Here is a 742,013-nt window from a genome sequence, read left to right as displayed (position 1 = left end):
CCCGTGAGGCTTAACCATACAACGCCTAAGTAGCTTTTACTTAGAAGTTGTGAGTTAAAGACTGACTAATTAAAAAAGTTAGAGTAGCGTTACTCTGATTGATGAAGATATCCAGCTTTCCAGAATTGTTATCTTAGTGATGTGTAAACATCATTAAGACAAAAGTTTATGCCTGACGGCAATAGCGACGTGGTACCACCTGAATCCATTCCGAACTCAGAAGTGAAACGCGTTAGCGGCGATGGTAGTGTGGGGTCTCCCCATGTGAGAGTAGCACACCGTCAGGCTCCCAATTACGAAGAAGCCCGCTCATCTGAGCGGGCTTTTTTCGTTTCTTTTCTCTGGTCAGAGTCTCTGCTAGTCAAAAGCCATAACATTAAGGCTGAATCACTTTTTGCCGGAGCCAGCCACTCAGTTATTTAAAATATAATTGTCTGTCTACCGAAGGATTTCAGAAGAGGGATGATCATTGAAAAGTTGATAGAAAAGGGGAGCAGAGAGAGAAACGGACAGCCAAACCGGACACCGATTGTGAGTATCCGGAGGGATCATAAAAAAGAAGACTTACTGAGAAGTGAACTTAGTGCGCTGGAAAAACATCCATTCCAGAGACACAAATGCGATGAGCATGGTTACCGGCACCTGATGTGACGGAATGAATCCCAGAGATTTGAATAAGATACTGGCAATAAATGCATAAGCGAGCAGGCCGGTATGCTTAAGAATTGACGCCCAGTCCGCGGGCTTCAGTATGGCTTTCCAGTTAAACACTGTTCCTCCTATCCGGTGACTAAGTCGAAGCTCCCTGTCAGCACCTGAAGGTCGTCCTGCAAGGGATGTAAACGTTATATCGGATAAAGTGTGCCAGTGAAATGGCTCTGCGTTGAATTACCGGAAGGGGCGGCTAACGGGTTAAAATAAACCCAGTTGCTGGTTGTCTATATCATCATAGTTGATCCCTGTTGCCGGCAGGATGCTTTCAGCAATGGGTCTGATTTGTTTTTCAATATAGTGTTCATAGTCAGGTGGTTGAGTGACATACCCGACAGCCTGCGGTCCTGCTATAGTGACAACATAACGCACTGTAGTTTTGTGCTGGTATTGCAGAGGTTTGCCTGTTGCCAGATTCATCTCATCAGCCTGACGTGCAGCTTTAACATGAGGCGGTTGCGTGCGTGTATAAGCATTCAGAGGCTTTCTGAGGCGCCTTGCGTACACCAGAAAGTCATCCAGTTTACCGGCGCGGATATCACTGAGTAATGTTCTGATGTAATCCACAGGAGACTGTTCTGCGAAGACAAGGGCGTAAAGCTTTTCCTGAAATTGACGTGCCAGCGCAGTCCAGTCTGATCTGACATTTTCCAGCCCTTTGAAAATCAGTTGTTCCTTACCCTCTTTTACCACCACGCCGGCATAACGCTTCTTGCTACCTTCTTCTGAACCACGGATTGTGGGCATAAAAAAGCGGCGGAAGTGGGTTTCAAATTCAATTTCAAGATGACAGTGTAAATCAAAATCCTGTTTTAACGTCTCACGCCAGCGGCGGTTGATCATGTCCTGTAACTGCGTACCAATTAATTCAGCTTGCCGGGGTGTGCAGTCATCACCTGTGAATACAAATGTAGAGTCCGTATCGCCGTAAATCACTTCGTAGCCGGCTTCTTGTATCCAGCCGGCAGTGGTTTGCATGATGTCGTGTCCCCGCATAGTGATCGAGCTGGCAAGACGGGGATCGTAGAAAGGGCAACCGCCACTACCGAGCACACCGTAAAATGAATTCATCAAAATTTTTATCGCCTGAGAGCGCGGCGCATCCTGCTGCTGTTTAGCTTCATCACGTTGTTGCCAAAGTCCTGCAATGATATCGGGCAGAAAATGCTCCGTGCGGGAGAACATGGCTCCTCTGTAACCTTCTATGGCGTTTTCAGGGTGCAGTAACCCTTCAGCCAGACCAAGGGGGTCAATAAGAAAAGTTCTTATGATAGAGGGATACAGGCTCTTAAAATCCAGTACCAGTACATTCTTATACAGCCCGGGTCTGGACGTCATCACGTAGCCTCCCGGGCTTGCAAGACCGCCATTCTCCGGGCGGATTCCACATATATATCCCTGTCTGTGCAGCTTAGGCAGATATACGTTTATAAACGCTGCAACTGAGCCGCCGGGCCGGGTCATATCCAGTCCGGTAAGGGTGCTGCGTAAAATGAGAAAATCAATGAAACGTGTATGTTCCGCGATGTCGTTTACCAGAACACAATCCTGATGATTGTATGCGAGTAGCTGAGAAGGATTCTCGCGGTATAAGGTTTTAATTTCTTCAAGTTTATCCCCGCCGGTAATCAGCTTTCTTTTATTCAGCAAGGCATTTGCAACAAAGTCCAGTGCGAAGCTTTCGAACTGCCAGGTCATGGTTTTCAGCGCATCAATGCCATCAATGATACAGCGGCCGGGAATCTCTGCTATCACCTGTGAGCCGTCTTCCCACTCCCGTACGGTAAGGGTTTCTCCCTGGCGGCCCAATGTCAGCGGAATGCCTTGTCGCCGTGCCATTCTGTTAAGCACAGCGAGGTCAAACTGCTTGATGTTCCAGCCCAGTATGACATCAGGATCCAGCTTTGCGACAGCCTTGCAGAAAGCGGTAAGGACTTCTTTTTCACCGGGCAGATTAATGACATCAAAGGTCGCAAATTCGTCAGTGACCGGTGTGGTTCCTGCAGTATTCAGCCATACACGGTTCATGGTCTCAGAAGCAACAGCGATGGAATACAGGTTTTCCTTTTCATCACACTCAATATCAACAGATACGCTGGTCAGTTGCGGACGAAACTGTGCCCCTTTCACTTTGGCGTTCACAACCTCATTATGAACCTGCGTCCCGTAAAAACTTACAGCTCCGTACGCAAAACGCTCCATCAGAAAACGGTCTTCAGACTTAATATCTCCCTCGTACAGTGGCAGCCCTGCGCTCTGCATCCCGCGACGTAATTTGTGCCTTGTGAAGTCGTCAGCACACCGCAGTAGTATGACTTCTTCCTGTTCCAGGGTTTTGAAATTGACCGCTTCCGGGGTGATATCCAGGCCTTTCGCCCGGATCAGATTTTGAACCTGTTCCAGATGAGATGTTCTGATGAAGGAAACGCTGGTTTGTGGCTCAGAGATAAGCCGCACCGGACCATTCTCAGTGGAAATCCACAATTCAACGCATTCGCGGCTATCCCTGCGAATGGTCCGGCGGGATAAAATGAAGCCTTTGCCTGTCACTATTGAGATTGTCCGTCCGTAGCAGAGGGCTGACCGGTCACTATTTTATCTCTGCCAGTTTCCTTTGCCTCGTACAACGCTTCGTCTGCGACAGCAACTACTCTGGTCATATTGGAAAACGAAGTGGCATCGACAAGGCCGACGGATAACGTGACCTGCATCGTTTTGATTTTCAGTTCATCAGGAATTTTCCGGACGCTGCCGGCAAAACGCTCAAGCATGTCCAGCGCGTCGTTCGTCCCGGTATGGGGAAACAGGAAAAGAAATTCCTCTCCACCAATACGGCCCAGAATATCCGTTTTCCTGAAATGCTTTTGCGCCTTTCTGCCAAAGGCCCTGAGCACATCATCCCCGGTTTGATGGCCGTACTTGTCGTTAATTTGTTTAAAATGATCGAGGTCAATAACCGCTGCTGTCAAAGGCGTTTTGTGTCTTTGGGCCATCTGATACTGTAACTCAGCATCTTCCATGGTTTTCCGGCGTGTCATTAAACCAGTCAGGCCGTCATAGTTTGCCAGTTGTTCAAGGCGTTTCTGATGACGTTTCCCATTAAAATACAGCCAGCTCAGCAGGCCACATACCACAATAAGCAATCCGATAAGTGCAATTGTATAGCGCTGAAGGCGCTGTTCATTCTTTAACTGGTTTTGCTGACGTAAATTTTGCTCTTCCAGCAGGGCATTTTGCGCCCGCTGCTTTTCCACATCGAAACGGGTCTGTAATTCCAGAATTCGCCTGGAGTTAATTTCTTTCTGTAACAAAGCGCGGTTCTGCCTGTTTTGCAGTAATACCAGATAGGCAGACTGGTGCTCACCTTTGGCGGCAAAAGCGCGGGCTTTTGTATCTGCAATGGCAATTCGTTGTGACAAAAAGGATTCACCCGTGGCCATTTCCTCAGCTCTGGCCAGTCTGCGTAAAGCCTCTTCCGGCTGACCCTGATCAACGGCAATTTGTGCCTTTTCAATTAAGACTTTAATTTGCATAAACGGATTGCCAGCCTGCATAAACAGACTGAGGGCATCATCTAAAAACGGCGATGCATCGGCGGTCATCCCCCGGTCAATCAGCTCAGATGCAATAGCTTCATAACTGAATGCAGCACCCTGTAAATCGCGGATGTTAAGGGCAATATCTGCAGATTCAAGAAGCAGGGTCATGCCTTCATCACCATCGCCGGTTTGGATAGTGGCTTTGCCTAATCCAAACAGGGTATTCGCCAGTTCAAGGCGCACATTATTTTGCCGGTACCAGGTTTCAGCTTCGCGATAGAAACGCAATGCCATTTCAGGTTCCTGCCGGTATTCGTATACAAGGGCAATCATGCTGGCAAAATCAGCCCGGCTGAAAAAAGCACCCGGAGATTCAAGCCGGCGGTAACCTTCCTGAAATAACGCAAGGGCTTCGCTGTACTGGTTTAAAGTTACATTGATATAACCGTTCACACTGATTGCATAAAACAACAGGGCTTCGTCATCACCGTCACGGGCCCGGGCCAGCGATTCTGCCGCAGCAGAGATCATGGATTGAGCAAGACCCAGTCCGTCTCTGGCTTCTGCCAGCGCCAGCGTCAGATAGTCATTTAAAGGGGGAGGCGGTGCCAGTGCCAGACCTGCTAAAGCGGCTTCTTCCGCTTTTTCATGCAAAGCAAGCGCGCCATTTGCACGGCTGATGAGGTAAAAATGCAGGGCTCGCTGTTCTGAAGACAGTTCATCATTGCTGGCCGGTAATGCGTCGAGTACGTCCTGCGGAGAGTTTCTTACACCGGCAAGATGCACGGCGGCATCACCTGTCCACAAGTCTGCGAATACGTTGAAACTGAGAATACTGAAAGCAAGCAGGCCTGCCAGGTATCTTTTAAACCGGTAAGCCGGATACATCACTGTTCCTGTCAGCATAAGAAAAAGACGGTGTATCATAGCCTGATGCGGGCGGGAGGCCAAACATAACCTGCAACAGTTCAGCCCGGGAATATTAATGTGCTTCGTCGTCCGGGGTCAGTACCGGTAAAGTGACTTCAAATACGGTACCTTTACCCACCTTACTACTGACTGAAATTTTGCCTTCATGTTGTTCTATGGCTGTATAAGCCACTGATAACCCGAGCCCCTGACCCAGCCCTTCCGGTTTGGTTGTGAAGAACGGATCAAATATCTTCTTAACGTGCTTTTCTTCAATGCCTTCACCACTGTCGATGATCTTGATGCGGACCGTTGTGTCATCACCATGCACATCTACTTTTACAAACCCTTTATGATTGATGGACTGGGCCGCATTGATCACCATATTCATCAAAGCCTGTTTAAGGCTGCCCGGCTCGCAATAGATTTTCAGGCCGGCGGGTTCACAGGTGACTTTAAACGTGGGCTTTTTGTATTGGACTGATACCAGCTCTGCCATCTGCTTTACCGCTTCATCCAAATCCATCAGTTGCCATCCGGCCGAATCTTCCAGTGCAAACCGCTTAAGGTTCTCGACAATGTCCCGCACACGGATAAGGCCGTCTCTGGACTCATCAATCAGCGGAGTCATATCGTCTTTTAATAAGTCGTAATGATGCTCTTCCAGAAGGCCCGTGATTAGCGTGCGTGTTTTTTCATCGGTATTTTCAATATTGTCTGCCAGCGTGTCGCACAAGGTTATCAGGTGTTCACCGTATTGCTTTAAAGTGTCCAGATTGGCTGAGACAAAGCCAATGGGATTATTGATTTCGTGGGCAATGCCGGCTGCCAGTTGTCCCGTAGAAGCCATTTTTTCTGCCTGGATAAGCTGGCTTTGCGCTGAGTCGAGTTTCTTGATGAGTTTAAGTTGTTCTTCATGCTCACGTTTCAGCGCTTTGGATAATTCCTGCTGGGCAATGAAGTAACTGGCCTGGGCGGTAACGTCCTGAAGGAAAATACACGCCAGCTTGCCATGCTCCGGAGAAGATAAGGGCACGATTTCCATATTCTGGTACATCTGTGTCTCTTCACCGGTAATGGGGCGGCTACTTTTAAACGGAAAAATATGCGGGCGTTGTTCCCAGTAGCTGAAACTGGGATGTTGAAGAACGAAGACAGATTTAATTCTGCGGCGCAGAAACTTTTCCTGCTCTGGAAAGAGCTCTGCTACCGGCTTTTCCATGTAGTCAGCACGGAGTCCGGTTTCCATGCGGTCGATAAAAAAGTCGTTGAGGAAAATGACCTGGTAATCTTCATTTACAATGCAGATCCCAACCGGTAATTTGCCAAAAAGTTGCTCGAACATTAACCCAGCAATTCATCAATAGTTTCGGTTAGCCGTACCAGTGACGCACGGTCGAGACAAAAGACTACCCGCATGGAGAATGAAGAGAGCTCAATATCGAACTGCACTTCCATTACCAGGCTATGCTGCCAGTTAAGTTCGGTGAATGATGCCTTATTCGGAGAAAACAATGTTGGCATATTCAGATTAGTTGCCAGTTCAAGCTGGTTCGATAAACCGGCCAGACAAGCGCCGGCCAGAATATTTGACAGCTCCAGTATGGTTTCTTCAATATCACTCTGGCTGAGCGGAGCCTCGTATTCGAGCAGGCTGGCCACTTCGGTTAAACCCTGCTCTGATACTACCGCCATCACTTCACCCTGGATATCTCCAAGGAAAGATTGTCTGGTGTAAAACGCATTTTCACTGCGATTAATAAGTGTAAATAATTCGGCTGGCGTAACGGCTGATATTTTAGGTATGGAGATACCTATTTTAGTTTCTATCAGGTGCGCCAGCGAATTAGCAGCTTGCCCCATAGAGATATTCATTAGCTCCTGAAGGGCGTCACGTTGATCTTCTGTGAGGGAAATAACACTGCTCATAGATACCCCAGCTCAAACAATGTCATGGCTAATTCTTCTTTATCGAGAGGCTTTCTGATGAATTTGTGCGCCCCCAGATCCATAACAATGCGTTGTTTTTCAGGCTGGAAGTCAGCACTGATCACAATCACATCTGGTCTTTCTTCTTTGTCCGCGAGGTATTCAAGCACACCAACACCGTCCACCTCGGGCATAGTCAGGTCGAGTAATAGTAATCTGAACCCGTTCTTTTCGAGCAGATCAATTGCTTCCCTGCCATTCGCAGCTTCTGTGACAGTAAACTCGATTTCAGGCGGAAGCGCTTTTAGTACACTTCTTCGTGACAGACGCGAGTCATCGGCCACAAGTAGCGGAACTGTCATTCTTACCTCCAGACAATTTCGAACCTATCATGAGTATTTGCGATATTTTCATTCCTGCAAGTCCACCTGAAAAAAAATCTTTCAATTTCGACTATTTGCTAATATCACGTCATTTTGAGTATAGGTCTTTTGTGACATTTGTGTGTTATTCTTTAGGTGAAATTTTCTGCACAAATGTCACTAAAAGCTTCCCGAATCCAGTGTAGCTAACTTCTCACCTGTGCTACCGGATGCAACGCCATAATCTGATATAAGCCGTCATACTTAAGAACTTTACAAACGGCTGCCTGCTTTCATTTTCTCCAGTTGAGAAACCATTGCCTGAGCGATATTTTCGAGTGGCAAAATCTTTTCCGCCGCCCCCAGCGAGACGGCAACTTTAGGCATGCCGTATACCACACAGGTGTCTTCATTCTGACAAATGGTGAATGCACCTTTCTCTTTCAGCGCCAGCAACCCGTCTGCGCCGTCTTTACCCATACCTGTCAGCAAACTGGCCACTACGTTACTGCCGGCAGATTCAACCAGCGAGGTAAACATCATATCCACTGAGGGCTTGTGGCCACTGACACGGGGCCCGTCATTTAATCTGATCCGGTAATCGGCACCACTGCGGATGATCTCCATATGTTTATCGCCGGGAGCCAGGTAGCCGTGGCCGGGAAGTAAACGCTCATCACCCCGGGCTTCCACAATTTTTAACTGGCTGCAGGCATCCAGCCGCTTTGCAAAGGTGCTGGTGTAACCCGGTGGCATATGCTGGGTGATAACCGTCGCCGGTGCATTGGCCGGTAACGCACTGACTATGGTTTTTATCGCTTCCGTGCCGCCGGTAGAAGCGCCGATGGCGATGATTTTCTCAGTACTTGAATAGGTGAGTGCTGTCGTTGTTTTAACTGTGGCCGGCTTTTGCTGACGTACCCGCGAGCGGGCTGCCATACGTATCTTTGATAAAATCAATTCGCGGTATTCTTCTATTCCCTGCACAACTCCCAGTTTGGGTTTAGGGATAAAATCAACAGCGCCAAGCTCCAGTGAACGGATGGTGGCATCAGCGCCTGCTTCCGTGAGGGTGGATATCATTACCACCGGCGTGGGACGTGCTTTCATCAGTACATCGAGGAAACGCAGGCCGTCGACCTTGGGCATTTCTATATCCAGAGTGATGACATCCGGATTGTGTTCCTGCACCATCTTTTTAGCGACATAGGCATCGGGTGCGGCACCAACCAGCTGCATATCGCTTTCGCTTTTTACGATTTCGCCAAGCAGATTTCTGATTAACGCGGAGTCGTCTACAACAAGTACTTTTATCGTCATGGCTCACCTAATCAAACTGTTCAAATTCACTCTGTTCAGGCCCTTGTTTCAACTTAATGCGGTAAGCACTTTCCCGGTCCATGATCGTTGAATTATTGAATTTCCGTATCCGTTTCACGAGTACCTGTCCTGAGTCAGGGAAGAAATATATTTTGCGGGCGTAGTCTTCCATTAAATCGCTGGCAACGATTGGAATGCACTCTCTTCGTAAGTAAGCAGTTACAAACTCTGAGTTCATCTGGCCAACATTGGTGACGGATATACCCGCAACCACATTTCCGCCGCCAAATACTTTGGCTTGCAGATGCCGCTTATCGGCACCTAAATTCATCATCTGATTAATCAACAACTCCATGGCATACATGCCATATCGGGAGGCTTCACAAAATTCACCTTCAGAGCCTCTGTCTGAGGGCAACAAAAAGTGATTCATGCCGCACACGCCGTTGTGCAAATCCATCAGACAAGCAGACACACAGGAGCCGAGAACTGTGACCATCAGTGTGTCATTGCCGGTAGAAAAATACTCTCCCGGCAGAATTTTTACAGCCTGCCGGACAAAGCGGGGATCATAATATGTGTTGGCTTCGTGCCCCACGCCGTCCATGAAGGTTTCAGCCATAGCGTCTGTCTTCACGGGCCGGTTTGTAAATGGTTTTCCCCACTGGCGTAACGATCTGTGAATCCTTATTGAAGTTCTCTGAATGTCCGGCGATGTATAAACCGTCATCCGGTAACAGTGCCACCATGCGTTTCAAAATATTCAACTGGGTGGGCTTATCAAAATAAATCATCACGTTACGGCAGAATATGACATCAATGGGTCCCCGTATTGGCCAGGTCACATCCATCAGATTGATGCGTCTGAAATTGACATTTTTTCGCAGTTCCGGTACTACCCGCACTTTACCTTTCTGGCTGCCTTTACCTTTGTGCAAAAACTTCTTGCACTGGTGCGGTGTCAGTTTGGTTGTCGCCTCGCTGTTGTATATGCCTGCGCTGGCTTTCGCCAGTACCTGGCTGTCAATGTCTGACGCAATGATCGATACCGGATTATCAAAACTGTCGAACACCTCTGCCACTGTCATTGCGATGGAGTAGGGCTCTTCGCCGGTACTGCTGGCTGAACACCATATTGTCCGCTGGCCCGGATGCGTCCGCAGGTAATTTGCCAGCGCATCAAAGTGGTGGGCCTCACGGAAAAATGAAGTCAGGTTTGTCGTCAGGGCATTGATGAAGTTCTCGTCTTCTTCAGGCGTACGTTTCAGGTATGTGAGATAGTCATCGAAGCTGTTCAGCGACAACGCCCGCAGTCTGCGGGCGAGTCTGCTGTAAACCAGTGAATCTTTCGTATCTGTAAGATTGATTCCTGCCTTTTGATATAAGGTTTGTCTGACTCTCTCAAAATCCTCTTTATTAAACGCAAATTCTTGCCGGGCGCTCTGGCTCATACCGGCCCATCTCCTTTAAAAACTTTCCCATTCTTCCGTATCTTCAGGAGCCGCTGCCTTTACTGCAGGTTTGCTGCTTTTCCCGTTTGATCCGATTGCTGCTGCCGGCTTGCGGGACTGAGATTTCGGTCTTGCACTAATGGCAGGCAGGTCTTCCATCGGGTCTGCTGAGCGGTCTTTATCACTTAATTTAAATGTGGCAACACGCTCTGACAGTTGTGCTGCCTGCTGACGCATACTTTCCGCTGCTGCTGCTGCTTCTTCAACCAGCGCCGCGTTCTGCTGCGTCATCTCATCCATTTGCGTGACGGCTTTACTGATTTCGTTTATGCCGTTGGACTGTTCAGAAGACGCCGCAGCAATTTCTGACATAATGTCGTTAACCCGCTTAATTGAGGTAACCACTTCGCCCATGGTGTCACCGCTCTGTTTCACCAGCGTGTTGCCGCTGCCAATCTTATCTACCGAGTCTGAAATCAGCTCTTTGATGTCCTTTGCAGCTTCTGCAGAGCGCTGTGCCAGCGTTCTTACTTCGGAGGCGACTACCGCAAATCCGCGTCCCTGTTCACCGGCACGGGCGGCTTCTACGGCAGCATTCAGCGCCAGAATATTGGTCTGGAAGGCGATGCCGTCTATTACACCGATAATGTCTGAAATTTTCTGGGCTGACTCGTTGATGCTGCCCATGGTTTCTACCACACGCTGAATCATATTGCCGCCGTTTACGGCGATAGATGAAGCCTGTGATGCCAGACTGTTGGCCTGCTCCGCATTCTCTGCATTCAGGCGCACAGTACCGGTCAGTTCTTCCATTGAGGATGCCGTTTCTTCCAGACTGGACGCCTGCTGCTCTGTCCGGCTGGATAAGTCTGCATTTCCGCTGGCGATCTCACTGGACGCACTGCTGATTGTTTCAACAGCATGGTTGATGCGTGAAATGGTGACCCGCATATCACGGATGAACTGGTTGATAGACTCACCCAGCACTTTGAACTCGCCTTCAAACTCGTGTTCAATCTCGCAAGTCAGGTCGCCTTTCGCCAGTTGGGTCATAACTTGTTTAATATCGTAAACTGCAGTGGTACGGGCGGTGACATCGGTTGCGTATTTCACCACGCGGAAAGGTTTGCCATTCTGGTTCAGAATGGGGTTATAAGAAGCCTGAATCCAGATTTCCTTGTTGCCTTTACCAAAACGTTTGTACTCGCCGGACTGGTAGACACCGTGATTCAATTGATCCCAGAACGAACGGTAATCATTGCTGTTGCGGGTTTCCTGATCCACAAACATACTGTGATGTTTACCTTTAATTTCATCGAGGGTATAGCCAAGCGTGTTGAGGAAATTCTCGTTGGCGTGGATAACCATGCCGTCCATATCAAACTCAATCACAGCCTGGGATTTGCCAATAGCTGAAATCTGACCTTCGAAATAAGCGGTACGTAACTTTTCTTCGGTAATGTTGGTCGCGTATTTCACTACTTTGAAAACATTGCCGTCCATATCCAGAATAGGGTTGTAGGAGGCCTGAATCCAGATTTCCTCACCGGCTTTATTAATTCGCTTAAACTCACCGGAGAAGAATTTACCTTTCTTCAGGTCAGCCCAGAATTGAGAGTATTCCTCTGAGCCCCGGGTTTCTTTATCTACAAACATTCTGTGATGCTTGTCTTTTATTTCATCAAGGGTGTAACCCACTGTGTTCAGGAAGTTATCATTAGCCCACTGGATAATACCGTCCACATTGAACTCAATGACCGCCTGAGATTTACCGATGGCGTTAATTTGCCCTTCAAAGTAAGCATTTTTCAGTTTTTGTTCAGTAATCAACGTGGCGTATTTAACGACTTTGAAAACCTTGCCGTTCATATCAATAATCGGGTTGTAAGATGCCTGAATCCAGATCTCGTTGCCGCCTTTGGCAACCCGTTTATATTCCCCTGACTTAAAGTTGCCGCCCCGTAATTCATTCCAGAAATTGCTGTAAGCAGCACTGATTTTTTCAGACGGCTCAACAAACATGCTGTGGTGCTGGCCCTTTATTTCATCCAGGTTGTAGCCGGTGGCACTTAAGAAATTGTCATTGGCCCACTGAATGTTGCCGGAAGTATCAAATTCAATAACGGCCTGAGCTTTACCAATTGCTTCAATCTGGCCTGAATAATCGGCATTTTTCAGTTTTTCTCTGGTTATATCGATAGCAAACTCAACCACTTTGGTGACCTTGCCGGCAGTGTCGAAAATCGGGTTATACGAAGCCTGCACCCAGAACTCTTTGTCATCTTTGCCAAAGCGTTGATACTCCCCGGAGTCAATTTCGCCGCGCCGTAATTTATCCCAGAAGTCTTTATATACCTGATTGTGAACCAGCTCCTGTTTCACGAAAGCGCTTTGATGTTTTCCCAGAGCTTCTGCCCGGCTATAGCCAGTGAGCTTAAGAAAATTCTCATTCACGTCGATGAGTTCACCCTCTGCTGTGTATTCGGCCAGAGCCTGAACCCGGTGAAGGGCCTCCAGCATGCCTCTTTTCAGCAGAAGTTCTGTTTGATCCACCCATTCCACCATGGTGCCCACTGAGTGGCCTTCTTCGTCCTTCAGCGGGGTGAGGGTGAGTTTAAAATTAACTTTGCCCACAATGATATTCGAAGACATCGGACGCTTTAGCTCTGCCAGCATGCCTTTTTGATGAGCGGGGTTCTTATGGAACTGATCGATGTTCTCGCCAATCAGATTGTCTGCTGAAAAGTGCGGCAATACTTTCTGCAATTCTGCTTCGTTATCCTTTAACAACTTAACGACAGCTTTGTTGGCGTAGACAATATTTCTGTCTGCGTCAGCCATCATGATGCAGCAGGTAGAAGCATCGACAGCCTGCGATTTACGCAGCATCTGAATTTTCTGATCACGCGAAGCTTCGCTGTTGATCCAGTCAAACATACCCATAATTACTCTCCCTCACCGGTCAGTTGCTCTGCAACAAGACCGATTTCTTCGCTGGAAATTAGTTGTTCAATGTTAACCAGAATGACCATATGGTCATCCACAGTTGCCAGCCCCTTCAGGAACCGGCTGTCGAATATCACCCCGAAATCAGGTGGTGGCCTGACTTCATCTTCCGTAAGGCGTACAACATCCGAGACGCCATCAACGACTATGCCCACAACACGGTTATGAACATGTAGCATGATGACAATGGTGAATTCATTGTAGGTCGGATCCGGAATATTGAATTTAATCCGTAAGTCGACGATGGGTACGATGTCACCGCGAAGATTCAGCACGCCTTTGATAAATTTGGGCGCATTGGCGATAGGTGTGACTTTCTCGTAGCCGCGAATTTCTTTTACTGAGGTAATATCGAGGGCATATTGCTCAGAGCTTAAAATGAAGCTTAAGTATTCCTGAACATCTTTAGATGCGAGATGGTCTCTGGCATGGGCACTCATGATACTTTTTCCTCTTCATGAACAGGTTTGCACAAGTCTGCGATGGCATCTGCATCCAGGATCATGGCAACACGGCCATCTCCCATGATGGTGGCACCGGATATGCCGGGTACTTTACGGTAGTGCTGTTCGAGACTCTTGATCACCACCTGTTGCTGGCCGAGCAGAGAATCGACCTGAATAGCAAAGCGACGTTTGCTGCTTTCCAGCAGTACAACAATCCCTTTCGTGGGGTTCGTAACAGCATGGTCCACATGCATCATCTGGTGAATCGGTACCAGAGGCCAGTACTGCTCTCTTATCCACAGCAGATGTTCGTTCTTAATCAGTTTGAGCTGTTCTTTTACCGGTTGCAGTGATTCGATAATATTTACCAGCGGGATGACGAAAATCTGGTCGCCCACGGCAGCACAAATCCCGTCTACAATAGCCAGCGTAAGTGGCAGATGGATATGAAATGATGACCCCAGTCCTTTATGTGAATCAATTTCAATCCGGCCGCCAATAGCTTCAATGTTCCGGCGGACAACGTCCATACCAACACCCCGACCGGACACGTCGGTCACTTCAGCTGCCGTAGAAAATCCGGGCTGGAAGATCAGTAACCAGACCTCGCTGTCAGGCATATCCGGTGTCACCGGCAGGCCATTTTCTGTTGCTTTGGACAGAATGCGTTCACGACTGAGTCCTGCCCCGTCATCAATAATGCTGATGACAATCGAACTGCCACGCTGTGCAGCCCGTAAAATCACGGTACCATTTTCAGTTTTGCCTGATGCGACCCGGTCTGCCGGCTTCTCTACACCATGATCGATACTGTTTCGAACCAGGTGAGTCAGAGGGTCGACCAGCTTTTCAATCATGCTTTTATCGATTTCAGTTGCGCCGCCTTCAATAACGAGGTCAACTTTTTTACCGAGTTTAGAAGACAGATCCCGCACAACACGGGGGAAGCGGTTAAACGTCATATTCACCGGCAGCATACGCATGGACATTGCCGATTCCTGAATCTCGCGGGTATTACGCTGCAGTTCTGCAATGGCCGTCTGCAACTTCTGACCTATGGCTCCGGTAACTTCATCACCAATCATCGACAACATGGACTGGGTAATAACCAGTTCACCCACCAGGTTTACCATCTGATCAATTTTCAGGGTGTCTACACGAATAGAAGACGCTTCTTTGTTAGCCGCAGATTTCGCTGCAGCTTTCTTAGCCGCAGGTTTAGCGGCAGCTTTTGCCGCCTCTGCCGATGCGGCTTTGGCATCTTCTGCAACGGCTTCAACCGGTTTGAAGAAACCGTAACCTTGCTTTTCTTCCGGTGATGCAGCAGGTTGAGGCTCATCATCAAAGAAGCCAAACCCGTCTATATCGTCATCTTTTGCTTCTGCTTTTGCCGCTTCATTTTCTGTGTTTTCTGCGACTTCCGCTGTTTCTGCTGCGGGCTCGTCATCATCATCATCGAAAAAGCCGAAACCATCGATATCATCGTCGTCTGCCGCAGCGCTTTCTGCAGCGGGTTGCGGAGCATCTGTTGCCTGTCCGTCGGCTGCAGCCAGCGCTTTTTCAAGGGCTGCTACACCGGAGTCTATGTCAGATTGAGGAAGCTCACTGCCGGTTCGGTATGCATCCAGAATGACCTTAAGTAAGTCTACCGTTTCAAGAAACAAATCAACGGTAGGCACGTCCAGCGAAATGGTTTGCTTACGGGCTTTGTCGAGCAAATTCTCCATGACATGGGTGAGCCCGGTAAGCGCATCAAAACCGAAGATTCCACTGCCACCTTTGATTGAGTGGGCGGCCCGGAAAATACTGTTGAGCTGCTCAAGATCGGGATCTTCGACATCCAGTTCCATGAGGAGCTGTTCCATGTCATCCAGGTGTTCCTGACTTTCGTCGAAGAAGACCGCGTGGAATTGTTCGATATCGATAGACATAGTGACGCTTCCTGTTACAACTAACCGAGAACCTTACCTACAACCGCAAGTAATTTGGCAGGGTCGAAAGGCTTAACCATCCAGCCTGTGGCACCGGCAGCTTTCCCTTTTGCCTTCATGTCGTCACCCGCTTCCGTGGTGAGCACGATAATGGGCGTACGGGCATAGGCTGACATACCGCGAAGGTTTTTGATCAGCGTCAAACCGTCCATTCTTGGCATATTCTGGTCAGTTAAAACGAAGTCGAAGCGTTTCACTTTGCATTGATCTAACGCATCCTGTCCGTCTACGGCGGTAGTTACAGGGTAACTGGCTGACTTTAAGGTCACTTCTACCATCTGGCGGATTGATGGTGAGTCATCAACAATGAGGATATTCTTACTCATAATACTCCCGACAATTTTTTCACGTGTTGCGCCGAATCCGGCGATTCCATGTCATCCCGGCTAACAAGCGAGCCGCGCTGGTGGTTGCTAAAATAATTCAATTTCTCCGGCATCGATGCTGCTGGCAGATACCGGATTATGATCGAGGTTAGCCCGGTTTTTCATGCTGCTCTGCAGCTCTTCCAGGTTCTTTTTAACCGTGGCAATATCATTGGTTCCCAGCAGAGGCAGTTGCTCATTAACGATTGTGAGCATTTCCTGGGTATAGGTGAGGTTCTGACCGTTAATGTCGCCAAACTGCATGCCGCGGATAGCAGAGCCGATAGCACTGTCCAGCTGACCGGAGATCCCTTCAAGTTCATTCGTTGTGTTCGCGTCGCTCTCAGCTTTTACGATAATCGCGTCCAGCTCTCCCTGAATGTCCCGCTTTGCTGTAATGATATAGCTTGTATCCTGGGCGGCGAGTGTGCGGACATCCTGCGTGAGTTCATCAATTTGCACGCCGATGTTTTCCATCTGTTTCTTGATAACGCCGCTGAACTGAGTGGAGCGGTTCGACAGAGCACGAACTTCGTCTGCAACAACAGCAAAGCCGCGGCCTGCTTCACCGGCACGTGCCGCTTCAATTGCAGCATTCAGTGCCAGCAGGTTAGTCTGGGCAGAAATATCATCAATATCGCCAAGGGCTTTAAGCACTGTAGGCATGGTGTCGTAGATACGGTTTACTTTTTCCAGAATGGTGGTGGTGCCTTCTGAAATCTGTTCGGTAGACTCAAGGAATTTATCCAGTGACTTCTCTGTTTCATCAGCAAAGGTACGCATGCGGTTTGAGTACATTTCGCCGCTGTCAGAATCTGCCTGAATCAGTCGGGTAATACAGGTGTTTTGCTCGCCTACAAGGCGTTGCAAATTGAGGAAAGCTTCACTTAGAGTGGTTACCGCATCGGTTTGTGTATTGAAAATGTCAGACAGGTTTTTCTCACAGTCACTGATAATTTTAGCCATATCCTGAGTTACCGACATCATATCGCCGGTGACTTCCTGTTGTTCAAATACAGGCTCAGCGTGTACAGCCTGAGTTTCGGCCTGTGGTTCTGTATCTCCTGATTGCATTTTTGCTGCCAGAAAAACGCCGATGGAAGAAACGACTATTGCCGGATAAGCAAGACCCACTGACACTAAACCAAAGCCCACAACAAGGCTCACGCCTGCACCAATCATTGCAATTGGTGGTGTATTTTTTATTCCGACCATAATTTGATTGTCACTCATCATAATACATTCCGGGATTGTTACTGCCTGCACGTTGTCGGCTTTTTCTGTCTCTTTGGGTCCAGACTGTGTGAAATTTTAGAAATTTACTGACCAAAAGGATTTGCCTGATGCGTTATCAGGCGCACGTTAATTTAAGTTATAGACAAGAATTTCAGTAATGAAAGGAATGTAGAAAAAAAATTCTCAATCGTCAGGAATGTCGTGATTGTCGCAATTGCGAACCGGATTAAGAGGGGGGATTATCAGGCATGCAGCAGAATGAGAGGCGCCTTACAGCACCTCTCATCGACCAGATTACATTGTGTTTAACGTACAGTTACGCCTTGTACATGGCTTCCAGCGCTTTTGGCATTGCGTCGACGTACATCTTCACATCTTCGATTTTACCGGTACTCACCCGCGACCAGGGCTTGTAAGTCCGGTACTGTCCGCGGATCAGCACATTTTCTGTTTCCATAGCAGCACGGAAGGCATTGGCATCGCCATTATCACCCAGATTCACAAAAACAAAGTTAGTCGCTGATGGCAGTGCCGTCAAACCATTCGCTTTAACTGCCGACATAATCATGTCTTTGGCTTCCATCACTTTATCCCGTGAGAAGTCTTTGAAGGCTTCATCTTTAAAGCTCGCAATCGCTGCTGCCAAGCCGGCCTGGTTGATGGAATAGCCGCCGAGACCATATTGATTGATAAAGCTGATATTTTCTTCTGAGCCAAGCATGTAACCCACACGCATGCCGGCCAGGCCATAAATTTTTGAGAAAGTACGCGCCACGATAATATTGTGGCCCTGATTGATCAGCGGGATCATTGAGTGTGCAGGGCCATCACTGATCAGTTCGTTATACGCTTCATCAACCAGCACCAGCGTTTTCTTCGAGGCTTTTATACAGAAATCCTGCAGCTTTTTCGTGTCGAGCACTTTGCCGGTCGGGTTATTCGGGTTGCAAATATGGACCATGGCAATGTTGTCATCGATAGCGTTGTACAGTGCATCGAGGTCAATATCCAGATCAGCTGTGTTGGGTACCCGCACAATATCCGGTCCGCCCTGGCTGATTGGGGCCTTAGATGTGGTGTCCCAGAAAAGATCCGGACCTAGTATTTTTCCCTTTGATGTGGCGGCATAAGCGGCGAAGGCCAGAATCAAACTGGAACCGGCGGTAATTGCCACATTTTCTTTTTTCAGGCCATACTCTTCTGCAATCATGTCAGTTAAGTACATGCCCGCCTGATAAGCATAATAGGCACCGCCGGTGGACGAGGCTTCTGCAATGGCTTTAAGAGCAGCAGGGCTCGGACCATAGGGGTTTTCATTTGCATTCAGCTTGGCGATGCCGGCCTGAGGGCCGTACATTACGTGAGGCGCCGCCACTGAAGAACCTGCTGCCAGCGCAGCAGGAGTAATAATACCGGTTGCGCCGGCTGCTGTAGCAGCCAGGCTGCCGCCTAAGAATAAACGTCGTGCAGGGTTGTAAGTCATAAATAAGTTCCTTTGAAAGTGAAAAGACTAAAGGGCTTTATAAAACATGCCGAGTGACACGATGATTAAGTAAATGCCAAACAGTCTTTTGAGCATTTTTTCACTGAAGTTATGCGCCATGTTGGCACCAATAGGGGCCGTCATAATCGAACCGATACTGATGGCAATAAGGGCGGGAATATTGACATATCCCACGGTACCCACCGGCAGGGCGGCAGTTTCAGAGTGGCGCATGAACAAAAAGCCCAACGCGCCTGGCAGGCCGATGAGAAAGCCGACACCTGCAGCAGTGGCAACTGCCTGCTGAATTGTGCGGCGGCACATGACCATGGTGATAACGGTGGGCGTTCCACCGCCAATACCCAGTAAGGCAGAAAAACCACCCAGCACAAATGCGAGGGTGGCTTTACCGATACCTTTGGGCATAGAGAAATACATTCCCGGACGCACGACAAAATCGGGGAACAGGAAGTAAATTGAGTAAAGCAGTACACCGGCTGCAAAGACAATTTTAAGTCCGCCTGCACTGGTGTTATCTGCAATGAGTAATCCGCCGATGACGCCAAGGACTATCCATACCGACCAGGATTTCAGTACGGCAAAGTCCACAGCACCTTTCGCTTTGTGGGCAATTACAGAACGCAGGCTGGAAACAACAATAGAGGCTAAAGACGTGCCGATAGCCACTTTCACGATTTCATCAGAATCGGGAACAAAGAAGGGAAAGACAATAGACAGGGCAGGCACGACAACAAAGCCGCCACCGTTGCCAAACAGGCCTGACGTTATGCCGGCAATGGCACCTGCAGCACATAACGTAACAACAAACCAGACCAACTCGATTTCCATAACTACAAAACTCCGCTAAACATTAATTTAAAGAGGGTATGTCCTCAGGGGGTATCTCAGCTGTAAGCAGCGAAAGTGAACTCCCCCGGCTCTTTCACAGCAAAGCCGACACGAGGTCGACTTGCCGTAAAACAGCTACCCGCCAGTACAGGTCAGAATGTGTATTCCAACTTGGTGTAGTAATAACCACCCTGCCAGTCGACGATAGAATCTGAACGGTACAGACGGCCATTCGACGCTTCGATTTCGTCATACTGTGGATAGGTATCAAACAGGTTACGAACACCCACCGTGATGCGCAGACTTTCTGTTGCAAGGTAAGAGCCTTCCAGGTCAAACAGCATTTCACTGTCGAAGTCCTGAATAGTCAGTACTTCAGTATTGGTGTTGTAATCAGAGTTTGAGTTTTCGCCATAGTAATTAAGGCGGGCGACAACCTGCCACGCGTCATAGTTATGTCTTGCTGACAAAATCGCGCGGGAATTCGGCGTGTTGTTCAGGAAGTCATAAATATTTTCAGGGTTAAACACCTCACTCGGGTCAGAATCAAACTCTACATCGTTGTAGTTGTATGAGGCTGAGAATGTGGTATCACCGTATTGCGAAGACAGGCGGTAAGTTGCTACCAGGTCAACACCCTGAGTGGTGGTGTCAAACGCATTCTGGAAGTAACGTACGCCACCGATGGATTCAGCGCCTGAAACACCGGCTGCCACCAGGGCCAGATAGTTGTCATACTCGTCTCCGGCAGTAGGATCTGTAGAAACTTCCAGCGTTGAAATCGCGTTGAAACGGTCCTCAATTTCGATGTGATAGAAGTCAGCAGTGAAAGTGAAGTCACCGTAATCCGCAGTTAAACCAAACGTAATGTTAGTGGAGGTTTCCGGATCCAGTGTGCTGGCACCCAGGGCCTGGGCAACGTCACTGCTGGCAGGGAATAAACCTACCGCAACAGGCTCAGAGTTGATAAACGTCGTCGCAACGTTTGTTGTACCCTGCTGGCCCGGCGTCGGAGCCCGGAAGCCTGTACCGTAGGAGGCACGCAGAGCAATTTCATCCGTTGCCTGATAAATACCGGCTACTTTGTAAACTAACTCAGAACCAAAGTCTGAATAGTCTTCGTAACGCAGCGCTGCCTGAGCAAAAATACTGTCGGTGATATCACCGGAAATATCTACATAAGCTGCATAGGAATCACGGTTGTATTCGCCGGAGAACTCAGGAGAGTATCCCGGGAAACCGTTTGATCCTACAGCCATTACGGTATACACAGGGTCAGAGCTGTCTGCACAATCCAGGTCTGCAATAGCAGAACCGGCTTCAGTGGCTGTGCCGTCATCGTTACAGAATCCCCATGGATCTGCCTGAGAATAAGCGCCGGCAGTGTATGATGCTTCCTCTCCTTCCTGAATCTCATAAGATTCATCCAGGTAGCTCAGACCGAATGCAAAGGCGTAACCGTCAAAGTCATAAACAAAATCAGCTTGTAACTGCATTTCTTCGTTCACCAGATCGCCCGGTTCAAATGAAGTTTGTGATTCGTTACCTAATGACGGGTTGAATGTATTCCAGATGGAGTAAGAAATTTCGTTTGAACCGTAACGGGCAGAGAAATCATAGCTCAGATCGCCTGAGGCACCTTTCACGCCGCCTGCCAGTGAATAATCAGTAATATCACCGGCGAAGCGGGGAGTAAAGCCGCCCGGGAAGAACTCAAGTGCATTCCATGTTTCACCTGAAGGCAGGCGAATATCGGCATTCACACTGTTGGTTGGGTTACGGTAGTTGAACGCACCGTCACCGGAGCTTTCTGAGTAGTTACCGAACGCATAGAGTTCAGCTGCTTCAGAAAAAACATAGCCGGCATTGAAGAAGACCTTTGCTGATTCATAATTTGGCTGGCCCCAGGGCTGTACGACGTTCGCGCCCTGCGATTCCTGCCCCATGGCTTCTGCGGCTGCAAGGAAGTCATCTGTCAGATAAGCGTTATAAGATGCGTCGGGATCGTAGTTCGGGTTGGATTTATCCAGACAGAATGACGATACACAATATTGCTCGCCACGGCTGGTGGCTTCGTTATCGGTGTACTCTGCAGAAATACTCAGGAAACCATCATCTCCAAGGGCAAAGCCTTTGTTTCCTGTCAGCGTGAGCTGGTCGCCGTCACCTTCATAGTACTGGCCCCATTCTGCAGAAAAACTGCCACCTTCAGAATTGTTTTTCAGGTTGAAGTTCATTACCCCTGCAATCGCATCTGAACCGTACTGTGCAGCAGCACCGTCGCGAAGCACTTCAACCGAACCGATTGCGGCTGTAGGAATTGTTGCAAGGTCTGGTCCCTGGGTACCTGAGCCGCTGGTTTGCACCAGAGCTGCACGATGGCGGCGCTTAGAGTTAACCAGTACCAGCGTCTTATCCGTTGGCAGTCCGCGAAGAGAAGCCGGACGGATAAACGTACCACCATCTGAAATAGGTTCACGTGAAACGGTATAAGAAGGGACAAGGGTGCGGACAACATCGTTCATATCGGTAAAAGAAACCGCTTCCAGATCTTCCTCATTGAATACATCAACGGGAACCGGAGAGCTGGTTACTGAACGGGGGGCACCACGGGCACCGACAACCGCTATACGTTCCAGAGACGGATCGGATTCAGCATCGGGGGTATCAGTTTCTTGTGCGTAAACAGAAGGAGAAAGAGCGAAAGCCAGAGTCACGCCGGTTAATCCGGCATAGATTGACGCACTGAGCCTTTTTATTTTCATTAATGTGTGTTCCCAAAATTTGCCTGATGGCTTTTTTTCTTTGGATACAGGCCAGGGAGAAATCTCGACACTGCACCCAACAATAACTCACAGCCGCCCCTGGCGGTCAGAATATTTGATACAACGTTGTATCGGTGGCGTGCTGTGTGTAATCGAGACTAAAAAAACAGACCTGTATCGCGGAAGAAAAAAGAATATGTAGGGCTATAGGAAAAATATGGAGGGGGTGACAAAAAGTATAAAAATCATGGAGTAATGACTAAATCAGGCAGAAATTTTTTTTAATTTCAGCGTCCTGTAAACGAATTTTTAACAACTAATCGCCGGCGGGTATTTATACGCCTTATCTTAATTTATTGAAAATAAAGTGTTTTTTAAGTTTTATGTGGCCGTCACAATAAATTAATAATTGCCATAAAGAAGTTTTAAGTCATTGTTTATTTGTAGTTTGTTGTGTAGAGGCTTATTTTGATTGTTTAGTTTTTCTTATCGCATTGTTAAGGCTGGTTGCAGGTGGATAACTAAAGCTAAAATTTACACCCTGCGTTCGCACAAATACGGCTATGCGGTTACCTGTCAGGAACACGCTCTGTTCATATGAAGTTAGTTGCCGGTTGAAATACCGTCAAATTATTCTTCTATCTGAGAGTAAATACACATCAGTGGCTTCTTATTCGGGAGTAACAGAAGCGGAGACTGCCTTCGCCTGCGGAGAATTTAACTGCACGGACGCGGATATAAGCGCAGGCACAAATCGTGTGCTTGGAGGGAAAAAGAAAGGCCGGCAAGAAAGCCGGCCCTGATTGCTGTTTAAAGAGGTTGTGTGTTCTTAGAAGGTATAGTTTAACTTGGTGTAGTAATAGCCACCCTGCCAGTCAACAATAGAGTCTGAGCGGTAAATACGACCACAGCAGGTTTCACCCATTTCGTCAGTACCAGCGTCCGGATACTCGTCAAAGAGGTTACGGGCACCGGCACTGAGAGACAGACTTTCACTGATGTGATAAGTCAGCTCAAGGTCGAACAGGATTTCTGTACCAAAGGTTTGAATCACATCCAGAGAACTGCTCGCGGCATTTTCATATTCGCCGTAGTAGTTCATACGGGCAACAATCATCCAGTCTTCAATGCTGTGTTTAACTGAGGCAGTACCACGGAAATCCGGCGTACCGTTTTCCAGGTCAAACTCATCTTCTTCGTTGTAGAAGTTTTCAGGATCGTTATCCAGTGTGGTTTTGTTGTAGTTAAATGATGCAGTGAAGGTGGTGTCACCCATATCTGACTGCATATTATATGTTGCTACTACATCTACACCTTCGGTTGTGGTGTCGAAAGCGTTCTGGAAGTAGAACACACCACCGATTGATTCCGCACCGGAAACACCGGCATTCGCCAGGCTCAGGTAACGCTGATAATCTTCCGGGTCTTCTGCATCAGGATCAGAACTGACATCCAGCGTTGAGATGGCATTCAGACGATCTTCAAGCTCGATATTGTAGTAATCCACAGTAAGGGTGAAGTCGCCGTAATCCGCCGTCATACCAAAGGTAATGTTGGTGGATTTTTCCGGTGCAAGTGCACTGGCTCCAAGCGCCTGAGCAACTGCGCTGCTGGCAGGGAACAGACCGGTAGCAACCGGGAAGCCGTTAGGCAGCCGGGTGGATACGTTTGTTGTACCTTGCTGTCCCGGAGTCGGAGCACGGAAACCCGTACCGTATGAAGAACGCAGTGCGATTTCATCGGTAAGCTGGTAAATACCGGCCACTTTATAAACGAGTTCAGAACCGAAGTCAGAGTAGTCTTCGTAACGTAATGCTGCCTGAGCAAACAGTTTGTCTGTTACGTCACCGGAAATGTCGGTGTAAACAGCGTAAGAGTCACGGTTATATTCACCGGAGAATTCGGGAGAGTATCCCGGGAAGCCGTTGGAACCTACGCCAACTACAGTGTAAACCGGGTCGGATTCGTCTGCACAGTCCAGGTCTGCAATGGCTGAGCCTGCCGCCGTCGCTGTGCCGTCATCGTTACAGAAACCCCATGGATCCGCTGAGGCATATGGACCTGCAGTATAGGAATCTTCTTCACCGCCGGAGATATCATAAGACTCGTCCATGTAGCTCAGACCGAAAGCGAAAATATATTCGTCCAGATCATAGGTGAAATCAGCCTGAAGTTGCTTCTCTTCGTTGGTCAGTGAGCCCGGCTTGAATGAAGTCGGGGACTCGTTACCCATCGACGGATTGATGGTGTTGCTCAGGGTGTAATCAATTTCACTGGAACCAAAGCGGCCACTGATGTCATACGTCCACTTACCACTCATCCCTTTCACTCCGGCTGCCAGTGAGTAGTCGGTAACTTCACCTGCGAAGCGCGGCGTAAAACCACCGGGGAAGAATTCCAGCGGGCTCCAGACTGAACCATCCTGCAGACGGATGTCCTCAATGGTGCCGTTGCCCGGATAACGATAGAAGAAGGAACCATCGCCCTCGGTCTCTGAATAGTTACCGAATGCGTATAATTCTACTTCGTCAGAAATCGTATAACCTGAGTTAAAAAATACACGGGTGCCTTTAGAGTTTGGCTGGCCCCAGGGTTGTACTTCATCTGAACCGTGAACGGCATTAGCACTTGCAATCGCAGCAGCGATATATTCTTCAGACTGGTCGGTCACACAGAACCAGCTTTCACAGTACTGTTCGCCACGATAGGTCGCTTCTGAGTCAGTAATTTCAGCAGAAATACTTAAGAATCCGTCTTCACCTAACGCAAAACCTTTGTTACCGCTGATCACCATCTGATCGCCGTCACCTTCGTAATACTGGCCCAGCTCGGCTGACAGTGAGCCACCTTCACTGTTATTTTTTAACTGGAAGTTAATGACCCCTGCGATGGCGTCTGAGCCATACTGTGCGGCCGCACCGTCGCGCAGTACTTCAACAGAACCGATAGCCGCAGTCGGGATGGTTGCGAGATCAGGCCCTTGCGTACCTGAGCCACCGATTTGCACCAGCGGAGAGCGGTGACGGCGTTTGGAGTTAACTAAAACCAGTGTTTTGTCAGTGGGCAGACCACGCATCTGTGCAGGGCGCACAAACGTACCGCCATCAGAAATTGGCTGGCGTGACAGGGTGTAAGACGGCACCAGGGTCATCATTACATCGTTCATATCTGAGAATGCTACACCTTCCATGTCTTCAGCTGTCAATACATCAACAGGCACGGGAGAGCTGGTCACTGAACGCGGCGCACCCCGCGCACCAACAACAGCAATCCGTTCCAGGGATGGATCCGATTCGGCATCAGGAGTGTCAGTTTCCTGTGCATATACAGAAGGAGTCAGCGCTAATGCCATGGTCATGCCGGTTAATCCGGCATAAATAGACGCACTTAATTTTTTTATTTTCATGAGTGTGTGTTCCCGGTTTGTTGCCTGATTGCTCTTTTTGCGGGCGCAGCTCATGGAGGATCCGGAGGCCGCGCCCAACTATGGCTCACAGCGGCACCAGTAAGATGCACAAGCTTTGAACAGCGATGCTGCGTAGCTGTAAACTGTGTTCGTAAAGACTAAAAAATGAGAGCGGCGTCGCGGAAGAAAAAAGAATATGGAAGGGTATAAAAAATATGTTGAGGGCAATCGGGGAGCACCGGAAATCGCGGGCCGGGCAGGGATATCAGGCCAGAAATGTTTTTTTTCATCCAGGGGATGCTTACTTTTTGTTAACAATTGATATCTGTAAATGTTCGCTGCAATGGCATATAAGTTGCTGTACTGGAATACAAAAAAGAATACCGTTCAGGTATTAACAAGAAATTAAAACGACAAGGCGCGTGCGGGCACCGGCAGAAAAACTTTGATGGAGGCGTCAGGAGACATGTCATGAATTCAAAACAGTTACAGTACTTCCTCACCACGTTGAGAAAAGGAAGTATTGCCGCAGCCGCAAGAGAGTTAGATATTGCACAACCGGCAATCAGCCAGCAGCTGGCCAATCTTGAAAGAGAAATGGGCACACCGCTGTTTCAAAGGAGTTTCAAAGGGGTTTCTTTAACCGAAGCCGGAGAGGTTTTTGCGAAGCATGCAAGACGGCTGATTGACGATATCAATGCGGCTAAAGCCGATTTACAGCACCTCGTTGCGGAACGGTCAGGTACTGTGAAAGTTGGCATGTTGCCGTCTATCGGTAACGTGCTGTCCATGTCGTTATTGTCGGAAGTAAAAAAATCGGCCAGCAAGCTGAAACTGGATATCAGCACCGGCCCGTCGTATTCAGTCCGGGGCTGGCTGGAGACCAATCAGATTGATATCGCCATTACCTATGAGCAGGATGTTGATGCTGTTTCAATGGTTTGCGAGCCGCTGATCGAGGAGTACATGTATCTGGTGCTCGGCGTGAACGACCAGTCAGAGCTGTATCAGAAATATCAGGATCGTAACACGATCAAATTCTGGGAACTCAGCCAGTTTGAGTTACTTACACCCGGAAGCCGGGATGCGCTGGGGATGCTCATCGCCCATTACGAAAAAGTGACTGGTGTTGCGTTGAGGCACAACACGGCGTATTCGGGCCAGCTGATGACAGGGCTCAGGCAATTGCTGCAGGGCGAGGGGGCGATGATTTTACCATCGTCTGCCATTTTCCATCTTGAAGAAAGTGGCCTGGTGAAAGCCCTGAAAATTGAGCAGCCGGAAATGCGCCGTCAGGTATTAATGGCCACTAACCGAAGCGGATCACTCACAGATGCAAGCATAAAAATGCGGGATGTTATCCGCAGGGTGACTGCCTGTGAGCAGGAGTTAAATCACTGGCGTGGCGATCTCAAATATCGTCAGCCAAGCATCGCCTGTGCCTGAAACGGTTCCTGTAAATCACTGACATCCTGTTCGGGGAGGCGAATGTCTACCTGAACGGGCAGGTGGTCAGAGAGAATTCTCGTGCGGGCATTTTTCAGACGGCGGATCCGGCGTAGTTTAATGTCCGGTGAAGTCCAGATCCGGTCCAGGGAAAATAGCGGAAACTGACTGGGGAACGTGGCCCCCGCTTTGTGCTGGTTCAGCACGCTGTCCAGAGCACGGAATGCGCGGGTAAAAAACTGCCATTCATTGAAATCTCCGCCGAGCACAATAGGCGTCTTATTCTCTTTCATTCTGCCGGCAATGTATTCATGAAGCTTTGCGAATTGTGAACGACGTTCACTTTTCTTCAATCCCTTGTGAGTATTGATTACTGTCAGTGGTCCTGACGGCGTGAGTAAATCTACAGCCTGAATATTTCTCGGCTGAAAACCATCCTGACTCACATCAAGGATTTCATTTTTCAGCACGGGAAAGCGGGTCAGTACTGCATTCCCGTACCAGCCCCCGCCGGCTTCTGTAATAGCCGGTGAAGGTACCAGTTGAAACACCTGACTGGCGCAAATATCTCTGATGTCCGTTTCAATATCTCTGTGTTCAGGCCGCGTATCCATTTCCTGCAACAACACAATATCTGCACCCAGTTCGGCAAGATAACTGCCAATGCGGCGATAATCATGCTTATTGTCGCGACCAATACCGCTATGGATATTATAACTGACTATGCGACACATTCTTCACCCTTTGTTTTTTCTACCTGTTTGCTTTCCTGGTATCGCTTGGCAATTTTCTGTGAGCCCCAAATCATCAGGCCCCACAATACGATGCCGCCTACCAGATAGGAAATCGTCTCCGGTGACGGATTGCGGAAAATCTGAGTAATAGAATCGCCTACCAGACCTTTCGCTATCATCGGCGGGAACATGCCCAGGAATGTTCCAATCAAAAATTGCATCAGACCAATTGATGAAATGCCGGCAACCAGATTAACCAGACTGAATGGTGCGATGGGCAACATCCGGATAGCGGCGACACCAACAATACCACTGGTTTTCAGCTTCTCATCAACAGCAGCAACTTTCGGCCCGCCAACTTTACGCAATCCCGCGTTACCTGCCAGCTTACCTACACCGAACATGCTCGCGGAACTCAGCAGGGCGCCCATAATGCCGTACAATGGTCCCCAAACCGGTCCAAAGATGGCAGAGACCGCCAGTGACATTACGGTGACCGGAAAGAAGAAGAAGCCGCCAACCACATAGACAAGTAAAACCGTCGGAAGTGCGAAATAGGTGCCCCGGCTTTCCTCCAGGAAGGCATTGATATTGTCTGTCGATAACCACGGAATAAAGTGACTGGCGAGCAGCAGCGTGGCCGCCAGGGCTGCAATCACCAGAACGCCGATACCAACCATGATCGTGCGGCGGCGGGGATTGCGTACCGGTGTTGCTTCACCGTTTAATCCCGGAATTGGCGGGATCAGCGGCTCTTCCGGATCAGATAAGGATGAAAAGAAATTTTTACCTGATTCCTGACTGGTAAATATTTCGTCACGCACCTGGGTAAGCACATAGCCATGAGCCAGCTGGCCTTCCATTAGTGCCCGTGCCGGATTAGGTTCCTGCATGATTGCGGTAACTTGTTCAACGGTTCGGCCGGTGTGCTCTGCCAGTAAATCGTCACGGATACGGGCTATCTGGCGGCGGTTTGCATCATTATTACCAAACAGAACAAGGTCGATTTCAGTATCCAGACTCATTGAACGGTTACTGATATTCGACGAACCGATAACGGCGTAGCGGTCATCGATGGTCATCACTTTAGAATGGATACGCTTAGTCGCATGTTGTCCGTGCTCGTCGGTAATGGACGAATACGACATAATGATGCGTTCAGGCTCGATGTCTTTTTCAAGAATTTTCTTAAATTCAATACGACCTGCCCAAAATGCCTCACACTCGAATTTACCTTTTGGTTCATAGGAGCTGACAATAATGACATGCAGTTCAGGCTTTTCTTTCAGACGGCGGTTCAGCGCTTCTGCGATTTCCTGACGGGAAGTGAATTGGTTTTCAATATAGATTACCCGTTCTGCTTCATTGATGAGGTCAAGCAACATGTGACGGACTTCCTGTACAGGCTCAACTTCGTCCATGAACGGAATAGTGCGGGCAAGGGCGCAATCGACCTTCTCAAACCAGGGCTCAAAGCCGTCCGGCCATGAAGCGGGAACAGGACTGTCCAGGTCTGTTTCAGCTTCTTCACGGATGGCGATAGGCTTTTCTTCGGCTACGCGCAACCAGCGCCAGCGCACCAGTTCGGCGAACCTTTCTACCACAGGGCCGGCAGAGACAATCTGGACGTCATGTAGTGGCGTGTAAGGTCCGTCAGGACCGTTGCGTTCTTCACTTTCAATGGGGTGGTCACGGGTATCCCAGCGGTTGGTCGAAATATCCATACCGCCCGAAAATACCAGTTCATCGTCGATAACAATAATCTTCTGATGCTGACTGCCTCCCATGGGAATCGTGTCATCGAGTTCCGTGAGTACGTTGTCAGGTGTTTTCTCATCCCATACTTCTTTCGCCCACATTTCCCGTTGAGCAAAAAAGGCCAGAGAAGAATCCCAGCGCAGGAGGTAAATTTTCATGTCAGGGTTTTGCTCAGCTTTCCACGCCAGCAAATCACTGACCACTGAGGGGGCTTCGGAGTTCGCCTCGTCTTCACCGCGCAACAGCCTGATCCGGCTGTCGATATCCCATCCGACGATAAATATACTGTGCTTCGCTTTCAGGATCGCCGAATGCAAAGCTTTGTAGTAATTACCACAATCAATAAGTGGAGTGGCGAAGCTGGCGTGACTGGTCGCCCAGCAATTTTCTCCCTGTTTGAAAATAGATTGTTCTGCTGACATCGTTCCTCCTCATGCCAACCCGGAATGAGCATATTAAGTGACAAATGCATTATGAAATGCAGAAACTATTCCATACGACCTGATACCCGTCTTATATGGTTATCTTGCTGTTTTAAATTGGAAAATTTGTCAGATGTTAAAGTGAGGGGGTGAGCCTGCTTCCTGCCTTCAGGTAAGTTTGTCCGCCGGTTTGTAGAATTTTCCTGAAGTTAGTACACAGGAGTGACCGGCCGGTTGTCAGAATCAAAAAAGCCTCCGGAATGCCGGAGGCTTTGAGTGACATTTACAAATCAGAAGCGGTATTCAACACCTACACTGGCTTGTTTTAAATCGGTATTAAAGTCCACATCGCCGGGATCATCGGCCAGGTCATTGGCATCCAGATCCGCATCGTAAACTGTGTATTCTGCATTCACGAGGAAGTTCTCAGTGATATTGTACGCAACGCCGGCACCGATGAATAAACTCTCGTCGTCGTAGCTACCGGATACACCATTCACTGAATAATCAGTATCCCACCATAGTTGTCCGGCTTTGGCATAAACAGAGAACTGATTAGTAATTGGTAAGATACCTTTTACACCCGCTGTCCAGCCATCAGTATCGGCCCGTGACAGGTTATGGCCGTAATCACCGAAGTCGATAACCGATCCCTCTACGGCCAGATAGCGGTTAAAACGATAACCGACCAGACCCTGAATGACGTCATTATCATCATCAAAATCGTCCTGCCCGTCTACTTTCAGATATCCGTAGTTACCACCTACGTAGAAACCCGGTTGATCCTGCCAGGGCGTGTCCAGAGATTGTGCGGAAGCACTGAAAGCTGATAAAGAAGTGAGCGCTGCAATACCCGCGAATGCTGTGATTGATTTTTTCATCAGAAAATTCCTCTTACTTTGTTTAGCGTATGGGCTGCACCTGTAAACCGGTAAAAGAGACCGGTAAGGTGAGTACACCTGAAGAGAGTGCCGCCCGCTGATTAAACAGTTTCAAAGAGCATGCCATACACGTTTGTATGTAAACTGACCAATAAACGGGGTGAAGAGGAGAAATCCGGTGAAATATTGGCCGTTTCAACGGGTGCTCATGAAACCTGTTCAAAACTCTTTGTAAGGAATACAGTCCCGTTCTGCGGTTACTTCATCATGCAACACAAGCATGTGCTCTTTCTCCGGGGTATAAATAACGGACAACAATGACAATCAGTAAAAAATGATCAGAAAGAGGGAGCGTCGATGTCAGGCAGATTAGTAAAAACAGTTCTGGGGGCAGGATTATTGTCACTGTGTTTTCCGTTGGCGGCAGCGCAGTACGATATTCTGATCCGCGGGGGAGAGGTCATAGACGGTACCGGCAAACCGGCAGTGTCTGCTGATGTTGGTATTAAAGACGGCATCATAATCGCTATGGGGCAGCTGTCAGCCAGTGATGCTGCACAAGTGATACAAGCGGACGGACTGGTGGTCAGCCCGGGGTTTATCGATCTGCATTCTCATGCCGAGCGCTCTGCGGCTACTCAACCAGGTTTGGAAAATCTGGTTCAGCAAGGGATCACTACGATTCTTGGCGGTAATTGCGGATTTTCACCGGTTCACACCGGCGAGTTTCTCGGAGAGGCTGCCACGACACCTCTTGGTCCAAATCTGGCGTTGCTGGTGGGTCACAATGATGTGCGCCGTGAAGTAATGGGAGAAGCTGGCAGACTAGCCACAGCAGATGAAGTTAAGGCCATGCAGGCGCTTGTGGCCAAAGCGATGGAAGAGGGAGCATTCGGTTTGTCGACCGGCTTAAAGTATGTGCCGGGTGTCTACTCTGATTACGCTGAAGTAAAGGCTCTGGCCGGAACCGCACACCAGTACGGTGGTATTTTTACTTCGCACATGCGGGATGAAGGGGCGCTCATCACTGAAGCGCTGGAAGAAGTTATTGCGATTTCTGAAGATACCGGCATCCCCGTGCATGTGAGTCATCATAAGCTGGTGGGACTGCCAAACTGGGGCCACAGCGAAACAACGCTGGGTATGATTACCGCGGCCCGTGAAAAGGGGATGGACGTGACACTGGACCAGTATCCCTATACCGCTTCATCAACCCGCTTCAGTATTTTGTTTCCGCCCTGGTCGCTGGCCGGTGGTCACAGAGAAGTGTTAAAACGTCTCAGTGACCCGGCAACACGGGCAAAAGTGAAAGCCGGCATTGAAAAGAACATTCGTGAAGACCGCGGTGGTGGCGATCCGGAAAGGCTGCAGATAGCCCATTTTGCTGCAAATCCGCAATGGGACGGGTTGACGTTTGGTCAGGTACTGGCTCAGCAGGGCAGAGCGCAGACGTTGGCAAATGCAGCGGAACTGGCTATGGAAATTGAAGAGCAGGGAGGCGCGCAAGGCATTTTCCATGCTATTGACGAGAAGGATGTGGCACAAATCATGGCATATCCGTTTACCTCAGTAGCCACAGACACAGCCGGTGCAATACCCGGTGAAGGGAATCCTCATCCCCGCAGTTACGGCTCCTATCCCCGGGTATTGGGTCGTTACGTCAGAGAGAAGGGAACTCTGACGTTGCCTGAGGCAATTCATAAAATGACTGCACTACCGGCACAACGCATGGATCTGACCGACCGCGGTACGCTGGCAGTACAGTACCGTGCTGATATTGTGATTTTTGATCCGCAGACAGTGATTGATAATGCAACATTTACCGCACCGCATCAGTACCCCACCGGCATAGAATATATCCTGGTGAACGGGGTTGTTGTGAAAACGCCGCAAGGCATGACCGGGCAGCATGCCGGTGAGATCCTGACTCACCGGGCGGGAAAAGTATGAGGGCCTTTCTCTTCCAATGTTTGTCGCAAAGATTATCGCTGCAGCGCCGCAAGGCCGGTTTATCCGGTATGATACTGATTGTTTTGATTAACAGCGGAGTTGCGGTGTCAGCAGAGCAGGTTCAGATAACCGGATTAACACTTTATCCTGAAGGGATCCCCGGGGAAATAGCCCACACACCCACAGAGTTTCAGGGACGGGAGGTGATAAACGACCGCTCAGTTGTCGCAGTGGATTCTCCTGAGCTGACCATGGTTGCGCCTCCTGAGGATGAGCGCAACGGTACCGCTGTTATCATTTTGCCCGGTGGCGGTTATGAAAGGCTGGCCATCGATAAAGAAGGCTTTAATGTCGCCCGCCGTTTCGCCGGGGCAGGTGTTACCGCATTTGTGCTGAAATACCGTATGCCACTGAAAGACATTATGGATTACCCTTCCTATGGTCCTCTTCAGGATGCGCAGCAGGCCATCAGTCTGGTGCGTCAGCATGCAAAAGAGTGGGGAATCGACTCAGACAGGGTGGGCGTAATGGGATTCTCCGCCGGAGGACATCTGGCTGCCACACTGGCAACTCAGTTCAAACAGCCGGTGAATAAAGCGCATACGAAAAAAATGCTTCGTCCGGATTTCCAGGTGCTTATCTATCCGGTGATCTCAATGAAAGAAGACGTAACGCATCAGGGATCACGGCTGAATTTACTGGGCGAATCGCCGGACAACAGATTAATTTCAACTTTCTCCGCACAAGACAATGTCACCACCAATACACCGCAAGCTTTCATTGTTCATGCTAATGATGATAAAGCCGTGCCTGTAGGGAATGCGTTGCAATTTCATGCCGGGCTTGTGGAAAAGCGGGTGCCTGTACAGATGTTACTGCTGCCTGATGGCGGGCACGGATTCGGGATGAATCATCCCACTGACTGGTTCAGTAATATGCTGGAATGGATGGAAAACTACGGGGTTATACCTGCCCGGGTGATAAATCAGTGAGCATGATATGGCGCAGGTACTTACCTGCGCCATAGTTGCCCTGCGGGCAACGTTTCAGATTACTATCTGTTCAGACTGTTATTTATAATCTGCCGGTGCGTAACGGGCTAACCAGTGTGCATACTGTGCAGGCAGTACCCATGAAGGTGACTCTTTACCCAGCTTTTTAGCCACATCATAGCTCCAGTGCGGGTTTGCCAGGTGCGCACGCCCTACCATCACCAAATCCAGCTGTCCGTCTTCAATGGTTTTATTGGCCAGCATCGGATCATCAACACCCCATGCTGTAGCGACCGGAATGTCAGCTTCTTCGCGAATTTGTTGTGATACCGGCGCCAGGAATGCAGGGCCCCATGGTATATTGGCTTCAGGTGTATTGAAGCCAACCGATACACTGACAAAATCGACGCCGTGGTCTTTCATCTTTTTGATCAGCTCAATGGATTCAGGTACCAGCTTGTCATCGTTACCATCATATTCTATAACGCCTAAACGCACGGTTAATGGTAAATCTTCCGGCCACACGGCTTTAACTGCATCGATGGTTTCCAGCAGAAAACGGGCGCGGTTTTCAGGGCTGCCGCCATATTCGTCATCCCGTTGATTGGCAACCGGCGACCAGAAGCTTTGCGCCAGGTATCCGTGGGCAAAGTGCAGCTCTAACCACTTGTAGCCGGCCTCAACAGAGCGTTTCGTGGCAGCAACAAAGTCTGCTTTTACCCGCTCGATATCATCTTTTGTCATTTCCGTGGGTGTACGGGGTAAGTTTGCGCCAAACGGTACCGCAGACGGCCCGATGGGTTGCCATCCGCGGGGATCATCTTCTGCAATGTGGTCGTCACCTTCCCAGGGTTTGTTCGCAGACGCTTTTCTGCCGGCATGAGCAAGCTGAATACCCGGCACCGCGCCTCCCTCATTGATGCGCTTAACAATAGCGGCATGCCCCTGGGTATGCTCATCGCTCCAGAAACCCAGACATCCCGGGCTTATGCGTCCTTCAGGGGCAACACCGGTTGCCTCTACGATCACAAGACCAGCGCCACCCCGTGACAGTGACGCATAGTGAACCTGGTGCCAGTCGTTAGGAAGACCATCGTCTGCGCTGTACTGGCACATAGGCGGTACAGCAATGCGGTTTCTGAGTTCCACTGACTTTAGCGTGTAAGGGCTGAATAAATCGGGCATAACGTTTCCTTAATGGTAATGAGTTGGCCGGGAACAAAATGCTCCCCTGACTTGCTATCAGTAATAGGGGCGGTTTATGATTTTAAAAAGTGAATGTTTTCGAAAATATAATTCCAATTTATGAATATCGCATCAAAAGACTTTAACCTGTTGTATTTGTTTACTGTACTTTACGAAGAGCGCAGCCTGAACAAGGCTGCGCTTCGCATGAACCTGAGCCAGCCCGCAATGAGCCACAAACTCAACAAGCTGCGTGGTGAGTTTGATGATCCGTTGTTTATCCGCACCGGACGCGGCTTTACACCCACGCCCAAAGCGCATCAGATGGCTAAACAGGTATGCTGTGTGGTGAAGTGTCTGGAAGAGTTCTACGTTAATGCAGAGGGTGATGCCATCGGACAGCGGGAAGAGGCAATCCATATTTATGGTACCGATCTGGTGGATTTCTTACTCCTTCCCCGTTTACTGGATAAAGTACAGACGGAAGCGCCGGGCGTAACCATCGTCATGCACAATACGTCCGGACGCTTGCCGGTGCAGGCGCTGGAGCAAGGTGATTGTGACATAGCTATTGCCGGCTTTTTCAGGGATCTTCCCGAACATTTTTATCGTCAGTCACTCATGGTTACACCGTATCGGGTGGTGCATGACAAAGCCCTTATCCCCGCGGGTACGCCACTGGATGTGCGAACTTATGCCAGCAAGCCCCATGTAGTGTCAACGCTGACCGGCAACCTTAGCAGTGATGTGGACACTGCCTTAGCGGAAGCGGGGTTAACCCGGCGGGTGGTAGCCGGCGCATCAGGTTTCATGGTGCTACCGCGACTTGTGACCGGGCGGGAGGTCTTTCTTACCTGCCTGAAGCCCATCGCTGATTATGCAACCGCTACCTGTCAGCACCTTACCAGCTGCGAGCCGCCGGTATCGCTGCCCGATGTGAACATAGAGCAGATCTGGCATCCCCGTACCCATGAAGACGGCCTGCGAAAATGGATAAGGGAGCAAATTAAAATTATTCTGAGCGAGGTGTGATACCCCGGGAAGAGAAGTGAACAAAGGAAATCTGTGTTGAAATAAAAGCAGTGCACAAACAAAAGGGCCGCTCAGTTGAGCGGCCCTTTTTCGTATTCACAAGTCTATAGCGCTAAGGCGAACAGTTTAGGTGCTACATCGTGGTAGTCTACCGCCATGGCTATACTGAGGATCGTGATGTTCAGTATGGAGAAGCCGAACACCTGACGCGCCCAGCGTGTCATGTCGGTATCAGGGCGATAACCACGCAGTGCCATCAGTAGCCACCAGAAGCTGGTGGTACAGGCGACGGCCAGGAAACCGATACCTGTGTAACCTGCAATCGACAGCATCATGGTTACAATCGCGTATACCGCAATGTAAAGCACGATATGCAGTTTGGCTTTTTCGATACCTTCTGCAACCGGCAGTACCGGAATATTCGCCGCTTCATAATCTTTGAAACGGAAAATCGCGATGGCATAAGAGTGGGGCATTTGCCACAAACTAAACATCACCAGCAGAATGGCAGCGGCAGCATCGAACTGGCCACTTACCGCGCAGTAACCCACAACCGGGGGAACCGCACCGGACAAGCTGCCAACCAGTGTGCCGTACACAGAGTTACGTTTCATATACAGGCTATAAACGCCCACATACACCACATAACCCAGTGCAGCGAAAAACACCGCAGTGGCGTTGGTGTACGCCACCAGCAGGGCAAAACCCGTCACACCCAGCACAATGCCATGCCAGAATGCGGCTTTCAGCGACATTTCCCCGGTCACGGTAACCCGGGAGCGGGTACGTTGCATCTTGGCATCAATATCCCTGTCAATGCAGTTATTAATTGCACATCCGGATGCAACAACCAGTGATAAGCCAATCAGCGTTGCCGCCATCAACATAAAGTCAACGTCACCCCGTGATGCCAGCAGAAAACCACCGGCGACAGAGATCAGGTTGCCCATAATTATGCCGGGCTTAGTCACGGTTAAATATCGACGAAATACAGGTTTCATATTTCCAGTTTACCTCGCGTACGCTCAGAAAATGTACCAGCCGGGAGGCTAGTACATCATCATCGCGTTAGACTCGTAAATGATCCAGACAGACAGACCGACTACCATGAAGATAATCAGGGCACTGAACAGGAACGAGAACGTGCTTGCACGGCCATCTTCGGTAACGAAGTTCAGGTGCAGGAAGTATTTGAGGTGAACCCAAATCTGTACCAGACCTAAAGTAACGATACTCCAGATAGTGGTGCCTTTAGAGAAGTCGCCTTCCATAACCATCCAGAAAGGGATGACTGTCAGGATGACCGACAGAACAAACCCAATCACATAGGATTTCACATCACCATGGTCGTTTGCATGGCTAACAGCGTGAGAATCGTGCTGACTCATTACAGTGCTCCCATCAGATAAACAACGGTGAATACGCAAATCCAGACGATGTCCAGGAAGTGCCAGAACAGGCTTAAGCAGCTCAGGCGCGTAACAGTTTGATCTTTCAGACCACGACGCATCACTTCGATGATCATGATGGTCATCCAAATCAGACCTGAAGTTACGTGCAGACCGTGCAGACCTACCAGCGAGAAGAACGCGGTAAGGAAAGCACTGGTATCAGGGCCGTTACCGTGAACGATCAGGTGATGGAATTCATAGATTTCCATACCGATAAACACGGCACCGAAAACCCAGGTCACAGCCAGCCATAACAGCGTGCCGCCTTTGTTTTGCTTGTGTGCTGCAATCATTGCAAAGCCGAAGGTGATACTACTTAACAGTAGTGCCGCGGTTTCAACTGCAACGAAGTCCAGTTCAAAGATGTCTTTACCAGACACGCCACCGGCAGTGTTCATGAACAACACTGCGTAGGTTGCGAAGAACGAGGCGAACAACAGACAGTCGGTCATCAGGTAAACCCAGAAGCCGAAAACGCTATTACTCTCGTGATGCTCGTGGTCGTGATCGTGATGCATATCAGTAGCTACTGAGCTCATGCGTTCACTCCTTTAGCATTAGCAGATAAATGCTCTGCTTCGATTTTCTCTACTTCATCAACCTGTACGTAGTAATCTACGTCGCTGGTGTAACAGCGCTTGATGAATACTGCGATACCGGCGATGAAACCAACAGCGGCCAGCCACCAGATGTGCCAGATAAGTGCAAAACACATTACCGTGAAGCTCATGCTCATGAAGAAACCAGCAGAGGTGTTCTTAGGCATGTGAATCGGGGCATATTTCTCAGGCTTCTGATACGCTTCGCCACGTTCTTTCATGTCAGTCCATGCATCAATGTCTTTGATGTGAGGAATAACAGCGAAGTTGTAGTACTGAGGCGGAGACGCAGTTGACCACTCCAGCGTGTGACCATTCCACGGATCACCCGTAGTGTCTTTAAGTGCTTCTTTGTTCTTAAAGCTGATGAACAGTTGCAGCAACTGGAAGAAGATACCTGCAGCGATGATGAATGCACCACCCGCAGCAATGTACAGCCAGATGTTCCAGTCCGGGTTGTCAGTGTGGTTCAGACGACGGGTCATTCCCAGGAAGCCCAGAACGTACAATGGCATGAACGCAACCATGAAACCAATCTGCCAGCACCAGAATGCTGCTTTACCGGTTTTCTCATCCAGTTTGAAGCCCATTGCCTTCGGGAACCAGTAAGCAAAACCTGCCAGGTAACCGAATACCGCACCACCGATGATGGTGTTGTGGAAGTGAGCAATCAGGAACAAGCTGTTGTGCAGTACGTAGTCAGCACCAGGGATAGCAAGCAGTACGCCTGTCATACCACCAATGGTGAAGGTAACCATGAAGCCTAACGTCCACAGCACAGGTGTTGTGATAGTCAGACGGCCACGGTACATAGTGAACAGCCAGTTAAACAGTTTAACCCCGGTCGGTACGGCGATAACCATGGTCATGATACCGAAAAAGGCGTTAACGTTTGCGCTGGAACCCATTGTGAAGAAGTGGTGTAACCAAACAATGAAGCCCAGGATTGCAATGGCACCCGACGCGTAAACCATTGACTTATAGCCAAACAGACGCTTCGCAGTGAAGGTAGAAATGATTTCCGAGAAGATACCGAACGCTGGCAGTACCAGAATGTATACTTCAGGGTGACCCCACGCCCAGAACAGGTTGATGTACATCATCGAGTTCCCACCTAAATCATTGGTGAAGAAGTGGAAATCAAGATAACGGTCAAGCGTAAGCATCGCCAGCACTGCAGTCAAAATAGGGAATGACGCAGCAATCAGGATGTTACCCCAAGTACAAGTCCAGGTGAAGATAGGCATTTGCATCAGTTTCATGCCCGGCGCACGCATCTTGAATACTGTTACCAGGAAATTAACCCCGGTCAAGAGCGTCCCGAGCCCGGATATCTGCAAGGCCCATATATAGTAATCAACCCCGACACCCGGAGAGTACTCCAGACCCGCCAGTGGCGGATAAGCAACCCAACCGGTTTTCGCAAACTCACCCACACCTAAAGACAGGTTGATAAGAATTGCACCACCAGCAGTCAGCCAGAAGCTCAGGTTGTTCAGGAACGGGAAGGCAACGTCACGAGCACCAATCTGCAGCGGAACGATGATGTTCATCAGGCCCACCATAAATGGCATTGCCATAAAGATGATCATGATAACACCGTGCGCGGTGAAGATTTGGTCGTAGTGTTCCGGCGGCAGATAACCTTCTGCTCCGTTTGTTGCCGCAGCAAGCTGCGTACGCATCATGATGGCGTCGGCAAAGCCACGCATAAGCATGATAAGTGCAAGCAGGATATACATGATACCCAGGCGTTTGTGGTCGATGGACGTGATCCAGTCGCGCCACAGCGGGCCCCATGCTTTGTATTTGGTGATCAGACCTGCGATCACCAGACCGAGTACTGCAACTACCCCAAGCGTAACCATTACGATTGGCTCGTGGTACGGTACAGCCTCAATAGATAATTTACCTAAAAAAGACATACTTACTCTTCAACCCCCATGTGATGGCCTTTGTGCTGCATCGCTTCGGCTTTTACACCGGTAGCGGCATTAGCTGGCTTACCATAGAAATCCATAGAGCCATGATCTTTCATGTACTTCATGATGATTTCGTGGAACAGACCGTCGCTGACCGTGCTGTAATAAGTGACAGGGTGGTTTTCACTATCTTCAGCTAATTGCGTAAAGTTCTCAGAAGTCAGTGAACCGCCTTCTGATTTCACTTTCTGAACCCAGGCATCAAAGTCAGCTTCAGTTGGCGTTGCAATGGTGTCGAACTTCATACCAGTGAAACCTGCACCGCTGTAGTTTGCAGAAATACCTTTATAGGTACCCGGCTCATCAGCAATCAGGTGTAACTGAGTTTCCATGCCCGCCATTGAGTAGATTTGGCTACCCAACTGAGGAATGAAGAACGAGTTCATTGTGCCTTCAGAAGTGATTTTGAATGAAACTGGCTTGTTAGCCGGAATCACCAACTCGTTTACCGTTGCAATGCCTTGCTCAGGATAAATGAACAGCCATTTCCAGTTGAGTGAAACCACTTCAACAGTCATGTGCTCGCCTTTATCTTCAAGCGGTGCATAAGGGTCTAATGCGTGGGTTGATTGCCACGTAATGATGCCCAGTGCAATGATGATCAGAATTGGAATAGACCAAACCGTGGCTTCAATCTTGGTAGAGTGAGCCCATTTCGGTGTGTAGACTTCAAAGTCGCGGCTCGCGCGGTATTTCCAGGCGAAATACAGCGTCAGTACAATCACCGGAATAACAACGATAAGCATCAGAATCGTACACAGAATGATCAGGTTCTTTTCTTCAATACCTACCTGTCCTTTCGGATCAAGTACGCCACCGCTACAACCGGCCAGTAACAGCACGATTGACGCAAAAGCTAATTTAGAAAGGTTACGAATAGACAAAAGCATTTTCCTATAACCCGGGTTCAACGTTATTGCCGTCAGAGACGACACGCGTAATATTCCGATAGTGACTATCGAAGGTTTTCGAACAAGTGAACACGGCGTGAACCAGCAGAGGAGTGACCCGCGACGCGCTCTTGATTACAGACGTACCTGAGGCACGTCTGTAATCAACAGAAAATCACTTGTCAGAAGGTGGTGCGCGACTGCCAGATTGTTGTACAAACGGCTGTCGGTAATCGTCGTTAACGATTAAAACTGGTTTCGGGGAGGCAGCTACACCGGCGCGCGCTAACGGGGCGGGCTGTAGCTGAATACCCAATAAACAGATAAGCAGGACTGCTGAAAAGAAGAACACAGATAATGCTTCGTGCATCACTGCCAGGGAATGAGGTTCGACAACAAGGTTGTCATGCAGGGCACCAACAAACTCCGATGAGTCCGCCATGATACCGCTGATAATTAAAGACACATTGAATACCAGTACGAGGGTCGCCAGCCAAAGCACCACCCCAACACGCGTGGTGCTGTCAATTGCCATACGGTTTAAAGAAACCGCATAAGCATTGTTGGTGAGCAATGAGGTAATCATGCTGACTATCTGTCCTCGTGTGTACCGGTCATACTGAATTGTCTCGAAACGACTTTTCAACAGGAAATTAGTCTTCGGGCGTCAGAGAGTAGAGAAAAATCACCGGGGACTCAAGTGAAGTGAAAGAGACTGAGAACAGATTTCCGGCAGGCGTGAAAACGCATTGTGATCGCAGTTAACATTTTGTTTTCATTTGGGGCGGGGTTGATCCATATCAATTTCAGACAATATGAGTCAATATCCGACCTGAACGCTCCTAAGGTCTTATGGACGCATGACCAAAGTCGTAGTTTTTTCCTTTTACCCTTACCGATAGTCCCTGATTTTGTTGTGGATTTAACAATCGCGCAACAATAGTTAAATAGTGGAAATATTCAGATAAGGAGCGTGAACCTGCGATTTTTGCAACTACGATTCGGTTGTTTTTTGTTCGTTAGTAAAGGTTTTTGCGGGCCGGATGGCGTTGTTGAAATGAAACCAGCCGGTAAAACTGTAGAGAATAGCAATGCCAAGTACCAGCAGGTGATACCATAAATAAGGCAGGTAAGCTGCTGTGGTCACACCCAGGGTAGTGGCCATGAATACCCCGCCGTCTGACCACGGAATCATCGGTGTCACCACCGTTCCGCCGGATTCTGCATTACGGGACAGTACCCGCCGGTCCGTACCCGTCGCATCATAGTTTTTACCGGTAATCGTGCTGGCGGTAATCAGTGATACATAGGCCGCGCCACCCAATATATTGCCAATGATCCCTGCCAGTAGTGTGGATAAACCCAATTTTGTTACGTTATCAGCCCAGCGTTGCAGTGAGGTGGTAATGGTAGCCAGTACACCGGTGGCTTCCATCAGGCCGCCGATGCCCAGAGCCAGAATGATAAGCAGAATATTTGGCAGCATAGACACCATACCGCCGCGGTTCAGCAGCACGGCGATAACATTGTCATCAGATTCGATGTAGCTTCCGCCATACAGCGTTTCCAATGCCGGTATGACATCCTGCTGCTGAAATAAGACGGCCCAGACAACCCCAAGTAAAGCACCAAAGAAGATAACCGGAACCGCCGGCTGACGAAGAATTAGCAGGGTGATGACCGCCAGTGCTGGCAAGATCATAAACGGACTGACCGTGAACCAGGCATCTATAACAGCCATAACTTCTGTCGCCCGTCCGGTACTTCCCTGATGGCCTGTGAGAATGCCGGTGAACAAAAACAGGGTACTGGCAATCACGATTGCAGGTACGCTGATATAAAGCATGGATTTAATATGTTCGATGAGGTCAACTCTGCATAATGAGGCCGTCATCACGGTTGTGTCAGACAGCGGGGACAATTTATCTCCCACATAAGCCCCTGATATGGCAGCACCGGCGACAAGAGGAGCGGGCAGACCAAAGCCTTCACCAATCCCCATCATGGCGATGCCTGCGGTACCGATAGTACCGAAGGATGTACCGGTCGCCAGGGAAGTTACCGCACAGATAAAAAAGGCGGCGAACAGGAATATCTGAGGTGTCATTACAGACAAACCGTAATAAATGATAGAAGGCACAATGCCGCCGGCCATCCAGCTGCCAATCAGTGCGCCCACTGCGATGAGTACAAGAATGGCTTCCATACCCTGAGAGATGCCGGTAAGCAGTCCGTTTTGCATGGATTCATAACTGCGACCGAGCCATTTCCCCAGCCCGAGGGTGGCAAACCAGGCGCCCAGAAGTGCCAGCTGAATAGGAAGCGGAGTATATTGGGTCATAACAATTATCATCAGAATAATTACGCCGGCGAGTAATCCGACCTGGAGCAGAGAAGGTTGTCTGACTGTTTGCATGATTCTGCATCCTTGTATATGTTCCATTCCTGCTGATAAAAGCGGGCTCTTTTATTATCTCAGTGGCCGGAGAAGGCAGGTAAGTTAATCTAAATCAATAGGTTATTATTCTTCTGGCTAATTTCTACCCTATCGGAATCAACGACACAGCGCAATCGCAACATCGCGCAATACTGACTATTCAACGGAAATTACCCGTCTTGTATGAAAAACAGCTATTGCTGATAACAAATGCTGCTGGCAAAGCCGTGACTTTCTTTATAGACTGCGGCCTTTACAACAGGTTTCCGGTGAACAACGGCAAAAGATAAAGAGCCCGCAAGAGGTTTTGCCGTCAGACAGGCGCCGGGAAGGACACAAGAAGGGTTCAGAGAATGTCTCAAAATAAAGTTGGTTTAGTTGGCTGGCGCGGTATGGTCGGCTCTGTATTAATGCAAAGAATGCAGGAAGAAAACGATTTCTCATTCATTGAGCCAACCTTTTTCACGACCTCTCAAAAAGGGTTACCTGCGCCGGATTTCGCCGGTAAAGATTGCGGTGTACTGGAAGATGCCAATGACATCGAAGCACTGGCAAAGCAGGATATTATTATTACCTGTCAGGGTGGTGATTACACTAAAGAAGTCTATCCGGCCCTGCGGGAAAGCGGCTGGAATGGCTACTGGATCGATGCTGCCTCAGCACTGCGGATGAAAGATGATGCGGTGATCATTTTAGATCCGGTAAACCGTGGTGAAATTGATAAAGGTCTGCAGGGCGGCGTAAAAACCTATGTAGGTGGTAACTGTACAGTATCGCTCATGCTGATGGCGCTGGGTGGTTTGTTTGAAGCCGATCTGGTTGAGTGGGCATCGCCTATGACTTATCAGGCGGCCTCCGGTTCCGGTGCAAAGCACATGCGTGAATTGCTCAGTCAGATGGGCGCTGTGTACGGTAATGTGAAAGCGTTGGTAGACGACCCGTCAACAGCTATTCTCGACATCGACCGTCAGGTCGCTGAATTTATCCGCTCTGATGAAAACCCGACAGATCAGTTCGGTGTGCCACTGGCCGGCAGCCTTATCCCGTATATCGACACACAACTGCCGTCAGGTCAAAGCCGTGAAGAATGGAAAGCGCAGGCTGAAGCCAACAAGATCCTGGGTACTCAGGACTCACCGGTACCGGTAGACGGATTATGTGTTCGTGTTGGTGCAATGCGCTGTCACAGCCAGGCCATTACTCTGAAGCTGAAAAAAGACCTGAGTGTCGAGGAAATCGAAGGTTTACTGGCGAAGCACAATGACTGGGTGAAAGTGATCCCGAATGACCGTGAGATCACCATGCAGGAACTGACGCCGGCAAAAGTAACCGGTACTTTATCGATTCCTGTAGGTCGTATCCGTAAACTGACAATGGGGCCGGAATACATTTCCGCCTTCACTGTCGGTGATCAGTTATTGTGGGGCGCGGCTGAACCGCTGCGTCGCATGCTGCGGATTGTCCTGGACGCATGAAACGTTAAAAAAGCATAATACGGAAGGGCGATGTGAAAACATCGCCCTTTTTGTTTGGTCCGGAATTCCTTTTACCAGTGGCTACTGGTCTTTGTCTGACTTCGCCTCTTCTTCGCTGAGATCGGTGACAGATACCGAGCCCCGGGCCACAGCGAACCGGGTACGCAGATCATCAAGTACTGCCAGTTGAGACGGCGATAAACGGGTGCTCGCCGGCGTTTTAGAAACCCATTCCTCCATCATATGAGTGGGAACTAATGCGCTGCCGCTCACTACAACTGAATCTAACATAGCCGCACTGTTGGTCGCACCAGACCCGCCGTAACTACGCTGATCACCCATTACGCTTGCCAGTTGCCAGTCTTTCATGGCGAAATCCAGCGATTCTGCCTTATCGATCTCCTCAGTCATTTCACCGCCGAGATACATCAGGATATGCGCTTTCAATGCCGCCTCATCGTTATGAAACCAGTTCAGGTTGCGCTCATAGAACACTGAAACCTTGCCGTCGTAGTAGGTGCCACGATTTGAATTAATAAATTCAGTGGCAGACTTCTTCAGTGTCCGCCATATTCCGCGACTACGGAATGCCCGTTTCTGGATGCCGGGGCCGCCAATATTGCCCTGAAACAGGCCATACAGGATAAGCGGATTGCTGTCATATTTTTCCTTCAGGATTTTGTCTTTAATGTCATTCAGGCTGAGAGGGATCCCTGCCACTATCGTGACTTTGTCATCAAGGAAATACTTGTCTTCTTCAGGATCGAGGTAGCGACTCATGCTGTAGACCGGATAGCGTTTAGCAATCTCATTTAGCATGGTGAAGTTATAGAGATTCAGCCAGTATGCCAGTTGCTCATCTGCACTGAGAAGAGGCAAAGGAATTTCATCCGGCAGAGACATCAGACTGGCCTGCATATCTGCCAACGTGGAAACCACCTGTTCATTGTCAAAGGCGGTAAAGTAGAATTTATTACCCTCCAGTACCGTCAGCGGATTAATGCGTACTTTCAGGCGCGTACCCACTCTGGAATCTATGTTCTCCGCTTTTTGCCTTTCAGACCAGCCGGTCACGGAAACAAATGTTTTTAAAAATGTGTCCAGATCGTCATATTGCAGATAAAGCTTGTTGTCTTTTGCATGGCCTCTGAACACCTCGGGTACACCGGCTTCTCCGGCGTAACTCAGCAGGCTGAAAAACAGGAATGCAAAGCACAGGCAACAGGCATTCTTCATCACAATAATCCTTTTGTTTGAACGCTTTATGTACTGTCTTTTATACGCCCCGGGACAAAGGAAAGCAAATAGGGAGAGCCGGTTATGCCAGGCATGTGCGGAAGTCTGCCGCACTGAGTATGACACCGGAAGAAAAAGGCCGGGAGCCGATGGAAGTAACAAAGATGTTACTGTAATGTGTCATTCAGCAGATTAGGGACACACTTATCTGTAAACCCCGGGAATATTGTTAAGGATGGTCTGTGAAAATCAACCAACATAAGAAATTGCTGCTGGCAGTGTGTGCATTGTCAGCCTTTAGTGCCGGTTCAATGGCTGCTACATCTTCATCTCAGCAAAATGTGCTGACCACAACTGAAGTCAAAGAGGGTTGGAAGTTGCTGTTTGACGGCAAGACACTGGATGGATGGCACTTATTTCAACATCCTGATGCTAAGCCTTCATGGATAGTGCAGGACGGCACTATCACTGTCGATCTGCGTACCAGCGGTGTTCAGCATGGCGACCTGACATCAGATGCTGAATTTGAAAACTATGAACTGGCCTTCGAATGGAAAACAACCGTAGATGGTAACAGCGGTGTGTTCATTAATGTTCAGGAAAACCCGGAAAATCAGCTTGCCTGGCAAACCGGACCTGAATATCAGCTTCTGGGTCCTGAACATATCGATAATAAAAAGCCGGCGAAAAATCCGGGGTGCCTGTATGGTTATTCCGCACAGCTTACACAAACTTCAGTGCATGAGCAGGGGCAGTGGAATCAGTCGGTTATCAAGCAAAATAACGGTGAAGTGGCCTTTTACCTGAATGGCAATTTAACCGCGAAAGTTGACCTTGGCAGTCAAGAATGGAAAGACTGGGTATCTCAGTCCAACTTTAAAAGCTTTGCTGATTTCGGCAAGGCTACCAAAGGGCACATCGTGCTGCAGGAATGGACATCACCCGTTGCTTTCCGGAATATCAAAATAAAAGAATTGTAAGCTGGCTACAACGAAGCGGAGAAAAGGGCTTCCTGCGCTCAGGCGGCAGCCTGTTTAGAGCCCGTAACGCTTTGAGAGCCGTCAGCGTTTGTACTGTGTCGGGCAGTAAGCGCGCTCAATGCCGGGATGACGTAACTTCAGATGTTTAGTTTGTCTTCCCTGCATACGTTTCCGCCACATGCGAAAGGATGATGGTTTCATCTCCTTTCGCATGAGCTTTATTACTGCGGACTCATTGAGTCCGTAGAGTTTCTCTATTGCTTCAAACGGGGTTCTGTCTTCCCACGCCATTTCTACTACGCGGGACAATTCTGCCGGTGTCATACAAGCTCCTCTTTTACGGGCAGGTAGCATAGCGGAGATCAGGCAGTACAGAACAAGTCTGCGGTATGGTTTAATGATATTTAATGTCTGGCTCAGCAAAGAGAGTATCTCTTTGCATTTTTATTCTCTTTTAAGTTCATAGTCTGCAATTATTTTTCTCTTTCGCCGGACTTGCAGCCAAAAAATGCGGGAAGATTCCCTGCTGATGCTTTTATACTGACTTCATACAAACAAAAAACGGACCTCACTATGAAAAACTGGGTTGCAGAGGCGATCAGGAAAATTAATGCGGATTTTCAGCGCTCCGCTGATACGCACCTTATTAAGCTCGAAGGGCTTAATCTGAAGGGTATTGATATCTATCTGAAAGATGAGAGTACCCATCCCACCGGTAGCTTAAAGCATCGTCTGGCCCGTTCCTTATTTCTCTATGCCCTGTGCAACGGCAAGATTGGTGAAAACACGACTATCGTTGAAGCATCCTCCGGCAGCACAGCTGTATCTGAAGCATATTTTGCCCGTATGCTGGGTATTCCGTTTATCGCGGTAATGCCCCGCAGCACGGCACAAAGCAAAATTAACCTGATCACCCGTTTCGGCGGGCGTTGTCATTTTGTGGAATGTCCCACCCATATGCACGATGAAGCCGTCCGGCTGGCGCAGGAGTGTGACGGCTATTTTATGGATCAGTTCATGTTTGCTGAGCGGGCCACAGACTGGCGGGGCAATAACAACATTGCTGAAAGTATTTTCGGCCAGATGTCGGCTGAACCTCACAGCGTGCCCCACACCGTGGTCATGAGCGCCGGTACCGGCGGTACCTCAGCGACGATTGGCCGTTATATCCGTTATAAGGGGCTGGCGACAGAGCTGGTTGTTGTGGATCCTGAGCATTCCGTGTTTTACGACAGCTATCAGTCCGGAGACCGCACGTTAACCAGTCAGCGGGGGAGTGCCATTGAAGGTATAGGAAGGCCCAAAGTAGAAGCGTCCTTTCAGCCGGATGTCATCGACAAAATGCTGAAGGTGGAAGACAAAGCCAGTATTGCCACCATTCACTGGCTGGCAGATATTGCCGGGATCCGCGCCGGCGCCTCAACCGGTACTAATTTGTGGGGCGCATTGCAGGTGGCTGAAGGAATGCAATCCCGGGGAGAGCAGGGGTCTATCGTTACATTGATGTGTGACAGTGGTGAGCGTTATCTTGATACTTACCACAATCTGCAGTGGGTAGAGAAAATGTTCGGGGACATCAGCGTTTACACTGAGCAGTTGCAAAAATTTGCATAAACCGGCTGGTAAAAATGACACTTTGAATAATACTCAAAACAGGTATGAGTTTGGATAAAGTGATCTCACAGGTTGAAACAGTCAGGTTTAACAGTTGTCTTCACTGCCGCATTGTTGTTCTCACCCTGCAATAATGCCAGTGACGACTTCCCCGTGGAATTTTCAGGGTTCGCCCGCGTGGTGGCCGGCTATCTGGATACTGATCAGGCTTACTTTGAAGGCTATGAGAATAAAGTCAGTTTCTCAGAGAAGTCATTGCTGGGCTTACAGGCTGATTATGCACTGACCGGCACGGTATCGGTCTCCGGGCAGGTGCTTCTGCACAGTGATGAAAGTCGCGGCTCCGGGCTGGAATGGCTCTACTTAAGCTATGAACCCAACGCAAACTGGCAATTTAAAGCAGGCCGGTTGCGTACACCGTATCTCCAGTATTCTGACGTATTTGACGTGGGATACGCCTATCCCTGGATATCTCCTCCCCGACAGTTGTACGGCAGCTATCTGTTCTTTCCCCGCTACGAAGGAGGGAACGCTCGCTATCAGTTCAACATTGACGATGTCTATATAGGGCTGGAAGGATACTACGGCTCTTTTTCTGATGACATTGAAGCCAGCGGGGAGAGCTTTCACATTGAGGTGAAAGAGATTTACGGCGGTATCGCCGAAATCAGTTACCGGGGCTGGCAACTGCGCGGTGCCACGTTTATTTCTGCCGATGTGGAAGCGGATATTGCCGGTCTGGGAGAATTGACCGGCGGACTGAAAGCCACCGGATTTGATGATTTAGCTGATTATTTTTCATTAACGGGACAGGTGGATGCCTACCTTGTGGGAATAAGCTACGACAGCCTGGACTGGTTTATGTCTGCAGAATATGTAGACGTGGAATCCACCATTAATATTCTGGCCGGTATCGAAAACTACTATGTCACGCTGGGACGTTATTTCGGTGATTACCAGTTACTAGTGACCTACGCCAAATCCAATCAGATCCTCGGGGAACTGAACAACACTATCCCCGTTGGTCTGGATCCTCAGCTTGATATGCTCTACTACGGCGTGGAGCAACTGCAGGCCAGATTTCCCACCGATGTGCTGGATTCTGTTACCCTGACCGGGCGGTGGGACTTCCGCCCGGGCATGGCACTGAAAGCGGAAGTAACGTTTTTAGACGGTGAGCCCGGTAAAACCTCTTTGTTCGAGTTAAAAGCGGGCTCCGAAAACTTTGACCGTCAGGCCGTGTTGTACCAGTTCGGACTGGAGTGGGTATTCTGATGAAGTTGATGAATCTTACTCTCACCCTTGCGCTGTTAATGTCGTCACAGCCTGCAAAAGCCAGTGATGAGATTATTGTGGTAGCAAATCTTGCAGAGCCGGCAGGCACCATGGAAAAGCATGAAGTGCGCAATCTGTTTATGGGCGGAGCTTCGTCCGGGCTTGAACCGGTAACACTTGTCCCCGGCGCGCAAACCAGGCTTATCTTTAACGCACGTATTGTGGGCCTCACAGAGTCACGCATTCAGTCATACTGGGCGCAAATGCGGTTCAGCGGCAGAAATAAGGCGCCGGTTCAGGTGCAATCTGTGGACGCCATGATGGAATACTTACTGGAAAATCAGGGCAGTGTGGGCTATCTCCCTGCAGATGTGACGCTGCCGGAAACACTGACAGTGCTGTACACCTCGGGCTGAAAGGTGGTTTTGCTACATACTATGCTGGCTTTCGAGGGCGGGAATTAACCCGTCCTCTTCATTATTTTCACAAATCGGCTCTGGCCGGCCGTAATAATAGCCTTGTAAAAGGTGACACCCGTGATCTATCAAAAACGTTGCCTGGTCCAGGGTTTCAACGCCTTCGGCGCAGACTTTCAGTTTCAGGTGACGTGCCATCTCAATAATGGTGACGGTGATAAGTTCTGAACGTTGTGAGACTCCAATCTGACTGACAAACTGACGGTCGATTTTCAGCGTATCAATGCTGAATTCGGTGAGGTAGCTTAAAGAAGAATACCCTGTACCGAAGTCATCAAGTGCTATTTTGCATCCCAGTGCGCGAAGATCATCAAAAAACGCGTTCCCCGCCTGAAAACTTTTGAGGTAGGCAGATTCCGTAATTTCGAACTCAATGGCGCCAGCCAGTCCGCCAAGCTCTCGTATTTTTTCCAGAACAAAAGCAGTGACCGTTTCGTCCTTTAAATCATTGGCTGACAGGTTCAGGGAAATCGTTGTGGCTTCTCCGTATTGTCTGAGAATGTGTTTTACGTCCTTGCATACCTGCGCCATGACCCAGAGTGTGATGACTGATATTTTATTGCTCTGCTCAGCTATGGGGATAAATTCTGCCGGTGACACCATGCCAAGGTGAGGGTTATACCAGCGGATCAATGCTTCAAAACCCATCACCTTACTGCTCTGGTCCACTTTAGGTTGATAGACAAGGAATAATTCATTGTTTTCAATCGCCGTGTGAATACTGGTAGAGATGCGGATCATACGGTGGTTGTCGTCCTGCATCATGCGGGTGAACAGGGTGAACTGACCCCGACCGTTTCGCTTGGAATGATACATGGCAATATCCGCATTGCTCATTAAGGTGGTCAGGCTGAAGTCGCAGTCCTTTGCCAGCGCAATACCGATGCTTACGCCTGTTTCCAGTTTCCATTGATCGACCAGTTGATCACTGCCGATAGCCTCAACCAGCCGTGCAGCTACTTCTTCAACCTGTTCCACCGAACTGCATTCCCCAAGAATGATGACAAATTCGTCTCCGCCAAGCCGGCCGACAACATCATCCAGCCTCAGGCTGTCACTGATCACATCAGCAATTTTACAAAGCAATTTGTCACCCACGTCATGACCGAAGGAATCGTTCACCATTTTGAACCCGTCGAGATCAAGAAACAGCAGAGCGACATCTTTTTCTTCCCGCTTGGCTCTGGCCAGCTCGATGTTCAGGCACTTCATTAAAAACTGCCGGTTCGGCAATCCGGTAAGGGGGTCGAAGTTCGCCAGCTTTTCCATTTGCTCCTGCTGACGGGTGAGTAATTTATTTTTCTGCCGGTTAAGTTCGGTTTGTTTGTTGATGTCTGACATCATGCTGTTAAAGCCGTGGGTGAGAGCTTTGATTTCCGACTTCCCTTCAATGCTTACTTCTATGGCGTAATCTTTGGTTTCTTCTACGCGGCGCATTTTCTCAATGAGTTTAAACAATGGTTGCAGGGAGCGGCGTTGTAATTCCAGTACGAGAAACACGGCGATAAGCAGAATGAAAATAACAAAGGGCACAATGGCTACGATGAACTTTCTCTGGCTGTCTGCAAGTGACTGCTCAATAAGATAGGAAATGACAAGTTTGCCCTGAGGCAGGGCCGGGTCACCAATTATTTTAACTACGCGGATATGGCTGTCTTCAATATGAAGTCCGTAGTCCAGTTCGTGTAGCCTCACATCTTCGGTAGAGCTTTCAGTTCCTGAATGCTGCCTGTGTTTAACAAGTGCAGAGCCGATGTAAGCACTAACTATCTCGCTTTGCGTATTATAGACACGGGCAAATTCCACATTGTCATATTCATCTAAACGAAGCAGTACACTGATGAGCGGGAACTCGTCATCTGCGGTCATATGTGGCAGCAAGTCATTCGCCAGGTTCTCAGACAGAGCCTGCAGCTCCTGAGAGACAAATTCTTCGTAAAGACCTTCGTAAACACGCAACGACACCCACATCACCAGCGCGCTGATGACGGTAATAGAAATAAGCGTTATTGCCGCAATTTCTGTGCGAAGGCTTTTCAAACATTAACCCCGGATGGCGTGACTTTTATATACTTGGTCTATTCAGAGTATAGTCACGGATTTATAAAGCGCATTGGTGTTGCTTGTGCAATTTCCTGCATGGCGATTTTATAATCATAAATATAGAAAATAACGGGCCGGCGAAGATTAAAATTCTGTCATTGAAAACCGGTTAAAAAATAAGCTGGATATTCTGATAAACAACTGGTAACATCGCCGCGCCTTTTGAAGGTCCTATTCAAACTTGTTAATGCTATTTCTTTATATTCTTTGTAAGTCTTCACAGAATTACTTCCGGAAAACTACTGATCTACGCCTGTTCCAAACCTGAAAGACCTCATACGTAAATAGGCGTATTTAATTTAACTTATTATTTTTTTGGAGTAATTTATGTCTCAGGTAACTGGTACAGTAAAATGGTTTGACGAAGCTAAAGGTTTCGGTTTTATTTCTCAGGAAGGCGGCAAAGACGTTTTCGTACACTTCCGTGCGATCAAATCTGACGGTTTCCGTTCTTTAAGCGAAGGTCAAAACGTTCAGTTCACTATCGAACAAGGCAACAAAGGCCCACAGGCTGCTGACGTAGTAGTACTGTAAGCAAACGCTTATCCTATTTATAACGGGCGCTCACTGGTAGCGCCCGTTTTTCTGTAAGTCATTTTTTCCATTCTTTGAGGTTTTCATGCAGTTTTCTGAACTGGGCTTAAGTGCACCGTTATTAAAAGCGGTTTCCGCACTTGGGTTTGCGTCTCCGTCTCCTATTCAAAGCCAGGCTATTCCGGTCATTCTGTCCGGTAAAGATGTACTGGCTGCCGCGCAAACCGGTACAGGTAAAACAGCAGGCTTTGCACTGCCGATAATGGAAAAACTGTCTTCAGGGCAAAAGGCACGTGGTAACAATGTCAGAGCGTTGGTTCTGACACCGACGCGGGAATTAGCCGCGCAGGTAGAAGACAATATCCGTGGCTTCAATGAATTTTTGAATTTAAAAACCACCGTGGTATTTGGCGGAGTAGGTATCAACCCGCAAATGAAACGCTTGCGTGGCGGTACTGATATTCTGGTGGCTACGCCGGGACGTCTGTTAGATTTGTACCAGCAAAACGCGGTGAAGTTTGATCAGCTTGAAGTACTTGTGCTTGATGAAGCCGACCGCATGCTGGATATGGGGTTTATTCACGACATCAAACGTGTGCTGAAGCTGTTGCCGGCCAAACGTCAGAACCTGCTTTTCTCTGCCACGTTTTCGCCTACCGTAACAGCCCTGGCAGAATCGATTACCCAGTCAGCGGTTAAGATTTCCGTTGCGCCTCCGAACACCACCGTGGAAGAGGTTCAGCAGATCCTGGTCAATGTGGATAAATCGAAGAAGGTTGGTGCGCTGACAGCGTTGATTAAGCAGCAGAAATGGCGTCAGACACTGGTGTTTTCCCGTACCAAGCATGGTGCTAACCGGATTGCTACCCGTCTGACCAATTCCGGTATTCCAAGCGCTGCCATTCACGGTAACAAAAGCCAGGGCGCCCGAACCCGTGCACTGAGCGAGTTTAAAGACGGCACAGTCAATGTGCTGGTGGCAACAGATATCGCCGCACGTGGTATTGATATTGCCCAGTTACCGGTGGTGGTGAACCTGGATTTACCCAATACCGCAGCGGATTATGTGCACCGTATTGGCCGGACAGGCCGTGCCGGTGCCAGCGGTCAGGCATGGTCACTGGTCAGTGCTGATGAATTACAACAACTTAAGGATATTGAAACCCTTATCCAGAAGTTGCTGCCACGGGAAACCCTGAGTGGATTTGAGCCGGATCTTAAGTTAGCAGAGACTACCTTGTCAGCGCCCAAAAAACCTAAGAAGCCGAAGAAGCCCAAACAGCCAAAAGAGGCAAATGCCGGGGATAAAAAGCCCCAAGCAAAGGCTTCTCCATCCCGCCGCAGGCCAGCCCGCAGAAAGCCTGCGAGGGCGTCAACGGGTTCGCACGCTTCTTAATTTAGTGTATAGTGCGTGGCCTGAAATTTCGTCAGTACAACCTGCCAGAGAGACCTATGAGCGGACAAACCGATACACAGTCTTTGATTTCCTCGTTAGGCGACGTCGTTGGACAAGCCCACTTACTTACCGATAAAGAAAAGAAACAGCCTTATTGTAAAGGGTTTCGTTTCGGTTCCGGTGAAGCTCTGGCCGTGGTCCGCCCGGCAACATTAGTGGAAATCTGGCGGGTACTGACGTTATGTGTGGAAGCGGATGTGGCCGTTATCATGCAGGCAGCCAACACCGGTTTAACCGGCGGGTCAACGCCGGATGGTAAAGATTACGACCGTCCGCTGGTAATCATCAGCACCATGCGTATTGATGATATACAGCTGATTGACGAAGGTAAGCAAATTGTCGGTCTGGCGGGCAGCACACTGTTTGGTCTGGAAGAAAAGCTCGCGCCTTACGGCCGTGAGCCTCATTCGGTGATTGGCTCGTCCTGTATCGGCGCTTCTATTGTCGGCGGGATTTGCAATAACTCCGGCGGTGCGCTGGTTAAACGTGGCCCGGCGTACACCGAAATGTCTCTGTTTGCCCAAATTGATGAGAGTGGCAAGCTGTCGCTGGTCAATAACTTGGGTATTCATCTTGGTGACTCTCCGGAAGAAATCCTGACCAATCTGCAACAGCAGAACTACGCAGCAGACGATGTGGCTTTCCCTGAACTGAGAGCATCAGATAACGAATACGATGAGCGTGTGCGGGATGTCGATTCTGACACGCCTTCACGTTTTAATAATGACGGCCGCCGCTTACATGAAGCCAGTGGCTGTGCGGGTAAACTGGCGGTATTCGCTGTACGCCTTGATACCTTTCCGATTCCGGACAAAAAGCAGGTGTTCTATGTGGGCTCTAATGATGCCGCCATGTTCACCCAAATTCGCCGGGACATTCTTTCTACCTTTAAAAACTTACCGGACTCCGGTGAATATCTGCACCGCGACTGCTACGACGTATCGAAGAAGTACGGTAAAGATATGTTTATCGTCATCAGCAAGCTGGGGGCGAAATTCATCCCTAAGCTGTTTGCCTTTAAACGTAAGTTTGATGCCTTCACTGACAAACTGGGCTTTTTGCCAAACAAAATGTCAGACCGCACCATGCAGTACTTAAGTTATCTGTTCCCCGGCCATTTACCGGCCCGCATGGAAGTGTATCGTGACAAGTACCAGCATCACTGGATTTTAGAAATGAGTAACGACGGTGTAGATGAAGCCCGAGCGTATCTGGATAATTTCTTTAAAACCCATGAAGGCAGCTACTTCGAATGTACGGAAGATGAAGCAGATAAAGCGATACTGCACCGGTTTGTTGCCGGTGGTGCTATCGGCCGCTACCACATTATGAACAGTAAAAATGTGGGTGCGATGATGACTATCGATGTGGCATTACGCCGTAACGATCCCGACTGGTTTGAAGAGCTGCCGGCAGAAATCGATGAGCAGGTTGATACTAAACTCTACTACGGCCACCTGTTTTGCCACGTTATGCACCAGAACTACGTGTTGAAGAAAGGCGCGGATGCAAAAGTGCTGAAAAACAAAATCCTGCAGACCTTTGATGCGCGGAATGCTGAGTACCCCGCAGAGCATAACGTGGGGCATGAGTATTTTGCCAAAGACGCACTGAAGTCGTTCTATCGCAAGCTCGACCCGACCAACAGCTTCAACCCGGGGATCGGTAAAACTACCAAACTGAAAAACTGGGCTGAGCACAGCGACAGCTGTTGTGGTGGTCACGATTGATGTGGCCAACCCCGGCGGGCCTGTGTGCTATTTAGCAGGATACTGATTTCTCATCAGGCTTTTAATGTAAGCGACAAGTTCACTTTGCGGGCGTGAAAAAATGGGCTGGATCGGCGTGGGCAGCTCCGGGTTTACTATCATCAGCATCATGCAAGGTGCTAATAATGTGAATAAGGCGTAGACAGGAGTAACGTCATCGTCGGTAGCGTTAAAATCGCTGGCCTCCATCACCATTTTCTTGATGATGCTCGCCCTTGTGTGAGCTTCGTTTACTAACACCGTATTAATCATCGGCGATGGCGTGACAATTTCCCGCGCCCACACTTTTCCGTGCCAGCTTCGCTCTTCCAGTATGTTGGCCACCACATGCTCAATGAGTTCGTCCAGCTTGTCTTGCGCTGTTGCGTGACTCTCATCGAGTGCCTGTAAAAAGTCTAAATGCAGAAAATGTTCTATCGCCGCAGAAAATACCTGCTCATACAGACCATCTTTACCATTAAAATGATAATTGATTGCAGCGGCATTCACGCCTGCTGCACTGCAAATATCCTTGGCTGACGTGTTGTGATAACCCCGTTGAGCGAATAATTCGGCGGCGGCAGCGAAGATGCGCTTTTTCGTTTCTTCACCATCGGCACGGCCCTTTCGGTTTTGCATTTATTTCATCACCAGGTCGCTTATGTAAATTATCAGGCACTTTACCGCTGAACTAGTTGAAATTCAAATTTGAATTTCATATTGTGTTATGTGTTGATGTTTACACAAGTGAATTCTTCTATGAACAAAAAGCTCGCTGTACTCATTGTCGTCGCGGTAGCGGCGGCAGTTTCCGTCTATACGTTTTGGCCTGAACGCGGGGCTGAGCAAACAAAACTGTTCGGGAATGTCGATATCCGCCAGGTGTCTTTATCGTTCACTCAGTCCGAGCGGGTAACAGCTGTGAATGTGGAAGAAGGGGATGTGGTTAAAGCGGGTCAGGTTATTGCCAGACTGGATGATACCGTGCCAAACCTTGAGCTGGCGCAGGCCAATGCGCAAATTGCCGCCCAGGAAGCGTTAGTGGCAAAGTTGCAGGCGGGCTCAAGACCCCAGGAGATTGCACAGGCAAAAGCGGTGGTGGTGCAGCAACAAGCGAATGTGGATATTGCATCAGCCCGGCTTAAAAGACTGCATTCAGTTGACAGCAAAACACTGGGTAAAGGCGTAAGCCAACAGGATATTGATGAGGCGAGGGATCAGGTAGTTGCGCTGCAGGCAGCACTTGCACAAGCGAAGGCCAGTTTAGCACTGGTTGAAGAGGGGCCGAGAAAAGAAGACATCGATCAGGCCAGAGCACAGTTACAAGTGCTGGCTTCACAAAAAGCCTTACTGGCTGAACAGGTTAGCCGCACTGTGTTACTCGCCCCCAGTGAGGGTGAAGTGCGGGCAAGGCTGATGGAACCCGGCGACCTTGCCACCACTCAGCGTCCTGTTATCACGTTGGCGTTAACGTCACCCAAGTGGATACGGGTTTATATTAATGAAACCCAACTGGCGACCACCAGGGTAGGTGAAGCCGTTGATGTTCATGTTGACGGGCTGAATAAAACCATCAAAGGCACTATCAGCTTTATTTCTTCTGTCGCTGAATTTACGCCGAAAAATGTGCAAACAGAGGATTTGCGCACGTCACTGGTTTATGAGGTTAGGGTCAGGGTTGATGATGCTGACAATACCCTTAAGTTGGGGATGCCTGCCACTGTGATGCTTGTTAACAACGGACACTAATCATGAGTGAACCGGTGGTGAGTGCCAGCGCGCTGGTTAAACAATTCAACGGAGACGGTCAGCAAACCGTAGCCCTCAAACAGATAGATTTCGAAGCAAAGAAAGGGGAACTCACCGCTCTGGTGGGGCCCGATGGTGCAGGAAAAACCACGCTGCTGCGCCTGGTCGCAGGGTTGATGGTTCCTTCTGATGGCAGCTTACGTGTACTTGGCTATAAAACGGCGACAGACGCACAGCAGGTACAAAATTTAATTAGCTACATGCCCCAGCGATTTGGTTTGTATGAAGATTTAAGCGTACAGGAAAATCTGGATTTGTATGCAGACTTACATGGCGTGGATAAAGCAACCCGTGAGGCGCGGTACGAGCGCCTGCTAAGCATGACGAATCTCTCTGCATTCACTTCAAGACCGGCTGGAAACTTGTCGGGCGGCATGAAACAAAAGCTCGGTTTAGCCTGCACGCTGGTGCGCTCTCCGGCGCTTTTACTGCTTGACGAGCCCACTGTTGGCGTTGACCCTCTGTCACGACAAGAGTTATGGAAGATTATCAGTCAACTTGTGGAAGATGAGTCGCTCACGGTTATGGTCAGCACCTCTTACTTAGATGAAGCCGAACGGTGCCATCAGGTGTACCTGCTTAATGAAGGAAACATTCTGGCAAAAGGTACCCCTGAGAAATTAAAGCAGGACGCAGCGGGGCGGTGTTTCGTGGTAACTCCTTCATCAAGCCAAAAGCCGCGGGATTTACAAAGTGCACTGCTTAATAACGAAGAGGACGTAATCGATGCCGTCCCTCAGGGGGGGCGGGTACGCTGCGTGTTACATCAAGACAAAGATATAAAAGCCATCGCGCACCAGGTAAAAGCCGCGCAGTCTGAATCTGTGCCTCCCCGCCTGGAAGATGCGTTTATGATGCATTTGAAGACTCATATTAAACCCGCCGCAGTGGATGTATCCTCATTAGCGCAGCAAAACCAACATACCGGGCAATCTCAAACGCACGGTAAGCCTGTCGTGTCTGTTAACGAGCTGGTTAAACAGTTTGGTGACTTTACGGCAGTTGCCAAAACGTCTTTTGAAGTTTATCCCGGTGATATCTTTGGCTTACTCGGGCCAAATGGTGCGGGAAAAACAACGACTTTCCGGATGCTCTGCGGATTGTTACCCGCCACATCAGGCACGCTGGACGTAGCAGGAAAAAACTTACGAACGGCCGCTGCTGGCGCACGGTCCCGCATTGGTTACGTGTCACAGAAATTCGCGTTGTATGGCAATTTAACCGTTTTTGAAAACCTGCGCTTCTTCGCGGGTGCATACGGGCTGTGGGGAAAGCAGCGAAAACAAGCCATTGACCGGGTGATTTCCCAATTTGATTTAGCCTCTCATGTGCAGCAAAAAAGTGCATCATTACCCGGAGGCTACAAACAGCGGTTAGCCATGGCGGCCAGCCTTATGCACCAGCCCGATATATTGTTTCTCGATGAGCCAACCAGCGGAGCGGATCCGTTAGCCCGCCGGGCTTTTTGGCGACGTATCACGGCACTGTCAAAAACCGGCACGGCCATCATCATTACCACCCACTTTATGGAAGAAGCTGAATACTGCGACAAGATTTTGATTCAGGATGCAGGTAAAAAGCTCGCCATGGGCTCGCCTGAGGAGATACGGGCTGGCATAGACGGCGATTCGGCAATGAGCATGGAAGAGACATTCATCAGTATCATTGCGCAAAGTCGACAAAAACGAGACGGGGAGGTCGCTGATGTCAAGTGAGTCCCGTCCTGTTCGCGCCTTTGCTATTCGCTTGTGGGCATTGGTAAAAAAGGAAACCCGGCAATTACTACGTGATAAAAGTAATCTACTGATTGGTATTGGCTTACCCATCGCGCTCATTTTTATTTTTGGCTTTGGCGTTACGCTGGATGTGAAAGATATTCGTTTAGCCGTGGTGACTACCCGGCCTGCGCCAGAGACAAATGATTTCGTTTCAACGATAAGGCTGTCGCCTTATTTCATACCCAGTGAGATGACCTCCTTGAAACAGGCTGAAAAGGCGTTGCGCGCGCGGGATGTTGAAGCCATTGCCATTCTCGATGACACTTTCGCCAGCAAATTAAAAACCGGAAATGCAGACATTCAACTTATCGTGCTGGGCAGCGATGCAACGCGGGCCTCTTCGATAAGTAGCTATTTCTCAACACTCACCGGTGTGTGGGCGTCAAAGCAGCAAGACCGCCTCGGAGCAAACGCGCATCAATCCGGAGGCGTGACTGTTGTTCCAAGGCTTTGGTTTAACGATGCCAACACCAGCACATGGTTTATTGTGCCCGGGCTTATCGTACTTATCATGACATTGGTGGGCACGTTTCTCACCGCGCTCGTCATGGCCCGCGAGTGGGAGCGGGGCACACTGGAAGCACTTTTTGTTACCCCGGTCCGGCCTGCTGAAATCATTCTGGCTAAAATAATTCCCTATTTTGGTGTCGGTATCATAGGCCTGGTATTTTGCGTGCTGGCGTCGACTTTTCTTTTCCATGTGCCCATTCAGGGCGCGTTTTGGGTATTGGTATTAGGGTCAGTGATATACATGCTGGTGGCATTAGCAATCGGGCTACTTATTTCGGCACTGACGCGCAACCAGTTTCTGGCAAGCCAGATTGCCATTCTCGCCAGCTTCCTGCCCGCGATGATGCTTTCCGGCTTTATTTTCGATTTAGGTAATTTACCCGCCGGCGTTCATGTTATTGGTAGTTTGCTTCCTGCCACGTACTTTATTGAACTGCTGCGAACGGTGTTTCTGGCCGGTAATTTCTGGCCCGTAATTATTAAAGATTTGGTGTTGCTCACAGTGTACGCCGTGGTGTTACTCAGTCTGGCCCGTTTTCTTACTAAAAAGACACTGGATTAAACTATGGGAAGTGTCCGTCACTATTTTTTTCTTATCTTTAATTTGTGCCAGAAAGAATTTCTTTCTGTTTTAAAAGATCCCTCAAGCCGTGTCATTTTGATCATGCCAATCATTATGCAAACATTGCTGTTTGGCTATGCCGCCACATTTGATTTGAAAGAGGTGCCTTATGCCGTGCTCGATCAAAGTGACAGCCAGGCCAGCCACGAGGTACTTCAGAAACTGCAGGGTGCCGGTCTGTTTAATCAGGTGGCTACGCTGTCGGGAAGTACGGAAATTGCTGACGTTATCGGTAATCAAAAGGCGCTGATGGTAGTGTATTTTCCCGCTGACTTTGAAGACAAATTATCCCGCGGGGAAAGTAGCCAGATACAGCTTATTGTCGACGGCCGGAATTCGGCAACAGCTAACGCGGCCCTTGGCAGCTTTAACGCCATTACCATGTCTTACAATGCGGAAAATGATCTTGGGAGGCAGCTTCCTGTGCAGGTGAAAAACCGCGCCTGGTTTAACCCGAATATGGAAACACGCTGGCTTATTTTACCGGGAATGATTGCCGCGCTGAGCATGATTCAAACAATGATGCTTACAGCACTTTCCGTTGCCAGAGAGCGTGAGCAGGGCACATTTGATCAGTTACTTGTGACACCCAGCCTGCCTTCGCAAATCTTAATCAGCAAAGCGCTGCCGTCGGTGTGTATAGGGCTTATTCAATCTTCGCTGGTGCTGCTTATCAGCCGGTACTGGTTTGAGATCCCCTTTCAGGGGGCGTTAACGACGCTCTATACAGGGTTATTTTTATTTACACTGGCAAGTGTGGGGATCGGTCTGTCTATCTCTGCCGTTTCTCTGAATATGCAGCAAGCCATGCTGTATACCTTCGTTTTACTCATGCCGCTCATGCTGTTGTCGGGTTTTGCCACGCCGCTGACCAACATGCCTGAATTAATGCAGGATATTACCTACATTAATCCACTGCGTTTTTCGGTCAATATTGTCAGGCGTGTTTATCTTGAAGGGGCAACGTTTGCTGACGTTTATCAGGAGATGATCCCGCTGGTTATTATCGCCACCATTACTCTGCCGGTAGCCAGTTGGCTTTTCAGACACAGGACTTCATAAGGACATTCATCATATGAAAGTTTCGCTTATTTCTTTAACGCTCATCACTGCATTGACCATGTCGGGATGCACAAAATTGGGTCCTGAATATGAAAAACCTGAGGTGGCAGTACCGTTGACCTGGCCGTCTTTGCAAGGCATTGATGGTCAAACACAAAACCACACGGTGTCGCGTTGGTTAAACGACGATAAGACGCTGATGGCGCTTCACAGCATGTTAGAGAAACATAACCAGAGCTTACAGGTGGCTGCACTGAATTTTGCCAGCAGCCGTGTTTACCGGCAGGTAGCCGGAAGCGGTGGCGAGCCGGAGGCAGGCTTTTCAGGCAGTGTAAAAAGGCAGCGGTTGAGTGAAGACGGCAGTATGACGAGATTTATAAAGTTGTCGTCCTCTGGTGAGCAACAGGATGCCCTGACGGATGCTTTGGCATCACCTTTTACCGTTTACTCAACGGGCTTTGATGCCAGTTGGGAACCTGACCTGTGGGGAAAAGTAGCTAATCAGATTGATGCAGCAGATGCTCAGCAGACAATGGCAGAGAGTGAACTGGCTGATTTACGTTTGTCGTTAACGACAGAATTAATGCGCCGGTATGTACAATACCGCGCACAGCAAGCTGTACTGGTATTGCAACAGCAAAAACTGACAAACCTGCATACTCAATTATCTATACAGGAGGCCCTGATTGCTGCAGGGCTGGGCGATGAATCAGAACGTTTAGCGTTAGAAGCACAAACTCATCAATTAAACGCTACGCTGGACGGTCAGCGCAGTGAAGTATATGTGTTAGCCAATCAGCTTTCGCTGCTGGTGGGCGTACAACCGGGTTCCTTGACACCTTTGTTGGAAGCGCCACACGATGCGTTTCATGAGTATGTGCTCTCTACGCTCAACGTACCTTCCAGTGTATTAAGTCAGCGCCCGGACATTCGCGCGGCAGAAGCCAAAGTAAGAGCGGCGACCGCAGACATAGGCATTGCCGAAGCGGCGCTGTTCCCACAATTCCAGTTAACAGGTAATGTGGGCATTGAAGCGCTAAGCAGCAGTGCGGTATCCGACTGGTCGTCGCGAACCTGGCAAATTGGCCCGGGCTTTTACTTACCGCTGTTCAACCGGAACCAGCTTCATCGTCAGGTTGAGATCACATCAATTACGCAACAGCAAACCATTGTGCAATATCAACAGCAAGTGTTATCGGCATGGACAGAAGTTGACAGTGCCATTGAGCAGGCCAACAGCGCCGGAAGACAACTGGAGCAAAGTCAGCAAGCGCTGTCCCGCATAACCCAAAGACTTGCACTGACTAAAACAGACGCAGAAGCTGGCCTGACAAGTGAATTGCCTGTTCTGATGGCGCAACGACAATGGTTAGATGCTAAGGTTGGTCACATTCAATCTCAGTTGAATGTGACCTTAAGCCAGCTTAGCGTGTACAAAGCGACGGGAGGCCCTGGCATGGATTAGTGCAACGCCTTTAATCCGCTTCCAGCGTAAGCGTTGCGCCACTCACATCGTCCTGCAGATGGTGGCGGCTGTTTAACTGGAACAGGCGGTTGGCATCTACAGCTGCATCGTTGATCAGATAACGTTTTACTGCTTTTGCGCGCATGTCTGCCAGTGCTGCCAACTGGCCCGGGGAAATGTCGATATTACTGCGCAAAGAGTTGTACATGGCAATGTGCAATGCCCGTTGAACCCGGGGGTCGTCTACCTCTGGAGGTGTCTGTTCCGTTTGCTCGGAAGCACCTTTTTCGTTCGTTGACGGCGTAAGCTGAGCGATGATTTTAGCCCGTTCTTCTTCCACAGTGATCCCCAACGTCTGCGTAAACGCCTGTTTAAGTGCATCAGATAACGGGCCTTCGACGGGATAACTGCTGGCAGTCAGGTTCGCTGGCAGTGCGACGGCACCGGACAAGCTCAGCAGTCTGTCCTGTAAGGTTTTTTCTGCCAGAACACCAGCGTCGGCTACTGCATTCACTGTTCCTTCAATATTCAATCGCAGGCCGGGACGCTTTTTCAGCGCTTTTGCCAGAGTAGTTAATGTGGCTGTGGCTTCATCATCAAGCTCGCTGCTACCGGCAGCAAAAGACACCTCGTTGAGGGTATCGTCACTGCCCACTAAGCTGGCAAGGAAAGAGAAGGGCGCGGTAACGGCTTTGGTGATGAGGTTGCCAATGGCATTGAGGATAATCGAGCCAAAGCTGAAGTCCGGGCTGTCCACATCACCGGAGACTTCCAGGCCTAAATCAATCACACCGTTGCGGTCCTGTAACAACGCGACGGCAAGTCCGAGAGGAAGACTTAAGGCTTGCTCAGAGTCACTTTTCTGACCAAGCGTTAGCTGGTCGATGACTACGTGGTTTTCGCCTTCCAGCGCATCACCCTGAAGCTTATATTGTACATCCAGCGACAGCAGCCCTTTGTCAATGTAATACCCCATGTAGGTGCCGGAATACGGGTTCACTGAAGTCAGCTCAGCACCGCTTACCGAGAACATCAAATCAAGATTCAGGGCGTCTCTGAACGGGTCAATATTGCCTTTGAGAGATACCGGCGCATAGTTATCGATTTTGCCCGCTATATCTACGGCAGCCGCTTTTCCTGATACAGAGTCCAGCTGGCTGACAGTACCGTTTAACGATTCTATTCCTGAAGCAAAGCGGGGGGTCAGGGAGTTATCGGCAAAGTAGGCGTTACCGTTCTCAATGCTGATATGATTAACCGTTATAGCCAGTTGTGATTTTTCATCTGCTGCATTCTCCGGCGTGTCACCTTCCTTGTGTTCTGCACCCTCTACCTGCGCAGACTCTTCCTGCACGGCCTGTTCGCTTGCAGCGCCAGAGTCTTCTGTTGCCGGAGGGCGGCTCACAATAATATCGCTGATATTGGCGTGTTTGTTTTCGTCAATAACCAGCTTCGCAAACGGCTCACTCAACACCACATTATCAATGCTCAAGGTATTTGCCTTTTTACTGAATGCAAGGTTGGCGATATCAAGGGCCTTCCATTTAAGTAATGGCGCTTTCTTTTGTGTATCCAGAATGGCAAGGTCTGCAAGAGTGACAGAAGCGTTTATGTCTGCTGTGCCTGATGCGTCAGCAGTGAAACTGGACTGCGTGCTGAGGCGTCCGCTTTCCATTACCACATTCGCATAAGGCGAGATATATTGTTGCAGCGGCGAGAGAAGGAAATCATCCAGTGTCAGTGCACCTTTTACCTGCTGTGCCGTTACATCGATGTCGCCTTCAGACCGGAACGTACCGGTGGCTTCTGTAGCAAAAGCTCCGGCATTACCGCTGGTGGACAGGGCTAAGTTGTAATGAACCGGTGAGGTAAACTGACTGTCAACCGGACCTGTTGTCAGGTTTATATTGAAAACCCGCCAGAACATATTGTCTGCAATGGCTTTCTCGTTCAGTGCGACTTCACCGCCGGTAAATTCAAAGGTATTTAATACAACATGCCAGCCTGATTCTTCCTCGCTGGCCGGCGTTTGAGCAGAGGTACTGCCGGCTGACCTGGATGCCTGCGTTGACGTTGCCGGCGGTGTGCTGCCCGATGAAGGCGCTGTATTTGGTAAAAGGTATCGCTGTAAATCCAGGCCATCATCATCGAACAGGGCATTTACCTGCATGTCTGCTACAGCAATCTTATCAACGCTGACAGATTTATCCGCAAGACTTGCCTCTATGCCGTCAACGGCAAGTTCCGGTACGGTAATCTTTGGCTCGTCCTGACGGGCAAGGGTAAGAGAGTGTAATCCGAAACTGCCGTCTTTCACGGTCACATTCAGTGACGCATTGTCCTCGAATAAGGAAAACGCCAGCGCCAATTCAACACGGCCGTCTGTCAGTTCAACATCTATTATGTCGTTTGAAAGTGGCCACAGGGGGGCCAGTGCAATGTCCGACAAACGGATGTCGCTGTTAAACATCAGCGGTGAAAGCTGAAAATCACCCTTAAGATTGACTTTGCCGCCCTCTGCCGTGTTTAGCTGAAAGGCGTAAGCGTTGTCAGTTTCACGGCTTGCGGTTTCGCTGCTTTTTGATTCGGGGCCATTTGCTGATTTGCTGGGCTGTTCAGTGATAGTGGCCAGTGTATCCAGTCCGGTAAGCGTGATATCCAGCTCAGGGTAATCCAGCCGGGCACCGGTGACTGCGTCGCTAAGTAAAATGTGGCCATTTTGCAGTGTAAAATGATTCAGCCTGATGTGTGGAATACCAGCCTGTTCCTCCGGGGCTGTTTCAGGCTCTTCCGGTTGCGCATTCTTTGCCAGCGTATCCATGATGTCAGAGACGTTCAGCCGTGTATTTTCTCCGCCAGTTAAGCGATGTAATTGCACGTAGGGTGCATGCAAGGCAATATTTTCAACAGTGGGAGTAAAGCTGGTCAGCGTTTGCCAGAAACCCAGATCGACGGTCAGTGCCTGTAAGGCAAAGAAGTTTTCGTCGCGCTCAGCTTCTTTTATGCTGAAGTCACTGACTTCAGCCCGCAATAAAAACGGGTTCACTGAGATGTCTTTAACGGTGACTTCCCGCCCCAGCATGTCAGTGAGTTTATCCGGCACGGTGGCCTTCAGCACTGCAGGTAATACTACCCCCGCCAGCAGCGCGTAAGTGAGATAAATTAACAGAAAGTAAACGGAGAAACGAAGCCACAGGGGGTTACGGCTGAAAGATGAGATCCGGTTCTTTAAATGCATGATTAACTATTAAATGAGAAGCCGGCAGACAGACCAGCAACAATGATGTTGCCGGTCTGCTCTGCATGAATGAGAGGTTTTACCCTAAAGGGCGGAGAGCAAATTATCCAGTCCTGATTGGAAAATAGACTGGGTTTCGGTGTTATTTTCACTCTTGAAATAGCTGCTGGCCTGAGAGACAAAGCTGCTGATCATTTCCGGCGTCAGGCCCAGTGCTTCAAATTGCTGTTTCAGATCGTTGATAGATTTCGCCGTACTGCTGTACTCAGACGCTTTATTCAGCAAGCCGGACAAGGCATCAGACTTTGAAGATGAAGAACCGGATGTTTCCGGTACGCTGGATAATAATCCTTCCAGGCCAGGAATGTTGCCGGCAAGTTCACTGTAATCCGTACCAGAAAGGTTCCCTTTTACATAATTAAAAAGAGAAGCCAGTCCGCCTTCCGATTGCGCTTCAGTTACACCTAAATTGCTGCTGACTGAGCTGATTAAACCTGATAAATCTACTGATTCAGACGCGCTGGCCGTTGCGGGTTCTGTGGTTTCCGTCTTAGTAAGCGCCTTCTTTAAATCCTGCAATGATGATGCAGCATTTACAGGGGCCGATAATATAAATCCCAGTGCAGCCAGAGCGGCAACAGATTGTACTTTCATAAAAACTCCGGAGTCACCCTGTGAGGGTGTAATAGTGAAAAGTATGACAGGAGCAGGGGGACAGACACAAGGTCCGGCTTCAGAGACGCTAACTAATGAGGGATCACGTTAACACTGAAGCATTGCCCGTTGATTGTTGAGGCAACCTTAACGGGCAATGCGGGCTAATGCAAATGCTTTTACAAAGCAGGGCTGGCAGGCGTGCCGGTACGCAGCGCTTTGGCAAAAACCTGCGTTACACCATTGGTCCAGCCGAAGCCATGTTGTACTTCGTATTCGCCGCCGCTGGCAGAGGTGGCAATGTCTTCCACATTGTATTTCTCCATCAGCGTATGGTTGGCTTTGTAGTAGGTATCCACCGTATTTAACCAGCGGGACATCACTTCAACTGCCAGCTTGTTGTGTTCATATGACTGTAATCCCTGTACCGCAAACCACTGAAGCGGCTCCCTGCGAAGGAATATTCCCGTCAACGTCGTACTGTCATAGGCCACCGCTGCATTCCCGAAGGCTGCCGGCATTAACCCTGACAGAAGATTAAACTGTTCATATTGGTGTGTGCAGTGAAAACCTGCGTCGTTTTTGTTTACGGGATCAGTGAATAGGTAACGGCCTTTTGACCGCCAGGGCAGCTCAAACGATAAAGTCACCCTTACACCGGCACAGCAGTACTTTTCCTGGGGGATTTCAGCACAAAAGAGGAATGCACGCCGCTGACGCCTTCTACACGGGTGAGTTTATTAAGCAGGAATTGCTGAAAGTCATCCATGTCTTTTACGATGACTTTTAACAGATAATCTGCAGACTGACCGGTGATCAAATGGCTTTCGAGTACTTCAGGAAAGGTGGCAATAGCATTATCGAACTTCTCGAATCGTTCGGGGGTGTGCTTGTCCATGACGATCTGAATAAACGACACCAGGGTCAGTCCCAATTTTCGTGCATTAACCAGCGCAACATAGCCGTCAATAAAGCCGCTGTCTTCCAGTTGCTTTACCCGCCTCAGGCAGGGGGAAGGAGAAAGGTTGACGGCTTCAGCCAGTTCCTGATTTGAAATACGACCGTGTTTTTGCAACGTTTCCAGTATTTGTCTGTCAGTCTTGTCTAATTCCACTTTCGCTCTCCTGTCTGGCATTAAAAGTCATTGAAGTGACAATTTGAGCTATATTATTGCTTCAAGGGTGTGAAGTAAGCAAGTGATAGCAATCCTCTGCCAACAGATATCGCGTACACTACGTGAACCGTTATACATCCCGGAGTCTTCGTTTCATGCTTACTCATCCTCATACCAAATATCAGCGATTCATTGGCGTATCCTTACCTGAACGTCAGTGGCCAAATAAAGCCATTACACAGGCACCTGTCTGGATGAGTACAGACCTCCGCGATGGCAATCAGGCGCTTATCGACCCGATGTCGATTGAAACCAAATTGCGTTTCTTCAAAAAGCTGGTGTCCATCGGTTTTAAACAAATCGAAGTGGGTTTTCCATCGGCATCAGATATCGATTTTCAATTTGTCAGGCTACTGATTGAAGGCAACCATATTCCTGATGACGTCACCATAGAAGTGCTGACTCAGGCCCGCTATGAATTGATTGAGCGCACTGTTGAAAGCTTACGGGGCGCCCGCAATGCTATTTTACACATGTACAATCCCCTTGCGCCGGACTTCCGTGAGATTGTGTACAACACTGATAAAGCTGGGGTGAAAGACATCGCCCTGACCGGTACCCGCTGGGTGAAGGAACTGACCGCCGGCGCACCGGAAGTGAACTGGACTTATCAGTATTCCCCAGAGGTGTTTTCCAGTACCGAAATCGACTTTGTTAAAGAGGTCGTGGATGAGGTGGTGGACATCTGGCAGCCAACCACAGAGAACAAAATCATTATCAACTTACCGGCGACGGTGGAAATGAATACGCCGAATACCTATGCCGACCAGATTGAGTGGATGCACCGCAACCTGAATCGGCGGGATTGTATTGTGTTAAGTGTGCACCCGCACAACGACCGGGGTACCGCTGTGGCGGCTGCTGAACTGGCATTAATGGCGGGAGCTGACCGTATCGAAGGCTGCCTGTTCGGCAATGGCGAACGTACCGGTAATGTGGATATTGTGACTCTGGCAATGAACATGTATTCCCAGGGCGTGTCACCGGAACTGGATTTCTCTGATATCGATCAGGTCCGTAAGCTGGTGGAAGAGTGCAATCAGTTGCCTGTGCATCCCCGTCATCCTTATGCCGGTGAACTGGTTTACACCGCTTTTTCCGGTTCACATCAGGACGCTATCAAAAAAGGGATGGCGGTGCAGAGTAAAGACGGCCGCTGGCGTGTACCTTATTTGCCCATCGATCCGGCAGATGTGGGGCGCGGATTTGAAGCGGTTGTCCGCGTAAACAGCCAATCCGGTAAAGGCGGTGTGGCCTTCCTGCTCGAACAGGAAGCGAATCTGCAACTGCCGCGAAAACTGCAAATTGAATTCAGCCGTACTGTGCAGCGTGAAAACGACAGCACCGGCAAAGAAATGTCGGCAAAACGTATGAAAGAAGTCTTTGAGCTGGAATATTTCGATGCCGCAACGCCTTTCGCCTATACCGGCAGCACGATTACGTCGGTGGCAAGCGGTGAGCAATCGGTGAGTATTCAGTTTGCCCTGAATAACGAAGTTTACACTATAGGGGGCACCGGTAACGGTCCGGTTGAAGCGGCGGCCAATGCCCTGAGCACTTTCCTGAATAAAAAAGTGGAAGTGGCAGATTATCACGAGCACGCGGTGGGTGAAGGTGCAGGCGTAAAAGCCGTGTGCTACATCGAAGTGAAATTGGAAGGGGCTGATTCCACCTTCGGCTGTGCCAGCGACAGCAATATCATCACTGCCGCGATTAAAGCGCTGTTGTCAGGGGTTAACCGGTTGATGTGATGCTGGCATATAAAGCCATAATTAGTAGGGATGCGGACAAGAAGAACATCAGTCCGCTTTCTTGCTTATGAATCTTTTTCGGTTTCTTTGTTATGCCAGATCCACAAAATGTAGATGAGTCCGGACGATTTTATTTGGTAGCGAATCGTGTAATTGCCAATATAGATATCTCTGAAACATTCTGGTGAAGGGCTTGCCAGAACCGGTAAACCTATTTCCGGAAAGTGCTTTAGCCGTTACGCTGCGTCCTGAATTTCAATTGCAATTTTTCTTGCCGCTAACGGGCTTTTTAATACGACGAAGTCGTGTAAACGTTTCAAATCATCCACCGCTTGCGGCGTATACTGAAGTTTCATATTGAAGGCGTTTTTTTCAGTTTGTCTGAACCCCAGCTATTGAGCCATGCATTCACTTCTGAATCATCAATCAGCTCCCCCCTGTTGACTGACTCTATTGCTTCCAGAGTTTCTTCCCATCGGGCGTCATCAACAGCTTGCCTGGCAATGAACTCTCTCACCGCCTGATTGATAAGGTAGCTTTTACTTCGATCCAGCTTTTTCGCAAGAGAATCCAGTGGCTTCTCTATATCGTCATTGAGACGGACACTCGTAATACTCATAAGTTATCTCCAAAGATTTTGTATTACAGCGTAGTACATCATGTTAAAAAGAGTCCACACATGCTTTATTTGTCGAAAAAACGCCCGCAAAAAAGGCGACAACCGTCGCCTTTCTATACATTTTTATTAATCGTCCGCGCCCGTTACTTCGCCATTAACTGCTCTTCTGATGTAACCTTTTCAGAACCGTCAGAATGGGCAACCCGTGTAGGGTGAGATTTGATGTCGAACAACCCGTAGCCGGCGACCAGCAGGAAGCAGATGGCCGGTACGATATATGACACAACGATGCCGGATGAATCGATAAGTGCGGCCTGGAACAGTGGCAGAATTGCACCGCCGAGGATGGCCATGACCAGACCAGCCGCGCCCAGTTTGGTGTCTTCGCCCAGTCCGTCCAGTGCGATACCGTAAATCGTCGGGAACATTAAAGACAAACAGGCAGAGATTGATACCAGTGAAATGACGCCGATGAAATCCGGTGACTGAGTCATGATGATACACAGGCCTGCGGCAACTAATGACATGATCATCAGCAGGCGGGCAGGGTAAAGGAACTGCATCAGCCAGGTCATGACAAACCGGGAGATCAGAAACACAATCATGCTGTACTGCAGAATTTGTCCGCCATCTACTTCATTACCGCCCACGGCCTTCATGGCGTACTGAATTGTGAAAGTCCAGACGCAGGTTTGCGCGCCTACATTAAAGAACTGAGCCAGCACACCTAAACGATAGTGGCGGTTACCCAGCAAACGTTTCAGTGACGCGCCCAGCTGCACATTTTCACTGCGGGATTCTGTGGATTCATTTACCGGCGTTTTAATACATGCAATGGCAATCCATACCAGCACCAGCACGCAGGCCATGCCTACGTAAGGCAACATAACGGCGTCGAGCTCAGCACCAATGACTGATTTCAATTCTGCAACCGACATGGCCGCCCGCTCTTCCGCTGAGGCCTGATTAAGGTTGGGTAAGATTAGGGTTGCCGCCAGGAAAACCCCTAAGTTTGTGCCCACAGGGTTAAACGCCTGGGCCAGGTTTAAGCGTCGGGTTGCGCTTTTTTCGCATCCCATGGCCATAACATAAGGGTTAGCAGAGGTTTCCAGAATCGACAGACCGCCGGCGAGAACAAACAGCGCCGCCAGAAAGAAACCGTAAGTCATGGTCTGGCTGGCGGGGTAGAACAGAAATGCGCCGGTGGCAGCACAGCCCAGGCCTGTTAACACACCTGTTTTGTAGGAAAACCGTTTGTTAATAAATGCTGCGGGAATTGCCAGGCAAAAGTAAGCGCCGTAATATGCGAACTGCACCAGTGCAGACTGTAATGACGACATGGTAAATATTTTACTGAATACCTTTACCAGCGGGTCCGTCATGTTGGCGGCAACGCCCCAGGCTGCAAAGCAGATGGTGAGCAAAATGAATGGGACAAGCGTTTCTTTAGAAACCAGTGGCGCGCGTTTTTGCACGGTCATTCCTCAGCATGTAAACAATTAGTTAAGCGATTTAAACAACAAAAATTTTATGTGTCAATAAATCAACATAATTTATTTAATTGTTTTTCTTTCTCCCGGATGACTTTAAGGGGGCATTTTGCCAGGGGACTAGGCAGCAGGGAATGGAAGGACTACTATACGTTGTTGATTTAATGAAAATAAGATGTCTCATATGCCTGCAAATTCTTCCGGCCAGCAAGTTGAACCCCATGGATTCTGGCAAAAAAGCACCCCGCTGAAAGGCCAGTCAGGTCTGCGGGCACTGAACGAACGCCGCATTCTGACGCTGATCCGTCAGCATCAGGAATTGCCCAAAGCCCGTATAGCCAATGAAACAGGCCTGTCAGCCCAGGCCGCCACTGTAATAATCAATAAACTGGAAGAAGACGGGCTGTTGTTGCGCGGGGAGCCCCAAAGAGGTAAGCGGGGACAACCCACCGTACCCTTCTCTCTTAAGGCAGACGGGGCTTATGGGGTCGGTATCAAAATTGGTCGCCGGAGTATTCAGATCACCCTTATCGATTTTTGCGGCAAAGTACGCTCGTCACTTCGGGAGCAGTGGGACTATCCGGCAGTGGATGCCATGATCCGCTTCGCAGAAAAGGGGATACGGGCGATGTTATCAACCTTAAGTGACGGGGAAAAACTGCGTGTGAGTGGTGTGGGTGTCGCCATGCCATTTGAAATCTGGCGCTGGAGCGAGCAGGCCGGCGCGCCGGAAGAGGCATTGTCAGAATGGCAGGACTTTGATGTTCCTGCTGCCATTCAGAAGATCACCGATTTGCCAGTTTATCTGTGCAACGATGACACCGCAGCCTGTGCTGCCGAACTCTGGTTTGGTGAACACCGGGATCTCAACGATTACCTGTATTGCTTTGTCGGCACCTTCATCGGTGGCGGTATGGTACTGAACCGGCAGTTACATACCGGTCGTCACGGTAATGCCGGTGCGGTGGGGTCTCTGCCTTATCCGGGCAGTCTTGCCGGCGGCCAGCTTCTTGATGTGGCATCAATATACCTGCTGGAGAAAACCCTGAAAGAGGCGGGGCAGGACACGGCATTCCTGCATGGAAGGCAACAAGTATGGCCTGAAGATGTGCCCGGGATCAGCGAATGGCTGGACTCTGTGGCTACCGGCATTGTGCACAGTGCCATGAGTGCCCATGCCTTTCTGGACCTTGATGCGGTGGTTATTGAAGGCGCTCTGCCAGACAACATCAAAGCAGAATTGCTCAGTCGCTGCGGGCACCTTTTACAGTCGGCTGACTTCCGGGGATTATCTTCGTTAATCTTACGCGGAGGCTCGGTCGGGGCGGATGCCCAGTCCTTTGGCAGCGCCAATTTGCCCTTACTCGCGCAGTACAGTCTTTAACAATTCGTCAATAATTATTAAATAAATATAGTTGATTTAATGATTCAGCTGCATTAAATTGCGTCTCCTTGAAGTCACTGTTAACACGGTGTGATCGTGTTGTGGATTGAAATCACACTTTGCCAGGGGATGCTGCATGCGTTTTTTTCCTTCATTGATATCTGAAATTTCCTCCCGTAAACCGCTGATGACAAAGGTGTCTCAGGCCGGTTCAACCTGTGGTGCAACCATCGCTCTGCTTCTTGCCTCCGGGCAGGTAAGTGCACAGGACATGCCTGATTACGTTAATTTCCAGGCCAGCTATACCGGCGAAGCGGCAGCGAATGTGAATGGCGGCCACCAGCGGGGCAGTGCCTATGCCGGGCAGCTTTTTGTGGGTGCAGATTTCGACATGGAGAAGGCATCTGACTGGAAAGACACCACAATCCATGTGGCAGTGACTAACCGTCACGGACAAAACCTTGCACCAAAATACATTGGCAACAGTACATCGGTGCAGGAAATTTATGGCGGACAGAACAGCCGTCTGGCCCGTTTTACCGTAGAAAAACACTTTCTTGACGGGCAACTTCAGGTTGAAGCCGGCCGCACTGTCGCCAATATCAGTTTTCTGGGTTCCGAGCTGTGTCAGTATTTTCAGACTAACTCTGCGTGCGGCAATCCCACATTCGTGTTCCGTACCAGTAACTTTACCTGGTGGCCGGTGTCCAGCTGGGGTGGTCATGCTAAATTCTGGCTGAACGACAAAACCTATTTCCATGCCGGTGTTTACGAAGAAAATACTCCTCACCAGGCGTCAGACGATCATGGCCTGGATTGGGGAGTTGAAGATTCTACCGGGGTGGTGGTGCCTGTCACGCTGGGGTATCAGACGACATGGGACAATGATGACTATCCGCGCCGCTACGAAGTGGGCGGCTGGTATGACGGTGCTGATTATAACGACCCGTCAAAAGACGAGAACGGTGATTATGCCGCATTGAGCGGAAATGACTACGCCACCCGCAACGGCCGTTCCGGTGTATTTGCAAGATTCGAACAGACCGTGTTGAGACCCGACCTGAACTCTCAGCGCAGCGTCACCTTGTTTGGTGCTGTGCTTACCGGCACCTCCGGTGAATTGATTGAAGATTTTTATTTTAAGGCCGGCTTTGTGAAGCGGGGGACATTCCCGGGCCGCGATAAAGATACGGTCGCCTTTGTGTATACAGAGCAACATTACAGCCATGACGCCATTGAAGACCAGTTTATTTTGCGCAACCTTAACGAAGGTTCAGGCCGTCCCGCCAGTATGCAGGCGATGATGGAACTGAGTTACGGCATTCATGTGAACGACAACATCCGCATTCAGCCCAACATCCATTACATCGTTAATCCCGATCAGTTTGGCGACAAAGCCAGACAGGAAGACTTAAGTGATGCCGTGGTTCTGGGGCTGCGCTTTGATATCAATCTCGCAGGTTTGCTTTTTCAGTAAGCCGGTTTATCTGTTGCACAATCAGTAAGGAGAATGCAAATGCAAGTGTTATGCATGGGAGAAGCCTTAATCGACATGCTGTCTGACAAGGGGCAGCCCGGAATTACAGACGCAACGGAAAGCTTCAGAAAATTTGCCGGTGGCGCACCTGCGAATGTGGCTGTTGCAGTTGCCAAACTGGGTGGCGAAAGCTATCTGTTCGGTAAGCTGGGGAAAGATCAGTTTGGTCATTACCTGCACCGTACACTGGAAGCTCTGGAGGTGAATACCGCTTTCACCACGTATTCTGAAAAAGGAAAAACCGCTCTGGCTTTTGTCGGCCTTGATGCCGACGGTGAAAGATCTTTCGATTTTTATATCGACAATGCAGCCCATACTGATATCTCAGAAGCGGATCTGGTACCTGCATTATTTGAGAAACCCCGCATTGTCAGTTTCTGCTCGGGCTCAGTGAGCACGCCGGATTTACGCCAAGTCACCTTGTCTGCCATTGACGGGTTCAAAGGGGCAGGCAGCATTCTGTGTCTGGATATTAATTTACGTCCTGCATTCTGGGCAGAGCCTTCCATGGCACCGTATTTTATTGATGAAACGGCTAAACAAGTGGATGTGATAAAGGCCAGTAAGGAGGAACTCATTGAGCTGTATGGCGAGTCGAATATCGACGGGCAAATTCAGAGCTGGATGGACTGCGGTGTGTCGCTGGTGTTGGTTACGGATGGCGCAAATCCGGTGGCTTTTTACAGTCACGACACCAACGGTATTTATCCTACACCACCGGTCAGTGCAGTAGATACCACTGCAGCCGGTGATGCCTTTGTGGGCGGGTTCTTATTTACGTTGGCAGAAGAAGTACAGGATAAAGCGTCATTTGTGGCCTGGGCAGGCAACTTTGAAAGCATAATGTCTTCTTTGCGTTTTGCTACCCGCTGCGGCGCCCATGCGGTATCAAAGTACGGTGCGTTTGATGCGTTGCCCTCGCGCAGTGATATCGAACTTAAATAATCCGGCTTTACTGAAAAGAGCCGCAGCAACCTGCGGCTCAAAATCCGTCTGCTTATTTCGCCTCTAATAATGCGATGTAATGAACAACGAGGTCACGGACAAACTGCTGACAGTCCTTAGCCGTTGAAGGATCGTAGTGTCCGCCGTTAGTCAGGTTGTTTGATAACACCCGCACTCCCAGAAACGGTACATCATACGCGTGAGCAATCTGCGCCGCTGCGGCGGTTTCCATTTCCTCTGTACTGGTACCGAAATGTTCATGGAGCCAGGCAATCCGGTCTAATTCGTTATTCCAGAAATTTGCGCTGGCAATAGTGCCTTCCGTCACTTTTCCCCGTTTGTAATTGTCGCTTATGGCATGGGCGGATGCCAGCAGTTTACTGTCACCCATATAATAGCGGACCCTCTCTGATTTCTTTGCTGACTCCCCCTCACCGGCACTGCCTGACGAGGCCAGTAAGTCCATGGGTTTCCAGCTTAAGGGCGCAGAGCCTTCACCCTTTTCCCTGAAAGGGGTTTTAAAATTCCCTGCGTTCAGTGCGCGTTTGCCAAGCACAATATCCCCGACCTTCAAAGCCGGATCGTGACCGCCTGAAGTGCCCTGATTAATAATGGCTACAGGATGATACCGGGTGATGCCTACCGCAGTGGCTGCAGCGGTATTCTCAAGGCCTTTGCCGGTTTGCGCGACCACAACAGGGTAGTTATTCAGCAAACCTTTATAGAAGGTGGTGGTGCCTGATTTCTCAATGGTGACGCCGGTGAGAAGACTGGCAAAATATTCAGCTTCAATGGGCATAGGCCCCTGAATCATTACCGGTGCACGATAAGGTGTGGTGGTTTCTATATTCACGGCGCTGAATTCGCCGGCGCAAATCATCCGGCTGAACAAACAAAAGATTAAAAAGAGAAAAGCAGTTTTCATGGGTAACTGGTTTCCGGTTTGAAAGTCATAAACGCTATGTCTCAGTATGTTATTGTTCTCACAAATTTCTGGTGGCATTTTAAGCTGCGTGACCTGTTAAAGAAAAAAATGGATCTTTCTACTCTGGCCGGCAGCGGTCAGGCTCAAGTCAGGCTGACAATGAGTCATGAACCACAACACGTTCCCACAGGTGCGAGCATTCTTCTACGAACTTCAGGTGAACCGGGTGGGTTTGATACGCATCCTGATCTTCTACAGAGTTGAATATCATTAATTCAGACACGTGAAAACTATTGTCAATCACATCCCGCTTCAGGGTAGAGGCCGGTACACCTACGTGCAGCGCCTGAACCTGAGGAATAGCCTGAAGAGATTTCAAACCTTTAATCAGTATCGCTTTATCTTCCGCTGAGTCCGGATTTGCCAGCCAGAAATACACTATGTGGAGTACGGGCGCATCCAGCGAGCAGTTTGATGAGGCAGCTTGCGCAGAAGCGGGCAGGGCCGCGGCGGCTGCCAATGCTCCGGCGGTGGTCATAAATTGTCTGCGGGAAGAGTCCGTCATTGATAATCCTTGTAAATTTTCAGGCAAAGTGTCACTGAGTGTAAAGGCGACAATCATGCTATGCAATCATACTGTGCTCACGAAGCAGACAGAAGTCAGGTTTACAGCGACAAGTGTAAGATGACACTTTAGGATGGAAATGATCGGTCTGTAATAAGATGGCACTGGCTGCCGCTGATACGCCCGTATCGTATCATGGCTTCACCGGTTCCGCTTGAGCCTTCCGGGTCTCCACTGGGCAGTCCGCAAAGGACCTTAACAACAGCTTCTGGCTGACAGCAAATTTTAAAATTCTTTGCATAAAATATATAGCGTCACTTTTTGCAAAGTAATTAGTCACTTTATGCCATTCTCAGAATGTGTTTAATTGTTAATATCGTGTTTAACGATTACACAAGTCATTTACGCCTGACACCTTGTTTTCTTTTTGCGTATGTGACTTAGAGGATGGTCACTATGTCTTTAACTGCAATTCTTGATGATTCCAAACTGAGCCCTGTGCAATGGGTGGCAATTATCATTTGTATCTCTCTTAATGCGCTGGATGGCTTTGATGTTCTGGCTATCAGCTTTGCTTCGCCGGGAATTGCGGCAGAGTGGGGGATTAACCGCGCCGAGCTGGGTGTGGTGCTGGCCATGGAGCTGGTGGGTATGGCCTTCGGTTCTATTTTTCTGGGCGGCATTGCCGATAAGTTTGGCCGCAAACCTACGATTCAGTTTTGTCTGGTACTGATGACCGCTGGTATGTTTGGTGCAGCGTTCGTCGATAGCGTGATGACACTGTTGATCATCCGCTTCATTACCGGTTTGGGAATTGGCGGAATGCTGGCTTCTACAAACGCCATGGTATCGGAATTTGCGAATAAGAAAAGCCGTAACCTTTGCGTCATTATCATGGCCACCGGCTATCCCATCGGCGCAGTGCTTGGCGGAAGTATTGCGTCAATGTTGCTGGAAACCCACACCTGGCGTGCCGTATTTATTTTCGGCGGCAGCATTACCGGTCTGTTCATGCTGGTGGTGGCGTTCTGGCTGCCTGAATCTCTGCTGTACATGGTTAACCATCCGAAAGAAAACACCCTGAACAAGGTCAATCATATGCTTGAGCGTATGAAAAAGCCTCTGCTGGATGCATTGCCTGCGCCGGCAGTATCAGCCAAAAAATCCAGTTACAGCACACTGTTTTCGCCTGAAATGCGCAAGCTCACGCTGCTGTTAATGGTGGCATACTTTGCACAAATCATGACGTTCTACTTCATTCTAAAATGGATCCCGAAAATTGTGGTGGACATGGGCTTTGGTGCTGCACAGGCCGGTCAGGTGCTGGTGTGGGCAAACCTGGGCGGTGCGGTTGGTGCCATCTTACTGGGACTGCTAACCAGCAAGCTGAATTTACGCCTCACCATGATACCGGTACTTATTCTGGCTTTCGTGATGGTGTCGGTATTTGGCATTGGTTACAGCGACTTAAGCACGCTGGCGCTGGTTTCCGCAGCCACAGGGTTTTTCACTAATGCCGGTGTTGTGGGGCTTTACGGACTGATGGCACAGGCGTTCCCGGCGAACGTGCGGGCAAGCGGCACGGGCGTGGTAATTGGCATCGGTCGCGGTGGTGCGGCGTTGAGCCCAGTGGTTGCCGGACTACTTTTCACAAATGGTGTCAGCCTGCAGGGTGTCGCCATTGCCATGGGCACAGGCGCGCTGGTAGCCACACTGGCGATTTATTTCTTAAACAACAAACAGGGCGGACGGGGAACAGCAACGCATTCTTCTTTGTCTGCCGTCACAAAATAACTAATCCACCGGAAAACGGAGTGATGATGAACTTTACCCGCTTAAACCCGCTCACCGGCGAAGTTGCCAGTGAGGCACCGGCAATGAAAGGTGCACACATGCAGGCTGTTGCCGAAAAAGCAAAGCAAGGCTTTGAAATCTGGTCCGGTTTTGGCCCTAACCAGCGCCGTGCCATCCTGTCTCAGGCTGCCATTGCCCTTGAAGGTAAGAAAGACGATTTCGTCAAAGCCATGATGGAAGAAACGGGCGCCACTGCAGGCTGGGCTATGTTCAACCTGATGCTAGCAACTTCCATGCTGCGTGAAGCCGCCTCACTGACTACACAAATCAGCGGTGAAGTTATCCCGTCTGACAAACCTGGCTGTGTTGCCATGGCTCAGCGTGTTCCGGTTGGTGTCATTCTGGGGATTGCCCCCTGGAATGCGCCAATTATTCTGGGTGTTCGCGCCATTTCCACGGCACTTGCCTGCGGCAATGCAGTGATCTTAAAAGCATCGGAAGTGTGCCCGCGCACTCATTCGCTGATCATCGAAGCGCTGGCAGAAGCCGGATTCCCTGAAAATACAGTAAATATCGTCACCAATGCGCCGGAAGATGCCGCAGATGTTGTGGGCGCGCTGATTGATGCCAAACCGGTAAAACGCATTAACTTCACCGGCTCAACCGCCGTGGGCCGCATTATCGCAAAACGGGCAGCAGAACATCTGAAGCCCTGCTTGCTGGAGCTGGGTGGTAAAGCCCCTATGCTGGTACTGGACGATGCTGATCTTGACGAAGCGGTGAAAGCGGCCTCCTTCGGCGCGTTTATGAATCAGGGCCAGATCTGTATGTCTACCGAGCGTCTGGTTGTGGTAGATGCGGTGGCTGATGCTTTTGCCGACAAGCTGGCAGCGAAGGTATCCACCATGAAAACCGGCGATCCCCGTGAAGGGAACACCCCGTTGGGTGCGGTGATTGACCAGAAAACTGTTGAAAAGGTCAACGGGCTGATTGACGACGCGGTCAGCAAAGGTGCTGTGATCCTTACCGGCGGTAAAGCTACATCGGTGCTAATGCCGGCTACGGTGCTGGATAAAGTCACCGCGGACATGGCGATTTACAGTGAAGAAAGCTTCGGCCCGGTGGTGGCGATGATCCGTGCAAAAGACGAAGCGGATGCGGTGCGAATTGCCAACGATTCTGAGTACGGACTGAGTGCGGCGGTATTTACCCGCGATGCGGCACGGGGCATGAAGGTCGCCGGAAAAATTCGGTCAGGTATCTGCCACGTGAATGGCCCTACTGTGCACGATGAGGCGCAAATGCCCTTCGGCGGTGTGGGAGCCTCTGGTTATGGACGCTTTGGCGGCAAAGCCGGTATCGACCAGTTTACAGAACTGCGCTGGATCACTGTGGAAACTGAACCCGGCCACTATCCCATTTAATTTTTTAAAGTATTGAATTTTATCGTTTTGAGTAAGGAATGATTGTGAGTACAGAAAATCAGGAAGCAAACACCGTAGCGGTGACAATCGAAAACGGGGTGGCGTGGGTTGCCCTGAACCGTCCGGAAAAACGCAATTGCATGAATCCGGCGCTGAACCGCCAGATGATGCGGGTACTGGATGAGCTGGAGTACAGCGACGATGTAGCCGTACTGGTGCTGACAGGGGAAGGCACTTCCTGGAGTGCGGGCATGGATTTAAAAGAATATTTCCGAGAAAACGAAGCGAAAGGCCTGGGCGCAACACGCAGGGCGCAGTCAGAAGCTTACGGCTGGTGGCGCCGTCTGCGCTGGTACCACAAGCCAACGGTTGCCATGATCAATGGCTGGTGTTTTGGCGGTGCGTATGGCCCGTTATTCGGCTGTGATCTCGCATTTGCGGCCGAAGAAGCCACATTCGGTTTGAGTGAAATTAACTGGGGTATTTTGCCGGGCGGCGGTGCCAGTAAGGTCGTGGCTGATTTGCTGCCACTACGTAAAGCTATGTACCACGCCATGATGGGTGAGAACATTGACGGTAAAACTGCGGCTGAGTGGGGACTGGTTAACGAAGCGGTACCGCTGAGCGAGCTGAAAGCCCGCGTACAGACGGTATGTGATGTGCTGAAAGGCAAAAATCCGGTCGCCCTGAAAGCCACAAAAGATGCCATCCGCCGCGTGAAAGAAATGACTTACGACAATGCGGAAGACTATCTGGTACGTGCGCAGGAAGCAGCAAACAGCTTCGATAACGATGGCCGCAAAGAAGGCATCAAGCAGTTTATTGATGACAAGACCTATAAGCCGGGTCTGGGTGCATACGATAAGAGTCAGCAGAAGTAAGCGGAGTGAGCAGCATGGATTTTCTCTCTTTTCAGGCCCGTCTGCGTCCCGGAGACGAAGCGGTATACGACATTACCTCGCAGCGTCGCTGGACATATGAGGCGTGGGACGGTTTCGTTTCCCGCCTGGTGACCTGGTTGTCACAACAAGGTGTGCATAAGGGTGACAGGCTGGTTTGTCTGGCGAGAAATTCTGCTGAAACCGTGGCGCTGCATCTGGCTTGCGGACGGGCAGGGGTATTATTTGTGCCTCTGAACTGGCGTTTGTCTCAGGAAGAACTGATGCAATTACTGGATGATTGCGAGCCTTCGCTGGTATGTGGCGATAAAGAGGCTGACCGTGCCGGTTTGCCCTATGTAGCGCTTTCCACATTGCCTGATCTGGTCAGCGAACTGACACCCTCTGTTATCAGTAACGAGAACGCAGCCGCACCTTCGCTTATCCTGTACACATCAGGCACAACAGGGTTACCGAAAGGTATTGTACATACCGAACAAACCATTATGGAAACCACGCAGAATATGGCGCTGCTGGGGCATGTGGATGAACACAGTACCTTTTTGTGCGAAACACCTATGTTCCATGTCATCGGCCTGATTTCCTGTGTGCGTCCTGCGCTTTACTTCGGTGGGCGGTTAATCATTTCTGACGGATTCGAGCCGGCACGTACCTTTGACCGGTTGTGTGATCCTGAGCTGGCGGTCAGTCATTATTTCTGTGTACCCCAAATGGCCAATGCCCTTCGTCAACTGGCACATTTTGATGCGTCAAAAATGACAGGACTGAAAGCGCTGCTGACCGGTGGTGCGCCTCATCCGGAAGTACAGATCAAAGCATGGTTAAATGACGGCATCCCCATCGTGGACGGGTATGGCATGAGTGAAGCCGGCACCGTGCTCGGGATGAGTTTTGATATGCGTATTATCGATCAGAAAGCCGGTTACGTCGGTTTACCTACACACCGTATCGATGTGCGGCTGACCGGGCCGGGTAATCAGCCGGTGGCATTTGGTGAAGCCGGTGAAATACAGATCAAGGGTGCGAACCTGTTTGTGGATGTATGGAAGAACCACCGCGCTTATGAACGCAGTTTCACACCTGACGGCTGGTTTCAGACCGGTGATATTGGCGTGAGCGACGAGGACGGCTATATCCGGATTGTGGATCGCATCAAAGATATGTTCATCTCCGGCGGCGAGAACGTGTATCCCGCTGAAGTTGAGGCTGTAGCACTGCGTTTCCCGCAAATACTGGAATGTGCGCTGATAGGTGTACCGGACGAAAAGTGGGGAGAATCCGGTTGTCTGTTTGTGGTGCCGTCGGTGAGTCATGAATCCTTCGATAAGGAAGGCTTATTAAGGGAAATGGAAAAAGGGCTGGCCCGTTATAAACTACCCAAACATGTCCGGTTGCTGGACGCATTACCCCGTACAGGTGCCGGAAAGGTCAGGAAGAACATTCTTAAATCAGAACTCAGAGCACTGGTCGCAGAACATTGAAATAATATAAGGAAAAGCTTTACCACACCGGTAAATGACGATACAACAAGCCCGTTAAAAATCCTCAAACAGGTTTATTGATGGAAAATTTTGTTGCAGAGTTACAAAGTCAGTTTCAGCACGTACAGGAAGCGGTGGTAAGCCCCGGTTTCCTGTATCAGGTTGCTGCGTTGCTGGCGATTTATTTGGTGGGATGGCTGGTATCAAGGAAGATCCGCAGTTTGTTTGTGCTGACACGGCAGGAGCCGAAAGAAGGCGCACACTCACTGCAAATGTTTGTGTATCGTCTCGGCGGCACATTATTTCCTATTATTACTATCACCTTACTGAAACTGACTTCGGTACTGGGCAAACAATATCAGCTGGATGCATGGCTGCTGGAAATCGCAGTGGTTATCGCTGTGCTGATCTTCATTCATTCCTGCATCCGTGAGTTCGTCTCCAATAAAGGGATTGCGGCGTTTCTGCGCTGGGTGGGGATCCCCATAGTTTTCCTTCATCTGATTGATGTGCTGCCTAAAGTTATCGGCGCACTGCAAACCGTTTCTTTCAGCGTGGGTAACGTTGATGTATCAGCTTACGGTATCGCCCGTGTGCTGATTTTCGGTATTTTACTGTTCTGGCTTGGCCGTGCTTCAAACTCCATGGGTAAGGATATTATCCGCAACCATAAGAAGCTGGATGTCACCACCAAAGAAGTGTTCGCCAAGCTGTTCGAAGTGGCGCTGTTCTGCGTTATCTTCCTGTTGCTGCTTAATATCATGGGAATTAACCTGACTGCGCTGGCCGTATTTGGTGGTGCTGTGGGTGTGGGTCTTGGTCTTGGTTTGCAGTCCATCGCGTCGAACTTTATCTCCGGTATTATTATCCTGCTCGACCGTTCTTTAACTGTCGGTGACTACGTTGAACTGGACGACGGCAGCAAAGGGTTTGTCCGTGAATTTAAAATGCGTTATGCGGTGCTGGAGACTTACGACGGTAAAGATATCCTGGTGCCTAACGAGAAGTTCATCAACTCGTTGCTGGTAAACTGGACACACAAAGATTCAAAACAACGTTACCGGATTGATTTCTCTGTTGCTTACAGAACGGATATCCGCTCAATGGTTGAAATCATTAAAGATGCCGTGAGTGAACATCCTCAGGTGATCAGCGGCGATGATGTGGAGATTGAATACCGGCCGGATTGTGAAATCGACAGCTTTGGTGACTCCGGCGTAAACATGTTCGTTGAGTTCTGGATGGAAGGTGTGGATGACGGTCAGAACCGCGTGGGCGGCGACTTGCTGCTGATGGTATTTGAAACCCTCCGCGAACACGATATTGAGATCCCGTTCCCGCAGCGTGAAGTGCGGGTTATCAACGAAGACGCTATTAAGCTCAGTAACACTACCCCGTAGCACTGAGTCTGAACAAGGATGTTTACCAGCAGAAACCCCGAACCGGCCGTGCCTTACTGGCGGCTGTCCGGGGTTTATTTTTTTGTCTGTGCGGTACTCGGCACAATGCTGCCTTACTGGATGCTGTTTATGGAGTCGCTGGGCTACAGCGCCTGGCAGACCGGACAGCTCACCGCACTGCAGATGGTGACAACCCTCATTGCTCCCTACGTGTGGGGCGAGGTGTGTGACCGCGCATCTTCCCGCCTGCGTGTTATCCGTGCCGGAAATTTAGTGGCAGCGCTGATTTTTCTGTGTGTGTTTGCCTTTTTTGAACATTACTGGGCGCTGGTTCTGGCAGTATGTGCCAGTGCGTTCTGCTGGCAGGGACTGAATGGCCAGTTCGAAATTATCACGCTGAATCACCTGGGAAAAGCTCCTCACCGTTACGGCAGAATAAGACTGTGGGGTTCCTTCGGTTTCTTAAGCGCTGTGTGGCTGACCGGGCAGATCATCAATCTTTATTCTGTGGCATTGTTGCCTTACATTGTCGCCGGCTTGCTGTTCACATTATGGTTGATGACGTTGGTCAATCGCGACCAGCCGGTAAAGGAACAACCGGACGGCAATCTGGAACAGCCCGGCGGGATCTGGCAAAACCCGGTGCTGTGGTTGTTGCTGGTGGTGTTCTTTCTGGTGAACTTCAGTCATGGCAGCTATTACGGCTATTACAGTCTGTTTCTCAAGCAGGAAGGTATCAGTGCGGCCGTTACCGGCAATCTGTGGACTGTCGCTGTTGCGTCTGAATTACTGATGTTTGCCGCTATGCCCTGGGTTATGCGCCGCTTCAGTTTACGGTTCATTTTGCTGGTGAGCCTGTGTCTGACAGCCTTTCGCTGGTTGGGAACAGGGATGCAGGCAGGCAATGTTGCAGAGCTGACTTTGTTGCAGTTACTCCACGGCGTGTCTTTCAGTGCAGTTCATACGGTGGCGGTGCTGCTGTTCAAGCAATGCGTGCACACTGCCCATGAAGGCAAAGCGCAGGCATTATACTGTGCTGTATGTATCGGTGGCGGACAGGCTGCGGGCGTTGCTGCCGGCGGACAAATCTGGGCCATATCTCCGGTAGCAAGTTTCTATTTCAGTGCCGCTGTCGCGGCCGGTGCAGCGGTAATTGCACTGCTGTTTCTCACTGCAAACCGCCTTGCGCCGGCAGGTAAAGTTCAGCAGGTATAAGTTGCTTTGCACAACCGGCCAGGCGCTGACAGCAATAATTTCAGGGTTGCGGTACAGGACCGGTACTTTTCCTCACTATCAGCTTATGGGGCAGAATATTCATCAGTTCTGCCGGCCTGTTACCGTCAATTAAATCCAGCAGAATATGAGCAATCTTTTCGCCAATTTCTTCCATTGGCTGGGCAATGGTCGTAAGCGGCGGCGCGCAATATTCGCCTAAAGCAATACCGTCTACACTGATAATGGATACATCGTCGGGTATGCAATATTCCAGTTCCCTTAAAGCATGCATTGCGCCGATGGCGGCGAGATCTCCGAAGCAGAAAATGGCGGTAGGCCGGTTGCGCTGCTGCATCAGACGGTGTACGCCTTCGACCCCCGACTGACTGGAAAAATCACCGTGGTACAGCAGGCGCCCGTCAACCGGAATGCCGGCCTGCTTCATCGCATCACGAAAGCCGGTTTCTCTCAAACGGGAACTGTTAATAGAATCAGGGCCGGCAATGATCCCGATCTGACGGTGACCCAGCCGGAGTAAGTGTTCCGTGGCTTCTACGCCGATACGGTAATTGTCTACGCCTACCTTAGGGATCCCGCCAATTTCAGTAAATTCAGATGCGTTTACCAGCGGAGGAAGTTGTTCTTCCACGGGCAATGACGGGTCTATGTCGAAGGGGATACGGCTGGAATTCGTGATGATGCCGTCCACCTGACGGGTCTTCACCATACCTGCGAAGGTTTTTTCCAGTACCGGGTTGTCCTGCGTATCGTTCAGGATCACTGAATAACCCCGCCGGTGAGCAACGTTCTCGATACTGCGGATAACCGGAGAAAAATAGGGATTGGTAATATCCGGCAGCATAATGGCGATATTGCGCGACTTTCCCTGACGCAATCCGGCAGCCAGTTTGTTCGGTGTGTAACCCATTTCCGAGACGACGGCGAGCACCTTATTACGGGTGGCTTCACTTACACGCTCCGGTGTATTTAATGCCCGTGACACCGTCGCTTTGCAGACGCCGGCTTTGCTGGCGATATCACTCATTGCCAGTTCTTTATGGCCACTTTTCGACAGGGCCGGCAAACGTTTATTCATGAGCCTGATCCTCTTTGTTCTGCGGGTTGTCGGGATAAGGAAAAACCGGCTGATACTGAGCTTTTGTGTATTTCAGCACGTAATATTTTTCAGTGAGTTTGGCAGTTCGGGACAGTAAAGGCAATAAAAGTAATGGAAATCGGTTTCATTATTTGTTTTTTAATTCTTTAAATTAATGTAAATCAATAGCTTGCTTTGAATTCTCTGCTTTATCACACTATGTCATGATATCCGCACTCTCCGGCAATGCTTAGTGCCCGCCTGTCTTTTCCTTCCAACCTGTCTGTTTTATGAACCTCTCTATTACCTCATCCGTATTAACATTTTTGTAAAGGTCATATTTATGTAAGTTTATGTATTTTAATATTTAAATCGGGTTTTTAGGTTATTTTAGTGAACCGGATTTGTTAATTTTTTGTATTTGACTTTAGACTAAAGGCTAATGTAGATTTGGATCCCAGACGCCGGATCGTATCCTTTTCACCTGGTTTTCATTGGATCTATCCGGCGTTTTATTGGTTTGTTGATGAAATCGGTTTCCATAGAGTGGTAGTTGTGCAATCAGGGAAAGCGTATCGACAGTGACATGACCAGGCTGAGCAAAAATGGACAGAGATCCTCCGCTCAGTGAGCGTTACCGGCAACAGGTCATAACAGATGGATCGTGGATATGAAGCCGGCCACTATTTTATGGAGAGACACAATGAAGAAGACACCACACTGGCTGAAGCGCAGCGCCCTGACTATTGCCATCGCTTCAGCGGGGATCAGCAGTTTTCCGGCACTGGCACAGATTGAAGGAGCCACTCTGCGGGGTAAAGTAGAGAGCACCACCGAATCGTTGGCCGGCAAGAAGGTCATGGCCCGTGATACCAAACGGGGATATGTCAGTGAAACCACTACCCGTGAAGACGGCTCCTATGTGTTTGTTGGTCTGAAACCCGGTACTTATCAGGTTATCGTGGACGGTGATGTTGAAGAAATCACTCTTCGCGTAGGGCAGACAGCGCGACTGAATTTTGATGTGGCAGCCAGCGGAGATGACAATATGGAAGTCATCACGGTGTCCGGTACCCGCATTGAGGCATTCTCCGGAGGAGAAATCGGCACCAATATCACCCCTGAAATGATGATGCGCCTGCCACAGAATAACCGTAACTTTCTGGCCTTTGCCGATCTTGCCCCTGGCGTGCAGGTAAATACCTCGTCAGACGGCAGCGTGAGTCTGCGCGGCGGGGCTCAGCATCAGCGCAGTGTTAACGTGTTTCTTGATGGGGTGAGCCAGAAAGATTATGTCCTTAAAGGCGGTGTCACCGGTCAGGACTCCAGCCGGGGAAATCCGTTCCCGCAAAGTGCCATTGGCGAATACAAGGTGATTACGCAAAACTACAAAGCCGAGTATGACCAGGTCGGCAGTACAGCCATTACCGCCGTCACCCGTTCGGGCACCAACGAATTTGAAGGTGATTTCTTTGTCGACTACACCGATGAAGGACTCCGTGAGGCTGAACCAAACGAAACGCAGGGGAAAACCCGCTCACTCATCCGTCACGCCGGTGCAACCTTTGCCGGCCCCATTATCAGAGATCAGTTGCACTTTTTAGCATCTTACGAGAAGAAAACCATTGCCCAGCCTCAGGATGTGATCGGTGGAGAAGGGGTTAACTTTGTCACTTTGCCTGATGAATACGCATCTCAGATCGGCCGTTTTGCTTCTGATTTTGAGGAAGATCTGTTTTTCGGCAAAATTGACTGGATGATCAATGCTGACCAGGCGCTGGAATTGTCCGTGAAATTACGGGATGAAAGTGATGTATCCGGATTTGGCGGCGCCAATGCCTATGAATACGGTGTTGACCGCGAGGTAAAGGACCACCGTTATCACATGAAATATACCTACACAGCAGATGCCTGGCAGAACGAATTCCGACTGACTTATGAAGATGCTGCCTGGAACCCCCGTGCTTTCACTGATGAACCCGGCATGCGTTTAGTGACCGCAGCGCAGCAGTCGATCATCAACGTCGGCGGCGGGCAGGACTATCAGGAAAAAGGTCAGAAAGGGTGGGGGATCCAAAACGATTTCACCTGGCTTGATCTGGACTGGCACGGTTATCACGTGATTAAAGCCGGCTTTAAATACAAAGACATCGAATTACGCACCATACAGCAACAGCCAATTAATCCGCAGTATTACTACAACGTTGAATTCAATAGTCAGGGCAGCTTCGACATCGTGCAGCCCTATCGCGTGCAGTGGGGGATCCCGGCAGACGATTCAGTGGGCGGTGCTGTAGAAGCGAAAAACCGTCAGTTCGGTATTTATATTCAGGATGACTGGGAAGTTACTGACAGGTTAACGCTGAACATCGGGATCCGCTGGGATTACGAAGAAACCCCAAGCTACAAAGACTATCAGACGCCGGATGAATTAGTCGATGCCTTAAGGGGTTGGGAGAACATTCAGAACGCCAATTTTGATATTGAAAATTACATCAGTACCGGCAGCGAGAGAGAATACTTCACCGGTGCATGGCAGCCCCGTCTCGGTTTCAGTTATGTGATGGACGAAGACCGTAACCATATGCTGTTCGGTGGCTATGGCCGTTCCTATGATCGTAATCAGTTCGATTTTATGCAGCTGGAACAAAGCTCCGGTTCGTTTGCTACGGCGGAATACTTCTTTCAGGGTGACAGTGCTAATCAGTGTGATGCTTCATCGTCAAATTGTGTGGCATGGGACCCGGTTTATCTCACGCAGGCTGGGCTGGATTCTTTAATCAGCAGCACAGAGGTGAGGGGCAGCCGTCATCTGTTGCCTAACGATTTAAAGATGCCGTACTCCGATCAAATGAGTTTAGGTGTACGCAGTGTGCTCGGTGACTGGAACTCAGAAATCAGTATTGCCAGAACGGTGAGTAAAAATGGCTTTAACTGGCTGCTGGGCAACCGCTTGCCAGACGGCGAATTTTTTCAACCCGGCACCAACTGGGGCTCACCCTGGGGATACGGTATTCCGGGCTGGGGCAGTCTGATCATCGGAACTAACGACGGTGAAACCCGCGCGAATAACCTCTACTTTAAACTGAACCGTTCTCATAAAGACGGCTGGGGCGTGAACATCGCTTACACCTTCACTGATGCGGAAGAAAACCGTGTTTACAGTGAAGTCTATGCTTTTGACTATGAGTCAGTCAGCGATTACGGCTGGAACAAGTCTGTAGGCGTGCCTGATCACCGGGTTGTGCTTACCGGTTCTTACGACTTACCCTGGAATGTGGCGCTCACTGCCAAATACACCTGGTCTTCTGAAACTATTTATCAATACACCCTGTGTGATGAAAATGACCAGTGTGCTTTCCGCCGGGCAGAGCCACCGGCCAGTGACTATTCACGCTTTGATCTGGCACTGAGTAAAGACTTCCCGACAGATTATATCAGTGAGAACTCCGTCGCCTGGATTCGTTTTGATGTTCAGAACCTGTTTAACGAAAATAACTACAACACGTTCTATCTGAATCCTGATGAAAGTAACTTCCAGCAGCCGAATATGACTGCGGCAACTAACGGCGGAAAACGTCAGTTGAAGCTGTCAGCAGGCTGGCGCTTCTGATGTAACAACGCAAACATCAGATATTTTAATTCAAAACGGGGCAGCATGACTGCCCCGACTTTATCAATAAAAAACATGACCTTAATCAGAGGCCAGACAGCATGAACAGTAAACGCTTTTCCGGCGCAATTTTCGCCATTATCACTTTATTTAATCTGCCCGTATTCGCTGCCGGATGGCAGATAACCGGTTACGACAGTCACGTAGAACTGAACTGGGAATCATTGCATGAAGAAGGTACCCGCTATCGTGTTCAGGTAACGCAGGACGGCAAGAACTGGCACACGCGACTGGAAACGAACAGTGCATTTGCCATGGATTTTGTCCGTGATCTGGGCACTAATCTGACCTTGCAATACCGGCTTATGGAAGTAAACGGCGATACAGAAACAGAACTGGCGTCAGGAGAAGCCAAAACCCGCGATTTTACCGATGATGAGCTGCTGGATATGGTGCAGCGTTATACTTTCCGCTATTTCTGGGACCATGCTGAACCTTCCAGTGGCATGGCGCGGGAACGCATCCCCTTCATGGACCAGGATGGTGACATCGTGACAACCGGTGGTACAGGGTTTGGTATTGCTGCCATCATCACTGCTGCGGAACGGGGTTGGGTAACCCGCAAGGCGGCTGTGGCGAGACTGAACAAAATGACAGACCACCTGGAACAGTTCGAGCGTTTCAAGGGCATGTGGGCACACTGGTATACCGCAGATGATTTGAATGCTTTTAACTTCAGTAAATACGATGATGGCGGCGATATTGTTGAATCCGCATTTATGATGCAGGGTCTGCTGACTGCCCGTCAGTATTTCAACGGCGATGATAAAGAAGAGCAGCGTTTACGTAATCGCATTACTGCATTGTGGGAAGACATGGACTGGGAATGGTATACACAGGGCAAAGATATTCTGTACTGGCACTGGTCGGAAAATTACGGCTGGAAAATGAATCACCCTATCAAAGGCTACAATGAGGCGCTGATTGTCTACATTCTTGCTGCGTCATCCCCGACTAATGCTATTTCCGCTGAACCTTACCACGAAGGCTGGGGGGGCTGGGAAGTCAAAGAATTCAGAAACTACTCAACCTATTATGGTATGACATTACCGCTGGGTAATAAAGTGAACATGGGGGGCCCTCTGTTCTTTGCTCATTATAGCTTCATGGGGCTGGATCCGAGAGGCTTGCGTGATCGCTACACGAATTACTGGGAGCAAAACAAACGCCATACACTGATAAACCGTGCGTACTGTATTGATAATCCCTTTGGCTGGCAGGGCTATGGTGAAGATCTCTGGGGGCTGACAGCCGGTGATATGGTGCCGGTGGGTTATACGGCACATGCACCGGGCGCTGAACGGGATCACGGCACTATTTCGCCAACGGCCGCCTTATCCTCTATGCCGTATACACCGGCTGAGTCGATGAAAGTACTGAAAAACCTTTACCGTAACCATGGCCGCCACATGTTTGGCCGGATGGGCTTTTTCGACGGCATTAATTTAAGTGTGTCAGACAATCCGGAAACCCAGGTAAGAAATACCTATCTGGCCATCGATCAGGGGCCTATTGTAGGTATGATAGAAAACTACCGGACAGCTCTGTTGTGGAACACTTTTATGAAGGATAAAGATGTTCAGCGGGGACTGAAAAAGCTGGGCTTTACTATCGACCATAAAGTACAGTCGAACATTCAGTCCATTGGACACTAACAGGGAAAAAGATGATGGGAAGATTGGCTAAGTTTTCAATCAGTGCTGTGGCATTGAGTGTTCTGCTGGTAGGGTGTACCACTCACAATACGCCTGTTGTTCAGGCGCCAAAAAAAACTGCGGCAGAGAATGTGAGTGCACAGGAGTCCGCCGCCGGGGAAGTCTGGCGACAGTATTATGAAGCCAATGTTTTTGACAGCGGAAGCACAAAAACACCTTATCAGATGATGTTGCCGGAACAATTTGATCCGCAAAAAAACTATCCGGTGGTGCTTTTTCTGCATGGTGCCGGAGAGCGTGGCAACGACAATCAGGCGCAGTTGAACAACGGCGGTAAATTGTTTGCAGAGCACCGCAGCGACTTTCCCGCCATCGTTATTTTCCCTCAGGCGCCTGCAGAAGATTACTGGGCCGCTGCCATCGCTGACCGCAGTCAGTTACCCTTTAGTTTTGACTATCCGTATACCGGCGAAAATGACGTGCCGGCCACCGACGCGCTTAAAGGCGTCATGGCGATAACTGACTGGTTGTCAGAGCAGCCTTTCGTGGATACATCCCGCATGTATTTGATGGGATTGTCTATGGGGGGCATGGGCAGCTATGAGCTGTTAGCCAGAAAGCCTGACACCTTCGCTGCCGCAGTGATAATTTGTGGCGGTGCAAATGCTGAACTTGCCGGTAATATCCGTTCTGATCTTCCCGTCTGGGCATTCCATGGCGATGTGGATCAGGTGGTGATCCCCGAATATAACATTCGCATGGTGGAAGGGCTAAAGGCACAGGGCAATCCGGTCAAATTCACCACCTACCCGGGCGTGAATCATAACAGCTGGGATCCGGCTCTGGCAGAACCCGGACTACTGCCATGGTTGTTTTCACAGAAGAAATAAAATGCCGGTGTGTCCGGCTCAACATCCGCCGGTGATCAGGTCAATCACCGGCTTTCTCAGGTATACTTACATTTTACCAAACTGTTCGTAGTTCTCATGCCAGCTCAGGGCTTCGCCGAGAATGTGAGGGGTATGCATACCGCGGGCGCTGGCACAGGCTCTTTCGAAATAGTCGTGCAGTCTGTCGCGGTAGTCCGGATGGGCACATTTATCGATGATGACTTTTGCCCGCTGACGGGGTGACAGGCCCCGTAAATCAGCCAGACCCTGCTCGGTAACAATGACTTTTACATCGTGTTCGGTGTGATCCACATGAGACACTATAGGTACGATAGAGGATATTGCGCCGTTTTTAGCGGTGGACGGGGTGACAAAAATAGACAGGTATCCGTTACGGGCGAAGTCGCCTGAGCCACCAATACCATTCATCATTCTGGTGCCCATCACATGAGTGGAATTCACATTCCCGTAGATATCTGCTTCCAGTAAGCCGTTCATGGCAATGACGCCCAGACGGCGGGCGATCTCAGGGTGATTACTGATATCCTGCTGGCGGAGAATGATTTTCTCGCGGTAAAAATCCATGTTTTTATTCAGCTCGTCCAGCGCTGTGGGGCTGAGTGAAAATGCTGTGGCCGAGGCTACTGATAACGTACCTGACTTGAGCATTTTTAGCATGCCGTCCTGAATCACTTCCGTGTACGCTGTCAGGTTTTTATAGCCGCCGGTATCCAGGCCTTCCAGTACGGCATTGGGAATGTTGCCCACGCCTGATTGCAATGGCAGCAGTTCTTTGGGTAAGCGGCCTTTCTGAATTTCAAAGCGGAAAAAATCGAGAATATGGTCAGCAATCTGTCTTGAGCAGGCGTCCGGCGGCGTAAATGGACTGTTCCTGTCAGGGGCAGAGGTTTCTACGATGGCAAGGATCTTCTCCGGGGGAATAGTAAAATACGCATCGCCGATACGGTCATCGGCTTTGGTTAACATGATGGGCTTGCGGTTTGGCGGTAAGGCGGTGCCGTAATAAATATCATGCATGCCTTCCAGTTTCAGACTTTGTCCGCTGTTCACTTCCAGAATGATCTTGTCAGCCTGTTCAATCCAGGTTTTGTTGTTACCAATTGAAGATGAAGGCACTAACCGGCCATCCTCATGAATAGCCGTCACTTCAATAACAGCAATGTCCAGTTTGCCCAGAAAGCCTGACCAGGCGTATTGGGAAACTTCAGACAGGTGAATATCGATGTAATGCATCTGACCATTATTGATTTGCTTGCGGCAAACAGGGTCGGACTGGAAGGGCAAGCGCATGTTAATACCATCCACGGCTGCCAGCGCACCATCAAGCTCAGGCGCTGTTGAGGCACCGGTCCACAAATTGATTTGGAAATGATTGCCTGCCTGACGTTGTGTTTCTGCACGTTTAGCCAGGGCACCCGGCAGGGCTTTTGGGTAACCGGCGCCGGTAAAACCGCTCATACCTACTGTGTCACCGTCATTGATGAATGCAGCAGCCTGTTCAGCACTCATCACTTTATTTTTTAATTGCGGACACAAAATTCTGGATTCAGAAAACATGATCACTCCGGTAAATCGCTTTTCATAAAAGATTCCAATGCGATAGTAAAAAGAAGAGGGGAAGCAGCAATTGAACAAGAAAGCCCGCTGCTAAAAAATACAGCAATGACTTTACATCGAATTAACGGGAACGGAATAAGACGTCAGTTGTATACGGGCAATTTTACCAACAAAAACCGGTTTCAGGCCTTTGTTGGTAAGGGTTTGTGAAGCATAGCTGGAAGACAATTTCAGCTCATGTTTAATAAAGGGCTACGTTTCATCGCACCGGTTGATCTTGCCTCACTCCGCTGAGTACCAATCTTGTACTTATGATTTTTTTGCCCTTCTTCCAAACGGGCAAGCCTGAGCGACATACGCCGGGCGATAATCTGAAAGAGGAGTAAATCATGGCAAACGTATTTATTGTTGGTGCAGCAGGTAAAGTGGGTTCACGTTTAGTGAAGCGGTTAAGTGACACCGACCATCAGGTCACGGCCATGCACCGGAAGCCGGAACAAAGCGACAGCCTGACCGGGCTGGGAGGGAAACCCTGTCTTCTTAGCATTACAGATGCCAGCGTCGACAGCTTAGCTACAGCAATGAAAGGCGCTGATACCGTGGTGTTCTCCGCCGGTGCCGGTGGTGCCAGTGTGGAGTTAACGAATGCCGTAGACGGTGAGGGACTGGAAAAGTCGGTAGATGCCGCGCAGGCTGCCGGTGTGAAGCGTTTCATTCTTGTGTCGGTATTCCCGGATGCCGGCCGGGGCAAACATATATCAGAAACCTTTGAAAACTACATGCGGGTGAAGCGTCTGGCGGATGTTTACTTAGCGCAAAGTAAGCTGGACTGGGTCATCCTCCGGCCGGGCACGCTTACGCTGGAAGAGGGAACCGGAAAGGTAAATGCCGGACTCGCCATTAAATATGGTGATATTTCAAGAGATGATGTGGCTGAAACGTTGCTGGCTATTATCGAAAACGAGGGGATCAGCCGTAAAATTATCGAGCTGACTGAAGGTGAAACTCCGGTCAGGGAAGCCATCGCGTTGGTTCCGGACTGATTACGGATACTAAGTAGTAAATTATGCTGGCACTCTGCACCTGTGCAGCAATGCACAGGTGCAGAGAATACAGCATCAGCGTTTAATTACTCTGCAATGATGGCGTCGAAGCCGGCTTTAGAGGCGGCTACAGCGTCCATAGGAGAAAGTCCGTCAGGATAGACTTCCTGTTCAATGACAATCCATTCAGCACCACCATCTAACACTGTTGCACGGTAAATCGCAGACCAGCTTATGTCGTCTTTGCCGATAATGGGCAGCAAGTCACTGTCTTCCAGTACATCGGATTTAAAGTGAGTGGTTAATGTTCTGCCGGGATAGCGACGAACGAAAGCAATGGGATCTTTGTCAGCGTGTACTGTCCAGCCCACATCCTGCTGCAAAATGACTGACTCAGGCGTATGACTGGCTATATAGTCGAAATAGCTGGTATCGCCGTAATCAGCCCATTCCTGAGCATGGTTATGAAAACCAACCTTCATGCCATAAGGTGCCAGCGCTTCAGATAAATCAGTAAGTTCCGCAGCGAATGCTTTAACATCATCACCGTTAAATGCGCGGTCATCCCAGGGAATGATCAGAGCATCAATACCCAGCGCCTGATAAAACTCAACGGTGTCTTCCAGGTTATCCGTTAACTGCGGAGTTTGTACGTGTGCACCACTGGCCGTTAAACCAATGGAAGACAGATACGCTTTTAAGCCGGCAGGATCTTCTGCGTAGGGGCCGAAGTCGCCTGCGAATTCAACACCGTCAAAACCAAGAGCTGCAAGCTTTTCCAGCGTGCCTTTAAAGTCGTCTTTTAATGCGTCTTTTACCGACCACAGTTGCACGCTGATTTGCGGAGCAACAAAAGCTTGTTCTGTCTCCGGGGCTGCTACCTGTGCAGCCGGTTCAGATGCAGTTTGCGTGTTCTGAGCGGGTTGTTCACTGCAACCACCCAGCAATGCTGTTGCGCCAAGGCCAATAGCCAGAGCGACAGGAGAGAGTCGCTTCATTGTTTTAGTCATCATAGTCGTCCTGATTTGAATTCTTTTACTGCGTAATCAACTGCTCTGGCAGTAATTGCCATAAAGGTTAACGAGGGATTTCCCACGCCAGTAGAACAGAAACTGGCACCGTCTGTCACAAATAAATTCGGTACGTCATGAGCCTGGTTATAGCCGTTTAAAATAGAATCTTTCGGGTCCCGGCCCATTCTGGCTGTTCCCACTTCGTGAATAGCCAGGCCCGGCGCCTGACCCAGAATACGCTGTTCAATATTATTGAAGCCGGCTTTTTCCATCATCGAAGAGGCCACTTCCAGCGCACTTTGCATCATGGCATTTTCGTTATCTGACCACTTGCAGTTAATATTTAACTGGGGAATACCCCATTTGTCTTTTTTGGAACTGTGCAGCGCCACCTGATTATCGTGACGGGGAAGCATTTCTCCCTGAGCCTGCAGGCCAATTCCCCAGCCGCCAGGATTGTGTAACAGTGATTTAAAGGACTTCCCAAAGCCATCCATACTGCCCATCGATTGCCAGTCAGCCCGTGATGCACTGCCAGCTAACGCATAACCCCGTTTGAAGTCTTTGTGGTAGCGCCGGGGTTCATAATGGAAGTTAGGAATATACAGCGATGCCGGTCTTCGGCCGGAATAATATTCTTCCTCATAGCCGTCAATGCTGGCGGTCACCAGTGCATTGTAATTGTGGTCCATCAGATAATGGCCAAGTACGCCGGAGCTGTTAGCAATACCGTTGGGGAATTGTTTAGATGTGCTGTTCAGCATGATCTGAGTGGTCCCCAGAGTGGAAGCACATAAGAACACCACTTTGGCGTAATATTCCCGCTGTTTCAGGGTATCGTTGTCGATAACACGTACACCCTTCACGCGATTAGTTTTCTCATCATAGATGAGGCTTTCCACCACGCTGTTTGGCGCAATGTACAGATTACCTGTTCTGGCTGCAGCGGGCAGGGTAGCGCTTTGTGTTGAGAAGTAAGCACCCAGCGAGCAGCCTTTCTGACATTCGTTTCTGGCCATGCACTGTGCACGGCCCATCTCCAGATGGATTTTCTTCGGCTTGGTTAAATGGGCGCAACGGCTGATGATGACAGGTTTATCCGGCTCCGCTTCCGCCATTTTTGCGGTGAAATCCAGCTCGGGTTTTGTCATTTCAAACGGCGGTAAAAATACGCTGTCCGGCAATTGTGGCAGGTTGGCCGCAGCCCCGCTGATCCCCACGAACCTTTCTACATACTCATACCAGGGCGCTAAATCCTTGTAGCGGATGGGCCAGTCATTGCCGTGGCCATCTTTCTTATTTGCTTCAAAGTCGAAGGCACTCATACGGTATGACTGACGGTGCCAGAGTAACGATTTACCCCCCAGCTGATTCGCTCTGATCCAGCTGAAATCCGTCCCTTCCTCTGTACTGTAAGGATAATCTTTATCGTTACCAAAGAAGTGTTTTGTCCCGTCATGGAAGGCGTAACACTGCTTTTGAATTTTGTATTGCTCATCAGTAAGTTCTTTTGCCACCTTGGTACGGTTGGCATATTCCCAGGGCGGTACGGCTTCTGAGATATAGTCTTTGCGGTGTTCAACAACACGGCCACGCTCTATCATAAGCGTTTTCATGCCTTTTTCGGTCAGCTCTTTCGCCGCCCAGCCTCCGGTCACGCCTGAACCAATTACGATGGCATCATAAACTTCTGAAGATTCATCTATATACATTTCTTTGTTCATTTCGGTACTTCCGGCTAGTAATAAGCTTTAGAGCTGTAAGCGCTGCCCACAGAGGCGAGAGGCACTGAGCCTTTAAAACCCCCGGGTACAGGCAGGTAAGTCAGTTCTTTTGTCGCGCCCGGCTGAGATGTGTAATAACCAAACACGATCAGGCTTTTAAGAAACTTGAACGTGCCCTTTTGAGCGGCAGAAAAGGGGGCTTCTGCTTTCTCCAGGGCAGTTAACAAGCGCAATTGGGACGCTTCGTTCAAGAGGGAAAACTGTTTAGCGCCAAAGGATGTGGCGTTCTTATCAATGCTGGCAAGCAGTGCGAGAGCTGACTGCTGTTCCTCTTCGCCGTACACCACACTTAACTGATGATCGATAAAGTGGTGACACATGACCTCAGCAGCACCGGGTGTGCTGGTTTGAGGAATAGTCAGCGCGCAAATACGGCGCAGGGTTTCTAATGCATTGACGCTCAATATTGCCGGTAAAGCCGCAGTGGCATCGCCTCTGAAGTGTTGAGCGGCAGCGATGGCATTGCCGCTTAGCAGGGATGCTGCGCCAATGCCCCCTACAGCGGTAAGTGTTTTAAGAAGTTGTCTTCGATTCATCATGGGTCTTGAAAATCCAACTGGTATCCGGAACGTTTTATTTTTGTGATGCTGTGTAAATTGATTTAACAATTTGCGGTGTACCTTAGCGTATTTGTGTAACCGGTTTCAATGATTTCTGTGTTTTGTTGTTAGGTTTAATTTTAAATTATTGAATAATAGCTGTTTATTAGTTTTTGGTGCGGTTTTTGTTGCTGATAACGGTTTCTTAAACTGAATAGCGTTCCGTGGTTTCATCTGAAAAATAAAACCATTCATCGTGAAGTTTATCAGGCTTAATCCGCCATTTGGAGGCATGAAAAACCACCTTTTTAATAAGACTGATTTTGGTTAAGTTTAAGAATTATATGGTTTTTTGAATTATGTTAATTACGTGAGTATACTGCCTGCAATTTAGGTTGTGCTGTAAAATTGCTGTTATTGAAAAGTAAGTTTTAATGTAATAGATTGCCTCTGCCTGAAAACGGTTACATTACGGGTGTGGTATCGGGAGGACACGAAATTGCACCCTTTTTAAGAAAATTTTTTCGCAATTAGGGACCAGAGATGAAAGAGACATTTGCCGGAAAACATGGCGTGAAACGTTCGGTGTTGGCATTGTGCGTACTAGCGGCCATCCAACCTGTAACAGCCTTCGCACAAGAGACAGAAGTACCTGATGACAGTGATATCGAAGTGATTAACGTCAGCGGTATCCGGGGCTCTCAGGAAGCTTCCATTTTCAACAAACGAACGGCAGCCACTGTTGTAGACTCTATTGCTGCAACAGATATCGGTAAACTGCCGGATGTAACAATTTCAGACTCTTTGCAGCGTATTTCCGGTGTGCAAATTCGCCGTACTGCGGGTGAGGGTGGTTCACTCAATATCCGGGGATTACCTCAGGTAGTCACTCAGCTGAACGGTGAACAGTATCTTGGTGCAAACTCTGTTGTATCCACTCAACCTAACTTCAGCGATATCCCGTCACCTCTGTTCCGTGGTGCTGATGTATTTAAAAATGCCACAGCCAATCTGGGCAATGCCGGTATCACCGGTACTGTTAACTTAAAAACTTATCGTCCGTTTGATTTTGAAGAAGGCTCTACCTTCAGCGGTGCAGCAGAAATGCAACGTGGCGATGAAACTAAAAAGAACGATCCTAATTTATCTGCATTGTATAACTGGCAGAACGGCGATGTGGGTTTCATGATCTCCGGTACCTACGCCAATGTGAATCTGGCTAACTCGTATAATGGTATCAATACCGGCAGCCCGGGCGATGCCGGCTGGACCGACCGCACCAGTGCTGCGGAAGTTGGCGTGGACGGCCGTGATGGCCGCGTTATCTTAGGTTCACAAGGTTTTTCTGCCTGGAATCAGGGCACTGAACGTGAGCGTCTGGGTCTGAATACATCCATGCAGGTAGATTTGGGTGAAGGTTTTGTTTTCACCGCAGATGTGTTCTATACCGAGCAGGAAGAATACAACCGTAAAGTCGGTTTAAGTGCGACCAACAAGTGGGGCCCCCGCGGCTGGTTTACGCCAACACAGGAGCGTGCCACCGGTGCAATGATTGATGGCGGCGAAATGTATTCCTGGCAAACGGCTGAGCTGTATCCGTCACGTCTGAAGTCATTCACTCAGAATGATGTGTACAACAACAGTTCTACCAACATTAACCTGCAATTAGATTACGATAACGGCGGCGCATTCAGTGGTCAGTTCCGTGCAATTATCGGACGTGCCTCCCAGGAACACCGTCACGGTTATAACGAAGGCGATATGACCAACGGGTCAACCACGCTGGGTCGTACAACTAACCTGGTTCCGTCTGACAAGTGCGGACCCGATGATGTGGTTGTGGGCGATGACGGCGGCTGTCTGCAAGCTATTAATGCTATGGGCTACAGCGAAAATCCGCATCTGACTTATGACACTACCGGTGAGCACCCTGTGTGGAGCGGCTTTGACCGTTCACTGACCGGCGGCCTGGGCGACGGTGCGACTATTGCCGATTACATGGGCAATTTGTCCAGCTACAACATTGGCGCTTTCAGCTCTGAGAACAATGAAAACTCAGAAGGCGACATCAACGCCTTTAGCATGAAAGGCAAATATTTGTTCGACAGCGGTTACGTGACCAGCATCGAAGGCGGTATCCGCTATGGTAAACGCAGCGCAGACTACGAGCGTTATCACCTGTTTTCACCGGTACAAACCGCCGGCTGTATGGCACAGTGGAAAGCGACAGACGTATTGCTGAATGCTGATGCGCCAGCGTGTTCAGACGGCGAGATGGTAAACGGCGAATTCATGCCTTATGCCGCTCTGGAAAGCATTCCTCTTGATCAGTACAACAACGTGGTACAGGTCACAGACTTCGGCCCTGTTTCCGGTATTCCTGCAATCTGGGCGGTTGATCCTGCAGATTACGATGATCCTGAAGCCTTCCATAACCGCGTTTTCGGTGAATCGGTAAAACAAATCGTTCCCGGTTCCAGCTTCAGCGCTGATGTGGCTGAGCTAAGCTACTTCCTGCAGGCAAACTTCGAAGGCATGGACGGCTTGCTGACCGGTAACGTGGGTATTCGTGTTATCGAAACTGACCTTACTGTGAAGCAGAACATTGCCGGTGATAACCTGCCTTACAGTGGTACCGCTATTGATACCGGCGATGTGGTTTCAAGCCGTGACTATACTGATGTGTTACCAACTCTGAACCTGTCTTACAGCATCACGGACAATGTAATTGCACGTTTTGCTTATTCAGAAAACATGACACCGCTTAACCTGAATCAGTACGGTGAAGGTTTAACGTTAAGCAATGCGTTAGATTCAGTAGAAGGCAGCCCGACACAAGGTCAGTTCATTGTGACCGGTGGTAGCCTGGCGGGTAATCCGCAGCTTGATCCATGGCGCTCGACTAACTACGACGTGTCGTTAGAATGGTATCCCGGTCAGGCCAGTATGGTATCTGCTGCACTATTCCGTGTTGAAATTGACAGTTTCACTGTGAACCAGACGGTAGACATGGAAATGCCGGATGCCGACGGAATAGTACGTCGCAGCGTACCAATCACTACGCTGGTTCAGGGTGACGGTGGTACGCTGGAAGGTTTTGAAATCGGTGCGAAAATCGCGTTCAGTGACTTCATCGAAGGTGAGTCTCTGTTAGCCAGCTTCGGTATGGATACTAACTTCACTTATTCACCCAGTGAAGGTTCCGGTACTGACATTTACGGCGAAGAGAATATGTTTAACGACAACTCTGAGCGTCAGTTTAACGTTATCGGCTGGTATCAGGGCGACCGTTTTGAAGCACGTATTGCTTACAACTACCGCAGCGAACGCTTAGCCGGTCAGGGTGGTTGGGGAGCTTTGAACCTTTATCAGGCCCCGACATCTTATGTGGACATTTCTGCCAGCTACGACATTGATGAGAACTTCTCTGTCTATGCGCAGGGCTCGAACATCACTGGCGAGTACGAAGATTATTACCTGCAATGGGAAGATCAGTACGCCTTCCAGAACTACTATGAAACCCGCTACATCGTGGGCGTAAGAGCGAAGTTCTGAGCTTAAGCAGAAAGTCGTGAAGCGGGGGTACGAATAGTACCCCCGATGTTTTACACTGCATGAATTATTAAAAAAGCGTGAAGGGAGTTTGTTGAATTCCCTTACCATTCCAGCGTAGAAAGTATCGACTATGGCCACTATCCGTGATGTTTCCAGAGAGTCAGGCTTATCAATAGCCACCGTTTCAAGAGCTATCAGTAACCCTGAAATGGTCTCAAAGCAAAGTCTCCGCCGTGTGAATCAGGCGATAGAGAAATTGCAGTACCGGCCAAATCTCACCTCTCAAAAATTTCGCTTACAGCGCACTAACACCATTGTAGTGCTGGTACCTAATATCGCTAATCTGTTCTTCGCGCAGTTAATCAGTGGCGTTGAAGATACGGCTGCAAAGCATGGTTTTAATGTGTTGCTCGGTGATACCCGTGACAGTGCCAGCCGGGAGCAGGAATTTATTCAACTGGTGGAAACCCGTCAGGCGGACGGATTAATTCAGCTGACTCCCCACAATGACAAAGCTGTTTTGCCTATTAAAGATGTAAAAGCCGTGAATGCGGCTGGCTGTGCCGGTACCCCTTACTATTCTGTTCGCATCGACAATGAAGAAGCCGCTGCCAAAATGGTGACGTATCTGATCAGTCAGGGCCACCGCCGCATCGGTATGATTTCCGGCCTGAAAGACAACCTTCACTCCATGGCCAGGCAGGATGGCTATAAACAGGCGCTGGAAAATGCGGGCATTGCCTTTGATGAAGAGCTGGTGGTTGAAGGCGACTTTTCGTTCTGGTCCGGATTTAATGCAGTGAAGCATTTCGTCAACATGGACGAGCGGCCTACGGCGCTTTTCTGTGCCAACGATGAAATGGCAATCGGAGCACTCAAAGGCTTAAAAGAGAAAGGTCTGAAAGTACCCGATGACATTTCTGTCACCGGATTTGACGATCTGGATATGGCCAATTACTGCGATCCTCCATTGACCACCATCAGGCAGCCTGCTGTGAGAATGGGGGAAGAAGCTGCCGAATTGCTGTTCCGCATAATTGAAGGTGAACAGCCGAAACTTACCGAATACATTTTACCGTTTGAAATCATTATCCGGGAAAGCACGCGGGCTGTTAAATAGCACTCTTCTTGCTGCGTGCACGCCGGTTTACCTCAGGAAATTAAAATGAAAAAAAGCCTTTTGTGCATGACACTGTCCATTGTCATGTCAGTGCACGCATCCGCAGCAGAAATAGCGACGTTATTTACTGATCACATGGTGTTACAGCGTGACAAACCGGTCAATCTGTGGGGCACAGGTGCGCCCGGCGAAACTGTCCGTGTTGTGATAAATAACGTGGAACAAACCACAACGGTAACTGCTTCCGGGAACTGGACCGTTTCGTTACCGGCACAAGCAAAAGGCGGCCCCTATACCCTTTCTGTGCAGGGCGATAATACCTCGTCATTTGATGATGTGTGGTACGGCGATGTGTGGATTGCCGCCGGGCAATCCAACATGGAATGGGATTTAAAAGACCACGTTACAGGTAATGAAAAAGCACTGGCTGAAGCCGGTAATGCACGCATTCGCCTTTATGATGTGCCAAATACCCTGTCGCCGGAAGTGCAGACCACATTGCCTGAGAGCAAGTGGCAGGTCGCCAATGCCAGCACCGCCGGTGCATCCTCTGCCGTGGCCTGGTTTTTTGCTGAAAAAGTCTCATCAGAAGAAGATGTAATGGTGGGCATTATTGAAAGTAACTGGGGCGGCACACCGGCAGAAGCCTGGATTGATTTGGCGACGGTTGAAACTGTGCCCGGCTACCGGGAACAGGCTGAAGCAGTAAAGCGCAACCCTGACTGGGCAAAAACGCTGCGTGACAACGACACGCGAAATACCGAAAAGTGGCGCCGCATCGACAGTGAAGCCGTAGCATTGGCTACCGGTGCGGCTGAGGTTGATTATGATGACAGTCAATGGCCTGAAGTCACCCTGCCGAACAGTACACCGTTTACTGAATTTACCTGGTTGCGGCATACCTTCACGCTTACAGATGATGATATGTCGAAATCTGTCACGATTAATGTGGGTGACATTGTTCAGAACGCTTTTGTGTTTATTAACGGTCACGTGATTGCGAAAGAAGACTGGCGCAATGGTGATTCACTGCATCACCTGCCAGAAAAGTGGCTGCGGCGGGGAAAAAACGTATTCGCTATCCGGGTGACGAACGACTGGGACAACAAAGCCTATGTGGGCCGGCCGGCACAAATCTGGCGCGAAGTCGGCTCTGAGAAAGTTGATATATCCGGACAATGGCGGGGCACTAATACCATTGAGCCCCCTGTTCCTGAGGTTGAAAACTACACCTTCACTCCCGGTTTTTTGTATAACGCGATGATAAATCCCTTGCTACCTTACCGGGTAAAAGGCGTTATCTGGTATCAGGGCGAAAGCAATGTCGATCGTCAGGAATACTACGCAGACTTATTTAAAACACTGATCAGGACATGGCGCAAAAAGGCGGATGACGGCACATTGCCATTCCTGTTTGTGCAGCTTTCAGCATTTTTGAAACCACAGGCCTTACAGCCCGACAGTGCATGGGCTTACCTGCGGGATGCACAAAAAGAGACGTTATCTCTGCCGGATACTGGCATGGCTGTGTCCATTGATGTGGGTAATCCGGACGACATTCATCCTAAAAACAAGCGGCCTGTGGGCGAGAGGTTATGGCGTCAGGCGGCCCGGCAGGCGTACGGCCATCAGGATATCGTAACGTCAGGGCCGGACTTTTCAGGTATGGATATTAAAGGCGATAAAGTGACGTTACGTTTCAGTAATGCTGAGGGCCTGACAACAACAGAAGGTAACGCACCTGCAGGCTTTATTATCGCCGGTGAAGATAAGCGGTTCTTTCTTGCTGACGCGGAACTGGACGGTGAGAAGATTATATTAACTAATGCGAATGTGAAGAAACCTGTTGCCGTGCGCTATGCCTGGGCTGATTATCCGGTCGTGAATCTGGTGAACGGGGAAGGCTTACCCGCAGTACCCTTCAGAACGGACAACTGGACCGCTTCATCGGTAACCGCAGGGCAGTAGCGTCACACCGTTTGACGGGTTACATTCGTTAATACATTGTTTATTGACGACAACCGGTTTCAAAAAGGTAAAATGGTGACTGAGCCTCACCGGCCTTAATGGAACATGCTATGAAGTTGTCGTCTTTTGACGTTCTCGTCATTGCTGGCTATCTCTGTGTTGTCATTCTGCTTGGAATGGGAATAGCCAGATTTAACAAAAAAAACACAACAGATTATTTTCTCGGCCAGAATAAAATCCCCTGGCCGTTGCTCGGGCTGTCCAATGCCTCAGGCATGTTCGATATCAGTGGCACCATGTGGATGGTGTACCTGCTTTTTATCTATGGTTTGAAAAGCGTATTCATTCCCTGGCTCTGGCCCAGCTTTAACCAAATTTTTCTTATGATTTTCCTTTCCGTCTGGCTGCGCAGGTCGGGTGTGATGACGGGGGCAGAATGGATACGGTTCCGGTTTGGCGAAGGGCGGGGGGCCACGCTGAGCCATATCATTGTGGTTGTATTTGCGTTGATCAGTGTGCTGGGGCTTCTCGCTTACGGATTCACCGGCATCGGCAAGTTCGCTGCGGCCTTCCTGCCCTGGCAGTTAAGTACAGATGTCAGGCTTAACGAAGTGCTTTACGGCGCTCTGATCACCGGGTTTACTGCGCTTTATGTTGTACGTGGTGGCATGGTAAGTGTGGTCTACACAGAGGTGTTACAGTTTTTAGTTATGACAGCGGCCTGCATTGCCATCGGTGTGATTGCAATGATGCAGGTTTCTCCTGGCATGCTGGCTGCAGTGGTGCCTGAGGGATGGACATCACTGTCGTTCGGCTGGCAACTGGATTTGGACTGGCAAGCGTTGTTGCCTGAGGCTAATGAACGGATTGCCGGTGACGGCTATTCGCTGTTTTCGCTTTTCATCATGCTGGGACTTTTCAAAGGCATTTTGCAAAGCCTGGCCGGGCCTGCGCCTAACTTTGATATGCAGCGTATTCTTGCTGCGCGCACACCGTCAGAGGCGGCTAAAATGAGCGGTTTTGTCAGTATTGTACTGTTATTTCCCCGCTACATGATGGTCACCGGCCTCACCGTACTGGCGCTGGTTTATCTCACGCCGGCTTTAAATCAAATGAACAGCGCTGCAGATTTCGAGCAAATATTACCGCTGACCCTGGCCAATTTTATTCCGTCAGGTCTGCTGGGGCTTATCATTGCAGGGCTGCTGGCGACTTTCATGTCTACCTTTGCCGCTACCTCAAACGCCGCACCGGCCTATGTGGTCAACGATATTTATAAACGCTACATCAATCCTGAGATACCGGAAAGAAAGGCGCTGAAACTCAGCTATCTGGTGTCTGTTCTTTTCATCGTCTGTGGTTCGTTACTCGGGTTGTTTGTACCGTCACTGAACAGTATGGTGATGTGGCTGGTGTCTGCGTTATACGGTGGTTACACGGCAGCGAACGTGCTGAAGTGGTACTGGTGGCGTTTCAACGGCATGGCATTCTTTTGCGGCATGACGGCGGGAATCATTCTGTCGGTCTTTCTTATGTTCACGGACATTCAGCCGTTGTATGCGTTCCCGTTTTTATTCGGTTTCTGCTTGCTGGTGTGCATTGGCGTCAGCCTGCTCACCCGACCGGATGATATGGGGGTGCTGAAGGCGTTCTATCAGAAAACCCGTCCCTGGGGCTGGTGGCAACCAGTCGTGCGGGCGCTGCAGGAAGATGGCGTCGCAATAACTGCGAACAACCAGTTTAAAAAAGATGCCGCTAATGTGGTGGTGGGTGTTATCTGGCATACATCATTAACCGCAGCACCAATCTTTATGGTCATTAAAGCGTGGGAGCCTTTTGCTATCAGCCTGTCTGTGATAGCTCTGTGCACTGCGTGGCTAAAAATATTCTGGTGGGAACCGCTGAAGCGCACGGCGGAGTGACAAGAGGTTGTATATGGTAAAGTCACGGTTTACTCTGCGTTCAGAATAGTAACAATGTTCAGGAATAACTAATGAACAAAGGATTGTCTGTATACCTTGAGATGGTCAGGGTAGTTGCCACCTTTCTGGTACTGCTATCTCACGCCGGTCACTTCGGGCCATTATGGCTTCAGGATATTCTTGGAGAAGCCCGCCTGGGCAGAGATGGCGTGGTATTGTTTTTCGTGCTCAGCGGGTTTGTCATTACCTGGTGCGGAAAAGAGAAAGATAAAAACCTGTATTCCTTCGCCACCAACCGGATGGCGCGGATTTACTCTGTGGCTGTGCCCGGATTGATGCTGGGAATCATTGCCAGCCTTATTCATACATCTGTTCAGGGCGAACCGGTAGACTACACCATCAACAAAGCCTGGTTGTACTACCCTATTTTCCTGTCTTTTTATTCCCAGTCGTGGCTGGGATTCCTGTTCCCCGCCGGAAACTTCCCGTACTGGTCGCTAAGTTATGAAGTCTGGTATTACGTATTTATCGCCGTGGTGCTTTATGCAAACCGCTACCGCTGGTTACTCATTTTCGCAGTAATTCTGATCATGGGACCGTATATTGCGCTGTTTCTACCATTGTGGGGAATGGGCGCATTGCTTTATGTGTGCAAAGATAAATACACGCCGGGCCGGGGTACGGCGTTATGCCTGTTTGCTGCAACCTTACTCGGATTTATTGCAACAAAGGTAACTGCTTTTGATTCTGTGCTGGATGAATTTAATCATTATGTACTCGGCACGCCGCCTAAATTTATTCCTGCCAAGCAGTTTCTTGGGGATTATTTTCTTGCTCTGCTGGCAGTCGTGAATTTTTACAGTGCATACCATCTGCGTATCAGGATTGGTGAGCTGGCAACCAAAGCTGTGAAAGCGCTGGCTTGTTTCTCGTTTAGTATTTATCTGTACCACACTCCGCTATTTCTACTGTTATCTCTGGTGCCGTTTTTCCATGATGCAGCCAGCTGGACCAGCTACATTTTTGCTGTCGTCTTCGCGCTGGTCGCCTGCCGGGTGCTGGCATCGTTCACGGAGCTGAAGAAAAAGCCGTTGAAGGCGGCCATTGACCGGACCGCAGACCACCTGCTTAAAATCAGCAAACGGAAAGTCACAGCAAAATAATGTGGATCAGCAGGCGCAGAGACTTTCTCTGCGCGCAGCATGAGTAAGGCGGTTACTTAACGCGGTAGAAATGCAGGACGACGCTGTTGGCCTTTCGCATACCGGTGGACACGATAACTGACTTATTCAGCCAGGCGTGGGGACTGTCTGAAGCGACTTCCAGTTTTGCGGCAGTACGCATGTAGTAAGACGCTGCAGGCATGTCTTCTCCTTTAGCCAGCCTGGCCAGCACTTCCGGTGAAGCGGTGCGGATCCCTTCATTATGCACATAGATGATTTCGCCGGAGTCGGTTTGCAGGCTGTAATCCGCCACCAGATCAGCGGTTCCGTCCTTTCTCACTGTCTGCCAGTCGGCGCCGCCTCTCAACACCTTTCCATTGAGTTCGGGGCCGCGAAATTCACCGCCATTAATGCCTATAATCCGGCGTTTACCGTATCGTGTCTCACCGACTTCAAGGGGCGGATCAAGTGTTACAACGGCTTCAAAAAGAAACTCAAACTCCGGAGCAGGAATGTCGGCATACTGAGGTGAATCTTTTGCATTGGCTGCCAGAGGAAACAACGAGAATGTTATGATGGCGGCAGACAAGTATTTCTTGAGTAGCGAAGTCATGGATATGTCCTTATTATTTGATGGTTTTTCAGGCAGTTTCATAGTGCCAGAGTTTGAAGTTTATGCAATCAGTGTGGGTCTATGACTGAAACGGATCCGGCCAAATTATTCAGTGACATACACCGTTGCACGCTGTGTGCAGGGGGATTACCTCATGCTCCCCGACCGGTAGTGCAACTGCATGCTGAAGCGAAAATTGTGATTGTCGGACAGGCACCCGGCATCAAAGCTCACGAAAGCCACCAGCCCTGGAATGACACCAGTGGCGATAAACTTCGCCTCTGGCTCGGGGTGAACCGGTCAGCATTTTACTCGTCTTTATTTGCTCACCTTCCTATGGCATTTTGCTTTCCGGGCTACAAGAATGGTGCAGATGCACCACCGCCTAAAATTTGTTCTGCCACCTGGCACAAACCGGTTCTCGATCAGTTGTCCCCTGAAATCATGATCCATATCGGGCGCTACTCACAGCAATATTATTTTCCGGAGTACAAAACCTTAACTGATGCTGTAGAACAAACAGCATCATCAGGTTCGGATGCTATGGTGCTGCCCCATCCGTCAGGCCGCAATAACCGCTGGCTGGCGAGGAATCCCTGGTTTGAAAAGAGGGTGCTGCCTTTACTCAGAGAGAAGGTTGCAGCGATCCTTGCCTGACGCTCGTCACAGCCCGGCCAGGCTGGCTTGTATGATGAAAACGTATGAAACCACATATCCATGTTGATCACCGGGCATTTTTCCTTCCCGCATAGCCAATTAGACTTAAGTCTAATTTCCGGTGTTGTGTTCACCGGACAACTGACCTGCCGGTTTATAAAAAAGGAACGAACATGGATGCACAATATCACCCCGGACTTGTTGCGCTCTCACTTGGTGTCGCATTCATTGCTTCCCTGACTGCACTGGATATGGCGGGACGCCTGCGTGCGACCAAAGGCATCGCCTCACATTTATGGCTGACCGGTGGTGCGTTTTCTATGGGCGTCGGGATCTGGTCCATGCATTTTATCGGCATGCTGGCAATGGATATGTCCACCCGGGTGATGTACGATATTCCTCTGACCCTGGTATCTTTTCTGGCAGCCATTCTCACTTCCGGCCTGGCGCTGGCGGTGGTTCGTAACGGTAGCCCGACAGCCGGAAGGCTGGCGGTTGGAGCTCTGCTGATGGGAGCCGGCGTGTGCATCATGCATTATGTGGGAATGGAAGCCATGCAAATGCACGGTGAACTGAGTTATGACCCGCTTATTTTTGCCTGCTCGGTGCTGATAGCTGTAGGCGCGTCCGCTGCTGCACTCTGGTTAGTGTTCAGCCTGAACCCGGTCGCTAATCAACGTCCTTCCTTCTGGTTTCGGGTAGCTGCCGGTATGGTAATGGCAGTGGGGATTGCCGGTATGCACTACACCGGTATGGCGGCAACCATTTATCCTGAAGGCATGCATATGATGCCGGTGGATGGCTTGTCTCCCGGCAGACTGGCTGTGTCAGTGGCCTCGGTATCGGTGAGCATTATGCTGAGTGCTCTGCTGCTGTCTATCTACGATACTCACCTGACATCGAAAAACGCTCAACTGGCGGCGTCGCTGAGTGATGCAAACCGTGAACTGAAAAGCATGGTCTACCGTGATTCGCTGACTACGCTCCCTAACCGGTTGCACTTCGAAGAAAAAATCGAGGAATTACTGCAACAGGGCAGTGATTCCTTCAGTGTGTTTTTCGTCGACCTGGACCATTTCAAGAATGTGAATGACTCGCTGGGCCATCATGTGGGTGACTTATTGATCAGGCAATCGGCAGACAGATTACGGGCAGCGGTCAGGGAAACGGATCTGGTTGCCAGGGTTGGCGGCGACGAATTTATGGTGCTCATCCAGGGCAATCCTTCCCGTAAAGTGGCGGAAAGTCTGGCGTTTCGCATTGTTGAGTCTCTGCAGCAACCATTTCAGATTGAAGACATGCTGGTTCACGTATCCAGCAGTGTGGGCGTGAGCATGTATCCTGATCACGCTGCGCAGAAACATGAACTGATGGTTTACGCCGATGCTGCCATGTATGCGGCGAAAAAGTCCGGCAGAAACAATTATGTGTTTTATCAAGAAAATATGACCAGCGGCACAGAGCGCCGGAGCAAAATGGATGAACGTCTCAGACTGGCTCTATTAAACGACGGCCTGAGTCTGGCGTACCAGCCTAAAGTGGAGGTGAGCTCAGGCAAAGTCACCGGTGTGGAAGCTCTGGTCCGCTGGCAGGATGACGTACTGGGAACGGTTACGCCGGATGAACTGATTCCGTTTGCTGAAGATTCGAATCTCATTTTGCCATTGGGTGAGTGGGTGCTCAGAAAAGCGTGTCAGTTTTCAGCAAACTGGGAAAAGGAGTTTGGTGTGGCGCTGCCTATTGCAGTGAATATTTCAGCGCTGCAACTGAGTCACAGAGGATTTGTGGAATCAGTAAAATTAATTTTAGAGGAAACCGGTCTGGCTGCGAACCGTCTTGAACTTGAGCTCACGGAGAGCACGCTGGTGAAGGATCCCAAATATGCGCAGGGCGTTATGTCGGCCTTACGGGAGGCCGGGGTGTCGTTATCCATTGATGACTTCGGAACAGGTTATTCCAATCTGGCCCAGCTTCGCCGGTTCCCTATCGACCGCCTGAAGATTGATAAGAGCTTTATGTCGGAAGCGGTATTTAATGATCAGGACGCGGCTATTGTAAAATCGGTCATTGCGCTGGCAAAAATACTGAACCTGAAAGTAACCACCGAAGGTATTGAAACCGAGGAACAGCTGGAGTTTATCCGTTCACTGAACGGGCAGGAATATCAGGGCTATTATTACAGCAAAGCTCTGCCGGCAGACGAACTCAAAACCTTACTACTTAAAAAACTGGCGCAGGCCAGTTAGTTTCACGGGTTAGCCGGTATATGTTGTAAAGGTGCGCCGATGCGTCCGCACAGCACTACCTGCTTCCTGCGGACTGCCTGCTTGTCACGCAGTTCGAAAGACACTTCAGACACTTTACTGCCTTCGATACTTTCTTCCCCGTTGCTGCTAAGCCGCATTTCAGACGGCAACGGCACGGGATACCTGAACGCATTGGTAACAGAAAAAGCATGCTGCCCTGTGACTGTCGCATCGCTCAGCGTCGAGATGCATCGTGCAAGTACATGAGTGCCATGGGCAATGGCGTGTTTGAAGCCAAACAGCCTGGCACACCAGCGGTAAAGATGAATAGGGTTATAGTCGCCGCTGATACGGGCGTACCGGCGTCCTGCAGCGGCGTCAAAGTTCATTACAGAAGTGACTGCAAAGGTTTTTTCAGACCCGGAGACATCTGCGCCGTCACTTTCCCCGGTCTGTTTCAGCATGCCGGAAGCGCCCCGGTATAAATACGTACTGGTAATTTGCTGACGCACAATATCCTGTTGGCTCACTGTCAGCATAACGTCAACGGCAATGCCCCGCGGATGAAGTCGTACATCACTGAAGTGACAAGTTATCGCCATGTCTTCTGCTTTCAGCGGCAACAGTTGATTGATGGTATTTTCTGTATGCACCAGCCCCATCAGCGGAAAAGGCGACGCGTTAGCGGTAAGAACGTCGATGTGCAGTGACAACCCCAAAAAGAGAGGAAAGCAGGGATGCAGGGTGTCGTATTGCCAGTGATGAAGGCGGTTAAAAACCCTGGATGCACGGATGACCCGCCGGGCAGGAAAATGCTGAGTGCGACGGATGTCTGGCAATCCGGGTGAACGCTGCTCCGTAATACACCGGTCCAACATAGGCTTGTCGGCTTTTTTGAAGGCCGCTTTCAGAGCCTGTTTAATATGCTGCACTGCGAACTCCTTTATCAACAGTGTTTTTCTTTACGCGGCGCTACGTTAACGCAATTTTACCGCTGTAGCACGGGATAATCACAGGCAGGCGGATTAATCAAAGACCAGGCGTTGCCGTTTAACCGTGATATCCCTTTCATTTATTTTTTCAACGGCAAGGGCCATGCTGTAATCCTGCCTGTAAACCTCACAACTGAATAGCCAGTGCCGGCCGCTGGTTTGAGAATCAGCGGTTGTCACTAACTCAGGCTGTAAAGAATCAATGCCGGAAAAGTAAAAGCTGTCTCCGGCAATGGCCATACCTTTCCCCTCAGCTTTGATGAAAGCTTCCTTCAAGGACCAGAGTGTATAGAAGCGATGCATTATGTCTGCATTGCCCTTTGCCGTAGAGATTACATCACGTTCAGACGGATGAAAGTAAAAATCCGCCAGCTCATTAAAATTGCGGGCGCTGTTCATCCGTTCAATGTCGACGCCGCACTCACGTCCACGGGTCATAGCAATTAAAATCATGTCACCGGAATGGGAGAGGTTAAAGTGCAGATTTTCCGGGTTTGTTGTGAGAAACGGTTTGCCATGGTCGTTGACACTGAATTGCATGCCGGCCGGATCGCCGGCTTTCTGTAATCCGGCCAGAATGAGCCTGAGCGCACCGCGTGCTGTCAGAAAGCGGTGCTGGCTTTCCTGCTTGCGAAAACCTGCCATACGCAGCTTTTCATCTTCAGACAAATACGACTGCAACTGAGACATGACATTTTTTTCATGTGTATCAGCAACATCAACGAGCCAGAGGTGTACCTCCTGATCACTGATGAATCTTGCCGGTTTTGAAGGAGTAAAATCGGAAAACATGCCGGTTTGCAGAAATAGTTTTTATTGTAACATTAGTTTAAACTAGCGCCCTTTCAGAGAGAAGCGTACATAGTAAGGACAGTATCAACTATGGCTACACAAACAGAATCCGAATTAAAAATGGCTCAGCTTTTGGTTGAAGCACTCAACCTTGAAGACATGGAAGCGGAAGAAATTGATCCGGAAGATCAATTATTCGGTGACGGTCTGGGACTCGATTCAATTGATGCGCTGGAAATTTCATTAGCGATATCAAAAGAATACGGCGTGCAAATTAAAGCTGAAGACGAAGGTACACGCGAAGCGTTCGAGACCTTACGAAGCTTAACCGCATTTGTTGAAAAGAATAAATAAAATCGGGCGGTTATCCTCGGATCGGCGGTAAATAAAGCTATTTGAGGGTTATCTTTGACGACATGAAAATAGATATTATCGATTACGAATCCTGTTCGGCAGCCGGGGTTAATCTCAGCGCCTTACGGACTTCACTCAAACAGCATAAAAGCGGCCTGATTAAGAACAACCTGCCTGGTTCTGATTTAGACACCTGGATTGGCGTCGTTGAGCAAATCAACGGGGTGGATGACCTGGGTCAATGGCAAAGCCGGAACAATGCCCTTGCTGCATTGGGATATGAACAGGGCACGATTCGCCATACGGTTTCAGCGTTAATCAACAAATACGGCGCTGCCCGAATTGGTTTAGTCATGGGCTCAAGTACGTCCAGTATCGACCGTACTGAAGAAGCCTACACCAAACTCAACAGCGACAATGGGTTAACCGAAGCTTTCAAACAGCCGTTTGTGCATAATCCTCATGCACCTGCCTTGTTTGCTGCTTACCTTTCCGGCATTAAAGGCCCGTCACTCACGATTAACACCGCCTGCTCTTCTTCCGCCAAAGTGTTTGCCACCGGCGCCCGCTGGCTGGAAACCGGTATTGTTGATGCGGTGCTGGTAGGCGGCGTGGATACGCTGTGTCTGAGTGTGCTGCACGGTTTTAATTCGCTGCAGTTACTGTCGCCAAACCCGTGTAAGCCGTTCGATCAGCACCGGGACGGGATTAACCTGGGTGAAGCATCCGGTTTTGCCGTACTCCAGCGCGCGGGTGAAAATGACAACGGCAAAGGCATTACACTGGCCGGTTACGGTGAAAGCTCAGATGCACACCATATGTCGCACCCGCATCCGGAAGGACTGGGTGCCAGATTGTCGATGACACAGGCGCTGAAACGGGCTGCATTGTCTCCTGAGTCGGTGGATTATATTAACCTTCACGGCACGTCCAGCCGGGCTAACGATTTGATTGAAGGAAAGCTGATTTCCGAATTGTTCCCTGCGTCTGTACGTTGTTCATCGACCAAAGCCTGGATGGGACATACCCTGGGCGCAGCCGGTATTACAGAAGCCATTATTGCCATGGACACCTTGCACACCAACGTGATCCCGGGCTCAAAGAACCTGGAAACGCTGGATGAAGCACTGGATTTCTCCATTAAAGCGTCAGACGAAGAGAAAGTGTGTCAGCACGTGATGACCAATTCATTCGGCTTCGGTGGTAATAACTGTACACTTTTGTTTAGCAGGGCAGAGTAATATGCAGACAAAAGCACTGAAATGTAAAATTGCAGGCACCGGAGCCTGGGGCAGCTACTTTGAAAACTGGTCTGCACTTCAAGCGCTGCTTGGTGGCGCAGACTTACCAGAAGCAAAGCTGAAAAGCCCGAAACCCGGTATTATTCCAGCCAATGAAAGACGCCGTGCCCCGTTGCCGGTTAAGTTGGCGGTTGAGAGTTCATGGCAGGCGACGCAAGATGCCGGTGTTGAGCCCGATACCCTTACTTGCGTGTTTGTTTCTGGTCTGGGCGATACCGACCTTACCGACTACATGTGCAAAACGCTGGCGTCTGAACATAAAGAGCTGTCGCCGACCAAGTTCCATAACTCGGTACACAACGCGCCGGCCGGGTACTGGACCATCAGTACGGGTACCATGAGCGCGGCCAATTCTGTTGCCGGATATGAAGAATCGGTGTCGTTAACCATTCTTGAGGCCATGATTCAGTGCGAAACTGAAAACGTGCCCATGCTGCTCACGTTTTATGATGCGCCGGTGGCAGATATTCTGAAGCCCGTGTTGCCAAATCAGGAAACCTTTGCGTTTTCACTGGTGATTTATCCGCACGATGCCGGTGTGGAAGGCCAGGTGCTTACGGCAACGGTAAATCAGCAGGAAGATGCAAGCTGGCCGGAGCTCAACGCCGGCAGTACGTATCTCACAGAGATGTACGCCCAAAATCCGGCGGCAAAGGTATTGTGTGTTGCTGAGCTGTTGAATAAACCTGACGGGAAGATCACGATTCCGCTAAGCAGCGGAACCAGTCTCACTTTAGCTTGTGAAGGGTAAATGATGGATCAGATGAATACGGATATTATCATCGCCGGTGGCGGGCTGGCAGGCATGAGCCTGGCGCTGCAACTGCTTAACCGCGACGACACTTACGCCATAACCATAATTGAGAAAAACACCTTTCCGGTACACGACACCACGGCAAAAGTGGGGGAGTCTACAGTTGAAATTGGTGCGCACTACTTTACAGATGTACTTGGCCTGAAAGACCATTTCAAGGAAAAGCATCTGCGTAAGTACGGCCTCAGGCTGTTCTTCGGGAAAGTGCAAAACGACTACAGCGATTATGATGAACTGGGCGTCAGCGAGCTTTTCGGCATTCCGGCTTACCAAATTGAACGTGGCACGCTGGAAAACTACCTCTACACCATGCTGAAAGAAAAAGGCGTGGTATTTCTTGATGGCGCAGTACCCGAAGACATTGAACTGGGCGATAAAAATCACACTGTGGTTTGCCGTCGCGGTGACGGAACGATCACCGTTCAGGGGCGTTGGTTAGTCGACGCAGCGGGCCGTCAGGCGTTGCTACGAAATAAGCTGAACTTGCAGACTGAAACCGGTCATCAGGGCAATGCGGTTTTCTTCCGGATCAATAAGCGGGTCATTATCGATGAATGGTCTGATAATGAAGCCTGGCAAAATCGTGTCCTCGAACCGGGTAAACGCTGGTTAAGCACCAATCATCTGATGGGCCCGGGTTACTGGGTGTGGATTATTCCCCTAGCGTCCGGCGCCACCAGCTTTGGTATCGTCATGGACGATAAAGCGCTGGCCGACAGCAAAATCAGCACCTTTGAAGACACCATGGCGTGGCTACAACAAGAACATCCACTTTGCGCAGAGGCCATTGAAGGGGCGGAACTGCTCGACTTTAAAGTCATGCAAGGCTATTCCTACGGCTGCAAGCAAATGTTCTCAGACTCTGGCTGGGCCATGACGGGTGAAGCCGGCGCCTTTGCAGACCCTTTCTATTCACCGGGCAGCGATTTCATCGCGCTGAATAATACCTTTGTTACCCATCTTATCGAGCGTGACAGGAAAGGGCAGGACATTCGTTTTGAAGCGGCCTTGTTCCACAAATTTTACGACTCGTTCTTTGAGAACACCCTGTCAATTTACAAAGATCAGTATGGCGGTTTTGGCGATCGTAAGATGATGTCGATTAAGCTGGTATGGGATTACACCTACTACTGGGGTGTGTTTGCCTTGCTGTTTTTCACCGACGCCATCGGCGATTTAGACACCATGCGTAAAATTACCCCGAACCTGCTGAAAACCCAGAAGCTGAATAAGAAAATGCAGATGTTGCTGGCCGAAAGAGCACAGAAGCGCTTGGTTTTACCCGCCAGAGGCAGCTTTATGGATCAGTTCCTGGTGCCTTGTCTGGGCGAACTTAACGATGTACTGAAAAACCCGGATATTGATGTGGAAATGGCACTGGAGAAGAACATTGCCATTATGCAGAAAATTGTCCCGTACTTTGAAAATATGCTGAGCGACGAAGCCACCACGCAGATTGATGATGAAGAACGGGCGGTGCTGGGAAATTACAGGCAAAGCGTGCTGGCGTGAGTGCATTACCGCGGCAGCGGGGCCCGAAGGATTTAATTCCGCTGCTCTTTGTGCTTGTGTCTGTGGCTTACCCGTTTGTAGTGTGGCTTAACATCGACACGATCGACCCCCGCTGGTTCGGTGCGGTATTACTGTTAGTGGCCATATTCAGGTTGGTGATTGCAGGTAAAAGTCGTAAAACCAGTGACTGGTTGATGACTGCCGTGATTGCGTTATATTGCGCCGGGGTTATATTTCTGAACAGTGAAATACTGCTGAAATGTTACCCTGTGATCATGAGCGCCGGAATGGGCCTGCTGTTCCTGATTTCGTTGCTTGATGAACACACCCTGATTGAGCGCTTCGCCCGGGCGGGTGGACATAATCCGCCGGCACAGGCGAAAGGATATCTCAGGGCGCTGAGCCTGGCGTGGGGGCTGTTGCTGTTACTCAATGCAGCGGTGGCAGCCTGGACAGCCTGGTTCAGCAGTTTAGCAGTATGGACACTCTACAACGGTTTACTGTCCTACCTGATTTTTGCCGTATTTGTGGTTGCTGAATTACTTTTCCGGCGCCACTACAAAAAGAAGCATAATATTGTTGATGACTGATATACATGCGTTGAAAGCACTGTTTAACGCGCAGGAAGGGCCGGATATTACGGCCGTAAAAATGGATGAAGCGTCTGCTGAGATCACGCTTAAGGTAAGCGAAGATCTTGCCTGGTTCGACGGTCACTTTCCTGATCATAAAGTGCTGCCCGGTGTGGTGCAGATAGACTGGGCGGGAAAGCTGGCAAAAGCGTTGTTTATCAGCGATAGCCGTTTTCATCAACTCACCAACATCAAATTCAAAACCATGGTCATGCCGGGTGCACAGATGCAGCTCACGCTCAGTCACAATGCAGCCAAAGGCAGTGTTTCGTTTCACTTTTCCAACGAAACGGACTCATTCTCCACGGGCAGTTTTAAGTTTTCCGCATCATGAAATATTGCATTATTGTTCCTCATTACAAACACGAAGTGCTGTTTGAAAAGTTTCTGCCGGCGCTGGCATCACTGAATTTACCCTGCATTGTGGTCGATGATGGCAGTGGTGAAGAAAGTGTGGCAAAGGTAGATGCATTACTTAAACCTTACCCGGATTTTCATCTTGTCAGACACCAGACTAACCGTGGTAAAGGTGCTTCGGTGATCACCGGCTGTTATCACGCCAGTGCCATGGGCTTTAGCCACGTGTTGCAACTGGATGCAGACGGCCAGCACAACATCGATGATGCGCAAAAACTGCTGGATTACAGTCGCTCACACCCGGATTCTTTTATTTCCGGTCAGCCTTATTTTGATGAAACCGCGCCGTTCGCCAGAAAATACGGCCGCAAAATTACCGATTTCTGGGTAGCGCTTGAAACATTGTCTTTGCAAATTAAAGACGGCCTGTGCGGCTTCAGGGTGTATCCCATCAAACAAATTGAGCGGGTTTTCGATAATTACTACCTTGGCCCGCGCATGGATTTCGACCCGGAACTGCTGGTGAAAGCAGTATGGGCAGGTATCGATTTGCACTTCATTCCTACCAAGGTAATTTATCACGAAAACACCGTATCCCATTTTCATTATCTGAAAGATAACCTCATGCTGATCCGCCTGCATGTACGGTTGATGTTTGGCATGCTTATTCGCTTGCCAAAACTGATAGTCACCCGCGTTCGTGCCTTGTTGGGTAAGTAAAGAGGAAGCGATGACTACGTCAGATAAAACTTCAGAACCGCAGGCGCACTGGTCACAAACCCGTGAAGCCGGCACCATGGCAGCCATGCGACTGGTGTTTTTTATTTACCGGCTGTGCGGCCGCAAAGTGTTTTCAATCATCATGTATCCGGTGGCGCTGTATTTTGTGCTGTGCCGCAAAGAGCAGCGTGAGGCATCGCTGCAATACCTGACCGCTCATTACCGGTTTAAGCCTGAGATCTGGCAAAGTAAGCCGGGTTACCGTCATGTGCTGCTGCATTTCAAAACCTTTGCTGAAGTGATTCTGGATAAGATGCTGGGCTGGCTGGATGAAATCTCGGAAAAAGACTTTGTACTCAGCTCGCCGGAGAATATCGAAGCCCTGCACAACGATGACAGAGGGCAGCTTATTATTGGCTCTCATTTCGGTAATCTGGAATTTTGCCGGGGCTTTATGCACCGTTACCGCAGCAAGGTCATCAACATATTGGTTTACGACAAGCACGCCGGCAACTTCGTTAGAATGATGCAGGACGAAAATAACGAATCCCGTCTTAATGTCTTTCAGGTTGATGAGTTTGATGTCACCACCATCATGATGCTGAAGGAAAAAATTGATGCCGGCGAGTGGGTGTTCATTGCCGGTGATCGTGTGCCTCTGAGTGGTCTGGAACGCACCGTTAATGTTCAGTTTCTGGGTGAACATGCGCCACTGCCCATCGGCCCCTACATGCTGGCAAAAGCGCTGGCGTGTCCGGTAAAGCTGATGTTTGCTTATCGCTGCGAAGCGTCAGACAACAAGGTGTTGTTTGATGTGGCACCGTTATGTGACAAATTGCAAATCAACCGCAAGACCCGCCAGCAGGACTTACAGCATTATGCGCAACAGTTTGCCTCGAAACTGGAAGAGCATTGCCTGAACGCACCGTATCAATGGTTTAATTTTTATGATTTCTGGCAGCCCGGCGACACCACGTCATTAACAGCGGTTACCACAGAGGAAGGGAAGTAATGTCGCAGGAAACCCGTTTCGACAGCCGGTTGTTTGAGTTAATTCCTCACCGTCCGCCCATGTTACTGATTAACGAAGTACTGGATGTCACCGAAACCTCATCGGCATCGCGCACGTACGTAGATGACGAAAGTCCGTTTTTTGAAGCCGGTAAGGGCGTACCTGCCTGGATTGGTCTGGAATACATGGGCCAGACTGCCGCACTCATTGCCGGTCATCAGCTCGCGCTGGGAAAAGTGTCGCCGCATCTGGGGTTTCTGCTCGGGACGCGCTCATTTAAAGCTCATTGTGATTACTTTGCACCGGGTAAGTACACGGTGCGCTGTGAAGAAAAAGCATTGGTGGGCGACGGGCTTGCAACGTTCGATTGCTTCATTGAAAATGAGCCGCAAGACGGCAGCGAAGTGCAGTGCCTGGCTACGGCGAGTTTGTCGGTATTCCGCCGGCCTGTTTAAAGAAAAGGATGTAGTTTGAATAACAATAATGACAGACGGGTTGTGATTACCGGAGCCGGTGTAGTGTCTGCGCTGGGTGATGACTGGTCGCAGGTAAAATCTGCGCTTCAGTCGATGAAGTCAGCAGTATGCTATATGGAAGACTGGAAAAAGTATGACGGTCTTGGCACCTATCTGGCTGCCCCCGTTCACGACTTTGCTTTGCCTGATCACTATACCAAAAAGAAAAAACGCAGCATGGGCCGTGTTGCCCAAATGGGTGTGCTGGCGACTGAGCGGGCGCTGGCTGATGCCGGCCTGACAGATGAGCCGGTGATCCGCTCTTCTGCGACCGGGGTGGCTTATGGTTCCGCCACAGGCAGCAGTGAAGCGGCACTGGAGTTTGCGCCTATGCTGGAGAACTTTTCGACTTCCCGCATTAACAGCAGCACCTATCTGCGCATGATGAACCACACCGCGGCTGTGAATATCAGTGTGTATTTTGGTACTCAGGGCCGCATGTACACCACTTCGAGTGCCTGTACCGCGGGTAGCCAGGCCATTGGCTATGCGTATGAAGCCATTAAGTTTGGTCAGCAAGATGTGATGATTGCCGGTGGCGCAGAGGAATTGTGTCCTTCCCAGGCAGCGGTATTTGATACCTTGTTCGCGGCCAGCACCAAAAATGATACCCCGGAAGCCACGCCCCGGCCTTACGATCGCGATCGTGATGGCCTGGTACTGGGTGAGGGCGCGTGTACGCTTATTCTTGAATCCTACGAACATGCTAAAGCCCGTGGCGCGAACGTTCTGGCAGAAGTCACCGGTTACGCCACCAATACCGACGGCGCTTATCTGGTTAAACCTAATCCGGAAACGGTGCAACGTGTCATGGCCTCAGCCATGAAAGATGCTGGTGTAACCGCCGACGACATTGGTTATGTCTCGGCGCATGGCACGGCAACGCAGCACGGTGATATTGTTGAAAGCCACGCCACCTTTCAGGTTGTGGGCGCCAAGCCCATTAGTTCGCTGAAAAGCTATACCGGCCACACGCTGGGCGCGTGCGGCTCATTTGAGGTGTGGGCGACCGTTAATATGATGAAAGAAAACTGGTTTGCACCCACACTGAATCTGGATAATGTTGATCCGGAATGTGCACCGCTGGATTACATTCGCCGGGAATGCCGCGAAATCAAAACCGATTGCTTCATGAGTAACAACCTCGCTTTCGGTGGTATCAATACCTCGTTGATCATAAAGCGGGTTTAAACGCAAAACATTGTCAGCAGGGCAGTGAAAAAACAAACAAAAAGGGCGTCACGAATTTATCGTGACGCCCTTTTTTTACTTAACTGCCGGTACTTTGATTATCTTTTCTTTTTCAGTGATGCATGAAGCGCATCAATGTTTTTGCGGAGCAGCTTACCGTTAGGTTCACGGGGCAGGGCATCTACCACGTACACAGGTCGCGGCACAAAAGCACTGTCCAGACGCGCTTGTAAAAAGCGCACCAATTCGGCTTTTTCTACCCCCGGCTTTAGCGACACAATGGCGACAAGGCGGGTAACCGGTCCGGCTGATTCAGGATGAATCACAATACCATCTTCCAGGCCCTTAAACGTCAGCAGCGTTTGATTAATGGTAAACAGTGAACCCCGTTTACCGGCAATCTTTATCAGGTCGCTTGCCCGGCCAGATAACACAAAGTGATTGTCATCTTTAAATTCAATGAAATCCTGCAGTACGGTATCGGAGGGCAAATGTTCAGCGCGCACCGTGGTGCTACCGCCTTCCTGCGCAAAATTAATGCCTTCAAATTTAAACCAGGCTTGCTCTTTGGCAGAACGCCGCACCGCCATCGAACCCACTTCACTACAACCGTAGACTTCTCTTAACGGCGCGTTGAATTTCTGCTCCACTTCTGTGGCCAGTTCTGTGGTAAGCGGGGACGTGGCGCACAGTACGGAATGGGCGCGAACTTCAGACCTCATACCGGCACATAGCGCCCGCAAATGTACGGGAGTGGAAACCAGTTGTTTGGGCTCCGGTAAAGCCGCAAAGATGTCCAGAATGTCCTGCGGGAACAGGGGCTTAGCATCACTCACGCATACTTTGCTGAATAACGGCAGCAAGGCTGAGGTTTCAAAACCCCACATGTGCTGGGCGGGCATGGTAGCCAGTTGGTACAGGGTCTCTTCACAATCCGGGATCATGAAGGTGTAGTTGATCAGGCTGCTGCGATGCAGAGTGCGCCAGTATTTGAGATTAGGCTTTGATTTTCCGGTAGAGCCGGAAGTGAAACTGATGCAGGCCAGAAAATCATCCGCAATGACGGGTACCGAAAAATCGCTGCTGTCAGCCTGCGGGCATTTCACCGACAGGATATTAAATGCAGGGATAGTGGCACTGATTTCACTCCCGTCGTGAATGATAAAACAATCCCCGTAGTCCCCGTTCATCTGCTCCTGGGTGGCGATATTTTTATCCGGCGGTAACAAGGTTGTCGCGCCCCGTAAAACAGCGGCACACAGCCCCACCAGAAACAGATAACGGTTTTCACACAGGTTAATCGCGTGACCCTGACAGGTCAGAGCCTCTGCGACCTGCTTCACATGAGAAAGAAAGCGGGAGGCAGTAACCGGCCCGGTATTGAGATCTGCTGCATCGACAGGCCGGGTCAGATAAGCAATTGCGTCTTCAGCTTCACGGGTAAAAAGGGGAAAAGTATCAGGCATGAAAGAATTATTTACTGGTGTTCACGAATGTTAACAGCCATGGTAAAGGGTGAGTCCATTCGCTTTATTTTCAATTTTCGCTAGTTTAAACTACCGCCAGATTAAAAACTAATTTTGTGTCACGGAATGATTACCTGCTGATATTTTTGCCATGTGAATGGCTGCCTCATTCCTGTTTGAAATTACACCACATCCAGTTGTCTCATGTTAAAACAGCATTTTTGTTCCACCCCCGCCAAAGCACTACAATCCCGTGAGGATGTTCTTGCGGTTATGCCTCTTATCAACCAGTGTGAACCTTTCGGGAGCGGCCTGATTGCAACAGGGCTTGAAGAAGCGGGCTCTGATACAGTCAGTGAAGTGTGGACGGTAAAGGGCAAAGTGACCCGTGGCCAGACCGGACGTTGTTACTGGTCTGAAACGGACGATGTGATTTGCGTTGCACACTGGCTGACAAAGGATGAATGCTGTGATATTGAGCAACACACCCAAACCGCCTACGGGGCAATTCTGGGTGTGCTGGATGAGAAGGGGTTCGCGCATCCGTTCCGCTTCTGGAATTATCTGCCGGCGATTAATGCCGGTGACGGCGACCATGAGGTGTATAAAAAGTTTTGCACCGGTCGTCTGAAAGCGTTTGAAGAAGCAGGTATTTCCCCTCAGGCTTTCCCCGCTGCATCAGCGTTGGGGCATCATAACGATGGTGCTGTATTTTATGTGTTCGCCAGCCGCGTTAAGCCACGGCACTACAATAATCACCATCAGGTGAACGCCTACGAATATCCCCGCCAGTATGGCATTTCCAGTCCCTCATTTGCCCGTGCTACAGCACTGACACTGAATGACTCTCACTTTTTATTTATCTCAGGAACGGCCAGCATTACAGGCCATCAGACACTGGGAGAGGGAGATATTGAGAAGCAGCTCACTGTGACCATGGGAAATATCAGCCATTTGCTTGATACAGCGAATCCGGAGCAGTGCCCGTTGTCAGCCTTTAAAGTCTATGTCCGTCACGAAAAGGATGTCGCCTATATCCGTGACTGGCTGAGCAGCCATTACCCTGACGTTGAAGCGGTGTACACTCTGGCCGATATCTGTCGTAAAGACTTGCTGGTTGAAATCGAATGTTTCTGTGTCTGAGCCGGTATCTGCCTCTGGAACAGCCTGGCGGTTGCCGCACCGGAGTGCTGGTATGCTGTTAGCTAAACTGCGCAAAAGCTGGCAAATCCTCAGCGCCGGTGTGAGTTATTCGCTGTTTGGCGTGGGGGCGTTGCTTGTCGGTGTTTTCTTCCGGCTGATGAGTCCTGTCACCATTATTTCGCCGGCTAAAAAGCAACGCATGATCCGTTGGTGTATTCATAAAGGGTGCCTGACATTTATTCGTATCATGCGATTTTTCGGCCTTATCCGGTATTCGTTCGATGTGGACTCTATGCACAAAGCCCGCCCCGGGCACATTGTTATTGCGAACCATCCGTCACTGATTGATGTGGTGCTGCTGCTTGCCGTGAATAAGCAGATGTGTTGTTTTGTGAAAAGCGCCATTTGGGATAACTTTTTTACCGGTGCGGTGGTGCGCCAGGCCGGGTTTATACCAAACAATGCTGAGCAGGTATTACCTATGGCGGCGGCCAAACTGGAAGCCGGGGAGAATATTCTGATTTTTCCTGAAGGCACGCGGACCAAAGAAGATAACGTTTTGCGCTTTAAAAGGGGAGCTGCCAATATGGCGGTGGCCGTTAATGCCTCAATCATGCCTGTGATGATAGAGTGCTACCCCCGGGCGCTGAAAAAGGGCGATAAATGGTATGATATCCCGGAAGGCGGCCCGGCATTTACACTGCGTTCAGGTGAATTACTGGCACTGGATGACTGCATAGACACTACGTTACCGCGACCTAAGCAGTACAGGCATCTGACTCAGTTTCTGGAAAACTATTACAACAAACAGCTGTCTACAGAGACAACGGCCACGCCGGAACAGCTGGAAAATTAAAGAGGGAATGCGTTATGAATTCGGAAAAAGAAAATATCCTGGCACAGGTCAGAGACACCTTAGTCGACCTTTTCGAGCTGGAACCGGCGGAAATCGTGCCTGAAGCCCGTCTTTACGAAGACCTGGATATCGACAGCATTGATGCCGTAGATTTACTGGTTGACCTGAAAAAGACCATTAACGTAGAAATCTCTCCGTCTCAGTTCAAGCAGGTGAGAACCATACAGGACGTCGTTGACGTACTTGCTGAGTTGCCGGCGAAAGCATAAACCGATGAAAAAAAATCGCCTGAATATCGACATTCCTTTTTTCGATGTGGATGCTTACCGCGTGGTTTGGCACGGTAACTATCCTAAATACATGGAAATGGCCCGCTGTGCGTTGTTGTCTGAAATAGGCTGCCCGTACAGTGTGATGGAAGAGCAGGGGTTCTTTTTCCCCATCGTTGATATTCAGGTGAAGTACATCAAGCCTCTGCTGTTTGAGCAAAAAGTCGTGGTGGAATCCTGGCTGACTGAATGGGAAAACCGCCTGAAAATCAGCTATGCCATTAAAGATCGTGATACCGGTGAGGTGTTCACTAAAGGCAAGACAACCCAGTTTGCGGTGGCTATGCCTGAGCAGATCACCCAGTACGAATCTCCGGCATTTCTTACTGACGCTGTCACTGCATGGATAAATAAACCATGAGCCGCCTTGCGTTCATCAGTTTGCTGACGGGACTGTTGGCAGTGTTGCCGGCGGTGGCGGATGCAGATCCAGATCCTTCCCGGGAAGTTGAAGACAAGGCCACCGAAGAGCAGTTACTCTCTTCCATGTTTCCTTCTGGCTGTCACTTTTCCGGTCAGTTCAGCCAGCAAAAATCTATGCAGGGCCTGCCTGTACCGCTTAAATCTGCCGGTGATTTTTATTATTCCTGCGATTTAGGACTGGTATGGCATACCAGCGAGCCCTTCAGTGAAGCCATATTGTACGTGAACAGCACCAACAATTTCAGGGCTGAAGATGATGGCACGTTAACGCCTCTCAGCGGCGTTGCCCGTTATATTATGTCGAACATTTTTGTTCGTTTGCTGAAAGGCGACACCGGCTATTTTACTGATGAATTTGGGGTCACTCAGGAACCGGACGGCACATTGTTACTCATTCCTGAAAGCGAGATGATGAGAAAGGGACTGGAAGCTATCCGTATCGCCAAATCCGCGACCGGAGACGGGGATGTCCCGCAACCTGCCGTAACGATTAAAGTAACAGACGCAACCGGGCAAAATACGCAGGTGCTTATTGATCAGATTGAGGAATACAGTTTTGAGGGCAAGCGGAAAGCCTGGGAACAATGTGAAACCCTGTATTCCGGTAAAACAAACTGGTGTCGCGTTCTTCTTTCACCCGCCCGCTTCGACGCATTCTGATCAACGATGATGTCGTTTTTTCTCCGGCTGTGCTTCATTTTTACCCTACTGGCCGGTGTGCTGTTTGTTGTTATCAATCCGCAGGCAGTGCAGATTGATACGAATCTCAACGACTTAAATCCGGATAAAGTACGCGACCCCGCCCTGCAATATGCGCTGGACGCGTTGACTGATGATATCAGCCAGCGTTTTATGGTGGTTGTGCAGAGCGATAACGATAAGCGCACTGAACAAGCTGCCCGTTCATTGCAAACGGCTTTGAATAGTGTGCACGGCCTGCACGTTGCCCTTGATAATGAAATGCAGGCCGCATATTTGCCCGCTATTACGCCCTTCAGGTTTAATTTTCTCAGTGACTCTCAACGGGAAGCCCTCTACGACAAAACCCCTGAACAACTGGCCGCAGCGGCGCAGCGAAAGCTTTATCAGTTGGGAGAGGGCGTCAGACTGGTTCCCTTTGAACAGGATCCCCTTGGCTGGTTTTCAGATTACCTTATCGGGATGTCGGCACGTCTTGACCCGTCCGTGGAGGCTGAAAAGCGCACCGGAGCCGCTACATCATTCACCGTGAGTTTCACTGATTTTCCCGCCGGGATGGCGCAGCAGCATGCTGTTTACGAAAAAATTAAAGCCGCAGAGCAGGCCATCAGTGAAGAGTTTGATGTGTCCGTGCTGCATTCCGGGATGTTCTTTTTTGTTGTGGATTCAGCGCAGTCAGCCAAAGCGGATATTCAGCTTATTGCTGCAGGCTCAATAGCCGGCGTACTGGTGCTGATGTTGCTGGTTTTCCGTTCGTTATTACCGTTAACCCTGGCCCTTGGCTCCATTGCCGCCGGTGTGGGGGCCGGTATTCTCGCCAGCGTATGGGTATACGGTTCTGTGCATGTGCTGACCATTGTTTTCGGTGCCAGTCTGATTGGTATTGTGGTGGATTATTCACTGCACTATTTCTATCACTTCTTATCTGCCGCACAGTCACCGGCGCAGCCAGCAAACGGGAAAGCCCGTGCCAGTGGTCATGACACCGTGTTGTACCGCGCCATGGTGCTGAGTGTGATTACATCGCTGGTGGGTTATGGTGCCCTGAGCCTGGCTGAACTTACCATTCTTAAGAAAATTGCTCTGTTTTCCTGTGCCGGGCTGGCCATGGCATGGTTGAGCGTCATGCTGCTGGGGCCGTTAGTGGTGCGCCGTCCCATCGAAGCCAGACAGCCGTTGCTGAAAACTGTAATTCGTTCCTGTCAGCGTGTCACTGCCCGACGACCCCGCGCTCTGGCTATTGCCGGACTCGCTATGGCGGTGATGAGTGCCTTGTACCTGTACGCCGGCGGATTACAGGTGAATGATGATCCCAGACGCTTTTTCCATGTTTCTCCTGCCTTACTTGAGCAGGAGCAGGCTGTATCGACGCTGACTCAGGTATACGAGCCCGGTCGTTATCTGCTTATCCGCGGGCAACAGCCACAACAGATTTTTGATGCACTGGATCGTTTGCTGACTTCTGAAGGTGTGCACCGCGATTCAGTGAGCAGCATCGCTGACTGGTTGCCTTCACCTGAAGCGCAAAAGGCGGATTATGCATTGCAGGCAAAACTTTACAGTGATGGCGGTGTGCTTGATGTATTTGCCGGCGCGCTGGGTTTACCGCCAGAGTCTGTTGCACCGGTAAAAGCGGCTTACGTTGACGGTGCCGGCAAGGTACTGGTCTTCGCCGGTTTGTCTGAACGAGTTGATGGTCTACCGCCGCTCTGGTCGGCAGGAAAAGGGGCCGGTAACAACAAAGAAATAATCAGTTTTGCTCTTATCCGCAAAAACAGTGATTTAGCTGCCATAGAAAAAGCGGCGGCTGCCATTCCTGAAATTGACTATGTGAATACCCTGGGCAATGCCACACTGGCACTGAAATCCCAGCGGGAAACCGGTGCCTTTTTACTGGTAATTGCCTACGGTCTGGTCGGACTGCTGCTGGCGCTCTGGTACCGCAGCGCCGGGGTACTCCGGCTGCTGCTTATTCCTGCATCTGCTAGCCTGATTGCCGTCGCGCTGGTGCTTCTGTGCGGTCAGGCCCTCAATGTGTTTCATGTCATGGCACTGTTTCTGGTGCTGGGACTTGGCATGGATTACATCATCTTTGCCCGTGAAATGGCGGACAAACCGGACACTACCCAACAAGCAATTTTGCTGTCTGCAGTAACCAGCTTGCTGTCTTTCGGCTTGCTGGCATTCAGCGATATGCCGGTGGTTCAGGCCTTCGGCAGCATCATTCTGATTGGAAATACGATTAATTTTATTGCGGCAATAAGCCTGTTTAATGGTGAGCCTGACAAGAAGGAAAAAGGATCTCATGTCTGAACAAAAAAGAATCCTCGTCACAGGAGCAAGCAGCGGTATCGGAAAAGCCACTGCCTATAAAATGGCTGCGCAGGGGTTTGCCGTAGCGGTACATTACCGCAGCGGTAAAGACGCTGCTGCCAAAGTGGTTGAGGATATTATTGCCGGCGGCGGCAGTGCCGTGGCCCTGCAATTTGATATTGCCGACAGAGACGGAACACGCACCGCCATTGAAGCTGATATTGAACAAAACGGTGCTTATTACGGTGTGGTCTGTAATGCCGGTGTTACCCGCGATACAGCCTTTCCTGCCATGACCGGCGAAGAGTGGGATGGCGTGGTACACACCAATCTGGATGGTTTCTACAATGTGCTGCATCCGGTGATCATGCCCATGATCAGGCTGCGTCAGGGCGGACGTATTGTTACCCTGTCCTCGGTTTCCGGCCTGATGGGCAACCGCGGGCAAACGAATTACAGCGCGTCTAAAGCCGGCATTATCGGTGCCACTAAAGCGCTGGCTATCGAGCTGGGTAAAAGAAAGATCACAGTAAACTGTGTTGCACCGGGCGTCATTGAAACCGGCATGATTGAAGGGGCGGTGGCAGACGAAGCGAAGAAAATGATTCCCCTGGGCACCTTCGGTCATGTGGATGATGTAGCCAATACCATCGGCTTTCTGATGTCAGATGAAGCCCGCTATATTTCCCGTCAGGTGATCAGCGTCAATGGCGGTATGTACTGATTTTGAAGTGAAGTGATCTCAACGAAATGGAGTAATGATGAGATATATAAAAATAGCCTTGATGGCAATCGGATTATCGGTAAGCGCCTTGTCTTTCAGTGCAATGGCGGAATTAGGCCCTGAAGAACAGAAGCTGGCGGACATGATGCTTTCCGGCGATATGGTTCAGTTAAAAACAGCGTCAAAACGTATTTTCAGTACTAAAATGGCCGATCCTGAATTACTGGATATTGCTGCGGCTATTCTGCTGAAGAAATATCCCCATGCGGTGCGCAGTGATGTGGACTCCCTGGCGTGGCTGGCACGTGCCATTGGTGCATCTGAAAATGGCCGCTACTACGGCGTGTTGTCTGAAGTGGTGGAAAACACACAGATAGGCAAGCTGGAACGCCATGCTGACACCGCTCTCGACGAGTTGCCGGGTGCAGAGGGAGAGCAATTTGTGGCTGGCATGTACACGTTGCCGGAAGATCTTTACAGCAAAGAGGCCGACGCAGATGTAGTCAGTCGTCTTAAAGAGATGATGCTGGCCGGCGACCTTGCCAGTCTGAAACGGGCGGCACAGGAAATGTCATCAAAAGAGCTTCGCAGCGAGGCCCTGTGTGATTTAGCTGCGGAAATATTACTGAGAAACTATGCCACAGCACAGAAGAATCAGGCGGATACTTTTGCCTGGCTGACCAATGCTATCGGCCGCAGCAGAATGGCGCGCTACCGCGATGCATTGCGGGAAGTGGAAGAGCACAGCGAAATCAGAAAGCTGCGCCGCTATGCAGAGTCGAACCGTGATGAACTCAGTGAAGAAACAACAGAACAGTACCGTAAAGGCATGATTGATATTCCTCTGCCGGACTATGCATTCTGAGCAAAACAGCCTGAAAAAAGCGGACAACGAATTGTCCGCTTTTTTGTTTCCGGCAAGGTTTGGTTGAGCCTTAGCTGCGCCAGCCGCCGCCCAGCGACTGATACAATTCCACCAGTGCAGTGAACTGCTCTTTGCGGGTATCAATCAGTTCACTTTTCGCTTCCAGTGACTCCCGGCGTGCCAGCAACACTTCCAGGTATTCACCACGGGCAGAGGCAAACAGTTTGTTGGCAATATTCACCGACGCATCCAGCTGCTCAATCTGGGCTTGTTTTGCTGCATAGCTGTTGCTCAGGTTATCCAGTGCAGACAAGCGGGTGGAAACCTCAGAAACTGCCCTGACAACGGTATACTCGTATTCATAAGCAGCCTGAATCTGCTCAGCACTGGCATTCTTATACTCAGCTTCAATTGCACGGCGGTTGATCAGCGGCGCAAAAATATCGCCGGACAGTGACCAGGCAACAGACTCCGGTGTGTCCAGAAGATACCGCGTATCAAAGGACTCCAACCCCACACCGGCTTTCAGCGCGAAAGACGGATAGAAGTTGGCGCGGGCAACGTCGATATTCAGCTTCGCCGCCTGCAGTGTCAGCTCAGCCTCACGAATATCGCTGCGGTTGGCAAGCAGTTCTGACGGCACGCCGGCAGAGGGCTTTGTCAGTGATGCTGTCATCAGACGTTCAGCGTTACGCGCAATGGGCTGGGGAGGCCGTCCCAGCAGCAAATTAAGCTTGTTCTCAGTGGCAGCAATTTCCTGTCTGACCTGATACCGCTCGCTCTTATTCTTATTTACTTCAGCCGCAAAGCGGGTGAGTGGTAAAGACGAAGAGCGGCCATAATGCTTAAGTTGCTCAAGGGTGTTGAGCACATGTTGCTGAATGTCGATATTGGCATCCAGATTCGCAAGATGGTTATCCAGCGCCAGCAGCTCGTAATAAGTACGGGCCACTTCCGCCACCATTTCAGTGACAAAGAACTTGCGGCTTTCAATACTGGCCAGATATTCCAGTGACGCGACCTTAGAGGCGTCACGAAGTTTATGCCAGACATCCAGCTCCCAGGAAGCATTAAGGCCGAGGCGTAGATTCGCCAGCGGATCAGGAAATTCCTTCTCTTCGCGGATAGCCAGTTGTTTTTCCACTGCGCCGTCACGGGTATATTCACCGGCTTTCTCCACGCCGGCTTCAGCTCCGGCAGACACCTGAGGCAGGTATTCCCCTTCTCTGGCATAGACTTCATTGGCCGCCATATTAATGCGTTGCAGCATCATGGCGACTTCCTGATTGTTTGCCAGCGCAGTGTCTACCAGCGCGATGAGATCCGGGTCGTTAAACCAGTCTTCCCAGTTTATATTCACCGGCGTCTCTGTCGCTTCAGGTGTGAATTGTTCCGGCATCGCCACACTGGCGTCACGGGTTTCGATATCAGGTATTGCACAACCCTGCAGCAGTAAAGCCACACTTACCGCGACAACAAGCGGTTTCAGACTAAGGGTAAAACAGCGTGATTTAGTCATTGTCACTCTCCTTATCGTTGTAGTGGTAAGTTTCGGTGAAGGGCAGCTGGTCTTCATTTTTGATGAGAGATTTACCGTCGCCCAGTTTGGCGAATAAATAGTAAAGGCCCGGGATCACCAGCACGCCGAAGACTGTGCCTGTTACCATACCGCCCAGCGCAGATGAACCGATTGTACGGTTGCCCACTGCACCGGCACCGGTAGCGATAACCAGCGGGATCAGGCCGGCAACAAAGGCGAAGGAGGTCATCAGAATTGGCCGGAACCGGGCGGTTGCCGCTTCCACTGCCGCCTCTTTAATAGACAAGCCCTGTTCTTTTTTCTGCACGGCGTATTCCACTATCAGTACGGCGTTTTTACCCAGCAGACCTACCAGCATAACGAGACCGAGCTGGGCATACACATCGTTTGCCAGACCCATCATTTTCAGCATGGCCAGCGAGCCGAAGATACCGGTTGGCAAGGCAAGAATAACGGCAAAGGGTAACAGCAGACTCTCGTATTGCGCTGCCAGTACAATGTACACGAACAACAGTACCACCACGAAAATCACCACCGCTTCATTGCCCCGTCTGGCTTCATCAAATGACAAACCTTCCCAGCCAATGTCGTATCCCCGTGGTAGTGTTTCCGCTGCCACTTCTTCCACAGCCTTAATGGCATCTGCAGAAGTGTAACCGGCAGCCGGTTCAGCGCGGATGGCCGATGAGGTATACAGGTTGTAGCGGGTGATCTCGTTAGGACCTTCGGTTTTGATTAATTTCATGAACGCAGAGTAGGGCACCATTTCCCCTTCTTCATTCCGCACGTAGTAATCCAGCAGATCGCTGGGATAACGGCGGTATTCAGGGGCTGCCTGAGTGTACACTTTGAAGAAGTTATTAAAGCGGGTGAAACCCTGCTCATAAGTACTGCCGATCAGGATATCGAGGTTTTCCATTGCCGCTTTAATTGAAACGCCTTTTTGCATGGCGGCCTGGTTGTCGATTTCGATTTTGTACTGGGGATAATCCGCGGCATAGAAAGTAAACAGTCCTTTGAGCTCTTTACGCTTACCCAGTTCAGCAATGAAGTCTTTGTTGATGTCATCGAATTCATGGTAATCCGTGGTGTTAGTCTTATCCAACAGACGGAACGACAGGCCGGATGAGGCACCGTAACCCGGCACAACAGGGGGTTCGAAATACTCAATGACCGCACCGAGGTGGTGGGCCTTCTCTTCCAGTTCCTCAATGATTTCCGGAATAGTCTGCTCACGGTCTGCCCAGTCCTTAAGGTTAATCAGACAGGTACCGGCGTTGGACCCCCGTCCTTCTGTCAGGATTTCATAGCCCGCCAGCGAAGATACCGAAGACACGCCTTCAATTTCCAGCGCCATTTCCTGCAATTCTCTGGCAACTTTGTTGGTTGCTTCCAGTGTACTGCCGGGGGGCGTCTGGATAATGGCGTAGATTTGTCCCTGATCTTCACCGGGAATAAAACCTGCCGGTAAGTTAGCGTTTACTCCCACGGTACCGGCAACAAAGGCTACCAGTAAAACGGCGGTTACCGTGCGACGGGTAACCACAGCCCGTACCAGACCCGTGTAGCGACCGGTAACTTTATCAAACACGCGGTTGAAGCTGTTGATGAACATACTTACCGGCGTGCGTTTCTGTGGCTGACCGTGATGATTCTTCAGCAACATGGCGCACAATACCGGTGTCAGTGACAGCGCCACAATACAGGAAATGATAATGGCAGATGCCATGGTAATGGAGAACTGACGGTAGAAAACGCCCACCGGACCGGTCATGAAGATAAGCGGAATAAACACCGCCACCATCACCAGGGTAATGGCAATAATCGCACCGCCCATTTCGCCCAGTACCTGCCGGGTGGCGTTGTAGGGCGTGATGGCGGCATCATCTTCCATCTTGGCATGCACGGCTTCCACCACCACAATGGCGTTATCCACCACAATCCCGATAGCCAGAACCATCGCAAACAGGGTGATAAGGTTGATATTGACGTCGAAGGCCTGCATACAGAAAAAGGTACCAATCAGCGATACCGGTACGGCGATGATGGGAATGAGGGTAGAGCGCCAGTCACCGAGGAAAATAAACACCACCAGAGACACCAGCACGAATGCTTCGGCCAGTGTATGCAGTACCTGCTCAACAGACGCATCAAGGAATTTGGATACATCGTAGTTGATTTCGTATTCCATGCCCGGCGGGAAGGTATCCTGCAGCTCTTCCATTTTGGCTTTCACCTGCTCAATCACGTCACTGGCGCTGCTGCCGTAACTTTGTTTAAGCACAATGGCTGCTGAGGGATAGCCGTCTTTGTTGGAGTAAATATCAAAGAATTCACTGCCCAGTTCCACGTCGGCCACATCACCCAGTTTCAGCAATTTACCGTCGGAGTCTGCGCGGATAATGATATTCTTGTATTCTTCCGGTTTGTTGTACCGGCCTTCATACACCAGTACATATTCCTTGGACTGGGCACTTAAACCTGAGCTTCGTCCCAGACGGCCCGGCCGTCCTATCAGGCTCTGCTCGTCCATGGCCTCCATAATTTCCTCAGTGGAAATATTGTAGGCCCGCATGCGGTCAGGTTTCAGCCACACTCGCATGGCGTACTGACGGCTACCCAGAATTTTAGCGCTGGCGATACCGTTCACACGCTGAATTTCAGGAATGATATTGATGTTGGAATAGTTATAGAGAAACTTTTCATCCGCATCTTTATCCGTGCTGAACACGTTGATATACATCAGCATGCTGGGTTGCACGCGGTTTACCACCACCCCCTCAAGCTGAACGAGTTGCGGCAAACGGTTTTTGATCTGATCAAGCCGGTTCTTCACGTTCATCAGTGCCTGATTAGGATCTACACCCAGCTCGAAAATTACCTGAATCGTGGCTTCACCGGCGCTGGTGGCGTCAGACACAATGTACTTCATGCCCGGCACACCGTTAATGGAGCGCTCAATAGTGACCAGAGAGGACTTTACCAGCACATCAGCATTGGAACCCGGGTATGCCAGAGAGATCAGCACCCGTGGCGGGGCAATATCCGGATACTGGGATGTAGGTAAAGAAAAAATCGACAATACGCCCAGAAACACAATCATGAGCGACAGCATAATGGCCATGACAGGCCGCTTTATAAAAACTCCAAACATAATCGCGACCTTTACTCTGCTGCCAGCTCAAGGCTGTCGAAGACTTCTTCAGGAGACACCATGTCTGCTTCGATTTGCTGACCGTCCCTGACCCGGCGTAATCCGTCGATAAGCACGGTGTCACTCTCTTCCAGTCCGCTTGCCACAATGAAAACATGGGGTAATTCTGCGGCAATCTGAATGTGTCTTGTGTGCAGAGTATTATTGTCGTCTACGACGTACACATAGGTTTGATCGAGTATGTCGAAAGTGGCTTTTTGCGGGATCAGCACACTGTCAGGATAGTCAACGTCCATCAGTACGTTACCCGTTTGTCCGTGACGCAGCAGGCCATCGGGATTCGGGAACGAAGCCCGCATTTCAATGGTACCTGTGGTGTTATCAAAGTCTGCTTCAATGGTATCGATATGGCCGGGTTGTTCATACACCGAGCCGTTAGCCAGCTTCAGCCGCACAGTGGTTTCAGTGATATCCTGACCGCGCTGAACATAATCCAGATACTGAGATTCCGGCATATTAAAATATACCCACATGGTGCTGAGATCAGATAAGGTGGTGAGCAATTCGCCTTCATCCAGCAGACTGCCGGTACGGGCTTCAAGGTGGTCCATTTTGCCGGTGAACGGCGCGCGGATGTCGGTAAAATCCAGGTGGGTTTGTGCCAGCGCTACCTCTGCCAGGGCTTTGTCATAACCGGCTTTGACGACGGCCAGTTCAGTATCAGACACAATATCCTGCGATTGCAGCGAACGGGTATTTTCGTATTCCACTCTGGCGGCTTCTGCCTCTGCCTGTGCTTTATGAAGTTCGGCTTCATAAACAGCCGGCATAATTTTGAACATAGGCTGACCGGCTTTTACCGTTTGCCCTTCATCCACAAAGGTGTTTTGCAGATAGCCTTTTTCCATGGCACGCACTTCGATGTGCTGAATGGCCCGGATTTGGCTGACATACTCTTTCACGGTTGTGTTGTTCTGATGCAGAGGATGGGTGACATCAAACTCTACAGTTTGTTCATGGCCAGCGGTTTCATCGTGACCGCAACCGCCAAGCAGCGCCGTCACTACACTTAAAGTCAGGATTGTTCTCGTTTTCATAGATCACTATTTTTATGGTTATTGTGCCTGCGCAGGGACATGCGCAGGCACGACGCGGCCCCGTCACACACTCAGAGTGTGTGGCGAAGAAAAGGCCGCAGAAATCCATCCGGTCAGAAATGGGATCTGTCCGGACTTGCCTGTGAGAAAAATATTGTTGAAGTGTCCCCGGAGCAGTGCGCAGGCACTATTCCGGAATGATTACGCGTAGGGCGGCGCCCGGGGCGGAGGTAACTTGTAGCGGCAGGTGGACGGGGTGGTGAAGTGAGAGGGCCTGACGGAGACAAGCGCCGGAGCGCAGGCAGAAACAGTGAGAACTTCTGTGACCGGCACAGACGGGTCCGGTTGCTCTTCATCTGTATTATCGACTTCAAAACCCAGCGTACACATAGAGGCATCCACATGGGATGTCGTGACGGTGGTGAGGTAAACCTGTTTGTTCTCAATCAGAAATGCGCAGAACACCAGCAGCAGTAAAGCGGGAAGCTTTTGCCGGATAAATTGTTCGCGAAATTGCTGAAAATTTAACATGTTGAGTAGGTTACCACTAAAAAAAGCGCCGCAAATCCTACGCATTGCTGTACTGGCTGACAAGCAGATGTGAGATAACCTGAGGATTTTGAGGGTTACTTTATCGCAGTAGGAAAAGCTCAACGGGAGTTGTAAATGTAACGATGCCAGCTTGTTAAAATTCTGGCGGGTAAACAAGCTGGCGGGATTGTACCGTATCCGGCACGGCTCAGTCAGTCAGGTAACCGCCGGCAGCTTAGCCGGCGATATTCACGGTAATTTGCAGTTTGAGGGGCAAGTCAGACAGCTTTTCGCGGATGGTTTCACGGGTTTGCTCTATATCTTTCACGCGGATAACATCACTGCTATCAGGATAGAAGTCGACATCTACCCACAGTTCGCGACCGACTTTTGCCACACCTGATAATTCAATTTCCTGGTCTGACTCTTCAACCGCAGCGGCCACGCTTTCATCAATGGTTTGACGAAGCTCTTCTGCGGGCGCCATTAAGAACAGCTCGCGCATTGCTGACATCAGCATCGTAAAAGGCACTTTGATGAAGAACGCTGATATAGCTAACATCATCACCGGGTCCGCATACACCGCGAAAGAGGCAAGGGGACTGAGTGACAATAACCAGGCAATCACAAATCCTGCTGTCACGGCTACACTCAATAATGTGTCCATCTGCCACTGACTGGCTTCAGCTTCAATCAGGCCTGATGACACACGTTTATTCTTCGCAGCCACGTACCACCACACAAAGGCACAACCAATTACGTTGACCACACCGAATACGGTAGCGACTGACGCATCGACTTCATGGCCCCCAGTCAGCAGTGAAACAATGGCAGAGTAAAGGGAATAACCGACAACCAGCAGGATCACCGCACCTTTTACAGCTATGACGGCCGGTTCAAAAATGGCACGGCCAAAGGTGAAGCGGTCACAGGACGGGCGCATAATGAAGCGGGAAGCTGCCAGCGACAATAAAGTTAACAGCAAGCTTACCAGTGAATACACACCGTCGAAAACAATAACCATTGAGTCAACAAACAGTCCGACCATCAGGCCAGCAACGGCAAAAAGGCCGGCAAAAAGGGCTGAAAGTGTCAGTGTTTGCTTTTCGTTATTACGGGTACGGGCACACATGGGAAAGATAACCTCTGAGAAATCTGCGCTGATTTTCGCCCGGTGGCGGTAATTTACAATGACGATTTGGTCGCGTGATAGAGGGCTGACAGGCGGGTTTTTGAAAAAGTTCATTTAAAACAATGAGATAAAGATAAAACTTGCTGTCAATAATTTTGACAGCAGCCGCGTGCTTTTACATCAGAAGTCAAAAAGGTAGTCGCTTAGCTTATCGGCAAGCCAGGCCATGGCCGGGTTTTCAGCACTGCCGTTGAGGCTGACCATGCAATAATCTTCCTGAGTAAGGCCATAGGTATGGCGGATAACCGACAGGCGCTGCTCACGCAAATGATGGCGGATGAGTGGTTCAGGCAGCACACCCCAGGCACTTTCAGTCAGAATGGTATTCAGCATAAATTCAAAACTGGAGAACCCGATGTAGTGGCGGGAGAAGGGTTCAAGACTGGAGTTATTCTGCTCGTTCAGATACACCATCGCCGCCTGCATAGCATTGCGGAGATCTTCATCGGTTACCCGTTTCAGGCGGGTCAGCGGGTGGGAAGCACTGCACACCGACATCATGCGAATTTTGCCCAGTGGTTTGTAGCTGATCCTGGCATCATCGAAACGCTCGTAATCCACGCCAAAAGCATAATCCACCTGCTGGGTAGCAACCAGATTGGCAAGGTCACCGCTGGACGCCAGCACGAGGTTGAAGGACGTATTCGGAAACAGTTTATTCAGCGAGTGGATAAAGCCTTGCCAGACAGGGTCTGGCAATGAATCGTCCGGCGCAATCCATACTTCAGCAGCAAATTCACCGGTTACCTGCGCGCAGGTGCCGCGAATACGGGTGGCGGTGATGAGCATACTTTCGCAGTCTTTATAAATGGCTTTACCCACTTCCGACAGTTCGATTTTATTGCCTGTTCGCACAAATAAATCCACACCCAGCTCACTTTCCAGCACTTTAATGGCCATGCTCAGTTTGCTGCGGTTACATTCCAGCTGACGGGCAGCTTCCGATACCGAGCCTGTTTCGGCGATGGCACAGAAAGCTTCAATCTGCGACAGGTTCATAGGGCTCCTGTTGAATGCCGGTGACTCTCTGATGTGTTTGATCTGACCGGTGTGGTTAATCTGTCTGGTAGTGATTGATTGTACGTGTGAAACCGTCCCGCCGGTAGTCAAAGGTCAACGTATTTGATTCATAGTCCGGAGCCACTGCCACAAGTTATCAGGCAGCTATCAGCTGTTGCTCAACGACAGCTGATACACGCACATGCCTACCGCGCTGGCGAGATTCAGTGATTCAATCTGGCCGTTGCCGGGAATGGTGAAGGCCTCAGCGCCGGCCCGGGTAAGAGCGTCTTCCGGTATACCACGGGCTTCGTTGCCAAACAGATAGCAGGGAAAGTCGTTGAACTGCGGGTCGCTGATGGCTTTACCGTTAAGATCAAGGCAGGCAAAGCGGGTAAAGCGTTGCTGACAATCATTCAGTGTAACATCGGTTTCTACCGGCAGATGGAAAATTGCCCCCATACTCGCACGCACCGCTTTGGAATTAAACGGGTCAACGCTGTTGGGGCTCAGCAGTAACCGGAAGCCTCCGAACCAGGCCAGAGAACGTAAAATAGTGCCCAGGTTTCCGGGATCCTGAATTTCATGTAAATAAATACTTCGCTCACAGGCTGTTTTATTTTCAGGAGCCACAGCATGGGCTGCCAGCGGCACTCTGGCAATCACACCCTGCGGAGTTTTGGTATCGCTGAGTGAAGCCATTTGCCGGTCTGTGACAGTTACCACATCAAAACGGGAGTCCAGCGCAATGCCACGGGAAAGCCAGCTTTCTGTTACGTACAACGTGACAGACTGTGCCATCAATGGCGAGCGTTGCAGTTCCTGAATTAAATGCTCACCTTCAACAAGATAAAAGCCAAACTGCGAACGGTATTTCTTCTGGTGCAGTTTTTTTACGTCGTCTAATTTCATGTGCAGGTAAGTTCCGGAAACAGTGTTGCAAAAAGCGGTAATAAGCTGCGCATTGTAGCCTGTAACCGCAGGGAAGTCAGGCCGGCTGTGAAGTTTGTTGGTGCGCTGCATTTGCAAAACCGCTGCGCGTGATTACAATGAACGCCGTTTTCCCTTTAGCTACTGCAGAACTGACTATGGCCCGCTCAAAAACCAGCAAAAAATGGATGGAAGAACACGTTAACGATCCCTACGTAAAAAAAGCGCAGGCTGACGGTTACCGTTCACGGGCAAGTTACAAGCTTCTCGAAATCAATGAAAAAGACAAATTGTTCCGACCCGGCAGCGTGGTCATGGATCTGGGTTCTGCACCCGGTGGCTGGTCCCAAATTGTGGCGCCCATCGTTGGTGACAACGGGCGGGTGATTGCGTCAGATATTCTGCCTATGGACAGCATCATCGGCGTGGATTTTATTCAGGGCGATTTCACTGATGAAGCCGTTTATGACCAGATCCTGAATACCCTCGGGGATGACCGGGTGGATGTGGTGGTGTCTGATATGGCGCCGAACATGAGTGGCGTAAATACCACCGATCAGTATGCGTCTATGTATCTGGTTGAGCTGGCTCTGGATATGGCCAGAAACGTATTGCAACCGGGGGGCAGCTTCTGTGCAAAAGTGTTTCAGGGCGTAGGCTACGATGAGTACGTGAAAGATGTACGAACGTCATTTTCAAAAGTGGTGGTAAGAAAACCTGCGGCGTCCCGCCCGCGTTCCCGGGAAGTGTATCTGGTTGCTACGGGTTTTAAAGGCTGAACCGGGTTGTATGCGCCAGCGGCGGCGCATACTGCATGCTAAGCCTGTTTGTCGCTGCTCAACGTTCCAGCAGCGGCAGTTTGTCCGGCACACCGTTCCAGCTGTCGGCATCCTCCGGCGGCGCAATTACCTCTGTAATATTCGGCCATTGCTGACTCAGTTCCGCATTGATTTCCTGCCAGGGCTTTTGCTCTTCGGTTAAATGGGTATCCTGAATAATCGCTTCGGCGGGGCATTCCGGCACACACAAAGCACAATCAATACAAATGGCCGGATCGATAGCCAGAAAGTTCGGACCTTCAAAAAACGCATCCACCGGACACACGGCGACGCAGTCGGTGTATTTGCACTTCACGCAGTTGTCGGTTACTACAAATGTCATGGTTTATCCGCATGTCTGAAAATGTGGGCGGATTATAAGTGTAAAGCAGAGGGATCAAAAGACAAATGCCGGTGAATGTCTACCGGATCGCCAGTATCTGCATTACACTATGCTGGCTCTGACAGACAGGCTGTCCGGCGAACCAGGAAATCCCTCATGTTGCGTTTAACCGATATAAAACTTCCCCTTGATCATAACGACGAAGCCTTGCCGCAGGCCATCATCAGTAAGCTTGGTATTGCTGCCAGTGATTTGCTTGAAACCAGTGTGTTTAAGCGCGGTTATGACGCCCGCAACAATAAAGATATTCAGCTGATTTACACCGTGGATGTGTCGGTAAACCATGAGGAAAAATTGCTGGAAAAATTTGCCTCTGATCAGCAGGTCAGAGTTTCGCCGGATATGTCGTATAAGTTTGTTGCGCAGGCGCCGGAAAATCTGAATAGTCGCCCGGTGGTGGTGGGACTCGGCCCCTGCGGTATTTTCGCTGCGTTAATCCTCGCCCAGATGGGCTTTAAACCCATTGTGCTTGAACGGGGTAAAGCAGTGCGTGAACGTACTAAAGATACCTTCGGTTTCTGGCGCAAACAGCCTTTAAATCCCGAATCCAATGTGCAGTTCGGGGAGGGCGGTGCCGGTACATTCTCTGACGGCAAGCTGTACAGTCAGGTAAAAGATCGTAAACACTACGGACGCAAAGTGCTGCATGAATTTGTGGAAGCCGGTGCGCCGGAAGAAATTCTGTATGTGAGTAAGCCCCACATCGGTACATTCAAACTGGTGAGCATGGTTGAGAAAATGCGTCAGCAAATTATCGACCTTGGCGGTGAAATCCGTTTCTCTACGCGGGTAGAAAAGCTCGATATGGATGAAAAAGACGGCGAATATGCGGTGAAAGGCCTGCATTTGTCTGACGGCGGCTATCTGGCCTGTAAGCAGGTAATTCTGGCGTTGGGTCACAGCGCCCGGGACACCTTCCAAAACCTGTACGACCAGGGCGTATACATTGAAGCCAAACCTTTCTCTATCGGTTTTCGCATTGAACACGAACAGAGCATGATTGATAAATGCCGCTTTGGTGATAACGCCGGAAACCCCATCCTGGGTGCTGCCGATTACAAGCTGGTGCATCATTGTGAAAATGGCCGCACGGTGTACAGTTTCTGTATGTGTCCGGGCGGTACCGTGGTCGCGGCGGCCTCTGAACCGGGTCGTGTGGTCACCAACGGCATGAGCCAATACTCGCGTCATGAACGCAATGCGAACAGTGCCATTGTGGTAGGCATCACGCCGGAAGAAGATTATCCCGGTCACCCGCTGGCGGGGATTGAATTACAGCGCAGGCTGGAGGAAATGGCCTTTAAAGCCGGTGGCGAAAACTACCATGCGCCGGGCCAGCTTATCGGCGATTTTCTTGCCGGTAAGCCAAGCGCAGAATTGGGAGACGTCACGCCGTCTTATACGCCGGGCGTTACCCTGACAGATTTAAGCAAAGTGGTGCCGGGCTATGTCACTGAAGCTATCCGTGAAGCCATTCCTGCGTTCGACCGCCAGATAAAAGGCTTTGCCAAAGCTGATGGCACGCTGACCGGTGTGGAAACCCGTACCTCGTCTCCGGTTTGTATTAAGCGTGGTAAGGATTACCAGAGCGTGAACGTAAAGGGTTTGTACCCGGCCGGTGAGGGCGCAGGTTATGCCGGCGGGATCTGGTCTGCGGGCATTGACGGCATCCGCGTGGCAGAAGCGCTGGCTATGGCATTTACTAACCAGGTTGACTCACAGAGCTGACGATTTGCCGGTTGACGGGGATGGTGAGTAAATTAGCGTAGCTGGTAATCAGCGGTTTTTCTTCCGTAAATATAAGTCTAGTCTACTGTATAGCTTACCGGCCTCAACGGGTTTAGCGAGATGTTCATTAAAACCTCCATCAAGGTAGGTTTTGATGTCCTCTAACATCACGTTAGCAGTAAGTGCGAGTATGGGAATAGTGCTATTATCGCGGCGAATCTGTTTACAGGCTTCAAGGCCGTCTAATTCAGGCATCTGAATGTCCATCAAAATTAAATCAGGTTTAAATATTTGAGTTAGTTCAACGGCCTCATGTCCATTCTCCGCTACCCTGACTTCGGCATTGGTTTTCTCCAGCATTGATGTAATGATAACCTGATTAATATCATTATCTTCGGCAACGAGAATTTTTTTACCGGTGAGGTCAGGGGCATTGGCGTTTGATATTTTTATTGGCTCTGCCTTTTCGGCTTTTCCCAGAGGTAAAGTAACGGAAAAAGTAGTCCCTTTATCCTTCTGACTGGTCACCGTCAGTGTGCCATTCATCAGTTCTACAAGGCTTTTTGTTATGGCCATTCCCAAACCAGTACCGCCATATTTGCGGGTGGTTGAAGTATCTGCTTGTGTAAACCTCTCAAATAATCCGTCTATTACTTTTTGTTCCATACCAATACCTGTGTCGATAACCTGAATCGTCAACGCTGACGAGGCCGTGGTTTGCTCAGAGTACATTGCAACTGTGACGCTACCGGTATCTGTGAACTTTACTGCGTTAGAAATGAGGTTCGTGATAATTTGCTTTACTCTTACCGGGTCTCCCAACCAAACATCGTGTAGATTCTTTTGTAGGGAGCTTCGGAATACAATGTTTTTTGCCTTTGCACGGGGAACAAAATTGGAAGCGACCTCGTTTAACAGTTGTCTGATAGAAAATGCTATTTTTTCGAGGGATAACATCTCTGCTTCAATTTTTGAGAAATCCAGAATGTCATTAACAATTTTAAGCAGGTAGTAAGATGAAGTAAGCGCATTGCTTAAAAGTTTTCTGTCAGAAGACTTAGTCAATTCGTCTTCGAGTAACTGAAGGGTACCCAAAATACCATTCATAGGTGTACGAATCTCATGGCTCATTGAGGCCAGAAAGCGACTTTTGGCAATATTCGCAACTTCGGCCTTTCTTTTTGCTGCTTCCAGCTCCAGAGATTTTTTAACCCGATCAGTTACATCCTGAAATGTACCGAAAATAGAACTAATACTTCCTGTCGCGTCATGTTCTACCATCCCCTTACTATGCACATGTCGTATTTCACCGGACGGACGGACAATTCTTAATTTTACTTCCCAACCTTCTCCTTTTTCGACTGCCTCATTAACGTGATTCTGGACGATAGAAATATCGTCCGGATGGTAAAAATCGATGGCAGATTGCAGCGATGGTTCATAATCACTTTTACTAACGCCGTGAATGCGGTATATCTCATCGGACCAAAATACCTTTTCATTTACAACGTCAACACTCCAGTGTCCTAAGGAAGCAATCAACTCAGCTTGTTGCAACAAAGCTTTTTGTTTTCTGTCTGCTTCTTCTAATACCACCTTCCCGGTGATAATAGTCGCTGATGCGACTATTTCGGTATCTGAGGTGGCTTTTGCAAACCACTCAAGCCAGACATCTTCACCTGAGATACTTTTGTAGCGGTTCCGAAAACCCTCAACAGTGCGTTTACTATTGAAAAGTGCCGCCATCGTGGCGCTGGTGTCAGCCCGATCCTCAGGGTGTACGTAGGATAAAAAGGGCTGGTTCTTCAGTGCATCGAGACTCCAGCCTAAACTGACGACCCAATAGTTATTCAGATAAGTATAATATCCGTCCTTGTTCGCTTTACAGACAAGCGTATTGAGGGAATCTAACAGGGACTCAGTATCAGACATTATAGCACCTCTTCATTTCCTTTAATGGTGACGGGTAATACGTCTAAACTACAGACGAACATCGTGAACATCATTATCCCTTTAAATACAAATAAAAGAAAAAATAAATATTCCAGAATCTGCATTGAGGGGCTTATGTCATTGTAGCGCCAGATTTTGAAATCCCGCTAAGGTAAATTAAGTGAGCTTAACATTAAGGTAACATCGCCTTCTGGAGAACGCGTTCTTACACTATTTTTGTTCTTGCAACCATTTGGTTCAAATAGATAATTTATAGTGGTGATGGCTGTGATAGGAAAAATAGTGTTGTGAAGTTTATGTTATTCATTACCTCGTTGTCTTTTTATCGTTTTCGCAGCCGTTGATATTGCCGTTAATTTACTCTCCCTGCATTATCGGGCTATGCACTTTTCATCACTAACAGGGAGCGTAATATGACGTTTCAACCTAAACTCTCTTTAACCTTTTCAGCGATCCTGTCTGCACTCGTTCTGACAGCGTGTCAGCCACAACAACAAGATGTTGAAGACAAAGATATTCCGGTTCAAAAACATTCCGGAGATAAAAACTCAGTAAAAAGTGGATTAAGCGATCCTCTTGTTGAACATATTTATACCGCAGATCCTTCTGCACATGTTTTCAACGGACGCCTGTACATTTACCCGTCACACGATGTGGAATCAGGGATTCCCCAAAATGACAATGGTGATCATTTTGACATGCGTGATTATCATATACTCAGTATGGATGAAGTCGGCGGTGAAGTGACAGATCACGGTGTGGCTTTATCTGTGAAGGATATTCCCTGGGCCGGTCGACAATTGTGGGCTCCGGATGCAGCTTATAAGGACGGGACTTATTACCTCTACTTCCCCCTTAAAGACAAAAACGATGTTTTTCATATCGGTGCTGCCACAAGTGACAAACCTGAAGGCCCCTTCGTGCCAGAGGCTGAACCCATTGAGGGAAGCTACAGCATGGACCCTGCCGTATTTAAGGACGATGACGGGGCTTATTACATGTACTTCGGAGGCATATGGGGAGGACAACTACAACGCTATGAAGGCGGTTCCTATAATGCTGAAGATGTCTATCCCGCAGATAATGCACCAGCGGTAAAACCTCGTATAGCGAAAATGGCCGCTGATATGCTGTCCTACGCAGAAACACCTAAAGAAATTGAGTTGCTGGATAAAGAAGGTAACCCAATTTTGCAAGGAGATAACGATCGCCGTTTCTTTGAAGCAGCCTGGATGCACAAATATAAGGGTAAATATTATCTCTCTTACTCTACAGGTGATACACATAAAATTGTTTATGCGACGGGTGACAATCCGTATGGCCCGTTTACTTATCAGGGGGTGATTCTGCAGCCTGTTCTAGGATGGACCAATCATCATTCAATCGCTGAGTTCAAAGGAAAGTGGTACCTGTTCTATCACGATAGCTCATTATCAGATGGTCAAACTCACCTGCGAAGTGTGAAAATGACAGAGCTTACCTATAATCCGGACGGCTCTATCGTAACCATTGATCCTTACTTAGGGCAGAAGTGATGTTGGAATCAACTGCTCAGACGGCAAGTATGGATAAAGCCACGGAAGACAATATTAGTTTTGTTGTGTTTATTAGTATTGTTGCAACCATCGGTGGTTTTCTCTTCGGATTTGACAGTGGTGTCATTAATGGCACAGTTGACGGGCTGCAAAAGGCATTTAACTCACAAAGCGCCGGAACCGGGTTTAATGTATCCAGCATGTTACTAGGATGCGCAGCCGGCGCTTTCTTTGCTGGTCGTTTTGCTGACAAATATGGCCGCAGAACTTTACTGATTATCTCTTCGGTATTGTTCATTGTGAGTGCCTGGGGCTCAGGTGTTGCTACATCCTCTTTTGAGTTTGTAATTTATCGTGTAGCAGGCGGCCTTGCTGTCGGGGCTGCTTCGGTAATGGCACCAGCTTATATCTCGGAGGTCTCTCCTGCCCGGTACCGGGGAATGCTGACGAGTATTCAGCAAATTGCTATTCTGAGTGGTTTGTTCTCTGCATTTTTAAGTAACTACATTCTTGCCGGCGAAGCGGCAGGCTCGACAAATAAATTGTGGTTAAATTTTGAAGCATGGCGTTGGATGTTCTGGATAGAGCTGATTCCGGCTACTTTGTTTTTCGTAATGCTATGGTTTATTCCTGAGAGTCCAAGGTTTCTTGTTTCGGGTAATCAGCCAGAACGCGCCCGAAAAGTGCTCAGGAAGCTGCTTGGTGAAGATGCTGCACAAGAAAAGTTCATTGAAATAAAAAAATCACTTTCTCACGACCATCGTCCACAACTAAAGGATCTGTTTGATAAAACAGCCGGCAGAGTGCGCCCGGTTGTGTGGGTGGGTCTGGGTCTGGCTGCATTCCAGCAACTTGTGGGTATTAACGTAGTTTTTTACTATGGAGCAGTACTATGGCAGGCCGTTGGCTTTTCTGAGTCTGACGCGTTACTTATCAACGTTCTAAGCGGAGCTATCAGTATTTCAGCTTGTGTGTTGACCCTCCTGGTCATTGATAAAATTGGACGCAAACCCTTGCTGAAGTGGGGATCGATAGGCATGACTCTGACTCTCGGTGTGCTGGTAGTCGCTTTTATGAATGCCTCTCAGGGGGCCGGCGGCAAACTCATACTTGGAGAGTGGGGTTCATTAGCCCTGGTTTCTGCGAACCTGTATGTCTTCTTCTTTAATATGTCCTGGGGACCGGTTATGTGGGTTATGCTGGGTGAAATGTTTCCGAATCAGATACGAGGTTCCGGCCTGGCTGTCAGCGGTCTTGTGCAATGGACGTGTAACTTTATGATTACTATTTCCTTTCCAGTATTGTTGGCAGGGACCGGCCTGGCCGGCGCATACGGGCTGTATACATTTTTCGCATTGCTTTCAGTCATATTTGTCATTCGTTTCATACACGAGACGAAGGGCAGAGAGCTCGAAAATATGGAGGGGTAATCTGTTTCTTCAGATAAACCATTGAATGCAAGTTCCCATTTTGCCAGCGCATGTCGCTGGCTTTTTTTTGGTAAAGATTCAGACTTTTGAAGCAACGTGAGTGGGATAACTCAAAAAAACACAAAGGCAATAAACATTTTTCATAAAAAAAGTATGAGGTAGTTACCTTATTATTAACAATGAATTTATATGAGGTTAACTCTTGGTTTTCATGAAATAAGGTTAGTTATGCTGCTGCTCAGGATGCCTTATTGTTGCCGGATTAATATTACGCGTAAAATATTTTAAGGACGTTATGAAGTATCTGATCGTTTTTTTCCTGCTAGTGTCACAATGCGGATTTGCTTCAAATTTGTTCCACGGAGAAGATGGATACCGTCTCTGGCTCAAATACGATGCTATACAGCAATCTGAGCTGGTAAAAAGTTATACTGCATTGCTAGGAAATTACCATGTCTACGGTGATTCAGACACCATGCAGGTCGCCAGAGAAGAACTACAATTCGCTCTTGGTAACATGATAAATCGTTCCCGCCATGTGGGTGCGGACGAGGCCACTTTACTCGTGGCCAGTGGTGAAAATGCAACTCAACTCGCTGAGCGGTATTCCGTCAATATTGGCCGGGCAGAAGGGGAAGGTTACATTGTTAAACAAGTTACGGATAACAATGAAACAAAAATAGTGGTGCTGGCTAACACTGATGCCGGGGCGCTTTACGGGGTATTCAGACTTCTGAAAGAGGTACAGTTACACAAGCCTTTGCATGCACTTAATATCATATCGGCCCCAAAAATTTCCTTAAGAGTGCTCAATCATTGGGATGATCTTGATCGCCATGTAGAGCGTGGATATGCGGGGCAGTCTATTTGGGATTGGCACAAATTACCTGAATACCGGTATCAGCGGTATGTTGATTATGCCAGAGCCAACGCGTCAGTTGGTATCAACGGCACAGTACTTAATAATGTCAATGCGGACCCTCTCATATTGACTCCCCATTATCTTGAGAAGGTGAAAGTACTGGCTGATCTGTTCAGACCTTATGGAATTAAGGTTTATCTATCTGTGAAATTCAGTTCGCCGCAACTCATTGGTAATTTGTCCACATCAGATCCAATGGATCCCGAAGTTCAGCAGTGGTGGAAGGATAAAGTGGCAGAGATTTATGCTGATATACCCGACTTCGGTGGATTCCTGGTAAAGGCGAATTCTGAGGGACAACCCGGGCCGGGGGATTTTGGCCGTACTCATGCACAAGGTGCGAATATGCTTGCGAAGGCACTGGCTCCGTTTGCTGGAAATGTTATGTGGAGAGCTTTTGTCTACGCCAATGAGAAAGGCGAAGAGCGCTCCAAACAAGCGTATTCAGAGTTCACACCTCTTGACGGAAAGTTTGATGAAAACGTATTGGTTCAGGTAAAAAACGGCCCGATTGATTTTCAACCCAGGGAACCCTTTAGTCCTTTATTCGGTGCTATGCCAGAAACACCACTGATGATGGAGTTCCAAATTACTATGGAATATTTGGGATTCAGTACACATTTTGTTTATCTGGGCCCAATGTATGAGGAGGTTCTGCAGTCTGATACATATGCAAAGGGTGAAGGGAGTACGGTTGCTAAAGTTATCGATGGTGAACTGTTTGACCATAGGATTAGCGGCATGGCGGGCGTGTCGAATATCGGCACTGACCGCAACTGGACAGGGCATATCATACTGCAGTCGAACTGGTATGTGTTTGGTCGCATGGCCTGGGATCCTGAAAGCAAAGCGTCAGAGGTCGCAGAAGATTGGGTGCGTATGACACTCAGCCATGAAAAGAACGCAGTGGCAGCTATCACGAATATGATGATGACCAGCCATCAAACCGTGGTAGATGTCATGACACCGTTAGGCTTACATCACATCATGGGAGCTGGCCATCATTACGGACCAGGTCCCTGGGTTGATAGTCTCGGACGGGATGACTGGAATTCGACTTACTATCATCGTGCGGCGAAAGACGGTATCGGGTTTGACCGTACACCCGAGGGCGTGAATGCCACAGAACAATATTTTTCACCTTTAAAGGAGCTGTGGTCAAATCCCCAAAGTACACCCGAAAAATATCTGCTCTGGTTTCACCACTTGCCCTGGGATTTTGAGGTTGAATCCAGCGGCCGTCCATTGTGGGATGAGTTGGTTTACCGCTATTTTCAGGGCGCAGAACAAGTTAGTGAAATGGCCGCTAAATGGGATGATTTAGAAGGACAGATTGACCCTCTGCAATTCCGTCAGGTACAGATGGCGCTGGATATTCAGGAGAAAGAAGCAATTTGGTGGCGTGATGCATGTGTGCTGTATTTTCAACAATTTTCTGAGCGTCCCATACCGGCAAAGTGGTTTACACCAAAACACTCACTTGCCGAATTGAAAGCAAGATCTTTTCCCCATGCTCCGGGTCAGGGCTGACATGGTCTCAATAATGTTCACTGTATATTATTTTTTTAAGGAGTCAGTCGATGAAAATTATCGACGCTAAGGTCATTGTGTGTTCGCCCGGCCGCAATTTTGTAACGTTGAAAGTGATGACTGATGAGGGGGTGTATGGCGTCGGAGACGCAACACTTAACGGTAGAGAATTGTCCGTTGTCAGCTATCTTGAAGATCATATTATTCCTACTCTTATCGGAAAAGATCCGCAACGTATAGAAGATCTCTGGCAGTTTTTGTATCGCGGCGCTTACTGGCGGCGTGGCCCCGTGGGAATGACTGCCCTTGCTGCCGTCGACATTGCGTTATGGGACATTAAGGCAAAAATAGCCAACCTGCCTCTCTATCAATTATTGGGCGGGCGTAGTCGCGACAGGATCATGACTTATACCCATGCTGACGGCGTATGTATCGAGTCGACCCTGGATGCCGTTGGTAAAGCCATTGACGCAGGGTATCAGGCAGTACGGGTGCAGTCAGGGATCCCTGGTCTGGCAAGTACTTACGGTGTTGCCAAAGATGGCAGAAAATATGAACCGGCAGACGCTGACCTTCCATCAGAAAGTGTATGGAGTACGCATAAGTATCTGAATTTTATGCCTAAACTTTTCGACGCCGTCCGCAGCCAGTATGGCGACGACATTCACTTGTTACATGATGTACATCACCGCTTAACGCCTATTGAAGCGGCCCGGCTTGGTAAGGAACTGGAGCCGTACCATCTGTTCTGGATGGAAGATGCCGTTGTTGCAGAAAATCAGGAGAGCTTTCGCTTAATTCGTGAGCATACGACTACACCTCTGGCAGTAGGAGAGGTATTTAATTCCATTCACGATTGCCGCTCTTTAATACAAGAGCAATATATCGATTATATCCGTTCGACGCTGGTGCATGCGGGTGGCATTACTCAAATGCGAAGATTAGCCGACTTTGCGAGTCTGTATCACGTTAAAACAGGGTTTCATGGCGCAACGGATTTGTCGCCTGTGTGTATGGGCGCGGCATTGCATTTTGATTACTGGGTACCAAATTTTGGTATTCAGGAGCATATGCCATATACGCGAGAGATGGAGTCAGTATTCACTTTCGATTATAAATTTGAAAGAGGTTTTTTCACTCCCGGAGAGTCAGCGGGCCATGGTGTGGATATTGACGAATCGCTTGCGAAAAAATATCCCTATAAGCGGGCAATGCTGCCTGTGAATCGTTTGGAGGATGGCACTTTGTGGAACTGGTAGAAATCCTTCAGCGGGACTTAATCTCAATTTTATTCGTGCTCTGATGGCGTTTTTTTACATCTTATTTACGTTTTGAAGTGGTCCGCTTGTTCACGAATAGTGTTGGGGTATCGTGTTCTCATCGTTTACAAATGTGAGAAAATCATGAGTTACATGGAAGACGTCAAACCTGCTGTCAGTTCTTTTAAAAAGCGATTTGCACTGGCATTAATTCCCCTTGCCTTAACATTGGCATCCTGCACTAAAGTTCACTCTCAGCAAGTTGTGCGTGCTGAGTCAACGGGTCACAATCAGCCGGATTATCTGAATACGGCACTTCCACTTGATAGCCGGGTTAAGGCACTGGTAGAAAGTATGACGCTGGAGGAAAAAGTTGCACAGATGTACAACGATGCCCCCGCCATCACGCGGCTGGGAGTACCGGCGTATGACTATTGGAATGAAGCGTTACATGGTGTTGCCAGAGCCGGAGAAGCGACAGTGTTTCCACAGGCAATCGGGTTGGCGGCGATGTGGGACAGGGCGTTTTTGAATCAGGTCGCTACGGTGATTTCCGACGAAGGTAGAGCGAAGCACCACGAATTTAAACAGGACGGACTTAGTTATCGTTACACCGGTCTGACTTACTGGTCCCCGAATATAAATATTTTTCGCGATCCGCGGTGGGGTAGAGGTCAGGAGACCTACGGCGAAGATCCCTATCTCACAGGAGAACTTGGCGTTTCTTTTATCACCGGTCTGCAAGGCAATGATGATAAGTATTTAAAAACTGCAGCAACAGCTAAACACTTTGCTGTTCACAACGGCCCTGAGATTTCCCGCCATTCTGACAATTATGTTGTTTCAGATAAAGACCTTTACGAGACTTACCTGCCAGCTTTTGAAAAGGCTGTTACAGAGGCAAATGTCGAAGCAGTTATGTGCGCTTACAATCGTGTGAATGATGCGCCTGCTTGTGGTTCCGATATGCTTCTGAAAGAAATTCTGAGAGGTAAATACGGATTCGATGGTCATGTAATGTCAGACTGCGGTGCTATAGCTGATTTTTACGATCCTAAGGCACACAACGTCACTGCATCTCCTGCAGCTGCAGCTGCCTGGGCAGTAACCAGCGGAACCGATCTGAATTGCGGCACTGGGCGGTTAAGCAGTTTTGCTAACCTCATCTTTGCGGTACAGAAAGGTTTTATTGATGAGTCGTTAATAGACCAGGCGGTAAGCAGGCTATTTAAAACCCGCTTTAAACTCGGCATGTTTGATCCCGATGAAGATGTGCCCTTTGCATCAATACCTTCTGAATCTGTTGGTTCAGAGTCTCATCTTTCAAAAGCCTTACAAGCTGCTGAGAAATCTCTGGTAATGCTCAAAAACGACGGGATTCTGCCTCTGAAAAAAGGACTTAAAGTCGCAGTTATTGGCCCTAATGCAGACAATCCTGATGTATTGGTGGGGAACTACAACGGATTACCGGTAAACCCGGTGACTGCTCTGGAGGGGATCAGAAATTATGCCGGCGTGGATAATGTGGCCTATTCAGCGGGCAGCGCATTAATTGCTGACGTATACGGGCATTGGCAGGTTCTGGATAACACTGTTTTATATCATAACGACAAAGATGGACGATTAGTACCCGGTGCTCAAGCTGAATATTTCGAAGTTACGCAGGGTAAAATGTCTGACTTTTCCCGTCCGCATTTCCCTGTCGAAATGTCCGGCGGGCCCGTTAGTAGTGAAGTATTAGACTCTCTCTCGTTTCGCAAAACCCATTCTCCTGTGACCAACAAAATAGCTGAAGACTATGGCATGGTGTTGAAAGCAGTTCTGATCCCGGAGAAATCCGGAGAATATCGCTTTGACGGCGCCGGTGAGATATCCATCGAAGGACGCCGTATAAACGGAAGTGTTGAACTGGAGGCGGGCGTGTCTTACGACCTGGAAATCCGGCATATATTTTCTGTGAACACTATAGCGAATACGGCTTATAGTCATTTACGCGACTGGCAAATGCGCTGGGTGAACGTTTCCACCGATTTGTTGGCTGAGTCTGAAAGCGTTGCTCAACAGGCAGATGTAATTGTGATGGCGGTAGGTATATCTCCCCGTATTGAAGGCGAAGAGATGCCGGTTAAGCTGGACGGCTTCAACTATGGCGATCGCTCACGGATTGATTTGCCGGCGGAGCAGCAGGCGTTAATTAAAGCTATACATAAAATCGGAAAGCCGGTAGTGGTCGTTAATTTTAGTGGCAGTGCGATGGCCTTAAACTGGGAAGATGAACACGCTGATGCGATTATTCAGGCATTTTATCCGGGTGAAGCAGCTGGTACAGCGCTTGCCAAAATTTTGTGGGGTGAAGTAAATCCGTCAGGAAGATTACCGGTGACCTTCTATAAAAATCTCGATGGTTTTGCAGAGTTTGATGATTATTCAATGACTAACCGTACCTATCGCTACTTCGAAGGCGAGGTCTTATACCCGTTCGGGCATGGACTGGGCTATAGTGAAATCCAATACAGTGACTTGAAAACCCCTGCGAATTTGAATTCCGGAAGTGATCTGGAAATTACAGTCAGTCTGCAAAATATGGGGCCGTACGATGCAGAGCAGGTGACACAGTTGTATGTGCAGATGCCGGATGCGCCTGCAGGTACTCCACGTATAAGCTTAAAAGGATTCACCCGCACATTTTTGGAAAATCAGACCAAAGCATCCGTATCATTAACCGTACCAGCCTCAGAGCTGACATACATAAACGATAAAGGTAGCAGGGTCGCTTATAAGGGAAAATTAAATATATTCGCCGGTGATGGTCAGCCGGGCTATGTCGATAAAACACGCATCGCGCAGGCAAGTATCAACATCTATTAAGGCGGACAACATTTTGGAAAAAGCGAAAGTCATATTGGTAATGTTATGCGGAGTGATTACCGCGAGTCCGTCAATTTGTGCACAAGAACTGGCAGAAGCCTACCATGATCAATTTCTCACAGGCACAGCCATCAGTAACGATACTTTGAGTAAAGCGTTACCCGCTACAGATACACCGGTTTGTAAGGAATTCAATGCCTTCACTGCAGAAAATGCTATGAAGTGGCAGTCCTTGCAGCCCCGTGACGGGGAATTCGATTTCACCCTGGCAGATAAGCTGTTCGAGCTGGCAGACAGATGCGGAGCTTCAGTCATTGGCCATACGTTGATCTGGCATCAGCAAACACCAGAGTGGGTTTTTAAAGATGAAAAAGGCGCTGAGATCAGCAGAAAGCATTTACTGGAGCGCATGAAAGAACACATTTATACCGTTGCAGGTCGCTATAAAGGGAGAGTACTGGGATGGGATGTGGTGAATGAGGCTTTAAACGACGATGGAAGTTTACGTGATACTCCCTGGAGAAGAATTATTGGCGATGACTACCTGATTCAGGCTTTTCGTTTTGCCAGGGAAGCAGATCCTGATGCTCAGTTGTACTATAACGATTTTAATTTATATAAGCCCGAAAAAGTGGCAGGTGCAGTCAGGCTGATACACCAGCTTACCGACGCCGGAATCGATATTTCCGCAGTGGGGATGCAGGGCCACTACTCATTATTTTATCCGGAGCTGAGCGCTGTTGAAGAGAGCATCAAGACTCTTATCAGTGCGGGAACTAAGGTTTCTCTGACAGAACTGGACGTGTCAGTGTTACCCGTCCCGGAGGAATCTTTTGATGGTGCAAACGTAAATCAACGGTATGTGGCTGATCCATTGTACGACCCCTACAGAAACGGATTGCCAGAGTCAGAGCAAATGAGATTAGCTGATGTCTATGAAGGTCTTTTCTCCTTGTTTGTGAAATATGCTGCACATATTGACAGGGTGACGCTTTGGGGAACGTCTGATGATGAATCCTGGCGAAATAACTGGCCTGTCCGTGGACGGGTGGATTATCCGTTACTATTCGACCGGAATGGCCAACCAAAGCTGGCCTACAAAGTAATAGTAAAAAAAGCACCATAGGTGCTTTTTTTGTATTTGCGAATGTCACTGTGAATGTAAGCGCTCTAATGCTTCACTGAAGCACAATACTGACTGACAAATGCCTCGTGCCCGGGTAACTGAGCTACCCGTTGTTTAATTTCCTGTTTGCCTTTTTCCATAGCTGCGCTAAGTTGCCCGCTACTCATCATTTTTGCTGCGGGATGCCAGGAGCCCGGCAAAATTCCTTGTCCGAGCATTACCTGAGTCCAGGAATCAACGCGAAACAACTCACCGTTTTTCTGAAAAGCATGACCATGTTCTTTAAATAATTCAATACGTTCAGCCAGACTGTCCGGAATGTTCATTTTTTTGCACATTTTCCAGAATTCAGAATCGTCCCGTTCTGTTACATGATAATGCAATATAATGAAATCACGTATCTTCTCTATTTCGGCCCGCGTTTGATTGTTATATTCATTACGCAGGCGGGTAGCATCTCCCCTGTAAGGAAACAGCTGCATAAGCCGCGTTATACCCGTTACTATTAAATGAATACTGGTAGACTCCATGGGCTCAACGAAACCCGCAGAAAGCCCGATAGCAACACAATTGTGTTGCCAGGCATGGTCACGTCTGCCAGTTTTAAATTCTATGCGACGAATTGTTTGCAGTGGGGCAGAATTCAGCGTCTTCTGAAATTGCAATTCAGCCTGTTCATCTGTGAGGAATTGACTGCTGTAAACGAATCCGTTGCCCATTCTGTGTTGTAAAGGTATTTCCCAGCGCCACCCTGCTTCATGAGCAGAAGCTACTGTATAGGGCTTTAATGGCGGAGCCAATTCAGTTTGTACGGCCAGAGCCCGGTTGCAGAAAAGCCAGTGAGACCAGTCTTCATATCCGGTGTTAAGGGCTTCACCAATCAGCAGAGCTTTAAACCCTGTACAGTCAATAAAGAGATCACCCGTTAACAACCCCTGCTGCCGGAGTAAAAGCGCATAAATATCTCCAGACGGGGCACGGTTGACCGCTTCAATGTTATCAACAATATGAGTGATGCCAGAGTTAACGGCTATTTTTTTCAAATAGGCAGCGTAAGCTCCGGCATCAAGATGATAGGCGTAGTTGAGAGGAGAATTTTGCGTTGAGGTGAAGAATTTATTAGCTTTGGCCGCTTCCAGCTCCAGACAGTATTCTCCGTATTCTCCGGGTATGCCTCTTTCGTGAGCCTCTCTCCAGAAATGGAAAAATTCAGCCAGCCAGCCTGATTGCCCGGTTTGCCCGAAAGAGTGAATATACTCAGTTTGTTTATCGCCGAAATCAGTGAACTGAATACCCAGTTTAAAGGTCGCGGAGGTCGCCCGCATAAATTCAGCTTCATTAATTCCCAGCAACTGGTGAAAAACGCGAAGAGGGGGGATAGTCGCCTCACCAACCCCAATAGTCGAAATATCAGAAGATTCAACCAGTGTTATGTCCACTAACGGACCCAGCTTTTTTGCAAGTGCTGCGGCAGTCAACCAGCCTGCAGTACCACCACCGGCAATGACAACGCGGGTTTTCTCTGATTGGGTGTTTGAATCCATTGGCGAAACCTATTGATTTAACTGTCGTATTAATATGGCTCTGAGTTGCCTTGCTGTATTCTCATCCAGTGTAGCGAGGGGACCTTTTGCCTCTTCGGGAATATGGTCCGTATTACTCTCACTGGCGGAGAAAATGTAATAATCGAATATGGCTTTCCAGGCCTTTTTTTCGTGAACGGGTTTATCTCTGATGGCCAGTATACTGTGCAGCAGAGCACTCATGCCTCCTGCAAGGTAGTCCGGTGCCATACTCCACCAGTAGTTGATCATAATGTTGAAAGCATGCAGACCTTCTACCTGATGCCACCACATGGACGGGATATAGATAGCATCGCCGGGCTTGAGAGTAACTTCATAGCCATGTTCCCGCGCGCGGGCAAACTCAGGAAATTTTTGTAAATCGGGGTTGTGTATATCTACCAGCGTCACAGGCTGTCCCCCCGGGGTAATATGAAGCGGACCGGGATAAAGATGCTTAATCTGCTCAGGGGGGAAAAGATTAAAGCGCCTTTCTCCGGCTACACAACAGGCAATATTTTCCAGCGCGTCGAAATGGGCGCAGGCGATGGAATGATTCCCCATCCAGATACTTGCTAAGGGCGGAGCAGCTTCCGGGTGGGTAATTGCCGGTGGTAACCTTAGTGAATGTTCACATAACAGTCCGGGAAAGTGGGTTTGAAGTTGGTTCGAAGCAACATAGCGGGAAGGTGGATTAGCCTCGTTCAACGTTTCTGTAATTTCATCAAGCATAGTTGAAACGCTGCCGTATACACTTTCGTAGTTTAAGTGCGTCAAATCAGGGCCGTAGGCGAACCGGCCGGAAACGCCGGGCGGAGCCTGGTATATCATTGCCGGCCTGCCATTATATGCCTGCTTGATTCTGTTTATCAGACGGGGCACATCGCCGGAATCCTTCACTGCGGGCCATGACTGAACTAAACCACGCATAACCAGGGGTTTATGTCTTAAAATCAGGTCTGATGGGATTGACGTCGGGGTTAAATGCGCTGTCTCCTCGACAGGAAGCCACTGTCGCTCGTTCACGTCCTGACAATCTCCATTGCATTTTTCATTTCAATGAGCCAATTCATATTTGCCAGCGAGGACTGAAGAAAAATTATATAATTCAACCAGCCTTTCCGGTGCAGTTCTGACAGTGAATGTGAAGGTAAAGATGCGAACGTTTCACTGCAAATAGTCTCATGACCCTCAACGGAGATTTTCTCTCCTGAATTCAATGTAAGAGTAAAGTTAACGGGCACAAGTAGATTCAGGTGATCCATTTCCCGGTAGAATAAATCCGCTTCTTTTTGACCTGTATCCAGCCGCTGAAGTGTTGAAGCTATTTTTTGCAAATAACCACTCTGGCCGCCCTTGGGTAAGAATACAGCAGTGCCTCCGGCTGCATCATGTGAGATTCTGGGATGGTCCATATCAACATGTATAACCGGCTCAGATTGGCCGTCCTGTTGCTGATATCCAATCATAAACGGGCCTTTTGCAATCATTGCCGGCACATAGCGGGCCATCCAGCTGCCTGCTGACGGTGGTGAAGGGTAGAGATCATTCAGAAAAAGATTTTCCTGTGCAGAAAAACCGAGTAATGCTACTGATTGCAGACCGTGTGTGGGATGTCTGCGCAGTAAAACAGGGTATTCTTTGTGCAGATCGTCATACTCGACAGGAAAAGTAAGTACGGAGCCAACGTTATCGCCATATTGCGCCCCGTAACGGGTAAAAACCCGTAAATCTTTATGGCTAAGGTTATTGAGTAATTGTAGTTTTGCCACAGGACTTCCATTTATTCAGATATACAGCCGCAACCGGCGTCTCTTCCGGCCGCGGCTAGCTATTATTGTCAGAAGTTATAACGGGCGCCTAGCTGATAGCGGGCTCCCAGATCTTCCAGATACCACAACTGGTTTTCAGTACGCCCATGCTCGCGACGGTTCTCTCCGGTAATATTAATACCTTCAACAAACACTGTGAGTTGTTCATTAATGGCGTAACTCACGTTAGCATCTATCTGCGCATAACTTTCAACGTAAGTGGGATTATTTGAGCCGCGATAGTTTATGCGGTTCAAATATTCATCACGCCAGTTATAAGCTACCCGCGCTGTCAGACCGTCTTTGTCGTAAATAAAAACAAAGTTGGCAGTGTCACTCAGGCCGGCAAGAGCAAACTGTGACACATCCGGGCTTCCGTTGTTATCAAATCCGATGTCGCCCCGAACCAGGGTATAGTTCGCCTGGAAACCGAAGCCGGACTCTCCGAAGAAGTGTTGGACAGCAAGTTCTGCTCCGTACAGTTTGGCTTCACGGTTATTTTGAGGCAAGCTGGTTCTGAACACCATTTCAGGATCGCCTTCTTCAGGCACGATATCCCATCCCGGTGTTTCCCCCAGTTGTAATAACTGTTCTGATGAACCGGTGTAGTCATCCGCGCCGTTGGGGAATGCTTCGGGATGTTCGAGCAGAACCATCATGGCAAAAAGTGAGGTATCATCCACTGCATAACCGCGGTCTCTGAGCGCTTCCGCAGCCGCCAATGCCCGTGGTCCGTTAGTCTGATCGAGGATGTCAAAAAATGTGCGATCTTCCTGGCCTGTCCCGATAAAGTTAGCCACACGTTTTTCGAAGAAGCCTATTGATGCGTAACTGTTTTCCTCAAAATACCACTCCGCTGAAACATCAAAATTATCTGACTCAAGAGGGAGTAGTGCAGGGTTAGATGAACTGGCCGTGGGTCTGGTGCCGTTAAGTGTCGAGCCTGATGTACCGAAACCGCTGGGCGATACCCGCAAATCACCATAACCTGCTCTGGCGATAGTTTTGCTATAAGAGAATCTGGCTTTCACCTCATCTGTTAGCATAACATCGAAGTCAAAGCTGGGGAGCACGTGATCATAATCAGCGTCCACAGACAGCGGAATTGTATCTGTATCAGGATCGGTATAGAGACTGAAGTCGTTGTTGTTTTCCCAAATCAGATAACTGGGGGGCGTGACCAGAGATGTTGAAGTGACGTCGGTTTTTTCGTAACGGACTCCGGCCAAAAAGTTAACTGGCATATTGCCAAGTTCGCCGCTCAGTGCAACCTGAAAATATGCGGCCATAGTGTCTTCTTTAACCACATCGTTGGTTGAGAAAATATTGCTGACACCGAAATAATTAGCATCTGAAGGGTAGAGTGCTAACCCCTCACGGGCTAAGGCTACAGGATCAGCGACAAAACCCATTCCCTGACTTTGCCCGGTGTCAAAGTCATCAAACAGACCGGCTACATCGAGAGGTTGAAGGAGTCCTTCGGAAAATTCTCCCGGATTCGCTATGCCCCAGTTGCCTAGTGTCATATTGTCGCCGGCCGTCTGCCGCGCAATCATTTCCATAGCTCTGGTTTCAACACCAAAATCAAATTCCCCGCTGTCAAACATCCATTTACCGTCAAGTTTTAATTGACTTATTTCTGTTTCCTGAGAAGCGTGTCTGAAGCGTAAAATCGATGAACCAACATCTCCGGCGTCAACTACACCGTTCCCGTTTCCTCTTGCACTATCATCGTAAACATTCCGGTATGTCGGCAGTTCCGTATCGAACCACCACTCGCGGGAAGTAACAGTAGGGGAGCCTATACCAACAGCAATCTCACCTGAGGCAGCATTGTCACTGGGACCTGTAGGCAAACTTTCCATTTTGGAATTATGAGCATCAAGCGACAGCAGAAGATTGTCAGAGGCGAAATATTCAAGATTAATACCTACAGAATTGAGTGTATTAGTTTGTTCGCGCCATTGTTGTTCATAACCTTCGTCCACGGTACCGGGATAAGACTCTGCAATGTAGATAGGTGTTGCAATGGGACCGTCATCAAATACCACAGCAGTTACGTTGGAGCCGTTTTGCACCCAGTTGCCTATTTCACCACGATGCTCCTGTATATCATTCTCTGCATAAAGATAATCCAGGGTCGCAACAAGGTTATCTGAGGCAGCGTATTGCAGAGTTAACTGTGCGTTGGTACGCGTTCTTTCTGTATCCGAAAATGCATAGCGCAAATCGTTGGGACGGGCATAAAGCTGACCCACTTCAGGTGCGTTTTCATATATATCCCCGCTGTTGTTAAACAGGGTGTCCGGATCGTTAGGGTCGCCCCAGGTTCCGATGTTCCAGTCGTTAACTGTTGCGCCAACATATCCTGAATGACGTTCCTGTACACTTCCCGTTAAAGACACGCCAAATTTTGCGTCATCATCAGTCCAACTGATTAAACCGGAGAGCTCTGGTGTAACATCATCACCTGCACGGTTAGTGGTATCATGCACTGCTTTTGCACCTATGGTGGAGCGAAAGCCGGGGGCATCAAGAGGGCGTGCCGTTTTGATATTCACAGTTGCACCAATGCCACCAGTAGCGATATTTGCTTTGCTGGTTTTATATACCTCAACGCCCCGTATGCCTTCAGATGCCAGGTTAGCGAAATCAAAAGCGCGGGTACTACCTCCACGGGTCGTACCGTCTGCTCCGCTACCACCGCCATAGGTTTGTGCTGCAGGCATCATCCGACCATTCAGGGTAATCATGTTGTTGCCGCCGCCAAAGCCCCTCACGGTGATTTCGTTACCTTCGCCGTTTGTACGGCTGATGGAAACACCGGTTATCCGTTGTAAGGATTCTGCAAGGTTTGTATCCGGAAATTTCCCGATGTCTTCAGCTGAAATTGCGTCTACAACCCCTACAGAATTTCTTTTTATCGAAGCCGCTTCAGCCAGGCTGGAGCGTAAACCGGTAACTTCTATAACTTCGACCGGATCTTCCGTTTGTGCTGTCGCCGGTAAAATGACTACCGTCCCAAGTATTACTGATACAGCTTTATTTACTATTGATTGTCTGAACGTGTGCTGTTTGTTCATTACATTAGTCCTGTTGAGATGTGCCCGGGCTATGTACACATAGCCCAACCTTTTCCCGTCAGCATCTGGTTTATTTAGAGATTTCACGCTGTCGCTTAAGCGCCAATTACGTGACCATGATGTTAACGATGTGTAAATACTTTCACTTTACAACATGCAACAGGTATTATTTTTTTTTACTTCAATGTGTTTTTTTTACGCGGTATACCCGCGCAGAAATGTCTCTGAGAGGTATTATGGTGACACACTCATTTCGAAAGGCGCTGCGGGCAAACCGCTCAGGTCATAAACAGATACAGCAGGATTATCGGCCCATGCATAACGCACTTTTTCAGGTTTACTGATTGCAGGATGGGACAGAATTACCTTATTACCCTGAAGGGTCGACTTTGCCCATTTGTAATTACCATCTGCGCCGGCCATGGCAAAGCTGGCCGGGGTATCGTTAAAACGTTCATGGTCCAGTGGCGAGTCGAAAGTAAGCTCAACTTGCTTACCTGAAGATTTTACTGATTTAACTATTGGTCCGTTAAAGTCCACGTTTTTCCGGTAAACCATGTTTTCTGCGGCAAGTGCCACTCTGTGGCCAACTTCACGCTTATTTACAGGGTGAATATCGTTCCATTCACCTATGTCGATTGTAACAATAAGGGCGGTCGCGGGGTCGGCTGCTGCTTTGGCTTGTTCACCACGAAGTTCTGCCCAGCTACTTTCGCCCGGCTCAGGTTTCCGTTCCATAAAATTTGTCAACTGTATGATGAAGAAAGGCAAATCGGGTGCCTCCCAGCGGCTACGCCAGTTAGCCATCATGGCTATTAATTTATCGCTGTATCCGGAAGGACGGGAAGCGTTAGACTCCCCCTGATACCACAATACTCCCGATAACGGATAGCCTGCAGCCGGCGCTATCATCGCATTGAATAAACCCATGGGTTTCCAGCGAATAAACGTGGTGGCCGGGGTCTCAGTTGTGAGGTATGACAATTTATACTTCCAGTCACCGTCCAGACGAATGCTGCTACCTTCAGAGGCGCCTAAAAAGTATGGTTTGTCTGTTACAAAACCTGTTGCGCCACCATTGGAGGTTACTCTGACGGTGATCACATTGTCCCCTTTTTTTAATGCCGATGCCGGTACAGTGTAGCGTCGGGGTGGATACTGATAGGTGGTGTTACCAACTTTTACTCCGTTTACCCATGCTTCATCAGCATCAACAATGCGACCTAATCGCAGAATAAAAGATTGGTCGGGCACGCTGTCAAGATGGACATGTTTTCTTAACCACCAAACCCCGGCAAATCCCTCATCATAACCTTTTAGATCTCCCGGCATCGCAATTGACTGCCACTGACTATCATCCAATTCAGGTGTATACCAGGGCGTTTCCTGCATGCCTTTGTCCTTATCATTCAGCGTCTTATACCAGTTATCAACTGCTTCCCGTTCTTGTTCCTGTGTTCTGATAATATTTTCTTGTTTTGCGAAAAAGTCACCTGCCGCTATTTCATCAGGATAAGGTGCCAGCGTTTCTCTGGCCATCCAGGCTTCGATGGGAGAGCCTCCTAAGGCAGCGTTTATTATGCCTACCGGCACATTCTGAGAGTTATGGATTTTGTTGGCAAAGTAATAACCTACAGCCGAAAGTTGTCTGATATTTTGCGGGGTAGCAGTGAGCCATTTGCCAGCTTCATAATTTTTGTTTTCAGCATCAAAACGATATTTATCCGGAACTGTAAATTCACGGATGAGAGGGAAATCAGCCTGACTGACATCTTCAGGGTAGGCTTCTTCAACCCTGGCCATGGTAAGCTCCATGTTTGATTGCCCTGAAGCCAGAAATACATCTCCGAAATATATATCGGAGAATGTCAGTTCGCTGTCACCTTTAATCTTCAGTGTGAAAGGTCCTCCGGCTTCTCTGGCTGGTAAGTTTATTTCCCACTGGCCGCTGGTCACTTTGGCTTTTCCGGTGAGTGTATCGTTCAGCCAAATTGAAACCGTTTCACTTTCTGAAGTTCCCTTCACCGGAATAATGTGATTGCGTTGTAGTACCGCACTATCGGAAATGAGGCGGTGCACAGTCAATGCCTGGACCGGACAGCACAGAAGAATAAACATACTGATAATTAAACGGGTCATGAACACTCCTGAAATGTTTCGATACAGACATGCAGACCCGGTGCCTGCACATCTGTCATATGATTAAATTGACTTAAGTAATATCGTCGAGGTGCCAAGTTCCGGATTCGTTGCGGAAAGCGTGATATCGCCTGCTTCACCTCTGTTACTCTGCACTATTACAAGTAGTTTTCCGCTGAAAGCGTGCCTTTTTTGTGAAGCGAATGAAGTAAAATCAGTGGAGTCTCCATTATCCGTGGCGATGATGCGGCCCGGTCCGTCTAAGGTAAAAGATATTTCGTTCACAGCATCTGGTACGAAGACGCCATTTTCATCCACAATATCGACGGTGATAAAAGAGAGATCTTTGCCATCTGCATCAATTGTTTTCCTGTCTGCTTGCAACTTCATTCCGTGAGGAGCACCTGAAGTGGTTACCTTGTCTGTTGCCCATGGTTTTCCATCCTTGTAGGCAATGACCTCTACCGTGCCGGGTGTATAGCGGACGTCATCAAAACGCAGGCGGTATTCAAGATCGCCTTTCTTTTTTCGTCCCTGTGATTTTCCATTTATGAAAAGTTCAGCTTCATCACCGGAAGTGAAAATATGTACCGGTGTAATTTCCCCTTCACGTCCCGGCCAATTCCAGTGAGGCAGAATATGAGCCATCGGATAATCCGGTCTCCACTCGCTTTGATAAAGATAGAAACGATCTTTTTTAAATCCTGCCAGGTCTATCATGCCCGAATAAGAACTGCGGGCAGCGTAATACGGTGTTGGCTCACCGAGATAATCAAAACCATTCCATACAAACTGTCCGGCGACAAAGGGATAGGTCTCCATATATCTGAATACTTTATCTGCAGATGAGCCAAAGTCGACGGCGTGCAACTCGTAACTGCTGACCTGATGAATCTTCGAATTACCTCCAAGACCGTCCCGAACAGGAGCACTTTCCTTTTTTGTCACAGGAAAAAAATAGATTCCTCTGGAACTGAACGCCGAGGCAGTTTCACTGGACAAAACAACCTTATCAGGATGAGCCTCATGAAAGGCTGGATAAGATGGCGGGGTGCGAATGCGTTCTGTTCCTTCAAACTCCGCTGCCTGACGAATGCCTTCCCCCTGGTAATTCAGACTAATTAAATCCATGGCTGCGCTGAAAGGGAAGTCTGCTTTTGCCCAATTCATGGAAGAGGTTACCGGGCGGGTAGGGTCTTCATCTTTAACGATAGCTTTCAGAGTCTGTGCAATATCGGCACCTGATTGACCTGTGTATTGTTCACCCACCTCGTTTCCTATGTACCACATAATCACTGAAGGATGGTTTTTGTCTCTTCGCACAAGGGCCCTGAGATCCTGTTCATGCCAGTCAGCAAAAATCAGATGAAAATCTAACGGGGTCTTCTTTTTATACCAACTGTCAAAAGACTCATTTAATACCAGTATCCCCATTTTATCCGTTAGCGTAAGCAGTTCCGGAGCCGGCGGATTATGTGCCATGCGAATTGCATTTACTCCCATCTCCTGAAGTAATTCCAACTGCCTGCGAGCTGCGCGAAGATTAAATGCCGCTCCCAGTGCGCCTAAATCATGATGCTGATTAACACCTTTCAGAGGTATGTGCTGGTCGTTTACCAGCACTCCGACATCGGGATCGAACGTCAATTTTCTTATCCCGAATGGAGTAATGTACTGGTCTATTTCTTTTCCCTTGTATATCACGGATGTGACAAGTGCGTATCGGTTAGGTGTCTGGTAAGGAGCCGGGCCCCAAAGCTTTGGCTTATCAAGAACTGTTGAAGCTGTTGTTTTATGCTGTTGTCCCGCAGAGAGTTTAACTTTCTGTTCAGGAAGCTCCTTTACCGGGCTGTCACCCGGAAGATCTTGCCCGGTAAGTTCGTGAATACTTTGCTTCAGCGTGACTTCACTGCTTTCGGAGAGGTGATTCACCAGCGTTGTTGCAATGGAAATGGTGGCTCTATCTGCGGAAACTGACGGGGTAATGATTTGTGTGCCCCAGTGACTGACATGTATTTGCGCAGTTTTTTCCAACCAGACATTGCGATAAATTCCTCCCCCCGGATACCAGCGGGAGGATTTCGGTGGGTTATCGAGTCTGATAGCTAATTGATTCTCGCCATTTTTTGCAAGGTAAGGTGTCAGGTCAAGACGGTAAGAGCTGTAGCCATACGGCCAGCCTCCCACAAGATTACCATTGAGCCATACCATCGAATAAGACATGGCACCGTCGATGTGAAGGTAAACTCTATTGTCTGCGTCATTTGCACCGGTAGAAAATTGCTTTCTGTACCATGCTACGCCGTGAGAAGGGAGGCGGCCCATGCCTCCCCCGACCTTGGGATTCTCGCCGCTATAAAACGGACCAGCGATGGCCCAGTCATGAGGTAAATCAACTTTTTGCCAGCTACTGTCGTCAAAGCCTTCCTGAACGAAAGGAAAATTACTCCCCGGTTTTCCCTCTGGCCTTTCATAACGCTTTTCAGAAGCCCCCAAAAAGTTGTTTCCAGAAGGAAGAATCCAGGGCTTCAATGCATTGTTGCCACTTTCAGTAACTACGGCATCAGTAGGTTTGGTGTCCGCGGCCTGGCTGTCATTGTACTGCCCTGTGGATGGACGATTATCATATATTAGAGAATCAGGAATCTCACTGTCAGCATAGCGATAAAAGCGCCAGTCGCTGGTAAGGTCTATTCTCTCGCGCTGATTAGCTGATGTGGCAGAAGCCAACAACATTGTTGTCAACAACGCCAGGCACTTCAAATACTTAGGCGATAACATATTCTTCTCTGTTAATAAAATGTGACTAACTGAATTCTTCAATAAGATATACAGAGAAGTTGGGTGTTTAAAAGCCAAAGAAAAAATAAGTAAACAGTTTACGAAATTTCTCAAGCCCTTTATTAAAGACGAGGAGAGGGAAAATCAGAAAATAAAAAAACGTAATGCATACTTGTATACTAGTAATTGTTTGTTAATTTTGTTTTGTTTACATTTCGTATACAAAAATCAGACGTGAGTATGTTTTATATGAGATCGACAATTAAATCTGTATCACTTATGTGTGCACTGTTTTCAACAGGTGTTTTTGCATGTGACGAACCCGCTTCCGTTTGTTTTAAGGATAACGGGGGAATCCCACTCATTAAAAATAGTCAGCCTCTTCCGGTTATAATCTCTCCCGGGGCTAATGCTGCCGTGAAGAGAGTCGCAAAATCTTTTTCGGAAGATTTAACAAGGGTTGGAGGGGGCAAATCTGAGCTCACTGAATCGCAGATGCTGAATAAAGCAGCGATAATCATCGGAGTCCCCGGGGAAGATGCTTTAATCGATTCTCTTGTAAAAGAGGGAAAACTTGATATCTCGGGCATCCGAAATAAATGGGAAGCATATCAGATAACGGTGGTCGACGATCCTGCTCCGGGGGTAGGTCGGGCGTTAGTTGTTGTCGGGTCAGACAGACGGGGAGCTATTTTTGGTACCTTTGATATTTCTGAACGAATGGGCGTTTCTCCCTGGCACTGGTTTGCTGATGTCCCGGTTGAACAGCATGCAAATGTTTTTATTACAGCGGGAACCAGAAGTGATCATCCAAAAGTACGTTATCGCGGCATTTTTATTAATGATGAAGATCCAGCATTGAAAGGTTGGGCACAAAAAACGTTTGGTGGTGTGAATTCCGGCATGTATGAACATGTTTTTGATTTGATTTTGCGACTTAAAGGGAATTACATCTGGCCTGCCATGTGGGGGAAAGCTTTTCATCTTGATGACCCCAAAAATACCTCGCTGGCAGATGATATGGGTATCGTTATGGGCACCTCGCATCATGAACCAATGACTCGGGCACATGCAGAGTGGCATCGCAAGTCTGAAAACCCGTCGGGTGGTGGTGCGTGGAATTATGAGACTAACCGCGAGGCCATACAACAATTCTGGCGAGGTGGCATAGAGCGGATGATGTCAAAGGGAGATGGAGAACCTTATGAATCGCTTGTCACAGTGGGCATGCGTGGTGACGGGGATGAGCCAATGTCAGAAGGGACTGCAATTGAGCTACTTGAAACCGTTGTGGATGATCAGCGAAAAATCATCGAAGACGTAACGGGCGAACCTGCTGAAAAAACCCCACAGGTCTGGGCCCTCTATAAAGAGGTGCAGGACTATTACGATAAAGGTATGACCGTACCTGATGACGTTACTCTATTATTTGCAGACGATAACTGGGGCCAGGTTCGGCGGTTGCCAGTGAAAGATGTAGAGCGTGAAGGTGGTTTTGGCGTTTACTATCATTTCGATTACGTCGGCGTGCCGCGGAATTATAAATGGACGAACACTGTGCAGGTGGGCAAGGTCTGGCAACAAATGAACCTTTCTTATGAGCGTGGTGCAAGAGATCTGTGGGTTGTCAATGTGGGTGATCTCAAGCCTGTTGAGTACCCTATAGATTTCTTTCTGACAATGGCATGGAATCCTGAAGAAATGGGGCCGGAGGAGCTTCAGGCGTATGCCATGCAATTTGCTGAACAGTCTTTTACTGCAGATTTGGCAAAAGATATTGCCAGTTTGCTGGAACGCTACGGTACCTTTGCTGCGATGCGGAAGCCTGAATTACTTAATCAGGATACTTTTGAAGTAGGTGAGCCCACAGTACCTGATTTACAAGCCGGAGAGTTTTATCAGCACTACAGCAAGTGGAAACAGCTTGAGACTGATATGAAAGAAGTGAAAGAGAAAATTGACGAGGAGCATTATCCGGCATTCTTTCAGTTAGTTGAATGGCCTGTTGCGTCTTTGAGCAATCTTTATGAAATGTATTTTGCTGCAGCCTGGAATAAGAAGCTTGTAGATGCAGGTGATTCCAGGGCTAACTATTTTAAAAGTATAGTCGAGACGAGTTTTGCTGAAGATAAAGCATTAACTGAAAAATATCATTCCATACTAAATGGTAAATGGGACGGTATGATAAACCAGGTTCATATGAATTATGTAACATGGAATGACCCTGAACAACAGACTATGCCCGCTGTATCCAGCATCTACGGTGGTAAAAATAATATTGAAGTTTCGTTTCATGAACCGCAACTTTTACAAGATGAGCAACTGATTGAAGCTAAAGATTATGTGAAGATTAGCGGCACCAAAGAGGCCAGCTGGACTGCTGTGGAAAACCTTGGGCAGTCTGAGGCAGCTATGATGGTACTGCCTCAGGGACTGACTACAACCACATTAGATGACAACCTCTCGATTACCTATAGTATCGAGCAACCTTATTATGGTGATGCGTCTGTAGAACTTGAGTTAAGTCCCACTCTTGACACATACGGTCGTGGAGGTATCCGTCTTGGGATAGCTGTAGATGACAAGCCTGCAGAAATTGTTAGTTTTGATTTACACGCTACAGGCGGTGCTCAACGTACTCCTGAAGAAAAAGCATGGGCTAATGCTGTTATAAATAATAAGTATACACTTAAATGGGTGGCGGAAAATCTGACACCCGGCACTCATGAGTTAACGATATATCGAATTGACGACAATATTGTATTGGAAAAACTTCATATTCGATATTCTCAGAAAACGAAACCTGACACTAAGTCGGCTGTCAGCCGCTTTTTCGATAAATTGTTTGGTGACGTATAAGTGATAACCAGGAGCGTGAGAGACGTGAAAGTAACTACGCTCCTGTGTCTGTCATAAATGGTAAAATAGGCTTGTCGCTTCAATAAATAATGTGAAGGTTGGTTTACATCCGATACACTGATACTGGTAAACCAGTAAAGTATGAGGTACACGGTTTTGAGTAATAAATCTGTTCTTTTTTTGGAGCAAGCGGCTGAATATGCTAAACAAATTGATTATAGTCGCCCTGCCGGAAGTCAGGTTTACGGTTTCATACGTGACGCAATAGTCAGTATGCAACTGGAACCGGGTCAACTTATCTCCGAAACTGCGCTTGCTAATCAGTTCGGCGTCAGCCGCACACCTGTCAGAGAAGCCTTAATCAAATTGGCTAATTTAGGCTTTGTAGAGGTTCGGCCGCAAAGAGGAACGTATGTATCCCGCCTCAGCCGCGAAGCTATATTAGAGGCGCGTTTTATCCGTGAAGCGCTTGAGGTATCTGTGGTTAGCTATCTTGCAGAACATACTGAATCCCGTTTATTCAATGAGGCTGAATCAATTATCGCCCGGCAGGAGGATGCCGCAGCTATTGATGATGCCCTCCTGTTCCAGTCACTTGATGATGACTTTCATCAGTTGCTATCGGGCAACACCGGCTTTGACCGTGTTAGCAATATGATAGAGCAGGAAAAGGCACATATGGACCGTTTGCGAAACCTTAGTCTGCATATGAGCGGGCAATATGCGAGAGTCATCCAACAGCATCGTGCAATTGTAACTGCACTGCGTTCTGGCAACAGGCAAGAAGCAGTCTCTGCTATGACTTTGCATTTGCGTGAGGTATACAACGTGCTGGATCGATTGCCTGTCGACCATCCTGAATATTTTGTCTAGTCCACTCCTTCAGGGAAGGGACTTTACGTATGTTAACTTTTCATTTTTTCACCGCCTGCCTCCGGATTAGTTTAATTTCAAAAGGTTAAACTCCGGCTGCATCAAATTTAAAAGCTTCAAATCCGATAAATTTTCAAACAAAAGTAACCTCATTGTTAATAAAAATAAATTATTTGTTAACTTTTTGGGTTGATAATGCCCGTGTCCAGTTAAGTTGTATACAAGTATGTTTGTCTGAAACTCAGTATGGAACACGTTGACAGGTTGGGGCCTGCCATCAAACAAATCGGAGGGCTGCAAATGCCTAGCTTTAAAAAAACAAAATTTCACCCCGTGATTGCACAGGAAAACAAGAAACGTAAATTACCTTCTTTTAAATTGTCGCTACTATCGTTAGCCGTTATGTCATGCACAACAAGCGTAATGGCCCAAAGTAATGATGACGAAGATGCCAAACCGGTTGAAAGAACCGTCCAGCAATCTTTACCGGCTAATAAACAGAGTGACGGTAATACGTCTGATGACGATGTCGAATATATTTCTGTTACCGGCCAGCGTCAGTCTTTACAGGATGCGATTGACCTGAAGCGCGCCGGCGATACTATCGGTGATTCGATAGTGTTAGACGAGGCAGGCAAGGTGCCCAGCACCTCCTTACTTGAAATTCTCGAACGTACGCCGGGTGTAACTATGAACCGGATTCGTGCCGGGGCCGAAGGTTCACCGGATGGTTACGCTTTCGAAGGTTCCGGTGTGCAGGTACGGGGACTGAATAAAACTAAAACGTTAATAAATGGCCGTGAAGTGTTTTCTGCTAACGGTGGCTCCGGACTAAATTGGGCTGATGTGGGCCCTGAACTCCTTAAAGCTGTCACTGTTTATAAAGCCAGCCGTGCAGATCTTATTGAAGGTGGCGTATCCGGTACAGTAGATCTGCAAACACGTATGCCATTTGATTTCGAAGGATTTAAGGCTGATGCTTCGATAACAGCAGATTACGGAGATTTCTCTGAAAAAGTAACGCCAGCGGTTTCAGGTATGGTATCGAACAGAATTGATACCGACCTGGGGGAATTCGGCGTTCTGGTTAACCTTGCGTATTCTAAAATAGCATCCCACGACAGTAACGTCATTTTACCTCCCTATCTGGCGACCTCATATAATGATCAGCGGGTTTACGTACCTGCAGGTATTCGTTATACGCAAGACCAGTTTGAAAGGGTGAGAAACGGATATTATGTAGCTTTACAATGGAAGCCTTCGGATGCGCTCGAGTTCTACCATACCAGCTTTATCTCAGAACGGGACAGTGACCGCCATAGCCAAATACTTTCACTTGAGCCGGGGACCTCAGTAGGGGTATTTGAGGGAGCAGAATTTGATAGTAACGGGGTTTTCCAACAAGGGACAATATCCAGTACAAATCTGACATCCGGCCTTAACGTCTCGCCAAATTCAAGCTTCAGCCCGTCTAACAGTAAAACCGCTGACCACACAGTGGGTTTCAAATATCTGGCGGACTACTGGGATTTGAGCGGTAGCTACCAATATGTTAATGCGGAATCAAGATCCGGAAAGTATAGCCTTGGAAGTACAGTGCTTCCGGTAATCGCCGAAACCTATCTGGATTTGAAAGGGTCAATACCTGTGGCTACATTTGGTGAGGCCTTATCAACTAATCCTGCCGATGCCGGTTTATCAAGGGTCAACTGGTTGAACAGTGCAAATGATGGTGAGGCTCATGCATTTCAACTTGACGGGAGTCTTTTCCTCGAACATGACTTTTTCAGGAAACTCGCTGTTGGTGGCCGTGTTGCAGACAGAAGTGAAAGCGATAACTTTGTAGGCACCTGGTGGTCTGCAACCGGTCGGGGATGGAATGGTGTGCCAAGACCTTTTGTTGATACTGCTCCTGAAGGTGATTTTTATCTGGAAGAATTTTCAGACTTTTTCAAAGGTGATACAGCTGCACCGGGCGCTGTGTGGGTTGGTACTCCTGAACTAAACGATGCCAGCGCTTTTGAAAGGATGTACAACACCTATACTGCTTGTGGTCCGGACTTGTATTATCAATGTGCTGATCCTGCTCAAAGTGCATATGTGTATGGCGAAACGCCAAACCCGAACTTTGACCAGATGCCGTCTTTCTATGAGACAAAGCACAAAACCCAATCACTGTACGCTATGGTCGGCTTCGAAAATATTGGTGATAGTATATGGTCGAACTTTAGCGGTAACGTTGGTCTCCGCTGGGTCAACTATGATATCGAAAGTAAAGGCAATTTTGTATTTAGTGGCGGCGCCCGCTACTACGCAAGTCTTGCAGATGCTGAAGCTTCCATCGAAGCAATGGGAGGGCTTGATAATGTAGCGGCCTGGCAGGAGGCAAACGAAGGTAGTCAGCCGCCATTAACCCGCGAAAGTGCAGGGTATGAAACAGACCGTATGGGAGATTTCTCAAAAAGTTACTGGCTACCGTCTTTCAACATTAAATTTGATTTGTCTGAAGAGTTGGTAGCACGTTACGCATGGACAAAAACACTCACGCCTCCACGTTACCCGGACATCCGTGCGCAAGGAACCGCTACTGTGCAAGTCACTGAAAATCCGGCCAATGAAGAGCTTAATGCATTATATCCTGATCAGGACGTCTCCGTGCCGGGTATTTTTTCAGGTTATACGAATACGTCAGGTAACCCTTTCTTAGAGCCTGAAATAGCATACAACCATGATATTTCACTTGAGTGGTATCCGGAGAAAGGGACTTCGATGCATCTGGCTTTGTTCTACAAAACTATTGAAAATTATATCACTTTTAATAATTTTGCGGCTCCGGCCAGTGACTTTTTCTCAGAAGCAAATTATCCCCAATCAGTGCTTGTCAGTGATGGTCAAGGCGAATTCCTCAATGGGGACGTTTCGAGTCGTACGAACTTTAACGCTGATGAGGATACGATTATCAAAGGTTTCGAATTGGGCGGACGGACTTATTTTGATAATTTGCCGGGATGGATGAGTGGATTTGGTGTCGATGGTAATCTGACATTTATCGATAATGATGCCCCTGATGCGTTTGCTCTTGATATCAACGGTGACGCGCTTAGTGTTCCCGTTATCGGGCTGTCTGAGTGGTCATATTCAGCGACGCTGCTGTATGATAAAAATGATATCAGTGCAAGACTGGCTTACAACTGGCGTGATCGATACCTGACCACTACTAATGACTCAGGTACCACTCTTGTCTATGCGGATCCTGCTACCGGTAGTGATACTCAGATTGGTCTTCCTGTATATGCATCGGCTATAGGCCGGTTAGATGCAAGCATATCGTACCGGATCAGTGATGCGATGAATGTGAAACTGAATGTACAAAACCTGACAGATGAGGAGCAGCGAACCGAGATGGAAATTATGGACGGTGTGTTTGTAGACCGTGCAGTTTTCATTGCTGACCGCCGCATAAGTTTGCATTTAGGTTTTAATTTTTAACCCGGTTTCACAAGTGACAGCACAAAGGTAATTGATATCAGAGGTAACACTATGAGTAAGCGTGTGTTGATCGTCGGCGGGGGGACTGCTGGTTGGATTACTGCGGCCTATATGGCACGTATGTTGGCAGCAGATACACCCGGTGGTGTGTCAATCACGCTTGTCGAGTCGGATGAAATTGGCACCCTCGGCGTTGGTGAGGGAACGTTTCCTATTATTCGCAAAACCATGAAACGTATTGGTATTGACGAGAGCGACTTGATTAAACATGCTGATGCCACATTTAAACAAGGGATCCGATTTAATAATTGGAAGTACAACCCTGCAGATAAACCTGATGACAATTACCTTCATCCTTTCCAGGTAGCCTCACAGCACACAGATATGGATTTACTTCCGTACTGGCTGCTTGGGGTTGCCGGAGATGTACCCTGGGCCAAAGCTTGTTCAGTGCAAAGTACGGTGATTGATGAGAAGCTGGCCCCAAAATTAATTACCCATCCTCAGTTCGATGCGCCGTTAAACTATGCCTATCACTTCGACGCAACTAAACTTGCAGCTTTGGTGAGAAACAAAGCTACGGAAACCGGCGTAAGGAGGCTTGTCGATACTATTGACAACGTTAGTTTAGCCGAAGATGGCAGCATTGCTTCTGTAACAGCAAGAGAGCATGGAGAACTTACTGCCGATTTATATATTGATTGCACAGGATTTCGGGCACGTCTGATTGGCGAGACCCTGGGCATGCCATTTACTTCGTTTAAAAAAGAACTGTTTTGCGACCGCGCAGTAGCCTTGCAGGTGCCTTATGACAACCCGCAAGCCGGCATACCCTCATGTACCTACACCACAGCCAAAGAGGCTGGTTGGATTTGGGATATCGGTTTACATCATCGTCGTGGTGTTGGTTATGTATATGCATCTGAGTACTGTGATGAAGAGACCGCTGTAAAAACGCTCAAAGCCCATATAGGTCCGGCAGCGGGAGATTTGTCGCACCGGCTGTTGAAGTTTGAGCCCGGTTACCGGCAAACTCAGTGGCATAAAAACTGTATTGGTGTTGGATTGTCGGTGGGTTTTATAGAGCCACTTGAAGCAACAGGGATCAGTTTTGCTGAAGTTGCAGCGCTGATGCTGTGCAACTTATTTCCCTGGTCCGGCGATTACGAGGCGTCGGCGAGGCAGTTTAACGAAGCCATGTGCAAGCGATTTGAGCATGTTAAAGATTTTATCAAGGTACATTATTACTTAAGCGAGCGGGACGATACAGCTTTCTGGCGGGACAACAGGGCACCGGATTCTGCTTCAGAATACTTGAAAGGTAAGTTAGCACAATGGCGACACAGGCCGCCATCATTTCTGGATATTGACGCAAGTCACGATATTTTCGACGAAAACAGTTGGCAATACATTTTGTATGGTATGGGGTTTAAGACAGATATATCAGCCCGCGCAGATGCGCTCCGGTTTTACGATGATGCCCGTCGTGAATTCCATAGTATCCAACAGCAAAGCAGAAATGCAATGACGGCAGTGCCTGCTCACCGGCAACTAATCAACGAGGTTGCTTCTGGTGGGTTTCGCCCCCGGGCCGGAGGACGACGGTGAAAAGGGTTGTTATTGTCGGTGGCGGAACATCAGGATGGATGTGCGCTGCGGCGTTAGCGCGAACAGCACAACCTGAAACGCAAGTCACTTTGCTGGAATCCGACCAAATAGGCACCATCGGCGTAGGCGAAGCTACCATTCCTTTGCTGGCAGAGTTCAATGCGTTTCTCGGTATAGACGAACATGACATGCTAAAGGAGTGTGCAGGTACATTTAAATTGGGGATTGAGTTTATTGACTGGTACCGGAAAGGACATGCCTATTTTCATCCCTTCGGCTTTTTTGGTAAAGATACTCCCGAATTCCCTTTTCATCAGTTATGGCTAAAGCTCAATAGCTTAGTACGTAATGGTGAACTACCGGAAGAGCTCTGCGGCAGTATCTGCGAATACAATTTGTGCACAGTAGCAGCAAAATCAGGACGATTTTCACAGGCTCAAGGAGGGGCGAATACTATTTTGTCTACCATGCGGCATGCCTGGCACTTCGACTCCGGCGCCTATGGGAAATTGTTGCGCCGGTATGCAGAGCAAAGGGATGTTCAGCGAATTGAAGGCAAGATTGTTGATGTTGCTGTTGAGCAGAAAAGTGGTGATATAACGTCTGTAAGACTTGAAAACGGTCTGGTCGTAGCCGGCGACTTGTTTATCGATTGCAGCGGGTTTCGCGGTTTACTCATCAATGAACATTTGCAGAGTGAATTCAACGACTGGACACATTACCTCCCGTGCGACCGCGCTATTGCAATCCAAACTTATGAGAATATACATGCTCCGCCATACACTCGCGCTTACGCCAAAGAGGCAGGGTGGCGTTGGCAAATTCCGTTGCAAAGCCGTTTTGGGAACGGTTACGTGTATTCTGGCCAGTTTCAGGAGCAGCAGGAAGCTTTGACTTCCCTGTTAAGTGATTTGCATGGGGAGCCGGTTACCGGGCCCAATTTTTTACGTTTTCGTACTGGTCACCGCAGGACATTTTGGAAAAATAATTGTATAGCGATAGGGTTAGCGGGGGGCTTTATAGAGCCGCTGGAATCAACCAGTATTCATCTGGTGCAGACCGGTATTCAACTGCTTATTAGTTTGTGGCCAGCAAGTGGAAGCAACGATGAATTGCGGTGGCGATACAATAAGATGATGACTGACGAATATGAGGATATCCGGGATTTCATCATATTGCATTACAAAGCAACTCTAAGGGACGATACTGCGTTTTGGCGATTTGTCCGGGACATGTCTGTACCGGACTCGCTATCAGAAAAAATGGAGCAATTTGCCAGAAACGGCAATATAGCTACCCGCCCTGATGCACTTTTTACGTCACACAGTTGGTTGGCGGTCATGCTGGGACAGGGAATTATTCCGATGCACTACGACAGCCGGGTAGACCGCATTCCCGATGACATACTTTTTAAAAATATGCATGGGTTGAGGGAAGCCGTTAAAAGAACCGCAGCATCGTTACCATCTCATCAGCAATATATTAATAAGCATTGTGTTTTTTCTAATACCCACGGGTGAGAGCGAGTGTTCGAATCCCGGCAAGATGCGCTTGCGCATGTATTTGACAATGAGTGATGATAGGCCTTTGATTATAATAGCTTCAAGGTAAGGCAATGAAAAAATTTATTCTGGCGCTTTGTATCACATTGTCATTTCAGGCTGCCGCCACACCGGGCAGTAAGGCCCCTGACAGAAAGGCCGGTGAAGGTATGGATGCATCCCGTCTTATTCTGAGAGGCGGCAACATTATCTCAGGCGAAGGTGCACCCCCTCAGGGTCCTGTGGATATTGTGATTGAGAATGGCAAAATTGCGAAAATTGTATCGGTGGGCCACCCGGGCGTACCTATCAAATACAGCCGTCCTGAGCTGAAAAATGGCGATAAGGAAATCGACATTCAGGGCCAGTACGTATTGCCGGGTTTTATTGATATGCATGGCCACATTGGCGGTTCTGCCGACAATATTCCCGCTGAGTATGTATTTAAGTTGTGGCTGGCTCACGGTATTACCACCATCCGCGAACCCGGCAGCTTCAATGGCGTAGACTGGGTGCTGGAGCATCAGGCGCGCAGTGATAAAAATGAAATTGTTGCTCCGCGAATTGTGCCTTATGTGGGTTTTGGTATGGGCGGCGATCAGCCGGTTTCCACAGAGAAGCAGGCAAGGGCCTGGGTGAAAGACATCGCCCGTAAAGGTGCGAAGGGAATCAAGTTTTTTGGTGCCAGTCCCAAAATTATGGCGGCAGCCTTAGACGAAGCTAAGAAGCAGGGCTTAGGCACCATGATGCACCATGCCCAGCTGAACGTGATGGGCACCAATGCACTGGATTCAGCCCGGTTAGGTTTAACCTCTATGGAACACTGGTACGGACTGCCGGAAGCGCTGTTTGAAGATAAGGTTATTCAGGACTACCCCTCACACTATAATTACAACGACGAGCAGCACCGGTTTTCGGAAGCCGGAAAACTCTGGCTTCAGGCAGCAGCTCCGGATAGTGAGAAGTGGCAGCAGGTAAGAGACGAGCTTATCGACCTGGACTTCACCATCGACCCGACACTGACAATTTATGAAGCCAGCCGGGATCTTATGCGTGAGCGTGAGGCCGTATGGCATGACGATTACACATTACCCGTGCTGTGGGAGTTCTTTGAACCCAGCCGGTATGCCCACGGCAGCTACTGGTTTAACTGGACCACGCAGGATGAAATCAACTGGCGCAACAACTACCGCCGCTGGATGACATTTCTTAATGACTACAAAAACCATGGCGGCCGGGTGACTACCGGTTCCGACGCCGGTTACATCTATAAAATCTACGGTTTTGCTTATATCCGTGAACTGGAATTACTACAGGAAGCCGGTTTCCATCCGCTGGAAGTCATTCAGGCAGCCACATTAAATGGCGCAGAAGCTTTGGGTCTCGACGATAAAATTGGCAGTCTTGCCGTGGGTAAAAATGCCGACATGGTTATTGTGGATGGTAATCCGCTGGAAAACTTCAAGTTACTTTATGGCACCGGCCACTTCCAGCTGGATGAGAGCAACGAGCCCGTTCGAAAAAAAGCAGTGCGTTACACCATCAAAGACGGCATCGTGTACGATGCCCGGCAGTTGCTGGAAGATGTTCGCGGACTGGTGAAGGAAGCGAAGGCGGAATTGTAGTCGCCTTCGCTGATAGCCCCGCTAACGTGCTGGCTCTGTAAACGGCGCCAGCATGTTTCTTATTTTTTGCTGCTCCGTCGAAGGGTCAACAGGGGCGCTGTCACTGACGCTTTGGGCGTAGTCGAAGAATGGCATGAACATGAACTTTCCGTCTGCCTGCTTGTTGATTTCAATGGACGTATTGTCAGCAATCAGTGAGGACCACACCTCACGAACGTTTCTCCAGAATGATGATGTTGCTTCCCAGTATGCTTCGCCGGGCGTAAAGTCGTGGTCTTTGATGCGCTCGTAACGGGCAATCCCCAGTTCTTTTGCAAGGTACGGAGCCGGTGAGGCCGGTTTGCCGGTATTATTTATTACCAGCTTGTAGTTTTCTTCTTCCTGTACCCAGCCATCGGGTAAAATAATGTGTTTATTTATCCCTTCAAGGATCTGGTAATCCTGTCTCACACTGCTTTCCCGCCGGGGAAGTGGCCGCCAGGTTAACTCGCTTATCCACTCTGAGCGGTTTCCTTTGTGCTGCCATTTACCGTGAGACTCATATCGTGGCGAGTCGTCTACCTGGTAAACCGACTGAGACCAGGTGCCTTCAATATCCTGGCCGTTGAGCTCGTGCTTTCGCCATACATTATTGCCGGTATACACAAACTCTGAAGGCTTCTCGTATTCCCAGTCCTGTCGCCAGTGTTTCATCACCATTGGCTCACTAATCTTGCCGTCTTCACCAACAAAATACATCACCATAATGTGCTGAAGGCTGATAAATTCAGGTTTATTGTCGACAACAATCACCATTTCCGTGCCCCAGGAACGATAGGGGGCCGCAGGCGTGTAATTTTCAGTGAACCCCATGGTTTCTATAAAATCGAAGCCCACGCGGAAATACCCCGACATCGCCAGTATGGCCTGCCGGTCCCGCTCAAATTTATCCATGTCTTCCGTTTGTAGTTTCAGCCAGTGCGGGGAAGGGGTAAGATCTTTTGTTGTGCTGTTACCTGTTGATGTGCCGCCACGTGGCTTGAAGTTGCAAGGCTCGTCTACGAATTGCCAGCCAAACACGTATTGAGGTGTTGCTGCACACTTGCCTGCTTTTGCAGCTTCAGCCGGTTCACCGTTTCCATAGCTGTTCAGGCTGATTAACGTGATAAACGCCCCGAATAGTGTGCGGCAGAAAGAAGATCTGAGTACGGCATCTGGCATAAGAAAAGCTCCGGTGTTCATTGTCGGCGTTTATAAAATGAAGTATCTTATTGCAAATAAGAATTATTATTATCACGTGCGAGGCAGTAAATTACCAGCGCTTAAATCATGGAAACTTTTTATTTCCGAAGCACTAAGTAATTTGCGCACGCTATTTGATTCCCTGATTTGAAAATGCAGAATGAGTGTGTTTACTGAACAAAGGTTCAGGTATTGTCGTGTTTACCAGAAGTATGATTACAGGAGTTTCTGAATGAAAGACACCCGTCCACGTAATATGGACTTAACTACCATCAAGCTGCCGGTGATGGGGCTGGCCTCCATTTTACACCGGATATGTGCTGTGATTATCTGGATCTCTCTGGCCTGGTTTCTGCCGTTATTGTTTCTTTCTTTGCAAGGTGCTGAAGGCTTTGAAAATGTGCAGTCACTTATCAGTGGCAACTTCATTGCGCAATTTTTTACCTGGGGTTTTCTCACCGCGTTGGGCTACTACATGATGGGTGGGATAAAGCATCTCATTCAGGAGTTTGGTTATTTTGAAACACTTGAAGGTGGCAAGCTGATATCGCAGGTGGCTATTGCATCAGGCATATTGCTGAGTGTGTTGTTCGGATTTTGGGTTTGGGGTTAACTGACATGAAGCGAAATGGCGTAAAAGAGTGGATTTTCCAGCGGATCAGTAACGTGATGATTTTTGCTTATGCGATATTTTATCTGGTGAGCGTTTTCACAATGGAGAATATTGACTACGAAAGCTGGACTGCATTTCATCAGTCAACCGGATTCAAACTTTACTCAACAATCACTCTTGTTGTTGTGATGCTGAACTCTCTGCTGGCAGGTTGGCAGATCGGCACTGATTACACCCAAAAAGTACCAGTGGCCGGTTTTTCTGCTGCCTTTCACACATTTTATACTGTAGTAACTGCAGGCTTTCTGCTATTCGGCTTATACATTCTGTGGGGAATGTCCTGAGGGAGCGGGCTAACGCTTTGTGAATCAATACCGTCCGGATGAGCTGATCGCTACTCCGGGCTGTTGTAACTCTCTTCCAGGGGAAATAATAAATCGAGTGCGGGTAGTAAAAGATTCGCACTGCATACCGCGACCGTGAAAGCGAAAATGTCCGTGAGTGAAGTGTACCTCAGGACCATCCACGCGACTGTCATGCTCAGCCAGAACATATTAAAACTCATGGTCCGGATATCCGGTCTGAGTGTTTTCGCGCAATAACGGCAGGTCACAGGCTCCCTGATCAGAAAGAGCAGCCGGTGGGAGAACGGCACTTCATGTGAACAACAAGGGCATCGTCTGGCAACAAGTTGTTTGAGCATCACTCAGACTTTCTTAGTTAAATGTTATTGAGAATTATTATCGTTTAAGGCGTGCTTCGTCAACCTTTCTGTTTGGAATTTACTCTACGTAATTTCCCGGACCTCACCGGGGGATACAACAACGTTGCTGATAAAATGTTCGCCTGATGTACGCTAAGACTCCCATCTTCAATCAAATCGATAAGTGCCTGAACCTCCGAGCTAAACGAGAGCGCTGCGGAATAATTTCTCCAGCCCGCTGTGATAAGGTGATATCACGACAGATGCCGTTGTCTGTCCCCCATAGCCGGTCACCGGCACATATAAAAAGAGGATGCTTATGCGATACCTTCGCTACGCCATACTGGTTATTGCCAGTTGCGTGATGACTCCCGCTGTTTCTGCAGCACCTGACAAAGATACCCGTGCGGAATATATCCGTTCACACTACGCTAAATATGAATACAACATCCCCATGCGGGATGGCACAAAACTGTTTACTTCGGTCTATATACCTTACGATCAGAGTAAAAGCTGGCCTATGCTGATGCAGCGTACACCCTATCGCGTTGCGCCCTATGGCTCGTCAGATTTTAAAACCCGTTTAGGCCCTAGTGAGAAGTTCGAACAGGAAGGCTACATTTTTGTTTTCCAGGATGTTCGCGGCAAACAAATGTCTGAGGGTGAGTTTGTAAATATGCGTCCGCAGGACGCATACAAACGCGGAAAAGACGCTGTTGATGATGCCACAGATGCTTACGACACTATCGAATGGCTGGTAAAAAATGTACCCAACAACAATGGCCGGGTAGGGCAGTGGGGCATTTCCTATCCCGGGTACTACACATCGGTTTCCGGTATCAACAGTCACAAAGCTCTTAAAGCCATTTCTCCGCAGGCGCCTATTGCCGACTGGTTCTTTGATGACTTTCACCGCAACGGTGCGTTTTCTACACCAATGGCATTCCTGTTTTTTGATACTTTCGATGCTCCCCGTAAAGAGCCGTATCCTTACCGTCTTGAAGGACGCAAAGCCACCACGCCTGACGGTTATGAGTTCTTCCGCGACCTCGGGCCGCTGGCCAACGTTAACAAAAACTATTTCCACGGCGAGCGACCGTTCTGGAATGAACTGACTGAACACCCGAACTATGACGACTACTGGCAGGCCCGCAATGTTCTGCAGCATCTCGATAAGGTAAAGCCGGCCGTCCTGGTTGTGGGTGGCTGGTACGATACCGAAGACTTGTATGGTCCGCTGGCGACTTATCAGACTATGTCGCACGAGAACAAACGTGACAATGTGCAAATTGTCATGGGCCCCTGGTATCACGGTCAGTGGATTGGTGATAAAGGTTCCAATATGGGCGAGGCCCGGTTCGGCTTCGAAACCAGTGTGTGGTTTCGTGACAATGTTCTGTTGCCGTTCTTTAATCAGCACCTGAAGGAAGAGTCGGAAGATAAGTACGAGCAGACTGCAACCATGTTTGAAACAGGTGCGAACCGCTGGCGTTTCTTCGGTCAGTGGCCACCTGCTGATACTAATGAAAAAACACTGTATCTGACAAAGGGCGACAGTTTGTCTGAGAACAAACCGGATAAAGATGGCGGTGCTTCAGACTATGTATCCGACCCCCGTAATCCGGTGCCTCATTCTGCAGCAATCAGCCGTGGATGGGATCGCCCGTATATGGCTGAAGATCAGCGTTTCACCGCCCGCCGTCCGGATGTGCTGAAATTTGAAACCGAGCCCATGACAAGTGATATGACCGTTGCCGGTGAAGTGAACGTGAACCTGTGGGTGTCTACGGATAAAACCGCAGCGGATTTTGTGGTGAAAATTATTGATGTGTTCCCTGGCGTGGATGAAAACACCAATGAAGTGGACAAAGAAACCGGTGACCGCCATGAACTGGTGCGCTGGGGCATTATCCGCGGACGTTTCCGTGACAGCTTCTCTGAGCCCAAACCCTTTGAACCGGGCAAACCGACTCAGGTCTCTTTTGAACTGTACGATTTACTGCACGACTTTAAACGGGGCCACAGATTACAAATCCAGATCCAAAGCTCTATCTTCCCGTTCCTTGATATGAATCCGCAGACATACGTGGATAATATCTTTCATGCGACAGAAGAAGATTTTGTCCGCGCTCAGCACACTATCTACCACGATGCTGCGCACCCGAGTTCAGTGACTTTCAATGTTCTGCCTTCTCAGTAGCAGCCTGAGCAGGTGAGAAAAATGATGCACTTCATGGCCTGAAGTGCATCAATTCCCGGGCCAGTGGGGAAACCGGCCTGACTACATCATTCGGAAAAGCCGGTAAGCCAAACTCAAGGCGTAAACAGCGCATAAAGGCCAAGACCATACACGCCAACATTGAGTAGCACACCTGTCATATAAAAGTAGCTTCTGGGGCTGGGATTTTTCTCAGTGGCAATCGCATAGTAAAGCGACATGTGAATAATGCGCACCGCAGCATATAACCAAATCAGTAGGGCGAGTACTGTGGTGGGCGCGCCGAGAAAAATACAAATCAGTGCCGGCAAAGTAAACTGATGAATATTCTCTAATGAGTTGTGAAACGTGCGATGGCTTCGGAACACAAAGCTATCGTGACTTAACTCATCGCTCACTTTGCCCGGAATATAACTTGATTGCTTCCTGTGGGCGACGGCAGCAACGATGTTTTGCACGAAAACAGTCGCTGCAATTACCAGCAACCCTGCTAAGGAATAAGCGTAGATCGTAAACATTCCTCTGTTCTCCTGAGGTTCTTCGGGATTTCTACGCAGCATCAGGAGCGGAAGATCGGCGCAGAAATTAAAAGTACTTACCCCGTCATTCAGACAAAAATCTAAACCGCTATCACACAACCCAAAAGAACATAAAGGGGCCCGTATTGCCGGAACAACATAAGTTATTCACTGGCTAGTCACGTGTTCACCAATTATCATATTGAGTCTAATCCTCTAACCAACGTTTTCTATGACAAATACTTCTTCAAATTCAGCCGACTTCATGACAAAAGTTAAAAGTACCCAAGAGTTATGGGCGCTACAGGATAAAACCACAGAAGGGTGGGTGATAGTTGACTCGGTCAACTTTGAAAACACTGATGTGATGCCTGTCTGGTCTGACGCAGAATTAGCTCGTGAACATTGCACCGATGAGTGGGAAGATTACATTCCTAAATCCATTTCCGTTTCTGACTGGCTGGAGTTCTGGCTGGAAGACCTGGCCGAAGACAATGTCCTGGTCGGCGTTGAATGGCGTGATGGTGGTGAGTATCTGGAAGTTGAACTGGCAGAGTTCAGCCAGATGCTTGCAGAGATAGAAAAACTCTGATTCGCATCAATCTCAGCATTTAGTTACTCCACATTCCGATAGTGTCTTTTTAATATAAGAATTTTTATCAAAAGGATGTGGAGAAAACTGCTTAATATCAGACACAAAAAAACCGACTAAAAAGTCGGTTTATTGTTTCTTCCGTTAAGGAAGAGAATGGTACCAGTGGGCATAAGAGGAATAACGCGGTTTTCAACTGTCCAGAGCCCTAATTCTTCTTATACTCCTATCATGCTCTTGGTCAGTGTACGAATAGCAATACCGGCGGCAGCGGTGCGATTTTCGACCCCAAGTTTAATAAAGACCTGTTCCAGGTGTTTATTAACCGTGCGCGCACCAATGTCGAGGATCTGGGCTATTTCCTTATTGGTTTTACCGTTGGATAACCAGAACAGCACCTCAGATTCCCGGCTGGTCAGGCCGAGTTCATCGCGCAGGGTTTGCTCGCCGGAAACCGCTTCACTGACCTGATTTATTCTGAAGGTAAAGTCGCCATTTTCCCGGCGCGTCAACAGCGTTAATTCGCACTCGCCGCTGTCGTAGCAGATGCGCTGAGGATCATTTTGTTGGGTTGACAACCTAATCATTGCGGTCACTGTTGGGACCAGCTGTTGTTCAAACCAATCATCCGACTGTGGAATGGCCGACAAAAAATCATGGGTTTGCGGTGTAGCCCACAATAGCTCCGCCGCACTATTAACGGCAAACAGCTTTTGACCGACCGAATCCAGCGCATGCTGGGCACTGGAGGTGACCTTGGCATTAGCTGCATGAATTTTTATGCGCGCTATGAGTTCGTCAGGGTTGACCGGTTTAACAATATAATCCACGCCACCTGCATTAAGGCCTTTAAGAGTACTGTCGCTATCGGTCAGGCCGGTCATGAAAACCACCGGAATATGCCGTAAAAGACGATTTTGTTTAAGCTTGAGACAGGTTTCAAACCCATCCATTTTGGGCATTATGGCGTCGAGTAGTATGATATCAGGCTTAATTTGTTCGGCGATGGTAATAGCCTGTTGTCCTTCAAGCGCGACCAGTGTGCTGATCCCTTCCTTTTCAAGAATATCGTTAATCAGACTCAGAGAATCCGGCGAATCATCCACTACTAAAACCGTGTACATAGGTGGTAAAGACTGTCTGTCCCAGGCGCTATTGGTATCTTTTAATTTAATACTACACTGTAATTCCCGGCAGATCGACACTCCGTTAATCATGTGCCCAAGAACCATTTTGCCCCCATGGTTACGCAATTTAACGTATACGTTGCAAAAGCCAACTTGACTATGATCAGCTCTCGATACGCTTTCCAGGACACAGTGGATTCAGTGTTTAAATGACTATTGGGAGATAACATGGGACGGACAATCTATCGTGTCAGCTTGATAGCGGTTGGTATAGCCGCGATCATGCCACAAAAGCAGGCCTTGGCCGCTGCTAAAATTGAGTTTGGTGACAATCAGTATGTTAGTGTGGGAATGGGGTTACGGGGCGCATTTCGCTCGACCGAAAACGCAGACAACAGCGGGGATCGCAGTAATGATTTCTCTCTGGATAGCGCGCGTTTGTATATCGCCGGGGCCGTAAACGATAAAATCAGCGGTATTTTTACCACCGAAAAATCCGGTGGTAATGACACTGTGCAGGTTATTGATGCGGCCGGAATCTTTAAGCTGACGCCTGATATAGAAATCTGGGCCGGCCGGTTTTTATCACCCGGCAGTCGCGCGAACCTGGCAGGCCCGTATTATTCCCTGGGGGGCGACTACTGGCAAGACATCGCTGCACGCTATGGCTGGAATGGCGGAACCATTGGCCGGGACGATGGTGTGGCCGTGGTTGCAAAGGCCTTTGACCAGCGACTGGTGTATTCTTTTGGTGCCTTTGATGCCGATAAAATATTTCATTTCAGCGACGTGAATGACGTTGCTGATAATCCCGCGCAAAGTGATAAGCTAATGTACGCCTCACGTCTTCAGTATAGTTTCTGGGGTAAAGAACCAGGCTATTATGGCACCGGTAATTATCTGGGTAATAAAGATATTTTTACTCTTGGGATCGCCTACCGACAAAAAAGCGATGGCGCGGCTTCGCCAGCCGCAGTGGGCGATTATAGTCAGTTAACCATTGATTTATTGATAGAAAAAAGAATCAGCGGCGGGGCGGTATCGCTTGAAGCTGCATACTTTGATTACGATACCGGCGATGTTTTTTTGAGTGAGCAGGGGCGTGCTTACTCGGTTGGGCTGGGGTATATCTTTGCTCAGCAGGTCGGTTGGGGGCAATTTCAGCCTTATGCCCGGTATCAGAACTTTGCCGCCGATACGGATATCTCAACAGCGCGCACCGATGTGGGCGTAAACTATATCATTGATAGCTACAATGCCCAGGTCGGAATAGGTTACGCCAACCTGGATGTTTCACAACAAAGCAGTGCAGACAGTATAACGGCAAGTTTGCAATTACAGTTCTAAGTATATACGCGCCTGTGTTGCAGGTAGTTAAAGAGGGAGCCGGGCTCCCTCTCATGCTTCATCAACCTGAATCCGCTGTGTTACATCAGGGTTATTTAGTTGACTTTTTGCGCAACTGGCTGAAGCCCGACCAGGCCAGACGGGCGACCAAAGCAATGAGCAGACCGTAAAACACTACATGATAAAATGCATGGGCATTGTTGGATAAAAAGTGGTCGTCATGGGCTAACGCCAGTGAGGAAAATAGTAAGGTTAAGAATGTCATTAAGTATTTCATACAGGTTCCTGTTTTATGATTTTACGAGCATGCCTTCCACCTCAATGAACTTTATAATTTCGTTGAGGCCCTGACCCGCTTTAAGGTTAGTAAATACAAAAGGTTTATCACCACGCATTCTGCGCGTGTCGTTATCCATCACTTCCAGAGAAGCGCCTACCATGCCTGCGATGTCGATTTTGTTAATGATCAGCAGATCGGATTTGGTGATCCCGGGCCCGCCTTTACGCGGTATTTTATCTCCGGCTGATACGTCAATCACGTAAAGAGTTAAATCGGAGAGCTCCGGACTAAAGGTGGCACTGAGATTGTCACCGCCACTTTCTACCAGCACAAAATCGAGATCGGCGTGCCGGGATTGAAGTTCGTCGATGGCAGCGAGGTTCATTGATGCATCTTCACGGATCGCTGTATGCGGACATCCACCGGTTTCAACGCCGATAATGCGATCTTCCTCAAGCGCGCCGTGGCGGGTAAGAAACTGTGCGTCTTCATGAGTGTAGATATCGTTGGTGACCACCGCCATGTTGTATTTGTCACGCATGGCCAGGCACAGTGTTCGGAGTAATGCGGTTTTACCAGAACCAACTGGCCCGCCAACGCCAACTCTAAGAGTTTGTTTTTGCATAAATAAAGTCCTTAAGATCGAAATAATCGTGAATACTGTTGTTGGTGCCAGGCACTTGCCATCGCCATGGAAGGCAGTGACTGTCCTATTTCATTTAATTGTGACTGTCCAGATTCGTTCAGAGCGATGCTGGCGCTTGTTGTCAGGCATGTTTGTATTTGTCCGGCAAGGCGAAATAATAGATTCTGGCCATCGGTCTGACCCAGCGGAATAAGCTTAGTGCCTGCAGCGACCTGAGCATCGAGTAACGTCCAGACATAGCCGCTCAATGCTGCGCCGCGGGGTAAACCAAACAGATGAGCAGCAAGCGCAAACTGGCTGATAAAGCAGTCTGCGTGCACGTTGCCAAGCCACTTTGCTGCAACCCCGGCCGGTTTGTCGTTCAGGTTATTCAACAGGCGTTTGAGTGCTTTTCCCATCGCCTGTTCAGCAAGTAATATCTCGGCACTTTCCCGGGTCGCGGCTACCCAGGCATCCTGTTCTTCAAAGGTTTTACGGCAACCGCTGCTAATGGCATCGTACTGGGCTCCAAGCAAAGGCAAATCGGTGTGGCTCACACTGGTTTGCAAAAACACGCTCAGCCAGTCATGCAGTGCCTCTGCCGAGTCAATCCAGCCGCGTTCTACCGCTTGTTCCAGGCCCTGTGAAAACGAGAAGCCGCCTACCGGCAGATTCGCACTACACAGTTGTAACAAGCGGGCGCTTTGCAGCGCGGCGGTGTCAGTCATGGTGGTGATGGGCGTGACCACCGTGCTGGTAGGCGCCATTTTCGGGTTCGAATACTGCCGGCGTATCGTCGGTTGTAAGTTGGTACATACTTACCAGCTCGGCAAGAACATGATCCGGTTTAAACCTAAGCCAACGTTCACCTACCTGCAGCCGGGTGTGCCGATTACCCAGGTGGTAACACACTTTGGCAAACATGTGCCAGTCATCCGTTGATGCCGTGATCACGGGTTCCAGAGCGCCAGTTACCTGAATGACCTTGCCGCAGTCACTTTTGAGACATTCACCTACCAACAATGGTTTACCCCGTTCGATAAAAATACCGGCGGGGCTGCCGTTGTCGGTGGTGATTTTAATTCGCGCCTTTTGGCGGGTATCGAAGTCCAGTGTGACCGTGTCATCAGCGCGACCGTGAAAATGTCCCAGACGTTGCGTAATGGTTAGCATAATCGTTCCTTAAAACAAGCTGTAACGTTGTGCCAGTGGCAGTACTTTCATGGGTTCACAGGTCAGCAATTCACCGTTGGCTCTTACTTCATAGGTTTGAGCATCAACCTCAATGTGCGGCTGCCAGTTGTTGAGTAACATATCCTGCTTGGTGATCGTACGGGTGTTTTTACAGGCGGCAAGATGTCGGCGAATACCGTATTTTTGGGCAATACCATTGTCGATCGCGGCCTGCGACACAAACGTGGTAGATAACTGTGCGGCAGCCGCGCCATAACTACCAAACATCGTTCGGTAATGCACCGGCTGTGGCGTGGGAATGGAGCCATTCACATCGCCCATTGGCGCCGCAGCAATAAAGCCGGATTTGAGGATCAGGCTGGGTTTAATGCCAAAAAAAGCTGGTTTCCATAATACCAGATCGGCTATTTTACCGATTTCGATGGAGCCAACGTGATCGGCGATGCCATGACTAATAGCCGGATTGATGGTGTATTTAGCCACATAGCGGCGTGCCCGATAGTTATCGTTACGCTTGCTGTCTTCTTCCAGCGGGCCACGCTGTACTTTCATCTTATGGGCGGTTTGCCAGGTGCGACAAATCATTTCGCCCACACGCCCCATGGCCTGGCTATCGGAGGCAATCATACTGATTGCGCCCAGGTCCTGCAGAATATCTTCGGCGGCAATACTTTCTTTACGAATCCGTGAGTCAGCGAACGCAACATCTTCTGGGATGGCCGGATCCAGATGGTGACAAACCATCAGCATATCGAGATGCTCATCGATGGTATTTACCGTGTACGGCCGGGTGGGATTGGTGGACGACGGTAACACATTCGCTTCACCGCAGGCGCGAATGATGTCCGGAGAGTGGCCCCCGCCAGCACCTTCGGTGTGATAGGTATGAATGGTACGGCCTTTAAATGCGCCCAGGGTATCTTCCAGAAAGCCCGCTTCGTTTAAGGTATCGGTGTGGATAGCAATTTGTACATCGTAACGTTCAGCAACACTAAGACAGTTGTCGATGGAGGCGGGTGTGGTACCCCAGTCTTCATGCAGCTTTAAGCCACATACCCCGGCTTCTATCTGTTCTTCAATGGCAATGGGCAGGCTGGCATTGCCTTTGCCCAGAAAGCCAAAATTCATTGGCATATCCTGAGTAGCCTGTAGCATTTTCTCAATATTCCACGGGCCCGGCGTACAGGTGGTTGCATTGGTTCCTGTGGCCGGTCCGGTGCCGCCACCAATCATAGTGGTGACACCGGACATCAGGGCTTCTTCTATTTGTTGTGGGCAAATAAAGTGAATGTGGGCATCAATACCTCCGGCGGTAAGGATTTGTCCTTCGCCGGCAATAATTTCGGTGCCGGGCCCAATTTTAATGGTGATGCCATCCTGCACATCCGGGTTGCCAGCTTTTCCAATCGCTTCAATGCGGCCGTGCTTTATGGCGACATCGGCTTTAACAATCCCCCAATGGTCGAGAATCAGGGCATTAGTGATTACCAGATCCGGGGTCTCGGCACAACTAAACTGGCCCTGGCCCATGCCATCACGAATGACTTTGCCGCCGCCAAATTTAACTTCGTCACCATAACGGGTGTAGTCTTTTTCTACTTCGATAAACAGCTCGGTATCGGCCAGTCGCACCCTGTCTCCGGTGGTTGGGCCAAACATATGTGCATAGGCGTGGCGATCAATTCTAGCCATCTTCTTCCTCCAGTGAACCCATAATATCCGCTCTGAATCCGTAAATAATGCGATTACCGCCAAAAGGCACCAGTGCAACGGTGCGTTGCTGGCCTGGCTCAAAACGCACGGCAGTTCCTGCGGTGATATCCAGGCGTAGCCCCTTACATTGCTCACGGTTAAACTGCAGGGCCGGATTGACCTCGTAAAAATGGTAATGAGAGCCGACCTGAACAGGCCGGTCGCCACTGTTAATAACGGTAATTTCGGTTACCGGCAGGCCGGCATTTAACTCAATGTCACCGTTATCGGTAATAATTTCACCCGGGATCATAGACGCTCCTTAAACGATTGGGTCGTGAACGGTGACTAGCTTGGTGCCGTCCGGGAAAGTGGCTTCTACCTGAACATCGTGAATCATGGCGGCGACGCCTTCCATTACCTGCTCACTACTGAGTACGGTGCGGCCATAATCCATTAATTCTGCCACCGTCTGACCGTCTCTGGCGCCTTCGAGAATAGCCATTGAGATAAACGCGACCGCCTCGGGATAATTGAGTTTCAGTCCTCTGTTAAGTCGGCGTTCGGCGACTAATCCCGCCGTAAACAACAGTAATTTATCTTTTTCTCTGGGTAATAATTCCATGGTATGTCCTGTCGGCGAAATTTGATTAGGTAAACCAGATGCGGGGCGATACCGCCTCGCGCTGACTGACTTCGGGCCGTAGGGCAGCCCAAATACGGTGAAAACACTCTCGGCATTGCTCGCTGTTATCACCTAAGTAACGCACTATCACAACGCCCTGAACCTGAGTGACGGCAAGCAGTCCGAATTGCTGCTCCTTAACCGTGATATCGAACACCCGGGCACACAGGGTGTCAGCATACTGCTGGCTGCTAACCGACTGACCGTTAACCATCACCATCGTACCGGTGACGTGGTGTCCTGCCAGCCCGATGCGGGCCGTGCAAAGGTCGTCGTTGGCGGTAATTGCCAGGCGGTCATGAAAACGAATACGCTGGTTGTAATACACGCTGAGTGTTTGGGTAAACTGTCCGCCATTAAAAGGCTGTTGAATATGCGGCAGCCCCAAACAGGCGATTTCCCAGCCGATATAGCTGGCTTCATCCTGCAAATGTATGTCGGTGTGGCTGAATGCATTCGCCTGAGCATACACCAGAGTTTCGTGTGGCAGATATTCCAGGCTGGCGTTCTGTGCGGCGCTAAAGTGCGTATACTGGTTTTGTCGGCTGGCCGGTGAAGATGCGCCTCGGGCGCGGTAAAACCGATTGGCCCCGGGGGTTGTCAGCAATACCTGGTTGTCTGCTGACAGGCTGGCGCTAATGCGCAGTTCATCACCAGAGACAATACCTGCTGGCGGATGCAATAAATATAAATGCGCGGTACCGTTAGTTTCCGGATAAAAAGCGCGCTGTACTGATAATGGCCCCTGCCGTTTAGTCCGGTGCAACAAAGTGCGGCCTTGCCTGGTCGCAAACGACATGTGCAAGCGCGCCAGCCATTGCTGGTGGTTGCAATCTATTGCAGCCAGAGGCTCAAACGCTGTCATTCAGACAACCTGTTGGCGAGTGGTCGCCATAAACAATTGCATAGTTAACTGCTCCTTGCATGATGCGGTAAGACGCATGACAACTCCAAAATCAAGATGCTGCCACCGCTGATCCATCTTACCGTCACAAGGAGTGATAATAATATGGGGTAAATTACGTAGTCACGGATCGTACAATGCCCATAGCTGTTTAGCGCTAACCCCGTTATTCTAAATATCACTTAATCAGATAGCCTGTTTCAAGCAGGTAGCAGCTCTTAGGGGAAGGTGTTACGCCATGCCAGCTTCGCACAACATTTCATCAAATCGACGTTCGTACAATAAGTTTGTTGCGAATGAGATGATGGAAGATTTTGCTCTGCGTTTTACTGCGCGGCGGGCGCGAAAATGGCCCTATGCCAGGATTGCCGGTACGGCGCTGGGCATTGTGTCATTTATGGTGCTGGAAGCCATTGGTGGTGCGATCACTCTGAACTATGGTTTTGTGAATGCGGCCTGGGCGATTGCGGCACTGGTGGCTGTGATATTTATTAGCGGCCTGCCAATCAGTTATTACGCGGCCCGATATGGTGTTGATATCGACCTGCTCAGCCGGGGGGCTGGTTTTGGTTATGTCGGCTCTACCATTGCGTCGCTGATTTATGCGTCTTTTACGTTTATCTTCTTTGCCCTTGAAGCGGCCATTATGAGCATGGCGCTGGAATTATTACTCGGCATTCCGTTGTATATTGGTTACGCCATCAGTGCCTTAATTGTGTTGCCACTGGTAACCCATGGCATTGCCTATATCAGCCGTTTCCAGGTCTGGAGTCAGCCGGTGTGGCTGGTATTGCAACTTATTCCGCTGTTTTATGTGTTTACTCATCCTCAGTCCAGTTTGCAGGAATGGTTGCAGTTTAAAGGGGTGGCCGGCAGTGCAGCAGGCGGTTTCAATATTTTATTATTTGGTGGCGCTTCTGCTGTATTAATGTCGCTAGTGGCACAAATTGGTGAGCAGGCGGATATTCTGCGCTTTTTACCGCCAAAAGCAGAGCATGGCAGCCCTGCGAAATGGTGGACCGCCTTACTCATGGCCGGACCGGGCTGGATTGTATTTGGTGCCGGTAAACTCTTTTTAGGCTCTTATCTGGCATTTTTGTTGTTAAAGCAAGGGGTGCTTCCGGCGGTTGCAAGCGACCCTGCGCACATGTACCAGGATGCATTTGCCTATGTGTTCAGTAATTCCACGCTGGGTATTGTTGTCGCGACTATTTTTGTGGTGCTTTCACAGCTAAAAATTAATGTCGCCAATGCCTATGCCGGCTCGCTTGCCTGGTCTAATTTTTTCTGCCGGATCACGCACAATCACCCTGGCCGGGTAGTGTGGATGGTGTTTAATGTACTCATCGCACTGTTGCTCATGGAGCTCGGCATTTATCAGACGATTGAGAATATATTAAAAGGATACTCGGTGCTGGTGCTGTCGTGGCTGGGGGCAGTGAGCGCTGATTTGCTGATCAATAAACCACTGGGTATCAGCCCGCCGATGATCGAATTTAAACGCTCAAAGCTGTTCGATGTGAACCCGGTGGGAGTTTTGTCGATGTTGCTGGCATCAGTGGTGGGGTTTGTTGCTTATGCCGGTGTGTTGGGAACCGTATTGGCGGCACTGGCGTCGTATCTGGCTTTTGCCATCCCCTTTGTTAGCGTCCCTCTGATTGGCTGGGCCACACGAGGCCGTTACTATCTGGTTAGCAATGGCGTTCAGGTATTACCTCAACAGGCCCATCAATGTTGTATATGCGAAAACACCTTTGACTACGAAGACATGAGTCATTGTCCGGTGTATGCCCGGCCCATTTGCTCATTGTGTTGCAGTCTGGATGTGCATTGCGGAGATAAATGCCGCGACAAATCCACCCTGTCTGCACAAATGACTCAGTTTCTGAACCGTTATGCCACACACAACGCTGCGGTGCTATTAAGCCGTCCACTGGCGCAAACTATTTTATTAACTTTGGTGCTGAGTAGCATTTCGGTGGTTCTGCTGGCGCTGATTTACTGGCAAATCAGCGCCGGTTCGCCGGATTTAAAGGAAGTGGTGTCCACCACCTTAGTTAAGGTCTTCTTCTTTTTGTTGATCATTATTGGGGTTGTGAGCTGGTTACTAACCCTGGCAAAACAAAGTAACCGCCAGGCGTTGGGAGAACTGCGCCAGCAAAGTGATGCGCTGTACAACGAGGTGAATGCACACGAAAAAACCACCGAGGCGTACTTACAGGCAAAGGACCAGGCTGAATCGGCCAACAATGCGAAAAGCCGCTACCTCGCCGGGCTTAGTCATGAACTCAGAACCCCTTTAAATGTGCTGCTTGGTTATGCCCAGTTGCTTACCAATGACTCACAATTGCCAACGCATATTAAAGGCCCGTTACTGACGATGAAACGCAACGGTGAGCATCTTAACGATCTCATTGAGGGTATTCTGGAAGTTTCTAAAATTGAAGCCGGCCGGTTATCGGTTAATCGCGAGGAAATTGCGTTGCACGAATTGCTCGAACAATTATTACATATGTTTCAGCAGCAGGCGCAAGCAAAAGGGTTAACGTTTAATTATGAGGTGCCCCGCTTTTTACCCAACAGGGTATCCGGTGACAAGCAGCGGTTACGTCAGATTCTGATTAACCTTATTTCCAATGCCATTAAATTTACCCGGCAGGGTGGGGTTTCGCTGCGAGTTAACTATCGCAATGAAGTCGCGCATTTTGTGATATCCGACACCGGACCCGGTATCTCGCCGGCTGATCAGGAGAAAGTGTTCCAGCCTTTTGAACGGGTGGATTCTAACAGCTCGGCCATTAGCGGAACCGGACTCGGGCTGACGATTTCCCGGGCGTTGGCAGAACTGATGGGCGGCGAAATTACATTGCAAAGTGAACCCGACAACGGGAGTCAGTTTCATCTGCGATTGTTACTGCCACGCCTGAGCGAGAAAGACACCGCAGTGAGCCTCGAACATAAGCAAATAGTGGGTTACGAAGGAACACGCCGAACCATTCTGGTGGTAGATGACGAATTTAGTCAGCGCCAGTTAATGAATGACATCCTGTCACCGCTGGACTTTACTGTACTCACCGCAAGCTCGGCCGAAGACGGTATGCGTTTATTAACCAAATATCAGATTGATTTGTTATTGCTGGATCTCAATATGCCCGGTGCTAACGGCTGGCAGGCGGCCAGAGATATTCGTCAGGCCGGGTATCAGCAACCGATTATTATCGTATCTGCCAATGTGCGGGAGCTCGACAAAGTCGCCAGCGCCAGGCGTAACCATAATGACTACCTGGTGAAGCCGTTTATGATCAATCAATTACTCAGTAAAGTGGGAGAATGGTTGAGTTTACGGTGGCAGTACAAGGCGAGTGAGGCGAAGGCTTCTGTACATGAGCCGCCAGCGGCTAAACCAGCCGCTGGCGTGACCCAATTTAAGGCCCTTAAATCGCTGGCAGAAATTGGTTATCTGTCGGGGTTTGTTAGTAAGTTAAACGACATTAATAATAACTATAAACTCTCTGCGGATATTGCCAGGGAACTACAACAACTGGCAACGCAGTGTCAGTTTCAAAAAGCCATCGAAAAAATTGACGTACTTATTGCCTCCGGACACCCCCCCTGAGAAATAGCGCCAGCCCGATAGCGTTATGAGCTAACGCTGGCAGAGCAGGCCTACTATTCGCAATCCTCTTTATTTTACTAGCTGATTCAACGTTAAGTTAAGCAGCGGGATGCATGCTGCTTAAAAATGTTTAATCATAATGGAGACAGACATTATGGAAACTATAAAACACCATCATGGCAATATTGATGCAGCGGGGTCATCGAATCAACCCGCCGCGGCCTCAGAAACACTGGAAGATTACACCCTGCGCTTTGCACCGCGCCATTACCGTCGCTGGACGCCAGCGGTGGTTGCCACCTCGGCACTGGGCGGTATCGCTTACCTGGCAGACTTTGCCATTGGTGCCAACATCGGTATTGCCTATGGTACCAGTAACGCAGTGCTGGGCATTTTGTTTGCGGCGATAATTATTTTTTGTACCGGCTTTCCATTGGCCTATTATGCCGCCCGGTATAATCTTGATTTAGATTTGGTAACCCGTGGCAGTGGCTTTGGCTACTATGGTTCGGTAATCACCAATATTATCTTTGCCAGTTTTACATTTATCTTTTTTGCCCTGGAAGGCTCCATTATGGCTCAGGGCCTCGAGATTGGGTTGGGAGTGCCACTCTGGCTCGGCTATGCTATCTCTACGCTGATGGTGATCCCGTTGGTAATATACGGCATGAAAGCGCTCGCCACTCTGCAGGTATGGACAACCCCTCTATGGCTGATCCTTATGGTACTGCCGATGATTTATCTGGTTGCCACACAGCCCGAAAGTATCGATGCCTTTTTAAATTATGGCGGAGAAAGTGGCAGCGAAGGCGTAGCCTTAAGCAGTGTTATGCTGGCTGCGGGTGTGTGTCTGTCACTGATTGTACAAATTGCTGAACAAATTGATTATCTGCGCTTTATGCCACCCCGGACCGAAGAAAATAAAAAAGTCTGGTGGGCGTCGGTGATCTGTGCGGGTCCCGGCTGGGTGGTATTAGGTGCTCTTAAGCAAATTACCGGACTCTTTATTGCGGTATATCTGATTGCTACCTTGCTACCAGAAGACATTAAGCTGGCAAGTGAGCCGGTACACCAGTTTCTTGGCGTTTATGAGCAAATGATGCCGGGCTGGCTGGCCATGACCCTGGCGGTGATTCTGGTAGTGATTTCGCAAATTAAAATCAACGTGACCAACGCTTATAGTGGCTCACTGGCCTGGACTAACTCATTCACGCGGGTGACCAAGCATTACCCTGGCCGTATGGTGTTTGTATTGTTCAATTTATCCATAGCGTTGCTGCTGATGGAAATGAACATGTTTGATTTCCTCAACAATATTCTGGGCTTTTACGCTAATTGCGGTATTGCCTGGATTGTTACCGTTGCTACCGACATTGCCATTAACAAATACGTGCTGAAACTGTCGCCCAAAGTGCCGGAATTTCGCCGCGGCATGATCTACGCGTTTAACCCGGTAGGATTTGTGTCGTTAACATTATCTGCCGGGCTGTCGATTGCAACCTTCTTTGGAGCGTTGGGACCCTGGTTACAACCCTATTCACCACTGGTTGCCCTGGTAGTTGCTTTGGTTATGACGCCACTGATGGCAATTATTACCCAGGGCAAATATTATCAGCGCCGCAGTCACGACGGGATCAGCATTCCCATGTTTGATGAGCATGGTAACCCTACCGGTGCAGTGATGACCTGCGTGGAATGTAAAACCGACTATGAACGCCCTGATATGCTGTCGACACCAGCGGTGCCGAATGCCAGCATTTGCTCATTATGTGTTAGTACGGATTCCAGCGGAAAACATATCCTGCCCGCTTCGAAATAATCCATATGTAAGTCTGCGCGGCAGAAATGTCAGCCGTGCAGGCGGGGTAGTTCCATTTTTTGTTATCATTTACAAAAAAACCGACGCTAAGGTCGGTTTATTGTTTCTTCTTTAAGAAGAATGGTACCAGTGGGCGGACTCGAACCGCCACACCCGAAGGCGGGGGATTTTGAATCCCCTATGTCTACCAATTCCATCACACTGGCATTCGACATGGTGTCGATGAGGGATGCATTATAGCGATACGCGTTGCAGAGACAAGTACTTTTTCCTGAAAATCAGGGTTTGTGTGGCAGTCTGGCTAAAGAATGTGCAACCGTTGTCGAGGTACTTGATTCAGGTCGTGCATCTGTCGATTTCCTTACCCTAAGTGTTTGTCTCCCGGTGACTCCGGGTTATTCTGGCGTAGCTGTTTTAACCAAATTTAACCTGTAGTGCTGTGTCCTGGCTTTAGAATCAAAGCTGTGAGTTGCTTAACGAAGTGAAGAGCTTGTGGGAAAACAAAAAAAGAAAGCGCCGGTTGCTGAGCCGGCTGGTACATTGCCAGAAAGCACGGTACCCAACCGTGCCGGATTTTTTCGCCGTTTGCTGGCGATGGTATACGACACATTGGTAGCTGTTGCGGTAGGCATGTGTGCAGCCATGGTGATGATAGTCACGCTGGTTGTTCTACTGAAAAACGGTGTGCTGAGTTTACAAGGCTTTGCAGAGCCCGCTGATTTGATTCAGCAATCCTTGTTTTATAAAACACTCATCCAGGTATGGGTAGGGCTTTGGATCACGGGGTTCTTTCTGTGGTTCTGGAAGAAGGGCGGTCAGACTATTGGTATGCGGGCATGGCGCTTACGCATTTTCAGTACGGTTGATGAGCCGGTTACCTGGGGCAGGTTGATTTTACGCCTGATCACGTCACTGGGCGGACTGGGTACCTTGCTGGTGCTGTTGGATTTTAAAAACAAGCAGTCACTGCAGGACCGGGTCGCCAAAACTGAAGTGGTTCACTTGTCTAAAGAGGCCAACGACCACAAAAGCTGGTAGCGCTGTGGTCGTGGCGGCGGTCTGAATACTTTGTTATCAACGTCGCAGCAATAAGGTGGCCACGCCGGCAAACAGCAGGCTGGGGAGCAGGGCGGCGACAACGGGTGGTAATGAATACACAAGGCTTAACGGGCCGAACACTTCATTGGTAATGAAGAAACCAAAACCGGTAAGCACACCCATGATAACTCTGGCACCCATGGTGACGCTGCGCAGGGGACCAAAAATAAATGACAGGGCCATTAACAGCATGACTGCAATGGATACCGGCTGGAAAACTTTACGCCAGAATGCCAGCTCGTAACGGGTACTGTCCTGTCCGTTGCCCTTTCTGTACTGCACATAATCATACAGCCCCTGAATAGACAGTGCTTCGGGCTTAATTGCCACGATGCCTAACTTATCCGGCGTCAGTGTTGAGTTCCATTGCTGGCGGGCGTGGTCAGTAATATCAATGTGCTTGTCGGTAAAACGGGTAACCGACACATCATCGAGCCACCACACTTCACCATCGTAATTCCCTTCTTTGGCCCAGGTCAGGGTGTTCAGCGTCAGGTCGCTGTTGAAATCGAAAATGCTGATATCCCGCAACGACTCGCGGGTCACTACCTGGCCAATACTGACAAAATGCTCACCGTCTTTAGCCCATGTCAGGGCATCTGACGAGAACAGGCTGCCTCCGGAAATGGCTTCGGTACGAATTTCCTTAGCTTTGGATTCGCTGTACGGCGTTACCCATTCACCGACCGCCATGACAAACAGGATCATGACCAGCGCTGATTTCATGGCTGAATTAATAATGTTCCAGCGGCTCAGGCCGGAGGCCTGCATAACCACCAGTTCGCTGTTACTGGCCAGTAATCCCATGCCGATGAGACCGCCAAGGAGGGTCGCCATGGGAAAGAACTGTTCGAGATCACGGGGCAGGCTGAGCAATACATACAGCCCGGCAACCACGATATCGTAATTGCCTTCACCCAGTTTTCTTAACTGCTCAACAAACTTAATGAGGGCAGACAAACCAATCAGCACTGACAAGGTTACGGTAATGGTGCCAAGCAGGGTGCGGGCAATATACAGGTCGAGAATACGAAACATCTATTTTCTCCCCAGTAAACGTGCGCGCAGTTCAGTACCGGTCCGCCGGTCCCTGACGATCAGTGTTATACCGATTATCAGCATAATGCCGTGCACCCACCACAGACCGAGCTGGATAGGGATTTTGCCGTCTTCGAGTACCCGGCGGCTGGCCAGCAGCAACAGGAAATAACCGAGATACAGCAGGATCGCCGGAAACATTTTGCCAAACCGGCCCTGACGGGGATCCACAGAACTTAACGGCACGGCAATCAACACCAGAAAAGGAATGGAAAGGGGAATTGCGATACGCCATTGCAACTCTGCCCGCGCTTCAATCGAGTCGTCGCTCAGCAGTTCCATGGTCGGCAACACACTCACTTTACGGCGGGGTTCGTCCTGCTTTTCATCGGCAATCTGGATCTGATATTCATCGAAGGCAACCTTCCGGTATTTCTTCTCTGTTTGCGTACCTTCGTACTGCACGCCTTCCCGCAATACCAGGTTACGGGTACCGTCCGGGTTATTCTGAATTTGTCCGTTTTTCGCCTGTACCACCCGCACGCGGTCGGTATTACCGTCCTGCTGGGTTTGCGACAGGAAAACCCGCTTTAGGGTATCGTCCTGACTGTCGATGTCGTGCACGAAAATAACCGCTTTCTCGTTACCGGTTTGCTGAAACCGGCCTGGCATAATGGCAGAAAAGCCCGCTTCACTTCTGGCTTTCTCGCGAAGCTGGTACTCACTTTCTGCGGCACTGGGGGCGAGATAAAGAGTAATCACACCACAAATAATCATGATGAACACAGACAGCAACAGCATCACTCTGGTGATGTACCATTCGCTTATGCCGCAGGCCCGCATAACGGTCATTTCAGAGTCGACGTAAAGCCGGCCGTGAGCGAGCATAATGCCAAGATAAGCACTGATGGGCAGAACGAGAGAAGAGAGTATGGGCGCGTACAGGCCAAGGAAGCCCAGCACAAGCCCGGCGGGAATATCGCCGTCTGATGCGTCGCCGAGTACACGCACGAAACGCAAAGTGACAAAAATGGCCATCAGGATAAAAAAGATGGCCATCTGTGACTTAAGCGTTTCCTTTATCAGATAACGGAATATCAGCATTCCGGCACCTCTGGAAAATTTGGATTTATAGTGAAAAAGCGCACGATGTTGAGTAAACTAACTGTTTTTACAAGTTTTGCCTGTATATCAATAACCCGATTGCATGAAAACGACGCAAATTTTTCCGTTTTCGTTACACAAGTCACAGACTATTGTAGCAGTACGGCAAACACGACAGAAAGCGTCAAACACAGTCTTATCGCTTATATGGCTGCGTATTAAAACATAAAGCAGCGCAAAACGTTATGCGAAATTATCGTCATGCAAATCACAAGATAAAAAGAGCGAGGTGTTATCGTGGAATTTAGTGTAAAAAGTGGCAGTCCGGAGAAACAACGCAGCGCCTGTATCGTGGTTGGTGTCTTCGAGCCTCGTCGCTTAACTGCGGTGGCTGAACAGCTGGATGAAATCAGTGAAGGTTACATCAGTAATCTGCTACGTCGCGGCGACCTGGAAGGGAAAGCCGGTCAGATGTTACTTCTGCATCATGTACCCAATGTATTGAGCGAGCGGGTGTTACTGGTCGGTTGCGGTAAAGAGCGTGAACTGGACGAGCGTCAGTATAAGCAAATCATCGCAAAAACCATTAAAACCCTGAACGAAACCGGCTCAATGGAAGCGGTGTGTTTCCTCACCGAACTGCACGTGAAAGGCCGTGATACCTACTGGAAAGTGCGCCAGGCGGTAGAAGCGACGCAGGATTCCCTGTACACCTTCCTGCAACTGAAAACCAAAAAGGGCGAGCCCCGTCGTCCGTTACGTAAAATTGTTCTGAACGTACCTACACGTCGTGAACTTACCGTGGGCGAGCGTGCTATTGAGCATGGACTGGCGATTTCAAAAGGTGCCAGCCTGACCAAAGACGTGGCGAACATGCCGCCAAACATCTGCAATCCTGCCTACCTGTGGGAGCAGGCACAGTCGCTGGCTGAAAACTACGACAGCATCAGTGCAGAAGTGGTGAATGAAGCCATGATGGCTGAGCTGGGCATGAATTCTTACCTGGCTGTAGGTCGCGGTTCTGAAAATGAATCCATGATGAGTATCATTACTCACAAAGGCGGTCCGGATGATCAGGCGCCTATCGTGCTGGTGGGTAAAGGCCTTACCTTCGACTCAGGCGGTATTTCCATCAAGCCCGGTGAAGGCATGGATGAGATGAAGTACGACATGGGCGGTGCAGCCGGTGTGCTGGGGACCATGCAAACCGTGGCCGAACTGAATCTGCCGGTTAATGTTATCGGCGTGCTGGCTGGCTGTGAAAACATGCCGGACGGCAAATCTTATCGCCCGGGTGATATCCTCACCACCATGTCCGGCCAGACTGTTGAAGTGTTAAACACCGATGCAGAAGGCCGCCTGGTATTATGTGATGCATTAACTTACGTTGAGCGTTTTGAGCCTGAACTGGTCATCGACGTGGCAACATTGACCGGCGCGGTGATTGTTGCACTGGGTAACCATGCAACCGGATTGATGAGTACACATAATCCGCTGGCCCATGAACTGATGAACGCCGGCGATCAGAGTTCTGACCGTGCATGGCGCTTACCTGTGTGGGATGAGTATCAGGATCAGCTGGAAAGCCCGTTTGCCGACTTCACCAACTTAGGTGGCCGTGCGGCCGGTTCAATTACTGCTGCGTGTTTCCTGTCCCGATTCACCAAGAAATACAACTGGGCGCACATGGACATCGCCGGTACAGCGTGGCGAAGCGGCAAGAACAAAGGTGCCACTGGCCGTCCGGTACCGATGTTGTCGCAGTTCCTGATGAACCGCTCAGGCATTAAACAAGAGGACTGAGCGCAATGCCTCAGGTAACCTTCTGGCAACTCAGTGATGGTAAGGACGCGGGTGAATCCCGCGCCTGCGATCTGATTGCCACTGCATACTCCCAGCGACAAAAGTGTGTTGTATTGTGTGCAGACAAATCTTCCGCTGAAGCAGTGGATGAGCTGCTCTGGCAATTGCCGGCTGGCCGCTTTGTGCCGCATAATTTGTGCGGGGAAGGGCCGGGCGCCGGTACGCCGGTGGAAATCTGCTGGCAGGAAAATCAACTTTCCCGTCGCAATCTCATCGTCAATTTAAGCGGGGAAATGTTAAGCTCCCCGCATTCTTATCAAACGATTTATGACTTCGTGCCGGTGGCGGATGACGCCAAACAGGCGGCACGGGTTCGCTATAAACAATATCAGCAGGCAGGCTGCCAGTTGCAGTTTAAATCTGCTGACAGTTGAGAGTAAGTAATGGATAAAACCTTCGAACCGCAATCCATTGAGCAGCAATGCTATGAAAAATGGGAAGCAGCAGGCTATTTCAAGCCATCCGGACACGGTGACCCGTATTGTATTTTACTGCCGCCACCAAACGTAACAGGCAGTTTGCACATGGGCCACGGCTTCCAACAAACTATCATGGACGCGTTAACCCGCTATCACCGTATGAAGGGCGACAACACCTTATGGCAGGTGGGTACAGACCACGCGGGTATCGCTACCCAGATGGTGGTAGAGCGCCGTCTGAATGCTGAAGGCAAGACCCGTCACGATTTAGGCCGTGAAGCCTTCATCGACAAGATTTGGGAATGGAAGGAAGAGTCCGGTGGCACTATCACAAAACAGATGCGCCGCCTCGGCACGTCTACCGACTGGGACCGTGAAGTGTTCACCATGGACGACAATCTGTCCAAAGCGGTAACAGAAGTCTTTGTTCGTTTGCATGAAGAAGGTTTGATTTACCGCGGTAAGCGTCTGGTTAACTGGGATCCGGTACTGCACACAGCGGTATCAGACTTAGAAGTGCTGAACGAAGAAGAAGCCGGCCACATGTGGCACATGCGCTATCCGCTGGCTGACGGTTCCGGTGAACTGGTCGTGGCGACTACCCGTCCTGAAACCATGCTGGGCGATACGGCTGTTGCTGTTCATCCTGATGACGAGCGTTATCAGTCCATGATTGGCAAGGAAATTCGTCTGCCAATTACCGGCCGTCTTATTCCTATCATCGCCGATGATTATGTGGATCCAGAATTCGGCACCGGCTGTGTGAAAATCACCCCGGCTCACGATTTCAACGACTATGACATGGGTAAGCGTCACAGCCTGCCGATGATTAACCTGTTCACCGACGACGCAAAGATTAACGATGAGGCCCCTGAAGCTTATCGCGGTCTTGACCGTTTTGACGCCCGTAAGCAAATCGTTGCTGACCTGGACGCAGAAGGTCTGCTGGTTAAGGTGGTCGATCATAAACTGAAAGTACCCCGTGGCGACCGTACCGGTGCGGTTATCGAACCGTATCTGACTGATCAGTGGTACGTTGCTGTTGAATCGCTGGCCAAGCCTGCGGTTGAAGCGGTGGAAAGCGGTGAAATCCGCTTTATCCCTGAGAACTGGAACAAAACATACTACCAGTGGATGAACAATATTCAGGATTGGTGTATTTCTCGTCAGCTGTGGTGGGGACACCGTATTCCGGCTTGGTACGACAACGAAGGTAACGTATTCGTTGGCCGTGACGAAGCAGAAGTGCGCAGTCGCTACAAGCTCGAAGACGCCGTTGAACTGAAACAGGACAATGATGTACTGGATACCTGGTTCTCCTCTGCACTGTGGCCGTTCGCGACCATGGGCTGGCCGGAAGAAACGCCAGAGCTGGATACCTTTGTACCATCGTCAGTGCTGGTCACCGGTTTCGATATCATTTTCTTCTGGGTGGCCAGAATGATCATGATGACGAAGAAATTCACCGGCAAGATCCCGTTCAAAGATATCTACATTACCGGTCTTATCCGTGACGAGAACGGCGACAAGATGTCGAAGTCGAAGGGGAACGTACTTGACCCTATCGATTTGATTGACGGTATCGATCTGGAATCTCTGGTGACCAAGCGCACATCAGGCATGATGCAGCCGCAACTGGCGAAGAAGATTGAGAAGAATACCCGTAAGCAGTTTGCTGACGGTATTAACGCTTACGGTACCGATGCGCTGCGTTTCACGTTTGCAGCCATGGCGTCAACCAGCCGCGATATCAATTTCGATATGAGCCGCGTTGAAGGTTACCGTAACTTCTGCAATAAGATCTGGAACGCGTCACGCTTTGTGCTGATGAATACCGAAACAGAAGATACGGGCCGTGACGGTGGTGAACTGGTGCTGAGTCTGGCGGATCAGTGGATTTGGGCGCAGTTCCAGAAAACACTGAAAGAGTTTGAATCTGCCCTGGCTGATTACCGTTTCGATATTGCCGCTCAAACCGTGTATGAGTTCACCTGGAACCAGTTCTGTGACTGGTATCTGGAACTGACTAAGCCGGTACTGAACAGCGATGCGTCTACTGATGCAGAAAAGCGCGGTACACGTCATACGTTGATTAACGTACTTGAGCAGTTACTGCGTCTGCTACACCCGTTAATGCCGTTTATCACTGACACCATCTGGCAACGTGTTGCGCCGTTAAGCGATGCAGGCGTGAAAGAAGGTGAAACCAGCATCATGATCCAGTCTTTCCCTGAAGTGAAAGCGGAACGTGAGAACGACAAGGTGCTGGCTGATATCGAATGGCTGAAGCGTTTCATCATCGGTATCCGTAATATCCGTGGTGAAATGGATATATCTCCTAACAAGCCGCTGAATGCTATTCTGCGCAATGTGAGTGAGCAGGATCAAGCCCGTCTTGATTTGGCTGCGCCGTTCATCGATAAGCTGGCGAAGCTGGAATCTGTGACCACGTTAAATGCGGGTGAACAGGCGCCGGCCAGTGCGACTGCGCTGGTGGGTGAGATGGAAATTCTTATCCCGATGGCTGGTCTGATTGATAAGGACGCTGAGCTTGCCCGTATTGCCAAGGCAATGGGTAAGGCTGAGCAGGATGTGGCCCGTGCTCAGGGTAAGCTGGCAAACGAGAAGTTTGTAAACAGTGCTCCGGAAGCGGTAATTGCCAAAGAACGTAGCAAGCTGGAAGAAGCTGAAACGGCGCTGGCAAAACTGAAAGAACAGCACGCCACAATCAGCGCGTTATAAGCGCATTTGCAAAGTAATGAAAAAGGAGCGGAAACGCTCCTTTTTTGATCCCGCTAAAATACTGGTTGCTACTTATGCTGACTATTATTTCGCGCAGATTGCCCGCCGGACTCGGCCTGTAAAAAACGTTTCAGCATAGAGGCCAGCGCTGCGCGTTTTAGCGGCTTGGTGAGATAATCCGTCATTCCGTGACGCATCGCCTGCTGGGCATCTTCTTTCATGGCGTTGGCCGACAAGCCAATGATGGGTAGTTCACTTAAGCCTTTCTGGCGAATTTTGCGGGTGGCTTCATAACCGTCCATTACCGGCATCTGAACATCCATAAGCACCAGGTCGTATACCGGCGCATTATTGATTTTAGTTACCGCCTGCAAACCGTCTTCGGCAATATCGAAGGTGAGGCCAAGTGAAGACAACATTTCTCCGGTGACCACCTGGTTAATATTGTTGTCTTCTACCAGCAGAATGTGACCTTCCAGCATGGTGGATTCATCCGGCACCTCAGTTGACTGTTTAAAATCTTCTATGTCGGCAAGGCGGAACACAAACCGGCGGTACTGTGCCGGTGTAAACGGATGAAGCAGAACCGGACCTTTCCATTGACTAAGAATTTTCTCCTGCAATTGCCCGGTCTGGGTTTCCATGACAATGCCCACAGGAATGCTTTGCCGCTCTATCAGCGATAACTGCGGTAGCAGGGATTTGAATTCTGCGTAGGTAGCAATTTCAACCAGCACGGCAGGCGGCACGCCCACGTCATTTTCCACCATGGCAAGGGGCTGACGGGCAGAGCGCAGGTTTAATAATTCAATATAGGCTGCCGGCAGCAACGGCTTGTCGGAATAATAACAGCTGCCCAGTGGCAACTGGGGCAAATCAGCAAGAATACCTTTCTGACCGGACTGAATTTTCATGGGTAAAGTGATCACGAAAGTAGAACCGTGATTGGGCATTGATGTGACTTTCAGTTTACCGGCCATCAGTTCGGTAAGCTGTTTTACAATCGTCAGCCCCAGTCCGGAGCCGCCGAATTTTCGGTTTGTCGAACCGTCAGCCTGCGTAAATGGTTGGAAGATGCGGTCAACCTGCGACTGAGTCATGCCAATACCGGTATCTTCGACTTCTATGCGCAGAACCACTTTATCACCCTGCTGGTTCACCATGCCCTTAATGGTGACATTAATCGCTCCCTGCTGGGTGAACTTAACGGCGTTGGTACAGATGTTCATGAGAATTTGAGATAACCGCAAAGGGTCGCCCACTATGCGGGGTGGCAGTTTCGGGTCGACCTCCAGATGAACGCTGAGATTCTTCTCCTGTGCCCGCAAACTCACCACCGCAAGCAGATTATCCAGAATGGAGTGCAGAGAGAAGCTGACGTTTTCCAGTTCCAGCTTACCGGCTTCAATTTTAGAGAAATCAAGAATGTCGTTTATCACACTGACTAGGATTTGGCTGGAGTAAGATGCTTTGTCCAGATAATCCTTCAGCATGGATGACATGGGTTGCTGATGAGCCAGTTCCAGCAGGCCGATGATGCCGTTGAGCGGCGTGCGGATCTCATGGCTCATGTTAGCCAGGAAAATACTCTTCGAGGCGGTGGCCTGTTCTGCTTTCTTCTTGGATTCGGCGAGTTCTTTGTTTAATGCTTCCTGCTGGACGTTCAGTTCCTGGGCATTTTTCAGCAGAGAGCGGGTCTGCTCATTTTTGTCTTTAAATACGCTGGCTGCTTTGGCCAGTTTGCCGATTTCGTCTTTACGGTCGAGATCGGGCAATACATCTACCTGCTTACCGTCTGCCAGCTGATTAAACACAGAAGTAATGGAGCGGATAGGGCTGAGGACCCGGCGCACAGTAAAAATAGCGAAGGCGAAGGCGAGAATGATAGCGATAACAGAGTATATTTCACCGTTGAGCCGGGCCCCGATAGCGGCATTCTGCGCATTGCGGTTAATCAGATTGGTGCGGGCATTTACCCGGTCGGCAAGCTCGCGGCTGAGATACAGAAACTCGTTGGCCGAGCCGGCCATGACCACATTAACCAGAAACATATTGCTTTGGGTTATCTGGGTCAGCCGTAAAAAGCGTTCTTCCAGTCGTTGAATATGTTCACGGATCGCTACTTCGTTAGCGGATGATTCACTTTCCAGCAGGGAATAAACTGGTGCCAGTGACGCATTAAACTCGGAGATATTTTGCTGTGCCGGTGATACCAGATAACGCAATGCGGCATTCTCGGCTTCTGTTACATGCATTTTTAGCAGGTCAATTTTTGCCGCCGGCATCTCACGTTTTTCCGCGACTTCCTGCAACAAGCTCTCGATTTGTCTGACGACGACCAGTGAACCTGAATCGATGAGCTGGTCCCGGCGGTGCCGGTCATCCACCACCGCGTGAAAGTTCTCTTTGTAAGACACCAGATGAGTACGCATGCGCTCCAGAATGTCATCTTCTGTGTATTCATAGGTTGAAGAGATGGAAGAGGTCTCAAGGGCTTCCAGCTTGTCAGTGATGGAAATCATCAGGCGCTCAAAACGGGTTACCGCAGACGGGCTGGCGGTTTCACGGAAAATCAGCACATTGCGCTGAAGATCCACCACATCTCTTTCCAGTTCACCTACGATGCCCACATCGATCACCGCCTGGCGGGTATTATTCATGCCTTCGGTTAAAACCTGCTCGTTGGCACGGCCGAGAAAACCCTGCACAAGGATCAGTCCGATCATGATGATCAGAACAGTGAGCAGTTGAATACGGATAGAATGAAACATAAAGAATGCGTACCACTAAGAAGTAATGAATTCATACCATTTCTGCAGACTATATTCATAAGTCGGCATAACGGTATTCCAAACGGCGACATGGCCGAAACGATCTTCGTAACTGCCGCCGGAGCGTTGCTGTCCGCGATTTACAGACACTTTTCCATCCGGCCCTCTGAGCGGTTCTGAAGCTGGTAAACCTCTGTACCAGTAGTTCCATTCAGCTTCACTTAAATAAGGCTTTGAACGTTGCGGGTTTGAAATGTAATACCCCTGACGGGCAATGAAAGCACCGGGCCAGCCGGACAACCACCAGTTCATGTATTCATAGGCAGCATCTTTCACCCGGCCCTGCGTGGCAGCAGAAAGACACATCACGCCGTGCCAGCCACGGTAACCTTCACGGGGAGCCGCAAAGCGAACAGGAATATCCTGACCATTCAAATCAGACACAGCAGGGGAGAACATACTTTCAATGGTGACCCGCTTCGTACGCATGTATTGCACCGATTCCGGTACGGAGGTCCAGAAGCCATTGAAATGCTGCAGCTGTTTAAGCTCAATCAGTAACAGGAACAGGCTGTCTAATTCTGCCCGCGTCATGGCGCCGATGTCTTCAAATTCCATGAAGCCTTTCGCTTTTGCCGCCAGGGCTAAATCAAATAACCCGATAGTCGGGTCATTCACGATACCCACTTTTCCGCTGAGTCTGGAATCCAGCAGCCAGCCCCAACTCTCATCTGCACTGTTCATATCGGCCGGTAACGCGTTTTCCAGATAGCCAAAGGAATCAACATTGTGCACGTACGGGAGGAAGCTGATTTCATCCGTGTGCTTTTCTCCCAGCGAGCCGTCGGCCTGAACGTTTATTATTTTGTGGGGGGCATCACCGGCACCGATTTTCGCTTCGGGAGAGACCTTGCCGGTCTTTGTCAGATCGTTAATTTCGTCCCAGTTACCAATACGGCGTTTATCGATGGGTTGAATGGCATTGGCCCGCCAGAGCACATTGATGCTGTTTGACCATTGCTCATATAAATCAAAGCCCTGCGGATTCATGGTGGCTTTCTGAAGTACCGTTGCACTGCCGCCGGGAGCGAACTGCAGCCGGATCCCTAAGTCTTCCATAGCCTGCTGTCTCAAGGCTTCCTGCAAGGTTACATGGGTGCCAAGCACTCTTACCAGAGGTTTCTCTTTGCCAATGGCAAAGGGGACCATGCCGGCGGTCAGCCAGCCTGCCAGAGAGCCTTTCAGCACTCGTCTTCTTGTCAGCAGTTTTTTTTGTTTGTCCATTCCGGTGGCGCTTTGTCCTGAGTCATACTTTATTGTGGCACTGAATGGACAGGTATGCCAAAAAAAGCGTTAAAACAAAGGCTGTTCTCTTTGAACAGCCCCGGAAGTAGAATGCTATCTGCGTGGGCGGCGTGATACTGTTCTCCATATCCCCATGCCCAGAAGGCCGGCAAGGAAAGGCCAGTGCAGGGCTCCGCCGTGTTCTCTTACTTCCACCACGGTTTCCTGTTCAACAATGACCCGGTCGTAATCCTGACTTTCAAGGGGCACATAAGACAAGTCTGCATCGCTGGTATGATCGGCAACAGCCAACAGTTCGTTTGTCTGCGCGTCGTACAGCTCAATCATGATGTCATAGTCGAATGGACGGTAGCCGGTGATAAGGTCAGTTTCTATTACAAATTCATCGCTGGTACTTTCCCCGTAAATATAAAACACAGATGACTCGTGTACCGGGTAAAAACTGTCAGGATCGCCCAGGTAAAGGACTGCATAAACCGGTACTTCTGCATAAACAGTATCAGCATCAAAGCTTACAGACACCGTCGTGGCATAACCGTCATAATCGGCGTCGTTGAAGCGCTCAGTCCATGCATCGTAAATCCAGAAGTTGGTATTCACAACGGCATTCACAGCTGCCCGCTTTTTACTGCTTTTTGTGGCTTTGGTAACGCTGGCCAGTGTATCGTTTCTGATAAAGTCGCCGTCTTTCGGGGTGTACGCTTCACCGAACTGAAACTCTCTGGCTTCAGTGGTCCGTTCCGTTGTTTCTGCCTGTGCCGGCGCTTGCAGAGCGGTAATGCCCATCAGAACAATTAACGGTTTCATTGTTTGTTTCAGCATCATCATTCCTCTTGTCTTTGGCTGACTACGGGCTTAGTGTCGCCTGCGTAAACTGAACGGTTGCTGAAAGCAGTCTTAACCGCTGACAGTTTGGCCCTTTATCTGTGCATTACAACGGGTTAGCTGTAGACGGAATGTACCGGCCGGGATATAAACATGAGCAGACTCATTGATTACGGAATTATTCATGGTGCGGTTCGTAAAACTGATAGCGTTGCTGGTGTTGGGATTGTCTGCTTTCGCCCTGCACGGGGAAGCGTTGCCGGAGCAAAAACCAATGCAATTGTTACCTTTGTCTGATGATGTGTGGCTGCATCTGTCGTACAAGCAGGTAGACGGATTTGGGCTGGTGGAGTCCAACGGCGTGATTATTCTGTCTGAGCAGGGCAGCATTATTATCGATACGCCGTGGACAGAGCAGGACACCGCGGAGTTACTGAACTGGGCTGCAGCTCGAGGCATGCCGGTAACAATGTCGTTTTCCAGTCACTCCCATGAAGACCGTACCGCGGGCATTGGTTTGCTGAACAGCAAAGGCATAGATACACATGCGTCGAAAATGACTAATGCTATTCTGGAGAAGCAGGGTAAGCCGCTGGCAAAACAGGAAATTACCGGTCCAACCTATGCTCTGGCAGAAGGTGTTGAGGTGTTCTATCCAGGTCCGGGACATGCGCCGGATAACAGTGTGGTCTGGCTGGCCGGAGCAAACATTCTGGTTGGCGGATGTCTTATCCGCAGCGCAGAAACGGATAGTTTAGGTTATACCGGTGATGCCAGTCCGGAAGAGTGGGGGCCGTCAGTACAGAAGGTGTTAGCCAGATACCCTGAGGCGAAAATCGTGTTGCCGGGCCACGGACTGCCGGGAACCCGGGCGTTGCTGCACCATACTATCTCACTGACAGAAGGTGCTAACTGATCAGCGCGACATCGTTGCTGAACAAAAAAGCCGGTGATCTTCATGCAGTATACACCGGCTTTCGTTGATGAGTCAGACAACGTATCAGTCGTTGTAATCCTCATCGTCCTCTTCTGCTTCTTCGTCGCGGGGCATAAAGTAAGTGCCCCAGCCGTCGTAGTGCACATCGCACTTATCAGCAATCTTCAGCAGCGCATCTGTGTCTTTGTCCAGCGCATCCTGTTCCAGCTCACGCTCAACAATCGCGTCAAAACAGAAAATAGTACCGCCGTCGTCTAATACAAGCTCCTCAGCATCAGACACTTCGAAACCGGCTTTGAACGCATCTACGGCTGCTTTTTCCAGTTTATCGAAATCATTGGAAGCAAGGTGATGCTCAATGGTGTACACCGCATCCGCCTGACTGCCGTCTTCCAGCAGTGCTTCTATGGTTTCCTGGTTAAACGCGTACCATTCTTCCCGTTCATCAAACTGATTCATGTTATCTCTCAAAAACGTCAACTTGCCCTAGTGTAATTAACTGAACGGCAGGATGCTATCTCTTTGCAGATTCAATTTGTGCCACTTCTTCGTTAAGACGGGCGAATTTCTCTTCCATGGCTTTATGGAAATGTTCCGTCCAGCCTTTCGGAGAATGCTCACGGGTCAGCTCCACCGGCGCATCAATATCGATAAGCACAACACCATTGTTCCAGCGGTTCCACTTTACTTTTTCGTGTAAGTCGCTGGCAGTAACCATGACAACCGGTACTTTAACAGCCTGTGCCAGCCAGAATGCGCCGGATTTAAAGGGCAGTAAACCTCTGCCGTAGCTTCGTGTGCCTTCCGGAAATACCCATACGGATGTCCCTTTTTCGCGGATTTTCTTACCAGCTATTTTTAACGTATCCCGCGCTTTTCCGCTGTTCTTCCGGTCAATCATGATGTTGCCCGATAACCAGTAAATCTGTCCGAATACGGGGATCCACTTCAGGCTCTTCTTGCCGATAGTCACCACGCCGGGCAGGGCCGCCTTACAAATGGTGATGATGTCGTAACTGCTCTGGTGATTGGCGATTAACACGTACGGGGTGTCTTCCTTCACCGCATCACTTTTCCGGATAATGATTTTAAGCCCCATAATCCGGGACATCTGCGCATAAGCGTTGCCGGCGAAATGAACATTATTCTTGTGAAAAGGGCGAAGCACGCAAACCACTAAAACAACGATGTTTATCAGAATGAATGCGAAAAAGAGCGCGATTACGCGAAGAATTGCTAACACTACTGTTCCTGTTTTTTGTTTTGCCGCGAAGTATACGGGATTGAGAGCAGTTCAGTTATCCGATCAGTCTGAAAATTTAGCCAAAAGAACACTATTGCTGATTAGCGAAACTGCCGATCAGATGATATAACTTAAATACATGCTTAATGCGGTAACCAGATAAAATGCAGACGTTTACACCGGAAGAACTTGAAGAAGATATCCTCAGTGACCTGATGGAGGAAATCAACGAACTTTATGAATCCAGCGAACAAACCCTCATAGAGCTGGAATTGCGTCCGGAAGATAATGAACTGCAACGCAGCCTGTTCCGTTCTATCCACACCATCAAAGGTGACCTGGGGCTGGTTAATTTCAGTCCGATGATCCCCTTGCTTCAGCACGTTGAAGATTTGCTGGATTTTCTGCGTAAAGGGCAGATTAACTACACCAGTACCATGAGTGACCTGGTGTTGCTGACTATGGACAGGGTGAAAAGCTTTGTTCAGGATGTGATGAATGCCGGGTGTGCTGAATATGACGGAAATCTTCATGAACAACTGGTGCTGGCGATCACGCGGATCACGCCGGACAACCATGCTGATCACGACAAACTGCTGGCTGATGCGGTATTGCTGCTGAATCCGGATCTGGACATTGACACCGGTGAATTTGCCGGTACAGAGCAAACCGCTGAGGCGGAAGGCGAAAAGCCACCGGCAAAGCCTCCGCAGACGGTAGCGAATACCGGAATACTGAAAGGTCTGAGTGCCGACAAACGGGCCGATATGCTGTTTTTCCGTGACCTGATGCAAACCATTGAACACCGTTCTAATTATTGGGCCGGGCGTGGCGACCGGATTGCAAAGCTGGCGCTATACATCAATCATGAAGCAGGCAGTCCCATCGATGACGATCAGTTGTCTGTTGCCTGTTACGTGCACGATTTTGGTATGGCGTTCATGCCGTTGCACCTGCTTAACAAAACAGACCCGTACACTGACGCCGAGTTTAATCTCATGCGTTCTCACGTGTACAAAAGCTCCCGCTTACTGGAGCATCTCGATCAGTGGGATCACGCCCGTAAAATTGTGATGCAGCACCATGAAAGGGTAGATGGCAGTGGTTATCCGCTGGGCCTGAAAGAAGATGATATTTGTGACGGTGCCAAACTGCTGGCCATTCTCGATACCTACGATGCCATGACCCACTCACGGGCACATAATCAGGACTCGCGGATGTCTAAAAAACAGGCGGTCATTGAACTGAACCGGGCTGCCAAAGGGCAGTTCAGTATGAAATGGGTGCGGCACTTTAATCAGGCCATGACGAGCCTGCTGACGAAGAACCCGTAATATCCTTCCGGGCGTAGCCGCCTGAACAGTAAATTTATTCATGTAAAAAGCCCGGTGCAGAACTTCTGCATCGGGCTTTTCTATTTGAGAAGACTGCCGGGACCGGGGTGAATTGCGTCTGGCGTTATTCAGCCGTTCACATCCAGCTCTTTAAGTTTACGGGTCAGCGTGTTCCGACCCCAGCCAAGACGCTTGGCGGCATCCTGTTTGTGGCCATGAGTGTAACTGAGTGCACGTTCCAGCATGATTTTCTCAAACGTGAGCATGGCGTCATTCAGGATATTGTAATGTCCTTCACGAAGCTGAGTGTCGGTCCATCTCGCCAGTAACTCGGGCCAGTCGCCGGTAGCGGTACCGCCACTTTTCTCAATAGTTCCCTCTGAGTGGATTTCCGGCGGTAGATCGCCGGGTAAAACTTCCTGTCCGCTTGCCATAACGGTAAGCCAGCGGCACACGTTTTCCAACTGACGTACGTTACCCGGCCAGGGCAGGCGGGTCATCAGCTTCTCTGCATCTTTACTCAGCGACTTGGTCTCTACATCCAGCTCCTTCGCAGCACGGCGCAGGAAGTGTCTTGCCAGCAGAGGAATATCTTCACGGCGCTCTGCCAGCGACGGAATGTGGATACGGATAACGTTCAGGCGGTGAAATAAATCCTCACGGAACTTACCTTCTGCCACCCGTTTTTCCAGATTCTGGTGGGTTGCAGCAATGATCCGCACATCAACAGTCACTGACTGATGTCCGCCGACGCGATAAAATTGTCCGTCAGCCAGTACCCGTAACAAACGGGTCTGAACGTCCAGCGGCATATCACCAATTTCGTCAAGGAAAAGGGTACCGCCGTTTGCCTGCTCAAAACGGCCCTGACGGGCAGTTTGTGCGCCGGTAAAGGCGCCTTTTTCGTGACCGAAAAGTTCTGATTCCACGAGGTCTGCCGGGATGGCTGCCATATTCAGTGCAATGAACGGATTGGCCGCACGGGGGCTGTGACGGTGCAGGGCATGAGCAACCAGCTCTTTACCTGTACCGGACTGACCATTAATCAGCACGCTGATGGAGGAGCGGGACAACCGGCCGATGGCACGGAAAACTTCCTGCATGGCCGGCGCTTCACCGATAATTTCAGTAACCGCTTCATCCTGAGGTACCTGATTTTGCCGGCTCTGTTCCCGTGCATGGGCCAGCGCCCGCTGCACCAGCGTAACGGCTTCGTCGATATCAAAGGGTTTTGGCAGGTATTCAAACGCACCACTCTGGTAGGCATTTACAGCACTATCTAAATCAGAATGCGCGGTCATGATGATGACCGGAATGAGCGGGTCAGTATTATGTACTTCCCCCAGCAGTGTCATGCCGTCCATCTGAGGCATACGGATATCTGAAACGATAACCTCAGGGCGCTGACCACTTTGTAATTGCAGTAAAAGATCTTCAGGATTCTCAAAACTCAAACACCCGATATTGGCTGCCTGTAATGCCTTTTGCAGAACCCAGCGGATTGAGCTGTCGTCATCTACAATCCATACGGATTCATTATTCATTATCCGACTCCTTTCTGGGGACAGGGAGATATAGCGTAAATTCGGTGTGGCCCGGATGGCTGTCTACCTCAATTTTTCCGCCGTGGTGATTTATTAATGTTTGTGCAATAGACAGGCCCAGCCCGCTTCCGTTCTGCTTGCTGCTGACCATGGGATAAAAAAGGGTGTCTCTGATTGCGGCGGGGATACCCGGTCCGTTATCAATGATCTGGATTTTGGCCACCAGAGAGTGCCGCTTACCCAAAATGGTCATTTGTCTGTCTATACGGGTAACAAGCCGAATTTGCGGTGACGGTGTTTTCGCTTCTGTGAGCGCTTGAACACTGTTTCTTAAAATGTTCAGTACCGATTGCTGAATCATGTCCTGGTCTACTTTCAGATCCGGAATACTCGGGTCATAATCGCGGATGATAGTGATTGGGTTATCAGAGTCGACCCTCATCAGGCTGCGCACTTTCTCAAGCGCTTGATGGAGATTACTCCACTCAAGCCTTGGCAGCGCGTTGGGCCCGAGCAAACGGTCAACCAGGTTTCGCAGCCGGTCTGATTGCTCGATGATCATCTGCGTGAATTCATTATGGTCGGGATTTGTCAGCTCTTTTTCCAGCAACTGGGCGGCACCGCGAATTCCCCCTAAGGGATTTTTAATTTCATGGGCGAGGCCGCGGATCAGTTCTCTGGCGGCATCGTGCTGGGCATTTTGCTGATTTTCTCTGGAGATGCGGCGTTGCTGGTCGATACGGCGCACCTCAAACATCAGTTTAGGGCCGTCATCGGTATTCAGGTTAGTGACAGTGAGATCAGACAATACACAACGCCCGTCTTTGAAGCACAGACGTAAATCGTTTTCAGTAAAGTCTTCGCCATGACGAATTGCCGCCCGCAAACGGGCATCATTGATGGCGTTCGGCACAAAAAAGTCCGATAGCTTGTGTCCGGAGAGCTGCTTCACCCCAGTTTCGAACAACGCTTCCCCTGCGTGATTGGCATAAACGATTTGCAATCGTTCGTTGACCATTACCAACGCTGTGTTCAGGTTGTTCAATAAATGGTTTGTTTCAAACTCGGTGGCTTGCATGCCGAGTATTCCTCATTTGCACTTTTATAGTGCATTATAGTTTAACGCGTTCAAACGGTGTTGATTGCACCAAAATAAAATTTTCTGATGAACCCGCATGGTGCGCTGGCTGCGCCACCAAAGAACGCTAATTGTTATTGATAAACACTGATGCCTGATGCAAATAAAGTGTTTGCTGAGGAGATGATGCAAGAGTCTTGCCCTTATTATCAATTATGTCTATATGATAAGTGTGGGCGCCACGGTCAATGCCGGCGAGGTTAAACTTACCGCTACTGTTGATGCGGGTTGGCTGGCCGTCGAAAGTAAGGCGGTAACGGCCACGGAAGGCCGGGGTGGTAGCGGCTGTTATAGAAAACTGACCGTTGTTATTGCGGATTGTGGCTTCCGGTTCCGGAGAGGAAATGGATACTTTATAGTTGGGCTGTTTGTCGCGGGATTGCGTCTGTTGCGTGGCTTTGATGTCGGGGCTGTCTGCAACATTACTGGTATTGGCTTCGAACTCAAGGGTCTCTGCGCCGTCCTGTGGCACGTCTGTATACAGAACGGTACCGTCTTCTTTCACGACTTTATAAATTGTTTGTGACTGTACTGAAGGCACGAATAAAGCGGTGACAAGCAAAATGCGAAGTATCATCGGACACCATTTTCACAACGAAAGAATTCTCAGTCTAGCAAAAGCCGGGACGAAAAAAAGCCCGCAGATGCGGGCTTTTTCAAATCAAATCAGCGAATGGCTTATACGCTGTAGTACATGTCGAACTCAACAGGGTGAGTAGACATGTTCAGAGTCGTTACTTCTTCAGACTTCAGACCGATGTATGCATCGATCATGTCATCAGTCATAACGCCACCGGCTTTCAGGAAGTCACGGTCGTTGTCCAGCGCTTCCAGAGCCATTTCCAGTGAGCTGGCAACAGTTGGGATTTCTGCTGCTTCTTCTGGTGGTAAGTCGTACAGGTCTTTATCCATAGAGTCACCAGGGTGAATCTTGTTGATGATACCGTCGATACCCGCCATTAACATAGCAGTGAAGCCCAGGTAAGGGTTACCAGTCGGGTCAGGGAAACGTACTTCGATACGACGCGCTTTATCGCTTGTTACGTAAGGAATACGGATTGACGCAGAACGGTTACGTGCAGAGTAAGCCAGCATAACCGGTGCTTCAAAGCCTGGTACCAGACGCTTGTACGAGTTAGTAGAAGCGTTAGTGAATGCGTTGATTGCACGGGCGTGCTTGATGATACCGCCGATGTAGTACAGCGCTTCTTCAGACATACCAGCGTACTTGTCGCCTGCGAAGATGTTTTTGCCATCTTTAGCGATAGACTGGTGAACGTGCATACCAGAACCGTTGTCACCAACCAGAGGCTTAGGCATGAATGTCGCAGACTGACCGTATGCATTTGCAACGTTGTGTACAACATACTTATAGATTTGAACTTCGTCAGCTTTCTTAACCAGCGTGTTGAAAGCACAAGCGATTTCGTTCTGACCAGCAGTTGCTACTTCGTGGTGGTGAGCTTCAACGACCAGACCCATTTCTTCCATAACCAGACACATTGCGCCACGGATGTCGTGTGCTGAGTCTACTGGTGGAACCGGGAAGTAACCGCCTTTTACGCCAGGACGGTGAGCAAGATTACCGCCTTCGAATTCTGCACCGGAGTTCCATTTTGCTTCAGAAGAATCGATCTTGAAGAAAGAACCCGCCATGTCAGTGTGGAATTTCACATCGTCAAACAGGAAGAATTCTGGCTCTGGACCGAAGAAAGCAGTGTCACCGATACCAGTAGACTTCAGGAACTCTTCTGCACGACGTGCAACAGAGCGAGGGTCACGGTCGTAGCCTTCCAGGGTAGACGGCTCAACGATGTCACAACGGATGTTTACCTGAGTTTCTTCTGCGAACGGGTCAACAACGCAAGATGCTGCGTCTGGCATCAGGATCATGTCTGATTCGTTGATGTGTTTCCAACCAGAAATTGAAGAACCATCAAACATCTTACCTTCTTCAAAGAACTCGTCATCGACCAGACCTGCAGGGATCGATACGTGTTGCTCCTTACCTTTTGTGTCGGTAAAGCGTAAGTCTACAAATTTAGCTTCGCTTTCTTTGATCAGCTCTAATGCCTTTTCTATTGACATCGTGTCCTCCGGATTTATTAGAATAAACGTGGAATGAACAATTTCACTCCAAAATAATTGAGAATCATTAAAGCTATTTTCATGCCACTTACATGAAGACGGTAAAACGCGGCTTAGCAGGCAGTAGCACAAAAATCCACAAACGCAAGTGCACTATGATGGTGCGGTGAAGCTCTATTTTGGTGCGCAAGGGTGTTTTGATTCATCGGGTTCTATCGGACTGCTGAACATTATTAAGCCGTGATTTATCCGTACCGGAATGATTCGAACCGGAGCAGAAGAATAAAGGCTGTGACAATGCAGAAATTGCAGTATATGAAGATAAGAACTGATGCTTAGACTAGAACAAAGCAAACCCGGATACTAGTAGGATCATTGATAAAACATTGGAATAAATTAGATCCGCACATAATCCAGAAAAGTGTCACAAAGAAAAATAAAAAAAGATGCGCAAAGCGAAAGGAATTTCTGTACAATCCGCGCACATTTTACTATTCCGTTTTAGCAATCAAATCTGCCTGATGTTTTTCTTACATCTGCAACGCTGATTTCCAAGGCTTTGACCCAATGACCACTGATATTAATAAATTACGCAATATCGCGATTATCGCGCACGTTGACCATGGTAAAACGACTCTGGTTGACAAACTGTTACAGCAATCCGGTACGCTGGAAAGCCGTGGCGAAGCCCAGGAACGGGTAATGGACTCTAACGACATCGAGAAAGAGCGTGGTATTACCATTCTGGCGAAAAACACCGCCATTAACTGGAATGACTACCGCATCAACATCGTAGACACCCCGGGACACGCCGACTTCGGTGGTGAGGTAGAGCGTGTAATGTCGATGGCTGACTGTGTACTGCTGCTGGTTGATGCGCAGGAAGGTCCTATGCCGCAAACCCGTTTCGTAACGCAAAAAGCGTTTGCTCAGGGTCTGAAGCCAATCGTAGTAATCAATAAAATTGACAAGCCGGGTGCACGTCCTGACTGGGTAATGGATCAGGTTTTTGACCTGTTCGATAACTTAGGTGCGACTGATGAGCAGTTAGACTTCCAGGTTATCTATGCATCAGCACTGAATGGCTGGGCATCAATGGATGCAGACACCAAAGGCGAAGACATGACGCCACTGTTCCAGTTAATCGTGGATCAGGTTGAAGCGCCAAATGCAGACCCTGCCGGTGCATTCCAGATGCAGATCTCTCAGCTGGACTACAACTCATATGTTGGCGTAATCGGTGTTGGTCGTGTTAAGCGCGGTAGCGTGAAGATGAACCAGCAGGTTACTGTTGTTGGTGCTGATGGTAAGAAGCGCAACGGTAAAGTGGGTCAGGTACTGGGTTACTTAGGTCTTGAGCGTCATGAAGTCGACTCTGCAAGCGCAGGTGACATCATCGCGATTACTGGTCTGGGCGAACTGAAAATTTCTGATACTGTGTGTGACGTTAATACAGTAGAAGCCTTGCCTCCGCTGACGGTTGACGAACCAACAGTAACCATGACGTTCCAGGTAAACACATCTCCGTTTGCCGGTAAAGAAGGTAAGTACGTGACTTCACGTAACATCCTTGAGCGTCTGCAGGACGAGCTGGTACATAACGTGGCACTGCGCGTTGAAGAAACCGCTGACCCGGATAAATTCCGCGTATCAGGCCGTGGTGAACTGCACTTAGGTATCCTGATTGAAAATATGCGTCGTGAAGGTTACGAGCTGGCGGTATCACGTCCGGAAGTAATCCTGAAAGAAGTTGACGGCGAGCTGCAAGAACCGTTTGAAACACTGACTATCGACTGTGAAGACGAGCACCAGGGTTCAATCATGGAACAGCTTGGTCTGCGTAAAGCAGAAATGCGTGACATGAACCCGGATGGCAAAGGCCGTATCCGTATGGACTTCATCATTCCAAGCCGTGGTCTGATTGGTTTCCAGACTGAGTTCATGACGCTGACTTCCGGTTCAGGTCTGTTGTACCACACGTTCGACCATTACGGTCCGCACAAAGGCGGTACTATCGGTAAGCGTAAGAATGGTGTACTGATTGCCAATGCAATGGGTAAAGCACTGACAAACGCCCTGTTTAACCTGCAGGAACGTGGTCGTCTGTTCATCGGACACGGTGTTGAAGTTTACGAAGGTATGATCATCGGTATTCACAGCCGTGACAATGACCTGACAGTAAACGCCCTGAAAGGTAAGCAACTGACAAACGTGCGTGCATCAGGTACTGATGAAGCGCAAACTCTGGTTCCACCTGTGAAAATGTCATTGGAACAGGCGCTGGAATTTATCGATGACGATGAACTGGTAGAAGTTACGCCGGTAAGCATCCGTATTCGTAAGAAGCTGCTGACTGAAAACGACCGTAAACGTGCCGGTCGTGCGAAATAAGTACTGAGTATTTTTGAAAAAGCGTCCTGATGGACGCTTTTTTTTCGCCTGAAGTATTGTTTCAATCCCGGTGAATAAGACTTATTCTTCATGTTGCGCCGGAGCCGGCAATGTATGTGTGTACACTGAGTGCCGGAATGTCCGGAAAGAGAAATAGTTCAGAGCTGCTGTAGCATGCTGTTAAGGAGTAAAGTGTGGCTGAATACACCATCGCAGTGATAGATGATGATACGATAACGTTAGACATTGTGACCTATGCACTGGAAGAGGAGTTGGGTGCCAATGTGTTTGCTTTCAGCCGGAGTGAAATGGCGCATGACTTTTTAGTCAACCAGCCGCAGGATAATTTGTCTTTGATCATCAGTGATCAGAACATGCCCCAATACGACGGTTTAACGTTGCTGAAAGCGTGCCGTGAAGCTGGGCTGAAAACCCCTTTCATCTTACTGACGGCTGATGCCACACGTGACACGGTAATCGCAGCGAAAAAAGGCGGGGCCACCCAGTTTCTTGCCAAACCGTTCACATCAGAAAACCTGGTGCAGAAAGTTAAGCAACTGGTGGATTGAAGCTGACCGTTAATCGTTGTAGTGTTACAGGCATAGAGATATGGCCCGCAGGGGCCTTCTCGCACTTTCTTTTAGCACTGCAACACAGGAAAATCTCACGTGCCTTTCAATTTCGACGATACGCCTTCCCGTCAGGATACCTATTCTTTTAAATGGCAAAAATACGCCGGTCAGGACATCATTCCGGCATGGGTTGCCGATATGGAATTCCGTTGCGCCCCCGCCATTCTGGATGCACTCTCTTCCAGTGTTGATCACGGCATCATGGGTTATGTATTGCCGGCGCAGTACAAGCCGGCTATTGAGGCTGTTCAGCGCTGGCTTGAAGACAAACACGACTGGGTTATTGATCCTGACTGGCTGGTATGGACGCCGGGCGTCGTGCCGGCATTTAACATTGCCATTAAAGCGTATTGTAAGCCTGGTGATAAAGTGATGGTGCAAACGCCCAATTATCCGCCGTTGCTGGCTGCGCCGAAAATTAACGGCATGGAGCGTGTCGATATCGGTACTGTTGACGTAGACGGCCGGCCCACACTGGATTTTGCTGAGCTGGAAACCCAGGCCGCGGATCCAAAGTGTAAGTTACTGATTCTGTGCAACCCGATGAATCCTGTGGGGAGTGTGCTGAGCCAGCAGGAGGTTGATCGTGTTGCTGAGATTTGCCTGCAAAACGACGTGAAATTGTGCAGTGATGAAATTCACTGCGATTTGATCCTCGATGAAACAGTAAAACACATTCCGGCAGGCAGAGTAGAAGCGCTGAAAGATGTCAGCGTTACCCTGATGGCTGCCAGTAAAACCTTCAACGTGGCCGGTCTGGGTGCTTCATTTGCGATTATCCCTGACCGTCAGCTGCGTCAGCAGTTCGTGCAGTCCGCAGCCGGTCACATGCCGTGGGTAAACCTGTTGGGGCTGGTGGCCACTGAAGCGGCCTTTACCCAATGTGATCAGTGGCATTCTGAATTGCTGACCTACCTGAAAGGTAACCAGGCAACACTGATTGAACAGGTGAATGCCATTGACGGTCTGAAAGTGCATCAGTCGCAGGCAACATTTCTGGCATGGATAGACGCAAGCGGGCTGGATGTGGCGAATGTGCAGAAATGGGCAGAAAGCCGGGGCGTGGGACCATCACCCGGCGCTGACTTCCTTGCGCCGGATCATTTCCGCATTAACTTTGGTTGCAGCCGTAACATGCTGAACAATGTGCTTGGCAGACTGGCAGGTAAAGCCTGATCAGTCAGCCGGCCGGCTGATATTGCGCCTCACAAAAACAGTGAGGCGACTTTATACAGCCCGAGACATACCACAAACAGCACGATTGCAGCACCGGTGAGGTTGCTGAACGTGCTGTTTCTGTATGTGGCTGGCAGTGATTGCCGGTTCATAACGGCTAATAAAAATACCGCAATAAAGGGCAGAAGCAGCCCGTTAGTGGCCTGAGCGAACAAGATGGCGAGTAATGGTTTAATGCCGATACTGGCGATAATCACGCCGCTCAGAATAACCACCAGCCACACACCTTTAAATAACCTGCCTGTCATATCCGCTGGTTTACCCAAAGCACCGCACACCGCGTAGGATGCTGCCAGAGGGGCGGTTATAGCGCTGGTGAGACCGGCAGCGAACAAACCGGCGGCAAAAAACCACTGTGCATAATCCCCGAGTACCGGCGCAAGCTGACGGCTCATATTACCGGCATCAAGAGACTCACTCTGTCCGTAAAACGCGGTCATCGCGGTGGCAACGATAATCATCGTAATAATGCCCCCGAATCCGATAGCAGTCACAGATTGCTTCCTGCAGGCCTTCAGAGCGGCATCGTCGTTTGTTTTCCCGTACTGCTGTGCCACAAGGCTGGCATGTAAGAACAGGTTGTACGGGACGATAGTGGTACCTACAAGAGCCAGCACCATGGTAATCGTGCCGGCATCAAGTTGCGGATGAAGAAGTTGACTGAGCATGGCAGACCAGTCCGGCCCGGCAAAAAACAGGGTGATGACAAACACCAGGGCCATGATGGCAACCAGTGACACCAGCACTGACTCAATTAATTTATACTTTCCGGTGTACAACAACAGCGCTGCAAGTGCGCCCAGGATGAAAGCCCATTGAGACGTATCTAACGGAGTAATGGCATCCAGGCCTATGGCTGCTCCGGTAAGGTTGCCGGATTCATAGGCCGCATTGCCAATACCGATGGCGGACACAATCAAAGCCGCAATGGTAATGCGTAAGGCTTTATTTTCTGTCAGTGTCATTAAGGCATCCGACAAGCCCTTTCCGGTTCCTGTGCCCAGCCGCGCAGCCATATCCTGCAATACCATAGTGGCTATTACAGAAAACAGGAGTGCCCAAGCAAGGTGAAAACCAAAACCTGCGCCGGCCATGCTGGCCGTTGTTACTGTTCCCGGACCAATAAAAGCCGCCGCAACAATATAGCCTGATTTGTCACTTGCCATACTGCGTACTCCATTTAAGTGTTATTGTTATAGTGCATGCAGCATAACGATTCTTCGTGGTTAATCAAAGTGTTCAGAATAAATGGAAAATAACAGCACGCCGTTTTCATCATTATTTGCAGAACCGGCTCTGGCGGCTTTGCTCCCGTCGCAATGCCATTGTCGCGGATTCATTTTCGCTGTGGCAACCAGTCCTGAAATTCCTATGCCCGAACAATGGATGCCCTGGCTGGTGGCGAATGCGCCAGTGGCGGCTTCTGATGTCTCGTTCGAACACATGGCAGAGGGCCTGATGGACGGTTTAAGGCAGGACTTGCAGGCGATGAGAAATAATACGTCGTTGCTGCCCGGAGTTTGTCAGTGGCATGACAATGCCGAAGAGCGCAAGGAGTTAACGGCATGGCTTACCGGTTTGCTCAGCGCCCATGGCAGGCTTGAACCGGTATGGCAAAAAGCATGGCAACTGGCAGAGGCAAACCCTGAGAAAGATAAAGGCGTGAAGGGGAATGAAGATCCTGCAAAGCGGCTGTCCCGCTGTCTTAAGTTATTTTCAACACTGGCGAATCCCGATCTCGCAATGGAAAGGAGTACAGATGAACAGGCAGCGGCTTTGCAGCAGCATCTTCCGCAACTGGCTGCACAGTTACCGGCGATGCTGAAAGAGTATGTTGATCTGGCAGGAGAACTGGCCGGTGTTTTACCTGATCAATTTGAAACTTTTGTGCAGATGAAAGAGTAGGGCGTCCGCCGGCTTGAAAAGCTTTACTTAAGTCGCTGGGCGAGATTGTGACGCATTGAGCTGATGTAACTGTTCAGTTCCACCCGCGCCGCTTCATAGGCGTCGTTGAGTTCGTCTGAATCCGGTTCTTTCAGAAGCGCCTGAAAAGCTTCATCGGTCTTTTCCAGTAAGGACTTCAAATGTTCGTTACTCACATCCATGTTTTGGTTTGCCTTGTCACGTTTCCGGAGAAAATTCGCCACAAAATTGCTTCCTTTAATTTTATGACAACGATATCGCTTAGGATAAAGCGGGTTAAACTGGCCTGCTAATGGTTTTTAGAACGGTTTAACGACAGCTAAGATCACAATTGCCAGTAAAAGTAATACGGGTGCTTCATTTAAAAAACGGTAAAACTTAGGCGACCGGGTATTTTCGTCGCGGGCAAATTGATTAACCAGTTTAAATAAATAGAAGTGATATGCATAAATGGCAAGTAAAAGCGTTAGTTTAACATGTAGCCACGCTGAAGCCCGGAACCAGGCCATGCCGTAAACGTAAATCAGGGACACACCGAATATAAGTGTTAATATGGCAAAAGGCGTGACAAAAAACCATAGCCTTCTTTCCATTATTTTAAATTGATCACGAATATTTTGTTCTTTTGCTTCTGCATGATAAACAAACAGCCGCGGAAGATAAAAAATTCCCGCCAGCCAGGCGACCATAAAAAAGATGTGTAACGCTTTTAACCACAAAATCATAACCGGTTTCCGTTAATACTGTGCTCTTTGCAGGAAGGTTTGCAGAATGTTCCAGGTAATTACCCCTTTGACTTCCTGCACAGACTGGTCGTATACATACACCGCTCCGCTACGGCCGTTCTTCAGCTTTTCGTACACTTCGTGCAACGTGGCCTGACTGCTGACACCTTCCATACTGAAATAACTCAATGGGTGTGCATTATGGTCCAGACTGACATCGTATTGAACCAGTTTGTAATGCACATCCAGCTCTGTGCGGGATTTCTGTACCACCACGTAAGTGGGATTCTCAGACAGATAATTTTCGATAGCCTGTTCCGGCGCATCCAGAAACAGTTTGTATTCCGTGGTCATGGCTGCCAGCACACCGGTTTTTTCCAGTGCTTCGCGGATAGAGGTCACGGCATACGGCAGATTCTGATAATCGAGCTGACGGATAAAGATAGACCGGTTGCCTAAAAACTGGGTGGCCGTAACGTATGCCGGCACAATCACCAGCATGGCCGGCAGAATGATTTCCGGACTGTACGACAACTCCATCACCGCCGACAGTGCAGCGAGGGGGGCATGCAGTACTGCTGTAAGCATGCCTGCAACGCCGAGCAGGGCAAAGCTGCTGGTGTAGTCATCAACATCTACCAGCGATTGCAGGGGCATTAGCAGTACAGAGCCCGCCAGCATACCAATCACCATGACAGGCCCGATGATACCACCCGGGACGCCCAGTCCGATGGTAAAAATCGCCAGGATCAGTTTGGCCGAAAGAATCGACAGGAGTAGTAAGGTGCCCGGATGGGTGTGGAAAAGATGGTCCACATCATCAAAGCTGGCGCCTAAACTTTCCGGCAGGAAAATGCCGATGGTACCGGTGATAAGCGCTGCAAGAATGAGTCGCCAGATCATATTAATCGGCCGGAAAAATTGCATTACCCGCATCAGTTGAGAATTAAATAAGGTTGCCAGCGCACCAAGAGCAATGCCAAGGAAAATGAAATAGAAATACATCCATTCATCAAAGGCGGCGATGGCGAGAAAGGATAACTCGTTCACTTCCCCGAACACCATACGGGTGAGCACCGAACCTATGGCTGCCGCCAGCATCACCGGTACGAAGATGTGAATTTTATATTCTCTGAGCACCACTTCCATTACAAAGATGACCGCGGCGAAGGGGGTGTTGAATGAAGCTGATATACCGGCTGCAATGCCGCAACCCGCCAGTATACGAATACTGTTATAGGGAAGACGTAACCACTGGCCAAGGAAGCTGCTGCCAAATGCACCAAGGTGTACAGACGGCCCTTCGCGGCCAACAACAAAACCGCCGGCCAGCGCCAGCATACCGCCAAAGAATTGATTAATTGTGGTTCGGAACGGGATCAGTCCGTAATGATGTTTAACACGGTGGATAACGAAAGGAATGCCGAGGCGGTAATGTTTGAACCCCGTGATCCAGGCAATGATCAGGATGCAGGCCACTGCACACAGCGGCATCAGAAACCACACCATCCATTCATCGGAAACCACTTGCTTTAACAACGTAAGCGCACTACCTTGCACCCATTCCACACATAACCGGAACAGGATTATCAGGCCGGCAGCAATGAGGCCACCCACAATGCCCAGCATACACACCTGAACGGAGGTTCTGGGATGGGCTAGTTCCTGGCGAAGTGCTGAAAGTCGCATTAAAGTGGCTTATCCTTTTGCTGTGGCGTTATTCTATCATAAGTCACTGCTTTTCCTATCAAGTAGTGTGCCTGTTTGTTGGTTTAAAATTGAATAAAGAAGAACAATGAAGTTACCGTTACAACGCGCTGAATTAATCCAAAAATGGGGGCTGTACAGGTTTACCCTGGCCTGCGTGGCCGGTTTGTTGTTTATGCTGGTCACGGGTTATCAGCTGGCGCAGTTTCAGCAGCAAAACGAAGAAAAAGTAGCGCTGAGTGAAAAGCAGACCCGGCAATATCTGGAAGATGAAAACGCAGCGTTACGAAAACAGGTTGCTGCATTGCAGGTGGAAAGCGTAATGGCAGCCAGCTCGGTGTCATCGTACAAGAAGATGCTCGAAGCCAGAGAACAGCAGGGGCGTTCTTTGGAAGAACAGCTCAGCTTTTACCAGCGGGTGGTTGCTCCGGAAGTGACTCAGGACGGCTTTTTCATCGACGGGATCCAGGTGTCTCCCCTGGCCAGCAATAACCGTTACCGGATCAAGGCGGTGTTGCTTCAGCAAAATGAAAATAAAGCCATGCTGAAAGGTGAGCTTGCGGTACTCATTAAAGGGAGTCTGGGTGGAAAACCTCACGAAATTAAAGCCGGTGAGGGGGGATTTCTACCCAATGGAAACATCAAATGGGGATTTAAGTTTTTCCAGACCGTCGATGAGGAGTTCACGCTACCTGCTGGATTTATTCCTGAACAGATTGTGTTTTCCACTGAGGTATTTCAATGGAAAAGCAAACGGGGAGAGTATATCAACAGCGTAAACTGGATTGATGTATACGACTCCCCGCCAGAGGAGGGGAGTCTGGACAGTTAAACGTCAGGTTTATTCTGTTTCCAGTTGCATCAGCAGGTTGGTTTTTACCTGCTCAGCATTAAAGGTTTCGTTGTCTTCCGGCGCGGTGCCTTTACCCATCTTTATATTCAGCGTACTCTCAATTTGACTCTGCTCACGGCCGCCAATGAAAACTCCGGTGGAAACCATGGTCTGAGGCTGCCAGCTTGTCCGGCAGGTAAGTGCACCGCATTCAGTCACCCTGGCGTAGCGCTGTGAAAACATCGTCTCAGGTCCCGTCGATACGGTTTCTTTATCCACGAGTGTTTCGCGCTCCGTTACCGTAAACCAGTCATATTGATTTTCCAGTGTAATTTCAGCAGCACGAAGCATGGCGTAATCCATGGCTCTGGTTTTATCTGAGCCTCTGGCTTTGAAGTACACGCGGTATTGTGTATCGGTAAGTTTGGTTTCCGTATAACCGAAGCCGCCATTCGAGGCTTCGCGGTATGCAGGCTGGCTGGCACAGGCGGCCAGCGTAAGGGTAAGGGCAACAATTAGTAATGATGTAACTTTATTCATTAGTGTCTCCTGCGCCTGATTGTCAGGCTGTCATAACATCACTGTTTTTTACAGAAAACTAAAGAATAAGTTCAGTTACGGTTAACGCTTCATCGGTTAAGCAGCCAGGTCAGCCACACTATGACCCCGCAAAGTACGGCGCAAATCATTTGCCAGAACAGGACGGGATTACGTTCCAGCAAAGGAGAGAATGTTTGTTCACTGACAATGAGATCTTTCGGATTACTTAACGCGATTTCGAACTCAGAATAGGCATTAAACCGCTTCTCCCGTTCCGGTTGCGTGGCTTTTTTCAGGCAGATATCCAGCCACGCCGGCAGATCGGGACGATATGATTTCAGGCTGCGGTACTTGTATTCAAAAACGTTGGCCGGAATGTAATCCTTAAATTTAAAGGGCTGGTAGGGGAGTTCGCCGGTGAACATTTCGTACACCACAACCCCGAGAGAAAACAGGTCGGATTGAAAATCGCTGTGGTTATCGATCAAAAATTCCGGCGCAATATAGTTTACCGATCCCACCGGGTAGTCTTCCTGCTCCTGTTCACCGGTTTCCAGCAGAGCCTTTACCTGTACAGTACCGAAATCAATGATTTTGACTTCACCGGTATCGGTTAGCATGATGTTTTCCGGTTTGATGTCGCGGTACACCATATCATTGCGCTGAAATACTCTGAGTCCGGCAATTATTTGTTTAACGATGCGGCGTACCTGTTCAGGGGCGGGCTTCGGATTATCAATCATCCACTGTCGCAGGGTGATCCCTTCAACGTATTCGCAGATGTGATAAATAAATCTGGCATTGTCAGGCCGGGGAAAGACCTTCATCACGGCAGGGTTATCCAGGTGTTTGCCTATCCACTCTTCCCGCAGAAAACCCTTCAGATGGGTGGGATCGTCTTCAAAATACTCTGTAGGCGTTTTTAAGCCGTACACTTTACCGGTTTTTTCATCGGCGACTTTATACAAACTGGAGCGGGTACCATTAAAAAACTGTTCAATCACCCGGTAACCGTCAACTTTGTGGCCGGGTTCCAGCGGCGGTAACAGGCGCAAGGAATCCAGCATTGCATCCGCATCCGCGGCATCACCGGCGGGCAAATCATTCACCTTTACCAGCAGGCAGGTTGTATTGTCGTCACTGCCTGCTTTTAGGGCTGCACTGACGATATTAAATGCCGTTTGTTTGAGATCATTGGTGTGACTGTCGAGATGCTGACGGATTTGTCTTGAAGACAAAAAGTTAGTAACGCCGTCGGTTGTCAGTACGTAAATTTCATCTTTGTTCAGCGCAAAGCGGGAAAAATCCACATCCAGCTTTGCCTCCAGCCCTATGGCCCGGGTGAGGACAATATTACTGCCCTGTCTCGCTGAATGATCACGGCTGAGTTGTTCCAGGTTGCCCTGCGAATAGCGGTAGATCCGGCTGTCTCCCACGTGGAGCATAAATCCGCAGCGGGATTTGAATATCACGCTGCTGAGCGTGGTCAGCATCTGGCTGTAGCCACCGTGAGAATAGTCATACTGCCCGTGACACCAACGGTTAAGGCTGTTAAGTACCTGGCCTGCGGCGCGCTGAACGGTCCAGCTTGCCGGGGTTTGCATGTAGTCGTGAATAAAGTTGGTGACGGCCGTGTTAGCCGCTTCCTTTGCCCGTGTACAGGCAGACACGCCGTCGGCAATGGCGACGGCGATACCTTTGTCTTTTACTGCGTGGTCTCTGGCCTGCCAGGCCGCAAAGGCATCCTGATTTTCATCTTTGATGCCCTGCGTGCTGTAACCGCCAAAACTGAGATCTAACTGTGACAAACGGAAGGGTCCTAGTGTGAACCTACCTGAATAAGTTCAACTGTACCATCTTCATTGACTTCGGTAATAGTACCTCCCGGTTCACGCATGAATAGCAGTGCTACAAAGCCCAGTGCAGCAGTGGCACTGATCACCAGGAAGAAGACGGAGGCATCAACAAAAGAGTAAACCGTTAAATAAGTCACTGCACCCACATTACCGTAAGCTCCTGTCATACCTGCTATCTGGCCGGTCAGGCGACGCTTGATGAGCGGTACTACGGCAAATACAGCACCCTCACCGGATTGTACGAAGAAAGAACAGGCCATAACAGCAAGGACTGCCAGCCAGACGGGCCATTGACCGGTAATATGACTTAACGTGAAGTAGCCCAGTGCCAGACCGGCGGTGAGGATAAGCAGGGTTTTCTTACGACCGAATTTGTCAGAAATCAAGCCACCGCCGGGGCGGGACATCAGATTCATAAATGCATACATACCCGCCAGCAGACCGGCTGTTGCCATTGACAATTCAAAGGTTTCAGCAAAGAAAGCCGGTAACATTGAAACTACGGCCAGTTCTGAACCAAAGGTCGCAAAATACAGGATGTTCAGAACCGCAACCTGTTTAAACTCATAACGGTGTTCAGGGGCAACCGGCGTTTTAAATATTTCGCGGTTCACTTTGAAGGTAGACCAGGCATCAAAAAGATACAGCGCAGCCAGTAGCACATAGAGGGTTACCGCTACACTTTCGCTGAGCATGGCTACGCCTTGCGGGGATAATTTCCAGTTCAGTAGTGCCAGCGCGGCATACATAGGTGTTTTCATCACCAGCAGAAAGAAGAAATCGCCTTTACTGGTGACTTCCATCCCACCCAGGTTTTTCGGACGGAAGTAAGTCGAGCCTTTGGGCGTATCTGTGACGTTGGTGAAGTAAATCACACTGAAGATCAGGCAAAGTACTCCGGTAAGGGCAACGGCGTAGCGCCAGCCATCATCACCGCCAAACAGCAGCGCCAGCGCCGGTAAGGTAAATGCTGCAGCCGCAGAGCCAAAGTTGCCCCAGCCACCATACACACCCTCGGCAGTGCCCAACTCTTTAGGAGGGAACCACTCACTGACCATACGGATACCAATGACAAAACCAGCGCCGATAAAGCCCAAAGCAAAACGGGCGATAGCTAACTGAGTGAAATTGTCGGCGAAGGCAAATACAAAACAGGGGACAGAGCAGACGGCAAGCAATGCGGAATAAACGATGCGGGGGCCGTATTTATCAGTGAGTGCACCAATGATCACTCGGGCCGGAATGGTCAGCGCCACATTGAGGATCAGTAAGGTCTTCCATTCTTCAATGCTCAGCCCCATATCATTCATGATCACCTGTTTAAGCGGTGCCATGTTGAACCACACCACGAAGGTCACGAAGAAGACCATCCATGACAGGTGGAGAATTTTCATTTTTCCGGTGAAGGAGAAAAGATTAAATTTTTCAACACTCATTGATTGTGCCCTTAAATAAAAAAACCCGGCGCTGATAGTTCAACGCCGGGCATCATTGCCTGATAACAGATTGTGTCACATCCGGTCTTCGGCCGGCTCTGTGGTAAAAACTCATTATGCTGGAAAGCATGGGATGTTAACCCGACATAGAGTTAGCGAAAACCATGCCTGTTTTTTTATTTCATGATTTCAATGAGTTAGAAATTCATCCGGACACGTTGCCCATGTCGGTTGCATTGTTTTGGTGCGCTCGTCTTCGTGTGGTGCAAACGAATGTTGTTTTCAGCAGTTTCCGGTCAGAGTCGCGGAGCACAGGATTGCGCGGATTAGTTGATTGATTTGGTCAGGTATTAGATAATTAGCCATATCCCGTTCACCGGCTCTGCTACTGAGCTGATGTGTGGTTCAGGTTTGTGAGACGTTCAGGGATGTTTTCAGGGCGAAAGCCCGTGGTATTTTGCGAGGTAACTATGTCTGTAGAAATGGCGCTGCCAATCGATTTTTCTGATTCTGCTGCGAAGAAAGTGAAAGAGCTGGTCACAGAGGAAGAAAATCCGAATCTGAAATTGCGTGTGTATGTCACTGGCGGTGGCTGCTCGGGCTTTCAGTATGGCTTCACTTTCGACGAGAAGGTAAATGAAGGTGACATGACCATCGAAAAAGACAGCGTTACGCTGGTGGTCGACCCTATGAGCCTGCAATATCTGGTGGGCGGTACCGTTGATTATGTTGACGGTCTGGAAGGGTCCCGCTTCCTGGTGGATAACCCCAACGCCACAACCACCTGCGGGTGTGGTTCAAGCTTCAGTATCTGAGCATCCTGTAACTCATCATTCTCTCAGGTGCACCGGTCTGATTTATCCTGTGCACCCTGTACCATTTTCCGGTTATACCCGTTACTGTGTCGTCATTACTTTGTTCTCAATGTTGCTGAGGTATTTTATGATGAAACTGTACGGCTCCGTTACATCGCCTTATGTTCGCCGCATCCGCATCGTGCTGTCTGCTACAGAGCACGAATTTATCAATCTGAACATCTTTGAGGGTGAGGGCCGGGACATACTGGCATCTAAAAACCCTACCCTGAAAGTGCCGTGTCTTGAAGATGATGGTCAGTTAATTTTCGACTCCCGTGTGATCCACAGTTATTTGCTGGCAAAGCTGGATTTGCCACCTCTGAGCTGGGACCAGGAAAACCAGTTGACGATGATTGACGGTGCTAACGACTCGTTTGTTCAGCTTTTCATGCTTAAGCGTTCAGGCATTGAGGCTACCAACGATCAGTTGTTTGTCCGCCTGCAGAAAGAGCGTATTGCTTCTACGCTTGGCTTGCTGAATGAAATGGTCAGTGCCGGCGAGTTTGATGGTTGGGGTTATCCGTCGGTGGCGCTGTTTACACTTATTGACTGGGTTGAGTTCCGTGAACTGCATCCCCTTACCGGTCTTGATGCGCTGAAAGCCTTCCGCGAACAGCTCATTGACCGGATAGAGGTCACCGCTACTGACCCCCGCGGTTAAGCACTAATAGCCCCGTGTAAAATTGAACTGATGCATCAGGGGCTGACAGGATAAATAACGCTGTAAGTTATCTGCAAATAGCGCAGCCACATCGGCAGGGCGGGATTCCGCCGCGGTGTGCTGCGTTATTTTGATTTTGGGGTGTTGCCAGAATGGGTGTGAGGCTGGCAATGGTTCTTCATTAAAGACATCCAGGACCGCGGCTTTCAATTGCCCGTTATCCAGTGCAGAGAGCAAATCCTCTTCAACGATGGCAGAGCCCCGCCCGGCATTAATCAGTACACAGTCACCGGACAACCCGGAAAAGAAGTCTGCATTCAGTAAGCCTCTTGTGTCCGGCGTATCCGGCATCAGGTTCAGAACAAAATCGCACCGGCCGGCAAACTCATGCACTGACGCCTGCGTGTACATCGCCGTGTAACCTGCTTTCGGTTTACCACTGCGGCTTAACCCGATGATATTCAACCCGAATACTTCTGCCACCGGTAATATTGCATCCGCAATGGAACCCGCGCCGGTGATCCCGAGCGTTTTACCCTGCAAACGGGCGTAGCGGGGAGGTGACCAGACAGCATTGCGTTGTGCTTGTGCATAATCATCAACAGAGCGGGAATAGTGCAACAGCCAGGTGAATACATATTCCCTCATCTGTACCCCGAAAATCCCCTTTGCTGCTGTCAGCAGATAGTCTTGTCTGTCCAGCGCCAGTAAGGGTCTGTTGCCCGCCCAAACCGACTGACACCATTTCAGTGCCGGCATTTGGGGGATCACCAGGGCAGCAAGGTCAGGATCCGCCAGCAGAATGGTGACACTGTCTTTGTCCACATCCACCGGTTCCGTTGTAATGCAATCAAGTACCACGTTGTCAGGGAGTAATGCGGGGATCAACGGCGCATATTCCTGCGCTTCATTGCTGAGCACTGCCAGCTTATGGGTGTTCATAGGGCATACCGGTTGTTGTTTATATTTCATTGTGCGGGAACAAAAATGCCCGCATAGCGGGCATTTTCAGTATGTTCATTGTCTGCGCGACAGGCTTATTTCATCGCCAGCATCAGACGCTTGGTGTTATCCAGCTGACCTAAGCGTACCTCAGCAATTTTCATAAAGGCGTCTTTTTCTGATGAGTCGATAGGACGCGCTTTCGGCAACTCTACGGTTCTGGGGTTACGGTGTACACCATCTACCAGAAATTCATAGTGAAGGTGAGCGCCGGTTACCATACCTGTTGAACCAAGATAGCCTACTGTCTGGCCCTGTTTCACCGTGTCACCACGCTTCACACCACGCTTTTTAAGGTGCAGGTACTTGGTGACGTATTTCTCACCATGCTGAATGAACACGTAGTTACCATTAAAGCGGTTATACGACGCTTCAATAACCTTACCGTCACCGGCGGCCATGATTGGCGTACCGACGGCTGCCACGTAGTCTGTACCGTTGTGAGATTTCCAGCGTTTCTGCACCGGATGGAAACGGGCTTTAGTAAAGTTAGAGCTCACGTATTTGAAGTTAATCGGCGCACGTAAAAAGCTTTTACGCATGCTGCGGCCTTCCGGCGTATAGTAATTGCCGTCATCATGCTGGATAGCAACAAAGCGCTCACCCTGATTCACAAATTCAGCGGCAACGATATCGCCGTAGCCCACAAATTCGCCGTCGATATAATTTTCTTCATACACGATATTGAACAAATCGCCCTGACGGATACCCATAGCGAAGTCAATATCCCAGCCGAAAATACCCGCAAGGTGCATGATCTGATTGTCGGTCAGACCGGCATCAACACCGGCATTCCAGAAGCTGGAGTCGATTTCACCCTGTGCAAAGCTGTAGCGGGTTTCGATTTCTTTCGCTTCCAGCTGAGCGGTGAGGCCATCGTCTTCAGCATTGCGCTTGATAAGCAACGCTTCTTTATAAGAAATGGCGTAACGCAGTCCGTCAAAACTGCCATCTTCACCGGCGCGCAACTGCAACTCGTCACCCGGAATCAGGGTGACCAGGGTTTTTGCCAGTTCGCCTGCCTGAGTCACGTCATAAGTATCGCGGGCAGAAAAACCTGCACGCTTGAATATTTTAGCCAGTGTGTCGCCACGACCCACTTTGAATGTTTCCCAGTTACCCTCGTCTTCTTCGACATAGATTTCCGGCGTTTCAATGACTGAAAGCGCAACAGGGTAACGCACACCTGCGTCTAAAATCAGGGATTCCTGATGACGACTTGCTTCGACCGGTTCAGAAGGAAGAAGAATAAGACCACCCAGTAAAAAACTGGCGATCACCAATCCGGTCCGGTGTGGTTTGGGAAGATTTTTGAATGTTTTCAGAACCACGGTAAATTTCAATCTCATATTACTGCCCAGCCTGAGAATATCGTGTTACAGCACGACTTTCCACCAAAGCACCTGTAATTTCATGATTAGATCGCACAGGAAGCCGATTTTTGACGGTCAAGTCTTTCAAAGGTTCACCGGGATGCGTAAAATGCCCCGATTAAATTTTCCCAGTAAATGTAATAAGTGTGGAACGAGCATGACCGATTGGCAAACCGCTTTAGCTGAAATTAAACGGGGTACGGATGAGATCCTGCCTGAAGAAGAGTTAATTGAAAAACTCAAGTCAGGCAAGACGCTGACCATCAAGGCTGGTTTCGATCCTACGGCACCAGACTTACATTTGGGTCACACCGTCCTGATTAATAAACTTCGCACCTTTCAGCAGTTAGGCCATAACGTTGTGTTCCTGATCGGTGATTTCACCGGTCTTATCGGTGATCCTACCGGTAAAAACGTGACACGCAAGCCTTTAAGCAAAGAACAGGTATTGGAAAACGCTAAAACGTATCAGGAACAGGTATTCAAAATCCTCGATAAAGAGAAAACGCAGATTCGTTTTAACTCTGAGTGGATGGATGCGCTGGGTGCGGCTGGTATGATCAAACTGGCGGCCAGCCAGACGGTAGCCCGTATGCTTGAGCGTGATGACTTCAAAAAGCGTTACAACGGTGGTCAGCCAATCGCTATTCACGAATTCCTGTACCCGCTGGTTCAGGGTTATGATTCTGTTGCACTGAAATCAGATGTTGAGCTGGGCGGCACTGATCAGCGCTTTAATCTGTTAATGGGCCGTGAGCTGCAAAAAGAGAACGGTCTGAGCCAGCAGGCGGTAGTGATGGTACCACTGCTGGAAGGTTTAGACGGCGTGCAGAAAATGTCTAAATCGCTGAATAACTACATCGGTATTACTGATGCGCCGAACGATATGTTTGGTAAAGTGATGTCGATTTCTGATGATCTGATGTGGCGTTACTATGACCTGCTGAGCTTCCGTCCTCTTGAAGAAGTGGCAGAACTGAAAGCGAAGGTTGAAGCCGGTGCGAATCCCCGTGATATCAAAATCGAACTGGCAAAAGAGATCATCGCCCGTTTCCACGACGAAGCTGCAGCAGAAGGTGCGCATCAGGACTTTATTCAGCGTTTCCAGAAAAACGCCATCCCTGATGACATGCCGGAAGTGTCTGTTGCCATGGAAGCTGACGGGATTGCCATCGGTAACCTGCTGAAAGAAGCGGGGCTGGTGGGTTCTACCTCTGATGCCATGCGTATGATTAAGCAGGGCGCGGTGAAGATTGACGGTGAAAAAGTCGAAGATACCCGTCTGGTGATCACAGAAGCCGGTGAAGCCGTGTATCAGGTGGGTAAACGTAAGTTTGCCAGAGTTACACTGACAGCATAATTTTCCGGTGTCCGCCGCAGAAATAAGAAAACCCGCATGATTGCGGGTTTTTTAATGGCTGTTGATGTGTATTTACCGTAGCGGGCAGTGGCTGATTACGGAAATACAATCATCATTTCTGCCCCTTCGCATTCACAATAACCGGGACAAACAGGGCAATCATAGCCTTCATGGATGGAAGCATAACGCCATTTGCCGGGGTGTCTGGCAATCAGTTTACCGCCGTTTTTACTGAAATAACGAAAGGCACTGTTACCCGGACTACCCAGCCAGATATGGGCCAGGCCCGCCAGGGCACCCTGTTCCTTCGCTTTTTGTGTGGCGATTTCCAGCAACCGGCTGCCAATGCCACATTCCTGCAGACGATCGTCTACCGTATTACATTTGAAATAACACACCCGTGACGGATCCACCGGCCACTCTGCCACAGAACACCATTCGTCAGGCTGCCAGTGGGAGTGGGCAAAGGTCAGTCTGAATCCGGCGATCTCACCGTTGTACAGAGCAACGTAGCTGGCATTAATATTGTCGTGCCAGCCCTTATGATACATTTCTTCCAGAGAGAAATGAGACAGATAACCGTCACCCTGAATGCGGTTGCCTAATAACAACACGCCTTCAAAGTGCTCCGGCGCAAGGGGGACGTAAGTAATATCGCTGGCTGATGGCTTATTGTTTTTCATTTTTTATTATCTTTTATGCCATCCAGATGGAAATCCAGTGCTTCAACAGAGATCAGGATTTCCCGCACAGACATCCACAATGAATACATCAGACACACCAGACTGGAGGCGAATATCCAGTTTCCGGCCAGCTGATACGTCAGGTAAATGGCAAGCATGGATAAGACACACAGGAAAAAGCTGACAACACCGGCTATCTGCATGCGTTTTATGAATAAAATGCGCTGGCGCAGGTTACGGATTTGCGCCTGTGTGTTTTCGTCGCGGTTTTCACGGGCAAAGTTACGGATTATCGTTGCCAGTGTCAGGAAGCGGTTCGTGTAAGCCAGGAGCAACAGTGAAATCGCCGGAAACAACATGGCCGGCGTAGCAATATCTATCTGCATTGACGTATCTGCTTAAAATGAAAGCGCGGAATACTACCAGCTTAATCCGGTTTCTGCCATACAGGCAAGCAATCACATTCTCTCTACGGGCAAACCGGCTTCTGTCCAGCCCAGCATATCGCCTTCAAGGTGACTGATACCGGTGAACTGCTTCTGTTCCAGCATCTGCATTGCTATTTGCGCCCGACGCCCGGAGCGGCAGTAAATAATGATAGGTTTGTCTTTGGCATCATTCAGCTGTTCCACATAGTCGCCGATGGCTTCGTGAGGCATGTTGATGGCGCCGGGAATATGGCCGTCAGCGTATTCCTGCGGAGTACGCACGTCGATGAGTAACCACTCGTCGGCTTTCACTTTTTCCAGCATGAAAGGCGTTGCCTGAACTGAGCGGAATCCGTCGGCTTCGGCTTCTTTTGGCCAGTAAAAGGTTGTTGCAACAACGGCAAAGATAATAAGAGCAGAAACAACAATGATTTTGCGCATGAGGTTATCCGTCACTATGTTCCGTATATCTGTTTTAACCTGTGTTTCCGGTGCAGTGTACACTATTTGAACAAGGCGTGCAGAACCCTTTTACATCCCGGGCAGTTTGCACAGTATTAAAAAGCATATAGTGCGTGCAGGGCAGAAAAGATCACAACAGTGATCCCCAGCAGCAGTAAAACCGCTCTGGTAACAGCCTGACGACAATGTGTCATGTCTGAAAAGCGTACCTCGCGGTGGCCGCCGACCCGGCTGTACCGGATCATATTCCCTGAGTAAATGGCCGGGCCACCCAGCCGGATCCCTAAGCTCCCGCCACATAACGCCAGCAGCAGTGAGGTGCTGTCTCTGGATCTTGCCTGTGAGAGCGCTTTAAATCCGGCAACCGGATGTGTTGACAGTGCCAGTAATATTGCACCGGTAAATGCAGGGACCAGCGAGAGCAGCCGGGTGACCCTGCGAACGGGCAGGGCAAACCAGTAGAAGCCGGGGTTTCGCCAGTGCCACTGCCAGCTGAATAAGAGCAGCAGACGATACAGCAGTGCTGCCACCGGACCGGCAATCAGAAACCAAAAAACCACACCGCAAAACTGGTAGCAGAACCTGAGCAGTAAACTTTCCATGGCAGCTTTAGCAATACCGATATCTGACAGACGAGCACAGTCGCGGGCGACGAAGTGGGACACCATTTCTCTGGCAAGGACTTTCTTTTCTCTGCCAAGGGCGGTGACGACAGCATTGTAGTGCCATCTCACCTGAGCGAAGTCCATGACGCAGAGCAAAATGACTGCTTCGAAAAACAGCGGATATTCAGCCATGGTAACCAGCAAACCGGTAAGCACAGTGAAAGGCACGATAAGTACAATGGCACCCAGTGCGCCGGATATCCGGTGTTGGGAAGGGCTGTCAGTGGATTTGGGTTTTACTTTTGTCGCCATCCCGGCCGCCAGCAGGCGGAATACGGTTAACGGGTGGTATTTGGGAGGCCAGCGCCAAAGGCTGTCGATGGCGATAACCACCAACAGCAGGGCGAGATTTTGTAATAAGGGGCTGTGGAGCAGGGCGTCCATGCTTAACACTATGCTCAGGCCAGACGGGCAATCATTCCCATAACCAGTTCAGCAGAGTGCTTCGCTGCGGTTTCCAGATATGCCTCGAAGGACACTGATGATGTCTTGCCGGCGATATCAGACAAAGAACGGATCACCAGAAACGGTGTTTCCAGCATAAAACAGGTTTGTCCGATGGCTGCGCCTTCCATTTCACAGGCCTTCATTGCCGGAAAAGTGTCTTTAATTTTCTGTGCCGCTTCATCTGAACCGACAAAGGAATCGCCGGTACAAATCATGCCAGTGGTGTTCTGGATATGGGTGATGTCCTGTGCCGCGGCGGTAGCAGCTTCAACAAGCCGGGGATCGCAGTCGTATTGTGGCGGCATACCGGCACATTGCCCAAGTTCATAACCAAAATGGGTAATATCCACATCGTGATATTTCACTGCACTGCCGACGACCACATCACCGATATTCAGCGCCGGATCGAAGCCGCCGGCTGAACCGGTATTAACAACATAATCAGGCGTGTATTGCTCGATAAGTGCTGTTGTGGCAAGGGCTGAAGCAACTTTACCAATACCGCATTTTACCAGCACGACTTCAGCGCCATGCAGGGTGCCGGTGTAAAAGGTCAGATGTTTCCACTGTCGGGTTTCACAATCTGTCAGAGATGCCTGTAACAGTGCAATTTCCTGATCCATTGCGCCAAGAATACCGATTTTCATAAATATGTTCCGTCGATGTACCGCCCGGCGAACTGGGTGTGCGCGGGTCCGTTAAGTCATGATTGTTAATGGTAATATGAAAGTGAAGAAACTGACAGAAATTAGGGGAAAATGGGTCGGTACCTTGGGGAGAATACCGACCCGGAGAGTAAAAGGTAAATTAAGCAGCCGCTGCCCGGCTTGAACGCACCGGACGTGTCGGGCGTTTATTCGGTGCAGGGTTAAGCGTCGGCGCCTGCGCAATACGTTGCTGTTTGCGGCGGTAAGGCACCAGCTTGCTTTCGATACATTCGCGGATCTCTTCAGTGGTATAACCGGTTTTCACCTTAATGCGCACATGAGGCAATCCTGCTGCATCCAGCGCGCCGCTGACAAAAAAGTCGCGCTGGGATTTGTATTTGTTCTTGCCATCGTTATAAACAAGGTCGATAGCCATAACAGGCGTCATGTCGTCGCGGTCACATAATACGTAATCCAGTTGCTTTGACGACGCCCGTGACATGGCGCTGGAGCCTTGTTTTTTACTGGCTTTAGCTCTTACTGCCAGTACATCGCTCAGGCGTACCCTGCAGACGATGCGGAATTCACGGCCCACCGCCTGCTCAATCAGTTTCAGAAAATTATGTTCTACCGGTGTGAACAGCTGAGGTTTACTGCGAAAAGGAAAGCTTACACCGCTGTCCGACAATTTCATGGCGCCCAGAGCCACCACAATCAGTAACATCATTAAAATTATAGCCAGTTCCATATTGATCCCCGCGAAAGCAAAATCACATACGTCAAAAAAGTGACGTTTTGTGTCGTGAATTAGTCAACAAGCTGGATTTTGCAAAGGAAGTGCCAGACCGCTAAAAATTTGCAAGGTCGGGAGAGCGTCCGGCACAGAGGAGCTGGGAAGAGGCTGACAGGTCTCAGTTGGCCTTAACAATCATCATATCTACCTGAGAACCTTCGTGATCAGGGGAAATGATAACCCGCACACTGTCGTTAGCTGCAGTGAGTAACGTTCTGCCCTGTACTGTTGCTGCGACCTGCATACCGGGATACTGTGCCGTGTAGTAGTCGATGAGTGTTTGCTGTGGTGTCGCGGAATAAAACACCAGCGTGGCAGGCAGTCCGCTGTCGAAAACCTGACATTGCTTTGCGTCATCCGGCATGGTCAGCGTGTGAAAGTCTGCCGGACAGGCGGATGTGTCAGGCGCTGCAGCCACAGATAACGAAGCCGTACACAGCAGAGTCGCTGCAATCATACTGCACGTCTTTTTGTTCATTTTTACTCTCCCTTTATTAAGCGGAATGGATGCTTAACAGATGAGTAAAACTATAGGCAAGAACCCCTTAACCGGCAATAAAGCATAGGTATACCGGCACACACTCAAGTATCGGCGGTTGATCTTCAGAAACGAAAAAAGCCACGGAATTCTCATCCCGTGGCTTTCGTTTTTTTGCTTTGAGCCGTATTAAACGCCGAGGTAATCCATGATGCCGTCGGCCGCTTTACGGCCTTCGTCAATGGCGGTTACAACCAGATCACTGCCCCGAACCATATCGCCACCGGCGAAGATTTTCGGGTTAGCAGTCTGATAAGCGTACTTACCACCGGCAGGGGCGATAACACGACCCTTTTCATCCAGGATAATACCGTAGTCAGCAAACCAGCTGGCAGGGCTTGGCTGGAAACCGAAGGCGATGATGACCGCATCCGCTTCAAGCACGTGCTCTGAACCTTCCACCTCAACAGGACGACGACGACCGTTGATGTCCGGCGGACCCATTTCAGTTTTAACCAGTTTAACACCGGCTGCAGTGCCTTCACCGGTCAGCGCGATATCCAGCGGTTGTACATTGAAGACGAATTCCACACCTTCTTCTTTCGCGTTCTGTACTTCCTTGCGTGAACCGGGCATGCTTTCTTCATCACGGCGATAAGCACAAATTACGCGTTTTGCGCCCTGACGGATAGACGTACGTACGCAGTCCATAGTGGTATCACCACCACCCAGCACAACAACGGTTTTGTCTTTCATGTCGACAAAATCAGCAGGATCTTTTTCCAGCCCCATTACACGGTTAGTATTCGCAATCAGGAACGGCAGGGCATCGAAAACGCCTTCAACGTGCTCATTGTCGAATCCGCCTTGCATGGACTTGTACGTACCCATACCGAGGAACACTGAATCGTATTCATCAAGCAGCGCCTGGAAGTCGATATCTTTACCGATTTCAGTATTGAGTCTGAACTCCACACCCATTTCGGTGAAAATTTCACGACGACGTTTAATTACGTCTTTTTCCAGCTTGAACGAAGGAATACCGAAGGTTAACAGGCCGCCGATTTCTTCGTACTTGTCGAAAACAACCGGCTTCACACCGTTACGTACCAGAATATCTGCACAGGCAAGACCTGCAGGACCGGCACCCACGATAGCGACTTTCTTGTCTGTCCAGACTACGTCAGACATATCCGGACGCCAGCCCATTTCGAAGGCGGTGTCGGTGATGTATTTTTCAATACTACCGATAGTCACAGCGCCGAACTCGTCATTCAGCGTACAGGCACCTTCACATAAACGGTCCTGCGGACAGACACGGCCGCAAACTTCCGGCAAGCTGTTCGTTTTATGAGAAAGTTCTGCCGCTTCAATAATACGACCTTCATTCGCAAGACTCAGCCACTGCGGAATGTAGTTGTGAACCGGACACTTCCACTCGCAATAAGGGTTACCGCAGTCCAGGCAGCGGTCTGCCTGGCCTTCGGTTTGTGATTGCGTTAACGGTTGATAAATTTCAGCGAACTCACCCTTACGCACCATGATAGGTTTTTTCGGCGGGTCAATCCGTTCAACGTCAACAAATTGGTATACATTTTTAGCCATTACTTCACCTACCTCTCTTATTGCGCCTGGATCCGCAGCTCGTCACTCGAACGGCTGATATGGCCCAACAGGTTTTTAACGTCACTGGTTTTCGGCTTAATTAACTTAAAGCGTTTTACCGACTCAGCAAAGTTCGTCAGCAATGACAATGAGTGTTCACTGCCTGTTTCTTCATAGTGCTGGTTAATCAGACCACGTAAGTGCTCTGACAGAATGGCCTTGTCGCCAATATCCATGATTTCAACCAGTTCAGGGTTAACGCGGTTATCAAGGTCACCGTTTTCGTCGTACAGGTAAGCGAAGCCACCTGTCATACCGGCACCAAAGTTAACGCCAACCGGGCCCAGTACAGCAACAATACCACCGGTCATGTATTCACAACCGTTGTCACCGATACCTTCAACCACGGCGGTTACGCCTGAGTTACGCACACCGAAACGTTCACCGGCACGGCCGGCAGCAAACAGTTTACCGCCGGTAGCACCGTACAGACAGGTGTTACCCATGATGGCACTGTTATGTGCATCGAAACTGATGTTCTTAGGCGGATAGATAACCAGCTTACCGCCAGTCATACCTTTACCCACGTAATCGTTGGCATCACCTTCAATACGCATGTGCAGACCACCTGCGTTCCATACGCCGAAGCTCTGGCCCGCAGTACCGGTAAACTGTATTTCAACCGGCACATCTTCCATATCATGGTTTCCGTGATGTTTGGCGATTTCACCAGACAACATGGCGCCCACTGAACGGTCAGTGTTGCGGATTGGGTAGCTTAGACGGATACCTTTGCCTTCACGCACAGCGTTTCGGGCATCGTCCAGAATCTTCGCATTCAGCTCACCTTTATCCAGCGGCTGGTTAGTGGTTTCTGAACAGAACAGACGGGTATGCTCGCCTTCAACCGGGGTTGCCAGCAGTGGTGACAGATCCAGTTTGTTTTGTTTCGCTGAAATGCCGTCGATAACTTTCAACAGATCAGTGCGGCCTACCAGTTCATCGAACTTCCGTACGCCCATTGCGGCCATAAGTTCCCGCACTTCCTGAGCAATGAACTTAAAGTAGTTCATTACCATCTCAGGCAAGCCGATGAAGTGTTCTTCACGCAGCTTTTGATCCTGAGTTGCAACACCTGTCGCACAGTTGTTCAGGTGACAAATTCGCAAGTATTTACAGCCTAACGCGACCATCGGGCCAGTACCGAAACCGAAGCTTTCAGCACCCATACAGGCTGCTTTGATAACGTCCAGACCGGTTTTCAGACCACCGTCGGTTTGTACACGTACTTTGTGACGCAGACCGTTTTCAATCAGTGCCTGTTGTGTTTCCGCCAGACCCAGCTCGAAGGGGCTGCCGGCGTACTTAACAGACGTCAGCGGGCTTGCACCTGTACCACCGTCATAACCGGAAATGGTAATGAGGTCAGCATACGCTTTCGCTACACCGGTAGCGATAGTGCCTACGCCCGGCTCTGATACCAGTTTCACTGAAATCAGGGCGGTAGGGTTAACCTGCTTAAGGTCAAAAATAAGCTGAGCCAAATCTTCGATAGAGTAAATATCGTGATGAGGTGGTGGTGAAATCAGGGTTACACCAGGTACAGAGAAACGCAGTTGCGCAATGTACTTGTTAACCTTGTCACCCGGCAACTGACCACCTTCGCCCGGTTTTGCACCCTGTGCCACTTTGATCTGGATAACATTTGCGTTAACCAGATAGTGCGGGGTTACACCGAAGCGGCCGGAAGCCACCTGCTTAATTTTAGAGTTCTTTTCTGTGCCAAAGCGGGAAGGGTGTTCGCCACCTTCACCAGAGTTCGACTGGCCACCTAAGCGGTTCATTGCAATGGCAAGCGCTTCGTGGGCTTCAGGGCTCAATGCACCGATAGACATCGCTGCGGTATCGAAACGGGGGAACAGTTTTTCCGCCCCTTCGACTTCGCTGATATCAATGGCTTCATTGGGCGAATTCAGTTTCAGCAAGTCACGGAAGTGTGCTGGTGCGCGCTCATTGACGTGTTTTGCATAAACCTGATAATCGCTGTATTCACCGGAAACCACTGCAGTTTGCAGTGATTTCACCACATCCGGGTTGTAGGCGTGATACTCGCCGCCGTGAACATATTTCAGCAGACCACCGTGAGACAGAGGCTTACGCTTCAGCCAGGCAATGCGGTTAAGGTTAATCGCATCCTGTTCGAAATCTTCAAAGCCGGCACCCTGAATACGTGAAGGTACGCCGTTAAAGCAAAGGTTAACCACATCTTTGTTGATACCGATGGCTTCAAACAGCTTGGAGCAGCGGTAGCTGGCCACGGTGCTGATACCCATCTTTGACATGATTTTATACAGGCCTTTATTGATACCTTTACGGTAATTCAATACTGCGTCTGTTACAGAGCAGGTCAGCTCGCCTTTTTCGCACAGTTGCTCAATGGTTTCATAGGCAAGGAACGGATAAACAGCCGTTGCACCCAGGCCAATGAGTACAGCAAAGTGATGCGGGTCACGGGCTGAAGCAGTTTCAACCACAACGTTTGCGTCGCAACGCAGTGCTTTTTCAACCAGACGACGATGCACCGCACCGGTCGCCATAGCGGCAGGAATGGTCAGTCTGTCTTTCTTGATGTTGCGGTCTGACAGAATAACGAATGCAGCACGCTTCTGTTTAACCAGATATTCCACTTCGTTACAGATACGTTCGATGGCCTTACGCAAGCCCTCTTCCTGTTTATATTGCAGGTCAACTTTCTCTGAATAGTAGTTATCCGGATTAAACTCACGCAACTGCTTCAGGTCGGTATAAACCAGCACCGGCGATGAGAACAATACGCGGTCGGCGTAACCCGAAGTTTCGCTGAATACGTTCTGCTCACGACCGATACAGGTAGCCAGCGACATGACGTGATTCTCACGCAGCGGATCGATTGGCGGGTTAGTAACCTGTGCAAACTGCTGACGGAAGTAGTCATAAACAGTACGGGACTTCGAAGACAGAACGGCCATCGGGGTATCGTCACCCATAGAGCCCACTGCTTCCTGACCATCTTTGGCCAGAACCTTCACCACTTGCTGAATTTCTTCGTAGCTGTAGTTGAACAGCTTGTGGTAAACCTCAATGGTGTCGTCATCGAAGACACGCTTACCTAATTCAGAAGAATCCATCTGCTCAATTGGCGTCAGGTGACGGATGTGTTTTTCCAGCCACTCTTTGTACGGGTGACGGTCTTTCAGCTCTGCGTCGATTTCATTGGAACGCCAGATCTTACCGTTATAGGTATCAACGGCGAGCATTTCGCCCGGACCAACGCGGCCTTTTTCTACCACGTCAGCTTCGCTGTAATCCCAGATACCTACTTCTGAAGCCAGTGTGATGAAACCATTTTTGGTGATCACGTAGCGGGCAGGGCGCAGACCATTACGGTCAAGGTTACAGGCAACGTGGCGACCGTTTGTCAGTACGATACCGGCAGGACCGTCCCATGGTTCCATGTGCATTGAGTTAAACTCGTAGAATGCACGCAGGCTTTCGTCCATGGTCTTGTTATTTTGATACGCTGGTGGCACAAGCAGACGCATTGCACGGAATAAGTCCATGCCGCCCGCCAGGAATAATTCCAGCATGTTATCCAGAGAAGATGAGTCAGAACCTGTTGTATTTACATAAGGTGCAGCATCTTTCAGATCCGGAATTAAAGGCGTTGAGAACTTACCGGTACGGGCCATCGCCCAGTCACGGTTACCTTTGATCGTGTTAATTTCACCATTGTGCGCAAGAAAACGGAAAGGCTGCGCAAGAGGCCATTTAGGTAATGTGTTGGTAGAGAAGCGCTGATGGAATACACAAATCGCACTTTTCAGACGTTCGTCAGCCAAATCTGCATAGAAGGCAGGCAGATCTTTCGGCATCACCAGACCTTTATAGATGGTGACTAAGCCGGATAAACAGGCTACATAGAAGTCTTTGTCTTTTTCCAGACGTTTCTCGGCACGGCGGCGAACCATAAACAAACGACGTTCTACGTCGCGTTTACGCCAGCCCGCAGGAGCATTCACAAAAACCTGCTCAATCTGCGGTACACCGGTCAGAGCCAGTTCACCTAATACATCGTGGTTTACCGGCACTTTGCGCCAGCCCACAACATTCAGTGTTTCTTTTTCCAGCTCTTCGTTAAGAATGTCTCTGGCAGCTTGTGCCAGTGTGTCGTCCTGACTCAAAAAAATCATGCCTACGGCATATTTCTTACTCAGCTTCCAGCCGTTCTCGTCGGCGATAGCCTGAAAAAAGGCATCCGGTTTTTGCAGTAGCAATCCGCAGCCGTCACCGGTTTTACCGTCGGCAGCAATACCGCCACGGTGCTGCATTCTGTCCAGGCCCTGGATTGCAGTCGTTACCAGTTTATGGCTGGCTTCCCCGTGAGTGTGGGCAATAAGACCAAAGCCACAGTTATCCCGGGAATCATTGGGATTATATAAACTCATCTTAAAAACTCCTTCAACCTTCGACTGGACAAGGCATGTGTTGGATCGTGTTCCGCGCAGGACACGCATCGCAACATTAGTGTAGACGTCTATTTACGAGCCAGTTTTCACCATACTCTAAGCGCCTTTTTATGTCGTTAATTATTATTAGTAGGACGCCAGTCGTTAACCGCATTTTTATGCACTATTGCTTAGCGGGCCGTACAAAATACATACATTGGCATATAAAATCAAATGATAAAAATGTGAAGACCTTATGTATTTTGAATAAGTTGCATAAAATCATTTTAAATCAACATCTTAATTTGAAATCGCCGCTGATTGGATTTTGAGCTGAACGCTCACTTTTTTATCAAATTAGTATGTTTATACTAAAGTCCAAAAAAGAATAAGAGGTTAATTGTGAATAATCATTCATAAAAAATGTTTATTTATATGGAAATGCAGGGTGTGGCTGAATGAATATCACTTTTACGGCAACCTGTCAGAACCCGCCAAGCCCGACCAGCCCGACCAGATAAAATCTAATATACCTCTGTGCCGGAGCATTAGCAAAGTCACCGGGCGTATCCATATAAATGAAGGGAATTATCGCTATGACGAATTTTGCCCGTCAGTGAATATGTCAGGATAGTCACCGGAGTGTCACAAATTAGTATAACGTGCAGGCAGATTTGTGGGTTTTCCAACGCGACCGTGTTATAAGTGCTGTAAGTTTAGTTATTTAGAAATTGCAGTACGTTCGTTATGCATCAAGATTCTCCAAATGATTCGTGGGCGATAAAGTTTGCGCAGTTTATAAAGCGCTTTGGCACACTGAAACTAAGTTTGCTGTTTGTTGTTGTTACGCTGGTTTTCACCCTTGGCGGTTCATACGTCATCCGGGTGACCATGGGCAATGAGGTTCAACCTGACGATTTTATTATCGCTGTTGTGCTTACCATGATGTCAGCCCCCTGGGTGCTTTACTTCTTAAGTGAACTGGTTAAACAACTGGAAACTTCCCGCACGAACTTAAAAGAAGTGGTCAGCCAGCTAGAACGTTTGCGTGAGGAAGATGTATTCCTTAACCGCGAACTGCAAAGCAATATCCGCCAGCTTAACCATGAGATGGAACAGCGCCGAAAAGCGCAGGACGACCGTGAAGCGGTGTTTAAAGATCTTGAAAAAGAGATTGAAGAGAAGTCTTTTTCAGAACAGCAGGCACGACACTTATCTACCCTGCTGCGTTCTATCATCGATGCCTCACCGGATCTGATTTACTACCGTAATGAAGAAGGGCGTTTTGCCGGCTGTAACCGCATTGCGGAAATGCTCACCGGGAAGTCCGAAGCTGAGTTGGTAGGCCTGACCTTACATGATGTGTTTGAAGAAGAACTGGCCCGCCAGATTGTTGCCTCTGATCATGAAGTGCTGGAAACCAATGCCAGCATGACCGAAGAGTTGTGGCTGCGCTTTGCTGACGGAAAACGCCGTTACTTCGAAATGAAGCGGGTACCGTTTTTTGATAACGAAGGCACACGTTTAGGTTTGCTGGCTTTTGGCCGGGATATGACAGAGCGCAAACAGGCCGAGAATGCCGCTGCGAAAGCCAGTACCGATAAGACCCGTTTCATTGCCACGATTTCTCACGAATTGCGAACGCCACTGAACGGCATTGTGGGTTTAAGCCGTATGCTGCGCGACACGGATTTGAGTGAAGAGCAGTTCAACTGGGTCAGTACTATTTATGCCAGCGCAATTACACTGGGCAATATATTCAACGACATCATCGATCTGGATAAGCTGGACCGGGATAAACTTGAGCTCAGCCTGAAAACGGTATCGCTGCGTGATTTCACCCAGGAGTTGTCCAGCATTATCCGTCTGTTAGCGGCAGACAAATCGCTGGAGCTGGTAACCGATATTCAGGAGCCGTTACCGCAACTGGTGGAGGTTGACGGTACCCGTCTGCGTCAGATCCTGTGGAACATTCTGTTTAATGCCGTGAAGTTTACGCAGAGAGGGAATGTGAAACTGAGTGTGTCGGCAACGCCGGCAAAAGACAATATGACTGTGGTGACCTACGTGGTAGAAGATACAGGTGTGGGGATCCCTGACAGCGAAATTGAGAAAATTTTCGCCATGTATTATCAGGTAGACCATCCGGATCATCAGTCTGCAACAGGTACCGGTATCGGTCTGGCTATCTGTAAGCAAATGGTCGATCTGATGAACGGCGATATCCGCGTTACGTCAGAAGTCGGCAAGGGCACACGCTTTGAAATTGAGCTGCCGTTACAGATTTCTAACCGTCCTATGCAGGTTTCCAAACTGCTGGTGACCGATCTCAACATTCTGCTGGTGGAAGACATTGAGCTGAATGTGATGGTGGCAAAAGCGCTGCTTGAGAAATTAGGTCAGACAGTCGATGTGGCCATGACCGGTCAGGAAGCGATCGATAAGGCCCGCGAAAATCACTACGACCTTATCCTGCTGGATATTCAGTTGCCGGATATGACAGGGTTTGATGTGGCCAACACGCTGCGCGATGAAGATTTGGTTATGGGTACGCCGATGGTGGCATTAACGGCTAACGTGATTAAAAAGCGTGAAGAGTACCTGCAAAACGGTATGGATGACGTTATCGCCAAACCTATCAAGAAGAGCCGTGTGATTGAGGTGTTCAACAGTTTATTTGCTGAACCGGCCGCACCGCTGCATACAGAAGTGGAAAACAAGCCTAAGAAAACTGATAACAGTAAAGCGCTGTCCAATATTCTGGATATTGAATTGCTGCAAATGCTGGTGGATACCATTGGTGAAGATATGGTCCGCGCCAGCGTAAAAGTGTTCCAGGACAAAATGCCGGAGTACATGGAAATTCTGCAGTTAAGCCTGAGTGCTGACGAAAAGTCTGAAGTGTGTTCTCAGGCCCATAAAATAAAAGGTGCCGCCGGCTCTGTCGGTCTTGCCCGTGTGCAACGCATTGCCAATCAGATCCAGCAGGGGGATCACCCTGCATGGTGGCAAAATGTGCATGACTGGGTTGAGGAGCTTCAGATGGCAGTTGCTCACGACATGAAAGCACTGCAAGAGTGGCTTAACTCACAAATGATTGAGGACTGATACAAAGCATGACCACGGAAGGTGAAGCCTTTTCAAATACGGTTGTCTCTGCAGACCAACTGCCGTCTCTGGACACGCTGGTTTATGAGCCTTTGTCGCCGCGTTACAGAACACTGAATCTAGCTATCGCGGCGGCAATCTTCATCACCCTTCTGGTGGTCGTAAACTTCATCCGCTTTCAGCCTTTTGTCACATTGCCGGAAGGACTGTTATTTGCCTGGCCATTCGTGACGGCGGGTCTCGCAGCCTTGTGGGGACTGCTGAGTGTTTATCACTGGCTTGCTGATCCGTTGTTGCAGTTCTCACTCAGAGAGCAGGATTTATCTGTTCACAAGGGACTGATATTCCGCAGCATCACCTGCCAGCCGGTACTTCGCATACAGCATATTGAGCTCAAGCGCGGTCCGCTGGAAAGGCTGGCCGGACTGGCAACTTTGCAGGTCTTTTCTGCCGGTGGAGCAGGGCATACCTTTGAAATCCCGGGCCTGCCCGTGGCTCAGGCACAGAAAATCCGCCAGTTCATTCTTGATCACAAGGATGTGGGAGCGCGCTGATGCGGTCACAACAGGAAGCCGCTGTCTCCACCGGCGTTAACTGGCGCAGACTGGCACCGGTTGCGGTTATCTATTTCATTGTCTCCAATGTTCTCAGTTTTATCCGCCAGTTTATTGTGGTGCTTTCTGTACTTGCCTGGTCTGCCAGCAGCTTTGACTATCAGCAGTCGTTCTGGTTTATACCCGTCATGGTGGCTATCTTTCTGGCAACTATCGTCAGTGGCGTTGTGAGTTATTGGTTTTATCAGTACCGCATCCGCAATGAACACATTGAAATACGTAGCGGACTGTTCAGGCGTCGTAATATTAATCTGCCGTTCTGGCGCATTCAGAATGTAAAAATTGAACAACCGTTTTACTTTCGCCTTACCCATTACACCGTGGTGGTGCTGGATACAGCAGGTTCATCCGGCGAGGAAGCGAAAATTGTTGCTGTAGAACGGGATTATGCGCAGCAGCTCCGTCAGGCGGTGTTGATCTCCGGCAGACAGCATCAGGCCAGGACCACAGAGGACAACAAGCCAGAGGCAGTTGACACCGCGACGTCACCGCTAGCGGATGATGAGAAGGTGATTAACCGCCGCAGCCTTTCCGATCTCATCATTCACGGACTGACCAATAACAGGGTGTGGATCCTGCTTGGTGCACTGACGCCTTTTTATGACGAGATATCCGGTTTTGTTTACGACTTTGTGGATGATCTCGGGTTATCCATGGATGCACTGTTCGCTGACCAGCAAGTACTCTGGTGGCAGGTCGGTTTGTATGTCATTTCCACCATGCTGCTGATCCTCAGTGTGATGGCCATGGTGTCGGTAGCCGGCTCGGTGATCACGTATTATAACTACACGCTCACACGCACATCGGACCGGTATATCCGTCGTTCAGGGCTGTTCAGTTTGCAGGAAGTCAGTATGCGTGAGTCCCGTATACAGATGATTTCCGTCAGACAGGACTGGCTGGATTATCTGCTTAAGCGAGCTAATTTCTTTTTTGAGCAGAATAAGACCGGTGACAAACAGGAGCAGGAATTACATGCGACTCACAAGATGCTGGTGCCGTCCGTCACACTTGCTGAGGCACAGGCTCTGGCTACAGATGCAATGCCGGATAACAAGGTGTATCACACCGGCTATAGCAGGATCAGCACCCGCTTTATCAGTCGCTGGATCCTGACACTGGCACTGCCTGCCTGTGCGCTGGTGTCGGCCATGGGCTATGCCCGTGAAGGCTGGCACATTTTCCTTGTCACCATTCCGGCTTTTATGCTCGCCTGTGCAGGGATTTATTTGCGCTGGCGGCGATGGGGATTCGCCTGCGATGATACTTACTGTTATATCAGAAAAGGTATGGCAGGGATTGACCGCTACAGTTTTACACTCTTTAAGGTTCAGCAGGTGGCACTGACTCAAAGTGTGCTGATGCAGAGAAGAGGGCTGGCCAACGTGCATTTTATTCTGGCCAGTGGCAGTATCACCATACCATACATTCCTTATGCGGTTGCCACAGCGCTGGCTGACAAAGCGCTGTGGCATGCCGAATCAGGCCGCCGCTCCTGGATGTAGCAACAGCCCTATTTCGTTTCCTCTTTCTCTGCTTGCTCTGCTTTCCACGCTTTAAAATCTTCATAACGTTGTTCGTAACGCAGCACTTTGCTGTGTGGATCGGCAACAACGGTATCTTTCGGTAGCGCCGGTACACGACGGGTTTTCACCATATCGATAGTTGTGACTTTTCCGTCGATGCTGACGTCGAGAGGCATAGGAAATGGTAAGTCATTTTCAGTCTTCCACGTAAAGGTGACGCCGTTGTCGTCGCGGGTAGTGTTTTTCCGTTTAACCACACCGAAGTGATGGTGAAACGGGTATCTAAATCCACAGAAAGATGTGTTTGCGGGTTGTCTGAGTTAAGCGTGAGTGTGGTATCACCAAATAACACTTCGTTCGTAAAATCGAAGGAAAAATTGAGTCTGGCGTGGCTAACCGACAATCCCTTTTGAGACGGGGCGATCTCACCGCCGCTTTTTAACGTGTACGGTGTTGATTCAGTATTGTTGTGAGAAGAGGACGTTGCAGCACAACCACTCAGCAGAGCGGCTGTCATTGCAATAGCAAGGGCATGTTTTTTTCATTGTTCTTGTCCGGGTATCTGTGTGGTTTCCATTCTTCACAGATATCCCGAAAGGTACAAACAGAACAGGAAAAATGTTGTGTAATACAAGTTATATACAGGAAATCAATAGGTTGCCAAGTAATTTGCTGTTCAGACTGGCTAGCTCACCTGATGCAATGCAAGCGGAGAGGCAGGCTGGTTAACCAGCCATCGTTCTACCATTTGTATTAATGCACTATTGGCTTGCGGGAATAGTGGTAAATGCCGGGCAAGCCACTGGCTAAACCCGGGCAGCATGCCGGATTCAAACTCGGTAACCGTTTGTGCCAGTACAAACACGTCAGCGAGTGCCATAGTTTGTAAAAGGGCCGGAGAGGCCTGAATCGCCGGGAAATTCGTTTGTGCAAGGGTTTCGGGGGCGCCGCTGTCCGGCAAATTGAAACTGCGCATGGCAGATACCATGTCTGCAACCTTCTGACCAAAACACATCTCAACTTCATCACTGTCTGCGTAGTCGTCCTGCATGGAGCGTGTCAGCCAGGCCGCAGCCAGCATTTCCCGGTTGTGGGGAAGTTTACTTAACAGTACCGCCAGTTCCCGCGGATGGTGGATAAAGGTTGCGCCATTGTGGCGGCGTAAATGACCGGCTAATGCATACTTGCGTGCGGTAAACAGTGCAGCTGATGATACGTAATCATCTTCAACGAGTAATGCCTGCATAAGGACCTCTTACCTTCAATGTGTTATTGACAGCGGACGCTCTGAACGGCGGCCTTTGAAGTCCTCATTACAAATAGTGTGCCTGTTTTTTCGCCGGTTTTTTGGCACCGTTTTTTTCACCCGGTTTTCAGGGCGTCAGAACATCAGCGGGAACCCGCACCCATCCTTCCATCAGCACCCTTGCGCTGCGGCTCATTATCACTTTCTTCACTTGCCACTGGCCGTGATGATATTCAGCCTGTGCGCCGACTTTCAGTGTGCCGGAAGGATGGCCGAATACCACCTGACTGCGTTCCCCGCCACCGGCTGCTTCATTAACCAGTGTGCCGGGAATACAGGCGGCAGTAGCAATGGACACAGCAGCAGTACCCATCATGGCATGATGTAACTTACCCATGGATAAGGCCCGGACATTCAAGTCAATATCCTGCTTCGCTATGTGCTTCCCGCTGGATGCTGTGTAATCTGCAGGCGGGCTGACAAACGCGACTTTCGGCGTGTGCTGGCGCGTGGCCGCTTCATCAATATGGCCGATGAGGCCCATTTTCATTGCGCCGTGAGCCCGGATAGTTTCAAACATTGCCAGCGCTTTTTCATCACTGTTAATGGCATCCTGTAACTCTGTGCCGCTGTAGCCGCAACTTTCTGCATCAATGAAAATGGTGGGAATACCGGCATTGATCATCGTTGCTCTGAGCGTGCCAACACCCAGGACGTCGAGATCATCGACCACATTACCGGTGGGAAACATCGCGCCATCATCATCCGCCGGGTCCACAAAAGCGATTTCTACTTCTGCCGCAGGAAAGGTAACGCCATCCAGTTCAAAGTCACCGGTTTCCTGTACCTCACCATTGGTCACGGGCACCTTTGCAATAATGCTTTTGCCGATATTCACCTGCCAGATTTTCACGGTGACGATACCATTGTGTGGTATTGAGTCCTTATCAACCAACCCGTTGCTGATGGCAAATGCGCCCACCGCGGCGGTGAGGTTGCCGCAATTTCCTGACCAGTCTACAAAGGGTTTATCAATAGCCACTTGTCCGAACAGGTAGTCCACATCAAATCCTTCCCGTTCACTTTTCGACAGAATAACGGTCTTGCTGGTACTTGACGTTGCACCGCCCATGCCGTCAGTTTGTTTACCGTACGGATCAGGGCTGCCAATTACCCGCAGCAATAACGCGTCTCTTACCGGGCCGGGTTGCTGTGCGGCTTCGGGCAAATCGGTGAGTTTGAAAAACACGCCTTTGCTGGTTCCGCCGCGAATGTAGGTAGCCGGAATTTTGATTTGTGGGGCGAATGTCATGGGTCTTTTCTCTTGTTAGATGATGCGGGGTGTTTGTCAGACGTTTTCTGATTCCAGGAAGTCCTGAGCAAAGCGCTGCAACACACCGCCAGCGGAATAAATGGAAACTTCCTCAGCGGTGTCTAAACGGCATTTCACTTCTGCTTTGTCCGTTTCGCCGCCGGCGCGATGGATGATTAACGTCAAAGTGGCGCCGGGTGAAATATCCCCCTCTACATCGAAGGTTTCAGTACCGTCGATATGCAGGGTTTTGCGTGTTGTGCCCGGCTGGAATTCCAACGGCAATACACCCATACCAATCAGATTGGTGCGGTGTATGCGCTCAAAGCCTTCTGCCACAATCACTTCCACACCAGCAAGCCTTACGCCTTTTGCTGCCCAGTCACGGGATGACCCCTGACCGTAGTCAGCACCCGCTACAATGATCAAAGGCTGCTTGCGGTTCATGTAGGTCTCAATGGCTTCCCACATGCGTACCACTTTTCCTTCCGGTTCGATGCGCGCCAGTGAGCCCTGAACCACTTCACCGTTTTCCGTTACCATTTCATTAAACAGCTTCGGGTTCGCTAACGTAGCGCGCTGGGCGGTTAAATGGTCACCCCGGTGGGTGGCGTAGGAATTGTAATCCTCTTCCGGTACGCCCATTTTTGACAAATATTCACCGGCGGCACTTGACGCCAGTATGGCGTTTGAAGGTGATAGGTGGTCAGTGGTGATGTTATCGCCCAGCACGGCAAGGGGACGCATGCCTTTCATCGTACGCTCTGCTGCCAGCGCACCTTCCCAGTAGGGGGGACGGCGAATATAAGTGCTCTTCGGACGCCATTTGTAAAGCGGATCCAAATCCTTGCCATAGTCGACTTTCAGATCGAACATGGGCTCGTACACTTGTCTGAACTGCTCAGGCTTAACCGCGCTGGCGACAATAGCATCAATTTCTTCATCTGAAGGCCAGATATCTTTCAGCGTGACCGGGTTACCGTCACTGTCTGTACCCAGCACATCTTTTTCGATATCGAACCGCACTGTACCAGCAATGGCATAGGCCACAACCAGCGGCGGAGAGGCTAAAAATGCCTGCTTGGCATAGGGGTGAATACGGCCGTCAAAGTTCCTGTTTCCTGACAAGACAGCAGTGGAATATAAATCACGCTTAATGATTTCTTCCTGAATCTTCGGATCGAGGGCACCGCTCATGCCGTTACAGGTGGTGCAGGCGAACGCGACAACACCAAAGCCCAACTGTTCCAGTTCAGATAACAGGCCGGCTTCTTTCAGGTAGAGTTTTACTGTTTTAGAGCCCGGCGCCAGCGAGCTTTTTACCCAGGGCTTTCTGATCAGTCCTCTGGCATTGGCATTGCGGGCAAGCAATCCGGCGGCAATAACATTGCGGGGGTTGCTGGTATTGGTACATGAAGTGATAGCCGCAATAATGACTGCGCCATCCGGCATTTTGCCATTTTCCTGTTCAACATGACCGGCAATGCCTTTACTTGCCAGGTCTGCCGTCGCCAGTCTTGCATGAGGATTAGACGGGCCGGCCATATTTCTGCCTACCTTCGACAAATCAAAGGTCAGTATCCGTTCATATTCCGCTGTCGCCAGGTCATCAGCCCAAAGGCCGGTGGCTTTCGCGTAAGACTCAACCAGCTCAACCTGTTTGTCTTCACGACCGGTAAGCTTCAGGTAGTCGATGGTTTGCTCATCAATATAAAACATGGCAGCTGTGGCGCCGTATTCCGGCGTCATGTTTGAAATCGTTGCGCGGTCGCCCACGGTCAGCGCCGACGCGCCTTCGCCGTAGAATTCCAGATAAGCAGATACAACACGCTCTTTACGCAGGAATTCTGTCAGCGCCAGTACGATATCAGTGGCGGTAATACCGGGTTGTGGTTTGCCGGTTAATTCTACGCCGACAATGTCAGGCAGGCGCATATAGGAGGCGCGGCCCAGCATGACACTTTCTGCTTCCAGGCCGCCAACGCCCACGGCTATGACCCCAAGTGCGTCAACATGAGGGGTGTGACTGTCTGTACCGACCAGGGTATCATGAAAGGCAACGCCGTCTCTGGCGTGGATCACAGGGGACATTTTTTCCAGGTTGATCTGGTGCATGATGCCGTTACCCGGGCCAATCACATCCACGTTTTTAAACGCCGTTTTGGTCCAGTTAATAAAGTGAAAGCGATCGTCGTTACGGCGGTCTTCCACTTCACGGTTTTTTTCAAAGGCTTCCGCTTCAAAGCCTGCATGTTCTACAGCCAGTGAATGGTCGACAATCAGTTGAGTCGGTACGACGGGGTTCACTTTAGACGGATCGCCGCCCTTCTCAGCGATAGCATCCCGCAATCCGGCTAAATCGACCAGTGCGGTCTGGCCCAGAATATCGTGGCAAACCACGCGGGAGGGGAACCAGGGAAAATCGAGGTCGCGCTTGCGATAAATTAACTGCTCCAGTGAAGCAGTGAGGTGTTCGGGCTGGCATTTTCTTACCAGGTTTTCCGCCAGCACTCTGGACGTGTACGGCAGCTTTTCATAAGCCCCCGCTTTAATGCTGTTTACGGCTTCACGGGTATCGTAGAAATCTAACCCGGTCTTTAAAAAGGGTTTGCGATAGTCCATATTCATAGTCGGTCTTCTCCGGCAGGCAAAGGCGGGCTGTGGCGGCCCGCCCGCAGCGCATCAGCGTTGTTCGATGGGGGTAACGGGACGTAATTCTTCGCCGGTATATTCGGCAGACGGACGGATGATGCGGTTATCCGCCCGTTGCTCCATCACGTGGGCAGCCCAGCCGGTGAGTCTGGACATAACAAAGATTGGTGTGAATAACTTCGTCGGGATCCCCATAAAGTTATAGGCAGAGGCATGGAAGAAATCGGCATTACAGAATAGTTTCTTTTCACGCCACATCACTTCTTCACAGCGCACAGATACCGGATAAAGCACTTTATCACCAACGTCTGCAGCCAGTTTTTCTGACCAGCCTTTGATGATTTCGTTGCGCGGATCGGATTCACGGTAAATGGCATGACCGAAGCCCATGATCTTCTCTTTGCGGGCAAGCTTACCCATCATCTGTTCTTCAGCATCGTCCGCCGAGGTGAAGCCTTCGATCATTTCCATGGCTGCTTCGTTTGCGCCGCCGTGCAACGGGCCGCGCAATGAACCGATTGCACCTGTAATGCAGGAATGCATGTCTGACAATGTGGAAGCACACACTCTGGCAGTAAAGGTGGAAGCGTTGAATTCATGTTCCGCGTAAAGGATCAGGGAAACATGCATAACCTGCTCGTGAAGTTCACGGGGCTTTTCACCATGCAGCATGTGTAAGAAGTGAGCGCCGATGGAGTCATCATCAAGTTCGGTATCAATGCGTACGCCATCGTGACTGAAGCGGTACCAGTAACAGATGATACTTGGGAAACAAGCCAGCATGCGGTCGGTGACTGCAGCCTGCTCAGAAAAATCCTGTTCCATTTCAAGGTTGCCCAGTACCGAGCAGCCGGTGCGCAACACATCCATCGGATGGGCATCTTTGGGGATGCGTTCGAGGACTTCTTTCAGCGCTTGTGGCAACCCGCGCTGGCTTTTCAGTTTTGCTTTGTAAGCTGCCAGTTCGCCGGAGTCCGGTAATTTTCCTTTCAGAATAAGATGGGCGACTTCTTCAAACTGACAATGATTTGCCAGGTCTTTCACATCATATCCGCGATACGTCAGTCCTGAGCCTGACTGACCAACGGTGGAAAGTGCTGTTTTGCCTGCAACTTGTCCGCGAAGTCCGGCGCCGCTTAATTCTTTAGCCATGATCTTGTCTCCCGATTTTCATCGTGTGTAGGGTCAAATGTGGTGTGTTATTAATTTCGCCGTATTACGCCTTTGACTTTGAAAACAGCGCGTCGAGTTTTTGCTCGTAATCGTGATATCCCAGATAGTCGTACAGCTCCATGCGGGTTTGCATGGTATCGACAACTGCCTTCTGGTCGCCATCGGTGAGAATGCTTTGATAAACCCGTTCAGCGGCTTTATTCATTGCCCGGAAAGCACTTAAAGGATACAGCACCATGTCAGCACCCCATTCTCCGAGCTGCGCTTTATTCCATAATTCGGTTTTGCCAAATTCGGTGATATTGGCAAGAATGGGCACATCCAGCGCCTCAGCAAACGCGCGGTAGTGGGCTTCGGTTTGAATGGCTTCTGCGAAAATACCGTCAGCACCTGCAGCAACATACGCTTTTGCCCGTTCAATGGCTTTTTCCAGCCCTTCCTGTGCGAAGGCGTCGGTGCGGGCCATAATGAAAAAGTCAGGATCGGTGCGGGCGTCAACCGCTGATTTGATCCGGTCGACCATTTCCTCTGTGGACACGATTTCTTTGTTAGGGCGGTGACCACAACGTTTCTGCGCCACCTGATCTTCCATATGTACCGCCGCTGCACCGGCCTTTTCCATATCACGAATGGTTTTAGCAATATTAAATGCGCCGCCCCAACCCGTGTCGATATCGACCATCAGGGGTAAATCGCAGGCTGAGGTAATGCGCTGCACATCAACGAGCACATCGTTTAACGACGTCATACCGAGATCCGGCAGGCCGTATGAGGCATTAGCTACGCCGCCACCGGACAGATAAATTGCCTGATGACCAATTTGTTTTGCCATCATGGCGGTGTACGCGTTGATGGTACCGACAATTTGCAATGGCTTGTTGTCAGCTAACGCCTGACGGAATTTCTTACCTGCACTGTGCATGAACTGTTCTCCGGTTAACTCTGTGATGTGATAAGTAACTTGCGTTCGATATTGTTTTTCGAATACAAAATGTGTCTGCGCATGAGCATTTCAGCCAGCTCACCGTCACGGTTGGCAATGGCCTGAACAACGTGACGATGTTCGTCGTAAGCGGTGGTGACGCGGGGACCGGCCATACCAAACTGCACGCGGTACATGCGCACCAGATGATAAATACCGTCAATTAAAACGGTAATAAGATGGGTGTTTTTGCTGCCCAGAACAATGCGGTAATGAAAGTCCACATCGCCGGCTTCCTGATAATAAGACTCGCCGCCCTTTACCTCGTCAAAGTGATCGTTGAGCAGGCCTTGCAGCGCGTTAACGTCCTGATCTGACATATTCTGTGCTGCCAGCCGGGCCGCCATGCCTTCAAGTGCTTCCCGTACCTGGTATAGCTCAATTAAACCTTGCGGAGTGAGAGTAACAACCCGTGCGCCGACATTGGCTTTACGTTCTACCAGATGGCTGGCGGTAAGACGGTTTATTGCTTCACGGATAATGGCCCGGCTGACATCATATTTTGTCGACAATTCCGTTTCACTTAACTTGGAACCCGACGGAATGACTCCTTCAACAATGTCGTTGCGAAGCTTGATAAACGTGCGATCCGCCTGTGTAACGGGGCTTTCAAAAGCGAGTTCCATAAACCTGCCAGTCACAATAAATATGTTTAAAGTGTCGACAATGTAGGCGGTTTTGGAGAGATAGTCAACCAAATGGCGGTGGATTGTCGACAATCCCTGATACTGGTTTAAGTCGGATTGTTGCGAGGACATGAGATAATGCGTATTCTGCCTTCGCCACAAAATGAAACTATGAAGGTGATCTCAATCTTCTGGCATTGCGGCAATAAATATAAAAAAATTTAGTAGTTATAATAAGGATGTATATGTATAAAATTATTGGAATGGCTGCATTTTTGATGCTTACACTAAATCTTGCCGGATGCGCAGGTTTGGGCAATATGAAGGAAATTGAGTTTAGAGAAGCTCCGGAACAAAATCAGGCTACAGTAAACTTCGTTCGCCGTTCTATCTTCATGGCGGATGGGGCAAATAGTGAAGTGTGGGATGGTGATGAATTTGTTGGCACACTTAAAGCTGGTACGTTGATTCAGTATCAGACTACGCCGGGGAAACATACTTTTATGGTTAGTCTGCAAGGCCATTGGGCTGTTGCTGAAGGTGAACTGGAAGCAGGTAAGAGTTACTATCTTAAACTCAACCTCACAGGCTGGGGGCCGATCATATTGGGCGTGGCAGACTCTATGGATTCCAGAATTGAAGAGTGGAATACAATGAAAACTGTAGCCAGAGATGATGCAACTTCAAAACCTGTGCCGCCGAAATACATTGAGCAGGCGCGGGCAACGCTTAAACGTGTTGAAGATGGTAATGCGAACGTAACTCATATCACGAGTGAACATGCCAGATAGTTTACCCGGATAAGTTGTCGTTACTTGAGGCCTGCTTTTAAGCAGGCCTTTTTTTTAATTTATACTTTTAAGTGATACTACGGTTCAGGACACCTTTGCGGCCCGCTTATTTAGAATAGCATCACCTGCGTTAGCAGGTAGTTTTGCGCTGTCTATGAGCGCAAGTAAAGAGACTGCGGCCATCATGTAAAAGGTCAGGCTGAAATCAAATACTGACGGATTTTCCGTTGAGGAGCCGGTGATCACGGTGGCCAGCGCAAGGGCGAGGGCACCGGTGGTGATACCCAGACCACGTGTCATCTGCATGAGTACAGCACCTAAGGTATTGGCATCCCGCATTTCATTCTGCGGAATATCTGCGAAGCTGATGGTATTCAGAACGGTGAGGTGCATTGAGCGGTTCATGCCGCTGATAAACAGTACCAGCGCCATTAACCATGACGGAGTGGAAGCATCAAACTGGGCGATAGCGGCGAATCCGGCGGCAATAAATACAGTATTGGCCAACAGTACAGTGCGGAATCCGAATGTATTCATGATCCAGGTTGTTGCCGGCTTGATGGCCAGGTTACCTGCAAATAACCAGAGCAACAGCGTACCGGCTTCTACCGGTGTGAATCCCAGCGCCAGTTGGAGCATCAGGGGAATAAGAAACGGTGCGCTGGATAAGCCTATCCGGATTGCTGAACCGCCGATAACGGTTATTCTGAATGTGGCTACAGACATCGCCTTCAGTGAAAAAAGCGGGCCGGGTGAAACAGCCATGTGTCTGAAGGTGAGAATTAACAGTACGAGTCCGCATGAGGTGAGAAGGCCGGGCACCAGCAGAGAGTCAGGCCGGCCGCTGAATGATTCCAGTCCCGCCATGAACAGGCCGAAACCAATCCCGCTTAAAAGAAATCCCGTGACATCGAAGCGCTGCGGCTCACTTTTATGGTTTTCAATCAATACCATGCCTATGGCCAGAGCGATGATGCCAAGGGGGACATTCATTAAAAATATCCAGTGCCAGCTGAATGTCTGCGCTATCCATCCGCCCAGCACAGGGCCGATGAGCGGTGCAGCGAGGGCAGGCCAGGTAAGGATTGCCATGCCTCTTACAATCTGATTTTTCGGTAACGCCCGTAATACAACAAGCCGGCCTACGGGCACCATCATGGCTCCGCCGAGTCCCTGTAAAATTCGGGCTCCGGTGAAAGTATACAGGTTTGTACTGATGGCACAGAGTACCGAAGCAATCACGAATACACAGATTGCCGCACAAAAAACCGTTTTGGGACCCAGCCGGTCAGCCGCCCAGCCGCTGATGGGAATGAAAACCGTCACGGCTACCAGATAGGCTGATATGCCTACGGACAAATGGGCGGCAGCAACATTGAAGTCGGCAGCAATGATGGGCAGTGCTGTACTGATCACCGTTGCGTCAAGAATTTCCATAAACAGTGTGGCGGCAACCAGTAGTGCGGTTGCTGTTTTGCGGTCAAATTTACTCATTATTTCCGTTTAAATTTTTGGTCAGCCGTCGTTCTGACGACGCAATTGATAAGCATCTCTGTAGATACCACGGGCAGCTTCTTTCGCTAACTCTGCGACTTCAGATACTGATGCCTGACTGAAAGTCACTGCAGGAGCCGTGATCCCCACTGCTGCCACAACAATACCGCGGTTGTCCCGCACCGGCACCGCCAGACAACGCACATTTTCATTCAGCTCCCGGTCGTCGACAGCGTAGCCGAGAGCCGTAATGCGCTGAAGTTCCGCTTCCAGGCTGGCTTTGTCTGTTATCGTGTAAGCGGTATGTCGTTCCAGCGGATGCTCTGCAATATATAAATCCAGATTCTCTCTGTACAAAAACGCCAGAAACACCTTGCCGGTGGAGGAACAGTGCATCTGAGCCTGTCCGCCGGGACGTTTCGATACCATCAGCGGGTTCGGGCTGTCGACAACTTCCACGAGCAGCACTTTACCGTTATTGGGTACCGCAAGGTGTGCAGTATGACCACTTTTCAGTGCAAGCCGCTGAATGTGCGGGATTGCAAGCTGATGCATATGGTCTGCATTGATCATATGTAAACCAAGGCGTGTCAGTTCATTTCCGCAGCGGTAAATTTTTCCTTTTTTCACCAGCATCTGTTCATGGCAAAGGGTACGCAGCAACCGGAACAGTGTCGTGCGCGGTAAATCGAGCTGCTGCTCAATGTCGTGCATGGTCATGCCCTGTGAGGAAGCTGCAAGTATGCGAAAGATCTGGCAGGCGTGAGTTACGCTGGGGATCAGGTACTTATCCATTATTCACCTTTTGTGCGTCTGCGGCCATGTCAATTTCGCTCCGGTGCAATGACATTCAAAAGAACCGCCCCGAAGGCGCTCTGAATCCGCAGAAACACTATTGTACATGTTATTTCATAAGACGCCGACATTGCTGACAGGATTACCTTTGAGAGGATTTTTCCATATATGAAACGAAACGGCGAAACACACCGCTTGGCGTTTACTTTGGCGGGAATTATCGCCACCATTTCCGCCATAACTTTGTTTGGAGATTTTCCATGCGTATTGCATTAATGAATGAATTTAGTCAGGCGTCCAAAAACGCCGTTGTACTTGAACAACTTGAGTCTGTGGCTGCTGAGCAGGGTCACGAAGTGTTCAATGTGGGAATGAAAGATGACAACGACCACCGTCTGACTTATATCCATCTGGGTATTATTTCCGCTTTATTGCTGAACAGCAAAGCGGTTGATTTTGTTATTTCAGGCTGCGGTACAGGGCAGGGCGCGCTGATGTCACTGAACGCCTGGCCGGGTGTTGTTTGTGGCTATTGTATTGATCCTGCTGATGCCTATCTGTTTGCCCAGATTAATAACGGTAACGCGCTGGCATTGCCTTTTGCTAAGGGTTTTGGCTGGGGTGCAGAACTGAATGTGCGCTATATGTTCGAAAAAGCGTTTACCGGTGAGACCGGGCTGGGTTATCCGCCGGAGCGTCGTGAATCACAGAATGCCAATGCCATCATTCTGAATGATGTGAAGGCGGCGACAAACAAGCCAATCCTTGAAGCACTGGCAGCCTTACCTGAAGACTTACTGAAAACGGCAACCGGCGGTGCGCAGTTCCAGGAATGTTTCTTCAGTAACAGTCAGGACGAAGCGCTGAGTGCCTTTGTTAAGGAAGTGGTAAACAGTTAATCCACGCAGCGGACAAAATAAGTTAAAAATTATCTGGTCCGGAAGTTAAAGCCGGAAATAAATAAACCGGATAATAAGTAACTTAAAAAACGACTACTCATAAAAAATGCTGGCACTGCCAGCATTTTTTATTTGTCTGTATCCGACCCGGATAAGCTGACGCTTACATGATCTCGAAGGCGCGGATGACTCGTGTAACACCATTTACGTTACGGGCAATGTCGACCGCATAGGTGCCTTCCTGATTTGTAACTCTGCCCATTAAGAACACTTCGCTGTTCTGAACAATCACCCTGACCTGCAAAGAAGGAACCCGCTCGTCGGCAACCAGCTTGGTTTTTACTTTTGATGCCAGCCAGATATCGTTGGCCTGTGTCGAGGCGTCAATGGGCATTGCCTGGCGGATCTGGTTGTGTACTTTTTTAACGTACTCTACATTCTCCACACCGGCTATGGCTTCATCGATGAGGATCTGACTGGGAGCCTGTCCTGTGATGAGGGCGACACCGTTGTAAATATCGACCTGAAGATTTGCCCCTTTCTTCAGCGCTTCACTTTTGGACCACTGATAGGACACCTGACCTTCTGCTGTCTGGTCGTCCAGCTGGGTACCTACTGTTCGCCGGTCATTGGCGACTTTTGCTGTCAACGCGCCGGCTGCGCCAACGGCCACCACTGCGCAGCCCTGAACGCTGCTGAGCAGAGAAAATATAACCAGAGCGGATGCTGCCTTCCTTGTACTACACCACATTAATGTTCGTCTCCGTGATCTGCAGGGAATAATATATCATCTATACATTCACATAAATTGTGAATCACAAGTAGATGAACTTCCTGAATTCGCGCCGTTCTGTTAGACGGCACCCTGATTTCAACATCATGCTCACTGAGGAACCCGGCCATTTCACCGCCATCTTTTCCGGTCAGTGCGACGATAGTCATATCCCGGGAAAGTGCGGCTTCCACGGCTGCAATGATGTTTCTTGAATTGCCACTGCTGCTGATGGCCAGCAGGATATCACCCGGTTGACCGAGTGCACGTACCTGACGGGCAAACACTTCATCATAACTGGCGTCATTAGCGATGGAGGTCATGGTTGAGGTATCGGTATTCAGTGCGATGGCCGGCAGGCTGGGACGATCCCTTTCAAACCGGTTGAGCATTTCCGATGAAAAGCGTTGCGCTTCGCTGGCCGAGCCGCCGTTACCACAACTCAGAATTTTATTTCCTCTGATCAGCGCATCAACCATCATATACGCGGCTTTACCAATCGCTTCCGGTAATACCTCTATAGCAGAAATCTTAGTTTGAATACTCTCGGTAAAATTTTCTTTTATTTTTTCTATCATAGTATTTCACTGATCGTCCGCGAGCGTTCACGTTCAGCGAACCACTCACGGTTTTCACACATTCTTAAGCCATTGTAACTTATCACCATCCAATGCTACCACATCCACTCTTGCGAGTGTGTGTATCGGGTTAAGACCACATGACAGTATATAATGTTCAAAGGTGCGTTTGACTTTTCTGAGCTTGGAAGGCGTAACAAACTCTGCAGCGCTTCCGTAGCCGTCGTCATCGCGATACTTTACTTCAATACAGACCAGGGTGTCATTTTCCCGCATCACCAGATCCAGTTCGCCGGTTTTCGCAGTGTAATTTGAGCACAAAAAAAGCAGGCCCTGTCCTTCGAGGTAGTGGCGGGCTGTTTGCTCAGCCCGTAAACCGGTATCTCTGGCAGTGGCCATAATATCAGTGTCCCGGTGCGGCAGCCTTTCCTGAGGAGAGCATTTGAACCGCTTCGTTACTGATCACTGCCTGGGGCAGGGTACGAACTACATCGCCCTGACTGTTAATGCTGAGTGTACCGGTTAATCCGGACAGTTTCGTTTGCGGTAAAGTCATCATGGATGGCATGTAAGGAAGCAGATTATAGGCGTCTACACCGAAGGCGAACAGCCTGGACATTTGCGTTGAACGCTGTGGCCAGAGGGTTTCTGAGCGGCTTTGCAAGGTTTGCCATTGATGCTGTGGCAACATCCAGGGCATGTCCAGGAAGCGCACATTCTGCAAATCACGCCACTGGTTTTTGGTGTCATCATACTCAATAGAACGGGAGGTGGCGAAAACCGGCACTGTCTGCCCGTTGAAAGGGCTCAGGCTGGCTTCTACCATGGGGTTCAGCAATTCAGTCTGCTCAGGCGATGCAAAAACAATGATGGCGTCTACGTCCCGGCGGTTGCGGGGCACGTTGTACAGTTTTTCGTTAACCATGTACTCAATCTGCTTAATTCTGTCGTGACTTTGAGCCACGTCCAGCGACTGAGTAATGCCTTCACGCAGGCTATTGCTGTCGGTAAATTGCACGGTGGTTAATTTAACCTGTTTTCCCTGTGCTTTATTGCCATTTAATTCCTGCCAGCGGGTAGTGAACGCAGTTTCCATACGTTGATTGATGCTGTTCCGGGCAGAAACGACGATTGGCGTTTTAAATCCGTTCTGGTAAATATAATCAGCAAGCTGGGTTGCTTCATCTTCCGGTGCAAGGGCAAAGAAAGCCTGCTGACTGTTGGCAGCGGGCTGAAGATTAAGGGCATTCCCGGCCTGTTCAGTGATGTCTGCCAGAGAAGGGACATCGGACGTCAACGTATTACCTGTTACGCTTTGCTGGTTATCACCGGCTGCTACCGCGTCGGCGCGGTTAAGGGCTAGCAGGTGAGTGCCGGCAGGAATACGGTGCATAATGCCTTCGACATTTTCCTTCAGTAGCGGTCCAATCACCCATTTGTAGCCATGAATTGCGCTAAGCAATTCATCCGCTGTTTTGTTCTGTGTATCAATAAAGTTCAGTGATACCGGCTGTTCACCCGCGCGCAGAGAACTGGCCTGGTCGTAATAGGCAGAAAGCAAACCTTCTTTAATTGTTGTGCCCGTTGCGCCAAGTTTGCCGCTTAAAGGCAATAATACGGCAACTTCACGGGGTTGCTCGGTGCGTAATTCTGCACCGGCAACGACACTGGCTGGCATATACTCACTAACAGGATGTCCGCGATAAACCTGATTGAACTGAACCAGTGCGCGGCTCAAGCCTGCCGGAGACAAACCCTCCGTTGCTGCCAGGTCATACAGAGCAAGGTAAGGCCGGAGAGTGGCTGAAGATGCCTGAGCCTGTTGTCGCTGAGACGGTGTGGCACGGTTAATCAGTGCCCAGATTTTCTCCACACTTTCTGCAGAAGGCTCCAGTGATTCTGCATACGCTTCTGCTGCTCCCGTCCAGTCATGCTTACGCTCAAGTATCGTTGCACGCAGCGCCTGCTGACGGCGCTTCAGATCACCGGCTGTAGCAAGAGGAGACAGCAGTGACAGTAATTCGTTATCGCTGGCAGCGTCATCGCCGTTATACAAAGTTGCAATCAGCAAATTCAAACGAAGGCGGTTTTCTTCTGCTACGCCATCTTCTTTTAATGACAGCAGTATTGCCTGTGCTTTATTGCTTTCATATTCTTGCAGGTACAGGTCTGCGGCATCAAGCAGATAGCGGTTACGCTGAACGGCATCATGGTTGTCCTCCCATGCAGACCGCGCTTTCTTAATCAGCGACTCCGGAGAGTCGTCTATGTTCACTACAGGTAACTGAGTGTTTGATTCAACCGGCGTGCGGGATTGCACGGTTTTAGGTGTACTGCCACAACCGGCGAGTACTAACGCGCTGGCAATGAGAGTGAGTTGTGAGAAGCGGAGGCAACCTGCAGACAAATTCACCGAAAATTCCTTCTGATGAGAAACCACGTCAGTGTAACGAAAACACACAGAAAATCTATGTTTGCAGCGATAAACTGTCCCTTCGTCATGCTACAATCCGGATACAACAGCTCCTGCCAGGCTGCCCGACGGGCTATGCATCCGCTGCGCCGGTTTCAGCGCCGCCGCTAATGTCAGTTACCTGTGCTTTTTATTTTGTATGAGATAACACTATGTCTGAATCTGCAACGCTTTATATTGTTCCCACTCCGATTGGCAACCTGGATGATATTTCACCCCGGGCATTAACCGTTTTGTCGGAAGTGGACTGGATTGCAGCAGAAGATACCCGGCATACTCATAAACTGTTGCAGCACTTTTCCGTGAATACACGCACGCTGTCATTGCATGAGCATAATGAAGATAAACGCACTGCCATGTTATGCCAGCGTTTAAAAGACGGGGAAGCTGTTGCTCTGGTCAGTGATGCCGGTACGCCTCTTATCAGCGACCCGGGGTTTATACTGGTTCGCCGGTGCCGTGAAGAGGGGATCCCTGTTGTGGCATTACCTGGCCCTTGTGCCGCGATAACCGCGCTGAGTGCTTCCGGTTTGCCCACCGATAAATTTATGTTCGAAGGCTTTTTGCCACCCAAAACCGGACCGCGTAAACAGGTACTGGAAGGGTTGTGCGAACGGACATTCACAACGGTGTATTACGAGGCGCCAAGACGGGTACTGGATACTGTACAGGATGTTTGTGAGACCCTTGGCGAACACCGTCATATTGTGCTGGCTAAGGAGTTGACCAAAACCTTTGAGACTTACGTTGATGGTGCAGCTAAAGATGTGGCTGAGTGGTTGCAGGAAGATCCGGTGCGTCAGAAAGGGGAATTTGTACTGATGATCAGCCCGGCTGCTGCTCAACAAAAAGCGTTGCCGCCGGAAGCATTATCGCTGCTGGCATCACTCAAGCCGTTGCTGCCGCTGAAAAAAGCGGCAGCCATTGTTGCGGAACACTACAACCTTAAAAAGAATGCACTGTATCAGGCTGGTCTGGAGATGGACGGGGAATAACCGGAAAACGGAGAAACATCCATCACAGATGAAGATTATTGATCCGCAGTTCATGCATGTGGATACAAATCTGCACAGTAATCAAGGAAAACAGGAGCGACCATGATTGAAAAGACGTTGTCTATCGAAATCAACAAGGGAACATGGATGCTCGACGTAGTGGCCGAGCGTAATGATGATGGTGTCTATGATCTGATTTACCCGCATAAAGAAGCGAAGATCCATGTGCACGAAGAGCACATGTACGGGCTGGAGTACAGTATCAGTGCACCGGAAGGGACGGAGTTTAAGATTCTGCTGGACGGAGAATTGCTGCTGGATGACCGCGTCAGTCACACCGGTATCTGCCGCGGTAGCTGCGTTATCTAACCCTCGTTCTTTTTCACCAGGGCGTCACGGATTTCCTGCGTTGAGCCCGCCGGCGAAGTTCAGCTTGCAGGCATAAAAAAGACTGCTGATTTCTCAAGGCAGTCTTTTCGTTTATTGCCGGCACGTTTTAAGACAAACGGCCTTTAAAATCTTCGTAGCTGAACTGACGGATCAGATCAAAGTTTCCGTCTGACCGCAGAATACCAATCCCCGGATGCTCAACGCCGTTGAAGAACGTGGTTTTCACCATGGTATAGTGGATCATGTCTTCAAACTGCAAACGGTCACCAATTTCCAGCGGTTTATCAAAGGAATAAGTGTCAATCACATCACCGGCCAGACAGGAATTACCGCCTAAACGGTAATCGTGAGCTTTTTCGCCCGGTTCACCGGCACCCAAAATGGCAGGACGGTAAGGCATTTCCAGAACGTCCGGCATGTGTGCCGTGGCGGAAATATCAAGAATGGCAATTTTGCCTTCATTCTCAACAATATCGACTACTTCGGCGATCAATGGTCCGGTCTGCCAGGCGACGGCAGAACCGGGTTCCATAATCACATCGAGGTGAGGATAACGGGCTTTGAAGTCTTTCAGCGTTGCAATTAAATGCTCAACATCATAACCGGCACGGGTCATCAGGTGACCACCGCCCAGATTGAGCCATTTCAGTGACGGCAGCCATTTAGCGAACCGTGCCTCAATGGCCTTCAATGTGCGTTCAGTGGCGAAGGAATCACACTCACACAGGTTGTGACAATGAAAACCTTCAATACCTGTTAAATCCACACCTTCAAGCTCAGAAGCACGGATCCCCAGGCGGGAGCCGGGGGCAGCCGGGTCATATAACGGGGTATCAGCTTCCTGATGTTCAGGATTGATACGTAATCCCATGGATATGCCGCCCAGCGCTTCACGGTGGGTATGCCACTGATTGATGCTGTTAAACGAGATATGGTTGACCAGATTTTTCAGCTCAGCAATATCAGCCTGCTTGTAAGCCGGAGAGTATGCATGGACTTCTTTGCCCATCTCCGCGGCCAGTTTAGCTTCCCATACTGAGCTTGCTGTTGCACCGTGCAGGTAAGGTTTGATGATGTCAAAGCTGGACCACATAGAGAACCCTTTGAGCGCAAGAATAATACGCACGCCGGATTCGTCCTGAACACGCTTCATCAACGTCACATTACGAATTAACTTTTCCTCTTCCAGCACATAGCAGGGAGAAGGAATATCATTTCGCTGTGTTAAATCAGTCAACCTGTTGTCTCCAATTAACGTTTGAACGGACTTTCGTCACACTCAATAACATGCCACGGTAAACCGTGAATGTTCAGCTGCTCCATGAACGGATCCGGATCAAATTGTTCCATGTTCCATACGCCTGGTGCTTTCCACTTATTCTGCAGCATCATCATTGCGCCAATCATTGCCGGAACACCGGTGGTGTACGATACGGCCTGTGCGCCCACTTCTTCGTTACAGACTGCGTGGTCACAGTTGTTGTAGATGAAGATAGTTTTCTCTTTGCCGTCTTTCACACCGGTAATATAGGTACCGATACACGTTTGGCCTGTGTAGCCTTCAGCCAGTGAACCCGGGTTAGGTAATACCGCTTTCAGGAACTCCAGAGGGACAATTTTCTGACCCTGGAAATCCACAGGCTCAATGCTGGTCATACCGATACCTTCAAGCACGCGCAGATGATTCAGGTAAGCATCACCAAACGTCATCCAGAAACGGGCACGTTTCAGGGTAGGGAAGTGCTTAACAATCGATTCCAGTTCTTCGTGGAACATGAGGTAAGACGCACGGACACCAATGTTCTGGTAATCCAGATCTTCACGTACGCTCAATGGATCAGTTTCTTTCCATTCGCCATTTTCCCAGAAACGGCCGCGCTGAGTGATTTCACGGATATTAATTTCAGGGTTAAAGTTAGTCGCGAATGCCTGACCGTGGTCGCCGCCGTTACAGTCGACGATGTCCAGATAATGGATTTCATCAAAGTAGTGCTTTGCAGCGTAAGCGGTGTATACGTTCGTTACGCCCGGATCAAATCCTGAGCCTAACAACGCCATAATGCCGGCATCTTTGAACTTATCCTGATAAGCCCATTGCCAGCTGTATTCGAATTTAGCTTCGTCTTTGGGTTCGTAGTTCGCAGTATCCAGGTAATCTGTTTTGGTTGCCAGACACGCGTCCATGATTGGCAGATCCTGATACGGCAGTGCCAGATTGATCAGCAAGTCAGGCTTTACTTCGTTAATCAGTTTTTCAACTTCAGCAGCATTGTCTGCATCAACGGCATAAACCGCTTTTACGCGATCAGCACCGACTTCTTTTTGCAGGGCTTCGCACTTGGATACAGTACGGCTGGCCAGATAAATTTCATCAAAATATTCTGGCAGGCGGGCACATTTTTTCACTGTTACAGCGGCAACACCGCCAGCACCAATAATTAAAACGCGAGACATATTTTTATTTCCCGTGACGTTAGGTAAATTTGCGCTGAATGCTAGCAGACATCAACTTTTTGGCAAGCAAAGTTAGCCGGTAACCAGCAATTTTTCAGCCCGGTATTGGCGGGGATACCACAATCTTTTTCCCGACCCGGAAGTAGGGATACAGTAGCATAGTTTCATCGCCGTTTGGATGACCGGCATTGATGGCAATGGCGTTGAGTTGTTTGTGTCTGTCTGTGGTAACGGTAGCGGCGTATACCAGCACACTGTAGCTGTCGGTGTCAGTGGTGGTATCGATGATTCGCCATTGAAGCTGTTCGATAAGGTAACTTTCATTTTCGCCGTGGCAACGGTCGTCGGCAAACAGGCAGCCGACGCGGCCATCTTCATAAATTGCAGCAAAAGGATACAACGCGCTGCAGTGAGGAAGCATAAGTTCACAAAGATGAAGTGAGCGGTTAACCAGCAATTGCAGTGGTTCGGGCAATTGTTGCGGATTATTAATCAATCTGGTTCTCCTGATAAAACGTGTTGATTTTTAAGTGTAAAAATTCAACGAAAAAGATAACCCTGCACATAATCTTTAAGCAGACAGAATATGTGCATTGAAACGGGGAAAGTGCCCGTTCAGATCACATCACCGTGCGCCCTGAAGACCTCCAGTATGCACTAATAACACAGCTGAACCAAAGGAAAATTGACCGTTGGCAATCATATCTTTAACGGCAGCAAACATTTTCCCTGAATAGACCGGCTCAACAGGTATGTTGTAGCTGCGCTGCATATCATTGCAAAACGCTTTCAGTTCTTCCGGCGCTTTGCCGTAACCACCACAATGATACTGATGATTAATTTGCCATGCTGGCATCACGGTGTCCGGAGGAAGCAGGCTCTCTACCAGTGATTCAAGGTACGCTTCACCCTTAAGCACTGCAATGCCTGTTGCGCTCTGTGGTTTTTTTAGTGCGGTAATTAACCCTGCCAGAGTCGCGCCGCTGCCCACGGGGACGACGACATGCTCAAATTCCACATCACATTCTTCAACAATCTCTGCCACGCCTTTCAGCGCGAGATGCTGACTGCCACCTTCCGGAATGGTTACTGAACGGGGATAACGTTGAGATAAAGACGAGAGCCAGTCAGGATCATCCCGTAGTTTGTAGGTTTTTTTATCAACGAAGTGGATGTCCGCCTGCCAGCGATACAAATCTTCCAGCATGGGAGTAAGGTTCGTTGAGTAATCTCCCCGCACAATCGCCGTGAATGGCAAACCAGACAATGCACATAAAAAGCCGCAGGCATGAAGATGATTAGAAAAGCCGCCACCAAAACTGATGATGCGTTCACAACCGGCGGGCAGAGCATTGAAGGTGTATTTCAGCTTTCGCCATTTATTACCGGATATGACCGGGTGGATGAGGTCATCCCGTTTTATATACAGATTCAGTTTATCCGCACCCGGCCAGTCAGGGTGGAATGGTTGCAACGGTGAAGGCAGCAATAGCTCTCCGGTATCGTGCAGAGAAATTGGTGAGATCATTAATATAAATTGTTCTGAACAGCTACATTAACAGATGTTAATGAATGATCAGGCCGGGTGCAAAGCTTGTAATCACTATTAGTTACCTGTTCCGGATAACGGAGGTTTCCAATGTTTACGAAAACAGCCGGTGCGCTGGCTTTATCTGTATTTATGTATTCTGCCGCCGCAGATCCAGTTTCTGATCCGGAGGCCGGATTCTGGCCGCACAAAGCAAAACTGGCCGGAGAATCACGGCTCAGCTATCTGTTCTGGGATGTATACGACATCAGGTTGTTTACCGCTGATGGCAGCTGGCAGGATAAGCGACCGTTCGCTCTTGAGCTCACCTACCTGCGCGGTTTTAACGGCAAAGACATTGCAGAGCGGTCGGTGAAAGAGATGAAGGGGCAGGGGATCTCTGACAAAGCCGTTCTTGACCGCTGGGAAAAGGAAATGAAAGCGCTGTTTCCCGATGTTGAAGAAGGTGACCGCCTGACAGGGGTGGCTGACAGTCAGGGAAATACACAGTTTTATTATAATGACGAACCGCTGGGCAAAGTTGAGGATGAAGCGTTTACTGACGCATTTTTTGCTATCTGGCTGGCGGAAAACACCTCAGAGCCTGCTGTTCGCAAAGCCCTGACCGGAGAGAGAAAATGAAATCAGTTTTACGTATTTTACTTGCTGTTACTTTTGCTACAGGACTGGCAGGTTGCGCTGGCGCGCCTGAGGGCGAAACCTATCGTCAGCAAACGCCTGCATTCGATTTGTATCAGTTTTTCAGCGGTGATGTTAAAGCCTGGGGCATTGTGCAGGACCGTTCAGGTGAAGTGGTTCAGCGCTTCATGGTCGACATAAACGCCCGTCAGGAAGGCGATGTACTCTTTCTTGAAGAGGCCTTCAGTTATCAGCTCGGTGACGGCGTGAAAAAGCGCACCTGGCGCATTACTCCGCAGGGAAATGGCCGGTACGCCGGTGAAGCGGGCGATATTCTGGGAACCGCAACGGGCACCAGTTACGGCAATGCTTTTAACTTCTCTTATTCCATGGATTTACCCGTGGATGATACCACCTATGAAGTCGCCTTTGACGACTGGTTTTTTGGCATGTCTGAAGACACCATGATGAACCGCTCCTACATAAAGAAATTTGGCATTACCATGGCAGAAGTGACCATATTCATGCAGAAGCAGTGATTTGATTACCCTGCAATATGGGTCTGTGAATGAATAGTGCGTCTGCAGTTCCAATAAGTGACCTTCATTAACAAAGTGATTTAATGTTATGTTATAACATTAAATTTGTGTAGAATGTTGTGAATGGCTTTCCTTCATTGGAGGAAGGCATTTTTTATATCTTTTTATGATTGAATTTGATTGAGGTTGGCTGTTTTGGGTTTCAGTTTTATTCAATTGTTATCACTTACAGGAGCGTTCAGATGATTTATAAGCCAGAAGAATTCATGCATGTCGATTATCTTTGGAATGACGAAGAAGCGAATAATTTAAATGCGGTTGAGAACTTGATTTACCGTTCCAATATTTTGGGTTCTGATCTTCGTATAACCAATACAGGAGGCGGAAACACATCGGCAAAAATCATGGACAAAGACCCGCTAACTGGTACCGAAGTTGAAGTGCTATGGGTGAAAGGTTCCGGCGGTGACTTGAGAACTTCGGTAAAAGAAAACTTCGCGACGCTCTATCAGGAAAAGCTGTGCTCGTTAAATAACGTCTACCAAACTTTCGATGACAAGGGCTATAAGGAGAAAGGTGAAGACCGCATGGTTGGCATGTTTCCACACTGTGTTTTCAATTTAAATCCAAGGGCCTCGTCTATTGATACGCCTCTCCATTTTATGATTGATGAAAAGCATGTCGATCATATGCATTCAAATGCGGTTATCGCTGTAGCCACCTGTAAAGACCAGGTTGCACTCACTGAGACGATATGGGGAGGCAAGCTTGCCTATATGCCGTGGATCAGGCCAGGATGGGAAGCGGCACTATTATTGAAAAAGACTTACGAGGCAAATCCGGGAATTGACGGTGTTTTAATGGGTCAGCACGGGCACATAAACTGGGCAAACGAAAGTAAAGCCTGTTACGACCTTTCTCTGAGTATCGCGGAACGGGCAGCCCGATTTATTGAAGAGCATGATAAAGGTGAATTAACGTTTGGTGGTGAAAAATACCAGTCTCTCACCGAACAGGAACGTGCAGATTTACTCTCTGACTTCTTACCCGTAGCTCGTGGGCTTATCTCAAAAGAGAAGAAATTTATCGCTACCGTGCAGGCTGACAGTACGATTTTACGGTTTGTGAATAGTCACGATGCATCACGTTTAGCGAGTATGGGCACTTCTTGTCCTGATCATTTTCTGCGAACCAAAATTAAACCATTATTCGTTGATTTCGACCCGCAGACAGAGAACGTTGACAGTTTAATAGAGAAATTCAAAGCGGGACTCAAGGCGTATCAGCAGGATTACGCTGACTACTACAATGCCTGTAAGCGCGAAGGCTCTCCCGCTATGCGTGATCCAAGTCCAACGGTGGTGCTTATTCCGGGCGTTGGTATGATTGCATGGGGTAAGAATAAAAGTGAATCCCGGGTAACCGCTGAGTTTTATAACTGCGCAGTAGAAGTCATGCGAGGTGCTGAAGCGATTTCTGAATACCAGGGGCTCCCTCCCCAGGAAGCATTCGACATTGAGTATTGGGCGTTAGAAGAAGCGAAGCTTCAGCGCATGCCCAAAGAGAAGCCTTTAGCAAGAGATATCGTGGTGGTGATTGGTGCCGGTGACGGCATTGGTAAAGCGACAGCCCATCGCGTAGCAGCTGAAGGCGCGCACGTGGTTTGTGCCGACCTTCGTGCAGAAAATGCTAAGCAGACAGCAAATGAACTTACCGCTAAGCTTGGACAGGGCATTGGTGTTGCGGGAACAGGGATTTCAGGCTGCGGGCCCGCTATTGCACTTGAAGTAGACATTGCCAACAGAGAGTCAGTTAAAGCAATGCTTTCAAACGTGATAATGGCGTATGGCGGTATTGATAAAATCATCGTAACTGCGGGCGTATTTAGAGCCGAAGGCGCTGATTTACTGGCTAACGACCAGATTTTCGACCTCAGCTTCAACATAAATGTGAAAGGCGGTTATATCGTTGGTTCAGAGGCTCAGAATGTGTGGGCTAAACAGGGGCTGAAGGGCGCGTTAGTGCTGACAACCAGTGTTAATGCTGCTGTGTCGAAAAAAGGTTCCATCGCTTATGACACCAGCAAGGCGGCGGCTAATCACCTGGTCAGAGAGTTGGCGGTAACACTTTCCCCGCTAGTGAACGTTAACGCCCTCGCGCCAGCTACGGTGGTGCAGGGTAGCAGTATGTTTCCAAGAGAGCGGGTGATCTCTTCGCTGAGCAAATATGATATCGGGTTTGATGAGACAGAAAGCACAGAGTCGCTGCGCAATAAACTCGCTGATTTCTATGCACAGCGTACGTTAACTAAGTTGCCTATTACACCTGATGATCAGGCTGAAGCGGCTTACCTGCTTATTTCCGGTCAGTTAAGTAAAACAACCGGGCAAGTTATCAGCGTGGACGGCGGATTACACGAGGCGTTTTTAAGGTAATCTGTAGATAAAGAGAGGAGATGCATGGCCTTAAACTGTACCGGTTTGGCCATGCATTATTTTTTAGCTCAGGTGGTGCAGCAGAACCTGAACAGGATGGCGAGGCTTGAAGCCTTCTAATCGTTTCACCTGGCTTCTGCAGGAATATCCAGTTGCCATTACGTGCTCTGACTCCGCACCCGCAATGGCTGGTTGCCAGCTTAGCCCGTAAATCGCTTTGGATGTGTCTTTATGCACTGTTTCATGACCAAATGTACCCGCCATACCGCAACAGCCGACAGGCAATGCTCTACATCGCAGCCCCGCTTTTTCAAATAATTCCCGCCATTGCGTTTCAGATTCAGGTAAGGCTGTTTTTTCTGTGCAGTGACCAAGTAAAACATACTCATGACTTGACGTTGTAGGCATGTCCGGCATCTTGTCGTACAACCATTCGTTCAATAAATACACCTCGAAGTTACCTCGTTTGTCACCAAGAGCTTTGGTGTATTCATCGCGATAACACAATACCAGGGATGGATCGAGACCTACCATCGGCAGCCCGGTTTCCGCTATCTTATTTAGAAAGGCAGCTGATGCCGCTGCAGTATCTCTGAAAGCGTTGGTAAACCCTTTCACGTGTTGAGGTTTACCATTCGGTTTGAAAGGAAGAAGGTGTGGCTTGAACCCGAGCTTTTCTAATAATTGCAGAGTGTCGGTTATCAGCTCTGCTTCGTAATAACTGGTAAAGGGGTCCTGAACGAGTAATACTGTATTTTCACGTTCATCCGGACCTATTTCCTCAACTTTCGAAAAGTCGAACAGGTATTTTTCGCTGATACGCTGTTTTAAAGTAGGAACCGAAAGTTCGGGGGCATCTACGTAACCAATCCTGTTCTCTAACAGGTTTTTAACCGGCATGGAGGTCATAAGCCGGTTGACCACTCTGGGGATTTTTGCCAGCCACGGCGTCATAGTTTCTACACCTGCTACCAGGTAATCTTTCAGCGGGCGGTTGTAACGGTGATAATAAAAATTCAGAAATCTGGCCCGGAATGCGGGGACATCAACTTTTACCGGGCACTGCGTGCTACAGGCTTTGCAGGCAAGACACTCTTCCATACTTTCAAGGACCTCATGGGAAAAATCATCCGGAGAATGCAACTTATTCCGGTAACGAGTATACCAGGAAGTACTACCTGATTTTTGTTCAAGCATCTCAGCTTGCAGATCGTGTTCTGCGAGTAGCCTTAACCACTCTTTTAACATGGATGCTCTGCCTTTCGGGCTGAAGCGCCTGTCGCCTGTGGCCTTAAATGAAGGACACATTGGAGAATTTGTATCGTAGTTAAAGCAGAGACCATTGCCGTTACAGTCCATTACGGTCTGAAAGGCATCTCGTGTTGCAACAGGGATTTCCCGATCATAGCGTCCCCGTTTTTCATCATCGATATTGACAAGTGTTTCATCGCCCGCCAATGGTGTACAAATTTTTCCGGGGTTCATTTTATTTTCCGGATCGAAGGCTGTTTTAATTTTTCTGAGTTCATTGAACAGTTCATCACCAAAAAATGCAGGACCATACTCGCTCCGGTAACCTTTCCCGTGTTCTCCCCACATTAGGCCACCATACTGAGCGACCAACCGGACAACATCGTCGGAAATTTCCCGTAACAGGGCTTCCTGCTGAGGATCACATAAATCAAGAGCTGGGCGAACATGAAGTACTCCCGCATCGACATGCCCGAACATACCGTAATGCAGACCTTTATTGTCTAACAATCTGCGAAAGGCCAGAATGAAATCAGCCAGGTTTTCAGGCGGAACAGCGGTATCTTCGGCGAATGCTACTGGTTTGGCTTTAGAGCGCGTTTTGCCGAGTAGTCCCACAGCCTTTTTTCGCATGGCATAAATTTTATTGATCTGCCCGGTGTCGCGGGTGACCTCGTAACCAATAATGCCGTTTGCTCCGTTTTCTATTTCTGTGTTGAGACGGCACTGTAAGGCATGTACTTTTTCTTCAATATCGTTCTCATCATTGCTGTTATATTCCACCATGTTGAGACCAAGTATATCCTTGCCGGAAACCTCTTTGATCAGCGATTTAACGCTGTGCCAAATAATATCCTCCCGTGCGAGGTTTAATACTTTGCTGTCTATTGTTTCTACCGAAGTGGCCTTAGCTGCAACCATTTGGGGCGCATGGCGGAGTGCCGATTCAAAGGAATCGTATTTTATATTGAGCAATACTTTATGATTTGGAATAGGGGTAATGTTAAGGGTTGCCTCAGCAATAAAGGCCAGTGTTCCTTCAGAACCACAGAGGATCCTGCTTGGATCCAGCACATCCAGTTCATCGTTTAAAATATGCTCAAGGTCGTAGCCTGTTAAAAAGCGATTTAAACGGGGAAACTTCTTAACAATTTTCTTTCGCTTACCTATACCGGTTTCGATGAGCTGCGCCAGAATTCTACTTTTAATACCACCATCAGAAATACGCTTCTTCGCTTCTTCAACAGTCAACGGAGACGTCTCGAACAAAGTGCCGTCGACCAGTACAGACTTTAATCCCAACACGTGATCAGATGTCTTTCCATAAACGAGGGAGCCCTGACCTGATGCATCCGTATTTATCATTCCGCCGATAGTCGCGCGGTTGCTGGTGGACAGATCCGGCGCAAAAAAATAGCCGTAGGGACGGAGGAAGTCGTTTAGCTGGTCTTTAACTACGCCCGCTTGCACACGCACCCACTTTTCACGGGTATTAATTTCCAGAATCTGATTCATATGCAGTGAGGTGTCGACAATGAGGCCGTCAGTTAATGACTGCCCGTTTGTACCTGTTCCTCCGCCTCTGGGGCTGAATCGAATGCCTGAATGTTGATGCCGGGCTGCAAGTTTTCCTAAAAGAAACAGATCATCAATATTCGCTGGCAGTACGATTGCTTGTGGTAATTTTTGATATACAGAGTTATCTGTACTGTAGAGCACCCGACTGCCGTAACTCTGCTGGATATCTCCTTTGAATCCGGCTTCCTTCAACTGAGCCAGAAAGTTAATGTACTCCAGCTGTATAAGTGTTCTGCTATCAAGGGCAGGGATAGATTTATGCATACCGTATTGCTCTTCTCATTATCAGCTTTACTAATGCCTGAGGCAGGTAATCTAATTTCAAAATCTAGATTGTTACAATATAACATAACATTTGTTCGTGTTTGCACGTGAATCATCATTTACAGGGGTTACCACCAATAACTATTCAGGTTACTTTTTTAAGGAGAACATATGGCTTTATCAGATCCCATAAAAACAGCACTGGTTGTCAGCGCGCATTCTGCAGATTTCGTATGGCGGGCAGGTGGTGCTATAGCCGCTCACGTTCAGCAAGGCTGGCAGGTAAAAGTAGTGTGTCTTTCCTATGGTGAACGGGGAGAGTCAGCAAAATTATGGAAGCGTCCGGATATGACGTTGGAAAAAGTAAAAGCCGCGCGACAGGAAGAGGCACAGATGGCTGCTGATATACTCGGTGCTGACATCGAATTTTGGGATATCGGTGATTACCCTATGCGCGTAACTGATGAAACCCTCTTTCGCATGGTTGATTTGTATCAGACGCTGCAACCTGAATTCGTGTTGAGCCATTCAGTGGTCGACCCCTATAATTTTGACCATCCTCTCGCAATGCGGCTCGCGCAAGAGGCGAGAGTGACGGCGCAAGCTGCCGGATACAATACGCAGCAAAAAATTCTGGGTGCACCGCCGGTTTATGCGTTCGAACCTCATCAGACAGAACAGTGTGAATGGACGCCGAATACATTTTTAGATATTACCGGCGTGTGGGACAAGAAAAGGCAAGCCATTGAATGTATGGCCGGACAGGAACATTTATGGGCATATTATACCCGTGTGGCGCAGCAACGTGGGGTTCAGGCACAAAGGAACATTGGTATCGCAGCTAAGCGGAAAATTGAATATGCAGAGGGGTATATGAAGCTTACACCAACAGTGGTGGACGCGTTATAAAAAGACCCTCTGCTTTAAAAAAGAGCTAAACGAATACCACGACTTACTTCGACGTGAGTCGTGAAATTCTGAATTTATGCCTGCGATAGAATCTCTACCGGACCATGATTATCGCAGTGCCTGTTATACAGGTAATTAACGTGCTCATTATGTTCAGTTTGCCTTTCAGGAACACCTGCAATAATTCATAATGAGTACTCTACGAACACGAATAATTATAAATTCAAGAAAATCCGTCGTCTTACCTGACATCATTGACCACCGGTTTAGAGCAATTTGTTATGAATGCATCGAATGAGAAGCGTAAAGCTGGAATAAAATCTGTGACCGGGCTGGCAGAGATTGTCGACTACAGTTTCATCGAAGCGCTCACCCGCGATCCGCAGTCCACCGAATCTGGCGATGACTATCATCCCCGTCAGGTATTTTCAGGGCATTACGTACCCGTGAAACCGACGCCTATTGCAGAGCCGATTTGTATTGCACACAGTAAAGCACTTTTCGAAGAACTCGGGTTTGATGATGAGCTGGCAAAAGATATCGATTTTATCCGCTTATTTTCCGGCGATCTAAGCAACCAGCCTGCACCAATTCGTTCTACCGGATGGGCCACCGGCTATGCGCTGTCTATTTACGGCACCGAATATATTCAGCAGTGTCCGTTTCAAACCGGCAATGGTTATGGTGATGGCCGGGCAATTTCTGTGTTTGAGGTTAATGGTGAAAGCTCCCGGTTTGAAATGCAGCTGAAAGGCGCCGGGCCAACCCCTTATTGCCGGGGAGCCGATGGCAGGGCGGTGTTGCGCTCTAGCGTGCGTGAGTTTCTTGCTCAGGAATATATGCATGCCCTGGGGGTTCCCACGTCTCGTTCATTATGTTTGATAGCCTCGGCTACAGACACTGTGTACAGACCCTGGTATGAAGACAATTCCCGGAGCGCCGACCCCACCATGATGGTTGAAAACCCGGTAGCCATTTCTACCCGCGTTGCGCCCTCGTTCATTCGGGTGGGGCAACTTGAATTGTTTGCCCGTCGTGCCCGCAGTAATCAGCACCCTGAGGCGCTGGCAGAATTGCGTGCTTTGGTTGAGCACCTTATTGTCAGAGAATACAGCAAGGATATTCCCGCAGACCAGCCTCTCGAAGCGAAAGTTATTCAGTTGGCGGGCGCGTTTCAACACCGGCTGACTGACCTTATCGCGAACTGGATAAGAGTTGGTTACTGTCAGGGGAACTTTAATAGCGACAACTGTGCTGCTGGTGGCTTTACGCTGGATTATGGGCCGTTTGGCTTTTGTGAACCTTTCGACCCGTTTTTTCAGCCCTGGACCGGAGGCGGTGAGCACTTTTCATTTCTTAATCAGCCTGTGGCTGCGCAAAAGAATTTTTCCATGTTTTGTCAGTCGCTTGCCCCGCTATTATCAGGCAGTAAAGAGCTGGAGCAACTTGACGAGATCAATAAAAGTTTTGAGGCTGTCATGCAGGAAAAGCTGGACGCTATGTGGGCATCTAAACTGGGGTTAAATACAGTCGCTCCGGAGTTTGTCATTGAACTATTGAAACTGATGATGCAGACACCGGTAGACTACACACTGTTTTTCCGTGGGCTGTCATCATTACCCGTTGAATTCAGCGCGCTGAAAGAGAGCTTTTACAAGCCGTTATCCGAATCCCTGGAAGTAAAATGGGAGCAATGGTTCGAGAGTTGGAAAGCACAAGTCACACGATGCGAGGATGCAAGCACAGTATCTGAGCGAATGATGCAGGTTAATCCTAAGTTCGCCTGGCGGGAATGGTTGGTTGTGCCGGCCTACGAACAAGCAGCAGCCGGGGACTATTCCCTGATTAACGAATTACAAAACGTTTTTACTCACCCCTACAGTGAGCAAACCAGCGAGTTGGAAAGCAAATATTGTAAAAAACGACCTGAAGAATATTTATATGCAGGTGGCGTTTCCCACTATAGCTGTTCTTCATAGCATGCCAGAAAAATTTAGTAAAAAGCCGTGCGCACCAGGGTACGCACAGCTTGGTAATCTCTTACTACCTTGCAGTTGCCAGGGCTATTTAAGCAGGCTGATAGGGCAGCGATGATTGATGAAGAATAATACGCACTTTGCCGTCTTCGCATTGTTTAAACACGAAACTTTTGTTCACAAAAATGTGACTGTCATCAGCACCGATAAAATGCACATTACATTGAACAATGGCCAGGTCGCCATGAAGAATAAAGTCTTCTTTGCTATACCAAACCTTAACCCACGGCTTTAACTTGAACCCGCCATCATTAGGATAGTCACTGTTACCACCTACAAAGTAAGATAAAGCACCTTCTTTGGTGGGTCGGAAGGTTTGCTCTCCGAAAGTCAGGGTGGGTTTAAACAACACGTGCCCATTGTCATAATCGTAATTATCAGTAAGCACCTGGTTTGAAAACGCTGCCGCGTCACCACCTTCAGCATGGACTTTGCCTACTTTTACAACGTTATCACACCAGGTTTGTAGCGCTGTATGAACCATTTCTTGGTTAAACATGTTTGATAGTTCTCCGGTTTTAGACTTTGAAATGATGTATCTGCTCTGCATTAAATAAGGCAGTACATTAATTTCTGTCTTCTTTATTAAAGTTTAACATTCCATCTCTCCGGCGTTTTGCCACTTAAACTTCAGCAGGTATCAGTAAAAAGTAACAATTCTTTATGCCAGTATTGTTATAATATAACATTACGTTAGATAGATATTTATGGTAACTCGTAATAGTTTTTCTCAATGAGGGGATGCGTTATGAGTTGCATTCACTTTAAGTCGATTACTATAAATCCGGTAATAAATTCAAATGACTAAAGACTATTTCCGCAGCATAGAGTCATTATCTGACCAAACTGCGTTTCCACTTAGCGATGTTATCAGCGAGCTGGCATTTAACCAGGATGGGCTTATCCCGGTTATTACTCAGGATAGTGAAACGGATACAGTGCTCATGTTTGCCTGGATGAACAAAGAGGCCCTGATTCACACATTGGAAACCGGCAACGTCACCTACTGGTCCCGTTCACGTAAGCAGTTGTGGCTTAAAGGTGAAACAAGCGGACATACCCAATCGTTGGTCGGGCTATCCTTCGACTGCGACGGAGATTGCATTTTGTGTCGGGTTAAACAATCAGGTCCGGCTTGCCACACTGGCCGGCCGAATTGCTTTTACTTAGCTGTAAACAGAAAAAAACACGAAGTGGTTATTAACGGAGATCCTGCCTGATTCCGGCCACTATAGCGTGCATCTTTTGTAATTTTATATATCTTTTGGAGTTCAGTTTGTCTTCTCGTGTTATTCCCGATATTACTTCGGACACTTCATCTTCTTTGCATTCAACAATTCGCTGGGTTGGTATGGACGGTATTTCCATACCGCTAAATATTGCTTTAGCTAATGCAACGCAAACCGTTGCAGCTTCTTCTGATATCTATGTCAGTCTTGATGACCGCTCAGCAAAAGGCATACATATGTCCCGTTTGTATTCATGCATCAACGATTTTGCTGTTAAGGAGTATTCAAAAGAATCAATAGAAAGCTTGCTGGAAGATATGATTTCCAGCCAGCAGGGCCTTAGCAAAAGTGCCCGAATCAGTATCGACTTTTCTCTTACGCTAGAGAAACCCGCTCTGTTAAGTGGAAGGTCGGGATTTCAGGCTTACAGCATCTCACTAATTTCTGAGAAAAATGAGCAAGACTTTACGCATCAAATGCAATTAGCAATACCGTATTCCAGCACTTGCCCTTGCTCTACGTCGCTTTCTCAGCAATTGACAGCGGAAGCTGTTGATCGTGTTTTCTCTGAACCCTTGATAGAAAAAGCGCGACTTCTGACGTGGCTACAAGGGCCGGATGGTGCAACAGCAACACCCCACAGTCAGCGCTCCTTTGCGTATATTCATTTAACACTAAATGAACAAGCATGGCCGTGCCCGGATACGCTTATCTGGGCGCTCGAAGATGTGCTTGCCACCCCGGTGCAGACGGCAGTAAAGCGGATAGATGAACAGGAGTTTGCCCGTTTAAATGGGGCTAATCAGATGTTCTGTGAAGATGCAGCAAGAAAATTACAGATGTCTCTTAGCGCGATGGATTATGTGAATAAATTCTGGTGCAAAGTGGAGCATCAGGAAAGCTTGCATGCTCATAACGCTGTTGCCGTGGTTACCAGCGACTAAATACTCAATTTGTCCTAAGGCAAATGACAAGTAGAGCGGTGTGATTTAAAGCCCTTCCCGAAAAGGGAAGGGCGTAATCTCGCAAAAAACCTGGTTCTAGTTAATTAATTCGCGTTTTTAACCCTCTGCGAATAAGCAACGCTTCGGTTGTCGGTTCCTGACCACGGAATGCTTTGTAAGATTCCATAGGAGGGCGAGAATTTCCTGTGGCCAAAATATGTTTTCTGTACTGCATGCCGTTTTCCAGCTTCAAACCACCTTTTGTTTGCATGTAGGCAAATGCGTCGGCGGCCAGAATTTCACTCCACATGTAGGCGTAGTAGCCGGCAGAATAGCCTCCGCCCATAGAGTGAGAGAAGAATGCTGATTTGTAACGGGGTGGCACGTAATCAATATCTACACCGTGTTTGGTCAGAGCAGCTTGTTCAAATTTGTTGATGTTTGCAGGGATATTATCCGGCGTGATTGAGTGCCATTCCATATCGAGCAGGGCGGCAGACATGTATTCAAGCGTGTCGAAGCCCATGTTGAAGGTTCTGGAGCTGATCACTTTGTCTAATAAGTCTTTCGGGATAGGCTCGCCGGTTTGATAATGTTTTGCATAGTTTGCAATGACTTCCGGATACGCTGCCCAGTCTTCCTCAAAGGTTGAAGGGAATTCAACAAAATCTCTGGAAACATTTGTACCAGACAAGGACGGATATTTCACATCTGAGAGCATGCCGTGAACACCGTGGCCCATCTCATGAAACATGGTGGTGACGTTATCATAGCTAACCAGCGTAGGCTCGCCGTCCGGGGCCTTTTCAATATTCATAACATTCACTACAACCGGCTTTTTATTCAATAAATGCGATTGTCCGACAAATGAACTCATCCAGGCACCGCCCCGTTTTCCGTCGCGGGCAAAGTAATCAGCATAAAAAATGGCCAGACTTTTACCGTCGATATCGAAGAGTTCGTATGCTTTCACATCAGGGTGATAGACCGGAAGATCCGGACGTGGCTCGAAGCGGATACCAAACAATTTATTCATTGTGAAGAAAACGCCGTCTTCGAGCACCCGATCAAAATCGAAATATTGCTTTACCTGCTCTTCATCCAGATCATAACGGGCTTGCCGGACTTTCTCTGCATAGTACGCCCAGTCCCAGGGTTTAAGGGTAAAGTCGCTGCCTTCTGCATCAATCAGCTTTTGTATATCTGCCGCTTCTGCTTCAACATTTTTAACTACCTCAGGTACCATGCTGCCGAGCATGTCGTAAACTGCCTCAGGTGTCCCAGCCATTTGTTGTTCCAGGCTATAGCTCGCCCAATCTTTATATCCGAGGAGGTAAGCTTTTTGCGCGCGTAGTTCTGCTAGTCTGACAATTATTTGACTGTTGTCATTACTGCCAGATTGGGCACGAAATGCAGAAGTCTCCCAAATTTTTTGTCTTAATTCACGATTTTCAAGAGAGGCCAGAATGGGCTGTCGGGTCGTATTGGTGATTTTTATTTGATACTGGCCTTCATGGCCGTCTGCCGTCGCTGCATCCGCAGCAGCTTTCACTTGTCGCTCTGAAAGCCCTGCCAGCTTATTTTTATCATCAACGAGCACGGCAATCGCTTTCGTCTCTGCCAGCAGATTCTGTGAAAATTGAGTTGTTAGGGTAGAAAGTTCTTCGTTTATGTCTTTGATTTTATTCTTTTCCACTTCATTGAGTTTCGCACCGGCATGCACGAAACTCCCGTAGGTTTCTTCAAGAAGTCTCAGCGATTCTGTATCGAGTTTAAGTTCATCACGACGGTTGTAGAGAGTTTCAATCCGGCTGAACAATTGATGGTTCAGTGAGATACTGTCGCGATGTGCAGCCAGCCTTGGCGCCAATGTTTTCTGCAGTTCACGACGCTCTGCAGAACTATCCGTGCCCGCCAAATTGAAAAATATCCGGCTGGTGCGGGTAAGCAGAGTCCCGCTCTTTTCCATAGCAATAAGGGTATTGTCAAAACTCGCAGGCTGCGGATTTTTTGCAATTTCTTCAATTTCCTCGCTGTGCTGTTTCATGCCCTCTTCAAAGGCCGGGAGAAAATGGGCGTTATCGATTTTATCGAAAACCGGTGCCTCGTAAATTAACGGGCTAGCCTTGAATAAAGGGTTGTTCTGATTGTCTTCTTTAGTGCTTTCAACTGAAACGCCCTGTTGGCTGCCGGTATCTGAAGAGGGGGCTGGCGAACATCCTTGTAAGGCCAGAATTGAAGCCGTCATGGCGACGGCGATTAGTGTTTTTTTCATTTTTTTTCCTGTCGTTTGGATTTGTTATTTATTAAATAGGGTTTTATCGAAACGTAGGCGTGCAGCTGTTGCAGGCTTTACGCTTTGCCCGTCATAAACTTGCTGACCATTTACCCATGTGGCAGCTATTTTTGTGTTGAAGGTGTGTCCGTCAAAAGGTGTCCAGCCGCATTTGTACAGGGTGTTACTATGACTGACGGGCGTAGAGTCATTCGGGTTAACCAGGACTAAGTCGGCAAAATAGCCTTCGCGAATAAATCCCCGGTCAATGATGCCATAACGTTTAGCTGGATTATGTGCGGTTTTTTCCGCCACTTTCGTTATTGTCATACGTTCAGCCATAACATGGTCGAGAAGGGTAAGTAACGCATGCTGCACCAACGGTAGGCCTGCAGGGGCGCTCATATATGGAGCTTGCTTTTCAGCCAGGGTGTGAGGTGCATGATCGGTGGCAATAATATCGATTCGGTCGTCATAGATTGCTGCAATGAGTGCTTCTCTGTCGACAGCCGCTTTTATGGAAGGGTTACACTTTATCAGGTTGCCCTTTGCGGCATAGTCTTCTTCACTGAACCACAAATGATGAACACAAGCCTCCGCGGTAATACGTTTATTTTCTATCGGGCCAGGCTTAAAGAGCGACAGCTCTTTAGCTGTTGTTAAGTGCAATACGTGAAGATGGCTTTGATATTTCTCAGCCAGACTCACCGCATAAGACGACGATACGTAACAGGCTTCAACATCACGAATAACGGGGTGATGAATAATGGAAATGTCTGTTTGCTCAGCTTGCAGACGTTTGAGGTTACTTTCTATAACCGGGCCACTTTCACAATGCGTGACAATGATTCCGGGCGCTTCACGAAATATGGCTTCTAAAGCCTGTGGGTTCTCAACAAGCAGGTTACCGGTAGATGCTCCCATAAATACTTTCACACCGCAGTGCTTTGCGGGGTCGAGATGTTTGATTTGCTCAATGTTGTCTTCTGTAGCACCCAAATAAAACGAATAGTTTGCCAATGACTTTTCTCTGGCAATAGCGAATTTTTTCTCCAATGCATTAATTGTAGTGGTTGCCGGATTTACATTCGGCATTTCCATAAAGCTGGTAATGCCGCCCGCAACAGCCGCGGCTGACTCGGTGGCGATGGAGCCTTTTTCCGTTAAGCCAGGCTCTCGGAAGTGCACCTGATCATCAATCATTCCGGGAAGCAAATAGCCTCCTTGTCCATCTATTACAGCCTCCGGACCAGAGGGCGTAATGGTGTGGGCTATTTTTTCTATTCTGTCATTTTTAATAAGTACATCAGACGGATACTTACATCCCTCATTCACAATAGTGACATTTTTTATTAATGTAGAACTCAACACACTCTCCACTTTCTTTGCACGCCATCGCGATGAGTTTGAAATGATTGATATGTTATAATGTAACATTATTGGTATGGAATGCTCAATAAAAAGGGAATGGTGGTTAGCGCACTTGATGATGACGCCTGTAAACTCCAGTCGTCATCACCTGACTGCGCTTTAATGTGAAAGAATAGTGGCACTTACTACAGTTCCGGTGGTAGCGTTCTATCAGTTCAAATTAACCCCCGCAAAAGTACAAAATGAAACTGAATGAATACGGACAGCCTGTTGGCGATGCTTTGCCAGACTGGCGACCTGTGGAGCCGCCTGCAGCATTACGCATTGATGGCAAGTTTTGCTGTCTGGAACGTCTCGACGCACAACGTCATGCTGAAAGTCTCTTCCATGCTTTTCAGCAAAGTGATGACGTGCGGAGCTGGACCTATTTACCTTACGGACCGTTTGAGTCATTGCAGGAATACCGCGACTTTCTACTTAGCATACAGGCTAAAAAAGATCCTTATCACTTTGCCGTTATCGACAAAGTATCAGGTCATGCAGCCGGTACCGTTTCTCTGATGAGAATCGATGTGATAAATGGCGTAATCGAAACCGGCCATCTGGTTTACTCACCTTTGATGCAGCGCACGGCGATTTCTACAGAAGTGATGTCGTTACTGCTTGAATATGTGTTTATCACACTCGGATACCGCCGGCTGGAATGGAAATGCGATGCATTAAATGCCCCGTCCAGAGCAGCAGCGGAGCGCTTCGGCTTTACTTTTGAAGGCATTTTCCGGCAGATGCTGGTCTCACAGGGGCGAAACCGTGATACCGCATGGTATGCGATCCTGGATTACGAGTATGCAAAAATGCGGGCCGGATATGCAGCCTGGCTTGCGTCTGATAACTTCGATGCAGCAGGGCGACAAAAGCAAAGATTAGCTGAGTTTCTTCAAAACTAAAGGCATGTGCCTGATGGCTGTTTAAGTTCCTCCGTTTGCCGGGATTGATCCCGTAAAACAGAGACCGGTACATAAACTGGTAAAACTTCCCCTCGCCGGCAGGCGGAGAAGGGAAGCTTTTGAGATTCGGGGAATACCCCCTTACTAAACAGCTATCACAGCTGCTCTGATATACTGCCTGCACCGGAAGCACTGCGGGCGATGTTATCGGGCAAGGCATAAGCTATGACATAGTCACCCACCGGCGTTTCCATAAAATGGTGGCCGCCGGCCATGATCACCAGATACTCTTTGCCGTCCTGTTCATACACCATCGGATTGGCCTGAGCGCTGGTGGGAAGTTTATCCTGCCATACCGTGTCACCGGTATTAATGTCGATAGCACGGATAAGCCCGTCAGTGGCTGCCGCAATGAAAATCAAATCACCGGCTGTCACCACTGCACCACCGTTGTTTGGTGTGCCGATATTGATTGGCAGGTGAGAGGCAATACCGAACGGACCATTGTTACGGGCGGTACCAAGAGGTCTGTCCCACAGGGTTTTGCCGGTAGCGATATCAATGGCACGTATCCCACCGTAAGGCGGTTCTTTACACAACAACCCGGTAAATGGCAGGCGCCAGCCAGCATTCACATCAATACCGTAGGGCGTGCCTACCTGTGGATCGCCTGCACCTTCAGCGCCGCCTGCCGGTCCACCGAACTTTTCATTCTCTTCTGCACGGGTCAGCCAGCCTTCTTTATCAACCACATCCCGGGGAACCAGTGTGTTATACATGGGCATATCATTGTAATTGGCAATCATAACGCCACGCTCAGGGTCGATAGCTACACTTCCCCAGTCAGAACCGCCATTGTAGCTGGGATACTGGATCCAGCGTTGATTGACAGTGGGAGGCGTATACATACCGTCATAAGCGGCTTCCTGAAACTGTATGCGGCATGCCAGTTGATCAAATGGAGTGATCCCCCACATATCCTGCGCTGTCAGCGGTGGTTTGCGCAAAGCGTGATATTCACTTACCGGCTGCGTGGCTGAGCGCTCTTCCGGCTCCACACCACCCTGAGCCACAGGTTTTTCAGTCACCCCGGTGAGAGGCTCGCCTGTTCTGCGGTCAAGCACATACAAATCGCCCTGTTTGGATGGCAGCATCAACGCAGGCACTGTACCGTTTTCAACAGGGAAGTCGAGCAGAGTGACCTGTGAACCTAAGTCATAATCCCACACATCGGCATGTACGGTCTGAAAATGCCAGACGGGCTTGCCGGTGTTTACATCAATAGCAACCAGTGAGCTGGAATATTCATGCTCTTCTTTGCGGCGCATGGAGCTGTAGTAATCAGCAGTTGAGTTACCCATAGGCAAATAAACCAGACCAAGTTTGTTGTCGCCCGTACCTGTAGTCCACATGTTCGGTGTACCTCGGGTATAGGTTTCACCCTCAGGAGGAATGGTGTCTATGTCCGGGCGAACCATATCCCATGCCCATTTCAGTTCGCCGGTCACTGCATCGTAGGCCTTAATGACGCCGGACGGTTCGTAGCGGGCTTGTCCGTCGATAACCTGATGGCCGGTGATAATCACTCCCTGAACAATGTTAGGTACACCGGTAATGGCTACGTAACCGTCGGGTGTTTCTCCCATATGCTCCTTGATGCTTACCTGGCCGTGGTCGCCAAAATCTTCGCAAGGTTTGCCGGTATCCGCATCCACTTCGATAATACGGCCGTCCAGGGTGCCTTCGACAATGCGGGCTTTACAGGTTGTCTGCCCTTCTGTCATCGCACTGGCCGGTGTTTCGTAGTACGCCACTCCGCGGCAGGCAGCAGTGTAAGGAATATCTTTTTGATCCAGTCCGGCATCGTACTTCCAGATTTGCTTCCCGGTTTTACTATCCAGTGCAAACATATTGTTCAGGCCTGAGCACAGATAAAGCCGGTCGTTCACTTTGATAGGCGTGGTTTCCGCTCCCCAGCTTTTTACATCCATCTCGCCGGTTCTGAACTCCCAGGCTCGGGTGAGTCCGGATACGTTACCTGTATTAATTTGTGTGAGGGGAGAGTACCGGGTAGCAGCATTATCGCGTCCGTAGGCCGGCCAGTCTCCGCTGGCAGGTTGATCCGCTTTATCAATCTGACCGGTGTAAGTTGAAAAAGAGGTTTTTGCCGTAGCGGGAACGGCATCGTATTGATTAAAGCCGTAGGGAACAAAAGCGAGGGCAAAGGCTACAACAAAAATTGCCACAGATGCGCCGGCATACGTGTAAGACAACGTCTTACTGAATGGTTGTTTTAACCGGGTCATGGTTAAGGCGACCAGGAGTGCCAGCACCATCACCACATCAAGCCTGGGTACCCAGCGCCAGTAGTCCGGGCCGGATTCCCATGCGGACCATAAAACAGTGCCCAGCACAACCAGGCCATACATCCACACACCGGCACGTGATTGTCGGGCCAGAAGAAAAGCAGATATCAGCATGCCAATACCTGCAAGAAGATAGTACCAGCTGCCACCTGCGGCAGCGAGCCAGCCACCGCCAACAAGCAATGGCAGACCGCATAAAACCAGCAGGGAAGACACAAATAATGTGTACTTGCTGGCAGAAGTCTGACTGGAAGTCGTCACAGTAAAATCCTTCTTAAAAATTGTAAGAAAAGGCCTCTGATGCAGAGGTCTGAAACAGGGCGCGCACAGAACGACGCGAACGGGAAGCGGGCTGCGCATTCAGATGTTGCGGTTGCCCGTTACAATTTTCGTTACGGCATGGCGGTGTTTTGGTTCAGCGGGCAGGTAAGAGATAGATGATCAGTCCGGTTATTACGCTTAACAGCATCTATACGACTAATAGCTTATATCGTGGTGTTATCTAAATGTTAATCAAAGGTTCTCGTTGTTACTTCTTTTCTGTGCTTTGTTAACGCAGGTTTCCCCGTTGCTCATTGTTCGGCGACGACCATTTATGTCCTTTAATGTTTGTTTTATGTTTATTTTTTCAAGTTATATTAACAATTGGCGGGTGGTGTTTGTTCTAGGATGGCTTTTTTCTTAAGCCAGACATGCGGAGAAAGTATGGGATCAGGTAGCGGGTTTACAAAACCATCTTCAAATCATCAACAGCCTTCAACTTCAGAATACGCAGAACAACACAAGCCTTCTTCAGAGTTTTCAAGCCGGGATGAATACCTTGAGCATGAGTTACAAATCATGTCTCCCAAAAGGTGGCGGCCGAATTTGCCATTCAGGGATTATCGCTTTGAGTGGGAAGACACGATTCCGGCACTCGCCGGCACCATTGGTAAGGTGGTGATGGTAGGTGCCATTGCTGCCACGTTTGCCGGTCAGTTGGGGCTTGGCGATGCATTTATCCTGGAGAACGTGCGTTACGAGCTGGTGATTGTGGCGTTCTTCATTTTACTGTTTTCCGGCTTTTTACTGCCCACCGCAAACCTTGCCGGTACTCACGGCCCGCTTATTCCGCTTATCCCTATTGTGGTTGCAGCCGGCGGACATCCCATGGCATTCGGACTGCTCATCGGGATCTTCGGCATGCTGCTGGCCATCAGTAAAGGCGGAAGTTTGCTGGCTAACCTGACCAGTAAAGGGGTGTGCGGGGGACTCCTGCTGTATCTGGGGTTCATCGGCACTACCTCGCAGGTGAAAAAGCTGTTTGCATGGGCGCAGGGCATAGACATGGCGCACATTGCCTTTGTGGTAATACTCAGCACAATTGTACTCTATGCCTTACTTGAGCACTGGAAGAAGCGCTGGCTGGCAGTGCCGCTCAGTTGTCTGCTTGGCGGCGGGCTGGCCTTTTTGCTGGGCGCACCGTTTGAGTTTCATACCTCTCCGGGGTTACCAAATATGAATCCGGCGTACTGGTGGGGAGAAAACACCGGCTGGATGCTGGGCTTGCCGGGTATTGAGCAGTTCATTGTGGTCCTGCCTTTCGCAGTACTGGCTGTGGCAATGTGGTCACCGGACTTTCTGGGACATCAGGTGTTTCAGAAAATCAGCTATCCGGCAAAAACTGAAAAAGTACAGATGAACATTGATGACACCATGGTGAGTGCAGCCACCCGTCAGGTAGCCGGTTCACTCATGGGAGGCGCTAACTTCACCTCTTCCTGGGGGACGTACATTGTTCCTGCTGCTATTGCTAAACGTCCGATTCCCGCCGGTGCTATCTTGACGGCGCTGTTCTGTGTTGCTGCAGGGCTTCTGGGTTATCCCATGGATCTTGCAATCTGGGAGCCTGTGCTTTGTGTAGCACTGATTGTGGGCGTATTTGTGCCGTTACTTGAAGCGGGCATGGAAATGACCAGAGAAGGCAAAACCACCCAGTCGGCAGCCATCGTGGTATTTGCCTCATCACTGGTGAACCCTGCATTCGGCTGGTCACTTACCATGTTACTGGACAATCTGGGCTTAATCGGATGTAAAGAACGCAGCGCGGAACTGTCAAAAATGAACCGCTGGATCATTCCCGGCATCATGTTCGTTGTTCTGACCGGTGTTATGGCGCTCGTTGGTTTGCTACCCGGCATTCCGGCTATTTTGAATCACGGCTGATTAATCTGCTGACGGTCGTTTTGCCTTTGTCTGCCGCTGGGGCAAACTCATCACAACGCCGAACCCGCTGTGAGTACACAGCGGGTTATCGATGAACCAGAGCTTGCCATAGTGAAGGGATGTGACAGCACTGACCATGGACAAGCCCAGGCCATTGCCGGGCGTTGTACGGCTTTGCTCTGCGCGGTAAAAGCGCCGGTCGAGGTTTTCAAATTCGCGGGGAGGAAGGCCTTTCCCGGAATCAAAAACAGCGATGATGATCCGGTGTGAGGTTTTCATCAGGTTAACTTCAATACGGCAGTTATTTTTGGCGTGTTTCAGACTGTTATCCAGCAAATTGCTCAATGCCTGAAACAGCAGGTGCATATCACCTTCAATTTCAACGGGCTCAATATTGCAGGTCAGAGATACCTGCTGATCTTCCACCAGAGGTTCGTATAAATCCACCACATCGGCAACAACAGTATGCAGGGCCACGTTGTCGAATCCGGCACGCTGCCGCTCACTTTCCACGTCGGCAATACGTAGCAGGCCGTTAAAAATAGCCAGAAGGTTGTCGGCTTCAGCCAGCGCCTCGTCCCGTAACTCCCCTTCATCCATGCGTTCCAGTTTGCTGCGTAAGCGGGAAAGCGGGGTACGCAAATCGTGGGCGATATTGTCTGAAACCTGTTTGATATTTTTGACTGAGTTTTCAATCTTATCCAGAGTTTTGTTAAACACGATTGCCAGTTTGCTTAAATCATCCCAGTTGCTGTCGATTTCCATGCGGGCACTGAGATCGCCGGTATCCATAATGTCGCTGGCCGTGTGCGACATGCGGTTGATTCTGTTGACCACATACAGGGCAACACCGAAGCTGAGTGCTGCAATCATCACCAGCATGACGGCGAAGATCCAGCCAAGAGCACGGCCAATTTTTTGTTTGCTGTACAGCGCTTCAACGTTGCGGGCTATAAAGATCTTATGATTGCCCAGGGTCACTACATCGTACAACAGGTTGCTGGCGTCCGGATTTTCTGTGCGCAGAGACATGTCTTCACGGAGATAATCAGGTAGCGACACCGGTACTATTGCCGGCACTGTGTCAGTGGTCAGCGGGGGAAGTTTCGACAGGTTTCCGGCCAGAATGGTGTTGTCCGGCCCGAGCAATGCAAGGAGCGAGTCGTTGTCAGAACTGGCTGCACGACCTTCAAGGCTTGTGGTGAGGGCGCTAAGTCCGCCCTGTGCGTAAATTTCACCAAAAGCAAAACGTTCTGCGGCAAGGGCTGCGCGGGCTTCTGTAAGCAGTTTGTCGTCGTCCGACAACGACCAGAAATAAAGAATAAATAAAATGCCCGCAGAAGACAGGGCGGTAAATAATGCGCCTACCCTGAAGCTGGAACTGCGGGTAAACGCACCAATTGCTATCAAGCGATACCCTCTGAAATGCGGTAACCGGTACCGCGAACAGTTTCGATGAGGGGGATATTAAACGTTTTATCTACTTTTTGTCGTAACCGGCTGATATGAACGTCTATTAAATTGGTTTGCGGATCGAAGTGATAATTCCATACCCGTTCCAGCAACATGCTGCGGGTCACCACTTTTCCGCGGTTTCTCAGCAAACATTCAAGTAGCTGGAATTCTTTGGCCTGCAAATCGATTTCCGTTTCGCCACGGGTTACTTTTCGGCGCAGCAAATCCAGGGTCAGGTCGCCCACTGATAATTCCGTTTCTTTCGCGCTGGTGGCAGTGCGGCCGGTTAAGCCTTCAGCCCGCGCCAGCAGCTCTTCAATGGCAAAGGGTTTGGTGAGGTAATCATTTGCGCCTGAGCGCAAGCCCCGCACCTTATCATCAACCTGACTCTTGGCACTTAAAAGCAGTACCGGTAAACCGGAAGACGAAGAACGGATGTTGTCCAACACCGTAAAGCCGTCCATCTCAGGTAACATGATATCTAAAATGACCAGATCGAATTGCTCATCAAGGGCACGGTTCAGTCCGCTTTTACCGTCACTTTGATGAAAGCATTCATGTCCGGCCGACTCAAGACCATTGCGGATGTGATCTGCAACGGTGTGATCATCTTCAATTATTAATGCTCTCATACGTGTGGTTCTACCATCAGAAATGTCAGTAACTAATACGCCATAAACGTACTTGCCTGATCACCAGAATAATCGATTTCCAGTTAAATTTAGTCTTTATGACAATCTTTTAATGATAGCAGACTGTGAGAAACTGATGGTTCAGGTGCGCCGGTTACTGAAGCGCATGGCCGGATTGTACGGGGTAAAATTCTGAACTTCACCGCGGGCCGTAATTGCCTGCACACTTTGCCAGTATTCGGGCGTCATCAGATCGCCGTGATATTCTTTGAGGATATCCTTGAACTGCTTTTTACCCACAATGAAGTGTTCGAACTGCTCGGGGAATACATCATCGGGCGCCACTGAAAGGGTATCCAGAGCATAAGGATCGTCGGACTTGGGCAGTGTTCTGAAATTACGATCTTTCATCAGGCAAATTTCGTCGTAATCATAGAATATTACCCGGCCGCCCTTGGTGATGCCGAAATTCTTGTGCAGCATATCGCCCGGGAAAATATTCGCCAGCGCAATTTGTTTTATGCACAAACCCAGTTCGTAGATAGCGTGACGCAGTTTGTCTTCATCGGTTTCCTGAAGCAGATACAGATTAAGCGGCGTCATCTTCCGTTCAATGTACAGGTGACGGATGATAAGTTCGTCACCGGTAAATTCCAGGCTGGATGCACAGGTGTCTTTCAGTTCCTGAATCAGGTCCGGATGCATGCGTGACAGTGGGAAGCGAAAGTTCACATACTCATGGGTATCAGCCATTCTGCCCACACGGTCTGACATTTTTACCATCTTGTAGCAGTCTTTCACGTGCTGACGGGTAATCTTTTTGCTTTCTGCAAATTCATCTTTGATGATTTTGAACACCACGCCGTATGACGGCAGATGGAACACCATCATCACCAGACCGCGGGTTCCCGGTGCCCGCTCAAAAATGTCGTCGCTGTTATCCAGATGCTGCAGGTAATTGCGGTAAAACACGGTTTTGCCGTGTTTATGATGGCCCAGCGACATATACAATTCAAAATGCTTCTTGTGCGGCAGCAGCTCCTGCAAAAAGGCAGCGATTTCGGCGGGATACTGGGTATCCACCATAAAGTAGCTGCGGGCAAACCCGAAGATAACACTCAGATCCTGACGGTCGGTGAGCAGGGCGTCCACATAAATTTCCTGATTGTCATTGGTATGCATGGAGATGACAAAGGGCAGTGTTTCGCCGGGCATGCAGATACGACCGATAAGGTAAGCCGATTTACCACGATAAAATACCGGCTTAAGGATTTCCACCAGTTCCACGCTGGCCAGTTGTTCCTTGTTCAGACGCTTGCGCAGCGCTGTTTCAAGGTGAGCCATATCACGGGGATAATCTTCGAAGGCAAGGTTGAAGCGGTACAGTTTGTAAATAGATTCATACATCTGTGCCACGGTAGTCGTGGTGTCGAGGCTGTTAATCACCTGCGCCCTGTCGCGGCCGGGAAGAAAGCACCGGCTGGGCAGTACAAACATCACGTCATTATCGAAGCTCTGGTGACGGAACAGACGGCCGATGATGGAATTATAGAACGTTTCAGCCAGCTCAAACTGGGGATGGGTTTCAAGGTGGCGGGTAAAAGACTCCTTTAATTCCTGCCAGAAGCTGCGATCCCGCTGGTGGACTTCCACCAGATGATAGATATCAGCTACCGCGTCGGAAACACTTTTCTCATAAATATTCAGTCTGTCTCTGGACGCGGTTTGGGTGGCAGACCACTCGCCATTTTCAAAGCGCTCTTTTGCGCCACGGGTTATACGGGTGAACCACCGGTAACTTTTATCAAAGTGGGTAAGAATTTGAAATGCGATTTTTTTCGCCAGGCGGGTATCTGTCATGGCCGGTGCTCATTAAACTTTTACACCATAACCCTAGCACATGGCGTGTCAGGGCAGTAACACTCTGGTGAATAGTAATTATAAGTCTGTCAGCAATCAGACAGACTTATATTACTACCTGTGACACTCAGTTAGCCGGCATCAGATAGATTTCCCGTACACTATTGCGCGGGTCTGCATTGATGGCAAAAGCAACAGCATCAGCCACATCTTCAGGTTGAAGTTTGTCTTCTTTGGGTTCGTCAAAGAACGGCGTATTGACCATGCCGGGGCATATTGTGGTACACCGGCCCTGCCATTCTTTCATTTCTTCTGCAAGGTTCATCCCGAAGCCATAGGCAAACCACTTAGTCGCTCCGTAGACTGACCCTTTAATTGACACTTTACCGGCCGCAGAACTGGTGAGCAGGAAATGGCCCTTTGTTTCTTTCAGATGTGGAAGCGTTAGCTTAGCTGTCCAGAGCAGCGCCTTAATATTGATATCAACCATGGTATCCCATTCCTCAGGATCTCCATTTTGAGTACCGGCGGCGTTTACACCCTTGCCGGCATTAGCGAAAACAGCATCCAGGCGTCCGAAATGGTCAACGCCAGTTTTTACTACCTGTGAAAGAGCCTCAAAATCGGTGGCATCAGCAGCCACAGCAAGGACGTTTTGAGAGCCAAGTTCATCCGTCAACTTTTCGAGTTTATCGCTACTTCGTGCAGTAATTATCAATCTATGTCCACCGGCAACTAATTTTCTGGCTGTTGCTTCACCGATGCCACTGGATGCGCCGGTTATCAGTACCACTTTACTCATCGTCAGCTCCTTCCTTTCGGGTGAATTTTTTCAAGTTAATGTTGGTACTTATGAGAGAGAAGGTTTGATCATGATTCAACTGACAGGGCAGCAGCATGCCCATTTTTTATTGCGAACCTGCTCTTAATAATGATAGTTTGGTTTCAAATAAGAAATACCTTGCCTTAATTATCATTGTCTTTTGCCGGCAGGGATTAGTGTGCCCCAAAAAAATAAAGAAAATTCCGTATTCTCTTCTTTTCGCGATTGTAGGAAAGCATTGTTGCGCTTTGTATCCCGCAATACCCGCCATGAAAGTGACGTTGAAGACATTGTGCAGGAAACTTTCCTGCAGACTTTCGCTATGGATAAAAAGAGTAAAATCCAGTTCCCCAAGGTCTATCTGTTCAAAACTGCAAAGCACCTTACCCAACGGGAAGGGACGAAAGTCTCAACAAAATTGCTCGACTATGTAGAGGATTTTGACGACGCAGGTCTCTATAATGAGGAGGATAGTGTTTTCAGCTATCTGGATAAGTCTCAGGAACAGGAAATTCTGAACGAGGCGCTGGCTTCTCTTCCGGACAAATGCAGGCTGGTAACGGCTTTGCGCCTGCTCAACGGAATGAAGCTTAAAGACATTGCGGAAGAAGTAGGGATCAGTGTGAGCACGGCAGAAAAACATCTGGCAAAGGGCATTGAGCGATGTGATCATTTTGTGCAGGCTCGTCTTAATGAAAATAATAACATTGATTCTGTTAATGAATCTTCCGTTTCTGACAACGTGAGAGCATTCAAATGAGCGACGTCGTTAACTTCCCCGGCGAAGTCTCAAAGATCCGTGAGGAGGCTTCTGAGTGGATAGCGCGTATTGAAAGCAGAAAGCTTACCTCTGAAGAGCAGGCAAGCCTGAATCGCTGGGTAAAAACCAGTCCGGTACATCGCAAAGAACTTAAGCGAATGGCTGCGACCTGGGATACACTGTCTGCTGCAGGTGCTGAGCAGGCGAAACCTATTGATGGCGCATCACTGGAATCCATTCGACAATCACGTACCCGCAGCCCCTGGCTTGAGCTCTCTTTGAAAATCGCGGCTTGCATTGCTCTCGTGGTGCTAATCCCGCTGCTCATTCATATTCAAACTACTTCCCACTACACCTCCACAAATGGACTCTACACCACTCGTGTCGGCGAGCAGGAATCACTGAAGCTCAGTGATGGTTCACATGTCATGCTGAATACAGATTCCAGGTTGTTGGTAGAATTCGAGAGCGGACACCGCAATCTGATCCTCCAAAGGGGTGAAGCTAACTTCGAAGTAGCCCATGATGCCAGTGCGCCTTTCACCGTTATGGCCGGGGAAAGTGATGTACAGGCGTTGGGTACCAACTTCTCTGTCAGAATGAAAGACCAGAGTGTTAATGTTCTGGTGTCAGAAGGGCGCGTGAGGATCCGTGCTGACCGCACTATCGCCGGGCCAGATCTTGACCAGCTGCCTGATAATCTTACCGCAGGAGGTGACACAGTTGTGGTGGATGCAGGCAAGAATGTGGTCGTTGCAGACAAAAAAGTTGAGTCTGTCGAGCTAGAAGACAAGGAGACGCTGGCACAAAAACTCTACTGGCGGCAGGGCTTTCTGGCCTTTGAAAATCAGACTCTCTCTGAAGTCGTAGAAGAAATTTCCCGCTATTCCGATTTTCAGATCCATATTGTTGATGAAGAAGTGGCTCAGATGAAAGTCGGAGGGTATTATCCCATCGATAATCTTGAAGCCGTTTTTCACACCCTTGAAGCGGGCCTGGGGCTCAGTGTCAGGCAGGTTGGCGATAAGGTTTTCTACATCCGGAACGCCCGCTCGTAAAAAAATTAAAAATATTTGTATTTAGGGTAGTGGTTTTTTCTCTTTCGTTTCTCTCTGTAGGTAAGGCTGTGCAAAAGATAAACCCTGACAGGCAAAAAAAGATCAGGGGTATCCGCTCAGCTGATGCTCTGGGGAATACCTTGACTGCTAAGATATTGAATCATGTTGTTACTATCCTTCTGTTATGCCTTGTGCTGCCCACAACGGCATTCAGTGAAGATTTCGCTGAAGACAGAGTGGTTGCGTTCGATATCCCTCATCAACCTGCCGGAAAAAGTCTGAAGTCATTTGCACAACAGACTAACCTTGCAGTGATATTTCCCCAGAAACTTGTGGCCTCAATCAGCACACCCGAATTACGTGGCCACTTTACAGTCAGTGATGGACTGGAACAGTTGCTGGATGGAACAGATTTGAGCGGACAGATTACCGTTAAAGGTAGCATTCTCATTCAGTTGCGACCAGCCCATCAAAATATGACTGAAACGCAACAAGTGAATGAAATGGAAAAGAAAAAACAGAAAAATCTGATGTTATCCGGCACCGCAGCTGCCATAGTCGCAGCACTGTCTGCTACTCCTGCAATCGGGCAGGAACAAAGCGATGACGCGAACAAAGAAGCAGAGAAATACGAACAGGTAGTGGTTACCGGTGTACGTGGTACGCCAAGAACTGTTACCCAGAGCCCGACCCCTATCGATGTTATTCAGGGCGATAAGCTTGAAAATATGCTCGGGTCCGAACCTATGCGCGATGTGTTATCACGTCTGGTACCGTCATTTCAGGCGATGAACGTGGCCAGCTCAAGCTGGAACAGTATTGCCCGTCCGGCGTCTTTACGCGGCCTGAGCGGATCTCACATTCTTGTGTTGGTCAACGGTAAGCGTCGTCATAACAGCTCACTTATCGATTTTAACTCAGGTAGTGTAGGCCGCGGTGCGAACCCGGTGGATATGGACCTGATCCCTGCATCGGCCATCAAGCGCGTGGAAATTCTGCGTGACGGTGCTGCTGCACAGTATGGTTCAGATGCCGTTGCGGGTGTTATCAATATCATTCTCAAAGACAACGCTGAAGGTGGCAATATTAATGCCAGTGCAGGTCAGCGTGCTGACTATCGCGGTACGGTAGATGGTCAGGTAGTCACTTTTGGCGGCTCAACAGGATTCGGTATTGACGAGGACGGCAGCAGCACCTGGTCTTTCCAGACCAAGAACGCACAAAAAGCAGTGCGTAATGGACTGAACACTTATGTAAACGATTACGTGTATCAGGGCGGTCTGCCGGCGGTAAAATCTGTTTACATCAGCCAGAATACCGTGGTGCCACTGGAAAACGTAACGCTTTATTCAACAGGTACTTACGCACAGCGGGAGGCAGAAGTAGGTCAGAACTTCCGTAATGTGGGCCGTACTTCTGTTATCACCGAAATTTATCCTGATGGCTATGCGCCAAACTACGCCATGGACGAGACTGATTTTGAATTGTCAGCCGGTGTTAAGGGTATGTTTGCCAAAGAGTGGGACTGGGATCTCAGCAGCGTTTATGGCCACAACGAAGTGGACCATCAGTCAACCAACTCTCTGAATGCTTCACTGGGTACAGAAAGTCCTACTGAGTTCCGTACTTACACGTCTGAGTTTAATCAGTGGACATCAAACTTTGATGCTACCCGTGCTTACTATGTTGATGACAAAGCGGTGCAGCTGTCTTTTGGTTTTGAGCACCGTTTTGAAGAATTCAATACGTTTGCTGGCGACCCTGAAGCCTACGAAAATGGCGGTTATGTTTTCAGTGGCGGCACCCTTGATGGTCAGTTAGCGCCGGTTGGTGCACAGGCTGCAATCGTAGTCACTCCAGATGATGAGGCTGATGCAGACCGCAATGTTATGGCAGCCTATGCTGAGGCTTCTGCGGACCTGAGTGATGTCTGGTCTGTTACCGGTGCTGTGCGTTTTGAACACTATGATGACAGTGCTGGTAATGTCTTCAGTGGTAAGCTGAATACCCGATATGAAGTTAGTGACGATTTCGCATTGCGTGCAACTATAAGCAACGGTTTCCGTGCACCTTCATTGTCTCAGGCCAATTTTGGCCGCACTTCAACACAGTTCATTGAAGTTGAGGGCGAATATCAGGAAGTGAAATCACGTCTGGTAAAAGTTGATTCTGATGTTGGTCAGTCTCTGGGCTCGCAGGAACTGGATCCTGAAAAGTCTCTCGACCTTAGTGCAGGCTTTACCTGGTCTCCGGCAGAAGCGTGGGATATTACCGTTGATGGTTACAGAATCGCGATCGATGACCTGGTTCAGCTGACAGGCCTGATGAAAGGCGATGGTGTATCTGAAATCCTCAGCGCCAATGGCCTGGATTCAAACATGTACGTGCAGTACTTCGCTAATGCGATTGATATGACGACTACAGGTGTGGATGTTGTATCAACCTATAAACAGGATCTGGAAGAGTGGGGCGGCCTGAACTACACCGTTGCCGCTAACTACAATAAGAATGAGATTGACAGCATTGCTGAAACCCCGGCGGTTCTTGAAGGTCTTGGCTTAACTCTTTATGACCGCAAGTCCCAGGGTTATATCGAGAAGGGGACACCGAATGAGAAGATCATTCTCGGTCTGGAGTGGATGATGGATGCTCTTACCGTATCTGTACGTGAAACCTGGTATGGCGGCTACGATGTCTACAGTAACAGCGGAGAGGAGTATGACGAACACTACGGCGGCAAGTGGATCACTGACTTAACTGTGACCTATAAAGCTACCGATAGTCTGACTGTATCAGGTGGTGCTAACAACCTGTTTGATACATACCCTGATGCTAAGCAAGGTTCAAACCCTTACGGTTTTGCCCCATACGCTTCAAATTCACCTTTTGGCCACTACGGCGCATTCTATTTCGTCAGAGCTAACTACGCATTTTAAACCTTGCGCGCCGGTCTCTTTTTGAGACCGGCTTTGTCTTACTCCTGGCTCAGGCAGAATATAAATGAAATTCAGAACGCTAAGTATGGCGGTATCCGCCGCATTGTTATTAGGACAGACAGCGCTTGCAGCAAAGCAGTCTGTACCAGCATTTTCACTTTACGACAAAACAGAATTCTCGACGCCCGGCGCATTGTCTAATGCGTGGGCTGACTATGATCAGGACGGCGATCTTGATCTTGTGGTTACCTTCAAAAGCGGTGAAATCCGCCTTTACCGAAATGAAAACGGTAAACTGACTCAGGTCAGAGATGCACCCGGATTACCCTCTTCCGGTGTTGATGCACGGGGTGCATCCTGGGGCGATATCAATAACGACGGCTATCCCGATCTTTTCATTGGCTCATTCCATCGCCCATATCATAAATATAACCAGCTCTTTATTAATCACGGTGGCAAATCCTTCGAGGACGTAGCTGAAGCTTACGGTGTTTTGCTTCCCGGCGTGACAGCACGTCAGGGTAACCTGATTGATTATGATAATGATGGTGACCTTGACCTCTATCTCGCACAGAGAATGGGGGGGAATCACCTCTACAGCAACAATGGAAAAGGCTTTACTGACGTCAGTAAATCCGCGGGCTTATATGACCCACGCAGAAGTGTAGGGGTTTGCTGGTTTGATTACGACAAAGATGGCGACCTGGATATGTTCGTTGCCAACCAGAGTGGCGACAGAGACGGCTTCTACCGCAACGATGAAGGTAAATTTACCGATATTGCTGCCGAGCTGAATATGGATCATCCCCGCCGTCCCCTTGACGAGGGTGGTGTTGGCTGCACTGTTGGTGATTTCAATAACGACGGCAACTTTGATCTCTTCGTGGCAACCTACGGCGACGATTTGCTTTACATGAACGACGGTAAAGGCGGCTTTTCTGAAGTGGCTGCAAAATACGGTATCACCGGTAATCACCACCATGTATCAGCCACCTGGGGCGACATTAATAATGATGGTCTGCTGGACCTTTATGTTGTTGGTTTCAAAGGTACTGACCCAAGACAGCACGATTATCTCTATATCAATACGGGTAACGGCTTTGTGGACATGCTGCCGAAAAATATCGCTGCACAGGATGCCGACCACGGTATTCAACTTGTTGATTTTGATGGTGATGGCGATATAGACATTTCAACAACGCACAACGATCTCGAAGTGGGTCATGAGTTCGTTTATGTCAATAAGCTGGATCCGCAGGGCAATTATCTTACCGTTGCTCCCGTTCTCAAAGGCTCCCACATCCCGCTACCCGGCGCAGAAGTCAGAGTGTTTGCTGGTGACGAACTGCTTGGCAGTCGCATGGTAGATACCGGAGGCGGTTATAACGCCCAGAACAGTGCACCAGTGCTTATCGCAACACCCGTTGCTGACTCCGTTGATCTGCAGGTGACGTTCCTGACAGAGCAAGGCAGAAAAGAGGTGTTTGTACCTGATGTTTCAACAAAGACGTGGAAGGGCAAAACCCTTTATGTCAGTCAGGAAGGGATAGAATAAATGAGATGTAAAGAGCTGGTACTGCTGGTTTCAGCAGTCATTACCGGGCAGGTAAACGCCGCAATCAGCGAAGGGCTGGTTCCGGATGACTCAAAATTTGCGTCTACGTACAGTAGTCACCAGGACAAAGCTATAGCTATCACTAATGCTAATGTCCTGACGGGTACAGACGAGCAACTGAGTGGTGCCACTGTTTTGTTTAAAAACGGAAAAATTGTGGCGGTTGGCAATAATGTCCGCATTCCGGATGGTGCCGGGGTGATTGACGGAGCGGGCCGCTGGGTAACGCCGGGTATTGTGGATCCTCACTCTCACATTGGTATTTTCTCGGCACCAAGGGTGCCGGCCAATATGGATCTGAATGAGAAAACCTCACCTAACACCGCAGATAAATGGGTGGAACACTCAGTCTGGCCACAGGCGCCGGGCTTTGAACGCGCCAGAGAAGCGGGTGTCACGACGATGATGATATTGCCGGGCTCTGCGAATCTGTATGGCGGCAGAACGGTGACGCTGAAAAATGTGGAAGCCACCAACATTCAGGATATGAAATTTCCCCGGGCGCCCTATGGCCTGAAAATGGCCTGTGGCGAGAATCCGCTAAAAGTGTACGGCGGCAAAGGGGAGTCACCCATGACCCGTATGGGCCTGGTGGCCGATTTTCGCAGTGCCTGGCTGAAAGCGGTTGAGTACAAAGACACTTGGGATGCCTATTATTCTGACGAAGAAGCAGGCAAAGATGTGACTCCACCTGAACGAAATCTTCGTCTGGAGACCATGGCGGGCGCGCTCAGAGGCGACATTCTGACGCATCTGCACTGCTACCGTGTGGATGAGGTTACTGAACTTGTCAATATGTCAAAAGAGTTTGGTTTCCATATTGACGTGCTGCATCACGGCTCTGAAGGCTACAAGATGACGAAGCTGCTGAAAGACGAGAATATCGCCGTCTCTACCTGGTCAAACCGCTGGGGCTTCAAGCTTGAGATGTTTGACGGTATCGAGGAAAACGCGGCTATGCTGGAACAGGCAGGCGTGCTCACGTCGTTACATTCCGATGCGGCAGAACTGTCGCAGCGAATGAATGTGGAAGCGGCTATTGCTATGAGTGCCTCTCTGCGCGCGGGTATCCCTATCAGCAAGGCAGAAGCGATAAGCTGGATCACTGCTAACCCGGCAAAGCAAATCGGAATTTTTGATAAGACCGGCAGCCTGGAGAAGGGGAAAATGGCTGATATCGTGTTGTGGAGCGGCGACCCGTTCAGCATTTACACCAAACCGGACAGCGTGTTTATTGATGGCGTTGTGGTTTACAACAGAAGTCATCCGGCTGATAAACCGGCATCAGACTTTGAACTGGGGAACAAAAAATAATGAAATTCAGTAAGCTTTCTCGTTATTCTATATTTCTGTTTCTCATGTCCGGCTCATCTACTATGGCCGAAACCATTGCGCTGGTGAATGGCAAGGTGATGACGGCTGTGGATAACCAGGCACTCGCAAATGCCTCGGTAATTATCAAAGACGGTGTCATCTCTGAAGTGGGTAAGGGCGTTCGTATTCCTGATAATGCAAAAGTTATCGATGTGAAAGGTTCGGTACTCACGCCGGGATTTATTGCCACCGACAGCACACTGGCGGCCAGCGAGATTAATGGGCGTGCTAATGCCAATGATGATCGAACTCTGACACCAAAGCTCACAGCGGGTTTTGATATTCAGTATGGGGTGAACCCACGTTCGACACTTATTCCCATTGCCAGAATGGAGGGTGTGACCCGTGCTTTGGTGAGTCCGAAAACTAACAGAAGCATGGCCCAGCCTTTTGCCGGCCTGTCCGCGGCGATTTCACTCAGTGCAAAAGGGCCTACGATTGTCAGTGCCGGTGCTGCAGAAGTGCTGGATCTTAAAAGCTATCAGTCAAAGGTGAGCCGTGGCGCTGCCTATCCGCTGCTTAAAAAACAGCTGGCAGGTCTGCAGAAGCAGCTGTCCGACAAAGGCATTACTGCTGATAACTGGCGGGAAAAAGTTGAGCAACTGGATCCGGATACAGCAGCGCTGCTTCCTGTCATGCTAGGCGAACGTCCGCTTATTATCCGGGTGGATAAAGCCATTGATATTGAGAACCTGCTCAGGTTGCTGAAGCCGTTCCAAATCCGTGCAGTGCTTCAGGGCGCGGCCGAAGGCTGGCTGGTGGCTGACCAGATTGCTAAGCAGAATGTTCCCGTTATTGTCGATACCTATATGAGTCTGCCCATGGACTTCGACATGCTGAATACCCGCCTTGATAATGCAGCGCTGCTTGAAAAAGCCGGTGTAACGGTGATTATCCGCGCCGACAAGGATGGTCATTTTGCCCGCAATGCCCGATATTATGCTGGTATGGCTGTGGCCAACGGGATGGACAGGCACAAGGCTCTGCAGGCTATCACTTCTGTGCCTGCAAAGATATTCGGAATGAAATCCACTGGTGCACTTGCCAGCGGGATGACGGCAGATGTGGCTGTGTGGAGTGGGGACCCCTTTGAACCCCTTTCACAACTTCAATATCTGTTTATCGCAGGAGAAGCACAGCCGCTTTCCTCCAGACACACAGAACTCAGGGACAGATATCTGCCATGAAGCATTTAATTAAATTCTGGCTGGTCGCAGCCAGCTGTTATCTTCTTGGGTGCTCTCCAGCACCAAAAGAGACCGCCTCTGTCGAACAACCTGCCGAATCATCCGGTACCGAGATCCGCTGGGACGGGTACGGCGTGCCTCACGTTTATGGTGACAGCGCGGAATCGGTATTCTATGGCTTTGGCTGGGCGCAGGCAGAAAGTCAGGGAGATATCATTCTCCGGCTTTATGGTCAGGCGCGGGCGAAAGGTGCCGAGTACTGGGGCGCAGACTATGAGTCCACCGATAAATGGCTGATTGCCAACGGCGTTCCGGAAAGGGGCGGGCAGTGGTACCAGGCTCAGGAGCCGGATTTCAAAGCCAATCTAGATGCGTTTGCTCAAGGCATCAATGACTACGCTGAGGCGCATCCGGAAAAATTGGATCAGGACGTGCTGAAAGTGCTCCCAGTAAGCGGTGCGGATGTGGTGACTCACGCCCACAGGCTGATGAATTTTATCTACGTCGCTAACGAGAGCAAAATCATCGGCGACCGTGCGCCACCGGTGAAAAATGGTTCCAATACTTATGCGGTGATGCCGTCGAAGTCAAAGAGCGGTAATACCCTGTTGCTGCAGAATCCGCATCTGCCCTGGGCATCCGGTTTCTTTACTTATTATGAGTCACATCTGACCGGGCCAGACTTTGAAATGTACGGTGCTACTCAGGTAGGTCTGCCGGTTATCCGCTTTGCCTTCAACCAGAATATGGGCATTTCCAATACAGTGAACGGCATGCTGGGAGCAACCTCCTATCTGCTGACATTGAATGACGATGGCTATGTATATGACGGTGAAACGCTGCCGTTTAAAACGGAAACCAGGCACTATAAAGTGTTGCAGGAAGATGGTTCTTTTGACGATAAAACCCTTGAGCTGAGACAATCTGTGCATGGTCCTGTGTTTGTTCGTGATGACGGTGTGACAATTGCTCTGCGCGTTGCCGGCCTCGACCGCCCCTTCATGCTGCAGCAGTATTACGACATGCTGCAGGCAAAAAACTTTGATGAATTCCAGACCATCATGAAACGTCTGCAGGTCCCTACCTTCAACATCACTTATGCGGACAAAGCGGGGAATATTGAATATCTGGATAACGGCATTCTGCCGAAGCGTAAACAGGGCGATCTGGATTTCTGGAAAGGGCTGGTGCCGGGAGATAGTTCAGAGTATTTGTGGATTGAGGTTCACACCTACGAGGAACTGCCAAAAGTCATCAATCCTGACAGTGGTTTTGTACAGAACGCCAACGATCCACCCTGGCTGGCGACCTATCCTGTGGTATACAAACCTGAAGATTTCCCTGCTTATGTGGCAACCAAAGGCCCGATGTCTTACCGGGCTCAGGGTGCGGTTAAGCGAATGGCGGAATCCGGAAAGTTGTCTTTTGCTGAGTTTGAGGAAATGAAAACATCCACTTATTCACTGATGGCAGAGCGTCTGATGGATGAACTTCTGACAGAAGCCAGAAAGAGTAACGATGCGGAAATTCAGCAGGCAGTAGCGCTGTTTGAGAACTGGGATAAAACCTTCAGCGAAGACAGCCGCGCGGGATATCTGTTCGAAGAGTGGGCAGCACAGTTTGCCGGTCCCCGTCCACGATTCAGCAGCGAAGCGAATTATGTGGAAGGCTGGAGCATGGAAAAGCCACTGTCTACACCTTATGGCATCAAGGATCCTGCTCAGGCAGTCGAGATGCTGAAAACGGCTATTGACAATACCAAAGCCAAATACGGCAGAATGGACCCGGTATTCGGGGAAATTTCACGCTTCCGTATTCAGGATAAAGATGTTGCCGGTCACGGTGGCTACGGAAACCTGGGGGCGTTTAACGTAATCACCTGGGTCGATCCTGATGAGGATGGTATCCGTGAGCCCTATCACGGTGAAACCTGGATTTCGATGATTGAGTTCTCTACGCCGGTTAAAGCTAAAGGCCTTATGGCTTACGGTAACTCTCGCCAGAAAGGCTCTGAGCATTATTCTGATCAGCTTGAGCTGCTGAAAGATGAGCAGTACCGGCCGTTCCTGTTGCTACGGGATGAAATTGAAAAGAATACTGTTAACACAGAGCATATCGATGGTAATTTCGATAAATATTAGAAATCAGAGTTTCATGTTATGACATTCTGATTAATTACAGAAACGGGAGCAAAAGCTCCCGTTTTTTATAATTCCCGCTTACAGAGTGGCAATCTCAAGCATGCCGCTTCCCGTAAACCATTTCCTTTGACTACTGACGCGGCCCGTCAGCGATTTTGATTAATTTACCATTGTGAAAGTCGAGCAGACGCAGAAATTTACCGTTACCCATGTCATAAATGTAGCGGGTCACCTTGACGTAATCGTCCCGCTTGCGAATAAAACCGAGATCTTCCTGCGAATCCGGCTGGCCACACTTCTGAATGACGTCATAGGTGCTTTCTCCTTCCAGTACCAGCTTTGTTCCGCACCGCAAACCACTTGCGCTGGTCGCGGTTGAAAGCAGTAAAGTAATGGCCATAAAATGGCTCTTTCTTGTGCGCATGGTAGCTCCTTGCTGACAGTTTTTGAAAAAACACGCCTCCACTATAGCGTAGCGGCTACAGCAATGCCTGCCAGAACAGCCTGCTTCCGCTGAATAGAGCAACGGAAGTGTGACGCGCAGCAATAAAACTAAATAAGTCCTTTCAGACGCGCCAACCCCAGCGCATTGCAGGTGGTGGCATCAAGGATTTCACCCCTTTTAATCATCTCATCCAGATCAGATAAAGCAATGCGGTGGCAGGTCAGACCTTCTTCCTCAGGGTCGAGATTCTGTTCGGTCATGGTGAAATCTGTAGCAATCCAGATGTGATAACCCTGATTACAAAAACCGTAAGCTAAATACTGATAACCCACGTGAGTCCAGTTTTTTGCCAGCAAGCCTGTTTCTTCCTGTAGTTCGCCGGCAGCTAGTTCTGCCGGATCGGCTTGTCCATTCTCTTCCCAGGTGCCCTGGGGGAATTCCAGCTGACGCTTTTCAACCGGGTAGCGGTATTGTTCTACCATGTACACGTATCCGGCCTGCACGGGAATAACAACGGTGAAGTCCGGTTTTTCCATCACGCTGTAAATGCCTTGCTGGCCACTAGGACGTTCGATGGCATCTTCTCTTACCCGCATCCACTTATTTTCATACACCACTTTGCTCGTCAGGGTTGTGATTTCTGCTGACATCGGTTTTGGCTCCTGAATTGTTTCTTGTATTTGAACATCTTAGTTCCCGGGTTCCACAGAGATTCATCGGTTATTTTTGTTTGTCTGCCGAGGAATAAATTAATATTTCAAACTCCCGCTTCAGTTAACTCATGATTTATGATTTACTCCGCCCGCAGCACTACTGACCAGTTGTTCAGGTTTTGACCTGACCGTTCTTCATGCTGCCACGCATATAATTCTAAGAGTCTCATCAAGGCTCATCAAAGGGCTTTCGGGCCGTACCCTGACTTCAGAAACGGATGCCATGACATCCCGCTTATCAACTTCGATAAGGCGTATTTTCGATTCAATAATAAATTCTTAGGGAACACTTTTTATGTTACAGGACAAATCCCGGTCGTCTGCATTTCGACTATCTCTTCTTTCTGCCGCAATCATCGGATTACCGTTAGCCGTTTCTTCTCAGGCCGTCGCACAGGAGCAAACTGATCCGGCTGCAGATGCCAGTCTGGAAAAAATTCAGGTAGTGGGTTCACGCCGCGTGGGACGCACAGTGAATGATTCACCGGTACCTATCGATATCATTGATGCGTCTGCTATTGCTGCGACAGGTTTAACTGAAACCAACATGATTCTGAACAACCTGCTGCCCAGCTTTAACTTTCCGCAACCTTCTATGACCGATGGTACTGACCACGTGCGTCCGGCACAGCTGCGCGGTCTGGCTCCTGACCACACTCTCGTTTTAGTTAATGGCAAACGCCGGCATACCAGCGCACTGTTAAACCTGAACGGTTCTGTTGGCCGGGGTTCTTCTGCGGTGGATTTAAATGCGATTCCGGCTAACGCCATTAAACGTATCGAAGTTTTACGTGACGGTGCGGCTGCCCAGTACGGTTCTGACGCTATCGCAGGTGTGATTAACATCGTACTGAAAGATGCCAGCGAAGGTGGCGAAGTGTCTGCTACCTACGGTGCCAACGTGACAACTATGGATGGTGTGCCGGAGTTAACCGGAGTCAGTGTCGGTGATGATGGTGATCTTGCTTTCCAGACCGGCTCCGACCGCTCTTTAACGGATGGTCAGACAGCCACACTGCGCGGCAACATCGGCTTCGAATGGGGCAATGACGGTTTTGTAAATGTGTCTGCTGAATACCGTGACCGGGGCCAGGCCAACCGTGCCGATTACGATCCCCGTGAAAACTATGCCCGCGACGAAGAAGGAAATCTTGATCCCCGTGAGTTAACGGTGGACCGTTACAATCATGTTTTCGGTAACGGTGACGTGGAAGACTATGCGCTGTTTGTGAATGCCGGAAAAGCGATTAACGATAAGGTTGAGTTTTACGGTACAGCCGGTGCCAGCAAGCGTAATTCTGTCAGCGGCGGCTTCTACCGCAGAGCACAGGATTCACGGAACATTACATCCATTTATCCTGACGGTTTCCTGCCACAAATTACCACGGATATCAAAGATTCGTCTGTACTGGCCGGTATCAAAGGTTATGACGAAGTCTGGAATTACGATTTATCTGTCACTCATGGTGAAAACGAGCTGGAATACGGTGTAGCCAATTCCCTGAATACGTCTTTGGGCCCTGACAGCCAGACAAGTTTTGACGCCGGCTCTTTAGAGTATCAAACCACTGTAGTGAATGCAGATGCGTCACGCCTGGTTGATACCGGTGTATTCTACAGCGAAATGAACTTCGCAATGGGTGCTGAGTATCGTCATGAAAGCTATGAAATTACCGCAGGTGAGGAAAGCTCTTACATTCAGGGTACGTTCGGTCCCGGCGGTGCGGTTTCTGCAGATGGCTCCTTAGGCGCGGCCGGTTCCCAGGTATTTCCGGGTTTTACACCGGAATCAGCGGGCAAGAACAGCCGCCACAACTACAGCTTGTATGTCGATTTGGAAGCAGATGTACTTGAGCAGTGGAACGTTGCTGTTGCGGGCCGCTTTGAAGACTATTCCGATTTTGGCAGCACCTTTAACTGGAAGTTGTCTAACCGGGTAACTGTCACCGATGAGTTTGCTTTACGTGCATCGGTATCTACCGGTTTCCGCGCTCCGTCATTACAGCAACAACATTTCACTGCTATATCTACCGTTTTTGTAGACAGTGTTCCGGTAGAAACAGGTACCTTTGCACCGTCCAGTGATGTTGCGCAGGCGCTGGGCAGCCCCGGTCTGGATGCAGAAGAATCAGTTAACTACAGCGCAGGCTTTACCTGGTCACCGTCTGCAGACTTTAACCTGACAGTAGACTTCTACCGCATCGATATTGACGACCGCATTGTGTTGTCAAACAACCTGTCCGGCGACGCAATAGCGGCGTTACTTGAAGGCACCGGTGCGACCAGCGCGCGTTTCTTCTTAAATGCGATTGACTCCCGTACGCAGGGTGTCGATATTGTGTCAACGTATACGCTGGACACAGCAGAGTGGGGCGCATTTAACTTCAATGCCGGCATAAACTTTAACGACAATGAAGTCACCCGCGTTATCGATGCACCGGATGTGCTGCAGGGCGCCGGTTTTGACCAGAGTAACTTGTTCTCTGATGTTGAGTTGCGCCGGTTCGAAACGGCTTCGCCTGAAAGTAAAGTTAATTTAGGCGTCACCTGGTCGTTTGACCGCTACACCACAACGTTAAGAACAACCCGTTACGGTGAAGTAGAAGATCCGTCCTCCACCGCTGAGCTGAATGAAATCATTCCGGCGGAGTGGGTAACCGATCTGGACATTAATGTAGCGTTAACGGAAGGGTTGTCTGTGTCTGTGGGCGCAAACAACGTATTTGATGTGTATCCTGAGGCAAGCCGCTACACGGTAGAAGCGCCGACCACCTTTACTTATATCATGCCTTATTCAGGCTTTTCGCCTTACGGCTTTACCGGCCGCTATGTTTACGGAAAAATCACTTACCGTTTCTGATGATGTGAACCGGGTAATAACAACGTGATATACGCGGTGCACAATGCACCGCGTTTTTCGTTCCGGCCTCAGCTGCCGGAAAAAATCATCGCACTGTAAGCCGTAAGATGGATAAGATTGTCATTCAGTTGCACATCGTTTGTTGTAATACCGTCCTGCCAGGCAAACAGGCAGGCTGCATCCGGCGGCATGCCATTTAACCGGTACCCTTCCACATTTGCGCCTGAAAAATTAATCATGACATAAACGTGTTTGTCATCAAGGCCATTGCTTCGTTTGTAGATCAGCACTTTGTTATCATCGTCCTTAAGCACAATTTCTGTGGCACCGCCGGTCAATGCAGCACTGTTTCCGTTTTTATTAGTACGTAAACCGACCAGTTGCGTAAATGCTTCTGCATACTCAGCAAAGCGGGTTTTGCGTTCCCAGTCGATATCACTGGTATCATCGAACCAGCCTGACTCTTTAAAATCCTGCCCCTGAAACAGCATGGGAATACCCGCGGTTGTGAGGGTAAGGACGCCGGCTAAAATGCCTTTCTGACGGGCAAAGTAGTTGTCATCCACACCGCCCGGCGCTACTTCCTCAACCAGTCTGGCCTGACCGTTAGCGACTTCATCATGGGATTCGGTATATACCACTCTGGCAAACGGGTTTCCGCTGACCACTCTGGTAATCGCGTTAACCACCGTGCTTAAATCGACATAACTGTCTTCGGTTTTTGTCAGCGTATCGCGGACAGGATGAACGAAACCTGCGGCCCACTGTGCCGTATAGCCACAACCGCCTTTGTCTAAAGGATCGGTAATGTACTCATGACTGTGAAGATCTTCTGCAATGGTCATTTTACCCGGGCAGGACGTCTGAATACGGTGATTGATGGTTTTAATCAGATCGTAGGCTTCAGGGATATCGTCATCGCCGGTATCGGCACCGGACACACTGCGCATATAAGGCACCATATCCATCCGCAATCCGTCAGCTTTAAATTCGTTCAGCCACATCAGTGCATTGTCGGTGAGATAGTCCCGCACCTCCTGACGGCCATAGTCAGGTCGCGTATCTCCCCATGGCGTAGCACTGCGGTAATCATTGTAGAAATAAATGCCGCCTTTATCGTTCTCGTGCCAGCCGTCAAACTGCCAGATATCCAGGTCGCCCGGGCCTAAATGGTTGTAAACCACATCAAGGATCACACCGATGCCCATGCCGTGAGCTGCATCGATAAAGGCTTTCAGTCCGTCAGGTCCACCGTAGGCTTCTTCTACTGCAAAGGGATAGGCAGGGTTGTAGCCCCAGCTGATATCGCCGGCGAATTCATTCACAGGCATGAGTTCAACCATAGTTACACCCAGCGCTTTCAGTTCAGGCAGCTTTTCTATGGCCGATGCGAATGTGCCGTGGCCATCTTCGAGTTTATTAAACGTGCCAATGTGCATTTCATAAATGACGCGCTCATGAAGGGGGGCGGATTCAAATTCTGTGTGTTGCCACTGATATTCATCATCGTAAATAACACTGTTTCCCACACTGTTTGTGACCTTACGGGCACGGGGATCGTTTTTCAGTAACAGCTCATCCTGCAAGGTGGTGATAGCAAACTTGTATTCATCACCGTTTTTCGCGTTGTCAGCAAAACCAACCCAGATTCCGCCTTCACGGGATTCCAGAGGATTTGCAGTCTCATCCCATTCATTAAATGTTCCGGTTACACATACAGATTTGGCGTTCGGCGCCCACACTGCAAACTGATAACCTGACTCTGCCTGGCTGACGCCTAAAACTCCGTTAAACGCTGACATAAGGACTTTCTCCGGGAAAAATAAAATCTGATAGGGATGTGTAAGCTGAGATAGCAAAGACAGTGCCGCAACGCGCCGGACGTTGTAGCGGAGTGTACAGCGCTTTTTATTCTCTAATAATATGAAAAATATAAAGTTATTCCCGTGCAGAATTCTATTGCCCTGGCCTGAACGCGGTGCCCATTGAGCTCCGGAAGAAAAAATTACGGAATGCTCCGGCAAAATGTACGCAATGAAATTCCCGTTTTTCCTGTCAAAATATGATGAATCGCAATATGAAAAGGCAGAAAAACGCTCTCTTTAGGAGTAAATTGTCTGTTCTGACGGTGTTTTACACAGAAAAAGCAAAATCGCGGTTGACAGATAGACGTCTATACGGCAAATTGTCCGTATGAAAACAATGATTAGCACCACCGGCACGATGATTATTACCACCTCTTTGAGGGCGGTCGCTGGCTAGTGCGCAACATTGCAACCAGACATCGAAAGCCCGCCCTCACCAGGAGCGGGTTTTTTTTTACGCAATCGAGCGTTGATGTAGCAAAATAAAACCGAAAGGAGCATTACATGAAAGTCTTAAAGTTTGGTGGATCTTCTCTGGCCGACGCACCCCGATACCTGCGTGTGACTGAGATTTGTATGACCACCCACCAAACCGATGGCGCAGCAGTAGTGCTTTCTGCGCCAAAGGGCGTGACCAACGCGCTTTCTTCTCTTTGTGAACAGGCTGCCGCAGGGGATGACTTCCAGCCTCTGTTCGAAAAGTTAGAGCAAACTGTTCAGGGTATTGCAGACGAATTAAACACCACTTTAGATAATTTCGCCCACGACCACGTTTCTTCATTCATCTCAGAGCGCTTATCTGCGCTTAAGCAACAACTGGAAGGCATTAAGTTGCTTGGTTGTGCTCCGGATTCTGTGGCTGCCGGCATCTTAAGTATCGGCGAATACATCAGTGTGACGCTGTTCAGTGCGATTTTGCAAAGTAAAGGTGTGGTTAACAGTATTATCGACCCGGTCGAATACGTGCTGGCACACGGCGAATATCTCGACAGCATTGCTGATGTGGCAATGAGTAAAGCCCGTTTCAGTGACGTAAAGAACGACGGTTCAGTATTACTGGTTATGCCCGGCTTTGTTGCTGTTAATGAAGAGGGTGAGAAAGTCACGCTTGGCCGTAACGGTTCTGATTACTCTGCTGCCATCCTTGCGGCCTGTATCGATGCAGACTGTTGTGAAATCTGGACGGATGTAGACGGTGTTTATAACGCTGACCCGAATCAGGTTGAAGGGGCAGTATTACTTGATAAGCTGACTTATCAGGAAGCCATGGAGCTGTCTTACTTCGGTGCCAAAGTACTGCACCCGAAAACCATTGGTCCTATCGCTCAGCACCACATTCCCTGCCTAATCAAAAACACCCTGAATCCTTCTGCGCCCGGCACGTTAATCAGTAACGAAGCCAGCGAGAAATGGACGTCAGTGAAAGGTATTTCGCAGCTCGATAACATCACGATGTTTAATGTTGCCGGACCGGGTCTTAAAGGCATGGTAGGCATGGCAAGCCGTGTGTTTGAGGTGATGAGTAACGCCAATATTTCCATCAGCCTGATCACCCAGTCCAGCTCGGAATACAGCATCAGCTTCTGTATACAGGAAAAAGATGCGGCCCGTGCACAGCAACTGCTGGAAGATGCCTTTGCTCTGGAACTGCAAAACCAGTTGCTTGATCAGATTGAAGTGCGTCACGACTTAGCCATTGTTACTCTGGTCGGTGATGGAATGCGTCACACAAAAGGTCTGGCAGCCCGTTTCTTTGCTGCGCTGGCGCAAGCCCGTGTGAATAACGTAGCCATTGCTCAGGGATCTTCAGAGCGTTCCATCTCTACGGTTATCGAAGCGAAAAAGGCGAAGAAGGCGGTACGGGTTATTCACCAGAATTTCTTCTCCGATCGCCACACCATTGACGTATTCCTGGTTGGCTGCGGTAACGTAGGTAAAGAGTTACTGGGTCAGATTTCCCGTCAGCAACCTGCACTGTTGAAGCGCAATATTCAGTTACGTGTATACGGTATTGCCAACAGCCGCAAACTGCTGCTTAACGCGCAGGGCATTGATGTGTCAGGCGACTGGCAGTCTGCACTGGCAGCTTCTGAGGAGTCGTTAAGTGTTGAGCGTTTGCACCAGTTTGTTAACAGCAACAGTCTGGTAAATCCGGTGATTGTTGATTGTACCAGTCACGAAGCAGTCGCTTCACAGTACGTGGATATGATGGAGCAGGGCTTCCACGTAGTGACGCCTAACAAAAAAGCCAACACCGACACCATGGCGTATTACCGCCAGCTGCGCAGAACCGCGCAGAATACAAATCGCCAGTATTTATATGAAACTACCGTAGGTGCGGGCTTGCCGGTTATCGATAACCTGCAGAAACTGTTCGCTGCTGGTGACGTGCTGCATCAGTTCGAAGGCATTTTATCCGGTAGCTTATCCTATGTGTTCGGTAAGCTTGAAGAAGGTATGAGCTTGTCTCAGGCTACCAGTGCAGCAAAAGAAAATGGCTATACCGAGCCGGATCCACGTGACGACTTAAGCGGCATGGACGTGGCCCGTAAACTCCTGATCATGGCACGTGAGGCCGGCCTGGTGCTTGAATTGTCTGATATTCAGATTGAATCTGTGTTACCGGAAGGTTTTGCAGAAGGTGCATCAATTGATGAGTTTATGCAGCAGTTACCTGAGCTGGATGCAGCATTTGGTCAGCGGGTGGAAGAAGCCAAAGCCAACGACAGTGTATTGCGTTATATCGGCAGTATCGATGGCGACAAGTGTAAGGTAACCATTCAGGCGGTGCCGCTTACGCATCCTCTTGCGGCGGTGAAAGACGGTGAGAACGCGCTGGCAATCAGCAGTGACTATTACCAGCCTATTCCTTACGTTATCCGCGGCTACGGAGCGGGTGGTACGGTAACCGCTGCCGGTGTGTTTGCTGATATTCTGCGTACCATGCCGTGGAAACAAATGGTGCTGTAATTGAAGGATGAGTAGTATGAAAACCACCCGCGCTTATGCGCCAGCCTCCATCGGCAATGTAAGTTTAGGTTTTGATGTGTTGGGTGCCGCACTGGCACCCGTTGACGGCACTGAGTTAGGCGATGTTGTTGAAGTTAAAGATGCAGATGCATTTTCTCTGACCGCCACCGGCCCGTTTGCCCACAAGTTACCGGCTGGTGCCGATAACAACATTGTTACCTTGTGCTATGCCCATTTCTTTGAAGAAATGGTAAAAGCCGGCAAGCCCACCCGTCATGTTGAACTGATTTTGCATAAGAACCTGCCTATTGGCAGCGGCCTTGGCTCCAGTGCCAGTTCTATCGTTGCAGCCTTTCATGCACTGAATGCACACTTTGATTATCCCTTTGATGAGAATGCGCTTCTGTTAATGATGGGCGAACTGGAAGGGCAGATTAGCGGCAGCATTCATTATGATAATGTTGCTCCCTGTTATCTTGGCGGATTAACCCTGATGACCGGCAATGATGCCGAAGTGACGGTGAAATTACCGGTTATCGGCAGCTGGTACTGGGTTGTGTGCTACTCTGGAATAAGTGTTTCCACATCGGCGGCCCGGAATATATTACCGAAAGAAGTGGCGATGGCAAATACGCTGACTTTTGGTCGTCAACTGGGCGTGTTCGTGCATGCGCTGCACGCGCAGAACGCGGGCCTGGCAGCCAGTGTGATGCAGGATGTAATAGCTGAACCTTACCGCAAGTCATTATTGCCCGGCTTCGACGAGGCCAGAGCGTTCAGTATGGAAAATGGTGGATTAGCATTCGGGATCTCCGGTTCTGGTCCGACAGTATTTGCTGTCTGTGACGATGCTGAAAAAGCCGAAGCGATTCGTGAATGGCTGCAGGCCAATTACGTACAAAATGAAGATGGCTTTAGCCACGTTTGCCGGATCCCTGATAAGGGTGCGGTAGAGCAGCAAGTGTAAAGATTAAAGGTATCCCAGGTGGAATTAGTAAATTTAAAAGTAGCATCAGACACCGCTTCCTTTTCAGAAGCAGTAAAGCGCGGTTTAGGTCAGGAGCAGGGCTTATATTTCCCTACTGACATTCCGAAATTAGACGACATCGACGGCTTGCTCAAAAAGCCTTTCGTTGAGCGCAGCACAGAAGTGCTTACCGCCTTAATCGGTGATGAGCTGGGCGAAGGCACCATTGGCAGTATTGTTGAAGAGGCGTTTACCTTTCCGGCTCCTGTGGTCAGTGTAAATGACAAAGTCGCCACACTGGAATTGTTCCACGGTCCTACACTGGCGTTCAAAGATTTTGGCGGCCGTTTTATGGCGCAGGTGCTTTCCCGCATCAGCAATGGCGAACCCATTACCATCCTTACCGCCACGTCCGGTGACACCGGTGCCGCTGTTGCCCATGCGTTCCACGGTATCCCGAACATCAATGTGGTGATTTTATTCCCGAAAGGAAAAATCAGTCAGCTGCAGGAAAAGCTGTTTACCACGTTGGGTGATAACATTCATACCGTTGCTGTCGAGAGTGATTTCGACGCCTGTCAGGCGATGGTTAAACATGCGTTTGACGATCCGGATGTACGTGAAGGTTTGCATCTGAATTCAGCAAACTCTATCAACATCAGCCGTTTGCTGGCGCAGGTTTGTTATTACTTTGAGGCGGTTAGTCAGCTTACGCCGGAACAGCGTGAAGAGCTGGTTATTTCGGTGCCGAGCGGTAACTTCGGTAATCTGACAGCAGGTATGATTGCCAAGTCTATGGGCTTGCCCATTAAGCGTTTTGTTGCGGCAACGAACCTGAACGATACAGTTCCCCGTTACCTGAAAACCGGCGAATGGGCACCCAATCCGACGGTTGCAACCATGTCTAATGCAATGGATGTCAGCCAGCCAAACAACTGGCCCCGCATCGAAGCGCTGATTGAGCGTGGTTACCTGGATAAGTCGTGCCTGCGCGGTGAATGTGTCGATGAAGAATATACACAAATCGCCATGCGTCAGCTTGCGCAACGGGGATACACCAGCGAACCTCATGCTGCCATCGCTTACCGTGCGGTAAGTCACGATCTGACGGATAATGAGTATGGCCTGTTCCTTGGTACTGCACATCCGGCTAAATTCCGCGAAACCGTTGAGAATGTTCTCGGACAGCCTCTGAGCCTGCCTCAGGCACTGGTAGAGTGTTCCAGTAAAGAAAGCCAGGCTGTGCCACTGCCAGCTGACTACGAAGCGCTAAAAGCGCACATGTTCTCTATATTGAAATGACAACATGGCAAGATGTGCTGGGACTTGAGAAGTCCCTGCCTTATTTTAAATCACTGATGGCCAGGGTTGATGAGGCCAGGGCTGCATCAGTGGTGTTTCCTCCTGAACCGGATGTATTCAATGCATTCGCTCTCACACCCCTGAATAAAGTGCGGGTTGTGATCCTGGGACAGGATCCCTACCACGGGCCGGGACAGGCGCACGGATTATCTTTTTCCGTACAGAAAGGTGTAAAGCTGCCCCCATCGCTGAAGAATATCTGCAAAGAACTGGAAACGGATATTGAAGGGTTTTCTATGCCTTCTGATGGTGATCTCACGTCGTGGGCTGAGCAGGGTGTATTGTTATTAAATACCGTGCTGACGGTGGAGCAGGGGAAGGCACACAGCCACGCAAAGTTTGGCTGGGAAACGTTTACCGATAACGTCATAGCCGCCATTAACGAACACACCAGCAATGTGGTGTTCCTGTTGTGGGGCAGTCATGCGCAAAAGAAAGGCGCTAATATCGACAAACAGCGACATCTGGTACTGGAAGCACCACATCCGTCTCCGTTGTCGGCCTACAAAGGTTTTTTCGGGTGTCAGCATTTCAGTCAGACAAATGCCTGGCTGCGCAAACACGGGCAACCTGCCATTAACTGGCAGATATAAAAACCTGCAGGGTGATATAACGAAAAACGGCCACCTGATATCAGGTGGCCGTTTTCATTTTATCTTTCCATCGATTCCAGTTCGTACTCAAAACCGTAGTCGATTTCTGCCAGTTCTTTTTCCAGTTTGAACCTGTCCTGTAAGGCTTCGATCTCTCTCCACTTTCTTTTCTTGCTTTTAGTTTTAGCCGGAGTTTCTTCAATATTTAACATCGCAAACAGATCTGACTTATCCACTAGGATCTCCTTTTGTTTACCACTAACATCAGTGTCAGAGTTGAATGTTTTTTCATCCTTCTGACTACTTTTGTATCACAGTCGACACGATAATAAAATGATTAAATTTACCTTTTATTAACAAAATGTGACGATTGCATGACAGCGTGTGGTTTGCCCAATGAAAACGGCCAGTAAAAACCGGCCGTTTGTCAGATGCACTTATTTGGCGTGAACCAAATTAACTTTCCTTAAGTTGGTGCATTGGCGTTTCTGAAGCGATTAATGAGTTGCCGGGTAGAAGCGTCAAACGCATCGTCTTCTGCTTTACCCTGAATGCCGTCAAGAACCTGATTACCAAGTACTTTCCCTAACTCAACACCCCATTGATCAAAGGAGTTCACCTGCCAGATAACGCCCTGGACAAATACCTTATGTTCATACATTGCAACCAGCGCGCCAAGTGTTTGCGGATCCAGTTTTTCGAACAAAATTGTATTGCTGGGTTTATTACCTGGCATCGTTTTGTGCTGAGCCAGTGCTTTGCGCTCACTTTCATCAGACACCTTACCTTCAAGATCAGCGTAGCATTCTTCGAAGGTTTTTCCCTGCATAAGTGCCTGAGTCTGACCAAAGCAATTCGATGCCAGCATGGCGTGATGCGTGTCGTTCTGATTAGGCACATTCAGCGGCAGCATAAAGTCTGCGGGGATGATAGAGGTACCCTGGTGGATTAACTGATGGAAGCTGTGCTGACCATTTGTGCCTTCACTTCCCCAGATAACCGGGCCGGTTTCCCACTCAACCACATCGCCGTTCTGCGTGACCTGCTTACCGTTACTTTCCATATCAAGTTGCTGCACATAAGCTGGCAGTCCACGAAGATAATGATAGTAAGGCAACATGACGTGAGACTGTGCATCGAAGAAATTACGATACCAGACGCCGAGAACTGCAAGAATAACGGGCAGGTTGCTTTCAAATGGTGCATCACAGAAATGTTTGTCCATTTCATGGGCGCCTTCGAGCAAGCCTTTGTAGTTTTCAAAACCTAGTGCCAGTGCGATGGGTAAGCCAATCGCAGACCACAACGAGTAGCGTCCGCCAACCCAGTCCCACATGGGGAAAATGTTTTCTTCCGCAATCCCGAACTCAGTGGCTGCTTTAACGTTTGAGGATACGGCAACAAAGTGTTTTGCAATATCTTCCTGAGTGCCGCCCTGTTCCAGGAACCAGGCTTTCGCAGTTAAGGTATTCTGCAACGTTTCCTGAGTAGAAAACGACTTAGACGACATAACGATTAACGTTTCTTCGTGATCCAGAGACGTCAGCACATCATGAATATGACAGCCGTCTACGTTTGCTACAAAGTGCACTTTAACGGCATCATGGGTGTACGGCTTCAGCGCCTCAGTCATGATTTTAGGGCCCAGGAATGAACCGCCGATACCAATGCTGACTACGTGTTTAACTGGCTTGCCGGTATAACCCTTGTGCTCACCGGAATGCACTGAAGCCGTAAAGGCTTCAATTTTGTCCAGCGTAGCCAGCACTTCCGGCATCACATCTTCACCGTCAACCATAACAGGCTTGCCACTGAAGTTACGCAGCGCTGTATGCAGTACAGCACGTTTTTCAGTGTTGTTGATGGTGTCACCGTCAAACATGGCTTTACGGTGAGTGTCCACGCCCTGTGCTTTCGCCAGTGCAAACAAGTGTGCAAGCGCTTCTTCGTTAACACGGTTTTTTGAATAATCAATAAACAAACCACAGGCCTGCGCCTGCATGGTGTCTGCACGCTCAGGCTGCGCGTCAAACCAGTCACGCATGTGAGTCTTTTTGATGTCTTCTGCCAGCTTCGACAAATTAGCGAAAGCTGGCTGTTGGGTAAAATTTGTCATTGTCTGAATGTTTCCTGATACCAGCGAAGTTTATTGACCCAGTTTTTCTTTCAGCATGGTTTCCAGTTTTTCCTGGTCAGCTGCAAAGTTACGGATCCCCTCTGCCAGCTTTTGTGTCGCCATGGCATCTTCGTTCATGTCCCAGCGGAAACCTTTTTCGTCCAGTTTCGTGCCCGGTGTTGCTGTGGCGCCTTCGTCTTTCAGTTTCACAGGCAGCGCTTCGGTGCTGTTTTTGAGTTCTTCCAGCAGATTCGGGCTGATGGTCAGACGGTCGCAACCGGCCAGCGCCTGAATTTCACCAATGTTACGGAAGCTCGCGCCCATGACTACCGTGCTGTAACCATGCTCTTTGTAGTAGTTATAGATGCGGGTTACTGAAACCACACCCGGATCTTCTTCTGCGGTGTACTCTTTCTTATCTGTGTTTGCTTTATACCAGTCAAGAATACGGCCCACGAACGGGGAAATAAGATAGACACCGGCTTCCGCACAGGCACGTGCCTGAGCAAAGCTGAATAACAGTGTCAGGTTACACTGGATCCCTTCCTGTTCCAGAATTTCAGCAGCCTTGATGCCTTCCCAGGTTGAAGCGATTTTGATCAGAATACGTGACTTATCGATACCTTCATCGTTGTAAAGTTCAACCAGACGTTTTGCTTTAGCAATAGTCGCGTCGGTGTCGAATGATAAACGGGCATCTACTTCTGTAGAAATACGACCCGGGATTACGCCGGAAATTTCTTTACCGATAGTAACAGCAAGCTTGTCAGAGGCATCTGTTAACTGCTGAGCCGGATCCTGTGACTGTAATTTGGCCCATGCCACTGCATCGTCAATGTAACCCGCATATTCAGGGATACCTGCGGCTTTAAGTAAAAGAGACGGATTAGTCGTAGCGTCTACAGGCTCGTACTTTTTGATCGCTTCGATATCGCCGGTATCGGCAACGACGGTAGTGATTTCGCGCAACGCGTCTAATTGATTGCTCATCGTTTCTCTCTGAATGTGTGACCTAAATAAATGAACAGCCCGCCACCGGAAGGGGGCAGACTGATTGAATATGTTGGTTGTAAACAACTGAATCAACCACTATGTAGGGTTTGTATGTCCGGACGGTTAAACCAGATCGAATTTAGTAAATTTATAACAGACTGGCGGGTTAAATAACACAGCAAAGCGCTAAATTATCCCGCTATAGCGTATAAACATAACGGTTTGACCCCAATTTGGCAGGTAAAAGGGCAAAAACGCGGGGCAGACCGTGATATTCTTTGCGCCGGAGTTTGATAAGCCCGATGAATATGTTACTGCGGTGTCTGATAGTAAAGAGGAAATTGAATTATGTTAGTTGTTGTTTCACCGGCTAAGAATCTGGACTTTGAAACGCCGGTGCCGGTAGCGTCGTTCACGCGGCCTGCCATGTTGACATCTGCTGAAGCACTGGTAGAAACCTGCCGCAAACTGACGCCGGCAGACCTGTCTTCTTTGATGAAGATCAGCGATAAACTGGCGACACTGAACGCCAACCGTTTTGACTCTTTCACTACCCCGTTTACCAAAGACAATGCACGTCAGGCGCTTTACGCCTTTAACGGCGACGTGTATACGGGCTTAGATGCTTATTCATTGTCTGAGCAGGACGTGGAATATGCACAGCAACATTTAAGAATGCTTTCCGGCCTTTACGGTCTGTTGCGTCCGCTGGACTTAATGCAGCCTTACCGCCTGGAAATGGGGACCCGCCTTGAAAATCCTAAGGGTAAAAATCTGTATGAATTCTGGGGAACAGATATCACCCTTGCGCTGAATAAGGCGCTGGAAGAGCAGGGCGATAATGTACTGATTAATCTGGCTTCAAATGAGTACTTCAAGTCAGTTAAGGCGAAGTCGCTGGACGGCATGATCATTACGCCACACTTTAAAGATAAGAAAAACGGTCAGTATAAGGTGATTAGTTTCTTTGCTAAAAAGGCGCGGGGATTAATGGCCAGATATGTGATTCAGAAACGTATTGAAGACGTAGCGGGCTTAAAGGCGTTCAGCGAAGCGGGTTATGTCTTTTCGCCAGAGCAGAGCACTGAAACGGATTTGGTATTTTTACGGGATGAGGCTGAATAAGCCTCACCCCGACACAGACACTTAAGCCAGTACTTTATTTAATGCGGCTACACAGGCATCGGTTTCTTCCGGTGTACCCACGCTGATGCGTGACCAGGAATCATAGCCTGGCCACGTACGGCCAACTACTTTGATACCTTCATCTTTCATCTTCGCAGCAAACTGGTCGTGGGGCATGCCGGTATCCACGTAGATGAAGTTGCCCTGCGGATTTTTCGCGTAAGGACGACCCAGTTCTTCAGCAACTTTCGTCAGTTTAGTACGCTCGGTTTTGATGCGATCGCGCATGGTGTTCAGGTTTGCATGGTCATCCATACTCGCCATTCCGGCCACCAGTGCCAGATAGTTGACACCACCCATACGCAGTTTTCCGCCCAGAGATTTAGCCTGATCTGCCGGCATAATGGCATAACCTAAACGTTGTCCTGCCATAGCATGAATTTTTGAAAACGTACGGCAGATAACTACGTTATGGCCTTCGGCAACCAGCTTAGATTGCACGTTTTCCGGATAAGCATCGGACATTTCAATGTAGGCTTCGTCGATGAATACCTGCGCTTTTTTCGATACCCGTTTAGCAAACGCTGTCAATTTGGCCGGGTCGACCATGCAGCCGGTGGGGTTGTTAGGGTTACATACGTACACAGCCGTGGTTTCTTCAGTAACTGCAGCTTCAATGGCATCTAAGTCGAAACCCATTTCTGCATCCAGAGGCACGTAGGTGACATTGGCACCCATGAACTCGGCGCCGCGGGGAATACCTTCATAAGTGGCCATCGAGGTAACGAGGTTATTACCGTTTTCAGTTATCCACTCTGCATAACCGAATAAAATGGGTGATGAACCATTCGTAACAACGATTTGGTCTTCAGAGACACCTTCCTGCGCGGCAATTTTCTTTTTCAGCACATCGACAGTGGCATCTGTGTAACGGGCGAGATTAAAAAGTTCACCCTGCATCGCTTCAACGGCCTTCTGTGAGGGACCGAAAGCATTTTCATTCGAAGACAGACGAACCAGACCGTCATTAACATTTGGCGTTGCAGACGGGAAATGTTCAGTTTTCATTCCCGCTGCCTGCAGCTCTTTTACACCGGTATCGAAACAACCCGTAAGGGCAACTGCACCCGCACCTAAACTAAATGTTTTTAACCATTTACGGCGCGAAGCACCTTCAGCAGAAATGTTCCCGGTTAATTCTTCAGACATGAGTTCCCTCTTATTTTGGGTAGTGGTAGTTGAATGACCAGTGTTTTCTTATTGTTATCACCTGGATGTACGTACTCATATAATGCAACAGATATTCCAGAAACCTGAGAGGCATGCCGTTGGGCTGTTAATGGAGGATAAAGCGCCGTTTAATAGCGGTGAAGTGCCGGTTATGTCACAAAATCAGTGGCAGGCGGACGCCGGCTAAGCAGGAAATGTTCTAATCTGATGCGGCACTTGAACCAAAATGGTGAAAGGCTTATCAGTAAAGGTAATAACGCTGGCTGTCTTTATATAAAGATGAAAGTGCGGACAGCAGAGCCACATAAGTGGCAGTATCAGCTCAGGACATCTCATCAATTAGCTTAAGGCTGGCGGGTAATCTCTTTTTCAAAATGGCATACCGCACCCAAACCGCGGCCACAATCGCGCCGTTTACAGCAAGCTGGGTTAACCACATCGTCCAGGTGGCGTACAGAACAATATTGATAACAGCGATGATAAGTAAGGCGCCGAAAAGACCTGCACATGCCAGTGCACTGTACCACCAGTAAGTGACCTGTCGCTGATATTGATGGCGTTTAAACGTAAGCATACTGCTCACATCTGTGGTTTCTATCTGCCATTGTTTCTGTCTGAAAGAAAAGCTCCAGATGCCGAAAAGCAATGCAACAGGCGACAGCGAGCCAATGCCCCACATCTCCCAATTGGATGCGGTCAGGAAAAGTGCTGTGTAAGCAGCATAAATGGATACAGCGACAGCCATGAGCAGATCGATATACGCTTTTACTTTCATACTCCGCTGCGCCCGTGTCACCTGCTTTATCAGCTTTTCTGCATCGACGTTGGGTGTCGCCGCTTTAAAGGCCTTTTGCCATTGTTCAAACTGCGGGTCCATGGTTAATTCCTGTTCATTATTTGTTCTAGTTGCTTTCTTGCACGGTGTGAGCGCTGTGCAATGGCATCCTCTTTAAGCCCCAGTACATTACCAATTTCTGCAAAACTGAAACCTTCCAGTTGCAATGCAATCACCTGGCGGTAGGGTAAAGGAAGCTGGTGAAGCGCTGTCATGAGATCAATGGCATTTTCCTGATGCGCATTTTTCTCCTGCAATTTATGGTCAAACAACATTTCGTCTGATGAAGGACTTTCATGCCGTCGTTGCTCTTTGAGAACATGGTCAACCGCGCGATTGTGGGCGATACGTGTAATGTACGTTTTAACACTGGCTTCGCCGCGAAATGCAGATGCTCCGCTTTTACTGCTGTCGAGCGCACGCCAAATTGCAACAGACATATCCTGAATCAAGTCTTCCTGTAAGCCAGAATCTGCTTCATGGGTGGCAGCAATCCTCGCCAGCAAGGACGTGAACTGCTGCAATAGCTGAGTGATTTGCGATGCATCCAAACTGCAATCCCTGCTTATCGTTCTGAAATATTGCGCTGATATACGCAGTACCATGTACAAGCCAAAACCGGCCCTGATAATACGACTGAAAGCAGAATGGTATAGGGCGCCAGTGCCAGCAACAAGCCCTGTATGATTGCAATAACGCAACATGGTTTCCACATTTTGACGACAGCGCTGATGCTATCCTGTACCGCACGCAACGGGGGCCGGCATGCAAAGAAAATTCTGGCAGGAGCAAAAATGAGCAGGGTCATCAGGGGAACGGCTGACGCGAAAATCAGGCTAAGATGCCAAACTTTAATACCATTCCCGCTCATATGGAAAAACATGGCCACTGCGTCATCACCTGCAAGTGCATAAGCCACACCAAATTGTTGAGCGGCCACAATGACACCGGTCACACTGTATACCGCTACAGATAACCAGTTTTTTGCGGCAAAGACAGACTTCACGGAAAAGGCACTGTGATGGTGAAGATAGCTGAGAACCGGCCAGACTGAGGCGACAACAAATGCTCCGGCCCATTTCGACAGGATCATTCCGGCGGGGCCGGGAATGAGTTGAATACAACCCGAGATAATCATTGGCAGAAGGCAGAATAAAAAAAGCTTAACAGGTGCCGTTTTAAACAGGGCCCATCCTTCAGCCAGCCAGATGTAAGCCTCAGAGAAAGAGTATGTAGTTTTTAAAGATGCCGGTATTCCGTTGCCGGGTATGGAGCTGGTATTCATTGTCACGGTATTTTCCTTTTTGTCAGATGACTGAAGTGTTTCAGTTAACTCCATAGACGAGGAGAATCCGGGGATCCTGACAAAAATTTTATAATTTTTTACATTAAACCGTGAATGTATGGAGAAAGCCGCAGGAAAATGCAGTCCTGTGGCCTTCTCTTAAAGAGTGATACTCAAAGTTTTACAATCATTTTCCCTGTGTTCTTGCCGTCGAACAACATGTTCAGGCCGCTCTGTGCATTTTCCAGCCCTTCAATAATATGTGCCCGGTATTTAATTTTACCTTGCTGCACATAAGGTGTGAGCTTTTCGAGTAATTGCGGGATCTCGCCCCAGTGATCAGGCATAGCAAATCCCTGGATAGAAATACGTTTTTTGATAAGCGGGATCCAGTTGGGGCCGGGGGAAGGGTTGTCGGACTGGTAATCTGCAATCATTCCGCAAACGACAATGCGCCCGTGTTCGTTCATCCGGTTAACGATAAGCTGTTGCACAGGGCCGCCGGTGTTTTCAAAAAATACGTCAATACGGTTGGGGGTGAGGGCATCCAGCTGCGCTTTAAGGTTATCCGTCTTGTAATTGATGGCGCCGTCGAAACCTAACTCGTTAACAATCCAGTCTGCTTTCTCATCGCTGCCCACAACGCCGATTACCCGTAATCCGTCAGCTTTAGCTAGCTGACCAACGATGGATCCCACAGAACCTGCAGCGCCGGTTACAATCAGGGTTTCACCAGCCTCAGGTTTGCCGAACTTATATAACCCCGTGGTGGCTGTCAGACCGGGCAAGGCAAACACACACAGGGCCATCTCTTCGCTGATGCCGGGTTGTAACTTGTTGAAGCCTTTACCATCACTGACAAGGTATTCCCGCCAACCTGTCATACCCATCACTTTGTCGCCTTCAGAAAAATCGGGATGGTTAGATTTTATGACTTCACCCACACCGCTGGAGCGCATTATCTCTCCGAGTTCCACGGGCGGGATGTAACTTTCTCTGTCTTCACTCATCCAGCCCAGCATGGCGGGATCCAGCGACATATGCGTTTGTCGGATCAGTATTTCACCCTCACCGGGCATGGGAACCTGCTTTTGCTCTGTGCTGAACAGGGATGCGTCAATCTGACCTTTCACCGGACGTTTAACGAGTTTGATTTCTTTATATTCAGACATAATGCCTCCTTTAATCGAATAGAAAGAGTGTGGGGATGAAGTTTGCGCTTGCAATAGTCACATGGGATAACGGAACAAATTGATGCGCTGAAGCCGGTGATTTGTGTATAGTTTCAAACAATCAAAATCACCGGACAGGAAAGGGTATGTATACATTATACGGATTTGCAAAAACGCGCTCAGTGCGTGTGGCATGGGCACTGGAAGAGTTAGGCCTGCCTTATGACTACACGTTTATTAACTTACGTAAGGGAGAGCATAAATCGGCAGAATTTCTCGCGCTTAATCCGGCGGGTAAAATTCCTGCACTGATGACAGATTGCGGGCCAATGAGCGAATCTGCTGCCATCGTGACCTGGCTGATGGATAAGCATGGTTACGAAGAATTCATGCCGGTATTGGGTAGCAAGGCCCGTATGCTGTACGAACAGGCAATGGCATTTGTAATAGCAGAGCTGGAGCAACCGTTATGGAACAAGGCAAAGCATGATTTTGCACTACCGGAGGCACAGCGACTTGAAGGCATGAAAGATGTCAGTATTTACGAATTCGGTGTGGCGCTGAAAGGGTTTTCTGCGTTGCTCGGAGACCAGGATTTCCTTACCGGACACATGTTCAGCGGAGTAGATATCGTCGCCGGACATGTGCTGTCATGGGCAAAAGGGTCTGGTATGGATTTGACGTTTGATAATGTGAAACAGTATGCAGAGCGGGTACTTTCCAGGCCTGCTTATGAGAAGGCCTGGCGAAACGAAAAAGCGCATATGCCTGCATCGCTGTAACATCGCACTGACAGTTTGAAGCCGGAGATTACTCGACGAACATCTCCTGCTGAAACTTAAGTGTCTGAACTTCATTGCCCCGCTGAATATCGACGTTGAAGCGAAAGGTTTCTCTGTCATTAAAGGAAAGCGGGGCAAGATAGTAAATCGCTTCGCCTTCTTTTACCCGTTTGAAATTCAGTGTTTTGTTGTTACCTAAAAGATTTCTCGCCTGACCCTTAACGGACACAACCTGAGCTTCTCCTGTTGCGCTGTCGAGCACTGAAATATTCACCAGCGCATTATATTTACTGCGCACAATGCCGTAATTTTGCGCGGTTTCCGGGGTGAAAAACGTGGTGTTCACTACGATGTAATGCACATCCCATTTTCCCAGCGTTTGTTTTTGTTCGGCTAATGCCGCAGGGACGGTTAACAGTATAGTTAAGAGCAGGCAGAGGGCCGGCAGACGGGAAAGGTAGTTCACAGTGTCTTCACCAAATTCAACTAATCACACAAAATCAGTACAGAAACAAAAAGGGTAGCGAAACCGCTACCCTTTTAAAACTTAGTATAAACCAAACGTATTTTGCAAAAGGATTTGCAGGAACTGTAATCCGATGATGGCTATCAATACCGATAAATCCAGACCACCAATGGGCGGAATAATACGGCGGATAGGAGACAGAAATGGTTCTGTCAGTTGATACATCACGTACTCAATAGGATTTTGTCCCTGCGATACCCAGCTGAGGATGGCGCGGATAATCAGGATCCAGAACATCAGCGAGAGAGTTTCTTTCACTACGGTTAAAAACGCCAGCAGGATAATAGATGCCGGATTGATGTTTCCACTGCCAAACAGCATGACCAGCGTCACAAACTTCAGTGCCGCGACAAGCAGGGCTAGCACGAACGTTGCCGTATCAAAGTTACCGACAGACGGGATGATTCGGCGAAGAGGCCCCACTATGGGGTGTGTTGCTTTAACGATAAACTGGCTGGCCGGGTTATAAAAATCTGCCCTGACCAGTTGTAACCACAATCGTAATATCACCACCATCAGATACAAATCAAACAAGGTACTGATAAGAAAGACCGACGCGTTGCTCATTAACTGTTTTTCCTGTGAAGCTTAAACTTAAAGTTGTTTCGCCATTTCTTCGGCTCTGTTGACGGCGGCACGCATGGCTGCGCTTACCGTGTCCTGCAAGCCTTTATCGATAAATGTATTGATAGCAGCAGCGGTTGTGCCGCCCTTAGAAGTAACCTGAGCTCTTAACTCGCTTAATTCAATATCCGGATTGTGACAAACCATTTCAGCCGCACCCAGCATGGCTTGCTGAACCATGTTTCTGGCGGTCTGCGCATCAAAACCCATTTTCATGGATTCTTCCTGCATGGCCTGCAAGAACAGGAAGAAGTACGCTGGGCTGCTGCCTGCGGCGGCGATGACGCCGTTAATGCCGTCTTCTTCCTTTACCCAAACCGTTTCACCCACTGCGCCCATGACGTCGTCAGCGTACTGGCGGTCTTCGCTGCTTACTGTGTCGTCAGCGTACAAGCCTGTCATACCTTTGCCGATAAGGCTTGGGGTATTGGGCATGATGCGCACCACCGGATAATCGCCGCCCAGCATTTCCTGCAGGCGTGATACCGGCAAACCGGCTGCAATGGATAAAAACAGTTTACCGGACAGGTCGTTTTTTTCCTGCAAGGCGGCAAGCATGTCGCCCATCATTTGTGGCTTTACCGCCAGCACAATAGCATCGGCAAACTCACAGGCTTCATCATTCGACTGCGTGATCCGGATGCCAAACTCTTCCTGTAGTTTTTCCAGCTTGGGGGTTGAGGGATTACTGGCAAGAATATTGTCTTTGTCGTAGCCTGACTGGATAAGTCCGCTGATGATGCTGCGACTCATGTTACCTGCGCCGATAAATGCCAATTTTTTCTGTTGCATGAAAACCCTTATGTATTGCGTTTAAAACTCGTGAATAGCGACCCGGTCAATCAGTTACGCGCACCAAAAATAGCGCTGCCTACTCTGACCATGGTAGAGCCGTGTTCAATGGCGGCTTCAAGATCGCTGCTCATTCCTACGGACAGGGTATCAAAATCGCTCAGCTTTTGTTGATATTCCGCGAATAAATCAGCCAGCGTGGTCAGGGTTTGCGCCTGTTCTTCCTCGTCCGGAGAGGCTTTTGGTATCGCCATCAGCCCCCGCAATTTCAGGTTGGGCAACCCGTTGATAGTATCAATCAGGGCTGGCAGTGCATTGACCTGAATGCCTGATTTACTGTCTTCATCATCAATATTAAGCTGTATGCACACATTCAGTGGCGGCATGTGAGAAGGTCGCTGGTCGTTCAGCCGCCGGGCAATCTTTTCTCTGTCTACAGACTGCACCCAGTCAAAATGCTCTGCAACGACTTTGGTTTTATTCGATTGCAGCGGGCCAATCATATGCCATTCAATATCAGTGAGGGCAGACAGATGCTGAATCTTTTCAACGCCTTCCTGTACGTAATTCTCACCAAACAAACGTTGTCCCGCTTCATACGCCAGGTTGATATCAGATACTGGTTTAGTCTTGCTGACCGCTAGTAATTGCACGGATTTTGGAGGACGATGCGCATTGGCAGTAGCTTGTTCGATTCGCGATTGGGCGGATTTCAGTCGTTCTGCTATTGTTTGCATTAATCATCTGGTGTTTGGAGACGTGGTTGTGGATATTACCGAACTTTTGGCTTTCAGTGTTAAAAATAAAGCTTCCGATTTGCACTTGTCGGCTGGGTTGCCGCCGATTATTCGTGTCGACGGGGAAATGCGCAGACTGAATATCCCTGAGCTTGATCACAAGCAGGTACATTCGCTCATTTATGAAATCATGAATGACAAACAGCGCAAGGAATATGAAGAGAATCTGGAAGTCGACTTTTCCTTTGAAGTAAAGGATTTATCCCGTTTCCGTGTTAACGCCTTTGTACAGAATCGTGGTGCTGCTGCGGTACTTCGTACCATCCCCAGTAAAGTATTATCACTGGATGATATTGCAGCCCCGCCCATTTTCCGTGACCTGATTGACCAGCCTACCGGCCTTGTTCTGGTGACCGGTGCGACAGGTTCGGGTAAAAGTACCACGCTGGCAGCCATGATTGATCACATCAATAACACCAAACGGGACCACATTCTTACCATTGAAGATCCCATTGAATTTGTTCATGAAAACAAGATGAGTGTTCTGAACCAGCGTGAAGTGCACCGCGATACACACAGCTTTTCTAACGCGTTACGTTCGGCGCTCCGTGAAGACCCTGATGTGGTGCTGGTGGGTGAGTTACGGGACCTGGAAACCATCCGTCTTGCGATGACCGCAGCGGAAACCGGTCACCTGGTATTTGGTACGTTGCATACCAACTCAGCGCCGAAAACCATCGACCGTATTATTGACGTTTTCCCGGCGGAAGAAAAAGCAATGATCCGCTCCATGTTGTCAGAATCATTACGGGCAGTTATTTCGCAAACCCTGATGAAAAAAGTCGGCGGTGGCCGGGTAGCGGCACATGAGATTATGGTGGGCATACCGGCAATCCGTAACCTTATCCGTGAAGACAAAGTGCCTCAAATGTACTCGGTTATTCAGACCGGTCAGGCGCATGGTATGCAAACCATGGATCAGGCACTGCAAAAACTGGTAGCATTAGGCGTTGTGAGCCATCAGGATGCAGCGGCAAAATCCACCGATAAAAACAAAATGATGTAGGAGATAAAGGGTGAAACTGCAGGGGTATTTTGAGAAAGCGACAGAACTCGGGGCTTCGGATATTTTTATTACCGTAGGTTTCCCTGTCAGTGCCAAAATAGACGGGCAGCTGACCCCGTTAGGTGATGAGCCGTTATCTCAGTTTCAGGCCAAGGAACTGGTTCAGAGTGTGATGGAAGAACGTTACATCCGTGAACTGAATGAACTGAAAGAAAGTAACTTTGCAGTTGGTATTACTAATGTAGGGCGTTTTCGTTGCAGCGCATTCTGGCAACGGGACTCCATTGGTATGGTTGCCCGCCGGATCGTCACAGAAATTCCTAAAGTGGATGAACTGGGACTGCCTGCGGTACTTAAAGACATTATCATGAGTAAACGTGGCCTGGTGCTGATGGTGGGAGCTACCGGTACCGGTAAGTCTACCTCGCTGGCGGCACTGATTGACCACCGCAATCACAATTCCAAAGGGCATATCCTTACTATTGAAGATCCCATCGAGTTTATTCACCGGCATGGTTCCTGTGTGGTAACACAACGTGAAGTGGGCATTGATACCATGAGCTTTGACGACGCATTGAAAAGCTCTCTGCGTCAGGCGCCCGATGTGATCCTGCTGGGCGAAATCCGCTCTATGGAAACCATGGAATATGCCATGTCATTTGCTGATACCGGCCACCTGTGTGTCGCGACTCTGCATGCTAATAATGCAAACCAGGCGATAGAGCGCATCATGCACCTTGCACCTAAGGAAATGCATAACAAGTTGCTGTTCGATTTGAGTTTGAACCTGAGGGCCATCGTTGCCCAGCAACTGGTGCCGAAAAAAGACGGCAAAGGCCGGGTAGCTGCTATTGAGATCCTGCTTAATTCCCCGTTTGTGGCTGATCTTATTCAGACAAACCGTACCGGTGAGTTAAAAGATGCCATGAAGAAAGGCAAAGAAATGGGCATGCAGACATTTGATATGGCGCTGTATGAATTGTTTAGAGAAGATCGGATCACCTATGACCAGGCCATTCATCATGCCGATTCACCGAATGATTTGCGTCTGATGATCAAACTAGACAGCAGTGAAGGCAATGAGCTGGGTTCTTTGTCCGGCGTGTCCATCGATATGGATGACTGACTCTTCCGATGCTGAAGTTATTTGGTCATGACGACCGTTTTCTGGTTCAGCAGGTTCGCTCTGAGCTGGATGTCGCCCGTATTCCGTACCTGGTAAAAAATGAATATGCCGGTGGTGCGGTGGGCGAACTTCCCTGGCAGGAAACACAAATGGAATTGTGGCTGCTTGATGAGCAGTGGTTCGGCAAAGCGAAGGGAATCGTTGATGCGCTTACCCCAAGTAGTAATAAAGGGGAGAACTGGCAGTGTACCCATTGCGGGGAAGAGAACGAAGGGCACTTTTCACTGTGCTGGCAATGTCAGGCCGTGAAAGCAGAGCCGGCTTACTGACCGGCTTTCTCAGTACTGATTTTCTGCCCAACTGGTGAAAATCACGCAGGCAGAAACGCTGTCGACTTTATCTTTAGTCAGTTTCTTATAGCCACCTAATTCGAACAACATAGCTTTGGCATCCGCCGTAGACAACCGTTCATCCCAGGTCTCCACTTTTACGTTAAAGCGGCCGTGAAGGCGGTTTGCAAATCGTTTGGCCAGTTGCGTCACCGGTTGTTCAGTACCGTCCATATTCAACGGCAGCCCGACAATGACGAGATCCGGTTGCCACTCATCATAGATCCTCTTAACCTTTTCCCAGTCCGGCACACCATCCTGTGCTTTCAGGGCGGCAAGAGGAGAAGCTGTACCGGTTATCTCCTGACCAACAGCCACGCCAATACTTTTTGTGCCAAAATCGAAGCTTAAAACAGTCCGGCTCATATCAGGCGTGGCCAACCTGCGGCGTAAGCTGCCATACATCCACGCCCAGTTTCTTCACAGCAGACTGCCACTTCTTGTGTACGGGCGTATTGAACAGAATGTCTGTGTCGGCTTCCACCGTCAGCCAGGCATTTTCCTGCATTTCCTTCTCAAGCTGGCCGGCTTCCCATCCCGCATAGCCCAGCGCGATGATTGCATGCTCGGGGCCCTCGCTGTGACCGATGGCAGAGAGAATATCTTTTGAAGTGGTCACAACAACACCCGGTGCCATTTTCAAACTGGAACTCCAGTCACCGTCATCAGAGTGGAGCACGAAACCGCGCTCCTGACTGACCGGACCACCGGCCAGCACAATATGCTCTGACGTACTGTCGGCAAACTCCGTGTCTTTATCAGTTTGCTCAAGCAGTTCTTTCAGATTCATGTTCGATGGCTGGTTGATCACAATACCCATTGCGCCTTCACTGTTATGTTCGCAAATGTATGTGATAGACCGCGAAAAGTAAGGGTCTTCCAGTGACGGCATTGCGATCAGAAAGTGATTTTGCAAGGACTTCAGTTCTGTCATTCAACGTTACCTCAAAGCTGCCAGTTTAGTTTCTATGGCATCAAACAATTTACCCATAATACTGAAATCGAAATGGGCTTCAATTTCACGGACACAGGTGGGGCTGGTGATATTTATCTCTGTAATACGATCGCCAATCACATCCAGACCAACAAACAAAATGCGGTGCTCTTTCAGTACGGGCGCAATCGCGTTCGCCAGTGCTCTATCAGACTCACTGACTGCCTGGGGACGCCCGGTACCGCCGGCTGCCAGATTACCACGGGTTTCTCCCTTCGTGGGTAAGCGCGCCAGACAATAGGGCATCACTTCACCGTCTACAATCAGAACCCGTTTGTCACCCTCTTTAATGGCCGGCAGATATTCCTGCACCATCATCTGTTGGGTCCCGTTTTTGGTCAGGGTCTCAATGATGACGCCCAGGTTATTACCATCGGGTTTTACCCTGAAAATCGATGCGCCGCCCATACCGTCCAGCGGCTTACAGATTATATCCTGATGTTCTGCGTGGAAACCTCTTACCAGCTGAGGATTGCGTGTTACCCGTGTAGCCGGAATTAAATCCGGGAACCAGGAAGTAAATAACTTTTCATTGTAATCCCGCAGCGCCTGAGGATTATTGACTACCAGCGCGCCTCCGGCTTCCGCTAAAGACAGCATTTGTGTGGCATACAGAAATTCACTGTCGAAAGGCGGGTCTTTTCTCATCAGCAGAACATTGATATCTGCCAGTGCCATGGTCTCGCGGGGCGACAATGAATAGAAATCCTGTGCCTGGTCCCGTACGGTAACTTTACGCACGGAGGCCATTGGCTTGCCGTTATCCAGATAAAGATCGCTCATTTCCATATACAACAGGGTCGCGCCGCGTTTCTGCGCTTCCAGCATCATGGCAAAGCTGGTGTCTTTATGGGGTTTGACAGACGAGATAGGGTCCATCACAAAGCCGACTGAATAGCTCATCGGGTGATTCTCTTTTATGTAAACGGGGTAATACCTCTACTATGGCGTTGATATTGCTAAAATCAACACCTTTTCGCAGGTAATCATCGTGCTACACCGCGTTAGCCGGCGGTTTGTTCCGGAAAAGTGAAGATTATCTTGTTGCCGCCCGACTGGCGCTGCACGATTTGCATGGTTCCGCCAAGACCCGCGGTAATTTGTTGATAGCACAATGCCAGACCACCCGGTGCCGAATGCCGTCTGAGCAGAGTGGCTGCTGCCGGCCGCATGGCATTGTGAATCGTAGTGCGCGGAATGGCCTGTCCTTCATCTTCAACAATGTACCTGATCATCGGGTAATTGCCATAGCTTGTTTTTGATGCGGAAAGCCAGATTTTTCCTTCGTTACGGTTAGGGTAGCTGTGATGGCACACGTTTAAAATCAGTTCGTTGAGTATTTGTGTAAACGTGCCGGCAGCAATGGTGGAAGTACAGTCCGGGTCTATGTCGATACAGGCTTTAATATCAATATGCTTCGCTGCGCTGGCTATGACAGAAAGCATGGTGCCGGTGGCTTTCGCCAGTGAAATCTGCTTTACCGGATTGTGAGTGATAAGGCTGATGTAACCGGATAATTCATCCAGTCTGCGAACCGCTTCGCCAAGCATGTCTGAACCGGCTCCGGTTGAGCGGTTTAATGCATTATAAAATTGATTCAGTTCTTTACGGGAGAGCTGTTTTAAACTCACATTTCTTTTGTTCTGAGCGGTAATCACTTTTTGAAAGGAAAAAGTCGTCTTTACCACAGCCAGTAACGCTTCTGTTTCTTTGATTAAACCCGATGCCATAGGGCGGAAGGTTTTAGGGAGCGGGCAACTGGCAAGAATATGTTCGGCCTCTGTCATTTTCAGGGCCAGTTTTTCAGCGGTTTCTTTTAAATACTTATTTTCTTCCTGCTGCTGAGAAACCTGCTTTTGTAAGATCCAGTTGGCGCTGTTTTTTCCTTGCTGATAATCACAGTAAGCAAAAATTTTACTCAGGTTTACCGCTACGGCCTGATAGTGGGCAATGGTGTGGGGATCCGGAGTTTGCTTCTGACCGCCGGTGACCGCCAGAGTCCCGATACATTTATTTTCACGGATCAGCGGGAATGACCAGCAACTGGTGATCCCGACTTCTGCCATTTCCGGTGAAAAGTCCTTCCAGTTCGGATGGGCTGCAATGTTATCGATGAAAAAGGGCTGGCCTGTTACGGCCGCCGGCCCGCAAGCGCCTTCCTTTTCACACAGTTTCATTTCGTGAATGGCGCGAATAAAATGCTCAGGCAGAGAAGGGGCGGCTAACAGGGATAAGCTGCCGGTTTGCGGTACAACCTGCATGACTGCAAAACGGAAACTGGTGGTGTGCTGTTCCAGAAATTGTAAGTAGAAGGTCACCACTTTTGCCAGAGGCTGACCGTCGAGAATACGTTCAAGACAGGCACTGTAGACCTGATCTAAATTCAACCTGCCGGAGGCGATGGCCGGATTACCGGCGGAATGTACGAGATACATAAGCTTTTTATTGTTTTTCTGGCTTAGTTATTTTTTAACCTGTTTTAGCATACAAAACAAGTATGACGTTTATAAGTCTCCATGCTGGGACTGTAGAATAGTAATGGCAGCAAGAGCTGCTGTTTCTGTTCTTAATATGCGCGGGCCCAGACTGACAGAGGTATAGCCGCTTTCATTTGCCTGATGAATTTCCTGCTCAGACAAACCACCTTCCGGTCCGATAAGCAAACGATAGCCTTTTGATGAATAGGGCGTTTTTACCAGTGGTGAATCTGCGCCCGGGGCTAATGTTAAACGAACAGCCTGAGTCGTACTCGCCAGCCATTGATTCAGTGTTACCGGCGCATTGAGTACCGGAACCACATTACGTCCGCATTGCTCACAAGCACCGGTGATGATTTTTTGCCATTGCTGAATTTTCTTTTCCCAGCGCTTTTCATCCAGCTTCACTGCACATCGTTGTGTCAGTACCGGTGTGATTTCAGTAACACCCAGCTCGACACTTTTCTGTAAAACAGTATCCATGCGGTCGCCTTTCGACACACCCTGACCCAGATGAATTGGAAGAGGTGACTCTTTACCGATGGTCAGGCAGGCGTCAGCTTCAATGACAACCTGTTTGCGGTTCACTGCGATAATCTGGGCACTGTACTCATTACCATCGCCGTTAAACAGCACAACGGGATGATTCGCTTTGAGTCGCAACACAGTTGCTACGTGGTGTGCAGCGTCATCATTAAGCAGGAACTCTTCGTCCAGAGGAATATTACCGGGGTGGTACAGGCGCGGGATTCGCATGGTGATATCACTATAACTTCAGTTTTATAAGCGTTATATGATAGCGAGTTTGCGGGTGCAGACGCAATGTCTGCACCGCAGTAAGCGGGGGAATTTAGTTAACCTGAACACTGTTCGGACGGGTTTCTTTGGAAATGTTACTTAAATCCGTCGCAGCACCGCTCTTTCGGGCGTGAACAGTATTTTTACCTTTGTCAGAGGTGAGGGCAAAACCCAGAATGAAGAGAACAATCACAAAAAGAACAGATAGAAAGAACATTTTAAAATCCCTTAGTTTAGCAAACCGGTACTTGGCGATAGCTAAATAACCAGATACGTCATTACGTCTTACATCCAACATCGGATCCTGATGTTGTAAATCCATACGAAAGAAGTCACTTTCTTCCGGTATTCTGGTTCGTATTTCCTGCCACTGAGCGGCTTGTAAGCCGAAAAGTGATGACTGAATATAGACTAAAATCTGCGAATTTCCAGCCTTTCCCGATGCCGGATTTATTCAATTTTGTTATTAGCACTAAAATCAGTTGGTTAAAGAAACACGTTGTCGAGCATTCATCGCGCTGTTTTTTTCACGCACTGCAAACTTTACGTTGATGCGATGACAGAAATATTATCGTCAGCTTATAAGTGTTTCATCATCTGAATTTATACCATTGTATAAGGCAGAAAGCAGAGCAGGGGCATTGCGTGATCTACCGCAATATTGCTATCGTATCCCCCGCTCTGTGCAACGATTCGCGCATTAACAAAGGAAACAGAAATGGAAGAAACTTTATCAATGTTTACTGCTTCAGATATTGAACGGTATATTAATACATACGCTATTCCCTGGGCGATCAACATCGCTATGGCAATTGCGATCTTCGTTATTGGACGAATCATTGTCGGTATACTGCTGTCTGTATTCCGTCGTGTGATGGCAAAATCCAAATACGACGAAATGCTAATCAATTTTGTAGAGTCGATTGTCTCTGCAATACTGATGTTGTTCGTTATTGTGGCATCACTTGACCAACTGGGCGTGGATACCACCTCTCTTGTTGCTATTGTGGGGGCAGCCGGTTTAGCTATCGGTTTATCTCTGCAGGATTCTCTGAAGAATTTCGCAGCCGGCGTTATGTTACTGGTATTCAAGCCGTTCAAACAAGGCAACTATGTTGAAGCCGCAGGTACTGCCGGTGTCGTTCAGAAGATTGGTATTTTCCACACTGTGATGACGTCCCTGGATAACAAAGAAATCACTATTCCGAACGGTAAGATTTACAGCGACAACATCACTAACTACTCTGCAAAAGACACCCGTCGTTGTGATATGACGTTCGGCATCGGCTACGATGATGATCTGCTGAAAGCTAAGCGCATTTTGCAGGAACTGGTAGATGAAGAAACCCGTATTATGAAAGAACCAGCCTGCTTAATCGGCGTGGCTGAATTAGGTGACAGTTCCGTTAACTTTACTGTTCGTCCGTGGGTGGCTGCCGCCGATAACCTGGCCGTACGCCTGGCCTTTACTGAAGCGGTGAAATTGCGTTTTGACGCGGAAGGTATTTCTATTCCTTATCCGCAAATGGATGTGCACTTTTTCAAAGAAGCTGACAAAACAGTATCTGCGAAAGAATCAGCATAATTCTGTTTAGTATCCTGAGTACTTAACACTGATACTAAAAACCCCCTTTTTCGAAAGGGGGTTTTTTATTAGTGCCAGTCGGGTCGACTCCTGACACCTTCACTGTGGTTGGCAGCTACTTACAGGAAGGGCGTTTAGCTGTTCCCTGATAATCCGCCATGGCAGCCTGCATATTGGCCTGCAAGTTTTCAATACGGCTTTGCGGGGCAGGGTGAGTGGACAGAATTTCTACCGGACGCTGACCATTGCTGGCGGCATCCATGTTCTTCCATAACTCTACTGACTCCCTGGGATCGAAGCCTGCCTGCGCCATCAGTGCCAGGCCGATAAGATCGGCTTCAGACTCGTGGGCACGGGAGAAGGGCAGCGTAATCGCAACCTGTGAACCCATGCCAATAGCCGCCATAATCGCACCGCTGTATGCCACCTGGTTTGCTTCAATTGCCGTTGCTACGGCTTGCGTACCCAGGTTTGTCAGTGTGGAAGTCGACATACGCTCGTTACCATGATGAGCAATAACATGGCCGATTTCGTGTCCGATAACGGCTGCTAACTGGGACTGGGTTTTCGCCACATTGAGCAAGCCGGTATAAACACCGATTTTACCACCGGGTAATGCAAAGGCGTTGACCTGGTCATCCTGAAAAACCACCACTTCCCATTCACCGTTAAACACCGAGTCCGGTACCAGCGGCGTCAGCGATTTTGCAACACACTGAACGTAAGTATTCTCTACCTGTTTACTGGAAACCTTCAGTTCCTCTTTCATACTTGAAAACGCCTGACCGCCCATTTCGGCCATTTGTGTTTCAGAGTACAACAACACCTGGTTGCGCCCGGTCGGGGATGTAGCACATGCGCCCAGCACACTTGCCAGTCCCGCCACTGCGAGCACCTTCATCCGTTGTTTCATTTGTGTCCCTCTTCTGCGTTTTTTCATTGCTTAATACTAATTAAGTGCCTGTTAAAAAGCCACTGGCAAAGGTTAACTACGAAGCGGTAAGCAAAAGAGTTTTTATTGTTAAGCAACGGTTCAGCTTCGTTGTGGGAAAGTGTTCAGACAACAAATAAAGGGAAGATAAGATGACATAAATTCGTCATCTCCCTGACTTATTGCTGTCACACCGTTTCCTTAGGTTATTGAAATTTTGTTGTATGCACACTCAGCCGCATGCGACGTATTTCTATAATAACTTCTAAAGGAAACAGCATGTTGATGCAAAATAAATTCAAACTGGGATTACTGGCGTTGGTGGTATCTGCCGCTCTGACAGGGTGTAGTTTAGATGGCGATGACGGTGCCGACGGTGCACAGGGCCCTCAGGGTGAACAGGGCGAAACCGGGAGTGATGGTCAGGACGCCACAACAGGCGTCGCACTGGAAGTTGTGGGCCGTGCAGTTGTTGGCGGGGCCGGTGCTGCTGAAATTGTGCAGTATCATGCGGGTACACAAACCGTTTATGCAACTAACGGTGAATCAGATACCATCTCTGTGATCAGCATTGCAGAACTCACCGGAGATGCCCTGGAAGCGCCGGTTACTTCTACCAACCTCACAAACACATCAATCGAATTACCTGTTGAAGCAGACGGTACTGCGCTGGCCGGCCTTACCAGTATTGCGGTGTCCGGCGATTTGCTGGCTGTCGCTATTCCCGCAGATGAAAAAGCTGATAACGGCTTTGTACTTTTCTACAACGGCCTTGATGCCGGCGAGCCGGCTTTCCTTTCCGCTGTTGAAGTTGGCAACCTGCCTGATAATGTTGTTTTCACTCCGGATGGTACAAAGGTACTCACTGCGAACGAGGGCGAACCGTCAGATGATTACACCATTGACCCTGAAGGTTCTGTAAGTGTTATCACTGTCACAGACGGTGTCCCGGCAGACACTGCAACAACCCTTACATTTGAAAGCTTCAACGGCCAGCAGGCAGAGCTTGAAGCCATGGGTATGCAGTTCCCTAATCCGTCCGGCCGTACTATAAATGGTGTTGCCATTAACACCACAGTCGCTATGGATTTAGAGCCTGAGTACATCACAGCCACCGATTCTGTTGCTTACGTTACCTTGCAGGAAAATAACGGTGTCGCCGTGGTTGATCTGGAAGCCATGACTATCAGCATTATCGGACTGGGCGTAAAAGACTGGAGTCAGTACCAAATTGACGTGCAGGAAAATGGTGAAGTCAGCTTTGGTCAGTACGAAGGTCTGTATGGCGTTTATATGCCCGACACAATCACCAGAACTACGTGGAAGGGGGCAACTTTCCTGCTGACTGCAAACGAAGGTGATGCCCGTGAGTACATTTTCAGTGCAGATGATGAAGCATCCTGTCTGGCTGCCGGAGGTCTGGAGTTTGACGACGGTGACTGTCTGGCCTACACCGATGAAGTTAAAGTCGAAGATCTCACTGCCGCAACAAATTCAGAGCTGGCCATGTTGCAGGCAAACGGTGAAGCAGATGACCTGCGGGTGACGCTGGGTATGGGCGATGCCGATGGTGACAGTGAATATGATGCAGCATATACGTATGGCGCACGTTCTTTCACTATCTGGGATCAGAACGGCCAGGTTGTATTTGATTCAGGCGACGATTTTGAACGCATTACCGCCTCTGTACACGGTGCAGCGTTTAATAACGGTGATGATGAAAATGAAGGCGACAGCCGCTCCGAAAATAAAGGGCCTGAGCCGGAAGCCATTACCACAGGTACACTGGGCGATCGCACTTATGCCTTTATCGGTACTGAGCGTATGGGAGGCATTTTTGTTTACGACATCACGAATCCTTACGATGTCAGTTTCTCTGAATACGTGATAAACCGTGATTTGACGGAAGGGCTGACGGCTGATGACAGTATTGGTGATCTGGCGCCGGAAAGTCTGGTATTTATCAGCCCGGAAGACAGCCCTACCGGTGAAGCTTTACTTGTAGTGGGTAACGAAGTCAGTGGCTCAGTCTCACTGTGGCAGGTAACTGCTAAATAAAACTTCTGCCTCTTTATACCTCTTCAGAAAGCCTGAATGCATTAGCATTCAGGCTTTTTTGTTTGTCAGAAGTCCGATGACTTTTGGGTCTCAAACGGCTAAGCTACGAAAAAACGAGAGAGTTATTCATGACTAAAAAAGTTGTTATCAGTGGTGTCGGCCTGTGGACACCTGAACACGTAATCACTAACGAAGAACTCGTCGCCAGCTACAACGCCTACGCAGACAAGTTTAATGCAGAAAACGCGGCACAAATTGATGCCGGTACTGTTGCTGCCAAACCTCATTCCAGTGCAGAGTTCATTGAAAAAGCGTCCGGTATAAAGCAACGCTACATCTACCGTAAAGAAGGCGCGCTGGATGTTGAACGCATGCGCCCGGTCATTCCTGAGCGGCAGGACGAAGAGTTGTCCCATCAGGGGGAAATTGCCCTGGAGGCTGCGAAGAAGGCGCTGGCAGCGGCGAATAAATCACCGGAAGACATCGATGCAGTGATCGTATCATGTGCTTATACACAACGGGCTTATCCTGCCATTGCAATCGAAGTGCAAAACCAGCTGGGTATCAAAGGTTTCGGTTTTGATATGCTGGTTGCCTGCTCGGCGGCCACATTTGGCATGCACCGCGCATGGGAAATGGTGGCATCCGGCAACGCCCGTGCCGTGCTGGTTATCAATCCTGAACTGGTGTCACCTCAGGTAAATTACACCGACCGTGACAGTCACTTTATTTTTGGTGATGTGGCAACGGCCACGGTGGTAGAAAGCGAAGACACCGCAAACAGCGACCATGTATTTTCGGTGCTGAGCACAAAAGCGGTGACGTCGTTTTCAAATAACATCCGTTCGAACTTTGGCTACATCAGCCGCGCTCACGATGTTGATCCGTACGGTGAAGACAAATTATTTCACCAGGCCGGCCGTAAAGTATTTAAAGAAGTATGCCCGATGGCTGCTGACCATATTGAGGCACACCTTGCCAGTCACAGTTTTACGCCGGCAGATGTACGCCGCTGGTGGTTGCACCAGGCCAATATCAATATGAACCTGTTAATTGCTAAGCGTCTGTTAGGGCGGGATGCGACGGCAGATGAAGCGCCAATCGTACTCGACCGTTACGCTAATACGGCATCAGCGGGCTCAGTCATCGCATTTGCATTGCATCATCAGGATCTTCAGTCCGGTGACGTGGGCGTACTGTGTTCTTTCGGTGCCGGATACTCCATCGGAAGTTTAGTTATCCAAAAGCAATAAGTTGCCGGAAATAGGGAAGTTATGATTTCAGATATTGGTTACGGCCTGAATGCAGCAGGCTATCTGGTTCTGCTGCTGTTGTTATTCACAGTCCGTAAATCCGGTCTGGCGAAGCACTTGCTGGTGCTCGCCACGATGGCAACCATGGTGTGGTCACTCAGTTTCGTCACCAGGCTTACAGGCCCGGTTTCCGGTCCGCATTTGCTGATAGCAGACACTCTCAAGCAAATGGTGTGGTTATTATTCATTGCCGGCTGTCTGCAGGATAACTTCAATAATCTCTGGCAGGTGCTGCGCAGGCCGGCGACGATGGTGATCCTCACGCCGCCGGTGCTGGCGTTATTTCTTCCTTTTATTTCTACAATTCCTCACTCCTGGCAGTTTCTCTTTCTTACCGTGTTATCACTGGAAGTACTTATTCTGCTTGAAGTTTTATTCAGACAGGCGGGTGAAAATCAGTGGGCGTATAAACCGCTGGTGCTCTACCTTGGCGCCATGCACCTGTTCGAATTTGTGATGTACGCCAATGCCACTATGGTCACAAAAATAGAGTTGGTCTACGTGGTATCAAGAGGGTATATCTATTTACTGATGATGCCGCTGCTGGTGGTAGCTATTCGCCGTATCAAGCATTGGGGCGTCGATATCTTTATCTCCCGTGAAGTGGTACTGCACAGCTCCCTGCTGCTGGTGGCCGGTATCTATTTGCTGGTAATGGCGCTGGCCGGTTATGTGGTGAATTATATCGGCGGTAACTGGAGTTCCACGATTCAGACTGTGCTGGTGGTACTGTCTCTGGCACTGCTCATCACAATGGTCCTGTCGAACAGTTTCCGGACGCGGATAAAAGTATTTATCACCAAGCACTTCTTTGCCAACCAGTTTGATTACCGGGTTGAATGGGTGAAGCTGACTCAGGCTCTGTCTTCGTCAGAAGCCGGTGCAGCGCCGGATGTTTATGGCAATGCATTGCGGGGTGTGCTGGGTGCCATCAACTATGAAAACGGCACACTGGTGAAAGCCACCGGTATCGATTTTGACGTGGTGGCCAGTGTAAACAGTGAAGGAATATCGGCAGACGAAATTAAAATCCTCAAGCAACTTATGCCATTCTGTCAGCAAACCAACTGGCTGGTTGATGTGGATGAGTATGCATCAAAGCCTTTTGAGTACAATGGCTTGTTGCTGGACAGAGAGGCGCTGAAAGGTTGTCGCTTTCAACTGGCACTGCCACTTTTAAATTCAGAACAAATTTGGGGCTTTGCCCTGCTAAAAACAAAAGACAGTGAGGCACTGACACTGAACTGGGAAGTCCGCGATTATCTTAACGCTGTGACTGAACAGGTTGGTACATACTTACTACACCATGAAGCCGCCAATGCCGTGGCAGAGAACGCACAATTTGCTGCTTTCAACCGGATGTCAGCGTTTGTACTTCACGATTTAAAAAATGTGATGGCGCAAATCGACCTCATTCTTTGTAATGCCGAACAACACAAACATAACCCTGAGTTTATTGAAGATACCTTTGAAACTCTGCATTATACTAAGGCGCGCATGGATAAAATGCTGCGTCAGCTCACCGAGAAAAAGGTCGATGAGCCCGGTGTGTTCTCAGCGCACACACTCTCTGATTTAACCGGTAAGCTGATAGAAACCCGTTGTCAGTCGCTTAAACCAGTACCTGAACTGGTGGTGGAAAGTGAAGAAAAGGTAGTGGTCGATCCTGAGAAATTCAGTAATGTGATGTACCATCTAATCAGTAATGCACAGCAAGCCACCGGCGATGACGGTTTTGTCCGTATAACGCTGGAAAGTGACCTGGCCGGTCAGCGCCAGATTGTACGGATTGAAGACAATGGCTGTGGCATGGATGAAGCATTTATTGAACAACGGTTGTTTAAGCCGTTTGATACCACAAAAGGTAACGCGGGCATGGGTATCGGTGCCTATGACGCAAAAAATTATATGCAGTCTATTGGCGGCAAATTGTCGGTAGAAAGCGAAACAGGAAAGGGAAGTTGTTTTACCCTGGTGTTCCCGCTGGATTAACAGATTTCATTTCCCATAATTCATATTTACTAATGGAAACGTGCGAATGACGGATACGATTCTTGTTGTCGATGACGATCTCGGCATCCAGAAACAGTTAAAATGGAGCTTTACTGACTACAACGTGGTATTTGCAGATGACAGAACCTCTGCGATTGCCCAGTTACGTCGTCATGAGCCCAAAGTAGTGACTCTGGACCTGGGTCTGCCACCTGATCCTGCTAATGCCTCTGAGGGGCTGAAAACCCTTGAAGAAATCATGGCTCTGGCACCGCGGACCAAAGTGATTGTTGTCACCGGCAATAACGATAAAGAGAATGCACTGAAAGCGATTGATCTCGGGGCTTACGATTTTTATCAGAAGCCCATTGATTCCGATACTATCAAGCTGCTGGTCAACCGCGCCCTGAATCTGGCTAATCTGGAACATCAGAACCGCATTCTGGCGAAAGCCCGTCCTGCCATGGGACGTATTATCGGTAATTCTGAGGCAATTCAGGTTGTTATGCGCAAGGCCGAGAAAATTGCCGGCACCGATATCAGTACGTTATTACAGGGCGAAAGTGGTACCGGTAAAGAAGTGTTTGCCAGAAGTATTCACGAACACAGCCCCCGTAAAGACAAGCCTTTTGTCGCGATTAACTGTGCGTCGATTCCTGAAAACTTGCTGGAAAGTGAATTATTCGGCTACGAAAAAGGTGCATTTACCGGAGCTAATAAAACGACTCTGGGTAAAATCGAAACGGCTCAGGGCGGTACACTGTTTCTTGATGAAATCGGTGATATGCCTATTGGCCTGCAAGCTAAAATGCTTCGTTTCCTGCAGGAGCGGGTGATTGAACGGGTTGGCGGGCGAACAGAAATTCCGGTGGATATCCGCGTGATCTGTGCAACCCACCGGGATTTGCAACAGATGGTGGCAGACGAAACCTTCCGTGAGGATTTATATTATCGTGTGGGCGAGATCCCTATCTTTATTCCGCCACTGCGTGAGCGCGACCAGGACATCATTCTGCTGGCCCGTACATTCCTGAATACATACCGGGAAGAGTTCGGTGCTAAAGCCAAGAGCTTCTCTGATACCGCCATCCAGGCCATGTTGAATCATAAATGGCCCGGCAATATCCGTGAAATGCAGAATAAGCTGAAATCTGCCGTCATTATGGCTGAAGGCTCTGTGGTGCAGGCTGAAGATTTGGGCCTTATGGCACCACGGGGAGACAACGAGCCGGAAACGCTGAATTTACGGGAAGTCCGTGAGATGGCGGAAAGCCGTGCTATCAGACGGGCCTATCAGACAGCCGATAAAAATATGTCAAAGACTGCAGAGTTACTGGGTGTGACCAGGCCGACCCTGTATTCTCTTATCGACAAATACCATATGGAAGACATTAAAACCGGCGTGTAACTCCCGCCGGTTATTCCATTGGCCACTCAATACTGGCCAGGTTGTTCAGGGACGTTTTTATCTGCACATCAGTGAGTGAGAACTTCCCTTCCAGCGGAGAGGGCGGCAGAACATTGTCGCTTTCTTTGCAGGCTTCAATGGCGCCCACCCAACAGTCTCTTTGGGATATTTTTGCTGCGTACAGACAATAATCCATCACCGCGAAGGTTTTTACCCAGTCCATTTCATAAGGATTTCTGGGACACAGAGGCATTGCACAAAACCCCACGCTGCAAGTGGCGTTGATCACCACATCATCTGGTAAGTGAAAACGCTTCTGACGCACCGCCTCAATAAGTCTGTCAGCCAGTTCCACCATATCATTACGGTTAGCGTTGCGGCACACCGCCAGAAATTCTTCGCCACCCCAGCGGATAAGCAAATCTGTCTGCCTGAACACTTCTTTTAATATACCGGTGAATTGCACCAGGAAGCGGTCACCGGCAAGGTGACCGTACTCATCATTGATTTGCTTAAAGTGGTCTATATCAATTAAAAAGCAGAGTAAGTCATGATTTGGCGGAAAGGTCTCATCATTAAGACTGGCGTAGTGATGTTGCACCCGGCTGATCTCACCCGGCAATTGAGCTGAGAGGAAGTTGCGGTTATACAAGCCTGTGAGTGCATCACGCATGCTGACCTGCTCCAGCGCATGATAAGCTTCTTCCAGCTGTTGATTTTTCTGCTCCAGCTCAGTGGTCCGGTTGCGGACTTCCAGTGCCAGCCGCTGATTTTGCCGGTACTGGTTATAACGGCTCCACAGCAAAAAAAGAAATAGTAACAGGGACACCAGGCTACCCAGCGATAACATACTTTCCAGGTTATGCTGACGCACCTGAGCCAGTTCAACAGTGCGGTTTTTCTCCTGAATCTCGAAATCCCTTGCCTGACGTTCCATCTCCACTTTGGCTTTCAGCTTCTCAAAGTAGATCGCCTGCTCCGTGTCCATCTGGTGTTCCAGTCTGGCGATGGTTTCGTCAACAGAGTTGAAAAAGGCCGGAGGCAGCACGTCCAGACGGGGGGCGATGTCATTATCGGCAGTCTGGTGAGCAATAAACCGGGCGACGGTGGTTTCCCGGCTGGGGGGGGCAGCCTGCAAATCTTCCTGTCTGACCGTACCCTGGGCACTAAGCAGCGAGGGAAATAATCCAAGCAGTGTAATCAAACTGCCTGACAGATAACTTTTCATCTTCATCCTGTTCAGAAAAAGTAAAACCGGGGAGCACAGTGACACCGTGCTCCCGTTGTTGCGTATTGGCGCGCTTTGCATTCCATGCAAACGCCTGCACCCGGCCGCCACCTTGTGGTATGTCTGTCAGGGTGTTTTATTTGTCAGTAAAGGCCTGATGTCTTCACTGCTTTGATTTTCTATCCATATTCTGATGAGTCTGGAACGGCAGATCCCTGTTTCTGCCGACAACTTTCCAAGTTTCTCAATTGCGCCTTCAGATAATGTAAATGTAGCACGTCGCATGGGACCGCAAGGCGTAATGTTGTCTTTGTTAGCAGAGTCCGTTGCCGGATAGACCTGCCTGATAACATGGTTACCTGCTGCGTAGGCCAGTGCGTCGTCAATAAATTCATCAACGCTCACCGGCTCAACAGGTTTAGCTGACGGCGTGGATTTTTTGAGGCTGCACAGACTCATAAGATTTCCCCTCTCTCCGCGACAGAAGTTCTTCAATGATATTGCGAATTTCTGCTGATGCTTTTCCGTCCGGCTCACTTTCCATGACTGACTGTCCAGACTCTTCAGAATCGTCATACATATTGCGGCTGTATGTCACTGAGTCCAGTACCGGTACTTCAAATGAACGACAGACATCTTTTGCTTCAAGGATCCTGCTGCCCAGCGAAGGCAGAGAAGGGCACTGGGTAATTACAAAAGCAGCATTCATGTCGGGATTCACCATTTTGCAGGTTGAAAGAATATCTTCCATATGGGGAACCGTTTTCAGATCCCGCCGTTTGGGACGTAACGGAATAAGAATGTGGTCAGCCACTGCCATCGAGGAGCGCAGCGCAAGGTTATCCTGTCCGCCACAGTCAATGACTACGTAATCGTAGTGCTCGCGCAGGCTCAGTAATTCGTTGCGGATCTTGCCGTACAACTGCACGCAGTTAATCGACGGCAATTTATCATTAGCTTTGCGTTCCTGAATCCAGTCTGAAGTAGTGCGCTGCGGATCGCAGTCGACCATCAGTACACTGGCATTTTTTTCAGTTCTCAGATAAACAGCGATATTTTGTGCAAGGCAGCTTTTGCCACTGCCGCCTTTCTCGCCACCAACCAAAACGATCATCGTTCGTTCCTCAACTTTTGATCCGTCATCACGGATAAACGGTTAACGAATGTGACTGAAAAAGTGAACATGAGCCGGATTAAGGACTATGCTTGTTCGGTAACCCCGCTATCATTATCTGTAATCAGATGGCAGACCGGAGGCTTTGCGTCACGGGCTTTCGCACCGCTTTGCCTTTTTCAACAGTACATTTTCGGGTAAGCGGCGGGGATGCCATGGCTTACCGGTAAGTCAGGATACTAGTCAAAACAAACGGTGTGCGCCGCATGCCTCACGATATTTAAGAATAAAAAAATATACCTGTCAGACCAGGTGGCCGGTGGCGACAAACGGGCTGCAGGACTTGGAAATCCGCGGTTCGCCCGTGTAAATCATTCTAATTAAAGTTATATCTGTTAATATGCCAACACATGGTGTTATTGAAAACTATACCCGCAAATAAGGAGAAGGGAGTGGTAAAAACATCCCTGTTGAGTTTGGTTCTGCTGGCATTCAGCACAGTCAGTTTCGGGCAGAATAATGCAATGGATGAAGCGTTTGATTCATTCAGTCATCTCTATGAAGAACGTTTCGGCCAGATCAGGGCATGCATGAACCCCACATTTCAGCGTTTCAGTGTGTGTTCTCCTGCTCTTCGCAACGATGGTAATGCGCCGTATATTCTGCATCACGGTAAACCTGTCGATACAGTGGTTGTTCTGCTTCACGGATTAAGCGATTCGCCGTTTTATATGTCTGGCATTGCACGGGCGCTGCACGACAAAGGTTACAACGTTATTGTGCCTTTAAACGTAGGACACGGCCAACTGGATGCCAGCGACGAAATGAGCGACAGCAATCTGGCAGAACGCTGGGGTGCACACCTGAGTGATGTCATGGCGCTGGCACCGCAACTTGGTAAGCACGTTTATCTGGGCGGTTTTTCCACCGGCGGCGCGCTTTCTGTTCAGCATTATTTGCATCACCCTGACAACATTGACGGCCTGATGTTATTTTCCGGTGCTCTGGCACTCGACAGCGGCGTAGAGCGGTTATCCGGGATCTGGGGAATTCAGTGGGTCGCCAGGTTTCTTGACGGTCACTATGAAACACAGGGGCCGAATCCGTATAAATATCCCACCATTGCCAGTTTTTCCGGACTTGAACTGATGGAAGTGATTGATGATGTGAGAGACCAGTTTGAACAGGGGAAAACTGTAGACGTACCTGTATTTGCCGCACATTCTCAGGCAGACACCACTACGCCTATTACAGGTATTGAAGATTTAATGTCGCGGGCAACCACGAAAACCAATACCTTTTTTATCATCGATGAGAGTTATAAATTATGCCATGCTGATGTGGTGGTGAATAAGAAAATGCTCAGTGATATGCATTTCGATAAATCCGGTGTGGATTTACGTGATCCCTGTGCGGCTCCCGGTGCTAATCCGCTGTTCCGCCAGATGATTATGATGCTGGGCAGCTTTATGGATGAAGCGGCACAGAAAGCCGGTTAATTGATTGACACAGTGCCCGGGATTGATTAATTTAACTCCATTATCGCTACGAACTAACATTGCAAACTGGTCAACATGATTTTTCAAACTTTGTCACAACCAGGCAAGCCACAATCTGCACTCATTATTCTACTCGCTATTCTCAGCAATTGGCGGGTTCGTTAGTACGTAAATGAACTGAAGAAAACCCGCCGCGAAGGCGGGTTTTTTGTTTTCGTCTTCGCGGTTTTAACAAAATACGGAGACGACAGCCATGACTCACCCGGTAACCCGGCAATTACATGCCATGCACGATGCAGTGAATAATAACGACTTAACTGCATTACAAACCCTGTATTGTGAAGACGCTTTTCTGGTTGATAAACCACGGGTATCCACACGCTCTGATCTGCAGCGTGCCCTCAGTGCTTTTAAACAACGGTATATGCCTGAACATATCGTCTCGCAGGGCGACGAGGTTGTCATTGAAGCCGGTGACACTGCGCTGGTCATAAGCAAGCTGTACCTGAATGCAACCGGCGCGGTGGACTGCAATGTGAAAAAAGCCATTTATGTATTCAGAAAAAATGCAGAAGGTGAGTGGCAATGCGCCATCGATAACTTCTTCGGCGTTGATCTGATAGATTATGTGTAGGTGATTTTGCTTACTTTCCGTTTTTTAAGTGGCCGGCCAATGGCAATGCGGCCATTGAAAATACGGATATCGCCACCATATCGGGTAAACTGCAAAGACAGACCGGCATTTAGGTTTGTCCGCTAACCGGAAGCTATATCCTTGTTGACGCAGGAAATTGAAACAGACAATAACGACAGAGGACCTTCAGTGAAACTGGTCTTCTTTTTGTTGTGGCTGTTGATTGCGTTTACCACGGGGAACGGTGCAGAGCGGCAGGTCCATGCCCAGTCAGACAGCCTGCAAAGCTCTGAACACGCTGCTATAGCATCAGGCCGCTCAGAAGGTCTGATAACACGATATCTGCAGCCCCAATCCCATTCCGGTGATCGTCCGGAACCGCTGCTGTTTACCGGCTCTGAACTGAAACTCGCCGGCGTTTACCGGATGCTGCTTAGTGTCGCTTCCGGTTTTTCTGAGCTGGCTGCCCGGCCTGCACAGCCTGTTTTTTCGCGCCCTCCTGCCAGGGCGTCTCCTTAATCCTTCATATTTGATATTTACGGGCCTCTGGCCCTGTTTACAATTTTTGAAGGACAATTATGAAACCATTTTCTGCACGGGGCGTGATGACCGCACTCGTGATTGTGCTCGGCCTTTTGAGCGCAATGCCCAATATTTTACCGCCGTCATGGCAACAACAATTACCCGGCTGGTATACCCAAAACCAGTTGTCTTTAGGCCTTGATTTACAGGGCGGTTCCCATTTATTGCTGGCCGCTGATACAAAGCCACTGTTTGATAAAGCCTTTACCGGCATGAAGGAGAGTCTCACTAAGGATTTGCGGGAAGCGGGGATCCGCTATCAGGTACTGTCTGCTTCTGACAATACCCTGCGCTTATCGATATCAGGAGCCGGCGGGCAATTTCAGCAAGCCCGTGAACTCGCCTTTGCTTACCGTACAACGGGGCAGGGCGAGCCGCAGTTCACCATTGAGCAAAACGATAACTTGCTCACAGTCAGTCTGTCAGAGTCGTTTAAGGAGAACCTGGTCAGTGATGCGCTGGAGCGCAGCGTGGAAGTGGTGCGCCGCCGTCTGGATGAGACCGGACTGGTCGACCCCGGCATTTCACGGCAGGGTAACGATGGCGTGCTGGTACAGATGCCGGGCGTTACAGACCCGTCACGTATCAGGGAGTTACTTGGAACAACCGCGCAAATGGAATTTCACTGGGTTGTTACGGATAGCAGTCGTGGCAGTACCGTGATAATGCAGGATATGGACGGCCAGCAACAATACCGTCTGGAAAAGCGGGTTGCGATGAAAGGTGAGCACATTACTGATGCTCGGCTTGCTTTCGACCCTGACACAGGCAACCCGGTGGTGACTTTCAAGCTCGACAGTTCCGGCGGCAATATTTTTGCAGCAATGACCCGTACACATATCGGTGAGCCGCTGGCGGTCGTACTGGACGGTAAGGTGATCACAGCGCCGGTAATACGGGCGGTGATTGGCGCATCGGGTGGGCAAATCAGTGGTAATTTCACACCGGATGAAGCTAAAGATCTGGCACTGATGTTACGTGCCGGTGCGCTGCCTGTACCCCTGACTGTGATTGAAGAACGGACTGTGGGTCCTGATCTCGGTAGTGATGCTATTAAGATGGGTCTGAGTACAGGACTTGCCGGTGCTGCACTGGTACTGGTGTTCATGACGGCACTCTACCGGCGCTGGGGGGCGATTGCCTGTGTAAGCCTGATGATTAACATGGGGCTGCTTTTTGGCGTGCTGAGTTTATTCAGGGCCACACTTACTTTACCCGGAATTGCCGGCATTATTCTTACTCTGGGTATGGCGGTAGATGCCAATATTCTGATAAACGAACGTATCAAAGAAGAGTCGTTGAAAGGGCGTGTCGCCGGGGCGGCAATCCGCGCCGGTTTTGATAAAGCCTGGTCAACCATCCTGGATTCCAGCCTGACAACCCTGATTGCCGTGAGTCTGCTTTTTATGTTTGGCAGCGGGCCGGTAAAGGGTTTTGCGATTACTATCGGTATTGGCCTGTTTACGTCCATGTTCACGGCCATTGCGGTAACCCGCCTGTTAATGTTGTTTGCTATCAGACGCCGTGAAAGAGAAGTGCTCCATTTCCCGGGATTCCGCTGGCTGTCGCGGACAGATAAGAAGCCGCTGAACTTCCTGAAAGGCCGTGTGGCAGGCTTAATTACGTCTGCTGTCTTGTCGGTGGCTTCCGTGGTGCTGTTTTTCAGCCCCGGATTGCATTACGGCGTTGATTTCACCGGTGGCACACTGGTGGAAGTGAAAAGCCATAACGTGCAGGTGGAACAACTGCGTAATGCTCTGACAGAAGGCAACATTGAAGGCGCCAGCATTCAGGAGTTTGGCCGGGAAGGCGATTATCTTATCCGCGTCCCTCAGGTAACTGCGGACACTCCGGTTGAACAGCCTGCATTGCAAAGTCAGCAGGTTGAGCAGGTGAAATCTGCAGTAACCACACTGGATGACCAGGCAACCTTCCCCCGTGTGGACATGGTTGGTGCGAAGGTCAGCGGCGGCTTTGCTGATGCTTCTGTGCTGGCTGTGCTGATTGCCGGAGGGGGGATATTGCTGTATTTGTGGTTGCGGTTTGAATCGCATTTTGCACTGGCAGCAACGGCGACGATTGCGCTTGATCTGACAAAGACCATCGGATTCTTTGCGCTCACCGGACTGGAATTTAACCTCACGGCAGTAGCAGCATTACTGGCCCTCATCGGCTATTCTATCAATGATAAGGTCGTGGTGTTCGACCGCATCCGGGAAGGATTCAGGGCTACACCGGATAAACCCATTATTGAAGTACTCAACCGGAGTATTTCTGCGACCTTGTCCAGAACATTGTTTACATCAATGACTACATTTCTGGCTTTATTGCCTATGGGGCTGGCCGGCGGGGCGTCTGTCGCGAGTTTTGCGCTACCCATGCTTTTTGGCATCGTAATTGGTACCAGTTCCTCTATTTTTATAGCATCGCCTATTTTGTATTACCTTGGAAAGCGGCGTGAAAAGAAAGGGTTAAAGCAACTGCGTCCCACCGCAGAGGAGGTGAGAGAATCACTGGCGCACATACCCTGAGCGTCGCCACGAACAGAGTCTGCAACTTCAGGTAACTTGCAGACTCTTACTGAAACGGAAATAACCTGTAAAAAGGAAACCTATGTTCGCCATCGATTACCAGATCCTTATAGCGGCTGTATTGCTGTTTGTCGGTATTCTGTCCAGCAAACTGTCCCCAAGGCTGGGTTTACCTCTGCTGGTACTATTCTTACTGGTAGGCATGCTGGCAGGAGAAGACGGACTGGGACTGGCATTCGATGATGCCAGCACAGCACATGCGCTGGGTACACTGGCACTGGCTATGATCCTCTTCGATGGCGGGCTGCAAACTTCTTTTTCTTCAATCAAGCTGGTGTGGAAACCTGCTTCATTTCTGGCCACCTTCGGAGTAGCCATAACGGCCGGGATAACCGGTTACGCAGCAGCCTTTATTCTGGGTGTACCACCTATGGTGGGATTGCTTATCGGGGCTATCGTCGGTTCTACCGATGCTGCTGCAGTATTCTCTATTTTGCGGAACGCCGGTGTGCATATCAGTCCGCGCCTGAAAGCTACGCTGGAAATTGAAAGTGCTTCCAACGATCCCATGGCGATTTTCCTTACCGTGGGCATACTTGAGCTGCTCACCAGTCAGATGAAGCCGGGGTGGGATCTGGCGCAGCTGTTTATTCAGCAAATGGGCATTGGTACCTTTGTCGGGCTTGGCGTCGGCTGGGCTGCAGTAAAACTCATCAACCGTATCACACTGAGTGCGGCAGGGCTGTATCCTGTTCTTGTCGCAATATGCGGCTTTCTGACGTTTGGCATATCTGCCAGTCTGGGCGGGAGTGGCTTTCTGGCAACGTTCATCGCCGGGGTCTTTATCGGTAACAGCCGGTTTGTACTAAAACGGGCTACTTTTATGTTTCACGACGGTCTGGCCTGGCTAAGTCAAATCGGCATGTTTGTAATGCTGGGACTGCTTGTGAATCCGGCATCGCTGCTTAAGGTCTGGCTGGAAGGACTGCTCATTGCAGCTGTTCTTATCTTCGTCGCCCGTCCGCTGGCTGTTGCTCCGTTTCTGGCCTTTGCCGGGTTCAACAAGCGGGAAATCGGGTTGGTATCATGGGTGGGGCTTCGCGGATCGGTGCCGATTATTCTGGCTATTTTTCCGTTGTTGTTCGAAATTCCCCAGGCCTATCTCATTTTCAATGTGGTGTTCTTCGTTGTATTGATTTCGGCTACCTTGCAGGGTTCAACATTGCCGTGGATGGCAAAGAAACTGAAGCTGATTGAAAAGGCACCGGTAACACCGGCTGCCACCCTGGAAATCAGTGCTCTGGGCGAAGTTAACGCTGACATTGTTCAGTACACGCTGGGAGATTCCGCCAAAGCTGTTAACCGGACGCTGGCTGAACTGGCACTGCCTGAAGGTGCGGTGGTGGCAATGATAACCCGTGGTGATGCGGTTTTTCCGCCAAGGGGATCAACGTTGTTACTGCCGGGGGATCATATCTTTATTCTTATCCGCCCGGGACTACGGCCCTTCATCGATTGTATTTTCTCCCACATATCGCAGTTGGAACCGTCAGCTTTTAAATCCGGAGAGTTAGTGCTGAAAGGCGCGGCAAGAGTGAATGAGATAAGCCATGCATATGGTCTGGACCTGGGAGAAACAAAAAACATCACACTGGATGCCTTCATCAGAAAGCATCTGAGCGACGACGTGGCAGAAGGACTCACTTTGCATCATGCCGCCGGGCGATTCGAAGTTAAAGCGGTGAGAAATGGTCTGGCTGTGGCAGTGCAGTTTACTGCAGACAGCCGCCTGTCAGAGTCGTGATTTTTGCTTTGAAAAACGGCCTGTGAGGTGCTGACATATCAGGCCTGAAATGGCAGTGATGAAAAAACTAAGGTTTCTGCCGTACTCTGTATCAAGGGGAAAAAGTATCGGGCTGATACTGGCTGTTATGAACAATGCGCAGGTAAGGTAAAAGTCCGATTGTGTCACGAGTCTTACCGGGATAAGAAGCAAGCCTGTCAGCGCAGATAATATAAAGTTTAAAATGATATCGTCCATGACATCAGTTCCGTTTTATCTGATGTTTGAGATGATCAGAGATTACGCCGTCTGTTTTATTATGGCAAGGTAGACAGTGCCACAGAGCGTGGCACTGTAATGAGTTGCAATCAGAACTTAATGTGATGCAGCGTACTTTTCGACTTCAGACCATACCCGAAGCAGGTTACCGCTAAGTACTTTCTCGATGTCTTTGCGGCTGTAACCACGATCCAGCATACCCTGAACCAGATTCGGGTAGGTAGAAACATCTTTCAGACCGGTTGGCAGAGAATCACCCACACCATCAAAATCTGAGCCGATACCCACATGGTCAATACCAATCAATTCTACGACATGGTCAATGTGGTCCAGCACCTGACTCAGCGTAGAATACGGATAGGGGTTTTCCTTGCGGTACTTTTCATCAAAAGCAGCGACTTCTGCACTGTCTTCACCCATTTCTTTGATAAGTTTGTTTTTCTGTTTAGTCAGATTATTCCGCCAGTCCTGGGTTTCTTTTGAAACAAAGCTGGAACCAAAGTTAATCATGATCACGCCGCCGTTTTCACCCAGCTTTTTCACCATATCGTCGTTCATATTACGCTCAAATCCCGGCGTGTATTTACGCAGGGAAGAGTGTGAAGCGATCACCGGTACCTTGCTGATTTCAATTGCCTGATAAAAAGCATCATCGGAGACATGAGAGATATCCACCATGATCCCCAAGTTGTTCATTTCAGCTACCAGTTCCTTACCGAACGGGCTCAGGCCATGCCATTGCCGGCGCAGGTCATAGGATGAGTCAGATATATGGTTAGACAGCGAGTGGGCCAGCGTAATGTAGCGGATACCGCGCTCATAAAACGTTTTCAGATTTTCCAGGCTTCCCTGCACCGGTGAACCGTTTTCCATGCCCATGGGCAAAGAAATGAGTCCTTGCTTAAACTGGGCTTTTACATCCGCCACGGATTTTGCGATGGCAAATTTTTCCGGTGAACGGTAGACCATGGCTTCAACCAGGTCGATAAGCTGGTGGGCTACTGCTGTAGACTCGTCGGAATTATCCAGGCTGGCCGGCACATAAATAGACATGAACGGTGCTGTCAGACCACCTTTTTTCGCGCGGGGATAATCAAAGTCGCCGCCTTCTGTCGCAACGCTCACGTCTTCCCATTTTGCGTGTACGCGGTAAGGAACATCAATGTGACCATCCACAATGATGGTTTCCTGTGCGATAGCCTCAGCTTCTGCTGAAACCGGGGGAATGGTTTCTGCCTGTGCAGCATAGCTGCCGGTCAGTAACAGTGCCGGTATGAGAAGCGACAATGGCTTTTTAGTTAAACGTCCCATGGATTTTCCTTCGTTCATTATTATCTATGTTGTGTGTTCGTGAATTGCAAGCGTTCCGGCAACGGGTAACTTAAGCAATCGTGCTCATGTAGCCTACGAAATATTTAAATTGCCTACAATCATCACACCCGTTGCGCCAGCTAAATGCACTGAAATAACAGGTAAAATGAAATGCTTATCCCGGGTTGTTACGTCAACGAAAGAAGCTTGTAATAAAAGTTTAAATTTTGATATGGTTTTCAGGGCGTGACTTCCCGCTTTAAATACGGGATACTGCCTGTCGACCTGTTACCGGCAATTGAATGCGGTGGCAGGCTACAAGAATAATCTTCGTGGTAATCCTCTCCTAATCTGTGTTTGGTGAGTCCATTGACCAGAGTTGTTAGTGGTCGCGTACGCAGGGACTGCAGGCTTTCACCAATAGGGCAATTCCCCTGGCGAATTCCATTTGTTGATTACCACCAATAAACGTAATGAGAACAGAATTATGGCGATTAACTACACCCCGCTGAATAAAGAAAAACACAAAGATGTAAAAATAGCGGTGAACAACGCGTTTGCTTTCGCGAAAAATACACACTTATCTGCTGCGTCAATCCGTGAATACGCGCAACTGGCCTCTACTATGCCAATCGTATTTATCCAGGATCCTAACAGCGACCGTTATCACACTGTTGCCATGCTGGGTATGGAACAAAACCAGAACCTTTTCCTGGCGACAGACAAGTGGAAAGGCCCTCACGTACCAATGAACATTCTGCGCTATCCTTTCGATGTTCGTCCTGAAGGTGAAAAGCTGGGCGTTTACATTGATGAAGAAAGTGAACTGGTAGGTAAAGAAGAAGGTCAGCCGTTATTTAAAGAAGACGGTTCTCCTTCTGAGTTTCTTGATAACCGTCAGAAATTCTTAGGTGACCTGGCAAACAGTGAAATGCTGACTCAACGCTTCATTCAGAAAGTGGTTGAACTGGAATTACTGGACGCCATTCAAATTCGCCTGACTTACAAAGACGGTCAGCAGCGCAACGTGACTGGTATGTACAGCATCAACGAAAAACGTCTGATGGAACTGCCGGAAGAGAAAGTACTGGAATTGCATAAGCAAGGTTTCCTGGGTGCACTGTATGCAGTAATGATGTCACTGGGTCAGTTGAACCGTCTGGTTGAACTGTCTAACGACACGGCGAATCCGATTGCCAGCATGCAAATTACCGGTGAAGCAGCTCAGGCAGCCGCACAGCCAGCTGAAAATGCGTAAATAATTTGTTCAGAAAACTAAAAAGCGGGCATTGCCCGCTTTTTTTGTATCTTTTTTGCGGTGTGAATTCTCAGGCCGCAACAAAGGGGATAATATCGCCGGTGATACCGTGTTTCATCCTGGCTTTCATACAGTCTGCGGTGCCGTAATCAAACTCTCTGCAGGTGGACGAGCGTTTTTCATAAATTGAGCAGCCGATATTGCCGCCAATGTCACCTTCCAGGGCCACACACCGCGGTGAAGGCTGGTTTGTGCCTTTCATTGCAACCAGGGAAGGGGAGATCTTTTCAGTCAGTTCCGGCGGTACACTACCACCGGTAAACGGGTCAGATTCTGCCCAGTAAAACGATACACGAAACGTGGCGCAGCAGGCACCACATTGTATACAGGGATTCATTACTATTCTTGCTCCACACTACGTGCACAACAACCAGCAAATTCCGGGTTGGCCATCACATTGTTACAATGGTTTTGATGTCTTTCAGGCAACAAACAGAGTGTGTCAGAACGACCATGTTGCCGGGACGGCGCATTATTCCAGAGTGCCGGAAAAACGCAATAAAACATTGCACTGTCGCACTATTCTTTTTTTATCCGGGGTGTTTAATTACCATCAGTCGTCTGAGGAGGGATCATGATTGAATTACAACACTGTGCGGTGTCACTGACACCTGATTTTACCTTTGGCCCGGTTAGTGCGGCACTGACTGAAGGCCGGCATCTTGCCATAACCGGGAAAAACGGCAGTGGTAAATCGGCACTGGCGGCCGTGCTGGCCGGAGAGGGCGAGGTGGTCAGTGGTGAAAGACGCCTGACCTGTAAGACAGGGTGGGTCAGTACTGCACAGCAGCAGGCATTGATTGCTCAGGAAAAGAAAAAGGATGACGCGGACATTCTTGATGTCATTCCTGTGCCCAGCACAGCCAGGGAAGTTATTTTACGCCAGATCAATATGGCTGATTGCGGGGAGGCATTCACTCTGCTGACGAACGGCCTGCGGATGACCCATTTTCTTGATAACGCCTTTTTGGGGTTATCCACCGGTGAAACCCGGAAAGTACTGCTGGTTCGCACCCTGTTAGCTTCACCTGATGTGCTGGTGCTTGATGAACCTATGGATGGCCTTGATACCGCATCCTGCGAGTTTTTGCAGGAGCACCTGCAAAGTATTCAACACCGTTGCACTATCGTGATGGCGCTGAACAGACTCAGTGAGATCCCGTCTTTCGTCAGACAACTCTGGCTGATGCAGCAAGGGCAGTTGTCCTGGCAGTCAGAGGGCGGCGGAGTTGAGCAAAGCGATTTAGCTCACCTTAAACAATTGCTGCACATGGAGAATACATCTCTCACCTTGCCGGAGAAAGACGAAACACGGTATTCGCCGCAAATGGCTGAAGGTGATAATGTGCTGGTGAAGCTGGTTAACGGCAAAGTGAGTTACGACAACCGCGTTATTTTCTCGGGTCTGAACTGGCAGATTAACCGCGGGGAGCACTGGCAGGTTACAGGCCCTAACGGGTCAGGTAAAACCTGTCTGCTAAATATGATTACCGGTGACGATCCGCACTGTTACACCAATGACCTGACAGTTTTCGGCTACAAGCGGGGCAGTGGTGAAAGCATCTGGGATATCAAGCAGCATATCGGGTTAGTGTCCAACAGTTTTCATCTTCAGTACCGTGTCAATTGCAGTGTATTGCATGTGGTATTGTCCGGCTTTTACGACAGTATCGGGTTATACGAACAACCCGATATCAGGCAAAAACAACTGGCCCGTGAATGGCTCGAACTGGCTGGTATGGCACACAGAGCTAATGAACCTTTCCAGTCACTGTCTTTCGGTGATCAGCGGCTTTTACTTATTCTGCGGGCGATGGTGAAGCATCCCACGTTGTTAATTCTTGACGAGCCATGTAACGGCCTGGATGAAATTAACCGTCTGAAAGTACTGGCACTACTTGGCATTATCGCCGAAGGGAAGGAAAGCACATTGTTGTATGTGAACCACCACAGCGAGGACAAAATTAACGGCGTTGAACTTGTGCTTGCCATGGGACGCCACAATCAGGAAGCACAGGCTTAAGAAACGGTTAAGCGGGTGCCCGGTACTTCTTCAGTCCGCAAGTGAGCCTTGAACTGGATTATACCCACCGGGATCTGGGATACAGGAGCTATCATGCGATTTATCAGTCTTATCTTATTTGTTATCAGCATTTCTGCGTATGCACAGTCTTATGAAACGAGACTGACTGTTGCCGCTGACGGTTCCGGTGATTATACCTCCGTTCAGGATGCCATCTACGCTGCCAAAGCCTTTCCCTGGACAGACGTCACCGTGTTTATTAAGAACGGAGTTTATAAAGAGAAGGTCAACGTATTTGCATGGAACACCCGCATCAAAATGGTAGGAGAAAGCAGGGAAGGCACAATTATCACTATGGATGACCATTTTGATAAACTGGCGAAAGGCAGAAACAGCACCTTCCATACCTACACGGTACGCGTGGCCGGCAACGATTTTACCGCTGCCAACCTGACTATCCGTAACACTGCCGGGCCGGTGGGGCAAGCCGTTGCCCTGCATGTAGAGGCTGACAGGGCGGCGTTTTATAATGTCAGTATAGAAGGCTACCAGGATACCCTTTATGTCGCCGGTGAGGGCCACAGAAGCTACTTTGAAAACAGTATGATAAGCGGCTCAGTGGATTTTATCTTTGGTGAAGGAACGGCATTGTTCAGTGGTTGTGAAATCCGCTCGCTGATAAGCAATACCTATGTGACCGCTGCATCCACACCACAGGATCAGCCTTTCGGACTGGTGTTTGATAACAGTCACTTTACTGCCCCTGACGGTGTTGAAAACGTGTATCTGGGACGGCCCTGGCGGCAGTTTGCGGCAACGGCTGTGATGAACAGTCATCTGGACGGGCATATCCATCCGGCCGGCTGGCACAACTGGGGGGATCCGTCGAAGGAACAAACCAGCCGTTATGAAACCGGCGGGAATACGGGAGAGGGGGCTGCCGGCTCAGACAGAGTGAACTGGCAACACGCACTCAGTGAACAGCAACGTCAATCCTACAATAAGGCCACCGTATTACGGGGCTGGTCACCGGAAAAACCGATCTAAATCCTGCCTTTTGATCGCTTTCAAGCCCCCGTCCTGCGGGGCTTTTTTCGTTGCCGGTAAATTTTTTAAAAAACTTTTCACGTATCCATTCTGATTCTTTTTTAATCTTTTCATGGGCTTTACATAAACAACTGTATATAAAAACAGGCTGCAGCCCAGTGTTTACGTGGGTTTTAGCCGTGTTTTTCCTTGACAGTGGGGAAAGTAGAGACCAAACTGTCTAGCAAGTGGGTAAATGTGGCGAATTGTGGATCGAGTCATCAACGAATTGCAGATTGGTACTCAGAAAACAAGAACAACAAGAGCACAAAAATATAAAAGGCTAGGGGAATGTTCCGCGGCGCTAATGCAATCAATCTGGATCCCAAAGGTAGACTGGCTATACCAACAAAATACCGCCAGTCACTTCTGGATGATTGTAACGGACAACTGGTCTGCACAATCGATACACAGCAAAGCTGTTTGCTACTTTACCCACTTCCCGAATGGGAGGAGATCGAACTCAAACTGAGTAAGTTCTCCAGTATGGTTCCGGCTGAACGCCGGATGCAGCGGCTGCTACTTGGTTATGCCACCGAAGGTGACATGGACAAGAGCGGCCGTTTTCTCTTATCCGCGCCTTTGCGCCAACACGCAAGTCTCTCCAAAGAAGTCATGCTCGTCGGACAGCTTAACAAATTTGAAATATGGGATGCTGATATTTGGGCTAAACAAATTGATGCAGACATGGAAACCGAGCGTGATGGTGCATTTGAGCTTACTGACCGCCTGCAGGAATTTTCACTATGAGCAACACCCCATTCAGTCATGTTTCGGTGTTGCTTAATGAATGTATTGACGCACTGGCGATTAAACCGGACGGCATTTATATTGATGCTACATTCGGTCGCGGCGGACATTCCGGCAAAATCCTCGAAAACCTTGGTGCTGAAGGCCGCCTGATCGCGTTTGACCGTGATCCTCAGGCGATTGAAGCTGCACAGCGTTTTGCAGATGACAAACGCTTTACCATTGTTCATGAACCCTTTGGCGAGATGGCCCGTGTTATCAGCGAAATGTCTCTGACGGGCAAGATCGACGGTGTGCTGATGGATCTCGGTGTCTCTTCTCCACAGCTCGATGATGCTGAGCGTGGTTTCAGCTTTATGAAAGATGGTCCGCTGGATATGCGCATGGACACCAGCCGTGGCCAGAGTGCTGCCCAGTGGCTGGCAGAAGCTGATGAGCAGGATATCACCCAGGTAATAAAAGAATTCGGCGAAGAGAAGTTTGGCAAACGTATCGCCCATGCCATCGTGGAAACCCGTCAAACAACGCCTCTCACACGTACCGCTCAACTGGCTGAGCTTATTGATAAAGCTGTGCCGGTAAAAGACAAATTCAAGCATCCTGCTACACGCGCTTTCCAGGGGATCCGTATTTACATTAATGCGGAGCTGGAACAACTGCGGGTGGGGTTAAAAGCGGCTGTGGATGTACTGGCGAAAGATGGCCGTCTGGCTGTGATTTCTTTCCATTCTCTGGAAGATCGTCTGGTTAAACGTTTCATTAAAGAACAGAGTCGCGGCAAAGTAGTGCCCGCCAACTTACCGGTAACTCAAGCTGAGATTGATGCCGACAAAGTTCTCAGGGCGCTGAGCAAGGCGATTAAACCGACCAAAGAGGAAATTGCACAGAATGTGCGCTCCCGGAGTTCTGTATTACGGGTGGCCGAAAAACTATGACGGACCGGCAGAATTCACGGACGACGTCTCCGACAAACTTCAGTTTAATACTGATTCTGGTCTCAGATTTGACCCGCAACAAGTTGCGGGTTTTGTTGTATTTAATGGTTGTAACCAGTGCTATGGCTGTGGTGCTCGGCAGTCACCTGAACCGTCAGCAAAATATCGCCATGGAAACACTCATGCAGCAGAAAGATGATCTCGATGTGGAATGGCGAAATTTAGTGCTGGAACAACGGGCACTGACAGAACACAACCGCATTGAAAACGAAGTGGAAAAGCAATTAGATATGTACCGGCCAACCGCCGATCAGGAAGTGGTAGTAAGACTGAAATGAGCATATTTGCACTCCCTGCCAAAAAAGTGAAACGTGGTGCCAGACAGAATGTGACCCCGTCACCGGTGCAATGGCGCTTTGTACTGGTCATTGCCATTGTCATGCTGGTGTTCGCCGGGCTTGGCGTCCGCGCCGCCTACATACAGGTCATTGCTCCGGATAACCTGATTGCGCAGGGCGATAACCGTACCATGCGTACCAAAGATATGCCGGCATACCGCGGTATCATTACCGATCGCAATGGCGTAGAACTGGCTGTCAGTGTGCCGGTGCGTGCTATTTATGCCGACCCGAAAATTATCCACGAACAGGGCGGACTGGAGCAGTTTGAACGCTGGGAAGCGCTTGCCGATGTGCTGGGCCGCGATGTAGAGGACTTACGCAGCAAAGTACAAAATCCCAAGCGCCGGTTTGTTTATCTGCAACGTCAGGTGTCTCCGGCCATGGCGGATTATGTTGCCAAACTGGATATCCCCGGTATTTATCTGCGCCGTGAAAGCCGTCGTTATTATCCTAATGGCGAAGTGACAGCGCAACTGATTGGTATCACCGATGTGGACGACTCCGGTCTGGAAGGTCTGGAACGGCTTTATGATGACTGGTTAACCGGTACACCGGGTTCAAAGGTTATCCGCCGTGATGCCAAGGGACGCCAGGTGGAAATTCTGAAATCCACTGACGGAGAGGAAGCGGGGAATCTGAAGCTGACAATCGATCAGCGGATTCAGGCACTGGCCTATCGTGAAATCAAAGAGGCGATGCTTTATTACCAGGCTGCTTCTGCTTCCGCTATTGTGCTCGATGCCCACACCGGTGATGTGCTGGCCATGGTCAATGCCCCTTCTTTTAACCCCAACGATCGCAGCGATGTGTCTCCCCACCGGATGCGTAACCGTGTGCTGACCGATGCCTTTGAACCCGGTTCATCGCTGAAGCCGCTGGCAGTGCTGTCAGCGCTGGAATTCGGCAGTGTAAAAGTGGGTGATATTGTAAATACCAACCCGGGCTGGATGCGTCTGGGCGGCAGTCTGGTAAAAGATGCCCGTAACTACGGAAAACTCACCTTAGAAGAAATTATTCAGCATTCGTCAAATATGGGGACCTCCCGTCTGGCACTGGGTGTACCGAAACCATTTTTGCTCGATACCTATTACAACATGGGACTGATGAGTGATACCGGTACCAACATGCCGGGTGAAAGTAACGGTCTTTTCCATGAGCGCAGCCGTTGGTCTGATTTCGAACTGGCTACCTTATCCTTCGGTTACGGTATATCTGTAACTACCGCACAGCTTGCGCGGATGTATGCCACTCTGGCCAACGGCGGTGTCAGCATGCCGCTGAATATTGTTAAGCAGCCTCAGTCCACCGGTTACAAACCGGAACCTCAGCGGGTGGTGTCTGAAAAGAATGCCCGTGCCGTGCTTGAAATGATGGAGAGCGTTGTGCAGCGTGGCGGTACAGCCACAAAAGCCGCAGTGCCGGGTTATCGTGTGGGCGGAAAAACCGGTACAAGCCGTAAAGCTGTCGCCGGTGGTTACGGCGACGAGTACGTGAATATTTTCGCCGGTGTGGCCCCTTTATCTGACCCGCAAATCGTTACGGTTGTACTGATCAATGAACCCGGTGGTGATCTTTACCATGCCGGTGATACAGCGGCGCCGGTGTTTTCTGAAATTATGGGCGGTGCCCTGCAACTGCTGAATATTGCCCCGGACGACAAACAGGTCACGTCTACGAAGTGGCTGAACGGAGGGCGCAATGGTAGTTAATGCATTTGAACAAAGTTTAAGCGTGTTGCTGGCAAAGTTCGGTATTACAGCGCCGGATGTCCGCATTCAGGGGCTGACGCTGGATAGCCGTCGGGTTACCCCGAAACTGGCCTTCGTGGCAGTAAAAGGCCATAGCATGGATGGCCGTGAATTTATTCCGCAGGCTATCAGTCTCGGTGCCAAAGCCATTCTTGCGCAAACCGGAAAAGTGCGGGAGCACGGCCGCATGGAAATGCGTGGCACCACGATTATTGTTCATCTGTATGAATTAACAGACATCCTGTCATCACTGGCCGGGGCGTTTTACGACTATCCCGCCACCAAAATGCAATCTGTTGCTGTCACCGGTACCAACGGAAAAACCTCCGTCGTGCAAATGTTATCCCAACTTACTACCGCCGGCGGAACACGCTGTGCAGCAGTAGGGACGCTGGGTGCAGGGCTGTTTCAGGGGGCAGATACAGAGTGGGAACCCACACCTGCCGGCAATACCACCCCTGACGCTATCCGCATGCAGTATTTATTGGCAGAGTTTGTGCAACAAAACGCGCGGCAAGTGGCATTTGAAGCGTCTTCTCATGCCCTGGTGCAGGGAAGGCTCAGTCAAATCAAAACGGATATTGTGGTGTTTACCAACCTGTCGAGAGACCATCTTGACTATCACGGCACCATGGAAGATTACGGTGCGGCCAAGCGTCTGGCTATGCAACTGCCGGGCGTCAGCACAGTAGTACTGAATGCCGATGATCCTGAAAGCGACCGCTGGCATACCAACAAGCCCTCCGGTGTTACCACTGTGTGGTTCGGCATGTCGGAATTGGCAGCGCAAAAGTCAGAAGATCGCCATTGTTTGGCCACAAATGTGAAATATCATCCGGACGGGTGTCAGTTCAGACTGGTATCAAGCTGGGGAAGCCGTGATATTCAGGTGCCGCTTCTGGGAGCGTTCAACGTGCACAACCTGCTGGCTGTGATTTCAGTCATGCTGGTGCAGGGGCTTCGTTTTGAAGAAGTGGTGGGGTTATTACCAAAGGTTTCTCCGGTAGCCGGAAGAATGGAAGTATTTCCTTTTACCGCACATGCGAATGTCATTGTGGACTATGCCCATACTCCGGATGCGCTGGAAAAGGCGTTACAAAGCACAAGAGCGCATACCCCGGGGGATGTGTGGTGTGTTTTCGGATGTGGTGGCGACCGTGATAAAGGCAAGCGTCCTCTAATGGGACAGGCTGCTGAGGCTGTAGCCGATCATCTTGTCATCACTACCGATAACAGCCGTTCAGAAGCGCCGGAAGATATCGCCCGTGATATCCGTGAAGGACTGACACAGCCACAACGTGCGGTGGATGAGCCGGACAGAGAAAAGGCCATTCGCCACTGCCTGGAAAAGGCAGCACCGGAGGATTTGATCCTCGTGGCGGGTAAAGGCCATGAAGATTTTCAGATCATCGGTGAGCAAAAGAAAAATTATAACGAGCGGGCCGTGGTAGCGCGGCTGCAAAGGGAGTACAGCTAATGATTCTGACCACGCTGTCCTGGATTGCCGGTAAAGTGAAAGGCACCCTTACGGGGGAAGACCGGGACGTAAACGGGGTAAGTACAGATACCCGTACGCTAAAAGAAGGTGATGTGTACATTGCCTTAAGCGGCGAAAATTTTAATGGTCACCGTTTTATTGCTTCGGCGGAGCAGGCCGGTGCCAGTGCAATAATAGCCAGCGAACCGGTGAATACTGCTTTGCCTGTCATTCAGGTAGAAGACACGAAACTTGCTCTGGGTTTACTGGGTGCTGCGGTAAAAGCGCAGGTCGCACCAAAAACTATTGCCGTGACAGGCAGCAGCGGCAAAACCACCGTAAAAGAGATGACTGCGGCAATTCTGGCACGCCGCGGCAATGTGCTGGCAACAGCGGGTAACTTCAATAATGACATCGGTGTGCCGCTGACATTATTACGTCTGGAAGAAGGCCATGATTACGCAGTAATGGAACTGGGTGCTAATCACCTTGGGGAAATTGCGTACACCACCGAACTGGTGAAGCCGGATGTGGCGACCATTGTCAATGCCGCCGCTTCTCATCTGGAAGGATTTGGCAGTCTGTTAGGTGTTGCCCGTGCAAAAAGCGAAATTTTTAAAGGGCTGAACGAACAGGGCGTGGCTATCGTCAATGCTGACAGTCAGTTCGCAGAGTTCTGGTTGGGCAAACTGAAGTACAACAATGTACTTACTTTCTCACCCCAACAGCAAAATCAGTCGGATTATACAGCAGAAGACATCACCGTCGGACTCGACGGCTGCGCTGAATTCAACATGGTCACCCCGCAGGGGCAAACCGGTATCCAATTACGCATCCCCGGTATTCATAACGTGGGTAACGCACTCGTAGCGGCCGCGCTGGCCATGCAGGTGGGAGCGACCCTGGAAGACGTACGTACCGGACTGCTGAACATGGCGCAGGTGAAAGGGCGTCTTAATGTAAAAGCGCTGTCTGACCATTTCCGCTTGCTGGATGATACTTATAACGCCAATGTGGCGTCGGTGAATGCGGCTATTGATACGCTGTCCACGTTCTCCGGTTTACGGGTTCTGATCCTTGGTGACATGGCGGAGCTGGGTGAAAAAGCCCGCTTTTACCATGAGCAGGTAGGTGAGTACGCCCAGCAAAAGGGCATTGATTACCTCTTCACTCTGGGTGTACTGAGCCAGAGCGCCAGTGCTGTATATGGTAAGCAGGGATTTCATTTCACCAATGTGGAAGCGCTGATGGAAACATTGAGTAGTGTGCTGATGGCCGATCAACGGGATATTTCCGTGCTGGTTAAAGGTTCGCGCAGCTCGCGGATGGAACGGGTAGTGGAGGCCATTGAGGTATCCCGCCTGGGAAAGTTTGAACGCCGTCGGGAGCGCATTGCATGTTGATATGGCTGGCCGACTGGCTTAAACAGTTTGAACCGGGATTCTTCGTATTTTCCTATCTGACGCTCAGGGCAATTTTAAGTACCCTGACGGCACTGGTGATCGCGATTGTTATCGGACCGAAAATGATTCGCTGGTTGCAGCGTCTGCAAATCGGTCAGACCGTACGTGACGACGGGCCGCAAAGTCACCTTTCAAAAGCGGGCACGCCGACTATGGGCGGACTGCTCATCTTATCGGCGATTGTGGTCAGCGTGTTGTTATGGGCAGATTTAACCAACCGTTATGTGCTTGTGACTCTGGCCGTAGTGATTGGCTACGGCATCATCGGCTTTGTTGATGATTACCGCAAAGTGGTGCGTAAAGACTCCAAAGGCTTAATTGCCCGCTGGAAATACTTCTGGCAGTCAGTCATTGCACTGGGTGTGGCGTTTTACCTGTACAGTAGTGCAAACCTCGCCGCTGAAACCTCTTTGCTGGTGCCTTTTTTCAAAGAAGTCATGCCGCAACTGGGTCTGTTTTATCTGGTGGTCGTGTATTTTGCGCTCGTAGGCACATCGAATGCTGTCAACCTGACGGACGGGCTGGACGGACTGGCTATTGTACCCACCATACTGGTTGCCGGTGCACTTTCCATTTTTGCCTACGTCACCGGTAATGTGAACTTCGCGACTTATCTGAATATTCCTCACATCCCGCTGACCAGCGAGCTGGTTATTGTGTGTACCGCTATAGTGGGCGCCGGACTGGGCTTTTTATGGTTTAACACTTATCCGGCTCAGGTATTTATGGGCGATGTGGGTTCACTGGCTCTCGGCGGCACGCTGGGTATTCTGGCAGTCCTGGTACGTCAGGAAATCGTGCTCATCATCATGGGCGGTGTTTTTGTGATGGAGACCGTATCGGTGATCCTGCAGGTCGGCTCATTTAAGTTACGAGGAAAACGTATTTTCCGCATGGCACCCATCCATCATCATTTTGAACTCAAAGGCTGGCCGGAACCCCGCGTGATTGTGCGGTTCTGGATCATTTCTCTGATTCTGGTGCTGGTGGGACTGGCTACACTGAAGCTGCGCTGATTTATGAACAAATTGCTGGCATCACAACATGTTGTCGTGGCTGGTCTGGGAATGACCGGTCAGTCTGTTGTGCGCTTTTTAACAGAAACCGGTGCGTCGGTGAAAGTCTGGGATACCAGACCGGACGCCAGAGTACCTGACAATATCACTGTTCCTGTCACCGCCGGTGAAGTGCCGCCGGGATACTGGGAAAATGTTGATACCCTCGTGCTCAGTCCGGGGATTTCGCCGTCCCATCCGTCGGTGAAAAGTGCTGCGCTGTCCGGTGTGGAAGTCATTGGTGATATCGAGCTGTTTGCCCGATTGTCGCGCACGCCGGCTTTCGGCATTACCGGTTCAAACGGAAAAACCACCGTCACGCTTCTGCTTACACATATTCTTAATCAGGCCGGACTGAAGGCCTGTGCTGCCGGCAATGTTGGCCGTCCGGTACTGGACACCATTAGTGAAGGATTTGATTATATGGTGCTGGAGTTGTCCAGCTTCCAGCTTGAAACCACATCATCTTTAAATTTACTCGCCGCCACGATTCTGAACGTGAGTGATGACCACCTTGACCGGCATGGCACCATGGCAGCATATGCAAACGCTAAGCAGCGTATTTTTGCGCATTGTCAGCATGCTGTTATCTGGCAGGGACATCCGGAAACCATTCCTCAGTCTCACGTTGCTGAAACGACACTCTACCAGGCCAGCGAAAGTAAAACCGGCTTCGGCTTTGTCAATCAAGCGATTACCTGGCAGGGCAAAGCTGTTTTGCCTATGAGTGAAGTAAAGCTGGTAGGTACACACAACGTGCTGAATATTCAGGCCGCACTGGCAATGGCGCTTGTTGCCGGCGTGAGTATTGAAACCGCCTGCAACGGAGTAAAGACCTTTGAGCCGGCTCCCCACCGCTGTGTGGAAATCGCCAATACACAAGGCGTACGCTGGATAGACGACTCTAAAGCGACAAATGCCGGCGCCACGCTGGCGGCTCTCGAAGGACTGGGCCGGGATAAAACCGGAAAACTGATTTTAATTGCCGGCGGAGATGGCAAAGGGGCTGATTTGTCCGTACTCAGGGAACCCTTGCTGCAGTATGTGGATTTGGTGCTTACCATCGGAAAAGATGGCAGACAAATCAGCGACCTGATCCCGGGGGCACATTATTTACCCGATTTACCTTCTGCGGTTCAACTTGCAGCTCAACAGGCTGAGCCCGGCGATATGGTGCTGTTGTCTCCGGCCTGTGCCAGTATCGATATGTTTGATAATTACGCTCACCGGGCACGGGTTTTTGCTGAAGCGGTTCACGGAGTATCCGGTAAATGAGTACAGCAGCGTCTGAGCAAACAGGCACAAAATTATCTGAGATTTTTTCTCAGCGTCACGGTGCGGCAAAATCCGCGTCACCTTATGATGCCGGTCTGATTCTGGTGGCACTGGCGCTGGCAACACTGGGGCTGGTAATAGTGACCTCCGCTTCCATGCCCGTGGCTGATCGTTTGTACGGTAATCCCTTTTATTTTTCCATCCGTCACGGCATTTATCTTCTTGTCGCCATTTTGTCTGCCGGTGTGGTGCTGCAGGTGCCCATGAGTTTCTGGCGTGTGATCAATCCCTGGTTATTGCTGGCTGCCATTGTGATGCTGCTGGCGGTGCTGGTGATGGGGCGTTCTATTAACGGTAGTACCCGCTGGATTGTAATAGGGCCGCTGACCTTACAACCGGCGGAACCTGCCAAGCTGTTCTTCTTTACTTATCTGGCCGGTTATCTGGTGCGCCGTTATGAAGAAGTGACAGAAAATATCAAAGGCTTTATTAAGCCGCTGGTGGTGTTCTTTGTACTCGCCTGCTTACTGCTGCTGCAGCCGGATTTCGGTACTGCGGTGGTAATGTTCACCACCACAATGGGACTGTTATTTCTGGTGGGCGCAAGGCTCTGGCAGTTCTTTGCCATTGTGTTTGTTGGCTTACTGGCCATCGTGTTCCTGATCGTTTTTGAAGAATACCGCATGCGGCGGGTCACGTCTTTCCTTGATCCCTGGGCCGATCCCTTTGGCAGCGGTTATCAGCTTACTCAGTCGTTAATGGCCTATGGCCGGGGCAGCTGGTTCGGACAGGGGCTGGGCAACAGCTACCAGAAGCTGGAGTTTCTGACTCAGGCTCACTCCGATTTCATTATGGCAATTCTGGCCGAAGAACTGGGCTTCACCGGTGTGCTGATTGTGCTGGGACTCATTCTTTTCCTCGTTGTCCGGGCTCTGAAAATCGGCAATCACGCACTGGCTAAGCAACGGCCTTTCGAAGGATATCTGGCTTACAGCATCGGGATCTGGCTGAGCTTCCAGACTGCCGTAAACGTTGGTGCCAGTGCCGGCATTCTGCCCACGAAAGGTTTAACACTGCCACTTATCAGTTATGGCGGTACCAGCCTGATTGTGATGATGGTGTCGGTGGCCATGTTGCTGCGGATAGATTTTGAATTGCGGGTCGACGGTGTTCAGGCTATCGGCCGGAAAGATAAACGTAAGAAGAAGCCGGCTCCGGTTTCCTCAGCTGCTGAAGACGGTGAACAACCGGAACAAAAGAGTAAAGAAGATATCAGAGCCATGTTAGAAGAAGTAGAAAAGGGGGCGTTGAATGACTAAGCGCTGTCTTATCATGGCTGGCGGTACCGGCGGACACGTGTTTCCCGGACTTGCCGTTGCACATGCGCTGAAAGCCGACGGCTGGGATGTACACTGGCTCGGCACCGCAGAAAGGATGGAAGCGCAGGTTGTGCCTGAAAACGGATTCCCCATCCATTTTATCCACGTGAAAGGGTTACGGGGTAAAGGGTTATCAGCCAGAGCCAGCGGATTTATGGCGCTGATGAAGGGCATGGCAGAAGCCGGAAAACTGATTTCCTCACTCAAGCCTGATGTGGTCATCGGCTTTGGCGGTTATGCCAGCGGACCGGGTGGTGTTGCTGCGTGGTTACGGGGAATTCCTTTAATCGTGCATGAGCAGAATGCGGCCGCAGGTATGACGAACCGTATGCTGGGTAAACTGGCAAAGCGCATTTTACTGGGCTTCGATAATGCCAGAGGCGGGTTTGGCAGTGCAGCAAGCAAATGCATGACGGTGGGTAATCCGGTGCGCCGGGATATTGTGGCAATCGCGCCGAAAAAAGAAACCCATTCGCCGTTGCGTATGCTGGTGATTGGTGGCAGCCTGGGCGCTAAAGCGCTCAATGAGGCTGTGCCTGCTGTATGCAAGAATCTCTATGGGTTAACTATCCGTCACCAGGCCGGGAAAGGTAATGCAGAAGTGGTTCGAAGTGCTTATGCCAGTGGCAGTGTGGATGTGCAGGTCAGTGAATTTATTAAAGATATGGCGGCAGCCTATGACTGGGCTGACTTTATCGTTTGCCGTGCCGGCGCACTGACTGTAGCTGAAGTGGCAGCGGCGGGTTTACCGGCGGTGTTTGTGCCACTGCCTCATGCTGTTGATGATCATCAGACAAAGAATGCCCTGTCTCTGGTAGAGGCCGGGGCTGCGGTGTTATTACCGCAAACAGAATTACAAAGCGGGCTGGGCAAAGTGCTGGAAAACTGGCTGCGTCATCCCCAATCCTGTCTGGCCGCTGGCAGAAAAGCCCGTCAGGCAGCGATAACCAATGCAACACAGCGGGTCGCAGAACAGTGTGCCCTGCTGACAGGAGACAAAGCGTAATGGTAGGTGAAAAACCATTCCAAAACCCGCAGATGCGTAAAGTGAAGCGCATTTTCTTCATCGGTATCGGTGGCGCGGGCATGGGCGGTATTGCAGAAGTACTACTAAACGAAGGCTATGATATCGCCGGCTCAGATATACAGGCCGGTGCGATGACAGCACGGCTGGAAGAGCTGGGTGCTGAAATCTTTATTGGCCATCATGAAGACAATGTTACAGCGTCTGATGTGGTGGTGGTCTCCAGCGCGATCAACGAGTCAAATCCGGAAATCCGCTATGCCCGTGAACATCGCATTCCTATTATCCGCCGGGCCGAAATGCTGGCTGAACTTATGCGTTTCCGTCATGGTATTGCCATTGCGGGTACACACGGAAAAACTACCACGACCAGCCTGATTTCCACTATTTTTGCCGAAGCCGGCTGGGATCCCACATTTGTTATCGGTGGTCTGCTTAACAGTGCGGGCACAAACGCACGTTTGGGTAAGAGCCGCTATCTGATTGCTGAAGCAGACGAAAGCGATGCGTCGTTTCTGCATCTTCAGCCTATGGTGTCCGTGGTGACCAATATTGAGCCGGACCACATGGGTACCTATGAAGGTGATTTCAACAAAATGAAAGACACCTATCTGGAGTTTCTGCATAACCTGCCATTCTACGGACAGGCCATTTTGTGTGGTGATGATGAAGTGATCCGTTCTCTGCGGCCGAAAATTGGCCGCAACATCCTTACTTACGGTATTGAGCCGGGTAACGATGTGCGCGCAGAAAATATTGAACTCAGGTTCGGTCAGGCGCAGTTTGACGTGATCCGTCCTGACAGGCCGGTACTGAATGTCACGCTGAATCTCACCGGCATGCATAATGTGCTCAATGCCCTTGCTGCCATTGCTGTCGCCACAGATGAAGGGGTCGGTGACGACGCTATCGTGACGGCACTGAAATCCTTTGGCGGTATCGGACGACGGTTTGAAGTACTGGGTGAGTTTACGACCAGCAAAGGCGATGTGTGTCTGGTTGATGATTACGGCCATCATCCGACTGAAGTCAGGGCAACCATCGCGGCGGCCCGCACTAACTGGCCGGATAAGCGGCTGGTCATGGTGTATCAGCCACACCGTTACACACGTACCCGCGACTTATATGAAGATTTTGTTGAAGTGCTCTCACAAGTGGATGTGCTGTTATTGCTGGATGTGTATGCAGCCAGTGAACAGCCCATTGAAGGTGCTGACAGTAAAGCACTCTGCCGGTCCATCCGTTTAAGAGGTCAGGTGGAACCTGTTTACGTGGGTGAACCGGATTCTCTGGCAGAAATTCTTGCCAGTGTGATGCAGGAAAACGACGTGATCATGACTCAGGGAGCCGGTAATATCGGCCAGATTGCTAAAAAACTGGCAAAATCTGAATTGGAACCAAAAAAATTTCAACGTGAGTGGCAGTGATGGCTGAACAGGTAAATCCACAAAAATTTGGTCGTGTAGCAGTAATGTTTGGTGGTGATTCTGCTGAGCGTGCAGTATCGCTGAACTCGGGGAAAGCGGTACTGAATGCCCTCCTGAGGCAGGGCGTAGATGCCTTCGCATTTGACCCTGCTGAGCGTCAACTCACTGAATTGATTGATGAAAAAGCTGATCGTGTGTTAATCATGTTGCACGGACGTGGTGGCGAAGACGGTGCGATGCAGGGCGCATTACAGCACCTGAAAATCCCCTATACCGGCAGTGGCGTGCTGGGGTCTGCGCTGGCGATGGATAAGATCCATACCAAACAAATCTGGCAATGTCTTGGTTTATCTACCGCAAAATATCAAATTGCTGACAAAAGTGACTTTGAAGCTGGATCATGCGGGGCTATAATGATGGAATTGGGGAATGAAGTCATGGTCAAACCAGCCCGCGAAGGTTCCAGTATCGGGATGGCGAGAGTGACAAGCGCTAAACAACTAGAAACTGCCGTTCAGGACGCCTTTCAATATGATAATCAGGTCCTGTTAGAGCAGTACATCGATGGCCCCGAGTTCACTGTCTCTGTTTTGCAGGGCAGGGCATTGCCGTCGATCCGCATGTCTACCCCCCATACTTTTTACGATTACGCGGCCAAGTATCAGGACGATACAACCGTGTATCAATGCCCCGGTGGTTTGTCGGAAGACAAAGAAGCTGAACTGGCAGCATTGTCGCTTCGTGCGTTCAATGCATTGTCTTGCAGCGGCTGGGGCCGCATTGACGTAATGCAGGCTGCTGACGGCACGTTTTACTTGCTTGAAGCGAATACCGTACCCGGCATGACTGAAAAAAGTCTGGTGCCGAAAGCGGCGAAAGTGGCCGGTTTGAGTTTTGATGAACTGACGCTGGAAATTCTGGCGACCAGTCTCTCATCAGACTAAACGGAGCTTGTATGACAAAGGCGAAGCACAAGAAGATTCAATTCTGGTCCGGCGTGGCATTTCTGCTCGCGGTCATTAGTGCTCTGATTGTGGGCGGCATTAAAATTCAGGATTACCTGCAGGATGCCCAGAGGGCACCGGTACAGGTGGTGGATTTTTCCGGTGAGTTCAGCCATGTGGATGTAACCAGGCTGGAGCGCCTGATCCGCAAGTCACAACCGGGAAGTTTTTTCTCGCTGGACGTCAATGAAGTTTACAAGCTGGTGGAAGCCCAGCCATGGATTTATCGCGCATCGGTACGTAAGCAATGGCCAAATACGTTAAAGATTTATCTGGTCGAGCAAAAGCCGGTGGCGCAGTGGAACGATGACTTTTTGCTGAATCCCTACGGGGATACCTTCAGCGCCAGTGTGGACGACATGACGCTGCCCAGACTTTTCGGGCCGGGCGGCAGTGAAAAAACCGCGCTGGAGGGCTACAACGCTATGCAGTCATTGTTGGCTACCACTGCCATGCCTATCGCAGAGCTGACGTTAAGCGAGCGGTTTGCCTGGCAGATTCAGCTGGCCAATGGCATTGAGCTGAATCTGGGCAGACAGGAATTTATAGATCGGTTGCAACGGTTCATCGATGTGTATCCGTTGCTGGCGAAGCAACCTAAAGCGGTGAAGTATGTGGATTTACGCTACGACACCGGGCTGGCAGTCGGCTGGCAGGATGCACAAGACGAAAAAAGTTAATGAGAGAGTTTAGGAATACCATGTCAAAACCTGCTGAACGCAACCTGATTGTCGGACTGGATATCGGTACCAGCCAGGTGAAAGCCGTTGTCGGCGAATTACTGGCCGATGACCAGATCAGCATTGTTGGTGTAGGCACGCATGCTGCGCAGGGTATGGATAAAGGTGGCGTAAACGATCTCAACCTGGTAGTGAAATCTGTACAACGTGCAGTCAGTGAAATGGAGTTGATGGCCGATTGTCAGGTTTCATCCGTATTCATGTCCATTTCCGGCCGTCATGTGAAGTGCCAGAACGAAAGTGGCATGGTACCGATCAACAACCAGGAAGTGACACAGGAAGACGTGGATAACGTGATTCATGCAGCGCGCTCGGTGCCTATTGCGTCAGAACGCCGCCTGCTTCATGTGCTGCCGCAGGAATTTACGATTGATGTGCAGGAAGGGATTAAAAATCCCGTTGGCATGTCCGGCGTCCGTATGGAAGCTGAAGCCCATATCATCACCTGTGCCGATGATATGGCAAAAAATCTGGTGAAGTGTATCGAGCGTTGTGATTTGAGCTCAGATCAGCTTATTTTCTCTGCTCTGGCATCCAGTTACGCTGTATTAACTGATGACGAACGTGAATTAGGCGTTTGTGTGGTGGATATCGGTGGTGGCACCATGGATATCGTTATTTACACCGACGGCGCAATTCGTCACACTGCTGTGATCCCTGTGGCGGGGAACCAGATAACCAGTGATATTGCCAAGATTTTCCGCACTCCTATCAGTAATGCGGAAGAGATCAAGGTGAATTATGCTTGTGCGCTGAAAGACATGGTCAGCATGGAAGAGAATATCGAGGTGCCCAGTGTGGGCGGTCGTCCTGCCAGAGCCATGTCCAGACACACCCTGGCAGAGGTGATTGAACCTCGTTATCAGGAATTATTTGAGCTGGTGCATAAAGAGATCCGTGCCAGCGGTTTTGAAGAGCAAATTGCAGCAGGCCTGGTTCTGACCGGCGGTACCGCCAAGATGGAAGGGGCTGTTGAATTTGCGGAAGAAATCTTCCAGATGCCTGTGAGAGTGGGCAAACCAATAAATATGCGCGGGTTATCGGAATATACCGATGACGCAAGTTTTGCAACTGTGGTGGGCTTGCTCCACTACGGCAAAATGCAAAGTGATAATAAAAAATCCAGTAAGCAGAAGTCCGGCGAAAGTTTCTTTCAACGGGTGCAAAGCTGGTTTAAAGGTGAATTTTAATTTTATTTTGGGGGCGCTAAGACTACGGCATACGGTCGCACGGAGGCATCCGACCGGCGTAACTATGACCTGGCTTAGTGTTGTAAGACGTACCAATCCGGAGAGTAAGTATGTTTGAGTTAATGGATAGCCACGGCGAAGAAGCCGTAATCAAAGTTATCGGCGTCGGTGGTGGCGGCGGTAATGCTGTAGAACACATGGTGGCACAGAATATTGAAGGCGTAGAGTTCATCGCGGTGAACACTGACGCTCAGGTATTGCGCAGCTCTAGCGCAGATGTGACACTGCAAATCGGTTCATCGCTGACGAAAGGTCTCGGTGCCGGAGCTGATCCGAATATCGGCCGTGAAGCCGCTCAGGAAGATCGCGAAACCATCCGTCAGGCTTTAGACGGCGCTGACATGGTGTTTATCACTGCCGGTATGGGCGGTGGTACAGGTACAGGTGCTGCGCCTGAAGTTGCCAGAATTGCCCGCGAAATGGGCATTCTGACGGTTGCTGTAGTGACCAAGCCTTTCCCGTTTGAAGGCAAAAAGCGTACTGCTTTTGCTGAACAGGGTATCGTTGAGTTAGCGAAAAACGTTGATTCACTGATCACCATTCCAAACGAAAAGCTGCTTAAAGTGATGGGCCCGGGCACGCCACTTCTGCAAGCTTTCAGCGAAGCCAACAACGTACTTAATGGTGCGGTACAGGGCATTGCTGAACTGATTACCCGTCCTGGTCTGATCAACGTTGACTTCGCCGACGTAAAAACCGTGATGTCTGAAATGGGTACTGCGATGATGGGTAACGGTGTTGCATCCGGTGCAGACCGTGCTGAAGAAGCTGCTGAAGCCGCTATCGCCTGTCCGCTGCTGGAAGACATCGATCTGTCCGGTGCACGGGGTATTCTGGTGAATATCACTGCCGGCCCTGATTTCTCCATCGACGAGTTCGAAACTGTGGGTAACGCCGTTAAAGCGTTTGCATCTGAAAATGCTACCGTGGTTGTGGGTACGGTTATCGATATGGAAATGGCCGACGAACTGCGTGTAACGGTTGTTGCAACCGGTATCGGCGCAGAGCGTAAGCCTGACATTTCACTGGTAAGTTCTGAAGGTTCCCGTTTATCCGGTGCAGCCCGCGAGTTCGGTACTTCAAGTACCAGCGAAGCCCGCGCTGTAGGCTCTACCGATGGTAACCAGGCACTGAAAGTAGAAAGTGAAGCACAGCCGAACAACGATTTAGAATATCTGGATATTCCGGCATTCTTGCGTAAACAGGCAGACTAAGCTGTTCATTTCGGGGAATTTTTCTCCGGAATTGTTGTCAATGTATAAGAAGTTGGTGTTTAACCAAGGTCAAGTGTGACAGAAATTTGACAAAATAAACTTTTGTCTATATAATACGCGACCGCTTTTTGAACAGGTAAAAGCAACGAAATGATTAGACAACGTACAATCAAACAATCGGTACAAGAGACCGGTATTGGTTTACACAAAGGGGAAAAGGTCACCATGACTCTCCGGCCTGCGCCTGCGAACACAGGAATTGTGTTCCGACGCATTGACCTGGAACCCTATGTGGATATCCATGCGCGTGCAAACGCGGTGGGTAACACCATGCTGTGTACGTGTGTAAACAATGAAGATGGTGTCAGTATCCACACTGTGGAACACCTTGCTTCAGCGTTAGCTGGTCTGGGCATTGACAACATTATTGTTGAAGTAGACAGCAACGAACTGCCGATTATGGATGGCAGCGCCAGCCCGTTCGTTTTCTTACTGCAATCTGCAGGTATTGAAGAGCTGAATGCGCCTAAGCGTTTTATCCGTATCACGAAGACAGTTCGGGTTGAAGACGGAGACAAGTGGGCCGAGTTACGTCCTTACGATGGTTTCCGCGTGGATTTCCGTATCGATTTCGATCATCCTGTGATTAGTCAGACTAATCAGCATATGGTGATGGATTTTGACAGTTGTTCGTATGTAAAAGAAGTCAGCCGTGCCCGGACATTCGGTTTCATGCGCGACCTTGAGTACATGAACGCGAACAATCTGGCACTGGGTGGCAGCATGGAAAATGCTGTTGCTCTGGACGAGTTCCGTATTCTGAACCCTGAAGGTTTGCGTTATGATGACGAATTCCTGAAGCATAAGGTTCTGGACGCAGTGGGCGACCTTTATATGGGTGGCCACAGCATCATTGGTGAACTGGCAGCCTATAAAACCGGTCATGGTCTTAACAACAAACTGTTGAATGCTGTGCTGGAGCAGAAAGATTGCTGGGAATATATCACTTATGAAAACCAGGATGAGATGCCCATCCGGTATGCAGAGCCCGTCATAGCATAAAAAAATCTTGTTTGAAAACCGCCTTTTACAGGCGGTTTTTTTGTACCTGATGTAAATTTTTAATACCAAAACTGTCCAAAAGATTAATCACTTCAAAGGGAAGTGAACTATCCTTAGTGGTAAACTCTCCACATAAACAGGCAACGATCTGTTGTACGCGCAATTCATGTTTTTACTTTCGGGGAATGAACACTGCCTATGAGCACTCAGGGTTGTCCCGCTAATCTTTCAACGCATCAATGCCGGATTGAGCCGGTATTTGTCCGCTGCCTGCCAGCTTTACTGTTATTTTATGCATTGGTGCTCCTGTTTCTTTTCCCTGCGGACGTAATTGCAGCTCCCGTCGCTAAAGAAGCGCCGGCGACAATTCCTTACAGTCAGTATCATCAGCGTATCTGGGATACCCGTAACAATATGCCTCAGGTCTCTGCCATCAGTATTGCAGAAGACAATACCGGTTTTATATGGGTAGCCACAGAGGGAGGACTGGCCAGGTTTGATGGCAACCGGTTCCGTATTTTTGATGGCAGAACATCTCCGCTGTTTTCCGATCCTATCCTGCGAAAAGTCTTTGTGACACCGGATGACAGGTTGTTTGTCGGTACATCAAATCACTTGCTCAAAATGGAAGACGGGCAAATAGAAGAAGTACTGTTTGACGGGAAGTCTCTGGGAGCAATTAACGATATTATCTGGTTTAACGGATATCTTTACGCTGCCGGAGACGGTCTTTTCCGGGTTTCAGCAAGTGGTGAACATGTAAACCGCATAGCAGGGGAAGCCGGGCATATCCGAACCCTCGCCACAGATCAACATCGCCTCTGGATTGGCTCAAGTACCGGACTGAGTTATCTGGACGGGCAACACATCAGCCAGTCAGTGCCCGCAAGCGGGCTGCCATCCGGCGCGCACATTATTCACCTTGCGCAGTATCGCGAGCAGCTTCTGGTGGGGACATCTGAAGGTCTTTTCATTGCCAGCGACAGTGGCAAACTCAGGGCGTATGAAACCACGTCCGGCGTAATTAACGATCCTATTGAGATGTTATTTGCTGACAGTAAGGGCAACCTCTGGATAGGCGGTAAGCAACGTCTTCTTCAACTTACCGGCCATACTCTGGTAGAAGAAGTTAACGAAATTAAAGGCAGAACGTCTCCCTGGTTTGTGTCTGCCTTCGAAGACAGAGCGGGCAACCTGTGGTTTGGAAGCCGCACTCACGGTCTGCAGCGTTTGCGCTATGACGGAACAGCCAGTCTGGGTAAAAAGGCCGGACTTGATGAACCCTATGTCTGGACTTTTGGCAATCAGAGGGACGGGATCCTTGCCGGTACGAATGCCGGGCTCTATCTGCTGAAAAATCATCAATTCACGCCTTTAATACAGGATGCCAGGTTGCCTAATCATGTGGTCTATTCAATATTAACGTCCACAGACAATTCGCTATGGCTGGGAACACGCAGTGGTCTTGTGAATCTTGATGAAAACTACCAGGTGTTACAGCGGTTCCCGCAACTTGATGGCATGCAAATTAACGGCATTGAAGAGTTTCCTGGCGGCGATGTGCTGGTAGCCTCTACAGGCGGATTGTTTCGCTGGGATCAGGAAACGCTGCAAAAAGTTTCGTTTAGTAACGGTGAAGAGATTGGTAATACCCGCTTTGTGTTTGCAGACAACAATGGCGATATCTGGGCGGGCACCACCGGCGGCCTTATTCACCTGAACGGGAATGGTGAGCGGATACCTGTCAATGATGACATTCTCAACACAGTGTCAATTGCCTATATCGGACAACTCAAAGACGGCCGTATGCTGATCGGGACTTTTCAGTCCGGCTTTGCGGTTCAGCAGCAGTCTGGCTGGTACTGGCCGGATGAACGTCAGCTACCGGCATCCGGCGTGATGTTTATGGCTGAACAAGACGACAATCTGGTCATTTCCAGCCTGAAAGGTGTGTATCAGATAAGTAAGTATTCACTTGAAGCCGGAGCGCCGGTGGAGGTGTCTATGCTTGTGGACGATTATGGCCCGGAGTCCGACACTGACGGGATCCGCTGCTGTAACGGCGCGGGAAATGCGAAAGGTCTTGTTGACGGCAATATACTTTATCTGCCCACACTCAACGGAGTGGCAACCATTGATTTAACTCTGAGTGCGATTAACCGCAGAGGACTGGTGCCGGTAGTCGATGAAATCATTGTGCAGGGTGAATCCGTGACAAAGTCGGGGGCTTTACTCCCTGAGGGGGAGCGGAATCTTCAGATCAATTACACCAGCCCCCGATTTTACCGTAACAGTGCACTGGAATTCCGTTACCGCCTCAACGGATATGACCGTGACTGGATCAACGCCGGAAACAGGCGGGAAGCGTTTTACACGAATTTACCCCCAGGTGATTACACATTTGAAGTGGAAGCCCGTCTGAAAGAGTGGAATGCCTGGGGAGAGCCTGCCTTTTTCCGTTTTTCCATGCCGCCGTTCTGGTACGAACAACAATGGATGCGACTGGTATTTGTGTTGCTCGCTGTCCTTGCTTTCTGGGCGGTATACCACATCAGAACCCGCCGGCTGGAGCGCGCCAGACTGCAACTGGAGGCAATGGTAACTGCGCGAACCGCGGAGCTTGATAAAGCAAACAAGCAGCTGGCTGAAGCCAACGAACAATTGCAGCAGGCAAGCCTGACCGACTCCCTGACCCGGCTTAACAACCGCCGCTATCTCGATACCTTTATCGATAAAATCCTTGCGAAGGCTGCCCGCCAGCAACGGGGGGTATTTTGTATCATTCTCGATATCGATAATTTCAAAGTCCTGAACGACGAATTAGGCCATGCTGTCGGAGACGATATTCTGGTTAAATTTGCGGATATTTTACGCAGGGAAGTGCGCAGTGCCGATCATGTTATTCGCTGGGGCGGCGAAGAGTTTCTGATTGTGCTGGATGCAGGCATTTCCGTAAGTGAATTTATCGGACGCCTGATGTGTTCCATGGAGCTGACACGCTGGCCTCATCAACAACGGCTCAGCGCGCCGCCTACCTGTTCCGTTGGCGTGTGTTATCACCCGCCCGGCGGGGAGGCCGGCTGGACGTGGTCACATACCCTTATCCTGGCTGATAAAGCAATGTACATGGTGAAGCGCTGCGGGAAAGAGGGCTGGCTTCAGTTACAACCGCAGCAACCTGTGGCAGAAGATTTACCGGAAAAAGTCATTAAACAGAAGCCGGAGATGCTGGTTAACAGTAACCGTTTCCACATGGAAGGTTCACCGCATATTCTCGCGGCGTTGAGTAACCTGAAGAATAATATTTTTCCGTTACGGGAAAGAAAGTAGCCATCCTCCGTGTATTTTGTCGTCAATTCTGCTTACCTTGTCTTACGGGGTATGAAAAAAACGCACTGAGTATCTGATTGTGGTTTGTTCATTTGCATTAACAGCGGTAAACTAGTCCGGATTTTATTAAGAGTGCCCGATGAAACTAACGATAACCTTTATTGGTAAGCAGAAGCGATACAGGAAAAGCATCAGTGTGAGAACACTGGTGAGTTTTACCGTACTCTCGTCGTTATTCATGTTAGTTTCCAGCCGTTCCACTGATTCCGTTTCCGAAGATATTGCCAGAATTAAGCTTGCTCAGGCCGCTAATGAAGCCGGAGGTGCAGAAGTTGATGCACTTGCCGCCAGCACACGTCAGCAATTACAAATTCTGGCAGAGCGTCTCGCTGAAATGGATGCGACGGTGTCGCAACTTGATGAAAAAGGCAAATTAATTGCCGCTGAATTTGGGATGAAGGCAGAAGATTTAGACGCCTTTGACCCCGGCACTTCGCCAAAAAACGTGGATAATGAACCCCTGATGGAACAAATCGCCGCTTTACAGCAGACTGTGTCTGCGAAAAAACAGCAGCTGGCGATGCTTGAAAGTCTTGTCCGGGGGCATCATATCCATGAACAGAGTCAATTATCTGGCCGGCCAATAGCGTCGGGATGGTTGTCTTCTTATTACGGCATGCGCGCAGATCCTTTTACCGGCAATCCAGCAATGCACAAAGGGCTGGATTTTGCGGGTAAATCTGGTGATGACGTTGTTTCCACTGCTGCAGGCATCGTGACCTGGGCAGGAGAACGTCACGGTTATGGCTTACTGATAGAAATCGATCATGGTGATGGAATGGTGACCCGGTACGGGCACAACCAGGCACTGTCGGTTGCTATCGGTGACGTTGTAACAAAAGGTCAGACTATCGCAGTGATGGGTAGTACCGGCCGCTCCACAGGTGCTCATGTTCACTACGAAGTAATAAGAAACGGGCAACAAATCGATCCTCTGCCGTACGTTACCAAAAGACGTTAAGCAGCAGCCAGAAAAGGTTTACTCCGGTAAACCAGCACAAACAGATAGGGTGACAACCATGCACATGATGTGCGCGGCGTCATTTATTTTAAATCTACGAGCCCACCGGGATGCCGGTACTCGTAAAAAAGTAGTGGAATCATCAACCAAATGTTTGCAAGCATCCTGAGGAAAGTATTCGGTAGCCGTAACGACCGTCTCATAAAAAAACTAAAAAAGAACGTCGATGCCATCAACGCATTGGAAAAGGAATACGAAGCGTTAAGCGATGAGCAACTAAAGGCGAAAACTGCCGAACTCAGAGCACGTTTGGAAAAAGGTGAAACCCCGGAAGATATCCTTAACGATGCCTTTGCCACCGTACGTGAAGCCAGTAAGCGCGTTTACGGTATGCGTCACTTCGACGTACAGATGATTGGTGGTATGGTACTGCACACAGGTAAAATTGCAGAAATGCGTACCGGTGAAGGTAAAACCCTTACCGCGACCTTACCTACTTACCTGAATGCACTGACCGCTCAAGGTGTACACGTTATTACCGTGAACGATTACCTGGCCCGCCGTGATGCCGACTGGTCCCGCGAATTGTTTGAATTCTTAGGCATGACAGTAGGGTGTAATGTGCCCGGCATGTCACCGGATATGAAGCGTGAGGCCTATAACGCTGACGTTACTTACGGAACGAACAACGAATTTGGTTTTGATTACCTCCGTGACAATATGGCCTTCAGCCCGCAGGATCGCGTTCAGCGCCCGTTGCACTACGCGGTAGTGGATGAGGTTGACTCTATTCTTATTGATGAGGCAAGAACGCCGCTTATTATTTCCGGTGCAGCCGAGGACAGCTCTCACCTGTACAGAGCGATCAATACGGTGATCCCTGAACTGGTTCAGCAGGAAAAAGAAGACGAAGAAGGGCAGGAAGGCGACGGCGATTACACTGTTGATGAGAAAGCCCGCCAAATTCACCTGACTGAACGGGGTCAAATCCACGTTGAAGAAATACTGCAACGTAACGGTATTTTGCCGGAAGGTGAATCACTGTTTGCTGCCGGTAATATTTCCTTGCTTCACCATATCAATGCCGCATTGCGTGCCCACAAGTTATTCCAGAAAGATGTTGATTACATCGTAAAAGACGATCAAATCGTCATTGTTGATGAGCACACGGGCCGTACAATGGAAGGCCGTCGCTGGTCTGAGGGCCTGCACCAGGCAGTTGAGGCCAAAGAAGGCGTGAAGATCCAGAACGAGAACCAGACTCTGGCATCGATTACCTTCCAGAATTATTTCCGTTTATACGATAAACTTGCCGGTATGACAGGAACTGCCGATACCGAAGCTTTTGAATTCCAGTCTATATACGGACTGGAAACCGTGGTTATTCCGACCAACCGTCCAATGGCCCGTAAAGATATGGCCGACCTGATTTATCTGACTGCACAGGAAAAATACGACGCCATTGTGGCTGACATCCGTGTTGCAGTGAAAAAAGGTCAGCCGGTACTGGTCGGTACGGTGTCTATCGAAAACTCTGAACTGCTGTCCCGCTTTCTGAAGAAAGAAAAAGTGCCGCATAAAGTGCTGAACGCCAAGTTCCACGAACAGGAAGCGGATATTATCGCTCAGGCTGGCCGTCCGGGCGCTGTTACCATCGCGACTAACATGGCCGGTCGTGGTACCGATATTGTGCTTGGCGGTAACTGGAAAGCCGAAGCTGAGAAACTGGAAAACCCTACTGAAGCGCAACTTAAGAAACTGAAAGATGAATGGGAAGCGCTGCATCAGCAAGTACTCGATGCCGGTGGTTTGCATATCATTGGTACCGAGCGTCACGAATCACGCCGTATTGACAACCAGTTACGTGGTCGTGCCGGCCGTCAGGGCGATCCCGGTTCCAGCCGTTTCTACCTGTCGCTGGATGATGCACTGATGCGTATCTTCGCGTCTGAGAAAATGGCTGGCATGATGAAGCGCCTGGGCATGGAGCATGGCGAAGCCATTGAGCACCCGTGGGTAACCCGCGCAATTGAAAACGCCCAGCGTAAAGTGGAAGGCCGTAACTTCGATATCCGTAAGCAGTTGCTGGAATACGATGACGTGGCTAACGATCAACGTAAGGTCATTTACGAACAGCGTAACGAACTGCTGGACGAAGGTGACATCAGCGAAACGATTAAAGCTATCCGTGTAGACGTGGTAAATGGCGTAGTTGATGAGTACATTCCTCCCCAGTCACTGGAAGAAATGTGGGATGTACCGGGGCTGGAAGAGCGTCTGAAAGCAGACTTTAAAGTCGACTTGCCAGTGCAGAAATGGCTTGATAGCGATGACAAGCTGTACGAAGAAAAACTCCGTGAGCGTGTTCTGACAGAAATCGAAGGCGCTTATCAGGAAAAGGAAAATGCGGTAGGCCCGGATGTACTGCGTCAGTTTGAAAAAGCGATCATGCTGCAAAACCTCGACAGTCACTGGAAAGAGCATCTGGCCGCTATGGACCACCTTCGTCAGGGTATTCACCTGCGTGGTTACGCCCAGAAGAATCCTAAGCAGGAATATAAGCGTGAATCCTTTGAACTCTTCTCGGGTATGCTTGAAGCATTGAAAGTGGAAGTTATCACCATCTTGAGCCGTGTGCAGGTAAAAGCTGAATCTGACGTGGAAAAGGTGGAAGAGCAGCGTCGTCAGGCTGACGATGTGCCTAAGAACTTTAATCATGAAGAGGCACCTGAACAGGCACCGGAGGCCGATGGCCAGTCAGGCATCCGTTCTGAAATGCGCCAGGGGCCTAAAGTAGGCCGTAACGACCCGTGCCCTTGCGGTTCTGGCAAAAAATACAAACAGTGCCACGGTAAACTGTCTTAATGAAAGAAGTGCATGTAGCCGTAGGTGTAGTACTTCGTGACGGGTTCGTTTATATCTGTAAGCGGCCCGACGACAAACATCAGGGCGGAAAGTGGGAGTTTCCCGGTGGTAAAGTGGATGCCGGCGAGACGGTGACTCAGGCACTGGCCCGTGAGCTTAAGGAAGAGATTGGTATTGATATACAAACCAGTCAGCCACTGACTGTTATCGGTCACGATTACGGAGATAAGCGGGTACTGCTTGATGTTCATACAGTCACGGACTTCGCCGGTGAACCTGCCGGTCTGGAAGGACAACAGGGTAAGTGGCTTAAGCTTTGTGCACTGGAGCCCGAAGATTTTCCCGCGGCGAACGTGGCGATCATAGAAAAGCTTCAGGGCTGAACTTACTCTGCGTCTGCTTTCAAATCAGAAACCCCGGCCATAAAAAGTCGGGGTTTCTCGCATTTATAATCTGTTATTTCGTTACAACCATGTAATGATTGAAATAAATACAAAAAAAGTCCGGTATTATAATCTGACTACGCCAAAAGGCTAGATTGACAGATATTCCGCTGCGTTCGGTCTTTTCAGGTGCCCCCTAAGTCATTGAGATCTTATACCTAAATGAAGTTGTTGTGACATTTGTGCATAAGGCGACAAAGATGCACTTGTAGGGAGATCACCCCACAACCAGATTTCCTCCTATACCAAGGTATCCTGTTTGATACCTAAAAATTTCAAGCCTGCTCTAAACCTTTACTAAACGCGCTGTTAAGCAAACGTTCATTCATAGTAAATTTCCGAGGTTTTCCATGGCACTGAAAAAAAGCACTGAGGCCAGCCCGGCCACACCGGCCGTAAGAGTTGACGCGAAACTACGCAGAGAAGCAGAAGAGCAGCGAAAAAAGGCCCGCACGCTCGCCAGGCAACAACAAGCTGCCGAGCGGGTAGCGACCGCGACAGCTGAACTGGCCAGTGGCATCAGTCAGTCTGCCAGCGCGACCGATCAGTTGGGTACTGCCATCAATGAAATTGCGGCCGGTGCAGAGGAGTCCAGCAGTGCGAGTCAGGAGAGTCTGGCGGCGATCACACAGATATCTTCATCACTTAAATCTCAGCTTACCTTATCCGGACAGACCCTGGATAAAACCAATGTGCTTCAAACCTTCGTTGACCGTGTTATGGGCAACCTCGGCAATATGATGGACAGTGTAAAGACTGCGTCCGAGCACCAGTCGCGCTCTGTAGTCATGATGAGCGAACTGGAACAGCAAGCGTCTAATATTGGTGAGGCTGTTAAGCAGGTAACCCGCATTGCCGACCAGACCAACTTACTTGCATTAAACGCAGCAATCGAAGCCGGACGCGCCGGTAAACACGGTAAAGGCTTTGCCGTTGTGGCTGATACCGTACGTGCTCTGGCTGAAGTATCGGACAAGAGCGCTGCCGACATCGCCATGCAAATCGAGCAAATTCAGCAGCAGTCAAATCAGGTTTCTGACGCAGTAAAACAATCATCGCAAGCCGCGTTGGAAGAAGTGACAAAAGGCGAAGCGGTAACCAGTCAACTGGCCAAAATCAAAGAAGATATGCAGATCATTGCTAACGGCTCTGAATCACTGCAGACTAAAATCCGCGAAATGGATAATGCCGCAAAAGAAATCCAGGCAGGGTCTGAAGCCATTTCCTGTGCTGCTGACGAACAGTCTTCTGCTGCCCAGGAAGTGTCCAGTAACATTTCAGAGCAAAGTAGCGCTCTGTCACAAGCTGAGCAGGCTGCCCAGTCTCTGGAAATTATTACTGAAGAGCTTAAAAATAGCACCGACATCAATAAAAGCGCGGAAGAAGTAGCGTCCTCGGCAGAAGAGTTATCTGCAAGCATGGAGGAAATCAGCCGCTCAACCACAGAAATATCCACGGCTCTGAATCAGATTAATAACGGTGCGCAACAGGCAGCATCAGCGGTTGATCAGGCGGTGAGTAATATTGACACCCTCCGCGATGGTGTGGCGGAAGCCTCTGCTCAGTCTGAAAACGCGCTTACCCGTGGCGAGGCAATAACAGAACTGCTGAAAGAGAACCGCGCACTTATTGAAGAAATGGTGGAAGGTATCAATACCGCACTGGAAACCAGCAAATTAAACGTATCAGCTATTACTGATATGGAATCAATGACCCGCACTATCGACAAAGTTATCGATACCATCACCACAGTGTCAGTGAAAACCAGCATGCTTGCCGTTAACGGTGCTGTGGAAGCAGCCCGGGCGGGTGAATATGGAAAAGGATTTGCCGTGGTATCTGCCGATATTCAAAGCCTTGCCGATGAGGCCGCTGAGAATGTTGAACAAATCAAAGATCTCATCAAAGCCATTCAGGATCAGACACAAAATGTAAAAACTGATCTGACCAACGTGGCAGAAAGTGCCTACCGTGAAGTGCAAAAAGCAAAGCAAACCACTGAAGACATCGCCGGTATAGCAACCGATATGGCAGAAGTGCTTTCTTACAACAAGGAAATGCAGCAAGCCGGCGAAGAAATTGCAGCCGCTGTAGCCCAGGCGCAGAAGGGCCTGGAGCAAATTGCCGCAGCGAATGAGCAGGCCAGCAGTAACTGTCAGCAGGCATTGTCTGCCGCAGAACAGCAGAGCAAAGGTGTGGAAATTCTTGCCCGCTCTATTGAGGAAATTTCCTCTGTCGCTGATGAAATGCAAAACAGCTAAGGCCGGTTGATTCAGAGTTAAAGGTGAGGTGAGACCATGCAAGAAATGGAAACTCAGGAAATTACCGCAACAGACACCGAGCTGCAGTTTGTTTCTTTCCAGATTGGAAAAGAGAAATTTGCATTTCCCATGCAGTCTGTTGGCGAAATTATACGTGTACCTGTGATGGTAGGTGTCCCGCTGGGGCCCCACCAGATGATGGGGCTGGCAAACCTGCGGGGTAATGTACTGCCGGTTTACGATTTACGGGCTATTTTGCTGTCGTGTACAGCAGAGCAAACAGAAACGTCCCGTGTTGTCGTTGTGGAGTCAACGTTAGGTATGACGGGCTTTTTGGTCGACAAAGTAAACCGTGTTTACAGCGTACCGAAAGACACCGTGGTAAATGACAAGCAAGGCGATTCGTCAATCTCTTACGACTACCTGCAAGGGTTAATTAAGCAAAAGAACGAACCGCTGGAGCAGATCCTCAATGTTGAAAACCTGGTGCAGTCACAGTTAACCGTCAGCCATAAAAAAGACGGTTCCGGCCTGCAACTCCAGCAAAACCGCACTGGCTCGCAAGAGAACAACAGTGAAGCCGAAGATGATTTGCAACAACTGGTGTGCTTCTCCATAGCCGGACAAGAATTTGCTTTTTATCTCCATGATGTAGGCGAAATTGTGCGGGTGCCCGACGACATATCCGCCTTACCTGACAGCAATCCTTCGGTACTGGGGCTGGTAAATCTGCGGGGACGGATTATTCCCATCGTCGATCTGGCCATGAATCTTGGCATGCAGCCCTGCGAAATGAACGATGCTACCCGCATCATCATTGTTAACTGCAGCGACAGCAGTCAGTCCGCTGTGGGCTTTGTGGTCGCGAAAGTCAGCAATGTGGTGAGTATATCGCCGACGGCGCTGGAGCCTGTTCCGTCTGTGTGTAACGACGGCTATACCGATGGCGCGCTGGAAGCAGTGTACCGTGTGGAAGGCACAAAGCGACTCATTTCTATCGTTAACTTGCACAGCGTTTTCCAACGCTCGCTAAGCCAGGCGCTGAGCCAGGTTGATTTACAAGATGAGGTTTCTGATATGGCTAATCAGGACGAAGGGGTGCTGACCGAAGAAGACTATGCCCAATACGTGATCTTCTCCATTGCCGGTCAGGAGTACGGGGTAAGCATCGAAGATACCCAGGAAATAACACGCATTCCCGACAAGTTGGAAAGCGTGCCCAATACACCGGACTACCTGCAAGGCATTGTCAATCTGCGGGGCACGGTACTGCCTGTGATTGATTTGCGTACCCGGCTTGGATTACCCAAAGCGGAAGCCACTGACCGGCAGCGTATTGTGGTGCTTACCCGCAATAAGCAAAAAACCGGCTTTATTGTGGATGGCGTGGCAGAAGTTAAAACCGTCATTAGCGATTCTATCGAAGATGCGCCTTCACTGTCTGATGAGCAAACCGAGCTGTTAAACAAGCTCATCAAGCTCAACAAAGAGCAGCGCATCATTCAGCTCATCGAGCCGTCGGTACTGCTGAACGACAACGATATTGCAAAAGTAAATGGGGGTTAACGGGAAGATGGCAGTCAAAGTATTAGTGGTAGATGACTCTGCCTTGATGCGGAAACTGTTCACACAGGTTTTCACTGCACGGGGCTATCAGGTTGATTCAGCCCGCGATGGCGAGGAAGCACTGACGAAATCAGCAGCTTTTAAACCTGATGTGATTACTTTAGATATCAACATGCCGGTAATGGACGGTCTGACCTGTCTCAGTCTGCTAAGAAAGTTTCACCAGTGTCCGGTGCTGATGCTGTCATCGCTGACACAGAAAGGTGCGCTGGTGACACTGGAAGCGCTGGCACTGGGAGCGGCGGACTTTGTTCTGAAGCCCGGCGGAACGGTAAGTGCGGATATCAGCGACATTGAAGATGAGCTGATTTCCAAAATTGAAGCCCTTACCGCAAACATCAGGCGAACGGCAGCACCGTCAAAGCCCGTGCACACGCAACAGCAAACGGCAGCGGTAAAAGCAACGGCAGCGCCGGTAAAAAGCAGCAAGGTTCAGGTGGTGATGATTGGTGTATCCACCGGTGGCCCGCGCAAACTTGAGCAGATTTTGTCTCAGTTGCCGGCCAGCTTTCCCTGCCCGGTAGTCGTGGCGCAGCATATGCCAAAAGCGTTTACCGCCGCACTGGCGAAAAGGTTGAATGATTTGTGCCCTCTTGAAGTGGTGGAAGTCAGCAGCCGTATGCCGGTGGAGACCGGCAAAGTATATATCGCAAAAGGGGATGCAGACCTGTCGTTCGTTAAAAACCAGAACACGGTGTTTGTCAGGCCCATACCGGCCAGCCCTAACTTCCTCTGGCACCCCAGCGTAGATCGTATGGTGGAGTCGGCACTGGGGTGTTTTGATCCCAGACACATGCTGTGTGTCCAGCTTACCGGTATGGGGTGCGATGGCGTGGCTGCCATGTCGAAAGCCTACAGCAGAGGTGCTGTGACCATTGCAGAGAGTGAAGCAACCGCGACTGTATTTGGGATGCCGAAAGAACTGATTCAGGCGGGGTGCGCCAGTCATGTGCTTGACAGTCACGCCATCGCTCAACGTATTAATCATTTGTGTAAGCAATAGGAGTACGCTATGGGACTGAGAAAAAGCCGCGGAGAGTCTGCCAGTCAGGCTGACCGCAGACAAAATAGCAGAGACCTGGCGTCCCTTATTGACGATTTACAGGCGAGTTGTGCCGATGTCAGACGTTGGGCGGCAAGAGATCTGACGAACAATCTGGCAGCCCGGACTGCTTTGCTTGAGCAAATTGACATTGAGCACGAGCCCACCGTACTGGAGGCGTTATTCAGCGCTGTTGAAGGCATGTGTGACGAAGATATGGCCGGTGCGCTGCTTGAAAAGCTGAAGTCGGAAGATGCGCAGGTACGTAACGGGGCAATTGAGTTGCTGCAAAGCCAGCCGGTACTGTTCGCAGCCCATGTAAACGAACTTTTATGTGATGAAGACAGTGATGTACGGATTTTTGCCGTGGACGTTATCGGCGCTATTCGTCATCCGGATGCTGCAACGTGGTTGCACAACGTCGTGTTGAACGATAACAACATCAATGTGGTGGGTACCGCAGTAGATAAACTGTCAGAAATTGGCGATAGCGGAACGCTGGAGGTACTCGAAAAAGTATCTGCCCGTTTTCCCGGTGAAGCTTATATCCAGTTCGCGATTCAGTGTGTTCGGGATTCTGTTGCAGGAGAGGGTGTATGACCAGCATCCGGACAACGTCGCCGGCAGAGGATATTTCTGACGCTGACTTCGACCGGTTCCGCTCAATGTTCTACCGGAAAACCGGCATTTACTTCGAAGATTCCAAACGATACTTCGTTGATAAACGGTTGAAAGAGCGCATGAAGCAAACCGGCCATAATCTGTTTAAGAGTTACTTTACCTTCATGCGTTTTCAGGCGTCCGGAGAAGAGCTTCAAAGTCTTGTTAATGCCATGACGGTGAACGAAACCTACTTCTTCCGCGAGGAATACCAGTTCGAAACCATGTGCCGTCATTTAATGGATGATTTAGACAGCATGCGCCTGGCGGGTGAGGATCTAAGGATCTGGTCAGTACCCTCAAGCACAGGTGAAGAGCCTTATTCCATAGCAATTTACCTGCTTGAGTACTGGAAAGGACTGGATCAACGCGACGTGGAGATTGTGTCGTCTGATATCGATACCAGTGTCCTTGAACATGCTAAACGAGGCATTTATTCCAAGCGGTCTGTTCAAAATATTCCGCTGACTGTCCGGCAGCGTTATTTCACTCAAAAGGGCAATGAGTTCCATTTGAGTCCCGACATTAAAGAGTCCGTGACTTTATGTCTGGCGAACATTCTTGGCGCTGAAGTGCCCGGCCGTTTCCGTTCATTCGACCTGATTTATTGTCGCAACCTGCTGATTTATTTTGACGACGATTCACGTCGTAAGGCAGCGCAGGTGTTATATGACGCACTCAAGCCCGGAGGATACATTTTCTTAGGCCATAGTGAGTCCATGAGCCGCATTTGCTCATTATTCAAAATTAAAAAGTTCGGTGACGTTATTGTTTACCAGAAGCCCGGGTTCGAGGGAGTCAGCAGATGAAAACTATCATGATTGTGGATGATGCCAATACTGTCCGTACCTACCACCGGATGATCGTTGCCAGCGCGCAACGCCATGTGGAAGAAGCAGAAAATGGCGTAGAAGCGCTCGAAAAGGCAATGGGTAAACAAATCGACCTGTTCATGGTTGATGTCAATATGCCGAAAATGGATGGCTATCGTCTGTGTCAGGAAATTCGCCGGGATGCAGGATTGAATCAGGTGCCTATTATTATGATAAGTACGGAATCTCAGGCTGCAGACGCGACCCGGGCATTCGACTGTGGTGCAAACTTCTATATGACCAAACCCGTGGACGGCACCACGTTAAATGACATGGTGTCACTGATGCTGGGAGAATAATCATTATGAGTGAGCTGTTAGATACATTCATCGGTGAATCCAGGGAAAATCTGGAATCTGCCAGCCAGGAGCTGCTGACCCTGCAAAACAGTGGCTATGACGCTAAAGCGGTCGATACGATTTTCCGTGATATTCACACTATCAAAGGTTCATCGGATCTGTTCGATATCAAGCCGCTGACCCGCCTTGCTCATGCCTCTGAAGATTTACTGGATTGCATGCGTGCCGGCGAAGTGTCTTTTACCGATGAACTTGGTGATGTGCTGTTAGAAGCATTTGATCAAATCAGTACATTTTTTGATGAGCTTGAGTCGGGAACCCATCAATTATCTCAGTGGGAAGAAACGTCCACCGGGCTAGCTGCCAGATTGCGTAGTTTTATGGAACCGGCATCCGGCGGGGTCAGCACAGACACTGAACAAGGAGATAGCCATCTCAATGATAGCAGCGCATCTGATTCTCCGGCTACTGTTGCTCCTGTACCTGACAAAGCGGCTGCCTGGCTAAATGAGCTAAACGAAAAGTGCCGTATCAGCGCGTTTTTCAGTGCACTGGAAAGCGATGAAATGGTTCATGTTATCCGCTATACACCGGATGCAGACTGTTTCTTTCGTGGTGAAGATCCGTTTAACGTCAGTCTGGCAACCCCGGGGCTTATCTTTCACACTTTGTCCCGTAAAAATCATGTAGAAGGTCCTGAAGATGTTTTCCTTTGCCACCTGGACATTACAATCCTCTGTGTGGCCAGTACAGCTTCACTGGCCGGGCACTTTGCGTATTACGAAGGCCAGTATGAACATGATGCCATTTCCGCAGCCAGCTTTTACTCATTATGTGAGCCGCTGCTGACCGGCTTCTTACAAAGTGATGATGCTGATGGTATCACCGAAGCGGCAGCTTTGGCAGACAACGAGCAAGTGGCCCGCATATGCAGCTTCCTGTGTGCTTCGCTGAATCCGGACTCCGTACACTGGCAAATCAGTGAAGGGCTTGAAAAACTCGCAGCAGGTGAGGCCCTGTCACGCTTCTGTGATATTGCCGCTTCAGCCGGAGATGCTGCTTCTTTCGAAGAGCAGGCGCAGGCTGAAGCCAGTGACGCTTCAGGTAATGAGTCTGTCACTGTTGAAAATAACGCTGAGGCACCAGACTTAACGACAGATGACTCCGGTTGCGGAAATGGTGATGGATTATCGCCAAGTGCCCTTGCCATGCTGGAGCAGCAACAGGCCTTACTGGAACGCCTGGCGGCAGGCGAAGGCAATCCTGCATCGCTGGCGTCAGTGAATCTGGTTGTCAGCCGTGTACTGGGTGCTGATGTGGTTGAACGGTCTGTTGAAGACTTGCTGACTCTCATTGCCGGTGAACAGGTTGAAGTACCTCAGGCTGACACAGGCGAGGAAGAAGCTGACGCTGTAATGCCTGAGGCAACTGCTGCTAAGGAAACTGAACAAAACGTTCCTGTCGCTCCGGAGCCTGCTGCGGAAGAGGCGGCGCAGAGTACAGCTCCGGCTAAAACGGCAGAGCGTCAGGTACCACGTACGTTAAAAGTTAATCAGGAGAAAATTGATTACCTGATGGACCTGGTGGGCGAGCTGACAGTAGCGAAAAATTCTCTGCCTTATCTTGCCCGGCAGGCAGAAGAAGAAGGCGGCAGCAGAAAACTCAGCAAACAGATTAAGTCACACTTCACGATTGTGAACCGTCTTACCGAAGAGCTGCAAAGTGCTGTTCTGCAAATTCGTATGGTTCCGGTATCTCACGTGTTTCAGCGTTATCCCCGTCTGGTTCGGGATCTGGCCCGTAAGCTTGATAAGAAGATTGACCTTGAAATGCAGGGGGAAGACACGGAATTTGATAAGAATCTGATTGAGTCTTTGTCTGAGCCTTTAATCCACTTACTTAGAAACAGTATCGATCACGGTATTGAGTCTCCGGCTGACCGTCTCAGTGCGGGTAAAAATGAAACCGGAAAAATTGAGCTCATTGCCACACCGCAGGATGACAACGTAGTGATAGAAATCCGCGATGACGGTAAGGGCATTGATCCGGCGAAGATCAAAATGCTGGCTTACCAGAAAGGCGTAATTACCGAAGCGCAGCTTGAATCAATCAATGATGACGAAGCACTGCAACTGATATTTGCACCCGGCTTTTCCACTTCCGAGCAGGTGTCTGATTTATCCGGTCGCGGTGTGGGAATGGATGCCGTGAAAACCATGGTTACTCAGGCTGGCGGTCATATTGAAATGCAGTCTGAAGTGGGTACCGGCACACGGTTCCGTCTTGTGTTGCCGCAAACCATGTCGGTTAACCGTGTGATGATGTTTGAAGTCAGCGACCAGATGTTCGGCGTCAGTATGGACAGCGTGGTGGAAACCGTAAAAGTGCGCCCTGAGGAAATCCAGCAAATCAAGAATCATCAGGTGCTGGTTATCCGCGACAAGCTGGTACCGCTTCATTGCCTGCGTGACTATCTGGGTTTTGCACCGGAAACGCAAAATACAGAAGAACAGTCTATTCTTGTAGTAAACACAGGCAATGGGGATATCGGTTTGGTTATCGATAAATTCCATGAGGGTATTGATGTTATCCAGAAGCCTCTTGAAGGTGTGATGGCGGGCTACGCCCACTTCAGCGGCACAGCCTTACTGGGTGACGGAAGGGTTCTGCTCATTATCAACATTCCGGAGTTACTGTCATGCCGATAATTTTCAAGCAAAAAGTTGCAGCACTCGACGGCAACTGTGAAATCGATTTAGCGGAAGAACTGGATCTCTGGCTGGCAGAGAATCCGAAAAGGCAGGTTAATCTGAAAAAGCTCACCCACGCCCATACCGCCCTGTATCAGGTTTTAATTAAACATCGGACCGGTATTTCTGTATGGCCTGAAGCGGGAGAGTGGGGCTGGCTTAAACGTGCCATTGATGCCGGTTTATATAACGCGGAGTCTCAGGCATGACAAAAGTGCTTGTGGTTGCAAACCGTAAAGGTGGTACAGCCAAAACAACGACAGTAGTGAATCTGGCTTACGCACTGAGCGAGAAAGGGGCGAAAGTGCTGGTGATTGACCTTGATAATCAGGGTCACATCGAACTGGGTTTCACTGCACAACCGGACTTACTCTCTGCACTTTCTCAACCGGCGTGGATGAGCGAATTCGAAGAGTTCAAAGGCGTGCTGGCATACAGCGACAGGATCCATCTGGCGCTGGCACATACCGACAGCGCCTTTGATGAATCCGCATATACCCTGAACCGGTTCAGTCAGTTGTTTGATGACGCAGGCGACGCCGGGCACTACGACATAATTCTGGTTGATACGCCGCCTACACTGGGGCCCCGGTTGTTATCAGCACTTGCCGGCGCGCACCGCATTGTTATTCCGGCCGAGCCGACGCCACTGGCTTCTGATGGCGTAAACAAGCTGCTGAATGCGTGTATGAAAGCTATCAGAAATAAGCACTTCCGTGCCAGCGGCATTGATATTCTGCCTGTGATGGTGGATGGCAAATTACGCATACATCGTCAGACACTGGGTCTCTGGCAGGAGAAATTCGGAGCGGGCAGAATTTTGCCTGCTATTCGTCGCAACGTGAAACTGGCGGAAGCATTCGCAGTACATCAGCCAGTCAGCGAATATGCGCCACTTTCCGCAGGAGCGAAAGACTATCGCTCTTTATGCGACAGTCTTTTCTCATAGAAACGAGGTGATCAATGAAGACCATCCATTTAGTTGACGATTCGGCGACCATGCTGATGAGTATGGAAATGCTGTTAAAACGTGCAGGCTACGACATCATTAAATCGGAAAATGCTGAAGCTGCGCTGACAACACTGCAAAGCGCGTCACCAAAACTCATCATCACCGATTTGAACATGCCGGGAATGAACGGCATCGAACTGATTAAAGAAATAAAGAAAAATACGAAATTCAGATTCACACCTATTTTGATGCTGACCACTGAATCCCAACAAACTAAAAGGGAAGAAGCAAAGCGTGCTGGCGCCACAGGATGGCTGGTAAAACCTGTCGAACCTGATCAATTGATCGCAGTAGTAAAACAATTGGTGCCGTAGGAGGCTTTATGGTGAATTTACGAGAAATATTTCTGACTGCTGTTGCACGCCTGAAGCAGGCTCAGTGGTACGCGAGTCCGTCTGTACAAGCGGCGGTACTGTGTATTACCGGAACAGGTATCGCGATGGTAAGCGTGCTGCTTATAAACCAGTTTGCCGGAACGCAGTTGTCATGGTGGGGAGCAATTATTTGTAGTCTCGTAACCAGCGCTCTCTGGGTTGTACGTCAGACCGTGGCTGAAACACGGTATATCGATGAACTTGAAACAGCACTGGCGGAAGCAAATGCCTATCTGGACAAAACTTCAGAACAGTTGCATACCACTCACCAGCAGGTAGATGAGTATGCAAGTATTTTGAACGGACAGATTGATGGTATTTCTAACATTACCGAAGAAGCTTCCGTCGACTTGATGAGTGCCTTGTATCAAATTGAAGAAGTCATTCAAAACGGTATCGACAGTATTGAGCTTTCCCAGCGTAATACTGCTGACTTTAAAGAAGAAAGTGCAGCGGAAATTGACCAGGCAAACCATCGTCTGGAAGAAATTACCCAGTTAATAAATACCCAGCATGAACACGACAAAGCGCACACTGCGGCGATTCAGGAGGTCCTGCAGGAAATTGATAAGCTCAAAGAGCTCACTGAGCTGGTAAAAAACATCGCGTTTCAAACCAACTTGCTGGCACTGAATGCAGCGATTGAAGCAGCCCGGGCCGGAGAATACGGGCGAGGATTCGCTGTGGTGGCAGAGCAGGTAAGAACCTTATCTTCCCAGTCGTCAGAGGCCGCGGAGAAAATTGAATCCGGGATCCGTTCCGCCATGGAAACGGCAAAAATCCACGGTGAAAAATTGCTCTCCACGAATCAGAGTGACGAAACCTGTGAGTTACTGACGTCGTTCTCCGGCTCTCTGGCCAGCATGACAGCCCATTACCGCCGGCTCGAGGAATTCAGCCCGCGGATGCTCAATTGCTTCAGCGGCGTAGCAAAAGACATCGCCGGTAAAGTCAGCGGGGCAATCGGTAAGATCCAGTTCCAGGATATTATCCGCCAGCGCGCCGAGAACGTAAAACTGGAACATGAAGCCCTGGTAAGCCTGTTCGGCCAGTTCTCTGACTACATTGACGGACGCAAGGCTTTCGACGATTCATTCAATTTAAGTACGGCGGAAATGTTTGAAAAATATGTCATGGAAGATCAGCGCCGTATTCACTTCGACCTGACCACCTCTACCGGTGAAAAGCGGGTAGCGCCGGAAGAAACCCGGGAACCGAAAATCGAGTTGTTCTGATCTGCATAGTTTCAGAAATGAAACAGGCCGCTCTGTAATAAGAGCGGCCTGTTTTTTATCGTCTCACACTAACCGGTACTTGGTGGCAGCACAAACCTTCAGGATCAGAACTCAATCCGGTCGGCGGTGGCGAAGGCCACGTCTAATTTGAAATATGCTGCTTCATTTATAAAGTGCGGATAGGTTTCTTTGTCACCTTCCCAGACATAATCTGAACCGTCAAAACCCCGGAATACAGGCGCACCCGGAAGCAGTGGCGTAAAATCCTGATCCTGAATGCTGTGATGGATCATGGCCTTACGTACGCCGTTCTCATCCAGCGGGAATTTTACCTCATAACCCAATCTGAAAGCCTCGCAGGCAGGCAGCGAATTCATTGAGCTGCTATCTGTATTCCAGGCGACACAAAAATCCAGAATCGCTTCCGCCATCGTTTGCGTTAACTGGTAAACATCTTCCCGTAATACGCCCTGTGGCTGAGCGCCGACTTCAATCATCACACCTTTTTTACCCACGGTGCATAAATAGCCATGAGATGCGTAGTCTTTTTCATCTTCCACCAGAATATTGGCTTCCGGCATGACGTCTTTAACAAACCGGGCGAGTTTGGTATTGAACTCGTCGGTTTCCAGCACAATAAGGGTAGCGCCCATGTGGCTGGTGGTATTGTGAATGTCGATGAAAAAATCTGTTGCAGCATTACCCTTCGGGCCAAAGCGTTCATTCAGCGATTTTGCCAGAATAGCCTCTCTGGCCGGGTTGTCTGCCGCAAGACGTTCAGCAGTAAACTGCCGGTTTAAATCTTCATCCAGAAAACGGACATTAGCGTTCATAGCCGCCGAATTGGCAAAATCACAGGTGACATTCAGAGACGAGAAGCGCTCAGGCAAACCAGACTTCTGCCAGTTGCGGATAAGTTGAATACCACTGGTCTCGTTGCCGTGAGTACCGCCAATAAGTGCAATTGAATTTAACATAAGAGAAAAGCCTTATCTGAATTCGGGCTGAGTGCCCGGATACATTCACACAAAACGCTCAACGGGGAAGGGTTTAGTGTTTAAAAAAATCGTCCTGCTGCTGACTGAGCATTGCTTCAATGTCCTCGATATCAGGCATTCCGGGCGGTGTATCAGAATGTTGCTTTGGCCCGGGAATCGCGCGCTCTTCACCAGCCCATTCTCCCAGATCGATAAGCTGGCATTTCTTGGAACAAAAAGGACGATGTTTATTTTCTGCAGACCACTCGACAGATGTGCTGCATACAGGACAGTTAACCTTCACTGAATTCACTCTCTTTCAGGTAAAAAGTATGGCGGCAGTCTAGCAGGCTGCCATAGCAAAAGACACTGTATTCTCCACAGAGGGAGACTGTCCGGCTTCGTTTTCAAACAGCATAAAGCGAATGGCGAAGCGGTATTTATTGCCGCTGAGAGTAGGGTAATACCCCTGATTGGCATCACAGCGAACGCGGATTAATCCGCATTTGTCATCAGCTACACCCTGATAAAAGCCGTTTGTGGCTTCCATGGGTTTAAACGGACCTCTTTCCCGCAGGAACGACAACAGTACCGAAACTGTTTCTTCCAGCAATGCCAGGGATAAAAGCCATTCCTTCATCGATTCCTGAATGTCTTCTTTGGAACGGTTAAGCCAGTAGTGCAAATTGGGTAAGTCAAAACTGCAGGTGCCGCCGGGTATGGAAAATCGCTGCCGGATACCGTTAAGAAATTTATCATCTTTCAGCGCTGTGCCGAATTTGCGTTCCGCTTTTAGCTTTCCTTTCAGGCGTACAATCACTTTTAAGGACTGTTCAAGCGCGTCTGTATCAATATTCGGATATTGGGACCAGTGCACCAGATTGCGTTCATGCACATCAAGATCTTTAATCAGATCCGTACGCAGATCAATCCGGTCCAGCAGATCCATAAGGGTGAATAATTGCTCGAAGAAGTACACATGCAGGGCTTTATTCTGCACTGAGGCACCGGTCTTCAACTGCGCAAGCAGATGCTCGATGCGCAGGTAATTCCTCACTTTTTCTTTAAGCGGAAATTCGTATGTGGTGCTGGTCATGTGGGCCTCTCTGATAAACTGTTAGCACTACAGCGCAAAAGTGCCAAAATATCAAGCCCTAAGGAAAAAACAGCCATTCAGCTACCGGGGGGATTTCTCTGCTGCTTTCAGTAATATTTGATGTAATTGTTCAACCTGAGCGGGTAAAAGTTCAAGCGCACCGTTGTTATCTATAATATGACTGGCCTTAGCCAGCCGGTCATGACGGCTGGCCTGAGATGCCATGATCCCGCGGATAGTTGTCTCGTCACTGCCATCCCGCTTAAGTGCCCGCGTAAGTTGAGTGTCTTCCTCACAGTCAACCACAATCACAGTATCTGCCATTGCATCAAGTCCGTTTTCTATGAGCAGAGGCACCGAAAAAATCACGTAGGGGCTGGTGGCTGCTTCCAGCTGCTTTCGCATTTCTTCCCTGATTGCCGGATGGAGCAGGGCGTTAAGCCACTGTTTTGCCGTTTCATCAGCGAATACCTGTTTACGCAACGCGGCGCGGTTCAAACTGCCGTCTTTTTGTAAAATGTCACGGCCAAAATGACCGGCGATTTTCGCAAGCGCCGGCGTACCGGGTTCAACCACCTGACGGGCAACTACGTCAGCATCGACAATGGTTATGCCGAGCTGCGCAAATAAATCACTGACGGCAGACTTGCCGCTGCCGATCCCGCCGGTTAACCCTGCTACATAAGGATGGCTCATGCACCCGTCACCCAGGCAAGATAACCGTCTATGATCTCTGCCTTGTACAATAATGTGAGATAACCGGCGACGGCGAGATACGGACCAAAGGGGATCGCAAGAGATTTACCGGAGCGCTGAACGATCATCAGTGTGATACCTGCCGCGGCTCCCACCACGGAGGAAAGCAGGATAATAATGGGCAGACCCTGCCATCCGGTAAAGGCGCCTAATGCGGCAAGCAATTTAAAATCGCCGTACCCCATTCCTTCCTTTCCGGTAAGCAATTTAAACAGCCAGTAGACAGACCATAAACTTAAATAGCCCGCAGCAGCACCAATAATGGCATCCACCGGACCTGTAAAGACAGATTGAGTACTTAAGATCAGTCCCAGCCATAGCAATGGCAATGTTAATTGATCCGGCAGCAGCATTTTATCAAGGTCGATAAAGAGCAGCGCAATAAGAATAAAGACTACCAATACCGCCCAGATGCCCTGCGCTGTGGCACCGAAATGCCAGGCTGTAAATGTACACACCAGCGCGGTGAACAGTTCTACCAGCGGATAACGGATTGAAATACCAGCCTTACACCCGGCACATTTCCCGCCCAGCATCAGATAGCTGATCACAGGAATGTTTTCCCATGCCCGGATTTTGTGATGACAGTGGGGGCAGGTGCTGTCCGGTTTTACCAGATTAAAAGGTTCCTGCTCTGCGGGCTGTTCATTTTCGTGAAAGTAACTTTGGTATTCCGCTTTCCAGCTTCTCTCCATCATGATGGGGAGACGGTAGATGACAACGTTTAAAAAACTGCCAACCAGTAAACTGAAAATGAAGATGGTGGTGAGAAACACCGGCAGACTCTGCTGCATTAATGAAATGATGGCGTCCATATAAGCGCTTTATTTTTATCGTGTTCTGATACAACAAGACTGCCCGAAAAGCAGTCCTGTCTCAATGAATAATTAGGGCTAACTATATCAATAGCTGGGTTTTATACTACCTGACCCATCTGGAAGATAGGCAGATACATGGCCACAATCAAACCACCGATGATGACACCCAATACAGCCATAATGATAGGCTCCAACAGGCTGGTTAAACCATCAACCATGTCATCCACTTCTGCTTCATAAATCGAAGCAACTTTTGATAGCATTTCATCTACTGCTCCCGATTCTTCGCCGATAGCAACCATTTGGGTAACCATATCTGGAAATACATTGGTGGCCCGCATGGCAGTATTCATTTGTAACCCTCCCGCTACTTCTTTCTTAATGAATAGAATCGCTTCACGATAGATGGCGTTACCCGAAGCGCCTGCGGCAGAATCAAGGGCACCTATTAAGGGAACACCTGCAGAAAAGGTAGTTGATAAAGTTCGTGCAAATCTTGCCACAGCCGCTTTTTTCAGTATTTCTCCAACCACAGGAGTTTTTAAGATTAGCGCATCCACCTTATCTCGCAAAACGGGCGATTTGCGATGAGCTCTGATAAACAGGAAAACTCCGGCAGCTATACCTGCACCGATAAATATGCCGTAATCCTGAACAAAACGGGAAATAGCAAGGACAAACAAAGTAAACGCCGGGAGCTCAGCTCCGAAACCGTTGAAAATCTCTTCAAACTGGGGGACAACAAATACCAGCAAAATTGTAGTAACGATGAAAGCTACTACAACCACAGCAATAGGATAAAACATAGCCTTTTTGATTTTTGATTTGAGCGCTTCTGCTTTTTCTTTATATGTCGCGATTCGATCGTAGATAGTTTCCAGTGCACCGGATTGCTCACCAGTCTTCACCAGATCACAGTATAAATCATCGAAATAAAGAGGGTGTTTTCTTAAGGCAACTGACAAAGGATTACCGGCTTTAACTTCATCGGTAATTTTACTCAGCATTTTACGCATGGCAGGTTTATCATGGCCATTAGCAATCATTTCCAGTGATTGTATTAAAGTTACACCGGCACTTAACATTGTTGCGATTTGGCGAGATATTACGCAGATGTCTTTAGCATCTATTTTCTTTTCACCACTGAATAGTGGCTTGCTCATCTTCTTAACTTTGTAAGCAGAAATTCCCTGACGTCGTAATAAATTTTTAGCTTCAGCCAATGTTACAGCGCTGATTTCACCTTTGCGATTACTGCCCTGTCGATCTTTTCCTTGCCAAACAAAGGTTTCAGCTGTTTTTGCCATGATCTATTCCTGAAAGTAACTTAATTGGAGCTATACAAAAGTTAGATAGCTGAGCTTTATTAGCAGAGACCTGTTGTCTTACACGTACCAGTTATTGTCCATTGAATTGGGGCACTGATACCGTTTGGAGTCATTATATAAGTAGCACCGTCTACTTCCGCTGTACCAGTTGCGGTAATAATTCCATCGGTGATAGACACAGATGAGATTACACCTGATGCGCCTACTGCTGCTGGTAAGCCGTTTGAACCTGCATCGGCATCGCCAATTGCAGTTATTCCACCACTTTGGACTGCAACTTCATATGCGTTTTTAAATGATGTAGTTGCCATCATCACTTCTGAGAATTTGGCTTTTTTGGTGTAGGTTTGGTATGCAGGTAAGGCTACTGCGGCAAGAATTCCGATAATAGCAACAACAATCATCAACTCAATTAGAGTAAAGCCTTTCTGTTTTTTCGTTTGAAGTATCATCATATTGTATCTCCGGAATTGCGTGTATCCTGTGAACTTGATTCTGGTTTCAATGAGTAAAGTTTATAATTAAAATTTTTACTTATTTCTCGAGATATCTAAGGCTCAGTATAGAACGCGAGACATCGCTTACAAGTATCTGGAACTATACATATGAATAGTTAGGTTATGCTGAGAAATGCCTCTTAAATCCTCGTTCTTCATCTAACGAATCCCCAAGGATAATATGGGAACTACTAATGTCGACTGTTCTTGTGCCCGGACTTTTTAATCATCTGCCGGATAAATCTCGACTGAGAAATATGAGTTATCTACTTATTGTTCAAGGGGAGAGGGAACTTAGATACTGAATCAAAAATACCGTGGCTGTTGAGTTGAACGAAAAGAGCCCGGTAAAACCGGGCTCGTCATATTATGAAATGATTAACATAGACCCGCTGCTTTGCAAGTGCCGCTGATGTCCCACTGAACGGGAGCTGTCACGCCGTTAGGAGTCAGAATGTAGGTCACGCTGTCTACTTCTGCTGTGCCTGTTGCAGTGATTACACCGTCAGTAATAGATACTGATGTAATGACGCCAGAAGCACCTACAGCCGCAGGAAGGCCATTTGAACCTGCATCAGCATCACCGATGGCTGTAATATCACCACTTTGGACTGCAACTTCGTACGCAGTTTTAAAGGCGGTGGTCGCCATCATCACTTCAGAAAACTTCGCTTTCTTGGTGTATGTCTGATACGCTGGCAAAGCAACTGCTGCCAGGATACCGATGATAGCAACAACGATCATCAGTTCGATAAGAGTGAAACCTTTTTGGTTTTGAGCGTTAACATTTTTCATGGTATATCTCCGGGTTTGCGTATAAGCGCTAAATTAAATAATTCATTCAAAGTTACGATTTATACCCGAGTCGTCCTTTTCAACGTCCCCGGTACTTGATGCTCAGTATAGGCGGAGCAAGCCAACTGACAAGTATTCAGAAATATACATATGAATAGGTTCTACAGCAGTGAGGGGATGAGAGTGAATACCTTTAGGGGATAACGGGAATGTATCCACTCTTTTGATTTTTAAGTGAATTTTATCCTTTCATAGCGACACGAAGCGACAGATCGATAGCCTGAACGTGTTTCGTTAATGCCCCTGAAGATATGAAGTCAACCCCTAATTTTCCTAAAGATTGCAATCTTTCTTCCGTAATATTGCCAGACACTTCGAGTTTACTCCGGCCTTTTGTGATGTCGACTGCGCTTTGGATCTGATCGTTTGTAAAGTTATCCAGCATGATGATATCTGCACCGGCATCAAGCGCCTGCTCAAGCTCATCAAGGCTTTCCACTTCCACTTCCACCGGTTTGTCCGGATGATTTTGCTTTGCGATCTGTACAGCCTTCGTAATCGATCCACAGGCAAAAATATGATTCTCCTTGATCAGAAAGGCATCGAATAATCCGATCCGGTGATTCTGACCACCGCCACAGGCGACAGCATACTTCTGGGCAAGACGCAGTCCGGGCAGCGTTTTACGGGTGTCCAGTATCTTCGTCGGATAGCTGTCAAGCAGCGATGCATAGTGATGTGCAACGGTTGCCGTGCCGGAAAGGGTTTGCAGAAAATTCAGCGCAGTGCGCTCAGCGGTGAGAATGCCTCTGGCAGGGCCGGACAGTGAAACCAGCACGTCATTAGCTTTGGCTGCACTCCCGTCTTGTGTATGGATCGTGATATCTATTTGTGGATCGATCAAGTTGAATGCCGCTTCCACCCAGGCCATACCACAAACAATACAATCTTCACGGGTAATAATGGTGGCTGTGGCCTGCGTGGATGCATCAATCAGGTTAGCGGTGATATCTGCACCGGCGTCGGCGATGCCGCCCAGATCTTCAGCCAGTGCTTCTGAGACTTGCTGGCGGATCGCGGCTTGAGAAGGAATAGTCATGCTTACGCTCTGCTTATATTAAAGTGTACGCAATATTAACCATTCTCCGCGCTGAGTAAACTCAAGCTGCTTTAAAACGCTCATTCCGAGTAAAATTTGTTCACCATTCATACCGGGGTTGAGATTCGCACGTACGTTATGAACAGTAATATCGCCAATAGACACACTGTTTAACTCAGTTCTTGCAACGCGAACCACACCGTTGGCGGTTTGTGCCAGTGCACTGCCCGTAGGAATTAAGCCAAGTCTTTCCTGCAGATGTGCGGGAATGGCAACATCTGTTGCGCCGGTATCGATCATAAACTCAACCGGTACGCCATTTATCGTCCCCGCCGTGACGTAATGACCGGCGCGGTTTTGTTTCAGCCGTACTTCCGTCTGATTATCAATGCGCACCGATTCCGGTTCACGATTCGGGTTTTCCTGCCGGTCAAGCAAGTCGCCAAAAACAAATGTCAGCAAGCCCAGCCCGCAAATCCAGGCCAGTATGTACATCCACTTTCCGGCATTATGTTCACTGCTCACCGTTCCCCCGGCTATATATAAGTGTCTAACTTTGAAAGTTATATGTAGGGTTATTCTTGAGTATGGCAATAGCAGATGTCAAACTTAGGCATGACCTGAGATTTTCTGTGCGACCATGGATTTTATCCCCGACAGTCAGTACACACCGTCACCGTTCTATGATGAGCGGCCGGAAGATGCCTGCATTTCATTGCTTGTCATCCATAATATTTCATTACCTGCCGGACAGTACGGTACAGGTGACATCCGCCGGTTGTTCACCGGAACCATTGATATCAATGCACATCCTTCATATGGCGATCTTAAAAACGTAAAAGTATCCGCTCATTGTGTGATTTACCGTGACGGGCAGGTTGAACAGTTTGTGCCGCTGTCGGCAAGAGCCTGGCATGCCGGGCTTTCTGTTTTTCAGGGGCGTAATAAATGTAACGACTACGCCATCGGTATTGAAATGGAAGGTTGCGATAACGAACCTTTCACTGCTGAGCAATATCAGGCATTACAACGGGTGACACAGTTTATTATCGACACCCATCCGGCCATCACCATTGGCAGAATTACCGGACACAGTGATATTGCACCCGGCCGTAAAACCGATCCCGGAGAGTATTTTGACTGGTGCCGGTTACGCACAGGCTTGTCGTTTGAAGCGACAAAGCAGTAGTAACGTTAATTAATATTGTTTAAGTGATAACGGGTCACAGGACCCGGGCATAAAGGAATAATGACGTGATTCTGATAAGTCTTTTACTGGCGCTGGCGTTTGACAGAATGTTCTTGCGGAACCGCTACTGGCAGTCACCGGTTTTTGTTAACTTCTGTTTGCGAAAAATGGGAATAAGCGGCGACGATACACAGGCATCCCGCAAAATCTGGCTGTACCTTCTTATACCGGCGGCGCTTTTAGGGCTGACAGAAACTTACATTTTCGGTGGCTTTCTGACATTTATCGTTCAGACGGCGGTGCTGTTCCTTGCTTTGGGTTGTACTAATTTTCGCCGGATTTATAAGTCATGGCTTCAGGCTGCCCAGCGGGAAGACAGAGAAGCCTGTGATTTGTATGAAAAAGAACTACATCTCGGGTTGCTGGGTAAAGAGGATAATGAACCGGAGCCGGACGACGGCACACGTATGCAGCAGTTACTTTTGCTGGCAAACTTTCGTTATTACGGCGCGGTAATGTTGTTCTTTATATTCTTCGGTGCACCAGGCGCATTGTTCTATATGTTTGTCCGTGAAGCTCACCATTATTACCGCGGCAAACACATGGAGGCAGCGCTGACCACAGGGCAGTTGCTCTTCGCACTGGAATGGTTACCAGCCCGTGCGGTGACATTGGGATTTTTGGTGGTGGGGCATTTCTCCCGCGCCACATCCGTCTGGCTTGAGAAACTGACAAATGTGTCTGAAGGCACGCCGGCTGTACTCTGGTCTGTAGCCCGTCAGGCTGAAATTATTGAAGCCGGAGACGGCGCTACCTGCAGCAGAATGACAGCGTGTGCACACGTTCAGGCAGGAGTAAAACTGGCAAAAAGGAATATTATCTTTATTCTCGTGATCACATCTGTTCTCACCATTACCGGTTGGGTTGCCTGAATCTTAAAGCACGTTAAATCAACTGGATTTGAACAGAAAAGCAACATATCTCGCTCATCAGACCAGATGGTGTTGTAAAAAAATTTCAACAATTTCAATATCTAGCTCGTCTAAAAGGTTAAATGTAAGTTACTTTCGATGGGTGACTATTTACCTCCATTTCGATCTGCCCTAAACTAGATAGGTAAAATGGTATGACCAATGAGTGGGTGGCAAGTAACTTTGTTTACATTATGGCCGCCCCTTTTCATAAGCGAGGAACCGCACAGGTATGCGCCACGGTCGGAAAAAATTATCAGATGTCATCACTGAACAGCTCGAATCAATGATTCTTGATGGCACACTGCTGGCCGGACAACAGCTACCTCCTGAACGCGAACTGGCAACCCAGTTTGATGTTTCCCGTCCTTCGCTCCGTGAAGCAATTGGCAACCTGCAGGCCCGTGGTCTGGTTGAGCGCAAGCAGGGAGGCGGCACCTTTGTCAGCCGTAACCTCAATGCGGCAATGACCGACCCGTTAATGGCGCTTATCAGCCGTCGTCCGGAAACGCAATTCGATTTACTTGAATTTCGTCATGCGCTGGAAGGTATGGCTGCCTATTACGCAGCGCTGCGGGGCCAGCCTGAAGATTATCAGGCACTGCAGGCCGCGCTGGACAACTTGCCGGTACCCGCTCCCGGGGAAAGTAAACGTGCTCTGGCAGAAGCGGTCGGTGAATTTTATATGGTGATGGCGCGCGCCTCCCATAACATGGTGTTGTTACATGTAATGAGCACCATGCAGACCATGCTGGTCGAGAATATTGAACGTAACTTCGAAATGTTTGCCTTACATCAGAATGATGAAATAGACATTAACGCCGAAGTCAGACGTCAGCGTAAGGAAATTCTGGCTGCTATCGCATCCCGCGATCCAGAAGCAGCAAGACAGGCGTGTAACGCCCACCTTGCGTTAATTGAGAAAACGCTTCTGGCGATTAACCAGCGTGACAGCCGAGTGCAACGCGCGTTAAGACGCCTGGAGATTTGAGGCACTGCCTTAGTAATACCTTGCCGGTTTGTAACAGGTAAGAAAAGAAAAACAGTAAGCCGGTAAGGCCTACGTTACGTACAACCTGGTTTTAGTCTTTCCATCCTCCGGTTTTGCCGGCAAGGATGGTTTTCAATATCAGCAACAATAGGATGGCACCATGACTGAAATGATGCACCAAGATGTGGATCCGCAAGAAACACAAGAATGGCTGGAGTCGTTAGAGTCAGTTTTAGAAGAAGATGGCGTTGAAAGAGCCCACTTTTTATTAGAATCACTGATTGAGAAAGCACGCAGAAATGGTGCCCACTTGCCGTACGATGCAACGACGGCATATATCAACACCATTCCTCCCGGACAAGAACCCACCATGCCGGGTGACCAGACTATTGAAGGCAAAATCCGTAACGCGTTGCGTTGGAATGCCCTGATGATGGTTCTGCGCGGTTCTAAGAAAGACTTAGAGCTGGGTGGTCACATTTCAAGCTTTGCATCTTCTGCAATGCTGTACGATGTGGGTTTCAACCACTTCTACCGCGCACCAAATGAAAAAGATGGCGGCGACTTCGTATTCTATCAGGGCCACGTGGCTCCCGGTATTTACAGCCGTGCATACATTGAAGGTCGTCTGACCGAAGAACAACTGGACGGTTTCCGTCAGGAAGTAGACGGCAAAGGTCTGTCTTCTTACCCGCACCCTAAATTAATGCCTGACTTCTGGCAGTTCCCCACTGTATCTATGGGCTTAGGTCCAATGCAGGCCATCTATCTGGCACGTTTCCTCAAGTACCTGACTGACCGTGGTATCAAAGACTGTTCAGAACAGCGCGTATGGTGCTACATGGGTGACGGTGAGTGTGATGAGCCGGAAAGCTTGGGTGCTATCGGTTTGGCTGCCCGCGAAGGCCTGGACAACCTGACTTTCGTTATCAACTGTAACCTGCAGCGTCTTGACGGCCCTGTACGTGGTAACGCAAAAATTATTCAGGAACTGGAAGGTACGTTCCGCGGCGCAGGCTGGGAAGTGATCAAAGTTATCTGGGGTCGCTACTGGGATCCGCTGTTAGCCCGCGATACTTCAGGCAAACTGCTTGATTTGATGAACGAGACTATCGACGGTGAATACCAGAACTGTAAAGCCAAAGGTGGCGCTTACACCCGTGAGAAGTTCTTCGGTAAGTACCCTGAGCTGAAAGAAATGGTTTCTAACATGTCAGATGAAGATATCTGGCGTCTGAACCGTGGTGGTCACGATCCGGTTAAAGTTTATGCGGCATACGATCGTGCAACGAAGACTAAAGGTCGTCCACAGGTAATCCTTGCTAAAACCGTTAAAGGTTACGGTATGGGTGCTTCCGGTGAAGGTAAGAACATTGCCCACCAGGTTAAGAAAATGGACAAAGAAGCGGTTAAGCAGTATCGCGATCGTTTCAACATCCCTGTATCTGACGAAGCATTAGCTGATCTGCCTTACTACAAGTTTGACGAAGACAGCGAAGAGATGAAATACCTGCGCGCCCGTCGTGAAGCCCTGCATGGCTACATGCCGGTTCGTCGTGCTAAAGCAACTGAAGATCTGCCAGCGCCTGCTCTGAAAGCGTTCGACGCTATCACTAAAGGTTCCGGTGACCGTGAAATCTCTACCACTATGGCGTTTGTACGTGTCCTGACTGCGCTGCTTAAAGACAAGCAAATCGGTAAGCGTATCGTACCTATCATCCCTGATGAGGCCCGTACGTTTGGTATGGAAGGTCTGTTCCGTCAGGTAGGTATCTACTCTTCACAAGGTCAGAAATACGAGCCACAGGATTCTGATCAGGTTGCTTATTACCGTGAAGACAAGAAAGGTCAGGTACTGCAGGAAGGTATCAACGAACTGGGAGCGATGGCATCGTGGTTAGCAGCGGGTACGTCTTACAGCACCAACGATCTGCCAATGGTTCCGTTCTATATCTACTACTCAATGTTTGGTTTCCAACGTGTTGGCGACCTGGCGTGGGCAGCCGGTGATTCACGTACCCGTGGTTTCCTGGTTGGTGGTACTGCTGGTCGTACAACGCTGAACGGCGAAGGTCTGCAGCACCAGGACGGTCACTCTCATACTCAGGCGGCATTAATCCCGAACTGTGTGAGCTACGACCCGACTTACGGTTACGAAGTTGCTGTTATCGTACAAGACGGTTTACGTCGCATGCTGGAAGATCAGGAAGACGTGTTCTACTACCTGACAGTCATGAACGAAAACTACAAGCAGCCTGAAATGCCTAAGGGCGTTGAAGAAGGTATCGTTAAAGGTATCTACAAGCTGGACACTGTGGGCAGCAGCGATAAGAAAGTGAAACTACTGAGCTCCGGTACCATCCTTGAGCAAGTGCGTGAAGCTGCTGCGAAACTGGCGTCTGACTACGGCGTAGAAGCAGAAGTTTACAGCGTAACGTCGTTCAACGAACTGGCCCGCGATGGTCAGGATTGTGACCGTCACAACATGCTGCACCCTGAAGCGACAGCGAAAGTACCTTACATCACTGAAGTACTCAGCGAAGGTAACGATGGCCCGACTATCACTGCAACTGACTACATCAAGAACTACGGCGAGCAGGTACGTGATTTCGTACCGGGCGCATACCGTGTACTGGGTACTGATGGTTTCGGTCGTTCTGACAGCCGCGCGAATCTGCGTCGTCACTTCGAAGTTGACGCTGCATACGTGACTTACGCTGCGCTGTACGAACTGTACAAGGCAGGTTCTGTTGATGCCAAGACGCTGTCTAAAGCAATGACGGATCTGGGTATTGATGCTGAGAAAGTTAACCCACTTTACGCATAAGCTAAGGGAGACTAACGAACATGGCAGATATTAAAGACGTACTGGTACCGGATCTGGGTGAAGATTCGGTAGAAGTAATCGAAATTTGCGTAGCAGTGGGTGACTCCGTAGAAGCGGAAGATGCACTGGTTACGGTAGAAAGCGACAAAGCCAGCATGGATATCCCTGTACCGTTTGCCGGTAAGGTATCTGAGCTGACTGTAAAAGTTGGCGATAAAATTTCTGAAGGCGATTTGCTGGCGAAACTGGAAGTAGCGGGTGACGCAGATAGCGCACCTGCGGCTGAAGAAAAGCCTGCTGAAGCACCGAAAGCTGAAGCACCAAAAGAAGAAGCGCCTAAGCAGGAAGCGGCTCCGGCTGCTTCTGGCAGCACGTCTGTGATTGAAGTAACGGTACCGGATATCGGTGACGCTGCTGACGTAGACGTAATCGAAATTCTGGTAGCTGAAGGCGATACCGTGGAAGCGGAAGACGGCCTGATTACCCTTGAAACTGACAAAGCAACCATGGACGTTCCTTCGCCGCAGGCGGGTAAAGTGGTTAGCCTGAAGGTAAAAGAAGGTGACAAGGTGTCTGAAGGTTCTCTGGTCCTGACTCTGGAAGTCGGTGGTGGCGAAGCTGCTGCGCCTGCACAGGAATCAGCACCGGCGGAATCGCCGGCACCAGCAGCAGATTCTGCGCCGGCCGCTGAAGAAGCGCCTGCAGAAGAAGCTGCGGAAGAAGAAATTGAAGTTCAGGTACCTGATATCGGTGGCGATACTGATGTAGACGTTATCGAAATTCTGGTTGCTGAAGGTGATACCGTGGAAGCGGAAGATGGCCTGATCACGCTGGAAACTGATAAAGCGACCATGGATGTGCCTGCACCTAAAGCCGGTACCGTTACCAAACTGCTTATCAAGCAGGGTGACAAAGCGTCTCAGGGTACACCGGTTATTATGCTCAAAGTGAAGGGCGCGGCGAAACCTGCTGCACCTAAAGCGGAAAGCAAGCCTGCAGCAGCGCCGGCTCCTGCCGCGCAAGCGCCTCAGCAGAAAGCGCCGCCGGTTCCGCACCATCCGTCTGCAGGCAACAAGCCTAAGACCGGTAAAGTGCATGCGTCTCCTTCTGTACGTCGTCTGGCCCGTGAATTTGGTGTTGATCTGACTCAGGTTGACGCAACAGGGCGTAAAGGCCGTATTCTGAAAGAAGACATCCAGTCTTACGTGAAGCATGAACTGGCCCGTCCGAAAGCGACAGCCGGTGCCGTAGCGTCTGGCAACACTGGTGGTGGCTTACAGGTTATCGCACAGCCTAAAGTTGATTTCTCCAAGTTTGGTGAAATTGAAGAGAAGCCGTTAACCCGTATTCAGAAAATCTCCGGTCCGAACCTGCACCGTAACTGGGTAACCATCCCACACGTTACGCAGTTCGAAGAAGCGGATATTACTGACCTGGAAGATTTCCGTAAGCAGCAGAACGTTATCGCTGACAAGCGCAAGCTGGGTGTGAAAATTACGCCGCTTGTGTTCATGATGAAAGCGGTAGCCGACGCACTGAAAGCGTATCCTGTATTTAATACTTCACTTTCTGCGGACGGTGAGTCTTTAATTCAGAAAAAATACTACCATATCGGTATAGCAGTAGACACGCCGGGAGGCCTGGTTGTGCCGGTTGTCCGTGATGTTGACAAGAAAGGCATCATGGAGATTTCCAAAGAGTTAATGGAAATCAGTGTGAAAGCCCGTGACGGTAAGCTGAAAGCTGCTGACATGCAAGGTAGCTGCTTCACCATTTCAAGCCTTGGTGGCATTGGTGGTACAGCATTCACGCCAATCGTTAATGCACCTGACGTAGCCATCCTTGGCGTATCGAAGAGTGATATTAAACCGAAGTGGAATGGTAAAGAGTTTGAGCCTCGTCTGATGGTGCCGTTGTCACTGTCATACGACCATCGTGTTATTGACGGCGCGGTGGCAGCACGCTTTGCTGTGCACTTAAAAGCAGTTCTGGAAGATATGCGCCAGATGTTGCTTTAGAAAATGAGTGAAGGGGAGGGTTGATTACCTCCCCTTTGTGATTTTTATGATCATAAAGCCAAGTTGGCTTTACAGGGCTCGCAAGCCCTAGTTACAATCCGTAACGCATATTTATCAAATATTTGGACAGATTTGAGGTCACAATGAGCGAAATTAAAACGCAATTAGTCGTATTGGGTGCAGGCCCCGGCGGTTACTCAGCCGCTTTCCGCGCAGCCGATTTAGGTATCGAAACCGTCATCGTAGACGCCCGTGAAACACTGGGTGGGGTATGTTTGAACGTAGGCTGTATCCCTTCAAAAGCCCTGCTGCACGTCGCTAAAGTGATCAAAGAAGCCAAGCATTTGTCTGCGCACGGCGTAACCTTTGGTGAGCCAAAAATCGATTTAGACAAAATCCGTGAGTACAAAGACGGTGTTGTTGGCCAGCTGACAAAAGGTCTGGCTGGTATGTCTAAAATGCGTAAAGTTAAACACGTTCAGGGTTACGGTAAATTTACCGGTGCAAACACCCTGGAAGTAGAAGGCAAAGACGGCAAAACGACTATCTCTTTTGAGAAAGCGATCATCGCTGCCGGCTCAGAGCCGGTATCTCTGCCTTTCATCCCTGAAGACGATCGCGTAATCGACTCAACCGGTGCACTGGAAATGAAAGATATTCCGGAAAAAATGCTGGTACTGGGCGGTGGTATTATCGGTCTGGAAATGGGTACAGTTTACGAAGCACTGGGTGCGAAAATTGACGTGGTTGAATTCCTTGACCAGTTAATCCCTGCTGCTGACAAAGACATCATGAAAGTCTTCATGAAAGACTATAAAGACAAGTTCAACATCATGCTGGAAACCAAAGTGACCGCGGTTGAAGCAAAAGATGACGGCTTGTATGTAACGTTTGAAGGTAAGAATGCACCTTCAGAAGCAGTTCGCTACGACAAAGTGCTGGTAGCGGTTGGCCGTCGTCCTAACGGTAAACTGATCGGTGCTGATGCGGCTGGCGTTACTGTTGATGAGCGTGGTTTCATCAATGTAGACAAGCAAATGAAAACTAACGTTGACCATATCTTCGCAATCGGTGACCTGGTTGGTCAGCCTATGCTGGCGCATAAAGCGGTTCACGAAGGTCACGTTGCTGCTGAAGTTATTGCCGGTAAGAAGCATTACTTCGACCCACGTTGCATTCCTTCAGTTGCCTACACTGAGCCGGAAGTTGCCTGGGTTGGTCTGACTGAGAAAGAAGCGAAAGAACAGGGCATTAACTACGAAACTGCAACATTCCCGTGGGCAGCTTCTGGTCGTGCAATCGCGTCTGACGCAACTAACGGTATGACCAAGATGATTTTCGATAAAGACACTGCACGTGTTATCGGTGGTGCAATGGTTGGTACCAACGCCGGTGAAATGCTGGGCGAAATCGGTCTGGCTATCGAAATGGGTGCTGATGCAGAAGACGTAGGTCTGACTATCCACGCTCACCCGACGCTGAACGAGTCAATCGGTCTGGCGTGTGAAATCTTCGAAGGCAGCATCACTGACCTGCCTAACCCTAAGGCGAAGAAAAAGTAAGTTGTTTAACAGCTGAATAAAAAAACGAGGCAACTGCCTCGTTTTTTGTTTTTACGACTGACGTTTTAAGTCCCGAACTATTTGCTCATGGTGGCTTTGGAAGGTGAGCCCACTGATTTTACCGGTTTAGGTGTCACTGTTAATCCGCCTTCACACTGCTTGTCTGACTGACGGGCTTTCATCGATTTTACTGTCTCCGGGCAATATCCTTTGCGGCAACACTGGCTCAATCTGGCTTCATGTTGTGCACAGCGTTCGTGGATAATACGGACAACATGACGACGCAACCATTGCAGACCCTGGTCCACGTCCTGACGTTTATGCCATAACAAAGACACAGGCGTTGGCATAATTTCCACCGGTGTTTCGAATACGGCCAGGCGGCCGGCAAAAATATCGTGCTCTACCACTAATGACGGCGCCACACAGATAAGATCGGACTGCTCAAGTAACGGCGGCACATTGTGAAAATCGTTCACCGTCATGGCGATCCGGCGGCTCAACCCTAAATTATTCAGTACCTGGTCTGTGGGACCGGTGGTATCGCCGGTAATAGACACTAACAAGTGTTGTGCATTGACAAATTCTTCCAGCGTTAACCGTTCTTTCGCCAGCGGGTGCTCAGGGCGCATAACAACCACATATTTAGGCTCAAACAGAAACTCTGAACGGATAACTGAATTCGGTGCTGTGTACTTACACACAGAGAGTTCGGCCTCTGCGTCAGTTAATATTTTCTCACTGTCACTGTTCGGGTTCGGAATCGCGAAAATATTAATACCCGGCGCTTCCCGCTCGATGATTTGGCGGAGCGGACCCCATATCATTTTTACCAATGTATCAGTGGCAGCAATACGAAACGTACGTTGCGATGTGGCCGGATCAAACACGGTAGGGTTCACGGCGGTTTCAAGCTGACTCAGCGGCCCCTGAATCTGTGTCCATAAGTTGCGGGCAAAAGAAGTCGGCTGTATACCTCTGCCATCTTTAACAAATAACTCATCACCCCAGGCCGAACGCATACGGGACAGGGCATTGGAGACAGCGGGCTGTGTCATTGCCAGTCTGTCAGCGGCGCGGGTGATAGCGCCTTCAGTCATGATGGCATCGAAAATCATCAGTAAATTTAAGTCTTGTGTTCGCATAGCAGCACTCCGGTGAACCTTCGATAAATATATTACATGTAATGATGTGTTGTATATAAAAAGATAATTATTTTTATTGATTGGCGGTGTGCATAATGCGCAGCATCCTCACTCAACGAGATCGCCAACCATGTCTGCATTAATAAAATTCTCTTTAGCATTATGGGTCACCATTCTGTTAACCGCCTGCGGCGGAGAAGAAACAAACCCGGCTAATCAGGCTGCTGCCAGCACAGCAGCGCCTGCCATTCCTGTTGATATTGCGCCTGTTATCCATCAGGAAATCGCTCAATGGGATACTTTTACCGGTCGCCTTGAATCGCCGCAAACAGTTTCTCTGCGCCCGCGGGTGTCAGGCTACATTGACTTCGTTGCCTTTGAAGAAGGTGAATGGGTTGAGCAGGGACAAACCCTGTTTCTTATTGATAACCGCGCGTTCAAAGCTGAAGTCGACCGCTTATCTGCCCAGCTTGAAGATGCGCAAAGCCGCTTACGTTTAGCTCAGCAGGATTTAGAGCGGGCTGCGTCATTGCGCCGCACCAATGCAATTTCGAAAGAAATTGCTGATGCCCGTCAGGCTGCAGTTGAACAGGCTGAAGCCAGCGTGTCTTCAACCCGTGCTGCATTAGATTTAGCGCAGTTAAACCGGGGTTTTGCCCGTGTTGAAGCGCCTATTTCAGGTCGTGTTTCCCGCGCAAATATTACTGCCGGTAACTATGTCACCGCCGGTCAAAGCGTACTGACCAGCATTGTTTCAGTCGACCGCCTTTACGCCTACTTTGATGTTGATGAAAGTACTTATCTTGCATATACCTCTGCGCCTTCTGAAGTGTCTCAGCCACTTGATCAACTGACCGTGGCTATGCAACTAAGTAACTCTGAGAAATTTGAGCATTGGGGCCAACTGGACTTTGTTGATAACCAGGTCAACCCGAATACCGGCACAATCAAAGTGCGGGCGGTGTTTGATAATACTGACGGCCGGCTGGTACCGGGATTATTTGCTCACCTGCGTCTTGCCAGCGGTGAATCCCGCGATCGTATTTTAATTGATGAAACGGCCATCGGTACCGATCTCAACAACAAGTTTGTTCTGGTTGTCGATGAAAACAATGTTCTGGCTTACCGCGCTGTGACGCTAGGCGACAAAGTCGGTGCGCTCCGCTTTATCGATGACGGGTTATTCCCTTCAGACAAAATTGTCGTGAACGGCCTGCAGCGCGTCCGCCCCGGTGCCACTATTGCTCCTACGGAAGTATCTATGCACAGCAGCGAAGCCTTCGAGCAGTTGCAGGTTTGGCAGCAAAATATAAATCAGAACAGTGACCTGGCCGCAAATGCATCACCTGCGAATGCGCCTGAAGGAAGTCGTTAATGAATCTGTCTACGTTTTTTATACACAGGCCTATATTTGCCGGGGTGTTGTCACTGCTGATCTTTATCGGCGGTGCCATTGCCGTGTGGCAATTGCCCATAACGGAATATCCCGAAGTGGTGCCGCCTACCGTGGTGGTCACTGCTAATTACCCGGGGGCCAACCCTAAAATCATTGCAGAAACCGTAGCCAGTCCGTTAGAACAGGAAATCAACGGGGTAGAGGATATGCTGTATATGTCTTCTCAGGCTAACTCTGATGGCAGAATGACACTGACCATTACTTTTGCAATCGGTACCGATCCCGATGCTGCTACAACACTGGTGCAAAACCGGGTTAACCGCGCTTTGCCACGTTTGCCGCAGGAAGTGCAGAGACTGGGTGTGGTGACCGAGAAGTCTTCGCCGAACCTGACCATGGTTGTGCATTTAACATCGCCGGATAGCCGTTATGACATGCTGTATTTGTCGAACTATGCTGAGCAAAATGTCAAAGATGAACTGAACCGTATTAATGGTGTGGGCGAAGTGCGCTTATTCGGTGCCGGGGAATACTCCATGAGAGTCTGGCTGGATCCGAATAAAGTGGCCGCCCTTGGCATGAATGCCGGTGATGTGATTTCCGCTATTCAGGCACAAAACCAGCAGGCAGCCGCAGGTAGTCTTGGTGCCCAGCCGGCCGGTGGCAGCGAGTTTCAGTTACTCATCAACGTTCGCGGTCGTTTACTGGATGAACGTGAATTTGGTGACATCATCATTAAAACCGGCGACGCCGGTGAGATTTCACGGTTAAAAGATGTGGCCCGTATTGAACTGGGTGCGGATTACTACACCTTACGTTCGTTACTGAATAATCGTCCGGCCGCTGCGTTACCTATTTTCCAGGCGCCCGGTTCCAATGCGATACAAATCAGTGATGATGTGCGCGCTACCATGGCTGATTTGTCTGAAGCCTTTCCGGAAGGCCTGGACTACGACATTGTGTATGACCCCACAGTCTTTGTGCGCGGTTCCATTAAAGCCGTAGTGAATACTCTGTTCGAAGCCGTATTACTGGTTGTATTAGTTGTTGTGCTGTTCCTGCAAACCTGGCGTGCATCCATTATCCCTCTGGTTGCTGTACCTGTGTCTCTGGTAGGTACGTTTGCATTTATGCAACTCATGGGCTTTTCATTAAATGCGTTATCCCTGTTCGGGCTGGTGTTAGCTATTGGTATCGTGGTGGATGATGCCATCGTTGTGGTTGAAAACGTCGAGCGGAATATCGCTGCCGGGCATTCGCCTGTAGAAGCCACAACCATCGCCATGAAAGAAGTGACAGGGCCTATTATTGCCACCACCATGGTACTGGCAGCGGTGTTCATTCCTACGGCATTTATGTCCGGACTCACCGGCCAGTTTTATCGTCAGTTCGCCCTGACAATTACCATTTCAACGGTGATTTCAGCCATCAACTCGCTGACGCTGAGCCCTGCATTATCGGCCTTGTTGTTAAAGTCTCATGATGCACCCAAAGACTGGCTCACCAGAGGCATGGATAAGGCGCTGGGCGGATGGTTGTTTAATCCGTTTAACCGGTTCTTTGACCGTGGCGCTAAAGCGTACACTGCCGGTGTGGGTTCTCTCATTCGTAAATCCGGCATCATCATGGTGCTGTATGCAGGATTACTGGCACTCACATGGCAGCAGTTCAGTAGTACGCCTACCGGTTATGTGCCGGCTCAGGACAAAATGTATCTGGTTGCGTTTGCCCAGTTGCCTGACGCGTCTTCACTGGACAGAACGGAAGACGTGGTACGTCAGATGTCCGCGATTGCGTTGCAGCAGGACGGCGTGTCTGATGTCGTGGCATTCCCGGGGTTGAATATTAACGGGTTTACCAACAGCCCCAGTTCCGGTGTAGTGTTCTTCCCGTTAAAGCCTTTCGCTGACAGAGAAGGGAAGGGGCTCACTGCCGGTGCAATTGCCGGGCAGTTAAACCAGAAGTTTGCAGCAATTAAAGAAGCGTATGTCGCCGTGTTTCCGCCTCCGCCTGTGCTGGGCTTAGGCACAATCGGCGGTTTCCGTCTGCAGTTGCAGGATCGCGGTAATCTGGGTTTTGAAACCTTAAATGAAGTCACGCAGCAAGTGGTGCAGAAAGCCTGGGCAGACCCGGTACTCACCGACACATTCAGCAGTTACCGCGTGAGCGTGCCGCAACTGGATGTGGACGTGGACCGCACCAAAGCCATAGGAATGGGCGTGAACATTGATACATTGTTTGACACCTTACAAGCCTATTTAGGATCGGTGTATGTGAATGATTTCAACCTGTTCGGACGCACCTATCAGGTGAATGTGCAGGCTGACTCTCAGTTCCGTCAGGATGCAGAACAGATCCGTCAGTTTAAAGTGCGCAATGCACAGGGCGAAATGATTCCGTTAGGCGCGTTTTTAGACATCAATCATACCGCGGGACCGGACCGGGTTATGCACTACAACGGCTACGTTACCGCTGAAATCAACGGTGCTCCTATGCCCGGTTTCAGCAGTGATGAGGCGAAGGTTGCTATCGAGAAAATACTCGATGAAACCCTGCCAATTGGCATGATGTACGAGTGGACAGAATTAACCTATCAGCAAATTCTGGCCGGTGATGCATCCATGTATGTGTTCCCGCTGGTGGTGTTGCTGGTGTTTCTGGTACTGGCTGCACAATATGAAAGTTTGTCATTACCACTGGCCATAATCCTTATCGTGCCTATGACTTTGCTCAGCGCGTTAATCGGTGTGGGCATTTACGGCGGAGATAACAATATCTTCACCCAGATCGGGCTCATTGTGTTGTTTGGTCTGGCCACGAAGAATGCCATTCTGATTGTTGAATTTGCTAAAGAACTGGAAGAGGAAGGGCACACTGCGCTGGAAGCAGTAAAAGAGGCATGTCGCCTGCGTTTGCGCCCCATTCTGATGACATCCATTGCTTTTATTATGGGTGTGTTGCCCATGGTAATTTCGACCGGAGCCGGTGCAGAAATGCGTCAGGCCATGGGCGTAGCGGTATTCTCAGGCATGATTGGCGTGACTTTCTTTGGCCTGGTACTGACCCCCGTGTTTTATTACCTGCTACGCCGGAACCGTAAACCGGCACCCGCCTTAACGTCTCAGGCGCAGTCCCACACAGCTTAGACCCGACGTGGGACTCCTTTTGCCGCCCTCCCCGGGCGGCTTTTTTATGTCAAAGACACAATTCATCACAATTTGATCGTAGTAATGCCTTTTTCATTACGTATCCTCAGAGCATTGATGAATCAACGCCAGACAAGAAAAAGGAAAACTATGAGTAAAGCAGCTGCCGCTATTATTGGCACAGGACTGGTTATCGCATTTGCCGTGCTGGGAGGCCAGCTGGCAACGGCGCTGGTGGATTTTAAAACCTGGGACAGAGTTGTAACTGTGAAGGGGTTGTCAGAACGGGAATATCCGGCAGACCAGGTGATCTGGCCGATACAGTTTACTGAAGCCGGCAATGATCTCTCAGCACTCTATGACACGCTGGAAAGCCATTCAGATAAAATTACCGCATTCCTTACAACCAGCGGCATAAGCGCTGACGACATCAGCTTTAATCAGCCGGTGATCACCGATAAGCTTGCGCAACAGTACGGCGGCGATAACAGGGTGGAATTCAGGTACAGTGCCAGCCAGACAGTAACCGTGTACTCAACCGATGTAGAAGTGGTAAGAAAAGCCATGGCCGATATTTCTGATCTCGTTAAACAAGGTATCGTGTTTTCTAATCAGCAGTGGGATGCTCAGCCTCAATATGGTTTCAGCCGGTTGAATGAGGTGAAGCCTGACATGATTGAAGAGGCAACAGTAAATGCCAGGGAAGTGGCTGAGAAGTTCGCCCGGGATTCTCAAAGCCGGATAGGTAAAATTAAGCGGGCTAATCAGGGGCAGTTCACCATTACGCCACGGGATGCACATCAACCGCACATCAAAAAAGTCAGGGTTGTTTCAACCATAGAATATACCTTAACCGACTAACTGATACGATGTTCAGATTGCGGTGCATACGGCATAGCGTCTACACTAACTGCCTGGAATAATGGTGCGGCCGTATGGGGTTGCACACCTGGCAAACGGGGGCTTCATGGCAGTAAAAGCAAACCATCCTGATCAGATGGAAATTTTTGCTGTACCCAGTCCCTGTATTGGTGTTTGTCAGGCCGGTCCGAAAGGCTATTGTCTGGGGTGTTACCGTACCCGTGACGAGCGTTTTCACTGGTTGCAGATAAACGATGCCGCCAGACGAACCGTGATTAAAGCCTGCCAGAAACGTAAAGCCATGGCTTTGCGGCAACAACAGTCCGACGATGGCGGGCAGGCAACGGTTGAAGAACCTCAGCAACAATCTTTATTTTCCGACAACGGGAAGCAATGACGTGGCCACAGCAATCAAGCTGTTATCAGTATTTCGTTTTCTCCCGTATTTACAATAAGTTGCTATACTCAAAATCAAGAAATAAACAAGGTTTACTTATGTCGATGGAAAAGTACGTCAGTTACGCCACACAATCTTTTACGTTCCCGAATATTTGTCTGAAAATCCGGGATGTACTGGATGATCACCGCAGCGACATGGATGATGTGGCGAAGCTTATTGCCGTTGATCCCTCGCTGACGGTAAAAATTCTCCGTCTGGCTAACAGCGCTTTATTCCGCTTTCCTTCCCAGATTGATTCCATCGCCAAAGCGGTCAGTGTTATCGGAGGCGAGGCGCTGTACAACCTTGTGGTAGCAGAAACAGCGAATACAGCGTTCAAGCACTTCAACAGTGCTCATATCCGGCTGGACAAGCACTGGTATAAGTCAGTGTATAACGGGTTACTGGCCAAAACGCTGGCCAAACAGTCAAATATCCGTGGCAGTGAACGGTTCTTCGTGATGGGTATTCTCTGCCATTTCAGCGAACTGGTGGTGGCCAAAGAAGACCCTGAACTTTATCTGGCGTATCTTGAAGATAGGTCCGGTGACTTACCATGGGAAAAGCAGGAGAAGCACTTCGGGTTTACCTTTGCAGCCTGTTCCGGGGAAATTATGGAGCAATGGCGCTTGCCCCTTCCTCTGTTTTTCCCGGTAAAATATGTTCACAATATAAGGAAACACGCTGAAGAGGCGGATATAGGTTTGTTGGCGTGTTCAATGCGGGTTACAATTCGGGAAATCATGAAACCGGAGTACGGCGATATTGAACTTTTCACGCCGGAAATGGCCAATACGTTGTTGGTTGAAGGAGAAACGATGGATAACGCGATAGCCTGGACAAATGCTGAGGCTGAAAAGGTATCTGCGCTAATCCTGTAGAAAAACAAGGTCGCCACGGACGGTTCATAACAGTGCGCTAAATAAAAATATTAAAATCCATGTTAAATCCGTTTACTGCGAGATTACTGGTCGTTGTTGTCTTATTTTCCGGCAGCATCACCGGCGCCATGGCCGCCGACCGGAATCTTATACAAACTTTATATCATTCTGACTTCGACGAAGTGGGTGATGGCGGGCAGCCCCGCTTTACCCTGGACGGAGAAGTTGGTCTGTTGTCTGCGTCAGGGAATACCAATGCTAATTCCCTGAAAGCGGCCTTACATTCTGAACATGAAACTGCGAAATGGAATAATAACTACTTCGCAGAAATGCTGTACAAGCAAAGCAAAACAGAAAACGATGACGGTGAAACCACCAGTGAAGTTACCGCTCAGCGTTTTTTTGGTTATGCGCAATTTGATTATAAACTTATGACGCCCGGACAACGTACTTTCATGTACGCTGATTATGAGAATGACCGGTTTAACGGTTATAAGTACCGGTCCTCACTGGCAGCAGGTTGGTCTCAGCGATTGTGGAACGAGGATGAAAGTTCATTTCGTTACAGCGTAGGCCCGGGTTATGCTTTCGTCGGGGTGGAAGAGGGTACTGAAACCAATGTGAATAATGGCCTGATTGCAAGAGCGTCAGGTGAGTATCAGTATCAGTGGAACACGGGGGCACAGCTTCGTCAGTTTATGAGTGCAGAGATCGGAGCTGATAATATTAAAACCAAATCAGTCACCGCTTTATCAGCCAATTTATTTGATTCGCTAGCCATGAAACTTGCATTCAATCTGGCTTATGAAACCGAACCTCTCGAAGATGTAAAAAGTGTAAATACGGAAACCACAGTCTCTGTGGTTTACCGTTTTTTCTGAAGAATAATAAAGCGACGACGCTGAAGACAGCGCGCATCTGGCCGGGCCATCAGGATGGCTACCGGGCTTTTGGATGGGGAACAATCACTATCATGGATGATATACGCTTTGCCGGCCTGAACGGAGTCTGTTCAATACCGGTATCATGGAAACACATATTTTAGGAATGCAAATGAAAAAGCAACTTTTAGCTGTCGCTGTGCTCAGCGCAATGGGTACCACTTCTGCACTGGCACAAGATGATGCTAAACCGTTTACTCTGGAAGGTGGATTAGGTTTCATCTTCACCTCCGGTAACACGGCAACCACGTCTATTAACGCGTCTTTAGAAGGCCATCAGGAACTGGAAAAGTGGAGTAACGACTACACAGTTGAAGGTCTGTACAAGAAAGAAACGGTAACTGACGACGACACTGGCGAAGACGTAGAACGTACTTCTGCGCAGAAATTCTTTGCTTCAGGTCAGGGTAACTACAAGCTGGAAAATCCTGATTACCGTTTATTCGGCTTCGCCTCGTACGAAGATGACCGTTTCAGCAGCTATAACTACCAGTCTACTGTCGCTGCCGGTTGGAACCAGAAGGTGTGGCAAAACGACACAACGTCTTTAGAGTATTCAATCGGTCCTGGTTACTCCTGGGCAGAAACGCAAGAAGACGTTGAGCAAAACAGTTTTATCGTTCGTGCTTCCGGTGCATTCGAATGGCTGATTTCTGATACAGCGAAATTTTCTCAGACAGTGAGTACGGAAGTGGGTGATGAAAACACCAAGTCACGTGCAGAGTCTGCACTGACCGCCACCATCAGCGGCAACCTGTCGATGAAGCTGTCAGTTAAACTGGACCACAACTCCCGTGTAAACGAAGGCGTTGAAAAGCTTGATACTGCCACAGCGGTAACACTGGTATACAGCTTCTTCTAAGCCTTATCCGTTGTGAATGAATATAAAAGCCCTGATTTACAGGGCTTTTTTGTGGGAGTTACTCAATACCTTCAGGTTATCTTCTGTCAAAGTTCACCGGCTTCTCCGGTGTCTGATAGTACCCTTCTCTGAGCAGGCGTTTGAAACGGTCCAGTTCACCTTTTTCTTTCAGGTTATTCAGGCCTCTGTTAAACAGCTCCAGCACCAGTCGCTTTTCTTTGTTTTTAGGTATCAGCAGGTGAGTGGTGACAGTAGAAACCAGCGGACTTATCTGGTGAATTTCATCCCGGTCTGCTTCGCTGAAATCACGTTGCAGAAGATACCAGCCGGTTAATTCATCGATAGGGAAAATATCTATGTCGCCGTCGATCAACTGGTTGAAGTTTTCATCGTCAGTGTCTGCCGTGCTGATGTTTTTGCCTTCTTTAATGTATCGGGACAGCTCATTGTTATAAAGATAGTCTTTCGTAACCCCCATGGTGTAGTCGTTCAAATCATTCAGACCTGACCACATATCGGGACCGGATTCATTGTTGACGTAGAAAACCAGGTTTTCTGATGTGACTGGCTCGCTGTGCCAGAAGGTCTTTTCCCGATCCCGCACATAGTTGCCGTATGAAATGGCGTCATATTCGCCATTCTCTGCACCTTCCAGTGCGTCTTCCCAGGAAACGTAAATAAACTCAGCCCGTACACCGGTCTCCAGAAACACTTCGCTGATGATGTGATTCATGTAGCCGTTGTGTTCCATCTCTTCAGAGGTATACGGTGCGTATTCTGTGGTGGCAATTTTCACCGTCATCCAGGTGTGAGCCATGGCTGCGGCGGGTAACAACGCGGCGGTCAGCAGCGCTGTTTTTATAAGTCGTAGTGATAACATATCAGAAATATACTCCCAGGCTGATGTTCAGGCGGTGTGTGGATTGCGGATCATCGTTGAAGTTTAACCCCATGCCGGACCCGCCGGAAAACCAAATGTTTTTGCCCTGAATACTGTCGACATATACGAATAATTTAGACCAGCCGAAGCTGCATCCGTTTACCCACTGGGTACTGTCGCTGCCGGCTTCTGAGTCTCCTTCCACGCGGGAATATTCACTGTAGCAGGTAATATCCTCTAAAGAAGCGACAGTGAAAGGTAAGCTGTAAGCCAGGTTAGCCATATACGACTGACCTTCGCTGGCCATCAGGAATGGCGCTTCAAACGAAGACAGGGCCAGCCGGTCCTGAAGTTGTCCTTCCGGGGCGGCCAGGTCGTAGCGGTAATCCAGATATTGCAGCTCTACTTTCCAGGGTTTCTGGTTATGGCGCAGGTGTACAGCATAAGCGGTCATGTCTCCGCTATCCTGTGTATCAAAATTAAATATGTCACCCTGTTGAAATGAAACGCCGATGTCGGTGGTGGAGCGGGGAAGCAGTCTGGCTTCGTAGTTTACCCGCAAGTTGTACTGGCCATCTTCCTGATTACGGTATTCGCCGTCATCAGCGACGTCAAAGGAATAGCGGCCAAAGCGGGCGGCATTATTGTATTCATCATTCAGAAAATAGCCGGCGTGAACCGTAAACGGACCCCGTTCATAGCGGGCAACAACTCCTGCATCATAATCATCTTCAAAACCAATATAGTAATTGGCGGAGAACCAGAAGCTGTTTGAAGCGAAAGGTAACAGGCCGAAGGGGACTTTAGTGATACCGCCGGTGACATCCAGGTATTCGTCGTAGTGCCAGGTCAGATCTGCATAGCGGACCGTATCGAAATCAGTATTTTCATACCACCGGTAGTCAGCTTTATAGGAAAAATCATCGAATTTTCCATCGACGGTGAGTTTGATTGATTCAAATTCCAGTCCGTCCCGTATTGCCGGTGCCTGCCAGTCACGGTGACCGTAATTGACTCTCACATGACCGCCAAGGTTAAAGTTATCTTCTTCTGCAGTGACGGGACCACACAAGGCGGTTATCCCTAACGTCATGCACAGTGCGTTTCTTCTCATCATGCTTAAAAGCCCTGAGGTTGAATACGTGCGCCATCATGGCTCAACGTAGCAGGTGTTAAATTTTTGTGTCACAGAAAAGATACACGGCAGCACAATGCTGAGATCAAACAGAGCAGGATTTAACTGAGGAAGGCGTGATCAGAAGAGATAAAAAAATCCGGTGTACAGAGACACCGGATTTGATTTTGAACATAATCCTTTTTAAGGGATCAGTGCAGAAGACGGGTTTTAATTGTGCCTTTAATGTTTTGAAGCTGGGCCAGACCTTCATCGGCCTTGTTTGCTTCCACATCAACAACTACGTAACCGATATCAGCAACGGTTTGCAGGTACTGAGCTTCAATGTTGATACCTTTTTCTGCGAATGTCTGGTTAATCTGGTTCAGAACACCCGGACGGTTTTCGTGGATGTGCAGTAAGCGTGAACGGCCGGGGTGATCCGGTAAGGATACTTCAGGGAAGTTCACAGCAGACAGAGTTGAACCGTTGTCAGAGTATTTCGCCAGTTTACCGGCTACTTCAATACCGATATTTTCCTGCGCTTCCTGTGTGCTGCCTCCCACGTGTGGGGTAAGGATCACGTTATCAAACTGACGCAGCGGCGATTCGAATTCTTCAGTATTCGATTTCGGCTCAACCGGGAATACATCGATAGCGGCACCGGCAAGGTGTTCGCTTTCCATGGCTTCAACCAGTGCATCAATATCAACAACGGTACCACGGGACGCATTGATAAGAATGGCGCCTTTTTTCATTTTCGACAGTTCTGCTTTGCCAATCATGTCTTTAGTAGACAGGGTTTCAGGAACATGCAGAGAAACAACGTCAGATGTCGCCAGAAGGGTATCCAGTGATTTCACCTGCACAGAGTTACCCAGTACCAGCTTGTCTTCAATGTCGTAGAACTGAACGCGCATACCCAGGTGCTCAGCAAGAATGCTCAGCTGTGTACCAATGTGGCCGTAACCAATAATACCCAGCGTTTTACCACGGGCTTCGTACGAGCCGACAGCACTCTTTTCCCACTCACCGCGATGGGCTTTGGCATTCTTTGACGGTACGCCGCGAAGAAGAAGAATTAACTGGCCCAGCACCAGTTCTGCTACAGAACGGGTGTTAGAAAATGGTGCATTGAATACAGGAATGCCTTTAAACTGAGTGGCTTTTAAATCTACCTGATTGGTACCGATACAGAAGCAACCTACAGCAACCAGCTTTTCAGCGGCCTGAACCACGGCCTCAGTGATCTGAGTTCGTGAACGGATTCCGATAAAGTGAACATCTTTCACTTTTTCGATGAGATCTTCTTCTGACAGGGAGGTCTTCAGATACTCAACATTGGTGTAACCGTTACTGTTTAAGGTTTCAACGGCACTTTGGTGAACGCCTTCCAGTAGCAATATACGGATCTTGTCCTTGGGTAGGGATACTTTACTCATTGCCTCACATCTCGAATAGTTGGTTGCAAAAAGACATCTGGACGTCTATATGGGCAAAATAACAGATATCGTTGTTGGTTAAAAGCGCTATTTCATTCAGCAAGCCTTATATCCGGCTTGCTGATAGGGTGGTTAAGTTTAGTCGCTGACCGTAATTACGCCCGAACCGGTTGCTACCAGCACAATATCTGCGCCACGGTTAGCAAAAATACCGTTAGTGACTACGCCCGCCAGACTGTTAATAGCATCTTCCATTTCCCGGGGATTGATTATGTTCAGGTTGTGAACATCCAGTATCACGTTGCCATTGTCAGTCACCACGCCTTCACGGTAAACCGGATCGCCTCCCAGTTTTACCAGCTCTCTGGCTACGTAAGAGCGCGCCATGGGAATGACTTCAACAGGAAGCGGAAATTTGCCCAGTACCGGTACCTGTTTGGTGTCGTCTACAATACACACGAAGGTTTTCGCTACCGCTGCGACGATTTTTTCACGCGTCAGGGCTGCGCCGCCGCCTTTGATCATGTGCTTGTGTTCTGTCACTTCGTCAGCGCCGTCAACATACACAGAAAGGCTGTCTACTTCATTCAGCGAAAATACTTCAATGCCGTGGGCTTTAAGTTTTTCTGTTGATGCGTCAGAGCTGGATACTGCACCAACAATCTTGTGTTTAATTTCTGCCAGCGCATCAATAAAAAAATTAACCGTTGAGCCTGTGCCCACACCAACAATGGTGTCCGGCTCTACATATTTTATGGCTGCTTCGGCTACAGCTTTCTTCTTCGCGTTCTGATCCATAGGGGTTCTCCAAAGTTTTGCAGAAGTTTAACTGAAAACTGCAGGAATGGGAGACGAAATTAAGGGCAATTAGTCTTATCCGGCCGTATTACGCCGGAAGGTGTGATGATGAGATCCAGGGGGAAATCCCAGGGTTCAACCGGCAGTGCATCAACCTGCTGGCAATCATGCGCGATACCGGCAAGCTGGGGACGGGAAGCTGCGTTGCGATAAGGAGCCAGCGTACGATCGTAAAATCCGCCACCCATGCCCAGCCGGTTTCCTTTTTCGTCGAAACCGGTGAGCGGCATCAGGATTAAATCATGACGGGAAAAAGGTATGACATCAGGGCAGCGTAACTGAGGCTCAGCAATATTGAAGCGGTTACTCACCAGTACGGTGTTGTCATGATAGTGCAAAAATAGCAGATGCTGACGGTTAAACGGGTGCAGTACCGGCAGGCTGACGGTTTTATTCTGGGCTGCGGCGGTGGTAATGGTGTCCGAAAGGCTGACTTCTCCGTCGTTTGCCAGATATGCCGCAACATGTGTGGCGTGTTGCCATTCCGGCAGTGTCGTCAAGACACGGCTCAGGCGCTCAGGAGCCTGAGCCTGCGTCTCTTCAGACAGGTTGTTGCGGCGTAACCGCAGTACTTTGCGTAACTCCTGACGTGTTAATCCTGCGCTACTGATTTTTTCCATCGGGTAATAAGAAGAAACTTAAGGTGTCGTAAAGTGTATCATTATTCACAGGGAGTGTGAGGGCGGCATCAATGCCGGTTTGCCGCAATTGTTTGTCTTCAGTGAATAAATCTTCTGTTAAAGCCACTATAGCTAAACAGGGGTCCTGTTGTCTGAACTGAGTGATTTCTTCATTGGTCACCGCTTTCGCTGACAGCAATAACAGGTCATATTGCCGCGCCTGTAATTTTCGGGCGGCTTCCTTCACATCACTTTCCGTTTCGGCATCAATCTTCAGGCGGTTGAGTATGACGGTGATTGTTGAAACATCTTCCTGTGCTGACAAAATCAGTATTGCCGGGTTGTCTTTGATAAACGGAGCGACAAATCTCTTGCCCGCAGCATCCTCCTGATTCCCGCCAGTCTTCTCTCCGGCCGTGTCCGCCGGCACTGCAAACGTCACACAGGTACCACGGCCCTGCCAACTGCGCACTTTAATCTGGCCTTTCACATTATCAGCCAGACGGCGCAAGCCGGATATGGCAACCACCTCGCCATGCTCGCCGTCAGGGGTTGCATAGAGTTCCATTAACTGGTCCCGGTTCATACCACGGCCATGGTCCTGCACTGAAATAATAAGCTCGGAAGGACGGTAGTAGATTTGCAGATGTACTGATGTGTCTTTTGATGAATAACGGATTGCATTCCCGGTAATTTTTAGCAGAAGCAAACCCAGTCCTGCTTCGTCAAGTATCAAATGTTCCGGCACCGATGCATCCAACTGACCGGTCAAAATAATACGCCCCCTGCGTGCTTTACCGGCCATCGTATGAAAGATGTGATTGAAGAACGATTTCGTTTCGATGATGGTGCGGCCCTGAGAGTCTGCCTTGATATCAGTTTTACCTGTGGCAAGCACACTTTCTACTGCCCGCATCAGATTCTGACTGCTTTCGTGAATAAGCCCCAGTGAATCCTTAAATACGGCAGATACCGGCGTCGTTTTCGTTTCTTCTTCCAGCAGACGGCTGAAGGTACAAATGGATTGCAGCGGGGTTTGAAAGCGGCGGCTGATATCTGTGAGATATTTAGATTTCAGGGTATTCATTTGCCGTAATACCAGGTTTTGCTTTCGCAATTCCAGATGTGCCATCACACTTTTCCCCAGTGTAGTTAATGCAGATTTTTGCATTTTGCTCAGGCGTTTAGGCTCGCTGTCTATGGCGCAAAGGGTGCCCAGGGCATAACCTTCCGGAGTGATAAGCGGTGTACCGGCATAAAAACGGATATTTGGCGGGCCGGTGACCAGCGGGTTATCGTGAAAACGTTCGTCACGGTGTGTGTCGTTAATCTCCATTAATTCATTATCGAGAATCGCGTGGCCGCAAAAAGAGATATTCCGGTGCGTTTCTGAGGCATCCAGTCCTACTTTGGATTTGAACCACTGACGGTCAGGATCCACCAGACTGATAAGGGCTATAGGGGTGTCACAAATCTCCGAAGCCAGAGATGTGATGTCATCAAATAAGGTTTCACTTTCTGTATCCAGGATGCCGTAACTGAGCAGTTCGGCCAGACGTGCTTCTTCATTTTCCGGTAATGGCGGTTGAATCATGATTCCCCCGGGGCTGTCCTTAAGTCATAAAAAAAGCGCCCGGAGGCGCTTTTAGCAGGGAAGTACTCCTCCGGACTTTATAAAGCGTAGGTGTCGATGAACAATTGTTCCAGTTTTTCGTGATTAACATCGGTTGCGACATCAATCATTTTCGCTTCAGTCCATAACGGGCTTGGTGTTGAGCCTGCCGGAGCAACGACCGTTTGTCCTCTGTCCAGTTCACCGGTGCCCACACGGGCGTGGCCACGGGTGATGGTAAACAGTTCAGGGTTAACCAGCCAGGCCAGCGGGTACGCGTCGTGGAAGAAACACACCCGCTCTTCACGGTTTTGCGAATAAAAGTCGATATAAAACTGTGATGCACGCTTAACGAAGCCGCCCAGTTTTTCATTCCCCGTTTCCAGTGTATCCAGGAAAGACGGTGCGAAAGGTGCTTTCAGCGTGACATCAAGACCAAACATGGTAACAGGCCAGTCGGCAGCGAATACAATGGCTGCGGCGTGGGCGTCGTTCCAGATATTGGCTTCAGCCACCGGCGTTACGTTACCGTGTACAAATGCCGCGCCGCCCATAATTGCGATACCTTTAATCAACTTCGGCAATTCCGGCTCAAGACGTAATGCCAGCGCCAGGTTGCCTAGCGGGCCAATAGCAACCAGGGTGATTTCACCAGGATATTTGCGGGCCATATCTACGATGTACTGCGCTGAACTGCGGGGATCGAGCTCCCGCTCAGAGGCTTCCGGAAACGTATTACCGAAGCCGTCATCACCATGTACGAAATGGGCATAACCTGACTCAGGGCCAACCCAGGGCATGCCCACACCTTGGGTGACAGGAATGTCCTGACCGGCGTATTCACACAGGGTCAGCGCATTTCTGGCAGACATGGTTACCGGTACATTACCGAAAACGGTAGTCAGGCCCAGCACTTCAATTTCAGGATGTTGAAAAGCAAAGAAGATCGCCATTGCATCATCGATGCCCGGATCAGTATCAAGAATAATTTTGTGTGTCATAGTTGTCCTTTTGAACTATCAGACATGTTTCGCGAAGAAGCGGTCTACTTCCTTCTGCTGCGGTATAGATTGTGCGGCACCTTCACGGGTAACGGCGATGGCAGAGGCGGCACAGCCACGGATAAGTGCTTGTCTGGCGTCTGTGTGATTACTGTAGGCCGATAAAAAATAACCGATAAAACAGTCACCGGCGGCGGTGGTATCAACGGCATCCACCGTAAATGCGTCTACTTTGATCACATCGCCACTTTTACGCAGCATCATCACGCCGTCTTTACCCAGTGTAAGAATCACTTCGCCATGTTGCCAGTTAGCTTTAAACCAGGTGACGATATCTTCAACATTGTCCTGACCGGTAATCGCTGCAGCTTCGGTTTCATTTACAATGAGCAGATCAACACATTCCAGCGGTAAAGACTTAACTGATTCGCTCATCGGCGCAGGGTTAAACGCAACTTTCAGTTGCTTCTCTTTTGCCTGCTTCAACATATCAGCAATGCTGCTGGTCTCATTCTGGGTAAGTACCCAGTCAGCTGAACTGGTATCACTGAGAGCTTTTCTGACTGTCGCTTCATTGATTGTCTGATTAGCACCGCCGAACAGCACTATGGCGTTCTCACCGTCAGGGGTTACCTGAATAATGGCATGCCCTGAGGCCGTTTCGGTACAGGCAACATACTGACAATCAACGCCATGGCGAATTAATGTTTGTTTGAATGCCGCATCAGACTGATGAATTGCGCCCACGTGCTTAACATCAGCACCGGCCTGTGCCAGTGCAATAGACTGGTTTGCGCCTTTGCCACCAAGCAACTGAGTGTATTTTGTTGATGCCAGTGTTTCACCCGGCTTTACGAAATGATCTACGTGGTAGACGTGATCGATATTTATCGAACCAAAATTAATGACTGCCATTTCTACTTTCCGTCGAAAGAGGGCGCCTTCCGAAATGCCGCTGTTCATCGTTCGCCCGTGAACCGAAATGTTCAGGGCGGAAGAATCTTCATAGCCGTAGGCTTCCCGGTACGCGCCGGGCTTGCACAATAGCTACGCGGTCATCTTCCTTGGTTTAAAGCATCGGCCAGGGACATGAATGAACTGGCAAACATTCCAGAAGACAGTGTAATTAAAAAACAGCGCAACAGAGTATATCAAACGACACGGTTCGTGAAGCAGATCACCCTTAAAGTTTTGAGAACTTTTCAAAAAAGGCTGTTTTATTGGCTCTAAGCCTGCTGTAGCAACGTATTACATGCCTGACCATTTGGTTAAGCTTGTTGCTTTATTGAGCAGGTTTTATCGATAACAGTGTTGATCCTAAAGCATTATGAGGAACGTGAAAAGGGGAGAAAGACTGACTGCTCAAACACTGTCCATGAAATTGGTTTAAACTGGGTTTTAAGCAGCCTTTTTGGTAGCATGACCGCAATTAACTGATGGAAAGAATACGTGGATAAACAACTCGATTACGACCGTGTCACTAATGTGTTGTCACAATACGATGTCATCGCAGACGGTGCTGAAATTCAGGGCACATTGTGCGGTATGTTATGTGGCGGTATGGCGGTATCAGAACGGAAGTGGATGGATGTACTGAAAGACACCATGAATGAGGGCGCAGCGTTTGCCCCGGAACTGACCGTGGTGCTTACCGATGTATTCAATGAATTATGTCAGCAACTGATTGAAGCGGAATTTTCCCTCAATCTGATGTTGCCGGATGATAAAGCTCCGATTAATGACCGTGGTCTGGGTCTGATTAACTGGGTGCAGGGCTTTATGCTTGGCTTCGGGTTGTATCAGCAAAACCTGATGCAATGTTCTGAAGACGTCAAAGAAGCGTTGCAGGATTTCGCCGATATCTCCCGCATGGAAGAGCCTATGACCGAAGATGAAGAATCTGAGCGGGCGCTGTTTGAAGTGGTGGAGTACGTCAAAATTTCTGCACTGCTTTGCTTCAACGAACTGGGCGAGTCGCTGCTCGAAGATCAAAAAGATAAACCTTCCGTACACTGATCATGATAAGCAAACAGGAATTTATTGCGCGCCAGCACCGCTTGCTGGCCTTGTGTGAACCGGAAAGCGTGGTAGTGATCCCTGCTGCTTCGCTGATAACACGCAGCCGCGATACAGAATATCCTTTCCGCCAGAACAGTGACTTCTGGTATCTAACCGGTTTTGACGAGCCGGATACCGTGTTGTTGCTGTCGAACCACAGCCAGTTTTCCGACCCTTACCGTGCAATGGCGTTTCGTCCGAAGGACAAAACAGCCGAAATCTGGCAGGGCAGGCGTTTAGGCGCTGATGCCGGTTTGTCAGAGTTTGCTCTGGATGAAGCGTTTGAGCTGAGCGAACTGGAGGATGTGCTTTCAGAATGGCTTGGCGGACACGATAATGTGTATTTTCCGTTTCAAAGTCCGCTGCGGGAAACCCTGTTTGCTATGCATAATAAGTTGGCGGCAGCGCCGAAAGAAAATATTTCTCCGGCGGCACTCTGTGATGTCACACCGCTTATTCATGAAATGCGGTTATTTAAATCTTCCTGTGAAATCGCGCTGATGCAGGCTGCCGGAAAAATCTCCGCGCAGGGACATATCCGCGCCATGAAATTTGCTCATCCCGGCTGTTACGAATATCAGCTTGAAGCAGAGCTGCATCACGAATTTGCTATGTCCGGTGCCAGACAGCCTGCCTACGGCACCATTGTGGGCAGCGGTGATAATGCCTGTATTTTGCATTACACCGAAAACAACGCACAGGTTTGTGACGGTGATTTGATCCTGATCGATGCCGGCGCAGAATATGCGGGTTATGCTGGTGACATCACCCGGACGTTTCCGGCCAATGGAAAATTCAGTGCGCCACAGCGCAGTATCTATCAGTTAGTACTGGATGCTCAGCTTGCCGTACTCGACAGGATCGGGCCCGGTATGACACTGAACGAAGCCGGTTTAATTGCTGCTGAAGTGCTTACCGCCGGTCTGGTCGAACTGGGCCTGCTGAAAGGCACTGTGGCAGAAAACCTTGAAGGATTGCATTACCGGCAGTTCTTTATGCACGGCATAGGGCATTATTTAGGGTTAGACGTACATGATGTGGGTGACTACCGTCAGGACGGTGAAGATCGCCCGCTGCAACCGGGTATGGTGATCACTATCGAACCCGGACTTTATATTGCGCCGGACGCAGATGTGCCGGAAGCCTATCGCGGTATAGGTGTGCGTATTGAAGATAATCTGGTGATCACGGCAACCGGTGCTGACGTAATAACTGCAGATGTACCGAAAGAAATCAGTGAAATTGAAGCGTTAATGAGGAAGTCATAACCGGTGTCTGAATTTGATGTCGTGATTATCGGAGGCGGAGCTACAGGTAACGTTATTGCCCGCGGATTGCTGAAACACACCGGCTTTTCTGTTGCGCTGGTTGAAGCTAACGCTTATACCTCAGACGGTTCTCATCCGGGCTTCGATGCCAGAGTGATTGCACTGGCAAAACGCACCGTGGATGAGCTGGCCGCGCTGGATATCGACGCAGGTTCTGCCGGTGCCGTGCCCATCAAGCATATTCAGGTTTCAGACAAAGGAGCTGCCGGGCTGTGTCAGCTCAATGCTGATGACTTTCACGTCAGCCATTTCGGGCAGGTAATTTCATTGAAGCATCTGGGTGAAGCCCTGCAACTTCCGCCGGAGACCCCGGGATTCAGTTTGTTTTGTCCGTTGCATGTGAGTTCAGTCAGCCGCACTCAGGATGCCACGGAACTTACCTTAAGCAACGGTGAAACTCTGCGTGCCAGGCTGGTTGTTCTGGCAGATGGTGGCCGTTCGCCACTGCATGAAGAGCTCGGGTTTGAGCGTACTGCAGAGGATTACCAGCAAACCGCCATTGTGGTGAATGTCATCACGCAAAGGCCTCACGAACATCGTGCTTACGAGCGTTTTACCGCGGAAGGGCCGGTGGCTTTTTTACCTTATGATCCGGGCTTTGCCACCGGACACCGAAATGCCTGCGGCTTTTCCGTTGTCTGGACAGTGTCGCCTGAACGTGCGGAAACTCTGATGCAGTCCGGTGATAAAACTTTTATTCAGGCGCTGCAAAAAGATTTCGGCTGGCGGCAGGGCGCAATTCTGCATGCCGGTGAGCGCACTGCGTACCCTCTTACACTGCAGCGTACGGTGAATACCACCACGCACCGCGCAGTCGTGTGTGGTAATGCCTCGCAAACACTTCACCCCATTGCCGGACAGGGTTTTAACCTTGGCTTACGAGACGCCAGTGCGCTGGTGGCTCAACTGGCTGATGCTGATGATCCCGGTGCTTTTCATGTGTTGCGCCAATATGCGCTGAACCGTGAGCAGGACAAAAAGGCAACCATCACGCTGACCGATGGCCTGGTCAGGTTGTTTTCCACTGATAACCGGGGTTTGCTGGCAGCCAGAAATGCCGGTTTGATGGCGATGGATAACTGTCCGTCGCTGAAATCGTTTTTTGTCAGACAAACCACCGGATTTGCCCCGGGCGCATAATATTCAGGAGAAAGAGCATGGATACAGTGGATATTGCAATTGCGGGTGGCGGCATGGTGGGATTAAGCCTTGCAGCAGCCTTGCATGACAGCGGGTTATCTGTGGCCGTGATCAGCGACCAGCCATTTTCCCGTGAGGTGCCGGCAGAACCTGCGTTACGGGTCAGTGCAATTAACGGGGCTAATTATTCAAAGTTGTCAGATCTTGGCGTATGGCAGCGCATGCCGCAAGAGCGGGTAAGTGCCTATCACACGATGTCCGTCTGGGATAAAGACAGCTTCGGAAAAATTCATTTTTCGAAGGAAGATTTACCCGCGCCGCAACTGGGACATATTATTGAAAACCAGTTGCTGACCAATGCGCTGGCTGTCACCGTAGCGCAGCAGTCTCACGTGAAATTAATCGAAACCCGTATTCAGAAGGTACTTAGCGGCCAACGGGAAACCATGCTGATGCTGGAGAACGATCAGGTTCTGGCCTGCCGGTTACTGGTCGGTGCCGACGGTGCGAATTCCTTTGTGCGCCGGCAAGCCCAATTTCCTCTTACCTTCAAGGATTACGGTCATACGGCAATCGTCGCTACAGTGAGAACCTCCGTACCTCACGAACAGTGCGCGAGACAAGTATTTACCCCGGACGGACCGTTAGCGCTGCTACCTTTATCTGAGCCGGATCTGGTGTCTATAGTATGGTCTCAGACCAACGAAGTGGCATCGTCTTTAACCGGGTTGAGTGATGCAGCCTTTAATCATGCCCTCAGTGCAACCAGTGACGGTGTTCTGGGCGTGTTAACGGTAGAAAGTGAAAGACACAGCTTCCCGCTTACCATGCGTTATGCCAGACAGTGGGCAAAGAATGGCATGGTTATTATCGGTGATGCGGCACATACCATTCACCCGCTGGCGGGGCAGGGAGCGAACTTAGGGATGCGTGACGCTTTTGCGCTGGCAGAAACCCTTAAAACCTGTATTCAGGATGATAAAGATTTTGCATCCCTTGAAAATTTACGGGCGTTCGAGCGGGCGAGAAAGGCTGACGCAATGGCGGTGGTCGCTGCAATGGACGGGTTTAAAACGTTGTTCGCCGGAAACCATCCCCTGAAGAAATTTGTGCGCGGGGCCGGGCTGGTAATGACTGACGCCATTCCCGCTATCAAGCGTCAGTGGCTGGCTCAGGCGATGGGGTGGTAGCGCGCAGCAGTGCATTCAACGATTCCCGCGTGAAGCGGGATTCACCATTCCGGAAGTTCTGCGTCTCTATTTCTACTTCCCCTTCAGCCAGCAGTTTCATCGTCAGCACATCTTCATTATAAAGCTCTGCAACAATCTTCAGATCGTTAGCATTTTCGATACTTCTGACTCTGTAGTGACAGCGTTGACAATAGCTTGACAACGCTGTCAGCAAAAGAGAGTTTACTTGACGTAAAGTGACCTCAATTTCGTTTTTCATGGTATTTCCCGATTAACTGTGTAAAGGGGCAGGAAGACAAGTTGCCACATGAAAGCTTTTACACATACCGGATGGCGACTATCCGGCAACTATTTTTGGAATCGTAGTTTTTATTAGTATACTCTTCAGTGTAGTCAGGTAATTTAGACAAAAGTAGTAATTTTTATTGGTGAGTATTAAAAAGATGTAATGCTAATCCGCGCCAGCGGCTAAAAACTGACATCCCATTGTAAGCGCCAGGTTATCCGGTCTCCCACCTCTTCACTCTGTTGTTCCATGCTGATATGACTGACTTCCGCGGTCACTTTATTGTTATGACCGTTGATAAACCAGTTAAATGCCAGTGTGCGTTCGTAAAACTTGTCGCCGTCATCACCGGTTTTCGGATCGTACGTGGCATATCTGGCTGCCACTTCAAGCGGCGCAGGCCACCAGGCAAACTGTTCATTTAAGAAGTATCCGGCCTGCACGTAATAGCCACGCAGGGTTGTTTGCCGGTTCCCGTTAATTCTGTCGGTGACCTCTTTTTCGTGATATTCGCCCTGAGCGTTAAAACCCTGATAGAAGAATGCGCCGTCGACGAGATATTGTTTTACGTCGTATTGGTCGGGGGTTTCACCAATATCGATATTATCCAGTGCGCCAGGACCCGACGAGGAAAAGCGGGTATAGATACTGCGGTATTTTGCGCCGGCTACAGCAACAGCGGCTGCAGGTTCTGACGTACGTTTGATATCACTGTTTTTAAATCCGGTTTCCTTACCCAGAAAGTTCCACTGGAAACGTCCGGCATACATGGGGTTACCATCGTGATTGTGATATTCACCGCGACCGGAACCGGTTAACAGAGCTGTCCAGTAATTAAAGTTTGCCGCGCCGCCTTCATCAATATGCCCATAAACCGACATACCCTGCTGGCGATCCAGAGTAAAAACACGGTTGATGATTGAGCGGTCCATCATTTGCTGTCCGCCGCTGCTCACACTACGCTCACGTGAGTATTCCACTTTCCACTGACCGAATTTCACCTTTATTCCGTCATATTTTTCCAGCGCGATGGTGGCGTTTAATGTGCGGGAATCTGCTGCATCGTACTCCCAGTAGTACTTTATCCACTCACGAACAACGTGGCCGCCAACCTTTAGCCGGGCACGGTTAATATCGAACTGATTGCCACTTTCAGCAATGAAATCGCCAATGTCGTTGGGTTGCCCGGCGCCCGGGCTGGCAAAACGAAACTGCGTTCTGCCACGGATTTGCACAGAGTACTGATTATCCGCTGTGGCATAAGTCAGGCCGTTACCATCGTAGTCTGAGAATAAAGACGTGGCATTGCTGTTAAATGCAGAAAGAACACTGAATGTAATGAAAAGAAAGCGTAGAGAAGAACAAGTAAAAGACACATTTCACCTTGCAGCCGGTAAGAATGGCAGCGGAGTGTATAGTCTTTAGTCGTATATTCAAAGGTGATTGTCACAAAACTGACATATTAAACGACCCATGACATACCAATAGCCGCCCCCGCTCCCATGCCCAGAGTAAAAAGCAGTACACCGGCAAGCAGATTCTCTGCCGGAAACCTCGTTGTTGATACTGGCGGCGTATGTTCGCGGTTCACAGTGGCATCCTTATCTATGGTTGATTAATAACGTTAAGTTTTAACCACTTCATACTAAGCATACTGCCAGCCCGGAACCACTGAACTCATGAACGGATCTGAAACAGATTAACGCTGTAGCCTGCTTTTTATAAACTCCGCCAGCGTGCGGCTGACCACCGGATGCTGGGTATCCTGATTGAACAGGCAAATATTGACTTTACCCAGGCGGGGCAGGCGGCTGTCTTTTAATATAGTTAAATTCTCCGGCATACTTGAGCGGGCGAGGGCGGTGATCCCCAAACCCTGCTGAATAGCGGCAACCAGACCGCCCAAATCAGCATTGGTATAGGTAATTTTCCATACCCGTGTTTGCTGCTTTAATTCATCAATTACCCGGCTGCGGTACATGCAACCGTCCGGGGCAAGCACTAAGGAAATATGGTCGCTTACCAGCGGTCTTGCCGCATCGCCTACCCATACCATATCGTCTTCCAGCACCAGTTCACCGCCGGCTTCCGTATCAGGATTCACCAGAGCCAGTATTAAATCGAACTGACTGCGCCTTGAAGCATGGAGCAAATCGCGGCTTAGCGATGAGGTCACTTCCAGTGAAACATCCGGGTAACGCTTGGAAAATTCACCAATTAAACCCGGTAACAGTGTTGAGGCGAATTCATTCGGAATGCCAAGACGCAGGCGGCCACTTAACGGAGCGGGGGTTAACGAGCGGAAAATGGCATCGTTCATCTCAAGCAATTCTTTTGCTTTAGGGTAAAGCCAGTTGCCATCGTTACTGGGCAGGTGCCGCTGACCGACTTTGGTAAACAATTTCCGGTCTAACTGCTCTTCCAGTTTTTTGATTTGTAAGCTGATGGCAGGCTGGGAACGGCCCAGCCATTCACCTGCTTTAGCATATCCACCTTGCTCAATTACACTTACGAAAGTACGTAAGTTATCCAACGACAACTGCTTCATAATGATTTGAAATGCTGATGATATGAGTTTCTTATATTATATTTGCAAATGTAAGGATAAGAAATTCCAATTTGATTGGTCTTTTGTCGTAAACCTATACTTTGTGCTGTTTTTATCACATCGAAACGGACAAAGTCGCATGACGAATACCACCGCATTACACGCTAAGCACCTTGAAGCTGGCGCAAAAATGGTCGATTTCTTCGGCTGGGATATGCCAATTAATTACGGTTCACAAATCGAAGAGCATCACGCGGTGCGTAAAGACGCCGGTATGTTCGATGTATCTCACATGACCATTGTCGATGTAACAGGCGCGCAGGCGAAAGATTATCTGCGTTACTTGCTGGCTAACGACGTGGCCAAGTTACAGGTTAAAGGTAAGGCGCTGTACAGCGGCATGCTGAACGAAGAAGGCGGTGTGGTTGATGATCTTATCGTGTATTTCTTCGATGAAACTAACTATCGCCTGGTGGTGAACTCTGCCACCCGTGAAAAAGACATGAACTGGCTGAAAGACAAAGCCAGCGGTTTCGATGTCACCATCACTGAAAAACCTGACTTTGCCATGATTGCTGTTCAGGGCCCGAATGCGAAAGAAAAAGCCGCTACGCTGTTCAGCGCTGCTCAGAAAGAAGCAGTTGCCGGCATGAAGCCGTTCTTCGGCGTACAGGCGGAAGATTTATTCATTGCTACCACCGGTTACACCGGTGAAGCAGGTTACGAAATTATGGTTCCCGCCGTGCAGGCAGGCCAGTTCTGGCAGGATCTGCTGGATGCAGGTGTTAAGCCGTGTGGTCTAGGTGCACGTGACACGCTGCGTTTAGAAGCCGGTATGAACCTGTACGGTCAGGATATGGATGAAACCGTTTCTCCGCTGGCTGCCAACATGGGCTGGACCATCACATGGGAACCGGCAGACCGTGATTTCGTCGGCCGTAAAGCATTAGAAGCACAAAAAGAAGCCGGTACTGAAAAACTTGTCGGTCTGGTAATGACCGAGAAAGGCGTGTTACGTCACGGTTTAAAAGTGCGTTCAGAATCAGGAGAGGGTGTGATCACTTCAGGCACCTTCTCACCAACATTAGGGCATTCCGTTGCACTGGCCCGGGTACCTGCCAATACAGGTGAAACTGTAGAGGTGGAAATGCGTAAAAAGTGGGTTACAGTAAATGTGGTTAAGCCCAGCTTTGTACGCAATGGTAAAAGTGTATTGTAATCCCAACATCAAGGAATAATCAGGAACTTATTATGAGCAATATCCCAACCGATTTACGTTATGCATCAACTCACGAGTGGGTTCGTCCTGAAGGCGATGGTGTTTTCACTGTAGGTATTTCTGAGCACGCTCAGGACTTACTGGGTGACATGGTATTTGTTGATTTGCCTGATGTGGGCGACGCGGTAAGTACCGGTGACGACGTATGTGTCGCTGAGTCTGTTAAAGCTGCATCTGATGTATACGCGCCAATCAGTGGCGAAATCGTTGCGATTAACGATGCGCTGGAAGACTCTCCTGAGCTGGTAAACAGCGACCCGTACGGAGACGGCTGGTTATTCAAGATTAAAGCGGATGATCCTGCTGAAGCTGAAGGTCTGCTGGACGCAGAAGGCTACGAAAACAGCATCGACGAAGACTAATTCGTTACAGAGCCAACATCCAAAAAGGCTTAAAGGGGCAATTTAAGCCCCTTTTGTTTTTATAACCCATTGCAAGTGCTTAACAAAACTATGTCGAATTCATCCCTTACTTTGGCTCAGTTAGAGCAAAAAAATGCCTTTATCCGCCGCCACGTCGGCCCGGGTGAAGAAGAAATTCAAGCCATGCTGGCATCTGTGGGCGCTGACTCACTGGATGATCTGATGGCACAAACTGTACCGGCAGCTATTCAACTGGATAAGCCCATTGAAGTAGGTGGTGGCGAGACAGAAGTTGATGCACTGGCTGCACTGAAAGCCGTGGCTTCTAAAAACAAAATCAACCGCTCTTTTATCGGTATGGGTTATTACGACACCCACGTACCGAACGTTATTCTGCGTAACGTGCTGGAAAATCCGGGCTGGTACACGGCATACACGCCGTATCAACCTGAAATTGCCCAGGGCCGTCTTGAAGCCATTCTGAACTTCCAGCAGGTCACTATTGATTTGACCGGTCTGGAACTGGCCTCAGCCTCATTGCTGGACGAAGGCACAGCGGCCGCAGAAGCCATGGCCCTGGCCAAACGTGTTTCGAAAAACAAAAAAGCGAACCTGTTCTTCATCGCTGATGATGTGCACCCGCAAACTAAAGACGTGGTAGAAACCCGCGCTGAAATGTTTGGTTTCGGTATCGTTACCGGTCCTGCAGAAGAAGCTGCAGAACACGATGTGTTCGGTGCGCTGCTGCAATACCCGACTACCACCGGTGAAGTAAAAGATATCAGTGACATCATTGCAGCGGTACAAGCCAAAAAAGGTATTGTTGCTGTAGCGGCAGATCTGATGAGCCTGGTTATGCTTAAATCGCCGGGCGAGCTGGGTGCTGACGTGGCACTGGGCAGTGCACAGCGTTTCGGTGTACCGATGGGTTACGGTGGCCCTCACGCTGCGTTTTTCGCAACCCGTGATGCCTACAAGCGTTCATTACCCGGTCGTATCATCGGTGTAAGTAAAGACACCCGTGGCCGTCCTGCACTGCGCATGGCGCTGCAAACCCGCGAACAGCATATCCGTCGTGAAAAGGCCAACTCTAACATCTGTACTGCACAGGTGCTGCTGGCAAACATGGCGTCTTTCTACGCCGTTTATCATGGTCCTGAAGGCCTGAAAACCATCGCTAACCGCATTCACCGTTTCGCCGATATTCTGGCAACCGGCTTAACGCAAAAAGGCGTTGCGCTGAAGCACAGCACTTTCTTCGATACGTTAACCGTGATGGTGGATAACAAAGCTGAAGTACTCGAAGCCGCTTATGCCCGCGGACTGAACCTGCGTGCTGACCTTGAGGGCGCTGTGGGTGTGTCGTTAGATGAAACCACCACCCGTGCGGATATTGCCGGCCTGTTCGATGTACTGCTGGGCGGCGATCACGGTTTAGCCGTGGATGGTCTGGACGCTGAAGTTACCACACAGGGCAGCCAGTCTATTCCTGCGGATCTGGTACGTACGTCTGATTTCCTGACTCATGATGTATTTAACTCGTACCACTCAGAAACTGAGATGCTGCGTTACATCAAGTCACTGGAAAACAAAGATTTAGCTCTGAACCACTCAATGATTTCATTGGGTTCATGCACCATGAAACTGAACGCGACAGCCGAAATGATTCCGGTCACCTGGCCTGAGTTCGGTCAGCTTCACCCGTTCGCGCCTGTGGACCAGGCTTCCGGTTATCAGGAAATGATTGGTGAGCTGAGCGAGTGGCTGATCAACATCACCGGTTACGACGCATTATCCATGCAGCCTAACTCCGGTGCACAGGGTGAATATGCCGGTCTGCTGGCGATTCAGCGTTACCACGAAAGCCGTGGCGAAGGTCACCGTAATGTGTGTCTGATCCCAAGTTCAGCGCACGGTACAAACCCGGCGTCTGCGCAAATGGTCAGCCTGAACGTGGTTGTTGTGGCATGTGATAAGAACGGTAATGTTGATTTAGCTGACTTGCGTAAGAAAGCTGAAGAAGTGGGTGATAACCTGTCTTGTGCCATGATCACGTATCCGTCTACCCACGGTGTATACGAAGAAACTATCCGTGAAATCTGCGACATCGTGCACCAGTACGGCGGTCAGGTTTACATGGACGGTGCGAACATGAACGCACAGGTAGGCGTTACGTCACCGGGCTTCATCGGCTCTGATGTATCGCACCTGAACCTGCACAAAACCTTCTGTATTCCTCACGGTGGTGGCGGCCCCGGTATGGGACCAATCGGGGTGAAATCACACCTTGCGCCTTTTCTGCCAAACCACGCAGTGGTGAACATTGAAGGTACAGGCAAAGATTGTGGTGCAGTATCAGCCGCGCCATGGGGCAGTGCATCTATTCTGCCAATCAGCTACATGTACATCAAAATGATGGGCTCGGAAGGTCTGCGTAAAGCTACCGAAGTGGCCATCTTAAATGCTAACTACGTGGCGAAAGCGCTGGAAGGCCATTATCCGGTACTGTACAAAGGCCGTAACGGTCGTGTTGCTCACGAATGTATTATCGACCTGCGTCAGCTTAAAGAAGCGTCCGGTGTTACCGAAATGGACATCGCCAAGCGTCTGAACGACTACGGTTTCCACGCGCCGACAATGAGCTTCCCGGTTGCTGGCACGCTGATGATCGAGCCAACGGAATCTGAAGCTAAGTACGAGCTGGACCGCTTCATTGAAGCCATGGTCAGCATTCGCAACGAAATCGCCAAAGTGGAAAGCGGAGAGTGGGATGCCACAGACAATCCGCTGCACAACGCACCACACACACTGGCCGACATCTGCGACAGCGACTGGACCCGCAGCTACGACCGTCAGGTCGCCGCTTACCCTGTTGAGTCTGTTGCCCGCAACAAGTTCTGGCCAAGCGTAAACCGTATCGACGACGTATACGGCGACCGCAACCTGATATGCTCTTGTCCGAGTATTGAGAGCTATATTGAGGAGTGAGGTTTCACTGCTTAACGTTGATTCTTTGCAATTGGCGATCAACAATTAAGTTTGTGAACGCAACAATTAAAAATGTGAATGCAATTAAGATTGTGAATGCATAGAGAATAAAAAGCGAACCAGAGATGGTTCGCTTTTTTATTGCCAATTTTCGATATATTTATCTACCATTCAAATCGCTCACCATTTTCAGCGTCACGTTCTGCTTCTTTTTCATATTCACTTGCAATGTAAGCTTCCCATTGTGGTTTTTTAGCAATAGCCCATTCGGATACTTTTTTATCAGTTGAATCTATCAATGGTTGAAATAAAGGTAATCGAGATTCAAGTATCTGGGCTCTTGAACCTGTCCACCGGCAGCTTACCGGGCAACACTAGAAAACTCTAATTCAGCACTGTCTCATTAATGGGGAAGTGGACAATCGACTTTTTAAAGGAGTCAATTATACGAAAAATTCGTAGCCTGTTCCCAAATTCAAAATGCTTAATCTAGTTACCATCTTATGTTTCTAAAATGCCTGAACCCAGTTTTCATTTGTATCGAGGGAATTGCAGCATTCTAAAAGCTGAGCTATATGTTTATCTGATATTGGCATTCTGTATTTCCTTTAACAGGTTAAGAATGCCAATTACACAGATATTTTTACACACTCAGCACAGACTTAAATTGAATTAACGTGCCAGTTTGCGATATTTGTCATTATACTCATCAAATGAAGATTTTTTGTTTTGGAATACCTTCAGCAGGTCGACCGTAACGAAAAAGCCTGTTTCGCCGCTGTGTTTTGTTAAGCCAAAAGAGTAGCTATTCTCAACATGAAACATTACGCCCCATCCTTTGTCATCAACTCCGTTTCGATCTGAATAGTTGACTATTAAAGATGCTCCACATGCATATCCAAAGCATTGGTCTTGCCAATAATTAAAGCCAATAACCTCTAGAGCTAACGATTCCTTCACCTGATCGCCGTCGACTGCACTACTGACATTTTCTATAAGTACGTTGGGTCTTAAAGCAAACCACTGCACTCTGGGCGGAGAGCGGAAGTTGTGTTCGTCTTTGCCATATTTCCACTCATACAAGATAGATGTGACCGCAATGTCAATGAAAGTTTGGCTGCGCGCTTCTTTAATGTAGTTTGTCCACTGCTTATCCCTTAGAGTAAGGAAATCGAAAGCCAGTTTTATGGGGGTGGCTGCTAAAGGGTTGTATACACTTTTGATTATGTCCATGTAGGCGATCAAGGCTTCACTGCACTGATCATTGTCGATGCAATCTTGTGCTTGTTTTTTGGGAACATCTTCGGCCATTGTAGGCCCTTTACCTTGATAATAAAAAGTTATTTTATCGACAAGGTTAGGATTTAAAGGATCTGGTTTATGCACAATGAAATCCGGTATCATCCCAGTCGCGATATCTCCATCAACTTCTAGTAGCGGAGAGTCAAAGATAAAGAGGAAACCATTCAATTCCGTCATGACTTTTGATGCGTCTTTTTGCAACGCTTCATGAAATAAAGTCAACGTTGCGTTAAGTTGTTGTTTTGTTGTTCCATCATTAGCAAGCGCACCACAAATTTCTGACAGAGCATCTTTTGCCGCGCCTACAGAGTCTGCAAAGTATAAATCTGCACCATCATCAAAAGTTGGGTTGCAGTAATCGGGCGTTTCAGCAAAAGCAGATTGAGTAATCGTAATAAATACCAGCAGCAATAAACATAACTTATTCATCTGCATGCTCCTCATCTTTTTCGGTCAGGTTGGAGATTTGGTCTCCAATTTTTTTTAGTTGATCAAATAAAGTGCTGAGTTTTTCCAGCATAGTGTCGACGTCCTCGGAGTAAACGAATTCCTTATTTTCCTCATCCCAGTAAAGCGTAATATCTGCATCTTCCATATAAGTTTTTAATGCTTCAAATTTTCCTTGAATAGTTGTAGCGTCGTGAGCTTCTCTAGCTGCCTTCAACTCTGAAGCTTTTGTTTTAAATGCAACTGGATACAAATTCATGAAAAACGGAAGAAAAACTCGAGGGTCATAGAAATAGTGGTCCATGTCATGAACATTGGCTCGTTCAACCCTATTGATTACTGTATTTCTGAATACACTTCCTTGGACGTCAGGCCAATTGTTACTAGGATCGAATTTGATTATTGACGCAAAAGGATCGAGAACATGTCGACATGACATGAAGTAATCACAAATGCCATTGGGCCCTGGCTTGACCACTGAACCATATGGATTCGCTTCAGTAATTGGTAGCGTACAAACGTTTGCAACCATTGTGATCGAGCGGATTTTATTTATACCAGCGTAAGTCAATAACTTCCCTTCCTCGTCGCGAAGACTATTAGTGTATAACGCCTGAAGTACATCGTGACCTACAGCGGTCCCCAAAGAATGACATACAATGTGTATATCTTCCTTGGCATTGGTTGCCGCATCCATTGCCTCTAGCAACTTCTTACCTACTCTCGCCTTGATTGCATCGGCGAAAAAACTACGATAAATGACGACATCTAAAACATGTGTAAACCAAAAGCTGTCATCTTCGGCGAATTTAGCGTTAAGCTCGTTGATTTTTGCAACTATTGAAGGGGCGCCAGGAAAGCGCGCATGCATATCGTCGATTGTTGCTCGGCCCATAAATTCACGAATTTCATTTATGAGTTCGTTGTAATCAATATAGTGAGGCTCGACATTGCCCGTTAATGTTGGCATTTTTTCAAAATACGCCGCAGCTTTATCTAGTGGTGTGAAAAAGTCACTCAAGAATTTTTCTTCTGTATGCTCACCCATGCCATGAATGAATATTATATGTGGCTTGGCCATCTTTTCTTATCCTTAAAGTCGTCCATCTGACGACATACTGTTGTTTAGTTCCTACCGCCATCAATGTGCGTGGACATACAACCGGACTCCGTGTCCTAAAAAAGCACTCAAAAAGTATTTAGTAAAATAACTATTGCTGCAAGACACTTTTTTGATCTTGTATTTTTTTTCTATGAAAAAGAAATTAGCAGTCATCCGGCTACAATCTATCTTTTAGATGGAATCCGTCGATGTTAAAAATGTGTTGTTTATTTTTTGAACAGGCTCTAGTATGAAATATATCTGAAATGGAAGTCGGAATTTACTATGCGTGACGGTTATCAAAGTGACTTTTTATCCAATTATTCAATTGATCTACCTGAACCTTCATTGGCCGCACTAGGCGATGTTTTGCAGCCACCAGGTCTGCCTCAAGGTAAGATTGTTGTTCCTTACATTCATTACTCTTTGCTAATGAGTAAGTCTACTAAACAAGCCTTGTATTCAGCGGCTAACGTTGACAACTCTACTCAATTGACTATTTCTGGTAATAAGGGAAGGAAGTGGTTCATTGATGAGAGAGTGGGTCGCGAAAATCAAATTACTAATGATGCTTACACCAAAACACCTTGGGATAGAGGTCATTTGACTAGAAGAACTGCAATTACTTGGGGAGGATATGATAGGGCATTGGCTGCTAGTAACGACAGTTGTGCTTATACCAACGCATCTATGCAACATAAGTGCTTTAATGAAGATGAGTGGCGGTTACCTGAATTAGCTGTTTCTAAATTTAAAATGGCTGTAGCAGACCGATTGATTGTAATCACTGGCCCTATTTTTACGACATGTGATCGATTTTTCACTAAGGGGTTAGGATTCGAACCAGTTCGAGTCCCATCAGGATTTTGGAAGACAGTAAGCTACGAGGATATGCAGGGAAATCTAGTTACTTCAGCTTACATCTTCTTTCAGGAAACGGATACATTGAAAACAACTAAAGCCAAGCAGCGTATTCAGTTACGTAGTTATCGCGTGACAACAACTGAACTACAGTTGTGGACAGGGTTAGTTTTCGATTCACAGATGTTTGAAAGTAATCCATTGAAATTTTATTCAGGACCTGAAGCAATAAAAGTAAAAGAACTAAAAGATCTTTCGAGTGAAACAAAAGCACTATTACTGGCAGGCGTAGCGAATACCTCTGCAATGGAAGAGGCAAGAAAACTCATGGATTTGGAATCGTTATATGAGGCAGTGGATGAATTGAGTTGGTATTGAAGCAAAGTCTAAGATCGAAATTTTTTAGTTATGTAACAAGTTTATCAAGTTAATAGATCAGAAAGGGAGATATACAAAATAATGACTCCTCAACAATTTAATGTCGTTAAACAGCAATTTACTGATATTTATATCAAATCAAGCGCGCACGCGATTGGTTATGATTTACTTCGTAAAAATTATGGGAAAGTTGCTAGGTTTGGTAAATATGTGGTTTTTCTTTCGAGTCTTGCAACAGGAGCAGCGGGAATCAGTACTTGGGCGTTTAATGACATATGGTATGGCACAGTTACCGCAATACTGGCTTTTCTCACAGCAGCAGTTTCTTTAGTTGAAAGTACATTTAGTCCATCAGAGAAAGAGAGCGATTATAGTGAGCGGTTACGAGCATTGACAAATACAAACGAATCTATAATTGATTACTTGTACCGATTGTCTAGAGGAGCCATAACCAATCAAGAAGATCCTGATTTAACTATATCTAAGTTTCGAAAAACGGTTGACGATACTGCGATAGTTTTGCTTGATGATAGGGATGTTAATTTTTCAAAAGCAACGCAACGTTTGGGTGAAAAAATAGCATCTATAAAACTACTAAATTCACAAATACAAAACTCTACCCTGATTTTAGATGATGAAGATGATATTGGACAAGCACAGGAAGAAATAGAAGGCTTTAGTGCCCCATCATTCAATGATGAAGGAGTGCAATGATATGTCGTTAAGCGTTAACCATAGTGTAATAAAGAATGTTGATGGTCTAATAAAATTTAAGCGGTTTAAAGAAGAAGGAAGACGTCACTTTCATATTGGTATTTGGATAGATGGTTCTGAACAGGAATTATCCGAAATTAATTTTGTAGAATATGAACTTCATAGCTCTTTTAAGAATAGAATCCGTACTTCTCAAAATAGAAAGAATAACTTTTCCGTTACCATTTGGACTTGGGGAGTTTTTGAAATTAAAGTGAAATGCTACAAATATGATAAATCTGTTGTCGAATTAACACATATGCTTAGCTATTCTTTACCTCGTGAAGAGACGAGCTATATTGAAGTGTAAATTTGGACCAAAAAATTCGTTTTCTGTATTCAACGGTTGCACCCGCATAGTTAGAACAATAGTAGGTTGATATGACAGATAGTAACAGTAGAAGTATGGCGAAATGGTTGTTTAGAGATAGCCATTGGGTAAATAGGTTGCCTAGCTTGGGAGTAATGGGTGTTTGTTTCGTTGCTTTCGCTACTTCGATGATAGATAACTTAGTTAAAGCTGGAGGTTTAGTTCCAGATACATGGATAACACCTTTAACGTGTGTTATTTTGGCTGGCGCACTATTGTTTCCTATTGTCAAAAAGTGTATTGCTTCAAAAGAAGTCGATGATTTCGAAAAGGCGATTAGTTTTCTTGGTTTGGGTTTTTTGTTTATTGCTTTAAATTATTTGGCAATGTTGATAAGTGGTGATGAAGGTTTTATCTCTGGTTTACCCCTTTACGATCCAATAACAGAAATGATTGGCTCTTTTTGTTTCATCGCTACTTGGTTTTTTTCAGCTCGGAGTAAATTATCTACTTCAGAGGTTAATCTGGAAAGTTTAACTATTGTTATCTCTTTTATTTTATTTGCTATCTTTATTTTTTGGAAAAACCACCTCCATAATGACGTAAATAGAGAGTCACTTTCGAATGATATATCTTCATTGAGATTGATTACAAATATGTTCAACTGCATTATCTGGATGGGTGTTTATTTAACCTTTAGAAGGTTTTATGCTCGACCCGATCCGATAAGTCATTTGCTTATTTTATTTGCAGGAGCTGGACAAGCAGTTTCTCATGGAAGAGATTGTACGAGAGGTGATTCAACTCCATGTGAACTGCCGAGTGCTGAAGCATTCGTTGCTGTAAATCTAGAATGGATCTTACTGTTAGGAAAAGTCTGTCTAGGGTTATATGCTCTTTATCTCTTAGCTATGCATCAAGAGGGGGACGCTAAAAAAATTGAATTGAACGGTAAATAGATGGATGTCGCACTTATTATTGATAAAGTCTACCCGAAGACTTTACGCTTTCTTCATATTCTAAATTCTTTTTCTGAGATTAGCAGAATTTTTCTTTGCAAAGTTGATGGCTTCTCTTCTAATAAAGTGGATGTATTTGGCACATCAAGTCGTGTAGTTACTCATTGCGGTTCAGTCATTCATTTAGCTGATGTTATACGTAAAGAGCTTGATGAAGGGGATTGGAAGAATATTATTGCCTTGAACGAGTCAGCTTTATTACCTGCTTTAGCTATTCAGAAGACTCTTAATTTGAGCCTTAGGCAAGGTGTATTAGAGTCTTGCGATAAAATAATGATGCGTGAATTACTTGCGGAAAGCCCTGATAAGTCGTCCTTAAGTTTTACGAAAAGCCAGAACTTTCTTGAAGTATCAAGTTGTGCAAATCTAGTCAATGTTGAATCGTTTTTCTCTAAATTTGGGTATATTGTAAAGCCTGCATTCGGTGCAAGTGCATGTGGAGTCAAAAAGTTTAATTGTTTCAATGAGGCTATGTCCTATGGATCTTCATATATATCAGACGTAACTATGGTTCCACCTGATGTATGTGAAATACTTGGTATAAATAAACATCGCCTTGAAGCAAAATTAATTGAGCCATACATTCCAGGACAAGAATTTTCTATAGATGGGTTTATTTCAAATGGAGAAATTCATTCCATCGTTCAACACAAACTTAGCGTGATAAATGGTACTTTTTTTGGAGATGGATTGACAATTACTCCTCCATTGTATGACTCCTACAATATGCCAAATTTAACTACTTTAACCCTATCTGAATTTGAATTGAATCAATTCGCTTGTGAGGTTTTAGATGCTTTGTCATTTGAAGAAGGAGTTTTTCATATAGAAGCTAGAGAGTTTGAAGGGAAGGCGTATTTAATAGAAGTGAATCCCAGAGCACCAGGGGGACTATTATGGTGTTCTGCTCAATCGAGGACGGGAATTAATTTGGAAGAGTTTGATGCCAAAATTCAACTTCGGCTTTTAGAACGTTCTAGCATTAAAGATTTTGACAGCCACGCTCTGCATTTTCCCTTATACGCATTCAGCGAAGGTATCTTGAAATCATGGGGGGATTTCGAAGAGTCGGTTCTTTCTAATTTGCAGTTAGTTAGATTCGAGCGAGTTAGAAAAATTGGTGATAAGTTTACTTCAGATGATTTAAACGAAGAGTCATATCTTGGATTTGTTGTTTGTAAAGCTTCAAATCAATCAGAGCTCATCCAATGTGGTAGACGATTGTTGCAACTGAGACCTCCTTCCATTTACTAATGACGATTCTTGATTTACTTGAAATTGATCACAGATAATGGAACGGTAGATTTTTGCTTGTTACTTTTGTATTTTGGGGGGGCGAAGCAGAGCGATAAGCAATGTTGTACTCTGTTTAAAAGTTCTTTCAGCGCTGTCAGACGGTGGAATTCTGCGTTCACAAATTTAATTGTATTGGATGCGATTTAGGTTTTTGAGGGGTAGTTAACTATTCACAAATTTAATTGCATTTTGACGAAGCGCAACATATTGATTTTCTTAGGTGGGTATTCACAATTTTAATTGTTGTTTTCCAGCAATTGACGTTTTAGATTGATGGAAGGCGAACCGGATGGTTAGCCTTTTTTGTTTATGGGGGCTTGAAATATAAGAGGGTTCTATATCGCTACGCTAGTAATTCCTTGGTCGAGGGTGGGCAGTGCCGAAAACTTGCTAATGGCTGTTTTGTACGTAAAGCGGACGTTTCTTCTGAAAACGTTGAGCGTGGCTTTTCAGAGGAAACGAGTGTTAGTATGAAGTCTCAGTAATAAGCTGTTAGATTTAAATAGGCTAATAAACATGGAGAGTAAGTTTGTTCAATTTATTGATTTCCTATAACCCTGAAACCTGGAACTTGTCTCCATATGAATGCGACAAAAGTCGAGCTGTTGTTGAATACACTGCTGATGAGATAAGCGAGCGTTATAAGCATCTTTGATGAAAATGCGATTGAAGAATTAAAATCATTCCCAACCTTGTTTGTCACAGAAAATGAAGCTACAGAATCAAGAATTGGCTACATTACAAATATAAGGGTAAGAAATAAATCTGTAGTATTGGATTATGAATTTGACCAGATATTACCCGCCCTGCCAATTGGTGCAATTGAAGCAATGCGTGTAGATATTGACTTAGGTGATTGGGAGTTATCTAGAACACATTGGGCAGTAAAAGATGAACCTATATTCGACATATTAGTTCGTCATGGATATATAACACAGCAGCAAGTTGAAGCTGCTCAACAAATAAGATCGCCAGAGCCACCAGTCATTCCTCCTGTTCAAGGATTGGGAGGAGGTTTTAATAACTCGCAAGTCTTTATTGTTCATGGGCACGATGAAATTGCAAAGCTTGATGTAGAGAAATTTATAACTAGTTTAGGTTTACAACCAATAATCCTACACAAGCAAGCTAGCTCAGGAATGACAATCATTGAGAAAATTGAACACTACTCAAATGTAGGGTTTGGAGTTGTTCTATATACTCCCTGTGATGTGGGGTCAAAAGTTGGCGCTTTATCTGGAAAGTATAGAGCTCGTCAAAATGTTGTATTTGAACATGGGTATCTAATTGGCAAGCTAGGCCGCCCTAGGGTTACAGCCCTTGTTAAGGGAGATGTTGAAACACCTAATGATATTAGCGGTGTTTTATACGTTCACATGGACACTACCGGAAGCTGGCAAGAGCAATTAAAAATTGAAATGAGGAGCGCTGGTTATCATGTATAAATCTAACAAGATCATGTTGCCGGACTTGTTTTCCGCTGCGCTCCAAACAAGCCGAAAATGCGAGCGTTATAGTGATTGTTGAATCAGGAGTATAGATTTGCAGTATTTTGATTTACCTGAATTGAGTAGTGATGTGCTCAAGAAATTGGGTGTCGAAGAGCTAAGAAAAATTCCGGTTCAACCAGATCCAGATGCTAAACCCCTGAATTGTTTGAATAATGTTATTTCGTATATCGAAAAACATGGGGGTAATGTGCAGTTCGGCTGGATATTCTCTTGCCTAGGTAATATTTCTATAAAAATGACAGCTCACGCTGTTGTTAAAATGTCTGATAATTCACTGGTCTGCGTAACACCAAATGAATATCGTACTGGACTATTAAAGTTTGCTCCAGGTAGCTCCGTTGAAAATCTCATTAAGAACAACTTTTTACCAACTAAGTTTGTTCCGCTGATCGACGACCGAGCATTATCGGAGTATATCGGTATAGAAGTCGAACAGGATCAACTGCGCTTGGATAGTAAGGGAATCGTTGCTCAATCTGACTTAAATCGGTTCGATATGCGAGCTTCATTACTTTATCCTGCGATTTTATCTCTTGCTAAAAAACATACAGGCAGAAATGATCAGTGTTATTGTGGATCAGGGCAAAAGAACAAAAAGTGTTGTGGTTAAATCGCTATAACAAGCAGCTTAATCGGACTACGCTAAGACAGCATAATAGTTGCTGAGAAAAATATGCGCTAACTTTGATGCACCGTATAGCTTAAGCGTTGACCGTCCGCACTTTACTGAAACAGGGTGCTCATCCATCACTTCGTAAAATGCCAACCAGTGGGTATCCTAGAACCCGCAACATGATTGGATGCCATCGAAGGTTTCCGGCTGCTTTCCAAGTTGTATTTGCAGTGAAGAGCCGACGCTAGGTTCGTTGGTTGATATCTCAGCACGAATGCGCTGTTTGGGATATCTGATGATCGGCAGAGCAAAAAATGAAGAGCAGGCATTTCGGTGCCTGCATTTCCTTCTAAAAACCTGAAATTCATCCAATTTCATATCGTATTGATTAAAAAATGTGCTAGTGTATCCTTGGCTATATTATTCAAGAAGCGAATAGTCGTAACGCGTTTCCAAGGCACTCTGGAAATAACATTAAAAAAGGATTTTTATGGAAATTGAGTCAGTTTTAGCTCTATTTAGGGGTATGGAAAGGTTATTGATAGTATTCGGAGCTATAATATCCATTCTCCTAGGGTGGAATCTTTTCAAAGTTCGAATGATATCAAGTCAAAAAGCAGAATTCTCTGCTGGAGATTGGTCGATCAAGTTTATCAGTGTAGGGCCAGGGGCGTTTTTCGTGCTATTCGGCGCTGCCATATTATATTTTGCTACAACAAATAGTTTTAGTATTAGCTCTCCCCAAAATATAGAAAGCGGCGAAGCTGGTAAGGCTGGATATGAAGTTAAGTATGGCTCAGGGTCTAAAAATACTGATGAGTTATTTAAAATAGTCCAAGCCTTAGGCTCATTAGCAGAAGATGCTTCTAAAACTGAAAACTTTTCTAGTCCTCAAGTTGCCATGCGATTTTCTAAGTATAAATATGAAATTGAAATTATCAGAAATAAATTGATCCAGGAGAATTTTTCTCAGGAAGATTTAAGAATATGGAGAGAATATAAAAACGACTTCAGAGCAGGTAACAAAATAGAAGATGAAGAAGTTTATAACATAGTCAAAGATATAGAAGCGTGGAAAAATGCAAAAATACATAATTAAAACTATTATTATCGTTCTAAACTTTTGTTTATTTCCGCTATACGCAGCTCAAAATCCTGGTGATGAGCGAGATGCAAGAATATTAATGCATAGTGCCCAAAAATTTATAAATGATGAAGTTATTCCAAGTATTGCCAATGTGCATGGTGAAAAAGTTCGACGAATTATAAGAAAAACGGATGTAATTGTTACTCCTGGTGCATTTAATGCCGAAGTAACTAGGACTCGGAATGGAAGATATAAAGTCGAAATAGGTGGTTTAGTGGTATTGCTTGCAGATATTTTTGCAAACGCTGTTCTTATTCAACAGCTGTACCCAGAAAAAAATGCCCAGATTGGAGACTACTATAGTGATTTCATCGATTGGGCGCTAAATTTTGACCAGTCAAAAGTAAAAGATGGTGTTTTTCCTGGAATGTACCAGGTATTAGGTATTAGTCAGGACGACATCACAGAGCGATTAATTCCATTAGGAGGACAAGAGTATGCAAACTTCCTTATTGGCATAACGACTCACCAAATATTGAGTTTTATTTTGTCTCATGAGTATGCCCATATTTATTTGGAACATTTAAATGGGGAAAGAATAAGTAATTATAAGAGCCGGAAACAGGAATGGCATAGCGATATAGAAGCTTTAACAGTTTTAGCGCGACAAGGCCACAATGCAGTTACCTATATCCCCCCATTAGGAGTGATACCTCTGATGAATGTATTTGCTCACATTGAAAATCCAAATAATACAGGTACACATCCATCAGCAGAATGCAGAGTTTTATACGGAATGGATGGCTATCTGTTCTTCGGATACAATATGTTAGATTCAGAAAAAAATAATAAAACCATTACAGAAGAGCATTATTTTCAGAAGAAAACAGCTTATGATTTTATGAATTCAATTTACGAGAATAGGAAGAAAGCGTTTAAAATTAGTGAAATATGCGATGGTTTTGTAAACTTAAATACCTATAATTAAATATGGGGCTCCTTACTGAAATTCGCTACATTTCATCCGTAATAATGATGCAACTAGCATAAAGATGAAGTGTAAAAATTGAAAGGTAATGAACTATTTTCAATAGTACAGATCCTTCTCGTTATCTTTTAGCTGTAGCACTTTCGTTTTGACCAATATCAGAAGTAGAAAATCACAACATTGAATGTCCGTTGTTTGTCAATAGTAGGCTAAACCAATACGGCTTATTTTAATTTTTATAAAGCAATTTAGAATTATTCAAAGATTGACGTAATTTGGTTAAAAAAATTAATCTTCATCACTATAGCTTAACCTTTACTTGTTGTAGAAATTCCTGAACAGCCATACCGGAAGAACGAAGATCAGTTTGTACGCCCAGAACAGCACCGCCCAAAAAAATATAAACACGCCCGCTACTACTACAATCGTAAGATTTCTTTCAAAAGCCTTTTCTGAACTGTAATAGAACCCTTCATTTTCAGTATTTAGTTGGATAAGTTTACTGCGGTAGAATCCATCTCCCTCGCTTGGGCACCTTAAGTCCAAAGCAAAAGACTCGCCCAAACTAGCGCGTGCAAGCTTGATTTCTATTTCTTGATTTGGATAGGACACAGGAAACTCCACAGATTTGGTATATATTTTCTCTCTCTCATAATCATATCCTTTCTTAACCCAGTCCTTTTCAACCTTTTCAAATTGTTTAGCATTAACTAAATGAGCCGTTTTATACCAGCCATGCCCTAATTTTTTGTAAGTTGTAAGCTCACAATCCTGAAGTATTTGATTAGTTGTATTGAACGTCTGAATTTTTCCAAAGACCCACCCTCTCTCTCCAGTGAAATCAGGGAACTCTATTTCACCAATGTTGGCGATGGGATATCGACTTTCATAATAAATTTCGAAGTCATCAATTCCAATTTGCTGCCTTTCATAAAGTGGTGGTATTTCGACTGTATTTTTTACAATGAATTCAGCAGGATCGTTTGATTGAAAAAAGCCGAGAAAAACGACTAGTAGGCTTATGACCGCAGTAATGAAACTTATGAATGCCGTTTGATAAGTCAATCGAGTCATTGTAATCCCTTTCATTCGATCGTTTTATAACCGATTTTAATTTAGCATAACAATTACTCGTTATCTTCACTTATACGAGGTGGGTGTAATCTGAAACGCCAAGCTCGCAATATAATCTTATTTTTAATCGCAGATATTTGAAGTATAAAGCGTTACTTTTCCCATTGAGTTCAACTGATGACTCAAACGTCCGCTACTTGTCTGTAGCGGACTGTCTGACTAATCGCTTTCAGCGGTCAGTCATTAATAGAGAAACTGGGAAACATTCTACCATTGTCAAAATACCCCAGTTGTTTTCTCTTGATCTGGGCTCATGGCCTGAATGCAAACTAATCCCAAGCCGAAACTACAGCGCCACACTCTCCCCTTCATTCAGGATCACTAATGGCAGCTTTGCATTAACCTCCTGATGCATTTTCAATAAACGCTTTAGCGGAGAATGGGAAGAATGGTCGCCCATTTGCCAGCTGGCATTTCCGTAGCCCCACGGAATCATCACTTTGCAGCCAAGGTCCTTAGCGGCAACAAGTGCGTCTTCTGGTGTGAGATGAACGTACCGGTACCATTTTGCATATTCAGGATGATAGTAGGATGCAATGGGCAGCAAGCAAACATCTATGCTGCCATATCGTTGCTTTATGTCTTTAAAGTGGGATGAGTATCCGGTGTCGCCTGCAAAGAATAGCTTTTTACCCTGGTGCTCTACAAGCCAGCCTCCCCACAGCGCTTTTTCGTTATCTTCGTAAATGAGAGGCACCCAGAAGCGGCTGTTGAAATGATGTGCCGGAACTGCACTTATGGTTGCTGTTCCTGTCTTGTAATCACTGAACCAGCTCATTTCTTTGATGGATAGTCCGTTCTCTGGCAGGTAACTGGCGGTATCCTGATGTACCAAATATGTGGGTTCACTTCCAAGTTTTTTAATGTCCGCTTTGTTAAAGTGATCGTAGTGCAAATGTGAGTACAGCACTGCGTCGATACCTGATGTAGCTGTATCTGGCCAATCGGGTGGCTGACGGATCATGCCGCCGCTTAATGCATGCAGCCAGTCTATGGGCCAGTCAAATTGTTCACTAACAGGGTCGAAAAGTAACGTTGTGGAATCTGGCAGTGTAACCAGAAAGCTGGCATGACCAAGCCAGGTTATATTGAAACCATACTCCTCTTCATTTTCCGGATTCTCACCAATGAAGATGCAAAGGCTATTGTCTTCGTCACACTTCAATTGTGGTGTATCGGGGTAACAGTTTTCTTCACAGGTTACCGGATATTCCTTTTCTCCCGGATAGCTATTTTGATATCTGCCGTCACTTGCTTTGGCAACCGGACCGGATTCAGAAAGTATCTTTTCTATCGAGTTTGGTTTTGAAAATACGCTGCAGCCGCTTAATGAAATAGCGACGAAAAGGCACGTGACAAGGTGGACTGTAGTTCTCATTTTTCTGTTCTTCAATTCATACATCCGTCATAGGATAAGTCAGCAAAAACATATGCGTCACGTTCAACAACCAGTGCGTTAGTACGGCAAAAACAATCCGTCCGGTTAGCATATATACGGTACCGTAAAGTAAACCCGCCACTGTAGCGACAATCATGTAACTGGTGCCGCCTGCAAAATGGGCGAGACCAAATACTGCGCTGGTTATAGTCAGTACCATTAAATTACGGGCGGTTGATGAAAGCGTGGCGGGCAGTTTATTGGTTACAAACTTAAATAACAGGCCGCGGAATAACAACTCTTCTGCTACACAGGTGTTGATGAGGTTAGAAAGTGCGAGCAGCGGAAACCATGCCGGTACTGCCACTTGCCAGGTGACGATGCCTGTATTTACCGCAACTATTACAACGGCACTGATACCACATGGCACTAACAAAGCCGGCATCCACCATCTAACCCGGGGGTTTGAAGGGAAGCTACGTTTAATAAGGGGAACAAAGCACAGTGCTGACCAGCTGAACAAAGCTTTGTCCACATTCAAATAAAAGCTGGCGGGTAAACTGCCGGCTTTCAGGGCAATGTTCTCTGCAATCAAAAGCCCCTGGTAACCGGGCAGTTTATGGATGATGAGTCCTGCACTCAGCACGAACCACATTAATTGAAAGAGTCTGGTTATCCACGGGTTAGCCTGTTTATTCTGATGCGCACTCAGGCTCCGGGTGACATAAATATATAAGGCAACAAAAATCAGAAATACGGGAGACAGGGTAACGAAGCAGAGCGCTGACAGCAGCAGAAAAGGCAGGCCAAACTTTACCCATTGAGAAGCACTAAAGGCACTGGCAATGAGTAAAGTGGATACAACCAGATAATATTCTGCCACCCGTGTTAATCCGCGCTTTGCGTACGGAACACAATCTTTCCGGACTCAACGGTCATCGACAGCGGCATGTTTGTCAGCCACGCATAACCGGAGGGTACGTTCTTCACTTCATAGACCGGCTGATCCATTAAAAACTGGTTTAACAAACCCATCACTTTACTGCTTACAGGCGCGAGATTGCCGCGATAGCCCATGGCATCCACGGTGGTGTCGTTGAGCACCAGTGAGCGGATGAATACCGCTTTTTTGCTTGAGTCGTAGTAGGGCATACCTTCGACATCCAGCTTTACTTTGGCGGGGTAGGTGAGTCCCAGAACCGACAACGTGGCAGTGGCATCAGCAATGAGCTGAATGGTCTGACGGTTGTCCGGCCCCACATTTACCTGCATGTCGTTGACTTCCAACAGAATGGGAATACCGACGATAGAAGCCTGTTCCTGCAGGCTGGTAACCTGTTTATCCAGTTCCCGTTGCAGGTCCGCGCTGGTTACGCTGTAGGACGCAAGAGAAGCCAGCGTGCTGCAACCGGCGATGATGATACACACTAAAACCACTAATAGGTGGCTGGCTGATATTTTATTCATAAAGACTCCGGATTAGATACAGAAATACGGCTTACCAGCGCGGTTTGCGCTAAATGTGTTTTGCCGGCGGGACGATCACATCAACCAAACTTACTGTCTGCCACAAAGGGATTGGTTTTACGCTCATGCCCGATGGTGCTGGTCGGGCCGTGGCCGGGATACACTTTCATTTCATCAGGCAGAGTAAACAGCTTGCTGCGGATACTGTCGATGAGTTGCTGATGATTTCCCTGCGGAAAATCCGTACGGCCAATGGAACCGGCGAACAGGATATCGCCCACAATGACTGTATTGGTGGTTCTTTCCACCAGCGCCACATGACCGGGTGTATGGCCGGGACAGTGCAGCACCTCAAGTGTAAGGTTTCCCACTGTTATTGTGTCGTTGTCGTTCAGCCACTGGTCCGGCGCAAATGGTGTGGCGGGCGGAAAGCCAAACATCTGGCTCTGCATTGGCAGGCCGTCGAGCCAGAACTTATCGCCGGTATGCGGGCCGATAACGGGCACATTGTAATGGGATGCCACTTCAGTGGTCGCGCCTACGTGGTCAAGGTGTCCGTGGGTGAGGATAACTTTTTCTATGGTTACACCATTTTGCGTTACCGCATCGTACAGTTTGCTGCTGTCGCCACCGGGATCGACAAGTGCCCCTTTCATGGTGTCAGGATCCCAGATGAGGGAGCAATTTTGTGCAAAGGGAGTAACAGGAATAACGCGTATGTTCACAGGATGGCCCGGCAAAAGTGTTTCCCGCATTCTAGCAACAGCACAGCAAGAACTGAAGATAGTGTAGAATACCGGTTTTCATTCCTGCACTGTGATGCACAAAAGAAAGGACGTTGTTGTTGTCAGACATGGCTGTCCGGCCTAATTTTGCCGGCAAATTATTTGGTAAACCTACACTCACCCTCACTAACGAAAACCTGGTTTTTACTCATCGCGGCAGAAAAGACAGATATCTTCCGTTGGCCTCAGTCCGCACGTTATTTAAGGTAAAGAAACGGTTTTTGGGTGATGAACTGCGACTGGAAGGTGCAAAGACGACAGTTCGCTACCGGTTTCTTAAGTCTGAAAATGTGGAGGCGTTACAGGCAGCAGCGAATAAAATCATCCGCAGGCATTTAAAGGTGTATCTGCAAGCCGTTTTTACCGAATTTAATGACAACGTAAAGCTGCAATACCCTAAAGACTCGCAGGAAGAAGCACTGCGCTCACTTATTGATTCCCTGTACAGAGATTACAGTAATTATCAGGCTGACTGGCAAGCCATGCTTTCGGCAGATGCTGTTGCTGCGGTGGAAGATATTCTGAGTCTGTATCCCTTCGATATGGCAAAGTTGCGGTCGTATCACGAGCAATTGCAATTGAAAGCCCGCAGTGGATTTTTTGATACGGTTGAGTCGAACCCCTTAACCACTGAACAGCGTCTGGCGGTGCTGCGTTCCAACGACAGAAACATGGTGCTGGCGGCTGCCGGTACAGGGAAGACCTCGGTCATGGTGGCAAAAACGCTGGACTTGATTGACCGTGATCTGGCAAAGCCGCAGGACATTCTGGTGCTAGCCTATAACCGTACTGCGTCCCTGGAGTTGAAAACGCGTTTGCTGGATAAAGCGCAGAAACACACTATTAAACTGGATACTGAACCGCAGATTGGGACGTTTCATGCGCTTGGCCGGCAGATTTTGCAGGAGGCCGGTCGTTCTACACATATCAGTGTATTTGCGGAAAACAGCGCGAAATTAAAGACGTGGATAGCGCAATGGATGAATGAGTACACCGCAGAAGACGCTGCCCGCCAACAGCTTTTAATTACTATGCTTTCTGTGCAGGAAGGTCGGGAGACGCAACTTAGCGGGCAGGTGCTGATAACTGCCGCGACAGAACTGCTTACTAAAGCTTTGCAGGCGATGCGGGTAGAGGGATTAAACAGATCAGGTGTCAGCAAACGGCTGACGGAGGCGGGTATAAAACCGGCAGGGAAAATTGCAGGTTTACTCTGTGTGCTTCATAAAGACTACGTGAACGAACTTAAGCGGCAGGATTGCATCGATTTTGATGATTTGATCACCCTGGCGACAGAGTTAGTTGAAAAAGGGACGTTTATCCCGCGCTGGAAATACATTCTGGTAGATGAATTTCAGGATATTTCTGCGTCAAGGATGGCGCTGATCACAGCGTTGGTAGATAAAGCAAAGGCAAACGGTGTGGCAACATCGCTTACAGTGGTGGGAGATGACTGGCAGTCTGTTTACCGGTTCTCCGGCGGCAAGCTTTCACTGACTACACGCTTCGGGGAAGTAGCCGGCAGTTATACCGAAACCAAACTGCAAAAAACGTTTCGCTACAATAACAGCATCGCTGACACCGCCGGTCAATTTATCATGGAAAATCCGGAGCAGTTCAGGAAGTCCATCGACACGCATACCAAAACGAATACGCCGCAGATCTTTCTGCTGGATGATAAACCGGGTAATGAAAACGGGGTAGTCGAGCGCGTAGCGGAAGTCGTCAGCAAAATCCGCAGCAATGAACCTGCAAGTACAGTGGCTGTGATTGCCCGCTATAACTTTCTGCTGGATGAAGCAAAACACGCACTGAGCAAACAAAACCTGAACAACAATGTGCATTTCTGGAGTTTTCATAAATCTAAGGGGCTGGAAACAGATCATTGTATTCTGATTGGATTTTCCGGGGGCAAGAACGGATTTCCGGGCGCTGCCAGGGAAGATGCGCTTATCGAAGCACTGTTGCCCTCGTCTGATACTTATCCCCACGCCGAAGAAAGGCGGCTGATGTATGTGGGACTCACCCGCGCAAAGCACAAGTGTTACATCATTGCTGATCCCGTTTCGCCGTCAGAATTTGTCACTGAACTGCTTAGTCCGAAATACAACGTCAGCGTGGCATCTGCGGAGTTGCAGGCACATTCCCGTTCACATTAATCAACCGAACCGGGTTAGAATAGTCCGGTTCCTGTTTATACTCAGCGGTATCTTTAATGCGTTTTTCCGATTCAGATCTTCATCCGTCTCTTTTATCTGTGCTCGATGCACTGGGCTACCACACTCCCACACCCGTGCAACAGGCGGCTATCCCTCATGTGCTGGCTGGACGGGACGTGATGGCAGGTGCACAAACCGGTACGGGAAAAACGGCTGCTTTTGCGTTGCCGCTTATCCAGCGTTTACTGGAGCAGGAGACCTGTGAAAAAGCGCTTCGTGTGCTGGTGCTCACGCCTACCCGTGAACTGGCCCAGCAGGTTTATCAGAGCTTTGTGAAATACAGTGATGGCCTGGGGATCAATACCGTAGTCGCTTATGGCGGCGTCAGTATTAATCCGCAAATAGAAGCTTTGAGTGCGGGGTGCGATGTGCTGGTGGCAACGCCGGGACGCTTGCTGGAACTGGCTATCAAAGAACTGATTGATTTGAGCACGCTGCAGACCTTTGTGCTTGATGAGGCCGACCGCATGCTGGATATGGGTTTTATTACTGATATTAAGCGGATATTAAAGCGCTTGCCTGAACAGCGTCAGACCCTGTTCTTTTCTGCCACATTTAATGATGAAGTGTATGCACTGAAAGACTCGCTGCTGACCGCGCCTGAACTGATTGAAGTTGCGCCGCGCAACGCCACGGCAGATAAAGTGGAGCAACGCTTTTACGAAGTGGATAAAAAGCGTAAAGCCGGCCTGATAGCCTACATGATTGGTGCTAAAAACTGGCAGCAGGTTCTTATATTTACCCGTACAAAGCAGGCGGTGGACGAACTGGTCACTGAGCTGGAAAAAGACGGGATCAGTGCCGCCGGTGTACATGGTGATAAGTCTCAGGGCGCGAGAGAACGGGGACTTGATGCATTCAAAGCCGGACAGGTGCGGGCGCTGGTAGCTACAGATGTTGCAGCCCGGGGGCTGGATATTCAGTCTTTGCAGTATGTCATTAACTATGAGTTACCTTATAACGCTGAAGACTACATTCATCGTATTGGTCGCACGGGACGTGCCGGTCAGGCTGGTATCGCCGTATCGCTGCTTTGTGGCAAAGAAAAGTATCTGCTTGAAGAGATTGAAAAGCTCACCGGCGACAGCGCAGTATTACAGTGGGAGCCGGGTTTTGAGCCTGATCCGTCGGGACAGGAAGACGCCACCGGCAGCCAGCGGGCGTTATCGAAAAAGGCCCTCAGAGCGAGAGCTTTGGGTCAGGATAATAAAGGCAAGCGTAAATCTGGCAAGCCCCGCCGCCGGCGATGAACCGGCTGGCTATTTCGACTCAATCAGCTTGACCCAGTGGGGCAGACTGCCAATATTTTCGAGGATAATTTTAAAACTCATCAAAATAGGCACAGCAAGCAATACACCCACAACGCCCCACAGCCAGCCGGCCACTGACAGCCACAGAATGATGATAAGCGGATTCAACCGCATACTTCTTCCCAGTACGGTAGGCGTGACAAGCTGAGACTCCACAACATTAATGCACATAAAAGCAAACGCCGGTAACAGTGCTGATGCAACCAGTCCGAACTGCACCACGCCGGCAACCAGCAATATGCTGCAACTTACCAGACCGCCAAGATAAGGGACGAAATTCAGCAGCGCCACCAGAGACCCCCATAAAATCGCATCTTCAACGCCTATGTAGGTGAGGGCTATAGCTGTGGCGACGCCGAGCAGACCGTTGATCATACTCACCGTTATTATGTAAGCAGACAGTTCCCGCTGTATGTGGTTTACCAGAACCAGCGCACGGCGCTTGTTGGTGACGACCGGAAAGTCGCGGATGAACACATTAAATAACGCAGGGCCATACACCAGCAGGAAAAAGATAAGGATCATACAGCCAAAAATTTGTGCCAGCAGCAGGGGAGCTGTACTCATTATGGTGATAGCGACTTCCATGCCGCTTTGCTTCAGTTTGCCGGTAACGATGTTTTCCTGCGGTTGTTCCGGCTTAACTTCTTCATCATCACCGAACCAGTCAAAAAAGGATTTCTCTTCTTTTTCGGCAGGCGGAGCGGGCTCCTGGATAGTGAGGCTGTCGCTTAATTCTTCCATTTCTGTAACCACTTCACCGGCAATCTTAGGCAGCGAGTGCATCCACCGCCCGGCAGGTTCTGCCAGTTCTAACCCCAAAAAGGTGAAAGGCGCGACCAGCAATACCATGAGTACCGAGGCGGACAGGGACGGCGGAACATAGAATTTTCTGCCAATGCGGACCAGCGGGCTGAGCAGCAGCGCAATAAATGCGGAAAAGAACAAAGGAATGAGCAGCGATTTGGCAAGATACAGGGTGTAGATCACCGCCAGCATTAGCAGGGTTTTTAGCAACCGTGTTTGTCTTGCTTCACGTAAATAGGGAACAGAACGACTGTCGCTGATTGTCCTTTTCTTTATTGTCTTGCTTTCCATTATCCGGTCCCGGCCTGTGCCCACTTTGTTACAAAATTGTCATGCAATGATTACGCTAACGGAATCGTTCGGTTCACCTGACAATGAAATGATTCGACATGGTAAAACCTGCGGTATTAGACGAATTACCCGGGGCTGGCAGTGGCAAACTGCCGTTTCTTTGCTAACTTTAAACAATATTTTTAACCGATATGTAATTTCAATTCTGTTGCAGCCCAGAGCTTTATTTTTACTGCGCCGGAGCTTTATTTTGCAGGTATTGCCGTGATGAATGACGTTAACGATCGTGAGAACGGATTCGAAACCGTTTTCAGAAATTCAAAAGATGGTCTGGCAATTTTTAAGAATGAAGTCTTTGTAGATTGCAATGATTCCATGCTGGCACTGGTAGGTGTTGAGCAAAGAGATGATTTTATCGGTAAAACCCCTTTAGATTTTTCCCCTGAAACGCAATACGACGGCATGTCTTCGGTAAAGAAGGGGCAGACACTGGTGGCCAAATGCCAGCAAGAGGGGAGTGTGCGCTTTGAATGGATTGTAAAGCGTGCGGGCGGCGATACCCTGCGGGTGGAAATCATTCTGACCAAAATGGTCATGAACGGCGAGGATGTGATTTATGCCAACTGGCGGGATATTTCTGAAAAGAAAGCCCTGGAGCTGGAACTGGCAGAGCAGAAAAATACCTTTGAAACGCTGTTTAATGATTCCAAAGATGGTCTGAGCCTGTTGGTTAATGACAAGTTTATTGATTGCAATAAAGCTCTGCTGGATATGTTCGGTTATACCTCAAAAGAGAAGATACTTGGCCTTACGCCTATGGACCTCTCACCGGAGTATCAAGGCGATGGTCGCCGCTCTGTGGATGTGGTAGCCGACAATGCCAGACAAGTTGCCGGATACGGCAACAAAACGCTGGAGTGGCTGCACCAGCGGGAGGACGGTTCACTTTTCTGGACTGAGATCATCGTCATTGAAATTAAATTGAATGGCGGGCCGGCTATTTATGCTATCACCCGCGATATTTCCGAAAAGAAAGCCCTGCAGGAAAAAATCATCAGCAGAAATGAAGCGCTGAATGCAACAAACCGCAGTTTGTCGGAAACCATTGAAAGCCTGAAACAGGCACAAAGCAAGCTGGTGGAGTCAGAAAAAATGGCCAGCCTCGGGTCGCTGGTTGCCGGCGTTGCTCATGAGATTAATACGCCGGTGGGTATAGGTCTTACCGGTATTACCCAACTGATGGAAGAGTGCCGCGATATCCATGCCCGTTACGAACAGGGAAACCTGACAGAAAACGATTTTGAAGATTATCTCAACAGCGCCAGTGAACTGGCCGGCATGATAAAGAAGAATATCGACAGAACGGCCCAGCTGGTGCGCAGCTTTAAGCAGGTGGCTGTTGATCAAACCAGTGAAGAAGATCGCGAAGTCAACCTCAGTCAGTACGTGGATGAAATCCTGTTCAGCCTGGGGTCTGTGTTACGTAAGGCGAACGTGGTTGTGACGACCGAATGCCGCGACGACATGAACGTGATTACTAACCCCGGCCTGCTTTCACAGGTCATCACCAATCTGATTGTAAACTCTGTCAATCACGGCTTTAAGGATCGTGAGTCAGGTAATATCTCCATTGCAATCAGTGAACAGGAAGATGATATGTATCTGCTGCAATACCGGGATAACGGCAAGGGGATCAGTAAGGAAAATCTGAGCCGGATTTTCGACCCGTTTTTCACCACTAACCGGGGGCATGGCGGCACAGGTCTGGGGCTGAATATTACTTACAATATTGTGACTAACGCCCTGGGCGGTTCAATTGCGTGTAACAGCACAGAGAATGAAGGCGTTGAATTTATCATCAGGTTTAAAGTGAAGGCCCGCCTCAATTAATACACAACCGTTTTAAAAAGCACGGGCTGTAAGTTGTGAAACTTTTCGTTGTTGTTTATTCTTTAAGACAATAAAAAACTTAGATAATAAGCGGTTATGGAAGAAGAATTACAGCAGGCGCAGGCCATATACGATACCCTCATTGAGTTCGCGGTGACATACAGTTTTCAGATCCTCGGCGCACTGGTTATTTTGTTCGTCGGCTGGTGGATGGCGGCGAAGATAGGCGATATGGTCGAGAACCTGATGACCGGCCGCAATATCGATATTACCCTCAGCCGGTTCACCGGCGGGGCCTGTAAGATTCTCGTGCTGGCGCTGGTGATTATCATTGCTCTGGGCAATATCGGAATCAGCGTAACACCGTTAATTGCTGCTGTCGGTGCCATTGGCCTTGGTGCAGGCCTTGCGATTCAGGGCATGCTGGCAAACTATGCTGCGGGCTTTACCATCATCATCACCCGGCCCTTTGTTCTCGGTGATACTATTCAGGTCAGAGGCGTTTCCGGAGTGGTTGATAAAGTCATGCTGCCTTACACCATTCTGATTGACGAAGATAACGTACATATTCAGATCCCTAACAAACTGATTGTGGGTGAAATTCTGCATAACTCAGCCGAACAGATGCTTATTGAACTGGAAGTCGGTGTTGCCTATTCCAGTGATGTGGATGCTGTTATTGATGTGCTGCAGCAGGCAGTGAAAACGGTGGAAGGGATCAGTGATGAGAAAGCGCCGGCAATCGGCGTCGACAACTTCGGTGACAGCAGCATAAATTTTGGTGTCCGTGTCTGGGCACTTACTACCCGTCACTTCGAAATCAAATATGCACTGAATAAAGCCATCTATGATGCGCTGAAACATGCTGAAGTTGAGATCCCGTTCCCGCAACGGGAAGTCAGAATGCTGTAAAAAGCGCCTGTTTTTTCTTTATCAAAACGAACCGCGAGGTTCGTTTTTTTTCATCCCAATCTTTTATTCTCCGGCGTCAATGCCCAAACCATTTATCAATTTGCAGTGAATAACACCTGTACTGCGTTATCTGCCTGAAACTACTGTGTGACATTTTCACACCCCGGGTATCTATTTCTTTCCCGTTCTTTGTTCGTCATCGAATTATCTTTTACAAATCCTGTCGGGAAGGTTTCTATCTTTCTGATTAGCTTTGTGTTTTTCGTTATTTGTCCTTGAAGCCTCTATCCGGAATGATATTTGTAAGTTTTATGCCCGTAAAAGCACTGAAGTAAAATGGCATAAACAAGACCCCGGGAGAAACATGGAATTTCCGCAAATCGATAAAGCCTACGAATTAATTAACGAAAAGCTGCAGGTGTGGCTGGAAGGGGGGATCAAGCTGCTCCCCAATATCGTAGTCGCTTTTTTTATTGCCTTTGCATTCGGTTTGCTGGCTAAGGTTGCCGGTAAGGTTCTCAATAATGTATTGCGAAGGGCGTTTGAGTCCCGCCAGATTGCCGATTTACTTACATCCATCGCCAAGGCATTTATTGCCTGTGCCGGAATATTCATCGCGCTGGACTTTGTCGGACTGCAGGGCACCGTTACTTCCTTGCTCGCCGGTGCAGGTATTGTTGGGCTGGCTATTGGCTTTGCTTTTCAGGATATTACTGAGAACTTTATCGCCGGTATCGCCATGGGGATCCGCAAACCCTTTCAGATTGGAGATGTCATTCAGGCTGATGGCGTGTTCGGTAATGTGGAAGAAATTAATCTTAGGAATACGCTGGTCACCACGTTCTATGGGCAGCGGGTAATCATCCCCAACAAAATTCTTTTCAGAAATATTCTTACCAATTACTCCGTGATGGGCCACCGCCGGATTGAAGTACCGGTAGGCATTTCCTATGCGGACGATCCGCAAAAGGCCCGCGAAGTGATTGTGGATGCGATCAACGAAAAAGACTACGTCATCAATAAAGATGAAACCAACGTTTATGCAGAGTCATTCGGTGACAGCAGCGTGAACTTACTGGTGTGGTTCTGGATCCGCTATCCGGGTGAACCTGATTACATGGAGGTCAGACACGATGCGATTGTCACCGTGCAGCGTGCACTGAATGAGGCTGACATTCTGATCCCGTTCCCTATTCGTACACTGGACTTCGGTGCCAAAGGTGGTGAGAAGCTCGATACGATGATGCGCTCCTCAGGCTTTTCTGAGAAAAGTCAGGGGCAGGAGAGTGGCGTAAGCCAGCCAACCAATGAGAGTGCTGCCAGGGCTGATACCAGCGACGCGGCCGCAGAAGATTAAACCGGAGAGAAATATGAAATCACTACATTTATCGAAAGCAATTCGGGCCAGATATTTTGCCATTCTGGCGGGCTTTCTGGGAAGCTTACTGACAGGCTGTGCTACCGTAGAAGGATTGGGACAGGATATTCAGTCAGCGGGAGAAGAACTGGAAGAAGCCTCTGAAGATGCACAAAACTAATTCACCTGCTTGAGGGTAATTAGTTTTAACAGCTCCAGCGGGCAAGACGGGCTGGCCAGTCGCCGCCGTCTTGCCGCAGGCAGCTTTCTTCGCTGTCGAGGCGAACGTGCCTGCGAATATCCTTCACTTTAATACCGGCTTTTAAAAGTTGGGACTGAATAAGCTGTCTGAGCTTCTTGTCATAGTCCTGTTCTGTAACAAGCTCTATTTCTGCGTCTAAACTGAACACGCAGGTCACCATCAGGCTGCCAGGAAAATTGTCATATTTTGCGGTGTGAGTCAGCCATTCAAATCCGGTATCCCATTCTTTTATAGTTTCACACGCCATTGTCAGCGCTTTCACCACATTGTTGTCGAGCTTCCTGATGGTTTTCTTCATATTATTTCTTCGAATTTTTAAATTGCTTGTTGTTGTAATCTCTTTGCCAGAATGCGCTCCAGCGGTGATTAATATACAGAGAAGCGACAATGATTCCCCCTCCGGTAGTCAGACGGATAAGATCGGCATCCCGGTTCCAGATAAGCACATTAATGATTAAACCTACCGGGATCAGAGCATTGTTCATGATGCCTAACGTACCGCCGTCTACTTTTACAGCTCCCAGGTTCCAGAAATAAAAGCCGAGTCCTGATGCCACCAGTCCCAGCCAGCCAAGGACACCCCACTGAACCGTTGTTGAAGGGAGTTTACCTGCATCCCCGAACAGTAAATACGCAGGCAATACCACCACCAGGGCACCGGCGAAGAATAAGGCGAAGCTGCGCCAGGGCGGGGAAGCAGGCTTAAAATGACGGATTAACTGCGCGTATCCCACCTGACCTGTGGCAAAAGTCAGGTTCGCCAGTTGCAGAATTAAAAAGCCGGTAATGTAGTCATTGCTGATTTCGTCATAACGGATGACCGCCGCTCCGGCTACCGCAATACCTGTACATACCAGGCCGGGCAAGGAAAATCTCCGTTCGATTATATCGTTAAATAAAGACACATACAGTGGCGTGAAGATTGTGAACAGCAGAACTTCGGGTACTGTCAGGTATTCGAAGGAACGGTAAAGGCATACGTAGGTAATACCAAACTGGAATGCGCCTGTCACGATAAGACCGGCGATGAATTTACGTGGTAAACCGGCTAAGCGCAAAAATGGCAAAAACAATGCCCCCGCCAGCACGATGCGGGTGAGTACGGCGAAGTAGCTGTCTACATGACCGGAAAGATACACCCCGATAAGACTGAATGATAACGCCCAGAGAACTGTTACAGCACTAAGGTAAAACACGATACAAATTCCTGACTGAAATACGACAAGTAAAAACGGTGGTTAGTGTAACTGAACAACCGGTGAAGCAAAGGTTGTAATTTAATAGACGATCGGTCTATTATGTTTGTGATGACAAATACAACTACCAAACCCCGTCGCGGACGACCACCGAAAGCGGCTGGCAGTTCAAGAGACACCAGAGCGGAACTCATCCGCAGCGGGCTCGTGCATTTAACGGAAAACGGCTTTGCTGCTTCCGGCATCGATACGATCTTAAAAAAAGCAGGCGTGCCCAAAGGCTCGTTTTACTTCTACTTCGCCAGCAAAGAGGCCTTCGGTCATGCTGTACTAAACAGCTACGCGGAGTATTTTGCCGGTAAGCTGAAAAATGCCCTCACTAATGCAAATTTGCCTGCTCTGGAGCGCATCGCTGCCTTTGTTGATTCTGCCAAAGAGGGGATGGCAAAACATGATTTCAAACGGGGTTGTCTGGTGGGTAATCTGGGGCAGGAAGTCGACGGACTACCGGAAAGCTTCCGCAGCCGGCTGATTGACATTTTTCAGAGCTGGCAGGATCAACTGGCGGTATGTCTTGAAGAAGCTAAAGCATCCGGTGACATTCCGGCGACAACTAACTGTGCCGCCACCGCCGAATATTTCTGGACTGGTTGGGAAGGGGCGGTTAGCCGGGCGAAACTGGAGCGATCTGCACGCCCGTTAGATAACTATCTGACGTGTTTTATGAATGGTTTGCGGTAAGGAAAAAATTTTTTACGTGTTAATAGACGATCGGTCTATATTAATTCGAGTCAACCGGAGGAGCTATGTTTAAAGGTATTCTGATCGAAAAAGACGACCAGTACAAAGCGTCATTACAAACCATCGACGAGAGCACATTACCGGAAGGTGATGTGTCGGTGGCGGTTTCACACAGCACACTGAACTATAAAGATGCGCTGGCGATTACCGGCAAAGCACCGGTAGTCCGGCATTTCCCCATGGTCCCTGGCATTGATCTGGCCGGCGTGGTGGAAAGCAGCAGCGCCGAAAGGTTTAAACCGGGTGACAAGGTATTGCTCAATGGTTTCGGCGTGGGAGAGACCCACTGTGGTGGTCTGGCACAGAAAGCTGTTTTGAAAAGTGACTGGTTAATTCCTTTGCCGGAAGCCTTTTCCCCCGCACAGGCGATGGCAATTGGCACCGCCGGATACACGGCGATGCTATGTGTACTGGCGCTGGAAAAACACGGTGTCACACCGGATAAAGGAGACATACTGGTGACCGGCGCCAATGGCGGAGTCGGCAGTTTTGCCATCGCATTACTGGCAAAACTGGGCTACACCGTTGTGGCCTCTACGGGCCGGGCCAATGAGGCTGATTATCTTAAAAAACTCGGTGCCAGTGACATTATCGACCGTCAGTCATTGTCTGAACCCGGCAAACCGTTAGGCAAAGAGCGCTGGGCCGGAGCGGTTGATTCAGTGGGCAGTCATACCCTTGCCAATGTGTGTGCGGGAATGAAGTATGGCGGTGTGGTAGCAGCCTGTGGTCTGGCTCAGGGCATGGATTTTCCTGCGACAGTTGCCCCCTTTATTCTGCGCGGTGTTACGCTTGCCGGCATCGACAGTGTGATGCGTCCCCTTGAAGACCGGATTGAAGCCTGGGAGCGGCTGGCTGTATTAATCAACCATGATATGCTGTCAGAAATTTCAGAAGAAATTGGACTCTCTGATGTGGTCAGCACTGCCGGAGAATTATTGAAAGGAAACGTGCGGGGCAGAGTGGTCGTGGATGTAAACCAGTAACTTGCCATCGGATTTATATTGCAAAGACTGGCGGGCACCACGCCCGCCTTTTTAAATGCCTGCACCGGCTCAGTGATTTTTCAGCCACGCCACCACATCAGGGAAATGATCTTCTCTGGCAGCGGGATGGGTAAGCATGTTGATATGGTCGTAATCCATGGCGTTACCGTTTTGTTTCGCCAGTACGGTGAAGAGCACATTGGTGTCGCCGGTTTCGGCAATGAAACGCTGAATATCAACCGGATGGCCGAGTGCATAATCATTGATGGCAGCAATGTGCCAGGTAGGTGGCCAGTTCGTTTTGGTGGCGGCAGCCGCGTAATCAAAACCGTCTTTTAAGTCAGTCCAGGGCGTGTGTTTTACCCAGTGAACGCTTTGCGTCAATGAGCCGGAAGTTTCGTCATCCGAGCCTATTTTATACTGCCTGCCGGGCAAATAGCCTTTGCGCTTTGCGATAAAGGGAGAAAACCGTTTCCATACGAGCTCAACCTTAAACAACCGCTCAAAGTTCTTAGCGCTCACTGTACGCTTTGTGCCAAAGCACACCTGGCTGCGTACCTTTTCTGTGATTTCAGGATAGCGTGCCAGTACAGACGCTGTAAGCACGCCGCCCCAGGAATGACAAATCACATGTACTTTTTTACCGGTACGTTGTGCGATGAAGTTAATCATCATAGGGATGTCGCGGGTTATCTGGTCGTTTTGATCATGGTTTGGATCTTCAGCAATGGGAGGCGTACTTTTTCCGCGGCCACGCATGTCGGCAACGTACACATCAAACCCCTGTTCAGCCAGAAAACAACCCAGTCCTTTTCCCGATTCGGTATAGAAGATTTTCCCATTTTCAATGGCACCGTGGATCATCAGTACCGGCTCGCCGTCCTGAATGGCATGGATGTGACGCAGATGCAACTGATGATGACCGTCGGGAATAAAAAGGGATACCTGAGAAAGAGGGGATTGGCTTGCTGTCATAGCTCGTAACGTTAATGATTTGTTATCGAAGCATGCCACTACTTTTGGATAAGGTCAACTGGACAAACCAGTTGAGGCAGTCATCTTTCAATCTTTGAGAGCACAAAAAAAGGCCGGCATATTCGCCGGCCTCTGCTAAAGATGAAAGTTCCATTACTGTGTGCGGGTGCACACCACGTGCCTGACGGCGCTGCGGGGAGAATTCGCCATACTGTAACTGTCGTTGATGACCGCCAGCGTCGACATAGATAAGTCGGCTTCTACTGATTTTGACCAGAAATAACGATCATAAGTTGCAGAAGTCAAATCAACTGGCGGTGTTGCAGAACCGGTGAAGGCTGCATTTAACTCTTCCGCGGAAGGTACGCGCCAGTCTGTGTTGCCGTTGTCTTCACGTGCTTCGCAAAATGCCACCGCTTCAAACAATGACATACGGGGATAGTCGCTCAGTGTCATCCACTCTAGTGCAGCAGCGCTGTCATAGGGGTCATTAATGGCAATGGCTTCAATTTCAGCTTGTTGTACCTGATCAGCGTTACCGGCAAACCTCAAAGTGGCAAATGCCGGACTGGTAGAAGTACGCGCCACGACTACCTGACAGCTTGCATTCGCAGCCAGTGACGAGCCTGCGCAGGTAGAAGACTGCACCGTAAAGTGAGACGGGTTTAACCCTGCCAAACTATCAGTAATGCCGGAAATTGCGGATGCCGAAGTATTTTTAAGCGTCACTGTGGTTGTTTCTGCTGTGCTGTCGCCTGTAAGGACAGACAGCGCAGGCTGAGGTAACATCACAGGTGGTGTAATGTCCAGATCGACAGTCAATGTTTCACCACTGCCCTGTGTACCGGCTATACGCACAGACATGCCACGGAATGTATCTAAATAATCCTCGTTGATACCAATTTCATCGTCATCGTCAGGCATCAAATATAAGGCATCTAACGGACTACTCACCGCGGAGGTTGTGCGGGTTTGCGGAATAGATACTAATAATTGCCAGTTATCTTCAACACCTTTAGCAGTGAAAAGGCTGGCATCCAGTCCGGTGCTGGTTTTCAGCTCGAAATTCACGTACACCGCATCACCATTGGCATCAAGTGCATAGGGTATGCGGACTAACTGAACACCACCATCAGGGGAAGATGACTGAGACAATGTCACATTGGCCGGCGTTGTGACAATAGCCTGACGGCTGTCATCAATCCATCCTGCCAGGTTACGCATGGTCGCAGTATACGTTGCATCATGATCAGACAATTCTCCCATGGGGAAGGGACTGGCTTCACCGTCAGTTTCACAATCTTCAGTACTGCGGTAAGCAAAAGTCTCTGCCGGCAGATTTTCGCACTGGCTGGCTGTTGTATGGCGCATACCGAAGGTGTGACCGAGTTGATGAACAAAGGTCGCCTTTGAGGCACATGCACTGGCCGTGTGAGCCACATAGTGATCCCAGCTTTCAATTTCTGCACTGTGATTTAAAGACGCATAGCATACGTAAGGCTGGTTCGGATTGTCATTGATGACTGTGATAAGACGGTCATAGCTGGTGTAGTCTTCCACATTGGCAGCAATGTAACTGTAAATCTCCTGACGCTGAGCGTCACCAATTAATACCTCTGCGTCTGTGTAAGTGAAGCCTGAGGTGCTGCCGTTTGATGTCGTGTTGGTACTGGTTAACGTGTAGTGGGGCAGGATATGAGGCTCAAGCCAGGCACTACCTTCAGAAGCGTCCACCACATACTGGTTTACGGAAGCAACACCACTTATAAACATCGTGGTCAGGTCGTCAACAGAGAGATTATCTATCGCATCTCGGCCGGCAAAGGCTACCGGCAATACAAGTGTTTTCTGAGCGCCGGTGTTATTGCGGGTTGTGGTATCTGACTGTGCAGTAAAACTGGCTGAAATTTCACAACTTGCTGAGGCGGTGAAAGCGTAAATATTACCTTTTAGTTCACCGTCACACCCTGACACCGTTTCAACCATATTGGTGACATCCGGAACGAGTGTAAATTGTACAGTATCGCCTTGCTCTGCAGTTAAGCTGGCAGGATATATCATGCCGCCGGTCATGGTTGCACTGGTAATATTGACGGTGGTATCAACAGCGGCAAACTCACCATTTACGGTGCAGCCCGCAGTAATCGCGCCTGTCGTATATGTATTACCTTCCAGTGTTCCATCGCAACCTTCAACGCCGGTTAACGTGTAACCACTGTCAGCTGTGAATGTAATCGCCAGAGTATTTCCTTCAGTCACCGTGCGGCTGGTTACCGACGCACTGCCACCTGCAGATGTTGTAACCTCAACAGTATAAGAAGCGGGAGCGGGTGTGGAAGGGGTATTATCTGAACTGTCTGAGCCTCCGCCGCCACAGGCAGCCAGAGATAAACTTAACGCAACTAAAGAGAGTGACCTTGTCATGCATCATCCTTAAAAAACGGGCCGGTTTGGTTGATGTGATTACGCCGGCGACGTTTTTTAAGTTCAGACACAGTTACAACATATTTTTTAATCCAGACGACAAAATTTTAGATTTTGATCAGAACTGTTCGTTGTAACCTTTGATGCTGGCATACACCCGGTCTGAGCCGTCTTTCATCAACACTAAAACATCGTAAGGCATAAAGCGGTCGCCCATTTCCATACCCGGCGTACCAACGGGCATGGCAGGAACCGAGAGCCCGATGGCATTCTCTACCGGCTGTTCCAGAAACTGTTCGATAAATTTGGCAGGTACATGACCTTCAAACACGTATCCGTCAATAATGCCGGTGTGACACGACTGGTATTCAGGCTGGATGCCTGCATTCATTTTCAGTGTATATAAATCTGAATGGTCCACAGGATTGACTGCAAAACCCGCTTTTTCTATGTGAGAAATCCACTTTTTACAACAGCCGCAAGTCGGGCTTTTATACACATCCATTTTTGTCGCTTCCGGATCAACAGTTTCTGCCGTCGCGGGTAAAGTTGCCGGCAAAATCAGCAAGAGTGCTGTGAGTGCTATTTTTATGTTCATTAGGAGTCTTCCGGTTGTTCAGTTTTGGCTATCTAAACCTATTTATTCCCTGTACGTCAATACACACGCAGGATTCAGCTGATCACACGCAAACATTTCCCATAGCTTAAATATCGAGTTTTGCTATGAGATGATCCCCCCGGATTTCACGAGTAATTCGACCCGCGCCTGACTACTGGAGCAATTTCAGTGAGTTATGAAACTATTAATAAATATTAATCCGATAATTGACTTTATTTGGCAGCATAAATGAACCAAGTTGTGCACACTCCGTTAAAACAGTGTTAATTATTTTTTCACCGGCGGAGAGAAACATGAAATTTTATAAGTTAGCAGTAATCGGAGCGGCAGTTGCATTAAGTGCATGCTCCAGTGATGACGATGATGATGAGGTTGTTGTTGTCGAACCGGAAGAACCCACCTTCTCAGCATCTGCCACCTACGATGTTGAGCTTAATGGTATGCAGCAAGTCCCTATGAACATGTCGACGCAAATGGCGATGGCCACCGTCGAAGTTGATGAAGAGCTTATGCTTCTGCGGGCGACGGTGGACGTAAGCGGTGTTGAAGGTGTGTCAGCTGTTCACATTCATGACGGCGATATAGGTCGCAATGGTGATGTGGCATTCGGGCTGGAGATGACATCAGACGGTACATACACGCTGGCCGAAACCAGTATCACAAGCGACTTGATTGCTGACCTGGAAGACGGTGACTGGTACATCAATGTGCACACTGAAAGTTTCGGGGATGGCGAGGTTCGCGGTCAGATTGTTTCAGATGACATGGCCATCGTGACGTTTATGCTGGACGGTACCCAGGAGGTGCCTGCGGTATCGACCATGGCTGACGGTTACGGCTACGCGCTGGTATCGACAGCGACCTACGACCTTGATTTAGTGATTTATACAGAAGATTTGGACAATGCCAGTGCTGCTCATATTCATACAGGCCGTGCAGGTATGAATGGTGATGTTCTGGTTGCGCTGGAACAGTCCATGGACGACATGACGATGTGGATGACACCCGACGGCACAATGATTGATGAAGACACACTGGCGGTGCTTGTCTCCGGCGGCCACTATGTCAATGTTCATTCTCCGGATTTCCCCGGCGGTGAAATTCGCGGACAAATCCTGACAGATAATTTTGCCCTCGCTACATTTATGCTCTCCGGTGCGCAGGAAGTTCCGGCGGTAACTACCGAAGCATATGGTAGCGGTTATGCGCTGGTGAACACTGATGACTATGCACTGGAACTGACGGTAGTCACAGAGGGCGTAGATGACGCAACCATGGCACATATCCACACCGGCAGAGTCGGCATGAATGGTGACGTGCTTGTTGCACTGGAGCAATCAGCCGGTGACGCAGGCACCTGGATGGCGCCGGAAGGGACGATGATTGATGCTGATATCTTTGGCGTACTGGCATCGGGCGGTCACTATGTAAATGTGCATACACCTGCTAACGGCGGAGGCGAACTGCGTGGCCAGATCCTCACAAACGAGTATGCAATTGCGACCTTTATGCTGGACGGTGAGCAGGAAGTGCCTGCTGTTGATACCATGGCAATGGGTCACGGTTATGCGCTGGTAAACACGTCTACTTATGCTCTTGAGCTGGTTATCGATACTGAAGGGGTTGATGATGCGACAGGTGCTCATATTCATACCGGCCGAATCGGCATGAACGGAGATGTACTGGTGGCCCTTGAGCAATCGGCTGATGATATGGGAATGTGGATGACACCGGAAAATACCATGATCGATGCTGACATTCTTGAGGTGCTGGCCTCGGGCGGACACTACGTTAATGTGCATACGCCGGCAAACATGGGCGGTGAAATCCGTGGTCAGATCATAACGTCTGATTACATGGTAGTTACCTTCCCTCTGAGCGGCGATCAGCAGGTGCCCGCCGTTACCACAACGGCAACGGGTAATGGTTATGCGCTGGTGAATTCAATGACCTATGCCCTGGAGTTAGTTGTTAATACGGAAAATGTTGATGACGCGACGGCAGCACATATTCATACAGGCGCAGCCGGTGAAAACGGTGATGTTCTGGTAGGTCTGGAGCAGTCTGCGGACGACATGGGCATGTGGATGACCCCTGCAGATACGATGATCGATATGGATATCTATAATGTCCTGATTTCAGGTGGTCATTACGTAAATATCCACACACCGGCTAACCCCGATGGTGAATTACGCGGACAAATTGAATAACCGTTCTGAAATATAAAACGTTAAAACAGGCCAGCTTTTAAAGCTGGCCTTTCTTTTTACGGGAAACTTCAGGCATTAAGTACAGTTTTCAGCGAATAGCGATTTGTTAGGATGTTCCCGATTCAATTGGAATCATTCACAGAAAGGAATCAACTATGAAAGAGTTAACTGAAAATCAAGTTAATCAGGTGGCCGGAGGGATCTGGGCACACATTGCAACGGCTATTGCCATTGCAGATGCCGGGTATGATTTTTGGCAGGGATACTCTGATGCGAGGAACAAAGCATGAGAATGGCAGAGTTAAGCACTGAAGAAATTAACAGCATTTCCGGTGCCGGTTTGTTTTACGACCTGGGCGCTTTTTTTGGCACAGTAGCGAACGCTAACGATGCCATTTACGCGCAATACGGTAATACCAATCAAAACCACTGGTATCGCTATTAAAATATGAGGCTACTCCGGTAGCCTTTCTTGTTCCGGAATATCAGCAATGAACAGACTTTTAGATGTGACGTACTACACCGGCGCAGGCCTTTTCTTCGCTCAGGCGGTTTGGGAAAGGTTTGTTTATGACAGTCGCGATTTGTTTATAGAGCATTTTCAGACGGGGTTGCTATTTTTGATTCTGGCGAGTCTCAGCAGGCTCGTCTCAAAGGCAAAGTAAGAGGTTTCATACTTGCTGAATGACAGTGTTTTCAGTATGTTCTTAAACGTGATATGTCGTCACAGAATGGACAAAAATATAAAAAAGAGTGCATATGGAAAATGAAATCGATTATTCAGGCTATACCTTGTCTGAGCTTAAAGAAGCACGTTCAACCATAGACGAACAAGCCTGGCCTGACAGAGCCCGGATGCTCGATCAACTGATTGCCGCCAGGGAATCTGCCAGCATGTCTTCTCCGGAACCGGCTGCCGGTACGCACCAGCCCGGGGCTCCTCAGGATGATACCGGGCAGGCGGCACAACCGCTACGCACAGTGCCTGTAAAATTTCATGGTATAACAGGCGAGTTTTTCTCAATCTGGATCGTCAATCTGGCCCTAACCATCGCTACACTGGGTATTTATTCTGCCTGGGCAAAGGTAAGAACTAACCGTTATTTTTACGGCAATACCGACATAGACGGTCACCGTTTTGCTTACCTGGCTGAACCCCTGCAAATCCTCAAGGGGCGCGCCATCGCCGTGGTACTTTTTGGCGGCTATTTCCTTGCCAGTTACTTTAATCCGCTTGCCGGCGTCATCGTGGCCATTTCTCTGGGTTTGCTAACACCTGTACTGGTGATTCTCAGTTACCGTTTCAAAATGCGTATGACGTCTTACCGCAATGTCCGCTTTAATTTTAAAGGTCGTTTCGGCCGGGCGTTTGTTGTCTTTGTACTTTGGCCGGTAGCCAGTTTATTTACTCTTTATCTCATATTGCCACTGGCCCTGAAAAAGATAGACCAGTTCTTGCTGGAATCATCCGGTTACGGCGATAAGTCATTTAAAACCCGTTTAAATACCGGTGAATATTTCGGCACAGGGATCGCCGCCGGCGCCATCGCGTTTGGTATTTTCCTGATTGGCGGGATCTTTATGGCAGTGGCTATGTTTTCCACTTCATCAGGTGAAGAGTTTTCTTCATCGGGTTCTCTGGTATTCACTTTCGGCACATTTGCTATGTATTTTCTGGCCTATGTGATTGCGTCAGGCTTTTATTCAGCACGCATCCGGAATCATCTTTTTGCGGTTACAGAGCTTGACGGTATTGCGAGATTCTCATCAGACGTGGGGGTGGGTGAGCTTATCAGCCTGCGCGGCACGAACATTCTGGCCATCATTTTCACACTGGGCTTTGCCTTCCCGTGGACCAAAGTCCGCACCGCTAATTTCTATGCAGAGCGTACGCAGGTAGCGATACTGTCTGATGTCGATAAGGTCATGGAAGGCTACACCAGTGATGTTGGTGCGGCGGGTGAAGAAGCTGCCGGATTGTTCGATGTGGATATTGCTCTGGGGTAAATTGTGGCAAAAGGACAGTTGTATCCCCGTGCCGGCGCTGCGGCATACCAGGTTGACTGTGATGTGAACGGTGAAGCACTGATTGTCGGCAGCTTTGAAGGCAATGGTGAGCAAACGTATCTGCGTAGTGAGGTGACCTGCAAACCTAAATTGGGTCGCCTTCCCCGTGAAATCACCTTGCCCGGTAATGTATTACTGGTGTGCGACAGTTCAGCGCCTCTGGATGCCTGGCTGGATGGAAAGGGCGGAGACGCCATCAATAAACTGGAATCAAAACGACACTGGGTAATTGCCAGTGTCGTGATGGTGCCGGTTTTATTGTATCTGGTCTTTGCTTTTATCATGCCCTGGATAGCGGTGCGATTTGCTGATGTGATCCCGCAGGAAGTAAAGTTTGTTGCCTCACAACACACGCTGAGTGCCATGGATGCCACCATCCTGGAGCCAAGCGGCTTGCCGGTTACGCAACAATCATCGTTACAGGCTCATTTTCATAAAGTGATCAACGATATCCGTGTTAATCATGAATACTTTAATATTCAGTTCCGTAAATCCTCTTTTACCGGGCCAAACGCATTTGCCTTACCCGATGGCACCATTGTTTATACTGATGACATGATCGCCCTTGCCGGGGAGGATTTAGCAATACTCGATGCCATTTTGCTCCACGAAGTGGGTCACGTTGAGCAGAATCACTCCATGCAGATGATTGCCGAATCGTTATTTACGACATTGGCGGTTTCTTACTTTTTCGGCGATCTCACCGGTGCCATTGAAGCTTTCTTCGGTGTCGGTTCCACCGTGCTGCATAATAAGTTCTCGCAGGCTCACGAACGTGCAGCCGATGATTTTGCGTTACATCAGCTTTCCGTCACCGGCCGCAATCCGGAAGATTTCGCCAGAGCGATGGAAAAACTGAGTGAATCATTGCCTGAGGCCAGTGAAACCGTAGAGAACTGGTTGTCAACACATCCGGTTATGAAGGAGCGGATTGAAAAGGCGAGGGCGTTTAATCAATAATAGCGCAGACTTGTAGCAGAAGGTCAGAATGAGAGAGTACTCATTCTGACCTCCGCTATTTGAAGTGTCTCAGTTCGTCTGTTTCATCAATTTCAAATCGATGGCCAGTTCAACCTCATAAGCTACGCTGGCATTTGTAGCCCAACTGCCGCTGCCGATCTCAAAGTCCCGTCTGTCAATGATCGCTGAGCCAATAAACCGGGCCTCATCATTGCTTTCCTGCCAGCTGAACGTCACAGAAATTGGTTTTGTCATTCCCTTTAAGGTGAGTTCGCCGTCAGCAATAAATTTACCATTTTCTTTTCTGATATCGCGACTCAGATAGTGCGCCTCAGGATGGGCTTCAGTTGCGAACCATTGACTACCTTTAATGGTGCCATCCCAGTCTTTGTTGTTAGTCGTAATGCTTTGGGTATTGATTGTGACATCAATGATTCCGTTTTCAGGATCTGCAGGGTCGAAATAGATTGCCGGCGTAAACTGACGGATTGCGCCGGTAAAAGGTTGGCCTGCGTAGCTGTTGTTAAAGTTAAAATTATCAGGCGTTGCGACCATTTCCCATCGCGGGCTGTCAGACTGATTCACTTCCTGTTGTGCTGCAGGGGCCGTTGGAAGCTGCGTTGCGACCGGTACATCTGAGGCGTCCGCGGATGTTCTTTCAGCTTTATAGAAAGTAAAGCCGATCAATAAAACAAGTACGGAAGACAGCGCACCTGCGCTGACAAGCTGCTTTCCGGGCAACATTCGCGGTAACAGGCTGATGCCATCCAGGAGCTTATGCAGAACCAGCATGGCAATGTGTCCGGCTACCATCAGTGCGATAATGTAAAACAAATATTCATGCAAAGATGAAAATAAGTCCCGGCTCCCGTTATCCAGTCCCGGAATATGAGGAACTGAAATTAAATTGAACCAGGCAAACGGATAACCGGCGGCAGAATTTAACAGCCAGCCACTCAACGGAACCGCCAGCATGAGCAGGTACAGCCCCCAGTGACCGGCTGACGCCAGCTTTTCCTTCAGCGGAGGGAGTCCGGGCGGGGCAGGAGGATGTGCCAAGCGCCAGAACAAGCGCACCACAGCCAGTACCAGTACTGTAAATCCTGCAGACTTATGCAGCACAAACAGTTCAATTTTATCCGGAGAGCTTGGCATTCCTTCAGCAACCAGGCCAAGAGCGATTGCCCAGAATATTAATATTGCAATTGCCCAGTGCAGTATGCGGGCAACCAGATTATAAGGTTTTGAAATGGTATTCATGGTTGATAAATCCGGTTTGAAATTGCAATTAGATTACAGACGTTCCGGCAAACCTGCGACTGCAAGGCATCTCTATTTTGAGAATAATTTAACCTGATTTATCGAATTCAATGGCAGTCCGGTAGTTTCAAAGCGCCAGTGTCATAAAATGACTGTTCGGATCGGGTTGATAAGATGCAAAAGGTCCGCAGTCTTTAAAACCATTGCGGTAGTAGAGTTTTCTTGCGGCTTCGAAGTAAGGCTGGGTGCCCGTTTCCAGACTGAGGGTGGTAAATCCCTTTTCCCGACAAAAGGAGATGGCGTGGAGGAGCAAGGCATATCCGGTGCCGGTTCCTCTGGCCGCTCTGGTGGCGCGCATGGATTTAAGCTCTGCTTCAGTATCGCTGTGCTGCTTTACTGCCACACAGCCCAGTAATTCACCGTCTCTTCTGGCCGAGAAAAAGTGAATATCCGGTGCTTTCAGAGCGCTCAAGTCCAAAGCATGTACGCTTTCTGCCGGTGATGTTGCGAACATATCGGCCAGATGTTCTTCCAGCAGTGCAACAATGTCGCTGCCTTGCAGGTTGTCGTACTGAATGTGCATGCTACTGTCTCTGTTTAAATTGCAGATAAATGAGAATACAAAATCCAGCTGCCGATGCCAATTTCAGAATGAGCAGAGGCCCGTTGACGGGATAGAATACACCGGCAACGGGCTTTACAGGATTAGTTTGTCATCAGAAGTCGTAGCTGAGCTGTACAACTATCTCCCTTGGCTCGCCGGGGAAGTGGCCATTACGTTCGCTGAATCCGCTGACTGCGTAGACTTTATCAAACAGGTTCCGCACGTTTACGCTTAACAGCAGATCATCCCACGACGTTGTCCAGCTGGCATCAAACACGGTGTAAGGTTTCACTTTCTGACCGTTCAGGCTTCGTTGTTCACTGACGTAATCAACCCCGAATGCCACGGAAGAATCAATACTGTCGATAGCATAGCGTGTCCAGAGTCCTGCCTGATGGCGGGGTGTATTGGCCAGGCGGGTGCCGTCATAAGTGTTGGCGGTCTCACCTGATGCAATCCGCGTATCGTTGTAGGCATAGTTGGCAGTCACGCTTATGGTATTGGTTATATCACCCACCAGGGTGAACTCTGCGCCTTCGCTTTCCACCAGTCCGAAATTAATCAGCGCCGGCTCTGTGGCATCATTTTCACCTTCGATGTAGTCCGGATTGGCAATCACAAGGTTTTCTTTGTCGATTTGATAAACGGCAACGGTTATCATGATGCGGTTATCCAGCCAGCTTTGCTTGAGGCCCAGTTCCACCTGTTCGCCGGTTTCCGGAGAAAGTTGAACAGGGCCGGCTTCCGCGAAGTCGTTGGGATCCACAGGGTTGAAACTCTGCGAATAGTTCAGGTAGACGGTAGTGTTGTCAGAAGGCGTGTAGATAAGGCCGGCGCGGGGCGATATATCACTGTCAGAATATTCCGCCAGCGTTTCTTTGTTTTCTTCATCGAAATGATCAAGTCTGGCACCTACAAGAAGGGCCCATGAAGGTGAAAACTGGATCTTGTCCTGAATGTAGGCACTCATTCGCTGACGTTTATTGCCGTCACGGTTCATGTCTGTGAGATCATATGTTGAAGGGTCGGTAATGCCGTAATTCAGGGTGAAGATATTCAGGTTGGCAACGCCGTCCGCTTCATAACGGGCACGGAAGTAGTCGTATTCTGTTTCCATATTGTGGAAGTCACCACCAAATAAGAACTGGTGTGCGGTTTCACCGGTGTCGAAATCATACACGAAGTCCAGTGTCAGGCTGATTTCATCATTTGCTCTGTACTGTTTACGGTATTCGCGACGGATAATTTGATCATCAATATTGGCTTCACCGTCGCCGTTGGCATCCACCCAGCTTCTGGATTCATGATAGGCCTGCTCACGCTCGTTATCCAGATAACGCAGTGTGCCGTTAAACGACAGACTGTCTGTGAAGTTGTGGGTGAGGTTTGCCTGTAAAACCAGCGCTTCGAGATCCTGATAATCGCCTTTCTCGTTTGCGTTGTAGCTGCGATCTACAATGAAATTCCCGTCGTCATCCACGGGTACACCACGCAGGCGGTTGCCGCCCAGGTTCTGCACGATGTAATCGAAGGTTGTGGTCAGGGTGGTATCCTGTCCTGACAGGAAAGTCATGCCGCCTGACAGTTCAATATTTTCTGAATCAGCGTTATTTCTGAAGCTGTCCTGGCTTTCATAGAACCCGCCTAAACGGTATGCCGCGGTGTCAGAAACCGCACCGGTAAAGTCAGCTGATGCACCTGCCAGTGAGAAATTACCGCCTGTCAGGGTGATATTTTTCTTTTCTTCAAAAGACGGTTTCCGGCTGACGTAGTTAATCATACCGCCCGGCTCGCCGCCGCCATACAGGGAAGCCGCCGGCCCTTTCAGCACTTCCACACGTTCCACGTTAAAAAGCTGAGGCACACTGAAGCCGGAGAAAGGATCGCCGCGGACGCCATCATAAAACACATTACCGTCGTCCCTGAAGCCACGGAATGTCACGCCGGAGTAACTGAATTCACTGACCCCGGCAATAGAGCGGTACATATCCGTGATGTCGCGTGCGGCCTGATCCTGAATGAGCTGGCGGGTTAACACCTGCACCGACAACGGAATTTCCATAATATCTGCGTCGGTCTTTGTTCCAAGGCGGGTATGGCTGTCCAGATAGAATTGCTGTGCACGACCTTTTACTTCGATTTGTTCTACATCTTGCTGGTCCTGCGCACAGACAGACATTGTCGTCAGCGCAGCTGCGACAGCCAGGGAGAGGGGTTGATATTGCATGAAAAGAAAAGCCTGAAAGTTAAGATATGTTAAGAACTGATAATTATTCTCATTCTCAATTTAATTGCAAGCTTTTCTCTGAAAAGTTGATTTAACGGCACTTCATAATATGCAGAAATTGAACGCCACTCATACAGACCGGCAGCTTATTCATTCTTTGAGTCTTCCGCACTGTTTACCACCGTTTCCTGATGATGAATGTGAGGTGTGGCCTCTTTTTCTGCTTCTTTCAGGGCTTCCTGAATTAACGTTTCGAGCTGGATAAACAGCTTTATAAAATTGTTGTCTATGCGCTCGCCACTGGCATCGTCTAACCAGGCCGAGTAGAGCGTATCACTTTGCTTCGCTTCAATAGCCTTGTAAGCCGCAACCTGTTTCTTCGCCTGAATAGGGTGAATGCCTAATGACCGGAGCGCTTCAGCCCCCATTTCCAGCGCTGAATGGTAGGTTTCTGACACCACAAAATCGACACCTGCCTGCCGGAGTCTGTAGCCGTGCCCGCGGTCAAAGGCTCGGGATAATACCTTAACGCGGGGATAGGCATGCTTGATATATTTCACCATGTCGATGCTGCTTTCTTTATCATTGATGGCAATAACCAGCATCGAAGCGTGTTCGATGCCCGCTGTGTGCAGCATATCGGGTTTGGATGCGTCTCCGAAATAGGCCTGAGTGCCGATACGGCGCATGTTACCAATCTGTTCAGAGCGGATATCCAGTACGACGGTTTTAATGTTATTGGCTAACAGCAGGCGGTTAACGATTTGTCCGAAGCGACCGATCCCGGCAATGATCACCGTGCCTTTTTCTTTTATCTCGTCTGGTTTTCTGCGGTTACTGCGTCCGGTGTACAGGGGCATAATGACTTTGTCGAAAAGAATGAACAACCCCGGGGTCAGGAACATGGAGAAAGCAACGACCAGTGACAATATTTCAATCAGTCCCGCCGGCAATACAGCGTTCTGACCAGAGAAACTCAGCAGCACAAAGCCAAATTCACCGGCCTGAGCGAGACTGAGGGCAAACAACCAGCGGTTTGCCGCTTTGAGTTTAAAAAACAGGGTGACGACAAACAGTACCAGCGATTTCGCCAGCATGACGGTGAGGGTAAGGCCAAGTATGATCAGTGCATTGTCAGTGAGAATGTCTACGTTAATACCGGCGCCGACAGTGATAAAAAACAACCCGAGGAGCAGCCCTTTAAAGGGTTCAACATTCGCTTCCAGTTCATGACGGAACTCACTGTTGGCCAGCACAACACCGGCCAGGAAGGCCCCTAATGCGGGAGATAATCCCACCAGGCTCATCAGCGCGGCAATACCTACCATCAGCATGAGAGCGGTTGCGGTGAAAATTTCCCGTAAGCCTGACGAGGCCACGAATTTGAATAATGGCCTGCTGAGATAGTGACCGCCAACGGTTACAACAGCCACAGATGCAATAATTACAATGGCGTACAGCCAGGCCGGTAAGCCCTCCACCAGGCTGAAATTGTTCCCGTGGCTGCCGCTGTCTGTATGCTGAGAAGCTAATTCGGGCAGCGCGAGGAGCGGTATCAGTGCCAGCATGGGAATAACGGCGATATCCTGAAACAGCAAAACCGAAAAAGCGCTTTTACCGCCCTCAGTTTGTTGTAATCCTTTTTCCTGAAAGGTTTGCAATACAATGGCGGTGGAAGACAGTGAAAATATCAGGCCGATGGTGAGCGACACCGACAAGGTTTGTCCGAGAGCCTGCGCCAGCAGGGTAATGAGAACTGTGGTGAGCAGCAATTGTAATCCGCCCAGTCCTATCAGCCGGGTTTTCATTGCCCATAATGATTTGGGTTCCAGTTCCAGCCCTACAAGGAACAGCATCATGACCACGCCGAACTCGGCAAAATGCTGAATCGTTGTGGTTTCATCTCCTACCAGTCCGAGCACCGGCCCGATGGCAACCCCGGCCACCAGATATCCGAGCACAGAACCCAGCCCTGAACGTTTGGCAAGCGGCACTGCGATGACCGCAGCAACCAGATAGATGAAAGCTTGCAGAAAATACCCTGTCATGGCGTAAGTGTCGTCCTTAAACAGAAAATGGGGAAAAATAGTGTGCTGAGACCGGCTGGCTGTGCCGGTAATCTGATGAAAACGGCAGGGAGCAACCACAGTCTGATTATGTCGCTATCGGGCACAGCGGGCAATGTACCGGCAGAGGAAATCCTATAAATTTTGGCTATATCTGATATTCAGTGATATGCAATTATGTTTTTTGTTAGGGCAGTTAACAAATTGTGAATTCATTGTTTGACATTCGATGTCATTTCACTGAGTATTTAGGCACTTTGCGCCCCGCTATGAACCAGAACAACACCCTACAAAAGATTTGCTCAACCAGGCAAACGCATATTGTTCGGGCAGGGAAAAGTATCTGACTGATAACGCTCAGCGGCGTGCGCTGACCGCTTATCGCTACACGCAACAACAACGAACAATATCAAAAAGAGAGTACATTATGGCTGGTTCGCCTTTACCTCAATCAGACAACGTTCAGTCGAATAGCACATCAACACCGAAGTTTGCTTTATCAGTAATGACAAGCATCTTCTTCATCTGGGGATTCATTACGTGTCTGAATGACATTTTGATCCCGCATTTGCGGATGCAGTTCGATCTGAGCTACACCCAGGCCATGTTGATTCAGTTTTGCTTTTTCGGCGCTTATTTTATTTGCTCAATTCCTGCAGGACGCATTGTGGGACGCATTGGCTACAAGAAGGGCATGGTAACCGGCTTGTTGATCACCGCTGTAGGCGCTGGTCTTTTCTATCCTGCAGCAGCTACTGCTCAGTACGTATTCTTCCTCGCGGCACTGTTTGTGCTGGCTTCCGGCATCACGTTGTTGCAGGTTGCAGCAAACCCTTACGTGGTGGCGCTGGGTCCGTCGTCGACAGCAGAAACCCGGTTAAACCTGACACAGGCATTTAATTCACTGGGCACCACTGTGGCACCTTTGTTTGGCGGCTTGCTTATCTTCGGTCTGGCAGCGAACGCCACTGCAGAAGCCCACGCTGAAGCGGTACAAATTCCTTACATCGGCATTGCGGCGTTTCTGATTTTGCTGGCGGTGATCGTATCGAAAACCTCGTTGCCGGTGATTGCATCTCAGGAAAAACCGGTGAAGCCGCTCTCTTTTGCGCAACTGAAACAATATCCTCATTTACTGTTCGGTGTACTGGGTATTTTCCTGTATGTCGGCGGTGAAGTGGCAATCGGCAGCTTCCTGGTGAATTTCCTCGGTGAGAGCCATATTGGTGGCATGAGCGAAGAAACAGCCTCTGCGTACGTCGCTTATTACTGGGGTGGTGCCATGGTTGGCCGGTTTGTCGGCAGTTATGTGATGCTGCGGGTCAGTGCACACAAAGTGCTGACAGGAAATGCGGTTATCGCCATGGTGCTTATCATTACGGCGATGATGACATCCGGTCAGGTTGCGGTATGGGCAATTCTGCTGGTGGGCCTGTTTAACTCTATCATGTTCCCGACTATTTTCAGTTTGTCACTGAAAGGCATGGGACAACATACCTCTCAGGCATCCGGCCTGCTGTGTCTGGCTATTGTAGGCGGCGCACTGGTTCCCCTTTTACAGGGAGTAATGGCAGATGGTATGGGTGTGCAACTGGCGTTCATCGTACCAGTGTTCTGTTACCTGTATATTGCCTGGTTCGCATCGGTTGGCTCGAAACAGCAAAAGAATGCACCGGACGCAGAGCTTGCTGCTTCCTGAGCGCATCGACGCATAACAGCATTGGCGCATAACGAAGAAAGGCAGGTTAATTTCCTGCCTTTTTTGTCTCAGTCCGTTTTCAGTAAAACTCCCGCCCCTGTCTACTTCAGGGCTGTAATCAGCCAGTGGCAATATTCCATTCTGTTATCTGCCAGTCTGTCGTTGATAAAATAGCAAACCAGCATGTCGCCGTCCCGGCCGGTTCCCATGGCATAGCAATGCCCGCTTATCCTGGGAGACCAGAACGCGGACTGCATTAATAGTTTATCCAGTGCTGCTTTACGGCTGTCGCTGAACGGAAAAGCTATGTACCAGTCATTGTTCGCTGCTTTTATTTGCTCAAAACTCACTAACAATGGCCACTGCGCCAGCACGTAACGGGGCAGGGGCGGGTAGTCGTTAGCTGTGCTCTGATGAAATGTTTGATGAGGTGATAATACCGTGGTGACCAGGGAAGCTGTCTCATCTGAGGTCAGTGGTGGTAAAAGGGCGGGCTTTCCTCCACGGAACAGTGTCTCCAAATCCGGTTTTTTCGTCAGGTCAGCGAACGCTATGGCTGATGACTTTGCAGTATTAACTGAGACATTATCCTGTGCCCTTAATGTGGCTTTGTAATAGCCGGTAAGTCGTTTAACTTCTTCTGAGTGCTTGTCAGAATCACCGTTATCAGACGTAATTTCTGAGGGTACACTTAAGGATTCCGGGTTGAGCTGACAAGAGATACTGTAGCCATAATCCTTAGCGACGGAGTTAAGTTTGTCAGCGATGTTGCCGGTGTCGCCATTATTTATAAGCAGTGTGATATTGTCCGGCCGGTAATATCTGCTTTTGAACTGCCTGATAACTTCAGTCGTTAAATGAGGCACTGTGCCCGTGAAACCGCCGGTAAAAGCCTCACTGTATTTCCCTTCCTCCAGCAGCGATGCCACATGTTGCCGGTAGGTAGGTTGTTGCTCGTAAAAGTCCAGCTCCTGATAGATGACGCCGTTTTTTTCCCGCAATATATCGTCATCTGAATATTGCTGGTTGAGTAAGCCTGAATACAGAAACGACAGGGCGTGATGAAACAATGCCTCATGGTCCGTTTCGACAAAGTAAAACGTCATCTCTTCCTGCGTTGAGGCATTGATACGAAGGGGGAGTATAGCCAGCGCGGCGAATAAATTATGGGCTTCGGGGAAATGCAAAGAGCGCCTGAAAACCAGATGCTCACACACGTGAGCCACGCCGGAAGCATCATTCACCGGCGTTGGCAGTGCAAATACGCCGGTAAACGGAGTCGCGGGGCCGGAACATTTTTGGATGACGGTGGCAGGTGAGAGAGACATACCGTCACCTGCTCATACAGTCACAATATCAATTTTGTTTTTCGGGTCCCGCAAAATCACCGCTTTGTCTTCGTTACGTGCCGCTTTCTCAATCGCGGCTTCGATGGTGTGATGATGGGGCGATTTACTGCAGACCGGGTCGGCCTGATGCATATCGCCGGTGAGCATGTAAGCCTGACAGCGACAGCCTCCGAAATCTTTTTCTTTTTCATCACAGTCGCGGCAAGGGGAGGGCAACCAGTCTGTGCCGCGGAATTTGTTGAAAGAGAAGTCTGAATACCAGATCTCGCTGAGGGATTTCTCTTTCACATTCGGGAACGTCATCGGCAGAATTTTCGCGCTGTGACAGGGCAGTGCTGAGCCATCCGGGGTGACGGTGAGAAAGGTTGAACCCCAGCCGTTCATACAGGCTTTCGGACGGTCCTCGTAGTAGTCCGGTGACACAAAAATGAATTTAGGCCCTTTACCGTTCTGCTTTTCGCGGAAAGCATTAACCTTTACTTCCGCTTCTTCCAGCGTCGCTTTTGAGGGCAATAACTGATCGCGGTTTACGTAAGCCCAGCCGTAATACTGTACGGTTGCCAGCTCAACAAAATCCGCATTCAACTCACAGGCCAGGGTCAGCACGTCATCAATCTGATGGATATTTTGGGCTGTCAGACAGAAATTGAGGACCATGGGATAGTCGTATTGCTTGATGAGCCTGGCTACTTCCAGTTTCTGCGCAAATGAATGCCTGCGGTTACCGATAAGGTCGTTGTCTTCTGCATTCGCAGCCTGAAAACTCAGTTGAATATGATCGAGTCCGGCCTCTTTTAAAGCGGCAATACGCTTTTCTGTCATGCCTATACCGGAGGTAATTAAATTTGTATAGAAACCCAGTTCGGACGCATGGCTGACCATTTGCTCCAAATCTTTACGTAATAAGGGTTCACCGCCTGAGAAACCCAGTTGCACGGCTCCTATTTCACGGGCTTCTGTCAGCACCCGCAGCCAGTGGGAAAGATCAATTTCCTCTTCTTTTGCTGTCAGGTTTAAGGGGTTTGAACAGTAAGCACAGTGCAGGGGACAGGCATAGGTGATCTCTGCCAGTAACCACAGCGGCGGACCGGCGGCCGGCGTATTCGTTTCATCAGACATAATGGATCCAGTCTTTGCTTTCGGCATCGCTTAAAAACGCGGTGATATCGTCACCGATATCTTCCGGGGCTTCCGGAAACTTTGCTTTTAGTGCAGTAATGATATCGCCAACAGATTGTTCACCGTCTACCTGCAACAGGATCTCTGAAGCACTGGGGTTCAGTTTCACCATGCCTTCAGGGAACAGCAGGACGTAGCAATTCTGCGCTTTTTCAAATTGCAGTTTATACAACCGGTTGCGCTTCGGGATGCGTGTCATAGTAACCCCTTGTGACAAAGTGACTGGTCGCCGATCCCCGTGTAGGGTTTACGGCCGTACTCGTAAGCCAGGCTGATAGCATCTGCCATCGACCACAGAACGTCCAGTTTGAACTGCAGGATATTCAATGCTTTTTGCTGTTGTTCGCGGGTGACAAAATGGTCCAGCGTGATTTGTAAACCGTGTTCAACGTCCCGTCTGGCCTGACTTAATCTCATCTGAAAATAGGTGAAGCCTTCCTTATCAATCCACGGATAGTGACCTGGCCAGCTATCCAGACGACTCTGGTGTATTTCGGGAGCGAACATTTCTGTGAGTGAAGAGCAGGCTGCTTCTTCCCAGGTCGCACGGCGGGCAAAATTCACGTATGCACCCACAGCAAACTTAACCCCGGGCAACAGGTATTTTTCAGACAACATATCGTCACGGTTAAGGCCCACAGCTTCACCCAGCCTCAGCCAGGCTTCGATGCCACCTAAGCGCGGGTCACCGTCTTCACCGTCGTGGTCAAGGATCCGCTGGATCCACTTTCTGCGTGTGGTCATGTCCGGACAATTAGCCAGAATGGCTGCGTCTTTAACCGGAATGCACACCTGATAATAAAACCGGTTAGCTACCCAGCCCTGAATCTGCTCTTTGGTACATTCCCCCTTATTCATAGCTATGTGGAAGGGGTGATAAATATGATAGTACTCGCCTTTAGCGCGAAGTTTTTGTTCGAATTCTTGTTTTGACCACGGCTGTGCTGTCATTGTCAGTCCTCAGCGTTAAAGCGTAATGTGCATGCCATCGTAAGCAAGCTCAATATGATTGTCTTCGAGGTATTGGTGAGCAGATGAGTCTTCATCCAGTACCGGATTTGTATTATTAATATGGATAAGTACCTTGCGCTCTATGTTGAACCTGTTCAGCAGGGCAACTGCACCGTCTTCACCATTTACCGGCATATGGCCCATCTGCGTTCCCAGACGGTTACTGAATCCGTTTTTAATCATTTCATCGTCAAGCCATAACGTGCCGTCAAACAACACACAATCCGCTTTATCCAACATATTCTCTACCAGCGGATTTGCCTGAACACAGCCGGGAGCATAGAAAACCGATTTGCCGGAACGGGTATCTTCTATATGCAGGCCGATATTGTTGCCCGGCACAATGTTATCCCGGTATGAGGAATACGGCGGCGCATTTGAAGCCAGCACGACAGGATGAAAAAGAAGACCATCAGCACCTTCAGGTGTAAAAGCACTGTCGTACTTTGTATCAATTCCGTGGCGTTGAAGTCCGCCGTGCCAGTGTTTAAGCATCGTGAAAAGAGGAAATGCACCGGTTAAATCTTCATAGACCACGTCAGTGCAATACACCGGCAGCGGCAAACCTTCCCGCAGCGTCAGTAATCCGGTTGTGTGATCAATCTGACTGTCGGTAAGCACAATAGAACGGATAGATGTGCCGCGCTGCTGCTCAGGGTCCGCCGGCCACAGTTGAGGTGTTTGATTGATTTGCTGGCGCAGGTCGGGAGACGCGTTGATCAGCACCCAGTCTGTGCCGTTGGAAGAAACCGCTATGCTTGACTGCGTGCGGGCAGACGCATTAATTGAATTCTGCCGTAGCCCTTTGCAGTTCTTGCAGTGACAATTCCACTGGGGAAATCCACCACCGGCACCGGAACCTAAAACGAGAATTTGCATACTTCACCTTTACCGTCTTAGCGTCATATAAGAGGAACAAAAAAGGCTGCCAGTGGCAACCTTTCATCAGGGTGTCAGTCAGCAATGCTGAGTGTCACCGGCACCACAACCAAAGACCTGCTACTGAAATCAACAGCCAGCCTTTGCAGGGCTGTTAACGGTTTTTGATGTACAGAGTTACTTCAAAACCTAAACGCATTTCAGTATATTGAGGCTTAGTCCACATGGGGCGGCTCCTGTTTTTATTAACGATGATTTAACATTCGCAATCATTATAGAAAACGACTTTTGGGAAAAAAATCCTACTTTGGCACTAGTTCCCTGATGCTGACTGCTACTTTGGGAGGAAGGCGTTGTCACCTTGCTCTCATGCTTTAACCGTGCCGTTGGCTGTATTGGCAAAGCAGTTTTTTCACGGGGCAACCTGACTGTATGTATCAACTATAGCATCAGGCAAATAGCTTTCCACATCATTATGCCGTCCCACATTGTTACGAAAGGTCTGTAATAAAAGATTCGCCCCTTGCTTTTTGTGAGCTCCTGTAATTGATATAACTTCCGGTTAGATCCAGGGAAGAAATTAATCTCGAACTATCACTGAAAAAATCTATCATTACCCTTGAAATCTTTCTTGAGATAGATCAAAAATTGACCTGTCGGTTTTTGTTATTTTACAAGGAGCCCAAGTTCCGGAACAGGGATTGTCCAGTGGCAATAAATTAGGTAAATAAATCTTTTCTATGATGTGATCTTTCGCAGGCAGTGAGACGAAAGAATAGGATTCTACCCGGAGAGTAAAAATGAGTATTCCTGTTATCCGTCCGACCCTTGCCGATCAGGCGTTACGTATTGAACAATCACACATCTGGCTACATTGTTTCCGCACATGTGCCAGGTGTGAATCTCTGTCTGATACGCTTACCGCCTATGATTTTAATGATGGCAGCCGTTTGATCCTTGATTCAAGCCATCCCTTTCCTCAACCTGTAAAAAGTAAGGCAGCTTTACGTATCGCCTGATTTTCTTTCCTCCAACCGGTTATCTTAACCGGACTGACTTTGAGGTTGTCGTAGTGGTAAACATTCTGTTTACCGTACCTCATTGTCCAATGGTGTAGCCCAAAACAATTCCTGCTGCCTGCCTTCCGGTAGACATACCATTTGAAAAATCCTACGCTGATTTTGTCCGGACTGATGCCTTCATTACTGTTTATTATTTCTGAAATTACCTTGGAGATATATTGAAAGTTTACAGGGCGGGTTTCAAATTCTGTTCTCTTTTCCAGTTTTATCCGGGTACTCTGTCACTTTGCCTGATCTGACACACAATAAAGCGTGATTACGCTGACTTAATAATCCTTTGAGATCAACTGTACGGTAAGTGGCAGGATGATCAGTCACAATAGACAGAATAATTATAAACGGGAGAAACCATGAAACTCACACCTGTGTACACAGCATTACTGGCAGCGGGCCTGCTTGCCGGTTGTAATGAATCTCAGACTCCGGCAACCGAAACTACCGGCGTCACCGCTGCTCAAAAACAAGCAGCAGAAATGGCATTGTCCGAAACGGCGAACACTTACACGACTGCGTTTCTGACACAACAACCGGCTTTGTCAACGATGCTGGCATTGACGCCGGAGCAGGCTGGTGGTCCGTACAACGATAAGTTTCCAGACTACACTGCAAAAGGGATGGCTGCGCTGCAAAAAAGCATGGCAGAAGGTTCTGCGGCCCTTAAAGACATTGACCCGGCAGGGCTGACAGCAGAGGCGCAGACACACCGTAATATTCTGATTAATATCTTTGACTACTACACAGGTGATACCCGTTTCCCCGCAGGCTACATTGATACCTGGGGCGGTCATCTGCCTTATATCATCAACCAGATCTCCGGCCCGTTAATCGACATGCCAAAGCTTATGCAGGTACAGCAATCTGTAAGCAATGAGCAGGAAGCAGACGCTTACATCAGCCGCCTGGAAAAAATGGGTGAGTTCGCTGATGGCGTTGTGGCTAAGTTTAAAGCCGACGAAGCGAAGGGCATCGTTTTACCTAAAAAGCTGCATCCGAAGACCATCGCTTTTTTTAATAATTTTCTCGCCAGTGAACCCGCAGATCATGAACTGGTGAAAACCTTCGCAGAAAAGCTCACACAAGCAGAAGGCATTGATGATAAGCAACGTGAAGCGCTGGTGGCAAAGGCAACTGAACTGGTGACAACGGTTGTTTATCCGGCGTGGAACCGGGCCCGCGATGCGGTGCTTGAGAGCGAAGCACATGCAAGTAAAAGTGACGGTATCTGGGCGCAACCGGGGGGCGATGAGTTTTATGCTCATGAAATCCGCTTCCTTGGCGATTCTGTGTGGACGGCAGATGAAATTCATCAGACCGGTCTTGAAGAAGTTGACCGGATTTCAGCGCAGATGGACACCATTCTGAAAGAAAATGGCTACAGTGAAGGAACGGTGGGGGAGCGGATGATTGCCCTTGCCGGCTTGCCAGGTCAGGTATTTGATGCCACTGATGAAGGGCGTGGTGCGCTGCTGGATTATCTGAATGATGAAATTGATGCAGTGATGGCAAAAGCGCCTTCATTCTTCGGCACTATTCCGGAGCAGGCAGTCGAAGTACGCCGTATTCCACCGGTTTCGGAAGCGGGTGAAGCTGGCGGTTTTTACTCGCCGCCTTCCCTGGATGGCGCACGTCCCGGGATTTACTGGATAAACTTACGTGATATGGAAGCGGTGCCGAAATTCGGCCTGAAGACGCTGACTTATCATGAAGCCGTGCCGGGGCACCATTTCCAGATCGCGCTGAACATGGCGCAGGAAGACATTGGTCTGATGCGTCAAAACGCGCCTTATAACGCGTATGTTGAAGGCTGGGCACTCTACTCTGAATACGTTGCTGCTGAGTATATGGGCATGTACGACGATGATCCACTGGGGGATTTAGGGCGTCTGCAGGCTGAATTGTACCGTGCGGTGCGCCTTGTTGTTGATACTGGCCTGCATCACAAGCACTGGACCAGAGAACAGGCGATTGATTATTTCCATAAAACTACCGGTACATCTTTATCTGATGTTGTGCCTGAAATCGAGCGTTACATGGCGTGGCCGGGTCAGGCACTTGGGTATAAGTTGGGCATGCTCACCTTTGTCAAACTGGAAAAAGAAGCAAGGAATGTATTAGGTGACAAATATGACATTAGAGAATTTCATGATGTTGTGCTACTGCCCGGTGCACGACCCATGGCAATGGTGAAAAGCGATGTTGAAAAGTGGGTGGAATCTAAAAAATACTAATTAAAACATTGCTTTGCATTTGGTTGAGGCCGGACTTGTTCCGGCCTTTCTCATTTCTGCGCTTCAGAACGTCACCGGAAATCACCGGTTTCCCCGCAAAAAAACGGGTATGCGTACTTATTAGTATCTACATCTGATTATCATTTTGTATATCGAACACCCATAAGGGTCTGGCTACACTCCGGCCATATCAGGAAAACGACCGTTCCCGGTGGAACATCGTGCATCAATGCCTGAAGAGAAGATAAAGAAGGATGTAGCCCATGTTGACATTATCGCAGTTTCGAAACAGTTACCCGTTGCAACTGGAATGTTCCCTTGCAACGGGAAGCAGTCCGAAAACATTGTTGCGGCTGTCTGCGAAATACAATGGCCGTGATCCTTTCAGACGCTTCGTCGAACAAACGGCGACCAGTAACCGGCCAATCCATTTTTTAGGCAATGACCGGAGTCTGGATGCCAGTGTGGCGAACTTAAGTGAGATAAGTAAGCAGATTGCAGACATTGAAGAATGGCTGGGTCTGTCTTATCAGGACATTCTGAAAAAGATTTCGGGTGCATACAGTGATACACCGGTGAGTAAAATTTTTGACTTACAGGCACCGGGAAAGTGGGAAGGCGTAACCCGCAGTGAAATGCAGACACTACTGAAAGAGCTGCATTTCTGGGTGGTGTATATCAACGATCTGGACATTGTCCGCAAAGACGTGAGTTCCGCAAAGAGCTTACATTACTTCTTGCGGCGCCATCCGGTAGGAAGTTGTCAGACACTGGCTGATGTTGTGCTGTTAAACAATGACAGCTGGGATCTGGATGAAACCCGCTATCAGGATATTCTGGCTGATTTAATCGCCAGAGATGACGACTGTATTTTGCGCTGGATAGAACAACCTGAACCGGTAGCTCATTTTAATATCCGTTCAAAAGTGCCTTATAACTCCATGCTGACCTGGGTTATGTTGTCGCTTACGTCACGGACCTACGGCTATACCAGTAATTTGTGGGGCACTAAAATTCAGTGGAAAAAACAGGGCTTTAAATTACGCAAAGATGCGAGGCCGTCACCGGTATTTCATTACTATTCCATGCCGTCGGCAGAATTGTCGTGGGGAGAGGGCGATGAAGGGGCTGCGCAGAAAGGTCGCCGTATTTCACTGGTTTACAATGCCAGTGAGCTGGTGGATTACAAAGGCATGCCCTACGAAGAAGGATTCGTTGAACCCTTATCCACATTGAAGAACCGGATAGACAGATTGAATGTGGATATCAGGGAAGGTGACGAGCCCCGTTTCCATCCGCAGGAAGATTATATCGAAATGCCGCCTGAAACCGGACTGTATGCCAAGCATGTCACAGAAGCCTGGTATCAGGCCATCTTACCGTTACTGATCCGCTGGGCCGGTCATCAGAAACGGCTGGATGTGGGACGACATTTGCTGAACCCGGTGCAGTACGACGCCTATTCCACACTGGTCACAGAAGTCGCCACGTCGAATTTGTCAGCGCGCTTTGGTCTCGACAGAAAGCCATGCCAGACCAGTGTTCAGCGTATTGGTAACTGGCTGGACGAATTGCCTTCCAAAGAGCGTTTCGCGGTTGTAGCCAGTGCATCTGAGTGTGCAAACCGCCTTTGTCACTATCTCTTCCCTGACAACCGTCAGGAAGACTAAAATAGCCTGTGCAGCCACTCTTCATGGTGGTTGCACGGACTTATTTGCTATTTTTGGCGTTTTTTTGTCCGTTTATCGTATTTTTCCCGGAGTTTGTATTGCCGTAGAACGGGAATTTGATAGAGTTGTGCAATCTGTCACCGCCTTGTCATTTCTGGCTTGCAGCGGGATAATAACGATAATTCAGGATGCGCTTCATGTCACAACAGTGCTTTCGTATGAAAGGCACCACGCTTACCAGTATTGTACTGGAAGTCCTTCATTTCGAACCGGATGAATTTGACACGCAACTGGCGGCGAAAATTGCCAGTGCGCCACATTTTTTCACCCGTTCTTCGCTTATTCTCCATCTCAACGCTACAATGTCGGCAACAGAGTTCGAGTTGCTGGTTGCTTTATGCCGCCGTCATCAGCTACAGCCGATGGCGATAAAGGGTGAAACCGACGGGTTAAAAGCGACGATAAACGATCTTGGTCTGGCTGATATCAGTCAGAGTAAGTTAAGTGAGCGTTCACTGACAGAAGCAAAGCCCGCCGAACCGGAACCGGAGCAGACGCCTGAGCCGGTCACTGAAACCGTAACAATCACCAAAACCACAGAAGTACTTAAGCCGGCAAAAATTGTTGCCCGCCCTGTACGCTCCGGACAGCAGGTGTATGCGGATGGCAGTGATCTGGTGATACTGGGCGCCGTAAGTGAAGGGGCTGAAATCCTGGCGGACGGAAATATTCACGTCTACGGTACCCTGCGCGGTCGCGCGCTGGCGGGCGTAAAAGGTAATACTGAAGCACGAATTTTTTGCCAGAACATGGAAGCTGAGCTGGTATCTATCGCCGGCAGATTCGTGATGCAGGAAAACATACAAAATAAGTGCTGGAAACAACCAGCGCAGGCATATTTAGATGCAGATGCACTTCTTATAGAAGCATTAACCTAACGCAGTGCAGACGCTATTGGGGAATAGTAAATGGCTAAAATTATTGTAGTAACTTCAGGAAAGGGTGGGGTTGGCAAAACAACGTCCAGCGCCGCCATTGCTACAGGTCTGGCACTGGCCGGACACAAAACCGTGGTGATAGATTTCGATGTGGGTTTACGGAATCTTGATCTGATCATGGGCTGCGAGCGACGTGTGGTGTATGACTTTGTTAATGTAATTAATAAAGAAGCCACGCTGAATCAGGCACTGATTAAAGACAAACGTACCGACAACCTGTACATCCTGCCTGCGTCACAGACCAGAGACAAAGATGCACTGACAATGGAAGGTGTCCAGAAGGTACTTAACGATTTATCCGAAGATTATGACTTTATCATTTGTGATTCGCCGGCTGGTATTGAGCAGGGCGCGCAAATGGCACTGTATTTTGCTGATGAAGCTATCGTGGTAACTAACCCGGAAGTCTCTTCAGTGCGTGATTCTGACCGTATCCTGGGTATTTTGCAGAGCAAATCTATGCGTGCAGAACAGGGGAAATCAGTGAAAGAGCACTTGTTGCTGACCCGTTATAACCCGCAACGTGTTGCCACCGCAGAAATGTTGAGTGTTGCTGACGTGGAAGAAATTCTGGCCGTTCCGCTGCTGGGTGTTATTCCGGAGTCTGAGGCGGTTCTGAAAGCGTCTAACCAGGGTACACCGGTCATCCTTGATGATGAATCGAATGCCGGTCAGGCGTACTCTGACGCGGTTCGCAGACTGCTGGGCGAAACGGTAGAACACCGCTTCCTGGACGTTCAAAAGAAAGGTTTCTTTAAGCGACTGCTGGGAGGTAAATAATGGGTATTTTCGATTATCTGCTGAAAAAAGGTAAGCCTAACACTGCCGCAGTAGCCAAGGAACGCTTGCAGATCATCGTCGCCCATGAGCGCCGTAAACGTTCTCAACCGGATTACCTGCCAATGATGCAGCAGGAAATTCTGCAAGTTATCCGCAAATATGTGCAAATTGCTGATGATGATGTATCGGTGCAACTGGAAAACAGTGACGACTGTAGTGTACTGGAACTGAATATCACTCTGCCTGAGAATTAAACCTCAGACGTTATCGAAGTGAAGGGCCTCCGGGCCCTTTTCTTTTATGTGTTTTCTGAGTGCTTCAAAAAATGCCGGAAAATCTGCAAGCAATGTGTCGTAAACCGGCAATATTTCCTCAAGACTGTTTTCAAACCGGTGTTTAAACCGTATGCGGGATGCAGTGCGGTTCAGTGCCATGTTCACCCCGTCCAGTGAGTCATACACATCCAGCCAGCGATTGTTAATCATACTGCCGGTAACCTGCTGCATGCGTGGTGGCATTTGTCCGGTGCGCTGACCCAGCAGGTGGTATCTGTCACCGCAGAAGTCGTCAAACGGCTGCCGTGAAAATTGCTTCCAGTGGCAAATCAAAAAGTGATCGAATAACACGTCCAGGGTTATACCGGCAAACCGCCGCCTTTCAGGGCTGAATGTTTTCTTAATGTCCCGTACCCAGGGGTGACTGTCAGTAAATTTATCTACGGCCATGTGATTACGCAGGGCAATATAAACCGGAGCTGGCAGTGAGGTGGTATCCAGTCCTTTCTGAAAATCTCCCAGCAGGTTGCCAAAACAGGAGTCGGGTGTGGGACGGGCAAGAAAAAGGTGAGCGAGATAGTTCATCTGAGGCGTAGTGAATAACAGCCATTCCTGTTAAGGAATGGCTGCATAGTTGTCTCAGCGGTCGTATTTTGCTGCCTGGTCTTTAGCCGGCAGGCTGTCGCTGATAAATGTCCGGATGTCATCGTTAGCGGTTTTCAAATCTTCATAACGTAAATACATCATATGACCACTGCGATAACCTTTAAAGCGCAGACGGTCTTTCATTTTGCCGCTTGGGTCTAACTGAGTCATGGTGTATTTGGCATCAAAGTAATTGGTGGCGCCGTCGTAATAACCCGACTGAATCATCACGTTCAGGTACGGATTTGTTGCCATGGCCTGACGTAAATCTTTGCCGGTGTGATTGTTCTCACGATCCCAGGGATGCACAGGACCAAACATATTGTATTTGGTGTCAGTCACAAACTTCAGATCGTTGCGCAGATAGTCGTTAATCGCCGGTGTGAAAGAATGCAGCCAGGATGTCAGTTCAGCATTGTAGTCCGGCCCGTCACCCAGCTCTTTTTCATCAATACCCAGGTAACGGCTGTCCAGCCGGCCAATGGTTTTACCTTCATCACGGAGCAGTGCTTTCCAGAAATACCATGTGCTGACGTCCAGATTACTTTGTGCAACTTCCTGTGCGCTTAAACCGGAATACGCGGCAAATTGCTTAATAACCTGCTGCTTTTCGGATTCGTCGATCCATGCGCCTTTTGCCAGTGCCGGTAAAAGGGTATTCAGCGTCCAGGTTTCGACTTCCGGAAGAAACGCTTCAAGATCTTTGTTCTGGTATTCAGCCGCCAGTTTTTTGTGAAACCACGCTGCGGCAGCAAAATAGGGCAGGCGGTTAGCGGCTTCTACCGGTCCGTCGCGGTTAATGCCTAATTCTGTAGGAGAGACCAGAATCACGCCGTTCAGGTACATCCACTGCTGTTCCTGCAGCGCCAGCGCCAGTCCGGACACCCGGGTTGTACCATAGCTTTCGCCAATCAGGTATTTTGGTGAGCGCCAGCGGCTCTGACGGGAAACAAATGTATTGATCCACTCTGCCAGATATTTCACATCGGCATTAACGCCAAAGAATTGAGATTTTTGCTGCTCTTTTGACGGCATTTTGCCTTCAGCGTCAGGCAGTACGCGGCTGTATCCCGTATTCACCGGATTCACATAAACGATGTCCGCCACATCCAGAATGGAGTAGGGATTGGTCTTCACGCCGTAAGGTTGTAAGGGATAGCCCTCTTCGTCGATATTCAGCACTTTCGGGCCGGTATAGGCGATGTGCATCCACACGGAAGCGGAACCCGGACCACCGTTAAAACTGATCACCAGCGGGCGTGTGGCTGTATCTTTTACGTCATCCCTTTGATAATAAGTATATTGCAAAGTGGCGGTGGGGTTTCCCTTTTCATCCCACACCGGTTGCATACCGGCAGTGGCCGTATAACTGACTTTCTCGCCGCGGATGGTGGTTTTATGCTTGGTTACGGTGGCGGATTCAACCGGAATGCTGCGTTTGGTTTCAACCGTTTGTTCTGCGGCCAGTGCAGGGGGAATGGCCAGTGTTGCTGACACGCCGAGTACCAGTGCGGAGACGGAACGACGAAGTTTCATAGTATTTCCTCTGTCTTTTTGTTGTTAAACGGGCGCTGTAACCGCGCCCTTTGTATTATTGTGACTTCTGCTTTTATTGCTGTTTCAGGCGGTACAGTAAAATGGCTGCCCGCTTGGACTGAGAAGGCAGTGCTTCAAGGTTGCCGGTTTCATTCACAGTATGACCCGCAGAACCGCTCATGCCCAGTCCGTCAATGGCCATTTCAACGTATGCTGAAGTAAAAGATACATCGGCGGCGCCTGCATTCAGCGGGTTGACCGGTGCCACTTTACCCTGACCTAAATCTTCACTGACATTGCTGTAAATTTCCAGCAGGGCTTTGTTACCGTCTGTTGGTGCCAGAGCGGGATATCCCTCACCGAATTCAATGGTACTTTGGGTTTTTGGCAGGGATGCCGCGACGATTTCCCGCATTTTATCTTTCACACGGTTAACCTGGTCTTCCGAAATAGCACGGATATCCCCGGTGACAATGGTGGTTTCAGCCACTACGTTGTTCTTGCCAAAGGTGGTGCCGCTGTTTGCTTTGCGGTCGTGGGTGACGGCTGTTCCGCCCATGATACGGCCGGGATTATACGTCAGCAGTTCTTCGCTGCGCAGATCCGTATAGAAGGTGTTTAAAATTCGCGAAGCTTCATAAATAGAACCGGCACCCACGTTATCTTTAAAGATTTGAGAGGAATGAGAGGGAACGCCGGTAACAGTGAGTGTCCAGTCGATAGAGCCACGGCGTGAAATGTTTGCTGTGGCGGGGTTACCGTCACCATTTTCAAACCCGATTGCAATATCAGCCCATTTTGCACCGTCGGTCAGGGCCTTTTTCGACAATTCCAGCGGGCGGCCACTCAGTTCTTCATCACCGGTCATGACCACCAGAATATTCATGTTTTTCAGCTCACCGGCATCATGTAAGGCCCGCAAGGCTTGCAAAATAACCACATCACCGCCTTTCATATCAGCAATGCCGGGGCCCCGTGCCTGTGTGTCGCTGATTTTTTCGAAAGTCTGAAACGGGCTGTCCGGTTCGAATACCGTATCCAGATGTCCGATAAGCAGCATTTTGGGGCCCGTCCCGCCATTTAGTTCTGCAACCAGATGTCCGGCACGGCCAAATGCCGAACCGTCTTCAAAACGGGCATCAAAACCCAGTGCTTTGAATTCAGGAATAAGAACATCTGCCACTTTTTTCACACCGGCAAAATTCATCGTGCCGCTGTTAATATTGACGATATCTTCAAGCAACTTCAGGGCTGCGGGATTAGTTTTATCGATGTAGTCAGCGAGTTGCTGCTCTTTATCTGAAAGTGCTGCCATGGACTGGGTTGCAAATAAAGACAGACCGAGCAAAATAGCGTGTTTCTTAAAGCCCTTTTTCATAGTTCCCTTCTTTTCTTGTTGTGTGTGCAGATGCGCTGTGGCGACCTGGTTGTGCGCCACAGTGTAATCTGCCTAAGCTACCCAACAGAGGAACAGAAATGCAAAGCTTTAACGACTAACTTGCGAAAGTCTCCGGTGAAGCTAATTGTCCATTGCAGCTAATGGGTAAAGTGATATTTCGCTGAAAGTCGCAGATAGCAGGGTAGCGTGTATTTAAATTTTTATTGAACTGTGTAATCTGGAACTCCGTAGCAGTGTAAACAGGTAAACATTCAGGTGACCGTTTACCCGGCCAGGTTCACTCAGTTTTGGATGAAATCATCTACCCCCTCAGGATCGCAATGGATAGCATTAAGCTCGTAAAGAACACCAGGGAAGAAACCGCTGTTATTGAGGCGCATATTCGTGAAGTCGCAGGCAATACCGGTGAGCTTAAAATACTGGAAGCCGGCTGCGGGCAAAAATGGCCTCTTAAGCTGGAAGGGATCCCCCGTCATATCACCGGCGTTGATATTGATGAGGCTGCACTGGCTCTGAGGCAGCAAATTCACGGCGATTTGCAGAATATCATCACCGGCGATTTGCGCGCCTTGTCTTTACCTGCAGCACATTTCGACGTTATTTATACTTCTTACGTGCTCGAACATATCGAGAATATCGATAAAGTACTGGAGAACTTCGCCTTGTGGCTGAAACCGGGAGGCGTTGTCGTGATTAAAGTGCCGGACCGTGACACGGTTTACGGTTTTCTTGCCCGCCATACGCCGCACTGGCTCCATGTTGCCTATTACAGATATATAAAAGGTAAAAAGCATGCCGGTAAGCCCGGTCACATCCCTTATCCTATTGTTTACGATCCTCAGTTGTCCCGCTCCGGTATCAAGGCTTTTTGCGCAAAGCACCAGCTCACGCTATGCAAAGAAATGGGGAAGAATAATTACCTGCGAAAGCGGGCCAAAAAAGATAAGATTGTTCGTGTAGTGGCACAAATGATCAGTAAACTGTCAGGCAATAAGCTGGCCTGGCATTACAACGACATTATTTTTATCATTCAAAAACCAGTCAGTTAGTGCCATTATCCGGCTAACTGTTATGCGTGTTCTCAAGGGACACGCATGATGCCTTTTATCCATCATAATCTTACTCAGGAGCACGTCATGGCTGTTCATGAAATCAAGCACCCGTTAATCCAGCATAAAATCGGTCTGATGAGAGAAGCGTCGGTCTCGAGTAAAGATTTTCGTGAATTAGCCAGTGAAGTAGGCAATCTGCTGACTTACGAGGCCACACGTGACTTGCCCACAGAAACAGCACAAATTGAAGGGTGGACCGGTGAGAAACTCAATGTTGAACAGATCAAAGGAAAGAAAATCACTATTGTCCCTATTCTGCGCGCTGGTCTGGGTATGCTGGACGGGGTATTACAGTTAATCCCGAATGCCCGTATCAGCGTGGTGGGGTTATACCGGGACGAGGAAACCCTCGAGCCGGTACCTTATTTCGACAAAGTCGTAAAAGATATTGATGCCAGGACCGCGCTGATTGTCGACCCCATGCTGGCCACCGGGGGCACGCTCATCGCGACTATCGATTTGCTGAAACAGAAAGGGTGTGAGCACATCATGGGGTTATTTCTGGTTGCTGCTCCAGAAGGGATTGAAGCTGTACAGAAAGTGCACCCGGATGTTGATATTTATACGGCATCCATAGATGAGCGGCTGAATGAGAAGGGTTACATCCTGCCCGGGTTGGGGGATGCCGGCGATAAAATTTTCGGCACGCGATAACAAATTGCTGAAAAGGACTTGCCGGAGCTGATTTCTCTTTTTTCTACGAATTCCAAAATGGTGCAAAAGAGTCATTTATTTGAATAACTATGCACAGTGCGGATGCTTTATTTACCTTCCAGTACCACGTTACTGACACAATTTGACGGGTTATACGATCAAAGGTGTCAGTATTTCCTCCTTTTAATTCTGTATTTCAACGCAGCATTAACGCCAAGGTTGTTAATTTTATCCCTATATTTAATGTTTATTGAGATATGCATCCTAATATCGGCCAGATGTTACACTGTATCAGTATATCTTTGACTCCTGTGCAATTTCATTAACGGTGCATCAAATGAGTGCGAATTATTCTTTAGTATAAAGTAAGCTAATTTGCACATAAGAATTTTTTATTTATTTTTATGTGCATAAACATTTTTAATTTCTGCATAAGTGACAATATTTATAAATCTTATATGTTGATCGTTTGTAAATAAGTCTTTCTTATGTTCGTAACGCGCTGAATTTACGAATATAAATCTTTATTCCCTTGTTAAAAATTCCATGCGAATAATTATTCTCTGATAAAAATTACTTAAATCAATGTTTTAGGTACGGCATGTGCAATACCTCTCCTGCAACAAGCACATTTACTGAGTAAAGCTGAAAAATAAACCGCGCCAGTTCTGTAGTCGGACGCACCTCAAATAATCAGCAGTTGAAAGCAAGCACAGCTTAAACAGGAGATACACATATGAAGGTGAACACCCCATTCCCCACCCGAAAACTCTATCTGGCGGTAGCGATTGCGAGCAGTTTGTCATCCCAGGCCTTCGCACAGGAAAGCGAAACGTCTGTACCGGCAGCAGAAGAACAAAAAGTTGAGTCCATTCAGGTGACCGGTTCACGGGTTTCCCGTGACGGTTACGATACCCCTACACCGGTTGCATCAATGTCTGAAGAAGATATTAATACCTTCGCACCAAACAGTGTGGCTGACTTTGTCAACACCATGCCGTCGGTATCAGGCAGTTCCACAGCCTCAACCAGTTCCGGTTCACTGAGTAACGGTGCTTCCGGTATTGCCGCATTAAACCTGCGGGCACTGGGAACAGGCCGTACACTGGTATTATTTGATGGTCAGCGTTCTGTGGTATCAGCCTCAACCGGTCAGGTTGATACGAACACATTCCCTCAATCGCTGATCAAGCGCGTTGAAATCGTTACCGGCGGTGCCTCTTCTGTTTACGGCTCTGATGCCATCTCCGGGGTGGTGAACTTCATTCTTGATAAAGAGTACACCGGTTTTAAATCGCAGGTGGAATACGGCGAAACGACTTACGGCGACCGTGAAAACAGCAAAATCGTACTGACTTACGGTTCTGAACTGGGCAACGGCGATGGCCACCTGTTACTCAGTGGTGAGGTCTTCCGTGCTAACGGAATTCACTATACCACCCGCGACTATGCCGAGCAGGGCAACGTGGCGATGATCAATCCGGACACGTCTGAAGGCGCGCCGTATTTCTATACCGGCAGCGGCATCGGTATTTCTAACTACACCCCGGGCGGTTTAATTGCGTCAGGCCCGCTGGCCGGCACCTACTTCGGTGTTGACGGTGCGGTAGGTCAACTGGCAACCGGCGCAACATCCGGACAATGGATGCAGGGCGGCGACTGGGAATACACCACGTCGGGTATGCTCGGCACAAACTCTCTGGCAGCAGACCTCGACAGGAAAAACCTGTTTGGACGGTTAAGCTGGATGTTCGGTGAAACCGAAGTGTTCCTGCAAGGTTCTTACGCCGAGTATGAAGGCTTAAGTTACTACATTAATCCCACCACGAAAGGTGTGACCATTTACGCGGACAATGCGTATCTGCCTGAGTCTGTGGCTACCCAAATGGCTACCCTGGGACTGGATAGTTTCTCTTTGAATACCAGTAACGTGGATATGCCGGCATCAGGTTCGAATAACAAACGTGATACCACCCGTATTGTTGGCGGGGCAAAAGGTGAATTTGCACTGTCTGACAAGTACTTCCTGTGGGATGTGTATTACCAGCACGGTAAAACTAATACCGACGAACATATGACACCGACCTACAATACCTCCCGTTTATCTCTGGCGACAGATGCTGTGGTTGACCCGGATACCGGTAATATTGTGTGTCGTTCTACGCTGACTGATCCTACAAATGGCTGTGTACCGCTGAACCGGATGGGTGTTGGCGTTGCAAGCGAAGAAGCACTGGCTTATGTACTGGGCCAGCCGCGTCGTAAACAGGAGTTTATCCAGGACGTTGCGGCAATTAATTTCAGTACATCCGATATCGACGGTTGGGCGGGCCCCATTTCTCTGGCTTTCGGTGTTGAGTACCGTAAAGAAGAAATGGATGGCTCGGTCGATGAGGAATATTCATCAGGCTGGAAGTACGGTAACTATAAAGTGACCGAAGGTTCTTACAATGTAAAAGAAGCCTACCTGGAAGCCCTGGTGCCGGTTATTGAAGATTTAGATTTTAACGGCGCTGTACGTTATACCGATTACAGTACCTCCGGCGGTGTGACCACCTGGAAAACCGGTTTCACATGGTCGCCAATTGACGATGCGACTTTCCGCATCACCAAGTCTAAAGATATTCGTGCACCAAATTTGTCTGAGCTTTATGCCGCAGGTACGGCACGTTCTAACTCGGTCACCATCAACGGCGCGTCTGTGCCTATGGTACAGAACCTTCAGGGTAACCCTAATGTGTCTCCGGAAGAAGCGGATTCATTTGGCTTAGGTGTGGTGTTACGCCCAAGTTTCCTGGAAGGTTTCTCTGCAACCATTGATTACTACGAAGTGGAAGTTGACGGTGTTATCGGTTATGTCACAGCAGATACTACCGCTGAATACTGTGTAGAGTACAGTGTTCAGAAGTACTGTGACAACATGATTTATGATGAGTCAGGTACGCTGCAAACCATTAACCTGCTGTACGACAACCTGAACTCCATGTCTGCGAAAGGTGTGGACTACGATGTGACTTACCGTTTTGCTCTGGGCGATCTGTACAGTGGTATTCCCGGTGACGTAAAACTGCGCTTCCTGGCCACCAATTATCTTGAAGCCATCACCGATGACGGTACTACCGCCATTGACCAAGCTGGCTCAAACGCAGGCTCAACGCCGGACTGGAAGTTTCGTGCTTCTGTCACTTACGACCTGGACGATATGCGTTTTGACTTAACTGCCCGTGGCATCAGTGAAGGCACGTTAAGCAACGCATACATTGAGTGTTCAACAGATTGTCCGGTAAGCAGCGCGCCTTACTACACCATTAACGACAATACCGTAGCCAGCAAAGTGTTCTTCGATGCCTACGCATCAAAAACATTCAGCTTTGACAACACCGGTGACTTTGAACTGTATCTGCAAATTAAGAATCTGTTCAATACCGATCCTGCGGTTGTTACTTATCCGGCTTATCAGGGGTCTGAGAACCGTCCGGGCTATCTGGCAACAAACCGTTCTTTATATGACGTACTTGGCCGCGAATTCAAAATTGGCTTCCGTGTAAACATGTAATTAATGCCCGCAATGAAAAAGGAAAACAGAATGTTTAAAAGAAGCATGACAAGTGCGCTAATCGGACTTTCTCTGGCGGGATTGTCGCTGGCAGCAGATGCTGCCACCGGCATGTCTCAGAATGAGCGCATGGATGCGAAAAAAGCGTTAATTAAAGCCATTGACGGTAAAGCCAAACAGGCGCAAATCATGAACGATATGATTTTCAGCTTTGGTGAGCTTGGCTTTCAGGAATTCCAGACCTCGAAGTATTTAACCGACCTGCTGAAGGAAAATGGATTTACCGTTGAACAGGGGATTTCCGGCATCCCTACCGCCTGGATGGCAACCTGGGGTGAAGGTGAGCCGGTCATTGCACTGGGATCAGACATTGACGGTATTCCTAAAGCGTCGCAGAAACCCGGTGTGGCTTACCATGATCCCATTATCGAAGGTGCACCGGGCCACGGTGAAGGACATAACTCAGGTCAGGTGGTAAATATTATTGCCATTCTGGCAGTGAAAGAGTTCATGGAAGAACATGGCCTGAAGGGCACTATTAAAGTGTGGCCGGGCGTAGCGGAAGAGCAGTTGGGTACTAAAGCCTATTATGTTCGTGACGGCTACTTTAAAGATGTCGACGCCGTATTGTTCTCACACGTATCTAACGGTTTTGGCACAAGCTGGGGAGGCGGCCGCGGTAATGGCCTGATTTCTGTTCAGTACAACTTCTACGGTGAATCCGCTCACAGTGCCGGTTCACCCTGGCGTGGCCGCAGTGCGCTGGATGCTGTGGAGTTAATGGAAGTGGGTATGAGCTATCGCCGTGAGCACTTACGTCTGTCACAGCGTACGCACTCTATCGTGGTTGACGGCGGCGACCAGCCAAACGTTGTACCACCAAAAGCGAGCCGCTGGTATTTCTTCCGTGAAACCGACTATCCGCATATTAAATCCCTGTGGGAAATCGGTGACAAAATGGCAGAAGGGGCGTCATTGATGTCAAACACTACCTGGGACTCTGTTGTTCTGGGTTCTGCCTGGCCGCAGCACATGAATAAAGCCATTGCTGAAGACGCTTATGAGAATATCAAACTGGTAGGTATGCCAGAGTGGTCGGCTGATGATATTGCGCTGGCCAAAGCGTTGCAAAAAGAGATTGGTGTGGAGCCGGAAGGACTGAATACCGAAATTAATGAGCTCACTGATCCACCTGATCTCAAGAAAAACATGGGAGGCGGCTCAGATGATATCGGTGATATCTCCTGGCAAGTGCCCACCATCACACTGCGCTACCCGGCAAACATTCCTAACTTGCCTGGTCACAACTGGTCTAACGCTGTAGCGATGGCAACGCCAATTGCTCATAAAGGGGTAGTTGCAGGCGCGAAAGCTCAGGCGCTGACCCTATTTGACCTGCTTACCGATGAATCGCTGATGGATGCTGCCCGTGATTACTACGAGAACGTGCAGACCAAAGATGCCTCTTACACGCCGTTGTTGCGCGAACAGGATCAACCGGCCGTGCACCTGAACAAAGGTATTATGGCGGAGTTTAAAGGCGATATGTCTGAGTTTTATTACGACCCTGAAAAGTACGACACGTACCTTGAACAGCTGGGTATTTCTTATCCCACTGTACGCGAGTAACTGTCATAACGAATGCAGGCGGTATTGCCGCCTGCCAGATTTATTCAGGAGTGTTTATGAAACGTTTTTACCGTAATGCGCTGACAGCGGCACTGATATCTGCAGGCATGATGATGACCGCCTCTGCCACCACGCTGACAGAAGCGCAGCGGGATGCTGCGAAAACAGAACTGGTGAGTGCTGTTGATAAACAGGCCAAGCTGGCGCAGGTCATGAACGATATGATTTTCAGCTTTGGCGAGCTGGGTTTTCAGGAAACGGAAACTTCGGCGTATCTGACTAAATTTCTGACAGAGCAGGGTTTTGACGTAGAGCAGGGCATTTCCGGTATTCCTACTGCCTGGTATGCCAAATGGGGTTCAGGTAAACCGGTGATAGCGCTGGGCACCGATCTTGACGGTATACCTAAAGCTTCACAGAAGCCCGGTGTGGCTTATCACGATCCCATTGTAGAAGGTGCACCCGGTCACGGTGAAGGTCATAACTCCGGTCAGGTTGTGAATATTATCGCCGCGCTGGCGATGAAAGATTACATGATCAAAAACAACATTGAAGGCACCATCGTACTCTGGCCGGGCGTTGCTGAAGAGCAACTGGCTACCAAAGCGTACTATGTTCGCGACGGCTATTTTGATGATGTGGATGCTGTGTTGTATTCCCATGTGGGCAGCGGCTTCGGTACTTTCTACGGTAATCCGTTTTTTTCCGGGCTGGTGTCAGTTAAATATAATTTTTACGGTGAATCTGCTCACAGTGCGGGTTCACCCTGGCGCGGACGCAGTGCGCTGGATGCGGTTGAGCTGATGAGCGTTGGCATGAACTACCGCCGCGAGCACTTGCGGATTGCGCAGCGCACGCACTCGGTGATTGTGGACGGTGGTGACCAGCCGAATGTTGTGCCACCCAAAGCAACCGCCTGGTATTACTTCCGTGAAATGGACTACCCCCATATTAAAGCGCTGTGGGAAGTCGGTGATAAAATGGCGGAAGGTGCAGCACTGATGACCAACACCAGTTGGGACTCGGTGGTAATGGGCACCGCATGGCCGGGCCATTTCAACAAACCCCTGGCGCTGGCAGCCTATGAGAATATCAAGAAAATAGGCATGCCTGAATGGTCGGAAGATGATCAGACGTTAGCGAAAGCGCTGCAAAAAGAAATTGGTTCAGAGGTTACCGGCCTGCCGGAAAAAGTGATGCCTATTTTTGAGCCGCCTCCGCTGGAAAAACTAACTGGCGGTGGTTCTGATGATGTGGGCGATATCGCCTGGACTGTGCCGACAATCTTTATGTTGTATCCGTCGAACATTCCAAATCTGCCTGGCCACAACTGGGCGAATGCGGTATCGATGGCAACGCCTATTGCCCATAAAGGCATTATTGCCGGCGCGAAAGCACATGCTATGACGATGGTCGATTTATTCACTGATCCGGCACTGTTGCCGCAGATGCAGGACTATTTCGATAACGTGCAGACCAAAGACGTGAAGTATCAGTCTTTACTCCGTGACGGCGATGAGCCGCAAATTAATCTCAACGAAAACATCATGAAGCAGTATCGCGGTGAAATGCGTAAGTTCTACTACGATCCTGAAAAGTACGACACCTATCTGGAACAGCTGGGCGTGTCGTATCCCATGGTGCGGGACGAGTAAATAAGAAGGAAATGCAGTGATGTCTGACAAGAACCGGACCGGATGCCCTCATTGCTTTGCCTTTGAAAAAGAGGCAAGGGTAGTCAGGTTTCTTGTCGGATTGATCCTGCTGATGATTTTTTTAACTTTTCCGCTGCCGCCGGCAATTGCGGCAGGATAAACAAAGCGATGCAGCGGAAAGATAACCGGGTCCACCACTTTAGTTAAAGCGGTAAGACGGCCCCCGCAGCGGGGCATTTCATGTGTACGTGCTCTGTTGAGCGTTTCGGGCAACCATCTGGTTGCCCTTTTTTTACTTTTTTTGTCACAAAATACCCTCCCGCGGTTTCTTTGTACTGAACATGTCAGATATATCCTGACCATGACAGTTAACAGGGAATAATTATGCAAGAAGATAAAATGGCTGCAGACACTTTCACGACGCCCCGCAAGCCGGTAAGGTTAATCAGTTTCGTTTCACACGGTGCGGGAGGATCATTATGAGTTCACAGATTATTGAGAAGGATGTCCGTTTAGCCATGACTGGTGATACATCCGCATTTACCCGTTTGATTGAAGCGACACGAAATACCATCAGCAGTATTGCACTGGCAGTGGTGAAAGATCTTGATGCCAGTGAAGAAGTCACCCAGCAGGTGTATATTCAATGCTGGCAAAAATTGGACACATTAAAAAATCCTGCCAGTTTTCTGCCCTGGGTACGTCAGGTTACCCGCTATACCGCTTTCAACTATTTACGGGACAACAAGGTTTCATCACGGGTTGACAGTGACGAAGCTGACAAGTTGTTCGAACAATTCTGTAACGACAGTGATGAACCGGTTCAGGCGTTTAGCCGTGATCAACAGGCTTTAGTATTAAGCAAAGTGGTAGATGAGTTGCCGGAAGAGGCCCGTGAGGTGGTTTTGTTGTATTACCGGGAAGAGCAATCTGGTGCTCAGGTTGCCCGCTTGCTGAATATTTCTGATGATGCCGTACGGCAGCAGCTTTACCGTGCCCGTTTATCTCTGCGTGAAAAACTGATGGAAAAGTACGGATCGCTGATCCTTTCAACTGCGCCGGCTCTGACAATCAGCAGCGCTGTATTATTTGGTGCCGGGTTCAGCACACCGGCACATGCAGCAACCGGTTCTGTCGCTAAAGGCGGGTTCTGGGGGGCTGTGAAATGGCTGTTCAGTGGTGCCATGATGGCCGCAGCCGCCGGCGCATTAACCGTATACATGAGCGCCAGTATTCCCCTGCGTTATATGCAGCATGAAGAGCGTAAAGCCGCTCTGAAAAAAGAGCGGAACAGAACCGTTACAGCGACGCTGATTGCCGGTGCCCTGTGGACAGCGGCCTATGAGTTTACAACGGGGTGGGCGGGGCCGGTTCTGATGTACCAGGTGATGATGGGCATCATCATTGTACAAACCATCAAGATGCAAAATATGATTCTGGCCGATCAACAATCTGCCGGGCAGGCAAGGCAAAGATCAGTCGGGGTATTTTGCGGACGGTTCGGACTCTATGCAGGATTACTGATGGGCAATGCTGCTATGTTCTACGGGTTGTATGAGAGCGGGAGACTCATTTAAGTCTCCTCAGCCAGACAGCTCTGTCAGCTCAGCGACTTTGATGTACCTGTTTGCCTTAAACTAGCCTTATATGCTATTTGTTTTTCGCCCATAAATTCTGATGCTTTTTAAAGCTGAAAAAGTTGAAGGGCTCCCAGAGGCCGGGCACTAAATCGTCAATGGCATCAGGGGTAAAGTTGCCCGATAACTGACTCATTATTTCACTCAACCTGTCTTTCCCCATACGCATTAACTTTTTCCGGTTGGCGGGAAAGTACAGGTTTCTTCCCTTAGGAATGATTTCTTGCGCACCGCTTGAAATGTACTTCTGATTTCTTGTTACCACTTTGCACAGAGGTTCTGCCGGATTATGGGGATTGAGCCCAATCACGATGGCGCATTCATATTGATCTTTTTCCTGACCTTTTTCATTGACCGGAATATAGGTAACACCGAAACCTTGCGGGAAGTAACCTACAAGCTCAATGAAATCCTGAGCTAACTGTTTATTTAAGCCATCTTTTTTCGCAAGTTGCTCAATCAGCATATAACCTTTCGGCAAGCTTTTGCGCGAATAGTCTGATTTGGTTGAAAGTACAATAGAAACATAAATTTGTGGAATTTTAACTATCTCTCCCAGGCCTGTTTTGGAAACAAACGCGTCTTTTACTAATTGATACAGAAATTCGCCGGCGTCTTTATGGGTCTGGACGAACCGGTCTCTTTCTTCCTTATCATTTCCTACATAATCAGGTAGCCCTAAGCCTTCTGAAATGTATTTGAGCGTAAAATGGTAGTTAAGCTTCAACAGCGCTTTTCGTTGTGCGTCATCTAATAACCGGAATTCACTTAAATCACCATTCTCACCTTTGAGGATGGTTTGCGCGGCGGGACTCTGTAAGCCGATATCCTGCAAAAGTGCGGCAAGGATTAGGGGACGTCCCAGCTCAATTTTCCATTTATCACGCCAATAACGGTTTCCGCGAAAGCGGGATGCGGCTTCGCGATACTTCGACAGATATTTATTAGCAATAGTGTCGTGTGCCAGAAGCCTGTCGGCTAAGCGTAATGTCAGTACGGCCTTATACAAAGGCTTAAGGCGCATATGAAGGCGGGCAAAATTACCCGACGGGCCCCGGGTAAGCAACATCAGCGTTCCAAGCAGCTTTGCACTGGACTGCTGTGTTTCCTGCCAGTTGTCGCCTTCACAAAGTTCGATGATTTTTGTGCTTACGTCGTTCAACCTTTCTAAACGTGCAAGCCTTTCTTCTTTGAGTTTTTCTTTATGATTCTTTATTTGTCGTGCAAGTTGCTCTGCCAGTACTTTTCTTTTTTTATTTCCTTCAATTTTACTGAGTTGCGTTTTTAAATCTTCAACTTGCTTTTCCAGGGCCGGAGTAAGGGAAAAGTAATCACTGGCATCTTCGAAAACGGAGCCGAAGCCGGTTTCATGAGGGTAAATCATGTTGATGAGTTGTTTTACTTGCTGTGTGTAAATACTGTCGGGGTTCTGGCTTTGTGCGCTCACCGCTTTCCTTTCAATTACTACTGCGAAATTGCCTGATGTTACTCTCAGCAATTCAAGGCAGACAGGGCAATGGGTACCTGAACTGACACCATGCCTTGTTTTTACTACCTTATTTCTTATCGGATTCCTGAATGATACCGGAAATTCCCACAGATTTTGCTAATTCTTTATTAACATGTAGTTGCTGCAATAATTCTCTATTAACAAAGTCGGAACGGGAGACTCTTTTAAGTCTCCTCAGCAGGCAGACAGTTCAGTCACCATGGTTTTGGCCAGTAGTTCTATGGCTTCAGAGCGCACTTTCTGCGGATTCACCAGACACACACCAATATGACCCAGCTCCGGCAGCGCCGGAGAAGGGGACAAAATATGCAAGCCGTTCGGCACAGTACTTCTCGCCAGTACGGTAATGCCCAGTCCTTCATTGATGGCGGTCTGAATACCGTTGAGATCGCCGATGGTGTACACAATTTGCCACTGCTTGCGGTGCTTTCCTAACAGGTTGGTTGCACGTTTACGGTAAATACAGGGCGCCGGGGCGGCGATAATGGGCAGCTTTTCAGGAATGCTGTTAACAAAGCGCTGACTGCCAACCCACACCAGCTGGTCTGTCACGATGTAACCATCCTGGTCGGGATCGGGCATCTCCTGCAGTGACAGGATTAAATCAAACTGGTTTTTCAGGGGTTCACACAGCAAATCTTTACTCAGCGCACAGTGCACTTCCAGAGAGACTTCCGGATAAGACTGGGTGAAGCGGCGAATGATCTTAGGCATCAGGGTCGTGGAAAATTCACTGGGGATCCCCAGTTTGATATTCCCGCTGACCTGAGGACGACCAAATTCAGCCATCGCCTGGTCATTCAGCATGAGTATTTTCATACCGAATTCCAGCAGCTTGCTGCCTGCCAGCGTCAGAGTAAGACGGTTGCCTTCGCGGGAAAACAGCTTTTCCCCCACCATTTCTTCAAGTTTTTTGATTTGCAGGCTGATAGCTGGTTGTGTGCGTTTTAAACGTTCCGCACATAAAGTGTAGCTACCCGTCTGCGCAATCGTCACAAATGAACGTAAGAAGTCCACGGACAAATTTTTCATGGCTACACTCCAAAATAAAAATAGGCAGGCAACCCTATTTTGGAAACTTATGGCTCTATTGTTTTTATTAATTTTATTTATTGCGATACCAGAATTAGCATAAAGAAAATCAAAACACAATGGAGTTATCATGAAGCTGCTGAATGAATCGCTGAATAATGTGGATCCTGAAATCGCTGCGGTAATCGAAAAAGAGACCCGGCGTCAGGAAGGTCATATCGAACTGATCGCATCTGAAAATTACACTAGCCGGGCGGTAATGGCGGCACAGGGAAGTCAGTTAACCAACAAGTACGCTGAGGGGTATCCGGCGAAACGTTATTATGGCGGCTGTGAAGAAGTGGATGTTGCCGAACAACTTGCTATCGACCGCGCTAAAGCCTTATTCGGCGCAGATTACGCCAATGTTCAGCCGCACTCAGGCTCGCAGGCTAATGCGGCGGTTTACATGGCGTTGCTTTCTCCGGGCGATACCATTTTAGGTCTCAGCCTCGATCACGGCGGTCACCTGACACACGGTGCAAAGCCGAATTTTTCCGGTAAATTGTACAACGCTGTGCAATACGGTATTAACCCGGAATCCGGTGAAATTGACTATGAACAGGTTGCAGAACTGGCAGAAATCCACAAGCCAAAAATGATTGTTGCCGGCTTCTCGGCGTATTCCCGCATCGTTGACTGGCAGCGTTTCAGAGATATCGCCGACAGTGTTGGTGCGTGGTTAATGGTGGATATGGCTCATGTTGCCGGCCTGGTGGCCGCCGGTGTGTATCCTAACCCTGTGAAAGCGGCACATGTGGTTACCACCACTACTCATAAAACATTGCGGGGGCCGCGGGGAGGGTTAATCCTTTGTCAGTCTGCTCCCGAACTGGAAAAGAAATTCAATTCACTGATTTTTCCGGGTATTCAGGGCGGTCCGCTTATGCATGTCATCGCAGCCAAAGCGGTGGCGTTAAAAGAAGCTATGTCTGATGACTATAAGGTGTATCAGCAACAGGTGGTAGACAACGCCAGAGCGATGGCAGAAGTCTTTATTGAGCGTGGCTTTGATGTGGTATCCGGCGGCACTGATAACCACATGTTTCTGTTGAGCCTGATCAGCAAAGGCATGACCGGTAAAGCAGCCGATGCGTTGCTTAACAGTGTAAATATAACTGTTAATAAGAACACGGTGCCTGATGATCCCCAGTCTCCATTTGTCACCAGTGGTATTCGCATCGGCACTCCGGCCGTCACTTCACGGGGCTTCACTAAAGCAGATTGTCAGCAACTGGCCGGATGGATGTGTGATTTGCTTAGTGCGCCGGACTGCGCAGACACGGCTGCAACCATTAAACAGAAGGTGGCTGAACTTACTGCAGCAAGGCCCGTTTACAACTAGTTTTCCTGTTAAATTACTACTTCACCGGTACGATGGCGGTAAAAATTGAAAATAAAGTCGTACCGGTTACCATCACTGTGCTAAAATTTTAAAAAAATGTTAATCGATTAAGATTGCACCCGTTTAATTATGCCTGCCGGCATTCAGTACAGTGACCTTTGCCGTAACAATGAAGAAAGTAAAACTGACTTTAAAAGATGTGGCTGAAAAGCTGGGCGTTTCTACCGCAACCATCTCTAATGCCTTTAACCGCCCGGACCAGCTTTCTGCCGCCAGACGTGATGACATTCTGGCTGCCTGTAAAGAGATAGGTTACAGCGGGCCTAATAAAGCAGCGCAGATCCTCCGTAAAGGTCAGTCTAATATTGTGGCGCTGGTGCTTGCCGATAACATTGAATACATGGTCAGTGACCCTGTTGCATCTACCTTCATCCGTGGCGTTTCCTCCGTGCTGCAGGACGCTCAAAAGCATTTACTCTTGTATGCCGGTAATGCACAAACTATTACCGATGTGGCCGATTTCGTTGACGGCTTTATCTGCTATGGTGCGCCCCAAAACCCGAAACTAGGGGAAGAACTACGGCAATTAAGTAAACCGGTGGTCACGGTAGACTTCAACCTTGAAGGCTGCCCCTCAGTGAACATCGATAACGAGAATGCCGCTTATCAGATTGCGATGGAAGCACTGGAAGAAGGTGGACGTGCCGCTATTCTGGGACTGAAACTTATCGACTCACCTGTGACCTGCAGGGTGTACGACAGTCCGCTGCTGGACTCAGACAGTGCAATTTCTCATCGCCGGCTTGATGGTTATTTCAGGGCGATGAAACGCAAAAATTGCGACATTAATAATGAATGGATTTGGCATATTCCGGAGAGCGGGGGAAATTTTGCCCGTCAGGCCGCCAATGAAGTGCTAAGTATTTCACCCCGCCCGCAAACCGTACTGTGCATGAGTGACATGATTGCGCTGGAGTTGTTGCAATGTGCGCTCAGCAAGGGCATTAAAGTGCCGCAGGAACTGAAAATTACCGGCTTTGACGGTATTGACGAAGCCCGCCGTACCCGTCCTGTTCTCACCACGGTTTGCCAGTCGAGCATCGAAAAGGGGGAAACTGCCGCAAAGCTGCTACTGGAAGGTGAGCAGGCTGACTCTGTAGTACTCGATTTCGAACTTCTTAACGGCGGTACTATTTAATATCGCTTCCGGTGTCTTAGTACCGCTTCCGGCATCGCTTCAGACTGCCGTCTCTTTCTTTTTGTAAAACTGCTTTTTTTTTGTTGCACCTTTTCATCCGCTGCACCGGCCGGCGTCAGTCTGGCCGGACAATTATAGCGGTTTCAGCCTTCATAATTGCCTGTCTCTCTGTACTTACCTTAATCAAATAAGATTAAATTGTTATCCTTTTGGGTATATTTTAAAACAGGTTAATAAAATTTTATCAATTATAAGTCACTGATTTGTATTGGTTATATCGTCTCTTTTATTATCTCTGTTATATAAATTCTTCACATTGTATTTACACTGGAAAGTTTTTAGATTAAATTCTTAAACGATTAAGTTCGGTTATGAAGAAGGTGGGAATAAGCTGCCCGTTAGAAAAGTGACCGGATTGTTAGCCTGTAAACACTCAAACACTCTCCCGGAGAAAACATGAACAAGCGTTATGCATTCAGTAGATTAGCGTTGGCTGTCAGCGCAGTCATAGCCAGTCCCGTTTTTGCTCAGGACAATACTGACGCTGAAACCCAGGATAAAGCCAAATACGAACAAATCGTTGTGACTGCAACCCCTGGTGGTGCCACCATGCAGGAAGCCAGCGTGTCGGTCAGTTCCTTTAACGAAGACGATATTGTAAAACTTGCGCCACGCTCTACTGCTGAAGTGTTCCGTGCTATTCCGGGGATCCGTGCTGAGTCTTCAGGTGGTGGCGGTAACGCGAACATCACTATCCGTGGTATTCCTCTGGCTACCGGCGGTTCCAAATTTCTGCAAATTCATGAAGATGGCTTACCGGTACTGGAATACGGTGATATCAACTTTGGTAATGCTGATAACTTCATCCGTTATGACTGGTCAGTGGCTAATGTAGAAGCCGTTCGCGGTGGCTCTGCGTCGACTTTCGCCAGTAACTCGCCGGGTGGTGTTATCAATATGATCAGCAACACCGGTGAAATCGGTGGTGGTGCTATCGGTACATCTTTTGGTGTGGATTACGATGAAATGCGCCTGGATTTCCGTTACGGCGGTGAAATCAGCGACGACCTGTATTATCACATTGCCGGCTTTGCCCGCGGTGGTGAAGGTACCCGTGACACCGGTTATCACGGTGATAAAGGCGGCCAGGTGAAGTTTAATATCACCAAGCTGCTGGATAACGGTCATATCCGTTTCTTCTACAAAAACCTGGATGACAAAGTTTCCACTTATCTGCCATCTCCGGTACTGGTTAAAGGTGACGGTGAGTACGGTCCTGTTCCCGGTTTTGATGCCAGTTCACAGGCCCTGAACTCAGTGTATAACACGAATATTTCTACTTTTGACAGCTACGGCAATCCGGAAAACCGTGACGTACGCGACGGTATTTCATCAGAAGTTAATTCATTCGGCGTGGAAGTAGACCTGGAAGTTGCGGACAATCTGTTCCTGTTAAACAAATTCCGTATTTCGGATGTTTCCGGTGGATTCATTGCACCTTTCACTGACGGTTTCCCTGCCGGCCCGGGCGATGTATCAAACTTCGCTGCTGCGCTTTGTTCCGGCGCGCTTGATGGCGAAGGTAATGCGCTGAACTGCGACAGCACCACGGTTACTCTGGCGAATGGTCCGGGTGCAGGTGAAGTGTATACCGGCGAAGCATTTACTAACTTACAGTTTGATGCCCGTCTCAATGACCTGGGTAACATGATTAACGATCTGAGCCTGCGTAAAGAGTTCGATAACGGCGTATCACTGACAGTAGGTTATTACTATTCAAATCAGGATATTGCGACGAGCTGGGCAAGCTGGCAAACCTTTATCCAGACGCTGGACGGTGACAACTCGCAGTTGCTGAATATTACAGATGCTGATGGTACTGAACTGGTATCCAACGGCCTGCTGTCAGCCAGCTTCCTGTCGTATGAGTGGGATCTGAACTATGTGACAACTGCACCCTACATGAACGTAGGCTTTGAACTGTCAGACAACATTCTTATTGATGCTTCAGTGCGTTACGACAGTGTTGATGCATCGGGTGAACTGATCAGCTCTTGCTGTGGCGGCAATGCCGATTACGACATTAACGGAAACGGTGTTATTGAACAGATTGAAGATGCGTCTGCGCAGAACAGCGGCTTCATCAGCGGCGGTGTGATTAACCTGAACCGCGCCGGTGCGTCATCGCAAATTGTTGACTACAGTGCCAATAACACTTCCTATTCACTGGGTGGTTCTTATTTACTGAGCGAAACGCAAACCCTGTTCGCCCGCTACTCGAAAGGTGGCCGTGCACTGGCAGACCGTCTGCTGCAAATTGGCGGCACACTGAATACTGATGGCAGCCTGACCAACACAACCTCCGGCTTCGATACAACGAAGCAACTTGAAATTGGTTATAAGTACGGCACCCGTGATCTGATGCTGAACGCTACGCTGTTCGACACAGTGACGGAAGATACTCAGGCTGAGGTGACCAGCGGTCTGACGTTCATGCGCGAATATGAAGCAACAGGTCTGGAATTTGAAGGACGCTGGAATGCAACTGATAACTTCGTGCTGTCCGGTAACCTCACATGGACAGATGCTGAAATCAGCAAAGACGCGAATGATGCAACGCTGGTGGGTAACACACCCCGTCGTCAGGCTGACTGGATCTGGACAATTACACCGGAATACGTTACTGATTTCTGGTCAGTGGGTGCATCTCTGCAAGGCTCTACCGAGTACTATGTTCAGGACAACAATGACCTGAAACAGGATGCTTATAACCTGGTGAATGTATTTGCCACTTACTGGGTTAATGACCAGTTCTCAGTTTCTCTGAACGTAAACAACGCCACTGATGAGTTTGTTATTACAGAATCTGAAGAAGGCTCTGCAGCAGTAGGCAGCTACATCCGTGCCCGCCCGCTGAACGGCCGCACTACTGTGGTATCTCTGAAGTACCTGTTCGACTGATTCACTCTCCCTGTGAAATAGCATTGCCCGCACCGGTTTCCGGTGCGGGCTTTTTTTATTTCCGGTGTTGCCGGTATCTTCGGACAGAGGAGTGACCTTAAAGTCACCTTTACGCCCGCTTACCTTTGACCGGTGCGCACGCCACACATACCTGATCGCCATAGTAATTATTCTGATAATTACAGGTCAGTGCCGGGGTGGATTGTGTTTTGTTTTTGCTTACCAGTTTTTGAATCATTTTAGCCATAATCTGCTCCTTGTTAAGTTGGGTACAGATTATGTGATTTTATAAAACGATTAAAATCTTAAATACTAATCGCTCTAATCGCTTTCCTGATGATTCTGCATCCCGGCCGGGCTATTCCTTATCAACAGTAAAAACCATATCCCGCCATTCATGGTTGGTTATTTCACGTTCTGTAAACGGGTAGAGGGTGAAGCCGGTGACTTCCCGCTTTACATTCACCTGATAACGGATAAAGGCGTCACTGGCTGCGTTCTGGTTGTCCCAGCGGATCACAAATGTATGATCTTCAAAGGGCTCCAGTCTGCCGGTGAGAGTGGGCATTTTGTCAGATTTTATCCGCAGGGTGTCGCCTTCAGGGTAAACGGTCATCAGGCCAAACCATTCGTCGCTGAATTGTCCGGCGTAGGTGTTTTGCGGTAACAGCACTTTATTGCTGCCAGAGGGAGTCGTGTGTCTGGCCAGATATTTCTCTTCCTGCTCATCCTGATAAGCCCGGTATTCATCTATCCAGTTTCTTTTATCACTTTCAGGCAGGTAAGCTTTGAGGATGGTTTGCATGACAGCGCCGCGGGCACCGTAGTTGGAGCCGTTATTCAGTACTACCACACCCAGTTGTTGATCCGGTACGAAAGCCACATACGTCTGATAACCGGATAAGGTGCCGGTATGAGAGATTACCTTATGGCCGAAAATATCCATAAGCCGCCAGCCGAGACCATACGCCTTAAAATGCATGTGGTCCCATTCTTCGTCAGTGTCATCAACAGACAACAGGGTTTGCGGCGTCAGCATGGTGTTGTATGCATCTTCTGAGAGAATGGTTTCACCGCCGGCACTTTTACCTTCATCCAGCCACATCTGAACCCACTTCAGCATACCCGTCGCATTACAGCTGACGCCGCCGGCTGCAGCAGAGACAATGCCTTTTTCTGCCAGCTGGTTACGTGGAATGGGATAAATGCCTCTCTCATCGTTGTGGCCGTAACTGATGGCGCGGTTTTCGAGCACATAGCCCGGCACATCCCCACCAAAGCAGTCCATACCAAGGGGAGCAAATACACGGTTTTGTAGCCGGGATTCCCAGCTGTCTTCCGTCAGGTGCGCCACTATTTCCCCAGCTGTGATATACATTACATTGGAATAGGCGTATTCACTGCGAAAACTGTACTGAGGCGTCAGAAAGCGCAGGTTATGCACGATATCCTGACGGCTGAAGCCGGATGGCTCAGGCCACAACATACTGTCTCCGGCACCTGAACCCAAACCGCTGCGGTGGGTTAACAGATCGGTGATATCCATTTCGCGGCTGGCAAAAGGATCAGCCATCCTGAAACCGGGCAGCACGTCTTCTACCTTTGTGTGCCAGTTCAGTTTTTCTTCGTCTACCAGTTGTGCCACGGTGGTGGCTGTAAATGCTTTGCTGACAGAAGCCAGTCTGAACCAGGTGTCCGGTGTCACTGGCAGCCCTTGCTCTTTATTTCTGAGGCCATGTCCGGCGAGGTACACAACCTTGCCGTCTTTCACAATGCCCACGCTCATACCCGGGGTGTAAAATTCTGACAAAGCACGGTCAATGGTATCCGGCAGTGTTTTCAAATCAGATGGCAACTGGTTTACCGGTTGCGTATCAGCCGCAGCCTGAGCTGCAATGAGGGTGGCACATAAGCCGGAGAGAAAAAGCCTGCGCAAGTGGTGTACTCCTTTATCTTTTCACACCACTGTTGAAAATATTGAGAGGCTTGTCAACTGTCAGAGGTTCAGTGACACGGGGTGGCGGATCAACGACCCGGCGCTGCAGGGAACCGCTGAAGCAGATCTACGCCGACGGTTGATCCCATACCAGCTGTTTGAAGTGTTTGCGGCACATAGATTCATAACGGTCATTACCGCCAATCTCAACCTGATTACCGCCGGTGACAGGCTGGCCCTGTTCATCCATCCGCACCACAAATGTGGCTTTGCGACCGCAGTGACAGACTGTTTTCAGCTCAGTAAATTTATCAGCCCAGGCCAGCAGATAATGGCTGCCTTCGAAGGTTTCACCGAGAAAATCTGTACGGAGTCCGTAGGCCAGCACGGGAATATCCAGTTCGTCGACAATTTCTACCAGTTGCCTTACCTGCGCCTTAGTCAGAAACTGCGCTTCATCAATAAATACGCAGTCCAGCGGCTGGGCACGGTGAGCCTTAAATACCTGCCGGAACAAGTTATCTTCGTTACCGTATAAACTGGCGTCGGCCTGCAAACCAATTCTTGAGGTGACCTTACCCACATCATAGCGGTCATCGATTGCCGCTGTGAAAATCAGTACGTGCATACCCCGTTCACGGTAGTTGTAAGCAGACTGGAGCAGTGAGGTAGATTTCCCTGCATTCATTGCAGAGTAGTAAAAGTAAAGTTGAGCCATGTGATTATTATTGTTCTGTTTATAGCCGGCCGGTCAGTGTCTCTGCACGCTCAGGCCTGGCGAAGTAAAATCCTTGCAGGTAGTCTACACCCATCGCCTTAAGCCTTGTAGCCTGTTCTTCTGTTTCTACTCCTTCGGCAACGGTTTTACAGCCGAACTCGCCGGCAATCAGCAAGGTCGCACGGATAATCGGGCCGCCTGCTGAGTTAAGGTTATGAATAAACGACCGGTCAATTTTTATGTGATCAAAATGCAGGAGCTGAAGCTGACTCAGCGATGAAAAGCCGGTACCGAAATCGTCTATGGAAACGGCTACCCGGCGATTTTTTATGGCATTCACCTGCGCTGCAAGCTTTTGTTTATTGTCTGCGAATACAGATTCTGTAATTTCCAGATGTAACCTGGAAGGCGCAAGGCCCGTATGACTGAGTACTTCGTCGAGCTTGAGGATGAAGTTATCTTCCATAAGCTGAATCACTGATACGTTCACCGAAACAGCAACGTCAGGGTCTTTCCAGCCTGCTGCGGTTTCGCACGCTTTTGACAGCACCCATAATCCGATATCGTTGATAAGGCCCGAACGTTCAGCGACAGGAATAAAGTCTGCGGGAGAGACGGGGTGTCCGTTAAATTGCCACCGCAGCAGCGCCTCGTAAGACCACACACGGCCAGTACCGGCATCTACAATAGGTTGATAAACAAGGTGCAACTGGTCATTGATGATGACAGAACGAAGCCCGTCCCGTAACTGCATTTCTCTGCATACCGCGTCATACACGTTGTCACTGAAAATGCCGGTATGGTTCACGCCGCGACGTTTCTCATGATACATGGTGATATCGGCACGCTGGATCAAAAGCTGTTCGTTGTCGCCGTGATCCGGAAAAATAGCAATACCTGTCGTGGCATCAAGATTGATGATATTTCTGTCTATAGCCATGCCCTGAGCAATACTGGCGCGGATATTTTTTGCCAGTTGCACTATTTTGCTGAGATTGCAGAACGTCGCAACAATAATGAATTCGTCGCCTCCCCACCGTGATAAACAATCGTCCGGTGCAAATTGGCGGAATCTCGAGGCGACAGAGACCAGTACCTGGTCACCGGTTTGATGGCCGAGACTGTCGTTCACCTGTTTAAAGCCGTCGAGATCAGTAAACAGGATAGCCAGCTTCTCTTCCCTTAAGGCGGCCTGTTTTAACTTGTCCCGCAGGGTATTTAAGAACGCCGCCCGGTTCATCAGGCCGGTGAGGGGGTCGCGGTTAGAAAGGCGCACAATATCTTCTGTGCGGGAATGCACTTCGGCTTCCAGTGTCGCGTTCATATTGTCCAGTTTCTGGTTACTCAGACGCAGAGCTTCGTTTACTCTTACCACTTCATTGCGCTCTTCTGCCATTTGTTCCACCAACGCCTGATTCTTTTCCCGTAAGCTGATGGTCTCCAGATAAAAGGCATTGGTTTTGCGGGAGGTGCCCAGCATGATGATGCAGAAGCCGAATCCAAGCAGACCCAGCATAAATAACTCTTTACGCGGATCTGTCAGTGCCATTACGGAAACCGGAATCAGCAACAGCGTGCAGTAAGTCCATACCAGCGGCCGGCTGGCACCGAGCACTGCCGCTGCACCGCCCGCCAGGGCTGACAGCACCACAACAGTGGTAGCCAGCTCCATAATATCCATCAGCGGGTACAGGGTAACGCAATAGAGTGCCCAGATGATGGCTGTCAGTGTGACACCAATGGCGAACCGGAAAAATGCGGGACGGGGAGATTTGTCTTTCTGCCTGAGGACTTTCATCCAGAAGATGGCATCAAGAAAGCGAAGCAGTAAAACAGACACCATGATCAACCAGAAGAGTCGTTTGACTGTATGGGTTTCCGGTGTATCGAACCCGAATGCCAGCGCACTGATGGCAGCGACAGAGATAATCATGCCGTTAAAGGCATTAGAGTGCAGCAGGTGCACAACATCCCTTAACGCGGCATCATTCAGTGTGGAGTGGTGGAATATGGGGCGCACTACTTAATCCTGTCAGCTGGACGGCCCTGTCACATTTTATATGTATTCACCGGGAGATGACGGAGAAGCGTACCGCCCGGGTAAACCGGAAAAGTTCCTGCTAAAAGGTATAGTGCAAAACCGGCAAAAAGCAATAAAAAAAGGTGACCGTAGTCACCTTTTAAATCAATGCTGTAGAGCAGTATTCAGAATATCAGGCAGCGTCTTTCTTCGCTGAAGAATCGCTTTTTTCCTGAGATAACGGCTCCAGGTCAAAGTTGAACTCGTCAACCCGGACAGCCAGCTTACGCTTCTCATTGTAATCGTGAAGCATTTCAGCTTCCTGAGCCGTTACAACACCGCGCTCCTGTAACTTATTCAGTGCGTTTTCAAACGACAGGAACGGGATGACCGGTTCCTTACGCAGCGCCTTCTGTACTTTACCTAACAGATGGGCTACAGCATGTTTCGCTTTAAACGCCTGCTCGTTGATGTCGTTACCGTCACCGGCAACAGGACGAACCAGGTGCGTCAGTTGTGCTTTGATGCTGTTATCCTGCATGGATGCCAGAGCCAGTTCACAGGACAGCTTATCGCTGATCCCGCTGACTGAATTGGTATACGTACAGGTCAGCAGGCGCATCAGACCACGGGTTGCTGTGTTCGGGAAGTTACCGATGAAATCAACCAGTGCCTGTTCAGCCTGTTGCAGCGTCCACTCCATAGCGTACTCGAAGTAAGGCTGTGCCAGTTTACGGTCTTCTACACGTTGCTCATAGAAGCGGATGGCTGCCATGGCGCCGTACAGATAACTCATTACATCACCCAGACGGGCTGACAGCAATTCTGCTTTTTTCAAATCACCGCCCAGTACCGCCAGCGATAAATCGGCCATAGGAGCCAGTTTTGCTGACAATGCATTAAGACGCTTCTCGTACTTTGTCACTTCCGGCAGTGCAGACTCTGCACCGCGCAGGAAGGGCAGGTAGCTCTTACCTAAGCTGCGGAACGCATTTTTCACACTGAAACTGACCGTTTTCTTCAATACTTTATTGAATTCGCCGTCGGCAGAGTGGTCGTCACTGTGAATAAGATCCACCATCTCTTTCAAGTATGGATGGCAACGCATTGCACCCTGGCCGAAGATCATCAGGTTACGGGTCAGAATGTTGGCACCTTCCACCGTAATGGCAATCGGTAATGAACTGTAGCCGCCGGATAACGTATTTTGCGGTCCGCGCTGAATGGCTTTACCCGCCAGGATATCCATTGCCGAGTTCATTACGTCACGACCCAGCTCAGTCATATGGTATTTGGCAATCGCAGTCACTACTGACGGCTTCAGGCCTAAACCCAAACCTTCTGTTGTCAGAACACGCATAGACTCCAGCAGGAATGTTTTACCGGCGATATCTGCCAGTTTGCCCTGAATACCTTCGAAACGGCCAATAGGCAGTCCGAATTGTTCACGCACAAAGCTGTATTCTGCAGACGCTTTCAGTGCCGCCTGACCTGTTGCCACGCCCATGGCCGGTAATGAAATACCACGACCTGCACCTAAGCAGCTCACCAGCATTTGCCAGCCGCGGCCGATGTTTTTCTGACCGCCGATAATGAAATCCATAGGAATAAATACATCATTACCACGGGTCGTACCGTTGTAGAAACGTTGTCCCATAGGATCGTGACGGTTACCCAGTTCTACGCCGGGGTGAGATTTTGGCAGCAGGGCACAGGTAATACCCAGCTCAAGTTTTTCACCCAGCAGTTGATCAGGGTCGAAAACTTTAAATGCGAGGCCCAGTACGGTAGCGATTGGCGCAAGCGTGATATAACGCTTGTCCCAGCTGACTTTCAGACCAATAACTTCTTTACCTTCCCATTCACCCTTCGTGACGATAGCTGCATCAGGAATGCCACCGGCATCTGAACCGGCTTCAGGGCTGGTCAGTGCAAAACAGGGAATGTCATCACCCACTGCAAGGCGGGGCAGATAGTAGTCCTGCTGCTCTTTTGTACCATAGTGCATCAGCAGTTCGCCCGGACCTAACGAGTTAGGCACCATAACGGTTACGGCAATAGCACCACTTTTCGCAGCGATAGTTGCAACGATGGTTGAGTTGGCGTAAGGACTGAATTCCAGACCACCAAATTTCTTCGGAATGATCATTGAGAAGAAACGGTGTTTCTTCAGGAACGCTAAAATCTCATCCGGAATGTGCTTACCATTTGCCAGCTCGAAATCATCGATTAATCCCAGCAACTCCTGCACAGGGCCGTCAATAAATGCCTGTTCATCGGCACTTAATTTCGCCTGTGGAATGGCACGCAGGGCTTGCATGTCTGGTTTGCCCTGATAGATAGAGGCTTCTAACCAGATATCACCGGCGTCCAATGCTTCCTGCTCTGTCACAGAAATAGGTGGAAGAACTTTTTTCAGGCTTTTTCGAATACTCATATTACTCATCCGCTCATCTGACCAGTTGTATTCTTCTAATACTACATGACATTTTTCAAAGATCAAATGTTATGTAAGCAGTCTGTTAAATGAGATACCTGAGCCAGTACGCAGGTTTATTTACCTGCTTGTTTTTCTGCTGTTTTTTTAAACATTAAATTTCTTTTTGGAAATCCTGCGTATAAGGGCAAATACTTACACTCTGTGCTTTTAGCAGATACACTGTGAAACAGAACAGATAAAAGGACATGACATTTTATGCAAACACTCCCGGCCTGGGCGCGGTGGTGCATGGAAAAACCGAAAACAGTCATAGCACTGTTTCTGCTGGCGTGCGTCATCACCGGTTTCGGAGCCGGTAATCTTTATTTCCGCGGAGACTATAAAGTTTTCTTTGAGCCTGATGATCCTCAGAAACTGGCTTATGAAGAAATGCAGAATGTTTTCAGCAAAAGCGAAAATGTTACCTTCCTCATTTTGCCGGATAGTGAAAACGTCTATCAGCCGGAAACCTTCGAACTTATCCATGCCCTCACAGAGGATGCCTGGCATATCCCCATGTCTAACCGGGTGGAGTCACTGTCGAATTATCAGTATACCTTCGCCGATGAGGAAGGGCTGGTGGTGCAGGATCTTATCCGCAAAGGGCAAACGGATGAGGCCCATATCAGATGGGTGAGGGAAGTTATTGAACCCATACAAAATTTACGCGGGCGGCTTATCTCCGACAACGAAGAGATGGCGGTGATCAATGTCACAATTCAGCTACCCGAAGGCGACCAGACTCCCAAGATAATGAAGATCGGGGCGTTCGCCAGAGAGTTAAAAGAGAAATATGAAACCGCCTACCCGGACCATAAAATTTATCTGTCCGGGATTGTGACAATGAATGACGCATTCGCGCTGACAGCGCAGGATGATGCGTCAACCCTGATCCCGCTTATGTTTATCATCATTGCGGTGATGATTGCACTATTAACACGCTCAAAAGCAGCATCAGCAGTAGTGCTCGTGGTTGTTGGCGGCACGATTGTGATGACGATGGGAATTGCCGGCTGGTGGGGAATTTTTCTGAGTCCCTCTACGGTCAATGTGCCGACCATGGTCACAACGCTTGCTGTCGCTGATTGCCTACACATTATTGTGACTTACCGGCAAAAAATTCAGCAGGGTCTGGCGAAGGAACAGGCACTGGCTGAAAGTATTGTGCTAAACCTCAAGGCGGTTTTACTTACCAGCGGTACCACAGCAATTGGCTTTTTAATGCTGAATTTTGCGGAAGTACCTATTTTATCTCACCTTGGAAATTTAACCGCCGTCGGGGTTGTACTGGCCTGTATTTTGTCTTTGACCGTGCTGCCGGCTATGCTCACTTTACTGCCAGCCCCCCGTGTTAAAGAGCAAAATGGCGACGACACACAGGTTAAAAAACTGGGTGGATGGGTTATCAGCAATCACCGCCGTATTCTGCCTTATTCGGTCATTGTTCTCACTGTGTCGCTGCTGTTCTGCCTGAATAACCGTCTGAACGATGTGGCGGTAGAGTACTTCGATTTATCATCACCGTTTCGTCAGTCCGTTGAAATCCAAAAGAAATATATGGGCGGCATGTCGAATATCGATTTTGCTGTTTATACCGGTGAGCCCTATGGCATCAATGACCCTGCGGTGATGAAAGAGGTGGATGCACTGGCCAAATGGTTGCGCTCGCAGCCGGAAGTCAAACATGTGCTGAGTTTTGCTGACATCATCAAGCGCCTTAACATGAATATGCATGATGATGAGCCGGCATATTTTACCTTACCTGAATCTAAAGACCTCGCTGCACAGTACCTGTTACTGTACGAAATGTCCTTGCCATATGGTCTCGATCTGAATAACCAGATAGATATCGACAAGTCCGGTGTTCGCATTATTGCCGTGCTGGAAAACCTCGGAAGTGAGGAGTTCACCGAATTTGAGGCGCGGACCAAACGGTGGTTTGGTAAACTGGCACCAGAATTGCGTCTGGAAGCGGCCAGTCCCGCTTTGATGTTCGCGCACATCGGTGCCAGAAACATGGAAAGCATGGTGTGGGGCTCAGTGGCTGCGCTGGTGGTGATTTCACTGTTGATCACCCTTGCACTGCGGTCCTGGCGGCTGGGAATAGTCAGCCTGATGGCTAACTTAATGCCGGCTGGTGTGGGCTTTGGAATATGGGGCATGATGTCCGGCGAAATCAATATGGCGCTGTCAGTAGAACTGAGTATGACCATGGGGATTATCGTCGACGACTCTGTACATTTTCTGCTGAAATACCAGGCTGCAAGAAAAGATAATTTGAGCGTGCGGGATTCCGTGGAATACGCATTCCGCACCGTAGGCCGGGCCATGATCACCACAACAGTGGTGCTGGCTGCCGGCTTTGGTGTACTGCTGTTGTCTGATTTCCGCCTGAACTCAGACATGGGGTTAATGACAAACATTATCTTCATTGCAGCATTATTTATTGATTTACTCTTCCTGCCCTCATTCCTGATGTGGCTGGATAAAGATAAAAACAAAACAACGAGGGAAGCTACATGAGACAATTACGCAAGCTCTCTTTAGCGTCACTGGCACTGAGTGTGGTGCTGACGACTCCGGTTATTGCAGATGAAGCTTCTGAGAAAGAAGGCCTTCGTATTGCGACAGCGAGGAAAGATGTTAACCGTGGCTGGGAAAATACAGTTGCCAGTATTACCATGACCCTGCGCAATGCCCAGGGGCAGGAAGCCCAGCGGGAAATGCGGGTGAAAACGCTGGAAGTGCCTACCGACGGTGATAAGGCGCTGACAATATTTGATTCACCGCGGGATTTAAGCGGCACCGCATTTTTAAGCTTCAGTCATGTTGATGCACCGGACGAGCAGTGGATTTTTCTGCCGGCTGTGAAGCGTGTCCGCCGGATTTCAACCAGCAACAAATCCGGTCCGTTTCTGGGCAGCGAATATGCCTTTGAAGACATGACGTCCTTTGAAATCCCTAAGTTCTCTTACGACTTACTTCGTGAAGACAAGTATCAGGGGGACGATGTCTACGTACTCGAACAGACCCCTATGGACGAATATTCGGGCTATTCGAAACAAATTTTATGGATTGATAAAGAACATTACCGGCCCCGTAAGGTTGAGTTTTTCGACCGCAAGGGTGAAGCGCTTAAAGTACTCGAATTTGAAGATTACAAACTATTTGAGGGGGAGTTCTGGCGACCTCTGCGTAGTTTTATGTACAATCTGCAAACACAAAAATCTACCGAACTGGTTACACACAAACTGGAATTTGGCACAGAATTAGAGGAATCGGACTTTGACAGTAACAGTTTACGCCGGGCGCGCTAACCCCGTCAGACGTTTGTCACTTGTTGCCGCCGCACTGGGATTTTCTGCCGGTGCAATGGCTGATATGTCAGATATTGACATCAGTGGCTCAGCCGGTGTGGAAACCCGCTACTTTCTTCAGGATGCAGCGTATCCCGGGCAACCCCGCTCACAGGCTTCCGTGTTTTTAGAACCTGAAATGTACACGGAATGGAACGACGGCATCGACAGTATTCTGTTCAAGCCTTTTGCCCGTCTGGACCAGGAAGATGAGCAGCGCACACACTTTGATTTACGTGAATTAATGTGGATGCACGCAGCTGATAACTGGGAAACCCGTGTCGGCGTAAGCAAGGTATTCTGGGGACAAACGGAATCCATTCACCTGGTCGACATTATTAATCAGACCGACATGGTAGAAAACATCGACGGCGAAGATAAGCTTGGTCAGCCGATGATCAACCTTAACGTGTTCGGTGACTGGGGCACATTGTCCGGTTTTGTCCTGCCATACTTTCGTGAACGTACTTTCCCGGGTGAAGACGGCCGCTTACGTCCGCCTGTTGAAATTCGTGAAAATTCGGCGTTGTACGAATCTGATGATGAACAGAACCATGTGGATTTTGCACTGAGATGGCAACGTTCTCTGGGGGACTGGGAAATTGGTCTGTCTTATTTCGACGGTACAACCCGTGAACCTGAGTTGCTGCAGGCAACCGATGAAAACAGCACGCCGTTTATTCAGCCTTACTATGCGCAAATTGAACAGTACGGCGTGGATTTACTGAAAGTGCAGGGCGCCTGGTTGCTCAAGTTTGAAGGGATTTACCGCGCAGGACAAAGTGAAGATTTTGCCGCCGCAGTGGCAGGCTTTGAGCGCACCTCAGTGGGGGTTTTCGGTACCTCTTATGATCTGGGTGTGCTGATGGAATATCAGTACGACGAGCGTGAAGATAATTTCTTCGCCACCGGTCAGAACGACCTGATGCTGGGACTACGCTGGGTGTGGAATGATATCGACGGTACAGAAATCTTATCCGGCTTCATTCAGGATCTGGATGAAAGCGATACTTACAGTGCTTTTGTTGAAGCTTCAAGCCGAATGACTGACAACTGGCGCTGGAAGATGGACGCTTACTTCTTCTCTTCCGATCAAACCGACGACACGTTTTACTACATGCGCCGTGACGACCACGTACAGGTAGCGCTGGAATATTATTTCTAAGGAAAGGAATTGCAGATTATGAAAAAAGGAATAGTCACCGCCTTGCTGTTACCGGTGTTAAGTCTTGCAGGGCTTAGTTTCAACGCGCAAGCCACAGAAAGAATGTACGGGCTGGCGACGGTGGGTTATACCGATGCAGAATTTGGCGACACTGAGAATAAAGGCGTGGCGTACAGTCTTGCGCTGGGTCACCAGTTCAGCAGTAAATGGTATGTAGAAGCCGGCTACCAGAATTTACTGGACGAAGAAGGCGATACCGATGCGCTGAAAGCCCAGGGCCTGTATCTGGCAGTGCTGGGTAAAGCGGGCGGACGTACCGGCGAGTTATACTACAAACTGGGCGTCATGAATGTTGACGTTCAGGGTTTGCAAAGCATTGAAACAGGCAGTTGCCAGGTCAGTGATATTGATTCAATCCCTGAAGGCTTTTGTGCTTACGATGATGGCATTATTGCCGGCATGGCCGGACTGGGCTTTGACTATCACGTCGGTCTGAACAGCATGCTGCGAATGGAAGCTTTATACGTCCGTGGTCAGGACGATTTCGCTGCCACCGTGCTGAACCTCGGTTTTCGCTACAACTTTAATTAGTCTCTTCGCTGTATGTAAAAGTAATCCATCAGCGGCTGTTACCGTATGAATAGTATAACAGTTGCTGATGGAGTATCTCCCCGATGAAAAATGAACTGGAAAGTAAATTTCTGCTTCAGGTGTTCGATAAAATTCGCCAGAGCGGCGAGAAGAAAGACGATAAATATTTACTTAACGGCATTGTGGCATTCACTGACCATGATGGTTACACCTTATTTATTGAAGATGCTAAGGTGAAGTTGCAGTTCGGCTTTCACAATCAGTACCGTTTTGATTATCCGTCTCAGGATGCTTATGATCAGTTCGAGAAAAAACTGAAAGTAATCGATAAGCAGTATTAGCCTGTTCTGATCGTTTAAGCAGACTCATCGGAGTTTTCCTGCTTTCTTTCGCCTGCCGGTATGCTGGCAGGCGACAAATGAGTACAATAAGCAGTAAATAATTATCCGGATGGTTTGTTTTTGTCTGCTGCTATAAAACCCCCTGTTTTCAAATTTTCCTATCTCGGCCCTAAATATTGGGGCGTCTGGCTGGGTGCCGGCGTGCTTTATCTCTTATTGTGGCTTCCGTTTCCTGTGATCCGCACGCTTGGTGCCGGAACAGGAAAACTCATCGCCCGGCTGTTACCCAAGCGGGTAAATGTAGCCAGACGAAACCTGGCCCTTATGTACCCTGAATTGTCAGCCGGTGAGCAATCAAGGTTGCTGGAAGAAAATATCCGTTGTACGGGAATGGCGCTGTTCGAAACCGGAATGGGCTGGTGGTGGCCGGCGTGGCGGATTAAGAAACACTTTACCGTTGAAGGTTTCGAGCATGTCGAAGCGGCGCTGGCTCAGGGAAGGGGCGTATTTGGTATGGCGCTTCACAACATGAACCTGGAGTTTGCCTGTCGTGGATTGGGCTATGTCCATCCTGCTGTGGGCTTTTATCGAAAGCATGATAATCCGCTGATGGATTATCTTCAGTATCATGGCCGTGCGCGCTCAAATAAGTACATGGTACATAAACGAAATGCTAAAGCCCTGCTTGCAGCAATGGCCGAAAAAGAGCTGTGCTTGTATCTCCCTGATCAGGATTACGGCCGGGCGCAAAGTATTTTTGTACCCTTTGGCGGAGTGAAAGATACGGCAACCACCACGGCGACTCTGATGTTCGTCAGAAGAACTGACAGTGTGCCGCTGATCATCACTTCGCAGTACACGCTGGACGGTTATAAAGTGAAATTTTACCCGCCTCTGGAAGCATTGCGTGAACTGGAAGATGTGCCTGCTCTGACTTTGCTGAATCAGCACATTGAAAAAATTATCGCTGAACAGCCTGAAAGCTATTTATGGGCGCACAAGCGATTTAAAACCCGTCCTGATCCGGATGCTCCGTCGCTTTACGACTGATGGCTATTTAGTTGTTTAGTATGATTTTTTCCTCACAAAGTAGCCGTGAAGTCCATTTTCTGTCTATACTGAAACGGGAATAACATGCGCTGTCCGGATGTGTTGTATGGCCACTAAACAAAGACAATCAGATGCTGCCTTCTGGGCAAAACACATTGGCGTGGCGCTTGCCACGCTGGTGGTTGCCGGTATTGTGGTTATGATTTACGAGCAAAACAAATCATCAGCTCCGCAAAAACCTGAAGAGGAAAAGTCCATTTCACAGGGGCTCAGTGAGTTTTACCGTGAATACCGGATGACGGCCAGCGATCCTATTGAAGATCAGGAAAGCGACTTTGTGGTGGAACTGAACAACGAGGGCGGCAGCCTGGACAGTCAGTTGTCCGGTATGTCCAGCGAACTGAAACCGGCTAATAACCGCTGGGTCGGTGAACACAAGAACCGGAGCTTTAAGCCCGGCAATACCTTACGTGAAGCCATTACCCGTTATGCCCAGCAGGAAGGGATGCAGGTTATCTGGGATCTGGACCAGGACTTTGTCATCAAGTATCACTTTCAGATTGATAACACCATCGTCGGTTCATTATCGGACATTGCCAGTGCCATTGATTCAAACTTTGAAAGCGGAGTAGGCACGTATGTGTGTCCGCAACAACGTTCTCTGGTGGTAACCGATGAAGTGACGCCCTTTCTGAAGAAAAACTGCAACGTTGTAAACTAACATGTCAGTTCAGAGCCGGAGATGCCCGGGGCTGAAAGGGGCGCCGGCAGAAAGCTTCAGCTCAGGCAAAGACTTCCTGCCAGATTTTCTGTACACCGGCTCTGATATCACTTAAATCCTCTTTTCCTGCATACCTGTGGTCAGCCAGCGTTAACTGGTGATATCTGTCACGCAAATCCAGATACGCTTCCTGTAGCTGACTGGCGGTATCCTCAGTGATTAATCCCGCTTTGCCGGTTTGTTCAATAATGCGAAGATTATCAGGAAAATCCATCAGGCCCGGATACTGAGTGGCGTAGTCCAGTACCCAGAACTGAGCCATAAACTCAATATCTGTGATCCCGCCGCTGCATTGTTTAAGGTCGAGTCCTTCCGCATTATCTTTAAGCAGGTGCTCCCGCATTTTTACCCGCATCTCAGTGATGTCTTTTGCCAGAGAGCCTGTGTCTCTGGGTTTGGCGAGAATCGTTCTGCGGATATCTTCGAAAGACTCAATCACCGCCGCATCGCCGGTAATGGCTCTGGCTCTCACCAGCGCCTGATGTTCCCAGGTCCAGGCGTCTTCCTGCTGATATTTTCTGAATCCGTTGAGATGGCAGCTTAACAGGCCGGCATTGCCCGACGGCCGTAGTCGCAGATCTGTTTCGTACAGTTGTCCGGAAAGGGTTTTAGTGTTCAGCAGATGCATGATGCGCTGAGCCAGCTTAATATAGAACTGAGTGGCATCCAGCGTTCGCTTGCCGGTAGTGTGGCTGTCCTGCGGGGCGTTATGTAAAAACACTAAATCAAGATCGGAGCCGTAGCCCAGTTCAAAACCGCCAAGCTTGCCGTAGCCCACAATAGCAAAACCGGTTTCTCCTTCCTGCAGGTGAGACGGCGGGCCGTAACGCTCTGTGGTGTGCTGCCAGGCGCTGTTGAGAACACTCTCCAGTACGACTTCTGCCAGAGCCGTTAACTTGTCACTGACACTGGCTACCGGCAGAGATCCGCTGATATCACTGGCGGCAATGCGCAACTGCTGACAAAGCTTAAACTGACGCCATGTATCCATCAGCAGCTCTACGTCTTCAGGCTCAACACGCAGCAGGCTCTGGCGCAATTCGTCACGGTAAGTATCCAGGCTTTGCCGGTATCCCGTTTTTTGCTGTTGCAGATAAAGTGGCGTCAGCAGTTCGTCCAGCAGAAGAGGGAATCGTTGAATTTGTTCAGCAATCCAGTTACTGCGGTCACAAAGTTTCATTAACTGGCGCAGTACATCGGGATTCTCCAGTAACAAATCCAGGTAAGTGGTACGCCCGGTAATCGCACTGATCACATTCAGCACCCGCTGCAGCACGGTTATCATTTTTTCCGGCGCTTCTTCTGACAGAACGTACAGGACTTCCGGCATCAGTTTGTTCAGCGTATCCCTGCCACGTTGTCCCAGCCGGGTATGAGTAAGCTTTTCTTTAAAATTGCTGAGGATTGAAAAAATAGTGCGGCCGTCTTCTCCGTCAAACCTTGGTGTGGTCAGTGCACAAAATTCGTCTTCTGTCAGTTCAAGATCCCAGGCGTCCCTGCAGCGCAGAAACACAGAGTCATCTGCGTCATGATTGTCTTCACAGCTGTCGATAAGCTCGCGGAAACGGGTATGAACGCCATGACACACCTTTTCCAGTTCCTGAAGAAAATCATCGTATGAGGAAAAGCCTGTCACTTCTGCGAGTACTGTCCGGCGGAATTCATCAGCCGGAAGGAGCTGAGTTTGCTCATCGTTAATCTGTTGCAGGGTATGCTCGGTTTTCCGCAGGAAAAGATAATGACTGTACAGGGTTTCTATATCATCTTTTCCGGCCAGTGCTAATGCGGCGATGGCGGAGAGTGTGTCGTGTAACCCTTTAACCTGCAGGTCCGGCTCGCGGCCTCCGTGAATCAGCTGGAAACTCTGGGCAAAGAATTCAATTTCCCTGATGCCGCCGGCTCCCAGTTTTATGTTGCCGGTAAGTTGTCTGCGGCGCTGTTCGCTGGCAATTAACCCTTTCATTTCCCGCAGGGACTCGATTGTCGTGAAATCCAGATAGCGGCGGTAAGTAAAGGGTTTAAGAATACTCTCAACCTCAGTGCGGTAGGGTGACGGGGGATTCAACACGCGGGCCTTAATCATGGCAAAGCGTTCCCAGTGTCGTCCCTGCTCCTGATAGTAATCTTCAAACGCTGCCATATGCATAACCAGCGGTCCGCTGTCACCGAATGGTCTGAGGCGCATGTCTACCCGGAAGACCTGACCATCCGGCGTGATTTTATTGAGAACATTAATGAGCTTCTGAGCAAGCTTAATGAAAAATTGCTGATGCTCCATAGTTCTTCGTCCGCCTGAGGTTTCGCCTTTTTCCGGATAAACGAAGATTAAATCGATATCTGACGAAAAATTCAGTTCTCTGCCGCCGAGTTTTCCCATACCTAAAATCAGCATGGGCTGCGGGCCTTCGCTCCCTTCAGGTGTGCCGAAACTACGGCAGTGAGTGCTGTAAAGCGCGTCATATGCACAAAGGATCAACGCGTCCGCCAGCGCGGATACCTGTTGTAAGGACGTTTCTATGGATTGCCGGTTCAGCAGATCCCGCCAGGCGATTCTGGCCATGTATTGATTACGGAAGCGGCGTAAAACGCGCATCATTCCGGCTTCATCAAGGTCGTTTAAAAGTGGCTTCAGGCTGTCACTGAAAGCTTCAGCGGTTACCGGAACCGGAGCGTCTGACAGGCAAAATTCAAGGTTTTCCACATCCTGCATACACTGACGAAAGATAAACTCACTGCAGCCCGTTGCCGCTATGACCTCTGCCTGATGTAACTTAATTTGCTCACCCAGAGAATGCCGTTCATTCAGAGCCTGCCAGCAAGCTGTTCCCTTTTCAGTGATAATCCTGTTTTTTACTTCCTTCGTAGGCATAATACATGTTTTCGTCAGAGTGAATGTGCACCGAGTCTGGCACAAGATGCACAGGGTCTCCAGTCCTGTTTAACGTTGAATACGGAGTTAATATTTCATGGATGCACTGGTAAAGCTGAACCCGCTGCCCCACGATTTATGGGTTTATCTGCTGATAGATTTTGGTCTGGCTTTATTGCTGTTAATGGTCATGAAATGGTTGTCCGGTGCGTTCCGCAAGCGCTCTGTAGTAGAAGAGCTGGGAGTGCAGGATAACTTCGCTTTCGGGATCAGCATGGCCGGCGGCATGTTGTCACTGTGTATCGTTGTTGGCTCAGTGGTGGGTCGTCATGTGGGGCAGGGATATCTGGAAGCGACAAAAGGTATGCTGATTTTTGGTTTAACCGGGGTATTACTGGTTAAGTTCGGCCGTTATGCCCATGACAAAATTGTGCTGAATAAGCTGGATACCATGGACTTAATCGGAGAGCGCAGTGTCAGTGTTGCCCTTGTTGATGCTGCCAGTCTGATAGCCAGCGCCATTATTTTACGCAGTATGATGTTGTGGGTGGATGGCAGCGATATGAACGCAATTATCGCTATTGTGACCGGCTTTACTGTCGTGCTCGCTTTACTGCTGATGATGACCAGGGTGTATGAAATACGGTATGCACGGGACAATCAGAACGACTCATTTCAGGGGGCGCTGCGAAAAGGACAACTGGCACTGGCGGTGGAACATGCGGGCAACCTGTTAGGTATCGCGATGATTGTGTCGTCGGCAAGCCACCTGCTGACTTATCACCCGTCAGGCTATGTCAGTAATATTACCGGCTGGCTTGCCACCGGCGTGGTGCTGTCCCTCGCATTACTGGTGCTGGTCACCATCAGTAAGAAGTTATTGCTGTTCGGCCTGAACTACCGCCAGGAGGTGGATCAGCAGCATAACATCGGCGTGGCCTGTCTTGAGTTAACGCTGAGTATCGGGATTGCACTCATTGTGAACGGTGTGCTGGCGTTTCTGGATTAAGCTCAGCACGTTTTGAATTGTGAAGTGCAGTCCGGGAAGTCGCCGGGAAGGGCTTTTTTACCGTCAAGCAGGGCGGTTTTCTGTCTTTTACTGAGCTGCTTAAGCCAGTATTCCGCTTTCATCGCCGCAGATTTGTCTGTGGCAGATACCACCATCCGGAACACCAGTGGCGCTTTGCCTTTAAGCGCCTTTGCGCCGCCTTGTAGTTCGCCTCTGTGTTGACGGATCCGTCTGGCCGGGTCTGTTGTGACACCGGTATAGAATTGTCCCAGGCGGTTTTCCACCATATACACATACCATGAGGGTGCCTGTGTCTGCTCTTTTACTTTGATGGCTGGTATACTCTGCTGCAACTTTGAAGATAGTCAGAAAAAACATGATTCTACCAGACTTTAGTACAACCCGTATTTTGATTGCCGGCGATATCATGCTTGACCGCTACTGGACTGGCGGAACCGCTCGTATTTCGCCGGAAGCGCCGGTGCCTGTGGTTAACGTAAACAGCACAGAAGACCGGCCGGGCGGGGCAGCTAATGTGGCAATTAATGCTGCAATACTGGGGGCAGAGGTGACGCTGCTGGGCTTGTGCGGCAATGATGATAATGCCGGTATACTCGAACAGCGTCTGTCATTGCATGGTATTTCCCATAAGCTGGTGCGCTGTGAAGGTTACGATACCATTACGAAATTACGGATAATGAGCCGGAATCAGCAGTTGTTAAGACTGGACTTCGAAAAGAGCTTTGCTGAAGCTGACAAAGCAGCGCTGACTCAGGCTTTTTATGAGGCGCTTCCGGAGCATGACCTGGTCGTATTATCAGATTATGCAAAAGGCTGTCTGACTGATGCGCAGGCATTTATTCAGGCTGCAAAAGAAGCCGGTAAGCAGGTCATAATCGATCCTAAAGGGAATGATTTCAGCCGCTATGCAGGCGCCACGTTAATTACACCTAACCGTGCAGAACTTGAAGCGGTGAAAGGCAAAGCAGACAGTGAAGAAGTTTTAGCTGCTCAGGTTGAGTCTTTAAGAGACAGCTTGTCGCTGGAGTCTGTGTTGCTGACCCGTTCGGAGCAGGGCATGACCTTATTTAAACAGGGCGACAGTCCGTTTCATTTGCCGGCAAAAGCCAAAGAAGTGTATGACGTTACCGGTGCCGGTGACACGGTGGTATCTGTACTTGCCGTATCAATGGCGGCAGGCAGCAGTATGGCTGATGCCTGTGTGCTGGCGAATCTGGCTGCCAGCATTGTGGTTGGTAAATCAGGTACATCAACCGTATCGACTACAGAACTTGCGGTGGCGCTGGGAGAGCAGGCCAGCCACCTTGATGGTGGTGTGATGACTGAAGAACAATTACAACTGGCGATGAAGCAGTCCCGTCACCGTGGTGAGAGAATTGTCATGACGAACGGTTGTTTCGATATTCTGCATGCGGGCCATGTGAGCTATCTGCAAGCCGCTGCAAAATTAGGTGATCGTCTGATTGTGGCACTAAACGATGATGCTTCGGTCAGCCGTCTTAAAGGGCCAGGACGCCCTGTTAACAACGTGAGCCGGCGTATGGCCGTGCTTGCAGGGCTCGCCGCGGTAGACTGGGTCGTGCCGTTCAGTGAAGATACGCCGCAGCGCCTGATAGCCGGCCTGCTGCCGGATATCCTGGTGAAAGGCGGTGACTACAAAGTGGAAGAAATTGCCGGCGGCAAAGAAGTCATGGAAAACGGCGGCGAAGTGCGGGTATTGCACTTTGAAGAAGGTGTATCTACTACCGGAATCATCAGCCAGATCGTCAGCGGACAACAATAAGCTCTTTTATTCGCCAATTTGTCCGGTTAAGGCATGGCGGTTAACCCAGCTTTACGATACCCTTGATGCACACAAGAAGTGGTTTTCAGTATCAGCGGTATAATACATGTACGAAAGTTTTTATGGACTTGATTCCAAGCCGTTCCAGCTAACGCCGGATCCGGCTTTTTTCTTCGCCAGTAAATGGCACAAGCGGGCGATGTCATACCTGCAATACGGGTTGTCTCAGGCGGAAGGATTTATCGTTATCACCGGAGACATCGGTACGGGTAAAACCACTATCGCAAACAGTCTGCTGGCTGAAATTGAAGACGATATTGTTGCTGCACAAATTGTGACACCAAAACTGACACCGGATGAACTGGTGAAGATGGTTGCATCTAAGTTCGGCATCAATGTGGCCGGCCTCACCAAAGCCGATATTCTTAAAGAGCTGGAAACGTTTCTGTTTGATTTAAGCAAACAGGGTCGTCGTGCGCTGTTACTGGTGGATGAAGCGCAAAACCTGCCACTGGAAACCATCGAAGAGCTGCGTATGCTGTCCAATTTCCAGCAGTTCGGAAAGCCATTGTTGCAAAGCTTCCTACTTGGTCAGGAAGAGCTTCAGCCAATTCTGCGCGCACCGAATATGGAGCAATTCCGTCAACGTATCGTGGCCTCCTGCCACCTGGCCCCGTTGATGGAAGAAGAGACAAAACGTTACATTGAGTACCGCATGCACCATGCGGGCTGGAATGGTGAGTCTTTGTTTTCTGATGAAGCCTTTTCCCGTATCCATCAGTTTACCCGCGGTGTACCCCGCAAAATTAACACCCTGATGGACCGTATACTGTTGTTCGGATTCCTTGAGGAACTGGAAACGCTGGACGAAGAAGCGGTAAATACTGTCATCGACGAAGTTAAAGATGAAATGTTTGTGCCGGATGCGCCGGTGATGGACGATGAGTCTGACGATATCGACGAAGATATGGATTTATCTGAAGTGGTTGCCAGTCTGAAAAAGAAAGGTCCTCATCAGAAGCTGGTGACGCCAAAAGGCAAAGAAGTGCAGGATGCTGAGTATTATAAGGCCATGCTGGCTGAGCTGGTGGATGCGCTGGATGACGCTATCGCGCACAAGGTAAAATTGACTCAGTACATTGATAAAATGCTGAAGAAAAAATACCAGACGTATGCCCGGCTTAAAGAGGAAGATGAAGACTGAGGATCCCCGTTTTCTTCTTCACACAAACGTGAAAGACAAACAAAAAAACGCCGCTGTGAAGCGGCGTTTTTATTTGAATTTAACCGGCACAGACCTTACTCAAAGTCGTAGCGGATAGTCACACTGATGCGGCGTTCGTTGTAGTCAGCACCATAAGCGCTGGTAGCCAGAGAGCCAGAACGTGTGACGTAGCCAGTTTCCACATCACCACTGAAGTAACGGCTGAATGTACGGCGCAGGCCAACAGACGCGAACCACTGTTCGCTGTCACGGTCGGTACCGTTATTCATTTGTTCAGTGACACCGTAGCGCAGGTTACCCAGTAAGCTCGAGTGACGGCTCAACTGATAGCTGCTGCTAAGGTTAGCAGAGTAGGTTTTACGTTGTTGATCAAAGTCCAGATATTCGTCATCTGCGTATTGCAGATTAAGTACGATGGTACCGCGACGCCCCTGGATACCAAATTCACCGTTTGCAGCTTTTCTCAGGAAAATCGCATTAGATAACTCAAGCCCCGTCGTAATAAACTGCAGGAATTGCTCGTCGTCTCCCAGCGTGTAGTCCAGCGAAGAAGGTTGGAAACAGGCATCTGCCGTAAAATCTCCGGTAGGGCATACAAACACGCCCAGAGACTGCGGCGTGGCAATCAGCTGACTGAATGATGTGACTTGCTCAGAATAATTAACGGCACCACGAATTTTGCGGGTATTGTAGGTAATACCGGCACTGGCTGAACGGCCATAAAACCGGCGTCCGATTGAAGCCTGAACACTGGTACGCGGTGTCAGTGCCCATGCGGCGTCAACACCCACAAAGACATCGCCGTCATCCCGCTCTACGTCTGAGTCTACTTTGTTTGCAGTCACAGAAATATAACGGCCGGCAGCTTCACGGTAGGTTATACCCACACCGTAGCTTTTAAATTCCCGCTCATTAGAGAATTCATCGGTACGGGCTACAAGCTCATTGGCATCGTAGCTGGCGGTGACCCGGATACCCCAATCGTTATAGATCATGCTATCCAGTGCACCGGTGGCGTATTTACCGATATAGTCACCGTTGCCCGACTCTTCTGAACGTTCCAGCTTGGTGTACGTGCTGTTCAGATTCCAGAAGTAATTTTGAGCATTGTCACCATTCATGAGGTAAAGGGAGCCTGCTGCAGAGTCGTTATTCAGCCCGATATTAGGACGAAACTCGGATTCTTCAGCATTGGTTTTTGCATAGACCAGCGAACCACCGCCGGCAATCCAGTCACCTTCAGGAATGGTCAGGTAGGCGCCATAATTCTGTGTTTCTACTTTCGCCAGCGTTTCCGCATTTAAGAAATAATCAGAAATCAGGAAATCACCACCGGAGCCATCAATGTAGCTCTGGTTTCCTGACGCGCGGAAGCTCAGAATGTGGTCTATCGCCTGCCAGTTTGCGTTATAAGAAAATTCTGAGAAGGTATCTTTACGGGCAACATCTTCAGAGTCACGCTCAAGGTGAGTGACACTGCCAATTACCGTACCGGAGAAAGTACGGGAATCGTATCTTAAAATACCTTCAGGCTTCACAGAGAAAGTCACTAATTCTTCATTACGAACATCAGAGTGACGATTTTGAAGAATGGTAGAACCTTCTACAGAAGCAGACGCATTAAGCCCCTGAGCGTGCGACAAATGCGTCATCAGCAACAAAGCTACCGGCGTTAAAGCCGGTAACCATTTTTTGTTTGAACGCTGTGCATTGCGCATACTAAGAATCTTGCCTTTCTGCGTAGTAGTATCCATAGTAACCGGTTCCTTCCGGATCGTTATGGACCGACTTGTTAACCACAAAGCCGATTGCCATGTCCGGGTTTAATCGTTCTACCGCATGACGTACGTCATTAAGCTTTGATTTACCTTCCTCGACTACCACAACAGCTTGTCCGGCAAAATTAGCCAGTACCGCTGTTTCAGTTATACCAATTAAGGGAGGTGTATCAAAAATAACGATACGGTCAGGATAGCGGTTAGCAAATTCATTCACAGTTTCAGCCATTTTCTGGCTGGCCAGTAATTCGGTAGTCAGATGGTGAGATTTACCCGCCGGGATGATTTTAAGTTTATCCAGGTTGGTAGGGTAGAGTACATCTGAGATGTCTTCTACTTCACCGGTCAGGTACTCCATCAGTCCTTTGCGGCGTTTAAGTCCCAGCGTATTTAATACGTTAGGCTTAAGTACATCGGCATCTACCAGCAGAACGGTTTTATCCTGTTCTGCAGCGATACTCATCGCAAGGTTACAGGCGGTAAAAGTTTTACCTTCTGACGGACGACCACTGGTCACCATGATGATATTGCTGTTATTCAGCGTTGAAGAGATCGGGCCGAAAGCATTGTTAATCAGCTTACGTTTTATTTCCCGGTACTCTTCGTTTATTTGTTTACGAACACCATTAATCGAAATGTGGCCATTTTGTTCAAGCCTTTCGATATCCAGTGTGAACGGTTCCAGCTGTGTGGGTGCGCCGTCGTGCTGACTTGCGACAGACGAACGGGCAGCAACTTGTTGGCCGGGACGTTGTGCAGTGGTCTGAGGCTCAGCAGCAGCCTGCTGAGCAGCGAGTTCTGCTTGTTTTTTCTGGGCTTCACGCTGACGTTGAAGCGCCTTTTCAATAGTACTGCTCATTATAAAACACCCTGCAGTAGATCGATGTTAAGCAATTCTGCGCCAACCAGTACACCGTAAATTAATACCAGCACACCCGACGACAGCAGGAATATTGCCATTCGCATACGGTTAGTCTTGCGAATCTTATCAATATTCAGATGCGTGACTGTACCCCATACCGGGTAATCAGTAATCTGCTGTAGCTGAGATGCACGGATAAGCAATGGTGACAGCTGACTGAGCAGGAATGCCAGAGCAACACCCAATCCAAAGCTTACTAATAAAACCAGCGTGTAATAGATTATGCGGTACGGGCCGGAAGGCTCGTTAGGTTTCAACGGCGGCTCAATAATTCTGAACTGTAATTCCTCGGCAGATACATCCGCACGTCTGGACAGGTCCGCAGATTCACGGCGGGCAAGCAGTTCTTCATATTTCCCCTTGGTAATATCGTAATCACGGTTAAGTGCCGCTGATTCTGCTTCGATTTGCGGAACCAGGTCGATTTTAGACTCAAGAGAAGCGATACGCCGTTGTAAATCCTGTTCTTTTACATTTAATGCTGCAATAGAACTTTGATGACGGCTGATCTCAAGTTTGATTTCCTGATTCAGGTCGCTCATCGGAACGTCATCACCTTCGCCGTCACCGGCGTTAAGAAACTCATCGATTTCTTTTTGACGGGCTTCTTCCAGATTCGCCAGCAGTGCTTTTGATTCAATCACGTCGGGGTGTTGATCAGTAAAGCGTAACTGCAAATCATCCAGACGCTCTTCCAGCGCTTTGATCCGTTCGTCATAACGTGTACGCAACACGGAATCAGTTTGATTCGTTACACCAAAGCTGTCACCGGCACTTTTGGCCTTTGATAACTGATTTTGTAAGGACTCAACCTGTTGTGTCGTTTGTTTGATCTGAAGGCGGGTGGCTTCCAGCTCATTACTCAGTGTCTGCAGTGTTGAGTAGAAAGTGCCCTGTAAAGGAAGAATATTATTGTACTGTCGTTTAAATCCGGCCAGTCGCTGTTCAGCTTCTGACAATCTGGATTCGTACTCTGCAATCTGTTCATCAAGGAAACGGTTAGCTGTATCGGTATCACGACGGTTGTTACCTAACGCGCCTTCTACGAACAGGTTCAGTGTTTCCTGCACCACGGTTTGCGCCATGGCCGGATTCTTATTTTCATAAGAAATGGTGAAAATATTGTCTCTGCCGGTTGAACGTAACTGGATTTGTTGAGTCAGACCATTAACCAGATTATCAAAATCCTGGTCAGTGGTCGTCGTCAGATCTAAATCACTTTCACGGGCAATGGTTTCAACGTTTGAGCGGCTCAGCAGTGTCTTTGCCATCATCTGGATTTCCTGATCCGGGTTGGATTGGATCGCCAGACCTTTAAGCAGAGGCTGAAGTACTGAACGGGTATCAACGAACACAACCGCCTGGGAGCGGTATACATCCGGCAATAGTGCTACATACGCGAAACCTATTGGACAGAGTATCCAGGTACACACCATGATGAGACGCTTTTTAACCCAAATTCCCTTTAAATAGTCACTCAGCTGACCAAGGGTGCGCTGTAAATCCTGCATTTAATGTCCCAACTACTTTTTACAACTAGAACCAGGCTTCTGGAATGATTACGATATCGCCTGGCAGAATGTCGACATTCTTGGTGATGTCGCCATTACGGATTAGCGCGTCGATGTTCACGTCATACGTAGTCTGACGGCCATCTACAACACGAACCAGCTTGGCATCATTGCCGTCAGCAAATTCTGTCAGTCCACCCACTGCGATCATCAGATCCAGTAGTGTCATGTTTTCTGTGTAGCTGATCGCGCGCGGGTTAGTTGCTTCACCGATAACGCGAACCTGTTCGCTTAACGGACCGGCAAAGTTATTAACGCTGACAGTTACACGGGGGTTGTTAATAAAGGTAGAGAGTTGCTCTTCAAGCTCGCGGGCAAGCATAGAAGGCGTTTTACCGGCTACATCAACATCTTCAACCAGTGAAGTTGTCACTTTACCGTCCGGACGAACGATAAACTGACCAGAAATTTCAGGGTTACGCCAAACAAAAATGGTGAGCGAATCGCCCGGACCAATGAGATACTGATAATCGTTCACATTGGTTGTCATTGATGGGTGGGCCGTTGCCTCCGGCAACGATGAGTGACTTGTGCATCCAGAAAGGGCTGTCATTGCGCCGACAACCGTCAAACTTAAAACGTGTTTAGACCAGTACATGAGAGTTCATCCTACACTCGATATGATTAATTTTTTTGCCTTAATGTAATTTACCCTACGGCAAATACCACTATAATGCCAACATCTTATGTAGTCTATTACAATAATAACCTTTATCATGAACAAAGATGTTGCAGTATCAGGGGGCCAAGGGTGGCGATAAATAAGCACAATCAGAGTAAACGATCAAATATACTTGTAGTGACCGAAGCTCTGCTCGTGGCGTATATGGCATACATTACGCAGTTCATTTTGGTTCAGATCGGTGTCAGTGAAACAGTCAGTATTGAAAAGCTGGTTGTGAATGTGGGAATGCTGACCGTTTGCATACTCGTTTGCTCACTGTCTGTGGGCCTTTACGAAGCTAAGCTCAGAGAGACTTTCCGCGGTATTATCCGGCGCATATTTGTCAGTGTCGGCTTAAGTTATTTTCTGGTAGAGGTGGTCAGCAGAGCGCTGTTCGACGAACTCACCATGCATTCCTATTTTCTTCCGGCCGCCGTTGCCAGCATCATTATTACGCTGGTGATTTTCCGCTATTTTACAAATCGCCTTGGCTTACTCGGATTAGGCAAAGTGCGCATTGTGGTATTAGGAGCCGGTGAACGGGCTTCTATTATTGAAAAGCGTATGCGCCGGGATGTTGACCGTATCGGATTCGATCTCATGGGATTCATTCCCATACCCGGTGATAACCGTGAAGATGGTATTAAGAAAGAAAAAATTATTCATGTGAAGGTAGACGAAAACTTCCAGCAGTTCATTGCCGAGAATGAAATAGAAGAGATTGTCATTGCTTGCGATCAGCGCAGGGGTACATTGCCCATTGATGTGCTTTTCGAATGCCGTTTGCGTGGTATAGAAGTCACAGACCTGCTCGACTTCATGGAGCGCGAGACCGGCCAGATTGTGGTCAACCTGATGTATCCGAGCTGGGTCATTTACTCCAATGGCTTCCATAGTCAGAACTACCTTCGTGATGCTATGGATTACCTGCTTAACGCGTTTCTTGCTTCCTTTGTATTCTTCTTTACCTGGCCGTTCATGTTAATTACCGCCACCATCATCTGGCTGGATGATGGACGCCGCACCGGCGCTTCGGTGTTCTACAAACAGGAACGTGTGGGGCTGAATGGTAAGTTGTTTAAAATTATTAAGTTCAGAAGTATGCGGCCTGACGCCGAGAAAGACGGCGCGAAGTGGGCCAGTAAAAATGACGACCGGGTGACCCGGATTGGTCACTTCATCCGTAAGTACCGGGTTGACGAGCTGCCGCAATTGTTCAATGTGTTTAAAGGTGAGATGGCTTTTATCGGTCCGCGCCCTGAACGCCCTGAATTTGTTGAAAAACTTGTTCGTGAAGTACCGTATTATAATCAGCGTCATAACGTAAAGCCGGGCCTGGCAGGCTGGGCGCAGTTAAACTATCCATATGGTGCAAGCGTCGAAGATTCTATGGAAAAACTGAAATTCGACCTTTACTATGTGAAACACCAAAGTTTGCTGCTGGATATCCTTATCCTAATCAGAACTGTAGAAATTGTGTTGTTCGGCAAAGGCAGATAACACGCCGGTTTTGTGAAGAAACAGGGATGTTGTATTCATATCAGGATGTAGAACATGAAAGAAAAGGCGGGAATGTCAGGTTTCTTGCAGTCACACCCGGCAAGATTTGTTTTCTTTGCGTTAAGTGCGCTGACGGTATTGTGGGCAGTGGTCAATTATCCGGTCATGATCACTTTGTGGCGGCATGGCTTTGACGATGGTACTTATTCCCATGCGTACCTGATCCCGTTTATTTTTCTTTATTTATTGTATGTGCTCGCCAACAAAGGTGAGCTTACACCCCGCCAGGCCGTTTTTTGGCCTGCTGTCGTTTCTTTTGTTGTCTTATTTATTGCTTACTACTTCTCCATCGCCGCGCAATTGAGCCTTGCGGTTTGGGTATTATCACTGACCTTACTGGCAAACAGTTTCTGGTTACTGGTTCCGTTCACTGCAGGGCTGGCTTATACCGTAGCGTTCCTGTTGTTTATGTACCCGCTGTGGGGCGCACTGCAGTTCGTGCTCCAACATCTTTCCGTGTTTGCTGTCATGAAAATCATGGGGTTCACCGGTATTCCTACTTATGTGGAAAACACCTCGGTAATGATTCCTGAAGGGACGTTTGTTATTGCCGGTGGCTGTAGTGGTTTGCGTTACTTCATTGTTTCTCTGGCTATCGGTTCTTTGTTCGTATTTCTCAACCTGAGAAATAAAGTTTCAATTGCTAAGTTCATGACGCTGGCCATTGTCGGTGCACTGATAACCAACTGGATCCGAATCGTTGCGCTGATACTCATTGGTCATTTTTCTGATATGCAAAGTGAACTGATGCGGGACCATAATAACTTTGGCTGGTATATCTACGCGCCGTTTATCATTCTTCTCTTTTGGTATGGTGAAAAGCTGGTGAAAAAAGAGCCCGCTGCAGAAGAGTATTCACCTGAGCCGGGTACGGGGCGTTTTGCTTTACGTAAACCCGTAGTTGTTACCTCAGTGTGTTTCCTGATTTTGAGCTCAGCGGCTTTACAGCTGACTTTACATGCTGATCCCGCGCCGCTTGGCCAGACTTGCAAAGGTTTGTCTACTATTGATGCTGAGGTTGCTCCGGTTCTGCCGTATGAAGGGGCTGTGTGTGTTAAAGAACAGCGTTCTCAGGGATACGCATTTGAAACGCTGAGTATTTTGTTCGACGGGTCAGATCTTGACGGTAAGCCTACACAATATCAGGTGAAGTCAGCACATGTAGAATGGCAGGAAATAAACCGGATAACCGATGGCAGCTGGACTATTCAACTGGTCAGTGACGGACGGCATCTGCATTTGTTTGCCCACAGTTTTATTGCACCCGGCGGCGAAGTGGCTTCCGAAGGTGAAATGAAGAAATTACGTATTGAAAATGCACTCAGAGGGGAGCGCCGCTCCGGCCTGTTATGGGCCCATACTGTCTGTGACAGTAACTGCAATACTCTGACACGGAAGTGGCAGTTGATTGCAGACGCATTTGAATATCAAAAATACTGACAGCTATGCAACTGCGCGTTATTGATACACCGGAGGAGGCTTTCAACGTAAAGCCACTCTGGCAGGATTTGTATCAGCGGGCAGAGAATGCACATATTTTCCTCAGTCCTGCGTGGAATCTCACCTGGCTCGACACTTACCGGCACCTGATATCACGGTTACAGTTCCTTTGTGTTTTCCATAGCAATGGTCAAATGATCGCTGTTCTGCCTTTGTATGAACGTAAAGGCGAGCCCTTCCGTTTACGTTTTAACGGCACCGGTGAGCCTGAAGAAAGCGAAGTATTCAGTGAATATCACGATGTGCTGGTATGCAAAGAGCATGTTGATACTGTCACTGCTATTCTTATCGAAGCCATCAAATCAACCGGCAAAGGGCTGGTGCTTAATAACGTAAAACATGATGCATTGTTGTTGCGGTTAGCCGACGAAGCTTATCCGCCGTCCCTGGTTGAGAATACAGTGGCACAGAAACGTTACTTCATGACCCTTGAAGATGACGGTTTAGCCGGAACAAAGCTCAAAAAGAAGGCGAAGCGCTACTATAACCTGTTTACCCGTTTAGGTGGTCAACTGCATATATGCAGCGATCCGGCGTCGCTGGATGCGTTCTATTCTGTGCTCACAGATTTACACCGGTTGCGCTGGGAAGGGGAGCAGCAAAACACCATTTTTGATGATGTATATTTCAACCGCTTTCATCAGTCTCTGGCTGGGCAACTGCTGAAGCAGGGTACTTTACTGCTGGCTTATGCCGAAGTCGGCGGAAAGCCTGTGAGTGCATTTTACGGCATGAAGTCCGGTAATTCTGTTCACTTTTATCAGGGCGGTATTGATAGCGGATTCAGCCCGAATATATCTCCCGGCACCCTTATCCATTATTTAATGGCAGAATATGCCGCAGGGCAGGGGATGACGGAATATGACTTTCTTAGCAGCGGTGTGAAACAGAGCTATAAACAGTCGCTGACGGAGTTTTCTGAACCTGTTTACAGTATGACAGCTTATGCATCAGGATGGCAGAAGCTGGTAATAAAGGCTTTGGCATTCGCCTCCGGCGTTGCCCGTAAAGCCGGATTGCGTTAACACAATCCAACTCACCGTATTGAAAGCGCGCTGAGGAAGCCCTGCGCGCAATTTTCCCATGTGTACTCTGACACTGAATGACGCAAGGCAGCGTTATCCCAGTCTTTCTCCAGCGCTTTTTGCATAGCATCAGCCAGCGTTGAAGCATTGAGCTCCTGCACCAGGATGCCGTTTTCTCCGTCACGGACAATTTCAGGGATCCCGCCTACTGCGGTGGCAACAGGTGGCACGCCTGCCGCCAGGGATTCCATGATGACATTAGGCACCCCTTCACGGTAACTTGGCAATACGAGGGCTCTGGCTTTCGCCAGAAGAGCCGGAATATCATCATGCAGAACAGCGCCATGAAAAGTAACGATATCGTCAAGGTTATTGCTGCTGATTTGTGCTTTAAGCTTATCGCTCTCGGGCCCTTTACCGACAATATCAAGGGTAAAATCAAGACCTCTGGCTTTCAGTAGGGCTGCGGCACCGGCCAGTTCATACACCCCTTTTGTCGTCAGCAGGTTGCCTATAAACAGGAACGACTTGCTGTGGGTTGTGGCATCACTCAAGGCGAATTTATCGAAGCTGACGCCGTTGTAAACCACATTGCAGCGGGTAGACGCCGTAGCCAGAGGAACGATTTTCCCGGCAAGATCACGACTGACCGTTATCACTTCATCTGCAAGGTCAAAAGCACGCAACATCTGTTTTTGTCTGGCTGAGTGCCGGAAGTGATAATTGATATCTGTTCCCACGCAATGAATGGCGACTTTACGATTTCCCCATTTTTTGAACAGGCTGGCGATGACGCCTTCAGGATATGCCCAACTGGCAACGATATGTTTTGCCCTTATCAGTCTGATGAGGGGAAATACACACAAGAGCATGGACAGGAACAGGGTCAATGCATAGGTACGCCGTCCAAAGCCGGGCAGAAAGAAAAAAGGGAACAGAGTGGCTTCTGAGTTTTTCAGATTTCCTTTCAGAAGCTGCCGGAACCACACAGGAGCCGGCACCGGTGTCAGTACATCCACATCGCAGTGCATTCTTAACGCTGATACGATTTGCTTATTATAAGCGGCCCGCGCAGGCTCCCAGGGAAGAGGGTACAGGTTGGTAAAATAAACAATGTGTTCTTTCTGCATGGATTAACTGACTGCGTTCAAATAAGTTCGGGATACCTGCTCTATAGAATAGGATTCTTCCACGAGTTGTTTACCGTTTCTGGCGAGCATTTGCCATTGTTCAGGACTGGAGGCCATGGTTTTCATGACTTCGCTGAGAGCGGCTGTGTCGTCTTTACTGAAAAGGCAAAAATGATAGCGTTTATCGAGGTTCGGTATTTCACCTACCGGCGTTGAAATGGCAGGCTTTCCTCTTGCCAGCGCTTCAATAAGGGCCATCGGAAGCCCTTCAGTGGTTGAATTGATCACCAGACAATCCACATGCCGGTATATCTCATCTTCATCAAGAACATTTCCATGCAGCACAACACGATGTTGTAAATTGTGTTTTGCCACAGCAGCTTCCACCGCCGGCCTTTCCGGTCCGTCACCAAATAAATGTAATTCAGATTGCGGTATATCAGCCTGTGCAAATGCGTTGACCACTTTATCAATTTGCTTCAGGGGAACCATCCGGGCAACGCAAGCAAACTTAAACGGTGTAGCAGGTGCGGTAATGTCGCCCTTGCTTAACAACACCCCATTAGGAATAACGTCTGTTCTGGCCGGTTCCCAGCTATAGCGCTGTTTTACGCTTAGTTTAACTTTCTCTGATACAGCGAAGTCTTTATTAATATAAAGCGCTGCAATCCAGTGACTGAGGCGCATACCCTTTTGATCCGGTGAGTCTTCACCGTGATGGGTGTACAAGACTTTTTTACCCATAAGAAAAGGGAAAACAGGCATAAAGGCGCGGATCACAGCCGGAGAGTGAATATGTATCACATCGAATCCTTTCAGGATCCTGACCGTTCTGACCAGTCTGCGGATAATGCTCTCGTTATTATTAATGACGCGGATCCCACGGCTTTCCAGCACTGACTGAAAAGGCTCTGCCGGTTTGCCAAAACTCAGTGCTGCCACTTTATAACCAAGAGCGTGTTGACACGTTAATAAATTAACCGCGCACTTTTCTGCGCCGCCAACCTGAAGGCTGCTCACGCAATGAAGGATTCTGGGGTTTGTCATGGCTATATCCGCTTTGCGTAGGTCAGCATTTTCTTAAGTGCTTCGTCATCCATCATATATTCGATGGGGAAACGACAGAGGTCATAGCGGTTCTTTGCCAGATTTACATTGACGCCGGGATGAAAGTTGAAGGCAATCTCATACCCGTTATCTTTAAGCGCCTCAATTACGCAATCGTTGTAGGTGTTCTTGCTGCCAACGGGATAACTGAATGCTTTTACCGGTTTTCCCAGTTTTTCTTCCAGAATCGCTTTAGAGTGGCTGAGCTCAAACAGCATCTGATCGTCACTGAGTTTGGCGAGTATGTCATGACTGTGAGAATGGGCTCCGATATCCATACCATTATTACTTAACGTAATGACATCGTCCCAGGACATAAACTCTGCATCCGGATAGGGGGACGGCATACCGACAAAATCTTCCAGCTCTTTAATTTGTTCGCCAATAGGGGCAGCGCAGCGCTTAATCTGATTCAGAATTAACCGGATAAAGATTTGCGGGTTAGTTTTAAACTCAACCGTCTCTTCCCAGCCGGGTAATTTGATTTTTTGAATATGTGAGCGCTGAATAAGATACGCGACCTTATCCCACCAGGGGAGTTCGTTGTTTTCAATGAGCCCGGTAGCAATAAAGAATACAGCAGGAATATTCAGCGACTTCAGAATAGGGTAAGCCAGCTCAAAATTGTCTTTGTAGCCGTCATCAAAAGTAACCAGTAAGTAACGTTTGTCCGGTTTCGGACTGGTTGATATTAACTGGTTTAATTCCGCCAGGCTGATGATTGTGAAACACTCCTGTAAAAAGCGCAGGTGTTTATGCAGGTTCTCAGCGGAGCAGGAGTATACATTCGGATCGAGTTTGCTGGTCGTCATATCGCCGATACGGTGTAAGTTAAGTACATATACACCGTCCGGCAGGTGTTTCCAGCGAAAAGCTGAAACACCTATCATAGACTCAAGCTTGGATTGTATCCGTTTCGCGAGCACGTTAAATCCTTTTAAATGCAGGCTTCTTCAATATAAAGTCACGGTAGTCGTTCGGGTCGCCTTGCTTCCCGGCTTCCGCCGCTTTAGCAATATTATACATTTCTCGGGCGCTGACATAGTGCAGCTTATATTTTTCACCGTCATTATACTTTTCATTCAGGTGACGGTGCATTATTTCAACCGGTTCGCCCAGCAGGGCGCCCATGTCTGTGTCCTGGGCTCCGTGGGTATGGATCTTAATGAAAATCCATTCAGGACGGCCTTCAACGTGGATATGCTTATCCACCCAGTTATCTACTCTGCCAGGAGTCGGACGACAGTTGTCCCTGATATCCGCACGTTCAATTTTAGGTAAAATACCGAACTTGAAGGCTTCTTTGTTAAAGCCCATCGGGCCTTGCATGATAAGCAGATCGCCCCAGGCCTCACCACCGGTCTTCATCAGCTTTCCGGAATTATAAGACTTAGGCTTAGCCGGATCGTCCTTCGCGTAGTGGAAGCAGTTGGTCAGTGCGGGCTGTGTAGCGTCCGGCGACGGGAAAGTCATATCCACATAACAGCCGGTTTCTTTCAGTACAATGAGTTCATCATTCACACCACACCAGTGACCATGGGGATGAGAGTTATCCAGCGCCCAGTTGCCATGAATAAATGCATAGACAGGTTTGCCGGTTACCGGATCGGTTGCCAGTGCGCCATGTTTCTCATGCAGCGTTTGCGCGAAGTTTGATAACACGGTGCGCAGGTTGTCACTGGTATCATCTTCATGGTGAAGGTGAATTTCGATTTCACCAAATCCGCGGGCACATAAGTCTGAAAGCTTGTTCAGATGCTCTTCCCGGTATTCTTCTTCCGGAAAGAAGAAAGAGTGTTTAGGGTGGTAACCATCGGCGTCGGTAAATTTGGACGCCATAACAGGGTAGTCCTGCATCCAGCGGTCAACCCGGGCACGCTCCAGTTCAATGTTATCCTTATTCAGCCATTGGGGTTCGTAGTGGTCTACGAAACAAAACATCACGTGGGTTGTACCTTTGACTTCCGGCTTAGACGAGAAGAATGCATTTTTCCAGTATCCCAGGATCCAGGTCTGCATATCTTTTTGATAAATCAGCGCGGTACCTAAACCGGCAGCAATTAATATCAGAACAATGAGAGCGAGAACAATATAGGTGATCATTAGCGTGCCGTACTTTTCCAGGTTGCAGACTGTTTAGAAGTTAAAAATCGGATGAAGCCCTGGCCGAGGGAAATATTCATAGAAACAAAAAAGGTGACCAGTTTAATTATGCTGGCTAACTTGCCTTTCTTATCATCATTTAATGTCAGGCCATAATAATAAGTAAAATAAAAAAGTACCTGGCCGGCAAACAGCACACCGTACAGAGGACTTGTGAATGCCAGCAGCGCACCGCTTACCAATGCGACAAGCATAAAATGCGGCACAAACCAGCGTAAGATTTTGTGACTGATATAACTGAAGCACCGGGTGCCAGCTAACGGGTTCAGTGCCCAGGTCAGGCGCATCATCGCCTGGTAATTGCCTGCGCCAATTCTGATGCGACGTCCGGCCTCTTCTTCAAGGTTAGGCGCAATCTCTTCCGTTGCCCGCGCTTCAGGGTTATAGGTCAGTTTATAGCCCTGTCTGGCAATACCCATAAACACGCAGAAATCATCAATGATAGTATTTTCCGGTAACGGCTCATACAGTGCTGTCCGGATAGCATAAATAGCGCCATTCGCTCCGAGCATGGCATTAATACGGGACTCATGAAACTTCAGTACCTGCTCGTATTGCCAGTATAAACTGTCTTTATTTTTTCCGGAAAAGGCATCTACAAGTTCCAGTTCTCCGCATACACCGCCAACTGGCTCCTCACGGAAGTCCGCGACCAGCTTTCTGACAGCATCGGGTTGAAAAAACGTATTCGCATCAGAGAAAACTGTGACAGGTGTCGATACCCGTGTCATCAAATCGTTCAGCACATTGATCTTTCCGCGGTTTTGCTCAAAAACAACGGTTTCCAGACAGGGAGCAGAGAATGATGTCAGAATATCATTGGTGCCGTCTGTGCTGCCGTCCGAACCTATGAGGATCCGTAACTTGTCCGTCGGGTAATCCAGTTCCAGAAGGTTCTCAATACGCGCCTTTATGCACTTCTCTTCGTTAAATGCAGCGATGACGATAGTGACGTCAGGTAAATCGGCTTCACGCTTTCTGCGGCCCTGTTTACTAAGCACAAAACGGGTGTCTTTAATTGCCTGATGAAAACTGCTGACAGCAAGTAATATCACAGGATAAATCAGGTAGGTATAAAGAATGGCGACTACACTTAGCCAGAAAATGAATTCCATGGTTGTACTCATCAACGGGGCTTCGCAGGAATGCCCAGCGCAGTGCAGCCGGAAGGGATGTCTTTTACCACCACAGCATTAGCGCCAATTTTCACATTATCGCCGATGGTTACCCCACCGATAATTTTTGCGCCGGTACCGATGAATACGTCGTTGCCGATAACCGGTGACTGACCTTTTTCATCGCCAATCACTACGCCACTTTCGATAACAACACGGTCACCGGTTTTGACCTTGCTGTTAATGACTACACCCACGGGGTGCATGATGACAAGGCCACGGCCAAACTCAGCTTTCACGCCAATGACACAGCCGTTGATCCACTTATTCAACATTTGAAGCAACAGACCTGCAGGACTTAAAATACCGTGGCGACAGCGGTGGGACATTCTGAACAGCAGTGTTGCACTGGTCCCGTCGGTTAACAATAACCGGGGCAAAGATAAATGCGCACCGTCATCAGCAAACACTGCCTGTTTATATCGCAGATCACTTTTTACTTTATCAAACACTAACTTTAAAACCTTTACTGTAACAACAGAAATAACGTTCGCCGGCACGAAGCTTACCCGCCGGCGCATTTAATACAATGATTTACTTCGATTTGATCGCTTCTTCGATACGTTTTTTTGTATCCAGAAGCGATTTATTACTGGGCCGTAAGTTCAGTGCTTTCATAATCCATTGATAGGCATCACTGTATCGCTTCTCTTCATAGAGTAACCAGGCGATATTGTTCATGGCCTGCCAGTTCTTTGGTTGGGCACTGACTAGTTGCTCGTAGAAGCTGATTGCTGCCTGCTTATCGGTTTTAGCCAGCTCACTGACATACAACAAATCGGCTTCATCATATCCCTGTGATATATCGGCAGCCTTTTTCAGAACTGCGAGTGCCTCTTCATCCTGCCCGCTATTTTTTAATGCTTTATAAAGTAGCTGCGCTGACTTAGGTGTTTTAAGTTTATCGAACGCTTCCTGCAGGGCAGGAATGGCGGCAGAAAAGTTTTCGTTGCCTGCTTGTGCCCGGCCTGTGATCTCCATCGCTCTGGCGCTGTTAGCAAACTCCGGCGGTAAACCTGCAATAATAGCCATGGCTTCGTCATAACGCTTCTCATTCACCAGAATATGGCTTTTCAGTAACTGTAACTGAGGCGCCCCAGCCACACCTTCAGGCATATTTTTAATTGCCCTTAATGCGGCCTTGCTACCTTCAGCCTGCATCATGGCTTCAGCATAGGCTTCAAAAACCTGAATAGTTGCAAAACCGGACTTTATGGAGTTTCGCAGTACATCCAGAGCTGCCAGAGGCTGGCCCATCGACATATAAGACTGGGAGAGTAAAAAATCCACCTTGGGTTGTTCACCGAAACCAAAAATAGAACTGCGGGACAGTGATACCACTTCCTTGTAGTCCTGTTTAAGGAAAGCCGCAAACAATGTGCTGAAAGCACTGGTTTTGCTATTTTGCGCTAAAATATTGTCAATCGTTTTGAAGGTCGCTTTTTTATCAGGCAGTGCCTGAGCAGACACATAGGCGCCGGTTAAAGCAATCTGATCATTCGGCTGTTCTTTCAGTACCCGGCTATAGGCTTTCAGGGCTGCTTCTGCCTCACCATTTCTGAATGCTTTTTCTGCAAAATACTTTGCCGCTTCAATGTTAGCAGGTTCAATAGTACGCACTTTAGTATACAAGGCCTCAAGTGCATCTGTGTTACCGGTATATGATTCAAATTGGGCAGAAATCAGATAGTTTTCGGCATTGTCCGGCTCGGCTTCAATCCATTCATTGATAATTGAACGGGCCTCTTCTTCATCCCCGTTAGTAGCCTTCATGGCGACCAGGAACAACTTAGATTGCGTACTGTTACCTTCCGCTGCATCTTTTACGATTTGTTGCGATGACGTTTCCAGTAAATCTTCGCCGTCACTGTCACCCACAGACAGCTTCAGCAGGCCGAGTTGCTGTTGCTGCACCGGATTTTGAAAAGCATCATTTTTGACATTGGAAAGGATTTCGGCGGCTTTATTTCTTTCACCGGAGAAGATAAGCGCTGAAGCCGCTTTTGTCGCCAGTCGGGTATTGCTGGTAACAAGTGACGGATACTTCTTATATAAAGAATAACTGTCCAGCGTATCACCGGCAGATAATTTTGCTGCAATATACATTTGCAGGCCCGGATGATTGGGGGGGAATTTATCGACGACCTTTTCCAGGTAGGAAAGTGCCTGCTCGTAGTTCCCGATCTGGAAATGTGAGATCCCTGCGATATACACGGATGTCATATTCACCATATTCTGGTTCAGTGAAATATCTATGTGTCTGGCGGCACTTTCAAAATCGTGCTCAGACAGGGCAATAATTGCCATTTGCTGATTCGCCAGCGGTTGGTCAGCAGATAATGAAAGCACTTTCTCTACATAAGTTTGTGCCTTTTTGAACTCTTTCGCTTTTATGTAAGCTTCTGCAATATTCAGATTAAGCTGGGCAAAGAAAGGCTTAAGTGCCAGCAAAGCTTCGTAGTTCTCAGCTGCTTCTTTAAACTGACCTGATGCCTGGAGAATTTCCGCAGTCAGTGACCGGATCATCCAGTCATCCGGGTATTTTTCTGATAGTGCCGATAAGACAGTTATGTCGCCGGGGTTATCCGAAAGCAAGTACCCGTTGATTATTAAAGCATAGTCGTCAATTTTGCTTTTTATTGCCGGCGTTGCGTTTTCTTTAGCCAACTCCCCGGCGACTTTCAGGTGTTCTTCAGCCTGTTCCTGCGATCTTGAGCGACCCGATATTACGGCAGCAATCAGTTCTGCAGAAATACGCTGCCCGTTGTTCAGTTGCCCCTTAAATTCTTCAAAGGTAACTTCGAAAATATCCAGATCAGCCATGGAATACAGGGATAAAAAATACTCATCCGCAAAATCGTTAATATCACCGCGTTGAGTGAGTACCTTGTCGAAGGTCGTAATGGCGCTGACCATATCACCAATATCGAAATAGACCTTAGCTAATTCAATACGGGGGCGGACATCAGTGGGGGATTGCTGTACGGCGGCTTTTAAATGAACAATAGCTTGCTTGTAATTGTCTTCACTAAGTGCATCTTCTGCTTTATTTAATCGTTCTTCTACAGTCATTTGAGAACAGGCGGTGGTGAGCAGCGTTGCGGTGACAAAAGCGGCAATTCGGGTTCGTTTCAATATATCCATACTATACAGCACATCCGGGATTTAAAAATGAGTGAATACTTTACGGGGTATCGTCTGAAAAGAAAAGTATGCAAACGTATCAGGGGTTTTTAAATTGAAGACACAAAAAAAGGCGACAATCGTCGCCTTTTTCAAGAGTGTAAAAACAATCTTATTTGTTTTTACGACGTGCAGTTGCACCCAGACCCATCAGGCCAAGAGCAAGAACAGCTACGGTTGAAGGCTCTGGAACTGATACAGGTGCTGCTGTAAATACTGCAGAAACGTCACCAGTAATCTCTTCCAGGTTATCCAAACTGTCGTAATCGCCGTTTACTGTCAGGTACGAGTAGAATGGAACAGGAGTTACAAAGTAGTCCAGGCCATCTGCTTCCAAAGTGAAATCAGTGAAATCGAAGTTATAGTTACCGGTACCAGCTGCGAAATCGTAATTTCCATATGCGTTAGTAACATCTCCAGCAGTAGCCAGCAATAAATCGTCGCTAGAATTGATTGTTGTACCAAGTAATAAGTCATCTGACTCAGTATCACGATTTACGTCAAGATAAAGAGACAGGCTTGCTGAGTTTGCCGCAAAAGACGTACCTGAAGTGCTAGTACCTTCTGCAGTCAGGATCGCATAGATACGATAGCCAAAGTTAAGGTAGCTGTCTGTACCGTCTACTAGATCAGTACCTTCATCAGAGAAAAGAGAAGTCATTGATGCAAATGCACCAGTGCTAAAATTACCTGAACCATCAAAAACTAATTCTTCAACGTAACCACCGTTGAACTTATCAGCTTCTACTACGGTACCGCCATAAGGGGTCGCGTCAATTTCAAAATCCATGAACTCAGCTGAGCTTGTGAAAGAAGCTAACAAACCAGCAGTCAATGCGAAAGATTTTACAACTTTATTAAATTTCATAACCATCTCCATATTAAATTCGTTCGGCTGTTAGGCCTCGCTGATAATAAAGCATGTGGTGTGCCAACTTTTTATCCTTATGAATTTATTAGGTTTTTTATTTTTATTGCCTGTCTTTAAAAACTGCGTGTAAAAATCCCTGACACAAACTTTATTATTTTCCGCTAACTACTTTCTCAGCGATTTTGAACTTCAATTTTTGTAGCCAGCCACGGTTACCAAACGGACACCAGGTCTTACTGAGCTTATTCTTGTATGCATCGAAATGCAGGCCATAAGGTGCACACAACACTTTGCCTCTTCCCAGCAGGATCTTCAGCGCATAGGTCTCTGCAATACCAGCACATAAGTTTACCGCCATGGCTGTTGAGGGGCCGCGCTGCTCGTGGAAATCTACAGCATCCTGATCAACAAGATAGTTACGCTGGAGCATTGCCGGTGACAAGCCAATCAGAAACTGGATTAATTGTCCTTCTTCTGTTTGCTTGTCATTAAAGCGGAAATATTCTTCATAGGTCATTTTGCCGGGCATAAAGCAAAGCAGGGCTGCGCCCATGCCAAGCGGTGCCGCTGTCACAACGGGTATACCTTTCTCATAGCAACGGCTGAAAACCAGTTTCCTGGCTGCCAGAGCGAAGAAATCGAGACTGTCTATATAAAGGTCGACGCCATGAAGAAATTGATCAACATTCGTTTCATCGATTCCGGCAGGAAAGCTGCCAATCTCTATTTCCGGATTAATATCCTTCAACATAGCAGACATGACTTCAATCTTGTTCTGATCTTTTGTCGACACAAAAGCGCCGGACTGGCGGTTAATATTGTGTATATCGAACTGGTCAAAATCAGAGATGTTAATTTTTCCGACACCCAGTCTGGCAAGTGTCAGACTATGCAGTCCGCCAACACCGCCACAACCTGCAATTGCCACCCGTTTTGTGCGCAGTGAAGCTTGTTCATCATGCGTTACCCAGCCAATATTTCTGGAAAACGCCACATCATAGTTAAAATCCATACGCTATCCGGTTATCCTGCGCGAAGCAGTTTGTCATGAACCTTTATAGGGTAAGCTAATATCGTGACATGTAAAATGCTATCATCAGAAAAAAGCCGGATTACCTGATAGGGACATTAGAATGAATATAATAAGAGTGCTGTTCGTCAGCATGACAATTGTGCTGACTTCACTTCCTCTTTGTCATACTGCTTTTGCAGAAGCATTGCCTGAGGTCGTAAAAAAGGTGAAGCCTTCCGTGGTGGGGGTGGGCTTTTATGCGCCGCTGGCCACCGTCAGCCATCAATTAAAAGGGACTGGTTTCGTTGTCGGAAATGGAAAATATGTAGTGACCAACCATCATGTGATCACAGCATTTCCTACAGAAGAAAATGTAAAATTTAACCAGGTCGTGTTCGTACCCGAAGGCCGTAAGATGGGAATTGCGCGGGTAAAACAAGTTTATAAAGATGAAGAGCATGATCTGGCCATCCTGGAAATGGCCCATGAATTACCACCTGTCAGTCTGCTATCAGCAACAGATGTGGTTGAAGATGGTACTGCAATCGCAATGACCGGTTTTCCCATTGGCGCCGTATTAGGATTGTACCCGGCCACACACAGAGGCATTGTTGCCGCGTATACGCCTAACGTGATCTCGGCTTCGAATAGTGCTCAATTGTCGCAAGCTTATCTGGACAGCTTACGCAACCCTTTCATGGTATATCAACTTGATATTACCGCTTACCCCGGCAACAGCGGCAGCCCCGTGTATGAAGCGGCTACCGGAGAGGTGTTAGGGGTAATCAATAAAGTGTTCGTTAAGAAAACAAAAGAGTCGGCAATTACTTCGCCCAGCGGTATCACTTATGCCATTCCGGTGAAGCATGTTTACGCACTGGCTGAGAAGCACGGGATAACGTTGTAAGCAAAGGTGCTTATTTTTATTAAGATGTAAAAAGCGGAGTCATTCTTGCTTGTGGTCATGGTGACAAGTAGTCGCTTTAGAAGTTTGATTGAGTATCTTGCTCATCATGCAGCATTTATTTCAGGGAGCACGATATGAAAGTGTTAGTAACCGGAGCCGCTGGCTTTATCGGATCATTTGTTGCCGCGCAATTAACGGAGCGTGGCGATGAAGTCGTAGGGATCGATAATCTGAATGATTATTATGAAGTGTCATTAAAGGAAGCCCGGCTTGAAAGGGTATCGTCTTTACCTTCCGGCCATCTTTTTACGTTTATTAAAATGGGCGTTGAAGATCGTGCTGCGATGGAGGCCCTCTTTGCAGAACACAAATTTGATAAGGTGGTTCACTTAGCTGCCCAGGCAGGAGTGCGTTATTCGCTGGAAAATCCTCATGCTTATATTGATGCGAATATTGTCGGCTTTATGAATGTGCTCGAAGGTTGCAGACATAATCAGGTTAAACACCTGGTTTACGCTTCATCCAGCTCTGTTTACGGTGCCAATGAAAGCATGCCTTTCGCCGTCGAAGATAACGTGGATCATCCGGTATCTCTGTATGCAGCCAGTAAAAAAGCCAATGAGCTGATGGCCCACACCTACAGTCATTTGTACGGGTTGCCGACCACAGGACTGCGGTTCTTTACCGTTTATGGTCCCTGGGGACGTCCTGATATGGCGCTGTTCCTGTTTACCAAAGCGATTCTGGAAGACAAACCTATTAAAGTGTTTAACTACGGCAACCATCGCCGTGACTTTACTTACATCGATGATATTGTGGAAGGTGTCATCGCCACGCTGGACAACGATGCAAAAACGGATGAATCCTGGTCCGGTAAGTCACCAAATCCGGGCTCAAGTAAAGCACCGTGGAAAGTTTATAATATTGGCGCTCAGACGCCGGTACACCTGCTGACTTATATCGAAACTCTCGAGAAGGCGTTAGGAAAGGAAGCAGAAAAAGAAATGCTGCCAATGCAAAAAGGTGATGTGCCTGATACCTACGCTGATGTAGAAGCACTGGTTAAAGATACTGGTTATCGTCCGTCAACAGACATTGATACCGGTATTGCAAAATTTGTGGAATGGTACAGAGGGTTCTACAACGTATAACCCGTGAGCGGAGCGGCAGGGGATCAGTCTTTGATAAACTGCCGCAAATATTCTTCTCGTTCTTCCGGCATCCCCGGAATTTGTTCCCGTAAACTGAGCCGGATCTCATTAAGCATAGAAGCAAAACCCGGCTTCAGACTCCCCTCAAGTAACGGGCGGTTGATGTAATAAGGCGCCCGTTTCCCGTGATAGTCCACTACCGGTCCTATCTGCTGAAATTTAATGCCTACATAACCCATACTTCTTGCAAGTCGGGGCTCCATCATCACATAGGCGTGCTTCACACCGAACTCCAGCGCCGAGGCGGCAGCAGCAAAATATAAACCTACAGCAATAAAAGGAAAACAGCGTAATTCCGTTTCCGAGTAGGTGACCGGGTTGATAGCACCGGTTGCTGAACCGTCGAAGTCATCTGAACGACGTCGCCGGAAGTATTTTGGCACGGCAAGTCTGGATATTTCGCACACCTCGTGGCGTTTAAAATTATCCGGACTCAAATCGTTCCGGGTGATAGAGGAGCGGCAATACTTTTCAATGGGTAATAGCTGATCATCCTGTAATGGTCTGACTGCACGCACAGTGCCGGCCATTTGCTGAGTGCCGATATGGCGAATCATGCAGTGTCTTGAGTAAGCATCAAATTCGTCAGTTTCCAGACCTGACTCTTTCACCGGCTCAAACGCAAGCTCGTCACAATAGACGTTATGCCTGATTTTGTAGACAGACTCTCTCAGAGCATCATCCACTGCCAGAACGGGTTCCAGATACGTACTGAAGTGTGAGGAAATATAGTTAGCTTCCCTGAGCTGCTGATAGCCGGAAAACATCTTTCCTACGCTGGTACGGCGGAACTTTTTATTGATTGTGTCAAATATCGAACGCTTAGCCATAATGGTTTTAACTTCTCACTGCTGCTGACGTCACAATACACCAATGATAGTGCAACGTGACAGCTTAAAAGTGCTGTGTTAGATATCGCTATTGATACTATAGAACAAATTTTGATAGTTGAGCGTTTATCATAAGAAAATCCTTAACAGCCAGCAGAGGCAGGGGATACAGAGGAATAAAGCGTTGCCGGGTAGCTGTTTGACACCGGTAAACAGATATCTGACTGTATACGTGCCGCGCCGTAAGTTGCTCCTGAGTCGGTTTCGCAGGTTTAATGCTTCAGGCAGGACGCACAAAGAAAAAGCCACGGTTGTGGCTTTTTCTGTTCAGGTACTGAAAGTAAAAAATTACTTTGCCGCCAGCGCGGCTTTCATGTCTTTTCTGCGCTGGTGAAGCAGGGGCTCTGTGTAACCGTTTGGCTGACTTACGCCATCGAAAATCAATTCTTTCGCAGCTTTGAAACCAATGGCGTTGTCGAGATCCGGTGACATCGGGATGTAATCGCTGTCGCCGGCATTTTGTTCATCAACCAGCACTGCCATGCGGGCAAGGGATTCGTTAACCTGCTCCGGCGTAATGATGTTATGTACCAGCCAGTTGGCCAGGTGCTGGGAAGAAATCCTCAAGGTCGCGCGGTCCTCCATCAGACCAACATTATTGATGTCAGGCACTTTTGAACAACCAATCCCCTGATGAACCCAGCGCACCACGTATCCCAGAATGCCCTGTACGTTATTATCTACTTCACGCTGAATAGCTTCTGCAGACAAAGACGAGTCTTCAGGCATCAAAGGGATCGTAAGAATATCCGCAATACCGTTATAGTGCTGTTCTTGCATACCGGACTGCAGGGCGAATACATCGACCTCATGGTAATGCAGACTGTGCAACGTGGCAGCCGTGGGAGAGGGGACCCAGGCGGTATTGGCACCGGCCTTCGGATGGCCTATTTTCGCTTCCATCATATTTGCCATCTGATCCGGAATAGGCCACATGCCTTTACCAATCTGTGCGCGGCCGGAAAGCTGACAAGACAGGCCCGTTTGTACATTGGCTTTTTCATAGGCAGCAATCCAGGGCATGGTTTTCAATGCGCCTTTTGCTGCGAATGGCCCTGCCTGCATAGAGGTGTGAATTTCATCACCCGTACGGTCGAGGAAACCGGTATTGATGAAAGCGACACGTGATGAGGCTGCGCCGATGCAGGCTTTCAGATTGATACTGGTGCGGCGCTCTTCATCCATAATACCCATTTTCAGCGTATCCCGGTCGAGGCCCAGCATGGCTTCAACACGGCTGAACAGGCTCTCAGCGAAGGCGACTTCCTCAGGGCCATGCATTTTAGGTTTAACTATATAAATGCTGCCTTCACGGGAGTTACGGAATTTACCATTGGCCAGTAAATCATGTTTAGCAATGAGGGATGTGATCACACCGTCCATCAAGCCTTCAAAGACCGGTTCACCGTCCAGCAAAATCGCATCATTTCGCATGAGGTGACCAACATTGCGTACAAACATGAGGCTGCGGCCGGCCAGTGACAGCTTGCCTGTGCCATCTGCTGTGGTGTATTCACGGTCAGACTGCATAGCACGGACAATCTTTTTGCCGCCTTTTTCCATGGTCAGCGACAGATCGCCTTTCATAAGACCTAACCAGTTTGAATACACCAGTGTTTTATCTTCAGCGTCTACGGCTGCTACAGAATCTTCGCAGTCCATGATTGTTGTCAGCGCTGCTTCAAGCAGCACATCTTTCACCCCGGCAGGGTCAGCTTTACCCACCGGGCTTGCGGCATCAATCTGGATTTCAAAATGTAAGCCGTTATGAACAAACAGCAGTGTGTCCGGCGCATCTGCATCGCCAGTGTAGCCAAGGAACTGCTCACTGGTTTGCAGAGTGGTATGGCCGCTTTTCAGGGAAACGGTAAGCGCACCGTCTGTGATGCCGTAGCCGGTTACATCTTTATGGGATGCATCAGCAAGCGGCAGCAGGGTGTCCATTAATCGTTTTGCTTCAGTGATTACTTTAGCGCCCCGTACAGGATTATAGGTTGTTCCGGCTTCTGCACCGCCGTCATCGCTGATCACGTCTGTGCCATACAGCGCGTCATACAGACTTCCCCAGCGGGCATTCGCAGCGTTCAGTGCATAGCGGGCATTATTGATAGGCACAACCAGTTGCGGGCCTGCCATGGTGGCAATCTCAGCATCTACATTGGACGTCGTGGCAGTGACATTGTCCGGCTCATTCTCCAGATATCCGATTTCCCGCAGAAAGTTCAGATAGTCGTCGCCGGAAGCGGGCTTGCCGCTTTTGTGATAAGCGTCAATTAAGGTTTGGAAATGATCCCGCTTATCCAGCAGAGCCTGATTAAGCGGTGTGAGGTCTGCAAGCAGGGATTCGAAATTCGCCCAGAAAGTGTCTTTATCGACATTAGCGCCGGGCATTGCCTGTTCATTGATGAATGTGTCCAGAACCTCAGCAACCTGAAGTCGTCCGTGTTGAATATACCCTTTCATAATGACCTCTACTCTTTAATGAGTTGTTAGTGTAGAGGTTTCCGGACACTATTTTTAATTTATGGTTTGTATTGCTGTCATAATATTGGTGAATGTTCGCGGCAGACGATTTACAGATTACTCATCTCAGATGCCAGCTCACCAATTAAACGGCGCAGCCAGATATGGCCTGCATCATGATGCAGCAAGGCACTCCACGCCATTTTCAACGCAATTGGCGGAATATCGAAAGGAGGATCTTTCACTACAACTTCCGGATCGTCTTTAAACAGTCGCGCCGCTTTGCCCGGTAATGTGGCCACCAGATTTTGAGTTTTAGCTATTTGCAGTGCTGCGTGATAGTGGCGGGTAAACACTCTGATCGCCCGCTGTTTTCCCAGTTTAGTTAATTCAGCATCTACCCAGCCAAGTTTTTGCACTTCATTGGGATCAATACCTACGCCCACACCGAAGCCGGTTTTACTTACCCAGATATGCTGGGCGCTTAAATAACTGTCCAGATCCCATTTCTGGTTTACCAGCGGATGGGATGCGCTGAGCACACAGCTGAAGCTGTCATACCAGATGACTTTCTGGTGAAAGGAAAGAGGCAGTTCGTCGAAGCGGTTTATCGCCATGTCGACTTTACCCTGTTCCACATCGTGGAATGTCACGTCACTCGGCGTGATTAAATCCAGGGTGATATTCGGGGCAATCTTGCTCAAACGGCCGACCAGCTCAAGCAATAAAGTGCTTTCCGCATAATCACTGGTCATGATCCGGAATGTACGGTTGCTGGTAGCCGGATCAAAATCGGTTTCCGGCTGAATGGAGCTTTCCAGTTTACTGAGTACATCGCGGATGACCGGCTGGAGCTCAAGGGCACGTTTAGTCGGTGTCATGCCTTCGCTGGTTCTCACCAGCAACGGATCTTTAAATAAATCTCTTAACCGTTTTAAACCGTTACTCATGGCCGGCTGGGTGATGCTGAGCTGATTAGCGGCGCGGGTAACACTGCCTTCTCTGAGCAAAACATCCAGATAAACCAGAAGATTCAAATCTACTTTGGCTATATTCATGCTCTCAATGCTCCAAATTAGGATTATTATCTGTTGCTATTATAAGCGTCTGGTCCTGATAAGTAAGATAGACTATTAGTCGCAGATTGTTACTGCTTTATTCGCCTGTTGTACTGATACTTTCGACCTGGTTTGACAGCCAGTGTACCCCGGATTTTAAACGGGTGTTTTATTTTTGTGGCTGTGAAATGAATAAAACCGGTGAATATAAAAAAGGCTCCCGAAGGAGCCAGAGGTTAGGAACCTGTGTGTTTATACATCAAACTGGTTCATGGTGTTGTCGTCGCCTGAAGCTTTCAGTGCGCCTTCACCTGAGAAGTACTCTTTATGGGTGTCACCCAGGTCAGAACCGGCCATTGCCTGGTGCTTAACGCACGCCAGACCCTGACGAATTTCTTTACGCTGAACACCTTTAACGTAAGCCAGCATACCTTCGTCACCGAAGTAACCTTGCGCCAGGTTGTCAGTAGACAGTGCCGCAGTGTGGTAAGTAGGCAGTGTGATCAGGTGGTGGAAGATACCCGCTTCACGTGACGCATCACGCTGGAAGGTCTGGATCTTCGCATCAGCATCTGCAGCCAGTTCGCTGTCGTCATATTCTGCAGACATCAGTTTCGCACGGTCGTAAGCAGATACGTCTTTGCCTTCTTCCTGCCATGCATCGAATACCTGCTGACGGAAGTTCAGTGTCCAGTTGAAAGACGGTGAGTTGTTGTAAACCAGTTTCGCATTCGGGATAACTTCACGAATCGCGTCAACCATGTCACCAATCTGACGTACGTGAGGCTTCTCAGTTTCAATCCACAGCAGGTCAGCGCCGTGTTGCAGAGAAGTGATACAGTCAAGAACAACACGGTCGAAACCAGTATTTGCTTTGAACTTGAACAGACCATTAGGCAGACGAACAGGCTTAACCAGTTTGCCGTCTTGCTTAATCACCAGGTCGCCATCAGACAGGTCATCTGCACCGGATACTTCAGTAGTGTCCAGGAATGCATTGTACTGAGAAGCCAGGTCGCCGGGGGCGGTAGATACAGGGATTTTCTGCGTCAGGCCAGCGCCTAATGAGTCAGTACGGGCAACAATTACACCGTCGTCTACGCCCAGCTCTAAGAATGCGTAACGAACAGCGTTGATTTTCGCCAGGAAGTCTTCATGAGGAACAGTAACTTTACCGTCCTGGTGACCACACTGCTTAGCATCAGATACCTGGTTTTCAATCTGAATACAGCAAGCACCCGCTTCAATCATTTTCTTCGCTAACAGGTAAGTGGCTTCTTCGTTACCGAAACCGGCATCGATGTCAGCAATGATTGGTACTACGTGGGTTTCAAAGTTGTCGATTTGCGCCTGGATTGCTGCAACATCACCACCGTTTGCTTTCGCTGCGTCCAACTGCTTGAATAAATCACCCAGTTCGCGGGCATCAGCCTGACGCAGGAAAGTGTAAAGCTCTTCAATCAGCATAGGAACGGTGGTTTTTTCGTGCATAGACTGGTCAGGCAGTGGGCCGAACTCAGAACGCAGGGCTGCAACCATCCAGCCGGAGAGGTACAGATAACGTTTGTTAGTCGTGCCGTGGTGTTTCTTAACAGCCAACATTTTTTGTTGACCTACGAAGCCGTGCCAGCAACCTAAAGATTGGGTATAGCTTGCACTGTCGGCATCATACTCTTCCATATCTTTGCGCATGATAGCGGCAGTGTACTTCGCAATGTCCAGACCAGTTTTGAAACGGTTCTGTGCTTTCATGCGTGCGGCGTACTCTGGGTTAATACCTTCCCAGCTTCCTTTCTGCGCGGCTTTAAGCGTAGCAATAGTATCGATATCTTGCTGATATTGCGACATAGAGGTCTCTCCCGAATTAACTCAAATATGTTGTTTAGGCGATTACGCTGCACTGCGCTCTCGTTAGCTCACATTCATCCTAGTGCCGCAATTCGAATAACGTAAATATATAATTGTCATTCCCGTCATAATATCTGTGAATGAATGTTGTTGGGCTTCCAGAAAGGTTACGGCGTTGGTTTCATTTTTTGAGTCTAATTGCTTAAAGCATTATCTTTATTTTCCCCCTATCATTACTCTAATTAACATAATTCGGGGGGAGTATGAGCAGTATTCTTAGTACCGTCGATCAACGGACTAATCTGGTGGGGGAGAACCGCCTCGAACTACTGATGTTCAGGTTGGGGACCCGTCATGCGTTTGCCATTAACGTGTTTAAGGTTAAAGAAGTCATCGGTGTTCCGAAGATGAATACTATGCCGGGATCTCACGGCAATTTGTGTGGTGTGACACTTTACAGAGGGAATCCGATTCCTGTCATTGATCTGCGTAGCGCCATTCGTATGAAAAATAGTGGCGATACGAATTACGCTAATAACGTCATCATCACAGAATATAACCGCTCCGTTCAGGGATTTCTGATTGGTGATGTATTAAGCATCGTTAATACATCCTGGCAAAATATTCAGCCGCCGCCGCTGACTATCGGTAAATCAAATTACCTTACTGCCATCAGTCAGATTGAAATCGACGGCAAGAACGAACTGGTAGAAATCATTGATGTAGAAAAAGTGCTGGCTGAGATCATCGACTACGACATTTCTATTTCTGACGGCGTGCTTGATGAGCAGGTTGTCAGTGCTATGCAAGGCCGTCAGGTGCTGATTGTGGATGATTCCGCTACTGCACGTAAACAAATTAAAGACACGCTTGCTCAGATAGGATTGTCCTGCCTTGAATGCCACAATGGTGCAGAAGCCCTGGCGTTACTCAAATCATGGGCAGATGAAGGAAAGCGGCCGTCTGACCTTATCTTATTAATGTTTACTGATGCTGAGATGCCGGAAATGGACGGATACCGCTTAACTGCAGAAGTGCGCGGTGATGAGAGAATGAGTGATTTATTTGTTGCCCTGAACACGTCCTTAAGTGGCAGCTTTAATGAGGCCATGGTGGAAAAGGTTGGTTGCAACCGGTTTATCTCTAAATTTCAGCCGGATATGTTAGTTGACGTGGCGCAGCAACGCATGTGCGAACTCCTGACCAGTCAGTCAACGGCTTAGCGTTAAATCGATGAAATTACAGCCTTTCGTGAATTTTTGATGACTCACGGCTTTGGGTTTGGCGCTTGTCCTGATGTGATTTACACTTAGCCACAGTTTTTTTCCTGTGGATACGACGATGCTAAAAAAAATAAGCGTGTGCTCTCTGGTAGGGCTCACCCTGGCGCAAGGCTGCGCGCAACTCGATAATGCCGGTCATGCGGCACAGAATTCATCAGCACAGCAACAGCCCCGAAATATCATCATGGTAGTGGCCGACGGCATGGGGCCGGCTTACACCACGGCTTACCGCAACTTTGCTGATAACCCTGAAACACCTGACATCGAAGATGTCGTGTTTGACCACATGCTTACCGGCAACGCCTCTACGCATCCGGCGCCGGTTTCCGGGTATGTTACCGACTCTGCGGCTGCGGCTACAGCGTTGGCGACAGGCGTAAAATCGTATAATGGTGCTATTGGGGTGGATGCCAACAAGCAACCTGTTGAGTCGGTTCTGCAAAGAGCAAAGCAGCTCGGTCTGCGCACCGGTGTTGCGGTTACATCGCAAATCAATCATGCAACGCCCGCTTCTTATCTGGCGCACAATGAAAGTCGTAAGAATTACAACGCCATCGCTGACAGCTTTTTTGACGACCGTATTAATGACGGATTTGTCGCCGATGTCATGCTGGGGGGCGGTACCTCTTATTTCGCCCGTAATGACAGAGATCTCACCGCTTTATTTGCAGATAACGGCTATCAATATGTTGATGACTATGACCAGTTAGCTACATTGCCTGCCGGCACTGACGTGCTGGGACTATTTGCACCGGTGGGATTGCCGGCTGCGCTGGATGACAGTAACCCGCACCGCCTGTCTTTTCTGACTAAAAATGCGATTAAGCATCTTGAGGATCCGGAAGGATTTTTCCTTCTGGTAGAAGCGAGTCAAGTAGACTGGGCAGGACATGCCAATGATATCGGTTCTGCGATGGCGGAAATGGATGATCTGGCTGTTACCATGGAATACCTGCAAAATTATGTAGAAACACACCCTGATACACTGGTTGTGCTTACCGCTGATCACAGTACCGGCGGTTTGACAATTGGCGCAGACGGTATTTACGAGTGGCATCCTGAGTACCTGCGTAACATGAAGGCTTCGGTTTCATCCATTGCTGTCAACATGGTCAGTGAAGCCTCTCCGGCTGCGTATGCTGAAGCGCAACTGGGATTCACTTTTGAAAACGATGACAGTGCACTGGTAGACAGTATCGCGGCACTGCCTGACTTTGAAGCCCGCGAAACAGCGTTGAAAGCATTCCTTGATAAGAAGACGAATACCGGCTGGACCACTGGTGGCCACACTGGTGTTGATGTGGAAGTATTTGCATTCGGTGCCGGAGCAGACGCTTTTGCCGGTCAGTTAGATAACACTGACATTGCAAAGCAATTCTTCCGCTTCCTGAACAACCGCTGAGCTGAATGACAGGCGTACTGTGATAATTTTCACAGTACGCTTTGATTCATTTACCGGCTTATGCGAAACACGCCTGCCACCCCGGCAAGGCAAAAAAATAGCCGCAAATTGCGGCTATTTTTTAATAATTGTTTAAATCTACTGATTCAGAAAGTTGTCCAGGTCTTCACCGGTAATTTTGCCAATCTGAGAAAACAGATACCACAATGCAGTCACCAGCAAAATCATGCTCGGGATAACGATAACCGGATAGCTCAGCATCGTCATCCGGCCCAGTTCTTCGGTGTAGGCAGTGGTGCCGGGTTCACTGACCAGAATCATCTTCGCCAGCACATAATTTAATACTGAGGAAAGAAAAAAGGAGCTTGCAACAATGTAAGAGCTGATAGCAATTTTACGTTTGAATTCTGCCTGTTTTCCTTTCTCATCCAGCGCGCGGTTTAAATTTTCCCAGTTAATGATCTGGTCGTTCAGGATGAGCATTTTAACCAGTGGCTTTTTACCAAACTGAGTCACCAGAACTGCAATACCGATAAGCGCCGGAATGGTGGCTTCTTTAATTGCAATATATTCTGCGGGCAGTTTCAATAAACTGATACCGCCGGTAAGGATAACGCTGACAATCCCGAGAACGGAAAAACCATTCACTTTACCGGACTGCTTTAAATCCCAGATGCCGTAAACAATTGGAAAGGCGAGGGCAGCAACGATGCTCCAGGCCGGCCCCAGGTATTCGTCTCCGCTGCCGTAAGACATGATTAAAACAGGGATAACAATGTTGAACGCAAGGTTGCCGAAGAAGCCCTGGTTTTGCTGATTTTTGGTTTCTGTGGTGCCGGACATATTTATTTCGTTGTACTACGGATTGAAGGCCAGTATACGGGAATCAATTACTTCACCCAAGCCCGTGCTGCGATGAGACCGCCAATAAATCCGAATAAATGATACTCGAAAGAAATAAATGCCTTTGTTGGCAGAATGCCAAACAACATACCGCCATACATAATGGCAACCAGCACAGAAATCACCAGGTAAGGGACTTTTCTGCTCATGAAGCCTGCCAGCAATAAAAAGCCAAAGTAACCATACACCATGCCACTGGCACCGATATGGATTGCTGAGCGGCCGAATATCCATACGCCGAGACCGCCGGTGAGAAGAATGGTCAGGGTAGTCAGCCAGAATGTGCGGTTTCCCCACTGCATTGTTAACCACATAAACAGCATCAGTGGCACAATATTCGTGATCAGATGGCTGGCCGATCCGTGTAAAAACGGCGCAGTAAAAATGTAGGGCAGGTAAGGCAGTGCTCTGGGAATAATACCAAATTGATTCAGGCTGTTTCCGGTGAGGAGGTTCAGCGCTTCAATGAGAATGAGTACGCCGGCAATAATGGCAAGAAAGCGAAGCTGCTTTTTAAGTTGTGGCATAGGTTTACGCAATAATGTGTGGCAGATAACGGGATAAATCCTGAGTGATCTCACTGCTGTCTTCCCGTACAGACAAACCGGCAGGCATATCGTCTACCAGCCAGCTACCGATCAGTGTGTAATTTTCAGCAAACCGGGGCAGGGCAGTAAACGCCTGGAACACTACGCCTTCCTCTCCATACGGACCGTCGGAGAGTTTGGTTTGCTTACCATTTTCAATCAGGCTGATATTTGCCCCTTCTCTTGAGAACAGCGGTTTTTGAATCCATTTGCCGGTTTCAAGGCCCGGCGCATTATCGGGGAAGTAGGCAGGCAACAGATTGGGATGGCCCGGAAACATTTCCCATAAAAGGGGTAACAGAGCCTTATTGGACAAAATGGCTTTCCATGGCGGTTCTATCCAGTTTGTACCGGCACCTGACAAGGCATCACCGAAACTTTCCCTCAGCATGAATTCCCAGGGATAGAGCTTGAAGCATTCAGTGACGGGATTATCTTTTAAATCCGTAAACGCGCCGGTATCGGCAAGGCCTATGTCTTCAATGTATAGAAACTCTGATTGCAGATCTGCTGCCTGAGCACAATCCTGCAAATATTGTACGGTACCTCTGTCTTCATCGGTGTCCCGGCAACAGGCGAAATGCATGTGACGGATGCGGTAGTAAGCTGCGATTTCTCCAAACCGGTGAACTAACTTTTCCTGCAAGGAATTAAACTGATCGGCATGACGGGGTAAATTTCCCCGGTCCACCTGCTGTTCAAGCCATAACCATTGCCAGAAGCCGGATTCATACAAAGACGTGGGTGTATCTGCATTGTTTTCCAGCAACTTAGCCGGACTTTTACCGTCATAGACTAAATCCAGCCGGGAATAGAGTGAGGGGGCGTTGTCCTGCCAGGACCGGAGAATGAATTCACGGTGAAGGGCGGGGATCTGAAAGCGGTCCAGCCACTCTTCGTCACGGATGACCTTATCTACTGCTGCCAGACACATCTGATGCAATTCAGCGGTAGGGTCTTCTATATCCTGCTCAATTTGTTTCAGTGAAAACTGATAATAAGCAGATTCATCCCAATACGGCTCGCCGTACATGGTATGGAAATGAAAGCCGTACTCAGCGGCCTGCTGCTTCCAGTCAGGCCGCTCTCTGAGCGGAATACGAAGCACGGGATCAGCTGCCCCAGCTTCCGGAACGGCTGCTGCTACCCCAGCTTGATTTGGCTCTCACAGAGCTGCCGAAACCACCGCGGCTGACAGTACGGGTAACGGTGGGCTTAGGTTTATAAACAGACGGACTGACTTTGTAGTTGCGTTTGCGGATATCACCGTCAAACACATAGCCATCTGCAGTCACCCATTTTGAGCGGAACGGCGAATACGGGGAATAAGAGGTATAAATGGGTTGTGAATAGTAAGGGCGGGGGGAGAGCAACTGGCTGACCATAAACCCTGCCATGAACGGCATGAAGAAACTGCCACCTGAATTATTAACTTCACGGCACTGATTCGGACCGAATTCATACTCGCAGTCATATTCGGAATTAAAACGGGGACTGGTACGGGACGCTTCATCGAGGGCAGTCTGGTAAGCTGCATCACAGCGTTCTGCTGCGTCAGGATAATCCGTTTTACAATCTTCCAGTGAGGTATAAATCTGTGCATCCTGACGGTCGTCTGCACAACCGGTTGCCATAATACCGGCAATCCCTACAGCCAGAGGCTTTAGTGCAAACCCTTTGCGCATTTTGCGCAAATCTATGTAACGACTTCTTTTCCGGGTCATATCTGTCTCCGAATCAGTATGTCATACAAGCAGCGTTCAGCAGACCCACTGCCACTGACATGGCAGCAAGCATGATCCCTGCGGAAACTTCATTGTTGTTAATGCGTTCTGCGATTTTCGGCATAAAGGTAAAGCGCAGCAGTGCAAAAGCAAATGACTGGGCGACGATGGCAATCACGCCCCACAGCGCGAAATCCACAATGGATACAGCATTAGAAGCTGCACCTGAAAGGGCGATAGCGAAGCCAATCAACGCGCCGCCAAAACCGGTGGCCGCAGCTACATTCTGTTCCTCTTTGACCAGTTTCCATTCGTCATGCGGGGTGACCATGGCGTATACGATTTTAAATACAAACAAAAAGGCGACAGAGATAGCAAAGTACAAGGCGAAATTATCCAGCCCTGCTAATGATTGAATGATAGTGTCCATTAGGTACGTATCCTTTTATTAACCGTTAATAGTAATGTCGGCGGGCTCAATATCGAACCCTGTGCTTATCACCAGACAGCGGTCTGCATTGTGACCTACAATTTTTTCTTCACCGGCTACCAGCAGCGACTCTGTGCGTCCGTTATCAAGGGGACGTTCATACAGCATCATAAACTGGTCAGTTGTACTGACATCACCATCTTCTTCATAGGTGGTTTCAGTAACAGCAACCGGCGGTGATATTTCACCGACAGCGTCCCATACACGGTGATAATCGTGTCCGTTAAGCGTGTAAACGGGCCTTGAAATCACAGAACTTAATGCTTCTTTCCACTGGGCTTCATTGCCGATGGTTTTAGTTTCGTAAAAGTACCACAGCTTAACGTCGGTAATATAGTTTTCTGTGAGACCACCATCAGTGACAATTTGCAGGAAGCCGTCATCGTCAGTGTAATAACGCAGCAAAGTACCACCACTGTCCAGCGGGGCTTCTCCCACCGCCTGAATCAGTTGGGAACGGGCCGCGCCTTCGATGGTAAGTTGCGGTTCCAGCAGCTTAAGTTTCAGATCATCCAGTTCAAATGAACCGCCCAGATATAATCCCATGATTTCAGGAGATTTGGGTTTTGCTTTTTCTGTGTCTTTCTTACTTCTGCCAAACAATTTGCCAAACATTGATTACGCTCCTAATGTTTGCCAGTTAATATCGTTCAACCGGCTGCCGGCGATGTAAAACACTTTGTCACCGCCACAAATGGTATGTGAGAAATCAGGGTTGAGAACCATATTTTTATACACGCCGCCGGGGGCGTAGCCAATAAGAATGGCGTTATATTCACGTTTAAAATTATTAAACACATGCTCTACGGCAAGAGACTGGATATCCGCCGGCACCTGGGCTGAAAATTGTGCCTGACCGTCGTCAACGCTGATTAAATCGTGATGCAGCATACTGGAACCGGGATCAAAAGCTGCTTTCGCCAGCATTTCAACGGCCACTGACGGTGTACACTCAACTTTTGGACAATGCATCTGCAGCAGGGGAACCAGCGTATCGTCAGTAAAGTACGCGACTTTGTGGGCATCCGGATTGCGGTTAGTGCAATAAAGGGCTGTGGTTAACGTCACGTCATCCTGCGGATTGTCCATGAGAATGGTTCTTGCGGTGGCGACGCAGGCCTTGTCCATATCTTCATCGCGGTTAAATGAATCAACTTTCACAAATTCAATTTTGTCCGGCATGGGGTTGTGAATATCTGCTTTTACACACAGCACGATTTCCGGCTTATCCGGCAGGGCTTCCCGCTCTTTAAGCAGTAAATCCAGCAACAGCAGAGTTTTGTTTTCATTCCAGCCGATAACCAGAATGTGATTTTCAACATGTAATGGTTTCATTCCTAACAGTCCTCTTTGCCAGTGATGGCTCACCCATGCCGCAATGCGGCCCACTACCATCGCGAAAATACTCAATCCCACCGGAATTACATACAGCGATACGATAATTTTACCTGCCGGTGTGACCGGTGACAGATCGCCATAACCGACAGTTGAGGCGGTAACAGCCATCCAGTAAAAAAAGTCTGCATGGCTGGTCAGCGCTTCTTCTCCCGCAGCAGACAGCATCAACCATGCGAGTAAGCCGTAGATAAAAGTGATGGTGACAATGGTGTACCAGCGGGATTCGGAAAAATACCGCAGCATGAGTTTACGAATGTGGGTCCATGAAGCCATGGTGTATGGATGCGTCCCTGATGATTATTTCTGAGCTAAGCAGTATGACGTAAAAGCAATTTCCGGTGCAAGTCACAAAAAGTAAGGGGGCGTGTCAGCCCCCTTAGCATTAATTACTTACCCAGAATCCGGCTCAGTTCATCATCTGCAGATGATTTTCCGCCTTTGATACCTGCCTCAGACAGGCGTTTTTCCAGATCGCTGGTGGACTCTTCAGCCGCCAGCTCTTCGGCAGCCTGCAACTCAGCGGTGCGAAGTTTTTGCTTTTCCTGAATCCGCGATAAAGATTCGGTCGCAGTCTTCATTTTACTGTTCGCACCCATATGGCGTGAAGATACAGCTACCTGTGCTTTTTGCACACTTTCAGTCGCCTTTACCATATCTACCTGCTGTTCCAGGCGGCGCAGGTTTGCTTTGGCCTGCTGAATATTTTGAGCCAGTTGCTTCTCGGATTGTTTGAACTGGTCAAGGTATTGCTGTTCCTGTTCCTGCTCAGCTTTCAAATCAGACACTTTTTGTGCACAATCCAGTGCCAGTTGACGGTCTGTATCAACCGCCTTGCGGGCATGGGCTTCGTATTCAGCGATAGAAGCACTGAAGCTGTCTACCTTCTGTTGCGATAATTTGCATTTCGCGAGGATTTGCGTGCGGGCATGATCAGATTTACGTAACTCTTCTTTTGCTTCACGGATCTCCTGCTCAAGAATTCTGATTGCCTGACTGTCGGCTACGGCTTGCGCAGCTTCAGTGGCACCACCTTTCACAGCTGTTACTAATTTTTTCCAAACAGACATTCGCTTCTCCTGTCAGGTTATTTTAAATGCGTTTCGTAGGCATCTAAGAAAGACGCTACGTTTTGAAACAAGGTTTCAACTTCGATCACGATACTTTCAGGCTTTGACTGGGCACTCAGTGCGCCAAAAGCTGTGTAGTATTCATCACCACCAATGGTGGAAATACCTACTGTCGTCAGCGGAAATACCATGTGCGTTGACAGAATCTCGTGATCCAAAGCCGGCTTGTCTTTTACATCGGAAGCCGGGAATAACAGACTTTCCACCAGGATCTGCTCGCCACTCAATGCCAGCCAGGCATCAATGCCATCCTGATTAGCAATAAGAAGACAGCCTTCTTCACGGGTGATGACAAAGTCGTCGTGTTCTTGCAAGAGGGATTCAAGCTTTTCCAGATCCCACGTCATAACGTCTCTCCTTTACGATTGAAGCGAAAATGTCGACAACACTGTAAACGACTTTTAAAGTGCACGACAACATTCACGGGGTTCAGTGTAGACAGGTTGGGGCAAAGTAGTCAATAATCAATACCTCTTTTATGTGTAAAAAAGTGTGTTTTTGTAAAGTATAACTCACAAATGGTGGTTTTCTGATGGCGAAAAATAATTGGCGGCAAGCAGTGGCAAGGCTCGTAAAGTCAGAAATGTCGGTGAGAGGTGTTAAATATCAGGCACTTAGTGACCGGTTAGCCGAAATTGGGGTGGAGCAGAGTGCAGATAACCTGCGAAACAAAGTGAATAAAGGTATTATGGGGGCTGATTTGTTTTTGCAGATCATGATGGTGTTAAATGCCCGGCCACTTGCTATGCAGGCCGTCGGTGACATTCTTAACGATATGGATGATGACTGAGACGTCCACCAGGGTAATCAGGAATTAAGGTAATCCTGTGAAACAGATAAAAAAAACCCGGTAAAGCTACCGGGTCAGAATAGGATCTGTTTGGGAGAACATCATCACTATCTGTACGTATCTTAAGCGTTTAAGTCCGCGCTGTATAATGTTTATGCGTATTTCGGTATATATATAGTTATCTAAAAATATACGTGCGTATATTTACGAGTTTTAATTTACTGATTTTGAAGTGAAAAATGAAGTTATCTGATTTTAGTTTCGAGCTGCCAGAGCATTTAATTGCCAAATATCCTACAGAAAAACGTCGTGCCAGCCGTCTTCTGTGCCTGGATGGAAATACCGGTTCAGTTAAACATCAGCAGTTCGCTGAGATGCTGTCTCTGGTAGATGAAGGTGACTTGCTGGTATTCAACAATACCCGGGTAATTCCCGCGCGGCTGAGAGGTAGAAAAGCCTCCGGCGGCCAGGTGGAAGTGCTGGTAGAGCGGATCTTAGATAATAATCAGGTACTGGCCCACGTGCGTGCCAGTAAGGCGCCCAAACCCGGTACTCAATTGTTGCTGGAAGAAAAGGTGCACGTCACCGTGACGGGCAGGGAAGGCGCGCTATTTCTCATTCATTTTGATGATGCGGCTTCAGTACTTTCTCAACTTGAGCAATATGGCCATATGCCGCTGCCTCCTTACATTGACCGTGCTGATGAAAGCAGTGATAAAGAGCGTTACCAGACTGTTTATAATCAGAAGCCGGGCGCAGTGGCTGCACCGACAGCCGGATTACATTTTGACGACGACATGCTGACCGCCCTGCGGGCTAAAGGTGTGAATCTGGCGTTCGTCACCTTGCACGTCGGGGCCGGCACATTTCAGCCGGTACGTGTTGATAATATTCAGGAACACGTTATGCACTCGGAGTATGCCGAAGTGCCGCAGAATGTGACAGATGCCGTAGTGGCCACCAAAGCTGCAGGTAAACGGGTTATTGCCGTGGGTACTACTTCGGTACGTTCGCTGGAGTCGGCTGCAAAAGCCGCCGGTGATGATCTGATCCGGCCTTTCTTTGATGATACTGATATTTTCATCTATCCGGGTTTCAATTTTAAAGTCGTGGATGCCATGTTTACGAACTTTCACTTGCCGGAGTCCACACTGATGATGTTGATCAGTGCATTTGCCGGCAGAGAACATGTCATGAAAGCCTATCAGGATGCCATTGCAAATGAATACCGTTTCTTCAGTTACGGCGACAGCATGTTCATTGAAAAAGCGCAAAGCCAGCCGGCATAAACAGCAGGGTTGCGTTTAATTTCAGGGTTACCGCGCTGCAGAGCATGATCTGTACGCTGAAACTGGTATAATCGCCGCCAAATTTTTTATTTACGCCAGCTGCGCATCGCCCGCTGGTGATTTCGGGATACAGTTTTTAATGCAATTTGAACTACTTAAAACCGATGGCAAAGCCAGACGCGGCCGTCTGGTATTCGACAGAGGCGTGGTAGAAACACCGGCTTTTATGCCTGTAGGCACCTATGGCACTGTAAAAGGGATGACCCCTGAAGAGCTGAAGGACAGCGGCGCGCACATTTGCTTGGGCAATACTTTCCACCTGATGTTGCGTCCGGGCACCGGTATCATAAAGCAACATGGTGATCTTCACGATTTTATGCACTGGGATAAGCCAATCCTTACCGACTCCGGTGGTTTTCAGGTGTTCAGTCTTGGCGACCTGCGCAAGATCACCGAAGAAGGCGTGACCTTCCGTTCACCGATCAATGGTGAAAAAATCTTGCTGACACCTGAAAAATCCATGGAAGTGCAGCGGGATCTCGGCTCTGATATCGTCATGATCTTTGATGAATGTACTCCTTATCCGGCAACGGAACAGGAAGCGCGGATCTCAATGGAGCTTTCCTTACGTTGGGCCAAACGCAGTAAAGAAGCCCACGGCGATAATCCGTCAGCATTGTTTGGTATTGTGCAGGGCGGTATGTATGAAGGCCTTCGTGACGTATCACTGACCGGTCTTGAAGAAATTGGCTTTGATGGTTACGCCATTGGCGGTTTGTCTGTGGGTGAGCCCAAAGAGGACATGATCCGCATTATTGAACACACGGCACCTAAAATTCCGCAGGACAAGCCCCGTTATCTGATGGGTGTGGGTAAACCGGAAGATTTAGTGGAATCCGTTCGTCGCGGCATTGATATGTTTGACTGCGTAATGCCAACACGGAACGCCCGCAACGGTCATCTGTTTGTCACTGAAGGTGTGGTAAAAATCCGCAACGCCAAACATCGCAACGATACGTCGCCACTGGACGAAAACTGCGATTGTTACACTTGTAAAAACTATTCACGCTCATATCTCCATCATCTGGACAAATGTAATGAGATCCTGGGCGCCCGTCTGAATACGATTCACAATCTGCGGTATTACCAGCGTGTCATGCAAGGTTTGCGTGATGCCATTGACGCAGATGATTTAGACGGATTCGTAAAAGAATTTTACGCACAAAAAGGTTTGCCGGTTCCGGCACTATAACAACAACATTTAAAAAATGAGGAAATTATGAGCTTGTTTATTTCTAACGCTTACGCGCAATCCGCCGGTGGTCAACCACAGGGTGGCGGTTTCGAAATGCTCATTATGCTGGGTGTATTCGGTCTTATCTTCTACTTCCTGCTTTACCGCCCGCAAGCCAAGCGCGTTAAAGAGCATAAAAATCTGGTCTCTTCACTGGGCAAAGGGGATGAAATTCTCACCCAGGGGGGCCTGGTCGGACGCATCACTAAGGTATCTGAAGAAAAAGACTTTATTGAAATTGCGTTAAACGATGAAACCAATATCGTCATCCAGAAAACCTCTGTTTCTGCAGTGCTGCCAAAAGGCACCATGAAATCGATTTAAGCTATGCTGCCAGAGCCGGGATTTTCCCGGCTCTCTGGTAAAAGGAAGTTCCTGTGTTAAATAAAAACTCGATCTGGAAAGTGCTGGTGGTCATTTTTATTATTGGCCTCTGTGCATTATATGCACTTCCCAACATTTACGGTGAAGATAACGCCGTGCAGATTTCTGCCGGACGCGATGCAAAAGTTGATGAACAACTGGTTACCCGCGTTCAGGACGCACTGAAAGCCAACAATATCAGTGTTAAGAAAACCGAATTCGAAAACGAGCAAATCCTGGTTCGCCTGAACAGCAGTGATGCACAGCTTCGCGCCCGTGAATTACTGGAAAAAGAACTGGGTACAGATTATTACGTCGCTATGAACCTGGCGCCGGATACGCCGGAGTGGCTGGAAAACCTTGGTGGTTCTCCCATGAAGCTGGGTCTGGATTTGCGTGGCGGTGTTCACTTTCTGATGGAAGTGGATATGAGCGAGGCAATCAAGAAATCTCTGGAAGATGCAGAAAACGGTTTCAGAACCTCGCTGCGTGAAGAAGGTCTGCGCTATCGTACCGTGTCCCAGCATGATGATTATCTGGATATCACGTTCCGTGATCAGGAGACGCTGGAAAAAGCAGAGTTCTTCCTGCGCAACCAGAACCGTGATCTGAGCTTTGAAGAAGTGGAGGGTATGAAATTACGCGCCGCTTTCTCTGAGGCGAAATTATCTGAAATCCGTGACAACGCAGTAAAACAAAACATCACCATCATCCGCAACCGTGTAAACCAGTTAGGTGTTGCTGAGCCTGTTGTACAGAAACAGGGTGCAGACCGTATTGTGGTGCAGTTGCCGGGTATTCAGGATACTGCAAGGGCAAAAGAAATTTTGAATGCCACTGCAACGCTGGAATTCCGCATGGTGGACTTAGACCACGATGTTGCTGATGCTGTTAATGGCCGTGTGCCGGCCGGGTCTCAACTGATTAACGACCAGAGCGGCCGTCCTCAGTTGCTTGAAAAACGCATAATGCTTACCGGTAACCACATCACTGACGCAAACAGCGGTGTTGATGAATACGGTATCCCGCAGGTAAACATCTCGCTGGATTCCGAGGGTGGTAATAAGATGTCCCGTTCTACCCGCAGCAATATCGGCAAGCCTATGGCGACGGTTTTCATCGAGTATAAGTCGACCGGTGAACGTAATGACGCCGGTAAACTGATTTTCGAAAAGCATGAAGAAGTGATCAGTATCGCAACGATTCGTGCGCAGTTGGGCAGCAGCTTCCGTATTACCGGTCTGGATTCTCCGAAAGAAGCCCGTGACCTGTCTTTACTGCTGCGTGCCGGAGCACTGATTGCCCCCATTCAAATTGTTGAAGAACGTACTGTTGGTCCTAGTCTGGGTGCAGAAAACATCGCAATGGGTATGCAGGCCATCGTTTGGGGTCTGGCAGCGGTTCTGATTTTCATGATTGTTTACTACAAAGCGTTTGGCTTGATTGCCAATGTGGCTCTGGTGAGCAACCTGGTGATCATCATCGGTGTGATGTCTATGATCCCCGGCGCGACCCTGACCTTACCGGGCATGGCGGGTATTGTATTGACCGTTGGTATGGCGGTAGACGCCAACGTACTGATTTTCGAGCGTATTCGTGAAGAACTGCGTGACGGACGCAGTCCTCAGCAAGCCATTCATATGGGCTATGACAGCGCGTTTTCTACCATCCTCGATGCAAACGTGACTACCTTTATTGCCGGTATGATCCTGTTTGCTGTGGGTACAGGTCCGATTAAAGGCTTCTCCATCACGCTGATGATTGGTATTGCGACATCCATGTTTACCGCTATTCTGGTAACCCGTGTGATCACCAATGCAATCTGGGGCGGCCGCCGCGTCACTTCGCTGCCGATATAAGGAACCGTTACTATGCAATTTTTATCTTTGAACCATACGGTTAACTTTATGCGGTTGCGTGTGGCAACCATGATCCTGTCAACTGTGCTTATCCTCGGCTCACTGGTGTCGCTGGGCATGAACAGTCTGAACTGGGGTCTGGACTTCACAGGCGGAACACTCATTGAAGTGGGTTATGAAGAATCCGCTGATCTTGAGAAGATCCGTTCTGAGCTGGCCGGAGCAGATTTTGCTGATGCCGTTGTGCAAAACTTCGGTAGCAGTCAGGATGTGCTTATCCGCATCGCGCCGCGAGATGGTGTAAAAGCCTCTGCCATTGGCGATCAGGTACTTGCTGCACTGCGTGCTGACGGTGAAACCGTAGACATGCGTCGTATTGAGTTCGTTGGTCCGCAGGTGGGTGATGAACTGACAGAGCAGGGCGGTCTCGCCATGCTGGTGGCACTGCTGTGTATTCTTGTGTACGTTGCCATGCGGTTCGAATGGCGCTTTGCGCTGGGTTCTGTGGCCGCGCTGGTACACGACGTTATTCTTACTCTGGGTTTGTTTTCTGTACTGCAAATCGAATTTGATTTGACTGTACTGGCCGCCGTGCTGGCGGTTATCGGTTACTCGCTGAACGATACCATCGTTGTATGCGACCGTATCCGTGAAAACTTCCGCAAGATTCGTAAGGGTGAGCCTACAGAGATTGTAAATATCTCTCTGTCGCAAACCTTGAATCGTACCATCATTACTTCACTGACCACGGTGCTGGTACTGGTTGCGCTTTTCTATAAAGGCGGTGCGCTTATTCACGGTTTCGCAACAGCGCTGCTGTTTGGTGTTGCGGTAGGTACGTACTCTTCAATCTACATTGCCAGCTCTGTTGCGCTGGCACTGGGGATCAGTAAAGAAGATCTGATGCCTCCGCAGGTAGAGAAAGAAGGTGCCGATATGGACCCGCTTCCGTAAACAAATACGGGAGTACGATATTGAAGAAGGTCGCTTTGTAAGCGGCCTTTTTTATGACCTGTTTGCCGGTATTAAATGACGGTTTATATGGTGGAATTTGAACAGCCGTTATAAGTTACAGAATCTTTTCAGGGCATCAATAACAAAAAAGGCCAGCGGGTTTGCGCTGGCCTTTGAAAGCATTTTAACTTCCGTGGAAGTGTGCTTCCTGATTCAGGTGCTGCTTATTTCAGATGCTTTACGAGGCCCTGAACCACTTTCGGGCTGCCGGCTACGATTTCACCCTTATAAAGCGGGTCGTTGTTACCTTTAAAATCAGTTACCAGGCCGCCTGCTTCACGCACCAGCAGTTCACCTGCTGCAATGTCCCATGCTTTAATACCACGTTCCCAGTAACCGTCAACACGGCCGGCTGCAACGTAAGCCAGATCCAGTGCTGCACTGCCAGCGCGGCGGATATCGCCACATTCGTGGAAGATTTTGTTCAGGCCGAGGGCATACTCACCAAAATGTGCTTTGTTTTTAAACGGCAGGGCAGTAGCCAGTACAGTTTCAGTGAGATCGCGGGGTTTGGTTACACGGATACGGTAGCCGTTCAACTGGGCGCCCTGACCACGGCTGGCGGTGAAAATTTCACTGCGGATTGGATCAAAAACAACAGCCTGGTCAAGACGACCTTTGTGCAGAAGAGCTATGGAAACACAGAAATGGGGGATACCTTTTACAAAGTTGGTGGTTCCGTCCAGTGGATCAATAACCCACTGAAAATCTGAATCTTTACCGTGGGTTTCGCCACTTTCTTCACCCAGAAAGCTGTGGTCCGGGTAAGACTGCTGAATTTTGTTAATAATCGCCTTTTCGGCTTCTTTGTCGATTTGCGTTACGTAGTCATTGGCGCCTTTCACTTCTTTCGTCAGGTCAGCACGATTCTCAAAACCGCGCACAATGATTGTTCCGGCAACACGCGCAGCGCGCACCGCAATATTCAGCATAGGATGCATAAGTAAACCACCAATTGTAAAAGATCATAGTAAACGTTGTACGGAAATTGACCATACACGTTGAAAGCGCGCGAAGTTTAACAGAGCCGCTAAAATATGCAATGGCCGGCGGCGAAAAAATGGCCTCTGCAGGGCGGGGTAAATAGCCATCCAGAAAGCTATTGTGCTATTATCCGCCACCCGCAAAACAGGTGAAGGTAACACGCATGCTCGACAACATCCGGATAGTACTGGTTAATACATCCCACACAGGCAATATTGGTTCAACCGCAAGGGCGATGAAAACCATGGGCCTGAGTAACCTGTATCTGGTTGATCCTGTGAGTGCGCCGGATGGCCACGCCAGTGCGTTAGCTGCCGGCGCCGGTGATGTGCTGGCAAAAGCGAAAACTGTTGCCACGCTTCAGGAAGCGGTTGCTGACTGCGGACTGGTCGTCGGGACTTCTGCACGTTCAAGAACTCACTCCTGGCCAATGCTGGAACCCCGCAGCTGCGGTCGTAAACTGATTGAAGAAGTACCGGATTATCCGGTGGCACTGGTATTTGGCCGTGAAAATAACGGTCTGACGAATGAAGAGCTGCAGCAATGCCATTTCCATGTGTGCATTCCCGCCAATCCGGAATACAGCTCACTGAATCTTGCCGCCGCAGTACAGACATTATGCTATGAAGTGCGCATGGCGTGGCTGGAGAAAGATGCGTTCCCGCCCACTGAAAATGACTACCCATTAAACGAAGATCTGGAACGTTTTTACCAGCACCTCGAACAAACCCTTACCGGTACAAACTTTATTGTTAAGAACCATCCGGGCATGGTGATGACCAAATTACGCCGTCTGTTCAACCGTGCCCGTCCGGAAAGTCAGGAACTGAACATTCTGCGCGGCATTTTGTCGTCCATCGACAAAGCCGTAAAGTGAGGGTTGTACCGTGTTTCCGCAAATAAAAGAAGATATAAAAGGCGTCTTTCACCGTGACCCTGCGGCAAGGAATACCTTTGAAGTACTGACCAATTACCCCGGCCTGCATGCTATCTGGCTGCACAGGATCAGTCATAAGCTGTGGAAACACGACTTAAAATGGCTGGCGCGCACGTTGTCTACCTTCAGCCGCTGGCTAACGGGTATCGAAATTCACCCGGGCGCCACACTTGGCAGACGAGTATTCATCGACCATGGCATGGGGGTTGTCATTGGTGAAACGGCGGTTATTGGTGATGACGTCACTTTGTATCATGGTGTCACGCTGGGTGGTACAAGCTGGAAGGCCGGAAAACGTCATCCTACCCTGGAGAAAAACGTGGTCGTCGGTGCCGGTGCGAAAGTGCTTGGCCCCATCGTGATTGCTGAGGGGGCAAAAATCGGCTCCAACTCAGTTGTTGTCAAGGATACACCGGCCGGAGCAACGGTGGTGGGCATTCCCGGACGCATCGTTAAAACCCAAAAAACTGCATCAGATGTTCCGCAAGTTACCCGTCGTCACCAGATTGCCGAGAAATACGGTTTCGATGCCTACGCCGTTTCTACTGACAATCCGGACCCGGTTGCCAATGCCATGGGCGTTATGCTTGAGCATATTCACCAGATGGACAATAAGGTGGAAGAACTCTGCGGCGTTATCCGCGCAATGGGCGGTGATGTGTGTACTGACAATCTGCATGCTATTAAAGCTGAAGACTTCGCTGATACGGGGATTGATCCTGTGGTGCCTCAACAGGGTGAAGTGCAGGACGATTTTGACCCGAAAATCTGATTAAGCTGATAGATAATACCTGACTAATTTACCAGGTTAAATACTTGACCATTTTAGTCGGGAATGTAACAATTCCTGCCTGAAAAAGGCTGGGAGAAAGTCATGAAATTAACGTCAAAAGGGCGCTACGCCGTTACAGCTATGCTGGATGTTGCGTTGCATTCAACCCGCGGTCCCGTGCCGCTGGCTGACATTTCCGAGCGTCAGGAAATTTCCTTATCATATTTAGAGCAACTGTTCTCCAGACTTCGTAAAGAGAAGCTGGTAGACAGTGTACGTGGTCCGGGCGGCGGTTATCTGCTGGGCCGCGATGCCATGCGAATTGCTGTGGGTGAAGTCATCCGCGCCGTTGATGAATCCGTTGATGCTACCCGCTGTCAGGGACAGGCGGATTGTCAGGGCGGTGAACGTTGCCTGACTCACAGCCTTTGGCAGGATCTGAGCGACCGTATCAGCGTGTTCCTGGATTCCATTACGTTGGGTGAACTGATGTCTCAGCGTGAAGTGCAGGAAGTGGCCGGGCGCCAGGATAAGCAAACATCCATCATTAAACCTCTGGAAGACATCAAGGTTAGCATTCAGTTGTCATGACTCAAGCCCGTACACAACCCGTTTATTTAGATTATGCCGCCACCACACCGGTTGATCCCCGTGTGGCAGAGAAAATGATGGCGTGCTTAACCATGGACGGAAACTTTGGAAATCCGGCCTCCCGTACGTATCGCTACGGCTGGATTGCTGAAGAAGCAGTAGATATCGCCCGTAATCAGATTGCAGATGTATTCAACTGCGATCCCAGAGAAATTGTTTTTACCTCAGGAGCCACTGAGTCCAACAACCTGGCGATAAAAGGTGCTGCTGAAGCTAACCTTAGCAAGGGTAAGCATATCATTACCGTTAACACTGAACATAAAGCCGTGCTGGATACCTGTGATGCACTGGTTGAAAGAGGCTTTGAAGTTACGGTACTGGCTGTGGACAGCGATGGTCTAATTACCTCTGAACAGATTGCCGGCGCTATGCGGGATGATACCGTTCTGGTAAGCGTGATGCATGCGAACAATGAAATCGGTGTGATTCAGGATATTGCAGCCATCGGTAAGTTATGTCGCGAAAGAGACATTCTGTTTCATGTGGATGCTGCGCAATCTGCCGGAAAGCTGCCGCTGGATCTCAGTGAACTCGATATTGATTTGTTGTCAGTGTCAGCACACAAAATTTATGGTCCGAAAGGTATTGGCGCGTTGTATGTGCGTCGTCGCCCTAAAGCGAAAATCTCTGCTCAAATTCACGGCGGAGGCCATGAGCGGGGCATGCGTTCCGGCACGCTGCCTGTTCACCAGATAGTTGGAATGGGTGAAGCCTTTGCCCTGGCTGAGGCCGGAATGGCTGAAGAAAGTCAGCGGATACGTGGTTTACGTGACCAGCTCTGGCAGGGCATCAGCCAGTTAGACAACGTCTATCTTAATGGTCACGCAGAACAGCGCTTGCCGGGAAATCTGAATGTCAGCTTTGGTGGCGTAGATGGCGAAAGCTTAATGATGGCACTGAATGATGTTGCCGTATCATCAGGTTCTGCATGTACATCTGCCAGCCTTGAGCCGTCTTATGTACTGGCTGCACTGGGCATGAGTGCGGAGCTGGCGCACAGCGGGATCCGCTTTACGGTTGGACGTTACACCACACAGGCTGACATTGAATACGTGATCAGCAAGGTAAGCAGTGTGGTTACCACACTTCGCAGCGCACAGTAGCAAGCACAAACAACCGGGCGGTTGACCATATCACAACCGCGTAAACATTGAACTGACGGCCTGTTTCGGGCATGATGCGCACGCTTTTTCCGGCGCGGCATCAGCGGTCTGTCAGCGTATAGCGCCCGGAGCAATTCTTGAGTGGATTACTCAGGTATTATACAATTTAACCGATTTATCGCGCTGGTCCGGCTGACAAACAATGTTTTGTTTTCAGTGATGCAAAGCAAGACCGACATGGCTTTGTAATGAAATGGACCCGCAATTTCAGGCAAACAGGTGAGATCCAATAATGAGTGAACAGATCGATCAGGCACTATCGCGTAAGTACGATGCCGGTTTCTATTCTGAAATCGAATCGGAAACCTTCGAAAGTGGACTGGACGAATCCGTTATCCGACGCATTTCAGAAATGAAAGGTGAGCCGGAGTGGATGCTTGAATGGCGTTTAAAAGCCTACAACGCATGGCTGCAAATGGAAGAACCGGAGTGGGCCCATGTGGAGTATCCTAAAGTGGACTTCCAGGCTATTTCTTACTATTCCGCACCGAAGAGTATGAAGGACAAACCTAAGTCGTTAGACGAGGTTGATCCTGAACTGCTGCGTACCTACGAAAAACTGGGTATTCCTCTGCACGAGCAGGAAATGCTGGCGGGCGTCGCTGTCGATGCGGTATTCGATTCAGTGTCGGTTGTGACTACATTCCGTGAAAAGCTGGAAGAAGCCGGTGTTATCTTTTGCCCGATTTCTGAAGCTGTTCACAAATATCCTGAGCTCATTAAGAAATACCTTGGCTCTGTGGTGCCGCGTACAGATAACTTCTATGCTGCACTGAATGGTGCGGTATTCACCGATGGTTCATTCGTATTTATTCCAAAAGGCGTTCGTTGCCCGATGGAACTGTCTACCTATTTCCGTATTAATGAACAAAATACCGGTCAGTTTGAGCGTACGCTGATAGTTGCCGAAGAAGGCAGTTACGTGTCGTATCTGGAAGGCTGTACTGCACCTCAGCGCGACGAGAACCAACTGCACGCCGCAGTGGTTGAACTGGTCGCCATGGATGACGCACAAATTAAGTACTCAACGGTGCAGAACTGGTATCCGGGTGACGAAGACGGTAAAGGCGGTATTTATAACTTCGTGACTAAGCGTGGTATTTGTCACACCAATGCCAAGATTTCCTGGACTCAGGTTGAAACCGGTTCTTCAGTTACCTGGAAGTATCCTTCCTGTGTACTTAAAGGTGATAACAGCGTGGGTGAATTCTACTCAGTAGCGCTGACCCGTGGACGCCAGCAAGCCGATACCGGTACGAAAATGATTCACCTGGGTAAAAATACCCGCTCCACCATTATCTCGAAAGGGATCTCCGCAGGTAAGAGCAATAATGCGTATCGCGGACTGGTGCAGATGGGCCCCCGTGCAGACGGTGCCCGTAACTTTACCGAATGTGACTCGCTGTTAATCGGCGATCAGTGCGGTGCACACACATTCCCGTATATTGAAAGCAGAAACCCTACCGCCATCGTAGAGCACGAAGCGACAACGTCGAAAGTGAGCGATGAGCAGTTATTTTTATGCCAGCAACGTGGTCTGGACGCGGAAAAAGCCGTGTCGATGATCGTTAACGGTTTCTGTAAAGAAGTATTCAAAGAGCTACCAATGGAATTTGCCGTTGAAGCTGGCAAGCTGCTCGAAATTAGTCTTGAAGGTTCAGTGGGGTAATAATGCTAAAAATTTCTAATCTACATGCCAGCGTCGAAGAAAAGACCATCATAAATGGTCTGGATCTGGAAATTGGTCCGGGTGAAGTACACGCTATCATGGGCCCTAACGGTGCGGGTAAATCCACGCTGGGCTATGTACTGTCTGGCCGTGACGGCTACGAAGTGTCTGACGGTACGGTAGAACTGAACGGTAAAGACTTACTGGATTTAGACGTAGAAGAGCGTGCCCGTGAAGGTCTGTTCCTGGCATTCCAGTATCCGGTAGAAATTCCGGGTGTTTCTAACATGGAATTCATGAAGGAATCGGTGAATGCCATGCGCGAACAGCGTGGTGAAGAGCCACTGACTGCAGCAGAATTCCTCAAGAAAGCCAAAGAAGCCTGCAAGCAGGTTCAACTGCCGCTGGATTTCCTTAAGCGTGGTGTGAACGAAGGCTTTTCTGGGGGTGAGAAAAAGCGTAACGAAATCATGCAAATGATTCTGCTTGAACCGTCGCTGTGTATTCTTGACGAATCAGACTCCGGTCTGGACGTTGACGCGTTGCAGGTTGTCGCTGACGGCGTAAACAGCCAGCGCAACGACAAGCGCAGCTTTATCGTGGTAACCCACTATCAGCGCCTGCTTGACTACATCAAACCGGACTTCGTACACATTCTGGCCGACGGCAAAATCGTCAAGAGCGGCGATGCGTCACTGGCGCTGGAAGTTGAGAAAAATGGTTACGCTTTCTTAGGTAAAAAATACGAGGAGAGTGAAGCATGAGCCAATGGCTGGAACAAGTCATTGACAACGCTCAGGATGTTTCTGACTTCCTTTCTTCACAACGTAAAAAGTCACTGGCAGCGCTGCAGGAGCAGGGCTGGCCGGGTAAGCGTGCCGAGCAATGGCGTTTTACCCCGCTGACCAGCGTTGAGAAACGTAAAGCAATTAAAGCGAAGGTGACAGAAGAACCTGCTGTGCCGCAGATTGATAGGCTGGATACTATCGATCTGGTATTCGCTGACGGCAAGCTGGTGACTGACATCAATGAACTGTCATTGCCTAAAGGCCTGAAAATCAAGTCACTAAAAAAAGCCGGTGATGACGAACAGGCAGCTATCAAAAGTATTTTTGCGAAGATTAAACCTGCCCGTCACACCTTCGGACTGGTAAATGACGCCGTGTCTAAACAAGGCGTGTTCATCGATGTTGCTGCAGGGGCAAAAATCAAACCGGTTGTGCGGGTTTTGAACCTCAGCACTCAGGCAGGCGATGCCCATACCCGCGTACTGGTGCGTTTGGGTGAAGCGGCCAAGTTGACTGTTATTGAACATGGTGAAGGCACGGCTGACAGCCTGACAACGGCATTTGCTGAATACAGCATTGCAGATCATGCCCAGCTGGAACATTATCGTTTTGCCCTGTTTACCGGTAAAGCGAAACAAATCGGTGGCAGTCACTTTAAGCTCGGTGAAGAAGCCAGCCTGAACAGCACACTGGTTGGCTATGGCAGCGAATTAAGCCGTCTTGATATCGACGTTTGGCATGCCGGTGAGCACGCTAATGCGAAAATGAACGCCATTTATCTGCTGGCGGAAGGTGAACTGTTCGACCTGCATACTACTCTGGAGCACGCTGTTCCGAATGGTACATCAGAAGAAAATGCCCGCGGTATCGTAGGTGACGGTGCCCGCGCTGTATTTAACGGTCGTATCCATATTCACCGCGATGCCCAGAAAACACTGGCAGAGCTGAATAACCGTAACCTGTTACTTTCGCGCCGTTCGCTGATTAACACCAAGCCTGAGCTTGAAATTTATGCGGATGATGTGAAATGTGCTCACGGCGCTACGGTTGCAGAAATCGATGATACGGCACTGTATTACATGCTGAGCCGCGGTATTCCCCGCAGTAAGGCGCTGGTCATGCTGAATTTCGGCTTTATTCAGGAACTGGTTACCCAAATTCCGAAAGAAGCCATTGCTGACTGGCTGCTGCCCAAACTCAGTGAACGTTTTGCCTCTATGGAGGTAAAATGAGTCTGGACGTGCAGGCCCTGAGGGCGCAATTTCCGATCCTCAGCCGTAAGGTGAACGGCAAACCACTGGTTTATCTGGATAATGCAGCAACCACACAGAAGCCACAGGCAGTGCTGGATGCCATTATGGATTTTTACACCACCACGAATGCCAATGTGCACCGTGGTGCTCATGCGCTATCTGATGAAGCCACGCGACGCTTTGAAAAAGCCCGTGACGATGTGGCCGCGTTTATTAACGCGAATGACCGTAAAGAAGTGATCTGGACAGCCGGTACGACCGAAGCCATTAATCTGGTTGCGAAAGGCCTGGGTCAGTTGCTGAAAGCCGGTGATGAAGTTGTGGTAACTGAAATGGAACACCACGCGAACCTCGTGACCTGGCAGCAAGCCTGTAAGGTGTCCGGTGCCACATTAAAAGTTGCGCCCATCTTTGATTCCGGTGAGCTGGATACCGACGCCTTTACTGCGCTGCTGAACACCAATACCCGCCTGGTGGCTTTTCCCCATGTCTCTAATGCGTTGGGTACGCTGAATCCGGTGAAACTGCTCACGGCGAAAGCGAAAGAGCATGGGGCACTGGTGTTAGTCGACGGCGCTCAGGGCATTGCTCATGGCGGTGTGGATGTGCAGGATATTGGCTGCGACTTCTATGCCTTTTCCGGCCACAAGCTATTTGGCCCTACCGGCACTGGTGTGCTGTGGGGACGGGCAAACGTATTGCAGGACTGGCCCGTATGGCTGACCGGCGGTGAAATGATTGCCGATGTGACCTATCAGGATGCGACCTGGGGCGAACTGCCTAACCGTCTTGAAGCCGGAACGCCGAATATTGCCGGTGCTGTAGGTCTTGCCGCTGCGGTTAACTGGTTCTCAGCGTTGGATACCCATGCAGTACAGGCCCATGAAAAGGCATTGCTGGCCAGTGCTCATGAACAGGCTGAAGCCTTTGATGGCATGCGAATTGTTGGTACTGCACCGGCTAAAATGGGTGTAATGAGCTTTATTCTTGATGGCATTCATCCGGCTGATGTGGGTTACATTCTTGATCAGCAGGGCGTGGCTATTCGTACCGGTGATAACTGTGCGCAGCCGCTGATGAAGAAGTTTAATATTCCCGGCACGGCCCGCGCATCATTTTCTATTTATAACAGCCTTGATGAAGTGGACGTTCTGTTCAGTGCGCTTCGTAAGGCTCATATGATGCTTGCTTGATAAGGAGGCAACATGTCCGTAGAAACGTTTATACCCTCTACTACCGTTATTTCTCTGACCGACAGTGCGGTAAAGCACTTTGAGAAAAAAGTCGCATCCAGACCAGGCAGCGTTATCCGTCTGTCTACTAAGGTCAGCGGCTGCACCGGTTACGCTTATGTGCTGGATCTGGCCGATGCGCCTGAAGCAGATGACGAACTGGTTTCTGCCAGCGATGCCCTTACGGTGGCGGTAGCGAAAGATGCGGTGAAGTTTGTCAGAAATACCGAAATTGATTACGTTCAGGAAGGGATCAATGGCGTAATCAAGTACAACAATCCTAATGTCGTGGACGAATGTGGCTGCGGCGAAAGCTTCAATATCGGTTAATACGTTTTGGCTAAAGCACAAAAAATGGTAGTCACGGAACGTGACTGCAAAGCACGCCTTGTTCCGGCCGGGCAAATTTCTACCATTCCCGGCGGGGAGTTCGTCTCTATCACTCAGGAACTGGGTGGCAACTACACCATCACCTGGCGTGGTAATATGTATCGTATCGACGGGACTGATGCTGATGCCATTGGCCGTAAACCGATGGTACTGAATTTTGATGTACCGGCAGACGGCAATATCGATGAGCAACAGGTGTGGGACGCGCTGGAAACGATTTATGATCCGGAAATCCCGATTAATCTGGTGTCTCTGGGGCTGATATATAAAGTGTCTGTGGACCAGGATAAAAAATCTGTTGCTGTAGACATGACCCTGACTGCGCCGGGCTGCGGCATGGGACCGGTACTGGTAGGCGATGTGGAATATCGCATCGGTATGGTGCCCCACGTTGACTCAGTGCAGGTTGAACTGGTGTTTGATCCTCCCTGGTCCCGCGATAAAATGAGCGAAGAAGCACAGCTCGAAGCCGGTTTGTTTTTCTAAGAAAAGGTTTTCAACATGACAATGTCACTCCCCGGTAGCCAGGAAATTATTGATGATCTGGCGTTTTTTGATGACTGGGAACAACGTTATCAGTACATTATCGACCTGGGTAAATCTATCCCCGGGTTGCCGGACGATGAGAAAACGCCGGATAAACTGGTCAAAGGCTGCCAGAGCAGCGTATGGCTTGAGTCACGGGTTGAAAATGGTCTGGTTAAATTTTCTGTAGACAGTGATGCAGTGATTGTTCAGGGATTACTGGCCCTGGTCATGGCGGCGTATAATAACAAAACGCCCCGTCAGATCCTGGATTTTGATGTTGATGCGTACTTTGCAGAACTTGACCTTGAACGTCATATTACCCCCACACGGGGAAACGGCTTAAGAGCTATTGTTGCGAAAATTCAGGCACTGGCCAAACGTTCAGTTAACTGATTTTCTGAGCGTATTGTCATAAAATCGTCATCACCGTATGACTACACTTTCCGGCTGCCTCAAATGGCAGGGAAGTGATTGACGATTCCCTCTGGTCAACTGGCCGGGAATTGCCTATAATTCGCGGCCAAAATTTTAATGATTCATTGGAGACAGAAGAATGGCTCTTGAGCGTACATTTTCTATTATCAAGCCTGATGCGGTAGCTAAAAACGTAATCGGTGCAATTTACAACCGTTTTGAAACTGCTGGTCTGCGCATCGTTGCATCTAAAATGCTGCACCTGAGCAAAGAACAGGCTGAAGGTTTCTACGCAGAACACAAAGAGCGTCCTTTCTTCGGCGCGCTGGTAGACTTCATGACTTCTGGTCCGGTAATGGTTCAGGTACTTGAAGGCGAAAATGCGGTTGTTAAAAACCGTGAAATCATGGGCGCGACTAACCCGGCTGATGCAGCTGCGGGTACTCTGCGTTCTGATTACGCTGCGTCTATCGATGAAAACGCGGTACACGGTTCTGATGCACCGGAATCTGCTGCTCGTGAAATTGCATACTTCTTCTCTGACGAAGAAATCTGCCCGCGCACCCGTTAATTTCTAACGGGCGCGTAAAAAAGGAGAGCACCGGCTCTCCTTTTTTGTGTCTGCAACACAGTGTCTGAGAAGCAGGCACTACGACGTTTATCGCTGTGCCTGGTTCATGCCGTTGCTTAGTCGGTTAAACCCCGACGTTTCATCAGCGCATCTACTGTAGGCTCCTGACCACGGAACTCAACGTAGTTCTCCATCAAATCTTCACTATTGCCTTTAGACAGAATTTCCTTGCGGAACAGATCGCCGTTTTCACGGGTCAGGCCACCATTTTCTGCCATATGGGCAAAGGCATCTGCTGCAAGCACTTCTGTCCACAGGTAAGCATAGTAACCGGCTGAATAGCCACCGGCGAAGGTGTGACTGAAATAGGCGGATTTGTAGCGGGGAGGCACCGGCGCATAATCAATGCCGTGCTTCTCCAGAGCTGCTTTTTCAAAAGCTGCCACATCTTTGACTTCATCATCCGCGCCAATCATGTGCCATTCCATATCCAGCAGAGCTGCTGCCAGATATTCCACTGTGTTGAAGCCCTGGTTGAAGCTGACAGCTTTCATTACTTTATCCAGCAGAGCCTGAGGAATGGGTTCCCCGGTTTTGTAATGTTTGGCGTAGTTTGCCAGTACTGCAGGATCGATAGCCCAGTCTTCATTAAACTGAGACGGGAATTCAACGAAGTCACGGGCCGTGTTCGTACCGGCCAGGCTGGGATATTTTACCAGCGAGAACAGACCGTGATCTGCGTGACCGAATTCATGGAACAGGGTAGTGGTTTCGTCGAAAGACAGTAAAGTGGGTTCACCAGGCGCCGGCTTAACAATATTAAGCTCATTGTAGACAACAGGCTTAGTGCCATTCATGAACGACTGGGTAACGAATTCACTCATCCATGCACCACCGCTCTTGCCTTCACGGGCGTAAGGGTCGAAATAGAATAGGCCAATGTTAGAACCATCTTCGTTGAAGACTTCAAACAGACGGGCGTCTTCAACATACACAGGTAAATCAGTACGCTCTTTAAAGGTAATGCCGTACAGCTTTTCCATCGCAAAGAACAGGCCGTTTTCCAGCACAGAGTTCAACTCGAAGTAAGGTTTAACTTCACTGTCGTCCAGATCGTATTTTGCCTTACGGACTTTCTCAGCATAATACGCCCAGTCCCACGGCTGTACATCACCTGCTACGCCATCAGCGTGCATGACTTCTTCAATGGCAGCCGCTTCTTCTTTGGCTTTTTCCACTGCCTGCGGTGCCAGGTCGTCCAGGATCTTAAAGACATTTTCAGGTTTCTTCGCCATCTGGTTTTCAATGGCATAGGAGGCCCAGTTAGGGTAACCCAGTAATGCTGCTTTCTCAGCACGCAGGTGTGTCAGTTCCAGAATAATCGGGCCGTTGACATCCATCGCACGGTTCGCTGATTTTTCCCAGATTTTCTTGCGCAGCTCACGGTTTTCCAGGCTGGTCAGAATGGGTTGGCGGGTGGTGTTAACCAGGCTGATCATATAGCCTTTTTTATCCGCACCTTCTGCCGCTGACTTCAGGCTCGCTTTGTCGCTGTCAGAAAGACCGGCCAGTTCAGATTCATCAGTAACGATGATGGTGTCGTTTTTAAATGATGCCAGAATATTCTGCGAGAACTGAGTTTGCAGCTTTGTGATCTGCTCATTTATGCCACGTACCTTCGCTTTCTGCTCTTCAGTCAGGTTGGCACCGGCGCGGACAAACTGCTCGTAGGTTTTTTCCGTCAGACGCTTGTCTTCTTTATTCAGGCTGTCTTTATTTTCATAAACGGTTTTTACCCGTTCAAACAACTTGCTGTTCAGATGAATGCTGTCACTGTGCGCAGTGAGGCGCGGTGACATTTCAGCTTCAATACGCTGAATTTCTTTATCAGAAATGATACTGGATAAGTTAAAAAAAATGGTAGCAACGCGGGTCAGCAACTCACCGCTTTTTTCCATTGCCAGAATGGTATTTTCAAACGTGGCCGGAGCTTCATTACCTGCAATGGCATCTATCTCTGCAGTATGCTCTTCCATGCCAAGTTCAAAAGCGGGTTCATAATTCGCAGTCTCGATTTTATCGAAATCCGGCGCCTGATAGTCCAGCGTACTGGGCTTTAACAGCACGTTTTCAGCTTGCACAGTTTTCTCCTCAGCAGATGCTGTGGCAGAGTGGGATTCTTCTTTGGCAGGGCTGCAGGCGGTCAGTGCCAGTGCGGCAGCTATCGCTGTTGCCATTAGTGATTTTCGCATTAGGTTCTCCATTGATGTCCCGGTTTGTTTTCCGGGTTATTGTTGTAACCGGTGAGAGGCTTCATAGAGGAACACAGGTTCCTTTGAAAACCGGCTTCATTCCTACTCTAGCAACACCGGCGTGAGCGGACAATATTAGCAGTCCCGCTGAACTGCATGTTTATCGTGAAAACTCAGATTTCACCGCTTTCTAAGCCGGTTTCCCTATGATAGAATGCGCGGCTAAAATTTGTGCAGTCAATGCAGTGCCGGTAAAGCGAATTTTCACTGTTACCGCCCGTTCCTGCGGGCCCTTTCAGGCGGTTTCTTCCGCCGTCACCGGCAAGCTCTCACGGAAGACATTTATTCGTACCCCGCACGGCATGTATCTGTGTATTTTACGGGGCCGGACTGCTGCACGTTATGAATATGATTAAGACAGAATTCGGGGTCATCGACGACTTATGGCAAAGACAAACCTTTTAAATCTGAACCGCGCAGCTTTGCGGGAATTTTTCGCTGACATTGGCGAGAAGCCTTTCCGTGCTGACCAGGTGATGAAATGGATTTATCAGCAAGGTGTCAGCGATTTTAATGAGATGAGTAATCTTAATAAAAACCTGCGGGCTAAATTGCTGGAAAATGCAGAAGTTGTTGCGCCTGAAATTGCTTACTACCAGGAAGCCAGCGACGGTACAATTAAGTTCGCTCTGGCGCTGGAAGGCGGACAGGAAGTAGAGTCTGTGTGGATCCCTGAAGCAGAACGGGCCACCCTTTGCGTATCCTCGCAGGTTGGCTGTGCGCTGGAATGTACGTTCTGTTCCACGGCGCAGCAAGGTTTCAACCGTAATCTGTCTGTCAGCGAAATTATCGGTCAGGTATGGCGTGTGGCAACCTTCCTGGGCCTGTCGAAAGATACATCTAAGCGACCCATTACCAATGTGGTAATGATGGGCATGGGTGAGCCACTGCTCAATCTTAAGAATGTTGTACCTGCTATGGATTTAATGCTGGATGACTTTGGTTTTGGTCTGTCAAAACGTCGTGTCACACTGAGTACTTCAGGTGTTGTTCCTGCGCTGGATATGCTGGGCGATCAGATTGACGTAGCGCTGGCTATTTCTCTGCACGCTCCGACAGATGAACTTCGCAATGAAATCGTTCCTATCAATAAGAAATACAATATTGAGACGTTTCTTGCCGGTGTACGCCGTTATCTCAGTAAGTCCCGCGCGAATCAGGGCAAGGTAACCGTAGAATACGTTATGCTGTCGAACATAAATGACAGTACCGACCAGGCGCACCAACTTGCAAAAGTGCTGAAAGAAACACCGTGCAAAATTAACCTTATCCCGTTTAATCCGTATCCGGGTTCACCTTACCTGTGTTCAAGCAATTCCCGTATTGACCGTTTTGCCAAAGTACTGATGAGCTATGGCCTGACAGTGGTTGTGCGGAAAACCCGTGGCGACGATATTGATGCTGCATGTGGTCAGTTAGTAGGCGATGTGGTCGACCGTACGAAACGAATGTTAAAGAAACAGATGAAAGGTGAAGCGATTTCAGTAAAAATGGCGCAGTAAGGAATTAATTAAGAGGTAGGAGCTTCATGCGATTAGGCGTACTTGCTCTCGTTATTGCACTGACAGGATGTGTAAGCCAGAACCAGCAAAACGGGTATTCTGGCGATGATTTTGATATGGAACAGGCCGCAAAGACCCGAATTTCTCTGGGCCTGACTTACCTTAAAAACGGCAATTACCAGCAAGCCAAAGTGAATCTGGACAAAGCGCTGGAATTCGCTCCCAGGTATGCTGACGCGCATTATTCGCTGGCATACTATTACCAGACCGTGGAAGAGTGGGGCAGAGCTGAACAGTCTTACGAGAATGCTTTGGATCTGGCGCCCCGCAATGCCGAAATTGCCAACAGCTACGGTGCTTTTCTTTGTCAGCAGAAAAAATATGACAAAGCTAATGACTTTTACAGCAAAGCACTGAATAACCTGCAATATGCAAATTCAGCGCAAACCTACGAAAATATGGCTATCTGTGCCGCTGACCAGGGCAAGCGTGAAGAAGCCATCGGCTATCTTACAAATGCGCTGAACCATCAGCCCGGCCGTTCCAAAAGCCTCTTCATGCTGACTCAACTGTACGTTGAAACCGGACAATGGGACGAGGCTGAATCTGTTATGCGCCGGTACGAGCGCGTTTCCCGTGTGAGCCCCGAATCTGTGACGCTGGCTATCGCTATTGCTGAAGGGAAAGGGGATGCAGAGACCGCGCAGGGATATGGTGAAATGCTGGTCACTATGTATCCTCAGAGTGAGGAAGCAAAAGCTTACCGGGAAAGCATTATCCGTAAAGCCAATGCCTCTGCGCAAATAGTGCGCCGGGTCAAACCGAAGGCAGAGGTTCAGGCTAAAGCGCAAAAGGTGGTCAGCCCTGAAAGCGCTCCGGTCAGCAAAGAGCCTGCTCCGGTACAAAATACAGCTGCTGCTGTACAGAATGAACCGCAACCTGATTTACCGGTACTGGAAGACCCTCAAACCCGCTATCATGAAGTGAAACCGGGCGAAAATTTGTATCGCATTTCGCTGAAATACAACATTAAAATGTCGCGCTTACAGGCCTGGAACAAACTCGCCGATCCCGGTGATATAGAGGTAGGTATGCGTTTACGTCTTTCGCCCGAAAAATAACACTCACAAGGTATTCAATGAGCACAAACGAAAACCAGGTTGATGAACAGAACACGGCTCCCACTCCCGGCGAAATGTTGCGGGATGCGCGGGAAAAAGCCGGATTAAGTCAGCAACAAATGGCTGATAAACTGTTTCTGAAACTGAAAAATGTCGTGGATATCGAAAATGATCATCTGGACGAGGCAATGTCGGCAACGTTCCAGAAAGGCTATGTCCGCATGTATGCCAGACAACTGGGCATTCAGGAAGCGCCTGTCATCGACAGTTTTAACCGGCTGCACACTGTCACCAGACCGCCGGCACGTTTACAGAGTTTCTCAAAGCGCGTAGCAAAGCAGGCCCACGACGATCGCTGGATGATGGTCACCTGGATCATGTTGCTGTTACTGGTGGTGGCGCTGGTTGCCTGGTGGTATCAGCAGTCTGACAGTTTGACGTTCTCTGACCCCACGGTAGAAAAAGAAGCTGTAACAACCCGCTCAGTATCGCCGCAAGCAGCAGACCCGGCTGTCAGCGAATCTGTACAACCATCACTTTCAGCGGCTGAGGAAGTTTCAGACACCGCAATTGAATCTGCTGCTGCGGAGACGAACCCTGAGGATACAACGCCTTTGCAGACTGACATTGAGCCTGAAGGTGACCAACCTGAAGCTGACGTATCAGCTGCAGCAGAAAGCGCACCGGAGCAGAGCAGCGGCGACATGACCGGCGTTGATGATGCCTCCCCGGCCGGTGACAGTACAGAAACCACTGATATTACCGGCGCGGCCACTGTGGAACTGGTATTTACCTTTGCCGAAGATTGCTGGATTAATATCGAAGATGCCACTGGCGAAGCTATCGCTTATGGCGTGAAAGCCTCCGGACGGGTGATGCCTGTAAGTGGCCAGCCGCCGTTTAAAGTAACTTTAGGTGCACCTGATGGTGTGAGTATTACCTATGACGATGAAGCCGTTGATATTTCCGCGTTTCAGGTTGGCAGAATCGCCCGCTTCACGTTACCAATGCAGGACTAATCATGTTTACTGAAAGCCCCGTCAAACGTCGTAAATCTACGCGCATTAATGTGGGAAGCGTACCCGTCGGTGATGGTGCACCCATTGCTGTACAGTCTATGACCAATACGCCGACAACGGATGTCGATGCTACTGTGGCTCAAATCAAACGTATCGTCGCGGTGGGCGGTGAAATCGTGCGGGTCTCTGTACCTACGATGGAAGCGGCAGAAGCATTTAAAGCTATCCGTGCACAAGTCTCAGTGCCTTTGGTGGCAGATATCCATTTTGATTACCGCATTGCCCTGAAAGTGGCGGAATATGGCGTAGATTGCCTGCGTATTAACCCCGGCAACATTGGCAACATGGAGCGGGTTAAATCTGTGGTGGATTGCGCCAGAGACAAAAATATTCCTATCCGTATCGGTGTGAACGGTGGTTCACTGGAGCGGGACCTGCAGGAAAAGTATGGCGAGCCTACTCCCGAAGCGCTGGTTGAGTCAGCCATGCGCCACGTTGATATTCTGGACAAGCTTAATTTCGACCAGTTTAAGGTCAGTGTGAAAGCCTCCGATGTATTCCTGGCTGTCGGTGCATACCGCTTGCTGGCTCAGCAAATTGATCAGCCGCTGCATCTGGGTATCACAGAAGCCGGCGGACAACGTGCCGGTGCCGTGAAAAGTGCGGTAGGTCTGGGTATGTTACTTGCTGAAGGTATCGGAGACACCCTGCGTGTTTCTCTGGCCGCTGACCCGGTTGAAGAAATCAAAGTCGGTTTTGATATCCTTAAGTCGCTGCGTATACGCTCAAGAGGCATCAATTTTATTGCCTGTCCGAGTTGCTCCCGTCAGGAGTTTGATGTCATCGGTACGGTGAACGCACTGGAACAGCGTGTAGAAGATATTTTAACGCCCATGGATGTGTCCATTATCGGTTGTGTTGTTAACGGACCCGGCGAGGCTGAGGTGTCTGATTTAGGTCTGACCGGCGCGCGCAATATGAGCGGTTTCTACGAAGACGGTAAACGTCAGCGTGAGCGTCTGGCTAACGATGACCTGGTGGATCAGCTCGAGCGTCGTATCCGTGCAAAAGCGTCCCGTCTGGATGAAGCAAACAAGATTCCGGTCTCGGTAAAAGAATCGTAAAATCTGTAGGGCGAAGTGCGGCACAATGAGATAACAAATGCGCTGCTCCGCCGTCAGGGAAGTAACATTGTTGTTTAATACTAAAGCCCCTATAATGCGGGGCTTTTAAGTTTCAGGTAAATGAGAATTTCAGGTGGCTAAGACAATTCAGGCAATCCGTGGAATGAACGACTGCCTGCCGGAAGTGTCCGGTACGTGGCAGCGAGTGGAGTCCACCCTGCGTCAGGTGGTAGCCAGTTACGGTTATCAGGAAATCCGTACTCCTATTGTAGAGAGTACCGATTTATTCAAACGCTCTATCGGTGAAGTGACTGATATCGTTGAAAAAGAAATGTATACCTTCGAAGACAGAAACGGCGACAGCCTGACACTGCGTCCCGAAGGCACGGCGAGCACAGTTCGCGCCGGTAATGAACATGGTTTGCTATATAACCAGCAGCAACGTCTGTGGTACATGGGACCCATGTTCCGTCACGAGCGTCCGCAAAAGGGCCGTTACCGTCAGTTTCACCAGTTTGGTGTAGAGACCTATGGCCTCGACGGACCGGATATCGATGTTGAAGTGATCCTGCTGAGTGCCCGCATCTGGAAAGCATTTGGCATCAGTGATCAGGTGACCCTGCAAATTAACTCGCTGGGCTCTAATGAGGCCCGTCGTCTGTACCGTGAAGCGTTGACTGAGTATCTGCGGGCACGTGCTGACCAGCTCGATGAAGACTCTCTCCGCCGTCTTGAAACCAATCCTCTGCGTGTGCTGGACAGTAAAAATCCCGATGTGCAGGCGGCGATTCAGGATGCGCCATCACTGCTTGATCACCTGGACGAAGAATCCAAAACACATTTTTCAAATTTATGTGAACGATTATCGCAGGCGGGCATCCAATACGAGGTTAATCCACGACTAGTACGCGGGCTCGACTACTACAACCGCACTGTTTTTGAGTGGGTAACAGACAGTCTGGGCGCTCAGGGCACAGTGTGTGCCGGTGGCCGTTATGATGGTCTGGTTGAGCAGTTGGGTGGCAAAGCCACGCCTGCAGTGGGTTTTGCTATGGGTATGGAGCGGCTGGTATTGCTGTTAACTACCTTGCAGGCCACTGAGCAGGATAATATTGCAGCCGATGTGTATGTTACCTCAATGGGGGCTGATGCCTATGCCCTTGAAGTGGCTGAGCTGCTGCGGGACAGTTGTCCTTCCATGCGGGTAATGATGCATTGCGGTGGCGGCAACTTTAAGAAGCAGTTGAAGCGTGCTGATAAGACCGGCGCAGGTTATGCTGTGTTACTTGGCAGCGAAGAAGCTGAGAATAAAGTAGCGACAGTGAAACCGCTGCGTTCTGACGGTGAACAAAAGACGGTAGCGCTGGCTGAACTGGCCGGTATGTTGTCAGAGTTAGTGGATTAAGTGCTGCCGGCGGGCAGCCGGCAGGAAGAAGTCGATTTAGAGGTTAAGTACATGGAACATTTCGCCACAGAAGAACAACAAGTCGAAGCGATTAAAAAGTTTTGGAAAGACAATGGCGCGGCCATTGTGATTGGTGCTGTATTAGGTCTGGGTGGCCTGTGGGGCTGGCGTTATTATTCTGATGCCCAGCGCACAGCAAAAGAACAGGCCTCTGCGGACTATCAGGTGGCAGTTGAATCTATTGAAGCTGATGGCAACGCCGGCAAACTGGACAGTTTTCTGGGCAAAACAGAAAGTAGTGGATATGCCACTATCGGTGGTCTGGTTGCTGCGCAACAAGCCGTAAGCAACAACGATTATGATGCGGCTGTGAAAGCACTCACAGCAGTAAAAGACCAGGCAGAGGATGCGCACCTGGCAACCATTGCTTCACTGCGTCTTGCCCGTATTCAACTGGAACAGGGTAATGGCGATGCCGCGCTGTCTACGCTTAAAGCGGTTAATGACAGTGCGTTTGATGGCAACGTGAAAGAAATCGAAGGCGATGTCTATGTGGCGCAGGAAAAATATGACGCGGCACGCATGGCTTACACTGAAGCGTTAGAAGCCGCCAGCGGTAATGTTCTGCTGGAAATGAAGCTGGACAATCTGCCAGTTCTGGCAAGCGAATAACTATAACAGAGGTATCGGATTTGTTAACGAAAACGTGTGGCCGTACAGGCCGGATTACACGGGCTGCGGGACTGGCGCTGGCGCTGTCAGTATCGCTGTCAGGATGTACAACTATTTCAGACTGGTTTGTCGATGACGAAGAGTTAGAAATCCGCAGACTCGCGCCACTGGACGCACAGTTTGTACCCACAGTGAACTGGGAAGCAGAAGTGGGTGAGGGAATCGACAGCTATTTCTCACACCTGCGCCCTGTGTATGCCAATGAGAAATTATATGTTGCCGACCGTCATGGCACGGTAGCGGCACTGGATCCTGAAAGTGGTGAAACATTATGGGAACAGAACTTTGCTATCTTCAAAGATGAGGGCATGTTCTCGTCTGTAAGCAATCTTTGGAAAAGCGGTGCATCTGCCAAAATCGGCGGGTTGTCTGTTGACGGAAGCCGTGTTTTTGTTGGTACTGAAGATGGCGTACTGATGTCACTGAATGCGGAAACCGGTGAGGTAAACTGGACGCAAACCGTTAATGGTGAAATTCTTGCTTCACCGGTTACCGGCGACAATCTGGTTATCGTTAACACGGGCTCAGGTATTCTTTATGCACTGGACGTTGAAACCGGTGAGCAGGTCTGGGAACAGGTTGGCGATGTACCGCCATTGACCCTTCGCGGCATTTCTACCCCTGCTGTCAGTAACGGTGGTGTGATTCTGGGTACGCCTACAGGTAAGATTCAGGTGAACATTCTGGATTCCGGACTGATTGCCTGGGAAACACCGATTACAGCGCCGAGCGGTGCGACTGAACTTGAACGTATCGTTGATGTGGATTCTGCGCCCTTAATGTATGGCGGCACTATTTACGCTATTTCATATAACGGTACGCTGGCAGCGGTTGAGTTACGTTCAGGGCGGGTTATCTGGAAGCGTGAATATGCCTCCTACCGTAATGTGACGATGGACGGTAATACCTTGTACGTAGTTGATAACAACTCTCACGTGTATGCACTGGACCGTCGTAACGGTGTTGAACTGTGGTCGCAGAGCGGCTTGAAAAAGCGCGTACTGACGGCCGCTGAGCCAGCCGGTGACTATCTGGTTGTGGGTGATAAGTGGGGCCTGCTGCACTGGATCAACAAAGAAGATGGAAAAATTGTCGCCCGGTACGACCTGGGCGGTGACGATGAAGATGAATCAGTATTCGCAGCCCCTGTTTATACCGGTAACGCGGTCATTGCCGTTACCCGTGAAGGTGATGTTGCTTCGTTTTCCGTCCCTTAAGTATTACGTCATCCAATCTCTTTTTCGCGCTGTTCCGGTTTAGCTGACGGCGCCTGCTAATATAGGGTATAATCGCCCGATTCATTCAGTAGCCGCGATTTCCGCGGCTACTGCATTTTTAAACCAGTTTATTTTAGGACTTCAAGCATGTTGCCTGTTGTTGCCCTCGTGGGTCGCCCGAATGTGGGTAAATCTACATTGTTTAACCGATTAACCAACACCCGTGATGCACTGGTTGCAGACTTTCCCGGTTTGACCCGGGACCGGAAGTACGGGCAGGCGACCTGGGAGCAAAAGCAATTCATTGTTGTAGATACCGGCGGTATCACCGGCGATGAAGAAGGGATTGATGCAGAAATGGCGCATCAGTCGCTGCGAGCTATTGATGAAGCTGACGTGGTTCTGTTCCTCGTTGATGCCCGTGCAGGCTTGTTACCTGCGGATATCGGCATTGCAGAACACTTACGTAAAGTGAACAAGAAGCTGTTTGTCGTTGCCAACAAAGTCGACGGCATCGACGGCGACAGTGAAAGTGCTGACTTCTATACTCTTGGTCTTGGCACCATCCACCAGATTGCTGCCGCTCACGGCCGGGGCGTGTCTCTGTTACTGGAGCAGGCTCTGACACCTCTGGCTGAAGAATTTCCGGACATGCAGGTGCAGCCAAAAGAGGTTCATGAAGAACTGGACGCTGAGCAGCAGTTAGAAAGGCTGAAGAACCTCCCGGTTAAACTGGCGATTGTAGGCAAACCCAATGTGGGTAAATCCACGCTGACCAACCGTATTCTCGGTGAAGATCGTGTGGTTGTGTTCGATATGCCGGGTACCACCCGTGACAGTGTTTACATTCCTCTTGAGCGTGACGGGCGGGAGTATATCCTCATTGATACAGCCGGTGTGCGCCGCCGTAAGCGCGTTGCTGATGCAGTAGAAAAATTCTCTATTGTTAAAACACTGCAGGCTATAGAAGAAGCCAACGTTGTATTAATGGTGATTGATGCCCGTGAAGGGATTGCGGATCAGGATCTCAGCTTACTGGGTTACATTCTGAATTCCGGCCGTTCTCTGGTGGTCGCAGTGAATAAATGGGACGGTCTGAGTACAGACATTAAAGATGATATCAAGCGGGAGCTTGACCGTCGTCTCGGCTTTATTGACTTTGCCCGTTTGCATTTTATATCGGCTCTGCACGGCTCCGGTGTGGGTAATTTGTTTGAGTCAGTGATTGAGGCTTATGACAGCGCTACCCAGCGTGTGGGGACGGCTATGCTTACCCAAATCATGGAAATGGCTCAGGCAGAGCACCAGCCTCCAATGGTTCGTGGTCGTCGTGTGAAAATGAAATACGCCCACGCCGGTGGTTATAACCCGCCTGTTATCGTGATCCACGGCAATCAGGTCGACGATCTGCCGGGTTCTTATAAACGTTATCTGATGAACTATTACCGCAAGTCACTGAAAGTGATGGGAACGCCTATTAAAATAGAGTTCCGTGAAGGGGCGAACCCGTTCGAAGGTAAGAAGAATCAGCTTACGCTGGCGCAGCAACGCAAACGTAAGCGTATGATGGCATTCCACAAAAGCAAAAAGTAAGCCCCGCTCTTATTGCGCTGATGACATACCTCTGATGGTTTTCATCAGCGCAGATTCACCCGGTACTTCAATGACCGGCAGCGCCGCTGACACCAGGTTATCAGCTATTCTGGGTGGAAATGTGGTGGATAATGTCACCAGCTTGTCTTTCATTTCAAAAACATAAGTCGTCGCGAATAATGGCTCACCGAGTTCATTTTCTGCGTGCACGGCCATACGGTAACCATTAAGGCGTTGTGAATCCGAATTTACCGTGAAAGCTGATACCGGGCTGTCAGTGATCAGTGTAAGTCCCTGTGAGGCCGACATCTGTGTCGCTTCTTTCAGATTTTCTTCCAGTGCTGCCTGCAGCCTTTGCGATTCAGGCATGGATAAGTCCATCAGCACCGGTCCGACAGTAATATCTATCAGTGCGTCATCAAATTCAGGGTGGCTGTAACGGCTGATAATGCCTTTAAACGGATCGGGATAATACTGGGTATCCTGAAGGGTAAATTCGCCGATGGATTGAGGCAGGACCAGCTCTGAATTGTAGTCGCTGGCACCCAGCGCGGTGAAAAGGTATTCAGCAGAGAAAACAGATTTGCGTAACGACGCCAGCCACCAGGTGTCCAGTATTTCTGATGCAAGTTCAGTGACAGGCTTTTCCGTTTTCGAGTAGGTTTCAAATCGTTGAGAGTCTATTTCCACACCACGCCATTGCACGGTGAATTCAGTAAAATAATGCGGCGTGGTATTTGCCGGCCATAAGCCTGCTGTAGCTGAGTGAAGTGAGACGCCGTCATTATCGTTATCAGCAACCTGTGCTGACAATGATGCTATGAGGATCTCATAGTCAGCGGCATCTGACTCTGTCAGTACATCATCAAACCAGTTCTTTTCTTTGAGAATAGCGGCAAATTCATTCCCGGCAATAGCATCTTCCATACAACTGTCAGTGGTATTGACCTGTTGACAGCGTGCACTCATGGTATCGCCCGGCCAGGTGGAAAACAGTGCTACGGGAGCCGCAACATGATATTTGGGTAAAAACGAAGGCGCGGGTTTTTCTGGCACTTGCTGACAACCGGTTATCAAAACCAGTGGCAACAGACTGCAAACCTTATTCACAAAGATTCCTGATATCGGGAAGGATTAGGGGAGGGCTAGTGTGACCTAACCCCTGCTCGTGCTCAAGTGTCTTTTCACAGACTTTTCTTCACAGTAGTCACCTTACTGAAAATTTCGCCACTGGCAAGGCGGGTGGTGATTTCATCCCCCTCACTGACTTCCGTTGATGACAGTACTGGCTTATCGTCAGCAAAAGTGATGCTGTAGCCACGTGTGAGTGTTTGCAGCGGGCTCACTGAATTCAGTAATTGTGCCTGACCCTGCAATTGCCTGTTTTTACTTTCAAGCAGGCGCTGCACCGATTTTTTCAGCGCGCTGTCGAGCTGACTGCAACGGTCTTGCAGGCGGACCACCCGGTTTGCGGGATTTTGTCTGTCCAGCCTGCGCAGCAAATTATTCAGCCTGGTGGCATAACCTGCAATCCGTGACTCCATAGCATGGCTCAGGGCCAGTGCTGCGCGATCCAGAGACTGCGACTGACTTTGCAAGCGTCGCTCCGGATGCACCGCTTTCAGGCGCTGCTGTAATACGGCGAGCTGGTGTTGCTGTTGTCTGAACTGTTGCTGCCATGCACGGTTAAGCGCTGTCGCTTTTTGCTGAACAAACGCCAGGCGTTCGCTTTGATCGCGGCTTAACAGTTCGGCACCTGCAGACGGGGTAGGGGCACGCACGTCTGCCACAAAGTCGGCAATGGTCACATCGACTTCATGACCCACCGCACTCACCAGCGGCACCGGCGATGCAGAAATACAATGGGCAAGCGCCTCATCATTAAAGCACCATAAGTCTTCCAGCGAGCCGCCACCACGGGTGAGCAGTATGACATCGACCTCATCGCGATGGTACGCGGTTTCCAGCGCACGGATAATTTGCGCAGGGGCCTGTTCGCCCTGCACCAGCGTTGGATACACGATGACTTCTGTTGCCGGGCTTCGTCGTTTCAATACCGTAAGTACATCGTGCAAAGCGGCACCGGCGGAGGAGGTGACCACACCGATTTTATTAATTACCTGAGGGACAGGGCGCTTGGCATCGGCATCGAACAGGCCGTCGCGCTGTAATTTCAGTTTCAGGGCCTCAAAGGCTTGTTTCAGCGCGCCGTCACCGTCAGCTTCAAGATGTTCAATAACCAGTTGATAGTCGCCCCGTGGCTCATACAAGCCCACAGAAGCGCGAACTAACACTTTGTCGCCTTCCTTCGGGCGCTGTTTTACATAGCGGTTCGACCCCTTGAACATGGCCGCCCGTACCTGGGCTTTGTTATCTTTCAGGGTGAAATACCAGTGTCCCGAGGAGGCCGCGACGAAATTAGAGATTTCTGCAGACAACCAGACAAGGCCGATTTCGCCTTCCAGTACGGTCCTTGCCAGCCTGTTAAGCTTGGTCACAGTGAGAATTTGACGGGATGTAGAAGGGGAATTAAACAGCATAAATAAAAAATCATCAGGTTTAGGACAATTAGAGTTTACCTGATTTAGAAAAAACACTACAATTGCGCCGCAATTAACTCTCCACTTATTCAGGTGTTATTGCATGCTCAGAATCATTCAAGAAGCTCTTACTTTTGATGATGTACTGCTGGTACCGGGGCACTCTACTGTCCTTCCTCATACAGCAAACCTCCATACTAAACTGACTCGCGGCGTGTCGCTGAATATCCCTATGGTATCTGCATCTATGGATACTGTTACGGAAGCGCGTCTTGCGATTGCCCTTGCCCAGGAAGGCGGCATCGGCTTTATTCACAAAAACATGGAGCCGGCAGAGCAGGCAAATCACGTACGTGAAGTGAAAAAATACGAAAGCGGTGTGGTTTCAGACCCTGTAACCGTAGAACAGACCACGGCTATCGGCGAAGTACTCGCGATGAGCAAGAAACTGGGTTATTCCGGTTTCCCTGTGACTGATAAAGATAACAACCTCATCGGTATCGTCACCGGACGTGACATGCGCTTCCAGAACCGTCTTGATTTACCGGTTAGCCAGGTGATGACTCCGAAAGACAAGCTGGTAACAGTAAAAGAAGGTGCAGACTCTAAAGAAGTACTGGATCTGATGCACGCGAACCGTATCGAAAAAATTCTGGTCGTTGACGATGCCTTCAAACTGACCGGTCTTATTACCGTTAAAGATTTCCAGAAAGCGGAAAGCAAGCCAAACGCCTGTAAAGACTCACTGGGTCGTCTGCGCGTTGGAGCGGCTGTTGGCGTAGGTGCCGGTACTGACGAGCGTATTGCTGGTCTGGTTGAGGCAGGCGTTGACGTACTGCTTATCGATACCTCTCACGGTCATTCTCAAGGCGTAATCGACCAGGTTGCCCGTATTCGTGGTGCGTACCCTGATTTACAGATTATTGCCGGTAACGTAGCGACTGCGGCAGGTGCAAAAGCACTGGCGGACGCTGGCGTTGATGGCGTAAAAGTGGGTATTGGTCCGGGGTCAATCTGTACTACCCGTATTGTTACCGGCTGTGGTGTTCCTCAGATTACGGCTATTTCAGATGCGGTTGAGGCACTTGAAGGCACTGGTATTCCTGTTATCGCTGATGGCGGTATCCGTTTCTCCGGTGACATTGCTAAAGCGCTGGCAGCCGGTGCAAGCTGCGTAATGGTTGGCAGCATGCTGGCCGGTACTGAAGAAGCGCCGGGTGAAGTTGAACTGTATCAGGGCCGTTACTACAAATCTTACCGTGGAATGGGCTCGCTGGGCGCGATGAATCAGCGTCACGGTTCTTCTGACCGTTACTTCCAGGCATCAGATAATGCTGAGAAGCTGGTACCGGAAGGTATCGAAGGCCGCGTAGCATATAAAGGCCCAATTGCGACCATCATCCATCAGCAAATGGGCGGCCTGCGCTCAGCCATGGGTTTAACCGGCTGTGAAGATATTCCTACGCTGAACACCAAAGCACAGTTTGTGCGCGTAACGTCAGCGGGCATGGGCGAGTCTCACGTACACGATGTGAGCATCACCAAAGAAGCGCCAAACTACCGTTTGGGCTAATCGCCGCTAAACTAGTATTTTGTCAGGCTGGTATTTCTACCAGCCTTTCTGTTTTATTTAACGGGTAAAAACATGACCACCAATATTCATAGCCAGCGCATACTTATTCTGGACTTCGGTTCCCAGTACACGCAACTGATTGCACGTCGCGTACGTGAAATCGGTGTTTACTGTGAGCTGTGGGCCTGGGATGTGACCGAAGAGCAAATTCGCGGATTCAACCCGGACGGTATTATTCTGTCGGGCGGCCCGGAGTCTGTCACTGAACTGAATTCCCCCCGTGCCCCTGAATATGTATTTGAGGCCGGTGTACCGGTGCTCGGCGTGTGTTACGGCATGCAGACCATGGCGGAACAGCTTGGCGGTAGCGTACAGGGCTCTAACAAGCGTGAGTTCGGTTATGCGCAGGTTGAAGTATTAAAAGCCACCGATCTGCTGGCACAGATTGAAGACCACATCGGTGAAAACGGTAATGCGCTGCTGGACGTGTGGATGAGCCACGGCGATAAAGTAGCGACGATTCCGGAAGGATTCGAAACCATCGCACAGACACCTTCATGTCCTCATGCTGCTATGTATAACGAAGAAAAGCGTTTCTATGGTGTACAGTTTCACCCGGAAGTGACCCATACCCGTCAGGGCCAACGCTTACTGACGCACTTTGTCATGGACATCTGTGGCTGTGAAAAACTGTGGACGCCAGGCGCGATTATCGAAGACGCCATTGCCCGTATTAAAGAAAAAGTGGGCGATGACGAAGTGATCCTCGGCCTGTCAGGCGGTGTGGATTCATCTGTAGTTGCCATGCTGATCCACCGTGCCATCGGGGACAAGCTGACATGTGTGTTCGTAGACAACGGTCTGTTGCGCTTAAACGAAGGTCAGCAGGTAATGGATATGTTCGGAGACCACTTCGGACTGAACATCATCAAGGTGGATGCTGAAGATCGCTTTCTGGCGAGACTGGCGGACGAAGCCGATCCCGAGAAGAAGCGTAAAATCATCGGTAACGAGTTTGTTGCCGTGTTCGATGAAGAAGCGTCTAAGCTTACCAACGCCAAATGGCTGGCGCAGGGCACCATTTACCCTGACGTCATTGAGTCTGCGGGTTCTGCTACCGGTAAAGCCCACGTTATCAAATCCCACCACAACGTCGGCGGCCTGCCTGAAGACATGAAGATGGGGCTGGTTGAGCCGCTGCGTGAACTGTTTAAAGACGAAGTACGTAAGATTGGTCTTGAACTCGGCCTGCCGTACGACATGCTGTATCGCCACCCGTTCCCAGGTCCGGGTCTGGGTGTACGTGTTCTTGGTGAAATCAAGAAAGAATACTGTGACCTGCTGCGTCGTGCCGATGCGATTTTCATCGAAGAACTGCACAATGCTGACCTTTACCACAAAGTCAGTCAGGCATTCACCGTATTCCTGCCGGTTCGTTCTGTCGGCGTAATGGGTGATGCCCGTAAATACGATTGGGTGGTATCGCTGCGTGCTGTTGAAACCATCGACTTCATGACTGCACACTGGGCGCATCTGCCATACGATTTCTTAGGTAAGGTGTCTAACCGTATTATCAACGAAATCGACGGAATCTCTCGTGTAGTTTACGATATCTCCGGTAAGCCGCCCGCGACTATCGAGTGGGAATAAGTTCTCTCATTAGTCTCAATAACAGCGTTCAAGTAAAGCCCTGCAAATGCAGGGCTTTTTGGTTCTTAAATTTAGGGCTCTCGTCTCTAAATTATCAATTATCGCATTTTTAACTGTCAGTTTATTTTGCAACTAAATATTAACAATGATCTATCTAACTGAAATTTAAATGGTATTTTTTTGGCTCGAATCTTGTTAGGGAAAAGTGAGGTTTTGATTAATACAGGAAGTGGAAAATGAAACTAAATATACAAAAATCACTATTATTACTTGCTTTGATTTTAGGACATACATCAGTATCAATTGCGTCTGTTCTTTATTTTGAAGATGACACTATTGCCACATCGTCTGTACCTGGCGCACTAACATTATCCGGTGTGGATGGTCAAACGACAACTGTAACGTCGGTGACAGACTTCAATACTCAGCTTGCTTCACAAAGCTGGGATCTGGTAATCCTTGGCGAACAGAATAACAATATTTTCAGCAGTATCTCAGGTCTTGATACTTATCTGGGTAACGGGGGCTCTATATTAGGTACAACCTGGCTTGATAATTCTGGTTTATCTGCATTATTGGGAGCTTCAGGTCGTTCAGGTACAAACGGGACAAATATTGCGATTGACTCACACCCCATTTTTGCGGGGCTGTCTTCACCGCTTATGCTGGCAAACCCGGGCTGGGGTATTTTTTCCAGTAGCTGGATAGCATCCTCATCATCTCAATGCCTGGGGACGTTGGGTTCAGGTTGTGCAGTTGTTGAGGGAAATAGTGGCAATTCATTACTGTTAAGTGGCTTGTTCGATACCTATGATGTATCTGATGGTAATATTCTCCTCTCCAATAGTATTAACTACTTGTTAAATGGAGTGACAGGTCCGGTAAGTGTTTCTGAACCCGGCACTCTGATATTGATTACTCTGGCTATGGCTGGCTTCTTTACCCGAAGAAAGCGTAGCTAAACAGAAAAGCCCGCATTTTGCGGGCTTTGTTATTTTTGACTGTCCGAAGGTTTACACTTCCAGACTCGCCATATCAATCACGTAACGGTGGGCTACATCACCTTTTGCCAGGCTTGCGAATGCATCATTCACTTCATCAGCCTTAATCATCACACATTCAGGGTGAATGTTGTGCTCAGCACAGAAATCCAGTACTTCCTGAGTTTCCCTGATACCGCCAATCAGAGAGCCTGCTACGCGGCGGCGGCCCATTACTAACGGCATGGTCATAAAATCTTCCATGGGGCCAACCTGACCAACAATAGCCAGCGTACCGTCAATGTCGAGAAGTGGCATGTAAACATCTACATCATGCTTAACCGGCACTGTGTCGATGATTAAATCAAATGATGAACCAGCTTCCTGCATTGCGCTCTCGTCAGTAGAAGCCAGAATTCCACTCGCGCCCAACGCTTTCGCCTGCTCTTCCTTAGAATTTGAACGGCTGAGAACGGTCACTTCTGCGCCCATGGCGACGGCCAGTTTAACCGCCATATGACCCAGACCACCCAGGCCAATTACGCCTACGCGGCTGCCTTCTTTGACGCCCCAGGTACGCAGAGGAGAAAAAGTGGTGATACCAGCACAGAGAATAGGTGCAGTACGGGCCAGATCTAATGATTCCGGTACATTCAGAACGAATTCTTCGCGCACGACAATGTGCTTTGAGTAACCGCCCTGAGTAATTTCACCGCTGATGCGGTCCGGTGCACCGTAAGTGGGCGTCATACCATTGCGACAAAATTGCTCTTCACCGTGGTCACACTGGTCGCAGGACTGACAGCTGTCGACCATACAGCCTACAGCTACGTGCTGGCCCACTTTGTAGTTTTTAACGTCTGCGCCAACTTCTATGACTTTACCGACGATTTCGTGTCCAGGTACTAACGGATAAGGCTGGTCGCCCCAGTCGCCATTTACGGTGTGAAGATCAGAGTGGCAAACGCCGCTATAAAGAATTTCGATGGCCACGTCATTGTCGCGCAGATTCCGTCTTTCGAAATGATAAGGAACCATGTGGGCGTCTGACGAGTGAGCCGCATATCCAATTGTTTTCATAACTATAGCCTCATTTGTCGTTACATGCTCAGGCATATCCTGATAACGGAAATTTTAAATAAAAACACCCGGGCTGTGCATGCCTGATGCTCTCTAATGATTGCCTGATTGTGCAGTTTGCCGGAGGTTTTACGGGAAGACCTGCTGACAGGTTCATTCATAAGCGGGGAAATAAAAATGCCCCCTTAGCGGGGGCATGGTTTAACGAGGTATAAAGAGGGCAGGGATTAACTACGTTTCAGAGCAAAGCGATCGTTGCGCATTACTTTTACCCAGGCATCTACGAAGTCGGTAACAAACTTCTCTTTCGCATCTTCAGAGCCGTACACTTCGGCAATGGCCCGTAACTCTGTGTTAGAACCGAAAATCAGATCAACCGGTGTGGCAGTCCACTTCTGTTCGCCTGAAGTACGATCTGTACCCACATAAATGGCTGCATCATCTTCTGACTTTTTCCATTCTGTAGACATATCCAGCAGATTAACGAAGAAATCGTTTGTCAGCTGACCAGGGTTGCCTGTCAGTACACCATGGGCTGAACCGTCAGCGTTTGCGTTCATGGCACGCATTCCGCCCAGCAGGACTGTCATTTCAGGCACACTCAGTGACAGCATGTCTGCCTTATCGACCATCATCACAGCCGGTGAGCGGTAGTTACTTTCAGCCCAGTAGTTACGGAAAGCATCAGCAGTCGGTTCCAGTACCGCGAACGACTCAACATCTGTCATTTCCTGTGTGGCATCCATACGACCCGGAATGAACGGAACGGTCACGTCAACACCGGCGTCTTTCGCTGCCTGTTCAACACCTGCAGCACCTGCCAGTACAATCATGTCGGCCAGAGAAATTTTGACCTTCTTCGATTTCTTATTGAAACCGGCCTGAATGTCTTTCAGCTTGCCCAGCACTTTTTGTACTTCTGCCGGATTATTAATTGCCCAGTCCTTTTGCGGAGCAAGAGCAATACGGGCACCGTTTACACCACCGCGCATATCCGTATCACGATAGCTTGCTGCAGCGGCCCAGGCGACACGCACTAATTCCTGTACAGACAGACCTGACTTCAGAATGTCCTTCTTCAGTTGCTTAGCTTGTTTGTCTGAAACTAGCTTGTGGTCAACTTCAGGAATTGGATCCTGCCAGATAAGGTCGTCAGCCGGGATTTCAGCACCCAGATAACGGGCTTTCGGTCCGAGATCACGGTGGTTCAGTTTGAACCAGGCTTTACCGAAGGCCAGTTCAAAGTCTTCCGGATTCTGCTGGAAGCGTTTGGCAATCTTACGGAACTCAGGATCTTCTTTCAGCGCAAGGTCAGTGGTAAACATGATAGGAGCGTGACGTTTACCCTGAACGTGGGCGTCAGGAACCATGTTCGCCGCGGATTCTGCAGTAGGGATCCACTGAATAGCGCCAGCAGGGCTCTTCGTTTGTTTCCATTCGAAACCAAACAGGTTATCCAGATAATTTGTTGTCCACTGCGTCGGCGTAACCGTCCAGGCACCTTCCAGTCCGCTGGTCATCGTGTCTTCTGCATTACCTTTGCCACAGCTGTTTTTCCAGCCAAAGCCCTGGTCTTCCAGATCACCGGCAGCAGGTTCTTTACCCAGACAGTCTGCTTTTTTGGCCCCGTGAGCTTTACCAAAAGTGTGACCACCCGCGATAAGCGCTACGATTTCTTCATCATTCATCGCCATGCGGCCGAAAGACATCCGGATGTCGTGAGCAGCTGCAATCGGATCAGGCTTGCCGTGAGGTCCAACCGGATTAACGTAAATCAGACCCATTTCTACCGCAGCCAGAGGACCTTTCAGGTTACCTTTCTCATCCCGGCGCTGATCGGTAAGCATTTCTTCTTCCGGGCCCCAATAAACATGATCCGGTTCCCAGTCGTCCACACGTCCGCCGGCGAAACCATAAGTTTTAAAGCCCATGTCTTCCAGTGCCACGTTACCGGTAAGGGCCATTAAATCGCCCCAGGAAATATTACGGCCATATTTTTGTTTGATTGGCCACAGTAAACGACGTGCTTTATCCAGGTTAGCGTTATCCGGCCAGCTGTTCAGCGGGTCGAAACGTTGCTGACCACCACCGGCACCGCCGCGTCCGTCAACAGTCCGGTAAGTACCGGCTGCGTGCCATGCCATACGGATAAAGAACGGACCGTAATGACCATAGTCTGCAGGCCACCAGGGTTGTGAAGAGGTAAGCACTTCGCGGATATCGGCTTTAACGGCATTTAAATCCAGTGATTCAAACGCTTTTGCGTAATTAAAGTTTTCGCCGTAAGGGTTCGATGCAACACCGTGGGCACGTAACTGGGACAGGTCCAGTTGTTCCGGCCACCAGAATTTGTTGCCTTTCGGGGCTTCGCCCACTACTTTCGCATTTTGATCCATAGTGGCAGAGTACGCATTTGGCGATAATGCCATGGCGATAGCTGCAACAACGGGTAAGAGTTTCATTTTCATGTGTTTATCCTTATTGAATAGTTTCTGGTCACACTTCAGGCCATAAGAATATGATTCAGATTTGTGATAAGAGAAAATTGGATAAACCGATTACTTCAATCTGTTTTTATCATTTGTGAATTAACAATTTATTAACTTTAATTAAGAGCCATGTTATCCCGTTATTGAGCAACTGCGACGATTTTCCTCTGGCGTCTGCGTGTCAGGAAGCGTTATCGTGTGGCACATTCATGTAGAGCAGTTTGCTGAACAAAGGGATAAAACATGCGCGCATATGGTTATAAGCAGGCGTCTGAAACGCTGACTGAAAACGCCATTCAGGCAATCAATATGGCAACTCCTGTGCCGGCGGGAAGAGACCTGCTGGTGAGAGTGCTTGCCGTTTCAGTGAATCCGGTAGATACCAAAATACGTCGTAGCGTGTCTCCTCCGGCTGATGAGATAAAAATCCTCGGATGGGACGCGGTGGGTATCGTTGAATCCACAGGCAGCGATGCGTCGTTATTCAAAAAAGGCGATAAGGTATTTTATGCCGGAGATATTTCCCGTAGCGGTACCAATGCGGAATATCAGCTGGTGGATGAGCGTATTGTTGCGCTGGCACCCGAAGGGCTGTCTGATGTTGAATCTGCGGCCATGCCACTGACTTCCCTGACAGCATGGGAGCTGTTGTTCGATCGTCTTGAAGTTGCCAGGGGTGAAGAAAGTAAAAATAAAGTGCTGCTTGTCACCGGTGCTGCCGGTGGTGTGGGTTCTATTCTTATTCAGCTCGCCCGTAAACTTACCGGTCTGACTGTTGTTGCCACGGCATCCAGACCGGAAACGAAGGAATGGGTGAGTAAAATGGGCGCACATCATGTACTTGACCATTCACAACCTCTGGCTCCGCAGTACGAAGCATTGTCATTAGAGGGTGTTGACTATGTCGCCAGCCTCACGCATACGCAGTCACATATTGCCGCGCTGGCTGATTTAATGAAGCCGCAAAGCAAGTTCGGTCTGATAGACGATCCGGGTCCGCTGGATATCGGTCTGTTAAAGCGCAAGAGTATTTCGCTTCACTGGGAGTTCATGTACACCCGCTCTCTGTTCAATACCAGTGACATGCTTAAACAACATGAAATCCTCAGCGATGTGAGCAAAATGCTTACTGCGGGGGAGCTTCAAACCACACTCGGCCAGCATTTGGGCCCGGTCAATGCCGCTAATCTGTTCAGAGCCCACCAGATCCTTGAAAGTGGTTCAGCCATCGGCAAACTGGTACTGGCACCGTTCGAAACCGAATAACCCTGAGATTCAGTCACTTCCGGCGGCGAATTGTTCCGGTTCGCCGCTACCTTCCGTATAAATGCACATACTGACTTTCCCTTTTTCATACTCCCTCAACTGACATTCGCAACCTGCTGTCATGTTGCTGTCATAAAAACATCATCTAATACTTTCGTCTAAATGATTCAGTATTACATTTACCCGAAAAGCGTTTTACCAGGTTCCCATGTTGAAATATTCCAGTATCAGCCGGCTTGTCATGACACCCGTGATGGCAGCTCTTATTATCTTAGTGATGCTTAACTCTGCATCACTGTATAAATCTTTTGCCTTACTCAACCATTTTGATGAACTGGAAAACAGTCTGGTTCAGTCAGAGCGTGATGTAACAGCTATTCTGAATACCTTTAAAACGCAGGTACAGGAATGGAAAAACACGTTGCTGCGTGGTTATGACGATGACAACAGGGAAAAGTACTGGCAGCGGTTTCAGCAACGGGAAGCTGACGTGCAGGAGGGGTTCCGCAAGTTATTAACGAATCAGGCGATAAGCGCGGAAGCCAAAAGCACTATCCGTGAATTTCTGGATGCCCATAATCACATGGCAGAAAAGTACCGTGAAGGCTTCGACGCGTTTGTGGCAGCGGGTTACGATGCTAAGGTGGCAGACGCCTACGTGAAAGGCATTGACCGCAAACCTGCTGAATTACTTGAAGAGGTGGCAGCAAACATCGCTGAGCAGTCTTTCAATGCCTTTGAAAACCTGAGAACGGATACCCGCCGCACATTATGGATGATCCTGATCGCTGCACTGGTGTTATCGGCACTGACTACCTGGTATGTGGTACAACGTTTACGTAAACAGGTCATTAAACCGGTTAAGCAAATCGCGGCCTGCATTGCTGCTCTGGCAAAAAGCCGGTATGACTACCAGCTTGATTACCGCAGCGGGCACGAACTGGGCTCGCTGGCGGATTCTGCGCGCTCGTTACAGGATAAGTTGCGGGGCTCAGTTGAACAACTCAAGCAGGCTGAGTCTCAGGTTGCCCACGCTGTTATTACGCTGAGTCACGTGAGTCAGGCTATTCTGGCCGGCGCAGAAGAACAGCACCAGACCAGTCAGTCGCTGGACAGCAGTACCGATAAACTGAAAGAAATTGTACAGAGTCTGGTTGCCATCACCGACCAGGTGGCCGTCGCCACTAACAGCTCTGAAACCAATGTTGCTGCCTGTTACGCCACCTTTTCAAAAGCTAATGACGGCTTCAGGCAACTTGCAGAGACAGTCAATCAGTCCAGTGACATTGTTGATGCCCTGCAATCACGCAGCAATAACATCCTCAAAGTCGTTAATGTCATCAATGAAATTGCCGACCAGACCAACTTGCTGGCTCTGAATGCGGCTATTGAAGCGGCCAGAGCAGGGGAGCATGGCAGAGGGTTTGCCGTGGTTGCCGACGAAGTGCGGGCACTGGCAGCCAAAACCCAGCAGTCAACGCGGGAAATCAACGGCATCCTTTCAAGCTTTGAGTCTGAAGCGCAGGGGGCGGTGGTGGCCATGCAATCCGGTAAATCGCTGGCAGACGTAAATGCCAGAGAAGCGGCCGCGGCGCTTGAAACACTGAATCTGGTGGTGAAAGATATACAGGAAACTGCCAGCGTTGTCGTTGTACTGAATGAAGCTGCCGATGAACAGGAAGCGGTGCTTAAACAGGTTGAACAGGTTATCAATAATTCTGTGACATCGTCAGAAAAGTATCATGCCCTGTCACGCAGAAACGATATTTCAGATGCCGTGAGAGAAATGGAAGGAAATGTGAAGCAGGTGGTGATGTCACTGACAAATTAACCGGACTACAACAAAGCGGCCGCCTCATGTTAACGTATAAGAAAACGCAGTCAGCCGCTTATGAATTTGTCCTATCCTCCGTTAGTTTTTCATCCTGTTTACAGTCAGCTTGATCTGCCGGTCAGACACCGCTTTCCCATCGAAAAATATCAGGGGATCCATGATGCGCTGGTAGCCTGCGGCGTGCCACCCGGCCATTTCACAACCCCTGAAGCGCTGACAGCCGCTGATCTGACGGCAATTTACCAGCAAGACTATGTCAGCGCTCTTTGCGGCGGCACCCTTGATCACCAGGCCATGCGCAGAATAGGTTTCCCCTGGTCAGAGCAATTAATCCGCCGTTCCCTCACCGCTGTCAGCGGGACCTGTCTGACAGCCGCACTGGCACAGGTAAACGGACTGGCGCTTAATCTTACCGGTGGTTACCACCACGCTTTTGCTGATTTCGGTTCGGGATTTTGCTTATTTAACGATTTGTATCTGGCAGCGAAGAGGGCGCAGACCCGTGATGATTGCGATACGGTGATGATCATCGACCTTGATGTGCATCAGGGGGACGGTACAGCCAAACTGGCTGAGCATGACGACTCAGTGTTTACCGTATCAGTGCACGGTGAGAAGAACTTTCCTCACCGCAAACAAACTTCAGACATTGATATCGGGCTGGCGAAAGGCTCCGGGGACGATGAGTACCTGACGACGCTTGATGAAACGCTGCACTTAGCGTTTCGACAGTGTTCACCTGACTTCGTTATTTACGATGCCGGCGTCGACGTGCACATCAATGATGATTTAGGGCACCTGCACATCACCACACCGGGTGTTCTGGCCAGAGATAAAATGGTGCTGGATATGTGTAAGCAAAAAGGGCTGCCGGTAGCTTGTGTGATCGGTGGTGGCTATCAGCGTGATATCGCTGCGCTGGTAGATGTACACCTGCAACTGTTCAGAGCGGCAGGTGTCATCCGGTAAAATCACCTACAGGAAGGTTAACTGGAAGCCCAGACCTATGCGTTCCTGGCTGCGGTTGTAGTCAATCAGTGAGTCGCCGTAACCGTTAAAGTATTGCAGCAGCAATTCGTACCGGTTTGAAAGGGGATAGGTCAGGTTCAGCTGAATACTGCCTCTGTTGTGTCCGAAATTCAGGTTATTGCGTAACAGGGCCAGCACCTTGAAGTTGCCAAGACGGGTGCCGTAACCCAATTCCATGCGGCCGTAATAATCATTGATATCCGGATTATCGTCGCCGGCAGGATCGTTTTCGTCCACTTTGGTGTCTTCGGGTATGCGATACCAGGTTTTCAGGTAATACACGTCATCAAAATCACTGAACAATACCGAGGCAAAAATTCTGTTCCAGCTGCGGGAGCGCTCGCCACTCTGTCCGTTCGACATATGATTAAAACCTACCTGGAAGGCGTTAAAGTCGTATCCCAGCAGGGTAATGTCGGCTCCCTGCTGATAAAACACTTCAGGCTGATAATTGGTTTCCCGAAAGGGTTTCGATACTTCGCTGTTATACAGTTGCCAGAAGGAGGTCAGGGTGAAACCGAAATACATACCATCGGCCGTGTCGCCCCGCAGATACAGGGGCAGTTTTACACTTAACTGAAACTTGGCTTCGCTGTTATCAACATTTTCAGGCGTGAGATCCTGATTACCGGCGGAGTTCGGGTTGGTCACATAGGTAACAGGTAAAAGGTAGTTGGTCTGGTACTGTGTGATGGCAAAGTAATTATCCAGTGCCCGGTGGTCGGCTTCGAAACGTGAACTGAGCATACCCGGAGCATCTTTCTGCGCATCGGTGGATGATTTATCCGCTTCCTCCTGCGCATACGCACCTTTGCATAAGACTGCTGTCAGTAACAGAGCGGGCAGAACTGAGTAACGGCAAATTTTCATCGTATAATCCTTTACAGATCGAGAGTCTGGCCTTCTGCCGCCGCAAATAAACCTAATGGCGACTCCGCTATTTCAATGTATTCCTGACAGTGAGCAACCACCTTGTCAATGTCATCGTCAGTACGGTCCGGGTCGTGGCTGTACAATGCCAGTTGTTTAACACTAGATGCCATCGCCAGTTTCACCGCTTCCTCAGCCACAGAGTGTCCCCAGCCAGATTTAGCCGGCATATCTGACAGCATATACTGCGCGTCGTGGATAACCAGGTCGGCATCGCGGGCAAAGTCCACGAAACTGAGAAAATCCGTTTCTTTTTTATAGGGAGGGTAGAGCTCGTTATCAGTGAGATAGGTTAACTTTTTACCGTTTTCAGTAATCGTATAAGCACTGCCTTTTCCCGGGTGGTTCATAGGCAGCCTGGAAATTGTCGCATTGCCTAACCGCCAGCTGTCAATCTCTTCCGGAATGGGGGTTACCGTCACATCAGAAGCCAGCGCACTGGCCGGTACGGGAAAGACGGAACCTTGCATCTGGGTAAGGATCCGGTCGTGCTCAGGCAGGGTGGTCATACCGGGAATGATTTTAATTTCGCGATCTTTCTGGTAAATAGGGGCGAAGAAGGGGAAGCCCTGAATGTGATCCCAGTGATTATGAGTAAGCAGGATATGAACAGGCGTTGTTTTCTTTATAAGCTCGTTGCCCAGCGCCCTGATCCCTGTGCCGGCATCCAGAACGATATCTGTGCCGTCTGACAACTGAACATGAACACAGGCCGTATTACCACCATAACGCACGAAATCAGCGCCCGGCGTGGGAATAGACCCTCTGACACCATAAAAGGTAACTCGCATGCCTTCTCCTGCAGCATTGCCGCCGGGCCGTCAGCAGCCCGGCAATTTCCGTGTTAATCTCTGTCTGTTTTACAGACCGGCAATAAACTCACCGGCGTTATCTATAGAGAGTAAGGTTTTCTCGCCGGTGCGGCGATTTTTATATTCTACCTGCCGGTTATCCAGATTGCGCTCGCCCACAACGATGCTGTGGGGAATACCGACCAGTTCCATATCGTTAAACATGACGCCCGGGCGTTCTTTGCGGTCGTCAAATAACACTTCAATGCCGGCAGCAGTCAATGTTTCGTACAACGACTCTGCAACGTCTTTGATACGCTGAGACTTATGCATATTCATCGGGATAAGCGCCACTTTAAACGGTGCAACCGAGTCAGGCCAGATGATACCGTTTTCGTCGTGGTTCTGCTCAATGGCTGCTGCCACAATGCGTGACACACCAATGCCATAGCAACCCATAGTCAGAATTTGATGCTTACCGGTTTCACCCAGTACACCACAGTTCATGGCTTTAGAATATTTATCGCCTAACTGGAAAATGTGACCTACTTCGATACCACGTTTGATTTCGATTGTGCCTTTTCCGCAGGGTGAAGGATCGCCGGCAACCACATCACGGATATCAGCGCTTTCAATAACACCGGTCCAGTTTCCATTAATGATGAATTTACCATTTTCACCTGCGCCGCAAACAAAGTCTGCTGCTGCCGCTGCGCTGTGGTCAACAATAATGTCTAAACCTGATGTCAGCGGATTCGCGTACAACGGGAAGCAACCAAAAATGTCTTTAGCCTGTTCTTCAGTGGCAATGACCAGCGGTGATGCAATCTGTGGCAGTTTCTCTGCTTTGATATCGTTTAAAGTGTGTTCGTCAAGTAAGACCAGCGCCACCCACTTTTCCGGAGCATCTTCTTCAGTCTGCCCTTTAACCAGCACGACTTTTAATGCGGTATTTTGTTCTTTCAGGAAGTTTTCTGCACTGATCCCTTTTGGCTTGTCGATAACTTCTGCCTCAGCACCTGACGGCACGGCTTTCGTTGCGGGTGCAACAGCCTGAGCCATTTCCACATTGGCTGCATAGTCAGATTCTGTCGAAAACGCGATATCATCTTCACCGGACTCTGCCAGCACGTGGAACTCGTGAGAGACCGCGCCACCAATTGAACCTGAGTCGGCAATAACAGCACGGAAATCCAGACCCAGGCGGGTAAAGATATTGCTGTAAGCCTGATACATGTTATCGTAAGTTTCCTGCAGCGACGCTTCATCCATATGGAAGCTGTATGCATCCTTCATGGTGAATTCACGGCCGCGCATAATGCCGAAACGGGGACGAACTTCGTCCCGGAATTTTGTCTGGATTTGATACAGGTTCAGCGGTAATTGTTTGTAACTGCTGATTTCGTTACGCACCAGTGCGGTAATCACTTCTTCGTGAGTCGGGCCTAAAACAAAGTCGCGCTGATGGCGATCTTTGATGCGCAACAGCTCAGGACCATATTCTTCCCAGCGACCGGATTCTTCCCACAAGTCAGCAGGCTGAACCACCGGCATCAACACTTCCACTGCACCGGCCTTATTCATTTCATCACGCACCACATCTGCGATTTTGTTCAGCACACGCAGACCACTCGGCAACCAGGTATACAAACCGGCAGCCAGTTTGCGGATCATGCCTGCCCGCAGCATGAGCTGATGACTGATAACTTCAGCATCGGCAGGTGTTTCTTTTTGCGTGGACAACAAATATTGGCTCGTGCGCATTACGGTGGTTCATCCTATAGAGAAAAATAAAAACGGCGCCATTCTAGCAGTATAGAAAAGGCCGCAAAAGTCGTTTTTCCGGTTAAGTTTTCTGTTATCCGGCAGGTAGTGGCGTGAGTGATAAAACCACCACGTCACCATTGATAATTTGCCAGCTGATATCCACGTCGTACAGACTCACTTTATAGACTTTGTCATCATCATCCAGTTTATGCCGGTAAGCGGGGCGGGGATCCTGGCTTAGTATATCCTGCGTCAGCGGGATGATATCCGGCCACCTAGCGGAAAGCGCGTGGCATTGTTTGTCTGCTTCTGCAGTAAAAATGACATTGCGGCGGGGAATGGGGGAGCTTGAGGTGAGCGTATCGTCTGCCTCATTCACGGCGTCGGCGTAAGGAATATACGGCTTAATATCAATGACCGGTGTGCCATCAAGTAAATCAACGCCGGACACATTCAGCACAACACGGTCGCCATCCACTGACAGACCTTCATTTTTAACCACTGACATACCAATGCTGTTTGGCCGGTGCGTACTGCGACTGGCAAATACGCCCAGTGTGGCATTACCGCCCAGCCGTGGCGCTTTGACGGCGGGTTTCCAGCCTCTGGCAGCGGTTTCATGGAAATAGAACAATAACCAGACATGACTGAACGCCTCTATGCCTTTAAAGGCCTGCGGGTTGGCATAGTCAGTCTGCATGACAATCTGACCTTTAGCACCGGCTAAGTTCGGCTGGCGGGGAATAGCAAATTTTTGCCTGAACGGTGTGTGAATAATGCCAACAGGTTCAATAGTGGCAGATTCAGGAAAGCTCACGACCTGGTTACCTGAAATAAATGGTTGATTGTCATAATTATCTCATAAAATACCGCTAAGGTATGCTTCGTTGTTTATCACCACAAGCCTGACTGGGCAGCTTGCGGTCTCCCTGGATCCCAGTTTCTTTAACCCCGTTGCGTGCAACGGGGTTTCTTTTTTCCCGGGTTTAGCAATCAGGCAGTGAATGGTGTTGCTGAATATGTCAAACTACGGCACCGGAACGGCGACCTGAGATGAAGACACAGCAAAGTGTTTCCCTTCGCGGGTGCCGGATACGATTTACCACCGCATTTTCCTTTATTACCAGCAGTAGCAGACGGAACGCTATGATAGTTGTAGAAAATCTGACCCGACGGTTCAATCAGCTTGTCGCTGTCGATAACCTGTCCTTCACCATAAAAGCCGGAGAGATTGTGGGATTTCTGGGGCCAAATGGCGCCGGTAAGTCCACTACCATGAAAATGCTTACCGGTTTTCTGGACCCTTCATCAGGGAAAATCAAAATAGACGGCGCGGATATGCCCGGCAAAGCGAAAGCATTGCAGGAGCGTATTGGCTATCTGCCTGAAGGCGCGCCGCTTTATGGTGAGATGACAGTGTTTCAGTTTTTACATTTTGTGGCCGGTGTGCGCGGACTGAGAGGTAAGCATCGTCAGAAGCGTCTCAAACATGTCATAGAGCAGGTGGAACTGGGAGACGTGCTGAACAGGCAGATAGATAAATTGTCAAAAGGGTTCCGCCATCGCATTGGTCTGGCCCAGGCTATCATGCATGATCCGGATATTCTTATTCTGGATGAACCTACAGACGGATTGGATCCGAATCAGAAACATCAGGTAAGAGAACTTATCAAGGCGTTGTCGAAAGACAAAATCGTTATCATTTCCACCCACATCCTGGAAGAAGTCAGCGCTGTGTGTAACCGCGCCATGATCATTTCTCAGGGCAAATTGTTGTTTGACGGAACACCGCAGGAATTGCAATACCGTTCCCGCTATCACCAGGCCATCACACTGCATTTCAGTTATGCCGCCGATATTTCCGGGCTGGCGGAAATTGATGGTGTCGATGAAATGGTGGTTAACCGCGAAACCGGCGATGTCACGCTGTTCCCTGAAGATGGCAAGTTGCTGATGACGCCGGTGACCGAACATGTCAGTCATTACCGGCTGCCGGTGGACAAATTTACCATTGAAACCGGTCGCCTGGATGATGTATTCCGTGAAATTACTACCGGGGAGCGTGTGCAGTAATGAGAAGTTTAACCATTGCACGACGGGAGTTCGGCAGCTTTTTTGCTACACCTGTGGCGTATGTTTATCTGGTAATGTTCCTGGTGCTGAGCAGCGTGTTTACCTTCTTTATGGGAGATTTTTACGCCAGAGGACAGGCTGATTTACTGCCATTTTTTAATTTTCATCCCTGGCTCTATTTGTTTCTGGTACCAGCCATTGCCATGCGTAGCTGGGCTGAAGAAAGAAAATCCGGCACCATTGAATTACTAATGACATTGCCGGTGTCAGAAACGCAGGCTGTAGCCGGCAAGTTTCTGGCATGCTGGGGAATTCTCGGACTGGCTCTGTTGATGACCACGCCCTTGTGGTTAACCGTTAATTATCTCGGCTCGCCGGATAACGGAATCATCGTTGCCGCTTATACCGGCAGCTGGTTGATGGCCGGCGCTTTTCTTGCCATCAGTCAGTGTATGTCTGCGTTAACACATAATCAGGTTATTGCCTTTGTTATGTCTGTGCTGGTGTGTTTTCTCTTTCTGGTCAGCGGTTCGGAAATCGTGGTCGATGTTTTTAAAAACTGGGCACCTAATTTCGTGGTGGATACTGTTGCTTCCTTCAGTTTCCTCACGCATTTTGAAGCTATGTCAAAAGGTGTGCTGGCTGCGAATGATGTGGTGTATTTTCTGCTGGTCATCTTTGTGTGGCTGACCGCAAACGCCGTGATCACTGAACAAAACAAGGCAGGGTGATCATGATGAAGAAAAAATGGTTGTCTGTATTAAGTCTTGGCCTGCTGGCAGTGCTGTTTGTATTGCTGGTTTTTATTAACAATCAATTGTTAAGCAAATATCGCATTGATTTGACAGAAGACAAGGTGTTCTCGTTGTCAGAGGGAACCCGTAATGTGCTCACCAGTCTGGATGAGCCGGTCACGTTGTACTTCTTCTACTCCGATTCGGCGACGACGGGTATGACAAAAATGCGTAACTATGCCGCCAGAGTAGAAAGTTTGTTGCGTGAATATGCACAGGCGTCCGGCGGTAAAGTTCAACTGCAAATCGTTGACCCTGTGCCTTTTTCGGAAAACGAAGATAAAGCCAATCAGTTCGGACTCACAGGAGCGGCACTGGGTAATGTTGGAGAACAGATTTACTTTGGTCTTGCCGGCACGAATTTGCTGGATGATCAGTTCACCATCCCGTTCTTTGATCCTAAGAACGAGCAGTTTCTTGAATATGAAATCAGTAAACTGATTTATCGCCTGAGTAATCCGGATACGCTGACGCTGGCGCTGGTCACTGATTTACCGGTTGCCGGCGGACAAGATCCTCTAACCGGGCGATACACCGGTCCTATGGTGTTTTATCAGCAACTGGCGCAGCTGTATAACATTCGAATTGTGAACAGTACTGCTGATGGATTACCGGAAGATACCGATGTGGTGTTGCTGGCGCATCCGCAAGCGCTGTCAGACGGCCTGCTGTATGCCATTGATCAGTTTGCTATGCACAATGGCCGGATCCTGGCCTTTATTGACCCTCATTATGAAGGAAATGCGCTTTCTTCGTTGCAACAAGTGGGTGCCAACGCGTCTTCGTTTCCGTTGCTGAAGGCCTGGGGAATTAAGGCGGATTTAACCAATATCGTCCTTGATGCTCAACTGGCTTTTGATTTGCGAAATGAAAACGGTGCGATAGTGAAGCATTTTGGCATTCTCGGGCTCACCGCAGCTCAGCTCGATCGTAATGATGTGATCACTGCCAATCTGGACTCAGTAAACGGCGCATCCTTCGGTGCCCTGGAAACGGTGAAAAAAGCCGGCTTGTCTATGCATACGCTAATACGTTCTTCCGTTAACTCAGGGCTGACCAATGCAGATAACTATGCCCAGACCCTTAACCCGGTAGCGTTGCACCGTGGATTCGGCGGAAACACAGAAACCTACACCGTTGCCGCCCGTTACCGTGGTAAAGCCCGCTCATATTTCAGTGCACCGAAAGATCCGGCTAAAGCGGCGACCTATGAAGGGCAGACTGATAATCTGAATCTGGTGCTGGTGGCAGACGCAGATATGCTTTCAGACCGTTACTGGGTGCAACAAACGGCGTTCTTCGGAGATACGGTATTTACGCCGTTTGCGAATAACGGTGACTTTATTGTCAATGCAATTGAAAACCTCACCGGCAGCGATGCGCTCATCAGTATCCGCTCCCGTGGCACCTATGTGCGCCCCTTTGAAAGGGTAAAGGCCCTGGAGACGGCGGCGGAAGGTAAATACCGCGAGCAGGAAGAACAGTTGCAGGAAGAGCTGATCCAGACGGAGCAGAAATTACGTGAGCTTCAGGGACAGCAGGGGCAGGGCGGTACCATTGTCTTTACCGGTCAACAGCAGGAGGCAATAGATAAGTACATTGCCCGCAGAGTTGATATTCGCCGTGAACTTCGCGAAGTGCGCTATCAGCTTGACCGCGAGATAGACCGTCTTGGCGATAAACTGAAAATAGTGAATATAGCCCTGGCACCTGCTGTGCTGACGGGCTTGTTATGGTTACTGGCGTTTATCTTCAAACGCAGAGCAGGAAAAGCATACCGGACAGAAACTCAGTCATGAATTTACGCGTTCTTATATTATCGGGGTTAGTTGCTGCCAGTGCCGGTGTTGCCGGCTGGTTACAAAGTCATTCTGACCGCACTACCCGGGAAGCATCCGCAGAACATGAATTGCAAAGCGAGCTGGCGACAGCGGCAAAAGATATTCAGCGGATTAAAATTGAAACCCACGAAGGGGTGGTATTTGCTGCCGTGAAAGATACTGACAGGTGGATTGCAACTCACCTCGACACCATTATGACCTTTCCGGTGGACATGAAAAAGCTGGCGAATTTTGCTAATGCTCTGAACAGTCTGGAAGTGCTGGAGCCTAAAACATCACAGCCGGAATTTTATCACCGTCTGGGCGTTGAAAGTGTCAGAGATAGTGATGCCCGCTCTTTGCTGATTGAGATTGGCGGCGAAAAGGAAGCCTTTTCGTTGCTCGTGGGAAGGGCGGCCAGTGGTAACCGTGGCACATATGTGCGGCAGCCTGAAGCGTCTACCAGCCTGCTGGTAAACAAAACTTTGCCGTTACCGGAAAAGCGCAGCGACTGGTTAAGCCGTGAGATTTTCGCTTTTAACAGTTCAGATATCAGTGCTGTGGATGTTGAAATTGAAGGGCAGCCCCTGCTGACGTTAAACCGTGAAGGAGAGACCGCTGATGGCTGGCAGATTGCAGGCAATGATGAGGCTACTGCCGCACTGAGATATCCAACCATAGTAGGTCAGACAGTTGATAAGATGCTGCGCTTCGACTTTGATGGTGTCAAACCCTTCCTGCAGCATAAGTGGAGTGAGGTATCACTGATCAGTCAGGTTATCTTTTCTCTGGAAGATGGCACTGAAGTCATGGCTTATCTTTCAGCACCGGACCCGCGCGGACGTTTTCAATTGTGGATTGATACCCCGGACTCACCACGCTGGATATCCGAATGGGTATTTGAGCTTTCCGAATATCAGGCCCGTGCTTTTCTGCCCGGGCTGGAAAATTTGACATCCGCTATCTGAAATTCCGGACGCTTCAGCCCTGACCCTGACGCAGTGATGCCAGCAACTGTGCAAGATGCTGGCTGCCAAGGCTTGACGCTTTACGCATATTACGCTCGTAAATTGCGGATGATTCGTCCTTGTTCTTCATGGCCTCTTCAATATCCTTTTCACGGATAATGTGCAGCACCGGCCAGGGACTCCGGTTCGTGTAATGGCTGGCATCATCCGGGTCTTCTCCTTCGAAAAGATAATCAGGATGAAAGCTGGCCAGCTGAAACTCGCCGCTGAAACCGGATGCGTCCAGCAGGCGCTCCGCCATACCGAGAATGTCGAGATAATCGTCGAAATCATTGCCACAGCGATAGAAAATAACCAGTGTCGTAGCTATTTCCGGTGACTCACGCAACGTTTGGCAAGCCTGATAAACGGTTTCAAGGATGTCTGCAGGATTACCGGAATCATCCACTTCGTAGCGGATCAGGTCCGGTGTGAAAACGGGTTTGGCGAAAGGGCAGAAGTTGTAGCCTATCACTACTTTTTCTACCCAGTCGCGGGTGGCGGCAGCCACCCTCTGATTGTCTGTCATGAATGGTACTTAACGTACGCTTCCAGCGTGTTTTCAATCAGGCTGGCAACAGTCATAGGGCCTACGCCGCCCGGTACCGGCGTGATCCAACCCGCGCGGGTCTTCGCGTTTTCGAAATCAACATCGCCAACCAGAGAACCGTCATTCACCCGGTTGATACCCACATCAATCACAATCGCACTGGGTTTAATCCAGTCACCGGGAATGAAGTTGGGTTTACCCACAGCCACAACCAGCAAGTCTGCACGGCTGACGTGGGCTTTTAAATCCTGTGTAAACTTGTGGCAGGTTGTCACAGTGCAGCCGGCAAGCAGTAATTCCAGACTCATAGGACGACCAACGATATTACTGGCACCCACAATAACCGCGTCCAGGCCTTTTACAGGACGTTTTGTGGCAGCAATCATGGTCATGATACCTTTAGGCGTACAAGGACGCAGAGCAGGAATACGTTGCGCCAGGCGACCAATATTGTAAGGGTGGAAGCCGTCAACATCTTTGTGCGGCTCAATACGTTCCAGTACACGTTCAGCATTGAGACCGGCAGGCAGCGGCAATTGCACAAGAATACCGTCGATTTCAGGATCCTGATTGAGTTGATCTACCACAGCCAGTAATTCTTCTTCACTGGTGCTCGCCGGTAAATCAAAAGAACGGGAAACAAACCCGACTTCTTCACAGGCTTTACGTTTATTAGACACATATACTTGTGAGGCAGCATCACTGCCTACCAGTACAACGGCCAGACCGGGACAACGCTTTCCGGCTTCTTTTAAAGATTCAACGTAGCTTGCTACGTCCTGGCGAACTTGTTTGGCAATGACTTTGCCATCAATCAGGTGGGCACTCATGAATATGTTCTTCTCATTTCATTACGTTAACTCTTATATTGTTTCACAACTTACAACACCTTGCCAAAGTGAAAATGCGCTTAAAAGATCAGCGGATTGGTCAAAAAAACAGACGATTGCGCGTAATCTGAGCGGTCGGAATTTTTATTGAAAAAAGTGTTTGACGAGATGGGATGTTGGCTATAGTATTCGCACCCCGTAACGGCAGGGAACATTAACTGCCTTACACAGTCGGTGAGTGGCGCAGTTTGGTAGCGCACTTGGTTTGGGTCCAAGGGGTCGCAGGTTCAAATCCTGTCTCACCGACCACTATTGCAAGCTTCGATTCGTCGGGCGTCCGTAGCTCAGCTGGATAGAGCAACGGCCTTCTAAGCCGTGGGTCGCAGGTTCGAATCCTGCCGGACGCGCCATCGGTGAGTTCGCAGGAAATACTGACAAGATGTCAGTATTCGGGTAGACTTAAGAAGTTTGTAATTGCACTCTCTGTGGTGGGCGTAGCTCAGTTGGTAGAGCCCCGGATTGTGATTCCGGTTGTCGTGGGTTCAAGTCCCATCGTCCACCCCACTTTTCCCTCAGGGAATGTGAGTGCAACATATCTTTAGCCGGTTATGCCGGTGTCTTTTGAAGCATTTCTCACGTCTTCGAAATACTCAGTTCGGTGAGTGGCGCAGTTTGGTAGCGCACTTGGTTTGGGTCCAAGGGGTCGCAGGTTCAAATCCTGTCTCACCGACCATTATTTATTTCCAATAATATCCCTAATTGTCATCACCTGATGATAAATGTCCCGTTATCTCCGGTTTTTCCTGTTATTTGTTGCTAATCCCTCTCGACTCTGTAAAAACCTGCTTGTATACTACCGCGTCTTTTTTTAACCAATGTGTTTAAACAATGGTTTAACACTGTTGAATAACACTCCCTCTAAACCCGGTGTAACGCGCCGATATATGGCAAGGACGGGAAGGGGATTCAAACAAAGCGTCACTTTAAGACGCACAGTTGAGGTAACATAATGCAAGTTTCAGTCGAGACGACCCAGGGTTTAGAACGCCGTCTTACTATTACCGTTCCAGCAGATTCTGTTGATTCTGCGGTTAAAGCGCGTCTTCAACAATTATCAAAAACGCAACGCATCAACGGTTTCCGTCCTGGTAAAGTACCAGTAAGCGTAATCCAGAAACGTTTTGGCGCTGCTGTGCGTCAGGAAGTTGCTGGTGACGTAATGCAACAGAACTTCTATCAGGCAATCGTTCAGGAAAAAATTAACCCTGCCGGCATGCCTTCTTTTGAACTGGTTAAAGATGAAAATGGCCAGGATTTAGAGTTCGTTGCGGCATTTGAAGTGTATCCTGAAGTTGAAGTTCAGGGCGTTGCAGACATCGAAATTGAGAAGCCAGTGGTTGAAATTTCCGACGCTGACCTCGATAACATGATGGAGACGCTGCAAAAGCAACACGCTACGTGGAAAGAAGTTAAGCGTAAAGCGAAGAAAGACGACCGTGTAGTTATCGATTTTGTTGGTAAAATTGACGGCGAAGAATTTGAAGGCGGTAAAGCAGAAGACTTTACCCTTGAGCTTGGCCAGGGTCGTATGATCCCAGGCTTCGAAGAGCCGCTGGTAGGTGCTAAGAAAGACGAGGAAGTGACTGTAGAAGTGACTTTCCCTGAAGACTACCATGCAGAGAACCTGAAAGGTAAAGCTGCAGTATTTGACGTTACCGTTAAGAAAGTAGAAGGCAAGCAATTGCCGGACGTTGACGACGAATTTGCTAAGCTGTTCGGTGTTGAAGAAGGCGGCGTTGAGGCCCTGAAAGCGGAAGTGCGTAAAAACATGGAACGCGAACTGACTCAAACGCTGAAAACAACCGTAAAAGAAGATGTTATTTCTAAGCTGATCGAAAAGAATGAATTCGACGTGCCAAAAGCACTGATCGATCAGGAAGTAAATGCACTGCGTGAACAGGCAAAACAACGTTTCAGTCAGCAAGCTGGTGGCCAGAACATGCCAGAACTGCCTGCAGAACTGTTCACTGACAATGCAATCCGTCGCGTACGCATCGGTTTACTGCTGGGTGAAATCATCAAGCAGAACGAACTGAAAGCAGACGACGAAAAAGTAATGCAATTAATTGAAACATCAGCGTCAGCTTATGAAGATCCTCAGGAAGTTGTGGACTATTATAAAGCTAACGAAGAACTGATGAACCAGATGCGCAATGTTGCACTGGAAGAGCAGGCCATCGACTGGGTATTAGAAAATGCTAAAACTCAGGAAGTGACCAAAGCTTTTGACGAGGTTATGAACAAACAGGCGTAATTTATTACCCTCTGATTGACTTAACCTGTCAGCAACTGCTTAAATGCTCGGAACCTTCCGGGCATTTTTGTTTTTAACGCTAAGAAATCAAGGTAGATATGATAAACCCATTTGAACCACAAGATGCATTGGTGCCTATGGTCGTCGAGCAGACGTCTAAAGGTGAACGTTCCTACGACATTTATTCCCGTCTGCTAAAAGAAAATGTGATTTTCTTAGTGGGTCAGGTTGAAGACCACATGGCGAACCTCATCGTCGCGCAAATGCTTTTCCTTGAAGCTGAGAATCCGGAAAAAGATATTTATCTTTATATCAACTCTCCGGGTGGTTCTGTGACGGCGGGCATGGCGATTTACGACACCATGAATTTCATTAAGCCTGACGTAAGCACGGTTTGTATTGGTCAGGCGGCCAGCATGGGCGCTTTCCTGTTATCAGGCGGTACCAAAGGGAAGCGTTTCTGCTTACCTAACTCACGGGTAATGATTCACCAGCCGCTGGGCGGATTCCAGGGACAGGCGTCGGATTTTGAAATTCACGCGAAAGAAATTCTTTCTATTAAAGAGAAAATGAATCGTCTGATGGCCGAACATACTGGCCAGGATTACGAAAAAGTTGCAAGGGATACAGACCGGGATAACTTCCTGAGTGCAGCAGAAGCCAGGGATTATGGCCTAATCGATCAGATTTTAACAAATCGATCTGACGCAGCCGCCACTAAGTAGTATAGTTATAGTAATCCTGAACTCGTGTACCCGCACGATTTTCGTTTGTTCAGGAAAGGCAGAGGCAAAAAGTAATGAGTGACAAGCAGAACGGTGACGGTGATAATAAGCTTTTGTACTGTTCCTTTTGTGGCAAAAGCCAACATGAAGTCAGAAAGCTGATTGCGGGACCGTCCGTTTTTATTTGCGATGAGTGTGTTGAATTATGCAACGACATTATTCGTGAAGAGATTAAGGAAATTGCACCAAAGCAAAAGCAGGATGCACTTCCTAAACCACAAGAAATTCATACACACCTTGATGATTATGTCATTGGTCAGGAACACGCAAAGAAAGTGCTGTCTGTAGCGGTGTACAACCACTACAAGCGCCTGCGCAATGGTGATGTGCACGAGGGTGTTGAGCTGGGTAAGAGTAATATCCTGCTAATTGGTCCTACTGGTAGCGGTAAAACGTTACTGGCGGAAACTTTGGCCCGTTTACTGGATGTGCCGTTTACCATGGCCGATGCCACCACCCTGACCGAAGCCGGTTACGTGGGTGAGGACGTTGAAAACATCATTCAGAAGCTGTTGCAGAAGTGCGATTACGATGTAGAGAAAGCCCAGCGCGGTATTGTCTACATTGATGAAATCGACAAGATTTCCCGTAAGTCTGATAACCCTTCTATTACACGTGATGTGTCAGGTGAAGGTGTTCAGCAGGCGCTGCTGAAACTGATTGAAGGCACGGTTGCATCCGTTCCGCCTCAAGGTGGACGTAAGCATCCTCAGCAGGAATTCCTGCAGGTCGACACGTCTAAAATCCTGTTTATCTGTGGTGGTGCGTTTGCCGGTCTGGATAAAGTGATTGAGCAGCGTGCGAATAAAGATACCGGAATTGGTTTCGGTGCGTCGGTGAAGTCTAAAGAAAGCAAGCAGGAACTCAGCGATCTGTTTAAACGGGTAGAGCCGGAAGATTTAGTGAAGTACGGGTTAATTCCGGAGTTCATTGGTCGTCTGCCGGTAGTGACCAGCCTGGAAGAATTGAACGAAGAAGCGCTGATCCAGATCCTTCGTGAGCCGAAGAACGCCATTACCAAACAGTACGGTGCGCTTTTTGCCATGGAAGAAACTGAACTGGAATTCCGTGATGATGCATTGCACGCCATCGCAAGAAAGGCGATGCAACGTAAAACCGGTGCCCGTGGCCTGCGTTCTATCGTTGAAGCAGTGTTGCTCGATACCATGTACGATTTACCTTCAATGGAAAACGTATGCAAAGTGGTTATCGACGAGTCTGTAATTAAAGGCGAATCTAAACCTATTCTGATGTACAAGAACGAAGAGAAGAAAGCGGTCTCTGAGTGATTGTCATGTAAGATAAAGAAAAAGGTCCTTCGGGACCTTTTTTGTTATCTGTCACCGGGTCATCCGGCATCCGGTTAGCCGCAATTACCGTGAAATGGCAGGGCTGTTACAAGGTGTCATCGATGGTGACTTCACCGGTCAGTGAACTGTAATAGACGGAAAACGCCGGTTGTGCCTGCAAAATAAAGGTGCAGGTACCGTCTGCATAGGTGGCCTGGTAGTCCGCCGAGGTATCTTCTGCAACCGTGGGGCTGCCGCTGGCAAGCAAGGCATTCCATAACGATGTGCAATCCCAGGCGTTGTCCGTTACCGGGCTGGCTTCATACGGCGTATAGCTCTGTGCAGGCCAGCCATACTGATTAAAATCAATGACGTTTTGTCCGTTGCCGAACACATCCAGATTATCCACCGGCCCCGTGTGACCACCGGCACGCCACTTTAAACGGGCCAGATTAATAGCAGAAGCAAAGGCCGCTCCCACACCCTGAACACTGGCCGCCTGAGCGTCATCCTGAAGATCGATGAAACGGGGCGCTGCGGTGACTGCCAGTACGCCGAGAATAACAATAACAATAACCAGCTCAATGAGCGTGAATCCGGAATTTGATGGAGATGATGTCATAACAAGTTTCACTGCAATCTTGATATCTTTGAAGAATAAGATTTTAACTGTATTTTTTCCAATTTCTTGAGCATAACAGGTTTATTTTATTGGGAATAGTTATCATTTGTAATAAGCGATAACCTGCCTTCGTCGTATATTTGTACAGTCATTTGACTTTGCTCTGCTCTCCGGCACAAAAAGGTTGCACCATCATTAAAAATCGATAATGGTAAAAGTAACAAGGTTTAACACAGGATTGATTGAACTTTGCCTGTGCATCCCCATATCAATTCACATTATGAACAATACAGAGAACACGTATGACAGTTGAGCGTGAAGATCGCATTGAGATCCCCGTACTTGCCTTACGGGACGTAGTCGTTTATCCCCATATGGTCATACCGCTATTTGTTGGCAGGGAAAAGTCCATCCGTTGTCTTGAAGCAGCGATGGAAAATGATAAACAAATCTTTTTAGTTGCACAGAAGGATGCCAGTGTTGATGAGCCTGAATCTGATGACATTTTTCAGGTTGGCACATTAGCCACTATTTTACAGTTATTAAAACTGCCTGACGGCACAGTGAAAGTGCTGGTCGAAGGTAATGTTCGTGGTGAAATTCATCAGTACGAGCAGGCTGAGCCATTCTTCGTGGCGCAAGTAAGCCGTGTTGAAGATGAACTACTGTCTGACAATGAGCAGGAAGTACTTATCCGTTCTGCGGTATCCCAGTTCGAGGGATATGTAAAACTGAATAAGAAGATCCCGCCGGAAGTGTTAACGTCGCTTAATGGCATCGATGACGCTGCCCGTCTCGCCGATACCATGGCTGCTCATATGCCGCTTAAACTGGCTGAGAAGCAGAAGGTACTGGAAATGAAAGGCGTGAACGAGCGTCTTGAGTACCTGATGGCGCTGATGGAAGGCGAAATCGATTTGCTGCAGGTCGAAAAGAAAATTCGTACCCGCGTGAAAAAGCAGATGGAAAAAAGCCAGCGCGAGTATTATCTGAATGAACAGATGAAAGCCATTCAGAAAGAACTGGGTGAACTGGATGATGCACCGGACGAGTTTGAGGCGCTGAGCAAAAAGATTGAAGAAGCGAAGATGCCTAAAGATGCCGAAGATAAGGCACGGGCTGAGTTGCAGAAATTGAAAATGATGTCTCCCATGTCGGCAGAAGCCACCGTGGTGCGCAGTTATATTGAATGGCTGACCAATGTTCCCTGGCATAAGCGCAGTGCAGTGAAGAAAGATTTGTCACTGGCTGAGAAAGTACTGGATGCAGATCACTATGGTCTGGAGAAAGTAAAAGAGCGCATTGTTGAATATCTGGCGGTACAGAAACGGGTTAAAAAGCTGAAAGGTCCAATCCTTTGCTTAGTCGGTCCTCCGGGCGTGGGTAAAACCTCGTTGGGTCAGTCTATTGCCAAAGCCACCGGACGTAAGTACGTGCGTATGGCATTAGGCGGGGTGCGGGATGAAGCAGAAATTCGTGGTCACCGTCGTACTTACATCGGTTCATTACCGGGCAAACTGATTCAGAAAATGGCCAAAGTAGGGGTGAAGAATCCGCTCTTCCTGCTTGATGAAATCGACAAAATGTCTTCTGACATGCGAGGTGATCCGTCGTCGGCGCTGCTCGAGGTATTAGATCCTGAACAAAACAGTAGCTTCAGCGACCACTATCTTGAAGTCGACTACGATCTGTCTGATGTTATGTTCGTGGCGACCTCAAACAGCATGAATATTCCCGGGCCACTGCTCGACCGGATGGAAGTGATTCGTCTGTCGGGTTACACCGAAGATGAGAAACTGAATATTGCGACACGTCATCTTATTTCCAAACAGATGGAACGTAACGGCCTTAAATCCAAAGAGCTGGATATCACAGAGTCCGCTATCATCGGTATGATTCGCTACTATACCCGCGAAGCGGGTGTACGAAGCCTGGAAAGAGAAATTTCTAAAGTTTGCCGTAAAGCAGTAAAAGATATTCTGCTGAGTAAGAGTAAAGACAAAGTCGTTGTGACCCAGGATAACCTGAAAGACTATCTGGGCGTGCAGCGTTTTGATTATGGTAAAGCGGATAAAGAAAACCAGATAGGGCAGGTGACCGGCCTTGCATGGACACAGGTAGGCGGAGACTTGCTGACTATCGAAACCACTGCGGTACCCGGCAAAGGCAAGATGACCACCACCGGTTCTCTGGGTGACGTGATGCAGGAGTCCATTCAGGCGGCGATGACTGTAGTGAGAAGCCGTGCCGAAAAACTACGCATCAACGAAGACTTCTATGAAAAGCGTGATATCCACGTACACGTGCCCGAAGGTGCCACGCCAAAAGATGGTCCGAGCGCCGGTATTGCAATGTGCACCGCACTGGTATCCACGCTCACAGGTAATCCGGTGAAATGTGATGTTGCCATGACCGGTGAAATTACCCTTCGCGGAGAAGTGCTGGCAATCGGCGGATTAAAAGAGAAGCTGCTGGCTGCACACCGTGGCGGTATTAAAACTGTCGTCATTCCACACGAGAATGAACGTGATTTGGAAGAAATTCCTGAAAACGTGAAAGCGGACTTGTCTATCCATCCGGTTAAATGGATTGATGAAGTACTCGATATTGCTCTGCAGGAGCCTGTTGAGTCTTTTAAAGTTGTCGCTAATAAGTAACGGTAGAAATTGGCTGCATACCAGTAAATTCGCGGGATGTAGCCTTTTTTTGAACTGTTTGCTCAAAAAACACCCATTACAGCCCCAAATTAACCTTTTTTTTTAAATTTAGGGCTTTCAACTGTCAGAAGTTGTGTTACCTTTACTACGTACTCGCTTGAAGCCTTGTCTCTAAAGGGATTGCAGCGATTCATTAAACGTTAATTAATTGTAACACTTAGCTTGATTGTCGAAATCAAGCTTGTTATAACGTTCTGAAGACATCACTGTTTTCGGACAAGAGTATAATAACAATCGAAGGGGATCATAATTGTGAACAAGTCTCAACTCATCGACCAAATCGCTGCTGGTGCAGATATCTCTAAAGCTGCTGCAGGCCGTGCATTAGATGCATTCACTGATGCAGTTACCGCAGCGCTTAAAGAAGGTGATCAGGTTGCACTGGTAGGTTTCGGTACGTTTGCGGTTCGCGAACGCTCAGCGCGTAGTGGCCGTAACCCACAAACTGGTGAGACTATTCAAATCGCAGCTGCTAAAGTTCCTTCTTTCAAAGCTGGTAAAGCTCTGAAAGACGCTTGTAACTAAGCAGAAAAAGATTCGATAAAAGGCGATGGTCAGTACCATCGCCTTTTTTATTTCTCCTGCCCGCATTTTCCGCTGTCACCCAACTCTATCTATTGGAATTCAACGGATTTCCTGCAAATTGACTGACGGGATTATCGCCTTTGGCACGGGGAATCGATATAATCTGCCATATTTTTCCGGTGAGTGTTGAACAAAGCCGGAGCGAAGCAGTAAGCAACGGAGTTGAAAGTAAGTCATGTTAGAGAGAATCCGAGAAGGTTCGCAAGGCCCGTGGGCAATGATTATCATTGGTCTGGTCGTGCTGAGCTTTGTTTTTGCCGGTGTAGGGAGTTACCTGAACAGTTCCGGTGAAACTGTCGCCGCCACTGTAAATGGCGAAGAAATTGGTCTGAATGAGCTGGAGCGTGCTTATCAGTCACAGCGCAGCCGTATGGAATCACAATACGGTGAGAGCGTATCAGCGCTGTTTGCTGATGAAGGTTACATGCAGCAATTCCGCCGCGGTGTACTGGACAGCCTGATTGACGAAAAGCTGGTTGAGCAGAAAGCCCGCGAATTAGGTTTACGTGTGGGTGATGATCAAATCCGTGACACCATTCGCAGCATGCCTGAATTCCAGCTTGGCGGACAGTTTAACAACGACCGTTACCTGGCCCTTTTACGTCAGAACGGTTACCAGCCGTCAGATTTCCGCGATTTCCTGCGTACACAGTTAACCCGTGAACAGTTGACACGCGCGCTTGGCGTGTCTGATTTCGCCCTGCCCGGTGAAGCCCGCCGTGTATTTGACTTACAGGCTCAGACCCGCGATGCCCGCTATGTCGTTGTGGATGCCGCGCCGTTTGCTGACGAAGTTGAAATTTCTGATGCTGATATTCAGGGTTATTACGATGCCAACATCACTTCGTTTGATACTGAAGAAAAAGTCAGCGTGGCCTATGTCAAATTGTCAGTCGATGATTTAAAAGGCGACGTGACGGTGTCTGACGATGATGTGTCTGCGTGGTACGAAGAAAATAAAGACCAGTACCGTGATGAAGAACAGCGTCGCGTCTCGCATATTTTGATTGAAACCGGCGATGATGAAGAGGCTGCAAAAGCGAAAGCAGAAGCATTGCTGGCAGAAATTAAAGGCGGTGCAGACTTCGCAACCGTGGCAGAAGAAAGCTCTGAAGACAGTTTCTCTGCTGAAAATGGTGGTGATCTTGATTACATCACGCCCGGCATGATGGACGACGCTTTCGACTCAGCAGTATTCTCACTTAAGAATGTGGGTGATGTGACTGATGTCGTGAAAACAGAGTTTGGCTTCCATATCATCAAACTGACCGATCTGAAGCCTGAAACCATTAAGCCTTTCAGTGATGTTGCCGGTGAAATCCGTGAAAACCTCATCACTGAAAAAGCCACTGATCGTTTCTATGAACTTCAGTCCCGTATGGCAGAAGTAGCCTTCGAAGTACCGGATACTCTGGATGAAGTGGCAGCCATTGCCAATACATCGATTGAGACTACTACTCTGTTTACCCGTAACGACGTACCTGCAGAAATCGATAATCCTCAGGTGGTTAATGACGTATTCTCTCCTGAATTAATCGAAGAGCAGGTGAACAGCGATCTCATCGAACTTGATGCCAGCACCGTAATAGTAGTACGTGTTAACGAACATGAGGCCCAACGCACCAAGTCACTGGATGAAGTAAAAGAGTCTATCACTGCGTCTCTGCGCAGCGAGAAGGCGCAGCAGGCTGCGCAGGACTGGGCGGAAGCTCAGCTGGCTCAGCTTGAAAGTGGTAATGACATTACTGACTCTCTGTCAGCCCGTTCACTGGACTGGGAAACCGTTGAAAACGTGAATCGTGGTGATCAGCAATTACCACGTAATCTGCTTGATACCCTGTTCACTCTGGCGCCGGCTGAAGGCAAATCCCGCCGTGTGGCCCTGTTAGGCAGTGGCGACGTAGCACTGATTGAACTGACTGCAGTACATGCGCCTGAAGCGGCGGATGATGCAACAGTTTCTGCCATCCGCCAGCGTCTGGCGCAGGCTAACAGCCAGTCTACCTATGCAGCTTTTGTTAAAGCGCTGCGTGATGAGGCTGATGTTACCCTTGGTACGGCCCGTTAAACGACATTTGCTGAATCACAGAAGGTGCGCTTTGCGCACCTTTTTTTTGCCACCGGCAGAACCGGTATATAAGGACTTTTAATGCGTATTCTTCACGCCTATGCAACGCGACTTCCGTTACCGGCTAAAAAGTACGGTGGCACGGAAAGGGTTATCTGGTCACTGGCTCAGGCTCAGATGAGGCAAGGTCATGAAGTCAAATTCCTGGCCCGCAATGCCGGTGAACTGGCCTCACAGACATTGAAATATGACCGTGATAAGCCGGTCAGTGAGCAAATCACAGACTGGCCTGATGTGGTGCATTTTCACTGGCCTTACGAAGGTGAGCTGGATAAACCGTTCTTGTGTACCGAGCATGGTAATGCAGGGGAAGCCAGAACTTATCCGCAGAATACGGTTTTCCTTTCGGAGAAACATGCGTCTAATCACCATGCCAGCTGTTACGTTTATAACGGACTGGACTGGCGGGATTATGGTGAGCCTCATACCGGTAAGCCGGATAATTATTTTCATTTTCTCGGCAAGGCCCGCTCTGCACTGAAAAACCTCGACGGTGCTGTCCGCATTGCCGGCAACGTCAATGAGAAGCTGGCTGTGCTGGGGGGAAACCGGTTTAACTTCGGCAGAAATCCGTATTTCGATTTTCACCTTCACACCCGTTTCAAGGGGATGGTGGGCGGAGAGGAAAAGCACAGGTTAATCCGGCGCTCAAAAGGACTTATTTTTCCCGTACGCTGGCATGAGCCTTTCGGGCTGGCGATCACAGAAAGTTTGTTCCTGGGAACACCGGTATTTTCTACACCCTACGGCTCATTGCCTGAACTTATCAACAATGCTGATGTAGGTTTTTTGTCGTCAAGCTACAAAGAGCTTGAGCAGGCTGTTGCTCAGGCAGACAGTTTTTCCCGGCAGGCCTGCCACGAATATGCCCGTGATGTGTTTAATGCTGAAGTGATGGAACAGCGTTATTACAAGCTTTACGAAGAGGTGATTAACGGTCACGTGCTGAATGATGCACAACCTCACGCCACGGGGAATGTATCAGAAATTCTCCCGATGACGGATTAACCTCCTCTGCCAGCCTGCGGAACAGAATTTTAATGTTCCGCTTATTCCCTTTTTCCGGACAGCTACATCCTTATCAGACCCTGTGTGTCAAAAACATCATCAGGGTATAAAACGCCGCGATGACCGCAGACAGCACCAGAATATAAATAAATCCCTGTTTACCCTGAGCGAGTGTCCATTTATTAGCTTTCAGATAGGCAAACCAGAGCAGGCTGAGTAGAAGAGGGATCAGTACAATTATCTTTATCACGGTTAATCTTTTCCTTGTGTGTTGCAATTATGATGCGGAAAAACGTCACTATTTTCCAGTCATTACTCTTATATCTACATTAACTACTGATTTTATTAATAAATGTGTAATGGCGTGCTAATTGCATACATCTCTTATAAGCAGAAGTACAAGTTCAGTAACCGGCTTAACGTCTGACCCGGTAATCAGACAGAAAATAAGTTGCAATGGAGGCAGTTAATGTTCAGTTTTAAAGCGTTGTGTGCGGGAATCGTCGTTACCTTGATTGCAGGTCCTGTACTGGCCGCTGACAGAGCACAAAATATCACACTGGATGATTACAGTTTTCCCGTTACTGAAGTGTCAGCGCTGACACCGGCTGAACCGGCTGCTGATGAGATTTTGCAACCCGGCATGATCCTCGGTTATGACGTATACCGGACAGGTAAAGTTGTCGGCAGAGATCCGCTGACCGGTACCGTATCAATCGCCATTGCCGGTCAAACCGTTCGTATTCGCCCGGATACCAGAGAAATTGTTGATATAGCCGGTTAATTCTACCTTCCCCTGATATCCATCCTGCTTTTCCTGTTACTCGTCCGTAACTCCGTGTCCGGCTGTTGATGATTAGTAATTGAAGCATATAATAAGCATTGCTTACTAATTGAGGTTGATATGGAAAATTCCACATCCCGTGAAACCCCCTGTTACTACGATACCCGGCATGGCCCGGTAGAAGGTTTTTTACTGGCTGATATCACAAGGCGCATGCGTGGCGCTTTTCAGGACAGGTTAGATGGCAGTGATCTCACCCTTTCACAGGCGAGAGCACTGAAACTGATAGCCATGAATCCCGGTGTACAGCAAAAAGCGCTTGCGCAGATGCTTGAAATCCAGCCAATGACTATTGCAAAGCTGCTGGACAATCTCGAGTTACGGGGGCTGGTCCGTCGGGATAAGGACCCGGCAGACCGCCGTGCTCACCTGATTAACCTGACCGCAGATGCAGAACCCGTGTTAAAAACCATCAAAGTGACAATTGAAGCATTGCGCGAGGAAATGCTGCAGGACCTCAGTGAGCAACAACGGGCACAGTTTGTCGATGTGCTGACGCTCATTCGTGAACGTCTTATGTCAATGTCTTTCTGATACGGAGAATTAAATGTCAGAAGAATCCACAAAAGCTGCGCCGTCTTCACGCAGCAAAAGATTTTTATTTATGGTCGTTGTCCCGGTACTGGCATGTCTTGCCGGCGGTGCGGCTTGGTTACACGGCGGGCGACTGGTTGAAACGGATAATGCTTATGTTAAAGCCGATCTGATCCAAATCAGTCCTCAGGTCAGCGGTAATATTACTCACGTCAATGTGCGTGAAAATCAGCAAGTCAAAAAAGGCGATATTCTTTTTGAAATTGACGCTGAACCCTATCAGGTAGCCATGGAGAAGGCTGCTGCGAATATGGCACAAGTCAGAACAGAACTGTCTGCCCTGAAAGCCTCTTACGTTGAGAAGCAAACGGAACTGAAACTGGCAGAAAGTAAGCTGGCCTATGCGCAAAAAGAGGAAGTTCGTCAGGATAACCTGTTGAAAAAGCGCTATGTGTCGGATGCAGATTTTGACGCAGCCCATCAAAATGTGGCCATTGCCAGACTTAACGTACTGGCGGTAAAAGATGATCTTAAACAAATCGCAGAGTCTCTCGGAGGCAGCGATACACTGCCGGCTGAGCAACACCCTGATTATCTGGCGGCAAAAGCGACGCTGGCGGAAGCACTGCTTGATTACAAACATACACAGATACTGGCACCGCAGGACGGGGTAGTGCGTATACCGCCTAAAACCGGACAGTATTTTGCTGCCGGCAGTCAGGCTTTGTCGATGGTCATGAACCGGCAAATGTGGATTGAGGCAAATTATACTGAAACCGATCTGACCTGGGTCAAGCCCGGTCAGCAAGTGACCATCAACGTCGATACTTATCCGGATCATCAGTGGCACGGAGTGGTAGAGAGTTTGAGTCCGGCAACCAGCGCGGAATTTTCAGTGCTGCCCGCACAAAACGGGACCGGGAACTGGGTGAAGATCGCCCAGCGTTTGCCTGTGCGCATCCGGCTTGATGATGAGCCTGATTTGCCGTTATTAAGAGCAGGGCTCAGTGTGATTACGGAAATTGACACGCAGCATCAGCGTTCAGTATTAGGGCTGACACTGTAGATGTCTGCACAGCCGGATACGTCATCATCATCTGCTAACCGCGTCATGATCACCTTATCGGTGATGCTGGCGACTATCATGCAGGCGCTGGATACAACTATCGCTAATGTGGCCTTGCCCCATATGCAGGGAAGTATGAGTGCCACGCAGGATCAGATAAGCTGGGTGCTGACCAGCTACATTGTTGCCGCAGCGATTTTCATGCCGCTTACCGGATTGCTCAGTGCCAGATTTGGCCGCCGCCGCTTGTTCATGTGGTCAGTAGTCGGATTCACTGTGGCATCCATGCTTTGCGGCGCAGCGCAGAACTTAAATCAGATAGTGATCTTCCGGTTGCTGCAGGGGATATTCGGCGCCAGCCTGGTGCCGTTATCCCAGTCTGTACTGCTGGATACCTGGCCGAAAGAAAAACATGGACAGGCGATGGCCATGTGGGGCGTGGGCGTTATGCTCGGTCCTATTCTCGGGCCTACCCTTGGCGGACTACTGACAGAATATTATGACTGGCGCTGGGTGTTTTACATTAACCTGCCATTCGGTATCCTTGCCTGGTTTGGCCTTATGCGATTTGTCCCGGAAACTGAGCTGGATCCTGACAGACGTTTTGATCTCACAGGTTTTGCCATGCTGGCGCTGGCCATTGGCGCGTTACAAATGATGCTGGACAGAGGAGAGTCTCAGGACTGGTTTGCCAGCAGAGAAATCGTTATCGAAGCGGCACTGGCAGCGCTGGGTATGTATCTCTTTATTGTGCATATATTCACTCACCGTAAACCTTTTATAGAACCGGCCATGTTCCGCGACAGAAATTTCTCGGTGGGGCTGCTGTTTATCTTTATCGTCGGTATTATTTTGCTGGCCACCATGGCGCTGTTGCCACCGTTTATGCAAAACCTCATGGGCTATCCGGTGGTGGACGTAGGCTACCTGCTTGCTCCGAGAGGAATAGGTACCATGATTTCAATGATTCTGGTGGGGCGCCTTTCAGGTAAAGTCGATGTGCGGCTGATGATATTTACCGGACTCATGCTGATGAGTTACTCATTGTGGGCCATGACCCTGTTTACTGCGGATGTCAGTGCCCATGAAATTATCCGTACCGGTGTTATTCAGGGGCTGGGCCTGGGATTTGTTTTTGTGCCCCTCTCAACCGCCAGTTTCGCCACACTGGCGGCCTCGTACCGTAATGAAGGTACAGCATTGTTCAGTTTGTTACGCAACATTGGCAGCAGCATCGGCATCTCTGTGGTGATGACCTATCTGGCTCAGTCTGCACAGCGGAATCATGCAGTATTTGCAGAATTTATGTCGCTGGATAATGCCGGCTTTAAGGAAAGTGTGGCTCACGGAATTTATGCGACGTCGGGTACAGGGTTGAGCAGCCTCAATACACTGGTCACTACTCAGGCAACCACGCTGGCATATCTGCAGGATTTTCGCCTGATGATGTGGATCACTCTGGCATCGGTTCCGCTTTTGTTGCTTATGCGTCCTGCAACTGCGCCGGCCAAAGCAGCATAACCAGTTAATATAACAAAGCCGGGGCAACGGTTTGCCCCAGCTTTGCTCATTCCATTCATAAAACGTTACCGCGTTACGCTGATTTTCTCCATTTCATCTGCGTTTGATGCACGGGTGTTATCAAGACGGAAATCCAGTTGAACCAGTATACCTGTCTGGCGCATGGCTTTACCGCCCTGAACCCGTGGCTTATATTCCCACTGAGACAGCGCAGCTCTTGCACTCTCGTCAAAAACGCCATCAGGAAAGGCATCCACAATTTCAATATTCTCTGTAGTGCCGGTGGCAGAAATATCAAATTTCAATATTACCGAGCCTTCCTGATTGTTTGCGGCGGCTTCAGCCGGGTAGACAGGGTCAATTCGCATAACAGGCTGCGCAAGATTAACCTGTTCTGCTTTCACCGGCGTACCTGCGAGCTTTGCCAGCGCAGTGTTTGCTGTAAAAATACTGATAGCAAGGCAGGTGGCCAGAGTAATTGTTTTATTGCCCGTGGTGGTTTTTTGCATCTGTGTAAGGCGTGTAAGCATGGTTTTCTTTTCTCCGTAAGCGGGGTACAAGGTGTTATTGCCGGTAGTATGCTCAGCACACTGCACAAGTGCTTTTGCATAATGAATTTTGTCTGCCTGAGATTTGTGTCTCAGCACTGCTGCGTCGCATGAAACTTCCTGGCAGGTGCGGAAAGCTGACAGCGCTGCCCAGACCAGAGGGTTGAACCAGAACAGGCTCAGTAATATCAGCGCTAAAGCATTCCACAGGTGGTCGCCCCGGCGCAGATGGGTTTGTTCGTGCTCGATGATCATTGATTGCTGTCTTTCCGTGAACGCGCTGTGGAAAAACGCAGGCATGATCATCTGCGGACGGAGTATCCCGAACAGCAGTGGCGTTGAAACGGCGGGACTGACCAGGTAGTGTCTTGAATGCAGACTTGCTGTTCGGTGTTTGTTTGCGATGTGCCTGGCCAGAGCCACGTAGCGAAAAACAACACTGGCAGCAATCAGGAATGCGCCGGCAGCCCATATGAACAGAAAGGTGTTGCCAGCAGGGCTGGCGATTAAAGAGCCGGTTCCGGTGACATAGCGGCTTACCGGACCAGCCGGTAAGCTCACTGCTGAAGCCGGCAAATTATGGGCAATGAGCACTACGGGTACCAGCAGCCAGAGCTGATACGCCCGGCCGGCGCCTAAAGCAGGAATAAGAAAGCGCACGCTTAAAATCAGAAAAATAAGCGCAACAGACAGTACAACCTGCTGTTGCAGCAACCAGTCAGTCATTGTTCTTCTCCCACTTTTCAATCAATGCTTTCAGTTCATCCACATCCTGTCTGGAAAGACTGTTCTGGTTGGCAAAGCCGGCAACCATTGGCGCAATCTTGCCTTTGAACATCCGGCTGACAAAACTGGCCGTTTCTTTTTTGGTGTAATCTTCACGGGCGATGAGCGGTGTGTACAAATATTGCCGCTTCAATTTCTCAAAGCTGATAACCTGCTTTTTCACTAGCCGGCTAAGCAAGGTTTTGATGGTTTTCTCATGCCATGCTTTACGGGAATTTAAACGTGCAATAATGTCTGCTGATGTCGCAGGGTAGTCATCCCATAATGCATCCAGCACTTCAAATTCAGCGTTTGAAATATCGGGCTTCTGATTTTTATCTTCTGACATTGTTATGTCTCTTATGGATTACGCTTGTAGTCTTAATTTAAGATTACACATGTAATCAATGTGTGCAAGTTTATTTTTCAATCAGCGCTTAATTAAACGGAAGAACACCAGTGACATGCATCAATGCAGAAAGGGAGTGGATAATGAAAAGCCCTGATGAACAGGGCTTTTACAGGCAGGGCATGGTTTTATTGTAGTAACTTGTCAGGCTGATTTCGCCAGTGAAGCATCCTCAAGATAGCGCTTACGCTTTTTGTCAGTGAGGCTGTCAGTATCGACGACGACAAGCCCGTCTATACAGTCATTAAAGTCCGGGTCCACGTTGAAATCAAGAAACGCAACGCCGCCGGCTTTAGTGATCTCAGAATATTGCTTATACAGCGTTGGCACATTGACACCCATATTCGCCAGCAAGTGTTTCAGTTGGGTAAATTCGGCTTTGTAGTCTTCACCCGGGAAGATGTCCTGCACTTCCGGTGATACCTGATAGGGTAGCCGTGATGAAGCACTGCCGAATTTTGCCGGAAAGTGGGTACGGTAAAACTGCACGAGCAAGTCCTTGGCAGGTTGCGGATAAGCGTTGCTTATTGATACTGCTCCGAACAGATACCGGTATTTCGGGTAACGGCTCAGAAATGCACCGATACCAATCCATAAATAATCCAGACTACGTTTACCCCAGTACTGAGGCTGCACAAAACTCCGGCCCAGCTCCAGACCTTCTTTGAACAGAGCGTCGTTGTCATTGCCATAATTGAACAGGGTAGCTGAATACAGGCCTGTGGGATGGCCTTCTTCCGTCAACACGGATGCGTCGCCGAAGCGGTAGGCGCCGGCAATCTCAAGATCGTTTTCATCCCACAGGACAAGGTGGTAGTAGTGGGAGTCATACTGGTCAATATCACGGCGGCGGTTAGTACCTTCGCCCACCGCGCGAAAAGCGATTTCTCTCAGCCGGCCAATTTCCCGCATAATGGGCGAATAGCCCTGATGCTGATACAGGTAAATATGTTTGCCGTCAGCAGTATGACCCAGGTGCTCACATTGTTTAATGGCACGGGTCAGTTCTTTGCGGTCTTCCGGCGTGGCGATGGGAGCCTGAGTGGGCAGTACGCCCTTGCGGTTACCACCGATGCGGTATAAATGACGTTTAAACAGCTTAACCTGCTCTTTCAGAGGCAGGGTGAGCTGGCTGTATGCTTCGTAAGGAACTACCTCGCCAATGCGCATGGGTAAGTGCTTTTTGCGCTGCTTAAACATCTCTTTGACCAGCAGCACAGTTGCCAGAGGTTTGTAAATCATAGACACGCCGTAAAACAACGGCGAGTTTTTAGCGTCAATGTAAACCGGCAGCACTGGTGATTTGGTTTGTCTGGCGATACGAAGGAAACCTGTATGCCAGCGGGTATCACGTACCCCTTGCGGACGAAGCCTGGAAACCTCTCCGGCCGGAAAAATCAGTACAGCCCCGTCACCGTGTAAATGCTTATGTATGGCTTCAAGGTGCTGTTTAGGTGTGCCGCCCTGCATGTTATTAACCGGCAGCAGCATGTTGTGCAAAGGTTCAACGGCCATCAGCATCTGATTGGCGACTACTTTTAAGTCGTGGCGTACTTCACTGACCAGTTTAATTAATGCAAGACCGTCGAGGGTACCAATCGGGTGGTTGGCAATAATGACAACTTTGCCTTCGGTGGGGATACGCTCTTTTTCCACATCACGGGTAGAGTAGCTGATATTAAAGTACTCAAGCACCTGTTCAACAAAGTCTATATCCACGTAGTGAGGATAGGTTTCACTGAACTCGGTCATTTCCCGCTCATGCAGCAGGTGGCGAAGTACAAAAGACAGCGATTTAAATAGCCAGGGTTTATCCGCAACCTGCGGATAATGCCGGGTCAGTACATCATCAACAGTAAACATATTTTATCCCATTGTTTTGAGCGAACGATATCAACTGAGTGTGACGCTTTTTACACAGTTTCATGGCATTTCCGTGACAGAGTGCTTCACCTGCAGGCAGCGTTGCCGCTCAGTTATTATTTGTTAATTAAGCCGCTTTCGTTGCTTTTGAGCGTGGCTTGAACTCGGTAACAGAAGCTTGTGCCTGCATATGATCAATCCAGCTGATAAGCGCCAGATTTCCCTGCAAATCTTCACCAAGGGCAGAGCAGTTTTCTATCCAGTCGCCATCATTGATATAGTGGATTCCATTCTCCATGGTGCTTTCCGGGTGGTGGATGTGGCCGCAAATCACACCATCAAGCCCCATTTTTTTCGCCCTGCCGCAGCAGGCTTCACGGTAACGGCTGATGGCTTCGTTAGCCCCTTTGATATGCTTTTTGATGTAGCCTGCCAGAGACCAGTAGTGGTTGTTGCGCCACTGACGGAAGCGGTTAAACCAGCGGTTGAGGAACAGAAGCAGGTCGTAGCCTTTATCACCAATCCAGGCGTGGAATTTTCCCAGGGTCACATCAGCATCGAACTGATCGCCATGAAGGATAAGGTACTTTTTGCCCTGCAGGGTGGTATGAACATATTCTCTGCGGATCTCTATTTCGCCAAAATCCATTCCGGAGTAAGACTGCAACGGCTCGTCATGATTGCCGGGCAGATACACCACTTTGGTCCCTTCACGGCTCATTTTCATAAATGTATGAAGCACCTGATTGTGCGCCTCAGGCCAGCGAAATTGCCGCGACATCTCCCACATATCGACGATATCGCCAACCAGATAGAGGGTGTCGACGGTGACATTGTTAAGAAAGTCGAGAAGGTATTCAGCTTTGCAATCTTTATTGCCAAGGTGAATGTCAGATAACCACAGTGTGCGGTAGTGAGTGCGTTTCATAGCCGTTCCCAAAGCAGTAACTTTGGAAGGACATCTTAGGATGGTTAATTGACAGTCAGGTGACCGCAGGTTTACAGGTTAGTGAAGGTTGTCTGACAGTATCGTGACAACGGCCTTATGCGAGGAGAAAGAACTGGCCGCATTCGCTGACGCAGCCAGTTTTGCGATTTATCCGGCCATACGGGGGGCAATATCTGCCAGCAGCACTTCTGCACTCTGATATCGTGTGTTTCCTACTTTGCAGTACCCGCCGAATGCATAAAGCGCTTTCAGCTTGCGCTCTACCTGCGGTGTGAGTTCGTCTGCAGACAATTCGTGGGTCTCAATCCCTTTGTTATCATGTACCTGGATTTTCATCGTTGTAATCTCACCTTTGATTGTACAAATGTATTAACTGCACCGGGTTCTTAGCAGGAACTTCCGCCTGTGACACTCAGCATTAAGCTCTTAACACTAACAACCTTAGCAAAATTTCTACCAGCTCAGCTTACTGCTGTTATCACCAGCGAAAGTTCGCCAAAAGTCGCCGAAATGCACGTAATAGTGCGGTCAGGTTCAGCACTGTACCTGACACTAACAAATGAAAATGACGTTTGCGTTGCTACCAGGCAACACACTTTTGTGTAGTTTTTTCGCAGCGGCGGGAATTGCCTCTCGTCAATTTTGCATTATTACCTGTACCTCAGTTACAGTACCACGGTGTCCCGCTCCTATTAAGTAAAGCTATTTAAAACAGGAAAATGCTGCACAACGGGACTTTGCAGAAACAGGATTTACCGGATAAAGGATTATTAATGCAGAACTTGTTTTTTATTTTATTGGCATTGCTCATTACGGGCTATTCGCAATTCTCCTGCGCAGCTGTTCGTGGCAGTAATGAAACGGTGTTGATTGATTCCAAAATTCTCGGTGAAACGAGAGAGCTTCTTGTCCATCTCCCTAACAATTACAGGCTTTATGAAAATAAGCAATATCCTGTGCTGTTTCTTCTGGACGGACAGAGAAATTTAAATCATGTAGCCGGCACACTGGATTTACTGAACCAGTCAAATATGGCGCAAGAGATGATAATCATAGCCATTATGAATACCCACAGAACAAGGGATTTTACACCTACAAGAAATCCTGATTATGACGAGTGGGGAATTTCCGGGGGAGCGGATGATTTCCTTTCATTTATTGGTCAGGAGCTTATTCCTCATGTAGATGAAAATTTCCGCACAAATGGATTACGGATTTTGTCCGGGCATTCGTTAGGCGGGCTACTGACCGTTTATGCTCTTCAGACGAGGCCTGCACTTTTTCAGGCATACTTTGCATTCAGTCCCAGTTTATGGTGGCATGATGAGGTGATTTTCAAGCAAGCACGGGACTTTTATCAGAACACTCCAGAATTGAACAAATACCTTTACGTAAATCTGGGAAGTGAAGACGGACAAATGCAAAGTGCTTTTGAACGCTTTACGTCTTTACTGGGTGAGCGTGTGCCGGATGGTTTTTTCTATAACATGGACTTAGATACTTCTGAAACACACAACACCATCGCGCTTGCCGGACATGCTCTCGCACTGAAGCACTTTAATAATCTACTTTTGCCGGCTCCTGACGTACTGGAAAAGGGAGAGAAGGCGGTTTTGCAATTCTACGTAGACCAGTCAGAGCGGTATAGCTTCAACGCAAAGCCAGTTTATAAAGCAATTAATTATTTGGGTTATAAAGCGTTGGGTGAAAAGGATTTTAAGAACGCGATTACACTATTTCAGAAGAACGTCAGGACTTTTCCCGAAATGGCTGATGCTTATGACAGTTTAGCTGATGGCTACCAGGCAAATGGTGAACTCGACAAAGCATTAAAGATGCGTACGCTGGCTGTGGAAAAAAGTATATCTGAAAATGTGGAGGCAGGTGCGTATAAAACCCGCAAAGCAAACCTGTTGAAATTGATGAGGGGCGGGGAGACTGATAGTCAGTGATAATTCAAAGCTGGGTAAAATTGCAGACATAAAAAAAGCGCCTTAAGGCGCTTTTTACTTCTCGTCAGCTTGTCTTACAGCGCTTTAATCTGCGCAGACAGACGGCTCTTATGACGAGCAGCTTTGTTCTTGTGAATCAAACCTTTGGTTGCCATTCTGTCAAGTACCGGAGTAGCAGCGGCCAGTGCAGCTTGTGCACCTTCTTTATCACCTGCAGCGATAGCGGCAACTACTTTCTTGATGCTTGTACGAGTCATGGAGCGACGGCTGGCATTATGCTGACGACGCTTTTCGGCTTGAATTGCACGTTTCTTAGCAGACTTAATGTTAGCCAAGGTGTAACTCCCAAAATAAATACATGTCTAAAAAATAGGGTGCGGATTATGCTCATCCGGCGACCAAATGTCAAACTATTTTGCCCGACACCTCAGGAAAAATAGTTTTGAGATTGCGCAATAAAGGCATCCCCCGTGAGATGCGCGGATTATAGCAGGGCAAAATGGGGAATTCATCTGTCTGTCATGTTTTTTTCATCTTTAATTCAACACACTGTTACGGTACAGAATTTTTCTCTGCGGAGATTTCGTCAAACCCCCGCTTCCGCTATAGTGGCGGTCTGAATTTTTCAGTTAGCAGGGCGCGCGTGTCAGGAAAGTTATTGAAGTCGGGGATCATTGTCAGTGTGATGACATTTATCTCCCGCATACTCGGGTTGGTCAGGGATGTCGTTGTAGCGAAACTCATGGGAGATGGCGCGGCAGCTGACGTATTCTTCTTCGCAAACAAAATTCCCAACTTCCTGCGACGCCTGTTTGCTGAAGGTGCGTTTGCCCAGGCATTTATTCCTGTGCTCACTGAAGTGCACCATCAAGACGACAAGGCAGAACTGCGGGCTTTTATTGCGAGGGTCTCCGGTACGCTGGGTGCGATTGTTTTTGTGGTAGCCATATTGGGTGTTCTTGCTTCCCCGGTACTCACAGCCATTTTTGGTACAGGCTGGTTCATCGCCTGGTGGCAGGGAGAAGAAGCCGGTGAAAAATTTGAGCTCGCTTCTGTCATGCTTAAAATCACCTTTCCTTATCTAGCCTTTATCACATTAACCGGATTGGCAGGGGCGATTTTAAATACGTTAAACCGCTTTGCCGTGGCCGCTTTTACACCGGTATTACTGAATATTTGTATCATATTATGCGCCTGGTTCGTGGCACCGGCTTTATCCCAGCCGGCTTTTGCGCTGGCATGGGGCGTCTTTATTGGCGGTATCGTTCAGCTTCTATTCCAACTGCCGTTTCTGTACCGGGCCGGATTACTGGTAAAGCCAAAATGGGGCTGGCATGATCCCGGCGTGGTGAAAGTACGCACATTAATGATCCCCGCACTGTTTGGTGTGTCGGTAGGGCAGATCAATCTGCTGTTCGACACTCTCATTGCCAGTTTTCTTGTTACCGGCTCAATCAGCTGGCTTTATTATTCAGACCGGTTGCTGGAGTTTCCACTCGGTTTGTTCGGTATTGCCATCGCAACGGTCATTCTGCCGACTTTGTCGCGCAATCATGTGGCGAACGACCCCAAAGCATTCAGTGGCAACATGGACTGGGGCGTACGTATGGTGTCGTTACTGGGTATTCCTGCTGCTGTGGGTCTGGCATTTATGGCTGAGCCGATTATGACAGTTATTTTCCAGCGTGGTGCTTTCACTGCTGAAACGGCCCGTATGGCATCCTATTCGCTGGTGGCCTATGCCTTCGGACTGGTGAGTTTTATGTGGGTAAAGGTGCTCGCGCCCGGGTTCTTTTCACGCCAGGATACCAAAACACCAGTAAAATTCGGGATCTGGTGCATGATTGCCAATATGGTGTTTAACCTGATTTTCGCTATTCCTTACGGCTACATTGGCCTCGCTATCGCGACCTCTTTGTCAGCCACACTGAATGCCGGTCTGCTTTACACAACACTGCATAAAAACGGTGTGTACAGGGCCAGCAGAGAAACGCTGTTTTTCCTTATTAAGGTGGTGATTGCCAGCACTCTGATGGCGGGTGTCATTGTGTATTTAGATCAGGGTGACGCATTTTATGCGCTGGATTTAACTGCACAAATTTACCATGTGACTCTCACTATTGGCTCCGCTGTAGCTGTTTTCCTCTTCGTTTTGCTTGTTTCAGGTGTCCGCAAACGACACTTTCGGGCATTTGGCGGATAATCTATGCGCAACGATTGGTATTACGGTGCGGGTCGTTTATAATCGCGAGCTTTGTCATTCAGTCTCAGGCTTACAGGAACCCGGCAGCAAGTGGAATTAATTCGCGGTCTTCATAATTTGCGCCCCGATCATAGCGGGTGCGTGCTGACTATTGGCAAGTTTGACGGTGTTCACCGGGGCCATCAGGCAGTACTGGCAAATGTACATGAAAAAACCCGTGAACTCGGCTTGCCCTCTACCGTTATGGTTTTTGAGCCTCAGCCCGAAGAGCTGTTCAGTCCCGATACAGCTCCTGCGCGCCTGAGTACCTTACGGGAAAAATATCAGTTACTGAAAGCACAGGATGTTGACCGTTTATTGTGTGTCCGCTTTGATGAGTATTTTGCCAGTCAGTCTGCAGACACCTTTATCGAAGAGTTGCTGGTTGAGCGTCTCGGCGTGAAATTCCTGGTGGTAGGCGATGACTTCCGTTTTGGCCGTGGTCGCCGAGGTGACTTTTCCATGTTGCAGCGGGCAGGGCAGAGCATGGGGTTTGAAGTCGCAAGTACCCAGAGCTTTATGGTCGATGATTGCCGCATCAGTTCCACAGCAGTGCGTGAAGTACTGGCGGCCGGTGAATTTGAAAAAGCCGGTAACATGCTGGGGCGGCCATTCGTGATAGACGGTCGAGTGGTACACGGTGAGAAAAAAGGGCGCACAATCGGGTTCCCGACAGCCAATGTATTACTGAAACGTTCACGCCCGGCCATTAACGGCGTATTTGCCGTAACCGTGGATGTCAATGACACCCGCTATTATGGCGTGGCCAATGTGGGTTCCCGTCCGACTGTGGCGGGCAAACGCACGCAACTGGAAGTGCATATATTTGGCTATAGCGGTTCGCTGTACGGCGGGCAGATAAAAGTCTATCCGGTAAAGAAATTACGGGATGAAGAAAAATTCGCGTCATTTGACGCATTGAAACAACAGATTCAGCGCGATGCGCAGGCAGCAAGAGCGCTGTTTGGCATTGCCGGCATTTAATTATCAAATTGTTGCGACCTTTCGCAACGGCAGGTGGACGGAAATAACGAGTTTATGAGCGATTACAAACCGACATTGAATTTACCGGAAACGCCTTTTCCTATGCGTGGCAACTTAGCGCAAAGAGAACCGGCGATGCTTAACGATTGGCAGGAAAAAGACCTGTACAAACAAATTCGCGCAGCAAAAGCAGGTAAGAAGCCATTTATTTTGCACGATGGCCCTCCTTATGCGAACGGTGATATTCACATTGGTCACGCTGTAAACAAAATTCTGAAAGACATTATCGTTAAGGCTAAAACCTTATCTGATTTCGATGCGCCTTATGTTCCCGGTTGGGATTGTCACGGTCTGCCCATCGAATTAATGGTTGAAAAGAAAGTCGGTAAGCCGGGCGTAAAAGTCTCTGCGGCTGAGTTTCGTCAGAAGTGCCGCGACTACGCGCAAAAGCAAATCGATGGCCAGATGGCAGATTTTAAACGCCTCGGTGTGTTTGGTGAGTGGGATAATCCCTATAAAACCATGGATTTTAAGTCTGAAGCCGACATCATCCGCGCGCTGGGCAAAATTGCGGACTCCGGACATCTGGAAAAAGGTTTCAAACCGGTTCACTGGTGTACAGACTGTGGTTCAGCACTGGCAGAAGCAGAAGTTGAATATAAAGATAAGGTTTCGCCAGCTATCGATGTGAAATTCCCGGTAGCGGATGCAGACGCAATTGCTGCTGCATTTGGTGTGTCTGCCGGTGACTTAAAAGCGCATAATGCGTCAGCGGTTATCTGGACCACCACGCCATGGACATTGCCTGCCAACCGCGCGATTAGTTTGCATTCTGAATTGACGTATTCACTGGTTGAACTGGACGGCGGCGACTGGATAATTCTGGCGGAAGATCTGGTTGAAAGCTGTATGACACGTTACAGCGTGGAAAACTTTAAAACAGTGGCAACCTGCACGGGCCAGTCACTTGAAAAGCTGACCGTTAATCACCCGTTCCTGGATATCACTGTACCGTTCATTTTAGGTGACCACGTTACTACGGACTCCGGTACCGGCCTTGTACACACAGCACCGGCTCACGGTGTAGACGACTTTAATGTTGGTAAGCAATACGACATCGAAGTTTACAACCCTGTTGCAAACAACGGTGTCTATAATGACGAAACGCCGCTGTTTGCCGGTCAGTTCGTGTTCAAAGCAAACAAACCGATCATCGAAAAGCTCGAAGAGAACGGCAACCTGCTGCTGAATATCAATTATGAGCACAGCTATCCCCATTGCTGGCGCCATAAAACGCCAATCATTTTCCGTGCTACGCCTCAGTGGTTTATCAGCATGGATAAAAAAGGTCTGAGAAAAGCGTCTCTGGAACAAATTGAGAAGACAGAGTGGATCCCTGAGTGGGGCCAGAACCGCATTGAGAAAATGGTAGAGGGTCGTCCTGACTGGTGTATTTCACGTCAGCGTACCTGGGGTGTGCCTATCCCACTTTATGTACACAGTATTTCCGGTGAATTACACCCGGAGACTGCTGCTATCATCGAAACGGTGGCGCAAGCTGTTGAGCAAAAAGGAATACAGGCCTGGTGGGATCTGGACGATGCTGCACTGTTAGGTGCTGATGCTGAGCAGTATGAAAAGGTGACTGATACGCTGGACGTATGGTTTGACTCTGGTGTAACGCATTATTTTGTTGTTGAACGTCGTGACGATATTCCTGCCAGCGCAGACTTGTACCTTGAAGGTTCTGACCAGCACCGTGGCTGGTTCATGTCGTCTTTAATGACCTCCACAGCTATGTATGGTCACGCTCCTTATAAAGAAGTGCTGACGCACGGTTTCACTGTGGACGCGCAGGGCCGTAAGATGTCCAAGTCCATCGGTAACGTGGTCGCGCCGCAGCAGGTCACAAACAAGCTGGGCGCAGACATACTGCGCTTGTGGGTAGCGTCGACTGACTATCGCGGCGAAATCGCGGTGAGCGATGAGATTTTAAAACGTGCTGCTGATGCGTACCGCCGGATCCGTAACACCGCCCGTTTCCTGCTGGCTAACCTGAATGGTTTCGACCCGGTTAAAGATGCGGTTGCACCGGACAATATGGTTGCTCTGGATCGCTGGATCGTTGCCCGCACTGAAAAGCTGCAAAATGAAATCATTGAAGCGTACAACAATTACGACATGCTGGTGGTATCACAAAAACTGACTCACTTCTGTTCAATTGAACTGGGCAGTTTTTATCTGGATATCATTAAAGATCGTCAATACACGGCGAAAGGGGATAGCAATGCCCGTCGTTCGTGCCAGACTGCGTTGTACCACATCATCGAAGCACTGGTTCGCTGGATGGCTCCGGTCACCAGTTTCACCGCCCAGGAAATCTGGGATGCGTTACCCGGTGAGCGCAGTGAATTTGTATTCACTGAAGCCTGGTACGAAGGCCTCGCTGGCTTTGCGACAGAAGGCGGCTTCGACGATGCTTACTGGCATAAAGTGATGACAGTGAAAGACGCGGCCAACCAGGCGATGGAGCAGGCGCGTAAGGACGGTCAGTTAGGTGGTTCACTGGAAGCGAATATTAAACTGTTCGCAGATGACGCACTGAAATCTGTACTGGACAAGCTGGAAGATGAACTGCGTTTCGTCCTGATTACTTCCGGTGTTGAGCTGTTGCCGTTAAGCGAAAAAACAGACAGCGCGAAAGCCACAGAGCTGGATGGCCTGTTCATTGAAGTGACGAAGAGCAGCGGTGAAAAATGTGTTCGCTGCTGGCATCACCGTGATGACGTGGGCAGTTACGAAGCACACCCTGAATTATGCGGACGTTGCGTAACTAACGTCGACGGTGAAGGGGAAAATCGTCAATATGCCTAAACTGTTGACTGATACCGGCCTGCGCTTTTTATGGATAAGTGCTGTCGTGGTGGTACTGGACTTATGGAGCAAGTACGAAGTTATCGGCAAAATGGCATTGTCTGAGTCCATTCAGATATTGCCGTTTTTCAACTTAACTTATGTACGTAACTACGGTGCCGCGTTCAGCTTTTTGCATGATGCCTCAGGCTGGCAACGGTGGTTTTTTACCGCTATTGCAGTAGGGGTGAGTGCCGTTATTCTATGGTGGCTGAAACAGGCCGGAAAAGGACAGAAGCTGTTACCGGTGGCGTTTTGTTTTATTTTGGGTGGTGCCATAGGTAACGTTTATGACCGGCTGGTTCACGGTTTCGTTATCGACTTTTTAGACTTTTATGTTGGTCAGTCACACTGGCCGGCTTTTAACCTTGCAGACAGCGCCATTTTTATTGGTGCTGCCTTACTGGTGTGGGACATGCTTACCAGTAAAGATGAAAGCAATGCGTCTGACAGCGCCGGTTCAAATTCGTAACAGGAGCACGCAGTATGAGTGATTTTGTGATTAATGCCCAATCTGAAGTGATCATGCACTTCGATTTAAAGCTGGAAGACGGTTCTGCCGCTGACAGTACCCGCCTGAATAGGCCGGCCAAGCTGGTGATGGGCGATGGCAGCCTGACACCTAACTTTGAAGCGTGCCTGCTGGGTTTGAGTAAGGGCGATAAAAAGGCCTTTACGCTGGCCCCTGAAGACGCTTTCGGTCAGCCTAATCCGGATAATATCCATCATATGGAACGCACCCGTTTCAGCCATGATCTAAACCTTGAGGAAGGTATGATCGTGGCGTTTTCACAGCCTGACGGCAGCGAAGTACCGGGCATTGTCAGAAGTCTTGCCGGAGATTCTGTTACCGTAGATTTCAATCATCCGCTGGCAGGTCAGACGGTGATTTTCGATGTCGAGATAATCGACGTTATTAATTCTGCAGCGTAAGGTTTAGCGGAGCTTTTATGCAAATACATCTTGCCAACCCCCGTGGCTTCTGTGCGGGTGTAGACCGTGCCATCACAATTGTTGAACGTGCACTGGAAATGTTCAGCCCGCCTATCTATGTACGTCATGAAGTGGTCCACAATAAATTTGTTGTGGACGGACTAAAAGAGCGTGGCGCACTGTTTGTTGATGAGCTTGATGAAGTGCCGGATGACAGCATCGTTATTTTTTCAGCTCACGGCGTTTCTCAGGCAGTACGAAAAGAAGCAGAAGCCCGCGGACTGAAAGTGTTTGATGCAACCTGTCCGCTGGTAACGAAAGTGCATATGGAAGTGACACGCGCCAGTAAAACCGGCACGGAATGTATCCTCATCGGTCACGCCGGACACCCTGAAGTAGAAGGTACAATGGGGCAGTACAATAATCCGGAAGGTGGCATTTATCTGGTGGAATCCAGCGAAGATGTTGCAAAGCTGGAAGTGAAGGATCCGCAGCATTTGTATTTCTGCAGTCAGACTACGTTATCGGTAGATGATACTGCGGATGTTATCGATGCACTCAGAGACAAATTCCCGGCAATCAGCGGTCCACGCAAAGACGACATTTGTTACGCTACGCAAAACCGTCAGGATGCCGTGCGTGAATTGGCGACAGATTGCGAAGTGTTGCTGGTTGTCGGTGCTACTAATAGCTCCAACTCCAACCGTCTGCGTGAACTCGCGGAGAAAATGGGGGCGCAGGCGCATCTTATTGCCGATGAAAATTGTATTCAGAAAGCGTGGCTTGAAGGTGTTGAACACATCGGTGTTACCGCCGGTGCCTCTGCGCCGGAAGTGCTGGTGCAGCGGGTAGTCAATCAGCTTAAGGCATGGGGAGCGCAAAGTGCTTCTGAACGTCCCGGACGTGAAGAAAACGTAGAATTTGCCGTGCCTAAAGAGTTACGTATTAAACAAGTCAGTTAACTCCTTCACCGTTACGCCTTTCTTCATCGCGGAGTGTTGCTGCTCCGCGAATTATACTTTTCAATACCCAACGATTTCTGCCGATACTTATTAAAATGCCCCTCTGATGTAGGATAAATGCGGGGTAAGTTTAATTTTTGAACAGGTAGACTAGTTATGCGTCAGCATACGTTGCAAAAACGGCAAACCGGTGTGGGCTTCATTGAAGTCCTCATAACGTTGTTCGTGCTTGCTATCGGTCTGCTTGGCGTTGCATCTCTGCAATTTGTGGGTTCTTTTGCGAACAGGGATGCGATAAGCCGCACACAGTCTGAACTGGTTGCCGAACAGGTAGCAGAGCGGTTACGGGCTGCCACGCGGCCGGCCACGGCAGGCGACGGAATGGTAGTGAATAACGCTTATTTCAGTAGTAACAATTATAATTTTGCCACGCTGTCCTGTGGTTCCGGTGATACGTATGCGTGTCACTGTCTGAGCCTGCCTTCTTCCGTTCCTGACTGTGAAAGCGGCACATGCAGCGAAGCACAGTTAGCGCAGTACGATGCGTGGTCATTGTCCTGTGCAGCAGTACAAACTAATAAAGCCATTACACTGGATGTCTCCTGCACTGACAGTAACAGCGGAGATGCTGACACCTGCTCAGCAGGCTCCCGCATTCATATTATGCTGACCTGGCCGGTTTCGTCTTCCTCCAGGCAACAGTACACGTTAAATACCCGGTGTAACCCTGACTCCGGCGACAGTAATGCCTGCGTGGTTAAGGACATCACACTATGAATCAGCGGGGCTTTACCTTAATCGAAATGATGATCGCGCTGGTGCTGGGTCTGGTGATCAGCGGTGCAGTGATCCAGACAATGGTCAGTTCCAGAGTGACAAATTCCCTTAATCAGGCGGTGAGTCAGGTACAGGAGTCTGGTCGTTTTGTTATGGCAAGGCTGAGCCGCGAAGTTATTGAGGCCGGGCGCTACGACCAGGTAGTAGCCAGAGTGGATACCACGGTAGACCCCCTTGTTGAAGCGGCATTTATTCAAAACCGTCCTGTCGGCCTGCCGGGGGATTACCTGTCCAGCGTATCCCTTGGCTCAAGCCAGGGCGGAAGTGGTGCTGATGATGAACTGGTCGTGAATTTTCTGGGGCGGGAGGATTGCACCGGAAACCGTTATGGCTACACAGGCAATGACGAATTTCACGTGGTTAACCGTTACTACGTGTCCGGAGAAAAACTCTATTGTTCAGGATACGATGGCAGGGCATTGCGTGGTGTAAAAACGGCAACAGGTACCAGCAAGTCAGTGGTTCTGATGGACAATGTCGTGAGTTTTCAGGTGCAGTACGGGGTTACGGCCACCGCCACCGGTTCTCAGGGACAAGCTGTTCAGTACGTCACCGCCAGCCAGTTGTCAGCATTGCGGGCGGTTAACCGTCAGGTTGTATCGGTACGCATCGGGGTGTTGTTAAAAAGTGATGCCTCTCAGGTCTCAAATATCGCCAGCCGCAATATAGCCGTACTGAATGAGAGCGCGGTAACTACTGACAGCGGGCACTATTTTCAGGTGTTCACGCAAACACTGGCGTTACGCAATATGAAGAATTTTGTGAGGAGCCTGTGATGCAAGGATTAAAGCCTCAGCAAGGCATGGTACTTATTCTGGCGCTGCTTATTTTATTATCACTGACTATCCTGGGTGTCAGTGCTGTGTCGTCGAGTCTTGGGCAGAGTAAAATGGCTGTGTCGATGCAGCGTTCCGGGCAGGCTTTCGATGCTGCGGAAGCGGCACTGGCCGGGGTGTTTTTTGAAGCTGAAGACGAAATTTTACTGACCGATTCCAGTAAAACCGATCCCTTGTCAGAAGCCCGTCAGGGAACTCAGTTTGATCCGGATTCCGATACATTGAGTTGTTCTGATCAGAACTGGACTGACCGTCGGGTAACTACCTCAGTACTGAATACCGGCTCAGAACACAACGGAAGCGGTAATTATCAGAATGATATGCGTACTGAAAGCTGGTCGAAAACCGCTTTCGTACGTGAGCAGGCCTGCAGAGGCTCAAGTAATGTGATTGGTGGTAGTAACGTTAACTGTCACGTGTTTGTTGTCAGAGGGTGTGGCAAGGTAGCCGAGCGTTCAACGGTGGTGGCAAATACCGTGACTGCCGCTGTTATCGCGCCCGCTGCGCAGTAGGAATTATGAAAATGAAAAAAGTATCACGCTGGTTTATTTCATTTCTTATGTGGTCGTGCATCGGCTTCGCGGCATGGGGTGACGATCTGGATATTTATCTCGGGACAGCAGACTCATCGAAAACCTATTTGCCAAATGTACTGTTCATTATGGATACATCGGGCAGTATGGCGGCTTATGACAACACCAGTCAGACAAGGATGCTCAGAGTACAAAATGCGCTGAAAGCGGCGCTGGACCAGGCAACCAATATTAATGCCGGCCTGATGCGTTTCTCTGATTATGGCGGCCCAGTACTCTTTCCGTTACAGGGAATTGATGAAGCCATCAATCCTGAGCTGATCACGTCAACCGGCGGCAGTACTGACGATGCTTCCGAGATAAATGGTTCGGTGTATGTGAACACCAATGCGGTTTATTTCACCTACGGTACGGCGACGGTAACAAGCGGTTTGCGTTTTACCGGTTTAAATATTCCTCAGGGCGCCACGATTACCGGCGCTTATATGCGTCTGACGTCCTCACAGTTAAACTCAGCGGCTTCTGTGATCACTATTCGCGGTGAACTGGCGGCCGACAGTCAGCCGTTTTCCACAGCATCATCTGATATTTCATCAAGAGCCACAACCGCAAGTCAGGTTGACTGGACCACTGATAATGAGTTTCCCGTCACTGATGATGTGATTTCAACACCGGATTTTTCACCAGTCATACAGGAAATCGTTGATCAGGCGGGCTGGTGTGGCGGTCAGAACCTGAGTCTTATTCTTGAAGGTAGCAGTACTGACAGCAGCAGTGAGCGCAAAGCCAGATCGGCAGATTACGGCACCACAGGCTCACCGCAGCTGGTGGTCACCTATGATGAATCTACCGCCACAGGCTGTATTTCAGGTGAAAGCCTGTTTCAGGTGTCTTCCACCAGGGACAACGCTGAGGAAAAGAACAATGGCTATCAGTCCACCGGTACTGAGCTGACCATGAATTCAAACTACAACGCGTACATCGGCATGCGTTTTACCAATATTAATGTGCCAAAGGACGCTACCATCAATAAAGCTTATCTCGTCTTTACCGGTTATGACTATCACGGCGGCAGTGCGTCCATGAAAATTTCAGCATCAGCAGAAAATGATGCTGAGAATTTTAAGAACTATAGCCGCTATCTGCTCAGAAATAAGTCTAAGACCAGTGGCATTACCTGGAACATGCCCACCTTTTATCGTAAATGGCAGCATGTCTCTCCGGATATTTCCAGCGTGGTTCAGGAAGTGGTTAATCGTGGTGGCTGGAGCGCCGGGAATGATTTAATGCTGATATTAAGTGATTTCTACGGTGACCGTGGAGCTTATTCGGTGAATGGCAGTGCGTCACGTGCACCACAGCTTTACATTCAATTTAACGGCAATGCAACGCCGGGGGTTTCTTCCACCGTACGTGAACACCTTATCGGCAAAGTGGACGAACTTAAAGCCAGTGGTTACACCCCCATTGTGGATACCCTGTACGAGGCAACCCGCTATTATGGTGGCTTGTCTGTGGACTATGGCCTGACCCGCGGTAACAACAATGTGTCAGGTGATGTGCGTAAGAGTACCCGTGTCAGCCACCGTAATTCTTACAGCGGCTCAGATCCGGTCCGTCCTTACGGATGCAGTGATGACAACCTGAGTGATGCGGATTGTATTAACGAATACATTCCATCCGGTGCAACCTATATTTCTCCGGTCACAGATTTGCAGTGTCAGACCAATAACCACATCGTGTTACTGTCTGACGGTGAAGCAAACAGTAACCACAGTGTCAGTAAAATTCAGTCTATGCTGGGTAAGTCCTGTACCGGTTCCGGTGGTGAAAAGTGCGGTCTGGACCTGGTGAAGAACATCAGTAAAACCGAAACGTCTGTGATAGACCGTCGTGTTATCACCCACACTATCGGTTTTGCTGCCAACAGCAATGCGAACAATTTCCTTAACCAGATCGCGCTGCAAAGCGGCGGTGGTTTCTATCAGGTGGATAACAGTGATGATTTGCTTACGGCTTTCCAGACTATCCTGCGTTCAGTAAAAGATGTAAATGCTACCTTTGTGTCACCGGGTGTGGCCGTTAACCAGATGAACCGTCTGACCCACAAAGACGAGCTGTATTTTGCTTTATTTAAGCCATCAGAGGGCACTATCTGGCCCGGTAACGTGAAAAAATACAAAATTAGCGGTGACACGATTCTGGATAAAAATGGCGCAGGAGCAGTGGACTCTGTAACAGGATTCTTCTCAGATTCATCTCACAGCTACTGGTCCACGCTGGCCGATGGCAACGATGTGAGGGAAGGCGGAACGGCCAGCCAGATGAATATCAACCGTAATGTGTATTTCTTTGACTCACCCGGTTCTATTGCATCCAGTCTGAATGCCGTGCATGAGAACAATGCGCTCATTACCACCGCAGATCTGGCAATTACCACGTCATCTAATCCGGTAACCTTGAGAAGTGAGTTGCTGAAATGGTCACGGGGGGTCGACGTTAAAGATTCTGACGGTGACGGCGACTCCTCTGATGTGCGCCTGCAAATGGGCGACCCAATTCACTCTCAGCCGGTCATTGTTAACTACGGTACCAATGATTCAGCCATTTTTGTTGCAACCAATCAGGGGTTCCTGCATTCCTTTGATGCCGCCACCGGTAAAGAAAACTTCGCGATTATTCCGAAAGAGCTGATGGCCAATCTGCACGACTTTTACCAGAATGCCTCTTCGTATACACACATCTATGGCCTTGACGGTGATATGGTTCTGCGCACAGTCGGCAGTAAAACCTACCTGTATCTTGGCATGCGTCGTGGTGGCAGTAATTATTATGTATTCGATGTAACCAGCAAAACATCTCCCAAACTGGTATTTGCAATCCGTGGCGGCACAACCGGACTTGAGAAAATGGGACAAACCTGGTCCCGTCCTACCATTACCAAAGTGAAAATGGGCAGTACCGAAAAGAATGTCATGATTGTGGGTGGTGGTTACGCAGACGGTCACGATACAAAGCTGACAAGGGATCCTGACGGTATTGGTAATGCTGTGTACATGTTTGATGCCGATACCGGTGCGTTGCTCTGGCACGCCAGTAACAGTGATGCAAACCTCAATATTGCTGAGATGCAGTACAGCATTCCAAGCCGGATTTCAGTGATTGACCGTGATAACGATGGATATGCAGACCATATGTATGTGTCAGACATGGGCGGGCAGTTGTTCCGTATGGATATCTACAACGGCAAAACTGGCAGCGACTTTGTTAAAGGTGCCCGTATCGCTGATTTAGGCGGGGCAACCAATACAGATAACCGCCGTTTCTATTACGGTGCAGATGTCTCTGAAATCGCGCTGGGCGATGAGTTATTCTATGGCGTCGCTATCGGCTCTGGCTGGCGCGCCTCGCCGCTGGATGTAGATGTAGATGACCGTTTCTATTTCATTAAAGACAAAGGTGTTTTTGAACACGACAGCAACGGCGAATATGTGTTTAACACAGGCGTAACTGAATCAACTCTGTACGATGCCACTAATTCGCTACTGAGCAGTTCAGACGCCAACACACAAAGTGTGGCGGCATCCCAGCTTGCAGGGAAAGATGGCTGGTTTATAAAGCTGACTACCGGAGGGGAAAAAGTGTTGTCTTCACCTCTGATCATTGATTACAAAATTTTCTTCACCACGTATGTACCGGCTGCGAGCTCAGAAAGTGACTGTGCGCCACCTACCGGTAACAGCCGTGCGTATCTGGTAGATATGTTGACGGGTAATGCAGTGGATGATCTGAATAATGACGGTGATATTGATGAAAAGGATCGCTACGCTGAGCTGAAACAGACCGGTATTGCGCCTGAAACGAAAATTCTCATTGAGGAAATCGTGGAACCGGTAGTTTGTCTGGGCACAGAGTGTGTGTCTGCAGTGATCAGCGTCGACCAGGATGGTAACGAAGAGCAGTGCACATCGGCCTTTGCCTGTCTGGCACAAAATATCTTCGGCCGCTTCGAACGGGTACAGCAAAACAGCTGGACCACAGAGAAAGAGCGCCAATAATGAAAAAGGATAAAATGAAAGAAATGCGTGGTTTTACTCTGATTGAACTGATGATTGCGGTGGCTATTGCGGGCATCCTGGTGGCGGTAGGATATCCCGCTTATCAGGGTGTTATTCAGGAAAGCTACCGTAAGACGGCACAGTCTGATTTGATGGCGTTCGCAGCAGCAATGGAACGTCATCATACCGGTGGTTTTACTTATGAGGGCGCTGCATCGGGTGGTAGTGATACCGGTACACCAACTATTTTTAATAACTGGTCACCGGCCTCTGAAAGTGCCTCAGATAAGCGCTATACCCTGACCATCCAGGCTGCCTCTGCAACAGATTACGAGATAAAAGCTACGCCGGTGTCCGGTACCAGTCAGGCATCGGATGGTATCATTTTGTATTACAGCGACGGGCGTAAAGCCTGGGATGAAAATAACAGCGGCAGTATCGACAGCTCAGAGTATTGCTGGTCCTGCTGATCCCTCTCATGGTGTTAAAGCATTCAGCCGGCTGATTTTACGCACATCTGCAGAAATGAGCGGGTGAGGGCTGCTCACCGTGACCGGACTACTGGCTTGAATGCCGTCATGACTTTTCCATTTCACCGACAGGGTACCGGATTTCAGTACCGGCCAGGGAACATCTGCTGTTGCCGCAGTGCCGGTTACATTTCCTGAATGGATATAGCGGGGCTGGATTTGCCAACTGACTGTGAACTGCATTGCCGGCGCAACCGGTCCGCTGTTCACTGTATGCGTACCATTGACCACGTTGGCTGACAGGTTATTTCCCTGATTAAAAAAGTCAGCCATTTCACTGGTACCGTTTCTTCCGGTATCTGACAATTGTTTGCCCAGTGTCTGCGCGAGTAGTAATCCCTGACTTGCGTCATGAAGTGCCAGCGCTGCAGAAATGCTTGATTGCATGGTCATCAGGCTGGCAGTGAGAGAGCCGGTTAAAAGAATAAATGCCACCAGCAATTCAGTCTGTATAAATCCTTTCATCGTTAACTGTCCCGTCATGGATGTGCTGTCCCGGGTACTATGCCGGTTTGTTGTAAAAAAGGGTGGTGTTGCAGGTTTTGCAGAATAGTGTAGTGATAGGCCACACGGAGGTGACTGTCTGCCGTGGCGGGATGATTAAGTAGCAAACTGCCGTTAATAATGGCACTGTCTGAAATCTGTATTTTACGGCTAAAACCGCTGTTGTTTCTGTAACTGACAACAACGCCGTTCACCACCGCATTATCTTCCATTTTGATATGACCATTTTCTATAATGAGCAACACAGGCGACGCATTGTTGCCCAGGGTTTTGTTACCTGAAAGCGTACAGTCACCTTTTACATATACGATGACATCTGTGGCGGGCAGAGCCTGACAGTCCGTGTAGATATTGCGGCTCAGAAGAGCAATGATGGTTAAGTCAGCGTTATCCAAATCCAGCCCGAAGAGATAATCTCCCGGTGGTATAGCGATTTTATTATCTGCATCTTTGATATCAGCACTTTTAAACGGCGTATTACTCAGCGGTGATACCGGACATAAGTCCTGACCGGTAAATGAATCTGCACAGGTCATCCTGCCATTGACTGACATATCAACAGAAGCTGCGGACCACAATGAATAAACAAAATCCGGATGAGACCCTGCCGGCGGGAGATACAGCGCAAATGTGCCCAGTAACGGCGTTGAACCGTTGTACACCACAGGTGCGGCCGGAATGGAGAGCAAAAAAGGAAACTTTGTCAGTTCCACACGGGAGCTGAGCATACCATTGTCCACTGCGCGGCTGACATCCAGAGTGATGTTGTGAACTGTTGCATGGCGGACAGTCTGAACACCCGGCTGGCTTAACACCATATTCGCGCCGGAAAGCGGGGCAGGTGGCCAGCTGGCGGCATAATTAATTTCGGCCTGAGCCTGAATCACATCACCGGCAAGATCTGCACGGGTAACTACTGCATTTTTACGTAACAGAAACTGCGTAGCAGATCCGGACAGCATAACAGTCAGTGTGGCACCTGCCGGTACAACAATTAGCAATAACAGTAACACTGTGCCGGTCCATATTGCTCCGTGTGGTACTAATTTGATGCCGGAGCATTGCTGCCTGTGTTTTCGGGCCAGTCTAATCATGATATACCGTGACAATAAATGTATCTTGTCTGGAAATGTCACCAGCTGTTTTGAGACCCATAGCCAGAGACACGGTGATATCGGTGGTTTGCTGTTTCCTGTCCAGACTCACAGTAAACTGACTGACAGTCACAAAATTTGGATCGGTAATATCCTGCCATCCGGACTGAGTACATGTGCGGCCGTTAATCCGTGTTTCCAGCGCCTTGCCTCTGAGTCTGAAACCTCTTCTCTCATTCACAGGCTGACTGTCAATGACGCCGTTCAGATTGAGATCTGATGCATAAATAATACAACTGCCGGCGGGTTCATTTCCGTAAGCGCCGCTTGCCAGCTTTGAGGTGAACGTTTTATCCGGATTCCCTGACTGAATGAGCGTTTGCAGGTAATTTCCCGTTTTACCGCTTTCCCTTAACTGTTGCCGCAGTAACGATGTGACACGAACCATTTCATCTTCCAGCAACAGAGCACTTGTCTGGCGTTGCTGACTGTTTTTCACTGAAGCAATCAGTGATGCTGAGGTGGCAATGAGCGTCAGGCCGGTCGCCATGGAAATGAGCATGCCGGACAGACTGAAGCCCGCCTGAATTTTTAACATGCCCGGTATCCTCCGTAGTCCATATTTTCAAGACAAACGCGGATGCGGCCCTGGCTGCTTACAATCATCTTGCCCCGAAGTCCTGACACATCGAATGTCAGGGAGCCTGCATTACCGGAAGCTTTGCCGCTACCCTTGCTGAACCGGGCAAAATGAGCCGGGTTAAAAGTATTATTAACCAGTGATGTGGCCGGGTAGCCGCCACTGTTCACCGGCTTAAAAAGTGCTGAGGCTGAGCAGGACGCAGGAATATTGCAATGACACACCGTTGACGTAACCACCGTACACCAGGATGTGCCGGCATGGATGGCAATGTAACCGTGCTGACCGCCGGCAAGTGCCACAGACTGCGCCCGTCTGAATTGCAGTTGTACTGCATCCAGCAACCTGGTCAGTTGTCCAAGACGATATTGATGTTGAATAGCAGGCAAAGAAAGACTCGCGACTATCGCTGTTATGGCAAGTCCGGCCAGCAGTTCTGTAAGCGAAAATCCCTGACGCATGACAACTGTCCTTATAGGCGGCAGCGAACTGGTCTGCCGGTTTGATAAAGTGATGTCAGTCTATTTTGTGAGCAGGGAATTGTATGCTGTACCAAAGGAAAGATTTTTTATCTCAACGGGGTGTGACGCTGATGTCACTGATGATGGCACTGGCTGTCACCGGTATTCTCAGTGCATTGTCAGTTCCCGGCTTCGTTGATTTGCTAAACCGGCACGAACGGCAACAGGCAAGAAGTCAGCTGCTGCGGTGGCAGGCAGAGCAAATACGGTTTCGTCTGGCGAATGCGGGTTATGCCGCTCAGGTGGCGTTATCGGCCCCGGTCATTAAGAAGTATACGTTCACGGTCATTAATGTTTCTGCAGGCGGGTATGTACTTCGTGCTGACCGGATTAAAGGGTTAAACGATGGCTGCGATACGTTGACGCTGGATGCTGCAGGCACATATGCGCCTGTAAAATGTTGGCATTAGCAGGACAAATCGCTGCCGTTGAGATCTTCTTTAACGCCGTTACCACTGGCATCTGTGGCAACAGATACGCGGCCGTATAAGGTAATCAGCACGGCCGATGCGGCTTTGGCATCCTTTGACGACGGGCAAATTTTGATGGTGACAGCATTGCTGACACTGCCATCAGCGGCAAACGTCAGGGTGCCTGATACTCCGTCCAGTCCAAGGCCGGTACCCAGAGGATCAGTAGAGAGTATAAGCGGTTCATCGTTGTCTCTGGCACCATTCAGATTGGCATCCATAAAAACGATTTTTGCCTGAGTCCAGTCATTTGAACAATTTTTGTAGTCAGATGTGGGGCAAAGCAGGGTAGTCTGCTCCTGATCAATGGCGGTGAAACGGGCCATCCGCACAGCGCCGCTGATATCATTTACTGCCGCTATCACCCTGTTTTGCTGGAGAACGGACTGCATGGCAGGTGCGCCGACAGTGATCAGCAGAGCCATGATGGCTACAGTGATCATCAGTTCTATCAGAGACAGTCCTTTTTGCGCGTTCATACCTGTTGCAATTATTCAGTTACCCGAAGGTCAGATTAACCGAAATGCACAGAAAATGCGTATATAAAAGACAGCAAACGGCTGGATGTCTATACTTTACCGTGCAAAGTAAAATGCAGTTCCGGTGTGGTAATTTGCAGGTCAAAGAGATGCTTTGTCTATGTACGTCAGGCAATCTTTGTGTAAACTATTGCAGTAACGACATAGACTTAGTCGTATCAGTTCACTAAACAACGAGTAGCAAGTTATGAAAAAAATTGAAGCGATTATCAAGCCGTTCAAGATGGATGATGTTCGTGAGGCACTGGCCGAAGTAGGAATTGCCGGCATGACCGTCACCGAAGTAAAAGGCTTTGGACGTCAGAAAGGGCACACTGAGCTGTATCGTGGTGCTGAATATCAGGTAGATTTTCTGCCAAAGATTAAAGTGGAACTGGTACTTGCAGACGATCAGGTTCAGCAGGCCATTGAAGCCATTGAGTCATCAGCAAAAACTGGCAAGATTGGTGACGGGAAGATCTTTGTTACCACGGTTGAAACGGCTATCCGTATTCGTACCGGTGAACAGAACGAAGAAGCGATCTGATACAAAAAAGCCGGTGAGCTGACGCTGCACCGGCTTCTTTTATTCCGTTCAGGGCTTAGTGGTTATGACCACAGCCACCTTCACCATGCACATGACCATGTTCCAGCTCTTCCTGAGTCGGTTCACGGATATCTACTACTTCCACATCAAATTTTAAAGGTACGCCTGCCAGCGGGTGGTTGCCATCCACAATCACTTTTTCTTCACTGACTTCAATTACGATCACAGATTGTTCGCCGCCCTCAGAAGTAGCACGGAAAGACATGCCGGGTTGCACATCCATACCGTCAAACATTGACTTAGGTACGCTTTGTACAAGTTCATCTGCACGCTCACCGTAAGCTTTTTCAGGCGCTACAGCGACGTCGAATTTATCACCCTTATTTTTGCCCATCAGAGCATCTTCCAGACCTTCAATCAGGAAGCGTCTGCCGAGCAGCACAACCAGCGGGTTTTTGCCTTCTGAAGAGTCCAGTGTAGTGCCGTCTTCTGTTGAAACGGTATAGTGTAGTGTTACCACACTGTCTGACGTGATTGTCATAATATTTCCTGTTTTGGGGTGTGTTTTCTCAACACGTGAATTTGCATTGCCTGCTATACAGTATATGGCAATGCGTAAAAACATGCCTGAACGTCAGGCGAGTCCGCCAGTCTGTGTGGCGTGTCTGCTTCTGTGTCGTTGGGCAGCACGGCCATGAACCAGGTCTCTTTGCCCAATGTAGCACAGCGGATAACAGTGCCGCCTCTGCGCCATCCTGTATCCAGTGCCTTCTCAACGGTATCACCTACTTTAACATCAATTGCCGCGGGTAAACAAAAGACGTATCCCGCGCGCTTATTTTTTCCCAGGTAACGGGTGCGGGCTACGACTTCCTGACCCATATAGCAGCCTTTATTAAAATCGATGCCGTCCAGCGCCTGTACGTTCATCATCTGGGGAACGAACTCATTAACCACTTCACCGCTGACTTCAGGAATACCCTGAGACACCATTAAGGCGTCATAAACGCAATAATCGTAAGTTTGGATGTTCTGTTCTGCCTGCCATTGTTCCAGCGTGCCGGCAGCGGTTTCACTGAGAAGCAAAATAAACACATCCTGCGGATAATCTGCGCGGATCGCTACACCGTCAGAGTGCTGAACAGTGGCCAGTGTCTGCTCTGGCAGTGAGCCGAAAAACTCGCTTATCCATTGCTCTGCCTGTTTGCCTTTCACTGCATATTGCTTCAGCTGGCTGTCTTTTTTCTCAATGGTAACTTTTGAAAATACGCCGTATTTTTTTAACTGTTCCAGAGAGGCTTCTGCACAACCTGATGGCATCAGCATCAGAATGCTGTTCTGCCAGCGGCAAAGAGTGCTGAGCGACCATGTCTTACCTTTAAAGTCACAATGCGCAGCATGGCGGGCTGTATTGTCAGCAAGATTTTTTACATTGATGGTCAGTTGCCCGTGCAGGTAATCATTTTGCTGTTCACCTTCAACAGTAATGACTGTGGAACCCGTCAGAGGAATAACAAAGTCTGAAACTAACTCATTAAGTGAATCTGGCGTTGACATAAACCATCCGTAACTTTAAAACGTGAACTCTAACTATGGGGGGCGAATTAGAATTCACAAGTTTGTAATCTGACAAAAAGTACGGTGAGCCGGCGTAACTCTTCTGGTATAGTGCTGCCGTTCAATGAAGAGGTCCTAATTGATGTTCACTGAGAAAAGACGTAACCGGCTAAAGTGGGCATGCCGCCGGGGCATGCTGGAACTGGATGTATTATTTCTGCCATTCGTAGAAGAAGCATTCGACGACTTAAACGACGACGATCAGGTTTTATTTGAACGTTTACTTACCTGTGACGACCCCGATTTGTTTGCCTGGTTCATGGGCCATCAGAAATGTGAAGACCCTGAGCTGGCAAGAATGGTCAAAATCATTCTGGATCGTGTCAAAGTATAGCTTCGTTATCCGCTACCGTGCCATCCGGATGGCCGCAGTAGCTATCCCTCTTGTGGCTGCAGGCATCGCGATATGGTCATTGCCTGCCAGCGCCGCTTCGTGGTTTCCTGATTACACTATTTCCGTATTCCTGTGCTCTGTTGTGCCGGCCTTTCTGCTAATCCTGCTTGCCGGACAACAAAAGATGCGGCAAGGTTGTGAAAGCATATCGGTGGACGGCAACCGGTGGTATGAGCCTGCCCGCAGCGGTACAGTGAGGCCGCTGACAATATCATCCGGCAGCAAAGTGACGATTTTCGGTATTTACCTTGCCGGTACAGATTATGATGGCACAGCTTGCTATCGCTGGGTGTTACCGGGGGAATGTAAGAAGCTTTATTATCGTCGTCTGGTGAGACTGGTTCAGCATCAGTCACAAGGGGATTGAGTAACTATGATGAGTTTATTGTACCGGGCGCTGACGCACCGGCCTGACAAACAATTGCTGAAGCAATTTAAGCCTCCTGCGGTGCCGGGTGTTCATGGGGGGAAAACACAACTGATTAACCCCTCACATTATCACCGGTACTGTGATATTACCCACTGGCAGCACGGGGACAGACTGCACCCCTGTTATCTGCAGATGCTGTCTCTGCCATTGCAGATGCGGTGTCTGGCACACCCGCGAAGTCCGTTCCCCTTATTTGGCCTGGTACACAGGAAAAACCAAATCAGCCAGCAAAGCGGGATCAGGCTGTCTAAACCTGTCACTTTACGCACGGGTTTTTCTGCGGTTACACCTCACCGGCGGGGCTGGGATATTCATATGTATACCACTGCAACACAACAAGAGAGGGAATGCTACCGCGCAGAAGCTACTTATCTGGTGCGGGTAAAAGCGCCACATGTGGGCGACGGTGTGGAGTCTTCAGCGCAAGTGGCTAAACACTCTGAGGAAACAGAGGTTGCAAAACGCTGGCAAAGCATTGCTAGTTTTTCTGCCCCGGCGGATGCCGGCCGGCGTTATGCAAAGATTTCAGAAGACGCCAACCCCATTCATTTAAGCGCATTTACAGCAAAGCTGTTTGGTTTTCCCAAAGCGATTGCCCACGGCATGTGGACGCTGGCCATGGCGGTGAGTTATGCAGAAACAGATAAAGCTGATCACAGCACTGATATAAATTGTGATTTTAAGCGTCCACTTTTTTTGCCCGGCAAAGCGGACCTTAAAATTAGCAGGGGAGAGGGCACAACAGATTTCCTGTTGGAAAATTCAGCAAATGGTGAGCCATTAATAAAAGGTGCCGTTAAATCCGGCGAAACCGGTTCAGCGAAAAACTGAACCGGCGGTTGTTAAAGCTGTTCTTCTTCCCGGTAAGTGCTGGTGGCCAGTGAACCGGGTTCAGGCTGACATTTGGCCGGTAATGGTTTGAGTACTGTGGGTCTGGCTTGCGGTAGCAGGTCCGGATAGTCCACATTGTAATGCAGGCCCCGGCTTTCCTTACGGTTCATTGCGCAACGTACAATCAGTTCCGCAACCGTCACCAGATTGCGCAGTTCCAGCAGGTTATTGCTGACCCGGAAGTGTGCGTAATATTCCTGAATTTCCTGACTCAGTAACTGGATCCGTCGCAGTGCGCGCTCAAGTCTTTTGTTGGTGCGGACAATACCCACGTAATCCCACATGAACAAACGCAGTTCATGCCAGTTATGCTGAATGATGACTTCTTCGTCTGAATTGGTAACCTGTGATTCATCCCAGGGCGCAATCGTCTCTTCAGTGTAGTCGTCCTGCAAATGAGTAAGGATGTCTTTCGCGGCAGCTGCGGCGTAGACCACACATTCCAGCAGAGAGTTTGATGCCATGCGGTTCGCACCATGCAGGCCGGTATAAGCTACTTCACCTATGGCATAAACGTTATCGAGGTCAGTTTTGGCATTAAAGTCAGTCATCACACCACCGCAGCTATAGTGCGCGGCAGGCACCACGGGAATAGGCTCCTTAGTGATATCGATGCCCACAGACAGACACTTGCGGTAAATGTTCGGGAAATGCTTTTCAATGAAGTCAGCCGGCTTGTGACTGATATCCAGATACATACAGTCAGCACCCAGACGTTTCATTTCGTAGTCGATGGCACGGGCAACAATATCCCTGGGCGCTAAATCGCCCCGTTCATCGAAGCGTGTCATAAAGCGTGTCCCATCAGCATGGCACAGCTGTGCACCTTCACCCCGCAGTGCTTCGGTAATCAGGAAGTTTCTTGCCTGAGGATGATACAAACAGGTGGGATGGAACTGATTGAATTCCATATTCGCCACACGGCAACCAGCACGCCAGGCCATGGCAATACCGTCACCGCTGGACACATCCGGATTAGATGTGTACTGATACACTTTGCTCGCGCCGCCCGTGGCCAGCACAATGAAACGGCTGCGGATAACTTCAACATGGGCCTGTTCCAGATTCCACGCGTACACACCGGTACAGTGCAGGTGATTACTGCGGGACTTAATTAAGTCGATGGCGTTGTACCGTTCCAGGAAGCGGATATTGGGGTGGGATGACACCGCATCATTCAGAGTAATTTGCAGCGCTTCACCGGTTGCATCGGCTGCATGTAAAATACGGCGGTGACTGTGACCACCTTCACGGGTCAGGTGAAAACGCTCCTCACCCTGCTCATTCGTTTCAGTATCAAAAGGTACGCCGTGATTTATCAGCCAGTTCAGTGCATCTTTGGCATTTTGGGCTGTGAAGCGTACCGCGTCTTCTTCACACAATCCGGCACCGGCATTTAATGTGTCAGCAACATGTGCCTCAACAGAGTCGTGTTCGTCGAAAACGGCGGCAATACCGCCCTGGGCGTATCGGGTCGATCCTTCATTGCGGTCGCTTTTGCTCAGCACAATCACGTTACAATGATTTGCCAGTTTGAGCGCCAGACTTAATCCGGCGGCACCACTGCCGATGACTAAAACATCACATTGGTGCTCAATTCCTTTCGGATCCGCTGATGTTAGTGAAGAAGCCACTGATTTCATGGTATTTTAGCGGTTTACTTGTAGGCTAAGGTCCGGCAAGTCTAAAGGAAGCACAGCAAAACGCAAAGCATAGAGCGCGCGTCTGCAGGATTTTTCTTATATTATTTATTGATAATTTAAAGATTGTCCGCATTTTTTGCGAACTTATTGGGAATAATGCAGTCTACCTGATGCTTGCATGAGCTGTTTATGTGGTAGATGTTAAGGAGAAATAGCTCGGATGAGCGAGCAGATAACCGATCAACAGATTGTTGAAAAGGTACAAAGCGGTGATAAAAATGCATTTAACTTACTGGTAACCCGTTATCAGCATAAAGTGATGCATTTGGTGTCTCGATATGTCAAAAACTCCGGTGACGTTGCAGATGTCACTCAGGATGCGTTTATCAAGGCTTACCGCGCGTTACCAAATTTTCGCGGCGACAGTGCGTTTTACACCTGGTTGTACCGCATTGCCGTTAACAGCGCTAAGAATTATCTTGTGGCGCAGGGGCGAAAGCCGCCTGCAAATGATGTCGACGCTGAAGACGCAGACTATTATGAAGGCAGTGATGCGCTGAAAGAGCAATCCACGCCGGAACGCAGTTTGTTGTCTGATGAACTCGAAGCTACATTATTCCGTGTTGTGGAGAAGTTACCCGACGATTTACGTATGGCAATTACCCTGCGGGAAATTGAAGGTTTAAGTTATGAGGAAATCGCCAGCGTAATGGGGTGTCCTGTCGGTACAGTCCGCTCCCGGATCTTCCGGGCACGTGAGGCAATCGACAAGGTCATACAGCCATTGTTAGAAAATTGATTTTTTTTCACGATGAAATTGAACTTTCACGGGATGAAACGAACTAACTAGCTGTGTTAAGGTGGTAAACGATCATTTCGATCAGGATTTTATAATATGACGCAACAGCAAGAAAAATTGTCAGCCTTTATGGATGGCGAGACAAACAGCGCTGACATCATGGATGCAATCCTTAATGATGAAGAGCTAAAAACAAAGTGGAAGCGATATCATGTTATTCGTAGTGGTTTACGTAAAGAAGCCACGGTCGCACCTCAGTTAGACATTACTGCTGCGGTAGCCGCTGCCTTAGAAAGTGAACCTACAGTGATGGCGCCGAAGCGTTCAGGCTGGAAATCATTGCCGCTGGTTGGTAGTGTGGTGCCATTCGCCAAACAAGGTGGACAATTCGCCGTTGCTGCTTCTGTAGCTGTGGCGGTGATTCTGGGTGTTCAACAAATGAATCAGCCGGAACCTGCAGAACCGTTCTCTACGTTTGAGACGAATACCCGTCTGGGTGGTCTTTCTCCGGTTAGTCTGGAACAGACCCGTACGATTCCGCGCAATGATATGAATGTTGTGCTGGAGAAAAAGCGTAAGATCAATGCTATCATCGCTGACCATGAACAACAGATTCAGCTGAAGCAGGCAGAAGATCAAAGTAAAGCCGTAGAAGAACGTGCTGAGTCTGACGCTAATCCAAATTAAGAGCTAAATGACAAAATCATTTATACAACGCGTACCAGCTCCAGTGGAGCTGGTACGCGCGTTTTCAGGGCATGCTTTTCTGGCATGCACATTTTCCTTTATCGTTTTTTCTTCTCCTGTTCCTGCTCAGGAAAACGGGACTGAAGGGGCTTCGCGGCAGGTTGTTGCTGAAATCGAAGCAGAATCTGATGCTCAGAATCCGGTGTCTCAGGATATTTTACCTCCCGATTCTATCGTGACAGCGGAAGAAGCTATCAGCCAGAAAGCCGCAGCACACAATGACAGCGCAGAACCGGAGTCTGTTGGATCAGCGCAGGTTAAGCCGGAGTCGGTGACCGGATGGCTGGAGAAAATGACTGCAGCGACCCGTACACTGAATTTTCAGGTGGCCTATGTCGTCAGCCGGTTAAATCAGGAAACTGTGCCCTATTTGTGGCGACACGGTGTACTTGAAGACGGTACCAGCGTTGAGCAGTTGAATCTGCAAAACGGCCCCGGAAGAGAGCTCATCCGGGTAGGGGATGTGGTCAGTATATTTGAACCGGATACCCAGCCTTACAGTCTGCACTCTCAGTATATCAATGGTCCTATACCCGGAGAGTTGCTTTACGAACCGGTTTCTCTGACCAAAGGCTACGAGTTTGTGTCTGTGGGCAGAGCCCGTGTGGCCGGCCGGCCAGCTCAGCAGATCAGGATCGTCAGTCGTGATAATACCCGTTTCAGTTACCAGCTTTGGCTGGACGAACAGTCGGGGATGTTGCTGAAACTTAATACGCTGGATTTACAGGGCAATGTGCTGGAGCAAATTCAGGTTACATCACTGACAATGTCAGACACGCCGCCTGCGTACTTTGCCCGTGTGAACCGTGCTTCTCTTCCCAGGCCGCTGGCTTTGACGCCGTCGACAAATCGTCAGCAAGGCTGGGAAGTTGATTATCTTCCTGATGGTATGGTCGAAGTGAAAAGAGATATCCGCCGCCTGGCGATGACAGGGCAAGTGGTGGAATACAAATTGTTCTCTGACGGGCTGGTGGATGTGTCTGTATATGTACAGCCTGCCAGTGACGCAATCGGTTCCGATTTAGTCCTGCGCCATGACCTGAGTACGTTTCTGACTCTCACCGATGGCAAGGCCCAGGTAACAGTCATCGGGGAAATTCCTCTGCAGACTGCTAATGCCATTGCCACCTCTCTGAAGCTCAAAGAGGTCAGCGGTGATTAAAGAAACCGCTACGGTTATTGCGGTTGACGGTGACGTGATCACCGTCGAAGCCGCTATCAAAACCACCTGTTCATCCTGTCAGGCGCAATCTGACTGTGGCTCCGGTGTGATTTCCCGCGCATTGTCGCCGAAAACCCAGCAACTGACTTTACAATCGCCGGTGCCCTGTAAGGTGGGAGACAAAGTTAGTATCGGCGTGCCGGAAGCCGGCATTGTGACTGCTTCTCTTTGGCTTTACGTCATACCTCTCATTATCTTTATTGCCAGTGCGCTGAGCTTTACTGCACTGCTGCCGGCTGTGGGACTCAGCGGCGAATTTTGGGTTTTACTGGGTAGCCTGTGTGTGACTTTTCTCGCCTTCACGGTAATTTCAGGTTACCTGAAAAAGCGCGACCAGACCCGTTTCCGTCCTGTTATTCTTTCTTCCATTCCTGCTAACGGAGCCGTTCAGCGACATCAGCCCTGAACTGAGCCAGAAAAGGCTTGTATACTGATTCGCTTTTCAGTGAAGAAATAGGTAAAATCCGCACGCTTTGCGCTGCCGTATTAACTTTCCCGGGCAGAAGTATTGTGGTTTTGCCGGTTCAAATAAAATCCGGTTTGTTTAACTTAATTCTCGCAGGACATTTTCCAGCATTATGCAACAGTCGCACATACGTAATTTCAGCATCATCGCACACATCGATCACGGTAAATCTACACTGTCTGATCGTCTTATCCAGCATTGCGGAGGACTGACTGACAGGGAAATGGCCGAACAGGTGCTGGATTCGATGGATATTGAGCGCGAACGTGGTATTACCATCAAAGCGCAAAGTGTAACGTTGAACTACACCGCGAAAGATGGTGAAACCTATCAGTTAAACTTTATCGATACGCCGGGACACGTGGACTTCACTTACGAAGTATCCCGCTCACTGGCAGCCTGTGAAGGTGCGCTGCTGGTGGTTGATGCCGGACAGGGCGTAGAAGCACAGACTCTGGCAAACTGCTACACCGCCATTGATATGGATATGGAAGTGGTGCCAATCCTCAACAAAATTGATTTGCCGCAGGCTGAACCTGAGCGTGTAGCAGAAGAAATTGAAGACATCGTCGGCATAGACGCCATCGATGCTGTGCGTTGCTCAGCCAAAACCGGCGTGGGTATTGAAGACGTACTGGAAGTTATTGTTAACCGTGTTCCGCCGCCGGAAGGTGAAAGAAATGCACCGCTGAAAGCGCTGATTGTTGATTCTTGGTTCGATAACTACCAGGGCGTTGTATCTCTGGTACGGATTGTACAGGGCGAACTGAACGTAAAAGACAAAATTAAAATCATGTCTAACGGGCAGACTCACCAGGCGGACAAAGTGGGTATCTTTACTCCTAAGCAAACTGAAACCGGTGTTCTTCGTGCCGGAGAAGTTGGTTTTATCATTGCCGGTATTAAAGAAATCCACGGTGCCCCTGTGGGTGATACTATCACCCTGGCACGTGAACCGGCTGACAAGCCGCTGCCGGGCTTTAAGAAAGTAAAACCTCAGGTTTATGCCGGTGTGTTCCCGGTCAGTTCAGACGATTACGAAGATTTCCGTGATGCATTATCTAAGTTAAGCCTTAACGATGCGTCGTTGTTTTTCGAGCCGGAAAGCTCGGCCGCTCTTGGCTTTGGTTTCCGGATTGGTTTCCTTGGCATGCTGCACATGGAAATCATTCAGGAGCGTCTGGAGCGGGAATATGATCTTGATCTTATCACCACCGCACCAACCGTAATCTATCAGGTTGTTACAACCAAAGGGGAAACCATACAGGTTGATAACCCTTCTAATTTACCGCCGGTGAATGAAATCGAAGAGATTCACGAGCCGATGGTAGAGGCAAACATTCTCGTTCCTCAGGAATACCTCGGTAATGTCATCACACTTTGCGTTGAGAAGCGTGGAATGCAGACCAGCATGACTTATCATGGTAAGCAAGTCGCGGTAACCTATGAAATACCGATGGCTGAAGTCGTAATGGACTTCTTTGACCGGTTGAAATCAACCAGCCGTGGTTTTGCTTCACTGGACTATAACTTCAAGCGCTTCCAGCAGTCTGACATGGTGCGTGTTGATGTACTTATCAACGGCGAACGTGTGGATGCACTGGCCATGATCACGCACCGTGAAAACAGTCAGGGCCGTGGTCGTGAACTGGTTGAAAAGTTACGTGAACTGATCCCGCGCCAGATGTTTGATATCGCTATTCAGGCTGCTATCGGTAACCATATTATTGCACGAAGCACAGTTAAACAGCTGCGCAAAAACGTTATCGCCAAGTGTTATGGTGGTGACGTGAGCCGTAAGAAAAAACTGCTGCAAAAACAAAAAGAAGGAAAGAAACGCATGAAGCAGGTAGGTAATGTTGAATTACCTCAGGATGCGTTCCTCGCTGTTCTCAAGGTAGGTAAGTAATGGCAAATTATTTTTCAATTTTGTTGGTGATCCTGACAGTAGCAACCGGATTAATCTGGCTGCTGGACAGTTTGCTGTGGGCACCGGCAAGAAAGGAAAAGCTCGCAGGTGGTGAAGCGGTAGCCGGTGGTTCATCAACGGGTCCTCAAAGTGAGTTGCCCTGGCTGGTGGATACATCACAACAAATTTTTCCGGTCATCGCGTTTGTACTGGTGTTACGTTCTTTTTTGTACGAACCGTTTCAAATTCCTTCCGGTTCTATGATGCCTACCTTACTGGTAGGCGATTTCATTCTGGTTGAAAAGTATGCCTACGGCTTAAAAGACCCGGTGTTCCGCAGCAAGTTTCTGGAAACCGGTGAACCGGAGCGTGGTGATGTCGTGGTATTCAAATACCCCGAAGATCCGAATGTAGACTACATTAAACGTGTAGTGGGTCTGCCGGGCGACACCATTGTGTATCAGAACAAACAAGTTTTTATTAAGCCATACTGTGAAAGCGGCAGCGACTGCCCGAAACAGCAACCGGTACCTCTGGAATTTAAAGAGCGCGGCGAATTTGTGCAGGATATGGTGCCGTTGTTGCGTTACACCGAGCAACTTGGCGATGTGACCCACGACATTTTGCGCAATCCCGGACGCAGTATTCCGGCATCAAATTTTTACACGCAACCGGGTACCCGCAGTAATGAATGGATTGTTCCTGAAGGACAATACTTTGTATTAGGCGACAACCGTGAAAACAGCCGTGACAGCCGCTTCTGGGGATTTGTTCCTGATGATAATCTGGTAGGTAAAGCCGTGGCTATCTGGATCAGTTTTGAGTTTGAACGTCCGGCAGACAGCGTGTTACCGGGATGGGTACCGACAGGTATCAGATTTAACCGGATTGGTGGCATAGAGTAATGCAGGGTATCGACAGATACGCACGGTTATCAAAATTACTGGATTACCGCTTTAAAGACGAAGGTTTGCTTGAGCAGGCTTTAACCCACCGCAGTGCAGCGAAAAAGCACAATGAACGGCTGGAATTTCTGGGCGATGCCGTATTAGGCATGGTCATCGCAGATGCACTGTTCGCCCGTTTCCCGTCTGTACCGGAGGGAAAATTGACCCGCATGCGTTCAACCCTGGTGAAGGGCGATACCCTGGCCGAAATGGCGAAAGAAGCCGGCGTAGGTGAATTGCTTAAACTGGGGCAGGGTGAACTGAAAAGTGGTGGTCATCGCCGCAGTTCCATCCTCGCTGATGCTGTGGAAGCCATACTGGGTGCCATCTATCTGGATGCCGGAATAGACACCGTCAGCAAAGTGATTCTGAGTTTGTGGTCTGCCCGTATTGACCGGCTCGATCCGAATGAACACCCGAAAGACAGTAAAACCCGTTTACAGGAATATTTACAGTCACGCCGTGAACCTCTTCCGGTGTATGAAGTGGTAGGAATAAGCGGCAAGGATCACGCGCAGACTTTTGAAGTCAGTTGCACTGTAGCGCAACTTGAAAAGCCCGTTTTCGGCACAGGGAACAGCCGGCGTAAAGCAGAACAGCAAGCTGCAAAAGAAACGTTGGAGAAGCTTGAACATGCATCTGAATGAAGATGTTGATACCCGCTGTGGCCTGGTGGCCATTGTCGGCCGTCCAAATGTGGGTAAATCTACATTACTGAACCGTATCCTGGGTCAGAAAGTCAGTATTACTTCCAGAAAGCCCCAGACCACCCGTCACCGTATTTTGGGTATCGATACCGAGGCACAATGCCAGACAGTTTACGTGGATACGCCCGGGTTGCACCAGGACGAGAAACGGGCCATTAACCGTTACATGAACCGTGCTGCATCGAGCTCACTGGCTGAAGTGGGTCTGGTTCTGTTTGTGGTGGAAGGCACACGCTGGACCGAAGACGATACCATGGTACTGGAAAAGGTGAAAAACAGCCGTTTACCTTGTTACCTGGTGGTCAATAAAGTCGACAAGGTAGAAGACAAAGAAAGTCTGATGGCTCAGATTCAGAAGCTGTCGTCACTGCACACGTTTGAGCATATTTTCCCCGTCAGTGCGAAAAACGGCAAGCAGGTGGATGCGTTACGGGACACCGTGCAGCAGTCTTTGCCGGAAAGCGAATTTTACTTCCCCGAAGATTACATTACCGACCGTTCGAGCCGGTTCATGGCGGCGGAAATTATCCGTGAAAAACTGATGCGCTTCACCGGTGATGAACTGCCTTATTCCACTACGGTTGAGATAGAACAATTCAAAATGATGGAAAACGGGGTTTACCGTATTAACGGTCTTATCCTGGTTGAGCGTGACAGCCAGAAACGCATGGTCATCGGCAAAGCCGGAAATCATATTAAAACTATCGGCGAGCAGGCCCGCAAAGATATGGAAAACCTGTTCGACAACAAAGTGTTTCTTGAACTTTGGGTTAAAGTGAAACAAGGCTGGGCGGACGATGACCGGGCCTTGCGTTCATTAGGCTACGGCGACGATTAATCTACTTTTTGTTTCACCGTTGTAAGGAGGTGCTATGTCTCTTTCTGATATTCGGCGGCAATATTCTGCTGGCCGTCTGGATGATACTCAGTTAACTGAGCATCCGGTAGCGTTGTTCCGGCAGTGGCTGAACGATGCCATTAACGCAAATATTCCGGATCCTACAGCCATGACTGTGGCAACGGTAGACAGCAGCGGGCAACCATCTCAGCGTATTGTGCTGCTGAAAGATGTGAGTGAAGAAGGCTTTTTATTCTATACCAACCTTGGCAGCCGTAAGGCCAGAGAGCTGGGACAGAATAATAAAATCTCTCTGCATTTTCCCTGGTTTTTCATGGAGCGCCAGGTGCGGGTATGCGGCGTGGCCGAAAAATTGAGTACTGCGGAAAATGCAAAGTACTTCTTTTCCCGCCCGAAAGACAGCCAGCTGGCAGCATATGCATCAAAACAAAGCCAGCCCATTGCTACCCGTGAATTGCTGATGACACAATTTCAGCAACTGAAAAACAAGTTTGCTAATAAAGAACTTCCTGTGCCGGATTTCTGGGGAGGTTTCTGTGTAAAGCCGCATCAGATTGAATTCTGGCAGGGTGGTGAAGACCGGCTTCACGATCGTTTCGAATACAATAAAACAGAAGACGGTACATGGAGTACTCAGCGGCTTATGCCCTGAGATATGCCCGCAACATGATAGACAGCCACTGTCACCTTGATTTACCCGCCTTTGAGCATGATCTTAACGGTGTGCTTAAACGGGCAGGGGAGGCAGGTATCAGTGGCTTCCTGATCCCCGGCACCACACCGGCAGGCTGGGAAATACAGCTTGCCATCCAGGCCCGCCATTCTGATATCTTCCTCGCCTTTGGCATCCACCCCTGGTTTATTCGCGGTTCCCTTGATGATGCTGTGTCAAAATTGCAAAAGGCGGTCGCAGAACACCGCCAGTCAGTATGCGCTATCGGCGAAATTGGTCTCGATGCCACAATAGAACTGCCTCTTGCGGAACAGGAGAAGTGGTTACTCGCACAACTGGACGTGGCAAAGCAGTGTGAATTACCGGTTATCCTTCACCACCTTAAAACTCATCATCGTTTGCCCGCAATGATTAAACAGGCAGGCTTTTCCTGTGGCGGTGTGGTGCATGCTTTTTCCGGCAATACACAGGTCGCTGCTCAGTATGTTGAAATGGGCTTTAAATTAGGTGCAGGGGGCACAATTACCTATCCCCGTGGTAAGAAAACACTGGATGCTCTGGTTGAGACCGGGCTGGATAATATTCTGCTGGAAACCGATTCTCCGGACATGCCCCTGCTAGGGTTTCAGGGGCAACGGAATGAACCGGCGCGGCTGGTGCAAATTGCACAGGTGCTGGCAGAAGCATTTGGTGTGTCTGTGGCTGAGGTTACAACGAAAACCACTGCCAATTTCCGTGACCTGTTTGTTCAGCCCTGAGCTGCACTGGCTAACGCATTTTATTGATAAAATAGTAGCGGTATCGCCAGCCCGCTGCAGTCAGAATGCATCCGGCAAATAATCCGGTCATTAAGATCCCCGCCTGAATTGCACGTTCAGACTGCATTAGTGCGTATTCGTCGTTGAGAAGTCGGGCACTGTCAACGGTGATCTGCAACACGCCGGTTTGACTGCCGTTGTCGTCTGTTATGGAAAATAATCTTACCAGCTGATTTTGTTCCGGAGACTCTTCAGTTACTGAAGATTTCTGTGTCACCACACCGAGGCGTTTGCCTTTATTATCGAATACTGCCGCAGCGAGAATGAAGTTTGTTTCTGCAAGGCGGCTTAAATGTAGTGCAATGACATCGCCATTCTTTGAATAAACCGGACCTGCCAGAATAAGGGCGTATTGTTCGCCCAGCACGTCGACCGGGACTGACGCTGCCTGTCCCGCTTCACGTAAAGCATGCCGCGACTCAATCACACACAGGCTCACCAGTGCCATAATCAGCAGGGTGAATGCAGTAATGTGCACACTTCTGCGTTGCAACCAGGCAAACCAGTGTTTCTTTTCCGGGGCCGGTGTTCTCCAGGCCGCGTATTTATCAGTCATAGTCAGAGAAAAAGCGCATTTGCCGTCATCATACCGTTTTTGCCATCATGAGCATAATCTATTCATAAATGGCAGTTTTCCCCGGTCACTGAATTCGCTAGGATACGCATACTTTGAGTAGCGGAACCTCTTACATTGAATTCAGTAGCTTTATCTTCAGTACATTCTCATGCTGCGCTAATAACTGCGCTGGAAACGCATCCCGCCGGCATCGTTTTTTCAGGCGGCCAGTGGCAGAGCACAGGTGCAGTCTCTTCAGACAATAATGACGCTGTTATCACTGTCTATGCGCCGGCGCTGACCGCCTGGCAACTTGAAAAAGTGTCTGACGCACTGGCACCAGTCGCAACGCTGTCCGGTTTCCGGTTACATGCCCTTAGCGGTAAGTTCCACGAAACCGTCGTAACGGGTTCAATAACAACGGCTGATGTGCCGGCGTTAAAGCCGCTGTTGGAAAAACTGGCTGAATCGTTGTGGGTAGATGTAGTGGTTCAGGCTGCCCGGCCATCGTTGTCTGCGCCCGGTTTGCTGGTGATGGACATGGACAGCACCATCATACAAATTGAGTGTATTGATGAGATAGCCAAACTGGCCGGCCTCGGTGACAAGGTTGCCGCTGTAACCGCAAGGGCCATGCGCGGGGAACTGGCTTTTAGTGAAAGTTTAATATCACGGGTGGCCTGCCTGAAAGGTGTACCGGTTTCACAGCTGGCCCAAATCCGTGACAGTATTCCGTTAATGCCGGGCGTTGTACCACTGGTATCCGTGTTAAAAGAGCATGGCTGGAAAATCGCTATTGCCTCCGGCGGGTTCACTTATTTTGCCGATCACGTAAAAGAACGGCTTGGCCTGCATGCAGCATTCTCCAATACCTTGAAAACCGATGGCGACGTGCTTGCCGGAGAGGTGACCGGTGAAATCGTGGATGCTGAAGTGAAAGCGCGCACGGTTGAGTCTCTGGCCAGCGAATGGCAAATACCTATGTCACAAACCGTCGCTATGGGAGACGGCGCTAATGATCTGGTAATGATGGCAAAAGCAGCATTGGGTGTGGCTTGTCATGCTAAACCGCTGGTAAGGGAAAAAGCTGATACGGCCATCCGGTTCTCAGGTTTGCACGGCATGTTGTATTTGCTGGCTGAATAACAACCTGAAACAGAGCAAAGCGATGAAGGCATGCCGTGAGCATGCCTTCTTTGTTTAATTGTTGAGGATTTTTTCAATCTGCGCTGTCGATTCGCTGACGGCTCTTAGCTGACTGTTACGGGATATGGTTGCTTTGTCATAGCCAAAACGCGTCATTACTTCGCTGGTCATATCGACAAGGTGCACAGATGCGCCCATACCCCAGATCTTCTCTTCCAGTTCTTTAGCGCGGTGCAATGCGTACATGCTGACATAGCTTAATTCGGCTTGCAGCATGTCCAGATCCGGTTTACCTGTGGTCGTTAAAATAACCTGCATGGCAATAAAGTGACCTCTTGCCAGCGCTTCAGTGATAAAGGACTTTCTGGTGTCATCATTGGCAAAATCTTTATCCAGCTTAGGCAATATGGCCAGTTTGCTGTTCTTACGGGCCGGATCATAAGCAACAAAAAGCTCTTGCCGTAATGGCTGATTTTCCAGTCTCATGGTTTTAATGCCATGAAGCATGAGCGGAGCTTCCAGGTTCTTATCCCGGTAGAGAAACTCAACGTTGGTTTTACGACTGCCGGTGAAATGGGTCAGCATGCGTGCTGATACAGAATTCACTCCGTTCATGACAGCCATATCCGCCTCGTAGCGAATACCGTTTTTGGCCAGCAGAAAAGCGAAATTAGGTGTGTGACGGGCGTTAATACAACGCAGGGCATGACCGATACCCGGAATTTCCTCTTCTTCCGGATAGGTTTGCAGTGCCTGTTTGTTCTGCTTGATCAGATTATCAAAAAACTTTCTGGCTGCAGCGCCCGGTTCACCTTCGGCGGCACGAAGATGCACAATATTGCGGTCTGTATTGTAATAAACCACTTCGTAAATCAATCCGGTCACATCGTGCCTGGTCGTCAGCGCTTGCAGTTCAGGCAGCGCAATTTTCACCAGGCTGCCTTTTTCTCCGTCAAACTCGCCGGGAATTTCAAGGCGCAGGCCGGATATGGAGATATCTTCAGAAATCCCCTTGCACTGCATGGTTTCATTCAGGCCACTTAACACAACTGGCGACCGCAGAATGTAGCGGGTTTCCATCCGTTGTTCCTGAAAACGATAACGATAAGGGCGGATAGGGGCCGGTTGCTTATTTCTGGGGTGAGCAAAAATGCGAAGATGGGCGAGGTTACTACGGTCAAATTTTAACGCCGCATATTGCCGTTGTCCGCTTTCAGAGGTGACATCTGTAATATGCACAAGGTATTGAAGACGTTTTAGTTTTGCCATCAGGCGGGCTGAAGGCGGCGTGTTTTGTTTCTTTGCCACACTGCCTACGTCATCCGGAATAGAAAGCGGACAATGCGCTTCATCCGGTGACATGGTGCTAATTGTCAGTTTAAATACCCGCCAGCTGACTTTCCGGGAACCAAATCCGATGAAAACAGACTTGAGTGATTCTTTTTGTTCCAGTTCACGTGTGGACGCCGAGTAGAAATACACCGCACCGTTCTGGATGTGGGTGAAACAATAAACATACAGTTCGTTATGTTTATCTGCATCAGCCTGCAATTTTGCCAGTCGCGAAGGTTTCAGCAAATAGCCCAGTTTGATCTCACCGGTCTCATCCTTCCAGTAATCCAGGATATCCTTGTTGATGGTATTGAGCATGGCATAACGGGGAAGCAATGCGTCATTGATACTGTCGATGAATACCGGCAGCGACGGACTACAGGGGGAAATATACTGCTCTGCAGTTTTATTGACGATGGCATCAATGGTGTTCGTCAGGTTAACTTTATAACGGCGTTTGTTGCCATGAATGAAGTTATCGAGAAACTTGTCGAATGACGGGGAAGGGAATTGACGGTTACGTTTAAGAATGAGGTAATAATTTGATTTTTCAAACTTGGTGGTAATGACTTCATAAACAATACCCGAGCGCTTATCCATGGCAAACTCATCTTCCAGGCCCCGGAAGAATATGTGTAACTTCTGTTCTGGCCGGAAGCGGTATTCTTTCGGTAACTTCAACCTGAGCCCTTCAGTAGAAATATCCACACTACTGGCTTTGTACTGACTACCGCTCTCATCCTGTATTTCAACTGCGACAGCAAAGTTCATCCGTTCCTGATTACGGTGAGCATAGTTCAGCAAATTAACAACAGGAATGGAGTACTGATGAAGATTTTCCTGTTTGGTTTCAGCGTCAGATTTAACCGTGCCTTGCAGAGCTTGTTGTTCAGCCCGCTCCCGCATCACTCTGAAGTTATTTTCTGTTGCCATCACCGTTTCGTAAACACCAAAGGTGTAATTTCCGAAGATATTCACCTGGCGGTTAAAAACGTCTATGGCAACGTCATCGAGATAGTGCTTCCTGCCACGGTATTCGAAAAGCTTGCATTCACCGTCCACCTGACCGCGCAGATCAATTGAGCGTACACAGGGCTTGGCCAGTCTTTTCAACTCCATTTTGATGAGAAAGCGTTTTTCTGACGGAAGGTTCTGCGTCAGTTGCATCAAAACTTGATTGAATTCAGGGGCGCCGATTGATGATTTCAGCTGCTCTATGATGTCTGCATATTGCTGAAGTTCTTTTTCCATTTTAACTACTGATCTTAATTGGCTGCCCTGTTGTATTTCTTATCGGCAGACTTCGCTGAGACTGTAAGTGAACATTTACCCGGACTCCATCCCTACTTTAATACGGTATGCAGTGCCTTCATAATAACGTTAGAATAGCCCAAAATAATACCTTTAAATTAATTCAAATGGCAAAACGTAAAACAGCCTACGTCTGTTCTGACTGTGGCGCAGAGTTTCCAAGGTGGCAGGGACAATGCAGCGAATGCAAATCCTGGAACACCATTTCAGAGTTTGTGGTTTCCCCTGCTAAAACAGCAAAGGCCGGATTCAGCGGTTACGCCGGTCAGACGAATGCCCGTATAGAACCTCTTAATGCCATCGATCTGGAAGCATTACCCAGATTCAGCTCCGGCTTCAAAGAGCTGGACCGGGTACTTGGCGGTGGCATTGTACCCGGCGCGGCTATGTTAATAGGCGGTTCACCCGGTGCCGGTAAAAGTACACTGTTACTGCAGGTGATGTGTCAGTTAGCCAAAGAACGCAGCGCGCTTTACGTTACCGGTGAAGAGTCGTTGCAACAGGTGGCCATGCGCGCTCAAAGATTAGGGTTGCCCACTGATAAGCTGATGATGCTGGCAGAAACCAATGTGGAGACTATCTGCGAACTAGCACTGACACAACAGCCTAAAATAATGGTTATTGATTCGATTCAGGTAATGAATGTAGCTGATGTACAGTCAGCTCCCGGCAGTGTATCGCAGGTGAGGGAAAGTGCCGCTTATCTGACCCGTTTTGCGAAACAACATCATATCGCCATGTTTATCGTTGGCCACGTAACGAAAGATGGCAATCTGGCCGGCCCGAAAGTCCTTGAGCACTGTATCGACTGTTCAATGATGCTGGAAGGTGAGAGTGACGGGCGCTTCAGGACATTACGCAGTCATAAGAACCGTTTCGGTGCTGTTAATGAGCTTGGCGTTTTCGGCATGACGGAAAGAGGTCTTAAAGAAGTCAGCAATCCTTCTGCTATTTTCCTCAGTCGGGGGGATAATCAGGCACCGGGATCCAGTGTGATGGTAGTCTGGGAGGGAACCAGACCGTTGCTGGTAGAGATTCAGGCGCTGGTGGACTATTCGCAGATGGCTAATCCCCGCCGGATTGCAGTCGGTCTGGAACAAAACCGGCTCGCCATGTTACTGGCAGTATTGCACCGTCACGGTAATGTACAGATGAACGATCAGGACGTATTTGTTAATGTGGTGGGTGGTGTAAAAATTTCAGAAACCAGTGCTGACTTAGCCTTATTGCTGGCGATGGTCAGCAGTTTCCGCAATCGTGCTTTACCAAAAGATTTGATTGTATTTGGTGAGGTGGGTCTGGCCGGTGAAATCAGACCGGTACCGAACGGCAGTGAGCGGATCACAGAAGCCGCCAAGCACGGTTTTAAACGGGCTATCGTGCCTAAATCCAACGCGCCCAAACAGCCGGTAGCCGGATTGCAGGTCGTGCCGGTGAGTCAATTGTCAGAAGCGCTGGATGCACTCAGCTAAGCATTCAGTTGCCGGGATAGACTGCATTGAGCAGGGCGTCCATGTCTTTTTCGCTTAACGCATCGTTGCCGCTGTTCAGATTGATCAGGCGGCGCAGTTCGGCGAGACATTCCACATCGATGTGATCAACTTTACAGCCGATATAAATGACGCCGGCTTTTTGCGGAGACTGGCGGTAAAGCTGGATCAGATACAGTGTCATTAACGGACTGTCGGGATTTGCTTTAAACATCACTGTGTAAGGGTCGTGACTGTCGAAGGGCAACATGTCCAGCATGGCTTCTGCAGCGCTGAGGCGCAGGCCCTGCAGTGATACATCCTCAACAGTAACAGGTATGCTGTTACCATGGAGACTGAGCTCTCCCGGTACCTTTAAATCTACACGCTGAAACTGTCGTTTATCCACAATTGTTCTTCCTGATAACTTACCCCTTAATTATTAGTGTAAACAACGGGGTAAGGTCAACCTGATCGTTCAAATTAATCCTGTGAAAGCCGGAAAATTAATCAACCAGATAGTAAAAGCCCCGCAAATGCGGGGCCTGTGTATTACTTCTTCGCCATACGCTTATATTTCAGGCGGTGCGGCTCTACCACATCCTGTCCGAAGTTTTCTTTCAGCCAGGTTTCGTAGTCGGTGTAGTTTCCTTCAAAGAAGTTAACTTTACCTTCATCGCGGTAGTCAATGATATGCGTGGCTACGCGGTCGAGGAACCAGCGATCGTGCGAGATAACCATGGCACAGCCCGGGAATTCCAATAAGGCATTTTCCAGTGCACGCAGGGTTTCAACGTCCAGGTCGTTGGTCGGTTCATCGAGCAGCAACACGTTGCCGCCGGCTTTCAGCAGTTTGGCCAGGTGAACACGGTTGCGCTCACCACCGGACAGATCGCCGATGAACTTTTGCTGGTCGCTGCCACGGAAGTTAAAGCGGCTGCAGTAAGCGCGGCTGTTAATTTCAAAGTTACCGATGCGGATAATGTCAGAATCGTCAGAGATTTCTTTCCACACGGTATTCTTGTCATTCATGTGGTCGCGGAACTGCTCCACACTGGCAAGATGAACGGTATCACCAATAACCACTTCACCTTCGTCCGGCTGCTCCTGACCTGAGATCATTTTGAACAGGGTAGATTTACCCGCACCGTTAGGACCGATAATACCGACGATAGCGCCTTTCGGTACTACGAAGTCCATATCATCGATAAGTACACGGTCACCATAAGCTTTTTTCAGGTGCTTCACTTCAATGACTTTATCGCCCAGTCGCTCACCCGGTGGAATGAACAGTTCATTAGTTTCGTTACGCTTCTGGTAATCAGACGTGGACATTTCTTCAAAGCGGGCCATACGTGCTTTCGATTTAGCATGACGGCCTTTCGGGTTCGAGCGCACCCATTCCAGTTCCTGCTTCATGGATTTCACGCGGGCATTTTCAGTGCGTTCTTCCTGGGCAAGACGGGCTTCTTTCTGTTCCAGCCAGGATGAATAGTTACCTTCCCACGGAATACCGTGACCACGGTCGAGTTCCAGGATCCAGCCGGCAACGTTATCAAGGAAATAACGGTCGTGGGTAATGGCTACCACAGTACCTTCATAGTCGTGAAGGAAGCGTTCCAGCCAGGCAACAGATTCTGCGTCCAGGTGGTTAGTCGGTTCGTCAAGCAGCAGCATATCCGGCTTCTCAAGCAGCAGGCGACACAATGCTACACGGCGGCGTTCACCACCGGACAGTTTGGAAACATCGGCGTCCCATGGCGGCAGACGCAGGGCATCCGCAGCACGTTCCAGGGCGTTGTCCAGGTTATGACCGTCCTTCGCCTGAATAATCGCTTCCAGCTCACCTTGTTCCTTTGCCAGCGCATCAAAATCGGCGTCTGCTTCGGCGTAGGCGGCATACACTTCATCAAGACGGGTAAGGGCGTGTTTTACATCAGCAACCGCTTCTTCGATGTTGCCGCGTACGTCTTTGGACTCGTCCAGCTTAGGTTCCTGTGGCAGGTAACCAATGTTGATACCCGGCTGCGGGCGGGCTTCACCTTCTATTTCGGTGTCCACGCCGGCCATGATGCGGAGCAGGGTAGATTTACCCGCACCGTTAAGACCCAGAACACCGATTTTGGCGCCAGGGAAAAAGCTCAGAGAGATATCTTTTAAAATATGACGGTTGGGTGGCACAATTTTGCCAACCCTGTGCATGGAATATACGTATTGTGATGACATGTTCCGAACAGTGTCCTTGCTTCAATATAAGTAAATGATATGCCATCTATTGTACTCGCTTTGTCCTCAATCTGACCAGTAAAGCCAGCAGTGATTTTCAATAATGGGTTAATTTTGAACGTTTACATGGCGGATGGCAGGAAATTAATGGTGAGGGTCAGGACGAATCCGGGATTTTGCATTACCATACACACAGGAAATTGACTAACAGGTTAAGCTATGACGGCACACGCAAAACGCACATACACTTTAACTGAGCTGGCTGACCACGTGGGTGGCAGTGTGGCGGGTGATGAAGCCCGTATCAACGAAACAAAGCTGAGTGGTGTGGGCACTCTGGCCGGGTCCAAAGGCCACCAGATTTCATTTCTGACCAACGTAAAATATAAGTCGCAACTGGCTGATACGGCCGCCGGAGCGGTGATTTTGAATGAGAAAATGCTGGACGACTGTCCGGTTCCTGCGCTGGTTCACAGTAATCCCCACGCAGCCTTTGCCCGCATAGCCCAGTTGTTCGACACCACCCCGGAGGTGGCATCCGGTATCGCTGAAACAGCGGTTGTGGCTTCTTCTGCTACGCTGGGAACCAATGTGTCGCTGGGTCACAATGTCATTGTTGAAGATAATGTCATGCTGGGTGATAACGTCAGAATCGGCGCAAATACCGTGATTGGAAAAGGCACGAAAATTGGTGAGGGTTCGACCATTTATCCCAACGTCACCGTGTATCACGATATTGTGATTGGTAAGCGGGTGACTATTCACAGCCAGACCGTTATTGGAGCGGCAGGTTTTGGATACGCAAACGACAAAGGAACATGGCTGCCCATTCCGCAAACCGGCAGTGTACAGATTGGCGATGATTCACAAATTGGTGCTTCAAGCAGCATCGACCGTGGCGCAATGGAAGATACCATCATCGGTAAGAATGTGATTATCGATAACCAGGTACAGGTAGGACATAACTGTATCATTGGTGATCACTCCTGTATTTGCGGCGCTACAGGCATTGCTGGCAGTTGTCATATCGGCAAATACGTCATACTTGGCGGAGGCTGTGGTGTGAATGGACATATCAGCATTTGCGACAATGTGCAGGTAACCGGTTATACCATGATTGTGCAGGATATTACCGAGTCCGGCGTTTATTCATCCGGTCAGCCGGCCATGAAAAACCGCGACTGGCGTAAAGTGACTGTACGGACCCGTCAGATCGATGATCTCTTTAACCGTGTGAAAGCGCTGGAAAAAGGTTAAATCTTTCTGAATTGTAATTAAACGTTATATATGGCCGCAGGCCGCGGCGTATAAGCGGTAGGGCAGTGTTAAGAAATGCTGCCGCTGCGGATATAAACGAAACGGGCATAAAGCAGTATACATGCGGCTTAAAATGACTAAAATATGCCCCTCATTTTTTAGCTGTCCATAAAACGCAGAGTAAGGAGCCTTCATGTTACCTCGCGATATGACTATTGCGGATTACGATCCGGAACTGGCAGATGCCATGGCCAAAGAAGCTGAGCGTCAGGAGCATCACATTGAGCTCATCGCATCAGAAAACTATTGCAGTCCACGTGTCATGGAGGCGCAAGGCTCTCAGTTAACGAATAAGTACGCAGAAGGTTATCCCGGCAAGCGTTACTATGGTGGTTGTGAGCATGTAGACGTGGTAGAGCAACTGGCGATTGACCGTGCTAAGCAACTGTTTGGTGCTGAGTACGCCAACGTTCAGCCCCATGCAGGCTCTCAGGCCAACGCTGCTGCGTTTATGGCTCTAATTAATGCCGGTGATACTGTTCTGGGTATGAGTCTGTCTGAAGGCGGTCACTTAACTCACGGTTCTCACGTAAACTTCTCAGGTAAAACCTACAACGCGGTACAGTATGGTCTGAATGAAGAAACCGGCGAAATCGATTACGAGCAGGTTGAAGCACTGGCCTTAGAGCACAAGCCTAAGATGATTATCGGTGGTTTCTCTGCTTATTCAAAAGTGGTTGACTGGGCCCGTTTCCGTGAAATCGCAGATAAAGTAGGTGCGTACCTGCTGGTCGACATGGCACACGTTGCCGGTCTGATTGCTGCCGGTGTTTATCCGAGCCCGCTGCCTCATGCACACGTAGTGACTACCACGACTCACAAAACCCTTGCGGGTCCACGTAGTGGTCTGATCCTGTCTGCCTGTGGCGACGAAGACATCTACAAGAAGCTGAACAGCTCTGTATTCCCGGGCAACCAGGGTGGTCCTCTGTGTCACGTTATTGCAGCTAAAGCGGTAGCGTTCAAAGAAGCCCTTCAGCCTGAATTTAAAGAATATCAGCAGCAAGTTGTGAAAAACGCAAAAGCCATGGTTGAAGTGGTGCTGGAGCGTGGTTACGACGTAGTGTCAGGCGGTACTGAAAACCACCTGTTCCTGCTGGATCTGATTAAGAAAGATATCACAGGTAAAGACGCTGATGCCGCGCTTGGCCGTGCAAACATCACTGTAAACAAAAACTCTGTACCAAAAGATCCACGTTCACCGTTCGTGACCAGTGGTCTGCGTATCGGTAGTCCGGCGATTACCCGTCGTGGCTTCAAAGAAGAGCAGGCGAAACAGGTTGCGACCTGGATCTGCGACATTCTGGACAACATGGGTGATGAAAGTGTTGTTGAGCGTGTTAAAGGTGAAGTTGTTGAACTGTGTAAAGCGTTCCCGGTTTACGGGTAAGCCGCTTTATCGGTATGAAATTCCCCGCTCTTAGTCAGTAAGAGTTTATGCCGTCAGAGCAGCCTGTGCTGCCTGGCGGCTTTGTTGTTAAAAGGACCTGCTATGTTTTGCCCGTTTTGTTCGGCACAGGAAACCAAGGTTATCGATTCCCGTCTGGTGGCAGAAGGGCATCAGGTACGTCGCCGTCGCGAATGTGTTATCTGTCACGAGCGCTTTACTACCTTTGAAAGTGCTGAATTAGTGATGCCGAGAGTCATTAAACGGGATGGTTCGAGAGAGCCGTTCAATGAAGATAAGCTGCGCGCCGGCTTGCAGCGGGCACTGGAAAAGCGCCCTGTGAGCACGGAGAAAGTGGAAGAAGTGATTTTGTCGCTGAAATCTGCATTGCGTGCTACCGGTGAGCGGGAAGTCTCCAGTGAATTCCTTGGTAATCTGATTATGGATGCACTGAAGGTGCTGGACAAAGTCGCTTATGTACGGTTTGCGTCAGTGTACCGCTCATTTGAAGATATTCGTGAGTTTGGTGAGGAAATTGCCCGTTTAGGAGACTGATAACCGCCATGAAAACCACGTCAGCTGTTTCCATTTCTCAGGACTACGCCTGGATGGCGAAAGCCATCAGACTGGCTACGCAGGGTCAGTTCACCACATCTCCGAATCCCCGTGTCGGTTGTATTATTCTTGACAGTAACGGCGACTTAGCCGGACAGGGTTACCATATTCAGGCCGGCACTCCCCACGCGGAAGTACATGCTCTTCGTGAAGCGGGCGATAAGGCCCGTGGCGGTACGGCTTATGTCACACTTGAGCCCTGCAGTCATTTCGGACGAACGCCTCCCTGTGCCGATGCTTTAGTGGAGGCTGGTGTCAGCAGAGTGGTTATCGCCATGACTGATCCGAACCCTCAGGTGAGCGGCCGTGGCATAAAAAAACTTCAGGATGCCGGCATTGATGTGGTGTCTGATATTCTGGCGGCCGAATCGGCAGCATTGAACCCCGGTTTTATCAAACGCATGGTATCAGGCAAACCGCGGGTAACGGTAAAACTGGGTATCAGTCTTGATGGCAAAATCGCGTTGTCTAACGGCGTCAGTCAATGGATCACCAGTCCCGAATCCCGTCGCGATGTGCAATTACACCGTGCTGCAAGTTGTGCCATTCTAACCGGCAGTGGCACTGCACTGGCCGACAATCCGTCTTTGCTGGTCAGGGAAAATGAAGCCAATTTTTCTGATTATCCTGTTTCGCCGGTAAGGCAGCCGCTCAGGGTCGTGATAGACAGCCACAACCGGTTACCGGACGATCTGCAATTATTCACAGACGGACACAAAACCCTGCGGGTAACCGGTCAGCCAGTTGCGCCGCAAACCAGTGTCCCTGCACTAGCCGTCTCCATGCGTGGCAATTACATAGACCTGTCTCAGCTCATGGAGAAGCTGGGGGAGCGGCAAATTAATGATGTGTGGGTGGAAGCCGGCCCGGGTCTTGCCGGTGCATTGTTTACTGCCGGTGAAGTTGACCGGCTTGTGGTGTATCAGGCGTCCAAACTGTTAGGTGACAAAGCACAAAGCATGCTCACGCTGGATGAATTTGTGTCGCTGGATGAAACGCCGGTACTGTCACTGACTGACGTACGGCAAACCGGCCCTGATATCCGCTTGTCATACGATATAATTAAGTAACGCTTTTGTAGAGGGTATACGATGTTTACCGGAATTATTCAGGCCCTGGGGACGATTCAGTCTCTTGATCACCGGGGCGAAGACATCAAGCTGACTGTGTCGTCGGAAAAGCTGGATATGTCTGATGTGGCCCTTGGCGACAGTATTGCCACAAACGGCGTCTGTCTCACAGTAACCGACTTCGGTACAGATTATTATTGTGCTGACGTGTCAGCCGAAACCATCCGTTACACCGGTTTTGCCAATTATAAGCCCGGCAGTACCGTGAATCTGGAAAAAGCCATGCGCCCCACAGATCGTTTTGGTGGTCATATTGTATCCGGCCATGTGGATGGCGTTGGTGAAGTCAAAAAGATTGTTAAACACAGTACTTACATTGAAATCTGGATTTCTGCCCCCACTGAGTTAGCAAAGTATATTGCCCATAAAGGCAGTATCACGGTGGACGGCGTCAGCCTGACTGTGAATGAGGTGGATGGCAATGAGTTTATGTTGTGGATCATCCCTCACACCCTGCAGGAAACGGTTATCGGCACGTATAAAGCCGGCAGTCGGCTCAATCTGGAAGTAGACGTGGTTGCCCGCTATCTGGAACGCCTGATGATGGGTGATAAGGCAGCAGAAAAGACCACCAAAAAAGACATTAGTATGGCCTTCCTGGCCGAAAATGGTTTTCTTAGAAAATAACCCTACATAAGTGAAATTATGGCACTCAACACCACAGCTGAAATAATTGAAGATATCCGTCAGGGTAAAATGGTTATCCTGATGGACGATGAAGATCGCGAGAATGAAGGCGATATCATCATGGCCGCTGAGCATGTGACGCCGGAAGCGATTAACTTTATGGTTACTCATGCCCGCGGACTGGTATGCCTGCCCATGACGCAGGAGCGCTGTGAACGTTTGAATTTACCGCTGATGGTAGATAAAAACGGCGCACAATTTCATACCGCCTTTACCGTTTCCATTGAAGCAGCCCGTGGCGTAACCACCGGTATTTCTGCTGCAGACCGCGCGACCACGATTCTGGCCGCGGTAGGTAAAGATGCTAAAGCAACTGACATTGTGCAGCCGGGCCACATTTTTCCGTTAATTGCTAAAGAAGGCGGTGTGCTGAATCGTGCAGGTCATACCGAAGCAAGCGTCGATCTTGCCCGCCTTGGTGGCTGTGAGCCAGCTGCTGTTATTGTCGAGATCCTCAATGAAGACGGCACCATGGCCCGTCGTCCTGAGCTCGAAAAATTCGCCGAAAAATACGATATAAAAATCGGCACAATTGCGGATCTGATTGAATATCGCAATCTGAACGAAACCACAATAGAGAAAGTTGCCCAGTGCAGCCTGCCTACGGAATATGGTGAGTTCGAACTGCATACCTTTAAAGATGTTATCGATAATCAGATTCACTTTGCGCTGAAGAAAGGTGACATTGACCCGGAAACACCTACACTTGTGCGTGTTCACTTGCATAATACGCTTAGTGATTTACTGGGTTCTACCCGCGCGATAAACCGTACCATGACTTTACCTGATGCCATGAAGCGCATTGCAGACGAGGGTGGTGTGCTGGTGGTGCTGGGTAAAGAAGAAGACCTGGAAGGGCAGGTCAGACAATTTGCTGCAGAAGACCGTGGTGAAAAGCCGGAAGGAAAAACCTGGACCGGTTCATCACGTACCGTAGGTGTTGGCAGCCAGATTCTGGCGACCATGGGCGTTAAAAAAATGCGTTTGCTCAGCAAGCCGGTCAAATACCATGCGCTGTCCGGCTTCGGACTGGATGTGGTGGAATACATTCATAATTAGTTCCCGTGTAATTCGTGAACATTCGATTTAGTTTGCGCGCAGTTATGCTATACTGCGCGCCGTTTTTTCATAGGGGTGGAATACCATGCAGGTAATTGAAGGTAATATTCGCGCGACAGGCAAGAAATTCGCGATTGTTGTGTCACGTTTCAACAGTTTTGTTGTAGAAAGCTTGCTTGAAGGTGCGCTGGATACGTTAGAGCGTCACGGTGAAGTCAGCGACAATGACATCACCCTGGTTCGCGTACCGGGTGCATATGAATTACCTGTAGCAGCGAAAAAACTGGCAGAAAAAGGCCAGTTCGATGCGATTATCGCTTTAGGTGCGGTGATCCGCGGTGGTACGCCTCACTTTGATTTTGTTGCCGGTGAGTGTAACAAAGGTCTGGCCCAAGTATCACTGGAGTATGGTATTCCGGTCTCTTTCGGTGTTATCACCACAGATTCTATCGAACAGGCTATTGAGCGTTCCGGTACCAAAGCGGGGAACAAAGGTGCAGAAGCTGCACTGGGTGCCCTTGAGATGGTGAACGTTGTTTCAGCGCTTAACGATCTTTAACCGGGGGTTACGTGAAAGTATCCGCACGTCATAAAGCCAGAGAACTTGCCCTTCAGGGTGTTTATTCATGGCAAATGAGCAAGAACGATATCGCCCAGGTGGAGTTATCACTTGCGACCAGTAACGATATGCAGAAAGTCGACATGGTGTATTTCCAGGCCATGTTGCGCGGTGTTGCGGAAAATGCAGAAGCATTAGACGTAAAAATTAAGCCATACCTTGGCCGTTTACCGGAAGAACTGGATCCTATCGAAAAAGCGATTCTGCGTATTGCTACCTATGAATTAACTGAGCGCATGGACGTGCCTTATCGTGTAATTATTAACGAAGCCATTGAACTTGCTAAATCTTTTGGTGCCGAAGAAAGCCATAAGTTTATCAATGGTGCGTTAGATAAAGCGGTGAAGACGTTACGTCAGCACGAGCGTTAACAGCGATCTATTTACGTACCTGTACGTAATGACACGACGACACTGAATTAACCGGTAAAACGTGAAAGAATTTGATCTTATTGGCCGTTACTTTGCAAATGGCGGCCATCAACGAAAAGACGTAATCGTCGGCATCGGTGATGACTGTGCCGTTACGTCTGTTCCTGCAAATCAGCAGCTCGCCATTACCACTGATACACTGGTGTCCGGCGTGCATTTCCTTAAAGATGCGCCTGCCAGATCCGTTGCCTATAAAGCAGTTGCTGTTAATCTCAGTGATCTCGCCGCAATGGGTGCAGAGCCAGCCTGGATTTCTCTTTCCCTGTCTATGTCTCATGTGGACGAGGCCTGGATGGAAGAATTTGCCAGTGGCCTGTATGAGCTCACCAGATACTATTCTGTGCAGCTCATTGGCGGTGACACGGTACGCGGTCCTCTGGCGATGACTATCACTGCGCAGGGTTTTATTCCCCCCGAAGCAGCGTTGAAGCGCAGCACGGCGAGACCCGGCGACTGGATATATGTGACCGGCACTACCGGTGATGCCGGCGCTGGTCTGGATATTCTCAAAGGGTCACGTGAAGCCAAAGAGGAAGACAGGGAGTTTCTGGTTAAACGTCATTTGTATCCCACTCCGCGAGTAGCTGTCGGAGCGGCGCTGCGACGCATTGCCTCTTCCTGTATAGATGTGTCAGACGGCCTGCTGGCTGATTTAAATCACATTCTGAAAGCATCAAATTGCGGTGCAACTGTACACGTAGACCGCTTACCCGTGTCTTCGGCCTTGTTCAATTGTGTGGGTGCACAGGATGCCTACCGTTATGCGCTGACTGCCGGTGATGATTATGAACTGGTGTTCACTGTAAACGAAGAGCAGCGTGGCAATCTGGAAACGTCTCTGGCCAGCACAGGTGTAAAGGCTACCTGTATCGGTCAGGTAACCGGCCAGGCAGGCAAAACAGACTTAAAATTGTATGACGAGCCGTATCAACTGAAAGACGTTGCGGGCTACGAGCACGATTTTTAATGCAACCTGAGTACCGTGCAAGAGTATCAATGAAAAATCCGGTGCATTTTTGTGCACTGGGCTTTGGCTCCGGTCTGATCCCGTTGATGCCGGGAACGTTTGGTTCTCTGGCAGCGATTCCCTTAATTCTGCTCCTTGCGCCGGCTGGTAACTTTATTTTTATCACGGCGACGATATTGAGCTGCATTGCCGGCGTTTACTTTTGCGGTAAAACTGCCACAGATATGGGCGTTCATGATCACGGCTCCATTGTCTGGGATGAAGTGGCCGGTATGCTTCTCACTTTTCTATTTGTTCCGCTGAGTATGTCTACGCTTATTGCCGGTTTCGTGTTGTTTCGCATTTTTGACATTTTGAAGCCCTGGCCTATCGGACCGGTTGATAAAACGGTTCACGGGGGACCTGGCATCATGCTGGATGATATTCTTGCGGGGATTATGGCTTGTGTGTGCCTGCATGCTCTTATATGGCTGGTTCCCGCCATAGGTTAACTTCACGGGCTTATCGAAAAAAAAAGCCGTTCTGTGTGAAGCAGAACGGCTTTTTCGTTTATCTATTACAGTATCCTTTCTCAGTCGCTAAAATACGACTTTACCTGACGGATAATACCGGCGGTGTCGAGACCATGTTCAGCATACATTTCCTGCTGGGTACCCTGCAAAATGAAGCTGTCAGGGAGACCAAGATGGAGTGTGTGCATTCTTTGCTTCGCAGATTGCAGATATTCTGTTACTGCAGAACCGGCACCGCCCATGATACAGCCATCTTCCAGGGTCACGATGCCTTCGTGCTCCTTGCAGATTTCATCAATAACCGCAGTATCCAGAGGTTTAACAAACCGCATATCGACCACTGTGGCATTGAGAGATTCAGCGGCTTCCTCTGCATAAGGTAGCAACGTACCGAAATTCAAAATAGCAAGCTTGTTACCTTTACGAAGCGTACGTGACTGGCCTAACGGGATTTCAGTCATGCTTTGTTGCGGCGTGATGCCTTTGCCGGCACCACGGGGATAACGCACTGCAGCCGGCTTCTGCGCCTTATGACCGGTATAAAGCATCTGACGGCATTCATCTTCATCAGCAGGGGTCATAATGATCATGTTAGGTATACAGCGTAAAAACGCAATATCAAATACGCCCTGGTGAGTGGGACCGTCTGCACCAACCACACCGGCGCGGTCGATGGCAAACAGCACAGGTAAGTCTTGCAGCGCCACGTCATGGATCAACTGATCGTAAGCCCTTTGCAAGAAGGTAGAGTAAATGGCAACAACGGCGTTATACCCTTCTTTGGCAAGGCCGGCACCGAAGGTCACAGCGTGCTGTTCTGCTATGGCCACATCAAAATATTGTTCAGGGAACTGCTGGGAAAACTTCACCATGCCAGATCCTTCACGCATGGCAGGGGTAATAGCCATGAGTTTGGGATCCTGAGCCGCCATATCGCACAACCACTGGCCGAAAATGGCCGAAAACGTGGGGGCTGAAGGTGCAGATTTAGGCAGAGCGTTATCTTCCGGATTAAATTTTGGAACAGCGTGGAATTTTATCGGATCCTGTTCCGCTACCGGGTAGCCTTTTCCCTTTCGTGTAACTACGTGCAGGATGTGCGGGCCTGAGAACTGACGCATATTGCGCAGGGTATCGACCATGCCGTTAACATCATGGCCGTCGATGGGACCAATGTAATTAAACCCGAGCTCTTCAAAAATAGTGCCCGGCACTACCATGCCTTTGATGTGCTCTTCTGCACGGCTGGCAAACTCTTTAATCGGTGGAACGTTACTCAGCAGCTTTTTACCGCCATCGCGGATTTTATTGAAAAAGTTACCGGTAAGCAGGCGCGCCAGGTGACTGTTCAGTGCACCGACGTTTTCCGAGATAGACATTTCATTGTCGTTAAGTACCACCACCAGGTCTTTATTAATGTCCCCGGCATGGTTCAACGCTTCAAACGCCATACCCGCTGTCATTGCACCGTCGCCGATAACAGCAACCACTTTGCGGTCTTTGCCTTCTTTTTCTGCTGCTACAGCCATACCCAGCGCGGCGCTGATGGATGTGGACGAGTGACCGACAGCAAAGGTGTCGTACTCACTTTCCGGAGGCCACGGGAACGGGTGCAAACCATTTTTTTGTCGGATCGTCGACATGCGGCCGGCACGGCCGGTCAAAATTTTATGCGGGTATGCCTGATGGCCTACATCCCATAATAAACGGTCGAATGGGGTGTTATACACGTAGTGTAAAGCCACGGTCAGTTCTACTGTGCCAAGGCCGGAAGCAAAATGGCCACTGGTCTGACTAACTGAAGCCAGTAAAAACTGTCGCAACTCATCAGCCAGTTCACGGAGTTTTTCCTGTGGCAGCTTTCTGAGTTCATCCGGCGTCAGTGCCTGTGCCAGAACAGGATAGTGCGTTAATTCTAAACTCATTGTTATCGTTTCATTATGTTGTTTAGCATAAATCAGTATGTCCGTTTTACCATCAGGTCCGTAAACTCAGACAGCAATCCGGTATTGTAGGGCAAACTGTCTAAAGCTTGAAGGGCACTGGCATGAAGACGGTTTAATTCAGCCTTCGCCTGTGCCATTCCCAGTAATGCCGGAAACGTATTTTTGCCAAGTTCAATATCGGAACCCTGCGGTTTGCCGGTGATTTCGGCATCACCTTCCACATCCAGAATGTCATCCTGAATTTGAAAGGCCAGTCCCATGTCTCCCGCGTAACCCGTCAGTGCTTCGCGTTGTTCCGGTTTAAGATCACTGCAAAGTACCGTAATCATTTCCGCACAGGCCTGCAGCAATGCGCCGGTTTTCAAGCGATGCAGACGGGTTAGAGACGCAATGTCGATGGTGGAACCGGTAGCTGCAAGGTCTATCGCCTGACCACCGCACATGCCGGCGTAACCAGAGGCTCTGGCAAGAATGCTGACCAGTTTTGCGCGCTGACCATTGGCGTAGTCGCTCATGGGGGCATCAGCAAGAATACTGAACGCCAGGGTTTGCAAGGCATCTCCGGCAAGGATAGCCGTCGCCTCATCAAACTGAATGTGGCAGGTGGGTTTTCCGCGGCGAAGATCGTCATCGTCCATTGCCGGCAGGTCGTCATGGGCCAGAGAATAGGCATGAATGCATTCTATCGCCATGCTCACTGCGGCCTGATCCTGACCGGGAATATCCAGTGTATTACCGATGATATGTACCAGTAACGGACGCATACGCTTGCCACCGGCAAGGAGCGCATATTCCATGGCTGCGCGAAGTTGTGGTGCGTGATCAGGAAGTGCGGCAACGAGGCGCAGCAAGCTTTCGTCAGTGTCGTGCTTAATCTTCTGACGTAAGCTGTCTATATTTGTCATGAATTACCTGTATAACAAGGTGGAGCGGAGCGGTCTCTCCGCCAGATTTTATCAGTCTTCAGAAGGGGTGAAATCAACCAGTGTTTGTTCACCTTGCTCAGCGAGCAATATTTTGACTTTCTGTTCTGCCTGCGCGAGAGCCTGTTGACTCAGACGGGATAATTTTACGCCACGTTCGAATTTTTCTAAAGCTTCATTCAGCGGCAATTCTCCCGATTCCATTTCCGTCACGATGGCTTCAAGTTCTGCCAGTGATGCTTCAAAAGAGGGCGCAGATGGCGTTTTTTCTGTGGTCACGTCGGATACCCGGTGCAGTTTTAATGATAATCGCGCACATTAACCGGGCAGGCACGCGGGGTCAATTGGTTTGTCCTGTTCCTTTATGGTCAAACGGCGGGTATCTCTCTGGTTTTATTGGTGATACCTAATAATCAGCATTCATCTGGTAATCTTGTATTTTGATTATAGAATTCATAATACCGGCCGATAGAGTTAATGGCATCGCGATAAGAGAGTTTTTTGAGGAGCAATAAGTGGATTTAGCAACCGTCATAGGCATGTTAGGTGGTATCGGCTTTATTGTCATGGCCATGATCCTGGGTGGGGATTTGGGCATGTTCGTCGATGTTGCCTCAGTGCTCATTGTATTCTGTGGTTCTATCTTCGTAGTAATGTCTCAGTTTACGCTGGGTCAGTTTTTCGGTGCCGGTAAAGTGGCCGGCAAAGCGTTCATGTTCAAAATCGATCCGCCGGAAGTGCTGATTGAAAAAATCGTTGAAATGGCTGATGCGGCCCGTAAGGGCGGGTTTCTCGCACTGGAAGAAGCCGAAATCGATAATGCCTTTATGCAAAAGGGCGTAGACATGCTGGTAGATGGCCACGACATTGAAGTGGTCAGAGAAACGCTGAAAAAAGATATTCAGATGACCACTGAGCGTCATGAGTTCGGTGGTTCAATTTTTAAAGGTCTGGCCGATGTTGCGCCGGCGATGGGGATGATCGGTACACTGGTTGGTCTGGTTGCCATGTTATCAAATATGGATGATCCTAAATCAATCGGTCCTGCCATGGCGGTAGCACTTTTAACAACACTTTACGGCGCCTTCCTGGCAAACGTTATCTGTTTGCCGATTGCCGCTAAACTGGAAAACCGTAAAGAGGAAGAGAAACTGAATCAGTCTCTGGTCCTGGACGGTATCGTTGGTATTGCTGACGGTCAGAACCCGAAAGTCATTGAGGGAATTTTGAAAAACTACATCGCTGCCGGCAAACGTGGCGGCGGGGACGAGGAGTAATCTGCTATGTCAGATGAATGCCCTAAATGTCCCCCTCCCGGCCTGCCGGCGTGGATGGGGACGTTCGCTGACCTGATGTCACTGTTGATGTGCTTCTTCGTTCTGCTGCTGTCTTTCTCGGAAATGGATGTACTGAAATTTAAGCAGATCGCCGGCTCCATGAAGTTTGCCTTCGGCGTGCAGAATAAAATTGAAGTTAAAGACATTCCCAAAGGAACCAGTGTTATCGCGATGGAGTTTCGCCCGGGCCGTCCGGATCCGACGCCTATTGAAACCATTCAGCAGCAAACCATCGATATGACACAGCCAACGCTGGAGTTTCAGGCAGGGGATGAGGACTCATCCGGTGGCCGGCAAACACAGCGCGGGTCCCAGCGTGGTGGTCAGGCTCAGCAAACTGCATCAGACTCCGCGGCTTCATCGTCACAAAGCTCTGATAAAGAGCAGGACAACGAAATGATGAAGAAGGTGGCTGAACAACTGCAAAAAGAAGTGGCGGACGGCTCTATTGAAATGGAGTCTTTGGGTCAGCAACTGACTATCCGGATCAGAGAAAACGGTTCATTTTCCGCAGGTTCAGCATTTTTGCAGCCTCAGTTTAAGCCCGTGTTGAGAAAAATCGGCACCTTACTGGCAGAAATGCCCGGTGAAATAGAAATTTCAGGACACAGTGACGGCCAGCATATTGCCAATGAGCTGTACCGCTCTAACTGGGATTTGTCTGCACAACGCGCTGTGGCCGTGGCGGAAGAGATCCGCAAAGCGCCGGGATTTGATGAGTCACGCATGTCCGTGACCGGTCTGGCTGACACTAAACCTCTGGTTGAAAACGCAGCCACTGCTGACGACCGTGCCCGCAACCGCCGGGTAGAAATTAACATCAATCAGGGCAAACCGTTATTGTCTGAACCTATTTCGGTACTGGAAGATTAGCAGGGCGGGAGAAGGGCGCAGCGCTTAGGCGCTACGCTCCCCGTTGTATTGTGTCTCTGAAGTGAGGTTTTGACAGGACCAGCTGAACTGTCGAGATTGTCCGTTCCAGAAATCCGCCTTCGCAATATTTAAGATAGTAAGTCCACATGCGCATGAAGCGCTCGTCATAACCATCCTGCATCAACGGCTCTTTGGCATTGATGAAAGCCTTGTACCAGTCATCCAGCGTCCTGGCATAATCCAGCCCGATATCCTGTAAATCTCTTACAGATAAATCACTGAAACGTTTGAGGTAGTCGTTGATAACCAGCTGTGAGGGCAGAAACCCGCCCGGGAAAATATATTTCTGAATAAAATCCACACTCTTGCTGTAACTGTCGTAACGACGGTCATCAATGACAATCGACTGCAATAGCATCAAACCATCGGCTTTCAGTAGTGAGGCACATTTATCAAAAAAGTTGCCCAGGTAACGTTTACCTACAGCTTCAATCATCTCGATGGACACCAGTTTGTCATACTGGCCTTCGAGTGTCCGGTAATCCTGTTTTAGCAGGGTGACTCTGTCACCCAGATTTTCTCTTTTTATCCAGGCCGCAGCATAAGCATGTTGCTCTTCAGAGATGGTTGTGGTGGTGACTTTGCAGCCATAGTGCTTTGCTGCATAAACAGCCAGACCGCCCCAGCCGGTGCCGATTTCCATCAGGTGATCCGATGGTTTCAGCTGTAATTTGTCACAGATTGTTTTTAGTTTGTGAGTCTGGGCATCGCTCAGCGAAGCGTTAGGATCCGGATAAATAGCCGAAGAATACATCATGGTCTTATCAAGGAACCGCGTATATAACTTGTTACCCAGGTCATAATGAGCTTCAATATTTTTCTTCGCCTGACTTTCAGTATTACGGCGTAAAAAATGCTGTACCTTCTGGAGAGGGAGCACCAGCAGACGGAATTTCTCTTCCCATTTGTCCAGTACGGGTAAGTTACGGGCGAACACTCTGATCACTGAGGTCAGGTCCGGGCTGGTCCATAATCCGTCAGTGTAAGTTTCTCCGGATGCCACACTGCCGCCAAACAGCAAATGTCGGTAAGCTTTTACGTTGAGTATGTTTACATCGGCCTTAAGCTCACTTTCCGGATCGCCAAATTGGGCTACGGTAGTGCCATGTTCTTTGATTGTCATGTGACCTTCGGGTAACAGTGACAACACTTTAAAAAATGCACTTCTGCAAGCGCGGTCAATACTGCTGGCTTCCTGCTGAAATATAAAAGTGGATTCGCCGTGTGACATTATCTCGGTTCCTGACTTTTAGGGTGATCGTAAATTGGCGCGCGCTTGATAAATAATTTCAGTGCCTGCCAATAGATACCGGCTACGGTTTTTATTGTCATACTGGGTATACGTCTCAGTGTAGAGCGCAGATTCTCATTATTAAGTGAAATTCTTGTCATGTTCACGCCGGCTACAAAATCCTTTTTCTCCGTGTGACAGGCCAGGGATAAGGAAAAGCGCTCACCCGGCGGCGTTATCTGCCATTTATAGGTCATCTCCAGCGGGTTGAACGGCGACACATGAAATGCTTTTTCCGTATCCTGTTGGCTGGCCATATCGACCAGATAATAATGTCTTTCATTCCAGGGTGTATTACTGACTTCAGCCATCATGTGAGTATAGATGCCTGAGGCAGGGTGCCGTAAAAAATAGAAATTTACCGGACTGAAGTACATGCCAAGGGTGCGCAACTGGCCGAGAAAGTAAACATCACCGTCGAGTTCAGCTCCCTTGTTCAGTAACGTCATTTTAGACTTTACCGCAGTTTCAAGGGGCACACTGGCGTCGCCACAATAATCGGGTCGATAGAAGCGGGTGAAATTTCTCCTGTGTACGGAAAACCACTTAAGTGATTCACCGAGACTGTCTGCTTCCGACAGTTTCAGCCAGAATAAAGCGATATCGTATTCAAACTTGTGTTCCACCGGCCTGAACCGCTGGTGGAACGTTTTGCCCAGGTAGATGCCGCCTTCCGTCTGAGAAACCACTTGCTGACTCACAAAGTTGCCCCGAAGCGTTCGCACACATCCAGAGCGCTTCTGACGCCATCTTCGTGAAATCCGTTGTACCAGTAAGCGCCGCAAAAATGCAGACCTTCTTTCCCGCAGATTTCGCCGCGCCGCTGCTGGGCTGCGACCATGGGCGCACTGTATTGAGGATGGGCGTAATCGTAGCGTCGCAGAATTTTTGCCGGATCAATGGCAGCAGTATTATTGAGCGTGACGCAAAAGGTCACCGGTGCGGTATCGAAACGCTGCAATATGTTCATATTATAGGTAACAGCCGCCGGGGCATGATTTTCTTCAGGTGTTTCTTTCAGTCGGTAGTTCCAGCTTGCCCATGCAAGCTTTCTGTCGGGTAGCTGGGTGGTATCCATGTGCAGCACGACTTCATTTTTAGCATAAGGAATCGCACTGAGAATGGCAGATTGTGAAGGCGTAGGCTCAGCCAGCATGGCCAGCGCCTGATCTGAGTGGCAGGCGAAGATGACCTCATCATATTGCTCAGGTTCCAGACCGCCTGCCGTTACCAGCCAGCCGTTACCGTTTTTTTCTACCCGTGAAACCGGTGTCGACAACTTTATATTGTCTGCAAACCCTTTTGTCAGCTTAGGAATATAGCTGTGAGAGCCGTCAATCAGGGTGTACCACTGGGGGCGGTTAGTGACGTTAAGCAGACCATGGTTGTTGAAGAACTGCAGGAAGAAGGCAAGAGGAAACTGCTTCGTTTGCTCCAGACTGGCAGACCATATTGCCGCACACATTGGCAGAATATAATAATTAGCGAAGTCGTCACTGAGCCCGAGGGACTTAATATAGTCAAAGAGTGTGATGTCGAAATCACTTTGTTGATTTTCCGCAGCGCGTTCTTTGCAGGCTTTGTTGAATGCCAAAATATCCCGTACGATCCGCCAGAACCGTGGTCTGAAGAGATTACGTCTTTGTGCAAACAGAGTATTCAGGTTGTTACCGTTATACTCAAGGCCGGTTTTTTCGCTGCGGACAGAAAAGCTCATCTCAGTGGGCTGCCGCCGGACCCCAAGTTTATCCATTAATTTTATAAAGCGGGGGTAAGTCCAGTCATTGAAAACGATAAAGCCCGTATCCACGGGCCACTGTCTGCCTTTTACGTCTATTAATTTTGTTGCCGTGTGTCCGCCAATATAATCGTTGGCGTCGTACACAGTGATCTGATGTTCTTTGTGCAATAAATATCCGCACGTAAGTCCGGAAATCCCTGTTCCGATAATCGCAATTCGCCGATGCATTATTCTCGTACCTTACTGCTGTTGTCTCATTTTCAGAGACAGCCACCTCTGTATGCCTGCTGGCAGGTTATGCAGCGCGCGCATAATCCAGCCAAACCCTGTAGGGAAGAACAGACTCTTCTTTTGTTTTTCAATGCCGTCGAGCATCGCTTTTGCCGCTTCTTCTGCCGTTATTTTCATAGGCATATCAAAATCATTTTTATCTGTCAGCGGTGTTTCTACAAAGCCCGGAGACACTGACTGAACAATAATGCCTTTTTCCGCCAGATCCACATCCAGACTCTTAGTAAAATAATGCACAGCCGCTTTACTTGCTCCGTAAGCTTCTGTGCGGGTAAACGGAATGAGCCTGGCCATACTGTCTACGATTACCAGCTGATCGCCTTTTTTAAGTTTAGGCAATAATGCGTCGACGCTGTGAATAATCCCGAAAAAGTTGATCTCAAACACCCGTCTGAACATGTCAGGTTCAAATTTATCTACGTCTACATATTCGCAATTGCCGGCATTCAGTACTGCGATATCAAATTGCAGCGGCGCGATGGCGGTGCGGGTAGCATCAAGGTCTGTTAAATCAAATTTTGCGGTGGTGATATTGGATTCAGATGCCAGCTCCGACAGCGCTTCCTCATTTCTGCCACAAGCAATAACATGATATCCCTGACGGGCGGCATGAAGTGTGAAAGCCCTTCCTATGCCCGACGTTGCCCCGGTAACCAACATTGTTTTCATGAAGCCAACCTTGCCTTTATTTTTTTGATAATCCAGCGGAGAAGCGGAATGTGCTCATAAACCATTTCTCCCATGTCGTAGTAATCCCGGTGGTAGAAAATTTTGTCATCACGAACCCTTACAATACTGACACCGTCCAGCGTGATAGTTTTTGCCGGTTGCGCCAGTACTAAATGCATTGTCCAGATAACGGTATATGCGTTGGTGTTATCTTTCTGAGACAGCAGGGTTTCGTGAATATCGAACCGGCATGATTGGGTTTCATTCAGCAACTTTCTGAAATACCCAATCACATTATCCAGCCCGTGATGAGTGGTGATAGGGTCTATAAACTCGATATCAGTTGTATAAATGCTATCAAGGTGGTCAGGGTTGACCTTATGTAATTCGGAATAAAATTCACAAAACCGTTCAATGATGCTCATGATGCAATATTTACTGACTGAGTAATGAAGTATGTAAAATCGTCCTGAATGTATACCAATTTTACTTACACGCGGATCAGAATCAGGCCGGCAGACGAATTATTAAAGCGTGTAAATACTCCGATCCAAATTTATTTTTCGCCGTAGTTAAGCTCAGTGAATAATGAAAATACTGTGTTTATGACGGCTCAAAATCTCCCTTTATTTCCCTTGTCAGCACACCTTCTTCCCGGTGGCCGGATGGCACTCAGAATCTTTGAACCACGCTACGTGCGCATGGTTAAAGAGGTATGTGCCGGTAAAGGTCAACTGGTGGTTTGTATGCTCAACACACAGGGTGAAAAGGAAGCCAACACACACTTCTATCCTGTGGGCACTGCAGCGACTGTTATCGACTTCGATATGCTCGATGACGGGTTGCTTGGCATAAAGGTTGCTGGTGTTAACTGTGTAGAGATAAGTAATGTGAAGACTGAGCCCGACGGGCTGCGTACAGGACACTGTCAGCCACTACCAGACTGGCACTGTGATATTACTTCTCAACAAATTTCACCTATAGACGAACGTTTGCAGGAGATTTTTGAGCGCTACGCTGAGGTAGGCCAGTTATATGATGTTCCGGAGTTCCGGAATCCCATTTGGGTAATGTACCGCTGGCTCGAATTATTGCCCGTAGACGCTAAACAGAAACAGTATTTTCTTGCTCAACGCGATTGCCATAAGTTACTGGATTACTTAAAGGCACTTGTGCAGTAAATCACCGTGTAAACTTTACATGGTTGGGGCATGAAACCATTACAATTCTGTAATCTGCTTGAAACACCCGTCTGTAGCAACTATTAACTTGATAGGATATGGACAAATACTTATGTTAGTTGGAATCCCAGTGGAACAAAGTAACAGTGTAATTAAGCCGAAAGATTGTGCGGCAGAAATGTCAGACTATATTGTTAAAGTTGCCGAACAGCGCTGCAAAGCATCGTTTGCAAGGGTGTTTGGATATTTTGCTCCGCGTTTACGTTCTTATGCGTTAAAGCAGATGGGTAATGAAGCTTTAGCCATGGAAATGGTCCAGGATACCATGTCCAACGTATGGCAAAAGGCACATCTGTTTAATGCAGAGAAGGGAAGTCCTTCAACCTGGATTTTTACGATTGCCCGTAACATCCGTTTTGACATGTTACGGAAATTACAGAACAGAAAAGAAGATGTGTGTTCTGACGACTTGTGGCCGGTTCTTTGTGAGCAGACACCAGACGTGAATGAACAGTCGCTGGACGAACAGATTACCCTTGAACAAATCGGGTATATGTTTGAAGAGTTACCGAAGAAACAAAAATCTGTTATTGAAGCCATCTATATTGATGGTAAATCTCAACAGGAAGTTGCAGATGAACTGCATATTCCGTTGGGTACTGTTAAATCCCGTACCCGACTTGCACTGCAACGCCTGAAAGGCATGCTACAGGATCATGATTAATCACCATCCGGAACAAAACCAGCTTTCACAATTTGTTCAAGGTAGTTTATCCCCCGCCGAGTCATTCATTGTCTCGGCGCATTGCGATCTGTGTCTCAGATGTAGAAAAATAGTGTCAGAAGAAACTTCACGGTTCGCTGCAGAGGTATTTGATTTTTCATCACTGTCTCAAGACGAGCAACTGGAAAGTTACAGCGCCATGCTTGCTGACATTACCCAACTCCCTGCTAAGGCAAAGCCGGCAACAAAGGCCGCCTCTGTAAGCTCTATCACTGCGAAACGCGGACGTGGAGAGAAAACCATTGAACTGGATGGTCAGACTTTCGAACTCCCGCCGACGTTACAGCGTGTTATCCACAAAACGGGTTCATGGTCAGGGCTTGTTGGTAAATTGTGGCAGGCTCCGGTCGATCTCGGATATACCGGTGTCGCCAACTTTATTTACATGGGGCGGGGAGGCAGTGTACCAGAGCATACACACCGCGGTGTCGAGTATACGCTGGTACTTGACGGTGAATTTCATGACGGCAAGCACCATTACCGTACCGGAGACTTTGTGGTGATGGATGGCAAGGATACCCATGCGCCTTATTCGGATCACATCAGTGGCTGTCTGGTATTTACCTTACTGGATGAACCGCTGCATTTCACATCAGGTATCGCCAGACTGTTGAATCCGTTTAGTCATCTTTTCTTTAGATAAGCCTTCCTCGCGGCTCTGTGAGCATGCTTAAGACACAAAAAAAGCGCCGTAGCGCTTTTTCGTTTATCATCTGATTAACTGATGAAATCACTGTCCGGAAAATTCAGACGCAGTGTTTTCATAGCATTTTCTTTCAGCTCAGTCAGACCTAACTGGTCATAGCTTGATACCATGATTTCCAGCGCTTCCTGCACCTGATCTGTATTGGAGTAGTTTTCCAGTACGTAGCGTCCGCGATTTGCCGCCGCGACAAAAGCTTCCCGGCGCATATAGAATCGGGCGATGGCAATTTCATACTTCGCCAGCCTTTCTTTGATAAACACCATGCGCTTTTTAGCATCAGCAGCATATTTACTGTCAGGGTATTGCTGGATCAGACGTCTGAAATCTGTGAAAGCTTCCCGCGATTTACTGGGATCACGGTCTGAGCGGTCAATCTGCATCAATTGCTGAAACATGTTTGCGTCGGCTTCCATGTTGGTCAGTCCGCGCATGTAGAACGCATAATCCACGTCAGAGTGGTTCGGGTTCAAACGGATGAAGCGGTCAATGGTCGCCAGCGTTTCATCAATTTTACCTGACTTGTAGTAGCTGTAGATCAGGTCAAGTTGAACCTGATTAGACAACGGACCAAACGGGTAGCGTGAATCCAGTTCACTGAGTGCGGTAGACGCAGCACCGAAATTTCCGTTCTGCATATTACGTTTGGCATTATCATACATTTGCTGGGAACCCATGTTCGCCAGCGCCGCGCGTTGTTCTGAATCGTCAGACGAGCTGCAGCCCGTTACGCTAATCATGACACCAACAACAAGGGGCATCACTAATCGAATTGATTTCATATCTGTTGTCTATTCCTGCTTAACCGACTGATACGTTTAACTGCATTTTCATTATAGCGGCATTCTAGCGCACTCAAACACGCAAACTCCACATAAAAACCGGAAACTTTCCGTTTAACTAACGTAAAGATTGGTATAATGCGCTTTTTTGTAACAGCGAAAGAGTTATATGACCCAGCCTGTAAACACCGTCAAGCTTGAGGCAAACACCGGGCCACACCATTTTGGTCAGAGGTTAGATCAGGTTTTGGCTGATTTGTTCCCTGAATATTCCCGTTCAAAGTTAAAAAATTGGATTCTGGAAGGGAATGTCACTGTGGATGGCGATGTTTTGACCACTCCCCGGCAAAAAATGCTGGGTGATGAATATGTACAGGTCACGGCTGAAATGGAAGTGCAGACCGCCAGCCTGCCACAGAAAATCGACCTGAACATTGTCTACGAAGATGATTCGATCTTAATTCTTAATAAGCCTGCTGATCTGGTGGTTCACCCCGGGGCAGGTAATCAGGACGGCACTTTGCTGAATGCCTTGTTGGCGCATGTGCCTGGTATCGATGTTGTTCCCCGTGCGGGCATTGTGCATCGTTTGGATAAAGATACCACCGGATTAATGGTGGTGGCGAAGACCGTACCGGCGCAAACGCATTTGGTTAATCAACTTCAGGACCGGGTGATGAGCAGGGAGTATGAAGCACTGGCATACGGCACTATGGTTGCCGGTGGTATCGTCGATGCGCCTATCGGCCGTCATGCAACTAAGCGTACACTCATGGCCGTTCGCGAAACCGGTAAGCCGGCAGTTACTCACTATCGGGTTATCGAAAAGTTCCGCGCACATACGCACCTGCGCCTGAAACTGGAAACTGGCCGTACACACCAGATCCGCGTGCACATGGCACACCTCAAGCACCCGCTGGTGGGTGATACTGCCTATGGCGGCAGAACCCGTTTGCCAAAAGGCGCTACGGAGGAGTGTGTTGAGGCATTACGTGCTTTCCCCCGCCAGGCCTTGCATGCTGCGCAATTGTCTCTGTTCCACCCTGAAACCGATGAATGGATGACCTGGCAGGCGCCGCTTCCTGATGACATGGTTCAGCTGATTGCCACTGTGCGTGAAGACACCAAAATCAAAGGTATGGATGACGTATAAGTGATACCCCTGATCCAACCGGCATGGCCTGTTCCGGACAATGTGTTTGCTTATACCAGTTGCCGCAACGGCGGACTCAGCAGCGGGAACTACGCCAGTTTAAACACCGGTGCCCACGTGGGTGACGATCTGCAATTAGTGGCCGGTAACCGTGCGTTATTGCCCGGCCATGCCTCCATTGTCTGGTTGGATCAGGTGCATGGAGAACACTGCGTTACTTTCGGTGCAGACGTGACCGGCCCTTTACCGGCGTCGCCTTTACAGGCCGATGCTTGTATCAGCAGGACCCCGGCACGCACCTGTGCCATTATGACAGCAGACTGCGTGCCGGTTCTTCTGTGTAATCTTGCCGGTACGGAAGTGGCTGCAATTCACGCAGGCTGGCAGGGACTGGAAAAGGAGATTATCGGACACACCGTCAGCGCGATGAAATCATCTGCGGATAATCTAATGGCCTGGATCGGACCGGCTATCAGTCAACCTTGCTATGAAGTTCCCCGTTCTCTGGCCGGGCGTTTTGCCCGTTACCCTGAAGCGATTGGGAAAATAGACGGCAGCGATAAATGTTTGCTTGATTTGCCACTGATTGCACTTAAACAATTGAACGATGCCGGCATAAAAAACGTGACGCAATCGGGTCTCTGTACCTATTCCGATCCCCGCCAATTTTATTCACACCGTCGGGCAACGCATGAAGGCAGGGGGCAAACCGGCCGCATCGTGTCTGTCATAGGTTTGCGTTAAGCCTTTTCAATCAGTCACCCGGTATCATTTGTTTTGTGAGCCGGGCAGATCCCAACATTGATGTTAATCAACAAATTAACCTGGTCTTGAGTTATTTTTTAATCAGATAACTTGAATCACAGCAGATTAATACCCATAAAATTAGCAACGTTATTGCAGGGGATTTTTCATGCGATTAGATAGATTTACCAGTAAATTTCAATTAGCGATTTCCGACGCACAGTCTCTGGCACTGGGTCGGGATCATCAGTTTATTGAGCCCGTGCACCTGATGACAGCCATGCTGAATCAACAGGGCGGCTCTGTACGTCCGTTACTCGATCAAGCCCACGTAAATGTGAATGCATTACGCTCTTCTCTGGCTGAAGCGATCGAGCGGCTTCCACGGGTTGACGGCATCGGTGGCGATGTACAGTTAAGCAAGGACAGCGGAATTTTGCTGAACCTGTGCGACAAGATTGCCCAGCAGCGCAAAGATGAATACATCACATCTGAAATTTTTGTGCTGGCAGCGCTTCAGGACAAAGGCAAATTAGGTGATTTGCTGAAAAGCCTGAATGTGACAAAGGATCAAATCGAAACGGCCATTGATAAAATGCGTGGCGGTCAGAAAGTCACAGATCCTAACGCTGAAGATGTGCGTCAGGCGCTGGAAAAATACACCACTGATCTCACCGAACGGGCAGAACAGGGCAAGCTGGACCCGGTGATAGGCCGTGATGATGAAATCCGCCGCACCGTGCAGGTATTGCAACGCCGGACTAAGAATAACCCGGTGTTAATTGGTGAACCCGGTGTAGGTAAAACCGCCATTGTTGAAGGACTTGCCCAGCGTATTATTAATGGTGAAGTACCGGAAGGGCTGAAGGATAAGCGGGTACTGTCCCTCGACATGGGCGCGTTAGTGGCCGGTGCGAAGTACCGTGGTGAATTTGAAGAACGGCTGAAAGCGGTACTCAATGAACTGGCCAAAGAAGAAGGCCGTGTCATTCTGTTCATTGATGAGCTTCATACCATGGTCGGCGCCGGGAAAGGCGACGGCGCGATGGATGCCGGTAATATGCTTAAGCCAGCGCTCGCTCGCGGTGAACTGCATTGTGTGGGCGCAACCACGCTGGACGAATACCGTCAGTATATCGAGAAAGACGCTGCTCTTGAACGTCGCTTCCAGAAAGTGCTGGTGGATGAGCCGAGTGTGGAAGATACCATCGCCATTTTACGTGGTTTGAAAGAACGTTATGAGCTTCACCACTCGGTAGATATCACCGACCCGGCCATTGTCGCGGCGGCTACATTGTCACACCGTTATATCAGTGACCGTCAGTTGCCTGATAAAGCTATCGATCTTATTGATGAAGCGGCTTCCAGCATTCGTCTGCAAATTGATTCCAAGCCTGAAGATATGGATAGGCTTGAGCGCCGCATCATCCAGTTAAAACTGGAAGAGCAGGCACTGGCAAAAGAAACAGACGATGCCAGCCACAAGCGCCTGGAAATGATCGAGCTGGAGCGTGAACAGGCTGAAAACAAATTGTCCGGTCTGGATAAAATATGGCGCGAAGAAAAGGATGCGATGCAGGGCACGCAAACCATCAAGTCTGAACTGGAGCAGGCGAAACTCGATTTGGAAATCGCCCGCCGGGCGTCAGATCTGAATCGTATGTCAGAGCTGCAGTACGGTCGTATTCCTGAGCTGGAAATGAAGCTGGAAAAAGCGGCGGAGAACGAAACAAAAGAAACCTTCTTATTGAAAAACAAGGTTACCGACGCTGAAATTGCAGATGTGCTGTCCCGCTGGACAGGTATTCCCGTATCCAAAATGCTTGAGGGTGAACGGGAAAAACTACTCAGAATGGAAGATGTACTTCATAAGCGGGTAGTGGGGCAGGCGGAAGCGGTAAATGCTGTGTCCAACGCTATCAGACGCTCACGGGCTGGCCTGGCAGATCCAAACCGACCCATTGGTTCGTTCCTGTTTTTGGGGCCTACCGGGGTAGGGAAAACCGAACTGTCGAAGGCACTGGCCGGTTTCCTGTTTGACACGGAAGATGCACTGGTACGTATCGACATGTCTGAGTTCATGGAGAAGCATTCGGTATCCCGTTTAGTGGGGGCGCCTCCGGGCTATGTTGGCTACGAAGAAGGGGGTTATCTCACTGAAGCTGTGCGGCGTAAACCGTATTCCGTGATCCTGCTGGATGAAGTCGAAAAGGCCCATCCTGATGTGTTTAATATTTTGTTGCAGGTGTTAGACGATGGTCGTCTGACAGACGGGCAGGGGCGTACGGTAGATTTCAAAAATACCGTTGTGATCATGACATCAAACCTGGGTTCTGACGTGATTCAGGACACCCACGACGACAGTCAGTACGATGAAATGAAGCAACGTGTGATGGGCGTGGTCGGACAGCACTTCAGGCCCGAGTTTATTAACCGTGTGGATGATCTGGTGGTATTCCATCCGCTGGGTAAAGAGCAAATTAAATCCATTGCTAAAATACAGCTGGCATCATTACGTCAGCGTTTATCTGAAAAAGGTTACAAACTGGAGTTGTCCGGTGCGGCCATGGATAAGCTGGCGGACGCAGGTTTTGATCCGGTGTTCGGTGCCCGTCCACTGAAGCGGGCTATTCAGACACAAATCGAAAACCCGCTGGCACAGCAGCTGTTATCCGGTGTGTTGTTACCTGAATCAACAATTCGTATTGATGTGAAGGACGATCACCTTATCGTGATGTAAGCCATTCCGTCTCTGGTTTGGAAATAAGATGTCCGGAAAAATGAAAGACCCCTCTGCCTGGCAGAGGGGTCTTTTTTATTCATTAATGATCTGAGTTCATTGAGTCACTGAAGACTTTTGTTGTTTGCGTCTCCAGAATGCCAGTGAGCCACCCATCAGGAACAGCGCCAGAGTACCGGGTTCAGGTACATCGGTTTGTGGCATTTCTTTTTTGGAAAAACCGATAGAAGCCAGTTTAAAGGCATCGTCATACAAGGTTCCGCCAATATCTCCGAACACCAGATTATACGCTCCAATCAGCCAGTATTGGGAATAGGTTGTATCCATATCCACCATCGCCAGATTGGTGTCTTCGCAATTAAGTACGTCATACGAACCCACTGCCAGCGCCTCTCCGGCTATATCTGCCCAGGTGTTTGCACCGGATGTCAGCATAGAGGTGTCGTTCAGAGCTGCTACAGATACCTGTGTATCACCGCTGTTCCAGAGCCAGCTGAACGTTGCTCCGGTTACATTAACCTCTTCATCAAAGGAGATAAGGTAAAAATCGTAATCGGTTTCAATTATGTGATAACCGCTGGCATACCAGTCCAGATTAATATTGTCTGCGGCATGCTGGGGGACACCATATTCGCCACTGCGGGTGTCACTGGTAAACGGCGTGTTAGTCACATCTTTATTGATGATACCGTAACCCTCGCCATAATTAATCAGGCTGGCTGTTTCTACAATGTCGTCGCTCAGGTAGTGCTTGCCGTTGGACTGGTTGTAGGTGTAATCGTAATTACGGGAAGAAAAGCCCCGGCCTCCCGTATCCGAATACGCTGTTGTACTGATTGTCACGCCATCGACAACGGCGCTGCTGATACCATCGTTGGCAATCATGTAACGCAAATCTTCAGCAAAGTAGTCACTGGCTGAGCAGCCGGTGTGACTATCGCCACACTTACTGCTCCAACTGGTAGCCTGTGCAGGTACGATGAATATCCCTGACGCAACCAGTGTGGTGACACTCATAATTTTATTAAACTTCATAAATAAAACCTTACGTGGGGACAATGAATCACTGTCTTCACTTTGAGTACAATTAACCGTTTATCTTCCTGCTCTTACACCCGGAGGGTTGCGACAGAAATCTCTTACGTGACGCCTGGAGGCACCCGTATGCTGAACGGAATACAGGCTTGTATTGTAGTTTGGGCGGGCCCTTTATGAAGTATGCGTCTTTATACAAAGGGGACAGGATGAATACAGAGCGCGGGTGTGCTGTGCAGGATAAAAGAACAAAAAAGCCGCACGGAAAACGGGGTTCAGTGCGGCCTGATTATTTCAGAGTCAGGTGCGGTGTGTCATATACCGTTAAGTAGTCTGACTGCCAGCGTCTTGCCGTTGTATTCCACTTCAGAGTTGGCAGCCAGTTCAAGGTGTTCCTGCGCTTCAGCTTCGCGTCCCATCTTCACCAGCGTGTACCCGAGGTGGAAGCGGAGTTTCGGGTTAGTCGCCTGACGACTGAACGCCCGTCTCAACATTTCCAGGCTTTCAGCATATTTTCCTTCGTTCGCCAGTACCCAGCCATAAGTATCCAGTATTTCCGGATCGCTGGCATTCAACTGAAATGCCTCTTTAATCCACTGACTGGCCTGAATGGTATTTGTCTGAGCTGACATTTCTGCCAGACGGTTCAATACTTTCGGTTTGTTCAATACATTGGGTAATTTAGCCAGCTCGATATATACAGGTATCGACTTCTCAAATTCCCCGGCATTATAGAAATACTGTGCAAGTAAATTAGCCGGTAACAGGTATTCAGGCTGTTCTTTCATTAATTTTCTGGCAATCGATACAAAACCGTCAGGGTTGTTGCCCCGTTCAGCCATTTTATAAGCCGCCAGAAGAGGTTGAGCATAAATAGGTGCGATAGTCAGTGAGCGGCCATATGCCTGAGCAGCTTTATCAAAACTGTTGCGACTTTCTGCCAGCAGGCCGGCCACATACCAGAAGTCTGCGTTGTTCTGGTTTTTCTCGATACGTGAAGCAATAGTGTTCGCCGCGTCAGATACTTTACCCATTGCGATCTGCAGTTTAGCCGTATGCAGGGCAAGATCATTATCGTAAGGAGAGATTTCTCTGGCAGTTGTGAATGCAGCCAAGGCTTCATCAGGACGCCCAAGCTTGATCAGAATATTGCCGTAACGCTCCAGATATTTTGAATTAGTCTGGATAACGTCCCTGGCAAGCACAATGGCCTGTTCGGCTTCGTCAGCTCTGTCCATACCGATCAGAATGTCGGCTTTCTGCAGCAAGTATGCAGGATTGTCAAAATCCTCTTTAAGGAGTTTGTCTAACTGATAAAGTGCACCACTCATATCGCCTTTAGCTGCGGCAACCTGAACCAGTTTTACCCGCGCTTCCTGATTGTTAGGATGCAAGGTTAGCACATCTTTGTATATCAGTACCGCATTATCAATATCTTTAAGTCTTAGCAGGTTTTGTGCTTTCAACAGTTGCGAAGGAACATGACGGGGAACTTGAGCCAGTAACGCATCGAGGAGTTCCAGCGATGCAGGCAGGTTACCCGTCTTAGCATCCAGAGCTGCAAGGTTGAATCTGGCTGAAAAACTGCTCTCATTGATACTCAGGGCTTTATCCAGCAAGTTACGGGCTTTGGCAAATTCTTCCTGTTGTATAAATAAAGTAGCTTTTAGATTATAAACATCGGCTTTGTCAGGAAAAATGTCGATGAGCGCATCTACCGCTTTATGAGCATCATCATACATGCCGAATCGCATTTTCATAGATGCGTAGGTAAACAGGAAGGTCGGATTAAGTTGCTGAGCAGGATAATTTTTATTTAGCAGCGCCAGCGCCTGTTCTTCCATTCCCCGCACTGTCATCAACTTAATTTTAAATAGTTGCAATTGCAGGGTATTTGGAAATTCTTCTTCCAATGCGCGAACAAGACTGTCTGCCCGGAAGCTTTTGTTCTGATCTATCAGCAAATCACCCAGCAAAAGGGCTGCGTTTAAATCCTGCATCAACAATGACTGCTTTTTCTCCAGCAGTGTTAACGCCAGTTTAGGGCGCTGGGTAGAAATATATGCTTTGGCCAGTAATTTTATTGCCTGTAAGTCATCAGGCACCTTACCCAGGTAACGTTCGAAATCGCCAACCGCTTTTTCGATGTTGCCATTAAAATAGGCAGTGAGGCCGCTGATATAAATAAGCAGCGGTTGAGATTCAACTACGTCCGGCGACAATTCGGAAAGTGTATTACTCAGTTTCTGAATTTCAGTACTGTTTGATGTGACCGTCTGTTCCTGTGTCATCAACCAGTTGTTAAGCAGAATAGCCAGTGGATCGTCCGGAGTACGGGACATTATTTCATCCACATATGCACGGGCACTTTCAAAGTCATCTCTGGCAATGTAGATATTAACCAGATTACGCAGAGCAATAGGATCGTCTGAATTTATTTCAAGTGCACGTTTAAAGTCTTTGATAGCGGTATCAACGTCGCCCTGACGGTAGCTGAGCTGACCTGTCAGGCGCCACAGAATGGCACTGTTATCATCAATTTCGCGGGATTGTGCGAGAAAGTCTTCAGCGGTATCTGTATCACCGGCCCGCATTGCAATTGCAGCAAGTCCGTTCAGCGCATTGTCCTTATTATATGGCATGGCAAGCATGTCCTGATAAGCTTGTTCAGCACAGACATCATCGTCAAGTTTGGTACAGGCTGTTGCCCGGATCTGTAGCCAGCTTGATTTTTGTTTAGAGCCCAGACGCTTGTACTCCTGAAAATCAAGAATGTCGCGGAAGCGGTTCATAAACAACCAGGCTGTTCCCAGCGGTTCTGCAACCAGATTCAGGTCAGCGCCCATGTCGATGGCTTCCTGAAACTCCAGTTCAGCAGCACGCACATAACCGTTTTGCAGAAGCAGGCGACCCATTAATATCTTGGCAGTCAGGTTATCAGGATCTTTTTGCAGACTATTTTTCAGGTGAACAAACGATTCTTCATATCGTTTTGCATTGTAGGCTTCCAGTGCCTGTTCATAATCTTCAAAGGTTGTAGCATGGGCTGATCCAATAAGGCTCAGTCCGGCCAGACCGAAAAGCGCGCTGCGCACGCGTGAAGCTAACATCCGTTGATTTTTCATAATTCACCTGAATTTGCCGAACAAAAAAGGTGGCATTAAGCCACCTTTTACGGGTAATGCCTGTTAAGGCTTAATCAAATTGATTAAGCATTACGTTTTCTGCGCCACATTGCCAGGGCACCGCCCATGAACAACATCGCGAATGTACCGGGTTCAGTTACCTGCGTTGTTGGTGGCTCTTCACCAGGCTTTTTATTAAAGCCTACGCTGGCTAACTTGAAACCGTCATCGTACATACTATGCCCGATATCGCCGAAGACTGTGTTATACGCTCCGATAATCCAGTATTGAGAATAAACATTATCCAGACCGCTGATTTCTGCTAAATCAGTATCGTCACAGTTAAGAACATCAAACGAACCTACTGCCAGCGCATCACCTGCAATCTCGCCCCATGTATTCACGCCTGAAGTAAGCATAGATGTGTCGCTCAATGCTGCAACAGAAACCTGTGTCTCAGTTTCTTTCCATAGCCAGCTAAATGTTGCGCCAGTTACGTTTACGTCCTCGTCGAAAGAAATAAGCACATAGTCAAAGTCAGTATCAATTACGTATTGGTAATTTGACCAACCTTCTTCTTTCTCGTTGTCAATTGAATGGTCCGGCGAATATTTCGCCTTTTCATCTTCGTTAACGATCCCGTATCCATTACCGTATTGTTTAAGGCTGGCTTCTTCGACGTTTACGTCGGAGACAATGTCATAGTAACCATATTTCGTACCTACCTTCTCCATACCTTTGGTATCAGAATAAGCAGAAGCGTTGATAGTTACACCATCAACTACTGCATTGCTGATACCATCGCTGGCCAGGCTGTACATTAAGTCATCTGCGAAATAGTCAGCTGCATTACAGCCATCACCTGTGTTGCCACCATTGCCACAACCACTGTGCCAACCACCAGAATAGTTAGTTGCCATAGCAGGTGCAGTAATAGCGCTTGCAAGGACGAGTGTCGTCACTGACGCGATCTTACTTATCTTCATATTAAAAACCCCTTTTATACCTCGATTTCATACCTCAATCCGATCTAAGCACTTACCGTGCCACTTGTTATTGTGTTGATTTTTATAGGGAAAATTTAGGTTGGATTTAGGTTTAAAAATTCCTACGTAAAAAATACTGACATGATACAAAAGTAGTTAAAGTTGATTTATTTATTATAATTCAATGTGTTAATGAAAGATCTCGTGAATTAAATTGAGGTATGTCAGCCCATACTAAGTAATAGGCATTCTCTGGTATATTTGAACCGTGCGTAGTGCGGGTATGTATGAAATAATGGATTGGTCAGTATTAATTAACTTGAGGTTTTATGACGGACACAAAAAGGAAAGGCATCTACCTGTTGCCTAATTTACTTACCACCGCAGGGTTGTTCTCGGGTTTTTATGCCGTAGTCGCGTCTATGAACGGCAGTTTCGAAGCTGCTGCGGTTGCCGTTTTCGTTGCAATGATATTTGATGGGCTCGATGGAAGGGCTGCCAGGATCACCAACACCCAAAGTGCGTTTGGTGCTGAATACGACTCTATGGCCGACATGGTGTCCTTTGGGGTTGCTCCGGCGCTGGTTGCTTACAACTGGGGTTTAAGTGAATTAGGTAAGCTGGGATGGCTCGCCGCCTTTATATATGTAGCTGGTGCAGCGTTACGTCTGGCGCGGTTCAATACGCAGGTGGGTATTGCTGACAAACGATTCTTTCAGGGGTTGGCAAGCCCGGCTGCTGCAGCCGTTGTATCCGGGTTGGTCTGGGTAGGCGTTGAATATGATGTGAATGGCAACGATTACGGTTTTGTTGTAGCACTGATAACCGGTGCGGCCGGCTTACTCATGGTGAGTAACTTCAAATATAACTCCTTTAAAGAAGTAAACTGGAACGGCAAAGTTCCTTTTGTTGCGCTTCTTATTATTATGCTTGTGTTTGTAATTGTGGCGACAGAGCCTGCATTAGTGCTTTTCCTTGTCTTTGCCCTTTATGCACTTGCCGGACCCATTAATACATTCCGTACGGTTGATAAGGTAACGCTTCAGGATGTAGTGGGGGACCATGAAGAGAAGGACGCCGATTTTTCTGTTGATGATGATAAGGCAGATGAAAAAACTATTGATAATGATGAACCAGAGCATAAGTCATAGCACCGGTTACCTGAAATAATCTAGAAAAGAGATATCAGAACAGACGAAATTAAGACGTTTTGTTTATTTAATTATCAATGTGTTTAAAAAGCGACCGCTCAGGTCGCTTTTTTACTTTTTACGGTAATTAAGGGTTGACGGGAAGGTTCATGTGAGTAGAATGCGCGTCCTCGGTTCAGGGAGCTGACACAAAGCACCGGAAACGAGTTTTTGGAAAGCGTTTTGAGAAGAAAAAACTTCAAAAAAATGATTGACAAAAAAATGATGCAGAGTAACATACGCATCCCGCTTGAGACGGCTAACAGCAAGGCTTAAGCAATTGTTCTTTAAAAATTTATAACAAGACAATCTGTGTGGGCACTCGTTAAGAGTGTCAACCGACGATTCATAAAAGTTTTTCGATATATTTAATTGAAGAGTTTG

Annotated in this window: 626 protein-coding genes, 5 tRNA genes, 1 rRNA gene, 1 other RNA gene and 1 riboswitch; of the genes, 345 read left to right on the top strand and 288 right to left on the bottom strand. The window is 48.9% G+C overall.

Features of this window, described 5'->3' with window-relative positions:
- The first annotated feature begins 171 nt into the window (after nucleotides 1-171).
- A 5S ribosomal RNA gene (rrf, locus tag ACXAGC_RS06555) occupies nucleotides 172-287 on the top strand.
- Nucleotides 288-564: 277 nt separating this feature from the next.
- Here the strand turns inward: rrf and ACXAGC_RS06550 are convergent.
- The 18 genes from ACXAGC_RS06550 to ACXAGC_RS06465 all read right to left on the bottom strand — a co-directional run bounded on the left by ACXAGC_RS06550 (nucleotide 565) and on the right by ACXAGC_RS06465 (nucleotide 25,768).
- On the bottom strand, nucleotides 565-771 hold the full coding sequence (locus ACXAGC_RS06550; RefSeq protein WP_474843447.1) for a hypothetical protein: 207 nt from the start codon (nucleotides 769-771) through the stop codon (nucleotides 565-567).
- Between the two features lie 141 nt (nucleotides 772-912).
- Nucleotides 913-3,261 (bottom strand): DNA polymerase II, encoded by a 2,349-nt coding sequence (locus ACXAGC_RS06545; protein ID WP_474843445.1) that lies wholly within the window; start codon nucleotides 3,259-3,261, stop codon nucleotides 913-915.
- The gene (locus ACXAGC_RS06540) at nucleotides 3,261-5,177 is read right to left on the bottom strand and encodes a GGDEF domain-containing protein (RefSeq protein WP_474843443.1); all 1,917 of its coding nucleotides are present in this window, start codon (nucleotides 5,175-5,177) and stop codon (nucleotides 3,261-3,263) included. The genes ACXAGC_RS06545 and ACXAGC_RS06540 overlap by 1 nt, the downstream gene beginning before the upstream one ends.
- Nucleotides 5,178-5,232: 55 nt before the next feature.
- The gene (locus ACXAGC_RS06535; protein ID WP_119502494.1) at nucleotides 5,233-6,504 is read right to left on the bottom strand and encodes a sensor histidine kinase; all 1,272 of its coding nucleotides are present in this window, start codon (nucleotides 6,502-6,504) and stop codon (nucleotides 5,233-5,235) included.
- On the bottom strand, nucleotides 6,504-7,088 hold the full coding sequence (locus tag ACXAGC_RS06530; RefSeq protein WP_119502493.1) for a chemotaxis protein CheC: 585 nt from the start codon (nucleotides 7,086-7,088) through the stop codon (nucleotides 6,504-6,506). The genes ACXAGC_RS06535 and ACXAGC_RS06530 overlap by 1 nt, the downstream gene beginning before the upstream one ends.
- Entirely contained in the window at nucleotides 7,085-7,450 is a 366-nt protein-coding gene (locus ACXAGC_RS06525; RefSeq protein WP_119502492.1) for a response regulator, read from the bottom strand. Before ACXAGC_RS06525 ends, ACXAGC_RS06530 begins: the two co-directional genes overlap by 4 nt.
- A gap of 273 nt (nucleotides 7,451-7,723) precedes the next feature.
- On the bottom strand, nucleotides 7,724-8,770 hold the full coding sequence (locus tag ACXAGC_RS06520) for a protein-glutamate methylesterase/protein-glutamine glutaminase (protein WP_119502491.1): 1,047 nt from the start codon (nucleotides 8,768-8,770) through the stop codon (nucleotides 7,724-7,726).
- A gap of 7 nt (nucleotides 8,771-8,777) precedes the next feature.
- Entirely contained in the window at nucleotides 8,778-9,392 is a 615-nt protein-coding gene (gene cheD / locus ACXAGC_RS06515; RefSeq protein WP_474843439.1) for a chemoreceptor glutamine deamidase CheD, read from the bottom strand.
- Nucleotides 9,385-10,221, bottom strand: coding sequence for a CheR family methyltransferase (locus ACXAGC_RS06510; RefSeq protein WP_474843437.1), 837 nt, complete (start codon nucleotides 10,219-10,221; stop codon nucleotides 9,385-9,387). Before ACXAGC_RS06510 ends, cheD begins: the two co-directional genes overlap by 8 nt.
- A gap of 15 nt (nucleotides 10,222-10,236) precedes the next feature.
- A complete protein-coding gene (locus ACXAGC_RS06505; RefSeq protein ID WP_474843435.1) occupies nucleotides 10,237-13,164 on the bottom strand; it encodes a methyl-accepting chemotaxis protein in 2,928 nt (975 codons plus the stop codon).
- A 2-nt stretch (nucleotides 13,165-13,166) separates the two neighbouring features.
- Complete coding sequence (locus ACXAGC_RS06500; protein WP_119502487.1) at nucleotides 13,167-13,667, bottom strand: chemotaxis protein CheW; 501 nt, start codon at nucleotides 13,665-13,667, stop codon at nucleotides 13,167-13,169.
- A complete protein-coding gene (locus ACXAGC_RS06495) occupies nucleotides 13,664-15,604 on the bottom strand; it encodes a chemotaxis protein CheA (RefSeq protein ID WP_474843432.1) in 1,941 nt (646 codons plus the stop codon). The genes ACXAGC_RS06500 and ACXAGC_RS06495 overlap by 4 nt, the downstream gene beginning before the upstream one ends.
- A 20-nt stretch (nucleotides 15,605-15,624) precedes the next feature.
- Complete coding sequence (locus ACXAGC_RS06490) at nucleotides 15,625-15,990, bottom strand: response regulator (RefSeq protein ID WP_119502485.1); 366 nt, start codon at nucleotides 15,988-15,990, stop codon at nucleotides 15,625-15,627.
- A gap of 87 nt (nucleotides 15,991-16,077) precedes the next feature.
- Nucleotides 16,078-17,265, bottom strand: a complete 1,188-nt coding sequence (locus tag ACXAGC_RS06485) for a methyl-accepting chemotaxis protein (RefSeq protein WP_474843430.1) — start codon at nucleotides 17,263-17,265, stop codon at nucleotides 16,078-16,080.
- 316 nt (nucleotides 17,266-17,581) lie between these two features.
- Nucleotides 17,582-18,748 (bottom strand): pyridoxal phosphate-dependent aminotransferase, encoded by a 1,167-nt coding sequence (locus ACXAGC_RS06480; protein WP_474843428.1) that lies wholly within the window; start codon nucleotides 18,746-18,748, stop codon nucleotides 17,582-17,584.
- Between the two features lie 27 nt (nucleotides 18,749-18,775).
- Nucleotides 18,776-19,597 (bottom strand): sulfite exporter TauE/SafE family protein, encoded by an 822-nt coding sequence (locus ACXAGC_RS06475; protein WP_119502482.1) that lies wholly within the window; start codon nucleotides 19,595-19,597, stop codon nucleotides 18,776-18,778.
- 152 nt (nucleotides 19,598-19,749) lie between these two features.
- Nucleotides 19,750-22,362 carry a TonB-dependent receptor plug domain-containing protein gene (locus ACXAGC_RS06470; RefSeq protein WP_474843426.1) on the bottom strand — a complete coding sequence of 871 codons (2,613 nt, stop codon included), beginning with the start codon at nucleotides 22,360-22,362 and terminating at the stop codon, nucleotides 19,750-19,752.
- An 829-nt stretch (nucleotides 22,363-23,191) separates the two neighbouring features.
- On the bottom strand, nucleotides 23,192-25,768 hold the full coding sequence (locus ACXAGC_RS06465; RefSeq protein ID WP_474843424.1) for a TonB-dependent receptor plug domain-containing protein: 2,577 nt from the start codon (nucleotides 25,766-25,768) through the stop codon (nucleotides 23,192-23,194).
- A gap of 471 nt (nucleotides 25,769-26,239) precedes the next feature.
- On the opposite strand from ACXAGC_RS06465, the gene ACXAGC_RS06460 reads away from it, so the two are divergent.
- Nucleotides 26,240-27,214 (top strand): LysR family transcriptional regulator, encoded by a 975-nt coding sequence (locus tag ACXAGC_RS06460; RefSeq protein ID WP_474843423.1) that lies wholly within the window; start codon nucleotides 26,240-26,242, stop codon nucleotides 27,212-27,214.
- On the opposite strand, the gene ACXAGC_RS06455 is transcribed toward ACXAGC_RS06460, so the two are convergent.
- The 3 genes from ACXAGC_RS06455 to ACXAGC_RS06445 all read right to left on the bottom strand — a co-directional run bounded on the left by ACXAGC_RS06455 (nucleotide 27,190) and on the right by ACXAGC_RS06445 (nucleotide 31,009).
- On the bottom strand, nucleotides 27,190-27,948 hold the full coding sequence (locus tag ACXAGC_RS06455; protein ID WP_474843421.1) for an endonuclease/exonuclease/phosphatase family protein: 759 nt from the start codon (nucleotides 27,946-27,948) through the stop codon (nucleotides 27,190-27,192). The two genes, ACXAGC_RS06460 and ACXAGC_RS06455, sit on opposite strands and share 25 nt — an antisense overlap.
- Nucleotides 27,936-30,128 carry a VTT domain-containing protein gene (locus ACXAGC_RS06450; protein WP_474843420.1) on the bottom strand — a complete coding sequence of 731 codons (2,193 nt, stop codon included), beginning with the start codon at nucleotides 30,126-30,128 and terminating at the stop codon, nucleotides 27,936-27,938. The genes ACXAGC_RS06455 and ACXAGC_RS06450 overlap by 13 nt, the downstream gene beginning before the upstream one ends.
- 290 nt (nucleotides 30,129-30,418) lie before the next feature.
- On the bottom strand, nucleotides 30,419-31,009 hold the full coding sequence (locus tag ACXAGC_RS06445) for a porin family protein (protein ID WP_474843418.1): 591 nt from the start codon (nucleotides 31,007-31,009) through the stop codon (nucleotides 30,419-30,421).
- A 357-nt stretch (nucleotides 31,010-31,366) separates the two neighbouring features.
- Here ACXAGC_RS06445 and ACXAGC_RS06440 point away from each other — a divergent pair, with 357 nt between their 5' ends.
- Together ACXAGC_RS06440 and ACXAGC_RS06435 are read left to right on the top strand one after the other, a co-directional pair.
- Nucleotides 31,367-32,959 (top strand): N-acyl-D-amino-acid deacylase family protein, encoded by a 1,593-nt coding sequence (locus ACXAGC_RS06440; RefSeq protein WP_474843416.1) that lies wholly within the window; start codon nucleotides 31,367-31,369, stop codon nucleotides 32,957-32,959.
- A 68-nt stretch (nucleotides 32,960-33,027) separates the two neighbouring features.
- A complete protein-coding gene (locus tag ACXAGC_RS06435; protein ID WP_474843415.1) occupies nucleotides 33,028-33,951 on the top strand; it encodes an alpha/beta hydrolase in 924 nt (307 codons plus the stop codon).
- Nucleotides 33,952-34,029: 78 nt separating this feature from the next.
- Here the strand turns inward: ACXAGC_RS06435 and ACXAGC_RS06430 are convergent, their stop codons facing one another.
- Entirely contained in the window at nucleotides 34,030-35,136 is a 1,107-nt protein-coding gene (locus ACXAGC_RS06430; protein WP_474843413.1) for an NADH:flavin oxidoreductase/NADH oxidase, read from the bottom strand.
- A 120-nt stretch (nucleotides 35,137-35,256) separates the two neighbouring features.
- On the opposite strand from ACXAGC_RS06430, the gene ACXAGC_RS06425 reads away from it, so the two are divergent.
- Nucleotides 35,257-36,168, top strand: coding sequence for a LysR family transcriptional regulator (locus tag ACXAGC_RS06425; protein WP_474843411.1), 912 nt, complete (start codon nucleotides 35,257-35,259; stop codon nucleotides 36,166-36,168).
- 104 nt (nucleotides 36,169-36,272) lie between these two features.
- Here the strand turns inward: ACXAGC_RS06425 and cyoE are convergent, their stop codons facing one another.
- The 7 genes from cyoE to nhaC form a co-directional block, all read right to left on the bottom strand.
- Entirely contained in the window at nucleotides 36,273-37,169 is an 897-nt protein-coding gene (gene cyoE / locus ACXAGC_RS06420) for a heme o synthase (RefSeq protein WP_474843409.1), read from the bottom strand.
- A 48-nt stretch (nucleotides 37,170-37,217) separates the two neighbouring features.
- A complete protein-coding gene (gene cyoD / locus ACXAGC_RS06415; RefSeq protein WP_070126334.1) occupies nucleotides 37,218-37,556 on the bottom strand; it encodes a cytochrome o ubiquinol oxidase subunit IV in 339 nt (112 codons plus the stop codon).
- The gene (gene cyoC / locus ACXAGC_RS06410; RefSeq protein WP_119502470.1) at nucleotides 37,556-38,158 is read right to left on the bottom strand and encodes a cytochrome o ubiquinol oxidase subunit III; all 603 of its coding nucleotides are present in this window, start codon (nucleotides 38,156-38,158) and stop codon (nucleotides 37,556-37,558) included. The genes cyoD and cyoC overlap by 1 nt, the downstream gene beginning before the upstream one ends.
- Nucleotides 38,155-40,143 carry a cytochrome o ubiquinol oxidase subunit I gene (gene cyoB / locus ACXAGC_RS06405; RefSeq protein ID WP_474820489.1) on the bottom strand — a complete coding sequence of 663 codons (1,989 nt, stop codon included), beginning with the start codon at nucleotides 40,141-40,143 and terminating at the stop codon, nucleotides 38,155-38,157. The genes cyoC and cyoB overlap by 4 nt, the downstream gene beginning before the upstream one ends.
- A 2-nt stretch (nucleotides 40,144-40,145) precedes the next feature.
- The gene (gene cyoA, locus ACXAGC_RS06400; protein WP_474843407.1) at nucleotides 40,146-41,084 is read right to left on the bottom strand and encodes a ubiquinol oxidase subunit II; all 939 of its coding nucleotides are present in this window, start codon (nucleotides 41,082-41,084) and stop codon (nucleotides 40,146-40,148) included.
- 181 nt (nucleotides 41,085-41,265) lie between these two features.
- Complete coding sequence (locus ACXAGC_RS06395) at nucleotides 41,266-41,676, bottom strand: hypothetical protein (protein WP_119502468.1); 411 nt, start codon at nucleotides 41,674-41,676, stop codon at nucleotides 41,266-41,268.
- 408 nt (nucleotides 41,677-42,084) lie between these two features.
- Complete coding sequence (nhaC, locus tag ACXAGC_RS06390; RefSeq protein WP_474843405.1) at nucleotides 42,085-43,506, bottom strand: Na+/H+ antiporter NhaC; 1,422 nt, start codon at nucleotides 43,504-43,506, stop codon at nucleotides 42,085-42,087.
- Nucleotides 43,507-43,880: 374 nt separating this feature from the next.
- Between nhaC and asd the strand changes: the two genes are divergently transcribed.
- A complete protein-coding gene (gene asd / locus ACXAGC_RS06385; RefSeq protein ID WP_474843403.1) occupies nucleotides 43,881-45,002 on the top strand; it encodes an aspartate-semialdehyde dehydrogenase in 1,122 nt (373 codons plus the stop codon).
- 81 nt (nucleotides 45,003-45,083) lie between these two features.
- On the opposite strand, the gene ACXAGC_RS06380 is transcribed toward asd, so the two are convergent.
- Nucleotides 45,084-46,238: a DUF547 domain-containing protein gene (locus ACXAGC_RS06380; protein ID WP_474843401.1), complete on the bottom strand. Its 1,155-nt coding sequence runs from the start codon at nucleotides 46,236-46,238 to the stop codon at nucleotides 45,084-45,086.
- 242 nt (nucleotides 46,239-46,480) lie between these two features.
- On the opposite strand from ACXAGC_RS06380, the gene ACXAGC_RS06375 reads away from it, so the two are divergent.
- Complete coding sequence (locus ACXAGC_RS06375; RefSeq protein ID WP_474843399.1) at nucleotides 46,481-47,218, top strand: 3-keto-disaccharide hydrolase; 738 nt, start codon at nucleotides 46,481-46,483, stop codon at nucleotides 47,216-47,218.
- Nucleotides 47,219-47,299: 81 nt separating this feature from the next.
- Here ACXAGC_RS06375 and ACXAGC_RS06370 read toward each other — a convergent pair whose 3' ends face one another.
- Complete coding sequence (locus ACXAGC_RS06370; RefSeq protein ID WP_474843397.1) at nucleotides 47,300-47,542, bottom strand: TIGR03643 family protein; 243 nt, start codon at nucleotides 47,540-47,542, stop codon at nucleotides 47,300-47,302.
- A gap of 249 nt (nucleotides 47,543-47,791) precedes the next feature.
- Between ACXAGC_RS06370 and ACXAGC_RS06365 the strand changes: the two genes are divergently transcribed.
- From ACXAGC_RS06365 to ACXAGC_RS06355, 3 genes are all read left to right on the top strand, one after another.
- Nucleotides 47,792-48,832, top strand: a complete 1,041-nt coding sequence (locus tag ACXAGC_RS06365; protein WP_474843395.1) for a PLP-dependent cysteine synthase family protein — start codon at nucleotides 47,792-47,794, stop codon at nucleotides 48,830-48,832.
- Nucleotides 48,833-48,904: 72 nt separating this feature from the next.
- Nucleotides 48,905-50,107 (top strand): hypothetical protein, encoded by a 1,203-nt coding sequence (locus ACXAGC_RS06360; RefSeq protein WP_474843393.1) that lies wholly within the window; start codon nucleotides 48,905-48,907, stop codon nucleotides 50,105-50,107.
- Nucleotides 50,107-50,523: a hypothetical protein gene (locus ACXAGC_RS06355; protein ID WP_474843391.1), complete on the top strand. Its 417-nt coding sequence runs from the start codon at nucleotides 50,107-50,109 to the stop codon at nucleotides 50,521-50,523. Before ACXAGC_RS06360 ends, ACXAGC_RS06355 begins: the two co-directional genes overlap by 1 nt.
- Nucleotides 50,524-50,535: 12 nt before the next feature.
- Here the strand turns inward: ACXAGC_RS06355 and ACXAGC_RS06350 are convergent, their stop codons facing one another.
- The gene (locus ACXAGC_RS06350) at nucleotides 50,536-52,623 is read right to left on the bottom strand and encodes a putative bifunctional diguanylate cyclase/phosphodiesterase (RefSeq protein ID WP_474843389.1); all 2,088 of its coding nucleotides are present in this window, start codon (nucleotides 52,621-52,623) and stop codon (nucleotides 50,536-50,538) included.
- 390 nt (nucleotides 52,624-53,013) lie between these two features.
- On the opposite strand from ACXAGC_RS06350, the gene cspE reads away from it, so the two are divergent.
- The 3 genes from cspE (at nucleotide 53,014) to dld (ending at nucleotide 56,406) form a co-directional block, all read left to right on the top strand.
- Nucleotides 53,014-53,220 carry a transcription antiterminator/RNA stability regulator CspE gene (cspE, locus tag ACXAGC_RS06345; protein WP_119502459.1) on the top strand — a complete coding sequence of 69 codons (207 nt, stop codon included), beginning with the start codon at nucleotides 53,014-53,016 and terminating at the stop codon, nucleotides 53,218-53,220.
- Between the two features lie 85 nt (nucleotides 53,221-53,305).
- Entirely contained in the window at nucleotides 53,306-54,616 is a 1,311-nt protein-coding gene (locus tag ACXAGC_RS06340) for a DEAD/DEAH box helicase (protein WP_474843386.1), read from the top strand.
- Nucleotides 54,617-54,672: 56 nt separating this feature from the next.
- On the top strand, nucleotides 54,673-56,406 hold the full coding sequence (dld, locus tag ACXAGC_RS06335; RefSeq protein ID WP_474843384.1) for a D-lactate dehydrogenase: 1,734 nt from the start codon (nucleotides 54,673-54,675) through the stop codon (nucleotides 56,404-56,406).
- Nucleotides 56,407-56,433: 27 nt separating this feature from the next.
- Here dld and ACXAGC_RS06330 read toward each other — a convergent pair whose 3' ends face one another.
- On the bottom strand, nucleotides 56,434-57,063 hold the full coding sequence (locus ACXAGC_RS06330) for a CerR family C-terminal domain-containing protein (RefSeq protein WP_474843382.1): 630 nt from the start codon (nucleotides 57,061-57,063) through the stop codon (nucleotides 56,434-56,436).
- A gap of 120 nt (nucleotides 57,064-57,183) precedes the next feature.
- Here ACXAGC_RS06330 and ACXAGC_RS06325 point away from each other — a divergent pair, with 120 nt between their 5' ends.
- Genes ACXAGC_RS06325 through ACXAGC_RS06305 form a run of 5 tightly spaced genes read left to right on the top strand, consistent with a single transcriptional unit; the run spans nucleotide 57,184 to nucleotide 63,670 of the window.
- Nucleotides 57,184-58,173: an HlyD family secretion protein gene (locus ACXAGC_RS06325; protein WP_474843380.1), complete on the top strand. Its 990-nt coding sequence runs from the start codon at nucleotides 57,184-57,186 to the stop codon at nucleotides 58,171-58,173.
- Nucleotides 58,174-58,175: 2 nt separating this feature from the next.
- On the top strand, nucleotides 58,176-59,948 hold the full coding sequence (locus ACXAGC_RS06320) for an ATP-binding cassette domain-containing protein (protein WP_474843378.1): 1,773 nt from the start codon (nucleotides 58,176-58,178) through the stop codon (nucleotides 59,946-59,948).
- Entirely contained in the window at nucleotides 59,938-61,083 is a 1,146-nt protein-coding gene (locus ACXAGC_RS06315) for an ABC transporter permease (protein WP_474843376.1), read from the top strand. Before ACXAGC_RS06320 ends, ACXAGC_RS06315 begins: the two co-directional genes overlap by 11 nt.
- A 3-nt stretch (nucleotides 61,084-61,086) precedes the next feature.
- Complete coding sequence (locus tag ACXAGC_RS06310) at nucleotides 61,087-62,205, top strand: ABC transporter permease (RefSeq protein ID WP_474843374.1); 1,119 nt, start codon at nucleotides 61,087-61,089, stop codon at nucleotides 62,203-62,205.
- Between the two features lie 13 nt (nucleotides 62,206-62,218).
- On the top strand, nucleotides 62,219-63,670 hold the full coding sequence (locus ACXAGC_RS06305) for an efflux transporter outer membrane subunit (protein ID WP_474843372.1): 1,452 nt from the start codon (nucleotides 62,219-62,221) through the stop codon (nucleotides 63,668-63,670).
- Nucleotides 63,671-63,680: 10 nt separating this feature from the next.
- Here ACXAGC_RS06305 and ACXAGC_RS06300 read toward each other — a convergent pair whose 3' ends face one another.
- The 4 genes from ACXAGC_RS06300 to ACXAGC_RS06285 form a co-directional block, all read right to left on the bottom strand.
- Nucleotides 63,681-66,908, bottom strand: coding sequence for a DUF748 domain-containing protein (locus ACXAGC_RS06300; protein ID WP_474843370.1), 3,228 nt, complete (start codon nucleotides 66,906-66,908; stop codon nucleotides 63,681-63,683).
- 84 nt (nucleotides 66,909-66,992) lie between these two features.
- Nucleotides 66,993-67,562 (bottom strand): DUF2780 domain-containing protein, encoded by a 570-nt coding sequence (locus ACXAGC_RS06295; RefSeq protein ID WP_474843368.1) that lies wholly within the window; start codon nucleotides 67,560-67,562, stop codon nucleotides 66,993-66,995.
- Nucleotides 67,563-67,741: 179 nt separating this feature from the next.
- The gene (locus ACXAGC_RS06290) at nucleotides 67,742-68,212 is read right to left on the bottom strand and encodes a trehalase family glycosidase (RefSeq protein WP_474843367.1); all 471 of its coding nucleotides are present in this window, start codon (nucleotides 68,210-68,212) and stop codon (nucleotides 67,742-67,744) included.
- A 2-nt stretch (nucleotides 68,213-68,214) separates the two neighbouring features.
- On the bottom strand, nucleotides 68,215-68,676 hold the full coding sequence (locus ACXAGC_RS06285) for an Lrp/AsnC family transcriptional regulator (RefSeq protein WP_119502445.1): 462 nt from the start codon (nucleotides 68,674-68,676) through the stop codon (nucleotides 68,215-68,217).
- 155 nt (nucleotides 68,677-68,831) lie between these two features.
- Here ACXAGC_RS06285 and leuA point away from each other — a divergent pair, with 155 nt between their 5' ends.
- The gene (gene leuA, locus ACXAGC_RS06280) at nucleotides 68,832-70,487 is read left to right on the top strand and encodes a 2-isopropylmalate synthase (protein ID WP_474843364.1); all 1,656 of its coding nucleotides are present in this window, start codon (nucleotides 68,832-68,834) and stop codon (nucleotides 70,485-70,487) included.
- 352 nt (nucleotides 70,488-70,839) lie between these two features.
- Here leuA and ACXAGC_RS06275 read toward each other — a convergent pair whose 3' ends face one another.
- Both ACXAGC_RS06275 and fucP read right to left on the bottom strand, forming a co-directional pair.
- Nucleotides 70,840-71,106 (bottom strand): CopG family ribbon-helix-helix protein, encoded by a 267-nt coding sequence (locus ACXAGC_RS06275; protein ID WP_119502442.1) that lies wholly within the window; start codon nucleotides 71,104-71,106, stop codon nucleotides 70,840-70,842.
- 143 nt (nucleotides 71,107-71,249) lie between these two features.
- Nucleotides 71,250-72,581 carry an L-fucose:H+ symporter permease gene (gene fucP / locus ACXAGC_RS06270; RefSeq protein ID WP_474843362.1) on the bottom strand — a complete coding sequence of 444 codons (1,332 nt, stop codon included), beginning with the start codon at nucleotides 72,579-72,581 and terminating at the stop codon, nucleotides 71,250-71,252.
- 199 nt (nucleotides 72,582-72,780) lie between these two features.
- On the opposite strand from fucP, the gene ACXAGC_RS06265 reads away from it, so the two are divergent.
- The 3 genes from ACXAGC_RS06265 to ACXAGC_RS06255 all read left to right on the top strand — a co-directional run bounded on the left by ACXAGC_RS06265 (nucleotide 72,781) and on the right by ACXAGC_RS06255 (nucleotide 76,462).
- Complete coding sequence (locus ACXAGC_RS06265) at nucleotides 72,781-73,980, top strand: ROK family transcriptional regulator (RefSeq protein ID WP_474843360.1); 1,200 nt, start codon at nucleotides 72,781-72,783, stop codon at nucleotides 73,978-73,980.
- 136 nt (nucleotides 73,981-74,116) lie between these two features.
- Nucleotides 74,117-75,457: a carbohydrate porin gene (locus tag ACXAGC_RS06260; RefSeq protein WP_474843358.1), complete on the top strand. Its 1,341-nt coding sequence runs from the start codon at nucleotides 74,117-74,119 to the stop codon at nucleotides 75,455-75,457.
- 39 nt (nucleotides 75,458-75,496) lie between these two features.
- A complete protein-coding gene (locus ACXAGC_RS06255) occupies nucleotides 75,497-76,462 on the top strand; it encodes a carbohydrate kinase family protein (RefSeq protein ID WP_474843356.1) in 966 nt (321 codons plus the stop codon).
- Between the two features lie 52 nt (nucleotides 76,463-76,514).
- Here ACXAGC_RS06255 and ACXAGC_RS06250 read toward each other — a convergent pair whose 3' ends face one another.
- Nucleotides 76,515-77,387: a 5'-methylthioadenosine/S-adenosylhomocysteine nucleosidase gene (locus tag ACXAGC_RS06250; protein ID WP_474843354.1), complete on the bottom strand. Its 873-nt coding sequence runs from the start codon at nucleotides 77,385-77,387 to the stop codon at nucleotides 76,515-76,517.
- 148 nt (nucleotides 77,388-77,535) lie between these two features.
- Nucleotides 77,536-77,952: a Dabb family protein gene (locus ACXAGC_RS06245; protein ID WP_474843352.1), complete on the bottom strand. Its 417-nt coding sequence runs from the start codon at nucleotides 77,950-77,952 to the stop codon at nucleotides 77,536-77,538.
- Nucleotides 77,953-78,408: 456 nt separating this feature from the next.
- On the opposite strand from ACXAGC_RS06245, the gene ACXAGC_RS06240 reads away from it, so the two are divergent.
- The 6 genes from ACXAGC_RS06240 (at nucleotide 78,409) to ACXAGC_RS06215 (ending at nucleotide 86,165) form a co-directional block, all read left to right on the top strand.
- Nucleotides 78,409-79,746, top strand: a complete 1,338-nt coding sequence (locus tag ACXAGC_RS06240; protein WP_474843350.1) for an MFS transporter — start codon at nucleotides 78,409-78,411, stop codon at nucleotides 79,744-79,746.
- A gap of 23 nt (nucleotides 79,747-79,769) precedes the next feature.
- The gene (locus tag ACXAGC_RS06235; RefSeq protein WP_474843348.1) at nucleotides 79,770-81,170 is read left to right on the top strand and encodes an aldehyde dehydrogenase; all 1,401 of its coding nucleotides are present in this window, start codon (nucleotides 79,770-79,772) and stop codon (nucleotides 81,168-81,170) included.
- Nucleotides 81,171-81,214: 44 nt separating this feature from the next.
- Nucleotides 81,215-82,051, top strand: a complete 837-nt coding sequence (locus tag ACXAGC_RS06230; protein WP_474843346.1) for a p-hydroxycinnamoyl CoA hydratase/lyase — start codon at nucleotides 81,215-81,217, stop codon at nucleotides 82,049-82,051.
- 14 nt (nucleotides 82,052-82,065) lie between these two features.
- Nucleotides 82,066-83,550 (top strand): AMP-binding protein, encoded by a 1,485-nt coding sequence (locus ACXAGC_RS06225; protein ID WP_474843344.1) that lies wholly within the window; start codon nucleotides 82,066-82,068, stop codon nucleotides 83,548-83,550.
- Nucleotides 83,551-83,630: 80 nt separating this feature from the next.
- A complete protein-coding gene (locus tag ACXAGC_RS06220) occupies nucleotides 83,631-84,950 on the top strand; it encodes a mechanosensitive ion channel family protein (RefSeq protein ID WP_119502407.1) in 1,320 nt (439 codons plus the stop codon).
- Between the two features lie 18 nt (nucleotides 84,951-84,968).
- Nucleotides 84,969-86,165: an MFS transporter gene (locus tag ACXAGC_RS06215; protein ID WP_474843342.1), complete on the top strand. Its 1,197-nt coding sequence runs from the start codon at nucleotides 84,969-84,971 to the stop codon at nucleotides 86,163-86,165.
- Nucleotides 86,166-86,205: 40 nt separating this feature from the next.
- Here ACXAGC_RS06215 and ACXAGC_RS06210 read toward each other — a convergent pair whose 3' ends face one another.
- A complete protein-coding gene (locus ACXAGC_RS06210) occupies nucleotides 86,206-87,261 on the bottom strand; it encodes a LacI family DNA-binding transcriptional regulator (RefSeq protein ID WP_474843340.1) in 1,056 nt (351 codons plus the stop codon).
- 703 nt (nucleotides 87,262-87,964) lie between these two features.
- Here ACXAGC_RS06210 and ACXAGC_RS06205 point away from each other — a divergent pair.
- From ACXAGC_RS06205 to ACXAGC_RS06195, 3 genes are all read left to right on the top strand, one after another.
- On the top strand, nucleotides 87,965-90,874 hold the full coding sequence (locus ACXAGC_RS06205) for a TonB-dependent receptor domain-containing protein (RefSeq protein WP_474843338.1): 2,910 nt from the start codon (nucleotides 87,965-87,967) through the stop codon (nucleotides 90,872-90,874).
- Between the two features lie 101 nt (nucleotides 90,875-90,975).
- The gene (locus tag ACXAGC_RS06200) at nucleotides 90,976-92,589 is read left to right on the top strand and encodes a glucoamylase family protein (RefSeq protein WP_474843336.1); all 1,614 of its coding nucleotides are present in this window, start codon (nucleotides 90,976-90,978) and stop codon (nucleotides 92,587-92,589) included.
- A gap of 11 nt (nucleotides 92,590-92,600) precedes the next feature.
- Nucleotides 92,601-93,479, top strand: coding sequence for a carboxylesterase family protein (locus ACXAGC_RS06195; protein WP_474843334.1), 879 nt, complete (start codon nucleotides 92,601-92,603; stop codon nucleotides 93,477-93,479).
- Between the two features lie 66 nt (nucleotides 93,480-93,545).
- Here the strand turns inward: ACXAGC_RS06195 and ACXAGC_RS06190 are convergent, their stop codons facing one another.
- Nucleotides 93,546-95,057 (bottom strand): acetyl-CoA hydrolase/transferase family protein, encoded by a 1,512-nt coding sequence (locus ACXAGC_RS06190; RefSeq protein WP_474843332.1) that lies wholly within the window; start codon nucleotides 95,055-95,057, stop codon nucleotides 93,546-93,548.
- Between the two features lie 389 nt (nucleotides 95,058-95,446).
- Here ACXAGC_RS06190 and ACXAGC_RS06185 point away from each other — a divergent pair, with 389 nt between their 5' ends.
- Nucleotides 95,447-96,100 carry an SDR family oxidoreductase gene (locus ACXAGC_RS06185; protein ID WP_474843330.1) on the top strand — a complete coding sequence of 218 codons (654 nt, stop codon included), beginning with the start codon at nucleotides 95,447-95,449 and terminating at the stop codon, nucleotides 96,098-96,100.
- Between the two features lie 86 nt (nucleotides 96,101-96,186).
- Here the strand turns inward: ACXAGC_RS06185 and ACXAGC_RS06180 are convergent, their stop codons facing one another.
- Genes ACXAGC_RS06180 through ACXAGC_RS06170 form a run of 3 tightly spaced genes read right to left on the bottom strand, consistent with a single transcriptional unit; the run spans nucleotide 96,187 to nucleotide 99,436 of the window.
- On the bottom strand, nucleotides 96,187-97,113 hold the full coding sequence (locus ACXAGC_RS06180) for a sugar phosphate isomerase/epimerase family protein (protein ID WP_474843328.1): 927 nt from the start codon (nucleotides 97,111-97,113) through the stop codon (nucleotides 96,187-96,189).
- A complete protein-coding gene (locus ACXAGC_RS06175) occupies nucleotides 97,110-98,837 on the bottom strand; it encodes a GMC oxidoreductase (RefSeq protein WP_474843326.1) in 1,728 nt (575 codons plus the stop codon). Before ACXAGC_RS06175 ends, ACXAGC_RS06180 begins: the two co-directional genes overlap by 4 nt.
- A gap of 14 nt (nucleotides 98,838-98,851) precedes the next feature.
- A complete protein-coding gene (locus tag ACXAGC_RS06170; RefSeq protein ID WP_474843324.1) occupies nucleotides 98,852-99,436 on the bottom strand; it encodes a gluconate 2-dehydrogenase subunit 3 family protein in 585 nt (194 codons plus the stop codon).
- A gap of 543 nt (nucleotides 99,437-99,979) precedes the next feature.
- Between ACXAGC_RS06170 and ACXAGC_RS06165 the strand changes: the two genes are divergently transcribed.
- From ACXAGC_RS06165 to ACXAGC_RS06145, 5 genes are all read left to right on the top strand, one after another.
- Nucleotides 99,980-102,991: a TonB-dependent receptor gene (locus ACXAGC_RS06165; RefSeq protein WP_474843322.1), complete on the top strand. Its 3,012-nt coding sequence runs from the start codon at nucleotides 99,980-99,982 to the stop codon at nucleotides 102,989-102,991.
- A 130-nt stretch (nucleotides 102,992-103,121) separates the two neighbouring features.
- Nucleotides 103,122-104,111 (top strand): LacI family DNA-binding transcriptional regulator, encoded by a 990-nt coding sequence (locus ACXAGC_RS06160; protein ID WP_474843320.1) that lies wholly within the window; start codon nucleotides 103,122-103,124, stop codon nucleotides 104,109-104,111.
- Between the two features lie 45 nt (nucleotides 104,112-104,156).
- Nucleotides 104,157-106,079 carry a sialate O-acetylesterase gene (locus ACXAGC_RS06155; RefSeq protein WP_474843318.1) on the top strand — a complete coding sequence of 641 codons (1,923 nt, stop codon included), beginning with the start codon at nucleotides 104,157-104,159 and terminating at the stop codon, nucleotides 106,077-106,079.
- 110 nt (nucleotides 106,080-106,189) lie between these two features.
- Nucleotides 106,190-108,001, top strand: a complete 1,812-nt coding sequence (locus ACXAGC_RS06150; RefSeq protein ID WP_474843316.1) for a sodium:solute symporter family protein — start codon at nucleotides 106,190-106,192, stop codon at nucleotides 107,999-108,001.
- A gap of 71 nt (nucleotides 108,002-108,072) precedes the next feature.
- Nucleotides 108,073-109,164, top strand: coding sequence for an acyltransferase family protein (locus ACXAGC_RS06145; protein WP_474843314.1), 1,092 nt, complete (start codon nucleotides 108,073-108,075; stop codon nucleotides 109,162-109,164).
- A 52-nt stretch (nucleotides 109,165-109,216) separates the two neighbouring features.
- Here the strand turns inward: ACXAGC_RS06145 and ACXAGC_RS06140 are convergent, their stop codons facing one another.
- Entirely contained in the window at nucleotides 109,217-109,777 is a 561-nt protein-coding gene (locus ACXAGC_RS06140) for a DUF3237 domain-containing protein (protein ID WP_474843312.1), read from the bottom strand.
- Between the two features lie 81 nt (nucleotides 109,778-109,858).
- Between ACXAGC_RS06140 and ACXAGC_RS06135 the strand changes: the two genes are divergently transcribed.
- Entirely contained in the window at nucleotides 109,859-110,434 is a 576-nt protein-coding gene (locus ACXAGC_RS06135; RefSeq protein WP_474843310.1) for a uracil-DNA glycosylase family protein, read from the top strand.
- Between the two features lie 173 nt (nucleotides 110,435-110,607).
- Complete coding sequence (locus ACXAGC_RS06130; RefSeq protein WP_474843308.1) at nucleotides 110,608-112,680, top strand: putative bifunctional diguanylate cyclase/phosphodiesterase; 2,073 nt, start codon at nucleotides 110,608-110,610, stop codon at nucleotides 112,678-112,680.
- Nucleotides 112,681-112,682: 2 nt separating this feature from the next.
- Here ACXAGC_RS06130 and ACXAGC_RS06125 read toward each other — a convergent pair whose 3' ends face one another.
- Nucleotides 112,683-113,612, bottom strand: a complete 930-nt coding sequence (locus tag ACXAGC_RS06125; protein WP_474843306.1) for a MaoC family dehydratase — start codon at nucleotides 113,610-113,612, stop codon at nucleotides 112,683-112,685.
- A 93-nt stretch (nucleotides 113,613-113,705) separates the two neighbouring features.
- A complete protein-coding gene (locus ACXAGC_RS06120; RefSeq protein ID WP_474843304.1) occupies nucleotides 113,706-114,362 on the bottom strand; it encodes a 4'-phosphopantetheinyl transferase family protein in 657 nt (218 codons plus the stop codon).
- A 192-nt stretch (nucleotides 114,363-114,554) separates the two neighbouring features.
- On the opposite strand from ACXAGC_RS06120, the gene ACXAGC_RS06115 reads away from it, so the two are divergent.
- The 10 genes from ACXAGC_RS06115 to ACXAGC_RS06070 all read left to right on the top strand — a co-directional run bounded on the left by ACXAGC_RS06115 (nucleotide 114,555) and on the right by ACXAGC_RS06070 (nucleotide 122,872).
- Complete coding sequence (locus ACXAGC_RS06115; protein WP_119502389.1) at nucleotides 114,555-114,818, top strand: phosphopantetheine-binding protein; 264 nt, start codon at nucleotides 114,555-114,557, stop codon at nucleotides 114,816-114,818.
- 62 nt (nucleotides 114,819-114,880) lie between these two features.
- Complete coding sequence (locus tag ACXAGC_RS06110; RefSeq protein WP_474843302.1) at nucleotides 114,881-116,059, top strand: beta-ketoacyl-ACP synthase; 1,179 nt, start codon at nucleotides 114,881-114,883, stop codon at nucleotides 116,057-116,059.
- A 1-nt stretch (nucleotide 116,060) separates the two neighbouring features.
- On the top strand, nucleotides 116,061-116,870 hold the full coding sequence (locus tag ACXAGC_RS06105; protein WP_474843300.1) for a beta-ketoacyl synthase chain length factor: 810 nt from the start codon (nucleotides 116,061-116,063) through the stop codon (nucleotides 116,868-116,870).
- Between the two features lie 12 nt (nucleotides 116,871-116,882).
- Nucleotides 116,883-118,445 (top strand): NAD(P)/FAD-dependent oxidoreductase, encoded by a 1,563-nt coding sequence (locus ACXAGC_RS06100; RefSeq protein WP_474843298.1) that lies wholly within the window; start codon nucleotides 116,883-116,885, stop codon nucleotides 118,443-118,445.
- The gene (locus ACXAGC_RS06095) at nucleotides 118,442-119,035 is read left to right on the top strand and encodes a COG4648 family protein (protein WP_474843296.1); all 594 of its coding nucleotides are present in this window, start codon (nucleotides 118,442-118,444) and stop codon (nucleotides 119,033-119,035) included. The genes ACXAGC_RS06100 and ACXAGC_RS06095 overlap by 4 nt, the downstream gene beginning before the upstream one ends.
- Nucleotides 119,028-119,411 carry an ApeI family dehydratase gene (locus ACXAGC_RS06090; RefSeq protein ID WP_474843294.1) on the top strand — a complete coding sequence of 128 codons (384 nt, stop codon included), beginning with the start codon at nucleotides 119,028-119,030 and terminating at the stop codon, nucleotides 119,409-119,411. Before ACXAGC_RS06095 ends, ACXAGC_RS06090 begins: the two co-directional genes overlap by 8 nt.
- Entirely contained in the window at nucleotides 119,408-120,154 is a 747-nt protein-coding gene (locus ACXAGC_RS06085; protein WP_474843292.1) for a glycosyltransferase family 2 protein, read from the top strand. Before ACXAGC_RS06090 ends, ACXAGC_RS06085 begins: the two co-directional genes overlap by 4 nt.
- Before the next feature lie 10 nt (nucleotides 120,155-120,164).
- Complete coding sequence (locus tag ACXAGC_RS06080; RefSeq protein WP_474843290.1) at nucleotides 120,165-121,166, top strand: LpxL/LpxP family acyltransferase; 1,002 nt, start codon at nucleotides 120,165-120,167, stop codon at nucleotides 121,164-121,166.
- A complete protein-coding gene (locus ACXAGC_RS06075) occupies nucleotides 121,166-121,621 on the top strand; it encodes a hotdog family protein (RefSeq protein ID WP_474843288.1) in 456 nt (151 codons plus the stop codon). The genes ACXAGC_RS06080 and ACXAGC_RS06075 overlap by 1 nt, the downstream gene beginning before the upstream one ends.
- 15 nt (nucleotides 121,622-121,636) lie before the next feature.
- Complete coding sequence (locus tag ACXAGC_RS06070; protein WP_474843286.1) at nucleotides 121,637-122,872, top strand: beta-ketoacyl-ACP synthase; 1,236 nt, start codon at nucleotides 121,637-121,639, stop codon at nucleotides 122,870-122,872.
- Nucleotides 122,873-122,970: 98 nt separating this feature from the next.
- On the opposite strand, the gene ACXAGC_RS06065 is transcribed toward ACXAGC_RS06070, so the two are convergent.
- Nucleotides 122,971-124,338 carry an AMP-binding protein gene (locus ACXAGC_RS06065; protein ID WP_474843284.1) on the bottom strand — a complete coding sequence of 456 codons (1,368 nt, stop codon included), beginning with the start codon at nucleotides 124,336-124,338 and terminating at the stop codon, nucleotides 122,971-122,973.
- Between the two features lie 204 nt (nucleotides 124,339-124,542).
- Here ACXAGC_RS06065 and ACXAGC_RS06060 point away from each other — a divergent pair, with 204 nt between their 5' ends.
- From ACXAGC_RS06060 to ACXAGC_RS06025, 8 genes are read left to right on the top strand one after another with little or no spacing between them, the layout of a single operon-like run.
- Nucleotides 124,543-125,481 carry a chorismate transformation FkbO/Hyg5 family protein gene (locus ACXAGC_RS06060; RefSeq protein ID WP_474843282.1) on the top strand — a complete coding sequence of 313 codons (939 nt, stop codon included), beginning with the start codon at nucleotides 124,543-124,545 and terminating at the stop codon, nucleotides 125,479-125,481.
- Nucleotides 125,482-125,533: 52 nt separating this feature from the next.
- Nucleotides 125,534-126,337, top strand: a complete 804-nt coding sequence (locus ACXAGC_RS06055; protein WP_474843280.1) for a lysophospholipid acyltransferase family protein — start codon at nucleotides 125,534-125,536, stop codon at nucleotides 126,335-126,337.
- A gap of 14 nt (nucleotides 126,338-126,351) precedes the next feature.
- A complete protein-coding gene (locus ACXAGC_RS06050) occupies nucleotides 126,352-126,606 on the top strand; it encodes an acyl carrier protein (RefSeq protein ID WP_474843278.1) in 255 nt (84 codons plus the stop codon).
- A 4-nt stretch (nucleotides 126,607-126,610) separates the two neighbouring features.
- Nucleotides 126,611-127,027: an acyl-CoA thioesterase gene (locus ACXAGC_RS06045; protein ID WP_303572736.1), complete on the top strand. Its 417-nt coding sequence runs from the start codon at nucleotides 126,611-126,613 to the stop codon at nucleotides 127,025-127,027.
- A complete protein-coding gene (locus ACXAGC_RS06040) occupies nucleotides 127,024-127,749 on the top strand; it encodes an outer membrane lipoprotein carrier protein LolA (RefSeq protein WP_474843275.1) in 726 nt (241 codons plus the stop codon). The genes ACXAGC_RS06045 and ACXAGC_RS06040 overlap by 4 nt, the downstream gene beginning before the upstream one ends.
- 6 nt (nucleotides 127,750-127,755) lie before the next feature.
- Complete coding sequence (locus tag ACXAGC_RS06035; RefSeq protein WP_474843273.1) at nucleotides 127,756-130,101, top strand: MMPL family transporter; 2,346 nt, start codon at nucleotides 127,756-127,758, stop codon at nucleotides 130,099-130,101.
- Nucleotides 130,094-130,825: a 3-oxoacyl-ACP reductase FabG gene (gene fabG / locus ACXAGC_RS06030; RefSeq protein ID WP_119502372.1), complete on the top strand. Its 732-nt coding sequence runs from the start codon at nucleotides 130,094-130,096 to the stop codon at nucleotides 130,823-130,825. The genes ACXAGC_RS06035 and fabG overlap by 8 nt, the downstream gene beginning before the upstream one ends.
- 34 nt (nucleotides 130,826-130,859) lie before the next feature.
- On the top strand, nucleotides 130,860-131,690 hold the full coding sequence (locus ACXAGC_RS06025; RefSeq protein WP_474843271.1) for a hypothetical protein: 831 nt from the start codon (nucleotides 130,860-130,862) through the stop codon (nucleotides 131,688-131,690).
- A gap of 70 nt (nucleotides 131,691-131,760) precedes the next feature.
- On the opposite strand, the gene ACXAGC_RS06020 is transcribed toward ACXAGC_RS06025, so the two are convergent.
- The 7 genes from ACXAGC_RS06020 to ACXAGC_RS05990 all read right to left on the bottom strand — a co-directional run bounded on the left by ACXAGC_RS06020 (nucleotide 131,761) and on the right by ACXAGC_RS05990 (nucleotide 141,115).
- Nucleotides 131,761-133,209 carry a TolC family protein gene (locus tag ACXAGC_RS06020; RefSeq protein ID WP_474843269.1) on the bottom strand — a complete coding sequence of 483 codons (1,449 nt, stop codon included), beginning with the start codon at nucleotides 133,207-133,209 and terminating at the stop codon, nucleotides 131,761-131,763.
- Entirely contained in the window at nucleotides 133,202-136,384 is a 3,183-nt protein-coding gene (locus tag ACXAGC_RS06015) for an efflux RND transporter permease subunit (RefSeq protein ID WP_474843267.1), read from the bottom strand. The genes ACXAGC_RS06020 and ACXAGC_RS06015 overlap by 8 nt, the downstream gene beginning before the upstream one ends.
- An 11-nt stretch (nucleotides 136,385-136,395) precedes the next feature.
- Entirely contained in the window at nucleotides 136,396-137,481 is a 1,086-nt protein-coding gene (locus ACXAGC_RS06010) for an efflux RND transporter periplasmic adaptor subunit (RefSeq protein ID WP_474843265.1), read from the bottom strand.
- 201 nt (nucleotides 137,482-137,682) lie between these two features.
- Nucleotides 137,683-138,012 (bottom strand): hypothetical protein, encoded by a 330-nt coding sequence (locus tag ACXAGC_RS06005; RefSeq protein WP_303572742.1) that lies wholly within the window; start codon nucleotides 138,010-138,012, stop codon nucleotides 137,683-137,685.
- 235 nt (nucleotides 138,013-138,247) lie between these two features.
- Entirely contained in the window at nucleotides 138,248-139,144 is an 897-nt protein-coding gene (locus ACXAGC_RS06000; protein WP_474843263.1) for a cation diffusion facilitator family transporter, read from the bottom strand.
- 180 nt (nucleotides 139,145-139,324) lie between these two features.
- Nucleotides 139,325-140,203 carry a LysR family transcriptional regulator gene (locus ACXAGC_RS05995; RefSeq protein WP_119502365.1) on the bottom strand — a complete coding sequence of 293 codons (879 nt, stop codon included), beginning with the start codon at nucleotides 140,201-140,203 and terminating at the stop codon, nucleotides 139,325-139,327.
- A 168-nt stretch (nucleotides 140,204-140,371) separates the two neighbouring features.
- Nucleotides 140,372-141,115 carry a TrmH family RNA methyltransferase gene (locus ACXAGC_RS05990; RefSeq protein WP_474843260.1) on the bottom strand — a complete coding sequence of 248 codons (744 nt, stop codon included), beginning with the start codon at nucleotides 141,113-141,115 and terminating at the stop codon, nucleotides 140,372-140,374.
- A gap of 176 nt (nucleotides 141,116-141,291) precedes the next feature.
- Here ACXAGC_RS05990 and rlmE point away from each other — a divergent pair, with 176 nt between their 5' ends.
- On the top strand, nucleotides 141,292-141,912 hold the full coding sequence (gene rlmE, locus ACXAGC_RS05985; protein ID WP_474843467.1) for a 23S rRNA (uridine(2552)-2'-O)-methyltransferase RlmE: 621 nt from the start codon (nucleotides 141,292-141,294) through the stop codon (nucleotides 141,910-141,912).
- Between the two features lie 58 nt (nucleotides 141,913-141,970).
- On the opposite strand, the gene fdxA is transcribed toward rlmE, so the two are convergent.
- Complete coding sequence (fdxA, locus tag ACXAGC_RS05980) at nucleotides 141,971-142,294, bottom strand: ferredoxin FdxA (protein ID WP_119502361.1); 324 nt, start codon at nucleotides 142,292-142,294, stop codon at nucleotides 141,971-141,973.
- 156 nt (nucleotides 142,295-142,450) lie between these two features.
- Between fdxA and ACXAGC_RS05975 the strand changes: the two genes are divergently transcribed.
- On the top strand, nucleotides 142,451-144,082 hold the full coding sequence (locus ACXAGC_RS05975; protein WP_474843258.1) for an NAD(P)/FAD-dependent oxidoreductase: 1,632 nt from the start codon (nucleotides 142,451-142,453) through the stop codon (nucleotides 144,080-144,082).
- A 48-nt stretch (nucleotides 144,083-144,130) separates the two neighbouring features.
- Here the strand turns inward: ACXAGC_RS05975 and ACXAGC_RS05970 are convergent, their stop codons facing one another.
- A complete protein-coding gene (locus tag ACXAGC_RS05970) occupies nucleotides 144,131-146,014 on the bottom strand; it encodes a PAS domain-containing hybrid sensor histidine kinase/response regulator (RefSeq protein ID WP_474843256.1) in 1,884 nt (627 codons plus the stop codon).
- Between the two features lie 536 nt (nucleotides 146,015-146,550).
- Here ACXAGC_RS05970 and ACXAGC_RS05965 point away from each other — a divergent pair.
- The 6 genes from ACXAGC_RS05965 to ACXAGC_RS05940 all read left to right on the top strand — a co-directional run bounded on the left by ACXAGC_RS05965 (nucleotide 146,551) and on the right by ACXAGC_RS05940 (nucleotide 156,705).
- Nucleotides 146,551-147,570: a glycoside hydrolase family 43 protein gene (locus tag ACXAGC_RS05965; RefSeq protein ID WP_474843465.1), complete on the top strand. Its 1,020-nt coding sequence runs from the start codon at nucleotides 146,551-146,553 to the stop codon at nucleotides 147,568-147,570.
- A complete protein-coding gene (locus ACXAGC_RS05960) occupies nucleotides 147,570-149,000 on the top strand; it encodes a sugar porter family MFS transporter (RefSeq protein ID WP_474843254.1) in 1,431 nt (476 codons plus the stop codon). Before ACXAGC_RS05965 ends, ACXAGC_RS05960 begins: the two co-directional genes overlap by 1 nt.
- 295 nt (nucleotides 149,001-149,295) lie before the next feature.
- The gene (locus tag ACXAGC_RS05955) at nucleotides 149,296-151,452 is read left to right on the top strand and encodes an alpha-glucuronidase family glycosyl hydrolase (RefSeq protein WP_474843252.1); all 2,157 of its coding nucleotides are present in this window, start codon (nucleotides 149,296-149,298) and stop codon (nucleotides 151,450-151,452) included.
- A gap of 50 nt (nucleotides 151,453-151,502) precedes the next feature.
- Nucleotides 151,503-152,711 (top strand): D-mannonate dehydratase ManD, encoded by a 1,209-nt coding sequence (gene manD, locus ACXAGC_RS05950; RefSeq protein WP_474843250.1) that lies wholly within the window; start codon nucleotides 151,503-151,505, stop codon nucleotides 152,709-152,711.
- Between the two features lie 153 nt (nucleotides 152,712-152,864).
- On the top strand, nucleotides 152,865-155,579 hold the full coding sequence (locus ACXAGC_RS05945) for a glycoside hydrolase family 3 C-terminal domain-containing protein (RefSeq protein ID WP_474843248.1): 2,715 nt from the start codon (nucleotides 152,865-152,867) through the stop codon (nucleotides 155,577-155,579).
- 13 nt (nucleotides 155,580-155,592) lie between these two features.
- Entirely contained in the window at nucleotides 155,593-156,705 is a 1,113-nt protein-coding gene (locus tag ACXAGC_RS05940) for an endo-1,4-beta-xylanase (protein ID WP_474843246.1), read from the top strand.
- A gap of 44 nt (nucleotides 156,706-156,749) precedes the next feature.
- On the opposite strand, the gene ACXAGC_RS05935 is transcribed toward ACXAGC_RS05940, so the two are convergent.
- The 6 genes from ACXAGC_RS05935 to galB form a co-directional block, all read right to left on the bottom strand.
- Entirely contained in the window at nucleotides 156,750-158,249 is a 1,500-nt protein-coding gene (locus ACXAGC_RS05935) for a tryptophan halogenase family protein (RefSeq protein WP_474843244.1), read from the bottom strand.
- Nucleotides 158,250-158,258: 9 nt separating this feature from the next.
- A complete protein-coding gene (locus ACXAGC_RS05930; RefSeq protein ID WP_474843242.1) occupies nucleotides 158,259-159,293 on the bottom strand; it encodes a cupin-like domain-containing protein in 1,035 nt (344 codons plus the stop codon).
- Complete coding sequence (locus ACXAGC_RS05925) at nucleotides 159,290-160,039, bottom strand: SapC family protein (protein ID WP_474843240.1); 750 nt, start codon at nucleotides 160,037-160,039, stop codon at nucleotides 159,290-159,292. Before ACXAGC_RS05925 ends, ACXAGC_RS05930 begins: the two co-directional genes overlap by 4 nt.
- Before the next feature lie 68 nt (nucleotides 160,040-160,107).
- Nucleotides 160,108-163,161: a TonB-dependent receptor gene (locus tag ACXAGC_RS05920; RefSeq protein WP_474843238.1), complete on the bottom strand. Its 3,054-nt coding sequence runs from the start codon at nucleotides 163,159-163,161 to the stop codon at nucleotides 160,108-160,110.
- A gap of 234 nt (nucleotides 163,162-163,395) precedes the next feature.
- Nucleotides 163,396-165,300: a sialate O-acetylesterase gene (locus ACXAGC_RS05915; RefSeq protein WP_474843236.1), complete on the bottom strand. Its 1,905-nt coding sequence runs from the start codon at nucleotides 165,298-165,300 to the stop codon at nucleotides 163,396-163,398.
- A 63-nt stretch (nucleotides 165,301-165,363) separates the two neighbouring features.
- Nucleotides 165,364-168,081, bottom strand: coding sequence for a beta-galactosidase GalB (gene galB, locus ACXAGC_RS05910; RefSeq protein ID WP_474843234.1), 2,718 nt, complete (start codon nucleotides 168,079-168,081; stop codon nucleotides 165,364-165,366).
- A 249-nt stretch (nucleotides 168,082-168,330) separates the two neighbouring features.
- Between galB and ACXAGC_RS05905 the strand changes: the two genes are divergently transcribed.
- The 6 genes from ACXAGC_RS05905 to ACXAGC_RS05880 all read left to right on the top strand — a co-directional run bounded on the left by ACXAGC_RS05905 (nucleotide 168,331) and on the right by ACXAGC_RS05880 (nucleotide 180,076).
- Entirely contained in the window at nucleotides 168,331-170,940 is a 2,610-nt protein-coding gene (locus ACXAGC_RS05905; RefSeq protein WP_474843232.1) for a glycosyl hydrolase 115 family protein, read from the top strand.
- 156 nt (nucleotides 170,941-171,096) lie between these two features.
- Nucleotides 171,097-171,813 carry a GntR family transcriptional regulator gene (locus ACXAGC_RS05900; RefSeq protein ID WP_119502348.1) on the top strand — a complete coding sequence of 239 codons (717 nt, stop codon included), beginning with the start codon at nucleotides 171,097-171,099 and terminating at the stop codon, nucleotides 171,811-171,813.
- Between the two features lie 423 nt (nucleotides 171,814-172,236).
- Complete coding sequence (locus tag ACXAGC_RS05895) at nucleotides 172,237-175,302, top strand: TonB-dependent receptor (RefSeq protein ID WP_474843230.1); 3,066 nt, start codon at nucleotides 172,237-172,239, stop codon at nucleotides 175,300-175,302.
- Between the two features lie 51 nt (nucleotides 175,303-175,353).
- The gene (locus ACXAGC_RS05890) at nucleotides 175,354-176,910 is read left to right on the top strand and encodes a tryptophan halogenase family protein (protein WP_474843228.1); all 1,557 of its coding nucleotides are present in this window, start codon (nucleotides 175,354-175,356) and stop codon (nucleotides 176,908-176,910) included.
- Nucleotides 176,907-178,430: a tryptophan halogenase family protein gene (locus ACXAGC_RS05885; protein ID WP_474843226.1), complete on the top strand. Its 1,524-nt coding sequence runs from the start codon at nucleotides 176,907-176,909 to the stop codon at nucleotides 178,428-178,430. Before ACXAGC_RS05890 ends, ACXAGC_RS05885 begins: the two co-directional genes overlap by 4 nt.
- A gap of 95 nt (nucleotides 178,431-178,525) precedes the next feature.
- Nucleotides 178,526-180,076, top strand: coding sequence for an amidohydrolase family protein (locus ACXAGC_RS05880; protein WP_474843224.1), 1,551 nt, complete (start codon nucleotides 178,526-178,528; stop codon nucleotides 180,074-180,076).
- A gap of 21 nt (nucleotides 180,077-180,097) precedes the next feature.
- On the opposite strand, the gene ACXAGC_RS05875 is transcribed toward ACXAGC_RS05880, so the two are convergent.
- Nucleotides 180,098-181,276, bottom strand: a complete 1,179-nt coding sequence (locus ACXAGC_RS05875) for a DUF6607 family protein (RefSeq protein ID WP_474843222.1) — start codon at nucleotides 181,274-181,276, stop codon at nucleotides 180,098-180,100.
- A 253-nt stretch (nucleotides 181,277-181,529) separates the two neighbouring features.
- On the opposite strand from ACXAGC_RS05875, the gene sdhC reads away from it, so the two are divergent.
- From sdhC to ACXAGC_RS05860, 3 genes are all read left to right on the top strand, one after another.
- On the top strand, nucleotides 181,530-181,910 hold the full coding sequence (sdhC, locus tag ACXAGC_RS05870; protein ID WP_474843220.1) for a succinate dehydrogenase, cytochrome b556 subunit: 381 nt from the start codon (nucleotides 181,530-181,532) through the stop codon (nucleotides 181,908-181,910).
- Between the two features lie 5 nt (nucleotides 181,911-181,915).
- Nucleotides 181,916-182,254 carry a succinate dehydrogenase, hydrophobic membrane anchor protein gene (sdhD, locus tag ACXAGC_RS05865; RefSeq protein ID WP_303572753.1) on the top strand — a complete coding sequence of 113 codons (339 nt, stop codon included), beginning with the start codon at nucleotides 181,916-181,918 and terminating at the stop codon, nucleotides 182,252-182,254.
- Nucleotides 182,255-182,932: 678 nt separating this feature from the next.
- Nucleotides 182,933-184,813, top strand: coding sequence for a CocE/NonD family hydrolase (locus ACXAGC_RS05860; RefSeq protein ID WP_474843218.1), 1,881 nt, complete (start codon nucleotides 182,933-182,935; stop codon nucleotides 184,811-184,813).
- A gap of 113 nt (nucleotides 184,814-184,926) precedes the next feature.
- On the opposite strand, the gene ACXAGC_RS05855 is transcribed toward ACXAGC_RS05860, so the two are convergent.
- A complete protein-coding gene (locus tag ACXAGC_RS05855) occupies nucleotides 184,927-185,349 on the bottom strand; it encodes an MAPEG family protein (protein WP_474843216.1) in 423 nt (140 codons plus the stop codon).
- Between the two features lie 232 nt (nucleotides 185,350-185,581).
- Between ACXAGC_RS05855 and ACXAGC_RS05850 the strand changes: the two genes are divergently transcribed.
- Nucleotides 185,582-185,941, top strand: coding sequence for a DUF2750 domain-containing protein (locus tag ACXAGC_RS05850; protein ID WP_474843214.1), 360 nt, complete (start codon nucleotides 185,582-185,584; stop codon nucleotides 185,939-185,941).
- 218 nt (nucleotides 185,942-186,159) lie between these two features.
- On the opposite strand, the gene ACXAGC_RS05845 is transcribed toward ACXAGC_RS05850, so the two are convergent.
- Nucleotides 186,160-187,047 (bottom strand): response regulator, encoded by an 888-nt coding sequence (locus ACXAGC_RS05845; protein ID WP_474843212.1) that lies wholly within the window; start codon nucleotides 187,045-187,047, stop codon nucleotides 186,160-186,162.
- A gap of 249 nt (nucleotides 187,048-187,296) precedes the next feature.
- Between ACXAGC_RS05845 and ACXAGC_RS05840 the strand changes: the two genes are divergently transcribed.
- Nucleotides 187,297-188,415: a hypothetical protein gene (locus tag ACXAGC_RS05840; protein ID WP_474843210.1), complete on the top strand. Its 1,119-nt coding sequence runs from the start codon at nucleotides 187,297-187,299 to the stop codon at nucleotides 188,413-188,415.
- A 91-nt stretch (nucleotides 188,416-188,506) separates the two neighbouring features.
- On the opposite strand, the gene ACXAGC_RS05835 is transcribed toward ACXAGC_RS05840, so the two are convergent.
- From ACXAGC_RS05835 to ACXAGC_RS05800, 8 genes are read right to left on the bottom strand one after another with little or no spacing between them, the layout of a single operon-like run.
- Nucleotides 188,507-188,692 (bottom strand): hypothetical protein, encoded by a 186-nt coding sequence (locus ACXAGC_RS05835; protein WP_474843208.1) that lies wholly within the window; start codon nucleotides 188,690-188,692, stop codon nucleotides 188,507-188,509.
- Nucleotides 188,693-188,705: 13 nt separating this feature from the next.
- On the bottom strand, nucleotides 188,706-189,320 hold the full coding sequence (gene ureG / locus ACXAGC_RS05830) for an urease accessory protein UreG (protein ID WP_474843206.1): 615 nt from the start codon (nucleotides 189,318-189,320) through the stop codon (nucleotides 188,706-188,708).
- A gap of 11 nt (nucleotides 189,321-189,331) precedes the next feature.
- Entirely contained in the window at nucleotides 189,332-190,087 is a 756-nt protein-coding gene (locus tag ACXAGC_RS05825) for an urease accessory protein UreF (protein ID WP_474843203.1), read from the bottom strand.
- Nucleotides 190,041-190,493 (bottom strand): urease accessory protein UreE, encoded by a 453-nt coding sequence (gene ureE, locus ACXAGC_RS05820; protein WP_474843201.1) that lies wholly within the window; start codon nucleotides 190,491-190,493, stop codon nucleotides 190,041-190,043. The genes ACXAGC_RS05825 and ureE overlap by 47 nt, the downstream gene beginning before the upstream one ends.
- A gap of 9 nt (nucleotides 190,494-190,502) precedes the next feature.
- The gene (gene ureC / locus ACXAGC_RS05815; protein ID WP_474843199.1) at nucleotides 190,503-192,206 is read right to left on the bottom strand and encodes an urease subunit alpha; all 1,704 of its coding nucleotides are present in this window, start codon (nucleotides 192,204-192,206) and stop codon (nucleotides 190,503-190,505) included.
- Nucleotides 192,199-192,519: an urease subunit beta gene (locus ACXAGC_RS05810; RefSeq protein WP_474843197.1), complete on the bottom strand. Its 321-nt coding sequence runs from the start codon at nucleotides 192,517-192,519 to the stop codon at nucleotides 192,199-192,201. Before ACXAGC_RS05810 ends, ureC begins: the two co-directional genes overlap by 8 nt.
- A 9-nt stretch (nucleotides 192,520-192,528) precedes the next feature.
- A complete protein-coding gene (ureA, locus tag ACXAGC_RS05805) occupies nucleotides 192,529-192,831 on the bottom strand; it encodes an urease subunit gamma (protein WP_474843195.1) in 303 nt (100 codons plus the stop codon).
- A gap of 25 nt (nucleotides 192,832-192,856) precedes the next feature.
- The gene (locus tag ACXAGC_RS05800; RefSeq protein WP_474843193.1) at nucleotides 192,857-193,756 is read right to left on the bottom strand and encodes an urease accessory protein UreD; all 900 of its coding nucleotides are present in this window, start codon (nucleotides 193,754-193,756) and stop codon (nucleotides 192,857-192,859) included.
- Between the two features lie 277 nt (nucleotides 193,757-194,033).
- Between ACXAGC_RS05800 and ACXAGC_RS05795 the strand changes: the two genes are divergently transcribed.
- Together ACXAGC_RS05795 and ACXAGC_RS05790 are read left to right on the top strand one after the other, a co-directional pair.
- Nucleotides 194,034-197,411, top strand: coding sequence for an ATP-binding protein (locus ACXAGC_RS05795; RefSeq protein WP_474843191.1), 3,378 nt, complete (start codon nucleotides 194,034-194,036; stop codon nucleotides 197,409-197,411).
- 154 nt (nucleotides 197,412-197,565) lie between these two features.
- Entirely contained in the window at nucleotides 197,566-199,230 is a 1,665-nt protein-coding gene (locus ACXAGC_RS05790) for a purine-cytosine permease family protein (protein ID WP_474843189.1), read from the top strand.
- Between the two features lie 121 nt (nucleotides 199,231-199,351).
- On the opposite strand, the gene ACXAGC_RS05785 is transcribed toward ACXAGC_RS05790, so the two are convergent.
- Nucleotides 199,352-199,436 (bottom strand) — tRNA-Leu (locus tag ACXAGC_RS05785).
- Between the two features lie 388 nt (nucleotides 199,437-199,824).
- On the opposite strand from ACXAGC_RS05785, the gene ACXAGC_RS05780 reads away from it, so the two are divergent.
- Nucleotides 199,825-200,268 (top strand): RDD family protein, encoded by a 444-nt coding sequence (locus ACXAGC_RS05780; protein ID WP_474843464.1) that lies wholly within the window; start codon nucleotides 199,825-199,827, stop codon nucleotides 200,266-200,268.
- Nucleotides 200,269-200,304: 36 nt separating this feature from the next.
- Here ACXAGC_RS05780 and lptG read toward each other — a convergent pair whose 3' ends face one another.
- Entirely contained in the window at nucleotides 200,305-201,366 is a 1,062-nt protein-coding gene (gene lptG, locus ACXAGC_RS05775) for an LPS export ABC transporter permease LptG (protein ID WP_474843187.1), read from the bottom strand.
- On the bottom strand, nucleotides 201,367-202,470 hold the full coding sequence (gene lptF, locus ACXAGC_RS05770; RefSeq protein ID WP_474843185.1) for an LPS export ABC transporter permease LptF: 1,104 nt from the start codon (nucleotides 202,468-202,470) through the stop codon (nucleotides 201,367-201,369). It abuts the gene before it with no gap.
- A gap of 297 nt (nucleotides 202,471-202,767) precedes the next feature.
- On the opposite strand from lptF, the gene pepA (ACXAGC_RS05765) reads away from it, so the two are divergent.
- From pepA (ACXAGC_RS05765) to ACXAGC_RS05755, 3 genes are read left to right on the top strand one after another with little or no spacing between them, the layout of a single operon-like run.
- A complete protein-coding gene (gene pepA / locus ACXAGC_RS05765; RefSeq protein ID WP_119502320.1) occupies nucleotides 202,768-204,273 on the top strand; it encodes a leucyl aminopeptidase in 1,506 nt (501 codons plus the stop codon).
- Nucleotides 204,274-204,278: 5 nt separating this feature from the next.
- Nucleotides 204,279-204,707 (top strand): DNA polymerase III subunit chi, encoded by a 429-nt coding sequence (locus tag ACXAGC_RS05760; protein ID WP_119502319.1) that lies wholly within the window; start codon nucleotides 204,279-204,281, stop codon nucleotides 204,705-204,707.
- Between the two features lie 9 nt (nucleotides 204,708-204,716).
- On the top strand, nucleotides 204,717-207,494 hold the full coding sequence (locus ACXAGC_RS05755) for a valine--tRNA ligase (RefSeq protein WP_474843182.1): 2,778 nt from the start codon (nucleotides 204,717-204,719) through the stop codon (nucleotides 207,492-207,494).
- A gap of 68 nt (nucleotides 207,495-207,562) precedes the next feature.
- On the opposite strand, the gene ACXAGC_RS05750 is transcribed toward ACXAGC_RS05755, so the two are convergent.
- The 3 genes from ACXAGC_RS05750 to ACXAGC_RS05740 all read right to left on the bottom strand — a co-directional run bounded on the left by ACXAGC_RS05750 (nucleotide 207,563) and on the right by ACXAGC_RS05740 (nucleotide 212,377).
- Complete coding sequence (locus tag ACXAGC_RS05750; RefSeq protein WP_474843180.1) at nucleotides 207,563-210,265, bottom strand: ATP-binding protein; 2,703 nt, start codon at nucleotides 210,263-210,265, stop codon at nucleotides 207,563-207,565.
- Between the two features lie 15 nt (nucleotides 210,266-210,280).
- Nucleotides 210,281-211,549, bottom strand: coding sequence for an ABC transporter substrate-binding protein (locus tag ACXAGC_RS05745; protein WP_474843177.1), 1,269 nt, complete (start codon nucleotides 211,547-211,549; stop codon nucleotides 210,281-210,283).
- A 114-nt stretch (nucleotides 211,550-211,663) separates the two neighbouring features.
- Nucleotides 211,664-212,377, bottom strand: coding sequence for a choice-of-anchor H family protein (locus ACXAGC_RS05740; RefSeq protein WP_474843175.1), 714 nt, complete (start codon nucleotides 212,375-212,377; stop codon nucleotides 211,664-211,666).
- A 202-nt stretch (nucleotides 212,378-212,579) separates the two neighbouring features.
- Between ACXAGC_RS05740 and bla the strand changes: the two genes are divergently transcribed.
- Nucleotides 212,580-213,311 carry a subclass B1 metallo-beta-lactamase gene (gene bla, locus ACXAGC_RS05735; protein WP_474843173.1) on the top strand — a complete coding sequence of 244 codons (732 nt, stop codon included), beginning with the start codon at nucleotides 212,580-212,582 and terminating at the stop codon, nucleotides 213,309-213,311.
- Nucleotides 213,312-213,395: 84 nt separating this feature from the next.
- On the opposite strand, the gene rraB is transcribed toward bla, so the two are convergent.
- Both rraB and ACXAGC_RS05725 read right to left on the bottom strand, forming a co-directional pair.
- The gene (rraB, locus tag ACXAGC_RS05730) at nucleotides 213,396-213,791 is read right to left on the bottom strand and encodes a ribonuclease E inhibitor RraB (protein WP_474843171.1); all 396 of its coding nucleotides are present in this window, start codon (nucleotides 213,789-213,791) and stop codon (nucleotides 213,396-213,398) included.
- A 55-nt stretch (nucleotides 213,792-213,846) separates the two neighbouring features.
- Nucleotides 213,847-214,575 (bottom strand): 1-acylglycerol-3-phosphate O-acyltransferase, encoded by a 729-nt coding sequence (locus ACXAGC_RS05725; protein ID WP_303572765.1) that lies wholly within the window; start codon nucleotides 214,573-214,575, stop codon nucleotides 213,847-213,849.
- 164 nt (nucleotides 214,576-214,739) lie between these two features.
- Here ACXAGC_RS05725 and ACXAGC_RS05720 point away from each other — a divergent pair, with 164 nt between their 5' ends.
- Nucleotides 214,740-215,909 (top strand): HD-GYP domain-containing protein, encoded by a 1,170-nt coding sequence (locus ACXAGC_RS05720; RefSeq protein ID WP_474843169.1) that lies wholly within the window; start codon nucleotides 214,740-214,742, stop codon nucleotides 215,907-215,909.
- A gap of 128 nt (nucleotides 215,910-216,037) precedes the next feature.
- On the opposite strand, the gene glnG is transcribed toward ACXAGC_RS05720, so the two are convergent.
- From glnG to glnA, 4 genes are all read right to left on the bottom strand, one after another.
- Nucleotides 216,038-217,453: a nitrogen regulation protein NR(I) gene (gene glnG / locus ACXAGC_RS05715; RefSeq protein WP_303572767.1), complete on the bottom strand. Its 1,416-nt coding sequence runs from the start codon at nucleotides 217,451-217,453 to the stop codon at nucleotides 216,038-216,040.
- Nucleotides 217,446-218,531, bottom strand: a complete 1,086-nt coding sequence (gene glnL, locus ACXAGC_RS05710; protein WP_474843166.1) for a nitrogen regulation protein NR(II) — start codon at nucleotides 218,529-218,531, stop codon at nucleotides 217,446-217,448. The genes glnG and glnL overlap by 8 nt, the downstream gene beginning before the upstream one ends.
- A 127-nt stretch (nucleotides 218,532-218,658) precedes the next feature.
- On the bottom strand, nucleotides 218,659-219,168 hold the full coding sequence (locus ACXAGC_RS05705) for a DUF4124 domain-containing protein (protein ID WP_474843164.1): 510 nt from the start codon (nucleotides 219,166-219,168) through the stop codon (nucleotides 218,659-218,661).
- A 101-nt stretch (nucleotides 219,169-219,269) separates the two neighbouring features.
- Entirely contained in the window at nucleotides 219,270-220,679 is a 1,410-nt protein-coding gene (gene glnA, locus ACXAGC_RS05700; RefSeq protein ID WP_474843162.1) for a glutamate--ammonia ligase, read from the bottom strand.
- A 567-nt stretch (nucleotides 220,680-221,246) separates the two neighbouring features.
- On the opposite strand from glnA, the gene typA reads away from it, so the two are divergent.
- From typA to ACXAGC_RS05685, 3 genes are all read left to right on the top strand, one after another.
- Entirely contained in the window at nucleotides 221,247-223,070 is a 1,824-nt protein-coding gene (gene typA / locus ACXAGC_RS05695; protein WP_119502306.1) for a translational GTPase TypA, read from the top strand.
- A gap of 194 nt (nucleotides 223,071-223,264) precedes the next feature.
- Complete coding sequence (locus ACXAGC_RS05690; protein WP_474843159.1) at nucleotides 223,265-223,639, top strand: response regulator; 375 nt, start codon at nucleotides 223,265-223,267, stop codon at nucleotides 223,637-223,639.
- A gap of 99 nt (nucleotides 223,640-223,738) precedes the next feature.
- A complete protein-coding gene (locus ACXAGC_RS05685; RefSeq protein WP_474843157.1) occupies nucleotides 223,739-224,878 on the top strand; it encodes a MalY/PatB family protein in 1,140 nt (379 codons plus the stop codon).
- Between the two features lie 29 nt (nucleotides 224,879-224,907).
- On the opposite strand, the gene ACXAGC_RS05680 is transcribed toward ACXAGC_RS05685, so the two are convergent.
- Nucleotides 224,908-226,104, bottom strand: a complete 1,197-nt coding sequence (locus ACXAGC_RS05680) for an Nramp family divalent metal transporter (protein WP_474843156.1) — start codon at nucleotides 226,102-226,104, stop codon at nucleotides 224,908-224,910.
- 82 nt (nucleotides 226,105-226,186) lie between these two features.
- On the opposite strand from ACXAGC_RS05680, the gene ACXAGC_RS05675 reads away from it, so the two are divergent.
- Nucleotides 226,187-226,843 carry a UPF0149 family protein gene (locus tag ACXAGC_RS05675; protein ID WP_474843154.1) on the top strand — a complete coding sequence of 219 codons (657 nt, stop codon included), beginning with the start codon at nucleotides 226,187-226,189 and terminating at the stop codon, nucleotides 226,841-226,843.
- A gap of 23 nt (nucleotides 226,844-226,866) precedes the next feature.
- On the opposite strand, the gene ACXAGC_RS05670 is transcribed toward ACXAGC_RS05675, so the two are convergent.
- From ACXAGC_RS05670 to ACXAGC_RS05660, 3 genes are all read right to left on the bottom strand, one after another.
- The gene (locus ACXAGC_RS05670; protein WP_474843152.1) at nucleotides 226,867-227,085 is read right to left on the bottom strand and encodes a hypothetical protein; all 219 of its coding nucleotides are present in this window, start codon (nucleotides 227,083-227,085) and stop codon (nucleotides 226,867-226,869) included.
- A gap of 75 nt (nucleotides 227,086-227,160) precedes the next feature.
- Complete coding sequence (gene hemJ / locus ACXAGC_RS05665) at nucleotides 227,161-227,586, bottom strand: protoporphyrinogen oxidase HemJ (RefSeq protein WP_119502300.1); 426 nt, start codon at nucleotides 227,584-227,586, stop codon at nucleotides 227,161-227,163.
- Between the two features lie 12 nt (nucleotides 227,587-227,598).
- Nucleotides 227,599-229,275 (bottom strand): chloride channel protein, encoded by a 1,677-nt coding sequence (locus tag ACXAGC_RS05660; protein ID WP_474843150.1) that lies wholly within the window; start codon nucleotides 229,273-229,275, stop codon nucleotides 227,599-227,601.
- A 106-nt stretch (nucleotides 229,276-229,381) separates the two neighbouring features.
- On the opposite strand from ACXAGC_RS05660, the gene ACXAGC_RS05655 reads away from it, so the two are divergent.
- A complete protein-coding gene (locus tag ACXAGC_RS05655) occupies nucleotides 229,382-230,125 on the top strand; it encodes a DUF6776 family protein (protein WP_474843148.1) in 744 nt (247 codons plus the stop codon).
- Nucleotides 230,126-230,134: 9 nt separating this feature from the next.
- Here the strand turns inward: ACXAGC_RS05655 and ACXAGC_RS05650 are convergent, their stop codons facing one another.
- The 3 genes from ACXAGC_RS05650 to ACXAGC_RS05640 all read right to left on the bottom strand — a co-directional run bounded on the left by ACXAGC_RS05650 (nucleotide 230,135) and on the right by ACXAGC_RS05640 (nucleotide 233,957).
- The gene (locus tag ACXAGC_RS05650) at nucleotides 230,135-230,665 is read right to left on the bottom strand and encodes a CC0125/CC1285 family lipoprotein (RefSeq protein WP_474843146.1); all 531 of its coding nucleotides are present in this window, start codon (nucleotides 230,663-230,665) and stop codon (nucleotides 230,135-230,137) included.
- Nucleotides 230,666-230,754: 89 nt separating this feature from the next.
- Nucleotides 230,755-232,473: a bifunctional protein-serine/threonine kinase/phosphatase gene (locus ACXAGC_RS05645; RefSeq protein ID WP_474843144.1), complete on the bottom strand. Its 1,719-nt coding sequence runs from the start codon at nucleotides 232,471-232,473 to the stop codon at nucleotides 230,755-230,757.
- 11 nt (nucleotides 232,474-232,484) lie between these two features.
- Nucleotides 232,485-233,957, bottom strand: coding sequence for a NarK family nitrate/nitrite MFS transporter (locus ACXAGC_RS05640; RefSeq protein WP_474843142.1), 1,473 nt, complete (start codon nucleotides 233,955-233,957; stop codon nucleotides 232,485-232,487).
- Nucleotides 233,958-234,427: 470 nt separating this feature from the next.
- Between ACXAGC_RS05640 and erpA the strand changes: the two genes are divergently transcribed.
- Together erpA and ACXAGC_RS05630 are read left to right on the top strand one after the other, a co-directional pair.
- Nucleotides 234,428-234,772 carry an iron-sulfur cluster insertion protein ErpA gene (gene erpA, locus ACXAGC_RS05635; RefSeq protein ID WP_119502295.1) on the top strand — a complete coding sequence of 115 codons (345 nt, stop codon included), beginning with the start codon at nucleotides 234,428-234,430 and terminating at the stop codon, nucleotides 234,770-234,772.
- A 130-nt stretch (nucleotides 234,773-234,902) separates the two neighbouring features.
- Nucleotides 234,903-235,475: a glutathione S-transferase family protein gene (locus ACXAGC_RS05630; RefSeq protein WP_474843462.1), complete on the top strand. Its 573-nt coding sequence runs from the start codon at nucleotides 234,903-234,905 to the stop codon at nucleotides 235,473-235,475.
- Nucleotides 235,476-235,478: 3 nt separating this feature from the next.
- Here ACXAGC_RS05630 and ACXAGC_RS05625 read toward each other — a convergent pair whose 3' ends face one another.
- Together ACXAGC_RS05625 and ACXAGC_RS05620 are read right to left on the bottom strand one after the other, a co-directional pair.
- The gene (locus ACXAGC_RS05625) at nucleotides 235,479-236,417 is read right to left on the bottom strand and encodes a D-2-hydroxyacid dehydrogenase (RefSeq protein ID WP_474843139.1); all 939 of its coding nucleotides are present in this window, start codon (nucleotides 236,415-236,417) and stop codon (nucleotides 235,479-235,481) included.
- A gap of 95 nt (nucleotides 236,418-236,512) precedes the next feature.
- The gene (locus ACXAGC_RS05620; RefSeq protein WP_474843137.1) at nucleotides 236,513-237,826 is read right to left on the bottom strand and encodes an OapA family protein; all 1,314 of its coding nucleotides are present in this window, start codon (nucleotides 237,824-237,826) and stop codon (nucleotides 236,513-236,515) included.
- A 181-nt stretch (nucleotides 237,827-238,007) separates the two neighbouring features.
- On the opposite strand from ACXAGC_RS05620, the gene tyrS reads away from it, so the two are divergent.
- A complete protein-coding gene (gene tyrS, locus ACXAGC_RS05615) occupies nucleotides 238,008-239,210 on the top strand; it encodes a tyrosine--tRNA ligase (RefSeq protein WP_119502292.1) in 1,203 nt (400 codons plus the stop codon).
- 95 nt (nucleotides 239,211-239,305) lie between these two features.
- Here the strand turns inward: tyrS and ACXAGC_RS05610 are convergent, their stop codons facing one another.
- The 9 genes from ACXAGC_RS05610 to gltB all read right to left on the bottom strand — a co-directional run bounded on the left by ACXAGC_RS05610 (nucleotide 239,306) and on the right by gltB (nucleotide 249,902).
- Nucleotides 239,306-239,893 carry a GNAT family N-acetyltransferase gene (locus ACXAGC_RS05610; RefSeq protein WP_474843135.1) on the bottom strand — a complete coding sequence of 196 codons (588 nt, stop codon included), beginning with the start codon at nucleotides 239,891-239,893 and terminating at the stop codon, nucleotides 239,306-239,308.
- Nucleotides 239,890-240,279, bottom strand: coding sequence for a DUF2721 domain-containing protein (locus ACXAGC_RS05605; protein ID WP_119502290.1), 390 nt, complete (start codon nucleotides 240,277-240,279; stop codon nucleotides 239,890-239,892). Before ACXAGC_RS05605 ends, ACXAGC_RS05610 begins: the two co-directional genes overlap by 4 nt.
- Before the next feature lie 72 nt (nucleotides 240,280-240,351).
- Nucleotides 240,352-240,762, bottom strand: a complete 411-nt coding sequence (locus ACXAGC_RS05600) for a rhodanese-like domain-containing protein (protein ID WP_474843132.1) — start codon at nucleotides 240,760-240,762, stop codon at nucleotides 240,352-240,354.
- A 116-nt stretch (nucleotides 240,763-240,878) separates the two neighbouring features.
- Complete coding sequence (locus ACXAGC_RS05595) at nucleotides 240,879-241,832, bottom strand: cobalamin biosynthesis protein CobD/CbiB (RefSeq protein ID WP_474843130.1); 954 nt, start codon at nucleotides 241,830-241,832, stop codon at nucleotides 240,879-240,881.
- Nucleotides 241,833-241,846: 14 nt separating this feature from the next.
- Complete coding sequence (locus ACXAGC_RS05590; protein ID WP_119502287.1) at nucleotides 241,847-242,542, bottom strand: 5'-methylthioadenosine/adenosylhomocysteine nucleosidase; 696 nt, start codon at nucleotides 242,540-242,542, stop codon at nucleotides 241,847-241,849.
- 160 nt (nucleotides 242,543-242,702) lie between these two features.
- Complete coding sequence (locus ACXAGC_RS05585) at nucleotides 242,703-243,290, bottom strand: DUF2726 domain-containing protein (protein WP_119502286.1); 588 nt, start codon at nucleotides 243,288-243,290, stop codon at nucleotides 242,703-242,705.
- Between the two features lie 163 nt (nucleotides 243,291-243,453).
- Nucleotides 243,454-243,813 carry a hypothetical protein gene (locus tag ACXAGC_RS05580; RefSeq protein ID WP_119502285.1) on the bottom strand — a complete coding sequence of 120 codons (360 nt, stop codon included), beginning with the start codon at nucleotides 243,811-243,813 and terminating at the stop codon, nucleotides 243,454-243,456.
- A gap of 189 nt (nucleotides 243,814-244,002) precedes the next feature.
- Nucleotides 244,003-245,418 carry an FAD-dependent oxidoreductase gene (locus ACXAGC_RS05575; RefSeq protein WP_119502283.1) on the bottom strand — a complete coding sequence of 472 codons (1,416 nt, stop codon included), beginning with the start codon at nucleotides 245,416-245,418 and terminating at the stop codon, nucleotides 244,003-244,005.
- A 17-nt stretch (nucleotides 245,419-245,435) separates the two neighbouring features.
- Complete coding sequence (gene gltB, locus ACXAGC_RS05570; protein ID WP_474843126.1) at nucleotides 245,436-249,902, bottom strand: glutamate synthase large subunit; 4,467 nt, start codon at nucleotides 249,900-249,902, stop codon at nucleotides 245,436-245,438.
- A 747-nt stretch (nucleotides 249,903-250,649) separates the two neighbouring features.
- Here gltB and arcB point away from each other — a divergent pair.
- The 3 genes from arcB to ACXAGC_RS05555 are packed head-to-tail and all read left to right on the top strand — an operon-like array spanning nucleotide 250,650 to nucleotide 255,129.
- Nucleotides 250,650-253,010: an aerobic respiration two-component sensor histidine kinase ArcB gene (gene arcB / locus ACXAGC_RS05565; protein ID WP_474843124.1), complete on the top strand. Its 2,361-nt coding sequence runs from the start codon at nucleotides 250,650-250,652 to the stop codon at nucleotides 253,008-253,010.
- A gap of 8 nt (nucleotides 253,011-253,018) precedes the next feature.
- On the top strand, nucleotides 253,019-253,564 hold the full coding sequence (locus ACXAGC_RS05560; protein WP_474843122.1) for a PH domain-containing protein: 546 nt from the start codon (nucleotides 253,019-253,021) through the stop codon (nucleotides 253,562-253,564).
- Nucleotides 253,564-255,129: a PH domain-containing protein gene (locus ACXAGC_RS05555; protein WP_474843120.1), complete on the top strand. Its 1,566-nt coding sequence runs from the start codon at nucleotides 253,564-253,566 to the stop codon at nucleotides 255,127-255,129. The genes ACXAGC_RS05560 and ACXAGC_RS05555 overlap by 1 nt, the downstream gene beginning before the upstream one ends.
- A gap of 8 nt (nucleotides 255,130-255,137) precedes the next feature.
- On the opposite strand, the gene ACXAGC_RS05550 is transcribed toward ACXAGC_RS05555, so the two are convergent.
- From ACXAGC_RS05550 to ACXAGC_RS05520, 7 genes are all read right to left on the bottom strand, one after another.
- Nucleotides 255,138-255,407, bottom strand: a complete 270-nt coding sequence (locus tag ACXAGC_RS05550; protein ID WP_474843118.1) for a hypothetical protein — start codon at nucleotides 255,405-255,407, stop codon at nucleotides 255,138-255,140.
- A 428-nt stretch (nucleotides 255,408-255,835) separates the two neighbouring features.
- Nucleotides 255,836-256,396: an HD domain-containing protein gene (locus ACXAGC_RS05545; protein ID WP_474843116.1), complete on the bottom strand. Its 561-nt coding sequence runs from the start codon at nucleotides 256,394-256,396 to the stop codon at nucleotides 255,836-255,838.
- 127 nt (nucleotides 256,397-256,523) lie between these two features.
- Nucleotides 256,524-257,708, bottom strand: a complete 1,185-nt coding sequence (gene prpF, locus ACXAGC_RS05540) for a 2-methylaconitate cis-trans isomerase PrpF (protein WP_474843114.1) — start codon at nucleotides 257,706-257,708, stop codon at nucleotides 256,524-256,526.
- Between the two features lie 36 nt (nucleotides 257,709-257,744).
- Entirely contained in the window at nucleotides 257,745-260,336 is a 2,592-nt protein-coding gene (gene acnD, locus ACXAGC_RS05535) for a Fe/S-dependent 2-methylisocitrate dehydratase AcnD (protein WP_474843112.1), read from the bottom strand.
- A 54-nt stretch (nucleotides 260,337-260,390) separates the two neighbouring features.
- Nucleotides 260,391-261,512: a bifunctional 2-methylcitrate synthase/citrate synthase gene (prpC, locus tag ACXAGC_RS05530; protein WP_119502274.1), complete on the bottom strand. Its 1,122-nt coding sequence runs from the start codon at nucleotides 261,510-261,512 to the stop codon at nucleotides 260,391-260,393.
- A gap of 64 nt (nucleotides 261,513-261,576) precedes the next feature.
- On the bottom strand, nucleotides 261,577-262,455 hold the full coding sequence (gene prpB, locus ACXAGC_RS05525; RefSeq protein ID WP_119502273.1) for a methylisocitrate lyase: 879 nt from the start codon (nucleotides 262,453-262,455) through the stop codon (nucleotides 261,577-261,579).
- A gap of 14 nt (nucleotides 262,456-262,469) precedes the next feature.
- Nucleotides 262,470-263,141, bottom strand: coding sequence for a GntR family transcriptional regulator (locus ACXAGC_RS05520; protein WP_474843460.1), 672 nt, complete (start codon nucleotides 263,139-263,141; stop codon nucleotides 262,470-262,472).
- A 245-nt stretch (nucleotides 263,142-263,386) separates the two neighbouring features.
- Here ACXAGC_RS05520 and ACXAGC_RS05515 point away from each other — a divergent pair, with 245 nt between their 5' ends.
- On the top strand, nucleotides 263,387-263,932 hold the full coding sequence (locus ACXAGC_RS05515) for a hypothetical protein (protein WP_303572795.1): 546 nt from the start codon (nucleotides 263,387-263,389) through the stop codon (nucleotides 263,930-263,932).
- Between the two features lie 84 nt (nucleotides 263,933-264,016).
- On the opposite strand, the gene ACXAGC_RS05510 is transcribed toward ACXAGC_RS05515, so the two are convergent.
- Nucleotides 264,017-265,426: an MFS transporter gene (locus ACXAGC_RS05510; RefSeq protein WP_474843109.1), complete on the bottom strand. Its 1,410-nt coding sequence runs from the start codon at nucleotides 265,424-265,426 to the stop codon at nucleotides 264,017-264,019.
- Between the two features lie 21 nt (nucleotides 265,427-265,447).
- Complete coding sequence (locus ACXAGC_RS05505; protein ID WP_474843107.1) at nucleotides 265,448-266,221, bottom strand: IclR family transcriptional regulator; 774 nt, start codon at nucleotides 266,219-266,221, stop codon at nucleotides 265,448-265,450.
- 260 nt (nucleotides 266,222-266,481) lie between these two features.
- On the opposite strand from ACXAGC_RS05505, the gene ACXAGC_RS05500 reads away from it, so the two are divergent.
- A complete protein-coding gene (locus tag ACXAGC_RS05500) occupies nucleotides 266,482-267,120 on the top strand; it encodes an RpiB/LacA/LacB family sugar-phosphate isomerase (RefSeq protein WP_119502269.1) in 639 nt (212 codons plus the stop codon).
- A 163-nt stretch (nucleotides 267,121-267,283) separates the two neighbouring features.
- Here ACXAGC_RS05500 and ACXAGC_RS05495 read toward each other — a convergent pair whose 3' ends face one another.
- The 4 genes from ACXAGC_RS05495 to ACXAGC_RS05480 are packed head-to-tail and all read right to left on the bottom strand — an operon-like array spanning nucleotide 267,284 to nucleotide 270,883.
- Nucleotides 267,284-267,871 (bottom strand): BON domain-containing protein, encoded by a 588-nt coding sequence (locus tag ACXAGC_RS05495; protein WP_474843105.1) that lies wholly within the window; start codon nucleotides 267,869-267,871, stop codon nucleotides 267,284-267,286.
- Nucleotides 267,871-268,470, bottom strand: a complete 600-nt coding sequence (locus ACXAGC_RS05490; RefSeq protein WP_119502267.1) for a phosphoheptose isomerase — start codon at nucleotides 268,468-268,470, stop codon at nucleotides 267,871-267,873. Before ACXAGC_RS05490 ends, ACXAGC_RS05495 begins: the two co-directional genes overlap by 1 nt.
- A gap of 54 nt (nucleotides 268,471-268,524) precedes the next feature.
- Nucleotides 268,525-268,869, bottom strand: a complete 345-nt coding sequence (locus ACXAGC_RS05485) for a YraN family protein (protein WP_349588611.1) — start codon at nucleotides 268,867-268,869, stop codon at nucleotides 268,525-268,527.
- Nucleotides 268,870-268,873: 4 nt separating this feature from the next.
- The gene (locus ACXAGC_RS05480; protein ID WP_474843102.1) at nucleotides 268,874-270,883 is read right to left on the bottom strand and encodes a penicillin-binding protein activator; all 2,010 of its coding nucleotides are present in this window, start codon (nucleotides 270,881-270,883) and stop codon (nucleotides 268,874-268,876) included.
- A gap of 212 nt (nucleotides 270,884-271,095) precedes the next feature.
- Here ACXAGC_RS05480 and rsmI point away from each other — a divergent pair, with 212 nt between their 5' ends.
- Nucleotides 271,096-271,938 carry a 16S rRNA (cytidine(1402)-2'-O)-methyltransferase gene (gene rsmI, locus ACXAGC_RS05475; protein WP_474843100.1) on the top strand — a complete coding sequence of 281 codons (843 nt, stop codon included), beginning with the start codon at nucleotides 271,096-271,098 and terminating at the stop codon, nucleotides 271,936-271,938.
- Between the two features lie 102 nt (nucleotides 271,939-272,040).
- Nucleotides 272,041-272,307 (top strand): hypothetical protein, encoded by a 267-nt coding sequence (locus ACXAGC_RS05470; RefSeq protein WP_303572802.1) that lies wholly within the window; start codon nucleotides 272,041-272,043, stop codon nucleotides 272,305-272,307.
- Nucleotides 272,308-272,434: 127 nt separating this feature from the next.
- Here the strand turns inward: ACXAGC_RS05470 and nspC are convergent, their stop codons facing one another.
- The 4 genes from nspC to ACXAGC_RS05450 all read right to left on the bottom strand — a co-directional run bounded on the left by nspC (nucleotide 272,435) and on the right by ACXAGC_RS05450 (nucleotide 276,310).
- Entirely contained in the window at nucleotides 272,435-273,565 is a 1,131-nt protein-coding gene (nspC, locus tag ACXAGC_RS05465; RefSeq protein ID WP_474843097.1) for a carboxynorspermidine decarboxylase, read from the bottom strand.
- A 14-nt stretch (nucleotides 273,566-273,579) separates the two neighbouring features.
- Entirely contained in the window at nucleotides 273,580-274,782 is a 1,203-nt protein-coding gene (locus ACXAGC_RS05460; RefSeq protein WP_119502261.1) for a saccharopine dehydrogenase family protein, read from the bottom strand.
- Nucleotides 274,783-274,876: 94 nt separating this feature from the next.
- The gene (locus tag ACXAGC_RS05455) at nucleotides 274,877-275,278 is read right to left on the bottom strand and encodes a hypothetical protein (protein ID WP_119502260.1); all 402 of its coding nucleotides are present in this window, start codon (nucleotides 275,276-275,278) and stop codon (nucleotides 274,877-274,879) included.
- A 129-nt stretch (nucleotides 275,279-275,407) separates the two neighbouring features.
- On the bottom strand, nucleotides 275,408-276,310 hold the full coding sequence (locus ACXAGC_RS05450) for a 1-aminocyclopropane-1-carboxylate deaminase/D-cysteine desulfhydrase (protein WP_474843095.1): 903 nt from the start codon (nucleotides 276,308-276,310) through the stop codon (nucleotides 275,408-275,410).
- Nucleotides 276,311-276,421: 111 nt separating this feature from the next.
- On the opposite strand from ACXAGC_RS05450, the gene ACXAGC_RS05445 reads away from it, so the two are divergent.
- From ACXAGC_RS05445 to ACXAGC_RS05435, 3 genes are all read left to right on the top strand, one after another.
- The gene (locus tag ACXAGC_RS05445) at nucleotides 276,422-276,952 is read left to right on the top strand and encodes a chalcone isomerase family protein (protein WP_474843093.1); all 531 of its coding nucleotides are present in this window, start codon (nucleotides 276,422-276,424) and stop codon (nucleotides 276,950-276,952) included.
- A complete protein-coding gene (locus ACXAGC_RS05440; protein ID WP_474843091.1) occupies nucleotides 276,949-277,488 on the top strand; it encodes a DUF3833 domain-containing protein in 540 nt (179 codons plus the stop codon). Before ACXAGC_RS05445 ends, ACXAGC_RS05440 begins: the two co-directional genes overlap by 4 nt.
- Nucleotides 277,489-277,730: 242 nt before the next feature.
- Nucleotides 277,731-279,923, top strand: a complete 2,193-nt coding sequence (locus ACXAGC_RS05435) for a bifunctional rhamnulose-1-phosphate aldolase/short-chain dehydrogenase (RefSeq protein WP_474843089.1) — start codon at nucleotides 277,731-277,733, stop codon at nucleotides 279,921-279,923.
- Nucleotides 279,924-279,986: 63 nt separating this feature from the next.
- Here the strand turns inward: ACXAGC_RS05435 and ydiJ are convergent, their stop codons facing one another.
- Entirely contained in the window at nucleotides 279,987-283,016 is a 3,030-nt protein-coding gene (gene ydiJ, locus ACXAGC_RS05430; RefSeq protein WP_474843087.1) for a D-2-hydroxyglutarate dehydrogenase YdiJ, read from the bottom strand.
- Between the two features lie 171 nt (nucleotides 283,017-283,187).
- Between ydiJ and ACXAGC_RS05425 the strand changes: the two genes are divergently transcribed.
- Complete coding sequence (locus tag ACXAGC_RS05425) at nucleotides 283,188-283,925, top strand: PIG-L deacetylase family protein (RefSeq protein ID WP_474843085.1); 738 nt, start codon at nucleotides 283,188-283,190, stop codon at nucleotides 283,923-283,925.
- 281 nt (nucleotides 283,926-284,206) lie between these two features.
- A complete protein-coding gene (locus tag ACXAGC_RS05420; RefSeq protein ID WP_474843083.1) occupies nucleotides 284,207-285,904 on the top strand; it encodes a protein adenylyltransferase SelO in 1,698 nt (565 codons plus the stop codon).
- 88 nt (nucleotides 285,905-285,992) lie between these two features.
- Here ACXAGC_RS05420 and ACXAGC_RS05415 read toward each other — a convergent pair whose 3' ends face one another.
- Nucleotides 285,993-286,460, bottom strand: coding sequence for a hypothetical protein (locus tag ACXAGC_RS05415; RefSeq protein WP_474837095.1), 468 nt, complete (start codon nucleotides 286,458-286,460; stop codon nucleotides 285,993-285,995).
- A gap of 301 nt (nucleotides 286,461-286,761) precedes the next feature.
- Between ACXAGC_RS05415 and hisI the strand changes: the two genes are divergently transcribed.
- Complete coding sequence (gene hisI / locus ACXAGC_RS05410) at nucleotides 286,762-287,181, top strand: phosphoribosyl-AMP cyclohydrolase (protein ID WP_474843081.1); 420 nt, start codon at nucleotides 286,762-286,764, stop codon at nucleotides 287,179-287,181.
- A gap of 56 nt (nucleotides 287,182-287,237) precedes the next feature.
- Nucleotides 287,238-288,134 (top strand): GTP cyclohydrolase FolE2, encoded by an 897-nt coding sequence (folE2, locus tag ACXAGC_RS05405; RefSeq protein ID WP_474843078.1) that lies wholly within the window; start codon nucleotides 287,238-287,240, stop codon nucleotides 288,132-288,134.
- A 100-nt stretch (nucleotides 288,135-288,234) separates the two neighbouring features.
- On the opposite strand, the gene ACXAGC_RS05400 is transcribed toward folE2, so the two are convergent.
- Together ACXAGC_RS05400 and ACXAGC_RS05395 are read right to left on the bottom strand one after the other, a co-directional pair.
- Complete coding sequence (locus ACXAGC_RS05400; RefSeq protein WP_474843076.1) at nucleotides 288,235-290,409, bottom strand: M3 family metallopeptidase; 2,175 nt, start codon at nucleotides 290,407-290,409, stop codon at nucleotides 288,235-288,237.
- A 24-nt stretch (nucleotides 290,410-290,433) separates the two neighbouring features.
- Entirely contained in the window at nucleotides 290,434-291,777 is a 1,344-nt protein-coding gene (locus ACXAGC_RS05395; RefSeq protein ID WP_474843074.1) for a dihydroorotase, read from the bottom strand.
- Nucleotides 291,778-292,022: 245 nt separating this feature from the next.
- Here ACXAGC_RS05395 and ACXAGC_RS05390 point away from each other — a divergent pair, with 245 nt between their 5' ends.
- Complete coding sequence (locus ACXAGC_RS05390; protein ID WP_474843072.1) at nucleotides 292,023-292,727, top strand: GNAT family N-acetyltransferase; 705 nt, start codon at nucleotides 292,023-292,025, stop codon at nucleotides 292,725-292,727.
- A 155-nt stretch (nucleotides 292,728-292,882) separates the two neighbouring features.
- Here the strand turns inward: ACXAGC_RS05390 and ACXAGC_RS05385 are convergent, their stop codons facing one another.
- Nucleotides 292,883-295,354: a membrane-bound PQQ-dependent dehydrogenase, glucose/quinate/shikimate family gene (locus ACXAGC_RS05385; protein WP_474843070.1), complete on the bottom strand. Its 2,472-nt coding sequence runs from the start codon at nucleotides 295,352-295,354 to the stop codon at nucleotides 292,883-292,885.
- Between the two features lie 444 nt (nucleotides 295,355-295,798).
- On the opposite strand from ACXAGC_RS05385, the gene ACXAGC_RS05380 reads away from it, so the two are divergent.
- Entirely contained in the window at nucleotides 295,799-297,298 is a 1,500-nt protein-coding gene (locus tag ACXAGC_RS05380) for a DUF3360 family protein (protein WP_474843068.1), read from the top strand.
- Here the strand turns inward: ACXAGC_RS05380 and ACXAGC_RS05375 are convergent, their stop codons facing one another.
- The 4 genes from ACXAGC_RS05375 to ACXAGC_RS05360 all read right to left on the bottom strand — a co-directional run bounded on the left by ACXAGC_RS05375 (nucleotide 297,299) and on the right by ACXAGC_RS05360 (nucleotide 302,047).
- Nucleotides 297,299-298,708 carry a HAMP domain-containing sensor histidine kinase gene (locus tag ACXAGC_RS05375; protein ID WP_474843066.1) on the bottom strand — a complete coding sequence of 470 codons (1,410 nt, stop codon included), beginning with the start codon at nucleotides 298,706-298,708 and terminating at the stop codon, nucleotides 297,299-297,301. It lies immediately after the preceding gene.
- Nucleotides 298,705-299,385, bottom strand: coding sequence for a response regulator transcription factor (locus ACXAGC_RS05370; RefSeq protein WP_303572813.1), 681 nt, complete (start codon nucleotides 299,383-299,385; stop codon nucleotides 298,705-298,707). The genes ACXAGC_RS05375 and ACXAGC_RS05370 overlap by 4 nt, the downstream gene beginning before the upstream one ends.
- A gap of 141 nt (nucleotides 299,386-299,526) precedes the next feature.
- Complete coding sequence (aceK, locus tag ACXAGC_RS05365) at nucleotides 299,527-301,245, bottom strand: bifunctional isocitrate dehydrogenase kinase/phosphatase (protein WP_474843063.1); 1,719 nt, start codon at nucleotides 301,243-301,245, stop codon at nucleotides 299,527-299,529.
- Nucleotides 301,246-301,372: 127 nt separating this feature from the next.
- Nucleotides 301,373-302,047, bottom strand: a complete 675-nt coding sequence (locus ACXAGC_RS05360) for an SDR family oxidoreductase (protein ID WP_474843061.1) — start codon at nucleotides 302,045-302,047, stop codon at nucleotides 301,373-301,375.
- 199 nt (nucleotides 302,048-302,246) lie between these two features.
- On the opposite strand from ACXAGC_RS05360, the gene ACXAGC_RS05355 reads away from it, so the two are divergent.
- From ACXAGC_RS05355 to ACXAGC_RS05325, 7 genes are all read left to right on the top strand, one after another.
- Entirely contained in the window at nucleotides 302,247-302,828 is a 582-nt protein-coding gene (locus ACXAGC_RS05355) for an RNA polymerase sigma factor (protein ID WP_474843059.1), read from the top strand.
- Nucleotides 302,825-303,886 carry a FecR family protein gene (locus ACXAGC_RS05350; protein ID WP_474843057.1) on the top strand — a complete coding sequence of 354 codons (1,062 nt, stop codon included), beginning with the start codon at nucleotides 302,825-302,827 and terminating at the stop codon, nucleotides 303,884-303,886. Before ACXAGC_RS05355 ends, ACXAGC_RS05350 begins: the two co-directional genes overlap by 4 nt.
- Before the next feature lie 140 nt (nucleotides 303,887-304,026).
- Complete coding sequence (locus tag ACXAGC_RS05345) at nucleotides 304,027-306,822, top strand: TonB-dependent receptor domain-containing protein (RefSeq protein ID WP_474843055.1); 2,796 nt, start codon at nucleotides 304,027-304,029, stop codon at nucleotides 306,820-306,822.
- Between the two features lie 64 nt (nucleotides 306,823-306,886).
- A complete protein-coding gene (locus ACXAGC_RS05340; RefSeq protein WP_474843053.1) occupies nucleotides 306,887-308,377 on the top strand; it encodes an FG-GAP repeat domain-containing protein in 1,491 nt (496 codons plus the stop codon).
- Complete coding sequence (locus tag ACXAGC_RS05335; RefSeq protein WP_474843051.1) at nucleotides 308,378-309,751, top strand: amidohydrolase; 1,374 nt, start codon at nucleotides 308,378-308,380, stop codon at nucleotides 309,749-309,751.
- A 62-nt stretch (nucleotides 309,752-309,813) separates the two neighbouring features.
- Nucleotides 309,814-310,998: an amidohydrolase family protein gene (locus tag ACXAGC_RS05330; protein ID WP_474843048.1), complete on the top strand. Its 1,185-nt coding sequence runs from the start codon at nucleotides 309,814-309,816 to the stop codon at nucleotides 310,996-310,998.
- Nucleotides 310,995-313,139 (top strand): acylase, encoded by a 2,145-nt coding sequence (locus ACXAGC_RS05325; RefSeq protein WP_474843046.1) that lies wholly within the window; start codon nucleotides 310,995-310,997, stop codon nucleotides 313,137-313,139. The genes ACXAGC_RS05330 and ACXAGC_RS05325 overlap by 4 nt, the downstream gene beginning before the upstream one ends.
- A gap of 130 nt (nucleotides 313,140-313,269) precedes the next feature.
- Here the strand turns inward: ACXAGC_RS05325 and ACXAGC_RS05320 are convergent, their stop codons facing one another.
- Nucleotides 313,270-313,563 carry a DUF2845 domain-containing protein gene (locus ACXAGC_RS05320; RefSeq protein ID WP_474843044.1) on the bottom strand — a complete coding sequence of 98 codons (294 nt, stop codon included), beginning with the start codon at nucleotides 313,561-313,563 and terminating at the stop codon, nucleotides 313,270-313,272.
- 128 nt (nucleotides 313,564-313,691) lie between these two features.
- On the bottom strand, nucleotides 313,692-314,234 hold the full coding sequence (locus tag ACXAGC_RS05315; protein ID WP_474843042.1) for an NUDIX domain-containing protein: 543 nt from the start codon (nucleotides 314,232-314,234) through the stop codon (nucleotides 313,692-313,694).
- A 358-nt stretch (nucleotides 314,235-314,592) separates the two neighbouring features.
- Here ACXAGC_RS05315 and ACXAGC_RS05310 point away from each other — a divergent pair, with 358 nt between their 5' ends.
- Complete coding sequence (locus ACXAGC_RS05310) at nucleotides 314,593-317,157, top strand: TonB-dependent receptor plug domain-containing protein (RefSeq protein ID WP_474843040.1); 2,565 nt, start codon at nucleotides 314,593-314,595, stop codon at nucleotides 317,155-317,157.
- Between the two features lie 68 nt (nucleotides 317,158-317,225).
- On the opposite strand, the gene ACXAGC_RS05305 is transcribed toward ACXAGC_RS05310, so the two are convergent.
- Nucleotides 317,226-318,959, bottom strand: coding sequence for an alpha-amylase family glycosyl hydrolase (locus ACXAGC_RS05305; RefSeq protein ID WP_474843037.1), 1,734 nt, complete (start codon nucleotides 318,957-318,959; stop codon nucleotides 317,226-317,228).
- A gap of 567 nt (nucleotides 318,960-319,526) precedes the next feature.
- On the opposite strand from ACXAGC_RS05305, the gene thrA reads away from it, so the two are divergent.
- Genes thrA through ung form a run of 4 tightly spaced genes read left to right on the top strand, consistent with a single transcriptional unit; the run spans nucleotide 319,527 to nucleotide 324,914 of the window.
- Nucleotides 319,527-321,992 carry a bifunctional aspartate kinase/homoserine dehydrogenase I gene (gene thrA, locus ACXAGC_RS05300; RefSeq protein WP_474843035.1) on the top strand — a complete coding sequence of 822 codons (2,466 nt, stop codon included), beginning with the start codon at nucleotides 319,527-319,529 and terminating at the stop codon, nucleotides 321,990-321,992.
- A gap of 16 nt (nucleotides 321,993-322,008) precedes the next feature.
- A complete protein-coding gene (gene thrB, locus ACXAGC_RS05295) occupies nucleotides 322,009-322,959 on the top strand; it encodes a homoserine kinase (RefSeq protein WP_119502242.1) in 951 nt (316 codons plus the stop codon).
- Nucleotides 322,960-322,977: 18 nt separating this feature from the next.
- The gene (gene thrC, locus ACXAGC_RS05290) at nucleotides 322,978-324,261 is read left to right on the top strand and encodes a threonine synthase (RefSeq protein ID WP_474843031.1); all 1,284 of its coding nucleotides are present in this window, start codon (nucleotides 322,978-322,980) and stop codon (nucleotides 324,259-324,261) included.
- Complete coding sequence (gene ung, locus ACXAGC_RS05285) at nucleotides 324,258-324,914, top strand: uracil-DNA glycosylase (protein ID WP_474843029.1); 657 nt, start codon at nucleotides 324,258-324,260, stop codon at nucleotides 324,912-324,914. The genes thrC and ung overlap by 4 nt, the downstream gene beginning before the upstream one ends.
- 59 nt (nucleotides 324,915-324,973) lie before the next feature.
- Here ung and ACXAGC_RS05280 read toward each other — a convergent pair whose 3' ends face one another.
- The 3 genes from ACXAGC_RS05280 to tal all read right to left on the bottom strand — a co-directional run bounded on the left by ACXAGC_RS05280 (nucleotide 324,974) and on the right by tal (nucleotide 328,020).
- On the bottom strand, nucleotides 324,974-325,150 hold the full coding sequence (locus tag ACXAGC_RS05280; RefSeq protein WP_303572827.1) for a DUF3545 family protein: 177 nt from the start codon (nucleotides 325,148-325,150) through the stop codon (nucleotides 324,974-324,976).
- A 230-nt stretch (nucleotides 325,151-325,380) separates the two neighbouring features.
- A complete protein-coding gene (gene pgi, locus ACXAGC_RS05275; RefSeq protein ID WP_474843027.1) occupies nucleotides 325,381-327,030 on the bottom strand; it encodes a glucose-6-phosphate isomerase in 1,650 nt (549 codons plus the stop codon).
- A 30-nt stretch (nucleotides 327,031-327,060) separates the two neighbouring features.
- Nucleotides 327,061-328,020: a transaldolase gene (tal, locus tag ACXAGC_RS05270; protein WP_474843025.1), complete on the bottom strand. Its 960-nt coding sequence runs from the start codon at nucleotides 328,018-328,020 to the stop codon at nucleotides 327,061-327,063.
- Nucleotides 328,021-328,371: 351 nt separating this feature from the next.
- On the opposite strand from tal, the gene yaaA reads away from it, so the two are divergent.
- On the top strand, nucleotides 328,372-329,148 hold the full coding sequence (yaaA, locus tag ACXAGC_RS05265) for a peroxide stress protein YaaA (RefSeq protein ID WP_474843023.1): 777 nt from the start codon (nucleotides 328,372-328,374) through the stop codon (nucleotides 329,146-329,148).
- 21 nt (nucleotides 329,149-329,169) lie between these two features.
- On the opposite strand, the gene ACXAGC_RS05260 is transcribed toward yaaA, so the two are convergent.
- The 5 genes from ACXAGC_RS05260 to ACXAGC_RS05240 form a co-directional block, all read right to left on the bottom strand.
- Nucleotides 329,170-330,357 carry a pyridoxal phosphate-dependent aminotransferase gene (locus ACXAGC_RS05260; RefSeq protein WP_474843021.1) on the bottom strand — a complete coding sequence of 396 codons (1,188 nt, stop codon included), beginning with the start codon at nucleotides 330,355-330,357 and terminating at the stop codon, nucleotides 329,170-329,172.
- Between the two features lie 343 nt (nucleotides 330,358-330,700).
- On the bottom strand, nucleotides 330,701-331,255 hold the full coding sequence (locus ACXAGC_RS05255; protein WP_474843019.1) for a hypothetical protein: 555 nt from the start codon (nucleotides 331,253-331,255) through the stop codon (nucleotides 330,701-330,703).
- 2 nt (nucleotides 331,256-331,257) lie between these two features.
- Complete coding sequence (locus ACXAGC_RS05250) at nucleotides 331,258-331,764, bottom strand: RNA polymerase sigma factor (protein ID WP_474843017.1); 507 nt, start codon at nucleotides 331,762-331,764, stop codon at nucleotides 331,258-331,260.
- Between the two features lie 14 nt (nucleotides 331,765-331,778).
- Nucleotides 331,779-332,504, bottom strand: a complete 726-nt coding sequence (locus ACXAGC_RS05245; protein ID WP_474843015.1) for a hypothetical protein — start codon at nucleotides 332,502-332,504, stop codon at nucleotides 331,779-331,781.
- A 167-nt stretch (nucleotides 332,505-332,671) separates the two neighbouring features.
- Nucleotides 332,672-333,670 carry an NADP-dependent oxidoreductase gene (locus tag ACXAGC_RS05240; RefSeq protein WP_474843013.1) on the bottom strand — a complete coding sequence of 333 codons (999 nt, stop codon included), beginning with the start codon at nucleotides 333,668-333,670 and terminating at the stop codon, nucleotides 332,672-332,674.
- Nucleotides 333,671-333,816: 146 nt separating this feature from the next.
- Here ACXAGC_RS05240 and ACXAGC_RS05235 point away from each other — a divergent pair, with 146 nt between their 5' ends.
- Nucleotides 333,817-334,452 (top strand): glutathione S-transferase family protein, encoded by a 636-nt coding sequence (locus ACXAGC_RS05235; protein WP_474843011.1) that lies wholly within the window; start codon nucleotides 333,817-333,819, stop codon nucleotides 334,450-334,452.
- 28 nt (nucleotides 334,453-334,480) lie between these two features.
- Here the strand turns inward: ACXAGC_RS05235 and ACXAGC_RS05230 are convergent, their stop codons facing one another.
- The 4 genes from ACXAGC_RS05230 to ACXAGC_RS05215 form a co-directional block, all read right to left on the bottom strand.
- Nucleotides 334,481-334,885, bottom strand: a complete 405-nt coding sequence (locus tag ACXAGC_RS05230; RefSeq protein ID WP_474843458.1) for a DUF4426 domain-containing protein — start codon at nucleotides 334,883-334,885, stop codon at nucleotides 334,481-334,483.
- Between the two features lie 114 nt (nucleotides 334,886-334,999).
- Nucleotides 335,000-335,545, bottom strand: a complete 546-nt coding sequence (locus ACXAGC_RS05225; RefSeq protein WP_119502229.1) for a YggT family protein — start codon at nucleotides 335,543-335,545, stop codon at nucleotides 335,000-335,002.
- Between the two features lie 27 nt (nucleotides 335,546-335,572).
- Complete coding sequence (proC, locus tag ACXAGC_RS05220) at nucleotides 335,573-336,394, bottom strand: pyrroline-5-carboxylate reductase (RefSeq protein ID WP_474843008.1); 822 nt, start codon at nucleotides 336,392-336,394, stop codon at nucleotides 335,573-335,575.
- 50 nt (nucleotides 336,395-336,444) lie between these two features.
- Nucleotides 336,445-337,131, bottom strand: coding sequence for a YggS family pyridoxal phosphate-dependent enzyme (locus tag ACXAGC_RS05215; RefSeq protein WP_474843006.1), 687 nt, complete (start codon nucleotides 337,129-337,131; stop codon nucleotides 336,445-336,447).
- Between the two features lie 28 nt (nucleotides 337,132-337,159).
- Between ACXAGC_RS05215 and ACXAGC_RS05210 the strand changes: the two genes are divergently transcribed.
- The 3 genes from ACXAGC_RS05210 to ACXAGC_RS05200 are packed head-to-tail and all read left to right on the top strand — an operon-like array spanning nucleotide 337,160 to nucleotide 339,652.
- Nucleotides 337,160-338,197, top strand: a complete 1,038-nt coding sequence (locus ACXAGC_RS05210; protein ID WP_119503450.1) for a type IV pilus twitching motility protein PilT — start codon at nucleotides 337,160-337,162, stop codon at nucleotides 338,195-338,197.
- A gap of 10 nt (nucleotides 338,198-338,207) precedes the next feature.
- The gene (locus ACXAGC_RS05205; protein WP_474843004.1) at nucleotides 338,208-339,323 is read left to right on the top strand and encodes a PilT/PilU family type 4a pilus ATPase; all 1,116 of its coding nucleotides are present in this window, start codon (nucleotides 338,208-338,210) and stop codon (nucleotides 339,321-339,323) included.
- Nucleotides 339,324-339,331: 8 nt separating this feature from the next.
- Nucleotides 339,332-339,652, top strand: a complete 321-nt coding sequence (locus ACXAGC_RS05200; RefSeq protein ID WP_474843002.1) for a putative signal transducing protein — start codon at nucleotides 339,332-339,334, stop codon at nucleotides 339,650-339,652.
- Between the two features lie 9 nt (nucleotides 339,653-339,661).
- On the opposite strand, the gene ruvX is transcribed toward ACXAGC_RS05200, so the two are convergent.
- The 6 genes from ruvX to ACXAGC_RS05170 all read right to left on the bottom strand — a co-directional run bounded on the left by ruvX (nucleotide 339,662) and on the right by ACXAGC_RS05170 (nucleotide 344,303).
- Nucleotides 339,662-340,078: a Holliday junction resolvase RuvX gene (ruvX, locus tag ACXAGC_RS05195; protein WP_119502224.1), complete on the bottom strand. Its 417-nt coding sequence runs from the start codon at nucleotides 340,076-340,078 to the stop codon at nucleotides 339,662-339,664.
- A 1-nt stretch (nucleotide 340,079) separates the two neighbouring features.
- Nucleotides 340,080-340,646 carry a YqgE/AlgH family protein gene (locus ACXAGC_RS05190; RefSeq protein ID WP_119502223.1) on the bottom strand — a complete coding sequence of 189 codons (567 nt, stop codon included), beginning with the start codon at nucleotides 340,644-340,646 and terminating at the stop codon, nucleotides 340,080-340,082.
- A gap of 6 nt (nucleotides 340,647-340,652) precedes the next feature.
- Nucleotides 340,653-341,609, bottom strand: a complete 957-nt coding sequence (gshB, locus tag ACXAGC_RS05185) for a glutathione synthase (RefSeq protein ID WP_474842999.1) — start codon at nucleotides 341,607-341,609, stop codon at nucleotides 340,653-340,655.
- Between the two features lie 101 nt (nucleotides 341,610-341,710).
- Complete coding sequence (locus tag ACXAGC_RS05180) at nucleotides 341,711-343,141, bottom strand: sensor histidine kinase (protein ID WP_474842997.1); 1,431 nt, start codon at nucleotides 343,139-343,141, stop codon at nucleotides 341,711-341,713.
- Nucleotides 343,142-343,210: 69 nt separating this feature from the next.
- On the bottom strand, nucleotides 343,211-343,939 hold the full coding sequence (locus tag ACXAGC_RS05175) for a 16S rRNA (uracil(1498)-N(3))-methyltransferase (protein WP_474842996.1): 729 nt from the start codon (nucleotides 343,937-343,939) through the stop codon (nucleotides 343,211-343,213).
- 94 nt (nucleotides 343,940-344,033) lie between these two features.
- Nucleotides 344,034-344,303 (bottom strand): hypothetical protein, encoded by a 270-nt coding sequence (locus ACXAGC_RS05170; protein WP_474842994.1) that lies wholly within the window; start codon nucleotides 344,301-344,303, stop codon nucleotides 344,034-344,036.
- Nucleotides 344,304-344,699: 396 nt separating this feature from the next.
- Between ACXAGC_RS05170 and ACXAGC_RS05165 the strand changes: the two genes are divergently transcribed.
- Nucleotides 344,700-345,566: a mechanosensitive ion channel family protein gene (locus ACXAGC_RS05165; RefSeq protein ID WP_474842992.1), complete on the top strand. Its 867-nt coding sequence runs from the start codon at nucleotides 344,700-344,702 to the stop codon at nucleotides 345,564-345,566.
- Between the two features lie 115 nt (nucleotides 345,567-345,681).
- On the opposite strand, the gene ACXAGC_RS05160 is transcribed toward ACXAGC_RS05165, so the two are convergent.
- Nucleotides 345,682-346,479 (bottom strand): M48 family metallopeptidase, encoded by a 798-nt coding sequence (locus ACXAGC_RS05160; protein ID WP_474842990.1) that lies wholly within the window; start codon nucleotides 346,477-346,479, stop codon nucleotides 345,682-345,684.
- A gap of 297 nt (nucleotides 346,480-346,776) precedes the next feature.
- Here ACXAGC_RS05160 and ACXAGC_RS05155 point away from each other — a divergent pair, with 297 nt between their 5' ends.
- The 4 genes from ACXAGC_RS05155 to prsR all read left to right on the top strand — a co-directional run bounded on the left by ACXAGC_RS05155 (nucleotide 346,777) and on the right by prsR (nucleotide 353,268).
- Nucleotides 346,777-348,555, top strand: coding sequence for a choice-of-anchor I family protein (locus ACXAGC_RS05155; RefSeq protein ID WP_474842988.1), 1,779 nt, complete (start codon nucleotides 346,777-346,779; stop codon nucleotides 348,553-348,555).
- A gap of 128 nt (nucleotides 348,556-348,683) precedes the next feature.
- Nucleotides 348,684-349,808, top strand: coding sequence for a beta-ketoacyl-ACP synthase III (locus tag ACXAGC_RS05150; protein WP_119502215.1), 1,125 nt, complete (start codon nucleotides 348,684-348,686; stop codon nucleotides 349,806-349,808).
- Between the two features lie 21 nt (nucleotides 349,809-349,829).
- On the top strand, nucleotides 349,830-351,860 hold the full coding sequence (gene prsK / locus ACXAGC_RS05145) for an XrtA/PEP-CTERM system histidine kinase PrsK (protein WP_474842985.1): 2,031 nt from the start codon (nucleotides 349,830-349,832) through the stop codon (nucleotides 351,858-351,860).
- A gap of 46 nt (nucleotides 351,861-351,906) precedes the next feature.
- The gene (prsR, locus tag ACXAGC_RS05140) at nucleotides 351,907-353,268 is read left to right on the top strand and encodes a PEP-CTERM-box response regulator transcription factor (protein WP_474842983.1); all 1,362 of its coding nucleotides are present in this window, start codon (nucleotides 351,907-351,909) and stop codon (nucleotides 353,266-353,268) included.
- 10 nt (nucleotides 353,269-353,278) lie between these two features.
- On the opposite strand, the gene ACXAGC_RS05135 is transcribed toward prsR, so the two are convergent.
- The 3 genes from ACXAGC_RS05135 to ACXAGC_RS05125 all read right to left on the bottom strand — a co-directional run bounded on the left by ACXAGC_RS05135 (nucleotide 353,279) and on the right by ACXAGC_RS05125 (nucleotide 355,610).
- Entirely contained in the window at nucleotides 353,279-354,496 is a 1,218-nt protein-coding gene (locus ACXAGC_RS05135) for a GGDEF domain-containing protein (protein ID WP_474842981.1), read from the bottom strand.
- A 126-nt stretch (nucleotides 354,497-354,622) separates the two neighbouring features.
- On the bottom strand, nucleotides 354,623-354,955 hold the full coding sequence (locus ACXAGC_RS05130; RefSeq protein WP_474842979.1) for a replication protein RepA: 333 nt from the start codon (nucleotides 354,953-354,955) through the stop codon (nucleotides 354,623-354,625).
- Entirely contained in the window at nucleotides 354,915-355,610 is a 696-nt protein-coding gene (locus ACXAGC_RS05125) for an AAA family ATPase (RefSeq protein WP_119502210.1), read from the bottom strand. Before ACXAGC_RS05125 ends, ACXAGC_RS05130 begins: the two co-directional genes overlap by 41 nt.
- A gap of 95 nt (nucleotides 355,611-355,705) precedes the next feature.
- Nucleotides 355,706-355,795, bottom strand: a riboswitch (cyclic di-GMP riboswitch).
- A gap of 267 nt (nucleotides 355,796-356,062) precedes the next feature.
- Between ACXAGC_RS05125 and ACXAGC_RS05120 the strand changes: the two genes are divergently transcribed.
- From ACXAGC_RS05120 to ACXAGC_RS05100, 5 genes are all read left to right on the top strand, one after another.
- Nucleotides 356,063-357,109, top strand: a complete 1,047-nt coding sequence (locus ACXAGC_RS05120) for an alpha/beta hydrolase (protein ID WP_474842976.1) — start codon at nucleotides 356,063-356,065, stop codon at nucleotides 357,107-357,109.
- Between the two features lie 253 nt (nucleotides 357,110-357,362).
- A complete protein-coding gene (locus tag ACXAGC_RS05115) occupies nucleotides 357,363-357,743 on the top strand; it encodes a YybH family protein (protein WP_474842974.1) in 381 nt (126 codons plus the stop codon).
- A gap of 141 nt (nucleotides 357,744-357,884) precedes the next feature.
- Entirely contained in the window at nucleotides 357,885-358,262 is a 378-nt protein-coding gene (locus tag ACXAGC_RS05110; RefSeq protein ID WP_474842972.1) for a hypothetical protein, read from the top strand.
- A 59-nt stretch (nucleotides 358,263-358,321) separates the two neighbouring features.
- Nucleotides 358,322-360,856: a protein translocase subunit SecD gene (secD, locus tag ACXAGC_RS05105; RefSeq protein ID WP_474842970.1), complete on the top strand. Its 2,535-nt coding sequence runs from the start codon at nucleotides 358,322-358,324 to the stop codon at nucleotides 360,854-360,856.
- 82 nt (nucleotides 360,857-360,938) lie between these two features.
- The gene (locus tag ACXAGC_RS05100) at nucleotides 360,939-362,660 is read left to right on the top strand and encodes a potassium/proton antiporter (RefSeq protein ID WP_474842968.1); all 1,722 of its coding nucleotides are present in this window, start codon (nucleotides 360,939-360,941) and stop codon (nucleotides 362,658-362,660) included.
- Between the two features lie 354 nt (nucleotides 362,661-363,014).
- On the opposite strand, the gene ACXAGC_RS05095 is transcribed toward ACXAGC_RS05100, so the two are convergent.
- Nucleotides 363,015-364,229, bottom strand: a complete 1,215-nt coding sequence (locus tag ACXAGC_RS05095; protein WP_474842966.1) for a dipeptidase — start codon at nucleotides 364,227-364,229, stop codon at nucleotides 363,015-363,017.
- A gap of 487 nt (nucleotides 364,230-364,716) precedes the next feature.
- Here ACXAGC_RS05095 and ACXAGC_RS05090 point away from each other — a divergent pair, with 487 nt between their 5' ends.
- A complete protein-coding gene (locus ACXAGC_RS05090; RefSeq protein WP_119503449.1) occupies nucleotides 364,717-365,487 on the top strand; it encodes a SapC family protein in 771 nt (256 codons plus the stop codon).
- Between the two features lie 70 nt (nucleotides 365,488-365,557).
- Here the strand turns inward: ACXAGC_RS05090 and ACXAGC_RS05085 are convergent, their stop codons facing one another.
- On the bottom strand, nucleotides 365,558-365,884 hold the full coding sequence (locus tag ACXAGC_RS05085; protein WP_119502202.1) for a YkgJ family cysteine cluster protein: 327 nt from the start codon (nucleotides 365,882-365,884) through the stop codon (nucleotides 365,558-365,560).
- 237 nt (nucleotides 365,885-366,121) lie between these two features.
- On the opposite strand from ACXAGC_RS05085, the gene modF reads away from it, so the two are divergent.
- The 33 genes from modF (at nucleotide 366,122) to ACXAGC_RS04920 (ending at nucleotide 406,650) form a co-directional block, all read left to right on the top strand.
- The gene (modF, locus tag ACXAGC_RS05080) at nucleotides 366,122-367,570 is read left to right on the top strand and encodes a molybdate ABC transporter ATP-binding protein ModF (protein ID WP_474842963.1); all 1,449 of its coding nucleotides are present in this window, start codon (nucleotides 366,122-366,124) and stop codon (nucleotides 367,568-367,570) included.
- A gap of 93 nt (nucleotides 367,571-367,663) precedes the next feature.
- A complete protein-coding gene (locus tag ACXAGC_RS05075) occupies nucleotides 367,664-368,617 on the top strand; it encodes a pectinesterase family protein (RefSeq protein ID WP_474842961.1) in 954 nt (317 codons plus the stop codon).
- A 330-nt stretch (nucleotides 368,618-368,947) separates the two neighbouring features.
- The gene (gene mraZ / locus ACXAGC_RS05070; protein ID WP_474842959.1) at nucleotides 368,948-369,406 is read left to right on the top strand and encodes a division/cell wall cluster transcriptional repressor MraZ; all 459 of its coding nucleotides are present in this window, start codon (nucleotides 368,948-368,950) and stop codon (nucleotides 369,404-369,406) included.
- Complete coding sequence (rsmH, locus tag ACXAGC_RS05065; RefSeq protein ID WP_474842957.1) at nucleotides 369,403-370,341, top strand: 16S rRNA (cytosine(1402)-N(4))-methyltransferase RsmH; 939 nt, start codon at nucleotides 369,403-369,405, stop codon at nucleotides 370,339-370,341. Before mraZ ends, rsmH begins: the two co-directional genes overlap by 4 nt.
- Nucleotides 370,338-370,679 (top strand): cell division protein FtsL, encoded by a 342-nt coding sequence (gene ftsL, locus ACXAGC_RS05060; RefSeq protein WP_119502195.1) that lies wholly within the window; start codon nucleotides 370,338-370,340, stop codon nucleotides 370,677-370,679. Before rsmH ends, ftsL begins: the two co-directional genes overlap by 4 nt.
- Nucleotides 370,676-372,451: a peptidoglycan D,D-transpeptidase FtsI family protein gene (locus ACXAGC_RS05055; RefSeq protein ID WP_474842954.1), complete on the top strand. Its 1,776-nt coding sequence runs from the start codon at nucleotides 370,676-370,678 to the stop codon at nucleotides 372,449-372,451. The genes ftsL and ACXAGC_RS05055 overlap by 4 nt, the downstream gene beginning before the upstream one ends.
- Nucleotides 372,441-373,967: a UDP-N-acetylmuramoyl-L-alanyl-D-glutamate--2,6-diaminopimelate ligase gene (locus ACXAGC_RS05050; RefSeq protein ID WP_474842952.1), complete on the top strand. Its 1,527-nt coding sequence runs from the start codon at nucleotides 372,441-372,443 to the stop codon at nucleotides 373,965-373,967. Before ACXAGC_RS05055 ends, ACXAGC_RS05050 begins: the two co-directional genes overlap by 11 nt.
- The gene (locus ACXAGC_RS05045) at nucleotides 373,967-375,370 is read left to right on the top strand and encodes a UDP-N-acetylmuramoyl-tripeptide--D-alanyl-D-alanine ligase (RefSeq protein WP_474842950.1); all 1,404 of its coding nucleotides are present in this window, start codon (nucleotides 373,967-373,969) and stop codon (nucleotides 375,368-375,370) included. The genes ACXAGC_RS05050 and ACXAGC_RS05045 overlap by 1 nt, the downstream gene beginning before the upstream one ends.
- The gene (gene mraY / locus ACXAGC_RS05040) at nucleotides 375,364-376,446 is read left to right on the top strand and encodes a phospho-N-acetylmuramoyl-pentapeptide-transferase (RefSeq protein ID WP_474842948.1); all 1,083 of its coding nucleotides are present in this window, start codon (nucleotides 375,364-375,366) and stop codon (nucleotides 376,444-376,446) included. Before ACXAGC_RS05045 ends, mraY begins: the two co-directional genes overlap by 7 nt.
- A gap of 3 nt (nucleotides 376,447-376,449) precedes the next feature.
- Complete coding sequence (gene murD / locus ACXAGC_RS05035) at nucleotides 376,450-377,760, top strand: UDP-N-acetylmuramoyl-L-alanine--D-glutamate ligase (RefSeq protein WP_474842946.1); 1,311 nt, start codon at nucleotides 376,450-376,452, stop codon at nucleotides 377,758-377,760.
- Nucleotides 377,757-379,079, top strand: coding sequence for a cell division protein FtsW (gene ftsW, locus ACXAGC_RS05030; protein ID WP_349588434.1), 1,323 nt, complete (start codon nucleotides 377,757-377,759; stop codon nucleotides 379,077-379,079). The genes murD and ftsW overlap by 4 nt, the downstream gene beginning before the upstream one ends.
- Nucleotides 379,072-380,145: an undecaprenyldiphospho-muramoylpentapeptide beta-N-acetylglucosaminyltransferase gene (murG, locus tag ACXAGC_RS05025; protein ID WP_474842943.1), complete on the top strand. Its 1,074-nt coding sequence runs from the start codon at nucleotides 379,072-379,074 to the stop codon at nucleotides 380,143-380,145. Before ftsW ends, murG begins: the two co-directional genes overlap by 8 nt.
- Nucleotides 380,145-381,590, top strand: coding sequence for a UDP-N-acetylmuramate--L-alanine ligase (murC, locus tag ACXAGC_RS05020; RefSeq protein WP_474842941.1), 1,446 nt, complete (start codon nucleotides 380,145-380,147; stop codon nucleotides 381,588-381,590). The genes murG and murC overlap by 1 nt, the downstream gene beginning before the upstream one ends.
- Nucleotides 381,590-382,534: a D-alanine--D-alanine ligase gene (locus ACXAGC_RS05015; protein WP_474842939.1), complete on the top strand. Its 945-nt coding sequence runs from the start codon at nucleotides 381,590-381,592 to the stop codon at nucleotides 382,532-382,534. Before murC ends, ACXAGC_RS05015 begins: the two co-directional genes overlap by 1 nt.
- Nucleotides 382,535-382,545: 11 nt before the next feature.
- On the top strand, nucleotides 382,546-383,274 hold the full coding sequence (locus ACXAGC_RS05010; RefSeq protein WP_474842937.1) for a cell division protein FtsQ/DivIB: 729 nt from the start codon (nucleotides 382,546-382,548) through the stop codon (nucleotides 383,272-383,274).
- A gap of 20 nt (nucleotides 383,275-383,294) precedes the next feature.
- The gene (ftsA, locus tag ACXAGC_RS05005) at nucleotides 383,295-384,524 is read left to right on the top strand and encodes a cell division protein FtsA (protein ID WP_119502184.1); all 1,230 of its coding nucleotides are present in this window, start codon (nucleotides 383,295-383,297) and stop codon (nucleotides 384,522-384,524) included.
- A 110-nt stretch (nucleotides 384,525-384,634) separates the two neighbouring features.
- The gene (gene ftsZ / locus ACXAGC_RS05000; RefSeq protein ID WP_119502183.1) at nucleotides 384,635-385,798 is read left to right on the top strand and encodes a cell division protein FtsZ; all 1,164 of its coding nucleotides are present in this window, start codon (nucleotides 384,635-384,637) and stop codon (nucleotides 385,796-385,798) included.
- A 150-nt stretch (nucleotides 385,799-385,948) separates the two neighbouring features.
- A complete protein-coding gene (gene lpxC, locus ACXAGC_RS04995) occupies nucleotides 385,949-386,860 on the top strand; it encodes a UDP-3-O-acyl-N-acetylglucosamine deacetylase (protein WP_474842934.1) in 912 nt (303 codons plus the stop codon).
- 198 nt (nucleotides 386,861-387,058) lie between these two features.
- Nucleotides 387,059-390,190 (top strand): diguanylate cyclase, encoded by a 3,132-nt coding sequence (locus tag ACXAGC_RS04990; protein ID WP_474842932.1) that lies wholly within the window; start codon nucleotides 387,059-387,061, stop codon nucleotides 390,188-390,190.
- A 139-nt stretch (nucleotides 390,191-390,329) separates the two neighbouring features.
- Nucleotides 390,330-391,211 carry a M23 family metallopeptidase gene (locus ACXAGC_RS04985; RefSeq protein ID WP_474842930.1) on the top strand — a complete coding sequence of 294 codons (882 nt, stop codon included), beginning with the start codon at nucleotides 390,330-390,332 and terminating at the stop codon, nucleotides 391,209-391,211.
- A gap of 150 nt (nucleotides 391,212-391,361) precedes the next feature.
- On the top strand, nucleotides 391,362-394,076 hold the full coding sequence (secA, locus tag ACXAGC_RS04980; protein WP_474842928.1) for a preprotein translocase subunit SecA: 2,715 nt from the start codon (nucleotides 391,362-391,364) through the stop codon (nucleotides 394,074-394,076).
- Nucleotides 394,076-394,459 carry an 8-oxo-dGTP diphosphatase MutT gene (mutT, locus tag ACXAGC_RS04975; protein ID WP_474842926.1) on the top strand — a complete coding sequence of 128 codons (384 nt, stop codon included), beginning with the start codon at nucleotides 394,076-394,078 and terminating at the stop codon, nucleotides 394,457-394,459. The genes secA and mutT overlap by 1 nt, the downstream gene beginning before the upstream one ends.
- A 410-nt stretch (nucleotides 394,460-394,869) precedes the next feature.
- Nucleotides 394,870-396,780 carry a methyl-accepting chemotaxis protein gene (locus ACXAGC_RS04970; RefSeq protein ID WP_474842924.1) on the top strand — a complete coding sequence of 637 codons (1,911 nt, stop codon included), beginning with the start codon at nucleotides 394,870-394,872 and terminating at the stop codon, nucleotides 396,778-396,780.
- A gap of 36 nt (nucleotides 396,781-396,816) precedes the next feature.
- Nucleotides 396,817-398,346 carry a chemotaxis protein CheW gene (locus tag ACXAGC_RS04965; protein WP_474842922.1) on the top strand — a complete coding sequence of 510 codons (1,530 nt, stop codon included), beginning with the start codon at nucleotides 396,817-396,819 and terminating at the stop codon, nucleotides 398,344-398,346.
- 7 nt (nucleotides 398,347-398,353) lie between these two features.
- Nucleotides 398,354-399,409, top strand: coding sequence for a chemotaxis-specific protein-glutamate methyltransferase CheB (cheB, locus tag ACXAGC_RS04960; protein ID WP_474842920.1), 1,056 nt, complete (start codon nucleotides 398,354-398,356; stop codon nucleotides 399,407-399,409).
- 9 nt (nucleotides 399,410-399,418) lie between these two features.
- Nucleotides 399,419-400,048, top strand: coding sequence for a HEAT repeat domain-containing protein (locus ACXAGC_RS04955; RefSeq protein WP_474842918.1), 630 nt, complete (start codon nucleotides 399,419-399,421; stop codon nucleotides 400,046-400,048).
- Entirely contained in the window at nucleotides 400,045-400,917 is an 873-nt protein-coding gene (locus tag ACXAGC_RS04950; RefSeq protein WP_474842916.1) for a CheR family methyltransferase, read from the top strand. The genes ACXAGC_RS04955 and ACXAGC_RS04950 overlap by 4 nt, the downstream gene beginning before the upstream one ends.
- Complete coding sequence (locus ACXAGC_RS04945; RefSeq protein ID WP_119502172.1) at nucleotides 400,914-401,279, top strand: response regulator; 366 nt, start codon at nucleotides 400,914-400,916, stop codon at nucleotides 401,277-401,279. Before ACXAGC_RS04950 ends, ACXAGC_RS04945 begins: the two co-directional genes overlap by 4 nt.
- Before the next feature lie 5 nt (nucleotides 401,280-401,284).
- Complete coding sequence (locus ACXAGC_RS04940) at nucleotides 401,285-403,987, top strand: chemotaxis protein CheA (RefSeq protein WP_474842913.1); 2,703 nt, start codon at nucleotides 401,285-401,287, stop codon at nucleotides 403,985-403,987.
- Nucleotides 403,978-404,238, top strand: a complete 261-nt coding sequence (locus tag ACXAGC_RS04935; protein ID WP_474842911.1) for a hypothetical protein — start codon at nucleotides 403,978-403,980, stop codon at nucleotides 404,236-404,238. The genes ACXAGC_RS04940 and ACXAGC_RS04935 overlap by 10 nt, the downstream gene beginning before the upstream one ends.
- Nucleotides 404,235-404,978 (top strand): ParA family protein, encoded by a 744-nt coding sequence (locus ACXAGC_RS04930; RefSeq protein ID WP_474842909.1) that lies wholly within the window; start codon nucleotides 404,235-404,237, stop codon nucleotides 404,976-404,978. Before ACXAGC_RS04935 ends, ACXAGC_RS04930 begins: the two co-directional genes overlap by 4 nt.
- Before the next feature lie 14 nt (nucleotides 404,979-404,992).
- A complete protein-coding gene (locus ACXAGC_RS04925; RefSeq protein ID WP_119502168.1) occupies nucleotides 404,993-405,355 on the top strand; it encodes a response regulator in 363 nt (120 codons plus the stop codon).
- A gap of 8 nt (nucleotides 405,356-405,363) precedes the next feature.
- A complete protein-coding gene (locus ACXAGC_RS04920; protein ID WP_474842907.1) occupies nucleotides 405,364-406,650 on the top strand; it encodes a methyl-accepting chemotaxis protein in 1,287 nt (428 codons plus the stop codon).
- A gap of 104 nt (nucleotides 406,651-406,754) precedes the next feature.
- On the opposite strand, the gene ACXAGC_RS04915 is transcribed toward ACXAGC_RS04920, so the two are convergent.
- The 10 genes from ACXAGC_RS04915 to ACXAGC_RS04870 form a co-directional block, all read right to left on the bottom strand.
- Complete coding sequence (locus ACXAGC_RS04915; protein WP_474842905.1) at nucleotides 406,755-407,627, bottom strand: aspartoacylase; 873 nt, start codon at nucleotides 407,625-407,627, stop codon at nucleotides 406,755-406,757.
- A 73-nt stretch (nucleotides 407,628-407,700) separates the two neighbouring features.
- Nucleotides 407,701-407,931 carry a DNA gyrase inhibitor YacG gene (gene yacG / locus ACXAGC_RS04910; protein ID WP_119503448.1) on the bottom strand — a complete coding sequence of 77 codons (231 nt, stop codon included), beginning with the start codon at nucleotides 407,929-407,931 and terminating at the stop codon, nucleotides 407,701-407,703.
- 39 nt (nucleotides 407,932-407,970) lie between these two features.
- Complete coding sequence (zapD, locus tag ACXAGC_RS04905) at nucleotides 407,971-408,723, bottom strand: cell division protein ZapD (protein ID WP_474842903.1); 753 nt, start codon at nucleotides 408,721-408,723, stop codon at nucleotides 407,971-407,973.
- Between the two features lie 81 nt (nucleotides 408,724-408,804).
- Nucleotides 408,805-409,419: a dephospho-CoA kinase gene (gene coaE / locus ACXAGC_RS04900; RefSeq protein WP_474842902.1), complete on the bottom strand. Its 615-nt coding sequence runs from the start codon at nucleotides 409,417-409,419 to the stop codon at nucleotides 408,805-408,807.
- The gene (locus tag ACXAGC_RS04895; protein ID WP_474842900.1) at nucleotides 409,416-410,294 is read right to left on the bottom strand and encodes a prepilin peptidase; all 879 of its coding nucleotides are present in this window, start codon (nucleotides 410,292-410,294) and stop codon (nucleotides 409,416-409,418) included. The genes coaE and ACXAGC_RS04895 overlap by 4 nt, the downstream gene beginning before the upstream one ends.
- A 101-nt stretch (nucleotides 410,295-410,395) precedes the next feature.
- On the bottom strand, nucleotides 410,396-411,604 hold the full coding sequence (locus ACXAGC_RS04890; protein WP_474842898.1) for a type II secretion system F family protein: 1,209 nt from the start codon (nucleotides 411,602-411,604) through the stop codon (nucleotides 410,396-410,398).
- 59 nt (nucleotides 411,605-411,663) lie between these two features.
- Nucleotides 411,664-412,080 carry a pilin gene (locus ACXAGC_RS04885; protein WP_474842896.1) on the bottom strand — a complete coding sequence of 139 codons (417 nt, stop codon included), beginning with the start codon at nucleotides 412,078-412,080 and terminating at the stop codon, nucleotides 411,664-411,666.
- A 420-nt stretch (nucleotides 412,081-412,500) separates the two neighbouring features.
- Nucleotides 412,501-412,917, bottom strand: a complete 417-nt coding sequence (locus ACXAGC_RS04880) for a pilin (RefSeq protein WP_474842894.1) — start codon at nucleotides 412,915-412,917, stop codon at nucleotides 412,501-412,503.
- Nucleotides 412,918-413,158: 241 nt separating this feature from the next.
- A complete protein-coding gene (gene nadC / locus ACXAGC_RS04875) occupies nucleotides 413,159-414,016 on the bottom strand; it encodes a carboxylating nicotinate-nucleotide diphosphorylase (RefSeq protein WP_474842892.1) in 858 nt (285 codons plus the stop codon).
- A gap of 18 nt (nucleotides 414,017-414,034) precedes the next feature.
- Nucleotides 414,035-414,511 (bottom strand): retropepsin-like aspartic protease family protein, encoded by a 477-nt coding sequence (locus tag ACXAGC_RS04870; RefSeq protein WP_474843456.1) that lies wholly within the window; start codon nucleotides 414,509-414,511, stop codon nucleotides 414,035-414,037.
- 145 nt (nucleotides 414,512-414,656) lie between these two features.
- Here ACXAGC_RS04870 and ampD point away from each other — a divergent pair, with 145 nt between their 5' ends.
- The 6 genes from ampD to lpdA all read left to right on the top strand — a co-directional run bounded on the left by ampD (nucleotide 414,657) and on the right by lpdA (nucleotide 423,574).
- Nucleotides 414,657-415,205 (top strand): 1,6-anhydro-N-acetylmuramyl-L-alanine amidase AmpD, encoded by a 549-nt coding sequence (gene ampD, locus ACXAGC_RS04865; RefSeq protein WP_474842890.1) that lies wholly within the window; start codon nucleotides 414,657-414,659, stop codon nucleotides 415,203-415,205.
- Nucleotides 415,206-415,270: 65 nt separating this feature from the next.
- Nucleotides 415,271-416,137: a regulatory signaling modulator protein AmpE gene (ampE, locus tag ACXAGC_RS04860; protein WP_474842888.1), complete on the top strand. Its 867-nt coding sequence runs from the start codon at nucleotides 415,271-415,273 to the stop codon at nucleotides 416,135-416,137.
- A 271-nt stretch (nucleotides 416,138-416,408) separates the two neighbouring features.
- On the top strand, nucleotides 416,409-417,167 hold the full coding sequence (locus ACXAGC_RS04855) for a GntR family transcriptional regulator (RefSeq protein ID WP_119502156.1): 759 nt from the start codon (nucleotides 416,409-416,411) through the stop codon (nucleotides 417,165-417,167).
- 160 nt (nucleotides 417,168-417,327) lie between these two features.
- Nucleotides 417,328-419,994 (top strand): pyruvate dehydrogenase (acetyl-transferring), homodimeric type, encoded by a 2,667-nt coding sequence (gene aceE, locus ACXAGC_RS04850; protein ID WP_474842886.1) that lies wholly within the window; start codon nucleotides 417,328-417,330, stop codon nucleotides 419,992-419,994.
- A 20-nt stretch (nucleotides 419,995-420,014) separates the two neighbouring features.
- Complete coding sequence (gene aceF, locus ACXAGC_RS04845) at nucleotides 420,015-422,012, top strand: pyruvate dehydrogenase complex dihydrolipoyllysine-residue acetyltransferase (protein WP_474842884.1); 1,998 nt, start codon at nucleotides 420,015-420,017, stop codon at nucleotides 422,010-422,012.
- 143 nt (nucleotides 422,013-422,155) lie between these two features.
- On the top strand, nucleotides 422,156-423,574 hold the full coding sequence (gene lpdA / locus ACXAGC_RS04840; RefSeq protein WP_474842882.1) for a dihydrolipoyl dehydrogenase: 1,419 nt from the start codon (nucleotides 422,156-422,158) through the stop codon (nucleotides 423,572-423,574).
- 77 nt (nucleotides 423,575-423,651) lie between these two features.
- On the opposite strand, the gene ACXAGC_RS04835 is transcribed toward lpdA, so the two are convergent.
- A complete protein-coding gene (locus ACXAGC_RS04835) occupies nucleotides 423,652-424,719 on the bottom strand; it encodes a LysR family transcriptional regulator (RefSeq protein WP_303572906.1) in 1,068 nt (355 codons plus the stop codon).
- A gap of 130 nt (nucleotides 424,720-424,849) precedes the next feature.
- Between ACXAGC_RS04835 and ACXAGC_RS04830 the strand changes: the two genes are divergently transcribed.
- The 7 genes from ACXAGC_RS04830 (at nucleotide 424,850) to ACXAGC_RS04800 (ending at nucleotide 433,245) form a co-directional block, all read left to right on the top strand.
- A complete protein-coding gene (locus ACXAGC_RS04830) occupies nucleotides 424,850-426,094 on the top strand; it encodes an efflux RND transporter periplasmic adaptor subunit (protein WP_474842880.1) in 1,245 nt (414 codons plus the stop codon).
- Nucleotides 426,094-429,261, top strand: coding sequence for an efflux RND transporter permease subunit (locus ACXAGC_RS04825; RefSeq protein ID WP_474842878.1), 3,168 nt, complete (start codon nucleotides 426,094-426,096; stop codon nucleotides 429,259-429,261). The genes ACXAGC_RS04830 and ACXAGC_RS04825 overlap by 1 nt, the downstream gene beginning before the upstream one ends.
- A 150-nt stretch (nucleotides 429,262-429,411) precedes the next feature.
- Nucleotides 429,412-430,122, top strand: a complete 711-nt coding sequence (locus ACXAGC_RS04820) for an SIMPL domain-containing protein (RefSeq protein ID WP_474842876.1) — start codon at nucleotides 429,412-429,414, stop codon at nucleotides 430,120-430,122.
- Nucleotides 430,123-430,228: 106 nt separating this feature from the next.
- Nucleotides 430,229-430,519 carry a DUF1289 domain-containing protein gene (locus tag ACXAGC_RS04815; RefSeq protein ID WP_474842874.1) on the top strand — a complete coding sequence of 97 codons (291 nt, stop codon included), beginning with the start codon at nucleotides 430,229-430,231 and terminating at the stop codon, nucleotides 430,517-430,519.
- Between the two features lie 98 nt (nucleotides 430,520-430,617).
- Nucleotides 430,618-431,442 (top strand): HDOD domain-containing protein, encoded by an 825-nt coding sequence (locus ACXAGC_RS04810; RefSeq protein ID WP_474842872.1) that lies wholly within the window; start codon nucleotides 430,618-430,620, stop codon nucleotides 431,440-431,442.
- Nucleotides 431,443-431,501: 59 nt separating this feature from the next.
- Nucleotides 431,502-432,323 carry a DUF481 domain-containing protein gene (locus ACXAGC_RS04805; protein WP_474842870.1) on the top strand — a complete coding sequence of 274 codons (822 nt, stop codon included), beginning with the start codon at nucleotides 431,502-431,504 and terminating at the stop codon, nucleotides 432,321-432,323.
- Between the two features lie 172 nt (nucleotides 432,324-432,495).
- Nucleotides 432,496-433,245 (top strand): DUF481 domain-containing protein, encoded by a 750-nt coding sequence (locus tag ACXAGC_RS04800; RefSeq protein ID WP_474842868.1) that lies wholly within the window; start codon nucleotides 432,496-432,498, stop codon nucleotides 433,243-433,245.
- Between the two features lie 76 nt (nucleotides 433,246-433,321).
- On the opposite strand, the gene ACXAGC_RS04795 is transcribed toward ACXAGC_RS04800, so the two are convergent.
- From ACXAGC_RS04795 to ssrS, 9 genes are all read right to left on the bottom strand, one after another.
- Entirely contained in the window at nucleotides 433,322-434,125 is an 804-nt protein-coding gene (locus tag ACXAGC_RS04795; protein WP_474842866.1) for a substrate-binding periplasmic protein, read from the bottom strand.
- Nucleotide 434,126: 1 nt separating this feature from the next.
- A complete protein-coding gene (locus ACXAGC_RS04790) occupies nucleotides 434,127-435,242 on the bottom strand; it encodes a hypothetical protein (protein WP_474842864.1) in 1,116 nt (371 codons plus the stop codon).
- Nucleotides 435,243-435,451: 209 nt separating this feature from the next.
- A complete protein-coding gene (gene serA / locus ACXAGC_RS04785) occupies nucleotides 435,452-436,681 on the bottom strand; it encodes a phosphoglycerate dehydrogenase (protein ID WP_119502144.1) in 1,230 nt (409 codons plus the stop codon).
- 138 nt (nucleotides 436,682-436,819) lie between these two features.
- Nucleotides 436,820-437,479, bottom strand: a complete 660-nt coding sequence (gene rpiA, locus ACXAGC_RS04780) for a ribose-5-phosphate isomerase RpiA (RefSeq protein WP_474842862.1) — start codon at nucleotides 437,477-437,479, stop codon at nucleotides 436,820-436,822.
- 59 nt (nucleotides 437,480-437,538) lie between these two features.
- On the bottom strand, nucleotides 437,539-438,159 hold the full coding sequence (locus ACXAGC_RS04775; protein ID WP_474842860.1) for a 5-formyltetrahydrofolate cyclo-ligase: 621 nt from the start codon (nucleotides 438,157-438,159) through the stop codon (nucleotides 437,539-437,541).
- Complete coding sequence (locus ACXAGC_RS04770; protein ID WP_474842858.1) at nucleotides 438,143-439,753, bottom strand: GAF domain-containing sensor histidine kinase; 1,611 nt, start codon at nucleotides 439,751-439,753, stop codon at nucleotides 438,143-438,145. Before ACXAGC_RS04770 ends, ACXAGC_RS04775 begins: the two co-directional genes overlap by 17 nt.
- 77 nt (nucleotides 439,754-439,830) lie before the next feature.
- Nucleotides 439,831-440,772: a nucleoside hydrolase gene (locus tag ACXAGC_RS04765; RefSeq protein ID WP_474842856.1), complete on the bottom strand. Its 942-nt coding sequence runs from the start codon at nucleotides 440,770-440,772 to the stop codon at nucleotides 439,831-439,833.
- An 18-nt stretch (nucleotides 440,773-440,790) separates the two neighbouring features.
- Nucleotides 440,791-441,687, bottom strand: a complete 897-nt coding sequence (locus ACXAGC_RS04760) for a ribokinase (protein WP_474842854.1) — start codon at nucleotides 441,685-441,687, stop codon at nucleotides 440,791-440,793.
- A gap of 22 nt (nucleotides 441,688-441,709) precedes the next feature.
- A non-coding RNA gene (gene ssrS / locus ACXAGC_RS04755) (6S RNA) lies at nucleotides 441,710-441,892 on the bottom strand.
- A gap of 329 nt (nucleotides 441,893-442,221) precedes the next feature.
- Between ssrS and ACXAGC_RS04750 the strand changes: the two genes are divergently transcribed.
- The 4 genes from ACXAGC_RS04750 to ACXAGC_RS04735 are packed head-to-tail and all read left to right on the top strand — an operon-like array spanning nucleotide 442,222 to nucleotide 446,488.
- Nucleotides 442,222-442,788, top strand: a complete 567-nt coding sequence (locus tag ACXAGC_RS04750) for a UPF0149 family protein (RefSeq protein ID WP_474842852.1) — start codon at nucleotides 442,222-442,224, stop codon at nucleotides 442,786-442,788.
- Between the two features lie 2 nt (nucleotides 442,789-442,790).
- Nucleotides 442,791-444,098, top strand: coding sequence for a Xaa-Pro aminopeptidase (pepP, locus tag ACXAGC_RS04745; RefSeq protein WP_474842850.1), 1,308 nt, complete (start codon nucleotides 442,791-442,793; stop codon nucleotides 444,096-444,098).
- A gap of 3 nt (nucleotides 444,099-444,101) precedes the next feature.
- Nucleotides 444,102-445,298, top strand: coding sequence for a 2-octaprenyl-6-methoxyphenyl hydroxylase (ubiH, locus tag ACXAGC_RS04740; protein ID WP_474842848.1), 1,197 nt, complete (start codon nucleotides 444,102-444,104; stop codon nucleotides 445,296-445,298).
- A 17-nt stretch (nucleotides 445,299-445,315) separates the two neighbouring features.
- The gene (locus tag ACXAGC_RS04735; RefSeq protein WP_474842846.1) at nucleotides 445,316-446,488 is read left to right on the top strand and encodes an FAD-dependent monooxygenase; all 1,173 of its coding nucleotides are present in this window, start codon (nucleotides 445,316-445,318) and stop codon (nucleotides 446,486-446,488) included.
- Here ACXAGC_RS04735 and ACXAGC_RS04730 read toward each other — a convergent pair.
- The 4 genes from ACXAGC_RS04730 to ACXAGC_RS04715 all read right to left on the bottom strand — a co-directional run bounded on the left by ACXAGC_RS04730 (nucleotide 446,451) and on the right by ACXAGC_RS04715 (nucleotide 449,322).
- Nucleotides 446,451-446,747: a hypothetical protein gene (locus tag ACXAGC_RS04730; protein ID WP_474842844.1), complete on the bottom strand. Its 297-nt coding sequence runs from the start codon at nucleotides 446,745-446,747 to the stop codon at nucleotides 446,451-446,453. The two genes, ACXAGC_RS04735 and ACXAGC_RS04730, sit on opposite strands and share 38 nt — an antisense overlap.
- A 209-nt stretch (nucleotides 446,748-446,956) precedes the next feature.
- Nucleotides 446,957-448,150: a porin gene (locus tag ACXAGC_RS04725; RefSeq protein WP_474842842.1), complete on the bottom strand. Its 1,194-nt coding sequence runs from the start codon at nucleotides 448,148-448,150 to the stop codon at nucleotides 446,957-446,959.
- An 86-nt stretch (nucleotides 448,151-448,236) separates the two neighbouring features.
- Nucleotides 448,237-448,365, bottom strand: a complete 129-nt coding sequence (locus tag ACXAGC_RS04720; RefSeq protein ID WP_474842841.1) for a hypothetical protein — start codon at nucleotides 448,363-448,365, stop codon at nucleotides 448,237-448,239.
- Between the two features lie 108 nt (nucleotides 448,366-448,473).
- Nucleotides 448,474-449,322: a LysR family transcriptional regulator gene (locus ACXAGC_RS04715; protein WP_303572928.1), complete on the bottom strand. Its 849-nt coding sequence runs from the start codon at nucleotides 449,320-449,322 to the stop codon at nucleotides 448,474-448,476.
- Nucleotides 449,323-449,461: 139 nt separating this feature from the next.
- Here ACXAGC_RS04715 and gcvT point away from each other — a divergent pair, with 139 nt between their 5' ends.
- The 3 genes from gcvT to gcvP all read left to right on the top strand — a co-directional run bounded on the left by gcvT (nucleotide 449,462) and on the right by gcvP (nucleotide 453,951).
- The gene (gcvT, locus tag ACXAGC_RS04710) at nucleotides 449,462-450,541 is read left to right on the top strand and encodes a glycine cleavage system aminomethyltransferase GcvT (RefSeq protein WP_474842839.1); all 1,080 of its coding nucleotides are present in this window, start codon (nucleotides 449,462-449,464) and stop codon (nucleotides 450,539-450,541) included.
- A 32-nt stretch (nucleotides 450,542-450,573) separates the two neighbouring features.
- A complete protein-coding gene (gcvH, locus tag ACXAGC_RS04705; protein ID WP_119502131.1) occupies nucleotides 450,574-450,963 on the top strand; it encodes a glycine cleavage system protein GcvH in 390 nt (129 codons plus the stop codon).
- Between the two features lie 90 nt (nucleotides 450,964-451,053).
- Nucleotides 451,054-453,951, top strand: coding sequence for an aminomethyl-transferring glycine dehydrogenase (gcvP, locus tag ACXAGC_RS04700; protein ID WP_474842836.1), 2,898 nt, complete (start codon nucleotides 451,054-451,056; stop codon nucleotides 453,949-453,951).
- A gap of 672 nt (nucleotides 453,952-454,623) precedes the next feature.
- On the opposite strand, the gene ACXAGC_RS04695 is transcribed toward gcvP, so the two are convergent.
- Nucleotides 454,624-455,682: a hypothetical protein gene (locus ACXAGC_RS04695; protein ID WP_474842834.1), complete on the bottom strand. Its 1,059-nt coding sequence runs from the start codon at nucleotides 455,680-455,682 to the stop codon at nucleotides 454,624-454,626.
- Nucleotides 455,675-456,781, bottom strand: a complete 1,107-nt coding sequence (locus ACXAGC_RS04690; RefSeq protein ID WP_474842833.1) for a hypothetical protein — start codon at nucleotides 456,779-456,781, stop codon at nucleotides 455,675-455,677. Before ACXAGC_RS04690 ends, ACXAGC_RS04695 begins: the two co-directional genes overlap by 8 nt.
- 306 nt (nucleotides 456,782-457,087) lie before the next feature.
- Here ACXAGC_RS04690 and ACXAGC_RS04685 point away from each other — a divergent pair, with 306 nt between their 5' ends.
- From ACXAGC_RS04685 to ACXAGC_RS04645, 9 genes are all read left to right on the top strand, one after another.
- Complete coding sequence (locus ACXAGC_RS04685) at nucleotides 457,088-458,041, top strand: DNA/RNA non-specific endonuclease (protein ID WP_474842831.1); 954 nt, start codon at nucleotides 457,088-457,090, stop codon at nucleotides 458,039-458,041.
- A gap of 81 nt (nucleotides 458,042-458,122) precedes the next feature.
- Entirely contained in the window at nucleotides 458,123-458,755 is a 633-nt protein-coding gene (locus ACXAGC_RS04680; RefSeq protein WP_474842829.1) for a hypothetical protein, read from the top strand.
- Between the two features lies 1 nt (nucleotide 458,756).
- Nucleotides 458,757-459,104, top strand: coding sequence for a pYEATS domain-containing protein (locus ACXAGC_RS04675; protein WP_474842827.1), 348 nt, complete (start codon nucleotides 458,757-458,759; stop codon nucleotides 459,102-459,104).
- 95 nt (nucleotides 459,105-459,199) lie between these two features.
- Nucleotides 459,200-460,063: a hypothetical protein gene (locus tag ACXAGC_RS04670; protein WP_474842825.1), complete on the top strand. Its 864-nt coding sequence runs from the start codon at nucleotides 459,200-459,202 to the stop codon at nucleotides 460,061-460,063.
- The gene (locus tag ACXAGC_RS04665) at nucleotides 460,064-461,377 is read left to right on the top strand and encodes an ATP-grasp domain-containing protein (protein WP_474842823.1); all 1,314 of its coding nucleotides are present in this window, start codon (nucleotides 460,064-460,066) and stop codon (nucleotides 461,375-461,377) included.
- 734 nt (nucleotides 461,378-462,111) lie between these two features.
- Entirely contained in the window at nucleotides 462,112-462,864 is a 753-nt protein-coding gene (locus ACXAGC_RS04660) for a TIR domain-containing protein (RefSeq protein WP_474842822.1), read from the top strand.
- Between the two features lie 97 nt (nucleotides 462,865-462,961).
- Nucleotides 462,962-463,540: a YecA family protein gene (locus tag ACXAGC_RS04655; protein ID WP_474842820.1), complete on the top strand. Its 579-nt coding sequence runs from the start codon at nucleotides 462,962-462,964 to the stop codon at nucleotides 463,538-463,540.
- A 493-nt stretch (nucleotides 463,541-464,033) separates the two neighbouring features.
- The gene (locus tag ACXAGC_RS04650; RefSeq protein WP_474842818.1) at nucleotides 464,034-464,642 is read left to right on the top strand and encodes a hypothetical protein; all 609 of its coding nucleotides are present in this window, start codon (nucleotides 464,034-464,036) and stop codon (nucleotides 464,640-464,642) included.
- Nucleotides 464,623-465,618, top strand: a complete 996-nt coding sequence (locus ACXAGC_RS04645; RefSeq protein ID WP_474842816.1) for a M48 family metalloprotease — start codon at nucleotides 464,623-464,625, stop codon at nucleotides 465,616-465,618. Before ACXAGC_RS04650 ends, ACXAGC_RS04645 begins: the two co-directional genes overlap by 20 nt.
- Nucleotides 465,619-465,933: 315 nt before the next feature.
- On the opposite strand, the gene ACXAGC_RS04640 is transcribed toward ACXAGC_RS04645, so the two are convergent.
- The 5 genes from ACXAGC_RS04640 to ACXAGC_RS04620 form a co-directional block, all read right to left on the bottom strand.
- Nucleotides 465,934-466,692: a hypothetical protein gene (locus ACXAGC_RS04640; protein ID WP_474842814.1), complete on the bottom strand. Its 759-nt coding sequence runs from the start codon at nucleotides 466,690-466,692 to the stop codon at nucleotides 465,934-465,936.
- Between the two features lie 346 nt (nucleotides 466,693-467,038).
- The gene (locus ACXAGC_RS04635; protein ID WP_474842813.1) at nucleotides 467,039-468,130 is read right to left on the bottom strand and encodes an MBL fold metallo-hydrolase; all 1,092 of its coding nucleotides are present in this window, start codon (nucleotides 468,128-468,130) and stop codon (nucleotides 467,039-467,041) included.
- Between the two features lie 16 nt (nucleotides 468,131-468,146).
- Nucleotides 468,147-469,013, bottom strand: coding sequence for a lysostaphin resistance A-like protein (locus tag ACXAGC_RS04630; RefSeq protein WP_474842811.1), 867 nt, complete (start codon nucleotides 469,011-469,013; stop codon nucleotides 468,147-468,149).
- 5 nt (nucleotides 469,014-469,018) lie between these two features.
- On the bottom strand, nucleotides 469,019-469,597 hold the full coding sequence (locus tag ACXAGC_RS04625) for a YceB family lipoprotein (RefSeq protein ID WP_474842809.1): 579 nt from the start codon (nucleotides 469,595-469,597) through the stop codon (nucleotides 469,019-469,021).
- Nucleotides 469,598-469,677: 80 nt separating this feature from the next.
- Entirely contained in the window at nucleotides 469,678-470,322 is a 645-nt protein-coding gene (locus ACXAGC_RS04620) for an MBL fold metallo-hydrolase (protein ID WP_474842807.1), read from the bottom strand.
- Nucleotides 470,323-470,450: 128 nt separating this feature from the next.
- Here ACXAGC_RS04620 and ACXAGC_RS04615 point away from each other — a divergent pair, with 128 nt between their 5' ends.
- Together ACXAGC_RS04615 and ACXAGC_RS04610 are read left to right on the top strand one after the other, a co-directional pair.
- Nucleotides 470,451-472,541: a UvrD-helicase domain-containing protein gene (locus ACXAGC_RS04615; RefSeq protein ID WP_474843454.1), complete on the top strand. Its 2,091-nt coding sequence runs from the start codon at nucleotides 470,451-470,453 to the stop codon at nucleotides 472,539-472,541.
- 56 nt (nucleotides 472,542-472,597) lie between these two features.
- Nucleotides 472,598-473,851 carry a DEAD/DEAH box helicase gene (locus tag ACXAGC_RS04610; RefSeq protein WP_474842805.1) on the top strand — a complete coding sequence of 418 codons (1,254 nt, stop codon included), beginning with the start codon at nucleotides 472,598-472,600 and terminating at the stop codon, nucleotides 473,849-473,851.
- 9 nt (nucleotides 473,852-473,860) lie between these two features.
- On the opposite strand, the gene ACXAGC_RS04605 is transcribed toward ACXAGC_RS04610, so the two are convergent.
- Nucleotides 473,861-475,009 (bottom strand): AI-2E family transporter, encoded by a 1,149-nt coding sequence (locus ACXAGC_RS04605; RefSeq protein WP_474842803.1) that lies wholly within the window; start codon nucleotides 475,007-475,009, stop codon nucleotides 473,861-473,863.
- A 267-nt stretch (nucleotides 475,010-475,276) separates the two neighbouring features.
- Between ACXAGC_RS04605 and ACXAGC_RS04600 the strand changes: the two genes are divergently transcribed.
- From ACXAGC_RS04600 to ACXAGC_RS04585, 4 genes are all read left to right on the top strand, one after another.
- On the top strand, nucleotides 475,277-476,899 hold the full coding sequence (locus ACXAGC_RS04600) for a PAS domain-containing sensor histidine kinase (RefSeq protein ID WP_474843453.1): 1,623 nt from the start codon (nucleotides 475,277-475,279) through the stop codon (nucleotides 476,897-476,899).
- A 96-nt stretch (nucleotides 476,900-476,995) separates the two neighbouring features.
- The gene (locus ACXAGC_RS04595) at nucleotides 476,996-477,811 is read left to right on the top strand and encodes a mechanosensitive ion channel family protein (protein ID WP_474842801.1); all 816 of its coding nucleotides are present in this window, start codon (nucleotides 476,996-476,998) and stop codon (nucleotides 477,809-477,811) included.
- A gap of 364 nt (nucleotides 477,812-478,175) precedes the next feature.
- On the top strand, nucleotides 478,176-479,168 hold the full coding sequence (locus ACXAGC_RS04590; protein WP_474842799.1) for a mechanosensitive ion channel family protein: 993 nt from the start codon (nucleotides 478,176-478,178) through the stop codon (nucleotides 479,166-479,168).
- Between the two features lie 13 nt (nucleotides 479,169-479,181).
- Complete coding sequence (locus tag ACXAGC_RS04585; RefSeq protein WP_303572942.1) at nucleotides 479,182-479,349, top strand: entericidin A/B family lipoprotein; 168 nt, start codon at nucleotides 479,182-479,184, stop codon at nucleotides 479,347-479,349.
- Nucleotides 479,350-479,374: 25 nt separating this feature from the next.
- Here the strand turns inward: ACXAGC_RS04585 and ACXAGC_RS04580 are convergent, their stop codons facing one another.
- Both ACXAGC_RS04580 and ACXAGC_RS04575 read right to left on the bottom strand, forming a co-directional pair.
- Nucleotides 479,375-479,728, bottom strand: coding sequence for a Fis family transcriptional regulator (locus ACXAGC_RS04580; RefSeq protein ID WP_474842797.1), 354 nt, complete (start codon nucleotides 479,726-479,728; stop codon nucleotides 479,375-479,377).
- 1 nt (nucleotide 479,729) lies between these two features.
- Nucleotides 479,730-480,626 carry a DMT family transporter gene (locus ACXAGC_RS04575; protein ID WP_474842795.1) on the bottom strand — a complete coding sequence of 299 codons (897 nt, stop codon included), beginning with the start codon at nucleotides 480,624-480,626 and terminating at the stop codon, nucleotides 479,730-479,732.
- Nucleotides 480,627-480,737: 111 nt separating this feature from the next.
- Between ACXAGC_RS04575 and acuR the strand changes: the two genes are divergently transcribed.
- Both acuR and acuI read left to right on the top strand, forming a co-directional pair.
- Nucleotides 480,738-481,367 (top strand): acrylate utilization transcriptional regulator AcuR, encoded by a 630-nt coding sequence (acuR, locus tag ACXAGC_RS04570; RefSeq protein ID WP_474842793.1) that lies wholly within the window; start codon nucleotides 480,738-480,740, stop codon nucleotides 481,365-481,367.
- Nucleotides 481,368-481,432: 65 nt separating this feature from the next.
- On the top strand, nucleotides 481,433-482,413 hold the full coding sequence (gene acuI / locus ACXAGC_RS04565; RefSeq protein WP_474842791.1) for an acrylyl-CoA reductase (NADPH): 981 nt from the start codon (nucleotides 481,433-481,435) through the stop codon (nucleotides 482,411-482,413).
- Nucleotides 482,414-482,482: 69 nt separating this feature from the next.
- On the opposite strand, the gene ACXAGC_RS04560 is transcribed toward acuI, so the two are convergent.
- From ACXAGC_RS04560 to ACXAGC_RS04550, 3 genes are all read right to left on the bottom strand, one after another.
- Complete coding sequence (locus ACXAGC_RS04560; RefSeq protein WP_474842789.1) at nucleotides 482,483-483,388, bottom strand: alpha/beta fold hydrolase; 906 nt, start codon at nucleotides 483,386-483,388, stop codon at nucleotides 482,483-482,485.
- A 153-nt stretch (nucleotides 483,389-483,541) separates the two neighbouring features.
- Entirely contained in the window at nucleotides 483,542-485,812 is a 2,271-nt protein-coding gene (locus ACXAGC_RS04555; protein ID WP_474842787.1) for a hypothetical protein, read from the bottom strand.
- Between the two features lie 118 nt (nucleotides 485,813-485,930).
- Nucleotides 485,931-486,410: a DUF411 domain-containing protein gene (locus tag ACXAGC_RS04550; RefSeq protein ID WP_474842785.1), complete on the bottom strand. Its 480-nt coding sequence runs from the start codon at nucleotides 486,408-486,410 to the stop codon at nucleotides 485,931-485,933.
- Nucleotides 486,411-486,724: 314 nt separating this feature from the next.
- Here ACXAGC_RS04550 and ACXAGC_RS04545 point away from each other — a divergent pair, with 314 nt between their 5' ends.
- From ACXAGC_RS04545 to ACXAGC_RS04520, 6 genes are all read left to right on the top strand, one after another.
- Complete coding sequence (locus ACXAGC_RS04545) at nucleotides 486,725-488,641, top strand: CHRD domain-containing protein (protein ID WP_474842783.1); 1,917 nt, start codon at nucleotides 486,725-486,727, stop codon at nucleotides 488,639-488,641.
- Nucleotides 488,642-488,796: 155 nt separating this feature from the next.
- Nucleotides 488,797-488,931 carry a class IIb bacteriocin, lactobin A/cerein 7B family gene (locus ACXAGC_RS04540; protein ID WP_474842781.1) on the top strand — a complete coding sequence of 45 codons (135 nt, stop codon included), beginning with the start codon at nucleotides 488,797-488,799 and terminating at the stop codon, nucleotides 488,929-488,931.
- Nucleotides 488,928-489,086 carry a hypothetical protein gene (locus ACXAGC_RS04535; RefSeq protein ID WP_474842779.1) on the top strand — a complete coding sequence of 53 codons (159 nt, stop codon included), beginning with the start codon at nucleotides 488,928-488,930 and terminating at the stop codon, nucleotides 489,084-489,086. The genes ACXAGC_RS04540 and ACXAGC_RS04535 overlap by 4 nt, the downstream gene beginning before the upstream one ends.
- A 46-nt stretch (nucleotides 489,087-489,132) precedes the next feature.
- The gene (locus ACXAGC_RS04530; protein ID WP_474842777.1) at nucleotides 489,133-489,306 is read left to right on the top strand and encodes a hypothetical protein; all 174 of its coding nucleotides are present in this window, start codon (nucleotides 489,133-489,135) and stop codon (nucleotides 489,304-489,306) included.
- Nucleotides 489,307-489,400: 94 nt separating this feature from the next.
- Complete coding sequence (locus ACXAGC_RS04525; protein ID WP_474842775.1) at nucleotides 489,401-490,648, top strand: YjgN family protein; 1,248 nt, start codon at nucleotides 489,401-489,403, stop codon at nucleotides 490,646-490,648.
- 3 nt (nucleotides 490,649-490,651) lie between these two features.
- The gene (locus ACXAGC_RS04520; protein ID WP_474842773.1) at nucleotides 490,652-491,668 is read left to right on the top strand and encodes a M48 family metallopeptidase; all 1,017 of its coding nucleotides are present in this window, start codon (nucleotides 490,652-490,654) and stop codon (nucleotides 491,666-491,668) included.
- A 69-nt stretch (nucleotides 491,669-491,737) separates the two neighbouring features.
- On the opposite strand, the gene ACXAGC_RS04515 is transcribed toward ACXAGC_RS04520, so the two are convergent.
- From ACXAGC_RS04515 to ACXAGC_RS04500, 4 genes are all read right to left on the bottom strand, one after another.
- Nucleotides 491,738-492,928, bottom strand: a complete 1,191-nt coding sequence (locus ACXAGC_RS04515; protein WP_474842771.1) for a cytochrome b/b6 domain-containing protein — start codon at nucleotides 492,926-492,928, stop codon at nucleotides 491,738-491,740.
- A gap of 127 nt (nucleotides 492,929-493,055) precedes the next feature.
- Nucleotides 493,056-493,511 (bottom strand): GNAT family N-acetyltransferase, encoded by a 456-nt coding sequence (locus tag ACXAGC_RS04510; protein ID WP_474842769.1) that lies wholly within the window; start codon nucleotides 493,509-493,511, stop codon nucleotides 493,056-493,058.
- A 133-nt stretch (nucleotides 493,512-493,644) separates the two neighbouring features.
- Nucleotides 493,645-495,759: a TonB-dependent siderophore receptor gene (locus ACXAGC_RS04505; RefSeq protein ID WP_474842767.1), complete on the bottom strand. Its 2,115-nt coding sequence runs from the start codon at nucleotides 495,757-495,759 to the stop codon at nucleotides 493,645-493,647.
- 146 nt (nucleotides 495,760-495,905) lie between these two features.
- Nucleotides 495,906-497,807, bottom strand: a complete 1,902-nt coding sequence (locus tag ACXAGC_RS04500) for a monovalent cation:proton antiporter-2 (CPA2) family protein (protein ID WP_474842765.1) — start codon at nucleotides 497,805-497,807, stop codon at nucleotides 495,906-495,908.
- A gap of 445 nt (nucleotides 497,808-498,252) precedes the next feature.
- Between ACXAGC_RS04500 and ACXAGC_RS04495 the strand changes: the two genes are divergently transcribed.
- A complete protein-coding gene (locus ACXAGC_RS04495) occupies nucleotides 498,253-499,524 on the top strand; it encodes a sugar MFS transporter (protein ID WP_474842763.1) in 1,272 nt (423 codons plus the stop codon).
- Nucleotides 499,525-499,625: 101 nt separating this feature from the next.
- Here the strand turns inward: ACXAGC_RS04495 and ACXAGC_RS04490 are convergent, their stop codons facing one another.
- The 6 genes from ACXAGC_RS04490 to pqqA form a co-directional block, all read right to left on the bottom strand.
- The gene (locus ACXAGC_RS04490) at nucleotides 499,626-500,852 is read right to left on the bottom strand and encodes an insulinase family protein (protein ID WP_474842761.1); all 1,227 of its coding nucleotides are present in this window, start codon (nucleotides 500,850-500,852) and stop codon (nucleotides 499,626-499,628) included.
- A 12-nt stretch (nucleotides 500,853-500,864) separates the two neighbouring features.
- A complete protein-coding gene (pqqE, locus tag ACXAGC_RS04485) occupies nucleotides 500,865-501,992 on the bottom strand; it encodes a pyrroloquinoline quinone biosynthesis protein PqqE (RefSeq protein WP_474842759.1) in 1,128 nt (375 codons plus the stop codon).
- Nucleotides 501,985-502,251 carry a pyrroloquinoline quinone biosynthesis peptide chaperone PqqD gene (gene pqqD, locus ACXAGC_RS04480; RefSeq protein ID WP_474842757.1) on the bottom strand — a complete coding sequence of 89 codons (267 nt, stop codon included), beginning with the start codon at nucleotides 502,249-502,251 and terminating at the stop codon, nucleotides 501,985-501,987. Before pqqD ends, pqqE begins: the two co-directional genes overlap by 8 nt.
- Nucleotides 502,248-503,003, bottom strand: a complete 756-nt coding sequence (gene pqqC, locus ACXAGC_RS04475) for a pyrroloquinoline-quinone synthase PqqC (RefSeq protein ID WP_474842755.1) — start codon at nucleotides 503,001-503,003, stop codon at nucleotides 502,248-502,250. Before pqqC ends, pqqD begins: the two co-directional genes overlap by 4 nt.
- Nucleotides 503,004-503,018: 15 nt before the next feature.
- Nucleotides 503,019-503,942: a pyrroloquinoline quinone biosynthesis protein PqqB gene (gene pqqB / locus ACXAGC_RS04470; protein ID WP_474842753.1), complete on the bottom strand. Its 924-nt coding sequence runs from the start codon at nucleotides 503,940-503,942 to the stop codon at nucleotides 503,019-503,021.
- A 154-nt stretch (nucleotides 503,943-504,096) separates the two neighbouring features.
- Nucleotides 504,097-504,168 (bottom strand): pyrroloquinoline quinone precursor peptide PqqA, encoded by a 72-nt coding sequence (pqqA, locus tag ACXAGC_RS04465; protein ID WP_083273040.1) that lies wholly within the window; start codon nucleotides 504,166-504,168, stop codon nucleotides 504,097-504,099.
- A gap of 574 nt (nucleotides 504,169-504,742) precedes the next feature.
- Here pqqA and ACXAGC_RS04460 point away from each other — a divergent pair.
- The 6 genes from ACXAGC_RS04460 to minE all read left to right on the top strand — a co-directional run bounded on the left by ACXAGC_RS04460 (nucleotide 504,743) and on the right by minE (nucleotide 510,954).
- A complete protein-coding gene (locus ACXAGC_RS04460) occupies nucleotides 504,743-504,961 on the top strand; it encodes a hypothetical protein (RefSeq protein WP_474842751.1) in 219 nt (72 codons plus the stop codon).
- 413 nt (nucleotides 504,962-505,374) lie between these two features.
- On the top strand, nucleotides 505,375-507,252 hold the full coding sequence (locus ACXAGC_RS04455; RefSeq protein ID WP_474842749.1) for a DUF885 domain-containing protein: 1,878 nt from the start codon (nucleotides 505,375-505,377) through the stop codon (nucleotides 507,250-507,252).
- A 263-nt stretch (nucleotides 507,253-507,515) separates the two neighbouring features.
- Nucleotides 507,516-508,922 (top strand): zincin-like metallopeptidase domain-containing protein, encoded by a 1,407-nt coding sequence (locus ACXAGC_RS04450; protein ID WP_474842747.1) that lies wholly within the window; start codon nucleotides 507,516-507,518, stop codon nucleotides 508,920-508,922.
- 197 nt (nucleotides 508,923-509,119) lie between these two features.
- Nucleotides 509,120-509,860, top strand: a complete 741-nt coding sequence (minC, locus tag ACXAGC_RS04445) for a septum site-determining protein MinC (protein ID WP_119502092.1) — start codon at nucleotides 509,120-509,122, stop codon at nucleotides 509,858-509,860.
- A gap of 30 nt (nucleotides 509,861-509,890) precedes the next feature.
- Nucleotides 509,891-510,700: a septum site-determining protein MinD gene (gene minD / locus ACXAGC_RS04440; RefSeq protein ID WP_119502091.1), complete on the top strand. Its 810-nt coding sequence runs from the start codon at nucleotides 509,891-509,893 to the stop codon at nucleotides 510,698-510,700.
- Nucleotides 510,700-510,954, top strand: coding sequence for a cell division topological specificity factor MinE (gene minE / locus ACXAGC_RS04435; RefSeq protein ID WP_119502090.1), 255 nt, complete (start codon nucleotides 510,700-510,702; stop codon nucleotides 510,952-510,954). The genes minD and minE overlap by 1 nt, the downstream gene beginning before the upstream one ends.
- A gap of 3 nt (nucleotides 510,955-510,957) precedes the next feature.
- Here minE and ACXAGC_RS04430 read toward each other — a convergent pair whose 3' ends face one another.
- From ACXAGC_RS04430 to ACXAGC_RS04420, 3 genes are all read right to left on the bottom strand, one after another.
- Nucleotides 510,958-511,560 (bottom strand): acyl carrier protein phosphodiesterase, encoded by a 603-nt coding sequence (locus ACXAGC_RS04430; protein ID WP_474842744.1) that lies wholly within the window; start codon nucleotides 511,558-511,560, stop codon nucleotides 510,958-510,960.
- Nucleotides 511,561-511,614: 54 nt separating this feature from the next.
- A complete protein-coding gene (locus tag ACXAGC_RS04425; protein ID WP_474842742.1) occupies nucleotides 511,615-513,156 on the bottom strand; it encodes a S10 family peptidase in 1,542 nt (513 codons plus the stop codon).
- 73 nt (nucleotides 513,157-513,229) lie between these two features.
- Complete coding sequence (locus tag ACXAGC_RS04420; RefSeq protein WP_119502087.1) at nucleotides 513,230-514,534, bottom strand: M20/M25/M40 family metallo-hydrolase; 1,305 nt, start codon at nucleotides 514,532-514,534, stop codon at nucleotides 513,230-513,232.
- 341 nt (nucleotides 514,535-514,875) lie between these two features.
- Here ACXAGC_RS04420 and ACXAGC_RS04415 point away from each other — a divergent pair, with 341 nt between their 5' ends.
- From ACXAGC_RS04415 to ACXAGC_RS04385, 7 genes are all read left to right on the top strand, one after another.
- Nucleotides 514,876-515,604 (top strand): class I SAM-dependent methyltransferase, encoded by a 729-nt coding sequence (locus tag ACXAGC_RS04415; RefSeq protein WP_474842739.1) that lies wholly within the window; start codon nucleotides 514,876-514,878, stop codon nucleotides 515,602-515,604.
- A gap of 87 nt (nucleotides 515,605-515,691) precedes the next feature.
- Nucleotides 515,692-516,321 carry a uracil phosphoribosyltransferase gene (gene upp, locus ACXAGC_RS04410; protein WP_474842737.1) on the top strand — a complete coding sequence of 210 codons (630 nt, stop codon included), beginning with the start codon at nucleotides 515,692-515,694 and terminating at the stop codon, nucleotides 516,319-516,321.
- Between the two features lie 736 nt (nucleotides 516,322-517,057).
- Nucleotides 517,058-519,877 carry a TonB-dependent receptor plug domain-containing protein gene (locus tag ACXAGC_RS04405; protein WP_474842734.1) on the top strand — a complete coding sequence of 940 codons (2,820 nt, stop codon included), beginning with the start codon at nucleotides 517,058-517,060 and terminating at the stop codon, nucleotides 519,875-519,877.
- A gap of 30 nt (nucleotides 519,878-519,907) precedes the next feature.
- Nucleotides 519,908-521,506, top strand: coding sequence for a M20/M25/M40 family metallo-hydrolase (locus ACXAGC_RS04400; RefSeq protein WP_474842732.1), 1,599 nt, complete (start codon nucleotides 519,908-519,910; stop codon nucleotides 521,504-521,506).
- A gap of 56 nt (nucleotides 521,507-521,562) precedes the next feature.
- A complete protein-coding gene (locus tag ACXAGC_RS04395) occupies nucleotides 521,563-523,161 on the top strand; it encodes a peptidase dimerization domain-containing protein (RefSeq protein ID WP_474842730.1) in 1,599 nt (532 codons plus the stop codon).
- A gap of 19 nt (nucleotides 523,162-523,180) precedes the next feature.
- Nucleotides 523,181-523,321, top strand: coding sequence for a hypothetical protein (locus ACXAGC_RS04390; RefSeq protein WP_474842728.1), 141 nt, complete (start codon nucleotides 523,181-523,183; stop codon nucleotides 523,319-523,321).
- 319 nt (nucleotides 523,322-523,640) lie between these two features.
- Nucleotides 523,641-524,738 carry an RNA polymerase sigma factor gene (locus tag ACXAGC_RS04385; protein ID WP_474842726.1) on the top strand — a complete coding sequence of 366 codons (1,098 nt, stop codon included), beginning with the start codon at nucleotides 523,641-523,643 and terminating at the stop codon, nucleotides 524,736-524,738.
- Between the two features lie 73 nt (nucleotides 524,739-524,811).
- On the opposite strand, the gene ACXAGC_RS04380 is transcribed toward ACXAGC_RS04385, so the two are convergent.
- Nucleotides 524,812-526,245 carry a hypothetical protein gene (locus ACXAGC_RS04380; RefSeq protein WP_474842724.1) on the bottom strand — a complete coding sequence of 478 codons (1,434 nt, stop codon included), beginning with the start codon at nucleotides 526,243-526,245 and terminating at the stop codon, nucleotides 524,812-524,814.
- Nucleotides 526,246-526,482: 237 nt separating this feature from the next.
- A complete protein-coding gene (locus tag ACXAGC_RS04375; RefSeq protein WP_474842722.1) occupies nucleotides 526,483-527,340 on the bottom strand; it encodes a LysR family transcriptional regulator in 858 nt (285 codons plus the stop codon).
- Between the two features lie 136 nt (nucleotides 527,341-527,476).
- Here ACXAGC_RS04375 and glyA (ACXAGC_RS04370) point away from each other — a divergent pair, with 136 nt between their 5' ends.
- The 3 genes from glyA (ACXAGC_RS04370) to ACXAGC_RS04360 all read left to right on the top strand — a co-directional run bounded on the left by glyA (ACXAGC_RS04370) (nucleotide 527,477) and on the right by ACXAGC_RS04360 (nucleotide 532,883).
- Nucleotides 527,477-528,724 (top strand): serine hydroxymethyltransferase, encoded by a 1,248-nt coding sequence (gene glyA, locus ACXAGC_RS04370; protein ID WP_474843451.1) that lies wholly within the window; start codon nucleotides 527,477-527,479, stop codon nucleotides 528,722-528,724.
- 169 nt (nucleotides 528,725-528,893) lie between these two features.
- Nucleotides 528,894-529,922, top strand: coding sequence for a LacI family DNA-binding transcriptional regulator (locus ACXAGC_RS04365; protein WP_474843449.1), 1,029 nt, complete (start codon nucleotides 528,894-528,896; stop codon nucleotides 529,920-529,922).
- Nucleotides 529,923-530,378: 456 nt separating this feature from the next.
- Nucleotides 530,379-532,883 (top strand): TonB-dependent receptor domain-containing protein, encoded by a 2,505-nt coding sequence (locus tag ACXAGC_RS04360; RefSeq protein ID WP_474842720.1) that lies wholly within the window; start codon nucleotides 530,379-530,381, stop codon nucleotides 532,881-532,883.
- A gap of 109 nt (nucleotides 532,884-532,992) precedes the next feature.
- On the opposite strand, the gene ACXAGC_RS04355 is transcribed toward ACXAGC_RS04360, so the two are convergent.
- The 5 genes from ACXAGC_RS04355 to ACXAGC_RS04335 form a co-directional block, all read right to left on the bottom strand.
- On the bottom strand, nucleotides 532,993-533,130 hold the full coding sequence (locus ACXAGC_RS04355; protein WP_474842718.1) for a hypothetical protein: 138 nt from the start codon (nucleotides 533,128-533,130) through the stop codon (nucleotides 532,993-532,995).
- Between the two features lie 111 nt (nucleotides 533,131-533,241).
- Complete coding sequence (locus tag ACXAGC_RS04350; protein WP_474842716.1) at nucleotides 533,242-534,819, bottom strand: serine hydrolase; 1,578 nt, start codon at nucleotides 534,817-534,819, stop codon at nucleotides 533,242-533,244.
- Between the two features lie 127 nt (nucleotides 534,820-534,946).
- Entirely contained in the window at nucleotides 534,947-535,537 is a 591-nt protein-coding gene (locus ACXAGC_RS04345) for a thymidine kinase (protein ID WP_119502075.1), read from the bottom strand.
- Nucleotides 535,538-535,556: 19 nt separating this feature from the next.
- Nucleotides 535,557-537,557: a putative bifunctional diguanylate cyclase/phosphodiesterase gene (locus tag ACXAGC_RS04340; RefSeq protein WP_474842713.1), complete on the bottom strand. Its 2,001-nt coding sequence runs from the start codon at nucleotides 537,555-537,557 to the stop codon at nucleotides 535,557-535,559.
- A gap of 193 nt (nucleotides 537,558-537,750) precedes the next feature.
- Nucleotides 537,751-539,994 carry an acyl-CoA dehydrogenase gene (locus tag ACXAGC_RS04335; RefSeq protein ID WP_474842711.1) on the bottom strand — a complete coding sequence of 748 codons (2,244 nt, stop codon included), beginning with the start codon at nucleotides 539,992-539,994 and terminating at the stop codon, nucleotides 537,751-537,753.
- Nucleotides 539,995-540,285: 291 nt separating this feature from the next.
- Here ACXAGC_RS04335 and ACXAGC_RS04330 point away from each other — a divergent pair, with 291 nt between their 5' ends.
- The 7 genes from ACXAGC_RS04330 to ACXAGC_RS04300 all read left to right on the top strand — a co-directional run bounded on the left by ACXAGC_RS04330 (nucleotide 540,286) and on the right by ACXAGC_RS04300 (nucleotide 547,260).
- Entirely contained in the window at nucleotides 540,286-542,559 is a 2,274-nt protein-coding gene (locus tag ACXAGC_RS04330) for an efflux RND transporter permease subunit (RefSeq protein ID WP_474842709.1), read from the top strand.
- Complete coding sequence (locus tag ACXAGC_RS04325) at nucleotides 542,556-543,353, top strand: outer membrane lipoprotein-sorting protein (RefSeq protein ID WP_303572986.1); 798 nt, start codon at nucleotides 542,556-542,558, stop codon at nucleotides 543,351-543,353. The genes ACXAGC_RS04330 and ACXAGC_RS04325 overlap by 4 nt, the downstream gene beginning before the upstream one ends.
- A complete protein-coding gene (locus ACXAGC_RS04320; protein WP_232373379.1) occupies nucleotides 543,322-544,557 on the top strand; it encodes a hypothetical protein in 1,236 nt (411 codons plus the stop codon). Before ACXAGC_RS04325 ends, ACXAGC_RS04320 begins: the two co-directional genes overlap by 32 nt.
- An 18-nt stretch (nucleotides 544,558-544,575) precedes the next feature.
- Nucleotides 544,576-545,148 carry an outer membrane beta-barrel protein gene (locus tag ACXAGC_RS04315; RefSeq protein ID WP_119502070.1) on the top strand — a complete coding sequence of 191 codons (573 nt, stop codon included), beginning with the start codon at nucleotides 544,576-544,578 and terminating at the stop codon, nucleotides 545,146-545,148.
- 83 nt (nucleotides 545,149-545,231) lie between these two features.
- The gene (locus tag ACXAGC_RS04310) at nucleotides 545,232-545,489 is read left to right on the top strand and encodes a DUF3081 domain-containing protein (protein ID WP_474842706.1); all 258 of its coding nucleotides are present in this window, start codon (nucleotides 545,232-545,234) and stop codon (nucleotides 545,487-545,489) included.
- Between the two features lie 120 nt (nucleotides 545,490-545,609).
- Nucleotides 545,610-546,539 carry an LpxL/LpxP family Kdo(2)-lipid IV(A) lauroyl/palmitoleoyl acyltransferase gene (gene lpxL, locus ACXAGC_RS04305; RefSeq protein WP_474842704.1) on the top strand — a complete coding sequence of 310 codons (930 nt, stop codon included), beginning with the start codon at nucleotides 545,610-545,612 and terminating at the stop codon, nucleotides 546,537-546,539.
- 106 nt (nucleotides 546,540-546,645) lie between these two features.
- Nucleotides 546,646-547,260: a TcpQ domain-containing protein gene (locus ACXAGC_RS04300; RefSeq protein ID WP_474842702.1), complete on the top strand. Its 615-nt coding sequence runs from the start codon at nucleotides 546,646-546,648 to the stop codon at nucleotides 547,258-547,260.
- 61 nt (nucleotides 547,261-547,321) lie between these two features.
- On the opposite strand, the gene glnE is transcribed toward ACXAGC_RS04300, so the two are convergent.
- Nucleotides 547,322-550,189 carry a bifunctional [glutamate--ammonia ligase]-adenylyl-L-tyrosine phosphorylase/[glutamate--ammonia-ligase] adenylyltransferase gene (gene glnE, locus ACXAGC_RS04295; protein ID WP_474842700.1) on the bottom strand — a complete coding sequence of 956 codons (2,868 nt, stop codon included), beginning with the start codon at nucleotides 550,187-550,189 and terminating at the stop codon, nucleotides 547,322-547,324.
- Between the two features lie 97 nt (nucleotides 550,190-550,286).
- Between glnE and ACXAGC_RS04290 the strand changes: the two genes are divergently transcribed.
- The gene (locus tag ACXAGC_RS04290) at nucleotides 550,287-551,198 is read left to right on the top strand and encodes a DUF350 domain-containing protein (RefSeq protein WP_119502065.1); all 912 of its coding nucleotides are present in this window, start codon (nucleotides 550,287-550,289) and stop codon (nucleotides 551,196-551,198) included.
- A gap of 2 nt (nucleotides 551,199-551,200) precedes the next feature.
- On the opposite strand, the gene ACXAGC_RS04285 is transcribed toward ACXAGC_RS04290, so the two are convergent.
- Nucleotides 551,201-551,485 carry a GIY-YIG nuclease family protein gene (locus ACXAGC_RS04285; RefSeq protein ID WP_474842698.1) on the bottom strand — a complete coding sequence of 95 codons (285 nt, stop codon included), beginning with the start codon at nucleotides 551,483-551,485 and terminating at the stop codon, nucleotides 551,201-551,203.
- Nucleotides 551,486-551,574: 89 nt separating this feature from the next.
- Here ACXAGC_RS04285 and hldE point away from each other — a divergent pair, with 89 nt between their 5' ends.
- Nucleotides 551,575-553,002 carry a bifunctional D-glycero-beta-D-manno-heptose-7-phosphate kinase/D-glycero-beta-D-manno-heptose 1-phosphate adenylyltransferase HldE gene (hldE, locus tag ACXAGC_RS04280; protein WP_474842696.1) on the top strand — a complete coding sequence of 476 codons (1,428 nt, stop codon included), beginning with the start codon at nucleotides 551,575-551,577 and terminating at the stop codon, nucleotides 553,000-553,002.
- Between the two features lie 106 nt (nucleotides 553,003-553,108).
- On the top strand, nucleotides 553,109-554,206 hold the full coding sequence (locus tag ACXAGC_RS04275; protein ID WP_119502062.1) for an XrtA/PEP-CTERM system-associated ATPase: 1,098 nt from the start codon (nucleotides 553,109-553,111) through the stop codon (nucleotides 554,204-554,206).
- A 95-nt stretch (nucleotides 554,207-554,301) separates the two neighbouring features.
- Here the strand turns inward: ACXAGC_RS04275 and ACXAGC_RS04270 are convergent, their stop codons facing one another.
- Genes ACXAGC_RS04270 through ACXAGC_RS04255 form a run of 4 tightly spaced genes read right to left on the bottom strand, consistent with a single transcriptional unit; the run spans nucleotide 554,302 to nucleotide 559,051 of the window.
- Nucleotides 554,302-555,981, bottom strand: coding sequence for a TIGR03016 family PEP-CTERM system-associated outer membrane protein (locus ACXAGC_RS04270; RefSeq protein ID WP_474842694.1), 1,680 nt, complete (start codon nucleotides 555,979-555,981; stop codon nucleotides 554,302-554,304).
- Complete coding sequence (locus ACXAGC_RS04265; RefSeq protein WP_474842692.1) at nucleotides 555,947-556,864, bottom strand: XrtA-associated tyrosine autokinase; 918 nt, start codon at nucleotides 556,862-556,864, stop codon at nucleotides 555,947-555,949. Before ACXAGC_RS04265 ends, ACXAGC_RS04270 begins: the two co-directional genes overlap by 35 nt.
- Nucleotides 556,864-558,438: an XrtA system polysaccharide chain length determinant gene (locus ACXAGC_RS04260; RefSeq protein WP_119502059.1), complete on the bottom strand. Its 1,575-nt coding sequence runs from the start codon at nucleotides 558,436-558,438 to the stop codon at nucleotides 556,864-556,866. Before ACXAGC_RS04260 ends, ACXAGC_RS04265 begins: the two co-directional genes overlap by 1 nt.
- Nucleotides 558,439-558,463: 25 nt before the next feature.
- The gene (locus ACXAGC_RS04255) at nucleotides 558,464-559,051 is read right to left on the bottom strand and encodes an XrtA/PEP-CTERM system exopolysaccharide export protein (protein WP_442858431.1); all 588 of its coding nucleotides are present in this window, start codon (nucleotides 559,049-559,051) and stop codon (nucleotides 558,464-558,466) included.
- Nucleotides 559,052-559,249: 198 nt separating this feature from the next.
- Here ACXAGC_RS04255 and ACXAGC_RS04250 point away from each other — a divergent pair, with 198 nt between their 5' ends.
- The 3 genes from ACXAGC_RS04250 to ACXAGC_RS04240 are packed head-to-tail and all read left to right on the top strand — an operon-like array spanning nucleotide 559,250 to nucleotide 563,247.
- On the top strand, nucleotides 559,250-560,662 hold the full coding sequence (locus ACXAGC_RS04250; RefSeq protein WP_474842690.1) for a TIGR03013 family XrtA/PEP-CTERM system glycosyltransferase: 1,413 nt from the start codon (nucleotides 559,250-559,252) through the stop codon (nucleotides 560,660-560,662).
- Nucleotides 560,663-560,716: 54 nt separating this feature from the next.
- A complete protein-coding gene (gene xrt, locus ACXAGC_RS04245) occupies nucleotides 560,717-562,162 on the top strand; it encodes an exosortase (protein WP_474842688.1) in 1,446 nt (481 codons plus the stop codon).
- Between the two features lie 5 nt (nucleotides 562,163-562,167).
- Entirely contained in the window at nucleotides 562,168-563,247 is a 1,080-nt protein-coding gene (locus ACXAGC_RS04240; protein WP_474842686.1) for a GNAT family N-acetyltransferase, read from the top strand.
- Nucleotides 563,248-563,258: 11 nt separating this feature from the next.
- On the opposite strand, the gene ACXAGC_RS04235 is transcribed toward ACXAGC_RS04240, so the two are convergent.
- The 9 genes from ACXAGC_RS04235 to ACXAGC_RS04195 form a co-directional block, all read right to left on the bottom strand.
- Entirely contained in the window at nucleotides 563,259-564,377 is a 1,119-nt protein-coding gene (locus tag ACXAGC_RS04235; RefSeq protein WP_474842684.1) for a glycosyltransferase, read from the bottom strand.
- A gap of 3 nt (nucleotides 564,378-564,380) precedes the next feature.
- Complete coding sequence (locus tag ACXAGC_RS04230; protein ID WP_474842682.1) at nucleotides 564,381-565,424, bottom strand: glycosyltransferase family 4 protein; 1,044 nt, start codon at nucleotides 565,422-565,424, stop codon at nucleotides 564,381-564,383.
- A 2-nt stretch (nucleotides 565,425-565,426) separates the two neighbouring features.
- Entirely contained in the window at nucleotides 565,427-566,410 is a 984-nt protein-coding gene (locus ACXAGC_RS04225; RefSeq protein WP_474842680.1) for a polysaccharide deacetylase family protein, read from the bottom strand.
- Between the two features lies 1 nt (nucleotide 566,411).
- Nucleotides 566,412-567,587, bottom strand: a complete 1,176-nt coding sequence (locus tag ACXAGC_RS04220) for a hypothetical protein (protein WP_474842678.1) — start codon at nucleotides 567,585-567,587, stop codon at nucleotides 566,412-566,414.
- Nucleotides 567,587-568,774 (bottom strand): glycosyltransferase family 2 protein, encoded by a 1,188-nt coding sequence (locus tag ACXAGC_RS04215; RefSeq protein WP_474842676.1) that lies wholly within the window; start codon nucleotides 568,772-568,774, stop codon nucleotides 567,587-567,589. The genes ACXAGC_RS04220 and ACXAGC_RS04215 overlap by 1 nt, the downstream gene beginning before the upstream one ends.
- Nucleotides 568,774-569,274: a serine O-acetyltransferase gene (locus ACXAGC_RS04210; RefSeq protein WP_474842674.1), complete on the bottom strand. Its 501-nt coding sequence runs from the start codon at nucleotides 569,272-569,274 to the stop codon at nucleotides 568,774-568,776. The genes ACXAGC_RS04215 and ACXAGC_RS04210 overlap by 1 nt, the downstream gene beginning before the upstream one ends.
- Before the next feature lie 82 nt (nucleotides 569,275-569,356).
- Nucleotides 569,357-571,966 (bottom strand): tetratricopeptide repeat protein, encoded by a 2,610-nt coding sequence (locus ACXAGC_RS04205; RefSeq protein WP_474842672.1) that lies wholly within the window; start codon nucleotides 571,964-571,966, stop codon nucleotides 569,357-569,359.
- 151 nt (nucleotides 571,967-572,117) lie between these two features.
- The gene (gene pepA / locus ACXAGC_RS04200) at nucleotides 572,118-572,873 is read right to left on the bottom strand and encodes a flocculation-associated PEP-CTERM protein PepA (RefSeq protein ID WP_474842670.1); all 756 of its coding nucleotides are present in this window, start codon (nucleotides 572,871-572,873) and stop codon (nucleotides 572,118-572,120) included.
- A gap of 154 nt (nucleotides 572,874-573,027) precedes the next feature.
- Nucleotides 573,028-573,888 (bottom strand): ThiF family adenylyltransferase, encoded by an 861-nt coding sequence (locus ACXAGC_RS04195; RefSeq protein WP_474842668.1) that lies wholly within the window; start codon nucleotides 573,886-573,888, stop codon nucleotides 573,028-573,030.
- A 121-nt stretch (nucleotides 573,889-574,009) separates the two neighbouring features.
- Between ACXAGC_RS04195 and ACXAGC_RS04190 the strand changes: the two genes are divergently transcribed.
- Both ACXAGC_RS04190 and ACXAGC_RS04185 read left to right on the top strand, forming a co-directional pair.
- Nucleotides 574,010-574,795: a S1 family peptidase gene (locus tag ACXAGC_RS04190; protein WP_474842666.1), complete on the top strand. Its 786-nt coding sequence runs from the start codon at nucleotides 574,010-574,012 to the stop codon at nucleotides 574,793-574,795.
- A 134-nt stretch (nucleotides 574,796-574,929) separates the two neighbouring features.
- Complete coding sequence (locus ACXAGC_RS04185) at nucleotides 574,930-575,946, top strand: NAD-dependent epimerase (protein WP_474842664.1); 1,017 nt, start codon at nucleotides 574,930-574,932, stop codon at nucleotides 575,944-575,946.
- Between the two features lie 23 nt (nucleotides 575,947-575,969).
- Here the strand turns inward: ACXAGC_RS04185 and ACXAGC_RS04180 are convergent, their stop codons facing one another.
- The 4 genes from ACXAGC_RS04180 to ACXAGC_RS04165 form a co-directional block, all read right to left on the bottom strand.
- Nucleotides 575,970-576,836 carry a PEP-CTERM/exosortase system-associated acyltransferase gene (locus ACXAGC_RS04180; RefSeq protein ID WP_474842662.1) on the bottom strand — a complete coding sequence of 289 codons (867 nt, stop codon included), beginning with the start codon at nucleotides 576,834-576,836 and terminating at the stop codon, nucleotides 575,970-575,972.
- A 348-nt stretch (nucleotides 576,837-577,184) separates the two neighbouring features.
- Nucleotides 577,185-579,359, bottom strand: coding sequence for a malate synthase G (locus ACXAGC_RS04175; RefSeq protein WP_474842660.1), 2,175 nt, complete (start codon nucleotides 579,357-579,359; stop codon nucleotides 577,185-577,187).
- 110 nt (nucleotides 579,360-579,469) lie between these two features.
- Entirely contained in the window at nucleotides 579,470-580,417 is a 948-nt protein-coding gene (locus ACXAGC_RS04170) for a LysR family transcriptional regulator (RefSeq protein ID WP_474842658.1), read from the bottom strand.
- A 252-nt stretch (nucleotides 580,418-580,669) separates the two neighbouring features.
- Nucleotides 580,670-582,265: an isocitrate lyase gene (locus ACXAGC_RS04165; RefSeq protein ID WP_474842657.1), complete on the bottom strand. Its 1,596-nt coding sequence runs from the start codon at nucleotides 582,263-582,265 to the stop codon at nucleotides 580,670-580,672.
- Nucleotides 582,266-582,528: 263 nt separating this feature from the next.
- Here ACXAGC_RS04165 and ACXAGC_RS04160 point away from each other — a divergent pair, with 263 nt between their 5' ends.
- Together ACXAGC_RS04160 and ACXAGC_RS04155 are read left to right on the top strand one after the other, a co-directional pair.
- The gene (locus ACXAGC_RS04160) at nucleotides 582,529-583,488 is read left to right on the top strand and encodes a chemotaxis protein CheV (RefSeq protein ID WP_474842655.1); all 960 of its coding nucleotides are present in this window, start codon (nucleotides 582,529-582,531) and stop codon (nucleotides 583,486-583,488) included.
- A 118-nt stretch (nucleotides 583,489-583,606) separates the two neighbouring features.
- Entirely contained in the window at nucleotides 583,607-584,950 is a 1,344-nt protein-coding gene (locus ACXAGC_RS04155; protein WP_474842653.1) for an alkaline phosphatase, read from the top strand.
- Nucleotides 584,951-585,088: 138 nt separating this feature from the next.
- Here the strand turns inward: ACXAGC_RS04155 and ACXAGC_RS04150 are convergent, their stop codons facing one another.
- The 9 genes from ACXAGC_RS04150 to ACXAGC_RS04110 all read right to left on the bottom strand — a co-directional run bounded on the left by ACXAGC_RS04150 (nucleotide 585,089) and on the right by ACXAGC_RS04110 (nucleotide 591,526).
- Nucleotides 585,089-585,793, bottom strand: a complete 705-nt coding sequence (locus ACXAGC_RS04150; RefSeq protein ID WP_119502038.1) for a VC0807 family protein — start codon at nucleotides 585,791-585,793, stop codon at nucleotides 585,089-585,091.
- Nucleotides 585,794-585,840: 47 nt separating this feature from the next.
- Nucleotides 585,841-586,380 (bottom strand): rhomboid family intramembrane serine protease, encoded by a 540-nt coding sequence (locus tag ACXAGC_RS04145; RefSeq protein WP_474842651.1) that lies wholly within the window; start codon nucleotides 586,378-586,380, stop codon nucleotides 585,841-585,843.
- 4 nt (nucleotides 586,381-586,384) lie between these two features.
- Nucleotides 586,385-587,548, bottom strand: coding sequence for a glutathionylspermidine synthase family protein (locus ACXAGC_RS04140; protein ID WP_474842649.1), 1,164 nt, complete (start codon nucleotides 587,546-587,548; stop codon nucleotides 586,385-586,387).
- A gap of 4 nt (nucleotides 587,549-587,552) precedes the next feature.
- Complete coding sequence (locus ACXAGC_RS04135; RefSeq protein ID WP_474842647.1) at nucleotides 587,553-588,164, bottom strand: DUF1190 family protein; 612 nt, start codon at nucleotides 588,162-588,164, stop codon at nucleotides 587,553-587,555.
- A 13-nt stretch (nucleotides 588,165-588,177) separates the two neighbouring features.
- Nucleotides 588,178-588,594 (bottom strand): DUF350 domain-containing protein, encoded by a 417-nt coding sequence (locus tag ACXAGC_RS04130; RefSeq protein ID WP_474842646.1) that lies wholly within the window; start codon nucleotides 588,592-588,594, stop codon nucleotides 588,178-588,180.
- 18 nt (nucleotides 588,595-588,612) lie between these two features.
- Entirely contained in the window at nucleotides 588,613-589,269 is a 657-nt protein-coding gene (locus ACXAGC_RS04125; RefSeq protein WP_474842644.1) for a YjfK family protein, read from the bottom strand.
- Nucleotides 589,270-589,272: 3 nt separating this feature from the next.
- The gene (locus ACXAGC_RS04120; RefSeq protein WP_474842642.1) at nucleotides 589,273-590,325 is read right to left on the bottom strand and encodes a potassium channel family protein; all 1,053 of its coding nucleotides are present in this window, start codon (nucleotides 590,323-590,325) and stop codon (nucleotides 589,273-589,275) included.
- 113 nt (nucleotides 590,326-590,438) lie between these two features.
- Nucleotides 590,439-591,119 (bottom strand): PspA/IM30 family protein, encoded by a 681-nt coding sequence (locus tag ACXAGC_RS04115; RefSeq protein WP_474842640.1) that lies wholly within the window; start codon nucleotides 591,117-591,119, stop codon nucleotides 590,439-590,441.
- Between the two features lie 17 nt (nucleotides 591,120-591,136).
- A complete protein-coding gene (locus ACXAGC_RS04110; protein ID WP_119502032.1) occupies nucleotides 591,137-591,526 on the bottom strand; it encodes a DUF2170 family protein in 390 nt (129 codons plus the stop codon).
- Between the two features lie 185 nt (nucleotides 591,527-591,711).
- Here ACXAGC_RS04110 and ACXAGC_RS04105 point away from each other — a divergent pair, with 185 nt between their 5' ends.
- The 6 genes from ACXAGC_RS04105 (at nucleotide 591,712) to secF (ending at nucleotide 597,728) form a co-directional block, all read left to right on the top strand.
- Nucleotides 591,712-591,969 (top strand): DUF6471 domain-containing protein, encoded by a 258-nt coding sequence (locus ACXAGC_RS04105; RefSeq protein ID WP_119502031.1) that lies wholly within the window; start codon nucleotides 591,712-591,714, stop codon nucleotides 591,967-591,969.
- Between the two features lie 239 nt (nucleotides 591,970-592,208).
- The gene (queA, locus tag ACXAGC_RS04100) at nucleotides 592,209-593,258 is read left to right on the top strand and encodes a tRNA preQ1(34) S-adenosylmethionine ribosyltransferase-isomerase QueA (protein WP_474842637.1); all 1,050 of its coding nucleotides are present in this window, start codon (nucleotides 592,209-592,211) and stop codon (nucleotides 593,256-593,258) included.
- 139 nt (nucleotides 593,259-593,397) lie between these two features.
- Nucleotides 593,398-594,510: a tRNA guanosine(34) transglycosylase Tgt gene (gene tgt, locus ACXAGC_RS04095; RefSeq protein WP_474842635.1), complete on the top strand. Its 1,113-nt coding sequence runs from the start codon at nucleotides 593,398-593,400 to the stop codon at nucleotides 594,508-594,510.
- Between the two features lie 27 nt (nucleotides 594,511-594,537).
- Nucleotides 594,538-594,876, top strand: coding sequence for a preprotein translocase subunit YajC (yajC, locus tag ACXAGC_RS04090; protein WP_119502028.1), 339 nt, complete (start codon nucleotides 594,538-594,540; stop codon nucleotides 594,874-594,876).
- A 53-nt stretch (nucleotides 594,877-594,929) separates the two neighbouring features.
- Nucleotides 594,930-596,774 (top strand): protein translocase subunit SecD, encoded by a 1,845-nt coding sequence (gene secD, locus ACXAGC_RS04085; RefSeq protein WP_119502027.1) that lies wholly within the window; start codon nucleotides 594,930-594,932, stop codon nucleotides 596,772-596,774.
- 12 nt (nucleotides 596,775-596,786) lie between these two features.
- Complete coding sequence (gene secF, locus ACXAGC_RS04080; protein WP_119502026.1) at nucleotides 596,787-597,728, top strand: protein translocase subunit SecF; 942 nt, start codon at nucleotides 596,787-596,789, stop codon at nucleotides 597,726-597,728.
- Between the two features lie 224 nt (nucleotides 597,729-597,952).
- Here secF and suhB read toward each other — a convergent pair whose 3' ends face one another.
- Entirely contained in the window at nucleotides 597,953-598,729 is a 777-nt protein-coding gene (gene suhB, locus ACXAGC_RS04075; RefSeq protein ID WP_474842631.1) for an inositol-1-monophosphatase, read from the bottom strand.
- A gap of 206 nt (nucleotides 598,730-598,935) precedes the next feature.
- Here suhB and trmJ point away from each other — a divergent pair, with 206 nt between their 5' ends.
- The 12 genes from trmJ (at nucleotide 598,936) to ndk (ending at nucleotide 609,140) form a co-directional block, all read left to right on the top strand.
- Nucleotides 598,936-599,649 carry a tRNA (cytosine(32)/uridine(32)-2'-O)-methyltransferase TrmJ gene (gene trmJ, locus ACXAGC_RS04070; protein ID WP_474842629.1) on the top strand — a complete coding sequence of 238 codons (714 nt, stop codon included), beginning with the start codon at nucleotides 598,936-598,938 and terminating at the stop codon, nucleotides 599,647-599,649.
- 10 nt (nucleotides 599,650-599,659) lie between these two features.
- Nucleotides 599,660-600,481: a serine O-acetyltransferase gene (gene cysE / locus ACXAGC_RS04065; protein WP_474842627.1), complete on the top strand. Its 822-nt coding sequence runs from the start codon at nucleotides 599,660-599,662 to the stop codon at nucleotides 600,479-600,481.
- Nucleotides 600,482-600,583: 102 nt separating this feature from the next.
- The gene (gene iscR / locus ACXAGC_RS04060; protein WP_119502022.1) at nucleotides 600,584-601,072 is read left to right on the top strand and encodes a Fe-S cluster assembly transcriptional regulator IscR; all 489 of its coding nucleotides are present in this window, start codon (nucleotides 600,584-600,586) and stop codon (nucleotides 601,070-601,072) included.
- Nucleotides 601,069-602,235, top strand: coding sequence for an IscS subfamily cysteine desulfurase (locus ACXAGC_RS04055; protein ID WP_474842625.1), 1,167 nt, complete (start codon nucleotides 601,069-601,071; stop codon nucleotides 602,233-602,235). The genes iscR and ACXAGC_RS04055 overlap by 4 nt, the downstream gene beginning before the upstream one ends.
- Nucleotides 602,236-602,527: 292 nt before the next feature.
- On the top strand, nucleotides 602,528-603,964 hold the full coding sequence (gene sufB / locus ACXAGC_RS04050; protein WP_303573030.1) for a Fe-S cluster assembly protein SufB: 1,437 nt from the start codon (nucleotides 602,528-602,530) through the stop codon (nucleotides 603,962-603,964).
- A 2-nt stretch (nucleotides 603,965-603,966) separates the two neighbouring features.
- Nucleotides 603,967-604,728, top strand: coding sequence for a Fe-S cluster assembly ATPase SufC (gene sufC, locus ACXAGC_RS04045; RefSeq protein WP_474842622.1), 762 nt, complete (start codon nucleotides 603,967-603,969; stop codon nucleotides 604,726-604,728).
- Nucleotides 604,725-605,984, top strand: a complete 1,260-nt coding sequence (sufD, locus tag ACXAGC_RS04040) for a Fe-S cluster assembly protein SufD (protein WP_474842620.1) — start codon at nucleotides 604,725-604,727, stop codon at nucleotides 605,982-605,984. Before sufC ends, sufD begins: the two co-directional genes overlap by 4 nt.
- Nucleotides 605,981-607,198, top strand: a complete 1,218-nt coding sequence (locus ACXAGC_RS04035; protein WP_474842618.1) for an aminotransferase class V-fold PLP-dependent enzyme — start codon at nucleotides 605,981-605,983, stop codon at nucleotides 607,196-607,198. Before sufD ends, ACXAGC_RS04035 begins: the two co-directional genes overlap by 4 nt.
- A gap of 12 nt (nucleotides 607,199-607,210) precedes the next feature.
- Nucleotides 607,211-607,567: a HesB/IscA family protein gene (locus ACXAGC_RS04030; RefSeq protein WP_474842616.1), complete on the top strand. Its 357-nt coding sequence runs from the start codon at nucleotides 607,211-607,213 to the stop codon at nucleotides 607,565-607,567.
- Nucleotides 607,568-607,591: 24 nt separating this feature from the next.
- Nucleotides 607,592-608,113 carry a putative Fe-S cluster assembly protein SufT gene (gene sufT / locus ACXAGC_RS04025; RefSeq protein ID WP_474842614.1) on the top strand — a complete coding sequence of 174 codons (522 nt, stop codon included), beginning with the start codon at nucleotides 607,592-607,594 and terminating at the stop codon, nucleotides 608,111-608,113.
- A 21-nt stretch (nucleotides 608,114-608,134) separates the two neighbouring features.
- Complete coding sequence (locus ACXAGC_RS04020) at nucleotides 608,135-608,548, top strand: SufE family protein (protein ID WP_119503435.1); 414 nt, start codon at nucleotides 608,135-608,137, stop codon at nucleotides 608,546-608,548.
- A 160-nt stretch (nucleotides 608,549-608,708) separates the two neighbouring features.
- On the top strand, nucleotides 608,709-609,140 hold the full coding sequence (ndk, locus tag ACXAGC_RS04015) for a nucleoside-diphosphate kinase (RefSeq protein WP_070125710.1): 432 nt from the start codon (nucleotides 608,709-608,711) through the stop codon (nucleotides 609,138-609,140).
- Nucleotides 609,141-609,256: 116 nt separating this feature from the next.
- Here the strand turns inward: ndk and ACXAGC_RS04010 are convergent, their stop codons facing one another.
- The gene (locus ACXAGC_RS04010) at nucleotides 609,257-611,392 is read right to left on the bottom strand and encodes a M3 family metallopeptidase (RefSeq protein WP_474842612.1); all 2,136 of its coding nucleotides are present in this window, start codon (nucleotides 611,390-611,392) and stop codon (nucleotides 609,257-609,259) included.
- Between the two features lie 443 nt (nucleotides 611,393-611,835).
- On the opposite strand from ACXAGC_RS04010, the gene rlmN reads away from it, so the two are divergent.
- The 8 genes from rlmN to der all read left to right on the top strand — a co-directional run bounded on the left by rlmN (nucleotide 611,836) and on the right by der (nucleotide 621,165).
- Nucleotides 611,836-612,954: a dual-specificity RNA methyltransferase RlmN gene (gene rlmN, locus ACXAGC_RS04005; protein ID WP_303573037.1), complete on the top strand. Its 1,119-nt coding sequence runs from the start codon at nucleotides 611,836-611,838 to the stop codon at nucleotides 612,952-612,954.
- A 26-nt stretch (nucleotides 612,955-612,980) separates the two neighbouring features.
- Complete coding sequence (gene pilW / locus ACXAGC_RS04000) at nucleotides 612,981-614,075, top strand: type IV pilus biogenesis/stability protein PilW (RefSeq protein ID WP_474842610.1); 1,095 nt, start codon at nucleotides 612,981-612,983, stop codon at nucleotides 614,073-614,075.
- Between the two features lie 17 nt (nucleotides 614,076-614,092).
- Nucleotides 614,093-615,094 carry a RodZ domain-containing protein gene (locus tag ACXAGC_RS03995; protein WP_474842608.1) on the top strand — a complete coding sequence of 334 codons (1,002 nt, stop codon included), beginning with the start codon at nucleotides 614,093-614,095 and terminating at the stop codon, nucleotides 615,092-615,094.
- A 2-nt stretch (nucleotides 615,095-615,096) separates the two neighbouring features.
- Nucleotides 615,097-616,218, top strand: coding sequence for a flavodoxin-dependent (E)-4-hydroxy-3-methylbut-2-enyl-diphosphate synthase (ispG, locus tag ACXAGC_RS03990; RefSeq protein WP_119502009.1), 1,122 nt, complete (start codon nucleotides 615,097-615,099; stop codon nucleotides 616,216-616,218).
- Nucleotides 616,219-616,351: 133 nt separating this feature from the next.
- Complete coding sequence (gene hisS / locus ACXAGC_RS03985; RefSeq protein WP_474842605.1) at nucleotides 616,352-617,623, top strand: histidine--tRNA ligase; 1,272 nt, start codon at nucleotides 616,352-616,354, stop codon at nucleotides 617,621-617,623.
- A gap of 51 nt (nucleotides 617,624-617,674) precedes the next feature.
- Nucleotides 617,675-618,295 carry a YfgM family protein gene (locus ACXAGC_RS03980; protein ID WP_474842604.1) on the top strand — a complete coding sequence of 207 codons (621 nt, stop codon included), beginning with the start codon at nucleotides 617,675-617,677 and terminating at the stop codon, nucleotides 618,293-618,295.
- Nucleotides 618,296-618,315: 20 nt separating this feature from the next.
- The gene (gene bamB / locus ACXAGC_RS03975) at nucleotides 618,316-619,572 is read left to right on the top strand and encodes an outer membrane protein assembly factor BamB (protein ID WP_119502007.1); all 1,257 of its coding nucleotides are present in this window, start codon (nucleotides 618,316-618,318) and stop codon (nucleotides 619,570-619,572) included.
- 147 nt (nucleotides 619,573-619,719) lie between these two features.
- Nucleotides 619,720-621,165, top strand: coding sequence for a ribosome biogenesis GTPase Der (gene der, locus ACXAGC_RS03970; protein ID WP_474842603.1), 1,446 nt, complete (start codon nucleotides 619,720-619,722; stop codon nucleotides 621,163-621,165).
- Nucleotides 621,166-621,174: 9 nt separating this feature from the next.
- On the opposite strand, the gene ACXAGC_RS03965 is transcribed toward der, so the two are convergent.
- Both ACXAGC_RS03965 and xseA read right to left on the bottom strand, forming a co-directional pair.
- On the bottom strand, nucleotides 621,175-622,275 hold the full coding sequence (locus tag ACXAGC_RS03965) for a hypothetical protein (protein ID WP_474842601.1): 1,101 nt from the start codon (nucleotides 622,273-622,275) through the stop codon (nucleotides 621,175-621,177).
- A 74-nt stretch (nucleotides 622,276-622,349) separates the two neighbouring features.
- Nucleotides 622,350-623,705 (bottom strand): exodeoxyribonuclease VII large subunit, encoded by a 1,356-nt coding sequence (xseA, locus tag ACXAGC_RS03960; RefSeq protein ID WP_474842599.1) that lies wholly within the window; start codon nucleotides 623,703-623,705, stop codon nucleotides 622,350-622,352.
- Nucleotides 623,706-623,808: 103 nt separating this feature from the next.
- On the opposite strand from xseA, the gene guaB reads away from it, so the two are divergent.
- From guaB to ACXAGC_RS03945, 3 genes are all read left to right on the top strand, one after another.
- A complete protein-coding gene (gene guaB / locus ACXAGC_RS03955; protein ID WP_474842597.1) occupies nucleotides 623,809-625,278 on the top strand; it encodes an IMP dehydrogenase in 1,470 nt (489 codons plus the stop codon).
- A 72-nt stretch (nucleotides 625,279-625,350) separates the two neighbouring features.
- Nucleotides 625,351-626,928 carry a glutamine-hydrolyzing GMP synthase gene (gene guaA / locus ACXAGC_RS03950; RefSeq protein WP_474842595.1) on the top strand — a complete coding sequence of 526 codons (1,578 nt, stop codon included), beginning with the start codon at nucleotides 625,351-625,353 and terminating at the stop codon, nucleotides 626,926-626,928.
- A 236-nt stretch (nucleotides 626,929-627,164) separates the two neighbouring features.
- The gene (locus ACXAGC_RS03945; protein ID WP_474842594.1) at nucleotides 627,165-627,890 is read left to right on the top strand and encodes a PEP-CTERM sorting domain-containing protein; all 726 of its coding nucleotides are present in this window, start codon (nucleotides 627,165-627,167) and stop codon (nucleotides 627,888-627,890) included.
- 51 nt (nucleotides 627,891-627,941) lie between these two features.
- On the opposite strand, the gene ACXAGC_RS03940 is transcribed toward ACXAGC_RS03945, so the two are convergent.
- On the bottom strand, nucleotides 627,942-628,988 hold the full coding sequence (locus ACXAGC_RS03940; RefSeq protein WP_119502001.1) for an NAD(P)-dependent alcohol dehydrogenase: 1,047 nt from the start codon (nucleotides 628,986-628,988) through the stop codon (nucleotides 627,942-627,944).
- A 227-nt stretch (nucleotides 628,989-629,215) separates the two neighbouring features.
- The gene (katG, locus tag ACXAGC_RS03935) at nucleotides 629,216-631,456 is read right to left on the bottom strand and encodes a catalase/peroxidase HPI (protein ID WP_474842592.1); all 2,241 of its coding nucleotides are present in this window, start codon (nucleotides 631,454-631,456) and stop codon (nucleotides 629,216-629,218) included.
- Nucleotides 631,457-631,720: 264 nt separating this feature from the next.
- Here katG and ACXAGC_RS03930 point away from each other — a divergent pair, with 264 nt between their 5' ends.
- The 3 genes from ACXAGC_RS03930 to ACXAGC_RS03920 all read left to right on the top strand — a co-directional run bounded on the left by ACXAGC_RS03930 (nucleotide 631,721) and on the right by ACXAGC_RS03920 (nucleotide 635,546).
- The gene (locus ACXAGC_RS03930) at nucleotides 631,721-632,743 is read left to right on the top strand and encodes a zinc-binding alcohol dehydrogenase family protein (protein WP_474842590.1); all 1,023 of its coding nucleotides are present in this window, start codon (nucleotides 631,721-631,723) and stop codon (nucleotides 632,741-632,743) included.
- A gap of 208 nt (nucleotides 632,744-632,951) precedes the next feature.
- On the top strand, nucleotides 632,952-634,574 hold the full coding sequence (locus tag ACXAGC_RS03925; RefSeq protein WP_474842588.1) for a methyl-accepting chemotaxis protein: 1,623 nt from the start codon (nucleotides 632,952-632,954) through the stop codon (nucleotides 634,572-634,574).
- Between the two features lie 60 nt (nucleotides 634,575-634,634).
- Entirely contained in the window at nucleotides 634,635-635,546 is a 912-nt protein-coding gene (locus tag ACXAGC_RS03920; RefSeq protein WP_474842586.1) for a histone deacetylase family protein, read from the top strand.
- Nucleotides 635,547-635,552: 6 nt separating this feature from the next.
- Here the strand turns inward: ACXAGC_RS03920 and ACXAGC_RS03915 are convergent, their stop codons facing one another.
- From ACXAGC_RS03915 to tsaA, 4 genes are all read right to left on the bottom strand, one after another.
- A complete protein-coding gene (locus ACXAGC_RS03915; RefSeq protein ID WP_474842584.1) occupies nucleotides 635,553-636,476 on the bottom strand; it encodes a phospholipase A in 924 nt (307 codons plus the stop codon).
- An 11-nt stretch (nucleotides 636,477-636,487) separates the two neighbouring features.
- Nucleotides 636,488-637,327: an MBL fold metallo-hydrolase gene (locus ACXAGC_RS03910; protein WP_474842582.1), complete on the bottom strand. Its 840-nt coding sequence runs from the start codon at nucleotides 637,325-637,327 to the stop codon at nucleotides 636,488-636,490.
- 69 nt (nucleotides 637,328-637,396) lie between these two features.
- Nucleotides 637,397-639,091 carry a proline--tRNA ligase gene (locus tag ACXAGC_RS03905; protein WP_474842580.1) on the bottom strand — a complete coding sequence of 565 codons (1,695 nt, stop codon included), beginning with the start codon at nucleotides 639,089-639,091 and terminating at the stop codon, nucleotides 637,397-637,399.
- Between the two features lie 94 nt (nucleotides 639,092-639,185).
- A complete protein-coding gene (tsaA, locus tag ACXAGC_RS03900; protein WP_474842578.1) occupies nucleotides 639,186-639,911 on the bottom strand; it encodes a tRNA (N6-threonylcarbamoyladenosine(37)-N6)-methyltransferase TrmO in 726 nt (241 codons plus the stop codon).
- Between the two features lie 329 nt (nucleotides 639,912-640,240).
- On the opposite strand from tsaA, the gene ACXAGC_RS03895 reads away from it, so the two are divergent.
- From ACXAGC_RS03895 to ACXAGC_RS03880, 4 genes are read left to right on the top strand one after another with little or no spacing between them, the layout of a single operon-like run.
- Nucleotides 640,241-641,167 carry an ABC transporter ATP-binding protein gene (locus tag ACXAGC_RS03895; RefSeq protein ID WP_474842576.1) on the top strand — a complete coding sequence of 309 codons (927 nt, stop codon included), beginning with the start codon at nucleotides 640,241-640,243 and terminating at the stop codon, nucleotides 641,165-641,167.
- Nucleotides 641,167-641,898, top strand: a complete 732-nt coding sequence (locus ACXAGC_RS03890) for an ABC transporter permease subunit (RefSeq protein ID WP_119501991.1) — start codon at nucleotides 641,167-641,169, stop codon at nucleotides 641,896-641,898. The genes ACXAGC_RS03895 and ACXAGC_RS03890 overlap by 1 nt, the downstream gene beginning before the upstream one ends.
- A gap of 2 nt (nucleotides 641,899-641,900) precedes the next feature.
- Nucleotides 641,901-643,760, top strand: a complete 1,860-nt coding sequence (locus tag ACXAGC_RS03885; RefSeq protein WP_474842574.1) for a GldG family protein — start codon at nucleotides 641,901-641,903, stop codon at nucleotides 643,758-643,760.
- On the top strand, nucleotides 643,757-644,749 hold the full coding sequence (locus ACXAGC_RS03880; protein WP_474842572.1) for a DUF4340 domain-containing protein: 993 nt from the start codon (nucleotides 643,757-643,759) through the stop codon (nucleotides 644,747-644,749). The genes ACXAGC_RS03885 and ACXAGC_RS03880 overlap by 4 nt, the downstream gene beginning before the upstream one ends.
- A gap of 13 nt (nucleotides 644,750-644,762) precedes the next feature.
- On the opposite strand, the gene ACXAGC_RS03875 is transcribed toward ACXAGC_RS03880, so the two are convergent.
- Together ACXAGC_RS03875 and folD are read right to left on the bottom strand one after the other, a co-directional pair.
- Nucleotides 644,763-645,317 (bottom strand): DUF1415 domain-containing protein, encoded by a 555-nt coding sequence (locus tag ACXAGC_RS03875; protein WP_474842570.1) that lies wholly within the window; start codon nucleotides 645,315-645,317, stop codon nucleotides 644,763-644,765.
- Nucleotides 645,314-646,168, bottom strand: a complete 855-nt coding sequence (folD, locus tag ACXAGC_RS03870) for a bifunctional methylenetetrahydrofolate dehydrogenase/methenyltetrahydrofolate cyclohydrolase FolD (RefSeq protein ID WP_474842568.1) — start codon at nucleotides 646,166-646,168, stop codon at nucleotides 645,314-645,316. The genes ACXAGC_RS03875 and folD overlap by 4 nt, the downstream gene beginning before the upstream one ends.
- 232 nt (nucleotides 646,169-646,400) lie before the next feature.
- On the opposite strand from folD, the gene ACXAGC_RS03865 reads away from it, so the two are divergent.
- The 7 genes from ACXAGC_RS03865 to clpX all read left to right on the top strand — a co-directional run bounded on the left by ACXAGC_RS03865 (nucleotide 646,401) and on the right by clpX (nucleotide 650,556).
- Nucleotides 646,401-646,477, top strand: a tRNA-Pro gene (locus ACXAGC_RS03865).
- A gap of 24 nt (nucleotides 646,478-646,501) precedes the next feature.
- Nucleotides 646,502-646,578: transfer RNA gene (locus ACXAGC_RS03860), tRNA-Arg, on the top strand.
- A gap of 78 nt (nucleotides 646,579-646,656) precedes the next feature.
- Nucleotides 646,657-646,732 (top strand) — tRNA-His (locus ACXAGC_RS03855).
- 92 nt (nucleotides 646,733-646,824) lie between these two features.
- A tRNA-Pro gene (locus tag ACXAGC_RS03850) sits at nucleotides 646,825-646,901 on the top strand.
- A gap of 276 nt (nucleotides 646,902-647,177) precedes the next feature.
- Nucleotides 647,178-648,482 carry a trigger factor gene (tig, locus tag ACXAGC_RS03845; protein WP_474842567.1) on the top strand — a complete coding sequence of 435 codons (1,305 nt, stop codon included), beginning with the start codon at nucleotides 647,178-647,180 and terminating at the stop codon, nucleotides 648,480-648,482.
- A gap of 98 nt (nucleotides 648,483-648,580) precedes the next feature.
- Nucleotides 648,581-649,207, top strand: coding sequence for an ATP-dependent Clp endopeptidase proteolytic subunit ClpP (gene clpP, locus ACXAGC_RS03840; protein ID WP_119501986.1), 627 nt, complete (start codon nucleotides 648,581-648,583; stop codon nucleotides 649,205-649,207).
- Nucleotides 649,208-649,281: 74 nt separating this feature from the next.
- Entirely contained in the window at nucleotides 649,282-650,556 is a 1,275-nt protein-coding gene (gene clpX, locus ACXAGC_RS03835; protein ID WP_119501985.1) for an ATP-dependent protease ATP-binding subunit ClpX, read from the top strand.
- Between the two features lie 106 nt (nucleotides 650,557-650,662).
- On the opposite strand, the gene ACXAGC_RS03830 is transcribed toward clpX, so the two are convergent.
- Complete coding sequence (locus tag ACXAGC_RS03830) at nucleotides 650,663-651,178, bottom strand: prepilin-type N-terminal cleavage/methylation domain-containing protein (RefSeq protein WP_349588024.1); 516 nt, start codon at nucleotides 651,176-651,178, stop codon at nucleotides 650,663-650,665.
- 302 nt (nucleotides 651,179-651,480) lie between these two features.
- On the opposite strand from ACXAGC_RS03830, the gene lon reads away from it, so the two are divergent.
- From lon to ACXAGC_RS03810, 4 genes are all read left to right on the top strand, one after another.
- Entirely contained in the window at nucleotides 651,481-653,835 is a 2,355-nt protein-coding gene (lon, locus tag ACXAGC_RS03825; protein ID WP_474842564.1) for an endopeptidase La, read from the top strand.
- 312 nt (nucleotides 653,836-654,147) lie between these two features.
- Entirely contained in the window at nucleotides 654,148-654,420 is a 273-nt protein-coding gene (hupB, locus tag ACXAGC_RS03820) for a nucleoid-associated protein HU-beta (protein ID WP_119501982.1), read from the top strand.
- A gap of 235 nt (nucleotides 654,421-654,655) precedes the next feature.
- Entirely contained in the window at nucleotides 654,656-656,548 is a 1,893-nt protein-coding gene (ppiD, locus tag ACXAGC_RS03815; RefSeq protein ID WP_474842562.1) for a peptidylprolyl isomerase, read from the top strand.
- Nucleotides 656,549-656,629: 81 nt separating this feature from the next.
- A complete protein-coding gene (locus ACXAGC_RS03810; RefSeq protein ID WP_474842560.1) occupies nucleotides 656,630-657,616 on the top strand; it encodes a glycosyltransferase family 4 protein in 987 nt (328 codons plus the stop codon).
- 73 nt (nucleotides 657,617-657,689) lie between these two features.
- On the opposite strand, the gene ACXAGC_RS03805 is transcribed toward ACXAGC_RS03810, so the two are convergent.
- Nucleotides 657,690-657,866 carry a hypothetical protein gene (locus tag ACXAGC_RS03805; RefSeq protein ID WP_181013630.1) on the bottom strand — a complete coding sequence of 59 codons (177 nt, stop codon included), beginning with the start codon at nucleotides 657,864-657,866 and terminating at the stop codon, nucleotides 657,690-657,692.
- 219 nt (nucleotides 657,867-658,085) lie between these two features.
- Here ACXAGC_RS03805 and ACXAGC_RS03800 point away from each other — a divergent pair, with 219 nt between their 5' ends.
- From ACXAGC_RS03800 to ACXAGC_RS03785, 4 genes are all read left to right on the top strand, one after another.
- On the top strand, nucleotides 658,086-658,400 hold the full coding sequence (locus ACXAGC_RS03800) for a hypothetical protein (RefSeq protein ID WP_474842558.1): 315 nt from the start codon (nucleotides 658,086-658,088) through the stop codon (nucleotides 658,398-658,400).
- 120 nt (nucleotides 658,401-658,520) lie between these two features.
- Entirely contained in the window at nucleotides 658,521-658,994 is a 474-nt protein-coding gene (locus ACXAGC_RS03795) for a MarR family winged helix-turn-helix transcriptional regulator (RefSeq protein WP_303573068.1), read from the top strand.
- Nucleotides 658,995-659,007: 13 nt separating this feature from the next.
- A complete protein-coding gene (locus ACXAGC_RS03790; RefSeq protein ID WP_474842555.1) occupies nucleotides 659,008-660,060 on the top strand; it encodes an HlyD family secretion protein in 1,053 nt (350 codons plus the stop codon).
- Nucleotides 660,061-661,581, top strand: a complete 1,521-nt coding sequence (locus tag ACXAGC_RS03785; protein WP_474842553.1) for a DHA2 family efflux MFS transporter permease subunit — start codon at nucleotides 660,061-660,063, stop codon at nucleotides 661,579-661,581. It abuts the gene before it with no gap.
- Nucleotides 661,582-661,646: 65 nt separating this feature from the next.
- Here the strand turns inward: ACXAGC_RS03785 and ACXAGC_RS03780 are convergent, their stop codons facing one another.
- From ACXAGC_RS03780 to ACXAGC_RS03760, 5 genes are all read right to left on the bottom strand, one after another.
- Complete coding sequence (locus ACXAGC_RS03780; protein WP_474842550.1) at nucleotides 661,647-662,855, bottom strand: M56 family metallopeptidase; 1,209 nt, start codon at nucleotides 662,853-662,855, stop codon at nucleotides 661,647-661,649.
- Nucleotides 662,848-663,243 (bottom strand): BlaI/MecI/CopY family transcriptional regulator, encoded by a 396-nt coding sequence (locus ACXAGC_RS03775; protein WP_474842548.1) that lies wholly within the window; start codon nucleotides 663,241-663,243, stop codon nucleotides 662,848-662,850. Before ACXAGC_RS03775 ends, ACXAGC_RS03780 begins: the two co-directional genes overlap by 8 nt.
- A gap of 204 nt (nucleotides 663,244-663,447) precedes the next feature.
- Nucleotides 663,448-665,166, bottom strand: coding sequence for a bifunctional ornithine lipid synthase OlsF (gene olsF / locus ACXAGC_RS03770; RefSeq protein WP_474842546.1), 1,719 nt, complete (start codon nucleotides 665,164-665,166; stop codon nucleotides 663,448-663,450).
- A gap of 127 nt (nucleotides 665,167-665,293) precedes the next feature.
- The gene (locus ACXAGC_RS03765; protein WP_474842544.1) at nucleotides 665,294-666,094 is read right to left on the bottom strand and encodes a UDP-2,3-diacylglucosamine diphosphatase; all 801 of its coding nucleotides are present in this window, start codon (nucleotides 666,092-666,094) and stop codon (nucleotides 665,294-665,296) included.
- A gap of 168 nt (nucleotides 666,095-666,262) precedes the next feature.
- A complete protein-coding gene (locus ACXAGC_RS03760; protein ID WP_474842542.1) occupies nucleotides 666,263-666,451 on the bottom strand; it encodes a hypothetical protein in 189 nt (62 codons plus the stop codon).
- A 437-nt stretch (nucleotides 666,452-666,888) separates the two neighbouring features.
- Between ACXAGC_RS03760 and ACXAGC_RS03755 the strand changes: the two genes are divergently transcribed.
- Nucleotides 666,889-668,067, top strand: coding sequence for an alpha/beta hydrolase-fold protein (locus tag ACXAGC_RS03755; RefSeq protein ID WP_474842540.1), 1,179 nt, complete (start codon nucleotides 666,889-666,891; stop codon nucleotides 668,065-668,067).
- Nucleotides 668,068-668,141: 74 nt separating this feature from the next.
- Here ACXAGC_RS03755 and rpsT read toward each other — a convergent pair whose 3' ends face one another.
- Complete coding sequence (rpsT, locus tag ACXAGC_RS03750; RefSeq protein WP_119501969.1) at nucleotides 668,142-668,402, bottom strand: 30S ribosomal protein S20; 261 nt, start codon at nucleotides 668,400-668,402, stop codon at nucleotides 668,142-668,144.
- Between the two features lie 308 nt (nucleotides 668,403-668,710).
- Between rpsT and murJ the strand changes: the two genes are divergently transcribed.
- The 11 genes from murJ to ACXAGC_RS03695 all read left to right on the top strand — a co-directional run bounded on the left by murJ (nucleotide 668,711) and on the right by ACXAGC_RS03695 (nucleotide 682,835).
- Nucleotides 668,711-670,270, top strand: coding sequence for a murein biosynthesis integral membrane protein MurJ (gene murJ, locus ACXAGC_RS03745; RefSeq protein ID WP_474842537.1), 1,560 nt, complete (start codon nucleotides 668,711-668,713; stop codon nucleotides 670,268-670,270).
- A gap of 90 nt (nucleotides 670,271-670,360) precedes the next feature.
- Nucleotides 670,361-671,293 carry a bifunctional riboflavin kinase/FAD synthetase gene (gene ribF / locus ACXAGC_RS03740; RefSeq protein WP_474842535.1) on the top strand — a complete coding sequence of 311 codons (933 nt, stop codon included), beginning with the start codon at nucleotides 670,361-670,363 and terminating at the stop codon, nucleotides 671,291-671,293.
- Between the two features lie 54 nt (nucleotides 671,294-671,347).
- The gene (gene ileS / locus ACXAGC_RS03735) at nucleotides 671,348-674,167 is read left to right on the top strand and encodes an isoleucine--tRNA ligase (RefSeq protein ID WP_474842533.1); all 2,820 of its coding nucleotides are present in this window, start codon (nucleotides 671,348-671,350) and stop codon (nucleotides 674,165-674,167) included.
- Nucleotides 674,160-674,678, top strand: coding sequence for a signal peptidase II (lspA, locus tag ACXAGC_RS03730; RefSeq protein WP_303573080.1), 519 nt, complete (start codon nucleotides 674,160-674,162; stop codon nucleotides 674,676-674,678). Before ileS ends, lspA begins: the two co-directional genes overlap by 8 nt.
- Before the next feature lie 14 nt (nucleotides 674,679-674,692).
- Nucleotides 674,693-675,139: an FKBP-type peptidyl-prolyl cis-trans isomerase gene (fkpB, locus tag ACXAGC_RS03725; RefSeq protein WP_474842531.1), complete on the top strand. Its 447-nt coding sequence runs from the start codon at nucleotides 674,693-674,695 to the stop codon at nucleotides 675,137-675,139.
- A 17-nt stretch (nucleotides 675,140-675,156) separates the two neighbouring features.
- The gene (ispH, locus tag ACXAGC_RS03720; RefSeq protein WP_119501964.1) at nucleotides 675,157-676,101 is read left to right on the top strand and encodes a 4-hydroxy-3-methylbut-2-enyl diphosphate reductase; all 945 of its coding nucleotides are present in this window, start codon (nucleotides 675,157-675,159) and stop codon (nucleotides 676,099-676,101) included.
- 156 nt (nucleotides 676,102-676,257) lie between these two features.
- Nucleotides 676,258-676,878, top strand: coding sequence for a type IV pilus modification PilV family protein (locus tag ACXAGC_RS03715; protein WP_474842528.1), 621 nt, complete (start codon nucleotides 676,258-676,260; stop codon nucleotides 676,876-676,878).
- Nucleotides 676,875-677,714: a PilW family protein gene (locus ACXAGC_RS03710; RefSeq protein WP_474842526.1), complete on the top strand. Its 840-nt coding sequence runs from the start codon at nucleotides 676,875-676,877 to the stop codon at nucleotides 677,712-677,714. Before ACXAGC_RS03715 ends, ACXAGC_RS03710 begins: the two co-directional genes overlap by 4 nt.
- Complete coding sequence (locus ACXAGC_RS03705) at nucleotides 677,714-678,286, top strand: PilX N-terminal domain-containing pilus assembly protein (protein WP_474842524.1); 573 nt, start codon at nucleotides 677,714-677,716, stop codon at nucleotides 678,284-678,286. Before ACXAGC_RS03710 ends, ACXAGC_RS03705 begins: the two co-directional genes overlap by 1 nt.
- Before the next feature lie 11 nt (nucleotides 678,287-678,297).
- Nucleotides 678,298-682,365 (top strand): PilC/PilY family type IV pilus protein, encoded by a 4,068-nt coding sequence (locus tag ACXAGC_RS03700; protein ID WP_474842522.1) that lies wholly within the window; start codon nucleotides 678,298-678,300, stop codon nucleotides 682,363-682,365.
- On the top strand, nucleotides 682,365-682,835 hold the full coding sequence (locus ACXAGC_RS03695; RefSeq protein WP_119501960.1) for a type IV pilin protein: 471 nt from the start codon (nucleotides 682,365-682,367) through the stop codon (nucleotides 682,833-682,835). The genes ACXAGC_RS03700 and ACXAGC_RS03695 overlap by 1 nt, the downstream gene beginning before the upstream one ends.
- A gap of 6 nt (nucleotides 682,836-682,841) precedes the next feature.
- On the opposite strand, the gene ACXAGC_RS03690 is transcribed toward ACXAGC_RS03695, so the two are convergent.
- The 4 genes from ACXAGC_RS03690 to ACXAGC_RS03675 form a co-directional block, all read right to left on the bottom strand.
- The gene (locus ACXAGC_RS03690) at nucleotides 682,842-683,360 is read right to left on the bottom strand and encodes a hypothetical protein (RefSeq protein ID WP_474842519.1); all 519 of its coding nucleotides are present in this window, start codon (nucleotides 683,358-683,360) and stop codon (nucleotides 682,842-682,844) included.
- 14 nt (nucleotides 683,361-683,374) lie between these two features.
- The gene (locus ACXAGC_RS03685) at nucleotides 683,375-684,412 is read right to left on the bottom strand and encodes a hypothetical protein (protein WP_474842517.1); all 1,038 of its coding nucleotides are present in this window, start codon (nucleotides 684,410-684,412) and stop codon (nucleotides 683,375-683,377) included.
- Between the two features lie 73 nt (nucleotides 684,413-684,485).
- Nucleotides 684,486-685,091 carry a hypothetical protein gene (locus ACXAGC_RS03680; RefSeq protein ID WP_474842515.1) on the bottom strand — a complete coding sequence of 202 codons (606 nt, stop codon included), beginning with the start codon at nucleotides 685,089-685,091 and terminating at the stop codon, nucleotides 684,486-684,488.
- On the bottom strand, nucleotides 685,085-685,594 hold the full coding sequence (locus ACXAGC_RS03675) for a prepilin-type N-terminal cleavage/methylation domain-containing protein (protein ID WP_474842513.1): 510 nt from the start codon (nucleotides 685,592-685,594) through the stop codon (nucleotides 685,085-685,087). Before ACXAGC_RS03675 ends, ACXAGC_RS03680 begins: the two co-directional genes overlap by 7 nt.
- Before the next feature lie 83 nt (nucleotides 685,595-685,677).
- Between ACXAGC_RS03675 and ACXAGC_RS03670 the strand changes: the two genes are divergently transcribed.
- A complete protein-coding gene (locus tag ACXAGC_RS03670) occupies nucleotides 685,678-686,064 on the top strand; it encodes a type IV pilin protein (RefSeq protein WP_474842511.1) in 387 nt (128 codons plus the stop codon).
- On the opposite strand, the gene ACXAGC_RS03665 is transcribed toward ACXAGC_RS03670, so the two are convergent.
- On the bottom strand, nucleotides 686,061-686,603 hold the full coding sequence (locus ACXAGC_RS03665) for a GspH/FimT family pseudopilin (RefSeq protein ID WP_474842509.1): 543 nt from the start codon (nucleotides 686,601-686,603) through the stop codon (nucleotides 686,061-686,063). The genes ACXAGC_RS03670 and ACXAGC_RS03665 overlap by 4 nt on opposite strands.
- A 247-nt stretch (nucleotides 686,604-686,850) precedes the next feature.
- On the opposite strand from ACXAGC_RS03665, the gene ACXAGC_RS03660 reads away from it, so the two are divergent.
- Nucleotides 686,851-687,189 carry a P-II family nitrogen regulator gene (locus ACXAGC_RS03660; RefSeq protein ID WP_119501953.1) on the top strand — a complete coding sequence of 113 codons (339 nt, stop codon included), beginning with the start codon at nucleotides 686,851-686,853 and terminating at the stop codon, nucleotides 687,187-687,189.
- A 55-nt stretch (nucleotides 687,190-687,244) separates the two neighbouring features.
- Here the strand turns inward: ACXAGC_RS03660 and ACXAGC_RS03655 are convergent, their stop codons facing one another.
- Nucleotides 687,245-687,730, bottom strand: coding sequence for an FKBP-type peptidyl-prolyl cis-trans isomerase (locus ACXAGC_RS03655; RefSeq protein WP_474842507.1), 486 nt, complete (start codon nucleotides 687,728-687,730; stop codon nucleotides 687,245-687,247).
- A gap of 53 nt (nucleotides 687,731-687,783) precedes the next feature.
- Nucleotides 687,784-688,746, bottom strand: coding sequence for a CAF17-like 4Fe-4S cluster assembly/insertion protein YgfZ (ygfZ, locus tag ACXAGC_RS03650; RefSeq protein WP_474842505.1), 963 nt, complete (start codon nucleotides 688,744-688,746; stop codon nucleotides 687,784-687,786).
- A 142-nt stretch (nucleotides 688,747-688,888) separates the two neighbouring features.
- On the opposite strand from ygfZ, the gene ACXAGC_RS03645 reads away from it, so the two are divergent.
- From ACXAGC_RS03645 to ACXAGC_RS03635, 3 genes are read left to right on the top strand one after another with little or no spacing between them, the layout of a single operon-like run.
- Complete coding sequence (locus tag ACXAGC_RS03645; protein WP_119501950.1) at nucleotides 688,889-689,140, top strand: FAD assembly factor SdhE; 252 nt, start codon at nucleotides 688,889-688,891, stop codon at nucleotides 689,138-689,140.
- Complete coding sequence (locus tag ACXAGC_RS03640; protein WP_474842502.1) at nucleotides 689,127-689,567, top strand: protein YgfX; 441 nt, start codon at nucleotides 689,127-689,129, stop codon at nucleotides 689,565-689,567. Before ACXAGC_RS03645 ends, ACXAGC_RS03640 begins: the two co-directional genes overlap by 14 nt.
- Before the next feature lie 6 nt (nucleotides 689,568-689,573).
- Nucleotides 689,574-690,461 carry a MaoC family dehydratase gene (locus ACXAGC_RS03635; RefSeq protein WP_474842500.1) on the top strand — a complete coding sequence of 296 codons (888 nt, stop codon included), beginning with the start codon at nucleotides 689,574-689,576 and terminating at the stop codon, nucleotides 690,459-690,461.
- 11 nt (nucleotides 690,462-690,472) lie between these two features.
- On the opposite strand, the gene nadB is transcribed toward ACXAGC_RS03635, so the two are convergent.
- Nucleotides 690,473-692,164, bottom strand: a complete 1,692-nt coding sequence (gene nadB / locus ACXAGC_RS03630; RefSeq protein WP_474842498.1) for an L-aspartate oxidase — start codon at nucleotides 692,162-692,164, stop codon at nucleotides 690,473-690,475.
- 220 nt (nucleotides 692,165-692,384) lie between these two features.
- Between nadB and rpoE the strand changes: the two genes are divergently transcribed.
- From rpoE to ACXAGC_RS03580, 10 genes are all read left to right on the top strand, one after another.
- Nucleotides 692,385-692,963 carry an RNA polymerase sigma factor RpoE gene (rpoE, locus tag ACXAGC_RS03625; protein ID WP_119501946.1) on the top strand — a complete coding sequence of 193 codons (579 nt, stop codon included), beginning with the start codon at nucleotides 692,385-692,387 and terminating at the stop codon, nucleotides 692,961-692,963.
- 96 nt (nucleotides 692,964-693,059) lie between these two features.
- Complete coding sequence (locus ACXAGC_RS03620) at nucleotides 693,060-693,650, top strand: sigma-E factor negative regulatory protein (RefSeq protein ID WP_119501945.1); 591 nt, start codon at nucleotides 693,060-693,062, stop codon at nucleotides 693,648-693,650.
- Nucleotides 693,651-693,657: 7 nt separating this feature from the next.
- Nucleotides 693,658-694,872, top strand: a complete 1,215-nt coding sequence (locus tag ACXAGC_RS03615) for a MucB/RseB C-terminal domain-containing protein (protein WP_474842495.1) — start codon at nucleotides 693,658-693,660, stop codon at nucleotides 694,870-694,872.
- Nucleotides 694,865-695,338 carry a SoxR reducing system RseC family protein gene (locus ACXAGC_RS03610; RefSeq protein ID WP_474842493.1) on the top strand — a complete coding sequence of 158 codons (474 nt, stop codon included), beginning with the start codon at nucleotides 694,865-694,867 and terminating at the stop codon, nucleotides 695,336-695,338. Before ACXAGC_RS03615 ends, ACXAGC_RS03610 begins: the two co-directional genes overlap by 8 nt.
- Before the next feature lie 172 nt (nucleotides 695,339-695,510).
- A complete protein-coding gene (gene lepA / locus ACXAGC_RS03605) occupies nucleotides 695,511-697,307 on the top strand; it encodes a translation elongation factor 4 (RefSeq protein ID WP_474842491.1) in 1,797 nt (598 codons plus the stop codon).
- Nucleotides 697,307-698,212 carry a signal peptidase I gene (lepB, locus tag ACXAGC_RS03600; protein ID WP_474842489.1) on the top strand — a complete coding sequence of 302 codons (906 nt, stop codon included), beginning with the start codon at nucleotides 697,307-697,309 and terminating at the stop codon, nucleotides 698,210-698,212. Before lepA ends, lepB begins: the two co-directional genes overlap by 1 nt.
- Nucleotides 698,212-698,901 (top strand): ribonuclease III, encoded by a 690-nt coding sequence (gene rnc, locus ACXAGC_RS03595; RefSeq protein ID WP_119501940.1) that lies wholly within the window; start codon nucleotides 698,212-698,214, stop codon nucleotides 698,899-698,901. The genes lepB and rnc overlap by 1 nt, the downstream gene beginning before the upstream one ends.
- Entirely contained in the window at nucleotides 698,888-699,799 is a 912-nt protein-coding gene (gene era / locus ACXAGC_RS03590; RefSeq protein ID WP_474842486.1) for a GTPase Era, read from the top strand. Before rnc ends, era begins: the two co-directional genes overlap by 14 nt.
- Before the next feature lie 34 nt (nucleotides 699,800-699,833).
- On the top strand, nucleotides 699,834-700,472 hold the full coding sequence (gene pdxH / locus ACXAGC_RS03585) for a pyridoxamine 5'-phosphate oxidase (protein ID WP_474842484.1): 639 nt from the start codon (nucleotides 699,834-699,836) through the stop codon (nucleotides 700,470-700,472).
- Nucleotides 700,445-701,251 carry a TatD family hydrolase gene (locus tag ACXAGC_RS03580; RefSeq protein ID WP_474842482.1) on the top strand — a complete coding sequence of 269 codons (807 nt, stop codon included), beginning with the start codon at nucleotides 700,445-700,447 and terminating at the stop codon, nucleotides 701,249-701,251. The genes pdxH and ACXAGC_RS03580 overlap by 28 nt, the downstream gene beginning before the upstream one ends.
- Before the next feature lie 10 nt (nucleotides 701,252-701,261).
- On the opposite strand, the gene ACXAGC_RS03575 is transcribed toward ACXAGC_RS03580, so the two are convergent.
- Nucleotides 701,262-701,867 carry a hypothetical protein gene (locus tag ACXAGC_RS03575; RefSeq protein ID WP_474842480.1) on the bottom strand — a complete coding sequence of 202 codons (606 nt, stop codon included), beginning with the start codon at nucleotides 701,865-701,867 and terminating at the stop codon, nucleotides 701,262-701,264.
- A gap of 135 nt (nucleotides 701,868-702,002) precedes the next feature.
- Here ACXAGC_RS03575 and serB point away from each other — a divergent pair, with 135 nt between their 5' ends.
- On the top strand, nucleotides 702,003-703,013 hold the full coding sequence (gene serB / locus ACXAGC_RS03570; protein WP_474842478.1) for a phosphoserine phosphatase SerB: 1,011 nt from the start codon (nucleotides 702,003-702,005) through the stop codon (nucleotides 703,011-703,013).
- Between the two features lie 54 nt (nucleotides 703,014-703,067).
- Here serB and ACXAGC_RS03565 read toward each other — a convergent pair whose 3' ends face one another.
- Nucleotides 703,068-705,596 carry a PilZ domain-containing protein gene (locus ACXAGC_RS03565; RefSeq protein WP_474842476.1) on the bottom strand — a complete coding sequence of 843 codons (2,529 nt, stop codon included), beginning with the start codon at nucleotides 705,594-705,596 and terminating at the stop codon, nucleotides 703,068-703,070.
- 167 nt (nucleotides 705,597-705,763) lie between these two features.
- On the opposite strand from ACXAGC_RS03565, the gene radA reads away from it, so the two are divergent.
- A complete protein-coding gene (gene radA / locus ACXAGC_RS03560; protein WP_474842474.1) occupies nucleotides 705,764-707,128 on the top strand; it encodes a DNA repair protein RadA in 1,365 nt (454 codons plus the stop codon).
- A gap of 4 nt (nucleotides 707,129-707,132) precedes the next feature.
- On the opposite strand, the gene ACXAGC_RS03555 is transcribed toward radA, so the two are convergent.
- Both ACXAGC_RS03555 and ettA read right to left on the bottom strand, forming a co-directional pair.
- Nucleotides 707,133-707,534: a PilZ domain-containing protein gene (locus ACXAGC_RS03555; RefSeq protein WP_474842472.1), complete on the bottom strand. Its 402-nt coding sequence runs from the start codon at nucleotides 707,532-707,534 to the stop codon at nucleotides 707,133-707,135.
- 143 nt (nucleotides 707,535-707,677) lie between these two features.
- A complete protein-coding gene (gene ettA, locus ACXAGC_RS03550; RefSeq protein WP_119501932.1) occupies nucleotides 707,678-709,351 on the bottom strand; it encodes an energy-dependent translational throttle protein EttA in 1,674 nt (557 codons plus the stop codon).
- Nucleotides 709,352-709,570: 219 nt separating this feature from the next.
- Between ettA and lpxD the strand changes: the two genes are divergently transcribed.
- The 10 genes from lpxD to ACXAGC_RS03500 all read left to right on the top strand — a co-directional run bounded on the left by lpxD (nucleotide 709,571) and on the right by ACXAGC_RS03500 (nucleotide 718,054).
- Complete coding sequence (lpxD, locus tag ACXAGC_RS03545) at nucleotides 709,571-710,608, top strand: UDP-3-O-(3-hydroxymyristoyl)glucosamine N-acyltransferase (protein WP_474842470.1); 1,038 nt, start codon at nucleotides 709,571-709,573, stop codon at nucleotides 710,606-710,608.
- Nucleotides 710,609-710,801: 193 nt separating this feature from the next.
- Nucleotides 710,802-712,058, top strand: coding sequence for a serine hydroxymethyltransferase (glyA, locus tag ACXAGC_RS03540; RefSeq protein WP_303573109.1), 1,257 nt, complete (start codon nucleotides 710,802-710,804; stop codon nucleotides 712,056-712,058).
- 102 nt (nucleotides 712,059-712,160) lie between these two features.
- Nucleotides 712,161-712,610 (top strand): transcriptional regulator NrdR, encoded by a 450-nt coding sequence (gene nrdR / locus ACXAGC_RS03535; RefSeq protein ID WP_119501929.1) that lies wholly within the window; start codon nucleotides 712,161-712,163, stop codon nucleotides 712,608-712,610.
- 8 nt (nucleotides 712,611-712,618) lie between these two features.
- Nucleotides 712,619-713,740: a bifunctional diaminohydroxyphosphoribosylaminopyrimidine deaminase/5-amino-6-(5-phosphoribosylamino)uracil reductase RibD gene (gene ribD, locus ACXAGC_RS03530; protein ID WP_474842467.1), complete on the top strand. Its 1,122-nt coding sequence runs from the start codon at nucleotides 712,619-712,621 to the stop codon at nucleotides 713,738-713,740.
- A gap of 21 nt (nucleotides 713,741-713,761) precedes the next feature.
- Nucleotides 713,762-714,427 (top strand): riboflavin synthase, encoded by a 666-nt coding sequence (locus ACXAGC_RS03525; protein ID WP_474842465.1) that lies wholly within the window; start codon nucleotides 713,762-713,764, stop codon nucleotides 714,425-714,427.
- An 18-nt stretch (nucleotides 714,428-714,445) separates the two neighbouring features.
- Complete coding sequence (gene ribBA, locus ACXAGC_RS03520; protein ID WP_119501926.1) at nucleotides 714,446-715,546, top strand: bifunctional 3,4-dihydroxy-2-butanone-4-phosphate synthase/GTP cyclohydrolase II; 1,101 nt, start codon at nucleotides 714,446-714,448, stop codon at nucleotides 715,544-715,546.
- 85 nt (nucleotides 715,547-715,631) lie between these two features.
- On the top strand, nucleotides 715,632-716,105 hold the full coding sequence (ribH, locus tag ACXAGC_RS03515; RefSeq protein WP_119501925.1) for a 6,7-dimethyl-8-ribityllumazine synthase: 474 nt from the start codon (nucleotides 715,632-715,634) through the stop codon (nucleotides 716,103-716,105).
- An 11-nt stretch (nucleotides 716,106-716,116) separates the two neighbouring features.
- Nucleotides 716,117-716,536: a transcription antitermination factor NusB gene (gene nusB / locus ACXAGC_RS03510; RefSeq protein WP_119501924.1), complete on the top strand. Its 420-nt coding sequence runs from the start codon at nucleotides 716,117-716,119 to the stop codon at nucleotides 716,534-716,536.
- A 61-nt stretch (nucleotides 716,537-716,597) separates the two neighbouring features.
- Nucleotides 716,598-717,563: a thiamine-phosphate kinase gene (gene thiL / locus ACXAGC_RS03505; RefSeq protein ID WP_349587900.1), complete on the top strand. Its 966-nt coding sequence runs from the start codon at nucleotides 716,598-716,600 to the stop codon at nucleotides 717,561-717,563.
- The gene (locus ACXAGC_RS03500; RefSeq protein WP_474842461.1) at nucleotides 717,563-718,054 is read left to right on the top strand and encodes a phosphatidylglycerophosphatase A family protein; all 492 of its coding nucleotides are present in this window, start codon (nucleotides 717,563-717,565) and stop codon (nucleotides 718,052-718,054) included. The genes thiL and ACXAGC_RS03500 overlap by 1 nt, the downstream gene beginning before the upstream one ends.
- A gap of 80 nt (nucleotides 718,055-718,134) precedes the next feature.
- On the opposite strand, the gene dxs is transcribed toward ACXAGC_RS03500, so the two are convergent.
- Genes dxs through xseB form a run of 3 tightly spaced genes read right to left on the bottom strand, consistent with a single transcriptional unit; the run spans nucleotide 718,135 to nucleotide 721,223 of the window.
- Nucleotides 718,135-720,000 (bottom strand): 1-deoxy-D-xylulose-5-phosphate synthase, encoded by a 1,866-nt coding sequence (gene dxs, locus ACXAGC_RS03495; RefSeq protein ID WP_474842459.1) that lies wholly within the window; start codon nucleotides 719,998-720,000, stop codon nucleotides 718,135-718,137.
- 32 nt (nucleotides 720,001-720,032) lie between these two features.
- Nucleotides 720,033-720,926 (bottom strand): farnesyl diphosphate synthase, encoded by an 894-nt coding sequence (locus ACXAGC_RS03490; protein WP_474842457.1) that lies wholly within the window; start codon nucleotides 720,924-720,926, stop codon nucleotides 720,033-720,035.
- A gap of 51 nt (nucleotides 720,927-720,977) precedes the next feature.
- A complete protein-coding gene (xseB, locus tag ACXAGC_RS03485) occupies nucleotides 720,978-721,223 on the bottom strand; it encodes an exodeoxyribonuclease VII small subunit (RefSeq protein ID WP_119501919.1) in 246 nt (81 codons plus the stop codon).
- Between the two features lie 236 nt (nucleotides 721,224-721,459).
- On the opposite strand from xseB, the gene pomA reads away from it, so the two are divergent.
- Nucleotides 721,460-722,221 carry a flagellar motor protein PomA gene (gene pomA, locus ACXAGC_RS03480; protein ID WP_119501918.1) on the top strand — a complete coding sequence of 254 codons (762 nt, stop codon included), beginning with the start codon at nucleotides 721,460-721,462 and terminating at the stop codon, nucleotides 722,219-722,221.
- A gap of 6 nt (nucleotides 722,222-722,227) precedes the next feature.
- A complete protein-coding gene (locus ACXAGC_RS03475) occupies nucleotides 722,228-723,154 on the top strand; it encodes a flagellar motor protein MotB (RefSeq protein ID WP_474842454.1) in 927 nt (308 codons plus the stop codon).
- 31 nt (nucleotides 723,155-723,185) lie between these two features.
- On the opposite strand, the gene ACXAGC_RS03470 is transcribed toward ACXAGC_RS03475, so the two are convergent.
- The 5 genes from ACXAGC_RS03470 to ACXAGC_RS03450 are packed head-to-tail and all read right to left on the bottom strand — an operon-like array spanning nucleotide 723,186 to nucleotide 727,631.
- Complete coding sequence (locus ACXAGC_RS03470) at nucleotides 723,186-724,445, bottom strand: class I SAM-dependent methyltransferase (RefSeq protein ID WP_474842452.1); 1,260 nt, start codon at nucleotides 724,443-724,445, stop codon at nucleotides 723,186-723,188.
- Nucleotides 724,445-725,206 (bottom strand): DUF1365 domain-containing protein, encoded by a 762-nt coding sequence (locus ACXAGC_RS03465; RefSeq protein WP_474842450.1) that lies wholly within the window; start codon nucleotides 725,204-725,206, stop codon nucleotides 724,445-724,447. The genes ACXAGC_RS03470 and ACXAGC_RS03465 overlap by 1 nt, the downstream gene beginning before the upstream one ends.
- Nucleotides 725,203-726,474 carry an NAD(P)/FAD-dependent oxidoreductase gene (locus ACXAGC_RS03460; RefSeq protein WP_474842448.1) on the bottom strand — a complete coding sequence of 424 codons (1,272 nt, stop codon included), beginning with the start codon at nucleotides 726,472-726,474 and terminating at the stop codon, nucleotides 725,203-725,205. The genes ACXAGC_RS03465 and ACXAGC_RS03460 overlap by 4 nt, the downstream gene beginning before the upstream one ends.
- A gap of 12 nt (nucleotides 726,475-726,486) precedes the next feature.
- On the bottom strand, nucleotides 726,487-727,206 hold the full coding sequence (locus ACXAGC_RS03455; protein WP_474842446.1) for an SDR family NAD(P)-dependent oxidoreductase: 720 nt from the start codon (nucleotides 727,204-727,206) through the stop codon (nucleotides 726,487-726,489).
- Nucleotides 727,203-727,631 (bottom strand): nuclear transport factor 2 family protein, encoded by a 429-nt coding sequence (locus tag ACXAGC_RS03450; protein WP_474842444.1) that lies wholly within the window; start codon nucleotides 727,629-727,631, stop codon nucleotides 727,203-727,205. The genes ACXAGC_RS03455 and ACXAGC_RS03450 overlap by 4 nt, the downstream gene beginning before the upstream one ends.
- A 180-nt stretch (nucleotides 727,632-727,811) precedes the next feature.
- Here ACXAGC_RS03450 and ACXAGC_RS03445 point away from each other — a divergent pair, with 180 nt between their 5' ends.
- The 3 genes from ACXAGC_RS03445 (at nucleotide 727,812) to ACXAGC_RS03435 (ending at nucleotide 729,814) form a co-directional block, all read left to right on the top strand.
- Nucleotides 727,812-728,387, top strand: a complete 576-nt coding sequence (locus ACXAGC_RS03445) for an LON peptidase substrate-binding domain-containing protein (RefSeq protein WP_474842442.1) — start codon at nucleotides 727,812-727,814, stop codon at nucleotides 728,385-728,387.
- Between the two features lie 112 nt (nucleotides 728,388-728,499).
- Nucleotides 728,500-729,111 (top strand): sigma-70 family RNA polymerase sigma factor, encoded by a 612-nt coding sequence (locus ACXAGC_RS03440; RefSeq protein WP_119501911.1) that lies wholly within the window; start codon nucleotides 728,500-728,502, stop codon nucleotides 729,109-729,111.
- Entirely contained in the window at nucleotides 729,104-729,814 is a 711-nt protein-coding gene (locus tag ACXAGC_RS03435) for a ChrR family anti-sigma-E factor (protein WP_474842440.1), read from the top strand. The genes ACXAGC_RS03440 and ACXAGC_RS03435 overlap by 8 nt, the downstream gene beginning before the upstream one ends.
- Before the next feature lie 74 nt (nucleotides 729,815-729,888).
- Here ACXAGC_RS03435 and ACXAGC_RS03430 read toward each other — a convergent pair whose 3' ends face one another.
- Entirely contained in the window at nucleotides 729,889-730,656 is a 768-nt protein-coding gene (locus ACXAGC_RS03430) for an outer membrane protein assembly factor BamD (protein ID WP_119501909.1), read from the bottom strand.
- Nucleotides 730,657-730,825: 169 nt separating this feature from the next.
- Between ACXAGC_RS03430 and rluD the strand changes: the two genes are divergently transcribed.
- The 3 genes from rluD to clpB all read left to right on the top strand — a co-directional run bounded on the left by rluD (nucleotide 730,826) and on the right by clpB (nucleotide 735,293).
- A complete protein-coding gene (gene rluD, locus ACXAGC_RS03425; protein ID WP_474842437.1) occupies nucleotides 730,826-731,809 on the top strand; it encodes a 23S rRNA pseudouridine(1911/1915/1917) synthase RluD in 984 nt (327 codons plus the stop codon).
- Nucleotides 731,810-732,553, top strand: a complete 744-nt coding sequence (pgeF, locus tag ACXAGC_RS03420) for a peptidoglycan editing factor PgeF (protein WP_474842434.1) — start codon at nucleotides 731,810-731,812, stop codon at nucleotides 732,551-732,553.
- A gap of 169 nt (nucleotides 732,554-732,722) precedes the next feature.
- Nucleotides 732,723-735,293 carry an ATP-dependent chaperone ClpB gene (gene clpB / locus ACXAGC_RS03415; protein ID WP_119501907.1) on the top strand — a complete coding sequence of 857 codons (2,571 nt, stop codon included), beginning with the start codon at nucleotides 732,723-732,725 and terminating at the stop codon, nucleotides 735,291-735,293.
- A 96-nt stretch (nucleotides 735,294-735,389) separates the two neighbouring features.
- Here the strand turns inward: clpB and xdp1 (ACXAGC_RS03410) are convergent, their stop codons facing one another.
- From xdp1 (ACXAGC_RS03410) to xdp1 (ACXAGC_RS03400), 3 genes are all read right to left on the bottom strand, one after another.
- On the bottom strand, nucleotides 735,390-736,328 hold the full coding sequence (gene xdp1 / locus ACXAGC_RS03410; protein ID WP_474842432.1) for an exosortase-dependent surface protein XDP1: 939 nt from the start codon (nucleotides 736,326-736,328) through the stop codon (nucleotides 735,390-735,392).
- A gap of 314 nt (nucleotides 736,329-736,642) precedes the next feature.
- Nucleotides 736,643-739,453: a tetratricopeptide repeat protein gene (locus ACXAGC_RS03405; protein ID WP_474842430.1), complete on the bottom strand. Its 2,811-nt coding sequence runs from the start codon at nucleotides 739,451-739,453 to the stop codon at nucleotides 736,643-736,645.
- Nucleotides 739,454-739,536: 83 nt separating this feature from the next.
- Entirely contained in the window at nucleotides 739,537-740,439 is a 903-nt protein-coding gene (gene xdp1 / locus ACXAGC_RS03400; RefSeq protein ID WP_474842428.1) for an exosortase-dependent surface protein XDP1, read from the bottom strand.
- 329 nt (nucleotides 740,440-740,768) lie between these two features.
- Here xdp1 (ACXAGC_RS03400) and pssA point away from each other — a divergent pair, with 329 nt between their 5' ends.
- Nucleotides 740,769-741,590: a CDP-diacylglycerol--serine O-phosphatidyltransferase gene (gene pssA, locus ACXAGC_RS03395; protein WP_474842426.1), complete on the top strand. Its 822-nt coding sequence runs from the start codon at nucleotides 740,769-740,771 to the stop codon at nucleotides 741,588-741,590.
- The last annotated feature ends 423 nt before the right edge of the window (nucleotides 741,591-742,013 follow it).

This window comes from Alteromonas sp. AWJ4_197 (genome assembly GCF_056160285.1).
This window is presented reverse-complemented; position numbering and strand designations above follow the sequence as displayed.

Coding starts and splice junctions, on each gene's coding strand:
- ACXAGC_RS06540 (WP_474843443.1), bottom strand. CDS start 5,177: ATGATACACCGTCTTTTTCTTATGCTGACAGGAACAGTGATGTATCCG.
- ACXAGC_RS06535 (WP_119502494.1), bottom strand. CDS start 6,504: ATGTTCGAGCAACTTTTTGGCAAATTACCGGTTGGGATCTGCATTGTA.
- ACXAGC_RS06530 (WP_119502493.1), bottom strand. CDS start 7,088: ATGAGCAGTGTTATTTCCCTCACAGAAGATCAACGTGACGCCCTTCAG.
- ACXAGC_RS06525 (WP_119502492.1), bottom strand. CDS start 7,450: ATGACAGTTCCGCTACTTGTGGCCGATGACTCGCGTCTGTCACGAAGA.
- ACXAGC_RS06520 (WP_119502491.1), bottom strand. CDS start 8,770: ATGACGATAAAAGTACTTGTTGTAGACGACTCCGCGTTAATCAGAAAT.
- cheD (WP_474843439.1), bottom strand. CDS start 9,392: ATGGCTGAAACCTTCATGGACGGCGTGGGGCACGAAGCCAACACATAT.
- ACXAGC_RS06510 (WP_474843437.1), bottom strand. CDS start 10,221: ATGAGCCAGAGCGCCCGGCAAGAATTTGCGTTTAATAAAGAGGATTTT.
- ACXAGC_RS06505 (WP_474843435.1), bottom strand. CDS start 13,164: ATGGGTATGTTTGACTGGATCAACAGCGAAGCTTCGCGTGATCAGAAA.
- ACXAGC_RS06500 (WP_119502487.1), bottom strand. CDS start 13,667: ATGAGTGCCCATGCCAGAGACCATCTCGCATCTAAAGATGTTCAGGAA.
- ACXAGC_RS06495 (WP_474843432.1), bottom strand. CDS start 15,604: ATGTCTATCGATATCGAACAATTCCACGCGGTCTTCTTCGACGAAAGT.
- ACXAGC_RS06490 (WP_119502485.1), bottom strand. CDS start 15,990: ATGAGTAAGAATATCCTCATTGTTGATGACTCACCATCAATCCGCCAG.
- ACXAGC_RS06485 (WP_474843430.1), bottom strand. CDS start 17,265: ATGATGAGTGACAATCAAATTATGGTCGGAATAAAAAATACACCACCA.
- ACXAGC_RS06480 (WP_474843428.1), bottom strand. CDS start 18,748: ATGACTTACAACCCTGCACGACGTTTATTCTTAGGCGGCAGCCTGGCT.
- ACXAGC_RS06475 (WP_119502482.1), bottom strand. CDS start 19,597: ATGGAAATCGAGTTGGTCTGGTTTGTTGTTACGTTATGTGCTGCAGGT.
- ACXAGC_RS06470 (WP_474843426.1), bottom strand. CDS start 22,362: ATGAAAATAAAAAGGCTCAGTGCGTCAATCTATGCCGGATTAACCGGC.
- ACXAGC_RS06465 (WP_474843424.1), bottom strand. CDS start 25,768: ATGAAAATAAAAAAATTAAGTGCGTCTATTTATGCCGGATTAACCGGC.
- ACXAGC_RS06460 (WP_474843423.1), top strand. CDS start 26,240: ATGAATTCAAAACAGTTACAGTACTTCCTCACCACGTTGAGAAAAGGA.
- ACXAGC_RS06455 (WP_474843421.1), bottom strand. CDS start 27,948: ATGTGTCGCATAGTCAGTTATAATATCCATAGCGGTATTGGTCGCGAC.
- ACXAGC_RS06450 (WP_474843420.1), bottom strand. CDS start 30,128: ATGTCAGCAGAACAATCTATTTTCAAACAGGGAGAAAATTGCTGGGCG.
- ACXAGC_RS06445 (WP_474843418.1), bottom strand. CDS start 31,009: ATGAAAAAATCAATCACAGCATTCGCGGGTATTGCAGCGCTCACTTCT.
- ACXAGC_RS06440 (WP_474843416.1), top strand. CDS start 31,367: ATGTCAGGCAGATTAGTAAAAACAGTTCTGGGGGCAGGATTATTGTCA.
- ACXAGC_RS06435 (WP_474843415.1), top strand. CDS start 33,028: ATGATACTGATTGTTTTGATTAACAGCGGAGTTGCGGTGTCAGCAGAG.
- ACXAGC_RS06430 (WP_474843413.1), bottom strand. CDS start 35,136: ATGCCCGATTTATTCAGCCCTTACACGCTAAAGTCAGTGGAACTCAGA.
- ACXAGC_RS06425 (WP_474843411.1), top strand. CDS start 35,257: ATGAATATCGCATCAAAAGACTTTAACCTGTTGTATTTGTTTACTGTA.
- cyoE (WP_474843409.1), bottom strand. CDS start 37,169: ATGAAACCTGTATTTCGTCGATATTTAACCGTGACTAAGCCCGGCATA.
- cyoD (WP_070126334.1), bottom strand. CDS start 37,556: ATGAGTCAGCACGATTCTCACGCTGTTAGCCATGCAAACGACCATGGT.
- cyoC (WP_119502470.1), bottom strand. CDS start 38,158: ATGAGCTCAGTAGCTACTGATATGCATCACGATCACGACCACGAGCAT.
- cyoB (WP_474820489.1), bottom strand. CDS start 40,143: ATGTCTTTTTTAGGTAAATTATCTATTGAGGCTGTACCGTACCACGAG.
- ACXAGC_RS06395 (WP_119502468.1), bottom strand. CDS start 41,676: ATGATTACCTCATTGCTCACCAACAATGCTTATGCGGTTTCTTTAAAC.
- nhaC (WP_474843405.1), bottom strand. CDS start 43,506: ATGCAAACAGTCAGACAACCTTCTCTGCTCCAGGTCGGATTACTCGCC.
- asd (WP_474843403.1), top strand. CDS start 43,881: ATGTCTCAAAATAAAGTTGGTTTAGTTGGCTGGCGCGGTATGGTCGGC.
- ACXAGC_RS06380 (WP_474843401.1), bottom strand. CDS start 46,238: ATGAAGAATGCCTGTTGCCTGTGCTTTGCATTCCTGTTTTTCAGCCTG.
- ACXAGC_RS06370 (WP_474843397.1), bottom strand. CDS start 47,542: ATGACACCGGCAGAATTGTCCCGCGTAGTAGAAATGGCGTGGGAAGAC.
- ACXAGC_RS06365 (WP_474843395.1), top strand. CDS start 47,792: ATGAAAAACTGGGTTGCAGAGGCGATCAGGAAAATTAATGCGGATTTT.
- ACXAGC_RS06355 (WP_474843391.1), top strand. CDS start 50,107: ATGAAGTTGATGAATCTTACTCTCACCCTTGCGCTGTTAATGTCGTCA.
- cspE (WP_119502459.1), top strand. CDS start 53,014: ATGTCTCAGGTAACTGGTACAGTAAAATGGTTTGACGAAGCTAAAGGT.
- ACXAGC_RS06340 (WP_474843386.1), top strand. CDS start 53,306: ATGCAGTTTTCTGAACTGGGCTTAAGTGCACCGTTATTAAAAGCGGTT.
- dld (WP_474843384.1), top strand. CDS start 54,673: ATGAGCGGACAAACCGATACACAGTCTTTGATTTCCTCGTTAGGCGAC.
- ACXAGC_RS06330 (WP_474843382.1), bottom strand. CDS start 57,063: ATGCAAAACCGAAAGGGCCGTGCCGATGGTGAAGAAACGAAAAAGCGC.
- ACXAGC_RS06325 (WP_474843380.1), top strand. CDS start 57,184: ATGAACAAAAAGCTCGCTGTACTCATTGTCGTCGCGGTAGCGGCGGCA.
- ACXAGC_RS06320 (WP_474843378.1), top strand. CDS start 58,176: ATGAGTGAACCGGTGGTGAGTGCCAGCGCGCTGGTTAAACAATTCAAC.
- ACXAGC_RS06315 (WP_474843376.1), top strand. CDS start 59,938: ATGTCAAGTGAGTCCCGTCCTGTTCGCGCCTTTGCTATTCGCTTGTGG.
- ACXAGC_RS06310 (WP_474843374.1), top strand. CDS start 61,087: ATGGGAAGTGTCCGTCACTATTTTTTTCTTATCTTTAATTTGTGCCAG.
- ACXAGC_RS06305 (WP_474843372.1), top strand. CDS start 62,219: ATGAAAGTTTCGCTTATTTCTTTAACGCTCATCACTGCATTGACCATG.
- ACXAGC_RS06300 (WP_474843370.1), bottom strand. CDS start 66,908: ATGCATTTAAAGAACCGGATCTCATCTTTCAGCCGTAACCCCCTGTGG.
- ACXAGC_RS06295 (WP_474843368.1), bottom strand. CDS start 67,562: ATGAAAGTACAATCTGTTGCCGCTCTGGCTGCACTGGGATTTATATTA.
- leuA (WP_474843364.1), top strand. CDS start 68,832: ATGCTTACTCATCCTCATACCAAATATCAGCGATTCATTGGCGTATCC.
- ACXAGC_RS06275 (WP_119502442.1), bottom strand. CDS start 71,106: ATGAGTATTACGAGTGTCCGTCTCAATGACGATATAGAGAAGCCACTG.
- ACXAGC_RS06265 (WP_474843360.1), top strand. CDS start 72,781: ATGCCTGCAAATTCTTCCGGCCAGCAAGTTGAACCCCATGGATTCTGG.
- ACXAGC_RS06260 (WP_474843358.1), top strand. CDS start 74,117: ATGCGTTTTTTTCCTTCATTGATATCTGAAATTTCCTCCCGTAAACCG.
- ACXAGC_RS06255 (WP_474843356.1), top strand. CDS start 75,497: ATGCAAGTGTTATGCATGGGAGAAGCCTTAATCGACATGCTGTCTGAC.
- ACXAGC_RS06250 (WP_474843354.1), bottom strand. CDS start 77,387: ATGAAAACTGCTTTTCTCTTTTTAATCTTTTGTTTGTTCAGCCGGATG.
- ACXAGC_RS06245 (WP_474843352.1), bottom strand. CDS start 77,952: ATGACGGACTCTTCCCGCAGACAATTTATGACCACCGCCGGAGCATTG.
- ACXAGC_RS06240 (WP_474843350.1), top strand. CDS start 78,409: ATGTCTTTAACTGCAATTCTTGATGATTCCAAACTGAGCCCTGTGCAA.
- ACXAGC_RS06235 (WP_474843348.1), top strand. CDS start 79,770: ATGATGAACTTTACCCGCTTAAACCCGCTCACCGGCGAAGTTGCCAGT.
- ACXAGC_RS06225 (WP_474843344.1), top strand. CDS start 82,066: ATGGATTTTCTCTCTTTTCAGGCCCGTCTGCGTCCCGGAGACGAAGCG.
- ACXAGC_RS06220 (WP_119502407.1), top strand. CDS start 83,631: ATGGAAAATTTTGTTGCAGAGTTACAAAGTCAGTTTCAGCACGTACAG.
- ACXAGC_RS06215 (WP_474843342.1), top strand. CDS start 84,969: ATGTTTACCAGCAGAAACCCCGAACCGGCCGTGCCTTACTGGCGGCTG.
- ACXAGC_RS06210 (WP_474843340.1), bottom strand. CDS start 87,261: ATGAATAAACGTTTGCCGGCCCTGTCGAAAAGTGGCCATAAAGAACTG.
- ACXAGC_RS06205 (WP_474843338.1), top strand. CDS start 87,965: ATGAAGAAGACACCACACTGGCTGAAGCGCAGCGCCCTGACTATTGCC.
- ACXAGC_RS06200 (WP_474843336.1), top strand. CDS start 90,976: ATGAACAGTAAACGCTTTTCCGGCGCAATTTTCGCCATTATCACTTTA.
- ACXAGC_RS06195 (WP_474843334.1), top strand. CDS start 92,601: ATGATGGGAAGATTGGCTAAGTTTTCAATCAGTGCTGTGGCATTGAGT.
- ACXAGC_RS06190 (WP_474843332.1), bottom strand. CDS start 95,057: ATGTTTTCTGAATCCAGAATTTTGTGTCCGCAATTAAAAAATAAAGTG.
- ACXAGC_RS06185 (WP_474843330.1), top strand. CDS start 95,447: ATGGCAAACGTATTTATTGTTGGTGCAGCAGGTAAAGTGGGTTCACGT.
- ACXAGC_RS06180 (WP_474843328.1), bottom strand. CDS start 97,113: ATGATGACTAAAACAATGAAGCGACTCTCTCCTGTCGCTCTGGCTATT.
- ACXAGC_RS06175 (WP_474843326.1), bottom strand. CDS start 98,837: ATGAACAAAGAAATGTATATAGATGAATCTTCAGAAGTTTATGATGCC.
- ACXAGC_RS06170 (WP_474843324.1), bottom strand. CDS start 99,436: ATGATGAATCGAAGACAACTTCTTAAAACACTTACCGCTGTAGGGGGC.
- ACXAGC_RS06165 (WP_474843322.1), top strand. CDS start 99,980: ATGAAAGAGACATTTGCCGGAAAACATGGCGTGAAACGTTCGGTGTTG.
- ACXAGC_RS06160 (WP_474843320.1), top strand. CDS start 103,122: ATGGCCACTATCCGTGATGTTTCCAGAGAGTCAGGCTTATCAATAGCC.
- ACXAGC_RS06155 (WP_474843318.1), top strand. CDS start 104,157: ATGAAAAAAAGCCTTTTGTGCATGACACTGTCCATTGTCATGTCAGTG.
- ACXAGC_RS06150 (WP_474843316.1), top strand. CDS start 106,190: ATGAAGTTGTCGTCTTTTGACGTTCTCGTCATTGCTGGCTATCTCTGT.
- ACXAGC_RS06145 (WP_474843314.1), top strand. CDS start 108,073: ATGAACAAAGGATTGTCTGTATACCTTGAGATGGTCAGGGTAGTTGCC.
- ACXAGC_RS06140 (WP_474843312.1), bottom strand. CDS start 109,777: ATGACTTCGCTACTCAAGAAATACTTGTCTGCCGCCATCATAACATTC.
- ACXAGC_RS06135 (WP_474843310.1), top strand. CDS start 109,859: ATGACTGAAACGGATCCGGCCAAATTATTCAGTGACATACACCGTTGC.
- ACXAGC_RS06130 (WP_474843308.1), top strand. CDS start 110,608: ATGGATGCACAATATCACCCCGGACTTGTTGCGCTCTCACTTGGTGTC.
- ACXAGC_RS06120 (WP_474843304.1), bottom strand. CDS start 114,362: ATGTCTCAGTTGCAGTCGTATTTGTCTGAAGATGAAAAGCTGCGTATG.
- ACXAGC_RS06115 (WP_119502389.1), top strand. CDS start 114,555: ATGGCTACACAAACAGAATCCGAATTAAAAATGGCTCAGCTTTTGGTT.
- ACXAGC_RS06110 (WP_474843302.1), top strand. CDS start 114,881: ATGAAAATAGATATTATCGATTACGAATCCTGTTCGGCAGCCGGGGTT.
- ACXAGC_RS06105 (WP_474843300.1), top strand. CDS start 116,061: ATGCAGACAAAAGCACTGAAATGTAAAATTGCAGGCACCGGAGCCTGG.
- ACXAGC_RS06100 (WP_474843298.1), top strand. CDS start 116,883: ATGAATACGGATATTATCATCGCCGGTGGCGGGCTGGCAGGCATGAGC.
- ACXAGC_RS06090 (WP_474843294.1), top strand. CDS start 119,028: ATGACTGATATACATGCGTTGAAAGCACTGTTTAACGCGCAGGAAGGG.
- ACXAGC_RS06085 (WP_474843292.1), top strand. CDS start 119,408: ATGAAATATTGCATTATTGTTCCTCATTACAAACACGAAGTGCTGTTT.
- ACXAGC_RS06080 (WP_474843290.1), top strand. CDS start 120,165: ATGACTACGTCAGATAAAACTTCAGAACCGCAGGCGCACTGGTCACAA.
- ACXAGC_RS06075 (WP_474843288.1), top strand. CDS start 121,166: ATGTCGCAGGAAACCCGTTTCGACAGCCGGTTGTTTGAGTTAATTCCT.
- ACXAGC_RS06065 (WP_474843284.1), bottom strand. CDS start 124,338: ATGCCTGATACTTTTCCCCTTTTTACCCGTGAAGCTGAAGACGCAATT.
- ACXAGC_RS06060 (WP_474843282.1), top strand. CDS start 124,543: ATGTTAAAACAGCATTTTTGTTCCACCCCCGCCAAAGCACTACAATCC.
- ACXAGC_RS06055 (WP_474843280.1), top strand. CDS start 125,534: ATGCTGTTAGCTAAACTGCGCAAAAGCTGGCAAATCCTCAGCGCCGGT.
- ACXAGC_RS06050 (WP_474843278.1), top strand. CDS start 126,352: ATGAATTCGGAAAAAGAAAATATCCTGGCACAGGTCAGAGACACCTTA.
- ACXAGC_RS06045 (WP_303572736.1), top strand. CDS start 126,611: ATGAAAAAAAATCGCCTGAATATCGACATTCCTTTTTTCGATGTGGAT.
- ACXAGC_RS06040 (WP_474843275.1), top strand. CDS start 127,024: ATGAGCCGCCTTGCGTTCATCAGTTTGCTGACGGGACTGTTGGCAGTG.
- ACXAGC_RS06035 (WP_474843273.1), top strand. CDS start 127,756: ATGATGTCGTTTTTTCTCCGGCTGTGCTTCATTTTTACCCTACTGGCC.
- fabG (WP_119502372.1), top strand. CDS start 130,094: ATGTCTGAACAAAAAAGAATCCTCGTCACAGGAGCAAGCAGCGGTATC.
- ACXAGC_RS06025 (WP_474843271.1), top strand. CDS start 130,860: ATGATGAGATATATAAAAATAGCCTTGATGGCAATCGGATTATCGGTA.
- ACXAGC_RS06020 (WP_474843269.1), bottom strand. CDS start 133,209: ATGACTAAATCACGCTGTTTTACCCTTAGTCTGAAACCGCTTGTTGTC.
- ACXAGC_RS06015 (WP_474843267.1), bottom strand. CDS start 136,384: ATGTTTGGAGTTTTTATAAAGCGGCCTGTCATGGCCATTATGCTGTCG.
- ACXAGC_RS06010 (WP_474843265.1), bottom strand. CDS start 137,481: ATGAAAACGAGAACAATCCTGACTTTAAGTGTAGTGACGGCGCTGCTT.
- ACXAGC_RS06005 (WP_303572742.1), bottom strand. CDS start 138,012: ATGTTAAATTTTCAGCAATTTCGCGAACAATTTATCCGGCAAAAGCTT.
- ACXAGC_RS06000 (WP_474843263.1), bottom strand. CDS start 139,144: ATGTGTGCCCGTACCCGTAATAACGAAAAGCAAACACTGACACTTTCA.
- ACXAGC_RS05995 (WP_119502365.1), bottom strand. CDS start 140,203: ATGAACCTGTCGCAGATTGAAGCTTTCTGTGCCATCGCCGAAACAGGC.
- ACXAGC_RS05990 (WP_474843260.1), bottom strand. CDS start 141,115: ATGAAATTAGACGACGTAAAAAAACTGCACCAGAAGAAATACCGTTCG.
- rlmE (WP_474843467.1), top strand. CDS start 141,292: ATGGCCCGCTCAAAAACCAGCAAAAAATGGATGGAAGAACACGTTAAC.
- fdxA (WP_119502361.1), bottom strand. CDS start 142,294: ATGACATTTGTAGTAACCGACAACTGCGTGAAGTGCAAATACACCGAC.
- ACXAGC_RS05975 (WP_474843258.1), top strand. CDS start 142,451: ATGTTGCGTTTAACCGATATAAAACTTCCCCTTGATCATAACGACGAA.
- ACXAGC_RS05970 (WP_474843256.1), bottom strand. CDS start 146,014: ATGTCTGATACTGAGTCCCTGTTAGATTCCCTCAATACGCTTGTCTGT.
- ACXAGC_RS05960 (WP_474843254.1), top strand. CDS start 147,570: ATGTTGGAATCAACTGCTCAGACGGCAAGTATGGATAAAGCCACGGAA.
- ACXAGC_RS05955 (WP_474843252.1), top strand. CDS start 149,296: ATGAAGTATCTGATCGTTTTTTTCCTGCTAGTGTCACAATGCGGATTT.
- manD (WP_474843250.1), top strand. CDS start 151,503: ATGAAAATTATCGACGCTAAGGTCATTGTGTGTTCGCCCGGCCGCAAT.
- ACXAGC_RS05945 (WP_474843248.1), top strand. CDS start 152,865: ATGGAAGACGTCAAACCTGCTGTCAGTTCTTTTAAAAAGCGATTTGCA.
- ACXAGC_RS05935 (WP_474843244.1), bottom strand. CDS start 158,249: ATGGATTCAAACACCCAATCAGAGAAAACCCGCGTTGTCATTGCCGGT.
- ACXAGC_RS05920 (WP_474843238.1), bottom strand. CDS start 163,161: ATGAACAAACAGCACACGTTCAGACAATCAATAGTAAATAAAGCTGTA.
- ACXAGC_RS05915 (WP_474843236.1), bottom strand. CDS start 165,300: ATGACCCGTTTAATTATCAGTATGTTTATTCTTCTGTGCTGTCCGGTC.
- galB (WP_474843234.1), bottom strand. CDS start 168,081: ATGTTATCGCCTAAGTATTTGAAGTGCCTGGCGTTGTTGACAACAATG.
- ACXAGC_RS05905 (WP_474843232.1), top strand. CDS start 168,331: ATGAGATCGACAATTAAATCTGTATCACTTATGTGTGCACTGTTTTCA.
- ACXAGC_RS05895 (WP_474843230.1), top strand. CDS start 172,237: ATGGCCCAAAGTAATGATGACGAAGATGCCAAACCGGTTGAAAGAACC.
- ACXAGC_RS05890 (WP_474843228.1), top strand. CDS start 175,354: ATGAGTAAGCGTGTGTTGATCGTCGGCGGGGGGACTGCTGGTTGGATT.
- ACXAGC_RS05880 (WP_474843224.1), top strand. CDS start 178,526: ATGAAAAAATTTATTCTGGCGCTTTGTATCACATTGTCATTTCAGGCT.
- ACXAGC_RS05875 (WP_474843222.1), bottom strand. CDS start 181,276: ATGCCAGATGCCGTACTCAGATCTTCTTTCTGCCGCACACTATTCGGG.
- sdhC (WP_474843220.1), top strand. CDS start 181,530: ATGAAAGACACCCGTCCACGTAATATGGACTTAACTACCATCAAGCTG.
- sdhD (WP_303572753.1), top strand. CDS start 181,916: ATGAAGCGAAATGGCGTAAAAGAGTGGATTTTCCAGCGGATCAGTAAC.
- ACXAGC_RS05860 (WP_474843218.1), top strand. CDS start 182,933: ATGCGATACCTTCGCTACGCCATACTGGTTATTGCCAGTTGCGTGATG.
- ACXAGC_RS05855 (WP_474843216.1), bottom strand. CDS start 185,349: ATGTTTACGATCTACGCTTATTCCTTAGCAGGGTTGCTGGTAATTGCA.
- ACXAGC_RS05850 (WP_474843214.1), top strand. CDS start 185,582: ATGACAAATACTTCTTCAAATTCAGCCGACTTCATGACAAAAGTTAAA.
- ACXAGC_RS05840 (WP_474843210.1), top strand. CDS start 187,297: ATGGGACGGACAATCTATCGTGTCAGCTTGATAGCGGTTGGTATAGCC.
- ACXAGC_RS05835 (WP_474843208.1), bottom strand. CDS start 188,692: ATGAAATACTTAATGACATTCTTAACCTTACTATTTTCCTCACTGGCG.
- ureG (WP_474843206.1), bottom strand. CDS start 189,320: ATGCAAAAACAAACTCTTAGAGTTGGCGTTGGCGGGCCAGTTGGTTCT.
- ACXAGC_RS05825 (WP_474843203.1), bottom strand. CDS start 190,087: ATGGCGCCTACCAGCACGGTGGTCACGCCCATCACCACCATGACTGAC.
- ureE (WP_474843201.1), bottom strand. CDS start 190,493: ATGCTAACCATTACGCAACGTCTGGGACATTTTCACGGTCGCGCTGAT.
- ureC (WP_474843199.1), bottom strand. CDS start 192,206: ATGGCTAGAATTGATCGCCACGCCTATGCACATATGTTTGGCCCAACC.
- ACXAGC_RS05810 (WP_474843197.1), bottom strand. CDS start 192,519: ATGATCCCGGGTGAAATTATTACCGATAACGGTGACATTGAGTTAAAT.
- ureA (WP_474843195.1), bottom strand. CDS start 192,831: ATGGAATTATTACCCAGAGAAAAAGATAAATTACTGTTGTTTACGGCG.
- ACXAGC_RS05800 (WP_474843193.1), bottom strand. CDS start 193,756: ATGACAGCGTTTGAGCCTCTGGCTGCAATAGATTGCAACCACCAGCAA.
- ACXAGC_RS05795 (WP_474843191.1), top strand. CDS start 194,034: ATGCCAGCTTCGCACAACATTTCATCAAATCGACGTTCGTACAATAAG.
- ACXAGC_RS05790 (WP_474843189.1), top strand. CDS start 197,566: ATGGAAACTATAAAACACCATCATGGCAATATTGATGCAGCGGGGTCA.
- ACXAGC_RS05780 (WP_474843464.1), top strand. CDS start 199,825: ATGGTATACGACACATTGGTAGCTGTTGCGGTAGGCATGTGTGCAGCC.
- lptG (WP_474843187.1), bottom strand. CDS start 201,366: ATGTTTCGTATTCTCGACCTGTATATTGCCCGCACCCTGCTTGGCACC.
- lptF (WP_474843185.1), bottom strand. CDS start 202,470: ATGCTGATATTCCGTTATCTGATAAAGGAAACGCTTAAGTCACAGATG.
- ACXAGC_RS05760 (WP_119502319.1), top strand. CDS start 204,279: ATGCCTCAGGTAACCTTCTGGCAACTCAGTGATGGTAAGGACGCGGGT.
- ACXAGC_RS05755 (WP_474843182.1), top strand. CDS start 204,717: ATGGATAAAACCTTCGAACCGCAATCCATTGAGCAGCAATGCTATGAA.
- ACXAGC_RS05750 (WP_474843180.1), bottom strand. CDS start 210,265: ATGTTTCATTCTATCCGTATTCAACTGCTCACTGTTCTGATCATCATG.
- ACXAGC_RS05745 (WP_474843177.1), bottom strand. CDS start 211,549: ATGGACAAACAAAAAAAACTGCTGACAAGAAGACGAGTGCTGAAAGGC.
- ACXAGC_RS05740 (WP_474843175.1), bottom strand. CDS start 212,377: ATGAAACCGTTAATTGTTCTGATGGGCATTACCGCTCTGCAAGCGCCG.
- bla (WP_474843173.1), top strand. CDS start 212,580: ATGGTGCGGTTCGTAAAACTGATAGCGTTGCTGGTGTTGGGATTGTCT.
- rraB (WP_474843171.1), bottom strand. CDS start 213,791: ATGAATCAGTTTGATGAACGGGAAGAATGGTACGCGTTTAACCAGGAA.
- ACXAGC_RS05720 (WP_474843169.1), top strand. CDS start 214,740: ATGCAGACGTTTACACCGGAAGAACTTGAAGAAGATATCCTCAGTGAC.
- glnG (WP_303572767.1), bottom strand. CDS start 217,453: ATGAATAATGAATCCGTATGGATTGTAGATGACGACAGCTCAATCCGC.
- glnL (WP_474843166.1), bottom strand. CDS start 218,531: ATGCAAGCCACCGAGTTTGAAACAAACCATTTATTGAACAACCTGAAC.
- ACXAGC_RS05705 (WP_474843164.1), bottom strand. CDS start 219,168: ATGATACTTCGCATTTTGCTTGTCACCGCTTTATTCGTGCCTTCAGTA.
- glnA (WP_474843162.1), bottom strand. CDS start 220,679: ATGTCAATAGAAAAGGCATTAGAGCTGATCAAAGAAAGCGAAGCTAAA.
- typA (WP_119502306.1), top strand. CDS start 221,247: ATGACCACTGATATTAATAAATTACGCAATATCGCGATTATCGCGCAC.
- ACXAGC_RS05680 (WP_474843156.1), bottom strand. CDS start 226,104: ATGGCAAGTGACAAATCAGGCTATATTGTTGCGGCGGCTTTTATTGGT.
- ACXAGC_RS05675 (WP_474843154.1), top strand. CDS start 226,187: ATGGAAAATAACAGCACGCCGTTTTCATCATTATTTGCAGAACCGGCT.
- hemJ (WP_119502300.1), bottom strand. CDS start 227,586: ATGATTTTGTGGTTAAAAGCGTTACACATCTTTTTTATGGTCGCCTGG.
- ACXAGC_RS05660 (WP_474843150.1), bottom strand. CDS start 229,275: ATGCGACTTTCAGCACTTCGCCAGGAACTAGCCCATCCCAGAACCTCC.
- ACXAGC_RS05655 (WP_474843148.1), top strand. CDS start 229,382: ATGAAGTTACCGTTACAACGCGCTGAATTAATCCAAAAATGGGGGCTG.
- ACXAGC_RS05650 (WP_474843146.1), bottom strand. CDS start 230,665: ATGAATAAAGTTACATCATTACTAATTGTTGCCCTTACCCTTACGCTG.
- ACXAGC_RS05640 (WP_474843142.1), bottom strand. CDS start 233,957: ATGAGTGTTGAAAAATTTAATCTTTTCTCCTTCACCGGAAAAATGAAA.
- erpA (WP_119502295.1), top strand. CDS start 234,428: ATGTCTGTAGAAATGGCGCTGCCAATCGATTTTTCTGATTCTGCTGCG.
- ACXAGC_RS05630 (WP_474843462.1), top strand. CDS start 234,903: ATGAAACTGTACGGCTCCGTTACATCGCCTTATGTTCGCCGCATCCGC.
- ACXAGC_RS05625 (WP_474843139.1), bottom strand. CDS start 236,417: ATGAACACCCATAAGCTGGCAGTGCTCAGCAATGAAGCGCAGGAATAT.
- ACXAGC_RS05620 (WP_474843137.1), bottom strand. CDS start 237,826: ATGAGATTGAAATTTACCGTGGTTCTGAAAACATTCAAAAATCTTCCC.
- tyrS (WP_119502292.1), top strand. CDS start 238,008: ATGACCGATTGGCAAACCGCTTTAGCTGAAATTAAACGGGGTACGGAT.
- ACXAGC_RS05610 (WP_474843135.1), bottom strand. CDS start 239,893: ATGAAAAACAATAAGCCATCAGCCAGCGATATTACTTACGTCCCCCTT.
- ACXAGC_RS05605 (WP_119502290.1), bottom strand. CDS start 240,279: ATGCAGATAGATATTGCTACGCCGGCCATGTTGTTTCCGGCGATTTCA.
- ACXAGC_RS05600 (WP_474843132.1), bottom strand. CDS start 240,762: ATGCGCAAAATCATTGTTGTTTCTGCTCTTATTATCTTTGCCGTTGTT.
- ACXAGC_RS05595 (WP_474843130.1), bottom strand. CDS start 241,832: ATGGACGCCCTGCTCCACAGCCCCTTATTACAAAATCTCGCCCTGCTG.
- ACXAGC_RS05590 (WP_119502287.1), bottom strand. CDS start 242,542: ATGAAAATCGGTATTCTTGGCGCAATGGATCAGGAAATTGCACTGTTA.
- ACXAGC_RS05585 (WP_119502286.1), bottom strand. CDS start 243,290: ATGGAACTGGCTATAATTTTAATGATGTTACTGATTGTGGTGGCTCTG.
- ACXAGC_RS05580 (WP_119502285.1), bottom strand. CDS start 243,813: ATGAACAAAAAGACGTGCAGTATGATTGCAGCGACTCTGCTGTGTACG.
- ACXAGC_RS05575 (WP_119502283.1), bottom strand. CDS start 245,418: ATGGCTAAAAATGTATACCAATTTGTTGACGTTGAACGGATTGACCCG.
- gltB (WP_474843126.1), bottom strand. CDS start 249,902: ATGAGTTTATATAATCCCAATGATTCCCGGGATAACTGTGGCTTTGGT.
- arcB (WP_474843124.1), top strand. CDS start 250,650: ATGCATCAAGATTCTCCAAATGATTCGTGGGCGATAAAGTTTGCGCAG.
- ACXAGC_RS05560 (WP_474843122.1), top strand. CDS start 253,019: ATGACCACGGAAGGTGAAGCCTTTTCAAATACGGTTGTCTCTGCAGAC.
- ACXAGC_RS05555 (WP_474843120.1), top strand. CDS start 253,564: ATGCGGTCACAACAGGAAGCCGCTGTCTCCACCGGCGTTAACTGGCGC.
- ACXAGC_RS05545 (WP_474843116.1), bottom strand. CDS start 256,396: ATGCAGGCATTACTCGTTGAAGATGATTACGTATCATCAGCTGCACTG.
- prpF (WP_474843114.1), bottom strand. CDS start 257,708: ATGACATTCGCCCCACAAATCAAAATTCCGGCTACCTACATTCGCGGC.
- acnD (WP_474843112.1), bottom strand. CDS start 260,336: ATGAATATGGACTATCGCAAACCCTTTTTAAAGACCGGGTTAGATTTC.
- prpC (WP_119502274.1), bottom strand. CDS start 261,512: ATGGCTAAAGAATTAAGCGGCGCCGGACTTCGCGGACAAGTTGCAGGC.
- prpB (WP_119502273.1), bottom strand. CDS start 262,455: ATGCACAGTGCAGGTAAGAAATTCCGTCAGGCGTTAGCTGACAACAAG.
- ACXAGC_RS05520 (WP_474843460.1), bottom strand. CDS start 263,141: ATGGAACTCGCTTTTGAAAGCCCCGTTACACAGGCGGATCGCACGTTT.
- ACXAGC_RS05515 (WP_303572795.1), top strand. CDS start 263,387: ATGTATAAAATTATTGGAATGGCTGCATTTTTGATGCTTACACTAAAT.
- ACXAGC_RS05510 (WP_474843109.1), bottom strand. CDS start 265,426: ATGAGTAAATTTGACCGCAAAACAGCAACCGCACTACTGGTTGCCGCC.
- ACXAGC_RS05505 (WP_474843107.1), bottom strand. CDS start 266,221: ATGGATAAGTACCTGATCCCCAGCGTAACTCACGCCTGCCAGATCTTT.
- ACXAGC_RS05500 (WP_119502269.1), top strand. CDS start 266,482: ATGCGTATTGCATTAATGAATGAATTTAGTCAGGCGTCCAAAAACGCC.
- ACXAGC_RS05495 (WP_474843105.1), bottom strand. CDS start 267,871: ATGTGGTGTAGTACAAGGAAGGCAGCATCCGCTCTGGTTATATTTTCT.
- ACXAGC_RS05490 (WP_119502267.1), bottom strand. CDS start 268,470: ATGATAGAAAAAATAAAAGAAAATTTTACCGAGAGTATTCAAACTAAG.
- ACXAGC_RS05485 (WP_349588611.1), bottom strand. CDS start 268,869: ATGGCCACTGCCAGAGATACCGGTTTACGGGCTGAGCAAACAGCCCGC.
- rsmI (WP_474843100.1), top strand. CDS start 271,096: ATGTCTGAATCTGCAACGCTTTATATTGTTCCCACTCCGATTGGCAAC.
- ACXAGC_RS05470 (WP_303572802.1), top strand. CDS start 272,041: ATGATTGAAAAGACGTTGTCTATCGAAATCAACAAGGGAACATGGATG.
- ACXAGC_RS05460 (WP_119502261.1), bottom strand. CDS start 274,782: ATGTCTCGCGTTTTAATTATTGGTGCTGGCGGTGTTGCCGCTGTAACA.
- ACXAGC_RS05450 (WP_474843095.1), bottom strand. CDS start 276,310: ATGATCTCACCAATTTCTCTGCACGATACCGGAGAGCTATTGCTGCCT.
- ACXAGC_RS05445 (WP_474843093.1), top strand. CDS start 276,422: ATGTTTACGAAAACAGCCGGTGCGCTGGCTTTATCTGTATTTATGTAT.
- ACXAGC_RS05440 (WP_474843091.1), top strand. CDS start 276,949: ATGAAATCAGTTTTACGTATTTTACTTGCTGTTACTTTTGCTACAGGA.
- ACXAGC_RS05435 (WP_474843089.1), top strand. CDS start 277,731: ATGATTTATAAGCCAGAAGAATTCATGCATGTCGATTATCTTTGGAAT.
- ydiJ (WP_474843087.1), bottom strand. CDS start 283,016: ATGCATAAATCTATCCCTGCCCTTGATAGCAGAACACTTATACAGCTG.
- ACXAGC_RS05425 (WP_474843085.1), top strand. CDS start 283,188: ATGGCTTTATCAGATCCCATAAAAACAGCACTGGTTGTCAGCGCGCAT.
- ACXAGC_RS05420 (WP_474843083.1), top strand. CDS start 284,207: ATGAATGCATCGAATGAGAAGCGTAAAGCTGGAATAAAATCTGTGACC.
- ACXAGC_RS05415 (WP_474837095.1), bottom strand. CDS start 286,460: ATGTTTAACCAAGAAATGGTTCATACAGCGCTACAAACCTGGTGTGAT.
- hisI (WP_474843081.1), top strand. CDS start 286,762: ATGACTAAAGACTATTTCCGCAGCATAGAGTCATTATCTGACCAAACT.
- ACXAGC_RS05400 (WP_474843076.1), bottom strand. CDS start 290,409: ATGAAAAAAACACTAATCGCCGTCGCCATGACGGCTTCAATTCTGGCC.
- ACXAGC_RS05390 (WP_474843072.1), top strand. CDS start 292,023: ATGAAACTGAATGAATACGGACAGCCTGTTGGCGATGCTTTGCCAGAC.
- ACXAGC_RS05380 (WP_474843068.1), top strand. CDS start 295,799: ATGGGATCAGGTAGCGGGTTTACAAAACCATCTTCAAATCATCAACAG.
- ACXAGC_RS05370 (WP_303572813.1), bottom strand. CDS start 299,385: ATGAGAGCATTAATAATTGAAGATGATCACACCGTTGCAGATCACATC.
- aceK (WP_474843063.1), bottom strand. CDS start 301,245: ATGACAGATACCCGCCTGGCGAAAAAAATCGCATTTCAAATTCTTACC.
- ACXAGC_RS05360 (WP_474843061.1), bottom strand. CDS start 302,047: ATGAGTAAAGTGGTACTGATAACCGGCGCATCCAGTGGCATCGGTGAA.
- ACXAGC_RS05350 (WP_474843057.1), top strand. CDS start 302,825: ATGAGCGACGTCGTTAACTTCCCCGGCGAAGTCTCAAAGATCCGTGAG.
- ACXAGC_RS05340 (WP_474843053.1), top strand. CDS start 306,887: ATGAAATTCAGAACGCTAAGTATGGCGGTATCCGCCGCATTGTTATTA.
- ACXAGC_RS05335 (WP_474843051.1), top strand. CDS start 308,378: ATGAGATGTAAAGAGCTGGTACTGCTGGTTTCAGCAGTCATTACCGGG.
- ACXAGC_RS05330 (WP_474843048.1), top strand. CDS start 309,814: ATGGCCGAAACCATTGCGCTGGTGAATGGCAAGGTGATGACGGCTGTG.
- ACXAGC_RS05325 (WP_474843046.1), top strand. CDS start 310,995: ATGAAGCATTTAATTAAATTCTGGCTGGTCGCAGCCAGCTGTTATCTT.
- ACXAGC_RS05320 (WP_474843044.1), bottom strand. CDS start 313,563: ATGCGCACAAGAAAGAGCCATTTTATGGCCATTACTTTACTGCTTTCA.
- ACXAGC_RS05315 (WP_474843042.1), bottom strand. CDS start 314,234: ATGTCAGCAGAAATCACAACCCTGACGAGCAAAGTGGTGTATGAAAAT.
- ACXAGC_RS05310 (WP_474843040.1), top strand. CDS start 314,593: ATGTTACAGGACAAATCCCGGTCGTCTGCATTTCGACTATCTCTTCTT.
- ACXAGC_RS05305 (WP_474843037.1), bottom strand. CDS start 318,959: ATGTCAGCGTTTAACGGAGTTTTAGGCGTCAGCCAGGCAGAGTCAGGT.
- thrA (WP_474843035.1), top strand. CDS start 319,527: ATGAAAGTCTTAAAGTTTGGTGGATCTTCTCTGGCCGACGCACCCCGA.
- thrB (WP_119502242.1), top strand. CDS start 322,009: ATGAAAACCACCCGCGCTTATGCGCCAGCCTCCATCGGCAATGTAAGT.
- ung (WP_474843029.1), top strand. CDS start 324,258: ATGACAACATGGCAAGATGTGCTGGGACTTGAGAAGTCCCTGCCTTAT.
- pgi (WP_474843027.1), bottom strand. CDS start 327,030: ATGACAAATTTTACCCAACAGCCAGCTTTCGCTAATTTGTCGAAGCTG.
- tal (WP_474843025.1), bottom strand. CDS start 328,020: ATGAGCAATCAATTAGACGCGTTGCGCGAAATCACTACCGTCGTTGCC.
- yaaA (WP_474843023.1), top strand. CDS start 328,372: ATGTTAGTTGTTGTTTCACCGGCTAAGAATCTGGACTTTGAAACGCCG.
- ACXAGC_RS05260 (WP_474843021.1), bottom strand. CDS start 330,357: ATGTCTGAAGAATTAACCGGGAACATTTCTGCTGAAGGTGCTTCGCGC.
- ACXAGC_RS05255 (WP_474843019.1), bottom strand. CDS start 331,255: ATGGACCCGCAGTTTGAACAATGGCAAAAGGCCTTTAAAGCGGCGACA.
- ACXAGC_RS05240 (WP_474843013.1), bottom strand. CDS start 333,670: ATGTCTGAATATAAAGAAATCAAACTCGTTAAACGTCCGGTGAAAGGT.
- ACXAGC_RS05235 (WP_474843011.1), top strand. CDS start 333,817: ATGTATACATTATACGGATTTGCAAAAACGCGCTCAGTGCGTGTGGCA.
- ACXAGC_RS05225 (WP_119502229.1), bottom strand. CDS start 335,545: ATGAGCAACGCGTCGGTCTTTCTTATCAGTACCTTGTTTGATTTGTAT.
- proC (WP_474843008.1), bottom strand. CDS start 336,394: ATGCAACAGAAAAAATTGGCATTTATCGGCGCAGGTAACATGAGTCGC.
- ACXAGC_RS05215 (WP_474843006.1), bottom strand. CDS start 337,131: ATGCAAACAATAGCAGAACGACTGAAATCCGCCCAATCGCGAATCGAA.
- ACXAGC_RS05200 (WP_474843002.1), top strand. CDS start 339,332: ATGCTGAAGTTATTTGGTCATGACGACCGTTTTCTGGTTCAGCAGGTT.
- ruvX (WP_119502224.1), bottom strand. CDS start 340,078: ATGAGCCGGACTGTTTTAAGCTTCGATTTTGGCACAAAAAGTATTGGC.
- ACXAGC_RS05190 (WP_119502223.1), bottom strand. CDS start 340,646: ATGACAGAACTGAAGTCCTTGCAAAATCACTTTCTGATCGCAATGCCG.
- gshB (WP_474842999.1), bottom strand. CDS start 341,609: ATGAGCTATTCAGTCGGCTTTGTGATGGACCCTATCTCGTCTGTCAAA.
- ACXAGC_RS05180 (WP_474842997.1), bottom strand. CDS start 343,141: ATGTATCTCGTACATTCCGCCGGTAATCCGGCCATCGCCTCCGGCAGG.
- ACXAGC_RS05175 (WP_474842996.1), bottom strand. CDS start 343,939: ATGCGAATCCCGCGCCTGTACCACCCCGGTAATATTCCTCTGGACGAA.
- ACXAGC_RS05170 (WP_474842994.1), bottom strand. CDS start 344,303: ATGGATTTACAACATCAGGATCCGATGTTGGATGTAAGACGTAATGAC.
- ACXAGC_RS05165 (WP_474842992.1), top strand. CDS start 344,700: ATGGAAGAAACTTTATCAATGTTTACTGCTTCAGATATTGAACGGTAT.
- ACXAGC_RS05160 (WP_474842990.1), bottom strand. CDS start 346,479: ATGAAACAACGGATGAAGGTGCTCGCAGTGGCGGGACTGGCAAGTGTG.
- ACXAGC_RS05155 (WP_474842988.1), top strand. CDS start 346,777: ATGTTGATGCAAAATAAATTCAAACTGGGATTACTGGCGTTGGTGGTA.
- ACXAGC_RS05150 (WP_119502215.1), top strand. CDS start 348,684: ATGACTAAAAAAGTTGTTATCAGTGGTGTCGGCCTGTGGACACCTGAA.
- prsK (WP_474842985.1), top strand. CDS start 349,830: ATGATTTCAGATATTGGTTACGGCCTGAATGCAGCAGGCTATCTGGTT.
- prsR (WP_474842983.1), top strand. CDS start 351,907: ATGACGGATACGATTCTTGTTGTCGATGACGATCTCGGCATCCAGAAA.
- ACXAGC_RS05135 (WP_474842981.1), bottom strand. CDS start 354,496: ATGAAAAGTTATCTGTCAGGCAGTTTGATTACACTGCTTGGATTATTT.
- ACXAGC_RS05130 (WP_474842979.1), bottom strand. CDS start 354,955: ATGAGTCTGTGCAGCCTCAAAAAATCCACGCCGTCAGCTAAACCTGTT.
- ACXAGC_RS05125 (WP_119502210.1), bottom strand. CDS start 355,610: ATGATCGTTTTGGTTGGTGGCGAGAAAGGCGGCAGTGGCAAAAGCTGC.
- ACXAGC_RS05115 (WP_474842974.1), top strand. CDS start 357,363: ATGACTCACCCGGTAACCCGGCAATTACATGCCATGCACGATGCAGTG.
- secD (WP_474842970.1), top strand. CDS start 358,322: ATGAAACCATTTTCTGCACGGGGCGTGATGACCGCACTCGTGATTGTG.
- ACXAGC_RS05100 (WP_474842968.1), top strand. CDS start 360,939: ATGTTCGCCATCGATTACCAGATCCTTATAGCGGCTGTATTGCTGTTT.
- ACXAGC_RS05095 (WP_474842966.1), bottom strand. CDS start 364,229: ATGGGACGTTTAACTAAAAAGCCATTGTCGCTTCTCATACCGGCACTG.
- ACXAGC_RS05090 (WP_119503449.1), top strand. CDS start 364,717: ATGGCGATTAACTACACCCCGCTGAATAAAGAAAAACACAAAGATGTA.
- ACXAGC_RS05085 (WP_119502202.1), bottom strand. CDS start 365,884: ATGAATCCCTGTATACAATGTGGTGCCTGCTGCGCCACGTTTCGTGTA.
- modF (WP_474842963.1), top strand. CDS start 366,122: ATGATTGAATTACAACACTGTGCGGTGTCACTGACACCTGATTTTACC.
- ACXAGC_RS05075 (WP_474842961.1), top strand. CDS start 367,664: ATGCGATTTATCAGTCTTATCTTATTTGTTATCAGCATTTCTGCGTAT.
- mraZ (WP_474842959.1), top strand. CDS start 368,948: ATGTTCCGCGGCGCTAATGCAATCAATCTGGATCCCAAAGGTAGACTG.
- rsmH (WP_474842957.1), top strand. CDS start 369,403: ATGAGCAACACCCCATTCAGTCATGTTTCGGTGTTGCTTAATGAATGT.
- ftsL (WP_119502195.1), top strand. CDS start 370,338: ATGACGGACCGGCAGAATTCACGGACGACGTCTCCGACAAACTTCAGT.
- ACXAGC_RS05055 (WP_474842954.1), top strand. CDS start 370,676: ATGAGCATATTTGCACTCCCTGCCAAAAAAGTGAAACGTGGTGCCAGA.
- ACXAGC_RS05050 (WP_474842952.1), top strand. CDS start 372,441: ATGGTAGTTAATGCATTTGAACAAAGTTTAAGCGTGTTGCTGGCAAAG.
- ACXAGC_RS05045 (WP_474842950.1), top strand. CDS start 373,967: ATGATTCTGACCACGCTGTCCTGGATTGCCGGTAAAGTGAAAGGCACC.
- mraY (WP_474842948.1), top strand. CDS start 375,364: ATGTTGATATGGCTGGCCGACTGGCTTAAACAGTTTGAACCGGGATTC.
- murD (WP_474842946.1), top strand. CDS start 376,450: ATGAACAAATTGCTGGCATCACAACATGTTGTCGTGGCTGGTCTGGGA.
- ftsW (WP_349588434.1), top strand. CDS start 377,757: ATGAGTACAGCAGCGTCTGAGCAAACAGGCACAAAATTATCTGAGATT.
- murG (WP_474842943.1), top strand. CDS start 379,072: ATGACTAAGCGCTGTCTTATCATGGCTGGCGGTACCGGCGGACACGTG.
- murC (WP_474842941.1), top strand. CDS start 380,145: ATGGTAGGTGAAAAACCATTCCAAAACCCGCAGATGCGTAAAGTGAAG.
- ACXAGC_RS05015 (WP_474842939.1), top strand. CDS start 381,590: ATGGCTGAACAGGTAAATCCACAAAAATTTGGTCGTGTAGCAGTAATG.
- ACXAGC_RS05010 (WP_474842937.1), top strand. CDS start 382,546: ATGACAAAGGCGAAGCACAAGAAGATTCAATTCTGGTCCGGCGTGGCA.
- ftsA (WP_119502184.1), top strand. CDS start 383,295: ATGTCAAAACCTGCTGAACGCAACCTGATTGTCGGACTGGATATCGGT.
- ftsZ (WP_119502183.1), top strand. CDS start 384,635: ATGTTTGAGTTAATGGATAGCCACGGCGAAGAAGCCGTAATCAAAGTT.
- lpxC (WP_474842934.1), top strand. CDS start 385,949: ATGATTAGACAACGTACAATCAAACAATCGGTACAAGAGACCGGTATT.
- ACXAGC_RS04990 (WP_474842932.1), top strand. CDS start 387,059: ATGAGCACTCAGGGTTGTCCCGCTAATCTTTCAACGCATCAATGCCGG.
- ACXAGC_RS04985 (WP_474842930.1), top strand. CDS start 390,330: ATGAAACTAACGATAACCTTTATTGGTAAGCAGAAGCGATACAGGAAA.
- secA (WP_474842928.1), top strand. CDS start 391,362: ATGTTTGCAAGCATCCTGAGGAAAGTATTCGGTAGCCGTAACGACCGT.
- mutT (WP_474842926.1), top strand. CDS start 394,076: ATGAAAGAAGTGCATGTAGCCGTAGGTGTAGTACTTCGTGACGGGTTC.
- ACXAGC_RS04970 (WP_474842924.1), top strand. CDS start 394,870: ATGGCACTGAAAAAAAGCACTGAGGCCAGCCCGGCCACACCGGCCGTA.
- ACXAGC_RS04965 (WP_474842922.1), top strand. CDS start 396,817: ATGCAAGAAATGGAAACTCAGGAAATTACCGCAACAGACACCGAGCTG.
- cheB (WP_474842920.1), top strand. CDS start 398,354: ATGGCAGTCAAAGTATTAGTGGTAGATGACTCTGCCTTGATGCGGAAA.
- ACXAGC_RS04955 (WP_474842918.1), top strand. CDS start 399,419: ATGGGACTGAGAAAAAGCCGCGGAGAGTCTGCCAGTCAGGCTGACCGC.
- ACXAGC_RS04950 (WP_474842916.1), top strand. CDS start 400,045: ATGACCAGCATCCGGACAACGTCGCCGGCAGAGGATATTTCTGACGCT.
- ACXAGC_RS04945 (WP_119502172.1), top strand. CDS start 400,914: ATGAAAACTATCATGATTGTGGATGATGCCAATACTGTCCGTACCTAC.
- ACXAGC_RS04940 (WP_474842913.1), top strand. CDS start 401,285: ATGAGTGAGCTGTTAGATACATTCATCGGTGAATCCAGGGAAAATCTG.
- ACXAGC_RS04935 (WP_474842911.1), top strand. CDS start 403,978: ATGCCGATAATTTTCAAGCAAAAAGTTGCAGCACTCGACGGCAACTGT.
- ACXAGC_RS04930 (WP_474842909.1), top strand. CDS start 404,235: ATGACAAAAGTGCTTGTGGTTGCAAACCGTAAAGGTGGTACAGCCAAA.
- ACXAGC_RS04925 (WP_119502168.1), top strand. CDS start 404,993: ATGAAGACCATCCATTTAGTTGACGATTCGGCGACCATGCTGATGAGT.
- ACXAGC_RS04920 (WP_474842907.1), top strand. CDS start 405,364: ATGGTGAATTTACGAGAAATATTTCTGACTGCTGTTGCACGCCTGAAG.
- ACXAGC_RS04915 (WP_474842905.1), bottom strand. CDS start 407,627: ATGTTAAATTCAATTGCACTTATTGGCGGTACTCACGGCAACGAGACC.
- zapD (WP_474842903.1), bottom strand. CDS start 408,723: ATGACCAGCACCACATACGAATTTCCGCTTAAAGAAAAAGTGAGGAAT.
- coaE (WP_474842902.1), bottom strand. CDS start 409,419: ATGAGCCATCCTTATGTAGCAGGGTTAACCGGCGGGATCGGCAGCGGC.
- ACXAGC_RS04895 (WP_474842900.1), bottom strand. CDS start 410,294: ATGGACGCCATCATTTCATTAATGCAGCAGAGTCTGCCGGTGTTTCTC.
- ACXAGC_RS04890 (WP_474842898.1), bottom strand. CDS start 411,604: ATGGCAAAAACAGCTGAAACCTTTGTTTGGCAAGGAAAAGATCGACAG.
- ACXAGC_RS04885 (WP_474842896.1), bottom strand. CDS start 412,080: ATGATGATACTTCAAACGAAAAAACAGAAAGGCTTTACTCTAATTGAG.
- ACXAGC_RS04880 (WP_474842894.1), bottom strand. CDS start 412,917: ATGAAAAATGTTAACGCTCAAAACCAAAAAGGTTTCACTCTTATCGAA.
- nadC (WP_474842892.1), bottom strand. CDS start 414,016: ATGACTATTCCTTCTCAAGCCGCGATCCGCCAGCAAGTCTCAGAAGCA.
- ACXAGC_RS04870 (WP_474843456.1), bottom strand. CDS start 414,511: ATGTACATACTGGCCTGGATTTGCGGGCTGGGCTTGCTGACATTTGTT.
- ampD (WP_474842890.1), top strand. CDS start 414,657: ATGGATTTTATCCCCGACAGTCAGTACACACCGTCACCGTTCTATGAT.
- ACXAGC_RS04855 (WP_119502156.1), top strand. CDS start 416,409: ATGCGCCACGGTCGGAAAAAATTATCAGATGTCATCACTGAACAGCTC.
- aceE (WP_474842886.1), top strand. CDS start 417,328: ATGACTGAAATGATGCACCAAGATGTGGATCCGCAAGAAACACAAGAA.
- aceF (WP_474842884.1), top strand. CDS start 420,015: ATGGCAGATATTAAAGACGTACTGGTACCGGATCTGGGTGAAGATTCG.
- lpdA (WP_474842882.1), top strand. CDS start 422,156: ATGAGCGAAATTAAAACGCAATTAGTCGTATTGGGTGCAGGCCCCGGC.
- ACXAGC_RS04835 (WP_303572906.1), bottom strand. CDS start 424,719: ATGCGAACACAAGACTTAAATTTACTGATGATTTTCGATGCCATCATG.
- ACXAGC_RS04830 (WP_474842880.1), top strand. CDS start 424,850: ATGTCTGCATTAATAAAATTCTCTTTAGCATTATGGGTCACCATTCTG.
- ACXAGC_RS04825 (WP_474842878.1), top strand. CDS start 426,094: ATGAATCTGTCTACGTTTTTTATACACAGGCCTATATTTGCCGGGGTG.
- ACXAGC_RS04820 (WP_474842876.1), top strand. CDS start 429,412: ATGAGTAAAGCAGCTGCCGCTATTATTGGCACAGGACTGGTTATCGCA.
- ACXAGC_RS04815 (WP_474842874.1), top strand. CDS start 430,229: ATGGCAGTAAAAGCAAACCATCCTGATCAGATGGAAATTTTTGCTGTA.
- ACXAGC_RS04810 (WP_474842872.1), top strand. CDS start 430,618: ATGTCGATGGAAAAGTACGTCAGTTACGCCACACAATCTTTTACGTTC.
- ACXAGC_RS04805 (WP_474842870.1), top strand. CDS start 431,502: ATGTTAAATCCGTTTACTGCGAGATTACTGGTCGTTGTTGTCTTATTT.
- ACXAGC_RS04800 (WP_474842868.1), top strand. CDS start 432,496: ATGAAAAAGCAACTTTTAGCTGTCGCTGTGCTCAGCGCAATGGGTACC.
- ACXAGC_RS04795 (WP_474842866.1), bottom strand. CDS start 434,125: ATGTTATCACTACGACTTATAAAAACAGCGCTGCTGACCGCCGCGTTG.
- ACXAGC_RS04790 (WP_474842864.1), bottom strand. CDS start 435,242: ATGATGAGAAGAAACGCACTGTGCATGACGTTAGGGATAACCGCCTTG.
- serA (WP_119502144.1), bottom strand. CDS start 436,681: ATGAGTAAAGTATCCCTACCCAAGGACAAGATCCGTATATTGCTACTG.
- rpiA (WP_474842862.1), bottom strand. CDS start 437,479: ATGGATCAGAACGCGAAGAAGAAAGCTGTAGCCGAAGCAGCCATAAAA.
- ACXAGC_RS04775 (WP_474842860.1), bottom strand. CDS start 438,159: ATGGAAAAAATCAGTAGCGCAGGATTAACACGTCAGGAGTTACGCAAA.
- ACXAGC_RS04770 (WP_474842858.1), bottom strand. CDS start 439,753: ATGATTCAACCGCCATTACCGGAAAATGAAGAAGCACGTCTGGCCGAA.
- ACXAGC_RS04765 (WP_474842856.1), bottom strand. CDS start 440,772: ATGACACACAAAATTATTCTTGATACTGATCCGGGCATCGATGATGCA.
- ACXAGC_RS04760 (WP_474842854.1), bottom strand. CDS start 441,687: ATGGCAGTCATTAATTTTGGTTCGATAAATATCGATCACGTCTACCAC.
- pepP (WP_474842850.1), top strand. CDS start 442,791: ATGATAAGCAAACAGGAATTTATTGCGCGCCAGCACCGCTTGCTGGCC.
- ACXAGC_RS04735 (WP_474842846.1), top strand. CDS start 445,316: ATGGATACAGTGGATATTGCAATTGCGGGTGGCGGCATGGTGGGATTA.
- ACXAGC_RS04730 (WP_474842844.1), bottom strand. CDS start 446,747: ATGAAAAACGAAATTGAGGTCACTTTACGTCAAGTAAACTCTCTTTTG.
- ACXAGC_RS04715 (WP_303572928.1), bottom strand. CDS start 449,322: ATGAAGCAGTTGTCGTTGGATAACTTACGTACTTTCGTAAGTGTAATT.
- gcvT (WP_474842839.1), top strand. CDS start 449,462: ATGACGAATACCACCGCATTACACGCTAAGCACCTTGAAGCTGGCGCA.
- gcvH (WP_119502131.1), top strand. CDS start 450,574: ATGAGCAATATCCCAACCGATTTACGTTATGCATCAACTCACGAGTGG.
- gcvP (WP_474842836.1), top strand. CDS start 451,054: ATGTCGAATTCATCCCTTACTTTGGCTCAGTTAGAGCAAAAAAATGCC.
- ACXAGC_RS04695 (WP_474842834.1), bottom strand. CDS start 455,682: ATGAATAAGTTATGTTTATTGCTGCTGGTATTTATTACGATTACTCAA.
- ACXAGC_RS04690 (WP_474842833.1), bottom strand. CDS start 456,781: ATGGCCAAGCCACATATAATATTCATTCATGGCATGGGTGAGCATACA.
- ACXAGC_RS04685 (WP_474842831.1), top strand. CDS start 457,088: ATGCGTGACGGTTATCAAAGTGACTTTTTATCCAATTATTCAATTGAT.
- ACXAGC_RS04680 (WP_474842829.1), top strand. CDS start 458,123: ATGACTCCTCAACAATTTAATGTCGTTAAACAGCAATTTACTGATATT.
- ACXAGC_RS04675 (WP_474842827.1), top strand. CDS start 458,757: ATGTCGTTAAGCGTTAACCATAGTGTAATAAAGAATGTTGATGGTCTA.
- ACXAGC_RS04670 (WP_474842825.1), top strand. CDS start 459,200: ATGGCGAAATGGTTGTTTAGAGATAGCCATTGGGTAAATAGGTTGCCT.
- ACXAGC_RS04665 (WP_474842823.1), top strand. CDS start 460,064: ATGGATGTCGCACTTATTATTGATAAAGTCTACCCGAAGACTTTACGC.
- ACXAGC_RS04650 (WP_474842818.1), top strand. CDS start 464,034: ATGGAAATTGAGTCAGTTTTAGCTCTATTTAGGGGTATGGAAAGGTTA.
- ACXAGC_RS04645 (WP_474842816.1), top strand. CDS start 464,623: ATGCAAAAATACATAATTAAAACTATTATTATCGTTCTAAACTTTTGT.
- ACXAGC_RS04640 (WP_474842814.1), bottom strand. CDS start 466,692: ATGACTCGATTGACTTATCAAACGGCATTCATAAGTTTCATTACTGCG.
- ACXAGC_RS04635 (WP_474842813.1), bottom strand. CDS start 468,130: ATGAGAACTACAGTCCACCTTGTCACGTGCCTTTTCGTCGCTATTTCA.
- ACXAGC_RS04625 (WP_474842809.1), bottom strand. CDS start 469,597: ATGAATAAAATATCAGCCAGCCACCTATTAGTGGTTTTAGTGTGTATC.
- ACXAGC_RS04615 (WP_474843454.1), top strand. CDS start 470,451: ATGGCTGTCCGGCCTAATTTTGCCGGCAAATTATTTGGTAAACCTACA.
- ACXAGC_RS04610 (WP_474842805.1), top strand. CDS start 472,598: ATGCGTTTTTCCGATTCAGATCTTCATCCGTCTCTTTTATCTGTGCTC.
- ACXAGC_RS04605 (WP_474842803.1), bottom strand. CDS start 475,009: ATGGAAAGCAAGACAATAAAGAAAAGGACAATCAGCGACAGTCGTTCT.
- ACXAGC_RS04600 (WP_474843453.1), top strand. CDS start 475,277: ATGAATGACGTTAACGATCGTGAGAACGGATTCGAAACCGTTTTCAGA.
- ACXAGC_RS04595 (WP_474842801.1), top strand. CDS start 476,996: ATGGAAGAAGAATTACAGCAGGCGCAGGCCATATACGATACCCTCATT.
- ACXAGC_RS04590 (WP_474842799.1), top strand. CDS start 478,176: ATGGAATTTCCGCAAATCGATAAAGCCTACGAATTAATTAACGAAAAG.
- ACXAGC_RS04585 (WP_303572942.1), top strand. CDS start 479,182: ATGAAATCACTACATTTATCGAAAGCAATTCGGGCCAGATATTTTGCC.
- ACXAGC_RS04580 (WP_474842797.1), bottom strand. CDS start 479,728: ATGAAGAAAACCATCAGGAAGCTCGACAACAATGTGGTGAAAGCGCTG.
- acuR (WP_474842793.1), top strand. CDS start 480,738: ATGACAAATACAACTACCAAACCCCGTCGCGGACGACCACCGAAAGCG.
- acuI (WP_474842791.1), top strand. CDS start 481,433: ATGTTTAAAGGTATTCTGATCGAAAAAGACGACCAGTACAAAGCGTCA.
- ACXAGC_RS04560 (WP_474842789.1), bottom strand. CDS start 483,388: ATGACAGCAAGCCAATCCCCTCTTTCTCAGGTATCCCTTTTTATTCCC.
- ACXAGC_RS04555 (WP_474842787.1), bottom strand. CDS start 485,812: ATGACAAGGTCACTCTCTTTAGTTGCGTTAAGTTTATCTCTGGCTGCC.
- ACXAGC_RS04550 (WP_474842785.1), bottom strand. CDS start 486,410: ATGAACATAAAAATAGCACTCACAGCACTCTTGCTGATTTTGCCGGCA.
- ACXAGC_RS04545 (WP_474842783.1), top strand. CDS start 486,725: ATGAAATTTTATAAGTTAGCAGTAATCGGAGCGGCAGTTGCATTAAGT.
- ACXAGC_RS04540 (WP_474842781.1), top strand. CDS start 488,797: ATGAAAGAGTTAACTGAAAATCAAGTTAATCAGGTGGCCGGAGGGATC.
- ACXAGC_RS04535 (WP_474842779.1), top strand. CDS start 488,928: ATGAGAATGGCAGAGTTAAGCACTGAAGAAATTAACAGCATTTCCGGT.
- ACXAGC_RS04530 (WP_474842777.1), top strand. CDS start 489,133: ATGAACAGACTTTTAGATGTGACGTACTACACCGGCGCAGGCCTTTTC.
- ACXAGC_RS04525 (WP_474842775.1), top strand. CDS start 489,401: ATGGAAAATGAAATCGATTATTCAGGCTATACCTTGTCTGAGCTTAAA.
- ACXAGC_RS04515 (WP_474842771.1), bottom strand. CDS start 492,928: ATGAATACCATTTCAAAACCTTATAATCTGGTTGCCCGCATACTGCAC.
- ACXAGC_RS04510 (WP_474842769.1), bottom strand. CDS start 493,511: ATGCACATTCAGTACGACAACCTGCAAGGCAGCGACATTGTTGCACTG.
- ACXAGC_RS04505 (WP_474842767.1), bottom strand. CDS start 495,759: ATGCAATATCAACCCCTCTCCCTGGCTGTCGCAGCTGCGCTGACGACA.
- ACXAGC_RS04500 (WP_474842765.1), bottom strand. CDS start 497,807: ATGACAGGGTATTTTCTGCAAGCTTTCATCTATCTGGTTGCTGCGGTC.
- ACXAGC_RS04495 (WP_474842763.1), top strand. CDS start 498,253: ATGGCTGGTTCGCCTTTACCTCAATCAGACAACGTTCAGTCGAATAGC.
- ACXAGC_RS04490 (WP_474842761.1), bottom strand. CDS start 500,852: ATGTCTCTCTCACCTGCCACCGTCATCCAAAAATGTTCCGGCCCCGCG.
- pqqE (WP_474842759.1), bottom strand. CDS start 501,992: ATGTCTGATGAAACGAATACGCCGGCCGCCGGTCCGCCGCTGTGGTTA.
- pqqD (WP_474842757.1), bottom strand. CDS start 502,251: ATGACACGCATCCCGAAGCGCAACCGGTTGTATAAACTGCAATTTGAA.
- pqqC (WP_474842755.1), bottom strand. CDS start 503,003: ATGACAGCACAGCCGTGGTCAAAACAAGAATTCGAACAAAAACTTCGC.
- pqqB (WP_474842753.1), bottom strand. CDS start 503,942: ATGCAAATTCTCGTTTTAGGTTCCGGTGCCGGTGGTGGATTTCCCCAG.
- ACXAGC_RS04460 (WP_474842751.1), top strand. CDS start 504,743: ATGAGTATTCCTGTTATCCGTCCGACCCTTGCCGATCAGGCGTTACGT.
- ACXAGC_RS04455 (WP_474842749.1), top strand. CDS start 505,375: ATGAAACTCACACCTGTGTACACAGCATTACTGGCAGCGGGCCTGCTT.
- ACXAGC_RS04450 (WP_474842747.1), top strand. CDS start 507,516: ATGTTGACATTATCGCAGTTTCGAAACAGTTACCCGTTGCAACTGGAA.
- minC (WP_119502092.1), top strand. CDS start 509,120: ATGTCACAACAGTGCTTTCGTATGAAAGGCACCACGCTTACCAGTATT.
- minD (WP_119502091.1), top strand. CDS start 509,891: ATGGCTAAAATTATTGTAGTAACTTCAGGAAAGGGTGGGGTTGGCAAA.
- minE (WP_119502090.1), top strand. CDS start 510,700: ATGGGTATTTTCGATTATCTGCTGAAAAAAGGTAAGCCTAACACTGCC.
- ACXAGC_RS04430 (WP_474842744.1), bottom strand. CDS start 511,560: ATGAACTATCTCGCTCACCTTTTTCTTGCCCGTCCCACACCCGACTCC.
- ACXAGC_RS04425 (WP_474842742.1), bottom strand. CDS start 513,156: ATGAAACTTCGTCGTTCCGTCTCCGCACTGGTACTCGGCGTGTCAGCA.
- ACXAGC_RS04420 (WP_119502087.1), bottom strand. CDS start 514,534: ATGAAAAAGGGCTTTAAGAAACACGCTATTTTGCTCGGTCTGTCTTTA.
- ACXAGC_RS04415 (WP_474842739.1), top strand. CDS start 514,876: ATGGATAGCATTAAGCTCGTAAAGAACACCAGGGAAGAAACCGCTGTT.
- upp (WP_474842737.1), top strand. CDS start 515,692: ATGGCTGTTCATGAAATCAAGCACCCGTTAATCCAGCATAAAATCGGT.
- ACXAGC_RS04405 (WP_474842734.1), top strand. CDS start 517,058: ATGAAGGTGAACACCCCATTCCCCACCCGAAAACTCTATCTGGCGGTA.
- ACXAGC_RS04400 (WP_474842732.1), top strand. CDS start 519,908: ATGTTTAAAAGAAGCATGACAAGTGCGCTAATCGGACTTTCTCTGGCG.
- ACXAGC_RS04395 (WP_474842730.1), top strand. CDS start 521,563: ATGAAACGTTTTTACCGTAATGCGCTGACAGCGGCACTGATATCTGCA.
- ACXAGC_RS04390 (WP_474842728.1), top strand. CDS start 523,181: ATGTCTGACAAGAACCGGACCGGATGCCCTCATTGCTTTGCCTTTGAA.
- ACXAGC_RS04385 (WP_474842726.1), top strand. CDS start 523,641: ATGAGTTCACAGATTATTGAGAAGGATGTCCGTTTAGCCATGACTGGT.
- ACXAGC_RS04375 (WP_474842722.1), bottom strand. CDS start 527,340: ATGAAAAATTTGTCCGTGGACTTCTTACGTTCATTTGTGACGATTGCG.
- ACXAGC_RS04365 (WP_474843449.1), top strand. CDS start 528,894: ATGAAGAAAGTAAAACTGACTTTAAAAGATGTGGCTGAAAAGCTGGGC.
- ACXAGC_RS04360 (WP_474842720.1), top strand. CDS start 530,379: ATGAACAAGCGTTATGCATTCAGTAGATTAGCGTTGGCTGTCAGCGCA.
- ACXAGC_RS04355 (WP_474842718.1), bottom strand. CDS start 533,130: ATGGCTAAAATGATTCAAAAACTGGTAAGCAAAAACAAAACACAATCC.
- ACXAGC_RS04345 (WP_119502075.1), bottom strand. CDS start 535,537: ATGGCTCAACTTTACTTTTACTACTCTGCAATGAATGCAGGGAAATCT.
- ACXAGC_RS04335 (WP_474842711.1), bottom strand. CDS start 539,994: ATGAGTATTCGAAAAAGCCTGAAAAAAGTTCTTCCACCTATTTCTGTG.
- ACXAGC_RS04330 (WP_474842709.1), top strand. CDS start 540,286: ATGGAAAAACCGAAAACAGTCATAGCACTGTTTCTGCTGGCGTGCGTC.
- ACXAGC_RS04325 (WP_303572986.1), top strand. CDS start 542,556: ATGAGACAATTACGCAAGCTCTCTTTAGCGTCACTGGCACTGAGTGTG.
- ACXAGC_RS04315 (WP_119502070.1), top strand. CDS start 544,576: ATGAAAAAAGGAATAGTCACCGCCTTGCTGTTACCGGTGTTAAGTCTT.
- ACXAGC_RS04310 (WP_474842706.1), top strand. CDS start 545,232: ATGAAAAATGAACTGGAAAGTAAATTTCTGCTTCAGGTGTTCGATAAA.
- ACXAGC_RS04300 (WP_474842702.1), top strand. CDS start 546,646: ATGGCCACTAAACAAAGACAATCAGATGCTGCCTTCTGGGCAAAACAC.
- glnE (WP_474842700.1), bottom strand. CDS start 550,189: ATGCCTACGAAGGAAGTAAAAAACAGGATTATCACTGAAAAGGGAACA.
- ACXAGC_RS04290 (WP_119502065.1), top strand. CDS start 550,287: ATGGATGCACTGGTAAAGCTGAACCCGCTGCCCCACGATTTATGGGTT.
- ACXAGC_RS04285 (WP_474842698.1), bottom strand. CDS start 551,485: ATGGTGGAAAACCGCCTGGGACAATTCTATACCGGTGTCACAACAGAC.
- hldE (WP_474842696.1), top strand. CDS start 551,575: ATGATTCTACCAGACTTTAGTACAACCCGTATTTTGATTGCCGGCGAT.
- ACXAGC_RS04275 (WP_119502062.1), top strand. CDS start 553,109: ATGTACGAAAGTTTTTATGGACTTGATTCCAAGCCGTTCCAGCTAACG.
- ACXAGC_RS04270 (WP_474842694.1), bottom strand. CDS start 555,981: ATGGATACTACTACGCAGAAAGGCAAGATTCTTAGTATGCGCAATGCA.
- ACXAGC_RS04265 (WP_474842692.1), bottom strand. CDS start 556,864: ATGAGCAGTACTATTGAAAAGGCGCTTCAACGTCAGCGTGAAGCCCAG.
- ACXAGC_RS04260 (WP_119502059.1), bottom strand. CDS start 558,438: ATGCAGGATTTACAGCGCACCCTTGGTCAGCTGAGTGACTATTTAAAG.
- ACXAGC_RS04255 (WP_442858431.1), bottom strand. CDS start 559,051: ATGACAGCCCTTTCTGGATGCACAAGTCACTCATCGTTGCCGGAGGCA.
- xrt (WP_474842688.1), top strand. CDS start 560,717: ATGAAAGAAAAGGCGGGAATGTCAGGTTTCTTGCAGTCACACCCGGCA.
- ACXAGC_RS04240 (WP_474842686.1), top strand. CDS start 562,168: ATGCAACTGCGCGTTATTGATACACCGGAGGAGGCTTTCAACGTAAAG.
- ACXAGC_RS04235 (WP_474842684.1), bottom strand. CDS start 564,377: ATGCAGAAAGAACACATTGTTTATTTTACCAACCTGTACCCTCTTCCC.
- ACXAGC_RS04230 (WP_474842682.1), bottom strand. CDS start 565,424: ATGACAAACCCCAGAATCCTTCATTGCGTGAGCAGCCTTCAGGTTGGC.
- ACXAGC_RS04220 (WP_474842678.1), bottom strand. CDS start 567,587: ATGATCACCTATATTGTTCTCGCTCTCATTGTTCTGATATTAATTGCT.
- ACXAGC_RS04215 (WP_474842676.1), bottom strand. CDS start 568,774: ATGAGTACAACCATGGAATTCATTTTCTGGCTAAGTGTAGTCGCCATT.
- ACXAGC_RS04205 (WP_474842672.1), bottom strand. CDS start 571,966: ATGGATATATTGAAACGAACCCGAATTGCCGCTTTTGTCACCGCAACG.
- pepA (WP_474842670.1), bottom strand. CDS start 572,873: ATGAAATTTAATAAAGTTGTAAAATCTTTCGCATTGACTGCTGGTTTG.
- ACXAGC_RS04195 (WP_474842668.1), bottom strand. CDS start 573,888: ATGGATTTTAACTATGATGTGGCGTTTTCCAGAAATATTGGCTGGGTA.
- ACXAGC_RS04190 (WP_474842666.1), top strand. CDS start 574,010: ATGAATATAATAAGAGTGCTGTTCGTCAGCATGACAATTGTGCTGACT.
- ACXAGC_RS04185 (WP_474842664.1), top strand. CDS start 574,930: ATGAAAGTGTTAGTAACCGGAGCCGCTGGCTTTATCGGATCATTTGTT.
- ACXAGC_RS04180 (WP_474842662.1), bottom strand. CDS start 576,836: ATGGCTAAGCGTTCGATATTTGACACAATCAATAAAAAGTTCCGCCGT.
- ACXAGC_RS04175 (WP_474842660.1), bottom strand. CDS start 579,359: ATGAAAGGGTATATTCAACACGGACGACTTCAGGTTGCTGAGGTTCTG.
- ACXAGC_RS04170 (WP_474842658.1), bottom strand. CDS start 580,417: ATGAATATAGCCAAAGTAGATTTGAATCTTCTGGTTTATCTGGATGTT.
- ACXAGC_RS04165 (WP_474842657.1), bottom strand. CDS start 582,265: ATGTCGCAATATCAGCAAGATATCGATACTATTGCTACGCTTAAAGCC.
- ACXAGC_RS04160 (WP_474842655.1), top strand. CDS start 582,529: ATGAGCAGTATTCTTAGTACCGTCGATCAACGGACTAATCTGGTGGGG.
- ACXAGC_RS04155 (WP_474842653.1), top strand. CDS start 583,607: ATGCTAAAAAAAATAAGCGTGTGCTCTCTGGTAGGGCTCACCCTGGCG.
- ACXAGC_RS04150 (WP_119502038.1), bottom strand. CDS start 585,793: ATGTCCGGCACCACAGAAACCAAAAATCAGCAAAACCAGGGCTTCTTC.
- ACXAGC_RS04145 (WP_474842651.1), bottom strand. CDS start 586,380: ATGCCACAACTTAAAAAGCAGCTTCGCTTTCTTGCCATTATTGCCGGC.
- ACXAGC_RS04135 (WP_474842647.1), bottom strand. CDS start 588,164: ATGACCCGGAAAAGAAGTCGTTACATAGATTTGCGCAAAATGCGCAAA.
- ACXAGC_RS04130 (WP_474842646.1), bottom strand. CDS start 588,594: ATGGACACTATCATTCAATCATTAGCAGGGCTGGATAATTTCGCCTTG.
- ACXAGC_RS04125 (WP_474842644.1), bottom strand. CDS start 589,269: ATGTTTGGCAAATTGTTTGGCAGAAGTAAGAAAGACACAGAAAAAGCA.
- ACXAGC_RS04120 (WP_474842642.1), bottom strand. CDS start 590,325: ATGGCTTCATGGACCCACATTCGTAAACTCATGCTGCGGTATTTTTCC.
- ACXAGC_RS04115 (WP_474842640.1), bottom strand. CDS start 591,119: ATGTCTGTTTGGAAAAAATTAGTAACAGCTGTGAAAGGTGGTGCCACT.
- ACXAGC_RS04110 (WP_119502032.1), bottom strand. CDS start 591,526: ATGACGTGGGATCTGGAAAAGCTTGAATCCCTCTTGCAAGAACACGAC.
- ACXAGC_RS04105 (WP_119502031.1), top strand. CDS start 591,712: ATGGCGAAAAATAATTGGCGGCAAGCAGTGGCAAGGCTCGTAAAGTCA.
- queA (WP_474842637.1), top strand. CDS start 592,209: ATGAAGTTATCTGATTTTAGTTTCGAGCTGCCAGAGCATTTAATTGCC.
- tgt (WP_474842635.1), top strand. CDS start 593,398: ATGCAATTTGAACTACTTAAAACCGATGGCAAAGCCAGACGCGGCCGT.
- yajC (WP_119502028.1), top strand. CDS start 594,538: ATGAGCTTGTTTATTTCTAACGCTTACGCGCAATCCGCCGGTGGTCAA.
- secF (WP_119502026.1), top strand. CDS start 596,787: ATGCAATTTTTATCTTTGAACCATACGGTTAACTTTATGCGGTTGCGT.
- suhB (WP_474842631.1), bottom strand. CDS start 598,729: ATGCATCCTATGCTGAATATTGCGGTGCGCGCTGCGCGTGTTGCCGGA.
- trmJ (WP_474842629.1), top strand. CDS start 598,936: ATGCTCGACAACATCCGGATAGTACTGGTTAATACATCCCACACAGGC.
- iscR (WP_119502022.1), top strand. CDS start 600,584: ATGAAATTAACGTCAAAAGGGCGCTACGCCGTTACAGCTATGCTGGAT.
- ACXAGC_RS04055 (WP_474842625.1), top strand. CDS start 601,069: ATGACTCAAGCCCGTACACAACCCGTTTATTTAGATTATGCCGCCACC.
- sufB (WP_303573030.1), top strand. CDS start 602,528: ATGAGTGAACAGATCGATCAGGCACTATCGCGTAAGTACGATGCCGGT.
- sufC (WP_474842622.1), top strand. CDS start 603,967: ATGCTAAAAATTTCTAATCTACATGCCAGCGTCGAAGAAAAGACCATC.
- sufD (WP_474842620.1), top strand. CDS start 604,725: ATGAGCCAATGGCTGGAACAAGTCATTGACAACGCTCAGGATGTTTCT.
- ACXAGC_RS04035 (WP_474842618.1), top strand. CDS start 605,981: ATGAGTCTGGACGTGCAGGCCCTGAGGGCGCAATTTCCGATCCTCAGC.
- ACXAGC_RS04030 (WP_474842616.1), top strand. CDS start 607,211: ATGTCCGTAGAAACGTTTATACCCTCTACTACCGTTATTTCTCTGACC.
- sufT (WP_474842614.1), top strand. CDS start 607,592: ATGGTAGTCACGGAACGTGACTGCAAAGCACGCCTTGTTCCGGCCGGG.
- ACXAGC_RS04020 (WP_119503435.1), top strand. CDS start 608,135: ATGTCACTCCCCGGTAGCCAGGAAATTATTGATGATCTGGCGTTTTTT.
- ndk (WP_070125710.1), top strand. CDS start 608,709: ATGGCTCTTGAGCGTACATTTTCTATTATCAAGCCTGATGCGGTAGCT.
- ACXAGC_RS04010 (WP_474842612.1), bottom strand. CDS start 611,392: ATGCGAAAATCACTAATGGCAACAGCGATAGCTGCCGCACTGGCACTG.
- rlmN (WP_303573037.1), top strand. CDS start 611,836: ATGGCAAAGACAAACCTTTTAAATCTGAACCGCGCAGCTTTGCGGGAA.
- pilW (WP_474842610.1), top strand. CDS start 612,981: ATGCGATTAGGCGTACTTGCTCTCGTTATTGCACTGACAGGATGTGTA.
- ACXAGC_RS03995 (WP_474842608.1), top strand. CDS start 614,093: ATGAGCACAAACGAAAACCAGGTTGATGAACAGAACACGGCTCCCACT.
- ispG (WP_119502009.1), top strand. CDS start 615,097: ATGTTTACTGAAAGCCCCGTCAAACGTCGTAAATCTACGCGCATTAAT.
- ACXAGC_RS03980 (WP_474842604.1), top strand. CDS start 617,675: ATGGAACATTTCGCCACAGAAGAACAACAAGTCGAAGCGATTAAAAAG.
- der (WP_474842603.1), top strand. CDS start 619,720: ATGTTGCCTGTTGTTGCCCTCGTGGGTCGCCCGAATGTGGGTAAATCT.
- xseA (WP_474842599.1), bottom strand. CDS start 623,705: ATGCTGTTTAATTCCCCTTCTACATCCCGTCAAATTCTCACTGTGACC.
- guaB (WP_474842597.1), top strand. CDS start 623,809: ATGCTCAGAATCATTCAAGAAGCTCTTACTTTTGATGATGTACTGCTG.
- guaA (WP_474842595.1), top strand. CDS start 625,351: ATGACCACCAATATTCATAGCCAGCGCATACTTATTCTGGACTTCGGT.
- ACXAGC_RS03945 (WP_474842594.1), top strand. CDS start 627,165: ATGAAACTAAATATACAAAAATCACTATTATTACTTGCTTTGATTTTA.
- ACXAGC_RS03940 (WP_119502001.1), bottom strand. CDS start 628,988: ATGAAAACAATTGGATATGCGGCTCACTCGTCAGACGCCCACATGGTT.
- katG (WP_474842592.1), bottom strand. CDS start 631,456: ATGAAAATGAAACTCTTACCCGTTGTTGCAGCTATCGCCATGGCATTA.
- ACXAGC_RS03930 (WP_474842590.1), top strand. CDS start 631,721: ATGCGCGCATATGGTTATAAGCAGGCGTCTGAAACGCTGACTGAAAAC.
- ACXAGC_RS03925 (WP_474842588.1), top strand. CDS start 632,952: ATGTTGAAATATTCCAGTATCAGCCGGCTTGTCATGACACCCGTGATG.
- ACXAGC_RS03920 (WP_474842586.1), top strand. CDS start 634,635: ATGAATTTGTCCTATCCTCCGTTAGTTTTTCATCCTGTTTACAGTCAG.
- ACXAGC_RS03915 (WP_474842584.1), bottom strand. CDS start 636,476: ATGAAAATTTGCCGTTACTCAGTTCTGCCCGCTCTGTTACTGACAGCA.
- ACXAGC_RS03910 (WP_474842582.1), bottom strand. CDS start 637,327: ATGCGAGTTACCTTTTATGGTGTCAGAGGGTCTATTCCCACGCCGGGC.
- ACXAGC_RS03905 (WP_474842580.1), bottom strand. CDS start 639,091: ATGCGCACGAGCCAATATTTGTTGTCCACGCAAAAAGAAACACCTGCC.
- ACXAGC_RS03895 (WP_474842576.1), top strand. CDS start 640,241: ATGATAGTTGTAGAAAATCTGACCCGACGGTTCAATCAGCTTGTCGCT.
- ACXAGC_RS03890 (WP_119501991.1), top strand. CDS start 641,167: ATGAGAAGTTTAACCATTGCACGACGGGAGTTCGGCAGCTTTTTTGCT.
- ACXAGC_RS03885 (WP_474842574.1), top strand. CDS start 641,901: ATGATGAAGAAAAAATGGTTGTCTGTATTAAGTCTTGGCCTGCTGGCA.
- ACXAGC_RS03880 (WP_474842572.1), top strand. CDS start 643,757: ATGAATTTACGCGTTCTTATATTATCGGGGTTAGTTGCTGCCAGTGCC.
- ACXAGC_RS03875 (WP_474842570.1), bottom strand. CDS start 645,317: ATGACAGACAATCAGAGGGTGGCTGCCGCCACCCGCGACTGGGTAGAA.
- folD (WP_474842568.1), bottom strand. CDS start 646,168: ATGAGTGCCCACCTGATTGATGGCAAAGTCATTGCCAAACAAGTTCGC.
- tig (WP_474842567.1), top strand. CDS start 647,178: ATGCAAGTTTCAGTCGAGACGACCCAGGGTTTAGAACGCCGTCTTACT.
- clpP (WP_119501986.1), top strand. CDS start 648,581: ATGATAAACCCATTTGAACCACAAGATGCATTGGTGCCTATGGTCGTC.
- clpX (WP_119501985.1), top strand. CDS start 649,282: ATGAGTGACAAGCAGAACGGTGACGGTGATAATAAGCTTTTGTACTGT.
- ACXAGC_RS03830 (WP_349588024.1), bottom strand. CDS start 651,178: ATGACATCATCTCCATCAAATTCCGGATTCACGCTCATTGAGCTGGTT.
- lon (WP_474842564.1), top strand. CDS start 651,481: ATGACAGTTGAGCGTGAAGATCGCATTGAGATCCCCGTACTTGCCTTA.
- ppiD (WP_474842562.1), top strand. CDS start 654,656: ATGTTAGAGAGAATCCGAGAAGGTTCGCAAGGCCCGTGGGCAATGATT.
- ACXAGC_RS03810 (WP_474842560.1), top strand. CDS start 656,630: ATGCGTATTCTTCACGCCTATGCAACGCGACTTCCGTTACCGGCTAAA.
- ACXAGC_RS03800 (WP_474842558.1), top strand. CDS start 658,086: ATGTTCAGTTTTAAAGCGTTGTGTGCGGGAATCGTCGTTACCTTGATT.
- ACXAGC_RS03795 (WP_303573068.1), top strand. CDS start 658,521: ATGGAAAATTCCACATCCCGTGAAACCCCCTGTTACTACGATACCCGG.
- ACXAGC_RS03790 (WP_474842555.1), top strand. CDS start 659,008: ATGTCAGAAGAATCCACAAAAGCTGCGCCGTCTTCACGCAGCAAAAGA.
- ACXAGC_RS03785 (WP_474842553.1), top strand. CDS start 660,061: ATGTCTGCACAGCCGGATACGTCATCATCATCTGCTAACCGCGTCATG.
- ACXAGC_RS03780 (WP_474842550.1), bottom strand. CDS start 662,855: ATGACTGACTGGTTGCTGCAACAGCAGGTTGTACTGTCTGTTGCGCTT.
- ACXAGC_RS03775 (WP_474842548.1), bottom strand. CDS start 663,243: ATGTCAGAAGATAAAAATCAGAAGCCCGATATTTCAAACGCTGAATTT.
- olsF (WP_474842546.1), bottom strand. CDS start 665,166: ATGTTTACTGTTGATGATGTACTGACCCGGCATTATCCGCAGGTTGCG.
- ACXAGC_RS03765 (WP_474842544.1), bottom strand. CDS start 666,094: ATGAAACGCACTCACTACCGCACACTGTGGTTATCTGACATTCACCTT.
- ACXAGC_RS03760 (WP_474842542.1), bottom strand. CDS start 666,451: ATGAAAATCCAGGTACATGATAACAAAGGGATTGAGACCCACGAATTG.
- ACXAGC_RS03755 (WP_474842540.1), top strand. CDS start 666,889: ATGCAGAACTTGTTTTTTATTTTATTGGCATTGCTCATTACGGGCTAT.
- ileS (WP_474842533.1), top strand. CDS start 671,348: ATGAGCGATTACAAACCGACATTGAATTTACCGGAAACGCCTTTTCCT.
- lspA (WP_303573080.1), top strand. CDS start 674,160: ATGCCTAAACTGTTGACTGATACCGGCCTGCGCTTTTTATGGATAAGT.
- fkpB (WP_474842531.1), top strand. CDS start 674,693: ATGAGTGATTTTGTGATTAATGCCCAATCTGAAGTGATCATGCACTTC.
- ispH (WP_119501964.1), top strand. CDS start 675,157: ATGCAAATACATCTTGCCAACCCCCGTGGCTTCTGTGCGGGTGTAGAC.
- ACXAGC_RS03715 (WP_474842528.1), top strand. CDS start 676,258: ATGCGTCAGCATACGTTGCAAAAACGGCAAACCGGTGTGGGCTTCATT.
- ACXAGC_RS03710 (WP_474842526.1), top strand. CDS start 676,875: ATGAATCAGCGGGGCTTTACCTTAATCGAAATGATGATCGCGCTGGTG.
- ACXAGC_RS03705 (WP_474842524.1), top strand. CDS start 677,714: ATGCAAGGATTAAAGCCTCAGCAAGGCATGGTACTTATTCTGGCGCTG.
- ACXAGC_RS03700 (WP_474842522.1), top strand. CDS start 678,298: ATGAAAAAAGTATCACGCTGGTTTATTTCATTTCTTATGTGGTCGTGC.
- ACXAGC_RS03695 (WP_119501960.1), top strand. CDS start 682,365: ATGAAAAAGGATAAAATGAAAGAAATGCGTGGTTTTACTCTGATTGAA.
- ACXAGC_RS03690 (WP_474842519.1), bottom strand. CDS start 683,360: ATGAAAGGATTTATACAGACTGAATTGCTGGTGGCATTTATTCTTTTA.
- ACXAGC_RS03680 (WP_474842515.1), bottom strand. CDS start 685,091: ATGTTAAAAATTCAGGCGGGCTTCAGTCTGTCCGGCATGCTCATTTCC.
- ACXAGC_RS03675 (WP_474842513.1), bottom strand. CDS start 685,594: ATGCGTCAGGGATTTTCGCTTACAGAACTGCTGGCCGGACTTGCCATA.
- ACXAGC_RS03670 (WP_474842511.1), top strand. CDS start 685,678: ATGCTGTACCAAAGGAAAGATTTTTTATCTCAACGGGGTGTGACGCTG.
- ACXAGC_RS03665 (WP_474842509.1), bottom strand. CDS start 686,603: ATGAACGCGCAAAAAGGACTGTCTCTGATAGAACTGATGATCACTGTA.
- ACXAGC_RS03660 (WP_119501953.1), top strand. CDS start 686,851: ATGAAAAAAATTGAAGCGATTATCAAGCCGTTCAAGATGGATGATGTT.
- ACXAGC_RS03655 (WP_474842507.1), bottom strand. CDS start 687,730: ATGACAATCACGTCAGACAGTGTGGTAACACTACACTATACCGTTTCA.
- ygfZ (WP_474842505.1), bottom strand. CDS start 688,746: ATGTCAACGCCAGATTCACTTAATGAGTTAGTTTCAGACTTTGTTATT.
- ACXAGC_RS03645 (WP_119501950.1), top strand. CDS start 688,889: ATGTTCACTGAGAAAAGACGTAACCGGCTAAAGTGGGCATGCCGCCGG.
- ACXAGC_RS03635 (WP_474842500.1), top strand. CDS start 689,574: ATGATGAGTTTATTGTACCGGGCGCTGACGCACCGGCCTGACAAACAA.
- nadB (WP_474842498.1), bottom strand. CDS start 692,164: ATGAAATCAGTGGCTTCTTCACTAACATCAGCGGATCCGAAAGGAATT.
- rpoE (WP_119501946.1), top strand. CDS start 692,385: ATGAGCGAGCAGATAACCGATCAACAGATTGTTGAAAAGGTACAAAGC.
- ACXAGC_RS03620 (WP_119501945.1), top strand. CDS start 693,060: ATGACGCAACAGCAAGAAAAATTGTCAGCCTTTATGGATGGCGAGACA.
- ACXAGC_RS03615 (WP_474842495.1), top strand. CDS start 693,658: ATGACAAAATCATTTATACAACGCGTACCAGCTCCAGTGGAGCTGGTA.
- lepA (WP_474842491.1), top strand. CDS start 695,511: ATGCAACAGTCGCACATACGTAATTTCAGCATCATCGCACACATCGAT.
- lepB (WP_474842489.1), top strand. CDS start 697,307: ATGGCAAATTATTTTTCAATTTTGTTGGTGATCCTGACAGTAGCAACC.
- rnc (WP_119501940.1), top strand. CDS start 698,212: ATGCAGGGTATCGACAGATACGCACGGTTATCAAAATTACTGGATTAC.
- era (WP_474842486.1), top strand. CDS start 698,888: ATGCATCTGAATGAAGATGTTGATACCCGCTGTGGCCTGGTGGCCATT.
- pdxH (WP_474842484.1), top strand. CDS start 699,834: ATGTCTCTTTCTGATATTCGGCGGCAATATTCTGCTGGCCGTCTGGAT.
- ACXAGC_RS03580 (WP_474842482.1), top strand. CDS start 700,445: ATGGAGTACTCAGCGGCTTATGCCCTGAGATATGCCCGCAACATGATA.
- ACXAGC_RS03575 (WP_474842480.1), bottom strand. CDS start 701,867: ATGACTGATAAATACGCGGCCTGGAGAACACCGGCCCCGGAAAAGAAA.
- ACXAGC_RS03565 (WP_474842476.1), bottom strand. CDS start 705,596: ATGGAAAAAGAACTTCAGCAATATGCAGACATCATAGAGCAGCTGAAA.
- radA (WP_474842474.1), top strand. CDS start 705,764: ATGGCAAAACGTAAAACAGCCTACGTCTGTTCTGACTGTGGCGCAGAG.
- ettA (WP_119501932.1), bottom strand. CDS start 709,351: ATGTCATCACAATACGTATATTCCATGCACAGGGTTGGCAAAATTGTG.
- lpxD (WP_474842470.1), top strand. CDS start 709,571: ATGACGGCACACGCAAAACGCACATACACTTTAACTGAGCTGGCTGAC.
- glyA (WP_303573109.1), top strand. CDS start 710,802: ATGTTACCTCGCGATATGACTATTGCGGATTACGATCCGGAACTGGCA.
- nrdR (WP_119501929.1), top strand. CDS start 712,161: ATGTTTTGCCCGTTTTGTTCGGCACAGGAAACCAAGGTTATCGATTCC.
- ribD (WP_474842467.1), top strand. CDS start 712,619: ATGAAAACCACGTCAGCTGTTTCCATTTCTCAGGACTACGCCTGGATG.
- ACXAGC_RS03525 (WP_474842465.1), top strand. CDS start 713,762: ATGTTTACCGGAATTATTCAGGCCCTGGGGACGATTCAGTCTCTTGAT.
- ribBA (WP_119501926.1), top strand. CDS start 714,446: ATGGCACTCAACACCACAGCTGAAATAATTGAAGATATCCGTCAGGGT.
- ribH (WP_119501925.1), top strand. CDS start 715,632: ATGCAGGTAATTGAAGGTAATATTCGCGCGACAGGCAAGAAATTCGCG.
- ACXAGC_RS03500 (WP_474842461.1), top strand. CDS start 717,563: ATGCAACCTGAGTACCGTGCAAGAGTATCAATGAAAAATCCGGTGCAT.
- dxs (WP_474842459.1), bottom strand. CDS start 720,000: ATGAGTTTAGAATTAACGCACTATCCTGTTCTGGCACAGGCACTGACG.
- ACXAGC_RS03490 (WP_474842457.1), bottom strand. CDS start 720,926: ATGACAAATATAGACAGCTTACGTCAGAAGATTAAGCACGACACTGAC.
- ACXAGC_RS03475 (WP_474842454.1), top strand. CDS start 722,228: ATGTCAGATGAATGCCCTAAATGTCCCCCTCCCGGCCTGCCGGCGTGG.
- ACXAGC_RS03470 (WP_474842452.1), bottom strand. CDS start 724,445: ATGTCACACGGCGAATCCACTTTTATATTTCAGCAGGAAGCCAGCAGT.
- ACXAGC_RS03460 (WP_474842448.1), bottom strand. CDS start 726,474: ATGCATCGGCGAATTGCGATTATCGGAACAGGGATTTCCGGACTTACG.
- ACXAGC_RS03455 (WP_474842446.1), bottom strand. CDS start 727,206: ATGAAAACAATGTTGGTTACCGGGGCAACGTCGGGCATAGGAAGGGCT.
- ACXAGC_RS03450 (WP_474842444.1), bottom strand. CDS start 727,631: ATGAGCATCATTGAACGGTTTTGTGAATTTTATTCCGAATTACATAAG.
- ACXAGC_RS03445 (WP_474842442.1), top strand. CDS start 727,812: ATGACGGCTCAAAATCTCCCTTTATTTCCCTTGTCAGCACACCTTCTT.
- ACXAGC_RS03440 (WP_119501911.1), top strand. CDS start 728,500: ATGTTAGTTGGAATCCCAGTGGAACAAAGTAACAGTGTAATTAAGCCG.
- ACXAGC_RS03435 (WP_474842440.1), top strand. CDS start 729,104: ATGATTAATCACCATCCGGAACAAAACCAGCTTTCACAATTTGTTCAA.
- ACXAGC_RS03430 (WP_119501909.1), bottom strand. CDS start 730,656: ATGAAATCAATTCGATTAGTGATGCCCCTTGTTGTTGGTGTCATGATT.
- rluD (WP_474842437.1), top strand. CDS start 730,826: ATGACCCAGCCTGTAAACACCGTCAAGCTTGAGGCAAACACCGGGCCA.
- clpB (WP_119501907.1), top strand. CDS start 732,723: ATGCGATTAGATAGATTTACCAGTAAATTTCAATTAGCGATTTCCGAC.
- xdp1 (WP_474842432.1), bottom strand. CDS start 736,328: ATGAAGTTTAATAAAATTATGAGTGTCACCACACTGGTTGCGTCAGGG.
- ACXAGC_RS03405 (WP_474842430.1), bottom strand. CDS start 739,453: ATGAAAAATCAACGGATGTTAGCTTCACGCGTGCGCAGCGCGCTTTTC.
- xdp1 (WP_474842428.1), bottom strand. CDS start 740,439: ATGAAGATAAGTAAGATCGCGTCAGTGACGACACTCGTCCTTGCAAGC.
- pssA (WP_474842426.1), top strand. CDS start 740,769: ATGACGGACACAAAAAGGAAAGGCATCTACCTGTTGCCTAATTTACTT.